The 922,746-nt window shown below is 53.6% G+C and carries 654 protein-coding genes, 4 tRNA genes, 1 other RNA gene and 2 pseudogenes (2 of these 661 only partly in view); 313 read left to right on the top strand and 348 right to left on the bottom strand.

Translation table 11 applies throughout. The features are described 5' to 3' along the window. Positions 1–518, top strand: the 3' portion of a protein-coding gene (locus LOC67_RS09950) for a class I SAM-dependent methyltransferase (RefSeq protein ID WP_230262444.1). It extends 265 nt beyond the left edge of the window; 518 of the gene's 783 nt are visible here — the last part of the coding sequence; its start codon lies beyond the left edge, outside the window; its stop codon occupies positions 516–518. Positions 519–529: 11 nt separating this feature from the next. On the opposite strand, the gene LOC67_RS09945 is transcribed toward LOC67_RS09950, so the two are convergent. Then, positions 530–1,132, bottom strand: a complete 603-nt coding sequence (locus LOC67_RS09945; protein WP_230262443.1) for a TetR/AcrR family transcriptional regulator — start codon at positions 1,130–1,132, stop codon at positions 530–532. 258 nt (positions 1,133–1,390) lie between these two features. Between LOC67_RS09945 and LOC67_RS09940 the strand changes: the two genes are divergently transcribed. Together LOC67_RS09940 and LOC67_RS09935 are read left to right on the top strand one after the other, a co-directional pair. Then, the gene (locus LOC67_RS09940) at positions 1,391–3,181 is read left to right on the top strand and encodes an efflux RND transporter periplasmic adaptor subunit (RefSeq protein WP_230262442.1); all 1,791 of its coding nucleotides are present in this window, start codon (positions 1,391–1,393) and stop codon (positions 3,179–3,181) included. Continuing rightward, entirely contained in the window at positions 3,178–6,495 is a 3,318-nt protein-coding gene (locus tag LOC67_RS09935; protein WP_230262441.1) for an efflux RND transporter permease subunit, read from the top strand. Before LOC67_RS09940 ends, LOC67_RS09935 begins: the two co-directional genes overlap by 4 nt. A 26-nt stretch (positions 6,496–6,521) precedes the next feature. On the opposite strand, the gene LOC67_RS09930 is transcribed toward LOC67_RS09935, so the two are convergent. Both LOC67_RS09930 and LOC67_RS09925 read right to left on the bottom strand, forming a co-directional pair. Further along, positions 6,522–7,463 carry an alpha/beta hydrolase gene (locus tag LOC67_RS09930; protein ID WP_230262440.1) on the bottom strand — a complete coding sequence of 314 codons (942 nt, stop codon included), beginning with the start codon at positions 7,461–7,463 and terminating at the stop codon, positions 6,522–6,524. Between the two features lie 169 nt (positions 7,464–7,632). Beyond that, on the bottom strand, positions 7,633–8,910 hold the full coding sequence (locus LOC67_RS09925) for a valine--pyruvate transaminase (protein WP_230262439.1): 1,278 nt from the start codon (positions 8,908–8,910) through the stop codon (positions 7,633–7,635). A 120-nt stretch (positions 8,911–9,030) separates the two neighbouring features. Here LOC67_RS09925 and LOC67_RS09920 point away from each other — a divergent pair, with 120 nt between their 5' ends. Both LOC67_RS09920 and LOC67_RS09915 read left to right on the top strand, forming a co-directional pair. Continuing rightward, complete coding sequence (locus tag LOC67_RS09920) at positions 9,031–9,411, top strand: translation initiation factor (protein ID WP_230262438.1); 381 nt, start codon at positions 9,031–9,033, stop codon at positions 9,409–9,411. A 130-nt stretch (positions 9,412–9,541) separates the two neighbouring features. Next, positions 9,542–10,447, top strand: coding sequence for a DUF6655 family protein (locus tag LOC67_RS09915; RefSeq protein ID WP_230262437.1), 906 nt, complete (start codon positions 9,542–9,544; stop codon positions 10,445–10,447). Positions 10,448–11,015: 568 nt separating this feature from the next. On the opposite strand, the gene LOC67_RS09910 is transcribed toward LOC67_RS09915, so the two are convergent. Continuing rightward, positions 11,016–12,365, bottom strand: coding sequence for a hypothetical protein (locus LOC67_RS09910; RefSeq protein ID WP_230262436.1), 1,350 nt, complete (start codon positions 12,363–12,365; stop codon positions 11,016–11,018). A gap of 184 nt (positions 12,366–12,549) precedes the next feature. Further along, entirely contained in the window at positions 12,550–14,691 is a 2,142-nt protein-coding gene (locus tag LOC67_RS09905; RefSeq protein WP_230262435.1) for a prolyl oligopeptidase family serine peptidase, read from the bottom strand. Between the two features lie 327 nt (positions 14,692–15,018). On the opposite strand from LOC67_RS09905, the gene LOC67_RS09900 reads away from it, so the two are divergent. From LOC67_RS09900 to hemA, 3 genes are all read left to right on the top strand, one after another. Then, complete coding sequence (locus LOC67_RS09900) at positions 15,019–17,610, top strand: ComEC/Rec2 family competence protein (RefSeq protein WP_230262434.1); 2,592 nt, start codon at positions 15,019–15,021, stop codon at positions 17,608–17,610. A 466-nt stretch (positions 17,611–18,076) separates the two neighbouring features. Beyond that, a complete protein-coding gene (locus LOC67_RS09895) occupies positions 18,077–18,913 on the top strand; it encodes a cytochrome c biogenesis protein CcsA (RefSeq protein WP_230262433.1) in 837 nt (278 codons plus the stop codon). Continuing rightward, a complete protein-coding gene (gene hemA, locus LOC67_RS09890) occupies positions 18,913–20,187 on the top strand; it encodes a glutamyl-tRNA reductase (protein WP_230262432.1) in 1,275 nt (424 codons plus the stop codon). The genes LOC67_RS09895 and hemA overlap by 1 nt, the downstream gene beginning before the upstream one ends. Positions 20,188–20,393: 206 nt before the next feature. On the opposite strand, the gene LOC67_RS09885 is transcribed toward hemA, so the two are convergent. Then, positions 20,394–20,873 (bottom strand): hypothetical protein, encoded by a 480-nt coding sequence (locus LOC67_RS09885; RefSeq protein ID WP_230262431.1) that lies wholly within the window; start codon positions 20,871–20,873, stop codon positions 20,394–20,396. A gap of 25 nt (positions 20,874–20,898) precedes the next feature. Continuing rightward, a complete protein-coding gene (gene scpB, locus LOC67_RS09880) occupies positions 20,899–21,801 on the bottom strand; it encodes an SMC-Scp complex subunit ScpB (protein WP_230262430.1) in 903 nt (300 codons plus the stop codon). Positions 21,802–21,833: 32 nt separating this feature from the next. On the opposite strand from scpB, the gene LOC67_RS09875 reads away from it, so the two are divergent. From LOC67_RS09875 to LOC67_RS09845, 7 genes are all read left to right on the top strand, one after another. Continuing rightward, positions 21,834–22,685, top strand: a complete 852-nt coding sequence (locus LOC67_RS09875; RefSeq protein ID WP_230262429.1) for a hypothetical protein — start codon at positions 21,834–21,836, stop codon at positions 22,683–22,685. Beyond that, positions 22,685–23,824 carry a cysteine desulfurase family protein gene (locus LOC67_RS09870; protein WP_230262428.1) on the top strand — a complete coding sequence of 380 codons (1,140 nt, stop codon included), beginning with the start codon at positions 22,685–22,687 and terminating at the stop codon, positions 23,822–23,824. The genes LOC67_RS09875 and LOC67_RS09870 overlap by 1 nt, the downstream gene beginning before the upstream one ends. A 277-nt stretch (positions 23,825–24,101) precedes the next feature. Next, entirely contained in the window at positions 24,102–25,208 is a 1,107-nt protein-coding gene (locus LOC67_RS09865) for a helix-turn-helix domain-containing protein (protein ID WP_230262427.1), read from the top strand. Positions 25,209–26,186: 978 nt separating this feature from the next. Continuing rightward, the gene (dnaN, locus tag LOC67_RS09860) at positions 26,187–27,305 is read left to right on the top strand and encodes a DNA polymerase III subunit beta (RefSeq protein ID WP_230262426.1); all 1,119 of its coding nucleotides are present in this window, start codon (positions 26,187–26,189) and stop codon (positions 27,303–27,305) included. A gap of 53 nt (positions 27,306–27,358) precedes the next feature. Further along, positions 27,359–28,336 carry a transaldolase gene (gene tal / locus LOC67_RS09855; protein ID WP_230262425.1) on the top strand — a complete coding sequence of 326 codons (978 nt, stop codon included), beginning with the start codon at positions 27,359–27,361 and terminating at the stop codon, positions 28,334–28,336. Between the two features lie 111 nt (positions 28,337–28,447). Next, entirely contained in the window at positions 28,448–28,756 is a 309-nt protein-coding gene (locus LOC67_RS09850) for a DUF721 domain-containing protein (RefSeq protein WP_230262424.1), read from the top strand. Between the two features lie 42 nt (positions 28,757–28,798). After that, complete coding sequence (locus LOC67_RS09845) at positions 28,799–29,494, top strand: class I SAM-dependent methyltransferase (RefSeq protein WP_230262423.1); 696 nt, start codon at positions 28,799–28,801, stop codon at positions 29,492–29,494. Between the two features lie 37 nt (positions 29,495–29,531). Here LOC67_RS09845 and LOC67_RS09840 read toward each other — a convergent pair whose 3' ends face one another. The 4 genes from LOC67_RS09840 to cobA are packed head-to-tail and all read right to left on the bottom strand — an operon-like array spanning position 29,532 to position 33,234. Next, positions 29,532–30,737 (bottom strand): molybdopterin molybdotransferase MoeA, encoded by a 1,206-nt coding sequence (locus LOC67_RS09840; protein ID WP_230262422.1) that lies wholly within the window; start codon positions 30,735–30,737, stop codon positions 29,532–29,534. Continuing rightward, positions 30,734–31,360, bottom strand: coding sequence for a molybdenum cofactor guanylyltransferase (locus LOC67_RS09835; RefSeq protein WP_230262421.1), 627 nt, complete (start codon positions 31,358–31,360; stop codon positions 30,734–30,736). The genes LOC67_RS09840 and LOC67_RS09835 overlap by 4 nt, the downstream gene beginning before the upstream one ends. A gap of 60 nt (positions 31,361–31,420) precedes the next feature. Further along, positions 31,421–31,708 carry a carboxymuconolactone decarboxylase family protein gene (locus tag LOC67_RS09830; protein WP_230262420.1) on the bottom strand — a complete coding sequence of 96 codons (288 nt, stop codon included), beginning with the start codon at positions 31,706–31,708 and terminating at the stop codon, positions 31,421–31,423. A 20-nt stretch (positions 31,709–31,728) separates the two neighbouring features. Continuing rightward, on the bottom strand, positions 31,729–33,234 hold the full coding sequence (gene cobA, locus LOC67_RS09825; protein WP_230262419.1) for a uroporphyrinogen-III C-methyltransferase: 1,506 nt from the start codon (positions 33,232–33,234) through the stop codon (positions 31,729–31,731). A gap of 437 nt (positions 33,235–33,671) precedes the next feature. On the opposite strand from cobA, the gene rpsT reads away from it, so the two are divergent. Further along, complete coding sequence (rpsT, locus tag LOC67_RS09820) at positions 33,672–33,935, top strand: 30S ribosomal protein S20 (protein ID WP_230262418.1); 264 nt, start codon at positions 33,672–33,674, stop codon at positions 33,933–33,935. Between the two features lie 170 nt (positions 33,936–34,105). Here rpsT and LOC67_RS09815 read toward each other — a convergent pair whose 3' ends face one another. Further along, positions 34,106–36,040: an ATP-dependent DNA helicase gene (locus tag LOC67_RS09815; RefSeq protein WP_230262624.1), complete on the bottom strand. Its 1,935-nt coding sequence runs from the start codon at positions 36,038–36,040 to the stop codon at positions 34,106–34,108. 612 nt (positions 36,041–36,652) lie between these two features. On the opposite strand from LOC67_RS09815, the gene recA reads away from it, so the two are divergent. The 8 genes from recA to ruvX all read left to right on the top strand — a co-directional run bounded on the left by recA (position 36,653) and on the right by ruvX (position 43,184). Continuing rightward, positions 36,653–37,765 carry a recombinase RecA gene (recA, locus tag LOC67_RS09810; protein ID WP_230262417.1) on the top strand — a complete coding sequence of 371 codons (1,113 nt, stop codon included), beginning with the start codon at positions 36,653–36,655 and terminating at the stop codon, positions 37,763–37,765. A gap of 210 nt (positions 37,766–37,975) precedes the next feature. After that, complete coding sequence (locus tag LOC67_RS09805; protein WP_230262416.1) at positions 37,976–38,551, top strand: DJ-1/PfpI family protein; 576 nt, start codon at positions 37,976–37,978, stop codon at positions 38,549–38,551. 43 nt (positions 38,552–38,594) lie between these two features. Then, complete coding sequence (locus LOC67_RS09800; RefSeq protein ID WP_230262415.1) at positions 38,595–38,906, top strand: DUF971 domain-containing protein; 312 nt, start codon at positions 38,595–38,597, stop codon at positions 38,904–38,906. Between the two features lie 395 nt (positions 38,907–39,301). After that, on the top strand, positions 39,302–40,081 hold the full coding sequence (locus LOC67_RS09795) for an NRDE family protein (RefSeq protein ID WP_230262414.1): 780 nt from the start codon (positions 39,302–39,304) through the stop codon (positions 40,079–40,081). A 382-nt stretch (positions 40,082–40,463) separates the two neighbouring features. Further along, on the top strand, positions 40,464–41,756 hold the full coding sequence (locus LOC67_RS09790; protein WP_230262413.1) for a hypothetical protein: 1,293 nt from the start codon (positions 40,464–40,466) through the stop codon (positions 41,754–41,756). Between the two features lie 196 nt (positions 41,757–41,952). Beyond that, the gene (locus LOC67_RS27720; protein WP_390621835.1) at positions 41,953–42,051 is read left to right on the top strand and encodes a 50S ribosomal protein bL37; all 99 of its coding nucleotides are present in this window, start codon (positions 41,953–41,955) and stop codon (positions 42,049–42,051) included. 43 nt (positions 42,052–42,094) lie between these two features. Further along, positions 42,095–42,631, top strand: a complete 537-nt coding sequence (locus tag LOC67_RS09785; protein ID WP_230262412.1) for a 3-hydroxyacyl-ACP dehydratase FabZ family protein — start codon at positions 42,095–42,097, stop codon at positions 42,629–42,631. A gap of 31 nt (positions 42,632–42,662) precedes the next feature. Continuing rightward, positions 42,663–43,184 (top strand): Holliday junction resolvase RuvX, encoded by a 522-nt coding sequence (ruvX, locus tag LOC67_RS09780; protein WP_230262411.1) that lies wholly within the window; start codon positions 42,663–42,665, stop codon positions 43,182–43,184. Between the two features lie 175 nt (positions 43,185–43,359). On the opposite strand, the gene LOC67_RS09775 is transcribed toward ruvX, so the two are convergent. Both LOC67_RS09775 and LOC67_RS09770 read right to left on the bottom strand, forming a co-directional pair. Then, positions 43,360–43,578, bottom strand: a complete 219-nt coding sequence (locus tag LOC67_RS09775) for a hypothetical protein (RefSeq protein WP_230262410.1) — start codon at positions 43,576–43,578, stop codon at positions 43,360–43,362. A gap of 273 nt (positions 43,579–43,851) precedes the next feature. Further along, positions 43,852–44,160, bottom strand: a complete 309-nt coding sequence (locus LOC67_RS09770; protein ID WP_230262409.1) for a hypothetical protein — start codon at positions 44,158–44,160, stop codon at positions 43,852–43,854. 318 nt (positions 44,161–44,478) lie between these two features. Between LOC67_RS09770 and LOC67_RS09765 the strand changes: the two genes are divergently transcribed. Beyond that, positions 44,479–44,907, top strand: coding sequence for a hypothetical protein (locus LOC67_RS09765; RefSeq protein WP_230262408.1), 429 nt, complete (start codon positions 44,479–44,481; stop codon positions 44,905–44,907). A 155-nt stretch (positions 44,908–45,062) separates the two neighbouring features. Here the strand turns inward: LOC67_RS09765 and LOC67_RS09760 are convergent, their stop codons facing one another. Both LOC67_RS09760 and LOC67_RS09755 read right to left on the bottom strand, forming a co-directional pair. Further along, positions 45,063–45,875, bottom strand: a complete 813-nt coding sequence (locus tag LOC67_RS09760) for an SDR family NAD(P)-dependent oxidoreductase (protein ID WP_230262407.1) — start codon at positions 45,873–45,875, stop codon at positions 45,063–45,065. A 146-nt stretch (positions 45,876–46,021) separates the two neighbouring features. After that, positions 46,022–47,851: a UbiD family decarboxylase gene (locus tag LOC67_RS09755; protein WP_230262406.1), complete on the bottom strand. Its 1,830-nt coding sequence runs from the start codon at positions 47,849–47,851 to the stop codon at positions 46,022–46,024. 124 nt (positions 47,852–47,975) lie between these two features. Here LOC67_RS09755 and LOC67_RS09750 point away from each other — a divergent pair, with 124 nt between their 5' ends. From LOC67_RS09750 to LOC67_RS09740, 3 genes are all read left to right on the top strand, one after another. Then, positions 47,976–49,493, top strand: coding sequence for a leucyl aminopeptidase (locus LOC67_RS09750; RefSeq protein WP_230262405.1), 1,518 nt, complete (start codon positions 47,976–47,978; stop codon positions 49,491–49,493). A 92-nt stretch (positions 49,494–49,585) separates the two neighbouring features. Further along, a complete protein-coding gene (gene lpxB / locus LOC67_RS09745) occupies positions 49,586–50,800 on the top strand; it encodes a lipid-A-disaccharide synthase (RefSeq protein ID WP_230262404.1) in 1,215 nt (404 codons plus the stop codon). 281 nt (positions 50,801–51,081) lie between these two features. Continuing rightward, positions 51,082–51,858: a hypothetical protein gene (locus LOC67_RS09740; RefSeq protein ID WP_230262403.1), complete on the top strand. Its 777-nt coding sequence runs from the start codon at positions 51,082–51,084 to the stop codon at positions 51,856–51,858. A 61-nt stretch (positions 51,859–51,919) separates the two neighbouring features. Here LOC67_RS09740 and LOC67_RS09735 read toward each other — a convergent pair whose 3' ends face one another. Then, positions 51,920–53,137: a hypothetical protein gene (locus tag LOC67_RS09735; protein WP_230262402.1), complete on the bottom strand. Its 1,218-nt coding sequence runs from the start codon at positions 53,135–53,137 to the stop codon at positions 51,920–51,922. 63 nt (positions 53,138–53,200) lie between these two features. On the opposite strand from LOC67_RS09735, the gene LOC67_RS09730 reads away from it, so the two are divergent. Continuing rightward, positions 53,201–54,556, top strand: a complete 1,356-nt coding sequence (locus LOC67_RS09730; protein WP_230262401.1) for a putative sugar nucleotidyl transferase — start codon at positions 53,201–53,203, stop codon at positions 54,554–54,556. 51 nt (positions 54,557–54,607) lie between these two features. Here the strand turns inward: LOC67_RS09730 and LOC67_RS09725 are convergent, their stop codons facing one another. Together LOC67_RS09725 and LOC67_RS09720 are read right to left on the bottom strand one after the other, a co-directional pair. Continuing rightward, the gene (locus LOC67_RS09725; RefSeq protein ID WP_230262400.1) at positions 54,608–55,363 is read right to left on the bottom strand and encodes an NIPSNAP family protein; all 756 of its coding nucleotides are present in this window, start codon (positions 55,361–55,363) and stop codon (positions 54,608–54,610) included. A 198-nt stretch (positions 55,364–55,561) separates the two neighbouring features. Beyond that, the gene (locus tag LOC67_RS09720; protein WP_230262399.1) at positions 55,562–56,881 is read right to left on the bottom strand and encodes a Gfo/Idh/MocA family oxidoreductase; all 1,320 of its coding nucleotides are present in this window, start codon (positions 56,879–56,881) and stop codon (positions 55,562–55,564) included. 212 nt (positions 56,882–57,093) lie between these two features. Between LOC67_RS09720 and LOC67_RS09715 the strand changes: the two genes are divergently transcribed. The 3 genes from LOC67_RS09715 (at position 57,094) to LOC67_RS09705 (ending at position 60,240) form a co-directional block, all read left to right on the top strand. Continuing rightward, entirely contained in the window at positions 57,094–57,411 is a 318-nt protein-coding gene (locus tag LOC67_RS09715) for a hypothetical protein (protein WP_230262398.1), read from the top strand. A 383-nt stretch (positions 57,412–57,794) separates the two neighbouring features. After that, positions 57,795–59,501 (top strand): DNA-methyltransferase, encoded by a 1,707-nt coding sequence (locus LOC67_RS09710; protein WP_230262397.1) that lies wholly within the window; start codon positions 57,795–57,797, stop codon positions 59,499–59,501. 4 nt (positions 59,502–59,505) lie between these two features. Beyond that, positions 59,506–60,240, top strand: a complete 735-nt coding sequence (locus LOC67_RS09705; protein WP_230262396.1) for a hypothetical protein — start codon at positions 59,506–59,508, stop codon at positions 60,238–60,240. Positions 60,241–60,252: 12 nt separating this feature from the next. Here the strand turns inward: LOC67_RS09705 and LOC67_RS09700 are convergent, their stop codons facing one another. Further along, on the bottom strand, positions 60,253–64,107 hold the full coding sequence (locus LOC67_RS09700) for a choice-of-anchor D domain-containing protein (RefSeq protein WP_230262395.1): 3,855 nt from the start codon (positions 64,105–64,107) through the stop codon (positions 60,253–60,255). A gap of 497 nt (positions 64,108–64,604) precedes the next feature. Between LOC67_RS09700 and argC the strand changes: the two genes are divergently transcribed. Together argC and LOC67_RS09690 are read left to right on the top strand one after the other, a co-directional pair. Then, positions 64,605–65,627, top strand: coding sequence for an N-acetyl-gamma-glutamyl-phosphate reductase (gene argC / locus LOC67_RS09695; RefSeq protein WP_230262394.1), 1,023 nt, complete (start codon positions 64,605–64,607; stop codon positions 65,625–65,627). A gap of 7 nt (positions 65,628–65,634) precedes the next feature. Next, positions 65,635–66,714 (top strand): type II CAAX endopeptidase family protein, encoded by a 1,080-nt coding sequence (locus LOC67_RS09690; protein ID WP_230262393.1) that lies wholly within the window; start codon positions 65,635–65,637, stop codon positions 66,712–66,714. A 41-nt stretch (positions 66,715–66,755) separates the two neighbouring features. Here the strand turns inward: LOC67_RS09690 and LOC67_RS09685 are convergent, their stop codons facing one another. After that, on the bottom strand, positions 66,756–67,523 hold the full coding sequence (locus tag LOC67_RS09685) for a hydroxypyruvate isomerase family protein (RefSeq protein ID WP_230262392.1): 768 nt from the start codon (positions 67,521–67,523) through the stop codon (positions 66,756–66,758). A 76-nt stretch (positions 67,524–67,599) separates the two neighbouring features. Further along, positions 67,600–68,796: an amino acid aminotransferase gene (locus tag LOC67_RS09680; RefSeq protein WP_230262391.1), complete on the bottom strand. Its 1,197-nt coding sequence runs from the start codon at positions 68,794–68,796 to the stop codon at positions 67,600–67,602. 291 nt (positions 68,797–69,087) lie between these two features. On the opposite strand from LOC67_RS09680, the gene LOC67_RS09675 reads away from it, so the two are divergent. Further along, positions 69,088–69,453, top strand: a complete 366-nt coding sequence (locus LOC67_RS09675) for a GxxExxY protein (RefSeq protein ID WP_230262390.1) — start codon at positions 69,088–69,090, stop codon at positions 69,451–69,453. A gap of 181 nt (positions 69,454–69,634) precedes the next feature. Here LOC67_RS09675 and LOC67_RS09670 read toward each other — a convergent pair whose 3' ends face one another. Continuing rightward, on the bottom strand, positions 69,635–70,354 hold the full coding sequence (locus LOC67_RS09670) for an SOS response-associated peptidase (RefSeq protein ID WP_230262389.1): 720 nt from the start codon (positions 70,352–70,354) through the stop codon (positions 69,635–69,637). Positions 70,355–70,970: 616 nt separating this feature from the next. On the opposite strand from LOC67_RS09670, the gene LOC67_RS09665 reads away from it, so the two are divergent. From LOC67_RS09665 to LOC67_RS09620, 10 genes are all read left to right on the top strand, one after another. After that, positions 70,971–72,500 carry a TrkH family potassium uptake protein gene (locus tag LOC67_RS09665; protein WP_410001130.1) on the top strand — a complete coding sequence of 510 codons (1,530 nt, stop codon included), beginning with the start codon at positions 70,971–70,973 and terminating at the stop codon, positions 72,498–72,500. A gap of 190 nt (positions 72,501–72,690) precedes the next feature. Then, positions 72,691–75,741 (top strand): VWA domain-containing protein, encoded by a 3,051-nt coding sequence (locus tag LOC67_RS09660; RefSeq protein WP_230262387.1) that lies wholly within the window; start codon positions 72,691–72,693, stop codon positions 75,739–75,741. Between the two features lie 146 nt (positions 75,742–75,887). Beyond that, a complete protein-coding gene (locus LOC67_RS09655) occupies positions 75,888–76,454 on the top strand; it encodes an RNA polymerase sigma factor (RefSeq protein WP_230262386.1) in 567 nt (188 codons plus the stop codon). Further along, a complete protein-coding gene (locus LOC67_RS09650) occupies positions 76,451–81,526 on the top strand; it encodes an MG2 domain-containing protein (protein ID WP_230262385.1) in 5,076 nt (1,691 codons plus the stop codon). Before LOC67_RS09655 ends, LOC67_RS09650 begins: the two co-directional genes overlap by 4 nt. Before the next feature lie 77 nt (positions 81,527–81,603). Next, the gene (locus LOC67_RS09645; RefSeq protein ID WP_230262384.1) at positions 81,604–82,209 is read left to right on the top strand and encodes a peptide chain release factor family protein; all 606 of its coding nucleotides are present in this window, start codon (positions 81,604–81,606) and stop codon (positions 82,207–82,209) included. Positions 82,210–82,222: 13 nt separating this feature from the next. After that, positions 82,223–83,980, top strand: a complete 1,758-nt coding sequence (locus tag LOC67_RS09640; RefSeq protein WP_230262383.1) for an FMN-binding protein — start codon at positions 82,223–82,225, stop codon at positions 83,978–83,980. Between the two features lie 19 nt (positions 83,981–83,999). Beyond that, entirely contained in the window at positions 84,000–84,980 is a 981-nt protein-coding gene (locus LOC67_RS09635) for a hypothetical protein (RefSeq protein ID WP_230262382.1), read from the top strand. Positions 84,981–85,163: 183 nt separating this feature from the next. Continuing rightward, positions 85,164–85,586: a GntR family transcriptional regulator gene (locus LOC67_RS09630; RefSeq protein WP_230262381.1), complete on the top strand. Its 423-nt coding sequence runs from the start codon at positions 85,164–85,166 to the stop codon at positions 85,584–85,586. Between the two features lie 43 nt (positions 85,587–85,629). Continuing rightward, positions 85,630–86,583 carry an ABC transporter ATP-binding protein gene (locus LOC67_RS09625; RefSeq protein ID WP_230262380.1) on the top strand — a complete coding sequence of 318 codons (954 nt, stop codon included), beginning with the start codon at positions 85,630–85,632 and terminating at the stop codon, positions 86,581–86,583. Between the two features lie 80 nt (positions 86,584–86,663). Then, on the top strand, positions 86,664–89,057 hold the full coding sequence (locus LOC67_RS09620; RefSeq protein ID WP_230262379.1) for an ABC-2 transporter permease: 2,394 nt from the start codon (positions 86,664–86,666) through the stop codon (positions 89,055–89,057). Between the two features lie 11 nt (positions 89,058–89,068). Here LOC67_RS09620 and LOC67_RS09615 read toward each other — a convergent pair whose 3' ends face one another. Continuing rightward, a complete protein-coding gene (locus LOC67_RS09615; RefSeq protein WP_230262378.1) occupies positions 89,069–90,385 on the bottom strand; it encodes an ABC transporter permease in 1,317 nt (438 codons plus the stop codon). A gap of 67 nt (positions 90,386–90,452) precedes the next feature. After that, complete coding sequence (locus tag LOC67_RS09610) at positions 90,453–92,042, bottom strand: efflux RND transporter periplasmic adaptor subunit (RefSeq protein WP_230262377.1); 1,590 nt, start codon at positions 92,040–92,042, stop codon at positions 90,453–90,455. Between the two features lie 626 nt (positions 92,043–92,668). Here LOC67_RS09610 and LOC67_RS09605 point away from each other — a divergent pair. Further along, on the top strand, positions 92,669–93,583 hold the full coding sequence (locus tag LOC67_RS09605) for a response regulator (RefSeq protein ID WP_230262376.1): 915 nt from the start codon (positions 92,669–92,671) through the stop codon (positions 93,581–93,583). A gap of 46 nt (positions 93,584–93,629) precedes the next feature. On the opposite strand, the gene hemW is transcribed toward LOC67_RS09605, so the two are convergent. Together hemW and LOC67_RS09595 are read right to left on the bottom strand one after the other, a co-directional pair. Then, positions 93,630–94,763 carry a radical SAM family heme chaperone HemW gene (gene hemW / locus LOC67_RS09600; protein WP_261366809.1) on the bottom strand — a complete coding sequence of 378 codons (1,134 nt, stop codon included), beginning with the start codon at positions 94,761–94,763 and terminating at the stop codon, positions 93,630–93,632. 280 nt (positions 94,764–95,043) lie between these two features. Continuing rightward, positions 95,044–96,693 carry a hypothetical protein gene (locus LOC67_RS09595; protein WP_230262375.1) on the bottom strand — a complete coding sequence of 550 codons (1,650 nt, stop codon included), beginning with the start codon at positions 96,691–96,693 and terminating at the stop codon, positions 95,044–95,046. Positions 96,694–96,815: 122 nt separating this feature from the next. On the opposite strand from LOC67_RS09595, the gene LOC67_RS09590 reads away from it, so the two are divergent. Next, the gene (locus tag LOC67_RS09590; RefSeq protein WP_230262374.1) at positions 96,816–97,322 is read left to right on the top strand and encodes a thiol-disulfide oxidoreductase DCC family protein; all 507 of its coding nucleotides are present in this window, start codon (positions 96,816–96,818) and stop codon (positions 97,320–97,322) included. 204 nt (positions 97,323–97,526) lie between these two features. Beyond that, on the top strand, positions 97,527–99,491 hold the full coding sequence (locus LOC67_RS09585; protein WP_230262373.1) for a serine/threonine-protein kinase: 1,965 nt from the start codon (positions 97,527–97,529) through the stop codon (positions 99,489–99,491). Positions 99,492–99,511: 20 nt separating this feature from the next. Here LOC67_RS09585 and LOC67_RS09580 read toward each other — a convergent pair whose 3' ends face one another. From LOC67_RS09580 to LOC67_RS09570, 3 genes are all read right to left on the bottom strand, one after another. After that, positions 99,512–100,960: a hypothetical protein gene (locus LOC67_RS09580; protein WP_230262372.1), complete on the bottom strand. Its 1,449-nt coding sequence runs from the start codon at positions 100,958–100,960 to the stop codon at positions 99,512–99,514. Positions 100,961–101,087: 127 nt separating this feature from the next. Continuing rightward, a complete protein-coding gene (locus LOC67_RS09575; RefSeq protein WP_230262371.1) occupies positions 101,088–101,567 on the bottom strand; it encodes a hypothetical protein in 480 nt (159 codons plus the stop codon). Between the two features lie 162 nt (positions 101,568–101,729). After that, positions 101,730–102,371 (bottom strand): DUF2585 family protein, encoded by a 642-nt coding sequence (locus LOC67_RS09570; RefSeq protein WP_230262370.1) that lies wholly within the window; start codon positions 102,369–102,371, stop codon positions 101,730–101,732. 313 nt (positions 102,372–102,684) lie between these two features. Here LOC67_RS09570 and LOC67_RS09565 point away from each other — a divergent pair, with 313 nt between their 5' ends. From LOC67_RS09565 to LOC67_RS09555, 3 genes are all read left to right on the top strand, one after another. Beyond that, the gene (locus LOC67_RS09565; protein WP_230262369.1) at positions 102,685–102,852 is read left to right on the top strand and encodes a hypothetical protein; all 168 of its coding nucleotides are present in this window, start codon (positions 102,685–102,687) and stop codon (positions 102,850–102,852) included. 154 nt (positions 102,853–103,006) lie between these two features. Beyond that, a complete protein-coding gene (locus tag LOC67_RS09560; RefSeq protein WP_230262368.1) occupies positions 103,007–104,269 on the top strand; it encodes a DUF1559 domain-containing protein in 1,263 nt (420 codons plus the stop codon). A gap of 319 nt (positions 104,270–104,588) precedes the next feature. Then, positions 104,589–105,524 (top strand): CvpA family protein, encoded by a 936-nt coding sequence (locus LOC67_RS09555; protein ID WP_230262367.1) that lies wholly within the window; start codon positions 104,589–104,591, stop codon positions 105,522–105,524. 42 nt (positions 105,525–105,566) lie between these two features. On the opposite strand, the gene LOC67_RS09550 is transcribed toward LOC67_RS09555, so the two are convergent. The 4 genes from LOC67_RS09550 to LOC67_RS09535 all read right to left on the bottom strand — a co-directional run bounded on the left by LOC67_RS09550 (position 105,567) and on the right by LOC67_RS09535 (position 111,609). Then, the gene (locus LOC67_RS09550) at positions 105,567–106,685 is read right to left on the bottom strand and encodes a D-TA family PLP-dependent enzyme (RefSeq protein ID WP_230262366.1); all 1,119 of its coding nucleotides are present in this window, start codon (positions 106,683–106,685) and stop codon (positions 105,567–105,569) included. Between the two features lie 440 nt (positions 106,686–107,125). Beyond that, a complete protein-coding gene (locus LOC67_RS09545) occupies positions 107,126–109,483 on the bottom strand; it encodes a von Willebrand factor type A domain-containing protein (protein WP_230262365.1) in 2,358 nt (785 codons plus the stop codon). A gap of 13 nt (positions 109,484–109,496) precedes the next feature. Next, the gene (locus LOC67_RS09540) at positions 109,497–110,069 is read right to left on the bottom strand and encodes an RNA polymerase sigma factor (RefSeq protein ID WP_230262364.1); all 573 of its coding nucleotides are present in this window, start codon (positions 110,067–110,069) and stop codon (positions 109,497–109,499) included. Positions 110,070–110,274: 205 nt separating this feature from the next. Next, the gene (locus tag LOC67_RS09535) at positions 110,275–111,609 is read right to left on the bottom strand and encodes a PQQ-binding-like beta-propeller repeat protein (protein ID WP_230262363.1); all 1,335 of its coding nucleotides are present in this window, start codon (positions 111,607–111,609) and stop codon (positions 110,275–110,277) included. A gap of 466 nt (positions 111,610–112,075) precedes the next feature. On the opposite strand from LOC67_RS09535, the gene LOC67_RS09530 reads away from it, so the two are divergent. After that, positions 112,076–112,882 (top strand): alpha/beta fold hydrolase, encoded by an 807-nt coding sequence (locus tag LOC67_RS09530; protein WP_230262362.1) that lies wholly within the window; start codon positions 112,076–112,078, stop codon positions 112,880–112,882. Positions 112,883–112,888: 6 nt separating this feature from the next. Then, the gene (locus tag LOC67_RS09525; protein WP_230262361.1) at positions 112,889–115,162 is read left to right on the top strand and encodes an efflux RND transporter permease subunit; all 2,274 of its coding nucleotides are present in this window, start codon (positions 112,889–112,891) and stop codon (positions 115,160–115,162) included. Between the two features lie 56 nt (positions 115,163–115,218). Here the strand turns inward: LOC67_RS09525 and LOC67_RS09520 are convergent, their stop codons facing one another. Beyond that, on the bottom strand, positions 115,219–116,457 hold the full coding sequence (locus tag LOC67_RS09520; protein ID WP_230262360.1) for a serine hydrolase domain-containing protein: 1,239 nt from the start codon (positions 116,455–116,457) through the stop codon (positions 115,219–115,221). Between the two features lie 233 nt (positions 116,458–116,690). Between LOC67_RS09520 and LOC67_RS09515 the strand changes: the two genes are divergently transcribed. Beyond that, positions 116,691–117,551: a DUF1571 domain-containing protein gene (locus LOC67_RS09515; protein ID WP_230262359.1), complete on the top strand. Its 861-nt coding sequence runs from the start codon at positions 116,691–116,693 to the stop codon at positions 117,549–117,551. Positions 117,552–117,769: 218 nt separating this feature from the next. Here LOC67_RS09515 and LOC67_RS09510 read toward each other — a convergent pair whose 3' ends face one another. Together LOC67_RS09510 and LOC67_RS09505 are read right to left on the bottom strand one after the other, a co-directional pair. Then, positions 117,770–120,865 (bottom strand): PVC-type heme-binding CxxCH protein, encoded by a 3,096-nt coding sequence (locus tag LOC67_RS09510; RefSeq protein ID WP_230262358.1) that lies wholly within the window; start codon positions 120,863–120,865, stop codon positions 117,770–117,772. 87 nt (positions 120,866–120,952) lie between these two features. Beyond that, on the bottom strand, positions 120,953–121,777 hold the full coding sequence (locus LOC67_RS09505) for a 3'-5' exonuclease (protein ID WP_410001129.1): 825 nt from the start codon (positions 121,775–121,777) through the stop codon (positions 120,953–120,955). A 286-nt stretch (positions 121,778–122,063) separates the two neighbouring features. On the opposite strand from LOC67_RS09505, the gene pepT reads away from it, so the two are divergent. The 4 genes from pepT to LOC67_RS09485 all read left to right on the top strand — a co-directional run bounded on the left by pepT (position 122,064) and on the right by LOC67_RS09485 (position 128,274). After that, positions 122,064–123,311 carry a peptidase T gene (gene pepT / locus LOC67_RS09500; RefSeq protein WP_230262356.1) on the top strand — a complete coding sequence of 416 codons (1,248 nt, stop codon included), beginning with the start codon at positions 122,064–122,066 and terminating at the stop codon, positions 123,309–123,311. A gap of 816 nt (positions 123,312–124,127) precedes the next feature. Next, positions 124,128–125,126, top strand: a complete 999-nt coding sequence (locus LOC67_RS09495; RefSeq protein ID WP_230262355.1) for a 4-(cytidine 5'-diphospho)-2-C-methyl-D-erythritol kinase — start codon at positions 124,128–124,130, stop codon at positions 125,124–125,126. Between the two features lie 174 nt (positions 125,127–125,300). After that, entirely contained in the window at positions 125,301–125,828 is a 528-nt protein-coding gene (locus tag LOC67_RS09490) for a SpoVG family protein (RefSeq protein WP_230262354.1), read from the top strand. Positions 125,829–126,303: 475 nt separating this feature from the next. Further along, positions 126,304–128,274 (top strand): ABC transporter ATP-binding protein, encoded by a 1,971-nt coding sequence (locus LOC67_RS09485; RefSeq protein ID WP_230262353.1) that lies wholly within the window; start codon positions 126,304–126,306, stop codon positions 128,272–128,274. Positions 128,275–128,529: 255 nt separating this feature from the next. Here LOC67_RS09485 and LOC67_RS09480 read toward each other — a convergent pair whose 3' ends face one another. Next, positions 128,530–128,985, bottom strand: coding sequence for an FxsA family protein (locus tag LOC67_RS09480; RefSeq protein ID WP_230262352.1), 456 nt, complete (start codon positions 128,983–128,985; stop codon positions 128,530–128,532). A 155-nt stretch (positions 128,986–129,140) separates the two neighbouring features. Between LOC67_RS09480 and LOC67_RS09475 the strand changes: the two genes are divergently transcribed. The 6 genes from LOC67_RS09475 to LOC67_RS09450 all read left to right on the top strand — a co-directional run bounded on the left by LOC67_RS09475 (position 129,141) and on the right by LOC67_RS09450 (position 134,870). After that, positions 129,141–130,004 (top strand): alpha/beta fold hydrolase, encoded by an 864-nt coding sequence (locus LOC67_RS09475; RefSeq protein WP_230262351.1) that lies wholly within the window; start codon positions 129,141–129,143, stop codon positions 130,002–130,004. A gap of 381 nt (positions 130,005–130,385) precedes the next feature. Next, complete coding sequence (locus LOC67_RS09470; RefSeq protein ID WP_230262350.1) at positions 130,386–130,748, top strand: 4a-hydroxytetrahydrobiopterin dehydratase; 363 nt, start codon at positions 130,386–130,388, stop codon at positions 130,746–130,748. Beyond that, on the top strand, positions 130,745–131,068 hold the full coding sequence (locus tag LOC67_RS09465) for a hypothetical protein (RefSeq protein ID WP_230262349.1): 324 nt from the start codon (positions 130,745–130,747) through the stop codon (positions 131,066–131,068). The genes LOC67_RS09470 and LOC67_RS09465 overlap by 4 nt, the downstream gene beginning before the upstream one ends. A 111-nt stretch (positions 131,069–131,179) precedes the next feature. After that, positions 131,180–132,424, top strand: coding sequence for an SUMF1/EgtB/PvdO family nonheme iron enzyme (locus LOC67_RS09460; RefSeq protein ID WP_230262348.1), 1,245 nt, complete (start codon positions 131,180–131,182; stop codon positions 132,422–132,424). Between the two features lie 131 nt (positions 132,425–132,555). After that, positions 132,556–134,052 (top strand): hypothetical protein, encoded by a 1,497-nt coding sequence (locus LOC67_RS09455; RefSeq protein ID WP_230262347.1) that lies wholly within the window; start codon positions 132,556–132,558, stop codon positions 134,050–134,052. Positions 134,053–134,252: 200 nt separating this feature from the next. Beyond that, entirely contained in the window at positions 134,253–134,870 is a 618-nt protein-coding gene (locus LOC67_RS09450; RefSeq protein WP_230262346.1) for a hypothetical protein, read from the top strand. Positions 134,871–134,948: 78 nt separating this feature from the next. Here LOC67_RS09450 and LOC67_RS09445 read toward each other — a convergent pair whose 3' ends face one another. Then, on the bottom strand, positions 134,949–135,314 hold the full coding sequence (locus LOC67_RS09445) for a hypothetical protein (protein ID WP_230262345.1): 366 nt from the start codon (positions 135,312–135,314) through the stop codon (positions 134,949–134,951). A gap of 263 nt (positions 135,315–135,577) precedes the next feature. Between LOC67_RS09445 and LOC67_RS09440 the strand changes: the two genes are divergently transcribed. Beyond that, the gene (locus tag LOC67_RS09440; RefSeq protein ID WP_230262344.1) at positions 135,578–135,907 is read left to right on the top strand and encodes a hypothetical protein; all 330 of its coding nucleotides are present in this window, start codon (positions 135,578–135,580) and stop codon (positions 135,905–135,907) included. A gap of 256 nt (positions 135,908–136,163) precedes the next feature. Here LOC67_RS09440 and LOC67_RS09435 read toward each other — a convergent pair whose 3' ends face one another. From LOC67_RS09435 to LOC67_RS09420, 4 genes are all read right to left on the bottom strand, one after another. Further along, positions 136,164–137,072: a DUF1571 domain-containing protein gene (locus tag LOC67_RS09435; RefSeq protein WP_230262343.1), complete on the bottom strand. Its 909-nt coding sequence runs from the start codon at positions 137,070–137,072 to the stop codon at positions 136,164–136,166. Positions 137,073–137,458: 386 nt separating this feature from the next. Beyond that, positions 137,459–139,141, bottom strand: coding sequence for a hypothetical protein (locus LOC67_RS09430; protein ID WP_230262342.1), 1,683 nt, complete (start codon positions 139,139–139,141; stop codon positions 137,459–137,461). A gap of 828 nt (positions 139,142–139,969) precedes the next feature. Further along, entirely contained in the window at positions 139,970–144,361 is a 4,392-nt protein-coding gene (locus tag LOC67_RS09425; protein ID WP_230262341.1) for a VWA domain-containing protein, read from the bottom strand. Between the two features lie 571 nt (positions 144,362–144,932). Beyond that, positions 144,933–145,460, bottom strand: coding sequence for a hypothetical protein (locus tag LOC67_RS09420; protein ID WP_230262340.1), 528 nt, complete (start codon positions 145,458–145,460; stop codon positions 144,933–144,935). Between the two features lie 550 nt (positions 145,461–146,010). Here LOC67_RS09420 and LOC67_RS09415 point away from each other — a divergent pair. Next, positions 146,011–147,042, top strand: a complete 1,032-nt coding sequence (locus tag LOC67_RS09415; RefSeq protein ID WP_230262339.1) for a hypothetical protein — start codon at positions 146,011–146,013, stop codon at positions 147,040–147,042. Positions 147,043–147,097: 55 nt separating this feature from the next. Here LOC67_RS09415 and LOC67_RS09410 read toward each other — a convergent pair whose 3' ends face one another. Beyond that, positions 147,098–147,628, bottom strand: a complete 531-nt coding sequence (locus LOC67_RS09410; RefSeq protein WP_230262338.1) for a hypothetical protein — start codon at positions 147,626–147,628, stop codon at positions 147,098–147,100. A gap of 239 nt (positions 147,629–147,867) precedes the next feature. On the opposite strand from LOC67_RS09410, the gene LOC67_RS09405 reads away from it, so the two are divergent. The 25 genes from LOC67_RS09405 to LOC67_RS27715 all read left to right on the top strand — a co-directional run bounded on the left by LOC67_RS09405 (position 147,868) and on the right by LOC67_RS27715 (position 169,932). Then, entirely contained in the window at positions 147,868–148,017 is a 150-nt protein-coding gene (locus tag LOC67_RS09405) for a hypothetical protein (protein WP_230262337.1), read from the top strand. A gap of 181 nt (positions 148,018–148,198) precedes the next feature. After that, on the top strand, positions 148,199–149,395 hold the full coding sequence (locus LOC67_RS09400; protein WP_230262336.1) for a YifB family Mg chelatase-like AAA ATPase: 1,197 nt from the start codon (positions 148,199–148,201) through the stop codon (positions 149,393–149,395). Between the two features lie 171 nt (positions 149,396–149,566). Further along, positions 149,567–150,286, top strand: a complete 720-nt coding sequence (locus tag LOC67_RS09395) for a hypothetical protein (protein WP_230262335.1) — start codon at positions 149,567–149,569, stop codon at positions 150,284–150,286. 301 nt (positions 150,287–150,587) lie between these two features. Next, entirely contained in the window at positions 150,588–150,776 is a 189-nt protein-coding gene (locus LOC67_RS09390; protein WP_230262334.1) for a hypothetical protein, read from the top strand. 82 nt (positions 150,777–150,858) lie between these two features. Further along, positions 150,859–151,155: a hypothetical protein gene (locus tag LOC67_RS09385; protein WP_230262333.1), complete on the top strand. Its 297-nt coding sequence runs from the start codon at positions 150,859–150,861 to the stop codon at positions 151,153–151,155. Positions 151,156–151,157: 2 nt separating this feature from the next. Beyond that, complete coding sequence (locus tag LOC67_RS09380; protein WP_230262332.1) at positions 151,158–152,180, top strand: hypothetical protein; 1,023 nt, start codon at positions 151,158–151,160, stop codon at positions 152,178–152,180. Beyond that, positions 152,177–153,139, top strand: a complete 963-nt coding sequence (locus LOC67_RS09375; RefSeq protein WP_230262331.1) for a bifunctional DNA primase/polymerase — start codon at positions 152,177–152,179, stop codon at positions 153,137–153,139. The genes LOC67_RS09380 and LOC67_RS09375 overlap by 4 nt, the downstream gene beginning before the upstream one ends. After that, on the top strand, positions 153,136–154,368 hold the full coding sequence (locus LOC67_RS09370; RefSeq protein WP_230262330.1) for an AAA family ATPase: 1,233 nt from the start codon (positions 153,136–153,138) through the stop codon (positions 154,366–154,368). The genes LOC67_RS09375 and LOC67_RS09370 overlap by 4 nt, the downstream gene beginning before the upstream one ends. Before the next feature lie 437 nt (positions 154,369–154,805). Next, positions 154,806–154,985 carry a hypothetical protein gene (locus LOC67_RS09365; RefSeq protein WP_230262329.1) on the top strand — a complete coding sequence of 60 codons (180 nt, stop codon included), beginning with the start codon at positions 154,806–154,808 and terminating at the stop codon, positions 154,983–154,985. Further along, positions 154,982–155,296 (top strand): hypothetical protein, encoded by a 315-nt coding sequence (locus tag LOC67_RS09360; RefSeq protein WP_230262328.1) that lies wholly within the window; start codon positions 154,982–154,984, stop codon positions 155,294–155,296. Before LOC67_RS09365 ends, LOC67_RS09360 begins: the two co-directional genes overlap by 4 nt. Then, on the top strand, positions 155,280–155,570 hold the full coding sequence (locus tag LOC67_RS09355; RefSeq protein WP_230262327.1) for a hypothetical protein: 291 nt from the start codon (positions 155,280–155,282) through the stop codon (positions 155,568–155,570). Before LOC67_RS09360 ends, LOC67_RS09355 begins: the two co-directional genes overlap by 17 nt. 108 nt (positions 155,571–155,678) lie before the next feature. Then, the gene (locus LOC67_RS09350) at positions 155,679–155,861 is read left to right on the top strand and encodes a hypothetical protein (protein ID WP_230262326.1); all 183 of its coding nucleotides are present in this window, start codon (positions 155,679–155,681) and stop codon (positions 155,859–155,861) included. Between the two features lie 42 nt (positions 155,862–155,903). Continuing rightward, on the top strand, positions 155,904–156,950 hold the full coding sequence (locus LOC67_RS09345; RefSeq protein WP_230262325.1) for a phage major capsid protein: 1,047 nt from the start codon (positions 155,904–155,906) through the stop codon (positions 156,948–156,950). 2 nt (positions 156,951–156,952) lie between these two features. Continuing rightward, entirely contained in the window at positions 156,953–157,702 is a 750-nt protein-coding gene (locus LOC67_RS09340; RefSeq protein WP_230262324.1) for a head maturation protease, ClpP-related, read from the top strand. A 443-nt stretch (positions 157,703–158,145) separates the two neighbouring features. After that, complete coding sequence (locus tag LOC67_RS09335; RefSeq protein ID WP_230262323.1) at positions 158,146–160,653, top strand: tape measure protein; 2,508 nt, start codon at positions 158,146–158,148, stop codon at positions 160,651–160,653. A 3-nt stretch (positions 160,654–160,656) separates the two neighbouring features. Next, positions 160,657–161,025 (top strand): hypothetical protein, encoded by a 369-nt coding sequence (locus tag LOC67_RS09330; RefSeq protein ID WP_230262322.1) that lies wholly within the window; start codon positions 160,657–160,659, stop codon positions 161,023–161,025. Positions 161,026–161,739: 714 nt separating this feature from the next. Further along, positions 161,740–162,519 carry a hypothetical protein gene (locus tag LOC67_RS09325; RefSeq protein WP_230262321.1) on the top strand — a complete coding sequence of 260 codons (780 nt, stop codon included), beginning with the start codon at positions 161,740–161,742 and terminating at the stop codon, positions 162,517–162,519. Positions 162,520–162,574: 55 nt separating this feature from the next. Then, positions 162,575–163,063: a hypothetical protein gene (locus LOC67_RS09320; protein ID WP_230262320.1), complete on the top strand. Its 489-nt coding sequence runs from the start codon at positions 162,575–162,577 to the stop codon at positions 163,061–163,063. A 188-nt stretch (positions 163,064–163,251) separates the two neighbouring features. After that, positions 163,252–163,512 (top strand): hypothetical protein, encoded by a 261-nt coding sequence (locus LOC67_RS09315; protein WP_230262319.1) that lies wholly within the window; start codon positions 163,252–163,254, stop codon positions 163,510–163,512. Positions 163,513–163,633: 121 nt separating this feature from the next. Then, positions 163,634–165,265, top strand: a complete 1,632-nt coding sequence (locus tag LOC67_RS09310; protein ID WP_230262318.1) for a recombinase family protein — start codon at positions 163,634–163,636, stop codon at positions 165,263–165,265. After that, positions 165,265–165,660 (top strand): hypothetical protein, encoded by a 396-nt coding sequence (locus LOC67_RS09305; RefSeq protein WP_230262317.1) that lies wholly within the window; start codon positions 165,265–165,267, stop codon positions 165,658–165,660. The genes LOC67_RS09310 and LOC67_RS09305 overlap by 1 nt, the downstream gene beginning before the upstream one ends. Before the next feature lie 86 nt (positions 165,661–165,746). Next, entirely contained in the window at positions 165,747–167,264 is a 1,518-nt protein-coding gene (locus LOC67_RS09300) for a polymorphic toxin-type HINT domain-containing protein (protein ID WP_230262316.1), read from the top strand. Continuing rightward, positions 167,261–168,154 (top strand): hypothetical protein, encoded by an 894-nt coding sequence (locus tag LOC67_RS09295; RefSeq protein WP_230262315.1) that lies wholly within the window; start codon positions 167,261–167,263, stop codon positions 168,152–168,154. The genes LOC67_RS09300 and LOC67_RS09295 overlap by 4 nt, the downstream gene beginning before the upstream one ends. Before the next feature lie 133 nt (positions 168,155–168,287). Then, on the top strand, positions 168,288–168,935 hold the full coding sequence (locus tag LOC67_RS09290; RefSeq protein WP_230262314.1) for a hypothetical protein: 648 nt from the start codon (positions 168,288–168,290) through the stop codon (positions 168,933–168,935). A gap of 466 nt (positions 168,936–169,401) precedes the next feature. After that, positions 169,402–169,932: a transposase gene (locus LOC67_RS27715; protein ID WP_410001125.1), complete on the top strand. Its 531-nt coding sequence runs from the start codon at positions 169,402–169,404 to the stop codon at positions 169,930–169,932. Here LOC67_RS27715 and LOC67_RS09285 read toward each other — a convergent pair. After that, positions 169,823–170,446 carry a PEP-CTERM sorting domain-containing protein gene (locus LOC67_RS09285; protein WP_230262313.1) on the bottom strand — a complete coding sequence of 208 codons (624 nt, stop codon included), beginning with the start codon at positions 170,444–170,446 and terminating at the stop codon, positions 169,823–169,825. The two genes, LOC67_RS27715 and LOC67_RS09285, sit on opposite strands and share 110 nt — an antisense overlap. A 543-nt stretch (positions 170,447–170,989) precedes the next feature. Here LOC67_RS09285 and LOC67_RS09280 point away from each other — a divergent pair. The 4 genes from LOC67_RS09280 (at position 170,990) to LOC67_RS09265 (ending at position 175,123) form a co-directional block, all read left to right on the top strand. After that, positions 170,990–171,277, top strand: a complete 288-nt coding sequence (locus LOC67_RS09280; RefSeq protein WP_230262312.1) for a hypothetical protein — start codon at positions 170,990–170,992, stop codon at positions 171,275–171,277. 160 nt (positions 171,278–171,437) lie between these two features. After that, on the top strand, positions 171,438–172,460 hold the full coding sequence (locus tag LOC67_RS09275) for a PEP-CTERM sorting domain-containing protein (RefSeq protein ID WP_230262311.1): 1,023 nt from the start codon (positions 171,438–171,440) through the stop codon (positions 172,458–172,460). Between the two features lie 277 nt (positions 172,461–172,737). After that, positions 172,738–173,868, top strand: a complete 1,131-nt coding sequence (locus LOC67_RS09270; protein ID WP_230262310.1) for an alkene reductase — start codon at positions 172,738–172,740, stop codon at positions 173,866–173,868. A gap of 211 nt (positions 173,869–174,079) precedes the next feature. Next, on the top strand, positions 174,080–175,123 hold the full coding sequence (locus LOC67_RS09265; protein WP_230262309.1) for an NAD(P)-dependent alcohol dehydrogenase: 1,044 nt from the start codon (positions 174,080–174,082) through the stop codon (positions 175,121–175,123). A gap of 125 nt (positions 175,124–175,248) precedes the next feature. Here the strand turns inward: LOC67_RS09265 and LOC67_RS09260 are convergent, their stop codons facing one another. The 5 genes from LOC67_RS09260 to LOC67_RS09240 form a co-directional block, all read right to left on the bottom strand. Further along, positions 175,249–176,796, bottom strand: a complete 1,548-nt coding sequence (locus LOC67_RS09260) for an ammonia-forming cytochrome c nitrite reductase subunit c552 (RefSeq protein ID WP_230262308.1) — start codon at positions 176,794–176,796, stop codon at positions 175,249–175,251. A 45-nt stretch (positions 176,797–176,841) separates the two neighbouring features. Further along, complete coding sequence (gene nrfH / locus LOC67_RS09255; RefSeq protein ID WP_230262307.1) at positions 176,842–177,342, bottom strand: cytochrome c nitrite reductase small subunit; 501 nt, start codon at positions 177,340–177,342, stop codon at positions 176,842–176,844. 600 nt (positions 177,343–177,942) lie between these two features. Then, positions 177,943–178,737: a hypothetical protein gene (locus tag LOC67_RS09250; protein WP_230262306.1), complete on the bottom strand. Its 795-nt coding sequence runs from the start codon at positions 178,735–178,737 to the stop codon at positions 177,943–177,945. A gap of 65 nt (positions 178,738–178,802) precedes the next feature. Next, positions 178,803–181,412, bottom strand: coding sequence for a sodium:solute symporter family transporter (locus tag LOC67_RS09245; protein ID WP_410001124.1), 2,610 nt, complete (start codon positions 181,410–181,412; stop codon positions 178,803–178,805). 32 nt (positions 181,413–181,444) lie between these two features. After that, positions 181,445–182,365 carry a dihydrodipicolinate synthase family protein gene (locus LOC67_RS09240; RefSeq protein ID WP_230262305.1) on the bottom strand — a complete coding sequence of 307 codons (921 nt, stop codon included), beginning with the start codon at positions 182,363–182,365 and terminating at the stop codon, positions 181,445–181,447. Positions 182,366–182,871: 506 nt separating this feature from the next. Here LOC67_RS09240 and LOC67_RS09235 point away from each other — a divergent pair. Further along, a complete protein-coding gene (locus LOC67_RS09235; protein WP_230262304.1) occupies positions 182,872–184,014 on the top strand; it encodes a hypothetical protein in 1,143 nt (380 codons plus the stop codon). Positions 184,015–184,133: 119 nt separating this feature from the next. Here the strand turns inward: LOC67_RS09235 and LOC67_RS09230 are convergent, their stop codons facing one another. Both LOC67_RS09230 and LOC67_RS09225 read right to left on the bottom strand, forming a co-directional pair. Continuing rightward, a complete protein-coding gene (locus LOC67_RS09230) occupies positions 184,134–185,612 on the bottom strand; it encodes a dicarboxylate/amino acid:cation symporter (protein ID WP_230262303.1) in 1,479 nt (492 codons plus the stop codon). A 126-nt stretch (positions 185,613–185,738) separates the two neighbouring features. After that, complete coding sequence (locus LOC67_RS09225; protein WP_230262302.1) at positions 185,739–189,128, bottom strand: sulfatase-like hydrolase/transferase; 3,390 nt, start codon at positions 189,126–189,128, stop codon at positions 185,739–185,741. 626 nt (positions 189,129–189,754) lie between these two features. Between LOC67_RS09225 and LOC67_RS09220 the strand changes: the two genes are divergently transcribed. The 4 genes from LOC67_RS09220 (at position 189,755) to LOC67_RS09205 (ending at position 194,540) form a co-directional block, all read left to right on the top strand. Continuing rightward, on the top strand, positions 189,755–190,546 hold the full coding sequence (locus LOC67_RS09220; RefSeq protein WP_230262301.1) for a glycosyltransferase family 2 protein: 792 nt from the start codon (positions 189,755–189,757) through the stop codon (positions 190,544–190,546). A 3-nt stretch (positions 190,547–190,549) separates the two neighbouring features. Next, positions 190,550–192,172, top strand: coding sequence for a hypothetical protein (locus LOC67_RS09215; protein WP_230262300.1), 1,623 nt, complete (start codon positions 190,550–190,552; stop codon positions 192,170–192,172). A 170-nt stretch (positions 192,173–192,342) separates the two neighbouring features. Then, the gene (locus LOC67_RS09210) at positions 192,343–193,689 is read left to right on the top strand and encodes a Gfo/Idh/MocA family protein (protein ID WP_230262299.1); all 1,347 of its coding nucleotides are present in this window, start codon (positions 192,343–192,345) and stop codon (positions 193,687–193,689) included. 116 nt (positions 193,690–193,805) lie between these two features. Beyond that, positions 193,806–194,540: an SGNH/GDSL hydrolase family protein gene (locus LOC67_RS09205; RefSeq protein ID WP_230262298.1), complete on the top strand. Its 735-nt coding sequence runs from the start codon at positions 193,806–193,808 to the stop codon at positions 194,538–194,540. A gap of 830 nt (positions 194,541–195,370) precedes the next feature. Here the strand turns inward: LOC67_RS09205 and LOC67_RS09200 are convergent. Next, on the bottom strand, positions 195,371–200,032 hold the full coding sequence (locus LOC67_RS09200; RefSeq protein ID WP_230262297.1) for an SIR2 family protein: 4,662 nt from the start codon (positions 200,030–200,032) through the stop codon (positions 195,371–195,373). Positions 200,033–200,266: 234 nt separating this feature from the next. On the opposite strand from LOC67_RS09200, the gene LOC67_RS09195 reads away from it, so the two are divergent. Continuing rightward, positions 200,267–201,366, top strand: a protein-coding gene (locus tag LOC67_RS09195; RefSeq protein ID WP_230262296.1) for an IS3 family transposase whose coding sequence is annotated in 2 segments (ribosomal slippage) — positions 200,267–200,519 and positions 200,519–201,366 — 1,101 coding nt in all. Because the reading frame shifts where the segments join, the coding sequence is not laid out codon by codon here. 289 nt (positions 201,367–201,655) lie between these two features. Here the strand turns inward: LOC67_RS09195 and LOC67_RS09190 are convergent. Further along, on the bottom strand, positions 201,656–201,847 hold the full coding sequence (locus tag LOC67_RS09190) for a transposase (RefSeq protein ID WP_230262295.1): 192 nt from the start codon (positions 201,845–201,847) through the stop codon (positions 201,656–201,658). A gap of 99 nt (positions 201,848–201,946) precedes the next feature. Continuing rightward, on the bottom strand, positions 201,947–203,074 hold the full coding sequence (locus LOC67_RS09185; protein ID WP_230262294.1) for a hypothetical protein: 1,128 nt from the start codon (positions 203,072–203,074) through the stop codon (positions 201,947–201,949). A gap of 219 nt (positions 203,075–203,293) precedes the next feature. Between LOC67_RS09185 and LOC67_RS09180 the strand changes: the two genes are divergently transcribed. Beyond that, positions 203,294–203,680 carry a hypothetical protein gene (locus tag LOC67_RS09180; RefSeq protein ID WP_230262293.1) on the top strand — a complete coding sequence of 129 codons (387 nt, stop codon included), beginning with the start codon at positions 203,294–203,296 and terminating at the stop codon, positions 203,678–203,680. Positions 203,681–203,699: 19 nt separating this feature from the next. Next, positions 203,700–205,859, top strand: coding sequence for a MotA/TolQ/ExbB proton channel family protein (locus LOC67_RS27555; RefSeq protein ID WP_230262292.1), 2,160 nt, complete (start codon positions 203,700–203,702; stop codon positions 205,857–205,859). A 2-nt stretch (positions 205,860–205,861) separates the two neighbouring features. Here the strand turns inward: LOC67_RS27555 and LOC67_RS09170 are convergent, their stop codons facing one another. Then, positions 205,862–207,034, bottom strand: coding sequence for a hypothetical protein (locus LOC67_RS09170; RefSeq protein ID WP_230262291.1), 1,173 nt, complete (start codon positions 207,032–207,034; stop codon positions 205,862–205,864). A gap of 17 nt (positions 207,035–207,051) precedes the next feature. Continuing rightward, positions 207,052–208,683 carry a hypothetical protein gene (locus tag LOC67_RS09165; protein WP_230262290.1) on the bottom strand — a complete coding sequence of 544 codons (1,632 nt, stop codon included), beginning with the start codon at positions 208,681–208,683 and terminating at the stop codon, positions 207,052–207,054. A gap of 452 nt (positions 208,684–209,135) precedes the next feature. Between LOC67_RS09165 and LOC67_RS09160 the strand changes: the two genes are divergently transcribed. Continuing rightward, entirely contained in the window at positions 209,136–210,395 is a 1,260-nt protein-coding gene (locus tag LOC67_RS09160) for a hypothetical protein (protein WP_230262289.1), read from the top strand. A gap of 13 nt (positions 210,396–210,408) precedes the next feature. On the opposite strand, the gene LOC67_RS09155 is transcribed toward LOC67_RS09160, so the two are convergent. From LOC67_RS09155 to LOC67_RS27315, 8 genes are all read right to left on the bottom strand, one after another. Then, positions 210,409–214,044 carry a peptidoglycan-binding protein gene (locus tag LOC67_RS09155; RefSeq protein WP_230262288.1) on the bottom strand — a complete coding sequence of 1,212 codons (3,636 nt, stop codon included), beginning with the start codon at positions 214,042–214,044 and terminating at the stop codon, positions 210,409–210,411. A 36-nt stretch (positions 214,045–214,080) separates the two neighbouring features. After that, on the bottom strand, positions 214,081–214,929 hold the full coding sequence (locus tag LOC67_RS09150; protein WP_230262287.1) for a hypothetical protein: 849 nt from the start codon (positions 214,927–214,929) through the stop codon (positions 214,081–214,083). 13 nt (positions 214,930–214,942) lie between these two features. Next, positions 214,943–216,406 carry a hypothetical protein gene (locus LOC67_RS09145; RefSeq protein ID WP_230262286.1) on the bottom strand — a complete coding sequence of 488 codons (1,464 nt, stop codon included), beginning with the start codon at positions 216,404–216,406 and terminating at the stop codon, positions 214,943–214,945. A gap of 25 nt (positions 216,407–216,431) precedes the next feature. Continuing rightward, the gene (locus tag LOC67_RS09140; protein WP_230262285.1) at positions 216,432–217,316 is read right to left on the bottom strand and encodes a hypothetical protein; all 885 of its coding nucleotides are present in this window, start codon (positions 217,314–217,316) and stop codon (positions 216,432–216,434) included. Between the two features lie 9 nt (positions 217,317–217,325). After that, complete coding sequence (locus LOC67_RS09135) at positions 217,326–221,417, bottom strand: hypothetical protein (RefSeq protein ID WP_230262284.1); 4,092 nt, start codon at positions 221,415–221,417, stop codon at positions 217,326–217,328. Positions 221,418–221,436: 19 nt separating this feature from the next. Next, positions 221,437–223,758, bottom strand: coding sequence for an AAA family ATPase (locus LOC67_RS09130; RefSeq protein WP_230262283.1), 2,322 nt, complete (start codon positions 223,756–223,758; stop codon positions 221,437–221,439). After that, positions 223,758–225,302, bottom strand: a complete 1,545-nt coding sequence (locus tag LOC67_RS09125; RefSeq protein WP_230262282.1) for a hypothetical protein — start codon at positions 225,300–225,302, stop codon at positions 223,758–223,760. Before LOC67_RS09125 ends, LOC67_RS09130 begins: the two co-directional genes overlap by 1 nt. 85 nt (positions 225,303–225,387) lie before the next feature. Then, complete coding sequence (locus LOC67_RS27315; RefSeq protein ID WP_261366808.1) at positions 225,388–225,513, bottom strand: hypothetical protein; 126 nt, start codon at positions 225,511–225,513, stop codon at positions 225,388–225,390. Between the two features lie 203 nt (positions 225,514–225,716). Here LOC67_RS27315 and LOC67_RS27710 point away from each other — a divergent pair, with 203 nt between their 5' ends. Together LOC67_RS27710 and LOC67_RS09120 are read left to right on the top strand one after the other, a co-directional pair. Then, positions 225,717–225,851 carry a transposase family protein gene (locus LOC67_RS27710; RefSeq protein WP_410001128.1) on the top strand — a complete coding sequence of 45 codons (135 nt, stop codon included), beginning with the start codon at positions 225,717–225,719 and terminating at the stop codon, positions 225,849–225,851. A gap of 183 nt (positions 225,852–226,034) precedes the next feature. Further along, positions 226,035–226,823, top strand: a pseudogene (locus LOC67_RS09120) (ISAs1 family transposase); the annotation flags it as partial. A gap of 137 nt (positions 226,824–226,960) precedes the next feature. On the opposite strand, the gene LOC67_RS09115 reads toward LOC67_RS09120, so the two are convergent. The 3 genes from LOC67_RS09115 to LOC67_RS09105 all read right to left on the bottom strand — a co-directional run bounded on the left by LOC67_RS09115 (position 226,961) and on the right by LOC67_RS09105 (position 231,415). After that, positions 226,961–227,236: a hypothetical protein gene (locus tag LOC67_RS09115; protein WP_230262280.1), complete on the bottom strand. Its 276-nt coding sequence runs from the start codon at positions 227,234–227,236 to the stop codon at positions 226,961–226,963. A 266-nt stretch (positions 227,237–227,502) separates the two neighbouring features. Beyond that, on the bottom strand, positions 227,503–229,155 hold the full coding sequence (locus LOC67_RS09110; protein WP_230262279.1) for a SulP family inorganic anion transporter: 1,653 nt from the start codon (positions 229,153–229,155) through the stop codon (positions 227,503–227,505). Between the two features lie 301 nt (positions 229,156–229,456). After that, the gene (locus tag LOC67_RS09105; protein WP_230262278.1) at positions 229,457–231,415 is read right to left on the bottom strand and encodes a mucoidy inhibitor MuiA family protein; all 1,959 of its coding nucleotides are present in this window, start codon (positions 231,413–231,415) and stop codon (positions 229,457–229,459) included. Between the two features lie 191 nt (positions 231,416–231,606). Between LOC67_RS09105 and LOC67_RS09100 the strand changes: the two genes are divergently transcribed. Then, a complete protein-coding gene (locus LOC67_RS09100; RefSeq protein ID WP_230262277.1) occupies positions 231,607–232,482 on the top strand; it encodes a hypothetical protein in 876 nt (291 codons plus the stop codon). A gap of 20 nt (positions 232,483–232,502) precedes the next feature. On the opposite strand, the gene LOC67_RS09095 is transcribed toward LOC67_RS09100, so the two are convergent. After that, positions 232,503–234,764 carry a DUF255 domain-containing protein gene (locus tag LOC67_RS09095; protein ID WP_230262276.1) on the bottom strand — a complete coding sequence of 754 codons (2,262 nt, stop codon included), beginning with the start codon at positions 234,762–234,764 and terminating at the stop codon, positions 232,503–232,505. A 540-nt stretch (positions 234,765–235,304) separates the two neighbouring features. Here LOC67_RS09095 and LOC67_RS09090 point away from each other — a divergent pair. Further along, positions 235,305–235,889: a hypothetical protein gene (locus tag LOC67_RS09090; protein ID WP_230262275.1), complete on the top strand. Its 585-nt coding sequence runs from the start codon at positions 235,305–235,307 to the stop codon at positions 235,887–235,889. Positions 235,890–235,946: 57 nt separating this feature from the next. Here the strand turns inward: LOC67_RS09090 and LOC67_RS09085 are convergent, their stop codons facing one another. Continuing rightward, positions 235,947–238,433 (bottom strand): zinc-dependent metalloprotease, encoded by a 2,487-nt coding sequence (locus LOC67_RS09085; RefSeq protein WP_230262274.1) that lies wholly within the window; start codon positions 238,431–238,433, stop codon positions 235,947–235,949. Positions 238,434–238,956: 523 nt separating this feature from the next. On the opposite strand from LOC67_RS09085, the gene LOC67_RS09080 reads away from it, so the two are divergent. Further along, the gene (locus LOC67_RS09080) at positions 238,957–240,096 is read left to right on the top strand and encodes an AI-2E family transporter (RefSeq protein WP_230262273.1); all 1,140 of its coding nucleotides are present in this window, start codon (positions 238,957–238,959) and stop codon (positions 240,094–240,096) included. On the opposite strand, the gene LOC67_RS09075 is transcribed toward LOC67_RS09080, so the two are convergent. The 6 genes from LOC67_RS09075 to LOC67_RS09050 all read right to left on the bottom strand — a co-directional run bounded on the left by LOC67_RS09075 (position 240,059) and on the right by LOC67_RS09050 (position 247,185). Next, positions 240,059–240,634, bottom strand: a complete 576-nt coding sequence (locus LOC67_RS09075; protein ID WP_230262272.1) for a DUF4375 domain-containing protein — start codon at positions 240,632–240,634, stop codon at positions 240,059–240,061. The genes LOC67_RS09080 and LOC67_RS09075 overlap by 38 nt on opposite strands. A gap of 5 nt (positions 240,635–240,639) precedes the next feature. Beyond that, entirely contained in the window at positions 240,640–242,064 is a 1,425-nt protein-coding gene (locus LOC67_RS09070) for an SGNH/GDSL hydrolase family protein (RefSeq protein ID WP_230262271.1), read from the bottom strand. 166 nt (positions 242,065–242,230) lie between these two features. Continuing rightward, entirely contained in the window at positions 242,231–242,671 is a 441-nt protein-coding gene (locus LOC67_RS09065; protein ID WP_230262270.1) for a MarR family winged helix-turn-helix transcriptional regulator, read from the bottom strand. Positions 242,672–242,737: 66 nt separating this feature from the next. Then, positions 242,738–244,039 carry an endo-1,4-beta-xylanase gene (locus tag LOC67_RS09060; RefSeq protein WP_230262269.1) on the bottom strand — a complete coding sequence of 434 codons (1,302 nt, stop codon included), beginning with the start codon at positions 244,037–244,039 and terminating at the stop codon, positions 242,738–242,740. A 982-nt stretch (positions 244,040–245,021) separates the two neighbouring features. Then, the gene (locus LOC67_RS09055; protein WP_230262268.1) at positions 245,022–245,804 is read right to left on the bottom strand and encodes a hypothetical protein; all 783 of its coding nucleotides are present in this window, start codon (positions 245,802–245,804) and stop codon (positions 245,022–245,024) included. A gap of 91 nt (positions 245,805–245,895) precedes the next feature. Beyond that, positions 245,896–247,185: an AGE family epimerase/isomerase gene (locus LOC67_RS09050; RefSeq protein ID WP_230262267.1), complete on the bottom strand. Its 1,290-nt coding sequence runs from the start codon at positions 247,183–247,185 to the stop codon at positions 245,896–245,898. Positions 247,186–248,306: 1,121 nt separating this feature from the next. On the opposite strand from LOC67_RS09050, the gene LOC67_RS09045 reads away from it, so the two are divergent. Then, the gene (locus LOC67_RS09045) at positions 248,307–250,853 is read left to right on the top strand and encodes an AAA family ATPase (RefSeq protein WP_230262266.1); all 2,547 of its coding nucleotides are present in this window, start codon (positions 248,307–248,309) and stop codon (positions 250,851–250,853) included. A gap of 367 nt (positions 250,854–251,220) precedes the next feature. After that, positions 251,221–252,198: a c-type cytochrome gene (locus tag LOC67_RS09040; RefSeq protein ID WP_230262265.1), complete on the top strand. Its 978-nt coding sequence runs from the start codon at positions 251,221–251,223 to the stop codon at positions 252,196–252,198. 81 nt (positions 252,199–252,279) lie between these two features. Here the strand turns inward: LOC67_RS09040 and LOC67_RS09035 are convergent, their stop codons facing one another. Then, positions 252,280–254,775: a family 16 glycoside hydrolase gene (locus LOC67_RS09035; RefSeq protein ID WP_230262264.1), complete on the bottom strand. Its 2,496-nt coding sequence runs from the start codon at positions 254,773–254,775 to the stop codon at positions 252,280–252,282. 314 nt (positions 254,776–255,089) lie between these two features. On the opposite strand from LOC67_RS09035, the gene LOC67_RS09030 reads away from it, so the two are divergent. After that, on the top strand, positions 255,090–256,259 hold the full coding sequence (locus tag LOC67_RS09030; protein WP_230262263.1) for a XylR family transcriptional regulator: 1,170 nt from the start codon (positions 255,090–255,092) through the stop codon (positions 256,257–256,259). 85 nt (positions 256,260–256,344) lie between these two features. Here LOC67_RS09030 and LOC67_RS09025 read toward each other — a convergent pair whose 3' ends face one another. Beyond that, the gene (locus LOC67_RS09025; protein WP_230262262.1) at positions 256,345–257,085 is read right to left on the bottom strand and encodes a class I SAM-dependent methyltransferase; all 741 of its coding nucleotides are present in this window, start codon (positions 257,083–257,085) and stop codon (positions 256,345–256,347) included. Between the two features lie 288 nt (positions 257,086–257,373). On the opposite strand from LOC67_RS09025, the gene LOC67_RS09020 reads away from it, so the two are divergent. Further along, a complete protein-coding gene (locus tag LOC67_RS09020) occupies positions 257,374–259,182 on the top strand; it encodes a polymorphic toxin-type HINT domain-containing protein (protein ID WP_230262261.1) in 1,809 nt (602 codons plus the stop codon). Between the two features lie 178 nt (positions 259,183–259,360). Here LOC67_RS09020 and LOC67_RS09015 read toward each other — a convergent pair whose 3' ends face one another. Beyond that, a complete protein-coding gene (locus tag LOC67_RS09015) occupies positions 259,361–259,927 on the bottom strand; it encodes a hypothetical protein (protein WP_230262260.1) in 567 nt (188 codons plus the stop codon). Between the two features lie 974 nt (positions 259,928–260,901). On the opposite strand from LOC67_RS09015, the gene LOC67_RS09010 reads away from it, so the two are divergent. The 3 genes from LOC67_RS09010 (at position 260,902) to LOC67_RS09000 (ending at position 263,023) form a co-directional block, all read left to right on the top strand. Beyond that, positions 260,902–261,765, top strand: a complete 864-nt coding sequence (locus LOC67_RS09010) for a CheR family methyltransferase (protein ID WP_230262259.1) — start codon at positions 260,902–260,904, stop codon at positions 261,763–261,765. Next, complete coding sequence (locus LOC67_RS09005) at positions 261,762–262,565, top strand: HEAT repeat domain-containing protein (RefSeq protein ID WP_230262258.1); 804 nt, start codon at positions 261,762–261,764, stop codon at positions 262,563–262,565. The genes LOC67_RS09010 and LOC67_RS09005 overlap by 4 nt, the downstream gene beginning before the upstream one ends. 86 nt (positions 262,566–262,651) lie before the next feature. After that, a complete protein-coding gene (locus LOC67_RS09000) occupies positions 262,652–263,023 on the top strand; it encodes a response regulator (RefSeq protein ID WP_230262257.1) in 372 nt (123 codons plus the stop codon). A 205-nt stretch (positions 263,024–263,228) separates the two neighbouring features. Here the strand turns inward: LOC67_RS09000 and LOC67_RS08995 are convergent, their stop codons facing one another. After that, positions 263,229–264,314, bottom strand: a complete 1,086-nt coding sequence (locus LOC67_RS08995; RefSeq protein ID WP_315861049.1) for a methyl-accepting chemotaxis protein — start codon at positions 264,312–264,314, stop codon at positions 263,229–263,231. A 555-nt stretch (positions 264,315–264,869) separates the two neighbouring features. Here LOC67_RS08995 and LOC67_RS08990 point away from each other — a divergent pair. Then, the gene (locus LOC67_RS08990) at positions 264,870–265,700 is read left to right on the top strand and encodes a PhzF family phenazine biosynthesis protein (RefSeq protein WP_230262256.1); all 831 of its coding nucleotides are present in this window, start codon (positions 264,870–264,872) and stop codon (positions 265,698–265,700) included. Between the two features lie 40 nt (positions 265,701–265,740). Here the strand turns inward: LOC67_RS08990 and LOC67_RS08985 are convergent, their stop codons facing one another. The 10 genes from LOC67_RS08985 to moaA form a co-directional block, all read right to left on the bottom strand. After that, positions 265,741–267,114 (bottom strand): tRNA modification GTPase, encoded by a 1,374-nt coding sequence (locus LOC67_RS08985; RefSeq protein ID WP_315861048.1) that lies wholly within the window; start codon positions 267,112–267,114, stop codon positions 265,741–265,743. 55 nt (positions 267,115–267,169) lie between these two features. Continuing rightward, entirely contained in the window at positions 267,170–269,911 is a 2,742-nt protein-coding gene (locus tag LOC67_RS08980; RefSeq protein ID WP_230262254.1) for a protein-disulfide reductase DsbD family protein, read from the bottom strand. A 60-nt stretch (positions 269,912–269,971) separates the two neighbouring features. Continuing rightward, entirely contained in the window at positions 269,972–271,162 is a 1,191-nt protein-coding gene (locus LOC67_RS08975) for a phosphotransferase (RefSeq protein ID WP_410001123.1), read from the bottom strand. A 70-nt stretch (positions 271,163–271,232) separates the two neighbouring features. Next, positions 271,233–272,468: a precorrin-6y C5,15-methyltransferase (decarboxylating) subunit CbiE gene (gene cbiE / locus LOC67_RS08970; RefSeq protein ID WP_230262253.1), complete on the bottom strand. Its 1,236-nt coding sequence runs from the start codon at positions 272,466–272,468 to the stop codon at positions 271,233–271,235. A 205-nt stretch (positions 272,469–272,673) separates the two neighbouring features. Further along, a complete protein-coding gene (locus LOC67_RS08965) occupies positions 272,674–273,231 on the bottom strand; it encodes a redoxin domain-containing protein (protein ID WP_230262252.1) in 558 nt (185 codons plus the stop codon). A gap of 75 nt (positions 273,232–273,306) precedes the next feature. Beyond that, a complete protein-coding gene (locus LOC67_RS08960; protein WP_230262251.1) occupies positions 273,307–274,242 on the bottom strand; it encodes a sugar phosphate isomerase/epimerase family protein in 936 nt (311 codons plus the stop codon). A gap of 17 nt (positions 274,243–274,259) precedes the next feature. Next, a complete protein-coding gene (locus LOC67_RS08955; RefSeq protein ID WP_230262250.1) occupies positions 274,260–275,171 on the bottom strand; it encodes a rhomboid family protein in 912 nt (303 codons plus the stop codon). Between the two features lie 440 nt (positions 275,172–275,611). After that, a complete protein-coding gene (locus tag LOC67_RS08950; RefSeq protein ID WP_230262249.1) occupies positions 275,612–276,688 on the bottom strand; it encodes a sugar kinase in 1,077 nt (358 codons plus the stop codon). Between the two features lie 60 nt (positions 276,689–276,748). Continuing rightward, on the bottom strand, positions 276,749–277,561 hold the full coding sequence (locus LOC67_RS08945) for an SDR family oxidoreductase (protein ID WP_230262248.1): 813 nt from the start codon (positions 277,559–277,561) through the stop codon (positions 276,749–276,751). Between the two features lie 122 nt (positions 277,562–277,683). Next, on the bottom strand, positions 277,684–278,682 hold the full coding sequence (gene moaA, locus LOC67_RS08940) for a GTP 3',8-cyclase MoaA (RefSeq protein ID WP_230262247.1): 999 nt from the start codon (positions 278,680–278,682) through the stop codon (positions 277,684–277,686). Positions 278,683–279,105: 423 nt separating this feature from the next. Here moaA and LOC67_RS08935 point away from each other — a divergent pair, with 423 nt between their 5' ends. Both LOC67_RS08935 and LOC67_RS08930 read left to right on the top strand, forming a co-directional pair. Beyond that, a complete protein-coding gene (locus LOC67_RS08935; RefSeq protein ID WP_230262246.1) occupies positions 279,106–281,049 on the top strand; it encodes a DUF1800 family protein in 1,944 nt (647 codons plus the stop codon). A gap of 61 nt (positions 281,050–281,110) precedes the next feature. Further along, positions 281,111–282,604 carry a DUF1501 domain-containing protein gene (locus LOC67_RS08930; RefSeq protein ID WP_230262245.1) on the top strand — a complete coding sequence of 498 codons (1,494 nt, stop codon included), beginning with the start codon at positions 281,111–281,113 and terminating at the stop codon, positions 282,602–282,604. 83 nt (positions 282,605–282,687) lie between these two features. On the opposite strand, the gene LOC67_RS08925 is transcribed toward LOC67_RS08930, so the two are convergent. From LOC67_RS08925 to LOC67_RS08885, 9 genes are all read right to left on the bottom strand, one after another. After that, positions 282,688–284,292 (bottom strand): sulfite reductase subunit alpha, encoded by a 1,605-nt coding sequence (locus LOC67_RS08925; protein WP_230262244.1) that lies wholly within the window; start codon positions 284,290–284,292, stop codon positions 282,688–282,690. Between the two features lie 104 nt (positions 284,293–284,396). Continuing rightward, complete coding sequence (locus tag LOC67_RS08920) at positions 284,397–286,217, bottom strand: NirA family protein (protein ID WP_230262243.1); 1,821 nt, start codon at positions 286,215–286,217, stop codon at positions 284,397–284,399. Between the two features lie 30 nt (positions 286,218–286,247). Next, complete coding sequence (locus LOC67_RS08915) at positions 286,248–288,446, bottom strand: molybdopterin oxidoreductase family protein (protein ID WP_230262619.1); 2,199 nt, start codon at positions 288,444–288,446, stop codon at positions 286,248–286,250. A gap of 134 nt (positions 288,447–288,580) precedes the next feature. Next, positions 288,581–290,278: a DmsC/YnfH family molybdoenzyme membrane anchor subunit gene (locus LOC67_RS08910; protein ID WP_230262242.1), complete on the bottom strand. Its 1,698-nt coding sequence runs from the start codon at positions 290,276–290,278 to the stop codon at positions 288,581–288,583. Between the two features lie 18 nt (positions 290,279–290,296). After that, a complete protein-coding gene (locus LOC67_RS08905) occupies positions 290,297–291,154 on the bottom strand; it encodes a GAF domain-containing protein (protein ID WP_230262241.1) in 858 nt (285 codons plus the stop codon). Beyond that, complete coding sequence (locus tag LOC67_RS08900; protein WP_230262240.1) at positions 291,151–291,996, bottom strand: ABC transporter ATP-binding protein; 846 nt, start codon at positions 291,994–291,996, stop codon at positions 291,151–291,153. The genes LOC67_RS08905 and LOC67_RS08900 overlap by 4 nt, the downstream gene beginning before the upstream one ends. A gap of 39 nt (positions 291,997–292,035) precedes the next feature. Next, positions 292,036–292,980 carry an ABC transporter ATP-binding protein gene (locus LOC67_RS08895; protein ID WP_230262239.1) on the bottom strand — a complete coding sequence of 315 codons (945 nt, stop codon included), beginning with the start codon at positions 292,978–292,980 and terminating at the stop codon, positions 292,036–292,038. Positions 292,981–293,000: 20 nt separating this feature from the next. Continuing rightward, positions 293,001–294,116, bottom strand: coding sequence for an ABC transporter permease (locus LOC67_RS08890; protein ID WP_230262238.1), 1,116 nt, complete (start codon positions 294,114–294,116; stop codon positions 293,001–293,003). 295 nt (positions 294,117–294,411) lie between these two features. Next, positions 294,412–295,953 (bottom strand): CmpA/NrtA family ABC transporter substrate-binding protein, encoded by a 1,542-nt coding sequence (locus tag LOC67_RS08885; protein ID WP_230262237.1) that lies wholly within the window; start codon positions 295,951–295,953, stop codon positions 294,412–294,414. A 653-nt stretch (positions 295,954–296,606) separates the two neighbouring features. On the opposite strand from LOC67_RS08885, the gene LOC67_RS08880 reads away from it, so the two are divergent. Further along, positions 296,607–298,262, top strand: a complete 1,656-nt coding sequence (locus LOC67_RS08880; protein WP_230262236.1) for an alginate export family protein — start codon at positions 296,607–296,609, stop codon at positions 298,260–298,262. 243 nt (positions 298,263–298,505) lie between these two features. Here the strand turns inward: LOC67_RS08880 and LOC67_RS08875 are convergent, their stop codons facing one another. The 5 genes from LOC67_RS08875 to LOC67_RS08855 all read right to left on the bottom strand — a co-directional run bounded on the left by LOC67_RS08875 (position 298,506) and on the right by LOC67_RS08855 (position 303,774). After that, complete coding sequence (locus tag LOC67_RS08875) at positions 298,506–299,051, bottom strand: hypothetical protein (protein WP_230262235.1); 546 nt, start codon at positions 299,049–299,051, stop codon at positions 298,506–298,508. Between the two features lie 143 nt (positions 299,052–299,194). Then, positions 299,195–299,629: a globin family protein gene (locus LOC67_RS08870; RefSeq protein ID WP_230262234.1), complete on the bottom strand. Its 435-nt coding sequence runs from the start codon at positions 299,627–299,629 to the stop codon at positions 299,195–299,197. Positions 299,630–299,712: 83 nt separating this feature from the next. After that, positions 299,713–300,261, bottom strand: a complete 549-nt coding sequence (locus LOC67_RS08865) for a DUF3365 domain-containing protein (RefSeq protein WP_410001127.1) — start codon at positions 300,259–300,261, stop codon at positions 299,713–299,715. Between the two features lie 115 nt (positions 300,262–300,376). Beyond that, on the bottom strand, positions 300,377–301,810 hold the full coding sequence (locus LOC67_RS08860; protein ID WP_230262232.1) for a cytochrome c3 family protein: 1,434 nt from the start codon (positions 301,808–301,810) through the stop codon (positions 300,377–300,379). Positions 301,811–301,821: 11 nt separating this feature from the next. After that, positions 301,822–303,774, bottom strand: a complete 1,953-nt coding sequence (locus LOC67_RS08855; protein ID WP_315861047.1) for an FAD-dependent oxidoreductase — start codon at positions 303,772–303,774, stop codon at positions 301,822–301,824. Positions 303,775–304,121: 347 nt separating this feature from the next. Between LOC67_RS08855 and LOC67_RS08850 the strand changes: the two genes are divergently transcribed. Next, positions 304,122–304,727: a hypothetical protein gene (locus tag LOC67_RS08850; protein ID WP_230262230.1), complete on the top strand. Its 606-nt coding sequence runs from the start codon at positions 304,122–304,124 to the stop codon at positions 304,725–304,727. Positions 304,728–304,863: 136 nt separating this feature from the next. Continuing rightward, a complete protein-coding gene (locus LOC67_RS08845) occupies positions 304,864–306,408 on the top strand; it encodes a POT family MFS transporter (RefSeq protein ID WP_230262229.1) in 1,545 nt (514 codons plus the stop codon). Positions 306,409–306,542: 134 nt separating this feature from the next. Here LOC67_RS08845 and LOC67_RS08840 read toward each other — a convergent pair whose 3' ends face one another. Both LOC67_RS08840 and LOC67_RS08835 read right to left on the bottom strand, forming a co-directional pair. After that, the gene (locus tag LOC67_RS08840) at positions 306,543–308,945 is read right to left on the bottom strand and encodes a lamin tail domain-containing protein (RefSeq protein WP_230262228.1); all 2,403 of its coding nucleotides are present in this window, start codon (positions 308,943–308,945) and stop codon (positions 306,543–306,545) included. A 317-nt stretch (positions 308,946–309,262) separates the two neighbouring features. Then, complete coding sequence (locus LOC67_RS08835) at positions 309,263–310,339, bottom strand: sugar phosphate isomerase/epimerase family protein (protein ID WP_230262227.1); 1,077 nt, start codon at positions 310,337–310,339, stop codon at positions 309,263–309,265. Between the two features lie 160 nt (positions 310,340–310,499). Between LOC67_RS08835 and LOC67_RS08830 the strand changes: the two genes are divergently transcribed. From LOC67_RS08830 to LOC67_RS08820, 3 genes are all read left to right on the top strand, one after another. After that, positions 310,500–311,597 (top strand): hypothetical protein, encoded by a 1,098-nt coding sequence (locus LOC67_RS08830; RefSeq protein ID WP_230262226.1) that lies wholly within the window; start codon positions 310,500–310,502, stop codon positions 311,595–311,597. A 431-nt stretch (positions 311,598–312,028) separates the two neighbouring features. Next, positions 312,029–313,705: a DUF4153 domain-containing protein gene (locus LOC67_RS08825; RefSeq protein WP_230262225.1), complete on the top strand. Its 1,677-nt coding sequence runs from the start codon at positions 312,029–312,031 to the stop codon at positions 313,703–313,705. A 1,337-nt stretch (positions 313,706–315,042) separates the two neighbouring features. Beyond that, entirely contained in the window at positions 315,043–317,067 is a 2,025-nt protein-coding gene (locus LOC67_RS08820) for an ATP-binding protein (protein ID WP_230262224.1), read from the top strand. Between the two features lie 91 nt (positions 317,068–317,158). Here the strand turns inward: LOC67_RS08820 and LOC67_RS08815 are convergent, their stop codons facing one another. Then, positions 317,159–319,120 (bottom strand): ATP-dependent helicase, encoded by a 1,962-nt coding sequence (locus tag LOC67_RS08815; protein WP_230262223.1) that lies wholly within the window; start codon positions 319,118–319,120, stop codon positions 317,159–317,161. A 209-nt stretch (positions 319,121–319,329) separates the two neighbouring features. Here LOC67_RS08815 and LOC67_RS08810 point away from each other — a divergent pair, with 209 nt between their 5' ends. Then, entirely contained in the window at positions 319,330–320,643 is a 1,314-nt protein-coding gene (locus LOC67_RS08810; protein WP_230262222.1) for an O-antigen ligase family protein, read from the top strand. Here LOC67_RS08810 and LOC67_RS08805 read toward each other — a convergent pair. Further along, the gene (locus LOC67_RS08805) at positions 320,595–321,659 is read right to left on the bottom strand and encodes a deoxyribonuclease I (protein ID WP_230262221.1); all 1,065 of its coding nucleotides are present in this window, start codon (positions 321,657–321,659) and stop codon (positions 320,595–320,597) included. The genes LOC67_RS08810 and LOC67_RS08805 overlap by 49 nt on opposite strands. A 515-nt stretch (positions 321,660–322,174) precedes the next feature. On the opposite strand from LOC67_RS08805, the gene LOC67_RS08800 reads away from it, so the two are divergent. Continuing rightward, positions 322,175–324,085 carry a sulfatase gene (locus tag LOC67_RS08800; protein WP_230262220.1) on the top strand — a complete coding sequence of 637 codons (1,911 nt, stop codon included), beginning with the start codon at positions 322,175–322,177 and terminating at the stop codon, positions 324,083–324,085. A gap of 86 nt (positions 324,086–324,171) precedes the next feature. Here LOC67_RS08800 and LOC67_RS08795 read toward each other — a convergent pair whose 3' ends face one another. Beyond that, complete coding sequence (locus tag LOC67_RS08795) at positions 324,172–325,725, bottom strand: sulfatase family protein (RefSeq protein WP_230262219.1); 1,554 nt, start codon at positions 325,723–325,725, stop codon at positions 324,172–324,174. A gap of 304 nt (positions 325,726–326,029) precedes the next feature. Between LOC67_RS08795 and LOC67_RS08790 the strand changes: the two genes are divergently transcribed. Together LOC67_RS08790 and LOC67_RS08785 are read left to right on the top strand one after the other, a co-directional pair. Next, on the top strand, positions 326,030–327,253 hold the full coding sequence (locus LOC67_RS08790; protein ID WP_230262218.1) for a Tm-1-like ATP-binding domain-containing protein: 1,224 nt from the start codon (positions 326,030–326,032) through the stop codon (positions 327,251–327,253). A 108-nt stretch (positions 327,254–327,361) separates the two neighbouring features. Next, complete coding sequence (locus LOC67_RS08785) at positions 327,362–328,402, top strand: lysylphosphatidylglycerol synthase transmembrane domain-containing protein (RefSeq protein WP_230262217.1); 1,041 nt, start codon at positions 327,362–327,364, stop codon at positions 328,400–328,402. 258 nt (positions 328,403–328,660) lie between these two features. Here the strand turns inward: LOC67_RS08785 and LOC67_RS08780 are convergent, their stop codons facing one another. Then, positions 328,661–330,925 carry a hypothetical protein gene (locus LOC67_RS08780; protein ID WP_230262216.1) on the bottom strand — a complete coding sequence of 755 codons (2,265 nt, stop codon included), beginning with the start codon at positions 330,923–330,925 and terminating at the stop codon, positions 328,661–328,663. A 356-nt stretch (positions 330,926–331,281) separates the two neighbouring features. Here LOC67_RS08780 and LOC67_RS08775 point away from each other — a divergent pair, with 356 nt between their 5' ends. Both LOC67_RS08775 and LOC67_RS08770 read left to right on the top strand, forming a co-directional pair. Next, positions 331,282–332,013: a DUF2306 domain-containing protein gene (locus tag LOC67_RS08775; protein WP_230262215.1), complete on the top strand. Its 732-nt coding sequence runs from the start codon at positions 331,282–331,284 to the stop codon at positions 332,011–332,013. Further along, positions 332,010–332,519: a hypothetical protein gene (locus tag LOC67_RS08770; protein ID WP_230262214.1), complete on the top strand. Its 510-nt coding sequence runs from the start codon at positions 332,010–332,012 to the stop codon at positions 332,517–332,519. Before LOC67_RS08775 ends, LOC67_RS08770 begins: the two co-directional genes overlap by 4 nt. A gap of 261 nt (positions 332,520–332,780) precedes the next feature. Here LOC67_RS08770 and LOC67_RS27550 read toward each other — a convergent pair whose 3' ends face one another. Next, positions 332,781–334,004, bottom strand: a complete 1,224-nt coding sequence (locus tag LOC67_RS27550) for a GTPase (RefSeq protein ID WP_230262213.1) — start codon at positions 334,002–334,004, stop codon at positions 332,781–332,783. Between the two features lie 244 nt (positions 334,005–334,248). Between LOC67_RS27550 and LOC67_RS08760 the strand changes: the two genes are divergently transcribed. Together LOC67_RS08760 and LOC67_RS08755 are read left to right on the top strand one after the other, a co-directional pair. Further along, positions 334,249–335,241: a putative zinc-binding metallopeptidase gene (locus tag LOC67_RS08760; protein WP_230262212.1), complete on the top strand. Its 993-nt coding sequence runs from the start codon at positions 334,249–334,251 to the stop codon at positions 335,239–335,241. Continuing rightward, entirely contained in the window at positions 335,238–336,269 is a 1,032-nt protein-coding gene (locus tag LOC67_RS08755) for an ATP-grasp domain-containing protein (RefSeq protein ID WP_230262211.1), read from the top strand. The genes LOC67_RS08760 and LOC67_RS08755 overlap by 4 nt, the downstream gene beginning before the upstream one ends. 505 nt (positions 336,270–336,774) lie before the next feature. Here LOC67_RS08755 and LOC67_RS08750 read toward each other — a convergent pair. The 3 genes from LOC67_RS08750 to LOC67_RS08740 form a co-directional block, all read right to left on the bottom strand. Continuing rightward, the gene (locus LOC67_RS08750) at positions 336,775–337,938 is read right to left on the bottom strand and encodes a glycosyltransferase (protein WP_230262210.1); all 1,164 of its coding nucleotides are present in this window, start codon (positions 337,936–337,938) and stop codon (positions 336,775–336,777) included. Between the two features lie 8 nt (positions 337,939–337,946). After that, entirely contained in the window at positions 337,947–339,116 is a 1,170-nt protein-coding gene (locus LOC67_RS08745; RefSeq protein WP_230262209.1) for an endonuclease/exonuclease/phosphatase family protein, read from the bottom strand. Positions 339,117–339,179: 63 nt separating this feature from the next. Beyond that, complete coding sequence (locus tag LOC67_RS08740; RefSeq protein ID WP_230262208.1) at positions 339,180–340,508, bottom strand: replication-associated recombination protein A; 1,329 nt, start codon at positions 340,506–340,508, stop codon at positions 339,180–339,182. A gap of 82 nt (positions 340,509–340,590) precedes the next feature. Here LOC67_RS08740 and LOC67_RS08735 point away from each other — a divergent pair, with 82 nt between their 5' ends. From LOC67_RS08735 to LOC67_RS08710, 6 genes are all read left to right on the top strand, one after another. Continuing rightward, positions 340,591–341,067, top strand: a complete 477-nt coding sequence (locus tag LOC67_RS08735; protein WP_230262207.1) for a DUF1499 domain-containing protein — start codon at positions 340,591–340,593, stop codon at positions 341,065–341,067. Between the two features lie 128 nt (positions 341,068–341,195). Continuing rightward, positions 341,196–344,789 carry a PSD1 and planctomycete cytochrome C domain-containing protein gene (locus LOC67_RS08730; RefSeq protein ID WP_230262206.1) on the top strand — a complete coding sequence of 1,198 codons (3,594 nt, stop codon included), beginning with the start codon at positions 341,196–341,198 and terminating at the stop codon, positions 344,787–344,789. A 98-nt stretch (positions 344,790–344,887) separates the two neighbouring features. Beyond that, positions 344,888–346,387, top strand: a complete 1,500-nt coding sequence (locus LOC67_RS08725) for a DUF1501 domain-containing protein (RefSeq protein ID WP_230262205.1) — start codon at positions 344,888–344,890, stop codon at positions 346,385–346,387. After that, positions 346,384–347,808 carry an APC family permease gene (locus LOC67_RS08720; RefSeq protein ID WP_230262204.1) on the top strand — a complete coding sequence of 475 codons (1,425 nt, stop codon included), beginning with the start codon at positions 346,384–346,386 and terminating at the stop codon, positions 347,806–347,808. Before LOC67_RS08725 ends, LOC67_RS08720 begins: the two co-directional genes overlap by 4 nt. A gap of 73 nt (positions 347,809–347,881) precedes the next feature. Continuing rightward, complete coding sequence (locus tag LOC67_RS08715; RefSeq protein WP_230262203.1) at positions 347,882–349,021, top strand: helix-turn-helix domain-containing protein; 1,140 nt, start codon at positions 347,882–347,884, stop codon at positions 349,019–349,021. Between the two features lie 252 nt (positions 349,022–349,273). Continuing rightward, positions 349,274–350,113: a hypothetical protein gene (locus LOC67_RS08710; RefSeq protein ID WP_230262202.1), complete on the top strand. Its 840-nt coding sequence runs from the start codon at positions 349,274–349,276 to the stop codon at positions 350,111–350,113. Positions 350,114–350,350: 237 nt separating this feature from the next. Here LOC67_RS08710 and LOC67_RS08705 read toward each other — a convergent pair whose 3' ends face one another. Further along, complete coding sequence (locus LOC67_RS08705) at positions 350,351–351,451, bottom strand: DUF3500 domain-containing protein (RefSeq protein WP_230262201.1); 1,101 nt, start codon at positions 351,449–351,451, stop codon at positions 350,351–350,353. A gap of 346 nt (positions 351,452–351,797) precedes the next feature. Between LOC67_RS08705 and LOC67_RS08700 the strand changes: the two genes are divergently transcribed. Both LOC67_RS08700 and LOC67_RS08695 read left to right on the top strand, forming a co-directional pair. Then, the gene (locus tag LOC67_RS08700) at positions 351,798–352,571 is read left to right on the top strand and encodes an AraC family transcriptional regulator (RefSeq protein ID WP_230262200.1); all 774 of its coding nucleotides are present in this window, start codon (positions 351,798–351,800) and stop codon (positions 352,569–352,571) included. Positions 352,572–352,585: 14 nt separating this feature from the next. Then, positions 352,586–354,202, top strand: a complete 1,617-nt coding sequence (locus tag LOC67_RS08695) for a sulfatase (RefSeq protein ID WP_230262199.1) — start codon at positions 352,586–352,588, stop codon at positions 354,200–354,202. 21 nt (positions 354,203–354,223) lie between these two features. Here LOC67_RS08695 and tsaE read toward each other — a convergent pair whose 3' ends face one another. The 5 genes from tsaE to LOC67_RS08670 form a co-directional block, all read right to left on the bottom strand. Next, positions 354,224–354,712 carry a tRNA (adenosine(37)-N6)-threonylcarbamoyltransferase complex ATPase subunit type 1 TsaE gene (tsaE, locus tag LOC67_RS08690; RefSeq protein ID WP_230262198.1) on the bottom strand — a complete coding sequence of 163 codons (489 nt, stop codon included), beginning with the start codon at positions 354,710–354,712 and terminating at the stop codon, positions 354,224–354,226. A 102-nt stretch (positions 354,713–354,814) separates the two neighbouring features. Continuing rightward, entirely contained in the window at positions 354,815–356,638 is a 1,824-nt protein-coding gene (locus tag LOC67_RS08685; protein ID WP_230262197.1) for a hypothetical protein, read from the bottom strand. Next, a complete protein-coding gene (guaB, locus tag LOC67_RS08680) occupies positions 356,613–358,097 on the bottom strand; it encodes an IMP dehydrogenase (protein ID WP_230262196.1) in 1,485 nt (494 codons plus the stop codon). Before guaB ends, LOC67_RS08685 begins: the two co-directional genes overlap by 26 nt. 174 nt (positions 358,098–358,271) lie before the next feature. Next, positions 358,272–359,924, bottom strand: coding sequence for a hypothetical protein (locus tag LOC67_RS08675; protein ID WP_230262195.1), 1,653 nt, complete (start codon positions 359,922–359,924; stop codon positions 358,272–358,274). Positions 359,925–360,128: 204 nt separating this feature from the next. Beyond that, positions 360,129–360,890, bottom strand: a complete 762-nt coding sequence (locus LOC67_RS08670) for a hypothetical protein (protein ID WP_230262194.1) — start codon at positions 360,888–360,890, stop codon at positions 360,129–360,131. A 174-nt stretch (positions 360,891–361,064) separates the two neighbouring features. On the opposite strand from LOC67_RS08670, the gene aroB reads away from it, so the two are divergent. From aroB to LOC67_RS08650, 4 genes are all read left to right on the top strand, one after another. After that, positions 361,065–362,180 carry a 3-dehydroquinate synthase gene (aroB, locus tag LOC67_RS08665; RefSeq protein ID WP_230262193.1) on the top strand — a complete coding sequence of 372 codons (1,116 nt, stop codon included), beginning with the start codon at positions 361,065–361,067 and terminating at the stop codon, positions 362,178–362,180. 294 nt (positions 362,181–362,474) lie between these two features. Continuing rightward, on the top strand, positions 362,475–364,940 hold the full coding sequence (locus LOC67_RS08660; protein WP_230262192.1) for a DUF1592 domain-containing protein: 2,466 nt from the start codon (positions 362,475–362,477) through the stop codon (positions 364,938–364,940). Between the two features lie 47 nt (positions 364,941–364,987). Next, positions 364,988–366,271, top strand: coding sequence for a DUF1552 domain-containing protein (locus LOC67_RS08655; protein ID WP_230262191.1), 1,284 nt, complete (start codon positions 364,988–364,990; stop codon positions 366,269–366,271). A 1,019-nt stretch (positions 366,272–367,290) separates the two neighbouring features. Further along, positions 367,291–368,742, top strand: a complete 1,452-nt coding sequence (locus LOC67_RS08650) for a sulfatase (protein WP_230262190.1) — start codon at positions 367,291–367,293, stop codon at positions 368,740–368,742. 592 nt (positions 368,743–369,334) lie between these two features. Here LOC67_RS08650 and LOC67_RS08645 read toward each other — a convergent pair. The 3 genes from LOC67_RS08645 to LOC67_RS08635 all read right to left on the bottom strand — a co-directional run bounded on the left by LOC67_RS08645 (position 369,335) and on the right by LOC67_RS08635 (position 374,832). Further along, positions 369,335–372,760 carry a hypothetical protein gene (locus LOC67_RS08645; RefSeq protein WP_230262189.1) on the bottom strand — a complete coding sequence of 1,142 codons (3,426 nt, stop codon included), beginning with the start codon at positions 372,758–372,760 and terminating at the stop codon, positions 369,335–369,337. Between the two features lie 88 nt (positions 372,761–372,848). Then, positions 372,849–374,186 carry a histidine--tRNA ligase gene (hisS, locus tag LOC67_RS08640; RefSeq protein ID WP_230262618.1) on the bottom strand — a complete coding sequence of 446 codons (1,338 nt, stop codon included), beginning with the start codon at positions 374,184–374,186 and terminating at the stop codon, positions 372,849–372,851. Positions 374,187–374,364: 178 nt separating this feature from the next. After that, the gene (locus LOC67_RS08635) at positions 374,365–374,832 is read right to left on the bottom strand and encodes a YkgJ family cysteine cluster protein (protein ID WP_230262188.1); all 468 of its coding nucleotides are present in this window, start codon (positions 374,830–374,832) and stop codon (positions 374,365–374,367) included. A gap of 84 nt (positions 374,833–374,916) precedes the next feature. Here LOC67_RS08635 and LOC67_RS08630 point away from each other — a divergent pair, with 84 nt between their 5' ends. Then, the gene (locus tag LOC67_RS08630; RefSeq protein ID WP_230262187.1) at positions 374,917–375,768 is read left to right on the top strand and encodes a formyltransferase family protein; all 852 of its coding nucleotides are present in this window, start codon (positions 374,917–374,919) and stop codon (positions 375,766–375,768) included. 55 nt (positions 375,769–375,823) lie between these two features. Here LOC67_RS08630 and LOC67_RS08625 read toward each other — a convergent pair whose 3' ends face one another. Together LOC67_RS08625 and LOC67_RS08620 are read right to left on the bottom strand one after the other, a co-directional pair. Next, a complete protein-coding gene (locus LOC67_RS08625) occupies positions 375,824–376,288 on the bottom strand; it encodes a hypothetical protein (RefSeq protein ID WP_230262186.1) in 465 nt (154 codons plus the stop codon). 53 nt (positions 376,289–376,341) lie between these two features. Continuing rightward, positions 376,342–377,619, bottom strand: coding sequence for an acetylxylan esterase (locus LOC67_RS08620; protein ID WP_230262185.1), 1,278 nt, complete (start codon positions 377,617–377,619; stop codon positions 376,342–376,344). Positions 377,620–378,289: 670 nt separating this feature from the next. Here LOC67_RS08620 and LOC67_RS08615 point away from each other — a divergent pair. The 4 genes from LOC67_RS08615 (at position 378,290) to LOC67_RS27545 (ending at position 382,131) form a co-directional block, all read left to right on the top strand. Beyond that, positions 378,290–378,859 carry a DUF4339 domain-containing protein gene (locus LOC67_RS08615; RefSeq protein ID WP_230262184.1) on the top strand — a complete coding sequence of 190 codons (570 nt, stop codon included), beginning with the start codon at positions 378,290–378,292 and terminating at the stop codon, positions 378,857–378,859. Positions 378,860–379,272: 413 nt separating this feature from the next. Next, a complete protein-coding gene (locus LOC67_RS08610; protein WP_230262183.1) occupies positions 379,273–379,776 on the top strand; it encodes a hypothetical protein in 504 nt (167 codons plus the stop codon). A 52-nt stretch (positions 379,777–379,828) separates the two neighbouring features. Further along, complete coding sequence (locus tag LOC67_RS08605; protein ID WP_230262182.1) at positions 379,829–381,337, top strand: hypothetical protein; 1,509 nt, start codon at positions 379,829–379,831, stop codon at positions 381,335–381,337. 44 nt (positions 381,338–381,381) lie between these two features. Then, a complete protein-coding gene (locus tag LOC67_RS27545; RefSeq protein ID WP_230262181.1) occupies positions 381,382–382,131 on the top strand; it encodes a type II CAAX prenyl endopeptidase Rce1 family protein in 750 nt (249 codons plus the stop codon). A gap of 1,107 nt (positions 382,132–383,238) precedes the next feature. Here the strand turns inward: LOC67_RS27545 and LOC67_RS08595 are convergent. Continuing rightward, positions 383,239–385,821 (bottom strand): CehA/McbA family metallohydrolase, encoded by a 2,583-nt coding sequence (locus tag LOC67_RS08595; protein ID WP_230262180.1) that lies wholly within the window; start codon positions 385,819–385,821, stop codon positions 383,239–383,241. A gap of 223 nt (positions 385,822–386,044) precedes the next feature. Here LOC67_RS08595 and LOC67_RS08590 point away from each other — a divergent pair, with 223 nt between their 5' ends. The 7 genes from LOC67_RS08590 to LOC67_RS08560 all read left to right on the top strand — a co-directional run bounded on the left by LOC67_RS08590 (position 386,045) and on the right by LOC67_RS08560 (position 397,650). Then, on the top strand, positions 386,045–387,073 hold the full coding sequence (locus LOC67_RS08590; protein ID WP_230262179.1) for a zinc-dependent alcohol dehydrogenase family protein: 1,029 nt from the start codon (positions 386,045–386,047) through the stop codon (positions 387,071–387,073). Positions 387,074–387,214: 141 nt separating this feature from the next. Beyond that, positions 387,215–390,178, top strand: coding sequence for a DUF1553 domain-containing protein (locus LOC67_RS08585; protein WP_230262178.1), 2,964 nt, complete (start codon positions 387,215–387,217; stop codon positions 390,176–390,178). A gap of 63 nt (positions 390,179–390,241) precedes the next feature. Beyond that, positions 390,242–391,663 (top strand): DUF1501 domain-containing protein, encoded by a 1,422-nt coding sequence (locus LOC67_RS08580; protein WP_230262177.1) that lies wholly within the window; start codon positions 390,242–390,244, stop codon positions 391,661–391,663. Positions 391,664–391,908: 245 nt separating this feature from the next. Next, positions 391,909–392,352 carry a GntR family transcriptional regulator gene (locus tag LOC67_RS08575; RefSeq protein ID WP_230262176.1) on the top strand — a complete coding sequence of 148 codons (444 nt, stop codon included), beginning with the start codon at positions 391,909–391,911 and terminating at the stop codon, positions 392,350–392,352. Between the two features lie 44 nt (positions 392,353–392,396). Then, positions 392,397–393,308, top strand: coding sequence for an ABC transporter ATP-binding protein (locus LOC67_RS08570; RefSeq protein WP_230262617.1), 912 nt, complete (start codon positions 392,397–392,399; stop codon positions 393,306–393,308). A gap of 469 nt (positions 393,309–393,777) precedes the next feature. Continuing rightward, positions 393,778–396,255, top strand: coding sequence for a hypothetical protein (locus tag LOC67_RS08565; protein ID WP_230262175.1), 2,478 nt, complete (start codon positions 393,778–393,780; stop codon positions 396,253–396,255). A gap of 3 nt (positions 396,256–396,258) precedes the next feature. Beyond that, positions 396,259–397,650: a hypothetical protein gene (locus LOC67_RS08560; protein WP_230262174.1), complete on the top strand. Its 1,392-nt coding sequence runs from the start codon at positions 396,259–396,261 to the stop codon at positions 397,648–397,650. Positions 397,651–397,720: 70 nt separating this feature from the next. On the opposite strand, the gene LOC67_RS08555 is transcribed toward LOC67_RS08560, so the two are convergent. Continuing rightward, positions 397,721–398,536, bottom strand: a complete 816-nt coding sequence (locus LOC67_RS08555) for a hypothetical protein (protein WP_230262173.1) — start codon at positions 398,534–398,536, stop codon at positions 397,721–397,723. Positions 398,537–398,767: 231 nt separating this feature from the next. On the opposite strand from LOC67_RS08555, the gene LOC67_RS08550 reads away from it, so the two are divergent. Beyond that, positions 398,768–400,084, top strand: a complete 1,317-nt coding sequence (locus LOC67_RS08550; RefSeq protein ID WP_230262172.1) for a prolipoprotein diacylglyceryl transferase — start codon at positions 398,768–398,770, stop codon at positions 400,082–400,084. A 40-nt stretch (positions 400,085–400,124) separates the two neighbouring features. Here the strand turns inward: LOC67_RS08550 and LOC67_RS08545 are convergent, their stop codons facing one another. The 3 genes from LOC67_RS08545 to LOC67_RS08535 all read right to left on the bottom strand — a co-directional run bounded on the left by LOC67_RS08545 (position 400,125) and on the right by LOC67_RS08535 (position 403,449). Beyond that, a complete protein-coding gene (locus tag LOC67_RS08545; protein ID WP_230262171.1) occupies positions 400,125–401,876 on the bottom strand; it encodes an AAA family ATPase in 1,752 nt (583 codons plus the stop codon). Positions 401,877–402,169: 293 nt separating this feature from the next. Continuing rightward, a complete protein-coding gene (locus LOC67_RS08540; protein WP_230262170.1) occupies positions 402,170–402,817 on the bottom strand; it encodes an MOSC domain-containing protein in 648 nt (215 codons plus the stop codon). A 152-nt stretch (positions 402,818–402,969) separates the two neighbouring features. Beyond that, entirely contained in the window at positions 402,970–403,449 is a 480-nt protein-coding gene (locus LOC67_RS08535; protein WP_230262169.1) for a hypothetical protein, read from the bottom strand. Between the two features lie 299 nt (positions 403,450–403,748). Here LOC67_RS08535 and LOC67_RS08530 point away from each other — a divergent pair, with 299 nt between their 5' ends. Next, positions 403,749–404,789, top strand: coding sequence for an NAD-dependent epimerase/dehydratase family protein (locus LOC67_RS08530; protein ID WP_230262168.1), 1,041 nt, complete (start codon positions 403,749–403,751; stop codon positions 404,787–404,789). A gap of 22 nt (positions 404,790–404,811) precedes the next feature. On the opposite strand, the gene LOC67_RS08525 is transcribed toward LOC67_RS08530, so the two are convergent. The 9 genes from LOC67_RS08525 to ccoN all read right to left on the bottom strand — a co-directional run bounded on the left by LOC67_RS08525 (position 404,812) and on the right by ccoN (position 415,950). Then, complete coding sequence (locus LOC67_RS08525; RefSeq protein WP_230262167.1) at positions 404,812–407,058, bottom strand: heavy metal translocating P-type ATPase; 2,247 nt, start codon at positions 407,056–407,058, stop codon at positions 404,812–404,814. Next, the gene (ccoS, locus tag LOC67_RS08520; RefSeq protein ID WP_230262166.1) at positions 407,048–407,233 is read right to left on the bottom strand and encodes a cbb3-type cytochrome oxidase assembly protein CcoS; all 186 of its coding nucleotides are present in this window, start codon (positions 407,231–407,233) and stop codon (positions 407,048–407,050) included. Before ccoS ends, LOC67_RS08525 begins: the two co-directional genes overlap by 11 nt. Further along, positions 407,230–409,710 carry a heavy metal translocating P-type ATPase gene (locus LOC67_RS08515; protein WP_230262165.1) on the bottom strand — a complete coding sequence of 827 codons (2,481 nt, stop codon included), beginning with the start codon at positions 409,708–409,710 and terminating at the stop codon, positions 407,230–407,232. Before LOC67_RS08515 ends, ccoS begins: the two co-directional genes overlap by 4 nt. Positions 409,711–409,731: 21 nt before the next feature. Further along, complete coding sequence (locus LOC67_RS08510) at positions 409,732–410,517, bottom strand: sulfite exporter TauE/SafE family protein (protein WP_230262164.1); 786 nt, start codon at positions 410,515–410,517, stop codon at positions 409,732–409,734. Next, entirely contained in the window at positions 410,517–411,062 is a 546-nt protein-coding gene (locus LOC67_RS08505) for a FixH family protein (protein WP_230262163.1), read from the bottom strand. Before LOC67_RS08505 ends, LOC67_RS08510 begins: the two co-directional genes overlap by 1 nt. Next, complete coding sequence (gene ccoG / locus LOC67_RS08500) at positions 411,062–412,468, bottom strand: cytochrome c oxidase accessory protein CcoG (RefSeq protein ID WP_230262162.1); 1,407 nt, start codon at positions 412,466–412,468, stop codon at positions 411,062–411,064. The genes LOC67_RS08505 and ccoG overlap by 1 nt, the downstream gene beginning before the upstream one ends. A 221-nt stretch (positions 412,469–412,689) precedes the next feature. After that, entirely contained in the window at positions 412,690–413,316 is a 627-nt protein-coding gene (locus LOC67_RS27540; protein ID WP_230262161.1) for a cbb3-type cytochrome c oxidase N-terminal domain-containing protein, read from the bottom strand. Further along, a complete protein-coding gene (locus tag LOC67_RS08490) occupies positions 413,309–413,488 on the bottom strand; it encodes a hypothetical protein (protein ID WP_230262160.1) in 180 nt (59 codons plus the stop codon). The genes LOC67_RS27540 and LOC67_RS08490 overlap by 8 nt, the downstream gene beginning before the upstream one ends. 101 nt (positions 413,489–413,589) lie before the next feature. Then, positions 413,590–415,950 carry a cytochrome-c oxidase, cbb3-type subunit I gene (ccoN, locus tag LOC67_RS08485; RefSeq protein ID WP_230262616.1) on the bottom strand — a complete coding sequence of 787 codons (2,361 nt, stop codon included), beginning with the start codon at positions 415,948–415,950 and terminating at the stop codon, positions 413,590–413,592. An 845-nt stretch (positions 415,951–416,795) separates the two neighbouring features. On the opposite strand from ccoN, the gene LOC67_RS08480 reads away from it, so the two are divergent. From LOC67_RS08480 to LOC67_RS08445, 8 genes are all read left to right on the top strand, one after another. Continuing rightward, positions 416,796–417,518: a hypothetical protein gene (locus LOC67_RS08480; RefSeq protein ID WP_230262159.1), complete on the top strand. Its 723-nt coding sequence runs from the start codon at positions 416,796–416,798 to the stop codon at positions 417,516–417,518. 232 nt (positions 417,519–417,750) lie between these two features. Further along, positions 417,751–418,836, top strand: a complete 1,086-nt coding sequence (locus LOC67_RS08475) for a M24 family metallopeptidase (RefSeq protein ID WP_230262158.1) — start codon at positions 417,751–417,753, stop codon at positions 418,834–418,836. A 41-nt stretch (positions 418,837–418,877) separates the two neighbouring features. Next, the gene (gene accB / locus LOC67_RS08470; RefSeq protein WP_230262157.1) at positions 418,878–419,360 is read left to right on the top strand and encodes an acetyl-CoA carboxylase biotin carboxyl carrier protein; all 483 of its coding nucleotides are present in this window, start codon (positions 418,878–418,880) and stop codon (positions 419,358–419,360) included. 10 nt (positions 419,361–419,370) lie between these two features. Further along, positions 419,371–420,717 (top strand): acetyl-CoA carboxylase biotin carboxylase subunit, encoded by a 1,347-nt coding sequence (gene accC / locus LOC67_RS08465; protein WP_230262156.1) that lies wholly within the window; start codon positions 419,371–419,373, stop codon positions 420,715–420,717. Between the two features lies 1 nt (position 420,718). Next, the gene (locus tag LOC67_RS08460) at positions 420,719–421,852 is read left to right on the top strand and encodes an MraY family glycosyltransferase (protein ID WP_230262155.1); all 1,134 of its coding nucleotides are present in this window, start codon (positions 420,719–420,721) and stop codon (positions 421,850–421,852) included. Next, positions 421,828–424,233, top strand: coding sequence for an O-antigen ligase family protein (locus LOC67_RS08455; RefSeq protein ID WP_230262154.1), 2,406 nt, complete (start codon positions 421,828–421,830; stop codon positions 424,231–424,233). Before LOC67_RS08460 ends, LOC67_RS08455 begins: the two co-directional genes overlap by 25 nt. A gap of 136 nt (positions 424,234–424,369) precedes the next feature. After that, a complete protein-coding gene (locus LOC67_RS08450) occupies positions 424,370–425,602 on the top strand; it encodes a DUF1573 domain-containing protein (protein WP_230262153.1) in 1,233 nt (410 codons plus the stop codon). Between the two features lie 149 nt (positions 425,603–425,751). Next, a complete protein-coding gene (locus LOC67_RS08445) occupies positions 425,752–427,773 on the top strand; it encodes a multiheme c-type cytochrome (RefSeq protein ID WP_230262152.1) in 2,022 nt (673 codons plus the stop codon). Between the two features lie 85 nt (positions 427,774–427,858). On the opposite strand, the gene LOC67_RS08440 is transcribed toward LOC67_RS08445, so the two are convergent. From LOC67_RS08440 to LOC67_RS08430, 3 genes are all read right to left on the bottom strand, one after another. Next, on the bottom strand, positions 427,859–428,677 hold the full coding sequence (locus LOC67_RS08440) for a phosphoribosylformylglycinamidine synthase subunit PurQ (protein ID WP_230262151.1): 819 nt from the start codon (positions 428,675–428,677) through the stop codon (positions 427,859–427,861). Between the two features lie 273 nt (positions 428,678–428,950). After that, positions 428,951–430,375 carry a hypothetical protein gene (locus tag LOC67_RS08435; RefSeq protein ID WP_230262150.1) on the bottom strand — a complete coding sequence of 475 codons (1,425 nt, stop codon included), beginning with the start codon at positions 430,373–430,375 and terminating at the stop codon, positions 428,951–428,953. Then, positions 430,350–431,216 carry a hypothetical protein gene (locus tag LOC67_RS08430; protein ID WP_230262149.1) on the bottom strand — a complete coding sequence of 289 codons (867 nt, stop codon included), beginning with the start codon at positions 431,214–431,216 and terminating at the stop codon, positions 430,350–430,352. Before LOC67_RS08430 ends, LOC67_RS08435 begins: the two co-directional genes overlap by 26 nt. Between LOC67_RS08430 and LOC67_RS08425 the strand changes: the two genes are divergently transcribed. The 3 genes from LOC67_RS08425 to LOC67_RS08415 all read left to right on the top strand — a co-directional run bounded on the left by LOC67_RS08425 (position 431,215) and on the right by LOC67_RS08415 (position 433,371). Then, on the top strand, positions 431,215–431,850 hold the full coding sequence (locus LOC67_RS08425) for a TVP38/TMEM64 family protein (protein WP_230262148.1): 636 nt from the start codon (positions 431,215–431,217) through the stop codon (positions 431,848–431,850). The genes LOC67_RS08430 and LOC67_RS08425 overlap by 2 nt on opposite strands. A gap of 79 nt (positions 431,851–431,929) precedes the next feature. After that, entirely contained in the window at positions 431,930–432,922 is a 993-nt protein-coding gene (locus LOC67_RS08420; protein ID WP_230262147.1) for a WD40 repeat domain-containing protein, read from the top strand. Further along, positions 432,922–433,371 carry a PH domain-containing protein gene (locus LOC67_RS08415; RefSeq protein ID WP_230262146.1) on the top strand — a complete coding sequence of 150 codons (450 nt, stop codon included), beginning with the start codon at positions 432,922–432,924 and terminating at the stop codon, positions 433,369–433,371. The genes LOC67_RS08420 and LOC67_RS08415 overlap by 1 nt, the downstream gene beginning before the upstream one ends. A 55-nt stretch (positions 433,372–433,426) precedes the next feature. Here the strand turns inward: LOC67_RS08415 and metF are convergent, their stop codons facing one another. Beyond that, positions 433,427–434,314, bottom strand: coding sequence for a methylenetetrahydrofolate reductase [NAD(P)H] (gene metF, locus LOC67_RS08410; protein ID WP_230262145.1), 888 nt, complete (start codon positions 434,312–434,314; stop codon positions 433,427–433,429). Between the two features lie 183 nt (positions 434,315–434,497). Between metF and LOC67_RS08405 the strand changes: the two genes are divergently transcribed. Further along, the gene (locus LOC67_RS08405) at positions 434,498–436,102 is read left to right on the top strand and encodes a GntP family permease (protein ID WP_230262144.1); all 1,605 of its coding nucleotides are present in this window, start codon (positions 434,498–434,500) and stop codon (positions 436,100–436,102) included. Positions 436,103–436,125: 23 nt separating this feature from the next. On the opposite strand, the gene LOC67_RS08400 is transcribed toward LOC67_RS08405, so the two are convergent. After that, positions 436,126–437,481 (bottom strand): A24 family peptidase, encoded by a 1,356-nt coding sequence (locus tag LOC67_RS08400; RefSeq protein ID WP_230262143.1) that lies wholly within the window; start codon positions 437,479–437,481, stop codon positions 436,126–436,128. 319 nt (positions 437,482–437,800) lie between these two features. Here LOC67_RS08400 and LOC67_RS08395 point away from each other — a divergent pair, with 319 nt between their 5' ends. The 5 genes from LOC67_RS08395 to LOC67_RS08375 all read left to right on the top strand — a co-directional run bounded on the left by LOC67_RS08395 (position 437,801) and on the right by LOC67_RS08375 (position 442,571). Beyond that, entirely contained in the window at positions 437,801–439,186 is a 1,386-nt protein-coding gene (locus LOC67_RS08395) for an FAD-binding domain-containing protein (protein ID WP_230262615.1), read from the top strand. A gap of 513 nt (positions 439,187–439,699) precedes the next feature. After that, the gene (gene rplM / locus LOC67_RS08390) at positions 439,700–440,131 is read left to right on the top strand and encodes a 50S ribosomal protein L13 (RefSeq protein WP_261366847.1); all 432 of its coding nucleotides are present in this window, start codon (positions 439,700–439,702) and stop codon (positions 440,129–440,131) included. 62 nt (positions 440,132–440,193) lie between these two features. Next, on the top strand, positions 440,194–440,607 hold the full coding sequence (gene rpsI, locus LOC67_RS08385; RefSeq protein WP_230262139.1) for a 30S ribosomal protein S9: 414 nt from the start codon (positions 440,194–440,196) through the stop codon (positions 440,605–440,607). A gap of 15 nt (positions 440,608–440,622) precedes the next feature. Continuing rightward, positions 440,623–440,844 (top strand): translation initiation factor IF-1, encoded by a 222-nt coding sequence (gene infA / locus LOC67_RS08380; RefSeq protein ID WP_094411247.1) that lies wholly within the window; start codon positions 440,623–440,625, stop codon positions 440,842–440,844. A gap of 170 nt (positions 440,845–441,014) precedes the next feature. Continuing rightward, entirely contained in the window at positions 441,015–442,571 is a 1,557-nt protein-coding gene (locus LOC67_RS08375; RefSeq protein ID WP_230262137.1) for a sulfatase, read from the top strand. 105 nt (positions 442,572–442,676) lie between these two features. Here the strand turns inward: LOC67_RS08375 and LOC67_RS08370 are convergent, their stop codons facing one another. After that, positions 442,677–443,591: an SMP-30/gluconolactonase/LRE family protein gene (locus tag LOC67_RS08370; RefSeq protein WP_230262135.1), complete on the bottom strand. Its 915-nt coding sequence runs from the start codon at positions 443,589–443,591 to the stop codon at positions 442,677–442,679. A gap of 108 nt (positions 443,592–443,699) precedes the next feature. Continuing rightward, the gene (locus LOC67_RS08365; RefSeq protein ID WP_230262133.1) at positions 443,700–444,356 is read right to left on the bottom strand and encodes an NAD(P)H-hydrate epimerase; all 657 of its coding nucleotides are present in this window, start codon (positions 444,354–444,356) and stop codon (positions 443,700–443,702) included. A gap of 107 nt (positions 444,357–444,463) precedes the next feature. Here LOC67_RS08365 and LOC67_RS08360 point away from each other — a divergent pair, with 107 nt between their 5' ends. Further along, positions 444,464–444,688 carry an FmdB family zinc ribbon protein gene (locus LOC67_RS08360; protein ID WP_230262131.1) on the top strand — a complete coding sequence of 75 codons (225 nt, stop codon included), beginning with the start codon at positions 444,464–444,466 and terminating at the stop codon, positions 444,686–444,688. 539 nt (positions 444,689–445,227) lie between these two features. Here LOC67_RS08360 and polA read toward each other — a convergent pair. Then, positions 445,228–448,032, bottom strand: coding sequence for a DNA polymerase I (gene polA, locus LOC67_RS08355; RefSeq protein WP_230262130.1), 2,805 nt, complete (start codon positions 448,030–448,032; stop codon positions 445,228–445,230). Between the two features lie 481 nt (positions 448,033–448,513). Here polA and LOC67_RS08350 point away from each other — a divergent pair, with 481 nt between their 5' ends. The 9 genes from LOC67_RS08350 (at position 448,514) to LOC67_RS08310 (ending at position 456,351) form a co-directional block, all read left to right on the top strand. Beyond that, positions 448,514–449,629, top strand: coding sequence for an SPFH domain-containing protein (locus LOC67_RS08350; RefSeq protein ID WP_230262129.1), 1,116 nt, complete (start codon positions 448,514–448,516; stop codon positions 449,627–449,629). Between the two features lie 34 nt (positions 449,630–449,663). Beyond that, the gene (locus tag LOC67_RS08345) at positions 449,664–450,122 is read left to right on the top strand and encodes an S-adenosylmethionine decarboxylase family protein (protein WP_230262128.1); all 459 of its coding nucleotides are present in this window, start codon (positions 449,664–449,666) and stop codon (positions 450,120–450,122) included. Beyond that, positions 450,119–451,666, top strand: a complete 1,548-nt coding sequence (locus tag LOC67_RS08340; protein WP_230262127.1) for a DUF4178 domain-containing protein — start codon at positions 450,119–450,121, stop codon at positions 451,664–451,666. Before LOC67_RS08345 ends, LOC67_RS08340 begins: the two co-directional genes overlap by 4 nt. 3 nt (positions 451,667–451,669) lie before the next feature. Then, a complete protein-coding gene (locus LOC67_RS08335) occupies positions 451,670–451,861 on the top strand; it encodes a hypothetical protein (RefSeq protein ID WP_230262126.1) in 192 nt (63 codons plus the stop codon). A gap of 49 nt (positions 451,862–451,910) precedes the next feature. Further along, positions 451,911–452,204 carry a DUF350 domain-containing protein gene (locus LOC67_RS08330; protein WP_230262125.1) on the top strand — a complete coding sequence of 98 codons (294 nt, stop codon included), beginning with the start codon at positions 451,911–451,913 and terminating at the stop codon, positions 452,202–452,204. Then, entirely contained in the window at positions 452,201–453,733 is a 1,533-nt protein-coding gene (locus LOC67_RS08325) for a polyamine aminopropyltransferase (protein ID WP_230262123.1), read from the top strand. Before LOC67_RS08330 ends, LOC67_RS08325 begins: the two co-directional genes overlap by 4 nt. A 44-nt stretch (positions 453,734–453,777) precedes the next feature. Next, positions 453,778–454,677, top strand: coding sequence for an alpha/beta hydrolase (locus tag LOC67_RS08320; RefSeq protein ID WP_230262121.1), 900 nt, complete (start codon positions 453,778–453,780; stop codon positions 454,675–454,677). Positions 454,678–454,718: 41 nt separating this feature from the next. Next, on the top strand, positions 454,719–455,216 hold the full coding sequence (locus LOC67_RS08315; RefSeq protein WP_230262120.1) for an ankyrin repeat domain-containing protein: 498 nt from the start codon (positions 454,719–454,721) through the stop codon (positions 455,214–455,216). A 223-nt stretch (positions 455,217–455,439) separates the two neighbouring features. Then, the gene (locus tag LOC67_RS08310; RefSeq protein ID WP_230262119.1) at positions 455,440–456,351 is read left to right on the top strand and encodes a glycerophosphodiester phosphodiesterase; all 912 of its coding nucleotides are present in this window, start codon (positions 455,440–455,442) and stop codon (positions 456,349–456,351) included. Between the two features lie 183 nt (positions 456,352–456,534). On the opposite strand, the gene LOC67_RS08305 is transcribed toward LOC67_RS08310, so the two are convergent. The 20 genes from LOC67_RS08305 to aroF (LOC67_RS08210) all read right to left on the bottom strand — a co-directional run bounded on the left by LOC67_RS08305 (position 456,535) and on the right by aroF (LOC67_RS08210) (position 474,504). After that, positions 456,535–457,011 carry a T6SS immunity protein Tdi1 domain-containing protein gene (locus LOC67_RS08305; protein WP_230262118.1) on the bottom strand — a complete coding sequence of 159 codons (477 nt, stop codon included), beginning with the start codon at positions 457,009–457,011 and terminating at the stop codon, positions 456,535–456,537. Positions 457,012–457,945: 934 nt separating this feature from the next. Then, entirely contained in the window at positions 457,946–458,344 is a 399-nt protein-coding gene (locus LOC67_RS08300) for a hypothetical protein (RefSeq protein ID WP_230262117.1), read from the bottom strand. Between the two features lie 106 nt (positions 458,345–458,450). Continuing rightward, complete coding sequence (locus LOC67_RS08295; protein ID WP_230262116.1) at positions 458,451–459,146, bottom strand: hypothetical protein; 696 nt, start codon at positions 459,144–459,146, stop codon at positions 458,451–458,453. A gap of 112 nt (positions 459,147–459,258) precedes the next feature. Next, complete coding sequence (locus LOC67_RS08290; RefSeq protein WP_230262114.1) at positions 459,259–459,714, bottom strand: hypothetical protein; 456 nt, start codon at positions 459,712–459,714, stop codon at positions 459,259–459,261. Between the two features lie 125 nt (positions 459,715–459,839). Then, the gene (locus LOC67_RS08285) at positions 459,840–460,397 is read right to left on the bottom strand and encodes a hypothetical protein (protein WP_230262112.1); all 558 of its coding nucleotides are present in this window, start codon (positions 460,395–460,397) and stop codon (positions 459,840–459,842) included. A 913-nt stretch (positions 460,398–461,310) separates the two neighbouring features. After that, a complete protein-coding gene (locus LOC67_RS08280; protein ID WP_230262110.1) occupies positions 461,311–461,940 on the bottom strand; it encodes a hypothetical protein in 630 nt (209 codons plus the stop codon). Positions 461,941–462,057: 117 nt separating this feature from the next. Then, the gene (locus LOC67_RS08275; protein WP_230262108.1) at positions 462,058–462,588 is read right to left on the bottom strand and encodes a hypothetical protein; all 531 of its coding nucleotides are present in this window, start codon (positions 462,586–462,588) and stop codon (positions 462,058–462,060) included. Positions 462,589–462,948: 360 nt separating this feature from the next. Continuing rightward, positions 462,949–463,539 (bottom strand): hypothetical protein, encoded by a 591-nt coding sequence (locus tag LOC67_RS08270; protein WP_230262107.1) that lies wholly within the window; start codon positions 463,537–463,539, stop codon positions 462,949–462,951. Between the two features lie 26 nt (positions 463,540–463,565). Then, entirely contained in the window at positions 463,566–464,141 is a 576-nt protein-coding gene (locus LOC67_RS08265; protein WP_230262106.1) for a hypothetical protein, read from the bottom strand. A 394-nt stretch (positions 464,142–464,535) separates the two neighbouring features. After that, the gene (locus LOC67_RS08260) at positions 464,536–465,036 is read right to left on the bottom strand and encodes an SH3 domain-containing protein (protein WP_230262105.1); all 501 of its coding nucleotides are present in this window, start codon (positions 465,034–465,036) and stop codon (positions 464,536–464,538) included. Positions 465,037–465,278: 242 nt separating this feature from the next. Next, positions 465,279–466,274, bottom strand: coding sequence for an SEFIR domain-containing protein (locus LOC67_RS08255; protein WP_230262104.1), 996 nt, complete (start codon positions 466,272–466,274; stop codon positions 465,279–465,281). Between the two features lie 952 nt (positions 466,275–467,226). After that, positions 467,227–467,310: transfer RNA gene (locus LOC67_RS08250), tRNA-Leu, on the bottom strand. A 218-nt stretch (positions 467,311–467,528) separates the two neighbouring features. Next, complete coding sequence (locus LOC67_RS08245; protein ID WP_230262103.1) at positions 467,529–469,172, bottom strand: putative manganese-dependent inorganic diphosphatase; 1,644 nt, start codon at positions 469,170–469,172, stop codon at positions 467,529–467,531. A gap of 45 nt (positions 469,173–469,217) precedes the next feature. Further along, a complete protein-coding gene (locus LOC67_RS08240) occupies positions 469,218–469,826 on the bottom strand; it encodes a flavoprotein (protein ID WP_230262102.1) in 609 nt (202 codons plus the stop codon). Between the two features lie 9 nt (positions 469,827–469,835). Further along, positions 469,836–470,114, bottom strand: coding sequence for a DNA-directed RNA polymerase subunit omega (locus LOC67_RS08235; RefSeq protein WP_230262101.1), 279 nt, complete (start codon positions 470,112–470,114; stop codon positions 469,836–469,838). Further along, positions 470,099–470,701, bottom strand: a complete 603-nt coding sequence (gmk, locus tag LOC67_RS08230; RefSeq protein WP_230262099.1) for a guanylate kinase — start codon at positions 470,699–470,701, stop codon at positions 470,099–470,101. Before gmk ends, LOC67_RS08235 begins: the two co-directional genes overlap by 16 nt. A 150-nt stretch (positions 470,702–470,851) precedes the next feature. Continuing rightward, entirely contained in the window at positions 470,852–471,865 is a 1,014-nt protein-coding gene (locus LOC67_RS08225) for a YicC/YloC family endoribonuclease (protein WP_230262097.1), read from the bottom strand. Between the two features lie 158 nt (positions 471,866–472,023). Beyond that, positions 472,024–472,644, bottom strand: a complete 621-nt coding sequence (secG, locus tag LOC67_RS08220; protein ID WP_230262094.1) for a preprotein translocase subunit SecG — start codon at positions 472,642–472,644, stop codon at positions 472,024–472,026. A gap of 70 nt (positions 472,645–472,714) precedes the next feature. After that, positions 472,715–473,470 (bottom strand): triose-phosphate isomerase, encoded by a 756-nt coding sequence (gene tpiA, locus LOC67_RS08215; RefSeq protein WP_230262092.1) that lies wholly within the window; start codon positions 473,468–473,470, stop codon positions 472,715–472,717. Beyond that, positions 473,467–474,504: a 3-deoxy-7-phosphoheptulonate synthase gene (aroF, locus tag LOC67_RS08210; protein ID WP_230262090.1), complete on the bottom strand. Its 1,038-nt coding sequence runs from the start codon at positions 474,502–474,504 to the stop codon at positions 473,467–473,469. The genes tpiA and aroF (LOC67_RS08210) overlap by 4 nt, the downstream gene beginning before the upstream one ends. 559 nt (positions 474,505–475,063) lie before the next feature. Between aroF (LOC67_RS08210) and LOC67_RS08205 the strand changes: the two genes are divergently transcribed. Genes LOC67_RS08205 through LOC67_RS08190 form a run of 4 tightly spaced genes read left to right on the top strand, consistent with a single transcriptional unit; the run spans position 475,064 to position 480,550 of the window. Next, positions 475,064–475,564, top strand: coding sequence for a hypothetical protein (locus LOC67_RS08205; RefSeq protein WP_230262088.1), 501 nt, complete (start codon positions 475,064–475,066; stop codon positions 475,562–475,564). 59 nt (positions 475,565–475,623) lie between these two features. Next, a complete protein-coding gene (locus LOC67_RS08200; protein ID WP_230262087.1) occupies positions 475,624–477,963 on the top strand; it encodes a hypothetical protein in 2,340 nt (779 codons plus the stop codon). Continuing rightward, on the top strand, positions 477,960–478,967 hold the full coding sequence (locus LOC67_RS08195) for an ABC transporter ATP-binding protein (RefSeq protein WP_230262084.1): 1,008 nt from the start codon (positions 477,960–477,962) through the stop codon (positions 478,965–478,967). Before LOC67_RS08200 ends, LOC67_RS08195 begins: the two co-directional genes overlap by 4 nt. Beyond that, a complete protein-coding gene (locus LOC67_RS08190; RefSeq protein WP_230262083.1) occupies positions 478,964–480,550 on the top strand; it encodes an ABC transporter permease in 1,587 nt (528 codons plus the stop codon). Before LOC67_RS08195 ends, LOC67_RS08190 begins: the two co-directional genes overlap by 4 nt. Before the next feature lie 806 nt (positions 480,551–481,356). Here the strand turns inward: LOC67_RS08190 and LOC67_RS08185 are convergent. From LOC67_RS08185 to LOC67_RS08170, 4 genes are all read right to left on the bottom strand, one after another. Then, complete coding sequence (locus LOC67_RS08185) at positions 481,357–481,713, bottom strand: nucleotide pyrophosphohydrolase (protein WP_230262081.1); 357 nt, start codon at positions 481,711–481,713, stop codon at positions 481,357–481,359. Continuing rightward, positions 481,713–482,837 (bottom strand): glycosyltransferase family 9 protein, encoded by a 1,125-nt coding sequence (locus LOC67_RS08180; protein WP_230262079.1) that lies wholly within the window; start codon positions 482,835–482,837, stop codon positions 481,713–481,715. The genes LOC67_RS08185 and LOC67_RS08180 overlap by 1 nt, the downstream gene beginning before the upstream one ends. A gap of 297 nt (positions 482,838–483,134) precedes the next feature. Further along, complete coding sequence (locus LOC67_RS08175) at positions 483,135–483,947, bottom strand: carbon storage regulator (protein WP_230262078.1); 813 nt, start codon at positions 483,945–483,947, stop codon at positions 483,135–483,137. Between the two features lie 272 nt (positions 483,948–484,219). Further along, positions 484,220–485,569, bottom strand: coding sequence for a trypsin-like peptidase domain-containing protein (locus LOC67_RS08170; RefSeq protein WP_230262077.1), 1,350 nt, complete (start codon positions 485,567–485,569; stop codon positions 484,220–484,222). A 349-nt stretch (positions 485,570–485,918) separates the two neighbouring features. Between LOC67_RS08170 and metG the strand changes: the two genes are divergently transcribed. Both metG and LOC67_RS08160 read left to right on the top strand, forming a co-directional pair. Continuing rightward, a complete protein-coding gene (metG, locus tag LOC67_RS08165) occupies positions 485,919–487,967 on the top strand; it encodes a methionine--tRNA ligase (RefSeq protein WP_230262076.1) in 2,049 nt (682 codons plus the stop codon). 212 nt (positions 487,968–488,179) lie between these two features. Beyond that, positions 488,180–488,974 carry an alpha/beta hydrolase gene (locus LOC67_RS08160; protein ID WP_230262075.1) on the top strand — a complete coding sequence of 265 codons (795 nt, stop codon included), beginning with the start codon at positions 488,180–488,182 and terminating at the stop codon, positions 488,972–488,974. 223 nt (positions 488,975–489,197) lie between these two features. Here the strand turns inward: LOC67_RS08160 and LOC67_RS08155 are convergent, their stop codons facing one another. After that, complete coding sequence (locus LOC67_RS08155; protein ID WP_230262074.1) at positions 489,198–489,881, bottom strand: hypothetical protein; 684 nt, start codon at positions 489,879–489,881, stop codon at positions 489,198–489,200. 298 nt (positions 489,882–490,179) lie between these two features. Here LOC67_RS08155 and LOC67_RS08150 point away from each other — a divergent pair, with 298 nt between their 5' ends. After that, positions 490,180–491,034: a hypothetical protein gene (locus tag LOC67_RS08150; RefSeq protein WP_230262072.1), complete on the top strand. Its 855-nt coding sequence runs from the start codon at positions 490,180–490,182 to the stop codon at positions 491,032–491,034. 57 nt (positions 491,035–491,091) lie between these two features. Here LOC67_RS08150 and LOC67_RS08145 read toward each other — a convergent pair whose 3' ends face one another. Together LOC67_RS08145 and LOC67_RS08140 are read right to left on the bottom strand one after the other, a co-directional pair. After that, positions 491,092–492,444 carry a hypothetical protein gene (locus LOC67_RS08145; RefSeq protein ID WP_230262070.1) on the bottom strand — a complete coding sequence of 451 codons (1,353 nt, stop codon included), beginning with the start codon at positions 492,442–492,444 and terminating at the stop codon, positions 491,092–491,094. Positions 492,445–492,709: 265 nt separating this feature from the next. Continuing rightward, positions 492,710–494,821, bottom strand: a complete 2,112-nt coding sequence (locus LOC67_RS08140; RefSeq protein ID WP_230262068.1) for an NAD(+) synthase — start codon at positions 494,819–494,821, stop codon at positions 492,710–492,712. Between the two features lie 89 nt (positions 494,822–494,910). On the opposite strand from LOC67_RS08140, the gene LOC67_RS08135 reads away from it, so the two are divergent. Continuing rightward, positions 494,911–495,375: a superoxide dismutase, Ni gene (locus tag LOC67_RS08135; RefSeq protein ID WP_230262066.1), complete on the top strand. Its 465-nt coding sequence runs from the start codon at positions 494,911–494,913 to the stop codon at positions 495,373–495,375. A gap of 173 nt (positions 495,376–495,548) precedes the next feature. Here LOC67_RS08135 and LOC67_RS08130 read toward each other — a convergent pair whose 3' ends face one another. Continuing rightward, positions 495,549–496,640 carry a protein arginine kinase gene (locus LOC67_RS08130; RefSeq protein WP_230262064.1) on the bottom strand — a complete coding sequence of 364 codons (1,092 nt, stop codon included), beginning with the start codon at positions 496,638–496,640 and terminating at the stop codon, positions 495,549–495,551. After that, positions 496,637–497,191 (bottom strand): UvrB/UvrC motif-containing protein, encoded by a 555-nt coding sequence (locus tag LOC67_RS08125; RefSeq protein WP_230262062.1) that lies wholly within the window; start codon positions 497,189–497,191, stop codon positions 496,637–496,639. The genes LOC67_RS08130 and LOC67_RS08125 overlap by 4 nt, the downstream gene beginning before the upstream one ends. 637 nt (positions 497,192–497,828) lie before the next feature. Here LOC67_RS08125 and trpE point away from each other — a divergent pair. The 8 genes from trpE (at position 497,829) to LOC67_RS08085 (ending at position 510,110) form a co-directional block, all read left to right on the top strand. Next, a complete protein-coding gene (trpE, locus tag LOC67_RS08120) occupies positions 497,829–499,376 on the top strand; it encodes an anthranilate synthase component I (RefSeq protein ID WP_230262060.1) in 1,548 nt (515 codons plus the stop codon). A gap of 237 nt (positions 499,377–499,613) precedes the next feature. Next, positions 499,614–503,513: a PQQ-binding-like beta-propeller repeat protein gene (locus LOC67_RS08115; protein ID WP_230262058.1), complete on the top strand. Its 3,900-nt coding sequence runs from the start codon at positions 499,614–499,616 to the stop codon at positions 503,511–503,513. Further along, on the top strand, positions 503,513–504,562 hold the full coding sequence (locus tag LOC67_RS08110) for a hypothetical protein (RefSeq protein WP_230262056.1): 1,050 nt from the start codon (positions 503,513–503,515) through the stop codon (positions 504,560–504,562). Before LOC67_RS08115 ends, LOC67_RS08110 begins: the two co-directional genes overlap by 1 nt. A gap of 34 nt (positions 504,563–504,596) precedes the next feature. Beyond that, positions 504,597–506,093: a molybdate ABC transporter substrate-binding protein gene (gene modA / locus LOC67_RS08105; protein WP_230262054.1), complete on the top strand. Its 1,497-nt coding sequence runs from the start codon at positions 504,597–504,599 to the stop codon at positions 506,091–506,093. Then, on the top strand, positions 506,090–506,980 hold the full coding sequence (locus LOC67_RS08100; RefSeq protein ID WP_230262052.1) for an ABC transporter permease: 891 nt from the start codon (positions 506,090–506,092) through the stop codon (positions 506,978–506,980). Before modA ends, LOC67_RS08100 begins: the two co-directional genes overlap by 4 nt. Next, positions 506,977–507,639, top strand: a complete 663-nt coding sequence (locus tag LOC67_RS08095; protein ID WP_230262050.1) for an ABC transporter ATP-binding protein — start codon at positions 506,977–506,979, stop codon at positions 507,637–507,639. The genes LOC67_RS08100 and LOC67_RS08095 overlap by 4 nt, the downstream gene beginning before the upstream one ends. A gap of 848 nt (positions 507,640–508,487) precedes the next feature. Beyond that, entirely contained in the window at positions 508,488–509,753 is a 1,266-nt protein-coding gene (locus LOC67_RS08090) for a DUF1559 domain-containing protein (RefSeq protein ID WP_230262049.1), read from the top strand. A 153-nt stretch (positions 509,754–509,906) separates the two neighbouring features. Further along, positions 509,907–510,110 (top strand): hypothetical protein, encoded by a 204-nt coding sequence (locus LOC67_RS08085; RefSeq protein ID WP_230262047.1) that lies wholly within the window; start codon positions 509,907–509,909, stop codon positions 510,108–510,110. A gap of 413 nt (positions 510,111–510,523) precedes the next feature. On the opposite strand, the gene LOC67_RS08080 is transcribed toward LOC67_RS08085, so the two are convergent. From LOC67_RS08080 to LOC67_RS08060, 5 genes are all read right to left on the bottom strand, one after another. Beyond that, positions 510,524–511,603: a transposase gene (locus tag LOC67_RS08080; RefSeq protein ID WP_230262045.1), complete on the bottom strand. Its 1,080-nt coding sequence runs from the start codon at positions 511,601–511,603 to the stop codon at positions 510,524–510,526. Between the two features lie 435 nt (positions 511,604–512,038). After that, a complete protein-coding gene (moeB, locus tag LOC67_RS08075; protein WP_230262043.1) occupies positions 512,039–513,244 on the bottom strand; it encodes a molybdopterin-synthase adenylyltransferase MoeB in 1,206 nt (401 codons plus the stop codon). Positions 513,245–513,252: 8 nt separating this feature from the next. Then, positions 513,253–513,522 (bottom strand): MoaD/ThiS family protein, encoded by a 270-nt coding sequence (locus LOC67_RS08070; RefSeq protein WP_230262041.1) that lies wholly within the window; start codon positions 513,520–513,522, stop codon positions 513,253–513,255. Between the two features lie 35 nt (positions 513,523–513,557). After that, positions 513,558–514,322, bottom strand: a complete 765-nt coding sequence (locus LOC67_RS08065) for a HesA/MoeB/ThiF family protein (RefSeq protein WP_230262039.1) — start codon at positions 514,320–514,322, stop codon at positions 513,558–513,560. Between the two features lie 200 nt (positions 514,323–514,522). Continuing rightward, positions 514,523–516,091, bottom strand: a complete 1,569-nt coding sequence (locus tag LOC67_RS08060; protein ID WP_230262037.1) for a lipopolysaccharide biosynthesis protein — start codon at positions 516,089–516,091, stop codon at positions 514,523–514,525. A gap of 429 nt (positions 516,092–516,520) precedes the next feature. Here LOC67_RS08060 and LOC67_RS08055 point away from each other — a divergent pair, with 429 nt between their 5' ends. Further along, entirely contained in the window at positions 516,521–517,633 is a 1,113-nt protein-coding gene (locus LOC67_RS08055) for a GNAT family N-acetyltransferase (RefSeq protein ID WP_230262035.1), read from the top strand. 1 nt (position 517,634) lies between these two features. Then, positions 517,635–518,477, top strand: coding sequence for a polysaccharide deacetylase family protein (locus LOC67_RS08050; RefSeq protein WP_230262033.1), 843 nt, complete (start codon positions 517,635–517,637; stop codon positions 518,475–518,477). A gap of 591 nt (positions 518,478–519,068) precedes the next feature. Here LOC67_RS08050 and LOC67_RS08045 read toward each other — a convergent pair. The 14 genes from LOC67_RS08045 to LOC67_RS07980 form a co-directional block, all read right to left on the bottom strand. After that, on the bottom strand, positions 519,069–519,530 hold the full coding sequence (locus LOC67_RS08045; protein WP_230262031.1) for a hypothetical protein: 462 nt from the start codon (positions 519,528–519,530) through the stop codon (positions 519,069–519,071). 80 nt (positions 519,531–519,610) lie between these two features. Then, positions 519,611–519,973, bottom strand: a complete 363-nt coding sequence (locus tag LOC67_RS08040) for a response regulator (RefSeq protein WP_230262030.1) — start codon at positions 519,971–519,973, stop codon at positions 519,611–519,613. A gap of 69 nt (positions 519,974–520,042) precedes the next feature. Beyond that, a complete protein-coding gene (locus LOC67_RS08035; RefSeq protein WP_230262028.1) occupies positions 520,043–520,531 on the bottom strand; it encodes a chemotaxis protein CheX in 489 nt (162 codons plus the stop codon). Further along, the gene (locus LOC67_RS08030; protein ID WP_230262026.1) at positions 520,497–521,321 is read right to left on the bottom strand and encodes a CheR family methyltransferase; all 825 of its coding nucleotides are present in this window, start codon (positions 521,319–521,321) and stop codon (positions 520,497–520,499) included. Before LOC67_RS08030 ends, LOC67_RS08035 begins: the two co-directional genes overlap by 35 nt. A 25-nt stretch (positions 521,322–521,346) precedes the next feature. Continuing rightward, entirely contained in the window at positions 521,347–522,495 is a 1,149-nt protein-coding gene (locus LOC67_RS08025) for a chemotaxis response regulator protein-glutamate methylesterase (RefSeq protein WP_230262024.1), read from the bottom strand. A gap of 20 nt (positions 522,496–522,515) precedes the next feature. After that, positions 522,516–523,409, bottom strand: a complete 894-nt coding sequence (locus LOC67_RS08020) for an HDOD domain-containing protein (RefSeq protein WP_230262022.1) — start codon at positions 523,407–523,409, stop codon at positions 522,516–522,518. Between the two features lie 50 nt (positions 523,410–523,459). Then, positions 523,460–523,846, bottom strand: a complete 387-nt coding sequence (locus LOC67_RS08015; RefSeq protein WP_230262020.1) for a response regulator — start codon at positions 523,844–523,846, stop codon at positions 523,460–523,462. Between the two features lie 412 nt (positions 523,847–524,258). Beyond that, positions 524,259–525,863, bottom strand: coding sequence for a methyl-accepting chemotaxis protein (locus LOC67_RS08010; RefSeq protein WP_230262019.1), 1,605 nt, complete (start codon positions 525,861–525,863; stop codon positions 524,259–524,261). 83 nt (positions 525,864–525,946) lie between these two features. Then, positions 525,947–526,393 carry a chemotaxis protein CheW gene (locus LOC67_RS08005; RefSeq protein ID WP_230262017.1) on the bottom strand — a complete coding sequence of 149 codons (447 nt, stop codon included), beginning with the start codon at positions 526,391–526,393 and terminating at the stop codon, positions 525,947–525,949. Positions 526,394–526,588: 195 nt separating this feature from the next. After that, entirely contained in the window at positions 526,589–529,072 is a 2,484-nt protein-coding gene (locus LOC67_RS08000) for a chemotaxis protein CheA (protein WP_230262015.1), read from the bottom strand. A gap of 211 nt (positions 529,073–529,283) precedes the next feature. After that, positions 529,284–530,366 carry a succinylglutamate desuccinylase/aspartoacylase family protein gene (locus LOC67_RS07995; RefSeq protein WP_230262013.1) on the bottom strand — a complete coding sequence of 361 codons (1,083 nt, stop codon included), beginning with the start codon at positions 530,364–530,366 and terminating at the stop codon, positions 529,284–529,286. Between the two features lie 6 nt (positions 530,367–530,372). Continuing rightward, positions 530,373–531,641, bottom strand: a complete 1,269-nt coding sequence (gene rimK, locus LOC67_RS07990; RefSeq protein ID WP_230262011.1) for a 30S ribosomal protein S6--L-glutamate ligase — start codon at positions 531,639–531,641, stop codon at positions 530,373–530,375. 9 nt (positions 531,642–531,650) lie between these two features. Next, positions 531,651–532,109: an ATP-dependent zinc protease gene (locus tag LOC67_RS07985; RefSeq protein WP_230262010.1), complete on the bottom strand. Its 459-nt coding sequence runs from the start codon at positions 532,107–532,109 to the stop codon at positions 531,651–531,653. Positions 532,110–532,252: 143 nt separating this feature from the next. Then, complete coding sequence (locus LOC67_RS07980; protein ID WP_230262008.1) at positions 532,253–533,833, bottom strand: BBP7 family outer membrane beta-barrel protein; 1,581 nt, start codon at positions 533,831–533,833, stop codon at positions 532,253–532,255. A 267-nt stretch (positions 533,834–534,100) separates the two neighbouring features. Here LOC67_RS07980 and LOC67_RS07975 point away from each other — a divergent pair, with 267 nt between their 5' ends. From LOC67_RS07975 to gyrA, 5 genes and pseudogenes are all read left to right on the top strand, one after another. Further along, positions 534,101–534,469: a heavy-metal-associated domain-containing protein gene (locus LOC67_RS07975; protein WP_230262007.1), complete on the top strand. Its 369-nt coding sequence runs from the start codon at positions 534,101–534,103 to the stop codon at positions 534,467–534,469. Positions 534,470–534,504: 35 nt separating this feature from the next. Beyond that, positions 534,505–535,314 (top strand): sirohydrochlorin chelatase, encoded by an 810-nt coding sequence (locus tag LOC67_RS07970; RefSeq protein WP_230262006.1) that lies wholly within the window; start codon positions 534,505–534,507, stop codon positions 535,312–535,314. After that, positions 535,315–535,389 (top strand): annotated as a pseudogene (locus LOC67_RS27705) (4Fe-4S binding protein); the annotation flags it as partial. It abuts the gene before it with no gap. Positions 535,390–535,559: 170 nt separating this feature from the next. Further along, the gene (locus tag LOC67_RS07965; protein WP_230262005.1) at positions 535,560–536,816 is read left to right on the top strand and encodes an LL-diaminopimelate aminotransferase; all 1,257 of its coding nucleotides are present in this window, start codon (positions 535,560–535,562) and stop codon (positions 536,814–536,816) included. A gap of 534 nt (positions 536,817–537,350) precedes the next feature. Continuing rightward, positions 537,351–540,011 (top strand): DNA gyrase subunit A, encoded by a 2,661-nt coding sequence (gene gyrA, locus LOC67_RS07960; protein ID WP_230262614.1) that lies wholly within the window; start codon positions 537,351–537,353, stop codon positions 540,009–540,011. Between the two features lie 280 nt (positions 540,012–540,291). On the opposite strand, the gene LOC67_RS07955 is transcribed toward gyrA, so the two are convergent. Next, on the bottom strand, positions 540,292–541,071 hold the full coding sequence (locus LOC67_RS07955) for a hypothetical protein (protein WP_230262004.1): 780 nt from the start codon (positions 541,069–541,071) through the stop codon (positions 540,292–540,294). Between the two features lie 844 nt (positions 541,072–541,915). Then, positions 541,916–542,947, bottom strand: coding sequence for a biotin synthase BioB (gene bioB, locus LOC67_RS07950; RefSeq protein WP_230262002.1), 1,032 nt, complete (start codon positions 542,945–542,947; stop codon positions 541,916–541,918). Here bioB and LOC67_RS07945 point away from each other — a divergent pair. Together LOC67_RS07945 and LOC67_RS07940 are read left to right on the top strand one after the other, a co-directional pair. Continuing rightward, positions 542,946–543,095: a hypothetical protein gene (locus tag LOC67_RS07945; protein ID WP_230262001.1), complete on the top strand. Its 150-nt coding sequence runs from the start codon at positions 542,946–542,948 to the stop codon at positions 543,093–543,095. The genes bioB and LOC67_RS07945 overlap by 2 nt on opposite strands. Positions 543,096–543,257: 162 nt before the next feature. Next, complete coding sequence (locus LOC67_RS07940) at positions 543,258–543,809, top strand: hypothetical protein (protein WP_230262000.1); 552 nt, start codon at positions 543,258–543,260, stop codon at positions 543,807–543,809. A 102-nt stretch (positions 543,810–543,911) separates the two neighbouring features. Here the strand turns inward: LOC67_RS07940 and LOC67_RS07935 are convergent, their stop codons facing one another. The 6 genes from LOC67_RS07935 to purH form a co-directional block, all read right to left on the bottom strand. Then, the gene (locus LOC67_RS07935; RefSeq protein ID WP_315861044.1) at positions 543,912–544,589 is read right to left on the bottom strand and encodes an FKBP-type peptidyl-prolyl cis-trans isomerase; all 678 of its coding nucleotides are present in this window, start codon (positions 544,587–544,589) and stop codon (positions 543,912–543,914) included. Between the two features lie 439 nt (positions 544,590–545,028). Beyond that, positions 545,029–546,378 carry an NAD(P)/FAD-dependent oxidoreductase gene (locus LOC67_RS07930; RefSeq protein WP_230261999.1) on the bottom strand — a complete coding sequence of 450 codons (1,350 nt, stop codon included), beginning with the start codon at positions 546,376–546,378 and terminating at the stop codon, positions 545,029–545,031. Between the two features lie 65 nt (positions 546,379–546,443). Further along, positions 546,444–547,274: a glycosyltransferase gene (locus tag LOC67_RS07925; RefSeq protein WP_230261998.1), complete on the bottom strand. Its 831-nt coding sequence runs from the start codon at positions 547,272–547,274 to the stop codon at positions 546,444–546,446. Between the two features lie 198 nt (positions 547,275–547,472). Beyond that, positions 547,473–548,792, bottom strand: a complete 1,320-nt coding sequence (locus LOC67_RS07920) for a glycosyltransferase 87 family protein (protein ID WP_230261997.1) — start codon at positions 548,790–548,792, stop codon at positions 547,473–547,475. Between the two features lie 6 nt (positions 548,793–548,798). Then, a complete protein-coding gene (trpC, locus tag LOC67_RS07915; protein WP_230261996.1) occupies positions 548,799–549,584 on the bottom strand; it encodes an indole-3-glycerol phosphate synthase TrpC in 786 nt (261 codons plus the stop codon). Between the two features lie 357 nt (positions 549,585–549,941). Next, positions 549,942–551,510: a bifunctional phosphoribosylaminoimidazolecarboxamide formyltransferase/IMP cyclohydrolase gene (gene purH, locus LOC67_RS07910; protein ID WP_230261995.1), complete on the bottom strand. Its 1,569-nt coding sequence runs from the start codon at positions 551,508–551,510 to the stop codon at positions 549,942–549,944. A 217-nt stretch (positions 551,511–551,727) separates the two neighbouring features. Here purH and hisF point away from each other — a divergent pair, with 217 nt between their 5' ends. From hisF to LOC67_RS07875, 7 genes are all read left to right on the top strand, one after another. Continuing rightward, positions 551,728–552,495 carry an imidazole glycerol phosphate synthase subunit HisF gene (gene hisF / locus LOC67_RS07905; protein WP_230261994.1) on the top strand — a complete coding sequence of 256 codons (768 nt, stop codon included), beginning with the start codon at positions 551,728–551,730 and terminating at the stop codon, positions 552,493–552,495. 203 nt (positions 552,496–552,698) lie between these two features. Beyond that, positions 552,699–553,031, top strand: a complete 333-nt coding sequence (locus tag LOC67_RS07900) for a cupin domain-containing protein (RefSeq protein WP_230261993.1) — start codon at positions 552,699–552,701, stop codon at positions 553,029–553,031. Between the two features lie 73 nt (positions 553,032–553,104). Continuing rightward, entirely contained in the window at positions 553,105–554,226 is a 1,122-nt protein-coding gene (locus tag LOC67_RS07895) for a leucine-rich repeat domain-containing protein (protein ID WP_230261992.1), read from the top strand. A gap of 83 nt (positions 554,227–554,309) precedes the next feature. Then, positions 554,310–554,692, top strand: an RNA gene (gene rnpB, locus LOC67_RS07890) — RNase P RNA component class A. Positions 554,693–555,022: 330 nt separating this feature from the next. Continuing rightward, entirely contained in the window at positions 555,023–557,485 is a 2,463-nt protein-coding gene (locus LOC67_RS07885) for a DUF1592 domain-containing protein (protein WP_230261990.1), read from the top strand. A 4-nt stretch (positions 557,486–557,489) separates the two neighbouring features. Beyond that, positions 557,490–558,803 carry a DUF1552 domain-containing protein gene (locus tag LOC67_RS07880; RefSeq protein ID WP_230261989.1) on the top strand — a complete coding sequence of 438 codons (1,314 nt, stop codon included), beginning with the start codon at positions 557,490–557,492 and terminating at the stop codon, positions 558,801–558,803. 127 nt (positions 558,804–558,930) lie between these two features. Continuing rightward, positions 558,931–559,842, top strand: a complete 912-nt coding sequence (locus LOC67_RS07875) for a TIM barrel protein (RefSeq protein ID WP_230261988.1) — start codon at positions 558,931–558,933, stop codon at positions 559,840–559,842. Here the strand turns inward: LOC67_RS07875 and LOC67_RS07870 are convergent. The 4 genes from LOC67_RS07870 to xseB all read right to left on the bottom strand — a co-directional run bounded on the left by LOC67_RS07870 (position 559,839) and on the right by xseB (position 564,305). After that, complete coding sequence (locus LOC67_RS07870; RefSeq protein ID WP_230261986.1) at positions 559,839–560,729, bottom strand: NAD(+)/NADH kinase; 891 nt, start codon at positions 560,727–560,729, stop codon at positions 559,839–559,841. The two genes, LOC67_RS07875 and LOC67_RS07870, sit on opposite strands and share 4 nt — an antisense overlap. 35 nt (positions 560,730–560,764) lie before the next feature. Then, a complete protein-coding gene (gene dxs / locus LOC67_RS07865; protein ID WP_230261985.1) occupies positions 560,765–562,696 on the bottom strand; it encodes a 1-deoxy-D-xylulose-5-phosphate synthase in 1,932 nt (643 codons plus the stop codon). Between the two features lie 65 nt (positions 562,697–562,761). Continuing rightward, the gene (locus LOC67_RS07860; protein WP_230261984.1) at positions 562,762–563,868 is read right to left on the bottom strand and encodes a polyprenyl synthetase family protein; all 1,107 of its coding nucleotides are present in this window, start codon (positions 563,866–563,868) and stop codon (positions 562,762–562,764) included. 53 nt (positions 563,869–563,921) lie between these two features. Next, positions 563,922–564,305 (bottom strand): exodeoxyribonuclease VII small subunit, encoded by a 384-nt coding sequence (gene xseB / locus LOC67_RS07855; RefSeq protein WP_230261983.1) that lies wholly within the window; start codon positions 564,303–564,305, stop codon positions 563,922–563,924. Positions 564,306–564,496: 191 nt separating this feature from the next. On the opposite strand from xseB, the gene LOC67_RS07850 reads away from it, so the two are divergent. Next, positions 564,497–565,732: a hypothetical protein gene (locus LOC67_RS07850; protein ID WP_230261982.1), complete on the top strand. Its 1,236-nt coding sequence runs from the start codon at positions 564,497–564,499 to the stop codon at positions 565,730–565,732. Positions 565,733–565,781: 49 nt separating this feature from the next. Here the strand turns inward: LOC67_RS07850 and LOC67_RS07845 are convergent, their stop codons facing one another. Further along, positions 565,782–568,436: a serine/threonine protein kinase gene (locus LOC67_RS07845; RefSeq protein WP_230261981.1), complete on the bottom strand. Its 2,655-nt coding sequence runs from the start codon at positions 568,434–568,436 to the stop codon at positions 565,782–565,784. 374 nt (positions 568,437–568,810) lie between these two features. On the opposite strand from LOC67_RS07845, the gene LOC67_RS07840 reads away from it, so the two are divergent. From LOC67_RS07840 to LOC67_RS07810, 7 genes are all read left to right on the top strand, one after another. Continuing rightward, positions 568,811–569,266: an Hsp20/alpha crystallin family protein gene (locus LOC67_RS07840; protein ID WP_230261980.1), complete on the top strand. Its 456-nt coding sequence runs from the start codon at positions 568,811–568,813 to the stop codon at positions 569,264–569,266. A 542-nt stretch (positions 569,267–569,808) separates the two neighbouring features. Then, on the top strand, positions 569,809–570,795 hold the full coding sequence (locus LOC67_RS07835) for an AAA family ATPase (protein WP_230261979.1): 987 nt from the start codon (positions 569,809–569,811) through the stop codon (positions 570,793–570,795). A 41-nt stretch (positions 570,796–570,836) separates the two neighbouring features. Further along, positions 570,837–571,880, top strand: a complete 1,044-nt coding sequence (locus LOC67_RS07830; RefSeq protein ID WP_230261978.1) for a DUF58 domain-containing protein — start codon at positions 570,837–570,839, stop codon at positions 571,878–571,880. 131 nt (positions 571,881–572,011) lie between these two features. Continuing rightward, entirely contained in the window at positions 572,012–572,896 is an 885-nt protein-coding gene (locus tag LOC67_RS07825; RefSeq protein WP_230261977.1) for a hypothetical protein, read from the top strand. After that, complete coding sequence (locus tag LOC67_RS07820) at positions 572,883–573,914, top strand: VWA domain-containing protein (protein ID WP_230261976.1); 1,032 nt, start codon at positions 572,883–572,885, stop codon at positions 573,912–573,914. The genes LOC67_RS07825 and LOC67_RS07820 overlap by 14 nt, the downstream gene beginning before the upstream one ends. 189 nt (positions 573,915–574,103) lie before the next feature. After that, positions 574,104–577,706, top strand: coding sequence for a VWA domain-containing protein (locus tag LOC67_RS07815; RefSeq protein ID WP_230261975.1), 3,603 nt, complete (start codon positions 574,104–574,106; stop codon positions 577,704–577,706). Positions 577,707–577,738: 32 nt separating this feature from the next. After that, positions 577,739–579,571 carry a BatD family protein gene (locus tag LOC67_RS07810; protein WP_230261974.1) on the top strand — a complete coding sequence of 611 codons (1,833 nt, stop codon included), beginning with the start codon at positions 577,739–577,741 and terminating at the stop codon, positions 579,569–579,571. A 49-nt stretch (positions 579,572–579,620) separates the two neighbouring features. Here the strand turns inward: LOC67_RS07810 and LOC67_RS07805 are convergent, their stop codons facing one another. Both LOC67_RS07805 and LOC67_RS07800 read right to left on the bottom strand, forming a co-directional pair. Further along, a complete protein-coding gene (locus LOC67_RS07805; RefSeq protein ID WP_230261973.1) occupies positions 579,621–581,723 on the bottom strand; it encodes a carbamoyltransferase in 2,103 nt (700 codons plus the stop codon). 381 nt (positions 581,724–582,104) lie between these two features. Continuing rightward, the gene (locus tag LOC67_RS07800) at positions 582,105–583,427 is read right to left on the bottom strand and encodes an MFS transporter (protein WP_230261972.1); all 1,323 of its coding nucleotides are present in this window, start codon (positions 583,425–583,427) and stop codon (positions 582,105–582,107) included. A 206-nt stretch (positions 583,428–583,633) separates the two neighbouring features. Here LOC67_RS07800 and LOC67_RS07795 point away from each other — a divergent pair, with 206 nt between their 5' ends. The 4 genes from LOC67_RS07795 (at position 583,634) to LOC67_RS07780 (ending at position 588,663) form a co-directional block, all read left to right on the top strand. After that, positions 583,634–584,341 (top strand): hypothetical protein, encoded by a 708-nt coding sequence (locus LOC67_RS07795; RefSeq protein ID WP_230261971.1) that lies wholly within the window; start codon positions 583,634–583,636, stop codon positions 584,339–584,341. 146 nt (positions 584,342–584,487) lie between these two features. Beyond that, the gene (gene sbnA / locus LOC67_RS07790) at positions 584,488–585,540 is read left to right on the top strand and encodes a 2,3-diaminopropionate biosynthesis protein SbnA (protein ID WP_230261970.1); all 1,053 of its coding nucleotides are present in this window, start codon (positions 584,488–584,490) and stop codon (positions 585,538–585,540) included. Further along, a complete protein-coding gene (locus LOC67_RS07785; protein ID WP_230261969.1) occupies positions 585,537–587,204 on the top strand; it encodes an FAD/NAD(P)-binding protein in 1,668 nt (555 codons plus the stop codon). Before sbnA ends, LOC67_RS07785 begins: the two co-directional genes overlap by 4 nt. A 10-nt stretch (positions 587,205–587,214) precedes the next feature. Beyond that, positions 587,215–588,663 carry a Y4yA family PLP-dependent enzyme gene (locus LOC67_RS07780; protein WP_230261968.1) on the top strand — a complete coding sequence of 483 codons (1,449 nt, stop codon included), beginning with the start codon at positions 587,215–587,217 and terminating at the stop codon, positions 588,661–588,663. A gap of 91 nt (positions 588,664–588,754) precedes the next feature. Here LOC67_RS07780 and LOC67_RS07775 read toward each other — a convergent pair whose 3' ends face one another. Continuing rightward, positions 588,755–590,140: an MATE family efflux transporter gene (locus tag LOC67_RS07775; protein WP_230261966.1), complete on the bottom strand. Its 1,386-nt coding sequence runs from the start codon at positions 590,138–590,140 to the stop codon at positions 588,755–588,757. Positions 590,141–590,302: 162 nt separating this feature from the next. Between LOC67_RS07775 and LOC67_RS07770 the strand changes: the two genes are divergently transcribed. The 5 genes from LOC67_RS07770 to LOC67_RS07750 all read left to right on the top strand — a co-directional run bounded on the left by LOC67_RS07770 (position 590,303) and on the right by LOC67_RS07750 (position 596,958). Next, on the top strand, positions 590,303–590,524 hold the full coding sequence (locus LOC67_RS07770; protein ID WP_230261965.1) for a hypothetical protein: 222 nt from the start codon (positions 590,303–590,305) through the stop codon (positions 590,522–590,524). 266 nt (positions 590,525–590,790) lie between these two features. Beyond that, positions 590,791–591,897, top strand: coding sequence for a glycosyltransferase family 4 protein (locus tag LOC67_RS07765; RefSeq protein WP_230261964.1), 1,107 nt, complete (start codon positions 590,791–590,793; stop codon positions 591,895–591,897). Beyond that, positions 591,894–593,003, top strand: a complete 1,110-nt coding sequence (locus LOC67_RS07760) for a glycosyl transferase family 28 protein (RefSeq protein WP_230261963.1) — start codon at positions 591,894–591,896, stop codon at positions 593,001–593,003. The genes LOC67_RS07765 and LOC67_RS07760 overlap by 4 nt, the downstream gene beginning before the upstream one ends. A gap of 4 nt (positions 593,004–593,007) precedes the next feature. Then, on the top strand, positions 593,008–593,874 hold the full coding sequence (locus LOC67_RS07755) for a glycosyltransferase family 2 protein (RefSeq protein WP_230261961.1): 867 nt from the start codon (positions 593,008–593,010) through the stop codon (positions 593,872–593,874). Positions 593,875–594,141: 267 nt separating this feature from the next. Beyond that, the gene (locus LOC67_RS07750) at positions 594,142–596,958 is read left to right on the top strand and encodes a serine hydrolase (protein ID WP_230261960.1); all 2,817 of its coding nucleotides are present in this window, start codon (positions 594,142–594,144) and stop codon (positions 596,956–596,958) included. 9 nt (positions 596,959–596,967) lie between these two features. On the opposite strand, the gene LOC67_RS07745 is transcribed toward LOC67_RS07750, so the two are convergent. The 11 genes from LOC67_RS07745 to LOC67_RS07695 all read right to left on the bottom strand — a co-directional run bounded on the left by LOC67_RS07745 (position 596,968) and on the right by LOC67_RS07695 (position 609,734). Beyond that, positions 596,968–598,035, bottom strand: coding sequence for a Gfo/Idh/MocA family protein (locus LOC67_RS07745; protein WP_230261959.1), 1,068 nt, complete (start codon positions 598,033–598,035; stop codon positions 596,968–596,970). Between the two features lie 252 nt (positions 598,036–598,287). After that, complete coding sequence (locus LOC67_RS07740) at positions 598,288–598,755, bottom strand: HPP family protein (RefSeq protein WP_230261958.1); 468 nt, start codon at positions 598,753–598,755, stop codon at positions 598,288–598,290. 620 nt (positions 598,756–599,375) lie between these two features. Continuing rightward, entirely contained in the window at positions 599,376–599,750 is a 375-nt protein-coding gene (locus LOC67_RS07735; protein ID WP_230261957.1) for a response regulator, read from the bottom strand. Between the two features lie 4 nt (positions 599,751–599,754). After that, positions 599,755–600,915: a response regulator gene (locus LOC67_RS07730; RefSeq protein ID WP_230261956.1), complete on the bottom strand. Its 1,161-nt coding sequence runs from the start codon at positions 600,913–600,915 to the stop codon at positions 599,755–599,757. Beyond that, positions 600,912–602,093: a response regulator gene (locus LOC67_RS07725; RefSeq protein WP_230262612.1), complete on the bottom strand. Its 1,182-nt coding sequence runs from the start codon at positions 602,091–602,093 to the stop codon at positions 600,912–600,914. Before LOC67_RS07725 ends, LOC67_RS07730 begins: the two co-directional genes overlap by 4 nt. A 94-nt stretch (positions 602,094–602,187) precedes the next feature. Next, positions 602,188–603,408: a sensor histidine kinase gene (locus LOC67_RS07720; RefSeq protein ID WP_230261955.1), complete on the bottom strand. Its 1,221-nt coding sequence runs from the start codon at positions 603,406–603,408 to the stop codon at positions 602,188–602,190. Then, a complete protein-coding gene (locus tag LOC67_RS07715) occupies positions 603,389–604,747 on the bottom strand; it encodes a sensor histidine kinase (RefSeq protein WP_230261954.1) in 1,359 nt (452 codons plus the stop codon). Before LOC67_RS07715 ends, LOC67_RS07720 begins: the two co-directional genes overlap by 20 nt. Then, the gene (locus LOC67_RS07710; RefSeq protein WP_230261953.1) at positions 604,735–605,313 is read right to left on the bottom strand and encodes a heme NO-binding domain-containing protein; all 579 of its coding nucleotides are present in this window, start codon (positions 605,311–605,313) and stop codon (positions 604,735–604,737) included. Before LOC67_RS07710 ends, LOC67_RS07715 begins: the two co-directional genes overlap by 13 nt. A 42-nt stretch (positions 605,314–605,355) precedes the next feature. Next, a complete protein-coding gene (locus tag LOC67_RS07705) occupies positions 605,356–605,862 on the bottom strand; it encodes a BLUF domain-containing protein (RefSeq protein ID WP_230261952.1) in 507 nt (168 codons plus the stop codon). A 516-nt stretch (positions 605,863–606,378) separates the two neighbouring features. Next, positions 606,379–607,581, bottom strand: a complete 1,203-nt coding sequence (locus tag LOC67_RS07700; protein WP_230261951.1) for a hypothetical protein — start codon at positions 607,579–607,581, stop codon at positions 606,379–606,381. Positions 607,582–607,772: 191 nt separating this feature from the next. Continuing rightward, positions 607,773–609,734, bottom strand: a complete 1,962-nt coding sequence (locus LOC67_RS07695) for a multiheme c-type cytochrome (protein ID WP_230261950.1) — start codon at positions 609,732–609,734, stop codon at positions 607,773–607,775. A gap of 241 nt (positions 609,735–609,975) precedes the next feature. Between LOC67_RS07695 and LOC67_RS07690 the strand changes: the two genes are divergently transcribed. The 7 genes from LOC67_RS07690 to LOC67_RS07660 all read left to right on the top strand — a co-directional run bounded on the left by LOC67_RS07690 (position 609,976) and on the right by LOC67_RS07660 (position 617,418). After that, entirely contained in the window at positions 609,976–611,145 is a 1,170-nt protein-coding gene (locus LOC67_RS07690) for a XylR family transcriptional regulator (RefSeq protein WP_230261949.1), read from the top strand. Positions 611,146–611,299: 154 nt separating this feature from the next. After that, a complete protein-coding gene (locus tag LOC67_RS07685) occupies positions 611,300–612,151 on the top strand; it encodes a hypothetical protein (RefSeq protein WP_230261948.1) in 852 nt (283 codons plus the stop codon). Between the two features lie 220 nt (positions 612,152–612,371). Next, positions 612,372–613,799: an L-serine ammonia-lyase gene (locus tag LOC67_RS07680; RefSeq protein ID WP_230261947.1), complete on the top strand. Its 1,428-nt coding sequence runs from the start codon at positions 612,372–612,374 to the stop codon at positions 613,797–613,799. A gap of 318 nt (positions 613,800–614,117) precedes the next feature. Continuing rightward, entirely contained in the window at positions 614,118–614,444 is a 327-nt protein-coding gene (locus tag LOC67_RS07675; RefSeq protein ID WP_230261946.1) for an ArsR/SmtB family transcription factor, read from the top strand. Positions 614,445–614,506: 62 nt separating this feature from the next. Further along, positions 614,507–614,875 carry an arsenite efflux transporter metallochaperone ArsD gene (arsD, locus tag LOC67_RS07670; protein ID WP_230261945.1) on the top strand — a complete coding sequence of 123 codons (369 nt, stop codon included), beginning with the start codon at positions 614,507–614,509 and terminating at the stop codon, positions 614,873–614,875. Between the two features lie 57 nt (positions 614,876–614,932). Beyond that, complete coding sequence (gene arsA, locus LOC67_RS07665; RefSeq protein WP_230261944.1) at positions 614,933–616,747, top strand: arsenical pump-driving ATPase; 1,815 nt, start codon at positions 614,933–614,935, stop codon at positions 616,745–616,747. Between the two features lie 17 nt (positions 616,748–616,764). Continuing rightward, positions 616,765–617,418: a protein-tyrosine-phosphatase gene (locus LOC67_RS07660; protein ID WP_230261943.1), complete on the top strand. Its 654-nt coding sequence runs from the start codon at positions 616,765–616,767 to the stop codon at positions 617,416–617,418. 111 nt (positions 617,419–617,529) lie between these two features. Here the strand turns inward: LOC67_RS07660 and LOC67_RS07655 are convergent, their stop codons facing one another. The 8 genes from LOC67_RS07655 to LOC67_RS07620 form a co-directional block, all read right to left on the bottom strand. Next, positions 617,530–620,649 carry an efflux RND transporter permease subunit gene (locus tag LOC67_RS07655; RefSeq protein WP_230261942.1) on the bottom strand — a complete coding sequence of 1,040 codons (3,120 nt, stop codon included), beginning with the start codon at positions 620,647–620,649 and terminating at the stop codon, positions 617,530–617,532. 4 nt (positions 620,650–620,653) lie between these two features. Continuing rightward, positions 620,654–622,138 carry an efflux RND transporter periplasmic adaptor subunit gene (locus tag LOC67_RS07650; RefSeq protein WP_230261941.1) on the bottom strand — a complete coding sequence of 495 codons (1,485 nt, stop codon included), beginning with the start codon at positions 622,136–622,138 and terminating at the stop codon, positions 620,654–620,656. Positions 622,139–622,371: 233 nt separating this feature from the next. Continuing rightward, entirely contained in the window at positions 622,372–622,812 is a 441-nt protein-coding gene (locus tag LOC67_RS07645; protein WP_230261940.1) for a hypothetical protein, read from the bottom strand. A 145-nt stretch (positions 622,813–622,957) separates the two neighbouring features. Beyond that, the gene (locus LOC67_RS07640; RefSeq protein WP_230261939.1) at positions 622,958–624,490 is read right to left on the bottom strand and encodes a TolC family protein; all 1,533 of its coding nucleotides are present in this window, start codon (positions 624,488–624,490) and stop codon (positions 622,958–622,960) included. A 784-nt stretch (positions 624,491–625,274) separates the two neighbouring features. Further along, positions 625,275–626,279 carry an NAD(P)-dependent alcohol dehydrogenase gene (locus LOC67_RS07635; protein ID WP_230261938.1) on the bottom strand — a complete coding sequence of 335 codons (1,005 nt, stop codon included), beginning with the start codon at positions 626,277–626,279 and terminating at the stop codon, positions 625,275–625,277. A gap of 121 nt (positions 626,280–626,400) precedes the next feature. Then, the gene (locus LOC67_RS07630; RefSeq protein WP_230261937.1) at positions 626,401–627,660 is read right to left on the bottom strand and encodes an NAD(P)/FAD-dependent oxidoreductase; all 1,260 of its coding nucleotides are present in this window, start codon (positions 627,658–627,660) and stop codon (positions 626,401–626,403) included. Beyond that, positions 627,657–628,703 (bottom strand): proline racemase family protein, encoded by a 1,047-nt coding sequence (locus LOC67_RS07625; RefSeq protein ID WP_230261936.1) that lies wholly within the window; start codon positions 628,701–628,703, stop codon positions 627,657–627,659. The genes LOC67_RS07630 and LOC67_RS07625 overlap by 4 nt, the downstream gene beginning before the upstream one ends. After that, positions 628,700–629,647 (bottom strand): dihydrodipicolinate synthase family protein, encoded by a 948-nt coding sequence (locus LOC67_RS07620; RefSeq protein ID WP_230261935.1) that lies wholly within the window; start codon positions 629,645–629,647, stop codon positions 628,700–628,702. The genes LOC67_RS07625 and LOC67_RS07620 overlap by 4 nt, the downstream gene beginning before the upstream one ends. Positions 629,648–629,825: 178 nt before the next feature. On the opposite strand from LOC67_RS07620, the gene LOC67_RS07615 reads away from it, so the two are divergent. After that, positions 629,826–630,572, top strand: a complete 747-nt coding sequence (locus tag LOC67_RS07615) for an AraC family transcriptional regulator (RefSeq protein ID WP_230261934.1) — start codon at positions 629,826–629,828, stop codon at positions 630,570–630,572. A 171-nt stretch (positions 630,573–630,743) separates the two neighbouring features. Here LOC67_RS07615 and LOC67_RS07610 read toward each other — a convergent pair whose 3' ends face one another. Further along, on the bottom strand, positions 630,744–630,944 hold the full coding sequence (locus LOC67_RS07610; protein WP_230261933.1) for a hypothetical protein: 201 nt from the start codon (positions 630,942–630,944) through the stop codon (positions 630,744–630,746). 144 nt (positions 630,945–631,088) lie between these two features. Continuing rightward, entirely contained in the window at positions 631,089–632,321 is a 1,233-nt protein-coding gene (locus tag LOC67_RS07605; RefSeq protein WP_230261932.1) for a DUF1559 domain-containing protein, read from the bottom strand. A 932-nt stretch (positions 632,322–633,253) separates the two neighbouring features. On the opposite strand from LOC67_RS07605, the gene LOC67_RS07600 reads away from it, so the two are divergent. After that, the gene (locus LOC67_RS07600; RefSeq protein WP_230261931.1) at positions 633,254–634,549 is read left to right on the top strand and encodes a glycosyltransferase family 25 protein; all 1,296 of its coding nucleotides are present in this window, start codon (positions 633,254–633,256) and stop codon (positions 634,547–634,549) included. 12 nt (positions 634,550–634,561) lie between these two features. Here the strand turns inward: LOC67_RS07600 and LOC67_RS07595 are convergent, their stop codons facing one another. The 9 genes from LOC67_RS07595 to LOC67_RS07555 all read right to left on the bottom strand — a co-directional run bounded on the left by LOC67_RS07595 (position 634,562) and on the right by LOC67_RS07555 (position 658,844). Beyond that, a complete protein-coding gene (locus LOC67_RS07595; protein ID WP_230261930.1) occupies positions 634,562–635,374 on the bottom strand; it encodes a hypothetical protein in 813 nt (270 codons plus the stop codon). Positions 635,375–635,418: 44 nt separating this feature from the next. Next, on the bottom strand, positions 635,419–636,198 hold the full coding sequence (locus LOC67_RS07590; RefSeq protein WP_230261929.1) for a hypothetical protein: 780 nt from the start codon (positions 636,196–636,198) through the stop codon (positions 635,419–635,421). Positions 636,199–636,245: 47 nt separating this feature from the next. Continuing rightward, the gene (locus tag LOC67_RS07585; RefSeq protein WP_230261928.1) at positions 636,246–642,011 is read right to left on the bottom strand and encodes a cell envelope integrity protein TolA; all 5,766 of its coding nucleotides are present in this window, start codon (positions 642,009–642,011) and stop codon (positions 636,246–636,248) included. 297 nt (positions 642,012–642,308) lie between these two features. Next, the gene (locus LOC67_RS07580; RefSeq protein WP_230261927.1) at positions 642,309–645,149 is read right to left on the bottom strand and encodes a hypothetical protein; all 2,841 of its coding nucleotides are present in this window, start codon (positions 645,147–645,149) and stop codon (positions 642,309–642,311) included. Positions 645,150–645,275: 126 nt separating this feature from the next. After that, the gene (locus tag LOC67_RS07575; protein ID WP_230261926.1) at positions 645,276–647,555 is read right to left on the bottom strand and encodes a hypothetical protein; all 2,280 of its coding nucleotides are present in this window, start codon (positions 647,553–647,555) and stop codon (positions 645,276–645,278) included. Positions 647,556–647,663: 108 nt separating this feature from the next. Continuing rightward, on the bottom strand, positions 647,664–648,698 hold the full coding sequence (locus LOC67_RS07570) for a hypothetical protein (protein WP_230261925.1): 1,035 nt from the start codon (positions 648,696–648,698) through the stop codon (positions 647,664–647,666). 2 nt (positions 648,699–648,700) lie between these two features. Further along, a complete protein-coding gene (locus tag LOC67_RS07565) occupies positions 648,701–650,143 on the bottom strand; it encodes a DUF4331 domain-containing protein (protein WP_230261924.1) in 1,443 nt (480 codons plus the stop codon). Further along, complete coding sequence (locus LOC67_RS07560) at positions 650,140–654,951, bottom strand: GMC oxidoreductase (protein WP_230261923.1); 4,812 nt, start codon at positions 654,949–654,951, stop codon at positions 650,140–650,142. Before LOC67_RS07560 ends, LOC67_RS07565 begins: the two co-directional genes overlap by 4 nt. Before the next feature lie 56 nt (positions 654,952–655,007). Then, a complete protein-coding gene (locus tag LOC67_RS07555; RefSeq protein ID WP_230261922.1) occupies positions 655,008–658,844 on the bottom strand; it encodes a hypothetical protein in 3,837 nt (1,278 codons plus the stop codon). A 510-nt stretch (positions 658,845–659,354) separates the two neighbouring features. Here LOC67_RS07555 and LOC67_RS07550 point away from each other — a divergent pair. After that, positions 659,355–661,190 carry a DUF4261 domain-containing protein gene (locus LOC67_RS07550; protein WP_230261921.1) on the top strand — a complete coding sequence of 612 codons (1,836 nt, stop codon included), beginning with the start codon at positions 659,355–659,357 and terminating at the stop codon, positions 661,188–661,190. A gap of 495 nt (positions 661,191–661,685) precedes the next feature. Further along, on the top strand, positions 661,686–662,171 hold the full coding sequence (locus LOC67_RS07545) for a YbhB/YbcL family Raf kinase inhibitor-like protein (protein WP_230261920.1): 486 nt from the start codon (positions 661,686–661,688) through the stop codon (positions 662,169–662,171). Between the two features lie 139 nt (positions 662,172–662,310). Here the strand turns inward: LOC67_RS07545 and LOC67_RS07540 are convergent, their stop codons facing one another. The 6 genes from LOC67_RS07540 to LOC67_RS07515 all read right to left on the bottom strand — a co-directional run bounded on the left by LOC67_RS07540 (position 662,311) and on the right by LOC67_RS07515 (position 669,374). Then, positions 662,311–663,045, bottom strand: a complete 735-nt coding sequence (locus LOC67_RS07540; protein ID WP_230261919.1) for a peptidoglycan-binding domain-containing protein — start codon at positions 663,043–663,045, stop codon at positions 662,311–662,313. A 366-nt stretch (positions 663,046–663,411) separates the two neighbouring features. Then, the gene (locus tag LOC67_RS07535; RefSeq protein ID WP_230261918.1) at positions 663,412–664,968 is read right to left on the bottom strand and encodes a Gfo/Idh/MocA family protein; all 1,557 of its coding nucleotides are present in this window, start codon (positions 664,966–664,968) and stop codon (positions 663,412–663,414) included. Between the two features lie 125 nt (positions 664,969–665,093). Next, positions 665,094–665,879, bottom strand: coding sequence for a hypothetical protein (locus LOC67_RS07530; RefSeq protein ID WP_230261917.1), 786 nt, complete (start codon positions 665,877–665,879; stop codon positions 665,094–665,096). Then, positions 665,876–666,808: a formylmethanofuran--tetrahydromethanopterin N-formyltransferase gene (gene fhcD / locus LOC67_RS07525; RefSeq protein WP_230261916.1), complete on the bottom strand. Its 933-nt coding sequence runs from the start codon at positions 666,806–666,808 to the stop codon at positions 665,876–665,878. Before fhcD ends, LOC67_RS07530 begins: the two co-directional genes overlap by 4 nt. Beyond that, positions 666,805–668,487 (bottom strand): formylmethanofuran dehydrogenase subunit A, encoded by a 1,683-nt coding sequence (locus LOC67_RS07520; protein ID WP_230261915.1) that lies wholly within the window; start codon positions 668,485–668,487, stop codon positions 666,805–666,807. The genes fhcD and LOC67_RS07520 overlap by 4 nt, the downstream gene beginning before the upstream one ends. Beyond that, complete coding sequence (locus LOC67_RS07515; protein WP_230261914.1) at positions 668,484–669,374, bottom strand: hypothetical protein; 891 nt, start codon at positions 669,372–669,374, stop codon at positions 668,484–668,486. The genes LOC67_RS07520 and LOC67_RS07515 overlap by 4 nt, the downstream gene beginning before the upstream one ends. Before the next feature lie 422 nt (positions 669,375–669,796). Here LOC67_RS07515 and panB point away from each other — a divergent pair, with 422 nt between their 5' ends. The 8 genes from panB (at position 669,797) to LOC67_RS07475 (ending at position 682,236) form a co-directional block, all read left to right on the top strand. Then, a complete protein-coding gene (gene panB / locus LOC67_RS07510) occupies positions 669,797–670,603 on the top strand; it encodes a 3-methyl-2-oxobutanoate hydroxymethyltransferase (protein WP_230261913.1) in 807 nt (268 codons plus the stop codon). A gap of 111 nt (positions 670,604–670,714) precedes the next feature. Then, positions 670,715–672,529: an oligoendopeptidase F gene (gene pepF, locus LOC67_RS07505; protein ID WP_230261912.1), complete on the top strand. Its 1,815-nt coding sequence runs from the start codon at positions 670,715–670,717 to the stop codon at positions 672,527–672,529. A 98-nt stretch (positions 672,530–672,627) separates the two neighbouring features. Beyond that, entirely contained in the window at positions 672,628–673,320 is a 693-nt protein-coding gene (locus tag LOC67_RS07500) for a DNA-3-methyladenine glycosylase family protein (RefSeq protein WP_230261911.1), read from the top strand. 57 nt (positions 673,321–673,377) lie between these two features. Next, complete coding sequence (locus tag LOC67_RS07495; RefSeq protein WP_230261910.1) at positions 673,378–674,958, top strand: MBL fold metallo-hydrolase; 1,581 nt, start codon at positions 673,378–673,380, stop codon at positions 674,956–674,958. Between the two features lie 84 nt (positions 674,959–675,042). Next, on the top strand, positions 675,043–676,008 hold the full coding sequence (locus LOC67_RS07490) for a deoxyhypusine synthase family protein (protein WP_230261909.1): 966 nt from the start codon (positions 675,043–675,045) through the stop codon (positions 676,006–676,008). Between the two features lie 487 nt (positions 676,009–676,495). After that, positions 676,496–679,957, top strand: coding sequence for a pyruvate carboxylase (locus tag LOC67_RS07485; protein ID WP_230261908.1), 3,462 nt, complete (start codon positions 676,496–676,498; stop codon positions 679,955–679,957). A gap of 54 nt (positions 679,958–680,011) precedes the next feature. Next, on the top strand, positions 680,012–680,440 hold the full coding sequence (locus LOC67_RS07480) for a hypothetical protein (protein WP_230261907.1): 429 nt from the start codon (positions 680,012–680,014) through the stop codon (positions 680,438–680,440). Positions 680,441–681,237: 797 nt separating this feature from the next. Further along, the gene (locus tag LOC67_RS07475; protein WP_230261906.1) at positions 681,238–682,236 is read left to right on the top strand and encodes a hypothetical protein; all 999 of its coding nucleotides are present in this window, start codon (positions 681,238–681,240) and stop codon (positions 682,234–682,236) included. Positions 682,237–682,615: 379 nt separating this feature from the next. Here the strand turns inward: LOC67_RS07475 and LOC67_RS07470 are convergent, their stop codons facing one another. Together LOC67_RS07470 and glgC are read right to left on the bottom strand one after the other, a co-directional pair. Then, positions 682,616–683,572, bottom strand: coding sequence for an AEC family transporter (locus tag LOC67_RS07470; protein ID WP_230261905.1), 957 nt, complete (start codon positions 683,570–683,572; stop codon positions 682,616–682,618). Between the two features lie 356 nt (positions 683,573–683,928). Next, the gene (glgC, locus tag LOC67_RS07465; protein ID WP_261366795.1) at positions 683,929–685,200 is read right to left on the bottom strand and encodes a glucose-1-phosphate adenylyltransferase; all 1,272 of its coding nucleotides are present in this window, start codon (positions 685,198–685,200) and stop codon (positions 683,929–683,931) included. Between the two features lie 579 nt (positions 685,201–685,779). Here glgC and LOC67_RS07460 point away from each other — a divergent pair. Both LOC67_RS07460 and LOC67_RS07455 read left to right on the top strand, forming a co-directional pair. Next, positions 685,780–687,387 (top strand): Do family serine endopeptidase, encoded by a 1,608-nt coding sequence (locus tag LOC67_RS07460; RefSeq protein WP_230261903.1) that lies wholly within the window; start codon positions 685,780–685,782, stop codon positions 687,385–687,387. Positions 687,388–687,608: 221 nt separating this feature from the next. Beyond that, entirely contained in the window at positions 687,609–688,709 is a 1,101-nt protein-coding gene (locus tag LOC67_RS07455) for a cis-3-hydroxy-L-proline dehydratase (protein ID WP_230261902.1), read from the top strand. A gap of 393 nt (positions 688,710–689,102) precedes the next feature. On the opposite strand, the gene LOC67_RS07450 is transcribed toward LOC67_RS07455, so the two are convergent. Beyond that, entirely contained in the window at positions 689,103–689,303 is a 201-nt protein-coding gene (locus LOC67_RS07450) for a hypothetical protein (RefSeq protein ID WP_230261901.1), read from the bottom strand. Between the two features lie 312 nt (positions 689,304–689,615). On the opposite strand from LOC67_RS07450, the gene LOC67_RS07445 reads away from it, so the two are divergent. Beyond that, the gene (locus tag LOC67_RS07445) at positions 689,616–689,804 is read left to right on the top strand and encodes a hypothetical protein (protein ID WP_230261900.1); all 189 of its coding nucleotides are present in this window, start codon (positions 689,616–689,618) and stop codon (positions 689,802–689,804) included. Positions 689,805–689,973: 169 nt separating this feature from the next. Then, entirely contained in the window at positions 689,974–691,449 is a 1,476-nt protein-coding gene (locus LOC67_RS07440; protein WP_230261899.1) for an aKG-HExxH-type peptide beta-hydroxylase, read from the top strand. A gap of 649 nt (positions 691,450–692,098) precedes the next feature. Here LOC67_RS07440 and LOC67_RS07435 read toward each other — a convergent pair. Then, on the bottom strand, positions 692,099–693,103 hold the full coding sequence (locus LOC67_RS07435) for a hypothetical protein (protein ID WP_230261898.1): 1,005 nt from the start codon (positions 693,101–693,103) through the stop codon (positions 692,099–692,101). Positions 693,104–693,468: 365 nt separating this feature from the next. On the opposite strand from LOC67_RS07435, the gene LOC67_RS07430 reads away from it, so the two are divergent. Continuing rightward, positions 693,469–693,542: transfer RNA gene (locus tag LOC67_RS07430), tRNA-Val, on the top strand. On the opposite strand, the gene LOC67_RS07425 is transcribed toward LOC67_RS07430, so the two are convergent. Further along, positions 693,502–694,869, bottom strand: coding sequence for a tyrosine-type recombinase/integrase (locus LOC67_RS07425; protein WP_230262611.1), 1,368 nt, complete (start codon positions 694,867–694,869; stop codon positions 693,502–693,504). The genes LOC67_RS07430 and LOC67_RS07425 overlap by 41 nt on opposite strands. Before the next feature lie 369 nt (positions 694,870–695,238). On the opposite strand from LOC67_RS07425, the gene LOC67_RS07420 reads away from it, so the two are divergent. Continuing rightward, complete coding sequence (locus LOC67_RS07420; RefSeq protein WP_230261897.1) at positions 695,239–695,457, top strand: hypothetical protein; 219 nt, start codon at positions 695,239–695,241, stop codon at positions 695,455–695,457. Positions 695,458–695,975: 518 nt separating this feature from the next. Here LOC67_RS07420 and LOC67_RS07415 read toward each other — a convergent pair. The 12 genes from LOC67_RS07415 to LOC67_RS07365 form a co-directional block, all read right to left on the bottom strand. Next, positions 695,976–697,703, bottom strand: a complete 1,728-nt coding sequence (locus tag LOC67_RS07415; protein WP_230261896.1) for a DNA polymerase — start codon at positions 697,701–697,703, stop codon at positions 695,976–695,978. Between the two features lie 2 nt (positions 697,704–697,705). Next, positions 697,706–698,413, bottom strand: coding sequence for a hypothetical protein (locus tag LOC67_RS07410; protein WP_230261895.1), 708 nt, complete (start codon positions 698,411–698,413; stop codon positions 697,706–697,708). Positions 698,414–698,616: 203 nt separating this feature from the next. After that, entirely contained in the window at positions 698,617–698,859 is a 243-nt protein-coding gene (locus tag LOC67_RS07405; protein WP_230261894.1) for a helix-turn-helix domain-containing protein, read from the bottom strand. Further along, the gene (locus tag LOC67_RS07400) at positions 698,856–699,155 is read right to left on the bottom strand and encodes a hypothetical protein (RefSeq protein WP_230261893.1); all 300 of its coding nucleotides are present in this window, start codon (positions 699,153–699,155) and stop codon (positions 698,856–698,858) included. Before LOC67_RS07400 ends, LOC67_RS07405 begins: the two co-directional genes overlap by 4 nt. After that, complete coding sequence (locus LOC67_RS27700) at positions 699,152–699,397, bottom strand: helix-turn-helix transcriptional regulator (RefSeq protein ID WP_410001122.1); 246 nt, start codon at positions 699,395–699,397, stop codon at positions 699,152–699,154. The genes LOC67_RS07400 and LOC67_RS27700 overlap by 4 nt, the downstream gene beginning before the upstream one ends. A 112-nt stretch (positions 699,398–699,509) precedes the next feature. Then, positions 699,510–699,968, bottom strand: a complete 459-nt coding sequence (locus LOC67_RS07395; protein ID WP_230261892.1) for a hypothetical protein — start codon at positions 699,966–699,968, stop codon at positions 699,510–699,512. A 2,065-nt stretch (positions 699,969–702,033) separates the two neighbouring features. Continuing rightward, entirely contained in the window at positions 702,034–702,699 is a 666-nt protein-coding gene (locus LOC67_RS07390) for a hypothetical protein (RefSeq protein WP_230261891.1), read from the bottom strand. Positions 702,700–702,819: 120 nt separating this feature from the next. Then, a complete protein-coding gene (locus LOC67_RS07385) occupies positions 702,820–703,992 on the bottom strand; it encodes a YhcG family protein (RefSeq protein ID WP_230261890.1) in 1,173 nt (390 codons plus the stop codon). A gap of 153 nt (positions 703,993–704,145) precedes the next feature. Continuing rightward, on the bottom strand, positions 704,146–705,048 hold the full coding sequence (locus LOC67_RS07380) for a hypothetical protein (protein ID WP_230261889.1): 903 nt from the start codon (positions 705,046–705,048) through the stop codon (positions 704,146–704,148). Positions 705,049–705,264: 216 nt separating this feature from the next. Next, positions 705,265–705,843, bottom strand: coding sequence for a YceI family protein (locus LOC67_RS07375; protein WP_230261888.1), 579 nt, complete (start codon positions 705,841–705,843; stop codon positions 705,265–705,267). A 948-nt stretch (positions 705,844–706,791) separates the two neighbouring features. Continuing rightward, positions 706,792–707,376 carry a hypothetical protein gene (locus LOC67_RS07370; protein ID WP_230261887.1) on the bottom strand — a complete coding sequence of 195 codons (585 nt, stop codon included), beginning with the start codon at positions 707,374–707,376 and terminating at the stop codon, positions 706,792–706,794. Between the two features lie 154 nt (positions 707,377–707,530). After that, positions 707,531–708,430 (bottom strand): 3-methyl-2-oxobutanoate hydroxymethyltransferase, encoded by a 900-nt coding sequence (locus LOC67_RS07365; protein WP_230261886.1) that lies wholly within the window; start codon positions 708,428–708,430, stop codon positions 707,531–707,533. Positions 708,431–708,735: 305 nt separating this feature from the next. On the opposite strand from LOC67_RS07365, the gene LOC67_RS07360 reads away from it, so the two are divergent. Further along, positions 708,736–709,041, top strand: coding sequence for an MTH1187 family thiamine-binding protein (locus LOC67_RS07360; protein WP_230261885.1), 306 nt, complete (start codon positions 708,736–708,738; stop codon positions 709,039–709,041). 10 nt (positions 709,042–709,051) lie between these two features. On the opposite strand, the gene LOC67_RS07355 is transcribed toward LOC67_RS07360, so the two are convergent. From LOC67_RS07355 to LOC67_RS07345, 3 genes are read right to left on the bottom strand one after another with little or no spacing between them, the layout of a single operon-like run. Further along, positions 709,052–709,267, bottom strand: coding sequence for a hypothetical protein (locus LOC67_RS07355; protein WP_230261884.1), 216 nt, complete (start codon positions 709,265–709,267; stop codon positions 709,052–709,054). Positions 709,268–709,314: 47 nt separating this feature from the next. Further along, entirely contained in the window at positions 709,315–711,360 is a 2,046-nt protein-coding gene (locus LOC67_RS07350) for an ATP-binding protein (RefSeq protein WP_230261883.1), read from the bottom strand. Continuing rightward, positions 711,357–712,865 carry an ATPase domain-containing protein gene (locus LOC67_RS07345; RefSeq protein ID WP_230262610.1) on the bottom strand — a complete coding sequence of 503 codons (1,509 nt, stop codon included), beginning with the start codon at positions 712,863–712,865 and terminating at the stop codon, positions 711,357–711,359. The genes LOC67_RS07350 and LOC67_RS07345 overlap by 4 nt, the downstream gene beginning before the upstream one ends. A 283-nt stretch (positions 712,866–713,148) precedes the next feature. On the opposite strand from LOC67_RS07345, the gene LOC67_RS07340 reads away from it, so the two are divergent. Continuing rightward, positions 713,149–713,424, top strand: a complete 276-nt coding sequence (locus LOC67_RS07340) for a hypothetical protein (protein WP_230261882.1) — start codon at positions 713,149–713,151, stop codon at positions 713,422–713,424. A gap of 175 nt (positions 713,425–713,599) precedes the next feature. Next, complete coding sequence (locus tag LOC67_RS07335; protein WP_230261881.1) at positions 713,600–714,292, top strand: hypothetical protein; 693 nt, start codon at positions 713,600–713,602, stop codon at positions 714,290–714,292. Positions 714,293–714,325: 33 nt separating this feature from the next. On the opposite strand, the gene LOC67_RS07330 is transcribed toward LOC67_RS07335, so the two are convergent. After that, positions 714,326–715,366, bottom strand: a complete 1,041-nt coding sequence (locus tag LOC67_RS07330; RefSeq protein WP_230261880.1) for a DUF1559 domain-containing protein — start codon at positions 715,364–715,366, stop codon at positions 714,326–714,328. A 504-nt stretch (positions 715,367–715,870) separates the two neighbouring features. On the opposite strand from LOC67_RS07330, the gene LOC67_RS07325 reads away from it, so the two are divergent. Continuing rightward, positions 715,871–717,313, top strand: a complete 1,443-nt coding sequence (locus LOC67_RS07325; protein ID WP_230261879.1) for a methyl-accepting chemotaxis protein — start codon at positions 715,871–715,873, stop codon at positions 717,311–717,313. Positions 717,314–718,034: 721 nt separating this feature from the next. Here the strand turns inward: LOC67_RS07325 and LOC67_RS07320 are convergent. Next, a tRNA-Arg gene (locus LOC67_RS07320) sits at positions 718,035–718,107 on the bottom strand. 271 nt (positions 718,108–718,378) lie between these two features. Here LOC67_RS07320 and LOC67_RS07315 point away from each other — a divergent pair. Beyond that, positions 718,379–719,614 carry a hypothetical protein gene (locus LOC67_RS07315; protein ID WP_230261878.1) on the top strand — a complete coding sequence of 412 codons (1,236 nt, stop codon included), beginning with the start codon at positions 718,379–718,381 and terminating at the stop codon, positions 719,612–719,614. Positions 719,615–719,736: 122 nt separating this feature from the next. Here the strand turns inward: LOC67_RS07315 and LOC67_RS07310 are convergent, their stop codons facing one another. The 4 genes from LOC67_RS07310 to LOC67_RS07295 form a co-directional block, all read right to left on the bottom strand. After that, a complete protein-coding gene (locus tag LOC67_RS07310) occupies positions 719,737–720,438 on the bottom strand; it encodes a LuxR C-terminal-related transcriptional regulator (RefSeq protein WP_230261877.1) in 702 nt (233 codons plus the stop codon). Between the two features lie 523 nt (positions 720,439–720,961). Then, entirely contained in the window at positions 720,962–721,921 is a 960-nt protein-coding gene (locus LOC67_RS07305; RefSeq protein WP_230261876.1) for an acetyltransferase, read from the bottom strand. 269 nt (positions 721,922–722,190) lie between these two features. After that, positions 722,191–723,660: a DUF1501 domain-containing protein gene (locus tag LOC67_RS07300; protein WP_230261875.1), complete on the bottom strand. Its 1,470-nt coding sequence runs from the start codon at positions 723,658–723,660 to the stop codon at positions 722,191–722,193. Positions 723,661–723,672: 12 nt separating this feature from the next. Then, the gene (locus tag LOC67_RS07295) at positions 723,673–726,702 is read right to left on the bottom strand and encodes a PSD1 and planctomycete cytochrome C domain-containing protein (RefSeq protein WP_230261874.1); all 3,030 of its coding nucleotides are present in this window, start codon (positions 726,700–726,702) and stop codon (positions 723,673–723,675) included. Positions 726,703–727,166: 464 nt separating this feature from the next. Here LOC67_RS07295 and LOC67_RS07290 point away from each other — a divergent pair, with 464 nt between their 5' ends. After that, positions 727,167–730,127: a PVC-type heme-binding CxxCH protein gene (locus LOC67_RS07290; protein ID WP_230261873.1), complete on the top strand. Its 2,961-nt coding sequence runs from the start codon at positions 727,167–727,169 to the stop codon at positions 730,125–730,127. A 156-nt stretch (positions 730,128–730,283) separates the two neighbouring features. Here the strand turns inward: LOC67_RS07290 and LOC67_RS07285 are convergent, their stop codons facing one another. From LOC67_RS07285 to LOC67_RS07275, 3 genes are all read right to left on the bottom strand, one after another. Next, the gene (locus LOC67_RS07285; protein WP_230261872.1) at positions 730,284–731,759 is read right to left on the bottom strand and encodes a DUF1501 domain-containing protein; all 1,476 of its coding nucleotides are present in this window, start codon (positions 731,757–731,759) and stop codon (positions 730,284–730,286) included. Positions 731,760–731,856: 97 nt separating this feature from the next. Continuing rightward, on the bottom strand, positions 731,857–734,739 hold the full coding sequence (locus LOC67_RS07280) for a PSD1 and planctomycete cytochrome C domain-containing protein (protein WP_230261871.1): 2,883 nt from the start codon (positions 734,737–734,739) through the stop codon (positions 731,857–731,859). Positions 734,740–735,284: 545 nt separating this feature from the next. After that, positions 735,285–736,970, bottom strand: a complete 1,686-nt coding sequence (locus tag LOC67_RS07275) for a methyl-accepting chemotaxis protein (RefSeq protein WP_230261870.1) — start codon at positions 736,968–736,970, stop codon at positions 735,285–735,287. A gap of 633 nt (positions 736,971–737,603) precedes the next feature. Here LOC67_RS07275 and LOC67_RS07270 point away from each other — a divergent pair. Further along, entirely contained in the window at positions 737,604–738,974 is a 1,371-nt protein-coding gene (locus tag LOC67_RS07270; RefSeq protein ID WP_230261869.1) for a carbohydrate porin, read from the top strand. A gap of 8 nt (positions 738,975–738,982) precedes the next feature. Here LOC67_RS07270 and LOC67_RS07265 read toward each other — a convergent pair whose 3' ends face one another. Next, entirely contained in the window at positions 738,983–739,201 is a 219-nt protein-coding gene (locus LOC67_RS07265) for a hypothetical protein (RefSeq protein ID WP_230261868.1), read from the bottom strand. 527 nt (positions 739,202–739,728) lie between these two features. Between LOC67_RS07265 and LOC67_RS07260 the strand changes: the two genes are divergently transcribed. The 3 genes from LOC67_RS07260 to LOC67_RS07250 all read left to right on the top strand — a co-directional run bounded on the left by LOC67_RS07260 (position 739,729) and on the right by LOC67_RS07250 (position 744,622). Then, positions 739,729–740,823, top strand: coding sequence for an SIS domain-containing protein (locus LOC67_RS07260; RefSeq protein WP_230261867.1), 1,095 nt, complete (start codon positions 739,729–739,731; stop codon positions 740,821–740,823). A 95-nt stretch (positions 740,824–740,918) separates the two neighbouring features. Continuing rightward, positions 740,919–741,446, top strand: coding sequence for a KdsC family phosphatase (locus tag LOC67_RS07255; protein ID WP_230261866.1), 528 nt, complete (start codon positions 740,919–740,921; stop codon positions 741,444–741,446). After that, a complete protein-coding gene (locus tag LOC67_RS07250) occupies positions 741,443–744,622 on the top strand; it encodes a hypothetical protein (RefSeq protein WP_230261865.1) in 3,180 nt (1,059 codons plus the stop codon). Before LOC67_RS07255 ends, LOC67_RS07250 begins: the two co-directional genes overlap by 4 nt. A 168-nt stretch (positions 744,623–744,790) precedes the next feature. Here LOC67_RS07250 and LOC67_RS07245 read toward each other — a convergent pair whose 3' ends face one another. The 3 genes from LOC67_RS07245 to LOC67_RS07235 all read right to left on the bottom strand — a co-directional run bounded on the left by LOC67_RS07245 (position 744,791) and on the right by LOC67_RS07235 (position 751,741). Further along, positions 744,791–745,003 carry a hypothetical protein gene (locus LOC67_RS07245; protein ID WP_230261864.1) on the bottom strand — a complete coding sequence of 71 codons (213 nt, stop codon included), beginning with the start codon at positions 745,001–745,003 and terminating at the stop codon, positions 744,791–744,793. A gap of 502 nt (positions 745,004–745,505) precedes the next feature. After that, the gene (gene hrpA, locus LOC67_RS07240) at positions 745,506–749,684 is read right to left on the bottom strand and encodes an ATP-dependent RNA helicase HrpA (RefSeq protein ID WP_230261863.1); all 4,179 of its coding nucleotides are present in this window, start codon (positions 749,682–749,684) and stop codon (positions 745,506–745,508) included. Next, positions 749,681–751,741, bottom strand: coding sequence for a S46 family peptidase (locus LOC67_RS07235; protein ID WP_230261862.1), 2,061 nt, complete (start codon positions 751,739–751,741; stop codon positions 749,681–749,683). The genes hrpA and LOC67_RS07235 overlap by 4 nt, the downstream gene beginning before the upstream one ends. A 617-nt stretch (positions 751,742–752,358) precedes the next feature. On the opposite strand from LOC67_RS07235, the gene LOC67_RS07230 reads away from it, so the two are divergent. Next, entirely contained in the window at positions 752,359–753,909 is a 1,551-nt protein-coding gene (locus LOC67_RS07230) for a GGDEF domain-containing protein (protein WP_230261861.1), read from the top strand. Positions 753,910–753,991: 82 nt separating this feature from the next. Here LOC67_RS07230 and LOC67_RS07225 read toward each other — a convergent pair whose 3' ends face one another. Both LOC67_RS07225 and LOC67_RS07220 read right to left on the bottom strand, forming a co-directional pair. Next, complete coding sequence (locus tag LOC67_RS07225) at positions 753,992–754,369, bottom strand: PH domain-containing protein (RefSeq protein WP_230261860.1); 378 nt, start codon at positions 754,367–754,369, stop codon at positions 753,992–753,994. Between the two features lie 269 nt (positions 754,370–754,638). After that, on the bottom strand, positions 754,639–755,103 hold the full coding sequence (locus LOC67_RS07220) for a response regulator (RefSeq protein WP_230261859.1): 465 nt from the start codon (positions 755,101–755,103) through the stop codon (positions 754,639–754,641). A gap of 116 nt (positions 755,104–755,219) precedes the next feature. Here LOC67_RS07220 and LOC67_RS27285 point away from each other — a divergent pair, with 116 nt between their 5' ends. Next, the gene (locus LOC67_RS27285) at positions 755,220–755,354 is read left to right on the top strand and encodes a hypothetical protein (protein WP_261366793.1); all 135 of its coding nucleotides are present in this window, start codon (positions 755,220–755,222) and stop codon (positions 755,352–755,354) included. Here LOC67_RS27285 and glyA read toward each other — a convergent pair. Beyond that, the gene (gene glyA, locus LOC67_RS07215; RefSeq protein ID WP_230261858.1) at positions 755,351–756,610 is read right to left on the bottom strand and encodes a serine hydroxymethyltransferase; all 1,260 of its coding nucleotides are present in this window, start codon (positions 756,608–756,610) and stop codon (positions 755,351–755,353) included. The genes LOC67_RS27285 and glyA overlap by 4 nt on opposite strands. Before the next feature lie 658 nt (positions 756,611–757,268). Here glyA and LOC67_RS07210 point away from each other — a divergent pair. Next, positions 757,269–760,247 (top strand): zinc-dependent metalloprotease, encoded by a 2,979-nt coding sequence (locus LOC67_RS07210; protein ID WP_230261857.1) that lies wholly within the window; start codon positions 757,269–757,271, stop codon positions 760,245–760,247. A gap of 134 nt (positions 760,248–760,381) precedes the next feature. Here LOC67_RS07210 and cls read toward each other — a convergent pair whose 3' ends face one another. From cls to LOC67_RS07195, 3 genes are read right to left on the bottom strand one after another with little or no spacing between them, the layout of a single operon-like run. Next, positions 760,382–761,902, bottom strand: coding sequence for a cardiolipin synthase (gene cls, locus LOC67_RS07205; protein ID WP_230261856.1), 1,521 nt, complete (start codon positions 761,900–761,902; stop codon positions 760,382–760,384). Then, the gene (locus LOC67_RS07200) at positions 761,889–764,417 is read right to left on the bottom strand and encodes a CheR family methyltransferase (protein ID WP_230261855.1); all 2,529 of its coding nucleotides are present in this window, start codon (positions 764,415–764,417) and stop codon (positions 761,889–761,891) included. The genes cls and LOC67_RS07200 overlap by 14 nt, the downstream gene beginning before the upstream one ends. Next, positions 764,414–767,656, bottom strand: a complete 3,243-nt coding sequence (locus LOC67_RS07195; RefSeq protein ID WP_230261854.1) for a chemotaxis protein CheB — start codon at positions 767,654–767,656, stop codon at positions 764,414–764,416. Before LOC67_RS07195 ends, LOC67_RS07200 begins: the two co-directional genes overlap by 4 nt. 857 nt (positions 767,657–768,513) lie before the next feature. Here LOC67_RS07195 and LOC67_RS07190 point away from each other — a divergent pair. Then, positions 768,514–769,086 (top strand): response regulator, encoded by a 573-nt coding sequence (locus tag LOC67_RS07190; protein ID WP_230261853.1) that lies wholly within the window; start codon positions 768,514–768,516, stop codon positions 769,084–769,086. A gap of 399 nt (positions 769,087–769,485) precedes the next feature. Here the strand turns inward: LOC67_RS07190 and LOC67_RS07185 are convergent, their stop codons facing one another. After that, a complete protein-coding gene (locus tag LOC67_RS07185) occupies positions 769,486–770,139 on the bottom strand; it encodes a LuxR C-terminal-related transcriptional regulator (RefSeq protein WP_230261852.1) in 654 nt (217 codons plus the stop codon). Positions 770,140–770,671: 532 nt separating this feature from the next. Next, positions 770,672–770,893, bottom strand: coding sequence for a hypothetical protein (locus LOC67_RS07180; RefSeq protein ID WP_230261851.1), 222 nt, complete (start codon positions 770,891–770,893; stop codon positions 770,672–770,674). A gap of 297 nt (positions 770,894–771,190) precedes the next feature. Here LOC67_RS07180 and LOC67_RS07175 point away from each other — a divergent pair, with 297 nt between their 5' ends. The 3 genes from LOC67_RS07175 to LOC67_RS07165 all read left to right on the top strand — a co-directional run bounded on the left by LOC67_RS07175 (position 771,191) and on the right by LOC67_RS07165 (position 776,672). After that, the gene (locus LOC67_RS07175) at positions 771,191–775,165 is read left to right on the top strand and encodes a CheR family methyltransferase (protein WP_230261850.1); all 3,975 of its coding nucleotides are present in this window, start codon (positions 771,191–771,193) and stop codon (positions 775,163–775,165) included. A gap of 64 nt (positions 775,166–775,229) precedes the next feature. Further along, complete coding sequence (locus LOC67_RS07170) at positions 775,230–775,436, top strand: hypothetical protein (RefSeq protein ID WP_230261849.1); 207 nt, start codon at positions 775,230–775,232, stop codon at positions 775,434–775,436. 462 nt (positions 775,437–775,898) lie between these two features. After that, positions 775,899–776,672: a response regulator gene (locus LOC67_RS07165; RefSeq protein ID WP_261366790.1), complete on the top strand. Its 774-nt coding sequence runs from the start codon at positions 775,899–775,901 to the stop codon at positions 776,670–776,672. Between the two features lie 257 nt (positions 776,673–776,929). On the opposite strand, the gene fabF is transcribed toward LOC67_RS07165, so the two are convergent. From fabF to LOC67_RS07115, 10 genes are all read right to left on the bottom strand, one after another. Next, positions 776,930–778,222, bottom strand: a complete 1,293-nt coding sequence (fabF, locus tag LOC67_RS07160; RefSeq protein ID WP_230261847.1) for a beta-ketoacyl-ACP synthase II — start codon at positions 778,220–778,222, stop codon at positions 776,930–776,932. Positions 778,223–778,362: 140 nt separating this feature from the next. Continuing rightward, complete coding sequence (locus tag LOC67_RS07155; protein WP_094418769.1) at positions 778,363–778,608, bottom strand: acyl carrier protein; 246 nt, start codon at positions 778,606–778,608, stop codon at positions 778,363–778,365. A 220-nt stretch (positions 778,609–778,828) separates the two neighbouring features. Next, positions 778,829–779,587 (bottom strand): 3-oxoacyl-[acyl-carrier-protein] reductase, encoded by a 759-nt coding sequence (fabG, locus tag LOC67_RS07150; protein WP_410001121.1) that lies wholly within the window; start codon positions 779,585–779,587, stop codon positions 778,829–778,831. A 34-nt stretch (positions 779,588–779,621) separates the two neighbouring features. After that, positions 779,622–780,545 carry an ACP S-malonyltransferase gene (fabD, locus tag LOC67_RS07145; RefSeq protein WP_230261845.1) on the bottom strand — a complete coding sequence of 308 codons (924 nt, stop codon included), beginning with the start codon at positions 780,543–780,545 and terminating at the stop codon, positions 779,622–779,624. A 342-nt stretch (positions 780,546–780,887) separates the two neighbouring features. Further along, positions 780,888–781,070, bottom strand: a complete 183-nt coding sequence (gene rpmF / locus LOC67_RS07140) for a 50S ribosomal protein L32 (RefSeq protein WP_230261844.1) — start codon at positions 781,068–781,070, stop codon at positions 780,888–780,890. A gap of 330 nt (positions 781,071–781,400) precedes the next feature. After that, on the bottom strand, positions 781,401–782,429 hold the full coding sequence (locus tag LOC67_RS07135; protein WP_230261843.1) for a class I SAM-dependent methyltransferase: 1,029 nt from the start codon (positions 782,427–782,429) through the stop codon (positions 781,401–781,403). A 2-nt stretch (positions 782,430–782,431) separates the two neighbouring features. Then, positions 782,432–783,439 (bottom strand): 3-deoxy-7-phosphoheptulonate synthase, encoded by a 1,008-nt coding sequence (gene aroF / locus LOC67_RS07130; RefSeq protein WP_230261842.1) that lies wholly within the window; start codon positions 783,437–783,439, stop codon positions 782,432–782,434. Positions 783,440–783,769: 330 nt separating this feature from the next. Next, positions 783,770–785,704, bottom strand: coding sequence for a c-type cytochrome domain-containing protein (locus LOC67_RS07125; RefSeq protein WP_230261841.1), 1,935 nt, complete (start codon positions 785,702–785,704; stop codon positions 783,770–783,772). A 254-nt stretch (positions 785,705–785,958) separates the two neighbouring features. Continuing rightward, entirely contained in the window at positions 785,959–786,945 is a 987-nt protein-coding gene (gene galE, locus LOC67_RS07120) for a UDP-glucose 4-epimerase GalE (protein WP_230261840.1), read from the bottom strand. Positions 786,946–787,184: 239 nt separating this feature from the next. Continuing rightward, a complete protein-coding gene (locus LOC67_RS07115; protein WP_230261839.1) occupies positions 787,185–787,412 on the bottom strand; it encodes a hypothetical protein in 228 nt (75 codons plus the stop codon). 45 nt (positions 787,413–787,457) lie between these two features. Between LOC67_RS07115 and xerD the strand changes: the two genes are divergently transcribed. Further along, positions 787,458–788,384, top strand: a complete 927-nt coding sequence (gene xerD, locus LOC67_RS07110; protein ID WP_230261838.1) for a site-specific tyrosine recombinase XerD — start codon at positions 787,458–787,460, stop codon at positions 788,382–788,384. A gap of 443 nt (positions 788,385–788,827) precedes the next feature. On the opposite strand, the gene LOC67_RS07105 is transcribed toward xerD, so the two are convergent. Next, entirely contained in the window at positions 788,828–790,039 is a 1,212-nt protein-coding gene (locus LOC67_RS07105; protein ID WP_230261837.1) for a serine hydrolase domain-containing protein, read from the bottom strand. A 21-nt stretch (positions 790,040–790,060) separates the two neighbouring features. Further along, positions 790,061–790,612 (bottom strand): hypothetical protein, encoded by a 552-nt coding sequence (locus LOC67_RS07100; protein ID WP_230261836.1) that lies wholly within the window; start codon positions 790,610–790,612, stop codon positions 790,061–790,063. Here LOC67_RS07100 and LOC67_RS07095 point away from each other — a divergent pair. Continuing rightward, on the top strand, positions 790,611–791,147 hold the full coding sequence (locus LOC67_RS07095) for a hypothetical protein (protein ID WP_230261835.1): 537 nt from the start codon (positions 790,611–790,613) through the stop codon (positions 791,145–791,147). The two genes, LOC67_RS07100 and LOC67_RS07095, sit on opposite strands and share 2 nt — an antisense overlap. Before the next feature lie 122 nt (positions 791,148–791,269). Beyond that, positions 791,270–792,697, top strand: a complete 1,428-nt coding sequence (locus LOC67_RS07090) for a sulfatase (RefSeq protein ID WP_230261834.1) — start codon at positions 791,270–791,272, stop codon at positions 792,695–792,697. A 48-nt stretch (positions 792,698–792,745) separates the two neighbouring features. Here the strand turns inward: LOC67_RS07090 and LOC67_RS07085 are convergent, their stop codons facing one another. From LOC67_RS07085 to LOC67_RS07075, 3 genes are all read right to left on the bottom strand, one after another. After that, positions 792,746–793,225 carry a hypothetical protein gene (locus tag LOC67_RS07085; protein WP_230261833.1) on the bottom strand — a complete coding sequence of 160 codons (480 nt, stop codon included), beginning with the start codon at positions 793,223–793,225 and terminating at the stop codon, positions 792,746–792,748. A gap of 84 nt (positions 793,226–793,309) precedes the next feature. Then, a complete protein-coding gene (locus tag LOC67_RS07080) occupies positions 793,310–794,047 on the bottom strand; it encodes a choice-of-anchor M domain-containing protein (protein WP_230261832.1) in 738 nt (245 codons plus the stop codon). A 337-nt stretch (positions 794,048–794,384) separates the two neighbouring features. Then, positions 794,385–795,614, bottom strand: a complete 1,230-nt coding sequence (locus LOC67_RS07075) for a DUF1559 domain-containing protein (protein ID WP_230261831.1) — start codon at positions 795,612–795,614, stop codon at positions 794,385–794,387. 984 nt (positions 795,615–796,598) lie between these two features. On the opposite strand from LOC67_RS07075, the gene LOC67_RS07070 reads away from it, so the two are divergent. From LOC67_RS07070 to LOC67_RS07060, 3 genes are all read left to right on the top strand, one after another. Next, positions 796,599–796,672, top strand: a tRNA-Arg gene (locus LOC67_RS07070). 1,915 nt (positions 796,673–798,587) lie between these two features. Beyond that, positions 798,588–800,420, top strand: a complete 1,833-nt coding sequence (locus LOC67_RS07065) for an ATP-dependent nuclease (protein WP_230261830.1) — start codon at positions 798,588–798,590, stop codon at positions 800,418–800,420. Continuing rightward, positions 800,417–802,294 carry an ATP-dependent helicase gene (locus LOC67_RS07060; RefSeq protein ID WP_230261829.1) on the top strand — a complete coding sequence of 626 codons (1,878 nt, stop codon included), beginning with the start codon at positions 800,417–800,419 and terminating at the stop codon, positions 802,292–802,294. The genes LOC67_RS07065 and LOC67_RS07060 overlap by 4 nt, the downstream gene beginning before the upstream one ends. A gap of 133 nt (positions 802,295–802,427) precedes the next feature. On the opposite strand, the gene LOC67_RS07055 is transcribed toward LOC67_RS07060, so the two are convergent. Next, a complete protein-coding gene (locus LOC67_RS07055; protein ID WP_230261828.1) occupies positions 802,428–802,715 on the bottom strand; it encodes a hypothetical protein in 288 nt (95 codons plus the stop codon). 1,076 nt (positions 802,716–803,791) lie between these two features. Next, positions 803,792–804,757 (bottom strand): hypothetical protein, encoded by a 966-nt coding sequence (locus tag LOC67_RS07050; RefSeq protein WP_230261827.1) that lies wholly within the window; start codon positions 804,755–804,757, stop codon positions 803,792–803,794. A gap of 402 nt (positions 804,758–805,159) precedes the next feature. Here LOC67_RS07050 and LOC67_RS07045 point away from each other — a divergent pair, with 402 nt between their 5' ends. Continuing rightward, positions 805,160–805,759: a sigma-70 family RNA polymerase sigma factor gene (locus tag LOC67_RS07045; RefSeq protein ID WP_230261826.1), complete on the top strand. Its 600-nt coding sequence runs from the start codon at positions 805,160–805,162 to the stop codon at positions 805,757–805,759. Here LOC67_RS07045 and LOC67_RS07040 read toward each other — a convergent pair. Beyond that, a complete protein-coding gene (locus LOC67_RS07040) occupies positions 805,752–805,895 on the bottom strand; it encodes a hypothetical protein (protein WP_230261825.1) in 144 nt (47 codons plus the stop codon). The genes LOC67_RS07045 and LOC67_RS07040 overlap by 8 nt on opposite strands. A 67-nt stretch (positions 805,896–805,962) precedes the next feature. On the opposite strand from LOC67_RS07040, the gene LOC67_RS07035 reads away from it, so the two are divergent. The 3 genes from LOC67_RS07035 to LOC67_RS07025 are packed head-to-tail and all read left to right on the top strand — an operon-like array spanning position 805,963 to position 812,598. Further along, positions 805,963–808,314, top strand: coding sequence for a protein kinase domain-containing protein (locus LOC67_RS07035; protein WP_230261824.1), 2,352 nt, complete (start codon positions 805,963–805,965; stop codon positions 808,312–808,314). Continuing rightward, on the top strand, positions 808,286–809,398 hold the full coding sequence (locus LOC67_RS07030) for a hypothetical protein (RefSeq protein WP_230261823.1): 1,113 nt from the start codon (positions 808,286–808,288) through the stop codon (positions 809,396–809,398). The genes LOC67_RS07035 and LOC67_RS07030 overlap by 29 nt, the downstream gene beginning before the upstream one ends. A gap of 47 nt (positions 809,399–809,445) precedes the next feature. Beyond that, positions 809,446–812,598 (top strand): Ig-like domain-containing protein, encoded by a 3,153-nt coding sequence (locus LOC67_RS07025; RefSeq protein WP_230261822.1) that lies wholly within the window; start codon positions 809,446–809,448, stop codon positions 812,596–812,598. Positions 812,599–812,665: 67 nt separating this feature from the next. Here the strand turns inward: LOC67_RS07025 and LOC67_RS07020 are convergent, their stop codons facing one another. Then, on the bottom strand, positions 812,666–814,903 hold the full coding sequence (locus tag LOC67_RS07020) for an HTTM domain-containing protein (RefSeq protein WP_230261821.1): 2,238 nt from the start codon (positions 814,901–814,903) through the stop codon (positions 812,666–812,668). A 311-nt stretch (positions 814,904–815,214) separates the two neighbouring features. Then, positions 815,215–816,267, bottom strand: coding sequence for an Lpg1974 family pore-forming outer membrane protein (locus LOC67_RS07015; protein WP_230261820.1), 1,053 nt, complete (start codon positions 816,265–816,267; stop codon positions 815,215–815,217). Between the two features lie 509 nt (positions 816,268–816,776). On the opposite strand from LOC67_RS07015, the gene LOC67_RS07010 reads away from it, so the two are divergent. From LOC67_RS07010 to LOC67_RS06975, 8 genes are all read left to right on the top strand, one after another. Further along, positions 816,777–817,007, top strand: coding sequence for a hypothetical protein (locus LOC67_RS07010; RefSeq protein ID WP_230261819.1), 231 nt, complete (start codon positions 816,777–816,779; stop codon positions 817,005–817,007). Between the two features lie 33 nt (positions 817,008–817,040). Further along, positions 817,041–817,628 (top strand): RNA polymerase sigma factor, encoded by a 588-nt coding sequence (locus LOC67_RS07005; protein ID WP_230261818.1) that lies wholly within the window; start codon positions 817,041–817,043, stop codon positions 817,626–817,628. 24 nt (positions 817,629–817,652) lie between these two features. Then, positions 817,653–820,676 carry a serine/threonine-protein kinase gene (locus tag LOC67_RS07000; RefSeq protein ID WP_230261817.1) on the top strand — a complete coding sequence of 1,008 codons (3,024 nt, stop codon included), beginning with the start codon at positions 817,653–817,655 and terminating at the stop codon, positions 820,674–820,676. A gap of 154 nt (positions 820,677–820,830) precedes the next feature. Continuing rightward, a complete protein-coding gene (locus LOC67_RS06995; protein ID WP_230261816.1) occupies positions 820,831–823,212 on the top strand; it encodes an Ig-like domain-containing protein in 2,382 nt (793 codons plus the stop codon). Positions 823,213–823,363: 151 nt separating this feature from the next. Then, on the top strand, positions 823,364–826,432 hold the full coding sequence (locus LOC67_RS06990) for a hypothetical protein (RefSeq protein WP_230261815.1): 3,069 nt from the start codon (positions 823,364–823,366) through the stop codon (positions 826,430–826,432). A 232-nt stretch (positions 826,433–826,664) separates the two neighbouring features. Continuing rightward, positions 826,665–827,249 carry a hypothetical protein gene (locus tag LOC67_RS06985; protein WP_230261814.1) on the top strand — a complete coding sequence of 195 codons (585 nt, stop codon included), beginning with the start codon at positions 826,665–826,667 and terminating at the stop codon, positions 827,247–827,249. Between the two features lie 604 nt (positions 827,250–827,853). Next, positions 827,854–828,711: an alpha/beta hydrolase gene (locus tag LOC67_RS06980; protein ID WP_230261813.1), complete on the top strand. Its 858-nt coding sequence runs from the start codon at positions 827,854–827,856 to the stop codon at positions 828,709–828,711. 137 nt (positions 828,712–828,848) lie between these two features. Further along, complete coding sequence (locus LOC67_RS06975; RefSeq protein ID WP_230261812.1) at positions 828,849–830,234, top strand: mechanosensitive ion channel family protein; 1,386 nt, start codon at positions 828,849–828,851, stop codon at positions 830,232–830,234. Between the two features lie 112 nt (positions 830,235–830,346). On the opposite strand, the gene LOC67_RS06970 is transcribed toward LOC67_RS06975, so the two are convergent. The 5 genes from LOC67_RS06970 to LOC67_RS06950 all read right to left on the bottom strand — a co-directional run bounded on the left by LOC67_RS06970 (position 830,347) and on the right by LOC67_RS06950 (position 841,891). Continuing rightward, positions 830,347–832,959, bottom strand: coding sequence for a S9 family peptidase (locus LOC67_RS06970; RefSeq protein ID WP_230261811.1), 2,613 nt, complete (start codon positions 832,957–832,959; stop codon positions 830,347–830,349). 402 nt (positions 832,960–833,361) lie between these two features. Then, positions 833,362–834,741 carry a rhamnogalacturonan acetylesterase gene (locus LOC67_RS06965; RefSeq protein WP_230261810.1) on the bottom strand — a complete coding sequence of 460 codons (1,380 nt, stop codon included), beginning with the start codon at positions 834,739–834,741 and terminating at the stop codon, positions 833,362–833,364. Between the two features lie 178 nt (positions 834,742–834,919). Next, on the bottom strand, positions 834,920–838,981 hold the full coding sequence (locus tag LOC67_RS06960) for a serine/threonine-protein kinase (protein WP_230261809.1): 4,062 nt from the start codon (positions 838,979–838,981) through the stop codon (positions 834,920–834,922). Positions 838,982–839,263: 282 nt separating this feature from the next. After that, on the bottom strand, positions 839,264–840,700 hold the full coding sequence (locus LOC67_RS06955) for a protein kinase domain-containing protein (RefSeq protein ID WP_230261808.1): 1,437 nt from the start codon (positions 840,698–840,700) through the stop codon (positions 839,264–839,266). A 351-nt stretch (positions 840,701–841,051) separates the two neighbouring features. Beyond that, complete coding sequence (locus tag LOC67_RS06950) at positions 841,052–841,891, bottom strand: DUF6923 family protein (RefSeq protein WP_230261807.1); 840 nt, start codon at positions 841,889–841,891, stop codon at positions 841,052–841,054. A 272-nt stretch (positions 841,892–842,163) separates the two neighbouring features. Between LOC67_RS06950 and LOC67_RS06945 the strand changes: the two genes are divergently transcribed. Continuing rightward, positions 842,164–842,844, top strand: coding sequence for a helix-turn-helix domain-containing protein (locus LOC67_RS06945; RefSeq protein WP_230261806.1), 681 nt, complete (start codon positions 842,164–842,166; stop codon positions 842,842–842,844). Here the strand turns inward: LOC67_RS06945 and LOC67_RS06940 are convergent. Continuing rightward, entirely contained in the window at positions 842,836–844,821 is a 1,986-nt protein-coding gene (locus tag LOC67_RS06940; RefSeq protein ID WP_230261805.1) for a sulfatase-like hydrolase/transferase, read from the bottom strand. The genes LOC67_RS06945 and LOC67_RS06940 overlap by 9 nt on opposite strands. Positions 844,822–845,654: 833 nt before the next feature. On the opposite strand from LOC67_RS06940, the gene LOC67_RS06935 reads away from it, so the two are divergent. Next, a complete protein-coding gene (locus LOC67_RS06935; RefSeq protein WP_230261804.1) occupies positions 845,655–846,467 on the top strand; it encodes a hypothetical protein in 813 nt (270 codons plus the stop codon). A gap of 129 nt (positions 846,468–846,596) precedes the next feature. Here the strand turns inward: LOC67_RS06935 and LOC67_RS06930 are convergent, their stop codons facing one another. Next, on the bottom strand, positions 846,597–847,508 hold the full coding sequence (locus LOC67_RS06930) for a hypothetical protein (protein ID WP_230261803.1): 912 nt from the start codon (positions 847,506–847,508) through the stop codon (positions 846,597–846,599). A gap of 206 nt (positions 847,509–847,714) precedes the next feature. Beyond that, positions 847,715–848,125 carry a DoxX family protein gene (locus tag LOC67_RS06925; protein WP_230261802.1) on the bottom strand — a complete coding sequence of 137 codons (411 nt, stop codon included), beginning with the start codon at positions 848,123–848,125 and terminating at the stop codon, positions 847,715–847,717. 428 nt (positions 848,126–848,553) lie between these two features. On the opposite strand from LOC67_RS06925, the gene LOC67_RS06920 reads away from it, so the two are divergent. Further along, positions 848,554–850,254 carry a hypothetical protein gene (locus LOC67_RS06920; RefSeq protein ID WP_230261801.1) on the top strand — a complete coding sequence of 567 codons (1,701 nt, stop codon included), beginning with the start codon at positions 848,554–848,556 and terminating at the stop codon, positions 850,252–850,254. A 156-nt stretch (positions 850,255–850,410) separates the two neighbouring features. On the opposite strand, the gene LOC67_RS06915 is transcribed toward LOC67_RS06920, so the two are convergent. The 9 genes from LOC67_RS06915 to LOC67_RS06875 form a co-directional block, all read right to left on the bottom strand. Beyond that, positions 850,411–851,559 carry a VWA domain-containing protein gene (locus LOC67_RS06915; protein ID WP_230261800.1) on the bottom strand — a complete coding sequence of 383 codons (1,149 nt, stop codon included), beginning with the start codon at positions 851,557–851,559 and terminating at the stop codon, positions 850,411–850,413. A 28-nt stretch (positions 851,560–851,587) separates the two neighbouring features. Next, positions 851,588–854,071, bottom strand: coding sequence for a DUF5682 family protein (locus LOC67_RS06910; protein ID WP_230261799.1), 2,484 nt, complete (start codon positions 854,069–854,071; stop codon positions 851,588–851,590). 67 nt (positions 854,072–854,138) lie between these two features. Next, positions 854,139–855,323 (bottom strand): ATP-binding protein, encoded by a 1,185-nt coding sequence (locus LOC67_RS06905; protein ID WP_230261798.1) that lies wholly within the window; start codon positions 855,321–855,323, stop codon positions 854,139–854,141. 10 nt (positions 855,324–855,333) lie between these two features. Next, entirely contained in the window at positions 855,334–856,455 is a 1,122-nt protein-coding gene (locus LOC67_RS06900; protein ID WP_230261797.1) for a hypothetical protein, read from the bottom strand. Positions 856,456–856,469: 14 nt separating this feature from the next. After that, positions 856,470–857,516 (bottom strand): hypothetical protein, encoded by a 1,047-nt coding sequence (locus LOC67_RS06895; protein WP_230261796.1) that lies wholly within the window; start codon positions 857,514–857,516, stop codon positions 856,470–856,472. A 25-nt stretch (positions 857,517–857,541) separates the two neighbouring features. After that, positions 857,542–857,865 (bottom strand): hypothetical protein, encoded by a 324-nt coding sequence (locus LOC67_RS06890; RefSeq protein WP_230261795.1) that lies wholly within the window; start codon positions 857,863–857,865, stop codon positions 857,542–857,544. A gap of 3 nt (positions 857,866–857,868) precedes the next feature. Then, a complete protein-coding gene (locus tag LOC67_RS06885) occupies positions 857,869–860,409 on the bottom strand; it encodes a pentapeptide repeat-containing protein (RefSeq protein ID WP_230261794.1) in 2,541 nt (846 codons plus the stop codon). A gap of 108 nt (positions 860,410–860,517) precedes the next feature. After that, positions 860,518–862,029 (bottom strand): porin, encoded by a 1,512-nt coding sequence (locus LOC67_RS06880; RefSeq protein WP_230261793.1) that lies wholly within the window; start codon positions 862,027–862,029, stop codon positions 860,518–860,520. 376 nt (positions 862,030–862,405) lie between these two features. Beyond that, positions 862,406–863,677: an ankyrin repeat domain-containing protein gene (locus LOC67_RS06875; protein ID WP_230261792.1), complete on the bottom strand. Its 1,272-nt coding sequence runs from the start codon at positions 863,675–863,677 to the stop codon at positions 862,406–862,408. 826 nt (positions 863,678–864,503) lie between these two features. On the opposite strand from LOC67_RS06875, the gene LOC67_RS06870 reads away from it, so the two are divergent. Further along, complete coding sequence (locus LOC67_RS06870) at positions 864,504–865,850, top strand: DEAD/DEAH box helicase (protein WP_230261791.1); 1,347 nt, start codon at positions 864,504–864,506, stop codon at positions 865,848–865,850. A gap of 261 nt (positions 865,851–866,111) precedes the next feature. After that, positions 866,112–866,792 (top strand): DUF374 domain-containing protein, encoded by a 681-nt coding sequence (locus tag LOC67_RS06865; RefSeq protein ID WP_230261790.1) that lies wholly within the window; start codon positions 866,112–866,114, stop codon positions 866,790–866,792. 84 nt (positions 866,793–866,876) lie between these two features. Here the strand turns inward: LOC67_RS06865 and LOC67_RS06860 are convergent, their stop codons facing one another. The 7 genes from LOC67_RS06860 to LOC67_RS06830 form a co-directional block, all read right to left on the bottom strand. Beyond that, positions 866,877–867,080, bottom strand: a complete 204-nt coding sequence (locus LOC67_RS06860; protein ID WP_230261789.1) for a helix-turn-helix domain-containing protein — start codon at positions 867,078–867,080, stop codon at positions 866,877–866,879. Between the two features lie 31 nt (positions 867,081–867,111). Further along, positions 867,112–867,747 (bottom strand): DUF2975 domain-containing protein, encoded by a 636-nt coding sequence (locus LOC67_RS06855; RefSeq protein ID WP_230261788.1) that lies wholly within the window; start codon positions 867,745–867,747, stop codon positions 867,112–867,114. 153 nt (positions 867,748–867,900) lie between these two features. Beyond that, positions 867,901–869,256, bottom strand: a complete 1,356-nt coding sequence (locus LOC67_RS06850; protein WP_230261787.1) for a DUF1559 domain-containing protein — start codon at positions 869,254–869,256, stop codon at positions 867,901–867,903. A gap of 230 nt (positions 869,257–869,486) precedes the next feature. Then, on the bottom strand, positions 869,487–871,007 hold the full coding sequence (locus tag LOC67_RS06845) for a hypothetical protein (RefSeq protein WP_230261786.1): 1,521 nt from the start codon (positions 871,005–871,007) through the stop codon (positions 869,487–869,489). Between the two features lie 25 nt (positions 871,008–871,032). Then, on the bottom strand, positions 871,033–871,734 hold the full coding sequence (locus LOC67_RS06840; protein WP_230261785.1) for a hypothetical protein: 702 nt from the start codon (positions 871,732–871,734) through the stop codon (positions 871,033–871,035). A gap of 6 nt (positions 871,735–871,740) precedes the next feature. Continuing rightward, on the bottom strand, positions 871,741–872,277 hold the full coding sequence (locus LOC67_RS06835; protein ID WP_230262609.1) for an RNA polymerase sigma factor: 537 nt from the start codon (positions 872,275–872,277) through the stop codon (positions 871,741–871,743). 863 nt (positions 872,278–873,140) lie between these two features. Continuing rightward, positions 873,141–873,749 carry a PEP-CTERM sorting domain-containing protein gene (locus tag LOC67_RS06830; RefSeq protein ID WP_230261784.1) on the bottom strand — a complete coding sequence of 203 codons (609 nt, stop codon included), beginning with the start codon at positions 873,747–873,749 and terminating at the stop codon, positions 873,141–873,143. Between the two features lie 537 nt (positions 873,750–874,286). On the opposite strand from LOC67_RS06830, the gene LOC67_RS06825 reads away from it, so the two are divergent. Then, the gene (locus LOC67_RS06825) at positions 874,287–874,988 is read left to right on the top strand and encodes a transposase (protein WP_230261783.1); all 702 of its coding nucleotides are present in this window, start codon (positions 874,287–874,289) and stop codon (positions 874,986–874,988) included. Positions 874,989–875,553: 565 nt separating this feature from the next. Here the strand turns inward: LOC67_RS06825 and LOC67_RS06820 are convergent. The 3 genes from LOC67_RS06820 to LOC67_RS06810 all read right to left on the bottom strand — a co-directional run bounded on the left by LOC67_RS06820 (position 875,554) and on the right by LOC67_RS06810 (position 882,258). Continuing rightward, positions 875,554–877,293 (bottom strand): DUF885 family protein, encoded by a 1,740-nt coding sequence (locus tag LOC67_RS06820; RefSeq protein ID WP_230261782.1) that lies wholly within the window; start codon positions 877,291–877,293, stop codon positions 875,554–875,556. A gap of 373 nt (positions 877,294–877,666) precedes the next feature. Then, positions 877,667–880,834, bottom strand: coding sequence for an efflux RND transporter permease subunit (locus LOC67_RS06815; protein ID WP_230261781.1), 3,168 nt, complete (start codon positions 880,832–880,834; stop codon positions 877,667–877,669). 5 nt (positions 880,835–880,839) lie between these two features. Then, complete coding sequence (locus LOC67_RS06810; RefSeq protein ID WP_230261780.1) at positions 880,840–882,258, bottom strand: efflux RND transporter periplasmic adaptor subunit; 1,419 nt, start codon at positions 882,256–882,258, stop codon at positions 880,840–880,842. Positions 882,259–882,678: 420 nt separating this feature from the next. Between LOC67_RS06810 and LOC67_RS06805 the strand changes: the two genes are divergently transcribed. After that, positions 882,679–883,800, top strand: coding sequence for an alpha/beta hydrolase family protein (locus LOC67_RS06805; RefSeq protein ID WP_230261779.1), 1,122 nt, complete (start codon positions 882,679–882,681; stop codon positions 883,798–883,800). A gap of 12 nt (positions 883,801–883,812) precedes the next feature. On the opposite strand, the gene LOC67_RS06800 is transcribed toward LOC67_RS06805, so the two are convergent. Both LOC67_RS06800 and LOC67_RS06795 read right to left on the bottom strand, forming a co-directional pair. Then, on the bottom strand, positions 883,813–884,502 hold the full coding sequence (locus LOC67_RS06800) for a PH domain-containing protein (protein WP_230261778.1): 690 nt from the start codon (positions 884,500–884,502) through the stop codon (positions 883,813–883,815). Positions 884,503–884,685: 183 nt separating this feature from the next. Next, positions 884,686–885,063, bottom strand: coding sequence for an apolipoprotein A1/A4/E family protein (locus LOC67_RS06795; RefSeq protein WP_230261777.1), 378 nt, complete (start codon positions 885,061–885,063; stop codon positions 884,686–884,688). 567 nt (positions 885,064–885,630) lie between these two features. Between LOC67_RS06795 and LOC67_RS06790 the strand changes: the two genes are divergently transcribed. From LOC67_RS06790 to LOC67_RS06780, 3 genes are all read left to right on the top strand, one after another. After that, positions 885,631–886,839 (top strand): serine hydrolase domain-containing protein, encoded by a 1,209-nt coding sequence (locus LOC67_RS06790; protein ID WP_230261776.1) that lies wholly within the window; start codon positions 885,631–885,633, stop codon positions 886,837–886,839. Positions 886,840–887,104: 265 nt separating this feature from the next. Further along, positions 887,105–891,154, top strand: coding sequence for a ThuA domain-containing protein (locus LOC67_RS06785; RefSeq protein WP_230261775.1), 4,050 nt, complete (start codon positions 887,105–887,107; stop codon positions 891,152–891,154). A gap of 448 nt (positions 891,155–891,602) precedes the next feature. After that, entirely contained in the window at positions 891,603–896,714 is a 5,112-nt protein-coding gene (locus tag LOC67_RS06780) for a tetratricopeptide repeat protein (RefSeq protein ID WP_230261774.1), read from the top strand. Here LOC67_RS06780 and LOC67_RS06775 read toward each other — a convergent pair. Beyond that, positions 896,697–899,939: a hypothetical protein gene (locus LOC67_RS06775; RefSeq protein ID WP_230261773.1), complete on the bottom strand. Its 3,243-nt coding sequence runs from the start codon at positions 899,937–899,939 to the stop codon at positions 896,697–896,699. The two genes, LOC67_RS06780 and LOC67_RS06775, sit on opposite strands and share 18 nt — an antisense overlap. Before the next feature lie 531 nt (positions 899,940–900,470). Between LOC67_RS06775 and dusB the strand changes: the two genes are divergently transcribed. Further along, on the top strand, positions 900,471–901,514 hold the full coding sequence (gene dusB / locus LOC67_RS06770; RefSeq protein ID WP_230261772.1) for a tRNA dihydrouridine synthase DusB: 1,044 nt from the start codon (positions 900,471–900,473) through the stop codon (positions 901,512–901,514). Between the two features lie 9 nt (positions 901,515–901,523). Here dusB and LOC67_RS06765 read toward each other — a convergent pair whose 3' ends face one another. Further along, entirely contained in the window at positions 901,524–902,678 is a 1,155-nt protein-coding gene (locus tag LOC67_RS06765; protein ID WP_230261771.1) for an ATP-grasp domain-containing protein, read from the bottom strand. A gap of 157 nt (positions 902,679–902,835) precedes the next feature. Between LOC67_RS06765 and fae the strand changes: the two genes are divergently transcribed. From fae to rdgB, 3 genes are all read left to right on the top strand, one after another. Continuing rightward, the gene (fae, locus tag LOC67_RS06760; RefSeq protein ID WP_230261770.1) at positions 902,836–903,336 is read left to right on the top strand and encodes a formaldehyde-activating enzyme; all 501 of its coding nucleotides are present in this window, start codon (positions 902,836–902,838) and stop codon (positions 903,334–903,336) included. A 338-nt stretch (positions 903,337–903,674) separates the two neighbouring features. Next, positions 903,675–904,568, top strand: a complete 894-nt coding sequence (locus LOC67_RS06755; RefSeq protein ID WP_230261769.1) for an NADP-dependent methylenetetrahydromethanopterin/methylenetetrahydrofolate dehydrogenase — start codon at positions 903,675–903,677, stop codon at positions 904,566–904,568. A gap of 64 nt (positions 904,569–904,632) precedes the next feature. After that, positions 904,633–905,238: an RdgB/HAM1 family non-canonical purine NTP pyrophosphatase gene (gene rdgB / locus LOC67_RS06750; protein ID WP_230261768.1), complete on the top strand. Its 606-nt coding sequence runs from the start codon at positions 904,633–904,635 to the stop codon at positions 905,236–905,238. A 33-nt stretch (positions 905,239–905,271) separates the two neighbouring features. On the opposite strand, the gene LOC67_RS06745 is transcribed toward rdgB, so the two are convergent. From LOC67_RS06745 to accD, 5 genes are all read right to left on the bottom strand, one after another. Next, on the bottom strand, positions 905,272–906,081 hold the full coding sequence (locus tag LOC67_RS06745) for a PP2C family protein-serine/threonine phosphatase (RefSeq protein WP_230261767.1): 810 nt from the start codon (positions 906,079–906,081) through the stop codon (positions 905,272–905,274). Between the two features lie 9 nt (positions 906,082–906,090). Continuing rightward, on the bottom strand, positions 906,091–906,930 hold the full coding sequence (locus tag LOC67_RS06740) for a serine/threonine-protein kinase (RefSeq protein ID WP_230261766.1): 840 nt from the start codon (positions 906,928–906,930) through the stop codon (positions 906,091–906,093). Between the two features lie 65 nt (positions 906,931–906,995). Next, the gene (gene speA, locus LOC67_RS06735) at positions 906,996–909,053 is read right to left on the bottom strand and encodes a biosynthetic arginine decarboxylase (RefSeq protein WP_230261765.1); all 2,058 of its coding nucleotides are present in this window, start codon (positions 909,051–909,053) and stop codon (positions 906,996–906,998) included. Between the two features lie 103 nt (positions 909,054–909,156). Next, positions 909,157–910,080, bottom strand: a complete 924-nt coding sequence (locus LOC67_RS06730; protein ID WP_230261764.1) for a serine/threonine protein kinase — start codon at positions 910,078–910,080, stop codon at positions 909,157–909,159. Between the two features lie 9 nt (positions 910,081–910,089). Then, positions 910,090–910,926, bottom strand: a complete 837-nt coding sequence (gene accD, locus LOC67_RS06725) for an acetyl-CoA carboxylase, carboxyltransferase subunit beta (RefSeq protein ID WP_230261763.1) — start codon at positions 910,924–910,926, stop codon at positions 910,090–910,092. An 805-nt stretch (positions 910,927–911,731) separates the two neighbouring features. Here accD and LOC67_RS06720 point away from each other — a divergent pair. Beyond that, entirely contained in the window at positions 911,732–913,921 is a 2,190-nt protein-coding gene (locus LOC67_RS06720; RefSeq protein WP_410001120.1) for an FAD-dependent oxidoreductase, read from the top strand. Positions 913,922–914,149: 228 nt separating this feature from the next. Here LOC67_RS06720 and LOC67_RS06715 read toward each other — a convergent pair whose 3' ends face one another. From LOC67_RS06715 to LOC67_RS06705, 3 genes are all read right to left on the bottom strand, one after another. Then, on the bottom strand, positions 914,150–915,421 hold the full coding sequence (locus LOC67_RS06715; RefSeq protein WP_230261762.1) for a PQQ-binding-like beta-propeller repeat protein: 1,272 nt from the start codon (positions 915,419–915,421) through the stop codon (positions 914,150–914,152). A 200-nt stretch (positions 915,422–915,621) separates the two neighbouring features. Next, complete coding sequence (gene serS, locus LOC67_RS06710; protein ID WP_230261761.1) at positions 915,622–916,893, bottom strand: serine--tRNA ligase; 1,272 nt, start codon at positions 916,891–916,893, stop codon at positions 915,622–915,624. A 65-nt stretch (positions 916,894–916,958) separates the two neighbouring features. Continuing rightward, positions 916,959–918,347 carry a dipeptidase gene (locus LOC67_RS06705; RefSeq protein ID WP_230261760.1) on the bottom strand — a complete coding sequence of 463 codons (1,389 nt, stop codon included), beginning with the start codon at positions 918,345–918,347 and terminating at the stop codon, positions 916,959–916,961. A gap of 196 nt (positions 918,348–918,543) precedes the next feature. On the opposite strand from LOC67_RS06705, the gene LOC67_RS06700 reads away from it, so the two are divergent. From LOC67_RS06700 to LOC67_RS06690, 3 genes are all read left to right on the top strand, one after another. Beyond that, positions 918,544–918,882: an ATP-dependent Clp protease adaptor ClpS gene (locus LOC67_RS06700; RefSeq protein WP_230261759.1), complete on the top strand. Its 339-nt coding sequence runs from the start codon at positions 918,544–918,546 to the stop codon at positions 918,880–918,882. Between the two features lie 15 nt (positions 918,883–918,897). Continuing rightward, positions 918,898–920,202 carry a tRNA (N(6)-L-threonylcarbamoyladenosine(37)-C(2))-methylthiotransferase MtaB gene (mtaB, locus tag LOC67_RS06695; RefSeq protein WP_230261758.1) on the top strand — a complete coding sequence of 435 codons (1,305 nt, stop codon included), beginning with the start codon at positions 918,898–918,900 and terminating at the stop codon, positions 920,200–920,202. Positions 920,203–920,319: 117 nt separating this feature from the next. Continuing rightward, positions 920,320–922,404: a DUF5722 domain-containing protein gene (locus tag LOC67_RS06690; RefSeq protein ID WP_230261757.1), complete on the top strand. Its 2,085-nt coding sequence runs from the start codon at positions 920,320–920,322 to the stop codon at positions 922,402–922,404. A gap of 14 nt (positions 922,405–922,418) precedes the next feature. Here LOC67_RS06690 and LOC67_RS06685 read toward each other — a convergent pair whose 3' ends face one another. Then, positions 922,419–922,746, bottom strand: partial view of a WD40 repeat domain-containing serine/threonine protein kinase gene (locus tag LOC67_RS06685; protein ID WP_230261756.1) — the 3' end only. It continues 3,485 nt past the right edge of the window; 328 of the gene's 3,813 nt are visible here — the last part of the coding sequence; its start codon lies off the right edge, out of view; the stop codon is at positions 922,419–922,421.

Here is a 922,746-nt window from a genome sequence, read left to right as displayed (position 1 = left end):
TGGATAATTCTCCCGGTCAATTGGAACAAGATCAGGTCGTTGCGCGACGTGATGGCTTGACCATTCGATCGGTCCTTGGCGACATGCGAGATTTAAGCTGTTTCGAATCGAATTGCTTCGATCTTGTCTTCAATCCCTGCTCGGTCGCATTCATCCCCAACATTCAACCGGTCCTGGACGAAGCTTTTCGTGTCCTTCGTCCTGGCGGGCGATTGATGTGTGGATTTATCAATGCGGTTCGTTACCTGTTCGATGAAGACGAACTGGAGAAAGGAAACCTCGTCATCACACATGCTTTGCCCTATGCCGACCACACGCACCTCAGTGATGAAGCACAGAACAAGCTTCGGCAAAACAAAGAACCGTTCATGTTCAGCCACTCGTTGGAAGACACGATTGGTGGACTGTTGAAAGCCGGATTTGCGCTAACAGAGATCTACGAAGACCGTGGCGATCGAGATCGCCTATCTGAGTTCTGCCCTACCTTTTTCGCCACCTTGGCAACCAAACCCAACTGATCAACAAAGGGCTACTCCGGTTTACCGTAGCCCTTTAGAAACATCTTGACCGTCTGGTTGATAAACGTCGTCCGCTTGACCGCGATCGATTTCTTTTCCACGCAAAAGATTGCTGGCCAAAAACCGTAGGACATCAACATGCCGACAAACTGATCGGCCGCCAGTTCGGGATGTGGAACTTCCAGTTGTTTGTCGCGATGTGCGGCTGTCATCCAATCGGCCAACATCGAATTAATCCGATCGGAGTGCTCCGAAATGATGACGCTGTATTCCGGTTCAATCGTCAATCGCGAAAGGACCACCCGAGCCAAGTCGCGATAGCTTTCATCGGCTATCACGCCCAAAATTTCGTTGGCGATGGCTTTGAGCTGCTTCGGCAAAGGTTGATCGGATTGATAGGCAAACCGTTGAAGCACATCGGTCCGCTGCATCATCTCGCGGACCATCGCTTCGAACATTTGTTCTTTGCTGCCGAAGTGGTTGTAGACCGTTCTTTTGGACGCGCCTGCTGCATCGGCGATCCGATCCATACTCGTGTTATCGTATCCATAGGTACGAAACTCGGAGACGGCTGCTGCCAAAATATCGGCCCGTTTGCGATCTGAATGCTTCATCAATTGTCGTCGAATGTCTGAACCCAATCCCGGGTGGCACCTACCCCGTCATCGAAAGGTAGGACACTTCATAATTTACACTGATGGGTTTACTTTGAAATTGTCGAAAAGTACACTCACCAGTGTAATCCTTCCAAGATGCCCGGGTATCGTTGCTTATCAGCTTATTGATTTGACAAGCTGCGCGGCGATAGCGGATGCAAAAATTGATGTGATGAAGAATTGCGCTTCGAATGAGTCCTTTTTGGATCGAAACCTATGTTTGAACCAGCAATGCAGCCGACCGGAACCACCCTGTCAAATCGAATTCCGATTCTTGGCGGTTTAATCCTGTCCGCTTTGGCCGGATGCATGATGACCGGTTGCTCCAAAAGGGCACCTGATATTCCGCCGAAAGCCCCTCGACCGGTAACGGTCATGAAGCTTCAACGAGTGATCCCCGAAAAATCATTTTCGGTTTCGGGTTCGGTGACATCTTGGAAAACCGAACAGATTGGGTTCGAAGTTGGTGGCCGGGTGATGTGGGTCTTGGAGCCAGGAAAAAACATCGACGGTCGCACCCTTGATGCGGACGGCAATGTGATCCAGGAAGGAACGCCGCTGGCAGCGATCGATCCGGCCCAATATGAAGTCGCGGTGGATTCCGCCCAGGCGTCTTTGGAAGCGGCGCAATTGGATGCCCAGGTGATCGCGCAGCGGATCAGTGATTCAATCCCCGCCGACATCCGGTCCTCTCAAGCCGATTTGAAGCTTGCCAAGTCAGACTACGAACGGATGCAGCAACTTCGAAATTCGAACGCTGCTTCACAGTCAGAATATGAGGACGCACAGAATCGACTTTCGACCGAACAAGCCAGGCTTGATCGGTTGGAATCATCCAAGGCACAAGCAGAAGTCGAACTGAAAGCAGCCGAAGCTCGTGTTAAAGCCGCCAAACAAACGCTTCGCAATGCTCAGCGTGATTTGGACAACACTGTTCTTTATGCGTCTTACCCGGGACAGATTTCAGAGGTCCAAGTTGTCCCCGGAAGTGTCGTTTCGGCCGGCTCGCCCGTGCTGACACTTCAAATGATCAATCCCATCAAGGTCGCTATCGAAGTTTCTGCCGAACAGTCACGTGATCTTGAGCGACGTCGTCAGCTTTCTGTTTCGTTTGTGATGCCCGATGGAAGTCCGGCCGAACGTAATGCGATGGTTTACAGCGTTTCGCCGAGCGCTGACCCTTCGACGCGAACGTTTTCCGTGTCGCTATTGATTATGAATGAACAGTATCGATCACCATTGTCGGAGATACCTGGCGGTGAATCGTTCGCGCGAACCGAAGACATCTGGCCGCTGAAATTGAACAAGATCATCGGGGCACCGGAAAGCATTCTGGTTATCGAAGAAAACTCCATCGAAAGTGACGACCAAGGCGACTATGTCTGGGTCGCCACGAATGCTCGCTATGGACAACGATTAAAAGAAGTCACGACGGTTGAAAAACACTATGTGACGGTACTCAACGCCAGGATTCCGTTCTTGGGAAACTGGATCTTTCGACCGGTCCTATTCCAATCATCGGTGAACGATCAATCGCTAGCGATCGACCGTGAATCGCTGATCATTGGTGCTTTGGAATACCCGATGAATGATCGATCCAAATGGGATGGCAAATCGGTGGTGGTCGATGGAGGTGCCCATTGGATGTTGCGACCTGGTGACTTGGTTAACGCCAGTCTTGCTGACGGACAACCCAATGAAGGCTACTACGTTCCTGTCGAGGCGATCTATGAAGAATCCGGTCGCACTTATGTGTTCATGGTCGAGGACGATCATGTGAAACAAAGCGAGATCCGGACGGAACTTCCCAACCATTTGAACGCCGGATCACTCATTCAAATTCATCCGCTTGCCGGCGACGACTTTCCTCAAGGGTGTCAAATCGTCGTCAAAGGCGTTCACTTTTTGATGGATGGTGAATCGATCAATGTGATCACGAGTGAACTGCCCAGCGAAGAAATGCCTGTCCATACCGTCGAAACTGATAGCGAGGATTCGGCACAATGAACCTTCCAGCATTAGCGGTTCGCTATCGCCCGATCGTCTTTTCCGCCACGCTGCTGTTGATGGCCTGGGGAGCGATCACGTATTTCACCATCCCACGACGCGAAGATCCCGAGTTCACGATTCGCGTCTGTGTGGTTTCGACGCAGTGGCCAGGCGCACCGGCTGAAAAGGTCGAAGAACTGATCACTGACAAAATTGAACAGCAAGTCATCAGTATCGAAGAAGTCGACCACATCCGATCAACCACACAGACAGGTCAATCGATTGTATTTGTCGAGCTAGATGATCGTGTTCCTCCCGCAGAAATCCAAGCGGTTTGGGACAAGGTTCGCACTCGGGTCGAAACGATTCAAATGCCAGAGGAATCGATCAAACCTTATGTGAACGACGAATTCGGGGACACATCGGTTCTTGTGCTCGCGATTCATCAAGTCGCTTCACGTGGTCGCGATACCGTGCGGCCGGAAGACGAGTACAGTTTGCGTGAACTGGAACGATTTGCCGAAGACATCCAGGACGAATTGCGTTTACTGCCGGGCATCGCGAAAGTCGAAATGTTTGGTGTCCGCGATGAAGCCATTTTCATCGAAACGGATTTGGCAAACTGGTCACAACTGAACCTGACCACACAACAACTTGAAAGGCTGGCAAGTGACCGCAACATCATTCAGCCGGGAGGTGAAATCGACACTCCCGGAGGCCACTTTTCCGTCAAGCCTGCGGGCGAATTCAATGCGATCAACGAGATCAACCAGATCGCGAGCGTCGTAAAAACCGAAGAGGGAGGCAACAGTGTTTACCTGACGGATCTGGGTTTGTCGGTCCGCCGAGCCTACGAAGACCCGGCAAACTATTACTGCCGTTTCGGTGATACAAAGCAGACATCGCCCGCAGTCACGCTGGGCATCACGATGAAATCAGGATCGAACATCATCGAGATCTGCGACGCCGTGAAGCAACGAACCCACGAACTTTCAGAGATCGAAAAGAGGCTTCCTCCGGACATCGCGGTAACCCCGGTCAGTGATCAATCCGAAAACGTGGCGGCCAAAATCGGCGAAGTCGTCTTGAACGTGATCGAAGCTGTGTTGATTGTTGTCGTCGTGGTCTTCTTGGTCGTCGGCTTTCGAACTTCGTTTGTCATGGCAGCCAACATTCCGATCGTGGTATTGATGTCGATCGGCTTTATTTCTTTGTTTGGCGTTCAGCTGGAACAAATCTCGTTAGCCGCACTGATCATTTCGCTGGGGCTGTTGGTTGATAACGCGGTACAGGTCTGCGATCAAGCTCGCACGAATCAAATCGCAGGCATGGATCCCTTTCCCGCCGCGATCGAAGGAGCCAACACGCTTGCCATTCCGATGTTGGTCGGGACACTAACGACGATGGCAGCGTTTGTCCCGATGCTGATTTCGTTGGAAGGGGGAGGCAAAGAGTACGTTTACAGTTTGCCGGTAACCGTATCGACAACACTTGCACTTAGCTGGGTGTTGGCGATGTCGCTTTGCGTCATCCTTGCCGGGCTCTTCATACGCACGCCTAAAGTCGACCAACCCGCATCCCCAGTCGTACGGCTAGCGATGCGACTGGCATCGATGTTTCGTAAACGTAAGCCGTCCGTACCTGACAAATCTCGGCAAGACGAGCCATTTTTGTTTCGGATCTATCAATTCAGCGGCATGCTGGCACTTCGCTTCAAATGGATCACGCTACTAGGTACGTTAGCGCTATTGGTCTTCATCATGTCGCTGCCGGTCAGTTCGGAGTTTTTCCCGGATGCGAATCGTGATCAATTCGCCGTCAAAATCCATCTCCCCGAAACGGCAACGATCGAACAAACCGACGAGATTGCTCGGCAAGTCGAATTCGTCATCCAGCAGCTGAGCCCTGTTCGTGAGGGAGAGGTTTCCTTTAACGGAAAGCAAGAGAGACTGCGCGCGATGAGAACGCTCGTCGGTGGCGGCGGTTCACGTTGGCACTTGGCTTGGGCGCCGGAACCTCCATCGAGGAACTTTGCAGAGATTCTGGTTCGGACCACTGACGGGCGATTCACATCGGACTTTGCCCATCGATTGCGCGTCGTCTGTGAACGTGGCGATGCGGACCTTGGAATTGATCCTGTCGTCGGTGCGAGAATCGTCCCGGTCAAATTGGCACTTGGACCTCCCGCCGATCCACTGGTCTTTCGCGTGACCGGTAGCGGATTTGCCGACCCTGCGATACTACGACAGGCCGCGAATCGACTGAAACGGATCGTCAACAAGCAGCCTGAAACCTGGAACGTCCATGATTCCTGGGGTGTCGATGGTTATCAGATCCTGGTGAATGTTAACGAAGACCGTGCAACCTTGGCTGGTGTGACCAATGCTCAAGTCGCCAAGACGTTGAACTCGTATTATTCCGGTTTACAACTGACGACGTTCCGCGAAGACGACCACTTGGTACCGATCTATTTTAAGCTTCGTCCGCAAGAGACACGTTCGATTCGCGAATTGCAGGAGTCGTTTGTCGAAGGCGATAACGGCAAGATACCACTGTCGTCACTTGCGGGTTTTAAGTTCTCTTGGGAGCCAGCAAGGATCGAACGACGTGACATGAACCGGGTGATCAAAGTTTCCGCCCAGATGGAACCGGGCGTTACCGGCAATGATGTTGTGAACCGCGTTTTGCAGCTGGATGAATTCAAACGCTTGGAAGCATCTTTGCCGGTCGGATTCCATATCGAAACCGGCGGATCCTATGAAGAAAGCCAAGACGCGGGAGGTCAAATGATGATGTCGTTTGCGATTTCGTTCTTGCTGATCGTGATGTGCTTGATTGTTCAATACAACGGCTGGTCAAAGCCTTTGATCATCTTGGCAACATTGCCGATGGCACTTGCGGGTGCTTGGTTGGGATTGTTCTTATCCGGCAATTCATTGGGTTTCATGCCGCAGCTCGGTATTCTGGCATTGTTCGGAATTGTCTTGAACACGGCGATCATCTTTATCGAATTCGCAGACATTTTGATTTCTGAACGAGTCGAATCCTCGGACGGCAGTGGGCCGATCTCTGGAATCGATCGTGATAGTTTTCGTCGTTGCCTTTTGGAGGCGGGAAAGCAACGGATGCTACCGATCTTCTTGACGACCGCAACGACGGTTGGCGGTCTGCTCCCGCTGGCACTCAGCGGCGGTCCGCTTTGGGCCGGGTTGGCGTGGTGCATGATTGCGGGACTGATGCTAACGACCGTCCTAACCCTGTATTTAATTCCGGCGTTCTACGCCATCTTGGTCGAGACATTTGGTGTCAAGCCGATCCATCGATCGACTTAATATGACTCTGAATTCAAACCCAATGACTATCGTTCGGTACTGATTCCTTTCAACCTTCGCCCAACCTGTTCGCCCAATTGCCGGATGACTTCGATCCCCGGATCGAAGACACCGGCGAAGTGAACAAAGCCATGGAGCATCCCTTCAATTCGCCAAAGATCGACTTCGACATTGCTGTCGGATAATCGTTTAGCGAAAGCGATGCCCTCGTCACGCAAAACATCGTACTCGGCCGTGATCACGAAGGCCGTCGGAAGATCTGACAAGCCGTTGCGATCCATCAATGATGCCTCCGCCGGATCGGTACCGCTAAGGAAGTGCTTCCAAAACCACTTCATCGTTTCACGCGTTAGCCCGTAGCCTTCGGCAAAGGATTGATAGGACGCGGTTTCAAAGTTTGCCTCGATCACTGGATAGATCAAGACTTGAAGATCGACTGCCGGAGAACCTTGCTGCTGTGCCATCATTGCCACCGTGGTCGCCAGATATCCGCCGGCGCTGTCGCCTACCAGCGCCAAACGCGAGCCATCGATAGCGAGCTTTTGTTGATGTTCACAGATCCAAGCCGTCGCATCGAAGCAATCGTGGACTGGTCCCGGAAACGGATTCTCTGGGGATAGTCCATAGTCGACAGCAACGACGGCGCAGCCTGAATGTTTGGCCAGCCGACGGCACAAGCCGTCATGGGTATCTAGCCCACCGAGCACCCAGCCACCCCCATGAAAAAACATCAAGACAGGCGGGGCATCCGTTGACTGTTCTGCGGGTACATCGGAATACAAACGCAGCTTGATTCCTGAATCGGTCTGCAAGTTTTCGATTCGACGCAGTGTCGGACGAGGCCCGCAAAGCGGAGCGAGCGATTGAAAGATTGTCCGTGATTCCGCAACGGTTAACTCATGCCAACCCGGCCGACCCTGTTGCGCAACGTTTTCAAGATAGGCTTTCGCTTGTGGGTGCAGTGTCATGTTCGATTCGCCTTGGACAAAGATTGCCCGAATGAATCAATCTCGTTTCCACACCGACAGCTTTCTTGGTCTGCCGCCAGACAAACCGAACCTGGGGCAAACCTGAATCACCGATCATATCGAATGACTGACAGGCGGTCTTAAGCAAAAGAGATCATTCGGCAAACCGCTATGGTACTGCAACTTGATAGAGCGAGTTGATTTCTTCGCCAAGGATTTTTAACCCACGACGCAGGATTTCTGGATCGGTCGTATAACTGATTCGCAAACATTCGTTGCGATGCGTCCAATCGGGATCATCCAGACCAAAGAAGAAATGGTGTCCTGAGATCACCAGCACGTTGCGTCGTTTCAGTCGTTCGTAAAGTTCAGCCGACGTGATCGGTAAACCTGGCAACCAAAGCCATAGGAAAAACGCGCCTTCGCATCGGTGAATGCGGAACGGGATCGAAGGATCGATTGATTCGCAAAGCCACTGACGCGCGTCTTCGGAGCGTTGTCGATAGTAGGGGCGAATGACTTCGCGGCTGACGGTTGCCAACTGATCATTTTCAAAAAGAGGCAGCGTGATTGCCTGCCCCAGATTGTTATTCGCTAGCGCGCTGATTGCGTTCATGCACGAAAGGTATTCGATGATCTCTGGTGCGGCGATCACGATGCCCGTCCGCGTTCCCGGCAACCCTAGCTTTGACAAGCTGTATGTCAGAACCATCGAAGGTTCGAATCGCGGTGTGGCGTCACCAAAGATTGCGCCGGGGAACGGAAGACCGTACGCATTGTCCACGATCAATGGGATCTCGTTTTCGTTGGCGATCTGCACCAATCGGTCAAGCTCATCATCACTGACGACGTTCGATGATGGGTTGGTCGGCCGTGACAGACACATCGCGGCGACAGATTCATCGACGTTCAACGAATCGAAATCGATTTCGTACTTGAACTCATGCGAATCGGTTTCATGGATCAAGGGCTTGGTAGCGCGGAACAGATCCGATGAAACGGATTGGTCCGCATAGCCGATGTACTCTGGCGACAGTGGCAGCAGGACTTTGCGATCCGGTCGGTCATCAAAGCGACCCGCGATCGCGTTGAGCAACAGAAAGAAAGCGGTCTGCCCACCGGCGGTCACACAGATATTTTCTTTTGTGATCGACCAACCGAATTGTCTTGAAAAGAACCTCGCGACCGCATCTCTAAACCCAGCATCACCGGCCGGCGGATCATAGTCGCCAAGTACACGTGCGGTTTGCTTTGGATCCGCCGCGATTGCTTGCAAGCGTTCTTGCCATAGCTGATCGACCTGTGGAATGTGCGATGGTTGGCCGCCACCAAGCATGCAGGTCTCGGAATTGCCTGCGGCTAAGGCATCGCCCAAGTCGCGCATCAGTTCGCCGATCCCCGAATCCAGGGCCAGCCGTTTGCCAAATGTTGAAAGTCGTTCTGTCATCGATCATCTGCTGTGGTTGGCGTACATTGTATGCAGACCCGATCGGCATCAAAGGGTTCGGACGTTTGGGCTGGGGTCGATTGTTACTACATCACGCTTTTCCACCCCTACATCGATCCTATGGCTAGCCTTTTCGCCGGCACGCAGTTCTACATTCCGCCAAGTTGCGATCTTTGCGGCAAACCTGAAACCGAATGCGAATGTACGGCCGAGCAAAAGGCCGCCGCTGAAGCTGAAAAACAAACCTTGGCCAATCGGCTCCCCCCTGAAAAACAAACCGCTCGCGTCGGTATCGAAAAACGAAAAGGCGGACGAAAAGCCACGGTAGTCACCGGACTGACGTCAGCGGCCAATGATTTGCAAGCTTTGTTGGGCCAGCTTCAAGCCGTCTGTGGGACCGGCGGTACGGTCAAGGCGAAAGAAGACATCGTCGAATTGCAGGGCGATCATGCCGATGCGGTGCGGAAAAAGCTGAAAGAAATCGGCTACCGCGTGAAATAACGTTCAAGTCGCCGCGCAGAACGGACTTGCCACACATCCGGCGTGCCCGTTAGTTAGTAGTCTCCGGGACCGATCCAAAGGTTCCGTCCCACCTGGAACTGCTTTCCGATCACCGAAGTTTCACGCGTTGATGTTTCACGCTTTCCGTTCTGACCAAATTCCGACGACGCCGTGTCTTGCGACACTGTGTTTTTTGATGCTGGCGATCGGCGGATGTGGAACGACTCGTGAACATCGCGCGACCGAACAATTGGTTGTCAGTGACGCGGTTGATCGCAGTATCCAAGACTTGGACTTTCGACCGCTTTCGGGACGCAAGGTTTACCTGGATACCAGCTACCTGCGAACGGTCAAAGGCGAAGGCTATGCGAATGCTGAGTACGTAATCAGTTGCCTTCGACAACAAATCCTTGCTGCTGGTTGTTTGATCCAAGATGCCTCTGGCGAAGCAGACCTGATCATCGAAGCACGTGTCGGTGCCTTGGGAACTGACGACCACTTGGTGACCTACGGGATCCCTGAAAACAACGCGTTCAACTCGGCTGCCCAAGCAATCCCGAACGCCCCCATTATCCCAACACTGCCTGAGATCTCTGTCGCCCGGCGCGAGTCTCGTGAGGCGGCCGCCAAGATTGCTGCGTTTGCGTACGATCGCGAAACAAGACAACCGATCTGGCAGTCTGGCGTCCGTCAATCGGTCGCCACTGCGAAGAATACTTGGGTGATGGGCATCGGTCCTTTCCAGGGTGGAACGATTCGCGACAAAACCAAACTGGTCGGCAGCCATTTCCGGTTCGGTCGTCGTAGCGATAACGGCAGCACTTCACAGGAATTTGATCGACCCTCGGTGGACTTCACCGCTGAAACTCGATTCAACCAAGGTTGGCCAGAATTTGGTGAGTTCGGTCCGGCGCCCGACCTTCTGGCTTCGGAGCCGAAAGAAAAGGAGCTTCCTGAGGCACCCGCAGTGGATCCACCGCCTGCTGCCGAATCCGTTGCTGAAAAACCGGATCAAGGAAAACCGAAGAAACGCTAGCCGATGGTGGACTGCTTATCGCTATCGATTCATTGGCTTTACCAGTCAACCGAGTGCTTTGGTCCAACTTGATTTTCGGGTTCGCCGATTGGGTGTTAGCCCTGGTTGTGTTTGGGATAACCGCCGCTAACGCGGTGCGGCTCATTGGGGGCAAGTCCAGCTTGATTTTTGATTAGCCGATGGGCATTAGCCCCGGTTGCCCGTGCGAAAACCGCCGCTAACGCGGTGCGGTTCATAGGGTGATTTTCATCAGCCGCGGGCGCACGAGCGTGCGGTTCTGTGTGCAGGATCGGTTCGCTGCAGGAACCGCGGGCTGGCGCCAGCGGCTGATAAGGCAATGAGCTGATTGAAAAACGATCAGCCGCAGGCGCGCGAGCGTGCGGTTCTGTGATCTGTGTCAGGTTCTGCAAGTCATTTAACCGCCGCTAACGCGGTGCGGCTCATAGGGGACCAGTCCAGCTTGATTTTTGATTAGCCGATGGGCGTTAGCCCCGGTTTCAGTGCAATCACCGGGGCTAACGCCCGTCGGCTGATGCCCCCAACCCAACTTTTCAGTTGAAACATTGCACTAACAAAGCGGTCTTAATTGGTCGCAGAACAGTTCCAACAGTTGCTTCGTGTCGTCACTGCCGAAAAGATACGGATCACAACGCAACGAGAACGTTAGCTGACGACCGTAGATACTCGACGACAAAGTACTACGTGTGTTGTGCCGCAGAGGTGGAACCCCGGTGATGCCTTCGAGTGTGAATTCATCACAGCTGACCTTCCCGCGTTTCTTTGGCAACTTGCCGGTAAAGCGTCGCGATGGGTCACCGGCATTGGAGAACACTCCGGTCGCCATGCAGCGGCTTGCCCAAAGAATCCAAGGCAACAGTTTGCCTTCCATCGCGGTGGTGATTGAATTGACAAAGTCCTTTTGAAGCTGCCCACTTTTCAGTGCCAGCGTGTCGCGAACGACCAAGTCCATCAAACGCTTTTCGTCTTCGATTTCACTCGCAGCCCGTGAGATAAAAGTGCAGGCGGTCATATTGCATGCGGGGATTTCAAAGTCATCCCCATCACGCATATCGGCCGGTACAAGGATTCGAATCTTTCGTGATCCCGTGAACGATCCGTTCCAGCGATGTGCGGCGACGAACATTTTGCTGAGAAACAAATCGTTTAGTGTCCCACCCTGCGACGTTGCCGCTTTACGCAGGTTGGCTAAGTCTCCTGCCGTGAAGGTTTGCTTCTCCATCGCCGGCAGTTGGAATGTTTGTGGCGCCGTCGCTGGCGGCTTAAGTGGCGCCACGCGTGTTCCGATGTGATCAAACGCTTGGGCGGCAGCCTGCTTAAATTTCGAAAGAGCACTGTCGTGCATCATGATGCTACGCATCTTTGATCGACGGACCTTCAACGATGCGGCATCAAAATTTGATAACTCGACTTCGCCCTCGCAGCAGGCCAATCGCCGCATGTAGCAACCCAGCAAGTCACCGACAAATCGGTAAGCCCCCGTACCATCGCACGCGGCATGATGAAACTGCATCGTCACCCGAGCGCTGTCGGACGACTGCCGGACCCAAATCCGCAGCCCCGTGTTGGTCCGCAGATCCAGATACCCATTTCCCATATCGATCGGGGTCTGTCCATCGGCCCAATCGACCGGTGCGATATCTTTTGGCGACAACACCCAGCAAAGGCGATCATTTTTTTCCGGTGCGACGCGGCAAAACAACAGTGGGTGTCGCTGAAGCGCTTCCTCGACTGCGGCTTCGAATGTGGCCTGATCCAGCTGCCCGCTAAAATCGAGGTCGAGGAAAAATGACATCGTGTACCGAGGACTGTCATCTGTGAGAAAGAACCAGTCGATCGGTGGCACATACAGCGGAAACGTACGCCCGTAAGTCGGCGCCGTCGGGGTAGCAAGATGCATGATCTTGTGCGCGGGTAGGCGGGAGCGGGCAGCGAACGACACGTCACGGTATCACTTCGATTGCGCGCAGGATCACCAAGATTAGTTCGTTTTACCCGTTCTTGCTATGGCCCAATTTTGCAACCGGGCCACAGCATTCCCTGCCGACCGAATCGATGCCGACCAAGATTCAAACGGCGAGCGTCTATTGAAGATTCGCCTTCAGGAACGTCCAAAGGTCGGTGTACTCTTCGATCCGTTTGCTCACCGGAGTTCCCGCGCCATGACCGGCTCGTGTCTCGATACGAATCAGAGTCGGATTGTCACAGCTTTGGGCTTTTTGAAGTGCGGCAGCGAATTTGAAGCTGTGCCCGGGAACAACCCGGTCATCTCGATCGGCCGTGGTCACAAGCGTCGCCGGATAGCAGGTGCCTTCTTTGACGTTGTGCAGCGGTGAGTACGACATCAGGTTCTTGATTTGGTCTTCCTCATCGCTGCTGCCATATTCACCGACCCATGCCCAGCCGATGGTGAATTTTTGGAATCGCAACATGTCCATGACACCTACCGCTGGTAAGCACGCGCCGAACAGATCGGGACGCTGGGTCATGACGGCACCGACCAACAGCCCGCCATTGCTGCCGCCACGAATTCCTAAACGACTGTTTGAGGTGTAGCCGGAGGAAATCAGAAACTCTGCGGCCGAAATGAAATCATCGAACACGTTTTGCTTATTCAAACGCATTCCAGCTTCGTGCCACTGGCGACCGTATTCGCCACCACCGCGAAGGTTCGCTACGGCATAGATTCCACCGGCATCAACCCAGGCCGCGTTGGCGGGTGAAAACGATGGTGTTAGCGAGATATTGAAACCACCGTACGCATACAGCAATGTTTGGTTGCTACCGTCCAGCTTGGTGTCTTTGTGACGGGTGATGATGATCGGCACCTTGGTTCCGTCTTTGCTGGTGCAAAAGACCTGCTCGGTCACGAACTGACTGAGATCGAGATCGAGTTCACTTTGTCGCCAAAGTTTTGCGTCAGCCTTTGCCGGTGAAGGGCTTGTCAAATCGACGCGATAAATTGCACCGGGTGTGACATAGTTTGTGAACGAAAAGAAGGTTTCCGTCGCGTCTTGGTAGCCGTTAAATCCGCCGACGCTACCGAGGCCTGGCAATTCAAATTCATCGATCAGGGAACCGTCGATGTTATGACGAGTGATCAAGCTGCGCGCGTCCTTTAGCGAGCTGACGTAGAACACCTCGCCAAATAAACTTGCCGATTCGATGACATCTTCGCTTTCGGCGATGACTTCGCCCCAGCCTTCTCGTTCGGCAGCGTCTGCATTGACCGAGATCAATCGGCGGCGTGGTGCTTCATGATCTGTCAGGAAATACAGTGTTTCATCGACTGAAGCGATCAAGTTGTATTCGGCATCGAATCCGGTGATCAACGGTTTGACTTCGCTGTCTTCTTGATCCAACCGTTTGATAAACACTTGAGACTTTGGCTCGCTACCTTTCCAGTTGTGAATGACGAGGTAACGGCCATCTTCAGTCACGACCGGTGAAAATCCCCATTTCGGATGATCGGGTCGTGAAAGGATCAATTGGTCATCGTCTTGCGAAGTTCCCAAGCGATGGAAATACATCTTTTGGTTTTCGTTCGTGCTCAGCAGTTCGGAACCTTCGACCGGTGCGTCGTAGCGGGAGTAGAAAAAACCGCTGTTGTCCGGTAGCCAAGCGACGCCGCTGAACTTCACCCAACGAACTTCGTCCTCAAGGTCTTTGCCGGTCGCAACGTCACGGACTTTCCAGGTTCGCCAATCACTGCCGCCATCGGCCAACCCGTAGGCGACCAAAGTCCCATCCTTGGTAATCGCCGTTGACGCCAGCGCGACCGTTCCGTCATCGCTAAGGTTGTTGGGATCGATCAATACCTTACGAGGGGCATCGAGTGCATCGGCGGTGTAGAACACGCTTTGGTTCTGCAGTCCGTCGTTATGCGAATAGAAATAACGGTCGCCGCGACGCGTCGGGATTCCGTAACGCTCATAGTTCCAAAGCTTTTCCAAACGCTCCCGCATATCTTCGCGACCGGGCAAAGCTTGCAGATAGTCCTGCGTCACTTTGTTTTCCGCCTCGATCCACTGACGTGTCTGATCGCTTTCGGTGTCTTCCAACCATCGATACGGGTCGGCAACACTGATCCCGTGATAGGTATCCGAAACATCGACCGTATTTGTACTTGGATAGACCAATTTGTTATTTGCGTTTTGCGCGGGCACGGGGGATGTCAAACCGAAAGCGAGTAAACAGGCGAGAGGAACAGTTGGTAAATACTTCATATCCATATCTTCTCGATCGATGAAATGCTGGTGCAACGGTGAAGTCATCCAAGATTTTACACCCACGGACAAGAAATCAGTCCCGAGCACCCCCAGGGTACCGTTGTACGCTGTCCATCGCGTCGCTGGCCTTCCCTACGGTGGATCAACCAAGCATCCGATATCGTGAACATCGGGTCTCGTCGCCAGCAGCGCTTGCCAGATCACCACTGCCCGATCACCACACACCCCTCCCTAGCGCTGATATCATACCATCCTGCTTGACGAGTGTGCCTCGTGAAGGACGGGGCTTATCGAGGAATGGAATGCGGCAAGGATCGATCGGCGGTGCAACGGAATTCTGACCAAGCGGCTACTTCGGCAAGGATCGCTGATCAATTCCATTTCGATCTTCTTTGGTCGCCTTGCGAGTCCCTGCATCGCTATCCGGCACTTGTCGTCTTGGTGCTAGCGATCACCGGCATTCTTCTGGACCGTGCGACCTTTTGGTCGTTGCCAACCAGTCTGGTTCGATGGGGATGCCTTGTCTTGGCCGTGATCGTTGTTGTCGAAGTCACGCGGCGGCATATCGCCCGTCCGTCAGCCCGACAAACGCTTCGCTACCTTGCCAGTGCTATCGGCGTGATCGGATTGTTTGCCACTTGGCATGCGTTTCTGGAACAACAGTATCGATCCGCTTCCATCTTGAAGCTGCTTGATAGGGAAGCCTATCCCGTGATTGTTCAAGGAACGCTTGATGGTCGAGTGGTACTGCGAAGTCGGCCTGGTTTCGGAAATCAAGCGATGACCTACACCAGCGAATTGATGATCGACGTTGATCGCTATCGAAACAGCGAACAACTGGTCTCGATCGATGGTAGAGTGCTAGTTCGTGTTGACGGCGATTTAAGCCACCATCGTCCCGGCGACCGTCTAGAAATCTATGGTTGGCTGCGGCCATTTGATCAACCGACAAACCCTGGTGAACCCGACCTGCGTTCAAACTATCGGCGTCGAGGTCTGCATTGCCGTATCGATACCAAGAACGCGCAATCGGTGGTCCTGCTAAGCCCATCTCGTGACATTATCAATCGCACGATCGCGTCCATCGGCGACATCGGCCGTGATTCATTGATTCGATACACTGGGTCGCAAACCGGGCCGTTGGCTTTGGCACTGGTCTTAGGTCAACGCGAACTGGTTGACCAGACAACTCGTGACCAACTACTAACGACGGGGACGGCGCATCTATTGTCGGTCAGTGGGATGCACTTGGCGATCTTGGTCATGTTCGTGTCTTGGGCTGTCGCCGCTGCGGGGATCAATCCGACACCGCGTTTTATCGTCATCGTTTCACTGAGTGCATTTTATGTTGCGATGACGGGTGGGCGTCCGCCTGTCTTACGAGCCGCGGTCCTGGTTGGCGTTTTCTTGTTGGCGGGATGTTTTCGGCGAACGAGCCAACCACTCAATACGCTCGCCTTTGCCGCGATTTTGTTGCTCGTTAAGAATCCGCTAAATCTGTTTGCCCCCGGCGTCCATCTTTCGTTTTTGGCTGTGATTACGTTGATGTTGGCAGCCCGTTCGGCGATGACACTTCCGCTGTCTTTTGCGAAGCAACGTGAAAATCAACGTCAAGAAAACTTTGATCGGTTGATCGAAAATTCAGCCGGCCTATGGAAGAAAACGATCAAGCTGATCTTCGGATTCGTTGGTCAACTGGCGTGGATGAGTACCTGCGTAACGGCTGTAGCATTGCCTTATGTTTGGGCCCAATTCCATTTGATCTCTTTGATCAGTGTCTTGACCAATGTGCTGGTCTGGATGGGGCTCGCGTTCGCCCTGCCGGCTGGCGTTATCGTGGTGATTCTAGATCCTATCGCACCATGGCTGGCGACGATGCCGGCAGCGGTGTGTGAGTACTCGCTGCGTTATATGTCAACAGTTATCGCTTGGGCGGCTTCGATTCCCGGTGGCCATTATTGGTTGCCGTCGCCAACGTCGATCAGCATCGGTGCTTTTTATGTTGGTCTAGCAATGACGTTGTTTGTGAAGCTCCGCTGGGGACGGGTTTGTCGGTTTGCATGGATTGGGTTTTGGGTCGCGGTCAACGTCGTCTTGGTCACACGCGTTTCACCGTTTCCCGAATCAATGATCGAAACGACCTTTATTGACGTCGGACATGGGACCAGCGTCATTGTTCGTACTGCCGACCGGCGCATCTGGCTGTATGACTGTGGGAGGCTGGGCAACTATGAAGGAAATTGTCGACCGATCGATACCGCCTTGTGGTCGATGGGGATCACGCAACTTGATGGTGTCTTTCTATCACATGCCGATGCTGATCATTACAACGCTTTGCCGGCCTTGCTTGAACGCTTCAAGGTTAAGCAGATCATCACGCCACCAGGAATGCTGCGTCGATCGGAAAAACAATTGCGTGATTTGGACAACGCGATCGACAATGCAGCCGTTCCGGTGGTCGAAGTTTGTTCCGATCAAACGATTTCCGAACGTAACGCTCTGGTTGATTGTTTCGAAGTTCTGCACCCTCCGCTGTCCGGTGTTCATGGCAGCGACAACGCGAACAGCTTGGTGTTGAAATTGGTGCATGCCGGAGTACCGGTCATCCTGCCGGGTGATCTAGAACCTCCGGGGACGGAGTTACTGGTCGACGGATCAAGGCCTCCGCCTGGTGGAATCATGATGGCCCCGCATCATGGCAGTTTGCGGATGAAAGCTGAAATGGTGCTCGCCTGGGCCCGGCCTCAAGAGACGATCGTCAGTGGCGGAAAGCGGTCTCGATCGGTGGAGGTTCAGCAAATGCTTTCTCAAACCGGCAGTGGGGTCCATGTCACGGCCAAACTTGGCGCGGTACGCGTCCGGCTCGATAGGAATGCAAATACCGAAATACGTTCCTGGTTGTGCGACCCTTGGTAGCGACCGCTGATTTCAAAGTCCGACTGTCGCAGCATTGACTGTCGTTCAGAATATCCTGAATGGGCAAGCGAATCGGAATCCGCTTTAGAAAGAGGCTCGTGAGGTTCGATGTCCAACCTACGTATCCTATGGTCATCGAACGATTGACGTGTAGGATATTCCCTCGGTTCCGCTGGCGGTTTAAACGCAGACCTAGTCATTGTCGCTTAATTGGAACGGTGTTCGCGGTAGGAATCCGAGATCCCCACGGATGCACAAATTAGTCACTGGGGCGACTGTTTTGTTCGATGGCAAATGCGATTAGCCCGCCTCCAGAGAGGTAGAATCGCGAAGTCAAAACCGACTGTTATCGGTCGAATGAATCGCCGTTTCGAATAGCGTTTACCGTTTGGAAAACCGCACTGACAATACAATCAGATTAGTCTGAGATGCCCACCACCCCTTCGCCTACCACCCCTCGGCGTTCGTGTTAGAAATCCTGCACAAGATTTCCGTCGCCTGTTTCTTCACCAGTTATCTGCTCGCCTATGCCCTCGAGCTTTCAAGACTGGTTGTAAGTTTCGGTGCGCGCTCGGCGATCGTCTTGGTCATGATGGCGCTTGGCCTATTCACCCAGATCAGTTTTTTGTTTCTGCGTGTGATCGACGTCCCGGTCGATGAAAAGCTTGGCTTACTATCCAGCTGGGCGGAGTGGTCATTGTTACTGGCTCTGGGACTAGCGATTTTCTTCACCGTCGCCTACATCCGCCGCAGCGACACCATTATCAGCCTGTTTTTTCTGCCCTTGATTCTGCTGACGATCGGGCTGGGCGTTTTCGTCGGAGGCTGGGAACGATTTTCCCGTGACCACGCGACAGACGTATGGGGATCGATTCACGGTTTCGCGATGATGGTTGGCACCGGGTCAGTGCTGATCGGATTTCTTGCCGGCGTGATGTATTTGGTTCAATCCAGACGCTTAAAGATGAAACGTGCCGGGGGAACTCGATTTCGATTGCCCACCCTCGAAACGCTCGATCGTGCCAACCGGCAATCGTTGTTGGTCAGCACGATTTCCGTCGCCATCGGAACGATCGCCGGGATGATCATGAACCTGAACGAGAATTACCGGATGGTATGGTCCGACAGCGGCATCATCTTAAGTCTGGTACTTCTGGTTTGGCTCTGTGTGGCCGCGGCGACCGAATTCTTCTATCGCCCGGCTAGTCGTGGGCGAAAGGCTTTTTACATGACCCTGGCTAGCCTGGGATTCTTGCTGCTAGCGCTTTTCGGCGTGGTCTTTAGTTCGCACGGGGTGAGCTGATGCAGCTGCAGATGATTGGATGCAGCCACCACGATACGGCCGTTGAGTTTCGCGAGCGGGTGGCATTTACGAGCGATCAAGTCGGTTCAGCACTAAACGAATTCCGCCGGCGTTTTCCCAATGGCGAACTCGTGCTGATTAGCACATGCAATAGGACCGAGTTGTATACCACGGTTGATGATAGCGGTTCCCCGGACCGTGATGCCGTGATCTCGTTTATTGCCGAACAACATGCGATGCCGACCGATGAGATCATGGATCAAATGATCTTTCGCAGCGGTCACGAGGCGATCGAGCATCTTTTCACCGTCGCGTCCAGTTTGGACAGCATGGTGATCGGCGAATCGCAGATTCTTTCGCAGGTGAAGCAGGCTTATGAATTGGCATGTCAGCTTGGATCTGCCGGGCCACTAACCCATGCGGTATTCCAAGGGGCCAATCATGCTGCGAAGCGGGTCCAAACGGAAACCGAAATCCATCGCCGCCGCGTCAGCGTTCCCAGCGTTGCTGTCGGCGAAGTCGTGCCCGAGGTGTTCGACAGTCTCGTCGGCAAACGGGTGCTCATTTGCGGTGCCGGCGAAATGGGTGAAGAGACACTTCGCTATCTCATTCAAGCGGGCGCCAATAATGTCGTCGTGTTAAATCGGAGCATCGAGCGTGCTCAAAAATTGGCCGAAGCCTTCAATGTTTCCTTCGCCCCATGGGACACGTTCCTTGATCAAGTCACCCAGGCTGATTTGATTGTTGGTACCACGGCGGCGACCGAACCGATCCTGACTCGTCAGCAGTTTGAAACGCTGCGAGCGAAACGCAAAGACCGCGTTTTGTTGGCGTTGGACTTGGCTGTCCCCCGTGACTTCGACGCCGGCCTGGATGACTTCCCCAACCTGTACCTGTACCAAATCGATGACTTGCAAGCGGCATGTCAACGAAACCGTCATGAACGGGAAAAGGAATGGCCAAAAGCCCAACGGATCATCACCGAAGAAACCAAGCGGCTACTTGCGGACCTGAACCACCGAGCGACCGGTCCGGTCATCAAGCGACTTCGCGAACAGGCACAGCAAATCAAGCAAGACGAGCTTGATCGGTTGCTTCCGAAATTGGAATCGCTTGGCGGCGAACCGGCTTTGCGTAGCGAGATCGAGAAGAGTCTGGATCGTATCATCAACAAACTGCTGCACCCGCCGTTGGCATCGCTAAAAGAAGATGCCGCTGAAGGCCATCAGAAAGGCCTTGTCAAAGCGTTGCGAGAACTGTTTCGCTTGGACTGAGGCGACTGAGTGCGAGTCGGCTTGGTGGAGCAACGCCGAGTTTGTTGGGCCGGATAAGGATGTGCCGCCAGTGCCAGCGGCTTTGTTTTCCTGAGACGAACTTCGGCCTGATTGAGCATCGACTTCTGGGAAATCAATCCCCGAAGCCGCAATGCATCTAGCTAAACATCTCGTTTAGCAATCGAACGAGGGGTGATGAGGGGAAATCAATCCCACTCTTCTTCTTCGCCTTCTTCCTCGTCCCAATCATCTTCTTCATCTTCTTCGTCGTCCCACTCGTCGTCGTCGTCGAAGTCTTCGCCGAAGTCGTCTTCATCATCATCTTCGTCGTCGACTTCTTCCCAGTCGTCGTCCTCGTCGTCGTCTTCATCCTCGTCGTCGTCGTCGAGATCTTCATCCTCGTCGTCGTCGTCTTCTTCGAGGTCGTCATCTACATCATCCCAGTCTTCATCGTCTTCGTCGTAGTCGGGCTCGCCTTCGTACAACTCGTCCTCTTCATCTTCGATGACGGCCAATGGCTGCATCCCAAAGATATCGGACGGTTGGACAAACAGACTTGGCACCGACAGTCCCGGTAGAGACTGACTTTGCAATGGCTGAGCGCCCCACCAAAAATCGGTGGTGATCGGATTGGTGATGTTGGTTCCAGACGCGGTGCTGGCTCCAGACGAGGCAACAAGGCTCACGACTGACTCCTTCTTGATGTCGATATTACTTGAGGTCGAAATTTGAAGTCGATGATTCGGGGTCCGGGTCGACAGAGTCATCCTGTAGTGGATTCCAATCGATCGGTGGTAATGCGTCGGTGGAAGGAAGCCCGAAGACTTCCAAAAACTGTTTCGTTGTATCGTATAGATACGGTCGGCCGAGCTCTTCGCTCCGTCCAGAAATTCGAATTAAATCGCGTTCCATCAACTGTCGCAACAACTCGCCGCACGCCACACCGCGAATCGCTTCCACGTCAGCGCGTGAAACCGGACCTCGGTAGGCAACAACAGCCAGCGTCTCCATCATCGGCGATGATAACCGAATTGCTGAAGGCAAATGTTCAAGTCGGCCAAGCCACGGAGCATAAGCTGCCCGAGACAGCATCCGATAGCCACCGGCCACCTGCTCGATTCGGATCGCTCTGCCCAGTTCGTCGTAAAGTTGATTCAATTGGCGGACAAGTGTACGAGCCTCGGTACCGTCCGCCAAGTGAGCCAATTGGGCCAGTTTCCGCGTTGTTAGCGGAGCTTTGGCTAGTAACAGGACCGCTTCGGCACGCATTCGGCGTGCGATCGGATCCTCATCTTCATCGCTTCCTGGTCGACTACCGTCACCTGTCCCAAGTCCACTTTCGGCTGCACTCCCCGCATGGACATCGCCCCCGTCGCCAAATGAGGGCTGAACGACACTGTAGGGTCGTCGACAACGGTCATGCGATCCGGCCACATTCGCTGACGCCAGCCAATTCGCCGCCACTGACGAAGGTTGAAGCGGATTTCGGTGCGACTGAAAATGCTGCATCGCGTAGACTGAGTGGTGAAAAACGTCGCCTGTGAAGCCTTCTTCCGCACCGAGCGACCATGATCTTAACGGTTTACGTCGTCCAACTGGCGACGCTTGGCCCATCTCGTTCTCCAGCTTGTAATGAATTAATCATTGTGTCTACGTCGGTTTCATCCTCCAAACAACGCCCCAAAAGACGCCGGCCCGGTAGCCCTCGACGCATTCTGATCACTGTCAGCGCGACTCTGTCGGTGCTGTTAGTCGCCGGAATCGTGATGTTCAAAGGGAACGTCAAAGGAATTGAATTCGCACCCAGCCATTTTCAAACACGTGAGTTTTCTTTTTACGAAGTTCCGTTTCTTGAAATTCAACTCTCTCCGATTCGACGAAATCTGATCTCCGACAAAGTCTCTAGCTACCTTCGATCCAATTCGCTCATCAGCACACCACGGGGCAAACCACCAACGGAGTGGCATATCGTTTCGATCAGTCGAGGCCCGACGTCTCAGCAACAGATCGCTTCGCTGCTAACAGAATCGATTTGGGTCGGCGATTTTCGAGGATCACACTACTGGGTGCAGTGGAACACCGACCACCCAAAACGTGCCGCTGTCCTGTGGCCGATCGTTCAGAGACTGGCCCTACGACAGCTTTATGTGTTGATCCCGCCACTGCTGCAAATCGCTCGCAGCCTGCCCGGTGACGATGACGCGAATTCTTTTCAACAAGCGATCGACAAGTTCCTGATCGCCGAGTCCGCCGAATTGACCAAAGATCTACGTCTCGCCAATCGAGAAGACTTGGCCAACGAAATCCTCCATGAGACGATCGGTGACTATCCCGAGTCTCAAACGCTACTGTCGCTGCAAAAATCGATCGTGGAATCTTCCGATGAGATCCCCGGATCCGACAATCCGGTGGCTGCGGAGACATCACCGTCTGAAAGATTGGTGCCTGATGATCAGGAGACCTCCACTGCTAGCGACCAGCCTGCTCAACCTAACTGATGATCTACCTTGATAACAACGCGACGACGGCGATGGATCCGGCCGTCGTCGACGCGATCACGTCCGAATTGCAGCGGGGCCCACAAAACGCTTCAAGCCTGCATGCGTTGGGTCGTTCCGCGAGTGAACGTCTCGATGCCGCCATTTTGAAAATAGGGAAACTACTGGGCGCCGATCTTTCCCAGCCCGGCGGCCCAAGATTGATCCTCACCAGTGGCGGAACGGAAGCAAACAACCTCGCTCTTGCCGGCCTCGGCGAACCTAATTCGCCACTGATTGTCAGCTCGATCGAACACGCCAGTGTGCTGCAATTTGCCGAACGAGAACGTCAACGTGGCCGTCAAGTCGGTTTCATCAAAGCGAAAGCTGATGGCCAGATTGATTTGCTGTCATTTGATAATTTGCTCGATGAGTTCTCGAAACCGGTCGTTTCGGTCATGTCAGCCAACAACGAGACCGGGGTCATCCAGCCGATCGATCGAGTTGCCGAGCTTTGTCGCAGTGCCGGTGCGATTCTGCATGTCGATGCGACCCAATCTGTTGGCAAAACCCAACTGTCCATCGAACAACTCGGAGCGGCCGCGATAACAATCACTCCACACAAGTTTCATGGTCCGCAAGGGATCGGTGCTCTTCTTTTGTCTGCGGGGACGAAAGTCAGACCGGCCCTTTTTGGTGGTGAACAACAACTCCTTTCTCGGCCGGGGACAGAGCCCATCGCGTTGGTCATCGGGATGGCTAAAGCCGCTGAACTGGCTGTGGAAAACCTGTCGACGAACTGTCAGTCGATAGTCAGCCTTCGTGACCGTTTGGAGCAGCTACTGTGCGAGAACATCGCGGGAATGGTGGTTCACGGATCGGATGTAAGTCGTTTGCCAAATACGAGTTGCGTTTCCGTTCCGGGCGTGGACAGGCAGTCCATTTTGATGGCTTTGGACTTTGCACAAGTCGCCTGTAGCAGCGGATCGGCCTGCAGCAGCGGAAGTAGCCCTCCGAGCCACGTTTTGACGGCAATGGGGTGCGATCAGTGGGCGATTGAGAGTGCAATTCGGTTCAGTGTCAGCCGGTTTTCCACGATGCAAGAAATCAATGAAGCTGGCGAACGTATCTGTCGTATTTACAACAAGTTAAGATCGTAAGAGATTGTTGAAAACTACGTGGAAAAGTAGCTTGCAAAACAAAGAATCAAGCTAGAATAGGGCGTCCTTTGGAGTGCCACAGGTTGGTCATTTGAACGAGTCTCGGGACTCGATCATCCGGCAAACCTTTCGATGTTCTCTGCGGTTAAGAAGGCCGACGAGACGGCGACGCCAACTGTTTGATTGCATCTTCCTGATGAATTAGTCATCGGGTCGAGATTCAAGCCGGCGGAAATCGAGTGGCACTCGATGTTTCAACTTCGATCGCAAGTCCGCTGTGAACTCGCCCATCCAACTTCCCGTCGATACCTTCCCGGTAGAACGGCCGTTGCTTCGTCAACGACCGCGGGATGCGAAATTGTCGGTTGGTGGGCAATCCTCTTCACTGCCGGTTTTTGTTGCTGGTGAAGAGAACCGATTGGTTTCCTTTGTCTGTCAGTCTGATGTTTCCATCTGGGCCAGTGGACCGCTGCTTTTGATCGGACCGGAAGGCTCGGGCAAAACCACGATCGCGTTGCACTTGGCCGCCCGCTGTTCGGCCGAAGCTTCGCTGGCCGACGATTCGTCGGCCGTGAAGTTTTTGTCAGCTGTCGATTTTGCTCGTGACTATGCCGAAGCGATCGCTGCGGATGACCTGCCGCCTTTGCGAGACACGATTGACAAAGCCGCTGTGCTGGTGATCGATGATTTGCATTTGATTGCCGGCAAAACAGCAGCCCAAGACGAATTGACCATCCGCATCGATCAGCGGATTTCGCTAGGTGCGCCGACGATTCTTACCAGTCGACGGCTACCGACTGAAACGCGATCCATTCGCCCACAACTGGCATCTCGCTCGGTGATTGGGCTGACGATTCCGATCGCCTATCCGCAAGGCTCAAGCCGCACTTCGATTCTGCGTGAATATGCCTTATTACGCGGTGTTGAAATCAGCGACGAACAAATCGGTTTGCTCGACGCCGGGCTACGACCCGACATAGCAGCTCGCAATTTGGACGGAGCAATCAAACAGATCGATCTGCACTGTCGAATGAGCCAGGCCGCGGTTGATGTCGCTGCGCTTCAATCGGCTATCAACGCGGCCGGTGCCCAAAACGACGTCGACTTGGGAAAGATCACCCGAACGGTTGCAAAGATTTGGGGCCATCGGACTCGTGATCTGCGTAGTGGCTCGCGAAAGCAGTCGGTCGTCCGAGCTCGTTCACTGGCGATGTTACTGGCCCGTCGAATGACGCCCTGTAGCTTGGACAAGATCGGTGAATACTTTGGCGGTCGCGACCATTCCACCGTGCTGCACGCGATTCGCAAGACCGAAACGCTGCTCGAAAGCGATACGGACCTCAGCCGCATCATGCATGAAGCGAAAGAAAAGCTCGCTGCGTAGCTAAGCCGCTTTTGTGCCTTCTCTGACGCTTCCGTGTATCTGCCCGTTCGGTCCGTCACACGAGTGACTGATCAAACCCGAGCCTCTTAAAATCGGCTTGTTGTGACCATCCATCACAACCTCGATAACGGCATCCCAATCTCGGCCAGTAAAAAAGAATTGGGACCGTTTGCTGCAGTTTCTTTTCAGCAGGACCGATCGAGGAACTGTCGGGCTGCGCAAGTAACACTGATGCCGGTACCAGTACCACCGCATCGGCGAACCTGTCTTCTCCTCGATTCATGTGAAAACGATGGACATGGGGGTGATCGAATTCACCCACTAGTACTTCGTTCGATATGAAAATACGGGTTCGGATCATCACCCGACGGGCGTTAGCCCAGGTTGTTGCACTGAAACCGTGGATAACGCCATACGGCTAATCCTGAAATCGAGTTGGAACGAAGCACTCGATTCGCTGCTGTATCGATGCAGATCAGCGTGTTCCGGCACTGACAAGCGTCGTACAATATGATCGGATCGCCACAATCGACGTATCTGGTATCATCGGGCGTGCGAGTCGATCAACTTTTCATCGCCTTTTCTCTTGTGGAAAACTTGTCGGCTAGATGTCAGCTTGGCGTTAACCCTCGAGTCATTGTCCAGGCACCATCACATCTGGATGTTAGTCTTTGTTAGCCGTCGGGCCAGTTTCACACCAAAGGCCGACGCGCTACCAACGGGTTTTCCACTGTCAGTTATCTGCTGTAACTCTTTTGCAGCAAGTCAGTTAGTTAGCTTAAAACGGCTCGACTGACGGATTCGTTGGCCGCATTACTACGACGACGATAAAAAGAAATTAAATACAAGAATAAGAGGCAGCTACTGCATTCGCTGTTGGATACCAAACTGGAACCCAATCCACGCTACCACCGTGGGCTCAATCCGGTACAACATGACGGCTGAAGAAACCGCTCCCTTTTGTTTTTGCTTCGCAACATGAAAATCTCGTGTGCTCGTGGACCTTTGACCGACGCCTTCTCTCTGGCCGCTAGCATTGCGCCCTCACGATCGCCCAAGGAAATCCTGACGAACGTCAAGTTCACCGCGTCTGGCGGGAAGCTGATCCTGACCGCAACGGACATGGAGGTTGGAATCCGCCTGGAGGTCGAAGAAGGGATCGACATCGAGACCGAAGGTGCGGCTTTGCTTCCGGTGCAGCGGACGATGGCGATTCTTCGCGAAAGCACCGATGAAACGATCACTTTGGAGACCGACGAAGCTGGGATTTTGCTCAAGGGTGAACGCAGCAAGTTCAACCTGCCAGCGGGTAACCCGGATGAATTCCCACCGGTCGCTTCGTTCGAAGAAGAGAAATACCACGTTTTGTCAGCTCGCCTGTTCCGCACGATGGTGCGTCGAACGGTGTTCGCGACCGATACGGAAAACACCCGATTCGCACTCGGTGGCGTTTTGCTTGAGCTGACCGAAGGCAAAGTCACAGCGGTCGGGACCGACGGCCGACGGCTCGCCTGCATGGAAGGCGAAGGCGAATCGGTGGGCGGGCATGAGACGGTTGGTAACAGCACGATTGTTCCCACGCGGGCCATCCAGTTGATGGAGCGAGCCGTGGACCCGGCTGACGAATCGATCGATATCGCGGCCCGGGCAAGTGACCTTTTGCTGCGGACCAAGAACGCGGTGATTTATTCGCGTTTGGTCGAAGGCCGTTATCCAACATGGCGTCAGGTGCTGCCACAGCGAGACAACGGGATTCAGCTAGACATGACTGTCGGGCCAGTTTTCTCAGCCCTTCGGCAAGCTTCGATCGTCACCGATCAGGAAAGTCGCGGAATTGACTTTACCTTCGGGGATGGGACTCTGAAGCTAGAAGCCAGCACGAAAGACGTGGGACAATCCCAAATCGAATTGCCCGTGGCGTACGATGCAGAGCCGATCACGTTGACTCTGGATCACCGGTACCTGGCCGACTTTTGCAAGGTGCTCGATCGTGAGCAACCCTTCCAATTCGAGATTGAATCAGGCGCGTCACCGGCCTTACTGACCACAGACGATGGTTATTCGTACGTGATCATGCCGATGTCGCGAGATCGATAGACCGACCGAAAAGTTCGTTTCAACCCAATTCCACCAAAAGCGGAAATAGAAAAGTGTCTAGCGGAGCCAACCAACTGGATCAATTGAAGCAGTTCACCACTGTCGTCGCAGACACTGGTGATTTTGAATCGATGCGAGAGTTCGAGCCGCAGGACGCCACGACCAACCCGTCGCTGATTCTTGCCGCATCGGGCCAACCACAGTATGCGTACTTGATTGACCAAGCGATCGAGGAGCATGCGTCCAAAACGATGTCCGATAGCGATCGGATCACTTCGATCATCAATCGCGTTCTGATTCTGTTCGGCAAAGAAATCCTGAAGATCGTCCCAGGACGCGTCTCGACCGAAGTCGATGCCCGTCTGTCATTCGATACGCAGGGCACCATTGATTTGGCCAAGCACCTGATCGATATGTACAAGCAGGAAGGCATCGAACGCGACAAGGTCTTGATCAAAATCGCGTCGACCTGGGAAGGCATCAAAGCCGCGGAGCAACTCGAGAAGGAAGGCATTCATTGCAACCTGACATTGTTGTTCTCACTTCCACAAGCGGTCGCCTGTGCCGAAGCCGGTGTTCAGCTGATCTCGCCTTTCGTCGGTCGAATTTACGACTGGTACAAAGCATCGACAGGCAATGAGTACACCGGTGCAGAAGACCCAGGTGTCCAGTCGGTCCAGCAGATTTACAACTACTACAAGAAGTTTGGCTACAAGACCGAGGTCATGGGTGCGAGCTTCCGAAATGTCAGTCAGATCATCGAACTTGCCGGTTGCGATCTGTTGACCATCAGCCCCAAACTGCTGGCGGAACTCGCCGGATCGACCGAACCGATCGAGAAAAAACTTGATGAGGCTGCCGCGTCGTCAAGCGATATCGAACGGCTGGAACTGGACGAAAAGACTTTCCGTTTTCTATTCAATGAAGACGCGATGGCGACGGAAAAGACCGCTGACGGTATCCGCCGCTTTGCCGCCGATATCGGAAAGCTGGAAGCTCTGATCGGTGAAAAAGCACAAGCGGCCGTCTAAACCGGCCGTCTAAGTCGCTCGCTCAGCGATATTTGCTACGCCCTCCCGTGTGAGGGCGGTTTCTATGGTGGCATCAGCCATTAGCCACATCATCTAGAGATGAATTGTTCGATGGCTTCATCGCAGAAAAACGTTCAGCGAATCGGAAACCTTGTCAGTCAGCTGATGTCACGTCGCGGCTATGCACAGTCCGCGGCCAACGATCAGTTTCTTTCGGCGTTTGCAGAAGTCGCTGGCGAAGGGATCGCGAACGAAATCACCATCGGAAAACTCAACCGAGGTGTTCTGAAAGTCTTTGCCGGTGATTCGGTGACGGTTCAGGAACTGACGTTCCAAAAACGAGCCATCTTGAAGCGAATCCAAACCTCGATGCCGCAGGCAAAAGTCACCGACATACGATTCGGCGTCCAGACGAAATAGGGTTCATTGGAGTGATCAGGCGGGTCTGATAAGATCGCCGCAATGACGACTCAAGATATCAATGAAATACCCAACGAATTGGTCGCGGCAGCGGATGCCGTGTTGGATTGGCACTGGCAACAAACCCAAGTCGGTGGGCAGGACTGGCAAATGGCAGTCGCCAGTGATCCCGACGCGATGTTGGTCGATGCCTGTGAACGACAAGACGCGGGTGAAGAAGAAGTCATCGATCCATTTTGGGCGACGACTTGGCGAGCCGCCGCAGGATTGGACCAACATCTGAGCCAGTTCGACCTGACCGATAAACGGGTTTTGGAACTCGGGTGTGGTACAGGACATGTGGGAATCGCGGCTGCCCTACGAGGAGCGGAGGTCGTTTTGACCGATGGCGTCGAAGATCCACTGCATCTGGTGCGGATGAGCAGCTACGCCGTTCGCCAGCGGTGCACCATCCAACGCTTGCGTTTTGGGATGGATCGGATCGAAGAGCAGTTCCCAATTTTGCTCGGCAGCGACGTCACTTATCTAAGGCAACTTTGGCCCGAATTGATCGAGTGCATCGATCAGCATTTAGCACCCGGTGGCGTCGTATTGTTAAGCGACCCCTGTCGCATCATCGGCAATGAATTTCGCGAATGGCTGAAACCCAAGCCCTTCAAGTATGTCGAGCATAAAGTCCAGATGCAGGACGACAAGGAACATCCAATTCGGATTATGGAACTGCATCGAAAAGATTGATCGATGTGTTCAACCGGCACCAGTTTTCGAAGGCCACTTACCAGCGGAATAAAGGCCAGGGGCCGGGTGAGTCTTCGTGAGGTGAAACACAGACGTAGCCATCGCTTTTCGCCATCGCGACGAGGTCGCCGGACCCTTGGGTCTGAACCAAAGTCGCTGATCCCGATCCGGTAACTTGAGCGAGCAGCATCGAGTGTAAAGGGATCGCCTTTCGAATCGGCTGATCCAAAGTGACCAAAGCCGGCTGAGGCATCCAAAGCTTGCAGCCGGCCATTTTGTGAACCAACGGAACCGCAAAGCGGTGGCAATTGATCGTCGCGCTAACAGGGTTTCCGGGGAGCGCTAAAACTAAACTGCCCTTTTGGGAAACGGCGCCCAGGATCGGTTTACCGGGGCGGATCGGCAGGCCATGGAAACGAATGTTGGCACCGGCATCAGCGATCACATCGGGCACGTAGTCATAGTCGCCTTTGGAAACGCCTCCGGTCATCAGAACGACATCGGCCAGTTTCAAGGCATTCGAAAGAGCTTCATTCAGGTGCTCACGTTGGTCGACAACATGTTGTTGCATCACGATCTCGGTGAACGCCAAACGAGACATGATGGAACGAACCGCAACGGCGTTACTGTTGCGCAGTTGCCATGGGTGCAGCGATTGCGTTTCCGGCGGCAAGACTTCGTCGCCTGTTGTCAGAATCGCAATTCGGACTTTTCGGTAGACCGATGTGTCGGTGATTCCAAAGTTGGCGAGCGCCGCGGTAAGAGCCGACGACACAACCAGGCCAGCATCGAGAACCTGTTCACCGGCCGTGGCGTTTTCGCCAGAACGTCGAATGTGGCTGCCTTCAACCGTGGTTTCGACGGCAATCGGAGGAAAGCGGATGCTGTTGGGAGATTCGACAGCGTCTTCGCGTTTGATAACCGCTTGGCAGCCATCGGGGATCACCGCGCCGGTGAAGATGCGAATCGCATGGCCCGGCTTCATTTTCGGAGGTTCGATCCCAGGTGGGCATTGGTCGCTGACGGGGATGTCCGTGTCGGGTTTTAAATCTTCTAGACGAATCGCGTAGCCATCCATCGCCGACACATCCGCCGCGGGGCTATCGCGATCGGCCAGAACCGGTAGCGACAAAACGCGACCATTGGCGTCGCCTACCGATTCAGATTCAGAAACGACAGCCAAATCGTCAGCGATCGCAAGCAGTGCAGATTCAGGATCGGAAAAGGCAAACAAATCGTTCATGAATCGGTGGGCAGGTGTTGAAGATCAGACGGGGTGTTGAAGTTGCGAATCGAAGCCGTCGGCAATTCGATACGGCGAGTCGGTATCTTGTCTAGCAATCGCTGCAAGCCGTATTCGCCTTGCAGAATCGATTGATCAATCACCGGAATCACGGCTGTCGGATAAATTCCGATCAGCGGTTCGTATTTCGATTGGGCCCCGCCATCGGCACAAACGACCTTTGTCGGATCGTCTGAATACGCACGGATTAAGCAGTGAATGTCTTTGTCTGTTAACAAAGGTGTATCAACGGCTGTGAAGATACAACCGCTAAATTGGTGATCACGAGCATAAGTCAGCGAAGACTGGATTCCCGAGATCGGACCACAAGACGGTGGGGCGTCAGCGATCAGGTTGAATCGGGACGGAAGTTCAACATCAAGGTTGGCGACCGAGATTCGAACCGTATCGGTGACCTTCAGCAGCCGAGCAACAGCGTGTTCGAGAAAGTTTTCGCCCAGGAAATTCGGATCCTTGGGCATCGGTACGGGCAACCGGATTCCCGCTTTATCACGTCCCATGCGTTTGGATAGGCCGCCACATAGGACGATGCCGAGCAACCGTAGCTCTGTTGGTCGGCTCATGGGAATTTGGCCTCGGTTGGTTGTCAGCTTAAGGAACGATGGCGTCGATGGTGATCCGCACTAAGCTTGCTTTTCAATGACGTCTTCGACCCAGCTTTTAGCACGCATCATTGTTGGGAAACCAATCGTTGGGGCACTTAGCAATGCCACGTGGCGTAGGTCATCGGCTTCGCATCCGGCTTCTAAAGCTTTGCGGCAATGGGAGTGCGCGGCGCCTTCGAGTCCGGCACCCAACGAGATCGCCAACTTGACCAGAGCCACCTCTCGATCTGTTAGCGGCCCTGCTTCTTTGGCCGCCTTGCCAAAAGACTCGTAGGCTTGCATCAGTTCGGGAAAGTCTTGATGCATTTTTTTGTATCGCTTCGGTATCATCGCTTACTCTCGATGGCGTCAAGTAAAGATTCAATCGTGTAGGGATCGGCGACCGCGCCAACATCGTAACCGAGGTCAAGCAACACTTCAGCGGTCTTCGGAGACAACGCAGCGAGCTTTGACTTGCGTAACGAATCGCCGTAAAGCCGATGCAAGTTCCGTGCGGTCGCACTGCTGGTAACAGTGATCCAATCGACCTTGTTTTCGAGCAACAAGGTTTCCAGTTGTCCATCCGGATGATCGACGTCGATGTTCTGGTAGGTACAGATTTCATGAACGCTGGCGCCACTAGCGGCTAGCTCGGCCGGCAATTCATCGCTGCCACGGCTGGCACGGACCAGCATAAAGCGTTGGCCGGTTAGACGATCAAACTTGTTTCGAAGCGTTTCAATCAATCCACCAGAACTGAAATCATCAGGAATCAGATCGGCATACAGTCCGTACTTAGCCAATGACTCGGCAGTCTTTCGACCGACTACAGCGATCAAACATTGTGATAAGCGGCGAAGATCGACTTGTTTCGCTTTTAGATGATCAAAGAATCCGGCGACACCGTTGTGACTGCAGAAGACCAACCAATCGATTTTGGATAGTTGCTCGATCGCATCATCCAGCTCGGCATCTTGCTCGATCGATTCGATTTCAATCGCCGGTGCGATCAAGGGATAGCCACCTCGTCCTCGAACCATTGCCGCCATCGAATCGGCTTGGTGACGCGGCCGAGTGATCGCGATCGTTTGCCCTGCCAATGGCAATTGCCGGCGTAGTTGTTCGATCGGTTCGGCTAACTCGGACACCTTGCCAACAATGGCTATCACCGGCGGGCGAAAACGACTTGCCGGGGTGAGTTGATCGGTGATTTGGTCTAAGCGGCAGTAGATCGCACGTTGGTCCGGCAAGCTGCATCGCCGAACCAAAGCGACCGGTGTGGCCGGATCCATTCCGCCTTCGATTAACGCCTGGGTCCAGACCGAAGCGGTGGTCACACCCATGTAGATCACCAGCGTCCCGGGAAATCGGGCCAACGCATTCCAGTCGATCGCGGATTCGGCTTTGCCGGGTTCTTCATGTCCGGTGACTAAGGCGACCGCTGAAGCAAACTTGCGATGCGTAATTGGGATGCCGGCATACGATCCGGCAGCCAACGCGGCCGTGATACCAGGAATGATTTCGAACCCCACGCCAGCCTCGATTAGGGCGTCGACTTCTTCGGCGGTTCTGGCGAAAACGGCTGGGTCACCGCCTTTCAATCGGGCAACGATTTTTCCTTCGCTCGTGTGGCGAAGCATTTCCTCGATGATTTCGTCCTGCTTCCAAATCCGCGACTGGCCGTGTTTACCAACGCTGATATGTTCCGCTTGTGGCGCGTGAGAGAGTATCTGTGGGTTACTCAGCCCGTCGTAAAGGACCACATCGACGAGTCCGAGCGCCGTGGCCCCCCGCAGCGTTAGTAAATCCGGGTCACCCGGCCCGGCACCGATCAGGTAAACGTAGGGATTCATAGCGATACAATTGAACCCATTCCACCGAAATGGTGCAGGAGGGGAGACACGTTTTCAATTGGATTTAGCTGTGTTGGCCAGGTTTGGCAAAGTCACCGGGGCTTTTAGACCGATTCAAACCAGCTCAGCTCCCTTAGTGCAAATCCGGATGCGGCCGAGGGGACTTCGATTCAGAAAGGGCGGCGTTCCCCTCGGTTGGTAGGATTCCAAATCAGCTATACCTGGGCCCCAACCGTCAGTCTGCGTTGATAGCAAAGACTTTAGGGTCTGATTTGTTGGTCAAAACGCGATTTTTCTGGTCCCCAATCGGGCGGGCGGGAAAAGTTATCCCTGGACACGTCGACAGGTGATCGCCATACTACGCGGCTCGATTGAAACCGATCAGACATCAAAACACACAAATACATACGCTTTCCGGCAATAGTTAACAGAGAAAGATGCCAAACACTGCCAGTGCAAAGAAACGGTTGCGTCAAAACGAGAAGCGTCGTCTACACAACCGTGGGCTCCGCAGTCGCATGCGTACCCAGCTTCGTAAAGTTCGTGAAGCCGTCGCTTCGGGCGATAGCGAAAAAGCACAAACCGAATTCCGCATCGCTGCAAAACGTCTTGATCAAGCTGCTGCAAAGAACTTGATCCACAAGAACGCCGCAGCTCGCAGCAAGAGCCGCTTGAACAAGTTGGTCAAAAGCGTCGCCTAATTGCAACGCGACTGATTCGGTTCGATAGTTAAAAAACGGAAGCGTCCTTCGATTTGTTCGATGGACGCTTTTTGTGTTTGTAGATAGCCCATCGGAAAATCAACATCCGGAGGTAGCAATACATACCGGTCACCGATTTGATTCAAAGGCCGAAAAGCTTTCCGCGATGACTACTTGATCGACGCGAATTCGATTGGCTGTTCTGGAAGCGAATCCAGAAAGACTTTGCCATAAGGTTTGGTGCAAATCCGTGGGTCAAGAACGACAACCATTCCGCGATCCGAACGCGTGCGGATCAATCGGCCGACGCCCTGACGGAACTTGATCGCCGCTTCGGGAACTTGGTATTCGACAAATGGGTTACCACCGCCGGATCGGATCGCTTCCAAGCGGGCTTCCAGTAAAGGGTGATCCGGAACAGCGAATGGCAATTTCGTGATGATCACATTGGTCAATGCGGATCCCGGCACGTCAACGCCTTGCCAGAAACTGTCGGTACCGAACAGGACTCCCGGTTCACGTTTAAAGGCGTCAACCATTTGTGTGCGGCTTTGATCGCCACCTTGTGTATAGAGCGGGATGCCTCGCTGAGCAAAATGCCGAGACAATCGGGCGGCGCAGTGCTTTAGCAACCCGTAGGCTGTGAACAGCACAAACGCATGACCTTCGCTTAGTTCGACGTACTTCTTGATTTGCTCGGGCAGTTGACGTTCGAACGCATCCCTTTCACGTGACGGGTCGGGCATGTCACGGACGACGATGACTTTGGATTGTTTTGCATAGTCAAACGGACTGCCCACACGGACGGACATGCCACCGGTCAAACCGACCCGTGATCGGAAGAACGCAAAGTTGTCGTCATCACCCGACGCAATTGTGGCACTCGTCATCACGACACTTCGGATGTCCTCGCTTTGGAAAAGGTGCTCGCGAAGCTGTGATCCGACATCGATGGGCGATGAAGACAATTCGACGCGATCCATGCCCGAACGCATTGGTGTCGATTCGATCCAATAGACCGTGCCTTCATCGCGTTGACGAAGCCAGCGATCAAGCGATGTCGACAGCAGCATCAGCCGGTCATGTGCCGATTCGAAATCCAAGCGATCGGCGTCGTTGCGCTGACCGTTGGCCTGTTGAAAGAGCTTCTTGGCAAGTTCCACCATCGGTTCGCTTAAGGGGTTCGAAACGATGTCAGGCTGATGCACTCGGCCGTTCGAACCGGCGTGGTCACGTAGCCAGTCAAGGATATCGGCAAAGAATTCACTGTGGGCGAAACGCAGTCGATCGACCAGAGACTGCAGGCCTTTAAGGTCTTTGTCGACCAACAACCCTTTCTGGTTTCGGTCGTTGTATAAGCGGTCAAATAGGAAAGTGAATTGTCCGCTCGTCAGACGTAGTCCCAAGTGGTCGCCGGCAACGGCTTCGATCGTGTGGCATTCGTCAAGGATCACCGCGTCGTACTGAGGCAGTAGCGAGACGCCTTCGCGGCGTAATGCCAAGTCGCTGAAGAACATCGCGTGATTGACGATCAAGAGCTGAGCGTTTTGGGCGCGACGTCGAGCTTTGAAATAGAAGCAATCATTGAAGTGATCGCACTTCTTTCGCAGGCAATTACCGGTGTCACTGAGGATTTCGTTCCAGACTTCTCGGTCGGGACGCAGCGGCATGGTTGCTAACGAACCGTCATTGGAATCGCGTGTCCACGCACGGATTTTGTTTAGCTGCTGGTACTGTTGATCGGAGCTTAACAGCGAAGTCATCTTCGCCATCGTTCGATCGAGTCGACGTTTGGAAAGATAGTTCCCGCGTCCTTTCACCAATACACTCGTGAATTCGCGAGGGATCACGCTGTTAAGTAACGGCAGGTCCTTTGCGATCAGTTGTTCTTGAAGGCTGATCGTATGTGTCGAAATCAGCACGCGAGGTTTGTGAGCTTCGCCTTCACCCTGTTCAGATTCAGCCTTTTTGCGCGGCTGGATGGGTTCACCGGTAGCGTGCAAGATCGCGGGAACGAGATAAGCAAAGCTCTTGCCGGTTCCGGTGCCAGCTTCGGCGACCAAATGTTTGTCGGTGCGAAGAGCTTCGGCGACCGCTTCGGCCATCGCCAATTGTTGTGATCGAGCTTCGTAACCCGATAGCCGCGCAGCGATTCGTCCCTGACTGCCAAGGATCGAATCAACATTCAGCTCTTCGGTAGACAATTCGATCGGAGGGGTTTGCGGATCGGTAGATTTGTTCGGCTGCTCTGACAGAAGACAGGCAGGCAAACGATAGGGCTGGCAGAAGACAAAGCCAACCTAACAGATAGTCTGCTTTTCGCACATCTGACGGTGCGGTAGAAGTTAGCGACGGCGTTCTGTTACAAGACGCTGTGGCATCAACGTTTTGATAGCAATGATGCGACTCAGCTTGCTGGCGGTTATGTGGCTCAGGGAATCGATTCCGAGCGAGGGGCAGAGATTGGCTGCCCATTAAAATGAATTCGGTTCCTGTTGACCGCACGTGTCCACGGCACCGCGATAAATCCATTGTCGCCAACAAGTTTTCCACGCTTGTTTGGTTGTGACTGTTGGCAGTCGCGGGTAAGTTTCACGGTCGGTGATATCGACCAGTCCGCTCTGGGGGGTCCGAGCGGACGAACGGAGGTGTGAACGATCACCCGCCGCACCATTTACCGCCGACAATTTCCAACGTGGCAAAGAAGGAAGCAAAACATGGCTAAGAAGAAAGCATCCAGCAAGGCTCCGAAGGTCGATCCGAAGTTGAAAGCGGTTTTGGAACGAGAACCGGGTTTGGCGACCACCCTGCAACAGATTGATAAAACGTTTGGTGATGGGGCGATCATGCCTCTGGGCGCGTCAAGCCACCTCGACATTCATGGTATCCAAACGGGTAGCTTGTCGCTCGATATGGCTTTGGGCGGTCAAGGGATTCCTCGAGGCCGGATCATTGAAATTTACGGTCCGGAATCGAGTGGTAAAACGACGTTGGCATTGCATGTCTGCGGAGAAGCACAAAAGGAAGGCGGCATCGCGGCGATCATCGATGCGGAACACGCTTTCGATCCGACTTGGGCAAAGAAGTTGGGCGTCGAACTGGATACCTTGTTGGTCAGCCAGCCGGGTAGCGGTGAAGAGGCGATGCAGATTTGCGAGATGCTGGTCAAAAGCAACGCTGTCGATGTCATCGTGATCGACTCGGTCGCGGCCTTGGTCCCCAAGAAAGAATTGGAAGGCGAAATCGGCGACAGCCACGTCGGCTTGCAAGCTCGTTTGATGAGTCAGGCGTTGCGAAAGCTGACCGGTGCGATTGCCAAAAGCAAATGTGCGGTCATCTTTATTAACCAGATTCGCGAAAAGGTCGGTGTGATGTTCGGTAGCCCCGAAACGACCCCCGGCGGTCGCGCACTGAAGTTCTACAGTTCTTGCCGAATCGATGTCCGTCGAATTGGCGCACTAAAGGACGGTGAAGAGCAAGTCGGCCAGCGAGTCAAAGCGAAGATCGTTAAGAACAAAGTCGCACCTCCATTCCGCATTGCCGAGTTCGACATGATGCATAGCAATGGCATCAGTTATGAAGGCGACTTGTTGGATCTGGGAACCAATCACAAGATCATCAACCGCAGCGGTGCTTGGTTTAAGTACGGCGAAACCTACTTGGGTCAAGGTAAGGAGAAAGCGCGTAACTTCCTTATCGAAAACACTGATGTCGCTGATGAAATTAAAGCGAAGGTGATGGCCGAAGGCGGGTTCGGGCCGCCGGTCGATGAGGCTCCCATGGTCGACGACGCTAGCGAATTGGATTCCGAAGAAGTCACCAACTCTTAAGTAAGCCAACTCCTAAGTAGACTTGATCGGTCCGACTGGCCACAGCCCTGTCGGACGCAGGCCTTTCGAAGAACCAAAGCCAACCAGATCGGTTGGCTTTTTTTATGACTTCAACACAAAAACGATTCAACCTTCAAGCAGCGATCGGCACGATCCGTCATCATACGAGATCCCCGTTTGTTATCTCACCTGGATCCAGCCCACCTCATCATGTCAAAAGAAAAAGTCTTGATCGTCATCGGTGACGCTACCGAAACACTGGACACGATGTATCCGTTTTACCGGCTGATCGAAGCCGGGTTTCAGCCAGTCGTAGCGGCACCCGAACGTCGTCGCTATCAGATGGTGTTACACGAAATCAAACCGGGTTGGACGATCACCAAGGAATGGGAAGGCTACACCTTAGAAGCTGACGTCGCGTTTGCAGAAATCGACCCGGCGGAATACTTAGGCATCATGTTCAGCGGTGGCCGCGCACCGGAGTACATTCGCTATGACGAAGACCTCGTACGCGTTACCAAACACTTCTTCGAGAAGGGCAAACCGGTCGCCAGTGTCTGCCATGGTGTCGAAATACCCGCCTACGCGGATTGCGTTCGCGGACGCAAAATGGCAACGGTCCCCAAATGCAAATTCGACCTCGAGGTTTGTGGCGGGATCTTCGTCGATGCGCCCTGTGTGATCGACGGTAACCTTGTCAGTGGCAGAACGTTCCACGACAACGGGCATTACATCGGCCCTTGGATCGAGTTGCTTGAAAAGGCACGACAATCCGTAGCGGTGTGATCAATCCCCAACACCGAAACCAGCATCTCACCTTCATTTGCACATGGACGCGATCCCAGAATCAATCACTCGTGATGGAGAGTCGGCAATTGTGATCCGCTGGTCGGACGGAAAGACCACGCGATGGACCGCCGCGAAGCTTCGCGCGGTTTGTCCTTGTGCAACGTGCCGCGAAAAAAAACGTGGCAAGGCGAATGCCCCCGCGATGTTGCCCGTCCTCAGTGCGGCCGAGGCAAAGCCACTGTCGATCGTTTCGATGCGTCCTGTGGGAAGCTATGCGTACAACATCGGTTTTAGCGACGGGCACGGTTCAGGACTGTTTCAGTTCTCGATGCTCCATGAATCGGAATCCTGAGTTCCTGATTCGGCGGTCTCGTGTCGAGAAGACCCACTTTGGAAACGAACCTATGTCCAAAACAGCAGGTCTGTTTAGGCGAAAGCCCTGCGAGCTAGCAACTGAATCGTCCAGATCAGCGGAAAAGCGATTGGTCCGTTTGGGCCGATATCAAACCAGCCAAAAGCTGTGCTTTTGAACAGCATTTGGCGTAAAAGCTTGCCCAGTGGGGATCAAGGGTCTCCTTGGACCCGAATTTACGCGGGTTTTTCCTATCGAATACCCCGTCAGGGGGTGCAGGTTGCTCCGCGACGTAGATAGATTGGCGGTCGTCGTGAGCGAACAAGTGCGGCAAAAAACCCGCTTAGTCGTTTGCGGTTTTACGCTACCAACTGATCTTTGAAAAGAAGTTCCCGATGTGCTTATTGGCCGTTCAGTATCAATTGGTCCCAGAAAGTCCGATTCTTGTTGCCGCCAATCGAGAGGAATATTTTGACAGACCAAGTTTGGCACCTTCGATCCAATCTGGAAAGCCCCGAGTCCTGTGCGGGATCGATCAAAAAGCCGGTGGTACTTGGCTAGGTGTCAATCAAAACGGTTTATTTGTCGGGGTTTGTAATCGAGCGACGACGATGCCTTTATTTGGGCAACGTTCTCGCGGATCCCTTGCGATGGATCTACTGCGTTGCACCAGCGCATCGCGTGCCTTGGAAAAGGCGCTCAATGAATTGGGTGAAACGCAATACGAAGGTTGTAACTTAGTCATCGCCGATGCCAAGAGTGGGTACGCAATCTACTCTGACCAGCGTCAGGAAGTGGTTGACCTACAACCCGGCTTGAACATCATCGGATCTCATAACCTGAATGATCCCGATGACGAACGAGTTTGCATGGCGCGTCGGCTGCTAACGCTGCAGACACTCGATTCGCCAGTCAAATTCCTTGCCGTTGCAAGCCGCGTTTTTGCTCGAGCACCGGTCGGACCTGGCCGCCCTAGCATGACGATTCGTAACAAAGACTACGGAACGGTAAGCAGTTCGCTGATCGCTCTGGGAGTCAAACCTCGCGATGCGATCTATCAGTACAGCAATGGTGCTCCGGACCAAACCAAGTACGAAGATTGCTCGCCAATGTTGCGGGATATCCTTAGTCGCGGACTTCGTGAAGCGCGCACCAAAGCAAAGGTAGGTGCCTAATTCTCGGACCCACCGAGAACGGGATGAACCGAAATTCGATAGAGTTTCGGTATCCAGGCATTTGATCCAGGCTGGTTCAGGTAGCGATCAAATCGCTCGACTGCAATTGCTATCAACCGCATTTTGAAAAGGACGCGGCGTTCAAATTGAACGTCGCGTCTTTTTTTAATTCTGCAGGCATCTAGGTCGGGTCAACGAGCACTTCCATACGTCAGCGAGCGTCTCGGTCGGGGACTTTGTTGACTTGAGTCGAACTCGAAAAACTTCTCTATCTGCCAACTGCACCGATCCCTAGACTCCCCAAAGTCGCTGGCAAAGCCCCGTAACGGATGCGGATTTGCTTGCATGATGACGACAAAATCCAAACAGGGAGTCCTCGGGCATGGATGCCATTGCACGTCGCTCAGCAACGTTGGCGTTTGCGCTAACATTCGCGTTCTTGTTTCCCGTTGCCAGTCAGGCTGCTTCTAAACGGAGTGCGAACTTCTACGTTAGCGCCGATTCGCAAGCACTTGCCGATGCCGTTTCCGACCATGCCGAACGTTATCGTCGTGAACTGGCGATCTATTGGCTTGGCAAGGAACTGCCCCCCTGGCCACAGCCCTGCCCCATCAAAGTTGTTTCCGGCCCGCGTTTAGCCGCTCAGGGCGCGACAACCTACAACCCGCAACCGGTTAGCAACTTCCGGATGGAAGTCATCGGAACCACCGAGCGAATTCTCGACAGCGTTTTGCCACACGAAGTCACCCACACGGTCATGGCGACGCACTTCGGACGTCCGCTGCCCCGTTGGGCCGATGAAGGCATCTGCACAACTGTCGAACACGCCGCCGAACGAGACAAACACGAGCGAAAACTTCGCGAGTTCTTGCGAACGAAACGCGGGATCGCAATGAACCGCCTGTTTTTGCTGACGGAATATCCACAAGACATGTTGCCGATGTACGCCCAAGGTTATTCGGTCTGTCGATTCTTGGTCGAACAGCAGGGACCGAGGCAGTTCATCAACTTCTTGGAAGACTGGATGCAATCCAAATCGTGGACGAACACTGTTCAAGTTCACTATGGGTACGAATCACTGTCAGACCTACAGCAGAATTGGCTGAGCTGGGTTGCAGATGGCAGCGGTCCAGTGGACGCCTACGCGTCAACACGCAACCAGTCAGGGATCGCATTGGCATCCGCACAGGCACCAGCAGGCCAGATCGCGCCGCTCGCGCAGTCGGCAGGTTTGCAGCCGATCAACCGAGCCATGGCCAGTTCCAATCTTCGCTTGTCAGGACCACAGAACCATTCGACCAGCCCGAACATCACCAATTCAAACGGAGCCGGCATGGGGCAAAATGCCTCAAACCTGATGGCGGCAGTGTCGCAGTCTGCCCCAGGAATGTCCCAATCAGGTCCGGCGGCGGATGCCACCGCATCGATGGCGATCGGCGCGTTGGGAGATGCCTCCGGCCAAAAGAGCTGGTATCAACGCCGCCGCGAAGAAAACGCCATGGGAAAAATTGCCACTGTGGAGGAGTCTTCGGATACCCAGATTTCCGGTCGATTGAGCCAAGTTCCTGGTCAGATCGGTATCGAAGGCCCAGCCAATTCTCCTATCTCTGCTAGCAGATCCGACTACAGTGTGTCACAGCCGCAGGACGAAGTAAGATACGGACAGCTTCGCTAGAGGAAGGTCTGAACAGACTTCCATCTAAAACCTCGATGCGAACCGTTTTTGCTGTCATAAGTTGCTTTGCGGCAAGGGGCTCGGTGAGATCGTTTTCACACAGAGCCGTGCCGTAAGCCTACCGCGGTGAACTAAATTCTGCTATTTTCTGCGGTCCCTGAAAAACTATTTTGATCCCCTAACCACCAATTGATTGATGGCCAAGCCACAGCACAAATTGAAGAAAGCGAACCACGGACGTCGTCCGGCGAGCGCCAAAGCACGCAAAGCAAAGCGAAAAAAGATCAAGACCTAAGCATTCGCCCGCTCTGATTGACTCTATCGCGGAACCGATTGCCGTGGCCAAAACCGACTTTATTGTTGACCTCTCATTGTTGGAGCATGATCAGCCGGTCGCTGATCTGGAAGCCATTCGCGCACTGAACCCTCAGCGCCATGAGATGGAGCACCTGACTGGCATCTTGTATGAAGATGTCGAGACCCTGCGATGCGCCGGTTACAAAGACGTAACCCATGACGAATTTTGGATTCGTGGCCACATGCCCGGAATGCCGGTCATGCCAGGCGTCATTCAACTCGAAGCCGTAGCCCAGTTGTCCAGCTTCTTTGCTCAAAAGCACGATTTGCTAGGGGCAGAAATGGTTGGCTTTGGCGGTGTGGACGACGCACGATTTCGTGACGTTGTCGTCCCCGGTGACCGCTTGGTCTTGATGATTCGTTTGACGAAAGCCAGACGAAACCGAATGATCGTGGCGGAGTTTCAAGGGGTTGTCGGCGAAAAGCTTGTCGTCGACGGCACCATCCGCGGAATCCCTCTGCCGGTCGCTGCTGTGAAGTCGCATCTGGCGGCTCGAGCTGCCCAAAACGCTGTTTGATTGCCAAGCGCTTCGATCCCGCTTTTAGACCATGACTGCTTCTCCGGAATCATCTTCCGATGAGTTCCCGTCGTCCGGGCGTCTTGCCGCGATCGATTATGGAACTGTCAGAATTGGCGTAGCTGTCTGTGATCCCAACCGGACGCTAGCAAGCCCGGTTGAAGTCTACCAAGTTCGCTCACCGGAACTTGATGCCAAGTATTTCCGTCAGCTGGTAAAAGACGAGCGGCTCGTTGGCTTTGTTGTCGGATTACCGATCCATTGCGATGGCGCCGAAAGCCAAAAGAGTCAAGAGAGTCGCAAGTTTGCGCGCTGGCTGAACGAGGAAACCGGCCTACCTATCCGTCTATTTGACGAACGATTCAGCACCGCAGCAGCGAAAGAACGACTGCGTAGTGCGGCAAATTCAAGAAAGAAAAACAAGAAGCGGCTCGACGCTGTAGCCGCGCTTGTTTTGTTGGAATCCTTTCTGGAAGCCTGCCATTATCACGGCAAGCTGATGGGGCAGACGATTGAAGTCTCCGACGGTGGAGCAGACTCGCTCGAGGATTAAGTCATCACGTTTTTTCGCGAATGATAATTTCCAAGCGATTCACTGCCAATCGAATGGTGTCCGAAAGGACGAGGAGATCTCAGGACAGATTTCCTCGCCCGGCTTAGATCAATGCGATGGAATTGGAGTGGCTCATCGCAATCTCTTTCGAGGAGACCACAGTGACACCAGCCACTTAGGCAGCTTCGGCGAATAGAGTGTCGACTAGGTTCTGAAAACGGCGATCTGCTTCTTCGCGACGTGCTTTACGTTCTGAAAGCGTCCAGTTGGCTCGGATATCGCGGACGCGACGCATGATTTCAGCGTCGGACAGCTGCGTTTGACCACAGGTGCTCTCATTTTGAGAGTCGATTCGCGATTCCAGGACTTCGGTGTTGCAAACAGCGTTCATCATTTTCAATCCCTCGTAAGATAAGGGCCGATCGTGGGGATCGGTTTTCGGGGTTCCTAGGACTTGGCAATCGACCCAGAGTGATTGCCTTGTTTTTGATTTTGTCAGTTCGTCTCGATCTGACGGATATGAGTAATTGCAACCAGTGTGCCAATCAATGACCTAGAACCCAAAAAGGATCGCTTTGTTCGCGGAAAAGATCCAAATCGCTGTAAAAACAGAATATGCGGCTTTTGCTGGTTGTGAAGATGGGGGTTGTGGGTGATTTGGCTTTGATCACGTGCCGAGCAAATTTGCAAAGCTTTGAAAATTCTTCCACTGCCGCTCCGGCAGAAGCATGATCGAAAATCGATCAATGTTAGCCTGGCCGCAAATGCTTTGAATTAAGGTGCGCCAATGATAGGCAGTCCCATACCCCCGGAGCTCTAGGTACTGGATGTGTCCAGCGGCGTCATAAATCATCCCGACGATCCGATGGTCGCTACCCGCCCATGCGATGGACCCATCGGGTTCCGAGAGCGGCTGGGGCACCAAAGTTTCGAGCCTCTGCATGGCCGCTTCAAAACTGGTGGGGATCGGCGACATCCGATTGGTCGTTGATTCAGCCAGCGTCGTCGTCGGTCCATAAACGTGGATGTGGAAGTTTGCTTCGTTCATTGCTTCGATGGGGGTGCTTCGCGTTTTCGGCGAATCGCGGTGTAGTCGCTGGGATCCGTGTTCTTTATCAAACCGGCCTAGCTGACAAGACGATCCAGCTCGTCGGCATTCGGAACGAGCGGACTGTCTTGAAGGCTTTTGGCAGGCAATGGCTGTTCATCGGTAGCAAAAGTTTTGCGGAACGCCTATCGGTCGGGAATGTTTCGGCACTGCTTCACCCACACACATGTACGGGAGTCAGTGCCTATGAGCAGAGTTCAACTGAATGGTGTTCGACACATCTATTCGGTGGCTGCGGTGCTTGTTTTCGCCATGATGGCAACCGCATCCCCAGTCGATGAAGTCCGATCGGTTTTGATCGGTCCGAACGATCGATGGGATGATGAGTCCGTTAAGGACGAGAGTTCATCCAACCAATTTAATTCGGCGCCGATGATTCATGAATCGTTTGTGCCGACTCCAATACCGGCGCCGATCATCGACGCAATTCCGATGCAACCGTCTTCTCACCCCGCGGACGCATCGGCCCATCAACAGACGCAACAGGAACAGAAGCAACAATCCACAAAGACAAACCACCAGCATTCGAAAAAGAAGCAAACGGTTGTGGATCGGCTTCGCGATTTAGATCGCCGGAGCAATGCTTGGTTTAAGCGAACATTTATGGGCGGCTAGCTAGTCGACGCCACGGGCTTTGACAAAGCCTGAATAGAATTTGGAAAACAACCTGACGGGGCGTCCTCTCCTAGATCGCTCTTCATTACCGTACTTGTCTTGCCAGAGATGCGCCCGACCGAACCCACCTTCGGCGGGCGCTTTTTCTCTTCTTCTCATCCGGTGTTCTCACCAACTTGCAACCCGTCAGGTGCAAAGACCGTCCGGCCGCCGTCAATCGGTAAACAGACTCCGTTGACGAAAGTGTTCTCACACAAAAAGCGAACGGCGTGCGCGACGTGTTCCGCTGTTCCGATCTTTCCGCCAAGTGTACTGGCGCAGAGTTTCTTGCGTTGTTGGTCGGGGACTTCGTCTGTCAGTAGTACCGGACCTGGTTTGATGCAATTGACACGAATGGCTGAGTTCTGCTGTGCAAGTTCGACAGCTAGGGAGCGCGTCATGACATCGATCGCGCCTTTGCTTGGGAAGTAAGCGGCATGATCAAGGTAGGGTCGCTCGGTGGCCCAATCACCGATGTTGACGATCGAACCGCCATTGGCCTGCGTCGTCATGACTCGGCCGGCAGCACGAGCAGAAAAGAACGAGCCCATCGCATTGATTTCGAAATAGCGTCGCATTTCGTCGGCGGTGATCTCGCTCAGTTTGCTCGGTTTCCAAATCGCCGCGCTGTTGACCAAGATGTCCAGCCTGCCGAAGTGATCGAAAGCCTCGTCGACCAGTCGGTCGGGCGTCGACGATTCGTCCAGGGCACCAGTGACAACAAACGTATCGACCTTGAATTCACGTTGAACATTCTCAGCCGCTCGCTGTGCCTGATCCACGCTATGGTTGGCATGGAACACGATGCGGCAGTTCGCGTTGGCAAGTTCTTCAGCGATCACACGTCCGACACGTGGTGCGCCGCTGCCGGTGATTAATGCGACCGGAGCATCGCAGTCGAAAACACGTTGCAGCAGATTCGTATTCACAGGTGCATGGGTTCGTTGGAGGACAGTGTTATCTTGTTGATTTTCTATTGTCGCCCTTCACTCCGTAAAGGTAGCGTTCTTTCCCGCCGGTATTGTGTCGTCCGGGGCGACATTGCGAGAGATCAAACCTGAAACTCAACAGGTCGCTAAAGGTACTTGGCCAGCGGCCCACCACGTGAAGCGAGCGCGTCAACCTTTTTCATGGTCTCGTTGTCTTCGATCAATCCAGGCGCTTGCCAAGGTTTAAAGCGCGCATCAATCACGATGCTTCCGTGGCAACCCCAGTGCTTGGCAACCGTTTGGCTGTCGATGCCGAAGACATCCGTGGCAGGATTGCTACGCGTAAATGTTGTCCACAACCAATTCTGTACGTTTCGCGTCGCAAAATCGCTGTCGTCGACGATCGTTACAAGCGGGAAACGACTGATCGGACTTTCGCGGTTGAACGCGTCGCAAAAACGTTGGATGTCATCACGACCCGATTGCGAATCGTAGGCATCGCTTTGGATGACCAACACACCTGGGAGGGCGACTTGAGGATTTCGAAACCCACTGGGCAATTGAAGTGAGCTAGGGATCTCTGTTGGCAGTTCACGTTTCGGGCTGCCAGCTGCAGCGATAACAACTTTCGAACCGCGGTTAAATCCTTCACCGCTATAGTCGAGGGTATCGATGGTCGTTTGCGTTTGAAAATGCAAATCACGAGCCGGGTCGATTCGACAGAGTGCGTATTGAAGAAACGATGCGATGTCGTGAATTTTTAATTCGTCCAGCGGGTCATCAACGATGATCAGGTATTTCGCTAGCGACAGTTGTCCGTTGCCCAGGATGGCGTTCGATTGGGTTAGCAATTCTTGCGGCGATGTTTCCTTTAAATACGGCATGTAGCGTTCACTTCCGATCGCCAACAGCAGCGGGTGAACGCCGGCCGCATCGACCGCATGCACGGCTTTGACGCCAGGGATCACCGTCGGGATGATGGGGTCGGTCAATTCATGAATCAATTGGCCGAAAGTCGTGTCTTCTTGGGGCGGCCGCCCGACAACGGTGAAAGGCCAGATCGCGTCTTTGCGATGCCAAACGTGTTTGACTTTCAAGACGGGAAACGGATGCTGCAAACTGTAATAGCCCAAGTGATCGCCAAACGGGCCTTCCGGTTTTGTCTCGTTCGGATCGATGGTTCCGACGATCGCGAAATCGGCGTCACCATAGACGGGTGCGTGGTCACCTCGGACCAATCCCACACGCCGACCCGACAAGGCCCCTGCAAAGGTTAGCTCGGTAAGGCCTTCGGGAAGTGGCATAACAGCGGCCAACGTCATCGCGGGCGATCCGCCAACGGTCACCGCGACATCAAGTGGCTGCGACTTTTCTAAGGCGCGTTTGTGATGAACACCGATGCCGCGATGGATTTGGTAGTGCAAACCGGTTTCGTCACCGGCGTATTCGTTGCCAGAGAGCTGGACTCGATACATACCCAAGTTGACTTTCATCAAGTTCTTGGGGGCGTCTGGATCGCTGCTAAGGACCTGCGGTAGGGTAACGAAAGCACCGCCGTCATCCGGCCACGACTTCATCATCGGCAGGTCGGCGATCTGGCATCGATGTTCGCAAACGGCTCCGCGACGAACGAACTTGGGAAGCATCTTGGTCGCCGTCCAGGGCACTCCCGCATACCGCAGTGGACGCTTCGCAATCGCGGACGGATCCAGTTTGACTTCGATCAGCCTCCGTACGGATTCCAAAGTGTCACGGAACAGGTAACGAGCTTGTTCGATCGATCCGAATAGGTTCGAAACCATCGGGAATGCAGTCCCAATTGGATTGCGAAACAAGACCGCAGGTCCTTGATTGGCATAGACACGGCGTTGGATCTCGGCCATTTCCAGGTTAGGATCGACCGCGTCGGTGACTTCGATTAAATAGCCACCGGATCGTAGATCGTTAACCGTGTCTCGGGTACTGCGGTGCTTCATGACGGCCGGTAAACTATTGAACTGGAAACCAAGGTTTGTTGCGAAAACCAACGGTGGGAAATGCCACCGCTCGTGTTGATCGGTTGAGCACAAACCGAATACAAAATCACTGTTGAATCATCTTATGTCGGAAAGTTCGTCACAGTCTCAACGGAAATCTCTCCTGGGGCAATTGCCCCAACCCACAATCTTGACCGCCAATCCGGGTGCTGATGAGCCTTGCGATGTCGCGATTGTCGGCGTCAGCGATGGTGTAGCACTGAGCCCCACCGCAGCGTTGATTGATGAAAAAATCGGCCATGCGATCGAGCGGCTGCGGGATGCGGGGAAGCTTTCCAGTGACGAAGGCGAAACCATGCTGTTGGCTGGACCCAGTGAAGATGGCCCAAAACTGGTTCTCGTCATCGGACTAGGGAAGGTCAAACAGGACAAAGATGCAAACCGCGAATTGGCATTCAGGATAACCAGTCAAGCGCTTCGTTCCCTGGTTGGCAAACCGCACGAGAAACTGTTCGTCGCGCTGGGCGAGTGCTTTGACAAGTCGGCATACGATGCAATCGTTTCGGGAGCCCTGTATGCCTTGGAAGGCCAAGCGATTTATCGTTCCAAAGTGGCGATCAATGTGCCTGAAACTATCACGTTCTCGGCGCTCGATGATGCCGCCATCAATCGTGGTACCGTCGTGGGGCAGTCAATCAATTTGACTCGGCGACTGGTCAACGAGCCGGCTTCGGCGATCTACCCGGAATCATTCGCCGAGATCATCGCCGAAATGTCTGCTGGCAATCAGATCGAATGCGAGATCTGGGACGAAAAGAAGCTGGCCGAGGAGAACTGTCGATCAATCCTGGCGGTTGGCGGTGGTAGCGATAAGCCACCTCGATTGGTCATCTTGCGATACAACGGGGGTGCCGAAGGTGAAGCCCCGGTCGCCTTGGTCGGCAAAGGCGTGACCTTCGATAGCGGTGGTCTGTCGCTCAAACCCAGTGACGGAATGATCGACATGAAGTGCGACATGGGTGGCGCCGCGACTGTGATCGGAGCCATGAACGCGATCGCAAAACTGGGTGTCAAACGCAACGTGGTAGCCGTTTGTGGTCTCGCCGAAAACATGGTCAACGGCTCCAGCTACAAACTTGGCGACGTGATCAAAACGCGCAGCGGCAAGACGATCGAAATTCTTAATACGGATGCCGAAGGTCGCGTCGTACTGGCCGATGCACTGAACGTCGCGATTTCTTACAAGCCATCCGCGATGATCGACTTGGCAACCTTGACTGGTGCTTGCATGGTCGCACTTGGCAACGAAGTCGCGGGACTGATGACGAACGATCAAAGCGTCGCCGATCAAGTTTTCGCGGCGGCAAAAGTTGAAGGCGAACTGCTTTGGCAACTTCCGATGCTTCCGCTTTACGACGAAAAGGTGAAAAGCAAAGTTGCCGACATCAAGAACATTGGCGAAGGGCGTTGGGGTGGTGCGATCACTGCCGCAAAGTTCTTGGAAAACTTTGTCGACAAAACCCCTTGGGTTCACCTCGATATCGCCGGTCCTGCCTTCTCCGATAGCCCCAAGCCGTTCCGTGATGCAGGCGCGACCGGTGTTTACGTCCGCACGCTGCTGCGTTGGGTCGAATCGCTGTAGTGATCGCCCGCAGTTCGCTCGGGTTCACCGAGTTAACTGTTTTGCCTAGTTTATCTTGACGTTCTGCACAGCTTGCTTTATCCAAGGCAAGCATGAGCAAAACCATCTTTTTCTCCGTCGGTGAACCCAGCGGTGACGAGCATGCGGCCCACTTGATCGAGGCGATGCGTGAGCGTCAGCCGGACATTTGTGTGCGCGGGTTCGGCGGTCGAGAAATGCGAAATGTCGGCTGTCAGATTGACTTGGATTTAACCGAGCACGCCGTCGTTGGCATCTTAGAGGTGCTGCCGAAGCTCCGCGAATTCTTTCGCTTTGTCGATCAAGCCGAAGCGATCTTCGCCAGCGGCCAAATCGATGCGGTCGTGTTGGTGGACTTTCCAGGATTCAATTGGCACATCGCCAAACGGGCAAAGAAATACGGCATCCCGGTTTATTACTACTGCCCGCCTCAGCTATGGGCCTGGGCATCCTGGCGGATTCGAAAGATGAAAGCCACCGTCGACCACGTGCTGGCGGTGCTTCCGATCGAACAAGAGTTTTTCTCGCGTCATCAAATCCCAACGACCTTCGTCGGGCATCCATTTTTTGATGCTGTCGATCGAGCCGAATTGGATTCGCAAACGGTTCAATCGATCAAGCGATCCGCCGGAGAATCGCCAACAGTGGCGGTGTTGCCAGGTTCGCGCACAGCCGAAGTGAACGGCAATTGGCCGGTGATGCTGCAGGCGATCGCAGAATTGAGCCAGTGGCATCCGGAAACTCGGTTTGCCGTCGCGGCGTACCGTGACAAACACTTCCAATTTTGTAAAAGCGAATACGATCGATTTGTCGAATCGACTGGACGTCACTTGCCAATCGATTTCTATCAAGGAGCCACCAGCGAAATCGTCGATCAGTCACGTTGTGCGATGATGGTTAGTGGCTCGGTCAGTTTAGAACTGATGGCCCGTCGTACTCCGGCGGTTGTGATGTATCGAGTGGGGCGATTCCTTTACGCCTTCGGACGCTGCGTTGTCAAAGTCGATAGCGTCACGTTGCCGAACTTGATGCCCGATTCGGGTAGCCGATCTCGACCGTTTCCGGAGCTGATCAGCGTGGGCAATCCTCGCCCAGCGGTTCGATTCCTTGTCGATCAAATCGGCCGACTGCTTTCTGACAACACTTTACTGGAAGAACGGCGGCAGCAGCTCGATCGTCTCTGCGACCGGTACGCTCAAACCGGGGCCAGCAACCGAGCAGCGGAAAAGTTGCTGGAACTTCTTGGCGAGTCGGATTCCAACGCCACGATCGTAAAACGGGTGGCGTAGTCGCCGTCCTTTAGTCGATCCAGATTTTCAACGCCAACGGAACGCTGGCATTCGGGGGGGACTTGATATCCACCGCGAACTGCGATTCCACAGTGAATCAGTTGTGGTTCAGCTGTGAAAACAGTGATTCGGACGTGAAATCGGGCAAATTTCGATACCTGGCATCAAACCAAATGCCGCTGATTTGCGTACGTTTCTGATCCGGAACTGCATTTCCACCGCATTTCGGGATCCGACCTGATTTCTATTCGAATTACTGCCCTTTTTTAGATCACCTCCCGATGACGACCGATTCGACATCCCCACGGACGCTCGGCGCGGTAATGAGTAGCGAAGCTGGATACGAGTCTCCAGGCACACCGCTACGCATTTCTGGCTTTATCGCCCTGATTTTGGCTTTGATTAGCGGTTTCGCTACCGTCGCACTGCCCATGCTGGCAGTTGGCGTCTTGGCAATTCTGTTCGCTCTGATCGCACTTCGAAAAACACGTCCCGAGCTTGGTGATGTCGTTCCGGTCGGCACTAGCGCCGCGAGATGGGCGATCATCTTGTCGTGTTTCTTCTGTGCCTTCAGCTTGGCACGCTACGGATCAAAGTACCAAACCCTTGGGAATCAAGCAGAGTACTTTGCTCGCCAATTTGTCCGAGTGGCAAGCAGCGGCAATTCGATCTATGCAAACGAATTGCAAAAGAGTTACGTCAATCGTTACCTGAAAACGATGCCTTTGGAGATTCACTACGAGAACGAGCGGAAAAAGCGAGAAGCTGAAATGTTGCGTTCCGGGAACGACTCGTACGAGCCAGAGGATTCCACAGTCTCTGACTTGGTGAAATATTCACCCGATCACGATTGGGTGTTGTGGCGTCCGGTTCGCGTTTACAACCACTACGGGCGACAGAAGGCCGAAGTGATCCTTGCCGCAGACCACTCTAAGAATCCATACCGACTGCGAATCGAATTGGAATACCTGGTTCACAAAGACAAAGGAACCAGTGAGTGGTATGTCGAAGTCGTGACACCATTCCACGAACGTTTGGTTGCCGAGAGCATTCTCTAGCAGTCAGCTAAAGCTCGCGACATCACAGGGACTGTGATGGGTACTCTCTGCAACTCACCAATCACTCAATCGACTCATAAACCGCAAGTCGATCTGCTTCGGATTCAAAGCCAACCGTGTAGGGTTGATAGATCAATCGCCGATGGGCTTGGATCGATTCCAATCCAAGCGAACGTGGATTCAAACCTTGGCGATGGACTCGGAGGGCAAAGGTGATATCGCGAACCTGTGTTCGGATGACCTTCTGGACCGGAGTTGTTGAACGCCACACGTAGGCGACGCGATTGTCATTTGCATACTGATCAAGCCATTGTGTAAGCAACCGACTTTCCGATGTGAAACCGTTCTCGCACAGTGCTGAATACGCCAACAGAGCCACCGCGATTCTGGCGGGCGACTGTTCCGGATCGGCCAGCACGAGTTGGCAGTCGGATTCAACCATTCGATGGCAACCGTATCGCATACCGATACAGATTCGATCCTGTAGATCAACAGGTGCTTCGTTGAGATAGCTCTCGACCAACCGGGCGAAGACGACCTTCTCATAATCCCGTGTCAGAAGCGGACCTTGGCCTTCACTGCGAAGCAGGACAGCGATCGACATCGTCCAACGGTCAGACAACTGAATCGAACGGCTCGACTGTTGAGCCAGCAGACTGCACCAATGAACGAACTCCATTTGCCCAAGACGGCAAGGGACTTCGTCGGGCCATTCGACTTGATCGGGTGAAACCAAGCGAGCACCAAAGCGATGGTCAGAATCAGTGATCTTGACGAATGTCAGTCTTGCATCAAAGTCTTCGCCAGCGAACTGTCGAAACTGATCCCAACCGATCGGTCGCTCCGTCGTCGATAAAGGCTCGTATAGAAACTTCGCCCGGAATCGTTTCGCTCGCCGCAGCTCAATCGTCTGTTTCAGCCGAATCAATGCAAGGCGATATTCCAGCTCTTCCCCGTCAGCGACTGGCTTTGCAAGTTGGCCGTCAAGGTTTCTAGCCGCAGAACTGTCGGTTTCAGCGATTCCGAGCAGACGTTCAGATGCGAGCGCACGCGTCTGATAAGAATTCGATTTTAGAGATCGCAACAGTTGATCAACCGACGGCTGATCACCCAATCCCAGCTTCGGCGCAAGCGTACCGATCAGCAAAGCCGTGATGACGACTCGTCGGTACCGTCGGATAGAAAGGGCATGCCTGGACATATCCAGAAGGTAGATTCGTCCAGAAAGCCATGACCGACCGACGTCAGGGACTGGTGACAAAACCACATCGGAAGACAATCAAATATCGGTTACACTCGCGTAACCGATACAACCAGCACACGAGACGAAGTGAAACACGCGATGAAGTGGATCTGTTTCGAAGACCAATTTGTCAGCCAACTGCAGCCGATCACCTATGCGCGGCCCGCGTATGCGATCACCTGTGCAAGTTACAAGTTGATCGATTGGTTGCGTGAGCTTCCAGGCGAGATCCGTGTCTCAGTCCGGCAGTATTTATCAACGCTGGAAAAGCTAGATGGAGGCTTGGAATCGCCAACGGATGACTCGGTCAAATCTGGCGACGTGATCTTGGTCAATGCTCGGATCGTTCCTCGTGTGCAGACCTTGCGACAGCTGGAAAAGCTTGCGAAGTCAGACGCCTGCGGTGTGATTCGCTGTCCAGAATCCGGTGTCGTCTTGATCGCGAAACTCGGCCCATCAGAAACGTCAAAGATTGGTACGATCAAAGAATCATCAGCTGCGAAAGCTGACAACAAAGTCGCTTCACCGTTTAAGAAACCGGCGCGACGATCGACTGATGAATTGGTGAAGCTCAGCGGTGAGTCCACGATATCGCAACTGTTGACGATTGCCGATGATTTGAAAGAGCTTGATGGTGGATTTACGGCGGATCAATTTCCGACGTTCAATTGGCCACACGAAGTCGTCGCTTGGCATATGAAAGAAATGCCGGACGCGATGACGTATCGGCTGGAAAAAGGCAACTACAGCGAGACAGAAGATGGCGTCTTCGTCGCCGAAGGAGTCTCGATCGGAAAGTACGCGGTCGTCGATACCAGTGAAGGACCAATCCTGCTGGATGATCGCGTCAGCGTCGGCCCATTTTGTTACCTATCTGGTCCGGTCTATGCCGGCGTAGGGACTCGCGTGATCGAACATGCGGCACTGAAAGACGGTGTCGCTTTGGGGCATACAGTGAAGATCGGTGGTGAAGTCGAAGCTTCGGTGATCGAACCCTACACCAATAAACAACACCACGGATTCCTGGGGCATAGCTACCTGGGCAGTTGGATCAACCTGGGTGCTGGGACTTGTAATAGCGACCTTAAAAACACCTATGGCAAAATTAACATCGAGTACGGCGGTGAGAAGGTCGCGACCGGCATGCAGTTTCTAGGCTGCATCATGGGCGACTACAGCAAGACTGCAATCAACACCAGCATCTTTACAGGAAAGGTGATCGGGGTTTGCAGCATGCTGTATGGCTTTGCGACATCCAATGTCCCCAGCTATGTGAACCACGCCCGCCTCTTTGGTCAGCAATCGCTGTTGCCAGCCGAAGTGATGGTGAACACTCAAAAGCGAATGTTCGCTCGACGAAAGGTGGAACAAAGAGACTGTGATATTCAGTTGATTCAAGACATGTACCAACTGTCCGCCATCGAACGTGATGGCGGTGATCAATACGGCTTCTAACGTTCATTTCGGAAAGCCAGCGACAGCAGTTCCGGTTCAACCGTTTCGCAACTACTTGATCGGTGAGTAGTCCGTCGCCGTCATGTAAATCGACGTTGGGCGTTCGGCCAGTCTACCTACACCAGACTCCGCAGCAGCTTTCTTCCACTGCGGATCCGAACCGAACGCACTCCAAGATTGCTTTGCGGCATCGGTGCTTTCGTGTTCGATGATGTAGATCAACGTGTCTTCGTTTTCGGGCGAATCGGTGGGGTGCCAATAGGCAACGTTCTTGATGCCATGTTTAGCAAACAGGTCGATCGTGTGATCGCGGAAACGCGCATCAAGCTTTCCGAGTTTTCCTTCGGCGGCTTTGTAGATCCGCAGTTCGAAAACATCGTCGTCATCGCCTTCCGCGTTTTCGTAGTTGGGTGAATAGTCGGTCAATTCCATGTAGGTTGACTGCGGGCGTTCTGCCAACGAACCGACGCCGGATTCCGCAGCGGCTTTCTTCCATTCTGGATCCGCTAGGAAGTTTTTCCATGACTCTTTAGCCGCATCTCGGCTCGCGTGTTTGATCACATAGATCAACGTGTTTTGCGAGTCGACTTTATCGGTCGGTACCCAGTATCCCATCGATTGGATGCCATGCTTTTCGAACAGTCGCATGGTGTGGTCACGAAACCGAGCGTTCAACGCATCGAGTTTGCCTTCGTTTGTTTTGTAGATCCGCAGTTCGTAAACGTCGGCAAAGCCATTCGTGGCAGTTGCGACGAAACCGCCAGCGGTGATGGCTGCGAGTGCGATGAAGCGAATGAATTTGTTCATGGTGGAGGCGATCTGGCGGGATAGTGAAGTCGTAGCGATGCGCGGTTAAACCAGCGTTCGTGTTCAGCCGCTTGCTTTGTTCAGGCGGCTATCATTGTGTACGAAACCCTGGTGGAAATGTCTGTTCAAGCGATAAAAAAACGCGACCCGATAGACATCGAGTCGCGTCGCTGAATTAGCAGTCTGTAGCGATCACCATTATGCGAATGGATCGTACTTTCCTGGGACTGGGACGGGGTAGTTTCCGTCCGGTCCGGGAGCGGTTGGCGGGGTGGTGTCGAGGGTGTATTCATCGATACCAGGAGCCAATTCGCGTCCTTTTTCTAGCAGTTCATCCCACTTGATGACCTTTCCGCTGTAGCACGCTTCACGGCCAAGGATTGCGGTGAAGGTCGACATCGCACCGTATTCGCCTTCGTTGTAGATGTCGCCACGCATCAGAGCTTCGATCAGATCGTGTTGCTCTTGTTGGTGACCTTGCTGACGCTGACCGTTGAATCGCCACTCGCCATCGGCGTTGGTGATCGATGAACCGGAAACGTTGGCGGTACCCTTGGTTCCGTGCGCGTATTCGGCGACGTGGTTCCAACCGCCACTCAAGTGACGACCTTGGCTGAACATTTTGGTGCCATCAGCGAAGGTGTATTCACAGAACGTGTGGTCAAAGATTTGGCTCTTTGAGGCATCGCCACCTTCACGCAGACCACGACCACCCATGCCGTTACATTCGACTGGGTATTCGCCTTTCAACCAGCAGCCGACATCCAGGTTGTGGATGTGTTGTTCGCAAATCTGGTCACCCGAAAGCCAATTGAAGTGGTACCAGTTGTTGCACTGGAAACCCATTTCGGTTTGGTCGGCACTGCGGTTGCGATACCAGATACCACCACCGTTCCAATAAACACGAAGGGCGATCAAGTCACCGATCGCGCCATCGTGAATACGTCCAACGGTTTCCAAGTATTGTGCTTCGTGGCGGCGTTGCAGACCGATGCCGACCATCAAGTTCTTTTTCTTGGATTCTTCAACGCTTGCCAAAACACGTCGAACACCGGTGGCGTCCGATGCGACAGGCTTTTCCATGAAGATGTGTTTTCCGGCGTTAACAGCCGCTTCAAACTGTTGTGGTTTGAACCCAGGAGGTGTCGCGATGATGACGACGTCGCAGTCGGACTCGATTACCTTTTTGTAGGCATCCAATCCGCTGAAAATTTGCTCTGCAGGAACGTCAACCTTGGAAGCGTACTTGCCGCGGTTGCGCGACTTAAGAGTGTTGACGACACCGGATGCCTTGCTGTCGAACGCGTCTGCCACGGCGACCAGTTTGACGTTACCTTTGGTCTCGAACATATTGACCGTCGCACCGGTGCCACGGCCGCCGCAACCGATCAGACCAATCTTGATTTCGTCGCTGCCTTGGGCGTGAGCTGAACGTGCGATGGTGCTGGCAAGCGTGACCCCGGCAGCAGCGGTGGTCGAGGTTTTCAAGAAGTTTCTACGGCTAGGCTGGTTTTCCATAGGTTGTTCCTTTTCAACAGTCTTCAATCCGCCTGGTGGGATCAGAAATAAGTCTGCGGGCCTGCACAGGCGGCGGATTAGTTAGGGGGGGATGTGGATAAAGGGGCAGACCAATTCACATCGGTCTATTGTAAAGGGAAATTGATCGGTTTTGCTTTCCCGCGATGTCTTTAAGCCAAGGTTTTTCCGATTCCAGTCCGATTTCGTTCGCCATGCAAGATCCCGCTCAGCATCCAGAAAAAAACAGCGAAAATTCGCTTCCCGTTGAATCGAAGGCTGATCCCCCACCGTCGATGCCCTGCGTGGTCTATCTCGCTTCTGTCGAGGGGCAAATTCAAGGGCGTGTTGTCAATCTGCCGGGTGTGACCGCCAAAGCGAGTAGCGAACGCGATTTGATGCGTCAAATCGTCAAACAATTCAAAGCACAGGTCGCCGAAATCTACGCCCAAGGACGTGAACCGGACTGGGTCGACCCTTTGCCGGAGAAGCAGCCTGGTGAGCGGAAAGTGTTCTTGCCCGTGCATTTGTAGAACACCGCAGCCCAAAGAATGCGTGTTGTCTCGCTTAACAGCCGTATTTCAGCAAAACAGAGGACTCGATTTCATTCGATTCGGATCGTCCTACAGAACCTAGAACTGGCGCGATCGCAACTACATCGATACACTAGTGCTTCGTTCCATATGAAAATACGGGTTCGGGTCATCAGCCGACGGGCGTTCGCCCCGGTGATTGCACTGAAACCGTGGCCGGCGCCATACGGCTAATCCTAAAATCGAGTTGGAACGAAGCACTAGAGCCGCGATTTGGATGACGGTTGAAGCGCGGATCGATGCCTAACTGGGGCCAGATCGTGATGAGGCCGACCGGCCCAACCGTTTTTGAGACCTGACCCCTTTTCCACACTGTAGTTTTTGTGACGACTTCGACGCTTACCGCGAACCAGGTTCATCAAGGCGACTGCATTGAAAAGCTGAGCCAATTGGAAAACGGCAGCGTCGATCTAGTGTTCGCCGACCCGCCTTTCAATATCGGGTACAGCTACGACGTCTATGACGATCAGCGAGCCAGCCAGGACTATCTTGATTTTTGTAGTTCCTGGATCGGCGAAGTCCATCGGGTGTTAAAAGATGATGGATCGTTCTGGTTAGCGATCGGCGATGAGTATGCTGCCGAGCTAAAAGTCCTGTCGCAACAACTGGGCTTTCATTGTCGCTCTTGGGTTATCTGGTATTACACCTTCGGTGTGAATTGCGTCCGCGGATTCAGTCGTTCCCACACCCACATCTTTTATTTCGTCAAAGACCGCGACAAGTTCACGTTTAATGGCGACAACCCGATGGTGCGTGTCCCATCGGCGAGGCAATTGGTTTATGCCGACGCACGAGCGAACGCGAAGGGACGACTGCCGGATAACACCTGGATCCTACGTCCACAAGACTCGCCTCCGATGGGTTTCAGTCCGTCCCATGACACTTGGTACTACGCCCGAGTCGCGGGGACGTTCAAAGAACGCGAAGGCTTTCATGGCTGTCAAATGCCGGAACAATTGCTGGGCAGAATCATTCGCGTTTCCAGTAATCCGGGCGATCTCGTTTTGGATCCCTTCGGTGGCAGCGGAACAACGCTAGCCGTCGCAAAAAAGCTCGGTCGGCAGTTCATGGGATTTGAACTGTCCGAAGAATACGTCCAGCGAATCAATGAACGGCTTGATGGATGCAAAGTCGGCGACGCCCTAGACGGTCCGGTCGATCCGGTGAAAAGTGCGCCGACGACGAAGAAAGGAAAACAGCGAACGGAGTTCAAAAACGGTCGGCCGGTGATACCGATGAACAAAGCCATCGCCCGAACAGTCGCCAATGCTTTTGAGGACGCGTCACCCTACGGCCGCGACGTCTGTGCCGAAGATGTCTTGCTCGATCCGGAACGCGTCTCGGTGTTCGTTGATTACTGCAAGAAGGAAAAACTGCTCGGCGATGCCCGGACTTGGCTTGAGTATCTGCTTGAGCTTTCAAGGGATAAAGCTTTGCCCGATGCGGTTCAGTTCAAAGCCGATTCGCTGAAAGAGATTGACGCGATTAGTGACGCCGCAGAAATCGCTTTCCAAATGTTGTCGGTGGATTATGCGCTATCGATCGACGCATTGATGTGTTCCCCAGACGCAGCCGATGAATTTGATCGAACCGCATCCTTATTCGCCGAATCAGGTTCGCCGATCGAGTTTCGTCGTGCGATCTGGAGCTTGCACCAAACGGTGACCGCAGGGAAACACACTCGCCAAGTGAAGAAACTGGCGGGTAGCTTTTTGGAGTCCGAATCCCCAGAAGCACAGTCGATTGAAAGTTTTCTTGAGCAGTATGACGAAACGATGATTGCCGGCGTCTATGCAATCAGTGACGCCGAGTCCGTGTTGTATGTTGGTCAATCGAGTGACGTCGTGGCTCATGTACGGCGAACACAGACGTGCGAAGGATGGCAGCGTTTTCAACCCACGGAAGTGCAGTTCTGGCCAATCAAGAAACGACAAGATGCGTTGATCCATCGAAGCTTGTTAGTGACTTGGTTGCGTCCTTGGTTAAATGCCCACTTCATGCATCAACCGATCGCCACCAAACTTTTCTGAGCGGATGAATTCTCCATCAAACGAACGAGAACGTCTGGAGCTGACACGCGCCAATGTATTCGCGATCGCGGTGATCTTGGCGATCGGTTGGCTAGGATTTAACGGCGCTGACCGTTCTCGCGATCCCAACGGGGAAATATCACTCGATTCATTGCTGGTCCCTGATGTTCTTCAGCTGGAACAAAGCGAAATCCAATGTGATCCCTTAGGCATCACGATCGAAACCCCAGCGGGATTCTCTTTCTATGCGGTCAATCAAAAACCTTCTCAATTAACGGCCGTTTCGTTTATCAATCGGCAGGCCAAGCTGATCGGCAGTGTTGATGAATTCGATCCTGATGTAGATCAATGGCCGCCAAAGGCCGATCTATTTCAGCCTTGGAAGTCGGAAGAGATTCAGAAAAATGGCATCGTTGATACTGTTGATCAGTCAATTCCCAGCGATCAACAAGACTCGATCGAGCGGCTAGGTGTTCCGCCAAATTCACTGGCCTTTGATACGCTATCGGACAGCCGACTTCAGGTCTGTTCGGTGCTCTATGAGAATGTTCAAATCGAATGGATCTCGCCGATGAAAAGTCCTTCGTGGCCTTTTCGTGTCCACCAGGGACGTTGTGATGTGGCTGGTAAATCGATCCTGATTTCGATCTTTGAGCTGGATTCAAAGTCACCCACCCCGGTCTATGACGAAGGCCCGATCGCCGCGTTTGCCAATGCGATCCGGCCCAACGATTCGTAAGCCCACCTGTGGCTAAAGCGATCGGAATAGCTGCTGGCGAAATACGGAGTAATCAAGGCGGTCGACGTCGCCGTCGGTATCGAAATCGAATTGAGAATTAAAGTTCTCATCCGATTCAACGGTCAGCAGTGATTCGCGAAATTGTCGCGAATCGATCGTATTGATCTCGCCGTCACCGTTGATGTCGCCAAAGAGCCTAAAGAATCGGTCAGCCGGATTGACCTCGCCATCTGCCGTTCCGAAGTATCGATCCGTTGCCATCGGATAAGGGACTTGTGTGACCGAAACAACCGAACTGGCGATGATTCGTAGTTCGTAGAATCCATCGGTCCACGTTGAGCCCGATGTGGGTTGCTGACCTGCTGTCGGGAATGTGAGCCGAGCTTCTGTCTTGCCGTTCACATCGGTCGATGCGACGGATGGGAACTGGTAGGACTGCTGATCGGAAACCAGGCGGACTTGAAATGCGCGATTGACTAGTTCATGTGAAACCAATTGGTTGAATCGGACAGTGATCGATTCGATTTGGCTTCGCGCGTCAGAGCCATCATTGATTAACACTTCTTCGACTTTTAGATCGGTCGCAAGTCCGCGAACGGCGAAGTTGTACTGTGATTCGCTAGGGTCATCGTTGTTGATAACGATGGTCGCGTCCTTTTGGCCGCCCGTGGTTGGATTGAACGCGATCGAGAATGCAGCCGAGGATCCGGGGGCAATTGTCGAAGGAGGCAATTGTGAAATCTCGAATGAATTCGCATCGGCGCCTTCGATCAAGATCGAACCGACATGTAGATCTGTCAGCCCTGTATTTTCGATCGCCATCGTTTGGATGATTGGATCGCTATCGACATCCAAAAGTGCGAACTGGGTTCCGTCTTCGAGTGATGGGGTTGAATCACCACTGAAAATCGTTTCGCCGTTGGATCCTAAGATATTGATCTCCGGACCAGCGACGTCGTCGTTGGTAATCGAACCCGGCAATGAAGCGTTGGAAATCGGACCACCAGAATTTGATACGACCGTCAGGTTAAATGTCTCATCGGGTTCAATCGAAAAGTCACCTGTGATGTCAAAATCAACCGTTGCGGTAGCTTCCCCGGCAGCGAAATTGACAGTGCCCGCAGGTAAAGTTCCGCCGAAGTCAGCAGCATCAACAGGGTTTCCGCCGGTTGGTGTGATCGCCCAGCCGACATCGATCGCTTTATCCAAATAGCCCAGCCGAGTGATCACCATTGATGCGGTGGTGGTCCCGGTGTTTCCTTCGACAAACATGGTCGGTTCAAAACTGGCTTCTGCAGGGACATCGACAGTGACTGGCGTCCAAACAGTGAATTCACTTTCGTCACGACGTTGGATCTCGATCCAATCCAAACCATTAAGTGAATATTCAACGACGGCGTCTTCGCCGTTTTCGGTTGCGTTCAATCCCGGTTGGCTTCCATCGGAAAAGATGATGTCAAACTGAATCTGAGACCCCAGCGGTGGTGACGTGGGAACCGTTGTTGCCGACCGTTCGTTTCCTCCACCGAATAGCAGCGCGTTACCACTGCTGTTGGGAAATGTACTTTCAGCGGTAGCGGATAGGATCGAATCCCAGTTCACGTTATCGATGTCTGGATCAAAGTCATCATTGATCGCTGTGCCTGAGATAGCGAAGTTATCAATTGCGAAGTGATCAAAATTTGCACCGCTGAAACTCAGTTGACGGACACGAAACTGAGCGCTTGACGTAAACGAAATCACCGATTCGTCATCAATGATGGTCCCTTCAGCTGATGCTTGGATCGGAGAGATTAAATACGATTCGCCATTCGTCACAGCCAATTCGATGGCATAGTCTTCGTCCGCTTCGATAACAATGTCACCAGACAAGTCGACTTGCAGCGTTGCACTGGTCTGATCGATAGCGAATTCGAACGTGCCGCTGTCGGGTGTAGTGAAGTCACTTGCTTGAGCCGGGTTGGATCCGGTCAATTGTCGCTGCCATGTAACTATCTGCGGCGTATCGATTCGTCCGGTTCGACGGATCTCAAAACGATGCGAGTTTTCGGAGTCAAAGTCACCTTCGGGTGTAACGCTATCGATCGCGACGATTGAAAACTCTGTTTTAGATTCCAAAATGTTGATATCGACAAAGCGGTTCGAAACGACCATCCCGGCGGAGTCGGTGATCAAGACACGAAACGTTTCCGTCCTTTCCACCAAGCTGTCATCAAGAATCGGAATCGTGAGCGTTCCAGTCCCTCCGACAACGTTCACGGTCTGTGTCGTGGCGATACCGAAATCATCGCTTTCACTTGAATCGGGAGCCGGGTTACTGGGATGACTTTGTCTTGTCGGAACGATTTCGACAACAAAAGTTCCGTCGCTTGCATCACTCGTTGTCAGCGTGATCGTGGCCGATTGGCCTTCACGATAGGCTGATGATCCGGCCGAGATCGCGAGGGTCGGTGTGCCCGGATCGACGATCGTGCCTTGAACACGGTACTGACCTAAGCTGCCATAGTCGCTGTAACCTAGCGGACCGGAGACGGTGTATGGCGGCGGAGACGGTTCGACCAGTTGATCCAGAACAGGATCGTATGTCGAATCGCGTGGTCCGCCTTCGATCTTGATAAAGTACTCGCCCGCATCCAGGTTGATCGTTCCGAACGAAGCGGACAGCTGTGTTTGTGGATTGGCGTCGACGATGAAGTTGCCATCGGAATCGAAGAGCCCTGCCCAAACATCCAGGTTGGGTTTATAGCCGGTGACATCCACCGACAAAGAAACATCGCCGCCACCGGTATTGAATTTCAGCCAATCAACATCGTCACTGGTTTCAATGATTCCAAACGCTTCGATCGAGGTCGTGTTGCGTTCCAGCACTGCCGTCGCACCGGTTTGGCTATCGGAATAGTCATCATCGACGTAGGGGAAATTGCTGCTGCCGGTGATGACAGCCAAGTCATCTTCAGTTGTTCGGTCGGCGTCGTAGTATTCCCCCTGACTCCACTGCGTTGTCAGTTTACTGAACGGGGCACCCATGATCGGTCCCCATCCCGTGTCCCCGGATCCGTGACCGCGATAGTAGGTGTTCGATCCGTTGCCATCGTGATGAAGTCCCAGTTGGTGGCCGACTTCATGACTGACGGTTTCGCTGCCCGCGTTCAACCCGCTGTTGTAGACGATTGCCGGTTCGTCCTGCGGGTCGTCAAAAGCACCTAAGTAAGCGTGACCACCACAACCGCAGTCGGCAAATGATTGCTTGGTCATGACAACGCGGCTTCCCCAACGCGTGTCACTCGATCCGTTGTAACGAAGATCATCCAGGTCGGTTGGCTCTTCGGTTGTGATGTTTACATCAAAGGGCGCAAAGTCTTCGGCAACGACTTGCCAAATCTCTTGAATCAATTCGAGCTGCGAATTCGAAAAGTTACTGCCGGTGCCGCCCCAATAGTTCGGATGGACAATTTCATCGATTCCATAGCCACTGTTCCATGACGTCCCGACGGTGACATGGCCATCGAAGTCCAGATAGATGGTGAAATTCGAATCCGGACGGCTATGCAATAGAAAGGTTTGATCGAGATCAAACGGAGCGACACCACTTGGCGAGCCCGCTTCGCCTTCATCGGCCGGCAAGCCATCGGGTTGTGTTTCCGGTTCTTCGATTAATGGGGCAATCGCTTGAATCGGTGGGACCGCACGTCCGGGTTGAAGCGGACCGTAGAACATGCTGATGATTCGCGGGTCGGTTTCAAAATCCGCGCCATCGGATGCTGGCCCCAAACTGGCGGCCAACAAACGTCGTGATTCCAGCGACTCAACGATTGAACGACGAGATTTACTGCGACTCAATCGACAGCGATTGCGGGTGTGGCTCATTGGATCGAAAAGACGAGACAAGCGGCTTTCATTCGACCGTTCGCCAATGATTCAATAGACATCTGGAAAACAACTCGTCGTCCAATATGGTAAAGACGAGCGTTTCTTTCTGTCGACAAGCCGAACCAAAACGGCGAAGGTAACTTCCTTGAATAACAGCAGCGAATTCTTTCACCTGCAGGTAGACGCGTAGTGTAACGCAAATCATCGGTTCCGGCGAAATTCGCAAATCACTTGGCGTCTGGCAAACCACCCGAGACAAAAGCCTATCGACCGACCCCGTCTGATTCGCAACAATTTAACTGCCGCGAATGGTCCGGAACGACTGATGACTTTCCAGAGCATCGGATCGGTACTCAAAACCCCTCGGTTGGGATGTGGTGTCGTCTCCGTTTCGGACGCCGCATTCCGGACGAGTGCTCAATTCCGGTTTCGAGCCTGTTTCGGGCTGATAGTTAGTCACCGCTTTGTTCTTCAACTTTGGATTGGATATAGGAATGTCGATCTCTGTCGCACTGATTGGGGCCACCGGGTACACCGGATTGGAAGTCGCTCGGCTGTTGAGTTCGCATCCCGAAGCTCGCTTGACGATCGCGACAGCTCGATCTGATGCGGGGCAACCGATCGCGGCAGTCCACCCTTCACTAGCAGGGCGCATCGATCTAACTTTTGAAGAACTCGATGCCGGTAAGATCGCCTCGCAGTGCGATGTGGCGATGTGCTGTCTGCCTCACGGTGCGTCGGCCGAAACGGTCAAAGAGCTTTGTGCTGCTGGGATCCGCGTGATTGATTTCAGTGCGGATTTTCGGCTTTCATCGTTGGACGTTTATGAGCACTGGTACAAAGTCAAACATCCTTGGCCGGAGCGCGTTGGCCAAACCGTTTACGGTTTGCCTGAATTCTTTGCCGATGAAATTGCCAAAGCCGACTTGGTCGCCAATCCCGGATGCTATCCCACCAGCGCGATCTTGCCGCTTGCGCCTCTCGCAAAAGCCGGTTTGATCGAAGCGGATGACGTTATCGTGGACAGCAAAAGCGGCGTCAGCGGAGCGGGACGCAGCTTGAAACTGGGCACGTTGTACTGCGAAACGAACGAATCGATCGCCGCCTACGCAGTCGGCAGTCATCGTCACGGTCCGGAAATCGAAGACTTGGTCAGCAGGATTTCTGACGATCCATCCCAAGTTGTCTTCACGCCTCACCTGACGCCGATGTCACGAGGAATTCTGTCGACGATTTACGTTCGGCCTAAAAACGGCGATTCCCAGGCCGCCGTCGATCAGATCACACAGTGTTGGCGCGATTGTTACGGCAACCAGCCGTTTGTTAACGTTGTCGAACACCTTCCGGCGACGGCACATGTCGCCGGAACGAACTATGTTCAAATGTCGGCCCGAGCTTCTGGAAAGCGAGTGGTGCTCTTGTCAGCGATCGATAATCTGGCGAAAGGAGCAAGCGGGGCGGCAATCCAAAACATGAACGTGATGTTTGGAATCGATCAAACGTTAGGCCTCAGCTGAAAATGTGATGGAAAACCCCGACCCGCATCAAGTTCCCACGACTCCGGAGTCAGCATCCTCTGAGTCTTCGGCTGAACAACTTGCCGCGACTGATGTCCAAATCGATCATCGCGACGAAGTCGGGACCGGCGATCAAGGTCCACCACAACCGCTCGTGCCACCGGGGTTGAATCCGATCGCTCGCCAAGCTTTCGATTTCAAAACGACTCAACCGGGTTTGTACAAAGCGATCGCCTTGGGATGGAACGTGCTCGGCATGCCAGCGATCTCGTTGGCGATCTTTTTCGTCGCTAGCTTCTTGGCGGTCTTCCTGGCGATCACGATCGTTTACGGAGAGCTGAATCCGCGATTGATTGGTAACCCGGAAGCCATGAAAGTGGTTTCCAACTCAAGGATCGGATTCCCGGTACTCGTAGTCGCCCCGCAGTTCGCGCTCGTTTCGCTCGCCGTCATCTTTGCGTTCTTTTCGCCTGACGGGTTTCGGCGAAGGCTATCGCTGGTGCGTGGGCATTGGCCGCTGTGGGCTTGGGCTGCGGCAGCCGCTTCGACACCGTTGATCGGCTTTGTCTCGTCGGCCATTGTTGGGTCGCTGATCGGCGAAAGTGAAAACCTGAAAATGATGACCGACGTCTTTCGTGGTCATGGCGAATCGGGGTTCCTGGTTCCGCTGGCACTGATGATCGGTGGGACACCGGCACTATGCGAAGAGCTGCTGTTTCGTGGGTACATTCAAACGCGGTTGAACAGTCTGATCGGACCGATCTTCGGTATCCTGATCGCTTCGTTGTTATTCGCTGTCTTTCATTTGGACTGGGTTCACGTGATCGCCGTGATGCCACTGGGAATCTATCTCGGTGTGATCGCGTGGCGTAGCGCATCAATTTTTCCCGCGATGCTGGCGCACTTTATCAACAATTCGATCAGCGTCTTCGCCGTCGTGTTGGCACCCGAGCAAGAAGGGCAACTGCCGTCAGGTCAAATGGTTTTGTTCCTGATGATGGTGCTGTCGCTAAGTCTAGCTGGCACCGTTGTGACAGCGATTGCGCTTTGGCGATATCCAACGCCGAAGGTTGCCGCGGCGGTCTAGTTCAGAAGACCGCCACGGTTTGCGCGTAAGACTTGCAATGCTTAGGCAGAGACCAAAGCGTTGGCTTCTTTGAGACCCTTTTCGGGGTCATCGATCGGCCAGTATTCCAAACCGACATAGCCTTCGTAGTCGGTGTCGCGGATCGCTTTGAAGATCTCCGCATAGTTCAACTCGCCCCGTGTCAGTTCGTTGCGTCCGGGATTACCGGCGGCATGCAAGTGACCGATGCGGCCGACGTTTTCCACAACATTGCGAATCACATTGCCTTCGCTGATCTGTTGGTGGTAGATGTCAAAGACGACTTTGACGTTAGGGCTATCGACATGATCGACGATCGCGAATGCCTGTTCGCTGCGAACGAGGTAGTAGCCGATGTGATCGATCAGGTCATTAAGCGGTTCAAAGACCAACGTGATACCGGCCTGTTCCAGCATCGGTGCCGCTTCGCGCAAGCCTTCGACGAGGCAGTCGTGCTGGGCTTCGTGCGATTCGTCTTCACGAAAGTCGCCGACTTGGGAAATTAGCGTTGGGCATCCCAATCGCTTGGCCGCTTCGATCGATTCGGCCAAACCGTCGAGGTATTCACGACGTGCCGCGGGGTTAACCAAGGAAATGAACTTGGTGCAGCACGATGCGATTTGCATCTCGTGCTTTGCTTTGGCGTCTTCGATCTCGGCCAAGTCTTTGTCCCACCAACCCCAAAATTCAAAGGCATCGATTCCACACGATTTGACACGCGCGATCGCTTCGGACTTGGGGACGCCTTCGAAAACGGCGTCGATACACACGGAGGATTTCAGTCCAGACATTGAAATGCTGATGGGTGTGGTTGGCGGACAATAAACTTGCGATCAGACAATGATTGCCGGTCGCGCGCACAGATGACTATTCAAGTACCGAGGCAACCGATTCGCAGAAGTACTGCATTTTGGTTTCCGACATGCCGGCGACATTGATTCGGCCACTGCCGACGATGTAAATGCCGTACTTGCCTTTCAATTCGTCAACTTGCATTGGCGTCAAACCGCTGAACGAGAACATGCCTTTTTGGCGAAGCAAGAAACCAAAGTCATGGCCCTTGCCGGTGTTCTTCATCGTTTCGACAAATTGTTCGCGAAGTCGCGTGATTCGGACTCGCATCGCTTCAAGTTCTTCTTTCCATTGAAGCGTTAGCTGTTCATCGCCAAGGATCGTCGCGACGATCGAGGCACCGTGACGTGGCGGGTTGCTGTAGTTGGTACGGACGGTGCGTTTGAGTTGGCTTCGCGCCGCGCTCGTGTCTTCACTGCTTGCTGCGACCAAGGAAATCGCCCCGACGCGTTCGCTGTAAAGGCCAAAGTTCTTTGAAAACGAAGTGCAGACCAACGCTTCATCGGTTTGTTCCAAGATCGTCCGTAAGCCGAACGCGTCTTCGTCGATGCCGTCGCCGAACCCTTGATAGGCGAAGTCAATTAGTGGCAACAGCTGCTTCTCTTTGACAACGTCGGCGATCTGTTTCCAATCGTCCTTTGTGGGATCAATCCCGGTCGGGTTGTGACAACAGCCGTGAAGCAAAACGACGTCACCGGGCGAAGCCGATTCGCGCAGCGTCTGCAACATCCCGTCGAGGTCCAGCGAAGTCCGGTCGTCGGCCAGATAGCGATAGGTTTCCGTGGGCAGTCCCGCAGCGGCAAAAATGGCCGGATGGTTTGCCCAAGTCGGATTCGGCATCCAGACTTTGACCTGCGGTAGCTGTGTCCGCATGAAGTCAGCTGCGACGCGAAGCCCGCCCGTGCCGCCTGGCGTTTGCATTACTGCGACACGATCCTGCGGAATACTATCGCCAAAAACCAATTGCCGGACATCGTTGGCGTAATCCGGCGAACCGTCGATTGGCAAATAGCCCTTGGTTGCCTCGGTCTCCAGGATCTTTTTCTCAGCCGCTTTGACAGATTGCAGGATCGGCGTTTTACCCGTTTCGTCTTTGTAGACGCCAACAGACAGATTCAGTTTGTCGGGATTCGAATCGGCATTGAACGCTTCGGTCAGACCCAAAATGGCGTCCGGAGGTGCGGTTTCGAGAATGGAGAAACGGTGACTCATGGGAGGTTCGAAAGGGAAACGAGAATGTTAAAGCGAACGGTATGGCACGGACGGCCGGAGGGAAGAACCGGTTCACTTTCCTGCAACGTCGTGACGGCTAAGCCGTGAATTCAAGTGTCCGACGAATACATCAGCCTGCTGGCGAGATCGTAGTGCAAGAAAGCCTATTCGGCTATCCTGCGGATTCCGGCAGAGGGTAGTCATCCGGGGGGTGGTGCCGATTGATGTTCCCGGGTTGAAACCACTAATTCTCACTAATCAGACACTAATCCAGAAACCAAGGGAAAGGAGATGTTCAAGCAGGAAGGTTACGATCTGATGGGGGCGGCGTTCGAGGTTTACAACGAACTGGGTTATGGCATGGCGGAAGAAATCTACCAGCAAAGCCTTGAGATTGAGCTCGGTCTCCGCAAAATTCAATTCCTCAGCAAATCCGAACTCCAGGTCCATTACAAAGACAACTTGTTGACGACCGTCTATCGCCCTGACTTGCTGGTCTACAAAGAGATCGTCGTCGAATTGAAGGCCGCGAAAGCCCTTGCGGCGGAACACGAAGCCCAATTGTTTAACTACATGCGAATCAGCAAGAAGACAGTCGGATACTTGATCAACTACGGATCGTCACCGGGACTGGAATGGAAACGAATCGTGTTGTAGGAAGGGATGAGAGTGAAACCACTAATTGCCACTAATCAAACACTAATCCAGAGCGACCGAAGTCTTTGACTTATTAGTGTTCAATTAGTGCACATTAGTGTTCTCAACTCGCCCTACCAGGGAGCCAAGACGATCGCACGTTGGCGAATCGAGTCTGTTTGCTAGCGACAATCCTGCGGACTTACTCGGGAGAATCCAAGCATTCTGGAACGTCGTTCCGAGCGTTGTTGACCAAGGTCGAAACGGGGCGTGCGGCGAATTGCTCATCGTCGCCGGTACGCAACATCGGCTCAATTGAGGCGAGGTCTTGGATTTGCGGATCCAGCCATGTCGAGAAATCTTGTTTCTCAATGAAAACGGGCATCCGGTCGTGGATTTTGCCAAGGGATTGATTCGCCGCTGTGGTCAGGATCGTGACCGTTCGAAGCGGTTGCCCATCATTGCCCAAGTGTTTGTTTTCTTCCCACAGGCCCGCCATCGCGAGAACGTTCCCGTGGCTGTTCTCGATCACGTAAGGCTGCTTGCCTTGAGGTGTCTTTTGCCATTCGTAGTAGCCGTCGGCGGGAACCAAACATCGTCGCTTTAACAACGGTGTTTTGAAGGATCGTTTCTCGCTTGCCGTTTCGCTACGGGCATTGATCATGCGGTTTCCGATCGAGATGTCTTTGGCCCAAAACGGGACCAAGCCCCAGCGAAAAGTCGACCACTGACGTCGAGCATTTGAATCGGCTTGACCGTCTCCCCCGTGAATGCAGGAGACGAGCTGCGTGGGGGCAATGTTGTAACGAGGCTTGATGGAGAGCTGACTGGCACGCTCGGCAATTTCATTCTCGTTCCAAAGGGGAAGGAACTCCTGCGTCCAGGCGGCTGCCGGCGTTTTCAGATTGAATCGTCCGCACACAGTGTTTATTTCAGGAGTTGCAAGTTTTGGCGGATCAAGATGGGCATCGATCGAGCCAAGTTTCTCAAAGCGTTCAGTAAGTCGTGCCGGCTAATTTTCCTAGCCGTGGCCCGAGAAACTTGCCAATCAAGTCTCACGCTTTTTCAAATTGAATGCCATGTTTTGAGGACTGTTGCAAATTGCGTCAAGCAAATTAACACAGTGCTCAATCCTGATGATCGCTCGGCTGGCCTTATGGCAACACGAGGTCATGATCGGTAAGGCCGAAGAAAAGGGCGATTCGATGGGGAAAAAGTGGCAACCGACGCCGCCTCCAGCGCCGGTTGCCTGTCTTCGTTCATCCCCTGGGGAAGGGCTGTTCGAGACGATCTTTGCAGCAATGCAAACGTGATACCAATGGGGGATCGACCCAAACGGGCGCGGCGATCAAGAGGTGAAAAGTGGTGCCCCATCGCGAAAAACGATCCCTCGGCACTACAATCGATTGGATCTGCAGGGAAACAGTCGCCCAACGGAACGTCCCGCCGGACAAACTGGAAACGAGATTTAGAGACCCTTGAACTTTCGACTTCTTAGCCGCGTCCTCGGTTCGATCTGTCTATTGATTGGCGGATCGATGGCCTTCAGTTTGCCCTTCGCTTTTCCGGTGTTGGCAAACCGGACGCACTTACCTGCCGCAGAATCGATCGAGCACGCCGGGATTCGCGGCTTGGTGCTCAGCATGGCGATCAGCATGTTCGTCGGGACGGCATTAATGATTGCCGGGCGGACTCGCAAGGGTAAGCCATTGTTTCGCAAAGAAGCCATGGCGGTCGTCGGACTTAGCTGGCTGCTGGCGACGATCCTTGGCGCCCTACCGTTCTACTTGAGCGGAACCGAGATTTGGAAAGGACGGCCGATCACGTTTATCGAAGCGATGTTCGAAGCGCAGGCCGGGTTTAGCACGACAGGTGCGACCATCCTTACAGACTTAGAAACGCCCGACGTCGTTCCGCACTGCATCTTGTTCTGGCGAAGCTGGACGCACTTCCTTGGCGGGCTCGGCATCGTCGTTCTATTCGTCGCAATTCTGGGTCAGGGCTCAGCCGGTAAGGCGATGGTGCGGGCCGAGATGCCGGGACCTAGTAAAGAAGGAAGCATGCCGCGAATGCAGCACACATCGCTTGTGTTCGCAGGGATCTATTGTGGCTTGAACGTGATCCTGACGATCGTCTACATGGTCGAAGGCATGACGCTGTTTGATGCGCTATGCCATGCCTTCGGGACGATGGCGACCGGCGGCTTTAGCACGTACAACCGCTCGCTCGGCGGATTTGACAGTCCATTGATCGAATACACGACGATCTTGTTCATGATCTTGGCGGGAACCAACTTCACGCTGTTGTATCTGACCATGATCGGTGGACCACGACGGATGTTTGCGGATGTCGAGTTTCAAACCTATATCGGCATCATCGCTGGGGCCACGGCCGGAATCATGTTCTTCGGTCTGCGCGCCGAAGACCTCGGATTTGAAACATTTTGGCAAGGTTTGCGAAACGGATTGTTCCAAGTCGTCTCGGTGATCACCACGACCGGATATGGCACGGCTGACTTTGACCGCTGGAATAACTTTGCCCGCGGAAGTCTTTTGGTGTTGATGTTTATCGGCGGATGCGCCGGCAGCACCGGTGGCGGCATGAAAGTCATTCGGCACGTGCTGTTTTACAAAATCTTGCGACGTGAGATCGAGCTGTCCTATCACCCACGCGTGGTTCGTCTGATTCGGATCGGCAACACGACGGCGGACGATCCGGCGATGCTGCGTGGGATCATGGTTTATTTCTGTCTGATCCTCGGCATTTTTATTGCCTCATGGATGTTACTGGTCACGTTCGAACCCAGTTCGACATGGGGTTACGACGCGACGGATCCGACCAGTGTCGAAGACAGCAAGCTGGATGAAAAACTGCTCGACTGTGCAAGCGCGGTTGCCGCGACACTGAACAACATCGGACCCGGTTTGGGTGTTGTCGGCGCGACGCAGAACTATGCGGGCTTCAGCCAAGGGGCGAAGTTCCTGTTCTGTTGGTTGATGATGCTCGGACGAGTCGAAGTTTTCAGTGTGTTGGTGTTGGTTTTCCCATCATTCTGGCGACGGACGTAGGACGCGGCGGCTGGCACGGTAGTCCGCCGAGCCACACCTGCCTGCGGTTTCGTAGTTTGAGATGGCTGTATGGCAATTGTGCCGAAACACCAATGCCGGCAGGGGATGTCTTTGATGATGCCCGGTCCGGGTCTTTGCGATATGATATAGGGGCGTCTCGTCCACCATCTTTCGCGGGTTCTATGAAGCGATGCTTCCTTATCGAATCAGTTTTGAGCATCCAGCGTTTCTGTGGCTGCTGCTTGGATTGCCGGTCCTGTGGTGGATTGGTTTTGAATCACTAGGCGTTCTCGGAAAACTTCGTCGCTGGCTCGCTCTGGCAATTCGAACGCTAGTTTGGACGATCTTGGTGTTCGCGTTGGCCGGTGTGCAGCTGGTCCGAGTTAGCGATCGGATCACGGTGATGTATGTCTTGGATCAATCCGAGAGCATTCCGGTGGCCAAACGACAAGTCATGTTGGACTATGTCGTTCGCAACGTGAAACGGCATCGTGATGCGCGACGTGGTGACAAAGCCGGCATCATCGTTTTTGGTCGCGACGCATCGGTCGAGATACCACCATTTGATGACGAGATCCGCCTTCGTCGCTTAGAAAGCTTGATGGAGCGAGGTGACGCGACGAACCTCGAATCTGCACTCAACTTGGCTCAGGCGACGATGCCGGAGGACACTTCGCGTCGAATTGTTGTTGTCACCGACGGCAATGAGAACCTTGGACAGGCGCGAAAGCTGGTCGCCCGTGTCGCTTCGGCAGGGATCGGAATCGACGTCGTTCCGGTGCTGCTGGATGCCAAAAGCGAGGTGCTGGTCGAAAAAATTGACTTGCCTACGGACATTCGCAAAGGCCAACCCTTCGAAGCTCGGATTGTTGTTAACAACTACACCGACACCGGACAAACCAGTGGCGAGCCGACCAAAGGACGCATCCGTGTAAAACAAAAAGAGGGCAAAGACGAAACGATTCTGCTCGAACGCGAGATCACACTGGATGCGGGAAAGAATGTCTTTCCACTTCGTCATACGATCGATCGGCCGGCACCCTACGTTTACGAAGCGGAATTTATCCCAGCCAGTCGCGAAGAAGACGGCATCCGGCAAAACAATTCCGCGACCGCCTATACCCACGTGCGCGGGCAAGGCCGTGTCCTGCTGATCGAAGATCGCGAAAACGAAGGCGACTTCAGTTTGTTGATCGGAAAACTGCAGGACAACAACATCGAAGTCGTCACGCAAACCAACGATGACTTGTTCGGTTCATTGGCCGAACTGCAAGCTTACGACGCGGTGATCTTGGCAGGTGTACCCAGGACCACGGGCGGATCCGATAACGAGATCGTGTCCTTTAGCGACGACCAAATCGAAATGTTGGTCCGCAACACGCAGCAGCTCGGCGCCGGGCTTTTAATGATCGGTGGTCCCGAAGCGTTCGGCGCCGGTGGTTGGACCGGTACCGAAATCGAAAAGGCCATGCCCGTCGATTTTCAAATCAAAAACGCCAAGGTACGCGCCGTCGGGGCATTGGCTTTGATCATGCATGCCAGCGAGATGGCGGACGGCAACTACTGGCAAAAGCAAATCTGCAAAGCCGCGATCGAGCAGCTCGGCAGTTCGGATTTCGCGGGTGTGCTGCACTGGAACTTTCAAGGTGATGCATGGTTGTGGGGTGGCGATCCGAGGTGGTCAGGCCTTGCCGAAGTCGGCCCCAATCGTCGCGTGATGCTGTCACGTGTTAGCCGAATGACGCCCGGCGACATGCCGCAGTTTGATCCGGCGATGAACATGGCAGTGAAATCGCTGAACAACGTACCCGCGTCGGTTAAGCACTGCATCATCATTTCCGATGGTGACCCGAGCGCGCCCAACCCGAACACGATGAATGCGTTCGTCAACGGCAAGATCACAATCAGTACCGTTGCGGTCGCGTCACACGGTTTGCAAGGCAGTCAACGTTTGCAGCAAATTGCCAGTCAAACCGGCGGAAAGTATTACAGCGTCAAAAGCGGACGCGCTCTGCCACGAATCTTTCAGCACGAAGCACGCCGCGTTAGCAAACCCTTGGTTTATGAAGCGGCCGAAGGCTTGGTCCCGCGCGTCGTCTTTCCACACGCAATGCTCGACGGTATCGATCGCGACCTGCCGCCGATCACCGGCTTTGTGATGACGCAGACGAAAGACAGTCCCTTGGCTCAGGTGTTGATCCAATCGCCGCGTCCGGAACAGCCTGAAAATGCAACCATCCTTGCCGCATGGACGTATGGCTTGGGCCGTACCGCTGTGCTGACGACCGACGCAGGCGCACGTTGGGCGAGCACTTGGACCGAATGGGATAACTATGAAAAGTTTCACAGCCAGCTTGTTCGTTGGTTGATGAGACCGACCGGGGATACCGGCAAATTCAGTATCGCGACATCGGTCAAAGATGGCGAAGTGCAAGTCGTTGTGAACGCACTGACGAAAGACGATGCGTTCTTGGACTTCTTGGAAATGAACGCAACGGCGCTCGATCCTGATCTGAATCCGCTGGCACTCGACATGAGGCAAACCGCACCGGGACGCTACGTCGGATCGTTCCCGGCAAGCGGCGCCGGAAGCTATTTGGTCAATGTCGTTCCGGGAGCCGGTGCGTCACCGCTGCGAACTGGCGTGACGGTGCCTTACAGCGATGAATACCGTGTTCGTGAAACCAACATGGCACTTATCGAATCACTTGCCGCAACCGAACCCGAAGGTGGCGATGCGGGTGAGATCACGCCTCCGCTGGAATCTCGTGCCAGTGAAGATCTAATCGAGACAGATCCGTTTCGTGGCGGGCTCGCCTTGGCTCGAAGCATCCGTGACGCCTGGCCATGGTTTGTCCTTGGGGCTTGTTGCCTGTTTTTAGGTGACGTGATGGTTCGCCGAATCGCATTCGATTTCGCTTGGGTTGGCCGCACGGTCAAGCGACTGCGAGGCGAAAAGGAGGATTCGACTGAGGCGGTCACGCGGCTTGATGCTCTCCGCAAAAACAAATCTCAACTGGATGAAGACTTAGAAAAACGGCGTGCCAGCGTTCGCTTCGAACCGACGTCGGTGACTTCCGATTCGGATAATCAAGTCGACTTGTCCGACCTGGGCGGAACGTCACCTAAACCTAAATTGGGCGGTGATAAGCCGAGTTCTGCAAAACCGGCTCCGTCCAGCTACACCGAGCGGCTGCTCGAGGCCAAAAAGCGGGCTCGCAAAGACAAAGGCGAAAACTAACGATCCGAACGGGAAACCGAATCGTCCGCCCCGCAAAACCGCATTCGGTCCTTCGGTCGAATAAAAAAATCTGCGTTGTAAATCCGTTGGGGATCCTCTGTCGTCTGTATTAGCAGACAACGCTGTTCTGCTGTGGATGACCCCGAATGACCGACGATCCGGAATCGATCGAAAGCTTGCCGACAAGCCCAAAGGACGCGCACACAACGCGTCTGGAGGAATTCTTCGATTCCTGCGCTGACGAGCTACTCGGCACGCTGTTCTACGTCGTTGGCAACCTGGAAGACGCTCGGGATGCGTTGCAAGAGTCGTTTCTGAAGTGCTGGCATCACCGGCACCAGCTCGACGAAATCCAAAATTTGAAAGCCTGGGTGTTTCGGATCGCACTGAACACCGGCCGGGATTTTCGAAAGACCGCTTGGAATCGTCGACGCGCTCCGTTGCACGAAAACACCTCTCACGAGGATTTCCCGATGGCCTCGACGTCCGAAAGCCCGCCTGAAGGGCTGATCAAAGACGAGCAGCTGCAAACGCTGCGCGTCGCGGTGGCGAAACTGCCGCCGGAGCAACAAGAAGTCTTTTTGTTGCGGCAAAACGGCGACCTCTCCTATCCGCAAATTGCCGAGGCCATGTCGATTCCGTTGGGAACGGTCAAAACACGGATGCGCTCGGCCATCCGTCAGCTACGCGAAAGTGTAGGAGACCTGTCATGAATCTAAATCAACCTCCACAACAGCCCCTTCCAAACGATGACGACCTTGAGCAGCTGCTTTTGGAGCTGCACTATGGATTGTTAGACGATGACGAAGCGGATGAACTGCGTCGCCGTATTGAGACGGAACCACACGTCGCTGCTCAATGGGCGGAAACGTTGGTGATGGCCAACAAGTTTGCTCAAGCGGCTCGGCGTGATGCTTCAAAGGAATCACCCGTCGGTCTTCAATCCGCTGAATCGACAACAGTTGATCACATCGTCAATACACCGTCAGCAACGGCTGTCGATTCGGTCAGCGATTTAGAACCCGCAGGCGGTTCCAACTCGAATCGGTTTATCAAGCTTTGGTGGGTTTCGTTCGCCGCGGCCGCTGTCTTTCTGGTTGCCGTCAACGGATACCGACACTGGATCAGTTTGCCAGAACCGCCCGATGATCCGTTTCATCTTGCGATTCAGTCGATCGATGCGGATCAATCAAACAGTCGCAACGAGTTTTTCGTTGTGGTCAACCCAAGATTATCATCGACAAAGACGGTGGGCTTTGATCCGACCATGCCGATTGTTCCGGCAACCATTTCGTTCGAAGTGTTGTCCAAAGGTGCGGTGCTATTCAGGGGCCAAACCGAAACGAGCGCGAATCATCCCGCACGGATCCAAATCCCTGATGAGATTGTGATTCCGGCGGATGCAAAGCTTGAAATCGATGCATGGACCGATCGATCGGGTGAAAAGAAAGTTCGCCTGTCGGTCCCGCTCGAACCGACGCGTTGTTTAACTTTCTTACGAAGCGATCGCCCTGTCTATCGTCCCGGTGAGCAGGTCTTCTTTCGATCGGTGACACTCAATCGTCAGACCTTGGCATCACACATCGAAGTTCCCATTCGATATGAGTTGCTGGATCCGAGTGGGGCTGCTGTCAGTGGCGCCGTCCTGGAAGGCGTTACCGAACGCGGTGTCGGCAATGGATCGTTTTTGATTCCGGAATCGGCACCGGGCGGAACCTATCAGTTGATCGCCAAAAGCCTGGACGGTTTCTTTCCTGACCAACCCTGCGATATCGAAATTCGTCGTTATCGGGCGGTGCAGTTGAAAACCGATCTGCAATTTGACAAGCGTTCCTATGGGGCGAACGACAATGTCAAAGCGACGCTGTCGGTTCGTCGTGCTAACGATCAGCTTCCTGTCGGTGCGGCTGCGAAAATTCAAGCCACAGTCGACGGCCAAACGATCTATCAGTCGTCGGCGGTCGTGGATGTCGACGGAATAGTCGCGATCACATTTGATCTTCCCAGTTTCCTTCGCGAGGGGACGGGCACGCTTTCGGTGGCGATCGACGATGGATCGGTAACGGAAACGGCATCACGTCCGATCCCGATCCATACCGGTCGAGTCCAAGTCGACTTTTTCCCTGAAGGCGGCTATCTGGCAAGCGGGCTACAGAACCGTGTTTACTTTGCCGCTCGAAACGCCCAAGGTGAACCGATCGAACTTGCCGGCGAAATTCTCTCCCAAGCAGGACGTGTTGTCGCGACAGCCAAAACGGTCCGCGACGGATTAGGGCGGTTCGAATTTAAACCGGAACCAGGCATGCGGTATTCATTGCGGGTAACCAACCCGATGGATATTACCGAGATGCCTTGGCTACCAAGTGTGGTCGACGACAAGCCCGTCTTGAACACCGGGTCAGGAGTCTTCGAAGCCGACGAGCCGATTTCGATCTCCGTCCATACGCTAAAACGCAGGCAGTGTATGGTTCGTGCTGTCTGCCGTGGTGAACTGGTCGGCCTGAAGTCCGTCGATGTCTCAATGGGAGAAAACCAAATCACCATTCCGGTCCAAGACCGAGCCGCCGGGGTAATCCGACTGACTGTCCTGGAAGTCGATACCGATTCCGAAACGACCGTCCCATTGGTTGAGCGGTTGGTTTACCGCCGCGGACAAAAAGCGTTGAACATCAAGGCGACGGTTGATGGGAAATCGGATCAGTTTTCACCCGGCGAACCGGTTCGTATGACGATCGCGGTGACAGATGAGAATCAGAAGCCGGTGCCGGGTGCCATCCTAGGCGTCAGCGTCGTTGATGATGCGGCGCTTAGCCTACGTCTAAAAGAACAGCCATCGATAAAGACACACTTCTATCTCACCAGTGAGGTGCAATCGCCAGAAGATCTTGAGCACGCGAATTTTTACTTGTCGGATGATCCGCAAGCCGGTGAGAGTTTAGATTTGCTGCTCGGAACGCAAGGCTGGCGAAGGTTTGTCAGCGGGACACCCGGCCAATTCAACGAAACGTTTCGATCCGCTCTGGTTCGGTTGCTGGAACTTGACGGGAATCGGGAACAGCTGGAAAGTCAAACGAGGACGAACTCGGATGCGTTGCGGTCTCAATTGATCGCCTACCGGATACGTGCCAAAGAGATCTGGAACGAGTTTATCAACGATGTGCGATTTACTTTGATGCTGATCGGATTCGTTTGGCTGATCGCACTGTTGTTCCGCCCGCGAAAGTCTTTCGCCGCAGCGGCAAGCCTACTTCTGATTTCGGTATTGATCGTGGGCTGCGGGCAAGCTGGAAACACGGTCACCGAAGCGCCCGCATATAACTCTGTAGTGGAGGCCGAGCTGTTTCAGAAAGATCAAGGCAATGCGTATCGGAACGCAGCTGAACAAGGCATGTCCGAGTCGCCAGAGGAAGCGGCTGGTGCTTCATCGTCAGCCGATAGTGCTGATGAAGTGAAGCCTTCGTTTGCCCGGCGTGTCATCGAGGTCTTTATCCCAGGCACAGGGCGATTGGGGCCGGTAAAAGATGGCCAGGTGATCGAAAATCGAATCAGCGAAAAACAACTTCGACAGTTCGCCGAAGCTCGTGGTATCGACACGCAAGCACTTGCCGATCAGTTGATGGAGGAACTGCGTTTCCCGATCCGTCAGTATTCGCACCTCCATCGTACCAGCGAAGACTCTGTACGATCGGACTTTACCGAAACCCTCTACTGGAATCCGCTGATGGTGACGGACTCAACGGGAACGGCCAGTATTCGTTTTGATTTGTCCGACTCGCTGACCATGTTCAAAGTAATCGTCAACGGGCATACCGTTGACGGCCGAATCGGAACGGGAGGAGGCTCCCTCACGTCCGAAATTCCTCTCGCGATCGATGCCAAAGTTCCTTTAGAGGTAACCGGTGGTGATCGGATCGATCTTCCGGTTGGATTGGTCAACGCGAGCGGATCGACGAATCGTTTCGATGTTCAGTTGGTTCCGGACACTGGGCTAAACGCTGCTAAAACGACATCGACGTTGGAGGTTGAAGCCGAAGGCCGACGATCCGAACGTTTTTCGCTTGATGTTGACGACGTCGCGATCCTGTCCAACACCAAGCTGAAGGTGTCAGTGCAAAACCAGTCCGGACGGCTTCGTGACGCGGTTGAACGAAGTGTTCGAGTCGTGCCTGACGGGTATCCGTTTTCTACTTCGAGTTCAGGAACATTGGTCCGTCGCGTCAAAACTAAACTCGATCTACCAGCCGAGATTCGTCCGGGTTCGCTTCATGGCGAGATTCAATTGATGCCTGGAACGCAGTCGCAGCTTAGTCGGGGTGTGGAAAGTTTGCTGCGAGAACCCCACGGGTGTTTCGAACAAGCGTCATCGACCAACTATCCCAACGTGATGGCATTTCAACTGATGCAGGCTGATGGGGTGGCGGATGATTCCGACCGGCAACGGATCGAATCGCTGCTACGCCGTGGGTATCGAAAGCTGACAAGCTACGAATGTCAAGATTTGGGATACGAGTGGTTCGGCAACGATCCCGGGCATGAGGCGCTCTCCGCATTCGGATTGATGCAGTTTACCGAGATGTCCAAAGTCATCGATGTCGATCAAGCGATGTTGGATCGAACCAGACGTTGGCTATTGAACCGACGTGACGGACTCGGCGGGTTCAAACGAAACCCAAGGCATTTGCATGTTTGGTCCGTCAATCAGGAAACGGTTAACGCCTATGTGTTGTGGGCGCTGTCGCAGGCGGATCTTTCATCCGGCAATAGTCAACGTACCGAGAACGACTTCACCAAAGAACTCGATCATTTGGAAAGCATCGCGACCACGACCGACGATCCATATCTGATCGCGTTGTCATCGATCACATTGGAGAACGTCGGACGCAAGTCGACTGCACAACTGTTGCGTGAACGGCTATTAAAAAGCCAAGCGGCGGACGGGCATGTCGAAGGCCAAATGACGGTGACACAAAGTGGTGGGCTGTCGCGAAAAGTTGAATCAACGGCACTCGCAATCTTGGCATGGAAATCCGATCCGCAATTCGATAAAGCATTGCGTAAGTCGGTGGACTGGCTATTGGCCAATCGCAACGGTGGTGGATTCGGTTCGACGCAGGCAACCGTGCTCGCTTTAAAAGCACTTGTCGAAGTCCACACACGAATCAGTCAAAGTGGCGAAGGTGAATTGGAACTATTGGTCGACGGAAACGTGATCGAAACGCTCGAGTGGTCGGGCGCCGGAAAGGATGGCGTGGCGTATCGACTTCCAGACCAAGTTTGCCGACTGTTGGAATCCGATCCCCAAGCAACGGTAGAGCTTCGGTCTGCAAATCCGACATCGCTACCCTTTGTCGTGCAACTTGGCGGTCAGACACGATCCCCACAAAGTCATCAAGCGTGCCCGCTGGAGATGAACGTTCAATTCTCCGATTCAGTCGGTGAAACCAACGCCGGTGATACGATCGATGTCTTGGTAAACGTCAGCAACAAAACGCAGCAGGGGCAGCCGATGAGCGTTGCGGTCGTTGGGCTTCCTGGTGGGCTTGAGCCGGTCATCGAAAGCCTTGATCGATTGAAAGATGGCGGCGAGATTGACTACTACGAACTGCGCGGTCGCGAAGTCGTGCTGTATTGGCGAACGTTCCAGCCACAGGAAACGAAAGAACTGTCGATCAATTGCGTGGCACAAATCCCTGGGCGATACACCGGGCCGGCCCATCGAGCCTATTTGTACTACACCGCCGAACAGAAGGTTTGGGTCAATCCTTTAGTGATCGAAATCCGATAGGATGTAGCGACAGACCGGTGCCGGATGAACACGCGTGTGATCCAGTTGGCACCGATCGACTGCTGCCACCGGAACTGATGAATCACGCCGACGCGACTGTCCCTGACCCGAAAACTCGCTTGGATTGCCGAATGCTTTCGGCACCCCATTTTGCCTGCCTGCAGCCTGACACAATTGCACAGCAAAGTGATTTGCGAACTCAGCGGCGAAGCGGTCCAGGGGGACAGCACCGCAACAAGACCAGCAGCGGCGTGTATTTGGAACATCGCCCGACCGGGCTGATCGGCGAAGCGACTGAACGTCGAAGCCAAGCTCAGAATCGTGATGTCGCACTTCGTCGACTTCGATATGCGATCGCTTTGGGTGTTCGGACCCCGAGCCCCTTGGACAATCCGCAGGAAAATTCGGCCGAAGCTGTGGGTTCACTTGATGAGGTTGAATCGTCGCTTCGAAAACGCTATCGACGTCACTCATTCAAACTGAACGAAGAGAACGTCGATAAACCCTCTGTGCTGGCGCTGATGCTGAACGACCTTTGGGCCAGTGGTGGTCAGCCAAGTTTAGTCGCGCCTTTGTGGTCCACTTCGACCAGCAAGATCGTCATGCTGCTCCGCTCGTATCCACCCGCATTGGTTTGGGTCAATCGAGTCCGCGAGCACCACGGTCGGCTTCCGCTGCATTGATCCGGGCGACCCCATGCGTAGTCAGTCTCGTCGCTTCGCACCTTTTGTCCATTCCTTGCGAGTGGCAATGGTAATTGCGCTTTGCTGGCTGATCCCTTCACCTCGGCGACCAGTTGATCGGCAAGGCGGACTTCAATCGGCGCCTGATCTAGCACTCGTTCAGGAAGTCGTTCCTGCCGCACACGCGATCAACGAGTTCCAGGATGCCGATGGTTTTTGGAATGTTGATGATCGTTCCGGTCAGGCGATCGCGCGCGTCGGACGTACGCTTCCTGACGCGATCGACATCATCGGTTATCGAGGACCGACCGAAGCGATGGTGGTGATCGATCAGGCGTTCAATGTTTTGGGCGTTCGCATGATCGAAAGTGATGACACGGACGAACATGTCCAAAAGGTTCAAGACGATCGGGCTTTTTTTGAACAGTTCGCGAATTGGGACTGGGAAGGACCAAACGATGCTGGTGCGATCGACGGCGTATCCGGAGCCACATTGACTTCGCTCGCCTTAGCCAAAGGTGTGCTTTCACGAATCGGTGGGGAAAGAGGGTCATTGGTCTTTCCCGATCCGATCGAGCTTGTCGAATTGGAAGACTGGTTTCCTGATGCAGATCGCATTGAAGACGCAGGCCATCAGATCAACGTCTTGGGGCCTGATGGGAGGCAACTCGGACGGGTTATCCGCACAGGGCCATTGGTCGAAAGCGTGGTCGGATACCAAGGTCCTAGCGAGCTGTTGTTATGGTTGAGTGAACCGACGCAGTCCGATGAAGCGTCGACTCAAGTCAAAGCGATCAAAATTCGCTCCTCTTTCGACAATCAACCGTACGTGCGCTACTGCCGCATGGAACGAAGCTTTTGGAAAAAGTTCACCGACAAGTCGATGCAATCGTTGGCCGGCATGACATTAGAATCCTCCGGCGTCGAAGGTGTCTCGGGGGCGACGATGACAAGCTTGGCGATGACGGAGACCATTTATCAGTCGTCTTCGAAGTGGCTTGCACAGCAGGAGGCAGCCCGACAACAGAAACTGCAGCGGTCGACCTTGAAAGGTCGTTTTACAGAGTGGTTTGGTGACGTTCGTTTCGGCCTTTCAGATTTGGGCTGCTTTCTACTTTTGGCCGCGTTAGCGGTGGCAAAGCGGATGCGTTGGTTCGGAAACAAATCCCTTCGTCGATTGTGGCTGGTCACCACAATCACCGTGTTGGGGTTTTGGACCGGGAACCTCATTTCGATGTCCTTGATCGCTGGCTGGGGAGCCGAAGGCGTGGCCTGGCGTCTGGCACCCGCGCTAGCAACGATCGCGATGGTTGCCTGTGTGGTTCCTGCGACCGGAAAGTCGAATCCTTACTGCAATCATCTTTGTCCTCACGGCGCAATCCAGCAGCTCGTTCGTCCGGCAAGGAAAAGCCGGATGCACCAAACGTTGCCAAAAAACTTGTCGCGGTTGATGCAGTGGATTCCAGGGGCGACATTGGTTATCGCCTACCTGTGCTTGCTATTCTGGCCGACCGTAGAGCTTGCCAATTGGGAACCGTTTCACGCTTACTTGTGGCGAGTCACACCGCTAGCGGCGATCCTATTTGCCGCCGCTACACTGGTCCTTTCTATGTTTATTCCGATGGCGTATTGCCGCTTGGGATGCCCGACAGGTCGCTTGTTGGATTTTCTTCGACAACGTGCGACGAGCCATCGGTTGACATTCGCGGATGTGGTCGCGAGCCTGCTGTTGGTCACCGCGATCGGCGTGCAAATGTTTTCAATTCATTGACCCGTCACCAAGTGGCACCATGGAAACGTTTCTTCAAACCTGTCCGAACTGTCAGGCAACACTTGAGCTGCCGCTTGAGGCATCTGGCAAACGTTCGAGTTGTCCTGGCTGCCAGATCGAATTCACTGCCGAAACGGTTGCCGGTTCCTCGCATCAAGACCCTGACAGATTAGATAGGCTATCCGATGCCAACGTTCAATCGCCAATGCAAGAAAGCTTGGAGATCGATGTTGCCAACCAAAGAGTCTCGATCGAATCGATCTTTGTCGGTGCTCAGATTTTGTTGGCGAGCTGCCGGCGTCAGATCTTTGTGCCCTCGTTTTGCGTCGGGATAATCTTTGTTGCCACGGTGATCTCGCCACTGATCGCCTTAAACATGTTCTCGCGTGTGAACTTTAATCTGGCTCTGATTTTGGCAGCGGCGCTGTCTCCGCTGTTCATCGCGGTGGCGTGCTATGGGATGACCGTCGCCTTGCAATTGATCAATCGCGCCTGCGACAGCAGCATCTTAGGGCCGCAGGTTGATTTAGTGACCTTGCTGAAAACGTCGATGAAACCGAGTTGGCGACTGTTGGCGAGGGTTTCGCTTGTGATGATCGTGGCTTTTTGTTTTATGGCTGCATTGATCGTGGCGACGGGTCTGATGATTCGCAGTGCGAGTTCGATCGGCAAGATCGAAACGGCTTTGTTGTTGTATGCCTTGGCGTTCATGCTTTCAGTCATCGCACCGATCACGATCGCAACATTTCTTTGGCCCACACTGCCACTCTGTTTGACTTCGTTGGGGATGGGCAAGCTTGTTCATCGGTCAGTAAAGCTTGCTGCTGCGCATCTATTCAATTCATTCTTAATCGCGACCGCCGTATCCATCCTATTCGGATTCGGGATTTCTCTGCTTGGCTTGGGATTGATCGTGGCAACTCCGATCGCAGTGTCGATTCTCGTTGTCGGTTGGCGTCGAACGTCGGGACACCCGATTCACGTTTTAGATGAACTGTGATCTCGATTCGGTGACGGCTCTCCGTTGCGAATGTTGAAGTTCGCATCGATCAGCATCGATGTGTATGGAGCAACGGATATTGCAGCGCGGAATTTGCCTGATCTGTCTTGACAGATTCGCGAACCGGTGTACCATGACAGCGGTACACCGAATCGAGATCACTCTAACTGAGAGTGCCTGTAGATGTTTTTCACGATCGATCCGGAAGGGGACGTTCCGATCTACGAACAGATCGTCCGGCAAGTCAAGCTAGCGATTGCGGACGGCATTCTTGTTGGTGGACAAATGGTCCCAAGTGTTCGTCAGCTGGCCAATGAGTTGGCAATCAACTCGAACACGATAGCGCGAGCTTATCAAGAGCTACAATCCGATCTTGTGCTTGAAGCGCTTCGCGGTCGCGGCATGGTGGTTCGGCGTGACGCGATGAAGCGTTGCATGAAGGCTCGCAATTTTCTTGTCACGGAAAGCTTTCGCCGTGCCCTCGCCGACGCCCTTGCCGGTGGAATGACAGCTTCAGAGCTGCGCCAGTTATTCGAAGCGGAACTGACCCGGCAAACGACGGAGATTGAAAACGCTGCCAAAGCTGGCGGCAATGGCAGCAGTTGAGCGTCTGTTATCACACCGGATACTTTTCAGAGGGAAATGCACAATGAATTCGATCATTTCGTTGCAGAGCGTCAGCAAGTCATTTGGTGCCAAGCGGGCACTCGACCGTGTCAGTTTGGAGATCCCAGCGGGAATCGTGTTTGCCCTGCTTGGTGAAAACGGCGCGGGCAAGACGACGATGATTCGTATCTTGACCGGTGCGATCAAACCGGACTCAGGGCAGGCATCGGTGTTGGGGCTATCGTGTATTGAAGATAGCGAACTCATCCGGCAACGGACCGGCTACGTATCAGACGCGCCGGCCTTGTATGACTGGATGACCGCCGAAGAAATCGGCTGGTTCACATCCGCTTTTTATGACGCTTCATTTCCCGGACGGTATGTCGAAGCACTCGCCAGCTTCGATATCTCAGCCGGAGTGAAAATCAAAAACATGAGTAAAGGTCAGCGGGCAAAAGTCGCGCTTGCCTTGGCGACATCACATGATCCCGAATTACTGATCTTAGATGAACCCACCAGTGGACTCGATCCGATGGTGCGTCGTCAATTCTTGGAATCGATGGTCGATCGGGCCGCGCTGGGACATACCGTGTTGTTGTCCAGTCATCAAATCAGTGAAGTGGAACGGGTAGCGGACTGGATTGGCATTTTGCATGAGGGTGAGCTGAAGCTGGTCAAACCTTTGCAAACGCTTCGCGATTCAACCCAGGTCGTTACGGCGACACTGGATCACAGCGACGCGACGATCCTGTTACCTCGCGGTGATGTGTTGACGGAAACAAAGAACGGCCGGCAGATGAGGTGGGTTGTCACCGATTTGGAAGACAATTGGCGAGACGATTACCAAGAAGGCTCCGGCGTGGTACGGATCGAGCAAACAACGCCGACATTGGAAGAAATCTTTGTCGCGGTCTGTGATCCACACGTGAACCGTCCAAAGCAAGATCGAAGTGCCACAAGCGACGCATCGAAAGAATCGTTTGCGTCGAGTCGCTGAAGGGTCGTCGCATCAAAAATGGTGACGGCCTGTCTGTGTTGAACCGGTGCTAATGCCGAGCTAAAGGTGGGATTGGTGAAATGAATTGGCATATCTATTCGCGACTTCTTTGGAAAGACTATCGCTTGATCCGAACGCTTGCTTTGGCAGCGTGTGTCGCATCGTTAGGCTTTTTCCTGTTGCTGCAATTCGCTGTGTTGACGACGCCCGTTAGCAATACAGATGTGACGAGTTTCGCGCATGTGATATGGGCATTTATTCCGTTTCTTGTCGCTTTCGGCGCACCGGCAATATTGATCGGGGGTGAAGAGGAAAGCGGTTCCCTCAAATGGTTGGGAACCCTGCCGGCGAATTGGAAACAGATCACGCATAGCAAGTTCATCATTGCCGCCACCTGCTTAGCCCTGTCATGGCTTGTCGGCAGCCTCTTGCTATGGATCTTCTTTAAGCTGAATCAATATGAATTGAATCTGCGATTTTCAAGCGAGCAAAAGATTGCGATGGGCGAACTGCTGGTTGCAATCGGGCTTATTTCGCTCAGCTATGGCTGTCTGTTCTGCAGCTTGCTAGCGGGTTACTTGTTTCGATCGCCCGTCGTCGGTTTGATGGCCTGCATACCGATGACCGTTGCGGCTATCTGGTTTGTCTTCGGTGTCTTCGTTCAGCTATCCGGAGCGAATAATCCGCTTCCCCTTCTGACCGAGGATTTGTCACTGTTCATTGCGATCGCGATCAGCGTCGCTGTTGGCGTATGCGTGTTGGGCTACGTAGCGGCCTGGCGTCGACTGACTTGGCCGCGCAGGGCTTGGGGTCTTAAGCGGACGCCTCGGATTGTTTGGTCGGACGAGGTGACCACCAATGCGTATCAACCTCCTCGCCACGCTGGGCGAAAGCTTGGTGCGGCGTTGGCCGGACGGACTCCCAGCCGGTTTCGAGCTTTGCTTTGGCAAAGCATTCGGCCGGTCCGATGGTATTTACTTATAGCGGCCGTGATTTCGATCGGCTTTATCGTTCAACAAGCGATGGGCGCTGAGCAATACGTTCAGTTCCCCATCCTTGCGATCATTGGATTTGCTGTTGCCGGTTTGACGTTCTACAGCGACTCCGTTCGTGGCCAAAAAGCGTTTTTCTTCGATCGAGGCATCTCACCTCGGCTTGTCTGGTTCACGCGTGTGCTGCCTGCGTTTTGCATCATGCATCTGGTGATTGCGGCCGCAATGATGGAGTATTTGATCCTCTGGCAGTTTGATGCACCCGAGATTGTCCTGACCGTCTATGCCGTTCCGATGGCATCGTTTGCGCTAGCGGTGTTGTGCTCGCAGGCGACAACACGGCCGCTGCTGAATTTCTTTTTGGGGCCCATCGCTGTTTGGTTTACAGGGGCTTTGCTGACGCTTTGTATTTTCATGTACTACCCGCGCGCCGGCGGGTTGCTGTTGATTTCTGCAGTCGTGTTGCTGGTGGCGTCGTATCGTTTGACCGGGCTGTGGATGCAGCGAAGCACCTACAGTCGACGTTATCTAAGTCGTGCGTGGACCTACTATGCAGTCGCCTTACTGATTCCCGTTTTGGTCATTTTCACCTTCCGCTGGGCGACGATGGAACCAAAGGATTCGTCGTGGCGGGCGGACATGCTTTCGACTCGCCTGCCAGTCGGCGATGGATCTTCCGCTTGGGTGGTCCTTCCCGATGCGGGGACGAAGAGACTTCGACCACAGTTCTGGAATCCGGCATCGACCGATGATTTGCAAGATTTAAAAGAAGAACTTGCTGACGATTCGACTGTCGGACAACACGTTTCGATGACACGGTTGTTAGGGATTTTTACTTACGCTGAATCGTTTCATGCCACCGTATTACAGGGCGATACATTTACAATCAGTCGAATCTCTGGACCGGGAGCCCAAGAATACGAATGGCAGCTGGATGCGATTCGAATTCTCACCAAATGGTCAAACACCGTTCGCAAAGAGATCGTTCAAGGCAACCTGTCGCTCAACGAACTGCTGTATGTTGCAGAGAATGCCGACTGGGTCAGCTCATTGGCGATCCAATCGATGTCCAACGAACCCGATGCCGACTGGACGCAATTGAAGGAGCTTATCGAAGGGCTTCCGAATCAAGATCTTGTGCGTCAGTCGCGACGAATAGCGATCACACGAAATTGGCGTCAGGTCGATCAGAAGCGATCTGAATATTGGGGAATCGTTCCGGCACCACCGACCGCACCATGGATGTACGTCGAACGACTAAGGTCTAGTCGGGCAATTGATCAGCTGACACAACTGGCACTGAAACAAGTCAATTTCGGTCAACCCATCAATGACTATGACCGTGCAATTGAGCTCGAAAAAGAAGCGTATATTGAAAAACCGGTCGAAAGCTACCATCGGCCGTATTCACCGCACGAATGGTTACGAATGATGCGTTTTAACGATCGTCGTTTTGAGTATCTACGAAAACAGGCCCGATAACACACGCTTCACTATTGTTTGCGTAGTGCTTCGATCGGATTCATCGCGGCGGCTTTGTATGCCGGATAGACACCGAAGATGATACCGGTGGCGACAGAGATTCCAAAGGCCAGCAAGATTGCTCCGATACTGGTCACCGTTTTCATTCCCGCCATCATCGTCACTGCGATCGGGATCGAGACGCCAAGCACAACGCCGAGGACCCCACCCGCCGCTGACAGCACCGTCGTTTCCAGTAAGAACTGGCGAATGATGTCGCGCCGTTTGGCACCAATCGCGCGCCGGATTCCGATCTCGCGGGTACGTTCTGTTACGGTCGCGAGCATGATGTTCATGATCCCGATACCACCGACTAGCAGCGAGATACCGGCAATCGCTCCTAGCACCAAATTCCAGATTCGCTTTTCGTGTTCGGCCTGAGCCATCAGCTCTAGCGGCACCAAAACTTGGTAGTCCTCTTTATCGGCGTGGCTCTTTTCTAGCAGTCCACGAATCATATTCGCTGTCGGGACCACGCGGGCGGCGGCTTCCTTATCATTGGCGTCGGCGACGGCCAGGGTGATTTCGCTTAGCTCGACACGGTCGAATTCTCGGCTACCACGGGCGCCTTCACGGACGAAAAAGCCAAACCGTGCTCGGCCAGTATCCAGCGGAATAAAGATATCGCGGTTCGCGTCGCCACCTTCGCTTTCGCCCGCACGGGCACGCCCACTGTCACGTTGTTTCAAGATGCCCACAACGCGGAAGGCGATCCCGCCAATCAGGACGGGCTGCCCCAGCGGATCATTGAATCCAAAGAGTGCCGTTGCGGCGCCTTCGGTCAGTACGGCGACGTTCGCCATATTTTCCAAGTCGCGTTGCTGGATGAAGCGACCCCGTGCGACGTCGATCTTACGGACATCTTCCAAATCGGGTGTTGTCGCCAACACACGTGCTTGCCCGATACGACGCCGGCCATGGGAAACGTCACGCTTTTTCATCATCACGGGGACGATGGTCTCGCCGGTTGGCAATTCGGTCAGGGCGCGAAGATCGCTATACGTCAGGCCATATGCGTTGACTTTGTAGCTGGCCGTCGAAACGATGCCTTGGTTGCTTGATGAGCCGCCGGAATTGTCTTCCGGTGCCGGTTTTAAAGATCGGACGATGACGTTGCCGGCGCCTAACTGTCGGATACGGTCCAACGCATCTTGCTTGCTGCCTTCGCCGATCGACAGCATCGCGATGACCGAGGCAACACCCAGGATTGTCCCCAATAGCGTCAACGAACTGCGCATCTTGTGCAGCAGCAGGTTACGCACGGCAAGTTTTAGGGTGGCCCACCACATGGGATGATTCGCTGGTCAATCGCGGAAGGAAGACTTCTCAGTCAGAAACTGTGGCTGTCAGAAACGATCACTCTTGTCCCGCAAGAAGTTCGTCGACGAATTCACGTGGGTTCAACGCGATCTGTTCGCCTTTGGTAAGCCCATCGGTGATTTGGACCATCGAATCGGTTTCGCGGCCGACTTCGACTTCACGTAATCCGAGGCGATTGTTTAGACGCACGAGCACGACCGTTTGATCGTCGCGTTCGATGACCGATTGAATCGGAACGGCGATGGCATCGTCGATCGAATCGACCAGGATCTCAGTCACAGCGGTCATGCCCGGCTTTAGCTGGTCGACCTCGTCATCGATCGTAACGATGGTGGTGTAGACCTTCGTTCCGCTGCTGAGCCAACCGTTTTGGTCTGGAAGCACGGCGATCGACTGAACGGTGCCGATGTATTCTTTATCGGGGAACGCATCGACGGTGATATGGACTTTCATGCCGATATTGATTTGATCCAGATCGGATTCATGGACCGCGGTTTGAACTTGCATTTCGCGAAGCGAGGGCAACGACATCAAGTGTTGGCGATAGCGGGCCGGTGCACCTTCACGAATCTCGTCGTTGCGTGACGAGGCATAGGCGACCATGCCGTCTTCGGGTGCATAAATCTTGCAAGCGGCAAGCTGCGTCTCGTAGCGTTCGAGGCGTTCTTCTTCTTTCTTTAGCGACTCTGTACGTGCACGGAGGATCGCTTGGACTTGGGCGAGCTTGGCTTCGTTGTTTCGTAGCGTTTGTTCCAAGCCTTGCTTCGTTGTGGCCAGTTTTCCACGTAAACGCAGCAGTTCCATTTCCTGTTCGTAGTTTTCTTTCTTACGAAGTGTTGCCAGGGTGGTTTCCAGCTTGTTTAGCTGTGCCGCGTATTTGCCTTCGGCTTGTAGGTAAGCCAGTTCACTCTTTCGCAGTTCGTTGCGATTGGCATAACCAAGTTTGTACAGCGAATCGATTCCGCGGCGATCATCACGACGAAGCTCCAATGTTGCTTGGGCTTCAAGGATCTGGTTGTTAACTTCGTCGATGGTTCGTTTGATTTCTTCGACGGCCAGCTTGTGTGTTCCGCTCTCGTCATCGGTGAACATCTTCAGTTCCAGTTCGGCGAGCTGGACTTGTAGTTCCGCTTCGGCCTTGCTGGTTTCGTTCTGGACAAGTTGGTTTTTGTAGTTGGCTTCGGCTTGGATCTGTGTCGAGCGAGCTTCCTCGGTATCGAGGATCTGTTGATCGAGTTCTTCACGCATCGGCGCGGACTCGAGTTCGACAAGTAAATCGCCTTTCTTAACTCGGCTACCGTTGGCGATGATCCACAGGATCGGTGTGCCGTTGATTCCGTCACGCTGGACGTCTTCGACCATGCAGTTGATTTCGCGATTGTTTTGGCTTTGCAAGTTGCCACGTTCAATCACGGTCACATTCATGTTCTGAGGGCTGACGGTGTGCAGCAGCACGTTTTCGTCAATCCGCGGATCGGAACCAAAGAAAAATGATGACAGTGAGAACCCGACGGCGGGAACAATCATCGCAGCCGCCAAGGCTTGGATGGCGTGGACGAAACCGCGGTTAGGTGGAGAGACCTTTCGCCGTCGGCGCGTTTTCTTCTGATCGGTCGGTGAAGACATGACGATTCGGCAGGGAAAGTTTGGTGGGAGTCGCTCGGAAGACAGGCATGATGTACCGCAGCTATGGATCCAAATGAATGGAAACCGACGCGGTATCAAAGGAACCGAAACGGGATTCGTTTCGCCACATGCAGCGTGTCAAAAATCACGCTAGGGTGACTGTCGCGGGCGAATTGGGTGGGTTGTTAGGCGGGACACTAATCGGGCGACCCGTAATACTGGGCATTCGGGCACCAGACAGTGGCACTTCAGTATAGTCGACTGACAAACTTATGTCTCCATAGCCCATTTGGTGATCTTTTGTCTTGATCAATAAGGCATTTTCCTTTGCGGCTGTCGCAAGGGTTTTGCCCTCCCGTCGGATTGGCCGACTGAGGTGGAATACTCCGATTTTGGCAGGCGGTGTTCAACCGTGATATGATCGAGCTGGAGACACGGGATTCGCCGCTGGATCGGCACTTTTTGTATAGATTTACGATCCCGATTGCCTGCAAATCGCCAATAATGCGTGATGCGTCCCCTTCGAAACTTGTTGATGAAGAAACACCAACCATTAGCATGAAGGCACCGCATCCTTCCTTGGGCGTTCGTGACGAACATCTTTCCCTCAACCGATACTGCTAGCCATGGCAAAAGTACTACTGGTCGAAGACAGTCCGACCCAGGCGATCGAAATGAGAATGCTGTTGGAAGACGGTTGTCACGAAGTCAAACATGCGATGAATGGGAAAGCGGCACTTGAGGTATTAGCCAGCGAAATTCCCGATATTGTCGTGACCGATTTGGAAATGCCGGAGCTGAACGGCTTGCAATTGGTCGAAGTCATGCGAACGGACTACCCACACATCCCTGCGATTTTGGTCACAGCGCGCGGCAGTGAAGAGCTCGCTTCGCAGGCTTTGCAAAAAGGGGCGGCAGGCTATGTCCCGAAAAACCATTTGCAATCATTGCTGAACGACACGATCGTCGATGTCTTGGGAGTCATCCGAACCGACGCCAGCTTTTCCAAGCTGATTTCGACTCTGAAGAAAAACGTTTTCGAATTCGAAATCGAAAACGATGCGGAGTTGATCTCTCCGATGGTCGGGTTGCTGATGCAAGTCGTCGCCGGGATGGACTTGATTAGCGGTGCTGATATGAACCGATTGGGCGTCGCGATTGAACACGCGTTGGTCAATGCGATGTTCCGTGGCAATCTGCAGCTTGGGCCTTCAGTAACACCAGCCCATCACGCGATCATTTACGAGGACGCGACGACCGACTTGATCGAACGACGTAAATCCGAGTCACCGTACAAGGATCGAAAAATCTTTGTGCACGCTTCAGCCAGTATCAATGAAATCCGCATCGTGATCCGAGACGAAGGTCCAGGGTTCAATATCGAAAAGGTGCCCACGACTGTCAGCGCCGATCTGTTCTCCGCCGAAAGCGGTCAGGGGCTGGTGCTGATGAAGAGCTTTGCAGATGAGTTGATGTTCAATGACATCGGAAACGAAGTCACGATGATCAAGTATTGCGAATCACCCGTGGCCGCGGCGTAGAAATCTATCTTCCGAGTGACACCTGCAGATCTTTAATTGCGGGCTACTAACCGAGCAGCTCTGACGCAACGGAATCGGCAAAGTGGATTCCGTGTTCGGTCAATTGAATTCGCGACTCGGTGCGAACGATCAATCCTTGCCCGATCATCATCTGAAGTTCGGCATCGCAGTGCTGCCAGAGGTTGATGTCGTATCGTTGGCTGATCAAGTCCAGGTCGACACCACCGATCATCCGAACTCCAAACGCTGCCGCCTCTCGAGCGGCTTGTTCGAAAGAGACTTTTTCTGATTCGGCAACGGGAGACTGTCCCGACTCGATTCGTTTCAGGTAGGCAAACGTGCTGCGGTGGTTGACGTTTCGGAAGTGGTCGACGTACCCAGCAGCACCGGGACCGGCCGCATACCAACCGCTCCCTTCCCAATAACTAAGGTTGTGTCGACACGGAAAGCCGGGCTTTGCGAAGTTCGAGATTTCGTAGTGGCTTAATCCGGCTGCCGCAAAATGGTTTCTCGCCAAGTCATACATCTGCAGTTCCAACTCTTCAGCAGTTTCTTGCAGACTTCCCTTCAGACGACGCGACCAAAACGACGTGCCCTTTTCGAACGTTAACGCATAGGTTGATGCGTGTTTGATCGGAAGCGATGTCGCGACGGTCAAATCGTTTTGCCATTCATCGATCGTTTCATCGGGAGCGGCAAAGATCAGATCCAGCGAGACGTTTTCGATCGTCTGTGAAACAAGTTCGACAATACCCTGGACTTGTTTGCCACCGTGTGCGCGTTCCAGGATGTTTAACTTCCTGTCGTTGAACGACTGCACGCCTAGACTGACTCGGTTCACCCCGTGCGAATGAAGCAGCGAAAGCTTTTCCTCGTTAATGTCTTCGGGATTCGCTTCGACGCTCCATTCGGCATTCGCCGTGATACGAAAGTGGTCGCAAACGATTTCGCAGAGCCGTTCAAGTCGGCGAGCGTCGAGGTGGGTTGGTGTTCCGCCGCCGATGAAGACGGTATCCAGTTCGGGCTTTGAATCCGATGCCGCAGCGATCTGTTGGAGCTCAATCTCGATCGCTCCGAGAAAACGGTCCATCAAGTCATCGCGTCCGGCAACGACGCTGAAATTGCAGTACCCGCAGCGGTGCCGACAGAACGGCACATGGATATAGAGCGATCTACACAAGTTAATTCAGACGGGGGTTACACAGTCGCCACATGTTGTTCGAACCGATGATTTTATCGATTCGAATCACAGCTTCGCCGGTCGATGCCACGATTAGTCACGGCGAAGTCTACGCCAATGAGTCTGTTTCGAAGAGGGCTCACAGTCTGTAGATTTTCCAGTGGCCGCCGTACACGCCCTGAAAGTAGCGTTCTTTCCCGCTGGTTTGGTGGAGTCGAAGGCAACTTTTTGAGAAACCAAACCTGGGAAATCGACAGGTCGCTAAACCCGGCGTCCGTCTTTATTGACCGGCACGCAGCTTGTCAAAGTAGTCTTTAGCGTGCTCACGTTCGGTTCGCGGTAGCTGCTGGTTTTCCAGAGGGTCGCTGTCTTCGGAGAAGGCACTTTCGACAGCTCGCTTCAATTCTTCGCGGGTGACGCCTTTACGGTTCGGGCCATCGGCGAAGCCCGTGATCTTGGCTTGTCCCTTTCGGGCCTGTCCGCGGACCTGGGTCTCATAGGTGTTGGTGTCGTCTTCTTGTTCGGGGCGATCACCTTGTCCTTGGCCTTCGCCAAGGCCGTTGCCAGGTCGCTCGCTTTGTCCCATTCCCATCCCTTTGCACTGTTGGCAGCCGGCGCCATTACAGTTGCCGCATCGCATTTGATCTTTCGATTGCGAAAGGTCGTTCATGGCGTCTTCGAGATCTTGAAGTTCGCTCATCTCTTGTTGCATGTCACCAAGCTGGTCAGCCATGTCCTGCAGAGAATTGGATGCTTTGTCAGCGTCACCGTTTTGCATTGCTTGTGCGGCTTGGCCTAGTTTGTCAGCCATCTGCTGCATCTGTTGCATTTGCTGTTTGGCCTGTTGCTGCATCTGGTTGAGTTGCTGCTGCATCTTGGCGGCGTCTTGGGATCGACCTTCGCGTTTGGCTTGTTCGATCTGTTCACGCAACTGTTGCTGCTGTTGTTTTTGCTGATCGATCGATTTTTCGAGTTGGTTTTTAAGCTGTTCGATCTGCTTTTTCAGTTCCTGCTTTTCTTTCTCGTCCAGGGAACCGTCTTTCATTTTCGAAGCGAGTTGCCGCATGATCTTTTCGGCCTTACCGAAGTCGCCTTTCGCGATCGATTTGGCGGCTTCACCAGTCGGCCCCGCTTGCAACGATTGCATTTGCGACATTGCATTTCGCAGTTGATCGTTTGACCCGAGTTGTTCGCGGCGTTCTTCCAGCTGTTTTTTTAGATCGTTCAGAGCGATCATCGCTTCTTTGCGATCGATGTTTTTCTTTTCGGTGATTTCGTTCAGATCGCGTTCCAGCTTATCAAACAGATCGCGTGCTTCTTTCAGTCCTTTCGCATCGGCTTTTCGTTTTTGCTGCGCGATACGTTTTTTCAGCTGCAGTGAAGCACGTTTAATTTGGGCAGTGATTTCGGGGTCAACATTGTTGGCCGCTTGTGCATCGATCGAAGCCGGTTCGACGAGCATCAAAACCACGACCAGAATCGGAGCGACTGCCAAGGGAAGCCAACCGAGCCGGCTGGGTTGAAAGCCAAACTTTTCAGCGATCTTCAGGCGGTCGGCACGACGATCAGCGTCGGAGATCACTGCCAAGCCAAATTCGCTTTCGCGGTCGACAGCTGACATCGAAAGCGAGCTGCTGAGACGTTCGCCAAGTGCAAAGCGTTTGTCGACTTCTAGAGCGACACGATCCAGCGGGGGACGAGTCAGAAACGCAAAGGCCAAGGCTGATAGAACGGCGACGGCGATCGATCCGCCAATCCAAGCCTGGTTCCAACGCTCCAAGTCGACGTCCATGACCTGAATGCCAGGTGCGGCACAAGCAATCGTGCTGACGATCAATGCGATGAACAAAGTGACACAGATTGATCGACCGAACGTCCCAACGACGATTCGACGTCGAGCACTGCGAACTTGTGATTCAATTCGATTCATGACGCTAGCCTTAGGGAAGGGACGGCCTACAATCCCAATACAGGGATACCCAGTATAGGGATTGTTAAAGGCGGGTCGTTACCGCAATTATTCTGCATTCATTGTGATTTTGGCCGAAAAAAATGGGCGACGTTGCTGTCGAAACGTCTTTGCCACGCGTGGAATCAAATTCTCGCGGGGAAAACGGACTGCCGGATCCAGATCAGCACCCGGATTCCGATGTGGTGATCTATGACGGTGATTGCAAGTTTTGCATCGGCCAGGTGAAGAATCTGGCCCGATTGGACTGCTGTGGTGGGCGTTTAAGCTTCATTTCGCTTCATGATGCTCGTGTCCGCGAACGCTATCCGGACCTGACACACGACCAGATGATGGAACAAATGTTCGTGGTCGATCAACAAGGTCGGCGCCATGGCGGCGGCGACGCAGTGCGTTATCTCAGTCGTCGGCTACCGATGTTGTGGGTTGTCGCACCGATTTTGCACCTGCCTGGAACCGCTCGACTGTGGCGATGGGGTTACCATCAGGTCGCAAAACGACGTTATCGCATCGCCGGGAAAAAATCAGGCGGGGGGTGCGATGGCGATGCTTGTTCGGTCCATTTCGGTGAATCGAGCCAAAGCCGCTAATTCAGCAAGCGGTTGAATATGGCACCACATCGAGCCCGCCTTGCAGTCGTCATTCCCCGGTTGCCGGATTCCGATTGCTGAAATCAAATCAAGTCGACTCGATTTGACTGTGTTAAACTGATCCGGCTTCAACTCAGTAATTGTGTGTTGATGGAACTCTGGTCCCCTCATCTTGCCTCTTGATCGATTGCGTTATCCGCTTCCATGAAGCTACCTGAATACTTAGGCCCCTACCGTGTTGGTAAAATGCTGGGCAAAGGCGGGATGGGTGCGGTTTACATGGCCGAACACGCCAAAAGCGGTGAGACCGTAGCCGTCAAAATCATCGCGTTGCAGATTTCAGATGAGCTGCGATTCCGCCGCCGTTTTGATGCCGAAATCAAAACGCTGAAAAGTCTCAGCCATCCCAATATCGTGAAGCTGATTGGGTTTGGTGAAGAACAGGACCTGCTGTTCTATTCGATGGAATATGTCGATGGTGAGTCGCTGCAGGATCGCATCCGCACGCAGAAAAAGATTCCGTGGCTACAGACGCTGGATATTGCGATTCAGATTTGTTCGGCGTTGAAGCACGCGCACGATATCGGTGTGATCCATCGCGACCTCAAGCCAGCCAACCTTTTGATCAGCAGTGACGGGACGGTCAAATTGGTTGACTTTGGGATCAGCAAGATCTTTGGGTTAAACCTGACCGCGGCGGGTTCGATCATGGGCACCGCAGATTACATGGCTCCGGAGCAGGCGACCGAAGGCGGCACTACGGTTCGTTCGGACCTGTATTCGCTTGGCTGTGTGATCTACGCGATGCTGTGCGGTCGACCACCCTTTCGCGGAAAGAATATCACCGAGGTCATCGAGGCGCTAAAGCATCAAGCCCCTGTGCCATTGGACATGATCGATCCGGATCTGCCCGACGACATCGTCCAACTTGTTGATGAGTTGCTTCGCAAGGTTCCGAGCGAGCGACCACCGACGGCGCTTGCAGTGATGAATCGACTGAAAGCCATGCGCAGCGGCCTGCAAAAAATGGCAACGCTGTCAGACTTGTCTGGAAATTCGCCGTTGTCGGATGCGATGACGATGGACACGCGAGTTTCCGATCAGCACGACAATCAATCTGATGATGCCCGTTCGGCAAAGACAGTTGCCAGCCACGACAAAACCCGTCCCGAAGACACCGTTCAATTCACTTCGGATGAACATCAAGGGTTGGGAACATCGCAGACGGCCATCAATCCGTCAGCGAAGACGGTGGCGTTGGATCAAGATGGCGACGGCAACACCGTGCGATCAACCGCCCACCAGCAAGTTGGTTTTACAAAACCACCGTCGGGACTGGATGAATCGATCGCTAGCGGCGGACAAGCAGGTGATACGTCAATCGGCACCGCTTCAAAGACGCATTTCCAAACGGTGTCCGACGACGAAACACGCCAGGGTTTTCATGGGCCAGCTGAACATGCCGGTGATCATCCCTCCATGCGATATGTCTCCATTGGATTGATCGTGTTGGCACTTGGGATCGGTGGGTTTTTTCTGCTTTCGAATTTAGGGCAACCGTCCGCAGACGATTTGATCGCGGAGATTGAGTCGCTTTCCGAGAGTGATTCTGTCGAACAGAAATCCGCACTCGAACGTTTCGTCAAGCTATATCCTGATCACGCACAGGCAGACTTCTTTCGTGATCGGTTGATGGTCTACCAGGTTGAAGCTGCGATTCGGCGTTTACGGTTGCGGGCAAAGCTTCGTACCGACGATGGGCCATTGTTTGAAACCGAGTTTCTCAAAGCGATGGACTTGCGCGATTCGGATCCTGCCGCGGCGAAGGCAATGCTTCAGCAGTGGATCGATGTCTTTAATGATTCGACAATGGCCGAAGACGACGAACAGCGTGAACTGGGGCAGCTTGCCGCTTTCGAAATCGAACGAATGGAGGCTGCCATGGAAGAATCCAGATCGGTCACACAGGATCCTAAGCTAACGGAATTGCTGGGCCGTATCGAAGAAGCCAAAGGTCTGCCGACGGACGAGCGGCGACGATTGCTCGAAGGCATTCTGACCCTATACGAAGGCCAACCATGGGCCGAAGAGGCTCTCGTTCGTGCAAAGTCATTGTTGGATGAATCCAGTGAACCGGTTGCACCGACTCCTAGTGGACCAAACCCCTAATGGAGTAGACGCCTAGCTTGTCAAAGGGCCAATTTGCCAGCACGACCGGCGGCCCAGTTCTTTAAGCCTTCCAATCGTTGCTTTGCCCGGCCGTAGTAGGTCTCATCAAGCGATTGCAGGTGCTCGTGGATCAGTTGTTGATATCGAGATTCAATCTGCGGATCCGCATTCAGTCGGAACAGTTCCGAAAGTTCTTCAGCAAGGGACACCCCAAGCATCTGATGCCCAGCGATCGTCGGATGAATGTGATCGGCAAAGCGATCGGGGTCCGGAATCCCATCTGGAAGTGGCCTTCGCTGGGAATCCACTTGGTCAAATAGCTGCGGGCAGTCGATCGAATTAACTTGCAGTTCACTAAGCAGCTGCTGAAGTCCTTCGATCATTTCGGTCGTCGCTCGCAGCGGGCAAACGTCATGATCCCTCGCGGCGGTGAAGTGTCGGCGGGCCTGTTCAGAACGCTGGCGTTTCCAGTGTAGTGTTCCGGCGATGAAATGGACGCCTGCGTGCTGGGGATCGATTTTCAGACAGGCTTCGCAGGCACGTAGCCTTTGGTCATCTGGCAGCTGGATGTCGGTGACGATGGTCCAGTGCTTTTGAAAGTTGGCCTCGTCGATCCCGCTAGCGATCATTGTTTTGAAAGGAGGTGTGACAACGATTTCCGAGGTCGGTATGTAAACGATCAAAGGCACGTGAGCATCTTGGCAAGCTTTGATCATTCGACGCATCGTGGATAGGTAGTGCGATTGAACTGCGTCACGCCATGCGTCGTCACGAACGTATCGCTTCATCCCCTCGGTCAAATCCAATCGGGTTTGCGCATCACTGGAAAGTCGTTCTTGTGGCTTCGCATGACCACGAAACGAATTTCGAATCGCACCGACCAATCGCGATCCAGACGCTAACGAATCGAAGGGGCTGGCACTCAGTGTGTGGTAGGAACGTTCCTCCAAGAATTCGTTGTGACCGCAGTACAGCACGATCGCATCGGGTTGGTATTGGAGGACTTCTTGAAGGATCAACGCGACGCGATAGCTGGCGTAAGAGACACCACCGCAGTTGACCACATCCCATTGCTTTGTCGGATCGGCGGCCTGCAAACGAAGTTTTGCCCACTGGCTAAATGCGGTTTCCGTTTCGTACGGACGGCCCTGAACCGTCGATCCACCAAGCACAAACACACGTCGCAGGTCACTCGGTTTATTCGCCTGAAAGATCGCGGGGCGAAAGAAGTTCATCCGCGATGGATCGATCCGATATTGCTCGCCAGATTCATCAAGCTGGAAAAGCGGCGTTTGTGCGGACGTATCGAAAACCGGATCCCATGATAAGTCGGCAGTTTTTTGTGGCGTGGCCAAGCGAAGCCAAACTTCGGCTATCAAGAAAGGCAAAACTGCCAACGCAACACTCGCGAAGCGAAACAGGATTTTTCGCTTGCGGTTGAGGACCATGGAAGGTTGTTGGCGATTCACAAAAACAAGATCGACTTTTGAAACGAGTCTGGCCAATCGATACATGTCGCATCGATTGGCCAAGTTGATTCAGCTCAGTAAATTCGGCTCAGTACACTCAGCTCAGTAAACTCGGAGCAGTTCTATTTTACTGCCAGTAGCCGTTGGCGATCGGTTGCGACAGATGATGATTGGGAACCACGATGTTCTTGGACGGAACAAAGTGCTGGTTTGTCTTGTGATGTTGCACTTGGTTGTGGTAGCCCATTTGGTTGTGATATCCAAATCCACCATTCGTCAAAACTGACTTTGTCATGGGATGACCATTGTGATGGAACTGATGGTGCGTTGGGGTCACAACTTGAATCGGTGCGACGTTGGTTTTGGTGACTGGTTTAGTGTAGTGGTACGATTTTTGGTGCTGGTAGTTGTAGTTGTTGTAAGTTCGCTGCTGTGAATGGTGTTGGAAGTTCGCATTCTTGTTGCTGGTGTAGAACGCACCCATTCGTTTATTCATCGGCTTGGCCCAACCCCAACCGTTACCCGCTTCAGCCGGTGCGGCAGCGGTTACGACGAAAGCGGTGATTGCGAGAGCGATTAGCGACTTGATGCTTTTGGAACGGTTCATTGGACTTCCGACGAGTGTCAGCGGATGGTTGGAATTTTTGCGGCCGTGTTGTGCCGGGTACATCCAGCAAAGCGTCCTACCAAGCAAACTGTTACATCCAATTTTAAAATTCAGAAATTGGGACGACTGCACCGTGATCGCCAACGCTGAATTGGCGTTCTGCTAGCCACTTTGCCAGTGCAAAATCGCGTCGATCGGCCAGACCAGCATGATCACATTCAGGACTAGTGAGTCACGAATGGTAATCAGCAACGCCGTTTCGACGGTCACAAACAAGATCAGCGAGGCCTGCCAGCGGACACGGCTGGCGAACCAATATCCGAGCGCACAAGCGGCGAGATCGGACATGCTGTTGGCGACGGAATCCCCGTAGTAGTCCAGTGAAATCGTTGTCGCTCGGTATCGCTCGATCACCATTGAGGTGTTCTCCAGCACCTCCCAAGCAGCTTCGACAGTTAGCGCGATGCATAGTCGGAAACCCGCCGTCACGGCCAGGCTCTGGTTGCCAACGCGGATCGAACGATTTCGTAGGGGCCACAGAACGGCGAAGAAAACGACCCCATGAAGGACATGCGTAAACGAGTAGGGATCGATCAGGTGTTGGGAGTTATGTTCGGAATAGATTTGCCACGACCATGGCGCCATCGTTCCGCAGGAACACCAAAGTTGACGCCCCATAGCGAGCAAGATCACAACCATGACGGCAGCGATAGATGATGCCGCCAAAAACGTTGTGCTTCGTGTTGATGTTGGCGACGACTGGTGGTTCGGGTGCGTGGATTCGCCAGTTGATTTTTCAGTCATATCGAACATGAAATGACGCGGTAGATGCCGACATTTGTCACCTTCATCAATTATTCACCAAAAAAAACTTTGCGTCCCAGCAAAGTTGGGAAAGATAGAGGCTATTGATGCTCCGCTAACGGTGATTTCGACCACCTTTGCGTAACACCTCCGCTCGTGCATTTGCGGATACCCCAACAAAGTGCTGGTCAGCTGATTGTCAATTGACCAAATTAACCCACGTCTTAACCGAAGATAAACGCAAAACGCAGCGTTAACATCGCACCGCATAGGGCGAAGTGCGAGTCAATTCTCCAAACCGGAATCAAGATTCATGAAGCTTCTGTTGACCACATTGGTTGTGATGATGGCCTTGGTGACGACAAGCGGTTGTGGCTCGAAAGAGACCACTGTGATCGAGCCAGTCGATTACGAGATGACCGAACAAGAGCAGTCTAACCGCGATCGTGAGAAAGAGGCACTGGCGGCTCAGCGTCAGTAGGGCCACGGTTCCGCGAGACAAGACAAAAGCGATCGGTTCCGACGACGGAGTACGTGGCGGGAACGGATTGCTATAGCGGCGTCTAGGATGGAGTTCACGACGTCAAACTTCTATCTATCCTTTATTCGTCGACTTTTTAAGTCTAGGTATCGTAATGATTCGAAACAGTTCCGGCTCGAAAGGTTTCACCCTTGTCGAGCTGTTGGTCGTGATCGCGATCATCGGAATTTTGGTAGGCCTGTTGTTGCCCGCCGTTCAAGCGGCACGTGAAGCAGCACGTCGAATGAGCTGCAGCAATAACTTCAAACAGATCGGGCTCGCCGCTCACAACTATCACTCGGCGTTCAAGCAACTGCCAACGCACATGGGTGGAACGCGTCGTCTTCCGGCACAGGCAAGTTGGTTCAGTGGCTACGGTGACGATTGCAACATGATGATGTTGAGCGTCTTCGTCGGTCTGACTCCGTTCTTCGAGCAACAGGGTTTGTGGGATTCGATCTCCAATCCGAACTCAAAGGATTTGAACAATCCCAACACGCCACGGAACCCGCCATGGCCAGCGATGGGGCCGACCCCAACCGAAGAAGACAACGACGTTGTCATCGTCAATCAACGTAACAATGCCTATCCGCCATGGATGACCGAGATCCCAACGCTGCGTTGCCCCAGTGACCCTGGGCAAGGCTTGCCAGCGATGGGACGCAGCAACTATGCCGCATGCTTGGGTGACGCGTTGCACTACACCGACAACGGTCCTTACTGGTTCAACTTGCGTGGCTGGCCAAAGATCGAAGTCCACACGGCCAGCAACGAAAGTGTGCTTGCGTCTTGCCGTGGTGTTTTTGTTCCACGTCGTGCGATGAAGTTCCGTGACATCTTGGACGGACTTTCCAACACGATCATGATGGGCGAAATCGCAACCGATCTTGGTGACCGCGATGTTCGTACCCTGACGCACAACTTTGCCCCAGGAACTTTTACCGGTCTGCGAAACAATCCGTTGTCATGTAGTCCCGATATCGATCCCGAGCGACCAAGTTTCTGGGATCCAAGTTTGACCGACGTTGCCGCTGGCAACCAAGGCCGTGGATTCCGCTGGGCCAGCGGATGCCAGCCTTACACCGCGATGAACACGATCCTGCCACCGAACAGCCATACCTGTATGTCGCTCGGCGATACATCACCAGGTGTTTTGTCCGCTAGCAGCCGCCACCAGGGTGGGGTTCACGTGCTGATGGGCGATGGTGCTGTTGTCTTTTTGACCGATTCGATCGAAGCCGGTAACCCAAGCATCGGAACGGTGGCGACCTACGGAACCGGCCCACGTTCACCCGGCTCACCCAGCCCTTACGGTTTGTGGGGATCGTTGGGAACACGTGCCAACCGTGAAGTCATCAGCGAAAGCCTGAATCAGTAGTCTGTTACAGACAGCTTTAAAATTAGAACGCAAAGTCACCTTCACGGCGGCTTTGCGTTTTTTTGTGCAATCGTCCTATCTGCCGCACAGGATGGATGATGCCTGTCGCGACGCCTTCGGTCACCTATCCATGACCTAAACTGGTGCACCTGCGCCCTGTCGCCACATTCGTCGTGCCTACCGGAACAGCGCAAACTGCACTTGGATTCGCGATCGAGTTTTCACAGTCCCATCAAACACTATGAGCCAGCCGGGCGATCCCACACCAAAACGAAAGCCTGCGACGAAACCCAAGCCGGTTCAAATGAATCCGTGGCTGATGATCGTCATCACGATGGCTACCATGGCAGGGGCGTTTTATTTCTTTCGCCAAGGTGACATTGTGACCGCGATCTGTTTGGTCGCGATTTCCTTGATGTCAATGGTCGCTTTCAAGATGGGGATCATTGGGATCGCGTCTAGCCTGTTGGGATTGGGGGCGGCGGTCTACTTGGCACCACTGGCAACGCCATATCTGGAGCCATACGGCACGCAGTATTTCCAATCGACCGGTTTGGCGAACCGCTTTCTTTGCATCGGCATTTCCGGAATTCTGATTTCGATGTTGGTCTCGATGCTTGTCGCCACGGTCTTGGGACAACTGATCGCTCGTCGACAATGGCTTGCCCAAGTGAATCACTACGGTGGGTTCTTGCTCGGGGCGATCGAAGGGACCGTGATGGTATGGCTGGTCTTGGGTGGCTTGATCAGTATCCAAATGTGGCAGCGGGGTGCGGACCTAAAAAACAACGCTGTCGCCGCTTGGGTCGACCAATGGGCGTCACGAACACGGCAAAGTACCGTGGGGCCAATCGTTCGCGACTATAACCCGTTTGAAAAAATCGAACCGCTGGCCGAAACGCAAAAGTTTCCCGTTGCTGTTCGAGAATTCACATCGCCTGGCGGTTTGGACCGTTTGTTGACCGCTCCCGAAGTCCAAGCGTTACAGAACAACGCGGAGGTCTCCAAGGCAGTCCGCGAGCTTCAGAACGATCCCAAGCTGGCTGCCGTTTTGCAGGGTGGGCAACCGGTTCAGCAGGAAACGTTGATCTACCTGATGAACAGTCCCGCCGTCATGAAGCTGGCTGACAATCCCGAGTTTCGTGAGCAAGTCAAGCGTGTCATCGATGCACGGATGAATTCATTTGATCCATTCCAGCCTTCGATGCCCGCGGCTCCAGAAATGATCCGGCATGAACGCTCACAGGATTATTGATTTAGATCACTGTTTAGCAGCACCCTTTGGCAACATTATTTGCTAGATCGTGATCCTTCGTGCTCGGGCAACGATCGGCCAGCGTTCGATCGCTTTGCCATCCTTGACGCACCAAGCATGATCGTACAACGCAACGGTTGGGCAGACATGAATTGGTGCCCCGTAGAAAACGTGGCCGATGCCGTATTGCTGGGCCCTTTCCGTTTTTAGCACCAAGTGTTCTTCGCTTTGCATCACAAATGAAGCGTCTTCCAAGCCTTGGAAAATGATCCTCGGCGGCTGCATTTCGGAGCCCACGGATTTATGGCCGACGTCGATACACAAGGTCTGCTCAGTCGGTCGACTGATCACTCTGCCCAAAACCAAAGCCGCGTTTTCGAATTCCATCGGTGGTGAAAACGTCGGTTGGCCGGCATCCCAAAGCACGGAAGTTCCCGCGCTGACTTCGATGTCAAAATCAACGGACCGCTGCAGCATCAGTTCCGAAGTCGGCGTTCCGCACCCGACGACTTTGGGAACGACCAATCCACGTTGCCTGATCGAGTCTATCCATTGCCATACCGGTTCGAAAGCTTCGTCCATCAATTTGACCACGGTCGAAGTGTCGGTGTGATGAATGTGACCGTCATAGGCGTGCAGTCCCACCGCGTTCAATGATTCGCTTTCTTGGATGAACCGATAAAGCTGTTCGGCGCTATCGCCTATACGGATGCCAGTTCGGTCCATCCCCACATTCAAGTCCACATAGACATCGACGACGAGGTTGCGCAAATGAGCTTGTTGTGCCAACTGCTGTGCGATTTCGGGACAGTCGACAATTGTCGAAAACCGAGAATGATCAAATCGTTCGATCAGCGTTAGAAGTCGATCGAGATTGGGACCAACGGGTTGGTAGGCCAGCAAGATATCTGTGCCGCCCGCCTCGGCCGTCATTTCACATTCGGCGATGGTTGACGTTTTGAATTTGTCGATACCTGCCTGCCGCTTGAGATCGATGATTTGCGGAAGCTTGTGCGTTTTGACGTGCGGTCGCAAGACGCCGGGGCCACGATCGCCGCACCACTGAATCATCCGCTGGATGTTGCGTTTGACGCGATCAACATCGATCAGCAAAGAGGGAGAAGGGACTTCGTCAACGTTATCGATCTCGAACCAGCGCATTGGATTTTCACATGATGGAGGAAAGAGCCATCAGTGTAACAATCTTGGTTCAGGCAATCAGTTGCTGTGGACTGTTTCGGCACCCATCACAGTCCCTGTGATGCAGCGAGCGCTGTTTTTGTGGGAATGGTTGTATGTCGGCACGGCGGAGCGTGCCGGGTACTTTGGGGAGCTTTGTTTGTACCCATCACGGTCCCCGTGATGCAGCGGTACTGTTTTTGTGGGGATGGTAGTGTGTGTCGGCACGACGGAGCGTGCCGGGTACTTTGGGTGAGTTTATTTGTACCCATCACGGTCCCCGTGATGCAGCGAGCGCTGTTTTGGTGGGAATGGTTGTATGTCGGCACGGCGGAGCGTGCCGGGTACTTTGGGGTGAGTTTTGTTTGTACCCATCACGGTCCCCGTGATGCCGAAAACCATCGAGTCAACCAATCAAGCCACTAACCGTGTTGATTCGCAATCACTCGACCGGCTTGCTTAACCATGGAAACAAAATCGCTGCGGAAACCGGTCGGATCTTCACCCATCGAATTGGCAGCGATCTTTTGAACAAATTCAAAGTCCGAGTCGCCGTCATCAACGGGGCTATCGTCAGCGTGGCGAATCGTGATGTGGTGAGAAGGACTTCGCAGAAGCATCCCGAACGCGGCGACTGCGCTTGCGAAGCGAAAGTCCTCAGAAGCTTCATCGAATGAGGTTCCCACATCGACCAAGCTGATTTCGACAGACCGCGTCTGATCCTGCTCTGGGGCTTTGTACTGCAAACTAAGCGTCAGGACTTCGCCATTATTGGCAATGTCGTTGAGTGCGACGGGCGTTTGATACTTGAGGCCGCTGAATGTGGATTTTTCAGACGCCTCGTTTGCGGGACCATGTTGCGGGATGATTTCGTAAAGGGCGGTGACAGCGTGTCCGGCAAAAATGTCACCCGATAGACCACTCTGCGTAAACCTGCCGTCAGTCAGGTTGCCTTCAGCGGGAGCGATGACGCCGGTCAGTTGATCTTCGAAGCCAATCAACCGATACGCTTTCACTTCGCCAGGATTGAATTCGATTCTCAAGTCAACTTTCCGAGCGATACAAATCCGTTGCATTTGGATTTGATCAAGAAACTGCACGTGGGCTTCGTCTTGATTCTTGACCACACGGTATTGACCCTTGCCTTGCGTTGTCAATCGACGCATCAGTTGATGGTCACCGGCTTCTTGGCCGAACTGGATTGCCGAGAAGGCAACGAGGTCACTGCTGTCGGTAATGAACTTTGATAGGTCGTTCATGTCTTTGAAGCCGACGTTGCAATCGTCATCGGTGCAAAGAACGACGCTGTTGTTACCACCGGGGATGTAGCGTTGTTTGGCGATCTTGTAAGCCAGCTGAATCGGCCCTGTTTGTTTATTTGATCCGCCGCTACGCAACTGAGCGATCGCGTCGACGATCTCTCGTTTATGGTTTCCGGTCGTCGCGTCCAGCACGAGCCCCTTGGCAGAGCCTTTTGAGCCCGAGTAGACCACAATCGCGATCGAGTCATCTTTATCCAATTGATCGGCAATCGTCATCAGCCCACGTGTCGCCAAGGGCAGTTTCTCGGCTTGGTTCATTGACCCTGAGACGTCAATCAAGAACACCAAGTTTGCCGGGCGTCGAGGTTCGTTGTTTTGGCGGCCTTGGATTCCGATTCGCGCCAAACGGTTCGATGGATTCCAGGGGCAAGACGCGATGTCCATCGAGACGGAGAATGCGTCGGATTGTTCGGGAGCTTTGTATTCGTAGTCGAAGTGATTGACGAGCTGTTCGACGCGCACCTGGTTTGTTGTTGGCAAACGTTTCTTCGCCAGCAGCTGCCGAACGTTCAAGTAAGAGTCATTTTCGACGGAGACCGGGAAGGAAGAGACAGGGATGACGGCGGCCGATTCGAATAGGCCGCGTCGAGGACCGGCAATCGATTGTGCAAAGCTACCGGTGTTGGACTTCAATGTGTCATCCATCATGCGTTCCGTCGCCAGGACTTCTGCCGCGATGTCTCGATCGCGGTCAACGTCAGCGATTCGCACTTCATTGTCGGCATCAGTGGCTATATCCGCTGCCCGAACCGGTCGTGAATCGTTGTTGCTTCCTGACATGGCAATATCGGACACATTGGTGGTCGCCGTGCCCGCATCAGTCACGTCGCCGGTGACGCCATTTGGATCAGGTGATCGTGTATTTCCTGTTGCGTCAGCGATGATCGGGATCGCAGATTCGGAATCCAATTGTCGTTTGCGGTCAGCTGCCAGTTGGGTCCGAAGTTCTTGAATTTGATTTTCGAACTGTTGGTTACGGTCGGCCAGTTCGCGGTTTTGGCGTTCGACTTCCTGCATGCGGGATCTTAGGAATTCCGTTTCGGTCCGCGCCGAGATCACACGATTGAGCGCAGGAAAGGTAAGTCCACAGGCCAGCAACAGTGTCGCGGCGATTGCGAGTCCCCAGCCGAACGAACTGGATGACGATTGGGGGCGGTACGCTTCGACAGGAGGGGCGGGGAAACGTTCGGCTTGGCGTATGGCTGCTTCGATGGCGTTTCGATTGTTAGTTTGCAGCGGACGAGAGACCGAAGCGAACTCACCTTGCAAAGTCGCTGCGGCATCACGAATCGAGTTGACCATTTCGCGAAGGCTTTCGGATTCGTTCATCAGGCTGACAAACTCGGCTTGCTGCTGAGCGGTCAGTTCGTTGAAGACGTACGCGGTCGCTTGTTCATTCAACCACTGGTTGTACTGATTGGAATCTGCAGGCAGATCGGAATCGGAGGGAGGTTTCATCACCAATGGCCTTCTAGTTTTCGGTCTCAGTCGTCGTGAGGCGTTCGCGTACGGTTTTTAGACCGGTGCTAAGTAGGTAACCAACGTTTCCGACGCTCAGGCCGGTCGCGTGGCTGATTTCGCGATAACTCAGTCCGCCTTCGATTTTCAATCGGATCACTTCTTGTTGTCTTTCGGGCAAGTTGCCTAGTAGATCCATCGCATCGCTATAGCGTTCGGCCAATTCGACTTTCGCGATTGGATCGACATCACGACTGACTTCCTTTTCGGCGACGGTGTCGTCCAACGGTTTCATGCGGCCTTCCTTTTTCATGATGTCCAACGCACGGTTTCGACAGACACGAAACAGCCATTGCCGAACTCGGCCTTTCAGTTTTCCCTGAGGCTGCCTACACAACCGCAAAAAAACATCCTGGACCAAATCGTTTGCACGATCCCGATCTTTTACCAAGTGCGTCGCATAACCCATCAACGCCAATTCGTTGTCGCGAAACGCCTCGGACAGCCAACCGTCAGTGCCCGCTTGGTCTGGAGAACCAGGCCGGGCTTGATCGGATGGATCGAATTGGGAATCGGTCTGCTTCATCGCCAACCGCAGGCTTAGAAAAGGAACGCGGATCCATGCACCGAAACAACGATCGGCGCGGAAAAACCTTAGAACAGGATTCTAGAATCTACGTTTTGTCGAAGGGGTTGTGCGTGCGCAGCCGGGAAGGAAACCCCGGAAGTTGCCAATAGGTCGCCAGTAGACAGCGGTAACCCCCTCATGCGGTCATGGCGGAGATGGCTGATTACTGCGGAGCGATTTGAACGCAGATCACTTCTTTGTCGTTGCGAATGAACAATTTGCCATCGTCAACTGCTGGTGCACTCCAGACGACACGTCGGCCAAAAGCGACTCCGGTCGGATCGATCACGTGGGCGCGGTCGATCTCGTTGAATCCTGCCTGGTTCATCTCGGCGATCACCAAATCACCCAGTTCGGTGAACATCAAATACCGATCGTCACCTTTTGGAGCCATGATGAACGCGGTAGCCGATTGAATCGGTCGCTCCGAGATCGGTTGGCCGGTTTCCCATTGGCGTTCGCCAGATGGCAACTCGATTCCCATCAGCGCCCCTTTCTGATCAAAACCATAAAGCATCTTGCCGTCTAGGATCGGTTGGACGTTGACTGGCGAGACGGCGTGTTTATTGACATCTTGCCAGACGACTTCTGCAGCAGGCGTGGTCTCGGACAGTTTCAGCAGCAGGTTCTTGTTGGAATATCCCGCGAGATACAGATACGACTGGCCGTCGATCTTTGCCACGATCGGCGACATGATGATGGATCCGTTTGTCGCTTCGTAGGGTTTGGACCAGAAAGGCTTTCCGGTTTCCGGATCCAAGCTATTGATCGCATCCGGACTGGCCGTAATGAGCTGTCGCGTGCCTCCGGCGTTGATGATGGTTGGCGGAACGTAGCCTTGTTCGGAAGCGGTGCCTTGTCGCCAAATCTCTTCGCCGGTGTATTTGTTAAACGCGACGATGTGCGATCCCGAGCCCCCGACGACGCAAATCAATTTGTCGCCATCGATCAGAGGATGACTGGCGTAGCCCCACAACGCGGCTTTGGTGGAATATTCGCGTGGAAGGTTTTTGCTCCAAACAATTTCGCCGTCCTCGGTCTTAAAGCAAATCAGTTCGCCTTCGGCTCCGAGCGAATAAACCCGGTCATCGTCGACCGTTGGCGTACATCGTGGTCCCGCGGGATACGAAATCGAATAGGAAACCGGATAGGCGTGGCTCCAAAGTTCGGCTCCCGACGTGGCATCAAGACAGCGGACGCGTTCACGACCGGTGATCTGTTTTCGTTCAAAATTGGCCACCGAGTTATCTTCGCCGGATCGGTAGTCGCTTACGTAGATCCTCCCATCGCTGACCGCGGGCCCGGAATATCCACCATCGGTCGAAGTACGCCAAAGAACTTTGGGTGGTTGACTGGCAAAGTCTTTTGGCAGCTTTAGATCGTCGGGGCGATTATCCCGATTCGGGCCCATCCAGCCGGGCCAGTCTGCAGACGAATTGCAGGCGGTGATCAAACAAAGCAGGGCTGCAAGCTGAAAACGCATATTTCGCAGTCGCATGAGATCAAAACTTGGGGTGAGAATGGAGTTCGTGAAAACTTCGATTCGCGGTGAAGCGAACGGTGGCGTGGGATCATTTTAAGCGACACGCCGATGCGGTCAGCCGTACCCCCACAGGAGCGGCTGTCGTGAAGACGACGAAATGTCGATTCCGAATGTCGGAGCCCCAACATGACGAAGCCACAGTTGCAAGCATTTTCATGCGGTCTCAAACAGGGGGGGCGAAGAATCCGCAAGATCAGGTACTTCGCTAAATCCCCCGTCTTACGCAATAAATTTGGAGGACTGCAAAATTTAGCCTCGTCAAAAGAATCCGATTCGACCAAGATCGCAGTTGCATATAGAATGCGGCCCGCAGGAGCGATAGGGTGTTGGTAGGACGGGACTGCTTTATGGAGGCCCGAACGGTCCCCTCGAGCCTGTTCTTGTCTAGGTTTTTCTTACTTCGCTTGACTGAATTTCGTCTGTGCTTCTTAAACGCTCTTCCGATACGCAGGCCGAAAAAAACACCGGAATTGATCCGGAACGCACTGTCGACATGGGCAGTGGTGACCAAACCGTGCTGTTTTTGCATGGTTTGTTCGGCTCGCCTCTCCACTGGCAAAACGTGATGGAGCGGCTCGCCGACAAGTATCGCGTCATCGCGCCACAGCTGCCTGTCGACTACCAGCCGGGACGACGAAAGCACGGTATCAATGCGATCGCTGACCTGAGTGCTCAGGTTCGGCAGATGATCGACGCGATGCAGATTGAACCTTTCGTGCTGTGCGGCAATTCTCTTGGCGGTCTGGTCGCGATCGACCTTTGTGCCAGCCAGAAAGATTACGCCAAAGGCCTTGTCCTGGCCGGCAGCGCGGGCCTGTTCGAACGCAGCCCGATCGGAGGCATGCGTCCACGTCCGTCACGCGAGTTCATTCGTAAAACTGTCGGTGACATCGTTTATCGCCAGGAATTGGTCACCGAAGAGTTGATCGACGATTGGTACAAATCGGTCACCGACCGCGACTACGTGCGATTCATTTTGCGTGTTTCCAGGGCGACACGGGACCGGACGGTCGAAAACGAACTGTCAAAACTGGATCTCCCGACGATGATCATCTGGGGACACCAAGACACCATCACTCCGCCATCAACCGGTCGTGAATTCCAGCGTCGTATCAAAGGTTCACGGCTGGAGTTTATCGACGATTGCGGACATGCACCCAATTGGGAACGGCCCGAAGCCTTTGCGGATCTTTTGGAAGGGTTCTTGCCTACCTGCTTCGCCGAATAGATTGTCTTGTCCAGCTCCGATAACGAAGACCAGCCTGGAGACTCCGCCCAAACCGAAGGCGGTGTTCATTCCCAATCGGAGTCGATCCTCTCCAAAAAACGAGCTCATGCGATTCTGCTGTTCGCACTGCTGATTTCTCCGCTGGTCTTTTTCGCCGCCGTACGGGCACTCAAAAGCACTTCCAACGATCCCCGGCAATGGCTGCCCAAGTCGTTTGCGGCGACGGATACGTACGACTGGTTCGGCGAGCAATTTGGGACCGATGAAATCGCCGTGGTCAGTTGGCCAGGCTGCACCATCAACGATCCACGTGCGACCGAGCTTAGCGCGGCACTGGCCGAATCACCGTATTTTTCTGCGGTCAGAACGGGCCAATCGACGCTGGAACAGCTGACCGGAGCGCCGCTGAATCTCAGCGAAGCCGCTGCGATCAAACGGATCGAAGGTTCACTGATCGGCAGCGACAAGCAATCAACCTGCCTGATTCTGACAACCGCTCCCGAGGGTCAAGACAATCGAACCGCAGCGGTCGACACGATCCAACAGCAAGCTCTCGAGGTTGCCGGGATTGCCGAGTCAGACTTGAAGCTTGCCGGTCCGACGGTTGATGCCGCGATGATCGATGCCGAAAGTCGCAAGCTGCTTTTCGGTCTCGCCGGACTGTCCGCGATCGCGTCTTTCTGTGTCGCGACGTTTCGGCTGCAAAGCATTCGCCTTGCCATTTCAGTCTTGCTGGTCGCGATCTACTGCACCGCGCTCGGATTGGGAGTCTTGTTCGTCACCGGCAGCCGCATGAACTTGTTGATGACGATGCTGCCGCCACTGATCTACGTGTTGACGGTTTCTTCGGCAGTCCATTTGGCAAACTACTATCGCGATGCCAGACGCCATCCCGAACTGAGCAAGTCGCCGGTGCGATTGGCGGTTGAGCACGGTTGGGTTCCCTGTTCACTGGCCGCACTGACCACCGCCATTGGGCTGATCTCTTTGATCTTCAGCAAGATCGAACCGATTCAAGAATTCGGTCTATTTTCTTCGATCGGTGTCGTTCTAGGCGTGATCGTCTTGTTTGTGCTGTTGCCTTCGGCGCTGATCGCGTTTCCACCGAAGGTGCGTATCAAACCGACTCCCGAACAATCCGCAGCGGCAAAACGATTTGGCAACTGGGTTATCCGGCATCATGCCGTTCTTGCGATCGGGTGCCTGATCGTCATGGTGGTCTGCGGCGCAAGAATCCCCTCGATTGAATCGACCGTCCGGTTGCAAGATCGCTTTCTTCCCGACAGTGACGTGATCAACGACTATCGTTGGCTGGAAGAAAAAGTCGGCCCGATGGTTCCACTGGAGGTCGTTATCCACTTTGGCAAAGACGACCAACGCGATCGTGTCGAACAGATCAAGCTGGTTGCCAAAGCCCAAGCTCAGATCGCCGCCTTAGGCGACTATGTCACCACGATGTCGGCATTTAATTTCAGTCCGCCGCTTCCGCGCGGTCATAGCGTTCGCGATATCATCGCCCGCAAGATCATCAACGGCAAATCGATTCACGATCAGCTGACCGAGGCTAGGTTCCTTAGTGAAACGCCTAACGAAATCCTCTGGCGGATTTCGGTGCGTGCCAACGCGATCGGCAACCTGGACTACGGGTTGTTAGCCGAGCGTATCGAAAGCACTGTGCGGCCTTTATTGGATGAACAAGGCGTCAAAGGGACGTTCACCGGGGTCATCCCGCTGATCTACAAAGCTCAACGCCAACTGCTGATGGACCTGTTCCGAAGCTTTATCGTCGCCTTCGGAATCATCGCATTTGTATTGGTGTTTGTGCTGCGAAGCGTCAGCGCGACCTGCCTAACGATGCTGCCGAATATCTTTCCCGCAGTGATCGTGTTTGGCGGGGTACAGTGGTTTGGGATTCCGGTCCAGATCGGATCGGTGATGACAGCCAGTGCCGCGCTAGGGATCGCGGTGGACGATACCGTTCACCTGCTGACTTGGTTCCGGCGCGGCATCGATGATGGCCTATCGCGGCATGAGGCGATTCGCGACGCGTTTGGTCGTTGTTCCGGCGCGATGGTCCATACGACGCTGATCTGTTCGAGTGGATTGATCGTGTTCGCGCTCAGCTCATTTGTGCCAGTCCTGCACTTCGCTTACTTAATGGTCGTGCTATTGATCTCCGCGTTGATTGGAGACCTGATTATGCTGCCAGCCATCTTGGCGGGACCACTAGGACGATTCTTTGAAAAGCGGTCCGGATCGGAGACGACTCGTTCTCAATAACCCGCGTCATCGCGATTGATAACGCGGGGAAGACGTTCGTGGATCTAGCGAGTTGCTTATGCTGCGAGGCTTCTTCTGATGCCCGTTGTGGACTTGGCACAGCGATACATCGCTTCGCGGATGGCCCGTTCCCTGGGGTCGTCAAAGATCCGGAAGCTCATCGTGTTGGTCAGGTAAGCGAATGACAATTGTGCCGACGGATCGGCCATGCCAAAACAACCGCCTGCACCAGGACAGCCAAACGCGGAAGCATCACTTCCGAATTGGAATCCGTGACTCGGTTTAGAAAAGCCCATTCCATAAGCGACATCGAGCTTCAAGACGGCATCTCGAGAACCCGCGTTGGGCAGTTCAGCCGGTCGGCATAGCTCGGCAAAGGTCTGATCTGTCAGGCCCAACTCATCGCCACCGCGAGCCAACGCGTCATAGATCCGGGCGACCGCTCGGGCTTGGCCGAAACCACCAGCCGATGGGATTTCGACTCGTCGAAATTCTGGATTCGCCAGAACCGCAGGATCGCTTAATCGCATGAAGTTCACCGAGCGGGCGGTTAATGATCGAGGCCAAATGCCTGACAGGATCATGCCCGGTGGAAGTTCGTTGAGGTGCGCCAACGCTCGGACTCGCGGATAGCCATGGGTACGACTGATCCATTCGTCGGGGATCCGATCGGGCAATCCGATAAAGAATTGCGCGTCCAGCGGGGCTGCAATTTCGTCCTGAAAAAATTGGCCCAACGATCGGCCTTGGGGATCCGTCCGTCGAATCAGTTCGTTTTGGTACCAGCCCAGAGTGAAGGTGTGATAACCGTGCATTCGGCCCGGTTGCCAGAGCGGCTCTTGATTGGCGAGTAGTTGCGTCATCCGATCGTGATCGGCGATGTCGCTAGGTGACAGATGTTGATCGATCGTGATCAATCCTGCTTGATGGGCGAGCAGTTGCCGGATTGTGATCGCTCTCTTTCTTGGGGTTCCGAACTCGGCCCAGTAGTCAGCAACCGGAGCGTCCAGTTCGAAATAGCCTTTGGCATGAGCGACCGCGATGGCGGTGGCCGCCATGCCTTTGGTGACCGAGAAAACTAACGAGACGGTTTCTGGTCCCCAGGGCTGTCCCGACTGTTGGCACTGAGACCCTGCCCAGATGTCGACGACTTTTTGCCCTCGATGATAGATCGCACAGGAGGCCCCGCGTTCACCGCGAAAGCGAAAGTTTTCAGCGAACGCTTCGGCGACTGGTTCGAACCCGGCGGCCACATGTCCGCCGATCATCACTTGGTCGGAAAAGGTCGTTCGCATGGCTCGTGTTATTCCCGGCAGTTTTCAGTCATTGACACAATTTCTCGTCATCGACGGCGAATTGTCGATCTGACCTTGTCTTTGCAATCGTAAGAGAACTATATCGAATTGGGCAATCTTAATTTCGGCATCAAAATTGCCGATACCGATTGAAACGGTCTACTCTTTTCTCCCTTTCGGTCGACTGTGCTATGGACTCCTCAAACTTTCGATTCCGGCTCACCGCAATCTGCATGGCTGTGATCTGCGCTGCAACGCAATCTTCTCTTGGGCAAACGCCCGCATCCGCTGACCAGCCGGCACCCAACGATGTTGAATCGTCGGTCACCGCGACTCCGGTTAGCTATCGGCCTTCCTCCTTGAATCTGCGGTCTCATCCGATTGATCCTGCATTGCAACTGGCCCAAGAAAGTTTGTTGCACGTTCAGACCAACGTCAAAGACTACACGGCACTTTTCGCAAAACGATGTCGCGTTGACGGTGAACTGCCACCACTGCAATTTGCGCACCTGAAAGTACGAAATCGAAAACTTGATTCAGGGCAACTGATTACCCCGATGGGTGTCTACCTGGACTACCTCAAGCCCAGCTCCGTCAAAGGTCGCGAAGTGATCTGGGTTGAGGATCAGAACGAAGGAAAGATCGTCGTTCATCAAGGCGGACTCGCCGGACTACTGACGCTTTATCTTGATCCCGATGGTGCGCTGGCGATGCGAGGTCAGCGATATTCGATCCGATCGATCGGTATCGAAAACCTGCTTCATCAATTGATTTCAGTTGCGCAGGAAGATCGTTTGCACGGCGAGTGTGTGGTCGATATCGACCCAGACGTACAGCTTGGGACTCACAACTGCACGCGAATCACGATCACCCATCCGGAAAAACGCGAGCACTTTCGCTTTCACCAAGCGGTCGTCTTGTTTGACAATGATCTCCACATTCCCATTCGCTATTGCTCGTGGAAATGGCCTGAAACCGAAGGCGGCAAACCGGTTTTGGATGAGGAGTACAACTACTTGAAGGTCAAGGTGAATACCGGATTGAGCCAATCGGATTTCGATCCCGCCAATCCTGAGTATCGGTATTCCGAGTGAGCTGAGTCACACCTCTTGTTGCAAGGCTCCCGCCTTGCAACACCTTGGCTTGGCAGGCTCCCGCCTGCCGCTAAGAGCAATTGCAGGCGGAGCCTGCGAGACATTTCATGCGAGGCAGAGCCTCGCACGAGCCCTTGTCGCAAGGCTCCTGCCTGCCAGTTCGGACACATGCCAAGCGAGAGCCCCGCACGAGTTGGAAGCTGCGCACCGCCCCAGGACTACTGCCGAAGCATCAGATAGCGAAACAAATCGCTCACCTGCTCGTCGGACAAATCCTGCAACAGGTTCTCTGGCATCAGAGACGTTTGCATCGGGGCGAACCGTTCCAGATCGTCGCGGACCAAGATGACTTGACGATTATCTGCGGTCCGAAGCGTGACCGTTTGCGGATCTTGTGCGTGCATCATTCCGGTCAGCACACGACCATCTTCGGTCAGTGCTTGGTACGACTGAAAGCCTTCGCGGATTTCCAAGCTGGGCTCGATGATGGCGTTCAGCCAAAACTTGACGTTCCCACGCTCGTACCCATCAAGGGCGGGGCCGATCGAATTGCCTTGGCCGAACAAACGGTGACAGTTACCGCACTTCGATTTAAAGATCGCTTCGCCACGTTCAACTTCATCACCAGTCGATACATCTTTCAGCGAAGATGCTAGCAAATCAGAGTAGCGTTGGATCTGAGCGATTTTCTCTTTGGATGAAACAGTGACCTGTTTACCGAAGGCTTCCTCGACCGATTGGGTCATCGCTTCATCTTCATAGGCACGTAACTGTTGGACGACGTCTTCTGGAACTTCACGTCGCTTCAGTCGCCAAGACGTGACTTCGTTAACCAATCGTTCGGCCCAATTGCGACGGCTGGCAAGCGTCCGGCATGCTGCATCTCGTAAACCGTGTTCTGCCGAGATTCGTCCATAGAACGCAGCGATCAGGCCACCGGCAATCCGCTCGTCGGCGAAATGGCCAAGCGACAAAATGGCAACGCGCTGTAGCGATGGATCGGCAGCCATTCGCCCGGTTGCCAATTTTAGTAGGGTATCGATCGCGGCCTTCTGCTTCAGCTCACCCAAAAGTTGCGCCAGTTCGATCCGAAGTCCAAGATCTGTTTCGGAGTTTTGAAGCTGCTGAACGGCTTGTTGTGATGCCCCGGCAGGGTCACGACGGAGTGCCAAGATGATCCCAGCGTTTCCTCTGCGTTCTTGTTCCTCAGCCAAAACACGATCCAGCAGCGGCGGCAGTTCTGGCAACGATCGTCCATCGAATGCTCGCGTCAGGCCAACGACCATGGCTGATCGAGAGGATTCATCGGGAGCGATCTTGATCAGCTGTTCGCAATGGTCGATCGCTTTGGCGGTTCCTTCGGACGCATAGCGTTGCATCAACCGGGGAAGGATGGTTTGTCTTATCGCCGTTCGATCCCAGATGGATTCGTCGCTGGCAAGCCATTGTCGGATCGCAGCTGCATCATCCGCATGGGCTTCGACGGCCCACCAAAGTTGCAGCGGGATGTGTCGGTCGGTTTGATCGATCGAACGTGAAGCCAATGCACCGACGATCGCGAGACCGGTTGCCGCATCGATCCGCTTCGCGGTCGAGGCGAGCTGGCTGCGAACACGCAAGTCATGTTCTTGACGGGCAAGTTCGATCATCGCGGGGTGTCCTTGATGCCGATCGCCCAATAGCCGAACAGACCAGAATCTTATCCAGGCATTTGAATGGTTCATCCAGTGAGCCGCTTTTTCTGCCGTCAACAGATCGAGAAGATGAAACGCCCAGAGAGCTTCCAACGACCCTTTGTTTTCGACCATTTGTTCAAGCTGTGCGGCGATCGATTGGTCGCCGCGCCATCCGAGTTCTAACAGCGATCGTCGCCGGACCCACTTGTTCGAATGAGAGAGTTTCTGAACCAGCTGAGCGGATGACAGTTCTGCCAAGTTGCCTTCGCGGTAAACCGGATCTGATCCCTCAGGCCGCAAGCGGTAAACACGGCCGCTTTCTTTATGCCAATCATCAACCGGGTTTACATGACTGAGCCGGGTGTCGTACCAATCGGCGATGTAGACCGCGCCGTCAGGTCCAACGCCCGCGTAGACCGGTCGGAACCAGCGATCATCCGATGTCAATAAATCGCGGCGGTCTTCGGTGCGATAAGTCGAACCGTCTTGGATCAAGTCGCTATGCCAAACCAAGTTGTGTAACGAGTTGGGGGCGATGATGGTGCGATTAAAGTCCTGCGGAAAGAGCCCGCCTTCATAGATGGTAAAGGCCTGTGCGAAACGCCGCGTGTCGCCCTTCATCGGCATGCCGGTGAAATATCCAAACGCGTATGGATTGGTCAGCGGGCCGTGTTTTCCCCAGTTCTTATCGGCGTAGCTTCCCTGCGGATAGTGGTAGCCACGTTTGCTGCCACCGTTGGTGCCGGAGAACAATTCGCCATGAGAATCGATTTCGACACTGAAAGTGTTTCCGCCGCCTTCGGCGAAGATTTCAAATTCAAAAGTGGTCGGGTGGTATCGCCAGATGCATTGGCCTTGGAATTCGACGCCTTTGGTGACTTTGGAACTGACCACACCAGCGGTGGTGCTGCCGTTGGCTCCGTACAACCATCCATCGGGTCCCCAGATCAAACTGTTGGCAACCGAATGAGTGTCTTGCAGTCCGAACCCAGAGAGGTGAACTTCGGGCGGGCCATCGGGAACATCGTCATGGTCTGCGTCGGGGTAATGCAGCAGGTACGGTGGGTTCAAGACCCAAATGCCTTTGGGACCGATTTGAACCGATGTCGCGATATTCAAATCCGTGATCACATCTTTGTGGGTGTCATAGATTCCGTCATTGTCGCTGTCTTCGAAAACGGTGATTCGGTCGGCGCCGGGTGTTCCATCCGGCGGAGGCAACGGAACTTTATCGAAGACCGCTCGCAGGTACTGATCAAAGCGGACCACTTTTAAACCGGCGGGATATTGATATTGCCGATACTGCACGACCCACATGCGTCCGCGGGAATCCCAGCTCAGGAACAGAGGCTGCGCGATTACCGGTTCGCTTGCGACCAGATCTGCTGCGACGCCGGGGCGTAGATCCAGCTGGCCGATCATCTGGTCTGCGGGTGTCGGTTGCGATTCGTCTTTTTGTGCACCCAGTGGCGCAAAGCTACGAAAGATCTCTGCGACCTTCTCGTTTCCCGCCGGTGCTTCGGCAGTTGAAGGTTCGTTTTGGGCAGAAGCGTGGGGGCCGACCAAGAAAACAGACAACGCTGCGATCGACCACGACTGAAAGATTCGATATCGAAGAAGCCAATATTGCAGGAGCATTTATCGCAGAGGGATGGCGCGGTAGGGCGGGTTTTGATTCGCCCATGATAAGCCGCCGCGGTCTGCTCTGCTGAAAATGAGACGCCGCTAAGTTTCGGCGGTCTCGCTTTCCCACGGGTCAACCCATTCCTGCCAGTGGCTCAAATAGGTTTCGTAAGCTTTGCAATCGCATGCCGCCGCTTCGATCCACTGCTTTGTCGACGCGACCAACTCGACTTCTTTTTCCAGTGTCAATTTTCCATGCAGCACCATCGCGCGTAGGAAAACAAAATAGGTATCAAGGACATCGCAGCGACAGTAATCGCTGATTCCAATCAAATCGCCGTCGTCGTATTGCTGCTGAACTTGATCACCGGTGACGTTCATCTTGCCGGGCTTGGCCAGCATCTTGGTCGCCAGATTCAAACCGCCGTTAAAGCGAACCGCGCTAAAGTTTGTTAGCAGGTCCTGTAGGTCGAGATGGGAATCGACGCTGTAGCGGTTCCTTGGCGAGCGATAGCCTTCGTTGGAAAACCATGCCGGGATTGAGATCCCATATCGGAAGGCAGCCAATTCCATTAGCGGCAAATCAAAGGATCGCCCGTTGAAGGTGACCCACTGAGGTCGCTTGTAAACTTCCCAGCCCTTCCAAAAATGAGCGGTGATCACGTGGCTTCGGAAACTCGGCTCGTCGAGTGAGACGATATCGATCAGGCGGAAATTGCGATCGACTTTTGCGATCACAACCGAAATCGGGATTTGGAAGGTATGCGGGATAAACGTGGATCCCTTTTCTTCCAGCAACTCCGCTTGGTATTTCGCGATCGCTTCACTGGGTGTTAGCGACTCACCCGGGTACCGGACTCGCGCGATCAGGTCGCCGTCGGCAATACTTTCGCAATCGAAAACTAAATGGGAAACTTCTTCAGGCATCCAATCCACCGAGTCCTTTGCCGGAATCGTGTCTGTTGACAAGTCAGTCAATCTGCAAGGCTATCATGTATTGCCATCATATCCTGGTCCTGCGCATAAGATAGACGGGCAGCCACCCTTGGCGTCATGCGAAACCCGCACGAACCCCTTCAGAGCACGCCAGCCCTATCTGAACACGACAGACCACGACGATTTTAAGCCGTTTCGGAATCACTCGGTCGGATGAATTGATCCGTCACAGATGATCCCGTCAGCGATACCAGCCACGATTTGTCCAAGAATCTCCATGTACGAAATCAACCGCCAACGCCTTTTGGATCGTTTTTTGCGCTACGTTCAAGTGGGGACGACCGCAGATCCAAAAAGCAAAACTTATCCCAGTACCGAATGCCAACGTGACCTCGGCAAACTCTTGGTCGAAGAGCTGACGAAGATGTCCGCGAGCGATGTTCATCAGGACGAACACGGTTTGGTCCATGCGACCATCCCGTCAAGCGTTGGGGCGACAGGGGTTCCCGTCGTCGCTCTGCTGGCCCACATGGATACTTCGCCCGATGCCCCTGGTCACGGCGTTCGGCCTCAGGTTTTAGAAAGCTATCCCGGCGGTAACATTAACCTTCAAAGCGGCGAAGTGATCACGCCGGAATCTTGTCCGGACCTGCTTAATTTGGTCGGCAAAACTTTGGTTACGACCGACGGAACGACCTTGCTGGGCGGTGATGATAAAGCGGGAGTCGCGATCATTGCCGAGCTTGCCGAAACGTTGATTGAGAATCCACACCTGCCACACGGTGACATCAAGCTGGTGTTTACCTGTGACGAAGAGATCGGACACGGAACGGACAAGATCGATTTGCAGCAGTTAGCCGCAGATGTTGCGTACACGCTCGATGGTGGCGGCGAAGGGGTGATCGATGTCGAGACCTTTTCTGCTGACGGTGCATGCGTCCGCTTTATCGGCGACAGTATCCATAGCGCGATCGCAAAAGATCGAATGATCAATGCGCTCCGCGGAGCAGCTGACTTTATTGCCGCACTTCCACGTGACAGTGAAACACCGGAAACGACCGAAGGCCGTGAGGGCTTCATTCATGCAAACACGATCACCGGCCAAGTTGCCGAAGTCACGCTTGATCTAATCTTGCGATCATTCAACACCGAAGATTTGCCGGGATACGCGGATCGACTTCGTGCGATCGCTGCCGATGTCGAAAAAGCCTGGCCGGGTTTAAAAGTTGTTGTCGATGTCTACAAGCAATATCGCAACCTCGGTGATGGGCTCGCGAAACTGCCCGAGTCGGTCGACTTCGCTGTCCAAGCGTTTGAAAATTTGGGACGGACATACAAAAAGGAAATCATCCGTGGTGGGACTGACGGTAGCGTCCTGACCGAAAAGGGTTTGCCAACTCCGAACCTGTCCAGCGGCCAACACAACATCCACAGTGTTCGCGAGTTCGCGTGCTTGGACGAAATGGCCGCAGCGACGGAACACTTGGTGGAACTGATGAAACTATGGTCGCAACATCGACGCTAGTTGCTGGTCCTTCTTGTTAACAACGAGTGCCAGAAACGTAGGGCTGGCCTCCCATTAGCCGCACCGCGTTAGCGGCGGTTAAATGACTTGGAGAACCTGACAAAGGACCCGGAACCGCACGCTCGCGCGTGGCGGCTGATCGTTCGTCAATCAGCTCATTGCCTTATCAGCCGCTGGCGCCAGCCCGCGGTTTCTGCAACGAACCGAACCTGCACACAGAACCGCACGCTCGCGCGTGGCGGCTGATGAAAATTACCCTATGAGCCGTGCCGCGTTAGCGGCGGTTAAATGACTTGCAGAACCTGACAAAGGACACGGAACCGCACGCTCGCGCGTGGCGGCTGATCGTTCGTTCGTCAATCAGCTCATTGCCTTATCAGCCGCTGGCGCCAGCCTGCGGTTTCTGCAACGAACCGAACCTGCACACGGAACCGCACGCTCGCGCATGCTGGCTGATGAAATTACCCTATGAGCCGCACCGCGTTAGCGGCGGTTAAATGACTTGCAGAACCTGACATAGGACACGGAACCGCACGCTAGCGCGTGGCGGCTGATCGTTCGTCAATCAGCTCATTGCCTTATCAGCCGCTGGCGCCAGCCCGCGGTTCCTGCAACGAACCGAACCTGCACACAGAACCGCACGCTCGCGCGTGGCGGCTGATGAAAATTACCCTATGAGCCGCACCGCGTTAGCGGCGGTTCTCACACGGGCAACCGGGGCTAACGCCCAATCGGCTAATCCGAAAATCAAATTGGACCAAAACACTGGGCCTGGATCAAAACGGTCCGCCAAAATCAAAATCACATTGCTTTGAAATGAAAGTCCATACCCGACCACCAGCCAAGCTCAATCTCTTTTTGGAAATCCCAGCCAAGCGTGATGATGGTTATCACGAAATTGATACCGTCATGACTGCTATCGACTGGCGCGATGAACTAACGGTTGAGTCGATTGATGAACCTGTGGTCGAATTGACTGCGAGTTGGTTGCCTTCATTTGAAAGCGTTGCGAGGGAACTGGGGCTCGATTCGGGTAGTGAGAAAGCGCATCAGTTGCTTGGCATTCCGACGGACGAACGCAATCTGGTTGTCCGAGCTTTGAATGCTTTTCGTGATCACTTTTCGATCGCGAGCGGTTTCAGGGTCCAATTGGGGAAACGGATTCCCGCCGGTGCTGGGATGGGAGGTGCCAGTAGCGATGCGGCCCATGCGATTAGCTGTGCTGCCCATCTCCACCAGCTTTCCAGTGAAGAGCAGGCTTTGCATCAAATCGCCGCTTCAATCGGCAGCGACGTGCCTTTCTTCTTGCCAATGTCGGAAGATGTTGTGGTTGAAGACGAGACTGCTGCGGAGCGGCTTTGGGCCTGTCACGCCACGGGAAGAGGAGAGATCCTCCAACCAGTTGACATGCGAACAGCGATTCACTTCGTTGTCGGCTATCCACCTGCGAGCCTTCCGACAATTGAGGTTTATCGCAGGCTAAAAGTTCCTGCGGCGCCGATCAACTCTTCAGGTTTTCTTGCCGCGTTACGCAACGATCGTGCAGAAGATTTAGCAACGTCGATGATGAACCGACTGAGCGAACCAGCCTTAGAAATTTTTCCAGAGCTGAATGAATTGTTGGAATCACTGTGGCAATCTGGACTCCAACCGTGTCAACTAACTGGTAGTGGGTCGGCATGTTTTGGAATAGCGCGTGATGCGGAGCACGCTCAGCAAGCTTTACAGCAACTTAAGACTATCCATTCGGTTCCGGCTCTTTGGCGAGCAACACGGAGTGTTTCTGCGGCCGCAACAATTGAGAGAGTGATTTAAGACTGTTGATTTGCATTTCATCAAACGAAGGCAAGCGTCACGATCGTACGCAGCGTTGATGCATCACATTTGGGTCGCAGTTTTAAGTCACCACATGAGTTCGATCCAAGTTAATGCGCCGACATCAGAGAGGGAGTTGAGATCGTGGAAATCACGGAGATCCGAATCAAACTCATGGAGTCATCGGAAGATCGACTACGTGCCTTCTGTTCAATTACCATTGATGGATGTTTTGTCGTTCGCGACTTAAAGATCATCGACGGTTCCAATGGTCCCTTTGTTGCTATGCCGAGTCGCAAGTTGACCGGCCACTGTGATCGGTGTCATCAGAAAAACCATCTGCGGGCAAACTATTGCAATCACTGCGGGGCGAAACTGAGCTTTGACAACGATGGTCTGCTCGATTCGCCTCAAAAGCTGTATGCCGACGTCGCCCATCCGATTAACAGTGCTTGTCGCGAATTGATTCAAGACGCCGTTATCGAAGAGTTCGAAGCAGAACTGAGTCGATACAACCAACCTGGCTATCGCTCACGCTATGACGATGATTTTTATGATGCGGGCGAAGACGTCGAAACGGCGTTAATCGATCAGGCGCACAAGTCTCCTAGCGGTCCAAAGCAACGTGCCGACAACAAGGACAACAGGGTTTCGAATTCGGCCAGCGAAAAAGATGACGAGTTTGGCGCGGGCATTTTCTAAGACCACGCTCCGTCTGGTTGCTGACGCCTAAATGTTGACACTTCGTTCGTGTCGATGGCTTTTCTGATATCACTCGACCGTCGAGAAAATACTCGCGGTCGAGGTGACCGGCATCGCGGTACCCAGCATCACAGAAGATCGCCGTAGTCCCCTGTCGGTGGCGTCGAGATCGTCGCGGAACTTGTTTTGCCCAAACATGCTAAATGGCCTCGTTGTTTAGGGCCAACCGCATCCGCTCTGGTCGCTCCACTCGTCTCCTGCTAAAAGTTCTGTTAGCAGCCTGTCGGTCGAATATCGCCTTTTACTCCTTGCAAGTAGCATTCTTTCCCGCCCGTTTTGCGGAGAACGTTTTGCTGAGAACAGGGCGATTAGGTGAAAGTCGACAGGCCGAGCAAGGTTTTTTCAAACCTGTCGACGTCCAAGAAGCAAACTTGGATTGATAGCAAATACGCCCGCAGTGACCATGGAAGGTTCGGTGACTAGCCCCTTCGCACGAGTACTTCGAATCGCCGTCCACCGTTGGTGGGCATTGATCGGGATCATCGTTTCATCGCTCGCGATAGCCGTGCTATGGAGCGCGAATATCAGTGCGGTGCTTCCCATGGTCGATATCGTTTTTGCAGGGAAGACGGTTCCAGAATATGTCGATGAGACTTTGGAAACGACTAACGATCGGGCCGATGAAATTCGTTTATTGCTAGCGAATGATACACCCTTATCCGGCGATCAGTCCGAATCTCAACTGCGTGCCGAATTGGAACGCAACAACTCGCGAGCCCATTGGTACGGGATCGCAAAGCCGTACGTTGATACCTATGCGCCCGCAACACCGTTCGGGACTTTGTTGGCGATCCTGACGTTTTTGGTTGTCGGAACCGGCTTAAAGTTGATCGCTTTGATCGCCAACATGATGTGGGTTCAGTATGTCGCGGGACGTACCGCAATTGACGTACGCGAGCTGTTTTTTCGCAAAGCGCTTCACCTGGATCTTGACCACTTTGGCGAAAATGGCTCGGCCGATTTGACGGCCCGTTTAACCAACGATGTGTCCTTGGTAACTGCCGGGGTGACCACATTGTTGGGAAAGATGACTCGTGAGCCGCTGAAGATGATTGCCTGTCTGATCGGTGCGGCCATGGTGTGCTCTCGCTTGTTGCTGCTGGTGATGATCGTGATGCCGATCCTTGCGATCGTGATGCAGAAGCTTAGCCGTGCAATCCGTCGCGCCAGTCGACGTGCGATGGAAGAGATGAGCCAGCTTTACGGGATGTTGAATGACTCCTTTTCGGGCATCCGGCTGATCAAGGCTTCCAACACACAAGCGTTCGAGCGTGCAAGGCTGCGGCGAGGGACATTCGCGTATTACCACCGCAGCATGAAGATGGCGTTCTATAACACGCTTGCCCGTGGAACGACCGAGATGATGGGAATCACAACGGTCTCACTAGCGATACTGGCCGGTGGCTATCTGGTACTGACCAAGCAAACGCACCTCTTCGGATTGCAGATCACTACCGAGCCACTGCAGCAAGGCGAAGTGTTCTTATTCTTCAGCTTTCTCATTGGTGCTTCGGATCCGGCACGAAAACTTGCCGACGTTTGGAGCGGATTACAACGTGGAATCGCCGCATCAAATCGCGTGATGGAAGTTGTCGATCAAGATACACGGGTGAAAGAACCCAAGGTTGCCAAGACGGTTTCGCGGCCACATTCAAACCTTCAGCTGAAAGATGTTGAGTATCAATACCCGTCCGGGCCACAGGTTTTGCGAGGGATCAATTTAACGATTCCTCATGGCGAAACGGTCGCGATTGTCGGGCCCAACGGCAGCGGCAAAAGCACAATTATCAGCTTGTTATGTCGCTTCGATGATCCACAGGCGGGACAGGTTCTGCTGGATGATGTTCCGATCAATGAAATGCGAACGCGAGACCTGCGCAAGCGAATTGCGTTGGTCACACAGCGAACGATCATTTTTGAAGACACGATCGAAAACAATATTCGCTATGGTTGTCCAGGTGCCGATGAACACGACGTTGTCAGGGCGGCAAAGTTGGCTTTTGCTGATGATTTCATTCGCCGCAAGACACCGCAGGGCTACAAGACAATGCTCGGTGCCAACGGCATGCGGCTTTCTGGTGGGCAGATGCAGCGGATCGCTTTGGCGCGAGCCTTCTTGCGTGATCCCGACATCTTGATCTTGGATGAAGCGACCAGCCAAATCGACTTGGAAAGCGAACAATTGATCCATCAAGCGCTACAGCAGTTCTTGGTTGGCCGAACCGGAGTCATGATTACTCACCGAGCAAGCACGCTTGCGATGGCCGATCGGATCGTCGTTATCGAGCAGGGTCGTGTCGCGAGCGAAGGCGACCATGATCATCTCGCGAAGGACAATCGATTTTATAGAAGCCTTTGCGGCGCCGAAGTCCGAGACGCCGCTTAGGTGTTTTGTCACGCAACCGTCGCTAGCGCGATACCGGCTCAGTTCGGATTCGATGAGCCGCATCGGCGCTAGCCGCGGTTAAGTGAAGCCCCAACACCTAGCTCACCAATACGCAACCGTCGCTAGCGCGACAACGGCTCAGTTCGGATTCACTGAGCCGCATCGGCGCTAGCCGCGGTTAAGTCAGCCTCAACACCGACGCCTAACACACAACCGTCGCTAGCGCGATACCGGCTCAGCGTGACTGTCAACGACCTACCGGCGTGTGACTTTGCCGTCGATCGTGTTGGGGTCATCATATGTTTGCGGACGTTCGCTCTCGAAAAAACTCGATCGAATCTGAACGTTTTTGAACCCGCTAAAGTATCTCGAAAACAAGGTCTTCCGAATCAGATCGCGTCCGATCGGAACGAGCAAGACGAATCCAAATGCGTCGGTGATCAAACCAGGTGTTAGCAACAAGGCTGCGGCAAACACGATCATCAACCCGTCTTGAATTTCACGGCTGGGCACACGGCCTTCACCAAGGGCAGCATGGAATTTTTGCCATGCCATCAACCCTTCGCGTTTTGCCAGATACGATCCCAGCACCCCGGTCGCGATCACAACCAGAAACGTTGCTGCTGCGCTGGTGGCATCCGCAAGTTGCAGTAGCAAATACAGCTCTACCAGTGGAACGACGATAAATAGTACAAGCAGACGCAATAACATGATTGTCCCTCGGGACGGGGTTGGGCATGTCAGCAGTGGTGAGTGCCAACTTGGCAAGCCTCAATAAAAGTATTCGTTGAGGGACGCGAATTCCGTGCCGAATGTTCTGTTTTGAAAGCGAATTCCTTCCCCAAGAGCCGGGCTGAATGACGCTGATGATCGCTGGAACGCTAATTCTGCCAAATCGTACCGACCTGCACTGTCACCTCTGGAAACGTCGCGACGAACAGCACCGTGGCGCTGCCATCCTGATCCATGGGCTGGGCGACCATGGTGGCAGTTTCCGGTCATTCGCCGAACGGCTTTTGCAGCAGGGTTTGGCAGTTGCGGCGATTGATTTACCCGGCCACGGTCGCTCGAAAGGCCCACGAGGTGTGGCCTTAGATTTTGACGCCATCTACGAAACGCTTTCGCTGCTACGTCAAACGCTTGACCGCCAATTTGGCTGGACAAGTCACTATGTCATCGGGCACAGCATGGGGGGAAACCTAGCGGCAAATTATGCGATTCGGCGACACGAATTCGAAGGCGAAGGCCAACGTGCGATCGAGGGTGTAGTCTTGATCGCACCAATGCTGGTTCCGCCGCAGCATTTGGATCGTTCGTCATTGTTTGCCGCCTGGGCCACCGGCTATCTGGTTCCGTGGGTTCGGATTCAAAAACGTGCTGATGCAAAGCAGCTGCGGAGCTGTGGCAGCGAACGTGCGTTTGACGATGATCCGCTTCGACATTCAACGATTTCGATTCATACAGCAACGCAGTTGCTGGCGCAGGGACGTTTCGTCCTCGATCATGCACGCGAAATCGATACACCCACGCTAGTGATCTATGGCGATCAAGATGAATTGATCGATCAGACAGCCTGTCGCCATTTCGCGCTACGCGCCGGTCATATGGCGGAATCCATTTGCTGGTCGAATGGGCTGCATGATTTGATGAACGATCGTGACGCCGAATCAATTTGCGATCGATTATGGGCATGGATGGAACGCTCGTCATCGAATTGCAAAGCGGCGTGAGTCGTTGCGTGAATGCCGTTTCGGACAAGTATTGTGAAGCGAAGTGCGGTGTCAGTCCTAGCCGCAAACGCGTCGGGCGTGGTTTAATACCGTTTCGCGACAACGGCACAGTTCGGATTCACTGAGCCGCCATGGCGCTAGCCGCGGTTAAGTCAGCCACAACACCGACGCCCACACCTCACACAACCGTCGCTAGCGCGATCCCGGCTCAAGTCGGATTCACTGAGCCGCTTCGGCGCTAGCCGCGGTTAAGTCAACCACAACACTGAAGCCCACACAACAGACAACCGTCGCTAACGCGATACCGGCACAGTTCGGATTCACTGAGCCGCTCCGGCGCTAGCCGCGGTTACTGAACTTTATTCCCACTCGGCTCGACCTATGACAATACCTTCTGCCGAATCACTTGCCGCCAAAAAATGTGTTCCTTGCGAAGGTGGAGTGCCGAAACTTTCGAGCGAACAATCGAATCAACTTCTACAAGCGATCACCTTTTGGAATCTCGACGAGGCTGCTAAGTCAATCCGCCGAAGAATCAACTGCAAAACGTTTTCGCGAGCAGTCGAGTTGATCAATCAAATCGCTGCGGTCGCCGAAAGTGAGCAGCACCACCCTGATCTTCATTTGACTGGCTACCGTCATCTGGAAATCGTGTTGACTACCCATGCGATTGGCGGTCTAAGTGAAAACGATTTCATTTTGGCAGCCCGCATTGATCTACTTATCGGTTCGTCCGAATCATGACTGCCAGACATCTGTTACTAGCCCTTTTAGCCGAATGCACTGGCGATGACATTTGGAGTGTTCAGCATTGCCGCAGTCGCCGCGTTCCGGAACCATGGATCGCCGAATTCGCTGACGCACTGGAATCCGGGTTTGAACACGATGAAGAGACGATCTACACAGATGACGGTGTCGTCAATCAATTCCACGGCGTACGCGACGTCGACTTGGCAATTCGTATTGCGAAGGAATTGGGCATCCAGATCGATAGCCATGAGATAGCCCGACACAGCCGAGCTCGGCTCGTTCAGTACATTAAAAACGCCGTCGAAGAAATGTAGTGCTTGCAACGGGCATCATCGCATCGCCCAAGTTTAGAAAATGATCGCAGTCGGCCGTTGAAACGGGCTCTTGTCGAATGCCACATTTCTATCGACAGAGGACGGGAACTGATGAGACAAACAGCGAACTGGCTTGACTTGGCAACGATCGAGCAACAGCTCTGTGTAGTTACTTCGCAGCAGCTGGGTATCAAGCTTTGCAAAGTAAAACCTGATAGCCGAATCATTGAGGACCTGAACTGCGATAGTTTAGATGCGATCGAGCTAATCATGGAAGTCGAAGAGGCGTTCTCGGTTACCATCCCCGATACGCCTGCGAACCCTGTGGGGAAACTGATTTTCGCTCGGCAGCCATTTCGAATTCGTGATCTTGCCGAATACGTTTTCTTGAACCAGGGCACCGGAGTTCCCGTTCGGCGTAAAAGTTGGCGACATCGCCCGCGGGTGCCAGTGAGCGAGTCCCGAACTGAGTTCACTCACCTCGGCGGGCGGCTCGATTCCGACAGCCTTTCCGAGGCGTCCATCTATGAAAAACTTGATGGGCCGTTTGAGTTTGCCCGATTTCGCCGGCAAACCGATGGCATGGTGTGTATTCAGCTGCCAGAGTCCGAAGTTCTGATCGGCTGTGAGGATGAGTTATCTCAGCCGGATGAACATCCGCCGCATCGTGTCACCTTGTCGTCGTTCTTGATCGATGTCGAACCTATCTCTGTTGTCGCCTTCTGTCGATTTTTGAACTCGATCGACGCAACTGATAGGGAACGTCAAAAGCTAATCGGTCTCGATGAAAATGACGATCGAGAGACCTCACTACAGTTTGAATGGCAAGACGAGTGTTGGCGAGTTCGAAACGAATCGGCGCGGCAGCCCGTCGTGATGGTCTCGTGGTTCGCTGCAAACGCTTATTCGCTTTGGGCCAACGGTTTTGATTGGCGAGATCAAAACTCAGTAGGTACGTGTTTACCAAGTGAAGCTCAGTGGGAATACGCATCCCAGGGCGCGTACAAGAACCTCGAACGAGTCATGGCGGCAGTCCATCGTCCGGGAGAGCACTATCAGAACGGGCAGTTGCCTTTGCCGGATGTACAGGAACCCTACGGAGAGTCGCGATTTGGACTTCGCCATATGAGTGGCACGATTTGGCATTGGTGCAGGGACAGCTTTGATGCCAACTTCTATCGGGATGAACGCAGCAAAGCAGCGAATCCGGTTTCGATCATGGAAACTGGGCTTCGCAGCGAACGGGGCGGAAGCTGGGTCGGCCCGATCGAATTGTGTCGTGAAAGTTATCGCCGCGGACGAAACCCGTCAGCAAAAGGTCGATGCCTGGGATTTCGATGTGTCGCCACGTCCTGACGGATTTTTTGGATCCAGCAAGCCGATAACGGATGGGTTGCCGATGGATTTCGGCGTCGGGATTTCAGATCCTCTACAATGCAATGTCCAGGTGACGTCCGCACCGACACAAGTTCCAAATGGGGTTGGCCATGCAAGATCGACGACAATTCGTTCGCAATTCAATGAGCATTGCTGCTGGTGGCATCTCGAGTCTTGCATGGCTGCCGAAGCTATCTGCCGAAGATCTTTCGGTCGACGCTGATCGGGTTCAGTTTAGCTCGGAGATCGAGCCGCTCGTTCAGATGTTGGAAACGACAACACGCGAAAAAATCATTGATCGTGTGTTTGCCGAGATTCATCAGGGAACGAGCTATCGAGACCTGTTAGCCGCATTATTGCTTGCGGGGATTCGCAATGTCCAACCGAGACCAGCGGTTGGGTTCAAGTTTCACAGCGTCTTAGTTGTTCACTCGGCCCATCAAGCCGCTTTGGCAGCTAGGGATGAACATCGTTGGACACCGCTGTTGTGGAGTATCGATTACTTCAAACGGGCACAGCAGTCTGATGTCGAAGAAGGCGATTGGACCATGGCTGCGGCGCCGACGACCGATTTGCCTGAACAAGGCAAAGCCCTCGCGCAGCTTGACGATGCCATGACCCGTTGGGACATCGAAGCAGCCGATGCCGCTGCAACGGTCGTCGCCCGTACCGCAACTTCCGGACAGATTCTTGATCAGCTGGCTCGCTACGCGGCACGTGATTACCGCAGCATCGGACATAAATCGATCTACTTGGCGAATGCCTTCCGGACACTTCAAGTCATCGGTTGGCATCATGCGGAACCGGTGGTGCGATCACTGTGCTACGCGATCCTGAATCACACGGGTGATCCAAACCCGGCTACTGCTGATCTTAGCGTTGACAGAGTTGGACGAAGCAATTGGAAACGTGTCAGTCGTTTGAACGCACATTGGAACGACGTCAAACGCAAACCGATTGAGTCATCAACCGTTGTCAAAGCACTCCGCACCGCTTCACCTGAAGAGGCATCGGAGCTGGTTGTCGAACTCGTCGAATCAGGAACACATCCCGACAGCATCTTTGACGGGATCATGCTTGCTGCCGCCGAAATGGTTTCTCGGCAAGCTTCGATTGTTCCGCTACACGCCGTGACGACTTCGAACGCGATGCGATATTTGTATCGGAGTGTTTCCGAGGATCGAACGCGTCAATGGTTGCTTTTACAAAACGCCGCGTTCATTCCTCATTTCCGAGGCTCTGCAGAATCTCGTGGCAAACTCGGCGAAGTCGATCTGATCGGTTTAGAACCTTCGAGCCAAGAAGACATCACTCTCGATCATTTGTTCTCGCAAATCGGGCACCAGCCTTTGGCGGCAGCGGAAACAGTGCTGAAAGTCGCTCAGAATCCGAGCGATGCACGAGGCTTGATCTCCAAGGCTCGCGAGATGGTGTTTCTGAAAGGTAACGACGCACACGACTACAAATTCAGTTCTGCGGCTCTGGAAGATTACTTCGAAATCAATCCCATGTGGCGAGCCAAGTATCTGGCCGGATGTTCGTACCTTTTGCATGGCGAAAACGCACCGACAACATCACTCGCCAAGCGAGTGTTGCAACAGTCATAAAGTGAATCTTTTGTTGAGACATTGGTATGGCTGGCAGATGACAGTCATCTAGGTCAGCGCTAGTCTCTAAATCAGCGTTAGTTTTGTGCTCGTTTGTCGATGCACAAGCTTCTTCTCTAAAACGACTTGCCCAATGCGTTGTGGTGGGCCGATGAGAAGTCAGACACCCCTCTCCGCAACGTTTCCACAAATTATCTGCGATGGCAATCTTACAAAGTCTCCGACAAAGTCCCGCTGCCATTGTGAAAACCAATGGAATCCGTTCTCAACCGGCTGGCGGTTCCTTTGCCGGCGTTCAGCAGGGTGGACGCTGCCAGATTACCGAAACGTCTTCCGATCGAACGTTCACACTGACAGCGACCGAAAACTCCGGAACGGACTATTTCTATCCGTGGTTGCAACGTTCCTATGGCTGGGTGCGAGTGCCTAAATCCGTGCACGACGGAGTGATCGTCGCGACCGGAGGGCTCAATGGCTGTTCTTTGATCGTGTCCGAAAGCGGCACGGATTTGTACTTCTATCACGACGGAGATAGCAAGTATTTGCCATTGGGGAGCACTGCAATCCAGGGCAATGAGATTGTCCGTATCAAGCCCGATGACTATGACTCCGGCGATGTGGTTCACAAATCATTTACCGCAACATTGGAATCGTACCGTGATCGAAAAATGCCCATTCCGTCAGGTGACTTGAGCTACGGAATCTATATTTTCTGGGTTAAGGTCAACGGCGAATTCATCGCGGTTTCTTCATCGATCATTTCGGTCGGAACACCGATCTCCTTGCCAGGTGCCGAAATTACTCGTTTCACTCCGTGATCCAACGACCGACCTGATCAAACCGTCGTGCGGCTGAAATCATTGCTGCGAGCAAGAGCGAGAACTCAAATCGCGTGATCAGTTTTCGTCGATGAATCGCATTTGATCATTCGGAACGGAAACGACTAACTGGTCACCGTAGTTGATGGACTGAACGGGAGGCAGCAGCAGCTCCAGTACGTCAGGTGATTGAAAGTGTTCTGGTTTCGTCTCTGGATGTGGGAAATAGATCAAGCCGCTGACAGAGTTCCCTTGGCCACAATTGACTCTTGTGTCGAAGAACGAAAAATCTTCGGCCGGTTCAATCGGATGCCACTTCACATCACGAAACGTCAGACGTGGTTCAACAATTTGATAGATCTGTGGTGCGATGCTGACGTTCACAGTCCCGATGAAATAGGCTGACAGATCTAGGCCTCGTTGCTTGAAAAATGGAAGCTGCATTCGCAACGTTCCACCAGGAAATCGTGGGTTTCCATTTAAACCGGATGCAACACGATGTCCCTGAACAATAACGGCATCGGTTGACTGCCATCGGATCATCATTAGACCTGAGCGGAAGATTGCTTGGTGCTTCTGGTCATTGCCAAACTAGCACTAAAATGTTCGAAACGGTTCAGTTTAGCCGGGTATTAAGAATTCGAGTGACTCACTCCAAGGTGTCATCGTCGACTTTAAATCGGTCACATTCGTTGTGGAAAAGCGAGATGCAGCGTCGTTATGAACTTTACCGCGGTGACGAGTTTCTTGGGTTCGTCGGTTCCGACGATCAATGGCCTTGCGAGCCATTCGAAGCGGCCCCAGCGTTTGAAGCGTTGGCTGACTTGTTTGCCAAGGAGCATGAGTTGTCGATGCTCGCTTGTGAGATGGGGCGGATCGGCAAGCTTGATCAAGAAGAGGCATTGTTCATCGAAGCGGACAAGCTGATGGAGCAGATCCTGGAACCCGGTGTACGTATGAAGGCATTGCACCCAATTGATTGTTCTTTCGAGTGTATCGATCTGTCGATTCACGATGGGCGAGTCTGCTGGCGATAGTACCCGTCACAGTCCCTGTGACGCTGGGGATCGTACCCGTCACAGTCCCTGTGACGTCGGGAATTTAGTGGCCGTCGGCACGGCGGAGCGTTCCGGGTACTTTGGTTGATTGTACCCGTCACAGTCCCTGTGACGCCCGGGGATCTAGTGGCCGTCGGCACGACGCAGCGTTCCGGGTACTTTGGTTGTCTGTACCCGTCACAGTCCCTGTGACGTCAGGATCTAGCACTCATCAGCACGGCGGAGTCTTTTGATCCTAGGGAAATTGGTAGGCTTCGTTTGCGACATCAAAGTCAGCATCGGTAAGCCCCACATTGGTCTTCAAGTCCCGATACTCGTAAGACTCCAGCAACGGAAGTTCTTGGTTGCCATCATCAGGCCAACCAAAGCTTCGATAGCTCAAGACCAGCATGGCTTCAGGATCATAGATGATTTCGGCGAGTGAAAAGTCGTCGTCTCCACCGCCCGGTTTGCTACGGGTAGCCTGAATCAGCTCACATTGGCGACCAAAGTAATCGTGTTCTTTCGTGATCGTTACTTTGACATCGGGGTTGTTCAAATCCTTCTTTCCGCGTTCGAGCAATTGCTCGGTGAGTCGCGTCAATCCGATTTCATAGATCGGAAACTTTTGGCCCTGCATCGCCAGCATACCCGTGGGATCAAGCCAGAGCGTTTTCCAGCTTAACAGCATGGAAGTTTCGTGAACTGCCATCAGTCCATCGTTCAAATCCTTCCCCCAGATGACCTCACGACCCGCGTTGGCTTCAGGAGCTTTGAACTTGAGATAGATCCGCATCGGAGCATCGTTCGTCTCGTTCCGCAAACGCGTGTGGATTTTGACTTCCATTTCGTTGCGTTCGCTCAGGTTGCCTTTGTCGTCCCGCTGCTGTTTCACGAACGTTGCGGTGTAGTCGTTCAGGCTCTCTTCCATTTTCGCGAGAGCTTCCTCGGCCAAGTCCAAAACGTCCTGCATGGACGAAGTCCGCGTCAACGAATCGCCATCGTTTTCGGGATTGTTCTTGATATCGGTATCCATCGCTGTTGGTGCGACGTCTTGCTTGACATCGGGGCCAGCGCGAAAAGCGAACGCAAGTCCGGTGAGGAGGACGACGGCGAGACCGGCGCCGATCAAGACTCGGGGGCGTCGATTGGGTGAAGCTGTCATCGTTCAGTCATTCGTGGGGAATGGTTTTTAAAAATCCACCGCAACGGACAGCGATGGCAAATGCGTGCTGAAAGCAACGGTCGTTTGTAAGTTCAAAAGCTGCTGCTGAATTTGGTGCTCTGCTAGCTTTCGCCTTTGGTAGCAAGCCGATAACCGCGTTTGAATTCAGTGTAGGAAGAGGTTGTAAATCAGCCAGCGATCTTTTGGCAAGCGAACTTTGTCAGTTCACTCGGGGGGGAGTTGTTTGGTTCGCAGCCTTTTTCGAGACTTCTGTGACTGCTGCAATTGCCGCACCATTAGTGCGGGAGCATGAAAAAACACGAGCCAAGCGAATGCCTGACTCGTGTTTAAATTGATTTCGATTCACGATTGGGAATCGTGCGAGATTAGAACTGGCCTGGTTGCTTTGGCTTCATCGAAGCACCGATGGCTTGGATCAACGATTCGCCAACTTTGAAACTCATGTTTGTTCCGTTGGGGATCGAGTCGGTGACCATCGTGATCGTTCCTTTGTCTTCAGATGCGCTCAACGAGGCGATTACCGCTTCGATTTCTTCGCTGCCGTTTGGATCGACGGATCGTGCCAGTTGCAAGAACGGAAGCAGTTTCATCTTGAATTGGCCAAGTGGACGATCACCGCTGTCGCTAGACGATCCGCTGTCGATGAATTGCTTCAAGACGGATTCACTATCGCGACCGATCGCCAAGTAGATTGCCTTGGGAGCGGTTCCGATGTGAACACGCAAGGTATCGCCGAACATGTTTCGCATTTCGTCTTCGCGTTCAGGGATGTCCGCTTCGATGACGTGTAGGGTTACATCGCCATGGTTGCCGGCATCAAATTTGAAGCGTGGTGCGTCGGGGCTATTAGGAACCTTCGTTGACAGGTCTTTTGCAAGTGCGGCAACTTCGCTGCCGTCAGCCACAAAGAAACCAAGTGCGGCATTGAATTCGTTAGCACCGGCGTTGACCATGACACCCATGTCGGCTTTGCCTTCTTCGACCGACTTGGTGATGATGTCGAAGAATCGGCCCATGTACTGCTCGATCTCGTCGACTTCTTGTGGTGGCATGTTGCCTTCGGCAGCGATCGCATTTCGGATCACGCTTGAGGCGTTGCTGAGGCTCATTTTCGCCTGAGTGATCGTTTCAGGGCTGATCGAAGTTGCACTATGCAGATAAGCTGCTGCGTTGTCGTTGATGACCGAAGCGAATCGCGATGGGATCGCTTGTTGGCCACCGTACATCGCAGCCAGCTTGCTTCCGGCAACAGCGTCGAACGAAAAGTCCAACGCGATGTGGCGATCTTTTTGATTGATGTTGATTCCGAAGAACAGTTCGTTTGCTTCGCGAATCAATTGTTCAAGTTGTTCGATCGAGCCAGCTGCCATTTCACGCGTCGCTTCGGCGTCGGGCTGATTGGCCATTGCTTGCTCGAAACCTTGGCGCATTTGGTCGATCGCCATGTTTCGCAGTGGCATTGGGATTTGCTGAACTTGCAGTCGGACAGCAACGTTGTAGGCATCACCCATACCGGCGAAGAATCCGCTCGGGTCGGCAGGGATAAGTCCCAATGCGTCTTTGCTTGGCGCCGCGATTGCGTTTTCGCCATTCTGTTTGATGAACACCGTGTTGCGATTGACGGTCAAGACCAGCGTGCCGTCGTCCAGTTCATCGACAGGGCCGGTCTGAGTTTCGATCCGCTTCAGGATCGAACGAATGTCGCTGGTAGGCAATACAACGATTGGCTGGGGCATTCCGCCTGCCAGTGAAACCAAAACACCGATCGGACGATTGGTGTCGACACCTTGGGCATACATCCCGGTCATCATGGCGAACATGCCGCCGAACGCGGGTTGGCCTGCCAAGCCGGTGACGTAATTGACGTCGGCAGTCAATTTGCTGATCGATGCGACAGAAACGACGAGGACAGGCTGAGTCCCGTCAGTGAGCGTTGTCGATGAGGCTTCCTGGGCGCGGGCCATAGGCGCCGCGATCATCGCCGCCATCAGGACAGCGGCCGATGCGGCAGCCCGGATGGGGGTAACGGCGAACCATTTCTTTGTCATTAGACCCATGTTCAATTGTAGTCCTTTTCGATGATTGGGATTATTGACCGATGGCATACGAAACAACAGGTCGGCTCATCGGGGTGCTCGCTGCCCTCGAAAAAGGCAGCCGCACACCGCAGTCCAACACCCGATCCGCAGGACGCTCGGCATTAACGTGTGACAATTACACGCTAGATTGGGGGCAAGCTAACAATTTTGCCGCCACGCGACAATCGACCCCGCAATCTGCGAGGTCCATCTGGACGACGTACCCAGGGGGCAGAGAAGAAGTTTCATCAAGGCGCAAAAAAACCGGCATCCAGAACTGAATGCCGGCTAATCCGAAGATCAACGTCCTATGAGCCGCACCGCGTTAGCGGCGGTTAAATGACGTGCAGAACCTGACAAAGCACACAGAACCGCACGCTCGCGCGTGGCGGCTGATCGTTCGTCAATCAGCTCATTGCCTTATCAGCCGCTGGCGCCAGCCCGCGGTTTCTGCAACGAACTGAACCTGCACATAGAACCGCACGCTCGCGCATGGCGGCTGATCGTTCGTCAATCAGCTCATTGCCTTATCAGCCGCTGGCGCCAGCCCGCGGTTTCTGCAACGAACCGAACCTGCACACAGAACCGCACGCTCGCGCATGCCGGCTGATGAAAATTACCCTATAAGCCGCACCGCGTTAGCGGCGGTTTTCACGCATGGGCAACCGGGGCTAACGCCCGTCGGCTAATCTGTAAATCAGTGTCCTATGAGCCGCACCGCGTTAGCGGCGGTTTTCACGCGGACAGCCGGGGCTAATGCCCAATCGGCTGATCCGCAAACCAAGCTGGAACCGAATACTAATTTCCAAATCCGCCGGTTGCTCCACCACCGACGCCACCGGCAGCACCCGCTCCGACCCCACCAGCAGCACCACCGGCACCGCCAGCAGTACCTGACTGACCACTGACAAAGTTAAACGTGGTGACGTCGCCGACTTGCGAGAAGAACGGGAACGGCGTGATCCGAACGTAGCGGCGGTCTGCCGAAATAATTGCCAAGCCTGACAAGCTCGCACCTTCGGGCAGCTGCGTGATTTGCGGTTGGAAACCGACCGCGGGGCTACGACCGAAGAATGGATTGTTCACGCCGCCGGTAGATCCCGTCAGACGTTGAACGTCGCTGAACAGCTCACGCAGGACATCGCCTGAGTTGCTGCCGGGATTGGCAAACTGACCCAACATTTGACCATTGAGGTCTCGTTGAACGTCACGCAGGTGAGCCAATTGAGCTTCGCCACGCTGCTCTTTTCGCTTGCCGTCTTTGACTTCGAAAACGAACAAAGCGTCTTTTTCGGTCAACGGAATCTCTTGGCGAATAAAGTTCTGACTTGGACGTCCCGCGTCGGTCACGATTTCAACCGTCGCTTGTCCGGTCGAAACTTCACCCCAAACTTTGCGAACAAGCAAACGGTATTGGCCGCTGAAGCCTTGCGGACAAACGTAAGTTTCCGAAATCGCTCCGTTCTTACCTTCGCCTTGGCCCGGATAGGAATCGCCCAGCAAAGTACCGCCTCCGGCACTTGAACGGTTTTCCAAAGAGCAGACCGTTCCGCTAGGCTCTTCGATCGCCAAATCGATATCCGCGTCTCCGGTCCAAGAAACTCGAATGACGACGTCATGGGCCGAAGCCAGTTTCAGGTCTTCGCCGAATTGAGCTGCCTTCTCGGTTTCACCGTTTTCGATCAAGTCTGCGTAGGTGCTGCGTGCGAGCAACTTCGCTTTGTCGACCACCTCGGAGAACTCGGCGGGCCACGCTTGCGAAAGGACACCTTTGCAGGCCCAAGCGATCGCGTCGTTGTCTTTCATCGATTCAGCCAAACGCATCCCCATCACGTAGGGTTCGCGGCGATTAGGCTCTAGATCCGAAACGCGTTGACAAAGACGCAGTGCGGCGGCGTAAGATCCGATCGCTTCCAAACGTGCGGCAACATTCAAGATGTCCGATGGCGTTTCCGCAAAGTCGACTGCCGACAGCAACGCGCGTTCGACTTCAGACTGAGGAGCACCTGTGGCTGTCAACGAAATCGCATAAGCGTGGTACATCCAAGGTTGCATGTGCCCAGCCAAGATGGCTTCGCTGATCAGGTCACGTGACTGTGCAAACCACTCTAGTGCCGCTTCACGGTCACCGGACTGATCCGCCGCCGAAGCTTTGCGAGAGTACCGGCTGACGGTTTGGCGGATGCGTTGATCCAGCAAGGTCAGTTCGGTCGCGTCGTTGATTTGCAGGCCAGCGAAGTATTCCGACCATGCTTCGGTGCGGCTCTGACCTTCTTTGATTTCCAGTTTGATTGGCTCGATCGAGTCAATCTGTTCTTGGGTCAAGGTTGCAGGGGCATCTGTGGCTTTTGGTGCGTCGGAGCTTTTGGTTGACAGGTCGACTTCATCGGGAACGACGAAGGCGCCACCGCCCATCATGCCGCCACCCATGCCGCCACCGCCCATGCCGCCGCCCATGCCGCCGCCCATGCCGCCACCCATGCCGCCACCCATGCCGCCACCCATGCCGCCGCCCATGCCGCCACCCATGCCGCCACCAGAGATGATTGGCACGACAAGGTCACCGACGGGATAGACTTTGGTCACGAGGTTTTCATCGGCCGCTTCCGTGGTGGTGATTTGCATGACTTCGTCTTTGATCACGTAGGTCAAATCCAAGTCACGCAGCATCAAACGCAGGAAGGATCGCAGGCTGACGTTCTTTAGGTCGATGTTGACACCGGTTTCCGCATCCAGACCGATTTCGTCCAGCGCACGTCGGTCGATCACGATTGGAATCTGGTGTGCGTCGCCGATTTGACGAATCGCATCGCTAAGCGGTGTTTCGATGAACGTTTGCGATGTCTCGTCCGAAAGACGCTTTTCGATCATTTGCTCGGTTTCGTTGTCACCAACCAATTGGATCGAACCGTATTCGGCAAGACGGCGATCGCTCAGCTCACGCCAAACGTCGGCATCGGGGTACATCACTGGGGGCTCATCCACGAATGGGATGTTGCTTTTGAGAACCAGCGAGAACGCGTCAACAAAGTTACGCTCACGCATTTCTTTGTAACGGCGGTCACGATCGTAAACTTGCAACGCCAAAGGTTGGTCAGTGAAGTGACGTCCGGCGACCGAATCCTCGGTGATCGAGTCACCCGCCAGGGCTGCAAAGGCAAGTGAGACTTCGCCGTCAGCTTTGTCGTATTGGCCTTCATCGATCAACGCGTTCATCTGACGCGAAAGCGTTTTCAAAGTCGCTTCACGACGATAAGTCTTCTCCAGAAGTTGAGCCGTCGCGCGGGCCGCTTCTTGCTGGGCGATAATATTTTCTTGTTGTGCCGAGAATCGAGCTTCAGCGGAGCTTGCCGCTTGGATGGCCGACTGCAATTGGCTTTCCAACTCACGACGCAGCTTTGGGTTGATATCTGGAAGCGACTGAACGCGTGCCAGAACCGATTTCAATTGGCCAGCGACGCCGGTTGGGTCGGAGCGCAAAGCACGTTCGGCGATTCGCATCGCGCCACGAACTTCCGAACGCAAGCGTCCTTCGGCAGCAGAACGTTGTGCTTCAACGCTTTGCAAAAGGTTTCCGCCATATTCCAAGACTTCGTCATCACCAACGATGGTACGGTTCGCTGGAACTTGTGGCATGCGTCCTGCCGGAGGAGCGAATCCATCGGCGTTCGCAGGAGGTGCAGGAGCAGCGGGTGCTGGTGCCGCAGGCGCGGGAGCTGGTGCAGCCGGTGCCGGTTCGGGAGTGCCAAACAGTGCATCGTCAGCCGCTGCTGGCGGAGCGTCGTTGCCTCCTGTGCCGAACAGATCGTCAAGCGATTCGCTTCCGGCGTCAGCTGCTGGAGCAGCATCGCCGGGATCACCGAACAGATCATCACCACCGAATGGCGAATCGTTTTGCATGATCAGTGTCGTGCCACTCAAACGTTGCAGCGATTTGGCTTCTTCGTTTGATGGGTCAGCTTCGACGGCCATGTCTGCGACCGCTTTGGCACCTTTCTTGTTGCCTTGTTTCAGTGCAAGCTTGCCGGCGCGAACCAATTCGTTCGACTGGGCAGCCATCAGCTCGGCGGTTTGGCGAAGCAATCCGCTGTTGGCCGTTGGCAGTGTCAAGCCTTTGTTGTCTTCGGCTTTGGCAACCAACCCAGGCAAGAATCCGAAATCGGGATGATTGCTTTCGACAGCGGCGGCACCTTCGATCGAAACCTTGGCCGTTGGCGTGCCACCTTCGATGGTGAATGCGACGTCGTTTGCTGAGTCAGCGATGGTTCCCAGCAGGATGGTGTCGCGATCAACACGAAGCGGTGGAACGCGATTGCCTTGAACCAGTTGAAGTGACTTTGGCATTGCCACGTTGTCAATCCAAATCGGCGATCGTACAGCCGACTCGGTGACCTGACGTGCAATGGCCTCTGCGGTGTTGCCGCTGGATTGTTCAACGATTCCCAGGACCCCGCCGGTTTGGTTTGCCAAGATCGCCATCAGTTCGACGTTCTTGGTTGGACCGATCGCGACGCTGTGAACTGCAATGTGGTCTGCACGCAAAGCATCAACCATTGCGGCGAAACGCTTTTCGTTGCCGGTCGCATCGATGCTCGCGCCGTCGCCGATGTAAACGATCGATCGAGTGTGGCTTTGGGGTTCAGCCAACAGGCTTCCGCGAACCGCTTCGATTACCGAAACCATGTTCGTATGGCCAAGCGGCAGGCGCCGCGCCAAAGTGCTGATCACCTTGCTGTTGGACTCATCGCTCGCCGATTCAAAGCTGGATGACATCTCGACGGCGTCAACATCCGCGGCGAATACCTTCACGCGGTCGCCGGCACGCAGGTTCGACAGCACGTTCTTCAGGGCCGCCATGGACTCACGGCGAAACTGTCCTGCTTGGCTAGCCGAGGTGTCAACGATCACAACCACGTCGGCTGCGGCTTTTGAAGTCGCCGCAAGCAAGGTGTCGTCCGCAGCGGGCAAGATCGATGCTGCAAAGTACGATTCACCCTCCGAGGCCTTAAAGCTGACAATCCGAACTTGTGCTTCGTCAGCAGAAACATTGGGGGCCATCATCGCTGCTGCGGCGATGGCCAATGGTGCAAGCCGGCGTAGGCGGCGTGCTAATCGGGACGAGTGAACTGCGACTTCTCGCATCTGAATTTTCTCCGCGGTGATTGAAAACAAGCGCCTGCGTGTCTTCATCGGAACGACCGTTGTGTTTGCTAAGTTTCAAACCTGCCAAAACGCCTACATCGGCGGTTTGAGGCGCAACTGGGAAAAGGAATTGGGCCCGGCGTTTGGGCCTTCAATAGCAACTGTGCAAACAGAGTCTATTTCCGGACCGGGCGTGTTTCTACGAAAAAAACGTCTTTCGCCGTCTCCAGTCTCCCAACCTCCGGAATAACCGGGTGTAGCATTTTGCAACACCTGTTTCAGAATTGCTCAGCTGGATTGGGCGAAAGACAAGTCAAACCCCGTGTCCATGTAAAATACGCGAACATCGTGCCAAAGGCCGCGATTTGCGGGCCGAAAAACCTCGCGTCTGCAGCGGCTAAACACTGAAACGTCGATTTCCCCGGTAAAGCTGGCGAACAGCAACACGGCAAGGCTGACTCGTCTCACACAATCTCACCTATCGGCTCCGCTCACCGGGCGATTGGTGTTTTCCCTAAAAAACGTATCGCTGGACGCACTCGGTAGGCTTCAACCGAAGTTCAGACTTCCGGCAAAAACCATATCGCAGGCATCCGAGGCCAAAATACGAGGGCTTCGCTTAATGACCCGATTCGGGGCTGGCTGGTTGCCCCTCGGTGTCGAATTCAAATTTTGAAACACCGCGTTTCTTGTTGGGAAGCTGCCCCCGCACGATCACTTCGGTGACGTCATCAGAAATCGGATCAAATCGCTGACTGCTGCGTTTATCGGTGAAGACTTCCAGCGGCAAAGTGATTGTCTCCCCCGCCGCAATGGGGCTGGCCTGCATCAACAGATATTGGCCGTTGAGCTCGATCGCTAAGTTCCCGATCGGCTGCTCCAGTTCATTCGTCACAGAAACCACATCGGTCATCATCGCGATTTGTCCGCTGGTGGTTTCCACAGGCGCTTTGGTCAGTTTGACGTCCACCGGAAGAGGCGGGCCACCCACACTGTCTGGAAAAATCGCATAGACCCCTAAGCCAACACCAATCATCACCGCGAAGGCAGCAATAATCGAACCGCGGGAAACACGACTACGCGGGGAAACACGGACGATCTGCTCGCCGGCGTTGTCTGCCACTGTATTGTCGGGTGCCGAATTCATGCTGGGGGTTAGGTGAAAGCGTAAAAAAAGCCGGCTGACAAATCCATCGACTCGTCAACCGGCAATTGCTTTGGCCCGTCGGCGGCAAAATGGAGCCGCTGGGAGAAACGCGTAAGCCTGAGCGTGCTACTGCACTTGCCGTTAATTGGCTTAGGCGAACCCTAAAAATGATCCCTCTGCCGAAATGGAAAGACCAAAGCGGGCGAGGCCGTATGTAGGCGTCGCCGCGTAAGTGTAGGCCGCTGGCTGCTCGCAGCAAGCTCAGTCTTTGCCTTCGACCTGAACGATCGGCGTTTTTGATGATTGCACATCAGGGATTTCTCCCTCACGAACTCTCGATTTTCACGAATAGTTCTCGCGTCTCGACCAAGTGGCCAGCCCCTAGAACCGGTTAAAAAAGTCGACGCAGAAAGTACAAAAAATCTTGTCACGTCAGCGGATCTTTCTCGCTTAGACACCAGTTCGGCTCCTCCCGCTGGGGTCTTCGACGTCACAATCAGAAAATTGAATCATGCGAGCTCACAAACTGGTTTCTACGTTCGCCTGCATAATGCTAGCTATCTCAAGCTCGTTGGTTCTCGGACAAGACAATCGGGGTGCGGCAACGACACCCGTATCTGCCGGTAGCTCTTCGAAGGCACAGGCTTCCAAAGCTGTGGTATTGGCCAGTGACCTATTCAGCACGATCACGATGTCGCAAACCGTTGCTCAGGCACAGAGCTTGAAACCGACAGAGGATCCGGTTGTCGGTGAAGTTTCTCTGGCCCGTTTCTTCGATCGCAACAAGATTGAAAACCAAATCGAATCGCAATGGGTTCGCGTCTCAACATCAGCGTTCTCGGAGCAAGGTCGCGAAGCCGATTCGTGGACAACGATTGCTTTCGCTGTCGATGCCGATGCGAAAAGGATCGATGGGATTGTGCAACTGAACGAGTCAATGGTTAACGCGTTGCAAACCAATAACAACCTCATCACAGCGATGATGGCGTTCCAGTCCCAATCCAACATTCACTTCATCGGCATGAACGGGTCGCTGGCGATACACACGTCGATCGGAAGCGAGAATCTCAAAATCGAAAGCGTCAAGCAAGCTGCTGATCGTTTGATCGCTGCACGTTCGACAATTGCAACAATGAATCTGTTGTCATCTGAAGAGCTAGCCGATGAAGCCGCGCTGACGGAGAATTCAAGTCAAAGCCCAGCTAGCGGTATCGAATCAAAACCCGTTCAAGCAAATGTTGCACAAGCACAGGCATCGAACCAGTCGCCAGCGACTGTGCAAGTTTCAAGTGCGGTCGCTGTCGTCGATTTGGTCGGAACTTGGTCCGCCAAAGTGACCGAGTCGCAGGCGTGGGCAATCCGGTTGAATGCAGACAAATCGTTTGCACTGGTGCATACCCAAGGCGGGAAGAATCAGGTTTCCCAAGGCAGCTTTAAAATCGAAAACGACAAGCTGATTCTTCAAGGCAGCGGGCTGACATTAAAGGGTGGTGTTACGCTGGGCAACAAGTCACTCGCATGGCAACTTGAGAACGCAACCGGAACACCGACCATCAAGTTGAACTTTAAGAAGCAGTCGTGATAGTTTGAAAGCTGCTGCTCGATCAACAACAAGGTTGCATGCCGCAAACGCCTCGCTAATTCTGATCCAGTTCCGGAAACCGTTGGAACGTTTCTTCAAACGATGAAAGCGAATTCCATTCATCCTCGTTTTGAAGATTGACTGCCGTATCAGTGAAGTCACTCGAAGCCTCGTCAAAGTCTGCCTCGTCGTATTCTCCATCAACCATCATGTCGGCTAACGATTCGGCGACGGTGAATGCGGTCGACAATTCGATTGCCAGTGACGCGTCGATGCCTTGCTCATCAATCGTGCCAAGGCAGCTATCAAGTTGATGGCCGACTTTCCATCGAATGGGCGAGCCATCATCGGCAACAGTGTTACGAATCGATGCAACCTGTTTGAGCAGCTCTAGCAGTGCGTCGGAATCAAAGCTTGCATCGCGACCCGAATCCGAAGCTTCGACTTCGATACGGATGCGTGATCCATCCAGGGAAACGTTGATTGCCGATTGGTCAGCGACGATGGCGTTGACCGCAGCCAGGACTTGATCGCGCGTCGATGGGGTATCGATGGGCGTACTGGTGATGGCAAACTGAAGTTTCATTCGTGAAAGACAAGGAGGATCGAAACGGTTTGGTTTCTGCAGTTGGTCAAACCGATAGCCTACCCAGATCATCGATCCAAAGACAGTCTTCTCTTGAGCGAACCTGAAACTCTGCTGTTCTGAATCTTTGCTATCCCTAGGGGTGCCAGCCGCCCAGCGTCTGTGTGACGCGAATCGTCAGCAGGAAGGTAGAGCGTGGACGCAACAGTTTGCTCGACGTCCTGTCTGATCGATCAGTGATGTCGAAGTTCAAATACAACGGATCCGTGATCGTTCTAGGTACCAACACGTTGTTCGGCAAATGGTTGGCACAGACGATTCAACAGATCGAGCACTGGAAGCTAGCTTTGCAGCGAGTTTGTTTTCCCTTTTCCCCATTCACTCAATAGAAGTCGCGTTCTTTTCGACTGGTTTTGAGTCGTCGAAGGCGACTTGGTGAGAGACCAAACCTGAAATTCGACAGATCATTAGTAGCGCTCGAGACTGAATTGACGTCGGGTTGCCACCGGAGGGTTTGTCTGCCACTATTGCGGGTGTGCTGCCAAAGGAGACTTTTCTGGGATCGAGGACATGCTTGCACGGCTCAAGACGTTCACCTTGCTTGGCATCGAAGCGATGCCGGTTGATGTCGAAGTTGACATTTCGCCGGCAGCCATGCCAAAAACAATCTTGGTCGGGTTGCCCGACACTGCGGTAAAAGAGTCCACGCACCGGGTCGAACGTGCGATCGTCAACAGTGGCTTCACCAGACCGATCGACCGCATCGTGATCAATCTGGCTCCGGGTGACCTACCAAAACAAGCCGCTTCATTTGATTTATCCGTCGCCCTTGGCGTGCTTGCCGGAAGCGGTCAACTGATTCCAGATCGGCTCGAAAGCTACGCCATCATCGGCGAACTCGCACTCGAAGGCTACACGCGACCGGTCAAAGGCAGCTTGTCGATCGCCATCGAAGCGGCGAAGGATCAACAGCTTCGTGGGCTTGTCGTGCCCGCGGCAAACGCGGCCGAGGCTGCTGTTGTCGAAGGCCTCGATATCATTCCGGTCGAAAGCCTTGCTCAAGCGGTCGCATTCTTTGCCGGTGAGATCGACATCGCCCCTGCGCCCAGTCGTATCGAAGAACTGTTTGACGAGCACAGCATCTACGACGTCGATTTTGGCGACGTCAGGGGACAGGAATCCGCCAAACGAGCGATCACCTTAGCCGCCAGTGGCTCGCATAATTTGATCATGATCGGTCCGCCAGGAAGTGGCAAAACGATGCTCGCCAAACGCGTGCCAACTGTGCTGCCTACCCTGAGTGCTTCCGAATCGATCGAAACCACACGGATCTATTCAGCGCTTGGTCAGCTTCCAAGTGGCCAGCCTTTGCTTGCCCGCAGGCCTTTCCGTTCCCCGCACCACACGATTAGTGATGCAGGGTTGGTCGGTGGTGGCAGTCCACCTTCGCCGGGCGAAATCAGTAAAGCACACAACGGGATTTTGTTTCTTGATGAACTTCCCGAATTCAATCGCAAGACATTGGAAGTCATGCGACAACCGCTCGAAGATGGCATCGTCACCATCTCTCGTGCACTTCGGTCGACCACGTTTCCCAGCGATTTTATGTTGGTGGCCGCGGCGAACCCATGTCCTTGTGGCTATAGAAGTGATCCGAGGCGGGCATGCAATTGCACTCCACCGCAAGTCGAGAAATACATGAGCCGCATCAGCGGGGAGATCTTCGCAAGCGACCGGAGTTGCTGCAGTGGTCACCATCGCGTTTAAGGTTGATTCGAAGTGACAATCGGCAACAATACCAAAACGATCAGCCGCGACGGTGGCTGACAATCAAACGATCACCGGCGACGGCTGGTGATTGGGCTTCGTTCGCTGTGACTGAGTTTCTCTTTCTCCAGTCATGGCGGGCGGGGCCATTAATGAAAGAGGATTGAATCTATGGAAATCGAAAGCCTGCAAAAATCTGCTGCCATGCTGGAGTCAATCCTTTTGGACTGCAGCCGGCCACACGATAGCTTCTATCAGTCAGTTTCTGAGACAGCGGCATCGGTCCAACAGGCGGGCGGGCCAAGTTCTTCATTTGCTCAGGCAATCGCATGGATGAACGAATTGCAGTCTGACATTGAAAGCGTGATCGCTGTAATCCGGAAAGACCCTGACGACCTCGCGAACCGACTTGCGAAACTATTGAAAAAAGTTGAGCTTGTCGCGTGTGATCGCTTCTGGGAGGCATCACTGCTCGAAGAAGCGTTTAATGCACAACTGAAAGGTGGTGCAGAAAAAACAGCAGGCGACTTCTTTGCCCACGCGGGCGAAGCGTTAAGGCAATTGAGACCTGACTTGATTGACATGCTGTCGGAAGTCAGGGCGGAGATCGAAATGTCGACAGAGGACGGAAAGCCGCTTGGCGTGTCGCTCTACGACGCCGCCTACTACTTTGCCGGAAATGAAACTGACGCAACCGCCTTGGTGAAAAGGTGGTCTGATTCCTCTCGCCAAAATCCGCCCGTCATCGGGAAATGCCCTGAAGATGGGAGAAGAAAGTTATCGGAAGTTGTCGGAGTCGTCAGGTTCACTGACGCCAACATGAGGCTTTCAGCCGCAGAAAAAGCGGCACTCTACAAACACCTATTGAAAAAGCGACGAGCGGGGTTGTAGGTAGTTTGCCCGAAGTATTCGGAAGCAACTGAAACACCAAAAATATCGCATAGAAATATCACCAGATTCGATCACTCAAACTGATCTGGTGATACATGAACGGTTTTATTCTTGAATGTCTCCAGCCAACTGGCTGGCACCGTAGCGGCGAAATCTACTGGCGACTGATTGACGCTGAGTCTGCTGGACGCCAACTCTTAAAAAGACACCGCATCCGCGAAGCGCGTGTTCTTCCTGTGACAGTTGATCTAAACGCTGTCACTGCGATCACATCAAAAACAAGTGGTCGCGTCTCAACCAAATGATCCAACGCATCACACCGAAACGTGAAGCGAAGCAAACAGCGGGGAAGGTCTGCGATGAGCTGTCATCGGATCAGATCGACGCCCTCGCTCGTTTTCTGCTGAGCTTGCCGGAACGTGATGCGATCGAGATCAAGCCGCAGAAGACGGCACGGAAGAAATCAAAGAAGCCCACCCGGCCAAAGTAGACCGGATGAGCATGAATCGTGTTGGTCGCTGAAGCTGGCAGGCGGATTCGACCAACGGAGCAAGCACGGAGCAAAAGCACCAATGTCAAGTTTACCTATCAATCGACTTTCGACAAGTCAATTCAGACCATCGTCGGTCACCGCACCGCAACCTATCTCGACTGACTGGGACGCGATGGTTGCAGTTGTCCCTTCACTAGCAGAGATCGAAGCTCGAGCAAAACGTCGACGACGATCACGCAATCGATTCCTCGCCTACGAAGGATTCAAGCGGGAGCTAGAGCGACACGTCGGCTGGACTGCACAGCACCCAGGTCTGCGAACCTTTGAACACTGGGACGTTGCAATTGAACGCATCTCAAAAGCGTTGGGGGTGTGACGGTGAAGCTCGAAACGCTCTTAACGAGGCTAGACTCGATAGGCTGGGAGACGTCCTTATCGGTCGACTCACTGACTCGACTTTGCGACATTGGTTTGCGCGGCGATTCCTATGAGTTGGCGGTCATCGCTGGCGAGCTTGCGATCGATTGCCAGCCAATCACACTTCGGGGACTCTTCTATCGCGTCGTCTCGACGGGATTCTTCCCAAGCACTGACAGGCAGTATTACAGCAAGTTGCAGCGATTATTGTCGACACTGCGGGACGCGGGGTGGATCCCGTACGAATGGATCGTCGACAATCTTCGTGCCACGATCAAGCCATCATCATGGTCGGGGCTGGAAGACTTCACTGACACCGTTCGCGGCGCATACAGAAAAGACTTCTGGGCATCGCTTCCGCAGTACGTTCACATCTTCATTGAAAAAGATGCGATGACCGGGGTGGTTGCCCCAGTCACGGAAGAACTTGACGTGCCGCTGTCGCCCGTTCGCGGATATGTCAGTGATGCTTACGTCCATCATCTTGGGACTGCGTTCAAAAGAATCCAAAAGCCGATCAGGTGTTTCTATCTTGGCGACTTTGACCCTAGTGGTTTTGATCTTGAAAGATCGCTAAGGGAGAAGATTCAGAAGCACTCAGGAAAAAGTGTCGTCGTATCGCATATCGACGACGACCGCACTGACGATGTTTATATGGAGTGGCTCGGACGGTTCATTACCTGGCAGCGTCTTGCCCTCAATGAATCGGACTTCGACAAGCACAAGCTCATCAAGCTGAGCCTGAAACGAAAACGAAATGGCGATTTCGCCGACACCCGCGCTGCGAAGTTCGCCAAGAAATATGGAGATCGGTGCGCAGAAGTTGACGCCCTAGATCCAAACGTGATTCGAACACTGGTGCGTGATGCAATCATGCAGTACGTCCCCGACGATCAATGGGAGCAACTTCAAAGGATTGAACAACTTGAAAAGGAATCCTGGGAATCGACCCTTGGTCAGTTCGTCGGGGGTGCCGACCAATGAGCACCGCCGCTGCCGTTCTCTACACCGCTCGCCTGTACGTCGAAGCTGGGATCAGTGTCATTCCGCTTCGGATGGATGGAACAAAGCGACCGGCACTTCCGACTTGGGAGCCCTATCAATCCACGATCGCCACTGACGACGAACTGAAGTCATGGTTTGCAAAACCAGCGGGGATCGGGATCGTCTGCGGTTCGGTATCGGGTGGACTTGAAGTCTTCGATTTTGACCTCGAGCCGATGCGAGTATTTAACGCATGGTGGGATCAACTACCAAGCGACATTCGCGGAAGGTTGCCAGTGATCGAAACGGGCGGCGGTGGGATTCACGTCCCGTTTCGCTGTCGTGAACTCTGCGGAAACAAGAAGATCGCTTTTCCGCCTGATCGCTCAAAACCTTACATCGAGACAAGGGGTCAAGGCGGCTACATCGTCGCGGCGGGATCACCGATCGAAGTTCATTCCAGCGGGAACCCTTACATGCAGGTGATGGGCCGACCGTTGCCAGAACTGCCCCAACTGGAACCTGACGAGCGAGCGGTGTTGTGGCGGATAGCTCGGTCATTTGATGAATCTGAAACGCTCAAACAAGAGTGCCACGATCAATTGCGACGGCAATCACCGTCTGTCGTGACTGATGTTGACACCTCAACGCCGTGGGGAGCGTTTGACGTCGAAGCGAGTTGGCCTGACATCTTAACGCCGCACGGCTGGACATCGCAGGACGGCGAACGCTGGACGCGACCAGGGAAGAAGTTTGGCACGTCAGCCCGAGTCGTCATCGCAACGAACGGGTGCGAAGTGTTGACCGTCTATTCGGGATCGGCGGGGCCACTCGCCCCAGTCGGCTCCTATCAGACGTGGGGCAAGTTCTCAGCATTCGCGGCACTGAATTACAAGGGCGACCGGAGCGAGGCAGCACGGGCCGCAAGACAACAGGGTTACGGGAGGACCGCAGCGTGATTGATGTAGGTGAACCATTTGTAAGCGACCTTCCGCCTGACATCGATCAAGAAACGATCGATGACTATGAGCGGGAAAAGCAGACCGAAGAAATCAATCGGCTGATGAGCACCTACGGTGTATCGCCCCCGATGACATCGAGCGAGTTTGCCGCGGCTGACTTTCGAATCGACTACATCGTTGATGACATCCTTCCCGAAAAGCAAATGACGGTAATCGCTGGCGCTGCAAAAGGATTGAAGACAACAACGAGTATTGATCTGGCGTTGTCGATCGGGGCGGCGTCTGATTTTGGGATCAAAAAACAGTTCCTCGGTCGGTTCTGGGTTCAGCACCAAAAGCGGGTTCTCGTTTGCTCTGCCGAAAGCGGTCATGCGACTTTGCAAGAGACGGCAAACCGAATAGCGAGATCGAAGAACTTTGAGCTTGCCAGCCTGGGGGATTCAGTCGCGTGGGAGTTCTGGGTGCCAAGTGCCAAAAACTCTGAGCAACTGCAAATCCTTTCGCACTTCATCCAGAAGCACAAACCAGATGTGGTCATCATCGACCCGTTGTATCAGTGCCTAGACGGTGACGATCAAGCCAACGTCAGCAAGAACGGTCAACAGATTATGGACTTGGCAAAAGTCTGTCTGGACAAGGACTGCACGCCGGTCATGGTCGACCACGTGAAGCGATCAAGCGAGAACGCGAAGAACTTCTCGCCTCTTGAATTGCATGACGTCACTGGCGCAGGGAAGGCCGAAGCGTTTCGTTCCTGGCTTCTGCTGGGGCGACGTGAGCGTTTCGACCCTGAGAACCCGATTCACCGTCTGTGGCTCACCGTGGGCGGCTCAGCGGGTCACTGTGGCTCCTATGCGGTTGACATTGATGAAAGTCGCGATGACGCCGGCAAGCGTGGTTACGAGCTGAACGTCATGTATGGCAGCGAGGCGGCGGTTGAGAGCGAAGAACGGGCCGAGCACGCCAAAGCACAGAAGGCCGCTAAGAAGCTCGACGATCGAGCCCAGAAACTAAGAGACGCATTCGTTGGCATCGGTCGCAATGGACAGACCAAATCGAAGGCGTTCCGAAGGGCCGGATTGTCAAACGCTGCTGGTGATGAAGCACTCGGAAAACTGCTTCGCGATGGCATCCTCGAAGACTGCGAAACGGTCACTCCAAGAGGCAAATACGACGGCTATCGACTGTCAACTCGTGGTGAACAAGAGGTTAGCAACGATGAGTAAAAACCAACGTGCGACAACATGCGACAACGTGCGACAAACAGCAACTGTCGCAGGTTCAACCGACGACTGTCAACGTGCGACGACAACCCCTTCTTATAGAAGGGTTGTCGCACGTCGCACGTCGGACGTCGGAGGATGGTCGGTCTGGCAACGAACGATAAATAAAAAACTGTCGCACGTCGGAGGTCGGATCCAGTGAGCGGCAACGAACCATCCAAACCAACGATCGCAGAGCTGACCGAGTTCGTTCACTGCAACCGGATTGCCGAAGTGCGACAGGTGGATCCACTTCGGTTCTGGCAGTGGGCAGAACGGAACGGTTGGCGGAACGCGACGGGCAAGCCCAACCGCGACTGGCGGTGCTACGTGCGAGGCAACACGCATCAGCCAGACGTGAAGTACCAGAACGCTCGCTGTCGACGTGAGAGGCAAACCAGATGACCAACCGCCCCACCTTTCATATCGAGCTGAAAGCCGACCACGACGATTGCCAGATGGCCGTTCGTGGCCTGCGTGAGATTCTTAAACGCTTGGGCAGGAATCACGGTTTGAAGTGCGTTCACGTTCACGAGATCACCATCGACACTGAGACTACCGGCAAGGAGACAACCAAATGACAGACCTGATCGACCATAGCGACGAATCGTCGCCCGATTTTGAGTTCATCGAGAACCAGCTTGATCGTATCGGTGCAATCATCGGCAGCGATGACCTGGACGAAAGACCGGTTGAGTTCCTGGCTGGTTGTGCTGAGTTCCTCACAGAGCACGTCACGCCGTTCGTGGAATTGGCCAGCAACCGCATGAACCGAATTCACGCAAGAACGACGGCGATGCTCAATCGGCTCGTCGACGCCAAGCAGGCAATTGATGCACGGGAAGCAGCAAAACAAGTCGACGGAGATGACAACGATGCGAAGCGGGGATAAGTGCCCGGAGTGCGGCGACGTGATGCGGGTGGATAACACGATCACCAACGGCAGCCGAAAAACGCATTACCTCAAATGCAAAGCGATTGCGTGTGGCTTCACAGCGAAAGATTCGTTTCTGGTTGACACCCACGGCAACCGGATCGAGGAAATCGACACGCTAACGGCGGCGGTCACACGGCTGAACAACGAAAACCAAGCTCTCTTTGACCGGCTGGAACGTGCTGAGTTGCTGTTGGGTCAAGTGGTCAGGGCGATACAGAAGCGGGTTTAGCAGATCCTTAGCACATCTGCTAAACGCACTGACTTTTTTTCGGTGGACATCGACAAGAATGACCACATCACAGCAAGTGGACAGGATTCAAAACGGACAAGCGGGACCATGAACGGACAAAGACGGATTCGATTGTTGACGGACTGCGTTGGGTTTCATCGCGGTCATGAAATGACGGTTGCGGTAGGTCTTGCAAACCTGCTTGTCGAGCGGAATCGCTATGCCGAGTACATCGACGAAGAAAAGCCCAGGGCAAAAGTCACTAAGCGACGTGGCCGCAAGAAAGCCTAAGCGACACCGGACCTAATCAGCACACCTTTCACGGACAGAAGAATGACGATCACACGAGAACGATTAAACAAGTTTCGAGACAGCTTTGGCTCGAAAGTTCCCGGCAAAATCAAGTTGATGCCGAAGGACCAGGCTTTCGGCAGAATCCAGGGAACGTACAGAGCACCCGAGAATCCTCCAAAAAATGCCTTCACTATTGATGATGGTATTTTCGAAGAAACGGTGCTGCATGGAGTTGTTCATCAGCTCATGCAAACCAGTGTTGTCTCGCGGTTTTCTTACCAGCGGCCAATCATGGGCGGCGAAAACCTCGTGCCCACGCTCAAGGCCCGCACCGCACAAGTCTTGCACCACGCAAGGGTGTCTAGCTCGACAATCAGCGGCCCAGATAGCCACCTGGACGCAGGCTCTGCGATGATGGGCGCAAATCAGCGATATGTTTACTTCAAGGCATCAAGAGAGCTTGCCGAAGATGCCCTCGACATCATCGGTGTTTGTTCTATTGCGGCTGGCGATGCTTTGGCAAAAGACCTCGATCGCATCGCGTTTACTGGGCTGAATAACGAGGCAGACGGATTCGTGCTGGGCATCCTCGAGTCGCTGCGAACATCAAGCATTAAGGTAGCTGCGACCGGCAACACAAGTGCTGCGACACTTGACGCACAAGACTTTGCCAACACGATCGGACTGTTGCCAGAGTTTGAGACGCCAGAGCCGCCACGGTGGTTTATGTCGCGATCGTTCTATACGCAATCTGTGCTTCGGTTAGCGGGCGAAGCTGCGTTGTTGGCTGTACCGCCTGACGACGCAGACGGGCTATTGTTTGGGCACAAAGTTCACTTCGTTGGCGGGATGCCAGCAAGCACCGCAGCAGCAGGTGCCAAGGTCGCCGTGTTTGGATACCTGGGGCTTGGGACGATCTACGGTGTCTTGGAAAAGCTTCACTTCGATTCGATCAGGGACTTTGTTACCGACCAGCGGCTGATGCGATTCTCTACCTACGACGACTTCGTTTGCTGGGACAACGGAACAAACAACCCGTCTGATCCTGCTGGTTCGCTGGTGGCTTTGCAACTAGCAGAGGTTTAATCATGGGAAGTCATTACCGCCCTTTTGACCTTCGCTCTGTTCCGCAGTCGATCCTCAATGCGAAACAGGCCAGCGAAAACCGGCAGCAGATGAAGTTCCGCAACGAAGCGGACGAAGTATCGATCGAGATTTACGACGTCATCGGTGACGACCCGTGGACAGGCGGGGGCGTTTCCGAAAAGACGATCGTCGACATCCTGAACCGCAACCGCAACAAGCCGGTGAGCGTCCGGATCAACTCTTTCGGTGGCGACGTCTACGCAGGTCTAGTGATGTTCAACGCACTGGCCAGCCACCCCCAGCCAGTGACGACCACGATCGAGGGCATCGCCTTTTCAGCAGCCAGTTACCTCGCTCTGTCTGGCACCAAGGTCCGCATGTATCGCAACAGCGACATCGGCATTCACCGTGCATCGACTGTCACCATCGGCAATCGGCACGATCACGAATCCACAACGAAATGGTTGGACACAATTGATGAACACATTATCGACATCTATCAGGACAAGACCGGCAAGAGCCGGGCACAGATTACCAAGTGGCTTGAAGGAACGAGCGACGGAACTGTGTTTAGCGCGACCGAGGCCAAACGACTTGGATTCTGCGACGAGATCATTGACCCAAAGGGGGCTTCGAATCGTCGGTCGGGAACGTCGGCTTCTCGCTCATCTGATCGGACGTCCAATCGCCGTAGCGACACGCAAGCCAAATTGCGAATCCTGAAATTGAAATCCAAGGTAGCTGGCCTGTAGTTGGCCACACCGGCAACCTTTCGCGGAAAGGCGACTCGTAGTCGCTGGGCCAGATCGGGGTGGTGCCGTCAACGCAGGTGGGCGGCACTGCTCCTTTCATTCAAAAGCGTCAGCCGGATGAGCGTTTGGCACACCATCGAGAACGCACCAGGACAACCGCCCTGCAACGACCACAAAGGCATGGCCGAAGCATCGAGCCGAGCCATCGACGCACGGCAGGGGCGACCACAGGCCGGGGGGGGCGGTTTTTTCTGGGGCCAGGGGTCCAGCGACCTACCGTTGCCCGCTTTCGTCCGTGCGTGCAGCAAAATGATTTTTTCTCGAACAGTTGTTCACTAGCGAAAAAGTCACCAAATCAGCCCCGCGAAATCGACCCAAAACCGGCAAAAACGCACTGAAACGCCGCAGAATCGGCAGTCTACCGCAACCAAACAGGCTTTCCAATGTCGACCAGCTTAAACGCTCTGACCCTTCGCATTAACGCATCGACCGAGGGCGTTAGCCGGGCAGTTCGGACAGTTCGCAGTGACGTGAACAAGATCAATCGCATCATGCGTGAGACGTCGACCGAATCCGAGAAGGCGGCGGACGCACAGGAATCATTGAATCGCGTTTACCGGACGGGTGCTGTCTCCGCGAATGAGTACAGCCGAGCAATCGAGGCGATCAACGCAAAGTACAAACAGCAAAAGAACGCTGTCAGTGATGCGGACCAGGCACATAGCCGCATCCGGTCTTTGGTGTCATCGACGACGCCCATGATCGAGAAATCGAAGGAGCAATTTCGGGATTTATTCACAGCACTACGCGGCGGAAAGATCACGCAGGAGGAATATGCCCGAGCACTCGCCAAGGTGAAGGAAGAAACCCGAAAGCAGAAGGATGAACAATCCGGTGTTGCTGAGGCAGCGAGACGACAGGCCGAACTTCAGCAGCGAGTTGCAGCCATTGTGCAGCGTAGCGTTCCTGCAACCAAACGGTTGGCAATGCAGCACCGGGAACTGCGATCGGAGTACCAAGCCGGTCGGGTTTCAACGCTGGAATACCAACGGGCTCGCAGGATGCTCAACGACGAAATCCGGCGAACAAATCAGGCCAACGCTCAGGCAAACCAATCCAACGTCAGACAGGCCGAGAGTCTTCGTCAGTTGGCGGTTAAGGTTGGTGCCGTGGCATTGGCTTATCGTGGCCTTACAGCAGCGGCGAACAAGTTCAGGAACGCAAGCCAGACAGCACTGGCAACGGAACAGGCCGAGATTCAGTTCGAAGTCTTCACCAAGTCAGCCGAGCGTGCCCGTGAGCTGATGACGGACCTGAAACGGATCGACAGGGATAGCCCGGTGTTCGGTTTGCCGCAACTGATGCAGGCTTCTAACGCAATGCTGGCTTACGGAGTCGATGCCGATCAGGTCAGCCGACGGGTTCAGCAACTCACTGCGATTTCAGCGGGCAACACTGATGCCATGCAGCGACTTTCGCTGGCATACGCCCAAGTTGAAGCCAAGGGAAAGCTGATGGGCGAAGAAGTTCGTCAGTTTGTGAACGCTGGTTTCAACCCATTGCAACAAATTGCCGAAGACACTGGCGAATCGATGGCAAGCCTTGCGGAGAAGATGGCTAACGGCGAGATCACAGTCGAGATGGTTCGCCGCGCAATGGACCGAGCAACCGAAGCGGGCGGCCGGTTCTACGGCATCAATAAGAAGCTGGCAGCGTCAACAGGTGGGGCACTATCGCGACTTGGGAATGTGGTCGAGATCACAACTGCCGGGATTCAGCGGAAGTTCTTCCCAGCGGTGCGTGACTCCGCAAACGCAATTGCCCGAATGATTGAGCGAACGAGCAGTTGGGCCGAATCACTATCGCGGACAGAGCGAAACATCATCGCGTTTACTGCCGCCCTTGGTCCGTCTGTCTTCATCGCTGGAAAGCTGATCGCAGTGGGGCAGCGAGTCATCGCGATGTTGAAGAATTGGCGAAATATTCAAGTGTCGCTGCTGGCGTTGAGTGGTCCGAAAGGCTGGGCACAACTAGCGGCTGGTGTGGCTATCGCGGCGGGTGCCATCTACTTGATGGACCAAGCACTAGAGCATGGCCGAGCGGAGAGCGAGAAAACGGCGTCGCAGAACGCGAAGCTAGAGGCGTCCTACAAGAACACCGCAGCAGCAGCGACCGCAGCAAAGAACGCCGCCAACGCATTCACGACGTCACGATCGGGCGGATTCACAAAGAATCACCAACGTGAGCGTGACGAAGCTACGAAACGACGCTGGGAACGATACGACGCTGGTGAGCGTATTTTGGCAACGATCAAAAGCCAGAACGAAGCCTTGAAGGAACAAGACCGGCTTCAACGGATGACCAAGGATGCAATCGAGCGGGAGCAACTAGCGGCTGCAAGCAGCGAGAAAACGCAGGTGCTTCGCTTGAAGGCGATGCAGAAGGAACGGGCCGCACTGTTGGAGCGGCAAGAGTACGAGAAAAAACGCCTTGAACTTCTGGAACAGCAACGTGACGTTCTAGCTCAACAACAGGCCAAGATTAAAGGCGAGGCGGAGCAAGTCACCGAATCGATGCGGACTCCGTTCGAGAAGCTCGTCAGCGATTTGCAGCGGTTCGAGGAAATGTATCAGCGTGGACTGATTACACAGCGGACCCTGAGTCGCGCACGCAGTCAGCGAGCTGGTGAGTTCAACCCGCAACAAACGGCAATCAAAGTTGAACTGCCGCCATCGATCACGAAGGGAAGCCGCGAAGAGTATCGCATGATCGCGGAGGCTCAGAACGCAGCATCCAATAAGCAGGATAACCAGTTCCGGCAGCAGTTGGCTATCGCGACGGCACAGAAGATTGCGGCGGAGAAGGCATCACGGGCGATTGCTGAAAGTAACCGGTTGCTGGCTGACCTGAACAAGAATCTGAAGAAGAAACGCGGCGGAGGTGCGGTGTAATTGATGGAACGTCACGGACTGACACCCGCCCCGGTGTATTGCTCATCGAGCTACGACAGGATTCTCGAAGCGAACTATCTGGTTCAGCGCGAGGGATGGGAAATCGATGACGCTTGCAAGCTGATCGAGATCAGCCCTGCCGAGTTCTATGTCACATGCGGGGTCAAGCTGCCCTACACACCATCACCAGCAATGGTGGCCGATGCGATCGCTGAAATTCAAAGCGGCAAGGTGAACGCCAAGGGCAACCTACGAAGACAACGGCAAGCAGACCGAGAGTTCCGCGAGTGGAACGAAGACGCCGACCCGTATGACTTGGCTGGTGACATCGATGAGGATGCTTGCCCGATGCCTGAGTGGTTTCGCGGGTGATGGCTCCTAACTGGCCGATTTTCGGACGTGTTTTGCGGTAAGGCGTGATGCGATGATGGGTTAAGTGTGGTGCCTAACTGACGGCTACAATGTGGCTATGAGCGATCCGAACCCGTACAAGCCGAGCACCAATGACGTCCCCGAAAAGCCAAATCGAACGGGTCTTTTAGTCGTCATGGGTTTTGTCGGATTGCTGGTTGGTTTCATCGTCGGTTCTGTCGCTCTTTGGATTGTCAGGGCTTTACCTCAGTGACCTAGCGTGCCACTCGCAATCAGCTTCGTGGAGTCAATCGGGACGAGGCCGACGAATTTCGTCGCCCCTCAACTCAGTCGCATCTCGCACGCACGCATGAGGCTAAATCGCAAACTAGAAAATTCTAGTTTCCCAATGGTGACCACCCCGGCAGACCGAGCTTGACCGGTTTCGGTTTTTCGGGCACACTTCGCCCATCTGTCTGGCAGTCGTGTTGGCTTAGAAACTTTCACGACTTGGCTGGCTGGTTGTTCAATCCAGCAGCGACAACGCCGATTGTGTACCTCTTGACGATAGGAAATGACCCAGCTCGCCGATGCGTGGAAGGTGTGCCAAGCACTGACCTGCAATCGTGCAGATAGCAAAGCCCCATCCGGTCGGGAGTACACACCCGGCTTTCTAAGCGTGTCGGCGAGCTAGGTCGTGCGCACTCCGAACCAGAGTGCAGGGAGAAAATCCCAATGTTGCAAACAGCAACCCAACCACGGCTAAAATCGCCGCCCGTTCCGTTCTTCACCATCGCGATGGCATCGAAGCTCACCGGCTGCCGGCGACTGACAATCGCAAAGTGGGTGGAACGCGGAGTCATCAAATCGCATCAGGTCAAAGGATGGCCGTTCGCAGCGATTCACGTTGACCAACTCGATGACATCAGGGAGCTGAAAGCCAAGTGGCTGAGGGGTCCCCAGGACGATCCAGAACCGTCATCAACGACGCCAAGCGACTTGGTATCGATCGAAGACGCTGCGGAGTTCATCGGCACCAGCTATCAACACTTGGCGACACTCGCCCGCCAACGGTGGATCAAGTTTGTCTATTCCCAGGGCAAGCTATTTGTTCGCCAGTGCGATCTTGAATCCGCGAGGGTGCGATTCTACGCCGAACCACTGCCAAACGATCCGACGCCGGAGCAAATCGCCGAGCGTTGTCGTGAGGTACGGCAAGGAGCGTTGACAAGCGATATCGAAAGTCGACTTGAACAATCGATTCTTGATGCACTGTCACAGGGATCGTTGACGCTTACCAAGATTCACCTGGCCGTTGGTCAGCACAAGCAACTGCGACCGACCCTGAATCGGCTGGTCGAATCGGGGCAAGTCATCAAGTCGACTTGCGGGATTCCTCTTTATGCAATCCCAGGTTCCGACCCGACGCTCGAATCGGCTGACGAGATTCTTTCCCGTCTGAGGCGAAAGGCGTGTGCCAAGGTCAGAAGAAGACGCTGCACCTTGGCGGCGTAGTCATCGTGCAGAACCAACTTTCAAACAATAACCATCCAATCCAAATAGAAACCAAATGGCTAAGACACCAAAACAACTCAAAGCACAAATCGCGTCAACTGAATCCCTCGTCATCACGCTGCGTGAATCACTGGCCGAGATCGAGAGGCAACTTGCCGATCACCAGTACGCGGCGGCTGGTGTTCTCGCAAAGGCAACTTGGCCTGCTGTAGTCTTCGCGGTTCACAGAAGACTGACGGGCAGCACGAAGTCGCAGATGCGGACCACAACGGGACTCATCAACGGCTTGGCGACGGCAAACCGGCTGACACCCATGCTGATCGAGAAAGCCCGCGAAGCTGACATCGCTGCCGTCATGGGCGACGTCAACGCTACCACGGCTCAATCGGTGCTGACTGTCTCCCTTGCGATTCTGGACGCCTCCGAATCCGCCACGGTGCTGAGAAGACCGGCAACGCCAAAGGCGACCACAGCGAAGGACAGAAGACCGATGTTCGCTCGCCTGTCCACTGCGGCGGCTGCGTTGTTCGCGTTCGCACGGTAGACGTCGAGTCGTAACCAAGATGGTTACAACTGAATCCGAACCCTCCTTGGCCGGTAGCTGGCGTTCACTCGCTGGCACCGGCTTGTGGGCGTGGGCGAGGCCAGGATTCTGACATCGAATTTTCGACGCTGGGAACACTGATGTGTCACCCAGGAAAGGCGAAGCCCGCGCAGCAATACAATCCACGAATGAACCACCCAGACCGACACCCAGGACAATCAGCCGACGCTTTCACCGAAGCGATGCGGATCAAGATTGCCACCAACTTGAAGATTGACGTCGACCGCATCCGGTACAACCACCAGCCCGAGACGCCGGGACAGTTCGGCGAGGTTCAACAGCGGTGGGAGATTCTTTATCGCGACGAGTGGCGAGAACTGCCGTGGCACTTCGAAGGGCCGGAGTATGTCGACCGGCAACTGGTCAAAAGATGGTATGGGGAGGCTTAGAAAAGTCTGATAAACTGATGCGGGGGGATAGGGTAGCTCCCGAACGCCGTTTCCTGACGGCTTCCCCTTCATTTATTGCATCAGGAGTCACGACCCGCTAACAGGAAAGCGAGGTTCTGCGATGGCTGGCAAGATCGTAGCGGTCGGCTACGTCCGAATGTCGACGGATCGGCAAGAGAAGTCACCCGAACAGCAACGCATCGAAGTCGAAGCGTATGCCGAGAAACACGGCTACCGAATCATCGATTGGTACGAAGACTTGGCCGTCAGTGGCGACCGCACCGACAAGCGTTTGCAATTCCAGCGGATGATTGAAGACGGATCGGTCAAAAAGTTCGACGCGATACTTTGCTGGAACCAAGACCGGTTTGGGCGATTCGATGCGATCGAGGCGGGGCGATGGATTTACCCGTTACGTGAGGCAGGCGTCCACCTAGCGACCGTCACCGATGGGTTGATCGATTGGACGTCGATGGCGGGCCGGATCACGTACAGCGTCACACAGGAGGGCAAGCACCAGTATCTATCAGACCTGTCGAAGAACGTTTCCCGCTCGATGGACCAAATGGCCAAGGCGGGCAAATGGATTGCTGGTGTCCCGCCCTTTGGCTACGTGGTCGGCGATGACCAACGGCTACAACTTGGTGATGAGGCGGACGTCGAATTGGTCCGCGAAATCTTCCGGCGATACGACGAGGGCGAATCAACGCGATCGCTGTCGCTATGGTTGAGTGAGCAAGGCATCCAAAGCCCAAAAGGCAAGACCTGGACTGCCACGGGCATCGGGCTACTACTGAAAAATGAGCGATACCTTGGATACCTGATCTACAACCAGCGGACATCAAGCAAGTTCAAAGACGGGGTAGTGAATCCGAAAGGCCAATTGATAAGGCTCCCCCGCGACAAGTGGACGATCGTTGAAGATACGCACCCGGCAATCATCGACCGTGAGACGTTCGACCGAGTGCAGGAACGGTTTAAGAGCAACAAGCGGAAGACACACGCCGACCCCGATAGCATCACCGCTCTGTCGGGATTGCTTCAGTGCGGCCAGTGTGGTTCCCGAATGATATGTGATCGATCAAACGGGGTTCCGAAATACACATGCAAGAACTATTGGCAGCGACCGGGATCGTGCAAGCGATACACCGTCCGCGAATCCGAGGTGCTGAAGCTCATCATCAGCAAACTGCGGTCGGAATACTTCGACAAGGTTCTGACGCCGACGAACATCAACCGACTGAAAAAGCGGATGCGGGAACTGCTGGGAAGCAAGCGTCAGAAGTCAAACATCAAGATTGCCAAGAACCAAGCCGAGAAGATCGCCAGCCAAATCGAGCAAGCGCGGAGGCGGCTGGTTGAAGTTGAACCAGACATGATCCGGCACGTCGAAGCTCGCATTCGTGAGCTAGAAGACCAGAGGGATGCTCTGAGGCCGATACTGGATCAAGCGACCGAAACACCAGAGAAGACCATCGACGACATCGAGAAGCGAATCCAGACCGCCCTGAACTGGCTGAGCGACTTAGAAGCGATCGCTGATACTGATTATGACTCCGCAATTCTCAACCGCACGATGAAGGCCTTCGTCGACAAGGTGGAGCTGGATATCGAGCGGGTGCAGTGGGGGCCGACCGGAAAACGCTTCCGATGCAATGTGACCGGAGGCAGGATTTACCTAAGGACCAGCGATTTCGCTGTGTTTCTGGGAGATAACAACTCCGGTCCCTTGCAAACAATGCCGGTCCTCTGATGGATCGTATCGACATTCAAATCGAAGTTCCCGCTGTTCCTTTCGAAGAACTTTCCGGCTCTGGCAATGCATGCTGTGGAACTACGAGCGAGCAGATGCGAGAGATGGTCGAACGGGCACGTAAACGACAAGCCGAACGCTTTGGCGGTGGTCCCGTTCGCTACAACGCGCAGATGACTAGTCGCCAAGTTCGGGAGCATTGTGTGTTGAATTCGACCTGCCAGGACATGCTGCGTCATAGCGTCGAAGAGATGGGACTTTCGGCGAGAGCACATGACAAGATCCTCCGAGTGTGTCGCACCATCGCTGATGTCGCTGGTGATGAATCAATCAACGAACTGCACCTTGCCGAAGCGATCAACTATCGCAATCTCGATCGTGACCTTTGGGTCTAACTCATCTCTCTCGTGTAGTGGATGAGGCGACGAATCCTTGCTCGCTCTCCCACCACTCAGCAACAGCACGCCCAAGCACCATCAACATGCCGTCGCCCAGTCATTCGCCCAGTCACTCGCCCAGCCAGTCGCTCAGCCACTTCCGCCTCAAGCGATACACCCGCCAACTGTGCCTGACGGCAAGCTTGATGGTCATGGCTGGGATGTGTCTGGTTCCAAAGCCATCGACCGATCAAATCACCACGGATCGTTCCCAGACCCGGCAGAACGCTTCGTCGTCAAATGGCTACGGCACCAAACCGATCGAGGAATTAAAGGTCGGCGATCGTGTCCTCGCCAACAATCCCGAGCTTACCTCGTTCGAGCGTTCAACTTGGCAGGAACCCGACTGGAGCGATTGGATTCAGCTCTCGCTCGTGATGCCAAAACCTGACGGATCAGAGCTAAACATCGAACTGCTGCGTCCCGAAGCGTGGGTGCTGGAGCAGCTGAGTTGTTCGCTGGAAACTCCTGCGGATGCGAATGTCCTAAAGCCTGAGTCGCTTGGCCAAGGAGACTGCGGTCTTTTACTGCAGCAGCATTCCGCAGATCAGCAGCGGAGCTCATTACTACCGCTACGGCCGATCTTTCAAGAGTTGGCAGTCATCGATCTGCTTGCACGAGCCACCGATCTTTCGCCGGTTCTGCAAGTGGAGATGGACCTGCCAGAGCTTTCGATTAGCGGCCCAGCATCGGTTCTGGATATCCAGCCAGTTGGAAACATTCAATCGGGCGCTGGTCGAGTGGTGACGGCGACGTTCCATCACAGCAGCGGCGAAGTGATGGACTTGGTGATTGGAGATGGCGAAGGTCAAGAAACGATCGGCACGACATCGAACCATCCGTTCTGGTCTGCCGACCGCGAGGCATACATCAACGCTGGCGAGTTGAATTTAGGCGAGCAAGTCCGAACGTATTCGGGTGACACGAAACGCATCGTCAACAAGCTCGCGCGCCCCGGCCCCGAACCGGTCTACAACCTAGAAGTCCACGCCGAGCACGTCTACTACGTCGGCCAATCCGGGACGCTGGTTCACAACACGTATCCCAATGAACGTGGCGTATCTAGCAACGATCCGTGGACGAAGTCCGGAGCATCTGCAGAACGCCTTGCTGAACTCCGAGGGAGATTTGGTGATAGGTTCAGAAACCAACTTGATGCAGAGGCTCCGTCCAATCGTCAAGTTGCTTTGGCAACTGTGAAATCTGTCCGAAGGCAGGTCGAACGCATCATGAAAGCTGAACCAGCAATGCAACAACTCCTCAAGGATGGCAACTTCATGCTGTATGGTTTCATTTTTGATGCCAGAGTGAAATCTCGACTCGGGCTCACTAGTGGAAAAACGAGTCGAGTTCTCGGCTTGAGAGGAACAACTGCCGTTGTAAGGCCTGGTGGAACCTATGGAAAGCGAGGAGAATACCGGATGCCTGACTTCCAATTTGACGGTGTTGACGGAGTCGAATACTGGGACTTAAAACCGGCCAGCTTTACATGGAACCAACAGTTTCAGGATATTCTTGACTGGACGGGCATTCGTCCAATGCAGCTGGGCTACAATCGATGAAAAAACAGAACTCGGCAGCAGATCCGAAAATCGCATACGGTATTGTGCTGTACTACTTCGATGATCCTGGGGAAATTCAGCGCGATCTGCTAGAGGTTATCGAGCGCTATTTCCAGGTGTATTCATCTCCGTTTACAAGGGTGAGCAAAACTGGAGATCGATTCAGCAAATGGAAAGCGACAGATAGTGATTTTGACAGTCTCGCAAATCAAATTCGCGACCACGATTTTACGCGATCATTGTTTCTATCGTTGACCAACTCCTCTACCAAAGATACGGCTGATCAACGCTTCTTGTTCTGGGGCCGTCGAATTGACACAGCATTCAAGTCCAAGACACCTAACTATCTGTATTTTGAGCTGCCAGCACAAACAGATGTCGATGTGTATTGGCAGCTTTTCCAGCGTTCGTTTGAATGTCATCCATTTCATTTAGGATTTGGAAACTTCGTTGCTGTGGCAGATGAAGAATTCATGCCAAGGTCGGGAGCATCAGCTGCAAAACAAGTGCGGAATTCAGAATTTTTCTTGCTTGACTTTGATGCTTCGTTCCGCAATGTCTCATTCCTGTCCATTTTAGAAAACCGAAACAAATTGTTCCTCGCACACCCGAGTCAATTCATTGGTGTTGGAACCGAATTGAGTTCCATAATTGACGAAGCACTTTTGCATTCACCATCTATGACTGCTGATTTTGAGTTGGTCCAGCAAAATGGCTGCTGTCTGTTCAAGGCGAATGGTATGGCTGGACTACGGGAGATCTCCGATCGCTTTGCTCCATATTATGGCGACGTATCCAAGCCTTTGATGTTCTGGAAACCTGAAGAATGGAGCGAATGGATAGTCCGTGTCCGAGGAGCGACACCAGGACGAATTTTCATCCCTAGATGACGCTTGATTTGCAGGTTTTCTCGGATGGTTGAACGCAATCTGTATGTGCTGATTGCTGATCTGCTTAGAGAAAATGGATCGCCGCATTCATCTTTGAGTTTATGCCGAGGAGAGGGCGAAAAGCAAGGTACTAATGCAACTACATTTTAATAAAGACAAGGAAGGGCAACTTCACCTAACGCAAGAGAAGTTTTTAGGTGCTGAGTTCTCTGATTTGACATTGTCTCCGATGACCGGGAGACAGTTGCTGATTGAAAAAGTGACCTTTGAAGATTGCCGGGTTAGCCCTGGTACCTGTGTCATCACAAGTGGCGTTTCGATGAGCGAAGTCCGATTCTCCAATTTGGACTGTGGTGATGCATTGACGATAAGTTCAGAAGTTAGGCTCGATCGAGTGGTGGTCGAAGGAACATTTCCTCCTGCATTAGTGGTGCAGCCAGAGGAGCGTGGTTTGCATCAATCTAACGCGTCAGCTGCGAAGGACTTTCAGTTAGATGTTTCTGGATTTATGGGAGATGTCTGCATCCTCGGACTCCCGGCGGATCGCATCCAGACAGACGCGGATCGCCATGCAAAGGTTAGATTGTCATGGAACGAACAGCTGGACTGGAAAGCTCTTGGTATCGGGCCGTTCAGCTTCTGGAGAATCTTTTTGAAAAAGCTAGCGGTTTTTGAAGCTGCCGAAGGTGTGTTTAGCCTTCCCGTGAGAACCGACAAGCACTACTCAGAGATAGTTGAAGAGAGGCGAAGAATGGAAGCTGCTGGTATCTGTTTTGATTGACCTGTTCTACTTGCTTTCCATTCAATTGACGCTCAGGCACTATCACTTTGTGAGCCGTCACCCTGGCCGCTCCCACGACCGCGAAGATGGGTTTCCCGTGCAGATCAAGCCCTGCCGGAAAAGGAATTGGAGACGGCGCGATGGTATGCCAGCTGCGTTGAGATTGCATGGAAGAGTGGATCGCACGACGGCTCGGCTGAAGGTTGAGTCAAAGATACGTCCTAGAGGTCACCTTCACATGCGAGAATCCTCAAAGCAAAGTCAAAGAGGCCTGACCCCTTTTCCCATCCGCACGGCGAACAATTGAAAACAGAGAGTTCGAAATACTAAGCGACCAGAGCAGCTCGGGCCGATCAATCGCGATTCACAAATTTCGCGCTGAACGGTTTTGGGCCTGACCCCTTTGCCTTGTTCCGCACGACGGCTGAATCTTGAGTCAACGACACGTCCCAGGGGCCGCCTTCACATGCGAAAAACTCTAAGTAGAAACAAGGAATCCGACCCCGGCTTTCGTCACGATGACGGTCGATGCCACAAGCTGCTGGCTGCCATGCGGAACGAACTGAAAACCGGTCGTGTGTGGGCAATCAAAGAGAACTTTCGGCACTTCTGGATGTCCGTGTTGGCCTTCTGGGCGGAAGGCTTTTTCGGCCGTTGGTACGGGTGGGCCATTCGAAGCCGCTTGGAACCAATCAAGAATGTAACACGCATGCCGCAGCAGCATCTCGATGGAATGCTGACCTACTTTCGGAACCGAATTACCGAAGGATTCAATAGTCGCACCCAGGTGGTTTTAGGAACTTCGCCAACTACCGACTGGGACTACTGTTCTACTGTGGGAAGCTCAAAATCGCGCCCGGTTGTTGCCGATAAATTTCCGAAAGAAGCTATTTTTGTTTGCGACGACAACCAAGGCCAACCATGCCCAACGCACCAATTCCAACGAAGGCAAGAGAGCTTGGTTCGGGAACGACACTGCTGTTATATGGGGTGTTAGTAACGATGATCGTTACATTCGAATTGTTCGTGTACGTGCCTACATTCCAGTTCCAATCAAAACCGTTGGGATGCATGGGGATTGAAGCGAGAACCTCGCCGGTTGAGAGCGGTCCGTTAAATATGACGGCAAAGTCGTCGTCAACACCGCTGCCGTCGTCGTCCAGATAGAAGCCGTCAAAGAGCGTCGGTCCTGACAATACCTGGAAGCCAGCGAAACCGTCTCGAAGAATGATTTCGTTGCTGTTGGACGTTTTGAAGTTGCCGACCTGCAAGTTACCATAGAAAATTGCTTGCCCCGCTCCGCCACTCAAAAAAATGCCGTCATCGTCAGTGACTAGGCTAGTACCAAATATATTTTCGTTCTGGTACGGGGATGAGATTGTAGCTGAAAAGAAAATTGTGTCTCCGACCGCGTTTGGCTGGATCGTTAGCATCATTCCGGCCTGAACCTGCCCGGCGAAGGCGGACAGTACCGCCCCGCAAGCCACCACCAGTTGAATCGCTCGCATCATCTTCTTGCTCCAGTTACGTGTATTGAGACGGCTTTTCCCGCTCCCAACCAATCCTCCGGGACGCTTAAGTCAGTACAAAAGCATATCAAACGAGCGGAACGGGTGATATGAGCAATGGGAAACTTCAATAATTTTCCTGCATGTACAATAGGTGACTGGCATGAATGGTACTTAAACCAACTAAGTCCAATGCCTCTCCGGGTTTGTAGCTTCGGCGCGGTTTCAGCACCAACTAGGTCAAAGCACGGTCATGGACGAACTTAGGTTTGCTCGTGTTTGTGCATAGCGCGCGAATAGGTAGCGGCACTACCTTACGTAAACTTTTTTTGCGACTCTGAGTCCAATGACTTGTCGGCTGCGGAGGCACGTCTCCGTCACCACCTCATGGTGAGGTGGCCTGGGGTTTGCGGGCCACGCGTCCTCTTATTTTAGCGGGGGATGGTTGTCTCGAATTGGAGACTGATGAGTGTCGGAAACAATTCTGCTTTATGATGGAAAGATGGTTGCTTTCGATCGCGATGTAATTTCGGAAGCTCTTGTGCGATGAACGGAGTTGGCGAACTACACACCTCGCCATCGGTGATCGCAGCTATTGAGGCAACACACAACACAGAGTCAGGGACCTGTAAAGTGAAGCTCATTTCATCAAAGAAAATGATCGCTTGTTCGGGATCCATCGATGCAATCGCTCATACAATTCATGCCTCAAGCAACGAGCTTCACGTTGCTTTGCACATCATCGACGAAGGATATAGCTTCGATATTGCAGTTGATAAAGCTCACTCAGTTGAGCAGTTGGTTGCTGAACTGAGTACTGCAATGGGGCAATAGAGATTGGGCGTGATCGCTGTCTGGCTGGCGCTTTGGCGACAACGCAGGAGCGTGGATGCGGTTCAATTGAGATTCTGTGGTTGTGAATGTGTTTCTGTTCACGCCGAGGGGATCGGTGACTACAATTCGGGCTGTTTCGATTTTGTTTGGAGGTGGACGAATGCATCGACGCGGATTGGCTGAGCTGGTTGGACTTTTCCTACTCTTTTCTTGCATCAGCAACGACGTTTCTGGCGCACTGACAACCGGTAATCTGATCGTTTCGATCAACGAATTCACCGGATCAAACACGGCGCCCTCTTACGTCGCCGAGTACACCACCGCGGGAACTCGCGTTCAGACGTTTCAGGATGTGCCCGACCCGGCTTCCGGGAGCTCCACCGATCATGCACGCGATTTGGTGTATTTGAACGGAGCTGTCTACGTTCACAATTCCAATAATTCTCCATCGGAGTTGCTGCGAATCAGCCCCGCGACGCCAACGGCCAGCTGGGAAGAAACCATCGAATTCGCTGGCTGGGATACTGACGGATTTGTTTCAAGAGGTGGGCTGGAAGCTTTCAACAATTATCTGTTCGCAACCGATTCTCAGCCTGTCGTCAATGGAGGCGGCATTGTCCGTTTCAATTTGCTTAATGGATCGGCTCAGCGTCTGAATTCGGCAACGCCAACGACTGACAACCCGTACGATCTTAACTTGGACGTTCATGGGAACCTCTATACGATCAACAATCGTACTTCGGACCAGATCGACGTTTTCGATTCTGAAAGTGGTGACTACCTACGTTCGATCACGATTTCATTTGATGAATGGCGTTCGATCGATGTCGCGTCAGATGGGTCGATTTTTGTCGGTAACACGTCGGGAGAGCTGGTTCGGTTTTCAAGTGACGGATCAACGATGCTCGATTCGATCCAGTTGCAAACCAGTGGATATGTCGGAGACATCGACATCAACGATCAAACGGGAGAAATCGCTGCTACCTTCGGTCAGCTAAAGGACAGCGTCTTTCTGACCGATCAGCAGCTCGATTCTTTTACGTCCTTTCGGGTCACCGACAGCAATCTCGGAAGTAGAAACCTGTTCGTGAGCTGGGTCGGTGTGACGGCGATCCCAGAACCCAGTTCAGGGTTACTGTGCGCGGGACTGTCGTTGGCAGTCTTTCTTCGCAGGCGCCGGTAACGCCCTGAAGCCAGCCTCGATCGCCGACTGGATGAGGCAAATACAGTTGGCTTTGCTCACTTGTCATTCGAAGTGAGCTTTCCATCTGGCGTGCGGCTATCGCTCGATGGCTGCTTTTTCGCTTGCCTGTAAGACCAAACGTTTGGCGTGGTATCTATCTGCCGACAGGTCGGGCCGCGAAATCTTCGAGACGCTAGACGGCTCTCTACGCTTCGTAAGCCCACGGTCCACAGCCATCTTCGGCCGTTTGACTCCACATCAGTCCAGTGAGATCTTCATGAGCTCCAATCACGAAACAACATCCAATCCACAGCTGCTTGCCCCATTGCGAATTGGATCGCTCGAGTTGAAAAACCGTGTCGCGATGGCGCCGCTGACACGGGCGCGGGCGGGTGAAAGTCGCGTTCCCAATGAACTGATGGCGGAGTATTACGCTCAGCGTTCGTCGGCGGGGCTAATCATTAGTGAAGCGACAACGATCTCTGAACAAGGCATCGGGTGGCCAGAAACGCCTGGCATTTATACCGACGAGATGCAGGCAGGTTGGAGAATGATCGTCGACACAGTTCACGAAAAAAGTGGGAAGATCTTTCTACAGCTTTGGCATACCGGCCGCGCCTCGCACAGTGATTTTCATCACGGTGAGCTGCCGGTAGCACCATCGGCGATCGCGATCGAAGGCGACGGGGTGCATACGCCAAGCGGCAAAAAGCAGTATGAAACGCCACGTGCGCTAGAAACCGACGAGATCCCTGGGATCGTCGAGGACTATCGAAATGCCGCTGCTCGTGCGAAAGAAGCTGGTTTTGATGGCGTCGAAATTCACTCGGCAAACGGCTATCTACTTGATCAATTTTTGCAATCCAAATCCAACCATCGAACGGATCGCTACGGAGGAAGCGTCGAAAACCGTTATCGCTTCTTGGGTGAAGTTGTCGATGCGGTCACGTCGGTTTGGGGTGCGGATCGGGTTGGCGTTCGACTGGCGCCCAACGGTAGTTTTAACAGTATGGGATCCCCGGACTACAACGAGCAGTTTACATACACCGCACAGCAGCTGGACCGTTACGGTCTAGCCTACCTGCACGTGATGGACGGCAAAGGTTTTGGTTTCCATAACCTAGGTCCCGCGATGACTCTGAAAGATTTTCGCAAAGTCTTCTCTGGACGGTTGATGGGAAACGTTGGCTACACAAAAGAAAGCGGGGATCAGGCGATCGCCAGCGGCGATGCCGACTTGATCGCTTTTGGTCGACCCTACATCAGCAACCCAGACTTGGTGGAGCGATTTGAAAACGATTGGCCAATTGCCAAGTCAGCAGACATGTCCGTTTGGTACTCACCAGGGCCGCATGGCTATACGGACTTTCCAGCCTATCAAGAGACGGCTGAAAAGGCAGCGAGCTGATCTTGTTTCAACGGCCGATACCATGGAGGCGTTCTTCTGCAAGTGTTTTGAGATGGTTCCCGAAAGCACTCGTGGAAGAACGATCCATGTTGTTGGACGCTACGCCCCAGACCTTATCGAAATGGACCCTATTGGTATGGCGATTGCGTGATGTGATTGGCAAGTTGCTTTTGGCGTTCAATCGACGCCGTGTTTATTGCAGGAGCGAATCATGTCCACCAAAACCGTTGCATCAACCGAGTCCAGTGCTGTTGAGTCGACCGATGTGGCTCAAATTCCGACGACGCAAAAGCCGCTGCATGTCGTTCCTGAAATGATGCGGGCCATGGTTTTTGCCGACTACGGCGAGCCATCGGTGCTACATGAAAAGCAGGTCAAAACGCCAACTCGCCGACCAGGACAGGTTTTGATTCAGGTTGTCGCATCGAGCGTCAATCCGATCGACTATCGACTACGTCGCGGCGAGATGAAAGGTTTGTTGCCGGGGGGCTTTCCAAGAATCCCCGGGTACGACGTTGCCGGGTTCATTGCCGATGTGGCTGATGATGCTCCACTTTCGGTTGGACAGCCCGTGATAGCGTTTCTGGATTCTCTTTATGGAGGAGCCTCGGCGGAGTACGCGGTCTGTGCGATCGATTCGGTTGCGGTCCTTCCCGAGCCAATTCCGGTCCTGGAAGCAGCGGCGATGCCGTTGGCCGGTACAACAGCACTGCAATCACTGCGAGACCATGGAAAGATCATGGCTGGTGATCGCGTCTTGATTAACGGTGCCAGTGGTGGTGTGGGGATATTCGCGATTCAGATCGCGAAAGCATTCGATTGCCATGTGACGGCCGTAGCAAGCGGCAAGAACCGCGAGACCTGCATGAGTCTAGGGGCAGACGAATTTATCGATTACGAGCAATCGGACTTCACCGAGTTGAATCGAACCTGGGATCTGATTTTCGATGCCGCCGGCAAGGCGAGCTATCTTGATGCGCGCCGTGTGATGTCGGATGAGTGCAGGTTTGTTTCGACCGAGCCGGACGTCAAAGGCATGGTCCTGACTGCGGTCACAGCACCTTTATCGAAGAAGGCAAAGGTGATGCTTGCGAAGCCCAACACTGCTGATTTAATGAAACTGGTCGGGTTGTACCGTGAAGGTAAGCTTCGCGTCGAATTGGATTCTGTGTTTCCGCTTGAAGATTTAGCAGACGCACATCGTCGCGTCGAATCCGGTGTCGATCATGGCAAAGTCGTCATTGAAGTCGACTGATAAGATTGCTGTGAAGCGAGGCCGCTTATCTGTGTCAACGCTTGCCGAAGCAAGTCGTTGACACAGTGATGGGTAAAAGCTTTGAACTTGCAATGTCCTAGCGAATTGGACTGAGTCAGCAGGGCCTATTCTGCCGCAGCAACCGATTCTTCATCGGGCGTATCACCCAACTTCAGTTTCAAGCAGGCGGCGATCGCTTGCCGGCTGTAGTCGATCGATTCACCCAATATTCGAGCGGCTTCCTGGCTGGCATGAAAGCCTTTACTGTTTTCGCTGGCGATATAATCCAGTCGCCACATCGCTTTACGTTGCAATTTCCGAATCGGAGCAAGTTGTTCCTCACTCGCACCAGCTTCCTGAACCGCGATGATGTTATCAAGCATTTCAGTCATCGCTGAAGCCGCTCGCTCGATCAACGCTTTCGTGCGGTCCTGGATTAGATCGACACGAGCCTTGATCTCATCTTCAGGGATTTTATGGCAGGTCTGGCATGCTTTGTTGATATTCATCATCGGGCTGCGAACCCAGTGGCTGCTTACTTTCGTAGCGCCGACCTTTTCGTAGGGCATGTGGCAATCGCTACAGCTGACACCACTTCTTGCGTGGATGCCCTGGCTCCAAAGTTCGAATTCGGGGTGTTGAGCTTTATAGACTTTGGTCCCGGTTTCTTTGTGCACGTAGTCGAAGAACTCTCCACCATCGGGAAACGTTGTTGAGTCCCACTCGGCTTCAAGATCTTCCATCTTTAAGCCGTTGCTCCAGGGAAACGTTAGCGTCATTTTGTTCGCACAGTAGTATTCAACATGGCACTGTGCGCAGACGAAGGTCCGCATTTCCTGTCGGGTTGCCATCGTGTTTGGATCGTAGTCACCTTTGCTACCTTTGTCTCGCCATTGTTGAACGCTGGGTAGGTGCGGGACTGGGTCATCGCTTTTGGCAAGTTTATCGACCCCGAGAATGAATCCGGGACGCGTGACACGGATCTTCATGTTGTCCGGGTCGTGGCAGTCGACACAGGAAACGGGATGGGCGCCTCCCATGTGTGGATCCCCACTTGCTGCGTCCATGCCGTCTGCTGTCTTCTCAAGTTCCGCATGAACTTCTTCATACTTCTTCTGGCTGACTTCTTTGAAGCCTGCGATGACGGCTTCTTGGTCAAAGCTGCTTGCCAAGCTCGCGACGCTCGCGTCTTTGCCAAGCTTCTCCAGACCGATCCGGCGATAGGTGGGGATGATGGATGCGTGGCAGTGCAGACAAGCGCCGGACTGTTGAACGTCAGTGACGCGTTTGGTGACTTCTTGGTCCGACAGCATGTGGGCATGGCCGCGAGCTTCGCGATAGTCTTTGCTGAATGCGTATCCCGCAAACAAGCGTTTCAACCATGGGTTTTCATCAAGCTTGCTTGGCGGCAACGTATGGTTGCCACCAAAGTCCGTGTAGGGATCGTTGACCGTTTTTAAGTAGTCTTCGTACTGTTGTGGAAAGTTCAAACCCCACGGCTCTGGGTCTGAACTAACTTCGCTGACCTCGACCACTTTCGTAAACGGTTCGCGAGCTTCTTGTTTTCGTTCGAAGATATTGACGAGCAGTGCGATCACTGCAAAAGTCGCTGCCCCGGTGATCAAAGTTAGCAACAGGAGCCAACTGAATCCGCTTTTTTTATCGGATGACATGGTGTCACTATGGAGTGGATAGAAAATGGATTGCGAAAGTGTCGTTTAACGTCCCGCGTGCCCGACGTCGGCATGGCAATGAACGCACGACTGCATGTCTTCACCAGAAGTTGCCGGAAGAAGTGGATGGATGAAGTCTTTGTGGCAGTCAACGCAAGTGCTCTGCGTCACTTTGCGATTGCGTGCTTTGATTTGGATTGGATCTTTAAAGTTGCCAAGCGTGAAAGCAAGTGAATGGAAGAAACCGTTGTCTGCCTTGGTGACCCATTTCATGACGGGGTGATGAGGCAGATGGCAATCGTTGCAAACAGCGACATGATGGTGGCTGCTTTGTTGCCATGAATCCATGTGGTCTTGCATGACATGGCAGTTCACACACGATTCCGGATTGTTGCTTAGATAGCTCGCGCCTTTTCCATAGCCAAAGGTAAACGTTCCGAGTCCTACCAAGAGGCCTAGTGTGATGCAAAAAAGGATCGCGCCTCGTCCGAATCGTGGCTTGCCACTTTCCAAGGTTGACTCGATTGGTGATTGTCGATCCGTCATCACAGTTGCGAATATGTTTGGTGTGATATTCCGGCTACAAGATGATTGTGTTGTTACAAATCATCAGCGAGGTCTATGCAAAGCGAATGCGAGAGAATGATTGGTCGGCCTGTTCAAAAGTCGCCCGCGACTCTAGGCCGAACCAATTCGCCTTCTATAGGCCCGCATCTGTTTGGATTGATGCTCAGTCGGCTTCTCAGTTCGTCGGTCATTGATACGCATCGACAAAACACAATTCAAAAATTGTGTTTCATTTCGATTGATCAGTGACGATCGCTTCTACGAAGCAAGGTTCACATTTAAGAAGCCAAATGTACTGAAGAAGTAACCCATGGCCAATTACGCGTGCCCTTCCGCACAGTTGTGCGGTATTGGATGTTTTAAACAAAACATCAATTGGCATTCTTCTTCACAAGACACTTGGAAACGCAGTGCTATGTCGCTGTGTGCGTATTCGGCCAGTCATGCTTTGCCAGTGTGGACGTCGCTGCTTTTCGTCGAAGTTCGGCAGCATCGGATTCTAAAACTTGATAGATCAAGATTTCTATGGCGACTAAGAATCTCGCTTTGACTATTTGCACAAAGAGTTTTATCGATCAACTAGTCTTGATTGATAGATTGGTAAAGCAGCCAGCGATTTCGATTCTGTACCGCTTCGTCTTGGATCGCTTGCATCCCATCGCCATCGACTTCGCGACTGGATTCCTGACGTGTCACTAAAGCTTTTCGAGTCGCAGGACTGACGATCGCTTGAGGCGCATGAGTGACACAGTATTCAACGACAACGAGAAAGCGTTCAAAGCGGCTGAGGTTCGTGCCGTCGCCCATGATTTTGCTGTATGCCAGTTGATGGCAGGGAAGACGAAGGTAATGCGCCCCGCCTTCTTTGTCGGTGCAGATAAGGTCAAGTACGTCGATCAGCTTGCTGCGTTTCTGGTACTTTGGATTTGTATCGCGAGATATCGCCAGCCCGGATGTCGATGTGCTGGTCATGCGCGGGTTTTCCGAGACGGGTCGTTTGGTGACTTCGGCAATTTGATTCAGACTGATCACCAAGACGTTTTCCCATGGAACGGAGTTGGTGTCACCATGGATGCCGATCGGGATTCGAAGCTCCGCGCTGTCTAATTCGAACCAACGGATCTGTCTTGGCTCACCAAGCATGGGAAGGTCATCCGATTCGACAATGTCGACCGCATAGCCTTGGTCGGATAGAGCTTGCTGAACCGATTCGGCTCGCGAACGATCAAAGTGCTCCCACACGATGCCTTGGTGCCTTCGCATCGCAAGCATCGCGTCCGGGTGCGTCATCGCTCCTTGACCGGTCAGGATGGAGGCTAGCGTTTCTGCTGGGATCGTTTCGAAACGGGTCTGGACGACGGCATATTCGGACATCAGGTTGTCTCCCGTAGAGCGACGGAACGATGACTACTTGTGAAGGCAAACTGGAAGGACTTCGCCTACGATCGTTCGCTTGTGCCAAGCGTGTGAATCGTCAGACCTTCCAGGTTTGTCTTTGGTGCCCCGGCTAGCATGCTGACAGCATAACCGACAACGAAACAAGTTGTGATGCCGCAGGCTGTATACAGATAGCCGTTGATGCTTGACGACTGCCAAAGCCATACCATTGTGGCAGCACCGACTAGGGCACCAACGAACGCGCCGGTCGCATTCGCACGGCGAGTAAACGCACCGAGGATGAATAGCCCCCCCAATACCCCCATGAATAATCCGATGACTTTGATAAAGGCGTCGAACAGCGATTTGATTGTTGGGTCAACAAAAGCGAGCCCAAGCAATGTACCGGTCACTCCGATCGCAAGAGTCCATAGCCTGGCCGCTTTCAGGTAGCCGGATTCGGATTTGCAGCAGTTCAGCGGTCTCATGAAGTCCGTGACGATTGTCGTTGCGGTGGAATTCATACTGGTCGAGACGGTCGATTGGGCGGCGGCGAAAACACCAGCAACGATTAGCCCGGCGATCCCGATTGGCATTTCCCGAGCGATAAACATTGGGAACACTTGGTCCGTTGTCACCGTCGGGTCAAGCTTTTCGGGGTGTGCTTTATAGAAGACATAAAGCGCCGTTCCGATCGAGAAGAACAGCAGCGTCGCCGGAATCGTTAACAACGCGTTCGTCCAAATCGAACGGGCCGCAAGCTTCTTGTCTGCCGTTGTCATGTATCGTTGCACGACGGCTTGGTCGGCCGTGTACGACGACACGTTTTGCGCGATTGCACCGATCACAATGACCCACAGCGCGATCTGGGTATCGGTAGCACTCCAGTGGAGATTCGCGATCGAGAACTTGTTTCCTTGATTGCCAATTTCGATGAAACCCGAAAGGTCGGTTCCGGCACCTGAAATCAACAACGCAATCGCCAAGAGGGCTCCACCAAGCAGAACAACCGTTTGCAACGTATCGGTCCAAATTACCGCTTCGACACCTCCCATCGTGCAGTACAGAATGCTGAGCAGCCCCATCAGTAAAACCGATTGAAGCGGGGTCAGTGGTGTGGCAACCGCCAAAGCCAGTCCCGTCAGTGACATCACGACAGCCATGCGGAAAAGGTGAAACAAGGTAAAGCTAGCGCTGCCGAATAGACGGACAGACCGGCTAAAGCGTTTCTCTAGATATTCGTAAGCGCTCGTCGCATCGATTCGTCGGTAAAACGGCATCGCGACATAGACGGCTAAGAACGCAACCAGGGGAATCGTAAAGTTCCCCACGGCATAGACCCAATCCTGTGCGAAAGACTTTGACGGAATCCCAGTGAACGTGAGCGAGCTAAGCATCGTCGCAAAGATGCTGCATCCTGCCGCCCACCATGGGATGTTCTGACCACCGCGAAAGAAATCATTGGTGTTCTTTGTTTTTCGAGCGAAGTAAACACCGATACCAACCATCGCCAGTAAATAGGTCACAAGCACGACATAATTGATCGTGCCGAAGCCTTTGGTTGTGGTCCGACCTTGAACCGACCATACCTTCGGCGACCGAACTCGTGGTCGGACTTCGCCGCTGGGAATGATAATTTGATCATTCCATTGGACCGCAATCGTCGTCACATGATTCGCTGGCAATTCACCAGCACTGGTCCAGGTGTCTGTGATTGTGTGATAGGCAAATGCCTCTTTCGGGAATCCCGGATGCTGATCCTTCAGTTCATCGGACTTGAAAAACAGGGTTCCGTCTGCACCGCCAAGCACAGCGATATGACTCTGCCCGATACCAAGTCCGACACCGGCAACGATCGGGCGCGGTGCGTCACTGCGGCGTTTCCAAGTCGACTTTTTCGGAGCGTATTCCCATACGTCTGAAAGGAACTCGATATCTTTGTCGTCATTGGATGCTTGCCGCCGACCTCCAATGACATACAGACAGTTTTCAAAGCCGTTGTGCTGAGCCACACAGAGATTGAACGCGCGAGCTGAACCGGGGAAGTCAGCTTCGTGTTGCCAAGCCAACGTTCCGCTTCGATCGGAACTGGAAAGGTCAAGTGAAAACACATGGTTCCCAGCCGAACGCAAGGCTGAATCATTTTGTCCCCCGACGACAAAAACCTTTTCGCCAATCAATGCGGCCGAGCCATACGCACAAGGCTTTGGAAGATCGGGATATTCGAGGATGATGGTTTGTTGCGCGTTGACATCCCATTGCAACAAAAACGTCGAAGCAAACGTATCGCTCGCATCATTGCCGCCGATGCATAGAACTCCGTCAGGTGTTGAGACAGTCATCCCATAGGCGATGGGGCGTGGAAGCGGTTGCTGCCGTGACCAAACGAGCTTGCCGTTTTGATGGTGAAGGACATCAATAGTGTCGTGCCAGACTTTTTCGGTTTCCCAGATCGGCTCAGGAAAGTTCGCGCCTCCGGCAACGATCAGAGCATCGTTGTGAACTCCGGCAAATGGGCCCGCGACTCCAAGTTTCGTTGGCAGCTCAGGTAATTCTGACCAAGAAAACATCGATGGTGACTGTGCGAGCGCAGTCGCCGAAGGTGACAGAGCGATTAGCCAAGCGGAGATCAGACAGGCGAAGCCGAGAATGCAAATTCGCGACAAGGACATTTGATGGAGACCATTCGTCATCGATTTGCCTGCTACCTAGACCAGTCATAGAAGCCGATCGCATCGAGATCCGACTTCAGCGATGCGGCTTGTTCGGAAGTCAGGCTTTGCAGTGGAAGTCGACATCCGCCAATTGTGAATCCGGCTTCAGACCCCTGCTCCGTTAGGATCGTCTTCAGTGCCGCATGAAATGGATAGCGACACATCACCCGAACCATCGCAACCGATCGAGATTGCAGTTCTCTCGCCCTTGTCAAATCGCCTTTTTCGACGGCGTCAATGATCTGACGGTACAGCGGCGCTGCGATGTTATAGGTGCTGCCGATGCCCGCCCGAGCTCCTGTCGCCAGTGCACCCAACAGCATTTCGTCGCAGCCCCAGACCACATCGAATCGACCATTGTCGAGTTCTAAACAGGCTTGAAACTCGAATAGCTTGGTATCGGTGTATTTCAGTCCGACCAGTGTTGGAATCACCTTGGAAGCCGTCTTCAGAAACTGCACCATGTCGATCGTTGATCCCGTCAACGATGGAATGTGGTAGTAGTAAAACGGTATCTCGGCGGCTGAAGCGATCTCGCCCATGCAGGCTGCCAATGTCCCCGCATCGGTGACTTTGAAATAGGACGGACAGGTCGCCGAAATCGCATCGGCACCAATCTCGCAGGCATGTTCGACAAGTCGTTTCGCTTCACCGGTGCTGTTGTGGCCCACTTGGATTAGCACCGGAACGCGGCTATCGGTTGCGGTCACATACGCTTCGGCAACTCGCATCCGTTCCTCTGTCGATAGCGAGATTCCTTCGCCGGTACTGCCACAGACATACAAGCCCTGGACGCCAGTTCCGATCAGATGATCAACCAGCGGTTTGATCGGTTCGGTAACGACCTTTCCGGATCCGTCCAATGGTGTGCAGGCGGCAGCGATCAGGCCGCTCAAACGTTTCTGTAACAAGTCGATGTCCTTGGCAGGAGAGATTTTGGTGGGCAATCACTGAGAAGAAGGCGAGCAGGTTCGGCATTGTAGCCGAGTCTGATTGGCCTCTGTGTCTGGCGACGTTTTGTCGACAAACGCAGTCACCGCGGTGACATTTATGTGGCTTTGCTGCGGCAATGCGACGATTGAGAGGACGATTGGTCGAGAAAGCCAATTTGTGAAACACGTCGCGTTTCACGGGAATCGAAATTCGCACTAGCGACACGAGTGTCCAAAGACCTAGTCTCTGAAGAATTGTTTGACGACTGATGCTCGATTGGACCGGATTGACGAGTCTTGCGACGAATCGCTCGGCATACGGTTTGAACGGACTTTGTGATCAACTGGCTGCCACGCGGATGATCTTTCACCGTCCGGCCGATTTGGCATCTCAGTAAAACACCTATCTGCCCTACTTTTCGCTGGAATCCAGGTTGAGTTCAGCGAGTCATTACCGAAGGTTACTTCCGTCCTTTTCAGTCGTTATGCATCGTTTTCGCTCGTTTTGGCTTTCCGTTGAACACAGTGTCAAACAATGGCGATGGCTCGCGCGATTGAAACGCACCAAGCAAATTCGGGATCACTGGTTTTGGATCCATCGGACCGATCAAGCAACTCCGGTTAAATCGGCCGCCAAGCGGTGCCTGTTGGACCTTCGGAAGATCGCTTGCGATGGCGAGCAAGGTCGGCGTTTTCACGCCCTCGTTTCGCTGCTTGCCCGCGGTGGGTACAAGGTTTACTTGGTTCCACGGTTGGAGTTCTTGCAAACCGGAAATCGGATGTTCAAGGCCAGTGCCCTTCAAACCGCTGAGCCATTGACCGAAGACACCGCAGACTTGTCATTTGATTTATGCCTGACCGATCGAGCGACCTCGCACTCGCGAGCTGAAAAGACACTGCAGGTTGTCACGAGCTTTCGTCAGCGTGTTGCCGACAAGGACGTCGCCGTACCGTACAGCCTTTACCCGAAGATTTGGGATAACCGCGAAGACGAACGCTTTGCCGACTATCGAAGTCGGGATCGAAAGTGGCGGCTGTTCTTTGGTGGGCATCGGTCCAAGGAAGCGTACCAGCGAATTCGAAAGTATCATCGCCTTCAGACGGTGGATCGTCATACAACGATTTGTGATCTGCTGAAGCACTATGAAGATCAGACCGTGCAGATCGAGAGTGACGAACAGCTTGGCCAGATGATGAATCAATCTCATGACGGCTTCGTCATGATTGATAATTCCAGATACCGTACGGAGGCTTCGCGATGGTTGGAAATTTTGTCCAACGCGGATTTCTTTGTCGCCGCACCGGGATGTGATTACCCGCTATCACACAACGCGATTGAATCGATTGCCGTCGGGACAATTCCGTTGTTGGAATACGATTCGATCCTGACACCACCGCTCACCGACGGTGTTAACTGCATCGCCTATCGCGGTCGCGAGGGACTTCGCGATGCCGTCCGGCGTATCAACGCGATGTCGGAATTGGAAATTGATCGGATGCGTCAGGAGGTGATCCGTTATTACGAGGACCACCTCAGTCCGCAATCGTTCTGCGACCGCATCGAAAGCGACGGCGTCGAGCGGATTCATCTGTATTCTTATCTCGCCCCGGTCTCCAAAGCCGCCTAACGCATCGCAGGCTGCTGATTCTATTGTCGCCCATCACTCCGTGATGGTAGCGTTCTTTCCCGCGGGTATTGCGAAGTAGAAGACGTCAGATCGCTAGCGTACCGGACTTCGACAACAGCCTAGGACGCTGATTCGTTGTGTTCGGGTGTCTCGGGTTTCGCTTCAGCGGCTTCGTCTCCTTGGATTCGGATTTGGTTTTCCGAGTCGTCAAAGTTTGGTGAACCGAGTTGACCTTCGAGCGAGGCGATTGTCACCGCGACAGATGCGTCACCCGTGACATTGGTCACTGTTCGCAGCATGTCCAAGATTCTGTCAACGCCAAGAATCAACGCGATTCCGGAACTTGGGACGCCGATCGATTGAAGGATAATCACCAGCATGATAATCCCGGCACCCGGGACAGCCGCTGTGCCGATCGATGCCAAGACGGCGGTAAGGACGATGGTGATCTGTCCTGATAGTCCAACATCCATCCCCATCGACTGCGCAATAAAGACCGCGGCGACGGCTTGGTAGAGCGCCGTTCCGTCCATGTTGATCGTCGCACCGAGCGGAATCACGAACGACGAGACCTCCTCGGAAACACCAAGTTTCTCTTCACAACGTTCCATTGTCAGCGGCAAGGTTGCGCCACTGGAACTGGTCGAAAAGGCGACGAGTTGGACCGGCGCGATGCCCTTCAAGAAGGTTTTGATCGGCATTTTGGTCGCGAGCTTCAGCAGCCCAAAGTAAGTCACACAGACATGCAGGAATAACCCGATCACCACCGCGATGCAGTAAAAACCCAAGGCCGCAAGTAGCTGCAGGATTTGTGAGAAATCGTCCCCTGCTAAGTCCGTTATCGTCCTGGCGATCAACGAGAATACGCCCAAGGGTGCAAACAGCATGATTAAATCGACAAGTCGAATGACCACATGATTGAGGCTTTCGAGCACATCGATCATCGGTTTGGCCTGTGATTTCTCAAGTTGGATCAGGCCGATTCCCACCATCAACGAGACGAATACGATTTGCAACATGTTGCGGTTGCTGGACGCCGATTCGAAAAAGTTCGACGGAACAATATCGATCAGGATCTGCAGCGGTCCACGATTTTGCACATCGGCAGCGATTTCCTGTTTTGCCGAAACATCGCCTGCGAATTGTTCCTGCAGCTGTGTGCGAGCCGCTTCGGGGACTTTCAGGCCAGGCTGTAGAACGTTGACGATCACTAAGCCGATGACGACAGCGATCGCAGTTGTCGCAATGTAGATCGCCAGAGTTTTGCCACCGATGCGCGATAGCTTTTTAAGGTCGCTAAGCGATGCGACGCCCAAGACGAGCGATGCGACAACGAGAGGCACCGCGATCAGTTGCAGCGAATTGATAAAGATGACGCCGAAGGGCGCGATCCAATCGTTCGTGAACTTCGTCCATCCGGCTGCTGCGGCGATCAAACCGTACAGCAACCCTAGGAACATGCCGATCAGAATTTGCCAGTGAGATTTCTTGTACCAAGCGTTCTTGGGGCCATCCTTGGGACGGACTTCTGCTTCGTGGGCTTGCTTGGACTGGACATCATTCTCGGCCATCGTACTGGGCAGCTCCGTCAAGGTCATGTTGCGCGACGCTGCAATTGTACGCAATCAGCGTCGGGCCGTCTTGAGGCCCTCCACACGACAGCCCTTCGTTGACGATGACGGTGTGTTGGCGTCCCGTCAGGAACGCCAACGCGTCGAACGATGTCAGTTTTTCTCGGTCTGGCGTTTCTTTTGCAGAAACTCGTACATGTTGAATCGCTCGGGGAATTTGACACCGGTTTCGGTCGCCCACTGTTCCCACATCGCGACCATGTCGTTTCGCAGCTTGGGTTTCTTGTCAGCCAAGTCGTTCAGTTCTGTGCGATCTTTGGAAAGGTCGTACAGCTCCCAAGGTTTTTCATATTCGCGGACCAACTTCCATTGGCCCATTCGAACGGTCGCGTTGCCTTCGTGTTCCCAAAACATCGGGTCGAAGTGAATACCACCACGTTTGCCAGCCAACTGCTCGCCAGACAACAGTGGTGTCATCGATCGGCCGACGCAGGGTGTCACTTCGCTCGGATAGTTGCCACCAGCAAGATCGATCACGGTGGGCATGAAATCTTGTAGGTAAGCGCGATGATGAACCAGTTTTCCGGTCGAGTTCGAGGGAATGCCGCTTGGCCAGTGGGCGATCATCGGTGTGCACGCACCGCCTTCGTGGACATAGTGTTTGTACTTGCGGTAAGGCGTGTTGCAGGCACCCGCCCAATGCAAGCCGATTCGGACTCCGCGGGTGGTTTCCAGCGGTGGGTCTTTCACCATCGCTTCGGTACCGACACCGAAGTCCCCACCTTCTTGGCATGCGCCGTTGTCGGACAAGAAAAAGATGACGGTGTTGTCATATTCACCGCTCTCTTTCAAATGCGCGACCAGCTTGCCGATGTTTTGATCGATCGAATCCAAGCATCCCGCGTAGGCTGCCATGATCGCATCGAGACGGTCATGTTGCTTGTCGTTCAAGCTGTCCCAGGTTGGACCCGGGTGAGGTGCCGGTTGGGTATCCGTACCGAGCAACCCGAGTTCACGCTGACGCTCATTGCGAGCCTTCATCATCGCGTCCCAGCCCTGCTTGTATTTCCCACGGTACTTTTGGAAGTCATCCCACTTCGCATTCAGCGGCCAGTGCGGAGCGTTGTATGCCAAGTACAAAAACGTTGGCTGCGCGTCGTCCGCCTCTTTAGCCGCTTGCAGATACTCGATCGCCTTATCGGTAAACGTATCGGTCGCATAGAAATCTTCAGGAACGTCAACGTAATCATTGCCCTCGGTCAGACCGCGGTCCCCGCCGGGTTTGAAGTAGTTGATCGCACCGCTCAAGCAGCCGTAGTATTTTTGGAATCCGCGTTGCAAAGGCCAACATTCTTTTCGGTCGGCACCGAGATGCCATTTGCCGGTCATCATCGTCGCATAACCGGCCTGCTGCAGAACTTCAGCCAGCGTGGTGCATTGGTCGTTTAAGTAGCCTTGGTAGGGTCCTTCGAAACCGAGCGGTTGACCGGGAGGTGCGGTCATGTGACCGATACCCGCTTGGTGCGGTTGCAGGCCGGTCATCAAGCTGGCACGGGTCGGGCAGCAACGGCCTTGGTTATAGAACTGCGTAAACTGCAATCCGCCCGCGGCGAGTGCATCGATATTTGGGGTTTCGATTTCGCTGCCGTAGCAACCCAGATCCGAATAACCCATATCGTCTACCAAGACGACGATGATGTTGGGACGTGAAGAAGCGACTTCATCCTGTTTTGCAACCAGCGAGTTGTCCTCGGCGATTTGACGGAGGTGACCTGCCGCGATTTTGACCACTTCGCGATCATAGGTCATCAGTCCGTTGATCTCGCCTTCCACATCGGTGGTCTGAGTGTAGACAGCGCCCGCGACGCCTTTGGCTTTTAGTTCAGCCAATCGCGTGATCGATTCTTTATAGCGTTCGATGTATTCCTGTTTGGTTTTTGGTAGACCACCGTAACCCCAGTTACGTTTGCTGCCCCAAAGGTGTCCTGGCACAGGCCAGCCATGCCCACCGAATTCACCGACGATCTTGACGAAGTCGTCATAGCGAACATCGTCGACAGGGAAATCGGGATGCGGATAGACGTGTTCGTCGGCCATGTCACCGACAGGAAAGAAATTGCCTCCGCTGGCAATGTTGATGTGCCGCGTCGGATCGTAGTTCACAATCCACTGGCCGACTTCCATCGTGCGGTGCTGTCCCCAGCGTTCATTGAATGGAACCCAAGTGACAATCGAAGGATGGTTGTGCAAGTGATCAACCATGCCTTTCAATTCGGTCATGTATTGTTGATGCGCCGAATCGGGCCAATCGGAATCGAGGGAGTCGCCTTCTTTCCAGCTTTGCGGTTTGTTTCCCGCGGGATGATTCTTGTCCAGGCGTTTCCATTTAGGCCATTCGCCAGACTGAAAACCGGCGCCGCCTTCGACCTGATCTTGCCAAACCAGCATGCCGACTTTGTCGCAGTGATAGTAGTAGCGGCGTGGTTCGACCTTGATGTGCTTGCGGATCATGTTGAAACCCGCATCTCGCAAAAAATCGATCTCGTATTTAATTGCGTCTTCCGACGGTGGCGTCAAAAGTCCGCCTGGCCACCAGCCTTGATCAAGCGGTCCCCAATGGAAAATGTCTTCGCCATTAAGTGTCAAACGCAGATTTCCATCCGCATCGCGACGTTTGCCTACCGTTCGCAGCCCGACATAGGAGTCAACTGTGTCCAGTACCGCTCCGTCTCCAGCAAGCAATTCGACTTTTAGATCATAAAGGGTGGGCGATTCGGGTGACCAAAGCTTCGGATCATCGATCGTCAACGTCGCGTCATCGGTAGAACCGGTTGCCGATGTCGATTGTGTCCCATCGGTCGCGGTCAGGCGCAGTTTCGCGGAATCGCCGACGACGCTAGCGGAGACCTTTACAACACCTTGGGCATCGCCGGTGACTTTTAGGGATTCGATATGATTGGCCGAGACCGGCTCGATCCAAACGGTCTGCCAAATACCCGAAACAGGCGTGTAGAAGATGCCTCGGTTTTCGACCTTTTGTTTTCCGCGGAGCTGATACTTGCCAACCGCATCGGTCGCGTCGGTGACTTTGACAACCAATTCGTTGCCAGACGACTTCGCATTGTCGATTAGGAATGAAAATGGCAAGTTTCCACCGACGTGGCTGCCAAGCTTTTTGCCGTTAACCCAAACATCGCATGCGTAGTCGACGGCTTCAAAATGCAATCGCACGGATCCGCCGTTTGCTTGGATGTCGCCCAGATCGAAACGGGTGTGGTACCACAGCGATTCGTTTTCTTCCAAGCGGCGACCGACGCCTGACAAAGGAGCTTCGATCGCGAACGGAACCAAGATTTTTCCTTCGAACGATTCCGGCTGAGCCGCGTCATGTGGCGTGACAGCGTAATCCCACAATCCATTTAGGTTTTTCCATTGCGGGCGTTTCATCTGGGGGCGCGGATATTGATTCCAGACCTGATCAGGTTCGACCTGTTTTCCCCAACGCGTCAGCATGCTGTCGGCAACTGGGGACCATTCGGCCATCCCGGACTGAAGACAACAGATGAGTCCGAGGGCAACTAACAAAAATCTTCGCATCATGAAATCGCGTAGGAGGGGGCGATGGCCCGTGTTCAGGGGCGGGGGAAGGTGGGATCGCCGCCATCATAACGGCTTGCTTATGGATCGTGGCACCATCGATGGACAGCTAAAACGAATGACCATCGATCTCAATCGGCGATCCAAGTTAGACACCAACGGAACCTGCCAAAATGGAGGCTTGACGGGTGATCCGACATCAGGGCAGAGGGTTCTTGATCGCTGGCTAACATACCGCAACAGTGGGTTGCTGCCGTTTCGACATTCAAAATCCTCGGCACGGGGTTTGCTTTGTAGGGCTCATTGGTGCGAAAATACGCGGCCCACCGCTCGATTCCGCTGTCAAAGCTGCCCCGAACAGGGCGTGAAGGCTGTCGGTGATTCGCTACCATGACCTGCGAACCTCCAATTTACCCGCCACATTTGGTGTCTAAATCTTGCTAGCTTCCGGATTTACGCGTTCGCTCGTGTAAGGTTTCTCGGATTCGGCAAGTAGTCCCATCCGTATCTAATCCGCTGACTTCGGGATTCGCCCGAATGCAGTTCCGTTGGATGTGGTTCGAAGCAATTGCATGACAAAGAAGCAAATGAAACGATCTGACAACAAAGAGACTTGGCTTGCCGCCCTCCCCGTCTTTAACGAGGTCGATTACGTCGACGATGTTCTTGATCGAGTGGTGAAGTTTGCCGACCATGTCTTGGTTGTCGACGATGGGTCGACCGATGGCACGGCGGAAAAACTGGCCAAGCGAGACGATGTCACAGTCATTCATCACGACGGAAATCAGGGATACGGAGCGGCTTTGAAGACCGCATTCCAGTACACCCTGCAAAACGGTTTTGACGGTGTCGTGACCCTTGATTGTGACGGTCAGCATCAACCGAAGCGGATACCCGCATTCATTGACATGGCCCGTTCCGCCGACATCGTTTCGGGAAGCCGTTACCTGCACCATTTCGAAGGCGACGACGCACCGCCTGAAGAGCGAATGTTTATCAATCGTCGCATCACGGCGGATTTGAATCGCCGTCTGGGTTTCGAACTCACCGATGCGTTTTGCGGTTTCAAAGCCTATCGCGCCGAAGCCCTTCGCCAGTTCGATATCACCGACACGGGTTACGCCATGCCGTTGCAGCTGTGGGTCCAAGCCGCTGCGGCCGGTCTGCGAGTTGTCGAAATGGCGGTACCACTGATCTATCTAGACCTCGCGCGGTCCTTTGGTGGTGCACTTGATCACGCCCAAACGCGTCTTGATCACTACAACCGCGTGATCGAAAACGAAATCAATCGCCTGTGTGCCGAAGGGAAGCATGTTTTGCATGCCGTCAGCGGTGATCCGGTTTGCACTCACCAACCGAGATAATCGTTGGACGATAAGTTGGCTGAAACCCATTTCAAGCAGTATCGTGCTCCACGGCAGCACGGCGAGTCACTGATCTCGCCATCGTTGGCTGAAGCCGATTCGATCTTGCTGCAGAATCGACAAACAGCGGCAACGCTGCCCGAGTCGCTTCTTCAGCTGCGAAACGATGCACGTGAACGTTTGATTCGCGATGCGCGGCGATACACAAGTGCTTATCGAAACGTCGATGCGAAAGGATTAAGTGTTGATTCGATCGTCATGGCAGGGCATCAGCCGACTTTGTTCCATCCGGGAGTGTGGTTCAAAAATTTCGCACTCGATCAGGTCGCAAAGCAAACCGGTGCGACTGCTGTGAATCTCGTCGTCGACAGCGACGTCGCACAATCGAGCGCGATACGTGTTCCACAGCTTGATACGCAATCACATGCGGTCAATTCGACCAGCGTCGCCTACGACCGTCGTGCCGGCGGTGTGCCATACGAGCAATCGCAAATTATCGATCGCGATCTGTTTGATGCTTTCGACCAGCATGTCGCAGAAGCTGTTCGGTCGATCGTTGGTAACCCTTTGGTCGGTCAACTGTGGGGACATGCCCGAGAGGCGATCCAACGCTGCGGATTCGCAGGCTGTGCGTTGGCACAAGCAAGACATCATCTTGAGGATGATTTGGGACTTTCGACACTGGAGATTCCGCAGAGTGTGGTCTGTCGCACAGAGTCGTTTGCTCAGTTCGCGATTCAGATTTTGCGTGATCTGCCGCGATTTCATCAATGCTACAACGAGTCTGCTGACTTCTATCGGCAGGTACATGGGATCCGAAGCAACGCCCACCCCGTTCCAAACCTGGCTCAAGACGGCGATTGGTACGAAGCACCGTTTTGGGTGTATGGCAATCAATCGCCTAAACGCGAGCCTGTCTGGGTACGCGTCAGCCAAGGCGGAAGCGTGTTGGAGATCAGTGATCGCCAAAAGCGATCGCGTCGCATCGAAAATGCTGGTGGCGATTCAGCATTCGAGGCGTTGCACGCGTTAAACAGTCCCGAGTTTAAATTGCGAAGTCGTGCCTTGGTCACGACCATGTACGCTCGGCTGATTCTTAGCGATCTGTTTTTGCACGGCATTGGTGGCGGAAAATACGATCAGCTTGGCGACTTGATTAGTCAGCGGTTTTGGAACGCCACACCACCACAGCTGATGGTCTTGTCCGCGACGGTCATGCTGCCAGGGCACGAAGACTTTTCGATCGACGACGTCCAGCGGCAAAGTATCCGAGTGGGCCGATCGATCCGCGACGTCGAATTTCACGGGGAGCGATTCCGCGACGAGTCATCATTGCCGGCCGATGAACTCGAACGCATCGTTGCGGAGAAAGATGCACTGCTAGCGGAGGTGCCGCCGCACGGGCAGCGTCTGCAGTGGCACCGTCAAATCACATCGGTCAATCAGCGATTGGCGAATTCGTTAGACATCGTTCGCGATCGACTCTTGTCGCAGCAAGAGCAGCTTCAGCACCGACGAAAAGACGCGGCGTTGTATTGTAGCCGTGAGCACTCGTTCTGCTTGTATCCGCTTGATTATCTGCGTGACGCGTACCGATCGATGTTGGGCGATTCCGCGTCGGCGTAGCTCGCTGCGGGTACCGATCAAAGCGTACGATTTAAGGTTGGACGCTTTCCTGCGGTGATATTTAGCAAACTCGGCGAGTCGGTGTTGAACGCCTGAAATGTAGTCACCAAGGCTCGGACAATTCGATTATGCTTTCAGGTGATCGCTATCACCTTCAACAGGATCGAGCTATGAGCCATTCGATAAATCGCCGGCAAGTCTTGAAGTCTGGTTCCGCCGCAATCGGCGCTTCATTCGGCCTCGCGTGCTTGTCACCGGCAAAGGCGTTTGCCCAGACCTCGCCGATGCAGAAACTTCGCACCGCCCATATTGGTGTCGGCGGGATGGGGGGATCGGATTTAAATTCGATCGCGTCGCACTCGTCAGTCGAAGTCGCAGCGTTGTGTGATGTCGATTCGGCTCGGTTGGCCGCGGCGCTGGAAAAGCATCCGAACGCAAAGACCTTCACCGACTATCGCGAAATGATTTCATCGCTCGGTGATTCGATCGATGGCGTCGTGGTTTCCACGCCGGATCATACGCACGCGCCGGCTGCGATGACGGCGATGAACGCGGGTAAACCTGTGTATTGCCAGAAGCCATTGACGCACGAAGTGTTCGAAGCTCGACGCCTACGGGAAGTTGCTCAGGAAAAGGGACTAGTCACGCAGATGGGCATCCAGATCCATTCGCATCGCGTCTATCGTCAAGCGGTCAAGATGATTCAAGACGGCGTGATCGGAAAGGTGAAAGAGGTTCATGCTTGGTCAAACAAGAACTGGGGATATGACCAGCCCGAACTGCCAATGGCTTCACCAGTTCCTGAAAGCCTGGACTTCGACCGTTGGCTGGGGACTGCTGACGCTCGCGACTATGTTCCAGGCGTTTATCATCCCGGAAATTGGCGAAAGCTGATCGATTTCGGTACAGGAACACTCGGTGATATGGGCGTCCATATTTTTGACACTCCCTATGGTGCTCTTGAACTGACAGCACCCAATTGGGCCAAGACCGACTGCCGTCAACCGACTGGCATTGGTCATCCAGAACGCAACGTTGTTGAGTACGAGTTTCCACAGACGAAGTACACCACCAAAACGATGAAGTGGAAGTGGTACGACGGATCGTTTGCCCCGCCGGAACCGACAGCTGTTGGGCTGCCCGAAGGAACCGCCTTGCCCGGACAGGGATCGCTATTCGTCGGAGAAGAAGGTCACCTTCTGTTGCCACATATCAGCGAAGCGGTGTTGTTCCCGGTTGCGAAATTCAAAGACTACAAACGGCCTGATGTCGAAGGCGCCAATCACTACCATCAATGGGTCGATGCTTGCATGGGCAATGGTGAAACGAGCGCGCCCTTTTCTTTTGGTGGTCCGCTGACCGAGGCGTTGCTGTTGGGAGTGGTTGCCAACCGATTCCCCAATCAAGCTTTGAACTGGGACGCTGAAGGATTGAAAATCACCAACAACGACCGAGCCAATAAGCTTCTGTATCGCAAATACCGCGATGGCTACCAAGTCGATGGACTGTCGACATAGCCAGTGAACCGAAGCGATGAATAGACTTTCCGAAAAGGGACAGAAGCCTTTTCGGAATGGTTTCACCTCACACGAATTAAATCCACTTACTTGTCTTCCTAACTATCACAGTGATTATGAAACGACGAACCTTCCTTGCCGCGACCGCAGCCACCGGTACGGTCGCTTGCTTGAATCAAACCTCATTGTCGGCCGCAGAAAAGATGACTCTTTCCAAAGGCGATGTCATCCTGTTTCAAGGGGATTCGATCACCGATGCTGGACGCAACAAGAAATCGCCGGTCGCAAATGAAGGGTTAGGACACGGCTATCCGAAATTCATTTCCGAAGCATTACACAGCGACTATCCGGAACTGGATCTGCAGATTCACAACCGAGGCATCTCCGGGAACAAAGTTCCTGATTTGGATCGCCGCTGGCAAAAAGATTGCATCGATATCGAACCCAAGATCCTGAGCATCTTGATCGGCGTCAACGACATCTGGCACAAACTGAACGGCAACTACGATGGTACCGCCGAAGTTTATCGCGACGGATTTGCGGCGCTGCTCGAACGCACGCGTAAGGCACTTCCAAAGACGACGTTCGTGATCTGTGAACCTTTCGTACTGATGAGCGGAACGGTCAAAGAGAACGAATCGAAATGGTTCCCCGAGTTCACAACGCGACGTGAATATGCGAAGCAAGTTGCGACCGAAGCCGGTGCAATGTGGGTCCCATTCCAAACGATGTTCGACGATGCCGTCGCAAACGGCACGGAGCCGAAAGAGCTGGCCGGTGATGGCGTTCACCCAACGCAGAAAGGGCATCAGCTGATGGCCAAAACCTGGCGCGAAGTTGTCGGCGTCTAATCTCGCCTGACTGATTCGAATGTCCGTCCATGTTCTGTTTCACATAGACGGTACAACGTTCCAGGCCGATCCGCTCGGTCGAACTGATCCTCAAAGCCAACGGCACCAGCAGTTTTAAATGGGTGCCGTTTTTCATGTTTGCCAGGCATGTTTCTCGGGCTTGAGGGTGCAAGTCCCTTATCCAACTTGATGGAGGTGAAGGATTAGCGAAACGCAAGGGCGTCGTCGCGAGGCGGGGTCTGGAGGAAGCATGTAGCAAAGCCACGACTCGACGAACAAGAATCGGATAGTAGCTCCCTGTACAAAACCAATCCGGAGAGAGTCACCGGATTTCGCAGGCATTTCCTGATCTAGGCGGCTGTTTCGATGCGATTCTCGTCTCGTTCGAGGCGGACTGATACGCAACAGTAACGAAAGCGATTGGCTGGTTTGTCGTTAACCGAAGCTACTTTTTCTCGCATGTCTCCGAGTGGTTAACGGGGAGAGAGAATGTCGGCTGAAGCGACTTCATCGCCGATAATCTGTTCCGGTTCTTCTTAACAACGCGGCCGAAAATTGAACGGCAAATCACTCGCCACTTACGCGGCCGTTGCGGATGGCGAACCAGTCCGTAGGCTCATCATTTCAGCGGGGTAAAAAAATGACACCACCCCGATTAGTCTAGGACTTGCACGGGAATCGGCAGCACAAATGGCCGCAATCGTTCACCCACTCTTGATATTGCTTGCGTCGCTCACTCCGCAGGAATTGGCCCAGCAAGTGAGGTATCTGAATGCGGAGAATGCAATCCTGCAGAGTAAGTTACTCGTAAGCCTTGTACGTTCCAATCGTCAACGTGGCAGACGCGACTGGTGGTTTGTGTATTCTGAGTTGATACGGGAAAACTTGGAAACAAGCTCGCAAAATTTTAGAGTGTTCCTGACGTACCGTTCGACCTCAGAATCCACGGGAGTTCCTCTAGCTGACCCTCCAGCACGGCGACTTTGGCACTCCTCAAGTTCTGTCTTGTCGAGCTGTTTCCGGGCGGCCAGCAGGTCTGCTAATGAATGTCCGACGCCGCGAGGGCATGCTTGGCGTCCAACTTTGGCGTGCTTCGCATATAGCCTGCTTATCATGTCGTGTTCTCGTGCTTCAAGTTCTTTGGACTCCAACAGTATGTCCGGCGTACTGCTCTGCTGAACGAACTCGGACTGATTTCTGGCACGATAGACGGCGTTTGATCGCCACAATGACAATACGAGCAGACAGTGAGCATAGGAATCAACGATCCTCGCGAGGCGAAAAAGGTCCATACGGATCACCCTGCGTGAGTTGTCGAGCAACGAATCCAATTGAGTCGGCATTCTCGATGGAACGAATCGCGTCCCAACGTATGGTAGAGAGTCGTTTGGCTTCTCGATTAGCGAAACGTACATCTCAAACTCAATTAGTTGCATCCGCAATTCAAAATTCCAAGTAGTCCACCACGCGTTTTTTCGGTACCGTTCGAGTACAGGACTCGCCCTATCTAGATGCTGCCAGGCGTCCTCGAGCAACGATCGTGTCTTGGTCGTGATCGTCAAAGGCATTGCCTGTAGCGAACCCAAAACTTTTTCAAGCGATTCGGAATCGGTTGCAGTGTGCGCAAGTTTTTTTGGCACTAGCTCGGTGACTTTATGCTGAACATCGGCGAGCCCCAGTTTTTCCGCTTCCCAGAGAGTAATACACGCACGATGAAGATCGATGATTGCCCGTTCCAAACCCTCGGGCGCGTCGAGTTCGACAAGTGCGGCTTCAGCCTCGTTGAGCCGTCGCCCAGCTTTGGCGAAGTCCCCCGTCATGGCGAGAGCTAATGCGTGCTGGGTGTCTAGTCGTTGTTGGTCGTCGAACCAACTCTGAAAACGGTCACGGCGTATACGACGAACACTAGAATTTGAATCCCCGTGCTGCTCAGCAAAATGCAGAGCATCTCGATGAACAAAGCGGTTCAGTTCAACAGCAACCTCATAGATTCTTGCTGCATCACGCCACTGGTCCCACGTCGGAATGCCCCTGAACCGGCTACCTAAAGCATTGGCCTTTCTTTGCAACCCAATGCAAATCTCAGCTTGCATCCACCTTTGAAGTAGTTTAACCACTGACTCCGCCAGTTGTAATTTCACGTCCTCTACGGAAGAAACGCATGGATTTGAAACAAAGCTGTGAGAGTAGGATTGCAACCATTTTCTAAGCTCACCGCGAAGCTGGTCAACGGTCTCATTTCGCGACAATGACGTATCAAAAAGCTGCGCGAGCGTAGGTACTCTTTTGAATTGGCTGATGCTCTTGGAAACACCAATCGTTTTTCGGATGAAAGTTGGGCTGCGAATCGCAATTCCGAGTGAGATCAACCGATTCACTCGACCAATCTGATCACGAACACCTCGCTCACCGGCATCACTTGAGCTATGAACCATCCGTTTCCACTGATCGAAGGCCTTTAAATTGTCCCCAATTTCCTGCGAAATTTCGAAACACCTCAAGTCGCACGTCGCTTTCACCTGGGCAATCGCGTAATCGATTCGCTTCGAATTTCTCACGCCTCTTACTTGACCCGGGTCATCAAGTGCCAGTCTCGCCTTGGACGGCTCTCCTATCCCATTTTGGAAAATCCTGCGTTCGATTCGATCGACGCAGTGTTTATCGCGAATATCTTCCAGACGTCGACATGTTCCCTGCGTATACCCGTCGGAGAGCATCGACGGGCGCCCTTGACGTAGCACTCTGAGTGCTGACCCGAAGGCCTGCAACGCCTGTGCAACCAGTTCATCTGTCTGCTTGTTGTAGCGATCGCCAATCTGTTCCAACGTAAATCTGGCACGTAGCAACTGGTGGTATGCCGATTCGGTTGCCGCCCGTGCACTTCTCGAGCTGACGTGCAATTTCGCATACCACTCCGCGATACCTTGGTGCACTCGCGGGATTACATTAGGCTCGTTCCTATAGCGTTCCCGCAACTGCTTACGAAGTCTGCGGCGAATGTCTGATTGCATCCAGAGAAACCCGCCTGGCTGCACCCGCACAACGTGTAGTTCGGTGAGCTCTCGACTCCATTGATCTGAGTTCTTTCTCCTACCAGCAAAATAATGCGATTCGGAGTTGTCGAATTCGTGAAAGGCCCAGGACCACAGCAAAGACTGTGATCTAACTCGGTTTACTGACACTAATGCGAAAAGAAAACGTTGTCGAGCCTTCGAGTCTCCAGGAGAATTATCCCCTAGCCCGTTGTCGACCCAGTCGAGCGCTTTTTGCGCAATACCATCCGTCGAGAGCCCTTCTTCGAAACAGCTTTTACTTAACGCAACCCGACGACAATCGCGTCCTAGTAGATTCGGAAAACCTCCTCCGCTTGATTCTGAAGCGATAGAGTCTTCGAGTGGTGCATGGTTGGCTGAAGTAGTACCGCAACTGCCATCATTGATCGATTCCGTCTCACCACGTTGCTGATCAGATTCGTTGGACATCGTTTCGCTGTTATAGATCGATCCACTAATTGGTGCGGGGGCCTCTGTCACCGCGTCATTGACCTGAGGATTATCTCCATAGCACAGCAATACGATTGCAACGTTAGGACACGCATCTCGAGAGATGCACTCGAGCAACTCCAAGAATTCGTGAGAGTTTCCAGTTCGTGACGCAAAATCATCGGGTTCTGAAGGCTCGACGCGATCGATCCATCCATTTGGGCCAGAAGCCTTCTGAAACTCCTTGAAACGTTCAACGCTGACGAAGGCGGACCCGGCCCCGCCGCTGCGCGAGTTCAGATAAATGACCCACTGGCGATCCGGGTTATTAGTAATGCGCAAAATCTCTTGCTGACGCGCTTCGGATAATTGGTTTCTGCTCATGCCCAAGTCGTTAGTATTCGACTGAGCAAGTACTGGCATCCAATCCACAACGCCTGCGGCTCTGGCAATGGTATGTAACATCACCTCAAATAAGTCGTCCGTATCAACGACGTCATCTAGGTCGATCCAAATTGCCTGACGCCCACGGTCCAATTGATTCGAGAAGGAACGTGACGAAGCGGAGACAATACCGTAGTGAGTACCCGGCGGACTGCTAACCACAACCAACTTTCGAGGATTTGAAAACTGGTTTCGCTCAAAGCACTCTGCGATTCTGTCGTCGATAGCGTTGGCAAGATTTAGTAAAGCCGACCCGGTCTTGTCCTGCTGTGCACTGAATTGGCGAAGCGGGCCGGGAGGAACTGCAACACGAGCCCTTGCCGGGAAGATGGCGCCGGTTGGTGGCAAAGAACCTTCCAAGTGCTGGTAGAGGTTGTAAAATAGCAGGCCACAGAAATGGTGTTGAATGATAGCGAATTTGGGCTCATTGTTCTTTGCACACGACTGCAGTGTATTCCGAAGTCGTTCCGCCGCCGGTTCGATCTCACCGGACAAGTAGACCATCCAGAAGACGCGAAAGTCATCATCAAGCACGCTGGCAGCACGCCTAATCAATTCCAAGATGCGTTCCTCTTGAACGGCCAACCCAGTAACAAGAAGATGGTTACGTGTCTTGAGACGCGAAGTTGAACTGTCGTCTCGAAGACTTATCCATTCGTCAACCGTGATCGTGCGATTTGCTAAATAAGAAGTAAAGTGACGACAATCGTCTTCTGATGGGTGTTCATCTAACGAGTAGTCCGCCCTTAGACCGTAACGGTCGCCATGCATTTTCACCAAAACATTTTTGCCGAATTGGGAGTGATAGCCCGGGAGTCCAGCCTCATGGTGGACGCCATAGACGGTTAGTGGTGAACCCGTTTCGGCAAAAGCCTGCTCCAATAGATCATCGAAGTTGAGTGTCACAATAGTATTGATACCGAGCGGGTTGGCGAGTCGAGCCAGCATCCGGTGCCCAAGTGTCGGCGTCTTGCCAAATACTGCGTTCAGGAAAAAATTGTCGTAAACATGTGGATCAATGGCCCCCAATGTCAGGACACGCCCCTCGGGTAAGACGTTCTCGCGAAGTCGCGAAAGAAAACTTAGCGCAGAACGCCACTCTGCAGTCGCTCCGTACGCCTCTAGAAATACTTTGATTTCCGGGTAGCGTTTCCAAACAGTATTCGACGTACTTGCTAAGTGAGATAGACGACCGGCGACATCCCCAATCCGTCGCTGCCAATCTTGGACTTGTGTTTTGTATGCGTGAGGTATATCGATTGGCGGCCATTCATCTCGCTGCGGATGCCATCGCCACGCCTTCTGAAACTCGGGCAACCGATCCCAGTCTGAAATCTGGTCGACACCGAGAGTAATCGCGATGCAGTAATGGAGGTAACGTTCAATTTGCCTAATCAGCGGTACACCTGACGCTGCTGATAGACCGGCACCGACTAAAGGCACGAATCCTTTGCCGTCGTTACGTGCTTGCGTGATCCGCTCAACAAAGTCAACTTCGTTCAGTTCCGATTCATGCACGGACCTCATTCCTCCGCCAATTGTTGCGTTCTCAAGAGATAAACTCATCGCATCCATTGTAGCCAACTTTCCCTCTGAGAGGGGGGGGCAAGGTGGCGTCCTTCAACAACGGTAATCCTGAGGCTATGACGCACTGCTCCCATGCTTTCAAGAACGATCGCAACAATAATTAGACCGCTTCTAATCAGAGCAACAGCGCATGACCTGCGCCCAAAGTACTGATTCATTTGAAATGAGAGAAATCGGATAGAATCTGGCCGTCATTCCAAGGAGAAGATGGCCATGAAGAAGTCTCGATTTACGAACGAACTGATTGCCTTTGCGCTCAAACAGGCCGAGACGGGAACGCCTGTTGCGGAGATCTGCCGAAAGAGGGGAGTCAGTGAACCGACGTTTTATCGATGGAAGAAGAAGTTTGACGGTCTAGGCGTTGCCGAAGTACGTCGGCTGAGAGAGCTTGAAGACGAAAACAAGCGTCTCAAGGCACTCGTCGCCGATCTCAGTCTCGACAAACAGATTCTTCAGGATGTCCTGTCAAAAAAGCTCTAAAGCCTGCCCGTTTGAGGAAGGAAGTTGAGCGGGTTCGGGTCGCATACGATGTCAGTCAACGTCGCGCTTGTCGCGTCCTTCGATTGGCTATTTCGACCTGTCGCTACCCGTCCGTCAAAGACGAGCAGGCAGCCCTAAGGATGAGATTGAAAGAGCTTGCTGCGACGCGTGTGCACTACGCTTATCGTCGGCTTCACATCCTGCTTCGCCGAGAAGGTTGGCAGGTGAATGCGAAGCGTGTTTATCGGCTCTACAGAGAGGAAAAATTGAGCTTGCGTCTCAGGACGCCGCGACGGCGTGTTGCTTGTCGGACACGGGTCGATCGGCCCGAAGCGACTTGCATCAACGACTGTTGGGCGATGGACTTCATGTACGACGAGCTCTTTGACGGACGTCGAATCCGACTCATGACGATAGCGGATCTCTTTACTCGTGAGAGTCTCGCGATAGTGGTTCGTCAGCGATTCCCGGCCGGCGATGTTGTGGAGGCTCTTGAGCAGCTGCGAAGGACTCGCGCTCTTCCCAAATCGATTCGAGTCGACAATGGAACTGAATTCACTTCGAAGGCGGTGGACCGCTGGGCCTATGAAAACGGCGTGGTGCTTGACTTCAGCCGCCCAGGAAAACCAACGGATAATGCGTTTATTGAATCATTCAACGGAAGCGTTCGCACTGAATGCCTGAATGAAAACTGGTTCTTGTCTTTGGATGATGCCAAGGAGAAGATAGAATCCTGGCGACAGGATTACAACGAACATCGACCTCACAGCGCTTTGGGCAACCTGGCCCCCAAAGAATTCGCTTCATCTGGCCAGGCTAGCCTGGCCAGATGAAGACCTGATTCTCTTATGACTGGTGAATCAGAAAATGGGAGCGGTTCAAACCAATCCCTACCGTCATAACCCTGGACCAAGTTTCGGGGGCATCCCACGCCCACGACAACGTCCCAAAGCTTCCGCGCTAGCGTTTGAATCAGATCCCCTTTTTTTCCGCCCCTGCGGCACAGCGGGCGGCTCAAACAATTGTGCCGTCAACGCACCAAAGTTCTTCATCCAACTCTTCGGCATAAACGGTCGCCTTCTGGAGTCGCCTGAGGATTGCGTCGAACGTTCCATCCTTGCTTCAAATGTTGAAATGGTCATAAACGGTTTGCCATTTCCCGAAGCGGTCGGGCAAATCACGCCAAGCAGCATCTGTGCGAAGTATCCAGAAAATGCCGTTGAGAATGATGCGTCGGTCTTTTAATGGACGACCGGTTTCTTTCCGCTCCACCTCAACTAAGTCTGCCACCAGTTCCCATTGATCGTCCGTCAAGCAATGTCGTCGAACCATTCGATCCCTCCTCGAAATCACACATACAATCTTTTCGAGGATACTGTAGGATCAGGTAAAATGCAGGTTTTAAGAAAGGCCTTAAAGGCGTTCGATGAAATTCCGAATACTTGCAGCCATAGATGATTTTTTTGCGCGTTCCTTCAATTCAATTCCTAAATTCTTGCAAAGCGATTCAAGAGTCTTATTTGATTCCCTTTCTAGGCGTTTTATAGTGAGCTTACTTTTTGCGTCTTCTGGACCGCGTATCGTTAAGCCGAGACTGTTTTCGACTGCAATTTGCATGCGCCTTATGTTGCTATCGTCGGTTTTTTCAGGAATAAGTGCCGGCGCATTGTACGACACTGTCTCAGTAGCTGCTGAACGAATCCGCCCGGAAAGCAAGTCTTCATATAGCCGCTCAAGAACTTCCAACTTCCCAACTGCCTTTCCATGCTCAAAAGACTGGTCGTTTCTTCTGTAGTGTGCCTGATATCCTTCAATGTCGTACTCAAGAATTGGTTCTAGTGTAAGAATTTCATGTTCTGGTTCAGTCAGAAGATTGATCGAACTATCGGTCTCTTCTTCATCAGGAGCAGAGCGGTTGGACGACTTCTGCTGAAGTATTTCGTATGCTAGCCTCCACCAATGTGTGACATTATCATCCGTATCGAAGATGGGTTTCGGGTCGATTCCATGTTGCTTTATGATCGGTCCCGAAACCCAGACATTTGCCGATGCAATGTGTTCGAACTTGATCGGTCCTCCCATCTGACATACGAACGTGTAGCAATTCGAATCAAACTTGAAGAAGTTTTGGATCCACCTGATGCGGAACGTTTTGAACTTCGTATGGTCCTTGATTTTGAACTCGGAAGAATCTCCCTGTTCTATACCTAGCTTTCCCAACTGCTTGCTGCTTGCTTGACGAATTGCTTCAAATGGGGCGAGCAGTCCCGACGGATTCTTAGTCTTAAAGCTCAGAGGTTTAAGGTGGTTTGCGTAACGTTCGCACCATGAGGCCTTCAGCTGGAGAATCACACCAGGGCCGTGGTCGGTGTCTTTCAACTTCCCCAAAACGCTGTCTTTAGCATCGCTCGCGGTCTCCAGTAGCCATTGGAAATCCATTTCCGAAGGATCTACCCTGGAGGAACTCTTGTCGCAGCTTAGAGACGCTTCGTTGCACAAGCTGTGGAGTTGATCAAATAGCTGCAGTCCGAGCAATGACATGATGGAAATCTCGATGGGAACATGCTAAAAAGCGACATTGTAATTCCAGAGTGGGCCAATTGCATCCGCGGAAGTGCAAGTTGAGCCCTTCGAAGCTCAAGATAGCCGAATGTTGGACAATCATTTTTCTGGATTTTTGAGGAACGAGCGGCCGTGTCGAGATCTGCTTTTTTACTAAGTCTCCAAGATCTTGTTTTCGGTCTGTTTGGATCGCTAACAATGCTGGTCGTTGTTTTTTCGATATTTTCAGAAAGTGAAGATTCGTATCAAGAGAAATACGTTTTGATGCGAGTGGATTGGGATTTCACACAACTCAAAGGGATGTCCGACGATGATTTGCGGGCATCGCTAAAGCAGGTTGTCTTGCTTGCAGAAGATGCGATTCGCTTCCAAATAGGGCCAGACGAGGTTGCGTTCATCGAATCAATAAGGGCGAATCGAATGCCGTCAGGAGTTTATCGGGTTAATTCCGAAAGTCTCGAGATGGCCGATGGGAGCACGTTCTTGCTTTCCGTTCCCGCCGCGGTGGCGAGCGTCTTTTTGAGGACGCGTGAAGGAGACATGCTCCTGCAGGGCAGGTCAGAATATGTCATCGACTTGAATTGATACCCTTAGGAGCTACTTAGTGAATCAGCTACTCACAGCACCGTTCGCAGCGTACGCTGGGTTGTCGATAGCCATTTTAGCAGCACTGGCATGGGTTTGGCTTTACAAAGAATCCATTCGTGCCGCTTTCTTTGCGATTCTAGAAATGCCTCGAGCTTTTAGCTCATCGCTTCCGTTAAAAGAGTCTTTGTGGTTCATTCCGTTTGTTGCTGTAGCAATTGGTATCAGTCTCTTCGCTGTTGGCAAAGGCGCGATGTGGTTAGGTTCCATGTGGGATTGGTTATCTGCAATTCCAGCAACGGTGCAGATTGCAGCAGTCGCATTAGTATATGTGCTGACCATTTCAATTCTTTGGCGGTACAAGTTTCACACAAAGATAGACGGTTCTTTTGACCCAAATCGATTCGACAACCCAATCAACTACTTGCCGACGGGAACGCTGGTTCACGCAGTTCTGCTTTGTATCGCGATCGCTGCTGCGGTCTCACTGTACGAACGAATCGATAGAAAACTTAACAATTCTATTGTTGCGAATTGCAACCAGGTTTTCGATCGACTTAAGAAGAATTCACGAACAAACATGGAAAAGCGACTAGTGAATGTTTTAGAAGCTTTTGCTCCGTTTCTCCAGCTTCCGGATGGCAGTGCCACGGTAAGTTCGGCGGGGCAGGCGCTTAAAAAGCTGAAGGGAAGCGAAAGCATTAGCGGCAGCTTCGATAAATTAAGTGCGCTTACCGAGAAGGCGGCGTTTAAGATGATCGACCCGAGCACACCAAGCGTCAATGGCGTGTTTGCTGTAAAGCCTGGAGGTCAAGAATTAAACTTAAGTCAGGGGCAATTCAATGCAGCAGTTTCTTGGAAGGGCGATGCTCAGATTGGCTATCTTATGGCTGACTTGGAGCTGTTTTTTGACGCTAGCCTGAAGAATAGCACAGAAATGCAATTGAGGGACTGGGTTAAAAACGTTTTAACTGAACAATCTAGCCAGCCTAGCGGATTTGATTATACGGCTCTGACTCTCGGACGCGATAGTGTTTGGGGCATTGACTACAGCCAGGCAATAGAATCACAGCAGCGAGGCGAAGCGCTCTACTCTCTTTGTGCAACTGAATACCAATTCCCTAAGTCTTTCCAAGTCTCTGATCGCTGGGCAAAGCAAATTGACGAAAGTATGGTTTGGGATAGTGCAGGTTCGAGCGAACTGATTCAAAAGGCGAAGCTGTCATGGTTTAGTTCTCTAATCGCACGACCTGATTCAGAGTATCAGCCGGAACTCTGGAATAAACCCGCTCAAGGAAAGCCAATCAGACAAATTCTAGGTGCTGGAAAATACCAAGATCTGATCGACCGCAATCTGTTGAAAATCGTCAATTTCTTCGTGGAGCCGTGCGCTGAGCAAGAGGAATCGGATGCTAGCGGTGCGGTGCAGAGCGCATTTAAAGAAGACGCACTAACTTCTATGCGGGAAGCGAGGTACGTTTTCGGACTTAGTCCCTCTGCTAGGAGGGAGCTGTTGCGAGGTCCGATACAGCTGGCCACGATGGTTTTATGCGTCTGGGGATTGCTGTTTTTGCTTGCGGTCAAAATCCCCTTGTCGATCTTGGAGTTCGGTTATATGCCTATGAGTGCAACGTACAGGGGAAGTGAGACGCCTAAGACGTGGATGCATTTATGGGCGATGCCCACCATAGACCCCAAAGCAAGTTCGCCGATTATTAGCGAGGTGTACGGTGAGGCAAGAAGCAATCGTTTCTTGATTCCGCGAATAACCGGAGCCGCTTTTTTGGCCAAGAAATCTGGAAAGACTGATTCGGAAGTCGAGCAAACCGGTCTTGCCATGATTGCGGAATGGAAAAAGGAAAAGGAGCATGAGAATCAATTCCTTGAATTGCTGATGTTTGCATTGCCAAACATCGGTTTCCTAGGGACCATAATTGGATTGACTCGAGGGCTAGGGATCGCTTATGCAATCGGAATTCCCAGCGACGATCCATTTCACAAGTCAGCCATCATCGCTTCGATGTCGACTCAACTGGGGACAGCATTCTACACGACACTTGTAGCACTCGTGTGTCTAATCCCACTTGCGTTCTGTACCTACTGGCTTCAGCGCACACAGGACTTTATTGCCACAAAAGCGGAGGTCACTCTCAGGCGACTCATTTCAAAACTAGTTTAGCATCAATCCTTCCATAACGGATCGATGGTTGGCGGGGCAGTTGCTTCGCCCAAAGTCACAATGGCCACGGGCAAGGTTCGCCCATTGTTCGTGCTGCCAATTGTTTTTGTCATAACGACGGTTTGTTTGTCTGCCATTCCACTGATGGCATCCAATTTTAGCTCGACAACGGCATCAACCTTAAACAATTGTACGAGCTCTACAGAAGTGAGAAGTCCAACAGGTTCGTGGAATCTTGAACCAAGTGATGCGCAGTATCTACACAATTCAGGTGGCAACAGGGTGATGTATTCCTCGTTGAAATACTCCTTTAGTAGACGTGCACGAACAAGTTCTAGCCGGAACGCGTTGTATGCAAGATTATCATAAACCCCATACGGATCCCGGTTTCCTCTCGCCCAAAACCTATTCGCAGTTGCCACCCGTTCGTCAAGTTTTGCCCATGCTTCACTCGTGTTGCGATCCCAGGTCGCCCAATTGTCGAGAATTTCGCATTCAAGTTGGATCAATTGGTACTCGACTCTCAAGTGCCCTCTGCGCTCGACTGATTGAAGCTGGTCACTGCGATTTTCGCCACCTCGAATCGCTATTGTGAATTCAGCGTAGTCAAACGCCCCTTTTTCACCTAGGTCATTTCGATTTGCAGTACCATAGGCGCGATTGGCGATGCCGAGCAAATTTGCATTTGAAGTAGTTGCGCGATATCCATTCGCATAGCCAACTGTCATCAGTGCATCAGAGTAGTCGATTGCGAACCGTTCGATCCGACCTGCGGTTGAATTGGAAAGTTTCGAGACAATCTCCTGAGCGGACTCAACAATTGCGTTGCCATAAGGAAGACGCACATAAGGCTTAACAAGGACAGTCCAGCTTCCTGCGTCAACTCGCTGGACTGAATACATCCATTGGCTGTTTGCTTGGGTTTTCGAATCTGTCGGTTCGACAATAGGTTCATCAGACGGCGGATCAACTTGCCACTCAAAGTCAACATTTTTCGCTTTAAGTGGAGTAATGTGAATTACCAGTTCACGAACACTCTCCTTGTCATCGCGCCCACTGATACGCGAGTAGGCAGATACTCCGATCACGGCCAAAAGCAAAAGCACGAGTATGAAGGCCGCCGAAGTTACGATATCGGTGAGAGATGACTGTGGTGATTCTTTCTTTTCCTCCATATTGTTTTGAAATCTTCCTATTTTGCAGGAGCTTGTTTTGTAGCAGCTTGGCTATCTCTGATGGCACGAGCTACGTCATTTTCAAGGTCCGAAAACTCTCTCGCAAGGGACGTATGCGCAAGATGATAGTAGTAAATACTGACATCGCCCGTCGATTCGCTGCTGAAGTCGGGTGTAGGCTTAAGCTGCTGTTTGCCTGAGAGTTCATTCGCCCAGTCAAGATATTCCGTGCATTGATTCTCATTGGCAAAATACTCAAACTCGTACTTGGCAGCCAAGGTGAGTGCTCGCATCACGTAGCAGAAATCGTAGTAGGTAAACTCCGTCTTCCAGCCTTCTGCGCCAAGTTCGCCTTTTCTCATAGTGAGCAACACTCTCTTCAAATCGTCTAGGCTTGCACGAGCAGCGCCCTGTGGGTCATTTGGATCTTTTCGTAGTCGCGAATAGGAAATTGCCAAGTGATGCAATAGCTTCCCCCCTACTAGGTGGTCACGCTCTCGCTGCCCTTTCGCATATTTCATTTTAGGCTCAGGTGGAAAACTGCCGAGCGAAGTACCGCTGTATAGACCCTCATTCCATTTGATCAATTTGGGCAGTACGTCGCTGGTAAAGCCAGTCTCTGTTAGAAGTGTGCGCAGCGCTGAACTGTCACCGGCATCAGCCTCGAGGCTCAATATCGCATAATACGCAAGTGTAACAACAGAGCCATCAAGACGATATTTGCCGAGTTTATTGGTTTCCACAACTGGCGTAAGCTTCATTATCTCCGTCATGCTTAACTTCATTTGATTGTCGTTTTCAACGTTTCCGACCTGTTTGCGCCGATGCTCCAATAGTAAATTGATCCATATTGCATAGCCTTGACGATAGTCAGATCCACTTAAGCGTGAGTTTGCGCTTTGTCGAGTCTTTTTCGCCAGCTCGAGCAAGTCCGCTTTGCGTTCTTTGCTCGCTTCCACGTCTGCCTCTTTTGGCAAGTAAACGTGCGAAGAAATGTATGCCAAGTCATACAAATACAGAGCCTTAAGTATTTCATCAAGATTGTCCGGGCGAAGGTCGGAAGTAACGGAAGTGTACGTAGCAGAGTCTCCAAAGATGGCAGCATTCGTCTGGTCAAAGGCAGCGTTTGCAAAGTCTTCGATACGTAGCTTAAGTTTCTGTCGGATACTTTCTAATTCTGGTGTCTTGGGCGGTTTTAATCTAACAGGCTTTTTCCCGGGCCGCGGATTTCTCGTTTCCGTCACTTCGTAGGTTAAGTCTATGTACTGGCGGTCCGCCCTGAGTTGTGCTCTGTCAGGCGAGTCGGCGGACAGGCGTTTCTCAAGATCCGTGAATGAAACAGGGGATGTCGTTTCGTGGACTTCCACTGACGTAACATACTTTACAGATTCGTAGGTTTTCTTGATGGCCTTTCGTGCTTTCGGTTCAAGCTCACTTGAGTAGTCTACCCAAGTTCTTATTTTTTCTTTCGCTAGTGGATCAATCAGGGCATCCGGTCCTACCGACGCACCATTTGGAAAGTTGAAACCAACTGAAGCGATGACGACTTGACTTGGATCTGGCGCGGGTTTCCTGGAAAGGCATCCTCCGCAGTACAAACCAGCAATCAGCAAAACAACCAAGACCAACACAAGAACAATTTTGTGCATCGGCCCACCCCTTCTATGTTCAAGAGAATCGCAGAACTGTGTACAATTTTAGGGAAGCCAAATGTGGATTACAAGCTCGTGACGCTGCACCACGAAATTTCAATTGCAGGTATGTCCGAAAAATTTAAAGAGTTCGAAGTTCGACTACGCCGAATGCTGCTGGATTGCTGCGGAGAACGTTGCGAGTGCTCGTTTGACGAAAATGATCTGCCTCGGACTGGTCTCCAGGATGTCGTGGATTGGATTGTGCAGAACAGGCGGTGTTGCGAAGAGAAAAGAGAGGTGATGGTGAATTATTGTCTCTTCAATCAGTTTTTCGACATTGAGCAAGAGTTTCTCCCCAAGCATCTGAACGCAATTCTACTGAGATGCGCGTACTTGGAGTTTGTTAATCTCAAAGACAAGGTTGCTGCAACGTCTGTCCCGAAGCCATTTTGATTGGGGAACCTATAGTGACGCTCGGTATAAACCACATTCGCTTTGCAATTGCGGGGAGAAAAGGTGCAGGTAAGACGACGTTCTTTGATTCCTTGTCCCAACTGACGTTCGAACAGAACCAGGTGAATGTTTGCGGAGGCACTTACTTTTTGCCCAAGGCGGGAGTTGTCGTTGAGTTCTGCGACGAGGTCAACGATGCTACTGCATCAATAGTCGTGCATCCATATCATTGGACAGACTTCAATCTTGCCAAGTCTTGGCTTACTAAAGCTTGCCAAGACATCATGGATGACAGCGGTGCTTTTGAAGCGGCTTTTACTGCCGCAGTTGGAATCGGTATGGCGGGCACCGAAGTAGGGCAGCTTCCAGCAAATTCTGCGGAATTGCAAAAAGGGTTGCCTCAAGAACTGTCAGCTCTAGTGCAAGCCCCGGATATTGGTGAGTTTCTATTTTTGTCGTTCATGGATAAAACTGCCTACCGTCGTGCCGAGATCTTGAATGAATTGGGATGGCAGTTCAGGCAATATGCTCTGTTAGCCGGACCATTGAAGTGCTTCGGGACACTATCGGAAAGTCCCTGGCAGGGCGAGCTGGAGGCAGACTTGCCACAAGAGCTGGAAATAGCACGGGCTTCTGCGATCGCGGAAACGTCGAGCAAGATCTACGAATACGTTTCTAGAAAGAAAAATCGTGGCTGGCTCGATAACAGTGGTCACGCCCTCTATTTGACACTGCTGTATTCATTTCCAGTATTTTTTTTGGGTGCTGGTCTGGTCCTGTTTGACGAGATCTTTCTCGGAGCGCGAGTCGGTTACTCGAAGTTACTCGCCTCAACGATCGCTTTGCTGATTGGAGCATTGGTGTTTGCTTGGGTCAGGACGCGAGCGCAAGTTAAGCGTACGGGTTGGAAGAAATATCAGTGTGTTCTGAACGCATGGCTATCGCCTGTCACTATGGACATTGCGAAACGTGAATCCTGTCAACATGGTGCAATAAGCAAACGTATGGGTTTGGCAGTGTTTTCGACGATCGTAAATATTAAGGGTGTACCGAATCAGAGATCGGTAATAGTCCCGGACGTGAATTCTCTTCGGAGGTACTGTCAAGATGATGCAATTGCCAGCGGACAGCCGCATGGTTTCAACAGTTTCGTAACGCAACCTTCTGATAATCGCAAGCTGTCGATCCGTGAAGTTGGATTCTTATTTTTGACGTTGCTAGGACTGCTCGCTCTTGTAGCATCAGCGGTCTACGCTCACATCAATCATGGGTAATAGCGAAGGGCAATCATTGATAGAGCGGCAACAAGCATTGGGCCTGGTTCGCAAAGCACCATTTTGTGGTGTCAATGATTTCTCTTACGTCAGTCTTCAACGAATCGACGAATGAATCGAGTACAGGTGCTGCATTTCGCCGCACTCTTTCGCGTACCGGGTCATCGGCAAAAGCGAGGTAAAGTACCACTGCGGCGCCTCCAACAAGGATAACTGCTGCGGCAACCAAGCCCGCAGTACCTCCAACGGCAATAGCTCCGGCTACAGCTAACTTCGTAGCTTCAACAACGAGTGCAGCCAAAACTGCCTTTGCCAAATCGTACGAAACTGTCGATAGGAATCGCGCTGCTGAAAATTCCTCTTCAAGGAACTCTTCCATAACGTCGGTCGCAACAGTGAACAGGAGATTTTTCTTGACTGCTTTGGTTAAATGCTTCGTCTTACCAGCGAATGCGGTCGACCACGAAACATTGCGTGTGGCCTTAAGACTCCACCGAGACGACACCTGTAGAACGCTTCTTAAGTAGATCAATCTCGAACTTGTTGTCTCTATCACTAACAGCATTCGTTGTTTGATGACTCGTACAGAAAACTTCGCGTGAATTCTGTAGCGAAACCATGACTCAATTTCCTCCAGGCTTTGAGGGATCGATTTAAGCTCACTGTAAACTTCGCGAGAACTTTCTACTGTCCTCCAAAGCTCTAGCAGCGTTTTAAGAAAGTTGCGAACCAATGTCGAATCTATCGATATCGCCCCAGGATCGACCGGCGATTCGCACTCATCTGTTATATCAAGTACGACTTGCTCGACGCATTCGCCTTTAACGCTTGTTGCGGGAATACTCAAAGCGCTGATAGTTTGCCCGCCAGGATCTACCCTCCCGTCAGGATGTTCCCAACCAAAAGTGATCCGTTGAAAAAGTTCGATTGCTTTTGTTGTGCGGTCGCCAATCTGCCCGTCAAATCGGCCAGGCGAAAGCAAGTGCTCTGCAAGAAGTTCCTGCACCTTTTTTACGTCTGTTGATTTGTTGTCGCCGCCTCGCCCCACGGAGCCGGAAAGGAACTCGACATTTGGTTCTGGCAAATCAAGCGTAACTGGGCCAATGTATAATAACCCATCGTCCATCGACTGCACGCCAGTCGAGTTTAGCACAACTTCATTCCCATCCGGCAATATGATTTTTTCATTACCCGAACTTTGAATGTTTGGCGCGTCTACACGCCCGTTCTCGCTGCAGTGTTCGGTTGAACCAACGCAGTACTTCCACTCTTTTCCTTCGATGTATCCATAAAAAGACCGCTTCTTCTGCATGACAACTGGGAGTAAATCGACAAATTTGCTTGGATCCTCCGGGATCGAGACAATTGACTGAAACGCTGTGTATCTGTTTGGACCGCTTCCAACGAAAGCCTTGATAGCATCGCGCCGATTTCTCAGATTCAGAAACTCAAGTGCATTCAAGCTACTGAATCGCTCCCATGCGAGATCGTCTAGCCGAGCGACTTCGAAGCACTTGCGGAAGTAGGCCCAGGCGTCGTCGGCACTTCCGAGGTCTTGCTCAATCAAAAACCAATCACTGCCGAACATTACCTTGCGCGATAGTTTATCGTCGGACATCATCCACCGGAGAGCAGTGGGAATTGCCGTATTGGCAATGACCCGTTCGCTTCTGGATTGACCATCCAAGCCGACAAGCATCGAGCGCTGACCGGTCGCATAGGAGAAGTCGACATAGACGTTCTCGTGATTAGTTGCCAAGTCAGCAATCGCACCAAACCAGTTGCTTTTTTGGCCATTGGCTTGCGAAAAGATTTTGGACCACCAATTTTGTAGCCAGTTGTCCCAATTTGGATGTTGTTCGAGTTTTGAGAATTCCCTGTTCGACAATTCCCAACAGTTACGAATGAACTCGCTCAACTCAGAATCCCATCGCGGTGGCCAGTCACCACAGCTATGGAGATCATGCCCTTGATTGGTCGCATCGACCATGCACTGCATTGTCTCTCGGGTAAGTGTCTCCTGCCATTTCCGGCCAAACTCCTGCGTCAAGTTGCTTGTAAATCGTTTTGGTGGATACGGAACCTGTCGCCTTCGAATGACTTCGCAATACCGATGCAGACGCAGCCTAGCGGAACTCCAAAAGACAAACGGAAAGATATCCGCCTGCACTGCCAAAGGATTTTCCAGGAGATACTCGATATCTGATAGCCTAAAGTCGTATATCGTCTCGTCATTCCACGTCGTGTTGCCCAATAGACGATTGAGCACCAGTTCAACATCCAACGTACAATTTGAAGGGTAGAAATGAGCGTACATTGCGGCAGCAGACCCTGCGTGGGCCAAGTTCACCCGCATTTTTGGCTTTTCTTTTAGAATTGACCTCCAGATCTCAGGTGACGCTGTTCTCTCCACGTATTCGCACAGATAAGCTGTTTCTGCGACGGCGATCCAAGCCAGCCATTGGGCATAATTAGAGCTAGAATCAAGTACGTATTCTGGTGGAAGCGGTACGTTCGTTTGATTTCTTTCCACCATTTCCTTAGGCGGGATAAGAAATCCGTTTGGCGGTGTGCCGCCGGGACTGTGGTGGTTTGTAATGGGAATGTCGTGTTGCTCAGCATAATCGATAACCTCTTGAACAACGCCATCTAATTCAGGGCCGATCGCATCGCCATAGAGGGCGTTGTTTCCTGAAAGCTGCCATCCATGACGAGTGTAAAACTTCAGCCCAGCAAAGCCTCGTTTTGAGTTACTCGCGTCGGCTTGAGACTTCTCCGAGTAAATATACGCCCCCAGATAACTGCCAATCGAATCAAATTGTTGGTTGGGAATGTTTCCACGAACACTAGAGCACCACCGACGTGGCTCAATTGGGAGGAACGGTTGCAACGCTCCGCGACTCTGACGCGCAATCTCTGCTGTACCGTCTAGAGTCGCCTTTATCTTTATCTCGTCAGCAGTCGAAAAATAGACCGAACGTTTCGTGCCAAAAAAGGCGTTCAAATGGTTTGGCAGTCGGTTGGCATTTTGGACAGTAGATTGCCACACATCGCGGAACCAAAACGCAAACTCCTCCGTAGTTCCTGTCACCAATTCCGGATCGTCTTGAAATAATGCCATAAAACTGAGGTCGAGAACCAGTGGAACTGCGATGGCATTGATGGGGGCGAGATAACCCGGGTGCTTGCGCAAATCCGGAAATGGAAACGGTGCACGCATCGCCGCACCCAACACGTAGGGCACAGCGCGTAAGGTATTGTTCGACAATGAAAACCGAATGAACGAGATCGTATTGTTTCCCGTCGTTGGTCGTTGGCCGCAAGCATCCTTGATCCAAGGATCCAGAATCGCCTTAAGTTGAATCTTGCTCTTCCAATTTGTCTGATAACCGCAACTCAGCAATGCGTTGTACATCTTGCGGATCGCATCTGAATCGCGTTTGGTTTCATCAAACACCTCGATCAAATGGCAATGCACATCGACCCGCGGTGGTGGCATGAAACGATTTAAGACAGTAGGAGGCAAATTGCTGCCACTTGATTGAAGCTCAATCGCTCCAAGAGACGGAGAGGCTAACTGGTAAGCATCGATAGCTATCGGAGCCGCGGGTGGCGTCTTAAAAATCTTCTCGTTCCATGCTTCAGCCATCGCTCGTACCTTCTGCTTTGTGAATCAATCACCGGCCTACGCAAGGCGGCTATCTTCGTCGGCCGAATCCCGATCATCGCTTTTCTCACGATCCAACTCCAGCACCGCCAACTCGGTTTCTCCCAGCCAATCGCGATTGCAAGATTCGCCATTCTTCGAAAAAAAGCTGTCGAGCGATTGCGACGCACCTGGATCGAAGCCAAGATTCGCGACGAGCGAAGGCCTACTCATTGGCTGTTCAATAAAGTGAACGCCAAAGATGACCGCTCCGCCGGAAGGGGATTCGACTTCGATGTAAGCTCGGGATCCACCAGTTACTACGAGCTCGACATTCTCCTTGATGACCCCTTGCACATCTGTGCTCTTGCCCTCGATTGCTGGCTGGCCGTCGATCAAAATCCGGTAAGGACGCGACGCGAGAAGTTGATCCCCGTTCAAGCGGCATTGAACGTGAATCAGATAGTTCTTCTTTTCTGACTCTTCAGCAGGCGAACCGTTGTCCTTGGATTGCGATGAATCGTCCGCGTCCGTAGTTAAGAGTGGTTGAAACATCGCAAACTTCTGAGATGCCAAACCATCGGGCTGGGAGTGCAGCAGCGGACCGTTATTGGTCAGAATCAACGCGCCCTCAACAACTGGCCGCTTGCCATTGATGCGAAATTTGTCGGGATTGTTTGGTACGATTGCAAGAACTTTACAACATTTCGGAACCGGAGGCTGAGCTGTGCAGTAGTTGGCGAGCTCGATTCCCTTGACCTCCTCCTCAAGCAAAATCCTGCCATCGTTACCCCCAACAGTGCAACGCAAAGAATCCTCGTCGACCGTAAACGTCACCACGCCACCGTGGATACACACAAACTGATCACGATGGGTTAAATATCGCATTGAGGCGTCCTGTTTAGTTGCTTGCGATCTTGAGATTGCCGTGAAGCTTTAACTCTTCGCCCTGAACCGTCGCGTTTTCCGAGACGTCGAGGTTGCTTTTGACTTCCATTTTTGAACTGGCATGAACCTTGGCTTTGGTAGCCGAAATATCCAAGCCATGCTGTTCCGAAAGTTCGGTTTTGGCAGAATCGCAGTTAACCGTAGCGGTCGTTGCATTGAGTGTCACATCGCGATTCTCAAGTTGTTCGAACTTGCGGGTTGGCCCGCCATGAATCTCGGGAACGCTGCCGTTGCTGATACGCACCCGATATTTCATTTGTGTTCTCGGCGTAACATAAAGTCCAGCTCGCTCATCGTCGGGCGGGAATGGGGTGTGAAGTTCAGCCAGCAAATGGCCTTCGCTATCCACGTGTTCTGTACCTTCGTGCCCAAGCACCCAGGAGTTGTCGTCACCTGGTTGAATCTGCAGCAACGAGCCATCTTCATTCCAACCGCCGAGGCTGAAGGGGAGACGCAGTTCGGCCTCGCTTAAAGAAGGATAAGAAAAATGCACGTTTTCTAGCGGAGCGAAGTACGCAGACACTTCAACGGGACTTCTTGCAGCGCCAATCGCGTTAACTTGGTCTTGACGGAAGAAGGAAATCTCTACACGCAGGCAAGCAAACAGCCGTTGCCCCATGCGATAGCAGCCAGGGATCAAATTGCGGAAATCATCACCAGCAGGTTCGTAACTGCCCTTCAGCACATACATTAATTCCGGAAAATCATTCTCGTCACCTGACCGAATGTATCTCCGAACATTCGTTGCCATCCAATAGGGACCTTGCAGCATCTCTGGCACTTGTGGATTGGCTTGCCAGCCGGTTACAACGCCATCGGAGAACTCCGCGATATTCGGGTATTGTTCAGTCGCAGGGAGAGCAATCCAGTCCATAAAGTTCGTAAGCTGAGCCCCCTCAGCACGATAAAAGTGATTCCAGCCAATTACTCTTGACGTACTCTTGTTCAAGAATCCGGTAAGCTGAGCAAACAGTTCTCGATGTGACAGATCGCATGGCCGTATGATGCACGAAAGGGGAGAAAGGTGTTCATGGAAAAAGTCTTGATCGACCGGTACCTGGATCGCATCGCAAAACACCCGCCCAAGAAATGCTGTCGACTGTTCATTTTCGGACTGTTGAAAAACGACGCTTTTTTCAGGACGGTGGTCAAGCGGGCGCGAATTCCAAAAAGCGAAGTCACTACCTCGCAGTCCACATCGCATGCCAATGCCGTACACTGTCCCAAAATCAATTTCAGTCTCTCGGGCAACAGCTAATGCTGTTGTACCACAAGCAACTTTCGCGACATCTTCAGGGCTTGCACCCGCCACCGCAAATTCTACTGTCGCGGGGCAATTGAGCTCAACAACGAGACGGCACCACGCCGTATCTTCGTCGATCGCTTGTCCGTTTTTATCCAAGATTCGCGTAGGCATTTGATCTCCAAGCAATGCAAGCAGACTATCTAAGTTTGATGTACAGAGTTTCTACGGAAGGGTCATCGGAAACATTGATGTTGTGTACATCGTGCCTGTCCACATTCTCCAGGTTACGTGGATGCTTTCCATACAGCCCTACAGTGCGAACTATGTGCTTTCGCAAACCAACTACATCTGGATTCGTCACGAATTCGCTGATGTCCTCAAAATCCCACCACCCCAGAGACTTAAAGCACCCTTGATTGACCATGTGGAAGCTGCCACCAATACCGTGTCCAGGCGTAACATCGTCTCCAAGCAAATTCCAATTGGTGGGTACTCCAGCACCCGATATCAATGCATGAATCGCATTATTCAAAAAGCCCCTAGAAATGCTTGCAGCATATGTGCCAGTGCTGTTGTCGAAGTAACGAGGGTGATAGATGCTGTCGACAGTTTTGGCGGGGGCAACGCCTTCGCTAAAACTGCTGCCGAGATTTGGCTTCGTCGTTGCTGTTGTTGGAAATCCACCTAACCATTTCGCTGATTGAATTTCTCGCCACCCGGTAAGTTCGATGCCCGTGAACTGAAACAGCAAAATCCCGATTCCTCGTTCGTTGGCGAATTCACCATTAGTCCCCCACAAATACTCGATCCCATGAAAGGTCGCACCACCTCCTGATTCATTCATCGTTAGTGTCATGTCACCCCATCCCGGGTTCGATCTGTTCGCCGGAATGACAATGCTCTTGTCCGACTCGCAATTCACCGCAGCTAATAGGTAGCCGTATTCATTAGGCTTGGTGCCTCCTAGTAACTGGCGTGCGATTCCTGCCGCATTTATCTCCCATCCGTGGACGAACATAAAACCAACAAGAGGCGAAATTGCTCCGCGGTTTACTGAGGTCATCGAGTACGTGTAAGCCATCGTCTCTTCCTATAACTTGTTGAATTGAAGCAGATCATCTAAAGTCAAATCCGACTGTGCGTCTAGCGGCTCTCCATTTGGCGCGAGCACGGCTACTGAAGCTAGAAAGGCCGCCAAATTATTTGCAACGAAGTTTGCCTCCCACAGATCCGGGAAATTGGCCGCTCCCAATTGGAGGTTTGGATCGTTGGATTGCGGAGGTTTTCCGTTTCCGCACCATGCCACAGCGATGTGGTCTGTAAAACTCCATGAGCAGTCTTCAAGTTTGCACCACCTCGCGAATGCAACATTCTTAACTGCTTGATTTGCCAGTGTGACCCAAATTGAGGTGCTCAATATCTGGCTATTACGAGCACTGATGTTGAAGGGTTGCATTAAGCATTTTCGAACGGCATCTCCGAAACTTAAGTCCGCCTTGACGTTGCCAACAACGTCCCTCCAATGATTGCCAATAACGCACCCACTATGAACGAGGGCTGCGACGCACGCCAACGCGTTTGGTATTTGAACACCTTGCAGATTTCCGTCTTCGTCTCGTCGCACTCGAAGCTCCACGAGATTTACGTCACTGCCTACTGTGTTTGGAAGTGCATCCCATCGGTTCGCATCAATGAACCAGCAATCAGCGAATGCGGTCATCGCATCCGTTGTGAAAATTGGGTGACGGAATTCTGAACAGTTGTCGTAATCAGATAGCGCCAGTTTCATGCCACCACGAATTTCTTCATAGGCGTTCGCCGTACCATTCCCAATAACTTGTCCCGCGTGACCGTGTGCGAAAATGAAAGAGCTGGGATGCTCAACAAAAAAGTTCCGGTTCGGGTACGTACGGTTCACATTGCTCGCAGCCTCGCTCAGCGTCTGGTTGATGATCGTTACTCGTGAGTCGCTGCCCTTCAATGCTTCGACTGCGCCCATCGCATTGTGAATATCCCTGCGGAACTCATCCACGCGTCGATCTTCATTACAGATGAGTTCGAATTGCTTGATGATATTGACGAGTTCGCCAGGGGTGCTAATTGGAAAGCATTGACTAAGGTCTAATTTGTCGATCGGCAGATTGTCACTTTTTCCGGGTTCGAAATAATCCTGGTTGTTTCCAAACACGCGCAACATTCGTGCAATGACTTCCAAGGTGACTCCCAAATCCACTTCTTCGAACGGTACCGAGTCGGGATGTGATGCAAGCGTCTGCTCCCGGAATTTTCTGGCACGATGATAACAGGGCCAGTAATCCAACGAGTCGCGGTTCGCCTCTCGAAACTCGTTCGCCATCAGACTTTCTGTCAAGGTTACGTCGTAGCAAAGGCGTCCCCAGTCAATCTCGCCTAACTCCGATTGGATCGTCGGTGTATCGACAGCGTCAGTTACAGCGTCACCAGTTCGCGACTTCAAATTCAACTCGCTGACTTTTAGAGTCTTCTTGCCTGAAAATTCAAGGGACTGGCCAGGGAAAAAGAATTGTTTCTCCGGGAGCCTAAGCGTTAATGTCGAGTCCGAAACTTTTATCGCATCTGGTATTTCCTTGCCGTCAAGTCGAACTGCCGACTCCGTCATTTGCAATTCATCAAAAAGAGTCGCGGTTGAATGAATACGAACTTCCGAGATACCACACTGTCCATGCTCACAGTCCTTTGCCGTAAGTTGCTGGAACGCGTAAAGCTTTGTGTCGGCAACGTCATTGCTACTTACGATGATCTTTAGAACATCACCTTCGACAAACGCCGAGCTGAAAACGACGGTTGCGGTTGCTAGATTCAGAGTTGGTGCGACTTTTGCGGTACCGTCTTGATCGAGATGCTCGACAGCGGTCGCATTCTTGAACATCTCGCTGTTAAGTCTGCCCACAAAAGATTTGAAGTCTACGTCTACCCCGGCGGTTCCGCCAAGATCTTCGTAAGTGAGCACGCAAAAATGTGGAATGTCCTTTATCTCTTTGCTGCTATCAATTGAAACGGAACCACTAACCCACATGCATTTCTGTTTGTCCAGGTTGTTGGGGACAGTGGACTCGATTGTGCCATCCGCACTCTTCTGGTACGAACCTACCTCTGTACCATCTTCATTGACGATAACACCAGTCGCTGACAGCTCGCTGGACTTGTTCTGATCCGCAAGATCGTCGAAACCAAGGGACTTGGGTTTCACATCAACCTCTATTTCGCTTCCTTTTCCAACCTTGACTTCGGCTGTCCCACCCGGAAACTCCACTTGTGTTTTATATGCAGCCTTTTCGTTTGGTCTCACGGCCGCTTTTGCCGTGGAGGCCTGAGAGGTCAACGGCGTGCTGCGGCGTATGGAATAGCTTCGCTGATTTCGTTCTCGGTATTTCTTGAGCCGGGCGTTTGGTGCATTTGCTTGTTCAGCTTCTTCGGCTGTTTGAGCCTGCACTTGTTCGGTTGGCTCAACTGCATCGTTGGTCTCAATTGGTTCAACCCGGGCGACAGAAGCTGCGTCGAGCGCAAGTGCGTTACCAGGCGCCCCTGATTTCCGGCTGCCAAGCACATCAATGCGCGTACGAAGATTGATTGAATAGCGCTTAGTCTTTGAGAGTAACGCGTCGGTCCCCGCCTGATCAGCTTGTATAGCTTTCGCTTTAATAATGTTAAGGGTCGCAGAGATCTCTTCCGCTAATTTGGCGTAAGACGTTACCGTACCATCGTTAATCGCGATCTGGATTCGTTGCTTCAGATCATCGACTGACGACTGATATTTCTCTGATTGTTTTTTGGGCAAGCCGACACTATTCAGCGCCGCGAAAAGCGATTCCTTTACTGCATGCGCATCACCTGCCGCGATTGAGTACGTAGCGCGCGCTTCATTTGCAAAACCTTCGAGGGATTTGGCGAGTTCCGCAACGAGCTTCAGTGATTTGTCGTCGAGGATTCGATGCACCGTACTTGCGAACTCCAGTTCAGCTTCCTGCAGAAATGCATCTCGTGTCGTAATTTCGAGCGGTATGAACCGCAGCATAACATATTTTTCAAGCTCCAATTTCGTTGATTTGTGACGGCTTTTTTCGTCCTCGGTTAGCACGATGTTGTCTGGCAGTTTTCGATTTACACCTTCGCCAACAGCCCTCCGAACACTCTCTTCATCTTCCCCCGCCGGTAGACCATGACGACGATTGTTCTGACTAAGAACAGCTGTATTCAAGATGGTCTCAGTGATGGTGGGACCATTCAGTAGAATCGTAGCTGTCAACGGCAAGGGGTCACTGGTGTATTTGCTAAGGAGGAATAACATCACGTAGGCATGTTTTGAAACGTTCGCGATGAAATTTTCCAGTAATGCCCTTGCTTTGATGTACTGCTTGAATGCCTCGAAAAAGTCTTCTCTAGGTCCATTCCAATCTCCAAACGGCCTATAACTGTTTAGATTTCTGCCGTCGCCAACCGTAGACGAACTTATTGCACTACGGAGATTGTCTGCCAGGGTAGGTGAGTGAAAAGCTTCTCGGCATGACTCTGCAGCGCTCAGGCACGCAGCTGCATCTGCAGCAGACAGCCCTGCTTGCTTTGCAAAATTTGTCAACTCTCTTTCGCGGCCCGTAACATCATCTTGTTGTGTACAACTGAGATAGCCAACAATTGCATCTGATAGATCTTGGTCTAACATCGCCTCAGCGAAAGCTGCGTGGCCGAGTGCGCCCTGCTGCTCAATCCATGCCGACGCGACTTGAAGTACGGCTTGGGAAAAGTTGCCGTGGTTGTATTGACTGATCGTATCAAGAGAAGCGACAAGCTCCGCAAAGAATTTGCCACCTTGCACCGCGTATGCTCGAAGGTTTTCTTCGGTCTGAGCACCGCCCAACTCGATATCTGAAAGACTCAGGTGAATGAGTTTCTCGGAAATCGCGAAACTTGGATCGTCTTTGTTTAATTTTGCCTGCTCCTGCGCATTCACTCCATACGGAGGAACGAGTCGATAGTAACGAAAACTCCTACCGCCGGCCGTCGCTGAAACAATCTCACGAGTTACCGTAGGTTGAACTTTCGCAATGAATCCGTCTTTGCTCAAATCAGCTCCCGACAAAGGGATGATCGCACCTGCTGCGTTCGAGAATTTGCCGAGCAGGGTTAAGTTCTTCAGGTATGACATGACATAAGGTCCAATCGCTTTAACTTGACTGTTCTACAATGGTTTTGATAGTGCGAACCGATGCTAAATGTGGCACCTTGACCGCTATGTTGTTCACTTGCTGTTCACGGTCTTTACCCGCTTCCGTCGGCGGTAGGAACCGATCCACGAAAGCCTGAATTATATCCGAGTCGTCGGCCCGTTTCACATCACCCTCTTCGTGTCGAACGAATGGCAGGTAGGCAACAATGTCGTTTGCTCGGTCCAAGAGGGCACTACCGATACTCTTGCCTTCCCGCAATTTCGTGAGCTCAGCCTCGGCGGCGGAATACTGGAGATGTGCGCCTACCAGTTCCAGGGATCGGTCCCGTGCTTTTGTTGCGTCGGATTCGCGTTTTTCGCGGACGGCGTTCATCCACTCCGTTCGCTGTTGACGAAACTCAGCTGTGATTTGCTCCGAGGCTTCACGGATAAACTCCACCATCTCTTGTTCGACTTCTGCAGAGGCGCCCTGCTGAAGTAGTACCTTGACGATCGGCGTCGAGAGTGAAGCAGCTACCTCGCTGCGAGTCTTTTCTTTGCGATCAGTTTCGTACTTGCGTGATATCAACTGTTCAGCGTAGTTGCTGGTCATCACGAAGATGGTTTGGTGGAAACGTGTTATTGCACCCGAGTAGTCTTTGCCTTCACCCTCAAGAATGCCCAACAAAATATTCTGTACATCCAGATGTGCTTTCTCGATTTCGTCTAATAGGACTATACAGCGGGGCGTTTTCTGAACCTGCGAGAAAATCGTATCTGTTTTCCCGCTTCCTTCATAACCGACATCGGCACCAATGAAACTAGTGCGAGCCATCTCTGTCGCGTATTGGTTCATTGAAAATTGATGGAGTGGTCGTCCCAGCAGATCTGCCAATGCACGGGCAGTTTCCGTTTTCCCGATTCCCGGCGGGCCAACCAAAAGTATCCTGGCAGGCTCAAGTCGATTGCGTCGCGTTGTCGCTGAGATGGTCAGTAACTCGCGACTCTTTTTTTCCCACTTTGCCAATCGGTTGCAAATTGTTTTTACGGCATGTTCTTGACCGATAATTTCCTGAGCGAGTTGCGATTGGATCGTCGCGTAGAACTCATCAGGATCGGATTGCAACTGACGCTCCTCAACACCAGCTTCTGTAGCAACCGTAGAAATTAGATCTTGAAATAAAACGTCGGGTAAACCACTGTCTTGCCTGGGCTTTCGGTCGGTCACGCTTTGAAGCAACCGTACTGCAGCCAAAGGCTGAGCATCGGATGGAAAGTATTGGCTGGAGAACCGGAAGATTTCTTTTGCAAATCGTTGACTTTCGGCTTCGCCTTCACCATCTTCGCTTTGAATTCTCGCCTCGCCCGACAACTTGTGTTCAACTGCTTCAACAACATGTCGTGGCTCGATTTCCGCAAGTTGCTTTTTCTCAATTTCGCGAAAGAGTACCTCATTCAGATTCATGTTCGGACGACAAACAAACAGCATTGGGTGTCCGCCAAAGCTCAAGGCGCCGCCAAAGAACTCCGCAAAAGCCAATCGAAAGACTTCATGAGATAGCATTGCATCAAATTGGTCGAAGATGAGAAAGATGCGTGAATCTCCCATGGCCATTCGGCTTAGCAGTTCCAATTCGGCATCCACTTCGCCTTGCATGAAAACTGAAGCGTGGGGCCGCAGGATGGCAAACTGCCGGTCTGGTAATTTCCGCTGGAGACTTGCAGCCAGGTGTTCCACAAAAATCGTCTTCCCAACGCCTCGTTCGCCAACTAGCGTGACGGGGCGACCCGCATTAATCGAATTTCGCAACCAGTTTTCGTACGTTAGTAGTTCGTGATCTCGACCTTTCAGTTCTTGCCGGTTAGCGATCAAGTGTTCCACAAAAACGTCATCCACCCATTCGCCAAGCCGTGAGGCACCGCTGGTTTCGAGTGTTTCAGAAGTCACGCCGGCATTCGTGAGAATATCGATGCAGAGTTGGTGCCCGGCGTCGAAACTGGCATCGGAAGTTAACAGGAACTGCACCACACCATGAAAAAAACTCGGTACGACTATTGAACGCTCTTGGTCTTTGAGTGAATTGTTGAGTCCCTCACACACAGCCGAATGGCTAAACGTGATCTGGTTTGGCTGGTCCGTTCTTGCCGGGGGCAGTAACTCATTGCGAATGCGAGCGACTGCTTGCGCAGCGTCCCCTGACGATTCCTGATTCCATACGCTGTTTTCTAAACAATTGAGGAATATATCAGCAATCTGCAACTTGCGTCTATCGCCGAAGGCGGCAAGTGAGCACTTTGAAAACAACCTGTCGAATCGCTGGTCGGTGCGTCTAAAGGGCATTAGAAGATCTCCTTTACCCAGTGGTGCTCATCAGTAGACTCATCGAGTTCGCTTGCTGGCAGGCCAACCTTATCACCGAATTTAGACACACCGAGATAAAAGGGCCCTTCACCCGGTGCCTTGAAATAGACTGGCGACTCAGACGCGCTGAAATATAATGAGTCCTCCCACCCTTTCCACCATTCGGAAGCATAGCTGAGTGGTTTATTGCGACTTGGGCGATCAGTTTGACTGAGTCCGGTGATAAGTCTTTCTAAGAACGCTGACGCGCCTTGAGACCGAGAATACGTAAGGTCTAAGGCTCGATTGCCAAACCGATCACTGAACCTGTCATCGCGTTTTTCGCGGCGGGCACGCAGGAGATTCATCGAGTCGAGTTCGGTGCTTAACTGCGGAAGCTCTAACACGACCGGCGATGAGAAGAGCAATGACCGAAGCGAGTCTTCTACAAAGTCAGCGTACTTCAGTCTGCGATAGCCGCCCGAAGGAGTGCTGTAAGTATTCCAAGCTCGAATTGGTAAGGGCAACTCGTTGGCATTCAATTGCCCATGACGAAGGAGAAAACGACGCAAATACTCGCCCGCGCGACTACGTTCAGAGTGATCCTGCATAAATTGGCTCAAGCTTCTCAAACTGTTGTCGGTAGAATTCCATTCCGCGTCGGATCGCCAGTCGGATACCAGATTTCTGTGTCCACGGTATTTCTCTGCCGCATAAATACTCCATTGAGGGCAGGGCTCTTCAGAGAATTCAACCCCCAAGCAGTCACACCAAAACTTTGCGATCCTCGTAGCTATCGTGGTTAGCTGTCCGCCTGGAGTCCACCGCGGTTGCGCCTCGTCGCTAGAAGATCGCCAGAACGCGCCCCAGAATGCGTCAAGCCCAACGAATGCACGATGATGGTCCTCGCCCTGCTTCTTCCCAAATATCAACCGCTCAACAAAACTTCTCGATCTAACTTCATTCTTGGATTCAAGCCACAGCAAACGACGGGCTAGACTTTCCAAAAGAACGTCACGAAGTTTGTCTTCTGGGTGATCGATAAGATCTACCCAAGTCGTATTGACATTGCAGCAATGTTGAACAATGGATACATCGTTTCGATTTGGCTCAACCCACACATTTGCGATGGCAACGAGTGGGTTCAGGTAGCACCTTACTGCCAGATCACTTGGCGGCTCACGATTCGGCGTACATCTAGCGATCTGCACTAGATGTGCGCGACGACTCGTTTCCGAAGAAATCGCTTTCGCATTCGGGCCATCCACCGGGATAGCCTGCCAATTTTGGAACTCAGAGGATTTCTCAGAAAATCGCAAGAGATTGAAGTCTTTTCGCACAAGGAAGTTCTTTGGGGCCTGGTTGCTAAAGACCTCAAGTGAGTTGTTCTGCTCTACTTCGACACGAACAGGAAAGGAGCCCGGTGCTGCGTCAGCAGAATTTCGGAACGAAAAAGCTCCCAGAATTTGCAAGGCTTCGCATTTCTTGAGTACTGACAAGTCGAGTTCATTGGGGTCGGTGTCAGACAACAACAAAATTTTCATTACCGCAACTCAAACCAATGCTGAAAGTTGAAATCACTTGTCCCAGTCTGCCTTGTACGTTTACCACGTCATGGCGAGCTTGCTTTCACGACAATTCCTGCAGTGTTTTTCGCGGTTTCAATTCAAAGTGAGTTCCGACAAGTTCGTCACGACTGGTGTTGGTGAATCGAATGTAGAGCATGCCACGCGCCAAATGGATAAAATTTCGCATGCGCAGCGGTTCCGAGTTAGCAAATTGCTTTTGAATGAGATGGTCTTGTCTTCCAGGGCAATCGCACGTCGATTTCATTTTCGGTATCAGGATTGCGTTGAATCCGCCGCAGTCAAGTCATTTATTGTGAATGGCTGATTTCTGCCACGGAGAACGATTTCATGGAAGGTCCTGCTGCACTTATTTAGAACAGTTTTGAAAATATTTCGAACCCACGCGTCGAACTTGTCCACAATCACGATCTGCTTGAAATGATTTTCATTGCTCTCACCGCCTCGATCTGTGGCGCTGATGGATGGGTTGACGTCGAACTTTTTGCTAAGTCGAAAGCCGATTAGTTTCGGCGATACATCGATTTGAAACACGGCGTTCCCAGTCATGATACTTTCGGTCGAGGCTTCAGCAGGCTCAATACAGGTGAGTTCCTCGCGTCAATGCATCACTGGATTGATCAGTTTGCGAAGGCGCTGCGTGGACAGGGGATCGCGATCGACGGCAAGACTTTATGAGGGTCATTCGATCAGGCATCGAACAAGAGTGCGTTGCATACACTCACCGCATTCGCAACCGACTCGAAACTGGTTTTGAGGCAACTGTCCGTTGAGGATGAGAACAACGAAATCCCAGCAGTTCCGATGTTACTTGAATTGCTCGAATTAGCAGGTGCGGTCGTCACGCTCGATGCAATGCACTGCCAGAGAGAAACGGCCAAGGTCATTGCACATGCAGAAGCGGATTACGTCCTCACAGTGAAAATGAACCAGGGAAATCTTTACAACAAGCTACTTGAGTTGTTCACTCGTTACGGGGATGAAGTCTACCGCGTTAAGGGACTTCGAAAGCAAACCACGGTTGAAACATCACATGGCCGTGAGGAACGCCGAGTCTATTTCTGCATCGACGTTTCGGACGCTGATGAATTCAAAGGATTGGAAGGAATCCAAACGATCGGAATGGTGTACCGACATAGGGAACAGCGATCGCGAAACGGAGAGATTGTTGAACACGATGAGACATCCTTCTTCATTTCCAGCCTGCCCGCGAAGGTCAAAACGTTGAGCCGTTACCTTCGAGATCACCGGAAGATTGAAAACAGCCAGCACTACGTTCTCGATGTCACTTTATCTGAAGACGCCAGCCGAATCCGCAAGGGAAGTGCTCCGGCGGTCTCTGGTGGATTTCGCCGCATGGCACTGAATATTCTTCGACAGGACACTACCTTGAAAGAGTCAATTCGCGGCAAGAGATTCATGGCAGGCTGGGGCGGAACTATCCTCGATAAGATTTGCGCCGGTTTTAACGCTGTTTGAACGTGCGATTGCCCTGCCCGTTGTGGGCCGCGGTGGGGCCGTACCGCCACGCAACTCGCGGTCTCCGCGATCTACGCGAGCAACTTGAAACGTGCGGCGTATCGCCGACGTGCGCGGCGGTGTTTCGTTTGAGTTGTTCAATAGGTTTCTGAATTGAACATGTCCGTAATGTGTCGGACAAAATTGCCGTCCTGCCCGAGTGACGTGAGTCCGGCGGGCTGGAAAGTGATATCAAGCGTGCCCTCAACGCCGTCGTAGTCGATCCGTTCGATCAACAATTCCATCAGTCGGCAACGTTCTCTCGGTGGGATCGTGTCCCAGGCTTTGTCCAGTTCACCGAAGGTCTTGCGGATCGATGCATGGCTGACGCGAATCGGCCGATGGCTGTCGATGGCTTCACGCAGCTCCTTCAATCGCGCTTCGTTCTTGTCGATGCGTGTTTGCGTCGCTTCAATCAGCTCAGGGCTAGCGGCCGTTGCGACAAGGTGAGGCTCGTCCTTACAGCGTGTGATCAGCGAACTTCGTAGCTACCTGGCAGGGTGTTAGCGGAACTGGGCGTCCCCTGCTTGTGGAGCAACCTGACCCGAAAGTTTAACCAGCCGAACCGCCGTGGTACGGACCCGTATGCCCGGTGGTGTGGGAGGACGGGTGCCACGAGGCAACCGCCTATCCCGATTGGCTATGCCAAACGATCGGTTGCGACGTGGTACTGCGGGTCTTCTGACAGGTTCACTTCGACCAGCTCACCTGCACGATCGAGGAGCGTTCGGCATTCTTCGCTGAGATGCGTCAGGTGCAACTTCTTGTTCGCTGCTTGGTATTTTTCGGTCAGTGTCTTGATCGCTTCCATCCCCGACTGGTCATAGACCCGGGTGTAATAGAAGTCGATCACGACGTCATCAGGGTCGTTCTGGACGTCGAACAGTTCCTTGAAGGAAGACGCGGACGCGAAGAACAACGGGCCATGCAGTTGGTAAATCTTGCTGCCGGATTCGCTGACTTTGGTATCGGCACCAAGGTGGGTCGCATGTTTCCAGGCGAATACACAAGCCGATACGACGACGCCCAAGATGACTGCTGTGGCCAAGTCATGCATGACAACCGTGTAGCCAGCCACCAAGACCATGACGAAGTAATCCGACGGGGGAATGCGGCTGATCATTTTCAGCGATGCCCATTCGAATGTCCCGATCACGACCATGAACATCACGCCCACCAAGGCCGCCATGGGAATCATTTCGATCCAAGGAGCGACAAACAAAATGAACAACATCAAGCAACAAGCTGCGGTGATACCGCTTAGACGGCCACGTCCGCCGCTGTTGACGTTGATCAGTGACTGACCAATCATCGCACAGCCACCCATACCGCCAAAGAATCCGCAAACGAGGTTTGCCACGCCCTGGCCAACACATTCACGGTTGCCGCGTCCGCGGGTTTCGGTGATCTCATCGATCAGTGTCAGCGTCATCAATGATTCGATCAGTCCGACACCGGCGAGGGTCAGAGCAAATGGAAAGATGATCTTAAGCGTTTCCCAGCTGAACTCCGGAACCATGTACTCGGTGAAAAACGGCATCGGCAGTCCGCCACCGATTGACGCTTCGACCGGCACGATTTCTTCACCGGCGGCCAATTGAGCTTTCGCCGTTGCCGCCGTCGCATGCGTTGCCAACATGTCGCCGACCGTCGCGATCGCGTTTGAAGAGATATCGTCGCCAGCGATCTTTCCGCTGCGATTGATCCCGACGGAAATCAAAGTCACAACCAAGATTGCCGCCAACGACGCCGGAATCGCTTTCGTGAAACGTGGCAGACCAAAGATGATCAACATCGTTAGCCCTACCAAGCCAAGCATCAGCCACAACCGGGTTCCACTGAGGAACACCATTTGACCGGCATCAAGGTCAAAGATCTTGAAACTAGAAATCTGCGCCATGCCGATCACGATGGCCAAACCGTTGACAAAGCCAAGCATGACGGAGTGTGGGACCATCCGGATCAGTTTTCCCAGGCGGGCGAAACCGATCGCGATCTGAATCAAGCCGCAAAGGATCACCGCAGGGAACATGTATTCGATCCCGTGGATCGAAACCAAGCCGACCACGACGACTGCCATCGCGCCAGTCGCCCCAGAAATCATGCCGGGCCGTCCGCCAAGAACTGCCGTGATCAAGCCAATGAAAACGGCGCTATACAGGCCGATCAGCGGTGAGACTCCTGCAACGAACGCAAAGGCGACGGCTTCGGGAACCAATGCCAACGCAACGGTCAGTCCTGAGAGGACGTCATCTTTGGTGTTGGCACTCTGGCGGCGAAAGAAATTCAGCATCGATGGTGGGCAGGAAATTCTGGATGGGAGAGAAGGATTTAGCCGCGAATCCTAGTAGCCCACCAGGACAGGTCAACCGCAACGCTCCGGCTGCGATTTGCATGATAATAGGGGGTGATGATTTGGATGGTCAGGAGGTGAATCTAATTCACCTTCCGGTCACGCTACGAACGATCTGGCCGTCGTAACGTTGATGTGAAGCGCGTTAGGCTGTGCAGGAAAAAACTCGAGGGCTTTCCCCTTTCATTCGCCCGATTTCCATCCGGGCCCCTGCTGTCGAGCGGATAGCAGGGCGAAGCAACTATCGAGCGCTGCCGCCCGCTCCCCCGTTGATTCCCATGCCGGCGGGGCCTCCGCCAAACCCGCCCATGCCACCTCCCATCCCTCCGCCCATACCACCTCCACCAGTCGCACGTTGGAAACGCAGGTCTTGATTGATTTGCTGAGGTAGATCGGTGCCTATGATGGACTGTGTCCGGTCCATCTCGATGGTGTATTGATAATCATGGTCAAAGGCATCGCTGCCGAAACGTCGTGCGGGAATTTCCAAATCCCACCGCAGAATTCCATTCGGACGTAGCAAACGTTGGTACTTACCGTCCTCGGAAAGCTTGCCACCGGACTGTGGATCAAAACTGACGTTGAACGCTGAAGATTGGTTGCTGATTGGAAGGCGATCAAACAACCGGATGGCAACAGGGTGTTCATGGAAGTTCGAAACGACCAGTCGATACTTCAGCGTCGATAGCCGGTTGCCACCTTTGATCTCGACTTCGCGGTCCAGTAGTTCGCGTCTGGTTCTTAACTGCCGATCGGCGCCCAACCCAATCGAAATCGGACCGCCTGCAGCAGTTGGCGGAAGTGTGGTTCGTCCGACGAATTGGCCATCAAGAAAAACGGTTGCGTTACCACCGACAAGATTCTGCCCTGTTTCGTTGTCGACTTCGGCTTCACGGTAAGCGAAGCTGCTAAGCAATGGTGTGACGATGCGATTGATCGAACCGAAAACTTCGGAACGCAAGATCGTGATCGACTGTCCGCTGGCTTGGTTAACGATATCGATTTCAGAGTCAATGGAATACGTTTCGTCCGATAGATTATCTGCCGCATCGCTGGCCAGTCCCCGCTGCATGGACTTTGTTTGGTTCAGTTCGCCAACTTGTTTTCCGGCGGCTTCCGCGTTCAGCATCAGGTTCTCTTGCCAATTGCTTTGGTCTTCCCACGGTGCGGCATAATCTCCAGCGATCGGTTGGGAACGTTGCTGTTTGGACTGTGTGGTGCCCCCGTTAATCGCGACACGAAGTGGTGCCAGCACTGGCCCGTCTGCATCGAGGTCCGGAACGCCGGTGCAGAGCACCAGTTCAACCGCATTCCAGTCCTCGCCGCTATTTTGCGTGATCTTCGCTTCAAGTTCGATCAGGAATTTGTCGTCCGCACCATCATTCGTCGTCGCATGAACCGTGTAGCTCGGTTCCCAAGAAACTTCGTCAACCCAGTAGCTTACGCGTAGCTGCCCGCCTTGTTTGGCTTGTACATCGAGGATGACGTCATAAGTCGTTTTCGACGCGGGGAGTGTTTCAGCGGACATCTGCGCAATCGAATTCTCCAATTCCAATTGTTTATTGCGAAGTTCGGTTTGAGCGTTGTGCAGTTCCTTTGCCAGTGCGCGTCGACGTTCCATCACAAAGTCGGCGATCTTGGAAACGCCATCGGCATCAAGTTTCGTGTTTTGAAGATTCTGATTGGCTTTCGTCGCTGAAAAATTAACCAATGATTCAATCGTCTCGAGGTCCATTTCGACGACCGCGACGTCTTGCTTTGCGGATTCGAGTTCATCTTGCAGCGTTCGCAGCTGTTCTGATTGCTGCTTGCGCTCCGGTGTGTCGACTTTTTCTTGGTGCAGGACGACACGTGAAGACCGAACGACGACACCAGGAACCGATTCGCAACGCACGGTCTGATTTCGAAGTGTGGATGGCAATCCTCTGATCCGTAGCCGCTGTCGTTGATCCAACGCAGGAACGTTCACAACCCGTACAACGTTGGCTTCACGCCGAAATACGGTCACGGATGCGATTCGACTATCCACGTCAAGGGTCGAGTGGCCTTGTGTTGAATGGACTTGTGTAGAAGAGTCTTCTGCCGCAGACAACGCAGGCGTTTTGGTGAGGACAAGGAAGCCTGGTAGGACGACCATCGCAATGTACCAACGCAATCGAGTCGAACGTGTTGAGAAAAGAGATTCCTTGAACTGCCGCATCAGTCTATTCCTGATTTAAACGTTGTTGTTGCATCTTGCCGCATTGAGTGTGTTGCATTGCATCACATCAAATCGTGACAGTGCTGGAAAGCCGCGTGTCAGGCATCAAAGGCAGATGGTATGCCAATTGCATCAACACAAAGCCTCGGAGTCAGCAGGTCGCTCAACTAACACTCATCAAGTCACAACATATGAATTTATTGCCGATCACCAATGTCTCGATGGCCGTTCTAGTTGTGGCATCGTCCCAATCGCTTCGTGCTCAATCACAGATCCAGTATCGATTGTCTAGTCATTCGCAATGGGACGGGATTGCCAAGTTTGATGGCCAACGCCATGAGCTATCGAAACCCCATGGACCGATCCATTCTGTTCCATGTGATCCATTCATGTCGGCGAGTCAGGAAAAGCAGTTGCTTGAGATCTTGCTGCAAGAACCTCAATCTGATTGGCCAAAATGGCTTACTGTCCGGGAGATTGCGACGGACTTGAGCAAGCAGCTTCCCGTGATCGTTGACTCGAGGGCGCTTGAAGAAATCGGAATAAAAGTCGATTCGAGTACTTCAGTGATAGCGATCGAAAACCGTCGTTCCGCCTCATCGCAAAACGTCGAACCAAAACCGAAACGTTGGTGGCAAGGTGAATCCAAATCGTTTAGCGTCTCGAAACGCCCTAACTTGCTATCGCTGCTTAAAACGTACCTCGAATCGATCGATCTAGAAATTGTGATCCAGCACGGGAAGCTGGTGATTACAACCAGCGAACAGGCGGAGGAAATGGGCATCGTTCGTCTTTACGATGTGACGCCACTGATCGAAGAAGTTGATCGCGAACGGCCTGCCAGTCACTCGCAGTCGCACATGAATGCCTACGATCGACCACACGAAGAATACGACCTGGTTATCGAGACGATTCAGCATTCAATTGACCCTGACCGATGGGAATGCCTTGGGGGCAACTCCACAATCGTTCCGAGCGATGTCCGAAATCGGAAATGGCTTGTGATCTCAGCTCCGACGATGACGCAGCTGAAAGTTCAGGCGTTGTTAGATCGATTGAACCAGTAAGCGGAAACGATCGCTTGGAACTATTGTCTTTCCGCTGATGGCTGGTCTTGTTCGTGTTCAACTAAAAGAGGAACAACAAGTCGGATCGTTTGCGGCTGCAGGCACGTTTTGTCATCACAGGCCTGGAAGTCGATCGTGATATTGATTGGGTTCTGCCCTTCCTTCGCGCTCGTGGCAACGGAAATAGGAAGCTTGTATTCGAGTGATTTTTCGTAAATCTCAAGTGTCTGTCCAATCACCGGATCTTCGATTCGGGTGGGTTTGCTTTTTTCGGGGGCACCAAGCTGAATGCCATCGGCTGATTCGAATCGCAGTTTGGTCGGTGCGACGAAGTCGACGTCCTTGTTCTCGGCATACAGATGAAACCCGGAGTCAATTTGGATCGTGACTGACAGTTCGCATTTGTCGCCTTTGTTCAGTTTCGATTTTGTCAATTTCGCCGATACCGAAATGGGTTTTTGACGCGCCGTGACAACTCCGTCATCTTTTGCGTCAACTTGCTTTTCAGTCAATTGAATCCAGCGGTCAGTCGCAATCAGCAATTGTTCGTTCGTATGTGGCTGGCGATCCATTGCGACCGCGAAGGCTTCTAGCGTCTTGGATGCCGATCGTAGATAGCGGTCGTCGTTGGCAGCTTTTGAAAGATCAATCAGAAGGTTTGCCGCGACTCCATTTGCGTTGGGTAGGTTACCGCCGGAGCCAAGGAACTTTGATCGAACTAACAGAGTTTCGTGAGACTCGCCCGATTGAGAGAAGCCTCCATTTTCACCGTCTTCGAATTGCTGGATCATTCGATCGGTCAATGCGATGCAGCGATCGAGGTAGGTCTTGTTTTTCGTCGCGTCGTAAAGTTCAAGCAAGCCATTGGCAAAGAAGACATAGTCGTCAAGGTAGCCCGCTTGCTTGGCCACACCATTGCGATAACTACGAAGGAGCGTGTCTTCCTGAAGCATCGTCGACCAAAGAAAGTTAGCGGCCGATTCCGCGGAATCGATGTACTTTGGTTGTTGCAAGATTCGCCCGGCCTTCGCCAGCGATGCGATCATCAGACCATTCCAGCTAGTCAAAACTTTGTCATCTTTATGCGGTTGATCCCAGGAAAGACGTTCCTGCAGCAATCGCTCGCGGATCGCTTGAAGTCGATCGGCGTTGTCCGTGATCGGTGTTTGTAGGTGAGGGATGTTCTTCCCCGAAAGCTCGCCCGTCGACTCGTCACGGAAATTGCCTTCTTCGGTCAATCGATAGAGGTCCGCGAACAAGGACGCGTCATCGTCTTGCAAGGCTTTGCGTACTTGATCGATGGACCAAACGTATGATTCACCTTCCTTACCGACTTCGCCGGAATCGAGTGCTGAGTAATAACCGCCTTCCGGCGACTTCATTTCCCGCTCCATCCATCGATAGATGTCATCGACCGCTTCGCGATAGCGAGGTTCGCCCGTCAGCTCGAATGCTTCGGCATACTGCCCCATTAACTGGGCATTGTCGTAGAGCATTTTTTCGAAGTGTGGCAGAAGCCACTTCGAATCGGTCGAATAACGATGAAAGCCACCGCCAATGTGATCATGGAAACCGCCGAGCCACATCGCATCGAGCGTCTTGTTGATCGCTTGAAGGATTTGTGGGTCTTTGGATTGACGGTACTGCTGAAGCAAAAAGGAAATCGTTCCGTGCGGCGGAAATTTTGGGGCACCTCCAAATCCTCCGCGAAGCGAATCGAACTGAGACAAAAACTGCTCACGCGCTTTGGTGATCAGTTTGGGTTGTAGTTCGATGGTGTCCTGGAATTGCGGACGCCCGGCTCGCCGAGTTGCGTTGACAACCGAATCCGCTTGCCTTTGGACATCATCACGGCGATTGATCCAAAAGTCATGCAGTTGGTTAAGGACAAGAATGAACCGATCTTTCGGAAAGTAGGTTCCGGCCATCCATGGTTTCCCGTCGGGCGTCAACCAGACCGAATTTGGCCAGCCTCCGCGGCTGGTCAAAAGTTCGGTTGCGATCATGTATTGCTCATCGATATCGGGTCGTTCTTCTCGGTCGACTTTGATCGCGATGAAATGCTCGTTGATCACCTTGGCAACTTGCGAGTCCTCAAACGATTCGACTTCCATCACGTGGCACCAATAACAGGTCGAATATCCGATGGATAGGAAAATCGGCTTGTTCTCCGCCTTGGCTTTCGCGAACGCTTCGTCACCCCACGGGTACCAATTCACTGGGTTGTGCGCGTGCTGAAGTAGATAGGGACTGGTTTCGTTGATCAACTGATTTGTATGCATCGGCTCAGTTTCCTGGCATCGGCATGTTGCCGATTGGGCGAACGCAGCGATCGCAATGAAGGCCATTTGCAAAAGGCGAAAATGAAGGGGCTTCGATGGATTCATGCCGGTTTAGTCTTGTGAAACACAACGCAATCAATGGAGACAACGTGAACACCGGAATCATTTTAGCGTCCCGGCTTGGCAGAGGCTTTGTACAAGGGCTTCTGGCCGCCGAGAGCTGATTGGCTGGTTTCGTGTTCGGTCAGCGGTCGCTTATCGAGACAGGCTTCTGGTGAGACACCGAAAACTTGACTTGCCGATGATTCTGCAAATTTGCTACCCACTTTCTGTCCGCCCTCCTGTAGAGCGGATCACTCGGTTTGGCAGCGAGACGAACGAGTGGTCATTCCCCGATTTCACTATCGATTACGCCATCGCATGTATTGTCGCTTCGTCCCAGCAACGTTGCCGAAATGGCTTTGCCTCGGCCTTGTTTGCGGCTGCGCGATGCTATGCGGTTGTGCGTTGCCCACGGGGATATTGAAATCACGATGGGCGATGGAAGACGCTGATTATGCGTCCAAGTACGCCGATGGGGCGCCTCGGTGGGACATTCCAGGAAAGCTTAAGCAGGCGATGGATGCACGGTTTCTTACCGGAGCGACAGGAAAGTTTGTCTCTGGCGGATTGACCTATCGGCCTGAGGCGGATAACGGCCTGCTGTCGCTTGACGTCGGTGCGGAAGCCTACATGACGAGCTATTTGACCGGGCGTATCTCTCTGATGGGGATGGCAAGCGACGACGATTGGTTCACCGGTGTCGATACCGGGCTTCGATTGCAAACGCCCAGTCGCTTAGCACCATTTGTCGGTGCTGGTGTCTATGCCGGAGCTGCTCGAGAAACGGTCGATGCGTCGGATGACGGGATCGACAACAACGACAACGGTTGGATCGACGAGTACAACGAAGAGGAAAAGAAGTTTTCTGGCGCGTTTGCCGCGATCTATCCTGAACTCGGCGCGCACTTCTGGTGGACGCCACAAATCCGGCTGACCAGCTATGGCCGGTACATGATCGCTACCGAAGGCCGAGACGCAGACGACTGGATGCTGGGCTTCGGCGTCGCACTGTTTTCGAAGTAGCGATGATGCTGGGCCCGATAACGCTGGACTGATCGAAATTCGGGATTTAGAACCCTATCAAAAACCAGATCCGATGGGGCTGCCCGGTGGTGGTGTCGGAATGGATGTCGCTGGATACGCTAGATCCGGTCGGTCGACGAACTGCTGAATCCTCTGTTGAAGCAGGCTGATTTCTGCGTCGTGATCACTCGGATGCGCTTCGGTGTAGGCTTTCATATCGCCGGATAGTTCAGTCAACCACTGTCGTAGTGCCGCACGGACATCCTGTCTCGCTTCGGATTGACTTGCCGAATCAATTCCGGATGAAACGATCGTTGCAAAGATTCGTCGGGCTGCCAAAGTCTCACCGGGATTGGACTTCGTCTCAAGCAAGCTTATTGCGTGCTGCTTGAGTGGATCGAGCACCAAATCGATTCCAGGGTTGGCATCATCACGCGTTCGTTGGACTGCTAGACGGCCAAGCCGCTGCGGATTCAGCATTCCAGACAAAGTGATTTCGGCTGCCGTTTCAACGATCGAAAGTGAATCAAAGATTGGTGATGTTCGGCCCTGAGCATATTCGTTCGACCAAGCCGTGGCCGAAGCTCCCGCCGGAATCAGTTTCTGCGCAATCGCCTGATCGATCGCCAGCTGACTTGGCTGTAGGGTTTCGATCAGCGTTTGGACCGCTCGTTGCTGTTCCGCCGCCGCGACATCACTTGTCTTGGCGTCTGAGCTGTTGCCGAAATGGTATGCGTATTTGACACCACCGATGTACTTTACGACGGCGTCGACTTGGTATCGGTGGTGAAAGTAAAGCGGCGCAAAGTAGCGGCGTAGGTCACCTGCCGTTTCGCCTGGAAGCAGGACAGCGTGACCAAACTTCGTTAGCCCGATGCTACGAACCTTCAATGCTTGTCTCAACGATTCGATCGGGTCCTCGCCATCGTCCCACAGGTTGGCCCGCGGGTCTGATGCGGCAGACGGTCGTGCGTCGGAGTCACTTAGGTAAACCCAGTCGTTATCGATCGCCTCTGCAGCGATCTCGTTTAGCTTTGAATCCGGATCGTCACCAAGCGATCCGTACATCGCACGAATACAAAAACGATCCCAGTCTCCGACGCCTACGCCATAGGCCTGCGAAAAATCCAATTCACCATCTTCGGTCACTTGAATCCGTGGTGCGGGATAGTCCATGACCGATGCTCGATCTCCATAGGTGCTGGCGGCAAAGTTATGTGCCAGTCCAAGTGTGTGACCGACTTCGTGAGCGGATAATTGTCGAACCCGAGCGAGCGCGACTGAGGTTGATTGACTCGGGCCGGTTGGGGCTACACCTGTGTCCGTCGCGAACATCGCATCGAGACCAAAATCGGCATCGGCGATTGCACAGTTGGCGTTCGAGTTTTGGTTGTTCGACTGCCTAGATGAGTCTTGAAAGGTTTGCGTCAAATTGTCGATTAGCAATCGATCTTGGCGGACTCGCAATGACCCCAAGGAGACGTGCCCTTTGATGATCTCACCGGTCCTAGGGTCAACGACGCTCGCGCCATAGGACCAACCACGCGTTTGCCGATGAACCCACTGAATAAAGTTGTAGCGAACGTCCAGTGGGTCCATGTTCGGCGGCGCCACTTCGACTTTAAATCCGTTGGGAAAGCCCGCTTTGGCAAAAGCTTCCGCCCACCATGATGCCCCTTCGACCAATGCACTTCGGACCGGTTCCGGAGCCGCAGGGTCGACGTAGTAAACGATCGGCTCTGATTGGCTCAGTCGATGCCGTGTCATCAATCGACGATGCATCGATCGATCCAAGGGGGCCGCATAGTCCGCGTAGTCGACTGAAAAAGATCCGATAGCCGGATGGAATGCCCGCGTTTGAAAACCAAGGTCGGGCAAACGGATCAAGCTGATTCGCTGCCGAATCGTAAAAGCCTCGCCGGTGGCAGCAACAGCGCCGACTTGCCGTCCTGGTTTCTCGGCCGCAAAGGTCAATGCCGCTTCCAGCTCGATGTTGTTGGGAAACGCTTTGACATAATCTGGCAAGACACTGCTTCGATCCGATCGAAATCCGTAGTTGCCTTGGCCGGTTGACTGAAGTGTTCCGATAACGTCGTGGCGATCAGCGACAACCAAGTCTGTGATGTCAACAAGAACGGAGGCGTTTGTCGGGTCAGCAGCGACGATCGGACCGCTCCAAAGAATCGACGGTGCGAAGGAATCTTGTACGGCTCGTTGTTCAACGGCATCCGCCCCATCAGCTCGAAATCGCGTGTTCGTTTGCTGAAGAAACACACGACGCCCAACACGTCGCCAGCTGCAAAGTCGTTCGCGGCCCAACTGACCGCGATCGAGCCCTACCGGATTGCTGCCCAGCCCGCTCGCTAGGGCATCCAGCACTAGGAACTCGTCACCCCATCGATCGATCTTTAGCAACAGCTTTCCACTTTCGGCATCCCAGTAAACGTCGAAAAATCCACCGTGGTAATCGAGTGGTGCAGCGGTTTCTTCAATCGTGGGAAGCTCGTCAGTTCCCGCGGCAGAAACGGTTCTGTTGACGGTCATGGATACAACTGGAATCAACAAACTGCAGATGCATAGCCAAGTCGATAAAAGCCGGATTCGCATCGATCACTCTTTGCTGGAGTAGGATTTCCTTTTTGCGAACCAGCAAGCTTAGTCATTCGGTCGCGTGTTTTGAGCAAACCCTCGCGTAAATCGATCGAATTGCGAGCGTTCCCAACGCAGCCTAGCCTTCGCTGTCTCGCCCCCATCGGAATCAAACACCCGCAACGGACCGCAACCAACCATTGGCAGCCATTGATGTAAGCTGCGGGCGCATATGGGCGAATTAACCTATCCAATTCACCCGATGTGGTGCTTTTGTTTCGGACTGACCAGCAATCGGTTCCGTCACGCAATTAGATGAGTCGCTGAACGGGTCCCGGATCGAGTAACTTTCGGTACAATTCGTTTCTCATAGAACGGAAGTTATTCCTGCACTTTTTGGCGGAAGGATCGGCATCGCTGCACGGTCTTGGTGGGTTGTTCCGTCTTGGATTTTCAAAGTCATGCAGGACAGCAATTGATGGCACAAGCTCCGTATCCAGACGATCCACAAGACCATCAACCTCGTCAGCTCGAGCGATCAACGGAGTTTGATAGCCTTGCGGTAGAACTGCGTTGGGCGTCCCGTTGCCTGTCCGTTATGGCGACCGCAACCATCGGCCTGCTGCTGTTTTGGCTTCGTCCGGTACTGGCCCCATTCGTTGTCGCGATCTTCCTGACCGTCGGCCTCAAGCCAATCCTTGATTTGCTACAGCGGCGGTTGTTTCTAAATCGACTTGCTGCGGTTGCCGTCGCATTCGCAATCACAGTGATCTTGTTGTTTACACTCGGCGTCGCGATCGCTTCTTCGATCGATCAGTTGGCCAACGACGATGCCTATCAGCGGCGTGCGGCTGCCGCGACAGCACGCATCGCGACGATTGCCGAACGTTTTGGGTTATTGCCAACAGCCGGTCTGCAAGGTGATGAGATGGAAGCGACAAGCATCTCGCGGTTGCAGATCGCCGTCCGCGCAGGGACTCGATCTGCGAAAGAGTGGTTGCTCAGCGGAATGATCTCACTAAGCGGATCACTCGGTGTGGTGTTGATCTACATGCTGTTCTTGCTTCTCGGTGCAAGCCGATCTGTCGCAGAAAACAACGAACTGTGGAAATTGATCGAAGGCAAGCTTCGCGAGTATATCGTGCTCAAGACGATCATCTCACTTTTCACTGGGATCGCCGTCTGGGCGGTCCTTGCGATCTTCAGTGTTCCCCTGGCGGTCTTGATGGGACTGCTAACATTTCTGTTGAACTACATCCCTAACTTCGGCCCGCTTGTTACCTGCATTCTTCCGTTGCCGATTATCTGGTTGAGCCCTGACTTGGGTTTCGGTTCGATGGTTGTCGCAACGGTATTGGCATGCGGCGTTCAATTCGTGGGAGGGAACGTGGTTGAGCCTCGGATCATGGGCTCGTCATTCAACCTTCATCCGATTGTCGTCATGCTTGCCCTGATGGGCTGGTACGCGATTTGGGGATTCGTCGGAATGTTGCTCGCCGTTCCGATGACCGCATCGCTAAAAGTCGTGCTCGAACGCATCGACCGGACCGAATCGATTGCCAAGTTGATGGCGGGCGATCTTAGCCCGCTTCGCCTCGGCCGCAATGCAGTGGAATAAACTCGATATCGTCGAGCGATTTCAAGGCCTTGATCAAGGTCTTCTCGTCAGGATAAAAGCAAGATCTGTAGAACTCGGAGTTCAACTCGTCAAAGGGAGACGTGGAGGACTTCATGTATCTTTCGTCAATTTGGTCGAGTTGTTCCGCACGCGTGTCTTGGTGAGTGCTGGGGCTGGATTCGGGAAACAAGTCCAACACACGTCTGAAGTGTGATTCACCATCGTGATCACCACCCAAGATGAGCATCCGTAGTAAGTCAGACCAAAGATCACCGGCAGAGTTCAGGAAATACTGGTGAAACCCACCGTTTTGAACATCTGTTCGTAAGCCGCTAAATGCAGCCACAAAGCGATCAGGTTCAGTCAAAGACTCATTCATGCAAATGCGCCAATCGACGACTCGGGCAAGCAAGTGCATCAGTTCATCGTTTTTCCCGTCATGTGCGCGCAAGACGTCATGAAGATTCGAGCCGATGGTTGCGCGGACCTGGTCGAAATGATTTTGATATGACTTCAGAACGGTTTCGGGCAAATTCACCGTCTTTACTTCCCTCGCGGGAATTTTGAAGGCGAGTACACACGCAACGCCTTTACCGCATTCACGTCGCCTTGCAGTTCGACGCGATGATGGCCGTCAACGATTCGCTGTGCCACGGTGACTGTCGGTTCGACTCCTACCGCAACATCTGGAGTTTTAGCGACATCGGTCGCCTGCTTGATGACGTTCCAATCGATTTGAAATTCGCTTGGCAGTGAATCCAGGCGTCGCAACGCAACAATGGCGAACTGCACGTCCCAGTCTTCAGCCTCGATCACGACTCGGCCAGAGTTGGAAATGAAGGGCTCATCCGTTCGTCCACTTCCATCAGGGCCGGTGACCGAACCGACGACCTCGAACGTATAGGCTGTCGGCTTTTGGGGATCTTGCTGCGCGAGCAACGTCCATGACTCGTCAACCAAAGGCTTGTTGAAGCCGACTTTCAATGCCGGTGGCCATGGTCCGGGGGGAATCGGCGTGTCGCGCCATTTGACGCGATTGCGGCCATGGTAAAACATGCTTGGGTCATCCAGTGGTGGGTGACCGTCAATCAAGACTTTACATTCGGCTTTCGCCCCGTCTTTGAAAACGACATCGATTCGATTTCCATCAAAGGGAAACTCAATTCGACCTTCCGAAACATTATCGATGTCTTCGACCGGGATCGTTGTGACGTAGCCACAGTTCATCGGATCAAGCTTTACATCCTCACGCGGTACCAGGTAAGCCTTCACAAGCTCGGTCATCAAATAGGTGCCGTGCTCATTGGGGTGCACGTCATCTTTGACCAGCTGTCCGGGTTCAAGTTGATTCTTGCGCAGGTACCTTAGCCAAGGGCCTCGGCGATCCTCGTAGCCGCATCCATATTTGTCGGCAATCGATGGCAGAAAAGAAAGGTTGCGTTGTGCCGCCCATATCTGTGATCGCGACTCGATCGCGGACAAATCGGTTTCATCGACGAGTTGTTCGGAGCGACGAAAGTGATCTCCTTGGATCAGGATTTCTGATGTCGTCTGCTCACGAAGTTTTCGAATCATCGTCTCGTAATCTTCGTTGTTGCCATAGTCATGAAAGATGACGAGATCAGCGTATGCGGGATAGAGGTCCGCTTCGGAGGTTTTGACAAGTCGCTCTGTGGAGTATCCCGACAAAGGCCGGCGATCGTAGATCAAGTTTGCGTTGGGATAGGTCTTTCGCAAGTGCTGCTCTAGCTGCACGCCCCATTGCCCTGCGGTGATCGATTGTCCGTAAAGCAAGATCCGAACGGTGTGACGTTCAGACGGTGTGCTGCTGGCAAGCAAGGTCATGGTGCGTTGAACACCGCGACCGAGTTGTTCGGGGGTTCCGAAATCTGTCGGCGGAGGAAACTCTTCGGCCCATGAGATCGAAAACGATGCAACCGTGATCGCAAGCAGAGCAATGTATTTCATTGGACAAGACAGCGGAGTGGTCGGTCGGTGAGGCAAACGCATGGCTTCGCAGCCAATTGATTTCCAATTGTCGCCCCTTCACTCCGTGAACGCAGCGCTCTTTCCCGCTAGATTTGCGGAATCGAAAGCGACATTGTGAGTGATCAAACCTTAGATCAACCGGTCGTTAAACGCAGGACGATTGATAGTCTTTCAACGCGTCGGAGACCTTACCAAGCAATTTGACCAGCTTCTTCGCTTCCGCCGGCGATAACGCCTCGTACATGCAGTCACGGATCGGTTGGCCGGCGTTGCCAAGCTTCTTGACCTTGCGTTTTCCAGCTGCGGTCAGGGAAACCGTTTTCGCTCGCGAGTCCGTTGGGTGCGGTTTGCGTCGCACCATGCCGTGGTCTTCCAGCAGGACCAGCATCGCGCGGATCGTGCTGGGGTCAGATGAGATTCGGCAAGCCAATTCACGTTGTGTCAGTGCATTGCCTTCGGCGAGTGCTGACATCAGAACAAATTGGTCCGCGGTGATGCCATGATCGCTAAAACAGGCGTCGCTGTTTCGATGAAGGCTTAGGTATGCGGCGCGGAGAGCGAGTGGTAGATCTGTTTGAGGTTCCATCGGACTTTGTTGTAAGTAAAGCGTCGATGACGCGGTGCGGATTAAATCGTGGTGCCCCTGTGAGAATTAGTTCTTGGGTATGGTCCGTCCGATAGGGACAGAGATCCGTGCTGCGGGGACAGAGGGTATCGTTTTGGCAGAATCATTCTCCGAACGCGGCGAAGAATTCGTCGAAGTGCGAAGCACCTCGGCAACTGCATCGAATGCCGGTTTGGGCTGAAGCTCGCGATCGAACAGCAATGGATAGTTGGTGCGTTCCCAGGGAAAGTAGTTCAGCCAACTCTGCCCGTCGTGCAGATTCCAAAACGATACACGAGCAATGATGTCTTGGTATTCATCAAAAAGACGAAACAACGCGACATATTGCTCGATCTGTTGCTGTTCGATTTCGGCCGGCAATCCATCTTTGTAGGGATCGTAGCTTTTCAGTTCTTCGCGGTATTTGTTGTTGTCTGCCCACCAACGACCACGTTTGACAACATCAATATCTAGTTCAGAAACGACGACCTTGATTCCTAGTTCACGTAAGGCGTCAAATGTTTCGCGAAGCTGTGCGAGCGAGTCATCGCCAAGTTCGAAATGTCCCTGCATCCCGTAGGCCTGCACTGGTGTTCCCCTTTGCTTTAACTCTGTCAGCAAACGAACGAGCTTTTTGCGTTTGTTTGGGTAGTGGCAGTTGTAGTCGTTGTAAATCAACAAGGCGTCCGGATCATGGGCGTGAGCGGCGCGAAACGCGGTGTCGATAAAGTCAATGCCTGTCGTCTGGGTGTAGACGGAATCACGTAAGTAGCCTTCGTCGCCATCGGCCAAGGCTTCATTGACGACGTCCCACATCGACGCCGGATCACGATAACGTTTGACAACGGTTTCAACGTGCTGTTCGATTCGATTCAGCAGTGTCGAGCGATCCACGGGGTTGCCCTGGGCATCTTCTTTCATCCACTGATCCGTGCGGTCGTCCTTTGCCCAGACCAGACAATGGCCAACGATTTCCAAATCGTGCTCTGATGCGAACGATGCAAAACGATCCGTTGCGGCAAAGTTCCACACGTTCTCCTCTGGATGAATCCCTTGCGGTTTCATGCAGTTCTCAGGAGTCAAGATTTGAAAATGCTGACGAATCAAGTTCGCACATGCTTGGTCCGATAAAATCCTTTCGCTGACACCAACACCGACTTTAAAGCGTTGACCGGCTAGCTGTTTTAATGACGTTTGCGCAGACGCTGCCTGCGCGAATGCGTGTGGCGCCGTCGCATCGTTTAAAAAGGTAGCCAGAAGGGTGAATGCAAGAACGTTGGCAAACCGCATGAGATTGGTGGTCAGAAAAGACGAGTCTGAAAAGCTGATGAGGGAGAAGAATAGTTCCATCGGAATGTTCTACAGACGCAGTGGTCTTGACCGCGTAGTTACATCAACAACACAGGCAATCATCCACCATCGTCCATTGAGATTCGCCGCGCGAAATAGCCTTGCACCGTTGCTTTCACGCTCGCCAATGTCAGCGAAGAGGTCTGTTTCTAAAAACGCACACGTTGCGAGTTAGAAGGACTCAAGTGACACCGCAAAAGACAACTCATTGCCAGGCGTTGTTTCGCCATCGCTTGATCGAGGAATCGTCGCCATTACTGGCCAATCCGAGATCCGATCGAACGACATCATTCCGACGGCAGAAAGATTGTATCGACTCAGTTAGGTGTAAATAAAGGTGTTTATTCGCAATTAATGGGATGATCTGCAGCATCGGTCTGGCGTTTGCATCGCGGCGGCAGGTTTCGAAATCAGTTCAGACGCTCTGTCTTGGTGGGAATGCCAGAGCGTTGCGGCCGTGACGGAAGCTCTCAGTTGGCTGGTGAAAAACCTTTAATCCCTCGCGAAAACGCATCTTTTGCCTGCGAAAACGATGTGCCGAAACGCCGATTCGTGTCAAAGAATTCAACGTCTCGATAGATGCATTGTTAGCCCAAAGTGTTGCACGCTAGTGCTTTGGTCCAGTTCGGTTTTGGATTAGCCGATTGGCGTTTGCCACGGTTGCCGCGCGAGAACCGCCGCTAACGCGGTGCGGCTGATAGGGACCAATCCAACTTGATTTTGAATTAGCCGATTGGTGTTAGCCACGGTTGCCGTGCGAGAACCGCCGCTAACGCGGTGCGGCTGATAGGGACCAATCCAACTTGATTTTCGGATTAGCCGATTGGCGTTAGCCACGGTTTCCCGTGCGGGAACCGCCGCTAACGCGGTGCGGCTGATGAGGCTCTGATCCAACTTGATTTTCGGATTAGCCGATTGGCGTTAGCCACGGTTGTCCGTGCAAGAACCGCCGCTAACGCGGTACGGCTGATGAGGCTCCGAGTCATGGGATCATTTGAAGCTGAATCGCATTGAACATGGAATAGTCGCTGCGGTCGCGATGGCTGATGAAGCGTACTTTCTCGCCTTTCTTGACCTCAAAATCGAATGTGACGTAGTGCACACCTTCGGTCAGTTTCAGCGATTGAAATTCACCGTCCTTGTCTGTCCCGGTTGCCTTTTGAGCATATCGTTCCTTTCCGACAACCAGTTCGATGGATGCGTTTTGATCCGGAGCATCTCCGTGGGCATAGACATAGGCTCGATACTTCGCCGGTTCTAAGTCCAGCAATTTGACTTCGAGATCGATACAGCGACAGTTGTCGTAGATATAGCCTCGGAAAATTCCGGGATGGCTGTCGACTGCCCATTGTCCGTCATGTCGCGAGACACGAAGCCGAGCAGTGCTTCCGATCGCATTGGGATGGCGCATGTAGTCAATCGCGGTTGTTCCCAAGCTGACAAAATTCCAGACATCGGTTGGCGAACCGATCGCTCCATCGTATTTGCCATGTCCGGGATCGTAGGCGAAGCCAATGTTCAGTCCGCTGGCATTGCTCGGGCCGTTGGCATTGCTAGGGTTCTCAGAATCGGTTGTTTTCGAGGCGATTGCCTCTGGGACGATCGTGTTGTTGGCGAAGCGAAGTTGAATTTGTGCCGATTCGGTTGTCAGCGAGGAGGCTTGACTGGAGACCTGCGGTTCGGATTCGTTCGTCGGTTCCACGGGCAGACTTTCGTTGGCTGCGCCGCTGACGACCAAGACTGTCAACATCAGTACGTTTAGCATGGCTGATTCCTCGTTTCGGGTTACAGAAAGCTTCGTTTTCGTTCGTCAACACAAGTGATCGTTCGGTAGCCGGGCACCTTTCTAATTCATGTCAATTCGTGCTGGTCTGTTTCAAGAGTTGTTCACATCGAATTAACGCGCGAGCATTGTGATAGGCACCTTGCCACATGCTGGTGCGGCTGGGGTATCGATCGGGTTTTCCATCAACCGTCAGTGTGTTCCACCAGCCGCCTTCATCGGCAACGTGGTACTTTTCGCAAAACCGATAGGTCTCTTCAAATCGTCGTTTGTATTGTTCTTCACCAGTGATTTGGTAAAGCGTTAGCATGGCTACCATGGCTTCGGTTTGAGTCCACCAAACTTTCTTGGTTTCGTCACTCGGCTGACCCAGAGTCCCGGTGTAGTGGAATCCGCCGTGCTTTTCGTCGTATCCGTATTGGAGGGAATGTTGGCAGGTTGAGATCGCCCAGCTTTCCAGTATGGACGTGCTTTGGCCGAGTGCCTTTGCGGCTTCGAGTACCAGCCAAGCACATTCCACATCATGACCATAGCTCGCACGTAGGTTGGCAGGACTTTGGATCATTTGCCATTGCCGATTCCAGCCATCAATGTTGCAGGCAAACTTGGGATGCTTCACCGTCAACGTGTTGATCGTGATCAATTCGCCAAGTCGACGTCCGACCAACTCGTCGTGCGTTTCTTTATAAAGCTCGGTGAAGGCCTCTAACAGGTGAAGATGTGAATTATATGTTTTTGTGTTGATCGCACCGACGTATCCAGACTCTTTTGGGTCCGTGACAATGCTCCAATCTTTGTAAAAGAATTCTTGGTAGCCTCCAAAATCTTTGTCATAGCAATGCTCTTCCAGTGTTTCGAAAAGCTCCTTCGCCTGATCCAGGGGAGCGTCCTTCCCGGTCGCTCGAGCGTATTCGACCAAGGCATAAATGACAAAGGCATTGGGATAGACATGCTTGCGTTCGTCCAGTGATTCGCCGCCCTGTTTCGTCTTCGTGATATAGCCTCCGTGATCAGGATCGTAGAAGTGTTCGCGAAGAAACTTGTAGCCAAAATCAGCAGCGCTGAGTGATTCTTGACGTCGAATGTCGTTGATCGCTAGCGTGCTAAAAAACCACAGTTGGCGAGCCTGCATTGTCAAAAATTTGTCACCGCCGACAAAGTCACCTGCACGATCGAGCTCTTCGTGGTACCCACCAAATTTTTTGTCCAAACTGGCCGGAAGGTAAAAATCGACCAAGCTGGTTTGAAGAAGGTTCCTGCACTGGTTTGGCGAAACGGCGGTTTGCGATTCAGCCGTTTGTGCTTGAGCGGAGCTGACCAAGGGTATCGCTGCGAGCAACAGGATCAGGCAAAACGAACGCATTGAGAGGTGACTCCATCAGGTGGATGAACGGGGTTTCGCGTAAGGCGGCATCCATCATACCTGTGCAGTGCAGATTCGTAAAAAGTTCAAGCAGTCAATTTGATCTTGCTGGGTGTTGTGCCAGAGGATCGCTTTTTCAGGCGAACTTCATCCATGTTAAGACGCGACGTATGCGGCTGTCGCTTTGCACGGAAAATCCGACCTCAGATCGATTGGGCGACTCAACAAGCAGGCAACTTTCAGATTCATCTGCAGGACAAAGGACTGCCTTGCAAAATCCTGCAGCTAGGTCAAGACTCGAAGTACGTCGATCTGTTTCGCGAAGTCTTTCGTTCAGTTGGCTGTAAGCTCAGGAGGAAGGCACCAATTCGTTCGCAAGCTTTCAAGGGTTCGTGGAGTGAATGATTCAAATGCGCAAGCACGAAGTGTTGAACGAATTTTGCGTGATCAGCGAGCGACACATGGATCATACCGTCGTGTGTCGGAATACAGGTGCTATCACCGACCTGGCTTTTCAAATCGGGATGAATTGGCAGCAGTTCGCGATAACGGAGATTGCATACAGTGAATTTTAGGTTGAAACAAGAGTTGCCATACAGCGCTCGGTACACATTTTAGCTCGTACCGGGCTGCTGCGTAGTTGGCGAATCACTGTGTCTACCGGACTACTATGCGTTTGTTGTTCCGCGGTCTTCTCTTTCAGATTGGCAATCATGCCCAATTCGCTAGTGATTTCCTATGGCATGCGCAAAGCTGATTCCTGCATCAATCGCGACCGGAAATTAAATTGAAGAAAAATAAGGTTGCGAAAGTTTTGTGTGCCGTATTTTCGAATGTTGAGGTCAATATGCCAAATTTGGTTTTTGTGGTAAGACTTCATACCTTCCGAGGTAGCGATATCCAACCTCAAATTCACGACAATATCAGTTGTGCAATTTACCGAATTACGAACAAAGACTTGTGAGCTCAGCGGATTTCATTGCCTCCGGAGAAACCGCGTCCGAAACGGTCTTGCCAAGTATGGAAGCGGAGATCGTGAAGCTTGAAACACGACTTGAAAAAATGCGAATGCTCAAGCTGAGCATCAAACTGAAACTGTTTACCAGTAGGATGAAGTTTACATGAACTCACAATTGAAGAAGTGGCTTGCGAAGCAAAATCCATGGCTGCAAGATGCTGCCGAGAAAATTCTGCGAAACGGAAGCGTTTCGGATATCGACATCGAGCACTTTGTCTCCATCATCAAGTCGTCGGGTGAGACAATCACGTCAGAAGACACCGAAGATTCAGAGATTGTCCCCGCCGCCGCCAAGTCCATCGTGCGGTTAATTTCACTCGGTCCGGTTCGGGGTGTGGATGCCATGCAACCACGCCGACCGCTTGAACTATCGAATCACAATCTGTCCGTGATCTACGGACATAACGGTTCGGGAAAGTCGGGCTATACTCGAATCATCAAGCGGGCTAGTGGCAAACCGAATGCGTGCGAACTGAAGTCGAACGTTTTTACGGATGACGAGGAGTTGCCGGAGTGCGAATTTCGATTTGAGATTGACGGCACCGAAAAAACTGTCGCGTGGAAGTCAGCAGACCCTGCGATCGCAGAATTGGACTGCATCGACGTGTTCGACACGCAACGCGGTCGGCTGTACGTCGATGGCGAAACGGAGCTTTCTTTTAAGCCTCCTGAGCTGGCTTTCCTGGGTGACTTGATTGACGTGTGTAGCAAGGTCGAGGCGGTATTAAACAAGCAGCGAGACGCCTTGGTTTGCAAGCTTCCTGAATTGCAAGCGTCTTTCGACGGTTCCGACGCCGCTGTCGTTTACTACGGCATCAAGGCGGATACCGATGTCGACAAAGTTTGTGCCGAGCTGACTTGGTCCGCGGAGGATCAATCCGAGTATAAGTCATTAGTCGAACAGCTCCACGATGTAGATGTAACAAAGACTCTCGCCGCGGCGCGGAGGCAACTCCAGCAAATCGAAGGGATCGAGACGGAACTGAAATCGGGAGCGAAAGCAACCAGTGCAGCAATGATCGAACAGTTCGATCAACAGATCAGCTCGCGTGCCGCAAAGCGACAGGCCGCCGATGAGTTTGCAAAATCGTTGGAGTGCAATTCGGCAATTACTGGGATTGGAGAGGCTAGTTGGCGAGCGATGTGGACCGCAGCGCAGGCTTTCGCGACGGAAGTCGGTGGTGATTCTGTCCCATTCCCACGAACGGACGAAAAATCTCGATGCGTGCTGTGCCACCAGACGCTTGACGAAGATGCTCGGAGCCGTTTCCAGCGGTTTGACGAGTTCGTTCGCGGCAAGCTCGAAGCCGAGGCCCAGGCCGAGGAACTTCGGCTGAAGACGATGATCGAGGGTCTACCGATCGAACCATCCGACGCATCGCTATCTACATCGGTACAAGCGTCTGGCGAAGACGATGTGTTGGAAGAGGAATTGAAAGCCGCTTGGAAAATGATGCGGTCGGTGCTGAAGGATTTACGGCGATCGGTGATTCCGACTAATCCAGGCGATTGCCAGCAGATAACGGAGACGCTCGTGTCCAAGATAGGCGTCATCAAACAGAAGCGGGAGCAGTCGATCGCCAAGCTCGATGCGGACGCGAAGGCGTTTGATCGAGCGATCGCCCTTGAACGTGTCCGACAATTCGAGGCCCGTCGCTGGGTGGTCCAGCAAATGAAAGCCATGCAGGCCGAGGTCGATCGGCAAAAGCGCCAGCGTGACTTTGATGAATGGAAGAAGCAGACTGCGACGACCGGGATCTCTCGGCAGGCGAGCAAACTTTCGCAGACGCTGATTACTGACGCACTTGTAGAGCGTTTCAACGGCGAATTGAAGAACCTAGGCGCACATAAGATCAAAGTTGGGATCACAAAGCGAACACCCAAAGGAAACGTGCTGCACAAGATCGTATTCACCGACGTGAAGAAAAAGATTTCGTCGCCGTCAGATGTCCTGAGTGAAGGTGAACAGCGAATTATCGCGTTGGCAGCGTTCTTAGCTGATTCGACGGGACGCCCGGCAGCAAGTCCAGTCGTGTTCGACGATCCAATCTCATCACTCGATCATGCGTTTGAAGAGAAAATGATCGACCGGCTAATTGACCTTAGCAAAAGCCGGCAGGTGATTGTATTTACTCACCGGCTGAGTCTTTTTGGGCTCATTAGCGAAAAGTCAGGAGGGGCGTTCAATGACGTGCACATTCAACGTGAGCCATGGGGCACAGGTGAACCAGGGGAGATGCAACTGTTTCCTAAAAATCCGCTGGGTGCTTTGAATGACCTGAAAGATAGGCGATTGACGAAAGCTAAGTCGGTCCTCTCAGACGACGGGTACGTCGCTTACATGCCTTTGGCAAAGGCTATTTGCAGCGACTTCCGGATCCTGATGGAGTGTATTTGTGAAACGCATCTGCTCGCCGGAGTGGTTCAACGCTATCGGCGATCAGTGCAAACATTAAACAGGCTTTCTAAGCTTGCTATGATCACGCCGGACGATTGCCAAGTCGTTGAATATATGATGACAAAATATTCCTGCTACGAACACAGTCAGTCGGATGAGCTTCCTGGCGACTCACCCGAACCGGACGATCTGGCTAACGATATGAACCAGGTCATCGAGTGGCTGACGAATTTCAAGAAGCGAATGAAGTAGCTTACGCAAAGTCTTCTTCAGCAGTATCAAAAACTAACTCGCTGAAGAAGAGATGAGGGCAGCGTGACTTTAGGCGATGCGGCGGTTTGGCATCTGATCTCGCGCTAAATGGTAAAGAACGAACTAATCAGAGCGAGGATCCTTTGATCCCAGCGACTATCTCGAGACTTTCTGAAGCAGAATGCCGCAAATATGGGTCAATGCAACGTTGTGTTGAAGTAGACGATCAAGGGCCTCAACAATCTCGACCTAATCCATGTTAAGACGCGACGTATTTGTGTGTCGCATCGCACGGCAGCTCCTCCTGAAAATTTGGCTCACGCCTGTCGAGCGGACGGTTTTTGCCCAGCGTTAACGGCCTAACCGGATGATCGAGCAGAATGTCAACGACTCCGGCGACGTCTTGCGGCGGGTCTGTTGCTGCGTTGATCATTTCATAGTGCGGCGTTTATCGCGGCAAATTTCAATGCTGTCGGATACGGAACTCTTTAAAAGTTTAGGGGACCGCTACTGCATGGCCCTCTCGACTATCGGAAAAGGCACAATGGTTTTGATTCGCGTTCTGCTTGTCCTCTTGCTGCTCCTCTTCACCGCGGTGCTCAATAGCGGCACGCGCTCTGTGGCGAAGGAAGCCGCAAATCCATCGTCGCAAGTAGATTTGCCGCAGGGCGAACTGCGCCGGGTCGTGGCCTTGGGAAAGGAAATCGTCGAAAGCACCGCCACCCATCCGCTATCGAAGGATTATGTCGGCAACAGCCTCACCTGTCGCTCTTGTCACCTCGATGCTGGCACTGACCCCAAGGCGGCGACCTTTCTCGGCGTGGCGACGGCCTATCCGGCATGGTCACCGAGAGAGAATCGAGTGATCACGCTCGAAGACCGGGTGCTGAACTGCTTTATGCGAAGTCTTAATGGCGAGCGGCCACCAAATGGCAGCGAGCTTTCTGTCGCCATCACTAGCTACATCACTTGGCTTTCAAGAGGCGAGCCGCTGAAAATGAACCCTGAGGCGCCGCTTGGACCCAGGCACGTTCAGCCGCTGAGCATTGGTGCAACCCAGGCTGACGGGACGCGGGGAGGAGCACTCTACGCCGAGCACTGCGCAGCCTGTCACGGCGAGGGTGGCGCGGGAACCGCCGATGGGCCTCCGGTCTGGGGCGAAAACTCGTATAACGACGGTGCCGGCCTGTCTCAAGTCAACAAGCTTGCCGCATGGCTTAAAGTCGCGATGCCACTTGACGATCCCTACTTATCCGAGCAGGAGGCACTTGACATTGCCGCGTTTGTGAATTCGCAACCTCGACCGAAATTCATTCTTGATCGTTCCCAAAGCAAGATCCCATGAATGCGTTGTCGTAGCAATCACCCACACGGCTCACACTTTGATGTGACGATCTTTGTGTTGCAGAGACGCGGCGAGCGACTGTTATTGGACACGAACGGTGCTGTAAGAATACGGTGGCAGCTCAAAACGTGTTGATGCCGACCTTGCATCAATCGCCACCTTCCGTTTCTGAGGTTGCACGTGGTTCGGATTGTCGGCGGTGTTGTGGGCGTTCAGCTCTGCAGCCAGAGTGACGATTTTTGCATCACTTTTTTGAGGCTTTAGCCCGCTGATGTTCAGGTCCACAGGCAGTGCGGTCTGGCCGCGGTTGACCAGCCTGATGACGACGGATTGGCCGTCTTTCGAGGTCGTCGCGACGACATCAAGCGTTTCGGGAGTGGGTTTGTTATCCAAAGAGCGGAGGTTCGATTTCACGACCCAAGGTTGATAGGCTTCGGAGACCATTTGCGTCACATAACCAGGCGGTTGTAGCCAGACTTTAGAGCTGTTTAAGAACAGCAGGCCTTGATCCCAGCCGTTGTCGTTTTGACCATCGGGTTGCAAGCAGTTTGCCGACAACGCGATCGGGATTCGCCCGTCTCGCATCAGTCGCCCGATCATTTCCGCGTTTGATAGCGCCCGTCGTTGTCGGTGGTTGTTCGCGTTGAATTCGAACACAACAACCTTGTGCTTTGCACCTTCGGAAAGCTTTTCTAGAGCATCGACATAGGTGAAAAACGAATCCATCGAAGACGTCGGCTCCGGTCCACCGGTCCACATATGGGTATCGAACCAAACCTCGGTATCAAGCTCTTTCGATAATGCGAGGATTTTTTGGTGGGCGGACAAGCTGCTAATGCCGGCCGGTGATCCGGTGAACTTAAACGGATCGACAATGGGCTTTTCGAATTGAAAGTCGCCCACGATCAAGATCAGCGACGGGTCTTGTTTCCATAGTGCTCGGGCGATCGGTTCATAACGATCCCAATAGGCTTGATTGACGGATTCTTCATTCCCAAGCTGAATGTACTTCAGTTGATAGGGTTCGGGATGACCATCAGCAACGCGTTGCTTGCCCCACAGGCTATCCGCATCGCCATTGGCGTATTGCAAAAAGTCGAGCATGTCCTGTGGCGTTTCGTCGATGCTAAAGCACGGAATCCCGAAAAATCCTGCAGCTTCGCAAAGGTTTAGAAAGTCGAGGATTGCCCAGCCGTTGGTCGAATAGTCGTACCAGTGTCCGTCATAGGGCTGGCGTCGGTCACGCGACCCGATCATGTTCTTCCAGCGATAGTTCGGAGGATTGTCGACCATCGATCCTCCGTACCGAAGCACGGTGATTCCCTGGTCGATCAGTCCCCTCACAACGTCCAGTCGCACAGGGAGATCTTTGTAGCGTCCCCAAGGCCCGGGCTGAAGAAACGCATGGCCAAGATCAACATGCCCTTGGCTTTGCAAAGAGATGGCAAAATAACCGTTCTGAGTTTCGCCTTCAGGAGTCAATTCAAAGTCGTATCGTTGCCATTCTCCATCCGTTGCGACAGTGATGGATTGTTCTGCAAGCCGCTTCGATGAATCGTCGTCGCCAGCCGAGATCGAAAGTTTGACTTCGGCGTCGGATCGAAGCCAGAGGTATCCTTCGTAGACATGGTTATCAAGAAAGGTAAGCCCCCAGCGGTTTAGTCCGCGATTGGAAAGGCCAACAACTCCGTCGTTCGCTTTCCGGATGAGACGCTGCGATTGATTTCCAACGAATGGTTCGTCGGTGGTCAATTCAAGTTGCCCTGATGACAAGTTTCCCACGGCATCCCATTGCCCGCTGAATTCATTTGAGCTTTCGTTGTTGGTTAGCGCGATCGGCTCTGGCTTTCCGGCAACCTGCGTCTGCAGATTGCGATATTGAGCCGGACGTTGCCATTGTCGAAATCCGATCGTGCCGGCTTTCAACGGGTGTTCGTCACGGATCGTTGTGATTTCCTTTCCATCGACGAAGACGGTGAAGGCATCGTCTTCAATAGCGATGCGAAGACTTACCCATTGATCCGTTGGTACGGAAACAGGTTCATAGCCGATCAGTCGAAAGTTGTGGTCGTGACGTCCGATGACCAATCGGTTCGCTTGGCTGTCAATCGCAACTTCGTATCCCGAAAAGTTGTCGGCCCCGACTTTCGCATCATTGGTCGCGATGATAAGTCCCGCGTTTCCAGGAGCTTGCCCGATCAATTTGACTTCCACACCAACTTCGCCGCGTTCAATGATCGGACCCTGCAACACGAGCTTGGGGCCTTCACCGGCAGGCCCATTAAGGATTCCGTTTTGAACAGCCCATTGGCCACCCACCGCTTCGAAACCTTTCACAGGACTTTGGCGACTTGGTTCTTGAAAGCTTTCGCCGAATAGCATTTGGCTATAGATCCCGCCATAGATTTCGTGATTGACATCTTCAATGCAAGCGCCGGTCAGAAACGGCGAGACGGAATGCAATCGTTCGGTCGCATCAACGTCAATCGAAATCGCCTGGGCCAATACAACGCTGGGAAGGACAAAGCCTAGGGCGGCTGTCAGAACCGCAACGATGCCGATTCGATGAGGAAACATCAAAACCAACTCCATCTGGAGAAAGAAACGTGGTGACTGTGAGGCTCAGAGTGTGATCAGTTGTCAGCATGATCTCCATGAGAAATGTTGGCGGTGCATGAGAACTGTTGTCATGTCAATCGGGTCGCAGAATGCATTGTGGATCTATCAGGGAAGGTGAGTTAATGCCGTGTTTGATCGATTTTACTGGTTTCGTGGACGATCAGCTGCGGTCGCGAAATTCGCTTTCAGAGATCGGTTTCATTAGAATTGTGTTCGGTTACCATGGGCTGGAATTCTTAACTGCTTGCCGATCGAGCTGCAGTCAATCCGTAATGGTTGTCGGTCATATGGTTCAAAAGAAACGTCGTGTCGCGCTCTTGGTTGAAACCGCCACAACCTATGGCCGATGTATCTTGGAGGGGATCGCAAAGTATCAGCGAACACGTGCCCGTTGGTCTGCGTTTTTAGAAGAACGTGAACTCGGTGCGTCGCCCCCGGATTGGCTTCTGCAAAGACCTTGGGATGGGATCATCTGTCGGAACACGACACCGGAGTTGGCTGCAAAGATTCGGCGGAAAAGAATCCCCGCGGTTGATTTGAATGACCTTCACAGCGATTTGAAAATTCCCAGATTGCAGTCAGATATGAAGGCGATCGGAAAGCTCGGTGCGAGTCATCTTTATGAACGCGGCTTTCGGAACTTTGCCTTTTGCGGGTTCGAAAACGAGACTTGGTCGTTACAGCGTCGGCAGGGCTTCGCTGACTATCTGCAAGGGATGGGATTCGAATTGTCGGACTACCAATCGGTCTGGCGTGGCAAGTCGGCAGCGAAGTGGGATCTGGATCAAGAACGCATCATCAATTGGATCGGGCAGCTTCCAAAGCCGGTTGGCTTGATGGCTTGTAACGACATCCGTGCTCAGCAAGTTTTAAATGCCTGTCAAAGCGCGGGGATCTATGTTCCAGAACAGGTTGCTGTTGTTGGTGTCGACAATGATGAATTGCTTTGCAACTTTTGTGATCCGCCACTGTCAAGTATTCAGCCAAATCCACAGCGGCTTGGGTTCGAAGCGGCTGAATTGCTGGATGCACTGATGTCGGGCGAAGCGATCGATGTGCAACAACGCCTGATCGAGCCGTTGGGGGTGATCGTGCGTCAGTCGACCGATGCACTGGGCATTGATGACGACCTGGTTGTCGAAGCGATCGCAATGATTCGCGAATCGGCTTGCTTCGGAATTACCGTGCAAGACGTGGTTGCAAAGCTCGGGTGTTCGCGAAGTTCAATCGAACGACGCTTCCGGCAAAGCGTCGGGCATAGCCCTCAACAAGAAATTCGCGCGACGCAGATGCGAAGGATCAAGGAGTTGCTACGGGACACAAGCTTGCCGCTTTCCGAGATCGCTCGGTTGACCGGTTTTGAGCACACCGAATACATGACGGTTGTGTTCAAACGCCTGACCGGGATACCGCCGAGCGTCTTTCGCGAAGATTTTCAGTAGCCTTTGCTTGGCAAAACGCCGTACTGCAGCGACCACGGTTCTGTTATCAGTGCAGTCCGGCGCGGCATTAAAGAATGCCCCTTGATCAGGCTTTGATCGCTCCGAAAGCGGCAAAGCAAGAATTCTTGTGAAGTAGTTCGACGTTGGCGAAACCAACTTTGCGTAGCAGGTCGAGTTGGAACGTGACCGGACGTGGTGAGTCTTCAACATCGATATAGCTAAAGACCTTGTCGCGATAGGATTCGCCACCCAGTTCGGTGAGATAGTCGCCGTAGCGATTCCACATCATTTGGTCGATCGACGTTGTTTCATGCGTGACTAAGTCGGTGATCCAAAGGCTTCCGCCGGGCTTTAACAAACGATGGAGCTTCGTAAATACCTCGAACCAATCGCTTTCTTCGCGGAGGTGATGCAAAACAGCAGCGGCAAGGATGACGTCAAATTGTGACTCCGGGAGGGCTGCGGTGCGGATGTCCTCGTGCCAGAGGACGATTTCACCGACATCGCTTTCGCGGACCCTTTGCTCGGCGCGCTTGAGCATCGGACTACTGAGGTCCAAGAGGTCCGCGTCGAATGGTTGCCCATAAGCTTGCCGAAGCTTGATGGTGTTGTTCCCCGCACCACACCCGACATCCAAAACGCGTCGAATCGTTGTTGAGCAGGCGACCGCAGCTTGCGTGATTAGCTCCATTGCCAATGGTGCGTCAATCGTTGCAGATTGCCCTGTTTCCAGGTGAGTGAACCTTTCAACGTCTTGATCAAAGCGTTCGCGAATTTGATCGGTTGATGACTTTTCGGAAAGTTTGGTCGTTCCTCGGTGTTCCATGTTGCCATTCCTTCGAATTGAATTGATGCGAATCTTGTTCGTCGGGAGTTATCGAAGCCTTTCTGGCTTCTGGTTCGCTGTATCTGAAGTTAGCTGTACTGCTAGACAGTTGCCGATCATAGAAGGATCGCTCTATTGAGAAAAGCTTTGTGATGGGTTGGGATTTTCGCTATAACGAATCCTAGTACATCTGACCTCTGCAGCATGATTGACACCATTTGGATACGGGATGGTTGACACTGTCATCTTCACCGCTTGTTTCTCGTCTCTTCTAAATCGAGTGCTCCAATGCTTCTTTCAGCGATTCGATCCGCTAGCGGTCTCAGCCAAGTCTTGATTGCGATCCTTGCTATTGCGGTCCTTGTCCCGTCTGCAACTTCAGCCGAGGAGGCTTCGGATGTCCTCGTCCGCTCGAAAGCTCTCGTTCAACAGGCACTACAGGCTGAGCTTCAAGGTGAAAGCCAACAGAGGCAACAATTGTTGAATCAGGCAATGGAGTTCGACCCGGAAAATCAGACCGCGAATTGGCTTTCAGGCAATTTGAAAGCTGGAAAAGAATGGGTTCCCGTCTCGCTTGCTGCGTTGAAGAATTCGAGCGATGAGCGGCTGCTGGCTTATCACGATTTGCGGAATCGTTTGCAGGGTAATTTGGCCGGTGAGATCGAGCTTGCCCGTTGGTGTCGGTCGAACAAGCTGTCCGACCGCGAGCGTATGCACTGGGAAAACGTGTTGCAGTTTGATCGTTCCAATTCCGAGGCACGCTCTCGGTTGCAAATGCGGGTCTACAAAGGGAATTGGGTAAGCCTTGATGACATCACCGCGCAACGCCGAACTGATAATCAACGAGAGCAGGCATTGAAGCAGTGGATGCCTGTGATTTCAAAGCTGGCGAAAGACACCAAAAATCCATCTCCCACGCGTCGCGCCGAAGCATGGCGAGCGATCGGCGCCATCGATGATGCCAACGCAATCCCGGCATTAGAACAGCATACGCACAAGTGCGATGTGTCATTGCAGAAACACCTGTTGGAAACGATCGGCCGAATCAAAGACCAATCGTCCTCGAATGCTCTTGTCCGTCTGTCACTGGAACTGAACGACTCGCAGTCGAGAATGAATGCGGCGATGCAGTTACAACAGCATCCGGTTCATTCCTATGCACCACAGTATCTGGATCAGTTGAATACGCCAATCGAGTATCGTTCAACCTTGAATCGCATGGGTGACGCTTTGGTAAGTCAAATGGTGATTCGCCAAGAAAGGGCGGATGACGTTGTGACACTCGCAAAAACAAGCAATGCCGGGATCACTACAAATACGCCCTTGGCACGACAAACGCTCGCTTATCAGCGGATGATGCTTACAGAGTACAACTTTCAAAGGCAACGGATCGCACAGACAAAGCGATTGATCGATACCCGCAACGACGGATTTCAATTGAGCAATGGCCGGATCTACGAGGCACTAAGGGTTGCTACAGGAGAAGCCGTCGACGATTCACCAAAAGCGTGGTGGGATTGGTGGAAAGGATACAACGAGTACTACATCCCTGATAACAAGCAGCAGGTCTTTCTGGCCCAAACTGAATCCCGCCAGGGCTCGATCATCATTCCCACACCGCCTCGGAGCGAATGTTTCCCGGCGGGCACTCTTGTTCACACAGAGACTGGAAAACGTCCGATCGAATCAATTCGTAGCGGCGATAAAGTACTTTCGCGAGACACCGACACTGGCGAGCTGATGTACAAGTTGGTCGTTCGAACCACGGTTCGGCCGCCCAGTGATACCATGCGAATGATTGTTTCCGGTGAGGTAATTACCGCAACGGTCGGGCACCCATTTTGGGTTGTCGGCCAAGGTTGGACGATGGCAAAGGACTTGAACCCCGGTGACCAATTGCACGGGATCGAAGACGCGGGCACGTTGGAAGTGATCGAAGGTGGTCTTCCGACGGAAGCGTTCAACTTAGTTGTCGATGGCACAAACAACTATTTTGTCGGTGACGTCGGCTATCTTGTTCACGACAATGTTGTCCGTTCCTCCAATCGGAATCCCATTCCTGGTTGGAACGGCGATTTGGTCGCGAAATCAGAATGATTCAGGCGAGCACCAGAAACGCTTCACTGAGAACACGTTTGGTCTCGGCGGCGTTGATCGCGATTTTCTCTGTGTCGGCGCGTTTGCTGGCGGCGCTGAAAAAGTCCGTCAACTTCATTTTGAACTCGCACGCGAAAGCTCGCAGTGCAAGGGCATGAAGACGAACGGACCGGGGCGTCTAGATGGTGCTCAGCGCTGCAAAGAGTTGTTCAGATTGATCGGTCGAGTCGATCTTCAGTTCGACTCGCGGGGGCGACGAGATGATGTCATCGAAGTTATCAAGCTCGACAGAATAGACGTCAATGAACAAAGGTTGTTCGTCTACCTGCCAGACATGAACCGTTGTGCCGTGTCCGGCAACCGCCCATGAACGCATCATCATGGTTTCGTCGCCGGGTTTCACTGGAAAGTGATCCAGAGGATAGAACGTCAGTTTGCTTTCGCGGCTGTCAGCAGGAGCCCTTGTAGAGGTGGCTGGTTCGGTCTGAATACGAATCGAATCAAATAGCTGGTTCAGGCCAAATTTGGATGCCAGCGAAGTGCAAAAGATAACGGACAAGGTATCGACCGCGAACGATTCGGAGGAATCAAAGCCGCGTTTACTTACCGTGATTTCCGAGAAATCGTTCCACCGACTCATCCATTCGCCTAGCAGGTCTTCCAGCAGTCGCTGCATTGCAGAGAGGCTATCGCGAGCGGAGATGACTTGTCGAACATCGCCACAACTGAGGTAGTATTTGTCCATTTAGTATGTGGGTTTTAGAACTTGCTCGAAGGATTCTTTTGAGTCACTGCTCCCTGATAAGGAACGATGGCTTTGTCCATGAAGAGCGGTAAACGATTGACGCGGAAACACCCTCAGTGTCAGCGATGGATCGCGTGAACTGACAATCACCATGGCCCTACATATGGGGAAAGCCCCATCGTATTCGGGCTTCAATGCGATTCAACGCAAATCAAGTCGCTTGGGGGCTTTGCCTCATCTCACCCCATGAAAGTTGGGTTTGCCCTACAGCAACCGGAGTATTTCGCGACGGTGCTGGTGGCGATTCGAGATGCAGGAGCCAGTCACTACCGGTTGCCAATGCCTGTTGATGAATAACAGTCAGCAACCTTGGTCAGTTTTCGTTTGGCTTTCTACCATTGCGCAGATAAGAAACCAGGAGAGATATACCTCAGCAATTCGATCGCGCGAAATGGCTCGAATAAGTTGACTTCAGTATTGTTTGGAGAGTTAGTGGTGTCCGCGACAAACGGTTCGGTATGGGCTAGCGTCAAGGTGCCGTGTTTTACTTCAGGCGATTCGTGCCTGGGGAATGTGGGGCTGACAGATTTGGGAAAGATGATCCATCGGATTCATACCTGAGAGCAAGTTGGAGCCGCGCCGGTCTGAGGCTCGATCATAGTCCGGCAGATGTTTCGGAGAGCCAGGTTGAAAGGCATGCAGGCTTGTCTTGTGAGCTCGGATGGATCTATCCCCAATCTGGTTTTACATATTGGCGTGATCACCATTGCAGAGCTTCAAATTGAATTTGGTGCTTTCACGGTACGAGATTGGGCTTGTCGACCGAGAACCAGAACCGCGGTTTGTAACATGAGAAAACTCTTGCGATGACTTCGGAATTTGCAGCATCGAAAACTTTGTTCGCCTGAGTTGATCGATGAAAAACAAATTCGATGCACCTGATATGTACCGAGATTCGTGAGCTTTAGAGAAGTATGGAAGTCGACCAACGAAATTTCGACCTGATCCGAAAGCTTGTCTACGACTCTGCGGGTTTGTCTATCGATGAACGTAAGGCCGTACTGGTCGACACGCGAGTGAAACGGCGATGCACTACGATTGGTTGTCAGACTCCACAGGAGTACTGTCGCCGTTTGAGGCACGAAGATCAATCAAGTGAAGAGCTTGGGCAACTGATCGAATCGTTGACGGCGAATGAAACGAGCTTCTTCCAGGGATACCCCCAGTTGGCCTATTTCGCTAACGACGTGGTGCCGGAATTGATAGCCCGCCGCAAAGCTGCTGGTGAACGAAAGCTTTCTGTTTGGAGTGCGGCATGTTCGACGGGCGATGAAGCTTACACATTGGCAATCATTCTTCGTACCTGTATCGAGGACTTTCAGGACTGGGATGTCGGAGTCTTGGCAACAGATATTGATTCCAAATTGCTTGCTGCCGCGCAACGTGCATCGTACACCGACTGCTCCGTACATGACGTGCCAGACCCATACTACAAAGAGTTTTTCCGGTATCGGCTTGGCCAGCATGTTGTTTGTGATGAAATCCGCGAGACCGTAGATTTCCAGCAACTCAGTTTGATCGACCGACCCGCGATGCGAGCCCAAAGCGGTTTCGACACCATCTTCTGTCGCAATGCGTTGGTCAAGTTCAACGATACGATGCGCCGGAAAATACTCGCTCGTTTCTACGACGCATTAGTACCAGGGGGATACCTCTTTCTCGGGCACTCGGAGTCAGTGGGGCGCATTAGTGCAGCATTTGAAGTGGTTTCCAGTGGGTGCAATATTGCCTATCGGAAACCTTGGGAAGGGCAACATGAACGTAGTATCGGAGAATGATTGTGCTTGAAAATGAACTTAAAAGTTTGCTTGGTGATTTAGAAAGTGAGGACGAAGCAACATGTCGACGTGCAATTGAAGATCTTGGTGAAGCAAGGTCCGTCGCAGCGATCACACCTTTGGTCGCTCTGATTGAATCTCCGTCATCTGCGATGCGAGAATTGATCGTTGACGCGCTGGTATCAATCGGGGGTGTAAAAACCATCAACGCTGTGATTCCTCTGCTCAACAGCGAAGAGCCTTCGATCCGAAACGCCGCGTGCGAGATACTCTATCGGATCGGTGACGAATCGATAGATCCGCTCGAACAGCTTCTAAAGCATGAAAGTAAGGACGTGCGCAAGTTTGCGATTGATATTCTTTCGATGATTGGAAATCCAAACTCCGAAGAAGCTCTCATCAATGCACTCGATGACGATGATTCCAATGTCGCTGCCGCAGCAGCCGAAGCGTTGGGAGAGATCAGGGGGACGAAGAGCGTCGACAAATTGATTAGTTCAATTGGTGCTGCCGATAGCCATGCTTGGATGCAATGTTCCGTTGCGAAGAGTCTCGGTCAAATCGGTGGTGATACTGCGGTCAATACGTTGATCCAATTGACGAAGCAAGAGGATCCAATGGTCGTCTTCTCTGCCATGCATGCATTGTCAGCGCTGCAGTACGAAACATGGAAGCCTGTTTTTCACGAACTTGCTCAGCATGAAAATGAAGTCGTCGCCGAGTATGCAACCCTGACTCTGCAAAGGTACGGTACAGAGAATTTGTCTTCTGACCAAATAGGCAATGCTTGCTGCAATTAGATGAGCAAAACGTATCGGTTGGAAACGTTGGCTTCGTCGTAAAAACTGCGAAGCGGAGGGGCAGTTCACGACAATTCCAGGTTTCTATGATGTCAGCAAAAGTTTTAGTTGTCGACCGTTCGGAGATGGTGCGTGACCTGCATTCATTTCTGTTGCAGTGTGGCGGATTTCAAGTCGAGGCAGCGGAAAACGGTAGTGAGGCGACGGAGATACTACTGCGACGACGATTCGACTTGATCGTCACTGGTCTAAACATGCCAAAGATGGATGGATACAGCCTCACCAAATCGATCCGAGCTGCCAAGGGGTATGAGAATACGCCAATTATGATGGTTTCGACCGAGTCCGATGAGGCGGATAAATCTAAAGGATATGCCGCTGGGGTAAACGTCTACGTTGTTAAACCCGCAACGAAACACAATTTGGTTACAAATGCGAAGATGTTGTTGGGCAATTAGGAATTAGACGAACAAATCGCGGAGAGGTTATGGCTTGCTACCGACCGAGCCAGTGATCGGGCACCTAGCTATCCTTTACGACCTGTTGGCCTTGCCGGTAGACGAGGTGGTGTTACAGCGAGGCATCGTCACGGGATCGTATCAGGCACCGCTACCTAACTTTCCAGCGTTTTCATTCGAGAGACATGCGAAGCTGTGACATGAACTAAAGCCGTCCACTGACCTCGTTTCCCGATCCTGCAAACGATTGGTTCAGGTCTTCCATCCCGGACGTTACTTCAGCCAGGTTTCGAGAGATACTCGAGACCATCACTGATTGATTATTAACAGCGTTAGAAATAGTGTCCTGGGTTTCGCAGATGCGATGAATGATTTCACAGACAAGTCTGCTGGCATCCATCGCGTCGACTGTGTCAGCACGGATACCATCGATCCGTTTGCAGATCGCATCCGTCGATGCGCTGGCCTTTTGTGCCAGTTCTTTAACTTCGTTAGCAACGACCGCAAATCCTTGGCCTGCCTGACCAGCTCGTGCTGCTTCAATCGCTGCATTGAGAGCAAGCAAGTTTGTTTGATTGGCAATCGCACTGATTTCCGAGACCACTTTTCCAATCTCGCTACTGCGTTCACCAAGACGAGTGATGGTGGTGTTCGTTCGATTGGTCGAGTTGACAGCTTCTCTTGCAATTGTCGCTACGTCGGACGCGTTGACAGAGATGTCACGGATGCTCGTTTCAAAACCTTCAATATCTACGGCAAGACTATCAATATGATGATTGATGGATTCGGCAGCTGCACGAGCGGCTTCCGAAGGACCCGAAGTATACGGTGGCTCAGCTAGCTGAGGTGATTCAACGACGGGGTTGACCTCTGCGATGAGTTCCTCGTGCTCGCTTTCTTCACGATCGCGATCGTCGCGGATCAATACGATTGGTGCGAGCACGCACAACAAAGCCATCATGCTGCTCACTAGAAGCGCGCGATTCATTGATGTGCGACTCGCCGCAGAACCTTTGACAAGTAGCTCGCTAAGTCGGTGAGCCTGACCTTTGACACGTGACACGGCTTGGGGGTCTACGGCCGAGTCAACCGATGAAATGAGTTGGTTGAACGACGTCTGGTGTTGCTGGATACTTGCGTCGATGTCCGAAAGGTCTGATCCCAGTTGAGCGACGCTTGCGAAAAATGGGTCGCTTTTCAAGCGTTTCAGCAGTGCTTCGGAGTCGTCCAGATCGGGCGGAATCGGAAGCGTTTGTGCCAACAACAATTCGTGCTGATGTGCGAGAATCAATGCCTCGGAAATCCGAGTGTTTCGCCCAGACGAACGGAAAGATAGGAAAAGAAAGCTAATTGTGCCAATAATCGCAAGGCAAAGAATGACCAGGTTCGGTTTCCTTTTAGAACGTTCGCGATTTGAAACAACACCCATACGTTTCACCGTTCACCCTTAGGGTCGATCCGAAGCGGAAGGCTTCGGCAGTTCAGAAAGGCTTCAAAATCCAAGATGAATGCCCGTTAATTGCAAATCCGGCAAACTATAGGGTCTCGCAAAAGTGGCATCGAACCGATGGATGAAAGAACCAGGAATTGCAGGAAACCCCTCGATCAAAACATGTAGGTCTGTCCAGCCGAGTACGGGACCGAAGCTGAATCTTCATAAGTGGACTGTCTATTTCAGGAATTGCAAAGAACCTTGCTCGTGATGACATAGGTGTTCGATTTTGGCAGATGGCGGAGCAATAACTGCGGCTTTCTTTGGCGAACCTAAGGCGACGATTCAAGGTCCTTTGATTCAGTCACGTGCAGCACTCAATCAGTATTTACAACTCAACGGATGACTTGCCAAATGTTAAATGACGACGGAATCGAACTTTGGCAGGTGGATGCATTCACGGATCGACCCTTCGCGGGAAACCCGGCTGCCGTTTGTGTATTAGATCGATTCCCCTCAGATCGATGGATGCAAGATGTCGCGGCGGAAATGAACTTGTCCGAAACTTCCTTTGTCGTTGCGACTGATCGACCCGGACATTTCGACTTGCGTTGGTTTACGCCGGCAACAGAGGTCGATCTGTGTGGTCACGCGACACTAGCGACGGCGCACGTCTTGTTAGAACGAGACATTGTTGATCGACAACATCCAATTCGCTTTAACACACGCAGCGGCGAGCTACTTTGCGAGTATCGCGATCATTCGATCACCATGGATTTCCCATCGACCCCACCGAGGCCGTGTGACTCTGACACGCTGGCACGCGAAGCTTGCGATGCATTGGGAGTCGGCAAGGCGATTGTTCTGCAAAGTCCGTTTGACTTGTTGGTGATTGTTGATGACGGGTCTATCGTCGAATCGGCTCTTCCAGATTTTAGTGCCCTGACCAAGTTGCAAACACGTGGTGTGATGCTGACGAGTCCAAGTACCCGCGATGGGATTGATTTCGTTTCACGATTCTTTGCACCAAGCTGTGGGATCAACGAGGATCCGGTGACCGGGTCGGCGCATTGTTGCTTGGCACCGTACTGGGCGCAAGTATTTGGCAGGCAAGATCTCGTTGGCTATCAAGCTTCCTCGCGCGGCGGAATCGTGACGTGCAAGATAGTCGGTGATCGTGTCCACTTAAGCGGAAACGCCGTGACGGTGATGCAAGCTCGTCTCAAAGTCGCCATCGATCACTAATCTAGCGAAACGCAGGGCAGCGTCCAAAATGACATCCCTGCTATTTGCCGATACAGAATCGGCTGAAGACGCGATCCAAAATGTCATCGGTGTAGACCGCTCCGGTGACTTCGCCAAGATTTGAAACCGCTAAACGCAATTCGCTACTAACGTATTCGTGGCCGTCTTCGCCACGAACATAAGCCAGCGCCGAAGCGATGGCTTCTTCTGCGGCTTGTAAGCTACCGCGGCAGCGAGCTGCGGTCCCGATGACCGACGTCGAATCGCCAGAGCTTTGTTGCTCGATCGAATCGACGATGATCTGTTTTAGTTGATCGATCCCGGTACCTTCTTGTGCGCTGGTTGCCAGCCACGGTGACGGCGGATTGGTATCGGGGTGATCGCATTTAGTCGCGATCCACAGATCGATTGACGATCGCCGCTTTTCAGTCGCAAGGACACGCACCTTGTCGGCATCTTGCTGGAAATTTTGGTCGGTGTAGTCGACGCACCAAAGGCGGATATCTGCGTCATGCCCCGCACGGCCAGCATGGGATTGAGCTTGTCGCATGATTTGGTCGTCTGGCGATTCGCCTTCGACGATTTCCAGTCCTGCTGTGTCGGCTAGCAACAGGTTGTAACCGTCCAGCTCAATTTCAACCGAAACGACGTCACGGGTTGTACCGGCCACGTCCGTGACGATCGCCGCTTCACGTCCGGTCAATGCATTAATCAAACTGCTTTTACCGGCGTTGGGCAATCCGCGTAGCGCCAGGGTCCAACCAGATTTGTCACCACGGCGCTGGTCCATTTGGGTGCGAGCTTCGGCGATGGAATCTGCGATCGATTCCAATCGCGAGATTAGGTGATCGTCTTCGATGAATTGGATATCCTCGTCGACAAAGTCCAACCCGGCTTCGACATCCGCAAGAAGGTTCAGCAATTCCCCACGAAGCGATTCGATCGGTTTTGAAAGGTTGCCAGCCAACTGACGCAGCGCATGATCAAGCGCACCACGTGATTCGGCATCAATGACACCCAAGACCGCTTCGGCTTGGGCTAAGTCTAACCGTCCTGCTAGAAAGGCTCGCATCGTGAACTCGCCTGGTCTTGCCGCGCGGGCACCGACCGATGTGGCGGCATCAACGATCGACTGCAGAATCGGCAGCGAACCGTAGGTATGCAGTTCGACCGATGGTTGGCCGGTATAGCTTCGCGCGGTCGGCCAGATTAAAACGCGGACGGGGACAGAACCCAGCGGCGAACCTAAATCAATTTCGCCGTCGATGCGGTGCGGTCGTGTTAGCGAAACGGGTTCGATTCCCAATCGACTGATGACATCCAATGATTCAGAACCTGACAATCGGATCGCACCGCGCACCGCTTGGGTCGGCGGTGTTGCGATGGCAATGATTGTCTCGCAGATGTCGACCATGCCCGTTGTCATTGCTTTTCAGCCATCTTGTATCAGCTGTTGTGACCCAGCTCGATCAATGATTGTCTGCAGTCGAAGCCGGAGCTGAAATGTAGCGAGTGGACTGGGTTTTTGACTCTGACAGAGCTTTCAACTCTGATTGGGCTGTGGTGACGGATTCGTTTTGCGTTGCACCGCCGACACTTGGTCCGGCTGATTCCAAAGCGTTTAGCACCATACCCTGAGTGACCAAGTCTCGCAGAATGATGGGCTGCTTGGGTGACTTTCCAGGGTAGATCGCCAGCATCGGAATCGACTTACTGCCCAGTTCTGTTTCGAGCTTGCGAACCAGGTCTTCGGGTTGATCGGTCAAGTCAGCGAGCATGGCAACACCGTCAAGCGTCTCGAGCATTTTGCGAGTCTGCTCGGTATCCAAGGCAACCTCTTTGTTGACGATGCAGTTGACGCACCACGACGCGGTGAAGTCCAGCATGACGGTCTTACCCATCGCGTGCAGGTCTTTCAAGCGTTGTTCGTCGTACTTTTCCCATCGCAAGTGATCGTCAACGATGTATTCAACACCACCGCCTTCGGCGCGAATGACTGGTTTGGCGGTCAGGTAAGAAAACGATGCGATGCCAATCAAGACAGCGCTGACAACACCGATTGACCAACCGCGGATCTGTTTCTTCATCGATTCCCACGGTGGCACCTTGCCGATGATCCAGCAGCCGAACCAAACGCCGATGAGCGTCACGAATACGGGTAACTTCTGTGCGTCGCTGAATTGGTTGAAAAAGAATGCCACGGTGCCTAAGAAAAGGAACGCGAGGAACTCTTTCAGCGTGACCATCCAATTGCCAGGCTTGGGTAGAAAACTGACCAGCTTTGGAAAGATTCCTAGGATCACGTAAGGCATCGACATTCCGAGACCGACGGTCAAAAGCACAGCGGCTTTTTCAGGGCCCGGTAATGAAATCGTATACGCCAGTGCGGCTCCAAGAAGCGGGCCGCTGCAAGGCGTGGCCATTAGCGTCGCGAACACTCCGGTAAAGAACGCACCGACGGGCCCTTCGCGTTGCTGTAGATCTTGTGACTTTCCACCCGTTGCGATACCTGGTGTGGGCAGTTCCCAAACACCCAAGTATGACAATGCCAACGCAAAGACCAGAACGGTCAGTCCCAGACGCACTGGGAAATATGCTAACTGTTGTCCCCAGCCAAAGGACGCAAACACGGCCAAGCATGTCAGCAGCCCGAAGACTGTCATGATCCCGGCGACGTAGGCAAAGTTAAGCAGCATCACGCGTTTACGATCTTCACCTGCTTGCTGCACGAAGCTCATCACTTTCAAACCGACAACCGGTAACACGCAAGGCATCAGATTCAAAATGATGCCGCCACCAAATGCGAGCAGCAGGATAAACGGCAACGCCGCTTTGCGTCCGGGTTGTTCAATCAACACGGCTGCCGCGTCGTCTTCGTCATCGCCGTTTTCAATTCCGTTGTCCGCGATCAGCTCATCGCTAGACTGCGAGTCGGATGAAAGTTGTGGTTTGTCTGTCGAGATCGGGTCGACCGGATCAACCCATTGGTTTTGGCCCGCCGCATCAAGAGCGTTCACGTACTTTGCCGACGTAATCTTGACCGGAAGCAATGATTCGTCGGTTTCCTTCGCAACGTTAACCGTCGCGGTGAATTCAAACGCCATCGGTTGCAGGCAACTGCTGTCGTTACACGCTTGGTAAGCGACGTAGCCTTTAATCTCGTAGGCTTTCGCTTTTGCAGATTCTGGTACCGCGATCGGAAGTGACCAAGTCGCATCGCCATCGTGGTATCGGACAGAAGGCAAGACTTCTGACTTGATCAACGGTTGTTCGGTGAATGGCTTGCCGACTTTCAAACCGTCTTTTTCGGTGACGACGAAGTTGGTCGCGTTGCGGCTGTCGTCGGTTTTGGCGCTGTAGACGTGATACGATCCAGATGGCTTTGCCCGGAAAAGGATTTGGCCGCGTTGCCCAGGTGCGATCGATGTTGAAACGCCAGCAAGCCATGACACTTCGTAATCTTCGTCTTGGAATTTCGTGGCTTTAGAAGACTCCGATGCGAATGGGTCTGTATTGCCATCTTGATCAGCAGCGGTGGATACCGAAAGCTGTTCGGTAAACGGGCCTGAATGAATGGCGACCAACGTTTCGTTGGCTGGCATGCAGGATCCGCCGGTCTTGCAAACCAGTGATTGGATTTCGACTTCGATGTCGCCTTCGTATCCGACAGGCAGGCTGATCGGTGCCGACCAAATGACGGTGCCTTCGTGTTCTTCGATCGTGACACCGGGATAGATGTCAGAAACGCTCTTGGTCGGTGGCTCATCAGGTTCAGCCGGACCGGTGATCTTCACAGATGCGGGCGACTTAATCGCCAGCTTGGTTGGCAGGGGGCCACCGGATGGCTGCGTTGTCGAGTAGATATGCCAAGCTTTGCCAATGGTTGCTTCGACCTCGACACGGCCTTTGCCGCCACTGGCGAAGTACTTTGCAGAGAACTGGTAAGGCTCGGCCGAATTTGTCGCTAGGCTTCCAAAGTTGATGCTGTCGAAGACATCGTCGCCACCGCCAAACGAATCGGCTTGCCCAAATCCGTTGGGGTTGAATGCGGAGCTATCGAGCTGCGCCATCGCCGGTGAAGCGTTCAAGGTCAGCATCATTATCACGATGCCCGTGAGGGACCATGAAAGCAATGAAGGTACCGAGCTATGGCGGGATAGTTTCATCTTTAGTCGCCGCATCATTTGCGTTGGGTTATCGATTCGATTCATGATCGCTTGGACTGTCATTTTGTTTGAACCGCGAAGTTTACTTGTCGGGGTCAAAAAACGTCAATGTTCAGCATCGCATGAGGCGTAATCGGTCAATCGACCAATTCGCTCGGCGACCCGGCCTAAATCAGGAAATTGTCTCGACTCGTCGAGTAGCCAAACCACCCAGTTGCCCAAGCTGAGCCAAAGTGTCGCTCGGGCGATCATCACTACTAGTTTAATAGAATCGGCCGTCTGCAAAGCTTGCAAACCGGCGGGTGAACCGACATTCGGCTCCGGTGCTCGAACACCCGGTATCGCTGCCGACTGGGAATCAACGATGCCGAATTCCGTATCAGTGGTGGTCCTTATCGGCTCGCCAGTGTGGTCGAGCAGGGGTGACGAGATCGGGCTTTGGAGAAATGGCTGTGAGGCAGAGGCTTCCGCCATGATTTCTGAGGTGACGGATTCCGGGGCTTCCCAGAAGCTATCAAACCCACCCAGCCAGCGAGCAAAATCGACCAGAGGCGTATCAAAACGCATGGCGTCGAAATCAATGATTCCCGACACACGCCCCTGTTCGAAAAGCACATGTTCGCGATGGACATCCCGCAAAATCCAGTGCTGGGGGACATAGCACGTTTGGAACTGCGCCAGCTGAGATGAAAGCAATCGAGAGCGATTTTGCCAGCAACGCCGTAGGAGCTGACAAGCCGATCGGATTGCCTGCAAAACCTGTTCGGGGTCTGTCCCCGTTCGATTGGGGACAGGCCCCGACAGGTTGCTATCAAGGCATTTAGAAAGCGGAGCGGAAATGCTTTGAAATCGACTGAGCCGATCTTGGATCGCTGAAGATGGGCGATTGGCACATTCCAGGCGACTCATTTGGCGATGCACCGCCGAGAGTGCTATGGCCCCAATGGTGATTTGCTCGCGTGATGCGTTTGCTGACAATGGTTGCCCGGGCATCCATTTCGAGACCTCCCAAGCTCGCCCGGCGGAATCGACGAACCATGTCTTACCATCCCGCTGCGTTTGATAGCTTGGGATGAATGCTAGCTCGTTTGCTAGGCTGGTAACGTGCTCGTGAATCTGCCGAACACGGTCGAGTGAAGTCTGCGCAGGCCAGCATTTGAGAGCAAACGCCGGAAATCCATTTGCGGAGTCGCATCGGAATGCTGCCGCGCCACTCATGCCTCCGGCAATCGTCGCGATGCGTTCAACCTTCAGAGTATCCAGAAGTCGCAGGACTTCGGTTGGAATTGCGGACATTGCGTTTAACCATCCTGATTGTTCGCAATCGTTGGTCTGTTGCTAGGCAGTGCGTGACTGCCAGCGTCGATCATTTTCCGCCGACGATCAAAAACATCGGATTGAGTGATTCGAATCGAACTCGGTCAAGTTGATGTTGGCCTCGTGCGATGTTGATCATGCGAACTTCCGCTCGAAATCCGGCTTCTTCCAAGACCGCTTGAACCGCAACAAGGTTGTCAGGGCTGGAAACACTCACCACGATCTGCCCTTCTTTCATTCGACTTGCGGCTTCACGAACGAGATCGGGAACGACACGTCCACTGCCACCGACAAAGACGGCGTTGGGGTCTGGCAGGTTTGCCCATGCGGCGGGAGCTTGTCCGTGGATCGGAACCAACGAAGGGACGTCGAAACGTTCCGCGTTTTGCAGCATCAAGTTATAGTCTTCGGCATCCATCTCGATCGCAAAGACTTTTCCCGCGGTCGCAATCGAAGCGGCTTCGATCGCCAGTGCACCGCTACCTGCGCCAACGTCCCAGACAATGGAATCACTTTGCAGTTCCAATTCAGCCAAAGCGACACAGCGAACTTCTGACGGTGTTAGCAATCCACGTTTGGGACGGGATTGCAAGAAAACATCGTCGGGGTTTCCAAACAGTCGTGTTCGCTTGCGAGTACTTGGTAAATCGGCGGCACCGGTTCGCCGAACCAAGACCATCACGTTCAGCGACGAAAACGATTGGCCTCGGATCGATTGCAAATCACCCTGCGTTACCGTTTCGCGAGGTGTCCCAAGGTTTTCGCAAACATAGGCATTGAAGTAGTCGATACGACGATCAAGCAACGCTTCGGCGACCACCGATGGTGTGATCGAGTCGGTGGTAAATAGTCCGACACGTTCGGCCGATCGGATCATGTCGACAACGCGATCGAGCGGTTGAACGGCAAGGTTGGAAAGGTAGGCATCGTCCCAGCTTTCTTTGACTCGAGCAAACGCCAGTTGCATGGAACTGACGTGAGGCACGATTTCAAAGCGTTCTTTACCGATCGTTTCGGTCAGGTAGTTGGCAATCCCATAAAACAATGGGTCGCCACTTGCGAGCAAAACGGTCGGCTTTTCAGGTAGATCTGCGAGGGCTTGTTTCAACTCATCAAGCCCACCATTGCATTCGATTTTTTCCGCTGTAACGGCGCTGCCCAAGCGGTTGATCAACGCGGTCGATCCGATGACCAGTTCGGCCGACGTTAAAAGCGACTTGGCATGCCCAGTTAGGCCATCCAGTCCGTCATCGCCAATACCGACAATATGAATCCGAGCGGTCACGCAATGTTCTCCTGAAAACAAAAAATCGACTGTCGGCTGCGGGCAAGACGCGGAAAGTTGAAATCGCGTCTGACGCACCATCACCGAATTGAAGGGGCACCAAGTTCGAAGGGCACGATACTCCAATTAGTACCGAACGCCCCAACTGGCAGCATGCCCTAGTTATACGAGTGCAGCCGATTCGGACACAGCCGAGCAGGAAAATTTATTGCCGCAAGCCTTTGAGGATATCTTCAACCGTTGCCCGATCGCCATGAGAGTGGCTGATCTTGCTCCATTTGACTCGGCGGCCGGGGCCGATGACATAGGTGGAGGGGTAAGCAGTTTCGCGGGGTGCGTCCCAGCGTAGTCCCCATTCGGTGACCATTTTCATATCAGGGTCGCGTACAAAGACGAATGTTTCGGGCATTCGCTTCGCACCCATGAACTCATCCGCACGACGGTCCAGTTGGTTTTCGGGGCCGGGATAGACCAAGACCACTCGGCGTGGTTGATCGCCAGCGGCAGCGGTCAACGCTTTGGTGCGATTGAATAGTCCGCTTACTTGGCGGCTGCAAATCGGGCACTGATATCCGGGATAACCGCGAAGCACGACAACGACCACGGGACCGTCTTCAACCAGTTCAGACAGGGTCACGTATTCATCCTTGCCTTGCACAGGCAGTTCAAAATCTGGGGCCTTATCGCCGACCGCAATCGGGTCTTTCGCGGACAATTCGGAAGCGTGCACCAGCAGGGTCGCAAGCACGGCAGCGGAGGTCATCGTTTTGAAGAACGTCATCACAGGCACCAGAATGTTTGAATGAAATGGAAACGGGGATGACGAGCCAACGACGTGCTATGGCTTTGATGATTCAGAAAGAAAGCGATAACTTTGCGCGATGCTTTCCAGCGGTGCGGGTGATTGGTCTTGTTCGACATGGCATTCCAAAACACCAATCTCTTTGGCCAATCGCATGATCGCTGGCATATCAATTGTGCCTACGCCGCATTCTTGAAATGCTTCATCTGGCACGGCACCTTCGTCGTGAATCGTCGGTGTCCCTTCCTTTAGATTTTTCAGGTGGACCATCGTGATTCGTCCGGCAAGTTTCTTCATCAAGGCGATGGGATCATGACCGGCGATCTTGACCCAAAACACGTCTAGCTCGAAATCCATCAGCTGCGGATCGAACCGCTCGATGAAAATGTCGTAAGCGTTGACCTTTCCGCCATCGAGTTCGGCAAATTCGAACGAGTGGTTGTGATAAGCCATTCGCATTCCGGCATCACGTGTTTTGGCCGCCGCGGCGTTCGCACGATCAGCAATCGCCCTGCATTTGTCTGCCGTGTCACGCGAGCCTTTATCGATGTATCCAAACACCAAATGACGAAGCCCGATACGTTCGGCCATTTCGATTGTTTGGTCGACGTCGAAGTCAGGGTTCTGTTCGGGTGTCGCGATGCTTCGCCAATTGACGAATCCACTATGGACGCGAAGTCCTTCTTCGCGAGCCATCGCCGCTAATTGCAATGCGTCTTGGTCAACCGACATCAGTTCGACCTGTTTATATCCAGCGGCGGCAATCGCCTTGAGTGTGCCTCGAGGATCGGACGCCATTTGGTTGCGAACCGTGTATAGCTGCAGGCCCAATCGATCGAGGTATGGCAGCGACTCGCCGTGATTTGCGGCCAAGCTCCGCAAAGGGCTAGCCAGGCTGGCGGCCAAGGCAGTGGTCGCTGTGGCCGATAACCATTGGCGACGATCAAACAGGTAGCGAGATTCAGATTTCATGCGGGGGCGATTCGGCTTTATTTGTTGCGCATTTCGCGCTGGCGGCGGCTGTGGCGTTCCAAGGTTCGCCTTTCGGCTCGGGTCAAACTCTCTTCACCCGACTCATGAATTTTAGCCAGAATCTGATCAACTTCCTGCTCTTCTTTTTGAAGCTTTGAATCAGGATCATGGATCTTTAACTTCGTCTGTCGCACCGAAGTTCTGAGTGACCGCCGAAAGCCAGTCGGGTCCAACCAACTGAAATTCCACCGCTGTGCGTGATACAGATAACCGAATGCCGCACCGGCAAGGTGAACTGTGAACGCGGTACCACCGCCGGCTTGGCCCGCGGCGCTGAACATTTGCAGTGAACCGAGTACGTTCCAAATCAAGAATGCCGCAACAATCCAAAGTGCTTTGACTCGAATTGCACCAAAGAGATCCAGTTCGGCATGTGGGTCAAAGCAGACGAACAGTATCAACAAAGCTGATACGGCCCCGCTGGCCCCAATGAAACTGCCGTTAGGATTTCCAATGATCCAGTAGGTCACTGCGCCAAGAATCCCGGCGAACACGATCGAGGCCAGGTAGAAACGCAGGAATTCCCATCTCCCCAGCCGCATTTCCAATGCCCGGCCAAAGAAGTACAGGTTGAACATATTGAACAGGATATGGAACGGCCGTTCGATATCGTGCACGAACCCATAAGTCAGAAACTGGTACCAATACCACGGGTGAATCACCGTGGTGCCGTAGCAAGCCAGCCATTCGCCGATGACGCTGACGCGAACTCCGCCCGCGTTCCTGGTGGTCAAGATATCGAGAACCCAAGCACCACAAGTCACCGCCAGCAAGATGATGGCGATGCTTTTAGGTTGTTGAGATCGCTGATGGCGCTCCCAAGGTGACAATTCGTCATCGCGACCATAGTCGCGGTCGTACAGTCCCATTCGTGTCAACTAAATAGCGGGTTCTTGATACATTGAACATGGAATCCACGGGCGACTTCATTTCCGCCAATCGGGCCGAGTAACCCGGTTCGACTGGTCGCGTCCGTCGGATTCCGCCGGTGTCGATTCCCTAATGAATTCCGTTGGTATCCTACCGGATTGCCAATCTGCCGGTCGAGATTGGTTCAAAAGAGACGATGAACCCGAATGTTGAGGGGACAACCTTTCGCGATTGTCCGATTTCTCGCTGTAAAGACGGCATGCATTGCCTGGCAGCCGTCAGATCGATCACATCGCCCGTGCGGGGCTGAGGACCAAATTTTGCCAACAGTTTGGTTATCTGCCGGAGGCGATATTAAGTCACTGCCAAAAGCAAACGCCCGCCGGTATCCGACGAGCGTTTGCGATGATTCAGTTGTGACGAGGTGCCACCTAGGAAACTAGCGTTGGACGCGAGCGTTGCCTTTCCAGATGCTCCAGACTTGGTCTTCGTCAGCTGGCTGCCCGTAATCGGTTGCCGAAGTTGCGGCCAAAGCCCCGGTTGCCCATCCGAACTGAGTGCTCTTTTCGGCATCCCAGCCATTGAGGACGCCGTACAGCAGACCGCCAACGAATCCGTCTCCGCCGCCGATTCGATCGTAAACGCCGATGGAACGTGGCTCGACAACGACGAAGTCATCGCCGTGGGAAACGATCGCGCCCCAGTGGTGATGGTTTGCCGATTCGACTTCTCGCAAAGTCGTCGCGAACAAGGTCGCGCCGCCGTATTCCTTCTTCACGCGTCCGATCATTTCTTTAAAGCCATCGATCTTTGCACCGATGTCTTTGCCACCCGCTTCGGGGCCTTCGATATCCAAGCAAAGTTGGAAATCTTCTTCGTTGCCGATCAGGATGTCAGACAGGCTGGCGATCTCTTTGAAGGCGGCTGAGAGTTCTTCTTCACGGCCAACCCAGAACGACGCTCGGTGATTGAGGTCGAACGAGATACGCGCGTTGTGCTTCTTCGCCGCTCGCGCGATCTCCAGGCAGAACTGGCTGGTTTCTTCCGAAAGCGCCGCGATCAGTCCGCTCATGTGAACGATTTTGGCACCTTCGCCACCGAAGATCCGTTCGAGATCGAAATCTTTGACGTTCAGTTTACGTCCGACCTCGCCGGCACGGTCGTTTTGGACACGAGGACCGCGCGATCCCCAGCCACTGTCGGCCATGTTGATTTGGTGCCGAACGCCCCAAGGATTGTCTTGGACAAATTCGGGGCCTTCATAATCCATGTGACGGCGAGCCAAGTCGTCTTTGATGAATCGTGCGATCGGGCTGCCTTCGACGAACGCCGTCAGGATTTTGACTGGCAAGCCGAGGAACGACGACACGCTGCCGACGTTGGATTCGGCGCTGGTCGCTTGCATCTTGAAGGTGTCGCTGCAATGAAACGGTTGATGGTCAACTGGCGTCAGGCGGATGCCCATGCTGGTTGGGATGATCAACGAGTATTTGGCATCGGAACGTAATTCGATCATTGAAGTTCGTCTGAATTGACAGGAGGTATTCTTGGGAAATTTAAGTTGCGATCGATGGGATCAAATGGTGACCGAAGCGAAGCCGCCATCGATGGCAATGTTTTGTCCGGTAACGAACGATGACGCATTGCGGCTGGCCAGCCAGACGGTCGCGCCGGCCAATTCATCGGGATTGCCGAACCGACCCATCGGGGTGTGCCCAATGATCTGGCCGCCACGTTCGGTGTAGCTTCCATCGTCGTTGAAAAGCAATTTGCGATTCTGCTCGGCCGGAAAGAATCCGGGGCTGATTGCGTTAACGCGGACTCCGGTGGTCGCCCATTCGCGTGAGAGCCACATCGTCAGATTAATCACCGCACTTTTAGCGGCCGAGTACGCAACGACGCGAGACAACGGAATCATGCCGCTCATCGAAGCGATATTAATGATGCTACCGACGCCGGCGTCGATCATGTCTTGGCCGAAAATTTGGCATGGCAACAAGGCCCCGCCAACCAAGTTCAAATCGAACACGTCACGCCACGCATCCAGGGGCAACTTACAAAAGTCACCACCGGGTGGGATGGTCGCCTCAGGCCGATTCCCGCCTGCCGCATTGATCAGCACTGATGTCGGTGCACCAGCCCAATCCGCGATCGCTTTGCGGGCATCGTCAAGCGATTCGGCCTTCAGACCGTCGGCGGCGAAAAACTTGGCTTGGCCACCAGCGTCGATGATTTTTTGAGCGCGAGCGTTGCCACGTTCGGCGTTTCGGCCCAGCACGGCAACTTTGGCACCATAGGATCCGACAGCCTCCGCCATCAGGCCGCCAAGTTCACCCGTACCGCCGATCACGGTCGCCACATCGTCGTTTAATTGAAATAGATCGTTCATGGCGGCTAATCTACTCGCTCAGCCGCCTCGCTAACAGTGGCTGAATGATGCACCGCAACCCGGTTCGGTTGGCAAATCTCCAGACCAAACCGCTTGCTCCCCCCAGCAGATGATCTGCCGAACTAGCCGCCGATGGAGTACATCGGGCGATCAGGGGGAACGAACCCGGCCTCGCCAATCCCATGGCCGGGTTGTTTTCCCTCCACAGCCATTGCGAATCGCTCAATTAACTCGCCATCGCTGGCACCGCTTCGCAGCAGATCTCGGATCGGAAATTCGTCCTGAGAGAACAGACAATTTCGAATCGACCCGTCGGCGGTTAATCGAATCCTGTCGCAAGATTCACAGAACGGTTTGGACACCGATTCGATCAGCCCGATCGAACCGTAGCCGGCCACCTCAAAGTCCGTCGCCGGTTGCGACGGGTCGGTTCGACAGTCCATCATCGGGCCGAAGTTCGCTTCGATGATCTGGCGGATGTCATCGCCGCTAAGAACGCCTTGATCGGTCCAATTACGTTCGGCGTCCAATGGCATGAATTCGATGAAACGAATCTGCACTCCTTTGTCGAATGCGAAACGTACTAAGCGAACGATCGCGTCTTCGGTAACGCCGCGAATCGCGGTGGTGTTTAGTTTGATGCGTTCGAATCCCGCCGCGATCGCCGCATCGATTCCCCGCAAGACTTTGTCCAGGCCTTGGCGGCGAGTCAGCTTTTCGAACGTCGCCTCATCTAGGGTATCAAGGCTGATGTTGATTCGGTTCAGTCCGGCTTGACGAAGTTCAGCCGCCATCGATTCCAATAAGACCGCGTTGGTCGTCAGCGATAGCTCGGTCAGGCTTTCGAGTTCTGCCAACATCGCGACAAGCTTCGTGATTTCGCGCCGCACCAAGGGCTCGCCGCCGGTCAGGCGAAGTTTCTTGATCCCACAACGCTCGCTTAGTAAACGAACAATGCGAGTGATCTCTTCAAAAGTCAGCAAGGTGGGCCGAGGCACGAAGGTCGCCCCTTCGGCAGGCATGCAATAGAAACATCGCAGGTTGCAGCGGTCTGTCACGCTCAGACGCAGCGAACGGTGAACCCGTCCGAATCGATCGGTAAGCTTGATGGGCTGATCCATAAGGTGACGTAAAGCTGCCGTGCAGTGACTTTTGATTCTGGGACTTTTGGTGCTGGGACGTTTCGCTTCGGATGACCGAGAGGTGCGTTTCTTATGCAATCTTATACCGGGCCACCGAACATGGAACCGTTGTGAATGATTCGAGTTCGGGCGATGCGGATCGAGTCCGTAAATCGCGATGTTCACACTGCACAGTGTACAAAACGCTGGAAAACCGTCCCGAAGGGGGGCGTATCTGCAATAAATTTCAATCTAAGGCCAGGATGAGTGACATTGTGCTTTGCATCTTGATTTCCCAATCGTTAATCTCGGACCCTGACAGGTCTTCGGTCGGGGGTGATTCCGCCTGCATTGGTGGTTAAAGAGTCCTGACCCCTTTTCGACCTGTGCGAGCTTCTTCTTCGCATCATGCAGGTGTTGGTCATGGCCGTCGGGCAAATTCGTGATCGTCAAGATTTGTGGAAGATTCCGCTGCGGCATCTTGGGACTGTGTTTCTAAGTCGACTTGTCGCTGTGGTCATCGCCTTGTTTGTCAGTCAAGCATCTTGGCCAAACGCTGCTGACGGTGGCGAGTTTCCGGTCAGCAATTCACGCGACGCACGATTGGTACGGGCGAAGATTCAAGCGGCGCAGTTTCTTTCCAAAGCGACGTTCGGACCGACAGAAGAGTCCATCGATGCTCTTGCGACACGGATTAATCAGATCGGTATTCGTCTGGCATTGAGCGAATGGATCGACGACCAGTTCGAAATCCCTACGACATCGCATCAAGAAACCGCCTACGACCTGCTTCACTTGGACGGTACCGACCCGGAACAAGATGGGATCGGCATTTCGCTTTATCGGTATCAGGTCTGGTGGCACATCGCGTTGACGTCGCCGGATCAATTGAAGCAGCGTTTGGGCCATGCCTTGTCACAGATCTTTGTCATCGGCGATTCGGGCGAAGGTTTCAACAATCAAACCGGGCGTGACATCGGAAACGGAGAACGCTCGATTCCCGATTGGGTCGGCATGGCAAATTTCCATGACATGTTGATCGCCGGTACCCAATCGACGTATCGCGAACTGCTTGAAGAGGTCACGTATCACCCTTGCATGGGAGTTTGGCTGAGTTCAATTCGAAACCGTAAAGCCAATCTGAGCCAAGGTCGTTATCCCGACGAAAACTATGCACGCGAGATCATGCAATTGTTTTCGATTGGGCTTTACGAGATGTACCAAGACGGTCGTCTGAAGGTAAACGACAACGGCGAATTGATTGCGACCTACGACAATTATCAAATCAAAGAGCTTGCTCGATTGTTTACCGGATTCCGGTATGCACACAACACGAGCACAAGCTTTTACTCGGGACGGAATCTCGGTCAAGCGATGACGATCTATCCGCCCGAGCATGACACGAACTACAACTATTCCGATGAATCCAACGCACCGCCGACGAAGACTGTTTTCAATACGGTGCTGCCGCCACTGGCGTCACCGATCACCGAACAGGCGGTTCGTGACGAGATCGGCGCGGGCTTGGATGCGATCGCCAATCATGAAAATGTCGCACCCTTCATTTGTCGACGTTTGATCCAGCGGTTGGTCAAGTCAAACCCGTCACGTGGCTACATGCGTCGCGTGACCAAAGTGTTTAACAACAACGGTCAAGGCGTCCGTGGTGACTTGAAAGCGGTCGTCAAGGCGATTTTGACGGATCCTGAACTGTTTCGTGGTCAACGCGTCATGCGTCGGCGGAGCCCGGCTCGCTTGGATGTGATCACCTCAGGTACAGAGCACTCGCGTTTGCGTGAGCCGATCATTCGCGTCACGTCGATGATTCGTGCGTTGCGACCGTCCAGCGATTATGCAGATGGCTACATGATGCTGAATCGATTTATCGAAGACGACTTGGGACAGATGGCGTTTCGCTCGCCAACGGTTTTCAATTTCTATCTTCCCGACTATCAACCGCCCGGTGACTTGGTCGGCTACAGTCCGTCGCGAAGGATACCGACTGATGTGGTCTATGCACCCGAATTTCAGATCCTCAATGGCGTGACTGCGAACCGAACACTGAATGTGCTGCGTCGGTTCTGTTTGAATCGCTACGTGCAGTATTCGATGAGAAAAGGCACCTGCAGGATCTCGTTCGATTTGGAGCCAGAGATGGAACTGGCAAGGAACCTGGATAACTTAGATCAACTGCTCCGCCACTATGACCTTTTGCTTTGCAACGGATCGCTTAGTGAGACGACCAAGTCGCACATCAAAGATGCGATCATCGCTGAAACGACCGGACGTGACTACAACAACAAAGAACGCCTGGAATCGTTGCTGCACGCTTTGGTCGTTTCACCTGATTGTGCGATAGAAGAATAGAACGTCTGTTTTTGAAGTCCCAAGAATCGACATCGTTGTTCGCTTTTCTGGAATGAGAATCATGAACCGAAAACCAATCGACTCGGTGCGAACATCTCGCCGCGCTCTGCTAAAAGCGACCGGTGGAGTGTGTGGCATGATGACCAATACGTCGATGCTGGCGACGCTTTTAAATTTGCAAGCGACCAAGTCGGCCGTGGCTGCGACGGACACGTCCGGCTACAAAGCCTTGGTCTGTTTGTTTCTTAACGGTGGCAACGATTCGTACAACATGTTGATCCCTAACGAAGGGACGTCAACGACGGGCGAATACGGCGATTACCATACGATTCGCGGTGGTTACGACGATGGGATCAGCAACGAAGGTGGCCTAGCGATTCAGCAAAGTGCCTTGGTGCCGATCGTCGGTCCGAGTTCTAGGATGTTCGGTTTGCATCCAGCCATGGCTTCCGAAGAAGGGGTCGATCCGGCGAATACGAATGCAGGCGTTGCGAAGCTTTACAACGATGGCAATTTGGGATTCGTATGCAACATCGGGGCGATGTCTCAGCCGACAACACGATCCGACTATGACGCCCGAGCCGGCTTGCCACTCGGTTTGTTTTCCCATGCCGATTTGCAGCGGCACTGGCAAACCAGCTTCCCGCAATCACGCAATCTGGTGAACGGTTGGGGTGGCCGCTTGGCGGATTTGCTTCGCAGCACGAACGCAAATCCGTCAGTGTCGATGAACATCTCTGTCAGCGGAATGAATCTGTTTCAAACCGGCACCGAAGTCGTCCCCTACGCGATCGGGACTGGCGGCGCAACCCAAGTGAATGGCTATGTCCCTGGGGCAATTGGTGGAGGCATTCAAGACCGAATGTTTTCCCGAGCGTTTGATAACTATCTCAATCAAACGTACAGCGACTTGCTGGCTCAATCGTTCAGTGATGTCCAGCGAGATTCCACCGATGCGGCACTAGCGTTCAATGACGCAACCGGCACCGTGACGATCAACACGCCATTTGCCAATGAAAGCCCCAGCAATCATTTGAAGATGGTGGCGAAGGTGATTGGCGCGCGGCAGCAACTTGGCCAAGGCCGTCAGATCTTTTTTGTCGAGTTGGGTGGCTGGGATAACCACACGAACCTTTTAGATGCCCATCTAACGAACCTGCCTCGTGTTAGTCGTGCGATTAAATCGTTCTATGACGCGACAGTCGAGCTGGGCATTCAAAACGATGTGACGTTGTTTACCGCATCGGATTTTGCCCGCACATTGACGACGAACGGTCAGGGTAGCGACCATGCTTGGGGAGGCAATCAAATCGTCTGTGGCGGTGCCGTTAACGGCGGCCAGTTTTATGGTGAATTCCCCGAACTGACAGCGACGAACACACTGAACGTCGGCCGCGGACGATTGATCCCAACGACTTCGGTCGATCAAATGGCAGCCGACTTGGCGATGTGGTTCGGTGTCGGGAATGATGCCGATTTGGAAACGATTCTTCCCAACATTCGGCAGTTCTATTCCTCAAGCGAATCACTGCCACCGTTAGGGTTGTTAAGCTAAACGGCTACGCCAACGTCGTCATGCAATCGTCCCGTTCGGCTGACGAACCGGGACGATGTATCCAGCAGCGTTTTAACACGCCGTTAATATACGTCGCGAACGTAACGCTGTTCTTTCGTCATCGTTTTGACGTACTCTTCCGCGGCGGCATCGTCCATCTTTCCATATTCGGCGACGACTTGTTTTAATGCCCGATCGACGTCGGCCGCCATTCGGCTGGCGTCACCACAGACATAAAAGTGGGCCCCTTCGGACAGCCATTGCCATAGGGTTTCGCCGTGCTCTCGCATCCGGTCTTGCACATAAACCTTTTTGTCACCGTCTCGACTGAATGCGGTATCAAGTCGCGACAGCAGCCCGGTATCGACATACCGTTGCAGTTCGCCTTCGTACAAAAAGTCGGTTGACTGATGCTGATCACCAAAGAACAGCCAGTTTTTACCAGCCGCATTGGTCGCCTCGCGTTCTTGCAAGAACGCCATGAAAGGTGCGATCCCGGTTCCGGGGCCGACCATGATCATCGGCTTGGTCGGGTCCTGAGGGACGGTGAATCCGCCATGGTTGGGTTGAACAAAGACGCGGAGGTTTTCGCCGGACTGCAGGCGGTCTGACAGCATCGTGCTGGCAACACCTTTGCGGAGCCGGCCCTCACGTTCATAGAAAACCTTGCCAACTGTCAAATGGACTTGGTTTCCAACATGCTTTTGGCTGCTGGCGATGGAATAAAGCCGTGGGTTCAAAGGCGAAAGCGTTTCCAAAAATTCGGTCGCGCTGATAGGTACATCTCTGACAAGTTCCAGAACATCCAAAACATCGAAGCCTTCGGGTACGCCTTCTTCCAGCATTCGTGCAAGTGTCGCTTTGGCGTGGGAGTCGTCGACTCGGCCCAGTGCCAATTCCAACAGTTCGTCCGATGGGTCTTTTAAGCAGTAGTCCTCTGCAACGGTCGATGCCAGAGTTTTGGGAGATCCATCGGGAGCGATTACCATCATGGCTCCACTGCCGCCGATGGTTTTGATTATCTGCTCGACAAGTTCGCTGCAGTTCGTCGCGTAGACTCCCAATGCATCGCCAACCTCGTATTGCACACCTGAATCACCCAGATCGATCGCGACGTGCCGCGTGTCTTTGGCTGATCCTTCAAGATTCAACTGACGCGATTCGATCAGTTTGGCGGGATATGGATTCTTTCGCGAGTAGCCTTTTTCGTCAGCGCCATTACTGCCGTTGACGCTGGCGGGTTTGGCTGGTGCACCGTTCGAATCGCTTTCCTTGAGAACTTTCTTGATCATCTTGGAGGTTTCTTTACCGCCAGGACTGCAGAGCGTCAGGTTGGTTTCTTCGCCCGATGCGATGGCTTCGCTATAGGTTTGGCAAAGGTACCCGCACGAACCGCAGTCGAGCTGTGCCATCGCCGCCATCAATCGACGTTCGACCGGGCGTCCCTCGGCAAGCTCCATTCGATCCACAATCGGCAAGGCCGCATCATGCCACGGGAAGTCCTCTTCCTCGGGTTCGGCAGCCTGTTCACTTCCGGTTAGCATTTCACCCGACACGCCAGCGGATTGCATGATCGCCTGCGCGTTGCCACCAGGGCTGATGCCCATCATGCCAGCAAAGAATCCGTTCAGCCAAGCACGCTGTTCTTCGTTGAATGGCGCCGATTCGGGGATGAAACTAGTGGTCATGGTGTATCGGAAAGTTCAGTGTGTCGGGAATGTTAGGACTGGAGTTGGCTGTTTGACTGAGCTGTTGCAATGTGTGCGTCTAACGGGTGATGGATCGTGACGGCTTAGCAAGGCGTCATCGTGGCCAAGGCCTTGAGTTCGTCATCCGTTTTTCGCGAACTGAAATCGACGAACGATTCGCCATCGCTGCGTTGGTCTAGATAGCCTTGAATGACTGCCGAAAGCAGCGTGGACATTTCATCAAACGCGACCGATTCGAAAATCAGGCGGGCAATGCCTTGTCGTTCGCCCCAACCACCACCGAGGTGCACGTGGTAGCCATCGACCATGTCGTCACCTTTTTCGACTTTACAGCCCAATAGGCCGATGTCGCCGATGTAGTGTTGCGCGCAGCTGTGGTGGCAGCCCGTCAAGTGAATGTTGATCGGTTGGTCCAATTCGAATTGCGACTGCAGGTGATCCGCCAAGATCATCGCATGCGTTTTGGTCTCGGCCGCGGCAAACTTGCAACCGCCGCTACCGGTGCATGCAACAAGTCCGGCACGAAACTGACTGGCGCGATAGTCCAAGCCGATGTCAAGAAGTGCTTGCTGGACGGCTTCGACATCGGCGTCATCGATGTGTGGGATCAGCAGGTTCTGCCAAACCGTCAAGCGGATTTCGCCGTTGCCATACTTGGTGGCGATATCAGCCAAAGATCTCGCTTGGTCACTGGTCATGCGGCCAACAGGAAAGACAACACCGACGTATTGTTTTCCTGGCTGCGACTGTGGATGAAAGCCGATGTGAGCCAGTCGGTTTTCGACCAAAGACTTCGTCAGCTTTTCCTCTTCCAAACGCGGTAGGGTGTAGCCGAGTTGTTCTTCGACAGCCGTGACAAACTTGTCAAATCCCCAGGCGTCCAAAACGTATTTCAGTCTCGCTTTCTTGCGATCGGTTCGGTCGCCGCTTTTCACGAAGACTCGGACAATCGCGCCGGCCACTGCCAAACATTGATCCGGTCGCAATAACACTCCGGTCGGTCGGGCGAAATCTTTGTGACCGGTGATTCCACCTAGCGTCAACTGGAAATAGACGCCTTCAGGGAACTGTTCGGTCGCATCATCGGACGAAACTCGAACGGCGTGAAAGCCGATGTCATTGGTGTCATCCAGAGAGCTGATTGTCCCGCCGCCATCGAATGCGATATTAAACTTTCGCGGTAAGCCGTACATCTCTCGCGAATTCAAGATGTAGTGGTTCATTCGTTTCGCCAACGGAATCGTCTCGATCAGTTCTTCGGTGTCGATTCCGCTAAGCGGGCTTGCGGTGCAGTTGCGAATGTTATCGCCGCCTGAACCTAAGTTGACGATTTCAAGCTCACGCAGTCCGTAAAGGATGTTCATCGCCTGGTCAGCGGGAATTTCACGGTACTGCAAATTTGCCCGCGTCGTGATGTCGATGTAGCCACCGGCCGACTTATCTGAAAGGTCGGCCAATCCGGCGAGTTGCCACGCATGTAGAAGTCCACCCGGAATTCTCATGCGGCACATGTAGCTGTTCTGTGCCGGGGCGACATAAAACAGTCCATGGAACTTTTGCAAAAAGACATCAGTGCCCTTGGGGAACTCGCCTTTGTCGGCGCGTTCTTGCATCTCGTCCCACATGTCCAATGGGTTTTTTTCAAGCTTGGCTAGCTCTTCTTTGCAGAGTTGCTTGCCCGCTTGCTTGGTTTCCCGCTGCGCGATCAAAGCGATCTTTTCGGGACCGATTGGCAACGCGTCTTCCGCTTTGGCGCCGATGGTGATGGCTTCCGTTGCCGATCCGCCGCCGGCACTGTTGCTGATCACTGGCAAACCACTGACGGCGCGAGCGACATCGGTGCCGAAGGCAAAACCCGACAGGAACTGTTTCTGTTCTTCGCTAAAACCTTTGTCGTTACTCATCGCTTGTTCGAACCTACCAATAGAACAGTCTTATGCTTTTTCCAAACACACCGCGCAGTCTTTGTAGCTCGGTTGGTGCGAATGTGGATCAAAGTGGGAGAGGGTTAAATCATTGACAATGCGATAGTGCATCGGAATGAAGACTTGGCCTTGGCGGACGGTCGGAGTCACCATCGCGGTCACTTCGACACAGCCACGTCGGGATCGAACACGCACTTGGTCTCCATTGACGACGCCCAGTGTTTGGGCATCACGCGGGTGCAATTCGACATAAGGATCATGCGGATACAGCTTGCGCAGGACTTTGCTGTTTTCTGTACGCGTCTGTGTATGCCACTGGCTGACCGTTCCGCGGCCGGTGAGCAACAGGAATGGGAACGCCTCATCAGGCGGTTCCGGCATCGGAGTGATTTGATCGGCGATCAGTTTCGCTTTGCCGCTCTCGCGGTAAAACTTGCCGTCGGCAAACAAACGACGCTGTTGAATCGGAGCGTTTTCTTGCTCGGATTCTTCTTGTGAAAACGGCCATTGGATTCCGCCACAAGCATCCAGCTGAGCGTACCCGTCGATACCCGTGATATCGTTGGGGCGGTGCTTGCTTAAACGCTGCATGATTCGAAAGACCGCTTCCGGATCGGTCCATTCGGCAAACATTTCACCGACACCCCAGTAGGCCGCTATCGCGCGAAAAATCTGGAAATCCGCCAGCGCTTCACCTGGAGCCTTACGAACCTTTTTGACCAATCCGTAACGTCGTTCGCTGTTGATGAACGTCCCTACTTTTTCGCCCCATCCGGCTGCGGGAAGGACTAGGTCGGCATGTTTAGCCGTATCGGTTTGATCGTACATGTCTTGCACGACAAGGAAATCAAGCTTGTCTAACAAATCGCGGAAGTCGCCACGGTTGATCCACGAGTGTGCAGGGTTGGTGGCAATCACCCACAATCCCTTGATGTCTCCGTTGCGAATGCCTTCGACGATTTCGTCATAGGCCCAGCTGCCCTCACTCGGAATGCGTTCGACGTCGATGCCTAACGTACCGGCAACGTGCTGGCGATCTTGTTCGGATTCGAATTTGAAGTGTCCGAGCAGGTTTGTGGTGTTGCTCCACAAACGCGATCCCATTGCGTTGCATTGACCGGTGATGCTGTTCGCTCCCGTGCCGGGGCGACCGAAATTACCGGTGATCAATGCGATATTGATGATCGCTTGGGCGACTCGCGTCCCTTCGTAACTTTGGTTGACACCCATCGTCCACCAAAGGGATGCCGCCGGTGCCCGACCGATCGATTCGGCAGCGCGGCGAATGTCGATCACGGAGATTCCACATTGTTCCGAGACCGATTCTGGAGTGAATTCGGCGACGTGCGCCGCAAGTTCTTCGAAGCCTTCGGTATGAGCGTTGACGAAGTCATAGTCGATGAGGTTCGAAGCGATCAAATGCTGAGTGATCGCATACAACAGCATCAAGTCACTTTTCGGATTGAGCTGCAAGTGCTGCGTTGATGCCATGGCGGTTTCGGTTCGCCGTGGATCGATGACAATGATCTCTGGTGATTTTTGATTTCGAAGGACACGCTCCCACATGATCGGATGTCCGATGCACGGGTTGGATCCGACGAAGACCAAACAGTCACTCTGCTCGAAGTCGTCGTAGGTGTAAGGTGGGGCATCGAAACCAAATGATTCTTTATACGCGCTGACTGCGGTCGCCATGCATTGACGCGTGTTGCCATCACCGTGCTGGATACCCATCCCGAATTTGCCCAAGGCACCGAGGAAGGCCATTTCCTCGCAAACGATTTGCCCGGTGCTAACAAACGCAACCGAAGCATCGCCATGCTTCGCTTGGATCGATTTAAAGCGTTCGGTAAACGTGGATAACGCGGTGTCCCAGGAGACCTGTTCCATGCTGCCGTCGGATTGCCGAAGCAGTGGATGGTGAGCACGTTTTTCCGAGTCCAGGATTTCCAACGCTTCCCATCCCTTCGGACAGGCCATTCCGAGATTGACGGGGTAATGTGTCTCCGGTGTCAAGCCAACCGCTTCGCCCTCACGGACATGCAAACGCAGTCCACAACCTGTTGCACAGTAGCCACAGGTCGCGGTCGTGGTCGAATCGGCTTGCATCGCATCGGGAGTCATCCCCAAGCCGTGCTGCCCCGGATTGAGCAACAGTTCACGGGTCATTCGGCCATTACGAGCCTGAAGGACTTGAGGCAGTTCCATCTTGCGGCGCGAGTCATCCGAAGTCGGAGTGGTCAGTGACTTTTTCGCGTTCAGTTGATCGCTTTGCTGACCGTTGACCTGGATTTCTCCGGGTTGATTCTTTGGTGGTGGCGCAATGCTCATTGTGCGGTTCCTCAAAGTGTTCCAGGCATGCGGTCGTAGACGACACTTTTGAAATACAGCAGACGCTCGGCATTCTCACCGGCGATAAAAAGACAGCACGCCACCGAAAGTAGCGCCCCGCCCAGCAATGGGCTGACGATCAAAGACAATGTGCCCAAGACGCTGACCGCGATCGTTCCGGTCATCAGCCCGGTTCGAGCTTTTAGTAAGTCACCGAGATGGGTTCGGATCAAACGAACACTTCGCTGATCGTAAGGATCGTCGTGCTTGCGATCGGTAATGTAGATCGCCTTTTCGACGCTGTACTTGGTTGCGACCAAGCCGATCGCGACAAGCGAAAGTGCGACAGCGGTCCAGCGTTCTCCGAATACACCGAAGACAGCCGCGCTGATAAGCGGTCCGCCTGCCAATCCGGTTCCGAAGAATCGCGGCAGTGTTCTGTCTTGACGCCATAGCTGACGTTTCGTCGCGATATAGATCATCGCACTGCAGTACAGGCCGGCGATTCCCAGTGGCAACGAAGCGACCAACACCAATCGGCCGAGCCAATCGGGGATCAAATCCACCGGGATCAAATTCTGAATCGCTGACGGAATCCAATCCCAAAAGATCGGTAACGCGAATAGCCCAATGGCCAGGGCAACGGCGCCCATGAATTTCCCTAGCACGACGGCTTCGCGGCTAAGCCAACTGGTGCGAAGCCCCAGGAAGACTCGCCACATTCGCAGCGGCTGACCGAGGTGTAGTGGAGCGATTCCGAGACCCGCGTTGGCGATCACGAACGCAACGACGGCAACCGTCAGGGTGACGTTGTTCGATACCGGACTGCCCAGAACAAATCGCACTGCAGCCGTGATCGCTTCGGCCAGTAAAGCACCGACGGCGAGCTGCGTCATCACCAACATGACCGCAAGCGGCCAGTGGCTTTCGGCAACCTCGTCAACGTTTTGATCCTGAGGATACGTTTTACTGGGATCCAGTGGGTTGGTTCTGACAAAACGCGTTGTCGGCTGAGTGATCGACGAGGGCGGTGCCGAAGGGACAACGGCGCCGCTAGTGTTGCTGGACGAATCGACAGGAACGGTCGAGATGCGGATCGCTTCGTTCGGGCAAGATTGGACGCAGGCGGGAGCCTCACCAACACTTAGCCGTTGGTGACACATGTCACACTTGCGGACGATCCCCAATCGGTCGCTGTACCGTGGCACCTCGTAGGGGCACATCATCGTGCAATACTTGCAGCCGATACATTGGTCGTCCAAGTGGCGAACGATCCCGGTGATCGGGTCTTTGTCATACGCTTTAACCGGGCATCCATTTAGACACCCGGGATCTTCGCAGTGGTGACATGCGGTCGTCACATGCTGAATGGCTGCCGGTGATTGATCGCTGTCATCGCCGATGATCAACGTTCCAACCCGTCGCCAGGATTCGTCTTCTTCTAGACCATTAAGTGTATGGCAAGCCACAACACAGGCTTTGCAACCGCTGCAGGCATCCAAGTCGACTTCGAAAGCGAATTGGTAGCCGGGTGCGGGGGCAGAAGCGGGGATTAAATCCCGATAATATTTTTCTTGCGCGGGTGCGGCTTCGGTGTGTGAACTGTGCCACTGGCTAAAGGTTTCGACAGCGCTGAGTTGCTGCTGTTCTTCCAATAGCTGTCCCAAAAAATCAGGCTGACGATTAACGACAGGAAGTGCCGTGGACATCGCAGTCACCTCCTTTGGTTAAAGCAACATGACAAGGACATTGGTTACGCGGCCGTCTTCAAAAAACGGCATCGCGAAGGCGCGGCCTTCGAAGGTCGCTTGATCGTTTCGGCCAAATAGAATCGCCGCAGAATCGTCCGTGATGACTGGATGACCCGTTTGAGAGGCCATCCCCGGCAGCGACCCGTCACAAGCGACCTTGCTATCGATCGATAGGCAAAGCGATTCGTCAAGTGATTGGTACGCTGCCGATTCGAGCAAGAATTCTTCACCGGCGCTTCGCCAGACTTCGAACCCTTTTGCCAGAGGCGCAACCCCGGAGCTAATCAGCAGCACCGAGGCCAAAAAGTCGTCGGCCAAGACAGGAATTCCTACCGCGACTTCCAACGATTCGGCGGAGGCTCCAGCGGCACGCAGGAAGCCGGAATGCGATGGCAGTTTATCGTGGATGATAAAACTGGCATTGCGCCAGACTTGTCCGGGCAGGCCCGATCCTTTTTCGAATCGAACGTATGAACTGACGTTTTGAAATCGTTCCAAAGCACCGAAATAGCCTTTGGTCATGCTCAATTCATCATAAGCACCGATCGGTTGCCAGACTTCCATGACACCACAGTTGGCGTCATCACCTGACCCGACAAAGCAGACCACAGATTTAATTTCGCCATCGCAATAGGTTGGAATCGAAAGCACAACGACATCTTGTTCTTCGCCTTCGGCGGAAACGATCGCCGGCAGACCGGTTTCCTTCGTTTCGCTAAAAGCTCGCTGAGCGGCCGGATATTGGCAGTCCGCGATGAATTCGACATCGGGGTGATCGACAACGATGATGTCAACCAGGAATGACGCTGTTGGTTGGATAGTGGTTGATGTCATGAGAGTGCCGTTTCCGCTTCGGCACGCTTTTTCGCTTCCAGCTTTTCGGCGTCCGCTTTCAGTTTCTTGTGATCCTGTTCCTCCAGGAACTGAATCATGTCACCGCGCAGGTCGTAGTAGTCCGGGTGCTCGAGCACCTCGGAACGAACCCGCGGGCGTTCAAACGGCATCTCAAACACTCGGCCGACGCGGGCGCGTGGGCCGTTGGTCATCATCACAACACGGTCGCTCATGAATAACGCTTCATCCACATCGTGGGTGATCATCATCGTGGTGACTTTGTCGCGAACCAAGATTTCCAACAGGATTTCTTGTAGCTCCATTCGTGTCAGCGAATCGAGCATTCCGAACGGTTCGTCCAACAACAGCATCTTCGGTTTCAACGCGAAGGCTCGTGCGATTCCGACCCGTTGCTGCATCCCTTGGCTTAGCGCACTGGCACGTGTGTGCAGGCTATTGCCCAGGCCGACCAGTGTCAGGTAATACGCCGCGATATCATGTCGTTGCGATTTGGTACCGTGCGGGTAGACCTGATTGACACCAAGGAGGACGTTTTCGATTGCCGTCATCCATGGCATTAAACACGGTGATTGAAAAACAACGCCGCGATCGGGACCGGGGCCCTCAATTTCATGGTTGGCAACGACAACGCCGCCATGCGTGATGGGGTTCAAGCCCGCGACCATGGTCAACACGGTACTTTTGCCGCATCCACTGTGGCCCAACAGGCAAACGTATTCGCCCTTGGCCATATTCAAATTAAAGTCTTCGACGATGATCGCCGGACCGTTGGGCGTGTCGTAGGTTTTGCCCAAGCGGTACATTTCGACATATCCAGCCATTGATGCCGCCTATCAAATATGATTTGGATCGTGTGTGAATTAGATCGGGGAGTTCAAAATCGCCTTCCGTGGCAACGCCAAACTCCGTGGTTCAAGATCCGGCAATTCAACCGGCGGAATGTCAGATGCTGATGCTTGGTCGTCGCGTGACTTTTGACGAACCGCGACCAAGTAATTTGTGATCGCGTTACGAAGACCTTTAAAGGTTTCGTTATGGTTCAGTTCTGTTTTGTCACGGGGACGATCTAGTTCGACCGTAAACGCGGGACCGAGCGAAGCGTTCGGACCTGGGTTTAACGGAACGATGCGGTCGGCCAAAAGGATGGCTTCATCGACATCGTTGGTGATCAGCAAACAGGTTTGCCGCTCCTCTTCCCAGATCTTCAGGATTTCGTCCTGCAGCGTCGCACGTGTCAGCGCGTCGAGTGCCGAAAGTGGTTCGTCGAGCAGCAGGACTTTGGGCTTCATCGCCAACGTTCGAGCGAGTGAAACCCGTTGACGCATCCCGCCGGAAAGCTCATGCGGACGCCGGTGAACGGCATGCGTCAGGCCTACCATCTCGATGAATTTGTCGATGTGTTCACGCCGTTGCCCCTTGGACCAATGGCGGAAGACACGATCAACCGACAAAGCGATGTTGCCGCGCACGGTCAGCCATGGCAGTAGCGAATAGTTCTGGAAAACGATGCCACGCTCTTCACTTGGCTCGGAGATGACTTTGTTTTCCATCACGATTTCGCCGCTGTCGGGCGTTTCCAACCCGGCAAGCAGCTTCGTCAATGTTGTCTTCCCACTTCCTGAGAAGCCCACCACGGCAAGAAATTCACCCTGGCGTAAATTCAGATTGATGTTCGTCAGAACTTCGTTCCGTGTGACACCGCTACCGTATCCCTTGCACACATTGCGCATCGCGATCAGTGGCTCGGGAGCAACCGGTCGGGCAACGGATTTTGGCTGCGGTCGATCGAGAACAGCTGTACTCATCGTCTAGACTCGCTGGGTGGTTAGGCGGCTTGCGGATTGCCGAAGCTGACCAGGTTTCGCAGGAAGATCATGATTCGATCCAACAGCAAGCCGATCACTCCGATGATGATCACACTGAATGCGATCCGTGCGTACGTTTGGCTACTGCCGTTTTGGAACTCGTCCCAGACGAATTTGCCCAAACCCGGATTCTGAGCCAACATGTCCGCGGCGATCAGCACCATCCAGCCAACGCCAAGGCTGATGCGAAGGCCTGCAAACATCAGCGGCAAACTTGCTGGCAGAATGATTTTGAAAAGCTGTTGGCTCCATGAAAGCTTCAGCACGCGAGCCACATTCATGTAGTCTTTGTCAACGCTCGCGACACCAAGGGTGGTGTTGACCAAGGTTGGCCAGAGCGAGCAAAGCGAGACCGTCACGGCGGAGATCAAAAACGCCTTTTCAAACAAGGTCTCGCCGGGCTTGGCACCGGAGTACGCCCAGACGATGACCAAGAAGGCCAGCGGTAGCCATGCAAGCGGGCTTACCGGTTTGAAAACTTGAATGAAGGGAGTCAACGCGGCGTTGCACCAAGGACTCATGCCGCACAGAACACCGATCGGGACCGCGATCATCGTGGCGATCACGAAGCCGATGAATACGGTTTTCAGGCTGGTGATGATTTGGTCAACAAAGGTCGGGGCACTGGTCGGCTTGTAGTTTGCCGCTTGGACCGCTTTCTTTTTCAGTACCAATGCGTTGGCAAGTAGCTTTTCCTTGCGTTCCCCGTCAGCCGATTCGGCTAATGCGGTCATCTTGTTCGCTTTGGCCAGAAACATCACCGCTTCGGTGACCTTTTCTTTTTTTTGTTCGCGATCGGCCGCTCGCTGCGCCGTATGCATTGCAAACAGTTCTTTACCCGCCGCCCAGGTTTCTCCCGGACTTGGCAGTTTCATACTGTCTGTCACAACGGTTTTTGCGGCGGCGTTCCACAGAAACAGGAACACTGCGATCGTTGCGACGGGCAGAAGAATGAATTTACTGATGCTTTTTAATTGTTCTTTGACGTCTTCACCGGCCGCTAGACGGACGAAGGGTTCGAGCAGTGGTAGGCCCGCGACGTTGCAAAACTTAAGCGCGTTTCCTCGCCAGTTCATGGTTGATCAGTGGTGGAATGAGGTCGGGAAGCGAATGGATCGCCGGATGTGTGGCTACGTCGAGGCAGCCTAAAACAAGTTTTCAAGCAACTTGTTGTTTCAGTTCATGTGAAGGGGATCCACGGCCGGGCCGGACGTTAGGCACCGGACCCAAACGCCCGGCCCGTATTGGCCGCTTCCCGATCACACAGGCGGTGAGGCGGCCACCGCTGAGTGAACGATTGTTAAAGCTCTAGTGATCGTTCTCACCAGAGCTTTGATAGCTCTGCAGGTGTTCCTGCTTTGCAGGTGCCCTTTACTGCTTCGCAAGTGTTTCGGATTCTTTGTTACCGATGTCGAAGCTGTTGATGTATCCGATCGGATCCTTCGCGTCGTACTTGTTGCCATCGATGAAGTCGGTTGTTACTTCGCGATAGCCGTCGTAGTCGGGCGCTGGGAAATCGTTTGGTGAGGCTTTGCCTTCGGAGATCAACATGTCAGCCGCTTTGCGATAAATCGCTGGCTGGTAAATGTCTTTCGCTTTTTCGGCATACCAGCTAGCAGGCTTTTCTTCGGTGATTTGGCCCCAGCGTCGCATTTGTGTTAGGAACCAAATGCAGTCGCTGTAGTGTGGGTAGCTGGCGTTGTGCTTGAAGAACACATTGAAATCGGGCATCGGACGGACGTCGGATTCTTGGAATACGAACGTTCCGGTCATGCTGTTGTCGATCACGTCCTCGTCAGCACCGACGTAGTCTTTGTTAGACAGCAACTTGGCGGCTTCTTGGCGGTTGACCAGGTTGCCGTCTGCGTCCGTTTCATCGAGCCACTTGCCGGCACGAATCAACGCTTTGACAACGGCGATGTGAGTGTTGGGGTTGGTGTCGTTCCACTGTTTAGTGACGCCGAAGACCTTTTCTGGGTTGTTCTTCCAGATGTCGTAGTTGGTTGTCACTGGAACGCCGATGCCCTTGACCACTGCTTGTTGGTTCCAAGGCTCGCCGACGCAGTAACCAAGAATGGTGCCTGCTTCCAAGGTCGCTGGCATTTGCGGTGGAGGTGTTACCGATAGCAGAACGTCCGCATCGATGGTCCCTTGAATGTTCTCTTCGGAGTACATCCCTGGGTGAATCCCTGCGGCTGCCAACCAGTAGCGAATCTCATAGTTGTGCGTACTGACGGGGAAGACCATCCCCATGTTGAAGTCTTTGCCTTCTTGCTTGTACGAATCGACGATTGGCTTTAGCGAGTCAGCCGAAATGGGGTGCTTGGGTGTGGGCGACTTCAGCTCAGGATCGTTCTCCTGCATCTGTGACCAGATCTCGTTGCTGACCGTGATGCCGTTGCCGTTATAGTCCAAGCTATACGCGGTGATGATGTGAGCTTGTGTTCCGAATCCGATTGTGGCACCGATAGGCTGACCGGCAAGCATGTGAGCACCGTCAAGCTGCCCATCGATGACGCGGTCCAACAAGACTTTCCAGTTCGATTGGGCTTCGATTTCGACGTTCAGCCCTTCGTCAGAGAAAAAGCCTTTCTCTTTTGCGATGACCAACGGTGCACAGTCGGTCAGTTTGATAAATCCAAATTTCAGATTGGGTTTCTCGACATCGAGAATCTCCAAGACCGCTTCGCTTTCGCCATCAGACGCGGTGGCCGATTCATCGACTTCGATTTTGGCTGCCGCCTTTTCGAGATCATCGAGGGTGATCTCCGAACTAGAGCAGCCGGTCAACAGAGCTGCGATCGCGAAAACAGGCAGCTTGGAATAGAGCGAAAATTTTGAAATGAGTCGTCGCAACTTACGAGCTCCGGGAGGTGGAACGAACAAGTTTTGGAATAAATAGAAAGTCCACATCGATTCCGCTTCGGCCGAATCATTCGGACTTTGCTGATGCGGGAGACCAGCGACCGTGCCCCGTTGCACAGGCCGTGCCAACGTGCGCACTTGGTCATTTATTGCGTAAAAGCGAACCCCGGCTTCACGCTGTGGGCCTGTAGTGCGGTGAATCTGCACCATAAGGTGTGTGTTTTTAAATCTATACATTTTGGTATGCGTAAGACCTGGGCATTTACGGACACCTGGTGCCTATCATCAATGCAGGGGGAGGCGGACTACTGCATCGCGTTCAGGCGTCGATAACCAATCAGGGGGCGTTGAGCCTGGCGAGACGCCCTTAGAGGAGCGTGGAGGATTTCCCGGAGTCTTTGTTCCCCCAGCGGTTGCTGAGGTCTTTGGCAGTGGCGGACGAGGGGGAGTGCGGTGAGTTTGCCGATTGGGGCGGTCGTGAACGATGCGAGAAAAACTTCGCATTCGCGATAAGGGTGGGACGATAACTCACACCATAAGCGTCGGTATCGCCGGGACCGACATGGATGTTCACACGACTTGCCGTGCTAGATGGGTCTTGGCGAGACCTGTTGGAACGATGGTCGGTGGTGAGAACGAAGACTTCATATCCGTCGCAATGAGGCGACACCACCCATTCCATTAGGAAGGAGTCCTAAGAGATGCTTTCCACAACAAAGGCACGCCGGCGCGCACTCGCGTTCGCTCTTCTGGCCGGCTTTGTTTCCGCCCCCGCCTTCGCGGACGAGCGGTTCACTCTTGAAGATACTGTTGTCACTGACGCGTCTGGTAACCCCATCGGTGGTGTCCAGCTTGTCGCTGACGAAGTTGCCGAAGAGGCACCCGCGGAGCAACCTGTCGTGGATCCCGTTCCGATGCCGGAACCGATCCAAATCGACGAACCTGCTCCGATGGCAGACTACATGCCAGCGGCAACGAGCTGCAACTGTTGCTCGACACCTTGCTGCACGAAAAAGAAAAAGGAAGCTGCGACCGCAAAGATGAAAAGCGCCTACGCAGGCGTCTTCTATGCGAACGATTTCAGCTACCTGAATGACCCTTGCTACGACGGTCCGTCATTCATTGGCGATTCGCTCAAAGGCATGATGGGTGGCAAATTGGACGTCGGCGGGGAAGCTCGCGTTCGTTTCCATCATGAGAATAATCATCGTGGTCTGGGACTGACCGGCAACGACGATAACTTCTTCCTGACTCGCTACCGCATGTTCGCAAACCTGCGTGTTAACGAGTACTTCCGTGTCTACGGTGAATACCTGTATGCGGATTCGGGCGGAGAAACATTCAACAACCGTCCCATCGAAGAAAACCGCGGCGAAATCCAGAACTTGTTCTTGGATACGAAGCTGACCGACGATTTGTCGGTTCGCGTCGGTCGCCAAGAATTGCTCTTTGGTGATCAGCGTCTGATTTCGCCTTTGGATTGGGCTAACACCCGTCGTACTTTCCAAGGTGTTCGCGGAACCTACAAAGGTTGTGACTGGACAGTTGACGGATTCTTCGTCAACCCGGTCAACCGCAACGCTGCCAACGAAAGCAAGATCGACGACGCCAACGAAGACGTTGATTTCTACGGTGTTTACCTGTCGAATCCGAATACCCGCTTTGGTGCGGTCGATTACTACTACCTCGGTTTGTCCAACCAAGCATTGAACTTCGACTACCACACCATCGGTAGCCGTTGGACTGGCAAGGTCGGCAAAGACTGGTTGTACTCCTACGAAGGTGGTACTCAGTTCGGTTCCAACAGCCCAGGTTATGGCGATCACAGCGCAGCGTTCTTCACCGGTGGTTTGGGACGTCAGTTGAACCTGTGCACCGCATGCGGACCTTGGAAGCCAACCGTTTGGGCATGGTACGACTATGCATCCGGTGGCGATGATGTCCCAGCGGCTCGTGGTGACGACAGCTTCGATCACCTGTTCCCGTTGGCACACAAGTACCTCGGGTTCATGGACTTGTTCGGACGTCGCAACATCCACGACTTGAACTTCCAGTTCATCACGCCTGTTTTGGGTGACAAAGTCAAACTGTTGTTGTGGTACCACAACTTCTGGTTGGACGAGTTGACCACTCCTTACAACGTCACCATGGCTCCATTCAACGGTGCCAATGCGGCTGGCGACAGCGAACTGGGTCAAGAAATTGATATCGCGTTCACCGCGACCATCAACCCACGCATGAATGTCCAAGTCGGCTACTCTCACTTCAACACCGGCGACTACTATCGTACGACCGCAGGTGTTCCAACAAGTGCAGACGCAGATTTCTTCTGGACTCAATGGCAGTGGCGATTCTAAGAACGTGTTCTTAGTACCGCGTAGGCTCGACGTTTAAGCGAGCCGATTGTCATCGGAATAACGAAACGGCGGCTGGTCTATCAAATGACCAGCCGCCGTTTTTGTTGTTGGTAATCGTCGATCGCCGCACGACAAGCAAAAGGTAGCAGTGGTTGTGTGAGACGAAATCTCACTCGCATTCACTGGTGAACGCTCAGTGTGCCCACCAGCCAGTGTGCCAATCAGCTTTCGCAGAGCTTCCCTCTAGCTTTCGCGGTGTCGCCCGTGGCAAGAGCTGCAATTGACCGCGCGTTTTAGCATCGCGACGCCCTTCTCATCACCCGACTCGATCGCATCCACCGCATCGACGAGGGCTTGCGAGCGTTCTTTCCACTGCTCTGGATCGCCTTTGGGTGGTTCGCGTTTGGGCAGATCAGCATACAGCGTCTTGAGCCGCTGAACGACTTCGGGATCGGCCGGTTCACTGAATAACTCTCGATAGAGTTTGTTGTCGTGGGCTAACTGCATGACCTGGGCGATCGTGTAGCCGCCGTCCTCGGCTTCACCATCAGGAAGTGCTTCCAGTGGCTCTGGGGCGGTCTCTGCGTCCGAGGCTGGTGGTGGAGCGGAGGGGGAGATCGCAGGCGATGGTGTGGTCTCTGCATCGGCTTGGTCTGTCGAAGCAGGTTCGGATGTCGATGCGGTCACGCTGGACTCGTCCGGCGTCGTTGCTTTCTTGCAGCCAGCAAGACAGGTGGCAAGCAGCATCACAGGACACAGCATAAGAGCGCGTCGGAGGTCAAGTTTCATGGTCAATCGTGGTGCGTGGATGATTGGTACAAACGATGGAACTCAATGCAAACGGGCGGCCCGAAACAACTTCGGCACCGCCCGGATAAAATTGAGATTGTCGTGATCTGGTTAAGCCAGCTTTCTTGCCAGTGCGTGCCGGCTTAACCTGCAGCGGATGCCGGTTGGTCGCCTTCGTGGGCTGCTTCTAGCATCACATTGCTAAGCGTAACGTAGGTCTTCGTCCAAGCCGCTTTGACTTCAGGGGTGAAGCCATCGCCGAGGCCTTGTTCGAGCGTCCAAAGCAGTGCTTGGGCGACCGTTTGGTAGCTCTCATCAGGCACCCCGTATTTCACGTGGCGACGACCGAGGTCTTGGACGGCAGGCAGGATTTCTTCGAGCTTGGTCAGTGAGACGACGGCAAGGTTCAAGGTTGCCATCAGCTTCTTGCCCTGCTCTTTCATGTCGCCTTTAAAAAGCGGCTTCAGCGAGGGATCAAGTTCGAACAGCTTTCCATAAAACAGTTCCGCGGCTTGCTCGGAAATCGGCTTAACCTTTTCCCAGCTCGATTGTACGAGTTCAATTTCTTCTGGGCTCATGATTCATTCACCAGTGCAATGGGGATGTAAAGACAAGTGTTTATGCGACCGTATATTTCACATCGGATTCGAATCCGTTAGTCCTACATTGGGACGCGAACCAGCACTCCACCCATGACATCGTCCTTGGCAAAATCAGGGTAGTCTTCGCCACGATTGGGGTGGTCATTATGGCAACTCCAGCAGGCTTCTGCGACAGCCCGGTCGGGATAGACAGCGACAAAATATTTCTTTCCACCCAGGTCTTCTTCTCCGTAGAAGTTTTCTCCGGGGTTATCGCTGATGAAGTCGAGTGCTTGCTTTTCGAAGTCTGTTTTTGCTTGGTGTTGTTCGTTCAAAGGCCACTTGCTTCGCAGTGCGTAGGTGAATCCCGCTTCGGGGTTTTCGTCAACAAGTTCGGCTCCCATGCGAAACATCTGGGCTGGCAATGGAATCGCGTTTTCGGTGTCTTGCCAATATTCATCGGCCGTTACCGGGGCTTCTTGTTTTTTCAGGTTGGTGACGACATGGGTCGCGTAGACGGTTCTGTCGGCCATCATGACCGCGTGCACGCCGTCGGCGAATTGCTTGGGGGTGATTCCGCCGGCGGCAGCAGAGCTGGCTTCACTGCTGGAGCAACCAGAGATAGTCATCAGTGTGCCGGATGCAGCCAGAGCGACACAGGCGATCGAAAGTAATTTCGAAGTTGTCGTTTTCATTTCAGAAGCCTCGGATTAAGAAGAAACAAACGTCAAACAAGAACTGAAACTAAGGTCGGGGCCGGCGTTTTTTGGCACGCTCGAGGAACCACTGGTGCGCCATCTCGACGCTTTTATTTCGCTCGCTCGGTTCCCCGGCAAAGCCATTGCGGATGAGTTCTTCATCTGCCAATGCGCTCAGTGAGTATTCCAAGCCGTGGCAGTTGAGGCAGACTTCGCGAGCCATCTTTTCATTGGGACGAAGGTTGGCGTTTTGGTCGTGATTGACCCAGATGCCGTCATCACCTTCCAGACGCGGCATGTGGCAGGTGGCGCACGAAACGCCTGTCCCTTGTTCGCCTTTGTGAAGCACTTCGTCACGCCAGAGTTGTCCGTGCGGTGATTGAACGTGTGCGAGCGAGTGATCGTCGTTGTGACACTGCAAACAGGCATCGGTGGCGGCAAACTGCGTATCGAATCGGTGGTCGTTGTGGCAGGCGTTGCAATCGAGTTCACGATGCGCGGCGTCATGATTCATCGGCAACCGCGCCTGGTCAGGCGTCATCGGTGTCAGGCCTGCCGCCAACCGCATTCCGTGTTTTCCGTCAAGAAACGTGTCGACCTGTTTGTCATGGCATTGGCCGCATGTTTCCATCGCGACACTGTCAGACCACGAAGCTGAATCGTCATTTTGGGCAGCCTCACTCTGGGTAACATGGCATCCGCTGCAGTTCACGCCGGCAGCGGCGTGTGCCGTTTCGGCCCAATCACGAAGAAGCTGAGGATTCGATTCGGTCGTTTCTGGAAAGTCCGCATCGTCCAAGCCGATCGCCGGTTTGGACCAACCCTTTCGTGGCAGTTGGTCGCCTGAAAGGCTCGCGAGTGTGTTTCTTGATGGTGTGACGGCAACATCGAGTTGATCAGGTTGCCCGAAATGATCATCGAGAAACTTTTCATACAGTGCGCTGTTGTCGTGGTAGTTATGACATCCGGCGGTTGCGCAACTGTCAAAAGCCATGCCTTGGTGACTGGGGCGACTGTCACCGACATCTTGATGGCAATGCCAGCAGTAGTCCGCGGGCATTGTCAGTCCCATCGCCAACGTCTGGTGCGGAACGTGTTCGGCATGGCAGCTCAAGCAGTTCTGCGCATCCAGGGTTGCCAAAAGTTCCGCGTTGGTGGGGTCGTTGAATTTCTTTGCCGGGTGCGTGTCGACGTCTTTGAGCTGATCGCCATGGCATCGGATGCAGGCGTCTTGCATGACGTCCGATGACGTCGGGCCTTCTTTCGAATTTGACGCACTATGACAGGCGTCACAATCGAGTTCGATTTGGTAGTGCCCATGGGTTGTCTTTCCGGGCAGCCAGGCTGACTTGATCGATGACGCAGGGGCGACCAAGGCCGCCGAATAATAGCTGCCGATCGCAAGGTTGATTCCCAGGCACGCAATCCACTTCAAACCGTTCGGTGAACTGCGGAGCTTACTAATGATCGCCTTCAACATGATTCCCCGTTTCAATCGCTAAACCAATAGAAACTGAGAATATGCAGACCGATCAAAATCGGCAGCGGCCACGTGATCCAAAGGTGAAGCTTCGTCAGCCGAGGTCTCCATGCACGCGAGAGGATCGAAAGTGTGCCCGTCAATCTCGATTCCAAGCTGCTGACGATTCCGGCGAAAGCACCGACCAGGATCGCCGCCAGGAAGAATGTTCCCAACAGAAAGTTCAGGTTGGATCCCAGTCGCATGCCAGTGTGGGCGATCATGCCAAGCAGAACGCCTGTTCCCAGGACGCCGTGGGTGGCTCTCCAAAATCCGTAGCTGCCCCATTTAAATTTGGGAAATCGTTTCCGCAGCGAAAAGAGCAATCCGATCAACGTTCCGCCCAGTAGGCTGAAGCCGCTGACCTGCCGTCCCAAGTCACTTTGCAGTGCTGATTCAAATTTGAATGTCGCGTCTTGAACAGAAGTCGCCGCAGGGATCGGATTGCTGACCAACCAAATCAGAACCACCAAGCTGGCGATCGCACTGGTTGCCAGCATGGTCCGGGCCCAAGGCACGGCAGCTTGTTGCCCCGACGCGCCCGCCAGTTCGCAGACCAAGTTTCGGCAGCTTCCGCAGGCTGTTGAGGCCCCACAGGAATCGGCAATCGACTCGGGTGAGGTTTTACCGCTGGAAACCAATTCGCTAATCGTTTGCTTCGTTACCGACAAGCAAGAGCAGACGATCGAATCGGCCGGCCAGTTGATAACCGGCAATGCACCACCGGAATCCCACGGTGTTCCTGTTTTCTCGAAACGCGATCGTTGCCAGGGCCACAACCTTGATTGTTTGTTGATCGCTTGGCGGATTTGAGGCAGTTCGGTCCATGGGCCGACGCATGAGGCGCCAACGATTCTGCCGCGTTCGATTAATAGTTCGCGACGACCTTCGCCGTCTTCGTGCGAAATGATGGAACCGCCGGGTGATTCGCCGATGGTTTTTCCAAGCGTGGCGACTTGGATCCCCATCAGTTTCAATTCGGCTGATTCGTCAGCTCCGTTGAACTGTGTTTCATTTCCGGCGAGTCGGCTGGCCAGTACATCGGACATGCGATAGCAGGGTGCGACGAGTCCGAAGACATGCTCTTTGAAGGATGCACATTCACCAATCGCAAAGATGCTAGGGTCGCTTGTTTGCAACGTTTCATCAATTTCGATTCCACGTCGAGGTCCGATCTGCAGTCCCGCGTCCTCGGCAAGTCGATCATTGGGGCGGACTCCTGCGGCAACGATCAGCACATCGACGGACATGTCATCGGCGTTGGCAAAATGCAGCCGTAGACGATTGTTTTCGCGGTGGATGGACTCGGTACGGCGAACGAGATGAATGTCGACGCCAAGGGCGCGTATTTTGCGTTCGAGCAGCTTCGCCGCGTTGGCATCAAGTTGCCTTGGCATCAGCCCCGGCGCCATTTCGATCACGCTGACGTCGATGCCCAGGTCCATCATGATCTTGGCGGCTTCGAGTCCAAGAAGGCCTCCACCAATCACCGCACCTCGAGTCGCACCATTGGCATCGCAGTATGCCTTGATCGCTTTAAGGTCATCAATGGTTCGATAGACAAAGACGCCTTCGCTGTCATGTCCCTGGATTGGTGGGACAAAAGCATGAGAGCCCGTCGCGATCACCAGCTTGTCATACTGATGGAACTCACCCGAGGTCTCGAAAACCCGTTTCGCGCGTCGATCAATCCGGACGATGCGTGCCCCGGTTCGAAGCGTGATGTTGTTGGATTCGTACCAAGATCTTGGGGCGAGAAGCAGGTCGTCCGCTGAGGAGCCCTGGAAATACCGACTCAAGTTGACTCGATCATAGGCCGGCGTGGGTTCATCGCCGATCAGGGTAATGTCGTAGCTTCGATGGGTTCCGGCGCGGACCAAGCGGTCGCACAGGCCAAAACCAGCCATACCTCCACCGACGATCACCAACCGTGATCGGATCGCTAAAGACTGTTCGTCAGGTTGAACTCGACGTCTTTTTCTCGATAAGGAGACTCGAGTACGGGTAACAATCGCGGGCATTCAATAAGGGAGGTAGCACGACAAGGTTGATGAACGGACACGACGGTGCCGAGGGGCGTCATCGGACGCGATTGGGACGCAAAAGGAAGGCCAATATTGGGGCTGAAGTGCCAGTGAATTAGCCGTGCGGACTGAAACGCCCTCGAGGTGGCGCAGTGTGTGCTCATTCGCCCTTAGGCGGTTCGCTTGTGCGGTCTTTGTTTCGCGTGTGCGCAGCGGTTGGGCGCCGGTGCACAGTTTGCTCGCAATGGATGCTTAGAAATTGGTGCTCGATCGCATCTGCCAAGTTAGCGCCAATTAGCGAACTTGGTGAAAAAGTCAGTAACGATCCGATCGCACAAACGCTTGGCACTACAGATGTCGAAACGCGTGCAGTACAGCTGCCTAGGCGACCACCATGGCTTGTCTTCGTAAAATCGAAGGGCTACACGATTCGATGCAATATCCCTCCAGCGGTTTCAAACTTTCAATACAGGGCCAGTGCGATGAAGCGTTCAAGAAAGATATCGGTGTTGATGATCATGGTTGCCGCCGTTGCGTGCTCGTTGGTCGGATCGCAGCAAGCCGAAGCGGGCAACGGATGGCTATTCCGTCGCCACCGTAGCGTTCAACAACGAACTTACGTCCAGCCACGAAAGGTGGTCGCTCCAGCCGTGGTTGGTTCGACGAAAGCGACGAGTCCTGCAGTGGTGACAAACGCGGCTCCTGCGGTTCGCATTTACCGTCCTAGCCAGCCAGTGACACGATATCAGTCTGGATCACGTCAACCGTTCGGGGGTAACAACTGGCCAGGCGCGATCGGTCACCAGAGTCCACGTTATCAGTTCTTTCAGGACGTCAACGGATACTGGCGATAGTCGCATCGGCGGTTCGGAAGTTGACGCATTTTCGTTGACATAGCCCGCATGGGTTCAGTGGATATTAGAGGGACTTTCGTTTCACAGGCCTTTCCTGTCAGACGTTTCCCCAATCGCCACGCTTAGGCCTTAGACGGTGCCCTCCAGTGGTAAAGGCGTTGTCGTGGGCTTCTGTGTCAGCGATGATGTGGACCATTCCGCACCGTTCCACGAGAGAGCAGAATCCATCGTGACCGACAACCAGTCTAACGATCCTTATACCCCTCCCGCCGATCACAGCGAAGAAACGACAGGAGGCGGCTCATCTGGTAGTTGGCAAACGTCGCCGTATCCGATCGAAACGATGCCTCCGGGGATTCCATTTATCGTCGGAAACGAAGCTGCCGAGCGGTTCAGCTTCTATGGGATGAAGGCGATTCTGATGGTCTTCATGACCCAGTATCTGCTCGGTAGCGATGGTGAGTTGTCGACGATGAACGACAATGACGCCAAATTCTGGATGCACCTTTTTGTGATGGCCGCGTACTTCACGCCTGTCTTCGGTGCATTCTTGGCCGACTGGTTATTGGGTAAATACCGAACGATTCTTTATCTATCGGTGCTGTACTGCCTGGGGCACTTGGCACTGGCGCTGAACGAAACACGACTCGGGTTGGCCGTCGGTCTAGGGCTGATCGCATTCGGGACAGGAGCGATTAAGCCTTGCGTGTCGGCTCACGTGGGAGACCAATTCGGGAAACGGAATTCGCACCTGCTGGGCCAAGTGTTCGGCTGGTTCTATATCGCGATCAACTTGGGGTCGTTCTTATCGACTTTGCTAACGCCGCTGTTGTTAGACCGTTATGGGTCTCAAGTCGCTTTCGGCGTTCCCGGTATCTTGATGGGCGTGGCAACGCTCATGTTTTGGATGGGGCGGAATCGATTTGTGCATATTCCTGCACGAGGCCCCGAGGTCTTTCGTGAAGCATTCACCGGTGAGGGCTTGGCTTCGCTATTACGATTGGCGCCACTGTATCTGTTGGTCGCGGTCTTCTGGAGCTTGTTTGATCAAACTGCGAGTGCTTGGGTCTTGCAGGCCGAGAATATGGACCGAACCGTGTTTGGGGTCGAGCTTCTGAGCAGTCAAATCCAGGCGGCGAACCCATTTCTGATTTTGATACTCGTCCCGCTATTCACCTACGTCGTCTATCCCGCGATTGATAAAGTCTTTCCCTTGACACCGCTTCGAAAGATCGGGATCGGGATGTTCGTGACCGTGACATCCTTTACGGTCAGTGCGTTGATCGAACAAGCGATTGTCGCCGGCGGGACGCCCAGCATTTCTTGGCAGATGCTGGCTTACTTGTTGTTAACCGGTGCCGAGGTGATGGTGTCGATCACCTGTTTAGAGTTCAGCTACACGCAGTCTCCCAACAACATGAAGAGCATCGTGATGAGCTTTTACTTGCTTTCGGTCGCTTTCGGAAATGCGATCACCGCGTTCGTCAACGCTTTCATCAGCAACCCCGATGGCACTAGCAAATTGGAAGGTGCATCGTACTACTGGTTCTTTACCGGACTGATGCTCGTCGCGTCGTTTGTCTTCGTTGTCGTCGCGATGATGTACAAGGGCAAAGAGTACATTCAGGATTTCGATAGCGAAGCCGAGGCCGAAGCGGAAGGACCTGGCTATAGCGGATAATGCTGCCAGGTCATTGAAGGCAACCGTGCGTTGGCTGCTTCGTCAGAGGCGGCCGATGTGGCAAGCGGCCATTTAAGCGATCTGGTTATCGCTTGTGATTTGTCGTCGCGTTTGCTTTCCAATCAAGCCGACTTCTATCGTCGGCTCAACCGCACTCGGAATTGAGCAAAGTCTGCCAAGTCGACGTCTTCATCGTCGTCGGCATCGAACGCTGCTTCGTACTCGTTCTTGCGAAGGAAGTCGCCGATGACGGCCATGTCGATTCGGTCAACGTCTTTGTCGCCATCGTAGTCGCCGAACAGCCGAAAGAAACGGTCGTTGCTGCTTTCGCCAAATCGGTAGTCGCCACCGGAGTTTCCATCGCCGTCACCATCAAGAGTGATTCCGCCGCTGCTGATGCCGCTGGCCATCACATGCAGTTCGTATGCCCCATCCACCAGCGATCCGCTCAAGTCCGCGTGCTGACCCGCAAACCTCAGTGTGATTTCCGTGTGATCGAGCACGTCGGCGGCTGACACGACGATGCCGACTTTCGCCGCATCAAGACCGCTACTGCCTTGCCGGATCAATTCAAAGGCGGACGCGTCGGCCGCAACGATTCGGTCAAACACAACGGTCACACTGCGGAGCACCGACCGTTGATCAACGTTGGCGATTTCGCTGGCAAGACGTGTTTCGACAATGCGAGGCGGGTCGATCACCAAACCCGGAACGAAGCCTGGGGTCCCGATGTCTGCGGAGCTAAATGGGCTTCCCGAAGGATGGCGTGCTTCTGGGGTCGACTCATCGGTCAGGCCCCAATAACTGCCCACGTTATTGTCCAGCCTTGGGTTCATCAAATAGATACTGGATCCGTTGTCATCCACCGGCCAGTCGTTTTCGTCATCGTAGTTGACTTCGTCCTGAACCTCACCAAAGCTATCGATCAGCTGTAGTATTTCACTTGATTGCGAAGGCCCGTTGGCGAGTGATCCCCAATCAATGCCGATCACCGTGACTTCGCTATCGATCGCCCAACGATCACGGAACGTGTTCGAATCCACTTCGCTGTTATGAAGGATCGCGACGCTTCCTTCGGCAAGAGGTGACACGGTGGGGATGGTTGCCCAATTGGTGTCGTCTTCATCGTCCAGGGTCCAGCCGCTGATATCGATCACTCCGGGACCGAGATTGGCGATTTCCACCCATTCACCCAGGGGTTCACTGGATGCTGGGTTGTACATGATTTCCGTGATCGCAATGGAGGGCAAGTCATTGTCGATGACCGTCACATTCAGAGGGACGTCATCAAGCGAGTCATAGTCCGCATCCTCACTGTCAATCGCGTGGTTGATCACGCTGATCTGATTCCCGTTGGCGACCGTATCATCGATCGCTTGGATGCTGACCGTTTGTGGCACCAATGCGTTTTCAGTGGTGAATGTCAGGACCGCTTGGCTAGAACCGTTGACCAGTGTCTTTGCGTCGCTGGTGATGGTCACCGTTACTGAAGAACTGGGGACTGTATCGAGATGGACGTTGTAGTTTGCTGCGGATGACCCTTCGACAATTTGAATTGGCGAACCGCCGGTATCGAGATTGATACCTGGAAGATTGACATCGATCTCATAATCAACGACGACGGGAAGATGGTCGCTTGCAGCCGCCAGCGCTGCCAGAACGTTTGGTGTGGCGCCGCTTCCCGTCGTGATATCGGAATTGAACGTATGCGTTCCGTTGTTGCCAAACGCTCGATAAGAGCCTTCAATAAACTGAAGCCCTTCGTTGTCAAAGACGGCGCCGCTTGCCAGTTGGAAGTCGAACCGGTCATCCATCCCACCTGCACCATTGATTGCAGGGTTCTGGGTATGAATCGCGCGGAAGCTAACGTTGTTTTTCCATTCGCCCGGTGAATCGATTGGGTCGAACAGCTGGCCTGTGCCAGACCTTAGGAAGTTCTGGTAGGCACCTTCGCTGCTGCCGGAAATATTAAAATCGCCCATCACCAGGACGTCTTGATTGGCGCCGAGCGAATCAATGTCCAGTCGAATCGCGTTCGCTTCGGCCGTTCGTCGACTGATGTTGTCGCCGCTGGATCCGGCTTTCAAATGTGTGGTGTAGATATAGAAATCGCTCTGGCCACTGGTGCCAACGGGACGAAACTGTCCACGCATGATGTCGTGGGCAAAATCACGCATCCCACCGGTTTCGGCAACAACCGCTGTCGACACCAGCTCGAAGATCGCCGTGTCGTAGACGAAGCCCGTCGCATCGCCACCGGTGTCGAGCCCCGTGACCGCGTGGTCGTAGACGGTTTGCGGATAGAGCGTCTCCAGCAGGCTGTCGATCCGCGCGATTGAATTTCCACCCAACTGAGCGTTATCGGTTTCTTGCAGCGCGATGATCGATGGCGCGATCGCATTGCCCACGACGTTCTCGTTTCCGATCGCCTCGAAGACCGTCGAGAAGTAAGTGTCTTCGGTTGAATTATTAGGGGCGTTGGCGGTATTCCAGGAAACGATGCGGACGGCCGACAAACAGATTCGTTCTTCGAGCATTTCCGATCGTATCCGTCGGACCGATCGACTTTGGCGGCGCGAGCGTAGCAGACGCTTTGAATAACGAAGCAGCAAAGAATGGTAGCGCGCGGCCATGGAAGTGATTCAGGCGGTTCGGTGAACGGCGAATGACGCTCATAGAGTCGCTAAAGTCTTGCCGCAAAGATACCCCTACGACTGGGGTTGTCGGCACTGGCTATCGGATCAGCATCGCCTGATATTTTCTTTGCCAGATCGGTCTGAGTTTCGCGGCCGTCGCCCACCAATAGGCTTGGGAGGAGTTCAATCGATAGGCCGCGAGGGATCTGGTCAGCGTGCTAGACCGGTCGGCCGAGGATACGGTTCAGTGAATCCGATGTTTGGTAGATCAACGCTTCGGGATAGTGCGGATAGGGATGGAAGTACTCAAACGTCACGAAGCCTTCATATTGAACCTTTTCCAGTTCATCCATCAGCGCGGGCCAATTGGTCGTTCCGTCCAGCAATGGACGAAAAGTTTCCAATGAATAGTCGGTGCCCTTCTTGGTGAATTCTTTGAAGTGAATATTCTTTGTTCGGTTTCCCAGGATCGGTACCCAATGTTCGGCATGCTGGAACATCGAGATGTTACCGGTATCAAAGTGAATTTGAATGTGTTCGCTTCCGAAGCTGTCGACAAAATCATTCATCTCCATCGGGGTCATCAGGAAGCCGTTGAAAAAGATGTTTTCCATATTCAACGAGACGCCGCTCTTCTCGGCACTGGGAACTAACTTGCCGATCGCTTCTCGCGCTAGCTTTTCACAGACATCGTTGGGAACGGGATCGTGATCGTCGCGCCACGGGATGTGGACCGCACCTGGAACGACCAGCACATTCTCGACTGACATCGTTGCGGCCGCATCGGCAATCAATCCTGCCAGTTCGATTCCCCGATCTCGTTTCGCTTGGTCGAGGCTGGATAGTGGGTAAGGCCAAAACAGGAACGAGCATAGCCCACTGATTTCGATCCCGATTTTGTCAGCCATTCGTCGGATCGCTAGCAAGTCGGCTTTTGAGGCCTTGGGAGATAGATCATTCTCCAAGTCGTAGTTCAACTCGATTCCATCAAAGCCAGCATCCTTTGCCAGCTGCATACACTCCTGCAACGACATCCGCTCGGGATAAGGAAACGCCCATAGGTTGATGGACTTTTTGGCCGCATAACGTTTCGTTGCCGCCTTGCGATCATCAGCATTGGGTCTGTTGTTGTGATTGTCGGACGCCTCACTGGTGGAATCTTGTGCATGGGCGAGGCTGTTTGCCGTGACGCTGGCAGCTGCCGTTCCGGCGATTCCAGCCACAATGGCATCGCGACGACTGACCTTGCGATTCTGTCCCAATGGCAAACAGTAATTTTCTGGTTTCTTAGACACCGATGATTCCTCGCTGTGTTTCACTTGTCGCGATCCGTTATTTTAAACAGCAGTTGTCAAGAGACGATTGATCGTTGCAACGCTTTCGAGCGATGCTCAATCGATTCCACCGATCACTTATCAATTGACTGTTACCTCCTATCTGACTGGGGATTTTACCATGGCACTGGCGCCCTTGTTTCGAAAAACAGTTTGCGTACTAAGTCTTGCATTCGCGTCATCGGTGACGTGCTATGCCGCATCGGGTGGAATGACAACCGGGCCCATTGAATTGCAGGCAATCGGGCCAATGGCGTTTACCGAATCAGGCATCTTGCTTGTCGGTGATCCCAAGGCTGCAACCGTCTATGCGATCAATTTGGAAGACACCGAAGGCGATGCAACCACACCCAAGATTGATGACTTGGTTGCCGCCATCAAAACGGCTTTGTCAGTTAGTGGCGACGTCGAAGTTGGCGAGTTGGCCGTCAATCCGGCAACCGGCAACAGTTTCGTCTCTGTCAAAGCGGATGGGCGAATTCACCTTGTGCGGATCGACGGTGCGGATCAAATCAGCCAAGTCAACTTGGACAAAATCGGCCACGCGACCAAGGTGCTTCCCAACGCTCCGGAAGACCGTGAAGTGACGCAGGGCCGTCGAAGCCGAAACAACCGTAACTCTTCGATCACCGACCTCGCCTACTTTGAAGGTAAGGTCATGGTCTCAGGGCTTTCGGCTGGCGATTCGCCATCACGGGTTATCGAATTTCCGTTCCCATTTGCCGAGAACACAATCGCGACCAGCGTCGAAATCTTCCACGCCGCTCACGGCCGCGTCGAAAGCGGATCTCCCATTCAAACTTTCTTGCCAATGATGGTCGATGGCGAACCTAGCTTGCTTGCCGGCTATACCTGCACCCCATTGGTTCGCTTTACCGTCGACGATTTAGGCGGCGACCAAAAGGTACGCGGAACAACGATCGCAGAGCTGGGTAACCGTAATCAACCGCTCGATATGATCGTCTATGAAAAGGAAGGCAAAACATCGATCTTGTTGAGCAATAGCGCACGCGGTGTGATGAAAATCAGCGCCGACGGAATCGAAGATCAGGAGAGCCTTAGCGAACGAGTCTCTGGTGGAGGCACCGCAGGGCAACCATTTGAAACCGTCGAGGCTCTGCAAGGCGTCAAGCAAATGGACAAGCTCAATGCGTCCAAGGCTGTTGTGATCGCAGATGTCAAAGGCAAGTTGGCTTTGCAAACCATCGAACTGCCGTAGTGCCAATTCGGTAATACAACCGCCGCAGTGATTTCCGGAAATATCGGGCAATCACCGTACAAACGCCAACGCGAGTCCCAGCTGAGTCTTCAGTTGGGATTTTTTTTCGATCTAAACCAAACACGCATCCGTAGTATGGCAGCAGCAGCGTTCGTTGCGATGGAATGAAACGCATCGTCGCTGTGTGATTGGTCAGTTGAGGATCAAAAGCTGATCACATCAACGATATCGACAATTGACTCTTCGGCTGAATCAACGGCCTTAGTAATCGAAGCCGACACTTATCAAGTTCGCCGCTCGGCAGCGGAAGACATTTTTGACACCGCAACCAATCTTTGGTCAGCGTTCGCGTTGTGCAGCTTGCGGTGTTTTAGATTCCAAAGGCAACGAATAAGAACGAATCTTTTTTTGCATGGCGGGAACCATCGCTGATGAATGAACCCAATCAATCGCAGCCAAATTCGTTGCCGGATGATCCGATCCATACGGGCAGTGCAGACACCGGCAGTGCTGATGAGTCCCTGCTAGCTACAGACCGAAAACGAATGACGATGTTGGTCGCACTTGCGATCCTCGCCTGGACGGCGCTGGCGGATTGGTTGATTTACAGGTCGTATGGCTACTCCGGACCAGCGGCCTTTTTTACGGCCGCCCCATTTTTGATTCTGTTGTCACACTGGAGGAATTCAGATGCGAAGGGCGATGCCAACAGTGTGACGCTTGGAAACCGCAAGTTGATCCTCGCGATTCTGTTGCTGCTCATCTTGCTCGGAAGCCTTCGCCTTGCTTTTGTCGGCACTGGCTGGGTGATGATCAGCTTGCTGTTGCTAACGATGGCGTATTCGTTGGCGGCGTCCGGCTGTGTTCCCTGGGCTGCCGAAACATTCATGGTTTTCTTTTGGGCCCCAATTGATGGTTTGGTTTGGTTGTTCTACCACCGCCTTCCCAAGGTAGGCAAAGCAAAGGAAGCCGCGACGTCACCGGGAGCGACCCTGGCATGGTTGTTACCAGCACTGGCAACGGTGACGTTTGCGACGATCTTCGTGTTGGCAAACCCGGACCTGATGGGCAAGGTCACATCGATTTGGACAGCTGCCAGCGACTGGGCGTTTGGATGGTTTAATCGCATGGATGCTTGGGAACCTCCGTTCTGTGTGATCGCCTTGCTTGTCGGGGCAGGACTGTTCTTTCCCTACTTCGCAAAATGGCGAATTGGTGGGATCGATTCGGCACCGGTCGTCAAGCCATCAGCCAATTCGGTGCTGTATGTTGCGTTCCGGAACATGCTGACCTGCCTGATCGTGCTATTTGTTAGCTATTTGGTTTTTGAGTTTCAAACACTTTACAAACGGGACTTTCCAGACGGGTTTTACTATGCCGGTTATGCGCATGAGGGAGCCGCTTGGTTGACAGTGGCTTTGGCACTTTCGACAGGAATGTTGTCGTTCGTCTTTCGAGGCGAGATTCTTAATGATCCGAGAATCAACCGACTGATGAAACTGGCGTGGATTTGGTCAGGGCTGAATTTCTTGCTCGCCGCCAGTGTTTACAACCGACTGATGATCTACGTCGGCTACAACGGTTTGACGCAGATGAGAATCGTCGGATTTTTTGGCACCTCAATCGTGGTGGCCGGATTCGTTTTGGTCTTGTTGAAGATTGCCAAACGAAAGGGTTTTTGGTGGCTTCTTCGATCCCAGTCCACTGCTTTTGTTTTGGGACTGATCCTGTTGGCGATATTTCCGTCGGATTGGGTCGCTCATCGCTATAACAGTGCGCGAGTCCTTGATGGATATTTGCATCCTTCAGTGATGGTGGCGGTGAAGAGCAAAGATGAGTTCGGCTATCTGGCGATTCTTCCGCTTGTTGATGCGGAGGACCAAATCATTCGAGACGGTGTTCGCGCGATGTTGGCGGAACGACAGATTGAAATCGAGCGCAAAACCGCCTCGAAGCAATGGCATTGGACCATGTTCCAGTGGGGAACGGACTTGCTGTATCCGAGATTAATAGCCAACGAATCGAAGCTGCGAACCTATCTGGATGACGGCGACAAACGTCTGAAGGCGATCAATACGTTCATTTATTATTCAAAGCGGTGGTACTAGATCGCTGACGGTTTGTTTTTTGCAATCGGACAAGATCAGTGTGTCGGGAGCATGTGCGGTTTCCAGCTATCAGCCGCCATGCGCCAGCATGCGGTTCCCACAGTGGTGCAGATTGTAGGAACCGCAGGCTAACGCCAAGCGGCTGATGCTGAACCCGTTTTTGTTGGGAACAGTGCGTCGAGAGCATGTGCGGTTTCTAGCTATCAGCCGCCATGCGCCAGCATGCGGTTCCCGCGGTGGCGCAGATTGTAAGAACCGCAGGCTCGCGCCAAGCGGCTGATGCTGAACCCGTTTTGTGTGGAACAGTTTGTCGGGAGCATGTGCGGTTTCCAGCTATCAGCCGCCATGCGCCAGCATGCGGTTCCCACAGTGATGCAGAATGTAGGAACCGCAGGCTAACGCCAAGCGGCTGATGATGAACCCGTTTTGTGTGGAACAGTGCGTCGCAAGCATGTGCGGTTTCCAGCTATCAGCCGCCATGCGCCAGCATGCGGTTCCCACAGTGGTGCAGATTGTAGGAACCGCAGGCTAACGCCAAGCGGCTGATGATGAACCCGTTTTTGTTGGGAACAGTGTGTCGAGAGCATGTGCGGTTTCCAGCTATCAGCCGCCATGCGCCAGCATGCGGTTCCCGCGGTGGTTCGGAATGTGAGAACCGCAGGCTTGCGTCAGGCGGCTGATGATGAACCCGTTTTTGTTGGGAGTAGTGCGTCGGGAGCATGTGCGGTTTCCGGCTATCAGCCGCCATGCGCCAGCATGCGGTTCCCGCGGTGGTTCGGAATGTGAGAACCGCAGGCTTGCGCCAGGCGGCTGATGATGAACCCGTTTTTGTTGGGAGTAGTGCGTCGGGAGCATGTGCGGTTTCCGGCTATCAGCCGCCATGCGCCAGCATGCGGTTCCCACAGTGGTGCAGATTGTAGGAACCGCAGGCTAACGCCAAGCGGCTGATGATGAACCCGTTTTTGTTGGGAACAGTGCGTCGAGAGCATGTGCGGTTTCTAGCTATCAGCCGCCATGCGCCAGCATGCGGTTCCCGCAGTGGTTCGGAATGTGAGAACCGCAGGCTTGCGCCTGGCGGCTGATGATGAGAAACGGTGTCGGTTGTGGTTCACTTCGTCATTGCACCATGACGACGCAGCGACAATGGGTGTCACCGATGGCCCTTCGTCTGGGCGGAGTCGCACCCTGCCTTTCACGGAGGTTTTCGCGTTTGGAGTGCTAAAACTAGGGAACGCCCTCATCTTTTAGCTGCTGAAACATGACGGGCGTACCTAAGGGTGAAGCTAGGGTTGGACGTCTTTTATGTCTGTCCACCCCGAGTCACGACAAGCGTTTCGATGGAGCCATTGATCGAAAAATGGACCAATAGGTTACTCCCTGCACACTACGCGCAGGGAGATACGGAGCAGGTGCGCGTGGGACGGCTAGCGATTTTCTTGTCGCTACTGGTGTTCCTCGCCGGATGTGTTTATTCGGTGATCTATTTGGCACTTGGACTTCGTTTCGCTTCGATCGGCCCGGCCCAGGCAATCTTCACTGTTCCGATCGCGGTTTGGCTATTTCGACGTTCGCAATCAATTCGATTGGCTGGCAATCTTCTGGCTTGCATTTGTACGGTGGGTGTTGGTGTCGTTGTCGTCTGTACCGGTGGAGTCAGTTCATCGGCATTGCCATGGTTCTTTTTTGGCCCTCTCGTTTCGATGATGGTTGCAGGACGCCGATCGGGAATCGCGTGGTACGCCGTAGCGATCTCGGTGATCGGCAGCATGTTGGCTTTGGGTGAAACGGTGACATTACCGGCTTCAGAAATCCCGGAATCGTTTAGGCTCATTCATAGTTCCGTCGTGGCTGGTGGTCTGATCACGGTCGTGACATTGACGGCATGGTCGTTCGGATTGACGCAAGAGATCGCAGCGCGAAAGCTGACTTTAGCGAGCTCGAAAGCTGAACTTGCACGCCGCGATGCCGAAACGGCTCATGCGGAGGCCTTGTTGGTTTTGGACAACGTCACCGATGGGCTTGCCGTCGTCAGTTTGAACGGTGACTTTGTCGGAAAGCCATCGGCGCGGTTTCAAGAATGGTTCGGTTGTCCGCTGCGCAGCCTCAAGATTTGGGATTGCTTGCAGATCGTCCACAAAGACTTTGCAGAAAGCTTGGAACTGCACTGGGAGCAAATCTCCAGTGATTGGATGCCATTGGAATTGGCATTGGATCAACTTCCCAACGACTTGCAGGTTGATGGATGGTTCTTTCGGCTTACCTATCGTCCGGTCATGGTCGACGGCGAATTGCAGCATATCCTTGTGATCTGTACGGACACAACGGCGGAGCGTGAGGCTGAATACGCGAACGAAATTCAGAAGGAGCAGTTGGCAATCTTTACACGTTTCGTTCGTGATCCCAAAAGTCTGCGTGACTTTTTAAGTGAGGCTGATCGGTTGGTTTCGAACCTAGGGATTGAAACCGCCAAGATCGCGGAGCAGAAACGTTGGGTTCACACGCTAAAAGGAAACTGCGCGATCTTCGGATTAGAGATCTTTGCAAATTGGCTTCATCGCTTGGAAGATGAACTGGTCGACGAGGAAAATCAGCTTGGCCAAGAACAAAGAGATGCGATCGCGGCACAATGGATGGCAATACGTTCTCGGTTAGAAACCATCGTTGATATTGGAAAAGCCGATCATGTGATGATCGAAAAAGATGTCTTCGAATCCACGGTTCACTCGATCGAAACGGGCTGCGCCGGTCCTCAGCTTGCTGCAAAAATGCGGCGTTGGACATGGGATCGCGTTAATCATCGACTTGAGCTACTTGCCGAACGAGCGACGAACCTTGGCGAACGTCTCGGGAAATCCGGAATTCATGTTCAGATAGAAGTCGAGGATGTTCGACGGCCACCTTGTCCGGATTGGAACGCGTTCTGGGGGTCGGTGATCCATGTGGTACGCAACGCGATTGACCACGGAATTGAGCACCCACAAGATCGGATTCGCATCGGAAAACGTCCCGCTGGCAGCATCATGCTGCGTGCCTGGGAGGACCACGAACAGTTTGTGTTCGAAGTCAGTGATGATGGTGCTGGTATCGATTGGAATCGCGTCTCGCAAAAATGTCTCGCGCTGGGAATGCGATGCGATAGCGAAGAAGATCTTCAGGCTGCCGTCTTTGCCGATGGGCTTTCGACGAAAGACCAAGTTAGCGAAGTCTCTGGACGCGGGGTGGGGATGGCTGCCGTTCGCGAAGCCTGCGAAATCCTTGATGGGCAAATCGAAATCGAATCGACATTAGGGTCGGGAACGAAATTCCGTTTCACTTTCCCGATCTATTCAGCCAACACCGGTGCGTTGACCTTCCACATTTGACGCCAAGCTCAGACACATCTTCAAAGTGTCTGACGAAGTGTTCGCCATCGTGGACCGTCATGCGGTCCGATCAGATGGGCTGTGAAGCGCTTCAGTCACGATAGGAGCGGATCGGCTCATCGAAGGGATCATCATCAAATTGATCGACGTCCCCCAGCAGGTAGTCAGGCACATTTTCCAAAAAGTATGTCTGGCTATTTGCGTTTGCTCCTGCGAACGATCGGTTGTGGAACGGAATGAATGCGCCTTGATAGCGTGTTGTTCCCGTCATGATCAGTTCGTTCTTTGCTCGTGTCATCGCGACATATAACACGCGCCGTTCTTCTTCTTCCTTGTCATCATCGCCGATGCTTCGTGCATGGGGATAGGTTCCCGGTTGTACGCCGATCAAGTAGCAGACGGGGGCCTCCGTTCCTTTGGCACTATGAACGGTGATCAGGGTGACCACATCATGATTGTCGTCGTTGGAAGCTTCACTTTCCGAGATCGGATCCAGGGTATAGGTTTCCAAAAATTCACCGACGGTTGCATGCTTTTCTGCCAAGCGTTCGAGCAGCTTCAAGTCTTTCGATCGCCGGTCCCAGTCATCGTACTTCTTTTCCAGCAGCGGCGTCATTTTGTCGACGGCCGCCGTGATGGCTCGTTTGGGATTGTCGCGTGATTTCACACATGCCGCGTAGGCCTCCGCCAAACGTGGATTGGCTTTGGATCGGGCAGTCAGTTCAGCTTCGATTTTGTCGGGTCCGGAAAGCGTTTGCAGTTGCCCGATTAGCGATGCCGCTGTTTTTTCTCCGACCCGAGGCCAGAGCGTCAGGTATCGCATCCAGGCCAATTGGTCAGCCGGGTTGTCTGTCACACGCAGCAGGCTGAGCAAGTCTTTGACATGGGCGGATTGCAAAAGCTGAGTTCCACCGACGAAGCGGTAGGGGATGTCTTTCATCACCAACGAGGCTTCGATATGACGAGCACCAAAAGCGGTGCGAGTCAAAATCATATGTTGATTCCAAGCGTCGCCCCCTTCATGACGGTCAAGCAAGTCATCTGAAATCCAATCCGCCTCTTCAAGATCTTCGCTGAAGTCGATCATGCAAGGTTTGACACCGGCACCTCGCGACGCATGCAGCTTTTTGTTGTAGTTCAGCGGTGACTGATCGAGCAACCAATTCGATAGGTCGAGGATCTCTTGATAGCTGCGAAAGTTTTCTTCCAATCGCAAGACCGTCGCACCTTCGACACGTTCGGTAAACGAGTGGACGTTTTGAAAGTCCGCACCGCGAAACGCATAGATACTCTGCGCATCGTCTCCAACGCAAAACAGTTTTGCCGGATCGCGAATGCCATCAAGAATCAGCCATTGAAGTGGATTGGTGTCTTGCATTTCGTCGACCAAGATTTGATCGAAACGACGTTTCAGTTTTTCGCGGAGAACCGAATTTTTGTGTAGTCCTCGCGCGAAGAGATGCAGAATGTCGTCGTAGTCAAAGTATCGGCAATCACGTTTCCGTTTGCTGTAGTCTTGTAAGACGTTGGAGATCCGAGCGATCATGTCGTCGTCGTGATCGGTGAACTCCTTCAAGTACTCGGCGATGGTTCGGTTGGTGTTGCGGGCATATGAGTAGTAGTTCGCCAATTCCGCCGATTTGGGAAACTGAGCATTGCTGCCGATGACCGTCCCACGCGCCAATTTCATCAGTTGAAGCTGGTCATCACGGTCGATAATCGACAGCGCACCGCATCCGAATAGATCCGGCCACCGGCGAAGGTATTGCAAACAGAAATTGTGAAACGTGCCGGCAGAAACGAGCTTTGTGCCTTCGCCGCTGCGCTGCATCATTCGCAATCGCATTTCGCGGGCGGCTCGACGGGTAAACGTCAAAAGGAGGATCCGTCGTGGGTCGACTCCGCGAGCGATCAAATGGTCAACCCGAGCGACGATGGTGCTGGTTTTGCCTGTTCCGGCACCAGCCAGGACCAATGCGTGCCCCCCGGAGTACTCCGCTGCCATTCGCTGTTCGTCATTCAGCTGATAGGTTTCTGTCTCGTTCTGTCCCATTGGGGCGCCGATCGCTGGGGTCGTTCGAATCCGTTTAATCGATTTCAGCCATCAACGTCTTGAGGGGATTCCTCACGATCACTGCGGGCCGGAAGTCTAGTTTAACGATCGAGCAACCTCCGACTATCCTCAATGGAATTCAACTTCCGATTCACTCGGATCATTCAGAGTCACCAATCGATCGACGGCGGCCAGTCGCGAACCAATCGATGAACGTCCAGCCGAGCACCCCGCCCCTGACCGTTGGGGCACGTCTAAGAACACAGTTACGAATCGTCCCGGTGGCGATCGTCGTGGTTGGCTTTCTGGCTGCATTTCTGAATCCGATTCAACCGGTCAGCGATTCACGCGTCAGCCCCACCAATCCTGTGTTGTTGCTGAAGCTATTGGGCGCCGCTTCCGCTTGGGGAATCGGATTGTGGGGCGTCTTGCGAAGTGCAACGATGCGTCAGATGCTTGGCCGGATCCCGGCGATCACGCTGCTCTGTTTGGCCGGGGTGTTCATTCTGGCGGGAATCGTTTCGCCGAGCGACTCGCGAACCATCAGCGTTGCGGCGGCATTGATCTTGCTTGGTTACTTGCTGTTCATTTTGGCGACGCTTTCGACAATCGGATTTGAAAACTTTGCCCGAGTTTTGTTGCTCGGTCTTGCGGTCTACCTCTTTTTGGCCTGGGGCGTATTTCTGCTCTGGCCGTCCTTCGGTCAATTTCACGAATACGTGGATGCGACAACGACGGTTGCACGAATGGGTGGCGTTTCGCATCCCAACGCGATCGCCCATGAAGCTTCAACGGCCATCCTGATCGCACTGGCATTTTGGCGAGGGAACAACTGCGATGATGCCAACCGACGATCATTTTATTGGTTATGCACCATCGCGATCGTGCTAGCAGCGGTCACGTTGCTGGCAACGATTTCGAGAACCGCAATGTTGGCGACCGCGGCAGCCGCTGTCATGTTGTTCTTTGACAAACTCTATAGCCGGTTAGGAGCGGTCCTTGCCGTCGGCATTGCGATCGTCGGTTTAGGATTCGTCGGTGTCGTCGGCCTGACATCAACGGATGCGACACTGGAAAGTCTTGCCGGTCGAGTCACCAAGTCTGGTGACGTCGAAGAATTGACTTCGTTTACCGGGCGCACCGACATCTGGCAAGAAGCGATCGGTTGGATCAGCCAGCGTCCCCTTGTTGGCTACGGGATGGATAGTGCAGCATCGGTGATGAGCAGCGAAGCAGTCGGCACACACAACTTGCTGTTACACGTGATCTTCTCAGGAGGGATCGTTGCTGGCGCGTTGATGTTGGTGTTGCTGCTGGCAACGTTGGTGATCGCGTTTAGTTCACATCAACCGCTGCTACGTGGGATCGCGACCTACGTACTGGTTTCGGGCTTGGTTGAAGATACCCTTTTGCCGTCGTTTCCATGCGCCTTGACGCTGCTTTGGGCCGCGATATTGATGGCGACTCAAAGGGTTCAAAGCCCGCCTTCCCAAGCGGTGAATTCGGCACGTATCGGAAGGTGACTGCTGATCGCTTCGGCTTCGCTGAGGCTGAGATTGTATTGACGCAAGAAGTCGAATGGTCCGCCACGTCCGATGTATTCGTTCGTGCGATTTCGGTCGACAAGGATGTTGGATGTCTGATGCCGACCGAAGATGTCGGTGGGGCGACTCTGGACGGCCGCTGTGATTTCATCACCCATTGCCCTTTTGACCAAATAGGTATCGTCAGCTTGGAATAGTCCCGCCATGACGACATCATCTTCACCCCGGCCATCCAGACGTACGGAGGAGAAGATTCCAGGCAACAAGCCGACTTCGACTGGGGCTCGCGCCAAGTTGATACGCACATTCACCAGCGAGAATGTCCAGGCGACTTCGTCTGGCGGTTCGGCGGCACGAAACCATGCGACCATCGGGTCATAGGTCATTTGGTTTTGCGGATCGGCAACCATGTAGGTCTGGGAACGGTCAATCCGTACACGATTTTTGTTGAACAGGATTGCCAGTTGCTCGCTCTGATTCGGTGGACCGGATATTCCACCGAGTACAAAATCAAATTGGTTTCCGCCACCTTCGTTTAAAGCGTCTGATAGCCGTGGAACCAAGTCACGTTCGGCTGCCGTGATCTGTTGCAACGCGATGATGTCGTATTGCTGGATGATCCGAATGATTCCGGCGCGAGACTTGTCATCGGCAAACTTGGTGGGCCCAAATCCGCTTAGCGCCCACGAGGCAATGCGGATCGGTTTTACATTTCGCGGTGCGATGACGTCAGGGCGTGCTACAAATCCTGCAGGCTGAGCCGGGGTCGTAAACGGCGTGGACTGTTTGTCAGCAGTGTCGAGCGAATTGACAAAGAAGACATCATCCAAATCGGTTTCGGACGAATCGGCCGGTTTGTCTTCGGTCTTCGAGAGGATCTCTAGATGATCAAGACCAGAGATCTTGTAGTTCGAAGCGAAATAAATCGCGCCGCCAACGATCATGCAAGTCGTCAACAGGACCAGGAGGGGACTGGAGCGTCGAGAGTCTTCCATCTTATGAAATGGGTACGCGCACATACCGGACCACTACGGTTAGGGCCGGATGGAAAGTTTGGGAACAGTTTGGACCGGAGGGGCGGCAGCGACGAAAATCCGGCAGTTGACGCATCGGTCCGTAGTCGATGTGTCTGCGTAATACACATCACGGCAACTCTTCAATCGGCACGACAGCTATTGGTTCCGTGATGAAGTTTCCGTATTGAAAGCCGACATCACAGACTAACGGTGACGAATTCTGTGTCGTGACGGTCAGGATGACTTTTCCGGGCGGAGGCGTGCCGTCAACAACCCACCGGAAGTTTCGTCGCTATACTGAATTTCCTTTCACTGAGCTCTGCAGTCGTCTGGTTTGCCGATTCGCGAAGTTGCGCTGCAATGGTTTTATTGCAAGCACTTGGTGATCGATCTGCCATTCGCATGAGGCGTACGAAAGCGCTGGCGAGATTCCCTCCTGGATTCGACGCGTCTATTTCGCATCGACGTTTCGGATCGTTGCCCACATTAAACCGATGCCTACACAATCTACCGCTCGGCTTCGATACGGCTGGCTTCGCTACAGTTGCTTGCTGTTCTTGTTTGTCTCACTTAACGCGGTGTCATCAGCACAGGGAAAGGCGAAACGCCCGAACATTCTTTGGTTGCTCGCCGAAGACACTTCGCCTTGGATGGGATGCTACGGTGATCCCATCAACAAGGGACAGACACCACACATCGATTCGCTTGCCGAGCGTGGTGTGCGGTTTTCGCGAGCCTACGCCCCTGCACCGGTTTGTTCGCCCTGTCGATCAGCCTTGATGGCAGGGATGAATCAGATTCGATTCGGAGCACACGAACATCGTTCCAGTCGTGGTCCCGTAAAAATCGAGCTGCCTGACGGCGTCAAGCTTTTGCCTCAGTTGATCAAAGAAAGTGGATACTTCACGTTTAATCTTGGAAAGGATGACTACAACTTTGAATGGGATCAGGCGGCAACTTATTCGTGGCAAAACAAACGGCGTGGCGAAATAGACTGGCAGAAGATCAAATCCAATCAGCCTTTCTTTGGTCAGATCCAAACCGCGGGTGGAAAGAACAATACCACCAAGTTTCCGGCAAGCCGTAAAGTCGATCCGCAAGATGTAACCGTACCGGCCGACTATCCACAGAATGATCTGTATCGTGAAACGGTGGCTCAGCACTACGATGCGATCCGCAAAGATGACGACTACATCGGCGAAGTTCTCGACGGCCTAAAACGAAATGGTTTAGCTGAAAATACGATCGTCGTTTATGTCAGCGATCATGGTGCGAACAACTTGGTTCGACACAAGCAGATGGTGACCGAAGGTGGCTTGCATGTGCCGCTGGTCATCGCCGGTCCGTCTCCTCATGTGCCAGCACCGTCGGTGCGAGACGATTTGGTGAATTTGCTGGATCTTTCGGCAACGACATTGGCTTGGGCGAATGTGAAACAGCCGTCATGGTTTGAAGGGCAGGACCTGTTCGGTGAGATTCTTGTTCCTCGAGTTTATGTCGCGGCGGCCAAAGATCGGATGGACCATACGATCGATCGTGTCCGTTCGCTGCGTACGGATCGATTCCGATACACACGCAACTTCAAAACTGATCGGATCTTGCTGCAGCCACAATATCGTGACGGGCGGCCATTCCTGCAGAACCTTCATGACCTCTATCGATCTGGTGAGCTATCACCAACACTGACAAAAATCTATTTTGGCGAACGGCCCGAGGAAGAGTTTTACGACGTCGTCGTCGATCCGGCACAGGTAAATAACCTGGTGAAGGACCCGGAGTTCCGCGAGCAACTAAAACGCCACCGCCAGCTGCTGGCGGACTGGATCGCTCAAGGCGATGCGGGAATCGATGAAGAGCCACTCGGCGAACTTGCGTTTCAGGCCAGTGGCCAAAAATGGGGCGAGGGAGTCAATCCGGAGTACGAGTTGGTCCGCAAAGATAGTGACGGCGATGGGCTTTCCGACGAATGGGAACGCATCAACGGACGCGAGGGATCCGACGGAAAGTTGCTGTTCACATTCGATTGTGGAGGATGGCAAACCGAAGGCTGGGAAGCGAGCGATGTTTCGATGGGGAATATCGCAGGCCAGCTCGGCACGCTCGAATTTAATTTGCCCAACGGAAAGGGGGCGATCGTTCGGCGGGGCTTGGAACTTGATCGCCAAGCAAATCACGGTGACCTTGTCATTGAACTGCAGTGTCCGCAGGGAACGCAGTTGACCTTGATCACCCGCTCAGGCAAATCCCAAACGAAGCAGTCTACAACGGTGCAGAGTTCGGAAATGGCAGCGGTACAGTTCCCTGTCGATTGGAAAGCGACCGTTGATCAATTGGAGCTTGTATTTCAAAGCGAGAAAGACGCCGTGATCAAGATGGATTCGATCCAAGTTCGGCCAGCGGAGTAAATCAGCGGAGTAAGCCGGCCGCGTAGACCAGCGGAGTAGACAAGTCGGCCTTCTGTGTACGACGTCGCTGATCTGGCCCTATCGGATCAACGTGGCGATTCATATTCGGATTCTGAAATCCAAGTGAGATCGTCCCAGTAAGTGGTATCGTTGCTTTGTTTGACGCCGGGCATTGTCCCTCCATTGACAACGATATTGGTTGCCTTTTCACGAAGTTCGTCAACTCGCCTGGGGTGTGTCCTGGCAAGGTTTTTTGTTTCGCTGGGGTCGGCGGCCAAATTATAAAGTTCGCCTGACTGATTGCCGTGTGGAAGGACCAGCTTCCAGTCCCCTTCGGTGATCGCGAATCTGCCTTTGGCACCATGGTTGATCAACGGCAATCGGTGATGTGAGGCGTTCGCATCGATCAGGGTGGTTGCGAAGCTATGGCTATCCGGTCCGACCCCTTCGCTGTCAGGTTTGACAAGTTCGGCGACGGTCGCGAACAAATCAATTTGCCCCACCAGCGAATCAACCGTACGGCCTGGCGAGTCGATGCCCTGCGGCCAACGGATGATCATTGGGACCCGGTGACCGCCTTCATAAACCGATCGTTTTCCTTCACGAAAGTGTAGATTGCTGCGATGGCCGAATTCTTTTATTCGCGCTCTCCATGAGTTTTCAGGCCCGTTGTCACTGGTCACACAGACCAACGTGTTTTGGTCGAGTCCAGACTCAGACAGGAACGATAGGACACGTCCAATATGGAAGTCGGTTTCGATCATGAACTCGCCATACCCACCGCAGTCGCCGTGTTGATAAAAATCGGGTAGCGGACAAACCGGGTAATGCGGTGACGTCAGTGGCAGGTACAGGAAGAACGGCTGGTCGGGATGATCGGCATGATGTGATCGCATCCAGTTGATCGATTTGTCGGTGAACTTTGTTAGGCATTGGTTGTCGATGAAATCGGCAGCCACTTCCATTCCCGGTTTGCCCAGGATTTGTTCGGTCTGTTGTGGTGTGGCTTGATAGGGCGGCATGATTCGATAGTCGACATGTCGCTGGTTCGGTTTCTTGGCAGTGAATAGCGTCGGAGGGCTCGCCGCGAAACGGCCTTCAAACCATGCCAAGACGCCGTAATTCAATGAGGCCGGAACGCCAAAGAAATAGTCGAATCCTTTGTCCAGCGGCATATTCACAACAGGCTTCGTCCAGTCACGAGATTGATGGTCTTGGCCTGGGAAATCCATCCCCAAATGCCATTTCCCGACCATGGCTGTTGCGTATCCTTGGTCTCGCAAGAAGCTGGCGATGGTTGGTTGCTTTTCTGCGATCAAGCATTCACCTTCGGCTCCCATCACTCCTCGTTTTAAAGATGTTCGCCAACAGTAGCGTCCCGTTAGCAGTCCATAACGCGAGGGCGTACAGACGGAGTCAGCCGAGTGGGCGTTGGTAAAAAGGATGCCTTGCTCCGCCAAGCGATCCAAGTTGGGCGTTTCGAATTTCGCATTCGAGTTAAGCGCACTGCAATCTCCGAAGCCCTGATCGTCGGTATAAACAATGACAACGTTGGGACGCTCAGCACCGCTAGCACGGCAGCATATCGACAACAGCGAAATGCCAATCGCCAAGATATAAGTCAACCGAGCAACAATCATGGAGGGACTCATCGGAGAAAAAGTTGTAGGTTGAGACGTTGACCAACGCATCCGTTGTTGTGGGATTGATGCTATTGGCGTCAGCTTGAATCCGGTTTCAATGAGAGCAACATTGTAGCTGATAATCATTCGGTCCCTGATCGAAAAACTGACAGTCAACTGTCACCATTTGCACATCGTCGCTATTGAACTGACAATAGGATCGATCGGTATGTTGGAAGAATTCAAGCATGCCGATTCGGTGGCGGCTTTGAATCGCGATCAGGTGTAAGCGGATCGTGGAATTCCTTGTAGGAGAATCTTCGTGGCGACGATAGCAGTGTTGGGGACGTTGGACAGCAAAGGAATCGAACATGAATTCGTTGCCAAATTGATTCGTCAGCGCGGGCACATTCCACTGCTAATCGATGTCGGTACGTTCGCTCCGCCGCAAGTCGCTGTGGATATCACTCGTGATCAGGTTGCCGATGCAGCGGGGATGGATCTGCAAATTGTGCGAGCGAGGAAAGATCGTGGCGAATGCGTGTCGGTGATGTCGATCGCAGCGTCAAAGCTGATGCTGCAGCTGTACGAGGAAGGACGGATCGATGGTGTCATTTCGCTCGGTGGCAGCGGCGGGACTGCAATCGGTACCGCAGCGATGAGAGCCCTGCCGATCGGTTTCCCAAAGCTGATGGTTTCGACGATGGCGAGTGGCAACATCGCTCACTACGTCGGTACAAAAGACATCACGATGATGCCAAGCGTGGTTGACATCAACGGCTTGAATCGAGTCTCACGACTGATTTTTACCCGCGCGGCCGGTGCGATTTGCGGCATGGTGGAAGCCGAACAACCGGTCGATGACGACGATCGGCCACTGATCGTGGCGAGCATGTTCGGAAACACCACCGAATGTGTGAACGCGGCGAAATCGATTCTCGAAGACGCCGGCTACGAAGTGCTCGTCTTTCATGCCACAGGATCGGGCGGCCAGGCGATGGAGTCACTGATCGAAAGTGGAATGGTAGCCGGCGTTTTAGATATCACGACGACCGAATGGGCGGACGAGCTGGTCGGTGGGGTACTGGCTGCCGGGCCTAATCGACTCGACGCGGCCGCCAAGGCAGCGGTTCCCGCGATTGTGGTTCCAGGGTGTCTGGACATGGTTAACTTCGGCGAACGCGATTCGATCCCTGAAAGGTTTCATGGCCGAAAATTTTATGTGCACAACCCGCAGATCACTTTGATGCGGACGACACCTGACGAATGCACTGAATTGGGAAGGATCATTGCTGAGAAGATCAATCGGTACCCCGCTCCCGTGTCAGTCTTGCTTCCGACAAAAGCAATCAGTGTGATCAGTGCGTCGGGCGAACCGTTTCATGATCCGGATGCTGACAAAGCCCTTTTCGAAAGTCTGACGGGGAGGCTCCGCAGCGAGATTGAAGTGATCCGGGAGGACTGCACGATCAACGACGAAGCTTTCGCTCGTCAATGTGCGGAGACTTTATTAGCGAATATTCGCGCCCACACCGATTCGGTCTAACCGACAGACGCCGTTGTGCTGCGATTCGGTCCGGTAGGCCGTTGATGATGGGCTTTTCCCGTCTTTGATGGCTTTTCGGAACGCGGATCGGGGATTATTCTTCGCCGGATGAACTCGCCACGACAAATTTTCCTGACGCTAGCCAAGATCGCGATCCCGCTCGGGATAATCGTGTTCTTGATTTATCGAGTGGAACCGGAACAGTGGGAATCGCTGTCCGAGCACCCGAAGAACTACCCGTTGTTGGTGTCGGCATTGCTGGTGGCCGTCGGTGCGATCAGCTTGTCGTTCATTCGTTGGTGCCTACTGGTCCGTTGCCAAGGTATCGAGCTGACCATGCTGGAAGCTCACCGCCTGGGCGCGATTTGTTTTCTGCTGAACTTCGTTTCCGCGGGCAGTGTCGGCGGAGACTTGTTCAAGGCGATCTTTCTTGCCAAGCGGCGGCCTGGAAAACGAGTTCAGGCGGTCGCATCAGTGATGGTCGATCGCGGCGTTGGCTTGTATGGGTTATTGCTACTCGCATCGGCCGCGTTCGTTTTGCAAGGCGGAAATCTGGTTTCCGGAGTCGACTCCGAGGACATGCAGAGACTTCGTTACGGAAGCGGTTTGTTGGTCGCGATCGGAACGGCGGTTTTATGCCTGCTTGTCTTTGGTGGAGCTTTCGTCGATCGGTTGGTCCGCGCCGGAGAAAAACTTCCTGTTGTCGGCGAGGTGGTCCATCGGATCGGGCCTCCCCTTCGCATGTTCCATCATCACCCGATCGCATTCGGCGTTTCGATCTTGATGAGCCTGGGGGTGCATTCGCTGCTGACGGTGAGCATCTATTTGATCGCGCGAAGCTTGTACCCATCTGTTCCCACCTTTGCCGAGCACTTCATCATCGTTCCCATCGGCATGCTGGCGTCTGCGTTGCCAATCACTCCGGCAGGGATTGGGGTTTTAGAAGCGGCAATCGAATGGCTTTACCATCTGATCCCTGCTGAACCGACCTTGGCATCAGGCACCTTGATTGCGTTGACCTTCGAAATGGTCAAGGTCATCATCGCGATCGCAGGGACCGTGTTCTATTGGACTGCTGGCGAAGAGGTTCGCGATAGCTTGGAAGAGGCCGAGCATGACGGCGAAGGTAATCACGAAGTTGCAACTTGAGTTGGTTGCACCGTGTCAGGGTTTGGGGAAGGCGTGGTGGATTCCCCAAGCCATTTTTCTGATCCTATTCGTACTCGTTTCCGGTCGTACTCGTACTCAATGAAATGGTACTCGTACTCGATTCCCGTGGTCCGACTCTAACCAGCAGCACTCGCACATCGCCTTAAACGCATATAGAAACGTTGGTCGGATATCCATTTCGTGCTGACTGTGGTTGGCTTTAACGGTTTGCGTTGAAGCCAAAGTGAGGGGCGTCAACTATGCGGCTCGCTGAAGACGCTGTTCATGCAGTTGCTCGATTCGGCGGTATAACGATTCTCGTTCGCTGGCAAATTGGGAGATATGACGCGCCAGTTCGCGGCTGAGGCGTTTTGCTTCCGCGATCGGCTGATCGAACCCTGCGAATGTTTCCAACCGTTGTTGCAACTGCTCGCATTCAATGTTGCTCTCACGAAGTCGGTTGGACAACGTGCTGTTTTCATCAACGTAACGCTGCAATTGTTCTTCGACCGATTCCCGTCGTCGCTGTTCGACTAGGTTCGCGTGGTGATATCGCTCACGTGTCGCTACGAGTTCCTGTTCCAAGCGAAGCTTTTCGGCATGATGCAACTGGATTGCGGCATCGTCCTGTGTTGGTTGGTCGACCTGATTTATTTGGGCCTCAGTTACCGCATCTCGCCGTTCGGTTTGCAACGACTCGATGGTCAACTGCAGTTTCGCAATTCGATCGGCGTACTCGGCCAATTGAGTCGCTTGATCGTTGAGCGATTGACGCAATTGTTGGGACTCAATTTCTTGCGTCCCTCCGGATTCTCGCAGCTTCTTTAGAGCGAGCCCTGTTTGTACTAGCTGTTCGGTGTTTTCAGCGAGCTCTTCTTCAAGGTCATCACGGCTACGCAGGGAAGATTCGAGTTGCTGTTGCAACTGGTTGTTTTCATCCGAAAGCGACTCGATCGCCGTTTGCCGGGTTTTCAAATCAGATTCGAGTGTCGCGATTTTTTCGGAAAGGTCGCCGACCTCTTCGGCCCGCGACTGCCCATCTTGTTCGAATTTCGCGATCAAGCTTTCCAGCCGGTCGATCTCGATGGTGTATTCACGCACCACTTCGTGTTGCTGCAGCGTCGCGTTGGCTTCGGCAGCACGGACGCTGGTCTGAATTTCGCGGATTTGTTGATCGCGTTCATCGACAACTGCCATCGCGTGGTCGACTTGTTCGTTGGCTTCGGCGAGTCGCTGGCGGAGATCAATCAGTTCGATTTCCTGCTCACGAACTTGCGATCGTAGTTGGTCGCCTTGGCCGACGGAGGCGGCGTTGTCGCGGCGAAGTTGTTCCGATTGGCGCTGCGCGTCATCGGCAGTTCGCTTGATCGCGCTGATCTCCTGTTCTTTGGCAAACAACAAGGCGTCGAACTCGTCTTCAAGTTCACGGTGCTGGGCGATCGTTTCGGCCAACGCTTGTTTTTCTCGGGTTACCGATTCGAGCTTTAGATTCGTTGTCGCCAGCTGGTCACTGACTGATTGTGTCGCCTGGACGAGCTGCTGTTGATCCCGTTGAGAGGCAACAAGTTGGTCCTCCAACTCGATGACCAATTCTTCGATTTCGAATCGCAATCGGTCATTGCAGTGGTCCAAATCGGAATTGATCAGTTCGACTTCTTCGTGATCGTTCTGCAAGACCTCAACGGTGTCGTTGAGTTTCAGAATTTTTGTGTCGCGTTGACGCAGCAATCGCATCGCTTCATCGTGCAATTGGTCATATGCGTTTTCGGATGCGACTAAGTCTCGCGATTGTTTGCGGCATTGCGTTTGTAGCCACTCTGCAAGTTCGCTCGCGCTATCGTGAGCACGAATCCATTCCGCATTCCGGTGCTGAAACTGCTCCAGCTGCTGAGTCAGCGATTCGATCTGGCACCCGGCGTCCTGCAGCAGTGTTTCCTGTTGACGGATCTGATGATCGCGTTCGGCTAAGATCGCCTGGTGACGTTGGTTCTGGTGTTCGATTCGATCAGCCAGCTGCTGTTGTTCTGTCGCAGCGGCTGACGCGGCGTTGGACAGCTCATGTTTGAGCGAGTGGACTTCGGTTTGCAATGATCGAATTCGCGATTGGTCGCTCTCGCGATGTTGGTCGAGTTGCTGCTGATGCGAGCGATTCAGGTCAGCATTCTTTGCTTGCAAATCACGGATCTGGTTTTGCAGAGAAGCTTTTTCAGTATCGGTTTGCGAATGAAGTTGATGCTGAAGCTGTGCGACTCGTCGGTCCATGTCGCCATGAACGGCCCCAAGGACGCCACGCAATCGCATGATTTCCGCATTCGCTTGGGCCAGTTGGTGATAGATCGCAGCCGCGTTCGGATCGCGGGTGATTGGAGCCGGAGCAACGAACGATGCTTGTGCGTGCGGCTGAAATTGCTGTGGCGGCTGCCAAGACGGATGGGGCTGTGGTGCGTGGCCCTGAAACGCCGCGTAGGCATCGGGTTTCGAAGGCGGAATCGCATCATGTTGCGTGCGCCAGCGATTGTCCATCGAATAATCCCTTCCATGGGAGTGTGTCGTTGTTTCGTTCGTCCTAGCGTTCGGTTCGCATCGATCTCAGCGTCTTCGCAGGGGATCTGGGCCCTGGCGACGATCTGGCAACTTTCGCGGCGCGAATAGCGGCATTCGACATGGAACTTGACGCGTGAAACATAGGCGATTGGCCCCGATCGTTAAAAGACCAGTTTCACGACCAGCGTCAGGCTGTCCCAGTCAGACTTTCAAAGTCAGGCAGCTGGCATTGTCACCAAGACCTTTGACTCGGATTTGACATTGTTTTGACGATTCGCTGCCCGCCTCAGGGGATACTAAACCCGTCAAAGCTGTTTCTCTGCCTGAGTTGTCTGATGTTGGTCTTCGCTTCCTTCCGGTTTCGCACGCTGTGGACGCTCATCTTTTTAGTGGGGTCGGCCGCGATTGTCGTCAGTCTGTTGGCCTATTTCCGTGTTGACCGAACAGCGACGTTCTTGCTGGAAAAAGGTGACCTGCGACATCAGCCGCTCTGGCGGACATCCTTCTATATCCATGTGGCGACGTCGACGGTCTGTCTGTTGACTGGTCCGCTGTTGATGTTTCGTCGAGCCATTCGCTGGAAGACTTTTCATCGATGGCTGGGATACGTTCATTTGAACGCGATTCTCTGGTTTGCCGCACCAACCGGACTGATCTTAAGCCTGAATCCCAAAGGTGGGCTTCCATCGGCAATCGGATTTGCTGTCACCGCTGGCCTTTGGTGGTTTGCAACCTGGCGAGGCTATCGCACGATTCAGGCTGGCAACGTTTCCGAGCATGCACGCTGGATGATCCGTTCGTACTCGCTAACGCTTGGCGCGGTCTGGTTTCGTCTGATTTTTGTCGCGATGGGACTCGTTTTGCCCGCCGTTTCCTCCAGCATCGATTACATCGCGTCGGTCTGGCTAAGTCTTCTGGCGAGTGTCTGGGTCGCCGAGTCAAGCATTCGCGTCGCCTTTCCGGTCAAACGCAAGTCGACATCTCGCGAAGGCTCATTCGCGCAAGCCGCACCGCCACTTTCCACACTTCCTGTCCCCTCGGTTTCAACCCTCAAGGCATTGAAATGAATCGTCTACTGGTTTTGCCATTGATCGTGTCTGTTCTGCTATTCGCAGCCATTTTCATGCATCTGTCCAACCAAGATTCGTCGGAAGGTGATGCCGTGTCCGGTTCCGTCGCATCCTTGGGGCGAGGGACGCCACAACAAGATTTGATGCCGTTTGATGAAGCTCGCCATAAGATTCTTGAATCCTGGCCGCAGGAGTCGCCCCAGGAGTTGTTTTCGCGACGTGAGGTTGGAGTATCACTAACTGCTGATTTGACGCCACCAGCTGATGTCACCGAAAATCGGTCTTCGACGAATTTCCTTTGTGCTTTAATCCTAGACGGAATGTTGCTTAATCCCCACAGCACGGATGAGCTAGAAGCCGCGATCGCGAGACCGTTACCCATTCATGTCGACCGCCAGTCCCGAGAGATTTTTATCTTCTTTCAGAGTGATTGGATCGAATACGGCCAGTGGCTAAAGACGTATCAGCCAGCGATTCGTGAAAGAACGGGGTTTGGCGTTTAGCGACATTTCGGATTAGGGAATTGGGCGTTAGCACCGGTTGCCAGTGCGAGAACCGCCGCTAACGCGGTGCGGCTGATAGGGCTGCAGCTTGGGTTTTTGGATTAGCCGAATGGGCGTTAGCCCCGGTTGCTCGTGCGAGAACCGACGCTAGCGCGTTTCGGCTCAGGGCAACAACCATCAGCCGATTGGGCGTTGGTCTTGGTTGCTTGTGCGAGAACCGCCGCCGACGTGGTGCGGGTCATAGGGTCGCAACCCTACTTTTCATTTGGAACATTGCACTAACCGCTGACGCAATTCATCCAGAGAACTCGCTTTGGCAAGTCCCTGCACCCATTGAAGCTGTCGCTCGCTGATTGGCACCGGAGAACCTTGGGGGGGAATCGAAGCGACGAGGCAGTCGAGTATGCGGTTGATCAACGTCTCGATTCCGCCACCGTTCGTCGCAACGGTGCGCACGATGTCCTCGTCTTTTGCAGGTTTCTGCTCCCCAATGGGCGCTCGATCCGCTTCCAAGTCTGCTTTGTTGAGAACATTGATCTGCGGAGGCGGTGACTGCAAGTCATCCAGGGCTTGCTGAAAAAACGAGCCGGAGTGTTCCTCGTTCGGTTGATTGACAATCACCAGCAGGTCGGCCTGTTTGACCGCTTCGAGGGCACGCCCGATGCCTTGGCGTTCGATTTCGTTGCCGGCTTGATGTAAACCGGCGGTGTCTCGTAATCGAATCGGCCATCCGTTGAAAACAGTCTCGGCGTCCAAGACGTCGCGTGTTGTTCCTGCGACATCCATGGTGATACTGCGGTCGTACCCCACCATCGCATTGATCAAGCTGCTTTTGCCGACATTGGGTGGTCCACAGAGCACGACGTCGAACGGGCGAGACAGTCGGACACCGATTTTTCCCGCCGCAGCGATTTGTTCGGCTTCGTCGATGACGGTTTGAAGACCTTGCCGATCCGGTGAATCTTCAATCAAACGCAATGATTTGTTACGCCATCTGCCCATCGCACCACGGACTTGGTCGAGGACAATTGCGGCAGTTTTCGTGGTAACACAAGCCACCAATGCCTGCTCTGCTTCGGCGATAAAGTCGTTTTCTAACTGATCTGAATGTTGGCACGAATCCTGGGCCGAGTCGATGTGACGAGCCGATTGAGGGTTTATTTCGCTGGCACCAAGCTGGCATAAGTCTTCGACGATTCGTTTAGCGGCAGCGGTTCCGCCGTGGCTGTGGATTTCGAATTGGTCAGCGGCGATCGGAACGACAACGACGGATTCACTAGCGATTTGGTCTTGAGTCGACCATGTGCCATATCGGACGTCACCGACAGACAGTGGGCGCGGGTGCTGGGTGCGGAAGCATTGCTGTAGATAGTCGGCCGCATGGGGGCCTTCGATCGCAACGACCGCGATGGCAGAACGCCCGACGCCGGTAAGCTTGCAGCACACTGTCTGCGATCGATCATGAATCGCTGTTGTCTGGTTCACGCGAGTTTGTTTTGATGCGGTTACCTTGTTAGACTCGCCATCATCGTATGATGACCTATCGTTGAGGAAGTGGTTGTCTTGATTGAACTCGCAAGCATGACTTCAAGATCGGTTTGCAGTTGACCAGCGTTAGCGATCGTCGCGCGGCAATGTTCGAGTTCATTCAGACGTAGAATCCGTTTCCGACGACTATTGAAAAAGTTAATAGAGGACCATGGGCGGAAGAGTGCCGGATCTAGCGTCGATGTCTGACGATGAATTGTTGGACATGCGAATCTGCGATCTGAAGCTATCGATCCGCGACACCATCTTGGAAACCCGTATCGATCAGCTAAATCGCGAGCTGGCCGATCGAGGGTTGAAATTCCGACCGCATTTCTGGCTGAGCGAAGATTGGTTCTCTCCCGATGGTATACCGGGAATCGCGATTCCGTTCTATCTGGCCCATCCTCGATTGTGTCGATTGGAGCGAAAACAGTTGCTGGAGGTCGAAGGTGGCACCAAGCAGTGGTGCATGAAAATCCTGCGGCACGAGACGGGGCACGCGATCGACACGGCTTTTCAGATCCGTCGAAAGTCTCGCTATCGAGAACTGTTTGGCAAAGCGTCCGAGCCCTATCCGGAGTTCTACAAGCCAAATCCTCAGACCCGTGATTACGTTTTGCACCTGGAAATGTGGTATGCCCAAGCGCATCCGTTGGAGGATTTTGCGGAAACGTTTGCGGTTTGGCTGCCCAAGAAAGGTCGTTGGAAAGCCCGCTACCGCAATTGGCCAGCGATCAAAAAGCTTGAATACGTCGACGATTTCATGAACAGCATTGCCGGAAAATCTCCGGTGGTGCAGTCCAAGCAAACGCTGGATCCCGTCAGCCAGATTCGCCGCACCTTGCGGACCCACTATCGCCGCAAACGCGAACACTACGGAATGGATTATCCGAATGTTTATGATAAAGATCTTCGCAAGCTTTTTTCTTGCGACCGGTCTCACCGTCGTAATCCAACCGCAGCGGCGTTGCTGTCACAATGGCGTGGAGAGATCCGGAGGGTCGTCGCGGATTGGACCGGGGCATACTCGTATATGGTCGATCAAGTTCTGCAGGAAATGATCGAGCGGTGCCGAGAACTAGAACTGAGGTTGGGCACCAGTGCTGATGTCTGTAAACGTGACGCGATGATTTTGGTGGCCCTTCGAACGAGCAATTATCTCAATTCGGGCCATAGACGGGTGATGATGTGAACAAACTGCGTGTGTTAGTCCTTGTCCGCGCTGGTCATGTTCCCCCGTTAACGCTGGATGGCATCTCCGAAAAAGAGCTTGACGCTTGGAAAGCCGAATTTGACGTTTGTGACACCCTTCGGCATCTGGGGCACGAAGTCCTGCCCATCGGCGTTTACGATGACTTGGCCCCGATCCGAGACGCGCTGACGGAATTCAAGCCGCACATCACGTTCATGTTGCTAGAAGAATTCCACGGGGTCGTGACGTACGATTTCGCGATCATCAGTTATCTGGAATTGATGCAGCAGCCCTATACCGGCTGCAATCCACGTGGGTTGTTACTTAGCAAAGACAAAGCGCTTAGCAAAAAGATTCTCACGTACCATCGCATCCCCACGCCGCGGTTTACCGTTTTCCCTGTCGGGCGGACCGTTCATCGTCCCAAAAAATTGGAATTTCCGCTGTTTGTTAAGTCTGTCACCGAGGACGCTTCGTTCGGGATTAGCCAAGCGTCAATCGTGCGCACCGATGAACAACTTGTTGATCGTGTGAGCTTCGTGCACGAACATGCCGGGGATGACGCCATCGTCGAACAATACATCGAAGGACGCGAGATCTATGTCGGGGTGATCGGCAACCAGCGGTTGCAGACCTTTCCCGCGTGGGAAATGGACTTTGGAAAGATGCCCGATGACACCGCGAGAATTGCGACCAGCCAAGTCAAATGGAATCGCAAGTATCAAGAGAAGCACGGGATCACGACTCACGAGGCCGCTGACCTTCGCGGTGAAGCCGGCGAGAAGGTCGCCAAGATTTGCAAACGCGTTTACCGTGCATTGAACATGAGCGGTTATGCGCGGATGGATTTGCGGCTGACCGATTCCGGTGATGTGTATGTTTTAGAAGCCAATGCCAATCCCAACATCGAATACGGCGAGGATTTTTCCGAGTCGGCCGAACGAGTTGGAATTCCGTATGAAGCCTTGTTGCAACGAATCCTAAATTTAGGCCTGCGTTATAAGGCCGCGTGGATGACGAATTTGTAGCCGCCCTGAGCCGAAACGCGCTAGCGTCGGTTATGTGGGCTTGGTTTGCATTCAGGTACTTTCAACCGCGGCTAACGCCGAAGCGGCTGATGGTGGTTCGTCCTGAGCCGAAACGCGTTAGTGTCGGTTATGTGGGCTTGGGTTGCATTCAGGTGCTTTCAACCGCGGCTAGCGCCGAAGCGGCTCATGGTGGTTTGCCCTGAGCCGAAACTCGCTAGCGTCGGTTATGTGGGGTTGGGTTGCATACAGGTACTTTTAACCGCGGCTAACGCCGAAGCGGCTGATGGTTGCTAGTCCTGAGCCGAAACGCGCTAGCGTCGGTTACGTGGGCTTGGCGTGCATTCAGGTTTTTTCAACCGCGGCTAGCGCCGAAGCGGCTCATGGTGGTTCGCCCTGAGCCGAAACGCGTTAGCGTCGGTTATGTGGGGTTGGCGTGCATCTAGGTTCTTTCAACCGCGGCTAACGCCGAAGCGGCTAATGGGTGTTAGCACTGAATCGAAACGCGCTATCCACGTTCTGGGTCCAACAGCGATTCTATTCTGGCGATGGCTTTGCCAAGATCATGATGCTCTTTGATCATTTTCAATGCCGCACGACGATGCTGATTGGCTCGTTCAGCATGCTTTGCAAATTCAAGAATCGCCGTCGCGATTGAATCTGGCTTGGCAACATCCGCCCAAAACGCGGTCGGTTCGTCATGCTGCAACTCAGTGGTCCCGCCTGCTCGTGTCGCAATCACCGGTGTCCCAAGAGCCATCGATTCTAAGACCACGTTTGGCATCCCTTCGAAACGCGATGGCAAAACCAACGCATCAGCTGAGCGGATTTCTTCGGTGGCATTGTCGAGATGGCCGAGGAATTGACAGTGGGATTGCAGTCCCAATTGTTGCACCTGCGCTTCCAGGTTTGGACGCAGGATTCCGTCGCCAACAAGCCGGAGTTGAAGACGAGGGCGTTCCTGAGGCCAATGTTTGATGACCGTCGCGAGTGCTTCGATTAAGTCGCTGTGCCCTTTCTCAGACGTCATTCGTCCGACGCAAACCAGTTTGGTCGTGTTCGGGTCGGAGGAAGCATGATCAAGATCGTCGCGGAAAGATTGTGAAACGACGACGGGATTGGGGATGACTTGCACGCTGCCTGGACGAAGTCCGTAATACTGCTCGGCCGATTCGGCGGCTTGATGGCTCACCGCGACAACAACGTCGGAGCAGCGATACGACTTGGCCAACCTTCGACGTTTCAGCCCAATAAATCGACTCTCGACAGCCGGTAAGGCTAGATGGGGTGGGCTGACGATCGTTGATACGCGTCGAATACCACGCGCTGCCTGACCGGCCAGAATTGACATATGAAAGGTTCGGTCATACACCGCGTCGATTTGATTGTCGCGAATCAGTTGACGGACATATGCGGTTTGCTCGCGAAGGGCGCGACCTGGGAAGTAAAGCTGCCGCGCCGACGAAGCCTGATAGGGATGGATTTGGACGTCATTGGGAACCTGATCTAGAAAGGGACCGGCAGCCTCGGACAGGTATAAATGAGGTTCGAAGTGATCTCGGGATAGATGTTGGGCTAGCAACAAGACTTGACGTTCGCTGCCACCGCCACGCATCGAGCTGATCATTAGCAAGACGCGTTTTCGTTGATTCAAACTCCGTGACGAGGCCATCCCAATAGTCAAGGTTTTGATACCTCGATCCAGACCATGCGGTGATCACTGGCCGAGGCCCATTTGGATTTCGCATCGCTGCTTGCAGGCCAAAACACACCGCTGTCGATGACATTCAGGTTGCTGCTGGGCAATACATAGTCAACTCGCATGAATCCGTTGCGTCCCCAGTCGGCAGTCTTGGTTGCCAAGTCGCCTTTCCCTTTGAACTTACTTTGTCGGTCATTGATCGCATCATCAGTTGACTTGGGTTCAACATCATTGACGCGTGGGTGGGCAATCAAGCTCTGGATCGCTTCGCGCCGACCGCTGCCATCAATCGGATCGGCGTTCAGATCACCCATCACAACAAACCGAGCTTGTTCGGACAGTCCACCTGTTTGGCCCGCATCATCGACTAGCCAGCCTTTGCTTTCGGTGTCGTCTTGAAGGTAGTTCACCCAAAACTGCACCTCGTCGTGATTGCGTGCCCCGTTGCGGTCTTCACGTCCGTCGAAAACAGGTGGAGTCGGATGGCTTGCGAGGATGTGAATTGTCGTGTCACCCACTTGAACGGGAACATCGATGTGATTTTTGCTACTTAGGCGGAGCTTTGACCAAGTCGCATCGTCGTAATAGAAATCGCCTGTCGATGGGACGACCGGCCGAATCGCTCCAGGCATTTGGCTCCAAGCGAAGTTTTGAAATGTGCGCAGTTCTGATCGTTTGATCGGAAAGCGGCTGAACACGGTCATCGAATACTGGCCCGGATAGATTCCGTATCCGAAGGCGTCGTTGGGACTGTGTCGTTTACCGTCGTTGTTCAAGTCCAATTCGGAATCGATTCCGGTGTTGCTTGGTGCACTAAAGAAATACGGGTAGTCGATCCCTTCGAGTGATTCGCCATTGGTATCGGTTTGCCCGATGGCGAAGTAGTTGGTTGCCAATCGTGATGCGACGACCGAGTCTTGGTCGTAATCGAGTTCGTTGATGAGCAGGATATCGGGGCGTACCGTCTGCACGATCCGGGCGATGTTTTGAGCTTGGGCATCGTCTTTGCTCGCAAGCCGATCGCGTATCTCCGATGCAGACTTTCCATACAGCGAGACGTTGAATGTTGCGATCCGCAATTTGTCTTGCGCCATCAGGGGCGAAACGCTTAGGATGATTGTGAAGGCGAGCAGACGATGAAGCATCATGATGATGGATCGCTGGGATGGTTTTGTGTCAGTGGTGAAAGCAACGAGGACGCACTAGGGTACTCAGGATTCGCCCTTGAGCCTGCGTCGGATCCATTCTTTTCGCTTTTGCAGATCGCGTTCAAACCCCCGTTCGACGGGTTCGTAGTAGGTTCGGCTGGAACCTAAGTAGTCTTGGGCCGCGATACCATCAGGGCAATCGTGGCTGTAGATGTACCCTTCCCCCCGCCCCTGTTTGGCGGCGGTCGTCGAGTGTGCGTCCATCAAATGCTGGGGGACGGCAAGCAGTTTCTTTTCGCGCACGTCTTTACGGGCCTTCCCGATGGCGACCGTTGCGGCATTGCTTTTGGGAGCCAAAGAAAGATAGGCGGCGGTTTGCGAGAGCAAGAGTTGGCTTTCGGGTAACCCGATAAACTCGCATCCTTGCATACAGGCGACGGCCAAAGGCAGGGCATGTGGATCAGCGTTGCCGATGTCCTCGCTGGCCAAGATAACGAGGCGTCGACAGAGAAAACGGATGTCTTCGCCGCCTTCTAACATTCGAGCCAGCCAGTACAGAGCGGCGTCGGGATCGCTTCCGCGAATGCTTTTGATCATCGCGCTGACCAAGTCGTAGTGATCGTCACCCGTTCCGTCGTATCCGGCGACACGTTTGCCAATCGATTCAGCGGCTGCGGAAACGTCAACTTTGGGTGGTGTGCTAGCGCTACTGGCGACCGCAATTTCCAATGAAGTCAACGCCCTTCGGGCATCGCCTTCACAGACACTGGCCAACAGTTCGAGGGCGCTGTCTTCGATTTCGACATGAAGGTTGCCCAGCCCTCGAACCTTGTCACCGAGAGCACGTCGCAGCAGAGATTCGATTTCTTCGGCGGCCAAGGTCTGCAGTTGAAAGACATGGCTACGACTGATCAAGGCTCCGTTGACGGCAAAGTAAGGGTTGCTAGTCGTCGCGCCGATTAGCGAGACGATGCCCTCCTCGACGTCGGGCAGTAAAGCGTCTTGTTGGCTTTTGCTGAAGCGATGGATTTCGTCAATGAACAGTACGGGAGCGGGTTCGCCGGTCGCGACCAAGTCTTTCGCCCAGGCGAGTGCTTCACGCACTTCCTTCACGCCACCGGTGACCGCACTGAGTGGACGAAAACGGCTGCCGGTTTCGCTTGCCAGCAGATTCGCCAGCGTCGTTTTTCCTGTTCCGGGAGGCCCGGCAAGGATGATCGATCCCAGCTTGCCTGCGTCAACCATCCTGCGCAGTAGTTTCCCCGGTCCTAAGATATGCTGCTGGCCGACATATTCGGCAAGCGACTTTGGTCGCATCCGCGCAGCTAACGGTTTAGCCGCTTCCAAATGGTCCGACTCTTGGGCTTCGAAAAGGGAAGGCGTATCTGTCATCAGAGAGGAAGGTCGGCGGTTGAAATTGGAACGTCCGACCAGTGTCAGGTGGGCTGTTCGGAGCCCAAGTGAAAGCACCTAGTTGAAACGAATCCCAAACACATTTTGGAAGATGAAAATGATCGGATGGATCGCATTGGCGATCACGATCGCCATTTTGGCGGCGATCGCTTGGCGTGTCGATGATTGGAGCCGCGACTGGACACAAAACAGTGCGCGTTTATCACCTGAAAGCGACAACCGGTTGTTGCAACCTCTGCAAATGGGCGTCTCCGTCGATGAAGCCGATCGCCGAATTCGGGATTGGGTCGACTCGCAAACAAACTGGAATGTTGAAAGTGTGCACAACGACGATTCGAATCGGACGATGCATCTAACGAGAACGACGCCGTTATTTCGTTTTGTCGATGACGTACACGTCTCAATCGTGCCTGATCCGGACCAGTCGGGATGCCGGATCGATGCGACCAGCCAGTCGCGAGTTGGAAAGGGCGACTTGGGGCAGAACCCACGAAATCTGATCGAACTCACCAAGGGGGTCGCTTCGGAGGCACCTTAACGGCAAAAGCGTGACCGATTGTCGATGATCGGTCATTGTTCTGGGATGTTTGCCGACGAAAGGCAAAGCGATCGGCTAAAATTTGCTGTAGCGTCTACGCTCCCTCCTTCGGCCACACCCTCCTGATTATGGTCAATCGATCCAACCGTTTTTCCAATGCCAGTCGTCTCGGTATCGCTGGTGCAGTGATCGGTCTCGTTTACACGATCTCGACACCCCTGCAGGCGACGACCAGCGTTTCCGATCAGGATCAGGTGGCCGCGCCGCTGGACTACCAGCGTGATGTTCGTCCGATCCTTTCGGATCACTGTTTCGCCTGTCATGGTCCCGACGAGGCCAAGCGTGAAGCCGATTTGCGTCTGGATAGCTCCGAGGGTGTTCACTCCGTAATCGAAGCCGGCAAACCTGATCAAAGTGAACTGGTCAGTCGATTGCTTGCCGATGACGAAACCTTGATGCCGCCACCAGAATACGGCAAACCGCTATCTGACATTCAGAAGGACACCCTGCGGCGTTGGATCGAACAAGGCGGACAGGTTCAGGAGCATTGGGCCTTTGAAGCTCCTCAAAAGGCAGTGTTGCCGCCGGACACGAAAAATCCGATTGACCATTTCATCGATGCCAAGATTCGTGTCGCAGGGCTGGTTGGCAATTCGCAAGCTTCGCCGTCAACTTTGTTGCGCCGCGTCAGTCTTGGTCTAACGGGATTGCCACCGACGCGCCAACAAATCGATCGCCTGCATCGTGACGATTTTCAATATGAGCGGTTGGTCGACGAAATGCTGGCCACACCAGCATTTGGCCAGCACTTCGGCAGGTATTGGTTAGACTTGGTTCGTTACGCCGATACCCATGGGCTACACCTGGACAACTATCGGGAGATGTGGCCTTATCGTGATTGGGTGATCGATGCGATCAACAACGATATGCCGTTTGACCAATTCATCATCGAACAACTTGCCGGTGACTTGCTTCCCGACGCCACGCAAGCTCAGCAAATTGCCAGTGGCTTCAACCGACTGAACGTCACGACCAGTGAAGGCGGATCAATCTACGAGGAAGTCTTCGCTCGCAATGTGATCGATCGTACCGATTCCTTTGGCACTATTTTTCTGGGACTGACGACCCAGTGTGCCGTCTGTCATGATCACAAGTTCGATCCGATTCGACAGAAGGACTACTACTCTTTAAGTGCGTTTTTTAACAGCTTGGACGGACAAGCTCTCGACGGCAACAAAAAGGATCACCCGCCTGTAATCCGAGTCCCTAGTGAAGATCAGCTGGCGCAACTTGCCGAATTTGATCAGCAAATCGTTGATCTAAAGCTGGAGATGGAAGGCCCGATCGAGTCGGTCGATGCGGCGCAGCGAAGCTGGGAGATTTCGATTTCGCAACAGCCGGATTCCGAAACCGTCGTTCACTCAAAGGCACTGATCCCGGGGTCGGCAAGCGAGGTATCTCACGAGAGTCTGACCATCGACGACGAAGGCATTGTCATTTCCAATCGCCCGGCGAACGACAAGGCGACGTTGCTGGTAGAGATTCCCTTGGATGAATCCTTCATGTCACATCGGTGGCAAACGATCGTCATGGACGTCTTGCCGGACCCTGAATCCGATCGCGTTGGGATATCGTCCAATGGCAATGCGGTTTTGACCGAATTCGGCATCGACGTGATGGTGGGAGACGAATGGAAGCACGTTCTTATCACTGATGCGATGGCGGACATCGAACAAGACGGTGATCAATTCAAGGTCGAAAACGCGATTGATGGAAAAACGGATGGCCAAGGTTGGGCCGTGGCTGGGCACCAAACCAAAGGTTCGCGGAAAGTCCAATTCAGAAGCCTTGAGTTGTCTGACAGGCTTGCCGAACAGCCCAGCAAGTTGCGTTTCACATTGGACTTCCAATCGGTTTACGCCAAGCATCAGTTCCATGCGATGCGATTCAGTTTGTCAGACGCACCGCCACAGATCGGCGTCGACGATCAGATCAAATTAGGTAATGCGTATTTGGCGGGGCCCTTCACGGTCGAAAGCGAAAGCCCTGGCTATTCTCGAGTCTTCGTTTCAGAACAGCGCCAATTCAAGCCAGATGAGAAATTCAAGTACCGCGACAAAGAACTGACTTGGTCCGAACGCAGTGATTTCTCGCCGGTCGCAGTCCATTCATTGCCCAGCGAAAGCGATGCAGTCAACGTCAATGTGCTTTATCAGAAACTGACATCGCCCAAGGCACAGACTGTCGATCTTTTGCTCGGGACGAGCGACGGCCATGTGATCTATCTCAACAATAAACGTTTGCAGATCACCAAAGAGACTGGGCCTCTAAAACCGTTATCCCACAGCTATCGATTGGAGCTTCGCGAAGGCGACAACGATCTGTATATCAAATCCGTATCGCAGTCTCGCCCGATTCAGTTGACGTATGCGTTTCGGTCACCTGCGATTCCTGCCCCCATGCAAATTGCAGAACTGGTTTCTCATCCGCCCGATCAACGTTCTGAAGAGCAACAGCAATCGATCCGTACTTACTATCGCAAAGCTGTTTGCGAACATCCGGATTGGACGGCCATTGAAGACATGATCGCGGGGCTGGAAAAAGCCAAGGAGGAGATGAACAACGACATCCCGACCACGCTGGTCTGGAAAGAGTTGGCCACACCTCGGCAGGCTCATATTCTTAATCGCGGTCAGTACGACCAACCCGGCGAACCGGTCGATCGTGCGGTTCCCGAGTTTCTGCCGGCGATGGTCGAAGGCTTGCCGCGTGATCGATTGGGGTTAGCAAAATGGCTGACATCACCCGATCATCCCTTGGCCTCCCGCGTCGTTGTCAATCGGGTTTGGCAATGGTTGTTCGGCGTCGGACTGGTGAAATCCAGTGAGGACTTCGGCAGCCAAGGTGAACCACCAAGTCACCAAGCACTTTTGGATTGGTTGGCAGTCGATTTTCAGCAAAACGGCTGGGACTTGAAACGGTTGATCAAGCAGATGGTGATGAGCGATGCTTATCGTCGTGATTCGTCAATCGATCAAAACCAGTTAGCGATCGATCCGAAGAACCGTCTGTTGTCCCGTGGGCCTCGCTATCGATTGGACGCCGAGGTGCTACGCGACCAAGCGTTGTCTTTAGCAGGTCTGCTTAACGAGCAATCCTCTGGTCCCAGCGTCAAGCCGCCTCAACCGGACGGATTGTGGTACGCCGTCGGCTATACCCGTAGCAACACGGCAAATTTCAAAGCCGACAAAGAGATCGAAAAACGACTGCGCCGAAGCGTTTACATCTTTTGGAAACGCACCAGTCCTCCGCCGCAGATGTCGACGTTCGATGCGCCTAGTCGTGAATCGTGTACCGCGCGTCGCGAGCGGACCAATACGCCGCTGCAAGCCTTGGTGTTGATGAATGAGCACCAGTATTTGAAGGCCTCCAAGCATCTCGCGATTCGAGCTTTCAACGATACCGATGCCGCACCCGATGAAGAACGCTTGCGTTGGATGTTTGAAACGGTCACTTCTCGACTGCCCAGCGAAGCCGAAATCAGCGAACTACAGCGTTTGCTAACAGAGCTGCGCGATGCCTATCTTGCTGACGAGAACGCGGCCAAAGATCTGCTGTCGGTTGACGATGTCTCGCAAGCGGGCCTGTCCGAAAGCGAACATGCGGCTTGGATGATGATCGCCAGCACACTGCTAAATCTAGACGAAGTTGTTAATTACTGAGTTGTTAAATACTGATCTGGCAAAGGCGTTAAATCTCAAAGCCACCTGCCGCTCAAAAGCGTCGTACGAATCCTTCCGACAATCGCGAAACTGAACCGATGAATTTGCAGCAAGAACACCAGCTAGCGTTGACCAGACGATCGCTGTTCTCGCGTTCCGCGGCTGGACTTGGGCTGGCCGCGCTTTCGTCGCTCGATGCTTCTGGCACAGAAAGCTCACTCGTGACTTCATCAGGTCGCGGCACAACATCGCAGCCGGCTGGCAGTCAAGCCAAGGGTGGCTTGCCGTCGCTCCCGCACCATGCCCCAAAAGCAAAGCGAGCAATCTATCTGTTTATGTCTGGCGCCCCCAGTCAGATCGACATGTGGGATCACAAGCCCACGATGTCAGAGTGGTTTGATAAAGATCTGCCCGATTCGATCCGCATGGGGCAGCGTCTGACAACAATGACCAGCGGGCAATCTCGATTTCCGATCGCACCAAGCGTCTACAAGTTTTCGCCTCACGGTGAATCGGGGACATTGGTCAGCGAGCTGCTGCCACAGACGGCAAAGCACGTTGATGAACTGGCAATCGTTCGTTCGATGCATACCGAGGCGATCAATCACGATCCGGCGATTACCTATATTTGCACTGGCGATCAGCTTCCAGGAAAAGCCAGCTTGGGATCATGGCTTAGCTATGGCTTGGGAACGGAGAACGAAAACCTTCCCGCTTTCCTTGTGATGACGGCTTCGTGGACCGGTCGTAAAGAAGCCCAGGCGCTCTACAACCGGCTATGGGGAAGCGGTTTTCTGCCAAGCAAGTATCAAGGTGTCGCGTTGCGCAGCACCGGTGATCCCGTCCTTTATTTGTCTAACCCAAAAGGCGTTAGCGCCGGCGTGCGTCGAGAGATGCTTGATTCGCTCGCGCGGCTGAATCGGATGACGGCCGATTCGGTGGGAGATCCGGAGACCCACGCCCGGATCGCGCAGTACGAAATGGCTTTTCGGATGCAAACCAGCGTTCCGAATTTGGCTGATATCAGCGATGAGCCTCAATACATCTTGGATATGTATGGCCCAGACGTGACCACGCCCGGAACGTTTGCCAACTGCTGTCTGATGGCGCGACGAATGGCGGAACGCGGAGTGCGTTTTACTCAGATTTTTCATCGCGGATGGGACCAACACAACAACCTTCCCAAAGACCTTCCCAACCAATGCCGTGATGTCGACCAGCCTAGCTCGGCACTACTAACCGACCTTCGTCAGCGCGGGATGATTGACGACACTTTGGTCGTGTGGGGGGGCGAGTTCGGGCGGACGATTTATTGCCAAGGCAAATTGACCAAAGACACCTACGGTCGTGATCATCATCCGAAATGTTTTTCAGTTTGGCTTGCAGGTGGCGGGACTCAGGGCGGCGTCGTTCACGGTGAAACCGACGAGTTCAGCTACAACATCACAAAGGATCCGGTGCATATCCGTGATCTCAATGCGACGATATTGCATCTGATGGGAATCAATTCCGATCGCTTTACTTACGCTTTCAAGGGACTCGATCAACGATTGACCGGGGTCGAAGGCGGACGGGTTGTAAACGAGATTTTGGCGTGACGGACGAACTGAAAAGTGGTGAAGATGATCGAACGAGCGAACATCAGCTGAGTGCGTTTTCGGCTGGCGCTATTGTCGCAGCCAGCATGATCGGGGCGGGCGTTTACATCACCAGCGGATTTACTTTGGCCGATCTCGGTTCGCCATTCCAAGTTGTCTTCGCGTGGGCGATTGGTGGGGTCATCGCGATTTGCGGCGCGATCTGTTACGGAGCCTTGGCTCAGAAATTTACCGAATCCGGTGGCGAGTATCTTTTCTTAGCGCGAGCGGTTCATCCGGCTGCCGGAATGATGGCCGGGTGGGTGTCGATGATCGCAGGCTTTGCAGGCGCGATGGCGTTTGCGGCGACGACGTTTGAGGAATATTTACGAGTCTCCCAGTGGCCGCCACTGGCTTCGATCCCGGAAGGAAGTTTTGCAGTTTTCTTAGTGGTGGTCGCGGCGGTCGTGCACGGGATCGGATTGCGTCCCGGAACACGAATTCAAAACTTTGTTGTCATATTTAAGTTCATACTGGTTGGCCTTTTCATACTGATCGCTTTGGTGGACTTTCCTAATTGGCAAGGCGGCGCAAGGGTGGTAAGTGGCGGCGGCGAGCCGTCAGAAGTTTGGACGTGGGCACATCTTTTTGTATTCGCAAACGCGCTGACTTGGATCTCGCTTAGCTATAGCGGGTTCAATGCAGCGGTTTATATGACCGGCGAGATAAAAAATCCGCAGCGGGATGTCCCTCGCGCGATGTTAGGGGCGACCGTCGGAGTGACCGTCATCTATGTGGTTTTGAACGGTGTGTTTGTGTTCGCACCACCCGCCGATGAAGTGACGGGGAATCCTAATATTGCCACGGCAGCCGCATCTGCGATTGGGAACCAAATGATGTCCAATGGCTTCGCAATGGGGCATTATGTTGGGCCTTTGGTGTGGATCGCGATCCTAGCGGGGTTGGTAACATCCGTCTTTGCGTTGACGCAAACGGGACCACGGGTCTATCACAAAATGGCATCAGATGGACTACTACCAAAATTTTTGGCCGGCCATCTAACAAGTTCTGACGAGGCGGTGGGTTTGAACCTCCGCCCGGCAATTTTTACCCAGGCGGTATTGGGATGCCTCTTCATTGGCATTGCATCGCTTCGGGAGCAACTAAACTACCTCGGATTCACACTCTCGGTGTGTGCGGCACTTTGTGGGGCACTGGTGTTCGTCGTGCATAAGCGTGATGAGCCATTGTTGCCACACTGGGCTTTTCCATTGGTTCCGATCATTTACGTGTTCGGCACCCTAATGATTGCTACACTGACGGCCATACGGGTTCCCGTGCAGGCCGCTGTAGGACTAGGCACACTTTCGCTGGGCGTGATTGCATACTGGTTGACTCGCTTGTTGTGGGGTAGTCGGGCGTCGAACGATCGACGAAACTGACACAGCTGTGCGTATTCGAGGCGGACCGCGCGGCAAGCTAATCACGAGAGCCTTTTTCGAAACAGATTTGAAAATGAGATACGCATTTCGGCTAGCTGAGCTGCTGGGCCATACACCTGACCGTCGTAAACGTCCCGGAACGATCAAATCGATCGTCGAACATACGGGGCTGGACCGCCATCAGGTGGCGTCACTGCTGAAGAATGAAGCCAAGTACATTCCGCTGGACGCATTATCACGCTTATGTGATTACTTGATCGATCAAGGTCATGCCACCGCCGAGCAATTGCCAGGTGCATTGTTCGCGGTTAACCCAGAAAACTTCTGGGAATTGATCGCCCGCCGTAGTGAGATCGAAATCATTGTCGGTGTCCGTGCAACGGACGCCAACGCGACCCCGGAAGGTGCTTCCGTTGTCGCCAGTGACTCGGTCCTGGTGGGCGAAGTTTTGAGCGGCGTTTCCACCTTGGGTGGCGTTGCTAAGCACAAAGAAACCGAGCCGGGCGAAGAGAAACGCGAAGTTCCGATGCCGGACCGCTTCCAGCAGACTCTGGTCTGGAGCCCTGGCCAAGTTGAGCCTCAGGATGTTCGCCGCCGAGCCGAAGAAGTTTTTGACGGCTTCGTCGACGCGACCGGTGACCGCGGTTTGATCTGCGTCGGCAGTATCAAAAGTAACCCTGTTGTCGAGCTTCTGTTCTCGGACGTCTTTGGCTTCACGCCATTCGTCACCGAAGACGATGTTGACGATGTTCAAGCTCGGTCCTGCCCGTTCTTCCTGCGTTATCGCGATACCGACCCCAAACCCGATAGCGCTTCGGCGGGGACACGGCTTAGCAAGAACGAAGACGCACCCGAGCCAGGGTTCTATTACGAAAAAGACGATGGAACTTGGGAATTTGCCGGCGGTAAAAACAAGGACACCGCAATGGTGTTCTACATTTATCGTGAAGCTCTGGGGCGATTGGACATGGTCCTTAGTGGATTCTCGGGCCGGGCGACTCGGTTGTTGGCAAAGACACTCGCCATTCGTGGCGAAGAATTTTGGCCACCGGTTTATGAAAAGTCCGGCGACATCATCGGTGCTTATCTAGTCACCTATGAGCAGCCTGAAGACGAGCAGACTCGCGACGACGCACTGTTCAATCCCAGTGGTCCTGCGGAAATCATGCCGCTTCCGACCGAAGCGATCGCACGTCGTATGGCACGTCGCTAGGTCCGTGTTCGGATAGCCGGTTCGGCCTATTGCAAATCATCGGTGAAACCACCGATCCGGGGCGAAAGCGATTTGTGATTTATCCGTTCGGCAGATCCGCATTGTGACCGTGAAATTTTGACTTCCATGAATAGAATAAGCCGGTTCAATTTGAGCCGGCTTTGTTTTTGGATTGGCTAATCGTCCACTAGCCCGGCTTCACCACACGACAACGCTTCTTTGTATCTGCAACATCATTGGTGACCGATAGCCGTGGGAAAACGACAAAGCAAACCGCAGAAACCGACGGCCGCCGAACAAGCCGACAAGTTTGACCTGTATCAGAAATCGGTTCAAACTCCGGATCACGAAGTCGAATTCTTCGAGCAAGCTTATCGTGAAGCCTATAACCGCAAGCCATTGACCCTGCGGGAAGATTTTTGCGGCACTTTTGCGGTCTGCTGCGAATGGGCCAAGTCCAGTAAACGACGTACGGCGGTCGGCGTCGACCTGTGCAGTGAAACGCTTCAGTGGGGCCGAGACCATAATCTGGCACGGCTGAAACCCGAGCAGCAAGAGCGTGTCCGGTTGCTCGAACAAGACGTTCGCGACGGAAATACCGAACCGGTCGATGTCTTGGCGGCCCAGAACTTTTCCTTCTGGATCTTTAAGACTCGCGCCGAAGTGGTTGAATACTTCAAAACCGCGCTGTCGCACTTGGACGAACGCGGCATCATGGTGATGGACATGATGGGGGGCGGCGAGTGCTACGCGGAGCAGCACACGGATAAACGAACGATCAAGAAAGGCAAGAATGGCTTTGCCTATCACTGGACGCAAGAATCATTCAACCCGATCACCGCCGACGCTTCGTTCTCGATCTCTTTCAAATTTCCCGACGGCAGCAAGCTGAAACGCGCCTTTGAATATCACTGGCGTTTTTGGACCATCCCCGAAGTTCGCGAGATGCTTCACGAAGCAGGTTTTCGGGAGAGCCAAGTGTATTGGGAACGCGAAAACGAAGAGGATCCCGAGCTTGACGGCGGATGGTATCGCTGTGGGGCCGCCGATAGTGATCCGAGCTGGATCTGCTATATCGTTGGGATTAAATAGCTTGCTGGAGATGGCAGGCGGAGTCTGCATTGCAGTGCGTCGCAAGGCGGGAGCCTTGCGACGAGGATTGCGCTTACTTGCGACGAGGCACCCGCATTGTCACACGATGCTTAGCTTGCTGGTGGGATCGGCAGGCGGGAGCCTTGCGACGAGGATTGCGTTTACTTGTGACAAGGCTCCCGCCTTGTCACACAATGCTTAGCGGGCTCTGCCCGCTGCGGACAATAGCTAACTGAATTACTCAGCCGCAGCTGGTTCCAGGTTAAAGTCACCCGATAGGTCGCGCCAGACGCAGTGGATGTGGTTGGCTGGGTTGCCTGCCGCATCGGCTTGCGTGTTGACGAATTCGATCAAGAATCGTTTGCCGCGGATTCGGTAGTAGTGTCCGATTCCGGGTTCAGTCGCACCGGCCCATGCGAAGTGCACATCGTCCCAGCCGTCTTCCTCGATGATCGCTTGACGGTCGTTTGCAACCGGTTCCGCTACGACATTGACATAGGTCATGACCAGCTTTTCCAGCAGTGACTTTGCGTCTTCGTCGAGTGATTTGTAGGTAACGCCCTCGGGTTCGCCGACGGCGGCTTGAGCTTCACCGGCAAAACGAATTTCATCAAACGCATCTTGGTTGATGATCGCGGTTTCCTTGGTTTCGCCTTCGAGCGAATTGATCAGGTCGAATGCCAATTGTTCTTCGTCTTTCAGGATCCGAGTGCCTTTACCGGGCAACAGTTTGCCGGAAAGTTCAGGCACTTCGTTCATGACGGTCGCTGGGTTGGCAGCGAAAAACTGTGGGCTGCTGTCGACCAACGCGCCAGCTTCGAAGCTAAAGTTCATCGACATGTGGTGACCTTCGAAGCTAAGGCCCCATTTGCCCTCGTCGCCAGGCGTCCCAAAAATCGTGACGAAGTACTTTTGCGGGTCACGTTCCCAGCGTCGGTCTTTGCCTTCAAGCTCACGAAGAAGGCCTTCCATCAACATGATTCGGCTGGCTTTCTTGTAGCCGGCTTCACTAAGGGCGGCACGAAGCATTCGTAGTGCGTCAACTCGTTGTGCTTCGTTCATCTCACGCAAGGCCAAGCCTTTGCGGGTGTCTTTGGGGATGAAGTGCCATTCGACGCGTTTGTCGCTGTCATAGTCCATGACGGCTTTGGCTTTTTGGCCTTCGTCAAGTTGGCTTAGGAATTGGGTCGCGTAGGTGCCAACCTGGGCACCGGTCTCATCGGCCGTTTTCATTCCCACAGCGACCATGCAAACAACGGCGACCATGGCGGCAGAAGAAATTGCAAGCGAAGCAGTTGGCATTGCAGCGAGCGAACGCAACTTGGATGGCAAACGCATTTGGGGGCTCGTTAAAAGGCAGGAGGATGCGGGTGGGAAGATCGAAGGGCCCGATTCTACACATTTCGCTTTCGGGCGTCCTGTGAATCATCGGCGGCGTGGTCTGAAAAACAGGCATTCGGATCACTGCCCCCCCCCAGGCTGTCTCCGGTGATTGCCTGTCAAGACATGATCGGCAAGCAAGATCGGGACCGCCAGCAATCAGAATTTCCAACATCGCTGGTGACTAGGCGACCATAATGTGTTTCCGCGTTCGTTGCCACTTACGAGCTGTTTCGAATTCGCACGGTGTCGCTGTGTCACAACGGCGTTGGGGTGCATTTCGCGAGACGCCATCTTTTTGAATATGAGTACGACTACAACATCTTCAATCCATCCGATGCAGGCCGATTTCTTCGATCGGATGGGAGGCCCACAGCAGTTTCAGGAACTGTTCGCTTTCTTGCCCGATGTGTATTTCTTTTTCAAAGATACAAACAGTCGGATGATGGGCGCCAGCACAGCCATTTTGAAACGGTTGGGTGTCAACACGGAATACGAAATCATCGGTACATCCGATTACGATCACTTCCCTTCGCAATTGGCGCAAGAGTTTGTTCGTGATGACTTGTCCGTGATGCGAACCGGGCGTCCGCTGATCAATCGAGTCGAAATATGGTACACGGAACAACGACTGCTCGATTGGTTTGTAACGACGAAGCTGCCTGTACGTGGCCGAGACGGATCGATCATCGGATTGATGGGAACCGTGCGTGACTACAGCGGCGCCAAAGAAGAGATTCAAGCCTATTCCGAAGTCGATGAAATCTTGAACTTCATCCACAAGAACCTTGATCGCAAGATCGGCGTCACCGAATTGGCTGAGATCGCCGGCATCTCATCAAGGCAGTTGCATCGCCGTTTCGTCCAACTGTTCGGTTTAAATGTCCAAGAGTTCTTGGCGAAGACACGCATCAAAGCGGCCAGTGACGCACTCATTCACACTGATGACAGCGTAGGTGAAATCGCATCCCGGTTCGGGTTCTGTGATCAAAGTGCGTTTACGCAGCAGTTTAAAAAACATATCGGTGAAACCCCGCTTCGCTATCGAAAACGGCATCACTGTCTACCCCGCCTCTAGTCATTCCTCCTGCCATGTTGATTCCTCATCGCGTTTGTTGTGTGTTTGCGCTCTTGATCACGGCTGCGGCCGCTGTTCAAGCCGAGCAGCAGCGTCCGAATTTGTTGATTGCAATTTCTGATGACCAGTCTTATCCCCATGCGAGCGCGTATGGCGATCCCGCGATCGAAACCCCTGCTTTCGATCGCGTTGCCAAAGCTGGCGTTCTATTTCGAAACGCCTTTACCCCAGCACCTGGCTGCAGTCCGATGCGGGCGGCGTTTTTGACGGGGCGAGAAATTTGGCAGTTGCGCGAAGCCGGTACACATGCAAGCTACTTTCCAACCGATCTTCCGGTCTACACGCAGCAGTTGCAGCAAGCGGGTTACCACGTCGGTATGACTGGAAAAGGTTGGGGACCCGGAAAAGCTTTGGGTTGGCCCCACAATCCAGCCGGAAAGTCCTATGGAAAACAGAAGCTCAAGTCACCGCCCGGAATCTCATCCAACGACTATGCAGCCAACTTCGCAGACTTTTTAAACGAACGTGAAGACAATCAACCGTTCTGTTTCTGGTTCGGTGCGACCGAGCCACACCGTGTCTTTGGCAAGGGATTAGGAAAGCAGAACGGTGTCGACCCCGACAAAGTTCGCGTGCCTGGCTTCCTGCCTGATTCGCCCGAGATCCGCGAAGACATCGCTGACTACATGTATGAGATCGAGTGGTTTGATTCACATCTAGGCAAGATGCTTGACCAACTGGAGAACGATGGGCTGCTGGAAAACACGTTGGTTGTCGTGACGAGCGACAACGGCATGTCGTTTCCTCGTGCAAAGGCCAACTTGTATGAATATGGGATTCATATGCCTTTGGCGATCGCATGGCCAAATTCGGTTCCCGGCGGGCGAGTTAACGATGACTTGGTCAGTTTGATCGATGTTACGAAAAGCCTATTCACCGCCGCCGGTGTAACAGCGAAGCAATCCGAGCAGATGCCCGGGATCGATTTGATGCCGCTGCTTCGTAGTGAGCCTTCGGTCGACTGGCAACCGCGAGAGTATGTTTACAGTGGACGCGAGCGACATTCATCGTCCCGTTTCAACACGCTCGGATATCCCTGTCGCTGCGTCCGAACAAAGTCGTATCTCTACATCCGAAACTTCACACCGGAACGGTACCCTGCCGGTTCACCGCAGAAATACTCTCGTGTGACCTACGACAGCGAGGGCGGGATCGTCAAAAGTCAGTTGGGCCCAGAGGACGGTGGATACCATGACATCGACGCCTGCCCAACATTAGATTTTATGATCGCCAACAAGAGCCAGCTGCCTATTCAAAGCTTGCTGGATGCGTCGGTCGCATTGCGTCCCGCGGAAGAGCTTTTCGATATCCAAGCCGACCCCGATTGCATGAACAATCTGATCGGAAACCCAAAGCTTGACAGTGTTCATGCTGAGCTATCAAACCAGCTGGACGATTACTTGCGTCAGGCGAACGACCTGCGCGTGACAGATCCCGTTAAGGCTCATGTCTGGGAATCGTATCCGCGAATCAGTGGCCTGCGATGGTTTCCGAAACCGACCTGGGCGATCGAGAATCCTACATCGGTTCCGCAGCAAGATTGGCTGGAACAGAAACGCCCGACCGATTGATTGCGTGTGCGATTCGATCAGCTAGGACGCTGCCTCGACGGTCGACTGAATCTGTCTTAGAGCGTGTTGGATGTTTTGGTCATCGCAGCGCAACAGCAGGCTTCTTGGATCGGTGGGTTCGATCGTGATCCACAGAGTGTTTCGCGGCATGACCGCTTCGACTTTGTCAGCCCATTCGATCAGCACCCATGATTCCTGTGAATCGAATAACTCTTCTACACCGAGTTCCAAGAATTCGTCTTCGTCGTGAACTCGATATGCGTCCAGGTGATGCAGTGTGATCGGACCGGCCGCGACGTTTGCTGCATAGCTCGATAGCAACGTGAATGTCGGGCTGGTGACATCTTCCGGGTCAATGCCCGCCGCCGATGCGATGTTTTGCGTCAACGTTGTCTTACCGGCACCAAGTGTTCCGACCAAGCCGATCGTTAGTTGCGCTGGGAAAAATTGAACGAAGGCGTGGGCGACGCGTTTCAGTTTGGCAAGATCAACGTTGTCGATTTGTGCCATCGGTCAGGTCGCAAAGGAGGAAGCTGGACTCGGTCCGCAAAGCCAGCGGGAAAGTACGCTGGTCTATGAAGCAAAAGGCGATAGCAGAAGATCGACAGGCTGCTAGGGAACCAGCCAAAATGCACCGCTCATGAATGCCCCTTGAGCCAAAGCTCCACGGGCACTAACTGGCACTGGTGGTACGATCCAAGGGGCACAGTTGCCCGGTCGATAGTAGCCAAGTGCGTAGACGCATTCGTTTGGTGGGTGAATGCCCATCTTGTATGGCAAGACGGCGATGTTGGCAAAGAAGTGTGCGGACGAAACGACGGGCTGTAGCCATGGGCCGGCCGTGTGACCATAGCGTTCCAAGTTGACTTCTTCGAAGTAACGCGGCTTGCTGCATAGGTTGGACGCTTTCCAGGTCATCGTCATTGGTGACCAAGTTCGCGGTGTGTAGGCAACTTGTTCAACCAAGCATTCCTTCGGCAGTCCCCAGTTGTCAGCCAAGTATCCGAGATCGCCTTCGCTGATGCGATGGACTGACAGTTCTTGGCGTTGGCCGGCTTCGTTTTCGATGATCACCTGCTCATAAGCTAGTCCGATCAACTTTCCTCGGGCAACTTCTTGGCCGTTCAGATTGCTCCACGCACGAACCGATTGACGCTGCTCGAATTTTTCTCGCTGCCGGTCGTAATCCTCTGGATCAAACAGGTCTGGTCGGAACGGCGGGCTGGGATCCAGTGAGATCTTATCGATCGTTTCTCTGGCGATTCGTTCTCGGAAGTCTTCGCAAGACAATTCGTTCGATCGCAACATTGCGGTATCGCTATAGGCATCGTCGCCAAAGCGATCCGAAGGTCTGTCGCTTGGTGAAGACTCGCTACGCCCCGATTGGTTGGATGGTGCTGGCGGTGTGAACCGAAAGTCATCCATCGCGTCAGCTGGCTGAGCCGACGGTGCTGGGATTTCTTCGACGGGTTGTTCCGCTGCCTGATCCGCCTGCTGTTTTGGAAACAAGTCCGGATCATTCAGCAAGCCACGTAGTGACGAGCGTCCTTGTGAAGGCTGGGACGGAGCCGCTTGCGAGGGCATCGGCAGTTCTGGATCCGGCACTGGGATTTGCTCAGAAGGCTGACCTGGCATTCCGAGTTGTTCTGCCGCAGGGCTCAGTTGCTCTGCTGCTGGATTGGGCATCGACGGATCAGGGATCGCTCCGTTGCGGAACGGGTTTGATCGCATGTCGTTCGAGGGCGCGCTGTTCGGATCAGCCAGTGTATCGGGCAAGCCAAAACCTTTGGCCGCAGGTTCGTCTTCGGTTTGTGGAACCGGGATCGGTACCGCCGCAACGCGAGCGACAGCTTGTCCGCCAGCATTGGTTCCATCAGCAAATGGATCGTTAAAGAAATCTTCCGGACGCGGCAAGCGTTCTTGCAACTGGTTTTGGGCGATCGGAGTTGCACGTCGGTAATTCGCTACCGGACCGCGTTGCGGTTGTCCCAAACCCGAATTCGCCGGAGCTGCTTCTGTATGGGCAACTTGTTGGATGGCCTGCTGGTTGGGTTGCCGCGCAAAGACATTGCTGCCCTGTTGGTGGTGGGCAGTCTGCACCGCGGCATGTGCCTGCGAGTTAGCTCCCGAGTTTGCTCGCAGGGCAGCAACATGGCGAGGGCTTGTCGTCGCCGCTGGTTGAGCGAACACGTCCGACTGAGGGACATGAGCGGGGGCGGGCGCTACTTGAGAACTTTTTCGCCAACGGAGATTCCAGCCTTCGGTTGTCGAGGACTGTTGGTTGGCGGAGGAATGATACTGCGTCTGCGGCTGTTGAGCGAAAGCCGTCTCGCTGAGCGCCAATCCGCTCAGCGGCGCAAATGCCACCAAGGCGCCCAGCAGCAATCGTGCCGGGCGGACTCGACTGTCATTAGCCTGCGTCGGATGACCCGACATCGGGACTGTAGTTGGGCGCTTCTTGCGTGATCGCAATGTCATGCGGATGGTTCTCCCTTACCGTCGCGGCCGAAACACGGATGAACCTTCCATCGCGTTTCAGCTCTTCGATCGTCCTTGTTCCCAAATATCCCATGCCCGCACGCAATCCGCCGACCAGTTGGTAGACGTAATCGCTTAGCGGACCTTTGTAAGGCACACGGCCTTCAACGCCTTCAGGGACAAGCTTCCCAGCTTGCACGCCTTTCTGGCGGTATCGATCGCTGCTGCCTTTGACCATGGCACCCATCGATCCCATCCCTCGGTACGCCTTAAACGTTCGACCTTGGTAAAGGATCACTTTGCCGGGGCTTTCGGCCAGTCCGGCAAACAGGCTGCCAATCATCACGGTGCTGGCACCAGCAACGATGGCTTTCGTAATGTCACCGCTAAAGCGAACGCCGCCGTCGGCGATGACAGGTATGTTCTGTTTGTTTGCGACCTGGGTCGCTCGCATGATCGCGGAGATCTGAGGCACGCCGACACCGCTGATGACACGAGTCGTGCAAATCGACCCGGGGCCAATGCCAACCTTGATTGCGTCTGCACCTGCATTGATCAGGGCTTCGGCACCTTCGGCAGTCGCGACATTACCCGCGATGACATCGATGTCCCAGCTTTTCTGTGCTTTAATCTCTTTGACCGTTTCGACCACGTTTTTACTGTGGCCATGAGCCGAGTCGACGACCAGCAAGTCTACGCCTTGTTTGATCAACTGCTCAGCACGGGCTAAATCGCCAACCCCGATGGCTGCACCGACACGCAAGCGACCTTGCGGATCTTTGCAAGCACGGGGGAATCGCTTCATCATGTCGATGTCGCGAATGGTAATCAGACCCGTTAGTTTTCTATCTTCGTCAATCAGTAAGAGTTTCTCGACTCTTTTTGCCGTTAAAATTCGCTCAGCTTCCTCAAGCGTTACATTCCCCGTTCCCGTCACCAAATTCTCACAGGTCATGACCTCGGAAACTGGGAGGTTTGGGTCTTCTAGGAAGCGTAGGTCGCGCCGGGTGAGAATTCCGGCTAGCGTGCCGTCCTCGTTGACGATCGGGATGCCGGAGACGTTGGCTTGGTCCATCAGCTCGGCAGCTCGGCCAACCTTCTCGCCCGGGGGGAGCGTGACGGGGTCGACGATGATGCCGTTGGCAGAACGCTTGACCTTCAAGACCTCTTCGGTCTGTGCTTCGGTGGAAAGGTTTTTATGGATGATCCCCAACCCGCCTTCTTTGGCGAGTCCGATCGCCATTTCGGCTTCGGTGACGGTGTCCATGGGAGAGGACAACAAGGGGATTTGCAAGCGAATGCGCCGAGTCAGATGGCTGCTAACATCGACTTCGCTGGGGACAACTTCACTGTATCGAGGCTCCAGAAGAACATCATCGAAGGTGACGCCGCTGTAGCTGATTTTGTCTTCAAACATGCCGAACCTGTCACGCTGAAGGGCAGACCTGGGGAAAAGCCCGGCAGTATGACGGTTTGGACGCAATCACGGAAGTGGCGCCAAACTTTCGCTGACCAGGAACGTCAGCAGGACGTCCCGAAAATACCGCTAGCAGCGTTTTCGCCGACGGTAGCAACCGAGGCGGGACACCGCTTAGAGTGGGAATTCTTCTTCGGCGGCAACTTCGGCGTAGAGCGGCATGTGCCGGTAGTAGACTTCCAGGATCATCGTGGCGAACGAAGTCAGGCAGAGCCGTCCGCTTTCGGAGAGGTGGTTAACGCCTGGGAAGTACCAGCTGCCCTTCGCACCGCGGCTCTGGTCTTGGGTTTCAACCAACCAGTCGCGCAGTTCGGTGTTGAACTTGTCCCATTCTTTACCACCGTTGTGACGAAGTACCTGTGCAGCGTAGTAGTTGTAGTACAGGTCTTTCTTGATGACCCCACGTTTTGCCAAGTGCTGAACGCCTTTTTGAATGCCCGGGTGATTCTTGTCCCAGCCGGTATACATGCGGCACAGCAGACCGACTGCAGAGGTGGCGGGACGAAAATCGGCAACCCGATTGGTGTAGCCATAAATTGAACCACCATCGCTGGCCACCTTGTCCAGAAAAGCGATCGAACCCTGAATCGCGTTCTGTGGAATGATCAGGTGTCCCATGTGGCCGCTCTTGAGCGCCATGACCTGCCAGCCGACGACTGAGGTGTCGCCGCCATTGCTGTCACGGATACCGTAGCGCCATCCCCCGTCAGCACACTGCGTCAAGGCGATGAAGTTCAAAGATGCTTGTGCAGGGCCGGCAAGCTCTGGGTCACCCGTCATCGCGTAAGCTTCGCAAAGGGTGATCGAAGCTAGTCCGTGGTCGTACATTGAACCGCCACCGCGGTAATCGATGTATGGCAAGCCTCGTTCTTTGCCGGGCTTTCCGTTCTGGACCAGAAAACGAAGTCCGCCCATGACAACGCCGCTGAACTCGCCTTTGATGTGTGTTTGTCCGGCACCAAGAAACGGCAGCAGTGCTAGTGATGTCGCGGCATTAAGCTGCTTCGCGCGGCCTTCTTTGGTGCATCCGTTTCCGCATGCTCCGTTGCAGACGATTTCATGTTGAAAGGTCCATGCACCCGCGTTTGGGCCAGCTTTGATTTGGTGTCGCGAAAACCACTTTAAAGCCTCTGTGACCGCGGCTTCGCTGCTGTCGGTGCCGCCGTATTCGCGAAGCAACTTCTTTTTCATGTCGGACGAACGGCTATCGGTCGCGCTCATGTTCATTGTCATCATGGACTGCAACGATGTTGCTGCAGGGGCAACGTCGACCGCAAAATCGCTCATGTCCAACGGAACGGTCGCGATATCCATGACCGGTGTTTCCATCGAAACCGGTTCAACAACGTCAACCGGATCGGTCACTTCGACTTGCTCGACAACCTCTTCCGATTCGGCGATATCGCCAGGATCAAAGTCTTCGATCGAAAGTTCTTCAACTTCGGGACCGTTGTCTTGAGCGCTCGATGCGGTCAGCACATTGACGATCTGAATCGGGTCTGCAATTGAGACCAAGCCCAGGATGACCAATATCAAAACGTGAACGAGCGTACTGACCAGCCAAGCGGGCATCGCTTGGAACACGACAAATCGTCGGTCGGTGCCAAAGTCTTCGCTTTCTTCGGACGCGTCCGTTGCCGCTTGATCATCGACGGCATTGCTTGGTTGCCCAGCGACAGTCCGGTTGCCACCGCGATTTGGATTCGCGTCCGCCGACGTGGATGCGTCAGAGTTTGGCAACTCGTTCGAATCAGCTGTCGTGCTCACGGACGGTATTCCTGGAAGAGAAGGCGAGATGAAATGATGGGGGGATACCGGTTAGCTGGTGGAGAGCCAACGTGCGGCGAACCAGTGCTCGACCAAGAGAAGTGATAAGGGTGAGGCCGAGTACCCACGATTTCTTTAACGGTTTCCAACATTCAATTGTACTCAGTCAGCCAAGAAACTGCTGCGTACAATCGCAAGCGACGGTCAACCTTCTTCGTCTTCGGTCCGGTCTTTTCGATTTTCCACGCGGATCGGCTCGAAGTCGGCGATTCTTTTTAGGTATGTGGGAACAGCATTGCGGTACCGTTCGTTTAGTCGCACCTTCCGTTCGCCGCCAAGGACACCCACCCACCCCTCGTCGGTATCGATTGCGATCTCGATATCGGGAAAGCGATTTGCAGTCGGGTCGGTCCATTTAAGCACCATCAGCCCCTCGGTTTGAGTTGGTGGTGACTGATCGATGGAAAGGCCCGGGCTACTGATCGAATCCCACTGGTAGGATCGGTCGTCGAGTAAGACATGGCGAAGATGCCCAAGCCCCGGCATGCCGCTCAGTCGCACCTTCGTCGCTGACGATGCGATTTGCTCGGATTTTTCTTCGGATGGCTCTGCAGTTGGCTGGCCTTCTTCTGTTTGCGGAGCCGTTGGTTCGGTTCCAAGTGAGGGGTGCAGTTCAACCTCCTCGGCGAGCTGGTAAGCTGCGATGATTTCATCACCCCAGAACTCAGTCGACTTTTCCAACTGGGTCCGTCGCGCCCAGATGCTAAGTAGGCTGCCCATGAACCCGAGCACCACGATAGCGACGCCGATCAGAATTCCACGAGTTGTAATTTTGACCCGTGGGTCGTTGTATTTGTCTGCGTGTGGCTGAGTGTTTTTGCTGGCGTGTTCTTCAGCTCGGGGCTCGGAATCGGTTGGCGAAGAATCAGGCTGTGGCGAGGGCCGGTCGTCGGATGGAGATTGCATGGGTTAAACTGCCTCGCGTTTCTGTCGATTGGCTGGTGGGGACGTTGATTGGGATGCGACAACTCGCCAGCCGGAAGAGTCCGATTGCTGGTAAACGAGCATCCAACCGCTCATCCGAACCGCAATTCACAGTCAATTCTTTCGATTAGCATCCCGCCCAAACCGAATAGCAACATGGAACCGAATTTGGCCGCCGCGCCTGGCGGAAACACCGTCTTGGTCGACTTGGGGGACCGTAGTTATCCAATCCACATCGTGTCTTCGGCAACCGGGCGTTTTGCCGCTGCGGTGAAATCTGCCGTTGGCGATCTGACTCATGCGTTGGTGATTTGTGACCAAGCTGTCGCTCCGCTCGCCAATTCGTTGACAGAACAACTGCAGACGGTCACCCAGCGAACAGCGATCTACGAAGTTCCCTCAGGCGAACCGAGCAAGTCAGTGCAGCAATACGAAACGCTGCTCGAATGGATGCTTTCACAAGGAGCCGATCGCAAAACGGTTGTCTTCGCGGTCGGCGGCGGGGTGATCGGTGACCTTGCCGGATTCGTAGCCGCCTCGTTCGCACGCGGTGTCCGTTTCGTTCAAGTTCCGACAACTTTGTTGGCAATGGTCGACAGCAGTGTCGGTGGCAAGACTGGGATCAATTTGTCAGGGGCGAAAAACATGGTGGGTGCCTTTTGGCAGCCTGAATTGGTGTGGATTGACACCGATGTCATGAACACGCTTCCCGATCGAAGCTATCGAAGTGGTCTCGCCGAGGTCGTTAAATACGGCGTGATCGATGATGCGGAGTTCTTTGAATATCTCGATCAGAATGCCGAAACGCTGGTAGGCCGAGAAAACGAAGCGTTGCGTTTCTCCATTGCTCGCAGCTGCCAATCCAAAGCAAGCGTTGTCGGTGAAGACGAACGCGAAACCAGCGGCCGTCGCGCTATTCTGAATTACGGACACACGTTCGCCCATGCGATCGAAGCGACCGCAGGTTATGGAAAACTGCTTCATGGCGAAGCGGTTTCGATCGGGATGCAGATGGCGGCAAGCCTGGCCATCGATTTGAATCTTTGTGATGCCGAGTTGCTGCGGCGGCAAACCCAGTTGTTGCAGCGTTGCGAGCTGCCAATTCGGTTCCCCGATGCTGATGTCGATGCGATGTTGCCGGTCATGATGCGTGACAAAAAGGTCGCGCATGGAAAATTGCGTTTCATCTTGCCAAAGCGGATCGGCCACGTCGAATTGGTTGGCGATGTTGATCAGGATCTGGTCAGAAAGGCAATTTTGGCCCACAAATAGCCGCGATTGAAGCGATTCTCGCCCGCGGCGATCGACATCCTTAATCTAGCGAAGTCTCGCCAGCGATTGCGCTGGCCAACGGCATGCCGCAGATTGTATTTCGGTTTAAGTCCCCCATGCTGTACAATGGGGGAACGTCAGCTGCCGACCGGTCCCACCGATATTTGCCGGTCCAGTGACGAGGACTCCTGAGCATTGTCTGCTGCGAGCACTGTTTGCGACGGGATTCCAAGTCAATTAGGAAACAATCGATTTCCCAGCTGATCCCGCCTCTACGTACAGAACTGACAAACGATGCAGTCTTGCCTCATTTTCAATGCGCCGCTGGTATATCTGGTTGGCTGCTTCGCATTGACCGGTTTTGCTTTGCCAAGCACATGTCTGTCCAGTGAGCCGGACAAGTCTTCAGTCTCTCAAACGCTAGGCTCATCGCTGGGCCTTTTCGTTAGCGAGCACTGTGTCGATTGCCATGACGGCGCCGATGGCGAAGGCGGATTTGATTTAGGGACATTGCCCAAAGATGTCTTCGACAGACCTGCGACCGAAAAGGAACTGCATCGTTGGATTCGTGTATTTGAACGCGTGAATAAGAACGAGATGCCTCCTCCGGAAGATGCGTCCATCGATGCATCAGAGCGAGAACCATTCCTCGATCAGCTGAAGCGTTCAATCTTGTCGTCTCAATCACGGCGACATCAACAATTCGGCCGCGTTCAATCTCGAAGGCTTACCAACGATCAACTCTCTGCGACATTGGGCGATCTCCTTGCCATTGATATTCCGCTTGCTCGTTTGATGCCGGAAGAGCCCCGCATCGATGGCTTTCGCAACATTGCTAATGCCCAGTCGATGTCGCACTATCACTTGGAAGATCACCTGCGAGTTGTCGACGTCGCGCTTGACGCCGCGTTTGCGAAACTACGTGATGCTGAAAAGCCGGAGGTGATTGATTTGCCGGCCAAGCGGATTGCCAATAAGCGTCCTGGGCAACGCAACCGTGACCCGGAATTGCGTGAGGAGGCGGCCGTGATTTGGATGTCGACGATGGCGTTTTACGGTCGCATTTCACGTTCGACAGTCGATCATTCGGGGTGGTATCGGATCACTTTGGATGCCTCTTCGATCAAAGCACCCAAAGACCGCAACGTTTGGTGTTCGATACGCAGCGGCAAATGCGTTTCCACTGCCGCATTGATGCACTGGATTGATTCGATCGAATTGACTGAGCAGCCGCAGACCTATCAGTTTGTCGCGTGGATCGAAGAAGACCACATGCTAGAAATCCGTCCCGCTGACAATACGCTGAAAAAAGCTCAGTTTCGCGGCGGGCAAGTTGGTGTTGGTGAAGGTGAGCCACAAAAAGTTCCCGGCATCGCGATGCACCACCTGACGCTGGAACGAATTTATCCCGGCGGTACGGTGGAACAGACCAAGCGTTCTCTGTTTGGTGATTTGAACGCGAAGTGGGATGCGAAGAAGAAAGCTTGGGATATTGAATTTCAAGCCGATGAACCCGAAGCGATTGCGGAGGCGTTGATCGAACAAGCACGAAGATTCGCTGAGCTTGCCTTTCGTCGACCGATCGATGAGCCGACGTTTCAACTCTATCGTGAGATTATTGAAAGTGGCTTGAAGGCCAAGCAAGACTTTGTCTCGGTGTTAAGGCAAGCTTATCGAGCGATCCTCTGTTCCCCACGAATGATCTACTTTACCGAGACGCCCGGCGAGTTGGACGAGTACGCAATCGCCAGTCGGCTGAGCTACTTGCTTGTCGGTTCGATGCCAGATTCGGAGCTTCGTGCTGCGGCAGATTTGGGAAAGCTAAAGTCGCCATCTGTGATTGTAGAACACGCCAATCGTTTACTCGCGGGTGACCATCTGGATGACTTTATCAATGACTTCGCAGATCAATGGTTGGACTTGGCAGACATCGCATTTACCGAACCGGATCGCCGGATGTTTTCGGAGTTTGACTTGGTGGTCCAAGACGCGATGCTGGAAGAGACACGTCGGTACCTGAAAACTTTGGTCGTTGAGAACCGCCCCGCATCGGAATTGGTCGACAGTGACTTCACGTGGTTAAACGACAGACTCGCTCGTTATTATGACATTGACGAATCGATCGAACCGTCACAGTGGCAACGCGTTGATCTACGCGATCATCAGTATCGAGGCGGATTGATGACACACGGTTCGGTCTTGAAGGTGACGGCGAATGGAACCGATACGTCACCGGTGTTACGGGGCGTTTGGATTTGTGATCGTTTGTTGGGGATTCCGATCCCTGACCCACCAGAGAATGTCCCCGCGATTGAGCCCGATGTGCGGGGTGCCAAAACCGTTCGTGAAATGCTCGCCAAGCACCGCGAGGATACGTCATGTGCGTCTTGCCATGCGATGATTGATCCTCCTGGTTTTGCGTTGGAGCAATTCGACGCCGCAGGCCGTTGGCGAAGCAATTACCTCATTCGCCGATCGGGTAAATATCGGCAAGGTCCGGTCATCGACGCTTCCTATCAGATGCCCGATGGAGAGCACTTCGACTCCTTTGTCGAGTTTCGTGAATTGGCTGCAAAGGCTGATCGGCGTGTCGCCAAAAATTTCGTTTCACAGTTGCTTGTGTATGCCACCGGCGGGCCGATGACTTTCTCGGATACGCAACAGCTTGATGAAATTATTGATCGTGCCGAGGGTCAAAACTACGGATTGCGTTCGCTGATCGAAGCGGCTGTGACCAGTCAAATTTTCTTGAACAAATAAGTGGATGCCGTCCCATGAACAAACGAGTTGCACTGAGGAAACGTGAGATGAAATCTGCTTCGGTTCCGCGTGAAAGTTTGGATCGTCGTACTGTGCTTCGCGGAAGCGGAGTCGCGATGACGCTGCCATGGCTGTCGGCAATGCAATCGGTCGGGGCGAAAGAGCCAAAGCGACCTGCGCGGCGATTCGTCTCTATTTCCACAGGTTTGGGGTTGCTGGGAGACAACTTGTTTCCTGAGAACCCAGGCAAGCAGTATGAACCGTCACGCTACCTGCGAGCTTTACAAGACATCCGAGAAAAATTCAGTGTCGTCTCAGGGACGCATCACCCCGGTGTTTCCAACGGGCACCGGGCCGAAGCAAGTATTTTGACGGCCACTCCGATTGGAAATAGCGGTGCGGCAAAGAACACCATCTCGCTGGACCAGATGCTCGCGAAGCGTCTTGGAAACGCGACACGCTTTCCATCCCTGGTATTAAGCACAGGAGGATCGCAAAGCCCTTCCTATACCGATACCGGGGCGATGATTCCTGCGGAGAGTTCGCCGGCCAAGTTGTTCGCGCAGCTGTTTATCGATGACACCGCAAAAGAACAGGTGCGTCAGGCCGATCGGATTCGCAAAGGTCGAAGTATCATGGACGTGATCGGTGAAGATGCGAAGCGTTTGGAGAGAGAGCTCGGTTCCGGCGATCGACAACGTTTAGATGCATACTTCACCAGCGTACGCGAATTGGAACGCCACATGGCGGCCAACGAGCGTTGGGCAAAGCTTCCTAAACCCGTGGTCGATCAGAAGCGGCCTGTGCCCCCGAGCCAGAATGATGTCGTCGGATGTCTATCAATGATGCTCAGCGTGATGAAGTTGGCGTTGCAAACCGACTCGTCTCGTTTCATGACGTTGAATATTCCCGGAAGCAATCATCGGCTGCCAATCGATGGAGTTGACGAAGGGCACCACACGCTAAGCCATCATGGACAGGATCCCGAAAAGTTGGCGCAGTTGGCATTGATTGAAGATGAACTCGTTGCCGCCTATGGAGATTTTCTCAGGTCGTTGGCATCGTTTGATGATCCCACTGGCAATCTGCTAGATCAGACATCGGTGTTGATGACCAGCAACCTCGGGAATTCATCGAACCACGACAATCGAAACCTTCCGGTCTTAATTGGCGGAGGCGGTTTTGAGCACGGCAAGCATCTCGCGTTTGATCGGAAAGACAATCATCCGTTGGCAACGTTGTTTGTGTCGGTGCTGCAGCAAACCGGGTTGCCGCTCGGAGAGTTTTCCAGCGGAACCTCGACGATGACCGGGCTAGATCCCACCGTCTAAACGTGTTTGGCGATCGGAAAGTTATCTAACCGTCCTTAGCCGAATGGCGTTAGCCGCGGTTGTGTGAACATACAACATACACCTCGTGCGAGGCTCCCGCCTCGCATGCAATGTCTTCCAGGCTCCGCCTCCTCAATCGAGCCAGCAACCGCAAAACCATCGCTATCGCGAACCGGCTTAGCATGTCATTTGGTGATCCATCCTGAGCCGTATTGGCGCTAGCCACGGTTGTGTGAACTCATTGTCGTTAACCGTGAGCTAACGCTCAGCGGCTGATGTTGTGACGAGAGCATTGGATGCTCTTCCTGCCGAGCCACAACGGCGCTCGATCAACCGTCGCTAACGCGATGCGGCTCAGTGTATGCAACCGTCCTGAGCCGTATTGGCGCTAGCCACGGTTGTGTGAACTCATTGTCGTTAACCGTGAGCTAACGCTCAGCGGCTGATGTGTTAACGAGAGCATTGGATGCTCTTCCTGCCAAGCCACAAGGGCGCTCGATCAACCGTCGCTAACGCGATGCGGCTCAGTGTTTGCAACCGTCCTGAGCCGTATTGGCGCTAGCCACGGTTTCGTGAACTCATTGTCGTTAACCGTGAGCTAACGCTCAGCGGCTGATGTTTTGACGAATGCATTGGATGCTCTTCCTGCCGAGCCACAACGGCGCTCGATCAACCGTCGCTAACGCGAACCGGCTCAGTGTTTGTACCCAACCCTGAGCCGTATTGGCGCTAGCCACGGTTTCGTGAACTCATTGTCGTTAACCGTGAGCTAACGCTCAGCGGCTGATGTGCTAACGAGAGCATTGGATGCTCTTCCTGCCGAGCCACAACGGCACTCGATCAACCGTCGCTATCGCGATGCGGCTCAGTGTTTGCACCCAACCCTGAGCCGTATTGGCCTAGCCACGGTTTCTTCTCACCAACAAATCCAGGCAACTTTCTTAAAGCCAAACGCGTTTCCTGAATGGACTCGTTAGACTGAAATCTCGTCATTCGATTGCCTCCACGATTCAGTTGCCATGCGAACTACGCTCACGCTGCTTTTGGCGGTTATGCTTTGCGCACATGCGTCCGCCGCCGAACGCCCCAACGTCCTGTTTATCTTTCTCGATGACTTCGGTTGGCGAGACGCTGGCTTCATGGGCAGCGACTTTTATGAAACACCAAACCTCGACTCACTTGCAGCCAAGGGAATGGTGTTCACAAATGCCTATGCCGGCGCGGCAAATTGTGCTCCGTCACGAGCCTGCCTGCTGTCCGGTCAGTACACGCCTCGCCACGAAATCTACAACGTCGGGACCTCGCGCCGTGGCAAAAAGAAACACGGCCGATTGATGCATATTCCCGGCACCGACACGCTGCGGACAGACATTAAAACTTGGGCCCACTGCGTTCGTGAGGCGGGGTATCGGACAGGAACGATCGGCAAGTGGCATTTGAGTGATGACCCGCTTCCGTATGGCTTTGATTTCAACTTCGCCGGTACACATGGTGGCAGCCCGCCTCAAGGCTACTTCCCACCACACGGGAAGATCAAGGAACTGCAAGACGCACCAAAGGATGAATACCTCACCAATCGATTGACTGATGAAGCGATCAAGTTTGTCAGTCAGGATTCGGAACAGCCTTGGTTCCTTTATCTGACGCACTTTGCGGTACACACTCCGCTGCAAGGTGAGCCAGAACTGGTCAAAAAATATGAAGCGAAGCCCAAAGGTAAACTACACGATCATGCGGTGATGGCTGCCATGATCGAAAGCGTGGATCGAGGTGTTGGTCGGTTGATTAAAGCGATCGATGACCTGGGGCAATCGGATAATACGGTGATCGTGTTCACAAGCGACAACGGCGGCTACGGACCGGCGACTTCGATGGCACCCTTGAAAGGTTACAAGGGCACCTACTACGAAGGCGGCATTCGAGAACCAATGTTTGTGGTCTGGCCCGGTGTGACTGAGCCCGGATCCACTTGTGATGTACCGGTTATTAATGTGGATCTGTATCCGACGTTCTGCGAGATCACCAACGCGGAACCACCAGACCAAGTCATGGATGGCTGGAGTTTGAAGCCATTGCTTAGCGGTGAACTGACCAGCGATGGCGTCCACGGTTTCAATCACCGCAGTCTGTTCTGGCATTTCCCGGCGTACTTGCAAAGCTATTCACGGTTCGATGGTCAACGCGATTTGCTCTATCGAAGTCGACCATGCGGCATCATTCGGATGGGCAAGTGGAAGTTGCATGAATATTTTGAAGACGGTGCGTTGGAGTTGTATGACCTGGAAGCGGATCCGGGAGAGTCAGTGAACTTGGCGATGCAGAATGCCGAAGTTTGCGAGCGTTTGCATAACGAATTGAAACGCTGGCGTGAGCAGACACACGCGGCAGTCCCAACCGAAGCCAATCCGAATTTTGATGAAGAGTCAGAACGTCAAGAAATCGCAAAGTTGAAGAAGCGATTAGGAAACTGAGCCGAAACGCGCTAGCGTCGGTTATGTGGTCGTGGGTTGCATGCAGGTTTTTTAACCGCGGCAAACGCCGAAGCGGCTCAGGTGCAGCGAATGAGCCGAAACGCGTTAGCGTCGGTTATCCAGCACACTGAATCCAATCACCAACTCAACCGCGGCTAGCGCCGAAGCGGCTCAGGTGTAACGACTGAGCCGAAACGCGTTAGCGTCGGTTATCCAGCAGACTGAGTCCAACCAACAACTCAACCGCGGCTAGCGCCAAAGCGGCTCAGGTGCAACGAATGAGCCGATACGCGTTAGCGTCGGTTATCCATCACACTGAATCCAGCCAACAACTCAACCGCGGCTAGCGCCGAAGCGGCTCAGGTGCAGCGAATGAGCCGAAACGCGTTAGCGTCGGTTATCCAGCAGACTGAATCCAAACACCAACTCAACCGCGGCTAACGCCAAAGCGGCTCAGGTGCAGCGAATGAGCCGAAACGCGTTAGCGTCGGTTATCCAGCAGACTGAATCCAACTACCAACTCAACCGCGGCTAACGCCAAAGCGGCTCAGGTTTGGTGTGTCCAAACGACGGTTCATTCCCGACGAATGATCTACCTGCGCCGGAACGCTTCGAACGCATCTCTTAACGGTGCCGGAACTTGACGACGATTACCGCTATCCTTGAGATTGCGCAGCGAATCGTTCGGGCGATTCGTTGCGTTCTGCGTCGAATGACCTGGTTGCAAACCCAAACTTTTTAACGCATCTTCGAACTGTTGCGATTGGTTTGCATCTTTGCCTGCTTGGTCAATGTCACGAACCTTTTCCCAACGCTTGCGAAAACGCTCAAGATCATCTGCGGACCAATTCAGATCCTCTAACAAATCGTCATCAATCTTGTCTCGATTCTCATCCAAATAGTCGAGCACCATGTCGGTTGCTTGTTTTGCATAATCCAAATCAGGTGGCGGCGGTGGCTCGGCATCGTCGGTTTCTGAAAACGGTGAAGACCCACTGTCGTTTCCATTTGAGGCTTTCCCGTTTGGAGAGGCTTCACTGGCTGATGGTTGGTTGGCTGACGGCTGGTTCGACGCATCGGCAGTGTTGTTTTGGTCTGACGAAGACTGTTGATCGCTACTGGACGGGCTATCTGATTCAGGCGAATTACCACTGGGGTCACCTTGAGACGGTTCCTGATCATCTGACGAACCATCCGTTTGGTCGGACGGGTTCATCGCATCACTGTCGCCTTCTCCCTTTGAAGGCGCTTGGTTCGGTTCGCCAGATTGATCTGATGTATCGCCCTCTTGTCCCGTTTCGCCACTCTGTTCGGGGCTAGCTTCTGAACCTGATTCACCCGACTGATTTTCACCTGAAGCACCCTTGTCCTTGTGATTGCTTCCAGATTGTTGGTCCGGTTTGGCTTGCTGTTCAGAACCCTCCTTTCCAGAGCCTTGATTTTCCGGGGATTGCTCAGCTGAATCACCGGATTGGCTTTCGTCCGATGACCCTGTTTCGCTTGACTCTGTTTCGCTCTGTCCAGACTGATCTTTCGACTGCTGTTGGTCAGATGCTCCCGAACCTTGCGGCTGATTCTGTTTGCGTTCCAAGAAGTCTTTGATTCGTTCGAACGCTTCGCCATCATGCTCGGGAGCTGATTTTTGCGAATCATCAGATGAGTGATCGCTCGATTCGCTACCCGATTGATTTGGGTTGTTCGATGCAGAGTTTTCAGAGAACGCTTCTTCGGAGCCCATTTCACCAGTGTCGTCGCCGCCAGAACTGTTGCCGCTAGAACTTTGGTTCTGCTGATTGTTTCCTGGATCGGTGTTGCCAGTGGTTTCTGAGTTACCTTGGTCGGTCTGATCTGAAGTTGCGTCTGTCGATGTGTTGTTGTTTTCAGGTTGAGCCTTGGTCCCTTGCCCGTCGGAATTGCTTGCGTCGGAACTGTCGGAAGTTTGCTGGTTTTGATTTGGTGAGTTTTCATCAGAACCGTCCGCAGCGTTCTGATTACCGTCTTGATTGGGCTTGCCGTTTTGCTGAGAGTTCTCGCCGGACGATGAACTGCTATCGGAGCCACCGCTGGATTGCTTTGGATCATTGGACGAGTTTTCTTGATCACCAGATTCGCCGTCGGCGGACCCATCATTCGAAACGCTATTCTCGTTCGGTTCTTGTTCCTCGCCCGATTCGCCGCCAGATTGTCCTTGCCCAGACTGGCCGTTTTGGCTGGACTGTTCGCTTTCGGACTCACCTCCTGATGTTCCAGATCCGGATGCCGATCCGCCTTCGCCCGATTCGGAAGGTTTGACATCCGTTGGGGGCTGCTTGTCAGGCGTCGACAACCCGTCGTTGTCCGTCGGGTCTTCGGGCAAGTTGGATTCCGTTTCGACGATCCGAAGTTCGACCGGATCGGTGGTTACGGAATTGGGTTTGATTCGCGGGTCGTTAGGGATATTGCGGTTGTCGATCGCCGTCGCTGTGACTTTGACCTTGTCACCGGGGCCTAGGCGATGGATGAACGGACGAAAGCGGAATACCGCAACTTGGTTGCCTTTGCCATTGGTCTCTCGTTTCCAAATGATCGGTTCAGCGAGGGTGTCCAATCCGCGTGTGACTTTTAGCTGGACCTGGGCGAGTTCATAGTCCGGGTCCATGGCATGAACTTCGATTGTCTGCTGGCCGTTGACCGGAACTTCCTTGGGTGACTTTCGCGGGACGACGATGGTGACATCCGGTGGCAAGTCGGGAACGATCTTGATCGGATAGATGATCGGATCCGGATTGGCCTGGTCGCTATGATCCCAGACACGAATGCGGTAGTTTTCAGGTTCGACCGCGTTGGGGCGGCCGACCGCACTGCGCATGGTCATGCTCGCGGAAAGCGATACGCCATCGTCCGCAATTTGCATTTTGACGATGCCACCGGTCGATCGATAGTCATCGCCCACTTGTTTGCAGTTGAGTTGCAATTCGGCGCGGGCGACTGGCCGATTCGTGCGTGCACGTATAAGGACTTTCGTCGCGTCGATCGCATTGATTGCGGGGCTGGTCGTCGTCCGCGCTTGCGCGCCTGTGTAGGCGGGCGGTTCATAGCGCAAACTTTCTACCGCGACGACCGGTACGTTCTCGATCCAGATCCGATAGGGGCCGCTGCTGGCGTCGCCTGCTTCGATTGAATATTGAAGGCTGCCGGTCGACGAGTGGTCGACATCGATATTTCCGACATAGGCATCCGCGTTTTCGTCAAAGACCAGTTCGATCTGTTTTTCCGACGTTTCACTGGTGACAAGGCAAGTGACAATTTCATCGCTAAACAGTCCCAGCACTTCGGCTGACACGCTGACTTGGCGTCCGGCAAGTGTCCGCGTATTTCCAGGACTGACGTTACGAATTTGAACTCGTTTGGCCGGATCGATGGATGCCAAGGGCGCGATCAATCGTTTAGCCGATTCGACTGAGCTTTTAGGCGAGGCGACCGCGTAGGCGGCGAGGACTGCGAAGAGGGCAGCCGCAGCGATCCACCAGCGAAAGGTCCCGGTCGCTTCACTGGGGAGCACGTCGTAGGTTTTCAGAAGCGAAGCGGCACGCGATCCTATCACTTGAACGACGCGTGCACGAACCCCCTTGGAAGCTTCCGGTTTCAACGTCACATAGCTAGTGAGTTGCTGCCGATAGTCGGGCTGGTCTTTTTCCAAAGCCCAGGCGGCGTATTCTCGGGTTACCTGCTTGGTCATCAGCGGCCAAGTGTGCCGGACGAAGTACCAAACGCCTGCGCCGATGGAACCGGCAAAGCACAGCACACGAACACCGATGCTGGGGGAATAGACCCAGTGATCAAGTACCAACCACAGCAGCAGCGCCGACATGCCGCCGATCAAGATCCTTAGCACCGACCGTGTCAGTTCGCTCCACCATAACGCTCGCCGAGCTTCTTCGATTCGCTCGTTGATAACATGTTCGAAACTCGCACGATCGGTCGCCTGGACCAATGGACTGCCGGAATGGCTGTTCGGCGGCGAGGCGAGGGTCGACATAAGCGTTCAGCCTGAGGAGAGCGACTGGATCTGAGAAAAGGTTTGCGAAGCCCTGTATCGCCTCGGCGGTACGCCTTCGCTCCCTCTACTATACCTCGTCTGCAAGAATCTGGTTCAAAGTTGCGACCAGTTCGTCGGGCTGGTCGTGCCGATAATTCACGTCCTGTGTCTGTTTGGTCGACAGCGTTTTGACTTGAATTCGATCCTCCGCCCACTCGTTTGCTCCGGCGACCAGTCCGACACGGAACCCATGCCCGTCGGCGTACTTCAGCTGAGCACCCAGCTTTTTGGGATCGGGGTAGATCTCATTGGAGATCCCTTTATCGCGGAGCGTCGCCGAAAGTTTCAGATAGTCGTCGCGTCGATCGGCATCAAAGTAGGCGATGAACACGCTAGCAGGCGTCTTCGCATCCCCCAACAGGTTCAGGGTCTCCATCGCGGCGAGCAGCCGGTCGAGGCCTAGCGAAGCACCGATTCCGGGCAGATGTTGCTTGGTGTAAAGCCCCGCCAGATTGTCGTACCGTCCACCACTGCAAACACTGCCGATGCCTGGTAAGTCATCGAGCGTGGTTTCGAAGATCACACCGGTGTAATAGTCCAGCCCGCGCGCGATGGACACGTCGATTTTCAAACGGTCAACCGGCACACCAGCAGCCAGCGCGCCTTGATGAACGTCTTGCAGTCGAGTAATCGCTTCTTGTCCTGATTCGGTGCCGCCGATCAATTCAGGCAGTCGGGCGAAGATCGAATCGGCATCGCCATCGAGTTCGGCCAGTGCAAGTACTTTGTCAGCTTGGTCAGCGGAGACGCCTGCGGATTCACACATCTCCTCAGCCACACGCTCGCGCCCGATCTTGGCAAGCTTATCGAGGGCTCGAAGCAGTTCAACGCTTTTGTCTTCCAGATCTAAGGACCGCAGCAGTTCGGTAAGGACACCGCGGTTGTTGACGCTGATCGTGAACTTTTCAAAACCAATCTCACTGAGCAGTCGATTGATAACGGCAACGGCTTCAATATCCGCCATCACGCCGGTGGTGCCGATCGTATCAAAGTCACACTGCATGAATTCGCGGTAGCGTCCCGCCTGGGGACGCTCGCCACGCCAGACCGGTGCGATGTGATAACGTTTGAAGGGTGTTCCCAATTCGTTGATGTGCTGCGCCGCGAAACGTGCCAAGGGCACCGTCAGGTCAAAACGCATTCCAACGGCTCGTCCGCCATTGTCTTCGAAGCGATAGATTTGACGGTCCGTTTCGTCACTGCCCTTGCCCGTCAATATTTCCAGGTATTCCAGTGTTGGCGTATCGATCGGTGCAAAGCCAAAAGAACGAAACACCTTTCGAGCCGTCTCCATCAACCGTTCTCGCGGAATCATGACGGCGGGAAGGTAATCGCGAAATCCGTTTAGGGTTCGAGGTTTGATCAAAGACATGGAAATCGAATCAAAGCAATGTTGTGTATTGGAAGTGGAAATCGGCTGCCGCAACGATGCGCGAGGGACTTCGGGAGGCAGCCGATCCGATCGATAGGGTTCTTATCGCGGGGATGATCCGAAGTCGCTCACCGCAAGTTCGCTAGTCGACATGTCATTAGCCAACAGCCCGCTAGCCGACAACCGGAAGCCCGCTCGGACGTCGCCGACGCAGTGATTGACGGTCCTTTTGCTTCGGGTCTTCGAACTGCGGTCCATACAACCCGTCGGCGTACTCGTCGATCTGTTCGGCCGTTTCAAAGTATTGGTCGTAGCACCAGTCGTCATCAAATTCACATTCGTCGGTGGTATAGTCACGACAGATCTGTGGGCGGGTTTCATAAATCCCACAGCGGTGGTCGTCCAGCAGGTGTTTACAGGTGGTGTAGACCAGCAAGTACCAGCTGCTTTCTTCGACGAAAACCGTGGCCCTGTCGTGTAGCAGGTACCAGCGGATGTAGTCAAAATCCTTCCGCGTCGTCGGGGCGTCAATCGGTAAGGCAAAATAGTGACAGCACTTGGCGGTGCAATGATCGCACAAATTTTCGCCTTTGGGCACCTGATCGCGTTTCAGGCGGATCGCTAGTGGTGGCACATTCACGGGAAGGTATCGCGTTTTGTGGCGTTTTCGTGTAAACGGTGCATCAAACGACGCACGAGACTGGATAGCAGCTGGAGCATTTTAATGGAAGTCGTCATCACTGCACTTGGGCCTGACAACGTGGGATTGGCCGACCCAATCATCCACTACGTCACCGGTCAGGGGGCCAACATCGCCGAAATCCAGATGTATGACCACGACGACCAGCAGCTTTTTGCGATGTTGTGCCGGATCGCGATCGACGATTCTCAGTTCGAAATGCTGAAATCGGCGATGCGGCAAATCGGCGATCACACCGGGTTGGCCATTCGGGTTTGGAGCCCCGATCAGCACGACCCGCCGCGTCTGGCGATCTGTTGCACCTTTGTCGAACATACACCGCGAGCTGTCCTGCAAGCGATTAAAGATGGCAAGATCAACGCCATCCCAGCTGTGCTGATTTCCAACCGAAAGAAACTGCAGTCGCTGGCAGATGAATTCGACGTGCCCTTCAAGCGGATCGGCGATGACAGCGGAGCGGCCAACGACGACGCGATGGTTGAGCTGCTCGATGAGTTCGACGTCGACTATGTCGTCCTGGCACGATACATGAGAGTGCTACCGCCGAGCACCTGCTGGCAGTTCGCCGGCGGACGCATTATCAACTTGCATCATGGTTTGCTGCCAGGCTTTCCAGGCTTTCGCCCCTATCATGATGCTCATGCCGCCAGGATGCTCAGCTATGGCGCGACTTGCCACTTCATCATCCCTGAATTGGACGCCGGCAATCAAACGATCAACCAGCGAACGTTTAGCGTCGACCCCGGAACGGGGCTCGATGAAATCATCGCCCGTGGCGAAAGCGAAAACGAACCGGCCTGCCTTGTCGAAGGCGTTCGCCGAGTTGTCGATCAGGAAGTTCGCCTTCACTTTCACCGCGTGATCGCAAATAAGTAAAGCGACTAAAGGCGGCACCGATAAGCTGCGTGCTTAGAAGCCGAGCCGCGAGAACCTATTGCGATTGAAGGCTGGGCCGTGGTGTGTAACCACGCAAGGCTGGCTGAGGCGAATAGCCACGCAACGCAGGTTGTGGGTAACTTCGCTGGCTCTGCTGTGTGCTATAGGTTGGCGTGCTGTAACTGGGCGTGCTGTAACTACGATAGTACGGCTGCGTGTAATAGCGCTGTGTGTAGTAAGGCTGGGCGTAATAAGTCTGCGGGTATGGGCTTGGCCAAACCGGCTGTGCATACCATGGTCCACCATAAGGGCTGACATAGCTCGTGCCGATTCCGTACCCATAGCGCATACGATGCGCGTCCGCTCGGCGAGCCTGCAGCCGCGCTCTCGCGAGTGCGGATTGTGCTTGGGCAAGCTTCGACGCGGCGACTTGCTTCGCGTTTGCACTTGTGACTTCATCGGCAAAGCTTGTCGGCACCAATACAGCGACAAGCAGCAAAAGGCTGAAGATCGATCGCATGATTGAGGTCCTTGATGGGTTGGTTCGCCGAAAAGCATCCATGAAGGTCGACGCTAGTTTTTCAAATGACGAGTGGCGAATTCGATGTACTTTTGCCAATCGAAATCGGTGACATCGTGTTTGCCTTCTCGAATGTGGTATCCGATCGTTCCTTGTAAGCTTTCGCCTACGACCGGCATTTCGTGTGACGGCAGTCCTTCTTTACCTAGCAACTTGTAGACCGAATCGGCATAAACGCAGGAAAGAAACTCGCCTTTCGGGTCCGCCCATCGATCTTCCAACGCACTGGCAACATACAAAGGACGCGGTGCGACCAATGCCAACAGGACATGATTGTCAAAAGGCATCGTGTCCTCTTGGTTGTTGTATTTTTTGAAGTTCCCACAGAACCAATGCGGGAAGGATGTATTGATCCGCCAGACGGTTTCACCAATTTGACGGCGCGATAACGCGGCGCCTCCACATCCGGAGTTATTGGAAATCACCAGTGCGATACGCTGATCCGTCGCACCGGCCCAGAGGCTAGTTTTGCCAAGACGCGAGTGGCCAAAGACGGCGATTTTGTCCGCGTCCACTTCGTCGACTTCTTCCAGTACATCGACGACACGACTTAACGCCCAGGCCCAAGTCGCAATCGATGCGGCTTCGTCGTTACCAGGTTTGCCAAGTCGTTGATGCACGCCATTTTCAAAACCGTCATCAAAGTCGGGATCGACATCGCCGTAGTACAGCGTCACTAATCCGAAACCGCTATCGATCATCCGTTCGATGCTCCAACGCGATGCCGAACTGCCACGGTCCGCATCAGACGCTTTGTGATCATCTGTTTTGCGCATCCAACTGGTCGGCAGATCGATCGCGGGGTGATCAAAAACGGTGTGGTTTCCACCGAAGTTGTATCCCATAAATACCGGGACGGCCTTTTGTTTGGCTTCGTTGGGCAAGAACAAGGCGACACGGACCGTTTCACCGGCCAGCTTGAGCGTCAATTGTCGAAGGAAACCTTTTCCGTCGAGAATCGCAACGTCATCGCTGGTCGTTTCGACCTTGGTCTCGCCTCCCGCATCCGCGGCTGGTGCGATACCGAACATCTCCTTTGACAAAAGCCCCAGCCATTGAGATCGCTTCGCTTGCCAACCGTCTGCACTGGTTACACCGTCAAGAACGTCGGGAAGTTTGTAATCGGGAATTTTCGATTCGTCATAGTTCGCTACAAAAGGCTTTGACTGTGCCTGTGCTTGTTCGGCAGGTCCGGCAATCCACAAGAACAAGAACATGCAAGCGGCGCTAGAAGTGGTGATCAGTCCGATCCGGTGTCCGATCGATTTCATGGTGGGCTCGGTGCGGGGAGTAAGGCAAAGACACGCGTTGTCTGGAAGAGGTGTGAGGGGAAGCTATTTTCAGATACCACAGCGGTGGAATCAAGCAGCTCACTCGGTGGGCGGGGCGAAAGGCAGAAATCCTAGATTGGGAACCGGCCGCCGCTGCGGGTAAACAGACAGCTCAATCCGGGGCTAAACAGCCGTCGGATCGCCTGTTGTCGTCTTTCACTCGTTTTCCCCGCAGGATTTGACGAGTCACTACACCTCAACTGAAACGCAATCGAACGATACAAGTGGTTACCACCACATGAGAGCTGCTCGTAAAGAACGAAATAGATGTTTGCCCAAATTGCCTACTTTGGGCGGCTTCCAAAGCGCTTCGCTGAACGACCAAATTGTTGGCTATATTTCGTAGACGGTTATACTAGAACGATTCGCGACCTTCACACCGCCGCGGCCCAAAAACTCTTCTCGACGCCAAGTAGAAACGATGGGAATCCGGTTTGCTTGCCACGCATGTGGAAAACCCCTCAACATCAAGAACGAATTAGCTGGACGTCGGGGTGTCTGCCCGAAGTGCAAAACACGTTTTCGTATCCCGGCTGCGGATGCCGAACGCTCCTTGCCTCTTGAGGAGGCTGTGCCAACGGATTCGGAATCGAACCGGGACGCCGAACAGGTGTCTACCTCACCCAGCTACGACTCCCAGGACTCCGCTGTCGCAACGATTGCTCAGCCCACGGTCGCTCAAAAAACTAGCGATTCCATGCAGGCGAGCATCCCCGAACCGGCTGCCGAGCAACCCAGTGCGAGCGGAACGGATGTGCTGACCAGTGACGAGCCGGCAACTTGGTACGTCCGACCACCGAGCGGTGGCCAGTACGGACCTGCTGATACCAGCGTGCTGCGAGATTGGATCGATCAGGGGCGTGTGGCAAAGAACGCGCTGCTCTGGCGGGATGGCTGGCCGCAGTGGCGCGAAGCTTCGGAAGTATTGCCCGAGATTGCCGATCGGTTACCTGGAACCAGTCAAAAGGTTGAACCGGTTGCAAATCCAGGGATGGGGAAAACGAAATCGATCGCGACCGAGAAAACCAGTCCGCTGGATTCTTCAATCGTTGGGACCGCCAAAATTGGTGCGACGAGGCGGAAGCGGGCTAATCGACGTCTGACCCTAGTCGCCGTCTTAGGGGCCCTTGTGGTCGGGCTGGTAGTGACCCTGGTATTGGTCGCTTCGGCAGGTGCATAGCTCCGGCTGGATCGTTCTGCAGAATTGCTTCGATGTCAGGCTATCCGGGGTTCAGGCTGCTTCGAACACACCGCTGTGTCCGAGTACGAATGCCCGTGTTTCAAAGCCAGGCGTTTGTGCTGTGCTGCCGAACTCTTCTACAGCGGCTGCATTGCTGACCCCTATCGGCCAATGTCGGTCAGACTCGAGCGAATTGCCAGACTCGGGCGAATTGATTGAAAAAGCATAACAATCGCGTCGCTGGTGCCCAATTTGCACACAGTTTTCCCAGCCCAATTCGTCTTCGTTGCCGAATCAGCTACAGTAAATCGATTGATGTGCTCAAACCAAGACCCATTTACTACGCCAGTGGAGCTTCCATGATGTTTCGTTCGCCCCGTTTTGTAGCCGCAATGGCTTGTTTTTCGCTTGCCATGATGACTTTCACCGCGGGCAAAAGCTCGGCGGAAGAAGCCAAAGCGATTGACGTACTTGGCAAAGCGAAGATGACCGTTCCCAGCGAATTTAAGCCATCGGAAAAGAAATCGCGGATCATCGAGCACGAATTCAAGGTCGGCGAAGGCGACGCGGCCGCGCGTCTGACGATGATGCGAGCAGGCGGTGGGGTTGCCCAAAACATTAAGCGTTGGAAAGGACAGTTTTCCGGCGGAAAGGAAGAAGACCAGAAGACCGAAACCGTGAAGGCTGGTCCTTTTGAACTGCACTTGGTCGATGTCACCGGCTCATTTGCTGAATCGATGGGCGGTGGGCCATTCTTCGGTGGCCGAACCGTTCAACGCGAAAACTACGCGATGGTCGGAGCAATCTTTGCCAGTGAAGACGGCGGAATGTACTTCGCAAAGCTCGTCGGGCCTGCGGAGACCGTCAAAGCGAACCGTGAAAAGTTCGTTGAAATGACGAAGTCGGTCGGCAAGTAATTCCTTCGTCAAACAAGGGAAACCAAGAGCAGCACCAGCAGGAAGCCCCGGCATGAATATTCAGAGTCTGTTAGAGCACCATGGGATCGTCCGCAATCCGTTCGCGGAGGAAGACGCACAGACCGATCAGGTTTTTAAAGAGCATTGCATCGCCAACGCGTACCATCCCGTTTGGGACAAGGTTTATGGCGATCCCAAGGAGCCATCGACCGCGATGGTCTTTGGTCCCAAAGGCTCGGGGAAAACCGCGATGCGTCTGCAGATCCTCAGGCATCTGAAAAAGTTCAATCAGGAAAACGCGGGGCAGCGAGTTTTCACGATCGCGTATGACGATTTCAATCCGTTCCTGGACCACTTCAGCGAACGGCTCAGTCGTCGTACGGCGCGAAAGCCTGAACGTGTGCTGAAAGAATGGAAGCTCTGGGACCACATGGATTCGATCCTTTGTATCGGCGTGACAAAGCTGGTCGATCAGATCCTAAAACCCGAACAGGTTGCCGACGGTATCGAAGGCGAGTCTCTTGCACGATTGGATCACAACGACCGTCGTGACCTGTTGTTATTGGCAGCCTGTTATGACCAAAGCAGCGATGGCGCGTTCGTCGAGCGTTGGAACTCGTTCCGCAAGAAGCTCGGCTACAACAACCTTTCGACACACTTCAGTTGCTGGTTTGCGTGCCTTTGGTGCGTCGTTGTTGCGATCGCATTTGTCTACTTGATGTTCACCAGTCGTGGTGCGGTCGATGATCAAGGAAACGCAGTGCGCTCGGTGTGGGACTATCTATGGCTAATGCCGGTGCTGATGTTAATCGGTTCGGGGCCATACTTGCTTCGATTGATCAAAACGTCTTGGGCGGCCTATCAGATCCGTCGCCACATGCGTGTTGGCAAACGCGAGATGGGCATTGTCCGCAAAGTCTTGCATTCGATCCCAGCTAAAGAACTGGCAAGCCAACCTTTGCCGCGATACGACCGTACTGATGACCGCTATGAATTGCTGAACAAATTCCAGTCGGTGCTTTCACGATTGGGGTATGCCGGAACGATTGTGTTGCTCGACCGTGTTGATGAGCCACACATGACGGGCGGCAAAGTCGAACTGATGCGATTGTTCGTTTGGCCGCTGCTAGACAATAAGTTGCTAAAACATCCTGGAATCGGTTTCAAACTGATGTTGCCTCAGGAGCTGTATCGCGACATGGAGCGTGAGTCACGCGATTTCCATGAGCGTGCCCGGCTCGACAAGCAAAACGTCATCCCAATGTTTCAGTGGACCGGTGAGTCGCTTTACGATTTGGCGCGTGCACGCATGATGGCATGTGCACAACCTGGGAAATCCCCTGAGCCGAAAGATCTGTTTTCGGATTTAGACTACAACCGGATGATCAGCGCGTTTCACTCGCTGCGTGTTCCCAGGCACCTGTTTCGGTTTCTCTATCGCGTATTGGTTGATCATTGCAACCGATACACCGACGCGAATCCGGAATACACCATCAAGTCCGAGACCTTTGAAACCGCGCTTGCGGTCTACAGTCGCGAAGTGGATTCCTCCAGTTTGTAAGCGGATCTCGTCATATGCATTGCCGCGATCAGCGGAGTGGTTAGGTGAATCAAGAAGCTGACATTCGTTCGTCTGACCGAAGTGATCCGTGGCAAGCAAAGGCGTCAATGATCTTGCCGTTGATGTTGTTCTTCGTCATTGGTATGTTGGTCAATGTGGAGCCTATTGTCGACGACCAAACGGTCAACGGGACCGCCTATCTGGCAATGGTCGCCGCGCGAGTCGTGTTGATGACCGCCTGTGTCCTCTGGTTTGGCCGCGAAATCCTTCGGCAGTTCCCCTTGGTTTTGGATCAATGGGGCTGGATCACAGGGGGGATCGGCGCGGTCTTGTGGATCGGCATCTGTGAACTGCATTTGGAGTCATCCGTTCTTCAGATGCTGTCTCTTTCGACTGACTGGCTTCCGGCACGCGAAGGCGTGGATCCTTTCATCACTTACGCGCCAGGCGTTTCACTGATCAGCTTTTTGATCGCAAGGTTTTTGCTTCTGGCGGTCTGCGTCCCGGTTGCGGAAGAGCTTTTCCTGCGAGGCTTTTTGATGCGGTCTGTCGAGTCCGAGGACTGGACCGAACTGTCGTTGTCCAGCATCGGGCGTCGAGGTGTTGTGGCGGCCACCATTTACGCTGTGGCCACGCATCCTGGCGAGATTATTGCGGCGATCGTCTGGTTCTCGTTGGTGACCTGGATGATGTTCCGGACGGGGAAATTTTGGAACTGTGTGGTCGCCCATGCCGTCACCAATTTCTTGCTGGGGGTCTACGTCTGCTGGGCAAAAGCTTGGTATCTGTGGTAGCCGAACTCTGGTGCTTCGTTCCATTTGAAAATACGGGGTAGGGTCATCAGCCGACGGGCGTTCGCCTCGGTTATTGCGCTGAAACCGTGGCGAATGCGATACGGCTAATCCTAAGATCGAAGCAATAGTGATGGACCGTTCCTTTGGCTGACCCGTTTGTGGGGGACGGCGAAGTTGGATTGTTCTGGCACCCAGTTGCAAATTGGTGGGGTGAGCCGCTTTTGCTTTCAGATTGGATTCGAGCATGCCGAAAAAGTACCAGTCCATCGGGCGGGATTAATCGCGAATGCAGGCTTCACGTCAAAGGCATTTGCTTGACATGGACAGTTAGCGAATCTTTTCGCCTTGTCGGCCAGACGTAATCTGCTAACCTCTGGGGCCCGACCGAGGACCCAGTGCGTTTTGTACGCTGGGATCGTCAAGATTAACTACTGAAAGTACCGCATTTTGCGGTGTCAACGAATTTGGAGATTTGACTGGGTGGGTACCAAGAAAACTGGAAAAGGGCGGCGTAAGGTAGGTCGTAAGAAACGACGGATGCGTAGCAAGATCCGTCACCGCAAGAAATAATCTCTGCGGTTGGTGCTGAGCGCACCGATCTATAAATCACGATCAAATGCCGCCGATGTTCATTGCGATGGACATCGGCTTGTTTTGTTGGCGTTTCGAACGCAATCTGCCATAGTACCCGGCACGCTCCGTCGTGCCGACGCGCGGTGCTCTCTAGCATCACGGGGACCGTGATGGGTACTGATTCATCAGGCCCCCATAGTACCCGGCACGCTCCGCCGTGCCGACACGCGGTACTGTCTGACATCACGGGGACCGTGATGGGTACTGATTCATCAGGCATCCATCGTACCCGGCACGCTCCGTCGTGCCGACTCGCGGTGTTGTCTGTCATCACGGGGACCGTGATGGGTACTAATTCATCAGGCACCCGCAGTACCCGGCACGCTCCGTCGCGCCGACTCGCGGTGCTCTTTTGGCATCACGGGGACCGTGATGGGTACTGATTCATCAGGCACCCACAGTACCCGGCACACTCCGCCGTGCCGACGCGCGGTGCTCTCCGACATCACGGGGACCGTGATGGGGACTTTAGACCTAGTGATCGTGTGGATGTTCGTGATCGTGGTGATGGTGATCGACCGTTTTAGGTAGCGGCAATCCGAGTTCATCGTGATTGTGTTCGAACCCATGACCGTCGAGGTCAACGAAAATTGGGTTGCTGACCGCGATCGGAGCCCGTTTGCCATAGTTGGGGCCCATGACTTTTTCCATCGTCATGCCTTCACCGATTGTCGCGACGATGATGTGCGCATCGGAATCCAGTTCGACTTCAAATGACGAATCGAATTTCACGACCGAGTCGGCTTCTCCGAATTGGTCTGGATCAGCCTTTCGAGTTCGGTTGTGCTGCTCAGCGGCTCGCCCGTTGATAAACAACTGCACGCGATTGACATCCAACCAGTTGGGGCACTGCACGGTGACATGAACGTTGACTTTGCCGTCTTTCGCGATCAGGTCGTCGCCTGGGATTGCGAGCTTGTCGACCGATTTGCTGGACGCTTTGACGGTCATGTACGGGCCAGTGGACATGATGATGTGGCCCGCTTCGGCTTGGCGAACCATTTCATCGGTAGAAATTTTTGCCGGATCATCGGTGCTGGATGCAAACCAGTTGCGGCGCCATCCGCTGCCATGGTGGTTGTAGTGGGCGTCGGTATTGATGACACCAGGGATGCGATAGCCTTGGTTGATCAGCTGCATCCACTGAAACAGCGGGATGCGCATTTCGCGAACGTTGGGCGGTGAAAGCGCGACATCGTCGAAGATCGTTTGCAGCGGATGAACCTCGACAACATCGGTGAACTGCAGCATTTTGCGAAAGCCTGCATCCGGTTTGCCGTCGACGTCCAAGTCACCATAGATCTGATGAAGGTTGGGGTGATTCATTTGGATCACCTTGTCGGCGCCATTGTCCCACATGGCGATGCGTTCGATTTGAACTTCTGGGTTGACGTCAGCACGCGGGCCACCACCGTTTTGTGTGTGGGGGAACCGTTGCAAAGGAAACGTATTCTGGTGATTGACCGGTAGAGGCCGCCCGGTGACTTCCATGCCGCTGCAAGTGGCCATCGCCTCGACAATGCCCATCGCTTCGAGGTGTGGGACATAGGTGCTGATTCTTGCATGTTCGGTGCAAGGGGCGAATTCCAAGTTTTCACAAACCAGGTTTTCGACGCGGCCGAATTGGTCAGACGTGTTGTCGCCCGAAGGGCTGCTGTGGCTGTGAAGTTCGGTACTGACCCAGCCGGTGGTGTCGACCACGTGTGGCAGGTGGATGTCGAGTTGTTTTGTCGATCCGGCAACAACTTCGAACGTTCGAGATTCGCTGTTGAACTCTGGGCCATGGCTAAAGTGGACTTCGTATTGACCTGGGTCCAGTGCTACCAGCATCGTTCCGTGAACGGCGTAGACGCAGTTCTTGACAAAGGTGCGAGTGCTATCCGGTCCAAAGTTGGGATCTTTGCCGTCAACGGAATAGATCGTTGCTTTGGCGGGAATGGCATTGCCTTTTCCGTCGGTCGCGACAGCTGAAAAGCCGGTGAATTCGCTAAGTTTCAGTGACGTTGTCGACGCTTGGTCGTCTAAGGTGACCGTTTCAGTGGTCGACTTGTAGCCGCTCGCACTGGCTTCGATTTCGTACTGACCGGCAGGCAAGCGAAGCTTTGCAACACCGTGGTCATCGGTGAAAATCGTTTCAGGTTTTGTGTCTTCGTTGCCCTTTGCCGTGATCTTCAGTGTCGCGCGTTGAACAAACGCTTGGCCCTCTTTGACCGGTGCGTCCGAACCGATTTGGATCGTCCGCATCGGGGCACTGGCATTCTCTTTTTTGACGACCGTTTTTAGGTCGGTAATGCTGGTGGCGGGGTAAATTCGAACGCTCCAGCGAATCCCGTTTTCTAACGATTCGACTTGGGCACCGCTGAACCGCAGTTCCTTCATGCGGCGTTTCTTTTCATCCCATGTCGGTGCGCTGTCACCAGAGGTCGCTTGGAATCCGATTGTGGAGCGAAAGAATTCGTCTTTGCAAACCGCTAGGTTGTCTACGGTTTCCAGATCAAATGTTTGGTCGGCACGGACCATATCAAAGGCTTTGATGTCTTTGGCGCCATCACCGGTGATCGTCACCGTCGCGACCACGAAGGGCTGCCCTTCGCTCAGTTCGTACCGCACCGTCGCGGTGGTACCGTCTTCGGCGACCGACTTGGATGATTGGCAGCTCCAGAACACGGTGTCGCCATCTTTGCCAACATCAACCGTGCTGGGGTCAAAGAATTCGTATCGCAGGGCGGTCGGTGTGTAGGCGCTCAGTTGATCATTCGAAGCGTCGTTAACCGAAAGGTCTAGAATCGACGCGCCGATCGCACGGACGGTCAGGTTTGCATCTCGAGTGGCGATTGGGGCGGCAATCGTGAGCGACAAATGGTCGTTGCTCATCAAGTAATCGCCGTAAATCCAATCGACTTCTTTTCCGGCGATTTGAGGTTCGAACTCGGGATAGATCACCCGAACGTCAGCTGCATGAGCACTGGCGGCAGACAGGACCAGGCCGCAAACGCCTGGCAGGATCGAACGCCAGCGACGAAGCCACATCGAGTGAAACCGTTTCGTTTTGCGCATGTTGGGATGGGTAGGTTGTGCGTGGGAATGAGGCAGGCAGGAGCCTGTCATGATAACCCCTTCATGTGCTGGCGGTGCGAACTGCCACGGCGAGGGGGTTGGGTTGCGATACAATACAAGAGGCGCGACACGATACACGACTCACGCTTTTCTGAATCGATTCGATCGAAGGATGCGGAGTCGATTTGTCGTTTGTTAAAGCAATCTTCAAAATGGCGGTCGGATGAAGAGTTATCACATCACCGGTCCGGGTGGGCTGGCATCGTTAAAGCAGGTTGACATCGGAGAACCTGAACTGGGGCCGCTAGATGTCCTGGTCGAAATGAAATCCTGGTCGCTCAATTACCGCGACTTGGCGATGCCGTTTGGTGGCTACATCCGTAATGACAAGGTTAAGCGTGACCCACCGTTGATTCCGCTTTCCGACGGTGCCGGTGAAGTCATCGCGGTCGGCAAGTTGGTAACCCGTTTCAAAGTCGGTGACCATGTCGCGAGCCTATTCTTTCAGAAATGGCTGGACGGTGATTTGACCGATCCGCAAATCGGATCCGCACTTGGCGGGGCGGTTGATGGGGTCTTGTCCGAAAGGGTTGCCCTGCACGAAGACGGTTGGGTTTCGGTCCCGCAAGGTTATCTGTTTGAAGAGGCCACGACGTTGCCATGTGCGGCGCTAACGGCATGGCAAGCACTGACCCTCGCAACACCACAGCCAGGCCAAGTGGTGTTGATGCTCGGAACTGGTGGAGTTTCCATCTTCGCGCTGCAACTGGCTAAGATTTTTGGGATGCGCACCATTATCACATCCAGCAGCGATGAAAAGCTTGAACGGGCGAAAGGCTTAGGTGCCGATGTCACCATCAACTATAAGAAGTATCCGGATTGGGAGCGTTTGGTTCTCGATGAAACCGATGGCATCGGAGTCGATAATGTCATTGAAGTCGGCGGCGCGGGAACGTTTGAAAAGTCGTTGGCGTCGGCGAAGGTCAGTGGGCGGGTCAGTTTGATCGGCGTCTTGACTGGAAATCCAGAACAGAACCCTTCACCAATGATGACGTTATTCAAGCGATTGACGGTCCAAGGAATTTACGTGGGCAGCCGTCAGATGTTCGAAGCGATGAATCGCGCGATCGAAGTCAATTCACTGCGTCCGGTGATCGACAAGCGATTCGATTTTGACGATGTGCCTGCGGCCTACGAGCACCTGCAATCCGGTGCCCACTTCGGCAAAATCGTCATCACACGCGGCGAGTAGGCGTCTGGCAGATACGCTGCTCGATGATCGGCGGAAGCGATTCTTTGGCACCGCTTCCGTCGGGGCGGTATGATGGTAGCCCCGCCCGGCTCCATCCCTCCCGCCAAAAGCACCATGGCATTCGCCGTGGACTCGATCGCCATGACTGATCTATCGATTCGCCGCTTAGCAGATTCAACATTGCTTCGAAGCTTTGTAGTTGTTGTGCTGACGATCGGTTTTGCCGATCCAGCCCTTGCCGAAGATTCTGCTGTCGATTTTGCAAAGGACGTCGCACCGATCTTGCGTGAGCACTGCTTGCGTTGTCACCGGCCCGGCAATGCGAAAGGTGACTTGTCGATTGAGTCGGAAGTGCAGCTGATTGAATCGGACTTTGTCATCCCCAATGATTCTCAGTCAAGTTATCTGATCGAGCTGATCACTGCTGTCGACGGCGAGAAGCCTGCAATGCCAGCCGAAGGCGAACCACTTTCGGATCAGCAAGTGGGAACGATCCGTCGGTGGATCGACGAGGGAGCCAAATGGCCGGAAGGCTTTCGCTTGCGACACCAAGCCAAGGCGGATGCGAACTGGTGGGCATTTAAACCGCTGCAATGGAACGACGCTGACACCATTGATACTTTGATCGACGAGCAGCTCGCGAAGTCTGATTTGTCACAGAACCAGCCGGCATCTCGTCGCGTTCTTATTCGACGAGCGACCTATGATCTGATCGGCTTGCCACCGACACCAGCTGAAATCGACGCGTTTGTGAATGATGAATCGCCCGATGCGTATGAGAAATTGATCGATCGCCTTTTGCAATCGCATCACTACGGCGAACGCTGGGGCAGACATTGGCTGGATGTGGTGCGTTTCGGTGAAAGCAATGGATTTGAACGGAACGTCATCATCAATGATCTTTGGCCTTTTCGTGATTACGTCATCGCAAGCTTGAATGAAGATAAGCCTTTCGACCAATTGATTCGCGAGCACATCGCTGGTGATGTCATTGCCCCTAACGATCCTCGTGTTGTCATCGGAAGTGCTTTTCTGGTCGCCGGTCCCTATGACGATGTGGGCAACCAGGATCCTGTTCAAGCGGCGCAGATCCGGGCGAATACCATTGACGAAATGATTCGTTCAAGCAGCGAAGCGTTTATGGGACTGACGATGGGCTGTGCGCGTTGCCACGATCATAAATTCGATCCCATCACTCAGGAAGATTACTACTCGCTGTACAGCACGTTTGCGGGCACCGTTCATGGCAGCGAAGTTTGGGCGAGCAGCGAGCAACGCAAGGAGCGGCATGATCAGGTTCAGCCACTCAACGAACAAAAGGCTGCACTCGAAAGGCAGCTTCGTGAGCTTAGCGAATCCGTCTTGAAACGAGGGAACGACAATCTATCGGACTATGCCAAAACTTGGGTTCGCCCGCCTGTTGATCGGACCGGCACGGAGGAGCGATTTGATCCGATTGTTGCAAAGTTTGTTCGCTTGGTTTGTGTTTCGCAGGATACTCGGCCCGAAATCTCGACCGGGTTCAACATCGACGAGTTCGAAATCTGGTCAGATGAGCCGAACGCTCAGAACGTGGCTCTTGCTTCGGCAGGCGGAAAAGCATTTGGCAACGCGCGTCGTATCGAAGACTTTCCTGATGCATATGGGCCGCAGCTGGCAATCGATGGTCAAACCGGAGCCCGCTTTATCGCTACAAGTAATGACTTGACGATCGAGTTAGCGGAACCGACGACGATCAACCGGGTTGTTTTTTCGAGTGCGAAGGGTGAAAGTCAGCCGGATCAGCGAAAGTTTGCCTTTGTCGCGGACTACCGAGTCGAGGTTTCTTCAGACCGCGAACACTGGACGGTTGTTGCCAGCGGGGACGATCGGAAAGTAACGCCGCATGATGGCGAGGGCGGCGCAAAGCATCGCAATCATCGCCTCTCGATCGCTGCAATTACTGATGCCGAGATTCAGCAGCGCAAGGATTGGCAATCTCAACTGCATGCGGTTAATCGGCAGCTTGCCGCGATTCCTCCGCTGCCGCGTGCTTGGCTGGGCCGTCATGATGCACAGAAGGCGAAGGGCCCGTTTCATGTGTTCTTGGGCGGCAGTCCGCAAAAACATGGCGACGTTGTGACCACGTCCAGTTTGGCAGTGATGTCGAACGGACCGAGTGACAGTTCCGTTGAGCAGGCTTCGTTCGGTTATTCACTCGAAAGCGATTCCAGTGAGTCGGATCGGCGTTTGGCTTTCGCAAACTGGGTCACAAATTCTGAGAACGCACTGACGTTACGAGTGTTGGCGAACCGTTTATGGCACTATCACTTCGGCACTGGGATCGTCGCCACGCCAAGTGATTTTGGCTATATGGGTCAGCGACCGAGTCATCCGAAGCTGTTGGACTTTCTGGCGGCAAAGCTTCGTGAAAACCATTGGCAAATCAAGCCGATGCACAAGTTGATCATGATGAGCCCAGCGTATCGGCAGTCTTCGAGTTTCAATCCGGAGGCCGCTTCGGTCGATTCCGATGATCGGCTGCTTTGGCGGTTCCCGCCGCGACGTCTTTCGGCCGAAGCGATTCGCGACACGATGTTGCAAATCAGTGGCGTTTGGCAGCGTGGATCGATATTGCAAGCCGATGCCGCTGCGGACGATTCGCAGTCGGCTGTGCCTGCGGGTGGCCCCGGGTTCCGGCTGTATCACTTCATGCAGGATAATGTGTGCACCTACGTTCCGCTTGATAAGCACGGTCCAGAAACCTATCGAAGGGCCGTCTACCATCAGAATGCGAGGGCATCGGTGATCGATTTGATGACCGAATTTGATCAACCTGATTGTGCTTTCGGGACTCCACGTAGGGCTGTCACGACGACACCGCTGCAAGCGTTGACGATGCTGAATCATCAGTTCACGTTGGACATGAGTGTCGCGATGGCCAAGCGATTGGAATCCGAATCGGATCAGATCGATAAACAAGTCGACTCGGCCTATCAAATCGCGTTCAATCGACTACCTGAAGGCGAAGAAAAAGACGACTGCGTTGACTTCGTCAAACGAAACGGGCTATCGGCGTTCTGCCGCGCGATGCTCAACGCAAGTGAATTGATCTACATCAAGTAACCCTGCTGTGATGCAGCAAATACGATCTCGAAACCTAATCTCTTTTCTTTGATCGAGCCAACTATGGATTTGCAATCGAAAGCGAGACGTCAGTTTCTGGGGAACGTGGTAAGCGGACTCGCAGGAGTCGGGCTAGTCGATCTGCTCGGTAGGACTGCGTCGGCGGCTTCACCAGCAGGCCAGGTGGCTCCACACCATTCGGCCAAAGCCAAGCGAGTCTTGCAGATCTTTTGTCCTGGGGCAGCGTCTCACATGGATTTGTGGGAACACAAGCCCATGCTGGAAAAGATGAATGGGCAACCGATGCCGGGCGAAGAGAACTTCGTTTCCTTCCAAGGCAAGAACGGGAACTTGATGCAAAGCCCTTGGCCGTTCAAGCCCAGTGGACAGTCGGGTAAAGCGATCAGTTCGATGCTCCCACACATGGCTGCCCATGTTGATGACATCGCTTTCATTCATTCGCTGCACAGCAAGACGAATACCCATGGTCCTGGCTGTGTGTTCATGAATACCGGTCATGATACAGAGGGATTCCCCGGCGCCGGTTCTTGGGTCAGCTATGCACTCGGAAGCGAAAACGAGAACTTGCCTGCCTACGTTGCCATTCCCGATATCCGTGGTGAGCCGCCAAACGGCAAGGCGAATTGGTCCAACGGATTCTTGCCGGCCAAGTATCAAGCGATCACGTTAAGCGACCAATTGCCGATTCGAAATCTAACGCGACCCGATTCGATCGCTGCCGAAGTTGACGCCGACACACGGCGGTTGCTTGGCCGAATGAATCAGCGTTTCGCCGCAGCCAATCCTGCCGAAAGTGAGCTGCAGGCCCGGGTGGAAGCTTATGCCTTGGCCGCGAGGATGCAGCTGTCAGCACCGGAAGTGTCTGACTTGCAAGATGAGTCCAGCGAAACCCATCGACTGTATGGGACAGACGACCCGAATCAATTGAAGTCCGCCTACGCCCGCAACTGTTTGCTCGCTAGGCGATTGCTCGAGCGTGGTGTTCGCTATGTCAATCTGTACTGTGCATCGCGAGCGAGTGGTGTTGATGGGTTGCTGAACTGGGACGCTCACAAAACCTTAAAGGCCGACTACGAGCGGCATTGTCCGATCTTTGATCAGCCGACAGCGGCGCTGCTGAGCGATTTGAAACGCACCGGTTTGCTTGAAGACACATTGGTGTTGTGGACAACCGAATTCGGTCGGATGCCAACTCACCAGCAAGGCACTGTCGGACGCGATCACAATCCAGATGGATTTACATGCTGGATGATGGGCGCCGGCGTCAAAGGCGGCGTCAGTTATGGTGCGACGGACGATTTCGGTCGTCGCGCCGAAGTGAACCCGACAACGGTATGGGACTTTTACGCGACCGTGATGCACTTGCTTGGCTATGACCACGAAAAGTTGACTTGGTATCACAACGGACTGAACCGTCGTTTAACCGACGTTCACGGATATGTGATCGACGACGTGTTGGCATAGTCAGCTTGCAGCTTTTTATGTTTTGCGATCCTCTTCGGTCGCACGCATCGTGATGCGGATCTTCCTGCGCAGATGCCAGCTGGCGTTGTTCAGCGTCATGCTCAGCGTTGTGGCGAATCCAGGTGCGTTGCTGCGCCGATTTCGCTTCTTAGAAAATCTGTCTAAATTTTGTTGACCGAACTACCGAACCACTGTACTATCTAAATATCACACTGGTTCGCTGATCTCAATACTCAGGTCCGGTCATGTTTTTTTCGATCGATGTCCAAAGCGACGTCGCGATTTACTTGCAGCTTGTGCGGCAGGTGAAGTTCGCGATCGCAGCTGGCACGCTTCGCCCCGGGCAGCTTTTGCCCAGTGTTCGCGTGCTCAGTAATCAAGTCGCACTCAATCCCAATACTGTCGCACGCGCTTTCAACCAGCTTCAAGCTGATGGCGTGATCGAATCGCTTCGTGGTCGAGGCATGATCGTACGCGACGACGCAGTCGAATCTTGTCGCCAAGAACGCGAGTCGGTCTTGGATGAACGGATCGGCGCGGTGCTATCGGAAGCCTGGAATGCCGGGTTAACCAAGAAGCAGATCAAGATGTTTGTTGACGCCCACTTGCGTGAGATATGCGAGACGGAGCCGTCCGTATTAACGACGGCATCCGAAGCGGGCGACAATGGTCATTCTGAAGACGCATAGTGGAGTCAACTGATATGAGTACCTCTTCTGAAAATGGCGATTCAATGCAACCGGTGATTTCGACACGGGCATTGACGATGCACTTCCGTCGTTGCGAAGCGCTGACCGATGTCGATTTGCAAATTAGGCCCGGAACGGTCTTCGCCTTGCTCGGTGAAAACGGAGCCGGCAAGACAACGATGATTCGGATCTTGACCGGGTTTCAACGCCCGACTCGCGGGTCTTGCACTGTCTGTGGGATCGATCCACAAAGCAATCCTCAGGCGGTGCGAAAGCAGATCGGCTACGTCTCTGATGCCCCGGCACTGTACGACTGGATGACCGTCGCACAGATCGGTGGATTCACGGCATCGTTTTACGACAACAGTTTTCTACCAACGTATCAGTCAATGATCCGCCGGTACGAGATTCAGCCCGAGCAAAAGATTCGTCACCTATCGAAAGGTCAGCGTGCCAAAGTCGCCTTGTCGCTCGCGCTTGCCCATGATCCTTCGCTGTTGATTATGGACGAACCGACGAGCGGACTAGACCCCAAGGTTCGACGCAACTTTCTTGAATCGATGATCGATCGGGCCGCGACCGGTAGAACCGTATTTTTGTCGAGTCACCAAATTAGTGAAGTGGAGCGGGTTGCCGATACGATCGCGATTTTGCATCACGGACGGATTCGAATCATGGGTGACTTGAACGAGATTCGTGAGTCGATCCATCAAGTCATCATCGACACCGACGATCCGCTACGAGCGATTTCGAAACTAAACGAACCGGCCGAAATCTTGATGGAAGAAACGCAAGGCAGGTCACGGCAAATGTTCGTTCGGAATTTGGAAAATGAGATGGTGGACGCGTTGAAATCAACGCCGGGGGTGACCGACGTTCGCTGCCGACTGGCAACATTGGAAGAGATTTTCGTCGCCTGCACGTCCACAAGCCCGTCACTAGAACAAGTCGCCTAACCAGCCACAAAAATCAACCGAAAGAATCAGCCGCAGAGCGTTAGCTCGCGGTTACCAAACAGAACTGATCCATGGTTACGCAGATAACCGCACGCTGGCGCGTAGCGGCTGATGTGTTGCCCCGACTCCTACATCCATCAGCCGCAGAGCGCCAGCTCGCGGTTCCCACGCAGAACTGATTCATGGTCACACAGATAACCGCACGCTAGCGCGTAGCGGCTGATGTGCTGGTCCGACTCCTACATCCATCAGCCGCAGAGCGCCAGCTCGCGGTTCCCACGCAGAACTAAATCATGGTCACACAACTAACCGTACGCTAACCCGTAGCGGCTGATGTGTTGCCCAGTTCCCACTTCCCCACACCCGCAGCACTAGCTCGCGGTTCCCGACGATCAACAAAACGACCAACGTCGCTTCATCCAAACGAACGACGTTGTTGAACTTATCAACGCACCGATTGAGAATCGAAATGGCCACTCAAGTGACGACCGCCGAGACGACGATTCGTACCAATCACGAACCCTCTTCGACGGCTTGGTTTTGGTGGAAGGAATCACGACAGCTGGCACCCTTGCTGGTAATGCTCGTCGCGGTTGCCTTGCTGATGCTGTTCTTTGACTTCGTAGGCGATTCGCTACTGAATATCAAAATCCCGAAGGATGCGATGTTGCTGGCGATCCCCGGGCTGTTCGCCACGGGTGCGGGGCCTCTGCTAGTTGGGCAGGAACGGGCTCAGCGTACGATCGAGTGGCTAACACTGTTGCCAATTTCACCGCTCCGAATGGCGGTGACAAAGTTCTTGGTGTCGCTTGCCGGCCTGGCCATCATGTGGGCTTTCTTTTTTCTAATGAAGGCGATTTTGCATGGGACTTCGCCATGGAATTTGGGATTTCCGCAAGGCCAGCATCAAGGTGGCGGTTCCGGCCCGGTTTGGCTCATCCATTCGCTTTTTGTGCTACTGGTCGGTTTCTATGTTTCCTGGCGTCTGGAGAATCAGTTCTACGCGTTGCTTCTGCTGATCGTGATCGCATTCAGTCCGTTTATTTCGGTAGCGTTGACCAGCGAATTGATTGGCCGACCGTTCTTGGCACGAGAATCGGATTGGTGGTCATTTTTGTTTACGAGCGCAGGCGTTTGTGTGATGCTTCCTCTGTCGCTGCGTGCGGCGTCGAGGACTTTGGGGGCGAAACCGGCACCCAAGATCAAAAGTTTGGAACTGGGCCGATCCTCGGCGACCGCTGCGAGTGTTCCACGGTTTGAAACCCAGGTTGCTCCCATCATTTGGCAAAGCCTGCATTCCGCTCGCGGAACTTGGTTGGTCATCGCCGCGATGTTTGTGCTCGGTGGTTTTGCGATGGTCGAAATCTCCGACGGCTCACCCAGGGGCACCGCCACTGCGGTTGTTCCATTTTTGATTTTGATTGCTGCCGTTGCGGTTTCTTGGCTGGGCGTCTGTGTCTTTAAGCACGATGGGTCATCAGAGCGTTTGCGTTTTCTGGCCGACCGCGGCGTTTCCTGGCAGCGAGCTTATATCGCGCTACACGGAATCCCCATCGCGATTCTGTCGACGGTGTTGCTGATCTATGCGTTCTGGAACATGAAGGTGCAGCATTGGGGATGGGACGGTGCCAATGGATCACCCTCGTTGGTAACGATGTTGTTCTTTACCGCGATGGCGTATTCCGTCTCGCAGTGGATCAGTCAAATTTTCCGGACCTTGATCCTGTCCGTCATCATCGCTCCCATTTTGGCTTGGGCTGCGGTGGGGTGGGTCTGTTCGATGTTTGTCAGCGGAGGTTTTCCGGTTTGGGGGATGCTGGTGTGTCTCGTTGCACCGATGGTCGCAAGCTTTGGGATGATGAATCGATACATGGACGGCCGCGATCGACCGTGGACATTCCTTGTTGGGGCCGGTGTGATCGCAACCATAATCGGCCTGCCAGTCTTCACTGCCTATAGCTATGTCATGTCGATTCCGGCCATGACGGCGCAGCAACATCGCGATCTGCTTAGCGAAGCCCGTTTAGTGGAGATGAGCGAAGCGCCAGAGGTTTACCTGGATATTGATTTCAACCGTGATTACTTGGAACAGCATCTGATGGTTAGCGCCGAGAGTTTGATCAAGCAAGCCGAATCATTCGAGTATCGCCCTGAAAAGATTGTCGAGCCATTGAATGTCCAGCCCGGTGAGCAGATGCGGGCAGGGTTCACCAATGGAAATTTCGAAAGGTGGTACGGTCTATTCACTCTAAGCCGTCAAACTTGGGAAGCTGATCCCAGCACTTGGTCGGAGTTTGCAGTTTGGTTGGAATCTTCGGCGAAGCTACTGAAGTCAATGCGAGCTAGCAGTTTCATGACTAGCCAAGAATGGGCGGATCGGTTGGAAGTCATGCTGTTGGATGTCTTGGCTTCCGAAGCGATTCGTGAACAACAAAACGCGGATGCTGTGCAAGCGGTTGTCGCGTCAATCGGCACACCGGAGAGCCGAGCGGAGGCCCGCCGACGATCTGTTTTGCTCGCTTGGGGAAGATCAGTCTGGGATCCGGATAACTATCAGCAACCCTTCAGGACTGGCTTCTACGAAGAAAAGTATGCGGCTTTGGTCAACTGGAGTCAGCCTCGACGAGAGCAAGCAGTTGTCTTGACGCTACTGGACGGTATCGAAGCTTCTAAGCGACGCAGCAATGACATTCAGTGGCTTCGAAAACTTCACCAACTTGTCGATTCAACGATTGCTTTCGAGGCGAGCAACTACAGCCCCTCGGTTCGGTCCACTCCTGCGATTCGCCTGCTAGACCTCAACAGCTATGGGAATTTTGCACCCTCGCGTCTATGGGGACTGGATTGGGAATACCAAGACCCACGGGCGCTTTTAACCGGTGATGTCGTGTCGACAAAATTGAATGCAGATTCGCCAGCGAAACCAAATACAAACGGACAGGAGTAAGCCATGAATACAATGCTTTTGACGAATGACCGAGACCGGACGTATTTGGCTATTGTGATCACACCCGTGATTTTATTGGTGGCCTTTGTCGCGACAGCGGCGTTCAAGTGGTCACGAAACGATGCCGCGATCGATGCAAAGCTTGCGAACCTATTTCCTGCCGAAGTTTTGGAAGACCCACTTGGGGAAACCGCGAAACGCAAGCTGCTGGCAACTTATCCGCAAACAAAACAAGCGGAGTTCAAGGAACCGTCGATTGATCGGCATCAGACCGAAATCGCGTTGAGAACGCTTAGCTACGAACTCGAATACATCGACTCACTCGTGAAAGATGCTACGACAGCGGGCGTTGAGTTTGAAATGGACAGCTACTACGAAGAAATCTTCCAGCGTGCCGAGCCGCTACTGGAACGTTTGGATTTTCCGAATCACCCCGAGAATATCTTTTCGACTGGTGCGTTCTTCAACTCAAAGTTCAATTATGAACTTGAACACAAGCAGTATGACCAGGCGATCAAGACGCTTGGGTATGCTCTGCGAGAGCACGTGGGTGGTCGTACGCACGCCCTGAAGCAGAGGCTTATCTACGCGATATCGGGTAGCGATTGGAGTCTTGAACAGATTGAGTCCATCGAAGATTCATTCAACGGAGTGCTTCGGGAAAATGTCACTCAAGCTGGCTTGGTGCCGCCAAAACACTTCGAGTTGTACGATCACATTCTTTGGTATCAAGGCAAATCGAATTCGTACTATGTGGGGCGATATCCGGATTCTCCGTTTCCAATCGCCGCATCGGTTCGGCTGGCAACACTTGACTATGAACTGGCTGTGATGGACTCGCCTAACCAGGCGACGATCAGCGGGATTAAAAGCCGGATCGAGCTTAACGACCGGTACCTTCGTCGGCTCAACGAAGGGTTGGACACTTCGCTTCAAATACCGTTCTATCGATCCAATTCACGAATCGCGAACCGCAGCGTGTCGACTTGGGTCGCGATGGATGCGAATCTGAATCGATTCTTGAAAACCGCAATCGGCATCCGGAAATTTGAATTGAATCAGGGCCGGTTCCCCAAGACGCTTGATGAGTTGTCGAAGATCGGCTTTAACCCGAACGATTCGATGGATGTCACCAATCAGCCATTCAACTATCACGAATACAGTGATGATGAGACGGGAACCAGCAAGCCAGTTAGCAGTGATCCCGTTAGCAGTGATGCCGATTCTGTTATCTTGGGAAACGCGGCAGAGCCATTTGTTAAAAGTGTCACCAATGTGATCGACAATCGCCTTGCCGTGACACGTGATGATTGGCGAGGCCAAATCATCGCAGAATACCAGGAAGTTTGGTTCGCTCGATCCGAGAAAGCAGTCCCAGGGGAAGCTGGTCAATAAGGGTCGCCAACGCTGTCATTCGTACAATGACTGCAGCCCTACATCGGTTGATGCGATTCGTCGATCGATGCTAAGGCATGTCGGCCATCGGCACGTCGCGATACAGAGTCATCATCTCGGTGACTTTACGGACGCGGTCTTCGGCTTCAGGGCTTAGCTTTTCTTTGACGGTGTAGTGCGATACCAAAGTTCGCGTCTTGCCGTCGGATTCAATTTGCAGTTGGACGGTTTGGGGCAGTTCGCCTTTAGCCGCCAGTTCTTTCGCCAATGACATTCGTGCAAATGGCGGTGCGCCGCGATGGCGGGCCAAGTTCAAGCGAGCGGTTGCGAGGGTGAACTGGGCGAACCGTGCTGCCAGCGATGGCGACTGGACGGTATTGCCTGTCGCCGCATAGTGGTAATCATCAAATGACAATTCGATGGTTCCGTCAGCGGAGCGTTTGGCAACCGCATCGATTCCCAAGTGTGACTCCAGGTCGTTCTTTTTAGCGTAGACACGCACTTGTGCGGCGGATTGCTGAACGTTTGCGATCGGAAGCGAGCTTTGCAAACTTTTCTGGCGTGATAGGACCACCATCTGTTCGGCTTTCCAATCGATGACGGTGACGTCCATCGGTTGAACAAGTGAAAAGTCGTAGGCTTGATCGTTCTTGAAAATGATCAGGTGGCGATCGATCGGATAAGATTTTCCATCAACCAGTTCGACGATTTCGACTGTGACCTGGAATTCTGGAGAACCTGCAAGGTCGGCTGCGGCGTCCGATTCAAGCTTCGCTTCAACAGCCTCGACCGTTCGCGAAGCTTGTGCGCCCATGATCAATGCAAGGAACTGGGCGATGTAGAGGGCGATCCAACGAACTTTCGGCGGGGCGGGTTTGCGATCCATGCTTTCCGACTTCGCGGGTGGGGACGACAACTAGACCTAGACGTATCGATAGGCTCCAGCGTAGAAAAGGAGACCATTGGCGGTCCAGATCAATCACGTTCGGGGGGCAAAACGCGTTGGTTTTGGCACAGAAATCCCGTCGATTGGCAAAATTGTGATTGTGCTGATGCCCTGCCATTAGACTTGATTGACGCCCGCCAGCAGAATTCCTCCTTTATTCCGAATGCATCCATGCAACGCACGCTATTTCTGATTCCTCACGAATTGGGACCGTTGCCAGTATTTGGTCTGGGATGGGCACTGATCATCGTCTTGATTGCATTCGCCGCTCGCTTGGCATGGTCGGGATATCAGTTGTCCGTCTTCCGAAAGTCAAACGCCTCGGAAAAGCGGCAGCCACCAGCCTCACCTATCGAGGTGCTGCTGGGTGAAGGCCTCTTTTGGGGCATCGTCGCTGGCATTGCTGTCGGTTTGTTGCCAACGATTGAGATCCGAAACACGGTCGGCGAACCCGTCGGTTTGCCGATACGCGGTTATGGATTTTTCCTGGTGATCGCATTGATTGCCGCGATTTCTTTGGCCGCGGTGCGCGTTCGACGGGCTGGCCTGAATCCGGACTTGGTGTATTCGCTCGCGCCGTGGGTATTCATTGGTGGGATCGCAGGTGCTCGGCTGTTCTTCGTGATTCAATACCGCGATAGCTTTATTGGTGACTCAATTGGCGAAACGATTCGCAATGTGATTGCCTTTACCGAAGGCGGCCTCGTCGTTTACGGATCGTTCATCGGTGGTTTCCTGGCTTTCTTGGCATTCAATATCCGTCATCGTTTGCCCTTGTTGCGATTCGGAGACGCCATCATCCCATGCTTGTTCATCGGACTGTTCTTTGGGCGGATGGGCTGTCTGATGAATGGCTGTTGCTATGGCGGACGCTGTGAGCCTGATTGGGCATCGATCCGTTTTCCTCCGCTCAATAAGGTCTATCAAGAACAGCTTCGTAGCGGCGAATTGCTGGGGATGCAGATCGATCCACAGACAGGTCGCATTGGTGAAGTTGTGACCGGAGGGATCGCCGACGATTTGGGAATCGAAAGCGGTCAGAAATTTGAATATGGTCAGTTCGATTATCCCGCCAAAGAAGATGCGGACCTAACCATCCCTGAAGAGGAAGTCGTGCCTGGTTGGGTGATGGTTATCGATGGGAAAACCTATGAACTGCCGCCCGATCAATTGCCAACGCGATCATTGCCCGTACGGGCCGCTCAGCTGATCAGTAGCGCCACCGGGTTAACGCTTTGTATCCTGTTGTGCATCCTGTCACGATTCATCAGCAAACCTGGTGTCCTGATGCTGGTTGGGTTTGCTTCGTATGCGATCGTTCGATTTATCTTGGAAATCGTTCGAACCGATGAACTGGGCCAATTCGACACAACGCTCACGATATCGCAGTGGGTCAGCGTTTGTGTCTTTGTACTTTCGATCGGTGGGCTGGTCTATCTATTTCGACAACCGGCGACGCCTGGTGCAATGTCCGCTGCAGGCGAATAGTCGGCTGCTTAACGCGGCTGCTTTTTGATGAATCATTGTCTTATGAATTACTGCCGGTTTCCGTTTCCAATTCGATGACCGGTTCACCCCAGTCGGCCAAGAAAGTTTCACCACATTCCTGGCAGTTGACTTCGGTTCCAAGTAGTGCGTCATCGATGACTTGTGCGACGCCTTTGCATTCGACACGAATTTTACCCGGCTTGTCTGCCATCGCTTTCAGGTGAGCTTGTTCGACACCGGCGACTTCGATGTCTTCGGCTTGCAACGTCGTAAGCAGTTCTCGCGTGACTTCTTGAAGCGGTGCGAGGCGATTGGCAAGTCTTCGAACGCTGCGTTCGAAACTGTTGCGAGCGGTTCGCCCGTTTCCAAAGTGACGGTCGCGTTTGGCAAACAGGTATGTGAATCCGCGAAGCAGTCTGCGCCGCGATTGGGTTGGCAGTTCGTATTTGGCTTTACCGGCAAGCAATTCGAAAATCCTGCACAGAGCTTCCGGTGCGTAGTCGGCAAAGTGCATCGTCGTTCCGACGCGGCTACTTAAACCAGGGTTGCTACGAATCATCGCGTTCATTTCGTTGGGGTAGCCAGCGAGGATGACAACCAAACGATCGCGTTGGTCTTCCATTCGCTTGAGCAACGTTTGAACGGCTTCGCGTCCGTATTGGTCTTGGCCGCTGTCATCGATCAAGGTGTACGCTTCGTCGATAAAGAGAACTCCGTCGAGCGCTTCATCGATTTTCGTATTGGTCTTCGGTCCCGTTTGGCCTGCGAATTCGGCGACCAAACCGCTTCGGTCGGTTTCGACGAGATGTCCTTTTTCAAGGATGCCAAGTGCACCATAGATTTCGGCAATGATTCGAGCGACGGTGGTTTTGCCGGTACCCGGATTGCCGACAAAGGCCATATGTAGGCTGGGACGTGATGTCGGCAAGTCAAGCTCGCGACGCTTGCGTTCCATGGCCAGAAAGTTGGTCAGCGTTTCGATCTGGTCTTTAATGTTTTCAAGCCCGATTAGTCGATCGAGTTTCTCCCTGGCTTCGGCCAGTCGTTCTTCCGGTGTTCGATCGTCTGTCGTTGCTTCGGGTGTGCTGGCAACACGCGTCTTTCCCGCTGGTTCACTTTTAGGCGGGCTTGCCATCGGGGTTGGTTTTTCGCCGGCGGTTGGGCCGACTTCACCACGCAGGCGTTTGGCTTCGTCACGCAACCAGTGAATCGCTTCGCGTGCGTTATCGGTATCACGCTGCGCTGTTAGCTTTTCAGGGGCTCGGCCACGGGCTTCATCGAACTGGCGTTTCATCTCTTCGATGTTCGCGTTGTCGGCCACACAGACATTTCCGTCGACACTGGTCAGCAGATTGGCCATCCGCATCGCCAGTGTTTCGAGTTCACCCCAATGATCACGAAGGTCAGGTAGTTCCGCAAACGGACGCACAAGCTCGGCCCATTGAAAGTCGTTGGCGGCATTGATCAACCAGTCGACCGCTTCGTGCAATTGGCTACCCAAGACGGATTTGCCCCACAAATGTTCGAGCAGGACTCGGCCCATCTGCCGCTGTTCGATGTTCTTCGCATCGGCAACTGGAACGACCGCGGCAAACACTTTCATCAAGAAGCCTTGGTGAAGGTCATCCATCTGGTCCGCAAAGGAATTCGCTTCGTCTTGGTTTTCGCCAAGCCAAGCATAGGAGCCACGAACTAAGTCTGCGGATTCGAGATAGAACCGTTTCGTTTCATCAAGAACTTCGCGATAAAGGCGAAGAGCATTGATAATTTGGTCGTCCGATAGTCGTGGCATCAATTTGTTTCCGAATGGCGAATCGAGAGTGCAGTGATTCTACGAAAACAAAGTTGCCGACGCGAATGGGGAGCAACCTGTTGACTTTCTATTATCGCTTTTCGCTCCGTGAAGGCAGCGCTCATTCACGCTGGTTTTGCGAAGTCGACTTGATGAGTGATCGAACCTGAAAACCAAGCAGGTTGATATAGCGGACCCATTGCAGTGACGTTCAGAGCTTATGGATCAGAGCTGATGGATCAGAGCTGATGGATCAGGGCTTATGGATCAGGGCTTATGAAACAGCTCAGTCACTAGGCGAGTGAATCCTTCCATTCCGATGAGAGCTCTTGCAGATTCATCAGTGCGATGACGGCTAGGCGGTCGACTTCGCGTCCGAACAAAACATCATTGGCTCGGGCGATACTCCAAGAGGGGTTGGGGCGGTGGATGACTTCGATTTCGTCTCCGATGTTCAGCTCCCCTTCGGCCAGCACACGCAGGTACCAGCCGGTGCGTCCTGACTGAGCGACGGCTTTGGTCATGGTTTTGTCTTGAAAGCGACGCGAGATTTTCCAGCAAGGTTGTCGAGGTTGGCTGATTTGAAATTCGCAGTTGCCGACTTTCCAATGGTCGCCGATACAGGCATCGGATTCACTGATGCCTGCGAGTGTTAGGTTTTCGCCAAAGCCGCCGCCACCGAATTGTAGGTGTGGATACTCGGCTTGCCACGCTTGGTAGTGTTGTCCGGCATAGCACAGGATCGATTTGTCGATCCCGCCATGGTGTTTGTGATCGGCAACATGGTCGCCATCGATGCCAAGTTGTCCAACAGCAACGGGGCCGTCGATCGATCGTTTTCGAAATGCGCTGGTCCAAAAACGGGTGGTAACGTCCTTCGCTTCAGGGTCACCTTCGGAAACGACCGATCCGATTTGGATCGACTCAATTGCGGGCATCATTTTGCTATACATCACAGGTGACCTCAGGCGATCCGATACGTGGGCAGATTGGCACGGAGTCCCGAGGTAGAACTAAACCGATTGCGATCAGTCCTGACATGCAGTGTCTGTCAAAGGCTGATTGCCGAAGGGATCAGTTTATCACCTGGGCGTTAGCGAGGCCGGATCAATTGGTCCAAATAGTCGTCGGCTTCTTTATTCGTCCATGCTTCCGCATCAAGCTGGTCGTTGGCTTCATCGACAGGCCGTTCGGGGAACAGCCGCAGTCCACTCGTTTGCCAGGCCAAAGCCCAACGACCGAGCATCGCGATGGTGGCCGGAACTGCCGATGCGGTCAGTCCTAGCAGAACGGTCATCAGATTGGTCGCCAACAAGAAGACGAAATAGGCCGAGTCACGCACCTGATCGGTCTGTCCGATCATGCGGTCGATCGAAGAGAGCAAGTCGATCAGACAGACGGAAATCGTTGCCAACACGGGTAGGAAACATAGCGGCAGAAAAGCGGCAAGCAGTGTTTCCTGCTTCGCTTTGAAAAACAACAGGATCGCCGCAATGGACAATCCAAACGATAAAACCGCCAACAACAGAATTAGTGGAAGCCCACAAACTTGAATCAGCAGACTAGCGTTCATTTTGTTCTACGATTGAAAGGATCATCGACCGAGCCCCTAGAACAAGTATGGGGCTGTTGCATCAAAAGCGGACGATCAGAAGGTTTGTCGATTTCGCTGTCTAGGCTCTCAATCGGCATAAACCCCTATCGTCGCACAATCTTCATAAACGGATAGCGGACGAGGCTCCTCAATCATCAACGTCGGTGTCAGGGAGACGTTCTGAATGTCCTTTGACGATGGTCTCCGGTTGGTTGGGACCTCACGTTGATGACACAACGTCATCGGTTCGAAAGTGAAAGCGAAGCATCAATGAAAAAATGACGAAACCGACTGACATGAGCGAGACGGGAGAGATACATCGCGTTCTGGTTGCGGGGGCATCCGGATTCATTGGGCAAAGATTAGTCGAACATCTTGCCAACATGGGTTGTGACGTCGCATGCTTGGTCCGTGAGTCTTCGGATCAGACAACGCTCAAAAAACTGAATGTAAAAATCGTTGTCGGCGACTTGTCTGAACCGACCAGTATCCTTGCTGGGATGGACCGGATTGACACTGTTTTCAATCTCGCCGGGACGACCAAGGCACTTCACCGGTCCCAGTTTGATGAGGTGAACGTTCACGGTGCTCGAAACATTGCACTGGCATGTTCTAAGCAAGACGAGCCGCCGGTTCTCGTTCATGTTTCTTCGCTTGCCGCAGCCGGTGCCAGTGAAGACCTGTATGTACGAAAGGAAGCTGACCCCTTGCATCCGGTTTCCGACTATGGAAAAAGCAAGCTGGCTGGCGAAGAGGCTGTCCGATCGTTAGCCAATCAGCTGCCCCTATCGATTGTGCGTCCACCCATCGTCCTCGGTCCCGGTGACCGAGATGGCTTTGAAATGTTTCGCGGAATTCAACGTTGGGGTGTGCATTTGGTTCCGGGATTTCAACCGGACCGGTATTCGGTCATTCATGTCGATGATCTGTGCGAAAGTTTGATCGCGGTGGCAAGAGCTGGCCAGCGTGCGACCCAACAGGATCTCGATTCGGGAGTCTACTTTGCGACTTTGTCGGAATTGCCGACCTACGCCGAATTGGGGCACATGATCGCTCGGTCGCTTGGAAAAGAGCAAGCAAAAATCATTCAGATACCGCTTAGAACGTTGCGAATTGTGGCGGGTGCCAACCAGCTGATTTCCAAACTGCGTGGCCGCCCACACATCTTGAACCTTGATAAGGCACGCGAAGCAGCGGCAGGCAGTTGGGTTTGCAGTAGTCAGAAGCTAATTCGCGATACCGGAATTCAGTTCAACATCGGATTGCAGCAAAGACTTGACCAAACGAGTCAGTGGTACCGCGACAACGGTTGGTTTTAAGCGGTACCGGCAAGCATCTCGGTTAGAGCTTTATACGCTTCAGCCGTAACGCGTTTGTCACGATCACAAAGTCCGATCCGACCATCGCGAGCGCCGCTGTAATCGGATGTAGCTCTCTTAGCCACAGCGGTACCGATTCAAATCCAGCGAGGATTCCTGCTGCAATCGGAATGAGTGCGACGTTGTATGCGAAAGCCCAGAAAAGGTTTTGCTTGATGTTTCGCATCGTGGCTTTGGACAGCTTGATCGATCGCGACACACCATGAAGATCACCGCCTAGAAGTGTCACGTCGGCCGCTTCGATCGCGACGTCTGTTCCGGTACCGATAGCGATCCCGATGTCTGCCTTTGCAAGCGCCGGAGCGTCGTTGATCCCATCACCAACCATTGCAACGCGATGTCCGTCGCTTTGCAGCTTCGCGATGCGATTTGTTTTGTCTTCGGGCATCACTTCGGCAATCACATCACTGATGCCGACTTTTGATGCAACCGCTGATGCCGTTTCATGGTTGTCACCGGTCAGCATTGATACCGCGACACCTTGATTGACCAGTTCCGAGATCGCGGCTTTTGCTTCCGGTTTGATTTTGTCGGCAACTGCAATCAATCCGATCGGTTTTCCAGCAACGGAAACTCCCAGTACCGTTTTCGCTTGGGCGCGAATCGCTGCGGCTTGCTGTTCGATCGTTTCGTTGACACTATCGAATGCGTAGGCAAGTCTTCCGACGCGAACGGTTTGATTTTCTAATCGAGCTTCGATCCCGCGACCGGCAACGGTTTGCACATCGTCAGGCATCGGGAATTCGAGCCCGGCATCGCTACAGTGTTTCACGATGGCCTTGGCGATTGGGTGTCCGCTGCCGTGTTCTGCGCCGGCCGCGTATCGCAACAAGGTTTCGCGATTGCCGTCGCCAAGTTCGACGACATCGGTGACAACCTGCTGACCGAGGGTCACGGTCCCTGTCTTGTCGAGCACAACATGGTTGATTTGACCGACCTGCTGGACAGCACCACTGGATTTGAACAACACACCTAGCTTGGCACCGCGGCCCATGCCAACGGTGACTGCAAGCGGCGTCGCCAGTCCCATCGCGCAAGGACAAGAGATGATCAGTACGGCGATCATTCGTAGGATTGCCGCAACGGCATCACCCACGATGAAGAACCAGATCCCGAAGGCGAGCAACGAAACGGCGACAACGATTGGAACGAAGACGGCGGAGATCTGATCGGCCAAATGCTGAATCGGTGCTTTGGTCGCCTGAGCTTGGTTGACTTGGCGAACAATTTTTGCCAGCGCCGAATCCTGGCCGACCGCGGTCGCACGAACCGTCAGCATGCCGTCGCAATTCATCGTCGCACCGATCACACCACTGCCGGGATGTTTGGCGACGGGAATGCTTTCACCGGTCAGCATGCTTTCGTCGACATCCGATTGGCCGGAAATGACCGTTCCGTCAACAGGGATTTTCTCGCCAGCGCGAACGATCACTTGATCGCCATTGACCACTTGATCGATCGGGATTTCAACCTCTTGCAAGTTGCGAAGCACACGTGCGGACTTGGATTGCAAGTTCAGCAGCGCACCGATGGCGTCGCCAGTTTTGGAACGCGCACGGCTCTCGATCCAATGACCCAAGATGACCAGCGTGATGATCGTTGCCGACGTTTCAAAGTAAACGTGATGTCCGAGCTGGTGGTTCCCCATCGCTAAGGCAATCATCACGACCACGCTATAAGCAAAGGCGACTGTGGTGCTCATCGCAACGAGCACGTCCATGTCTGCGACGGCGTTGCGAAGGCTACGGTACGCACCGGAGTAAAACTTTGCACCGACGACAAATTGCACCGGCAGCGCCATGGCAAACATTAGGTAGTTCACCCAGGTTGCTGAGGCCCACGACCCCCACAATCCGAAGTCACGCCCCATGCTAAGGATGAACAGGGGAAGCGTCAGCGCCACGCCCAACCACATTAATACATGCGCACGCCGTTCGACATGATGCGAGTCGGTCTCGATTGACGATTCATCTTCTTGAACCGAGAAGCCCGTTTGACGAATCGTCTCGGCAAGCGTGTGACGATCCGCTTCGGTCGGATCATAATCGACGACCACCCGTCCACCGGCAACATTGACGACGGCCGAGCGAACGGCGCCGTTGCGGGAGAGAGACTTTTCGATGGATCTGGCGCAGTTGGCGCATGTGATCCCACCGACGGAAAACTCCGCCCTCTCGCTTTCGTTAACCGCTGTGGGATTAGTCTGCATGAGATTGCTCGAACATTCGCTTTGAATCATCGACGCGTCGCTCGTCTACGAGGATCCGCACCGAAGGTGTCTCGAGGTCATCGTATTGACCGTCGCGAATGCAGTATAAGCACGCAGCCAGCCCTGCCCCGCCGAGCATTAAAGCGATTGGTAATGCAATAAACAGGACACTCATGATTCAACCGCTCGAAAGGTTGGCCATGCCAAAGTGATCGACAGGACCGAGATTGAACTGATCGGCATCAAGATCGCGGCGATCAGCGGGCTGATGTAACCGAAAGTTGCCAACAAGACAGCAAACACATTGTAGGAGAGCGAAACCGCAAACGCCGTTCCAATCAGCTTGGTGCATGATCGTGAAGCGTCCAACAGTTCCGCAATGCTACGTAATGTGCCACTCGCGATAAAAACGCAGGCGGCTTGTAGGCTAACCTCCGCACCACCACGGACGGCAATTCCGACGTCCGCGGCAGCTAACGAAGCCGCATCATTAGCGCCATCGCCGACCATGAGAACCGGGTGCTGCTTTTTGTCGCTGACCACCGCCAGTTTGTCTTCAGGTGACAGGTCACCCCTCGCACGGTCTGTGGCGATGCCAAGTTGTCGCGCAACGTTTTGGACCACGTCACAATGATCTCCCGACAGAATGCCCACCTGCCAGCCGCGAGACTTAAGCGTCTTGACGGTCGAAACCGCGTCGGGCTTTAACCGGTCCGCGACACCGATCACTGCCAAAGCTTGTGACCCGACCGCGATGATGATCGGTGAGGTGCCTTCGGAGCGACATCGTTCGATCGCACTAACGATATCCGCACCAAAAGAAATCTCACGGCGTTGCATCAGTGTTTGGTTGCCGATCGTGATCGATCGTCCTTCGACCTGTCCGGTCACGCCACCGGTCAGGACTTCGACATCGCTTGCGGTTCCATTTGGGCTTTGGCTATGGATATCGGCTTCACGAAGGATGGCGTCTGCGACCGGGTGGCGGCATTCTCGTTCGATCGCTGCGGCATCGGAAAGGATACTTGCCGGGCCGAAGACCAATTCGGCTCTCGGCCTGCCTTCGGTCAGTGTTCCGGTCTTGTCAAACCAAGCGATCCCAGGGCGAGCCAGTTTGGCAAACACATCACCATCGCGAATCAGGATCTTTCGTTTGGCGGCCCTTCCGAGCGTCACGGCAACGGCCAGCGGAGTCGCCAAGGCGAGCGCGCAAGGGCAAGCGACGATCAGTAGCGATGTGGCATTGGCAGTTGCCACATTCAAGCCATGTGGAATCCATATCGCAAACGCGACGAATGCCAATATGGTGACAACGACGACAAACAGCCCGCCGATTCGGTCGGCCAGCTGGACGATCGGCGTGCGACGCTGCATCGCCGATTCGACGGACTGCATCACTTGCCCGATTCGGCTTTCCTTGCCGATCGCGGTGACTTCGATATCGATCGGCCGTGATAAGTTGACCGTTCCGGCGGTGACCTCCTCGCCTGCCTCTGCCGACACGGGCACGCTTTCACCGGTTAACAACGATCGATCAATACTCGATTGCCCTCGTGTGATGATCCCATCAACTGGAATGCTTTCACCGCCGGCCACACGAATCGTTTGCCCAGGCTTCAGTGCAGAGGTCAGAACTAAACGTCCTTCGTCTTGATCTTCGTTGATCAACCGCGCGTGTTGAGGCGTGATGCGAAGCAAAAGGTCGACCGCACTGGCGGCGTGATGTTGGCGACGGAATTGAATCCAGCGACCGATCAACAATAAGAACACAAGCATCGCCAGCGAATCGAAATAGATTTCGCCACGATCCGTGATCGCGTGATACAGCCCCACGGTCGAACCGACTGCCAAGCCCAACGCAACCGGCAAGTCCATGTGAGGAGTCCGCGTGCGAAGCGAAGCGATCGCGCTGACAAAAAATGTTCGTCCTGGGATCAATACGGACGCCAAGCCAAGCACTGTGCCTGCGATCCGCAAAAAGATTCGGTGCTCCGGTTCGACCCCATAAGCGTCACCGGCATAGAGCGCCACGGCGATCCACATCGCGTTGGCCGCACAGAAGCCGGCGATCGCGATTTGCATCAACATCGATCGATTCTCGGCGCGGAATCGGTCCAAAGGCTCCGACGTGAGCGGGGCTAAACCATAGCCGAGTTTGGCAGTAAGCCTGGCGATCTGACTGAGTCTGACGCGATTGGGATCAAAGACCACACGAACGGTATGGTGGTTCAGTTTGACACGTGCGAGCAGCCAGCCATCGGTCCTGGCGGCAACGTTTTCGATCAGCCAAGCACAGGCGGCACAGTGCAAACCGGTCACCGACAACTCGGTCGACATGGTTCCATCTTCGTTTGCTTTTGGTGTCGAACACCCTAGGTAGAGTTCATCGTCAAACGATTCCCAACCGGCCGCGGAGATGTCTTGGACCGATCCGGCAACCGTGTTTTGGTCGCGAATGGCATAGTAATCGTCCAGGCCCCAGCCATGGATCAATTCATAAGCCTGGCGGCATCCGTTGCAACAGAAAACTTTCGCCGGGTCGGTGTCGGCATGGCAAGGCGTGGGCAAGCCGCAGTGCACGCAAGGCAATTCGCTTCGATCGAGTGAACCGGTCGATCGGTACGCGGAATCGGAATTGGTTTGCGGCGCCACGGAGATAGTCTGCGAAACGATTTACTGTTGTTCGACACGGCAGCAAGGCGGAAGCTTTTCATCCGTTTGCTCGACCTGCTCTAACAACGTTCCTTCGGAGGCAAGTTCGTCAAAGCCATCGAACCCGGCGAAGCCACGGCCCGATGCGGTGAACAGCCCCGCCGTGATCAGGAACAACGCTGCCGCTGCGGGGATCATTCTTGCATACCGCTGAGAGAGCACTCGCACACCGGCGACCAATGCGGTCAGTGCAGGAACGCTGCCGAGCCAAAACGCAGACATCACCACCGCTCCGCCAATCGGCGATCCGGTTCCTGCGGCAATCAGCGCGAACAGATACAGCCATCCACAAGGCAGCAAGGTCGTTAGCAAACCGGTCGCGAAGCCGCGCCAGATGATCGGCAAGCGAAAAACATACGGTCGGAGTTTCACCAAGACTTTGCCGACTGCCGAAGGCGAAACGACTTTGGATGTCGAGGCGGGCCAACAAACACTGACCAATTTATAAACGCCGATCAGAACCATTGCGGTTCCGACGAATCGTGCGGCGGCGACTTGGATTCCGACAAGGTTTCCGCCGGTGTCGATCAAGCTGCCGATCAGGCCGGCCAGTGCACCAGCGATCGCGTATGTTGTTAGCCGCCCGGCGTGATAAAGGGCGGTTGATGTCGCAACGGTCTTTTTGCCGGCACGATCACCACTGCCACTGGCCCAAATCGCCAGCGGGCCACACATCCCGACGCAGTGCATGCTGCCCATGACACTAGCCGTGATGACAGCGGTCGCGAGCACATAGAGCGAACTCATCAGCCTGCCTTGACGTTGAAAGTGATCGACTTGGTCATCGGTTCCGGACCGCCATCGATCGCCAGTTCCAATTGCCAAAGTCCAGCCATCCCAGCGGGTGCGAGGACGAGGTATCGCCCTTCGCCTACAGCTTTCAATTCGATTTCGACGGGCTGGTCGGCGTGCGCGTGATGGTAAAGCTTGCCTTTGATCGCCAAGTCATCAATCGGATGCTGGGACTTGGTGTCATCGACGGTAACTTCGAGGGCTCGCATGCCGCGTTGGTCCGCCACGTCGGAAGCATTTAGCGAGACCTCCCAGCCCAGTCTTTCGCTGGCCAGTTCTGCCTTGCGTGTTTCGTCCCAGTTCAGTGCCGCGCTGTGGTAGTTGGGCACCACCGCAAACGCGGGATCACCGATGGCCAAGTGAATCACCGAGCCCATGATGACGCTTTGGATGATAAACAGGAACACAACCAACGAAATCCAAAATCGCTTCGCCCGTTTTTCGGCGACAGCGGGTGGGATGTCAGTCGGTTTGTTATTGGATCCTTCGGTGCGGTCCATTACTTCGGTCCCAAAAGAAAGAATTCGAGATCTCGCAGGTTGTCGCTGGTGTCTTTGACCGTCACGGTGACTTCTTTGCGGCCTGCACCGCGTGTCAGCGAACTTTTAAACGTGATGTTGATCGGTACCAATTGTGATTCGCCAGCTTCCAAAGTCATCTTGTCAGGGTCCATGACTTCGAAGCCCAGCCCAAGCTCGGGAGCTGCCGACAGCGAATAGCTTTGTGTTTCATCGGTCCGGTTGACCAACCGCAGGCGAAATTGATTGGAGACGTCCAAGCTTTGCAGCAATGTGAACGGTGCACCGCCTTGGCGGATGATGCGTGAATCAAAACCAGACTTGGACGAGATTGCAAAGACCAGTCCTGTTAAAAGTCCCAGCAAGATCAGTGGGTAAATGATTGTTCGCGCACGAAACATACGGCGGACTTTGCCGGCGATCGAATCTTGTGAGCTGTAGCGGATCAGTCCGGTCGGTGAGCCAACCTTTTCCATGACCGAATCACAGGCGTCAATACATTGGGTGCAGTTGATGCACTCCATTTGAAGCCCTTTGCGAATGTCGATTCCGGTGGGGCAAACGACAACACATTGATTGCAATCGACGCAGTCGCCGACCTTTTCGTCTTCACGGTGTTTGCCTTTTTTGCGTGGCTCGCCACGGACGTGATCATAAGCAACGACCATCGACTGTTCGTCCAGCATGACCGATTGAAAGCGGCCATAGGGACACGCGATCAAACAGAGTTGTTCGCGGAAGAACATGAAGTCAAACAGCATTAGGCCGACCGTGAACACCATCACAAAAAACGGAATGGGGTGTTCGATCGGTGAGCGGCGAACCCATTCGGACAAGCGTTCGACACCAACGAAGTAAGCCAGAAACGTGTGGGCCAAGAACGCGCACAACACAAAGTAAACTGCAAAGCGAGCAACATGCAGCACGCCGCTTAAACCCCGACGCGGCTTTCCGCCTTTACCCTTGGTTCCCTCGAACAGCCGATCGATCGGACGGAAGAGGAATTCCATATAAACGGTTTGTGGGCACGCCCATCCGCACCAGACTCGTCCGGCAACCGCCGTCATCAGGACAATGCTGACAAAGACGGTTAGCATCAGCAGGGCTAACAGCAGCGTGTCGGTGGGCAGAAAGGTTCGCCCAAGAATCGTGAATTGACGCGCCGCGATGTCCAGCAGGATCAGCGGCTTGCCGTTCACTTTGAGGTGTGGGATGGCGACAAAAATCACCATCAACAGATAGGCGACCACACGGCGTTTTTGCCACCAGTATCCGGTTGCCAATTTTGGACGCAGCCAACGACGACTTCCGTCACGTTCCAGCGTACTGAGAACGTGCTCAGGGGCCTCAAGTAAGGCGTCGTTTTTTTCGGCAGGCTGGGTGGTCATTGTCATTCACCGTGCTGGCCAACCAATGCTGGAAGGCTTGGGTTGGCAGGTTGTTGATTGAATGGATGCCCAAGCAACAGGGAATCAATTCGAGGCCGCCGGTGTTTGCTTGCCGATTGAAGGCAGCAATGGTTGACGGTCAGATTGATTCGGCAGCCTGTTCGTCCTGCCACACAACCGGTTGACGCTTCAACCGGATGTGTCAATCAAGGATGATCAAGCTACGCTGGCTGATCCGCATCTGCCTCTTCTGCTTGGTCTTCGCCGCTTTCTTCATCCGCTTCGGGAGCCGGCCATGGTGGGATCTGGCGTCCTTCGGCAGGTCGTCCTTCGACGTTGGTACCCCGCAGTTTGGCAACGTAGGCGGAAACCAGAACGATTTCATTGATGTGCAAACGGTTGGACCATTTGGGCATCGCACCGTTGCCGGCGCCATTGGCAATCACGCTGCCGATGTCACCGATCTGAGCAACATTCTTGTACATGTCGTCGGTCAGGTTTGGGCCGACTTTGCCTTCGCCGTCGCGTCCGTGGCAAGAGACACAGTTCGCACGGAAGACAGACTCGCCAACCTTCACCCAACTATCTTTGGCCATAAACTTGGCGATCGTCGGACCATCAAGCTTTAGCTCGCCAATCTCTTCAAATTGCAAGCGGGTGTTTTCAGCCAACGCAACGTTGTAAGCGTCTTCGAGTGAACGGCCTTTCGTTCCGCTGTGATAAAACACCCAGTAGAAAGGGCTGAAGACGATCGAGGCGATAAACAACCACTTCCACCAACCGGGAAGAGGGTTGTCATACTCTTCGATACCATCATAGGCGTGGTCAGTTTTCGGTGTGTCACTCACTTCGGGGATCCTGGGGTTGATCGCTAAGCGGAATGGAAGCGAAACGGTCTGTCGCGTTTTTGCTCAGACGCAACGCCGCGAAGGTAATCATCGCGAACGTTCCCACAAAGAGCGCCAATGCGATCTCGGCACAGACCGAATAATCGAGGTAGGAAACTAAGTCTCGAATCATGGTTATTTTGCTGCAAAAGTCTGCGAACCGATCGGACACCAGCGTTGATGTCCACGACATGATCAGTTCGACTCGACGATGAAATCGGTTTGTCGCCCCTATCAGCCAGCCGAAGCACTCGACTCGCTGGTGTTGCCGGCGACGTCTGCTTCCGCATCCGTCGTCTGTTCGTCGCCCTCAGGTGTTTCGGCTTCGCCATCGGCAGGAGCTTGTTCGCCATCAGCCTTTTCAGCCGTTGCTTCGGGAGCGGGCGTTTTGAACAAGTCGACACCGATCCGTTGTAGGTAAGCGATTAAGGCAACCGCTTGACGATCCATTTTATTGGCCGGGCCACCCTGGGACACGATTTCCGCGGCAATCCGTTCGGCCTGCTTGTAAGCGACTTCGGAGGTGTTGTTCAGTGCATCATCGTCGTACGGTGCGCCTAGGTACCAGGCGGCCTTCACGTGCGGGGCGATGGCATCAAATTTCAGCTCGTTGTGCAGCAGGTGCTTGTAGCTAGGCATCACCGAACCGGGGGAAACTTCCATCGGGTTTTCGAAGTGACGCCAGTGCCAGAAGCTACTTTGGCGGCCGCCTTCACGTGCCAAGTCGGGACCGATACGACGGCTTCCCCATTGGAACGGACGGTCATAAATGAACTCACCTGGCTTGCTGTATTCGCCGTAACGTTTGGTTTCGGCAACCATCGGGCGAATCATCTGCGAGTGGCAGTTGTAGCAGCCTTCGGAGACGTAAAGGTGTCGTCCGTAAAGCTCCAGCGGTGTGTAGGGTTCGACGGTTGCGATCGTTGGGATATTCGATCGAATCAAGAACGTCGGAACCGCTTCGAACAAAGTCGCTACGACGACGGCGATCGTGACAAGGACCGTAAAGGTCACCGGCAAGCGTTCCCAGCGGCGGTGCCATCCCATCTTGGCCCAGGTGGACATGTTCCGGCCCAGGTCCAACATTGGGACTTCATCAAATTCGGTATCGCGTGAAGGCTTCGGTTCGCTGTAGGTCTTGCTCAGCTTTGGCGCGGTGTAGACCGGGACGTCATACGTCGCCGGGCGTGCGAACCAAGTCATCAAGGTGTTCCAGCACAGCATGCAAACGCCGCTGACATACAGGATCCCACCAAGGACTCGCATCCACCACAGGATGACGATCGATTGAACGGTTTCGACGAAATCGGGATACATCAGGTTGCCCGTTTCATCCATCGCACGCCACATCAGGCCTTGCATCAAACCGGCTGCGTAAATCGGGATGATGTACAGCAGGATCCCGATGGTGCCGGTCCAGAAGTGCAAGCTGACCAGCTTATCGCTCCAAATCTTGGTTTGATAAATTCGTGGCAACAGCCAGTACAGCATGCCGAACGCCATGAAGCCATTCCAACCCAACGCACCCGAGTGAACGTGAGCGATCGTCCAGTCGGTGTAGTGGCTCAGTGCGTTGACGGACTTCACCGACAACATCGGGCCTTCGAAAGTCGACATGCCGTAGAAAGTGATACCGACCACGAAGAACTTCAAAACCGGATCGGAGGCAACTTTGTGCCACGCTCCTCGCAAGGTCAACAAGCCGTTGATCATCCCGCCCCAGCTAGGCATCCACAGCATCACGCTGAACAACATCCCCAGGGTGCTTGCCCATTCAGGCAGCGCGGTGAAGTGCAAGTGGTGAGGCCCGGCCCAGATGTAGATAAACACCAGTGACCAAAAGTGAATGATGCTCAGCTTGTAGCTAAAGACCGGTCGGTCGGCAGCTTTGGGCAAGAAGTAATACATCAAACCCAAGAACGGAGTGGTCAAGAAGAACGCGACCGCGTTGTGGCCGTACCACCACTGCATGAATGCGTCTTGAACACCCGCGTAAACGCTGTAGCCTTTGAACCATCCGGCAGGAATGCACAAGTTATTGAATACGTGCAGCACCGCGACCGTGATGATCGTCGCGATGTAAAACCACAATGCGACGTACATGTGTCGTTCGCGTCGCTTGATCAATGTCATCAAGAAGTTGCCGCCGAAGATGAACAACCAGACCACTGCGATCAGCAAGTCGATCGGCCATTCCAGTTCAGCGTACTCGCGGCTTTGGGTGATCCCGAAAGGAATCGTCACGGCGGCCAGCACGATGATCAACTGCCAACCCCAGAAGTGAAGCCGACTAAGAACATCGCTCCACATCCGTGCTTTGCAGAGACGTTGGGTGCTGTAATACACCGCGGCAAAAATCGCATTGCCCGCAAACGCGAAGATGGCTGCGTTGGTATGCAGCGGTCTCAATCGGGCAAACGTCAGGTAGGGAATCCCTTCGGTCAAGCTAGGCATGACCAATAGCACAGCCACGATCAGGCCGGCGAGGGTTCCGACTAAAGCCCAAACGATCGTCGCTGTCGCGAACATGCGGACGATCGCGTCGTCATAACTGAACGACTCCAACTCGCCCGCTCCATGGGCAGTTGATGCCATCGAGGAATCGGCTTGAGCTTCTTCAGTGTCCGAGGTAATGGCACCGCTGGTTTCCATCGCAACGATCTAATCTGTTTGGCGGGAATAGAGATAAAACGGGAACGGCTAACACGTCCGACGTTATCTGTGACTGGAACACAATATGTTTAGCAAATGTTGCCGCGACTTTAGAGCGGCATTCTCGCTGAACAAGACCATAGCGGCGAAACGCCGCAAATCGAATGGGACTCGTGACGCTTTGCCGCACTGACGAAGCGTTTAAAATCAACCCAAGGTGTTGATAAACACGGTGTTGTGGCATAACGATGACGACAGTACACCACTGCCCGTGCCTTATCGCACACATGGGATGTCGTGTTGAGCATTCTCATCGCTTTGACGCATGACCCTGCAAGAATCGGGACACCGCACGCGGGGCGTTCGGGTCCTTTGCTCGCATAGGTTTCTTCGGCGATGATGCTTCCGGTAAATTAGCCTCATTAGGGATACAGATCGTCACATCCATCGATCCGAAGAGGTCGATGCCGCGTTGTCGATCACACCGACACTACAAACACCAGCAATGCTTGACGCAAGGAGCTCCAGTGAATGGGGACGCGTCAAGTTGGCTTCGTCGAGGAATGACACAAGTGTTTCTTCGATCGCCGCTCATGGTACCACATGTTCTCCACCCTAAGTCAGCCGCAACGCTGTGGTTCAGTAATTCAGTAAGTTTCATGCAAGCGATCAATTTCATTCGCGCTCGAAAGCGTCAGCGACAGCCTTTGCCTCCGACGCATGGTGCACCAATGCGAGGACTGAAAATGCAGCGAGGATGGTTTGAGTGCCGTCTGATTCCGCAAAGGATGTCTTCCCTCGCTCTGCTGTGCGTCGTTCTACTTTTCTGCGTTGCTTGCAATCGAGAAGCGGCATCAGAGCCGGAGGCGGATCCCGCGCCAGGTGTGGAGGCTTCGTATGACGAGCAGCTTCGCGCCGGCCGCGCCGGCCAGACGAGCAAGATTGCATTGCTGACCACAGAGATCAGCGATCAAGACCTGGCTGCGCTTCGTGACGACGATGATTGGCTGAAGACACTGATCGTTGATCGAGGCGTTGTGAGCGATCAGTCGATCGCAGCGATTTCGCAATTGCCAAGCTTGGTTCATCTGCGGCTCCGCGAGTCGCCAATCAGTGACCAAGGGCTGCAACAGTTGGCAAAGCACCCTAAATTGCAGATTCTGAATCTACCGCAATGTGCTGCGACAGCGGAGGGAGTTCAGCAGCTTTCGCAGATGCCGTCGCTAAGGAACCTGCGTCTGGGCGGTGACTCGCTAGGGGCTGATGTTGCTGAAGCGGTTTCCGAGCTGGAGGGGTTGCGATCATTGCACCTGATCGGGGTTCCGGTCGATGATCAGGGATTGCGGTCGATCGCATCACTGCCTCGTCTCACATCGCTGTACCTTGACGATGCGAGCGTTACCGGTCGCGGCTGGGATTGGTTTGTAGAGAACCGCCCGAAGGTTCATGTTCATGTCGATCAGCATCATCTCGACCGAGGGGACGCGGCTGCTGGTGATCATCAGCACTAGCAGAGTGTTGCTGTTCTATTGTCTCCCTTCACATTGTCTCCCTTCACATTGGCTCCCTCCACATTGTCGCCCTTCACTCCGTGGAGGTAGCGTTCTGGCCATAGCCAGCCTGTTGGACGCATGGTGGAGGGCTTCTCTGGCGTTCCTAGCCGGCCCCGTATTCGCATGCCGATCGTTGCCGTTTAAAATCGCTGGTTCTTGATGCACCCATCTCACCGACTGCGGACAATTTATGAGCGAGCGAATTGAGGCCCTCACCGAGCAACTTGACGCGATCGGCGCTGACGCGTTTTACATCGTCGACGAAATCAACGTTCGTTATTTGACAGGCTTCACTGGCGATAGCTCGTCGCTACTGGTGACTTCATCGGGTGCGACGATGCTTAGCGACGGACGCTACAAGGAGCAGCTTGATGAGGAGTGCCCAGACATTCCCTATCAGATCAAGTCGCCTTCGCAGAAGCCTGACGATTTCGTTTCGGATGTGCTCTCGGGTGTCGGCGCCAAGCGGATTGCGATTGAGTCCAACTGCATGACCGTCGCTGCTTTCAATGCGATCAAGGCAAAACTGGATGGGATTCAGTGGGTTGATACCCATGACGTGGTGCTTCGCCAGCGGATGGTCAAGGACAGCGAAGAAATCGAAGTGCTGCGTAGTTCGGTCCGGATCAACGAACGTGCCTTGCAGTCAGTGCTGGCCAAGCTGGGGCCCGATTGGACCGAAATCGAAGTCGCTTACGAATTGGAGTCGACGATCCGGCGTTTGGGCGCGACCGGGTTCAGTTTTGATCCGATCATCGGAGCCGGGCCCGGGGGGGCGAAGCCTCACTACAGCCCTGACCAAACGGTGATCGGCGATCATCCGACATTGTTGATCGACTGGGGGACCAAGTTGGGTGGTTACGCAAGCGATCTGACGCGTTGTTTCCATTTTGGGAATCCGCCTGCCAAGTTTGAGTCCGCGTATCAAGCCGTTTTGGATTCTCAGTTGGCAGCCATTGAGGCGATTCGGCCAGGGGCGACAGGGAAATCCGTCGACCAAGCGGCACGATCGGTACTGCAAAAAGCTGGCTTGGACGAGTATTTTGTGCATGGGCTTGGCCACGGCGTTGGCCTGCAAATCCACGAATCACCTCGCCTGTCCGGGGTAAGTGACGACATCCTGCAGCCGGGGATGGTGATCACGGTCGAGCCGGGCGTGTATTTTGAAGGGGAATTCGGAATTCGTATCGAAGACGACGTGCTCGTTACCGACGATGGATACGAAGTCCTCAGTGGTTTTCCAAAGGGTCTCGATGATTGTCATCTGATCCTGTAAAACCTCCGCCAATCACAAGATCTTCACCTGACGAGACAGGCATGAGCAAAGGCAAGCAATCCAGCGGCGAGAGCGTTTTTGACCTCGACCGCATCCGGGATATTGTCAAGTTGATGGAAGAACACGACTTGACCGAACTCGATCTCCAACAGGGAGACGACCGCATCAAACTCGGTCGCGGCGGCGTGATGCCGGTCGCACCAGCAGCGGTTCCGATGGCGGCCCCAGCCGCACCAGCAGCGGCACCGGCCGGCGGCGCAGCCCCCGCGGGCGGCGACGACGGAACGATCACGATCAATTCGCCGATGGTTGGGACTTATTATTCCAAGCCCAACCCAGAAGCGGAGCCCTTCATTCAGGTCGGCCAGACCATCAACCCAGACACGATCATCTGCATCATCGAAGCGATGAAAGTGTTCAACGAAATCCCGGCCGAATGCAGCGGGAAGATTGTCGAAATCCTGGTTTCTGACCAAGAAGCCGTCGATTTCAACAAGCCACTGCTCCGCATCCAACCGAACTAACTGATCCAACGTGTTTCAAAAAGTACTTGTCGCCAACCGCGGCGAAATCGCGGTCCGAGTGATTCGCGCCTTGCGAGAAATGGGCATCGGTTCGGTCGCCGTTTATAGCACCGCCGACAAAGATTCCATGCACGTGCAATTGGCCGACGAAGCCTATTGCGTCGGGGAAGCCAAAAGCGCTGAAAGCTACCTGAAAATCGATCAGATCATCGCGGCCGCCGAAGTTTCGGGTGCCGACGCGATTCACCCCGGTTATGGCTTTCTCTCCGAAAACGCGCACTTCAACGAAGTCTGCCGTGAAAGCGGGTTCGAATTTATCGGACCGAGCCCACAGGCGATGGAAAAACTGGGTGACAAAAACACCGCCCGTTCGATGGCCATCGCCAACGACGTGCCAGTCGTGCCCGGTAGCGATGGCTTGATCGAAGACGATTCCAAGGCCATCGAAACCGCCAACAAGATCGGCTTTCCCGTGCTGATCAAAGCCACCGCCGGTGGTGGTGGTAAAGGGATGCGCGTTGCCGAGGACGCCGATTCACTCGAAAAGGCACTCACGCAAGCTCGCACCGAAGCCCAAGCGGCATTCGGAAACGGCGGCGTTTACTTGGAACGGTTTATCACCTCGCCACGTCACGTCGAAGTTCAGGTGATCGCCGATAACCACGGCAATGTTTGTCACCTCTTTGAACGTGACTGCAGCGTCCAACGACGTCACCAAAAGTTGATCGAAGAAGCGCCCAGCCCGAACCTTCCCGCCGATAAACGCGAAGCGATCTGCGAAGCCGCCGTGCGGATGATTCGTGGTGCCAGCTACAGCAACGCCGGAACGGTCGAATTCATCGTTGACCAAAACGATGATTTCTACTTCATCGAAGTCAACGCGCGGATTCAGGTCGAACACCCCGTGACCGAAATGATCACCGGAGTCGACCTGATCAAGGAACAGATCCGTGTTGCCGCCGGCGAGAAGCTTTCGTTCAGCCAAGACGAAATTACTGTCACCGGCCATGCGATCGAATGCCGAATCAACGCCGAAAACCCAGACAAAAACTTCATGCCTAATCCAGGCAAAATCAACAAGTTCTATGCCCCGGGTGGACTTGGCGTTCGCTTCGATTCGCACGTGTATGGTGGATACACCGTGCCACCGCACTACGATTCGATGATCGGCAAACTGATCGTCTATCGTCCCACGCGTGAAGAAGCGATCGCGACGATGCGGCGTGCATTGGCCGAAATCCAAACCGAGGGGATTTCGACAACCGCACCGTTCCACGACGTCGTTCTGCAGCACCCTCTGTTTGTCGAAGGCAAGCACGATACGAAGTTTGTCGAACGCGAATTGATGGGCAAATAAATTGACCGGTTCGGCGTTGATCGGTTGGTTGGTCGGATTAGCAGTGGTGCCGCCGCTGCTAATCAGCATGATCAGTCTGTACCCGGTTCGCCGTTATGCTCGTCAGCTTGGCTTGATCGCCAACCCCGGTGGCCATAGCACCCACACCAACGTGACACCGCTCGGTGGCGGTATCGGGATTTGGTTGGGGATCATGCTACCGATGGCCGCCGGTACATTAATCGTGTGTGAGCTGGACTTTGGCTTGCACCGTCTATTGGGATTGCCCGAATCGGTCACGGGTTTTTTTGCCGGTGTACGTCTCCGCTTGTTGCAGTTGTGGGGACTGCTGGGCGCCGGAACCGTTTTGTTCGTCCTAGGGCTTTGGGACGATCGCCGTGGTGCGCCCGTGCTGCTGCGTCTGGGTGTCGAATTTGGTGTCGCCGCGTTCGTCGTCTATGTGATGGGATTCGGATTGACGGCCTTTATCGGTGCGCCGGCACTGACGAATTTGTTGTCCGTTGTTTGGATCGTTGCGGTGATCAATTCCTTCAACATGCTCGACAACATGGACGGTTTGTCTGGGGGTGTGGCGGCGATCATTGCCGCGTCGATGGCCGCCGTGATGCTGACAACGCCCGGCATCGGCGGAAGCCTTCCGCAACTGTTTGTTGCCGGGCTGCTGCTTTCGGTCTGCGGATCGTTGCTCGGTTTCCTGTGGCATAACCGTCCGCCGGCAAAGCTATTCATGGGAGACGGTGGCAGTTACCTGGTGGGATTCCTGATTGCCGTTTCGATGCTGATGGCAACGTTCGCATCAGCGCCTCGTCCGCACGCCGTGCTGGCGCCCATTTGTGCGATGGCAATCCCGATGTATGACATGGGAACGGTTTTGTGGATTCGTATTCGCGAAGGCCGCAGCATCTTTGTCGGTGATCGCAGTCATTTTTCGCATCGTTTGGTCGAACTCGGCCTGTCACGTACCCAAGCGGTGCTGACGATCCATCTGGTGACCGCGACCTGTGGGTTGGCGTCATTGTTGCTCGTGCACGTGACGGTGCTGCAAGCGATTGCCGTGCTAGGCATCGTCGGCTGTATGCTTTTGTTGGTCGTCATTTTGGAATCAACCGGATGGCGAAAGCAAAGCAACGAGTAAACCGAGAAGACGCATCGGAGTCCGTAGCACAAGCATCGCTAAGTGACGTCCCAGCTTGGGCGAATTGGTGTCGTCTGCTTGCGGTCGCTTCCCTTGGTGGACTATTGGCTTATGTGGCTTTCAATCCCGTCGACAGCACCGAAGTTGAACGTGGTGAGGCTCTTTGGTTTGCCACGTTTGCGATTGTCACTTGGGCTTTAACGTTCATCTCCGAGCCTTGGTTTCAGGTGGGTGGAGTTATCGCAAAGCAAGCAACCGCTGCTCAGGCCTCGGACACGCGATTTGGCGTCGTCAAGCAAAGCTTTGGAAGCGTGACCGTTGACGTGGTCGCTTGGCTGCTCGCGATTTGGATGATGGTGTCGGCGCTTGCGATGTGCCCGCCAGGAAACCTGCGCACGTCGACCAACGAAGCCTGGTTTTGGGTTTCCGCCGCAGCGGTTCTGACCAGTGCGAGGCGTCTGTTGGTTGATCGATCGTGCCGCAAAATGATGGCGGCGATCTTGGTCGCATTGACCTTCGCGATGGCGGTCGACGCTTGCTACGAATTTGCGGTCACCCTGCCGGCACGCCGGGCGAGCTACCTTGCCGATCCCGACGAGATGATACGTCAGGCCGGGATCGATGCGCCACGCCGTTCTGCGGCCAGAATGGTGTTTGCCAATCGCTTGCTTGATGGTGGACCCACATCAACATTCTTGCTGGCGAACTCGTTGGCGGCGGTCTTGTGTGTTCCCGTGCTGGCGGGAGTCTTTGCGGTCTGCGATTGGATGAAACGCAGGCGCTCGATTCTGTTTGCGGTGCTGGGTACGTTTGCAATCCTGATCGGAATGGTGGCGCTGTATGGGACGCAAAGCCGTAGCGGGTTACTGTCCTGCATCGTTGCTGTGGTGTATTTCAGCTTTGCAATTCTGAAGCGAAAGACGGGCAAGGCCGAGTCGAATTCAAGCGGCGCGAGGTCAAAGCTGCTGCCGCTGATCGTCGCTGTGTTCGCGATCGGATTTGGCTTCTTGGTAATAGGGCTGATGTCCGGTTCCGAATGGATCGAAGCGGCCCCTTCATCGTTGCTGTTTCGTCTGCAGTATTGGAAGTCAACGGTTGCGATGTTGGCCGACTACCCGTGGTTGGGTGTTGGTCCCGGATCGTTTCAGGCGATGTATCTTCGCTACCGACTTCCGCAGGCGAATGAGACGATTGCCGATCCGCATAATTTTGTCTTTGAAACCTTAGCGGCTGGCGGACTGGTGGCCGGGCTGTTGTTGCTGGTTCTCGCGATCGTGTTGGTACGCGTGGCTCGTGGTAATCAACCGGAAAGCAGTACGGTCACTGCGGCTGACGGTCGTCGTTCATCTTTAGCGACTTCATTGCTGGTCGGAGCCGTCGTAGCAGCATTGGTAACCGGGATGTTTTCGTTCGCAGCTGGGGCGGAGTTGGATCTCTGGTTAGTGATCATGGTTGTGGTAGCCGCGACAATAGCTGGATTGTTCACATGGCGGCAGCTTGCGGCGATGGATTCAGCGGTTTCGAGCCTCTGGATAAAGACGTGGTCTGGGGCCATCGTTCTATCCATGCTGGTTCATCTATGTGTTTCCGGTGGCTGGACCGTGCCCGGGGTCGCGATGTTCATATGGTTGGCTGTTGCGATGCTAGTGCCGCAGCGATCCGAGCCGGCATCGGATGATCAAGCACCGGCGAGTAACGCGTCAGCAACGCGTGCCTCATTGGCGGTTCTTGCGATTGCACTGCCACTGTTGATGACGTTGAGGGCGACTTCATTGATGCCGGTGACCGAAGCGAAGCTAGCGTTATCGAGGGCGGAGTTTGCGGCAAGCCAAGGGATGGGCAAGCGTGCATTCAACGATGTTCAAGAAGCGCTCCAAGCGGATCAGTGGGACACGATGGCCGCGATCTGGCACAGTGACCTGTTGAAGCGTCAACTGGTTGGCGCAGGTGACCGTCCCAGCCAAAGGCAGGACTGGTTCGCTGCGACCGAAGAGGTGTTGCGGAGATGTGGTGTTGACCCATTGGCCCGCCGCACGGTTGCCGAGCAGTTCTTGCATGTTTACCAGCGATTCGGGAACGCGGACGATTTGAAACGGGCCAGTGAGATTCTGGCGGATGTTTACCCAGACAACCCGACCGATGTTTCTCTGGTCGCCCAGTTGGCATTGGTCGAGGAAGCGATGGGGCGGCACGAAAGCGCGGCTGAGTTAGCACAGCAAGCGGGGGGGCTTTCGAAGTTGGGCGACAACGTCGTCAGGCTTCTGGGGCTGCAATTTGCCTGTGTTGTCAGGCCGATCGGTGCCGCGGCAGCCAACGGGCCCATCAGAGAACCGGTGAACGTGCTATTTAGTCAAAACCCTGGATGGCCCAGCGAACCATAGTCGCCAGTTGGGCGTAGCACGGGTCACATTCCATTGGCAAAATCGATCTGCTCGCAAATTCACTCCCATAAATTCGCAAGCAGTTTCTTGAATCCGCCCGCTCCTCGCTGATCTCACCGCACAGGACCGAAATCCCGTGAAAAATTACTGGCTCATCCTATTGGTTTCCGTCGTTGTCGGTGCATCGATCGGCTGGACCACCAACTTTGTTCAGTACGGTCGGCGGGATGCCTTTTTCGGCGAGATCGATTTCACGGGGCATGTGACGGCTGACAACGTGATGGAGCATCTCAAACAGTTCCACAGCGATAGCTCCGCCGTCGCCGAGGTTCAGGGGGAGCCCACGCACGACTTTGGTGCGATGCCACCAAACACGAAAGGCAAGCACACCTTCGTGATCAAGAATACCGGTACTGAACCACTGACACTGGAGCTAGGTGCGACGACTTGTAAGTGTACGCTCGGATCGTTGAAAGACAGTTCGATCGCGCCCGGTGAGGAAACCTCGGTCGATATGGAATGGACCGTCGCGTCGGACAAGACCACCTTCGAGCAGTCTGCCGAACTGCGGACCAATGACCCCGCCAAGCCGGCGATTCGTTTGGTCGTGATGGGACGGATCATTCGCGATATCGAATTCGAACCCGAGCTGATTTCGTTTGGCGAAATCACCGTGGGCGATTCTTTTGAGTTCTCGACCAACTTCTACAGCTTCCTGGATCAGAAAATTGAGATCTCCAAAGCGGAGCTGAGCAGTGAAGCGATGGAAGAGTTGACCGAGACGACGATTGAGGCATTCGAGGTCAGCGAAGGTGATTCGGCGCACGAACATGCCACGCAGGCCTTTAAAATTTCCGCAAAAGTCAAACCCGGTTTGCGACAAGGGCCATTGGCTTCTCGCATGATCGTCGTGTTCAAGAAGCTTGGTGATGACGGCGAGCCTGTCGGCGAAGACCTTTACGGAAGCACCGAAATTGCCGGCCAAATCGTCGGGCCGCTATCGATGCTGGAAAACACAACCGTTAAAGCGACCGAGAAGGGGGGCTATATCTGGAACCTGGGCCGCGTGAAAGCGACCGATAAGCTGGAGTTCAAAGCACTTCTGGCTCTCAAGGGTAGCGAAAAAGATTCGACAAACCTTACGATTGGTGAAACTTCCCCAAGTGATACCATTCACGCAGAACTCGGAAATCCGATCGGCCGAGGAGAGACGCGACTTTTCCCGATCAAGCTGAATTTAACGGCGGGCGAAGAGACGGTCGACTTGTTGGGCAAGAACAAAGACGACTTTGGTTGGGTGTGGATCGAATCCGATAACCCCAAGGTCGGTCGTATGCGGATCGCCGTCAAAGTTTTGATCGAACATTAGTCCCTGATGCGGCAGGCCATGTCGCACACCAATTTCGGATCGAGCCCGTGAAACAGCCTATGCAATCGTTTTCAATCGCCGTTCGATCTTCCGGTCAACCGCTCGCTAGTGCCCGCCGAGCGTCACTTCGGCGCATGCTAGCAATCGCGATGACTGCTAGCTTCGGTGCCTTTGTCGGGTGCGGCAGTGACATTGATGTGGCGTCAAGATCGCGGCATCAATCGGGTTCTTTGTCGGTTGAGAATGAGGTTCGGCAAGCGTTCAAGCATCTCGACGACCACGCCTCGTTGGACCTGCGTTCTTCTTGGGTGAAGGACGAACTTTCACAACTGAAAGATCTGGATACCGCGACCCGTTACGCAAAGTTCACCGCTGACGAAGTGGAAGCCGTCGCCGGTCAGGAATCGTCGTCCCCGGATGCCTCCACGTCACAGCCCCCCGGTGCCCCATCGTTCGGACCCGCCGTTCAGTTGGTGCAGGCACCAATTGACGGTTCACGTCGCAAGATCATCGGTGGCCTTCGCCGATCACAGCGCGGGCAGGTTGAAGTCATCCCAACGCCGAACGCACGCCCGGAAATGAAAGGCGAGTTGGTTCCAACCCCTGAAGGCCAACTTGATACGAGCGCTGGCGATTCGAGGAAGCGTCCCGATGCGAGAATCGCTGCTGATGTGATCAAGCCAGGTCGTGATTCGCAAGGCAATCCCGCCGCGATGTCGCCGACCAAGAATCTTTCCAATGGCCCAGAACTGATCGATCCGACGACCGAGGCGGGTTTGGTCGCCGGGGATGGTCCCGAAGATTACAACAATTGGCCAACGCCCGATGCGTTGTTGTTCTTCACTGGAAACCAGCATGGCTACATCGAGCCTTGCGGTTGCACGGGACTTGAAAATCAAAAAGGTGGCGTCGCACGGCGTTACACCTTCATGGAGCAACTTCGCGGGAAAGGTTGGGATCTGATTCCGATCGACGCCGGCAACCAGATTCGGCGAATCGTTCCCCAGGCGGCGATCAAGTTTGAACGTTCAACGACTGCCTTGAAAGAGATGAAGTACCAGGCCGTCGGTTACGGGCCATCGGATTTGCGTATTGGCGCCGGTGACCTGCTCGCGATGGCTTACGACGATTCACAGATCTTCGTCTCCGGCAACGTCACGATCTTTGAAGCTGGCTTGCTTCCCACACACAAGGTCTTGCGTCGTGGCGAATGGAAAATCGGTGTCACGTCGATCTTAGATCCCGAAGCATTGGAAGCGTCCAGCGGTTCGGATATCACAGTCGCGCCGATCAAAGAATCTGCCGAGAACGCTTTGAAGTCCATGAACGACGAAGGGGCACAGTTCCGCGTGCTGACGTTCTTTGGTGAAGAAGACGCGGCCAAGAAACTGATGGTCGACGTGCAAGGTTACGACCTGATCGTCGTTTCTGGTGGCTACGGTGAACCGCTCTATCAACCACAACCGATCGAAGGTTCAAAGACCAAACTGATCGTGACCGGCAACAAAGGCATGTATGCAGGTTTGGTCGGACTTTATCAAAACCAACCGATGAAGTACGCCCGTGTTCCGCTTTCGCATGAATTCAAAGACGCGCCCGAAATGCGTCAGTTGATGCGAGACTATCAAAACCAGCTGAAACAGCTTGGGTTTTCAGGGCTGGGGATTACACCGACGCCACACCGATCGGGGAACACATTTGTCGGCAGTGAATCCTGTAAGGAGTGTCATGCCAACGCTTACGATGTTTGGGAAAATTCTGCTCACGCCGAAGCCACCGCCCACTTGGTCAAGCCACCAAAAGAACGCGGCGACATCCCACGTCACTTCGATCCCGAATGTCTAAGCTGCCATGTGACCGGATGGGATCCGCAAGGTTACACGCCCTACAAAAGCGGTTACATGGATTTGGATAGCACGGCGCACCTGACGGGGAATGGCTGCGAAAACTGCCACGGTCCTGGCTCGGCCCACGTCGCCGCAGAGAAAGATCCTTCAACCGATGACGCCATAAAAGCGTTACGTGCGAAGCTGCGTCAGGAAGTTCAGTTGCCTATCGAGAAGGCTCGCGAGCACTGCATGCAGTGCCATGACCTTGATAACAGCCCCGACTTCCATGACGAAGGCGCGTTCGAAGACATCTACTGGCCAGAGATCGAACACAACGATTAGCAAGCGGGATTAGCAAGCGGCGGCTTTCGAAAGGCCGCGCCCCATTGGGCACGGCTTTCGATTTCTCGTTGGTTCGAGTGTCGGTTTACTCGAACCAGCTAACGGCGTTTTGGAACATCGCCAAGCCGTCGCCGACGGCGGGTTGTTCGGTGCGGCGAGTCCAATAAGGGTGCTGCGTCGCGTCGATATGGCGTTCGGGGTGTGGCATCAAACCGAAGACCCGGCCGCTGGGATCGCAAACGCCTGCAACATTGGCGTCTGCCCCGTTAGGGTTGGCGGGAAAGTCAATAATTTCGTCTTCGACGCCCGACTGAGCATCACGGGCGTATCGCAGGCACAAACGACCGGCTTTCTTCAGTTCGTCCAGCACGGTGTCGCTTTTGGCAACGAACTTTCCTTCGGCGTGAGCCATGGGCAGGTACATTTGCGAGATGCCACGCAAGAAAACGCATTTGCTTTCCGTTTCACCGGCTGCGTCGGTTGCCAGATTGACCCAGCGATCTTCGAACCGGCCATGGTTGTTCCACGTCAGCGTGGCTGGCTTATCGCCCCCCGCTGCTGTGACGTCCTCAGTTAGAACTCCCAGACGCATCAGCACCTGCATGCCGTTGCAGATCCCCAGGACCAAGCGGTCGCCTTTGCCATGCACGAAGGTGTCAACCAAATCAGCAAGGTGGTTTTGCAGCCGGGTGGCCAGAATGCGTCCTGCACCGATGTCGTCGCCGTAGCTGAAGCCACCTGGCACGCACAAGATCTGGTACCGGTCTTTCAGGGCCGGATTTTCCGCCAATCGGTTGACGTGAACTCGCTCGCATTCGGCTCCCGCACGCTCGAAAGCGTACGCGGTTTCTTCATCACAGTTGGTGCCTGGGGCACGAAGAACGAGGACTCGTGGACGCGGCATTTGTCGGCGGTGGCTACGGTGGTCGGGAAGTAAACTCTGTCGATTACGCCCCGAGTTTATTGGTTCGCCGAATCCTTTCCTAGGGCCGACGGGGAAGTCGGTTTCGCCGCGGGCCGAAACCGCCGTGCAGGGTCGCCGTGCAGGGGCGTCATGGCGATCAGATATCGCGGGCGTGTTTTGGACCACCCTTTCGGCAGGCGGTCATGCGGATAACGCTGCCATGAGGCTAGCGGTCAGTCGCACAGGTGATCTCGGTAAAGCTCAGTCCAAACGCTATCGAACTAGCACCTTCACCTGCAGCCGTTTGTGGTCGTGGTCCCAGCCGACAATGGTTCCGCGAATCGGTACGCTGTTGCGGCCGGTCTGTTCAAAATCATCAGCCAAGTCATGTGGGACGTACAAAACCAGCGGCAACGGCGGGTCATCATGCCGCGCCCAAACGGCATAGCCGTCTTTGTAGACATGAGGATCTTCTGTGCCGCTGTAGAGCAGCCGACGTTCGACAAGGACATCCATGTCAAACGTGAGCCCTAGCACGGCTTCGACCAACACGTCGACTTGGTCGGGATCGTTGCGCAGCTTCCAGAGGTGGTCCGCTGTCTCGACGAACGTGATTTCATCTTGCTCGACCGCTTCGTTTTGCGTTTCATCGGTTTCCTCACCAACCGTGAATGATTCCGAAAGTGTGTGTGAATCATCGGCAGGTTGTTCCGCGGCATCACTCGATGGAAAGACGTTGATATCCAAGGACCGTTTCCAGTCCGGCCAGCGAGGAATGTCGAACCGAAGATCAATCGACCAACGTAAATCGTTGTCGCTGAGGTTGAACGAATACGGCGCGTCGCTTGGGATCGGGATGCCGAATTCAAAAGACTGTTCGTCACCGGCTTTCAAATGGGCTTCGGACAGCAGTTGGTGAGTCTCCTCATAGAATTGATGACGGTGTGTCGTTCGGTTGCTACCGCTTCCGCTGATGCAGACTTCGCTGCCATTAAGCACCGCAGTGATTTTCGTGACATCAACATCACGACGCGGCTGAAACGACATTTTGACGAGGACCTTTTCACCGGGTGTCACATTCTTGGAGACGACTTCGGTTTTGACCTTTCCGAGCAGCCACATCGGTAGAAGTGTCCGCCAAGCGACTAGCAACGCAATCGGTACCAAGATCAATCCGATAATTCCACCCACTTTCGGAATGGCCAGGATGGTTAAGGCAACTCCGATGAAGACGGCGATGATTGAGCAGATCAAGACCACAACAACTGCGTTGCTGAAGCACCCGGGAGCGTCTTTCGAACCGTCCTTCAGCGCCATCGGTGCGTCACGTTGACGAACGACATAATCGACGGATGCCTTCGGGTCGAAGGCCCAGGGAATCTTGACCGTCGCGTCGATGAAGTGCTCGACGTTGACGTAGTTGCCGTAATAGGTCGGCGGCCAATCGGCGACAGGCAGTTCAAACCGATACGTTTCGCGATGCCCCGCTTGCCATTGCCCTTGAAACAGCGTCACCTTTTCAACCGATTGCCGGGCAACGTTACCGCGTCCATGGGTTCGCCATCCCGAGGACACGTCGAGCCCCTTGCACTTCACACTGTCATCGGTCTCGACCGACACGGATCCGGTGACTTTTTCACCGGCCCTATAAACGCGATCGGGTTCATCCAGTTCAATCGATAAATCGCATTTGGCCATCGGTATCTACCTGTTGTTGGACGACTTCATAAAGAAAGCCTTCGATCGCACGGACGTCAGTGCCGAATCGTGAGATCAGCTTGTTCGCGATCGCTGTGGTTACTTGTGGTGGTTGACTGCTTTCGTCGCGTCGCGAAGCATTGATTCGTTGGTTAAGAATTGATTTCAGTTTTTCTGCCGAGAGCGTCAAGCCGATTCGTTCGCTCGTCACTCGGTAACCCGCGCGACGAAGCGAGCGGGTTAAGTCGCGATGGGTCGCCAAGACCAAAGGCACTTTGCTGCTGAAAATCAGGCGGCGAACCCGTCTGGGCAGTCGCTGAGCTTCGTCGATCAGCAGCGGCCAGCCCCAGGGGACCGTTGGGCAGGGTTGGTCCTCGCCCAAGTAGACATAGACCGATTGCGGAAACCGGTGCTGAATTGCCAAAAGACGCGATGTCTTGCCGCGTCCACATTCGCCTAGCAGTTGAAACGCCGTCTGTTCGCAAAACCGGGTATCGCCATCGTGATCTTGCGCAGCGATGGCATCGAGGATTTGGGTGACGTCTGCGACGGCGAGCTTCGCCCGTTCCTCGCGTTCGAGTTCCCCGAAGGGGTTGCGGAACAGGTTGGCTTGCTGCCAACGTGTCGCTGGGCGTTTCGGAACGACGTTTCGGCCACATTGGTCTTCTGTGGTGAAACGGTCTTTAACTTGCTTCGCGATCGGGTTCATACTGTTACTATGCCCGAGCTTGAATAGATCCCGCAAGACCGTTCGCTTCTTCGTATCCCCCTGTTGTCGATTGCGTCGTTCAGCCGCCCTCCTGCCGTTGTTCTTGTTGATCTGTGGTCTGGCGTTGTTCATGGCCGGATTTGAGGTCACGTCGGTCGCCGAAAGCATCCGCCAACATGGATCGGTCGCAATCCCGTTGTTTATCGTTCTGGGGATGGCCGGAATGTCGATGATGGTCCCCAAGACGCTGGTCAGTCTGGCCGCCGGATCGTTGTTTCCGTTCCCGACCGCGTGCGCCGTTTTGATCCTGACTGCCGTCCTTGCGGCGATGGTCAACTATCACATTGCCCGGTGGTGTTGGCCCATTGAAAAGATGAAGCCCATCACCGCGCATACCGGACATGCCGAACGTCCGCTTGCGGACGCGCCTCTAGCAAGCGTGCTAATCTACATGGCACGGGACGCAGGGTTTTACCTGCACTTGCTGATCCGCTTGACCCCGATTCCGACAACGGTGATCAGTTACTCGATGGGGGCGGCAAAGGCGAAACGCACGCCGTATCTTGCGGCAGCACTGGTCGCCGCGATACCGCAACTATTGTACGTGTACGCCGCAAATGCGGCTTTGTCGAATCAGGCAAGCGACGATTTGCAAAGGCTAACATCGATCTTGTCTTTTGGCATCGCGATCGTTGTCAGTCTCGTTTTGCCTCGAATCGCGATGACGCAGATCCGTTCCATTCGTCAGCAACCGGTCACTTCTTGATGGGGTGAGTCACATGGGTAATGACGCAAACAGAAGGCAATCTCCCATTCGGCATCGGTGTAGGGTTCAAAGAACCGTGATGCTGGCTGCGATTGTACTCGCGATTGCCTTGAACTCAGAAAGGGCCGGTGCTGTCGAACCGCCCATCGTCGACTTGGTGCTTACTGCTGATGGCAAGTCGTTGTTGACCGTCGGCCAGGCCGGTGTGCAGCAGTACGCCTATCCCAGTTTGGATTTAAGGCGAACCGTTGCGGCCGACTCGCCCAATCTGCATTGTGCGGCGTTTTCACCGGACCAAACAATGTTCGCTGTCGGCGGTGGTGAGCCCTCGCAGTCGGGGGCCGTTGAATTATTTCATTGGCCCAGCATGAAGCCTGCGATGCGAATCCGTCAGCACCATGATTCGGTTCGAGACCTGGTTTGGCTTGACGATTCGAACCTCGTTTCGGCGGGACTCGATCGGCAGATCTTGAAATGTCTGATTGACCAGGACGGCAAGGTGTCGGTTCGTATGAATCAACATTCGCGAGCGGTCCATGCGCTTTGTCTGCTGGAAAACATCCTGGTCAGTGCGGGTGAAGACCGTTCGGTCCGCGTTTGGGATTGTGACACCGGTCAGCAGCAGCGAAATTTGAATCAGCACACCGGACCTGTCGTCGCACTTGCAAAGCCAATGCGGTCGCATCTGGCCGATCGCCATTCGGATGCAGGGGCGGATGCAGGGAAAAGTCCATCGCTGGTCGCGTCGGCTTCCCTCGATCGATCGATTCGATTTTGGCAGCCAGGTATCGGCCGAATGGTTCGTTACATTCGGCTGGATGCCCAACCGACCTGTCTTGCCTGGCTCGACGACGGACGGCATCTTGTTGCCGGCTGTGTCGATGGCGGAATTCGAATCATCGACGCGGCCAATGTGCGAGTGATCGAAACGGTGCCCGTCATCGACGGTTGGGTCTACTGCGTTGTCGCATCGACGGTCGATTCCGCGATCGTTGTTGGGGGCAGCGACGCAGCCTTGCACCGAATTCAACTTGGTGATGACTTCAAGACGACGATGGGTAAACGAGACTGATGAACGAAACACAAAGCACCGCTACCAAGCCCAAGCGTGTTGTCTTTCCTTCGGCAGTCGATTTGTGGCTGGCGTTTCTGTTGATGCTGGGGCCGATCATCTGTGCGGTCATCACCGGCATTTCGCTTTGGCAAGGCAAGAATCAAGAGGCACTGATTTGTCTGTTGACCGGTGCGGGAATCCTGCTGTTGATCGGCATCTTGGTGATTCCGTGCCGCTACACGATCACTGAGGATACGTTGTCGATTCGCTGTGGGTTGCTGCTGACGCGTGTGCCGCTTGACCAAATCAAAGGGGTCGAAAAAAGCGGCAGTTGGCTTAGCGCACCTGCGATGTCGATCCGTCGGGTGAAGGTCACCACCGGGTCGCGATTTTACTTGGTCTCGCCAAGCGATCGTGACCGGTTTATCGAAGAACTACAAACAGCGGTCAGCCGGTGCGGCTCGTGATTCGCTGTTTTGCAGATTGATTTAGGGCGGCTTTAAGCGTTACGGCGTTGGCCGCTTAAGCATTGCCTAGTGACAGCCCTTCGAGCATCTTTTCTGCGGCATCGCTTTTGTTAAGCACGTAGTAGTGGATTCCGGCGACGTTGTTCTTCATCAGATCGATTGTCTGTTGACGTGCGTGCTCGACGCCGATTTCGAATTGCCCTTCCTCGGTGTCGGACGCATTCATCGCATCGGTCAATGAATCCGGAATGCGAGCTTTGCAAAGTCCCGCGATCCGTTCGGCCTGTTTGAAATTCGTGACAGGCAAGATTCCGGGGATGACTGGGATGTTGATCCCGGCTTTGTCGCAATCATCGCGGAAACGATAGAAGTCATCATTGTCGTAAAACAATTGGGTGACGACGATATCGGCGCCGGCGTCGACCTTTCGCTTCAAGTTTTCCAGGTCGGTTTTTGCGTCGACGGCTTCTTGGTGAACTTCGGGGTATCCGGCTACAGCGATGCCGAACTGCTGATCGAATTCGCTTCGGATGACTTCGACCAGTTCATTGGCGTAGCGGAGTCCACCTTCGACGGCTTGGAATTCGGTGCTTCCTTGGGGAGGGTCGCCACGAAGGGCGACGATGTAGTCGGCTCCGCGTTGTTTCGCTTCGCGTAGATAATCGCAAAGCTGATCAACCGTCGATCCCACGCAGGTCAGGTGTGAAGCGACGGGTAGGTCGGTGATCTTCCGGACTCGTTCGACCACATCCAATGTCTTCGATTGGGTTGAACCGCCAGCACCGTAAGTGCAGGTGAAAAACGCCGGACCGAATTCTTGCAATCGTTCAACATTTCGTTCCAACAGCTCCATCCCTTTGTCCGTTTTGGGTGGAAACAGTTCGAATGAAATCGGGCAGCCCTCGCCCTGGAAATGATCGGAAAGCTTGGTCGTGGATGTCATTGTCGACCGGGGATCCTATTGGAAGGTGTGATTGGTTGAGTCCGTATTGTATCGGCAAGCCTGCGTTCGCCCATAAGGCACAAAACTTGACCGCAAGAAAGGCCATGCCTAGACTCGCAGGCCTTCCACCGGACAGACGGCAGCGAATTTCGTTGACGATGCCAAACCAAAATCGATGGTTTGATGAAATTCGTTAGAATATCCGCCGGCCTATCCAAGCCTACGATGCGTTTACGCGCAGCCCACCTTTTCACCCACGCTTCTCCATCGGTGCCAGCCTTGATCGATGCCTCTTTGTTCGGACTGACGGACCTGCTCGGATCCAGTGCTTCAGACGTGTTCGTTTTGGCTCAGGCCGATGTCGCCGAAAACCCCCTGCAGCCGACACCGTTGATCGCGCTATTGGTGCTCGGGATCGCATTGTTGTTGGTGCTGATTTTGTGGCTGAAGCTGTCGGCCTTTTTGGCCCTGTTAATCGTTTCGGTGTTGGTGGCGGCAACCAGTCGTCTGGTCAATCCGGCAGCGGTCCCGCTGACCCAAGTTGCCGATACGATCGTCAGCAGCATGGGCGGGGCGCTCGGTTTTATCGCCACGATTATCGGGGTCGGGGCAATCTTTGGGGCGATCCTGGAACATAGCGGTGGAACTCAGTCGCTGGCGAACTTTTTGGTCCGTAAGTTCGGCGCCAAGCACGCGCCTTGGGCGATGTTGCTGACCGGATTCATCATTTCGGTGCCGGTCTTCTTGGATGTCGCCCTAGTGATTTTGGCGCCGCTGCTGTACGCCTTGGCGCGTGATACCAAACGACCGTTCTTGCATTTCGGTTTGCCGTTGGTCGCAGGGTTGGCGGTTACTCATGGATTTGTTCCGCCAACACCGGGTCCGGTTGCCGTCGCGTACTTCTTGGGCGTCAATCTGGGCTGGGTGATTCTGTTCGGCGTCTTGGTCGGGCTTCCGACCGCATTGATCTGTGGCCCTCCGCTGTGCATTTGGCTCAGCAAAGGCGTTGAGATCACGATGCCTGAAGAGGAATTTGTCGAGGAATCCGAAGTCGCATTGCCTTCGGTCGGATTCATCCTGGCGCTGATCGGTCTGCCCATTGGGATGATTTTGGCAAACACGATTGTCGAACAGTATTACGCGTCGGGACTGCCCGAAGGGTTGACCCGTCAAGAACGCGGCGCACAGCTTTCGGCGTTGTTGTCCAGCAGCCCTTTACCGATGCAATTGATCTCGTTTCTGGGGCACCCCGTCATCGCGCTGCTGTTGTCAACGACCATCGCGTTGTACTTCTTGGGCACACGCCGCGGTGTCGATCGAGAAACCTTGCTGGAGATTTCGACGAAGGCACTTGGGCCGGCAGGGATCATCATCTTGATCACCGGTGCTGGCGGGGTTTTCAAAGGAGTCTTGGCGGCGACTGGCATCACCGATGCGATGGAAATCATGTTTGCCGATTCAGGGATATCGGTCCTGTTGCTCGCCTGGGTTTTTGCCACGCTGATTCGAATCGCACAGGGGTCCGCGACGGTGGCGATGCTGACGGCCGCCGGGTTGATGGGGAACTTTACCGTCGGGATGACTCAGCCGCAGCTTGCGTTGATTGCGGTCGCGATCGCGGCAGGGGCAACCGGTTTTTCACACGTCAACGACTCGGGATTCTGGATGATCTCTCGCTACTTCAAGATGAGCGAAGGTCAGACGCTGCGTACCTGGGGCGTGATCTCAACATGTATCTCGCTGGTCGGTTTCAGTATGGCTGCCGTGCTATGGCAGTTTTTCGGTTAGTCGTCGCGTGGAGCGATTCATAATCAACGGTTAGGGTCAACGAGCGGCGGCTCGGTTGCTTGTTCAGTGGCCTGCTCGGTTGCCGGTTGAGTTGCCGGATCAGCAGATGGCTCGCCGTTGTCCTCGTCTTCTGAATCATCGTCTTCCGAATCGTCATCATCAAGGTCGATCGGCGCTGCGGCCGTTTCGGCAATGTCGGCCTTGGGTTCACGCAAGAAGATCGGCAGAGCCAAAACGGCTAACGACCAAGCGATAATCACACCGCGTTCGCTTTGGTCGCTGGGCCAGTATTCAAAGTTCCAGAGGACTCGCCAGAATGCGAGATGAAGCGTCAACGCAAATGGCAACGCGAACGCGAACGCTTCCATCATTCCGCGAGATTGGATTTGGCCTTTGGGGCCATCGTTGATCGGGATTGTGCGAAGCAGTGGCTTCAGTAGCACGGTTAGCACCCCAGCGACAACCACCAACGCGGGAAACGATTGCCAGCCGACTGCGACCGCCGCAATCGTCAGCATCGCGATCAAATCAACCAGGCGTGCGGTGCCTTTTCCCAGCGGATCGAGCTTCAAATCTGCGGTCGGGCAAAGCCCTTTGGCCAGCACTCGGCCAACGAATGCCGCAGCGACGGTCGCCGTGATCACCCGCATCAGTGCGTCGTAGTACAGTCCGCTTGGAACCCAGTGCGTCGGTCGCTGTGTTTGCCAAGGGACAACCATCAGCATCGGGTAAACCAAGATAGGCACGATGATCGCGACGGCAGCAAACCCGAGTAATTTCCGAGGCAACCTGACACCATCGATTCGAATCAGCGTCATTGCCCACAGCGTACTTAGGACAACCGCATGGTATGACAGGATTGTGATCAGGATGGGGCCGACCTGTGGTGCCCAAAGCGGACCACCATGGCCGTGGACGAACTGCGCCGGCAAAGCCAACGAGTAAAGCTCGGCGATGCCGACGATCGTCAACGTGATCCCGACCAGTGCCTCAACAATCGGGTAACGCCGAGAAATCGGTAGCGAGCAGGTCCGGCAGCGGCCTGTCAGCGAGATCCAGCCCAGGATGGGAACGTTGTCACGTTTACAAAGCGTGGCGTTGCAGCGTGGGCAATGGGACCTTCCGCCAATGCCTTCTCCTCGGGGCATGCGCCAGGCAACCACGTTTAAAAAGCTTCCGATGGAGCTGCAAAAGTAAATCAGCCACGATGCGATGACGGCGTCGATCAAACGCGGGCCGACCAGATCTTCGAACTCGTAAAAATCGTAAATCTGTGCTTGAACGTAGGCCAGTCCCAACACATAGCCGGCAACGCACAGCCCGATCGCCATCAGGGTGATCAACAGCGGGATTCGCTTTCGCAGTCGATGTCGAGTCAATGTGAGGTTCCAAAGATAAGAATTGCGTCACGGTACCTTGTGTCGCAGTGCCTTGCGTTACGGTGCCTTGCGTCACGGTGCAGTCGACTACGTTGCCGCCCCTTCCATCGTTCATCGTCGGCTGATATTACCCGATCAGCTACCGAGCATGGCTGTTGGCCAGAAAGGCTCGGTTGTCGCCCCGAAAGAATGGCGTACGCCGACTTTAATTCAAGCACAGGCCGCAGTGATCACGCCGATGAAACCGATTCCAGAAATTCGCATAACCCAGGCCAACGACAAAGAGGTCAATCCGGATGCGCAGTACGTGCTCTACTGGATGACTTCGGCTCGTAGAACACGATACAACTTTGCCTTGGAACGCGCGATTTTTCGGGCGAAAGAGCTTTCGCTTCCGCTGGTGATTTTTGAACCCATCCGCGTCCGCTATCAGTGGGCCAGCGATCGGATTCATCAGTTTGTCATCGAAGGAATGCGAGACAACGCGGAGGCTTTGAAGGACAAGCCCGTCACGTATTTTCCATACGTCGAACCGACCCCAGGTGCCGGTTCACCGCTGCTTCGAACGCTCGCCAAAAACGCAGCCATCGTGGTGACGGACGAATACCCCTGCTTCTTTCTTCCACATTTGATCACGGCGGTCAAAGACAATTTGCCCGTGCCTTTGGAAGTTGTCGACACCAACGGAATTGTCCCGCTGCGGATGCCAGACAGGACCTTCACGGTCGCACACAGCTATCGCCGCTGGATGCAAAAAAACATTCTGGATTGCCTAACGGAGTTCCCCAAGGCGAACCCATTTGCGAACGTCAAGCTACCGACGTTGGATAAATTGCCGTCCGCGGTGACGAGACGCTGGAAGGCTGCGGATTTTGACAAGCTGCTCAATGGTGGATTATCCAAGATCCCGATTGATCACGACGTCGTGCCCAGTCCAGTGCTCACTGGGGGCAGCGTCGCGGCGGGGAAAAGTCTCGATCGGTTTATTAATCGGCGACTCGATGACTACGGCGAAGATCGCAACCATCCCGATGAAAACGCAACGACCGAGCTAAGCGCGCATCTTCATTTTGGTCATATCGGAGCACACGATATCGTCCAGTCGGTGCTTGATAACGAACACTGGACCCCCGACAAGCTGAATAAACCGAACGGCAAAAACCACGGGTTCTGGAGCACCAGCGAATCCGCCGAAGGCTTCCTTGACCAGGTCCTGACTTGGCGCGAGATGGGATTCAACATGGCGTTTCGTGAACCCGATCGATACGACAAACTGGATTCGCTGCCGGACTGGGCTAAGAAGACGATCGCGGAAACAGCAGACGATGAACGCCCAGTGGTTTATGACCTGGAGCAGTTTGAATCCGCTCAGACACACGATGAGCTTTGGAATGCCGGTCAGCGTCAATTGGTTCAGCACGGGATGATGCACAACTACATCCGAATGCTTTGGGGAAAGAAAATCCTGCACTGGACCGAGTCCGTCGACGATGCCCTGCGGATCATGGTTCACTTGAACAACAAGTATGCCCTCGATGGGAGGGACCCCAACTCGTACAGCGGGATATTTTGGGTGTTAGGCAGATACGATCGCGCTTGGGGGCCGAAGCGTCCGGTGTTTGGCAGCCTTCGCTACATGACGAGCGACAGTGCGCGCAAGAAGTTGCATCTGAGCGGCTACCTCAAGGAGTTTTCGGCGAAGTGAAGGCAGCGACATGAAAGCATTGGCCCTCCCCTTCCCATTGAAAGCATTTCCTAAGATATTGGTTAAATCGATCATCTTGACGGCCAATCTGGCCGAAACGTGAGGGTAAACGGGGGGCGTTGAGACGCCTGATCGCGATCTGCTGGCGTTTATTTAGCAAAAAGCCCTTGCCGATCCGAGCACGGGTCGATACCCTTCCGAATTCTCCGCCCGAGGCCCGTAAACCGTCGGTTCCTACAGGCGGATCAGCTCCGGCTCGTCAGACACGACACCCTTCATCGGCGGTCAGAATCTACCGTCCGGCGAGTCGTCGAAAGCGGCGTCCGCAAGAAGAAATCGGAATCCATCCGACGAAGACGCTTCACGAATCCGGTCGCAATGGCGTAGTCCATGACGATCTGGGAAGAGCTGGCCCCCGACCCGCGTGGTCAACCCATTGGTGGCTGAACGCGCGATTACCGTATACCGAACATTAACCGCAGAATCATTTCCGTGACCGTGCAACGTTCCTACATGGCCAAGCCGGGCCAAGTCGAAAAGAGCTGGCATGTTGTCGACGCCAGCGACGAGGTGCTCGGACGACTGGCGAGTGACATCGCCGTCATTTTGATGGGCAAGCATCGCCCCGAGTACACCCCGCACACTGATTGCGGCGACTTTGTAATCGTCACCAATGCCGAAAAAGTCGCAATGACCGGACGAAAAATGGACGTTCGTCACTACACCTGGTACACCGGCTATCCCGGACTGCGTCTGGAAAGCTATGGCGATCGCCAAGATCGTAAGCCAGAAGACCTGATCTTCCACGCGGTTCGCCGCATGCTGCCAAAGAACAAGTTGGCACGCCAAATGATCTCGAAATTGAAGATCTACGCGGGCCCCGAGCACCCACACTCGGCGCAAAACCCCCAGCCGATGCAACGTACTAGCAAGAAAGTTAGCTAGTGCCCCCGGCATCTAATCGTTGCATCTAATTGATCCACTTACCTTTTTGACGAACTGTACTGATGACCCTGGTCAAAAAAGACAAAATTAACGGCGATTCGTTGGGGACTGGCCGACGAAAAAGCAGCGTCGCTCGCGTTCGTGTTCGCGACGGTGCTGGCAAAGTCACCATCAACCGACGCCCTCTCGAAGAGTACTTCGTTAACGACCAAGACCAAAAGGCCGTCAACGAGACTCTGGCGGCTGTCGAGCTGTTGGGTAAACTTGACGTAATCGTCCGCGTCACCGGTGGCGGTCTGACCGGCCAAAGCGGTGCAGTTCGCATGGGCCTTGCCCGTGCCCTGGTCAGCTACGACGAATCTCTCCACGACGCCCTTCGTGACGGCGGCTTCCTGACTCGCGATTCGCGAATGAAGGAACGGAAGAAGCCAGGTTTGCGTGGTGCCCGTCGTGGCGTCCAGTTCAGCAAACGATAACCTTTGGATATACTCTTGGGAAAGAAAGAAGAAGCTTTCGAGGTCGAGGGCACTGTTACACAGGCCCTCGCGAACACCCGGTTTCGAGTTCAACTGGAAACCGGCAACGAAGTCATGGCGCACGTCGCAGGACGGATGCGCAAGCACTTCATCCGTATCGTCCCGGGCGATAAAGTCCGTGTCGAGCTTTCTCCTTATGACCTAACGAAAGGTCGTATCACCTACCGAGAACGTTAGTTCTGCCGGTTTCTTCGACTCGAAAGCGTCTAGCTAATTAGCTGTAATACGCCGGGCCGCATATTCCAGAGCCTCCCGCTCTATCGGTCCGGTCGATTGCTTTCGCATCCAAGTCGTGTACGCTCAGGGGCCTCTCCTCTTGCCCCTCCCCCACGAAAGCGTGTACTTGAATGCGTCTGATCGCCGCTGCATTGGTGTTGGCTGCCCTTCTTCAAGCCTTCGGTCTCCAGTCTCCGTCCTGCATTGCCGCGGATGCGAGCCCGCCAAACATCGTGTTCGTTCTCTGTGACGATCACCGTTTTGATTGTATGGGTGTCGCCGGTCACCCGTTTATCGAAACGCCGCACATGGACGCGATGGCAAACGAAGGGGCCATGCTGACGCGTGCCTACGTGACGACTTCGCTATGTTCGCCCAGTCGGGCATCCATCCTGACGGGACAGTACGCGCATAACCACCGCGTCGTCGACAACTATCACCCAGTCGACCCGAACTTAGTTTTCTTTCCGCAGCAGCTGCAGGATGCAGGTTACGACACGGCTTTCTTTGGCAAGTGGCACATGGGCGGCGAGATCGATGATCCCCAGCGTGGCTTTGATCATTGGATCGCCTTCAAAGGCCAAGGAACCTACTGGCCCGACGGACACGGGACCACGCGCGAAGTTCCCCAGACGACCTACGATGGTTTCAATATCAACGGCAAGCGTGTGCCCCAAAAGGGATACATCACCGATGAGTTAACCGACTACGCGCTCCAGTGGCTAACAAATCGTGATTCGGAAAAGCCATTCTTTATCTACGTCAGCCACAAAGGTGTGCATGCTGATTTTGTACCCGCCGATCGACATCGCGGCCGATACGACGATGAACCGCTGCCAATCAAGATCCCAAGTGTCGACCAGATGCGGCAGGGGAATCTTCCGATGTGGGTTCGCAATCAACGCAACAGTCGCCACGGTGTTGACTTTGGATACAACCTCGCTGACTTTTCTCCAGAGGTTTACTACCGGCGATATTGCGAATCACTGTTGGCTGTGGACGACAGCATTGGGAAGTTGGACGCGTATTTGAAATCCGAAGGCATTCGAGATAACACGCTCTTCGTTTACATGGGGGACAACGGGTTCCAGTTCGGTGACCACGGATTGATTGATAAACGTGTCGCTTATGAAGCGAGCGCGCGTGTTCCGTTGTTGATGCGGATGCCCGGAACGATTCCTGCTGGCGACCGTTTCGAAGCTTTGGTGGGCAACATCGATGTTGGTCCGACGTTGCTAGATGCCGCAGGTGCACCGGCGCTAAAGAGCGTTGATGGCGAGAGTTTTTGGGCTGCCCTTTGTGCCGGCAAAGATTCTTCTGGCGAAGTCGAACGTCACCTGTTGTATGAGTATTACTGGGAACGCAACTATCCGCACACTCCGACGCTACATGCCGTGATCGGTGGACGTTGGAAGTACATCCGTTGCCATGGGCTTTGGGACCGTGACGAGCTTTATGATCTCGAAAGCGATCCTGAAGAGATGCACAACCTGATTGATGAACCCGAGCATGCTGATCGGATCAAGGAGATGAATCGCAAGTTGTGGTCGTTGCTGCAGGAATCAGCTGGGCACGAGATTCCGCTCTTGGAAGACCGCGGCCCAGTGTTCCCTTGGCGGCATCCAAGCCACTCCGGGCAGGCTTCGTTTCCTGCGGAGTATTTTCGAACGAGTGAAAAGGCGGACTGAGTCTGCGATTGTCGCCCTTCACTCCGTGAAGGCAGCGTTCGTTCCCGCTGGTTTAGCGAAGTCGAAAGCGACTTCGCGTGAGATCTAACCAGAAACAACCGGTCGTTAGGCTTCGTAAGCTGGTGGTGCCCAACCAGCCGGATCGAAGTCGGTTTCGGCAATGAACAGTTTACCCGCGTTTGAGCACACCGCTTGGTCGTCTTGGCTCATGTGTTCGACTGCCGTCGTGATGATCAGCATCAGCTTGCCCTGGTACTCAACCAAAGCCGGGCAGGTGTTTTGTGGTGATAGGGGCGTCCGCCAGACACGTTCACACTCGCCGCTTTCCAAGCTGTATTGTCTTGTTTCGCCGTATGGTGCGGCGCTGGGCAGGAACATCGATACGATCAAGCTTTTGCCGTCGGGTGTCAGGATCGATCCGTCGGGAACCGCAGGGTCATCGGTCAGATCCAAGACGACTTCCGGGTCACCCAATGTGCCGGCGTCGATGTCTAGTGGGTATCGAACCACGGTCCGAGTTGGCGAATCGGTATCGACCAAGAACAGTTGGCCATCGATATCGACAATCGATTTTCCGTTGCTGCAGATTTGATCGTCACGCAAGCAGATCAGTTTGGAATCTTTGCCACGGTACAGGTACAAGCCTGCTTTCTTAGTCGCGAACTCAAGATCTTTGCAGCCGAAGATCAGGTTGTCGCCAAAGGTCAGTCCGTCATTGATGATGGTGTTTTCAACGGCTTGGTCGACGCCTTCGCAAAACGGTTCCCACGAGCCATTCGTGACATCAAAGAACCCGAGGCTGCGTTCGCAACCGATTACGTACTTGTTCGCGGTTTTGCATGGGAAGGCAAAGCCAGGGCGTCCGGGAAGGTCAAACGATGTGTTTTCACCGCTCGCCATGTCGAAGCGGTTCAGGCTGCCAAACGTGACGTCACTACCATGTTGGATTCCCACCCATGAAAAATGGCCCGCAGCGTTTTGGTAAGGGCCTTCGGGAAGAAAACGCAGTGCGTCCGACATTGGGAAATCCAATGGGGAAGCTTCGATTACGGTAGCCACTTCGATGACCTCAAGGCGTGTCGTTGTTGGAATCAATGGTGGGGGCACAATAACGCGAATCGGGCAATTTCAAAACACCCCGAATTGATCCAGCAGGCATTTTGGAACCCCGATTCCCACAACATGCACCTCGCCGGTGAATTCTTGGGCTTCCGGCTGGCTAAAACCGTCTTTGACCGCGACGAAGGTGATGGTCATATCGGCGCGGAACGTCGGATCGCTTACCTGCCCCGAATCGCAGTCCAGGCCGCTGGGAAGATCAATCGCGACGCGAAACCCGGACACTTTGTTGGCCAGGCGGATCGCGGAACCAAAAAGCCCACGTGGGGCCCCCTGTGCACCGGTTCCGAGCATGCAGTCGACGAGGCAATCGCTGGGACGGAACAGGTCGGAAAGTTCCTCTTCCGAGCGGGCAATTTCGATTTGGATACCGGCTTTGGATGCGATCTCGGCATTGATTTTTGCGTCGCCGCGGAGCTTTTCCAGTTCCACCAGTGAGATCACACGGACCGCTCGGCCGGCCAACTCCAAATGCCGCGCGATCACATAGCCATCGCCGCCGTTGTTGCCGCTACCACAAATCAGTCCGACAGGGCTTTCAGTGGGTGTTTTCCGCAGTATCCACTCGGCTGCCCCTCGGCCGGCGTTCTCCATCAGCACGACGCCGCTGATGCCGAATTCCTCGATCGCAATTTGGTCCACTTGTCGGACGTCGTCACGTTTCATTCTCAGTCCCTGTTTTGTTTTTCTGAGCTTGCCAGTCTCGTCTCGTCGACAAAAATAGAAGGCGTCTGATCACATTGACTATTGGATTCTGATTTTAGGATTTCGCTATGCCACTTTATGAATACGACTGCCCCAAGTGCAATCAAGCTGTCGAAGTTCTCGTTCGTAATCCTGAGGAAAAAGCCGAATGCCCCGAGTGCGGCAGTGATGAGCTGACGAGGCTGATGAGCGCGCCGGCGGCTCCGAATATGAATGGCAGCAAGAGTTTGCCAACAGCAAGCGCAGGATGTGGGACACCCCGTTGCTGCGGCGGCGGTTCGTGCGGCATATAGCAGACCACCTGAGCCGCTAGCGTCGGTTATTGGTTATGCACCCCGGACACGTAACCGTACGCTAACGCGTAACGGCTGATCTAGTTATCACCTGAGCCGAAACGCGCTAGCGTCGGTTGATGGATTGGATCGTTATCAGCCGCTACGCGCCAGCGTGCGGTTAACGGTTTTGATCCCCAGACACGTATCCGTACGCGCGCCAGTGGCTGATCTATTTATCACCTGAGCCGAAACGCGTTAGCGTCGGTTGATGGATTTCGTCGCTATCAGCCGCTACGCGCCAGCGTGCGGTTAACGGTTTTGATCCCCAGACACGTATCCGTACGCGCGCCAGCGGCTGATCTATTTACCACCTGAGCCGAAACGCGCTAGCGTCGGTTAATGAATTGGATCGTTATCATCCGCTGACGTTAGCCCGCGGTTAGCGCCTATGCACCCCGGTCACGTAACCGCACGCTGGCGCGTTGCGGCTGATGGTTTTGAACCCCGGACACGTATCCGCACGCCGGCGCGCCAGCGGCTGACAACGCCTCAAAACCTTAATGGGCTTCCAGCCAATTCTCGCCCGTTCCCATTTCGACAACGATGGGGACTTCCATTGGTAACGCGTTCTTCATTGCGTTCTCAATCGCCGGCATGACCTGCTCGGCTTCCTCTTTGACCATGTCGAATACCAATTCGTCATGCACCGTCAACAGCATCTTGGTTTTGAATCCGCCGCTTCGCAGCGCGTGATCCACTTGGATCATCGCTAGCTTCAGCATGTCCGCTGCGGTGCCTTGAATCGGGCTATTCATGGCGAGGCGTTCGGCCGTCGATTTCGCATTACGTGATCGACTGTTGATATCACGAAGGTAGCGCCGACGTCCGGTCTTCGTTTTAACGAACCCGTGTTCCTGTGCGAATTCGATTGTCGAATCGATGTAGCGCTGAACTCCTGGGTACTTTTCAAAGTAATTGTTGATCAGCTCGCTAGCTTCGGCGCGAGGGATATTCAAACGTTGTTGGAGGCCGAATGCACTGATGCCGTAGATGATGCCGAAGTTCACCGTCTTGGCCTTTGCACGCATCTCCCTGGTAACATCATCGGGATCGACCTTATAGACCTTTGACGCGGTCACGGTATGAATGTCTTCTTCGTTGATGAAGGCGGACATCATCGCTTCATCCTGACTCAGTTCGGCCATGATGCGCAACTCGATTTGCGAGTAGTCAGCCGACAGGATCAAGTGATCGTCGGATCGAGGCACGAAGGCAGCGCGGATCTCACGTCCGCGTTCTTTGCGTACCGGGATCGTTTGTAAGTTTGGATCGTTGGACTGCATCCGTCCGGTTGCGGTCCACGTTTGACTGTAGTGCGTGTGCAGTCGTCCTGTGGATGGTTCGACGGCTGCTGGCAATTGATCCACGTAGGTCGACTTCAGTTTTCGCGCGTTGCGATAGTCCAAAACATCGCGAATGATTTCGTGCTTGCCGCTAAGGCGTTCCAGTTCGGCTTCACGTGTCGAGTATTGCCCGGTCGCAGTCTTCTTGGGTTTCTCTTCGAGCTTTAGCTCTTCGAACAGAATGACGCCAAGTTGTTTTGGCGAATCGATGTTGAATTCGTGTCCTGCGGCTGCATAAATGCGAGTTTGCAAGTCATCGATTTCTGTCTGCAGGTGTTCGGCGTAAGTCCCAAGTGACTCCGTATCAAGTGTGATTCCGTTGTATTCCATCTCGACCAGCACGGGCACCAACGGGCATTCGACTTCCGTGCAGACCTGTTCGACTTCGTGTTCTTTCATCACGGGGCGCAAAACTTGCGCGATCTGAAACGTGATGTCAGCGTCTTCGCAGGCGTATTCCGATAGCTGATCAAGCGGCACATCGGCCATCGACTTTTGGTCTTTGCCCTTGGGGCCGATCAGGTCGCTGGTGGGGATCGGTTTGTAGTTCAGGTACAACTCACACAACGCATCAAGTCCATGGCGAACTTCCGGTTCGGCGATGGTGTGAACCAGCATGGTGTCAAACAAAGGCGGCGCGACTTTGATGCCTTGCCAACGCAGCAGCGACACGTCGTACTTGAGGTTGTGTCCGATCTTCGTGATCTTCGGACTGGCGAGTACGTCAGCGAACTCTTCAAGCACTTCACGACATTCATCCGGATCTTCTGGGCAAACGACGTAGTAAGCTTCGTGAGCTTGCAAGCTGATCGCCAAACCGAGCGGTGCGGCTTTGCGTGGATCCAGTCCGGTGGCTTCGGTGTCGAAGCAAAACTCTGTCGATTTGCCGAGGCGTTCGATGAGCGCCGCGCGATCTTTTTTGGTTGTGATCGTGTGGTATTTGTGAGGGACATCGGCAAGTGTTTTTTGTTCGCTGGGTTCGTCGAACAGAGACTGTTGGATTTCTCGTTGACGTTTTTCTTGGACGACAGCGGTGCGTGCCGAAGCTGCCGAAAACGATTTACCAAACAGGCGTTTGCCGAGCGTTTCGAATTCAAGGTCGACCAACAGTTCACGAAGCTTGGCATCGTCTTGGCCGGTATAGCGAAGCGAATCCAGATCGATTTCGGTGGGGACATCCAGCTGGATCGTGACGAGTTGTTTGCTAAGAATCGCTTGGTCTCGATTCTCTTGCACCCGTTCCTTTTGTTTGCCTTTCAACTTGTCAACGTTTTCAAGCAAGCCTTCGACGCTGCCGTATTCGGCGACCAACTTCTTTGCCGTTTTGGGGCCGATTCCAGGGACACCGGGGATGTTGTCACTGCTGTCACCCATCAGCCCTAAAACGTCGATGACTTGGCGGACGTTTTCGATTTCCCAGTGTTTGCAAACTTCATCGATACCCAGCACTTCCGCTTGGCCGCCTTTGGATCCTGGCCGATAGACATGGATGTGTTCGGTAACGAGTTGATGATAATCCTTGTCCGGTGTGACCATCCAAGTTTCGAACCCTTGTGATTCGGCTTGATGTGCCAATGTGCCGATCACATCGTCGGCCTCGTAGCCGGGACGACGAATGATGGTGATGTTGAGCGCTTCGAGCAGTCGATCGACCAGGGGGATTTGGCTGGACAAGTCTTCTGGCATCGCGTCACGGTGTGCCTTGTATTCGGGAAAGGCTTCGTGTCGCTGTGTGGGTTCACTGGTGTCGAACGCACAAGCGATATGTGTCGGTTCGTGTTTCACCAAGATGTCGGTGACGGTGTTCAACATCCCAAAGACCGCGGAGGTGCACTGGCCCCCCGATGTGAATCGCGGGCTGCGGATGAGCGCGAAGTGTGCACGATAGATGAGTGCCATCCCGTCAAGCAGATACAGCTTCTTGTCGGGTGAGAACATGTCTTGTGTTTCGTTGGCCATCAAAAAAATCGCCTGACGGGCATTGGGGGAATCGATCGTGCTCGCAAAGAATTGAATTGGTCAGCGACAAAGTCACTCGATGTGAGTCGCTATCAGACGCACAACGTTCCTGGTCGTGGCGAGCCCTAGGGGTAGTCTCCGATCGTCACTGTGGAGCTTCGGACTATTTTCTAGGGTTTTGTAGCCTTCACCAGCTGACAAACCACGGATTTTGGCGCCTTGCCACTGCCCAACCTGGGCCAATTCAATCGCAGCGAATTTAAGCTGCGAACCACTGAAATCCTACCCGCGGCAATTGTTTTGCTTTGCCAAAGCGACAATTCAGACGCCATGGTGATTTGCCAATTTGGTAAATTGCAGGCGATTACGAGCGGTAGTACTCGGTGCTACAACCGATAAACTTTCGACTGTACGCAAATAGACGCTCGGCTTTGATTGCCGAGCCACTTTGAATCCTCTTTTCCAAAGTGAATCTGACATCATGGGCTTGTTCGACCGGTTACGTCACGAACTCATCGACATCATTGAATGGATCGATGATTCGCATCACACACTTGTCTGGCGTTTTCCGCGTTACAGAAACGAAATAAAAAACGGTGCTCAGCTGATCGTACGTCCCGGTCAGATGGCCGTGCTGGTCAAAGGCGGCGAAATCGCTGACGTCTATGAACCCGGGCACTACGAACTGAGCACCGAAAACATGCCCGTCCTGTCAACTCTGATGGGATGGAAGTATGGCTTTGAAAGCCCATTCAAAGCAGAGGTTTACTTTGTCAGCACGAAACAGATCACGGATCTAAAGTGGGGAACCCCCAATCCGATCATGTTGCGAGACCCCGAATTTGGACCGATCCGCATTCGCGCGTTCGGGACCTATTCGTTGCAGGCGACCGATCCCAAAGCCTTGCTGCGTGAAATCGTTGGGACCGATGACGATTTCCAATCCGAAGAAGTCACCGATCTGCTGCGTTCGATGATCATTTCGTCGTTCAGCCAAACGTTGGGTGAGTTGCAGATTGCGGCTTTGGACATGGCGAGTCGCTACCACGAAATCGCCGCGACGGTACGCAAGCACGTCGTCGAACAGATTGACGACGAGTATGGCTTGGACTGTCCGCAGTTGGTCTTGGTCAATATCTCGTTGCCCGAAGAGGTCGAAAAGGCGCTCGACACGCGTACCAGCATGGGTGTGATCGGCGACATGAACCGCTATCAGCAATTCCAAATGGGCAACGCGCTGACCGAAGCGGCTTCAAATCCATCCGGTGGCGGTGCCAGCGAAGGCATGGGCCTTGGAATGGGAATGGCGATGGCCAATCAAATGTTGGGTGGGGCGATGAACGCGGGTAACGCCGGACGCTTCGGTGCCGCACCTCCGCCGCCACCACCATCTGGTTGGCACATCGCGGTGAATGGGCAAACCCAAGGGCCGTTCTCGCTCGCGCAGGTTTCCTCGGGAGTGGCAAGCGGCGAAGTGACACGCGAGACGATGGTTTGGACCGCAGGCATGCAAGGTTGGTCGCCGGCATCAAGCGTCCCAGCGCTCGCGAATCTGTTTGCGTCACAAACACCACCGCCTCCTCCACCAGCTCCCTAACAATACGAAGCCACTCGCTGGGTATCACGTCTCCGTGCAAGGTAATCGACCGGCACTATCGAACCCGTTTTCTGGTGGGACGGAATGGCTGATCGACGCTCAAGGGTGCAGCGTCGAACGGTTGACCGATCCGGTGGTGCTGCGCGCCCTTTGTGACCAAGTGCTTGCCGACTTGCAGCTAAACATCGTTGCCGAACCGATATTTCATCGCTTCGGCGGACCGGGCGGTGTGACCGGAATGTACTTGTTGTCCGAGTCACATTTGACTTGTCATACCTATCCAGAAGTCGGCTTTGCGACCTTCAATCTGTATTGTTGTCGACAACGCAGGGCATGGCCTTGGGATCAAGCCTTGCGTGATGCACTTGGTGCCGCAGACGTCTGCGTCCGAAAGGTTGACCGTCAAGTGATTCATACTGCCCAGGATGACAAGCCCCAGGATGGTCAGCTAACCGGGCATCGGTCCGTGACGGCGGGAGGCTGTTCGAAGTGAAGGGATTCAAAACGCAATGTCCCGCATGCGGCGGGCCGACCGTTTTTCGCAACAGTTGGGCACTCGTCACCATCTGTGACTTTTGTGGCACCACGATCGGTCGCACCGATCGCGATGTAAAAGACCTTGGCAAGTTCGCTGAAGTCAGTGATCCCGCTTCCGGCTTGCGACGTGGTATCAGTGGTCGTTGGAAAGGCAAACGGTTTCGGATCGTCGGACGGGTTCGCTATCGGCATTCCGCAGGCGGCAGTTGGGACGAGTGGTATCTTGAATTCCCGGGAAATCAAGTCGGCTGGCTGAGCGAGGCTCAAGGGCAATTCGCACTGACCACGGAATACAAGTTGAACCGTGATGCGAAACTTCCAAAATTCGATTCAGTCGAATTGATGCAAACGGTTCCGATCAAAGGGACGAAACTGACCGTTCGTGAAAAGGGTGTCGCGACAGCTGAAGGTGCCGAGGGGGAGATCCCCTGGCAATTTGTGCCCGGTGCAGATCATCACTATGTCGATCTGCAAGGCGATGCGCATCAGGTCGCAACGTTTGAATACGGTCACGGCGAAGATGATGGGATTCAGTCCGCTTATCTAGGCACCACGGTCACGCTAAGTGACTTGGGGATCGATGTCGAGCGACTCAAACCGGAGGTCACCGAAAGTGTCGACGCGGCGCAGCTGTCGTGCCCGAAATGCGCAGGCCCTTTGTCGCTGCGAGCACCCGATGACACCCTTCGGATCGCCTGCCCGAATTGCTCGTCGATTTTAGATGTCAGTGAAGGCAAGCTTTCGTTGTTTCAGTCACTGCACCAGGAAGCTGCCCGTGTGCAGATCCCGTTGGGTAGCGAAGGCACTTTTGGCGATACAAAATATGTCGTCATCGGATTCATGGAACGCTATGCGAAATGGGAAGGCAAGATTTTTCCCTGGTCCGAATACCTGCTCTACAACCGTGACACCGGCTATCGATGGCTAATCTGCAATAGCGGTCACTGGTCTCTGGCTGCGCCCGTGACGTCGACTCCGAAAGCCAAGGGAACTCACCTCGGATACGACAAACAAGCCTTTCGCCTCTACGACAAAGGAACCGCTCACGTCCGTTACCTACTCGGTGAGTTTTACTGGAAAGTCAACATCGGCGATGTTGTGCAAACTTCCGACTACATCAACCCACCACGAATGGTTTCGTTTGAACAAGCCGGGTTCGGCAGGTCGAAAGAGGTAACGATTTCTGAGTCGTTTTACATCACGACCGAAGAAGTCGAATCGATCTTCGGTGTGAATGACTTGCCACGACCCTGGGGCGTCGGCGTAATCCAGCCCAAGCCATCGATGGGGAAAAGTTTCTGGTTCATGTGGGCAGGCTTCTTGGTCTATCTGCTGCTAGCCGCGATCACGGTGAACCGCAACAAATGGGACGGCGGGCTACTGACGTTGGCCGCGATCGGGGTGTCGATCATTCCCGGCCTCACGCTGTTTTACTTGCACAACTTCGAAGTCCAGCGGTGGCAAGACAGCGACTACAGTCCCTATGCATCGGACGATTAAGCGATGAAAAAAGCGATCTGGTTCACTTACTTGGCTGTCGGCATCGTCATCTGTTCTTGGTTCACGGTGGCGACCGCTTTCGGCTGGAAGTCACCAAGCTTTGGCGGCAGTGGCTATTCCAGCGGTCGGCCCTACGGCTCCAGCTACCTGGGTGGCGGACGATCCTTTGGCGGATCGTGGGGCGTCGGAAAATAATCTCAAGCCGCCATCGGCGAACATTCCAACAGCAACGGAGAAGCGAATCATGCAACCCTTTCAAACCCTATTGCCTTTGGCACAAGAAACGTCATCCGAATTGGCCATGTCACAAGAGGCGGCATCCGGAATGAGCGTCCTTGGTGGTCACATCCTCGCCGCACTGATCTTTTCAGTGATTGGCATCGTCGTCTTAGGCATTTGTATCGTGGTGATGGAAAAGCTGACGCCTTTTTCGATCTACCACGAAATCGTCGAGGAACATAACCAAGCACTCGGAACGATCGTTGGGGCGATCACACTAGGTATTTCTCTCATCATTGCCGCAGCCATCCTCGGATGATCAATCGAACGCCGAACTACTTGCTGTATCTAAACGTTCTCGTCATCGCGACCTGCGGGCTGATCTATGAATTGCTCGCCGGCACCTTGGCAAGCTATCTTCTCGGTGACAGCGTCACGCAGTTTTCATTTGTGATCGGCGTCTATCTATCTGCGCTCGGTATCGGTGCTTGGCTTTCAAAGTACGTTGACGAAAAGCTCGCCCGGACGTTTATCGAAGTCGAACTCGGACTCGCATTACTAGGTGGGCTTTCGACGCCTCTGTTGTTCATCGCGTTCGGGCATGTCACGTGGTTTCAAACGGCTTTGTTCGGCTCCGTCGTTTTAATCGGAACGCTGGTCGGGCTTGAGCTTCCGCTGTTGATGCGGATCATGCGCGAGCATCTGGATTTTCATGAGCTTGTCGCGCGTGTGCTGACGTTTGACTACATCGGGGCGTTACTCGCATCGGTCTTGTTTCCTGTCTTCCTGGTGCCGCGATTGGGGTTGGTTCGAACGTCGTTGTTGTTCGGCTTGCTCAACGCGATTGTCGGAGTGTGGGGGACTTACCTGTTGCGTCCTCTGTTATCCAGTCGCGGTCTGGGCGGTCTACGTGGTCGTGGTTTTGCGGTGATCGGAATTTTGGTCGTCGTATTCATCAAGGCGGATACGCTGACGATGTGGTCAGAGGAAGCGATCCTGGAAAACCCGATTGTCCATGCGACTCAGTCACAGTTTCAGCGTATCGTCGTCACGCAGCGGAAGGATGACTTTCAGTTGCATCTCAACGGGCATTTGCAGTTCAATTCCCGCGACGAGTATCGGTACCACGAAGCTCTCGTTCATCCCGTCATGGGCGCCGCCAAAACGATCAAAAACGTTCTGGTGCTTGGCGGAGGTGACGGGCTGGCTGTTCGTGAAATTCTGCGGTACCCAGACCTCGAAAGTGTGACGCTGGTGGATCTTGATCCCGCGATGACAAAGTTGGCGACCGAGTTTGGTCCGCTGGTGGAACTCAATGAGGATGCGTTACATGATCCGCGTGTCACCGTCATCAACCGCGATGCCTTTATCTGGATCGATGAAACGGATCGGACGTTCGACGCCGCCGTGATCGACTTTCCCGATCCAGGTAGCTATTCAGTCGGCAAGCTTTACAGCACTCGCTTCTTTTCGATGTTGTACGCCAAATTGAATTCAGATGCGGTGATCACCGTTCAGTGCACCTCGCCGCTGGTCGCACCAAGGTCGTACTGGTGCATCTTGGAAACGATTCGGCAAGCCGGATTTGATGTGCGTGGCTTTCAAGCGTCAGTCCCGACCTTCGGCATCTGGGGCTTTGCCCTTGCCGGAAAGTCTCCTTTGCGAAGCAGCATTGCCGGTGAGTATCAGGCTCTGCGGGAACTTCCCGATAACCTGCGTTTCTTGAGCGAGTCAAATCGTATCGCGATGTTCGATCTGCCTGTGGATGTGCATCCCGTTGAGGTCGAACCGAATCGGCTCAACGACCAAATTCTGGTTCGCTATTATGAACAGGAGTGGTCACAATAGTCCCGGACCGGTCCCGTCGTCTCTCGATTCAATTTGGAAATCCGATGAAGCTTCGCATGGTAAAGTCGCCGTCTCGGTTGCTCGTGTGTGTGACCGTTGTTTCGATGCTTTGCGGATCAAGTCTTGGCAACGTCGCGATCGCTCAATCGACCGACGATGGGTATCGCGAAGTGATCTATGGCCATAAAGATGGCTTGGCGATGACGTTTGATGTTTTCGACCCGACGGTAACGGCCAATGGGGCAGCCGTTGTGTTCATTGTCAGCGGTGGCTGGCGATCGAAGTGGAATCCGCCGGAGCAGACCAAGTTCATTCTCTCTCCGTTCATGGCGTCCGGTTACAAAGTGTTCGCGGTTCGTCATGGTAGCAGTCCACGATATTCAATTGCCGAAGCGGTTTCCGACGTGCGTCAGGCGATTCGTGTGATCCGGCGCGATAGCGAAACCTATAAGATCGATCCCGAACGTATCGGCGTGATCGGAATGAGTGCCGGTGGTCACCTGACACTGATGCTGGCGACGACCGGTGATGATGGCGACTTCGATGGGAAAACACCTTTGGAAAAAACCGGCAGCCGAATCGCTGCGGGTGTCGCTTTGGTGCCGCCCAGCGATTTAACTAACTACGTCTGGAGTACGCCAGGTTTGGCGGATCAGTATCGATCCTTTCCGGGGTTGGACATTTCCAAGGAAGAAGCCAAGGCGGTTTCGCCGCTGTATCACGTCACGCCGGATGATTCCCCCTGCCTGATTATCTCCGGTGGTAAGGACACGCTCGTTCTTCCGGAGCAAGGACGGATGATCCACGAGAAAATGGATGCCACCGATGTGGAAAACAAATTCGTGCTTTACGAAAACTCCGGGCACGGTTTGGAAAAAGACATGCCGAGTGCAATTTCGGAATCGCTCCAATGGTTCAAGCAACATCTCGGTGCAGGTGAATAGGTTTCGTTGGCTTTGGCAGTGCGTGGTCCATTCGCAAATCGATGAACGAAGTTCAGCAAGCCGCATTTGAACTCCAGTTGTTGAAGCTGAAACAGTTTCGAGGGCAGGGATATGATCTTGCCGGAACCTTGCTTGCCGCCTGTTCAGCACACGATCCGCATGCCGATCGTCAAACGCACGTCATTCGTTATCTGATTCAGGAGGGCGTCTCGGTCAACGAGACTGATAAAAACGGCGTGACACCGCTGCACCGCGCGGTCCGTTTCAGAAGCCTTGCCGCAACAGTCGAACTGATCCAAGCAGGTGCGAATGTTAACGCAGTTGACAAGCGGTCGGGCTCCACAGCACTTCATCGCGCGGTAACGCAAACCGGCGCACCATCGACCAAGGGCAAGCGGGCCGTCGCTGTGGAGATCATCAAATGCCTGCTTGGCGCAGGCGTCGATCATCGTCTGCGCAACAAGGTCGACAAGACCGCGATGGATTACATCAAATCTGATCAGGTGCGGTCGGCGTTTGGACAGATTTGCGATGGCTGATTTGAAATGCTGCGGATGAAGATATAGCGAAGCGTCCTGCAAGCGAAGCGAAAGCGGTTGCCGGTCGTGTCCACTTAAACTCTATAATCTGCTGATCCATGATACCCGCGCATGCATCGATGATGGTCCGTAGCGTCTCGTCCGCAGCGAACGAACAGCTGGCCCTTTGACGGTCTGCATTTCACAGCGACATCCACCAAGGCAACGAACTTCGAATCATTCGATGAATACAAACCGATATCTTCAACGGCTGAAATCTGCGTCGGCTTTAGTCGCTTTTGGCATCTGTGTCTTAGTCAATGTTGGAAGCGGCTATGCCCAATCAAAGACCGACAAAGTCTATTGGCAGGCCCATCGTGGTGGCGGCGCACATGAGGCACCTGACAATACGATCGGCGCCGCGATGTATACATGGAATTTAGGTGGGATTCCGGAAGTCGACGTGCGTACCACCAAAGACGATGTCATTATTTGTCTGCATGACGCAACCTTAGCCCGAACGACAACCGCGCCACAGCGACTTCGCAACATCAAGGTCAAGGAACTGGATTTTGCAGAGGTTCGCAAGTGGGACGCAGGGATCGGATTTAGTGATGACTTCAAAGGCGAAGTCGTTCCGATGCTCGAAGAGGTCTTTCAAAAGATGCAGGAAGATCAGAACCGTCTGGTGTATCTGGATATCAAGGATGTTGACCTGGCCAAGCTTGGTCAGCTGATCGATCAGTATCGCGTCAACGAACAGATCTTAATTGCCAGTCCCAGGCAGTCGGATTGCAAGACGCTCAAGTCGATTACCAAAGGGCTGCGAACGATGATCTGGATCGGAGGGACCGCTGAAGAGATCAAATCCAAGTTCGACAAAGTCGTCCAATCGGAATTTGATGGCGTCGATCAGGTGCAGCTTCATCTACATGACAAAGCAACCCCGGATGGGTCTCGGTATCAGCTTGAGCCCAGCTATCTCGCATCTGCACTAACGAAAACGCGGGATGCCGAGATCGATCTGGAAGTGTTTCCATTTCATTTCGACGACTCGTCACTAACCGCTCTGCTGGAATTAGGGATTCGCTGGTACGCAACCGACGAACCCAAACGATTCACTGACGTCGTGCAAGGCTGGCGTTCATCCAACTAGCGACCATGGTCGCAGGGATGACTTGCGGACTAGTGGGGCTTAGCCTGGCATCGGTAGCGATCTGTCATTAATCAGGGCACACCGAGTTTCCAGACGCCCTCAAGAGATCAAGAACCGCAGATTTCATGTCGGCTTGGGACCCCACCATCGTTTTGGTGGATGCATGGAAATTCAGCTCCGAGTTCACTCGATTTTGATGCTGTCGATGGATGCACCGTCCGGAAGATCTTTGACCTGACGGTGAATCTGGCCATGGATGCCAACATGAACACTGACGTCGGTCACTTCGACGTTGTCCGTATCATCATTGCCCCCAAGCACCAACGGCTGCGCGTGACTGTAGACGTGATTGGGCGCCAGTAACTTTCCGGCGTTCCGTAGCTGAATGATCCGCGAAGGGAACATATGGTCGGTCACGAATTTTGTATCTGATAGAAGAGATTGGAACGACGGACCATCGTCAGCAACCGATTTGATCATTCCCTCGACCATGTCGATGAAGTACACCGCACCCGATTCGCCTTGAGCGAAAACGTCACCCATTGCAGTAAGGAGAACCGGACGAAGAGGTTCTGGCATCGCCCATTCCCAGTCGCTCAGTAGATCATCCATGTCCACACCACTAGGGCTTATTGTGAGATCGTTCATCGTAATGGGCATGCTGTATTCCAGTCCTTATCCACATGGGATATTCAAGTTTGCTGAATAACGTCGGAGATCACCCGACACCTGGATCGATCACCCACGTTTATAACCCAACTCGCCGGCCCAAGGGGGCTTGGGTAGCCTCTTGATATTCGATTGTCGCCCTTCACTCCGTGAAGGTAGCGTTCTTTACGGCGATGGCCGTGCCCGTCTCGGGTTGTATAAACCTCGAGGCGATGAAATCGAGACTTCTTTATATGTATCTTCTTGTTGGAGTGACGGACATATTTCAACCGAATTCAGTTATTTCAAATGAATCCGTTTTTGGGCATAAGCTAGCGGAGATGAGTCACCCCTTTCAAAAACTTTGGTTTCACGGCTCCGTGTCGATTGCTTTGCGACGCCTTCGCTGAACCTGTAGGGTCTGAAACCTTGCGACCGGTGGCAGAAGCAACAGCACGCCCATAAAGGCAAGGTACACCATAAAGACAGCATTCGCAGTCCGAGCGTCTTGCCCATTGGGATTGAACAATGCAACTAGTAGAAACACAGCAAAAGTCAGCAATGATATCGCAAAGGAAAGGATCGCAGTTCCTATGCGGAAGATTCGGGAGCCACGCCATATCATTGTTGCAAAGAACAAACACGCTAGCGAACGAGTGAGGCGAAGTAAGATCGAATTGGTCGTGCCGAAAATCACTTCCGACGTAATGCACAGTAAGGGGAACGCAGCTACAACGGCTACCGCGGTAACCCCAACTTGTAACTCGAATCCTTTCTTGAAGTGTTGCATCTCTTCGAATTTGTGATTGCCCATTAGAAAGCTGAAAGCCAGTTAGGTGTCATGCCAAGGGAAACGTCAGGCATCACGGGGGATGGAGATTCGAACATCCGGTCAAGCAACTACCGTAATCCGTCATCACCTGCACAGCATTGTTGTGCGGCGTTTTCACTCTCGGATTAATTCTGCCAAAACAAACGACGTGAAATCGGCTGGACTGTTTCCGGTATGTACTGGAACGTTGTGGTTCAGCAGTACCATTCTCCATGGAGTTTGTGTTGTGTCGTATGCAAACATCCAGCCCGCCATGTTGTCACCAATTATCAGGAAGTGCCGAATATCTGTAGCACCATCCACACCAAAAATTTCATCGGGGTGAACTGGTCCCGAATAAACTACAAATCCGTAGTTCCCCCAGCCAATTGTCTTTAAAAGATCGAGGTAGTCATTCGGCACGTTTGGAAACGAAAGTCGGATTTTCCGGATATGTGATTCGTCCAGACGAGTTACATCCGTTTCGTCAGCTGCGTTCAACGTCGCTTGAATTTGTTGTAGCTTTGAATCCATTGTTGAGTCATATGACGCACCGCCATCACCGGATGGCGGGAGTTGATATTGCTTTCAGCACACGCTGGCCACCGCCGCTCCGGAGCATGCGATGAAACTGCTGTATTTAGGTGAATTCTGCAGTGCAGTCAGATCGGGATCCGCCACAATTCGGACATTTTGAATCTGGAGGTGTGAGCGAATTCTCTGTCGAACCGGGTACAGTGAACGACACGTCCGCCATTTGGCAGGAGTCACAGATGAGGAACCGTACTTGATCAATCGGATCGGGGAATGAATCAAAATCTTTGCCGAAAACCTTTTTGAATGTCGGACGGTATTCTGGCTCACGGTGCGGAGATTCATCACGCACAGCACAATAGAGTTCGATCGAGCGTTCGATCGGAAGCAGTTTAGCCAAGCGTTTTAGGCCGTCTCGCATGCATTTCAGATCTCCGTTGGCGCTGGCTTCGTCAATGTATTCAGCACTCTGGTTGCCTCTGAATTGCTCGTCGGAATCCCACGCTTCCACGAACCAGTCGTCTGGAATTGTAACCGGCTTCATCCAAAAGCTGCACGGATCAGCCAAGAACTGCTCGCGGGTAATTTCTAAGTTGGCAGTCGGAGCATGCTCGAATGCTGCAACGTATTCGTCGACAGAAATGATCTTGAATTCAGAGTTGGCTGCCAACTTTTTAAACAGATCTTCCTGCCAGTATTTGAACTTCTGTCGGCGTTTCGTCTCAGAGACTTGGCGTACGAGCGAGTTGTACTTCTCAACGCCAAATAGCTCTTGAATCTTTGAAAGAATTGCGTCGGACATTTTGCTGAAGACCGCCCGCGTTGATCGGGACGCGGCAAGAAGAGATTTTAATTCAACGCCGCCCGATCCACGGCTCCGTGTTCAACGCTTTTTATGCCTCAGTTTGATGCGGCTACATCCGTCGCAGCAACTTGCGATACTCTTCAAACTCGTTCTTCCAATCGGCATAACACCCAAGCAAGTTGCACTTAGGGCATCGGCAACCAATATAGAGCCATCGAACGTCGTCGGAAACTGAATCATCAGCATTTCTATATCGATGAACGCCAACAACAATTTGAAACTGGTCTTTTCTGCAGTTGCATTCGTGCGGTACTAGTTCGGCCTCGCTGACGTAGTCTGCACTATCGCCCATCAAGTGTTCGTTGTGGCACTGCGTGCAGGTACGCATCGCTGCACCTTGTTCCTCGTCGGTATACAGCTCGAAGAGTTGGCAGCCACATTTGCATTTTACATTGGTGAAATTATCGATCGGATACCCGTTCACTGTGCTGTAGCGAGCCAGTTCCTTACGCAGGTCTGCGTGGTCTTCTCCGTACCAATTGTTGCGGCGTTTCGTGAGAGCCATAAATCCTCTGATGTAGAACGACACAAATCATGTGGTCGCCGCGAACGACTCACCACTTCAGGAAACCCAACACGGCAATGCAAGTACATCCGTTGTTTATACGGAATGTTGAGTTTGAATTAGAATCAACCAAGGCGAGCTTCCGGTTTGCCAGCTCGGTCAAGCAGCAAGACGAGAGTTTGGCCCCCAAAGACGCAGCGCAATGCATCTGGTTCTTGCAGTTGAAGCAGGAATCGCTCTCCATCTTCTACCAAGTCATCATAATAGCAAAAACCGCCTGCCTTCGATGATTGAAGACGCCCCTCCTGTTCTGGCGGCAATGCTTCCACGGTATTCCAGTCGCCTGGCTCAACCGATTCGTTGACGACATTCCAATTGATGGCTGCCGGATCAAGTAGTGGCTGAGGTACACCGAGACATTCGGTATTTTCAGGAGCATCCTTTGGAATCGTAATCGCGACTGGCCAAGGATCATCGTCTGCACACTGGTAAATCTGGACTAGCCTAGCATCGTCTACTGGAATGCGGGACTCAATACACTGAAATTGCGCGATGAATGCCATTGGCTCTTCGTTGCTGGGGCAACTTGGAAATTCGGGTGGCAGATGCGTTGGAAGCCCGCCGATACGATCAAGTGTGCTTTCAATGTTGCTTGTGAACCGCATGTAGTGTGATTTCGCCATTTGCCTAGGCTCGCTTCTATTGAGATTGACTTTGCCGCAAAACAATTGCGATCACCCGACCGCCGCTAGAGGTTGTCCATTGTCAAAGCAGTCGGCTCCATGGTTCGATCCAACGTTGTGGGTGAAAGTGCTGGCTATTCGGCGTGCAACGTTCTTTGCGGGTAACGTCGCGGTTCAGCAAAGACAGAGAGTCAAACATCGATTCTCAGAAACTGACAACCCGTACTTCCTTGGAATTGAAGGATACCGGCTTGCTGGTCATTGTTCCGAGTCGTCGTCCGTTGACGATTGGAGCGATTTGATGACAGTGCGCGCGTGAGAATAGATGCAGTAACACCCGAACAACAAGACAGGGACGACCAGTAAGGGCATCGTAGCAACGGCAAGCGTACCGATCCAATCATGGCGTAGCGTGAGAGGAAATATAAGTCCGGCACCGACGCTCAACAGCGAGATGGCAACCAGCCAGTCTCTGGGAACGATGTAGTGTTGCATGCTACGAAAATCGCTTTTACCGGCGAACCGCGTGGTGGAGTCTTGGCGGCGCCTAGTTGCCAGACGATTCCTCTGTTATTCGAGAAACACAGACCACGGATTTTCCTGTCCGATGAACATAACGCAGTTTGATTTCTGATTCCGTTGCGTCGTTGAACCCTGATAGTTGATAGCGACCAAAATTGCGCATCCCGTATGGATCGAGTTCTTCAATTGATCGCGGCCACCGTCCATGCACGTCCGCAAACGTTTGTATTGCAAGTTTTAGAACTTCGCTGTGCCGCGGCATGTTGCAGACCATATTCGGAGGAACGCCAAGGATCACACACATTGCGACAGGTTTACTCCACATCGAAAACACAATTCGCCAGCACGTCTTGGATCCGATCGCTAATTGACATCGAAGTCGCCGCCAGTTTCACAAGTACAGTTCAAGGCGGAGGAAAACATCGGGGTCCTCCGTCCATCTTGCAGACATTTTCTGCAATGTGTCCCAGCGAGTTGCATGAGACGCTGCTTCGTAAGTCGGCTCTTCGTCTGGTAACTGTCGCAAAAGTTCCTCTCGGACAAGCATCGCACGGATCTTCTGAGTACGAACCGCCCCCGCTCGTTCACAGGTCAGGCACAGCAAGTAAGACTCAGAGGCAACAGGTTGTCCAGCGTCGGCCTTCAGGTGCCCTAATGCGAAACGCTCGCTAATTTCATTGAGCACAGAATTCAAATAGAACCAGCGATCGTCCGGCGGGATAGGGATAAACGGATCTGACGCGGTGGTCAGTTTTGCCAATTCGACGATTCGCGAGGACGCTGCACGATTCAAAAAGATATCTTCAGCGTCCGTCTCCAGGATCGTCCGAATCTTAAGCGTGCCGTTGTCAATCGAAGTTAGCGACACATTGAGTCGGTTCATGAAATCTCGATTGCGCCATTGAAGCTGAGACCGACGACCGGCAAGGTAAGACGCCACTCCAGCAACAAGGACAATCCAAACGAGTTCGGGCCAATTGCCGCTGAGGTACTCCAGGAGCGAATCAAGAATTTGTTGCATGTTTGGTCAATTACAGTCTTTGAGGTTGGTAACGTCACCCGACACGGGGCACGGGAAGTTGGCTACCCATTTTCGAAACCTTGCAATCCTGGCTCCGGTGAACTGGATCGTTCTCTGTCACTGCAGGATGCGTCCAGCCGTTTTGCGAGTTTCGTAAGTTGGGAAGAGAAATTGACCGTCGAATTCTTCGACAACCATAAATGCATTGGGGGCCAAAGGTAGCTTGGACAGCGTGCCATCGTCGCGAAGTTCGGTAATCAAGTCGACAATCATATCCCCAAATACGGCTTGAATCGTTTCTTCGTCGTCGGCGTCAGGGAATTTCACCTCAGTCCCATCGTGTTTTGTGACGACTACGGCGTTGCCTTCATAGATTGCTTCGCAGGCGGCGTTCCATTTCGGAAACGGACAGGTGCTGGTCTCATTGTCGATATGGACGGTCCATTCGCCATCAACCTCTGCTTGCTCACGTGTGTCGAATACGAGATTTACATAACCGCCCTGAGCCGCGTAGTAGCCAACGGTAAGCAAAGCGATAGCGGCTTCATCGTCACCAGGGCCAAGGTTCTCATAGACCGGGTAGTCCCGAATGCGTTTTTCGATGTACTTGCGGAGTGTGACGCGGTCTTTTTTAAGGTTGAGCTTCATTTGAACTCGCAGGATCCCAATGGTAAGAATGTAGAGAGCTTCTTTCGGCTAGCGTCTGGGGTGGCCGAGCAGCGGCAAGGAATCATCCTTTTCAAAAACTTTGACTTCACGGATCGGTTACCGCCACCGTTCTGCTTGGTTGTATGGGCACAGTGTGACGTTGACCGCCCAGCCTTGCTCGTCAGTTGGCCGTTCCCCGAAAAGCGAATGGGCAACGGCATAGAGGCGGTACTTCCGTCCGGCAGGAAAGCGGCGAGAAATCGTGTGTTCGCTACAGACATGCCCTAATCGAAACGCAACCGATGTAGGCATTACGAGTTGGAGTCGTCACGGTCAAACGTCAGAACATGGTCCGCCGATTTACAGCTTGGGATGCGGAAGGAGTGACCGGAACAATTTGAGCAACGACTTCGCTTTGTCGTCGTTAGCAAATCCGTACCAGCCGTGAGTATAGCGGCGCTTCTCGGGATCAAAACGCGGGACATAGAAGTTCTGGCATTCCCAGCAGACTGTCGTTTCGAACAACAGGACATTGTTGCGATATAGTCGAAACCCGTATGCAGGGTAGTGGCAAAACGCACCACCGAGTCGATCGAAGGCAAGCGATTGCCAAGCTTGCCGAAACTTGGTGCAGTTACCACCTGTCAATGAGACATGAGCGTGAACGTCCGCGTGCGTGCCATACGGGCGAACCGGAAACGTCTTGTCGGTTGTTTCGGGTTTCGGACTTTCGTCGTTGAATGGATCCCGCTTCGGAATGGAGACGGCGTAAAGTTCGACACGGTCAAATTGAGGTAGTGCATCCGTGTGGGCAAGCGACAGCATACGCTCGTGTGGTGTATCGCCATCAGGATGAGTCGGTGTCCAATCCGCATCGTTTGACGTGCTCTCATCTGTCGCGACGAACGGATTCGCATCCTGTGATCGCGCACTCGACAGAGCAGCAGTCATCAAAAGAAGGAAGAGCGATGGTCGTATCATGTGTTGACGATAAAGTGTGTTTGTCGGCGAGCGTCCGCGATAGCCATTTCGCGGGAGTTGATTGTCCAATCCAAAGTTGCCCGGCTTCGCGACTGATAGTACTCCGCATTCATCTTTTGTTCATCGCACGGTTCGGCCAGCATTTCGCTCCAGAGCGCTAGTACATGCCATGGTTGTCCGTCAGCATGGGGCCAGCGAGCGGGCGTTGGGAGTGCCCTGCCAAAACACCACAGGATGACAGGACCCCAAATTGGAAGGCCGGTGGCGATCACAGCATACCAGCCAAAATTTGTAACAGCGAAGGTCGATCGAACGAGAGTTGTGAGTCCGGGCAGTATGGCCAGCAGGGCGAAGGTACCAACGTAGATCCAGATCGCGTTCAGCGATATGAAAAGTGGGCGATCGTCTCGAACCCAACCGCAGATGGTAGCGATGGACAGGTAGGCCAGCGAGCAGAGTAGAACGATGGACGCTGCGACGGAGATAGAAAATGCGCACCAGTAGCCGACGGGGCTCAGCCCAAAACGTTCAGGTGTGTCAAGAAATGCTTGGCGGGAATTCGGTTGCGTCATTAAGGCCAGCCATGCAGTTTGTGGTAGCAACGCCAGAACCGAAGCAACCGAAACGCATTTGGAAGCCGCTGTAGGAGGTTCGTTCGTCAACACGGCATAGTCAGTCGAAGAATGCTAAAAATCACGCTGGAAGGGAAAAACGACTGCAAGAAGGCAAGTAACGGCAGTTCCCGTCTTCGCGTGCACAAGAGTTTTTTCGCAAGAGTCCGGAGCAAATAAAACACCGCCGACAAAAACAACTGAAACTTTAGAGTATGAAATGGGAAAATCGGTTTTGGGATGAAGCTGCACGCGAACCGTAGCAGGCCAATGCAAGTTCGATGAAATGGCTTGCTTGCCGACTGTCCTATCGCCTTCTGACCAAAAGCGAATGCGTTGTTATGTCATGCTTGCCTCAGTTGGGCACTCGAAGTGAGGTCATTAGTATCCAGCCTGTCTGTCCTTTGAGGTCTCCGTCTAAAACCGTAACCTTGGCCCATGGTGGACTCGGTTGCTCCGGGTCACCGTCTAGGAGTTCGATTTTCGCGACAGGGGTCCCATTGACTATGCGTCCGATAATTTTGTCGTTCTTACTCGACAGTGCTCCTGAGATGAAAGCACGAAAGTCGGGTTGGGTCATTAGCAGGGCGCCAGCGCCATCGTGATCCGTTATGAAGTCAGGTTTAGTTGAAGCGAGGTTGATAACTGCGTCTCTACCTGCAACAACCACGGGGCTATTGTCACCAGACGAGACCATCGATCGCCCCCCAATGACCGATTCCTTCTGGGGTGCGGTGTCATGCGTTGGGTTGTGGGGGGACGGATCAGGTGGGGCGGGGCGATTGGGAGTGTAGGGGCCAATGACAGCGTCACGCCCTGCTTCGATCACAGGGCTGTTCGCGCCTTTTGTAGACATTTCTACAGTTGGAGCTGATGAGGAAATAAGACGTATCGCGTCTATGTACCATAGGACAATCGCTAGTGGAATCGCGATGATCGAAGCCCATGTTCCGATTCGTGTTGTGTCCCAACCAGTAGATGTTTTGGGTTTACGTGGTGGCATCTAACTTCTTGATATGACTTTGGCAATCGCCCGGTCGCGACGAGAAATTCTCCATTGTCAAAACGCCCGACTTCGCGACTCGGGGGGCAGCTATTTTAACCAGCTACGTAGAGCGAAGGTGGAGCACCGATGGGCGGTGCAAGTTCTACATCGTACAGTTCTTTAAGGAGGTCATCACGAAGTTTTCCTTCATCCCCAGTGCTTGACCAGTGAATTGAGAATTTCGTTTTGAGATAGTTTGGAATCCCATCTTTAAACTGTTCCTCACGAACGACGATCAAGTATTTTCGGCTGTCAGGCGGTTGTTGTGCCATATCGCCTTGAATCAACATGGTTTCCCAGCCGACTCCTCCGCTTCGTTTGTCCGCGCGATCGCGATATCGTGAATCCGAAACAATCACGACACGTTCTGCTAATTCAAGTTCGTTTGTCATCCACTGTGGCAAGTCCATTCCTTTGCGCAGATGCCATTGGTCAAGGCGAGCATCAATTCCATTTGCTCGCAGGAATGTCCCAAGTGCTGCGACCCATTCGTTGTGCCGGTCGCTTGTTCCTGAATAGCTAATGAAGACTCGTTGTGGTGACTCAGGAGGTGTGGAAGTCACTTTTGATGGTGACTCGACACCTTGCAGGCGGTCAAACACGCTTTGGTGTAGCACATGAATAACAAGTCTCGCGGAGTCGCTGGCGGATTTTCGAAATCCTCGCGTCAGCGCATCAACCACCAATTCACTCTGAAGTCCACCCGCACCGGCGCCCAAAAGCGGTGCGGATATGTTGCGAATCGATTCATTGGCCCGCGTGAATTCCCCGACTGATGTTCCGATTGCTTCAATCGCATCTGCGCTTGAGTTGATGCCGTCTACCGAGGCCGCAAATGCAACGAACTGCGCTATGTTTTCCGCGCCGGTGAATGGCACAATGTGAGTTTCACCATGCGCCATACCGCGTTTTGGAGTGGGGATTGAATATTGCAGTAGGCGTTCTGCGACGAATCGCGTAATCGTGCCGCCCGTGGAGCAAGGTAATACGATCAGATCGGCTGGGCCATCGAATAGATCACCCAGTCGGAGTTCGACAACTGCTGACATTTAGGTGCTTTCCTGCCGGCTAACGGTACAAGTTAAACCCGACTTAGTCGGGTAATATTAATGATAATCTAGGATTACGACCGAATGAGTCGCATTGCCGTTCATGATCACTCGCTGGGTGAATATTGGGAAGATAAGTTTTACCATTTCGGTCGGGTGTGGTGGGGGCTTTGCAGAGCTGGAATTGAATTGATGAGCCTGAAACGGTTCGGTCAGCAATCCCGTGTGAACTGCTGTTGACGTTATGGCAGTTCGCAACTGCTTCGTCTTGTCGTGTCAATCTGAAACTCTTCTCGAAGTTTTTGGGCGATAGGTTTAACCAGGAGATCGCGAAGAAGGTGAATTCGGATTTCGCGGCTGAATGCGAAGGACAGAAAACTCAAAGGATTCATCGGAGAAAGTCCGCATTTTGACTGTTGACAAGGATCTTCGAGGCCTTTTGGCAGCTTTGGATTTCGTGGTTGATCACGGCTGATCTGCCAAAGGCGGCGAGGTTTCGTGGCGTGAGGCTTTGACGCACCGCTCATTATTTAGGAGCTATGTCGCAAGCGGTTGCGCGGTGCACTTGATGACCTGAATCTTGAGCTCCGTTTTCGACGATTGTCGTGATGGATTTCCTTGGGGCACGCTTTGGTGGCGACAACTGAATCCCATGGCATCAACACAGGGGTATCAGCCCGGGCTGCTTTTGAAGCTGGGCGAAATCCGAGGGGCCGAGAATTCGTTTTAAGAAGGCCTCGATGGAGCTTTAACCGCAGGCTGGCGCCTTGCGGCTGATTTGGATGCGAGTATCCGTTTCAAGAGGGCGTCTGTGAGGCTTTCAAAGAGCACCTCTGTGGAGCGTTAACCGCGGGCTAACGCATTGCGGCTGATTGGAAGCTGAAAACGAAAAAAGCCCAGCGGATCGAGATGATTCCGCTGGGCTTTGTCTTTCGGTGAAGTGATCCACCAGTACCGAAGGAGGGACTCGAACCCTCACTCTGTTGCCAGAATTGGATTTTGAATCCAACGCGTCTGCCAATTCCGCCACTTCGGCATGTTCTGCCGCGAAACACGATGAACGACGTCTCACGGAAGTCTAGAAGTATCCAATACGATCCAGGTTCGTGCAAGACGGTGTGTCGGGACGTTTTTAATTTACCCGGCCGCGGCGATACCGCATTCGTTTGGTTACACCTGTTTCGACCATTTTGCAGCCCAACTGAAGCCAATCTCCGTGATTCATCCACGGGTGGTTTGCCGGTCCTGCGGCGATCAATTCGATTCCATCAAGCTGCTGATCAGCGGAAGCAGCTGCTTTTTGCGACTGACAACACCGTCGAGCTGGTAGAGCCGGTCTTCCAGCTCGGGATAATTGATCTCTTCCCAGCCCTGCGGCTCGCGGCTCATCATCAACAAGCTGCCGTTGCTTGCGATGTCGGTGACCAGCAGCGCACTGAATTCCAACTGCTGCGTCGATGCCATGCTTTCCAGTGCGTTGAACAGTTCTTCTTTGCGTTGCCAGAACAGGTCGAACCCGATCTCTTCGATTTGCGAAATCGAGAACTTCTGACCTGCCTCTTCGAACTGTTTGCAGTCTTCGCGGACGACTTGATCTGGGGTGCAAGTTCGCAGTGCCGATCCGACACTGAAGAACTCGTTGGCAAACTCGTCCAACTGGACTTTGCAAAATCGCTGCAGCCAATTCAGGATGTCTCGATCGGTCGATGTCGTGGTCGGCGAACGCAAGAACAGCGTGTCACTGATCATTCCCGATGCCATGCACAAAGCCATCGATGGGTCGGGATCGATGCCGGCTTGGCGAAACATCTTTGCAACCAACGTGCATGTCGAGCCAACCGGTTCCATTGTCAAACGGATCGGGGCGGTGGATTTCAATGAACCACCAAGCCGGTGATGGTCGAGGACTTCGACGATGTTGGCTTCATCCGCCCCGGCGACGGCTTGTCCAATTTCGTTATGATCGACCAGCACCAGTTCGGGCTTGGGTGGGTTAACCAAGTCACTTTTACTGAGCACACCGACAAGCTTACCGTCTTCTAAGACCGGAAAGATCGTTTGCGGGGAGCGGAAGATCTCACGCCGAGCGTCGGCAACAGGCATCCGCGCCGGAAGCGACATGAAGTCTGATTCAACAACGCCGCTAATCAGCTGAGCCGCCTTGATCCGCATGGTCGTTGTCGCGGTATCAAAGGGGCTGCGCAGGACAGAGATTCCGCGCGCCTGTGCCAGTTGCATCAGGCCATCACTGAGTTCATATCCGCCTGTGACGACCAACGCTCGAACGCCCAGTTCCAGTGCCGGAAGTTGAATTGTCGGGCGGTCCCCGCTGACGACGATCAATCGGCCGGCGGGAAATTGCTTGATGTGTTCGGTAAAGCCTCCGGCGCTCATCGCGCCGACGCTGACGATCAGGTCTTCGTCGCGATCGGGTTCGACCGCATGTTGGAACTCGCCACCGAGCACCGAAACGATCTTCGACAGGTTCGTTCGGACCTGCCGACCGGTTGTCGGATCGACGTTGCTGTTAAGGACCAGTTCCAGCAGATCAAGAAGCGTGACGATGCCGGAGAGATTGTTTTCGCGATCGACAACGGGAATGCTCCGCAGGCCGCGATCATCCATCCGGCGATAGACTTCGTAGAAAACCTCGTCACAGGTTGCCAGCGTGACATCAGTTTGGCAAACGTCTTCGACGGTGGGGCGGACATCCATCACGATCCGTGGATGAGACAGCCCTGCTTTCTTGAGCGCGAATTCGGTCCGTTGGTTTGGTGCGCCACAACAAGCCGCGATCGCGTCAGGTCGGGTGGTGCGACGAAGGAAATCGGCGTAGGCAATCGCGGCACAAATCGCGTCGGTATCTGGGTTGCGATGGCCGAAGACGAAGAGAGGCATGGATAAGACTTTCGGATAATGAACGGGATCGCAGGTGCGATATTCTTAGCTGTCGTCGAGTGTTCGTCGATCCGGAGACGCCAGTATATTCAAAGCGCGGTCGAGGATGGTTTCCGGTTCACTCATCCGTCCGGTACCACGGACGCGGCAGGAAAGCCAGCCCGATTCCGGCCCGACAAGATGGCAACCGTCTTCAGCCAACTGCGCGACATTGCGTTGGACCGAAGGCTTTGACCACATCGGATCACTCATCGCGGGTGCGACCAACACAGGAGCCACGTTTTGCAAGTAGAGCGTGCTGACGAGGTCATCGGCAATCCCGTGTGCAAACTTGGCGATGAGGTTTGCCGTTGCGGGGGCGACAATCATGAGATCGACGCCATCTGCCAATTCGATATGTGGCCCAAGAGGATGCTTGGGGTCAAAAGATTCGATCGCGACGTGGCGACCTGAGAGTGCGGTCAGGGTCGCTGGGCCAAGAAACTCTGTCGCCGAGCGAGTCATCGCGGCCTGAACCCGATGGCCGGCTTGGGCCAGGCGACTACAGAGGGTTGCAGATTTGTAAGCGGCGATTCCGCCGCCAACGGCCAACAGGATTCGCTTGGAAGCATCCTGTTGGCGAGATGACGGATCAATTGCTGGCGAATCGGTCACGCCAAGTGCCTACAGATCGGCGGCATCAAGATCGGGAGCTTCTGCCGCTGCGATGGTCGCATCCAAGTCCAATTCGGTGACTTGTTCGACTTCGTTGTCGGTGTTCAAGAAGATCTTGTCTTGCAGGATCTCTTTGAGCACGATCGACATCTTGTCGTGGGTGTCGACACTGACGAGCGCTCGGCTGCCTTGGTTGAGCTGCACCAAACGCTTTTGGATCAGCGTGCTCAGTTTGAATCGTCCGCCAACCTTGTTGACGGTTTCTTCGTCTTTCAGTTCTTCGAGCATACCTGGTTCTCCTGGTGGTCTTTAAGAATTCGGCAAACTTGGGCGACGGCCGCATCGACCGCCCCATTGATAATTTCGTATTGGTATTCGTGTAGGAACCGCATCTCATCGGCGGCGGTTTCCAAGCGACTTTGAATCGCTTTTTCGCTTTCGGTTCCCCGGTCACGCAGTCGTCGTTCGAGTTCTTCCATCGAACCGGGATGGATGAACAGCGAAATGGCATCCAGATCGGAATGTTGCATCACTTCCAAGGCACCTTGGACATCGATTTCCAGGATGACCCATTGTCCTGCCCGAATGCCGTTGGTGACTTCGCTACGCAGTGTTCCGTACCAGTGTCCGCGTCCGAACACTTCTTTGCATTCTAGGAACGCATTGTCGCTGCGCAGTTGATCAAATTCGTCTTGCGAAACGAAATGATAGGCCTTTCCGGGGATTTCACCAGGGCGAGGCTTTCGGGTGGTCGCAGAGACACTCATCCGTAGCGGAAGTTCGCACTCGGCCAGCAACCGTTTTGTCACCGTCGATTTACCGGCGCCGCTGGGCCCGGAAATGATGATTAACTTTGCGGCGTTCGATTCACTCATGGCCTGGTCGTGGCGACAAAGCTGTCGCGCTGTGTGTTTTCGGGGCTGCTGTTGATAGGGTGATGACTAAACCGCTGGGCTGCGAAGGCAGGCCGTGAGGCTTGGCTTCCGCGGCGGCGGTCGGTAGGCAAACTTAGGTTAGCAAAACGGCTATTCCAAGTTTTGAACCAGCTCTCGCATCCGTTCGATCGCACATTTGATTTCGACGACGAGTGCCGAAATCCCGGCGTGATTCGCTTTGGAACCGATGGTATTGGTTTCGCGAAACATCTCTTGGGTGATGAAGTCCAGTCTTCGCCCGGCGGGTTCGTCGCGGTTGCCGTTCTGGTTTCGCTTCTGGCTTGACTTGGCGTTCTCGTTTTCGCCACGGAGGACCGCTTCAAACAGGGTCAAGTGGCTTCCCAGTCGTGTGATTTCTTCGCTGATGTCGGTCCGGTCGGCATACACCTGGACTTCACGCAGAAGATCGGTCGGGCCGACTTCGGCATCAAAGTCAGCGAGCAGGCGATTGACTTTCGTTTCCAACCGCGAGCGGTATTGATCGGCGACTTGCGGTGCGAGCGAAGCGATCGAGTCGACGTGCTGCCGAATGGTCTCGCAGTCGGCTACCAGTGTTTCCGCCATCGCCTGACCTTCGGTTTGTCGCATGGCGGTCAGATTCGCAGCCGCTGATGACACAACGAGGCTGACTTGTTGCCAAAGGGCGTCGTCGTCTTTTTGGCCCTGGTCCCCGGAAAGAACACCGGGAAGGGAAACCAATGACGCGGTGCTGATGGTGACGTGTTCGCCGGAGACGCCGCTGTCGTTGATCGCCTGTTGGCACTGCCGAAGGTAGTCAGCTAGGACGGCGGGGTTGATCTGAACCGGCGTCTGGCTGCCGTGTCGTTCGACCGAAATGCTGACGTTGACGGCACCACGGTGAAGGTGTCGGCGGAGTTCGGATTCGATCCGTGATTCCAGCGGGGTGATCGCCTCGGGGCTGCGAATGCTGGACTTAAAACCGCGATGGTTCACCGAACGGAGTTCGATCGTGATGGTTCCCAGTGACGAATCGCCTGCGGCGCGGCCTTGGCCGGTCATGCTGCAGACTGCATAGGCGCGCGAGCCGTCGGAAAGTTCGCGATCGGAGTTTTCGACGACTTGGGCAGCAGAGGCAGATGTCATTCGCAGGGCAAATCAGTGCTAGGATGGGTTCGGCGTGCATCGCTGCGGTGGTGCACAGCCAAAGGCGAGTTTGGTGCTTTGTCTAAATTGCCAAAAGTCGGGATCGGCCAATGGTTGACCGACGGAGAACCACTCAAGCAATCGACAACCGCACGCGATTACTCGCTTTCTTTCTCGGATTCGCCGCTCGTGTCGGCTTCTTCGGCAGTTTCCGTTTCGGGGGCTGCCGGTGTTAGCTCGGCCGAAGGTGTTTCGGTGGTCGCGGAGGCATCGCCTTCGCTCGACTCAGCCGATTCTGATTCGCTCGATTCGCTGCTGTCGTCAGCAGGTGGAGTTGCTGGATCGGTCATCAGGCCGGAGTCCAGACCTTCGAGGCCACCGAGGCCTTCGAGTCCGCTTAGGCCACCGGCCGCACCGCCTTCGGCTTCGGGTGAGACCAAGGCTGGCTTGGTGTCCAGATCCAAGTCTTCGTCAGCAACAGCGACTGGCGGAACGCCAAGCGTGTACATCGCGATCGCACAAACCAAACCCCAGACGATCGCTGATACCGCAGTGATCACCGTGAAGGTGTCACCCGCTTTACTGCCAAAGGCGCTTTGGCCACCGGGACCACCCAGGGCTCCGGCCAAACCGCCGCCCTTGCCACGTTGGACGAGGATTAGCAGGATCAGGAACATCGACAGGATGAACATCACCCAGCCCAGCGCAGCGCTGCCGAGTGTCGCCAAAGGCAAGAAGTTCACTGGCAGAGAGCCGGCGCTTTGAAATAAATCAGCCATTGGATCTCACAGTCCGTTTAAGTTTGATTGTGTGGTTGCGATGTTAAATGCGAGGTTGCCGATCCGTCGATCAACCTGCGGTGATGATGCCGACGAAGTCGTCGACTTTCAGGCTAGCGCCACCGACCAGTGCGCCATCGATATTCGGTTGCCCGAGCAATTCCTTGGCGTTTCCTGGTTTGACGCTTCCGCCATATTGGATTCGCATCTGCTCGGCGATTTCGGTCGTGAATAGCTCACCGAGCAATTTACGGATGAACGCGTGGACTTCTTCGGCTTGCTCTGGCGATGCGGTCTTGCCGGTGCCGATTGCCCAGACAGGTTCGTAGGCGATGACCACGCCGCTGGCGCGGGCTTCGTCCAGGCCTTCGAGCGAGCCACGGATTTGGGTTTCGACGACTTCTTCGGTCTTGTCGGCTTCGCGATCTTCGAGCGTTTCGCCAACGCAGACGATTGGAACCAAGTTGCCGGCCATTGCCGCAGCCAGTTTTTCGCTGACTTGCTTGTCGGTTTCGCCCATCAACGCACGTCGTTCGCTGTGTCCGAGAATGACGTAACGGCATCCGCAGTCGCTTAGCATCGCGGCGTTGACTTCACCGGTGAAGGCACCGTCAGCGGTTGGGTACAGGTTCTGTGCACCAAGTCCGACAGCCGATCCGGCCAAGACGTCCGACACAAGATGCAGGTAGACCGAAGGTGGGCAGACAGCGACTTCGACAGACGGGTTTTCGCCGACCGCTTCGGAGACGCCTTTGGCGAGCGACGCAGCGCTGTCAGCTCGCATGTTCATTTTCCAGTTTCCGGCGATGATGGTTCGGCGGCTCACGCGGTTGTCTCCGGCAAAGGTGAAATGGTTTTTCCAAGTAGTTCAGCGAGGCTTTTCATCTGCTGGGCTAGCTCGGCGTATTGCTCGGGCAGCAAAGCTTGAGGGCCATCGCTTTTGGCAACTTCAGGGCAATCATGGACTTCGATATGAACTCCATCCGCACCGGCTGCCAACCCTGCCAATGCACAGGCAGGGATCAATTCGGGTTTACCGGTCGCGTGGGAAGGATCCACGATGATCGGCAGGTGGCTGAGTTGCTGGACCAATGGGACCGCGGCAACGTCGTAGAGGTTTCGGGTCGCGGGGTCAAAGCCTTTGATTCCACGCTCGCAAAGGATCACATTCGGATTGCCCTGCGAAAGAATGTATTCGGCACACATCAGCAAATCGGTGATGGTGGCTGACATTCCACGTTTCAGTAGGACAGGTCGCTTTGACGCGCCGACTTCGTTTAGCAAAGCGAAGTTCTGCATGTTGCGGGCACCGATTTGCAACAAGTCGGCGTACTCGGCAACCAAGTCAACCAATCGAGGGTCGGTGACTTCGGTGACAACGGGCAACCCATGGGCTTGGCCGACGTCACGCAGGCGTCGCAAGCCTTCTTCGCCCAATCCCTGAAACGCATACGGGCTGGTGCGTGGCTTGAACGCTCCGCCGCGAAGGATGTTCGCCCCGGCAGCTGCGATCGACTCGGCAATCCGATGCATGCGGTCTTCTTCTTCGACGCTGCATGGGCCGGCGATCAAGCAAACGTGTCCGCCACCAACTTTAACGCCGCTGACATCAACGACACTGGATTCTGGATGGGCTTCGCGAGATGCGAGCTTATAGGGTGGCAACACCGGAACGACTTTCGCCACGCCCGGAATGGCGCGGATGGATTCGACCACAATCTCTGATTCATCGCCGATGATGCCGACAATGGTGCGAAAAGTGCCGCGGCTGAGGTGGGCTTTCAGGCCGAGCGCTTCGACACGTTCGATGACGTGGTCGATTTGCTGCTCGGTCGCACCGCCCTTGAGGATCAAAATCACGGTGGTTCAGGTGGTTTATTAGTTACAGAAGTGGGGCGGGAACTCGATCGAGCCACAGAGTTTAGCTAGCCAGGGCGGCTGTCGTCGAGGGCAAACGTCGATTGTTAAGATTCATCGAGCCCCTGGTGACGATCATTCGGCCGCAAGGCGTCGCTATCAAAACCCAATTCTGAGCCGAAGCTCGGTTTTTTCGCTGGATTCCTAAGTAAATCAGCCCTGGTGGAGTCTCCTGCTGGTGTCTTCCGCGGGAAGGGCCGACGAAGCGTTCGCGAATCATTTGCGGATCATTGGGAAGCGCGAGCCTCGACTGTTTCGGACGCAGGGGCGAAATCGCCGGAGTTGTCTTCCCCCGCAAGTTGGTGGTCAGTGATGTGCTCCGTCGCCGTTTTCCGCCAGGACGGTTCGCTGTTCAGAAAGGCTGCCAGAAAGGCTGCCCAAACCGCCGACCCACACAGAGGGTTGACCGAACCCGCTAAACTGTCAGTGGCCGATGCGGCATTCTCCTCGACGATCTTCTTATCAACTTTGACGACACCACGACGAAATAGCTGGACTGCTTATGGAATCGCCGCAAGCTCCCGGGCGTCAATCGGAATCCGAGCCGGTTTTGCCCAGCCGGTTGCTGCCGCGGATCTCATTTCAATCGATGATGATTCTGACCGCGGTCTGTGCGGTGATCGCGGCGGTCGTTTCTGCCGCAGGTGATGGCGGTGACTATGCGATGGCCGCTGCCATTGGCCTGGCGTTTGTGCTCAGCTCGTTCGCGCTCTTTGTCATCTTCTTTTTGCTCAGCTGGTCGGTGTCGATGTTTCCACGTTTGGTCGGCGTGGCACTGATGTTTATTGGAGTGCAATTCTTGGTCGCCCGATTGGCTGCCATCTCCCTAGGAGACCTGGCGGTGATGAAGTCGACGGTGGCGCTGGTGGGGATTCAAGTGATTGGGCTGTTCCTGCTCATCTACCCCATCGGACGCGAAAAGTCCGACGTTGAAAGCAGTCCTTTCGCCAGAGACCAGCTTCCGCCGCAATTGCTGGCTCCTCGAGATCCGACGGATTCTTGATGCCGATTGAGATGAAACCCCTAGCACTACATCGAAAGCGAGCACCGCATCGAAAGCCTATGAAGCTATTTATTTGGACTCTCTGCCTGACACTGCTCGCTTTGGACCGTTCGCCAGCACTGGCACAAGGGATCAATCTTGACCTGGTGCAAGCGCTAGCACAAAAGCGAGTCACGTTGCCGGCGCCGGATGTCAACGGCAAGACGACACCGACGGCCAATCTGACGGCGACCATTGAACTGACCAATTTGTTCGACGTCGGCAACGTCGGATTGCAGGCCAAGATCTATTCAACCGTCGGGCCATTGTCAGCACAGCGAAAGCTGGCCATTCGATTGACCCCAACGGAAATCCATCTGCCAGCCAACAACGCCACCGCGATCACAATTCCAGTGACGTTTGACCAAGGCAAGAACGTGATGGAGGTCAACGAGGTTTTTTCGAAGTGGACGATCGGTGAAACCTTTCGAATCGAGCTGCTGGAAAACGGTGACCCGCTACCAAACTACAGGTCCGATGTCGGGGCCCCGATACCGAAGCGATCCATAGGCAATCCGTTCAATATGATGCCTCATGAGTTTTGGTGTGATATTGGGTACTTGGGTGTCGTCGACCAGGCGCCGAAGCAAGCGATGGACTCAGGCTACTTCATCGTCAATTCGGCAAGCGTCGTGACACGATTGAATGAACAGGACATGCCAACAGACTGGCGTCTGCTTCAGCCGCTCGATTGCATCGTGATGGATGCAAAGCTACTGCAGGGGCCGCCTCAGAGTCAAAGCGTTGATCCAGAAGTTTGGTTGAAAGTGATCGACGCGATTCGATACTGGACGCTCAATGGTGGCGTTCTTATCTGTGTGACCGATTCGGAAGGTTTGGGGCAATCGACTTCATGGGATGAAAACTCAGTCGAGAACCAAATTGCCGATAAGCTAAGACTCAAGATGACTTCCGAGTGGTTCGGTGAGAGAGAGTACAACGCCAACATCGAGCCTAAGTTTGCGGTTGCACTCGGTTTGGTTGATCAAGCAGATCTATGGACGCAGCAAGCATTGGCCAATGCGGCAAACGCACAGGCCAGTATGAGATTTAGCTTGCCCAACGGTGGATGGATTCCACCGACTGCTTTGAACACGACTCCTGCAGATCTACGCGACCTGCGTCGCTGGTCTGGTGAAGCGAGAGAAGTGATCGAGCAACTGCAACGTTCTTGGTCGAATTCGATCTTTCGGTCGACCGGTGCCGGAACGGTTGTGATCACTGATCAAGCCGGAGCACAGGTCTCCTTGGTTTCGGAAATTGTCCAGTACATCACCGGCTTTCATGCATCGCCGATGCTGCGACGCGGTGTCGATCCGATCTTAGGTGACAGCCGCCATCAACGTTGGTTGATTCCCGGTGTTGCCCAGCCGCCGGTGTATACCTTCATGGGCATTTTGACCCTGTTCGTAATCTTGGTTGGCCCGATCGCCTATCGATGGACGACACGCAGTCATCGATCGCACTTGATGTTCCTGATCGCGCCAGTGCTGGCTCTGCTGACAACCGTTTCAATGTTTACCTACAGCATCCTTGCAGATGGTTTCGGGACGGTCGTTCGTGTCCGCCAATTGACTTGGGTTGATGGGCAAAGTGGCGACGCTGCCGAACGGACGCGATCAACAACGTTTGCTGGGATCAGTCAAGCCGGAGGCATTCGGTTCAATAAAGACGCGGAGGTCTTTCTTTATCCCAATGCGGATACGGCTTGGGAAGATATTGATCGTGAAGTCAACGAGGTCCGTCAGCAGGTTCGAATCGAAGAGGATCACCAGCAGTTCTCGTCCGGATTTTTGCCCTCGCGAACGCAAACGCAATTTGTCACGCACCAAGTCCGTCCTGATCTTGGCAAGCTGACACTCGGCGAATTGAAGCCGTTTGATTCCAGTGGCGCGACACCCAACCAGCAGTTCGCAGACATCACCAGCACCCTGCCATTTGATTTGACGGAGGTCTTGGTTCGTTCGTCAGACGGTCGCTATTGGAACGCCGATCGAGTTCAAGCTGGCAGCACTTCCACTGTGAAATGGGTCGAAGACGTTCGCGTTTCATCAAAGATTTTGGGAGGGCTTTATACGCAGCATCGTCCGGTCGGTGCGGTTGTCTCACAATCACGTCAGAATCGCCGCTCGGAAAAGGTGCGCGACCTTTCGCTATTTGCCAATCGTCAAATCAGTGGCAGCGGAACCCAGGCGGTCGATGGCGTTTTCGAAATCTGGCTCAATCAATACCTATTCGTCAAAGGCGATTTGCCAAACGGAACCTTCATCGGGCTTTCGAGTATCTCTGATGACGTGGTGCCGATTTCTGATGCCGAACAGGTCGAGAGTGTGCGTTACGTGATGGGGACATTGCCATGAGTCAATCGATTGAACAAGCCAGCACTGATGTAGGCAACATTCCCGCCGTTCACGAATCATCCACGCCCAGTATTGAATTGCGGCGTCTGCATCGGTTCTTTGGTGATACGAAAGCCGTCAACGACATCACGTTCAGTGTCGGACGTGGGCAGGTGTTTGGGTACATCGGTCCCAATGGCGCAGGGAAAACCACATCGATGCGGATTTTGGCAACGCTGGATCTGCCTAGTTATGGCGATGCCTTCGTTGATGGGTTCTCCGTGGTCAATGATCCAGAACTTGTCCGCAAACGCTTGGGATTCATGCCGGACTCGTTCGGTACCTATCGCGATGTCAATTGTCGCGAGTACCTCGATTTCTTTGCCCGCGCGTATGGCTTGGTCGGTCGGGAACGCAACGAACGTTTGAAGTGGGTGATCGGTTTCACTGGCACCGAAAAGATGAGCGACAAGCCGATTCGCGGTTTAAGCAAAGGCATGAAGCAGCGTCTTTGTTTAGGACGGGCGCTCATTCACGATCCTGCCGTTCTGATTTTGGACGAGCCCGCGGCAGGTCTGGACCCACGCGCTAGGATCGAATTGCGGCGCATGATTCGTGATCTGGCCGACCGTGGAAAGACAATCTTGATTAGCAGTCACATCTTGACCGAGCTTGCCGAGATGTGTGACGCGGTCGGTATCATCGAACAAGGCCAACTGCTGGCAACCGGCCACGTCGATGACATACAAAAAGAGATGCAGAATGAAGCGGAGCTAACAATCCGTGTGCTCAATCGGCAGGACGAAGTCACCGCCACGCTGGCTCAATTGGAGCCACAGGTGTCGATCGATTCTGTGATCGTTGATGGCCAATTGTTGCGATTCGGCTTTAGCGGCGAACTCGCCGATCAGGCCGCGATCGTAACCCATCTGGTTGGCGCCGGTTATCAGGTCGCCGAGGTTTCGGCGCGGAAGAAAAGTTTGGAAGATGTCTTCCTGCAAGTGACAGAGGGTTTGGTTCAATGAGTGTCGCAGTTAATCAGCCCACTGCTCCGGAAAGCAAGTTTTCGCTATGGCTGGATGCACTGGATCGACGGTGCGAACGGTTTGGCGACGCAATCAATCCGATCTTGGTCAAGGAAACACGTCAGTCGCTGAAAAGTCGTCAGTTCGTCGTGACGTTTTCGCTGATCTTGTTCGCGGCGCTCGCTTGGACGGTCGCTGGCAGTCTTTCGATGATGCCACAGATTTATACATCGCCATCGGCGCCTCGAATGATGATCGGCTATTACGCCGTGTTGGCGCTACCAATGATGTTGATCGTTCCTTTGGCGGCCTATCGATCGCTCGAGAGTGAGATTGATGACGGCACACTGGAATTGCTTTCGATCACGACGCTTTCGCCTTGGCAGATCGTCCTGGGGAAACTTTCCAGTGCTTCGCTTCAGATGCTGTTGTACTTTGTGACTTTGTTTCCATGCTTGGCATACGCCTATTCGCTGCGCGGAGTTGATTTTCCGACAACGCTGATGATCCTTGGCTCGCTCGCGGTCGCCGGGCAGGTGCTGACGGTACTGGGGCTGTTTTTCGCACCGGTTGCCAAAGGGCGTGGTGGCCGAGTGATGACGATGATCGTCTTGATCTTGATTTTGATCTTGGCCGAGTACGGTGTCAGCGCGATGGTGGTCGGGTTAATCTTTTATGGCAATCCACTGACGAGTACCGAGTCCGTCTTCGCTGTCATTTCGACGGTTTCATTTGCGATTGTCGCTATCAACCTGATGTTGACCGCCACGGCAGCTCAGTTGACTCCCGAAACTGAGAATCGTTCCACCGCGATCCGTCTTTCGCTGTTGGCATTCACGTTCGTTTGCGTCGTGATCAGTGCCGCGTCATTGTTGTTGTTCAAACAGCGTGGAATCCCAGTCTACTTGATCAGTCTGTTCGTCTTGGCGGCAATCTGGACCATCTGTGGCGCGATGATGGTTAGCGAACGCGATACGATGACGCCACGGATTCGTCGCGAACTGCCACAAAGTTTCTTGGCGAGGTTGTTCACCACTTGGCTAACGCCAGGACCGGCAACCGGAACGGTGTTCACGATCACATGCATCGCCGTGCTGACCTTCATTCAGCAATTGTCGGTGCAGTGGATCACAAAGACAGGTATTGCCCGAGGCGTCGGCATCGCCCAATTGACTCGATATATCGGTACGCCGGGACTGTTGTATGCGGCGTACGTGGTCAGCTATCTGGTGGTGGTTCGCGTACTAATGTGGGCCGTGCGTTTACGCAATAACGCGCGTGCCGAAATCGGTTTAGCCGCGTTTGTCGTTGTGGCCGTGTTGGCGGCGCTGCTGCCTTATTCGATCCAGCTTCACTATTACGATTATCAGCAGATCAACTACGATCCTGTTTGGCAGGTGACCAATTGGGCGTTCACGCTGTTTACCGCCTTGGATCGCGGCCTACCCGCGTGGCAGGTTCAGAACATCGTCGGTGGCGCGATCTGCCTTTCGTTGATGGCGATCATCGCTTCGTGGAAGGTCACACGTCCACGAACAATCGCGACGCCTGAAAATGTACGCAAGGAACTTGAGCGTGCATAACCGATCGATGCAATGTTCGTTTAGTGCCAGGATCGTGGAGTTTGACGCGATTGCCGAACGGAGAGAGCTGCGGCTGCCGACTCCGAATAGTGTTCTATAAGTGCAGATTAGTGTTCCAAAATTTCCAACCACTAATCTTCGCTAATTGAACACTAATGAATACATCTGAAAGTCCTTGTGCATCCGTACTTGATTAGTGCCAAGATTTCGGGTGTATCGACAACCCGTCGATCATAATCAGCGCGATACGAATTTGCATGTAACGACTGGCTGCCCCGTTCACGTTCTTGCATCGTCAATTGGCAACGCCCCCGGGCATTGCCACTGCTCTGCTCATCACGGTGCGGTCATCAAGTACCTGTGATCGTAAGGGGCAAGCCGTGAGCAAAATTTAATTCCTACCTGCCGAATGGATAGAGCTGCAGTTACCGACTCCGATTAGTGTTCTATAAGTGCAGATTAGTGTTCCAAAATTTCCAACCACTAATCTTCGCTAATTGAACACTAATGGAGACATCTGAAAGTCCTTGTGCATCAGTACTTGGTTAGTGCCAACGCACTTGCTTAACGGAATCAGGATGGCTCTTTTTGAATTTCGGGTTTATTGGCAATCCATCGGGCATCGTCAGCGCGATGCGAATTTGCATGTAACGACTGGCTGCCCCGTTCTCGTTCTTGCATCATCAATTGACATCGCCCACGGCATTGCCACTGCTCTGCTCATCACGGTGCGGTCAACACGTTCAAGATTTGATGGGATCGCTGCGACTGGTGATCCTGGAAACTGCCTCTGGCACGCAAAGGTGTTAGGTTTTGGGCGCTGGGTATTTTTCCGCGTTGCGGATCATCTTCGCTTCAAGCGTCGTCGTGATATCGATCTCCATCGTGTTGGCGATCGATAAAATGTAGGACAGGCAGTCTGCCAGTTCCTCACCCACCTCATGTTTTCGCTGCGGATCGTCTTTCACCAAGGCCGCTTCTTCCAGTGTCAACCACTGGAAGTGCTCCATCAGCTCACCGGCTTCGATGGCCAACGACATCGAAAGGTTTTTAGGATTGTGAAATGAATGCCAGTGACGTTCAGCGACAAACCGTTCAACGACATCACGGAGGTGTTGAACGGTGGCGACCGAATCGTCATGCGGTTTGCGCGATTGATTCATCACGCGGCGACCAACATTTGACGTTCACCTTCGATTCTGTCGATTGCGTCGCATACATCTGAAACCTCGATGGCTCGCATCGCATCGTTCGACGCGTTGCGGCGCTGTCGAGAGCTGCCGGTTTCGTATGCTTTTTGTATTGCGGTTTGGCCGTAAGGGCCGCTGTCACCCGGTTGCGTCGCACCGTAGAGGCCAATGGTCTGTGTCCCCACCGCGACTGACATGTGCAGCGGGCCGGTGTCGTTGCTGATAAACAGGTCAGCGGTTTCGATCATTGCGGCCAAGTGCTGCAAGTCTGTTTCTGGAGCGAGGATTGCGGCACCGCGACTGGTCGAGACGATGTCGGTTGCCATCGCACGATCCAGCGGCGTTCCCCAAACGGCGATCGATTGGTAGCCGTATCGGTCACGTAGGTAACGCGCGGTTTCGCCGAAACGCTCCGGCAACCAGCGTTTGCTGTGCCAAGTGGCGCCAGGATTCAGGATCGCAACTTTTGCGGACGAAAGGGTTGATCGATAGCGTCTCGCCCAAGCGCGGGCCGGATCGGCTACTGGCAAATCCCACCGAATCGCTGGTGAGTTGATTCCCAGTGGAATCAGTAGCTCTAAAGATCGGTCGGTCAGGTGATGGAAGACCGGATTGATTTGAACGTTGGAAAACCAGCCGCTGAATTCTCGTGCATGCTTCCCAGCGTATCCGATGCGGTGGGGCGCTCCGGATAGGTAACACGCCAAGCTGGATTTTGTCATGCCTTGGCAGTCAACCGAGACATCGACGTTCAGCTCTCGCAGCTGCGTCCGCGCCGCACGCAATCGCTTGGGGGAGGTAAACCAGCCGCGTTCCAGGACGATCACATTGTCAACGGCTCGATGACGTTGGACCATCGGGGAGGACTTTTCTTCGACCACCCAAGAGATCGTTGATTCTGGAAAGCGATCGCGCAGTGCACAGGCAACCGGAAGTGTGAGGATCGTGTCACCGATCGCACTCATCCGACTGATCAGAAAGTGTGGGTTCGGGTGATCCTGTAGCGGAATCGTTGCCAAGACCGGTTCCGGAACAGTTGCCTGCCCGTCTTTTCGTTTCCGAAATTCGGATTTAGGAGTCCTTTCGCCTGCTGACATGATCACGATCCTTCGTGTTGCTTTTTAAAAAGAAAAGAGCAACTACGGCAAAGCTACGTAGTTGCCGAGCTGTTTCAAGCTAAAGCTTTTCTTGAAAAAACGCCAGATCGACTTTAGCACACTATCGTTGCTAGCATTGCTATCCGAGTTTACGAACGATTCGTCGCCCTAGGTTGGATCTTGCTGGCCCAACGCCAGCATTGAAAACAACTGCGGTCGCGATGTTTGCGGTTCTGTTCGTCGAACCTCTACCAACCGCTTGCTGCCGGACTGAATGTGTGCCAGGCGTACTTTCGGCTAGTGACTAGAGGTCATGTTGTTTTCGACCATGGATTCTACTTCCCAAACGATCGATTCGGGGTGGTCGGTATTGATCAGGACCGTCAGATCGTTGTCACTGTCCGTATCGAGCTGGCTGCCGGTGCCGATGATCACCACGGGGATTTTCGGCTGTTGGCTGCACTGGCGGATGATTCTCAGGTCCGAGGGGCTGACGCTAACCTGATCAAAGACGATCGCGTCAGCTTTTTCAAATCGTGACAGTTCGATGAACGCGTGAAATCCGTCGTCAACTTGGTCGATTTCGAAGCCCAGCTTTTGCAAGGATTGCGAAACACGGCTCGAGTCATTTTGATTGACCACGATAATGCGCCGCGGCAAAACCGGGGCGGGAGCCTTTGTCGATGAATCGTACGATGCAGCGGTTTCGGCAACCCCCTGCGGTTGTTCCCACGATTGGGACTGCGGCTCCGATTGGGTTAGCTGGGAGCGTAGTTGATCGAGTTCCGCTAGCGATTGTCCGATCAAGATGAGGGCGTCTTCTTGATTGCCATCTTGGAGTTCGGCTTGGGCACGCGATAAACGATCCGTTGCCAATTCGATTTGTTCTTCGATCTGTTGCCGGGACGTTTTGCCAACCGTTCCATCAATAGCAGCAGTCGAATCAGCCGGTTGGTAGTCCGGAAGTAGCTCACTTCGGACGACGCGAATCGTTTTGGGAGCAACGATTCCCAGGCGTGTTCTGCCCTTTCGAGCTTGGACAATACAGATACTGATCCCGATCTCGGGGAATAACACGCGCTGATCTTCAAGACGTGAAAGCACAAGCATGGCGCATCTCCATCGCTGGTCTTGAACGGTAGAGCTCTCCCTTTACCCTGGCCGTCCAGATTTCAAGAAGCCTTTGTGCTTCAGATCGAAACCAAAGATACCCGAAGTGGGCGGTGTGACAAACACCACTTCAGGAAAAGCATCGCTCGACTGAGATGAGTTGACAGCAAATTGGTCGCGATATCGCTAGCCATGTTTCAGGATGCTCAAGCGAGCCGACTTATTTCAGCCCGCTTGTGGCTTATCGAAGTCGAATCCTTATCGAAGTCAAATCATCGAGCAGCACTATGCTCGATCATGTTTAGCAACTCAGCAGTGGGCTGACGAACATTGATGACGCGTTGACCATTGGGTTGGCTGGCGTCACGAATGATCACAATCATTTCCTGCGTCGCTGTCGCTCCAGCTGCGGTTACTCCGCCAGCAGGCATGCTTTGCTGCAGTGATGCGAGTCGTGTTTGCGGTGCGGCTTGATTGACGGTTGCTGGAATCGCGGCAACTGCGGATGCCGGGTTCCCGGTTACGTTTCCGCTGCACAGGTGCTGCATGTTGATGCGAGACATCTGCCAAGCGATGCTTCGGGGACCGGTATAAATTCCGATGTCATCGTTGTAGTCCGCAGCGTTGCAAACCCCAATCACGCGGCCTTGTTCGTCAAATAAGCCACCACCGCTGCGGCCGTCGATCGGTGCGCCGGCGATCTCGATGTTCGACGCGTTGATTTGAGGGTTGTATTTGTCAACTCCGGTAATCGACGTGTCACGCCGTGACGGATCTGCACCTCGGTCACAGCCAAAGCTGAAAACCGATTGGCCATTCTGAGGAATCTCGTTGACGTTGATCAGCGGAGCAACCGCGACGTCGCAACCCGGGCGAATCGCGACTAACCCGATGTCACGATCACCGGCGTCGTAGTCGATCACTTGACCAGGAACGGTGCGAACTTGATTGCCGATAAACAAGTCGACTTCGACGTTCGATTGCAGTTTGGTTTCCCGAAACAGGTGCCCGCAGGTCAGTACCAAGGCTTCGCCGTCGTGACGATCGATGATGGTACCGGTGCCGACACCGAATCCGTGGCCGTCTTTGACGCGTAGTCGAACGGTTGCTGCCCGTGCCCGCTCAACAGCTTCGGCGCGTTGCATGCTGGGCATCGGTTCGCCGACTGCGGAGAACGCCGCGGCCTTTGCTTGGGGGGCAGCGATATGGTTTTGTAAAAGTTGGCCTTGATGGACGTTGGTTTCAACAGCTTCGACCGGCAACAGTGTCCGTGCACCGGCTTGAAGAGCATGTTGAAGTTTTTCCACAGATTGGGCGCCAACGAGCCGAGTTAATTCTCGTCCGCCGGACAGAACGACAAAAGTTGGAACTTGTCGCACACCGTAATGCTGAGCCAAGCCGCTTTCACGATTGATGTCGATGTGACGAATCGGGGTGCCGCCGAGTTCCATCTGTCGCAAAGCCGGTTCCATGGCTTTGCAATGTCCACAATGTTCTGAGCTGAATGCGAGAAGCACTGGTTTGGCAGTCGCGATTCCGACCCCAGTGACGCTGGATACAAAAAAGACAAACGCCGCGACCGCCGCCCCATAGAGGCGACCGAACATAGTGAAGTCCAACATTGTCACTCCATCGACTGATAAGTCAGACGCGCAATCCGTTTCGCGTCCGTCGGTTCCGTCCGGCAATCATTGCCGCGACGGTCGGACTGTCGACGATGACCCACGATCGCGGCAAGGGCAAACCGGGGTCGGACTTTGCGAAACTGCGTGAAACACGCGGGATTACGAGTTTCACGACGTTCGGTACAATTCGCACCTGTCATTTCAGCGGTGCTGATGTTTATTTGCCGCGTTTCCGACGTCTGATAGCAAATCTGGACCGGAGCGTACCCCGTTACAACGCTCCAACAACGGCTTTAGCATCGTTTTCCGCTCGAAAACACCACGAAACAAACCTCGATCAATTTCCATGTCCCGACAAATTCTCGTCACCAGTGCCCTTCCCTACGCGAACGGTCCGATCCACATCGGTCACCTTGTCGAGTACATCCAAACGGATATTTGGGTCCGGTTTCAAAAGCTGATCGGCAACCGCTGCGTGTATATCTGTGCCGACGACACGCACGGCACCGCGATCATGATTCGGGCTAAAAAAGAAGGCCGAAGCGAAGAAGAATTGATCGCCGATATGAGCGGCCAACATCAGCGTGACTTCGATGGCTTTCACGTCCAATTTGACCACTACGGTAGCACCCACAGCGAAGAGAACCGTGGTCAGTGTCATCTGATCTGGAAATCGCTTCGTGACGCGGGACTGGTCACCGAAAAATCGATCGAGCAACTATACGACCCCGAAGCGGAAACGTTCTTGGCGGACCGCTTTGTTCGAGGCACCTGTCCCGTTAGCGGTCACAAAGATCAGCCCGGGGACAATTGTGTTTGCGGTGCAACCTATTCACCAACCGAATTGATCGATCCGGTCAGTACCCTTAGTGGTGCCACACCCGAAATTCGGTCGGCGGTTCACCTTTTCGTGCAACTGGAAAAGCTTCGTGGTTTTCTGTCGGACTGGATCGAAAATGGGGACGCCTTACAAAAAGAAACCGCGAACTACCTGAAAGGCTATTTCCTTGCCGAAGACAAGGAACTGCGTGACTGGGACATCAGTCGGCCAGCACCATACTTTGGGTTCGAGATCCCGGATTCGCCAGGCAACTACTGGTATGTCTGGTTCGATGCACCAATCGGTTATATCTCGTCGACGGAGCAATGGTGCAAAATCAATGGCGAAGCGTTTGATGATTGGTGGCGAAGCGAATCAACAGAGATTCATCACTTCATCGGAAAAGACATCACCTATTTCCACACGCTGTTCTGGCCGGGCATGTTGCACACGTCGGGATACCAGCTGCCGACGAAGGTCCACATCCACGGTTTCTTGAACGTCGATGGTGAGAAGATGAGTAAGTCCAAAGGCACGTTGATCACCGCCGAAACTTACTTAAAGCACGCCGAGCCAGACTATCTGCGCTACTACTATGCGACAAAGCTGACGCCTCGCGTCGAAGACTTGGATCTGGGAATTCAAGAGTTCGTCGATAAAGTTAACAGCGACTTGGTCGGCAAGGTTGTCAACTTGGCAAGCCGTGTCGGAAAGTTTGCCGGCATGACCGGGCTGGCGGAAACCTATCCCGATGACGGTGGGCTTTTCCAGAAAGCCGCTGCCGCTGGAAAGGATATCGCGCAAGCGTACGAGACATGTGACTATAGCCGAGCTATGCGACTGATCATGGAATTGGCCGACGCGGCGAATCCCTATGTCGAGCATGCGAAGCCTTGGGAGATGAAAAAAGATCCCGAGCGGCAAGATGAACTTCGCGATGTCGTTACGGTCGCGCTGAACTTGTTCCGTCAATTGGCGATTTACCTTTCGCCAGTCTTGCCTTCATTGGCAGACAAGTGCGCCAACCTGCTTAACGATTCGATCACGTCGTGGGACCAGAGCCAAACGCCATTGCTAGGCACGTCGGTCGAAAAATTCAAACGTATGATGGAACGTATTCAACCTGAGGATTTAATTGAGATGATTGAAGAAGGAAAAGAGCAAGCCGCTGCGGACAGTGATGCACCCGCTGCCGGTACGCAGTTCAATGATTCAGACCAATGGATCAAAGACAAACCGATCGAAGAAGAAATTACGATCGATGATTTTGTCAAAGTCGACTTGCGAGTTGCTCGTATCCTGTCAGCCGAACATGTTCCCGAAGCGAACAAACTGCTGAAGCTGACGCTCGGATTGGGTGGCGACGAAACACGCCAAGTCTTCGCCGGTATCAAGTCTGCCTATGATCCCGAAAAGATTGTCGGACGATTGGTCGTTATGGTTGCCAACTTGAAGCCACGCAAAATGCGATTCGGGCTTAGCGAAGGTATGGTCTGTGCATCGGGCCCCGGTGGCGGCGACATCTTTATGCTATCCGTCGATGACGGCGCACAGCCCGGCCAGCGGGTCACCTAAGACGACTGCGATTGCCGTTTTGGTCGGCACACGCCGACCGGTTTTTTCGCCCAGCCGATTCGCCTAGCCAATTTGGCGGGCGAACATCAGTCTTGTGAACTACGGCACCGCCCTGGTCGCCCATCGGTTTCCCTCTCTCCTAAAATCTATTGTGGGGAGTTCACCTGGGAGCCATCGATTATGAAACGACCTCGTTACCGGATTTCGGCTGTATGATCGTCGCGTTTCGACGTCGCCTACTGGATCGATTCGTTTTGCGGCCCTCGCAAAACGAGTTGGATTTTGGGACCAAACAGCGTCGGTTCTATGAATCGGATGGTCAGCGAGACGAATACTTCGTTGGCGATCTGCAGCCTGATCAGACACCGGATCTGTTGGTTGTCAAATTTCCCGGAACGGCTGGGCGAGCCGAGCGAGCGACGGATTGGCCGGGAAGCATTCTTAGCGGAGTGCATGTTCGGCACTGTACCTGGAACGCTCCAGGCTATGGGCGATCGAGCGGTCGCCCTTCACTTGCCAATCTTGCAAAACGTGCAACACCATTCTTTCTGCATCTTCTCGAACAGATCGATCTGACAAAAACGAAGGTCTGGCTTACCGGGAACTCGCTCGGTTGCACGACCGCGACGTACTTGGCGGGTGAGTTCGGTGATCGAGTCTCAGGTTTGGTACTGCGAAATCCTCCACCGCTGATCGACACGGTGAAGAGGGTTGCTGATCGGTATCCGTTTGGGAAGTTGGCGCACGCTATCGCAGAAAGTTTACCCAACGAACTGAATTTACTGCACACCGCACCGAAGGTTGGCGTCGCATCGGTGATGTTGCAGAGTGAACTGGATGAATTGGTACCGGTAACTCAGCAAGACAGCGTGTTTGATCGCTTGCCCGAACCGAAACGTCGAGTTTTGATGCAGGGGATCGGGCATGGCGGGCTGATCAACGATGACCACCAAGCCGACATTGCTGCCGCGATCGAATGGCTATGGTCTCAGTCGCGAAAGGATTGAAAGAGTACGCTCCGAGTTTCTTTTTCCGTCTTCGTACTCGTACTCAGCGCAGCGGTACTCTTACTCGTACTCGCCTCCCGTTCGCCGGTGGACTTGGTTTTGAAGTCGGCGGTTGATTCGAGTAGGAGTACGAGTACCGGGCTTCGCCCTGAGTACGAGTAGGAATAAGACTTTGGGGGCCGCGGTACCTATCAGACGAAAGAAGGTTGCAATTGCAGCAACGTTAATTCTTGCGTCGACGCAGGACCATCCCGAGTGCGGTGATTGCGATGAAAGCCACGCCTCTGGGTTCTGGAATCGCGCTGACAACAAACGTTGATTGAAAATCTCCGGCCGGATCGGTGTAACTGAGATCATGCAGTTTGGAGATTCCAGCAGACCGTATTCCTACTGCGGTAGTCCGCACCCCGGTGTCGTCATCGGTCCCACGGATGTCAAGCTTTACGAGATCGCCGCTTTGAAGGCGAAGATCTCCATAGTCAAACGTAAACGTTCCGACACGAAACGCATCGGTGTTTGCGATCGGGAACACGGGCGTTCCGGGAGGCGAGAATGGCTCCATCACCAACCGGGAAAGGGCGTCAGGGTTTTGGCCAAAGCTCTCTTGTCGCCATGCGTCAAACGGATTGGCTGTATCGAATCGGACCAGCGCGAAGTTTAGTAGCGGGTCAGAGTTGATCGTCGATTGCGAGAGATCGATTTCGATGTATTCGATTTCGTCGCCGACCTGTTGATCCGTGCCGCGAAACAGCAGGTCCGCTTCGAATTGATTCAGACCGGATTGTCGGGCTTCACTGAGATAAGCACGTAGCTCAGCGCGGCACTCCTTGTTCGGAAAGAGAAGCGATACGCCAAGGCAAAGCCAAGCGGTGAGCAGGGTCGGGTTTTTGCGAGCAAGGTATTTCATAACCCCCGTGATGCTATTCCTGGTCCCCCCGGGTGGCAAGGCGACGTGTCGTTTTCGCGGATAGTTTTTGCCACAAAACGCGATCCGTGCAATCAAGCAGTCTTCTTGGATCATATTCGGAACATTCTGGGGCAATCTATTTCGGGATACCGTGAGACGCTCTTTGGTTGACTGGTGCGTGCCTGCTTGCCGCGATTTCACTATTGCGACGAACCTACGAATCTGCGAGTTTCACGTCCTATCGTTGGCATGATGCCATTGGTGTACCCACCCGCCATTCGTATGGAGACCTGCAACCGTGGCCCGAATTCTCGCTCTTCTGACCATCGTCGCAATTCAAACCTCGCTAACGTTCGCGGAGGATGAAGCGGAAAAGTACACGCTGCGTTATTCGCTCACGAGCGGACAGCGTTTAAATTACGAAGTGACCCACGTCGCCAAAACGAAAACTCGGTTCCAGGGTCAGGAAGAGGTTTCTCAAGTTCATACCGTTAGCCGCCGTTACTGGGACGTGACTGAGGTCGACGAGAAAGACATGACCTTTGATCACATCGTCGATTCCGTCGAGATGACTCAGCAGCAAGGCGAGCAAGACGAGATTCGTTGGTCAAGCACTTCGGGTGACGAGCCACCAGTGCAGTTTTCGAAAGTCGCTGAACAGATCGGCAAGAAGCTCGCCACGATTTCGGTTAACGCTCGAGGGCAAGAAACCGCACGTGAAGACCATGGCGGAAGCAAAGCCTCACTCGGAATGGGCTCGCTAACCTTGGCATTGCCCGAAGAGCCAATCGCTATCGGGGACTCTTGGTCAATTCCTCGCGAGATCAAGACCCGGACCGACGACGGTTTGGTCAAGCCGATCAAAATCCGTGAGCTTTACACTTTGGAAAAAGTGAAGTCAGGAGTCGCCACCCTTTCGATCCGCAGTGAACCGCTGACACCGATCAAAGAAGAGTCCGTACGAGCTCAAGTGGTTCAGCAGTTGAGCAACGGATCGATCAAGTTCGATATCGATGCCGGTCATATGATCAGCAAAGAGCTGAACTGGGACGAAACCGTTGTCGGGTTCCAGGGTGCCAATAGCTTGATGGAATACCGTGCTCGAATGAGCGAAGAACTTCTTGAGGATGTGCCACGCACCGCTCGCCGTTAATATCCACCGACGAGATACTTACCTGGCGGGATTCACTGGGCTGGTCAGTTTGGCCGGCTAGTTTTCAGTGCGATGCTTCCACACGTTTAGAATCCCACCGGATCGTCGGCTAGTCGAAACGGGTTTGGTGGGAGTCGATTCGGAACCCAAACGTTTCGTCCAGCTGGAGAACCGCTGGACGAGCGTCGGTGCGGATGTTTCATCGCCTGGCTGCTGAGAATCCATTCCCGGTTGCAGTCGTGTTTGGATTTCTGGTGAAGCAATGTTGTCGGACTCCACCATCGCCAACGTCTGTTGATCAGCACCGGCTTTACTTAAGCCATCTTCATCTGGGCATTCCTGAAGAACAAACTCGCACGGAAAGTCATCGGTGCTCGCGTCCAAGCCAAATTGCTTTGATGCTTCTGCAAACAGCTGGTCGTTCAGTGGCCGATCAACCGTGGCTGTCTTTGGCGATGGCTGAATGTCGACGTGCGTTACGACAACAGATTCCAGCTCTGGTTGTGTCGCGGTCTCGGTGCGATCTTGCGAAGCTGAAACAGTTGGGCTGGACTGAGCGACTGCGTCCGCAGTAGGCGAGGGAAGCAGCGGCAATGATTCTGCCCGGATAGCTTCGGCGAAATCGATCGTCAGCTCTTCTGTGTTGTCAGATTCCGTGATCTGAGCGATCGCGGCGTTCAAGTGGTCTTGGGATGGTGCGATCGTGGTGGGCAAGTGCGATGGCGCGGTGTCCAGCGATTGACTCGAGTCGGGCAGGTGGCTACCGATTTGATCCATTGCCAACATCCCAGTGCCGCCATTGATAGGCATCGGTTGACTAGACGGATCGACCATCGAGACGGCCCAGGAGTCTACGACGTCATCATGCGAGGGCGGATCGAGCGATGCAGATTCATGCATCACCAACGCGCCAGAAAGCGGATGCTGTGATGATGCCACGTGAATATGCTGGAGTCGTGGTGGCAGGGTGACGACCAGAGGATTCTGTCGCACTTTGCCTTTGACTTCCGAAGCGTCTGTTTCGATTAGCGAGGCGCTGTTGCTTTGCTGAAAGCGTTGTTCCCGCGATTGCTCAGCAGCGTGCTCCGTCGACTGACCGTGAACCGGTTCGTGACGCTGTGTGATCGTGAACGCCGGAGTCGAGTGGTGTGGGGGTGGGTTGACTCGGATCGCAGGTTCTTGATCGTACTGATGAAGATCAACAAAACGATTCAAACGCGTGATTCCGACTGACTCGTGTTTTGATTGAGGGTCCAGCAAGACCGGTGTCGCGGGAGCGGGCGACAGCAAGGAACGTAGCTCATCACCCGACGTTGGCTCGCCCGCATCGCTTGTTGCTGAACTTGCCAGGCAGATAGCCGTCGCCAAAGCGAGTCGGGCTGACAGCCAATGTTTTTTCTGGGGTGACATAACGCTTCCTTGCGTGACCACACGAATCAAATTCAAAAATGAATCTTTGGTGCAATCATGGATTCGTCAGTGGGAGCACCGGCTCAGAATGCCAATCGATCGCAGACTGCCAAATACGGAAACGGACAGGCAACTAATAGACGCAATCGACCAGAATGGAACGAGCAATCGATTCGGGACAGAATAGGAAGGCGGATTAATCGTTACAGCTTGACGGGACGGTTTCGCAAACGCTCCACTTTCAGATCATCAAATTGAGTGCGCTTCAAAACGATCCGTGTTCGGCATCGCTGGGCATCCGCCAATCGCCACGTGGTGACAAGCTCACCGAACCGACTTTGGGACCATCGGGAACGCAATTGCGTTTGAATTGATTGCGAAAGAATCGCGTCGCGAACTGTTCTAACGTTTTGGCGATTGTTTCGATGTCGTATTTCGAATCGAATGAAGCGTGCTGAGCGAGATACAAGATCTTCTTTCGGTCGAATCCGTTGCGAACGAATTGATACAAAAAGAAATCGTGTAGTTCGTAAGCCCCGATCGAGGCCTCTGTGTTTTGACGGATCGATCCGTCAGCGCTAGGCGGAAGCAATTCGGGTGAGATTGGCGTGTCCGCAATTCGATGAAGCAGCTTCGTTGTTTCACCGTCGAAGTGATGGTCCGCCGCAAAGCGAACGAGGAAACGCACCAGCGTCTTCGGAATCGATGTGTTGACGTTGTACATCGACATGTGATCGGCGTTGTAGGTTGACCAGCCGAGCGCCTGTTCGCTCATATCACCCGTCCCAAGAACAAAGCCACGGTTCATCAGCAGCATCGTGCGAATCCGAGCCTGTACATTTTCGAATGTCAGATCAGCCGCATCGTCTGGCAGTTGGTTAAGTCGTTCCTGTAGGGATTTCACCGTCGTTTGTTGATCAATCTCAATCCCTAGCGGCGAGTGATCGAGCGAATGGAACGTGTCCAAGCAAAGCTGCCGAATGTCGATGCATTCTTCCGTGATCCCGGTCTGCTGGATCAATCGATCGGCGCTGGTTTTGGTATGCGTGGTGGTGCCAAACCCAGGCATGGTCAGCCCGATGATACTTTCGACCGGCCAGTCAGCCGCTTTGACTGCTTGCAACGCAACCAAAAGTGCCAGCGTGCTGTCCAACCCACCAGAGATGCCGATCGCAAGCGGCGTCGATTTGGGGAGGCATTGAAGTCGTTTGACCAGTCCGGCGGACTGCACTGCAAAGATCTCTGCGCATCGTTCGGCAAGCTCGTCAGCTTGGCTAGGAACGAATGGGTGTGCATCGACATGACGGAGCAGTTGTTCCGGCGCAGGCTTGATCGGTTGGGCCGTTTGCAATTCAACACGGCGAAACGACTGTGTTTGCCGATCGATGGCATCGTCGAACGAACCGACCACTCGTCGATCATGAGCAAGACGTTGTAGGTCCAAGTCACAACAGACGCTGGTCTCTGCAACATAACTTGGCGATTGCCCATCACCGATACGTCTCGATTCGCCAACGAGTCCGCCGTTTTCGGCAATCAAGCAATGGCCACCGAAAACCAAGTCGGATGTCGATTCTCCGGGGCCAGCCGATGCATACACGTACCCAGCGATGCAGCGTCCGGATTGCGAACGGACCAGTTCACGTCGCCATGATGCTTTGCCGATCGTTTCGTTGGACGCCGACAAGTTGACCAGCACGTTGGCACCGGCGACGGCCTGAAATCCGCTCGGCGGTAGCGGTGTCCAAAGGTCTTCGCAGATCTCGATGCCGATGACCGCTTCGCCAATTTGGAATAGCAAGTCACTGCCGAAAGGAACTGTCTGACCGGCCAGTGTTATTTCTTTTGGGTCACCAGCGCCGGAAGCGCGAAAGTGTCTGCCTTCATAGAATTCGCGATAAGTCGGCAGGAAAGTCTTAGGGACCACCCCGGCGATGTTGCCTTGGTGAAGCACCGCCGCAACATTCATCAGCGACCCACCGACGCGCAATGGGGTTCCCAGGACAATCACTGCTGATGATTTCGCAGATCGTTCGGCAAGTCGAATGAGCTGTTCTTCGGCCGCATCGAGCAGCCATTTACAGCCAAAAAGGTCACCGCAGGTGTAGCCGGTGGTGGCGAGTTCCGGGAAAACGATCAAATCTGCATTGGCCGATTCGAGGGCGGATGCGATTGCGGCGGCATTCTTTTGGGGATGTCCGACGGCGACGTGGGGAGCTGTCGCGAGGACTCGAAAAATCCCGTGTTCAAAAAAATCGTTTACGTCGTTGTCGTGATCCAAGTCGCCGCGATTGATAGAGAATTGTGATGCGAAGGAAACTTCATTTCGTTTGACGAGGCATTGTAGTGGCTCAACTTCGGCGAGACGACTTCCCATCAGCTATAATCTTTCACCGTCGCGTCGGATGCGGGCCTCGCCCCGCCCCCCACGCATCAGACTACTACCACACCACCAAGAAACAGAACATGACTAGATTTTTGACCGCATCGTTGGCTTTTATGTTCACCGCGTCGATCGCAATGGCTCACTGCCAGGTTCCCTGCGGAATCTACGGTGATCAGATGCGATTTGAGCAAATGTTGGAAGATGAGCACACCATTTCCAAAGCACAATTGGAAATCAACAAGATCGCCGATGGTGAACTTGGTAAAGGACAAGCGATCAACCAAGCGGCTCGTTGGGTTGCGACCAAAGAAGATCACGCGACCAAGATTCAAAACACGATCGCCGCATACTTCATGGCGCAGCGCATCAAAGCCGATGGTGACAACTACACCAAAAAACTGACCAGCGCCCACGCGGTCATGGTTGCGGCAATGAAATGCAAGCAATCAGCCGATCCGGCAACCGCCCAAGCTTTGGAAAAAGCGATCTTTGATTTCTACCGTGCCTACGAAGGCAAAGAGCCTGACTTCGAGCACTCTCACTAGTCCGCTCGGAAGCAAGCCGCGTTTTAGATCGAGTCAGACTTTAGATCAGGTTAGCCCGTCTGACTGTGAGTCTCACACAAGCACGCTTTGTCAATCAATCACGGCGCCAGTGAATTTCGCTGGCGTCGTTTCGCGTTCGATCGCGGTGCTTATGCACCAAAGTGGACGGTTTCTTAGTTCCACGTCGCGTCGTCTTTACCCGACAGATGTTGTTGCAAAAAGCTGGCTCGCCTGGCGTGGCGTTCTGCCGTGCCAAGGATTCTTCCTTGAAGCTTTTGTAAGTGGGCCGATTGTGACTGCAAGAACAGTTGGTTGATGATCTTCACGTCCGGCTTTTCGATCAGTCCCATGCTGATGCCCAGTCGGATTTTAGAAAGGTGGTGCATCGTTTCTTCGCTACTGATCTTTCTGGCAGTGCTTAGGATGCCCATCGCGCGACTGACTTCGTCATGCAAGTCGTCGCGATTGTTCTTTAAGAGCGCTTCGCGTGCTTTGCGTTCGTATTCAATGATACGTGGTGCGACTTCTTTGCCGACCAAGTCTAGAAGTTCTGATTCGGTGTAGCCCAAGGTGACTTGGTTGCTGACTTGATAGAAATCGCCGGTGTACTGCGAACCTTCACCATACAGACCACGCACGGTCACGTTGATTCGCTGCATGCTGCGGAACACGCGATCCATCTGTTCGGTGATCACCAATGCCGGAAGGTGCAGCATCACGCTGACACGCAATCCCGTTCCGACGTTGGTGGGGCATGCCGTTAGGTAGCCATAGCGTGGGTGAAACGCATACAGCATGACCTCTTCGAGCATGTTGTCGATACGATTGACTTTTTGCCAAGTGTTTTCCATGTCCAAGCCACTGCGCATGACTTGGATTCGCAGGTGATCTTCTTCATTGATCATCACGCTATAGCCTTCGCTGGCATCGAAGGCGACCGCGCGCGACCCGTCCGATTCGGCAATTTCGCGACTGATCAATTGCCGTTCGACCAGCAATTGACGATCGATTTCCGATAGCGGTTCCAGGTCCACGTATTGCGCGGATTCCCAGAGTTGGTCCGCGATCGTTTCCATGCGTGCCCGAACGCTTCGTTCGATACTTAATCGATCATCTTCGCTGCAGCGGCGGATGAAAGGAAAGTCAGCAAGGTTGCGGGCAAGGCGAACGCGAGTGCTGATCACGATGTCGGATTCCGGGCCTTCGCCTCGCATCCATTCACCGGTGTAGCGTGCAAGCTGTTCAAAATCAGCATCGCGTTTCACGATTCGTCATCCGTTTCTGGGGAAGGTGGTGTTTCGGATTCAGGTGGCGTTGCCGGGGTCGCCATCGACTTCAGCTCGTCACGAATCTCCGAAGCACGTTCGTAGTCTTCTTGCTTGATCGCTTGATCCATCTCGCTTCGCAACTTAATCATACGTGCTAGCGAGTCCGCCGTATTGGTCGAGCGGTTGGGGCTTTTTCCGACGTGTTCGGTTCGGTCATGAACGTTGACCAGCAACGGGCGCAAGTCGGCTTCAAAGTGCGTGTAATCATACGGGCAACCGAGTCGGCCGCTGTTTCGGAACTCGCGAAAAGTGATTCCACACACAGGGCACTTCTTCTGGTCCAGCTCTTCGAGGTCATCGCTACTTTGACCCAATTGACCGAGCTGTTTGGCAAGTGCCGTCGTGATGGCCGCCATTGGTGAGCTGGCGCCTTTGTGTAAGAAACCCTTGGCGTGCTCTTCGCAAAGGTGCATCACCTGTGGGCCAGTCGGTTCGGTTAGCTCGGTGATGTGAAAGGTCGCCGGCTTTTCACAAAATTGGCACTTCATGGTTTGCTACCGGTTCTGTTGCAACGTTTGCCAGGTTCAGCGTAGCCATCGGCCAGGCTATGACTGGTGCGTATCGCGGTTCAAGCTCTTCAACCCAGACGACTTCTTCGGACGGCAAGTTCGATCGAGCATGTGTGTTCCACGGTCGATCGAGCGTTGGTCGTGTCTTTGATAGAAAAGGGCAGCGGGGGAACGAGACCCACTGCGAAATGATTTCCGCACAAGTTCGATTCTATCGCTCGCCTAATTCAAAACCAACCCAGTACCAGTTGTCGGGGTAAGATGTGCCGCAACATCAGCCCTGTCGGTGGGATTCCTGGGAATTGAAAAGGGAATTGAAAGCCACACCCGCAAAGGCAACGAACCTTTTCGCCGGGTGGGACGTCTTCCGCACGTCAGCCCCCTACACGGCGACCGTTTCGGTGACGAAACTAGGTGCCCGTCGCGGTCAAAACGTCGCAACATTCGTCCGATGCGTGGAAAAGACTGCTGATCGAGAAAAGAATGGCTGCTTCCGCGTCAGCTGGATTTAACTGAAAACCTCGACAAACGGGTGCGGCTGAGCCGATGGCTAGCCCAATGGGCCGCACCCTCGTCTCTCCTTCAATCGTCGTCACGTTACTGTTTTTAACTGTCAATGCATCACCCTACCCCCAACGCGTTTGCTGCACTGGCACGTGAGTACGATTTTGTGCCGGTTTATCGTCGCTTGTTGAGTGACGCTTTGACACCGGTGACCGCATTTCGCCGGCTCGATTCGTCTTCGGAGAATCAGCAAGGCGGCGGCGCTTGCTTGTTCGAAAGTGTCATCGGTGGTGAAAAAGTCGGTCGCTATAGCTTCTTGGCGGTCGATCCGATCTTGCGATTCGCCGCGACTCGCCAAACCGTTCAAGTCACCGATTTGCAGCTCGGCAAAGTTGTCCAAGAATTCGATGACCCGGATCCGCTGAACGCTTTTCGAAAATACCTCGACAAAACCGTTGCTCAGCTAGACGAGTTGCCACCGTTTGTCGGCGGTGCGATCGGGTACGCCGGGTATGACGTCGTTCGCTACGTCGAAAACCTGCCCAATGCCCCGGAAGACGATCGTGGCATTCCAGATCTGGACTTTGCCTTTTACCACACCGTGTGCGTCTTCGATCACGTCGACAAGACCATCACGGTCGTCACGTTGGCGGACTGCCGCGACATCGATAGCGAAGACTCCGCCGATCAGACCTATCAAGCTGCATCAAATCAAGTCGATCAAACCATTGACCGTTTGATGGGGACCGGCGGCGACCAATTCAAGCCAGCCGCGTGGGACGAAGGGATCTGGAGACAGGCGTCCAAAGAAAACCCGATGGAGATTACCTCCAACTTTACACGGGAAACCTTTGGCGACGCCGTTCGGCAATGTGTCGAATACATCCGTGCCGGCGATATCTTCCAGGTCGTACCTAGCCAACGCTTGTCGGTGAAAACCGATGTCGACCCGCTCGAAATCTATCGTTCATTGCGGGTGGTCAATCCCAGCCCGTTCATGTTTTATCTGCGGACAGGCGATTGTGTTCTCGTCGGCTGTTCTCCCGAGATCATGTGCCGTGTGGAAGATTCCGTGGTGACGGTTCGGCCTCTCGCCGGGACTCGAAAACGTGGCCAAACGGAAAAAGAAGACAAGGCACTTGAGCAAGAATTGCTAGCGGACCCGAAGGAACGTGCCGAACACGTAATGTTGGTCGACTTGGGGCGAAACGATGTCGGTCGTGTCGCCCAGTTCGGCTCGATCGAGCTGACAGAAATCATGGTTGTCGAACGTTACAGCCATGTGATGCACATCAGCAGCGAAGTCCAAGGAAAGCTTCGCGAAGGACTGGACGCATTTGACGCACTCAAGGCCGCCTTGCCAGCGGGAACCGTTTCCGGTGCCCCCAAGGTGAGGGCGATGGAAGTGATCGATCAAATCGAGCCTCATCGTCGTGGTCCCTACGCCGGTGCCGTCGGCTGGGTTGATTATCGAGGCAACATGGATACCTGCATCGCGCTGCGGACGATGGTCATCAAAGACGGAACCGTCTATGTACAGGCCGGTTGTGGTGTCGTGGCCGATAGTGATCCCGACGCGGAATACGATGAAACGATGAACAAAGCGCGCGCCTTGATCACCGCAATCGAATTGACTGTTCAACGGGTGAACGAGAACTAGGCTGTCGCGATACTGCCAAAGAAATGTCGATTGGCTCGTTTGAGAGTCATAAACCCATATCGATTTCGTGTCTTTGACGACTGCAAGGTGACGCTGACGATCGACGCTCGATCCTGTTTCGGTATGGAGCCGATTTATGTGACTTGAGCGCCAAAGGGCTAGGTTGACGCAACACCTTCGCACCTTGACTGGGCTACAATGGAGGCCAATCTACCTCCCCCCGCCCGGAGTCATTCGATGCGACCTGCCTGGTTGAACCGCCCTTTGTTGGGCCTCGTGGTTTTGGTTTCGACATGTCTAGGATCCGCTTGGGCCGATCCCGTTTCGGATGCTCAAGATCTGATCAAGCAAGCCGATGTGCGAGCAGGCTTCTTTGTGTACCTCGGTTGCCAGGACGCAGAACTTGCCAAAGCCCTTGGTAGCAGTGAGTCTGTCCAAGTTCAGGTCTTGCTCGATGGCGAGAAAGCGGTGGGGCAACTTCGCAAGCAGATTCGCGCTGGCGGAGGATACGGCGATGTCGCGGTCGATCAACTTCCCGGCGATCAGTTGCCGTACGTTGACAACATGGTCAATCTCTTGATCGCCGATTCGCAGGATCTTGCTTCGCTGGAAGAGATCATGCGCGTGTTGGTTCCCAACGGTGTGGCGCTCGTAAAGAAGGGCGACGGTTGGGAACGACACACAAAAGCCCGTCCCGACAACATCGACGAATGGACTCACTACCTGCATGACCCGACCGGCAACTCGGTCGCGCACGATGACGTTGTCGCACCTCCGCGGCACTTGCAGTGGGTTGGCAGCCCGCGTTGGTCACGGCACCACGACCGTATGGCCAGCATGAGTGCGTTGGTTTCCGCTGGCGGTCGCATGTTTTACATCATGGACGAAGGCAGCCGCATCTCGATTCAGTTGCCATCGAAATGGAAATTGATCGCACGCGACGCGTTCAACGGGACCGTGCTTTGGAAGAAAGACATCAGTTCTTGGCAATCCCATCTTTGGCCCTTGAAGAGCGGACCGAGCCAACTGGCGCGTCGATTAGTTTGCACCGAAGATCGCGTCTATGCGACCTTGGGATACAACGCACCGTTGGTCGCACTGGACGCCGAAACGGGCGATGTCATTCAAGAATACGCCGACAGCGATGCGACCGAAGAAATTATCTCGACAGGCGATCGTTTGTTCTTGGTCGTCCGCAAAGGTGAAGCAGAACTGCAAAACTACGCGCCGTTGTTTGGAACGGTCGGTGACCAAGCAAGATCACGTAGCATTTTCTGGAATGAAGAGCCTCGTGTCTTGATGGCCTTTGATGCGAATACGGGTGAGCGGTTGTGGTCAAAGAAGTCGATCGTTTCGCCACTGTCTCTATCGGCGAACGACGGCAAAGTTTATTTCCACGATGGCGAACGCATCATTAGCCTGAACCAGCAGGATGGCGAAAGTGCTTGGAGCAGCGATCCGGTGACGCGACGTGATTCATTCACGTTTAACTTTGGTCCGCGTTTGGTCTTGCACGACGATGTCGTCTTGTACGCCGGTGGCGACGGAAAAATGGTCAGTTTGGATGCCAAAAGCGGCCAGCGGCTTTGGGATGCGGAATTTCCCAACAGTGGTTACCAATCACCACAGGACTTGATGGTTGTTGACGGCCTGGTGTGGCTCGCGCCGCTAACCAGCGGACGTGACTCGGGCGTCTACACCGGTCGCGATCCCAAAACCGGTGAAATCAAAAAGTCATTCGCACCCGACGTGGACACCTATTGGTTTCACCACCGTTGCTATATCGCCAAGGCGACCGATAACTTCTTGATGCCTTCGCGAACGGGGATCGAATTCGTCGATCCGGACCAAGAACATTGGGATATCCATCACTGGGTTCGCGGCGGATGCTTGTATGGCGTGTTGCCTTGCAACGGTTTGACCTATGCACCACCTCATAACTGTGCGTGCTATCCCGAAGCCAAGCTTTATGGCTTCAATGCACTGGCACCTGTCGCACCCACTCGTCCGATTCCTGATGAGGTTCCCGAAGAAGGTCGCTTGGTCAAAGGACCTGCCTACGGTGCGGCACTTGCACCAGAAAGTGATCCCTCGTCGGATGATTGGCCGACTTATCGCCATGATTCCAATCGCAGTGGCACGACAACGGGGCCGGTCAATTCTGACGTGGACATTCAATGGCGTGTGAACTTGGGCGGACGGTTGACCTCGCCAGTGATATCAGGCGGCAAGGTTTATATCGCTCAAATTGACCAGCATACGCTGCATGCGATCGACGAAAAGAACGGCCAGACCGAATGGTCATTTACCGCAGGTGCCCGTATCGATTCGCCGCCAACGGTTGCGCAAGGAAGGGTCGTGTTCGGCTGTGCTGACGGTCGTGTTTATTGTCTGGATGAATCGGGCCAATTGGTGTGGCGATACCGAGCGGCACCGCTTGATCGACGTGCGATGGCATACGAGCAACTTGAATCGCTGTGGCCAGTTCACGGCAGCGTTCTAATCCATGACGGATCGGTGTACTGCGTTGCGGGGCGTTCGATCTTTATCGATGGTGGATTGCGATTGATCAAACTTGATCTCGCATCCGGGCAACAGCAATTCGAACGGATCTTGGACGAAACCAACCCGGATACGGGTAACAATATCCAGGAAAAGCTTCAGATCTTGCAGATGCCGGTTGGCTTGCCAGACATCCTGTCCACTGATGGGCGTCATCTTTATATGAAGTCGCAGAAGTTCGACTTCGACGGTAATCGCCTCGAAATCGGTCCGAATTCGGGTGACTTTGCCACTCAAGCTTCCAAGCAACGTGGTGAGGACGCACACATCTTTGCACCGATGGGGTTCCTGGACGATACGTGGTTCCACCGATCCTATTGGGTTATGGGACAGAGCTTTGCTGGTGGACACGGCGGATACTACCAAGCCGGCCGATTCGCCCCATCTGGCAGAATCTTGGTCAAAGGGAACGGCTACGTTTACGGTTACGGCCGCAAACCACAATATCTGCGTTGGACAACGGTGCTTGAGCATCAGCTTTTCGCGGCCGAGCAAAACCCGCCTGAGATCCCCAAGGACTTCGGACGTCGGCAAGGCCCGGCTTCTGTGCCATCAGCTTCGTTTCCTAAAACAGAAAGCCTTAATCCGAAGGGCAAGCCAATCACAGTCGAAGCATGGATGACATCGCTGCGTCCACAAGGTGTTGTTATCGCACGTGGCGGTCCGACCGAAGGCTTTGCCTTGTCACTCAAAGCGGGCTTGCCAGAGTTTCATGTCCGAGTGGATAAGAAGCTGACCACGGTGACGGGATCGAAACGAATTGTCGGTGGCTGGCATCACCTCGTGGGAGTTCTGGAAGCGGACGGTGCGGTCAAGCTGTACGTCGATGGTGACTTGGTTTCAGAAGGGAAAGCCGCCGGGCTACTGACGACCGATCCCGCGCAAGGGATGGACGTCGGTGCCGATAGCCTGTCAGCGGTCGGGACTTATGAATCGCCAAGTCAATTCGGTGGCGTGATCGATGAAGTTCGTCTGTATTTCATCGCCGCAACAGCCGAACAGATCAAGCGACGGTACGAATCCGGAAACGAAATTTCCCCCGACGCAGTCTTGGCAGTCAGTTTCGACGACGGTACCGCACGTGATCACAGTTTGCACCGGAACAGCGGAACTGTTGATGGCGGAAAGGTTGTCGAAGGCAAATTCGGCAAGGCGATTCAGTTCAAGATCGCCAAAAACAATGGCAAGAATGCGAACGCCAATGCACGCCAAAGCAATAGCTTGGTTGATCCGAAATGGGCAAAGGAAGTTCCGATCTATGTTCGAGGCATGGTGTTGGCTGGAAACAAGCTGTTTGTGGTCGGGCCGCGAGATTCGATCAACGAAGAGGAAACCTTCAAACAGCTCAGCGAGAGTGATCCCGAAGTCCAAGCCTTGCTCGCCGAACAAGACAAGATCTTGATGGGGGACGAAGGGGCGAAGCTTTTAGCGGTCAATATCGACACCGGGAAAATCGATAGCCAGCTGCCCATCGAATCGTTGCCGACTTGGGACGGACTGGCTGGTGCAAATGGCAAGCTGTATTTGACGACTCTTGATGGTGGCGTCATCTGCTTCGGCAAGGCGGCACAATAATGCGTGATCGTCAGCAACCGCGTTGTCGATTTCCGCAGTTGGTGCCCGTGCAGTCGGTACCAGCCCTGCGGACCATCACACTGATCGTCGCGATCGCTTTGGTGATGCCGACGATCGCACATGCCTGCAACATTCCTGTCTTTCGCTACGCGTTGGAACGATGGCAACCTGATCGCATCGAATTGATCGTCTTCAGTGCCGAAGGGCTTCCAGATTCGGCTCAGCAAAGGCTGCGGCGGATTACAGATATGGCTGACGGTCCCGATGTAGCAATCAATGTAAAAGTCACCGTCGTCGATACGGCAAAGCCGATCGACGATGCCTACGGCAACTTGTGGAAGCAGGTCGAAAGCAAAGCCAAGTCGCTGCCGTATTTGGTTGTCCGAACCAAGGTCGGCAACGGACGATTTATCAATCATTTTGATCAGCCGCTCGACGAGCTGAACGTGGAGCAGTTGCTCGGATCCCCGGTTCGTCAGGAATTGCAAAAGCGTTTGCTCGCTGGTCATAGCGTCATTTGGCTGATGATCAAATCTTCCGACGAAGCGAAGAACGCAGCTGCTCGGTCGATGCTCGAATCGACGTTCACGCAGCTGGAATCCGACGTCCAGTTGCCCGAAGGGATTGGCTTGCCAGGGTCGGAACTATATGCCGATGTTCCGTTGGTGGTTCGTTTCAGCATCGTCGAGATTGATCCCAACGATGACCGCGAACGCTTTTTGGTGGAACTGTTTGGCGGGATACGACCCGAGGCCTTCAAAGGCAGGCAACCACTGTTGGTTCCTGTCTTCGGACGCGGGCGCGCACTCGAAGTCTTGTCTGCCGAAAACACCACATCGACGATGGTCAAAGAACTCACACAGTTTCTTGCCGGCGCTTGTTCCTGCCAAGTGAAAGAACAGAATCCAGGGTTCGATTTGTTAATTCACTGTCAATGGGATAGCGAATTGTTCGGTAGCGTGGAAAATCGTCCACCAGACCGGTCCGATGTCGAAGGGACCAATCGGCAGCCAACTTTGGTTCCGATTCCACCTGGACGAAAAAGGTAACAGGTAGCGAAAAATGGTTCGAGCAATTGGCTGGATGTTAGCTTCCGTGCTGGTCCTAGGCGGATTGATCTACTCCATGAGCGATTCAGGGCGAGAGAATGCGCCGCGTCAAAGCACAGGCGTCACACCGTCCAGCGCAGCAATCCAGCTGTTTTGCGCTGCCAGCAATCGTGCTGTGATGGAAGCCGTCAAAGAGCGCTACGAAGAAGAGTGTGGCGGGCGAATTGAGATTCAATACGGACCTTCGCAAACGTTGCTTTCGTCGATCGAAGTTGCGCAAAAGGGTGACTTGTTTTTGCCTGCCGATGACAGCTATCTCGAAATCGCCGAAGACAAAGGGCTGATCGCGGAAACGATTCCGGTCGCAAAAATGCGCGCCGTTGTCGCCGTCGCGAAAGGCAATCCAAAGTCGATCCAGAGCATAAACGACCTTCGCCGAAGTGATGTCCGTTTGGTTTTGGCAAACCCCGATACAGCAGCGATTGGAAAAGTCACCAAGCGGGTTTTGCAAGATCAGCAACAATGGGACGCTCTGGAAAGTGCCGCAGTCACGATGCGTGCGACTGTCAACGAAGTCGCCAGCGATATCGCGATCGGGGCGGCCGACGCCGGAATCGTCTATGACGCCGTGTTGCGAACCTTCGAGGACGTTGACTTTATCACGCTCGATGAACTGTCCGAAGCATCCTCGGATATCGCGATTGGAGTCATCAAGCAATCCAATAAGCCGGCTTTGGGATTGCACTTTGCCCGCTATTTAACGGCAAGTGATCGTGGGCTCGGCCAGTACAAAGAGTTTGGCTTTAGCGTTGGCGTCGGTGATAAATGGGCCGACACGCCGGAGCTTTCGATTTTTGCCGGCTCGATGCTGCGTCCCGCAATCGAGGAAACGATCAAGGAGTTTGAGACTCGTGAGGGCGTTGTAGTCAATCGAGTCTACAACGGATGCGGAATTTTGGTCGCACAGATGAAAGCCGGACAGGAACCGGATGCCTATTTCGCATGTGATTTGGAATTCATGAATCAAGTTCACGACTTGTTTCCCGAACCTGTGACTGTCAGCAACAATGAATTGGTTATCTTGGTTCAAAAGGGAAACCCAAAGGGGATCCAAAGCTTGAAGGATTTGGCTCGCGAAGGTTTGCGAGTCGGTATCGGTCACGAAAAACAATGTGCGATGGGCTGGATAACGCAGAATACGTTCCGCGAAGGTGGTGTCCAGGAAGAGATCATGCCCAATGTGACGGTGCAAACACCGACGGGGGACATGCTTGTCAATCAGCTTCAAGCAGGCTCACTGGACGCAGCAGTGGCCTATCTTAGCAATGCCGCTGGCGCTGGCGATTTTTTACAAGCGATTCGAATCGAAGGGATCGAGTGCAGTATCGCGACGCAGCCTTGGGCTGTCGCCAAGGATTCGCCTTTTCCCAATTTGGCCGGCCGTCTATTCCAGCAGATTTGTAGCGCAAAATCGCAAGACGCGTTCATATCAGAAGGTTTCAGTTGGCGTTGGGAGCCGACCGGTCAATGAGCTTGGATCAAGAGTCGGTGCAGACAACGCCGGCATCGCAGACGAATGAACGGATCGGCCAATCGCGACGCTCTGACCGAAGACGCCGACGTAGCGATGCGCCATTTTTCATTGTGATGGGTGGGATTTCGGCGACGTTTATCTTGCTGATTGTCTTGCTGCTGATCGCCGATTTGCGATTCACATCCGTTGCCGACTTCCGAGCGGCTTTGGCAAAGCCGGAAATCATCGCTGCAATGAAGCTGACGATTACCAGTTGCTCGGTTGCGGCAATCCTGTCGTTATGGGTTGCCGTACCGTTGGGGTATCTGCTCAGTCGCTATCGGTTTCCGCTTCGCTGGCTGGTCGATACGATTGTCGACATCCCGATCGTTTTGCCACCGCTGGTGCTGGGGCTTAGCCTGCTGATCTTGTTTCATCAAAAGATCGGTGATTGGCAACTGGAAACATTCTTGGGGGATCTAGGTTTCCCCGTGACCTACCGCTGGCCGGCGGTTGTGCTGGCACAGTTTTCTGTTGCCTGTGCTTTCGCTGTGCGAACCATGCGAGTCACCTTTGATCAGATCGACCCGCGGACCGAAGACGTCGCCAGAACGCTCGGCTGTACTCGCGGGCAGGCATTTTTGACAGTCACTTTACCGCAAGCTCGGCGGGGGATGATCGCGGCGACAACGATCGCGTGGGCGAGATCACTTGGCGAATTCGGCCCGATTTTGGTTTTCGCAGGGGCGACACGAATGAGGACCGAGGTTTTGTCGACCACGGTGTTTCTAGAACTCAGTGTGGGGGAGCTGGATTCGGCTGTCGCGGTATCACTGTTGATGGTTGCGATGGCGATCGTCGTGCTCTTGATCTTGCGGATTCTCGGAACGGGACTGAACGCGTGATCGAGCTCCAAGATGTCTCAATTGTCGCAGGCGAATTCCAGTTGCATCGAATCAATATGGTTGTGCCCCGTGGAGCCTATGCGGTGTTGATGGGGAGAACCGGTCGTGGCAAAACGACCATTCTGGAAACGATCTGTGGGCTTCGCAAAGTCTCCTGCGGAAAGGTGTTGATCGATGGCAATGACGTAAGCGATTGGCTGCCAGGCGATCGCGATGTGGGCTATGTCCCCCAAGATTTAGCCCTGTTTCCGACTCACACCGTCGCCGAGCACCTATCCTTCGCGTTGAAACTTCGCGGTTGGACGAAGGCGGGGACACAGCACCGCATTGACGAATTGGCAGCAATGCTCGGGCTCGACCATTTGATGAAACGAGGGGTCACCAACCTCAGCGGAGGTGAATCACAGCGAGTGGCGCTCGGCAGAGCACTATCATTCCATCCGTCGGTATTGCTGCTTGACGAGCCGCTGAGTGCACTGGACGAAGCCACGCGGATCGAGATCCAGTCGCTGCTAGGGGAGCTCAAACAGAGCGTCACGATCTTGCATGTGACCCACAACCAAAGTGAAGCTCAGACCCTTGGGGACATACACTTTCAACTAAAAGACGGCCAGTTGATCGCAACAAAGTTTTCGAGCGATGACGAGCGATCAAACTAGTACCCGATCCTTCCTGTAACGCCCAGCTTTTCGAAAACAATGATCGATTCTGTGGATCAGCCCCGCAAGATGTCACTTCACAGGGCACTTGGCTGCCACGTTCTTTGTCGGCCCTTTGGTGGTTGTGACGTCACTCGATAGAAGGTTTGTCCTGCCGATCTTTAAAGGGCTTTTGCTAGTACTAGGAACTTATTGAAGTCTCCTTCACATGGCTCCAGATCTTGCTTGTTGCTAGTGAACCAGCGCTTCTAGTCTTACTAGGTCCGGGCCCCCAATATGAAGTCGTGTTGTGGGGAAATTACCGCAAAATCCGCGTGCACATAGCATTTGCTGGAATGTTTCGTGGGCGACAGATGTTGGCAGATCACGATGCTCAACAAACGCGTATTCGCATTTGGCGTTTAGGCGAGATAGACACCACGATCCAGGATTCAGCACACGGTAAGAATGCAATCGTTCGTAGCCTTGTGAACAAGGATCACAAACGCTTCATCAGTGCCTGATGCATAAGAAGCAGGCAAGTAAACGCTCGTTTTGTTTGACAATGCAAAAGTGGCGCGCAAGGGGGTGAATCACCCTCCAGGCTGAGACTTTAGCCAGTTTAAAAAAATGATTGGATAATGGCGACATTTAGTGTGGGAGGCAGATCCGCTCTTAAAGTTCGCGATGGGATTCTATTTTCCATAGCTACCGGCAGGCGATGTGTGCGGTATTCGTAGGGATGGGTGTGTTCGAAAAAGTGGTCTGCGTATTGCGATAGCGGTCCGGCCAGAGCGTGACGACCGATTGAGTGCAATTCGTGCGTTCACGCCTTATTTATTTCTTCTAGCACACTCGAAATCGAAGTAATGCCCACTAACAAAGGAAACTACGGCAAACGTAATTCAGGATTTACGTTGGTCGAACTGCTCGTCGTTATCGCCATTATCGGCGTACTTGTTGGCCTTCTGCTGCCAGCCGTTCAGGCTGCACGGGAGGCTGCCCGCAGAATGAGTTGCAGCAACAACATGAAGCAACTCGGTCTGGCCATGCACAACTACCACTCGGCATTCAACGTAATCCCGAAGCACGGTACCGGAGCTGCTGATCCCAACGCCGGTATGCAAACTTGGTCGTCCAGCAGAAGCTCGCTGATGATGCTCAGCTGCTTTGTCCCCATGACTCCTTACTTCGAACAGCAAGGATTGTGGGACGAGATCAGCAACCCATCGACCTATCAGATCCCTGATACGACGACGCCTCGCAACCCACCTTGGCCCGCGATGGGGCCAGCTCCCGAAGAGACTGCGATCGGTTACCACTACCGTCCTTGGATGACTCAGATCGCCACCCTTCGCTGCCCAAGCGATCCTGGGCAAGGCTTGCCAGCTATGGGACGTTGTAACTACTCAGCGTGCCTTGGCGACTCTGCAAACTGGTTAGCTTTGTACGGCAATATGGGCGACGGCTTTGTCCCCGATAACAACACTTCGCGTCAGAGTACTGCCACCGGCCGTGGCTTCTTCAAGATCCGTGTTCAAACTCGCTTCCGTGACGTTCTTGACGGACTGTCCAACACCATTGCTTTCGGCGAACACATCACTTCGCTGTTCGACGGTGACGTTCGGGGACAGACCGCTTACGACATCCCAACCGCCTATGACAACCCGCAAGGTTGTGACGGTTATGTCAGTCCCGAACGCCCTGGCTTCTGGTCAAACGGAAACGATGGCGGAACTGCACCTCCAAACTTGATGGGCGGAAGCGCTTGGTTCGCTGCGAACTGGGGACGCGGTTGCACATGGGCACACATGGGTGCAGTTGATACCGGAATGCTGACACAAGCCCCACCAAACAGTCCAACTTGTAACGGCTGGTGGAGCAAGCTGCAGCCAGGCAATATGCCACCAAGTAGCCATCACCCAGGCGGTTGCCATGTCGTGATGGGCGACGGTGCTGTTCGCTTCATCACCGATTCGATCGAAGCTGGTGATCAGTCATCCAACAGCCCCGGATACCACAACGACCAATACGTTTTGACCGGTCGATTGGCTCCTGGTGCTCCTAGCCCCTACGGTCTGTGGGGATCACTCGGTACACGTGCACAGAAAGAAGTTCTGGACTCGGAATTCTAATTCTCTCTAGGTGAAACGAGTCTTTTCTAATCCGCCTTCGCTTGCATCAACAATGTGGACGAAGGCGGCTTTGCGATTAGAAGGCTCGTGCAATCTACGTATTTCGCATCACACTTCAATCACTCTCACCTATCAAACAATCAAGGTAAAACAATGAAAAAGCTAACTGCACTTGCTCTACTGTTCTCATCGATGGCGATCACCGTCGGTTGTTCCGACGCAGACAGCACGCTTGTCACACCGGATGCCGATTTCTATCAGAAGGCACTCGAGGCAAAGAAGAACGGTTTGCCTCCAGGAACGCCAGTTCCAACTGCCGGCAAGATCAAGCCAGCACCGCCATCACCCGCTGCCTAGTCGCAGTACGCAGTCACCAATGAGCTGCATCGACCAATGCAGCTCATTGACTGTGGGGCCACAGCACTCTCTACATGTTTCGGGGACACACACGTTCAACCGAAACAGTTTTCCGGGTGGTTGCGAATCAAAGCATTTGATTTACACCGCGCTTGCTATGTCCCCGATGCAGAATGCGGCCGTACATCACTACCCTTTGTCTGGATATGACTGGCTACTTGCGGAGTGAGAGAAACTGGAGACGTCGCTCATGCAGATAGTCAGAAATCGTCGACAAAGCGATGGTTGATGCTACGAGATTCAATTCCGTTCCGGCTAATTCTTGCGGAACACCTTCACGCATTGTTGAAGAGAATTGGATTCTGGACGATCGAAATCCGTACTTCTGAATCCGCATTCGTATTGTTCAAAGGCTAAGCCGCCGACGCCAGTATTCGTCTCGCCTCTGGTCGGATTCGAAAATGCCTGTTTGTCTGAAGGCTTCGGCAAGTTTCAAGCCTTGCCAAGGATGCAGCCACATGGCCAAAAATCGTATTGAAGTGATCTACTAGACTTCTCCATGCTTCATGACTGATTCCGATTTGACTCAGCGCATCGGGTAGGTCGCGGTGTGAATCACCCAGGGATTTCTGTTTCGTTCTGTGAATAGCGGTCCACTCGAGCAGTTCGACATAAGCTGCGTTGCTGATCGGTAAAAAGCCTTTGTCGCTTAACCGATGCCCTGACACACTTTCGGCGACACCAACTTCATCTTTCCGCTCATCGATTGTTAGTTTCGCCAAGAACGCATCACGGCGGTAACGGGCCGGTTGGCCGTTTTGCCTGATCCTATCTGATTGGTGTTTAGCCTGCCGATCAGAATCAATTCTCAGGCGTATCGAGGTGAACTCACTTCGGTCGATCGTTTGGGCAAGTCCCGCACGAATCGGGTTTAGATCCACATACGCAGCACAGGCCAACAACGAAGCTTCATCATCGATTCGGATTGCTCGAAACCGGTCTTGCCAGAATCGACCACATTGTTCGTCATCTCGGTTTGCACGTTGCGCGACTCGCTGATTCAGCAAGCGCATCCACCAACTCACATCAGAGAGTCTTTTCCGAATTTCGGCGATTTTGGTCGGGCAGTTTCGAATTGAGTCGATTTCCGATTGCGTCGGGATCGCGGCTTGACCGTTAATCTTTCTCCGTGGACAGATCAAGAGCCACCGTCTTGAGACTTCGTAGTCGTCCCATTGCGCAACGATCTCAGGCCGCGTGCGGAGGATCAAGTGATAGTGGTTGGAGAGGATGCTATAGCAAAGTAATTCGATTCCAAAGAGACCGGCGAACCGTTCGAGTAAATCTTCGATCCATTGTTTTCTGTGGTCGAAGTTTTGCCCGCTAATTGGATCGTCGCCGAGCAAAAAGCAGCGTCGAACAGTCCGGTTGATAACGTGGACCACGGTCGGTTCGCTGGAATCAATGATTTCACATCGGGCAAGTCGAGCCATGGGCGGTGATCCTTGATTGAGAAGGAATCGATAACCGCCAGCATCCCTGTAGCGAAATTAAGAAGATCGCCCTCATTTATGCGATCCGTTGGAAGAGTGTGTTTGATTAAACAGTTCTACGGTGATAAGTCAACCCGACTCAAGATGGTTGCGGCTGAATTTGGTACAGACCGATCGTACCAGTGAAGCCAAGTATCATTTCAAAATCTACAAAATGGTGTTCAAAGTTTGCAGCGATTTTGGAGTCGAGCTTTTGATCGCACTGACATCACAATCTCCAGTGCAATTCGACTCAGCCGTACCGATTCTTAGTTACACAAATGGGGACAGAGCTACACAAATGAGGACAGGGCGATCAGTAGCGAAATGCGGCGACTGTGTAAGTTATCGACTGTCGACGCGATGCTATGTCCCCAGAATGAAATTTAGGGGCGATCAGTAATCGGCGAGCGAGTTGTCGATTACTGATCTCCAGGCTTTGATTCCACCACGTAAGTTTTCAACGGTGGTGAATCCCGCATCTCTCAATAGTCGCGTAGCTTTCGTGCTACGTCCCCCCATTTTGCAATGGACGACAATCGGTTCCTCGCGATTCAATTCGTCGAGGCGATTTGGAAGCTCTGCTAGCGGGATCAAACGTCCACCCAAATTGCAGATTTCGTACTCGAAGGGTTCTCGCACATCGACAATTGTTACTGATTCGCCCACGTCCAGTCGCCGTTTAAGTTCCTGGGGCTCGATATCCCAAGGGCTCTGTCCCTGATCTGGGCTCTGTCCCCGGTTTGATGGCTGCTCAGTGCTGTGTCCCCGGTTGGGGCTGTGTCCCTGAGGGGAGTTGGTGCAGAATTGGTCGTAGTCGATGAGTGAAGTAATGGTTGGATTGGGGCCGCATACTGGGCAATGGGGATCGCGATTGATCGTCAACTGGCGGAACTGCATGTCCAGGGCATCGATCAGTAGCATCCGACCGATCAATGGTTCACCGATTCCAAGTAGCAGCTTGATCGCCTCGTTGGCCTGGATCGTTCCGACCATTCCAGGCAATACACCGAGAACTCCGCCTTCGGCACAATTCGGGATCAGTCCTGGATCGGGCGGTTGCGGGTACAAGCAGCGATAGCATGGACCATCGGAATGGCATAGCACTGACGATTGGCCTTCAAAACGGAAGATACTTCCATAGCAATTCGGCTTGCCGGCCAACACACAGAGGTCATTGACTAGGTATCGCGTTGCGAAGTTGTCAGTGCCGTCGATGACCAAGTCATAGCCTTCGACAAGAGCAAACCCGTTCTGGCTTGAGATCCTTTCGTTGAAGGTTTGAACGTCGACGAAAGGATTGATCGCCGCGATTCGCTCTTTCGCTGAGTCGACTTTGGGACGGCCGATGTCACTCGTGTGATGAATGACCTGACGCTGCAGGTTTGACTCGTCGACATGATCAAAGTCGACGACTCCGATTCGTCCCACACCAGCCGCAGCTAGGTATAGACAAACCGGCGAACCCAACCCACCAGTCCCGATCACAAGTACCGAGCTAGCTTTCAACTTTTCTTGGCCTAAGGTACCGACCTCAGGCAACACCGCATGACGGGCATAGCGAACGAGTTCTTCACGACTGAGTGTATGATTCGAAGACATCGCAGCGTCTAGCCTCCTGCAATCGCGGGGACCAACAAAAGCTCGTCACGGTCATCAACGGAAGTGTTCACGCCTTCGAGATCACGAATGTTCTTTTCGTTGACGAACACACCAACAAACTGAACAAGTTCGTCGGCTGGCGTGTAGAGGCTATCTCGCAGGTTTGGATAAGCTTGGATCAAACCGGAGATTACATCGCCGACATTCGAACCGGTGACATCGATATTCTTTTTGCCGTCAGTATGTTTACGGAAGGCGGTCGGAATGATGACTTTCATCGGAAGTTGCATTAGGAAGAAGGGAATATGATCGGCTAGTTCGAAAGCGAGCGTTCGCCACAGACTTCGCAATCGATTCGTTTGGAAAACTGCAGCGAGTGAAAGCTCATGTCTCGAAGATCCATTTTAAGCAATCGCCCGACCAAAGGTTCACCTATCCCGGAAAGCTGTTTGATCGTTTCCATCGCGGCCATGCAGGCAACGGTTCCGGAGACGGCTCCGAAAACGGGAAATTGGCGTTTCCATGTCGGGGGAGCTTGCGGGTAAAGACACGCGAGGCATCCCGATTGTCCCGGAACGATTGTCGTGATCTGAGCTTCCAGTTCGTACATCGCGCATTCGACAAGTGGGATTCCTAGGCGGACCGCCTGCCGGTTCATTGCGAACCTTTCCGGAAATAGCGGAGCACAGTCAACAATGATGTCCGCCTGACTGGCAAGTTCCGACGCATTGTCTTCGCTAACGTTCTCGCCGACGGTCACAAGTTCCAATCGTGGATTGAGATCCAAAAGGCGTCGTTTGATCGTTTCGATCCGTGGTCGTCCGATCCAGTCATGTGTCATCAATAGCTGACGATTCAAGTCGCTCGGCTTGACGTTGCCTGCATGGGCCAACACCATTTTTCCGACTCCGGCTGCAGCGAGTTCATATGCGACTACGCTGCCGACACCTCCGACACGGCTGATCATCACGGTTGACGATTTGAGTCGTTGTTGTCCAAGTTCACCGAAATCATCGACCCACATTTGCCATTCATAGGTCGCGCGTTCTTCGTCCGTTAGTGGCTGCAGTTGCGTCATGCCGTCGTACTGGGTAAGCGGTCAAGCGATGGAGAAGTATCCACTTTAACCGTTGGTGATCCCCACGGGCTAGCCAGACGAAATGATGTTTTCTTTCATTTGAAACGTTTGCAATGTGATCGAGCTCACATGAGTCTCATTTCAAACAATTGCGGAAGCTAGGTTCGGCAAACGCTGTGTCCTGCGAAAGTGACGCAGATCTAAGAGAGCCGTAGACGTCGACTGACTTGTTCGACTAGCGATTGCCGTAGTTGAGCATCGATGATGAGCGAAGACTTAACGAGCAAAAGAACAATCATTCCAAACCCTGCAAACGCAGACGCTTTTCCAGTAGAGACACCGAGCAATGCGATAAAGATCAAGATAACTCCGGCATCGATCTTCAATTGATGAGCCCTGCAGATACCGAACACTCCAAGTAGCACAACTAGATGCGCAATCAGCGTTGATCCGACGACACCGTCAATCCCAAAGCGTTCGATCAGGACGTAGCCGCAAGCAAAATTGACAACCAAACCAAGAAGGACAAAGCAGCTGGTGATCCAGGCTTTCTCGATGCACCAAATGTAGTTCTGAGTGACTGTTGAAAGTGCACCGATCGAGCAGAAGCAAAGCGTCATTGGTAGCAGTGCTTCTCCGAGCGTGAACTTGTTTTTCCAAAGTTCGCCGAACAAGATTGGGGCTACCAACAGAACCGCGACTGAACCGAACAGACAGACCAATCCCACTGCTTTCATCATCAAATTCATCCGTGAAGCAACCTCGTCTTTGTGACCGTCTTCCCAGTCCTTGGCCAGATAGGGCATCCCGGTTGACGCCGCCATCGCTCCGATCGACATCAGCAGCAGAGGGAACACGCATGCGGTGTGATATTGCCCGATCAAGTACTGAACGTCGATCGTGGTGTCGGGATAAAAGTTGACGAGCAACATTCGGTCGCAAAGTGAGAAAAGGTTTTCCAATGCGTTTCCGACCCAAACCCACATGGCAAAGGGAAGCAATCGTCGCCAAAAACGGTCCGAGCAATCCGTCTTCGAATCATCAGCTTCGATGCTTGGGTGCCGATCAACAAACGCATAGCCGGATGCCAAGATGACGCCAACCAAGCAAGATCCAAGATAGGACACGACCACCCATTGCGCCGAAACGTCAAATAGCTGCAGGGTGGCAACACAGGCGAGCGCGAAGAAAAGTGTCTGGGTAAATTGAATTCTGAAAACAAAACGATTCAACCGTTTTGCACTAAACCAGCTGGTCGCAAAGTTGAAGAAAATGACCACCGGCAATCCTGCAGCCAGCAGTCGTACCAGTGACCGATATTCGGCATCACCGAAGAAGTAGGTCGCGACGACTTCAGAAAAAATCCACAGGCTGCTACAAGACAGCACGGTCAGTCCAAGGCAAGCGACCAGGGTCCGCGAGAGAAAACGCGTCTGCTGTCCACCGGATTCGTACTTTGCCAAGAAACGCCCGAACGAGCCAGGGATTCCTAAGACCGTTACCGGTGCGGCCAACATCAGAAAGTTAAACGCCAAATCCCATTGGCCGACTTCGTCCGCCGGCAACGCACCGCAAACATAAAAGCTGCGTATAAACCCGATCGCACGTTGGACGATCATCAAGCAAGCGATCAGCATCACGCTTTTGGAAAACGTGTCGGCTGCACTGTGCAGCCTTGCAGAGTCGGGCTCAATAGCTGAATTGGGCTCAACGGCTGCGACGTGCTGAGCTACTGATGTTTCAATCGAATCGGGCGTCGCTTGGCTCATGTTCCCCCCGGAGGAAGCCCGAATCCGTTTTTCGGATCGCGATGGTTTATGTTTTCGGACCGCTTCGCGCATGAGTTAAACAGGGCGCGTGGGCAAGATGTTGCTGGAACGCTACGTCGTGACAAAGGGGAGAGAGTCGGTGACGGGTTTGCCAACGTTTCAAGGTTGCCGGATGCATGGGTGATTGTGTCGGTTTTTCCGACAACGGTGGGCTTTGATCAACGAGACCCCAAATCATCACCTTCAGGAGGCCTGTGATCGTTTGCCTCTTTTAGAGGGTATCCCACATTTGACGCAACGACGTCCTTCCAAGCGACCGTCTGGGAAAGGTGAAATCCCGATCCCATTTACATTCTAGCTTTTAGTCTTCACCACCTACGACAAACCGCGTTGACTCGCCCCGCCGGGTCACCCTCAAAGGCAAGCAAGATGGCACTCCGTATCGAGCTGATCGACAACTTGGCATGCTTGTCAGACGATTTAATCGATCAAGTCAATCAGCTGGCCACGCACCCGCTACAACGTTGGGAATGGATGGGAAGCTGGTTGGAGTGTTTCGCTTCAACCTACCAGCCATTTATCTTGGTTTTGTACAACGAAGACCAAGTGATTGGGATTGCACCCTGGTGTTTGGAGCGTCGTCCTTGTGGCGGTCGAACCCTTGTCTTTATCGGGTCTGGAAAGGCTTGCTCGGACCACCTTTCTCTATTGGTGCGTCCAGAGAATGCTTCCACTTTTGGTCAGATGATCGCCCAGTGGTTGATCAACCCGTTGCATCGCACTTTGTGGGATACGATGGAATTGATTGGTGCGGATGAAGCGGATAAGACGATCGCCAAGTTGACCGGCGCGATGCGCGATTCACAGTTGGAAGTCGAGACCTCAGCCGGTGATCCCTGCTATGCGGTCGATTTACCAGCGACATGGGAAGACTATGTGCAGCGTCGGTCGAAAAGTGGTCGACGTGAAATTCGACAGTCTTTAAAAAGCATTGATGACGGAACAATCGATCTGGTGCGGATCACGTCTGTCAGTGAACTTGATCGGCATTGGTCAGACTTTATTGAACTACACCGCAAACGTCGTGACGATGCAGGTACATCGAACTGCTTTGACTTTCCGAACTTCGAAACGTTTTTGCGAACGGCGTCGGCAAGGCTTTTGGATGCTGGATACCTGCAATTCTTGATTGCTTTCGCCGAAGGCAAACCCATCTGCGCTCATTTCGCTGTGGCGGATGCAGACGGATGGTATTTCTATCAGTCCGGGATGGATCCGGAAATGTCGCACTTGCGACCGGGGCTGAGTGTGTTTTGTCATACGATCCGCGAATCGATTCAGGCTGGTCGAACCAAGTTTGACATGATGCGCGGAGACGAGCCCTACAAGTTGCGATGGCGAGCCGAGGTCGTTCCGACAACGGTGATTCGATCGTATAGCCCCACGGGTCGTGCTCGTGTGCGTCAACAGTTTCTGAAAACTGGAGTGACGTTTAAAAACCTGATGAAACACAGTTTCGGAGTCGGCACCCCCCGAAGCTAAGATGTTAGACACACGCCAATTCGGACTGCACGCTTACTACGCTGGCACCTCATGGTTGCGAAAGCACTATCGAGGAAAGCTGGAGCAGGAAGGTCGCGCGCCGATGTGTGTCCTTTTCTATCATCGGGTTGCCGATCAGCATCCCAACCCTTGGACAATCTCAAGAGCCGAATTTGAACGGCAGATGCGCTGGGTTTCCGAAAACTTGGAAGTCGTTTCGCTTCAAGAGGTTCAGCGAAAGATTGGCCTAGCGGAAAATCATCGAACCACCGCCACAGTGACGTTTGATGACGGGTATGCCGAGAACGTGGAGTTTGCGATTCCGCTGTTGCTGGAGATGGGAATCCCAACGACATACTTCGTCACCTTGGATTTTGTTACCCAGAACACGCCCTTTCCGCATGATGTTCAGCGAGGTGTTCCGCTGCCGATCAATACGGTCGAGCAGATTCGCTGGATGGCTGAGCAAGGTGTCGAAATTGGAGCGCATACGCGAAGTCACTGCGATGTAGGAAGCATCACCGATCCGGAGGAGCTGGCCGATGAAATCCTGACGGCGACCGAAGAGTTGGCGCGGATGATTGACCGACCTATCCGGTACTTTGCGTTTCCCTATGGCAAGCCAGAAAACATGACTCGCGCGGCTGTGGAATTGCTACGCCAGGCAGGGATGGAAGGCGTCTGCAGTGCCTACGGAGCGTATAACTTTTGCGGGAACGATCCGTTTCATATCCAAAGGATTCATGGTGACCCTGATTTCATCCGGTTCAAAAACTGGATGACGGTCGATCCTAGGAAGGTTTCTGTGGGACTGGATTTTCAGTTCAGAGATTCGCAGTCATAGCAGACTGTGGCTTGGGCATGTTAGCGGCGATTCATTGTGGCGAAGAAGCTTCTCTGATCTGAACTTCTGACTCGCGATCACAAAGAACACGCATATTTTGATGCGTGATATGACCGGGGTGGCAAAGGCCACAAAAGAATTGATCGCTGTATGACAACCGTTCGGCGATGTCCGGATCGAATGCCGGATAGCCGCGTCCACTGTCACAGCTATCCGGCATCGAAAGTGTTGTCAATGGTTGAAACGAACAGCCAGAACGATCTGTTGTTCAACTGAGGAAGGCGGCCAGTTTGATCGCTTGCAGGAGGAAGCTTGACTTACGCTGCTGGGCCTGGGGTTTGCCCACGGTCGGGGCAATGGTTGGCCTATCGAGAGTACGTCGCTTCCGCTGCATCGCTTCAACGCTGATCGATAAAGCATGCGTTGAAGGTTTCTTGCATCACGATCGCTATGTGATCAGCAACCGTTGATTAGCAATCAGCAATCGGGAGCACCGAGGCAGTGAAAATCAAAGCCGTGTTTTCAAATCGTTAGCAATGCCGGTATGTAGCGTGAGGGCTGTATCAATCCGGCATTGCGGCCGAATTCAAACTAGCACTCGATCAAGCGCATCTTGCCTTTGCCGTATCGCTGCACGTCCAGTTCGAACGTGTGGTCAAAGGTAACTTTGTCTGGCGAAGGCAATTCGATTCCGCCATCAAAGTCAGTGCTTTTAAGACCCAAGTGTTTTGACTGATGCGAGGGCAGCAGGTTCGTCGAGATGTTGAACACCTCACCGATGTTTTCGCGGATGTTTTCGCTGATCTGTCCGGTTTGGATGCTTTCCTTGACGATCCCAGGAGGGATTTGTGTCAAGGCGGCGCCAAGAGTCGCAGCACAGGCAACATCGGTCACGATGTAGCCGGCTGGATTGCCTTCGCTGTCTGCATAGACGGCGACTGCACCTGGAGTGACTTCACCGTCGCTATCGCAGGCTTTGATTTGCAGTCCGAGAAGGTTCTTGAAGAATGAGCCGACATCTTCGGCGGAAATATTTGAACTTGCAGTGGTCATGATAGTTCTTCCGAGATTCAAAATAGGGAAAGGGACATGCAGTTGGATACCGCATGTTGGATTGGTGGCAGACCGCGGTACTAGGAAAGGATAGGTTCCAAAGCGGCCTGAATCGAATCGGCGGTGAAGGGTTTGGTCACCAAGAAAGCCGCACCTGCTTCGGTCGCTTGTTTGCGAGTTTCGGCGGAGCTTTCTGAAGTGATAAAGCCGAAGCGAATGTTATTACCGGCTTCACGAACCTTCTGTAGCAACTCGATCCCTTTCATTTCTGGCATGTTCCAGTCTGAGAGGATCAAGTCGGGAGATTCGCTTTCCAGCTTTTCCAATGCCTCAACACCGCTTCCCGCTTCGATGACAGTGAAATTTCCTATGTCGGTTTGTTTCAGCGTGCGAGAAACGATCATTCGCATCGCTTTGCTGTCGTCAACAATTAAGATTTTCATCTAACTTCCTTCTGAAAACATTTAAACCGCAGGCTGGAGCTGCCTCGGCATTGGAAACGGGGGAATGATTTATTTAGTGCGTTCTTTGAACAGAACAGTGATTGCTTCACCGCCTAAGTCGAAAGCGACAGTCATCGCGTCCTCGGGCAGTGGCTGTTGAATGACTCCGACGCACGGCAGCGACAAGGCACATTCTTGATCGAAGATGCCTTTGACGTTTCCGCCAATGACGTTCACGACTTCGCCAAGTGCATCAAGGATTTCTTCTTCGGCAAGCTCTTCGGCTTCGATCGCGAACATGGCAGTTGCGATTTTGGTAGCCAAATCATGCGAGGCGAAAACTTGGATGATCGCATTTCGATCGCCACTGACTTGAACCGTTGCAGAGAGTGTTTCGTCACTCAGCTGCGGAGGTTCCACCGGTGATGAATCGATATCAAGTTCCAGCATTGCTGTGAACAAGTTGTCGACCATTTGTGCGATCAGATCGACCGTCACAGGCGTGGTGTCGTTTTCGTTCGGCTCACTGGCTGTTTGGTCGATAGCAAACGGTTGCATCAATTTCAGTCCTCTGATAGGGAACGTTAAGACCGATCATCGTTTCGGCAGCGCCAATAAATAGGTACCCATCCGACCGCAGTGCTCGCCGCATTCGCGTCAAGATGTCAGTCTTAGTACGTTGGTCAAAATAGATTAGGACGTTGCGAATGAAGATGATGTCAAACTGTCCGAGAAATGGCCAAGGGGTTGTGAGGTTTAACCGACGGAAGTCAATTAACTCCGTCAGTTCACGTTTGGCCGCCCACAAAGCGCCCTTGCGTTCGAAGTACCGCACCAGGCTTTTCGCGGGTAGGCCACGGTTGACTTCGAGTTGGGAGTAAGCACCCGAACGTGATTTCGTTAACATGTCTTCGGATAGGTCGGTCGCTGTGATACTGACTTTCCAAGTGGCCAGTTGTGGGAAGTGTTCCCGAATCACCATCGCCGTCGAATAAGGTTCTTGTCCGCTGGAGCAGGCGGCGCACCAAATCCGAATCTCCTTTGACTTTTCGTTACGTTTCATCAATTCCGGAAGCACTGATTTTCGAAGTGCTTCGAAAACATGCATGTCTCGGAAGAAGCTGGTTTCGTTGACGGTGACCGCTTCGGCGACTTGTGTGGAAAGCGATCGGTCGTTAGTAGCGCGAAGTTTCGCGACCAACGCTGATACGTCATTGAGCCCGATCGTTCCCGCCAGTGGCGTTAGACGTTGTTCGAGCATGTAGACCTGGCGTGGCGCGATCACATTACCCGAATGTTGGGCAACAAGATCGCGAAGAAAGTCTATGTCTGCTGTAGCAAGGGCCATCGTTGTCTCTATTCCCCGTAGGTGATCAAGTGATGCTTGCCGGTTGTCCGGCAAGAACCAATCGAGTGACTTCGTCCGCCATCTGGTCAATGGAGAAGACCTTGTTGGCAAGACCGGCTTTCACAACTTGCCCGGGCATTCCCCAGACGACGCTTGATTCTTGGTCTTGTGCGAACACCAATCCGCCGCATTCACGTAACCGTTTGGCGCCAAAGGCACCGTCCTGGCCCATGCCAGTCAAAATGATTCCCAGCCCGTGATCCCCATAGCTTTCCGCAATGGAAGTAAACAGCGGGTCGACAGCGGGCCGGCACGAATTCTCGGCCGGTCCCTGATCTAAACGAACGCAGAAGTTTGTCTTGTCTGACGACACACGCATGTGATAGTCGCCGGGAGCAAGTAACACTGTTCCGGGTTTGAGCTCGTCTCCGTCGGTCGCTTCACGGACCTGATGCCCGGTTTGTGACGCCAATCGGTCGGCCAGCAACCCTGTAAACACAGGAGGCATGTGCTGAACAATCAGGACAGGCACAGGCAGGTCTTTTGGCAATCCGGTCAGCAGTTTCGCGAGTGCCTGAGGGCCTCCCGTGGAGACACCGACTCCGATCGCACTGATCGCGTTGGATGTTCGCGAGGAAAAACTTGCTTTCGCCGCACCAGGTGCGGCGGATGGTTGGGTGGCAGCACCGTTGGAAACGGCAGGGCTGCTGTTTTCGGATGGTCGGGGTTCATATTTGAAGGGGACCGGCTGTTCGAGCGCACCGCGCCGCGACCACTGCAGCACCTTCGGGATCAAGTCCCGACGTACCGAAGCCATGGCTTTGGTGATATGTCCGGCACCGACAGGTTTCGTCGCGAAGTCCGATGCACCCGCTTCGATCGCGTCAAGCGATGCTTCGGCGCCTCGGCTGGTAAGCGAACTAAACATGATGATCGGGACGGAACGCGACAGTTTACGGATTTCACGAACAGCATCGACGCCGTCCATGATTGGCATTTCGACATCCATGATGATGACGTCAGGCTTCACACGCGTGACGTTCTTGACTGCATCGAGACCGTTCTCGGCCTCGAATACAACGTTCAAGCACGGTTCGCTTTGCATCGTCGCCCTGAGCAGTCGCCGCATTACCGACGAATCGTCACAAAGCAAGACTCGAATTTCACTAGTCATGGACTTTCGTTCTCCGCCGTTTATGCAAGTTCGGAGTTGCTTGAACTGGCTTCGTTGAGCACGCCTTCAAGGATTTCATCAATCACTTGATCACGGTTCTCGAGCAATTCTGGATACCCCAACTTTGACAGCGCGTGAGCACCACGGTTCAAGCCGATGTCGTAATCGTTGTCGGCGTCGAATCGTTGGAAGTGGCTGGCGAGGTGGTCAGCCGCTGCGACCAACGCGATCAGTTTTTGGTTGGGGTGGTGCGTTTCTGGCAGGTGATGAAGTTCAATCACCGAAACCAATGAACGCGGCAATTTGTTGTATTCGGCGAACCAAGCACCGAACTGGCAATGGTCGGTGCCGAGGACATTTCGTTCACGGGAAAGGAATTCGCTTTCTTCTTCGAACGACATTGGGTCTGCTTCGGCGAAGTCTTCCGGTGCGGCAACGGCAAGCAATAGGCGACCGAAGTCGTGTAGCAGTCCGGCGGTGAATTCCTCACCATCAAAACCGAAGCGAATTTTTTGATTCAAGTAGCTCGCGACCGTTGCGGTACGAAAGCTGTGTTGCCAAATGATCTCGCGAACCCATTCCTGTTCCAGGTTCATGTTCTTCATCAAGCTGGCGGCACTGGAGCTGATGATTAAGTTACGAACCTGCTTTAGTCCCAGTCGTACGACAGCTTGGCGGAGACTTACAACCGGCACGCTTGCCGAGAAGATCACACTGTTGCTCATCGAAAGTGTTTCGGTCGCCAGCTTGACATCGCGTTCGATTACGCTCGCCAATTCATCCGTTTTGCATTCCGGATCGTTGGCCAGCTGCAATGCTTCACTTGCGACGGCGGGAAGCATCGCCAATTCATCAGCCCGGTCCAACAGCGCTTGTTTCAGCGTATCTGCGGAGGGACTCATTTTGGCGGTCATTGGAATTCCTTTTTCGATGCGGGTTACTAGACACAAGTGGGGCTGGCGAACTACGCGTCAGCCGTGTTAAGACCGACGCCAATGAGGCGTAGTTTTTCTACGAGGATTTCTTTGGTAAATGGCTTCATGACGAACTCGTCTACACCGGCCATCAACGCGCGAGCCATCTGTGCGGGTTCGGTCTCGGTGGTCACCATCATTAGTTTCTTGTCGGCGAGATGTTCCATCTGGCGAACCGCTTTGACGAACTCCAGGCCATTCATTACTGGCATGTTCCAGTCCACCAAGACGACTTCGATGTCTTCGTAGTCGGAGGTGAATTTTTCGAGGCCTTCTTGTCCATCGCCAGCTTCGATCACGTCAAAGCCAAGGCTGGACATGATCATGCGGAGGATGCGACGCATCGCGCGGGAATCATCAATAACTAAGGATTTCATCGGATATACCTTTGACCCTATGGAGCAGCGTACGAAGTTGAAAGGCTGCCGGTTAGTGAAACTTTGCTGGCCGGTAGTCAGGTTGCCGCCAGGAAATCAAAATTTTGTTTTGCTTAGGGAACACCGTCATGACGCTTGCTAATGGGGCGTCAAGCAGCCTCGAAAGGCTCGACGGGAACCATCTACATGACATCAATAACACGGCATCGCGGCGATGTCTTTTCATTGATTGATGGCCCTTCTGAACGCATCCGTTTGGTGTCGCGACGCGTCGATCGCAGAACAGCCAATCTGCCAGAACAGCCTTCCGCTGAATGGGCTGATATCACGCAGGCGTCTCCTGCCTGCGTGATCAATGCGAGGGCGATTTGTCAGTCTTCATGCGCACCTCTGTCAGCGACCTTGGCGGCTATTAAAAGGAACCCAAGTAAGCGTCTTCCTTGGCTTCGGCGAGACGGTACTTGCCTCCGCCACCGTCGCCCTTGGAACCCTCTGCTGCGGGCTTCGAAGGAGTTTTGGATTTCGAATTGGCTTTGGGTTTTGAATCTGATTTCGAATTGACGCGACGAACCGCATCACGTGCGTCGCCTACAAGTGCCAGCATCTCTTCGGCAAGCCGTTCGATATTGGCAGCAGTGTCAAGGGTTTGGTCGGAGTAGGTCGTCGCACTTTGTGCAGCCGAAGCGACCTTGGCGATGCTGGCAACAATTTCGTTACTGCCTGCAGCAACTTCACCAATGTTGCGCGAGATCTCAGATGTCATTGCGGTTTGTTCTTCAACCGCACCGGCAATGGCATTTTGGCTTTCGCTGATTTCAGAGATGATTTGGCTGACCGATCCAATCGCGCTAATGGCTTCTTTTGTATCCGACTGAATCGTCTCGATTCGACCGATGATGTCTTCGGTCGCTTTGCTGGTTTCTTTCGCGAGTTCCTTGACCTCGTTCGCAACGACGGCGAATCCCTTACCGGCTTCACCGGCACGGGCAGCTTCGATCGTCGCGTTTAATGCGAGCAAGTTCGTCTGTTCGGCGATCGAGTTGATCACTTTGATCACGTTGCCGATTTCACCACTGCTGTCGCCGAGGCGAGTGATGGTGTCATTGGTTAGGCTTGCGGCATCGACCGCATTGCGTGCAACGTTTGCGGCGTTCGATGCATTCGCAGAGATTTCTTTGATGCTTTCTTCGAATTGATCAACTGCCGTTGCCAGTGTCTGTGCGTTGCTGCTGAGCTGTTGGGCGACACCGCCGGCTTGCGTCGCTTGGTCCGATGTTTGTTCGGAATCCTGACGCAACCGTCGACTCAGTCGAGTCAGGTCGTCGTTGGAAACACGGCGGAGGTCATGTGCTGACAGGCGTAGCGGCGCAACCGTTTCACTGGCGATGTACCAACCGACCGCGGCGAAGATGATTAAAACGCCCAGGGTCGCGACCAAAGAGATCGCGCGACGGGTGTTGATCACCTTTGCGACTTCCGCTTCCTTCGCTTCGTGTTGACCTGAAGCCAAGTCGACGACTCGGTTGATGGATTCTTGGTGTGCAACAAAAGCCTGACGCATCGGTCCCCGGATCAGCATTTGTGCGGCACGAACGTCGCCGCCCAAACATGCGGGGATAAACGACGTTTCCATCATTTCAAAGAATTCGACTGCTGGTTGGTAGCATTCAGAATTTTTAAGTCGTTTGAGTTCGCCGTTCGCGAGATGCTCATTCCAGTAGGCATACCGATCGGAGAATTCGCTGCGCAGCGTTTTGCAATGAGCGACATGGCGTCTCATTTGTTTTTCGTCAACGCCTTCTTCAACTTCATTGGCCATGTGCAGCGCGAGGGCGTAAGGCTCGATGATGTAGTTCGAAGGTGCACGCATGTCTGCGATCAGGTTTTTGCCTTCGATGATTTCTTCGTAATAGGGTCCGTTTACCTTTGCAAGCTGTAGTGTCCTCCATGACCAGATCCCGTATCCAAAGAAACAGATCGACACGACCGCGACCAGAAATCCAATTTTGGCTCGCACGGTAAAACGACTTAATGACACTGAAGTAGCCCCTTTGATGATAAATGTTCTAACGTCTCGGTCTGGATTTTCTGCGTGCTCGCCTAAGCGGGAATCGCAAGGACGCGGCCAATATCCAGGATCAGCAGCAGCTTGCCGTCGAGTTTGAATGCCCCGGTTAGCATTTCACGTTGCTGACTTTGAAGTGTTTCTGGCAATGGTTCGAAGCGGTCACGATCGACCTGAACGACGTCTCCGATTTCGTCGACCAACAAGCTGATTGGGCCTTCGGAGGATCGCACCACGACGTTCATCGGTTTGCGATCGGACTGTGAAGGCGGCATGCCAAGGACGTATCGCAAGTTAAGCGCGCTGACGATTTGTCCTCGAAGGTTCATCAGCCCGTGAACGACTGCTGGTGCCAATGGGACCGACGTCGTTGGGTGTGTGCGGATGACTTCTTGGACTTGGCAAACTTCGACGCCAAACAAAAGGTCATCGACGCGGAACGTGCAATAGGATTCGAGCTGTTGACTGGTGTGATGTGGCATGTCTTCGTAATTCGATTCAGACAGGAGACGTATTCAACGGGTGAACTGAATGTCCCCGTCTATGAAAATGGGTTATTCAAACTTGCTCGTGATGACCGTCGTGAACATAGGATCGCGACGGTAGTGATTGATCAAAGCTACGTTGCAAAAAGTGGTCATTTGCGGATTCGTGGCTAATCCGATGACGCTCTATCCTCACCAGTGTGAGGACATTCCGACACCTTGGCTGACGACTTCTTGCAAGTTAACAATCTGGGTCACGCGATCTTGGATGACGCTTCGACCGGCCGCGATATCATCGGCATCGCTTAATTGTTGGTGGACGATGTCGACAATTTTGCCGACCACGATTCCGACGCTTTGACCTTCATGTGAGTACACAACGGTATGCAGTCTCGCTTGGTTGTCGCCACCGGATCCGACATCCCCAAACTGTGAGTTCAACGAGATCAGCGGTAGGATTTGACCACGGTATTGAACGACGTAGTTATGACCGCTTCGTTCCAAGTCATTGACCGCGAACTCTTCCAGTCGTGCGACCGAAGAAAGTCGAATCGCTGCACGTGTTCCGTCACCAGAATCGATAATCAAAACGGATTCGCCATCTTGAGCACGGCTCATGCCACGATGCGCGTGTTCTCGCAAGCTTCGATCACGGTGTTCGGTCAAGACGCAACTCTTGTGTGCGATACCCAGGACGTCCAGAATCAACGATACCGTTCCGTCACCCATGATCGTCGCACCGGCATAAGCGCTGATGTTTTTCAGATGTGCCCCGAGAGGCTTGACGACGATTTCTTGGGTATCGGTAATGGCATCGACGACGAGTCCGAACTGTCGGTCTTCGGCTTGCAGAACGACGATGTTGACGGCTTCTTCGTCGAGTCGATGTTCACCCAGCGGTCTCAGTCCCAGTTGCTCATCCAAGTAGACCAGCGGCAGAAGGTGTTCACGAAGTCGGTAAACCGGAACATCGTGGATATATTCGATATCCTTTCGAGCGCGAGCGCCATCAAGGCGGACCAGTTCCAACAAGCTGACCTGCGGAATGGCGTATTGGCCGCCTCCGGATTTGATGATCAATGCGGGAACAATGGCGAGGGTCAACGGAATCTTAATACGCAGCGTTGTTCCTGCGCCCGCTTCGCTTTGAATTTCAAGTGTCCCACCGATTCGTTCGATATTGGTTTTCACAACGTCCATGCCGACACCGCGTCCGGAAACGTTGGTGACCTTCGGCGCGGTGGAAAAACCAGGTAGAAGGATTAGGTTGGTCAATTCACGCTCGCCCATCGTCTCGGCTTGTTCGGGCGTGATCAGATCTTTTTCGAGCGCCTTTTCACGGACCCGATCGGCATTGATTCCGCCGCCATCGTCAACAATTTCGATGTTGACTTGCCCGCCTTCGTGAAACGCTCGCAAACACAGCGTGCCTTCGCTGGGCTTGCCAGCTGCCTCGCGAACTTCGGGCGATTCAATCCCATGGTCAACCGAGTTGCGAACGATGTGCGTAAGAGGATCCTTGATCGCTTCGAGAATCGTTTTATCAAGCTCGGTGTCAGCACCTTCCATGACGACGCTGACTTTTTTGCCACACGAAGTCGAAAGGTCACGAACGACGCGGGGAAGCTTGTTCCAAGCGTTGCGGATCGGCTGCATCCGCGTTTTCATAACGCCTTCCTGAAGTTCTGTGGTGATCAGGTTAAGACGTTGACTGGCGGCAGCCATCGCGGGATCTTCGGTCGTGCCGCTGAACTGCATGATTTGGTTTCGAGCAAGTACGAGCTCGCCGACCAAGTTCATCAGTTTGTCCAACAAGGCAACGTCGATCCGCACGGTACTGTCGACGACGGATCCCTTTTCGGAAGACTCGCCGCTTTTTGATGAGTCCCCCGCACCGCCGCGACGTGGTGGCTTTGCTGCAGCTGGCTTTGCTTCCGGTGGCGCTGGCTTCGCGGCTGCAGCTGCGGCAGGCGCAGACGGAGTCGCTGGGGGTGCTGCCGGTTCTGGTTTCTCTGCGGTGGGCTCTTGGGTTGCCGTCGGTTCTGAGGCAGGCTCCGTAGTGGTGTCGGGTTCGGCACTGTCGGTATCGACGCTGTCCGCTTCCGCCGCGACGGGTTCTTCCGCAGCATCATCCGGTTGTGATTCGTCAGCGGCCTCTGGTGCTTCTGCTTCGGGCTCTGTCGCCGTTTCAGCTTCTGCTGTGACTTCGGTTTCAGCAACAGCTTCGGAGTCTGACTGTGCTTCTGGTTCTGCCGATTCCGCTTCAGGTGCAGCCGCTGCACCGCCTTGGCCGGCTGACAGTGCTGCTTGCAGACGTTCGACCAATGCCGCGTAGTCGTTGCTACCTTCACCGTCGCCGGATTCGATTACGCCCAGGATTTCACGGATCGCATCGACCATCTCCAGCAGGACGCTGGCGATATCGCTGGTCAGCTGCAGTTCTCCGTCGCGAAGCGGGACCAGCAGGTTTTCACCAACGTGTGCAACTCTTTCGAGCGTTGGCAGGGCTAGGAACCCCGAGGTTCCTTTGATCGTATGCACGGTACGAAAGATGCTTCCCAGCCGTTCTCGGTCGTCAGGGGCATCTTCGAGGGCAAGTAGATCATCATCTAGTCGGTCCAGGCTCTCATAACTCTCGACTAAAAACTCGTTGATAATTTCGTCGAACCCGTCCACACAATCTCTCCGAAGGCGGTTTGAATTCCAGTCCAATCGGAGAAGATGACTCGAGTCGCAGAGTTTGCGCAATCGCCCCCGATCCACTGGGGGTCATCGAGAGGGCACGAAGCGACTTGCCTTAAGATTTTCGTTTTTTTAAGGACGCACAATTTGGGCGTCCGGTGATAACGACTGGTTCGATTGCGAGGAGCAAGAAATGGCGCAACCGTTACGATTCGATCTCATCGGGTGAGACAACGACGATATTGGAGGACAGTTGGTCCACCAGTTTCTCTTCCAGTCCGTCGACTTGGAGTCGACTTCGTCGCAACAGCGACATGCTTTTGTCAGCAGGCAGCTGTCCCAAATGGCAAATCGGTTCCCCGGGACTGACAGCAGGCAACGTGTTCATGCCGATGACGACGGAATCAAACGGGCAAGAGATTGTTGTCTGCACGTGACCGAGCAAGTCGAATATCGTTGCGACCGGTTGATCCCGTTCAACCAGTTCGCCGGGAACGATGTGGAACTGCATGAAGCCGCCTTTGTTGGCACGCAGCCATTTGCTTTGCTCGACGACGACTTGGTATCGAGGTCGCTCGATTTCGCCTTTGAGCATTTCCAATTCGCGAAGGACGTTGGAGATACCGCGCACCGCTGACTGAACGATGCCGGGTTCGACCTTGGAAACCTCGCCGCCTTCCATGACGATTGTCGGACATCCGTTCGCGGTGGCTTCACTGCGAAGTGCGCCTGCGGGGCCGACGCCATCCATGATGACTTCGCAGCCAAATGCCATCGCGATGCGGCGAACCGCCGGGTCGGCGAGGTCACCGCGGACGTTGGGATAATTGGTTCGACGTACCGATGCGGTATGTAGATCGATCCCGTAATCACAGCGTGAAACGATTTCGTCAAAGATTCGAAACGCCATCCTGCTTGCGAGCGACCCTGTCGGGGTGCCGGGAAAGGAACGGTTCAAATCGCGTCGATCGGGAAGGTATCGTTCGTGTCGTTCAAAACCCAGCATGTTTAAGACTGGGATCAAAACGACGGTGCCGCTTTCGATAATAAATTGAGGGTCGAGCAACAGCTGCTGGATTGCACCGGTGCCGTTGATTTCATCACCGTGTAAGGCACCGGTGATAAAAACGGTTGGCCCTGGCTGAATCCCACGTCGGACATGCATCGGGACACGAACGGCAGCACCGGTACGGCGCTCGCCGACTTTGAATTTCAAATCCATCGCTTGGCCGGGCTCGATCTTTTCGCCCTGCCATACATTTTCGACGTGCTGTTTCTTTCTGGCCAAGGCTGATTACTCTCCGGCAACGTTTCCTGGCGTCACGCTTTCGCTTGCTCTCGAAACGGGTTCGCTCGGGTGGTCGTGGACTCGATTGGCAACGGGCAATTCCGGAAGGTCTTGGACCGGCGGTCGCCGTTGGCGTCGGACTTTCTTTGGAACCAAGTGACGCATCGTTTCCAGCTTGCCGAAACATAGCAAACGATCACCGGCAGCGAGGACGCGATCTTCGCGTGGGTTAGGGACAACGGTCGCGTCGCGATAGAGGGTCAAGATGTTGACGTTCTTATCGATCAATCCCGAGTCACCGATGGTCTTGCCGACCATGTCTGCGCCTTCCGGGATATGGATTTCTGTAACGCCCCATCCGCGGCTGACGGTCAGGCGTTGACGCAGGTCCATTTCGGGGAAGTCGACGTGAGCGGCGATGTGATCGATGATTGCTCCGGCGACATCTAACTGTGTGCAGCGTTCGATCCCTTCGAGACCGGGAGACGAGTTGATCTCCATGATTTGCGGCCCTTCGTGTCCTTCAAGCATATCGACACCGGCAACTCGCAATCCCATGATCTGCGCCGCTCGCAGCGCGGTATCGCGTTGCTCATCGGTCAGTTCAACCATTTCGGTTTTGCCGCCGCGGTGAACGTTGCTGCGGAACTCTTGTCCTTGCGCAACCCGTCTCATTGCCGCGACGACTTGATCGCCAACAACGAACGCGCGAATGTCACGGCCTTTGCTTTCGGCAACAAACTTTTGAATCAAGACGTTTTGATTCTGGCTTTGCAGCAATTCGACGATTGCTTCGGCTGATTTGATCGTTTCGGCCAAGAGGACGCCGATGCCTTGGGTACCTTCGAGCAACTTGATGATGACGGGAGCACCACCGACGCGTTCGATCGCCGGCAAGACATCGCGTTTGTCGCGAACGAACGTTGTCCTGGGGATGCCGATCTGGTGGCGGCTTAGGATTTGAAGGCTGCGAAGTTTGTCACGTGAGTTGACGATTCCCGATGACGAGTTCGTTGAGAACACATTCATCTGTTCGAACTGACGAACAACCGCTGTGCCGTAATAGGTGATCGACGCGCCGATCCGTGGAAGAATCGCATCGTATTCACTTAAGTGCTTGCGTCTGAAGTAAAGGTCAGGCGCACCGCGATCCAGGTCGATCGCAAACTTCAGCGTGTCGAGGATTTTGATCTTATGTCCGCGTTGCTCACCTGCCTCACGAAGTCGGCGAGTGCTATAGCATCTAGGACTACAGGAAAGGATTCCGAGTTTCATTTTGAATGTTTAGGGTTTCGGTTTCTTTTTCGGTACGCCGCCCAAATATGACCTGCCCGGATCGATTAGAAAACGTCTTCGAAACGCTTCTCGGCCCAGCAGCATCCGGAATCCCATTTGATTCCGATCCGCCAACGTCAACTCAATTTCGAATCGTTGGCCTAGCATTGAGATTGGTGTTTTGATCACCGGCCGAACGTCGGCTTGTCCGCTGGATGAACGGATCGAACGCTTATCAAATACGGGCGCGGAACATTCAATGGTCCATTTGTCGTTTCGTTGCACCGGGTGGACTTTAAAACGTACATATTCGATGCCGTCGTTATCGAAAGTTTCGATGTCGAACGCATGAAGTGACGATGAGCGGGCTCCGGTGTCGATTTTCGCTTTGACAAACTTGATCCCAAGCCCCGGAAGAGCCAGCCATTCACGCCATCCGATTGTTGGCAGGTGATCGCCCACTGTCATTGAATATGCTTCTGATTTGTCAGGTACGTTGCGGCTTGACAATCGAACGACGGCGATTGTCCCGTTGTATTTGGCCCATTCGCGACACGATTGCTCGACTGATTGGAACCGGCTCGATGAATTCGACCAAGGGGGCGGGCCATCTAAAAGTGCAGTTCCGCACCAAAGTGTACGCCGTGAGCAAGGTAGTCAGATTGTACCCATTGCATCTGCGGTCGGAGGGCCCCGGTTAGCGGATTGGCTTCCTGAGGAATCAAACCGGGGTTCAAATCGCGATCGATTTGTTCAGATGCTCGCACAACATTGGGAAGATACAAGACGGAGTAACCCAGGCTGGCGTGCAATCGATCGGTCAGGCGATACCCCAATTTCAGCCCGAGTTCTGGGACCAACATGAATTCATCGCGTTGATAGGAACCGCTGTTAGATCGCAACGCATACAGGCCACCTGCGAAGTTGTCAGTCACGCCTGATTGGGTTCGTGTCGTATTGCCGGCAATGTTGACGTTTTGTTGGTTGTTGCCGAGTGCGACCCGCATCGTCGATTCCAACCAAGCACGCCGAAGCAACATTCGGTGAATGAAGCCGAGTTGCAGTCCGTTGAATTGGTTGGTGGTTCGAAACGAATCGCCACGTGAAATGGTCAGCGATGGTGCGGTGCCCAACGTGTTGTAGTTTTCACTGATCTGCAAATTGTCACGCAGTCGAATGTTCCGATAGCCGATGATCCAGTCGGTTCGGTCGCGATCGCCACACTGAACACAAGTTGTGCCGTGGTTACACAAAGCGACACGCATGTTGATCATGTAGGATCGCATTTCTGAAGATGCGTCGATGCGAATATCACCGCCAACCGTCGCCGGAAACGAAATCAATTCGGCAGCTTCGTTGCCGGTTGTTAGGTCGAAATAGGGTCGAGCAAGAATGACATCGCCGCCGCTGGAGCCGCGATAGCGATCGTTTTCTTCTGACAGCTGAAAGTATTCCGATTCGATGGCAACCGTCTGTTGTGGCGTGATCCAAAAGCCACCTGCAAGCAGATATCCGCCAACCGAACCGTCGTTCAAGTCGCCTCCGCCAAAAAGCGAAGACGTGGATGCTAGGCCGACAATCCCGGCATCCGCCTGGGCGGTTCCGCTGGGGCTGGTGCTAACGAGGACCGGCGAGCCCATCCCAGACACATCCCACAACAGGTACTCACCACGAAGATACAGTCGTGTGTCAATCTGATTTCTCAGACCCGGAAACAGCGGTGTAAATCCGCCGTAGGAGTTGTAGACCGATCCACCCTGGACGATTTGTGCACCCGGAACAGCTGGAGAACTGACCACCGGCGAAGCGATCGTTACCGGGGCATTTAGCTGTGGGGGAACCGCCGCGATCTGGTAGCTCGGACTTGCATAGCTTGATCCGCCAAATATTGATTCGCCGATCTGGCGTACGCCTGAGAACAGTCCGCCAGCGGATCCGGCAGCTTCGCCGGCAGGACTAACGCGTTGATAGGGGTCAATCGCTGATACCGAATTGCCAGCTAATCCAACGAGAGCGAACGCAACGCCGAGCATCGCTAGGAGGGGGGCGTTCCTAGTCTGGTGGGCTTTCGGGCAGGATGCTGTCTGGCAGGATGGTGCGAGCAACGATGGGGCATGCCAAATGGTCGCAATGGCATGTCCAAAACGGTCTTTTAGGCTGGTCTTTGGACGGGGATCCACGAAAATAACCATGAACGCTGTTTTTTGACTCAAGATTTCGGCGTGAACTGCCGAACCGCGTTTGGAAATTGCGATAAATCCGAGTCTCGCGTCAAGATGAACTCGACCGCCGAGATGACGACCCGCTAACGTGCTCCGTGTGAGACCGTTTGGTATCGACGGTTAGCGAGCGATATTGGCTTTCCAGTACACTGCCCGCATCAGGCAGATTCGGTCTGATTGCCCGCCTAAACTTTGCCCACCAATTTTATTTACCCAAGGACCACAACCATGCGTGCCATGGCTTACGTCGCAGCTCTGGTTGCTGCCGCTGCGATCATGTTCTTCATCGTCAATTCGCCAGAGCAACCCACCGGTGCTGCTGAAGGCCAAGCGGCTTCTTCCGTAACGCCGGATACCGAGGTGACGGCGACTGCGGTGAAATTGAATGTTCCTGATATGCACTGCCCCTTCGCTTGCTATCCCAGTGTGAAAAAGACTTTGGAAAGCCGCGAAGACGTTGTCAGTGTTGAATTGGTCCCGCAAAAAGAAGAAGGCGTGATCGATACCCCGCAAGTGATCGTCAGTTACAAAGACGGCTTTGTTGTCGATCAAGCAATCGCGCAGTTAAGCGAAGTTGGCTTCAACGGTTCGACCGTTGTCGAATAGTCAATTTTGACCGCGAAGATTTCTGCCCCGAAAACGTGATCGCGACTGATCAAGCGAAGCGAACCCGATTCCAGCCCGATGCTCTATTGCTCATCGGGCATGGAACTCGTGATCCGCAAGGGACCGAGCAATTCTTTGAGTTGACGCAGTTGCTGCGGCAGCGAGTTCTGCCGATCGATGTCGAAGGTTGTTTGTTGGAGTTCCAGCATCCGACGATCGATGAAGGTTGGAATGCGCTGGCTTCCCGTGGCGCCCAATCGATCTGCGTCGCCCCGCTTTTGTTGTTCGCTGCCGGGCATGCACGTAGCGACATCCCTCAAGCGATCCGGCAATGCGCTCAGCAAACGCCGGGAGTCGTTTATCACCACAGCGGTCCGCTATCGCGATGTCCGCAAGTGGTCGAGCTATTGTTGCAAAGGGTTCGGTCTGCGCTACAAGGTTCGGTCAGCGGGCCGGGCGCGGATGTTGGTGAGCAGGACGCGCTGGTAATGGTCGGGCGTGGTAGCTACGACAAATGTGCGACGACAGATATGAAAATCCTGTCCGAGATAGTCGCGCATCAAAGTGGCTTTACCAATCGTGCGGTGGGCTTCTATGCGATGGCCGAGCCGCGATTGCCAAGTGTGCTCGACCGGGTCGCATCGAACCCAGCGATTCGGCGTGTGGTCGTGCAGCCTCACTTGCTTTTCCAAGGGCGGCTTTACGACGCCATCGCGAATTTGGTGGATGAAGCCAGATCGCGACACCCGGATGTTGAGTTCGTGTTGGGGAGTTACCTAGGCCCCTGTAACGAGGTCGCTGATGCAATTGCTTATCGGGCATTCAGGAAAGCAAAACTGGCTTGAGGGCGAGCTTTTTGCTCTTGGGCGTGTCCTCTGCTGCAGATCGTGGCTGACACGGCGGCGGAGGCTAGCTGTTGACCAGTCCCCTGCTCGGGCTTCGTCAGTTCCCGTCAGGATCTAGATTGCCAGCACTTGGACGCCGCCTCGCGGTTTTTCATGATGAGCGAATCCGGCACTCGTCAGCCTACCGTTTGCCGTCTATGATCATCCGTTTCGAATCAATCGTTGCCAAACTCCGTCTTTTTGCTATGTCGACCGCAAACGAACCCCAAGTTTCCGATCCCTATTTTCAAGAGCTATTCGCCGAACGCATTGGTGGATCGCAGTACGGAAAAAGCACTGAGATCTACAAGTTCGAAAAGATCAAACGTGCCAAACGCAAGGCGTTGGAAACTCATCCCGATCGCCAGTTGCTTGACTTCGGGATTGGTGAAAACGATGCGATGGCCGACGAAGCGGTTCGCAACGTGATGGCAAACGAAGTCAATCAGCCTGAAAACCGTGGCTACGCGGACAACGGCGTGATCGAATACAAGGAAGCGGCAGCTCGGTTCATGAAGCGTCACTTCGATGTCGACTTGGATCCGAAAACACAGATCAACCACTGTATCGGCAGCAAACCAGCCTATGCGATGTTGCCCGCCGTGTTTATCAATCCCGGCGACGTCACGCTGATGACCGTACCAGGGTATCCAGTCGCGGGGACACACACGCGATACTACGGTGGTGAGGTGTTTCGGTTGCCGTTGCTGGAAGAGAACGGCTTCCTGCCCGATTTGGAAAGCGTTCCTGACGACATCTACCGTCGTGCAAAGCTGATGGTCTTGAACTATCCCAACTCGCCAACAGGGCGATTGGCTCCGCCGGAGTTTTTCGAAAAGGTTGTCGCCTTGGCAAAAGAAAAGCAGTTCGTGGTCGTCCACGATGCGGCTCATATCTTGCTAACTTTCGAGGGCAAGCCATACAGCTTTTTGCAAACACCTGGCGCGATGGATGTCGGTATCGAAGTTCATTCGATGAGCAAAGGCTATGACATGATCGGCTGGCGGATGGGTTTTGTCGCAGGTCACGAACGGATCGTATCAGCGTTTGCCGATGTCAAAGACAACAGCGATAGCGGTCAGTTTATCGCCACGCAAAAGGCTGCCGCGGCGGCTCTTGATGACGATTCGATCCCGGCGCGGATCAATGCCAAGTATCGACGCCGGATGGAAAAGCTGGTCGCCGTATTGAAAGAATGTGGCGTCCAATGTGAAATGCCAGGCGGGACGTACTTCCTTTACACGCCAGCTCCAAAGGGCACCGAAGGCGGCGAGACGTTCGCGAAGGCAGAGGACGCAACCCGGTTCCTGATCGAGCAACTGGGGATCGTGACTGTTCCTTGGGACGACGCCGGTTCGTTCTTGCGGTTTAGCGTCACCTACGTCGCGCAGACCGAGGCCGACGAAGACGCTTTGATGGCCGAAACCAAACGCCGATTGATGGACGCAAAGCTGGTTTACTAGCGCTTCATTCGATATGAAAATACGGGTTCGGGTTATCAGCCGACGGGCGTTAGCCCAGGTGATTGCACTGAAACCGTGGCCGGCGCCATACGGCTAATCCTAAAATCGAGTTGGAACGCAGCAATAGGCCGAAATTCAAGGGCTCCGATCACGCCGGTTGGTCAACAAATCCGCCAGCTGGCGAGTGTCAATCCGCTAGCTGGCTAGAGGCTCAGCGCGTGAGCGAAAGCTCTGGAGTGACTGCCGCTCCGCAGTGCCAGCGTCGTTGTGAAAAAGGGTGAATTTTGGTATCCTTAGCGATTCTCGCTGAGCCCGGAAAGCACGGGTTTTTAGCGGCTTTTCACCCTCCCGCTAGGACACCAAGTGGCAGACGAAAACGACGACAACTCGCAGGACGACGAGAACGGCTCTGGCGGCTCTCCGCAGACCGACGGCGAAGGTAGTGGCGGTGATCATGATGGGGGCGAGGGTGCCCTTCGTCTGATCGATTTGCCGATCGAAGACGAACTTCGTGAAAGCTATCTGACGTACGCGATGAGCGTGATCGTCAGCCGAGCTTTGCCAGACGTGCGTGACGGATTGAAGCCCAGTCAGCGACGTATTCTTGTCGCGATGAATGACTTGAACCTGGGCCCGGGCAGCAAGCGTGTGAAGTGCGCCAAAATCTCCGGTGATACGTCAGGTAACTACCACCCGCACGGTGAGTCGGTCATCTATCCAACCCTGGTGCGTATGGCCCAGGAATGGAACATGCGTTCGCTGCTGATCGACAAGCAGGGTAACTTCGGATCGATCGCGGGGCTTCCGCCAGCGGCGATGCGGTATACCGAAGCTCGTTTGTCGGCGACCGCCGCGGCGATGCTCGATGACCTCAAGCTGGATACCGTTGATTACGTTCCGACGTACGATGAGGCTCGTACTGAGCCAACCGTACTGCCCAGCAAGTTTCCGAACCTATTGATCAACGGTTCCGGTGGTATCGCGGTCGGGATGGCGACCAGTATCCCGCCACACAACCCTACGGAAATCTGTGATGCGGTCATCAAGCTGATCGACGAGCCGGAAACGAGCATCGATGAGCTTTGTGAAATCGTTCCCGGTCCTGATTTTCCAACCGGCGGTATCATTTGCGGCCGAGCGGGGATTCGTCGTGGTTACAAGACCGGGCGCAGCACGATCGTCGTCCGCGCCAAGTGCCACATCGAAGAGATGAAAGGTGCGCGGCATCGGATCATCGTTTCGGAGATCCCGTATCAGCAGTACCGTGACCGCGTCGTCGAAAAGATTGCCTCGTTGGTCAACAGTGACCGTATCAAAGGCATCTCGGGAATCCGTGACGAGTCGGACTTGAAAGAGCCCGTTCGTCTGGTCATCGAGCTGAAGCGAAACGAAGATCCTGATGTCATCCTCAATCAGCTGTATCAGTTTTCGCCGCTACAAGACACGATCTCGCTAATCTTCCTGGCGCTGGTTGACGGCAAACCGCGTGAGTTGACGCTGAAGGAAATGCTGACGGAATTTATCCGTCACCGGGTTACCGTCATTCGTCGTCGAACCCAGTTCTTGTTGGCCAAAGCGCGTCGCCGCAAGCACACCGTCGAAGGCTTGTTGTTGGCACTTGCCAATATCGACGAGATCATTCAGACCATTCGTAGCAGCCGTACACAAGCCGAAGCGAAGCAGCGTTTGATGGGAATCGAGTGTCCTGCATCGATGATGGAGCGAGCGCTCGGTGATGCCGGCTTTAAAGAGTTCCAGTTGGAACGTGGCGAATCGGATAGCTACACGCTGACCAGTGTCCAGACCGACGAAATCCTCAAGATGCGTTTGGGGCAGTTGGTCAACCTTGAGCAAGAAAAGCTTACCGACGAACACAGCAAGTTGCTCGAAGAGATCGCTGACTACGTTGATATTCTCGGCAGCCAAGCACGCGTCTACGGGATCATCAAAGATGACCTCGAAGAAATGAAGCGTCGCTTCGGTTCTCCACGAAGGACCGAGATCAGCAACGAAGAGCTTGGTAACTTCGACCTCGAAGATCTGATCACCGAAGAAACCATGGTGGTCTCGATCAGTCACGAGGGGTATATCAAGCGTACGCCTTCAAGTGTTTACAACACGCAGCGACGTGGCGGTAAGGGACTCAAAGGTGCAAAGACGGATAGCCAAGATCCGATCGAGCACTTGTTTGTTGCCAGTACACACGCCTACCTGTTGTTCCTGACGACAACCGGAAAGGTTCGTTGGCAAAAGGTTTATGACCTGCCACAGTTGCCACGTGATGCAAAGGGACGAGCGATCGTCAACTTGTTGTCGCTCGAAGAGGGCGAAAAGATCGCTTCCTGCTTGGCCATCCGTGACTTCAATCAAGAAGGCTACTATGTCGTCATGGCCACCCGAAACGGGTTGGTTAAGAAGACTCCGCTTGAACAGTACAGTCGTCCCAAACGCGGCGGCATCATCGCGATCAAGCTACGTGAAGACGATGAACTGGTGTCGGCTGCTGTGATCGGACCGGGCGATGAAGTCATCTTGGTGACGTCTGCCGGCATGGCGATCCGATTCCGCGAGTCTGATGCTCGTCCGATGGGGCGTAACACGTCCGGTGTCAAAGGCATCAGCTTGGTCGGCGATGACATCGTTGTCGGTATGGTCGTTGCTGAGCCAGAGGCCACTTTGTTGACCGTTTGTGAGAACGGCTATGGAAAGCGAACTCCGTTCGGCCCACACGCGATCGAAGACGACGGTGATTCCGATGCGGACTCCGATGGCGGATCGTCATCAGCTCGCTATCGCACGCAAAAGCGTGGTGGTAAAGGTTTACGCGATATCAAAACCAGTGATCGCAACGGCAAAGTGATCGCGATCGCACGTGTCGACGATCAGGACGAGATCTTCCTGATGACCGGCAAAGGTAAGATTCAGCGAATCGCTGCCAAAGACGTCAGCGTGATCGGTCGGAATACTCAAGGCGTACGCATCATGAGCATCGACGATGATGATTCGGTGATCGCTGCCGTGCGAATTCCACCAGAAGAGGACGCCGAGGAAGGCGACGTTATCGAAGGCCACGTGGTCACTGAAGGTGCGGAACCAGAAGACGACGCATCAACACCTCAGCTGGAAGGCCAAGCTTCCGATACCGACGTCGAGCCTGCCGATGACGAGTCTACCGAAGGCGGTAGCGAAGAATAGTTCCGAAGCGAGCTAACTTCCTACAGGACTGTCTAGCAGCCTGTTGATTTCTATTGTCGCCTTTCACTCCGTGAGAGCAGCGTTCTTGCCCGCTGGTTTTGCGGAGCAGAAGGCGACAGTGTGCGAGGCCATGCCTGAGTACCAACAGGTCACTCGGCAAAACATCAATCTCTTGGGCAGCCTTTGGGAGGCTGCCTGATCTGCGTTCGAACTCAAGGCACATAGGGCTTGGCCCCACGGCCTTGCTGGCTGTGCTTTGTTAGCTAGAGTGCTTTACTAGCTAGGGTGACAGCGACTCAAGTCCACAGCGCAGAACGTGATCGTTAGCCGCGACGAACTGCGTTTGGTCCATTCGTCTGGCTAGGATCTGCCAGTGATCACGATCGGCCGCCAGCAGCTGCGCTAGCGACGTTGGCGTGTCGTCATCAATGCGAACGCGATTGGCTAAGATCGATTTGATGCGAGCTTGTTGTTCGGGGTCGAGGTCATGTCGAGCGAGCGTCGATCGCAGAAGCGGCACGGCGCTGCTGCCGTAGCTGGATAGTTGCCGAACGGCTGCCCGACGCAGCGAGCTCTTGGGTGACTTCAGTTGGTTGACCAAATCGTTTACGCGATCACGTGAGACGGTCGTGAGCATGTGGGTGTTGTCGCGAAGGTAGGCTTCGGTGTTTCTGGTCAACGTGATCATACTGCGTCCACGCAGCATTCGCGCGAGCAGAGATTCGAGGTGAACGTTGAAGCCATCTTCGTCCTGTCCAACGATATGTAATAGCGTTGGTCCTTCACATGTTTCGTTTAGGTTTGATTCAGAGTCCGTGATTCGGCGTGTTCTGAATTGGATCAATCCTTGAGGATGCTGGGTCAGCTCGCCTTGTTCGCCCGTCGCGGTGATGATCGATTCGATGCGAATGGTACCGCCGTACTCGGCCGTCATCCGAATGCTTTGGTAATCATCGCGGAAGCTGTAATACGCGGCCGGAACACCTGATGATGCCGAGACCGAGATCGCCTCTTGGAATCGCTCGCAATGGTTTTCCTCGGACCCTTTGCGGTATCGCATTGGATCAATTGCCAGTCTTCCCTGCGTCAAGCGGAACCGAATGGGCCCCCCTTCACAAAAAAGGCCAGCCGGTAAGGGCTGGCATTGTCGGCAGGGCTGGTGATTTTGCTTAGCGTGTCCGCAGGCGGACAAGCAAGGTGATTCGAGACCGTCATCGGATGTCGGCTCTATTGCGAGAGTCGACACGGTGTGCATTGACATCACGATCGTCAATGCAAATAGGTGAGAGTACCTCATTGCGTCACCGTTCCTTTCCACGTCGCCTAATGCACGTGGAATAAGCACTTTCGTGCGGCCAAAAACAATCCGTTTTGGGGCTGACTAAGTGTCCGATAGTTGATTATCGGAATCGGTAACAGGGCAATCCAATGAAACTTTCATCGAACATACCCGCAATGCACATTAGGGGCGGCGCTTTACCCTAGAGTCCCATTAGCGTTCGGAACGCCCATGTGTTTCTCACGCCTGCTCATGTGGACACTTTGAATCCACCAAGATTCAGCACGCGATCAAAGTGAAGTGAATCCGATGAGGCAGATGTTGCGAGTCACGGCTAATGCTTCGTTCCATCTCGATTTCAGGATTAGCCGCATGGCGTTAGCCACGGTTTGAGTGCAGTAACCGGGGCTAACGCCCGTCGGCTGATGACCCGAACCCGTATTTCATATGGGATGAAACGCTAGTAGCGTCGCACCGGTAAAGTGAAACGTTGTTTGCTGCATCGATTGTTTCGATCAGCAAAGCGGCGCCGATCATCAATCCTTTACTTCGGCTTGTGAACGATCTAAGTAAGCGCTTGCGCGTATGAGACGGTTGGCGGTCACTTCATTGACTGCGTCGATGTCTATTCACCGACGGAAGTGGTGACGTCAAAGCCGAGGTCACGAATCATTTGGTAGTCTTCTTCGGGGGCTTGGCCCTTGGTTGTTAGATAGTCACCAACGAAGACGCTGTTGGCGACATACAGCCCAAGTGGTTGCAGTGATCGCAAATGCAATTCACGTCCGCCTGCGATACGCAACTCACGTTCGGGGTTAACGAACCGGAACATGCACAACGCGCGTAAGCAGTCTTGAGGTGACAAGTCTTCCTTGCCTTGAAGCGGCGTCCCGTCGATGGCGTTTAGGAAGTTCAGCGGAATGGATTGGACACCAAGGTCTTTTAGGTCGTATGCCATCGCGACGATGTCATCAAACGTCTCACCCATTCCAATGATTCCGCCGCTGCACATTTCCATGCCAGCATCGCGGACGTGGCGAAGCGTTTCGACGCGGTCTGCATAACTGTGTGTCGTGCAGATCTTGCCGTAGTACTCTTCGCCGGTGTTCAGGTTGTGATTAACGCGATCCACACCACAGGCTTTCAATCGGTCAGCTTGTTCCTTCGACAGCAGGCCAAGGCAGGCGCAGATATCGAGACCGTATTGTTTTTTGATTTCAGGAACGATCTCTTCAACCGCCTTCATCTCTCGCTCGTTGGGGCCACGTGCAGAGATAACAAGGCAGTAAGTTTTGGCACCTTGCTCAGCCGCGATCTTTGCCGCATCCATCAGCTTGTCGCGTTTCAGGATGTTGTACTTAGGGATTTCGGCGTCCGAGATTTTGGACTGGCTGCAGTAGTGACAATCCTCTGGGCACAAGCCGCTCTTCGCGTTCATTAGGAAGTACAGTTGCACTGTTTTTCCGAAGTGCTCGCGTCGCAATCGTGAAGCGGCATTGACAAGTGTCAGGATGTCATCGTCGCTCGATTCTAGAATCTGCTTCGCTTCTTCCCGGCTGATTTCGCCGCCGCCAAGCACTCGATCGGCCCAGTCGTCAAAACGAGCGGGTGATTGCGAGTTCGATGTTTCTGAAGATGGACTCAGGTCAGTCGCCATGATTGCTTACTCGGGGCGTGCTTGTACCGAAGTGGAAGGGGGAATGCAGCAGCGATGGGGAATTCGATCGCCAGCAACCAACATGTTCTTCTGCGAAGGCCAACTCGACAAGGCGGAGCAGGCTGGAAACCAGGTATTGGGAGCGTAAATTTGACTTTCCAACAACATTCCCCGGATCGGTTGTGGTGAAGACCGGTGGATACAATAAAAATCGAGGCCGATCGGGGTGGTTCGGCAATGGTTTTCCAGGCAAACTTGATACTCGGCGTTTGACGTTTGACGCTTCGAGTGTCATCAATCAGCGATTCTATTGGCGGACCTGTTGCAGTACTACTTCATCCGAATCGGCAGTCTGGCGGAGATACGCGTTGCGTCAGCATTGTTGCCCTTGCAACGCGGCGATCGTGTCGTGGTGCGTACGCAGCGTGGTATCGAAATCGCCGAGATCAGCGCCCCATGTGCAGACGCGACGAAGCAACGTCTCGGCGAGGTCAATTGCCGTGTGGTTCGGCCAACCACTGATGCGGACGAACTATTGGTGCGGCGATTGGAGCGGTACCGCTGTGAAGCAGTTGAGGCTTGTCGTCAAAAACTGTTTGACGTAGGAAGCCAGTGCACGCTGTTGGATGTCGATCAGTTGTTCGACGGTGGAACGATCGTGATGCAGTTCCTGGGAGAAGTCGACGAGGCTGCCAATTCGATCGCCGAAGAGATCACCGCCCAATACGAGAGCGTTGTCAAAACAAAGCATCTCGCCGAGCTGCTAAGTGACGGTTGCGGTCCCGGTTGTGGGACCGGCGAAGGATGCGGTAGCGGAAGTTCTTGCGGATCCGCTTGTTCGTCATGCAGCCATTGTGGATGAACCACGCGAACTGAATAAAAAACAGTTCGGGGCAGCCGGTGTGGGCGAAGCCAAGTTTGTTGCCTCGCCCACGATGACTGATGTCGCTTACCGCGGCTGGCGCTATTTGATTTCGAGCAGTTCGACTTCAAAGACGAGCACTTCGTTCGGTCCGATAGCACCTTGGCTACCTTGTTCACCGTAGGCAAGGTCGGAAGGGATGTAGAGCATCCACTTGCTGCCGGCTTTCATTTTTTGCAAAGCCATTTGCCAGCCTTTGATAACACCACCAACGCGAAATTCGGTTGGCTCGCCGCGTTCAACACTGCTGTCGAACGTTTCGCCGTTGATCAGCTTGCCGGTGTAGTGAACGCGAACTGTGTCCGAAGCCGATGGTGAGTCGCCTTCGCCTTCTTTGATGACCTTGTATTGAAGGCCGCCGGCTAGTTCTTTAACGCCTTCTTTGGTGGCGTTTTCTTTTAGCCATGCTTCACCTTTGGCTTTGTTATCCGCAGCCATCTTTTTGATCTCGGCCAACATTTCTTCGTGGCGACCGTTCAGCATTTTCTGCAACGCGTCTTGGACGGCGAATAGTTCCTCACGCGACAATTGCATATCGCGGCTTGCCAGCGAATCGCCAAGTCCGGTGGCGAACGAAGCAGTGTCAAAATCGCCATCTCGTAGGCCTTGACGGACCAGTTGTTGGCCCATCGAGAGTCCCAAGAAGTAGCCCATCTGTTCTTTTTCGCTTTTGCCGACCTTGGGGGCATCGGCCGATTCACTGTCTTGTGCGTTGGTCATTATCGTCATCATGGAAACTGCGACGAGAACCATCAGGCAACGTTGCATAGGATTCTTCCTCGGTACATCGTCAAGGTTGACGCTGATTTTGCGTTTGACTTCACTTGACGAGGGAAATGGTGATTCAGCCGAACGTCAATGCTGGGGTGGGATTGCAATGATTGACGTGAAGTCCAAAAGTTGATCGGCTGTCGAAACGGCGCTCAATGTGAAACGCTCCGGTGAGAATGATACCAGCAATCCATTTCTCTGCACCATGGTGCTAGATAGAAGGGCGGTACCGTGGTGCTTTCTGGACAAGATTCGTCAGGGTGTGGGCCGAGTCCGTCTGGTGGCGAAATTCGGCCGTTCTGAACCGACGGTTCTGGAAAGACTATTTTGGGGCCACAAAAAGTGAGCCGCTAGCTTTATTGGCCCCTCTGCCGGTGACGCCCCTGCCTCAGGAGACCGAGGCGAACGCGGGCTGGGCGTTTTCTTGCGACTTGTGGTGTTCGACGAAGTCTGGCCACACTTCGTCGAGAAATTTATCGGTGCCCAGTTGCAGGGTTTCGTTGACGTTCAGGTTGCCTTCGAGGATGTGTGCTGAGTTGAGCGCATAAAACCCCGGAACGCTGCTGACGACCGGCGGAAGTCGTGTGCTGTAGTCGACAGTCGATAGTGCGGCAACATACTTCGCCCGAGCGACTTTGAATTCCAGCACATCATCGCGAGAGAAGTGCTCGTACATCTTTTCGAGCGTTTGCAAACACCGCTCCCGATAAGCTTCGTCGGGCTCTTGCAGATCCGGATGGTCGTCGGTCATGTACTTCGGAAGGTAGACCAGGTGGTTGCCATCGAGTTCTTGTTCGGAATCCACGATCGTCGACATTTCAATGATGCCGGTCAGTGGAACCCAGGTGTCGGTAATGTTGGTAACGTAATAGTTGCTGATTGGTTTCTTCAGCAGCAACGATGCGCAAACGACACCAAGGTAGGTGATCGATTCGTGTTGTTGTTTTTCTTTTTCGCTCAGGTCCACGCACTGCTGCGCAATCAACGGCGATGCGATCGTCGATACGACGCAATCGAACGTTTGCGATGGCTGGTCCTTGAAGTCAACTTGCAGTGGGCCGCTACCCTCCGGTGCCGAGTCCGTTCTGCGAATTGACTGAACCGAATGGTTGCTCAGCAACATCGCTCCTTGATCGGCAAGCTTTGAAACCCAGGTGTCGATGATTCTCGCGTAGCCGCCTGGCACGTAGCCAAACATTTCTTTTTTAGCGCCGCTGCGACGAGCCTTATACATCCGCTGAGTGTGCGCCCAGATGAACGCAGCGGACGTCTTCTTGTAGGCGTCGCCGAGTTTGGCCTTTAAAAGCGGTAGCCATACTTTTTCGAAGGCACCTTTGCCGGACCAGCGTCGCAACCACGTTTCGACTGACTGGCGTTCCATCGATCGGAAATCGCGGATCTTTGAAGCCAAGAAGATTGTGCCGCCGAGTCGCAACCGTTGAAACAGCGTTAGCGGTTTAAACTGAAGGAACTCCAGTGTGTTGCTCATCGAAAGCAATCGGCCGTCGGCATAGAAGCCGGTTTTGGTTTCGACCCAGCGAATGTCTTGTTCTAAACCAAGGTCACGAAGCTTGTCCCGCAGTACCGAATCACTGAGCAGGGTCACGTGATAGAAGCGATCCCATGTAACGTTGCCAAGCTTCCAAGCACTGGTTAGTCCGCCGAAGCTTGGTGCGGCTTCGGCGATCGTGACGTCTTGTCCTTGGGCCAGCAGTTCGTCGGCGATCTTCAACCCCATCACACCGGCGCCAATTACAAGCCAGCGTCGCTTTGGTATTGATGTTGTTGCTTCAGACTGCACGACTAGCGGCCCCCGAGCCGATGACGTAACAGCAATTTTAAAGTCAAGCCGATCGTCTTAAAGACTTGCATCTTGCTTGCACCGCCCTTGCGGTCATATCGCAATCGCAGTGGTGCTTCACCAAACAACACGCCTTGCTTTCGCAGTTTCAGCAAGATGTCGGCCATGCACGAGAAGCCACGTTCACTGACAAAGTTGTCGCCGTGGTCAGAGAATCCCTGTCGAATGACCGATGCACGGTAGGCGCGAAAACCGGACGTGTAGTCACGCACGCCGCGTGTTGGGAATAGCACGGTAAATAGCAGCCTAGCACCGATGGACAGAAAATGTCGCTCGATCGGAACGCCAACGGCTATGCCACCGGATTCGAATCGTGAAGCGATCACAACGTCGCAGCCTTCGTGGATCATTTGAACCATCCGTTCAATCAGCCCAGGCGGATGCGTGTTGTCCGCGTCCATCGTAACGATGATGTCGCGTTCACCTGCACGGTCGACGGCTTCACGCAGGGCATCGCGAATCGTTGGTCCAAGGCCCTGGTTGACTTCATGCTGTACCAAATGAATGGGCATCTGAAACGACATCTGCGAAACGATCTGTGCCGTGTTGTCCGAACTGCCATCGTCAACAACGATGACTTCGTAAGGCATGTCGTTGTCTGCAAAGGCTTCTCCGACTCGTTCCAGCAGTTCTGGTAAAGCTTCTTCTTCGTTGTAGGCCGGCAAAGCAAGGAAGGCTTTGGCAGGACGAAAGCGAGGCCCACGGGCATCGGTGCCAGACGCGGCTGCGGGAATCGTCTGGCTACCGGGTTTGGAAAGAGTTGGGTCGGCCATGAAGCTATTAGTTCATCGACGTAGTGGAATCCTGTTCATTTGGGCCGCAGTGTAGCCCGCGAAACCGGGTAGGCAAGTTGCGCGGTGTGGGGCAGAGGGCGAAATGGCATCGAAAGAACCGGGTGTGTCGAATATGCCGAAACAAACGGTTCTGATGGTCATTGGCATCTTCGTTTACCGGTTTCGAATACCCCATCACTACCCTGGCAAACTTTGGACGTGTTCCGCCGGAGTCCTGGGAGTATGAAAACAAACGATCAGCAAAGCGATGGCTATCGCGAAACCGTTCAGGCTCGTTGCTGCCGCGTAACCGGCCTGCCCAAGGTTCAGCTTTAGCAGCAGGCTTCGTGTCGACAAGAGATTGAACAGCGGGATCAGCATCAGCAAACAACAAGACCACCGAGCTAGCGGTGGGATGGATTTCCAAAACTCGGTTCGTCCCGCGAATGAGGCTGCGATTGGTGCCATCAGTAGCAAGGCGTCGTAAGATTGGTGGTAAAGGCTGGAAAGCATGGCTAGCGTGATCAACGCCCCTGCTGATCCACCAAGTCCCGAGTTCTTTCTTTTGGCTGCTTGCACAGCAAGTAGAACCATCGGAACGGACAGCATCACGAACATGACGAGCAGGTGGATCAATTGACTCGGTTCCGTTCCCGTCCACTTACTAGCTGCGGCCAAAAGGTCCAATCTTGTCCATGACAACACCGGTGATTCATCGGGCATGTTCATGTGAACTTGCTGGGTGACTTCAATGTCGCTGATCAGCTTTCCGATCCCCCAGGCAAAATCCGGTTGTCCTGTACCGCGAATGCTTTCTTGGTACGCCAAGTATCCAAATGGAAGACCGGCGATCAGGATGCTGATGCTCGCGCCAATCAACAATGCTTTGAAATTTCCACGAGCGAGCAGCAGAAAGCCCAGCGGAAGAATGTATGTTGGCTTGGCTGAGACAACTGCCAAGGCAATTCCCGCACGCGTTGGGTGTGACTTGGCCCACTGGACCGACAAGTAGGTGGCGAGCACAAGTTCGAAAGTGAAGTATCCATCGAACAAAGTGATGTGCCCGCCGCGCGAGGCAACCAAAAGAGTCGCGATGGACGCGATCCATTCGATCTGGTTTTCTTTCCCAGCAGCTTTTGCACAAACCATCGCGATCGCAATGATCAACGCAACACTGAACACAAAGTAAATTACTTCGGCGACATGCAATGGCAGGACAGCCAGCGGCGCATGTAGTAGCAGAATCCCGGGTGAAAAAAATGGGATCTGACGTGCGACGGGGTAGCTGTTCGCGTAGCCCGTTCCGTAGGGGCTGACGCCGGCAAGCAATGCTCGAGTCGGAAAGTAAACTCCGTTATGGAAGTCGCACATGCCTTGGGCGGTTGGATCAAACGGTCCAGGCGATTGGTACTGTTTGACAACTCGAAGGGCCGTCAGCGAAATCAAAGCAATGAACGCGATCACCGCCAACGCGGCAACGGGCTTGTGCTTGACCGTCGGTTTCGCCGCTTGGCTCATCGACCGCTAGCCTTTCGATCCGAGTAGTTCTTGAAGCGCGATCGTGACGTCTGGTTGTCTCATCAATGATTCGCCTACCAGGACCGCCTTCACACCGCCGGCACCAAGTTGCAGCAAATCTTCATGCGTGCGAATCCCACTCTCGCCGACCACCAAACGGTCGTCGGGGATGTTGGGGCATAGGTCAAGCGTGTGCTGCAGCGTCGTGACAAAGGTTTTTAGGTTGCGGTTGTTAATCCCAACCAGTTTCGTGCCGGTCGCAAGAACCGCATCAAGGTTGTCCGGTTCGAATAGCTCAATGAGGGTCTGCATCCCAAGGGCAGCGGCTTGCTGGTGCAACTCAACCAAGTGACTCGGTGAGAGGCATTCAGCGATCAGCAACACGCAATCCGCACCGGCATCACGGGCTTGCAAAAGTTGATAGCGATCAACAATGAAGTCTTTCCGCAGCAGCGGGATGTCGACAGCGGCTCGGACTTGTCGCAAGAAGTCCAACGAGCCCTGGAAAAAAGGTTCATCGGTTAGCACGCTGATGCAAGAGGCACCGCCCGCCACGTAACCTTTGGCGATGGTTACCGGATCGAAGTCTTCGCGGATCAATCCCGCAGAAGGGCTTGCGCGTTTGACTTCGGCGATAACGTTGACTTGATCGCCCGCCGCTAGTGCCCCGTGAAAGTCACGACAGGGTGGCAGGTCGGCGATTCTGGATTCCAGTTCATCGGCGGAAACCGCAGCACTGTCGCGCTGAATGGTCAGCTGCGTTTTCTCCAAGATATCGTCGAGGATCGTCATCGATTGGGTCGTTGTATTGAAGCTGGATCAAGCGGTGGGTTTCGCGAGTCGGTTCAGGTTCGCGTTTGGCCGGGAAGCAAAGGTTCTCGCTTCGATGGTAATCACGAATCCTGTGGCGAGAACGTTCGTCGGCGTTGAGACTAGCGGGGAACCGGCGACTTTCCGAACGTGTGGTTCTGTTTGGGAGTGTGAACTACATCGTCGAGTCTTGCGGCAGCTACCGCACGACGGAGCGTGCGGGGTACTTTGGGTTGTCGCACGGCGGAGCGTGCGGGGTACTTTGAGTTACCGCACGGCGGAGCGTGCGGGGTACTTTGCGGTGACAAGATAATTGCCAACTGGTCGAAGTGGGGTCGATCAGTGTTTAAAGTGTCGGCGCCCAGTCATGATCATCGGGATGCCGAACTTGTCGCACGCGTCAATGACGTCGTCGTCACGGCGTGATCCACCCGGCTGAATGATTGCGACGATTCCAGCATCGGCAGCCGCTTCGATCGAATCGGGGAACGGGAAGAACGCGTCGGACGCTAGTACGGCACCCTTGGCCCGATCACCAGCTTTGTCGATGGCGATTTCAACGCTGTCAACGCGGCTCATCTGTCCTGCACCGACACCAATTAGCGATGTGTCGGCCGCCAGTACGATCGCGTTGCTTTTCACGTGGCGAACCATTTCCCATGCGAACGCGATGTCGTCCCACAATGGGTCGTCGACTTCGGTGTCGGTGACGGTTTCCCATTGCAAGCGTGGACTGGTCAGACGGTCGGAGTCTTGAACGAGCATACCGCCGCTGATGAATCGGCGACTGATCGCTGGTGGCGGGTCATCCAAGATACCAACTTGCATCAGACGAACGTTTTCACGCCAGCGAGGACGCGTGGTCAACATTCCAACCGCACCGGCTTCGAAATCGGGCGCCACGATGGCTTCGATAAACAAACCTGGCTGGCAAAGGATCTCTGCGGTTTCGACGTCGACGGTTTTATTCAGCCCCAGCACCGAACCGAAAGCACTCAACGGGTCGCCTTCGAGAGCTTTTTTGCACGCGGCAGCCAGTTTCGTATCCGTCGCCGCACCGCAGGGGTTGTTGTGCTTGATGACCGAAACGGCCGGAGACGCCAATCCGCGGACGATTTCGAGAGCCGAATCGAGGTCGAGCAGGTTGTTGTACGAAAGCTCTTTTCCGCTGATCTGGCGAGCCGAAACCAAGTTCGCACTGCGAACGGTCGGGTCGGCGTAAACGGCGGCGCGTTGATGTGGGTTTTCACCGTAACGCAGTTGTGTTTTTCGACGCAGCGAAAGGTGCATCGCCGAAGGAAATTCCCCGGCGATTTTGTCACCACGCATGTAGTCGGCAATCGCTCGGTCGTAGGCGGCAGTGTGGTCAAACGCGTCTGCAGCCAACTGTTTGCGAAGTTCCAGTGTTGTTCCGCCAGCATCAAGCTGCTCAAGGATTTCGCCGTATTGCTCTGGGCTGGTCGCAACAGCGACGTCTTGGTGGTTCTTCGCCGCGGCGCGAACCAAGCTTGGGCCACCGATATCAATCTGTTCGACACACTCTTCGAATTTCGCGCCCGGTCGAGATGCGGTCGCGGCGAAGGGGTAGAGATTGACCACCACCAGGTCGAACGGGGTGATGCCGTGCTCCTCGATCGAGGCGATGTGATCATCGCGATCACGGCGAGCCAAGATTCCGCCGAAAACTTTTGGGTGCAGCGTTTTGACACGGCCGTCAAGCATTTCCGGAAATCCGGTGTACTCTGCGACGTCAAGGACTTCGATGCCCGACTGTTCCAGGTGACGACGGGTTCCGCCGGTGCTGTAAATTTTCACCCCAGCCCGTTGCAATCCGGCTGCGAGGTCGGCGAGGCCAAGTTTATCGCTAACGCTAATCAGGGCATTGCGAACCGGGGTAACGTTTGACACGGAATACAAATCCACAAAATCGAGGGGGAAAGCGGCTGGCCGCCGCGGGCTTCGGCGGACAAATCGCCGTTTCTAAATCTGAGCCACAATGGATTACCAAGCAAATTAAATTCGCGACACGGCATGCGGTCAACCGGCACGGCGGTTTCAAGGGCCTGTCCGTTTTCATATAACCCACCTGGAAATCCCATCACCACTTCACAATGACCCCGCGCCGATGCTAGCTGCCCGAGTAATTCCGTGCCTTGATGTCCATGGTGGACGAGTTGTCAAAGGGACGAACTTTGTGAATTTGCGTGATGCGGGCGATCCTGTCCAAGTTGCCAGCCGTTATGAGGCCGAAGGTGCCGACGAACTGGTTTTTTTGGATATTACCGCTAGCCACGAAGAACGCGACATCATTTTGGATGTCGTCCGTCGAACTGCCGATTGCGTCTTTATGCCGCTGACCGTCGGCGGGGGCGTGCGGACCATCGAGGACGTTCGCGATCTGCTGAATGCTGGCTGCGACAAGGTTTCGATCAATTCGGCCGCGTGCAAAGATCCAGAATTCGTCCGACGCGCCGCAGACCGATTCGGCAGCCAATGCATCGTCGTCAATATTGACCCCAAACGCGTGATCCGTGACGGAAAAGAATTTTGGGAAGTTCACATCAATGGCGGTCGAAAGCCCACCGGGTTGGAAGCTGTGCAGTGGGCAAAGGAAGTCGAACAGCTCGGCGCCGGTGAAATTGTCCTCACCAGCATGGATGCCGATGGTACTTGCGATGGCTACGATTTGCCCGTCACCTCGGCTGTCAGCGAAGCCGTCTCGATTCCCGTCGTCGCCAGCGGCGGTGCCGGTAATCCACAGCACCTTGCCGATGCGATTTTGAAGGGAAAGGCCAGTGCGGCACTCGCGGCCAGCATCTTTCACTTCGGCCAGTTCACCATCGAAGAAACTAAACAAGTGATGCGTGACGCTGGGATCGCAGTACGGTTGTAAATACGGTGCGTTTGTAAATACAGTGCGGTTGTAGTGAAGCGAGTTTATGAATTCTGCATTCACCACACTCGTTCGAGGTGGGGAAACCAAGCGGCCGTCTTATCGATACGATTCATTTTTCGACTCGTCTGCTTTTAAGCTTGGCATCGGTCTTGTTTTGATCTGTCTACGAAGCCACGCCAAAGACCCGTCTGAACATACCGATGGATAATCTTTTTTCGGGTTTGCCAAGCGACCCAAAGGCACCGTTGCCCAAAGAATTGGTCGACGTGTTAGTCAGCCAGTCCGGCGTTCGTATCGAGCGGATCGTGTCGGACGGCCAAGCGAGCCCGACTGATTTTTGGTATGACCAAGACGAGCACGAATGGGTGGTCGTCTTGCAGGGACGTGCAAGGCTGCAGTTTGACGATGGGCGAATGCTCGAATTGTTACCCGGCGATCACCTGATGATTCCGGCGCATCAAAAGCATCGTGTCGACTGGACCAGCAACGATGAGTTCACGATCTGGCTGGCTGTCTTCTATCCCGAAAGCTGAACAGCTCACGTGTTAACTGCATGCACCTGCTAGACTAACGAACTCCCACCTTCTCTCGCTTGGATCGTTAATCGTGAAGACTGCACAGTCGCATTCCTGCAAACCCCGTCATTTCATTCTCGCTGCTCTGCTGGTATCGATTCCATGCATCGGTTGTGGCTCGAAACAATCCAATGAGCCAGACGCGCTGGAGACAACGGGATCAGCAGCTGATCTGGCGGGCATTTCAGAAGCAGTCGAAGCCGCCGCTGTAAGCGTTCGGCGTGATGGCGATGGGCAAATCATCGAAGTCAACTTTCGTGATCGATCGCTAGCCGATGTCATTGGGCAGCTGGCCTCGTTGCCAAAGCTTCGCAGCCTATTGCTCTCTGGATCGGATGTGGATGACAGTGGATTGGCTTCCGTCGCCAAGGTCAGCACGCTGGAGAATCTGGACCTGCGAGGGTGTGCGATTTCCGATTCAGGACTTGAGCATCTTGAGCAGCTATCCAAGCTTAAGTCGATCAAGCTTTCCGGCAAGGACGACGCGACCAAAGTCACGCAAGGCGGTGCGAATTCATTGGGGAAGATTGCCAGCCTAAAAGTAATCGCATTGGACTTTTTGCCGATCGGAAACACCGGCGTGCAGTCGCTGTCTGGCTTGTCAGAATTGAAAGAGCTTTACCTTGCTGGGACATCGCTAAGTGATGAGGCAGCTGTTGCGATTGCAAAGTGTTCGAAGCTTTCGAAGTTGCGATTGTCATCGAACGATCTCAGTAGCCAAGCGGTGAATCAACTTGCCTCCTTGGGCGAATTGGTTGAACTCGATATCAGCGACTGCCCCAAAGTCGACGACGCGGCGATTTCAGAATTAGCGAAGCTGAACAAGCTCGCGAAGCTAAACCTCTACAGCACGGGCGTCTCCACAGGTTCGTGGGAGACGCTTTCAAAGTTGAAAGACCTGACGTGGTTGAATGTTGACAAGACTGGCGTTAACGACGACGCGCTGGTTGGAATTGGCAAGCTGACCGGGTTAACGTTTTTGCACCTTGGCAGTACGCAGATCAACGACGATGGGCTGCCGGCTTTGAGCGGCCTGTCCAAGCTGGAAAAGCTGATTGTCACGCGTACCGCGGTCACGCAGGCCGGTGTGGACGAGCTGAAAAAGGCACTGCCGGAGACGGAGATCCAGTTGGTCTACGTCGAAGGCAAGTAGCCGGAAAGCGGAAAGCAAATTCGTCGAACCACGAACCTTGTCGGCGACCAAGCAATCGTTCATCTTACGCGGCTTCCCGATTGCAGTAGGTGGGACGATCGCTCGTGCGGCATTCGTGCCAAGCGGGAGGAAAGTCCGGGCTCCATAGGACAGGATGGTCGATAACGTCGACCGGTCGTGAGGCTAGGGAAAGTGCAACAGAGAGCAAACCGCCGAACGGTCCGCTAGTCGGACGCGTGGTAAGGGTGAAACGGTGCGGTAAGAGCGCACCAGCAGTCGAGGTGACTCGATTGGCTTGGTAAACCCCATCCGGAGCTAGACCAAACAGGGTGCAGAAGCGGTCCGCTTCGCTATGACATCCGGGTAGGTCGCGATTGAGGCGGCGAGCAATCGTCGTGCACAGATAAATGATCGTCACCCAAGTCTGACTTGGGTACAGAACCCGGCTTACAAACCTATCTGCAATCGGGGTTTTTCGAGTTCACGAAGGCTCTTTTTGCTGGCCCAATCTGAGCTCCCTCTCGAAAACATCAACCACTCCCTGCCGGACGAAATTGATATCTGATCGTGCCCTCCGATCCAAAGCGGCTGCGGCAATGGTCCTCGTCCTGATTCCAATCGCGGAAAGCCCCGCCGGATGGGTACGTTTGGCTGATCTGCCCGTTGCATGATCAAGACGCGGTTGGTCGGGAGCGTTCTGGCGAATGGAGGCACCGTTAGGTCACCGCGCCAAGTAAACTGTTCCGCTCAGACGCTGGCCTGTTTTGTTGATCAATACTCGGTGTGAATTCAATCGATGGTGATTCGATTTCAAATTGCGGTGATCTGTTTCGTAGCGGCTTCGGTATCGATTTGGACGGCTCGTGTTCACGCGACCGAATCGGACTCGAACCTAAGCGAAGCGGAGGTGAGCCGTTTTCATCAGCCGTTGCAGGGGTTTCTTTCGAGCTATTGCAATGACTGCCATGCCGAAGGGCAAAGCGAAGGCGGCTTGGCGATCGACCAGCTATCAACGGACCTGACCGACCCGGCTGCGTTTGCAAAGTGGGAACGAATCTACGATCGCGTGAAGTCAGGCGAGATGCCGCCGAAGGATTATGATCTGCCCAATGACAAATCTCGCGAGAGCTTCATTGCTGATTTACATCGCCCTTTGAACGCGGTGCACCGAACGCGGCGTTCGACTGTACTAAGGCGATTGAATCGTCGTGAATACGAGAACACGATGAATGATGTGTTTGGCACATCACTCGACCTGCAATCGATGCTTCCCGAAGATGCACGCTCGCACGAGTTTGATAACGTTGGTGATGCGTTGGGACTTTCAATGGTCCACCTGCAACGTTACATGGATGCAGCTAATTTGGTGCTCGATGAAGCCATCGCTAGCACGGTGGAGGCTCCACAATCCGAGCATCTGTCGGCTTGGTACAAAGACACACGCGAAGCGGAGACCCACGTCGGCAAGGCATGGAAGTTGTTGGACGATGGGTTTATGGTGCGATTCGAAGGCGGCGGGTACCCATCGGGAATGATGCGTGGGACAAACGTTGATCGACCAGGGCGATATCGGATTCACGTGACGGGCTACGCATATCAAAGTGAATCGCCGATTGTCTGCAGTATCGGTGGGACCAGTTTCGCACCCGGCAGCGAAAAACCGATCTATGGATTCGTGCAGTTTCCACCCGGTGGTCCGACAACGGTTGAGCTAGAGGCATGGATCGATCAAAGGTACATGATCGCTATTGAGCCACACGGGATTACGCATCCCAATCGCTACAAGCAAACTTCGATTGATGAGCACAAGGGACCTGGGTTGGCCATCGGCGAAGTCACTTTGGATGGGCCCATCATTGATGAATTTCCAACTCGGGGGCATCAGATGATTTTCGCTGGCGTCGATCGCCAGGAAGTGATGCCTCGTAATCCGAAAGACCGGCAGCGTTCTTGGTACAAGCCGAAGTTTACAATCGAATCCGAGCAGCCTGATCAAATTGCAGAGCGTGCGATTAAGCGTGTCGCCGCAGCCATGTTTCGAAAGCCGGCTACCGATGGCCAGCTGCAGCCCTATCTAGTTTTGTTTCGGGAGCGAATGGCCGACGGGGATTCGATCGAGCAAGCTCTTCGCACCGCGGTCACCGCAATGTGTTGCTCGCCCGCGTTTTTATATTTCCAAGAAGAACCCGGATCCTTGGATGACTACGCGTTGGCGGATCGTCTGTCGTTTTTCTTGAACCGGACTCGGCCAGATGAGACGTTGTCCGCGTTGGCGTCGTCGGCCAAGCTAAGCGATCCTGCAACGCTCCAACAGCAGACTGATCGACTCATCCGTCATCCACACTTTCAGCGATTCCTTGTTGATCTGACCGACAGCTGGTTGGATTTGCGAGAAATGGATTTCACCGCACCGGATCAAACTTTGTTTCCCGAGTTCGATCCCTTTCTACGCTATTCAATGCCGCGCGAAACATTGGCGTTCGTGCGTGAGGTGATCGAGTCGAACCATCCGATTCGGACGCTTGTGGCACCTGACTTCGCGATGGTCAATTGTCGATTGGCTGAGCACTATGGGTTACCAAAAGTTGACAGTACCGAAATCCAAAAAGTTCCTTTGCCACAGGGTTCGGTTCGAGGTGGTTTGTTGACCCAGGCAAGCATTTTGAAGGTCACAGCCAACGGTACCAACACATCGCCCGTAAAACGTGGCGCATGGGTGCTCGAACGGATTGCCGGCGTGACGCCGCCTCCGCCTCCACCAGGTGTGCCGGGAGTCGAGCCTGATATTCGCGGTGCGACGACACTGCGAGAACTGTTAGATCAACATCGCAATGCCGACAATTGCCGTGCCTGTCACCAGGTGATCGATCCTCCCGGGTTCGCTCTAGAATCGTTTAATCCGATCGGCGGCTATCGTGAACGATATCGTTCGCTTGGCGAAGGTAACCGACCAGACACGCAGGTCCGAGGTCGACGCGTGAATTATCGGTTGGGTCCATCAGTCGATCCGTCTGGTGAACTGCAAGACGGCGTTGGCTTTGCAACTTTTGGTGAGTTCCAAAAGCTGTTGGCCGATCAAGATAGAATGTTGGCAAGGACCTTCGTGACCAAGTTGCTGACTTTTGCCACCGGGCGGGAAATGGGTTTTTCTGACCGGCAAGAAATTGAGCAAATTGTTGATGCGGCAGCAGGCGACCACTATCGCGCAAAAGACCTACTGCATGCCGTCGTCGCAAGTGAAATCTTTAACACCAAGTAGCCAGATGAATCGCCAGAACAGTTCGGCTAGTCGTTTTACGTTTCGGAACCGATCACTCTCCAGACGCCATCTGTTGCGTGGTGCCGGAGCTGGTATCGCGCTGCCGATGCTGTCCGCGATGCGACCGGCCTGGGGCGCCAAACAGGAAAGCAATCCGAAGCGAATGGTTGCTATTTGCGCGGGGCTTGGGTTTCACTGTCCCCATTTGTTTCCCGAATCCGAAGGCCCGATTGAAGGCAGCACACCGTACTTGGAAAAGCTGCGTGATCACCGTAGCGACATGACGTTGCTTTCGGGGCTGTCTCACCCAAACCAAAACGGGAACAACGGCCACGCCTCGGGAATGACATGGCTAACCTCGGCTCAGCGTCCCGGTTTGGCCGGATTCAAGAACACCATTTCTTTAGACCAGTTGATTGCGGCGAAGCTGGGCGGCATTACTCGCCTGCCATACCTCTGTCTGTCGACAGGGAACGGATCGTTGTCTTGGACGGCAAGTGGAGTCAATATCCCGGATGAACGATCGCCGGCAAAAGTTTTTCAAAAGCTGTTCGTCGACGGGACGGAGCAGCAGATCAAATCGCAGTTGATCGATTTGCGACGTGGACGCAGTATTTTAGATACCGTGCGTCAAGACGCACGACGTTTAGAGAGAACACTCGGACCACGCGATCGCGAAAAACTGGACGAGTACTATTCATCAATTCGAGATTTGGAAACTCGCTTGGGCGAATCCCAGCAATGGGTCAAACGCCCGAAACCGTCAGTCGACTACGATCCTCCCAAAGACGTCGTCGACAAGCAAGACATCATCGCAAAGCAGCGTTTGATGTATGACATGATGCGTTTGGCGATGGAAACCGATTCGACTCGCGTGATCACCTTTTCGATCGGTGGAATGAATTCGGTGCCGAGTAACATTCCCGGTGTTCGAACCGATTGGCACAACCTTTCGCACCACGGCAAAGACGAAGAGAAGATCAACGAGCTGCGGCTGATCGAAGAAGCCGAGTTCGAAGCCTTTGCTGGGTTCCTGGATTCCTTGAAATCATCACGCGAAAACGGACAGCGTTTGCTTGATGGGACCAGCATTTTGTTCGGTTCAAATCTAGGCAACGCATCGTCGCACGATTGGCATAACCTACCGATCATTCTGGCCGGCGGGGGCTTTCGGCACGGAAGCTATACGGCACACGATGCCAAAGACAATACGCCGCTGGCGAACTTGTTTGTCACGCTGGCACAGTGGATGGACGTTGAAATTGGTGCATTCGGAAGCAGCACTGCCGCCGGTGTCCGTGGCTTGGAACCGGTTTGATTTGGATGCCCGTTGCGCGTGAAGCTGGTATGTTAGAAGCTCATGCGACAGACAGCTGCTCTGTTGTTCGTCTAATAAATTGCTTTGCGCACGCCGCCTTTTCCCCCCCCTCACCTCGGATCTTCTCGTGCAACGACGACAATTCCTCTCCTCTTCGGCGGCCGCAATCGCCGCGACCGGTTTGTTCAGTTCCGGTGCGCTGGTTCCGTCTGTCGTTCAAGCCGACGAACCTGCCAGCAAGCCTGCGAAGCGAATCCGTCAATCCATCATGGGGTGGTGTTTCCAGCCGATGAACATGCTGGAGCTTGCCAAGCACTGCAAGCGAATCGGTTTGGAGGCAATGGAGGGCATCGACAGTAAGTTGTATCCCCAGGTGACAGATCTCGGTTTGAAGATCTCATTGGTGGGAAGCCACGGTTTTGCGAACGGACCGTTGGATCCGGAGAACCATGCCGAAGTCGAGTCGAAGCTGCGCGGGGGCATCGATTTGGCAGTGAAATATGGGGCGCCAAGCGTCATTACGTTTACAGGGATGCGAAAAGAAGGCATCAGTGACTCGGCAGCGAGAAAGAATTGCGTCGAGTGCTGGAAACGTGTGATTCCCTATGCCGAAGAAAAAGGAATCACGCTGGTGCTAGAGCATCTTAACAGCAAGAAACACCTCAATCCCGATGGCACCGTGCACCCAATGAAAGGTCACCCTGGCTATTGGGGCGATGATGTGCATCTGTGTGCCGAGTTGATCAACGAGGTCGGTAGTGAGCGTTTCAAGCTGTTGTTTGATATCTATCACGTTCAGATCATGAACGGCGACTTGATTGCCAATTTGCAGCGATACCAATCCATCATTGGGCACTATCACACAGCGGGTAATCCCGGTCGGCGAGAACTCGATGATCGCAACGAAATCAATTATCCGGCGGTGCTGCGGGCGATCTTAGATACCGGGTACGACGGATACGTCGCACAAGAATTTATCCCGACCAGCGATGACCCTATCGGGTCGCTTGAACAGGCCTATCAGGTCTGCGATGTCTAAAGCGATCCGCCCCAGCCAAGCTTTTCACGCAGTGTTCGGTAGTCGTTTTGTCCGGGGACCGAAAGCATCTCGAACGAGCTGCTCGCTCGTCGAACCACCACTCGGTCACCAGGCAACAGCTGGCTAAGGATTCGGCCATCGACCACAACGCTGGTTGATTCGCTCGGGTCGCCGACCGATAGTTCAAAGACCGTATCAGCCGAATCGACCAACGGGCGGTAGGTCAGTGTGTGTGGACTGATCGGTGAGATCACGACCGCTTGCAAGTTGCGTCGTAAGATCGGGCCGCCGGCCGAAAGGTTGTGGGCTGTCGAACCAACGGGTGTTGCCAGGATTAAGCCATCACAGCGGTAGCGAGTTGCCAGATTGCCATCGGCAAACAAGTCGATACCAAGAATCGTGTACGGTGGCCCGCCAAGGACCGCGACTTCGTTCAGTGCCAACTGCCTGGCAATCGTGTTTCCGTTTCGGATCAAGCTGATTTCGAGCATCAGATGGTCGATCACACGAAAGATGCCGTTGCAGACCTTGGGCCAGACTTCTAAGAAGTCATCAGGCGAAAGTGCGGCTAGAAAGCCAAGGTTGCCGCAGTTCACGCCTAGGACCGGTATCTGGCGACCCTCAAGTTGTCGTGCGGTTTGCAGGATCGAACCGTCACCACCCAGAACGATCACCAGGTCGATGTCGGGATCATCGAAGCCATATTCAAAGTGGTAGTCTTCGGCAACGATTTCGGCATGCTGCGCGATGATTGGGCGCAACCGAATCGATTCCGCCCGAACACGATCGCGGTCTGGAGCACCAAGAATGACAACACGTGGCACGGGCCGATCATCACTCGGCCAAGTCTTTCCGTGTGAGATCGGCGATTCTGTGTTGTCAGGCATGGTTTTCGATCGGTGGCAGCGATTTCGTCGTCGAGCTACTTGGTGGTCACGGACGACGAGCTGAAGCTGCGGTCAATGCCCGCTTCTTTGGCCGCTTGGCGGCACTGATCGGCAAGTGCCTGAGGGCTTAACCCGCACTGATGTAGCAAGTCATTGCGGTCGCCGTGTTCAACAAAGCTGTCCGGTAGGCCAACAGTATAGACCGATCGGGTATCGAGCCGTTCGCTGACAGCCGCTTCGATAAACGCAGATCCAAAGCCACCGACTTTGGTGTGTTCTTCGACTGTCAGTACGAAGCGACTGCTTTGGATCGAATCGCGAACCATATCCAGATCGATAGGCTTGGCGAAACGTGCATTGATCACGCGAATGCTAAGCTCCTCGGCGAGCAGATCGGCTGCCGCTAAAGCGTTTTCTAATGTTGCCCCGAATGCGACGATTGTCCCGTCGTCACCTTCGCGAATGACTTCGCTTTTGCCGATTTCGATCGGTGCTGGGATGTTTTCCAGCTGCATCGCGGAGGCTTTCGGGTAGCGGATTCCACACGGGTGATCGTGCTGGAGCGCTGCCGAAAGCATCATCTCGACTTCTTGGGCGTAAGCGGGTGCCATGACGACCATGTTCGGGAACATCCGCATGTATCCGATATCGTAAACACCGTGGTGCGTCGGTCCATCGGGCCCGGTCAAACCGGCGCGGTCCATCATGAACACGACGGGCAGGTCTTGTAGACAGACCTCTTGGAAGATTTGATCGTAGCTTCGCTGCAGGAAGGTGCTGTAGATGTCAACGATCGGGCGGGCGCCTGATTTACATTGGCCCGCGGCGAATGCGACGGCGTGAGACTCGCAGATCCCGACGTCGAAAAACTGCTTGGGGAATTTCTCACGAACCGGTTCAAGCTTGTTGCCTTGGCACATCGCCGCGGTAATCACCGAAACCTTTTCGTTGTCCGCAAGGGCGGCGCTGATTGAATCGCGAGCATGGTTGGTGAACGCGGGCAACCCATCACTTTTGCGTGCGATCGGTTTACCGTCGCGATCTTCAAATGCGGGTGGCGTATGGAAGTAGACCGGGTCGGCGGCAGCCGGTTTGTACCCGTGACCTTTTTCGGTAACGACGTGCAATAGTACCGGGCCTTTCATCTCACGAACCATCGCCAGGTACTTGCGAAGCAATGGGATGTCGTGACCGTCGATCGGGCCGATGTAGCGGATATTAAGCTCTTCGAAAAGCATCCCGCCCAACAGACCCGCTTTGACGCCTTCCTTCATCTGAGCAAGGAAACGCTCAGCAGGGTCGCCCAGCATTGGGATCTGTTCAAGAAGTTTACCGATCTCGCTTTTCAGTCCCGTGTAATACGGATTGCCACGAAGCCGATCCAGGTAGCCTGCGACGGAACCGACGCGTGGGCAGATTGACATTTTATTGTCGTTCAAGACGATCGTCAGGTCATCTTCCAGCTCGCCGGCGTTGTTCAACGCTTCAAAGACGATGCCACTTGGGAAAGCGCCATCACCGATCACCGCCACCGTTCGACGTTTTTCCTGTCCGACCAGAATGTCGCCGCTGCGTAGACCGACAGCGGTACTGACGCTGCAGCCGGCATGTCCGGTCATAAACAGGTCATACTCGCTTTCGGATGGGTTTGGGTAACCCATCAGCCCGCCTTGAGTCCGGATCGATGGGAATTCGTGGTAGCGCCCGGTCACCAATTTATGCGGATAGATTTGGTGCCCCGTATCCCAAATCAGTCGGTCGGTGCGGAAGTCGAATTCACAGTGCAGCGCCAAGCACAGCTCAACAACACCAAGGTTGGACGCGAAGTGTGCCGTGCGTGTTGCCAACAGGTTGCACAAGACGTCGCGGATCTCGCCCGCGGTGGCTTCCAGTTGGTCGTTCGAAAAGTCTTTCAGGGCGCTGGCGTCGACAAGGTCGGCCAAGTGCGGGTGATAAGCTTCAGTCAATTGCCCATCCTTATTCATGGTTCGCGTGCTTTGCACCAGTCCGTTGGTGAGGTTGAGTGTTCGGGTCAATGAGTTCGGGCCAAGACGTAGTCGGCCAGTGTGTTTAACCGCCAAGCGGCGTCTCCGAAAACGGACACATGTTGCTTTGCAGACTCAATCAGTTCACTTGCGTGGCAGCGGGCACCTTCGATGCCCATGATTGCCGGATATGTCAGCTTGCCTCGCCCCGCGTCTTTTTGAACTCGTTTACCGAGCTCGTTTTCGTCGGCAGTGTAATCCAATAAGTCATCGACGACTTGGAATGCCAAGCCTATGTCGGACGCGTAATTTGCCAGCGATTGACGCATCGATTCCTCTGCGCCAACCAGGACCGCACCAAGTTGTAGTGACGCGGAAAACAACGCCCCTGTTTTGCGGCGATGGATTGCACGCAATTTTTCTAAACGCAGATTCCGTTCGTCAGAATCCGCCTTAATACGTTCATTGGCAAGCGGATGTTCATCTTGCTGGCTTTCCGCCGCTAAGTCATCAGCTTGCCCACCGACCAGGTTTGCAGGTCCTGCCGCCGTTGCCAGTAGTTGCACCGCGGCGGCTAGCCGACTGGGATCATCGACATGACGACAAAGGTGAGCAAATGCCATTGGCTGCAATGCGTCACCGGCAAGGATCGCGGTTGATTCACTGAATTTGATGTGGACGGTCGGCCGGCCGCGACGCAGATCGTCATCGTCCATCGCCGGCAGATCATCGTGAATCAGCGAATAAGCATGAATCATTTCCACGGCCACCGCCCCAGGGAGTCCCTGGCGGAGATCACCACCGCAGGCTTCGCAGGCCATCAAAACCAGTGCCGGACGAAGTCTTTTTCCGGGAGCTAGCAAGGCGTATTCGATCGCGTCGGCAAGTTCCGTTGGGCATTGGCTGCCCGGGAAGAGGCTACCAGGTTGCAGAGCTGAACCGTCGCCATTGGCTGCGTTTCTGCCTGCCTCGCTTCTGCAGGCTTCTGTGACCGCATCGGAAAGCGATCGTTCCACAAGTTCACGAAATTCTTGCATCGCCTGACTGAACTGCTCTTTGACTGGCAGCGGGTCAGACGCCGAAAGCTTGTTTGTCGAGAGATTGTTCGGGGAGTTCCCCGAATCACGGTCTGAGTCGGTAGGGGGGGGAGCCAAGCGATCGAAGCGGGTTTTTGGGGAGCGAGTTGGATTCGCAGGAATGGTAGAGTTTAAAAAAGCCCACCTGAGTCGTCCACGTTGTCGGGATCACGTTTTTTGCGTCTGGCACGAGATGCGGGCTGCTTTGCGGAAGCCTTGTCCCGGTCTTGTGTGCTTAGCTCTGCCGCCGTTTCGGCGGGTTCGACATCCTGCGTGTGGGCGGTTCCGTCTTCGTCAACTTGGGTCAGCAGGAGGATCTTTTGCTCAGCTCGCTGCAGGACCTGATGGCATTGTTTGATTTTTTCAATGCCTTTCTCGTATTGGCCCAGTGATTCCGATAGACCCAGTTCCCCACTTTCGAGCTGCTCGACGATTTGTTCAACCTCGAGCAGTGAACTTTCGAAATTGATTCCGGTTAGTTCTGAATCTGACGTTTTTTGCTTCTTTTTGGCCATCGAAGTCCTAGGGGAGGGATGGGTTTCCCTACAGCAGGGCGTCTCTTAGCCCTCATGTTTTTGACGTTTCTATTGTCGCGACGTAGATGAATTTGTCGAGTTGTCGTTTTGGTGTGACGATCTCGAAACCCAGGCAAAATTGCATTTCGGGGCGTTCGTCCGTCCTGTCGCGAAAACTGATTCTTTCCATCATGACCGCTGAACACGAGGCATCATCACCGCTGAACGAGCTGCCGCAGGAGCCTGTGCCAGTCGATGCTATCGATCCGGATGCGGTCGACGGAGTCCTATCGGCGATTGAACAGAATTCGGAATTGCTTTCGCGGCTGATCGTCCGGCTGCGCGACGAAGGGCATCTTGAGATGTCCTCGGCTCCGCAGCATTCTCCGGTTGCCCAGTCTGAGTCACTGATTGAGCCTGATTCCGAAACTTCAGAATGTCAGGTGGGAGATTACTCGATCGCCGAGTCTGAAGACCTTTCGTTCGAATCCATTGACGACCCAACCCTGTCAAGCGATATCGGTGGCGTTGACCAGGTCAGTAGTGAGACCCTAGCGATCATTGGCGACAACAATCGCCTGCGTGAGGAAAACGAATCGCTACGCAAGCAGCTGCAGGGTCTGTATGAGGACTTTGGAGAGCTCAAGCAGAAAAATTCGACGCTGTCTTCGCAGTTGTCCGACGCGAATCGAGTCAAGGCAGTTCCGAAAAGCGATTCGCCCATAAACGCCCCGGGGGCTTTGACATGGCAGGAACGTAAACAGCAAATCATCGAACAGCTGGAAAACGATTCTTTCGACGCCGAAGAGTTTCTGTGCAATTTGCAGGGGCGACAGGCCAAACAAAATCCGGAGTCGGCTTCGAAGTCATCCGCCAGAGGGCTCACAACAGCGGACGACGCGATCAAGTATCTCGATCAATTGCATGACGAAATCGAACAGTTGCGGGATGCTGAGCAGCAGTACGAACAACAGTCGTTGCGCTACCTTGCCGAGATTGAGGCATTGAAGTCGGTATCCATGACGTTTCGCGAGACACCCAGTGCTTCTGAAGGCGGTGCTTTTGAAGCCAGTGCTTCTGATGATCGTGACAACGTAGATCTGTTCGGGCCAAAGGACCTAACCGCGAAGGATGAAACGATCGAGGCCATCTTGTCCGGTGATCAGATCATTATGCAAGAGCGCGAACGGTTAACGCTGCTTCAAGAAGAGGTCGAAGAAAAGCTACGTGAAATCGAAATCCGTTCTTCGCTTGAGCGGGCGCAGCTAGCCCGTCGAACTGTTGAGCTGGAAAAGGTCAACGATAATCTACGCCGTCAACTTGATGATCTGAAGCAGCGTTTGACACTCGATTTCGAAAATGGTGTGACAACTCGCTGGATGCAAAAGTTGGGGCTGTCTGCGAAACGCAAAGGCGAAAAGAGCTAACGGCAGCTTTGTTGGTTGCTCTACAGTTCAATCGCTCAATGCTGTGGATCTAGATCCACAGCTCCGGTTCGGGTTCCTCGCCGTAGATGGCACCTGGGATGTAGACAGCCATGCCTGCCGCAGCGGCGATCATCCATGCTTGGATCAATCCGACATCGGGGATGCCCATTCTTGGTCCGAACAAGATCGTCAATGTTGCGACCAATGCGAAGGGTGACATTCTCCACCCGGACACGAACGCAGACATGCATAGCAGGATGCCCGCGATCCCAATCGACCAGACGCTGACGGTGACACCAAGCACGCCCGTTTCCGCATTTGGCATGTTTTGAAGTGTTAGATCGCCACGACGTGCGGTCGCGATGACTTCGTCGTTGATCACGCCTGTCGCTTGCAACGCGAAGGCAAAGATCGTCAGCATCAAACAGCCAACCAGCATACGAGTGTATCCCGACAAGGCGAGCTTCCAACTCGCATGGCGGTCTCTTTGTCGTTTGTATTTTCCACTCCGTGCATCAGCCAGCATGGCTTTGATTCTTTGGCGTTTGGCTTCTGCCTGGACTCGTTCGTCACCGTTGGTCGAATCGACGACTTTTTGAACGCCTTCCATCACCGCAGCGGCAACTTGCCAAGCTTGTTCCTGGGCATCCCTTACGGAAACGCCCTGACTGATAAGCGATTCTCTTTCCAGGTTGGCGAGTTTCTGTTGGTCCTTTGCTTCGCGTTTGGCTTTGGCTTTTACCGCAAGTTTCTTGTAGATGCGATCGCGGATCGAGTTTCCTGCGGTCGATCCGCTATACGAGTTATCCGATGCAAGTCGCGATCGCATCGAAACCATGGCGTCGTATCCAAATAAAGCTTCGAACACGAGCTGCCAGCGGTCACCAGCGTAGCGAGCGATGAAGTCACGCAGTCCGTTTTCTTCGACGCCATCGATTCGCAAATCGCGAACGAAATGTTTCGCTTGGTTCAAGGCTTCTTGCCCAGACTTTTCGGACGTCGTGACGATCGCAAAGTGATAGGCGGCCCCCAGACCAATGCCAAGGACTAGGCCAGCGATCGCACCGATCCAAAGTCCTGTCACGACCGTGACAAAGGTTAGGGCCAATGAAGCGATTCCGAAAACGATGGTTTCAAACAACGACAGGGTTTCAAACCACGCGCGTACCTGTTTCGCAATCACACTGCTGCCACCCAATGCACCAAAGGTCACTGCCGAGATGCAAGTCGACACGAATAGTACCGGCGCTAGTAAAGCCATCGACAGTGATGATGCGGTGATTCCTATCGTGGCGAACGCCATCGCTACCGCAAAAGCGATCAGTAGCGGCTCACCGAATCGATTAAACCTTTGTGTCTTTGCATAGTTTGCCGCAAGTGTTTCCCATCGATCGGCTTGTTCGTTTGTGGGTGAGAATCCAACGGTGACATCGAGCCCTAGAAACGATTGCAAATCGTCGATCATTTCGGCCAGCGACGCATATCGTTCCGTGGGACGTTTCGCCATCGACCGCGAGATGATATCTGCCAGCTCATGTGGAGCACGCGGGTTGGCTTCGGCAAGGTCTGGAACCGGCGATTTGGCGTGCATCTCTAGCACATCGATGGGCTCATCCCCTGAATATGGCGATCGACCTGTTAGCAGAAAAAACAGGCTACAACCGAGCGAGTAGATGTCCGCGCGATGGTCGACCGTGCTCGAATCTGCAGACTGCTCCGGTGCCATGTATGCAGGCGTTCCAACGGCAGTTCCCTGCATCGTGACCTGTGTGCCGCTCTGAAGACCGCTTAATAAGTGTTCTTCGGCGATCGGTTCGGGATCGACTTGATCGGGGATCTTTACCAATCCCAGATCGGCAACTTTCACAACCCCGTCTTCGGCGAGCAGTAAATTGGCGGGTTTGACATCGCGGTGCACCATGCCGTTGCGGTGCGCGAACTGTAGGCCGCGTGCCGCCTGCAGAATGTAGGTGGCGGCGAGCTTTGGTGAGATGCTTCCTTTTTGACGAACGAGGTCTGCAAGTGATCCGCCACGGATCCACTCCATCGAAAAATAGTGCAGCCCGTTGTCTTCACCAAAGTCGTAGATCTGGACCACATTGTGGTGCGTTAGCTGAGCGGCCGCGTAGGCTTCGCGGGTAAAGCGGGCGAGTGACGCAGGGCTGCTGGCGAAACGTGCACGTATGGTTTTCAGAGCAACGTCGCGATCCAGAGAGATCTGTTTGGCTTGATAGACAGCGCCCATCGCACCACGGCCCAACATGCGAATCAATCTGTACCCGCCCAACCGAGATGGGATTTCCGACGGTTCGGAATCCTGGGGGTCTGCTGGCGAACTCGGTTTTGAAGATTGCGTGCCTGATGAGGGCTTTGCGGAACTGCGACCGCGTGTCGATGAACTCGATATGGATAAGTCTGTCGCTTTGCCAAGTCCGGCTTTGACCGACCCAGTTTGTTCGTCACTGGCCGCGATCGTTTGGTCGATCGTTTCTTCTGATCCGGAGCGGGTGCGTTCAGGATCGATTACCGGCCGAGTCAGGTTGGGATCGCTATGAATATGATCGTTCGACGCGGGGGCGGGAAGGTTTGGGGCGTTTTGCTTATCAGCCCGCGGCTTCTTGGGAATACCAACACGAACTTTGGGTGGGTCGTCCGCACTGATGTGTACCACAAAGGGAGCCCTGCACTTCTTGCACTTCGGCATGTACCGGCCCGGTTTGGGGGACGTTAGCGAAAGTGTGGAGTGGCAATGAGGGCACTTGATCTGCATTGGGTAGCAGTCATGGGGCGGGTGTTCGTGGCACGGGAAAATGAACAACCGTCAATTCTAACAGCAGACTGTCATTTAAAGAATCGATCGACTTTGACCAGGCGTGGCTTGGCAATTCAGGGCACTGTCGATTGCTTCATGGGCATGCATCTGAAAATGAGGGAAAAGCCGAGGCGGACGGACCGGTGACATCGAGTCAATTGGCACGCAGCTTGCATTTTTCAAAAGGCATTCGGAGAGCCTGTCAAATTTGCAGAGCTCTGTTTTAAACCAATCGGTTCCAACGAGTGAATTGGAGGATTTGAACCATGAGTCAACTAAGTTCTGCTCTTTCTCGCTCGCTCGGTCCCAGGCCTTTGGCGATGGCGAGCCGCGAGATGGATGAGTTGTTTGATCGTCTATTTCATCCTGTCGTGACCAACAATGGTCGACGATGGACGCCCCCGGTTTCGATTTGGGAAGAAGGTGACCAATACCATCTGGCGATGGATTTGCCTGGATTCAGCCTCGAACAGCTGGATGTCTCATTTGAAGATGGTCACTTGCAAATCAATGCGACTCGTAAGCGTGAAGAAAACGATAATCGAAAGTACTTGCACGACGAACGCCATTGGGGCGAAGTCCGCCGAGTGATTCCGTTGCCGGATTCAGTTGATCCCGAATCGATTGAGGCTTCGTATGCCGACGGAGTTTTGTCGGTAACTTTGGCGAAGCGTCCTGAGGTGCTTCCTAAGAAAATCGAGATCAAGGCTCGTCAAACTTAGTCGCTTATCGACTTGATCGTAAAGATTCTTTTGTCCTACTGAAGGCGAGAAGTGTTCGCCAGTGACACGTTATCCAGACCGTGTCCCTGGCGAACGCTTCTCGCCGGTTTTTGTTGATGTCGTCGTTTCTTAATCGCTCGGTTCCACCATTGGCGGGGCAATCGGCGTCGGCAGCGAATTTGTTGCCAGGAAAAAATTGGCTGCAAAGTTCTTTCGAGTCAATGCTCGATGTTTGGCAACGAAGTCCACACCGATTTGGTGTGTGTCGCTGAAGGAGTGGCAATCGTCCGCTACCGTTAAGGCATCGGGGGAAAGCTTTTCTAGTCACGGCGTTTTCTCTCGGCGGCCAGAACGCTAGATTAAGAATCAGAACGCTAGATTAAGAACTGAACGCTAGATTAAGAACTGAACGCAAAATATAGATCCGCCTAAGATCGAGCATCGCGAAACGGAGAATGTTTCGTGTCTTAGGAAATCATGCGGCCTTGGGAATAAACCGGGCCCCACCAATTGCCCTCTCGACGCTTGTTGTATTCGAACGCATGAATGCCCCGCAGCTTGACGAACAGATTGCCAAGTATTCGCAAATTTGCAGTCGCCTAACGGACGAAGTCGGTCGTCTGTTGGTCGGCCAAGAGAAGATGGTTTCGCGGCTGCTAATCGGACTGATTACCGGCGGGCATGTTCTGCTGGAAGGGGTGCCGGGCTTGGCCAAGACATTGACGGTCAGCTCGCTCGCCAAAGCCATTCGCACCGATTTTTCGCGGATCCAGTTTACGCCTGATATGTTGCCCGCCGATGTGATCGGCACCGAGATTTTTAATCCCAAAGAGGCAACCTACAGCGTCAAGCAAGGCCCAATCTTTTCAAATCTTGTGTTGGCGGACGAGATCAACCGGGCCCCGGCAAAGGTGCAGGCAGCTTTGCTCGAAGCGATGCAGGAGAAGCAAGTTACGATCGGCACCGAAACATTTCGGTTTGACGAACCGTTTCTGGTGATGGCGACGCAAAACCCGATCGAACAGGAGGGCACCTATCCGCTTCCCGAAGCGCAGGTCGACCGTTTTATGCTGAAGGCCACCGTCGAGTATCCCAGTCGCGATGATGAACGCAAAATCGTCGACCGAATCGCCGGGGGCAAGCCGATTCCAGAGATAACGCCTGTCGCTTCACCGCAAGAGATCATGGAGATTCGTGCGGTTGTCGAAAAAGTCTGGTGTGACGAAAAGGTTCGTGACTACGCCGTCGATGTCGTTCGGGCAACGCGTTCATCCGACGCCGATTCGACAAACCCGCTGGAGAATATGATCGAGATGGGAGCCAGTCCGCGTGCTTCTATCTTTCTTCTCAAAGCAGGCAAGGCTCATGCATTTCTTGATGGACGCAGCTACGTTACGCCACATGACATTAAGTCGCTCGCACCGGATGTCCTCCGCCACCGGCTCGTTTTGACCTACGAAGCAGAAGCGGAAGGCAAAACGATTGACGGGGTGTTGCGAGACATCTTAGACAATGTGCCTGTTCCCTAAGGTTTCGCCGCCTTTCGCCTCGATAACTGCATAGGGAAATCATGCTGCCGCGCGAAGTCATTCGACGTGTTCGTGACATTCAAATTCGAACCGGGCGTCAAGTTGCTGACGTTTTAGCCGGGCAGTACGAGTCTGTCTTCAAAGGTCGCGGTATCGAATTCGATGAAGTCCGGCCGTACGTTCCCGGAGATGATGTCCGAACGATCGATTGGAATGTGACCGCCAGAGTCGGCGAACCGTTCGTGAAGCGATACGTCGAAGACCGCCAATTGACATTGATGGTCATGGCGGACGTCTCTGCTTCACAGGATTTTGGGTCAGTGACCCGTAGCAAACGCGAGGCTACCGCAGAGCTCAGTGCGTTGTTGGCTTTTTCGGCAAACCAAAACGATGACAAGATCGGACTGACTCTGTTTCATGGAAACATCGAACAATACATTCCGGCCAGAAAAGGAAGCAAACACTCCTTACGAGTGATTCGAGAAGTGCTGGCCCACGGCCAAGTCGAGGCCAAGTCCTCCGCTGGTGACAAAACGCTTGGTGATAAAAGGGCTGATCGGCAAGAACTCTCTGCCGAGAACCGTCTGGCAGATGCGGGATCCTCGCGCAAGAATAAGTTCCGTCGCTGGTTGCCAAGGTTTCGTCGACGAGCGTGGTGGAGAACCGGAAGGCAGGCGACCAATATTGCCGGCGCGATGGAATTCTTGATGTCGGTGACAACACGAAAGACAATTTGCTTCGTGATTAGTGACTTTCTAGATGACGGGTATCTCCGTCCAATGCAAAGTGCCAATCGCAAACACGACGTGATCGCTGTTCTAGTAACCGATCCAAAGGAATTAGAATTTCCATCGGTTGGCTTGGTCAATTTAGAGGATGCCGAAACCGGCGTGGTTCGCCAGTTCGACACATCGTCGACCAGCTTTCGCGAGACCGTTCAGCGGGAAAGTCTTCAACGTGTCGAAACGCTGCGCCGTCAATTCGCTGCTTCGGGAATCGACTTCATTCATATCGATTCCAGCGGTGACGTGGTTGACCCACTTGTGAAATTCTTTCACATGCGTCAACGGAGGATGCGACGATGAATGGGTGGCGTCAATCCAATCTTCGCCTCGCAAGTACACTCTTCCTTGCGTTCTTGATCTTCTGCGGATGCTTTGCATCACGATCGTACGCGGACACCGATTCAATTTCGTCTTCGCAAATATCGGGTCCTGTGAAGGTCAAGGTCACGCTGGAACCAAAGTCGCCAGTGATCGGTGACACGATCAAACTGACAATCGAAGTCGAAGCGGAGAAGGACGTTGAAGTTTTGATGCCGGACTTTGGCTCTGCACTTCATCGCTTTGCGATTCTTGACTTTGCACCGCGAAAGACAATCGGCGATCAGGGGCGTACCTTCGAAACCCAGACTTATCGTTTGGAATCACCGTCGTCCGGACCGCAGGTCGTCCCTCCCATATTGATTGAGTACATCGATCGACGCGAAGGCAAGCAACCGAGCCCCGAAGGACTTGATGCGTACGAGATCCTAACCGAACGTGTCAAATTCGAAGTCCAAAGCGTGCTTCCTTCCGATACGACTGCCGAACTGAAACCACCGATGGGCCGACTGGAACCACAGGTTGCTTCTGGGGAAAACGGAAGTGCTCTTTGGTGGATCGCCGGAGCATTCATCGCGATGGTTCTTGGTGTTGCCGCGATCGTTTTCTGGGCCAAGTCCAAGAAACAAGAACGACGTCGGTCGGCATTCGAAATCGCCATCGCTCGTCTGGAAGAACTCCTGTTGTCACCACGAGAAACCGAACCTCAGGTCGATCAGTTTTACGTCCAACTAACCGCGATCATTCGTCAGTACATCGAAGATCGTTTCGAGATGCGGGCGCCGGAACTGACGACAGAAGAGTTTCTCGCTTCGATCAGTAATTCGCCTGACATTTCGTCAGCTCACCAAGGTCTGCTTCGCGATTTTTTACGGCATGCCGACTTGGTCAAGTTTGCCGGTGCGAAGCCATCGACATCAGAAACCGCTCGATCGATCGAAATCGCCAAGCGTTTTCTCGAGGAGACGAAGCAGGGAGGCGATAATGTCGGACATTGAATTCCGCGATCCGCTCTACCTGTTGCTGTTGATCGTATTACCGTGGGTCTATCGATGGTCGGTGACAAACCCAAGTGTGCTGCAGTTTTCTTCGCTTGACATTGCCGGTGAGCATGCTTCGGTGGTCCGCGTTTGGTTGGCGAAACTCCCTGCCCTATTGATGACCGTTGCCGTCGCTTTGGGAATCATCGCACTGGCAGGGCCCAGATCTCCAAATTCCGAAAGTCGCGTTTCACGTGACGGGATCGCGATCATGATGGTTGTCGATCGGTCGGGGTCCATGAAGGCACGCGACTTGGTGCAAGACGATTACAGTGTTGATCGGTTGCAGGTGGTCAAAGAAGTCTTTCGAAAGTTCGTTTTGGGCGACGAGCAGGCTGATACCAAAGGTCGTCGCGACGACGCGATCGGTCTCATCGCGTTCGCGGGTTTTGCGGACAGCCTTTGTCCGCTGACACTCGATCACGGCAACCTTGTCAGCATGGTGCAGGACTTGGAAATCGCCAATTCGCGGCAGGAAGATGGAACCGCAATCGGAGACGCTCTTGCGCTTGCGGTCGAACGATTGCGGCGGAGCAAAACCAAGTCGAAAGTTGTGATCCTGCTGACCGATGGATCGAACAACGTCGGAATCGTTTCCCCAGAACAGGCTGCTGAAGTTGCCCAGGCTAGCGACGTAAAAGTCTATTGCATCGGAACGGGAACCCACGGGCGGGCGCCCTACCCTGCGGTCGATCCCTTTACGGGACGGACTGTGTTGACCGAAGTTAAAGTGGAGCTGGATGAGGAGACGCTCCGCTCGATCGCTGACAAAACCGACGGGCAATATTTCCGTGCGACGGACCGCGAAAGTCTACTCGGGATCTACGAGCAAATTGATTCGATGGAGCGGACAAAAGTGACCGAGCAACGTTATCTGCAATACGATGAACGCTATCGGTTTCCTCTGGTCTTTGGATTGGTCCTGATGGCGGTGTCGCTGATTTCCCGGGCCACGATTTTTCGATCATTACCCTAACACGCCACGATATTCGTTTACGATTCACATCACCCATGTGAAATCGTTGGTCAAGCCGATATGAACAACTTTCGATTCGAATCGCCGAATTGGTCAGTCGCCCTGTGGGGCGTGCTGGTGGTTGTGGCTGTGCTTTTTTGGCTGTTGCGCCGCCGGTCTAAGGCACTATCGAAGCTGGTTTCGGTATTGATGCAAAGCCGCCTCGTACGGCAACCCTCGGCGACGAGGCGTCTTGTCGTTCTTGGGTTGTTCTCTGCTGCCGCGATCAGTTTTGTTGTCGCGCTAATGCGGCCACAGTATGGCTTGGCCTACGTCAGCACACCAAAGGTCGGTGCACAGTTGATGTTTTGTTTAGACGTTAGCAAGTCGATGCTCGCTGACGACGTCGCACCTAATCGCCTTGATCGGGCCAAAGCGGACATTGTCGATTTGGTATCGCTTCTTGAAGGTGACCAAGTCGGCCTGATCGCGTTCGCCGGACGGGCGAGCGTGGCTTGTCCGATGACGACCGACTATGGGTTTTTCCGATTGGTGCTCGACAGCGTCGGACCCAATAGTGTCGGACGCGGCGGAACCAGACTCGAAGAACCGCTTCGAAAGGCGATCGATGGCTACGCCGAAAGCGGCGACGTCTCGCGAGTCATCGTGTTGATCACTGACGGTGAAGATCACGATTCCAGGCCGATGGATGCTGCCGAAGAGGCACGCAAACGTGGGATACGCATCATCGCGGTGGGACTTGGGGATGAAGCCGGTAGCGAGATTCAACTGACGGACCCACAAACCGGTGCGACGTCAAGGTTGCTTGATCAAGACGGCAAGCCAGTTGTCAGTCGTCTTGATGGGGCGACACTACGTGAGTTGGCGCTCGCGACCAACGGTGTTTACATCCCTGCGGGAACAGGGCGGCTGGACTTGCAATCAATCTATGAAACTCACTTGCAGCCCTTGGTTCGCGATGAACTTCAATCGGATCGACGGGCGATTCGCAACGACGCATTTCAGTGGGCCATCGCAGCAGGGCTTGCGTTGATGTTGCTTGCGATCTTCATTGCGTCACGACCGGTCGTATCACAAAACGATTCACTCGCTTCGGGGGCATCCGCTTCGGAATCAGCGCAGCGTCGCCATGTCCGATCGAAAGCTACCGCATTGGCTCTCTTGGTGATATTGGTTTTCTGGCATGGATCAACTCAAGCGAACGACTCGGCGGCTGACAAGTCTGGTGTACCCGCAGATGTCGCCACAAGCAATCTTGCCAATCCAGAACCATCAGACGCTCGGCCAGTGCGGCAGTTGTACAACGAAGGGTTGCAGCATCTGCAAAACGCATCGGAAGAAAGTCTGGTCGCGGCCGAATCTGCGTTTAGCAAGGCTCGTGAGCAAGCGAGTTCTGATGGTGAGCTGCGTTTCCGTTCGACCTATAACTTAGGTTGGGTAGCCGTTCAGAAGGCAGACGCCGTTGTTGAATCGCAACCTGAAAAAGCGATCGAGCATCTTGAGCAGGCGGTGGGCTGGTTCCGCGACTCGATTCGGTTGCGAAGCAGTTCCGAAGACGCCAGGCACAACTTGGATTTGGTGCTCAAACGTCTGATCCAACTGCGCGACCAAGTTGCCAAGAAGGATCAAGGTGATCTGTTGCAGCAGCTGACCGCAATGATTGAGGCTCAGCGAGGTCGCTTGTCGAGTATGCGTGCTTTGGTCCAGCAAATCGACACTTCAAGCGATCCTAACGTGGTCGATCAGTTCCGTGCGGACTTCAATCGGCTGGCGGTGGACTGTCGAGTCGCATTATCGGATTTGGAAGGGCTGATCGAGTTGGCCGCCGATGAAATCGATTCGTTACGTTCAAAAGACGAATCCGAACAAAGCCCGGAAGACGCGGTTCGGCGATTGCAACTCGAAGGTGCGGTGGAACGATTGAGTTCTGCGGGGCAGCGACTGGGCGCCTCGCGAAGCCAACTCAGACGCCGGCAAGCGATGCGTGCTTTTCGAAGGGCGAATGCTGCACTGACGGAACTGAAACGGGCACGCGAACAGCTTTATGATCCACTGAAAGTTCTCGACGGAATCCTGGCTGACAGTGTGCCTTTCTTGCGAGAGACCGTCTTGATTGCCAGTGGTGCGCCCGAAGGGGCAATCGCGGGGGATCAGCCTGTCGTCAACAACGGAGCGACTGCTGCGGGCAGCCTGGTCAACCAGGCAAGCGACATCCCAGCTTGGTTGGACCAGGAGTATGTTTCCGATACGCAGGCCGAATTGCTTGAACGGACAAATGAGCTGACAACTCGCCTGCAAGCCGGTGTGGATGCTTCAGAGAAGTCCGCTTCTGGTGCTTCTGAAGAAGATGCCGACCAAGCTGCCGACCCTCAGCAGCAAAAACAGATGCAGCAAATTCGTGACGCACTACCATCACTTCACGAAGCGGTGCAGCAGATGCGGCAATCGGATGTGGAGCTTCAGACACCCAACTACTCAACGTCGACAGAGCATCAGGTACAGGCGATCAACGCATTGACGGAAGCTCGCGAGCGATTCGCAGATTTACGGGCCTTAATCGAACTTGCCTTTCAAGACCAAACGGGCATCGCTGACTCGTTGGGTCAATTGGGGCAGTTGCTTGCCGCCGCTCCTGAAAATGATGCTGACCCTGAAGACGATGCTGACCCTGAAGACGATGCCCCTGAAGATGCTGCTTCTGAAGACGCTGCTCCAGAAGACGATGCCGATACCGAAACAACTGATCAGCAGCCTGAGATTTCAGTCGACGCCATCGAACCATTGCTGAACGCTACATTTCAACAGCAAGTTAAGAATCAGGCTCGGGCCGAACGTATCGCCAACATGATCGCCGAAGAACTAAGCAAACTGAAGCAGGAAGACGCTTCTTCTAAATCCGAGGACTCTCTCGCAGGATCGGATAGAACTGCAGATTCCAATGGAGCATCGCGTGCAGATCAAAATGATCAGGAGCTGCAAAAGTATGAACTGGCCACAGCCTTGATCGAAAAAGCAATCTCGCAGATGCAGCAAGTCTCTAATCAATCTCCGAAAGAATCCCCGAACGAATCGCAGGACACTGCGACGAAGGAAGGGATCTTCACAATCATTGAAGTCGCACAGGGCGAAGCGACATCGGCTAAAGAGTCCCTCGAACAGCTCCGTCGATTGTTCTTTTCGTTGATCGAACATCTTCGTGATACCGCGAGGCGTCAGGCTGATTTGAACGACCAGACGCAGCAAACGGTCGGGATGGAATCCGAACTGGACAATGCCGTGGCTGAATTGGAAAAGCTGTCCGGCAAACAAGACGAGTTGCGTGAGATTTCAAAACAGCTTGCGTCCGCTTTTCAACAGCAATCCGAGCAATCATCACCGGATCAAATTCCCGATGAACAAAAACAAGCGATGCAAGACGCCGCCGAAAAGAGTTTTCAGGCTTCCGAATTAATCGCCGAGGGAAGTCAGTTCATGGAACAAGCTATAAGTAAGCTGCGAGCCGATTCGCAAGAACACGATGCTGCAATCGAGCCCCAGGGCAAATCTCTGCAAAAGCTGGTCGAAGCTTTGCAGTTGTTGCAGCCACCAGAGAATCAAGACAACCAACAGCAGGACCAGTCGCAGCAAAACGAATCGCAAGATCAGCAGCAGGACCAAAACGATCAGCAACAGCAACAGCAGATGGACCCGTCACGCGTGCTGCAGGCTGTGCGTGACCGTGAAGCTCAGCGGCGTAAGGATCGCGAGCGAATGCAAAGTGCCCGGCAAGCTCCTGTCGCGAAGGATTGGTAATGTGCCATCGTAAATTAGTCTCGATTTCGATCGTGAATCGCCGCATATTCAGCATGTTGATGCTTGTGTTCCTCGGAACGGGTTTGCCTGTTCATGCGCAGGATAATGAAGACATTTCGGTTGAGATTACCAAGCAGCGTCCGCCCCACTATGCCGGTGTCAGTGCAACGGTGCAGTTAACGGTTCGCGGTTTGGAACTCCGTCCAAACCCAACTTGCGAAATCAGTCAGGAGGACGCAAATCTAACCGCGTCTGTTTCAGAAGTCGGTGCTCAAGTCATGCAGCAAATCGAGCAGACTTCACAGGGGCTCCGGCGGGTGCAGATGACTTCGCACCAGATTCGATTGAATGTGAGTGCCAGGAAGCCAGGAACCTATCAAGTCGGACCATTTGTGATTCGCCAAGACGGAATCGAAAAGAACGTTCCGGCATTCGAAATGACATTTGACGCGGTCCCCGAAACCGATCAGATGCGAGTCGAGCTGGTGATGCCCAAGGTGGCCTACCCTGACCAACGAGTCAAAGTGAAAATTCGTTGGGCCATGACGGACCAACTGCGTGATCTGCGATCGTTTCAAATCGAGTCACCGGTCTTCGATCAATTTCGGTTTGTGCAGGATCCGTCTCCTTCACGTGATTCCAATCAGCTTCTGATCGTGACTTCGCAAGGCGTCATTGGGATCGAGGCAATCGCGACTGAGGAGACGATCGATGGAAAAGAATTCACTGTGTTAACCGCCGAGCGTGTGATGATTCCCGATCGCGTCGGAGACTATGAATTAGATCCAATCACGGCGACCGCAAAATTGGTTACCAGAAGGCAACGAATCGACTTGGGTGGCCGTTTTTCACTTCAGGGTGCGTTCGGTGCGAATCCCGTCGACGTTCGTCTGCTTCGAGCCGAAGGCGAACCTCTGCAGTTCAGCGTGAAGCCTTTTCCCACTGAAAACCGTCCCGATAGCTTCGCCGGAGCCGTCGGTTCAGGGTTTTCGATCGACGTGTCAGCCGATCGTACGGTGGTCAATGAAGGTGACCCGATTCGGTTAAAAATTGACGTTCGTGGCGATGGCAATCTTGAAAATGCAAGCCTTCCACCCTTGGCCGCCGACAACGGATTAAAGCCTTCTCAATTCCGGGTGTCCGACGGAGAGGTTGCCGGGGTGTATCAACCGGATTCAGCGACGAAGTCATTCGAAGTTTCGGTCCGCGTCGAAGACGAGTCAGTCGTCGAGATCCCAGGGCTGGCCTATTCCTGGTTCGATCCCGAACGTGAAACGTATCAAACAGCGCGTTCCAGCCCGATCGCGATGCGCGTCAATCCAGCCGAGATGGTAACAGCAGACGCTGTCGTCAGCGCCAACCCAGGTTCATCGGCGGCACAGCGGAAGACGCGCCAACCCGCGGAGGCCGTATCGACATCGGAAACAGCCGCGTCTTATCTATTAACCGGCGCGGACTTAAGTATCACCACCGATACGGCGGCTCTGCTGGCATCGTCTGACGGTTTTTTCACCAACCGCGTCTTTCAGATGACAGCCTACAGTGCTGCGATCTTGTGCCTGTTGTGGACAGCGTTTGACAGTCGCAGAAGGAAAGCGGATCCTGAGCTTCGGCAAGCCAGTTCGACAGTCGCCAGCTTGATGCAGCAGGTTCGGTCGTCAAAAAATATGCCAAGTAAACAAGCGGCCAATCAGATCGCGACCGCGCTACGGACGGCACAGCGAGAGCTTCGGGGCATCGATCGCGACGCGACGGATGCGATCATCGCACGCTGTGAAGCGATACAGTTTCGTCCGCAGACTTCCTCCGATGACACCATCGACTCGGTGTTGATCGAGGACGCATTACATCAACTGCCCGGCTAAAACGCGAACGGTGTTGAAGGCTCGTTCCTGCCCAAGACCGTCAACCAAACTAGGCAGCTCGGCGGCGACGAAGGAATCGATCGATCGTTTCGTCAGCAGCCGTAAACTCGGGGCCAAACTGAGACACATCGATGTCAGCGAGAGGTCCAAGTGGACGTGCTAAGAATCGGTCGATTCGTCGTTGGAGATAGGTCTGGCTATCGAGTTGTGGAAGAAGGTGCGGATTGTCTTTCTTGGCAATCCAGTAATCTCCCAAGGCTAGGTAGTCGACGTCCATGTACGCGAACGACTCCAATGCGTCTTCGGCGGTGTCAACAATGGCCTCGCCGTTTACATTGAAGCTGGTGTTAATCACGATCGGCAAATCGGATAGCTTTTCGAAGGCAGTGATCACCTGAAACAGATCTTCGTTTTCGTCCTTGCTGACAGACTGAACTCGGGCGCTCAGGTCTTCATGCACAATTGACGGGGCAAGCTGGCGGGTGTGCGGCAGAGCCTTTCCGATAAGCAGCATGAATGGCGATTCGTCTTCAAGCTCAAAGTAGTCCGCGACGCGGTCGATCAAGCAGGCAGGCGCGAACGGACGGAATTCTTCGCGATGTTTGACGCGAGCATTCAGGATTTCTTTCATGTTCGCATATCCCGGGTGCGCGAGAAGCGAACGGTGACCGAGTGCACGAGGTCCGAACTCGGCCGCGCCGACACAGCGAGCCACAATGGCGCCATCAATCAAAGCGTTTGCGATCGAATCATGTATCGATTCTGGACGTGTTGCGACGACCTTGCGTTCGACTAGGGCAGTTTCGATTTCAGCGTTTTGAACGTCGTGGCCAAAATAGCACGAGCGAATTTTGACTGACGGAAGAGATTTCGTTTTGGCGATGGCCAATTGAGCCGCGCCGACCGCACATCCGTCGTCCGCTGCGGCGGGGTAGATAAAGATATCCTCGCAATCGGTCTGCTTGCGAATGGCTTCATTCATCAGGCCATTGAGCGCGACGCCGCCGGCCAAAGCGATCTTTCGATGTCCAGTCTTCTTGATCGCCTGAGTTGCCAATTCGACCCCGATCGACTCGGTCAGGGCCTGAATTGAGGCAGCAAAGTTGAAGTGCTGCTGCTCAAAGGGATCACCCTTTTGGCGCGCGGGTAGCAATTGATGGAGCTTGTCGGTGAACTGAAACACCACATGGCCATGGGGACCAAGGTCTGTTCGCTTCAGGTAATCCGTATTGTTGAATTGCAGTGTCGCATCATCGTTGACCGTCACCATGCTACGCAGTGCATCCAGGTAGGCGGGCTTCCCGTACGCTGACATGCCCATGACTTTGTATTCATCACCCATGGTGAAACCCAGGTGCTGAGTCGCGAAGAGATAGAAGATCCCCACGCTGTGTGGCCAACGTGTTTCGCTGACACGTTTTAGTTGTCCTTCTTCGGCGGCGTAGACCGTGACGGTGTCGGATTCGCCTTGCCCGTCGATCACCATGACGGTGGCGGAATCGAAGCCCGAATTGAAGTATGCCGAAGCGGCATGCGTTTCATGATGGTTGAAGTATTCGACCTTGAGACCATCCATGTATTGGTCGATCGTTGACGCGATTTTTCGATACTTGACAGCCCAGTTCCAATACCAAGTGATTCGTTTTACAAGCGTTAGAGCCGTCGCATCGTCGATGGGAAGCGATTCCAGGAATACTCGCAACAGTCGCGCCGCATCATTGGGTTCTTCGATCGCAACGTATTCAAGACGTGGCAAACCGCTGTATAGAAAGTTCTTGATTTTGGTCGCGCTCGAAGCCGACGCGACACATTCTTCGATGAAGTGATAGAGCGACTTTTGGACGAATTCTTCGGCTCGGAAGTTAACCGCCACTGAACGAAGTCGATAGCCACTTGCGCGGGCAACGTCGCAACATTCGTTGATGCTTCCGATCGGAAAATGCCAATCATGCTTGCGATTGCTTAGTCGTTCTTCTGCGACCGCATGAAGGACACGTCCATCATTGGCGTCGACCAACGCGACCGCCGCATCGTGACCGAAAGCGCCCAGACCCAAGACCGCTTCTGGTCTATCGTCGCCAGTGCTAAGTAGATCGGGATACGTATCACGCAGAGAGGTGCGTAGGCTGGGAATGGTTTGTCCAGCGATCATTCGACTGCCCCATTGGATCAAAAATGCCGTGTTCGTTTTTCCCGGTGCATCGATTACTAAGACGGCACGGGGTTGCGGTACGCACGTCTGCTTTTAAACGCCATGGGCGATCGGCAGGACGACGATGGGGCGAATATTACTAACCCCGATTTACGGGCAACAATGTTGATCGAAGCCGGATGATGATCGCCCGACGGAGTCCGGTGTCAGAAGCATTACGAACACGAAAGCTCGGTTTTCACGGCAATTGAGCATGTTGCACCCTCTCGGCTGTCAGTTTTTCCTTGGACTGACGGGGGTGCGACCGGCGATAAACCGGTGAGGGTCTTCCCTCACTCGCAGCCTCGGGGCGCCATGTTTAGTCCTGGCGAGAGCCTCTTCTTACTCACCCGCCAATGCGGGCATCGCCGGTGAAACGCCAGTGTTAGGCGTCGGAATGGTCGGCGCGGACTCTTGTGGTGCGCGGATAAACCAGGATGCGATCGAAAGTGGAAACATCGCCATCGCGAAGCACCCGATCGCAGGTGTATACGAGCCGACGCTGTCCATAAACGCGCCCATGATCAGTGGACCACAACCGCTGCCGGCAACCGTACCGCACCAGACAGCGCCCCGGATGCTGCCGAGGTGACGACGGCCATAGAAGCGAAGCATGATGACACCGGTCACCGAGATCAGCATCCCTTGCCCGGCACCGAAAAGCATCGCAAACATTCGTGCGCCGAAGAGCGAATCGTCATAGGCAAGCCACGTTAAGGAGATCGCGATCAACGACGTGCCGATTCCGAAAAGCCGGTTCAGTTTCAGGAAGTCAGCGAGGACACCGCCACACAGTTGTGTCGCCAGCATTGACATCCCAAGAATCTTGAACAGCGTTTTAGCGTCTTGGCTTTCCAAGCCTCGTTTTTCACAAAGCGTGAATAGGTAAAACAGGATTCCCGTTCCAGCCATGGCCCAGATGATGTTCGAAAAACCGATCACATAATAAGACGCCGTTCGTGCCGCTTGCGCCAATGTAAGCCCGGGGATTTCGGTCGCTTCCGATTTGGTTGTTGAAGCGTCAGGATCCAACTTGACGCCATCGACTGATTGACCCAAATCTTCGGGTCGGTTCCGATAAAACAAAAGCAGCATTGGCAGTAAGACGATGACCAGCAATAAAGCAATCCAGCGATAGGTCGTTCGCCAACCGATGGTTTCGATCGAAGTTGAAAGAAGGTCTGGAACCCAGGCAAAGGCGATCGCTGATCCGATACTAAGGATCGCCGAGATGCGACCGATGCGGTTTCGAAACCACATCGCCGTTGTGTTGTTGGACAGCAGCGACATCGATCCCTGGCCAAGGAATCGCAACAGAAAAAAAGCGACAAACAGTCCGGCGAAACTTGCCACGCTCGACGCGAAAAGGCAAGCACCTGCAAGTCCAAGTACTACCAAACAGGCGATTTTCTTAAGTCCGATTCGATCCGAAGCCGGACCCACGATCGAAAGTGGAATGGCCGCACAAAGAGTTCCGAGCATGTATGCCAAACCGAGCCGACTTTGCGTTAAATTCAACGAGTCAAGCAAAGCGGGCGTGAACGCACTGACGGCGAATGTTTGTCCCGGGCTGGAACCGATCTGCATCAACATTGCGATCGGCAGCATCCAGTAGCCATAGAAAAAGCGGCTGCGTTTCGCGATTTGGTCGGAGATGTAGTTCATGATTTGGCGTTGGAAACGATGTTGTTACTTCACCGGAACCCAAACGTCCTATTTCGCGGTGTTGGTGTGGGAGCTGCCAATTGTCCCCCACATGACATTCTTAGACCAGCTTGGTTCGTGAATGCTCAGCACGGCATCCGTTTTGCATCCTCAAGCGAGCTTTTTTGGGAAACTAGACGGCCTTGGGAAAATCCGAAAGAGAACGAATGATGCGTGCTTCACCGATCGATGACCACAATCCATTGGTGCTTTCGTACCTGGGAATTCGCCGAGCGATAGGCCTCAGTGGGTTGTTCTTACCCATTGTGCTGGGGCCGATCGGATGGCTGTTTCTTGGGATTGAAATCCAGGACAACATGAGCAGCTACTATCACACGCCGCTGCGAGATGTGTTCGTCGGGACTCTCTGTGCCATGGCGGTGTTCTTGTACTGCTACCGGGGTTACGGTCGAATCGAAGATTGGACAGCGAACGTCGGTTGCGCTTCGGCGCTCGGGATTGCGTTGTTTCCGCTGGACTACGGCAGTGACCCTCTCTTTCAGCGATCCCTCGTCGGTTATGTGCATTCATTCAGCGGCGGGATCTTTTTCACAACGCTTGCGGTCTACTCGCTTTATCACTTTCCGACCCGTGAACATTCACGGCCCGGAATGGCTAGCCACATCGCCGAACGTAACTTTATTTATTACACCAGCGGGGTTGTCATACTGCTAAGCCTGATCGCGATGGGAAGCTATCTGATGTTGCTGCCAGCGTCATGGAAACGTTGGTTGAACGAGTACAACTATTTGTTCTGGATGGAGTGGGTTGCGGTCTGGGCATTTGCCGCGGCGTGGCTCGCTAAAAGCCGGATGATCTTGACTGAGATCGGTATCGATCTGCTGGCTTATTCTCGGCGTTTCGTTGAGCGGTAAGCCTCCACCATGGTTCGTTTTTGCAAACGCGCGACCTGTTTCGGGATCGTGTAAGTGGTGAAATAACCGGATTTGTGTTTCGCGGTATCAATTGGCATGGCTGATGCTAAACGGCGTGGAACCTCATATCTGGATTCACCCCGTTCATGTTCGATCTTAATCCCACATCTAAAGCGGACGCCGTCTGTGACGGTGTTCTGGACGCGATCGGCAATACGCCACTGGTTCGCTTTGATCGCTATCTGGAAAACAAAGACGTCGACCTTTTGGTCAAGCTTGAATCCGGGAACCCCGGGGGGAGTGCCAAGGATCGCCCTGCAAAAAATATGATCGATGTGGCGCTTGCGAAACGTCAGATCAACCCCGAAACCACGATCATCGAATCATCTTCCGGCAACATGGGAATTGGACTCGCCCAGGCGTGCCGCTACCACTCGATGCCGTTTATCTGTGTTGTCGATCCTCGGGCACAGCAACAAAACTTGCGGATGATTCAGGCGTTGGGTGGAACGATTGAAATGGTCGATAAACCCATCGCGGGCGACTTCTTGAAAGCGCGCCTTGCGAGGGTCTGCCAGCTACTGGAGCAAATTCCCAACTGCTTCTGGCCAAACCAGTACGCCAATTCGGCGAACCCCGAAGCACACTTCCACGGCACGATCGCCGAAATCGATCGCGCACTCGACGGCAATTATGACGCTCTGTTTGTCGCCACCAGCAGCACGGGAACGATTCAGGGTTGTCAGGAATACCTGCGGATGCGTGGCAGACGCGTCAAGGTTTATGCCGTTGACGCTTGCGGAAGCGTGCTATTTGGAGGCGTTTCCGGAACGCGACAGATTCCTGGCCTCGGGGCCGGGCGAGTTCCGCCTCTGGCGCGATCCACAAACGTCGACCGCGTTATCCGCGTTAACGATCTTCAATGTGTTGTCGGGTGCAGACGAGCCGCCGCTCGTGAAGCCGTGCTCGTTGGCGGTTCAGCCGGTGGTGTCCTAGAAGCGGTACGTCAAGTGTCCAGTCGCCTTCGTCACCAACGCTGCGTGGCTGTGCTTCATGACAGCGGTAGCCGCTATCTGGATACCGTGTTCAACGACGATTGGGTCAAAGAACATCTGCAGTGTTCGACCGAACGGTTGCAGCACCTCATCGATCAAGATCAAACAGCGTCACAAGGCTTTCGTGAGGAGATTCAAGTATGAGCACGATCTCAATTTCATCAGTCGATACCGCGGATTCTTTTGAATATAGCCCTGCGATTCGTTTGGCGATCATTGGATGTGGGCCACGTGGAAGCTATTGCCTTGAAAGCCTATTGCGCAAGCTGAAAGCCGCTGACAAAGCAGGTGACTTCGATATCACGATTTTCGAGCCATCTGATTTTCCAGGCGCGGGGTTGGTTTATGACCCACGACAGCCCCATTATCTGCGAATGAATCTGGCAGCCAGTTTGATCAATTTCTGGACGTCGTCAAAGCAGACTCGGCGGTCCAGGCCCGCGCATCAAACCCTGCTCAGTTGGCTGTCAAAACGATATCCACTGCATGCTCGCGATGACGCTTATGTCCCACGGGCCATCGTCGGCGAATATCTACACGAGTGTTTTGAAGACACCGTATTAGAACTTTCAAAGTACTGCCACATCCAGCGTGTTCGTCAGAAAGTTGTCGATCTTCGACATCAACAAGGGGCATGGATTGCAATAACAGAAGGCAAAGACTGGTCGTTTGATGAAGTCGTGATTACGACCGGACACGAAGGGCTTCGGTGCTCGAATCGTGTTTGCCAGGTTCTGCATTCCGATCCAGGGCAGGACGACAGTCGCATGATTGCAGCCCTTCCGTTTGATGAACTCACGCGATGTCAAATGTCTGATCAAGCCGAAGTCAACGTTACCGGGTTTGGCTTAACCGCAATCGATGCTGTCTTGACGCTTACCGAAGGTCGCGGTGGTGAATTCATACGCGACGAAGCTGGCGATCGATTGAGCTACATTCCAAGCGGCAACGAACCCGCTTTGATCAACTTGATCTCTCGATCCGGTCGACCGATGTTGGCAAAGCCGACGTCGAAGGTTGAACCGATCGAGGACTCTTTTTGGCAACCGTACCGTGAACAACTGCAATCGTTGCGTTCATCGTTCGGCGAGATACATTTTCAACGGCAGATTTGGCCAGTGGTCTGCGAAGCCGCTGCGAGTCTTCTGAGACGCCACGGTATCGAATCCGATCGAGAGTCAGTCTTCAGTTGGATGCGATCGTGGAATCGATATTCGATGAACCACAGTGTCGCGATTCGAACCATGATCGAATCATTTTTGGTCGCGACAGCACAGCGTCCTCGCGATATCCCGTACGCCTTGGGATCTGCGTGGAAGACGCTGTATCCAGAGATCGTTGAACTGATCAGCCACGGTGGACTCTGTGACCAATCCTGGGCCGGCTATCGAAGAACGGCTGCCGAAATGGAGCGAATCGCTTTCGGTCCACCTGCCGAAACCGTCGAAAAGTTGGTGTCCCTGGCACGGGCAGGCCTGATCCGATCTCGATGTGATCGCGACGTTGAAGCTAAACCCAATCAAGTGACTGCGGTACTTGCCAAGCCCGATGAACCGGAGGACGATGGTTTGGTTGAAAAGATGATTCAGCAAGGCTACCTGCAGCATGACAAAGTCACAGGTGCAATCATGGTCGACCGTAAAGGTCGTGTGATCGCGCCGCGAGGCGGCAATAACCTTGCGATCTTTGGTCGGTGTACCGAAGGGGTCGTCATCGGAAATGATACGCTGAGCCGAACCCTTCATCAGCATATCGAACGTTGGGCCGATACGATGGTCGCTCGGCAATCCAAACCGGTTTCTTTTTAAGATCTCAGTCGTGACCTTGAAAACAGTATCGCAGCTTCAAGAAAACTGCCATGGCATCGTATCTTTGCGTCCCATCATGCAATCATGGATGACGCAATGCCTATCGCGAGACCGTCTATTCGATTGGGTTCAGGAATACGGTTCACCGTTGAATCTCATTTCAACCGATCCGATGTCTCGCAATGTGTTGGAGCTTCAGCAAGTCGCTGAGCAGTTTGGCATCGATTTTCAAGTTTTCTTTGCCCGGAAGGCGAACAAATGCTTGGCCTTCGTCGATCAAGCAAACCATGACTGTATTGGGATTGATACGGCGAGCGAAAATGAGGTGTCGCAAACACTTCGCTGCGGTATGGACGCGGAAAAGTTGATCTGCACTGCGGCTATCAAATCGCGATCGATGATTCGACTTTGCGTCCACAGTGGCGTGACCATCGCCGTCGACAATCAAGACGAATTGCGGCTGGTTTCCGATGTCGCAAAGCAACTCGGAAACGTCGCAAAAATTGCGATTCGTCTTGGGGGATTTTTCCATCACGAGGACAAGCTCTTCACGAGGTTTGGGTTCGATGCGTCGGCAATGGAGTTGCTCGATCAAATCGATCGAGAAGCACTGCAGCTTGTCGGGTTCCATTTTCATCTTGACGGCTACGATCCCTCGCAGCGGGTAAGTGCGATAGGGCAAACGCTAGCGTGGGTGGATCGCGCCAAAGAGCTAAGGTTCAATCCCACCTTCATTGACATCGGTGGCGGGTTCCCAATGTCATATCTAGATCATCAGGATGAGTGGGATTCGTTTTGGGATCAGCTTCAGCAAGCAATTCTGGGGCAACGCGAGCCGATCACCTATCGGAATCATGGTTTAGGGCTGATCGCGGTAGATAATTGTATTCATGGATCACGCCAGTCCTATCCGTATTTCCAAAAACCGGTTCGGTCGGAATGGTTCCAGCAAATCTTGCAGGCTTCGATTGATGAGCGGACCGTTGCAGATGCCCTTCGCCAGCGACACTTGCAACTGCGCTGTGAACCCGGACGTAGCTTGCTTGATGGGTGTGGGATGACAGTCGCACAGGTCGAGTTTACGAAGCAAAACGCTGATGGTGAAACGCTTGTCGGGTTGTCGATGAACCGGACGCAGTGTCGAACCTCAAGTGATGACTTTTTGGTCGATCCGATCGTGGTAAAGAAGTCCAAAGCTGAAAGTCAGGTCTCGCAATCCGGCTACTTCGTTGGCGCCTACTGCACCGAGTCGGAGCTAATTAGTTTGCGAAAGTTCGTATTCCCCAATGGCATTCGACGTGGCGATCTTGTCGCCTTTCCAAACACCGCAGGCTACTTGATGCACTTTCTGGAGAGTCGATCGCACCAATTCCCGCTGGCAAAAAACTTGGTTGTTGGTGACGAAGTTCGTTTGGACGCGATTGAAGATCTCGAGATGTCAGCGGCCCAGACGAAGTAATCACTGCTCATCTCGTTGCGATGGATGACCTGCTTGAAGCTCATGCTCACGAAGCATGTCGCTGGGTAGATTTATCAACACTGTTTTGTATCTAGTGCGTTCGCTGATCAGCCATTCGGCGGTATAGGAATGCCGACAGTAAAAAGGCTTGTAGTCCAGCCCACACCACCAAGGCACACCACCAACGATTGACAGCGGACGCAATTGGCGGCCAATGGAGCCAACCGAGTGCAATTGCGATTGGACCGGTCGCGATAGTCGATACAAGTATCGGCGTGGTCGTTCCAAGGCCTTTCAGAATCGCCCCTAGGCATAGGCTGGTCATGTCAAAGACACCGTATGCGGCAGCGAAGTACATCAGGACGATCGCGATCGGGCGAACCGAATTTCGTTCTTCGCTACTCACACCGTGAAGCGGAATTTCGACCAGTATCCCTGGGATTAGCAACAGCGACAAAAAGACGATTGCGGCGATCAGGCCTCCGGCGACGATCGAGCGGTGAATCGTTTTTCGCGTTGTCGCTCCGGCGTCCGATGCATGGGCTTGTCCTACCAGAACGGTCACGGCCGTCGCCATTCCGATTGCCGGGATCGATAGCAGTTGGTAGATGCTGAGTGCAGCAGAAGTCGCCGCCAGGCCTTTGACGGATGCCGTTCCGATCATCAGCAGGATATAGCTGAACATTGAAGACCGCATCAGCTGTTGAATCCCCAGTACGGATCCCGGGCCAAGGATACGAATGGCGAGCGGAAGCTCGAATCGCCGAACGGTCGAAGTCTGCGTTCGAGACTCATTGGAACGCACGATCAGCGCAAAAAAGACCGCTGCTTTGAACCACATCGCGATTGCGGTGGCCAGTGCTGCCCCAAGCACTCCTAGTGACGGGATTCCAAAGGCACCAAAGATCAACCAGTAATCCAAAACGACATTCAGAATCGCGGTGGCGACGTTCGTTCGCAAGATCGGCTTTGTGATCCGCCGTCCCACGAAGAAAGCCGTTAGTCCTGCTTCCAGCATCGAAGCCGGTGCGACGAGAAGCAATGTTCGGAAATAGGTGGATTCGGCACGGACTAGATGCTGCGGATGGTCGAAAGCCGAAAACAACTGCGGACTGAACCATCCAAGTGTTGCAAAAATGGGAATGCAACCAAGCGTGATCCAGGTGGTTTGCCAGATCAGTCGCCAGACTTCATCAGGAACGGAGTTCTTCGAGCTATCACGACGTCCCATCGCTGCAGCGACCAGCGGGGTAACGAATCCCATCGCCGTTACCGGGATACACGCAACCGTCCAGTAAACGTTGCCCGCGGATATTGAAGCAGCGGACGAAGTTGGACCGTACCACATCAGTAAGACGCGGTCGGTAAACAGCGTGATCGAAAAACAAGCAACCGATGCGACTAGCGGAATCGCAATCGTGAATAGGGATCGATAGCCGAACGGATCGTGTTCGGCATCTGTGGCACGTTGAAGCATCAATAACGGAGGTTATCAGGGCGATAGCGACTCAATCGCAGTCGCGTCTCGCTGACTGGCGATCAAACAATCCACGAGGTTGGTGCACGATGTGCTCGCCAACTCGTCAGGCCCCGTCTGTATGCGAAGTGAATGCCGAACCCAACTAAATCGACTACGACAATGAGAACTTCTTCTGTACCGCAGCTTAGGCTTCCCGTCTTGAATCGAATGCTCGATCAACTGCGAGGAACTTTTGCTCTGATTTCGACCTCGCTGAACGAAGCGGAACAACAGTGTCGAAGACATGGCACGGTTGTGACATCGGTGGAGCGATATGGAATGATTTTTAATCCCAGTCGCCCAAGCAAATCTGCCGACCAAGCACGCTCGACTGGTGTCTAAGTTTCGATTGGTTTTTTTCTCTCGCTGAACTTGTTCAATAGCCGCAAATAGGCAAACGAAGCGAAGCATCGCTATGCGTTCGATGGTTGCGCGACATCAGCCACCACCTCAGTTCCACGCGTATCAATGATTCGTAGCAGCCGATCGAAGCCGTCCATCGATCATTCTCTTCATCCTGGATTGGCACGTTGATTGCGAACCGGCACCGCAAAGGAATGTTCCAGACGCAAGGAGGCGTTTCACAAATCTGAGACAACGGCCGCTATATGAAAATCGCAATCATTGGACATTTGAAACATCCGGTCGCGAAGCCGTTCGCGGGTGGATTGGAATCGTTCACGTATGACTACGTCGAAGCCCTTGTGGATCGTGGCCATCACGTCACTCTGTTTGCCAGTGCAGACTCCGACACGCGTTTGCCTCTCCATCCGATCATCGACGCCGCAACTGTCCCAGAATCAATTCGTCGTCTTGGGTCCGAAGAACATCAATGGATTGAAGCTGTCGAAGACGAAGCCTACGAATCATTGATGGACGGTCTATCGGCAGCGGACTTTGATGTGATCCACAATCATTCGCTCAGTCCGATTCCGTTGCGGTTCGCGGCGATCCAGAGTTGCCCTGTGATTACGACGCTTCACGTTCCGCCGCTGGTGAGAATGAAACGGGAGTTAGCTCGGCGAGATGCCAAATCTTGTGGCGTATTCGTCAACGTTTCCCATGCAAACGCGGCATCTTGGGCGCTTCACCTCAAACACCAGCATGTCATTCACAACGGTGTGAAAGATCGCTTCTGGAATCGCTGCGCATCGACGAAAGTTGATCGTGCGATTTGGTTTGGTCGTATCCTTGCCGACAAAGGGACGCATCTGGCGATTGAGGCAGCCCACATGGCTGGGGTGCCGATTGATATCGTCGGTCCCATTTCTGATTCAGCGTATTTCGACAATCAGATTCTGCCACGTTTGAATCCTGATGATCAATATCACGGTCATCGAGATCACGACGAGCTTTGCCAGCTTATCTCTAGGTCAACCGTGTCGCTGGCAACTCCTTGCTGGGATGAACCGTTCGGATTAGTTGTTGCCGAGTCTCTGGCCTGTGGGACTCCCGTCGCTGGTTTCCGTCGTGGGGCGTTGCCGGAAATCGTACGGTCGTCAGTCGGCCGATTGGCAGCACCAGGTGATGTGAATCAGCTTGCCAAATGTATCGCAGAGTGCCGGGACCTACGTGGCGAGGTCTGCCGACGATACGTTCAAGAGCAATTCGGCTTCAGTCGGATGGTTAACGCCTACGAAGACCTATATCGCCAAATCGGGTCTCCTCGTCCGACGTTTCACAATGCGGCAATGCCGGGGGCGAAGGCAGCATGAAGGATTGGCGAATTGGATTCTACGTTCACTACCATGGTATGGGGCACAAACGACGAACGGAAGCAATTCTTAACCATCTAAACGTCCGTGCGTCCGTCGTGACGAGCAGACTGGGGGATATGGAGTGGAACGGACCAACTTTGGATGAAGTTTTCGAGATCGATTGTGATATTGATAATGTATCCATACAGGGGCAACATCATGCAGAGGACGTTCCGGCGCTACACTACGCGCCGCTTTGGGTTGACGGAATCTCCAATCGTGTTGCTCAATACACCGAATGGCTAAACAAGAACCGACCGAGTTTGATGGTTGTTGACGTATCGGCTGAAATTTCGATGTTGACACGACTATGTTCCGTGCCACAGGTCGTGATGCGTCAGCACGGTGATCGTCGGGATCCGGCTCACCTGAACGCTTACGCGGCAGCACACTCACTATTAGCACCATTTCCCCAACTGCTCGAGGACGATTTGACTCCTCAGTGGGTAGCCGACAAGACCGTTTACTTGGACGGTTTTTGTGCGTGTACGCAAGAAAATGATTGCGTTAGTTTTGACCGGCCTACGATTGTGGTAATGTTTGGGCGTGGGGGAGTCGACAATCGAGATGCGGAGCTTGCCTTGGCGGCGGAATCGCAATCACATTACGACTGGATTGTCATCGGACGGGAGGCGCCCCTGGGTAGCACCCTTCCCAAGAACCTATCCTATATCGGATGGACCGACCGGCCGATGGCGTATGTTCGCGGAGCAGTGCTGACCGTTTCAGCAGCCGGGCACAACAGCGTGATGGAATTGGGGCGAGAACGCGCGAAGTTTATTGCAATCGCAGAAGATCGTCCATTTTTAGAGCAGCTACGAAAGGTGCGTATCCTAAATCGGGAAGAGTTGGCTGTTGGGCTCGAGGATTGGCCGGACGTTAGTCAGTGGCCTACGTTGCTGCGGCAAGCTGAAGATTTAGAGACAGCTCGTTGGAACAATATCTTCCGAAATGATGGTGCGAAGCAAGCTGCCGAACACCTTGAAACTGTCGCGATGTGGTCTGAGCGGATGCGCCGGGCCGGAACGCCGAACAAAATGATGAGTCATTCGACGGAGGCCTGAATCAATGACGATCAGCTTATTGACGATCGTCCGCGGTCGGCAGTCGCACTTGGAGAACCAGTGTCGAGGGCTCTGTGAATCGACTCGCATGCCTGACGAATGGGTCATTGTCGGGATGGACCAAGATGTCGATCTCGCATCTTCAGTCCGGCCTCCAGTCAAGATCAAGACTGCCCGTGTCGACGGAGATGGCAAAAGGTTGCCTCTAGCCGAAGCTCGTAACCGCGCTGTTGAGGTTTCCAGCGGCGACCAGTTGGTGTTTCTTGATGTCGACTGCATCCCTTCGGCGGAGATGGTTGACTTATTCTATGAGGCAATGCTCGACAAACAGCGGCTCTGGATGGGGAGACCACGGTACTTGCCCCAACAAGCGGCCGATGGCGATTGGGACCTAAGCGATCTTGAAGAAGCTGCGGTCGATCATCCGCTTCAGCCACGGTTGAAGGGTAGCGAAAAACTGGCTTCGAAAAAGTACGAAATGTTTTGGTCGTTGTGCTTCTGTATTAGCCGCAGTCATTTCGATCGAATTGGTGGTTTTGATGAGCGATACGAAGGGTATGGCGGCGAGGACACAGACTTCGCTTTTTCCGCACGACGCTTAGGAATTCCATTCGGTTTTGTCGATGCGGTTGCTTATCACCAGTACCACGCGGTGTATAAACCGCCGATGAACCATCTTTCAGACATCGTTTCCAATGCAAAACGATTTCATCAAAAGTGGGGCGTTTGGCCAATGAAATCCTGGCTGCGGGCTTTCGCCAACAACGGATTGGTTCAGTTCGATCCGATCGTCAATCGGCTTGACGTGGTTCGCGCCCCAACCGCCGAGGAAGTGCAACAATCACGCTGCTACACTCCCGCAGGCTTCTAAGAACATCTCCGCACCGCTCGTGACGTTTCGTCCGAAGCGGTTTTCTGCTTTTGATACCGGGTTCGATCAAGGTCACTGAAATCGAACACCAGCGCTCGTAGACCCAGCGCTCGTAGCCCCAGTGCGGCAGAGGAATTCCAGTGCGGCAGAGGAAATCGGGTACAGTAGTGAAAAATGTGTCGGGGTTTTTTCACAACTGTTGATCTATTTGAGTTGCCTTTGGCGAGTCGACGAAAATGGACACCCGGAGAGTCATCAATGATCAAGATGCAGTCGAGCCATCTGTTCGCACTCTGTTTGAGCATCGTCGTGTTTGTTCCAAAAATCGCATTCGCTGACTTGGATGTGATTATCCAAGGCGGCAAAGTCGTCGATGGGAGCGGGGCGCCTTGGTATCGTGCTGATATCGGGATTCAAGATGGGATCATCGTGCGGATCGGTGATCTTTCTACTGAAAAGGCAAAGCAGACCATCGACGCTTCCGGTTTGATCGTGGCTCCGGGATTCATCGACATGATGGGGCAAACCGCGACTCCGATGCTGGAAGATCCGACCACGGCGATCAATCTTTTGACGCAGGGGATCACAACAATCAACGCTGGCGAAGGCTCTTCGGCGGCTCCGCAAAGCAAGGCAGATGAACGTCATACCGGCTTTACCACCATGGCCGAGTATTTCACGCTCGTCGAGTCAAAGGGCTTGCCAGTTAATTTGGTCCAGACGATCGGGCATACGCAAGTCAGGCGTTTGGTGATTGGGGACACAGATCGTCGTCCCACCGATGAAGAGCTAGAGCAAATGAAGGCGTTGGTTGCCGAAGCAATGCGAGCGGGGGCGATCGGGGTTTCGACAGCGCTAATCTATCCGCCAGCGGTCTATGCCCCGACAAAGGAGATTGCCGAGCTAGCCAGTGAGGCAGGAAAATTCGGCGGACGTTACTACACCCACATGCGCAATGAAGGAGATCGCTTGTTGGAGGCGATCGAAGAGGCTTTGGATATCGGACGCACCGGCAACGCGCCGGTTCATATTTTTCACCTCAAAGCTGCCGGTCAGCACAACTGGGGGAAAATGCAGTTAGCGATCGCAAAGATCAAAGCCGCTCGACAAGAAGGCTTTCAGGTCACTGCAGATATCTATCCCTACATCAACAATGGCCTCGGGATCGCGGCCTTGATCCATCCAAAACATTTCGAAAACGGTCGGGCTCAGCTGATCTCGCAACTGGACGACCCAGAGCTTCGAAAACAGATCCGTGACGAGATGGAATCAACCGACGGATGGGAGAATTGGTTCCGGCACGCAGGAAAAGACTGGGACCGCATTGTGATCGGCAGCAGCAACCATCCCGACTATCGATCGCATGACGGAAAGTCAGTCGCTGCGATAGCGAAGGCTGTCGGCGAGGATCCTTGGGAGACATTTTTTAAGTTGGTGCGATCCGGGGCTTTCGCATTGCCGCAAACGATGTCCGATGCCAATAAGATCTTGGCAATGCAGCAGGAGTTTGTTTCGTTTTGCACTGATGTAGGACCCGCCGGCGGAAGCCGAAGTGCGACACATCCACGAGCCTACGGTGCGTTTCCCAGGATGCTTTCGCGGTATGTTCGTGATCTGGGAGCGATCAGTTTAGAAAGGGCGGTAGCGCAGGCGAGTGCCGTCGCGGCAAACGATGTGATGGCATTTGATCGTGGACGGATCGCGATCGGACTTGCTGCCGATGTGATCGTTTTTGATTACGACCGATTGACCGATCATGCGAATTTCGAAAACCCACATGCGGTCAGCGAGGGGATGGAACATGTGATCGTCAACGGCGAACTGGTGTTGCATCATGGCAAACAGACGAAGGCAAAACCGGGACGCGTCCTACGTGGGCCAGGATACTCAGTCGCCTCGGCTCCGTATGAGCAACAGAGTTCACCAGCTGACGAACGCTTCGAAGTCTACGATCGCTCCGTCAAAGACTTTATGAAACGGCATCACGTTCCTGGTGTTTCCATCGCTGTGACGAACAACGGCAATATCGCGTTTGCGGGGGCGTATGGCTATGCAGATATCGCTACACAGGAACCGGTGACGCAGCAGAGCTTGTTTCGTATCGCAAGTTTGTCGAAGCCAATTACCGCTGTCGCCATTTTGCAGCTTGTTGAGCAAGGGAAACTGAAGCTTGACGATCACGTTTTGCAGTTCCTCGATGCAGAAAACGACATCGCGGCGGCGGGTGACAAATTTGACGAGCGATATCGAGAAATCACCATCGAGCATCTGCTGGAGCATCGCGGCGGTTGGGACCGAGGTGAATCATTTGACGCAATGTTTCGTTCGGTTGACTTCGCCGAGAAATTAGATGTGCCGCCTCCTGCAGGGTCTTGGACTGTCATCAAGGCAATGTATTCACAGACCTTGGATTTTGATCCGGGCGAACGTTATGCCTATTCAAATTTTGGCTACTGCTTGCTCGGTCGTGTTATCGAGAAAATCAGCGGTCAAACCTATGAAGACTATGTCATTGAGCATGTCTTAAAGCCGATCGGTGTCACCGAAATGCGAATCGGAAAATCCCGTTTGGATCAGCGATCAAAGAATGAAGTCCGCTACTATCATGCGGGCGATGCCAAATCGGTCTTCGCCCAGGATCTGAATGAAACGGTGCCATGGCCGTATGGCGGTTGGTATCTAGAGGCGATGGATTCTCATGGTGCGTGGATCGCATCGGCAACGGATCTGGCAAAATTCGCAGCCGCTTTTGACGATCCGGATCATTGCAAAATCCTCTCACGCGAAAGCATCGAACGGATGTACGCCCGCCCGGAGGGGTTGGCTGGCCACAACGAAGACGGCAGCGAGAAAGACCGCTACTATTCACTGGGATGGTCCAATGTTGTGATACCCAAGGGCGTTAACCATTGGCACACCGGATCATTGGCCGGAACGGCGACGATCATGATTCGGCGTCACGACGGCAAAAACTTCGTCGCGTTGTTCAACGCTCGGACAAGCCCGAACGCGAGTCACTTGGGCAGTGAGATTGACCGGTTGCTGCATGAAATGGCCAATCAAGTTCCAGAGTGGCCTCAGTAGCGCTTGCTGCTACTGAAGCAACGCAATCGTCCGCTTTTCGGCCGCTGCCATAGCTGCCGTGTCGACAATTTGCTGTCCAATGCGGCTGATGTTGATTGAAAGCGGGCCTTCAATCGCATGGTCGTTTTGGATGACGTTCACCATGTAATTGATTGGATTCTTGAACCTCGTCGGTAGCGTTTCCGGAGTAATCCATTTGCCCTCCGGGCAGTCGCGCGTCTGGACTCGCATTTGGTCATCATAGTCGTAGCTGGAGATCGTTCCTTCAGTTCCGACAATCACGAATCCACATTTCGGTTGTGGCTGGTGAGTCCATGGATCGGTAAACGTTCCCCATCGGGTTTCGAACTTCGAAAGTCCAGTCTCATATCGAGCGATGACGATGCTATGCTCATCAACTTCTAGACCGCTTGGCTCATCAACCATCGCGGTCACTTCGATCGGCGTTTTGCAGTCCATGTACCAGGTGCCCAGCGTTGTGCCGTAGCCGAGGTAATCAAGCATTGATCCTCCGCCATGGCTGCGTTTATAGAACCAGCTGTTTGGCTTTTCTCGCTGGACCTCATCGGTGGTGCGTTCGATCTTATCGGCGACGTGCCATAGTGGCCCCCGGTTGCCGCCATAGTAATGGACTTCGATACATTCCCCGATCATGCCGTCGTCGATCAGGCGTTTCGCCATTCGGTGAGAGGCGACCCAGGTTAACGGCCAGTTGATGGCCAGCCGCACTGACGCAGACTCACACGCGGCGATCATTTGATCTGCTTCGGCCAGTGAACCGGCAAAGGGCTTTTCCACAAGAATGTCGCAGCCATACGGTGCAATTTTTTCAACCCATTCGCCATGCTTTGATGCGGCCGGGCAAAGTATCGCCAAGTCAACGTCTGTGGCGGCAAACAGGTCCTTCGGATCGGTGAAGACTTGTTTGGGTGAGAGTCCGAAGGCATTGATTGCGTCCTGCATTCTCTCGGGCGAATGGTCGCATATCCCCACGATTTCAGCCTCGGGGTGTTCATGCACCATTCGCAATAGGTCGCCCATATGGAAATGGTCAAAGTTGATCCCAGCGATCTTCATGATATGCCTGCGTGTCGTTCCAACAGAGGATCTGATCGCATTGGGTCAACTGGCTGACAGGTTGGTCTGCGATCGATGTTCAGAGACGAGCAGTTTAGCAGTTTCAGAAAGTTTCGATGTGTGGGGATCAAGCTTGCGCAGCGAAAGCAGTTTTGCGACACACTGCTTTCGCTAGAAGAATAGGTCGTTTGGGCCCAGTGACCCATATTTTGAGCGAGCCCGTTACGCCGGATTCACCGTCTGAACACACAGCTAAGCCTGTGCGCCAGCGGTGACGATCGCACGAAGAAGGTCCATTGACGAGATGATTCCGATCAGCTCTTCATCGCCATTGACCACTGGTAGGTGGTGGATGCCATTGTTGAGCATCCGTTCGGCGGCTTCGGTAACTGATGACCATTCATCAATAAGGACCGGATTGTCGCTCATGAATTCGCTAACTTGATCGCTTCCGAAGCGTTCGCGCATGATGTCAACGACCCAGAGGCGGTCCATGACTCCATCACTGGCTTCGCCAAGCAGGTGATCCGATTCGCTAGCGATCGGCATCAGGTCGGGTAGAGCTAAAACGCCGATGCACTTGCCATTACCTGCGACAACCGGGAGGCAGGAAAGACGGTCTGCCATCATGATGTCCAACGCAGAGTGGACCGTTGCATCGAAGTCGATGGCGACAACACTTCGTGCCATCAAGTCTTTGACTTTTAACTTGGTGTTCATTTTCAAGCTCCTTTGATGTGAGAACACTTCAGATAAGGTGCCAACCAAGCTGCCATCAGTCATAGCGTTTAAAGAACAATCAACGCTAGGCGAATCGCTCGCGATTATCGTTTGATCGCAGTTGTTCGCATCGGGCTTAGTCTACATCAAAGGTACACGCTCGCGATCAGATGCGACTGACTGTCACGTCATTTAAGATCGCAGATTAGAGCACTGCCAAGTTGTGTGCCGTGACGGCACGTCCTGTGTGACAGAATGGTTTTGTGTTCGTGTCAGATGGTCGCAAAACTGCCCGCGGCGTAGTTCACCTCAGGCAACTAGGGAGCAGGTCGTCAATTGCAAAATCCTGCGTTCATGCCGTCAAGCATTTGAGTCAGTTGAAAAAGTCAACGGCCGCTTTGAAATCCTATCCGCCGAATCGAAAGGCCTGCACGAAGCGGCTCTAATCAATGTTCGATTAGTGTTTCTCAATTCCCAGCCACTAATCTTCACTAATTGAACACTAATGAAGACAAGGGAAAGTCCTTTCGGGTTAGGGTTCGGAGAGCGGTTCGAGCCGCTCTTGGGACCGAGCGATGTTGACGCTGGGTTCCCTAAACCCGCGTTTTGACGAATACGGTCTAGACTTTTGATTGTGCTTCCAGGCCTTCGTGGATAGCGAGAGCTAGGTCCAGCGGTAAGCAAGGCTTTGTCATGAACCGGAAGACGCCACCATTGTTGACGGCTTCTTGTGCGACCCACATGTCAGTGGCTCCGGTCAACATGATTCGCACTGTGTCAGGGAAGTGACTGGAGACCCAAGCGATCAGCTCCGTTCCCAATCGGCCACCCATGTTTTGGTCAACCACAACGACATCAAAGGGTTGACGTTGGAACATTTGGATGGCGGTTTCTGTCGAGTTCGCTGTGAACAATTCATAGGGTTGTTCGCGCAAGCTTCGACGAAGGCCGCTTAGAAGGTAGCTGTCGTCATCAACTAAAAGTACAGAAGCCATTGTTCTAGACCCCTTCAAAAATTAGGTGCGAGACTTCGACGGTTGATTCGGTCGTGTCCGAATCAACGGGTTCATCAGATTGGACTTCGATCGGTTCACGGACGCCGGTTGCTGATTGGGAAAGGATCGTCAGTTTTTGAATCATTGCCTGGTGGACTTCCATTCCAGCAGCCAGCAGCAACCGTCCGCTATTGTCTTGGATTCCGGCATGAAGAATCATGCCGTCTTTAAGTTGGTTGATACCGACCGCTTGGCGTCCGCGGGTTTCGCAGATCACTTTGCCCAGTGCCTGAATGACGTACTGGTCATATTCCTTCAGTCCCTTCATTTTCTCCAGTACATCGCGTGACGAGTCGGTTCGTACGAACCGCTGGTAGTCAGCGATCGCATGAAGGATTCGCGATGCCAAGGGTGTCGGATCAGCAGCCGGCCCATGTTGTTGGCGAATGATTTCGGCAACCGTCTCAAGCCGTGGCACAGCGGAGACCAAGTCGCAACCCAATTGTGGTGTGTTAGCGATAAGAGACTGGAAGTTCTGTGGGATCGTTCCACCCTTCAAGTACGCCACAATCGCCTCACGAGGCAGCGCGACAAAGCCGACATGCATCAGCATGGCTGCAATTTCCACTTGCCAAACAGGCCCGACACCCAACCTTGGTGCGATCATCTTCGCCCAGTGTCTCGCTTGATGCGTCAGTCCGAACAAGTCAGGCATGGTCATCGACAAGACCTGAGTCAACATCCTGACGCTGCCGGCAAGCGTCTTGTTCAGAAGCTCAGCTTCAGCCGTAATGAGGCGATAGTGTTCCAGTCCCGCATCAAGGGTCTTGGCCAATTGGTCTGGCGGACACGGCTTGTTGAGGAACCGAAAAATTCGACCTTCATTCACCGCGATCGCAGCTGTGTTCTGGTCGGCATTGCCGGTCAGCATAACCCGGACCGTATTGGGGTACAGGTCTTTGATCTTGCTCAGCAATTCCGCACCCGTCATTTCCGGCATCTGCATGTCGGAAACAACGATTGCGAACGGCCCGTCATTTTTCAGCGTCTTGAGGGCCTCGATCCCGCCAACTGCGAGCTCGACGTCGTAGTCTTTGCGAAGCTGCCGTTTGAAACCCTGCAAGATGTTAGGCTCGTCATCGACAAGTAGGATTCTTTCGGTCACTGCAACACTTCTCCTGCGGACATGTTGGCGAACTTTTCCAGTTTCTCTGTCAATCCGAGCGATTGGATGTAGTCGTGATCAATCGCTGTTTCATTCTCGTCGTACGGATGGTTCAGGCAGTCAGCCAAGTGCACCGCGGTCAATGGCGAGAATGAAGTGTTTTGAGCATCCGAGGGGCGGTGATGAAACGCGACGGCTTCGACGATCGGATGGGGAAGTCCCCAGAGGCCAAGGAGGTGGGCACCTACTTCGGCATGTGACGCATTGAACGCTTGCTGTTCGACAATATGGATAGGAATTCCTGATTTGGCAGCGGTGTCGATCACTTCGCTGTAGTCGTCTTTCAGGTTGTGCGCCAGTACAAGTTTTCCAACGTCATGGACCATGCCCGCGATGAACGCATCGTCGACCAAATGCGGGTCGGAACTTTCCGATTCGGCGATCCGTTTGGAGAGCATTGCCACCGAAACCGAATGGTCAATCATTTCTTGTAAGGCGAAGCCTCTGACCCGCAAGTCTTCGTATTGTGAAAATGCTTTTGCGGTTAGCACCAAGGGACGGATGACGTTCAATCCCAATAGCGATACAGCGTGCTCCGGGCAGGAGACTCGTTGTGGTAGACCGAAAAACGATGAGTTGACGAGCTGTAAAACCTTCGCCGTCATCGCCACATCCGAGCCGATCTTTTTTCCAATCCGTTCCACCGATGTGTCGTCTGACTCTAGGTCTTTGACCAACTCGAAATAAATCTTTGGAAGGCTCGGTAGTGTTGTCAGTTGAGAGATCAATCCCTTGAGCTTCTCATCACGTAGTTGGCTATGAAGGCCACAAGCGCGTTCGATCGTGTTGACCAAAACTTGCGGATCGCAGGGTTTCGACATGAACTGATGTGCCGGGCCAACCGCTCGAAGGATCTTTTCGTGTTCCGATTGGCCGCTGAGTACTAACCGGACGGTGTTGGGATACAGTTCCGAAACCCGTCGCAGCAATTCCGCCCCATCGATGCCCGGCATACGCATGTCGGTAACGATCACGTCACACGGGTTTTCCGTTAACCACTTCAGCGCCGTTTCACCACCGTTGACGAAATACATATCCCAGGCGGAACGCTGGTGGCGAAGCATCCGTCGTAAGCCGGATAGGACGTTGGGTTCGTCATCGACGAACAAGACTTGCATTTTGCTCACGAGTAAAGTTCCTCAATGGTATTCGTTGGGTTGGACTGGGTTGGCATTCACATGGGCCGGTTGACTGAGTGCTGGAATACGACAGCTATTCCGTCTGAGCTAGCTGGCGTGAGCGGTCTGTCGATTCTGTTGAGGACTGGTCCAACGGTAAGCGGATAATAAACGCCGTTCCCTTTCCGATTTGGCTATCAACATCAATGGTTCCGCCGTGACGGTCCACGATCACCGAGTGGGCGATGGCGAGGCCTTGCCCGGTTCCTTTGCCCACCGGCTTGGTTGTAAAGAACGGTGCGAAAATGCGTTCGAGGTTTTCACGCGCGATACCACTTCCACTGTCTTTGATCGAAATTTCTGCGCACGGTGGGCTGTGCTTCGTGCTGACGACGATCTTGCCTTTCTGGTCAGAAGATTCACCGACCTTGTCCGCGACCGCATGTGCGGCGTTGATGATTAAATTCAATAGGACTTGGTTCAGTTCGCCAGGAAGGCAAGGGACCGCCGGCAGGTTCGGGTCAAAGATCGTTTCGATATCCGCGACGTATTTCCATTCATTGCGAGCCACCATGATTGTGTTTTCGATTGCCTGGGTCAGGTCAACCTGGGTCATCTCGCTGACACCGGGATGGGCAAACTCTTTCATTGCCCGAACGATGTTGGCGACTCGGTCGACGCCTTCAAGGGTTTGGCCAATCGCTGATGGGATTTCGTCAAGTAGGTATTCGACGTCCGCTTCGTCCATCGCCGCTTTGAGTTGGTCAATCGTCGATTGCATCTCACCGGCGTCTTCGATCCCGATCAGTGACTGGCAGGCTTTTAGGATTTCGACGAGATCCTCAAACGCCGATTCCACGAATCGAGTGTTGTCACCGACGTATTGAATCGGCGTATTGATCTCGTGTGCGATTCCCGAAGCCAGCTCGCCGATCGCTTCAAGCTTTTGTGCTTGCGAAAGTCGCTGCTGCGTCAATTCCAACTGATCCGCTCGCGCCATCTTGGCGAACAGTTCGCTGTCAGTGCAATTGATTGACAGGTAATCATCCAAGCCGGCCGCGTAAGCGGTGCCAGCGGAATCGACATTGCGACCAAAGATGCCTACAAGCGTCCCGCATTTCGATTTGGATTGCTTAATCCATTCTTCGGGTTTGCTAGTGTTCAGTGGCCAAGCAAGGAAGCCCATGGTAAAGCGAGCGGTGATCGAAAGTGATGGCAGGTTTGCCATCGCGATCACTTTCGCGTTCGCCTTCTCCAGTCTTTGCCTCCATTTGCGACGTCTGGAGTCGTTCGGATCAACTAAGAGTACTTTCATGCTCCCGCCTAAAGTGGTCTTCACAGATTGCAGTGGGTAGGGTGACCAATACGGTTGTGCCTCCACCGTTTCGAGACTGCGCTGAAACGGTTCCGGCATGTTTATTGACGATCACGTCGTAGACGAAGGCCAGTCCTTGGCCGATTCCTTTTCCCACTTCTTTGGTCGTGAAAAATGGATCGAAGATACGGGCTCTGACATCCGATGGTATTCCGCAGCCGTTGTCGTGGAATCGAATTTCGATGTCGTCATCCGTATGCCTAGTTTCCACCTCGAGCAGTCCTTCACCGGTTTTCTGATGGATTGCCATCGCTTCGGCAGCATTGGTCAAGATGTTCAAGATGGCTTGGTTGAATTGGCCACCGATCCCGATCATCGTGGGAAGGGTCTCATCGAGGTTGGTCCGGATCTCGGCCACATCGCGGAATTGGTTCGCACTGATCGCCAGTGCCGTTCGAATGGATTTGTTGACGTCAATCGCGGCGCGTGTCGCCGTCGATGGTGTCGAAAAGTCCTTCATCGCGCGGACAATGGTCGCGACGCGATCGATGCCTTCGAGCGATTGCGATATGGCGAGTGGAAACTCCTTGCGAAGAAATTCGAGGTCTGACAGCTCGATCTGTTTCTTGATCTGATGCAGGATTTCACTGGATGATTCGCTCTTTTCCATCGCCACCTGCAAGCCGTTGTACAGATCTAATAGCGAGCCGATGTCATCGAAAGCACCTTGTAGGAATTCGATGTTGTTGCCAATGAATTGAATCGGTGTGTTGATTTCATGAGCAACGCCTGCTGCTAGCTGGCCGACCGATTCCATATTGCGGACTTGGCTTAGTCTCGCTTCAATTTGTTTCTTCTTGGTTAGGTCACGAACCACCGCAATAAACATTGGGGATTCGACGACCATGGCGCGACTTAGGGCCACCTCGCACAGGAACTGCACGCCTCGGCGCAGGCCGCTCAGCTCCAGCGATTCCAGCTGGTAGACGATCTCGGATTCGGGGTCCATCAACGCGCCGTCGACGTCTTCGCCAAACAAGCGTCGCATCTGTTCTTCAGTCAGCTCGAACAAATCACGGACGTCTTGACCGATCGCATTTTCCACACCGAAGATTCGATGTGCCGATCGGTTAAACGTTTTTATCGCTCCGCTGTCGCCATAGGTAATGATTCCTTCGGCCGCGGTTTCGACAATCGCTCTTGTATGGTCAGCCAACGCACGAAGCTGTTGGTTGGTTTCATAGAGCTCAAGCGATTTCGCTTCCAATAGTGATTCGGCAGACTTTCGAGCGGCAATTTCCCGCTCTAGTTTTCTTTTTAGCAAATCTAATTCAGACACGTCTGAGTTGCTCTCGGGGCGGTAACTGTGGATTGCGTCAAGACAAATCTTGCTTCCGTACCATTCCTCTCTCCCAAATCCGTTCGCTCTGTTGTGATGCCGCCACCGAAGTGATCGATGCATGCTGCGATCAAGCCCTCTGCGAGATCTGCGAACGGACGATTTGAAAAATATGTCAGCTCCAAAACGTGTTCCGATTGAGTGCATTGGAAGTGCGGTAACTCCGCATCCGGATACAGCTTTCGAACTTCAACATGGATAAAACTCTCGATCTGCGGAAGGAATTCAAATGTGGAATTCGCTGATTCAAAGAACTGCGGATAGAGTTCAGTAAATCGTCCGAACAAATAGCGGCCGAACCGATGGACCAAATCTGGAACAGGTACGTCCGTGGTTTTTGAAAGTGAAACGACAAGGCTGATCAGTTCTAAATGGTCATAAGTTCCGACGGCGGTGTAAGCACCGGCATTGCTTGTTTCGGCTTGGCTGATCATCTTGTCGGCGATCTCCAATCCGAGTTCGGCTTCGACCATTTCGATCAGTTCGGTAAACACAATTCCCTTCATTGCTGCCCCCCTACCAAAGACGCTGACGACGATCGAATGAGTCTAAGAAGACGCGGTTTCATTAGTGCGACGCCATCGGCCGCGACGAAACCCTTCGATGACGTGCGAGATACGTTGTGAATCTCCGCTCAGCTTGATGAAGCCCGAATCGTCGGAGCGATCAGTAAAGAAGTCGACGAAGCCAGGCAACTGTTCAATCGAGGCTTTGTCGCGAAGGAACCCCATGCTCCATTCACCGAAGTTGCGTTCGCCAACACTCTCTTCGGATAAAACCAAAGTGTTGTTGTGACGCGGATCCGAAGCAATCTTCTCATAGAGCGCTCGAACGTTTTTCGGTTCTCCTTCGAGGACTTGGAAAAACGTTTTATCAACAAACAGCAACACACCGGTAATGTCCAATACGTGATTGGTGTGCCGTGCCTGTTGCAGTAGCTTCTCCAGGTCGTTGTCAGTGAATTTGACCGCCGCCGCACTTACATAGATGAGCTGACATAGCTCTGGTTCAGGACCACCCGCCATTGAAGGATCTCCCCAGGAATGAATGGGCAAAGCTGACCTTGCCCGCCCAAACGTTAACTTGGGGTAGATCTGGATCCCATGCTGTCCAATTCGGTCTCAATCCCAACCCGATTAGCGACAGTGGACTCCGAAAATGGGGCTCTTATCGTGAGCGTCGGATAAAGAGATCACATGGTATGGAACAAATCGCTTGGTCCGTTTTCCCAGCATGGCCGGATAGAAATCAAGCCTTGCTTGACTAATAAAGAAGTGTCAGATCATCACGGCGGTGAGATCGACGAAAGCGTCTCGTTTGAGGCTTTTAGTAAACAACCCGTGGGGGCGATCCCGCCATTTTGAATGCTGAGGACAGCAAATAGAGATTCGCTGTCGTTGCGATGGTAAGGCAAGGTTACACGAAGCTAGCACTGCGGTGAGCTAACGGCTTGGCGTTTCAAAGTTTCGATCTGCAGTGTAGAAGTCCGTCGCACTATTTGGTAGGTGCGGTGGCGATTCCCACGATGAGCGAGCAAACTTCTTTGTTTCTATATTTCGCTTGCGGTTTGGCTATGCGGCATTTTTTCGCTGCTTGGTTTTGCCGGTCAACCATTGTCGGATCGCTTGATGTTCCTGTTGCCAGTCATCGGCGATGCGACGTTCAACGTAAGTTTGCAGCATCAGGTCGGTGGTGTCCGTTAGCAGACGGATCGCATCGATGCGGTCGTCATCGTCAAATTCCTCATCATCTTCGAGATGAATCTTGGCCCCACTGATCCCGAACGATTCGGCTTGCAGCGCGAGATCGAATTGTCGACCTTCACGGATGACCGTCATGCCAGCCTTACGTGGTAACTTTCCAGATTGAATTGCCTTCATCGCTTCGGGAAGCTTGATTGGGCATTCTGCAGAAATGGTCTCTTTGCCTGACTCGCCGTAAGGACATTCAAGGCTTAGCGTCTTGGCAAGCATCACGGTGACTTCGGTTTCGTCGACAAGCGCGAATGTATCCGTGTCGGTTTCCAATTTCCACCACAGCCAGACAAGGAATTCATTCCCAAGGAAGTCGGGTTGTTGCGAATGTTCGTTGGACCAATTGTGGTCTCCGGCAATCAGATCACTGACAAAGCTGATCGGTTGTAAATCATCAACGTCGCCATAGACCTTGTTGGCGATCGCCCATTGATTGGCGATCGCACCTGCGCCGAGGTGACGTAGTTCAATTCCGAAGACCCGTTCCAGCAAGTCAATGCACAATCTTGCGGCGTTGCCGACCGAGCCGCCGAAATAAAGAAGCTGTTGATCGAGATCCCATAACAACGAGAACGTTTGCATCTTTCGATACTTTCCAGTTGCGGCTTCTTGGTCACAGCGAGCTTCGACGGCCTCTTTGGCCTCTTTGCGTTGTGCCTTGGTCACCACACCGGTTTCGCTGTCTTTGGCCAGTCCGGCCAGTTCCATTTGCAACCAAGCGGCCTTGATCGACGAAGGGATCTGATTTGTGTCGATACGAACGCTGCAGTGGACAGCGTTGTTGATGAGATTTTTTCCCAAATCGAAATGGGTATCAAACAAGTGGTCGCCACCGAGAAATCCGACCGACACGTTATCGGCGGAAGCTGTCTCAAATCGCCCGGCCGCGTTGTTGCTCAGCAATTCGATTTGCTCTTCACCGAAGGTGTTGTCTTCGAAACCGGAGACGCTAAATCGTTGAAAACCAAGACTTCCACGCAAGAAAGGCATCGGTGTTCCTGCAAAGGCGAGAGGGAGCATGAATCAAGAGCTTTGATCGTATCGACGTCGGCGATCAGAAATTTGATTGGCGGTCCATCCCCTGTCACCTAATACCTACCCGGTACGATCGTTAGAGTCGGCAACGATACACGGGGCCTCTGTTAATGAAAATCCCGCCTATCGGATGGACCAAGTCTAGGTCTGCGTGCGATCATCTTTTCGGTCATTGTCTATTCGGCAATCGACATGGGGGTCTGGTCACGCTGCTGGTACAGCGACCGGAGCCGATCAAGATTGATCGCCGCAGGGCTGAGCAAAAGCTCCGGGCGATCCATGTTCTCAGGTGTTAGATTCTTGAGCCAATGTTGTCGAATGGTTTCGATCGCATCACTACGCGTTTCATCGGTGCTTTGCATCACGACGTCCAGTTTCATGTTCGTGAAACCCGGCAGGGATCGTAGTGATCGACGCGCGATGTAGCGAATCGCTTGGTAGTCGTCGTTTAGCAATTCGGCCAACAGCGGAGCCTGCCAACGATTCCCCGATGCTTGTAGTGCTTGGTCCCAACCCATCGTCCAAGCCGCCAATGCTCGATTCGCCGCATTTCCATTGAGCAGCCACAGCAGCGATGCGGCCACGTCTTTTTCGCGTGGTTCAAGCATCGGAGCGGCGATGTCGTACCAGCGATGCAAGTGCTCAGCAGACCATTGCAATGTTTTGTCCAAGTGACATTGATTACATGCATTGGGACGGTTTGCATCTCGATCGCGGCCAACGTCGGGGCTGCTAATCGTGTGACTGCGGATGCCTTTAAGCAAACCATAGGTGGTGTGTGGCATGTGGCAGTTGTAGCACTGCGAACCGCTCGAGCCCGGCAAGTGATGCGTGTGGGCACTGCCATAGTCACTTTGTTGATGACAGTTCAAGCACGCGGTGTTGTCGAGTGCATCGGGATGAAGTTGATCGTTTGCCCAATCACCAAGCGTCCTCGTGTCAGATTTCGCCTGATGAAGTTGGTGGCAGGAAAAACAGGTCATCTCACCACGTTGGTAACACGCGGAATCGGTGACAGCGTTGTACTCGCGTCCTGAAACGCGAACCATCCCGTCTTCGTAGTAAGACTCGTCAAGCAACTGATCGAGCGTTGCGTAGTTCATTGCCTTTTGCTGTTCCGCGTACTCGGGCGAATCACGTCGCACAACGAGATGCGAATCCGTCAGAACTTTCCCGGGACGATACCCATTGCCACTCTGGTTGCCATGGGTGCTTCTTGGGGTCAGGAAGATCGAGTGGCACTGGCCGCAGACTTCGACAGATCGCTCCTTAGGCAACGAAACCGGATTGACGATCGTATCGGTTTGTCGATCAAACTGCCGCGGATTTTTGTGGTATCGAATGTGGTCCGATCCGGGGCCGTGGCAAGCTTCACATGAGATACCAAACTCGCCAACGTGGGTGTCCCAACCTTGTTGCGGCAATTGACGACCTTTGCGGTGCGTCGAATGGCATTTGCTGCATGTTTCGTTCCAGCGTCCTGTTTCATGAGACCCGATCGGTCGTGGACGCAAAAACGCCGCGTCACGAGGAATCCATTCGCCGGTTTCCTTGTCATGTGCCAGCGGAAACAACGCCAGCATGCGACCTACACCGGTGGCGTACCAGTACAGTTGCATGTGGTGCGATCCGGTACAAAGGACGATGGATGATTTCAACCGTGCATCAGCAACCGGGCTGCCAAGGTCGGGCATGTCAACTGTGTAAAGTTCACCGTGCCGGTCCAAGCGAAAGTCTTGCCCCTGATAGGTCACTAACACGTCATCGAAGTCACCTTCGACAGTTTTATCCGTGGGCAGCTGAGTCATCGTGCGATGATAGGACGCAAACCAGCTGGCATGATTATCTTGATGGCACTCCTTGCATGCGTCGGATCCGACATATCCGTGCGAGGGGACCTCAATAGGGCGAAACGATTCCAGTTCGGCTAGCTTTGTAGGCCGGGTTTGCGCGGTCAGTGGTTTATCCGTATTCGCTTCCGTCCATGCGGGCTCTTCCTTGGGAAGTACAAACCAGACTGCCCCCACTACAATCAATGGGATCGCGATACTGCTCCAGATTGAACGTGTGATTCGGAATGCAAATGCACCGACCAGAATGCTAATCAGGGCGGAAACAATCAGAACGCTCGAATTCATTGATGAATTGGCATTGGTTGTGAAACAGTCGGTCTACGCATGCGGCAAAGCAGTTTAACCTAGCAATCGCCACGAATGAATCGTCTGCATTTTCGATTGGCGTAAAGCAGTCGGGTTCATTCCCGTCCACGGCCGAAACGAAATCATTGGCTGTCGAAAGATTCTGGATTTTCGAGCCTTTCTACGAGCTGCTACACTGAACTACTTGCTCCGTTTTCTACCTTGTCTTTGTGCTTTTTAAATGAGTCGCCGTTCCGTCGCATTATTGATCGAAACATCCAACGGGTACTGTCGTGGACTGTTGGATGGAATCTGTGGTTTCGCGCGGACTCGTGGCAACTGGTCCATTCAGTTGAATGAACAAGAACGCGGTGCACTGCCACCCGCATGGCTGAAAGAGTGGCAGGGAGATGGAATCATTGCACGGATCGAGACTGATCAGATCGGTTTGCAATTGCAACAGCTGCAACTGCCCATTGTCGACCTAAGTGCGGCGAGGCATTTGCCGGGAATACCCTGGGCCGATACCGACGACCGCGCGATCAGCCGACTGGTAGTCGAGCATTTTCTTGATCGTGGCTTTGTGAACCTGGCGTATTGCGGCGATCCTGGATTCGCCTGGTCAAATTCACGTCGTGATCATTTTCGTCGGTTCACCGAAGAGGCCGACTGCAACTATTTCGAATACCAAGTCACTCATCGCTACGACGCGAAATACAAATGGGACAAAGTTCGGAAATCGTTGGCGGACTGGCTTCAAATACTGCCAAAGCCGATCGCGATCATGGGCTGCAATGACTACCAAGGTCAGCTGTTGCTTGACGTTTGCCGAACGAGCTCCATTGGTGTTCCGGAGGAAATTGCGGTTCTTGGCTGTGACAATGATTCACTGATTTGCAATCTCTGCGACCCACAGTTGACCAGTGTGATTCCAGATACCTATGCGACAGGATTCGAAGCGGCTGAGTTGCTGGAAAAGATGATGGATGGCGAGCCTGTTGATCGCAACGCACGATTGATCACTCAGCCCAAAGGGATCCAGATTCGTCAATCAACCGACACAATCGCGATCGAAGACCAAGACGTCGCAAAGGCATTAATTTTCATTCGTCGTCACGCACTGGAAAACATTCGTGTGGCAGACATCATGCGGCAATGTTCCATTTCACGACGAGCACTCGAGCATCGGTTCACAAAGGTTGTCGGGCATACACCGCATGAAGAATTGAACCGAATTCGCCTACAGCGAATCAAACAATTGCTAGCGGAAACGGATGATCGCATTACGGATATCGCAAGTCGAACTGGGTACGAGCATCCCGAGTATCTTACGGTCGCATTCAAACGCAGTATGGGGATGACACCAACGGAATATCGCAATCAGATCCAAGGGGCGAGCGCGAATTCTTAATATCTTTCCGGATGAATTCTTTGTGTTCGTATGATTATCAGCGTCCCCATATTGGCAAAAAACTTGCCTTGTTAGACGTTGTGTCTTATTCTGGTCGTCGGATCGTGTTTGTGCTATCCGACCACCGCAGCGTCGAACCCGGAAAGAAAAGCTGATGACGAAAGTCCCGTCGTTGACCTCGCCAAGAGCGAGAGTGTCTTCAATCGTTTTGTACACCGTATCAGTTGCGTGTGGAATTATTGTCGGTGGAGTTCAAGCGAATGCTCAGCCCATCGAAAATGATTCTGGTGGCCGAATGGGTGTGATGCGGACCGCGATGGAGCGAATGCACGCGACATCGAATCAAGCCGGCAAAGTTTCCGAAGTCGAATTCAACACGCAACCGATTCTCCGTTTCGGTGATGCGACTCGCCAAACGGTCGATGGTACGGTTTGGAGTCTTGGCAAAGGCCGGCCCCAAGCGATCGTTGCAATGGAATTGACGACGAATGCACAGGGTGAAGTCAAACTTCACTACGAGTTTCTCTGTTTGACAGATCAGAAGCTTCGTGTGCAGGCGGGGCCGGGATGGATTTGGACGCCAAGACAATCGGAGATGCAGATCCAAGACCTTGTGGTGGAAACGCCGGTTCACCGTTCTGCGATTCTGCGTCGACGGCAGATGAAGCAATTGGCCAGTCGTTTTTCCGCTTCTGAATTCATGGAAGGGGAGGACTACGTTTTACGGATGCTGCCTAACCCCGTGGTTTCGTACAAAATTGAAGACAAGCCAGACAGCGAAGGGGCTGTGTTCGCGTTTTCGAATGGAACTAACCCTGAGGTTCTGTTGTTCATCGAATCGTACGAAGGACGCTGGCGTTTCGGGCTGGCTCGGTTGTGTGGTGCTTCACCAACCGCCCGAATGGATGGCAAGGTGGTGTGGACAAAGCCATCGATGCACGAAGTCACAAAAGAATGGTCTTTGCCATACACCGGGGATATCCAAGACATCGATTCGCTCAAGTAGTCGATCCGGCGACTTGCTGAACGCGTGATGCGAGCGGTCCCGTTGGTGCTCCAAAAAGCTAGTGCTTCTACAAGCCTTGTGTTCCTATAAGCTCTGTTTGCGGATCTTCCGAGCACCTTAGCCGGAATCCGGCTTTGGCGGATTGGGCGGTATGTTTAAATGACGCGTAGCGTATTGCTTCCCGTGCTGCCAAACACCGCCGATTCACCAGAGCATTTGCATGTCACTCGATTCCAGTTCTGCCGCCGCAACGACCGAGCAGGAAGCCTACGTTGGCGTTTTCGATTTATTCAAGATTGGAATCGGACCGTCCAGCTCCCATTCGGTCGGCCCGATGCGGGCGGCGGAAATGTTTATGCGTGAGTTGTCCACCGCGGGGCAGCTTGAATCGGTGCGTCGAATTCGTGTCGAGCTATTTGGTTCCCTGGCGTTAACCGGTATCGGACACGCGACCGACACCGCAGTCTTGATGGGGTTGCTTGGCGAAAAGCCAGATCTGATCGACACGGAAACCGTTCCGAACAAGTTGGCTGCGATCCGAGAAAATCAAAGGATCGACTTGGATGGAAAAGTGACCATCCCGTTCCATGAAGAAAATGACTTGATCCTCAACCGCCGAGTGACCTTGGATGCCCATCCCAATGCGATGACAATTCAAGCGTTCGGTGATGGCGATCAAGAGCACGCATTCTATGAAAGCACCTACTATTCGATCGGAGGCGGTTTTGTCGTTCGCGAAGGTTCCGTCGGTGAATCAAGCGAAGCCGAATGTGTTCAGGTTCCCTATCCCTATTCTTCTGGACGCGAATTGCTGGAACTGACTGACCAGCACCAATGTTCGCTCAGTGACTTAGCACGTGCCAACGAGCGAATGTTCCGGACCGATGAAGAGATTTCGGCCGGGCTGCAAAAGATTTGGCAAACGATGCAGGACTGTGTGAAGCGTGGTTGCCATACCGACGGCATTTTGCCCGGTGGTTTAAACATACGGCGTCGGGCACCGGCGCTTTATCGTTCGCTTCGCAATCGTTCCGAGGAAACCGACCGTGATCCGATGGGAATCCTGGATTGGGTCGATCTTTATGCGATCGCGGTCAACGAGGAAAATGCGGCGGGAGGTCGGGTCGTGACCGCGCCAACCAACGGTGCCGCCGGAATCGTTCCGGCCGTGTTGCTGTATCTGGATCGATTCGGCCGGAACGTGAACGCCGAAGTCATCGAGCGGTTTTTGCTGACCGCTGCCGTGATCGGCTCGCTGTATAAACGAAACGCTTCGATCTCCGGTGCCGAGGTTGGCTGTCAGGGCGAAGTCGGCGTCGCTTGTTCGATGGCTGCCGGTGCACTCGCGGAAGCCTTGGGCGGAACTCCACACCAAGTGGAGGAGGCGGCCGAAATTGGAATGGAGCACAATCTGGGGCTGACTTGTGATCCCATTAAGGGACTGGTACAAGTTCCCTGTATCGAACGCAACGCGATGGGAGCAGTGAAAGCAATCAACGCCAGCCGTTTAGCGCTCCGCAGCGATGGCAAGCACTTCGTCTCACTCGATCGCGTCATCCGAGTGATGAAACGCACCGGCGCGGACATGTCCTCGCGATACAAAGAGACTTCAGGTGGAGGTTTGGCTGTCAATATCAGCGAATGCTAGCAGTCACATCCTCAGTGAAAGGGCTGAGTGAGTTGCCCTGTGAATTGGCCCTGTGAATTGGCCCTGTGAATTGGCCCTGTGAATTGGCCCTGTGAATTGGCCCTGTGAATTGGCCCTGTGAATTGGCCCTGTGAATTGGCCCTGTGAATTGGCCCTGTGAATTGGCTCTGTGAATTGGCTCTGTGGAGTAGCAGCAACGCGTTCGTTTTCGAATAAACACTTGACCGGGCAATAAAAGGCTCTATCGTTAATCGTAGATTGACGATAAGCTGTCTGTCGGAAAGGTTGTTCTGGTGTCTGTCGCTAGGGTGGTTTGACGTGGGAAAGAAGAAATCGGCTAAGCGGTGTGACCCATCGCCTGCGAAGTTAAAGCCGAATCCCAGTGCGGACGAATTGGCCAAGTTGGCTTGGGCCATCGCGCATCCGGCGCGGGTTCAGATCGTTCAATTGTTGCTTGACCGTGATGCGTGTGTTTGCGGTGAGATCGTCGGAAACTTGCCACTCGCCCAATCAACCGTTTCTCAGCATTTAAAAATCCTGAAGGAATCCGGTCTGGTTCAGGGGGAGGTCGATGGGCCTAAAGTCTGTTACTGCATCAACGAAAAGCAATTTGCAAGATTGAAAGAACTGGTCGCTGCACTGTAGTAGGCCTTTTTTTAACAATGTTTATCGGTAATCGCCGATGGGCGATTTTAAAGGAGAAGACAATGAGTCACGTACAGGTATTTGATCGCGCGATGTGTTGTAGCACCGGGGTTTGTGGGCCTCAGGTGGATCCCGTTTTGCCTCGATTCGCTGCCGATCTTGAATGGCTGCAGCGCGAAGGGCACCAAGTTGATCGATTCAATTTGGCACAAGATGCTCCACAGTACATGGCGAACTCCTCCGTTCAGGCATTAATGCAAAGCGAGGGAGTGGATTGCTTGCCATTGGTGCTTGTGGATGGTCAGGTCGTCAGCCGAGGCGACTACCCCACACGTGACAACTTGGCGTTGTGGACCGGAACAAAGCTCTCAGCCAAGCCTTCGCTGCCGACAGCGGACGGTGGGTGTTGTGGCGGAACAGGCTGCTGCTGATTTTTACCTGCGGAGCAGTTGCCGAGCTAAGTTGTGGACACCATTCGGGAGACTTCGATGCGTTTAATCGACCAGCCAACACGGTATCTCTTTTTTACAGGCAAAGGTGGCGTCGGAAAGACATCGTTGTCATGTGCGACGGCAGTGGCACTGGCAGAATCCGGAAAACGAGTGTTATTGGTTTCGACTGATCCGGCATCGAACTTGGACGAGGTCTTGGGGACGAAACTGACCGGTGTGCCGACGCCTGTGCAGGGTGTCGAAGGTTTGTCGGCTTTGAATATCGATCCTCAGCGAGCGGCTGCCGACTATCGGGAGCGAATGGTGGGGCCGTACCGAGGCGTGTTGCCCGATGCAGCAATCGAAAGCATGGAGGAGCAGTTCGCCGGTTCTTGTACCCTGGAAATTGCTGCTTTTGACGAGTTTGCAAAACTGCTCGGCGACGAACAGAAAACTCGCGACTTTGATCATCTTGTTTTCGATACGGCGCCGACCGGCCATACATTGCGACTACTGACGCTACCGTCGGCATGGTCAGGATTCATGGAATCGAACACTTCGGGTACCTCATGCATCGGGCCTTTGGCTGGTTTGCAGGAACAACAACGCATCTATCAAGCCACCAAGGAACGCCTGGCATCGGCTGAGGATACATCGCTGGTCTTGGTGACTCGGCCGGAAAAGTCCGCATTGCAGGAAGCGGCCCGTACAAGTAGCGAGCTAAAGGATTTAGGGATCGAGAATCAGCATTTAATTATTAACGGGGTCTTTGAAGCATCGGATCAATCCGATTCCGTTGCCGTTGCAATGCAGCACCGCTGCGAGCAAGCGATGGATTCGATGCCGGCTGAATTGAGTTCACTGATGCAGACGTCAGTGCGTCTGGCCAGCAGCGGAGTGCTCGGAATTCCCTCGCTGCGTTTAATGGGACAAGAGTTGTCTTCGTCGCAACAAAACAGATTAACCATCGTAGACCCTTCGCCGCTTGGAGACGCGGAAATTCACTCGTTCGATGGCCTGTTGTCGCTGCAGTCACTTGTCGATCAATTCGCTGCGCAGCGTCGCGGCGTGATCATGACGATGGGTAAAGGGGGCGTTGGTAAGACAAGTGTCGCTGCTGCGGTCGCGATCGCGTTGGCGGAGCACGGCTTGCAGGTTCATCTATCAACGACTGATCCGGCAGCGCACGTGAGGTCGGCCCTCGCCGAGCAGAGTCTTGAAGGCTTGACGGTCAGTCGAATCGATCCCCAGCAAGTGACCGAGCAGTACCGCAACGAAGTCTTGCAACTCGCCGCGAAAGATCTTGATGAACACGGGAAGGCTTTGTTGGACGAAGACCTCCGATCACCTTGTACTCAAGAGATCGCAGTCTTTCGAGCGTTTGCAGAGTCTGTCGCAAAAGGTTCAGAGCAAATTGTTGTCTTGGACACCGCACCGACCGGGCATACCGTGCTGCTGCTCGATGCCGCGATGGCGTATCATCGCGAAGTTTCTCGTCAAGCCAATCATATTCCACCGAGTGTCTCGGAGCTTTTGCCCAGATTACGTGACCCATTGTTCACGCGGATTTTGGTGGTGACCCTGCCTGAATCGACGCCGGTCCATGAAGCAGCTGCTCTGCAGAGTGATTTGCGACGTGCCAGCATCGAACCCTATGCATGGGTGATCAACCAATCGCTTCAGCCATTACCAGTGCACGACCCTGTCTTAGTGGGTCGGAAAGCAAACGAGGTCAGCTACATCAACGAAGTCCTGGTCAACCATTCCAGCCGGACTGTTTTATTACCCTGGCAATCGGTTCCGCCAACCGGATTGGCTGGACTGCATCAGCTATTGAATACCGCAATGCCCGTTAGGCAACCAACAGCGTGAACATCAAGGATTCATCAATGACCAACCACTCGTCTGAGTCTTCTTCGTCCTTTCATTGCTTCACGTCGATCGATCAGTGGATCACAGAGCGTGCGAGCGAACTGGATCAAATCCCCAGCACGCGTCGTCAGGAGTTGTCTCAGCTTGCTGGCTACATTCGTAAGAATTTGGAAGCGAATGGAACCGCCAAGCTGACGTTTATCTGCACTCACAATTCAAGGCGTAGTCACTTTTCGCAAATCTGGGCAAAGGTCATTGCGGACTACTGCGGCCATTTCGGAGTACAGACATTTTCCGGCGGCACAGAAGCGACAGCGATGAACGAGCGGGTGGTCGATTCTTTGCGAAGGTCAGGATTTGTCATCGAAGCTGACGATGTGTCGGTGAGCAATCCGATTTATCGGGTGAGCTATTCGGATCAATCGGTTCCGCTGCAGTGTTTTTCCAAAGTCTACGATCAGACACCGAATCCCCAATCCGGCTACGCCGCTGTGATGACCTGTTCGAGTGCCGACGACGCATGCCCAATCGTTCCCGGTTGTGAGCTTCGGTTGCCAATTCGATATGAAGACCCCAAAGTCGCCGACGGTACCGAGCAAGAGGCAGCCGTCTACGACGAACGCTCGAAGCAGATCAGCCGCGAGATGTTGGCTGTGATGAAAGCTGTTTAGGCGAAGCCGGTGTCATTATCGATCGGTCAGTGCCTACCCATCACAACCGTCGGCAGGCATCCGGCAGCAACGCATTGCAAATGCCTGACGACGGTCAACAAAGTCTCAGCGTCAGTGTTCGAATTCAGCCATGTCAATCGGTTCGGCTGCGGATTCTTTCGGTTCAAACCAGCGATAGATTGACGGAAGGACAAGCAACGTCAAGATCGTTGACGTGACCAGTCCGCCGATCACGACGGTTGCCAATGGGCGTTGGACCTCTGCACCTGAGCTGCTTGATATTGCCATCGGAACAAATCCCAACGCCCCGCATGATGCGGTCATTAGGACAGGACGGATTCGGTCCATGGCCCCACCAACGACGGCATCATGTAGGCTATCGCCGCTATGCCGCAGGTGCCGGACATGTTCGATCAGTACGACGCCGTTCATGACCGCGATACCAAAGAGGGCGATAAAGCCAACCCCGGCGGAGATTGAAAACGGCATGTCACGCATCCATAGCAACACAATGCCTCCGGTCGCCGCAATGGGAACATTCAGGTAGATCAGCAAGGCAAGCTTGACCGAATTGAATGTCATGTACAGCAGCGCGAAGATCAGAAACAAAGCGACCGGGACGGCGATCGCAAGTCGTTTCGATGCCTGTTGCAAGTTCTCGAATTGTCCTCCCCACCGCAGCACATAACCGGTTGGAAGTGTGACTTTCTCGGCAACCGTCTGTTGGGCATCGGCGACAAAACTGGCCAAGTCTCGGCCTCGAACATTGCACTGGACCAGCAGTCGGCGGCGAATCGCGTCTCGACTGATTTCGACCGGCCCTTCTTCAATGCGGATCGTCGCCAGCTGAGAAATAGGGATCTTGCGACCTTCGGCATCTTCGACGCGAAGTTCTGAAAGCTGGTCTGCATCCTCACGCCATTGTGGACTCAAACGTACTTGCAGCGGAAACCGACGTTGGCCTTCAAAGACTTGGCCAATGGGATGGCCACCGACCGAAGCAATCACGTCAAGCACATCACGGCTGTTAACTCCGTAGCGAGCAAGCTTTTCCCGGTCCAATAGGAATCGCATGTATGGTAGGCCAGCAACCTGCTGGGCGGCGACGTCTGCGGCTCCGGGGACTGTGTTCAACGCGGCGGCGATTTCGTCACCAACACGTTTAAGCTCATCCAGATCGTCGCCGTAAAGGCTCAGGCCGATGTCGGATCGGACCCCGGCAACCAGTTCCTGAACTCGCAGTTCGATTGGCTGGGTAAAGCCATAGGAGTTCGCCGGAACATCCGTTTTCAATGCTTCCTGCATTTCGTCGATCAAGTCAGTTTTGGAGCGATCGTTTGGCCATTCCGATCGGGGCTTCATACGCACCAGCAAGTCGGTTTGATAAACGCCCATCGGGTCGTTCGCAATTTCAGGACGACCGGTTTTGCTGACAACGGTTTCGACCTCGGGGAACTTTAGCAGACAACGCTCCATCTTCTTGGTCATCTCGATCGACGTCTCCAGCGAAACGCTCGGTAGCCGTGTGGCTTGGATCGCCAAGTCGCCTTCATCCAGTTTCGGAACAAATTCGATTCCGAACCCGGTTGCCATGACAACGCTGATTCCGAAGGCGACGATGGATCCAAAGAACATAGCGATGGGATGGGCCATCGCAATTCGCAGCGTCGGCTTGTACGCCGTTTTGATCCAGCGGACAAGAAACGTTTCACGTTCCTTGATGCGTCGCGCCAAAAATAGTGACGCCATGACAGGCATCACTGTGACGGACATGATCAGTGCCGATGACAATGCGGTCATGAAGACGAATGCCATCGGGCGGAACATCTTGCCTTCCATTCCTTGAAGGCTAAGGATCGGAATGAACACGATGATGACGATCACACCGGCAAACAAAATCGGCTTGCCTACTTCCTTCGCGGATTCACGGTAAACGCCAAGCGGGACCCGTTTTCCATCATGATCGCGTTGGTAATGCGAAGCCCTGCGAACGCAGTTTTCGATCATCACCACCGCACCGTCGACGATCACACCAAAGTCGACCGCACCAAGGCTCATCAAGTTTGCCGAGACCCCGGCGTATCGCATTGCGATCAACGCACACATGGCTGACAAAGGAATTGCCGCGGCGACAATCAATCCCGCACGGACATCGCCAAGCAGCAAGAACAGCATCAAGATGACCAGGAAGACTCCCAGTCCGATATTCTCGCCTACGGTGAAGATTGTCTTTTCGACCAATTCGGTTCGGTCGTAAAACGTATCGATTGTCACTCCGTCAGGAAGCGTTTTTTGAATCTCCGCGATTCGCGATTTCACGTCTTCGACCACTTGGCGGGAGTTCCCTCCCATGATCATCATCACCATGCCAATCACCGCTTCGCGATCACCATCGCGCGTCACGGCTCCTTGCCGAAGCATCGGGGCAAAGCGAACTTCTGCGACATCGCTGATTCGGATCGGTACGCCATCGCGGCTTGCGAGAACGATGGACCGCAGGTCATCGAGGCTGCGGATCAATCCCTCACCTCGGATCAGCCGCTGCTCAGCGCCATGGGTGATATAGCCTCCGCCAGCATTGCCATTGTTTTCCTCGACCGCGTGGAAAACGTCGGTTAGCGAGATGTCGTAGTTTTGTAGTTTTGCTGGGTCAACTTGGACCTCGTAGGTTTTCAGTTCTCCGCCAAACGTGTTGACTTCGATTACGCCGGGAACGCTGCGCAATTGAAATGCAATTTGCCAGTCCAAAATCGTCCGTAGTTCTTTCAGTGAAAAATCGTGTCCAGGTTCGGGCCGAACTTCGAACTGATAGATCTCACTCATTCCAGTCGCGATCGGCCCCAGCTCAGGCGTTCCCATCCCCGGTGGAATCTCTTCCTTCGCTTTGATCAAACGTTCGTTAACTAGATTCCTTGCCCAATAGATGTCCGTGCCGTCTTCAAAGGCAACCGTGACGGCGCTTAGACCAAAGCGGCTGATCGATCGAATTTCGCTCACTTTGGGAACACCACTGAGCGCATTTTCGACCGGAAAAGTAATGAACTGCTCCACCTCGACCGGACCGAGCGACGGAGAGTTCGTTAGCACTTGAACTTGGACATTGGTCAGATCGGGGACCGCATCCAATGGCAACGTCATTGCCGAAAAGCCACCGATCCCAAGCAGGACGATGGCAAGCAGCATGACGATGAAACGGTTGTCCAGAGCCCACTGAATAATTCGATTCACCATAGGATCATTCCTCTTCCAGCAGCCCTTCGAGCAATTTTGATTTCAGGATGAAACCGCCGTCGCTGACGATGGGCTCCTGTTCTGTCAGTCCGCTTTCAACCACAGTCCATTGACGTCCGCGATTTCCGATCTGCACATCTCGACGCGCGAACTTTCCGTCGCCTTTGTGGACGAATACAAATGACCGGTTTTCGTGTTGCTGGACTGCGCTCGAAGGAACCTGTACCGATTCCACGTTCGCAGTCGTGGGTAAACGAATGGTGACAAACATCCCAGGTTTCAGCAGGTGTTGTTCGTTGTCCGCGATCGCTCGCATCGCAATCGTGCGAGTCGTTTCATCCATGATTTCGCCAGTGAAGAAAACTTTGGCGTGAAACGTTTTGTCAGGCCAAGCTTCGCTGACCAATTCAAGGTCGCTTCCGGCCAGCGTTGATAGTAGCGGGACATCTTTTTCATAGACGTCCGCCTTGATCCAAACGGTCGACAGGTCAGCGATGGTTAGCAGTTGCTTGTCGCGCCGAACCTGTTCGCCCAACGTGACGTCTTTTGCAATCACGGTTCCATGAAAAGGTGCGCGGATCGAGTAGTGTGAAATCGATTCGCCCTGCTGCATCGGATCGATGACTTGCACTTCGTCTTCGCCACAGCCCAGAATTTTCAGGCTCGTGGTCGCAACCGCGACGCGTGTTCTGGCGCTTTTCACTGCTTGTGAAGTCACAAGAAGTGCCGATTGCAATTCGAATGCGATCTGTTCGATGCGAGCCTGGAACGTGGCTAAGTCAGCGTTTCTTCTTGCTTGCGCCGCGAGCAACTGTTTTCCCGAGACAGCTCCTGACTGAGCGATGCCTTCGAGCCGCGATACATCGGCTTGAGCTTTCAGGTAGTCAGCGTAGGCGTTAAGCAATCGCTCACGGTACTCGCCCATGTTTTGATTCTGTGACTGCTTTTGGATCTCGGTGATTTCCTTTTGGCTACGCAGTGCGTCGAGTAGTTTCGTTGTGTTTTCGGAAAGTTCTTGTTGGACTTTGTATTGGGCCTCTGCGATTTCCAAAGCCAAACGCGCCTGGAAAACTTCCAACTTCGCTTGGCCGACTTCGCGGCTGTGTACAACGGTTAGTACTTGGTCTTTTTCGACTACGTCGCCGAGTGCTGTAGAGACACGGTCAACCACTCCTTCGACAATCGGGTAGACGTGAGACAGGCGGTCTTCATTAAGAGACACCATTCCAGTCAGCCGAATCTTTTCCGTAAAGCGTTGCTTGGTGGGCTGAGTCAGCTTGATTCCGGCGGTCTCCCATTGGGATTTCGGGTAGGCAATGGAGTCTTCCGAATCGGATTCTTCTTGGGCGGATAATTGGGTGCCCCAGGCATCGATTCGAAGGTGGTGGGGAAGGCTAATCGCGGAGATGAACGCGGCGAGAACCACCACCAGATGTAGGACGGGATTGCGTTTGGATCGCCATTGAAGGCATTCAAATAGAGTCATCATGTCACTCCGCATGACTGCATGTTGGACCGTTGGATGCATAAACGAACTCGCTTTCCGATGGAAAGCAAAGTGACAGGGCAAGCGTTTGCAATGGCGCATACGCTGGCCGGATTGGCTGACGTTTAGAGTGACAGCTTTTGAGATGTCCAGCCTTTTCCAGGAACGCATACCGCGACAGTCGGAATGCTATTCGGGCTTGCTAGAAAGCCGTTCGGGATGGCTGAACGTGTTGTTCAACACGTCCAAACGCAGAGACGAGCACGCTCGGTGCTCGGAGCGACGTTGCAGTCATAAAGGCAAACCGAACGCTCAGAAAGCCGCGCCGGTTTCCACTGCAAGAAGGGGTCTGCGGCAAAGGCAGGTGGAACTTGGGTCACAGTTGTGAACTGGTCCAGTTCATCCGTCTGAAGTGCTGTGCAAGGTTGAGCGGTATGGGGAAAGACACCCTTGCTGCGAAAATCATCCCAGCTGAACACCCAGTGATAGTGCGGGCAGTCTGGTGGGATGGCCAATTCCGACGCTTCAGAGTGGTATTCCGCCATGTGATCGAAATAGGCTTCCGAAGAAAGCGATTCCGAATCATGTGAATGCGCGACCAGTCGAGGCCCAGGTATCGTGCAGAGCGCTAGCAGCAAAAGCACTGAAAGCCTTTTTAAATCTGCTAGTGATGACATGGGGGGACTTTAAAGGAAGGTGGTGTCGCAGCGGCGGAGTTTAGTTGCGACGGTTGCAAACGTCAATTCAGATCACATCTGGAATACACCGCTGGATTATACCGGACAGGGCAATGCAACAGCGGTGGCCAATCGCCTGATTCTGCTACTGCTGACTGAATGTCAAACCACGTAGCGAGTCGTCACCGCTGCCATCGAAGACCGCGTTAAGGGCTCCGGACAATAGATAGCCATCGATTTTGGCTTTGGCGATCGCTAAATCACCACGGGATTCGACGTATGCCAGGTTGGTGTCGAAATAGGTCCGACGGGTGACCAGCAATTGGATGAAGTCCTGTTCGCCCGCCTGATAGGCTTCTTCCGCCAGGTCCAGCGATTGCTGAGCAGCGGGCAGCAATTCGTTCGCGTACATTTGCACGGCCTTGGCTGCTCGGTCGTATTCGCCGGAGGCTTCAGCCAATCGAGCGCGGATAGCATTTTCAATCCGTTCTGCCTCTTGAACCGCCCGGCAGTATTCTGCTCGAGCCGCTGCGATGTTGCCTTGGTTCTTATTGAACAACGGAAGTGGCGCGCCCGCTTGGATGTTCAGCATGCCATGGCCGCCAGTGCTATTGTCCACCCCCGTACCCATTTGGACCAGCAGGTTAGGAATCGGTTGCGCCTCGTGCCGTCGGACAGCCGCAGAAGCCTGGCGAATTCGGGCATGGGCCGCCGCGTATTCTGGGCTGGAGGCGACGATGGTGGTCGCCATCGAGTTCCAGTCGATCGACTCAGGTGCCAACGGAAGGTTGTCGCCCGAGACGGAAGTGATGGAACGGTTTGGTGTTCCGCAAAGGGCCGCCAATTCGCGATAACGTGCTTGCAGGGTCGCCGCCTTTTGCTGGCTGGTCAATTGCAGCTGATTGAGCTGGACTTTGGTTTGCAACGCATCAATGCGAGTGCCTTCGCCAACGGCAAAACGTTGGTTGGCCAATTCGACGCCACGGTCGAGTTGCTGAGCAAACGCTTCGATCAATTGCAGTTGTTGTTGAATCAACATGCAATCGAAGTACACGGTTTTGATGTCCGTTGCGACACGCATCTTTTGTGCTTCGAGTTCTTGCAACTGAGCACGCAAGGCCTCATTGAGTACCGCACAGTTCAGCTGAAGTTTACCGCCGGTCACGATTTCCTGATCGATAAACAGCAGGTGTTGTTCGGTGCCTTTGTCTGCAAGCTGTTGACCTTGGTAGCCAACAATCGGATTGGCATACAAGGCGACTTGTGTTCGATAGCCAGCAGCCTTCTGTGTGGTCGCGGCTAGCTCGTTGATCGCTGGGTTATTACCGAAGGCGATCGCAAGCAGCTCTTCTAAGGTCGCCGCACCGTCGGACGCCACAAGAGGCTCGCTGGCGATATAGGGCTCGGCAGCGACAGCGCTGCTATCAGCGGATGCATCGCTGTGTTGTGCTAACAGGTCGCCAAGCAAGACCGTGTCGCTTGGGGTTTCAGAGAATCCAGCCAGCTGGACCGACGCAGCGGGAGATTTTGTCTTGGCCGAAACGTTGTCGTTTGTCGTCGGCTTTGCTGCGACCGGCGTTTCCAAGACAGATGGCTTCAAACTTGGTCGTGTGATTCCACAGCCACTCGCTAGACATACCAGTCCACCTGTGACCGCCAACGTGAATTTCGATTTCATTGGATCATCCGTGATTGTTTTGGCTTTGAAGAAATGCAAACTGAAAAGTCGCGTTTCAACTTAAATTCGTAGGACGAATGGCTTCAATTCACTTGAGGTGCATCGTGGTGGCGGTTTCGATTGTGGGACCGAATCAACTTCCATTTGCAATTTGATCGCTATTGCCACGGCGGAATTCAACCGTTCGATCGCAAATGTCTGATCGTGCGAAGCCGCTCTTAGCCAAGCCATGTCAATTGATACCGAGCAGTGTGCGCAGCTTCCATCGCAGTCGTGGCAGGGATGTGAGCATGCTGGTGCGATCTGCGTTATCGAGCAACGCGTCGCCAACGCTTCAGTACTAGGACCTTGCTTGGCGGAAGGCTCTGTCCCGACTCGGGTTTCTGCCTTGATCTCAGTACAAAAGCATTGCTTGTGAAGTCCGTCGTGGTGTGAACAGGCTTCGCAAGGAACAGCGCGAATCGGAAAGCACGCGATCACCATCGTGATGATCACGTAACAGATTGGCTTCGTAATTCGGTTCAGATGGGCAAGCATATTTCGATCGCAACTGACGAACCATCATCGCAACATGGAATGTCGCTCCGATTGATAGATCGGGTTTTGTCAGCGGTTGCGTGTAACCGATCATTTTGATCGATCGACTTTATCGAAAATGCTCGCCTGACTTAGTTTTGCTAATGCATACAGATTCCGGCGATGATCCCTTCGCACGAGGATTCGTCAATTGAAAGCAAATCCTGAAGTCGCCGTGAGCGGCGAGCGACACAAGTTCAGAAAAGGCTTACCAATCTGACTTGAGCACGATGCGGTAGCGTGCCTTGCCTTCAGCCAATCGGTCCATGGCCTCATTAATCTGGCTCATCGGAAACGTTTCGATCAATGGTTTGATCTGGTGCCTGGCACAGAATTCCAGCATCTCTTTCGCACGTACAATTCCTCCGGTGGGTGATGCACTGATCGATTTTTGGCCCAGTAGCAGAGGGAACGTGGTGGCTTCGATTTTTGGAACCGCACCGACCACATGAAACGTTCCGCCGGGACGCAACGTGTTGATGTAGGCATCAAAGTTTAGCGGCGCGTTGACGGTGTCGAGCACCATGTCAAATTTTCCGGCGACGGACTGTAAAGCCTCTTCGTCACGAGAATTAAGGAAGTGGTGGGCACCCATTTGACGAGCTTCTTCCTCTTTGTCCGGAGAGGTGCTAAAGGCTGTGACCTCGCATCCCCAGGCGTTCGCAAACTGCAACGCCATGTGTCCGAGTCCACCGATGCCGATGACCGCAACACGGGCTGTGGGCAAGATGTTATTTTCGACAAAGGGATTGAACACGGTCAGCCCGCCACAGAACAACGGTCCGCAGTCCACTGAGTCAACGCCATCGGGGATCGGTATCGCCCAGGCCGCTTGGACGCGAAGCCGGTCTGCAAAACCGCCATGTCGACCCACAATCGTGCCTTCGGCATCTGCGCAACGGTTTTGATAACCACTCTGGCATTGATTACATTGCAAGCAGGAGGACGCAGTCCAACCCACCCCGACGCGTTGGCCGACTTCTAGGCCGTTGACGCTTTCACCCAGTTTCGTGATCCTTCCGACGGCTTCATGTCCGCCAACGAATGGGTAGTTGGTCATCTCCCAGTCGTTTTGCTTCATGCTCAAATCACTGTGGCAAACCCCACAGAATTCGACACTCAGTTCGACTTCATCGAGTCCCAATTCACCGGGATCGAATTCGATTTTCTCGAAGTCGCTGTCAGGACCGCTCGCGGCATAAGCTTGAAACATTCAATCAACCTATTCAGTTTGGTTCGCATTCTCAAAGGAGTCCGTCATTTGACGGTAACGAGGCATCGTAGCGACGCGTCTACCGCGGTTCGACATCGCTATGGATGCCGATGACGTGACCTCAATTGAAGCGCCCGGGTGAGAAACCCGTGACATCGATGTGGGGCGAACTGCCGGAAACCAGTTCACCGATCAGCCGACCTGTCGCCGATGCCAAGCTCATTCCCAGCATGTTGTGACCGGTGGCAAGGAAAGCGTTTGCCAGTTTCGGCACTGGACCAATGATCGGCAGACTGTCCCACGTCATCGGCCGCCATCCGAACCAAGTTTCTGAGACTTTGGTGTCGAATGTTGATCGTAGGTAAGGTTCCGCCGAGCGTTTAAGCTGTTCGATACGTTTCGGTGAAATACTGGTGTCGTATCCTGCGAACTCCATGATCGAACCCAAACGGCAACCGTCGTCGAACGGAGTCACGCCGACTTTGTGTTCGGGAAATAGCATCGGGTGTGTTGGGCATGGATCGGGGCGATCCATCGTCACGGAGTAGCCTTTTCCGGGCTCGATCGGAATGCGGCAGCCGAGTGATTCTGAAAGGAATGGGCTCCAGGCACCTGTCGCGATCACAAAATGATCTGCCGTTTGAGTCCCTTTGGAAGTTTGGACGGACTTCAGACGACCCGACTGCTTCTCAAACGCGATGACTTCGCTGTTTTCAATGATTTGAACGCCACGCTGGCGGAGGTTTGCAAGCCACTGGGAAACGAGCAGATCAGGGCGGACACTGCAGTCGTCTTCGTAGAGGCAAGCACCCGCAAGACCGCTACGCAATGCTGCATCGAATTGGGGAAGATCGCTGCCGTCGATTTTGGTGATCGAGACGCCAAAATGTTGATCGATCAAATCGCAAGTTTCTTGGAACTCGGCCAACGCGTGTTCGCTTCGAAACACATACAACAATCCGTTATTCTTCCATTGGCCATCAAAGTAGCCTTCGGAAACCAGTTGCCGATACTCGGTCATCGACGAGCTCAGAATCGCATGCAGGTGCTTTGCCGAGTCCAACATCGTTTGTTTGCGACAACGGCGGGCAAACTCTAGCATCCAGCGAATAAGGGCTGGTGAGAATCTCGGTTTAACACGAAATGGCGCATTGGGATTCAGCAGCGACTTCATCGCGATACCGATCGCACCCGGTTCGGTCAGCGGCAGAACATGGCTTGGGCAGATGTAGCCACAGTTTGCATGTGAGCAGCCACTGCCAATCGTTTTTCGATCGATAATCGTGACTTTGTAACCCTGCTCCGTGAGGTAGTGGGCGCAAGAAAGACCGACGATTCCTCCGCCAACGACGATGACCGTTTCTGATTTTCCTGGCGTCATTGAACTGCCTCGCCATGGGAGTGCTTACCCAGGGCTTGCCTACCCTGGGCACCCGATCCAGTGATGCCAAACGCGAACGGATCGTTCTGTTGAAAGATCGTGCGTCCTTCGCCGCATACATATGCTTGACCACAGATCGTTGGCAGGATCGTTCCGTCGGTGGCTGTTCGGTACGACGCAACAAACTGACTGCCGATGATACTTTCCTGAACCCAGCTTTCACCGGGCGCAAGTCGACCATCGGCAGCCAGACAAGCCAACTTGGCACTCGTTCCCGTGCCGCAAGGGGAACGATCGTATGCGCCACCAGGGCACAAAACAAAATTGCGACTGTCAGCACCCGTTGTTGTTGCTGGTCCAAACAGTTCGACATGATCGATAAATGCGCCATCCTTACCGGTGATGCCTTGATCAGAGAGGGCATCACGGATCTGGATTGAATAGTCCGTCAGCTTGGCAATGTTGTCGAACGTCAATTCCCAAGGACAAGACTTGACCAGGAAAAACCAGTTTCCGCCCCAGGCCACGTCACCATGGAATACTCCCAGCTCGGGCACACTTACCTGGACGTCATGACGAAAGCGGTACGAAGCGACGTTGTTGATTTCGACGTCGTTTGATCCGACAAGCTTCAGCCCAACTTTGCCGACAGGGGTGTCTATGAAATGATTTCCTGGTTGGATACGGCCCATGTAGTGAAGTGCAACTGCGACGCCAATTGCCCCGTGTCCGCACATTCCCAGGTAACCTTCGTTGTTGATAAACACAACGCCGGAACAACACTCAGGGTCTTTCGGCTGGCAAAGGATCGCGCCAACCATCGCCTCATGTCCGCGGGGTTCATTGATCAAGCTTGACCGAAGGGCATCGGAATCACTCGACAGTCGGCGGACCAAGTCACAGGGCATCAACGACATGAATTCCTGGTCGCATTGATGAACGACTCGCGTCGGTTCTCCGGCCGTGTGCGTATCGATGTACTGCGACACAAAGCGTTCAGGCGAGCACGGAACTGGTGATGATGACGGATCAGCTATGCTCATGCAGTCGCTCCTTCCCATTGCTCCCACCACGATTTGAATTGAGACCATTGGTCATCAATAAACGCAAGTTGACTTGGGGACAACGCGTCCGTCGGATTGAAGTGATGCTCGTATCCGGCTTGGCCTTCTAAAGTCATCAAACGCTTGTAATACAGCACCAAGTCCGGCCCTTCATCGAACTTCGATAAGACCGCCAATGCCGATTCCAATTCGCTGGCAAGCCGCAGTGAAAGGCTGTCGCCTTTGGCAGCTTGTTGGCACAGTTCGACCAGTCGCAATACCTGCTTTGGCAATGCATTCCCAACACCGGTGATCGCACCGATCGCTCCACAGCGAACAAAGCCGTGGAAAACTTGTGTGTCGACACCGACCATCAAAGCAAGGTCGGGGTCGCCACTGGTGATGTTCTCTGCCGCGTACGACAAAGATTCGGCACCACCGAATTCCTTGAAGCCCACCAAGTTGGAATGTTGATCGCGGAGCTGGGAAAACAGATCGGCTTTCGTTTGGTATCCGTAGTACGGGCTGTTGTAAATCACTGCGGGCAGGTCCGGTGCAGCATTCAGGATTCCGGCAAAGTGATCACGCTGTGCGGCGATCGAAGTGCCCCGTGAGAGTACCCGCGGGATCACCATCAACCCGGCAGCACCGACGCGTTGTGCATGGGCCGCGTGTTCCGCTGCCAATCGTGAGTTCTGTGCGCCCGTTCCGACCACGACACGTACTCCGGCGGCGGTCAGTTTTTGGACGCCTTCCTGACGCTCAGCATCGCTCAGCAAAGGCCAGTCACCCATCGATCCGCAGTAGACGACCGCGTTCATGCCCGCAGACGTCAGCTGCTTTCCCTGTTCGACCAGGATGTCAAAATTTGGTTTGCCACTTTCATCACAGGGCGTCATTAACGCCGGGATGCAACCTTGAAAGACAGGTAATTGATCCGCCACAGTTTTCTCCACTTTCAATTCAGCCTGCCTAATCCGGCTGCCATTCAGAATTTGTTTCGGCGCACGGCTGTTCCGCGGCCTTTTTGACGACTTTGCAATTGTCGCCTCGATCGCCAGCGATTTCTTGACTACAACAGATCCCCTGACTTGAAAATGCGCACAAATGTGTGGTGTGGGGATGGTTCCAGAACTATTTGCTCAGCTAGACCAGCCGTTTACAGGCGAAGAGCTTTTTGACTGTTTGCACGATGTCGTTTTTTTTGTCAAAAACGACAGAGGGGAATACGTGTTGGTCAACAAAACATTGGTCAGCCGATGCGGTCTTCGCGACAAAACGGACTTGATCGGTAAAACGCCAAGCCAGCTATTGCGAGCCCCACTCGGCCAACGGTACGAAGAACAGGATCAACGAGTGTTGCAATCCGGGCAGTCACTTGTCTCGCAGTTGGAGCTTCATGTCTATCCGTCACTTGATACCGGATGGTGTCTGACGACGAAGTTGCCGATGCGCCGAGCAGACGGCGTGATATCGGGATTGGTCGGAGTCTCGCAGGACGTGAAGATCCCTGACGTTGATACCGAAGAGTTCGAGCACCTCGCTGAAGCGATCAGCTATGCGAAAGGAAACTTGGGGCAGTCACTGTCGGTCAATGATCTGATGAAAGTTGCCAACATGTCCCGGTATCAGCTCGACCGACGGATGCGAAGTGTATTCGGGTTAACCACGGGCCAGTGGTTGATCCAACAGAAGATCGATCGTGCTCAGGGAAAGCTTCAACATACAAACACGCCAATCGCTGCCATCGCGTTGGAAGTGGGGTATTCCGACCAAAGCGCTTTCACAAGGCAGTTTCGCCAAGCGACAGGAATGTCGCCTCGCGACTACCGACTTGCATGGCAATCCTCGAACTCATCAAAAGATTGAGCAACCGATGATCGATCGGTATGGAGTCGATTCGGTTGGCACTTGAAATAAAAAAGCCAAGTCGCTGCGAAGTGCTTCTGCATCCACAGCGGACTTGGCTGCCATCCAAGTTGTGTCGCAAGGTTTCGATCCCGCAGGTTGATACGGTATCTCAACATGCTTGATCGCAACCTAGCGAGTCGGCGGTTCCATGACTTCTTGTTCGACCATATCGTTGTATTCGGCCAAAGCTTCGCTGTCGGCGTCATCAACGACATTCGTGGCGTCCGGCGAACTGCAGCCGCCAAGCGAAATGATGGAAACGGCGATGCAGCACATCAGGGCTGCTTTTAATCGTGTGCTCAACACCGTAGCGATATCTAAAACTTGCATCTTGAATCCTCCTCTTTAAAAGTGGGCTGAACGACATCGGTGATGTCACGAAGCAGACACCTGCGGTGACACCCTTGCTGCCGCATGACGTTGATGCGGCGATAGAATTGACTGCACAAGCAGTGAATGCTTTAAGTTCAATGCTTACAGCTGTTGGTCGATAACTTCACGAGCCGCACGAGTGCCTAAAGCTCCCCAGACTCCGTACGGGCTGGCGCTTCCCGGAAGATAGTTGTCAGCACCACCGTCAGCGGCACGACGGACCACTGGATTGTTCGAATTGCCTGCATCGATCGAATCGGTCATGAACTGAACCGAACCATCGCACATCAGAATGTGAACACCGCCTTGGTGACGACTTGATGCGGGATAGATTTCTGCGTTGGACCAGTTGGTCGAGGTGCAGATTTCACGGTTCGGTGGCAGGATCGTATTGAACGCGGTGTAAGGGTTCCATGCCGAAGCCCAGCGGCAACCTCGGGCGTTGGCGCCGGTGGTTCTTGCTGGCGCCGCTGGCCCCCAGAACATCGGCCGTTCGGGATCTCGGAAACCAAGTTCGGTGCAAGCGTTGGGATTTTCAACGGGGTTCGCACCGCCTGATTGGTTGATCGCGATGGTTCGAACATCGTCGTCTTGCAGGTCCGTCGCAATCTCGCCCATGCAAATGGTGTTGGATAATCCGTCAAGGATGTCTCGGAATTTCATCCGTTGGTGCAGAACAAACGCACCACGGTGCGACGCAAGTGCTTTGGCTGAACGTTGCGTGTTGTAGTGCAGCCAAACACCCAAGGCACCAAATTGAAGCTCATATCCTGCATCGCCCAGGCTGACCGCATAGTTGGTTCGCCCCAACGCAGGCAGTCCTTTTCCGGGGTCGCTTGGGCAGCGAAGCATTGGGAGTTCTGTTGCCCATGGGCGGTAGTCTGCCTTTTCGTGCGTCGGTCCCATCGCCGGATAGTCGACAACACCGTCACCGTCGACATCCATGGGATGGGAAATCATGTCCCAGAGGCCTTGCTGTTCAAAGAACGGGGTCAACGCGACAAACGCACTAAGCATTTTGCAGTTGTACCGACGGCTATTCTGATACCAGTACGATCGAAATAGCTGGTCTGATCCGTCATCGGTGCCAGTTCCCTGCATCGGCATGGATTTATAAGCCGAGTGGTAATTGTGAATGGCCAGTCCGATTTGCTTGAAGTTGTTGCTGCAACTCATGCGTCGGGCCGCTTCACGGGCAGCTTGGACTGCCGGCAAAAGCAAGCCGACCAAAACGCCGATGATGGCGATGACGACGAGCAGTTCAACAAGCGTGAAGCCTTGTTTCCTGAAGCCCCGTTTCCTGAAGGCTTGTCTAGGGTTTCTTTTCAATGGCATGCGAGATCTGGTTCCATTAAGTGCGCTCAGCGATTTCGCCGAAGCGAAGTCGCCCTTCTGAGAATTTATCGCGTTGGACTGATTGTCCACACGATCCGATCCGCCTTTTAGCTCGATCGAAAAATGATCGAGCGCTAATGCCATCGATAGTCAGACGTATTATTTGCTTTGCGACAATTACCGCATTCAGTGCGTTGCACAACGAAGCAGCCAACAAACGTTTCTGTGCCTTAGTCAGATCGCGATCCCAACAAATACGCTGCCATTGGTCGTCGCCATGATCCGCTATTAGCAAATGCATTGGTAAGACGGCATCAACAGCTGTCGAGTGCCTTGTCGGTTCGATGAAGTGACTACTGAAAACTGCGTTCGTGACAAACCGATCACATTAGTACTCTCATTAAACATCAAAATGATCAACTTTTAATACTGCAGAACGATATAAATCAAAGACGTGGCAGTAGCGTTGTTGATGAAGCCCTTCGTTCGTCGCCGGGGTGGGATGATTGGCCTAACCAAGCTATCGATGAAAGCTCTTGCAAAGACTTGCTGTTGAACATTCTTTATCGTCTTGAAGGACAATCTCAATGGTCTTTTGAGCTGATTGCTCGTCTCTTCGTGAACTGTGGTTTGACGTTTCGCACCATTGGTTGCGCAGCGGTTGGTCCGCAGCCATAGTGAACTCCTTTGGTGAACTGTAGACCGCAAAGCCCCCATTGTTGCCATGCCTGTTTCCCCTGTGAATCGATTTCGGTTTTTGATTAAGCGTGTACGCACGAAATGCGATCGCACTTGCACGTCGTTGCACAGCAGGAAGTTGTTTAGATGCTGAAGTGTTGGTTTTGTTGGTGTGGAAGCCAAGTGGCTGAAGGTGGGGTATCATGCCGACGAAAAGGTATCTTCTCGACTAACAGTCTTTCCGTCTCCGTCCTATGAAATCGTTCCACCAATTGGCTTTTGAACGCGTCTGTCTGATCAATTTAAAACGCGATCACGAGCGACTCGATGACTTTTATCAACGATTGCCAGATGACTGGCCGTTTGAAGCACCGACCCGATTTGAAGCGATCGATGGGACAAATCTGGTGCGTCCCCAGTGGTGGCAAGTTGGTTTGGGCGCGTGGGGCTGTTTTCAGTCGCATCTGCGTTTGATCGAAAATGCGTTGAATGACAAAGTCGAGTCGATTCTGGTGTTGGAAGACGATGCTGTGTGCTGCGACGACTTTTGTGGCAGTTTGGAACCTTTTGCGAAAAACGTCCCGGATGATTGGGAGTGGATCTACCTAGGTGGTCAGCATTTGCATCATCATCGTGCGTTTCCTGTCAAGGTTTGCGATCACGTCTACCGACCGCACTATGTCCACCGCGCCCACGCGTACGCGCTCCGAGGCCGTCGTGCGATGGAGGCGATTTATACGCACCTATTGGAACGTGAGCGTTGGGGCGAGAAACACCATCTTGATCATCGGTTGGGTGAATTGCACGCGGTTTATCCAGGGGGAATCTATGTGCCCGGAAGTTGGGTGATTCAGCAGGCTCAAAGCTTTAGCAATATCAAGATGAAGCACATGCCGACCACCGCGTTTCCAGGGGCGAGCGAGATGTTAAATCCCAAGCTGGACAAGCGGCTTGTCGCTGTTGTCGGTCATGATTCCGCAGCCCGCAACGCGGTGGCAGGGATGCTGCATCACCTTGGGATCTCGATGGGAGATGGACGCATTGGGCAGCGGCCTTGGGAGTGTGAAACAGCATTGGCGGCGCCGGTGCTTGATCAACTATGCGAACAGTTATTCACGGCCGATTGGTGGATCGAAACATCAAGTTCCGAGCATCGCATCAACGCACTGCGATTCTGGGCCGCTCGACGATGCCGCACGTCGACGGTCGAGGCAGAAATGATCGGAGGAACACATCCGCTGTTTTCAATCCTCGCAGCTGAGTTGTCCCAAGCTTGGGTTAGTCCCATCATCGTTCGCGTCGAAGGATTGAGCGAGATCAAGACTGATCAATCAGGCGGTGCCGCACTACGTCGTCATACGATGGCAATCAACGGGCTACAGCATTTCGAATCAACGAAGTTTTCAAAGATCATCGATCTGGATTTCAGAACAGAACAAGACACCGCATCAAGGGTGGCGGAGCTAATCGATCAGCTCGGAATCAAAGTCAACGCCCAACAACAGCAAGCGTCCATTCGTTTGCTAGAAGAATACCTGAGAGCGTACTGATCAAAATGGGGTTTAACGAGTGGTCTTCATATCGAGTTCGTCAAGTCTTGTATGGAAGGCTTGATGCTTGCGGCGTAGTTCGTTGTTAAACTCGATTGCTCGCTTCGCGTTTTCGATTTCTGTGTTAGGATCTGTGAACGCGACGTAACCTGGAATCAATCTTGCCAAGTGTTCGACGGGCTGTGTAATCGGACCGACCGCATCTTTGGCAGTCAGTAGCAAGCCTTCGGCTGCCAACGCGATCCGTTTTGGGGTTCTCGTTTGCGACTTGATTATCTCTTCCTTGGCGTTGCGGATCTCTTCGATGTGAAGCACATGGTCGATTCGATCGGTCAGTCGTCGTCCGCTACGCACCTTGACTTTGGGGCAGCCATAACGAGGGAATACCACTTCGATCCCGGCGTCACCAAAATCGAAGTCAATGCTTTTTGCACTGTAGTGGACCATCGGTGATCCGGGCAGCATTTGGACCTGGACATACGTCCGCTCGCCAGTCCTGGGGTGTGAGGCGACAACAATTGTCGGCCCTCCTGGTAGATCTGGCCCCCGAAAAGATCTATCACCGGTGTAGTAGTAGCGGTGGACGAGAACGGTTGGTGGGATATCTACAACCAGCGCATTACCGGTATCGTGAAGCTGGACTGCGGGGTTGCCAAGCGGGTCGACACCTGGGTCGATGACCTCGATTTCAAGGGCTGGTGAAACGACAGCATGCAGTCGGTCCTGCGCTACACCGCGACGGATGTCAAGCATCAACACGCCCAAGGTGACACTAAAGGCAAACGCCCAAGGGATCGTCGATTGAAGAGGTTTGGGACAGTTCATTGGATTGGCGACGGGAGGTGGGCGTGACTATGAACGGGACGCATTCAGACGTCTTCGAGACGTCGAACGGTTTTTCCAGCCGCACTCAACGGATCGAGTTGATAGAAGAATTCAAACTGGACGGCTGCTGATTGCTCGAATGCCAATGCGATTTGTTTATCGTAAGTTTGCCATCGCATTTGGCGAGGCTGTTGACGTTGTACCCAAAACGGTTTGGGGGAGATGACCGCGGTCACCTGGCTTCCGGATGCGGGTTGAGATGTGATCTGATCTGACTCCCTCGCATCGGCACCGACACTGGACTCGGATGCAATCAGGCGAGCATGGAAATGAAATTGATTCCGAAGCAAGTGCGAGAAAGGGTTCAATTCGCCATTCGCTTCGAGTTCTGCGAAGTTCTGCTCTGCCAGCAATGACAGGGTCCAGATTCCGTTTCGCTCAATATCAAGAACAACACTGCTAACACGGCAATGGTCAATGGTTAGGAGCGAACGGTTGGGGCGAAAGCGTTTGCGAGACGCTGTCGTGTTTTGATTGCGACCACCTGTCAGGGCGTTTGCAATTAAGTCGTCGTTTCCTTGAGCACCGATGATTTGTGCCGTCTGGCTAGGCACAAACATCGACGGGCTGCGGCTTTTATGCTGGTAGTCATGCTTCGGTATGCAGTTGTAGCTTGGCGGCTTTGTCACACGAACGCGCGGGACCAAGTTCGGCCAGTCTGCACCCATGGTGCTCAATGATGCGCCTGAAAAGCCGAGGAGCGTCATTTTACGCATCCACTCTCTTCGTGTTGTCAGTCGACTTAGATCCTTGTCTTTCATCATCCATCCTTGCGTCGTCAATGTTCGAACAAGAGTTTTTCGAACAAGGGCTACTTACCATGCAACATTGGTTTCGTCGTGTCTTTCAGATAGTCAGGAAACGCGATGTCGGCATCGGGTCCTTCGGGAAGGGCTAGAGTCGGTGGCGATCCGGGATAGGGCAACATTGACTCGGTTGTACCCGGTGGATCTTCTGGAAAAACGGCAGGTGGAAATGATCGCGAAGATCTATCGAGTCGCTCGAATGCGCCTTCGTTGTTCGCATCGGGAACATATTGGCTTTCCGGATAAGCACGATTGACGTCCCACCCTCCTTTCAATTCGCTACTTCGGAAGTCAAGCCCCGGACCCTGGTAGCCATTCGGGTGAACGCTTGGGACAGTCGACTGCGATCGATAAAGGTCAGCGCGCTTTTGCGACTCTGGGAATCTCAGAAATTCGTCAACACGAGAGCTGCTGACGTCGTAGACTCGATTCTCCAAAACATGGTGGCGCCCACGAACGATGAACTCACGATTGCTGAGGTTTAATGGATCGATGTCAGCAACTGCCGGTGCCCAACGCAACCCCATGAGGTCGAACAGTGTGGGGAAGATCGTCGCTTGAGCCATAATGATGTTCTGTTGCAACGAACTTTCTCGCTGTGGAACCGGACGCCAGAGGGCACCAACGACCGGAATGTCTTCCAATAGCGGCACGCCACGAGCGGTTCGCTCTGCTTTAAGTGCGACGGTGTAGCGGCTGACTTCTCGGAGTTCAAAGTTGGACAGTTGAACGTCCGTGTCAACGAAGTGCCGTTTGACTCGTCCGAGATGCTTTTCATCCGCACGCACCGGTTCACGCACATTCGTTGTGTACATGTAGTTGAAATCGAAAACGACCGATTGGCCATCGGGTTCGATGACGGGACGGATTTCATAACCCGTACCTGTTTCAAATTTGTAGATTGCAGGATCTGGAATCAGCTTTTCGACATTCGATTCATATCGAGGGCGGGTTCCCGAGTCTTGGGCAAGCAAGTCAGCTTGGGTGTCCGAAGAAAGCCCAGGTAGAACATCACGTACCGTTCCAGACGCTCCCGATGTTACCTGAGATGTAGGGAGGCCACTTTGACTTGCGGCAAGTGCGAGCAAATTGGGGTCGTTCACCAACGCTCCGACATCGTTGTAAATCGCCAGTGCGGAATCGAGCCCTTCGCGAATGAGGATGTCTCGTTTCGGAAGGTCAAATTCCATCGTCGCACTGGGCGAAACTTTCGCAAATGCCCGGTTGTTGGCCAGCACGTTGGTCGTTTCGGTCTGACCGAACTCAACGTCTTTGTATTGTCCACCTTCACGAATGTTGCGAAACGTCGGGTAGTAAAACTGTGTGTTGAAATCGTCGTCCAGAGCGGTTGTTAAACGCTTCAGGTAGTTGTCAATATTCGCGGTGTGAGCACGTGTGCCTTCAAGTAGTTCGATGTACTTTTCTTCCAAGTCATCGATCAACATGTCCAAGAATCGTTTGTGGTCCAAGGGACGTCTGGCGTCGTTCGCTTCTTGAATTTTGAAATTCGCTCTAACATCGACTTCGAGCAGAGTATCGAATTGTGCATCTACATTTCCGATGTGAAACAAGATGTCATCACGGCGCGGATGCGACTGGAAGATGCGTTCAACGCGAGTGCGGTAATTTTGCCAGAGCGAGTAGTAGGACGTGAACCTAGACTCTGGGTCCTTCAATTGTTCCAGCAGTTGGATTCGTGTCTGTGACAGTTCTTGCATTGTCTTGAAAGAATTGTCGACGATTTGTCTCAGCTCGATATAAAGATCCGCAAAGTCTTCTAGTGATTTGTAATCTAATCGCAGCATTGGGGCCGAATGCGTCGGTTGCAAAATCGCGAAGCTCTTGACGATTTCAAGTTTGCCTCGAATCTTCTCAGCGTTTGACTCCAGCGAGAGCTGGGAAAGTGAAGTGGCCAATCGAATCGCATTTTCTATTGCAGTCTTGATCTGTGTCTCGACCGTCGTGCTGTGCTTGGGGTCGGCGACGTACATGATAACTTCATTGCCAGGGAAATCTGTTTCGCGTTTCGCAAATCCGAATTCCACTTCATTGCCAAAGATAGTCCCGTAGAACGACTGTGTCGTCGATAACGAGCGAGCGGTGCTCTGACGAAATTTATCGATGTCCGATCGTTGATCGTCGCTACGCAAGTCGTTGATGAATTCGGAAAAGTTTGAATCGAACCAGGTTAGGACGCTTTGCGATTCGACAGCCGCATTGCGGATTTGTGCCTGCGCCTTTGTTAATTCGACGACCACCTCTTGAATCGCTTTTGACTTTTCCTGTTGGGCCAGGAAAAGTTCACGAGCTGCATCAAGCTCTTTCTGCTTCGCGGTGCGTAGGTCTTGCTGGCGATTTCCGATTCGGTCTTCGATCAACGCGCGTTCCATGACACGCTGTTTGTATTCAAGTTCAGTAACCAAACGGCTTTTGAAAATCTGAGCTAGGCGAATAAACTCTCGCTGCAACGGTGTCATAGTGTCCGCGTGCAAATGATTCACCGAATAGAAGCCCTTTAGTGATTGAAACGCGGCGTTCTGAGACAGCGATGTTAATGGCGGTGGTCCGTGATGTTTGTCCCATATTCTGCTGAAGACGTGGCCGACCTTGGAATGGTGGCAGCACGGATCGCCACAACTTGCGGTGCAGACATGAATGCGTCCATCACTATGATGCATGCCGGCATCCAGGTAGGTCTGTTCGGCGATCGGAAGGTCTTCACGGAGTTGGCGATCGAGATGGTCGAGGATCAAGATTCGTGTTTCATTGTTCGCTAACGACATCAACAGTAGCGCTGACGAAAGGCTGGTCACATCCATCGAGTGGAGCGATAGCAGTTTGTTTCCGGTTTGCAGGAACTCGGAGTCAATTGTTCTCAGTTCGTCGATGAATTCTTTGCCAAAGAACGCATGCAGATAACGTTGATCTCGATCCTCTTGGGTTTCGCCGGGGTAAACCATTGATGCCTGTTGGGCCCGCTGGGCAGCCGCCAGCATGACACTTTTGCGAATCATTTCCCCGGTCTGAACCGTCATGAATCTCGCTTGATCAATGTAAGTCTGAATCCGTGATGCCACGGTTTCCAAACGTTTGGCATCGTCGCCATTTAGCTGTGTCGTATGGACGTTGACGCGAACCTGGCCGACAGGCGTATCGATTTGGTTGATCATCAATCGAATCTGATTGACGCCTTTCAGGGGGCCACGCAGGTGTATCAGTCCTTCGCCAATCACAGAGATGCTTGTCTGTTCGACAGGGTCGGAACTGGATGGCTGCCCTTCGGCGTACGTGTCGGGATCCGAGTGAGCCGCGAAAACTTCGCGACGGAATTGTTCTTGCCGTGCCAGTTGCTCTCGTGATTCGAGCTGTTCGGCTTGTTCTCGCGAATCCAATTCCGCTTGTTTGGCAGTATCGACAGCAGTCTCCAACCGTTCGACTTCAGCGGAAAAGCTTCTTGCGGCCTGTTCCATCGCGGCGATCGACGCGTCAAGCGTTTGGGACTGTTCATCGCTCAAGTCATCTGCCGAAACCTTTTGCTGAGCGGTCTGTCTGAGCTGTTGCAAGGTCCGATCAAAGTTTCGACGGGCATCGGATAACTTCTCCTGAAGCTCACGAGTTTCTTGAGCTTTACGAATCGCTTCCCGCTCTGATTCTTGGCGAGCAGCGGTGGTCTGGTCGGCAACCGTTCTGGCTTGGTCGGCATGTTGGCGTGCGACCGAAACCCCGTGGCGATTATGTGATTTAACCTTGCGGTTGATGATCTGGGCGACGCGGTGTGCGTCCCGATAAAAATACAGCGGGGCGACGCGGGTTTCGACTTTGTCACTCTGCTTGAAGCCGTCTGGAATCTCCCGAGGTGGAGTCCATTCCTGATAGGTGACGTAGTCGCCTGTGGGGCCCTGGATTCCAGGGATGACTTGTCCCGGTAAGACTGAAGTCGCTGCTACATTGCCCGAGTTGATGCCAAACCGTTCGATCCAGCCGCCAGGAAAGATCGTCGGCGCGTTGGAACGGAGTTCGTTGCCGTAGACGTCTTTCAGCCCGCTTATCTGAAGTTGGTACCCGTCAGGGACGATCTTATCGACGGCGAAAGTAAGTGTTAACGTGTTCGTCGCATTGCTGAAGACCGCAGACTCTGGTGTTAATGGTGCGTCTGGTTGCGAGTTTCGCAGTAGATTGATTTTATTTTCGACCGCGTCTTCAACTGCTCCATTGTCAAGCTTCAGCGTTTGGTCAGTTGGGAACCGAAGTGTGACTTTGTTTGCACCTGGAGTTGTACCGATCCCGTTGTGATCGAAGCGTTCGACTTCCAATGGCTTCTTAAGAAGATGAAACTCCAGAACCTGCGAACCTGCGGCAATCCGGTTTCTGCCAACGTAGGCGGCTAAACCAAACCTGTGCAGTTGACGCTGAGATGTACCTTGGCGGGCGATGCCCACGATCGTGCCAGCAGCGCTAGGAACTACTGACGTGATCGCATTGGCTTTCTGGTTAGCCGATAGTTCCTCGATCACAACGTCGAAATCGGGATCGATGGTTCCCGTGACTGTCAGGCTATTGAGATCTTGAGCAAAGACACTTAACCGTTTTTCGTCATTAATACTTTCGCTAGTTGTATTGCCGTTAATTTTATAGCCGCTGAATTTCGGCAGACTTGATTTGGGCACACTCATCAGTGCCCCGATCGAAAATTTGATACGTTTATCACCGATTCGTATGCGTCCTGCATTTCGAAGGGTTGTCGTAATCAGGATCTCGCCAGTTTTCTCTGAATTCAGCAATTCTGTTGGGATTGCAGCCGTCGCGATAAACCCTAGATCATCGTCGGAACGTGAGACAGGGATGTCGAAACTAGAAACAACCTGATGTACCTCGGGGCTACCGTCGCTCGAGATGACGAACCCGGTAAAGTTGCCGTTGCGTTGAACATCAAGGCCATCAAAGCGCAGATAGGCTTTCGAGGTTGAGTCAATTAGATAGACCGCTTCTCCAGCGTCCGCATCCAAAGTCGGATCTGCAAACTGGCTGTGGGTAGTCCTGCCGATGGCAACGGGAGAAGTCGATTGAACCGGAATGATGGAAAACGCGTCAACGAACCGTTCCGCTTTACCCTTAGGTGTAACGAAGACAGACATCGTTGTCTCTTCGGTCAGGGCAAGTTTTGAATAGCGCGCAGAGTACGAATGTCCGTCATCGGATTCCGTGGGTTCAGGTGCATCAACCGTTTCCGAAAAGGGGGATGCAGTTGTGTCGCCATTGGCGATCGTTCCCTTTTCAATCCGAATCGAAATTTTTGAAAGAGTTTCCTCTTTGGGACCGCGAACCGTCAGTTCGAAAGGAGTGTTTGGCCTGACCGGAATCGGAGAATTGAGCCGAAGTCGGCTTGCAAAGTCGATGGGCCACTGCAAGCCGCGGAGTGACGTTTCAGCTAACTTTGGGGTGATCGAAACCAGCGAATAGCCACCACTTGAAGCTGTGTCTCCATCGGTTTGTAGTAACCAATTGACTGGCCTGACATTTCCGCCATCCGGCGGTAGCGGAGCTTCAATCAGCGACGATCGCCCGTCATGATGGTCCGCCGAAATCTGATTTAGATGCGCTGCGTGATTGAGCGCGTGCAGCGCTGGCTGTCCATTCAGGCTGCTGAGATGTTCATTGTCAGGGACCGATTCTTTAGCTGGTCGCCGCAGAATCCCAATCGCGGCAAGCATCACCAATGTTGCAACAACAAACGGGCGGCGAAAACCATACTTTGCTAGCCGAAGATTCATCTTCTTGCCTGACAAATAGACGCATCGAATCTACCGGCGGTCTGTACCGTCGGCAGGGGGGATACCCCTATTGGTCGGTTGGCAGGGGGGCTGTCATTCAGGTTATTCGGAATGTTTTGATCGAGCCGGTTCGCCCTGATGGGAGATCGCTTCTGGATAAAGCTACTGGGTGAGTCGAGGCAAAGACTTTTGGGCGATTTTCAGAATGAAGCTAAAGATTGCCTGTTCAGCACGCCACGCCAACCATCGGTGATCTAATCGTGCTTGGATTCCAAGGGCGATGTCAGAAATTCAGTTTCAGCGTTTCTTCATCGATCTGTACACGTCCAGTCCTTCGAAGCCGTGTCCAAATGTTGCAGACCCTTTGCGCTGAGCCCACAGGATGCCTCCTCCGCATCTTTTCAATGCCGGATGTGAACCTGTGTAGTGGAGTTCGATCCAATTGTCAGGCTTTGGCGTTCCGTCTGCCTCGTACTCGACAAACTCGTAGCGGTCGGAATTGGCGAGAAGTTTTTGCGGTTCCAGCGGAATGGAAATGATGGAATTGTCAATCGTTTCGAAGCAAATCTCTAGGTGCAGTGTTACTGGAAACGATTGTCGGTTGACCTTGGCATCGAGTTTGAAGGTGCCGTCCGCGCGAGTGGTCAACTGCATTCCACCGGCTATCAAAAGCCCCTCACGGAAGTCTGGATTTCCATCACGTGCATACCGTGGAATTGGAAAGTGGCACGGATTATCGAATGAAGTCTTGGTGTCAGGAGCATGTTTTAGATAAGCATGCTCGGCGGCTTTGTTCGCCTTCATCCTTTTCCAGTACAGTTTCGCCTGCGTTCTGGCTGATTCGGCTTCTTCCACGGCGTTCTCGGAACGCAACGTAGCAAGTTGGTCGTTTACCTCCCGAATCGCTTTGGATTGCTCCAACTCTTCTTTCAGCCAGATCAGTTGTTGGTAGCGTTTCGCTCCCGGGAGATTCGTCAGTGCTTTAGCCTTGGTGATAAGTGATTCGAGTCGCTCGTTTAGGGTTTGTGATTTAGCGAGCTTGAGTTCGAGCATGATCCGATGATCTTTGATCTCGTTTACAACCGAGTTGAATTCGTGTGAAAGCTGATGAAGAGCTTGGTGGTGCCGCTTTAATTCGATAGAGCAGAGCGCAACTTCTAAATAGAGTTCACGCAGACTATGGCACGATTGGATTGCTGTGTCGCCAAGCTGTTTTAGTAAACGAGCATCGCTAATTCTGTTCCCGCTGAATTGTTTCTCTTGTTCTCGTTGGGCATATTCGAGCCTGAGTCGTTCTAGCAAGGGAAGACGACGTCCAAGATCGTCTTCTGGCGTAGCTGACAACAGTCGTTCGTCGCCCAGAACCAATTGATTGATGATGTCGGTTTCCGAAGTCAGTTTGTTCAACTCTTCAGTGGTGAGTGCAAGGCCGAGAACTTCGAGAAGTAGAATCTTCTGTTGGTGCGTGACGTCTCCGAGAAACCCATGGGTTAACTCATCGCATCGCAGCAGGTGTCTGTTGAGGTATCTTGAAGAGAAGTTCAATAAGTTCGACGCCTTTTTTACTTCTGTCCACTCACTGCTTCGTAGCAGTAATTCGACGTCTGGATAATAAAGGCCTGGTTCAAAGTCACTCGGAAAGGTGACTGAGAATTTTCGTTCAGCATTCGGTGGCACGTTTGCTCCGCCCTGAACATTCATCGCTTCTGATTGAAGCCCCTCATGCGATCTTTCCACATCAAGCGAATGTGGAAGGCATTTGTTCAAAGTGGAATAGAGTGCCTGCAACTGATGACCAATTGCATCGCGAACCCCAGCCATAAGGTTCGAATTGAGCTTGTGCATTTGCTCAATCTCGCGAAATGTTTGCGATTCTTCGGACCTCAGTTCGTCGAGGAGATGTTTAGCCGTTGAATCACATTCCTGTAGTTGCTTCCACTCCGCTTCATTGTCCTTCTGGTCTCGATCTTCATCTTTGATTTGTGTCGCTAAATGCATTCGTTCGCTGACACTGCTAATCACTTCTAGCGTCTTTTCACGGAGGTCTGTTCGAATAGAGGTGTTCTCAAGATGGAGTGATTTGTTGTACTCCTGCAATTCAGAAATCTGCTTTTGCAATGTTTCCGATCTCGTCATCGCGGTGATTAAACGCTGAAACAATGCACCATGATCCGCAGTTTGGTGATCATCGATGGTGGCGGGGACGTTTGCGATTTCAAGTAGAAGTTCTTTTCGAAGGCAATTCGGACAGTTTGCCGATGTGCACTTTTGATCGCAGATGTGCTCAGAATCGTTGGCTGCTACTTTTTCTACAGCCTTCAATAGCTTCGTTTTCTTTAGAGCTTCGAGAAGAATGTTGATCGAGTCCTTCGTGTGCTTAATCGACGCGGTTTTGCTCGTTCTGTTGTGTTCAGCATCTTCAGAGACTTTACGAGCATAGTTCTGATCGTTGAGAAGCGTTTTCCTTGCCGCTTGCAGGGTCTTCAGCGCAGTGGCTTCCGCGGCGTGCGCTTGAGCGAGTTCGTGGTTAAGTTTTTTTACGATCCCTTCAAAGGCGGCAATTCGACGTTCGATCTCTTTGGTTTCTTTTGAAAGCTGTTCTGCGACACGAACCTGTAATCGCCAAGCAGCTTTGTTGGCAGCACTTCCATCGCGATCGAGCAATTCTTTGGCGGCCTTTTCGTCATCGGCGGCTTGCTTCGTTCGCTTGTCTGAATCGACCAGCAGCGTTTTCTGGGTCTTTAAATCGGTTGCGATCGTTGCCAGGGACTTTTTAAGCTCTGTGGCAATTGTCTGGTGCCGTGAATGTTCCCGAGAGGCCTCTTCGTATAGCGTTTGGGAGAAATCGCGTTGACGATCGGCCTGGGTGGTTTGCGATGTCGATTCAGCGATGGTTTCCTGAAGCTGACGATCCAATTCAATGATCTGAAGCTGCAGTTCCCTCCGTTGGCGTTCCTGTTGATCCGGAATCGAATTCAGAATCGATTCAGCTAGCGATTGGTCAGGTTTGCTGTCGGGAGTTGCCGTAGCAGCAGCGGGTGCAGCAGGATCTGGCGTTGAACCATCTGCAAAAGCGCTGCTTAGGTGAGAAGCTGCGACCAAGAGCGATGCCAATGCGAACGCAAGTGTGTGATGCATGATAGGTTTTCGTCGAAGGGGCTGTACCGGTCGCAGAGGGGGCGTGTCTGCCTCAGTGGTGTTACTGTAGTCAGAGGGGAATCGATCGCTAGGTACCAATGGGTATCAGTTTTGAATATCGATGTTTCAAGAAGGGTGACTTTGGGTCTGTCGCAATGCGGAGATTGGAAGCGCGGAAACTCTGTTTTGGCGCGCACCGTAGATATCAATCATCGAATGGAAAGCATACTGTGGGGCATCGGCGATGTTGGTTTCTTCGAAGTACCAGGGACCGCCCTCTTCACCGATTGCGAAGTTAAAACTTTCTCGCTTGCTTAAATACGTCGATTCGATTGCGACAAGTGATTCATCGTCCTTCATGCAAGATAGGATGCGGTCCCAGACTGCTTTCCCACGGTAGACCCAAGGGTGGGATTGAGTCTCGTCATGGAGCGTCACTTCAGGGGCGACAAATTTGTTATAGGCTTGGTCGCTTTTCCAGTACCCAGCAAACGCGTGTCCCTGAAGCATGAAAATTACGGGATACAATTCGATCCATTCTAGACAGGAAGCAAACAGGACTGCTAAGTCGATACAGGTACCCTGTTGTTGCTGAACCACATCGCTTGGGTGACGCAGACGCTGCGATGAATCGGAGAACGATGGTGGGGGACTGATGTAGTTGATTCTGCAATCTGAAACGATGGTGTGCCAAATCGCTTGTACTTGCTGGGTGACGCCTTGTTCATCTTGTTGATACCCAGAAAAGCTTGCCAAGGGATCGTCTTGCATGCACGCAAGGCGGTTCTGAGCTGAACGTATGATTTGGGTCACCGCGGGGTCTCGCGGCTGGACAAACGATGGCAACCACCACGTGTCGTTGTCATCCAACCGCCAGGCATCCATGGGATTTAGACGCACCGGGAACGTGCGTTGAAAAAGCGACTGACGCTGGTCTTCCCAGGACAATTCCACGAACAGACTAGATTGGACTGGTTCCTGGATTTGACTTAAGGCATCTGACATCAGAGAAACGCGAATGGCATCACGTCCGTTCGCAAAATCCATTTTTGAGTTTTCATCTCCGATGGTGAACCGTGTTTTATATAGACTCGGCCTATCGCCGATATCGAGTTCCAGTTGCAGTTGCATGTTTCGGAACTCAAGTGGTTGCTGACGAATTTTGTCTTGGATCTCCTGAGTAGCGCCACGGAAGGTCACTGTGAATTGGTCAAATAGGCTTCGCCCATTGTGGAGCATGGAGTAGTTCAGTTCTTCGAGCGGGGCAATGGATACATCCAAAAGCTGCCTCGCATCAAGCTTGATCGAGTCCAAGTCATTCGCATCGAAAGTGTCAACTGGCGTCGGAGTGGTTAAGACGCTGACCGGCGATTTCAGAATTGATTTTGCAGACCAGATGACAATGCCGCTGCCGCGAAGCAAGTGGTAGTGGGGAGTGATCTTTTTCCATGCATCTCGAAAAGCAACAATTGGAATCAGGGGATCGTATTTGCGATCGGTAACTGGCTTGTGTCTCAGCTTTTCCATCAAGGTCGAAGTGGAATTGTAGAAGTTGTAAAAGAACAACTCCGAGACAAACCGATCCAAGTTGGGTTCGATGCCAATCGCTGTGTTGGCTCCCTGTTGGACCAATCTTGGGGCCAAGGAATAACCTGAGTGAGCAAAATTGCAGCCAACGATTAAAAGCCCGTCGTTTTTCTCGCCGATCGCCTTTGCGATTTTTTCAGGTGAGTAAGATTTGTACTCTGCCTTTTTAGAACTCAAAATGATGTCGGTCGGTTCGACATCTTTAGCCCCTTCGGATTCGATCAGTTCGATCGCATCAATACCAGTGAGGTGGACGACTTCACCAAGTTCCATCGCCTTGAGTGTGTCAAAGTTGATGCCGTCTGCAAAACCTTGGTTATCCTTTTCGACCAAATGCATCGCATTGCAAATGCGACGGATCTCTTGAGCCAAACGATCGAACGCTCCCATTCGGGAAGGGCTCAATGCGAGAACACTACCCCTGGCATTCTGGCTGAGTTCAGTGTTGACGTCTTCGTAACGATCTAGATGTCGGACGACCAGCAGACTAGATTTTCGGAAAGGGCGCGTTGCGCTCGCCAGCAACAGTTCCCATGGAACGTCCCATCCTGTTTCACCGTCGCACTCCGAAAAGCTCACTTCGATCAGTGGGCTACTTGCAAGTTCTTCGATGGAAGTTTGAGCGATGCCGATTTCGACCAAGTCGGCAGTCGCCATCTGGATGATGGTTTTTTGTGAGTCACTTCTTCCAGACCACATTTTTCGCCGAATAACAATGTTATTCCATTTTTCGGCGAGCCTATCGATCTTTTTGCTGATCTGGGATCCACAGGTGATCTTCTCGATGTTTTTGGTGGGCGTTGATAGTTTGATGCTCATGTAGTATGCCAATCAAGAAGTCTTTGGTCTGATCCTCCATTCTATTTGGCGACTATCGATGAAGCAATTTTAAGGATGGCGACAATGAAATGCTTCGCCAGCCATTGTCTATTCAAGATCACGACGCCACTTTGGATGGTGGATATGAAAAACGAAGTCTCCGTTGTAGGATGCGACTGCTTCGTGAAATTCGATCCGTCCGATCCGTTCCCAGTTTTTTATATTGCGGCGTTGAACTAAGACGCCTTTCTTCTTGGATTCGTCTGAAACTTCGATGTGGAACGTCAGGGTTCTTCGCGGTGTATAGTCGCCACGGTCGTAAATCTGCGACAGGATCTCATCGCGGAAATCGATTTCCAGCCCCTGGGTTCTAGGTTGTTGTTCGTCAACCGTAAGCCTCATGAACCGTGGGCAAGCGAGCATTGTGCTTTCAAGCTTTTCCAATTCAGCAATTTCGTATAACTGTCGAACGGTCGGTTCACGATCGGCAAGGCGGAATGCTACTCCCGTGAGCAGCAAAATTGGAAAGCCAAAACCTCGCCTCCATGGAGTTACATCAGGAGCATTGCGTAGGTCAGCGTCATTGATGAATTCAGTGCGTTTTCCACCGATGTCTTCTTGCGTGATGAACGCGGCGGATGACTGGGGCAATTCGTTTTCGTCTGAAGTGCCGTTTGGGAATAGCCATCCGGCAAGAGAAAGCGATCGATAGTGGCCACGGCGGACCTCTGAACAACAAGTGGAATATCTCCCAATGACACGGCCCTCCGATCCTTTCGAAAAGTAGCCCGAGTAGGGATTGTCCTTGTCGATTGACCATTTACCAAAGAGTATCACTCCGTTGGGATGTAGGAGACGGCGGAATCCTAGGCCGTTTGCACCCCAACGTAATTTGCTTTTTGACTGGACCGTTCGCTTGGCTGCGCGGGCCATAAGCCAGTTCTTTACAAAACGGAAGAGTCCCCGTGTTACTCGACTCAAGGTAACGCCGTAAATCGGAAGTGGTGGCTCACCTTCACGTCCCCAGCAAAGGTAGTACGAATTGGCAAGGACCGCTCGTCGAATCTCTTCGTATCCGTAGTGCTTTGCTGTATCGTCCTCGCTGAGATCCTGAGGGCCGAGATAGGTGGAGTCAAACTTCATGGCTATAGATAGTTCTTCTTTTGGCGCCAGCGTTTGTATAGCTTCACCACAACCCAGTTTTCGAATGCGAGAAGTGCGACCAAGATGATGCCGATCGAGATAAGCACGGCGATCGTTCTTCCGCTGAGTCGTCGAAGCTTTGGCTGGGCACGATCTGGAAAAGGCGGATTCAAATAAGGGAACGTGAATCCAAATTGCCCCTGGTTGGTGTCGTTGGACTGTTGTCGTGGCCAGCTGCCCTGATTGTCTTGAAATGACAATTCGTACAGCAAGGTGTCGCCCTGCTGTGCCAAGATTGCCGCGACATCATCAGTAAGTAGTCGGCCATTGGGAAAGCCAACCGGATGGTCCGGTGAGTAGATCATCACGTCAGGTTCAAAGTCCCAGTAACGGAATGCAAAGAGCGATGAAAGATTGGCTCGTAGCAGGATGTCACGTACAGCACTGGGGTTGTCATGCTGATGTTCAATGGCAGCCTTGTGGCGACTGGGGTGAAGCTTATTTAAAAAGTTGAATCTTGGGTTCTGAGTTCGTGCGGATCGCCCGACATGGTCAATCTGCTTCTTTCCTTTGTGGCTAGTTGCCCAAACTAGCAAAGCATCCTGCTTGGAGGGGAAGCACTCCATCGGAATTTTCAGTGCAATGGCGACGATATTTGTCCCAAAAAACTGTGGGAAGATGAACGGATCTTCGAAAACACCGGTTGATACGGTGATCGATTTTGAATCCCAAGTGGCACCCACGGTTTTTCGGAATTGAAGACCGTCTTCGGCGAGGTTGGCTTGATCATTAAGACGGATCGCGATGATCGCATCTTCATTGATTTCACCGGGGGCAATCACTCGACCGCCATACCTCGCGTAAGCTTCTAGGTCGGAGAGTCGTTCGGAGTGCGAGCCCGGTGGAGGTGAAGTAGCTTGTGTTGAACCATCCTCGTTTGTCTCTGGAAAACGTACTGCCGAATCCAAATCGATATGAACCCTGTACTCATAGGGATCAAGCCGAAGCATCCGCGAGTCGGTCAGTTGCCGCCGCACGCAGACGATAACAACCAAAGAGTCGATTTGGTCACGTTGCTCTGCCGTCAGTGGCTCGCGAAAGATATCCGCGGTCAAATCATGAAGCGGCAAATTCGCGGTTCGCTCAAAAGGGAACGCAACAGCGTCTAGGTAAGTATTTTTAGCCTGGTTTGTCGTGGCAGGGGAACCTTGATCGGTCTTCAGAACTGGGAAAACGAATAGGTCGGTGATTGCACTTTCTTGACGTTTCCAGTACAGCGGGTCGATCGGATCGGCGTGATCGGAGGCCGTCACGCTTCCACTAAGAAGAAGGTAGACGATCGCTAGTCGAAGCAGCAGTAATTTGACAACTGGCAATCGGGTGTGTGGGATATCGGAGCGTTTGAGAGCGGCAGCTTTGTTCGCGTGGTTGAGGAGCGATGTCATATGTTGATCCTCCAGAACCAGTTGTCTGGAAAGAGTTCCTTGCTCGCGTGTTCTCCTAGCTTTCGATAACTCTCCCATTGGGCTTCATCAAAGACCTGGTCGGCGGTTGCTTCATGGGGAAATGTCGGATTGGCTCCGGCGTAGTTCGCGACGTCGATGGGTTCGCCACCCGTCATCGTTGCCTTAATGTAAAGAATGAGGGAGCGTTTTTTGTGAGCGTCGTCGGCAGAATGATCCTTCGGCTTTTCCGGGGATTGATACTCTGCCCATAGCAGCGTCGCTCGTTTCGATGCGGTTGATGATCCGTCGCCTGGGCGATTGATATCGCTTAGCAAGCCAATTGATTCGGGGACTTCGGTTTGATCTTCGGAGTCACCTTTGAACTTGACTTGCGCAAAGTCATTTTCGTCCCACGGGCGGATTGTGGTGGCGAAATCTATTCGAGCTTTTCGAATCAACTCACCGAGGCAATCGAATTTGTATTCGGGGTCGGCGCCGGAATCGATAATGATAATGCGTGGGACGCGGCGCCGAATGAGTTCGTAAGCGCCGAGGTTTTCGAAGAAACCACCATCTCCTAGGTGCCAATATCGCCACCAAGGGCCTGGGTATTTCGCGAGCCATTCGAACGCCAGCAGAAACTGCGTGACGAAGACTTTGGGGATCAGGTAAAGGACCCTGCGCATCAAGGTCAGATTTGGGAAACCTGTCCGCGACGTTTCAGGGATGCCGCTGTTCCACCAATACCCGGTACGCAGGTTGACCAATCCCATCAGAAAAGCTGTTCCTGTTTTGGTTGTACGTCCTTGTCCAGGGTCAACTGCTGCTCCTGAAATCGCCATCCAGCGTCTCAGTGGGAGCATTTCGGCTCGATCGGCGCTACGATCAAATTGGTCGATAAGTGGATGGTCCGTCCCGATGGCACGTCCGATCGGTTGAAGTCCGGCAAGCGAATTCGATTGGCGGTGCATGCCTGCAAGTGACGGATCGGTCCATTTGGCATGCCAAAATTCACCAACAGTTAAGCCTAGCGGAGAGACTGCAACGCTAGTGCCTTTGCGGTCGCTTTTGACCAAGCGTGAACCGGATTCAATTGTTTGATTGAGAATAAGGTTAAAGATGTGAAAGGGGCCGCCCGATTCATGGGGGCGATAGTCGCGAATCGAATCGACATCATCACCCGGGATAACGTCGGTGATATTTCGACCATCGGAACGATGACGAGCGGGGTTGGATGCACCCAAGTAGGATCCGGCCAGTCGAGCGGCATAGACCTGTGATAGTGAGGAGCGATTGACAAATCCGATCGAACTGGGGAACGCGGCAAGAATCGTTAAAATGCATGCGACAAGTGTGATGGCCAGTCCCAACCAGGGTAGATGTCCGTTGGATTCAAGTGCACGCGAATAGGTCGTATGTGATGCAAACGAGTAGACTACCAACAAGGCAAAGATCAACGCGAAGCCAATCGTACCGGCAACCAGGTTCGTTCTGACGAACTGGCCCAGAAACGACGGCTTGCTGCCTTCTTGTTCTTTGAACAGTCCCGCAATCCAGCGAACGAACGGGATGCCTGCAGAGATTGTGACTGCAGCTGATGCGAAGGCAATTCGATACGAATTCGTTTGGGCAACGATGTGTTCTTGTAGTGCGTAGCCAAGTGAATCGATAACAACAAATAGCAACGCAGCACCGGTGACGGCGAGCCCCAGTCCCAGATCGTAGGTCAGGTAGTTTAAGGTCCTTGCTCGTTGCATTGACGGGCCTCCGGTACCTGTCGAACGGTCCTGTTGTCGACCTCGGTACCACGCGAGTTCGCATTGGATCAGCGTGCTGAGTATCGATAATGCTAAAATTATGAACTCCAATTGCAGTCCGTCACGAACCCCAAGAAAGAGAAACAGCCCTGAAAATACAAACAGAAGAAACAAGGGGATCCGGTGGAACGTTTCATGTTTCTCGGTCGATACTGACCAAAATGCAAAGATCCGCGGCACTACGAGGAAGAATAAAAGAAACTCAGCGACAACCAGCCAAGGGCTAAACCATGGACCGATCAGTGATTGAACAAGAAACCCAATCGGCATATGTTCGGGACGAAGGACCAAGCCCGTCGTGGCAAATAAGTTTTCGAAGCCGACGAACCGAAATGCATTGGCCAAACCAAAAACGGCAAGTGCGGCGGCTGCGATCAGAAGGTGCACGCTAAGCAAGTTTCTGAAAAACGTTGCGAAGTTTAGGCGGTTTCCTCCGCCACCATACGGTGCGATGTAATTTCCATGACTGCGTAGCCAAGCAATCATTGGCGAGTGTTCTTTAGTCAATTCCTTCTGAACGATGTCTGAGGCCGTCGTGCCGGTATCAATCTGTCCCGGCGAAGATCGCAGGCGATCATAGATGCGACCGAGGAAAGAACCCACGTAGCCTCCGCCAGAGACCGTCGACATAAAATCGACTCGCTTGAGCAGTTCCGATTTGGCGAGTCCTTGGATGACACCTAGGCCCAATGTGGCACTACGAATGCCGCCTCCAGAGATTGCCAGACCTGAGATATCGTCGGTCCAGGAATCCGTTTCGTCGGTCAAGCTGTCCGTGATTTCATCCGGATCAATCTTTGCTTCTGTTCGTCGACGCGCGATGGCTTTCCGTTCCATCTGCATCAGTTCGCGTGGATAGTGGGGGTTCTGGGGGTGCCTGCTGGCAGCGTCTTCCAAGATAACGTCGGCCGCTTTTTCACTGGCCATATAGATATTCGACACGATGAAATAGCCAGGGATCTTTGGGAAGATCGAGGCATCCACTACGCGAAGCCCATCGACACATCGGACGCGAAATCGGCTGTCTAAGACTGCGTTGTTATCTCCGTCGGGACCCATCCGGCATGTCCCGCAAGCATGATGCCCCCAGGCGTCACGTTCGACAAATTTTCGCAGATCGATTTCGGTGCCGGGGTGGACTTCACGGTCGACGACCTTGCTGGCGTCTTTCAGAATTCCGCGAACGAACTCAACCCCGTTGATCAGTGCTCGGGCGTCAGCATCGATGGTACGGTCGGAACGTTGGTCGCTATCCGCGGTGTTGAAGTAATTGAAGTTAATCTCTGGTGTTTTGCGTGGGTCTTTCGAGCGAAGCCGTACATAGCCATCACGGTTCTGACTGTGTGACTTAAGGATCACCCAAGTGAATTTTCGATGGCTTTCGACTTTTGAGTACCCGACTTGGTAGCCACGGAAATCGCCGGGAATCCCAAAGATGAACAAGTCGGGCTGTTCAAGTGTAGGGTCAGAGCGTTTAAAGATGCCGAGTATGCTGCCGTTGGACGCATAGAGACCGCTGCCCTCTTCACGCCATTGTTGAAGATGGCGGTCCGCCTCCATTCCATCGCCTGGCACTTCAAACCTTGCGCCGTCCAGCAGGCTGAAGTCATTCTTCATTTCGCTGACAACCGAGACCTCATAGCGATCCTGAAGGTTCTTGCCGACGCTAGGTAGATCGACCTTGCATTCGATCTGGTGTTCCTCTAGGTGCGTCCGATCGCCGATCCCCGAAAGCATCAACAGTTGTGGCGTATTAAAAGTGCCCCCGCAAAGGATGACTTCACCGTTATCGTGGACGTACGCTTCAGCTTCTTGGATTGGTTCCTGATCGTCGGTGGGATTGACATGGGCTTGGTAGAGCTTTTTACCTTGCTGGTATTTCACCCCAATGGCACGATGCTTTTCACCCCGCTTTGAATCAGGTTGATCTTCTAAGATAACCTCCGTTACTAAGCAGTCTGTTTTGATGGTGAGGTAGTTAGGTTTTGTCGCGAGTGTTTCGAGAAGAAATTCTCGAGGGCTGCTGCGTCGACCCAACATTGCGTAGGGGGATTGGCGGTTTTGGTGAATTGTGGTTCCACGACCGAAAATCGATAGTGGGATCATTACCAAGCCTTCGGGACTGTTTCGCTGGGTTTCGCTATGGTTTGGGTCTAGCGTTTCAATGAACTCACCCCTGAAGAAACGACGAAGCAATGTCCAGCTATTGTCGAGTCCTTCTTTCTTGGATCGACGAAGGGCTGCGGCGATCATCTTCACCAGCTGTTTGTCATCCAGTCCGATTCGGTAATCAGAAAAACTGGTGTGAAGCCAACCGTCGAAACCGTGGTTGCCACTGGCGGAATTGGGACGTCTACCCCGAAGAAACCGTAGGTTGTTTTTGAATTGCTGCCAGCGTTCACTCGCCGTGTCACGTCGACTCAGGTCTGGGGCTGGAGAGTAGCCATTGTTCTCCAGGCGTTTGAAGTACGCTCGCATCTGGTTGCCTGCCCATGAAGGATCATGCAAAAAACTTGCGAGCTCATCCCAGTCAGAGCTTGGTCCTGCGATCGTAATCATCGCATTGTGGATCGTGCATCCTCCAATACCGCTTGCGCGTGGGTAGAAAATTCCTTTCCGTTGGTCCGCGAGCGGATCATCCTCCATTGGGTAATAAGTTTTGGGGTCGGTGGCGATCCCGTCAGGCGGCCTCCCGTTGGTCATCTTGTAGTGATTGACAAAGAATCGCCAAGCAAGTTCCGGATGTTCGGTCGAAACCGCGTGCAGCAGTGGGACTCTTGAAACCTCGTTCTCTGGCGCAACCGCACTGGATTCGGTGTGGTTGGATCCGGCCTCAATCACAAGTACTCGTTTGCCCGCTCGGGCCAATCTGGAAGCCAGTGGGGCGCCTCCTGCACCAGACCCGACAACGATGTAGTCGTACCTTTCTTGTCGAGGTGACGAGGCGTTGTCACTGCTGGGTGTCGACGTCGAGTTATGTATGTTCGTCATTGAAGTGCCTGCGACTGTTTACATCTGTTTTTCGACAGTAGAGATCTTGGCGTCGGTTAGAGGGTCTTTAGAAGTTCGATCAACGCGTCCTTGTCAGCATCAGACATGTTGTCAAACCACGGGTAATCGTGTCCTCGGTCCATCACAAAGTCAGGGCACTTATTGACACTCATAAGGGCAGGGGCAATTTCCTTCTTCATCACCCTGTCCAGTTCTTCAGCGTTTGCCGGATCGTTCAACCCACGCGACTTGATTTCGGCGAGGCCCGATGTGATCGCGGAGATGGCTTTGATTTGATCCTTTCGATCGGCTTCGGGATTGAAATTCGCAAGCAAGTTGACTGGCGTCCCTTTAGGAATCGGACCAATGGTGATGTCGCCCAAGTCGCCCGCTTTGTAATAGATCATGGTGCCGAGAATCAGGGACAGGATGACAAGGCCGTAACTCGAAAAGCGGATGTGCAAGGGGTTCAGCGGGAGCCAAAGTGAGATTGCCACCAGCACGCCCGCAGCGCCCGGAAGCCACCAGGGATGGATTCGCGCGATCAATATATCCAGGGGAAGATCCGGGAAAGTCCGCAGTAGAACGCAGGCGGAACCCAAGACTATGGCAACTAAGGCAATGACGTTTCCTGATCGTTGAACCTGCCGATTGTGCCAAACGGGTAGGGACAGAACGATTCCCAAGATGCCCAGCGTCACCACTGGGATCCACAGTTCACTATCACGAAACAGGGTGATGATCGAAGCGGCGAAGCCGATCGACACGAAGATGTACCCGAAACAAATAAGGAGCGAAGCGATGAAGATCCATGTTGCTGCTAGGTGGCGTAACCGCGAGTTTGACAGACTGAGCATCAGAAATGCTCCGCCAAGTAGAATCGCGCTCGGTAGCCAGTTTGGCCAAATGCCGTGGAGCCACCCGAAGTATTTCGAATGAACGATGCCACCAATGTTCAACAAACTTCTGGCAATTGTTGGCGTGCGTTTCGAATCGATCGTCAGGTACGTTTCTTGAGGCGTTCGCCAGATCAAGCCATTGTCCTGTTCTAGTCGTTCCGCTGTCGCTCCGTTATAGCTACTGCTTTCGAGTCGTTTTTCTTTCCAAAGCAATTTGCGAATCGCATCGTCAAACGCCTCCAATCGACCATCGACGGAAGGGTCGTTGTTGTAGAGGCCGAGTGAGTTGTTATGCAGGAAAGGCGCAGTCGCCCAGATCGAGATTAGCGAAGGGACTCGGTAGTATCCTGGTCCACCACCTTGATTCGGCACGCCTTCAGGTGCGGTGTGCCGTGGCGAGTACGTGGACCATTCACCGTTTTCGCCTTTGTAGGGATCAAAGTATTCAATCTCGCCAGGTGAAGGCAGCTCTCTGTAGCTTTCCGAAGCAAAGTCTTGCCACATTCGACCCGACATGCCGTTGGTCGCCATCGCACGGCTGGAATTCGTTCCGACCACATTGATCGGGATGCGATAGTCGGTTGAAAGATAGTTGTGTTTCCAGAATGCCGGTTGATCAACAATCCAATTGGCCCAACGCTGGTAAGTCGGATCATCAAGCCATCGCCCCGGTTCGTGTTCCCAGAATTCACCGGTTTGTTCGTCTCGTTCGCGATAGGCTTTTCGTTCGGTGGCAAGCGATTTGAATTCATCTACCGTAAAATCGCTTTGCGAGGGTGGGATGCCGCAGAAGGTATGTCGTAAGAATTCAATCAGCTTTTTGCAAAGACTTTTTCGCGGCGGAAGGATCGTATGAGCGACATGGCTTTCCGGTTGGATGCTTGAATGGCAAACGATGCAGTTTGCGGCAAAGACTTGTCTGCCTCTTGCCAGCTGTTTCCAGTCGACGTGCTGTGCACGGGCTTGTTGTAGCAGTGCGTCGAGAGGCTGTTTTTCTTGCTCGGCCAGTTGTTTCAATCGATCGAATTCGATGGGGTCTAAGCGGTCGGTGCCATCTGGCGTCGAAAGCAACGGCATCGGAGGCGTGATTTGTAGGAAGTAGTCACGCAGGCCGGGGACTCGTTTTTCGGTCGCGTTCCAATAAACCGAATTGGTTTCGCAGTCCCGCAGCAGGAACGGACGTTGCGGTTCGAAGCCAATCACGACCTGGTGCAGTTCGTTCCACTGTTCCCAGTAGCTTCCGATATTCAGGTACACGCGTGCTAAGGCACCCCAAGTACCGATACTGTCAGACCCATCAAGAAGGATGCGTGGGACAAAACGAGGGTTGCCATTTGATTCGATAATTCGATCTTCTAAACCAAATTGATTCACAAAGCCGCTCCAGAATCCCGCGACCATGTCGTTTACCGCATCTCCAAGAAGGTTGTTTCCAGGATGGATTATCTGCTTCGATGGATTGTCAGCGCTAGAGCGAAGTACTGGGGCAGATTGGTTGTCGTCCCACAGCGAAGGAAGCGACGCGCTCGTTTTGCTGAGCCGTTCTTGTGGGTTTGACAGTGAAAGGATGGCCCTTTGGGGCAATCCAAAGATGGCATTCATCGTGTTCGGATTGTTGATGTTGTCCGACGCGATTAGCGATGTGTCGATCGTGCCACGCGGTTGGCTCTCAAGTAAGTGATAGACAAAGTTATCGGGTTCTAGCAAACCGCCAACCGTTGCTCTCATCGAGAGGTACTGAGCACCGATGTTGCCCGAAAGGTTTTCCCAGCGAGGGTTTTGGATATCTTTGGGTGGACGCAGTGGGTGAAACGATGTGTGGCAAAAGGCGCAGCTCATGCCAACTCGAAATGGGCGAATCAAGTTCGGGTCAGACCAGTACGATCGATCCTTTTGATACGCGTCGGGATCCCACTTCGCCTGAGCTTCGGCATCAAAGTACGGGTTGGGGAACAGCCTTAGTCCGATAACGCCGCTAGAGAGACCGTAAAGGTCCGGAGGTGGAATCCGTTTGTCGTAGGGGTTGTCATGAGCCGTGTCGAACTTATCAGACTGATAGGCTTCATATGATTGGTTAACGTCGGTCTTTCCAGGTTGCACTTGCGTCTCAGCTCGACTGATCGACAGTGCATAAATCGACTCACGCATTTCATCGGGCAAATAGTCCGACGGGTAGCGGTAGCGAGGTTTCTTGGGGGTGTCACGCGGTTCGCCTTGGTAAAGAGATGGCCCTGTGTATCCACCGTTGGCAGATCGCTTGTGAAGTCCGATTTGTGAGTAGTGGTTGCCCGCCTTGAGTTCTTCAAAGGTCTGTTCTAAGTAATACTGCCTCCACTGTCGATAAAACGGGTCCGTCGGTTGATCCAGCCATAGACCGAACTCATGTTTAATCCGCGTACCATCTGCCGATTGCATCATGCCCGGTTCATTGATCATCCCAGTCTTTTCGAATCGACTTTGGCGTTCTCGCGAATCAACGAGCTTTAGTAGATCAATGAATCCAAGGCTGTCCGTCGCAAGCCAGTCCCAAAAGCCTTCATTTCCCGCGCACCAAGCCATCCATGTGTTGCGTCCAATGATCTCGTTGTCCGACTTGCTTATGCTGTCGCGTCTGAGGTCAACATCGACAACTTCTGCGAAGGCACGCTTGCCATTGCTTTTGTCGAGCAAAGCGTCAGGGCTATCCGGATCCCCTTGATGAATCGCGTCCATACCGGCAAAGAGATCGGGGACCGGTTGCCCATCACGATAAGAATAAAAACGGACGGCATCTTCGACTTTTATCTTCGCCCTTTTGGCGCGCTGCATCGCCTCATCAACTTTCGGTGACTGCGGATCACTTTTTTGGCAACCGATACTGACGCCAATCAGTAACGTGATGATCAAGCTTTTGTGTAGCAGGAAGAGTGGCCGTAAGCTCGTAAAACTGACAGGCTTGCTTGCCGGACGGTTCATTCGAATGCGGGCGGTTGTTGATCGATCAAGCAACTTCATCGGTTGCGAACCTCATTCACATTCAATCGTGTATAGCCAGTTGTTCGGACACACTGAGAGCTATTGAACGAGACTTTCGGAAATCCTCCGATCAGTCATTTCCGTTCGTCACCATGGATCAATTTCCGGGTGTTCTTCAAAATCTCAACCTCACATGGTGAGTGCCTGCCGCGATTCACCTGCTCGTGTCACTCGGGGCACCAAGCATGCTGAGTCGCCGGCGGCGTGCTCTGTAGCGGGTCCTGGGGGTGTTCTATTACCCCCGGCGCTGGTTGTCAAATTTTGGTCGAAATAAGTCGGAAGGGCGCCAGTGTTCATGCAGGTTTGATGAGGGATCACGCATGCTGCCAGTCGCGACTAGATATTTGAAATGCTTTAGTAAATCAGAAGATCGATTACGAAGAAGCAATTGAGATCGGGGCAGAATCGCCGGGTGATTGTTGGTTGGACAGTTAGACTGGTCGGACAACTTTTTGCGGTTTGGTTTTCATCGATGGATGAGATTCGATCATGACTATGGTTTGCTTTGTCGTTTTCTCCGACGCTCCCCAGTTCGATTCGCGTGCGTTCGGGGAGCACATGTCTGGTTGCTTTCCAGATGCCATCGAAATCGACTCGATCAAGGCAGATTCAGAAAACATCCATCAGATTGATTTGGTCGATAAGGGCGAGGACGGAGTCGATCCGGGAGCGATTTTTGTTTCCCGAATGCCCAAGATTCCGACCGAATCCGATGAAGAATCCGCAACTCCGCTTTGGCCTGATGCGCAGGCGCAGCTGGCTTCTCATCAAAGCCACTGGGTTGTCGTCGTTGGCGACTCGAAGAACTCTCCCGTCACCCAGGCGAAGATTTTGACGCAAGCTGTCAATGCGATTCTGAATCTCTATCCCACCGCAGTCGGAATCCTTTGGGGAAAGCAAGCGACCAAGGTATCGAGTGAAAACTTTCGTCTCGTCGTCGATTCAATGGGCAAGGACGACTTGCCAGTGGGGCTGTGGATCGACATCGATGTGGTGCCGCACGAAGGCCATCCGACCATGGGTTTGACAACCGGACTTGAAGCGTTCGGATTAATGGAAATCGAATGTGTCACCGCGACCGAATCGGCTGAAGAGCTTTACGCAAGACTGACAGGTGTGTGTGAATACCTGATGCTCAATGGGCCGGTGCTAAAACACGGCGACTCACTTGGCGAAACCGAGCATGAACGCATTCGAGTGCTGCACCGTGAATCGGTCTTTGGCCGTGAAGGCAAAGTGATTCATCTGGTCTACGAAGGGTCTGGAGAAAACGCTTCGCTCGGTCCCGAAGACAACGCTGAACCTAGCTTAGTGCAATCATTACTGGTTCTATTGGCATGTGTCGGTGCCGTTGGATGTCTTGTTATCGGAATCGTGTATGCCGTCGGTTGGCTAGGAGAACAATTCGCAGATCAACCGCAACCAGAGCAGCCCAGGTTTGCGATGCGCGATGATCAATCCAATCCAGAGACGGAGACGTCCGCACCAACAGTGCCGCTGCCCGTACAAACAACACCGCTCGGTCAAAATCAGCTGGCACCACAAGTTCCACAGGACAACGATGGTCCTGATCGCGATGAGTCGAACAGCGACATGGAAGATTCCAATGTCAATGAAACTGCTCCGCTAGAAACCGACACCGTGCAACCCAGCGTTGTCGCGGCTGAGTCTAGCAATGAAGCCACAGGTGCCCCGCAAGCCGAGTTCGAAACGCCCGCGACGGCTTCGGAGCAATCGCCGTCCAAGGTCGAGGTCGTCGAAGCTGCCGATCCGCCTGCGTTGGAGGTCGAACCAAGCTCTGGTCAAAGCATTCCAGCGCTAGAAAATCCCTTCGAGGTCGTTCAGCCATCACAAGTCGGCGCGATGGCCAGAGCGAAGCAGCCGACTTCTGCGGAACAAGATACTTTGGACCAAGCGACGGAGGCTCGTCAGTGGCATGATGCTTCGGGCGATGTTTTAGATTCAGGCGACATCTTCGCCGTCGAAAAGGAACGCGATCAAACGGTCGTTCGAGTGCGCATGCCGGATGGGACTGAGTCTTCGATTGCCTACAAACAGCTATCAAGCGAAGACCAGACGTTTGCCAAGCAATGGTATGTCGAACAGCGTGACGCAATATTCCAGCCCGTCATCGCGAAGCTGCCTGAAGTCGGCGACAAGGTTCGCGTGAAGTGGAGCAGTCGTTGGTACGACGGAACGATTAAAGAAATCGAAGGCGAACGCTATCGATTTAGGTACGACGGTTGGGGCAAGCAATGGGATGAATGGAAAACCGCCGATCGATTGCGATGGCCGGATGATACGCCCGTTGCGGAAAGCCAATGATGCCTAATCATTGAGGGTCAACTGACTCGTTCGGCGGCCAAAGTTGGTACCGAATGCACACATGAGGCAAATTTAAAGTGCACGTCAGCACAGTGAAGCATGGCTAATATTGATAGCAACACTCTGTGAGTATTCAATCTTTGATCGACCGGCCAAGTATTGGTCAGCTGAGCGGCATTAAGCCTCTTCGCGATGCAAATTTGATCGCAATCTTGCGGGTCTTACGGCAATCCGGATTGGGGCTGATGATTGGAACACCAATTGCAAACCAATAAGCACTGCAACACAACCTGTAGATCGGTGTGCCAACGAACACTGGCCTCGACAGTTGCAAGCACTTGGTGGGAATCACAACCTTTACGCTCGGTTTATGCGTTGCGATCGGCTAAAATGAAATGCATGGGATTCAGTCCCACGCGAATCGGTTGTGGTTTCGTGCCACCTGTGCCGAAGGCCGTTGTCGCGTCGATCTGAACTATCAAGCAGGTGATTATCATGTGCCTGACCATTTCAAGCCCAGCGTTTTTCAATGGGGCAACGTTGCCGGAAAAGTATACGGTGGAGGGTGCCAATGTTTCTCCTCCACTGCGATGGCGAGGCCTTCCAGAAGGCACTCAGGAACTTGCAATCGTATGCGAAGATCCTGACGCGTCATCGAAAGAAGACAGTGTGCATTGGCTGGTCTACAAGATTCCGCCAGACCTAGCGGAACTGCCGGAGCACTTGCCACGCGAATCGACAACTGACATGCCGATTCGGATCTTGCAAGGACAGCATTCCACAACTGGCGGACCAAAGATGGGTTACTGTGGCCCGACACCACCGGCCCAAAAAGAAGTGCACCATTATCGGTTCAAGCTTTATGCACTTTCGAAAAAGCTTGACCTTGATCCGGGAGCTGATCGGATCGCTCTCGAAAAGGCAATGCAAGGAAAGGTGTTGGCAGAGTCTGAATTGATCGGAACTTACCAACGCCACTAGAGCTCATCCGCGATGGCCCACCTTTCACGACTGGAGGGTGGGCTATCATGATGAATCTGCTGTTGAGCCATCATTGTCGCTCGAGAAGCATCATTCGCTTTATCGGCGAGGACCGAAAACTGCAGTTGAACTGCAAGCCTTAAAACACTTGATCGGCTAAGGAGACGAAGTCGAACAGGCCAGACTGAAACGTGCTGGCGCCACCTTGGCTGTGGCGGACGATTCCGTGGGGACCGATCAAATGCGAGTCCATCGGGATCTCGATCGACCCGCTATCGAGAACAAGCGTGAGGTGACTTTCTACCTTTTGAGCAACTTGCTCGCGAGAGAAATACACCGCCTGGCATTGGAACTCTTTCGTCGTGATCGGCTTCTTCGTATGGAAGATTGAAAAGTGTCCGTTGAATTTGGTCGGGATCGGCCGCGGTTTGGGCATCGGCCTGCGTTCAAGATAGTAGACGCTAGCGAAGTTATGGGGCACCGAACGGACTTCGAAATAGTAATCGTGATTGCTCGCTCCAAACGAATCTCGCGCGTTTTCGCGCATGATGATGAACTTCGTTGATCGCGGTTCGGCGCGACGTTTTGGAATCGGAGGCAGCTCCAAATCCGGAAACGTATAGAGAACCAAGCGGTTGTACGTTTGCCGGCCCGGCTCGATTAGGCCATCGGCACCCGGCCATCCGAAATGGTGAATCTGGAACCGTTCGATCGCATCGATCGTTTTGCGCCCGCAAATGCCATCCGGTTTCAGTGGGACTGGAGATCCACCATCATCCAATGGCACTTGATTGATTGCCTTCTGCACACCAGTGGTGTCGTCGTGCTTGTTGACACCACGACGTCCGACAGAAGCGTTTATGAAAAGTGTCACCGTATTGGTTCCCGGTGATTCTGATCCAAGAAGGGCCTAGTGTTAGTCGCACTGCGAAGTTGGCGACTTTGTCGCGTCTCAATCGTCATCTCTGTACGGAATCTCTGCATGGAAGGTTTTCAGGGAAAGCCTTCTTGCCGGTGGGATTCGATCGGGAGAGGTGGCATTCTACGGAGATGACGCGTTTAACGCGATGACGTGCGTGCGAACACTGGTGGTCAAACGATGAAGTTTTTGCAGTCAACGTTTGCGCTGCGTAGCGATTTGCAGGACATCGCCGCCAATACCAGTGTGTTGCCAAGTCATTGGCTACACGCTGGTGCATGTTGGACGTCGGTTGAGCCCAGCCCGGTCGTGAGACGCAGCCTAGACGTCTGCAGGTTTGGGAACTTCGAAGCCGTCGCGATATTGACGAGTCAACATTGCGTTGGCCGCATCGTTGTCGGCGAACTTTTCCGACTTAGGATCAAAGTTCAGAACCGGGCCCAGGGACAGCTGTTCGGATTCTGGTTTGACACCGTTGTCGCGAAGGTGCTGCAAAGTTCGTTCGAATGTCGCGACATCATCATCGGATGAATCGAATTTCTCGACCGCTTGCTTGATTTCGTCCGGCGATGCCTTTTGGTCTTGCCCGACATAGTAAGCGATGTTTCCGAGATGCGCGATCGACGCAGACAGGTGTCCGCACATCGCGTCGGCATGCAGCGTTGAATAGTCACGTGAAACGACTGAGTCGACGAAGTTGCTCATGTGCACGTCGTTCAACTGCCCGTCGACTTTGGTGTCGTGCTTGAACTCACGAACGAGTTTCATGTTCTTGTCGAACACGGCCCCGTTTTCGTAGCGAGGTCCTTGGATCGCATAGCCTTCGCTGCCATAGAAGATGACACCGATACGATTGCCGCGGTTGCTGCCGAAGAGTTCGTTGATTTCTTTGTCGGCGCTGTTGTCGACGCTTAGGCCACGTGTTTCAAAAACGATGGTCTTGTCACCGTAGTTGTAAATCGAAACCTGAGTGTTTGCAGTATCACCGGCATCGACGTAGTCAGGGTTCTTGCGTTCCGCTTTGTAGCCTAGGCGGCCCGCATAGGTTAGAACCGATTCCGGGTGACGTTCCAAGCCAAGTCCCCAGCGTGCGACATCGGTTTGGTGTGGGCCTTGGTTGCCGGAATCACCGTTGCCATAGTGTCGTTGCCAGTGCCAATCGTAGTGGAACTTTTGCCGAGTGACTTTCGGGTCGGTGTAGGTTGCCGGTCCGCTCCACAGGTTGAAGTCAACGTTGTCGGGGATCGGGTAGTTGCCAAGCGGCCCGATTGATTTTCGGCGTTTGTAACAAAGGCCGCGCGCGAGTTTGACTTCACCGATTCCGCCACCTTGGACGAAGTCGACGAGGTCGATCACACCTTTGCTGCTGCGGCACTGTGTTCCGGTTTGGAACATGCGTTGGTGACGCTTGGCGGCTTCGACCAGCGAGCGTCCTTCCATCACGTTGTGGCTGATGGGCTTTTCGATGTAGACGTCTTTGCCGGCCTGCATTGCCCAGACACCCATCAATGCGTGCCAATGATTTGGTGTCGCAGCGGTGACGATCTGCAAATCATCCGATTCAAGCATCTCGCGAAAATCACGATAGACCTTGGGAGCTTTGCCGTACTGTTCTTTGATGCTGGCGGCTGCCCTTTCGGCCACCTTTTCGTCGATGTCAACGATTGCGCGAATCTCACATCGCGAATCATTTCCGAAACCCGCAACGTGAGAACGGCCTCGGCTATTGAGACCGGCAACGACAACGCCCAGTTTTTCGTTTGGGTTGTCAGATGCTTTGGCGGATTGGCTACTGTGGACGCCGAATGAAAGGCTAGCGAATGATGCCGCGGATGCCGCGGATGCCGCGGAAAATTGACGACGGGTAATACGAGTCATGGAAGGAAGACTCCTAGGCGGGAAAAGACTGGAGGCAGGTAACGGCATTAGTTTAACCGAAAACGTACGGACATCGTGCCAGTGAACAGGAAAGTCATTCGAAACCGAATGCCAGAATTTTGAATTTACCGAGCTGGGAAAAGGATCTCTCCCTGTCCATCAACGCGGCGATCGGCACGAATCCGGTGGACGGTTTCGCCGCCAAGTTGAGACACGACACTGCGCATCAATTCACCCTGAAAGAGCGAGAAAAAAACGGGTCGATACAAGTTGGCAGCGGTGTACGTGGACTTCTCGGTGTCTGGTGATTTTTCGCTTGCGAACATGTCAAGGTTCGCTTTTGGCAGAATCGTTGTGCCGCGGCGCATGCCGACACAGGGGCTCCGCCCAAAAGTGCCACCAACTCCGATCGTTCCGGCGACCATCGAAGCGGCCAGGAAGTCACCTGCACTTCCGGCGATGGTGATCGTCCCACGACGCATTCGGTGTCCGGCATAGTTGCCCGCGTCACCACGAACGATGATTTCGCCACGGGACATGCCGCTCTTTTTCGTACCAAGCGGAGCGCCCAGGAAATCCGCCGCGTTGCCTTCGACCAATAGCGTGCCGCCTCGCAAGCTGCATCCGGCATAATCGCCGACACTTCCACAAACTCGGAAAACTCCAGCGTCGTGCATCGCTGCGGTATTGATTCCGTTGCGCAAGTCACCTTCGATGACGATCTCGTCGGATTCGCTGTCGACGATTTGTATGTCAAATATTTCGGCTGCGTCGATGGGGCTGCCGTCGGCAATCAGCTGTTGATGTTGAATGTCGGCTAACGTTTGTTCGGCCAACCAGCTTCGGCGAACCGGCGCAATGTCGATTTTCGAAAAGCTGTTTGATCTGGTCGTGAACGTCCAGCGGGTCATCGCAAGATCTCATGAAGCTTGAAGTGATGACGCCCCAGTTTTCCGCCGTAGTTGCCAGCCGTGATCGACAGTAAACCTTTGTTTCCGCAGGCGTCGCATGCGGCGCGAATGCCCGTTTCAATGGCCTTGGAAATTGACGCAAAGTCGATCCCGTCGAGCACAATTTCTAGAACCGCGTTTTGTTTCAGAGACAGTTTCGAATCCACAACGCCTCGAAGTGTCGGGCAGTATGCATCGTTGGTTGATGCGATCATCGATTTATATTTCGAACCGACTTTCGATCCACTGCGGACAACACCACCGGGAAAAGGTGCGATCACACCGGGCATCGTGGCGATCGCATCGACCGCAATTTTTGCCGCTCGCAGGGCCGTCGGTAGCGATTCGGCGACCAGCAAGAAGTTTCCGCCGCCGATACCATCGATCCGAGGTGCATCGTGTTGGCACAGGAATTCACCATCCATCACTGGGACTCGCCAGTAACGTTGTCCCGCGATCCATTTGCTGATCTGGTGACCGTCGCCAAAAAAACGCAGTGACTTGCCCAACGGGACACGTTTATCTGTTTGATCGCGAACCGACTCGAGTCCCGAAAACAGCGACGTCGTCGGGCAGGTCAGTACACATTGTCCGCAACGACGGGTGATCTGTTTCTCCAGTTCACCGCCTGACATCGCAAAGCCCAGCAAAGCAAAACCGGGGCGGCCGTCAGGTGTCTCGTCAGCGGTCAGCTCTCGTTCGATATCGATTTCAATTTTGCAATCGATCACACTGGTCCCAAAACCGCTCATCGCGACCGCGGCTTGTCGTGCCCAGAAAGAATCGATCGCGGTCACAATCAATCTCGTTGCCTTCATATCGAAGGCTTCCGCAAACGTATCTTCTATGTCCACACCATTAATGGATAGCGGAATTGCAGGTTCGGTCATGATGCTCGACTCCGGATTTTTTGCCGAGTCGGTCGCGAGCCAATGACCGAATGCAGTTCTTCGTCGCTGATCCACAGCCGTTCGAAATCGAACGTCGAAGTTTCGTTGTACATCGACCGAAAACGCTCGGCCTGCTGGACGTCGAACGACACGTCGGCAATCAACGTTTGGTGTTCAATTTGTTTTGCCGCCGACAAGTCAATCGGATCGTCTGCGCGTGTCTGGTCGACCAAGTGTTCGCCTGCGACGAACACATGCCGTGGGGATCGAAACATCTTTTCGATGTCATCGTCCTGTTGGTAAAGCACAACGTCAGCGATCGAGCCGGGACCCAAATTGCCTCGGTCATGTAAGCCCATGATTCTTGCGGGCGCCGATCGTGTCATCGTGGCGACGTCGGCGATCGAATATTCTCGATCAAGTCCCGCCAGCGAGCTTGCCGCGGCAGCATCTGCGTCGATTTCACCGAGAGCCGTTTCGCGGAACGAGCGGTCACATAGCAGGCGAAGCAGGTGCGGATACGCTGTGAAGGGGGCGCCGTTGGGATGGTCGGTTGTCAAGAAAACTCGGCTAGGATCATCCACCATCAAAAACAGTTCCAACCCGATCGCCCATTGCAACGCGTGAACGAATTGACGTTTGCGATAACGGAACGGAACCACGCCGCAGCCTGCTTCACATTCGATGTCCGCGATCACGGATTTTCGCGGTGATGCGTGGCCTCGATTTTCAAACTGGTGTGGGGCATCGGCACTGATCGTGACGGTTTGGCCGAACATGATCTGGCCGACGTCGATGGTCACGTTGGGGTTTTGGTTGATCGCTTGGACCAGTGCTTCGGCGGCCGATGCCATCCCCGTTTCGGTTTTGGCATAGCTGTGGAATTGTGCGTGTGTCAGGTGGATCGGAAATCCGTTGGCAGCTTTGATTGTCGCCAGGGTGGACGAAATATTGCCCGGAACACCCAAGTTGCTGCAATGAATGTGAAGCGGATGTGTCAGGCCAATTTCAAACGCCGCGCGGGCGAGCACGCGAATGATATCGCCGGGGGTCACGCCGTAATGTGGATGCTTTTCATCAACATCTAAATTGCGTTCACCAAACTTGAATGCCGAAATCCCACCCGCGTTGACGACTTTGATGGCGATGCTTTGCGTGGCCCGGACCATCCAAGCGACATAATCATTGATCAGCGATTGTGGAGCCTTGCTTGCGATGAGTCGCAGTAGGACTTCGTCATTGCCAAGTAAGCAAAAGCCGCCCGTTGCCAAGCCGGGGATGTCTGACATTTCCGCGTGTGCGGCGCGAGCGTTACACGGAATCATTGCCGGTTCAAATGCGACGGTGTACCCCATTTCCAGGTAACGCCAGCCCGTCACGGCAGCTGTTGGCAAGTAATCGCACTGCTGAGCTTGGCGTCCAAGTTTCAACGCCGATTGTTCGATCTCGTCTTGCATCAACATGCGCGCGATCGAAAGTTTTCCGCCGCCGATATGCGTGTGGATGTCAATTCCACCGGCCATGATAACACAGCCATCGGCATTGATCACTTTATGAGCGTCGTTCTCAGCCAGGTCTTCTCCGTCGATGATCCGATCGCCATCGATCCACAGGTCTTTGATTTCGTCGGTGTCGAAAGCCGGATCAATGACTCTACCACCGCGGATCAGGATTCTCATTCCGCCTCGTCGCCGTCCTTCGCTTCCTTGTTGTCTTCCTGGTCGTCCGCTTTATCGCCTTTCTTTTCTTCGGGCGAATCACTGTCTTTGGATGTTTCTCGTTTGCCGCGTTTTCGTCGTGTTGATTGGTCGTCGGGTTGTGGTTCACCAAAGATGCGATCAGTTGTGATCGTCACTTTGTCTGCTTTGACTTGGTTTTCGTTCGGTGGGTTGTAGAAACCCGACACGTTAACTTTGTCACCTTCTTTGGCAAGGTTCAAGTTGTTGTAGCGGATTTCGAATTCGGTCTCGGTGTTGACCTGAACTTGAACAGGAACCTTGCCGGTGTGAACCGCCATGATGCCGTTGGGGGTCAGGTTGGCAAGCTGTCCCACGATCATGAACTTGCCCATCATCGCGTTGCCGTTTCGGCCTTTGTCTTTGCCCTCGGAGTACACGCCCGGTTTGAATTGATCTTTTGCGTGACCAACGATCGCACGCTGGTCGACCGGTTGAAACAGAGTCACTTTATTGATCGGCGCCACCGGGACTCCACCCGGACCGAATGTTCCATAAAATCGCACAAGCATTCCGCGTTGCAGATAAGCCGGCTTCGCCTTCGCAATAAATTGAAACGAGGCGAGGTTGTCCGGGGGGGCAACCGTTGCTTCGCTACCGTCTTCTTTTGTGACGACCAGTACGCCGCGTTGGGCGCCTTTTAAGGTCCCGCTGAACTTGGTGATCTCATTACCAAGGCCGCCACCGGTGTTGGCACCGCCGAATTCTGCCGACGCAGCTTTACCTGTCGGGGGATCCGCCGACGCGATCGGTGAAACCGCAAGCATGCATACCAAGGCCATTCCACAGACCAGTTTCGTGGACGCTACGGTAAATCGCGATTGATTCATGTCGATAATCCTTGTGCAACACAGTTCGTGTGAATTGATATCACTGGCCATCGGCTTGCGTTTTCAGAACGATATTCGTCATCAACTGCGATCGCTGGACTTCGGTGTGCGGGTACCTGTAACCAATTTTTCAGGATTGGCATCCGGTGGCCGCCATTGTGAACGCTCCGGCGACACTCGCATACTCCCGGCTGAGTCTTATTGAGTTCAGCCGTGGCAGTGATTTTAGCTGAAGTGGTGGTTCAGATGGCAATTTGCGCCACGAGGTGAATTCGCTAGGCTTGTCAGTCAATCCAGAGCTGGCCCGTTTCGGCATTGGCAGCAGTCAATAGTAACACTCTGCATCCTGGATGAGCCGACGTTCAGGTGCGGCCTAGAACGTGGCCGACTCTGCAGCAAAACGATAGAAATTGAGAAAATAAATGAGCCAAAGCGAACCGGCAAAGCGAATCACGACCCGATCGCTGCAGTTACGCCGCGATCGCGGGCAATCAATCTCGATGTTGACGGCCTACGATTTCCCCACAGCGCAGCTTCTGGACGAAGCCGGGATTGATGTGCTATTGGTCGGGGACACTGTCGCCATGGTTGTTGGGGGGCACGAAACGACGCTTCCCGCGTCGATGGACCAAATGATTTATCACGCCGAAATGGTCGGGCGTGCGGCGAAACGTGCGATGGTCGTTGTCGATTTGCCGTTTCCAGAGGGGCAGCTGCAGGTCACACGCAGCATCGAAGCGGGCGCCCGCGTGCTGCAAGAAACTAAATGTCATGCGGTCAAGCTTGAAGGCGGCGCCGAACAAGCCCATCGCATCGAAGCCATGGTGACGGCAGGGATTCCCGTGATGGCCCATGTCGGACTTCGCCCCCAGAACGTTCATGTCGACGGCGGTTACCGCGTCAAACGCGAGCAGGAAAAACTGATTGTTGATGCGAAAGCTGCCGAAGATGCAGGAGCGTTCGCCGTGTTAATCGAGTGCGTTCCCGAATCGGTCGCGGCGGCGATTCACGATGCCATTTCGGTGCCGACGATCGGGATCGGTGCCGGGCCGGCCACGACGGGGCAGGTGCTTGTCACCAACGATCTGATCGGCCTGACGTCCGGTTACACTCCAAAATTTGTTCGCACGTTTGCATCCGTCGGCGAAACCATTCGTCAGGCAGCGGACTCGTTCCGGCAATCGGTCGAAGACGGCAGTTTTCCAGGACCAGACGAGTCGTTCAAATAGGCTTCATACGACTAGCCGCATACGACGAGCTTTGTTCGAGCGAATCTGCTCGATCAACGCTTTTCTTCAATCATTCGTTTTTCGTCAATTAAACCCTCAAGCGATTTCACTATGTCAGCCGCGTCGCCGTCAGCAAACAAGTTGCCTTCACGCTCCGAAGTGTCACCCGAAGATTGCTGGGATCTGTCGACCCTGTTTGAAAACGATCAGCAGTGGGAAGAGGCATTTAAAGCCCTCGACGCCCAGATCGAAAAGTTGGAATCCTTCAAAGGACGCTTGGGTGAATCGGCAGAGGTGTTGCGTGAGGCGATGGATTTTGACAGTCAGTTCTCGCGCGAAAGCGAACGCATCGCTATCTACGCGTTCTTGAAAACGACTGAGGATCAAGGCAATAGCGACTATCAGGCAATGAAGTCGCGATTTCAAAACCTAGCCGTTCGTGCCAGCCAAGCGGCCAGCTATTGGTCGCCAGAGTTGCTTAGCATCGAACCGGAAACGATGGACGAGCTGGTTGCCGATCCGCTGCTGGAACCCTATCGCCTGGAACTGGAACGATTGTTGCGCCGCCGTCCGCACACGTTGACCGATCGTGAAGAGCGATTGCTGGCGATGCAGGGAGAGATGGCGTCGGCTGCAGGAAATGCGTTTCGTCAGTTGAACGATGTCGATTTGCGATTCGGTACGATCAAAGACGAAGACGGCAATGAGCATGAACTGTCGCACGCGACGTTTATTCAGCTGTTGCACAAGCCAACACAGAAAGTCCGCCGCGAAGCTTTTCAGCAGTACTACAAGGAAGTCGAAGAGCACGAAAACACGCTTGCGGCCACGTTGTCAGGCAGTATTCATAGTGACGTCTATTACGCGCGAGCACGCAATCACGATAGTGCATTGGCGGCCGCGTTGTTCCCCGACAATGTTCCCGTTAGCGTTTACGACAACTTGATCGCTGCGGTCCGCGAATCCTTGCCGAGCGTTCACGAGTATTTCGATGTGCGCCGTCGCAAGATGGGACTGTCGGATATTCATCACTACGACACCTACGTGCCAATCCTAAGTGACATGAAGAAGGAGCACACATGGGATCAGGCTGTTGAAGTGGTCATCGATTCGTTGGCTCCCTTAGGTGAGGAGTACACTTCGACACTGAAAAAAGGCCTCTGCGGCCGCTGGGCCGATCGTTACCCCAACCGCGGCAAGCAGAGTGGCGCGTTTAGTTGTGGGTCGTTCGACGGTGCTCCCTACATCTTGATGAATTTCAAAACCGATGTGCTAAACGATGTTTATACGTTAACGCACGAAGCGGGCCACTCCATGCACAGCTGGTACTCGGCAAACAACCAGCCGTTTCAGTATTACAACTACACCATCTTTGTCGCCGAAGTTGCCAGTACCTTCAACGAGCAATTGCTAACGGAGCATCTGCTGAAGAACGCCAGCAGCGATGCCGAACGCGCCTTCCTGATCAACAACGAATTGGATGGGATTCGTGCCACGGTTGTGCGTCAAACGATGTTTGCCGAATTCGAAAAACGGACCCATGAAATGGCCGAAGCCGGCGAGCCGCTCACGGTCGCTTCGATGCGTCAAGTTTATCGCGAGTTGCTGGACGCCTACTTTGGTCCCGAGTTTGTCGTCGACAAAGAATTGGAACTGGAATGCTTCCGGATTCCACACTTCTATCGAGCGTTTTACGTCTACAAATACGCGACAGGTCTTAGTGCCGCAGTCGCGTTGTCCCGCCGCGTGCTCGAAGGCGGGCAGGCTGAGCTAGACGACTATCTAAAGTTCCTCTCCGGCGGTTGCAGTAAAGATCCGTTGGATCTGCTGCGTGATGCCGGTGTTGATATGGAAAGTCCAGAGCCGGTCAAAACCACGCTGGACCGTTTCAAACAACTGACCAAAGAACTCGACGAGTTGCTCTAGCGACCTGTCGGTTTTCAGGTTTGCTTTCTCTCAAAGTCACCTTCTACTCCAAGAAAACAGCGGAAAGGAACGCTGAATACACGAAGTGAAGGGCGACAATGAAAAATCAACAGGCGGCTAGCCCGATGTCTTCCAACGATCGACGAATGATCGAAAAGCCAACTCGGCTGACGAAGCAATCGATCGCGGATGGGGCCGCCGAACTCGCCCGTCGTGATCCGGCGTTGCGACCGATTTTGCAGCGTTTCGGTCCACCGCCACTGCTAAAGCGACCGGCGACCTTCGCGACTTTGGTGCATATCATTTTGGAGCAACAGGTTTCGGTCGAATCGGCAAAGTCAACGAATGATCGTTTGGCCGCGCGGTGCGAGGGGAAGGTCACTCCAGACAGGATTGCACAGCTCGGCGAAGAAGGCTTGCGTAGCCTTGGCTTCAGTCGTCAGAAGGCTCGCTACGCCGTCGGCTTGGCTTGCGATTGTATTGACGGAACGTTCAAGCCGGCCGCATTTCCAAAGCTGCCAGACGATCAAGTTCGTGAACTAATTGTGCAGCGCAAAGGGCTTGGCAATTGGTCCGCGGACGTCTTCATGATGATGGGCCTGCTCCGGCCGGATATCTTGCCGGTGGGCGATCTCGCTTTCGTGAAAGGCTTGTGTGAAATCGATGATTGTCAGTATTCCGATACGGATGAAATCATCGAGCGTGCAGAACTTTGGCGGCCACTACGAAGCATCGCCACACGGATGGTGTGGCAATGGTATGTTCAACAACGCGGCCGAGACATCTTTTGATGATTCGATGGTCGGCAAAGCGATCTTTTCGGTAAACCTTCTCGGGTAATCAACCTTATGACCAAGCTGATATTTTGTGGCGCCGCCGGAACCGTTACCGGATCCTGTTCACTGATCGATACCGGCAAGCATCGCTTTCTAATCGATTGTGGTTTGTTTCAAGGCAGCAAGACCACTCAGGAATTGAACTATGAAAAGTTCCCGTTCGATCCCAAAGAAATCGATTTTTTGATTTTAACCCATGCCCACATCGACCACTCTGGGTTGCTTCCCAAACTAGTCAAACAAGGTTTTAGCGGTCCGATCTATGCCACCGAACCGACTTGTGATCTGCTGAAGTTCATGCTCCCAGATTCGGCTCATATCCAAGAGTCCGGAGTCGAAAGGCACAACTCAAAACGGCGCCGGAGAGGCTTGCCAGCGGTCAAGCCGATTTATACGACCGAAGACGCCGAAGCGACGATGCGGCTGTTCAATCACCAGTCGTACGAAGATTGGTTTTCGCCCAGTGAGAAAATCACTGCCCGGTTCTGGAACGCAGGTCACCTGCTCGGTTCAGCCTCTGTCGAGCTGAAAATCGACGAAGGTAACGAGGAGCCTTTGTCGCTTCTGTTTTCGGGAGACATCGGTCCGGAGGAAAAAGCCTTTCATCCTGGCCCGGACGCACCCGTCGGTTATGACTACATCGTTTGCGAGTCGACCTATGGCAACCGCGACCGCGAAGATTACACGCTTGAAAAGCGACGTGCGGCCATTCGTGATGAATTGGTCGAAGCTCTCGGTCGAGGTGGCAACGTCGTGATTCCTTCGTTCGCTGTCGAACGCAGCCAGGAGTTGCTTCACGACATCGGCTACCTGTTGGCCAACGGCGAGATTCCGCAAGCGAACGTGTACTTGGATTCGCCGCTTGCCCGACGTGCGACCGAGGTCTTTATCAAGTACGCCGGTGAACTTGATGATGTCGAAGTCGCGGAGGAAGAGCTATTCCGGCACGAACGGTTCCACCTGGTTCAATCGCTTGAAGAAAGCAAAGCGATTAACAATATCAAAAGTGGCGCGATCATCATTTCGGCAAGTGGGATGTGCAATGCGGGACGGATCAAGCACCACTTGCGGTACAACATCCATCGCCCCGAATGCACCGTCCTGTTTGTCGGATACCAATCGCCTGGAACGCTGGGGCATATCATCATGAGCGGTGCCGATGAAGTGCGGATTCATGGTGCGACCTACAAGGTGCGTGCGAACATTCGAAGCCTCGGCAACTATTCGGCTCACGCTGACCAGCAGGAACTGCTCGCTTGGATCCAGGCCCGCTGTCCGATTACGGGGGGGCTGTTTCTAAACCACGGCGAAGACGATTCTCGGGCGGTCTTGCGTGATTTGCTTGGCGAGCGTGGGTTGGATGTCGAACGCATCTTCATGCCGACTTTTGATGAGTCATTCGAGCTGAAACCGGGGACCCAGCCCTTGTCGCAGGGCGTCGCCCAGCCACGACTGGACCTTGACCATGTCGCCCATGACTGGCACAACGATTATGCAGAGTTCATGATCGGGCTGACCCAAGCTCTCGAACGGTCAACGGATCGAGAAAAATACGATTTGATCTCTAAATTAAAAGCCAGCTTGGCGCAATAATGCCAGCTTCAGACAACTCGTAATTCATGCGTTTGCCTTCCGTGTCGGCAGACGCAAGCCCTTCTACCCATGACGGAGTGACCGTTGAACGTTAGCGATTTCTTGGAAAAACATTACCGCCACTTCAATGCCCGTGAAACCGTGGCGGCGGCAAAGGCTTACCGAGAGTTCATCGATGCCAAAAATGGGCGCATGATGGTCACGCTGGCGGGGGCGATGAGCACCGGCGAGTTGGGGTTGTCGTTGGCCGAAATGATTCGTGAAGGCAAGGTCCATGCGGTTACTTGCACCGCCGCAAACTTGGAAGAAGACATCTTCAACCTCGTTGCCCACGACGAATACCGCGTGATCGAAGATTGGCGTGCTCTGTCGGCCGACGATGAAGAAAAACTTCTCGACGAAGGCTTCAACCGTGTGACGGATACCTGTATCCCCGAAACGGTGATGCGGCACATCGAAAAACGATTGCTCAATCTATGGAAGCGGGCCGCTGACGAAGGCAAGCCACGCACTCCTGCTGAATTCATGTTCGAGTTGCTCGACGATCCAGAATTGCCACAGCATTTCCAAGTGCCACGCGAAAACAGCTGGCTTGCCGCGGCAAAAGACGCAGGCATTCCGGTGTATGTTCCCGGCGTCGAAGACAGCACGATGGGCAATATCTTCACCGCCCGTGTGATCGATGGCAGCTTGCCATCGCATGCCGCAATGACTCACGGTACCGTTCAGCTGCAGCGGCTTTCAGAATGGTACCGCGAGACTTCCGAAAACCATCCCATCGGATTTTTTCAGATCGGCGGAGGCATCGCCGGTGACTTCCCGATTTGTGTTGTCCCGATGATGCGCCAAGACCTTCGGTTGGACATTCCGCTGTGGTCGTATTTCTGTCAGATCAGTGACGCACAGCCAAGCTACGGCGGCTACAGCGGCGCGGTCCCGAATGAAAAAATCACATGGGAAAAACTGTCTCGCGATACGCCGAAGTTCATGGTTCAAAGTGACGCAACGATCGTCGTACCATTGATTTTCGCATACGTGCTCGGCTGGTAAGACTGGGCGCAGGTGGAAGCGAGTATCTGCAGATCAGCCGCTGGGCATTAGCCCACGGTTATCGGTCGGCATATCTCGAGCACGCAACCGCGGCTAACGCCGATGCGGCTGATGGAAAGGCGTGCCGGAAATGCTGTGCGTGGTGGAAGCGAGGCTATGCAGATCAGCCGCTGGGCGTTAGCCCACGGTTACCGGTCGGCGTATCTCGGGCACGCAACGCCGGCTAACGCCGATGCGGCTGATGGGGAGGCGTGCCGCGAGGTACTGTGCCGGATGAGGCTCTCACAGCACGATTTCGACATAGGGCGTGCGATTGGTTGGTCCGAATTAAGTTTGGCAACCGCTTTCGTCGATGAACCAGTCGAATAGCCGCTTGTCGTGCTGTCGCAGCGCGACCCATCGGCTACATTGCGGTCATGGCGGGGGGAAAGTCTCTCGCCTCCCCTGTCTGTTTCAAACGCCTGCTTTCCTACAGTACCAGTCGCCCATGACGATTCGGCCCTTCAAGAAACTGCTCGTTGCCAACCGAAGCGAAATCGCCACTCGTGTTTTCCGAAGTGCTTCCGAGCTTGGCATCCGTACCGTCGCAATCTATTCGCACGAAGATCGGTACGCACTGCACCGTTTCAAAGCTGACGAGGCGTACCAGATTGGCGAACCCGGTGAGCCGATCCGTTCATACTTGAATATCGATGCGATCGTCGCTCTTTGTAAAAAGCACGACGTCGATGCGGTTCACCCGGGCTATGGGTTTCTCTCCGAGCGACCCGGTTTTGCCGAAGCACTGGAAAAGGCAGGCATCGTTTTTGTCGGCCCGAGTGTAAACTCGCTGCAGCAGCTCGGCGACAAAATGTCCGCTCGTGAGCTTGCCGAAAAAGCGAACGTGCCAGTGCTCGGCGGCAAAAACAAGCCGCTTAAATCTGCCGACGAGGCTCTCGAACTCGCTGGAGCGATGGGCTATCCGGTGATGCTAAAAGCGGCCCACGGCGGTGGCGGCCGCGGCATGCGAGTGGTCAAAACCGCTGACGAGTTGCCCGGCCAGTTGGAAGCCGCGATGCGCGAATCGGCGACGGCATTCGGCAGCGATGAAGTCTTCTTGGAGCGTTTCGTTCAGCACGCTCGTCACATCGAAGTGCAGATCATCGGAGACGGAAGCAACCTGCTGCACCTCTTCGAACGTGATTGCAGCGTTCAGCGTCGCCATCAAAAAGTCGTCGAACTCGCGCCGGCACCGAACTTGGATCCTTCGGTACGCGATGGGCTTTGCCAAGCGGCACTAAAGATCGGGCAAGCCGTCGGCATCGATGGTTCTTGCTACGAGAACGCAGGAACCGTTGAATTCTTGCTCGACACGGATTCGAACCAGTTCTATTTCATCGAAGTCAATCCACGTATCCAAGTCGAACACACCGTCACCGAAGAAGTGACCGGGATCGACATCGTGCGATCGCAAATTCTGATCGCGCAAGGACACAAACTAACCGACGAAATTCTCGGTATCCCTGCGCAAGATGAAATTCGTACGACCGGCTTTGCAATGCAGTGCCGAGTCACGACCGAAGATCCCGAAAATCAATTCCGTCCGGACTATGGACGGATCAGTCACTATCGCTCCGCAGCCGGGCTTGGCATTCGTCTTGACGCGGGGACCGCTTTCAGTGGTGCGGTTGTCAATCCGTTTTACGATTCGATGTTGGTCAAAGTCACCGCACGCGCATCGTCGCTCGCACATGCCGCATCGCGAATGGACCGCTGCTTGCAGGAATTTCGCATTCGCGGTGTGAAAACCAACATTCCATTCTTGTTGAAATTGATCAACCACAAAACGTTCTTGGCCGGCGAAGCCACAACGCGGATGATCGATAGCACTCCGGAGTTGTTCGAATTGCCTCGTCGTCGCGACCGTGCGACTCGGCTGTTGACGTTCCTTGCCGAAACGATTGTCAATGGAAATGAACTGGTCAACGGTCGTCCCGAAGCGACGCGGCGACATCCGGCACCGATCCCCCAAATCGACCGAAAGGCGGCAACTCCTAAAGGGACCAAGGACATTTTCCGCGAGTCCGGTGTCAAGGGCTTGGTCGAATGGGTTGGACAGCAGAAAGGCTTGCTGCTGACTGACACCACAATGCGTGATGCGCATCAATCGCTGCTTGCAACTCGGGTGCGTACGTACGACATGCTGCAGATCGCTCCGGCATATTCACAACTCGCGTCGCAGTTGTTCTCGATCGAGATGTGGGGTGGGGCGACGTTCGACACCAGCATGCGTTTCTTGAAAGAATCACCATGGCAACGCTTGGCTGATCTTCGTGATGCGATCCCGAATATCTTGACCCAGATGCTGCTGCGAGCCAGCAACGCGGTTGGCTACACGAACTATCCTGACAACGTGGTTCGACTATTCGTTCGCGAAGCCGTACAAGCAGGCATGGATGTGTTCCGTGTCTTCGACGCGCTCAATTGGCAAAAGAACATGAAGGTTGCTATGGAGGCCGTCATCGAAGAAGGCGGTATCTGTGAAGCCTCGATCTGCTACACCGGTGACCTGCAGAATCCCGGTCGCACCAAGTACAACCTGCAGTACTACGTTGACTTGGCAAAGCAGCTTGAAAAGATGGGTGCCCACCTGCTGGCCATCAAGGACATGGCGGGCCTGCTAAAACCAAAGGCGGCGATCACGCTGATTCGCGCGCTGCGTGAAGAAGTCGGCATCCCAATTCATTTGCATACGCACGATACCGCAGGTATTCAAGCATCGACAATTTTGACCGCTGCAGATGAAGGTTTGCAAATCGCCGACGCCGCGTTCGCACCGATGTCTGGTGGCACCAGCCAAGTAAACTTGAATTCGCTTGTCGAAGCTCTGCGTGATACTCCCCGCCAAAGTAGTCTTGAAACCGAAGCACTGACGAATATTGCCACCTATTGGCAAGCCGCACGTGAGTTCTACCTGCCTTTCGAAAGTTATGTGTTGCCAGCGACCGGCGACTTGTACGAACACGAAATGCCCGGCGGGCAATACACCAACTTGTTCCAACAGGCGCGGGCGTTAGGCCTGTCGGATCGTTGGGCGGGCGTTTGCAAAGCGTATGCAGACGTCAATCGACTGTTCGGTGACATCGTCAAAGTCACGCCGACAAGTAAAGCCGTCGGCGACATGGCGCTGTTCTTGGTGGCCAACGAGATGTCAGCCGAAGACGTACTGACCAGCGAGAAAGCATTGGCCTACCCAGCCAGCGTGATCGACTTGATTGGCGGTCGTATGGGGCAACCTCCGGGAGGATTCCCCGAACCGGTGATCAAGAAAGTTCTGGGCGAACAGGCTCCTTTGACGGACCGTCCCGGTGAAACGATGGCCGACGCAGATGTCGAATCGGCACGGCAGTCCTCCGCAACGCTTCTAAATGAAACGCCTTCGGATCAGTTGGCAGTGACGGAGTTGCTGTATCCCAAGGTGTTTAAGGACTTTGCCGATCACCATCGCAAGTATGGCGACGTGTCCAAATTGCCAACGCCCAACTTCTTTTACGGTCAGCAGCACGGCGAAGAAATCGCGGTTGATATCGAGAAAGGAAAACGGCTGATCGTAAAGTTTCTCGCTGTCGGCCAGCCACATCCCGATGGGACCCGAACGGTCTTCTTCGAACTCAACGGCCAGCCGCGTGAAGTGACCGTTGTTGATAAGTCGCTTGAACCTGAAACCAAGAAGGCCGTCAAAGCCGATCCAAGCGATGAAAACCAAGTTGCGGCCAGCATGCCGGGGATGGTCATCACCGTCGCCGCCTCGGAAGGTGACAAGGTCAAAGAAGGCCAAAAGCTGATGGTGCTCGAAGCGATGAAGATGGAGACGACGATCAACGCCCCAAAATCGGGAAAGGTCAAGTCGATCCAGACGCCTGCAGGGACACAGGTCGAAGCTGGCGATTTGTTGGTCGTGCTTGAATAGGTCACGGTGGTTTTGACTACACTGTTGGCAAAACCACACGCCTTTGTACCGACCATGAATCGATTTCAGCCGTTCTTCATCGCCACCGCGATCCTGCTCAGCGCAGGGTGGTGTTCTTGCCAGCTGACAGCAGCACCACCGCTTCCGCCATTGGAATCGGTGGATTCGGCGTCGCGTGCCAAGTGGTTGATGGAAGGCCCCGTGGTGGATTCTGAAACGGGACGGCCGATCGCAGCCTTCACCGTGATCCCGGGATCGATTTCGACGGACGATGACGGGAAAGCCACGATCCGTTGGCGCGATAATTTGAAGCGCGAGATGGGCGATGGCTTGTTGCAATGGCCTCGCACGAGTGGGTTCTCAGTGATGCGATTCAAAATTGTTGCCGAGGGTTATCGCCCCGCGATTAGCCATATCGTCCGCCGTGGCGGCCCCCACACTCGGACGCGAGTGAAGTTGGTTAAAGCTGAACCGATCGATTGATTCGAAGCGGGGGGACTCTCTTCTTTCTCTCGTGCGAGGCTCCCGCCTCGCACGCAATGTCTTCCAGGCTCCGCCTGTCCAATGGTGCCAGCGATCGTATGGTCTCACCCTGAGCCGAACGGCGTTAGCCGCGGTTTCGTGAACATACAACATACACCTCGTGCGAGGCTCCCGCCTCGCATGCAATGTCTTCCAGGCTCCGCCTGACCAATGGAGCCAGCAACCACAAAACCGTCGCTAGCGCGAACCGGCTCAGCGCATCATTCGGTCACCCATCCCTGAGCGGAACGGCGTTAGCCGTGGTTTCGTGAACACATTGACGATAACCGTGAGCTAACGCTCATCGGCTGATGTTGTGATGGGGCTTTTGCATGCGTTGTGTTGCTGCATCAGGGTAACACCCACAAAACCGTCGCTAGCGCGAACCGGCCCAGCGCATCATTCGGTCATCCATCCCTGTGCCGAACGGCGCTAGCCGCGGTTTCGTGAACATACAACATACATCTCGTGCGAGGCTCCCGCCTCGCATGCAATGTCTTCCAGGCTCCGCCTGTCCAATGGAGCCAGCAACCACAAAACCGTCGCTAGCGCGAACCGGCTCAGCGCATCATTCGGTCATCCATCCCTGAGCCGAACGGCGCTAGCCGCGGTTGTGTGAACACACTGACGATAACCGTGAGCAAACGCTCATCGGCTGATGTTGCAAGGCTCCACCCGCTTTTTCAATCTTTCCCCAACATCAGCGTTTTGATAAAGACAAATTGTCTTCTTGAATAAAACGCGACGAGGGTGAATCGATGGCTCGAAAGTGGGTTTTAGGTCTGGCACTCGGAATCACGGCTTCTGTTTCTGCCAATACCGTTTTGGCGACCGATCCAGTCGTCCAGCAAGCTGGCTCAGGCCCATTTGCTAGCGGTGCTGTTGTGCATGGGATCGAAACCGGGACCGTGGCTTCTCGAGCGTTGCGCCAGGTTTCCCACGAAGTCCCTCGCGAGCTCATTCAATTCGATATTCGTGTCGTCCAGGTGGATGCCGAAACGCGGGATGCGATCTACGCTTTGGTTGATCAAGAGACTTTGTCAACGAAGATCACTGGGATCGAAGATCAGAAATCATCCTTCGTCGATCAGGATTCCGAATCAGCGATCGACAGTTTTCATCGCACCATCGCGGGCAGCGTTATCACGACAGGCGAGTTGCCAGTAGAGCAAATCAAGTCCGTGCTGACTCTCATTCGTGACAGTGGTCAAAGCGACCTTGTCAGTGCACCTCGGATCATCGTCGCCCCCGGCCAAACGGGCGCGATTCAGAAAAAAGTCCAGCGGCCGTTCTTGTCAAAGATTAGCGAAGTGAAATTGGATGAAGAAAATGTTTCCTTCGAGGCCGGAATCGAAGTGCTCAATGAAGGTATCGATCTGGCTGTCGAAGGCGACTGGGAGGGTGATTCGCTGATCATTCGAACCAAGCTACAGCATTCACGAGTGTCTGACGTCGAAACGTTCACGATCCATGGTATCGGAGAGACAACGAAGACACTGCAGGTACCAACGCAGGAGACTCGTTTGGCATCGGCCTCAGTTGCCGTAAAGCCCGGTTATGCATTGATGTTGGATCCGTTTCTTTACCAAACGGAAGCAAACGTCGAAACGCAAGTGGCCGCGGGTTTACAAGGTGTGCCGTACGCGAAGCAGATGTTTGGCAAGCAGGTCGCGAAGGAAACCAGGACTTCGACGCTGGTCTTCATCGTCGGCCACCGTTTCGTGCACAAAGAAAACGCCAAGCCATCCGCCGAGTGATTGATTTGGGTTGATGGATGGTCTCGATATACAGCGTACCGATTAAACAACCATACACCTCGTGCGAGGCTCCCGCCTCGCATGCAATGTCTTCCAGGCTCCGCCTGTCCAATGGTGCCAGCAATCACTCAACCGTCGCTAGCGCGAACCGGCTCAGCGCATCAATCGGTCACCCATCCTGAGCCGAACGGCGTTAGCCGCGGTTTTGTGAACATACTGATGCTAACCGTGAGCTAGCGCTCATCGGCTGATGTTGTCGTGAGTGACTCGCATGGTCTGGGTGCCATGACGCAATAGCATCCATTCAACCATCGCTATCGCGTGTACGGCTCAGCCGATCATTCGTCCCCTACCCCGCGGCTGAATGATTTCGGAACCTCTAAATCCCCAGCCACCAAGCGCCGAATGCCAACCATGCGGGGATGGTGATCAAGCCGGCGAGTGACGTCCATAAAACAACCTGCAATGCGACTTGAGTGTCTTGGTCGTAAAGCTTTGCCAAGACGATCGGGAACACCGCTGATGGCATCGCGGCTTGTAGCATCGCTACGGTTCGCAAGTCGGGTGCACTGACGATCGCTCCGGTGATCAAGACTAACGCCAGCGGCAAAATCAATTGCCGCAGTGTGATCGCCGCGATGATGACACGTGGAGCACTGTACCAGCTGCCATCACGCAAAAAGTCGATGATGATCGCGCCGCTTAGCATGAGCCCCATTGGGATCGCACACGACCCCAGCGAATTCACCGCGGTCATCACCGGTGCGGGGATACGTTCGGTCAACCCAACCAAGCTCATCGCGATAGACAGAATCACAGCCCAAAGTGGGATGCTGGTCAGAGTCTTTTTCCAGCCGTCGCCGCCGGACCCGCTGATGATCGAGATTCCGATCGACCAGAGGGCGATCGAGACACCGACGTTGTGGACGATCAATTCGATTACGGCGGTCTTGTAGAAGGCATCGGCAAGTGGCAGCGGAATGTAACCGTAGTTGCAAATTCCGGCACAGAGCGCGAATGCTCGCTGCGAAGCATCCGTCTTCAGCCCGATCCGCGGACCCAGCTTTCTCGCAAGCAGCAGCGCCGCGGCGAAGCCGACCGCCGTTGTCAGGAAGCCCATCAGCGGAGCTTGCCATGTCGTTGAGATCGAATCGATTTGCTCGCCCGAGGAAAACTTCATCAAGAAGTAGGCCGGCAGCAAGACGTTGGCGGTCAGGTTCGCCATCGTGCGATCAGCTTCGGCGGTCAGCCAGCCTGCCCAACGACAAGCCGCACCAACCCCCATCACTAGAAAGACACCGATGACAGATGCGATAATGGGGCTGAATTCTTCCATGTCTGGCGTTATCTGCCAAACCGGATAGCGGTGTCAATGCTCTGGGGCAGCTTGGACGGGTTACTCGGCAAACATTCGCCCCAAGTCCGACTCAACGCCGCCTGCGTTCGCGTTGCCCGGCGAATAAAAAAGGTGGGTGAGCAACGGATGCCCTATTGTTTTTGCCGCCCCTATCACGCCTGTGGGCGATTCGAAGAAACTGGCATCGTGGCAGGCTAGCAAGCTGAAAAATTCAAGAACCTGGCATAAGATCGCCTGCCGCCGAGGCAAGTGAATGCACTCGACAGGCTTTCTGAAGATCCTTCGTCACGATCCGCTCCACTAACGCGTATTAGCGGAGCAGTCTTGGATGCGTCTCATCCCGCGTGGCTGGCGAGTCTCGGGGCCTCAATCTGTTCACCGCGACTGATCACGACCAGTCCACTATCGGTGACTTTGAAGCCTCGTGCGGCATCGGCGGCTGGGTCAAAACCGATCTCGATTTCCGCCGGAATAGAAACGCCTTTATCAACGATCACGCGACGAAGTCGGCTGCGACGTCCAACGTTGACTTCGTCAAACAGGATGCTGTCTTCTACCGAAGCGTAACTATTGACACGAACACCTGGGCCCAAAATGCTGCGTGACACGTTGCCGCCGCTGACGATCGCGCCTTGGCAGATCATTGAATCCAACGCGTAGCCACGCCGAGTCGAACCACCTTCGCTGCCAAAGACGAATTTCGGTGGTGGCAGGTTTGGCTGGAACGCGCGAACGGGCCAATGCTCGTCATACAAGTTCAGCTGAGGGTCGATCGAAATCAGGTCCATGGATGCTTCGTAGTACGCGTCGATGGTACCGACGTCACGCCAGTAAGCTTGACTCTTGCGGTTTTCGTCCATGAACGGATAAGCGCACACGACGTGCGAATCGATCGCACCGGGGATGATGTTTTTCCCAAAGTCGTGGCTGCTCTTCATGTTTGTCGCGTCATTGCACAACGCCTCATACAAGAATCTTGCGTTGAAAACGTAGATTCCCATCGACGCCAAACAGACGTCGGGATCTTCTGGCGTTGGCATCGGGGAATCCGGCTTTTCCTGGAAGCCCAGCACACGTTGGTCGGTGTCAATTTGCATGACGCCAAACTGTTTCGCTTCTTCGGTGCTGACGCGAAGGGCACCGATCGTGATGTCGGCACCACGCTTGCGATGGAATTCGACCATCGGATCGTAGTTCATCTTGTAGATGTGATCGCCAGCTAAGATGACAACGTGTTCTGGCTTCTCACGTTCGATCGCATAGATGTTTTGATAGACCGCGTCCGCCGTTCCCGAATACCAGTTGCCGGCGATTCGTTGCTGCGGCGGGACGACATCGATGAACTCTCCAAGTTCGCGACAAAAATACTGCCGCCATGCCGTGTTGATATGCCGGTCGAGCGACTGGGCTTTGTACTGAGTCAGCAACAAGAGGCGACGCATGTCGCTGTTGAGACAGTTGCTAAGAACGAAGTCGATAATCCGATACAGCCCGCCAAACGGGACCGCAGGTTTCGCTCGGTCTCGCGTCAAGGGTTCGAGACGAGAGCCTCGACCACCAGCAAGAATCACGGTCAAGATGTCACGCATAACAGAAACCTGTTCCATCCTCAGGTGTTATCCGCCACAACTTTCGGTATGGCGAATGCGTCAGGGGCAAAGATTTGTCGACTCGGTTGCCGGCATGGCACCGATACGAGCACGGCACCGATGCGATATCGGCACCGTTACCCTTTGTCGTAAGTTACCAAATCCGAAAGCCACGAAGGAATGGAAAATGGCGGATAATTCCCCTAAAACTGGATCTAAGGGTGTCAGCCTCGCGCGGTGTTACGATTGGTCTCAGATTTGCCATTGGTCTTGTCTTACTGTCACAGTGACGTTGCCTGGCACCGCAGGGACCATTGCAAAGACCTTGCGCTGCGCGTGAAGCTGTGTGTTGAATCGAACCCTGGCGATGACGGACAACCTACAGCGATATTGTCGCTCGAAAGCTGTCGTGGACTAGCGACCTGTTCCGTAAATCACAGGCTTAGGAAGATGCACAGCGATTGGATAGGGCGACCGATCCGAACCAGGCGTTCGAGCTATGGTGCGCCTGCAGTGGCCTGAGAAACCATGTGATGTGCGAGTCTGCAGCAGTGTCTTTGAGCAGTGTAAATGTGTCACTTGGTTTGCAAGTTTTTCATGGCTCTACCATTCCTTGAAACGAAGTCGACTCAAAAAAACAATCAACCTGAATCAACGGAGTCAATCACGATGCGGAAGACTTGGAATAAAGTCAGTGGTGCGTTAGGGGCAATGATTTTCGGTTCGCTTCTTACCGGTGTGATCATGACCACGCCGGTTTTCTTGCGCAATGATCCGGCCGCCCAGGAATCTGGCTTGGCAGCAGCTCCGCCAATCGCAGCCAACGCGACCGGTGGCAATACGTTGCAGGGATTCAGCGATTCCAATTCGCAGCCCTTGGGCGGTCAAAACTTGGTCGCCGCCGAGGGACTGTCCACCGCGTTTCGCAATGTCGCTAATTTCGTTCGCGAAAGCGTGGTCAGTATCAATACCAAGCAAACCCGAGTGATCGGCGGACGCCAACTGCCGCCAGGCTTTCAAGATTTTTTCAATGTGCCCCAAGCACAACCTCGTCAACGCGAAGAGACCGGGATGGGCAGCGGAGTGGTCGTTCGTCGCGATGGATACATCTTGACCAATAATCATGTTGTCGATGGAGCAGACGAGTTGCAAATCGAATTCAGCGATGGGAGCACGACGGCCGGTCGGATCGTCGGGACTGATCCGCAAACCGATCTGGCGGTCGTCAAAGTCGAACGCGAAAACTTGACCGCGATCCCGATCGGTGACTCCGAAAGGATTCAAGTTGGTGATTGGGTGATCGCCGTGGGAAGTCCCTTCGGTCTGGAGCAAACCGTTACCGCAGGAATCATCAGTGGTAAGAATCGCGTTCGTGGGATCGTCGATGATGGAGACGGTTTCGAAGACTTTTTGCAAACCGACGCCGCAATCAACCCAGGGAACTCTGGTGGTCCTTTGGTGAACCTGCGCGGTGAATTGGTGGGGATCAATACCGCGATCATGTCACGCAGCGGATCCAGCGCCGGAATCGGATTCGCCATCCCTGTTTCACTTGCCGGACCGGTGCTCAATTCGATTATCGAGCATGGTGTTGTGCGACGCGGATTTCTTGGTGCAAGCCTTGCCGATGTGAACGCCAAAACGATCCAAGGTTTCGGGCTAAAAGCACGACGCGGCGTAATGATCGAATCGGTGCTTGATGGTATGCCTGCAGCCAACGCCGGTTTGTTGCCCAACGATGTGGTGGTTTCCATCGATGGCCGGGCAATGTCTTCCAGTTCGCAAATGAAGAACTATGTCGCAAGCCGACCGCCCGGGGCGATGATGTCTCTGGAAATTAACCGCAACGGCCAGCCGATGAAGGTCCAAGTTGACTTGAAAGAGCGTACCGATGAACTGATGGCACAGTTCAATGCGGGAGACGTCTTGGGAGCGCGCGTGGTTCCCGCGACCGAATCGATCGCCAAGAAGTACAACTATTCGAATCTGCAGGGCGGTTTGGTCGTCACCGAAATTCAAGCCGACAGTGTCGCCGAACAGGCTGGCCTAATGGTGGGGGATGTGATCGAAACCGCAGGACGTTTTGAACTCGAATCGGCTCGCCAATTGGAAATGATCGTTGGTGAATACGAAAAAGCTGGCGAGCCCTTGCGGATCACCATCCGACGTGGCCAAAGGCGTATGCTAGGTGTCGTCCAGCCATAAGCCGCGCTCGGCGGAGTCGGGAAACACTTTGGCGATCCAGACCCTCGATAGGCGAGTCTGGATCGTCGCCATTCACGAAGGGTTATCTGGTGTTTGCGTGAGCCCGAAGATTTCCGCAGCGCAAATGAATCGATGGATGCCGGCGACGTTGTTGATTGCGAAGCCGGCTTGTTGGTCAGAGTTTTGATCGAACATCACACCTAGGGATCCACACAGCCACCATGAAGATTACCGGATTGAAGCTCTATCAAGTTGACTTGCCCCTATACGAAGGGAACTACAGTTGGTCGGAGGGCAAAAGTGTGGACGTTTTCGATTCGACCGTTGTCGAAGTCGAAACCGATGCCGGAATTAAAGGCTATGGCGAAGTCTGTCCGCTCGGCCCGGTTTACTTGCCCGCGTACGCAGCCGGCGCGCGGGCCGGCATTCAGAATCTTGCTCCCGCAATCATCGGCAGTGACCCACGACAACTGACTTCGCTCAACCGCTTGATGGACTACACGATGAAAGGTCATCCGTACGTCAAGTCAGCGATCGACATGGCGTGCTGGGATATACTCGGTAAGGCTTCTGGTTTGCCGGTGTGTTATTTGTTGGGCGGTCGGTATGGTGACGACGTCACGCTATACCGCGCTATCTCGCAGCGGCCGGCCAAAGAGATGGCTGGCAACGTGCAATCGTATCGAGACGAAGGGTATCGGCGTTTCCAGCTCAAAGTTGGTGGTGATCCTAACGAGGATATCGCGCGGATCCACGCCGTTGCCGAGGTGCTTCAGCCCGGTGATAAGCTTGTCGCCGATGCGAACACCGGTTGGTTGATGCACGAAGCCATGCGAGTTGCCGACGCGGTTCGCGATGTTGACGTTTACATCGAACAACCCTGTGCGTCCTATGAGCAATGCCTCAGCATCCGCCGGCATACCAATTTGCCATTCGTTTTGGACGAAGTGATCGATTCGGTCGACGCGATATTGAAAGGTGCCGCCGATCAAGCGATGGATGTCGTGAATATCAAAATCAGCAAGTTCGGTGGCTTGACCAAAGCTCGTCAGGCTCGTGACCTGTGCGTCGAATTGGGGATCGCGATGACGATCGAAGATAGCTGGGGAGGCGACATTATTACCGCAGCGATATCGCATCTGGCTCATAGCACGCCGAGCGATTTCTTGTTTACGTCGACTGATTTCAATAGCTATGTGACAAAATCAATTGCAAGCGGTGCGCCGCAGCGAGTCGACGGACGAATGTCGGCATCAACGGCACCAGGGCTCGGGATCGAACCCAAGTTTGACGCCCTAGGCGAACCCGTTTGGCAGCTCTAATTCGATTGCTCCCAATCCTCTCATGCACCCTCCTCATGCGAGGCTCCCGCCTCGCATGCGATGTCTCCCAGGCCCCGCCTACCAACCTCGTTGGACACCCATCCAACCGCCCTGAGCCGAACGGCGCTAGCCGCGGTTTCGTGTCACACAGGACTACCCTCGTGCGAGGCTCCCGCCTCGCATGCGATGTCTTCCAGGCTCCGCCTGCCAATCCCGTTGGACAACCATTCAACCGTCGCCATCGCGAACCGGCTCAGTCATCCGTTGGTCTTCCGTCCTGAGCCGAACGGCGCTAGCCGCGGTTGCGTGAACACAGGACTGCCCTCGTGCGAGGCTCCCGCCTCGCATGCATTGTCTCCCAGGCTCCGCCTGCCAATCCCGTTGGACAACCATTCAACCGTCGCCATCGCGAACCGGCTCAGTCATCCGTTGGTCTTCCGTACTGAGCCGAACGGCGCTAGCCGCGGTTGCGTGAACACAGGACTGCCCTCGTGCGAGGCTCCCGCCTCGCATGCGATGTCTCCCAGGCTCCGCCTGCCAATCCCGTTGGACAACCATCCAACCGTCGCCATCGCGAACCGGCTCAGTCATCATTCGATGATCCGTCCTGAGCCGAACGGCGTTAGCCACGGTTGTATGACACACAATGCACAAACCGTGAGCTAACGCTCAGCGGCTGACGTTGTGATGAATTCCTCGCATGCAATGTCTTCCAGGCTCCGCCTGCTAACCGCGGTTGTACAACTCCACCCACCTCCGATCAATCTTGACCTTTCGCGTCACGAGGGGCTACCCTCGCGTCATTCGAGCGGCTGATTCGGATGGTCCCTTCAAACCCTTCTGGGATCATGGTCGTGAAAGCTGGGTCGGTCGCAAAGCCCCAAAAGCAACAAATAGGAATCTGCCATGCAAGGAAAGCATCAAAACAACGCTCGAGTTTCAAACGAAGTTGCAAATCTTGAAAACGAGATTCTCAACAGTCTGACTTCGGATTCGAAAACGAAGGAAGAAAACAAGCAATTCTTCCCAGCCGATTTCTCGGCATCGGGTACCGGAAAAGGTGGCGGTGGTAACACCGGATCGATCGAACTGTAACGAGTCGATCTCTTTGCACCTTTCCGTGCAAGTTCTTCTTTGACGTGACGAGGCTGTGCCTTGTCACGTGTCTCTCAGTCATCGTTTCGATCGGCGAACGGATTTCTATCCGCGATCGTCGCGTGGACTCGTTGCTGCTCGCTCTACCGTATCACCAAGTTAGTCCGGCATGACTCAAGCGACTTTGGCACAACAGACTCCCTCTTGGGTTTGGGAATCCAACGCGGTTTTGGATTTCAAATTCGAAAAGACCGTTGCCACACTTTCGGCGGTTCGCAAAGCATTGCTACAGCGGACTTCACGATCAAAAGCCGAATCCGATTTTTGTGAACAGGTCGACTGGGCGTTGTCGCTTCCGGAACAGTGCCTCGGCCGAGTCTTACGTGATCCACAAGCCTACTTCTTCGCGCGAACAACCTACGATCTATTCCTAGGCGTCTACCTTGGTCGTGATTTGCCCAGCGGAACGCATGCGACCGTGCAGGAACAGTTCCCGGACTTGGTGGCGACTTCAGCCGAAGTCTTTGATCGTCACCTAAATCAGTTCGGATTGTTTGCGGTCTCGTTGGCACTGGCGTCAAAGCGAAGCGTTCAAATCGAACCCTTGGTCTTGGCCCTTCCGGCAATACTACCAGGAACTGCATGGTCGTTTGCGGGAACCGGGATGCTTGCCATTCATGGTGTTACCAACGGCGTCGAGTTGGACATGGCGATTGACGGCGAGCAACGATCGATAGGAATGCCGCTGGAGACCATTCAGGTCGATGGATTGTTGATTCGTGTTGCACCTTGCCTCGAACAAATCCGTTTGCAGCCATCGGCGTTCAATGTACCTGGGCTGGTCGATATTCGCTCCGTCGTTCCGGCCGAGCTTGACGGCCAGGATGACTATGTCGAGTTGTTGTCGGAAACCATCGGTTTGATTCGTCGACATGATCCTCAAACGGCAGATCAAATCGAATACGCCATGCAGGTGATCGCGTTTAAGCCACCGGGGTATGGTGGAGTGTTCAACACGAGTTGTTCGCGGCTTCCCGGGGCGGCGATTTTCACCGGGGCTCGAAGCTCGCTCGTGTTGGCCGACGACCTCATTCACGAGTTCTATCACAACCGACTGTTTGCGATCGAGGAACAAGGCAACTTCTTTGCCGCATCGAATACCACTTCGCATCAAGTTCCCGACACGGTGTATTCGCCTTGGCGAGACGATCCACGTCCCATCTATGGGCTGTTTCATGCGGCCTATGTTTTCGAACGAGTCTTGCAATTCTGGTTGTCGGCAATTGAAAGTGGCCAACTAGCCGCTAGCGAATTGCCTTATGCCAACTATCGGGCGACCAAGTTGCTCTATCAATTGCAGATTAGTCTATCTCAGTTAGTTGCGTGGGGAGACTTTACCGAACGTGGCCAAGTGATCTGTGACGCGATCATGGATTCACTAGGCCGACATGCAAGTCGCTGCGAAACACTTGGCTTGGATGGGCAAGTCGAAGCGATCACGCTATCCAACAAAGGCAACTTGCGGCGAGTTGTTGACGGCGATGGAAATCCAATGACCGTTGAAGAAGAAATTCAACGTCACATTGCGATCTATGATGTCCATGGGCGCACAGCACAAAGCCGCAAAGAGTCGCTGGTCGTCTAAGCAACCACACAACCGTCGCCATCGCGAACCGGCTCAGCCCATCCTTTGCTCCTCCGTCCTGAGCCGTAACGGCGCTAGCCGCGGTTGTATGACACACAGCACTACCCTCGTGCGAGGCTCCCGCCTCGCACGCAATGTCTTCCAGGCTCCGCCTGCCAACCCCGTTGGGCACCCATCCAACCGTCGCCATCGCGACCCGGCTCAGCCCATCCTTTGCTCCTCCGTCCTGAGCCGAACGGCGTTAGCCGCGGTTGTATGACACACAGCACTACCCTCGTGCGAGGCTCCCGCCTCGCACGCAATGTCTTCCAGGCTCCGCCTGCCAACCCCGTTGGACTACCATTCAACCGTCGCCATCGCGAACCGGCTCAGCCCATCCTTTGGTCCTCCGTCCTGAGCCGTAACGGCGCTAGCTGCGGTTATGTAATCCCACTGACGCGAACCGAGAGCTAACGCTCAGCGGCTGATGTTGCGATGAATTCCTCGCATACATTGTCTCCCAGGCTCCGCCTGCCAACCCCGTTGGACAACCAAACAACCGTCGCCATCGCGAACCGGCTCAGCATTTCGCCAGCTATCTACACCCCTGAACCGCAACGGCGTTAACCGCGGTTAACACAACCCCAAACCTCATCCAGCAACCGTACACCTAGGCCACTTTCTTGCGAGCCCCGCGAGTTACTCGGCGATACAAAAAACTGGCTGCCATCACCGGCGCTTCCCAAATCGATATGGCGCCACTCGCACAAGTCTCATTAGATCCCTCGTTCAGCGAATCTCTTTGATCGAGTTGCTTCATCGCTGAGACAAAACGTTGGTTGAATGTTTCATGCAAAGCTTGTCTCGCTTGTCCGCCGCCACCGTAATTGACAGGCAGCATCGGATTGGTGTTGATTTCCCAAACTTGAATTTTGCCGTCTTTGATCCCGTAATCGATTCGTCCAAAATCGACGCCTGCCAAATCAAAGATTCGATTGAGTGGCTCAAGATGCTCAAAGCGATCGATGTAGTCCCGTTCTTCAGCCAACAGATGTTCGTCAAGCAATTCCCATGACTTCACGCACCATGAACGGCTGAAGAACAGGTGTCGTGGGAGGATCTGGTCACCGATTTTAAAGGCGGCGTACTTTCGATAGATCCGATCTTCGTCAGCAACATCACAGTGCTCGATCACCAGTTTACGATGAGCCTTTCCCCAGCGACGTTGCCATTGTCGATAGACTTCGTCGAGCTCCTGTTGTGAATGGATCAAATTCGACAGCGGGCCTTTATGATCGTCCTCGCCTCGAACGAAGACCGGGAACGCAGTCGGTTGCGGACGATCTTCAAGTCGATACGCATTGAATTGGTTGATACCGGACTCGTGCAGTCGATGCAGCAGCGGCAATCTTCCCAGGGTTTTCTGCGGGTGATTGAGGATGCGGATCTGTGGATGTGCTTGCAGTCGATGGCAAACCGATTCCAGTCTCCGAAGATCTGCGGCGGTCAAACGCTCGTGATCGGCCAGCACGTAAGTTCCGATCGGCAGTTGGCGTTTTAGGAACAGGGTCGCGTAGCACATCGGTTGGACGATGGGCTGGAGGCACTGACATTCTGTTCGCAGGCATTTGTTGATCGTGTAGGCATGCCTTTTGGTGGTGACAAAGTAGATCATCGGAGCATCAGTGGTGGGGCGAGTCAGTCAAGGGTTCGATACCGAAAACACGGTCAATCGATCCAGTCCAGTTCTGATTCAGGGCAGTGATTTCAGCGGCGAATTTGCTTGCTGTGTTTCCTGGTAAGACTTCCGCGATGTCCGATTGAGGACGTATCGGGCGGAATCTTGGCCCGGAGAATTGGGCCTAAAGAGCCAGAAGCCTGGGCCTAAGATGCCGGGGAGGGGAAAGTCCCCGACGATGCTGGGGCGGGTCGATGAAGAAACGCTTGGTGTGAACCCCACACCCTTGCCGGTGTCAAATTGACAGGTTATTTTCAACGAAACGGCAGCGAGTATCTCGTTCACCAAGACTCGCACCGTCCGGGCGATTGGCTCAGTTGGTTAGAGCGCTGCTTTCACACGGCAGAGGTCACTGGTTCGAATCCAGTATCGCCCACTAGATAGAAGTTTCCGCTACTATCCTCAACTATCAAATCCCCTGTTTTGCCAAGCGAAACGGGGGTTTTGTCGTTTCGGACTTCACGTTCAATAGTATCAGATTCCCCCGAAATGCAACCACCAATGCAACCACCGTTCTCCGTGGTTGCATCGGTCGGAAGGGGATCTTTGATTCCCGCAGCCCTGCGAAACGCATCCTCGGTTTGCATGGCGTAGTGCTTCATGGCAACCGCTACTGTGTTGCCCAACCATGCGGCCACGTCCTTGGCTGGATACTTGGCCATCAGTTCGGTTTCACGGGATGCTCGCAAGTTTTGGAACAAACGAGGCCATGGCACATGGCCCGCTCGCTTAATGATCTTGGTGAATTGTGTCCGCAAGTTCGCGGCTGCCGATCGATAGTTGGCGACCACGTATTCCGATCCATCCGGAGCCGTGGCGTATGCCCTTTCCAAGTAGGGTCGCAGTTCTTCGAAGATCGGAACCACACGTACGCCACCATCGGCATGGTGTTCGGTCTTGCTGGCGTGAACCACCATGCGGCCCTCTGGCAAGTTCACATCGATCCAACGCAATCGCAACACTTCCGACGGACAACGCATGCCACCGTAGCGGGCCAGAGCAAGTATCGTTTGCCAATCGGGATCGCAGTGGTTCATGCAATCCTCGATCACCGATTGATCAACAAAATGTTGTCGCGCCTTGTTGCCTCCCGTGGTAGTCGGTAGGTCATCGAATGGATTGACGTTGATCAATCCTCGCTTAACAGCTTCGCCAAAGAATTGCTTGGCCATTCCAGTGCGGCGGCGGACAGTATCTTCCGCCATACTCTTCCGTTTCTGCTTGGTGTCGCGACGATTCCCCTCGGTTTTCAACCATGTTCGCCACTTGTTCGCGTCCGTAGACGTCACATCACGGAGTAGGCATCTCTTCCCAAAGTAGTCGAGCAGGTTATCGCGGGCCTTTTCGTACGTTTGTAGCGTCCCTGATTTCACGTCCTTTCGTTCGGCAAAGTATTCTTTCAACCATGCCGCAATGGTCAGCGTCCTGGCAATTCGCTTGGCTTTCGCTTCAACCAGACCGCAACGGGCCAACTTCGATTGCAGTTCATCATCGATGGTTGCCAGCCATTCGGACGTGGCCAACTCAGGCGGCCGTCTATTCTTCGCTTGAACGATCAGGTGTTCGACATGCTCTTTCGTCTCAGTCGGCGCGTGTCTTTCGTCGCCGCCCAACCAGATCGAACGATTCCGTTTATCGGAATCACGAAACTGTAACCGCCAGCCTTTGCGGCCGTTGTGGTTCTCGAAACGTAGACTTGCCATCGATCAACTCCATCAGTTGATTCCCATGAAAAAGAAAGTCCACGGCGGGCCAGCATGGGACTGGTTTTCGGCCGCTAAACCTAGCCGTGGATTAACATGATAGTCTTTGTGGTATTTACTTGGTGGTGGACTCTTTCTCCACAATATCGCAACTAACGTCTGATATTGCTCGGATCAATCGCATTGCCTTGGATTGGTCCAGCCAAAGGTTGATCTCGGATTTGTCACGTTTTCTATGTAAGCGAACGCGCACGTATGTTCGTCCATCTTCTGTTTTCTGTGATACCTCCCAGTCAATCTTTTCGAGTACACCTTCGCCTCGGTGTTGGTCGCCCATGGTATTCTCCTTTGTTAAATATCGAGTTTCGCATGTCTCTAATGGAATGTCACGAATGTGGTGGAAATGTTAGCAGCACTGCTAAGGCGTGCCCACATTGTGGCTATGAGTTCTATGGCGCTTTAACCGACGGTAAACTATTGCTTAGCGTTTGGTACGTATTAGTCGGTGCAGCAGCAGTCGTCGTGATTGTTCAGTTTGGCTTGTTTGTCTTCGGGGTGGCTACAATTGCAGACTCGGTGCAGCCTTAATCAGCACCACTGGCGATCGTCCTCTTTTAAACTCGTTTTTGGTAAGTCCAAGAACTTCCATCCTGATCAATACGCGTTTGGCAGTCCTTGGGTGTACACCAAGCTCCGTCAGTATCTTCGTGGATAGCTTCACCGGGTTGGATCGTTGGAATCCGGCCGCATACCACAACAGCACTGCCACTGCCTCCGCTCTGTTCCCACACTTCGATGCCAGCTTCATCCATTCCAGTGGTATCGGTCCACGAATGAATCGTTCGCCATCACGGTGGCGGGGAAGATCAAAAGATCGGTCGGCCTTCGGTTTCGTAGGTTTTCCCTTTGGCCGATCATCCTGGCTGGCATAGGCTTCTGCCACGTCGGATCGATTCGCCGAAAAAGTGTTTAAGTCCAGATCCATTGGTCCACCACTAATAGAAAGAGAATCCATAAATGAGAATCTATTAATAAGAGGTACGGGTCGCACATTCCGTACACCTTCGCGGACATTCGATTCAGCAATTCGGACATTCCATACCGATTCATTGGTCCGCCTCCGATGCAAGTCGAAACACCTTGTCCCACATTTCCCGCCCTCGATCTTCGTCGTCGTACCGCTCGGGCCACGACACGATCTTGGCGTCCGATTCCAGTTCAAACCCGTCCAGCACGATCTTGCTGGCCTCTCGCATGATCGATTGCGTTTCGATCACCGTATCGTCGATCACCTGCGTATCCGCCTCGATCAAGATGGCATCGTGTACGGGGCAGCAAACCGTGATTCCTGCCTCGGTGGCCATCGAACACGCCAGACGCATCATTTCCGCGCCGTTGGCTTGCATGGGGAAATTCGCCAACGATCGCGGGTTGTCGCCCCCGATGGTATGAATCGTCCAACCGAATACCGTTTGCAATCGTCCGATCAACATGGCGGCGTCGACTTGTGATTGCGACCATCGCCAGAACACGGGAAAGGTTTCTCGGTGCTGACGGAGCAAGTTCCTAGCGAACGCAACCGGCTTGTTTAGCTTTGCGGCCAAACCGAATTCGCTCATCCCGTACTGCACAGCCAACATGCATACCTTGAATGCCGATCGCTCTGCCGGGTGCGTCTTTTTGGTTGCCGATGGAGGCACCGCGCCAGCCATCCTGGCGAATTCTAAGTAGGGATCCCCCGACGCATAGGCTTGCGCTAATGCAGGATCACCAGACAATGCGGCCGCAATGCCGAGTTCCTGTTGCGACCAATCCACGTACGCTATGGAACGCTCTGGTGGTGGCTTGATCAAAGACCGCAACCAAACCGACGGTCCAAAGATAAATCGATTGTTTGACGGTTGATTGCGTCCTGATCGACTGGCAAACGGACGGAGCATCGTTCGGTTCCGTCCATCAGATCCAATCTCTAATCGTTCCAACTTCATTTCAGATAACGCGTGACGCAGCTCCCGCAACGGGGAGATTTGCGGATAGCTTTTCGCTTGCTGGCGGAACGTCTCGTCATCGAGTGCCAATCGGCCCGAATCAGTTTCCGGCCACGGGATTCGGTGTCGGATCAAGTAATCTCCAAATCGATCTTGCTTGAACGTCAGGCCATCAAAGACGCCGAAGGATTCATCCACGGACTCGATCAACTTCGTTTTGATCGGCTCCCATTGCCGCCGAAACATTTGGAGTGTTTCAACATCGATCGGCACACCGGCATGTTCCATTGCTGATACCGCAACCATGTAGCGGCCACGATGAATGGCGCGTGGAAAATCAATCTTTGGGAGCATGATCGGCAACAGTTTGTCCAAGGCATCGACGTCCGTTTGGCAATAGTTCAGCAGTGCCAAGTTCTCGTCGTGCGAATAAGGGCCGCCACGGATCGCCAGATCACGCATAGCGGTCTTTTCGGTGGCGTCCATCGAATCCAATCCGTGGAACGCCAAACAGCCCAGCAGCCCGAATCCGGACGGTGGTTTAGATCCATTGAGCAGATTTCGAAACTCGCACCACAGGTCCAGAGCCCTTGCGGGCAGTGGCCATCCAAGCGACCGAAAGCAATTCCATTCCGCCGATGAAAAGTAGGCGACGAACAATTGGTCCGGCCCAACATCAAACGGTGGTTGATCCATCTTGTTGATTTCATCGAATCCGATTCGGACGAGTCGCTTGGAATGAAATTCACGCCCCACCAGACAAGCGACACTCGGTCGCTCACCTGGCGGTTGCGAGAATTCAAAGTCGATCGACCAAACCGAATCAAATCGGTTTAGCCAATCCACGGTCACACTTCTCCGAACAGTTCTTGCAAAAACGAATGATTCATCGAGTCAATGAAACGGGTCTTGAACGCCAGTTTCAAAACGTCTTTGAAGGTCAGCTCCGGCCATTGCGGTTCCGGTAGGTTCCCGGTTGCCTCGAACACGGCATAGCTTCCGGCAGACATATCGGCTTGCACGCGAACCCAAGCGTTGATCGCGAGTTCTTGTGCCTCCAACATCGACGTGTGCCAGTCCATCGGACGTCCGTTCGGGTCTGGCAGTTTCGCAGGCCAAAGGAACGGTGTCCCGTGTCGGTTAACAGAGAGGCACAGACGCACAGGCTGGATGAAGTCCGGCAGCTCCGGCCACAGCGATGGTGCGACCAAGTACGCTTCGCGGTTGGTCTTGTCCTCGATGTAGGCGGTATCGATCCGATTGGATGAATCTGGATGGACTCGTACAAACTCCATCTTGTCCGGCCTGCCGACTTTCACCGTCAACAATTTCCGTTTCACACCGATCGCTCCCGCAGCGGTATCCGGATTGATCCGCAGCGATGCCGGGTCGAATGGATCCGGTGTTACGGTTGGACTCGTGGTCGCCTCGTTGGATTGCTGCAAATTAACGTCAGTCTCGTCGATCAACAACGTTTCCGATTGCGACGATTCGTTTTTCGGAGTCTTGTTGACATTCTTCCTGGCCCGTCCTGTTGGGCTGTTAGAATCACTCATTGGATATTTGTCCTGTTGGGGCCGAACGGTGGTAGCGCACCGTCGGCCCTGTTTTGTTTGGATTCAGTCTCGCGTACAACTTGTTCGCACAGACGTCAGATTCGCTTGTGGCAGCATGCCACGGATCGAGTGGTTTTGATCCAGAGAGGGCGTCCGATCGTGGTGGTGGTCGCCCACGGCACCGAGACGGAACACGCATGGCATCAAGTGCCCTGCGATTGTTCCGCTAGATTCCGGATCACTTGGTGCGGATCAAACAGCACCTTGCGACCAACTCGGATCACTGGCAATTCACCATCACGCAACATCGTGTCCAGCTTGGGGACCGAGACGTTGATCACCTGCGCCAACTCGTGACGAGTCAGTAAGCGACGACGATTTGCAAGTCGATCGGCAACCCGATCAGCCACCGCATCGGCAAAGGATTCCAGTTCCACAGGTGTCATCCATCGCCCTCCAATCCAGAAGGACCGTAGTCGGAAGCGTATTCCGTCAGCACCCACAATCTTTTGATCCCGGAGTTATGCTTCGCGGATTCACTCCGACGAAATCCAACTTCCACGATCTCACCGTCTCGCAGCATGCGTTGCGGAATTTGGCCGAAGATACGGCGGTCGAATCCTGGCTCCGTCGAAACCAGCTTGGTTGCATCTTCCAACGCCACCGGTTTGCCCTCGTGGAGCAATCGTCGAAAGATTGCTTCCACCTGCTGCTCCGGATTTTGGTTTAGCATCGCATTCATTGCGTTACCTCCCCGGCCAAGTTAGTTACTTCCGGGCAACCGTTCGCAATCCAAGATTGAATCGACGAACGTGACCATCTCACCAACGTTCCCAGTTTGAGCGGCGCTGGCATGCGTTGAGATTCGGCCAAACGTTGGACGTGACGCGGAGAGCATTTCAATTCTGCCGCTACGTCCTCGATTGACAAAAGAGACTGCCCGTTGCCGTCAGATAGGTCTCTGCCGACTGTTAGAGAATCCATCGGAATACCTCTGATTCCTAGACATCTACTGTCTGTGTCAGACACCCACTGTGCCTGTCAGACGCAGGAATCCTCTAACGTTTTCATCAATTTGCCAGCATCGCGACCGTCGCTATTCTTCATTTCGCGACGGGCTCATACGAAAATTACCGGTCGGATATGCAGAAAAAAAGTTGGTCAGGGCTTCGATTCGCGACGTCTCGATTAGTTGATCCCAATGGTCGACATTCCATCGAGAGACAATTGGAGTCCTTTGCGTATTCACAAATCCAACTCGATTGTCGTTTGTTCCGAAGATCCAACCTTTCTGTCTACCCGTCCAAACTTTACTCATTTTCTTCCGGACAGCTTCCCCGCCTGGTTTCCAGTCTTTGTCATCTGTCGCTTCCAGGATAGCTCGAAATTTCTGTTCACAAGATTGAATGTCATCCGGACACTGGGTGTCTTCTGTTCTTGCTTCTTCAATTTCATGTGGGGACTCATCGAAATTTGGAAGTAGTGGATGATCGAACTTCGCTGAGTTTTTTCCCGCGAGTCGCAAGTCCGATTCGCCTTTGCTTTGAGACAACATGCTAGATACCACCCTGATGAATGCGAACTGGCTTGGCATCCAGAGTCCTGAACACTCCAACTTCCAGACCAGTTCGTTCCATTCTTCGTAAACATCAGCAAGTCTCTGGGCAGCAATTTCACACATCGTCTCTAACACAGACAGCTCCGTGTCGTGCAATCCAACTGCTGTCCGGGGAACAACTCGCAGTCCTTGCTCACCAAGAACTTTCAGGGAGTGGTACGCCCTCCACGAAACTGCGATTCGCTGTTTCTGTTTAGTCCATCCTTCGCATGAATTGTCCGTGTACAGCGTAATTGGAGTATTAGACAAATCGAATTGATTGCCCGATCGATCAATCGTCCAGTCGTTAGGATCAAAAAACGGCAAGTCGTTTTGCCAGCCATGAATGCCCCGTTGCCTGAGCGAATCAAACTTGCTCGCGATTGCTCCGCACAACTTCACAGTGCCCAACTCTATGCTGCCGATATTGACTTGGTTTCGAAGTTCTCTAACGAGCAAGCGAACGGACTCGACTGCGCTAATTGATCGTTGGATATTTCGAAAACCTTGGAATCTGATCGGGATGACGCCACGCCTTTCCGACTGAACAAGAATCAAATATTTGAAGGCCTCCGATGGAGTTTGTCTGACGGCTGGTCTCACCTTGTCGCCGCGAGATTCCGGTTCGGAATTCTTGACAAGCCGTCTGATGCGGCCGATTGCGGGGTAATCGCTCAGCCAATGATTGAAAAAATTGGGTGGGCTGTTAGTTGAATCAAGGAGGTTTTGTAAGAAGCTGGCATCTTCCCCTAGCCAAGCCGTGGCCTTTCTCACCAAACGTGCTCGCCAGTGAATAGCTCTTCCGATCTTGTAGCGTTTTTCTTTGAGCGTCGCTATTTGCTGTTGGACATCGACAGTTGGATCCTTCGACTCACGCAATGTAATTGCGACGGAGATTCTCACGTAGCGATTCAACTGATACGCAAACTTGTTAACGTTTTCTAGGTGCTTCAATTTGTCGAGAAGCGGCTTACTGCGAATTTCAGTTGGAACATCAGGCATTGATTCACCGTTCGTTAGGCGGGCCAATCCACGGCCGACAGAACGGTGCCCATCAGTCCGTGGATTGTATGGCCGGAGCTACCGGCCTACCCGTGAAAGTCATCGCAGGTCAAGCGACGACGAAGAAAGGCGGGCGACCAAACCCGCGTCACGCATCTTACACCCTGTCGGGTGGTGCGGGAATTGCTTCGGCAAATTCATTTTGCTGCATGCCGCAATCGATAGGGCCAACGGTAGGTCGCTCAGCGCATTCGCTCAGAAAAAAGACACTCCCTCCCCTACACGTGCAAAACCTTATATTTCGCCAAAAAATGCGCACGTCTGGGGAAGCGGCTTGGCGATCGCGTCTGGTGTAGTTTTTCGATCCCGCCCCCGGTGTTGGGACAACAGTACTAAATCGCGTATCTGATCCCTCTGGCATCGCTAAGAAGCGATTGGCGGAAAGGACCCGGCGCACAGCTCCCCCTCACCCCCACGGGTCCGTACCGGACTGACTCTCTGTTGGTGTCGGTGCGACTAATGACCGCCGCATGGTCCATCGACTTCCGGAAGGACCCAAGACGTTTCTACCGGTGGTCAGAACCAAGTATTTGTCGCGCCAGATCGGCTGAAATCGGGTGGATGGCAACCACGGATGCAACCACCGAAACACCATCCATCGTTTTGACTCGGCAATTCACGACGCTTTCGTCATAACATTCGGGGCCAGTATCGCCCACTTGTCTTTTTTGCATTTCTTGCAAGTCTTGCTCCTGAAGATACGCTTTTCAGGATCAAACGATGCCGCGCCAGGCCAAGCCCTAATATCGCAAGACGCAAAAGCGATGGGGCTGCACCATTGTTGGTCATCGCGTCACGCTTGGAGGAAATAAGCAGCACGCGTTCGGGAAGTGCCACGCGCGGATGCTCAATCGGCAGGCCGTCGGAGCCGAACTTTGCACCGTCTACGAGCTAGCCCAGTGCTTTCTCGACTGGGAAAAAGACAATCGCTAGCCGGTCGCTTACGACATGCACTGAGTTGCTACTGTGCGAGCTGTACCTCAAGCTTGCCCTTGCGGAGCGAAACGGTTGCTCCATAGGCGTAATTCGCGGCTTCGTCGAAGTTGACGAGCAACGTCAGTCCAAAATAGTCTCCTCGCCAATCGGTCTCCGGATCGTAGTCGTTCGTGACAATCGCTGGCCGGATGCTGGGGCTTCCGTCGTCGAGTTCGACAAGTTTCAGCCGCAAAGCTGAATCGTGGGAATTCTGTTGGCGTCGGATTTGGTTCAAAACGGCATCGGCAGCTTGCGGCGTTATGGTCAGCATCGGCCTGGTTCCCAGCGACTTCTTCATTAGGTTGCGACGGTACCTAATCAGCGATTCTACCGTCTCGCTCCACTCGCACTCGCTCATCGGAACATAGTCACCGCAGCCGATGCAAAATGTGCAGGATGAGTAGAGAAGCGGATTCGCGAGATAGCTACGGATAATCTGTTCTGGCATGCGAGTTTCGACGCCACAGACGCGATGGATATAAAGACTTGGCACGCCTCCCAAGCTGCCTTGAAACCGATCACTTTCAGCGACGGAAATGTGGTCCGTCATTTGACCATCAGGTAGCAATTGTGTGTGCGATTTGGTATGGCGAGAATACAGCCAACGCAGCACTTTCTTGTGACAGAAGCGACACTCAACGAACACGGGCATGTTGCTGATCCGGATGTTTGCGACTGAGTTTGTTGTCGTAGCATACCGCCTTATTGACTTCGCAACACAGTCAACCATCTATGTCTTCCGAACCTCGGATTCCGAGTCGGCGAAGATATGCTAATTGTCCTCCCATTCGCCCAACTCTGCCTCGATCTGTTCGATGCTGGGGATGGATGCGCGGAATTGCTCGGGGAGGTTTTCGGTGATTTGGTACTCACTCACTCCGATGGGTTTGGTGAGGTCCCGTAGTGAGTATTCGACTTTGATGTCGCTTTTCGATTTGCAGATTAGGATGCCGATCGTCGGCCCGTCGAGTTCGGTGCGGACTTGGCTGTCGACTGCCGAAACGTAGAAGTTCAACTTGCCAGCGTACTCGGGCTTGAACTTGTCGACCTTCAACTCGACGACGACATAACAATGCAGCCGCAGGTGGTAGAACAACAGATCGATGCTGTATTCATCCCCATCGACATCGATCTTGTATTGACGCCCGACAAAGGCGAATCCAGCGCCCAGTTCAAGCAGGAATTTGGTCAGATGCTCGATCAGTCCGTCTTCTAACTCCCGTTCGTTGTGCCGCTCGGTCAGGGCGAGGAAGTCAAAGTTGTACGGATCGCGGAGCAGTTGCTTGGCAAGATCACTTTCGGGCTTCGGCAGCGTCGCCTCGAAATTGTGGATCGCCTGCCCTTCCCGCAGGTGCAGGCCGGACTCGATCTGATGGGTCAGGACTGCCCGCGACCAGTTGTTCTCGATCGTTTTTTGGACGTAGAACAGGGCGTCAGCGGGGACATCAAGCTTCTGCACCAGAACGATGTTGTGGCCCCACGGAATTTGCGACACAAGTTGTGCCGCATTGGCCGACAAATTGGAAACAGCTTGTTTCCAATTTGAATCCGTTTTGGAAACAGCTTGTTTCCCAATTTCCGCGGGCTGCGTCCAGAAGGCATGCCACTGACGGATCGATCTCAGATTCCGATACGAGAACCCTTTGATTTCGGGAAATTCCTTCAGCAAATCTTTGCTCATTTGTTCCAGGAAACTGTCACCCCATTTTGCGGTTTTCTGCTTCTCTGAAATCTGCTCGCCTAGAAACCAATACAACTCCATCAATTCGCGATTGACGGACATTGCCGCCTTGATCTGCGATGCCTGCACTCGATCCTTGATCGAGACAATCCACTGCCGGTACTCGTCTGTCTTTGCCAGTTCGCTCATCGTTTCATCTCCATCGGCATGGTCGCCTATGAACTCGTCGCGATCCAGTTGGCAAGATGATCGCAAAGTATGCATCACCGCGTGGAAACATCCTGCCACGTTTGCGTTGCTTCGAGAATCGCTCCGTCAACTCTGAACCATCAATCAACAACCGGATAGTAGCCCATGCAGTTCGGATAACAGCGTTGGTCTATTCGCGGAGTCGTGATCGAGTTTGGATCGAGATGGTTACCACTGCTCTGTTTCGCGGATGAGTAGATACCAAACGCTGGTAGCTATTGCGGCGGATGCGATGATGGCGGAGACGGTGATTCGAATCGCTGACTTTCGCGACTTGATGAAATAGTCGATCGTGGCGATCAGGCTTGGCAGTAGCCACAGCAGGGCATATAGCCATAGCGGATGGTCTTCGTAGGTTTGGAACCGACCTGCGGCGACGAGGCTGGATGAAGCGGCGAGAATGAGGCCGATCGATGACTTCGCTGCTGGGTTGTTGACCAGCAAGCTTCCTGCCGTGATCGCAGTGGTCGCTGATGCCATCGCGATGCCCCATTCGGTCAAGCTGGCATAGGTGCTGGCCGCCAGCGCGATCGGCCCGCCGAGAGATGCCAACGCGACCAATAAGACCCATCGCTCTGTCCCCCGCCGTGACATCGCATCGAGCGCTAACGTATTGAGTATCATGCAAGTCACGAGCCCAACACCGATGGGGCCGTGCGAAGAATAGGTGTCTTGCCAGGCATCACCACGCGGCAGGCAAACAACCGCTGTGACGGCTGCAGCGATCGTCAACAACGCGAATGCGAGTGACGTTGGTATCGACCGAGAATGATCGGGATGGGGGTGTTGCCGGTCGGTGCCGATCGGCATCCAGGAGATTGCCGGCCAAAGCAACAACGCCCGCAAGCAGTGGTGCCAGTATTCACTCGGCCAAGTCTGCCAATCTTGGCGTGCCGACAGCGAAACTGCGATCGCACTCCACCACCCGATCCCCAGCACCATTGATGCGATGGTTCGCTTGACTGATGAAGCATTCGGTCGTTGCAATCGCCATGAAATGATGAAGGCCAACGAGGCAATCAATGCCGGAACGCCGACACACCAAATCAGCACGGATTGATCAAAGGTCAAGCTGCGGTACCCAAGCGAATGGTGGTTTTTAAACCCTGTGAATCACCACCGTGTGATGGCGATTCATACATCGAACGACAAGTTGATTCTTAGGTTTGATCTCTCGCAAAGTCGCCTTCCACTCTGCAATAACCGTAAGAAAGATCGCTACCGAGAAAACACGCTACCATCACCGAGTGATGGGCGACAATGAAATCAACTGGCTACTAGGAGCGACTATTTTTTCAGTACAAGCTTTGCTTGGATCTTCACGTCGTCATCAATCTTGCCTTTACCATAGGTCATGCCCCATTTGGTTCGATCGATTTTAAAATCAGCGATCATGTTCAAGCCTTGATCGGTCATCGTGACAACGACAGGGACGTCCACCTCGACGGTTTTGCCCAGCATCGTCCACTTGCCGGTGATCTTTGCCTTGGAAGTATCGCTGTCGGGCGTGACTTCAATTTTGGTTGACTCGAACTTTACCGTCGGAAACTTGCGGACGTCGAAGAAGTCGGGGCTCTTCAAATGGTTGGTTAGTTTCTCGTCATCGGACCAAATGCTTCGCGTATCGATTTCGATCGAGAGCGAGCTTTTGGCAGGGTTTTCGTGGTCGGCAACGGCGGTGCCTTTAAACTTTTTGAATCCGCCTTCGTGTTTACCATCGGTCTTCGCGCCGACAAAGCTGATGGTCGACTTTTCGCTATCGACCGTTAGTTCGTCTGCCGCCGAGGCTGTCGCCGAGGCGATAAACAGGAACGCGAGTGCGGTGAATGCAGATGTAGTGAACAGATTTGAATGGAAGCGTTTCATGTTTTCTCGGGCACAAAATTGTGATTCGAAGGTCTTTGTCCGGTCAGCGATGGTCACAGGACGGTCGTCACCATCAGGCCGTCAGTATATCAGGCTGCCAAGTCCACTTTAGGATCCGAGAAGGGGGTGACCGCACGGTTGATCCGTTTATCTAGAGTATCAATCGATAAACGTTGATAGCGATCGCAAGACGGTTGGTTTCCTGTTCCCTGTAGAGCTGGCGTGCAAGTAGGAGCAGAGCCTGCAAGTGCTGTTGGGAGCGTTTGATGAGCAGGATGTTTCATTGCAAGCCGACCTGATCCGTGATCCTGTCTGTTAGGTGGTGGAGTTCGGTATCTGATGGGAACCGTGGCTAACGCCAGCGGCTGATGTGTACATGCTCGCAACCGTCGCTAGCGCGAACCGGCTCAGTATTTTGGGTGAGCGTGTCTGCTGAGCCGTGACGGCGATAGCCGCGGTTGAGTGTATTCAGGGAGGTTGTTAACCGTGTGCTAGCGCACTACGGCTGATGTATGCAAGCTGGTAACCGTCGCTAGCGCGAACCGGCTCAGAATGTGTCTCGTGAGCCGCGATGGCGCTATCCGCGGTTGAGTGTATTCAAGGAGGTTGTTAACCGTGTGCTAGCGCACTGCGGCTGATGTATGCATGCTTGTAACCGTCGCTAGCGCGAACCGGCTCAGTATTTTGGGTGAGCGTGTCTGCTGAGCCGTGACGGCGCTAGCCGCGGTTGAGTGTATTCAAGGATGCCGTTAACCGTGTGCTAACGCACTGCGGCTGATGTATGCAGGCTCATAACCGTCGCTAGCGCGAACCGGATCAGTGTTTTGGGTGAGCGTGTCTGTTGAGCCGCGACGGCGCTAGCCGCGGTTGAGTGTATTCAAGGAGGTCGTTAACCGCGGGCTGGCGCCCTGCGGCTGATGTACGTATCCGGCTCAGTGTTTTGGCGAGCTACTGTTCATTGCGATGTTTTTTGAATTCGATTCTTGGTGGCTCTTTTCCTCGTACCACCGTCAGTCTGCGGGCTTCGCCTAAAGCCTTGCAGCTAAAGATCTGAGCCAGTCGGCGAGTTGTGGATAACGCTGCTGCAAAGTCAACTTCGTCTGGCGGCAGCAGCTCGTAGCTTTTGCCTCTGGATGTCACTAGCAGGGCTGCGTACTTGAACCTTGGCGGTCTTCGGCTGTTGCGGCCCACGGAGTACGCGTGACCTTGGGCAATGACACAGTCGACGTCCTTTGCGTCAGCAATTTTCTTGGAACGACGAAAACCTAAAAATGAACGGTCGAAATAGAGGACTCGTTCATCGAACTCGAATCGATAACGTTCATCGAGCCGCGTATAGAGAAAGAAACCCAGCGCCGATAAACCGACTAGCCCGCCGCAAATGGCAAAGTAGAGCAAAGCCATTTCGGCGAACGCTCCGATCAATACTCCAACGGCAGCGATCGCGCTGAAGCAACCGGTCAACAGGAAGATCGCGGCGAAGTTTGTATACGGCTTTAGGATCAAGCGTTCGTTATCAATTTCGATTTTCATCTATTCGAGTTTGGATCAGTTCACTCGCGATCGCTTGGACTGTTCATGTCTGTGGAGTGGGGCTGCACTGCAACGATTTAGTCACAAACGATTTGGGAAGGACGCTGCGTGGGATGCGAAAGTGAGTTTGGCTGCGGCGTGAAAGTCACTGGGGTTAGTCGTTATCAACGGCGGCCAAAAACTGGTCGATCAGTCCTTGTGGTGCTTTGACAGTATGCTCGGGACCAGGGAAGCGTCCGTTTTTGACATCGTCGATATATTCGCGAAAGCCTTCGACGCGTTCGGCTTGGATCGCCTGCTCCATCTTGTAGAGGTTTCGGTATTGTTTGGTGTGCCGAGGAAATGGAGGGGCGTGATTGCCGAGGATGTCTTCGGCAAACATGAATTGAATGTCACCGCCACTGCCCGCACCGATCGAGGATGTGACTAAGCGGGTGCGTCGCGAAATTTGCGCAAGCAGTTCGGCCGGGACGACTTCGACTTCAACCGCCCAGGCCCCAGCTTCTTCAAAGGACTTGATTTGCTGGTAGATCCAAAGGGCTTCGTCGATGGTTTTGCCAACCGCTCTGAGGCCGCCAGTCCAGGTGCTTAAACGGGGGACGAGACCGGCATGAGCTTCAACCGGAATACCGGCGTCGGAAACGGCACGAATGAATTCAGGTCCCCATTGGCACATGATCCCATCAGCGCCGGCCTCCATTGCATCGTAGCCGGCACGGACCGCTTCGGCAGCGGTCGCGATCTTTGTCAGTCCGATACAAAACGTCATGAAAGTATGTGGCGCGGCTTGTCGAAGCTCCAGAGCACTTGTCGGATTGGTCGGATCAAACTTGACCTTCAGTGTATCGATCCCTGCCTCTTCGGCGGCCACCGCTTCGCGGACCGTAAATGGCATGGTCTCGGTAAGGACGGTTTTGCCTTTCAAGTCTTGAAGGTGCTTGATCGTATGGTTTCGCAGTGCGTACTGCCCGCCAAGCGTCATGGTGCGGTGCAGTCCACGCTGGTGTGCATCGCGGGGTGGTAGTGAATTTGATCGGCTAGCGTCTGAGTTCATGAGATCATACGGGTTCGGGTAATCAGCCGATGGGCGTTAGCCCCGGTTATTGCACTGAAACCGTGGCTAACGCCATACGGCTAATTCTAGAATCGAGTTGGAGCGAAGCACTAGTGTCTGAGTTCATAAGATAGGTTCTGCTTGATGTGTTGTTCACTCGCGCCCGCTATCGTATCGATCGAAGCCATTGACCGCGACCATCGCTTGATGGAGCGAAGGGTGAAAGAGGCTGTTCGTTGTAACAGTCAAGCGTATGCTTAGTGGATCAGGAACGCTTCCTTCAAACCAACATCAAGTTCGTAAAAATGAAAGTCATCGTCGATCTATGTGTCATCCCGATGGGAGTCGGGGTTTCGGTAAGCGAGTACGTTGCGGAATGCCAGAGGGTGCTTCAAGAAGCGGGTTTGGAGCACCAACTGCATGCATACGGGACAAACATCGAAGGTGATTGGGATGATGTGTTCGCCGCGATTAAGCGATGCCATGAACGCGTGCACGCGATGGGGGCACCACGGATCACCACCAGCATCAAAGTCGGGACGCGGACGGATCGCGAGCAGTCGATGGGGGAGAAGATCGAAAGTGTTGTCAACAAGAAGTGCAGCAGCTAGTCTCGCGTGCCTATCTCCAAATGATTCCCGCCGCCCACAAGCATCCCAGCGAGACAAGGACTAGTCCGACGACTTGGTAGAAACGGTGCACGGCATTGCCCTGGCCCCAGGTGGTGCGTGAACGTGCGACAAGAAGCTTGTACAAGACGAACTCGCTTTTTGTCGTTCCGCAGAAGAGCAGGAAGAACCCGATCGCTGCCATTGCAGAACCCCAAACTAGATTCATCGCATTCTCTTCGCTGTGGTTTCGCCGCTAATAGAGCTGGAAATCGCTTACGTTGATTCGGGCAACGATTTTGACTTGGGAGTGGTCAGGCGTCGCACGCAAGAGACAAGTGCTGTCTTGTCGATTGGCTTACTCAAGTAATCGTTGCACCCGCATTCCAGGCAGCGTACCATGTCATCTTTCATCGCGTCGGCAGTCAGAGCCACAATCGGGCCTTCGAATCCAAGTCGCCGCAGTTGCTCGGTTGTTCGGTAGCCGTCTAGTCTAGGCATCTGCATGTCGAGCAAGATGAGATCGACCAGGCGGTCGTTGCGAATCATCTCTTGAACAATCTCGACCGCTTCTTGTCCGTCGTCGGCTTCGCTAATTTGGGCGCCGGCTTTGCTAAGTAAGCGTGAAGCGAGGAACCGTATGTCGCGTCGGTCATCAACCACGAGCACGCTACAGTCCAAAGGCGTATCGTCACGGTTGGGTTCACGTTCAGGTTCCGATTCGATTTGGTCTGCCGACACGAATTTGCGGTTTGAGACTTCGCCCGCATCAATCGAGGCGGTAAAGCAACTGCCGACGCCGGATTCACTTTCGACGGTGATGTCGCCGCCCATCATCTTTGCCAAGCGTTGTGAGATGACCAGCCCGAGGCCCGTGCCTTCGTGTCGGCGTGAATCCGAAGCATCGACCTGGGTGAAGGGACGAAACAGTCGTCGCATTTGGCGTTCTGTCATCCCAATTCCTGTGTCGGTGACTTGGAAGTTGAGATGGTTGGTCGACGTTTGATAGTGCACCGCCAGCGTTACGGTGCCTTTGTCGGTGAACTTGATCGCATTGCCGACAAGGTTGATCAGGATTTGCTTCAATCGCTTTTGGTCGGCGATGATGGTCTCGGGAATCGCTTCGTTGCATTCGACGGCAAAGCCGATCCCGTTTTCTTCCGCTCGGACGGACATGATGCTCCGCACGTCTTCGACGAGTTGCAGCGGAGAGAACGGTTCGGGGACTAGATCGACGCGATCGGCTTCGATCTTTGACAGGTCTAAAATGTCGTTGATGATATCCAGCAAGTAGAAACCGTTGCGACGGATCGTTTCGATGTAATCGTCTGTTTCTCCGCCCGTCGTGTTTTCACGCAGTAGGTCAACGTATCCCAGGATTGCGGTCATCGGTGTGCGGATTTCGTGGCTCATGTTTGCCAGGAATTCACTTTTGGATCGGTTTGCCGATTCAGCCAGTTCGCGTGCTTCACGCAACGAAGCTTCAGTTTCGTGACGCTGAGTGACATCCCAGAGCACACCCGCATGACGAACCACTCTTCCGTCTTTAGTTCCGGGTTCATTGCTGACCGGTTCGCCCGCCGCAGAAAGCCAACGTAGGCCCAGTGTCGGGTGATGGATACGAAATTCCATGTCAAGATCGATGGCTTCGTTAAGTGATCGCTGCCAAAGGTCGATCAGCTCATCGCGGTCCTCTTCATGAACCCTTTCGAAGCACCGGTTTGGGTCAGGGGAGACGCTAGGGTCGAATCCGAAAAGCTCATAGAATCGCGGAGACCAATAGAGTTCCTGTGGGCTCCACTCCCAGATTCCCATCTCGCCGGCTTGCAGGGCCATGCGAAGTCTGCGCGAGTCGATCTCGGCAGCCTCGGCAGCTTGGCGTCGTTCCAAAAGGAGATTGCGAACCGCGACTTGTCGTTGGCGATCACGTAGTCTTGCCCGAAGCTTGCTTACGAAGACCGCGATGCGAACGGGGCTGGGGACGAGTGTGACGTTGCCCAGCGAAAGTAAGCGGTCAACGCGTTCGGAGGAAAGCTCGGTACTTCCCAACAGAACGAGCAATGGAAAGTCCGACCACTCCGGTTGTTCGCGTAGGACTTTTTCCAGTGCAATCAAAGCCGCATCGGTCAGCTGTCCTTCAGGAGCCAGCCCGACGCCGATTCCCGATGCGATCGCAGCGCACAAGCTTGGCATATCGGTGCATAATTCGTAGCTGATTTCTGCACGAGACAAGATCTGTCCGCAGAGTTCTGCATCACGCTGCGTGGGTGCGAAAACGGCGACACGTTGCGTAGACTCTTCCGATGGGTAAGCATCGCTCATTCGAAACGTTGTCCCTTCGTCGGCATAAGAGCTTCTTGGGCTCCGACGAACTCCGGCGTTCCGCTAAAGACGCCACGAAAGTTTTTCAGAGGCTCGCCGATGTGTAGTCCCTTTGCACTTAATGCGAACTCGCGGATCGTATGCTCGTGGCTAAAGGTTCGGTTCTTGACCACCGAGATAGCGCGATGGATTTGACCGGCTGCTTCGAAGTAGCGGAACAGGATCACTGCGTCCGCTAAGTAGCTTGTATCGACTGGAGTCGAAGTCGCGCGGCCAAGCATGCCATGTTGTGCCACGACAAGGAATGTCCCGACGCGTCGCCGACCGAGGTAATGCAGGATGTCATTGAGATGAACCACCAGGAACTTCTCGTGAGGCATGGCATTCAGATAGCCGTTCAAGCTATCGATGATCACGACCGATGTCCGCCTGCCATCTTTGTCGACCTCAACGGCGGAACGCACCAGAGAAGCAAATTCGTTTGGTGTCACTTCGCCGGGACGCAGGTGAAAGACTTCGATCAGGCCTTCGCTGATGAACTTTCGTAGCGGCAGCCCTAGTCCGTCCGAACGATTGAGCAACGCATGTTCGCTTTCTTCGAATTCGAATAGCACGGCGCGGTCACCACGTTTGGCCGCTTCGACCGCGAACTGAACTCCCATGGTCGATTTGCCCACACCTGCGGGGCCGAGCAACAGCGTGCTGGACCCTTCGGCGACACCGCCACCGAGCAGTTTGTCCAGTGCGGGCAGGCCGCTGCTTAAGTGTTTTCCATCCGAGAGCGGTTGCGTTTCATGGTCAAGCCACTGTGGATAGACGACGAGTCCTCCACGAGTGATCAATAGATCGTGGACTCCGCCGGCAAAGTCCGATCCACGGTATTTAATCACACGCAGATATCGCCGTTCTTTGCCATAGTCGGTCAACTGTTGTTCCAGTCGGATCACGCCGTGCGAAAGGCTTTGAAGTTGATGGTCCTCACCGGCTGCTTTGTCATCGAGCAATAGCGTTGTGCAGTTACGGCCCGAGAGAAATTGTTTCAAGGCGAGGATCTGGCGGCGGTAGCGAAACGCACCCTGCGAAAGCAATCGCATTTCGGAAAGCGAATCAAAGACGAGCCGATTCGGCTTGAACGACTCGATGTGCTCCTGAACGCTACTTAGGGTATTACCCAGTTCGATTTCGCCGGGCTCGAACATGGTGTAGTGACCTTGTCCAAGTTCACCCTGCGGGTCGACAAGTTCATGGATTTCGATTCCGTCGAGCGACCACCCGTGGGATCGAGCGATCGCGATGAGTTCCTCTCTGGTTTCAGAAAGTGTGACATAAAAGCCCTTTTCACCCTGGACGCGACCTTCCAGCAGGTACTGCAGGCCAAGCGTCGTCTTTCCTGTGCCGGGGGTGCCTTCGACCAGATACAATCGTTCTGCCTCAAGCCCGCCATGCAGAATGCCATCTAGAGTTGCAATCCCCGTGCTGATTCGCCGGGGGGCATCACCATTCATCTCGCTCACAGCATCATTCTCCTAGGTTGACAAAGGGAGCGTCGATGATTTGCTCCCTGTCGCAACAGCCGTTGTGCAGTTGTTGGCTTCGATTGGCTATTGGCGTGCCGCCCTCGCTCTTCACCGATTTTAACTGTCGATAAGAAGACCGTAAATGTAGACACATAAGACACGAAGAATCCTAGAAAAAGCCTAGCGAAGCGTATCGGGTGAGGGGGAGCGATCAATTCTGTTGAGGCGGAATCAAGTCACCGGGCGACGGAAAGAGGAATGTTCTTTTGCTATGAACCCTTATCAACCACCATCCGAAGAGGACAAGCAAGTCCGCCGCGATGACTCGGCAGCCGGTGTGGAGGGGATGCTTCGCGGCGCGGCGATCACATTTGTATTTATAGCTCTGGGAACATTCTGTTTAGCCGCCTTTGTGTTTCTCCCCTTCGCCATACCGATGGCGTTGGTCATCTTGCTGGGGATTTGGGGCTATAGCTTGCTCAACAAGGCCGTTGGCAAAAAACAGCCGAGACGATCACGCAGCCTGGAAGATTGGCTCGAGGATTGATCACCCGGAGTGATGGGCTTGGCGGCTTCGTGCAAAGGGCTGGCAGCGTCTGACATTCCGACGACGAATGGAGAAGGTTATCGGGGACCAGATGGTGTAAATTGGTTGGCTGTTCTGCACCTTCGGTATTGAAGGTGTGTTTGAAAAACACTCGAGCATCTTGGAAATGTAACCAATGAATCGACTGATCGTGTTGTTGCCTCTGCTGGGCCTAATGCTGGGCCTAGGCGGCACAGTCTCGAATGTGTGTGCCGATGAATCCAAGACCGTCTTGTTCGAAGATGAATTCGAGCACGATGGATTGGGGAAGCGGTGGGGAAGCTGGAAAAGCGAATCGATCGTTCGCGATGGAGTTCTGGTGGGGATCACGCCGATCGATGCGGATCATCCATCAGTCAACTCGATTGACTTTAAACCCCAATCGGATTTGGAAATCGCTGTCTCATTTCAGTTTCATGGATCACCAAGCTTTTCGGTGATGATTCGCGACCTTGACTACAAGGGCTCACACGCAGGGCACATTTGCCATGTGGCTGTCCGTCCGGATCAGTTGAGTCTTTACGATGGAAAGACGGGGATCTTTCGCAAAGACATTCGCGACAAACGCAAGGCAGGCGAAAAGTTGGACGCATCGACCGAAGCGATGCTAAAGGAGAAGGTGTCACGAAATAAGATCAAGCTCGATCCGAGTCTTTGGCATGATCTGCGGATCGGCATCAAGGGCGACGTGATGGAGGTTGTGATCGATGGCGAAGTTGCCGGTCGACTTCAATCCGAAGGCATCGCCCATTCGACAAAATCGAATATGAATCTGACCACAGTGGATCGTGAAGTCCACTATGACCATTTCAAATTGCTCGCCCCTTAAGATTCAAAGGGGTGGGGCAAGATGAAAAAGGCCTTATGGCAACTGGACGGTTTCACGTCCCATTCGAGTTGAAAGGTCTTTCCACAGTTGGCCATCGACGGAGTCGGAAATGAAGTTGACTGAACCGTCGGTCATTCCAATTTCGACACCGCCAACATGATAGCTTCGTGACGTGACAGCACCGTAAGTTCTAGCCGGATCGCTGAAGTCCTTGCCTTCACGCATATTGGTCCAGTCGACGTCGTATTCGACTCCCGACACCGTGCATAAGACTTTTTTGTTTGGTGTGAACACGGTGGTAAAGCCGGCTTGGTGAACCCGGCCGTCGACCCATTCGGTATGGCCAGTTTCGGTTTTGAAGCTGCCGCCGAGGCTGCAGATGTCTTCGATCGTTTGCGGTTCAGAAAGATCGCCGGAGATCGCTGCGTCGCGAAAATAGGGTGTCCAGCCTTTGACTTCGGCCATGGCGATGGTGTTGCTCAAGCCATCAAGGCAGTCGCGAAATTTTAGGTACCGATTGGGAACGAACATGCCGTCGCCAATCTTTGATCGGTCCATGGGATCGAAGACGAACCAGGTGCCTTCATTGACCGCGTAGTTCAGTTTGTAGTACGCCGGTCCGTTTGATCCCATGCGTGGATCATCAAGCGGATCGCTAGGGCACTGCAAGGTCGGAACTCGGATCGAAGAGACAGGAACCGACTCGCCATCGATGAACAAGGTTGATTGGCCGTATCCTTGATCGAACTGGATCCCGTCTGCAATCGCGACCGCTTCGACGAATGGCAGGATACGGGCTTGCATGGACCAACCCTTTCCGTCGGGAGTGATCGACCATGCGGCGGGAAGGGTCTTAAAAGCGGACTCGTAGTTATGGCTCGCCAGCAGCAGCTGTTTCATGTTGTTGCTACAGCTCATTCGGCGAGCGGCCTCGCGGGCGGCTTGAACGGCAGGGAGCAGTAGCCCGACCAAGATGCCGATGATCGCGATCACGACCAGTAGTTCGACAAGTGTGAAACCGGTTCGGTTGCGTTTTGGGAAACGTTCGGAATGGGTGTGTGACGCTTGATTCATGCTGAGTTCGGAAGCCAGTTGAAAAAGCAAGTTGCTCGGCGTTCGGTTCGCGGAGGCGGTGCATTCGCAGTAGAGCCGGAGATGGTAATGCGAGTCATTCTCAACAGCAAGTCGTTTCGAGGGGTGGAGTTTCGAATTCGTCTGCAGCATGGCTGGTTATGGCAAAGTGGCTCCTATGGATGGCGTTTGTTCGCCTTGTGTTTTGGGGCAGGCCATGAGGTTCCGCGGCGCACCGAAGACGCAGTGAAGCCGAGGTACGAGGACGCTTCTCCGACGTTTTGACGCGTCTGGAAGCACGCATTGCTCTTGGCGGTCTCCCATCCTGCGGAGCTGTGACTCGCCCCGTTGTGGCTGTAGGTGTGGGCGTGATGACTGCAAACGGTCAGGTCAATTCGGGCTATTTCGCAGCCTTCGAACTGATAAAGGCACGTCGTGTGGCACCAAAACGTAGAGATACGGGTAAGCCGACACCAACTAGTTCCTCGATGATCGATAGTGAATTCGATGTCAGAGTTTTTTCAAAGCCTGTCCGTCCAAAAGCGACTCTCAACAATCCCCGTCCTCTTCCTGATCGGATTGGTTGGGTTGGTTGCGTTGATGAGTTGGCAATCATCAAATTCCGCTGGATCGGCAGCGGGCATCAATTTGGCCGGAAGGCAAAGGATGCTCAATCAGCGATTTACCCGCGAGGTCCTGCTGGCCGCAGACGGCGAAGAGAAGTTCGCAGATTTCGAATCGACATTGAAAACGATGCTGGAATCAGCGGAACTACTGATGACCGGTGGGCCCCATGAGTTTGGCGACATTCACGCGGCAAGTGACGAAGCACTATTAGGTCTGCTGAAGGTTCAAGTCGAAGCGATCGCGCGGCAAGGCGAATTGGCAAATCAGTTCTTGGACAGCGTTTACAACGGTTTGCCAGATGCTGAGTCTTTGAAACGCCGACTGGTGGCACAGACACAAGAGAACCACGGCGCATGTCATCGTGTTGTGCTGAAGCTTGATGAACTTGCGTCAGAAGATCGAGCCAGTTCCGTTGTGATCGCGTGGATGGTTTCATTGTTCGTCATGGTCATCAGCGTCGGATGGTCGTTGGTTTGTGGACGTTCGGTGACACGGCAAGTCGGCAAAGCCGCTCATGAGATGAGGCGATTGTCCGAAGAACGATTGTCGACCGTGAGTCGAAAGTTGCTCGACCAAGCCGATAAAACATCGGTTGAGGCAAATGGTGCGAGCACGGCGGCCGAGCAAGTGAGCGGAAATGCCCGGGCACTTGCTTCAGCAGTTGAGCAGTTTGAGCAAAGCATCAAAGAGATCGCGGTCAACGGTTCCAGTGCCGCGAGTGTTGCTCGGCAAGCTGTCGATGCGACCGATGCGGCGAATTCGACCATTTCAAGACTGGGCGAAAGCAGCACCGAAATTGGGAACGTGATCAACGCAATCAATTCGATAGCGGAACAAACAAACTTGCTAGCGCTCAATGCGACCATCGAGGCCGCGCGTGCGGGAGAGGCGGGCAAAGGATTCGCTGTCGTTGCGAACGAAGTGAAGGAGTTGGCGAAGGAAACGAGCAAGTCGACGGAGGATATTGTTCGCCAAGTCGAGACAATCCAAGCGGATACCGATCGAGCGATCAAAGCGATCGCTCAAGTTAGCGCTATCATTTCTCAGATCGACGAAAACCAAAGTGCTATCGCGGGCGCTGTTGAGCAACAGTCCGCGATGACGTCAGAGATTTCGACAAACATCAATGAAGTCGCGACAGGAAGCAGTGAGATCGCATGCAGCGTCGGAGCTGTTGCAAAAGCGGCCGACGATACCAAAGTTGAATCCAATAAAACTTATTCGGCTTCCAGCGATATCCAGGCGATAGCGTTGCAGCTATTGGAACTGGTTGGCGAAACAAGCCGAGCAAGATCGGCGACGGCCGAGAGGTCGCACGTTTAGTCAAAAGTCGGACTCGTACTCAGGCTTCAGCCGGTACCCGTTTCGTCGTACTCGAGTTCCAGGTTGCGGATCGGCTTTCTTCAGCGTGGATTGGTGAGTATCGAGTAGGAGATACGAGTACTGCTCCGCTGAGTACGAGTAGGACGGGCTGCCTGGTACTTGTCAGCGTTTTCTAATCCGGGTTGAAATCCCGAATACTCCGCTTTGCTGGTCAGGAGTGGGAGGCGATTCCGCTGCGGTTCGTACTCGTACTCAGGCTTCGGCCGGTACTCGTTTCGTCGTACTCGAATTCCAGGTTGCGGATCGACTTTCTTCAGCGTGGATTGGTGGCTGTCGAGTAGGAGATACGAGTACCACTCCGCTGAGTACGAGTACGAGTAGGATTGGTTGCCCGATACTCGTCAGCGTTTTCTAATCCGGGTTGAAATCCCGAATAAGGACTCCGCTTTGCTGGTCAGGATTGGAAGTCGATTCCGCTGCGGTTCGTACTCGTACTCAGGCTTCAGCCGGTACTCGTTTCGTCGTACTCGAATTCCAGGTTGCGGATCGGCTTTCTTCGGTGCGGGTTTTGTGGGTGTCGAGTACGAGTAGGAGTACCGCTTCGTTGAGTACGAGTAGGACGGGATGCCCGGTACTCGTCAGCGTTTTCGAACCCGACTTGAAATCACAAACTGGATTTCGAATAAGGCAACCGCTTCGCTGAAAGCATTGTCTCCAACAGCACCCCCGGCAGGATTCGAACCTGCGACACCAGCTTTAGGAAAGCTGTGCTCTATCCCCTGAGCTACGGGGGCTGGCTGTTTTCTAAGCGATAGCAAGGTCACTTTGACGAGAGGGCTTCATTGGGTGTGCCCGATGCCTTGCCAACGGCGCCATCCTAGCGTTTGTGGACAAGTTTTTCTAGCGGCGAGTTCACCGTGTCTCATTTGGCTGGATTGATTTAAACTCTGTTGAATCTGTCGCCAATTGCTGCCACCGAAATCATCAATGCCCTCCGGGGCACTCCTACAACGCGTGTCCAATACGAATCGCGTTGCTGCCGCCGGTTAACTTATTTCTTCAAAGATGTCTGCCTCAGAAAACCATTTCTCCCGTCTGTGGGCCATCGGTGTTTTGGTGTTGATGGCGGTAACTTACCCGCTTTGGACACCCGCTTTCGTTTCAGGCCGGTGGTTTCCTCAGGTCGGTTTGATCGACTTGCCGGGCAGCTTAAAGCTGGTTCTTAGCATTGCCGGTTTGCTGGCGGCGGTTGGATGTTTGGCAGGCAATGCCTTGAACAGCAATTCAAACCATCGCCGAAAGCTTTGGGCGGGTGTCTCGATTGGGCTGCTGACGCTCGTGATCGCTGACCAGCATCGTTTACAGCCATGGTGTTACCAGACGATGGCCTATGGCGTTTTATTTGCCTGTTGCCAATGGCGTGAGACTCGATTCTGGATGACCTTGCTTACGGCCAGTATCTATCTCTTTAGTGCCGCAGGTAAATTGGATTTTCAGTTTACCCATACTGTTGGCCAGCAGATGGTTGCGACCGCACTTGCGTGGTTCTCTGCTGGAAACTTTGAGCACGGACTGACAAGCAAGATCGCATTGTCACTGCCAATTACCGAACTACTGATCGGTGTGTTAGTCGCGGTCCCAAGGACACGACGCTATGGCGGTTTTGCCGCGATCGCGATGCATATCAGTCTGATCGGATTGTTGGGGCCATGGTCGTTGAACCATAGCTTCGGTGTGCTGTGCTGGAATGTGCTGCTGGCGGTGCAAATCTGGGTATTGTTCGTTCGATCTGATGGTCATGTCGAAGCTGAATCCAGCGATGCAGCCAGCCTTTCGAAGGCAAGGCATCCAGTCCTGCCATGGCTAGCGCGAGTGCTATTGATCGGCATGTTGATTGCCCCATTGTCGGAGCGATTTGGCTACTGGGACCACTGGACATCTTGGTCGTTGTATTCGCCCCATACCAGTCGTGCGGTGATCCAGGTCCATCATTCCGCGATGGACCAATTGCCGCCGGAGGTTCGACCCTACCTGGACGACTTGGATGGCGATGGTTGGGGTGAATTACATCTAGACGATTGGTCGATCGAGGATCGTCTGGTCCCAATCTATCCACAGGCGCGGTATCAGCTTGCGGTAGCGGATCGCTTGGCAGATCGTTTCAAGCTCGATAAGGCCATCCGTGTTGAGTTGCGATCGGCTTCGGATCGATGGAATGGTCAGCGAAAGTCGACGTATCTGATCGGAGCGAACGAAGTGAAGCAAGCGATGAATCGCTATTGGTTTCCGCTAAATGACTAGTGCTTCGTTCCAACCCGATTTTAGGATTAGCCGTATGGCGTTAGCCACGGTTTGAGTGCAATAACCCAGGCTAACGTCCGTCGGATGATGACCCGAACCGTATTTTCATATGGAACGATGCACTAGCCTGCGACTGCTGTGACAGCCAAGTGCGAGTTGCGTGCCGTCTGCCAAAGGGCATCGCTGGCCGAGTAAGTCCATTGGCGGAGTAGATCGCGTTCGACGAGCTTGGCAACCATTTCGGAAACGGTTGCGGCACCCAAGTGTTTCATGATTGCGGCACGTCGACGTTCAACGGTGCGGTCGGAAATCTTGAGCTCGCGGGCGATATCACGGTTCATTTTGCCTTGCATGATCCGCTCAGCGACATCACGTTCCTGTGAACTCAGTTGTCGTGCGGCTCGATCGAGCGAGTGCAAACGCATCATCAATTGGCGATGCGATTCGACACTTTCGGTAACATCACGCGCGATACTGTGACGCCGGACCACTGGTCCCGCGGGACGTTCGCAAACGCCAACGGTGTTGACCGAAAGGACACGACGGCGGCCTGACTGATCGAAGACACTGCGCAGCGCGTGGATGGTCCGTCCACCGCTTAGATCGGTGTTTTGGCATTCCTCGACATCGTCGTTCAGTGGGTCGTCGGAAACGAGGAAATCAACATACGAGGCACCGACGATCGTGGTCGGATTGTAACCCAAGACCCGTTCGATCGAGGGGCTGACGTAGGTCAGTTCGGTTCGCCCTCGATTGGCGAAGAAGAAATACGGGTCGGTAAAATCTGTTGCTTGCGGTAGATCCAAAGGCGAAACGCTGTACACCTACAAATCTCCATTTGTGTATTGGGGTGATGCCGCCACAGTAGTCCGTTTGGGACAGCTTCCTATCTATTTTCATTGAGCTGACTGCGAACCCTTTTTCTCAATTGCGCAGTGGCTGACCGATCAATCAAACAGTGTTCTGCCTTTGATGTCCATAGACTAGCGGGGTTCCGCCAAATCATTCGACGGGGTTCGTGATTGGAGTAGTTCTGTCGGGTGTTGATCGTCTGGCCGAATGGGGCTGTTGGGCTGTAGGCCTGTGTGGAAGCTGCAAAAAGCAAGCTTCACCGCAGGCGTTGTTGCCGCGCGAACCACTTCTCTGCATCAGTCGGTCAGCCAAACATTCACCCGACGCGACAACTTCGCCGCCACTTTTGTTATCGCAATTGCTGAACAGGAGGAACCGCACAGGCACCGTCAGTCAGAAAGGCACCGCCAGACCGAAAACCTGTGCGGGCGACCAAGCAGTGGCAATAACGATCACTGCAGCATGTGGTGGCTGCCGCATTAAGACTAGGGAGTTTTATGCAGCAAATTGTTTCTGCATGGCATTTAAAAAGGCAGCGAGCTGATCTCCCGGCAGATCATTGACGCCTGCAGCGGCCTGTCGTCCACCTCCGGTGGGGAATTGGCGACAGAGTTCGTCGGCACCCGATTTGGTGACTAGCGGCGCACGAACGCTGATCAGATAGCCGCCCGAAGGCAGCAGGCTCAAAAGAGCGTGGGCGCGATTTGGGTTATCACGAGCAAGTTGGTTGCTGTAGACGCCACTAACTCGCCGAGAGAACGATTCATTTGGGAAGACGAACGCGGCGCATTGTTCCGTTTCCAGGACTGGCGAGATCGACTCGGCGCGTCTCATGTCACTTTCAAAACCCTCGGCAAGCTTTTCGAAGGCCGCGTCCGTTTCGATGAACTCGAATGGGTCGCTGTACGGTTTAACCTTCTTGTAAAGCTCTGCCGGTGGGAAATAGAGATCGTCCAGCGTGCTTCCGTATCCGTTGTAGTTCATCAACGTTCCGAGCCGTTCGAGCTTGCCCAATTGTGCATCCGAGTATTGCAGTGGTTCCGCTGCGGTGCGAGCCGCATCGTGCAAGTTGTCGCCATACAAAGCCGTAACAGCCCAAGGCAAAAACTCGCTGTTTAGATAGCGATTTACCAACAGCCCAGTGCAGACATCGCCCGCGGTATCGATATGAGTTTCCAGCTGATCAGAATCAGGGATCTCACCGGCAAAGTGGTGGTCGAAGTATTGAACTGAAGCACCTTCGCCAAGCACGCGGACGAGTTCATCACGGTTTTTGTCCAAAGAAATATCCAGCACCGTAACAAGGTCACCGGGTTTTGCGGAGACACGTCGCACTAAGTTGATGTCTCGTTTCACACCGGTGATCAGTTCCGACTGCAGGGGCTGAGCCAAGCGAAGTTGGTGGAGCGCACAAATGCCGTCGGCGTCACCATTGAATACGTCGAAGTGAGTCATATGATCGAACTAAAGAACCGTATTGAGCAGTAAAATGAGCGAGCTTCCCGTGGGAGTCTGCTGAATTTACTCCCCCGACGGGGAAAAGCCAGACGCATTGGAGTGAAGTCTGTCACCCGAACGAAGTCGATTTCGATTAAATGCCCAGCGTTTTGGGGCAACTCGGCTTCCGGATTAGCCGATTGGGCGTTAGCCCCGGTTTTCCTGCGTAAACCGCCGCTAACGCGGTTCGGTTGATAGGGCGTCACCTCGGAACATGGCACTTGCCATCAGGCGAGCAAATCTTTGACGACATGACCATGCACATCGGTTAATCGAAAATCGCGTCCCTGGAATCGATAAGTCAGCCGTTCGTGGTCAAATCCCAATTGATGCAGGATCGTGGCTTGCAGGTCGTGAACATGCACCGGGTTCTCTGCGACGCTGAAACCGAGTTCGTCTGACTGGCCGTATTCGAATCCACCTTTGACGCCGCCGCCAGCCATCCACATGGTGAACGTGTCCGGGTAATGGTCGCGTCCAAGGATTTTGCTTTTCGCGGTGCGTCCTTCACGGAACGGGGTCCGACCGAATTCGCCGCCCCAAACAACCAGTGTGTCCTCTAGGAGCCCACGCCGTTTTAGGTCGGCAATCAATGCGGCGATCGGTTTGTCCATCGTCGCACATTTGTTGGTCAGCCCGTCGGTCAAACCGGTATCCGCACCGGTACCGTGGAAGTCCCAGCCCCAGTCGAACAGTTGCACAAAGCGAACGCCTGATTCGACCAGTCGACGGGCGAGCAAACAATTATTCGCGAGGCTCGATTCACCCGGTTTGGCACCGTATTCATCCAAAGTGGCTTGTGATTCCGAACTGATATCCATCACATCGGGAACCGATGTTTGCATTCGGTAGGCGAGTTCGTATTGGGCGATTCGAGTCAATGTTTCGGGGTGCCCCATCTGTGCCGCTTGCATTCGGTTCAGGTCGGCAAGCGCGTCCAAAGTCGATCGCCGTACGTCGCGAGGCATACCTGGAGGATCAGAGGAGTACAGCACCGGGTCGCCTTTGGATCGGCACTGAACGCCTTGATAAACCGATGGTAAGAATCCGCTGCCGAACGAATTCTTTCCGCCATTGGGTTGGACGCCGCTTGAGATCAAGACAACAAAGCCAGGCAAGTCTTCGTTTTCACTTCCCAGCCCATAGGTCACCCATGATCCCATCGAAGGGCGACCGCTGCGTGGCGAACCTGTGTAGACCAACAGTTCTGCCGGGGCGTGATTGAACTGGTCGGTATAGACCGAGTGGACCACACACATTTCATCGGCAATCGAATGAAAGTGCGGAATTGCGTCCGACATCCACATGCCAGATTCGCCAACCTGTTTCCATTGACGAGGCGAGCCCATCAGCTTTGGTGTTCCGCTGGTGAACGCGAACTCGCGACCGGCTAAGAACTCATCTGGGCAGTCTTGGTCGCTGCGTTTGATCAACTCGGGTTTGTAATCGAACAGGTCCAGGTTTGGAGGCGACCCGGTCATGTGCAGATAGATCACACGTTTTGCTTTGGCGGCAAAGTGTGGGGCTCGGGGAGCGAGCGGGTTAACCACGGTCGAATCCGCGGGATTGCTGGTGTTACCTGCCGGAGCGTCTTGGCTTAGCAACGATGATAAAGCGATCGCGCCGATTCCTGCGGTGGATTGGCGAAAGAAGTGACGTCGCGTTTTCAGTTGCAGTTGTTCTAGTTTGGGGTTCATCGCGTCGTTCTCCTATCGTTTCATCAACAGTTCGTCCAGGTTTAGCATGACGTTGCTAAACACTGTCCATGTCGCATATTCGGCCGCGTCTGCGTTGTCCGGCAGTGGCCCCAAAGGATCCGTCGCCATCCTTTTCGCTTCGTCCGGGTTGTCTTGATAGCGCTGGTAGACCTTATCGATCAGATCTCCCAAGCGTTGCTTCTCGTCAGGCGTTGGGTAACGCGTCAATGCTTTTTGGAAAGCGAAAGTGATCCTTTCGTCTCGATCGTTTGACATCGCGACGCATTGACGGGCGAAGGCTTGCGCCGCTTCGATGTATACGGGATCATTCAGCGTTACCAAGGCTTGCAGCGGCGTATTGGTACGGATCCTTCGCACCGTGCAGACGTCACGGTTCGGTGCGTCGAACTGGGCCATTGAGGGATAGGGATTGCTTCGTCGCCAAGTGGTATAGATACCGCGACGGAAACGGTCTTCACCTTCGCTTGTGCTCCAGTCGGTCGCCGAACCGAATGCGGCTTTCAGGCCCATGGATGGTTGTGGTGGCTTCGCGGGTGGGCCGGCAAATTTGTCGACCAGTAAGCCGCTGACAAACAATGCTTGGTCACGCACCATTTCCGCAGAAACTCGAAAGCGTGGTCCTCGGGCGAGCAATCGATTGGCTGGATCGCGTGTCACTTCTTCCGCGGTTGTGACGCTGCTTTGTCGATACGTTTCACTCATCACGATTTGTTTCAGCAAGCGTTTTAGATCCCATCCGTGTTCTACTAGATCAACCGCCAGCCAGTCGAGAAGTTTTGGATGTGATGGCAGTTCACCCTGTGAGCCGAATTCTTCGCTGGTTTCGACAATGCCGATCCCAAAGAGCTGTTCCCAGTGCCGATTGACAATGACTCGCGCGGTAAGCGGATTGTCAGGCGAAACCAACCAATGTGCGAGATCCAACCTGCTGGGGCGATCTTCACAATCGAGTTGGTGAAATGCTTCCGGTGTTCCCACGTCGACGGTGGCTCCGGTGCTTTGGTAGTTACCGCGAATCTGGATTTTCGTTTCGCGGCGTTTGTCAGCCGGGAGTTCGCTCATCACGGGAACCGTTGTGATCGGCTTTAGCTTGGCCAAAGACTGTTGGGAATCGCGGAGCTGGTCGCGAATTGGCTGAAGCGAAGGCGCGATTGAGCGAAAGAACTCGCGAGCGATCTGGGTCTCTTCGGGTTTCCACTGATCGCGAGACTTATTGGCAAGCTGTTTGACTTCTGGTGATAGCTTTAGCCAGCCGTCTAAGTCGGCGCGGTCCGTCGTGTTGATGCGGAAGTGGTCGAGCAGGTGATTTCCATATTTGGACTGCTGCTTGATCGTTACGCGAAGCGTTCCCGATCCGTTATTAAGAGCTGACTTGAAGGCGAGTGACATCTGGTGAGCTTCGCCCATCTTCGGTGAAATTGCCCAACCTTTGTTTGCGTTTATCTTGCGGCCAATTGTGGTGGATGCAGGAAAGCCATCCTGTTCAAAGTCAGCTGCGGCAAAAGCAAACGCGAGCGGTTTTGACTCTTTCTTTGATTCGCTATCGGTTGGTTGCGGAATGAATTCGGCAACGACTTGTGAAATGACAAAGTTTGATTTTTGCTCGGGGGAGATTTCGATTTGAAGTCCGGCAATCGATTGTTGATCGATCGGTAGGGTAACGACATAGTCGTCTTTAGCTGGCTTTTCACCGCTGGCGTGAATCCATCCGTCGTCGTCAATGGTCGTCGTGCGATTCGCTTCGATAGTGGCTGGAGCTAGGGCGGTCCATTGCGGAGCTTGTGATAAAGTATCTGCCCATTGTAGGAACTCGTTTTCGAGTTGATCCGATGGCTGACGGTACTCCTCTTCGAGTCGACTAACCGTTGCCTGCAGTTGTCGCTTTTGCTGCTCGACCGCGTCGTTCCAGATTTCGATCGTGGGGCTTTCGTCACGACGATCGGCGTCGGCAGTGTTGTTGAAGAAGGCAAAGAACTTGAAGTATTCTTCCTGAGTGATCGGATCATACTTGTGGGTATGGCATTGTGCGCAAGCCATCGTCGTTCCCATCCAAACGGCCATCGTCGTGTTGACACGATCAACGATTGCGACGTTGCGAAATTCCTCGTCGTTCGTGCCGCCTTCGTTATTGGTTAACGTGTTGCGATGAAATGCGGTCGCAATCAATTGGCGATCGGTCGGATCATCCAGTAAGTCGCCGGCAAGCTGTTCGATCGTGAACTGATCAAAGGGGAGGTTGCTATTGATCGCGTCAACGACATAGTCGCGATAGGCCCAAATGGTCCTTGGGGGATCGTCGGCGTAACCGGCCGAATCCGCGTAGCGAGCTAAGTCCAACCAGACACGAGCCCAGCGTTCGCCGTAGGTTGGGCTGGCAAGCAGTCGATCGACGTATTTTTCGTACGCATCGACATCGGTATCGAGCGCAAATGCTTCGGCCTGTTTCCATGTCGGCGGTAACCCGGTCAAATCAAGCGAGACACGACGTGCCAGTGCAAGTCGGTCGGCGCGAGCTGCCGGTTGCAAGCCAGAGGACTCCATTTTAGAGAGCGTGAAAAAATCGATAGGCGTGGCTGGCCAATCGAGTCGTTTGACTGACGGTAGAGCCGGACGCGTTGGTTTCTGATACGACCAGTGCATGTCGTATTTTGCACCTTGCGAGATCCATGCTTTCAGCAATGCGACCTCGGATTCGGTCAATCGACTGCCCTTGTCGGCAGGAGGCATCAGCATGTCGTCGTCATCAGTCGTGACGCGTGCGATGATTTCGCTATCTTCAGGTTGGCCCGGTATCGCTGCGGCGTACCCGCCAAGGTCTTCGTGGGCGCCTTCGGCAGTGTCTAAACGCAAGCCGGCAGCGCGTTCCTCTTCATCGGGGCCGTGGCAAGTCACGCATTTTCCAAACAGAATCGGGCGGATGTCACGATTGAAATCGATCGGTTCGTCGGCTGATAGCTGGACGGGCATTCCGGAAAGGAAGCTACCGATTGCAAAGGCAACAAAATAGGCGAGACGGTGCATCGTCATTGCTGGCAGAAATCGCGAGGACGGCAAATGAGGCGGGCGAGTATCAAAGGCGGGCGCGTTCACGGTCCAAAATCTGGTGGTCGTGACAGCGGGAACCCGAGTCGGCTCCAACCTGGATGATAACCGATTGCGGAAGATTCCCCTAAGTATTTCTTGTCCGTTGCTCCTCAAATCACCATTGCGAGGGGCGAGCTCGTCAGGTTTGACGCTACTCAAGTTTTTCTGGTTGGGCGAAACGTTGGCACTCGATCGCGATTGTCGATGCGGTGATGATGGCCGAGCGTGGTACCGGTGAAGCGGTTAAACTGTTCGCTGCTCCGTCGGCAACCCGAGTCGAAGATCGTTGCTTGCCGCCGATTGGTCACAATTTTCGAAGACTTTGTTTTCAGAGTTAAAAACGTGACTGACTCTGTTCTGCACTTTTCCTACCCCCTTCCTTTCCGGTCGAGCTTTCTGCCGTGAACACAATTCTGTCTTCAGCAGGCTTTTTCAAGCGAGCTGGCTTTTCAGCGTTGCGATTGCGATGCGTCACCGTTGTCGTGACTTGTCTATCGCTGGCGAGTTTTCAAAACATCCAAGCGGACGACTTTCCAGAAATCTACAACAACGAAGCCGACCGCGACGCTTCACCGATGCCGGCCGAAGAGGCAGCAAAGGCGATGGCTTTGCAGGCAGGGTTTTCGTCGACGGTATTTGCCAGTGAACCGGAGGTACAGAATCCGATTGCGATGGCATGGGACGATCGCGGAAGAATGTGGGTCGCGGAGAACTACACGTATTCAGATCGCAATCAGCATTTCGATCTCAGTCTGCGCGATCGCGTTGTGATCTTGCACGACGAAGATGGCGACGGAAAGTCTGATTCGCGAAAAGTCTTCACCGACAAAGTTCAGATGCTAACCAGCGTCGAAACTGGCCGAGGCGGTGTCTGGTTGATGTGCCCACCACAGTTGTTGTTCATTCCCGATGCGGATCAAGACGATGTGCCCGATGGCCCGCCACAGGTTGTACTGGATGGCTTTACGGTTGCTGACGCGAACTACCATAACTTTGCCAATGGCCTGCGCTGGGGACCGGACGGTTGGTTGTACGGTCGCTCTGGACACTCGTGCCCAGGCGAAATTGGGCTACCGGGAACGCCACAAGAAAAACGTGTGCCGATTGATGGTGGCATCTGGCGATACCATCCCGATTGGAAAACGGTCGAAGTCTTGACCCACGGGACCGTCAATCCGTGGGGGCATGACTGGGATGCCGACGGCGAGCTGTTCTTTATCAATACCGTCATTGGTCACCTGTGGCACTGCATGCCAGGGGCGCACTTCATCGAGTCGTTTGGCGAAAGTCCCAATCCCTTGGTTTACGAACGATTGGATATGATCGCCGATCACTATCACTACGATCGCAACGGGTCATGGCAGGAAAGTCGCGACGGCGCGGCAAATGAACTCGGTGGAGGTCACGCACACATCGGCATGATGATCTATCAAGCCGGGAAGTGGCCCGTGCAGTATCAGAACAAACTGTTCACATTGAACATGCACGGTTTGCGATGCAATGTGGAAACGCTACGACGCGTCGGTGCAGGATATGTCGGCAGCCATGAGCCAGACTTTTTTATCTGTAAAGACCCTTTCTTTCGCGGTCTGGAAATCAGTACCGGTCCCGATGGCGACGCCTATGTATTGGACTGGAGTGATACCGGCGAGTGCCATGACCATACCGGTGTGCACCGAACTAGCGGTCGGATCTATAAGATTCGCTATGAAGGCGCACCCGATCTTCAAACGCCACTGACCAAGCCTGCTTGTCTCACCGGAACGGGGCCACTGCACAACCTTTGGCGTGACTACATCGCCGGGCAAACTTCGCCAGAGCGATTGCGCTCGCTTCTGACAAACGAGGATGAGCACCTGCGGACTTGGGCCATTCGGCTGCTAACTGACCGTTGGCCGCTGGATACGTTTCGAGGGCCGATGAAAGACACCGTCTATCCCGATGACCCACAAACCCGCCAAGCTTTTATCGAACTGGCTGCCAATGACCCTTCCGGGCTGGTCTTGTCAACGCTGGCGTCGACGCTACAGCGTTTGCCTGTTGATCAACGATTGTCGTTGGCCATTGAATTGATTCGTCGCGACGAATTTGCAAGCGACCGCGATTTGCCCGCGATGATTTGGTTTGGGCTGATGCCGGTTGCAGATAGGTATCCCGAGCAACTGGTCGCTGCGATATCAGATTGCAGGATCCCCAAGATCGTTCGCTGGTCAACTCGGGCGGTCGCTACAAAAGTCGGTGAGCATCCGTCCGCACTGAATCATCTGCTGACGCTGGCGAACTCATTTCCTCTTTCCATGCAGCAACAGGTTCTCGCCGGAATGGGTGAGGCCTATGAAGGCTGGCATAAAGTCGACGTACCTGATTCCTGGTCGACCTTTGCGAAGTCCAAGGCGGCGCAGTCGGACCCGCAGTTGGTCCGGCGATTGAATTTGTTGTTTGGCGACGGTCGGGCTCTTGATGAACTACGTGACTTGGCCAAGTCGTCACGCACGCCGCTGAAGACTCGAGTGTCGGCGCTTCAATCGCTGATCGATGCCAAGCCAAGTGATCTGCGTCAAATCTGCGAGTCGCTGCTCGATCAGCGTGAGTTGAACGCGGTCGCTGCGAAGGGGCTTTCACAATTCGATGATCCTACGGTGGGGATCAAGTTGACTCAGATGTATCGTCGTTTTCATCCCAATGACCGTCCCGCGGTGATCGAGATTTTGGTTTCGCGTCCGAGTTTCGCGGACGCGCTTTTGGACCGGCTTGATGCAGATCGGAACCCTATCGATCGCGGCGATGTCTCTGCATTTCATGCGAGACAAATCATCGCGTTTGGCCAGGATGACTTGACGAAGAAACTTGCCGAACGTTGGGGGACGTTGCGTGATTCACCCGCGGACCGTCGAGCCAAGATCGACGACATGAAAGCGTCATTGACGAAATATGAACTGTCAAACGCGAACCTTTCGCAAGGTCGAGCCTTGTTCAAGAAGACTTGCTCGCAGTGCCATCGGTTATTCGGCGAAGGCGAGAATATTGGGCCCGACCTGACCGGCGCTCAGCGATCTAGCTTGGACTATCTGCTTGAGAATATTCTGGATCCGAGTGCCGTCGTTGGGAAAGACCATCGGATGTCAATTGTCTTGCTCGACGATGGTCGGGTGCTGAACGGGTTGGTGGTTTCCAAGAATGAAAAGACGTTGGTGATTCAAACGCAATCACAGAAAGAGACTATCTCGATGGATTCGGTCGAGCAGATCCGTGTGACACCGTTGTCACCGATGCCTGATGGATTGTTGACAACACTTTCGGATGAGCAGGTTCGTGATCTGATCGGGTACTTGATGAGTCCGACGCAGGTTTCCATGCCTTAGGGGGAAGTGGTTGAGTGAGTCGGCACGTCGGAGCGTGCCGGGTACTATGTCGAAAGTACCCATCACAGTCTCTGTGATGCCGGGCATGGTTTTTCGGGTGGTGGTTATAGCGTTGGAGTCGGCACGACGGAGCGTGCCGGGTACTTTAAGACATCCTTAAGAGATGATGTCGGTGACAACGTTAGGTTCTTCGACACCGGTGAGCCGCTCTTCTAATCCGCTGCGAACAAAGAATAGCTCTTGGTGATGAAGCCCCAGTAGGTGCAAGATCGTTGCGTGAAAGTCATGCACGCTAACAGGATTTTCGGTCACCTGGTGTCCAAAGTCATCGGTGGCTCCATAGGCCATGCCCCCGCGGACGCCCCCGCCCGCCATCCAGCTTGTGAACGCTTGCATGTTGTGATCGCGCCCGGTGTAAATATCGCCCGTCTTTTGCGTTGTCGGGGTGCGCCCAAATTCGCCTCCCCAGATCACCAGGGTACTGTCCAGTAGCCCGCGTTGTTTTAGGTCTTTCAGCAAAGCTGCAACGGGACGATCGGTTCTTTCACAGGCCGCGCGATGATTGGGGCCTAAGTCAACATGGCTATCCCAAGGCTGCTCTTCCAAGAATATTTGGATGAATCGAACACCGCGTTCGACGAGTCGCCTCGCCAGCAAGCAACGTCGCGCGTACGAGTCGGTCGGAGCTTTGTCGATCCCATACATCTCCCACGTTTGACGACTTTCACGAGACAAATCGAGAGCCTCGCTTGCTGAAAGTTGCATCCGCGCGGCCAGTCCATAGGATTCAAGACGCGATTCTAAGTTCGGTTGGAAAGGGCGTTGCCGTTGGTGGATCTGATCGAGTTGCTGGAGCAGTTGCCGAGCGCTTTGGGTGACCGGTGATGGTTGGTCATATTGCGGTTTTAGGTGCAGGATCGGCGATCCTGTCGGACGAAACGGTGTGCCCGCGTAGACCGGGGGCAGGAATCCGGATGTCCAATTGCGCGTCCCGTTTTTAGGCATCCCCAACGGATCACTAAGCACGACATAGGCAGGCAAGTTTTGGTTTTCAGAACCCAATCCATAAGCCGTCCAGGCGCCGAGCGTTGGGTAGCCCATGAACAATCGGCCGCTGTGGATTTTGTATAAGGCGTTGTCATGGTTGGGATGATCGGTCCACATCGAGTTGATCATGCACAAGTCATCGGCCATCTTTGCCGTATGCGGCAGCGGGTCAGCCATCCAAAGGCCGGACTGTCCATGGCGATCAAACCGATATCGGCCTCCCATCATCACACCGATGCCGGTGGTGCCAAAGTTGCCGACATCTTCGGGATTGCCGGGATACGGTTTTCCGTCCATCCGGTTTAAGACCGGCTTGGGATCGAATAAATCCATTTGGCTAGGCCCGCCGTTCATGAACAACTGAATAACCGCTTTGGCCTTCGGCGGATGATGGGGCGACTTTGGACGAAGGTTGTGGCCGCCGGGTTCTGGCTGCGGCTGATGGATCAGTTCATTCCCAAGGACCTGCGAACGGCCGATGTAGTCATCGCATAAAAGCTGTGCCAGCGCTGCTCCAAGAACACCCTCGCCAGCTCGGGAAAACAATCGCCGACGCGTCAGGGTGGGATGCTTTGATGGGGACACTGAATTACGTGGTTTGTGTAATGAAGATTTTGCTAAGCGAGAACGTTGGCGAGCGGCAGAGACAGGTCAACGCTAACGTGCGAATCGATAGACTGAATTAATCGACATACAACGCGGCTGCAGAATTGAACAACGTATGACAATAGGTCTCCAAGGCATTTTGCCGATCACCATCGGAAAGGTTTTCCAGCTCTGTAATCGTTTCGATCGAAAGCCGCATCTCGTCTTTGCTGGGGGACCGGGAAAGCAACATCGCGTAGGCTGTTGTGATCTGCGATCGGATGTCTTTGGGGGAGTTGATTTGAACACGATCAGCGAATGCCTTGGCGAGTTCGTAGACTTGGCCGTTATTCATCAACATCAACGCTTGTGGCGAGACAACTGAAACGTTGCGCGTGAGGCAATTGGGGCCCATCGGCGGATAGTCGAACGTGTCCATCATCGTCGGGATTTCTGTTCGGCGAAATTGTAGATAGACGCTGCGTCGCCACATTCGATTTTCAGTGGGATCGACGCTGACCAAGCCGTCGCGATCGACGGAGACGGTGTCCGGAATGCCTCCGGCACGCTCGTCTAATTTTCCGCTGACGAACAGCAGCGAATCACGCAATGCTTCGGCATCGAGACGCCGCATATTCATTCGCGATAAGAATTTGTTTTGTGGATCAGCTTGGTGAAGCTGTTCGTCAACTCGGCTGGTTTGTCGATAGGTTTCGGAGTTCATTATCAGGCGATGAATCTGTTTGACGCTCCAACCGTTTTGGACAAACTGTGTTGCCAACCAATCAAGTAGTTCGGGGTGAGACGGAGGCGGGCTTTGCCGGCCGAAATTCCCCAAGTCTGTGACGATCCCGCGACCGAAATGATGGTGCCAGATTCGGTTCACCATGACGCGAGCGGTCAACGGGTGGTCGGGGTTGGTAAGCCATTGTGCGAAGGCCAAACGCCGTCCCGTTTTTGCCGTTCCATTGGGAAAGGGAGGGATCGGAGTGAATTGGGTTTTTCCATCGGTTAGGACTGCCGGAACACCTGGCCCGACCAAACGCCCCGGTTTGGTGTGTTCGCCACGTTGCAAAAGATAAGTCGGTGAAGGTCGCCCCTGATCCCAAAGGGCACGGATCTGCAACGTCGGTGCCATCTGCTGCCGGATTTGGTTGATTTGTTGACGAAGCGATTCGATCGTTTGTCGTCCTTGAAGAACCGATTCGGGTTGCTGATCGTCGGGCAGTAATTCTGCTTGCTGAAGCTTTTCGACGAGAGTTCGTTGTGGCAATGTACGATTGTTGTCTGCGATTCGCAGTGCCTTGATCGTCGTCTCGTTGTCCTGCTCCGTCTGGTCCGGATAGTGATGTCGAAGCAGGTCGAGTTGGACTTGTTTGACGAGCGCCTTCTGTTGCGATTGCAGGCGTTTGACTTGCTTTTCAAGAGGCGGGTTGATCCTAGCGGCCAGTTCACGTTGTTGTTCTGTGCCGAGGTTGATCTTGCGAGTCTTGAAGCTATGCCAGTCGTGCTCATCGAGAGCACCCTGAAAGATGGCTTTCAGTCGATAGTAGTCGCGTTGAGGAATGGGGTCGTATTTGTGTGAGTGGCAGCGTGCACATTCCATCGTTAGCCCCATCAACGAAGTGCTAACTACATTGATCGCGTCACCAATCACTTTTAACCGTTCGGGAACGAAGTTCATCGTCCGTGATCCTGTTTCGTCGATGCCCATTCGTAGAAAGCCAGTTGCGATCAAGTGATCGACCATCTCGTCGGTGATCTCGGTCGCGTTTTGGTAGTCAACCAATTCGTCGCCAGCGAGTTGCTCGATGAGAAACTTGTCATACGGTTTGTCTTCGTTGAATGCCCCGATGACATAGTCTCGGTACTTCCATGCCACTGGTCGCAAGGGGTCTGCAGAGATGCCGCCTTCGGAATCCGCGTAGCCAGCTAAATCAAGCCAGTAGCGTCCCCAGCGTTCACCATAACGAGGCGAATCGAGCAGCTCATCGACGAGCTGTGCATACCAATCATCGGCAGGATTGTTGCGCCAGCGATCGAGGTCCTTTAGTGTCGGTGGCAGGCCGATCAAATCAAAATACGCTCGTCGAATCAGCGTGTCGCGATCGGCTTGTTTAGAAAGCTGTAGCCCTTGCTCGTTCAATCGGTGCTGAACAAAGCCGTCAATCGAGTCGTGTTTCCAGTTTTCTGTTTCGTCATTGATCTTCTGGAACGCCCAGTGTTGGCGATCAGAATCGGTTACCAATGCATCCGTCGTTCCGTCAGCGACATCGGGCTCGATCGGCAGTTCGACTGCACCCTGGGCGATCCATTCACGAATGGTTGTCGTTTCAGCTGATGATGGGCGACGAACAAAAAACTTTAACAGTAGGTCGCTTGGAGGACAGGCTTCGCTTTCGATTCGTTGGATCATCAAGCTGTGATCTGGATCGCCAGCGATGATCGCCGGTCCGGACGTGCCACCGGTTTTCATTGTTTCGACCGTTCGCAGGTCCAGTCCGCCATCGATCCGCTGCGCGCCATGACAGGTCACGCAGCGAAGCAACACGATCGGCAAGACGTCGTGCTGATTCAGGGCGGCATCGCTGTCATCGGCCAGTTCGGCCAAGTCAACCGATTGAATCCAATCACGCAGGACGGACTTTTGATCGTCGGTCAGTGGAGACGCACCATCTGGAGGCATCTGGTCGCTTTCGACCAAATACCAAAGTAGGCTTTCATCGAGAGTTTCGCCGATCGCAGGATCGCCCGATTCACCACCGGTTCGAATACCGGCAAGAGACGCGAGGTTCAGTTCACCCTTTTGAACTCGGTCGCCATGACATCGTTCGCATTTCTGTCCAAGGATGGGCTGAACGTCGCGAATGAAGTCGGGTGCCTTGGCGTTGGTTGATGTTCGGTCTTCGGCGACACTGATCGAAGGGATCAACGCGGCGAGGAGGAGCATCAGTGCGACTGGGGCACGATGACGGTGCATGGTGTTGGCTTGAAGCGGCGAGGCTCTCGATGCAGTGTCGTTCGTCGGCGGAATGCCGCACTGCTTCGATGAACTGGGGTGAGGTAGGACAGCCCCAGTCTAGTGATGCTGCAAATCAGGCACAAGTTTTTTCACAACTGCCGACAACACGGTTTCTTCGAACAGAGATCTGAACGAGTGAAACGAGTACGTTGATGGTGGACTGACAACGCGAAGTCGCATCGATTGGGACTAGTGCGTCGTTCGATATGAAAATACGGGTTCGGGTCATCAGCCTACGGGCGTTTGCCTCGGATATTGCACTGAAACCGTGGCTAACGCCATGCGGCTAATCCTAAAATCGAGCGGGTTCGGGACATCAGCCGATGGGCGTTAGCCCCGGTTATTGCACTGAGACTGTGGCTAACGCCATACGGCTAATCCTAAAATCGGGTTCGGGTCATCAGCCGACGGGTGATAGTCCCGGTTATTGCACTGAAACTGTGGCTAACGCCATGCGGCTAATCCTAAAATCGAGTTGGAACGAAGCACTGGCCGGATGCCTATTAATAAGCACGCGGCGGGAGCTTTTTGACTGCCGTCGGTCCGATTGCTGCGACAACGGCGCTGACAGCTGCGGATGTCTGTTCAACGTTTTGATAGATTTCGGTTGTCGCGATGTTTTGCTCTCGCACGGCGTTTCGGATCTGCTGGGTAATGTCATCCACCGAATCGATCACTTGGTTGATCGACGAAATTTCATGAATCGCGTTGGTCGACATGCTTCGCAGTTCGACGATCCTTTGATTGATGTCTTCGGTCGCCCTTGCTGTTTGTAATGCTAGTTCCTTCACCTCATTGGCAACCACAGCGAAGCCGCGTCCCGCTTCGCCGGCACGAGCTGATTCGATGGTGGCGTTGAGTGCTAGGAGGTTGGTTTGTTCGGCGATGCCTTGGATCATTCCGGCGATCGAACCGATCTGGTCGGCGGCGCTACCAAGCCCTTGGAAGCTGTCTACGCCACGACGCACCACATCGGACGCATTTCGAGATGCCGAAGCCGCCTCGTCCGTGTTTTCTGCAATGTGTGCGATCGAAGCGATCATTTCTTCGATTGCCGCGACAGTAGAAGTCGTGTGGTCTTTCATCGATGCGACCGCTGGGATGATCGGCTCGGTCACCGACTGGGTGCATAGTTTTCCCGCAATCAACGCAGCCGAAATCGCGGCCGCGAGTGAAATTAGAATGATCAGATAACAAAAGACTTGTGTGATGAAGACACTCGACTTTTGCGATTCAACTTTGGCGTCGGCGTCTTCTTCAAGATTCTCGACGAACAGAAGCAGCGAGTCTGCCGAAGCGTTGTATTCCTTTTGCCTTGACTCCATTTCGACTTGTTTATCGAACGCATGGTGCAGTGATTTGCGGAATTCACTGACCGCGTCCCGATAGACGTCACTGAGGATTTTTCCTTTGTACTGGCTGCCGAGTTCTTTGCCACTAAGGGCAATGTCGAAAGCGCCCGTTTCCAGCATCCCTTCCATAGCTTCGTCATGTAGCGATTCTGCTTCGATCAATCCGTCCCAGCATTTTTGTGGATTCGCACCGCCGAGTCGCTGCGAGAAGTGATAGAGCTGAGTGAGTACGGCGATCGAGCTTTCCATTCCTCCGTCAGCAGCATCCCAGCGTTCTTGGATGTCGCCTGCCCACGTAAGGCTTGTGTTCGGCATTCCTCGAAGGGCTTCTAGCTGGGAGTCGCCGATGTTTTCGAGGACCTCTGATACACGTACTAGTTTGGCCGAGGATTCATCGACGTTCTGTTTTGCCCGATCGTATTCGGCAAACGTCGACAGCAACTTACCACTCGCATCGCTGTAAAGTTTTAGTTGCTTTTGCAGGTCTCTGATTCGCTGCGGGTCAACAAGGTCGGCTTCGATCAGACGCGTGAAAGCTTCGTCGGTTCCTTCGCGAGCTTCTTGCAACTGTTGTTCGTAGTGATCGTCTCCACGTCCCTCGATAATTGCGTCGGCCGCGAGCATTTGGCTTTGGATCATGATGGAACCTTCCATCGCGCCATCAGCGGTGCTCCACGCGGGGCCGAGAATAAATGAGACTGAAGTACTCAGCCTCCAAACACCTACCATGCCAGCGATCCCACAAAGCACGGCTAACACACCGACAGCGACATAGCCGACACCGATGCGTTCCCCTAGCTGCATGGTTTGCAGTTTTTTGCGAATGTTATCAAGCATAGTGGTTGATCTTATTGAGATTTCCCTGGCTGAAGTAGACTTCGATGTTCTCAGCGAGGCGTTCTCAGATAGATAGGTTGGCAATTAGGAGGGGCCGAGTTGTTTGTCCGGCAACGTCCTGATGACGGGGGATTCCCGTCGGTCTGTTCGCCGTCAATGGGCACTAGGTAGCGCCGCATGATGGGACTTGATAGCTGCTCAAGTCATACGCAATTGACGCTCGGTCGATGTCCGATCGGCGTCATCTAGAGAAGCGAGTATGAGTGGCCCTTCGCATGTGTTTCCGAATTCGCGAAAGAGGTTTGCCCTCAATACCGGCGTAGGATTGAAACTGCTCGCGAGCGGACCTGTGATCGATTTTCGTTCGCCGGTCGACGACGCAAAACGCGTTTGTCTAAGTGTTTTGATTGATCAGGTGTACCGCTGCCCAAGACGAATGCCTGCCAACGACTGAACGTGATGGCGGATGAAACAGCCTGTGATTAGGGAAGCCCCTTTCGGACTGGTGTTAAGACCGGAATAAAATGAAGTCGATACCCTGATCGGATCAGTTTCCGACGCAGTATTCTTCGCTTCAACGCAGCGCCTCGAAAGCTTCTGCAAAGTCTGACTGCAAGTCACCAAGATTGAATCATGCTTTTGAACGCAAGGCATTTGATGATGGCATTCAAAGACTGTGTGCAGCGTTATGCGAAGCTATCGCGAACTCTCGTTGTGTTAGGGTTCACGCTGTTGGGAGGCACTGGCGAAGTATTCGGTCAGGTGTCACAGCCGATTCCGGCACATCCGTCGCGAGGATTCGCGTTGCCCGGTGAAAGTCTTTCGATGGACTGGAACCGTCACTATTCATGTGACTTTATCAGCGGTGGTGAAGAGGAAAGTTTTCCGACACTTATCCCGGAGCGGTTTCACCACATCGGTCCGATTGTTGGCGAATACATCTATACAGGTGAAGTTTTCAACAACGCACGCGGCGGGCTAAACACCAACGGAGCGACTCGCTATCGAGGCAACCTTGATTTGGTTTTTACCATCGACACCGAAGCGGCGGGATGGTGGAACGGTGGGAGATGGTTCATGTATGCCAACCAATTCCACGGTCGCACATTGTCCCTGGAAGATGTTGGTGACGTTCAGTTCTACAGCAATATCGAAGGTGACCCACGCCCGGCTGACACATTTCAAATCACGGAGTATTGGTACGAACAACTGCTGGCCGATGGCAGATTCATTGCCAAGGTTGGCAAGCAAGACGCCAATGCTGAATTTGCCTACGTTGATTTAGGCGGTGACTTTGTTAACTCGTCTTTCGGATTGATCCCGACGGTACCTTTGCCGACTTGGCCAAACCCAAGTCTTGGGATCGCGTTGATCACCGAAGTTTCTGACGCGCTGCAGCTGAAGTTTGGCGCCTACGATGGGGCTCCAACCACCGGTCCGAGCACAGGGGGGCGTTCTGGCTTTGAAACGTTGGGTGACTACGGGGTAATGCTGCTCTCCGAAGTGCTACTGACATCGACGCTTGCCGGTGACGAAGCTTTAACCGGCGCGTATCGGGTCGGCGCTTGGTATCACTCCGACCAATTCGATGACCTAAGAGCTGGTGCTGGCGATCCGTTCGATGAGAACTTTGGAATGTATCTTGGGATCGATCAGTTGGTTTGGCTGGAACCGTGTGACGATGATTCCGCACAAGGTCTCGGCGTGTTCTTTCAATTCGGCTGGGCCCCGTCGGACCGAAATGAAATCGATTCGTATTTGGGAGGTGGTTTAACCTATCAAGGTTTGCTTTGCGGACGTGATGATGACCTATTTGGGTTAGGTATCGCCAACGCAGGTTTCCGCGATCCATCGCTTGACGACGAACGCGCTCTGGAAATCTTTTACCGATTCCAAGTCACCCCTTGTGCAAGCCTTCAACCGGATCTGCAGTACATCTCCAATCCCGCAGGCAACATTGACGATGCTCTTGTCATCGGGGTACGGACGGAAGTCTTGATGTAGCGATCCGCTTAGCCGCGACGGCTTCGAGTCATCGTGACGGTGCGAGAGCGACTGGTGGAAGATCGGTAGAAGTTGCGAGTTCGATTGCGTAGGTGGTAACGAGCGGCAACCGCATTCTGTTCCGAGACTTCATCCGATTCAGCTCGAATAGCCGGCGTCACAAGCGGCAACAGAGTCACAAAGGCCAGAATCGCGGTGGCAAAGCAAAGGATGCGTTTTTCTTTCATTGTTGGCTCAAAGGTGCAGAGAAATCGACGATCGCGAATTCAGCATCACTCATCTACCAAGCTGAAAACCGCGTCGAAAGATGCTTCGTCGATCGATGTCTCCAGTACATTTACCAAGAGGGCCTTCGTCAACCTTTTTGATAGCAAACCGTCATGGGAGCGATCTCGCCACGGAATCGACAGCCTATTGGTTTTCGATCGTCGCCCTTCATTCCGTGATGGTAGCGCTGGTGCATCGTTCGATATGAAAATACGGGTTCGGGTCATCCGCCGACGGGCGTTAGCCCCGGTTGTTGCGCTGAAACCGTGGCTAACGCCATGCGGCTAATCCTATAATCGAGTTGGAATACGGACCGATTCGTCGCTTTTCTGGATTGGAAGCGGCAATTCAGGGGCATTGCGGGGGGCTTTGCCTGCTAGTTGCCCCAGACCCCCTCGCTTTCCTTGTCGGGTATTGGACTTTCCTTGGTGTTGCCGCTTCGGCTAGTATCCAGGTTCGATCACTACAAACGCCTGGAAGGATCCACGTGTCTGCTGCGCCACAAAAACAAGGATACGACGACGTCCGCACCGACTCTGTCTCGGAGACGTTATTTGAGCGTTTGCGGATGATGCGAGAGTTTGTAACTACCGAGGCGGACGCGGTTAAATCTGCAGCTCAAAACCTTGGTCCCTCTGCAGTACACGCCGCAGAATTGACCGCACAATGCAGCGGCAATATTGTTGTCACGGGTGTCGGTAAAGCCGGCTTGGTTGGGCAGAAACTTGTCGCCACGCTGGCCAGTACCGGAACGCCAGCTCACTTCTTGCATCCGACCGAAGCGGTTCACGGTGACTTTGGCAGGGTCCGCGCCGATGACTTGGTTTGGGCCATCTCGAACTCCGGGCGCAGTGAAGAAGTGTTGACCATCGCTTCGCAGCTTCGGCGCCAATCGTCGGGACTTATTTCGATCACTGCTGACGATGACAATCCGCTGGCCAAAATTGCCAATTGCAAAGTCGCCTACGGCAAACAAAAGGAAGCCTGTCCGCACGGATTGGCGCCAACTAGCAGCACCGCGGTGATGATGGCTGTGGGGGATGCGATCGCATTACTGGCAAGCTCGATTCGCCAATTCACCGCACGCGACTTTCATCGCTACCATCCCGGCGGTGCGTTGGGCAAAAAGCTAGACAAGGTCGAAAAGCTGATGCGACCGATGGAATGCTGCCGTGTCGCCAACGATTCGGTTTCGATTCGCGACTGCATGGTTACAAGCTCGATCTCGGGCCGCCGAAGTGGAGCGATCATGTTGACGAACAACGAGGGAGTCTTAACAGGCATCTTCACCGACAGCGATCTGGCTCGACTGCTGGAATCACGCTGCGAAGATTCTCTCGATGGGCCGATCGGTGCCAAGATGACGATCGATCCGCACTGCGTCTCACCGGAGACGATGGTAAGCGATGCGATTTCGCTACTGAGCCAATTGCGAATCAGCGAACTGCCAGTGGTTGACAATCTGCGACGTCCGATCGGAATGATCGACATCACAGACTTGATTGCGATCGGTGAGGTCAACGTTGACGCCGTTGGGTCAGGGGCATCACAAAGCCGGTCTGTCATACCGTTCAAGCTTTAACAGGTCATGCGGCAGGCGGCACGCCGTAGCAGACGACCATCGCCATTTCATTTTGATCGTACTCGCAATCATCATCGACAACCCCGTTTCGATTCATGCCCGCCACACTTCGTTCTGATCAAGAAGTCGCTAGCCCGATCCGTTGTATCCTCAGCGATGTTGATGGCGTTTTGACTGATGGTCGGATCATCTACGATTCCGAAGGCGCCGAATCGAAAGCGTTTCATGTTCGCGACGGATTAGCGATCAAGCACTGGGGCAACGCCGGATTCACGTTCGGGATCATTACCGCGCGTCGTAGTAATGTCGTGCGGCGACGTGCCGAAGAGCTATCGGTGACTCATTTGCATCAAGGCGTCAAAAACAAGCTTGAGTGCGTTCAATCGGTTGCCAAAACCATCGGATGCGAGCTGACGGAAATATGTTACATCGGCGATGATTTGCCGGATCTGAATCCGATGCGATCGGTCGGTCTTGCGGTGGCACCGGCGGATGCGGCGCGTGACGTGCGCGACGCGGCTCACTGGATCATGGGAACCAAAGGTGGCGAAGGCGCTGTACGTGAACTCGTCGAACGACTTTTGAGAACCAAAGGCCTGTGGGATTGTGGGGTGCCACAATGAGCTGGGTCAGCGTCAACATGCGGAACTATCTGTTTGCACTTTTGACGCTGGTTCTATGCGCCTACGGCTACGATGAGGCGTCCCGCCGGCTACTGACAATTCCTGATATCGAAGTCGTAAAGCCAAAGCCACCGACGAACGATGCAGAGCTTCGTGCGGAACTGGCCGATCTGTTTCCTGCTGACGCATGGGAAATGGGCGATTGCAAACGTCTGATTACCGGTCGCGGAACGCTACTGTTCCAAAATTGGTACCAGATGTCCGAAGACCAGTGGAAACTGGAACCGCTAACGATCGTGATCGGTCGTGGATTGGCGGATGATGACGCCGCAGCACCGATCGTATTGAAAGCTCCCAAAGGCGCCGAAGTTCAGTTTTCCAAAGGCCTGGATCTGACGCAAAGCGGCAGTGCCCCGCCGATCAAGATGGGACGAATGATTGGCGATGTCGACATCCGTCGCGCCGGAGCCGTCGAAGAAAATCAATCCTTGCACGTCAAGACACGAGACGTCAGGATCGACAAGGAGAAAGTCTGGACTACTGAAAAGATTGAGATGCGGTTGGGGTCGGCGATCATGCGTGGCGCCGACTTGACAATTCATCTGGCCGTATCGGCGACGGCCGCAACTTCGTCCAGCACTCCATCGACTTTGTTGGATCAAATGAACCTCGTCTACTTGGACGAGTTCATCATCCCGCTTCGTGAAGACGAAAAGGCAAAGTCCTCCCTTGAAAAGAAAGATCAGTCATACGGCGGCATCGTGAAGGTCACCTGTGATAACCGAGTTTCCTATGACTTCTCAGTTGACAGTCTTTCGCTTTATGACAACGTCGCGATCACTCGAAGCGTTGATGGAAAGGTTGTTGATTGGTTCAACTGTGACTGGTTGAAGCTGTCGTTGCGTGATCCGACCAACCAAGAAAAGGTTCGTCAGGGACCACTCGACTGGATCGACAATTTGCAGGCCTCTGGCCATCCCGCGAACGTCAACTTGGGGTCGATGCAGTTCACATTGAACGCGGAGAAGATCTCGTTCGATTCGGTCAAAGGGATCTTAAACGCAGAAAGCAGCGAAGGTGTTCGGCTGATTCGTGAAACCATCGATGCACGTCTACGGAACCTGACGTACATCTATGATCCTCAATCACCCAAAAACATCGGTGTGATCAATGTCGCCGGTTCCGGGAAGGTCTTGATCGATGATCCAGAGCTAAAGATCAAACAGTTTGCTTGGAACGAATCATTCAAGCTTGAACCGGCGAGCCCGGCGAACATTGATGAAATCCGAGAAGCGAGTTCCGAATCTCGATTCGATCTGCAAGTCCTTGGAAAGGTCCGTGCGAAACTGGCAGACAATGGTATCGCCACAGCCGAACAGGTCACCGGTCAGTTAAAAGCCATTCCACAACCGAATCAGGATGGCGACGACAGTTCTGACAAACCAAAGCTGACCTTCTTGCCCGAAGTGATCCATGCGACCGATGGTGTTTCCATCGATACCAGCCAGATCGCAGTGCTGACGGATCAGCTGTTTCTGTACTTCGAAAGGGCGGCAGACTTCGGACGCCTCGTTGCAAAGTCGGACGGCAAAACTTCTGAACCCAATACATCATCGTTGGCGGTTGTAACACAGCCTACTTTCTCGACACCCAGCATTCCGCAAGCTGATGGACAAGCACCCGCATTCATCGAATCCAGCGGTCCGCTAGGCAGTCTGGTTGGGTTTCCTAGCAAGCCAGCCGCGGAGACTACAAATCTGCGTCAGCCTGTGGCCCGCCAGCGTCCACAGGTTTCAGGAGAAACGATTAGTGCGCAGCTCTTAATTACTGACCGTGGTTTGGAACCGCGAGATGTCAGCATCAATGGCGCGGTTCACGTTAAACACCAGATTCCATCGGGTGACGAACTGTTGCCGGTGGAAATGCTTGGCCAGACAATGCGATTGATTCAAGGTGCCGTTTCGCAGTCCAGCGGACGTGACATCTTGCAACTCGGAAGCGGCCCTGGCAGGCCAGCTCAACTGATCATGGAAGACGGATACTTCATCGGTCCGACGATCAAAGTGTGGCCTTCGGAGAATCGAGTCGAAGTGGACGGCGCTGGTCAGCTAAAAGTCCCCACGTCGGTTCTGGCGTCCAAATCGGACACCGCTGAAGATCAGTCGGGCGATGCCCTTTCGAAAATCAGATGGACCGCCAACCCCGTTTGTAATTGGGGAAAAGCTTTGGTCTTTGACGGCGTACAGGCGATCCTTGATGGCGGTGTTCAAATCGAAGGTTCGATGGTCAACGCGAATGAACCTTGGCGGCAGCGGATGACAGGCGATCAGATGATGATCGCACTCTCATCGCCCGTCGAACTGATGAAAAAAGAAACCTTCGCTGCAGCGGAGTTACGTCAGATCAGTCTGTACGAATCACAGAAAGAGGCCGTTGTCGTTCGCGCAGAACAACGTGATGCCTACGACCAGATGAAGGCAATCCACGTTCTGACGTCCAGGCAGCTGAATTTCTTGCCTGCCAACGGAGGTCAATTGGTTGGATATGGTCCGGGATGGTATCGCGGCTGGATGATGTCCGATTCAAAGTCATCGATCCTTTCTCCTCAAGCGACGAAGTCCGAACACCTGGGCAATCAAGTGTTGCAAGGTGTCCACCTCACCTACCGCGAGTCGCTTCAGTGTGATTTGAAATCGGAATCTGCTGCTTTTATGGGAGGCGTTCGCGCTGGGGTTCGTAAAGTCGATGCTTGGGATGAGGTCGTTGATGTCAATCAGATGTCACGCCTTGCAGTCGGGGAGATGACACTGGACTGCGATCGTTTAGCCTTCGGCGTCTCCCCAGGCTATCCAAAAGATTTGCGAAAGGTCCCTGGGGCGAAAACACCGTGGGAACTTGTCGCTGACGGCGGGGCCGTTGCCCGGTCCAATACCGAGGCACGAGGGCTGTGGGAATTGATTGCGAACCGAGCCTCTTATCAATCGCTGAAGTCGTGGCTGATTGTTGAGGGATCAGCGAGTCGTAGTGCGATCATCAATCAGACGTTGCCCGACGGTCGGCAGGGGCTGCGGATGAATTCGCCGCGTCTGGCTTTAAACACAAAGACTTATGAAGCTCAGGCGGTGATCAAAGACGCCCAAATGAGTAACCTGCCGCTGCCAGAACGCGGCAAATAAAACACACCAGTCAACTGGAATGCCTTCCAGTCAAGTTTTCGCCGCTCGGCATCTCAATACGCCGAGCGGAATCAAGCGAGCGTGTGTTCTAGTATCACCAAAGATGAGCTAGGCCGCGAAGTATACGTGCAATAAGTCGTCGGTGCTTCGCGGCCAGGCCTGTGGGATTTAGCGACGGCCTGAATAGCGAGAGTGGTCGCTGGCAAAGCGATCAAGTTCTTGCTCCATCGCCCGCAATTCATCGTCCAGCCAAGTGGCGTAGTCGTCACGACACTGTTCCGTAAGCAACGCCGACATTACGGTCCAATCCTCAACGGCACGAATCGTGTCCAATGAGCCGCTGTTGTTCGACAAATTGTTTTCGTTGCTGGAAGCTTGCATCGGGTAAACCCTCCGGCAGGTGGCGTAAGTTTGGGTCGTGAGTCCGTTCACTAGTGGCGGCGGCTTGCGGGGTTGCTGGCCAGCCTTGGTTTGTTCCTGTTAGACGCGCCAAACCTGTCGGTGGTTCGTCTTGTTAGCAAAACCATTCTGTCTTCCGTGCTCAGCAAGTGATGTGCCAAATTCGCAGCTTCACTCGCTTCTGCGACTTACCTAGAGACGCCAAATGGTGGTTTTTGGGGTGAAAAATCCTGTGAAATTGTTCCTTAAAATCTTCCGAGACTTCAATCGATGTGGTGCGTGTACAACTCCGTGTTGCGAATCTGCCACAACATCATGCAACATTGGCAGTTGCTGCACAAACTCGCCGCACTGATGTATTCTACTCCGTTGTCGACCGATAAAGGAGGTTAATAGCTCTTAATTTCGGTTTTTGACCGTATCTCGCCATCTAATTTCCCGGTCAAGCAATCGGCAGCCGTCGCGGGTTTTCTAAGTGTCGCGGTCACTTTGTCGAAAGTAGCTTCTCGCAGCGGGTTGGTGAAACCTTAACCGAAGTCCCAAGTGGTTGTGCGTACAGGCTGACTCGAAGCTCCTCAATCATCCAACGGAACTCGGTCGAAGCCTGTTGTTGGGAAGTTGCCAAATGTTCAGGCAGGCTTTGTGTCCAATGCGTCCAAAGCTTGTCGACAGTTTCGGTAGCCTCCGCATCACGCTTCCCTGCTCCACTCCGCAGTTTATCGATTCGATATGAAATCGCCGATAGATATCTGGGGTAATGTTGCAACCATTGCCATGGTGTCACCGACAGGAACTGAGGGTAGAGCAGCCAGTCGATTTGTGACCGAACATCTTGATGGGCGGCTGGAAATTGCTTGCTGGGGAAATCTTCGACTTCGCCACGCAGAGTCAGGTAAGCACCCGCGAGCGACGTGAGCCATTTCGCCATCTCTTGAACCGCGACAGCGATGCGTTCACCGCGGTCGACGCGTCTGCGTTCAAACTCTTCTTGGCTTCGCACGAGCGGTTGTTTTTCGACGAAGGCAATCCGTGCGATCAGGTCCATTAATAGCGATTCGATTTCGTTGCCAATCCGCAGCCCCGAAAGTTGAATCTTGACCTGATCAAGCTCAGGAAGCCAACGCACCTGACGGCGCAGTTCTTTCTTTTCGGTGATCGCGTAAAGGCGTGTCAGGCCCTGCTGCAGCGCGGCGTCTGCAGATCCTTGGTCCGGGAACAGTTCGACAATGACGTGGTCACCCTGATCAACCAAAGCCGGGAACTGCGCCACCTTGACGCCACCGCGTTCACGGATGACTTGTTTGTCGAGGTGGTCCAGATCGAAGGACTTCATCGCTTGGCCGGAACTTAGTTCCTGTTCGCCAACGGTTTGCGATGAGTCGGCCTTTGCGTTCGCTTCCGGAAAATCGATCGCAAGCTTGTCGCGTAGCGGATCGATCCCTCGTCCTTGCACGATCGTTTCACCATCATCATCAACGACTTGCACAAGGAAGCTCAAATGGTCTTCGAGCTTCTCCTGTTGGAAGTCATCTGCGCTGATTCGCATTTCTGCATGACGGCCCATCGCGTCACAGGCGGCCTGCATGAAAGGAACTTCGCCATACAGAGGCATCAGTTCATCGCAAATCTGCTTGGCAACATCGGCGGCGGGAACCAGATTTCGGCGAATGCGTTTGGGCAAAGATTTGATCATCGCGATGATCTTTTGATGCAGCAAACCGGGGACGAGCCAACCCAATCGATCATCGCTGATTTGTGACAAGGCCGCCCGGTGGACTTTAAGGCTAACACCATCGTCCTGAGCACCCGGTTCATAGCGGTATCGTAGCGGCAGTTCGCTTCCACCAACGTTCAATTGATTGGGGAATTGTTCATCACTGATTTGATCGACTTCGATCTCGATCAAGTCGCCCGGTTGCATATAACAGGAAGCGATTTCGGTATCGACTTGGGGTGGGTTTGCAAGCCAATTGGAAAGCTTTGCCGCATCGAAAGGATGATTGCCCCAATCCGGAACGGGATGGTTCTTGGCAAACTTTTCTAGGCGTCCTCGATCGATCACTTCGTCAGGCAAACGCTCTTGGTAGAAACGTGTGACGACATATTCATCGACGACTAAGTCACGCCGTCTGGTTTTCGCGGCAAGTTCCTCGAAGGCGTTTCTCAGTTCGCGATTTTGGCGAACGAATCTGGCATTGGTCACCAATTTGTTCTGCACCAGGCCGTGACTGATCAACAGTTCCTGTGCGGTTGACGGATCGATCGGTGGTAGCGGGACGCGGCGTTTGACAACGATTGGCAAACCAAACAGCGATTGTCGCTGATAGCAGAACGCGCCGCTGGCTTTGTCGCTCCAGTGTGGATCGGAATAGGATGACTTCAGCAGATGGCTGCCAACCGATTCGATCCAGTTGGGCGAAATCCGTGCGACCGTCCGGGCATACTGCTTTGCCGTTTCGACCAATTCGGCGGCGACGATCCATTTAGGTTTGGATTCGAAAACACCGCTTCCCGGCCAGAGGTACAGCTTTAGATTTCGCGGTCCGATGTAAACGTTTTTTTCACCTGCCATCGCGACTCCGCTTAAGAAACCGGATAGCAAGGCCTGATGGACGTTCGCGTAGACATCTTTATCAAGCGTGCGATCTTCGTTTTCAGAATATCTGACGGAGTTAATTTTCTTTGCCGCACTGTGTTTGGTTGTCGCGATCTCACGGAGTTGACGATAGGTATCGGACCATTCACGCATCCGTGTCGGCGACAGGAATCGCTTGGTCAGTTCACGAGTCAGCTTACTGCGTGAATAGTCGGCGCGAGCTTGTTCGTAGAACCGCCAGAGTCGCAGCAGTGAAAGGAAGTCGCTTTCGGTGTCTTGAAATTGGCGATGGGCTTCATCGGCGGCTTGTTGCTTTTCTGGCGGGCGGACGCGAGGGTCAGCGATTTCCAAAGCGGCAGCGATCGGCAAGACTTCACCGAGCACGCCGAACTCGTCAGCTGCCAAGATGATGCGTCCGATGCGAGGATCGACAGGCATTTGACCAAGAGCTTTGCCGATCTCGGTCAATTCGTGCCGGTCGTCGATGGCATTCAATTCGATCAATGTCTGAATGCCTTCGCGGATCGATTCGTCACGTGGGACTTCAAGCAACGGCAAGGCTTCAAGCGATCCCAGGCCCAACGTTTTGCTTTTAAGCACGACGGAGGCAAGGTTGGTTCGCTTGATTTCCGGCGTCGTGAACTCATCACGCGATTCGTAATCTTCGGCCGAATATAAACGCACGCAAATGCCTGGCCCGACACGACCGCACCGACCGGCACGCTGGTCGGCGCTTGCACGACTGACCGGTTCGATCGGCAATCGCTGTAGCTTACTTCGCGGGCTGTAGCGACTGATCCGAGCGGTACCGCTGTCGATGACATAACGGATTCCGGGAACGGTGAGTGAGCTTTCTGCGACATTGGTCGCAAAGATCAGCCGCTGTTTTCCGCCCGTCGGGTGGAAAATCCGTTGTTGGTCTTTTTGCGGAAGTCGTGCGTACAGCGGCAATACTTCGACACGGCCTTCTAGACCCATTCGTTTGTAGTGACCGGCGACACGATGCGATACCAGCCGGATGTCACGTTCTGTCGGCAGAAAAACCAGCGTGTCGCCGTTGCCGCTACGAGATAGGTTCTTGATCGCCGCGATGACATGAGTTGGCAAGTCATAGCCGCGATTTTCATCCCCGGTCGCGTCTTCCCAAGGCAGATAACGTAGCTCAACCGGATAGCCCCGTCCTTCGACGTTTAGGATCGGAGCGGGGCCTTGTTCATCGGCAAAATGTTCGGCGAACCGTTCGGCATCAATGGTTGCCGATGTGATAATGATCTTTAGATCGGGACGTTTCGATTGAAGTCGACGCAGGTAGGCAAGTAAGAAGTCGATGTTCAACGAACGCTCGTGAGCTTCGTCAATAATGATCGCGTCGTACTGGTCAAGGAAGCGATCATTGCCGGTTTCGGCCAGCAAGATCCCATCGGTCATCAGCTTGATCATCGTATCGGGACCGGTCTGATCACCGAATCGAACCTGGTACCCGACCTGATCACCGAGCCGACATTCCAGCTCCTCGCCTAGTCGGGTTGCGATACTTCGTGCTGCCAATCGACGTGGCTGGGTGTGCCCGATCATCGCCTGACGACCAAGTCCTGCTTCTAGGCAAAACTTGGGAAGCTGCGTGCTCTTACCGCTGCCGGTTTCACCGCTAACCACAATCACTTGCCGTGACCGGATCGTCTCGACGATTTCTTCGCGGTACTGAGAGATCGGAAGTTCGGCGGGATAGTCTAGCTTCGGCTGGTAGGCCTCACGCCGTTGTCGCCGTGCAACCGAATCACTGAGCCGCTGTTGAAAGACCGCTTTGTCGAGCCGTTTCTTTTGCCGAGCGAGCCGGAACCGATCGATATGCATCGCGTTCTCGATCGATATCGTCGCCGGGTCAAGATTCGTCGATCCGGGGTCGGATTGACGATCACCGCTGTCGCTGTCTTCAGACTGCGTTTGGGAAGGCAAACGATCAGAAGACTTCGCCGCCTTCGATTCCTTGCTGGGATTCGCCGGGGACTTTTGGGAGCCAGACGAATCGTTCGGTTTCAGTGGAGGACTAGACGGCTTGAAGCTCATTTCCCGATCGAGTCAGCCAGTTTTTCCGCTCCGTAGATTTTGCGAAGGGCTTGCAAAATCCCAACGCCGGAAACGCTAACCGCTCGTGCCTGTTGGTCAGTGTAGAGGTAATCGCTAGTAAGACTTTGAATGTTACCGTCAAAGATCAATCCGACCAACTGACCGTCGCGATCAACGACAGGTGATCCGCTATTGCCGCCGATAATGTCAGCCGTGCAAACGAAGTTTAGCTGGGTCGACAGGTCAAGCTTTCCTTCGGCGTCGTTCCACGATTGGGGCAGGTCGAAATCGGTCTGCCCTTCATGCGAAGATTCGTGTTCGAACGCACCGGCAAAGTCCGTCGTCGGTTTGATCTCTTGGCCATCTTGGACGTAGCTCTTCACTTGGCCGTAGGCGAGTCGAAGCGTAAACGTCGCATCGGGGTAACCGGAGTCACCTTGAAGTTTGCTGACCGCTTGCGTCAGTTTCGCGTACGCTTGCCGCTCGCGTTCATCCAATTCTTCGTTGGTCGTGCGAAGCTCGCGATAATCGTTTTCCAACAGAACCGCCAATTGAATCATCGGGTCGTCGGACGATTGAATCGTTTGCAGGTCGCCGTCAAGAAACGTTTTGCGATTGGCGACTTCGGATAACTCGGTTCCGTCGACCAGTTCGGCCGCACGTTCGCGAGGGCTTTTGCCTTGCAAGACTTTTTCGACCAACTCGTCGTCGGCACCACGGTATTCGACGAACCGTGAAAGTTCGTCGGCAAGTTTGACCTTTTCCAAGTCGTCATAGATCGGAGCTTCGCTTAGAAGATCTTGGACAAGAGATTCTCGGCCGGATTCGGTGAACTCTCGCAGTCGCTGTCCGTTGGGCTTTTCGTCTTCGGCCGCTCGTAGGACAACGGTCAATGCTAAGTCGAACAGTCGTGATCGGAAGCTAAAGGATTGGCCGAGCAGTTTCGCTTTTTCGATTTGGATTTCTGCGATCTCGTCGAAAGCGGTTTCGGTACCTGCGAGTTCCGGGTCGGACTTAATGGCCGCGATCAGCTTGTCTTCACGCTGTTGCTTGGTCGCGATCGTTTTCGGATCTTGCAGGCCGGCCAGCATCCCGGTGTAAGCCTTTCGTCCATTCTGAATTCCAAACAATTCGTCACGTGCGCGGCGAGTCGCTTCGACGCCGGCAAGTCCGAACTGCTGCATCAAGATTTCTTTACGGCGCAAGAAGTCCAGCACATAAGGCATACGATGATCACGCAGATACTTTAGTGCTGCGACGGTGAAGATCCGTTGGGTCCGTCCGGGGTTGCCGCTGACGAATACCAAATCCCCTTCGTCGACTCCGTTTTCATTCCATCGCAAGAAGTGCTCCAGTTGAGCAGGCTTGCCGTCTTCATAGACACGCATGATCGTGGCATCCATGCAGTACCGCGGGTATTCGAAGTTGTCTGCGTCGCCACCAAAGAAAGCGGCAGCGGTCTCAGGAGCCCAGACCAAACGAACATCCGTGTACTTTTTGTAGCGGTAAAGGTGATACGCCGCGCCGCCGAATAGGGTAACAACGTCGCTTCGCAAACCGGTCTTGTCGAGGGACTCTTTCTCGATCGTCGCGATGATGCCTCGACGTTGTTTGGCGGCGACACCTGGCGCGACATCCTTTTCGACCGCGTCGTTAACTCGCGCGGTAACGTCTTGGATTGATACAAGTTGGTTCAATTCCAAGTCAGGTGCTTGCAGTTCTTCGTCAAGTGACTTCGCCAGAAAGCCGTCATCGATTAGGTTGCGATTCGGCGAACTGAGCTTGTGAAGTGTGTCGCTGGCAACGTGATGATTGGTTAACACTAGACCGTCGCTGGAGATAAACGATCCAGATCCACCGCTATTGAAACGGACCGAAGACAGTCGGAGTTCGTCTGCCCACTGTTCGGTCGGTTCAAAGTCATATTTCGATTTCAGTTCTTTGACCGGCAGGTCATTGAACAGGTACATGCCTTCATCACCGGTAGTTTCGATCGACATCGTCAACGTCATTGAGAGGGCAAGTGCGAAGGTCGCGAGCGATTTTCCGTTCATCATCGTTCCAACGGTAAGGGACTGGCCGGCGGCCGGTCGGACAGAGCGTTTTCAGAGAAGACTATGGTTGCGAGTCAATCCCGAACGCCGCCAGGCTGGCTCTGCGGTTCGTAAGCCAAGACTGGAGAAGCGACTGGGTGATCGTCCAACCAATACCGTCTTCAATTTCAAATCAGCTTAACGGTATTGCCCGTCCGACGAAACGGATGGAAGCGATCCGCCGCTGGGACCACTGCAGCACCTGCGGCTGCCCCACGCATCAAAGGTCTGAGGAGGAGGGGGCGTCAGTGGCACCGCATTCCGGGGATCGGAGAAGCCCCTGGTGTGCCGGTTGTCCGATGCGAGGGGCGTTTTGGGGATCGTCCGAGGCAGTTTTCGCCAATGCCGAGGTGTCTGCCCAATTGTTAGCTTTTTGCTGTGCAGCTTCGCTTTTTGGCAACCTATGGTTTTCCAAAAGGGGAAACCAGCTTCGCAGGTATTCCCTCATCAACCGGGGTGAATTGTCACAGACCTGAAATCGCAACGCACAGTTTGGCGGAGCGGGTCGTCGTGCCGCGATTGCGTCACCCCTGAACCGAATTACCAGCATCACCACTGCCAAACTCGATACGCCTGGGACGATGAAGCCAGAACTTGCGAAGATTATCGAAAGCCAAGAGATGCCTTCGCCGCCGACCGTCGCGGCGGAGCTTTTGCTCTTGGCCGGGCAGCCGGACGTCAAGATTGACGAGATCGCCCAAGTCATCAGCGCTGATCCTGCGCTAGCGGCAAAGCTGATCGATTACTGCAATTCACCGATGGTGATGGCAAATCGCAAGATATCCAGCTTGCACCAAGCCGTGACACTGATGGGGATTCGGACCGTTCGGATGCTTTCGCTTTCCTTCTCGTTGATGGATGCGAGGGGAGCCGCAGGTTTTCCGTACGAGGAGTTCTGGCGACATTCACTGGGGATGGCGATCGCCGCAAAGCGATTGGCAATTGTCTGTGGAGGTGACGAGGACGAAAGCTTCCTGATGGGGCTGGTCTACAACATCGGGGTCATGGGGCTGGGGATCTGTTTCTCAGATGCCTACGAGCAACGATTTACAAAGAAGTATTTGCTGACTGAGTTGTCGGTCCGAATCGAACGCGATATCAGCGGAACTGACCGTTATGAACTGGGAGCCTGTCTGCTTGACCACTGGAATTTTCCAGAAACCATGGTCAAGACTCTCGAAGAGCGAAGGTTTCATCTCGACCAGCCACGCTGTATCTATGGATGCGCCGAAAAGCTAGCTCGGGTCATGCTAGCGCGTGATACCGACTTACGCGATGTCGTTGACGTTCGAAAAGAAGTCTGCGCGATCTTTTCGCTATCGGAATCTCAGTTCGACAAAATCTTTGACGGGATATTAGAAGACTGGCGCAACTACGAATCACTGTTCAACTTCGAAACCATCGCGTTCGAATCGCTGCGTGAGCTTGAGACTCGAGCGAAACGTTCGATGGTCGAAATATCGATGAACATGGAACGGACAATCCGCGAAATGTCGCAGCAGCATGATGAGCTGCGCCAGTTGGCATGGATCGATGCGTTGACGCAGTTGAAAAACCGAACGGCGTTTGACAACGAAGTACAGGACGCATCACGAACCTACCTGCAAAATTCACAGTCGTTCGGATTGATGATCGCGGATATCGATCATTTCAAATCTTTCAACGATACCTTCGGGCACAGTGCCGGCGACTGCGTACTACGCGAGGTCGGCTGCTGTTTAAAACGGAACTTGCGCAAGGCGGACCACGTCTATCGCTTCGGCGGCGAGGAGTTTGTGCTGCTGGTTAGCAATTGCGACTTCGAGCAAACGATGCGGGTCGGAGAGCGTCTGCGCTCGTCGATCCAAGATCTGCGTGTTAGCTACGAGGACTACGAACTTTGTGTCACCGTCAGCATGGGGATCTGTTGGGTCAACCAAGGTCAGCACAACAGCTTTGAAGAGTTGTTCGAGGCGGCTGATTCATGCTTGTTTGAAGCGAAACGCAAAGGACGCAACAACTGTGTTGCGGCGATGGCCAACGGTACGAGCGCACCGATGATGGTCGAGGCGACCTCCGGTTCGGCGCCGTTAATTTTGGACGCCTTGGCCACACCGAATGTGAATCGCATCGCGGCGACCCATTTACGCTAGTGCCAACGCAATCGCCGCAATCTCAGAACACGCACGACGGTCATTTGAGGCATGTGTCTGGATCGCATTTTGCGTCGGGCGATTATCCGCAGATGTGCTTGGTCAAAATCTTGACGATGTCGGCGACGTGGCCGGACTTGCGGAAATCGAAACACATCGGTTCCGCAGTGCTGGAGAGCCACAGCTTTAGGTCAGCATCCATGTCAAACGTGCCGGCCGTTTCGATCGAATATCGAACGATGCTGCGATAGGGGATCGACAAGAATTCTGTCTTGCGGCCCGTGACACCTTGGCGATCGATCACCAGGATTCGCTTATTGGTCAGCACGATCATATCACGAATCAGCTGGTACCCTTGTTCGATGGTTTCGCCTTCGACGATGATCGAATCGACTAGCTTTTCGACCTTGTCCAGCTTGGCTTCCGAAGCCGAGCCCATGATGCCTGAAAGTAATCCCATCGAAACTTGCCTCGTATCAAATCGTAAAACTGTGCCGCCTATTGAGTTCGGCGCCAGGTCAAATCGTGGCAGTCGCTGACGTTTGTGCTGATGCGGAATCGATCCGCATGCGGCAGATCCGAAATCGCCAGCTGCCAACCCATTGTAGGGCTCATGGCAAACGCATTGGGGGCGCAGCGAAGCAAACGGAGACGCTGCGAAGCGATCGGAGATGCGATCGGAGACGCGTCGCACATTTGAAGGGACGTTGAGCGATTCGCTCGGTCGGGTCAGTTCCGATCAGCGTCTTCGATCATTTGAATGTACTTTCGCAAGCGTTCTAGTTCATCGCTGACGCCTTTCAGTTTCAGCATGTTTTCGACTCGCTTCAGCAAGTGCATCTTCTGAACCGGCTTTGTAAGAAAGTCATCGGTTCCAGCAGCGACAGCCCGTTCGACATCACCGAGTTCATTCAGTGCGGTGACCATCAGAATCATCACTCGCGATGTGTCCGGGTTGTCTTTGATCTGCTTGCAGACTTCGAATCCGCTTAGCTTGGGCATCATCACATCAAGCAAGACAAGGTCGGGGTTGAATGATTCGACTTTGTCCAGCGTGTCTTGGCCATCGACCGATGTTTCGATCTCGCAGTCGATTCCCGCAAGATAGGCTTCCAGCAGCTCACGGTTCGCCAAGTTGTCGTCAGCGATCAAGATTCGATGCGTGGTGGCTGAGGCTGATTCCGATTGGGACATGGATGACGAGCTGGAGCGTTGGGATTGATTGGCAAAGATCTACACAGATCGTTCGGCCGGGTTCTCATTCGGCGGGCATCGCCGATTTAAAACGCGGTCGTTAAACACTGGCGAGGATGACCGATCGCCAGTGTTTCGGTCTGGACGATGCGCCGAAGGTCCGTAGCGCGATCGTCCCGTTCGATGAAGTCAGCACCGCAGCGAATGCGGTTGACTTCATCATTGTCAGCGAAGCCTTGCGGTCAGACTAGGCTTCGCAAGCGGCACCACGGTCGGCGGGAACTGGGAAGCTTTCGCACATCGTGTTGATTTCGCTGCGGATGCGAGCATGGGCTTCGCTATCTTCGGGCGACGACAACGCGCTGTGGATCCAGTTGCCGACGCGTTTCATTTCGTCGGTTCCCATACCACGAGATGTCAGGGCCGGGGTCCCGATTCGGATACCCGATGGGTCCATCGGTTTGCGAGTGTCAAACGGGATCATGTTCATGTTGACGGTGATGCCACACTCGTCCAGGATCGATTCGGCCGCTTTTCCGCCGAGGCCCAACGCGGTCACATCGACCAGCATCAGGTGATTGTCGGTGCCACCACTGACCAGCGGTAGTCCGGCAGCAGAAAGTGTTTCGGCCAAAACTTTCGCGTTGTCGATGACCTGTTGCGCGTAGGCTTTGTAATCGTCGGTCAAAGCTTCGCCGAAGCAGACGGCTTTGCCAGCGATCACATGCATCAATGGGCCACCTTGCGTTCCTGGGAACACATTGCGGTTGATCAGCTTGGCGTGTTCTTCTTTGCACAAGATCATCCCGCCGCGTGGGCCGCGAAGCGTCTTGTGGGTCGTCGTGGTGACGTAGTCAGCAACGGGAACGGGCGAGTTGTGCAGCTTTGCAGCGACCAAGCCCGCATAGTGGGCCATGTCGACCATCAGTTTGGCACCGACTTCGTTTGCGATTTCGGCAAACTTGTCGTGTGGGATTTCGCGGGGGTACGCGCTTGCGCCAGCGACGATCAGCTTCGGCTTGTGCTCACGAGCCAGCGAAGCGATTTGGTCGAAGTCCAGCCGGTGAGTGTCTTTGGTGACCCCGTAGGAGATAAAGTTGTACAGCTGGCCGCTGATGTTCAACTTCATGCCGTGTGTGAGGTGTCCCCCTTGGGCGAGGTCCAAACCGAGGACGGTATCGCCGGGCTTCAGGCAAGACAGATAGACGGCGGCGTTGGCTTGTGACCCGCTATGAGGCTGAACATTTGCCACCTCGGCCCCAAACAATTCCTTGGCTCGGTCGATCGCCAGCTGCTCGATCACGTCAACATATTCGCAGCCGCCGTAGTAGCGTCGGCCCGGATAGCCTTCGGCGTATTTGTTCGTCAGCACGCTACCGGCTGCCTGCATGACGGCGTAGCTGGTGTAGTTTTCGCTGGCGATCAGTTCCAAACCTTCGCGTTGGCGACGGGCTTCGTCTTGGATTGCGTCCCAAATCTGGGGGTCTTGTTGCTGAAGCAGATTCATTTGCCAAGTTTGTTTAAAGGGGAATTATCGGCGGGGTAGTCGCGCGAAGCACCGATTGTTGATGCCGAACGAAAAACCGTCAATCCTTGCAGCCAAGCAACTGCGGCCATCCGGCGGCTGGATTGCGACAGACGGTGGGCGTTCGGCCTAAAGAAGGCTGTCGCGACTTCCAGAAAGAACGACGCACGGTCCGGTCCAGGCATCTTCTTCCGTGGCGTCTTCTTTCACGCCCAAACGGTCAGCGATACAGAAAGATGGGTGGTATGGATCGGTCACTGTGAAAGCTGACAAAGGCTGATCTTTACCCGTGATCGAAATCGAGTGGTCTCGATCGCCCCGAGAGCAAAAGCTGGCTTTCGAAGGTTTGTTAAAAAGTCCACATCACGCCAAATGTGAGGATACAATTAATCAATTGAAATTGGACGTTTATGCCGGTTAGGCACCGGCGGGCGGACGCCCGAGCGAATGTTGGCGTGTCTTGCCAATTTACTTTGCTGATTCACCAGGGGCTAACTGGCAGACGCTTGTGCTGGCTTCATTTAATGCTGGCTAATGCGAAAACTGGCTTGCCAGAGCGCTGGGGATGGCCGCCATTGGACGTAAAGCGTGACCTACGCTTCCATCGTTACCGTTTCTACCCGATTCTCGAGTTTCTCGAATGAAAAACTGCGTTGCTGCAATCGCTGTGCTGTTTTCTTCAGTCGGCGCGATCGAACGCGCCGGCGCAGCCGACCTGCCACCGTTTGACAAGGTTTCTGAAGAGTACGAAGCCGTCGCCGTGTCGGATCAACAGAACCGCAAAGGGTTCTTCAACGTTTGGCAACGGCAAAAAGACGCTCAGCTGCTGGCCGAATTGCCCAAGAATTTCGCCTCCAAAAGCTACTTTATCGCGCTGACGCTAAGCAGCGGTGATACGTATGCGGGGCTTCAATCGGGTGACTTGGTCGTTAAATGGCGAGAGTACAACAATCGTCTCGCTTTGATCGCACCCAACCTGTCGATCCGCGCCACAGGTGACGCCGAATCGAAAGCATCCGTCAAACGCTTGTTCACCGATCAAGTGCTGCTGGATATCCCGATTCTTGCCAAAGGCCCCACCGGCGGTCCGGTGATCGACCTGGATTCGTTGCTGGTCAACAACGCTGGAACCTTTTTCGGCCGCAGCGTTCGCGTTTCGAACTCGCGGATCACGTCAATCGAATCGGTCAAAGTGTTTCCATCGAACGTCGAGGTCGCCGTCGAAATCGTCGGTGCGTCGAACCGTTTCCAAACACTGCACTACAGCTTTAGCGAAGTTCCTAGCCCCAGCAGTGGGTTCAAACCTCGCACCGCAGATCAGCGAATTGGCTATTTCACCACCACCTATACCGACCTCAGCAAATACACCGACGACGAGACACGCATCCGCTATATCAACCGTTGGAATTTGCAAAAGCGCGATCCCAAGCTGAAACTGAGCCCGCCGAAGGATCCAATCATTTTCTATGTCGAACACACCACGCCGGTTCGTTATCGACGCTGGATCAAAGCCGGTATCGACTATTGGAACAAGGCGTTCGAAAAGGTCGGCATCGTCGACGCGATCGAAGTTCGCTATCAGGATGCCGAAAGCGGATCTCACATGGAAAAAGATCCCGAGGACATTCGCTACAACTTTGTTCGCTGGTTGAACAACGATATCGGTACGGCCATCGGTCCTAGTCGAGTTCACCCGATGACGGGCGAAATCCTAGACGCGGACATCATTTTGACCGACGGCTGGATCCGTCACTTCAATTTCAACTATGACGACTTGATGCCCAAGCTGGCGATGGAAGGGGCAAGCCCCGAAACCTTGGCTTGGCTTGCCGATCACCCTTCGTGGGATCCACGTGTTCGTATGATCTCGCCCTCGAACGTTGCTCAGGTTCGTGAAAAAATCGCCAAGCAAGCTCGTTTGCCATACGCCGGATACGCGTTGGCTTCGGCAGACGCTTCGATGATCGGTGACGACGAATACGACGGGCTTATCGGCCACATCAGCCAAAAGAACGGCCTATGCATGGCCGCCGGTGCTCGTTCGTTGGATCTCGCGATCGCCCGTATGGATTGGGCACTCGCGATGCTGGATGAAAAGCCAGCTGTCGACGAGGACAAGAAGGACGACAAGGAAGAAGCCAAAGAAGATTCAGAAGACGCCGAAAAGGAAGACGACAAGGCGGAAGCTAAAAAGGACGACGAGAAGAAAGACGAAGTCAAAGAAGACGACGCTGAAGACAAGACCGCCGAAAGCGACAAAGAGGAAAAGAAAGATGAACCCGAAGACGATTCTGACATGCTCGACGGCATGCCCGATTGGTTCATCGGTCCACTCTTGGCTGACCTGGTCGCACACGAAGTCGGACACACGCTCGGTCTGCGTCACAACTTCAAAGGTTCTTCGCTGTTCACTTTGGACGAAATCAACAGCGAAGACGTCAAAGGAAAGAAGACTTTCACCGCGTCAGTGATGGACTACACGCCGATCAACTTCCGTTATGAAAGCGGTTCGGTCCAAGGTGACTACGCGATGATCGACATCGGTCCCTATGACTACTGGGCGATCGAATACGGCTACTCGTTCGATGACAAAAAGCTTCCTGAGATTCTGAAGCGTTGTGTCGAACCCGAGTTGCAGTACGCGACCGACGAAGACACCAGCGGTCCTGACCCCTTGGCCCGTCGTTATGACTTTGCCAAAGATCCGCTCGACTACGCTCAGGAACAAATGCGGTTGGTCAAGCTGTATCGCACACGCATCCTGGAAAAGTTCGTCAAAGACGGTGATCCGTGGGCCAAGGCTCGACGCGGTTACGAACTAACACTTTCGTTGCAAACTCGTGCAGCCAGCATGATGTCCAACTGGATCGGCGGTGCGTTTGTCAATCGTGACAAGAAGGGTGATCCCGGCGACCGATCGCCAATCCAAGTCGTGCCTGCCGAGCAGCAACGCGCGGCATTGAATTTCGTGATCGAAAACACATTCAAGGACGAAGCGTTTGGCCTGACGCCAAAGTTGCTCGAACGAATGACCTCTGAACGTTGGCTCGACGGGAGCGGACATTTCGGTTCCAGCGGCGAAGCCACTTGGCCGGTTCACGATCGCGTTCTGGGCATGCAGTCTTCAGCGCTGACATGGCTGATGAGCCCCACAACCCTTCGTCGTGTCTATGACAACGAGCTGCGTTTGCCCGTGGAAACCGATGCGTTGACGTTGCCAGAATTGCTGGACACGATCAGCAAAGCGGCCTGGACTGAAATCGGCAGCGAGTGCCCCGAAGGACGCAACAATCGCGAACCGATGATCTCGTCGCTGCGACGTAACTTGCAGAAGGAACACGTTCAGCGATTGATCGACTTGCTGTTGGAAAAGAACGACAACACCGCAGCTTACAAGCCGATTACCGATTTGGCTCGCATCGAACTGATCGACTTGCAGTCAGAGATCGAAGAACGGTTGAAGACCTGTGAGAAGAAGATGGACGCGTACTCGCGTGCTCACCTCAGTGAAACGGCGATGCGAATCAGTCAAGCATTGAAGGCTGGTTTCACCTATCAATCTGCTTCGCCGGCATCGGCTGGGCGAATCCTGATCCTGGGCGAAACGCCGGCAGAATAATTCGCAAGCGAACCGTCTAGCAACGAATTGATGAAACGGCCGGGTGCAGATCACTCGGCCGTTTTTATTTGCGCACCTGCTGGCATTCTGGCTGGGTAGATCGACACTGGTTGATCAACACGATGCTTCTGTGATCAGAGGATCGGGCTAAACAGCCGGGCCACGACCCGTCCGATGCGCGTGCGCCAGGGATGACTTGCCGGATCGGTCGGTTCGGCCCATGTTGCATCTGCGAAGTCTTCGGCAAGCATCTTTTCGACTTCGGAAACGAATGCCCTGTCCTCGACCGCTGCCATGATCTCGAAATTTAAGTGCAGCGAGCGATTGTCGAAATTGGTCGAACCGACGACTGCCAGCTGATTATCAACCAGCCAGCACTTTTGGTGCATTAGCCCTTCGCGGTAACGGCCGACACGGATGCCAGCATCAAGCAGTTCACGTTCGTAGTAAAAGCCCGCGAAAAAGACGCTGTAGTGATCGGCGATCGAGGGAATCAAGATTCGGACATCGACACCGCGTGCCCTTGCCATCAGCAGACTGACCAGAGTCGTTTCATCCGGGACCAGGTACGGTGTCGTGATCCATAGTCGCTCGCGTGCGGACGAGGCGAGCGTGGAGAACATCATCGTCGCCCTGGGGTGATCATCCGCCGGTCCGGTCGCACAGATCGCTGCACGGGCTTGTGGTGAAGTTACACCGGCCTGTGGTGTCGCTGAGTGATCGGGGGCGGGGGGATCGGGCGCAGCTTCAACAGGTTTGGTCGGTTTCCAGTGGGCTTCTGGAAGGTCCTGGCGAACCGCCCAGTAGTAATCACCTGCGAACACCGCTTGGACCTTTCGAGTGATCGGGCCGCGGAGCAGCACAGCGGTGTCGCGCCAATGGTCGGTCCATCCGGCGTTGCCGGTGTACTCGTTTCCGACATTGAAACCACCGACAATCGATGTGTGTCCATCGATCACCACAATCTTTCGGTGGTTGCGAAAGTTGATTTGGAATCGTGTGCTCAGCATCGTCTGCGTATCGAACGGATGAACCACGACACCCGCATCGGTCAGACGTTGGATGTATCGACGGGAAAGTCCGATGCTGCCGATGTTGTCGTAAAGCAAGCGAACGGTTACGCCACGCTGGACACGGTCGATCATCGCGTCGGCCAATTGGCGACCGATCTCGTCATCTCGGATGATATAAAACTCGAGATAGACGTAGCGTTTTGCAGATCGGACCTGTTCGACCAGCCCTTCATAAAAGGCTTTACCGTTAATCAAAAGTTCCGCATCGGTGCCTTCGGCGATCGGTGTGTCGAGAACGTCCGCTAAAGCTTCAAGGGGTGTTCGCTGGTCGGTCGAGCGGGCACCGGGTGCAGTGCGAAGCTCATGATTGATTGCGGCGACACTTCGTTTGTGTTTGAGTCCGACCTCACGGATCGATTCACGGTAGCCTTGGAATCTGTACCTGCCAAAGACCCAGTAGAGCGGGATGCTGACCATCGGTAACGAGATCAAGCCGACGACCCAAGCGATCGCGGCTTGAGTGGATCGGACATACCAGATCGCATGGACCGCGGATGCGATCGCGATCATTTCGATTCCGACAAACAGTACCGAAGTGACCGTTGTCCACGATAGCGATGCGAAGAAATCAATCAGATTCATCAGGCTGCTGTTCGCTGGCTTCGAACGCACTGGTGTCAATGATGTTGATCAAGACACCTCGTTGTTTGGCCGACGTTTCGTAGACCATCAATTTTAAAATGACCTGATTGTTGTCTCTGTCATTAAACTTCCGAACGACTGCCTCTCCGGTGTCGCGGACCGACATCATTAGTTTCCCTAAGTCAGGGATTGGAAGTGAATGGGTAAAGTTGTCGATTGGGCGTCCGATATCGTGGCTCATCAATCGGAAGTACTTCGTCGCCAACGGCGTGAACTTTCTAATGCAGAGATCCTGGTCCAGGAAAATCGTACCGATATCCGATAGGCCCAGCAGGTTGTTCAAGTCATCGGTGACGACCTGCAGTTGGGTGATCTGACGCTGGTTTTCCGAATTGACCGAGTAAAGTTCCTCGTTGACGCTCTGTAGTTCTTCGTTGGTTGACTGCAATTCTTCATTGCTGGCGATCAATTCTTGGTTGGTTGACTGCAGCTGTTCATTGCTGGCTTCCAATTCCTCGATCGTCGCGTTCAACGTTTCCTTGGTGTATTCAAGTTCTGAACGCAGTGCGTCGTGTTCCACACCGGTGCGGGAGGGCAGCAGTTCTTCAAATCCGGGATGTGTATGCTCGCCGCCTTCGACGAACTCGATGAACCAAAGGAACAGGTTGCTATTTGGAGTCTTGGGAATCGCGCGGATGATAACGTCGACATTTTCTGGGTCGCCGTTCTTTTGAGGAAAGCTCAATTCGCGTAGCAAGATTTGCTTGCCGGACTCGGCTGCCCGAACCATTGCGGCGCCGATGCTGCCTCGGACGCCATCAGGCAACAGTTGGCTAACCCTTCCGCTCGGTCGCCCCTTATAGGAACGGAGATAATGATGGGCATCGCCAAAGACATGAATGACGTTTCGGCTTTCGTCGACCAAAAGACCACTGTTGACGTAAACACCAAGCAGCGAATCGTAGGCATCCAACAGAGTGCTGAAACTTGTTTGTCCGGACGTGCTTCGGTTGACCAGTTCGATCAATCGAGAGGAGAAGACTTTTTTGCCGGGGTAGTTTTTCAGTTGAGCAGGGAGGAACCTCGGCAGGTTGCCAAGCTTGCGATACAGCCGCCACGTCGGGTCAATCGTTTGAAATTCAGATTCGAGTGAGCTAGGAACTTCGCTCGGACCGAGCATCAAAATGCCGCCGGACTCCAAGGCGAAGTGGAACGATTGGAACACCGATTGTTGAGCATCTTTCTCCAGATAGATCAACATGTTGCGGCAAGCGATCAGGTCAATTTTTGAGAACGGCGGGTCTTTGATGACATCGTGCCGCGTGAAGATAACATGCCTGCGGAGGTGGGTGTCAATGCACCTGAGATCCGAGTCGACCTTGTTGAAGAAACGTTCTTGCTGTTCAGGGCGAAGATGGTTGATCGCTTCTTGCGGATAAACCCCTTTGGCCGCGAATTTCAATGCGCGATCGTGGATGTCGGTCGCGAGGATTTTGAACTTGGGGTTACGACCGACCGCTTCAAACGCTTCGGTCACGACCATCGCGACACTGTATGCCTCTTCGCCGGTGGCACAGCCTGCCACCCAGATGCGCAACTCTTTATGTTCGTCATACTTTTTGATCTGTTCTGTCAGTTCATGTTCCAGGACGGAGAATGCCTCTTCGTCGCGAAAGAACTTGGTCACGCCGATTAGCAGATCAAAATACAGTGCGTCCAATTCCTCTGGGTTGTCTTGAATCGTCTTTGCGTAGTCAGCAAGCGATTCGACACCATTGCTAATCAGGCGGCGACTGATGCGTCGGTCGATCGTTCCGGATTTGTAGTCCGCAAAATCAATCCCGTGGCGTTCGCACAACATCGAAAAAATGGTTTCCATATCGGAATGTGGATGAGATTCGACCTCCGGTTCACTTTCGTGGATGGAATCGGGATCACGGGCAAATCTCATCAAGAGTTCAGGGATCTGTTCCCGCGGCAGCGAGAAATCGACTTCGCCGGTCGACAACGCATTCGTGGGCATACCGTTGAATTCCGCTGACTCGGGTGATTCGACAACTGTCACGCCACCCGCGGCGCTGATTTTTTGCACTCCGATCGAACCGTCGGATCCGGTTCCTGACAAGATGACGCCAATGCAATGCTTTCCGTAAACTTGCGCCGCAGAGCTAAAGAAATGGTCGATGGGTTTGGGGACTTTTTCGGTGTCGGCGTCACTTAGCACAAAGTGACTTTGTTCGATCCGTGTTTCCTTGGCAGCGTTGTTTAAATAGATCGTGTTTGGCTCGACAGGCATCCCGTCAGCAATGTTGACGATGGGCGTGTCGGTGTGCCTGGCTAAAATCTCATCCATCAAGCTTTTAAAGCCTGGAGATAAATGGACAACGACAACGATCGCGCAGCCAGTGTCGGCATCCAGTCGGTCAAACAGGGCCTCCAGTGAGCGAAGACCGCCAGCGGAGGCGCCGATCGCGATGATCGATTTAGCGCGATTGTTGTTGGTCGGCTTGTTCATGCTTCATCGCCTTGATCGGTGTTAGCAAGGTACAACGAAAACTTGACAATGGTCCCGTGGCCGCGGTTGGGTTCGATCCAGATTTTTCCCCCGTGTCGAACGATGATGCGTTTGCACAATGCCAGCCCTGCACCGATGCCTGGGACGTTGTGCTCAAACCCCAGTCGCTTGAACATCGAAAAGACGCGGTCAAAGTGTTTCGGAGCGATCCCGATTCCGTTGTCGATGACCGAGATATGTGCGAAGCGTCCTTCGGTCGTCGCTTCGACCTTGATGACCGGAGCGTCTTTGCTGCGATATTTGATCGCGTTATCGAATAGGTGAAAGAACAGAGTTTGCAATTGATCTGGATCACCTGAGACGATGGGCATTTCGCCGATGTCAATTGTTGCGTCGTGATATTGCAGCGTCGATGCCAGGCTGTGTGTCGCGTCGGAAACGACTTCGTCTAGTTCGACTTGACGCATCGCGCCGCCGCGTGTGTTGATCCTTGAATAGGCAAGCAACGCGTCGATCATGTTTCGCAGCGTTGAAGTGCTTTCATTGATCACACGAACTGATTTAAAAATCTCTTCAGAGGTGCTATCGCCGGCTTGCTTCTCCAGGATCTGTGCGTATTGCTGGATGTGGCGTAGCGGAACTTCCAAATCGTGTGAGACCGCATAGGCAAAATCAGGAAGCTCTTCATTTATCTGCGCCAGCGTCAGCATCGTTTGCTTGGCACGTTCGGCTTCTTTAATCGCGGTGATTTCGGTCGTGGTTAGAACGATGCCTTCGACCTTGCCGGATTCATCACGATAGGGCTGCATGCGTTGCAAGAAGACTCGCCCGTCGCCGTTTTGGACTTCGACCTCTTTCGCCAGTTGGCTTTCCAAAACCTCTTCCGCATCGGCGATCAGGTTGGGACTGTCCAGCTTGTAGGCGATGTGTTCGATCGGGCGTCCGATATCTTGGTCGAGCACATTGAACGCGGCCGAAATCGCTGGTGTAAACATTCGAATCTTGAACTCTTTGTCCAAGAAGATTGTGCCGATGTCGGTGCTTTTGAGCAGATTGTCCATGTCACTGGTCATCTGCGTCAGTTCTTCGATCTTTTGCTTGTGCTCGGCGTTTACCGTGTATAGCTCTTCGTTAACGCTATGGAGTTCCTCGTTCGTGCTTTGCAATTCTTCGTTCGAGGCGATCAATTCTTCATTGGTCGCTTGCAGTTCTTCGTTGCTGGATTCGAGTTCTTCGACGGTGGCCTGAAGTGTTTCGCGGGTGTATCCGAGTTCGCGTTCAAGTTGGGTGATCCGCTCGTTTGCAAATTCAGACGCATCGATTTGTTTGAGGCCGAGTTCCGCAACGCTGTGTTGTTCTGTCGGTTCGACCGAAATCAGATAAAGGTTCTGAGTTGCCTTGCGATAAGGTTCGATCGTGACGCGATAGGTGGCTTCGTTTTCACCATCGATTTGATGATGAATCCCATTGAAGACGATCGGCTGGTCATCCTGCTTGGCACGCAAGACACCGGCGCTGACGGCGGTGCGAAGTTCACCTGAAAGCAGTTTGATGGCGTCCAGTGTGGGACGCCCTTCCGGCTGAACGAGTAGCTTTCTGGCGTCGCCAAAGGTATGGACCAGTTCTCCGAAATCATTGATTAAAAAACTTGGCGGAACGTACTTCGCTAGCAGTTCTTCATAGGCGGACGTTAACCAGGCTTGTCGGTCGCTTTTGGGTGCCGATGCGACAAACATCGGGTTCTTGTCCGGGATCACACTTTGCAATGCCGGGGTCGATGTGATTCGCATCGCGTCGGGCAAGCGAACGTCACGTTTTTTGCTGTAGATTCTCCAGTGACGGTCCAGCGTTTCGAACTCGGGTGCCAAATCGCCGACCGTTTCGCTGGGGCCCAGGAACAGGACGCCACCGATTCGCAGTCCAAAGTGGAACATCGATAGGACTCGATGTTGGACGCGGGCTTCCAGGTAGATCAGGACATTTCGGCAACTGATCAAGTCGATGCGAGTAAACGGCGGATCGCTCGTGATATCGTTCGCCGCAAAGATCACACGCTGGCGGATTTCACGCTTGATATGGCACAAGCCGTTGTTGCGTGTGAAGTATTTCAACGCCAGCTCGGGAGGGACTTGGTCCAGTGCATGTACCGGATAAACCGCCATGCTGGCCGTTTCCAGCGATGTTCGGTGAACATCGGTAGCGAAGACTTTAAAGTCGATGTCGTGGCGACCCGATTTTTCGATCGCTTCGGCGAAGAGCAAGGCAAGCGAGTAGGCTTCTTCACCGGTTGCGCATCCGGGAACCCAGGCTCGCATGTCCTCGCTGGGCGGGGCATTGGCGACAAGCTTTGGGATAAACTCCTGGCGTAGTTTTTCAAATGCGCTCGGGTCACGGAAAAACTGCGTTACTTCGACCAGCAGATCACGAAACAGTAAATCGAACTCGTGCTGATTGTCTTCGAGGAAGCTTGCGTATCCGCCAATATCGATGAACCCGCCCATCTGCATCCGCCGTTCGATACGACGGGTAATCGTGGCCGGTTTATAAAGTGCAAAGTCGACGCCGTTATGCAGGCGATACATCCTGAGGATGCTAAAGATCCCGGAGTCACTTGTCGGAGGTGCGTGCTCATTGATGGTAGCAAGTTGTTCGCGATTGCGATTCTTGCAGTACTGAACAATGCGTTCAGCCATTTCTGGCGGCGCACAAATGGCATCGACCGCACCGGACCGAATCGTCGCTTGAGGCATCCCGTCAAAGCCAGCCGATTCTGGGCTTTGCGCGATCACGATGCCGCCCGCATGTCGAACGTCACTAACGCCGCGCGAGCCGTCGCTGCCAGTCCCTGACATCACCACCGCCACCGCACGATCACCCGCATCGGTAGCTAATGAGCGAAAGAAGATATCGATGGGAAGGTTCAGTCCGCGGTCCTGGTCTTGATCGGTTAGCAACAGCTTGCCTTCCGATAGAGCCATGTTCTTTTCTGGAGGAATCAGGTAAATCGAGTTTGGGTCGACTTCGATACGATCGACAACTTTGTGGATCGCCATCTTGGTATGACGAGCAAGCAACTCGTCCATCAAGCTTTTAAAGTCAGGCGAGAGGTGCTGCACGACGACGAATGCCATTCCGGTATCGGCTGGCATGTGATCGAAAAACTCTTGGATCGGAGCGAGCCCGCCCGCGGAAGCACCGATTCCGACGACAAGGTTGGGGCTTTCGTTTTTATCCGACATTTTTTGTGATTGAAGCGAAGTTGTAGATTTCGTCGTGCCCATGATCGACGTGTTTTGAAACCACGTCCTTATCCGTTGCGCCGTGTGCGCATCATTGGTTGTGTTGAAAGCGCCCAATGGAGTTGCTTATTGTCATGAATGTTGAATTAGGGGATACCCAAAACAACACTCCGTGCAAGCAAAAGTCGGATTTAAACGTACAGCACATTACAACGTCTCGACCATTTCCACGGGCACTGTCGATTCTAGTTATATAAAACCTGTACTTTCGACGTGATCATCTACGGCGACTTTCGCGATCTGCGCCGTAATTTCGCAATCAAACTTGGTCTCATTCGTCGCAAATTCGCTTTGGGTTGGCCGGTGCGATATCTTTGCAAAGGACTCTCCAGAAGACTTCGCGATCGGAGTAGCGTGAGCTAGCGATCTAGCTTTCATCGACATCGAGTTTGACGGATAGGGCAGCGCCGTATGCAGTTGGTTGTGCGAAGGGCAATAGGAAGCTAAATGCTTGGGCGATGGCGGTCAAAGAAGCAACGAATGTTGACTTTGAAGCAGGCTTAAAAGGCAGCGTTTTCAGCATGCTCATGATCAAAAAACGCAAGCTGATAAATTCTGGGATAATTGAGCTTGCCCAATCGGGGGAGTGCCGATAGTATGTGGATGTTCTGCGAAGAAGTTGATTCTTGCCGACTCTTATCGGCGACTGGATGTCACGCGGAAACGACGGAGGTACCTAGTGCCAACCAATGTTGTCATTGGGGCAGTGACATCCATTTATGCACCTAACGTGTTCGTGCGGCCAATCATGTTGCCATGCCGCGAACTTGGTGCAACAGGCGTGAGGAGGAATCGCCATGCTCGTTATCTCTCGCAAGAACGACGAATCGATTTGTTTCCCTGGGACTGGAATTGAAGTTCGTATTTTGAGACCTGGGCCATCCAAGGTCAGAGTCGGAATCAAAGCACCACCTGAAATCCCCGTGCTTCGAGGTGAGTTGGAAACCCGAGGCCCAAAGCCAGACGTTGACATCAGCGGCGCAAAGAGCGTGATGATCATTGATGACAACTGGAACGAGATGAAGTTGCTGGCAGGTTACCTACGACTGAAAAAGATGGACGTGGAAACGGCCGAAAGCGGTGCCGTAGCAATGGATCGGTTGCTAGCCGGTGCGACTCCCGATGTGATCCTGTTGGACATGATCATGCCGGAATACGACGGGGCATGGACCATCCATCAATTAAGATCGACTCCGTTAACCCAGAACATGATGGTCTTTGCCGTTAGTGGCTGCGACCCTGATGAACTTGACGTGCCGATCGGTCCTGCAGGTGTCAACGGTTGGTATCCAAAGCCACTGAACCCTGAAAAGTTGGCCAACGATCTGCAACAAAAGGCGTTGGCCGAACCGGCTGCGTTGACGTGCTAATCACATTTGCTCAGGCAATTTTTACCTGAACTGTCTCCCGCGTGGGTAGGATCGACTCGGGGCAACCGCCGCAACGAAACACTTCTCGTTGTAGCGCGAGGTCCTACCTACGCGACTTTTTTCTCTCGCTAGACTATTGCCGATAGCTTTGCCGTGCTGGTCCTGCGGTCATCAATCAATTCGTGCGACGAAGCTACTTTGCGGAACCGGTTTGGTTCTGCGTCGAGATCCGAAGCGTGCGATTCAGTCAAGGCCGTCGCGTGCATTTACCGCGTTTGATCTCGAAATCTTATTTCAGCAATGTGGACACGTGGTCGGTCGCTCCTGCCGTAGGGTGCCCGAACTGAGTATCTGCTGGCTGTCGATGTAGTCGCTCTAAAAGGTGCCAGTGCAGCCGGATTAGCTGTCTTCTAGTGAGACGATCCAGCGTGTTGCGTAGTGCAAAAGCTCGGACGTCGAGGCGAGTTCGAGCTTGTTCTTGATCCGCTCACGGTAAAAGTCGACTGTCTTTGTTTTGACACCCATCTGTTCGGCAATCAACTTGGTCGAACAGCCTTGGCCAATCAGTTCAAACACCGACAGTTCACGCTTTGATAGCGTTGAGATCTCTTGGAAGAGAGTTAGTGACTTCGTTGACGTAGGAGTTGCTTCAGGGTCTTCGAGATCCGGTGAGACATAGGTATTGCCATCAAGGATGGTTTGGATAGCAAGGTCAATGTTGGTGTCGGACTCTTGTTTGCCAATGTAGCCATGGGCCCCATGGGCGATGCAGCGATATGCAAAGAGGTGGGCATCTCGCATCGACGAGACTAAAATTTTTAAGTTTGGGCGAACGAGTTTTGCGCGTGCGATGAACTCCAGGCCGCTGCCGTCAGGCAGGCCTAAATCGACGATCGCAAAGTCGAATTCAGTGGTCTCTAGGGCGTTCATTCCCTCTGCAAGCGACCCGACCGTGGAAACAATTTCCCAGTCGTCGTGTTGGCTGATCGCGGCCTTGATGCCAAGGCGGATCAGTTTGTGGTCATCAAGGACCATGAATCGCGTTTTTGACATGCTGCAATGTTTTTAAAAAATGTCGTCATGCGGTAACTCTCCTACAGACCGCAGCTCATGCGGTTGGCAGAATCCCCCCCGCTTGCACGCCTCCGCGACGTACGCTTCATCTGATAACGAGCAACCAGGATCAAAATCCAAAGAGACAAACAGTTGCGGGAGCGCTGCCCCAGCTCCATTGTCAGCTGTTTATGCCTCCACAGGCTTGTTGCCCCGCCTGTGGAGGCTTTTTATACATACTCCAGTTGCTGAGATGGGTCTAGCTATCAGCCGATTTGACGTATCGTTTTGGAACTGATTCTTGATTCAGTCGGTTGCTCTATCTCGCACAGGCTAGACCGGTTCGGCAAACTGCAACGCGCGGCCGCTTTCTTACGATCTGTGATTGCAGCAGTCACTGGGCGAGACGCAGTCACTGGGCGAGACTTAGCGTTTGGGATCGGGAGGATGTCTGCACCGGTAGCACAGCTTCGCGCGGCACGGACATTCACGCGAAGGAGATTGCGGCAATCGAGACGCTTCTGCAGTTTGGTCACTGTCTTGGCGCTCGAAAAATTCGACTGCTGGCAAGTTTCGAGATAGCTTCACCCATCTGGACGTAAATCTCGTGAAGCTCATCTGGCGCGAGCTGTTCTGGGTTTGCGACCAGCGAGTGGCCAACTTTCAAGGCTTGGATGTGATCACGTAGTTCGTGGACTTCGTCACTGGTTAGCCAGATGCCACGATCTGCCGATTCATTGTCTTTTTCTGTCATCTTCCTCCATTCGTCTCCAATCGAGCGCCCCGGAGTGACGATTCTACCGTGCTAGCTCAAAACGGTGAACGCACCTTTCAGGTGTACGCGCATTCCAAGATAGGAGTTCGCCTCCAGTTTTAGGTGGTAAAAACGATCTCAAATGTGCCACAAGTTGTGCACGGCAACTCACTCGTGGTAGCATTTCGCGATCTGCAGAAAGGTACGGCAAGCTTTTTGGCACCAATCTTTTTGCGCTAATCCTATTTTCTTCAAACTAGGCAATCGATTTTCTTCGGTTTATGGGGTCGCTTGCGGATGCCTGATTCTGATGAGTGTTACATCGTAGGAATCGGCGCCTCCGCCGGGGGATTGTCGGCATTGGAAGATTTTTTCCATGCGGCGGATCCTTCAGCACCGCTTGCCTATGTGGTGATTCAGCACCTGTCACCCGATTTTAAGAGCGTGATGGATCAGCTCTTGTCCCGAAAAACCAAGCTGCCGGTGCAGGTGATCGAAGATGGGATGGAGGTGCTGCCTCACCAAGTCTATCTGATGCCCGCCAAGAAAGAGGCGATCGTCAGTGGCGGAAGGCTTCGGTTGACCGATCGATCGGAACAGGACCAATTGAGTTTTCCGATCGATTACTTTCTGCGCTCCCTGGCCCAGGACGCCGGTTCACGGGCGATTGCGGTGATTTTGTCGGGGACCGGTTCGGATGGATCCCGCGGCATCCGCGAGATTCACAAATGTGGTGGTTTGGTGGTCTCGCAAAGTGACCCCAGTTTCGATGGGATGCCGCATAGCGCTATCGCAACCGGAGTGGTTGATATCGAGTTACCCGCGACCAGAATCGCACAAGCTTTGGTGCGGCACGCGATGGATTCTGAGGAAGACTTGGAAGCATTTTTAGCCCAGCCAAGCCAAGGAAACGAACCGTTGGCGATGGTTCTCGAGCACCTCAATGTGCGTTACGGAATCAACTTCGCGAACTATCGAACGTCGATGATGAAACGTCGGTTGACCCGTCGATTGGAAGTCACCGGACATGAGGACTTGGCGTCCTACGCACAATGGGCCGTCGGATCGACGGACGAACTCGAATCGCTTTATCACGACCTGTTGATTGGTGTCACGCGATTTTTTCGCGACACCGAAGTGTTTTCGTATCTCGAAGCGAACGTGATCCCGCGACTTGCTAGCCGAGTTGAGGGGCAGCAGGAACTTCGCATTTGGGTTGCCGGTTGTGGCACGGGTGAAGAGGCTTACTCGATCGCGATCTTGATAGCCGAGCATCTCGAGAAGTTGGGGCTGGAACGCGAGGTGCGGATCTTTGCATCCGACGTTCACGAAAAGTCTCTTGCCGCGGCCAGCCAAGGTATCTACTCAGAGAATCGCCTCACCGGCATCTCACCTGAGCGTCTAGAGCGATTCTTCATTCGCAGGAATGGAAATTACCAAGTATCGCCGTTGCTTCGGAAAATGGTGGTGTTCTCGCCACACAACATTTTGCGAGATGCGCCGTTCACCAAAATCGATTTTATCTCGTGCCGGAACCTATTGATCTATCTCACGCCTCCGGCTCAGCGAAAGGTCCTGGGGCTGTTTCACTTTGGATTGCGCCGCGACGGTTTTCTGTTGCTAGGTGGCAGCGAAAATATCGGTGACCTCGAAGATGTCTTTCGGGTGACTGATGAATCGAGCAACTTGTTTACAAAATGCCGTGATCGGTTCCCGAGTAAAGCTTTTGAGCTTCAGACGCCCATTGGTGGCGACCGCCGTGTGCAGCCGCAGCGAGAGGACTCGTCAGGGTTCTTAAGCACACGGTCGATGCTGAAGACTTACGATCAGCTGCTCGATCAGTTCATTCCACCTTCGATCTTGGTCAACGGCAATCGAGAGATCCTGCATACGTTTGCAAAGGCCGGGCGGTACCTGCAGTTCAGTTCCGGACGCCCCACCAAAGACGTGTTGACACTGCTTCACCCGGATTTGGCATCAGTTGTTGCTAATTCGCTTCGGCAGTCGGAGAAGACCGGCAATAAGGTCGTCGCATCGAGCGTTGAATGTCGGACCGAAATCGGCATGACCAACATTTCTGTCTCAGTGCAGCCGATACGCCCTGATGGATCGACGATCCAGTGGCTGGTTCAGTTCGACGATTCGTCGGAAATACCGGCAAGGCTGGTTGCAACCGAAGAACTTGAGATTTCAAACGAGACTCGTGAGCTTGGCGATTTGCGACGCGAGTTGGATTTCACAAAAGAGAGCTTGCAAACCACGATCGAGGAATTGCAAGCGACCAACGAAGAATTGCAAAGCGCGAATGAGGAGTTGGTTTCGTCGAATGAAGAGTTGCAAAGCACCAACGAGGAATTGCACAGCGTCAACGAGGAACTGTACACGGTAAACTCGGAACACCAGCGGAAGATCACCGAGCTAACCGAGCTGACAAACGACATCAACAACCTGCTCAACGGCAGCGATGTGCATCAGTTGTTTCTCGATCGTGAATTGGGCATCCGTCGATTCACGACCGGCGCTGCCGCAATATTTAATCTGATTCCGCAGGATATCGGTCGACGGTTCGACAACTTTTCACACCGTATCAAGCACGACACGCTCGATAGCGATATCGAGGCGGTCATCGCCAAGGGAAAGCCAAAAGAGTTCGAAGTTCGCGATGACGTCCATGAAACCTGGTACCTGATGCGGATTCGTCCGTATGTGGCTCCCAACGGAATCGATGGGATTGTTTTGACGCTGGTCGATATCACGTCACTGAAAGTCGCTCAAGCTCGATTGCAAGAACTGAGCGAGATTGTCGAGCATACCGACGACGCGATTTACCGAGTCGACCTGGATGGGGCAATCCGCACTTGGAACCTTGGTGCAACCAGGCTGTTCGGCTACGAAAGCAAGGACGTGATCGGTCGGCGGGATGGGATCCTGACACCGGACAACCTTAGCGATGAAGCGTCGGGCTATTTGCAGCGGATTCGTAATGGTTTGTCTGTCGATCGGGTCGAGACGATCCGCTGCCGCAAGAATGGCGACAGGTTTGACGTCTCTTTGACCATTTCGCCCATTCAAAATCACAACGGCGATATCGATGGGGCTTCGATTATCGCACGTGATATCACTCAGCAGCGTCGTGCCGAATCAGAAATTCGTCGCGCCGTGCAGCAACGAGATCAGTTCCTGGCGACTCTATCGCATGAATTGCGAAATCCGTTCGCGGCGATTCTTAATGCGTGCACGTTGCTTCGCGATGAAAACATCGATCCCGATAGCGAGCAGGAAGCTCGCGAGGTCATGGAGGCTCAGCTTCAGCACATCGCGTTACTGCTGGATGACTTGCTGGACGTCGCCCGTTTTACAAACGGCAAGCTGATGATCCGAAAGCGTCCGTTGGACGTGACGAAGCTAACCGGGACGATTCTCGACTGTGTCCAGCACCGTTTCGATAGCTCCAATCAGACGCTGCACGTTCAGGTTGATGACGAGCCGATTTATGTTCTTGCCGATGCGGGACGGTTGCAGCAAGCCCAAGTCAATCTGCTGGTCAACGCCAGTCGCTACAGTCCGTCACGCCGGGCTATTTGGTACAGCGTCGGTCGAGATGGAGACCAAGCTGTCGTGACCGTCCGGGATGAAGGCGAAGGGATCTCCGCAAGCCTTCTGCCTTCGATCTTCGAGCCCTTTGTTCAGTCTGAGCAGGCAATCCATCGGACCCAAGGCGGTATGGGCTTGGGACTACCGATCGTCAAGGCGATCACCGATGCACATGGCGGCACTGTTGAAGCGCACAGTCCAGGACCGAACCGTGGAAGTGAATTCATATTGCGGTTCCCGCTAACCGATCAGCGTCCGCAGGTCTCCGTTGATGCGACGGAAGAGCCGATCGCAGGCATACGGGTTTTGCTTGTCGAAGACAACGACGGCATTCGACGGATGCTGGCTCGATCGTTACAGCTGAAAGGCTTTCACGTGATCACTGCCGCGAATGGACGATCAGGCTTGCGTGAAGTCGATCGAGAAGAACCTGATGTTGCTGTCGTTGATATCGGGTTGCCCGACGTCGATGGCTACGAGTTTGCAAAGTTAATCCGTTCGGATCGGCGCCATAAGGGTTTGGTGATGATTGCGGTGACAGGCTATGGGCGTGATGAGGATCGTGTTCAAGCGGAGGAAGCCGGTTTTGATTTGCACCTCGTCAAGCCAGTCGATCCACAGCGTTTGATCGAAGCGATCACCAAGTGTTGTAAGCTTCGCGAGCAGGCGAAGGATTAAGATCCACCGGTCTCTATAGCAAAGACAATCGTTGGTTAGGTGTAGTCCGTGTGATGGGATGCGGGTGTCTCGACAACGATCTTTGTTCATCGGTGACGCATTGTTCACTCGGTCTTTCTTAAAACTGGCATTGATAGAACCGCATGACGGTTCGCTTACGCGGTTGCTGAACGCCTATCTTTTTAAAGGCACATGTGAAGGACGATTGCAGTATCGTCCTTGTATTTCGTTGACCTCCAAAGTCGCTGTGACTGCGACCTTGGATTTGTGAAAATCGACGCCGCAATCTCCGTGAGTGATCAACGGTTTATTGCGGTTAATTTCTCAGCGAAAGCATGTGCGTGGGTACGCGAATCCCTGGTGTGATCCTGAGCTATGTGTGTGCGTTCAGTCGAAGTTTGTTTCCTAACGACGCACTGAAAATGCGGAATGCCTGTTCGTTTGCATCGCTATTGCTGGCAGAGTGGCGCCAATCGAGACGGATTGTCTGATTTGGGGTGCACCAAAAGTGTGCGGATATGTTCTACATACAGGGCGGGGGTTCGCCGGATTTACGGTTGTTCACGCCGTCGGTTGTCCGACAGGTTGAGTGTAAGAAAAAAACCCACAATTCTAAACCATTGGTGGGATTTCTTTGTTGACTGGCGATTGGCAATTCGTATGTTGAATTTACTCAATTTCCGCATTCTGGGGGGCAATTCGGCCATCACAGGGGCGACGGGGCAAAACCAATATGTTAGTACTCACACGACGGACCGATGATCAGGTGACTTTTCCAGAGGTGGGCATTAGCCTTCACTTCTTGAAAGTTCGTGCTGGTCAGGCGCGCATAGGGATCGATGCGCCAAAGAACATCTCGATCATTCGAGGTGAATTGCGTTCGGGGGAATCGATCGATTCCGACTCACTTCCGAACCGTTTTCAGTTGCAGTGTCTTCCACCTGCGGCGCGGCATGCCATTCGAAACGATCTACAGCAGATCAGCGTCGGTATGCATCTGTATCGCGAGTTGATCGCGGCTGGGCAAATCGACGAGGCGGAATCAACGTTCCGCGATATCGATGATGCTCTGGCCCGTCTGAATGATTGTCAGTGGCTGAAGCGACAGAAAGAAGCTGAGCCGACCAAAGATGTTTCTATCGCGTTGGTCGAAGACGATCGAAATGAGCGTGAGTTGCTCGCAGGTCTACTGCGGCTGAAAGGCTATCGCGTTCAAGGCTACCAGGACGGTTTGTCCGCACTGGAGAATATGTCGTCCACTGCACCACCAAATATCATTCTGGTGGACATGTTGATGCCTGTTTGTGACGGCGCCCAAACGGTGCGGACGATCCGGCAAAACCATCGGTTTGACGACTCGGCGATTTTCGTTGTCAGTGGCATGAATCCAGAGGCCAGCGAGCTGAGTGTCGGATCAGGTGGCGCGGATCACTGGTTCTGCAAACCGCTGAACCCCGAATGCCTGATCGATGCGATCGAGAATCGCATCCGAACTTTGGATAACTAGTTCAGGCCTGCCCAAGTGTACCCGGCACGCTCCGCCGTGCCGATTCATCTCTGCAGCCGCCACTCGGCAATCCATGCCCGGCATCACAGGGACTGTGATGGGAACTATCAAAAAAGTACCCGGCACGCTCCGCGGTGCCGCTTCGGATTGCCGCTTCGGATCTGAACCACCACCCGGCAATCCATGCCCGGCATCACAGGGACTGTGATGGGTACTTTCTATAAAGCACCCGGTTACGATCGGCTTAAGCGAAGCACTTAGCCTTCGTATTTGCCGACAACCACACAGGCGTTGTGGCCGCCGAAGCCAAAGCTGTTGCTCATCGCAATTTTCACAGGCTTGGAAGCCGCTTCATTTGCGGTGTAATCCAAATCGCATTCTGGGTCTGGGTTATCCAGGTTAATTGTCGGTGCGATTGTTTGCGTTTCGAGCGTCTTGCACAGGATGACTGCTTCGATACCGCCACTCGCACCAAGTGAGTGACCGATTGAGCTTTTCGTGCTGCTGACGGTGGTTTTGTAGGCGTGATCGCCAAAGACTCGCTTAATCGCTTTCGTTTCAGCGATGTCGCCCAGTGGGGTGCTTGTGCCGTGTGCGTTGATGTAGTCGATCGCTGTTGGGTCGACCTCGGCATCGGCAAGTGCTGCCGTCATCGCGGCGGCTGCCCCGACGCCTTCTGGATCGGGTGCGGTGATGTGGCCGGCGTCACTGGTCGTTCCGTAGCCAAGGACTTCACCATAGATCTTCGCGCCACGTGCTAGGGCGTGGTTAAGTTCTTCGAACACCAGCACGCCGCTGCCTTCGCCGAGGACGAAGCCATCGCGGTCCTTGTCGAATGGTCGACTGGCCTTTGTAGGCTCGTCGTTTCGCATCGACAATGCTTTCATGTTTTGGAATGCGGCAAGTCCCATACGGGTCAGGGCCGCTTCGCTGCCGCCGGTGATGACGACATCGGTTTCGTTCAGGCGAATGCTGCGAAGTGCGTCACCCATCGCGTTGGTCGCACTCGCACATGCGGTCGCGACTGCATAGTTCGGGCCTTTCAGGCCGTAGGTGATCGAGATGTTCCCGCCGGCGGCGTTGACCATCATTTTGGGAACGGTGAATGGGCTGACGCGGGAAGGGCCCTTGGTCAGCATCCGTTCAATTTGGTTTTCGATTTCGATCAGTCCGCCAATGCCGCTGCCCAGGATGACACCACAGCGAGTTCGATCGAGCGAATCGAAGTCCAGCTTCGAATCGTTGATCGCCTGATAGCCAGCATGGACGGCGAATTGGGTGAACCGATCGAGCCGTTTTTCTTCGCGAGGATCGGTGATTCCTTCCAGCGAGAAGTCGTAAACTTCGCCAGCAAAATGGACCTTGTATTCGGTGGTATCGACCAAGGTGATCTTGCCGACGCCACTTTCACCTGCGGTAAGCCGCTGCCAAAACAGGGGCACTTCTGAGGCAAGTGGTGTGACGACACCGACACCGGTGATAACAACGCGACGTTCGCCTTTGTAGATATGCGGGGTGGTCGCTGAAGAATTGGATTCCTGGGCCATCATGCTGCCTGGAAGAAAGGAACCTTGGCGAGCAAGGTATCGCAAAGAAAAACATGAAACGTTGAATCGAAATCGGGCGATGCGCCAGCACTGCAATTAGCGGTGCGCATCGCCCGTCGCGGGTTATGATCGGCGCGAAAAACTTACGCGTCTTCGCCCCGTGCGTTTTCGATAAAGTCGACGGCTTCGCCAACCTTTTGGATCTTTTCGGCGGCTTCGTCAGGAATGCTGATGTTGAACTCTTCTTCGAGTTCCATCACCAATTCGACGGTGTCGAGCGAGTCAGCTCCGAGGTCGTTTACGAAAGAGGTTTCACGGGTGATTTTGTCTTTTTCGACGCCAAGCTGTTCAGCAACGATGTCGACCACGCGCTCTTCGACGGTAGCCATAAGCGATTCTCCAGTTTGTTATGTTCTTTAACAGGGAAGTTCGAATGGGAGGTGATGCGTTCAAGGGGACTTTTGGCGGATCGCCATGCCCGATTCAAACGCGGGTCAGCCGATGGAGCCCTACGACGCCTCGTTGATTCGCCGAAAAGATAGGTGATTCAAGCAAAAGACGTCAATATGCCGGGATTCACTTCGCCCAACATACACTCCGTGTATTGGTTTAGCCGGTCATTCCGCCGTCGACAACGATGGTCTGGCCCGAAATGTAGCCTGCATCCTTGGAAGCGAGGAACAGAACGGCAGCGGCAACGTCTTCGGGATTTCCGACGCGTTTGGCGGGAATCGTCTTTTTGACTTCTTCCAGAATGGCTGCCGGAATCGCGTCAGTCATCTCGCTGGCGATGAATCCGGGGGCAACTGCGTTGACGGTGACGCCGCGATTGACCAGTTCTTTGCTCATGGTCCGGGTCATTCCGATCATTCCCGCTTTGCTGGCGGAGTAGTTCGCTTGGCCAGGGTTGCCCATCAGGCCTGAAATGCTGGCCATGTTGACGATCCGGCCGTATTTTTGGCGTCGCATCACGTTGGCGGCTGCACGGCAGCAAACGAAGCAGCTGGTCAGGTTGGTCGCAATCACGCTGTCCCACTCATCGTCGCTCATTCCACGCATCGTTTTGTCGCGTGTGATGCCGGCGTTGTTGACCAGGATGTCCAGGCGTCCGTGATCTGCAGCGACTTGCTTGATCGCGGCGTCAGTCGCTTCGCGGTCGGTCACGTCGCAGGAAAGGGCGATCGCTTTGCCGCCAGCGGCCTCGATCTCCTTGACGGTGTCGGCAAGCTTGTCAGCGTTTCGCGCCAAGCAGGCAACCGTGGCTCCGTTCATTCCCAAGGCAACCGCGACGGCTTTGCCAAGCCCCTGCGATGCTCCGGTCACGATCGCGACCTGTCCGGACAGGTCGGCTTTCAGTGTCATATCCATGGCGAATCAATCTCGTGTGTCAGGGGACCGGTGTTTATTCTTCGTCGCCGAAACCGTCGGTCGGAAGCTTTCGTTGAATGCGTTTCAGTGTTCCGCGGAGCACGCGTCCGGTGCCTGCTTCAAAAAAGCCGCCGATGCCATCGTCGACCATCCGGCGGATGGAGGCTTCCCATTGGACCGGTTCGGTCACTTGGCGGCTGAGCAGTCCGCGAATTTCGTCAGCTGACTGGTGCGGTTGTGCGTCGACGTTGCTGTAAACCGGGATTTGGGTGTCCGTGATTGGCATTTCCGCCAAGGCTTCGGTCAGCTTTTCAACAGCGGGTTGCATCAGCGAGGTGTGAAACGCGCCGGCAACGCTAAGGCGAATGACTTTCATCGCCTTGGCTTCAACAGCGGCGGGTTCCAGGCGGTCAAGTGCCGTGATGTGTCCAGAAACGGCGATGTTTCCTGGGCACAGTAGGTTTGCAGGGCGGAGCACTTCGTCGTCTTGGCGGACTTCTTCGCACAGTGCCGATAGCGTTTCCAGGTCCATGCCAATGACGCTCGCCATGCCGCTCTGGACAACATCTGCGGCCGCTTGCATTGCCTGGCCACGTCGCTGAACGAGCTTCAGTGCGTCTTCGAACTCCAGGCCACCGGCAAAGCAAACCGCCGTGTATTCGCCGAGGCTTAGCCCAGCCGCGGCGGTGACTTTCGCAAGCCGCTCTGGCTGTTCTTGTTGAAGCACCTTTGCCGCTGCGATTCCGACCGTGAATAGGGCGGGCTGGCTGAATTCGGTTTGGTCAAGTTTTTCGACCGGTCCGTTGTGGCAAAGGTCAGCTAAGTCATAGCCAAGCACTTCGCTAGCGCGGGTGAATAGGTCGCTCGCAATCGAGAAGTTTTCGCAGAGCCATTTGCCCATGCCGACCGATTGGGCACCCTGTCCGGGAAATAGAATCCCGACAGCATCGACGTCCATTTGTGAATTGCCACTAAGAGAAACGAAACTCGAATTCGCCGATGACTGACGCGTGACGCATCCACTGTCATCCAGGCTTCGGCTGGGGCCCTTAATCGAGCGTAACCTTCGTGGTACGGCAACCGTGGGGAGCTGAGCCGGATAAGACAGCTTGCTAGAGAGAGCCGCCGCGCTCGGTTGGCGTTGCCTGCGGTAAACGCAGTCGCGAACTCATGGCAGCAGCAAACCGCAAGACCGGACGCAGTGATTCTGCGTCGTCATGGCATATGGAACGCCGGCCGGATAGCGACTGGCGGCGTTGAACGCAATGAAGTGATTGAGGCCGATAGGCCGCAAGCGAGATTACTCTTCGCGAGGCTCGACCAAGGTACGGCCCATATAGAAGCCGCACTTAGGGCAAATCGTGTGCGTTGGCACCGAGCTGCTGCACTGTGGGCAGTAGCCGATTTGACGTTTTTTGACTCGGTCGTGGCTGCGGCGTTTACCGGTTCGACTGTTGCTGTGTTTTCGCTTTGGGACAGCCATGGCTGTGATTAATTAAAGGAGGAGACTTGGCGTCTGTTCTGTTCAATTTGGCCCAGCAATGTAGAAATCCAGGATCCACTTCGTCAATCCACGATTGACAGAAAGTCGATTCTTTGGCGGAGATCCGCTGCTGCCGATCGATCCATCTTCGGCAAAATAGCCCAATCGCGTGATCAAATCCGAAAATGCCCGCTCGAAGTCCCCAGGTGTTGGCCCTGAAGGGCTGTGTTCGGATGTCAGGCAGAGGGGGCTGTCAAAGGCTGATTTCTGGATCAGCCGATGGGCGTTAGCGCCGGTTTTCCGTGCGGCTGATATCAGTTGGAACATCCGCTATGGCTTTTGCGCCACCATCATCCCCAATCCCATCGGGCTGGCGGCCAAATAAGTGAACTGGATCCCGGTGAATCCCGCTGCAATCAGCATTTGCTGGCACTGCCTTAGGTCTCGAGCTCGGCCCGCTGTTGTGGCCAATCCGATGGTCAATCGGCCGAGTGATTCCTTTAGCGTCGCTTTTCCGGGGCCTTGGTATAGGTCTGGGATCGCAAGCTGCCCGCCTGAAACCAGCGATTGAAATGCCGTTTTTAGCAATCCAGCCGCTTCGTCATCGGAGAACGCCGACAGGTTTTGAGCGAGAATCGCGACGTCAAAAGAGTCCGATTCGGGGCTGGCGCTACGTGGATCGGATTCGATCGTGCTGAACCGATCGCCAAGCCCAATCGAATCTGCCGTGCTTTGGGCCGCTTCGATTTGACCGGCGAGGTCGATCGCAACGACGGTTGATTTCCCGTCACGATGAGCCATCGCACAGCTCCAGACGGCAGAGCCACAGCCGAGGTCCAGAATCCGAGTCCCCTGACTGCCTTCACCGCCGATATCCAGGATCTCGGCCGCTTGCATTGCGGCGGAAGTGTGGACCCACTGTGTCGCGGCCAAATCGGTTCGGAACTTTTCGACATCACCAAGTGAAGCCGACTTCGAATCGCTTTTGAGTTGCTCGGCAAGAGTTTCCAGCCGAGCGTCGCCAAGGTCTTCGTCGTATTGGCAAAGCAAATGGCCGGCACGAGCGAGCGCATAGTCATCGCCATACTGTTCGACGTAGCCAATCGCGACCAGTCCATCGAGAACCAGCTTCGCAATCGATTCGTTAAGCGACAGTGCTTCACAAAGCTCCGAAAGCGAGTGCTGTTTCTCTCGCAATTGGGCGGTGATGCCTGACTGACGCGCCGCACGCATCAGGTGCGCCGCACCGTTGATCTGCATCCATTCCTGGTATTGCTGAACGGTGCGGTCTCCGGCGCTACGAATTGACTGTGCCTGCTCGATCGGCTGTGATTTTTCGGCGGCTTGCTGGTCCGACATGACTAATCCTGGAGGGCTGCCAAAACCTTTTGGCAGCGGTTCATCGTTTTGGCAAATTCGTCGAAGGTTTGCGATTGGTAGCCATCGCTTAGTGCGTTCGGCGGATCAGGGTGAACCTCTAGGATGATGCCGTCTGCACCCGCTGCGACCGAGGCAACGCTCATGTCGTGAACCATGTAGGTGTGGCCGGTCCCGTGTGACGGGTCGATGATCACCGGCAGGTGGGTGCGGCGGTGCAGGTATGGAACGCTGGCTAGCGGCAGAGTGAATCGTGTATGTGATTCGAAGGTGCGGATGCCGCGTTCGCAAAGCATGACCTGCTCGTTTCCTTCGTTCAGGATGTACTCGGCGGCGAGCAGGAATTCATCCATCGTGGCGGAGGCACCGCGTTTTAGCAGCACAGGCTTTCCGCTTTGTCCGACGGCTTCAAGCAGTCGATAGTTTTGCATGTTGCGGGCGCCGATTTGCAAAACGTCGGCATAGTTGGCGACGAGTTCGACATCGGCGGTGCCCATCACTTCGGTGAAAACAGCCAGACCGGTTTCTTCGCGAGCTGCGGCCAACAGTTTCAGGCCTTCTTCTTTCATCCCCTGGAAGCTATACGGGCTGGTGCGGGGCTTGAACGCACCACCGCGCAGGCCTGTCGCACCGGCAGCTTTGACAGCGCGAGCGGTGGACATCAATTGTTCTTCGCTTTCGACGCTACAGGGTCCCGCGATGAAACCCACATTTCCGGCACCTGCGACGAAGTCCAGGATTTTGACTTCGCTGGGTTCTGGACGCACTTCGCGGCTGGCCATTTTGTAAGGGGCCGAAATCGGCGCCACGCCGCTGACACCGGGGCTGCTTTCGATTGAATCTTTAAAGTCCGAACGCTTGTCGCCGATCGCCGCAATCACGGTCCGTTCGGTACCGACGATCACGTTCGATTTCAGACCCATCGATTCAACTTTCTTGGCAACCGCTTCGATTTGTTCTTCGGTCGCGCTCTGCTCCATTATCACAATCATGGAATGATCCGGATGTCACCGGTGCTCTAGAGGGAGGTGTCAGGAAATGTGCCCACATGCTAGCTGGAACACGCTTTGTCCGATACTCGGTCAATTCGCTTATCTTGCGAAGGTTTATACCAACCCGCAGTCGAATTCCCGTAAGGAACGCACTGCGGTTGAGGTTCACCTATTCGCAGGGGCTGTAAACCCCTGCATTGTTTCCGGTATCAGAAACGGTTGGCACTCAAGAAAGCTCGCGGAAGTCCAACCCGATCACGATGCGGTTTTGCAGTGCCGTGATAGACCCGGCCGGACAGGGCCAGTTGCAAAGCAAGTTGGGCCCGTTGCCTAGCGAGCGTAGTTTAGAAACTGATCGATATAGACAGCCGGGGTGACACCGAACCCGCCGGTAAAGGCTTGTTCAAAGGGGCGTCCCTCGGCAAGAAATCGAAACGTGTTGTCCAGCATCTTTTTTCTGTTTCGATCAAGCATCGTCATGGCGAGTGCAGTTCCGAACGCATCTGCCTGTTCCGGTGTAAGACGGTTTTCCAGAAAGGCCTTGGCATCTTTCACCGAGGACGCGGCTTCTGCAATTTTGGTTCGCAGCTTTGCCTGTTCGTTTCGGCTTTTCGTCTGAATCGCTCGAGCCGACCCGATGCCTTCTGCAAACCAACGGGGGACATCAATCCCGCGGCTCGCAACCGCCAAGCTAATCACCGGGCTTTGCAAACGATTCTCGATCGCCTCTTCTTCTTCGCGTTCGGTCGCCACGGCCACAACATAGGCATCTTCACCATCGAATCGCCAGTGCGATGACCAGTCCGCAGGCACGCTGCGTTGTTCGGCCATCTTGGCGAATTCGCTGTAGTCGTAACGTTTGGGGAAAACAAAGATCGTTGCCTTGCCGTGGAAGTAATCTTCGCCCGACGACGCGCCTTTGACTTTCGCAACCGTTTTTGCAGTGGTGATGTGCTGCTCAGCGGACTTGCCGACCAGTTCCAGCGTCGCTTTAGAGCTGGGCCCGACAACGCGGAAGTGTTCGGTTTCGAATTCGGCGATCGGGCTGGTGCTGCCCGCCAGTTGTAGGTTTTCTTGAGCCAGTTCGGCTCGGCGTTTAGAGACGTCCGCGCTGCTGGCGTTGGCCACCCAGGCAAGCCTGGCGATGACTTTTAATGGTTGGCTTTCTTCGGCATCCAACGTCGCCCCTTCGTCGATCCATTTGCTGATCAACGCAATCGCATCGTCGGATAACGCGGGGCGTCCGACAGGCATCCGCGCACCATCGGCAGCTGTGCCGCGCAGCTTCTGCACGATCAAGCTCGCTTCGCCTCGTCCCGGTGTAATGACGGGACCGGTGTCCCCACCACGCATTAGCCGAGCGAACGTGTCCATCTGCAATCCGCCACGCGTTTGCATGGCATCGATATGACACCCGCTGCAATTGTCGACCAATAGCGGTGCGATATCGCTTGCGAAGCTGACGGTTTCTTTGCCCGTCGCCTTGGTAATCATCGGCGTGGGGGCCGGTGCAGGTGCGGGGGTGTTGTTGTTTGCCGAGATGGTCATGGATGGATCGGTGCCATCGAATTTTGCACCCTGGATGATCCAATCTTTCAGCGTTTTTAGTTCAGCAGGCGTCACTTGTCCGCCGCCTCGTGGCATGTCACCGGTTTCGATGGTTTCGATCAAACGGCTGCCGATCACATCGCCAGCGAAAACGACGACACCTTCGGGAGGGCCCTTCATCAGGGCTTGGTAACTGGCCAAGGAGAACCTTCCTTGGCTGCGGGTGACATGGCAACTGCCACACTTGTTTGCCAAGATCGGTGCGACGTCGTCTTTAAAGCTGACCAAGCCGGTCGGGCTGCTCCCCGGTGGCGTTGGGCTTCCGGGCGTCATTGGGCTGTCTGGATCAGCATTGTCGCTCATCGAATCGGCCGAGCTTTCCGGGATTCGAAAAGGCGGTACCGAGGCACCTTCGAGTTCCAGCATCGCATGCGTTTTGCGAATCATCTTTAGATGTGGCTCGATCGCTTCGTTCATGTCGGCGTTGTTCTGTTCGACAATCTTGCCAATCAAGTCCATCGCGCGACGGTAATCGTTTTCGGCCAGGTCTTTCTTGCCTTCGAACAAGCTTTTGTTGGCTTTGTTGATGACCATCGCAAGGTTGCGGACAATCGTTTGCTGGCGGCGATCTAGCTCCGCTGCAATGCTTGGGATCGATGGAAAGACGGTGACGGCTGCTAGGATGGCCGCACAGGTAATTTCCTTGAATCTTCGCATGGTCGAATATGTCAGCAGGGTCGAGAAGATTTGCTGGGCCAAGTCGGTTGGTTGGCCACCGGAAAAGCATGGTCGAAAGTTGCAGAACGCTGCGGTGCCAGCAGAAGCACTCGGCAGAGCCTTTGCAAACTAAACGCAGGCATTCGAGCCGTGGGCCCAAAAAAGTGTGCGGGCCCGAAAAGTCAGCTTGATGCGATGGGCAGCAAGCTGCGGCACTGATGTTGCTGGCGAAGGCCAGCGTCGATATTCGAAGCTTACTTCGATTGGTAACCCTGGGGGTGAGATTGGTGCCATTTCCAGGCCGTTTCCACCATGCGGCGGACATCGGTGTATTCGGGAACCCACCCAAGTAGCTCCCTGGCCAATGTCGCATCGGCAATCAATTCTGGCGGGTCACCGGCACGTCGTTGGCCGATCACTTCTGGAATGGGGTGGCCGGTGACTTCGCGGCACGCGTCAATGATCTCACGGACGCTGGTGCCGCGGCCTGTTCCCAAGTTCACGCAGATGCCTTTGCCTGGCTCGATTCGTTCAAGTGCCGCAAGGTGGGCGCGACCTAGATCTTCGACGTGGATGTAATCCCTGACGCAGGTCCCGTCGGGGGTCGCGTAGTCATCACCAAAGACGGTGATGTGTTCGCGTTGTCCCAAGGCGACTTGCAGGACAATCGGGATCAGGTGAGTCTCCGGATCATGATCTTCGCCGATCGTGCCGTCTGGGTGTGCCCCGGCGGCGTTGAAGTATCGCAGTGCCGCGTAGCCAAAGTCGTATGCGGCAGCGTAGTCCGCCAACGCTTGTTCAAAGACCAGCTTGGTAAAGCCGTAGGGGTTGATCGGCTGCTGCAATGTCGTTTCCGCGATCGGAATGACATCGGGTTCGCCGTAGGTTGCCGTGGTGCTGCTAAAGACAATCTTCTTGACGTCGGCTTCACGCATCGCGTCAAGTAGTTCCACCGCATCGATAACGTTGTTTCGGTAGTAAAGCGCCGGGTCGTTGACAGACTCGTTCACCAACGCAAACGCGGCGAAGTGCATCACCGCGTCAATCTTCTTGTCTTTCAAGACGCCGACCAACTTTTCGCGATCTGTCAGTTCGCCTTCCACCAGCAGTCCTTCTGGTACGGCTTCGCGATGGCCGCGTGACAGGTTGTCGTACACCGTTACCGAGTGGCCTGCATCGAGTAGCAATCGCACCGCATGCGAGCCGATGTACCCGGCACCGCCAACAACAAGAAGATTCATGATAATCCGTAAAGTCGATCGAGATTGTTTTTGCTGGAATCATGTCCCAGTCGATACCACTGGGCTACATGATAGGGCAGTTTAGATCAGCCCAAGAGGGTGAACGCTAGGGATTCAAGTTTGACTCGCTCAGATCCACAAGCGGCAGGCTGGGCAAACATTCAGACCACTACATGCGATACATCTCAACACTGGACAATTCATAATTCTTTCTTCAAACAAGTTTCAAAACCTGTCTGTCATCGGATCGGCGTGCCGATTGAATTTTGCAGCAGGATCCCTGTTTGCAGTAGGAGCCCTGTTTGCAGCAGAAGCTTTGTTTGCATCGGTATCGGTGGTTGCGCTTTGGTAGATCGCAGTTCGAGAAGCACCTGGTACTCTCGCGATAGCATTGCGAATGAAAAATCGGTTTGATACACCGCTTGTGATCCGCTGCCAATCTGTTCGCGAAGTAATGCACCAATCATCCAAAGCCGGTTCCAGTTGTGGCTAAACGCAAGACCAAGCTCCAGATGCTCAACGACGTCGGGCCTCCGGCGAAGCCGAGCTTATCAGCGGACTCGGTGCGAGATGATTTTCTGCGATACCTTCGCGGCGAATGTCACTTGGCAGAAAATACGATTGTCGCGTACGGTCGAGACTTAGCCCGGTTTATTGATTGGTTGGGCAATCGTCGTTTGGATGCGATTCGCGTTGGCGACCTGACGGACTTTATGGCGCGATTGCAAAGCTCTGATCTTGCCCCGGCATCAGTCTCGCGAGCAGTCGTCGCGGTTCGGACCTTTTTCAAGTACTTGCAGCTCGAAGGTGTTGTCGCCGAAAACCCCGCCGAGTTACTGGCGGCGCAAAAGCTTTGGCAGCGTGTTCCGGGTGTCCTTACGCAGCGCCAGGTGGATAGCTTTCTGAATGCACCACGCAAAGTCGACGCGTTTTGGCAACGTGACAAGGCAATGCTCGAAGTGCTTTATGCGACCGGCTGCCGTGCAAGTGAGGTTTGTACGTTGCGGTTGCAAGACCTTTCGTTTGATCAAAAGTATTTGAAGTGCACCGGTAAAGGTGGCAAGCAACGGATGGTTCCTATCGGTGGCCAAGCAATCGCGGCGATCAAAATCTATCTCGAAGAGTCGAGGACCGAACTGGCGTCAAAGCGAGAGAATAAACACGACGAGCTGTTCCTTTCTCGCAGCGGCCGGCCGCTGGATCGAATCCAGCTTTGGCGCTTGGTCAAGCACTACGCCCGTCGCGCCGGTATTGATAGTGATATCAGCCCGCACTCGTTAAGACACAGTTTCGCGACTCACTTGTTGGCCGGCGGGGCCGACTTGCGACAAGTCCAAGAGATGCTCGGGCACGCCAGTATTCAAACCACGCAGATCTATACGCACGTTGAACATTCAAGGCTGAAGAAAGTTCATCAGCAGTTTCACCCGCGAGCGTAGGGTGAAGGTTATCTCATTCAACCGTCGCTAGCGCGATGCGGCTCAGTGCACGTCTCCAACCTGAGCCGCAACGGCGCTAGCCGCGGTTACGTGAACCCGAGCACAATGCATCCCGAAAACAACCGTCGCTAACGCGATACGGCTCAGTGCACGTCTCCACCCTGAGCCGCAACGGCGCTAGCCGCGGTTACGTGAACCCGAGCACAATGCATCCCGAAAACAACCGTCGCTAACGCGATTCGGCTCAGTGCACTTCTCCACCCTGAGCCGCAAAGGCGCTAGCCGCGGTTACGTGAACCCAAACACAACGCACCCGAATCCAACCGTCGCTAACGCGATTCGGCTCAGTGCACGTCTCCAACCTGAGCCGCAAAGGCGCTAGCCGCGGTTGCATGAACCCAAACACATCACCCAAAAACAACCGTCGCTATCGCGGACACGATTCAGCGCACTTCCCCAAACTCATTTCCCAATTCTGTCGCGATCTGACCCGCCAACGTGTTCACGGAACCTTTGCCATCGGGGTACAGCCTGGAACTGAGAAACACGAATACCAGCTCTTTCACCGGGTCGATCCACAATACGGTTCCCGTAAACCCGCCGTGACCGAACGCACGTTTCGAAAACGACTCACCTCGGTTACGTGAATACGGTGATTGGTGATCCCATCCCATCGCGCGTGTGCCTCTTGGCAATTGTTCGGGAACGGGATGCGGCGTGATCATCCAATCGAATGTCGCTTGATCGAAGATCTTGGATTGTCCTTTCGACGCGGCCAGCATGTCACGTCCGAATTTCACCAAGTCGCCCGCGGACGAAAACAGCCCCGCATGTCCCGCAACACCACCCATCTTGAAGGAGCGTGGATCGTGCACTCGAGCGCAAATCCATTCGTCACCTTCGTTTTCCGTCGGCGCGATCCGAGAACGCAACGCTTCCGGTGGGTTGAACATCGTGTCTTGCATCGATAGAGGTTCAAAAATCGCTTTCGCCGCGAATCGATCGACCTCAACTCCGCTGACTCGTTTGATCAGTTGTCCCAAAACGATAAAGCCAACATCGGAATAAGCAAACTTCTCACCAGGCTTCGAACGCAAGCCAAGGTTGCAGATCTTCTGCCAGGCAATGTCGGGACCTTCCAAGTAATCCGCTAAGGCATTGTCCGGTGTTAATCCGCTGGTGTGCAGCAAGCACTGTTGGATCGTGATTTTCTGTTTTCCATTCCCATTGAACTCCGGCATGTATTGGCATACCGGGGCATTGGGATCGATCTTCTTGTCTTGATACAGCAATGCTACCGAAGTCGCCGTGGCAACCGACTTGGTGATTGAAGCGAGGTCGAAAATCGTCTCGGCTGACATCGGGACCTTCGTTGGCGTCAACCAGCGATTCCCGAATGTCGCTTGGTAATAAACCTGTTCGGTTCCTGCACAACACACCACGGCACCCGGCAGATCGCCCTTGGCAATGGCCTCCCGGACAAGCGTCTCGATTCGTTCATTGATCCCGTCCGGATTTGGCTGTTCCGCGTGAATGAGCGAAGCCGTTCCGCCCAGCATTGCCGCCAGTATCGTGCGTCGGTCGAGCATTGAATTGCGTAGGGGACCTGCCCAAGCGGTTGCTTGCGGGGCTTTGTTGCGACGGGCTTGAGGCATGGGAGCTTGGACTGGTTTTGGTTAGCTGGATAGCGATTCCGCGATCGGCACCGGATCCTTTAATGTATCGATCCATTGAAGTACCCGCATGGCAAACGCATTGGGGGCTTCGCCGACGGATTCGATGAAGTCTTCGTGCGAGGGATTCGGTTTTTTAATGATAAACGAATTCAGTGCCTCTTTGATCTGTTCCAGCCGTTGTCGAAGGATCGCGACGATTTCGGATTCTGTCGAAGCCTGCAAAGCTGTGGAGTTCAATTGCAGTCGGCTGACCGGTCCGGTGCCTTCGGACTGTTTCTCGATAAGACAAAGGCGGCCCGCTTCGGCTCGGTAGGCTCGGTCGTTAATAAAGACCCGACGGAGACGTTGATTTGCATCAAACTGAAACACGGGGTCCTGATCCCAATATAAACTGAGCCGTCCGTCGCGGCGAAAACCGATCACCACTTCCAGTTTCGATCCCGATTCCGGTTGGTTGTCGCCGTTTTGAGATTGAATCCAAATCCGCCCACGAATCGGCATCGCGACCCCGTCACGCAATAAGTCTTCGCGATCTTGTGTGTTTTTAGCCATGACAGATGAAACTGTTCGTAGTTCCTTAAAAATGCAGCCGACGTTTCGTGTTGAGCTGCCTTGGGAGATGGACGAAGCCAAACGAAGGGTGCGGGAAGTCGTTCGAGGCCCCGTGATGTCGCCTTATGCAGAAACGGCGGGGACCGTTGTCGATTTTAAAGTCGAGCCATCCGAACGCCGAATTTGGTCGCCTCACCTTTCCATTCAGTTGCATACGACAGACCAGCCACAGTCTACAGAGGCTTTCGGTCGGTTTTCACCCCGTCCGGAAATCTGGACGATGGTGATGGCTCTCTACCTTGTGGCCGCTTGCACGCTGTTCGGTGCGATGATCTATGGTCTCGTACAATGGATGATGAAGAATCCGCCCTGGGCTTTGGTTGTCGTGCCGATTTCACTAGGAACGATCGCCGCATTGCATATCATAAGCCTTGTAGGGCAAAGTTGGAGCCACGATCAGATGGAGTTGTTGAAGTCGCGGTGGGATCAAACCCTCGAACTTGCCGAGCAACTCCCTTCGCAATCTCATGCGTGAGTAACCGTGTCCAAAATTTGGAACTCAGCGAATTTGTACTCATGCGCCGGGCTTCGTCCTGAATAGTCGCACTGGTCTTTATTTTTACAATTTAAATCGATCTCGTTACCCAATAGAACTTTATGCATCGATTCGTCTTCGCCGCACTCGCACTGCTAACGCTCAGCTGCACGCTTTATGCGGAAAGCTCGCCGCCAAACTTTGTCTTTATCATCGCCGATGATTGCACTTTCCGAGACATCGGTTGCTATGGCGGTCAGGCTCATACGCCGAACATCGATGGTTTGGCAAAGCAAGGGATGCAACTGACAAAGTGCTTTCAGGCGGCGCCGATGTGTTCGCCAACACGGCACAACATTTACACAGGACTATATCCGGTTCACAGCGGCGCGTACCCGAACCATACCTTTGCCGACGAAGGCACCAAGAGCATCGCCCATTACTTGAAACCATCGGGATATCGTGTCGCACTGAGCGGTAAGACGCACATCGGTCCGAAGTCGGTGTTCCCATTCGAATACAGCGTGGTCAAGCGAAACCCAGACATGGAAGTCGTTGACAAGCTATTTTCAGATTCGGCTAAAAACAGCACGCCATTTTGTTTGCTCGCTTGCTCCAACGAACCGCATTCGCCTTGGAACAAAGGTGACGCATCGCGTTATCCGGCCGATAAAGTCAAATTGCCACCCTACCTGGCCGACACGCCTGTCGTTCGCAAGAACTTTTCAAATTACCTTGCCGAGATCACTTACTTTGATGACCAAGTCGGGCAAATTCTAGGCATGCTCGACAAGCACAACCTTTCCGACAACACCATGGTGATGGTTGTTTCCGAGCAAGGGAATTCGTTTCCCTTTGCCAAGTGGACTTGCTATTCAAACGGCCTGCAATCGGCGATGGTGGTCCGTTGGCCGGGCAAGGTCAAGCCAGGCACGACGTCCGATGCCATGGTCGAATACGTCGACATCACTCCGACCTTCATCGACGCTGCCGGATTGGACGAACAGAGCCATCTCGATGGGAAAAGCTTTCTGCCTGTGCTGCTGGGCGAAACCGACCAGCACAAAAGCCATACCTACGGTCTGATGACTACACGCGGCATCATTGCCGGAAGTGACTTGTTTGCGATTCGTACAATTCGTGATGAACGCTACCGATTGGTTTGGAACTTAAATCACGAAGCGACGTTCACCAACGCTTGTACCGAAGCAGATTACTTCAAGTCGATGGAAAAGGCTGCGGCCGCGGGTGACGCGGTTGCCGAAGACCTTGTTGCCAAGTATCAGCACCGGCCAGAGTTTGAGTTGTTCGATTGCGATAATGATCCGCTTGAAATGACAAACTTGGCGGACGATCCTTCGCAAGCGGAACGCGTTTCGCAGTTGAAAGAAAAGCTGGTCGCATGGATGCAGTCTCAAGGCGACGAAGGCATCGAAACTGAGCGAAACGCGATTCTTCATCAGGACCGATACAAAGGGATGACACCCGAGCAAGCGGAGAAGGCGTATCGACGAGCGGTGCGAAATCGGAAAAGCAATCCGATCAAGTAGCGATCAACCGCACCACGGTATCGCGTACATCACCCAAGTCGCATCGCACTAGCAACGGTTCTCAGTATCTCCCCCTCGTCGCAAGGCTTCCGCCTTGCGACGCCCTGTCTCGCAGCCTCCGGCTGCCAAGCACCAGCAACCGTGGCTAACGCCAAAACGGCTCAGGCAAATGCCCCGAGCCGCATCGCGATAGCGACGGTTCTCTGTTTCTCCCCCTCGTCGCAAGGCTCCCGCCTTGCGATGCCCAGTTTCGCAGCCTCCGGCTGCCAAATACCAGCAACCGTGGCTATCGCCAAAACGGCTCAAGCAAATGCCCCAAGCCGCATCGCGATAGCGACACTTCTCTGCGTCTCCCCCTCGTCGCAAGGCTCCTGCCTTGCGATGCCCAGTTTCGCAGCCTCCGGCTGCCAAATACCAGCAACCGCGGCTATCGCCAAAACGGCTCAGGCACATGCGCCAAGCCGCATCACGCAAGTGACGGTTCTCTGTATCTCCCCCTCGTCGCAAGGCTCCCGCCTTGCGACGCACTGTCTTTCAGCCTCCGGCTGCCAAGCACCAACAACCGTGGCTATCGCCAAAACGGCTCAGGCATCTAGCCCAACCCGAACGTAACTACGACCGACGTTTTCGTCGGCGCAAAACGGTTGCCATCCCGATCAGGCCCAGCGACGCTAGCGAACTCGGTTCCGGAATCGCGGTCACGTCGCCGACGATGAACCGGAATGTGCCAACATCACTGACTGAGCCACCGGCGGCCAAATTCGCGACCGCAGAAATTTCCACGTCATAAATGCCTTCGGCGGTGAAGCCGTACGAATAGTGATCGTGTCCGCCGATCGCGACATCAAGCGTATCGGTCACGTCCAAGCCATTGTTGGATTGCCAATAGACGTTCGTCCCGCCGATTCCACCGGTTTGCCACAACGCAAACTGGCCTGGCCCACTGAAGGATGTCATGGTCATCGTCGCACTGCTGAATGTCGCATCCAGTTCTTCCGCCGCGATACCGAGGAACGGGATTCCGACGCTGCTTGATTGTGGAATCAACCATACCGAATCTCCGGCAAACGTACCCAGGAACGGGACATCTCCAGTGGTGGTCACCATGGCATTGCTTCCGACGCGTACCGATGCATCTGCCGGATCAAATTCCATTTCACCTACAAGCGGTGAGCCATCAATCACCGCTCCGCTTCCAAAGTGATAGTGAAGGTGCAATTCATCATCTTCGTAGGCCAAGCCGATGTCAGCGTGTCCCGATGAGTACTCGACCGCATCGGCCAGGCTGACACGGCCGGTTGCGGTGGATGTGGCGATGAAAGCCAAGCAGTAAAAAAATGTTCTGGTCATCGTTGAGTTCCGATTGATCAAGTTGATTAAAAAACAGTTGGTAAAATGCGAAACAACAGCACGGCATACGTCGCGTGCGGTTAAAGGAAACGACGAATCGATCGTGTGACGGATCAGACGTCGAATTGAAAATCACTACAGTCGGCGCGTTGAACTTTGCCGTGCGGCGTTCTATGAAGCCACTGCCCCGTGACTGCCCCGTGACTGCCCCGTGAACACTCTGTGAAGCAGCGACTTTTAAAATGAGGCGTCATTCATGGAACGCCATAGCGAGTCGGTGCTCTGCTGTTTACGCGTCGCATGTTGTGTTTGCCGGTCTTGCGTGGACTCGCCTTGATTAGCGCTCGTTGTCGAGAACTTCTCCGCCGTTGCGACTTCCCATCGCCCAGTACAGTTCGCGATCGATCGATTCGCTTACAAACTGAACGCTGCCATCAGCCATCGACAGGTGCACGCCACCGTTGTGATGGCTACTCGGCGTCACCAAGTTCATGCCGTCATCTTCGCCACCATAGACATGGCAATTGCGTTGATTGATCGGGATCACCGGCATCAAATGATTGGCCGCGAACGTCCATCCGGTGATCCATGCGTGGCCGTGACTTTGGCTATACGCCGCATCCGCCAGCGAGACTCCTTCGCAGTATCGCACCCATGTCGCCAACGTCCGCCGCGTTGATGATCCACCGCAGAAAGACTGCATGGCGATTGGGGTAGTCGATGCGATATTGCTTCCACCAAAAACGTCCGTTGATTCATAAACTCGCGAGATCATTCGTTCGCCGGTCGCAATGGTGTTCGACAGTCCGTCGGTCACATCGGCAAAACGAATTCTCGGCTGCTGCCACGGATCTTTGGACATCGGGTTTAGCAAACCGATGATGCCGTTTTGACGTTGCAGCGGAAACGGTCGTTCGGGCCCCAGTGAGGACTTTGGCCATCCGATGTTCCCGGCATAGCTTCCCGGTCCAGTCGGGATGCCAAGCGAAAACTGTTGAACGGATTCAGGGTCACTGGGGCACAGGTAAGATGGCACGATCGCACCGGCGATGTCTGCATCAACATGGCTTGGTGCGATCGAGTAGTCTCGGTATTCGGAGTCGCTTGTGTAATCGGTTCGCTGTGAAAGCGATTGCTCGAAATGGATTTTCTCGTGCAATGCCGATTGTTCCATCTGAGGCAGGATCCTAGCCAACCAGCTGTGAAAGCCGCTTCCTGCTCCACCTGGATGCTGATCCGCACCGGTCATGCTATTGGGAAAGCAACGATGCGTACCGTGGTAGGTATGCAGCGCCAACGTGACTTGTCGAAGATTGTTCTGGCACATCAGACGGCGCGCCGCTTCGCGAGCCGATTGAAGGGCTGGCAAAAGCAGAGCGACTAAAATTCCGATGATTGCAATCACAACAAGCAACTCCACCAGCGTGAATGCGGGACGAGCAAGGTGAGCTTTGTGATGGGAAGGCATGGTGATGTACTGCGATGGCACGGACACCCAAAGGCAACCGAGCACGGTCAAGAGCCCCACGGCGCGCACCTTCAGCTCGACACGGTTTGGTCGGACCATTCGTCAAGATTCAGGCACGCGACGCGCAGGGCCTATGACAGTTCTCGATGCCCGTGAACTCAGGTGACTGAATAACAGGGAACTGAAACAAGCAACGCGTATGGAGATGTGGCGATGGCGAAGAAGTTGCAAACGCACCGCGAGGCAGCGGACTGCTTCGTGTGCTATCGCGGTCAAGTCGATCAACCTGCGGATGCTTCGCGCGCATCGTCAGCGAAGACTCAGCAAGCGGGCAGCGCGGTTCGATCGAAATAGCAGCGAGTTCGCAAGCTCAGCCACAGAAGGCTGGCGGGCCGCGTGCCGGCGGCAATCCACAGCAGGCATCGATCGAGTGGATCGATAGGCATGGAGAAGTTTCACTGATCGCGGCGAGTTGGCTCAGCAGTGGAGCCGTGGCGGTAATTTCGCCGACCGGGATCGCGATCGATTGGCAGATCGGACAGTCATCCGAATCGTGATCGACAGGAGCCTGCGGGGACTTTACAGGGCCGTGGTCGGCATGCGTTCCGCAGAGCGAATCGGTGGGGCTGTCATGGTGGTGGCAGCAGGAATGGTCGGTTGGTTCGGGCCCAACATTCGGCGATGTGCCGCAGCATTCGATGTGGGTGCAGCTTGCGACGTGAATCCACGCAGGCACCTGCCCAAGCACCAGAAAGGTGCAAAGCAAAGTCGTCGTTAGATGTCGGAACGCTGCAACCACAATTCAACCTGACGAGCAGGTGTGTGAGTACTGACAGTACAAATAGTTGGGTCCGACCAAAGACTCAGAAGCCATACGATGGTACGAGCGCTCTGGTTCGTCAAGTCCATTTTGTAATGGTGGGATCACATGAAGCGTTGCGGGGGCCTGGCAAAATATTGGCGATCGGGATGATCCCGCGGATTCACAGAGGGTGTCAGCGCTGAAATAGTCCGAATTGGAGAACTGACGGAGCTAGACAAGCGAACCCGGATCGGTAAAACTGCGTCTCTTCAAAAACCAACGCACCCGTAGCTCAACTGGATAGAGCATCGGTCTTCGGAACCGAGGGTTGGGGGTTCGAATCCCTCCGGGTGTACTCAATGCGGTCAACGGTGCTCATTAAGAGCGTCTTTGTCCGTTTTTTGTTGCGTTTGAGCGAATCGGCTTTGCTTGCAGCTTCGCCCGCTATCGCGAATTTGTTACCGCCCGCGTTACCACCAGCCGGGTCGTTTTCCAAACGCGGCACTCAACTTACCTGCATGATTGCCTTTCGGCTCACGATTGTGAGCACTTCCGGCAAGTCTTCGCTTTGTTTGGATTCAGAACGAAGCGGCATTCGCATGAGCACCAGAGGCAATCTGCTTTGACTCGGCAGGAAGCTCTGCATCGAGACACCGGCAGCGTTTCGTGATCAAAGCTTCGGCAACTGGGTTGGTAGGCAACGCGTGCTATGTACACCCGAGGACTTAAAACGCAGAGGACGCGGTGAACGCAGAGAAGTTTGCAGCTTGGGCTCTGCGTCCACCGCGCCCTCTGTGTTTATAACTGCTCCACCCAAAACTGCAGTTTCGCCCGCCTCATCCCTGGTGGGTTGACTGGGAGAAAGGGAGAACGCCTCTTTGTTTTCACTTCGGGGGGACGCATGTGAGGGCGGTCTCTGGGACGTATCGTTGACTCAGTATTCAGCCGACGTGCGATCCATTCGACCCCGCAGCCTGCACCCAGCTGGGCACAGCCTTGCGCTGCCTCCAGTTCCTTTTCCGGCAGGACCTTATTCACACGCGAAACCCATTTTGGCGGTCGTGGCATCGGCCAGGGTGATAGCTGTTTGAGTTCGGCGTTTTGTAGTGCGATCGCCAGAACATTCCCTACCGCCATCTCACCGCGCTATCGAGCAATTTCACGCAACGGGCATTGCGTTCTACTTTGCGGTGCACCAAGTGATAGTGATTGGGCATCGCTTGAGAGTAAATCAATTCAACCTGAAGAGTCTTCAAGGCATCGCTGAGGCTCCGCTCAAACGCAACGTCGTCTTTGTCCTTGTAAGAAATCTCGACTCTAAGATTGCCACAATTGAGAACATGGTAAACACCGCCGGCTGCATAGACCCGGGGAGCTTGAGGAATCGGTCGGGACGCTAGAAAACTATGTCGGCATCAAAACGCAGCTCATCACAGCCGTCTAGACCAGGAAAGAGGCCTGACCCCTTTTGATTCTCCTGACCCCTTTTGATTCTCCAATGGGCATTGCGTTCTACTTAGCGGTACACCAAGTGACAGTGATTAGGCATCGGTTGAGAGCAAAACAAGTCAACATGAAGAGTCTTCAAGGCATCGCTGAGGCTCTGCTCAAACGCAACGTCGTCTTTGTCCTTAGTAAGAAATTTCGACTCTAAAATTGCCACGATTGAGGACATGGTAAAGACCGCCGGCTGCATCGACCCGGGGAGCTTGAGGAATCGATCGGGACGCTAAAAAATTATGTAGGCATCAAAAACGCAGCTCATCACAGCCGTCTAGACCAGGAAAGAGGCCTGACCCCTTTTGCTTCCTCCAAGAAAGCGACGAATAGCACGCTCGTATGCAGCCCGAGTGTGCGGATTCCGGAGTTTCCCAAACAAAAACTCCTCCCAGGCAAACCTACCAGCTGCCCCAGGCTGTTCGATAAGATCTGGAAGGTCGGCTTTGCCAGATTCGCCCATAGCAGGAAGCGAATGCCCGGAAGGCAAGGCAATTGCAGGGAGTGTTTTCGGATTCACAAGCACGCAAGAAGTTGCACCAGTAGCCAAGGACGAGCATTACACAGTGAGCTAGTCGGAATAGATTCCTGGTGAGTTTTTACTCCAGCGAGATTAACGCACAATAACGTCCTTTGTCATGCACTAAGTTGACCCATCACTTCCAAGCCCTTACGCTCTGCTGAACCTGTACCTCTGCATGGGTGTCTTGATGCAATGCGAATCGTGAAGCTAGATATCCTGGGCCTGCTTTCCGAACATGGAAAACTTAAACATGCCGACTAATACCGGAATTCGATTGGCGACAGTGCGAATCGCCAACTTTAGATCACTGAAACGGGTTGAGGTAAAACTTAATGCAACTTCTGTGTTGATTGGTGAAAACAACGCTGGAAAGTCGAGTTTTGTAGAAGCAATTAACGCAGCAATTGGCGTTGGATCGAGAAGTATCTCAGCAGACGATGTGTTCCTGGACAGCGGTGAGTCGGCGGCACCTCGTGACCGAGCGATATTTATCGATCTTTTGTTCCGCCCAGAGGTCGACGAGGAATGCGATGGAGCATATTTCCCGCAGGGGAGTCCGTGGCTTGAACTGTTTGGCAACTGCATATTCCAAGATGACGATGACAGTGATTTCGTCGCGATAAGAACGCAACTTCGCTGGGACCAAATCAAAGCAGATTATTTCGTTGAGCGAAGATTCCTCAAATCATGGTCTTCTGACGTCTGTGGAATTGAAGAAAGTGAGGTGGCAGACCGAGTCACGCAGGTATTGCCCCATCAGATTGATGCAATTGGGCTCTATCTGCTTGATGCAAACAGGGATGTAGCACTGGACCTAAGAACCCGAGGTTCAGTTTGGCAACGGCTCGTTGCAGAACCGGGGCTATCCGATGCAGACATAGAAAGCATTGAGAGTAAGCTAAACGAGATCAACCGGATGGTTGTCGAGAACAGCAGCGTACTCTCTTTTGTCCAGAGTAGCCTTGCACAGGTCGCCGAAGTCGTGAACTGCGAGTCTGACAAAGTTGAAGTCACTCCCGTTGCAAGACGATTTCGCGATCTGAATAGAGGAATGGACGTAGTGATGTCAACCTCCGGCGCGTCACAATTCCCAATTTCTCGACAAGGCCTTGGCACTCGGAGTCTCGGTACCTTCTTCTTGTTTCGAGCGTACATGAACTGGAAATTAGGAAACAAGACACACGATGCAGTTCATCCACTGGTAGTAATCGAAGAACCTGAATCACATCTTCACCCACAGGCTCAAAGGTCTGCGAAGTCGCAGATTGACGCGATACCAGGACAGAAAATTATCACAACTCATTCGCCTTACGTATGTGCACAATCGTCGCTTGAGTCCTTTGTCCACTTCAGGAAAGACGGGAGTGAAACGCGAGCAGTCCAGATCCAAGCCAAGTCGATTCCTGGCTTCACCAAGGACGACGTCCGGCGTATCGACCGAGAGGTAATGCATACACGTGGCGAACTTATCTTCGCTCGCCAAATTGTTCTGTTCGAGGGAGAAACGGAAGAACAAGCAATTCCGCAGTTCGCAAAGCTGAAGTGGGGCAAAGAGCCGTACGAGCTTGGAGTGACTTTTGTAGGTGTCGGTGGCGATGGCAGTTACTTGCCGTTCCTGAGGGTTTGCAAGTCTTTCGGTATCCCCTGGGTTATCTTTTCGGATGGTGAAAAAGAGGCCTTGAAGGCTGTAGAAGCTGCTCTGAAGAAAGCCAAAGAACCCAAGATCATCGACAATCCTAACGTCTTCCATCTCCCAAACGGGAACAACTTCGAGCAATACATCACGTCACTGCTCCCCATCGATTCACTCAAAGAAATGATTGTTGACTACGTCGCGGAGAGCAAACAATTAAACGCACAAGCGAAAAAAGCAATCAAAGCGAAGTGGAGTTCGAAAGGAACGAGTGATGTGCTCGATGAACTTTCGAAGTACAAGACCAGCTACGCACCTCGCATACCGGAGGTTTTCCAAAACGCATTCGCGAAACAACCAGAGAAGCAGTGTCCCCCCATCATTAAGAACATGTTGGATTCATGCTCGATTATCGGCACCTTGACAGGTGACAAGCGAGAGACCGAATGACTGTCAGACTTAGCGATCCACAAAGAGAAGTTGTTGAGCACCCAGGTGGCCCATTATTGGTGCTCGCTGGACCGGGAGCCGGGAAAACTAGGGTCCTGACGGAACGCATCCGTTGGCTGCTCACATCTGACACATCGCATTATCGAATTCTGGCGGTAACATTCACTAACAAAGCTGCCAACGAGATGATTGAGCGACTAGACGATGTCGACCAAGCGTCGGAGCGGTCTTTCATCGGGACACTGCATAGCTTTTGTGCTGAGGTGCTGTCAAACCGTGGAAAATCGGTCGGAGTTGACGGAACACCGCACATCTATGAGTCGCTGCAAGATCGGCGGCAGCTAATGCGAGAAGTGGTAATGCAATCGCCGAGAATGCATCAACTACTCCGCGAAGCAGGCGACGCTAAGAAACAATCGAAAAGAATAGATGACTGGCTTGCGGCGATCTCTGATTGCAAGAACCGATTGCTCACTCCAGAACTGATAGAAGAAGAAGACTTGAGCCTTTTATACCTCGAGTATGATGCAGCGTTGCGTGCGAATGAAGCGTTGGACTTCGACGACCTACTGCTGAAAACGTACCAGCTTCTTGAGAACCGACCGGCTGTCGCAAACTTTTTCCGACGGCAATACAAATATGTGTTTGTGGATGAAGCTCAAGACTTAAATGAGTCGCAGTATCGAGTTCTAAGTGCATTATGCGGCCCAAGCTTTCAGGACATACTAATGGTTGGTGACCCTGATCAGGCCATCTTCACTTGGAACGGCGCAGACCCCTATTACCTCGACCTATTTAAGCAAGAGTTTGCTGCTACTCCAATTCGACTTGAAGAAAACTTTCGTTCTTCGAGGTCCGTAGTACGAGCAGCCCAGAGCATCAACGAAAGCTACAGCGTCGATGGGCAGCTTGCAATCGAAGGGCTGGCCAGAGTAACTAAATGCACGGATGAGGAAGAAGAGGCTGAGGTTGTTGTTGACACAATTGAGGACTTGCTAAATGACGGCCACAAAGACGTGGAAGGCGAACTCGACCTAAGTCGATTCGCAGTAATAGGACGAAACAGATTCGTACTCTCAGCAATTGAAGAAGAGTTATTATCCCGGGATATTCCGTTCTACAAGAAAGTCGCGTCGACTTCCTACCAAAGTGAGTCTGATGTAGTTGCTGATTTTGAGCTGGCACTTCGTGTGACATCAAATTCTCAGGATAGATTGCATCTTTCCTCGCTCGCGAAGCGATGGGGAGTCCAGTGTGACTGCAACGAGATTTGCTTTCGAGCCAAAGAGGACGGTACAGAGGGCATTGTGATGATTGAGCGTATGGCCTCACAGTCAGAATCGACTTCCTGCACTGCGGTAGTCGAAGCACTCAAGCAGGCATGCAAAACTGACGGTCGACTGCGTCTATCAAGAGGATTACAAAGCCTACGTTCGTATTCATCCTCATTAGAGGACGCAAATCGAGCCTTGGTGTGCCAAGACTTGGATAGCTGGGAAGAACACTGGGATGTATTCGTGAGAGCCAACCCTCCTTCGGCTCAAAGTGTCTCTGCGTTTCTGAGTCAGCTAGCGTTGGGAGCCACCCAGCAACCTGCCGGCGAAGGAGTTGCCCTGCTCACTGTTCACTCGGCAAAAGGACTCGAATTCGACGCAGTTTTTGTCGTTTCGATGGTTGAGGGGATTTTCCCAGACTATAGGGCAGACGACGAAGCAATGGAGGAAGAGAAGCGAAATGCTTTTGTCGCAATCACTCGTTCGCGAAGGCTATTATATCTATCTTGGACTCAGTCTCGTATGATGCCATGGGGCGACCGGAAGGTGCAACGAATCTCTCGATTCGCCCGGTCCGTGGAAATTGGGATGGATGCTTAAGTAGCCAAGGGACACTTATCAGCGTTACCCCATTCGAGTGTCATTGAACACCGATAGGTGGCCGGTAGTCTTCAACCGGGAAGAAAACAGGCCACCTGGCGTTCCAGTGCGATTGCACTAGGAACAGCATTGATTAGGCAGCATTGCCTTCATTTGCTTCCGCATCCCCTTCATCGATGATCCACGTGTGGCATCGGTCCAGGACTTTGGAAACGAGAAGCAAGTCGTCGCGACCGAACGAATGGGAGTCCTTCCATCCGTCATCGTCTTTGAACATGCGAGTGACGGTCACGTTGTAGCGTGTTCCGTTGGCCGTCTCGTTCTCCCAGATAGCCGCACGAATTTTTCCCATGCGGATCTCTTTGACGGGACGAGCGGAAGCTTTCTTGGACGTCTGACGCTTTGCTTGAGTAGCTGCCATTGCAACTTCTCCGAAATGAGTAACGAACATTTGGCATCGACTAGACGCAGTCGAGCTACCGAACGTCGTTGACCGACGGCCGATAGCTCGCTGAATCCGTAATCATGCGGGAAGTGTTCGCTGACTGGTCAAAACCTCCTGACTACCGGCCTCTTTCGACGGCAGGTGAGGGCCATCGAGTAAGAGGGTGCAAGCTGAATCCGATATTCGGCAGGAGAAGGAGCAAAGCGGACAGAATTCACCTATCACAGCGAACGGTGCATGTCATATCAGGCGGGCAGTGAACGCCCCGTGAATCCGGAATTGCGTCCGAGAACTGTCCGAGAACCGCTGGTATTTGTCCGAAAACATTATGAGATCTGGACTGTTGGCGATGAAAAACCGCGTGCCAACTCTTGTTGGAATTCCTTTCCAGCAAAGCACTTACGTGCAAGTTGCCTCCGTAGCTCAACTGGATAGAGCACTGGTCTTCGGAACCGAGGGTTAGGGGTTCGAATCCCTCCGGGTGTACTTAATACGGTCAATGGTGCTCATTAAGAGCGTCTTTGGCCGTTTTATTGTTGGGTTTGAGCGAATCGCCTTTGCTTGGAGGTTCGCCCGCTATCGCGAATTTGTTGCCGCCAAGCGATTCGGTTCATCGCCGGGATTGTGCTTTTGCGATCCAACCATAGTCCCCGAGTGATTTGGTGTGACTAGATTGGAAAGCTGCCTGGGTGAACGGGATTGGCGATTCTTTGCAGTGCAATGGGTCAGCACCCTAAGGTCTTCTGCCACAAGTCACCTGCCAAGTAGTTTTCCAAACGCGGCACTTTGGCTTGGCCAGAAGTTCTAAGTCGAGGCGCCGGGATCGTTCCGTGCCTGAGGACTCAGCAATTGGTTTGGTCGACAAGGCGTGCTGTCTGTACCCAGGGATTGAAAACGCAGAGGACGCGGTGAACGCAGAGACGTTTGCAGCTTGGGCTCTGTGTCCGCTGTGTGCTCAGTGGTTAAAGCTGATCCACCCTCATCGCGCAAGTGGACTTGGTGTGTCGAGCGGTTTGGGCGGAACGCTTGAATGTGGCGGCTATGCTTGCGGGCTATTTGAACAGGTTGGCTTGCAGGAATTTGAAGCGATCGTGCCCTTTTCCGTATTCCTTTTCGGCATGTTTGGCGAGCGATTTGGTGAGTCGTTTCTCGTCGGCCAGTGCGGACTTATATTCGGCCAGTGTTCGCTCATCGACCATGTCGAGAATCGCACCGTGTAGAACTAGCTTTGCTTCATCGCTCAGCTTTCGCTTTGCTGTTCTCATCAAAATAGGGCAGGCCGCTCGCTTGATACCGACCGGTGTTCCCAGGTAAAGATGTTGCAGCGCCGAAACTAAAATCGGCATCGATGGATTGGTATCAAGCATCTCCAGAATTTTTGGCCACTTGGTTCGGTCTTGCAGACTGTTGGTCCAGTTGAGGGCCGTCTGTTGAAGTCGTCCGTCGTCGGAATCCAGGTAGGCGATCAAGATTGGTGGGATGCGGCTGTCGGCATAGTAGCGTTTGTGAATGGATGCCAGTGCGATGATCAGTAACTCCGCCACCTTGGTCGACTTTTCTTTCGCCAACGCTTTGATAATCGCCTCAGTCACGATTGGGTTTTTAGGCCATGGATTCCAATCGCTAATTCCGATGCCTCGTGCAGCTTTCGAGCACTCCTTCGCGGCGGCGAGTCGCTTGGGCTCGTCCCGTGAACGAAGGTCCTTCAGTGGACCACGCTTCTGAGCTTTTAGGTCATCGCTGTCGGGGATCAGTTCGGCATACAGCGATTGGACCTCGGCGTCTTGTGACTTCTCGTAGCCATGCTTCAAAAGCAGGTCTTGCGCCTTGCCGTACGTGCGATCGAATTCCTCATGGTCTACAGACCGGCGACGAACTGACAACGTCTCTGCAACTTCGCCCGTTTTGTGGTTGATACTTACGGCTGTGTCGACGGGATGCCCGGTTCGCCGCTGATAATCTGCGGCACCTTGGGTGATCAACGTTGTCGCCTTCTTACGCAACTGGCTGATGTTCATTGGGACCTCCATCAAGATGAATAGCGATGCTGGTCATTGTGTGATTCTGGTCGATAAGAGTGATGTCGTTTTGTATGCCGAGTCAACGTCTCTTTGCCGATTCATCGGATGAGTTTGTTATCACGCCAGCGATGACGCGTCTTGTTGAAGCTCGGTTGTATGCTGTTCTATAACTGCTGTGACTTTGCTGGTTTTGCCCTGCAGCTTCTGGTGACTTTCACACTACCGCGACGTGTTGGATCGCTGTTAACATAGCTTGGTTTGATCCGCTGTGGTTCGGCAGGCCGACCTGCGTATTCTTAAAAACTTTGATTAATGCGAGAAACAAAACTCTGGCGAATCGGACTCTAATTATGCAGCGTACGATAAGGAGGCGCCAGTTTGACGGGTGATGAATTTGCATTGACGATTGACCGAGCCCGGCGAGGATCGACGGCCGACCTTGGGAAGTTACTGCAGCGGTATCAGAATTATTTGTACTTGTTAGCTGTGACACAAATTGGCACTCGCATTTCCCGTCGTGCAAGTGCATCAGACGTTGTGCAAGAAACCATGTTGGCGGCTCATCGTGACTTTTCACAATTTCGTGGTCAGTCACAGTCGGAATTGGCCGCTTGGCTAAGGTGTATCCTTTCGAGAAACCTTATCCGTGAGTTCGAACGTCATTTGGCGGCTGAAAAACGCGATGTTCGTCGAGAAATCTCGTTTGAGGCAATTGCCAATGGGATGGAGTCCAGCTGCACGATTGCTGCTGCATTGATTGGGTCACGTCAAGCGGATCCGGCGCAGATTCTCATTGACCACGAAGAATCAGTTCGCGTCGCTGACTTGGTCGCAATGCTTCCGGAAGACTATCGCACGATCGTCATGTTAAAGGTTTTTTCGGGTTTGAAAACGAATGAAATCGCTGACGAAATGAGTCGGTCACCGCAAGCGATCCGTTTACTTTGGATGCGAGCGCTACGCCAATTACGGTCGATGCATGAGGAAAAAATTAGTTGACGAATTCACCGAGGTCCTCCGGTTCCCAGCGACAGCCTTCATCTTCATTACCGGATGCCACCGTCTCGGAAATTCGTGTGGCCGAATTGGTCGACGAATTTTGCAGCTCACGCATAAACGGTAGCTCGCCAGACATCGATACATTCTTGGCGGAACACCCCGAGGATGCTGAAGATCTTCGAGCGTGTCTCGAAGGTTTGAGGATGCTGGATAAGACGGTCGATCAGATCGATAAAACGATCCGCCGTACTGAGTTTATCGAGGGCGACTCATTTGGTGATTTCCGAATCGAGCGAGAACTCGGCCGGGGATCGATGGGAGTCGTTTACTTGGCGACGCAGAAATCATTGCGCCGACTCGTCGCGATCAAAGTGTTGTTGCCTTCATCGGCTGTGAAGCCAAAATCGATCGTGCGGTTCGAACGTGAAGTGATGGCTGCCTCGGCGGTGGATCATGAACACATCGTTCCTGTCTACGACGCGAACCAAATTGACGGTATCTATTTTTTCGTCATGCGTTTTGTCGACGGCTGTTCGCTCGCGGACCCTCGACATCGTCTTGCTTTTGAACGCTTGTCTAGGCTTGATCGCGATAAGCAGTTCGCGTGGATGTTCGCGAAGGTGGCGGATGCGATCGGCGAAGCGCATCGGATTGGAATCGTTCACCGGGACATCAAGCCGTCAAATCTGCTGTTGGACCGCAATGAGAAGATTTGGATCAGTGACTTTGGACTCGCGCGAGTAGGGTTGTCTAGTGATTTGACGGCGAGTGGTGATTTGATCGGGACTTTGCGATACATGAGTCCCGAGCAAGCTTCCGGCCGGATCGATCAAATTGACAGTTCGAGTGATGTTTATTCGTTGGGCGCGAGCATCTACGAAGTTGTCACGGGGGTTCGCATTTTCGATGAGGATGAAGGCCTGACGTTGCTGCGCAAGGTTCAGTCGGAAGAGCCTCGGTCAGTTCGCCGAGTCGACAGTGCCATTCACCGAGATTTGGCGACCATCATCGAACGTGCCATCTGTCCAGATAAGGCAACCCGCTACGCAACCGCAGAGGAACTGTCTGCCGACTTAAAACGCTTCGCTTCAGGATTGCCGATTCATGCCAGGGCGGTCACTTTCACCGAACGCGTCAATCGGTGGGCGACGAAGCGTGCATCGGGGATTCTGTTGGTTTTGATGCTTGCGATCACCTGTTTATTGGCGGCGATTGCCCACAATCGACGATTAGCGGATGAACAGCAACGAACCGACAACGCGTTCCGACTCGCCCATAAAAACTATCGCGAAGCCAGGGATGCGGTTGACCGATTGGGAGCAGCATTTGCGACGCGTTTGGCACCGATTTTGGGTGCGAGAGAAATTCGCCGTGATCTCCTGATGGAAACGCTCAGCTATTACGAGCGGTTCGTAGCGGACGTTCAGAATGACGCGAACATTTCTACCGATGTCGCAATAACCCGACTCGAAATCGCGCGTGTTCTCGTCAGCTTGGAATCACCCGAGGTCGCCGACGCGGCTTACGCCAAAGCGATCGATGCATTGCAGGAAATCGCACAGCCTTCGTCCTGCGAACTATGGGCACGAGCGATCAACGAACGCGCGATCCTCCGCAGTGACGCCGGTGACCATCTGTCGGCATTGAAGCTACTTCGTTCAATCAACGCGTCAGATTCCGATTCGCAGTTAGGCTGGTTTTCGAAAGCTTTGACACACAATCATGCGGCACTAATCCATTTCCGAGTCGGGCAGACAGCTCAAGCACTTCACGAGATTCGCGTTGCGTTGGGATACGTCAATCAACATGCGGACGATTCGGCCAATGCATCCGATCGCGTTGTGCTGGCGAGTGTGATGAACAACCTTAGTGCGATTCTCAGTGAATCAGGAAACTACACCGAAGCGACGCAGATTGCCGACCGCGCCACTCGTGTGTTGTCGACAAGTGAATCGGACGACGTGCCGAAAGTTCATTCGGCGATCGCGTTTAGCAACCTTGCGACCGTATTCGGCCGAGCGGGTAACGACGTCGAAGCGATCAAGACATTTCGGTATTCGATTCGGATGTTCGAAGACCTCATCGACCAGTCACCGACCGATCCGCGGACATGCTGCCAATTTGTGGCGACACTGAATAACTTTGCGATCACGTTGGCCGCATCCGATCGATTCAGGGAGGCGATCGCTGTTTGCCAACGCGCACAGAAATTGATACAGCCGATGGTTCGCGATCATGCGGATCACTCGGCCGTTCTGCGTTCCGCCGCGAGTGTCCAAAAGAACTTGGCAACATTGTTTCAAGAAGTGGGCGACCTACGCCAAGCCCAACGAGCCTTTGACGAAGCGGAACGCTATTTATCAAAAGCAAGCGTTGACCACTTCGCTGACCAGTCTGAAAAACAAACTCTTTCAAATCTGTTTTCTCTTCAAACAGCCCTGAGCGACAAAAATGATACGGACGAAAACTCGCTTTCGACGATTGGCCGCGCAGCCACTCGAACATCGAAGGCTACTAGCTTCCCTGATGTCCCGTCTTCCGACAATTCGCCTTGATGTGTCAGAGGTGCCGGGCTGGGAAGACCAAGTCCAGGTTGTCGATCAGAGCGGTGAAACCGTTTCGCTGTCGCGAGCCGGGATGAACGCGATCCAAAGCATTCAAGCAATCGATCAACTGATCGCACCACGATTGCTGGAGAATGACCCGATTCGACAAACGTTGCAAAGCAACTATTGGGAAAGCGTTTCCGATTGGGCTTTTACCGATCCTGAAGAAGTCATCGCAACCGAGCAGGCAATCGCAATTGCTGAAACCGGGTACGTTGTCGTCAGTGATACGCTGCCCTTTGGTCCTCCGCTATCGAGTCAATTATCAACCTCTGGACTGCTTGAATCACCGATCGAACCGACAGTCAGCGAAACTGCCGCGCCACCTGAAACTTTAGATCCGACGCCAAGTTCTGAGCCGAATGTGTCTGGTCAAATCAACGTTCCATTTCAGGTCGCAAGCACGTTCCTAACATCGTTGTTAGACGAGATTCAAAGCGACACGCGATTCCGACCGAATCGAAATTCGATCGAAGGCGGTGAAGTTGATTCCGGCGAGCAAGTGAACTCGAAGAGCGACTCCGTATCCAGCCAACGCCCCGACGAATCGGTCAAGCGGAATGGTACGCCGGACTCGGATGCCATCCCTTCGCTAGCCGATGGGCGTCCGCACCCGAATGCGGAACAATATGCGAGCATTAATTCTTCATTACGCCAAACTTCTTATCAGATTGACGAAGCCTTGGACTACCGATCTGCAATGGCATGGTTGTCGATGGACTTTGATCAGAGGTCCCCGATTGCTTCGAATCAGATACGGACGATACCGGTTGCATCCTCTCCTTTTGAACTAATCCAATTGGTGCTTGGTGCAGAGTTTGTTGAGGCCAACTCCGACGGAACCGTCGCGTTCTTGCCTCTGTCGCAGAACCAAATAAGGGACTCCGATGGTGACTCACCATGGTTGCTGAGGCGATCAACTAATTCAGTTTCTTTCTTTGCTTTGTTGATCGTCGGCGGATATTTCTACCAACGTCATCAACGACAGGAAAAGTGTGAAACGGTTGGTCCACAGTCCGTACCTTTACAGTAGCCAAAGTGCTGGTTGTAAATCTAACCACAAGTTCTCTTGCAAAAGAAATGAAGCATCGTAACCGGTCCCGACTCCGTCGTCTTCAGATTGATCGTTTAGAACAACGCCGACTATTGGCGGTGTATTCTCCATCACCAGATGTGTCCGACGGTGAATCGGGAAGTCTGCGCGCCGCAGTCATCGCGTCGCAGTCCAATGGTGAAGATGACACCATCGAATTGACCAGCGGAATTTACCGATTGTCCGAAGACGAATTGGTCATCGGGGAAAACCTGACGAAGTTGCAAATCACTGGCGACGGTAGTGGTTCGACAATCATTGTTGCCGCAGAGGATTCGCGTCTATTTGATATCGATTTCGATGCCGAGGTTCAATTGACCGGTGTCACACTCGTTCGTGGAACCGCAGAAGAAGGCGCGCAAATACGAACGGCGGGCAAGCTATCAGTTTCCGATGTCGAATTCTCTGGGGGCAGTGGACTACTGGGCGGTTCAATCTTCAACGCCGGCCTTTTGGAATTAGACAATGTAAGTTTTCGATACAACGAAGCGGCTTGGGGTGGCGCGGTCTGGAATCACGCGGGTGCCGTCGTTGATGCGAGGGACGTCGAATTTCATTCAAACCGAGTGGACGCATCAAATGCGGGCAGCGTCGCGAGTCTTTGGGACTTGGGGATTCAGGGGGATATTGACACTCCCGCAAACGACATCATGTACCCGTACGTTGATACGATAGGGAATCCATCGGGCGCAGCCGTCTTCAATGCTGGCGTTTTCTCTTCTGATCAGATGGACGTCGTCGCAAACACCAGCGATTCGGGTCCTGTCATCATGAACTTTGGTGTGGATGCTCGTTTTGACGGAAATGGAATCAACGCGTTTGAAAACGACACGCGGGTTCAATCGGTGTTCAACAATGTTCTTGGCCAAGCAACCATCACTCGATCCGCGTTCTATCACAACACTGGATCGTTTGGGACTGTGATCAATACCTTGGGCACGCTTGACATCTTCGCGACTTCGATTTTCGAGAACGACATTTTGTTCGAAAACTCTGCAGCGGGAGCTATGATGGCTTACTCGGGCCTGACACGACTTGAGAATGTCTCCATCGTTAACAATCACTTCAATCGAGACGTTCGTGGGAAGGCAAGTAATTCGATGCGGTCGGCGGGGCTGCTGGTCAACAATAAAGACAACTCGTTAATCCAAATGACGGGCGTCGTGGTGGAAGGCAATCAGCGTTGGGCAAGTCGGCTTGCGAACGTGAATGGTGGCCTGACTCGCGAGAACCGACCTGAGCTTGTCAACGGTGCGATCCGCGGTGCCTATCAGTTGCTCGGTGGAAATCGAATTGGCGCCAACTTTGACCTTCAATTCAGCACTGCCCTGCCAAGCGGTAGCGGGCCTTCGAACGACATTTTTTTAGCAACTGCAGGTCCAACAGATGGCCCGCAGGATCAATTTCAATTGCTCGAATCAGGAATCTATGATGGGATCCCTTCGAGTCCGCCAGCTGGATCGAGCCGACTGATTGATGTATTGCCAGCGATCGAATCGAGCGTCGATGGTGACGGCGACGGGGTCGTTGCGGCCGACGCGGGAGCGATTGAGTATCGTCCCGGAATGGTTCGCCAGAGCGAGCTACCGAGTGTCGAAGACGCAGACGTTTCGGTGATGGAAGACAGCGGGTTTGCTGTCCTGCCAGTCGGTGCAGGTGTCATCAGTGGTGTCGCCGCACGTGGGACCGTCACCACCGATAGCCAGGGGCGACTACTGTATCGACCGGCTACCGATTATTTTGGTCTAGACCATGTTTACTACAAGACCGGGAACCAAGTCACCGCAGCAATTTCGGTTGACGTGCTACCGACGGCCGACGCACCGATCGCTCATGGCGATTCCTTTGTTGTTAAAGGCTTAGCCCAAGATGCCCGGGCCAAGCCCAGCTTTCGTCTTTACCCGCTACACAACGATTCGCTTGGCCCTGATGGCGGTGTCGGACTGCGAATTGTCAACGTAACCGACCCTCAGCACGGAAGCGTGACTCGAATCGAACATCAATTGCAGCCGGATTATGCGCGGAGCGGTTTTATTGACTATGTTCCAGAACCCGGGTTCACCGGTTTGGATACGTTTTCATATACGATCGCTAACGACTCCGGTTTGCAGGCAACGGCTTCGGTGACCATTGAAGTCCTGGATCCTAATAACTTGCCTGCCTATGGTCAGATGCAAGTGCGATTCGTGGATGAGCAATCAAACGACATCGAACAGGTTGCGGTCGGTCAGGTCTTCTATGCCGAAATCGCGGCAGAGAAAACAACTCCGTTGACCGATCGAATGCTTGAAGGTTTCGTTGGCTTTTCCAAACTCGGCGCGGGTATTCGTTTCCAAGGCAACGACATTGTTCCGGTTGGCGCCTACGCAGCGAACGGCGGAACCATCCCAGGCGACGGTCTGAAACCTGAAGCGATAGCCCCGTTTACTTCCGCTCCCTACCACTCCGCAGTGGTTAGTCGAAACAGTTCGACAGTCGAAGCGGTCGTGCAAACCTCTACACCAGGAGGTGAAGTTTCGGCGACGTTCTATCGCATTCCACTAGTTGCCAACTCATCGGGTGAATTGACAGCTGAGTTTGATGCGAGCATCGCACAGGATTTTGTTGACGGTTACATTTTGGGAGCCGGAACGTTGGGCTCTTGGAATCGCCAATCACTTCCTATGTCACAACTACGTCAACACGCCAGCGTTAGGCCCGATCAGATGCAGTTTGTCGGTGACTCCGTCAACGTGGTTGCAGAAAGCGATGGCGAATCGAATTTCCCGAACACGAATCTAGCCCTTCCGCAGGATGTCAATGTCGACGGACAAGTCACCGTGCTTGATGCATTGGTAACGATCAATACGCTGGCACGAATTCAGTCTCAATCTTCAAACGAACATTCAGGTGAGTCGCCGACGGTACAGAGTATTTACAAATGCGACGTCGACAAAAACGGAATATTTTCGCCCAAAGACGCTCTCAGCATCATCAACTACCTCGCACGCCAAGAATCGTTGGCGAGTTCCAGTGGCGAAGGTGAAGCAATCGAGCCGGAAGTGAACGAGCAGGCAGCGAGCGACATATTCGAGGCCCACGACGAAGTTTATTCGCAATTGGATTCGACACTGGGAACCCCAGAGATCGCCTTGTTCTAATCCTTGGATAAACCTCGAAGCGGTTTCAACGATGCGTGTATCGAAGTCACGAATCGCACTGTCGGTTTTACCGCCGCATGCCGCTACTGGGCATCTGGATTTTGCTGACGTTGATCCGCTCGCTTGATCGCGGCAAGATCCATGGGTTGTGCTTGAACGGCACGTAGCTGACCGCTGCCAGATCGACTTGAGGATCGACCAGCGGACGCGGGAAGTGATAGTTCAACATGATGTAGCTGCTCGCTCGCACTTCTGGACGGCGGCCCGTGGCCGATTCCCATCGGTCTGCAATGTGCCTCGCGTATTGTTGAATCAGTCTCGGCCGAACTGTGAATTGCTCCAACTGATGAGAGTTCAATTCGTGGAAATGGTTCCACATCACGTTCAGCTTGCGATCTTCGAACGTCACGAAGGACTCTGGCAAACCTCGCCAATCTACAGGTCTCAAACGCGAGAAGTCGATCCAGACGACGTACGGTGCGTCACCGGATAGCTTCAGCAATGATGACCGATCCAGCGGAGTCTTCGACCCTGGGACGCTCAGCACCAAAAACCGTTCGCCGGTAAAGTTGGCACCTTGTAGCAAGAATGGATGCAATCGACTGAAGATCGGCTGCAGGTCGGGGAACAACGGCGATTGGTAAAGTTGATGCAGTCGGTTTGTCAGGGCAACTTGCGATACTTCCGAAGGGCTTTCGATCTGGTCACGTGCGACGAGCATCTGGTCAAGCTCGGTGACCAATGCGAGCATCGCATCCACAGACGATTTGCCAAAACGCTCCGCAAAGTCGGCTTCACGTACACGTTGACGAGTCGCTTGCAATGCTTCGGCGAGAGAGATCGTCTGCTCAATTTTCGGCTCGCCACCGAACGCAGATCGCCAGAGTTTTGACAGCTTCTCTCGTTCGGTACTCCGCGATTCTTCCGTCGCTTGACCCGTGTTGGGTGAATTGTAGATCACACGTGTGCCCAGCGAGGGCTCAAAGGTGACAGCCAGTCCCGGATGATGATCCCACCGAAAAAGGTGGCTGTCGATCGATGTGTAAACCGCTTTGGGGACATCATCGGAGCAGGCTTGCCAATCCACCTGGGATCGCCCTCGCTCGTCTACGACATGCAACTGAGGATCCACAACACGGTAGGTTAGGTAGCCAGCTGCTTTGGAACGCAGCATCATTCGCCAACTGAAATCCTGCGCTTCCTCGGTCCAGTTTGCGTCACCAGAGATGAAATGGTGCCTTAGTGGCCAGACGCTCTGCCAAGTTAGGAACAGACAGATCAGTGTAAACGCGTAACGCTGCATTGGCAGTGTTTGGGAAGCCGGCTTAGCGGGCTCCAAAGTGTCCTTTGCTTGCCACACAAAGCCTGCAAGTCGCTTGGTAAGTCGCAATGGCCAGTCGGGTGCAAAAAAGATCAGCGTTGCCGTGAACGCCATCGTGGGAAACACACCGATGGGAAACATGAAGTGGTTGTGCAGGTGGAACAGAAACGTCAGCGTGATCGCCAGCCAACGCGTCCGTTTCCAAAGCAGCAGGAATCCGATCGCCAAATCAAAGATCAGCCCACCCCAGGCTAATAGCAAACAAAAATGGATGGTCTGCACGCTGTCGGGCAAGCCGACCATGCGATCCGCGGTCAATCGAAGTTGATCGCCAATGGCAAACAACGGTTCCCCGGTTAACCAATCGGCGTTGATCTTTGCGATCCCGCCGTAGAAGTAAACGATGAACAGTTGGAATCGGAGCAAGAACACCGGCCAAAACGGAATCATTCCCGATGGCAATTCGGTGGCAGCGGCTTCGGAATTAGCCTGCGGTTTTCGCCAACGAGAGCGGACTAAGTTATCGATTGAGAAACGCGTCGCCGCTGGCATGAAGATCAGCAGGAACGCCAACAAGCACATCAAGTAGTAGTGATTGTTGTAACTGGTCGCTTCGAGCAGAAAGATATAGCCGTAGCTAAGGAACAACGTAGCCGCAGCAGTCCGGTAGAAGAGCCCCGCCGCGACCAATAACGCCGCAATGATGGCGACACCGAAATGGATCGATAGCCAGGGTTCGGCCAAGGGGCGAACCCATTCGAATCCAAGGTAAGTGAAATGCCAGGGCGGATTGACGTAGTACAGATCCAGAGGCCGTAGGCTACCGGTGTAGATCAGGAATTTGCCAATGTGCCACGCCATGACGAGACCAAAGCAAATTCGGAATACCGCTAGAGAAGCGCCGTCGACCGGCAAGCTAAGCAGCGCCTTGAACTCGGCCAAATAGTCACGAGCATGCTTTTTCGAGGCACGTTTTTGAGGCATTGCAGCGGAATGTCGATGGAGAGGCGAGCTGGGGGCAATAAAGATTCTGCCACGCTCCAACTATCAAGACCGCCGAGACGCGTCAAGACAAATGTTCAACCGAACAGGCTGCCGCGTCTGGTGGTCTATGATTAAGGCTCTCCGTATGCCCCTTGGCTGCCCCATGGCGGGCGGCGAAAGGTCTGTGTGACAAACCTGCAGCCATTGGCCATGGGGCAACTAATGTCGACTCGATCCAGATCGGTGTCGGTGCCTACAAACTTCCGATCTTATCGATTGACTGGCTTCTGAAGCCTTGGTAGCTCGCAGGTTTAGTAAACAAAACCTGCTTCCAGCATCAGGCCGATGAAGCCCAAGTCCTCGTTTTGCGGATCGTCCACGTTTGCTTCGTCGGAGTCATCCAAGTAGATGGCTGACGGGTTAGGGCTTCCGACGTTGGACCAGAACTGAGATTCCAGACCGGTTCGGAAATAGAGCCCCTGAGCACATCGGAATTCACCTCCAAGTTGCAGCTCGATAGAGCTTGCGAGATGACTATCGCTTTCGATCAGCAACACCTCGTCTCCGTCATCATCGGTGGCACGAAAGTTCTGGTTGCCGAACAGCAGCGATCCACGCCCATTGCAAAAGACTGAAAAGCCCGAATTGCGAACGGGCATAACCAATTCGCTTGCCAGGGTCGGTCCGACACCTTCAAATTCGATGTCACCGATCGCGATCCCTGAATCCGTTTCTGCAAGATATCCCTGAGCGATCTTTGCGTACCGGACACCGCCGCTGATTTTCAGTGGTTTGGCAAGCTGGCGTTGCAATTCTAGATCAAAGACATCGGCCTCGATGCTTTGCGTCAATGTTGCAGTGTCGACGTCCACCAAGCCAATGATGGTGTCGCCGTCGTTAGTCGAGCTCCACATGAGGGCGCCTTCGTCTTGAACCAAGCCAACGTTCGCGTCGACGTCAAACGAAGTGCTGTTGTCGAACTGCCAGTATCGTGCACGCCAGCCAAATCCATCGGTCCCGCCGAGGTAGCCGACTTCGACGCGATACGAATCCTGCATCTTCCAGTCAAAATCTAGATGCTCGATGATGGGATCGTTTTGTGCGATGATCCCCGTCGCATTGGTCTGGAAGGGCGCGACGAACACAAGCTCGCCCTTTCCATAGATTCCCTTTTGGGACGTGTCACAAGCACACGCCCGAGGTGCGGTGTAGTGCACAGGGGCTGATGCTTTTTGCTCCAGTTTTTCAACGCGATCGAGCAGGCTGTCGTAGGAGCCAAGCTCGATCTCCTGCGCGTAGCTGGAAGAACAACTGCCGATCGTAAAGGCGATCGCAGCGCCAAATAAGAAATGCCTAAGACCCATCCGTGGTCTCCATTGAGAGGGGGTTGCAGTGGTTTGGAAACCTGACGCTGGCGTTTTCCAGACGTTCTCGATTCACCTAATCTCAATGCTCTATCGGACATTGAACCCCATGGGGGCAAATATCTCGCTGCGACAACGCGCACCCAATGCCACTAGCTAAACTTGTGCAGGCTGGTCAGTTTGCGCAGCCGGATCAGTTTGACTTCCGAGCAAGGTTTCATGCGCGTCGGTGTCGGGTTGCATCATGGTTGTCGAATTAATACCCGGTCAGAACCTCTGTGACGTCCTCAGCCATTTCATCGATTCGCCTCCCAGTTGTCACTGGATCTCCCTGGTTTTTACGTCGCTAAACTATCGTGCATTAGCGAAGGTGTGACTTATGCCCCTCTGTGGGGTTGTCGCTCCAGGGTGATGGAAGCGACGGATGTTTCCAAAGGATATGCTTTCCAAGTTTTTATAAAATCGCCGATCTCATTTACCGTTTTTACAAGTCCGCGGAGTCCATTGCGATGTCCCAAGAACCAAATAGCGAAGACCAAAAAAGTCCATCCGATGACTCGAAGCCATATGTCATCACACCAGAAGTCTTTCTTGCGAGGATGACTGAGATTGCAAATCGACCGATGGATTCAGAGGACCAGCACGGCGACGCCGACGTCTTGATGATGGAAACACTACGATCGTTAGGCTACGACGAAGGCATCGACGCTTTCGAAAATATGGATCGCTGGTATCCGTAACGTGATCGCTTCGAAAACTGGTGATGACGTCTGATGGAAGTGACATCGAAAAGCCTACTGGTGCGGCTGCAAAGTCAGTCGGTGGATGACCGATCTTGGCAGAGGCTCATCGATCTCTATCGTCCGCTGATCTTGTCATGGCTTCGCAAGTCGATGCTGCAGAATCAAGACGCGGAGGATCTGACTCAAGAAATACTGTTGGTTGTTGTTCGCAAAGTGGGAGACTTTGTTCACCCTGGACATCAAGGCGCATTTCGGGGCTGGCTCAAGACGATCACGCTAAACAAAATGCGATCGTTTTGGCGTTCTCGGAACTATCGTCCCAAAGCGACCGGCAGTTCTCAGTTTTTGGATATGATCGAAGAACTAGAAGACCCTGGCAGCAATCTCAGTCGCCTGTGGAACGAAGAGCACGACCAGTACGTTTTGGAGCGACTCTTGGAATTGATGGAAGACGAGTTTGAAGAGAAGACTCTTCAGGCGTTTCGACGAACGGCCCTTGTTAGCGAACCGGCAAAGGAAGTCGCTTTGTCGCTGGGGATGAGTGTTGGCGCCGTCTACGTCGCAAAGTCGGCAGTCCTGCGACGGATTCGGCAGGAAGCCGATGGGCTGATCGACTGATCTGCATCGCGAAATGTTTGCGATATGAATAAGACTCCAACACAACATCCTTCCGAGCAACAGCTCAGCGATTTTTCGTTGGGGCGGCTGTCTGCGGATGAGTCTGAGTTTGTCTCGCAGCACATCATGATCTGCGAGCAATGCTGCACAGCTTTGGATGTTCTTGCCGAACAGCCTGATGATTTCCTTCGCAAGCTAAAGCAGGTTTCGGATCAGCGTGATCGCAGCGGTAAACCCGTCATCGAATCTGATTCGCATCGCTCGGCTGTTCAACCCACGACGGTGACAAGCACGACACCGCAGATCGATGGCTACGAAGTGCTTGACGAACTGGGACGCGGCGGGATGGGAGTCGTCTATCGAGTGCGGCAAGTCGGTTTGGATCGACTTGTCGCGTTGAAGATTATCTTGGCCGGTGCGCAGGCAACTCCAGAGGAACAGATTCGGTTTCGCAAAGAGGCGCATGCGGTTGCGCAGCTTGTCCATCCGAACATCGTGCAGGTTTATGAGACTGGGGCTACAGACGGAATCCCATACTTCACGATGGAGTATGTCGAAGGATCAACACTGAAAGATGCGATCGCAGGAAAACCGTGGAACCCCATGCTTTCGGCGAAGCTCACCAAGTCGCTTGCCGAAGCGATGCAATCAGCTCACGACAGAGGCATCATCCATCGAGATTTGAAACCGGCCAACGTCATGTTGCCAAAGTCGGTATCGAACGAATCGGATGAGTCTGACTCGTGGCTGAAGCAAGCGACGCCGAAGATCACAGACTTTGGACTTGCGAAAAGACTCGGTGACCACGAATTGACACAACCTGGAACGGTGGCAGGCACGCCAGGTTTCATGGCGCCCGAACAAGCACTGCCGACCAAGGGCGGCGTCGGCATTGCGGCGGATGTCTATTCGATCGGGGCGATCCTTTACAACCTTATCACCGGACGCCCGCCATTCGAAGCCGACACTGCCATTCAGATTCTGAATCAATTGATTGAACAAGATCCCCTATCACCGCGGGCGTTAAACCCGAGTGTTGATCGCGATCTTGAAACGATCTGTTTGAAGTGTTTGGAAAAAGAACCCATCCGTCGATACGGTTCGGCAATCGATCTTGCGGAGGATCTAGGACGCTACCTCAATGGGCGCCCAATTCGGGCTCGAAAGGTAAGTGCTGCGGGGAAACTACTGCGATGGTCTCGCCGCAACCGTTGGCTTGCCGCTGTCAGCGCGGCGCTGATGGTTCTGCTCGTTTCCGCAGCGATCGCGGGGCCGCTTGTTGCTTTTTCTTATAGTCGCCTTGCAAAAGCTGAACGTGTAGCCGCAAGTGAAGCAAGGAAATCACGAAGTCGTGCGGACACGCAGGCTAGATTGGCGCAGCGTCAACGCGCCATGGCAGAGCGGGAAGCGGCGACTTCCAATGAGGTGTCAAGTTTCTTGCTCGGGCTTTTTGACGATGCGGATCCACTCGCTTGGTCGGGCCGTGCGTTCGGAATTCTTACGGAGGTTAATCCGAGCGCGATTGAAATCGTCGATCGCGGCGCGAAATCACTCGGTGATAAGACCATTCTTCAGGATCAGCCACTCGTTCGGGCGACCATCTTGGACAAGATTGGCACCGTCTACCTTAGTCTAGGAAGAATTGATAAAGCCCGCCCGCTACTGTTTGAATCACTGGAACTGCGCAGCGAACATTTGCCTCCAGACCATCCTGATCTCGCAGCGAGTCTGCACAGCTCGGGGTACCTCCACTTCGCATCCGGCAACATGGATCGTGCTGAGGAGTTTCTTAAAAAGTCGCTCGCGATGCGTGAGCGAATCTTGGGTGAGGATCATCCTTATACGCTTGAGTCCACTGTGCAATTGGGGATCCTTTACTTGGTGCCGCCCAAACGTGAGGCAGAGGGAAAAGCTCTGCTCACTCGGGCTCTCGAAGTGTACCGGTCTCAGCAACGCGACTCCACACACGCGACTTCATTGGCGGGGCGTGACATTCAGTGGATGTTCATGACGTTGGCCGCATTGACCTATAACGATCTGCAATCCGCCAACGCAGTCGACCTTGACACGCTTAGCCTTGTCGACGAACTGCAGCAGATTGCCAGAGCGGTTCCCAATCGAGAGCTTGGCGGAATCATCGTGCATTTCATCGATGCGGAAAAGCAACGCTATGCCGGAAACACCGTTGCGAAAGTATCATCGATGTTGGCGAGAACTCATTTTCAGCATGCGGAAGCTGAATACAGAGACGCGCTGGATCTGGGTGAGAAAACGGGGACGCGCAACCACTACATGTTGGCATGGATCCGCCGCGAGTTTGGATATTTCTTGGTCGAACAGAGACGTTACCAAGAAGCCGAATCCGAATTTGTTGAGGCACTCCGCGTTTACCGCATGCAGTTCCGTGAAAGCAATGCGGCGCATTTGACTCAGATGCTCTACCAGACAGCCCAGTGCATCTTGCATGGACGATACGCAAAAGCCGATCGTCGTGAAGATCGCCAAAGGATTAGAGACGAAATTGAGAAGTACCTTTCTCAAGCAGTCGAAATTGGCGACACCGCTCCTGAGATGGCAACCAGGCAGCGGGCGATCCACCTGTTTGTCTACTCGGAATTTTTGCAGCAGTCATTGCCACCAAGGTACGAAGAATCCATTGCACACCTGAATGAAGCGTTGGAGATTCGTCAAAGAGTGTTTGGACGCCAGTCCCCACAATCTTTGCAGTGCGTTGCACTGATCATCAACGGATTGGCAAGGCAGGAAAAAATTGATGTGGCAGCACGCCTTGTTGATTCTTGGATCGCCGGTGGCTCAGATCTTCCCTGGCCTCAGCGATCATTGCCCTTGCTGGTTGGCGTTGCGGAGATTTTCGCCGGGCAAGACCGCGTTGACATGGCGATGGCTTTGTTACGCCAGGCACACGCAGCTGGATTTCGTGATGTCCGTCGCCTGAATCGTTCAGCAGCTTTTGCTGCACTCAATCAGAACGCGGATTTTCAGCAGTTACGTGAGCAAATTCAAAATGAGCTCAAAGGCAACGATTGACGCCAAAAGTCGGCGGTTTTCTTTGCTATGCCGATAGGTAGCAGGAAAAGTTTCAAAAAAGCTGTCAGACGCTCAAAGATTCAGATGTCTGGCCACCTTTCTCTCGTAGTTGTTTTGTTTTCCAAGCTGACGCGACGAGCAGGGTGTTCCAGATATGTTCTCTTTTCGAAAAAAGTCCAAAAGTCGTCGCCGAAGTTCGCGGCAATTGCGATGTGAATCACTCGAACGTCGCCGACTGTTAGCTGTCGTTTGGTCGAATCGCGGCTCAGATTCAAACGACTCCGACGGATTTACAGCACAGTTTGGCGAGAACGCGGACATCGCCAGGGCAACCGTTGATACAGCGATTGCGAATTGGAACAACGTCATTACTAGCTTCAACTATTCCGACGCGTCGCTAAATAACACCTACGACATCACGTTCTCGGTCGCTGATATCGATAAAAGCAATGCCGCATCAACGAGTATCGATAATTTTGACGATGCTGGAAAGCCGACTAGCGGTGCGGTCAAAATCGGCTCACACGTCAATTGGGGATTGGATGCAACGCCCGGCGACAATGTTGAGTTCACGGACATTACAAATCCATTCTGGGCGACGGACCCAACCGGCTCTGATGTGAACGGGAAAGATTTGTTGCAGGCAATGCAGCACGAATTAGGCCACGCATTAGGTATCAATATCGGTCCAGGATCGGCAGCAAAAACGTTCTCGGTTAACACTGGAGTTAAGGATGGGAATGATGCATCAAAGACCCTCCATCTTGTGACCGCTCCTAGCGGGTTACAGGCGACCTTGACGTCTGGGCACTTCTATGAAGGCCCGACTGTGCAGTTTGAAGGGAACAATCTTCCGACGATCGAAAATGATTTGATGAACTCCGGGAGGACTGTAAGTGGGCCCAATATTCGCCGGTTGATCAGCGACTTCGATGTGACCTTTCTTCGAGATATCTATGGCTATTCGGTTCGGATGCCTTCGATGATCAACACCTTCCATGCTGAGCTAGACCAGACCACCGATGAACTCGTTGTTCGAGGCACCGAATCGGGCGACCGGATTTTCATTCAACAGTTGCAAGCCAAAAATCGAGTGGGTGTCAACGACACGCGTGAAGCCTTTGATCCGGATGAAATCAGCTCGACAAAGATTTTTGCTGGTGATGGTAATGATGCGATTCGGCTCGACTCAAAACTTTCAGGGCTCATCAGTCTCGACGGTGGAGATGGTGTTGACCGGCTCCAGTTTAACCAAGCAGTCGATGCGATATTTGCATCACGCGATCAGGATTCCCTCAGCGGTGTTCTTAGGACGGACAATGGATTGGTTGTCAATTTCGCAGGCGTCGAAAAGTTTGACTTTGTACGTCCAGACGCTGGAACTGGATACTCCGTCGATGAAGGAGGCCATGTCACTTTGAACGGAACCTACGTACTTCCACCGACGGAAGAGTTGGAGTTTCCACTGTGGAGTCGTGTCGTTAACGAACCAACCGTTCCGGCGGGCGCGACGGTCGAGATTGTCGAATGGGACCTCGATGGCGACGGGATATTCGGCGAAACCGATGCTGACGCACGATTCGGTGATGAGACGGGTGCCACTGTCAACTTTGACGCAGCCATGATTGATGGTGTCGCAGCCGGAACAACGATTCCCGTTTCTTTCCGCGTAACGGATACCAACGGAAATCGGATTACGAGCCAAACGAAGGTCGTGGTCAATAACGTATCGCCACAGTCGGCTAGCGTCTCCGTCAGTTCGCAACTGATCACCGAAGGAGAATCACTGACACTAGTTGGAACGTTCACCGATCCGAGTGCCCTCGATACCCTTACAATTTTGATCGACTGGGGAGATGGCGAAACAAGGACAATCAGCCTAGACGCAGGCGAGAGGTCTTTCCGCGCAGAGCACACCTATGACGATCCAGGTACACCAACGCTTAGCGTGCGTGCTCTCGACGATGATGGTGGCGCATCTTCCATTCGTTCAATCGACATCGAGGTCAACGCCAACCCAATTGCAAACCCGGATCGTGTGGAAACAGGCGAAGACGTTGCGGTCAACATTGATGTTTTGAACAATGATACAGATGCTGACGCGGACACACTCAGCTTGGTAGCAGCCAGGGCCGAAAATGGGACGGTTCGAATCGAAGACGATGGCACGTTGTCTTATCGGCCGAATTTGAATTTTACCGGTGTCGACTCCATTGTTTACCGGATCAGTGATGGTCGGGGCGGCTTCGCCGAATCGACAGTCACCGTTCGAGTCCTCAGTCCCGCGCAGCAACTTTCGAATCTTCGAGACGATGTCAGATCGTTGCAGCAATCCGGTGACCTGACCAAAGGCCAAGCAGGGGCTCTGATTAAAAAGCTTGAACCCAAAGGGTCATTGAAAGCCACCATCAATTCACTGAAATCCTTCGTCCAGCAAGTCGGGGAACTCGTTGAATTGGGACAATTGGATAGCGAAGATGGTCTGCGGTTGATCGGTGCGGTTCGTGACATCCGAACCGGTTTGTTCGTCAGATGATCTTCACATTTCACCTGAGGGGATCGGAAAGTTAACGATCCGATCCTCTTTTTCGCATGGTTTCGGCTTTCAGCATCTTTGGGTGCAAGCGGTGGTGTGGTGAGTCATAATTGCGGTGGGGAACGTTCCGCTGACTCAAGATGCTGTTGCCATGCCCACGTTTAAAAGATTCATCTCCCGATCGAATTGCTCGGTCATTATTCCGATCCTCGCGTTAGTCCTGCTCGTTGGACGACCGATTCAATCTCTGGCGGAGGAGATTGCGCTGATCAATGCCGACGAGCCGATGGGCGGTTGGACGTTCGACAACGGAAAAGAATTCCCTGGGGCGGTCGGTCGACTTGAATTGATCAATGAAGACCAGCAGCCGACGCTGAAACTACATGGTGATTTCTCAGGTGGTGGAAACTACGTCCAAGCCGCAAAGTCGTTGCCGAACATCTCCATTGACTCGGTCGATTTTGAAATCAAGGTTCCCTCGGGTGTCTCAAAGGTCACAACGCGGCTGATCGATGGCACCGGGCAGTGCCACCAACTAGACATTCGACTCAGCGACAAAGGCGGCTGGCAGAACTACTCGTTTCCCGTCGCTCGATACTTCGCAGGGATCAAGGCGGGCACGCCGATGGACATTGTCACCCGCTACGAGAAATGGGGTGGTGCCAACGATGGTGCGTGGCATCAACCGTTGAAGCTGTTGGTGTTCTTGGCTGGTAAAGAGGCTCTCCGCGACGGCAGTATCTCGCTGCGAAATGTTCGCATCACGCCAACGCCTCCGAAAACCGAAATCGAAGCGGTGGTGCGACTTGATGATTTCAATGAAGGAAGCACCGGAAGCTGGGGATACAACAACGGGGATGAATTCAAGGGGGCTCGCGGCGGACTCGTGACTCTGTCGGCAGCGCAAGCCGAATCTGGCGACACACCGGGGCTAAAGCTGTCGGCTGATTTTTCGGCAGGTGGACGCTACGTCGGTGCTCGCAGAAGTGTCGGCACGGACGGCGTTCGCCAAACGAAAATGGTTCGTTTCAAAGTCCGTACGTCAGATGTTGAGCAGGTCTCGGTGCGTCTGGTAGACGAAACGGGGCAATGTCATCAACGCGGCGGAATCGAGCTGAATGCGGATGGCCGCTGGCACACAATTGAATTGGACCCGCTGCAGATCTCTGGCGGTGAGCATTGGGCAGGAGCCAACGATGGCAAGTGGCATGGGGCGTTAAGCTTTGTCGAGTTGATGCTTAGCGAGCGATCGTCTTCGCAAAAGTCGATGTCGTTGGAGCTTGCCGACCTGCACGTGGAAAACATCGTCGAAGCCGATGTGGCAAATGCGGCTTGGTCAGAATCATTTGATTCCGCTGATACGCTAAAAGCATGGGACACCTCCGGTGATGTAACGTCGCATTCGACTGATGGCAACGGTTCGCTACGGCTGCATCGGTCGCTTGACGGAATCCGAAACGGTACTTCAGCGGCGGGCCCAAGTTTTCCAGTTCGTCGCGGGCATTGGCAAGTTGCATTCCGAGATCGAGGCGATCTGTATTCACCCGATGATTCCTATCATGCACGCGTCATGCTTGTCGCATTGGATTCCGACGGAGCCGTTATCGAGCAGATCCCAATCGCCACCCGAAACGGATCTTCGAGTTGGCAGGACGTCGCGATGACGGTTTCGCTGCCAGCGTCGGCCAAAGCGGCTCGCGTCCATGTCGATTTCCAAAAAACGTATGGTGACTATTCGGTTGACGATCTCGCGATTCGTCGATTGGAAGTTCAGCCGCCCGAGCCAATCGTCCGCGATATCAGGATCGCGTCGGAGACAACCGGCAACCTGTTTCTACCTGAAGATCGCGTGCAGTTTCAGCTGACAGTCAACACCTCGAAATCGCTCGCGAAGTCCGATCGCGTCGCACGATGTGTGGTGAAAGATTATCGCGGCGACGTCGTTCTGGGTGATCTCAACGCCGTGCTCGTGCCATCGGAACCGAATTCACCTTTGAAGTATGTCGCCAACCTCGATGTTCCGGTCGGGCAATTGAATGTCGGGCAGTTTTACGAGCTGCACGTTGCGGTTCCGCAAAGTTATGGGGCCGAGGCAACGGAGCTTTCCGGATTTGCTCGACTGCCCATCGCGCCGTCGAAGCAATTTAAGCCCGAGCAGATTCCTTTCACCATTCGCAATTGGGATAGCCGAATCCGCGAATACTTTTATCTGGCTGATCGACTCGGTCTTCGGCAGATTGGTATCTGGGGTAGCTGGCAAAACGATCCGCCCTACAAACCTCATGCTCCTGGTATCGAGATCTGCAAAGAGCTTAACGCGAAGTGGATCACCGGAACTCCAGCAAGCGATGTCGAACGCAACGGTTTCGAAAATGTCACGGAGGAATCGTTACGTCAAGGAATGACGAATTTCTTGAAGGCGTATGCCGACAAAGGTTTGCTGATGATCGCACAAGGCAACGAACCGCACGGAACGGGGCAAGTCGTACTGGATAACGTCCGGGCGTATCGAGCAAACTACGAAGCGGTCAAAGCATTTGATCCAGCGATCGAAGTCGTCGGAACGTCTGTCGAACCGAATGAAGAATATTTTAAAGCCGGATACCAAAAGTACCTCGACTCGTACGACTTCCACATCTACGAACATTACACGGCGGTGCGTCGGACGATGCAGCAGTACCGTGAGCTGATGGAAAAGTACGACGCGGTCAAGCCGATTCACTCCACCGAACTGGGCTTGAACAGTGCCGGTCAATCGCGGCTGTCGGTGGCGATCGAATTGATCAAAAAGTGCACCGTGTTTTTCGCCGAGGGCGGCAAGACTGTCAGTTGGTTCACGATCCAGTACCCCGATACCGATGGCACATCACGCGGCCAGTTTGGCAACTCGCATTGTGTGTTCGATTGCAAGTTCAATAACTACAATCCACGACTCGATGCGTTGACGCACTACCACATGATTAATGCGATGCTGGACAAACGCTTTGTGGAAGAGGAGCAGCGCAAGGACGGTACACAGGTTTATCTGTTCCGCAATTCAGCCGGTGAATCGCTGCTGGTTGTGTGGAATGACATCGCGGAGGCGGAGGTTGCACTTTCCGTGTCAGACGCAGAATCCGTTCGCCAAATCCGAATCGATGGTCAGACGACCGAACTCTCACCGGCGGACGGCACCCTGTCGGTCACGGTGAACAATGTGCCGCAACTAATCCTGTTTTAGCGACGATCGGGCCTGAAAGAAGAGGAGCCGAATGGGCATCGAACCTTCGTCCTTTTCAGCCCAGTCGTTGCATTCCGTTTTCACTCCCCTAATTCGTTGCTTCGGTTTATTTCGTGTCTTATACTTCGCCGTTGGATGCGTTGGACAAACCTACAGGAGCTGAACTTCGATTGTCACCGACGGGAATTAGTCTTCGGTGCAGCCAGAAGTCGCTTCAATTAATGCCCGGAGTATGACAGTGGCTGCACCTATCGAAATCATCGATCGAACGGATAGTCGAGATTTGGCGACGCTTCAAAAAGCGTATCCTCACAAAAATCGAGCTGACGCTTGTGCTTGGGTGCAGATCAAGAGCTTGTACGTCTCGGTGACACCGACCAGGGCTTCGTCTTGGCCAAAGCTATTGGAAAAGCGTTCTGGTTCTAGCCAACGCGTGGTCATTTATACCGGTCGTCACGGTGGTCAAACGGGATCGACCACCGCTGCCGATGTGTTGTACGAACGGGTTAAAGAGCAAAAGTTCGTCGCTGAAGACGTCACCACCGCGATCTCAACGTTGGCGACGAGCTCCGTTTTGTTTTCCGTTCGAGATGCCGGCAAAGCTCCCTTCACAGATATCTTGAAACTGCGACAGCACATTCTGAACGATGTTGCTGCCGGTCATCTTGTGATTCTTGCGTGGTGCTACTCACTGCTTGCAATGTTCGAAATGCCCGTCCAAACGCCGCTTATCGCAAAGTACTCGTGGGCAGACCATTACAAAGGGATGTCCATCGCAGAATTGTCACGCGATGGATTCCGTGAACTGGTCGAATAGACGACCGGTGTTGAGTGATCGCTGGCAGATCAGGCTTGTCTAAATCATCGCGACATCCGAAGAGCTCCGTCCCATCTAGGGAGTGGTTGCTGTTCTGTCAGCGTGCGCGGTTCGGTGCCAACGCTTTGCAGGGATTCCTGATTCTCGGTGAGTCCAATTTCAGAGTTTGAATCTAGAGCACTCTGGAAATTCGGTAGCGCTCCGCAAGGCTCGATTCCTTGTCGTCGATTCATCCGATGGGGATTGCTGGTCTACATCGCCGCTAACGGCTCTTCAGTCACCGATCGCTAATGATGTAGCGTCGCTATCCTTCGAGTCAAAATAAGAGTCCTCGTTTGAGTTGATTCTTGATTCTTCTGAGCTCCGTTCAACTTCGAACTCAGTGAACCGAGCAGGCCCTGGGCTGCACAATTCGAACCGGTTCGTCTTCGCTTGGCCATTTGGCACATTCGTTGCTTAATTGATGGACTGCCGGATCCAAAGCATCGCGTTCGACTCTGGCGGAAAGTTCTTTTGCTCAGACGATACGAATTTCGTTCTGACCATCCAGTGTTAGGCACGCTCTACATCAAGAGGCCGGGAAATGTCAGTAGTGAACTCAAGAGTGAACCCAGCAGTCTACCCAGCAGAGCAATCTTCGATCTTGGAAACACCAGATGGCAGGGAGCTTCATGTGCGGTGCGAGGGCGACCGAAACGCTGACCTCGCCTTTGTCGTTGTGCATGGGCTGGGAGAGCATTCCGCTTGCTATGACGATTTTGTGAGTCGCATGACTGGCCAGGGCCACGCCGTCCTTATCTATGACCAGCACGGTCATGGCAGGAGCCCCGGTAGACGCGGAGACGCGCCAAATTTTGAAACGCTGGTAAATGACATTGCCGTGGCACTTGAAGCCGCGGCAAAATGCTTCTCAAACGCTGAACTCGTCTTGCTGGGCCACAGTATGGGAGGCAATCTGGTTCTCAATCATTTGCTCGATCGCGACCACGAGTATGTCAGGCGTGCGGTTGTAACCAACCCAATGATCCTGCCACCAAACCCACCGACCAAGTCACAAGCATTTGCCGCTTGGTTGACCGGAAAGCTTATTCCCCGAATCCGCTTCTCTGCATCAATCGATCCTTCACAGCTGACTAAGGATACGGATGCTCTGAAACAAATGGCTGGTGATGACCTGATGCACGAAAAGCTAGCCCTTGGAATCGGATCCCAGCTGATCAACCAGGGGATTTGGTTGCGGGAGCACGCGGATCGACTAGGTGTTGATCTACTGGTGCTAACCGGTGGCGAAGACGAACTGTGCGACAAGGAGACGACCGAGCAGTTTGTGCAAAGTGCAGGGGAGCGTTGCCATCATGTCAACTTTGATGGTTTACGACACTCGCTGTTAATCGAAGAGGAGCGTGATCGAGTCTACGATCAAATCGGTTCATGGTTACGCGAAAGTGCGACCCATCAGTGAGTGAAGCACCAAAGCCGTGACACCGCTGACCTTTGTGTGAATGTCTTGAACTGTTTCGCAGCAGGCGGTCGAATCACAACGTCGTTGCGAAGAACAAGAAATCAGATTGATACCGTCGTCAACATATCTGCGAACCCATGATCCGACTGGCAACACTGTTGTTTCTCGCTGCCGCAACTTCGTTTACTGCGTTTGCTCAGGATGAATCCCCGACGGCCGAGGACGTTGCGGCAGAGGTCACAGGTGGTGAAGCAGCGGACAGAGTCGATGTGGCTGATAAAGTTGAAGTTGATCCAGTTAATAGCGACGAGCGTATCGAAAAACGATTGCAAGAAATCATGGAGGCAACCGGCTGGTTTGATTCACCGTCGGTGGACGTCGATCGTGGTGTCGCTTTCCTAAAAGGAACAGCAGACAGCAAGAAGCACCAAGCTTGGGCTGAAGCAACGGCGATGAATACTGCGGATGTCGTTGCGGTAGTCAATCGAGTCGGCGTTGCCGAACAGCCCCTGTGGAATTTAGCGCCAGCGGTTGCCTCGCTAAAGCAATTGGGACGAGAAACCACGGGAATATTGCCGCTCATTCTGATCGCTTTGGTAATCGGTATCCTTTCATACTACGTCGCATTGGTTTCGGCAAAGCTGACACGGTGGATTACACAAAACCGAATCGACAGCCGATTACTGCGGCAGGTCGCAGGCAATGTCGTCGCGGTGATCATCTTTATCATCGGGATGTACATTGCGCTTCGTGTTTCCGGTCTGACTCGATTGGCGGTGACGCTGTTGGGCGGCACCGGCCTAGTCGGGCTCGCTCTCGGATTCGCATTCCGCGACATCGCGGAAAATTATCTCGCCAGCATCTTGATCTCATTGAACCATCCATTCCGTGTTGGGGATTTGATCGAAGTCGAGGGCGCGATGGGATATGTCCGCAAAGTCACCACGCGCGGCACCGTGCTGAATACACTCGAAGGCAATCAAATACAGCTGCCCAATAGCACGGTCTACAAAGGGAAGATCACCAACTATACAGCGACGCCACTTAGCCGCCGCGATTTTAAAGTCGGTATCGGCTTTGATGATTCGATTGTGGAAGCACAGGAAATCATCATGGGTGTGCTCGTCGCACATGAAACCGTGGTGGACGATCCTGCGCCTTTAGTCATCGTCGATTCGCTAGGTTCAGCGACGGTCAACCTGCACGTGCTTTATTGGTTCGATCAAACGAAGCATTCTGCACTCAAGGTCAGTAGCAGTGTCATACGCCAGGTGAAGCAGCAACTGACCGAAGCCAAAATCACGATGCCGGACGAAGCTCGTGAATTGGTCTTTCCACAAGGTGTTCCGGTGCAGATGCTTGAAGGGGAAATACATTCGCCACCGCCGGAAAAGCCCAAGTCAAACGAGCCGGAACCGACGGTTTCAAGCGGCGAAGGCAATCTTGCGACTGAGCAGGGCGAGGTCATGCGGGCGACCGAAAACGATGCAACGATCGACGACGAAGCCAACTTAATCGCCTGAGAATTTAGCACTGACGACTTGGTGGCTTATTACGAGGGCGTCGTCATTAAGCATTAAAGACGATAACCCACGAGGAAATTTCTTTCGTTGTCCTAACTGTCAACGCGATGCTTTAGGGGCCTTCGCCGATGGTGCGAAGTAGGAACTGCTCGTACTTTCGCATTCGTCCCAGGCGTTTGACATCACCACCAAGTCCGTGCCCACCTGTTGGGTCAAGGAACAACTCGACTTGTGTTTCCTTGCCGGCTTTTAGCAGAGCACGATAGACGGCTACAGTGTCTTGGAACAAGACATTGGTGTCTTCGATGCCGTGAACCAATAGCAGTTGCCCCTTGAGTTTTTTAGCGAGGGGAATGAGCGAGTATTTTTCCTGGTCAGGCTCGCCGGTTCTTGAAGGACCGACGGTACCCGTGGAGTACCACGAATTGTAGTTCTCCCACTGCGTCGGCCCGGCGCCCGCGATTCCGACTTGGAACACTTCAGGTTCGGTGTAGAGACACATTTGCGTCTGAAAGCCACCGAAGCTCCAGCCAGAGATAGCGACACGTTCCTCGTCGATGTTGAAGTTGTCTGCCATGTATTTGACACCGTCAACCAAATCTTCAACCTGCGGTTTGCCAACTTGTTCATAGTTCGATTTTTCGAACAGCCCGCCATAGCCTGACTGGCCTCGCGGATCGACAACGATCGTGATGTATCCGTGCTTTTGTGCCATGTACATCTGAAAGAAGTACGCGTCAGCGCTGTAGCCGCCGTCGTTGACAAAGTGGCGGCTACCGAGCGGCCCGCCGTAGACATAGATCAACAGCGGATGCTTTTTCGATTTCTTCCATTTCTCCGGTTTGAACATCATTCCTGAAATGGTGTGCCCGTGGCGGTTTTCGTATTCAAAGAATTCGGGTTCGATCTTCGTCAATTGCGAAGCTTGTTCGGGGTGGGAATCCGTGATCTGCTTGACTTGTTTCTTTTCGTTTTGAGCGATCAACTCGGTCAGCGAACCGTAACGCACAAAGTTTCCGATCATTCGTTTGCCGTTGTTGCTGACAGCCAAGTCGGAAAAGGTGCCTTCCTGTTTGTTCAGACGCGTTAGTTCGCCTGAATCCATGTCGAGTACATAGACCATTTGACGAGCTGGTGAATCTTTGGTGGCCGTGACGAAAAGCCGTTTGCGATCCTCTGAAAATCGGATCGGGTAGACTTCGAAACGCCCCTCGGTGAGTTGGCGGACGCTTTCGTAAAGCGGGTCGAGAACATGGATGTGTCGAAAGCCGCTCAGTTCACTGACAAACACGATATGCCGACTGTCTTGCGCGAAGTCCGGTGACACCATCGACGGTGTGTTGGGGCCGCCGTAGTGCTTGAATTGAAAAGCGGTCTTCGCCAGATGCTCCACCAGTTCGGGAGCTTTGGTACGGCCGCCGCGAGGCCCACGCCGGCCTGGGGTCGCGTCTTCTTCGTCCTTTTCCTTGGCTTCACGCATGTCCTTCTGGAATTCCTTTTCTCGCTTTTTGGTCGCTTCCTTTAGACCTTCTTCCAGTTCTTCTTCGGTCGGCCAAGTCGCAAGACGGATCTGCACGTCAGAGTTCTTTTGATCGAAGAAGCAGAACGTGACTTTCTGATTATCCAGGGACCAGCGAGGTTCGGAAATGATGTCTCTGGGTTCATCAATCTTTTCTTCAAAGACCTTCAGCAGCGGCGCGTCTTCGGTATCGAGGTCCTCGAATTCATAAAGATAGACCCGGACGGTTTCGGGTTCGACCTTGTCATCAGAAACGGTTCGTGAGATCGAGTCTGACTCCGCGAATCGATCGCGATACCGAATGATGTCAACCTTTCGCGATTCTCCGCGACTGTTCGTGCGGCTGATGAGAGCGATACGCTTGCCATCATGGCTGAGGGCATATCGGTTAAGATTTTCGCCAGAAGGCAAACTCGGGGTGAGTTGATGGACGAGATGTTCGCCAAATTTTGTTTGGATGACCGTGTCGTCACGGCGAACGGTGTAGCCGCTGCCATCGGGCAGGAATTCGACTTGCGATTCACGTTGATCCGTTTTCGTCAGTCGCGTCAGCTTTGGCTTGCTGAGGTTCTCAAGCAGGTAGATGTCGCCTTCAGAAATTAGCAGCAGTTTGTTTTCTTTTGGATGCCAACGGAAAGAAGCGATCCCGGAGTACACCGGGCTGTATTCCGCATCGGCGTCATCTTCGCCGACCGTCGTATAGATTTGGCGTTGCTCTTCTCGCTCTTTCTCGGACAGCTCCGTTTTTTTCTTGTCATCTTCCTCTGGCTGATCACTCTTCTCTGCGCCGTCTTCGTCCTCTTCCTTATCGGCGTCGTCTTCCTTCTCTTCCTCTTTCTTGGACTCTTTGCGGTGTTTCTCCAGCCGGTCGTCGATCACGATGCGAGCTGATCGCTGGAATTTGGAGAGCATGTCGATGGATGTGATACGACGAGCTTCCGATTTTTTAAAATCGTAGATCCACAGATCGTTTCCGTGCCGGCGTTCAACGTAAGGACGATACAGATAGGCGGCATAGCGACCATCGTGCGAGAACTCTGTACTGCTGGCCGACGGACCGAACAGTCCTTTTTCGGGATAGAGGTCCTCGAGCTGAAGCTCGTCTTGCTTTACCTCTTCTTTAGAATCGGCGGCAAACACCTGGGGTATGAACAAACAACCGACAAGTAGAGATAGCGAAGCGGTGCACAGAAGTCGGTTCATCATGGAGTCGTTCAGTCCGTCCGGAGGGAGGCATGGTTCAAGCCAAGCTTGCTGTAGTTGGTGACGCTGCCACCGCTTACAACAAAATCGCGGAGTTTCGGCTTGCATGAGACCGTACGCCCCGAGACTACGCGTCTAATCAAACGCATTTTGCAGCGGAAGATTGTTCAACCAGCGTTGGCAATCAACTACTTCAGCGAGCACTACTCTACACAGAGGTCCGCGACGCCGGAAAGTTTTGACGCGGATGTTGAGCAGCAAATAAAGAATCAGTTTTGTGCGCTCAACGAACTCACCTTAGGGAGTTCTGTGATTGCACAGTCGTCCCCTAAAAATCAGCAGCTCAATCGCTGGTGGGGGGAGGCGATGGAGAATTAACTAGATTCCCCATCAGATTGGTGATGATCAGTTGCCCGCGGGTTTCGTCGGGGGACGGATGATTGGGCTGGTGGGTAGCGAAAAGCTGTCGGGGTCATCTGGTGATTTTGGATCGAAACTTGTCGTGTCTTCTCTCAGGTGCATCGCAAGGCTTGGGACTTTGTCGCGAATTCCCTGCACCACACAACGTGCCAGCTGGTAAGCACCATACGAGTTGTGGTGCGATCGATCACTGAGTGATTGGTCTTGTCCAGGAAAAGTGCCTGCGGGATAAAACACAAACGCCTTCGTCGCTCGTTTCGGCCCGAGTGAAGCATAGAATTCGAGGCTCATCGCATTCAGATCCACAACCGGAACTTCCATTTCGGCCCCCGCCTGTCGTGCGGCTGCTGCATAGTCAGCGAGCGTAGGGGTTTGGTTCCCTTCGTCATCCATGCGTAGACGTTCCATCGAAGTGACCAGAATGGGTATCCCTTTCTGCTCGCGAACGGCTTTCACAAACTCAATCAGCTTGGATTTGTAAGTCGTGAAGGGACCGGCTTCCTTTCGCTTGTCTTTTTGATCGTTGTGCCCGAACTGAATCAGAACGTAGTCTCCCGGCTTCATCATGCTTAGTAGCTTTTCTAAGCGACGCTGGTATTCGAAGGATGTGAGCGCCAGGCCGGATTCCGCTTGGTTGGAGACTGCGACACTGGGGCCGAAGAAACGTGGAAGCATTTGTCCCCATCCGGCGTAAGGCTCATTCTGTTGATCGGTCACCGTGGAATCTCCCGCAACAAAGACGGTGGTGATCTCGGGAGCCGAACGGATCTCAAGTGAAGCCACCTTTGCTCGCGCGCCACCGAATTCGAAGGTCAGTAGTTCGTCCCAGTCTCGATGCCGTGGCGGGCCCAATTCACGACGATTCAATTTCGTGAATTGACCGGGGGTAATTTCCGGTTGTCGTACGTTGACGGAAAACGTTCGGGAAACGAACTCCCCTGGCATCGTTTCGACGTTTTCGAGCATCAATCGCCGTGCTTCCGCTTTCACGGTTGTCGATGTGGATTTTTGGCTGTCTCCAAAACGAACGGTGACGGCATAGTTGCCTTCTCGCATTGCGAGGGCAAACACGACTGTGTTGTCCGCTAATAAGGATCGAGTTTGGATAAACCCAAAGCCTTTTGATGGTGAAAAGGGTTCGTCAGGCCGGCAAGCGAAGACGCCGTCTGACACAGGTGCATCGGTGAAATCGAATCGCAATACTGATCGCTCAGCGATCGCATCGGCCGCTCTATTGAATTGATGCGATTCGTTGGTGGCGACTGAAGCAGAGCTTTGCCTTGGAGCCTCTTGTGCAGTGCCGGCGGTGTGAATGCCAACAGCAATCAGCAGGGCTAGACAAGTACGGGCGAGCTGAAAAGTCATCGGTCATCCAGGATAATAGCCGCATTGGTAATGGATGCCATTTTGATCATCCGAGCAGCCAACTTCCACCCGATGACAGGTTTTATTTCCGAGGCGTTCTATCCTTCAAAGGATGGTGGATCCTTTCGGATCGGTTTAGTTCGCTTGTTGCCGGCCCCATCGGATCATGTGCATGATGCTATTGTGTCCGGAAACCTTGGCTTGAGATCGCGACCGCGTCGGATATCGAAACGTGGATCGCCTCGATTTCTTGTCGAAGATTGCCAATCTCAGTTTCGGGCACTGACTTGCCTTGATCGCGTTCCAATTGACGCTGCAATACTTTGGAAACGAGATACTCGTACCGTGCATTTTGTTTTTCCGCAACGATGCAGCTTCGCGAAAGATAATGCAGAGCTTTCTTAGTGCGACCTGTCGAGGCGTAGATCAAGCCCATTTCGCGAAGGGCCTGTGGACGTTGTGGGGCAAGGATCCACGAAAGTCGGTTCGCTGATTTTGCGGCCTGCCGCCATTTCCTGCGAACTTCCCTCGAATCTTCTCCGGCGGCTTCAAGTGTTTCTGCATGGTGGCGAATCGCGGTAGCTCGATCGCCTGCGATTGAAAAGTTGAATGTTGTGAGGCACTGATATGTTTTGCAGATTTCCCAGGCTTCATCAAACTTTGCCACAGAAGTTTCAGTTTGTTCGTTTGCTTGGCACCAATAGCCTTCCGCCATCAACGACGTGATCCGAGCAACCCAGTGGCCGGGTGCGTCGGGGAACGCATTGGCGTATCGTTCAAGCGGATACTGGCCACGGCTGCTTCTCATCAGGATCGAATGCGCGATAGATCCCATATAGTGATGTTCGTGCCGTAGGCAAGATTGAAGCTCTTCTTCGGCGGCCTTCGTCGCTGCGGCTAGGTCTCCTAGGTGGTAAAGGTTCAGCGACAGAAATATCTGAGCGGCATGGGCCTCGAACGCATCTCCTAAACGCGACAGTTGGATGATTGCTTTGCGAGCCTTGGTGACGCCGTCTTTAAAGTCAGCAGCGGCAAAATTGCCGAGTGAATGATGGCTAACGGTGACCGCTGCAAGTCGTCTGTCGTTGAGTCGGTTGCTAAGATCGGCTGCCGCTTGGTAGTACCTTTCAGCTCTTTTATGCCATCCGAGCACTGCCATATCGTTGGCATGAACGATGTATTGCAACGCAAGCGATGAAGACTCAGGGACCTTTTCGGCTCGGTTCAATCCCACCATTGATGCCCAGATTAGCCGAGGCACACTGTTGACGTAGTAGCAGTACTCGATCTGTCCTAGAAGCCAGTTGCATAGGTCGGACGATTGGCTATGCGGTCTTCGGTGCAACCGCCTGGGTAACGCCGTGTGATAAGCCTGGACGAAGACTTCTTTAGCCGTTTCGTATCCCAGGCCAAGAAAGGTTCGGGGAACGGGGACGCCGACTCGCCCGATCGCATCTTCGAGATGTTCAATGCTTTTGCCGATCATTCCTGCACTACGTGCGAGCACGCCTTGTAGACCAATGACATCGGCAATGTCATGGGGAGTCGGAGCCAACGGCAATGCACAATCCAATTCCTGAGCTGCTTGATCGTAATGTGCGATCATCATCAGGACTTCGCCACGTCCTCGCGAAATTCGGTATCGAGTTATTTCGGAAGCCGCTGAAGCGTTTCGGCTTGCCAATGCATATTGGTTCGCCGCGACATCGAACGCGTACTGTGAACTTGCTTGCGCTGCCGCTGCCAAGCCATAGGCGAGAGCACGTGTGTGATTACCCGAGGCATCCCAGTGGTACGCTAAGTCGTAAACTCGCGAGATCAGTCGAGGTTGGTCGAGTGAGCCTTCCTCGGAAATCGTTTGGACCTCTTCATCCGACAACCCACCATCAAGCGACTCAATCACCTGAGCCAGCTTTACGTGGAGCTGTTGGCGATGTTGTGAGCCAAGACGATCTACAATTGCATAACGAATACGGTCGTGGTAGGTATCGATCTTGTTCCCGATGAGACGCAACAAGCGAGACTTTCGCATTGCGATCAAGGTGTCATCGCAGGAGCCTGACAACCCGATCGCGGCGACGGCTTCGGAAGCGTCCAACGCTTGCCCTGATACAGAAATTGTCTCGAGAAGCGGGCGAGCTTCGGCTGGGAGCGGTGAAAGTTTCTGATCCAGCACATCGTTGATGTCAGAAATGTCGAAAGAGTTCTCCTGTGGGTTGAAGCAGCTCAACAGCTCTGTCAGCAAGAAAGGGTTGCCACCGGTTTGATCGTGAAATTGATTTGCCAGCTGTTCAACGGTTTCATCAGAAAGCTGTTGTTGGCATTGCATTAACTGCTTTGACTGTTCGAACGTGAATGCCTCCAAGTGGACTATCCGCTCGTCGAGCCGGACTTCGTTGACTCGTTGGAGGTTGTGCCACTCGGTCAAAAAAGGGCTATCTGTCGCTTCGTCGGATCGGTAACTTCCTAGAAACAAGATCCGTGGGGCATCTTCAGGACGAAGGATTTCAAACAAGGCTTTCGCGCTGTCTTCATCGCCCCACTGCAAATCGTCGATGAAGAGAATTAACTTGCTACGCTGCGAAATGCGTTGCAGGAGAATCCGCATCGCGTTGAAAGCGCGGGCCCTGACCTGCTGTTGATCGAACCCGTCGAGCGAATCTTGCGGAATTGAGGCAACAACGTCACTTCGGTTAAGTTCTGGAAAGACCTGTGCAAGGATGCCGATGTCATCAGGAAGCATGTTGGTGACCACGTCCGAAGTCATCGAAAGCAGATGTTGAACCAGTGCACCGACGAAGCTGTCCAACGCTTTGAAAGGGACAGATTCGCGATCGTAGCATCGGCCGCCCAGCACTACCGCCGAAGTCTGATCAAAGCTCGCTATAAAGCGTTCGGCAATGGTCGTTTTCCCTTCACCAGATTTGCCACTGATAAAGACTGTCAGCTGTTCACCGGTCTGTTCAAAACATTGCTTGGCGTCCGCAAATTGAGCCAGCTGATTTTCTCGTCCGATGAGTTGTTCCGATGTGTCGGCGCGTCGTGAATGATCTGAAAGGTCAGCTTCGACGAGTTTTGCGATGGAAAGCGGATCAGGTCTGTCCTGGGGCTCGCGCGAAAGCAGTTGTTGGCAGAGCGAAGCGAGATCATCGGGGATGTTGTGTTCGTCAGCAATCGGCGGAGCATCATGCTCGTTTTTTAATTGCAATGCGTTCCAGCGTTTTGCTGATCGGAACGGAAGCTTCCCTGTGAATCCTTCGAAGAGCATGACTCCGACGGCGTACCAGTCAACCGATGGGGCGACCGCAATTTCGAAACCTTCCTCCGGGAGCTTCTGCTCGGGGTATTTTTGCTCAGGGAGCTTCTGCTCGGGCGCCATATACTCTGGCGTGCCAGCGAGTTCCGCCAGTGACGAGTTTGTTCCGGCTAAGTCGACGACCAATCCAAAATCGAGAACGATCAGATGCCCATCGAGGGTTACCTTCACATTCGATGGTTTGAGGTCGCGGTGAACAATATCCCGGCCGTGCAACGCGACAATCGCTGAAACCAGTTGTGGCAACGCCTGCCGCATGCGACCTTCGTTGAAGTGACCGCCGGGGCGTACCCAAGAGAGAAAGTCGACACCGACGATTAAATCCATCGTGATGAAAAACTGCCCGCCATCACTCTCTAGGCTGTGAAGGCCGACGAGGTTGGGATGATTGACTTCCGATACGGAGCGGAATTCTCGTTTGAAACGGTGCAGTGCATCCGGGCTTACTTTCGGCAACGCCTTCAATGCAACGCGGTAGCCTTTTGTGGCGTGGACCGCTTCATAGACAACCCCCATCCCGCCGCGACCAATTTCTTTGATTAATCGAAATTCGCCGAGTCTCGACGCAGGGACGAAGTTGTGCCTTAGCTCTTTCGTCGTCGACAATGTTTTATGCTCGCGCGAAGCATCCCATTCTTGGAAAACTTGCATCACGATTTCGGAATGTCCGGGCAACAGCCGAAGGTAGTTTTCGACTTTGGGTGACTCACCAAGTTCTCGTCGTTTGCTGATTTCGTAATCTAAAAGATTCCGCAACAGCGTCGGTTGATCATCCTTGGCAACCTTTAGAACATACGAGGGGAGGTCCGGTTGATCGCCTGTTTCCCATTCAAGACTGAATTCTTTGCATGTGTCCTGCAAAACGTCGAATGGGACAAGTGTTTTACATTGCGATTCGCTGTCTCGCTGCATAGATTTTCGCATTTGGAGCAATCACAGGAACAGCATCCGCTTGCACTAGAATTGTGCCAAACAAACGGATATTGATGCACCAGTGAACCTTTGCGCGATCCGCCGATGATAGGCAAACACATCGTGCAAATAATTTTCTCGGGACATGGTATGCCCGAGAAGCCTTCTGACAAGCCATACTTATTGAAGGTCAGGTAATGTGCTCAGCAAGAATTTGATTTCAGAACTAAGTTTGGCCAAGTGAGTAGCAAGCCTCGGTTTCCACGGTCAGCAGTTTTGGCCGATATCGCAAGGCTATTGCGGATCTCGAGCAGATTTGAGTGCTTTGACAAATTCCTCTACCGATCGGAAACGCTTCGTTTTGTCAGGGTGAATTGATCGATGGATCAGCTGTTTCAGCGGACTAGGAAGCGGCGACTCATGAAGGATTTCGAGAGTTTCGTCTGGGCGGAACACCATATTGGGAAGGCTGGACGTCAATAATCGAAAGAGTGTTGCGCCGCAGGAGAATAGGTCCTCTTCAGGGCCGGCATCAACCGAGCGATGGAAGTGTTCTGGCGACATGTAGGCGAGTGTGCCGCGTAGCGACTTTTCGCTTGTTAATCCGCTTAAACCTGAATCGAGAAACAGCTTTGCGAGCCCAAAGTCAGCGAGTTTAACTTGCAGGCGATGGGCTTCTTTGTAAGCAAGGATATTGCCAGGTTTGATGTCTCGGTGGACGACGCCTTTGGAATGCAGATAGTGCAAGGCTTCGAGAACACGTCCGATGACCCAAATTGCTGTTCGACGTTTTTGCTTTTCGGATTGAGAATCGATCAACGCAAGAAGATCTTGATTCTCAATGAATTCCATCACCAGATAAGGACTGCGTCCATGAATGCCCAATTCGAACGCTTCGACGATTCTTGGGTGACGCATCTGGGTCAACATCGTCGCTTCGCGGACGAATAGCTGCATGCGTTTGTCGGTCTCGTCTAGGTCGCTGCGAATAAGTTTGATAGCGAACTGCTCGCCGCTTCTTCGGTGTGATGCGCGGAACACGCTTGCCATTCCGCCGCTGCCAATGATTTCGTCAAGACTGTAGGTTCCGATGACCTGTCCGACGGCAAAGCGATCCGCCAACGATGTTTCGGTCAGATCGCCATGGCCTTCAGAAAAATCAAAGTCCGAAGGTGACGCCGCGTCCGAATCGATTGTCTCGGCAAGATTGACCACCACATTTTCCTTTGCAGTGTTATTCGGAGTTGTTTGTCGTGGCCCCGTATTCCTTGTCTCGGCGAAGGTGCCAGCAATCGAAGCGGGTTCTTCGCGTTCTGTTTTTGGTAAGGTTAGTGGCGTCGGCTGTGAAGCGGCGTCAAGAATCAAAGTGCCATCGTCGGGGGCGTCATCAATCACTTCAACCGCAAGTGCAGTTTCGCCAACACCAAAACGATCGCCATCGGCCAGTGTCGCTTGCGCGAGCCGGATCCCGTTGACGTAAGTACCGTTGCGAGAATCGAGGTCAAAGATTTCGATCGAGGGCGGATCGACAACGATCTTGGCATGTTCACGCGAGAACGCCCGTTCTTGGTTGAGCACCAAATTTGATGGAGTTTCGCGACCGATCACGATTTCTACAGGATGAGCGAACACCCACGTGCGGCCACGATGCGGACCGTCGGTCACCGTCAAGCGGACTCGGTGACGCGGCTTTCCGTTTAAACGCTCCAGTTCGATCGTCTGTTCAGGCATAAGGTCAATGCGATTCGTGTGAGCTACCCGCAGAAATAGACGATCGTAAACAAACTCACTGCCGTCTGGTTGATTATATAGCAGTGGGTTCGGATCGCGGAGGCACGGAATAGGTTGGGCCACTTTTGAAAAATCGGCGGCAGTCAACTGCTAGGTGAAACGCTGACTTGCCCAGAGATTGATTCCATGACTAGTTTGAATGGAATAATCGCTTGAAGAGTGGCCTGTGCCGTAATTGTCGCCACAGGGCAGCGTATGAGAGCTAGTTTTCAGTGGACGGCCTGCCGAACAACAGCATTGCGATGACGCCGGACTCTGTAATTACTGACCTCAATCTCATACGGACGAGGCTCAATTCCTGCGACGTTTTCGATGCAGGCTGAAGCAGAGAGCAAGGATTCCGGCGCAACTGGCTGTCGAGGGTTCGGGAACGGAAGCGAAAGACAGCGCCGTCACTGCGGAAAATCCGAGTGGCCCAATGCTGGTTGCCGCACCGGTCATGGTGTCGATCGTAAAGAGGCTGTCGCTGATGGGGTCGGCGGAGTACAGAACCCCGTTTGCATCGAACGAGAGCGTTTGGAACTGCGCACCGCTGATACCGAATGCTCCGACTGTTGACAACGCTCCAGACAATGGGTCAATCGTTAACAGGTTTCCGTCGATGAAGTCGCCGGCGAAGAGTGTTCCGTTTTGTGCGAAGGCGAGCGATCCAATATTGGTGTTGGCAACCGTCGTGACCGCCGTCCCTGCGCCTGTTGCAGTATCGATGGTGATGAGGCTGTCGGTACCGTCATCGATTCCATAGAGCGTCCCGGCGCTATCGAAAGCCAAACCAATGACATTGGTGAAGCCGCCGAAGCTACCAACGATCGACGCTGTTCCCGTTGATCGATTGATCCTGACCAGTTCATCAGTGTCGTACTTCGCCCCATAAATCGTGCCGTTTGACGAAACCGCAATGTCACCGATCCTGCCAAAGCCAAGCCAGCCGATCGCCGTACTCACGCCGGTGTTCGGATCAATTTCGATCAACTGATCGGAAGCCTCATCAAACCCGTACAAAATGGTGCCAGCGTTTGCGGTGCACGCGGAAATCGATGTGACAAGCAACGCGATCAAGGCAAAACGCATTTTAACGCTCCAGTTGGCTTTTAAATTCCAGTTGTCAATGAGCAGTGGTGACTGCCACATGTTGCACTTCAGTTTGTGTACATTTACATCCTGAAATTAAAGTGGTTTGATTGGTCGATTCCTATCGCGACGATCCTGAGAGGAGTGATTTTCTCTCAAAATGCCGATTGCGTGCCGATCATCAGTTCCTCGTCTGAGATGCGATCGTGGGCGGCTTCGCATTGACGACTCCCGAACGAAAGTCCGTGGCAGATGACTGTGTCGAAAGATCAATGCATGCGGCTACGATTTTCGTTCGTTAATCTCAGCTTGATGATCAACTTTTGAAGCTCATGAATGATTCCGATATCGTTATTCCAAATGGAAGTCATCTTTCGAGCCTGCGGAAATCGTGCGGCCTAACGCAGGCGGACCTCGCAAAAGAAACGGGCTACTCCGTTCGATTGATCGGGAAAACCGAACAGGGGCAAGGTGTCAGATATTCGAGCTTGATCGCCATCGCGACGACACTTAGCCGAAAAGGGGCAACCGTTTCTGCGTCAGAGCTTTGCAGCGATCCCGAAGCGATCGTTCGCCAGTTTGTGGAAGCGTATCGGCTGCACGAAGAAAATATGGTGGAAAAGATTCGTCACCTCCTAAGCCCTGACTTGGAGGTTTTTATTGCCGGTGACGAAGCTCGCATACCGTTCGCTGGGACCTACTCTGGGCCTGACGGACTTCAGGAGTTCTGGAACAGATTCTTTGGGTTGTTGGAGCGTCCCGATAAGAACGCATTGAATCTGACGTATTACACCAACGCCAACGAAGTCGTCGCGTATGGAACCGAACGTGGGCGTATTCGAGGAACCATTGCTGACGACCCGACGTGGCTATCGCTGCTGTTTCGTATCGAAGACGGGCTGATTGTGCGATTCGAAGACTACTTCGATACGGCGACAGCCCAGTTCCACGTCGACCAATTCCGAAAAGGCATCCAGCAGTGGCGGGAAGGTGATGACGAAAGTCTACGGTGACGTCGCATAGAGGACGTCAACAAAACGTTCTTGCCCCAGGTTTCGCAGCGCGGTTTCTAAAGTCCAACCGGTGAACGATGCGTAGTTGAAGTCTTTATAAACGCGTTGGCCTCCGGGAGGCGATCGGTTCGTGTTGATCACTTGCTTCATCGTCGGGATCAATGGCTTTGCACGTTCGCCCAATAGCGTGGCAGCTCGGCAGGCCTCGAGTGCTACCCATGGTCTTGCGTCGGCCATCAATTCGCTGAGACGAGATTCGCAGCGTTTGGCTTGAGCGTCTTCCAGTTGCGGCATTAACAAAAGGGCCTGGGCTGCTGCGATGCAGACACAGGGCGAAGGGTCATCCAGCAGTTTCATCAAATCGTCGGTCAATGGAGACAAGTCTTTCGAGTGCATTTCGATCGCTGCTAAGACTCCCGTCGCTGCCCAATAGCGAACGGCGGACTCGGGGTTCTGCATCCCTTCATGCCAGTCTTCCGATGCGTCGCTGCGGCCCACTTTGGATGCCATTTGCAACGCACTCGACAGGTCGAAATGCTTTGGATTCTGTACAAGCTCAAAGGGTGTGATCCCCAAATGTCGGCTACGGATTTGGTATTCGGACTCCGGCATAAAGCCACTATCGCGATGCTTCAGAATCCATTGCCATAGCTGGTCTCGCATGTTGGATTTGATTGTTTCATGCTCTGCCGAGTCCGCGAGGTTTTCAAGCTCGTGTGGGTCTGTTTTCAAGTCGTATAGTTCTTCGATCGGCTTATGTCGGGTCCAAAGCTTTTCAGCATGTTCATTTAACTTTCCCGCAAGGTGCAGTCGTCGGAGTTCTTTGAACGAGCGTTTGCTGTCGTCGAAGATCGTTGACGGCTGGATGTAAGGTAGGTGCGGCATGAAGTGACGAACGTAGATGTACCGTCCGTCTGAAATACTACGCGAGACTTCGAACATGTCATCGGCACGACTTCGGGCACCAAAAACGTACTTTTGCGGTTCCGAGGTTTGCGAACCAAGAAACGCTTTCCCTTGCAGCAATTCTGGAATCGGGATGCTTGCCAAGCTAAGTGCAGTCGCAGGGAAGTCCACAAAGCTGACAAGCCGATCGGTTTGCAGTGTTCCATTGGGCAACTCACGCATCTCTTGGCTTGGGATGGCTGACGTGCGATGTTGCGGCGGAATGTAAATCACCAACGGTACCCTCAACCCCGAATCGGTGAGCCAACGCTTGTAGCGAGGAAGTCCGTTCCCGTGGTCTCCAAAAACGAACACGATTGTGTTGTCGAAATCACTGTCTTCCTTAAGGATTCGAATCAGCTCCGCAACTTTCAGGTCGAACACACTTGCCAAGTCATGCATACCAGCGAAGATGCGGCGGGTCTCAGGTGAGTCGGGGTAGAACGGAGGCAAGCTGATTTTGCTCGGGTCATGTCGTCGTTCACTTGGAAGGTCACGGATCGCCGCTTCGTAGCGGTCCTCTTTGTTAATCGGGCCTTCGTGAGTCTCGCCTACGGTGATAAAAGCAAAGAACGGTTGCTTGGGATTATCGCGTCGCCGCCATGGTCCCAAGTCATTGGTTCGTTGATCCCAGATTCCAGTCGGGTCAAAGTTGTAGTCGGTCTTGCCTGATGTGGTGCAATAGTAGCCGTGCTTTTTTAATCGCGTTGCCAACGGAATAACTTGATCAGGGATCTCGATTTCGCATCGCAAATGTTGAGTCCCCAAGCTGGTCGCGTACAACCCGGTTGCTAAGCACGATCGCGAAGGTGAGCAAATCGGAGCTGTTGCGAATGCGTTGTGGTAAACGATACCCTCGCGCGCCAACGCGTCGATGTTCGGAGTCTTGGCATCTGGATGGCCATAGCATCCGAGGTGAGGACTCATGTCTTCGGCATTGATCCAAACCATGTTCGGCAACTCCGCGCGAACTGATATTGAAGAGACGATCGAAAGCAAGATCGTGACGATTGCATAGGTCGTGGATCTCATCAAATAATTCCGCGTCGGTGGCTTGGGAAGTTGCGTCGAGGGAATAGCAAGGATTGCCGCGAAAGAAATCGAACTGTGCATTGTAGCTTCTGTGCTTGATGCGAGTGTTGATTGCCTCCTGGGCCGCAATGGCGCTGACTGTGGTTGGGTGTTGTTATGGTGTGCTGTTCAGACAACCGTCGCTAGCGCGATTCGGCTCATGCGGTGGGATGACTGAGCCGCGACGGCGCTAGCCGCGGTTATGTGTTGTTAGTTGACAGCCGGAGGCTGCCCGGCAGTGCGTCGCAAGGCAGAGCCTGGCGACGAGGAAGTAACCGTCGCTAGCGCGATTCGGCTCAAGGGACGGCAACTACTGAGCCGCGACGGCGCTAGCCGCGGTTATGTGTGGTTGTTGGCAGCCGGAGGTTGCCCGCCAGTACGTCGCAAGGCAGAGCCTCGCGACGAGGAAGTAACCGTCGCTAGCGCGATTCGGCTCAAGGGACGGCAACTACTGAGCCGCGACGGCGCTAGCCGCGGTTGGGTGTGTTAGTTGGCAGCCGGAGGCTGCCCGGCAGTACGTCGCAAGGCAGAGCCTCGCGACGAGGATGTAACCGTCGCTAGCGCGATTCGGCTCAGGGGACGGCAACTACTGAGCCGCGGTTGGGTGTTGTTAGTTGGCAGCACGTCGCACGGCAGAGCCTGGCGACTAGGAAGCAACGTCAACAAATTCCTTCTTCTTTTTCGGATCAACAGGTTGTCGCTTGGCCGTTTAGATACACTTGAAAACCCGCCGGGTGCCTTTCGTGTACTCCTTGTGTTTCAGCGTCACTCTTTCCCCGAAGAGATTTAGTCCGATGAAGCTCTGTTTGACCATGGTTTTAAGTGCGGTGATCGCCACCGTATTGCCTTCACAATTGCAGGCCGCCATCTACACAATTGACAGCTCCAGCAGCTCGAACACGTTCGGATTCGACTTCGGCGCGAGCACGCTGACGGAAACTTCGGCGGGATCAAGCGTGACAACGCTGTCGGGAATCCTTGATGCGACCGTGACCCTCGGTGGTGGTGCGATCGTCTTCAGCGAATCAGGCGGCAGCGGAACAAGCAACATCATCTTTGACGCGGGAACCGCATCGCAGTACTTTCCAAACCCCGGCGGATCACTCGCTCAAGGTTTCGACGATATCCTTTCCAACGGCGATTATGATCCGAATGGAAATGGTGATGGACAGTTCACGGCAGGAACAACCAATGCCAGTTTGACTTTTAATAATTTGGCATATTTGTCGATCAGCAATCATGTGATGACGTTTGCCGGATCGGGTGTGACTGGCGGGTTGAATTCCGGAATCACCGCGGATGTCGTTGGCTACACCTCAATAGACTCTGCGGCAATCGGAATTGACAACGCGGAACGTCGGATCATTGATGATGGCTTAGCCATGACCAACTTCGGCAATATTGGTTACAGCCTCGTTGGTGATGTCGAAACTCTGACGATTCCGTATGACATTACGATCGATGGTGGTGGCGGAAACTTCTTTTACCACACTGGCACCGTGGTGGCATCGCGAACGATTACCGCCATTCCCGAACCTGCCAGTGGTGCATTCTTGGCATGCCTTGTTGCAGGCACCTGCGTCAGCGTTCGTCGCCGCCGCAAGTAAGTTTCCGAGGACGATCGACTGCCGCAGTTTTCGTTGAGGATGGTTGCGGCAGTTAGCACGGCAACGTTCTGATGACTTATTGCTTCTGATCGTCCGGCATGCAGAGCACGCCGTTACACCCGCCGGTGTTTACTTCTTGTAGTCTTGCTGGCGATTGTCGCCTTGGCGTTTGATCTCGTCCATGATCTCTTTCTTGGCTTTCGTCAGGCGTTCCGGCCAACGGAATTGCGGTGACTGCGTCGGATCATAACCTGCCAAATGGTCTGTCAAGCGTGTTCCCGGTTTGGTGTAGACCAACGCGGTCTTTCCGAAGACCTCTTCGCAAACCGCCGCCAGACCCGAATCGTAGGCTTGTAGTTCAATTCTGGTGTCCACATGGTTGTGGTCATGGTCAGGCGGCCGATTGTTGTTGAACCAAGACTGGACGCCTTCGGCAAAATACTCGGCATGGTTGACCGAAGCATATTTGCCTGCCCAAAGGCCGGCTGCCATGGCACGATCATAGGTCGCTTTTAAACGATCATCGAACGTGTCATCGATGTTGACGAGGCCGCGATAGTGAATGTTGTGCGCGAACTCGTGAATCAGAATGTTTTCGGTTCGGTAAGGGTCACCACGATAGGCAAGCAAGTTTTCTTCGCCGCATGAGCATACAGCTTGCCGTCGAGATCCACCCAGTCCGCGTGCCCGAGCGTCCCAGTAATCCTTTGGCGAAAGGTTTGCGTATTCAGGAATGTCGGTGGTCATTTCTGAATACCCCATCACGATCAACCTTGACCCGCTCTCGATCATTGCTTGCCGAAGGTCGGGGCGTTCGGCAAGCATCATATCAATCAAGTACGCCGCCTCTTTTAAAGCGAAGTCACTGACGACGCTCGAGCTGACGATCGGGTATCCGCCCGCGCTAAGATACTTGGTGTAGAAGGCGGGAAGTTCCAGTTTAGCCGGCGGAGCGGTGACTTCATACGTTGGCGGTTCGTCAGCGATCGATCGTTCTGGCGATATCAAGGTGACCAAGATCGCAGCGCAAAAGACAGTCAAGATTCGCCATCGCGGCGTGATGACGAATTCAGTCGAAGCCTTCTCGGACAAGCATGGTGAGGAACTGGCGTTGGCGGACATCTCGCTGCTGTTTTTCGAAGTATCCCGACACGCCGAGTAGACGCGGCAGGTTGGGGCGATTGAACGCAATGGCACGAAGGTCCAAAGGTGATTCGGCCAAACGTGAGCATCTTACTTCGGCAATTCTAACTGCTTTTCGTCGCAGTACGTCGGCGTCGGATCAGATCATCGATCGAGAGTGGTCCCGGACCAGTTAGGAAGAGTGTGATGTAGACGGCTAGGTAGCATGCGGCAAGCTCTTTCTTTTGCCACGGATCCGCCCCATGGACGACGAACAACGCGATAATCATCGTGAAGCCCAAGGGGATCACCGCCAGGCGTGTTCCAAGCCCGACCAGCAACAAAAGAGAACACCCGAACTCGGCACCGATGGCCATGACCAAGCTCAGCTGATTTCCCACACCAAGTGGATCAGGAAAGCCACCGGACATTTCGCTGAAGCCGGAAAGCTTTTGCCATCCATGGACGAGCATAAAGCAACCGAAGGCAAGGCGAAGTACGAGGAGTCCGATCGAGCTGAATTTATCGCGATTCATTAACCGTCGTGATGTGTTGAGGGGCTGAGTAAGGATGAAGAGACGCAAAGGCATCTACCGGAATGTTCATGGGTTCTTACAGACCGCCATCATTCCCTGACAAGAAAGTTTTGCTGGGATCGGCAATGCGACGTCAAATATCGACGCTCGCGTCTGCTATGTCGGTTGATCTCTCTGAAAGTCGCCTTGGAGGACCACAATACCAGCGAAAAAGAAAGCTGCCTTCAGAGGCAGTGAAGGGCGCCAATGGAGAATTGACAGGCTGTTAGGGCATCAAAGATGCGAAAAATGACTGGAATTTGCGATCGGCGGGGCTGCCGTTTCGGCCTTTCATGAATGTCCATCTGGGGTCCATACATACCTGGCAGCTAGCGGGGTGCTGTAAACTTGATGATCCCTCCCCCACCACCATGCTTTGGAGAAAAACTATGAGAGGCGTATGCTTTGCTTCGCTGCTTTGCCTCATGGCGTCGGCATCCCTCGATGCTGCGGAGATTACGAAACAGATTCCTGGCGATGCCTACGGATACATTGCCGTGTCTGATGCACAGGCTTTGGATTCAAAAATTCAAACTTTGGGACAGCGTATGCAGCTGCCGATCCCAAGTTTCCTAGGCATGATGGCAACACAACCCGATGTCGCGAAAACGTTGGATACGACGGGAACCACTGTGGTGGCATTCTTGCCAGCGGAGAACCCGGATGAACGACATGTCTCAATCGTTGTAGTTGTTCCAGTAAATGACTACGACGGACTGAAAGGGCAGCTCGAAAATGCTTCCAACGAATCAGGGATCACGGAAGGGCTCTTCAATGGCAAAAAGCTATGCCTAGCCAAGAAGGGAACGCATGCGATTGTCGCTCAGACCGAAGACCGGTTCGCATTAGAGAAGGTACTGAAGTACGAAGTTTCCTCCGGTAGCGAAATCGCACAACCTGAAAATGAGTATGACATCGCGCTGTTGATGACAACGCACGGTTTAGAGGAAGTCACGGTTGCCGCGCAGCAAGGTCTGCGTGAAATGATGCGAGTCTTTGCGGAGCAAGCTGGTGAAGACAATCCTGCGTTGGCCGGGTTGCGCATGTATGACAACATGTTTACCTACATGCGTGAAGAACTCGATGCCTTCTCGGTTACGCTTCGCATTGATGAGTCGAGTTCACTTCGTGTGACGAAGAATCTTTGGGTGAAGCCTACCAGTCAATTTGCATCGTTGCTGAAAGACATTCCGGACAGTCGAAAAGATCTGTTGCCAGGGATTCCAGATGGTCCATTCGTCGTTGCCGTTGGGGCGACGATTCCCGAAGGCGGGTTCAAGAAAATGCTGGATCTGTCAGCTGTGATGATGCGTTCGATGCCGCAGGTCTACAACATGACGCCCACGCAGATCGACCAAATGATCGAGCTGTCCAAAAAGTATTTCAAGAGTTTTGACGGGATGGCGTTTGTGTTGGGTGTTGGTGAACCAGGAACGCCCGTCTACGGAAAAGCGGCGGTCACAATGGTTGTGCCTGATGCGAATCAGTATCTCGATGACTACGTGAGCTACTGGAACGAATTGGAAGCCAAGATGGAGGGTGCGGACATTCCATTTCTGGATGGAATCAATGTCGAAGAGGTAACACTACAAGGCCATCGTGCTCTGAAAATCACAATGCCATTCGATCAGATGACACAAGTTCCGCCTGAGCAAAAAGCGATGGTGAACGCGATGATGGTCAAGATGTTCGGCGCGAATGAACTGGTGATGTATGCCGGGGCGGTGGATGCCAAAACAGTTTTGATTGGCTACACAAGTCCCGACATGCTGGTTGCTGCATGGGAATCGGATGGGAAGAGTGCATCGCTATCCGAAAGTGAATACATCAAAACGACCTCCGCAATGTTGCCTTCAAGCCCACAATTTGTTGGCTACTGGAGTCCGTCTGGCACGGCAACCTTCGCCAGCCAACTTATCAGCGAAATCTCACCCCAGGGATTTCAGTTGCCAGAGTTTCCTGCGACTCCACCGGTGGGTTGGACCGTTGAAATCAAGTCTGGGCAAGTCGAAGCGAACGCTGTTATTCCTGTGGAAGTCTTTGAAGCGGCCGGAAAGTTCGCATCCGGCTTTATTAAGATGCGAAACTGATCGTCTGCAAACAAGTCGATCGCAAAATAGATGCAAGGCGGATCTTGGCGTAGTGGATTTTGTTAAAGATCCTGGAATGATGGATTAGCTTCTGCAGGATCTTTAACAAGATCCACTACACTGGTTAATGTCGATTGCGATTTCTTCGATTCGCAGTCAGCTTCGGATGATCTGCCCCATGCATTCGGCCAGCTTCTCTGGCGTGCACGAGAGGATGTCCATCCCTGCCTTGCGGCATTTGCGTGCCGTTGAACGGTTGTATTCCGGTCGCGCGTTATAGCCCAATGCTCCCAGACCGATCATACGGATACCCGAATCGGCCATCGCCCGGGTTTGTCGGACAAGGTCATTCTCTGCGCGACCTTCGTAAAAATCTGTAATCAGAACGACAATTGATTTTGCCGGTTCACGAACCAGTTGGTGCGAATACTGCAAGGCTTGTGTGATGTCAGTACCGCCGCCAAGTTGAATCGAAAGTAAAACGTCAACGGGCTGACCGACTTGGTCAGACAGATCCACAATGTCGGTGTCAAATAGCACCAACGAGGTTTTCACGGCGGGTAATTCGGCAAAGATAGAAGCCATCACGGCAGAGAAAATTGCGGAGTCCAACATCGATCCCGACTGGTCGACGGTCACGATAATGTGCCATGGGCGTTTGTTGCGTTCCGCAGCAAAGAAAAAGAGTTGGTCGACAAGTAGTCGTCCGCTTTTCGAATCGTAGTTCTTTAGGTTTCGCCGCAGCGTCATTGGCAAATCGAGGTTGCGAAAAACACGACGTGGCGAATGCTTGTCGCGACGTATCGCTCCGGTAATCGCCGCCTCGACTTGAACCTTCATCTTCTCTTTAAGCTCTTGGACAACCTTGTCGATAATCTTCCTAGCTAGGATCCGAGTTTTGGGGTTTAGTAGATCTTTGTGAGTGAGCAGCGTTTTAACCAGTTCCATATTCGGTTCGATCTTTTCCAATAGTTTTGGTTGATCGAGTAGTTCTGAGATCCCACGTCGTTGTACCAACTCTTTTTCAAGGATCTCTTTTGCACTGTGGGGAAACAGTTCGGCGACGTGGTCGACCCATTCGGGAACGGTCAAAGCACGGCCTTTGCCGAGTCCTCCCTGCCGAGTCTTTGAACGACCGCGGGATTGAGCAGGATCTGAAGGCTCGTCAAATAGAAAACCGACAAGCTGCTCAATCCTCGCGCACTGATCGTCTCCCTCGCACGTGATCGAATGAGACTCGGCGGCGCGTCCGAGTACGAGCCGCCAACGTGCCAGCGTATGGTGATCGTCTGGGTTGATACTCATTGAAATTTCAGTGCTCCAATTCCGATGCTTAGAAGTTCCAACGGGTCATGATCTTTGCTACCTCGGAATCGATGCTTGCGATCAACGCCGCCGCTTCGAGCGAAGTGTTCAGTTCCGTCAACGAAGATGCTTCTTCGGCGAGTCCGTAGGAGGTGGCGACGCGAAGCGCCAATGTGTCGGTCTGTGCCGGATGCAGTCTTTCGAATGCGGCACGCATTTTTGGAATCATGATCAAGAACGTGTCCCAGTCAGCGGCTTTTAGCAAGTCGTCTATCGAAGAAACCAACGAGTCCGCGCCGAGCATGATCGAAGTCCGAGAAACACTCATCACTCCGTCAAGGAAGTCGCCTGCGTGTATCATCTGCTCAGGGGCCGCTGAGGCGTACGCAGAAATCTCATTGGCGAGTTCTTGGGCGGGTAGCGAACGGATCTCCGTCAGCATCCCCAGAAAGGCACCTCTTAAGAATGGGACCGTCGATTCTTCTGCGGCACTGCGGACGTTTTCTGCGAAAAGATCACGACTGAATTGATCTCCTTCGCTCTTCAGCATGATGTCGGCTAACGAGAGCAACGCATCAATGACTGGTGGTTGTTGATCTTCCGGAACGTTGCAGACGTCCGTGATTGAGAAGCAAGCACGGTCAAATGCCAGGACTATCAGTTCCTGCAGTTCATCACGTCGGAGGTTTCGATAGGTTGCAAAGCGATCAATGACAAGCAGGTGGCCGAGCGCCGTTGTCAACGAAACAAAGCGAGAATCCGAATCGATTGCGTCACCGCAAGCGACCTGCACTTCAGCGACCAAGTTGGGTAAATCCATCTCGATCGATCGACGGAGATGGCCACAAGTTCGCCCCGCATGGCCTTCATCGCGTGCGACTTCTTCATGCAATTTCGCCAATACGGCCGCTTCGATCGAATCTCCATAAAGGTTTTGTTCGACCAACGTCGGTTCGACCTTTGGATTCCATTTCAGCGACCACCTTTCTTTAAAAAGTGTGCCTGTCGCAAATTCCGTATTCGGGGCATCGATCTGTTTGACAAGTGGGATCTCTAGAAAACACAGTCGATGCAGCAATACACTTCGTCGTTCGTCTTGCTTGTCACGTTTATCCAGCGAAACGGTGAGCTGTTTCTCTTTTCCCATCACTTCGTCGAGCTGCAGGTCATCGATCTGACTGTAAAAGTCATTGACGATCGGCAATCGACCTAGCTTTGCCGTGACCCGCCCAACCTTGGTTCCGATGTTGACGAAGTCGATCGCCTTTAAAAGCTGCGTCCCTTCATCTTGCGGATTGCCTTTGCAACAACACGTCACCAATGCGTCTTGGATGTCATCGAGAATGGGAACTGGACGGCCGCGAAGCTGTGCCAGCATCCGCGCATGCTGGCTTACCGAAATTGCGTCGGCCGAAGAAACGCTTTCGCCACTGCGGCGAGCCCGGTTGAGGACCGCGACGACATACTGTGCAAGCAGGTCATCGAGTTGTTCCGACTTCGTCAGTTCCCACATCGACTGATAAAACTGGGGTGCTCGGTTGCCTGCGGCGTATCCGGACAATTCGGATACACGAAAAAACGAATATGGAACGACTGTGCTGTAAAGAGTGCCTTCGGGTTGGACCGGTGGTGGTTGATCATCATTTTGGTCGAGGAAAAGGTGGAATCCACCACAGACCACCATCGCGTCGCGAGGTTTCAGCTTTTGGCTTTTTAAGGTTTCACGAATCGTTTGCATCATGAATCGTTCGCGTGGCAAGGTTCCGTCCGTGGCGATGCGATCGGGACTCGTCGTCGATCGCACGGCTGCACAAAACGTCGCCATCTCAAGTCGGAACGCTTCGACGTCATCTTTCCAATCACGCGATTCGAATAGCGTATCCCAGGCTTCGGCCCATGTTTTGTAGCCCGCCGCTTTTGCGAGTTGCTGATAGAAGCTGCTTTCGACAAAGAGGCTTTCGTCTTCCCGTTGGATCACCTGCTTTGGAATCACTGGCTTTGATTCGTCAGCTTCTTGTTCGACAGGTTCCTGCGGATGTTCAATGAATTGATCCGCTGGAGTCAACAATGCATGGTGTGGCAGGTCCATGAAGCGGACTTCAGCACCGACCTTTTTCGCGGCCAACATCGCGACGTACTCGGGCGAATAGCTGAGCAGCGGGTACCAGCACGAAAACCGAGGCGGGATGTCCTCGGCCGGGCTAGCGACTCCGGCCAAACCGAGCACGTTATCGTCATCGCGATAGGACGAATAAATCGCGATCGGCGGTTTTGATTGGCTATCGACTATGAAAGGAATCAGCGAGTTGGCTTCGGCAGGACCTTCGATGAAGATCAACTTTGGCTTTCGCGCATGGATCGCCATCTCCAGGTGCTTCGCGACCGATGGCGAATGGTGACGAACCGGAAACCAATAGAGATCTGCGGAAAGTACCGAATCGACAAGCCTTGCTACGGCCTGGACATCGACTTCGATCTGATCGGCAGCAGATTCAAATTCGCTGATCGACATAAGAAACCTTTGTTTCGGTTGTCTCGTGAGCAAACAGGCAACTGATCGAGACAAATTGCGTTGCGAATTAGTTCAGCTGCGAAACGATCGCGTCATGAAATTCTTGCCAAGCCTTGTCACTACGCGCACGTTTTTTAGCAACGATCGTGACGTACTCCTTCAGAACGGCTAAGTCGGCGGTGTCTTCTTTGACAATCGACCCGATCATGTTTCGGGCGATGTCGCCGGGGTTCACTTTGCCTGAGCCAAAGAACCTGGCGTGCAATGCGGCGTCAAGTGCGCATCCGATCGCTTCGGCCGTCGAAAGGGTGGTGGTGGGCTGTTTGACGCTGACACCTTCGGATGATTTTCCGTTGCGGATTTCACGGAAGACCGTCGCCAGCATTTTGATAATGGGTGGACTGATTTGGACGGGCAGTTCGTACTGCTGAATCAATTCTGCCGAACGCTGTTGGACGATCTCGACTTCGGTTTTCTGATCGGCGACGATCGGAATGTGGATGTAATTGAAACGACGCTTTAGCGCCGCAGACAATTCGTTCACACCTTGGTCACGTGAGTTGGCCGTTGCGATGACGTTAAAGCCGGGTTTGGCCCAAACCATATTCGCATCCGGCAATTCCGGTACCGCGATCGCTTTGTCCGAAAGGATCGAAACGAGGGAATCCTGCACATCCGGTACACAACGGGTGACTTCTTCGAAACGGAGCAAACCGCCGGAGTGCATCGCCACCATGGTCGGTGATGGGATCAAGTTATTGGGCGTAGGGCCTTCGGCAATCACACGTGCGATGTTCCAGGAGTACTTGATATGCTCCTCGGTGGTTCCGGCGGTCCCTTGTATGGTCAGTGTCGAATTGCCACTGATCGCGGCAGCCAAGTGTTCCGAAAGCCAGCTTTTTCCGGTTCCTGGCTCGCCGACTAAAAGCAGCGCCCTTTCCGAAGCCAGTGTGACGATCGCCCGTTCAACGATCGAATCGTCGCCGAAGAACTTCCGCGTGATTTCGACCTGCTGCGACTTGCCATTGATGGTCGCTTTTAGCGTTTTACCACCAACGATGTAATCGAGGACAGCACGCGGTGATAGTCGCCAGGCCCTTGGCGGTGTCGTCTGATCATTTTGAATGAGGGATTCGATCTGATCCGCATAGCGAACTTCGGCAGGTTCACGAACTTGTTCGGTTGACTTCGCAGGCTGTGTTGTACCGCTTCGTGATGCGGCCTTCTTCTTTACAGTCTTTTTCTTTGCCATGGCTCTAGCGTCAAGTGAACTTCAGTGTTTGTAGCAATGCGGCGCGATCGATTTTATCTTCAGAAATCATCAGATGGACCGGGCCGTCCGGTTCGAACACGGTGAGTGGTTGAAAGATCAGTCGGCACATTTCATAGTGCATTAGCCCAAAGATCGTTGGTCTGGTTTTCTTTTTTCGGTAGCCATCGAGTTTCTTTCGAAGGGCTTTGCCTTCGTTCGCTTGCGAGACGACAGCGTCGAGGTGCAAGCCGTTGGCGGACAGTGGGTAGACGTTTTGTCCCTCACGACCTTGATCGATTTTCGCTTCCATCGTCCATTGATCGAACATGACTTCTTCTTGCATTTCGATGTCTAGATCGAATGGGCTGGTCTCATGTTGTTCAATGCGTTTGATGGCTGATTCCAGATCCCAATGGAAAAGCGACTCCCAATCGGTAAATGCTTCGCCAGTTTCGACGGTGCTCTTTTCGTTCAGGCTGATCCGTCCACCTCCGAAATCGTCAACGGCGACTGCACAGTTTTGAATCGTGATCTTGTTGCCTTCCATGAGGTCGCTTGCTTTGAACTTTTGCCGCTGGGGCAAATGCAAGAAGCCTTCGGCAGGGATCTCGGTTCCGGGCTTGATTGGGAAAATGCAGGACCAAACTAAGCGATAATGCTTGGGGATCCGCTTGCCGGATTTGGAGAGCGTTCGAAAACGAAACTCGAAGGCACAGTAGGCGTTTTGGACTTCTTTCTTCGAGACACCCACCGTGACCAGTTCCAGCTTCTTTACCGGTTCGGTCGCAGGTACCCAGAGTAAACGGTCAAACTCGTCTTCGTCGTTTTCAGCAAGAGCATGCGAAAGACCGCGGCACAACATCCAGGCACGATTCAAGAAAAACGTCAGACGTTTGGCTGAAAAACGAGGGTCTTTATCGGTGAATCGGCCAAGTTCTTCGTTGGAAGCACGCAGCGTCGATCCCAGTCGCAGCAATCGCATCCGTGACGCTTCGCGGAACGAGACATCAAGCGTTTGACGCGTTGACTTCGATGCCGTTGTCAGTCCGGTCAACAGCAATTCTTCGATCGAACTAGCTACGTCATCGAGGAGTCGTAGCAGTTTTTGGCGATCATCTTGGGGCAGCTTCATGATTCCGTCGGTCGCTACAACGAATAGTAATCTTCGGGAATCGTTTCGGTCGGTCGCCAATCGACTTCACCGGCGACGACACCTTTGTATTGCAGCAAAATTTTTGTCGTGAACTCGAGATCGCGTTTGGGACTGCGTCTCCCGGCATCGCGAATCCATGTCCAAGCCAACTTTGAATCGAATTCACCCGCTTGAACCAAGCCGATCATCAGTACAAGAAGATGTTTGCAGGGACTTCCCTGTAGTCCCATGCAGTCTGACAGATCGGTCGTCGTACATCCGTACCGCCCATTGTTTTCCAAGTACGGAACATAGACGATGTCGTCCCTCGTCTGACTTTTGACGACTCCGATTAGATGATGATCGTCAAGGATCGAGTACAGCTGAAAGCTCTCCGACTGCAACATCTTCATTGCACGTTGGATCTTCTTTTCGTTGACAACACTGTAGAGATTGCCAACGAACGTCGGGAAGGACATCTCGTCCGATTCTTTGGGCATCTCTTGTCGCACCAGTTCCAAGAATCCTTCTTCATCGATAATGGCAATCGATGCTCCTGCGTCTTTAAGTTCTGTCGCCGCACGCTGTGCGGCGGATTTCCCTTTGGCGCGACGGTTGCCAACGACAAGATAGTCAAGCGATTCATCGATTTCTGGCTGGACGATCGCACCAACCGCTTCGACCATCTGGGAAAGCAGCTTTGCGTCGAAGTCTTGTGGACAGCAATCGAAACCGCCACAAAATGCAAAACGTTTTTCGGCCATGTCCAAGCGGACGAGATCGCGAAACGCAGGCTCATCAAGGATTTCGATACTGCCTTCGTCCTTGGAATTTAGTTTGATCGCTTTGCGAATCGCCGTTGCTCGACCTTTTTGACGTCCGTCGCCGATGACAAGAAAGTCCAATGAGCTGTCGACGTCCGTGCAGACGGATGCACCGAGGCGTTTGACAACTTCGCAAGGGCTGCCACCATGGTATCTGGGCCAGTCAGAAAACTGTCCAAAGAAGGCAACAGTCTTGCCGGACAAGAGGTGCTTTTTGCCTTTCTTCTTTTTGCTCATGACTCGACTTGCTCTCCGCTACTGATTAGCAGTGCTGATTTGAAACAGTGCTGCTGACGAGTAACTGCTGAGCAACTTGTAGTGTAAGGACTCGCTCGAACGTACGAAGGGTCGATTGGGCACGCAATAGCTTTGACGCAGCGGCACGATCGTCGTTTTCGATCGATCGAATCAATTCATCGATACTGTTGCCCAGGTACTTCGCGCCGATCCCGTTTAGCTCATCGCATAGATTTCGAAGAACTGTTAAGTGTTCGGCACCACAAGTCCGCAACCCGCGAATGGCCAAATCTTCGAACAGCCGCTGGAGGTGGCTGATCGTTTGCACGATTTCGTCGACTTCTGACATCAATTAGAACGCATAGTAATCTTCGGGGATCGTTTCCATCGGACGCCAGTCGACTTCTCCCGCCTCGGCACCTTTGTACTTTAGCAAGACCTCCGACATTTGGTCTTTGTCTAGCTCGGGTTTTTTACCCAAGCTGGTATGCGCCCATGTTGCCGCTTTATTTGCATCAAGCATTCCACCTTTGGTCAAGCCAACGATTAGAACCAACAGGTGTTTGCACAACGCACCACGCAGCCCGCCGCAAGGGTTTAGGTTTTGTGTGCAACAGGTGAATTCGCCTGCCGACGTCAGTTGGCATGAATAGACGAGCGAGGCATCGGTTTGGCTTTTGACGACACCACGAAATGCTTCATCGGAGACTTCAGAAAACAATTCAAAGCGATCCGCCTTGAGCATTTTCATGGATTTGGACAAACGGGATTTGTCAACCGTCAGCTTCAACCGATCCATGAAACTATCAAAGTCGATGACTTCTTCATCGATTGACGGCAACGCTTCGGCAATGCGCGGGTCAATGCCGATACCGGCAAACTTCAATGTCTCAGGGATTTCAAAACCATTGGGGAAGGCTGTCTTTTCGTCAAAGACATTGTCTTCCCAAGTCACATCTTTAAGTTTGGCATTGGCAAACTGAGTGCCCTTCAAGCTAGCGTCCGCCAAGTTTGCTCCGGTGAGATCGGCGCCTTCAAAGTTAGCTTTGTCGAGCGTGCACCACTCGAGATTTGCTTTCTGCAGTTTTGCAAGACTGAAGGTCGCTTCGGTTGCGACGGCACCTTTCAAGTTTGCATCTCGCAGGTCAGCAGCACTGAAATCGGTTTTCTTCAGCTTCGCCCACTGCAGATCTGCTTTGCGTAGGGCTGCTGAATTGAATTTGCTTCCTTGAAAATCAAAGCTTTCGGCCGATAATCCGGCTAGCTTTGCCGATGAGAAGTCTTCATTCCGAAGCTGGTTTTGTTTCTTGTCGACAAGAACTTGATTGTCGCGGGCGTTGAATGCTGCGACACCGGCTTTGCCGCCACGGATTTCATCGAGCAAGTCCTGCTTGATCTGATCTGACTTGGCCTGCGACTTTTTCTTTGCTGCTTTGAGGTCGTCATCGGAAGGGATATCGGTATCAAACACTTCGGCGAGTGCTGCGATGACAGCTTCCTGCAATGCTTTGCCTTTCACAGCACTTTTGGAAGACTTGACTTTGATGGTTTCGAACCTCAGTTCGCCATGTCCCCAGTTCTCACCCGCGTGCTTCAAAGCATTCGTAAAGGTTTTGAGATAGGTGGTATCGCTAATCGTCGAACCGTCGATCTCGATAGAGAATTTGGAAACGAAGTCCGACCGATAGTAATTGCCTTTGTCGATTTCAATTTGAACGACGCCGCTTTTCAATTGAACCGCACCGGTGATCGAAATCGCATCCGCTTTATTGACGATCGCCGAGAGGTCACGACATGCCTTGCCGGTTTTGACTGCGGTTATCGTTGGCAGTTGCAGTCCCTTGGCTTTCGAAATGTCGGTGGTGCCTTCGAACTTGGTGCCAAATAACAATGTGTCGCCAAACTTTGCACCGGTCAGATCCACGTCTTTGAAGACGGTTCCGTTCAGGCTGGCACCCGTAAAATCGGCATTGCGGCAATTGACATTGGTAAGCGTCGAATGTGAGAGCTTTACCTGGCACAGCTTTGCGCGGGTAAAAGCTGAATCTTTGATTGTGACATTCGTAAGTTCGGATTGGCTGAGGTCAGCCGAGGTGAAGTCGACTTCGGTAAGGCTGGCGCTTGGGAAGTCTGCTTCCGTCAGGATGGCCCTTTTGAAGGTCGTGCGGATGACTTTAACGTAGCCAAAGTAGGAGTCGTCCAGATTCGCGCCTGTGAAATCACAGTCACTGAGATCTTGTTTGTTGCCGTAGGTTTGGTATCCGACGAACATATGTGGCAGATTCGCGGCTTTGCAGGAGCAGTTCGTCATCCCGGATGGTCGAAAGTGCTCGCCATGTGCTTTGTCCATGCGAACACTGCGAAGAATACCCGTTTCGAGCGTTTTGAGATGCGACTCACGCAAGTCGGCCCCATCAAGCTTGACTGGGCGAAGGTTTAAGTCGACAAGGTCTGCACCACGAAGATTGGTCGATGTCAGGTCGATCGATTCGCCTTTCCCATAATAATAGCTATGGCTGCGTTGAAACAATTCCTGCAATCGCTGGCGACCTAGGTCACCGGCGGCGACGAGTGCAACGATTTCGTCTTCGTCAGGAACGAACGCTTCGCGAAAGTCAGATTCGCTGATGGTGACGATCGCCGCGCCCTTGTTATTCAGGGCAGCCGCTTTTTTGACGGTCCCGGCGGTCGCGCCTTTTTCTAGCACGACTAGCTGGTCAACTTTATCGTTGATGGTCTTTTCGATCTCGGCGCCTTCATCACGAGCCCATGATTCGAAATCCGCTCGAGAGTCGCCGTAGCCGCCAGGCTTGCCAGTAAAGCAGAGCCGTTGACCTGTGAACCGAGGTTTGAACCAAGCTTTTGACGCCGCCGCTTTTTTCTTCTTCGCCATCGTTGTCCTCTCCAAAGCCTAAGTTGTACAGCACAACCAGGTGCCGCGCGGCTCGGGTGAGGATTTCAGGTCAGGATTTTTTACGAAGTGACCTACTGAATTTGTGGCCTAATACTCCGCCTGAAACTGTGTCCGGAATAACGTTCCATCGTCACCGACCAAAATATCACTCGGTGTGCTTTGCAATGGGCTGCTGTCTAACTCTGTAATATCGAACGTCACTTTGACTTGGGGGACAGACAGCGGATACCAATTGAAGCCAACTGCATATTCGAGTCCGTTTCCAAACATCCCACTAACCTGCGAATATCGAAGGTTCGCATCGAGTCGTTTGGGTATCAGGAACCGACCGCCTTCGACGTAGAAGCCATGCTGTTCCAGGCTGCTTTGCGGCAAAGGTTGATCAGCGGTCAAGCTTTCGATCCATCGCATATATATCTCAGAATCGAAGCTCCAGCCCATGTACTTGATCGCAGCATCAATTCCATACATGTAGATGTCGTAATTCGATACCGTCGCCCCGGGGCCGATCGCACCGGTTTGCGTCAAACGCGTTCCGTCAGAAAGCCGGACGAAATCAGCTTCACTCAGTGGCACACCTCTTTGGTCAGACGTTTGTTTTGAATAGACGAATGAATGTCCAATTCGGACCAGTGGGGTGCAGGAATGATCAAAATCGACGAGTTGCCCGCCAAAGTCTCCCCAAGGATCGATGTAGCTACTGGCGGCAAATGCGAAGCGATCGTCACTGCGTGAGTTAGGTACATTTGCATTTCGATAGCCATCTCCGGCCATCAGTTGGTATTGGCAGCGCTCGCCAATCGTTCCGATTCCGAAGATTCCGACGGTTCGATCAGGTCGAAAGAAATCGTTTGCCATCGGGCGGTCGGCAAAGCGAGTGCGTCGTGCCGACATGATCCACTGGCGGCTTCCGGGGACTTTGCGTTTGCCCATCTGAATTCGAAAGTTTTCGGTCAGTTGCCATCCCCACCAATAATCCATGAAGTCAACCGTGTGTGAACCATCTGTGTCGCCATCGAGCTGCAGGAAATAGGTCAAACGCTCGTCGACGGCATATCCTTTAAACACAAGACGGGCACGCTCGATGTCAAATACGTTGCGGTGTCGAACCGAACGAGTTGTGCCCGATTGATCGGTCCACGAGGTGATGTCTTGTTCGAAGTCATGATGTCGAAACTGAATCCAGCTGCAGATTTTTAGCTGAAAGGGATGAGCTTGTTTGTCAAAGGGAACGATCGTGAACCCTTTATTGAAGTCCGAATAGAAATCAATCGTCTGATGCGATGGTCCGGATTCGAGTAAGCCATCGCAATCGACTTCGACCGGCTGTTGGATGACCAAGGGGATGCGGGCGATGCTTCCTGGTGTGCAGTCGGTGTCACTGTCGTCAGGGAAGATTCCAAAGGGAAGTGATGTTGCGGTCTGCTGTTCATTCAGCAATTGCTTCAGCTGATCGATTTCAAACGCTTGCGCATCGACTTGTTGCTGCAGGCGAATCAGTGAGGGCGATTGGAATGTTTCTTGGCCTCGGGCATCGCTAGCTTGGGTAAACCCTAAGGCAGCCAAAGTGAAAAGTACTCGCAACGTTTTCACATTCATTGTCGGTCACCAGACACGTCAAAAAGGTATCGCTTTATCCGATTGGTAGGTCTGCTTATCGGGCTGGCAACCGTCATCATCCAACCGATCATTTCGATCCGCCTGAGCGACATGATGAAACGGGATAAACGTCAACTTCGAAGGGGCGTTTTCATTGCCAAATGTCGGCGAAGCGGTGCCGTTAGTCCGTCTGCTTGAATTGAGGACGAACCCCAAGCCTGGTGTCACTCACAAGATATCGTCTAAGAAAGACCGTCAACGGGCCGCTTGATTTCGTCTGTTTGTCGAATCGCAGGTGCACAAGACCTGCGTCTGAAAAGTCTTGATCTGCGGAAGTTCCTGTGCACCTGTCGGGATGGTTCATTGCTGAGGAGAGTCAGTTGCCTTCATGGTTCGAAGCTTGCTCTCGTTGCTCCAACGTTTGCATGCCTTGTTCTATTAGCCACTGAGCGACCGCCTTTCGATTGTTCAAAAGCTCTTCGAACGCTTCGTCGACAGGGAGCTTTTTCATTCCGAACGTAATTGGACTGATTTTTCGGTATGAGACCATGCGGTAGCCGCTCCCCGTTGGTGGGCGTGTGGCATAGTCCAACGCATTTAAGCCAGCGGTCCCACCCGTGTAATCTGTCAGCACGTCCGCAACAAAGCCGCCGCGAGAGGTGGCGAATACCGGTCCATAAACCCCAATGCCGCGTTTGCCATCGCTAGAAACTTTGACAGGCTGATCCCAAAGAATGCTGACCAGTTTGTAGCGACCAGCTTTCGTGAGCGAGGTTTTTTCGCAGCCAAGATCCGAACAGGCTTCGATATCTGCGCCCATTTCGACCAGTCGCTTAACCAAATCCAGTTCACCTGCTGCGGCGGCAAAGTGCAGCAATGTCTTTCCGCTTGCTTTGGCGTGGACGCTTAGCTTTCCGTTCTCGATCAAGTCACGCAGTGGTTCGGGGTTACCAAGAATTAGCTGTTCAAGCTCCTTTGGGTAGCGAAGCGTTGTGCTGCGGAAGTGGTGGTAGGTTGGCTGGATGAGAGCCAGTTCGTTTAATCCAAGTCCTGATGACTGCTGCCACTGGGAAAGGCCATCGGTTTTGATATTCGCAAGGAAGTCTAGCTGGTGTTCTGCGTTGATCTGTTCTGCCAGCTCAGCATTGCCTGAGGCGGCAATGAGGTAACCGACGGCGCAGTGGGTTCCTTTTGCATCGATAAAGACCGGGCATCGGCCAGCGATATAGATGTTTTTGGGGAACCTACCTGCGGCGGTATAAGCCTTCAGGGTTTCAATGTGCTTTGCTCGGTTTGATTTCTGCTCTGGCGTCAGATGAGAAACGTCTGCGGCGAGAAGTTCAAGCGTTACCAAGCGAAGGTGTATTTGGATCAGCGAGTGCTCGCTATTCATCTTCACCGGCTGTGTTAGCTGGTCGAAGCGGGGCGTAAGGTCTAGCCATCCTCGATTGAGCTCACATAGCCGTTGGTAGAGCGGCTGGTTCGAGCTGGTGATATTGTTAGAGGCTGCTGTTTCACTAGCGATCGTTTCTGATCGTGGAAGTTCGACATTCGATGAAGCTTGGGCAAATGCTTGTACCCCTGCTGTGATCACGGCAAATGCGGCAAGTGCCGAAGCGAACTTGAGTCGCAGGCTTTTCAGGGACATTGTTATTCTCGTGAATTTGTTGGTTTCAATTCGCACCAGAGTTGGTTGTGGGTACCTGCGAAGAACTCTGCACAACCGCTTAAACACTTTTCGTGAATTCCTGTTGCGATACAGAAAGCACGCCTGGGGCCGTCTATCGCGGCAGCCGCGTCTCAGGCTGGGCCGTCAAAAGCTGGCAAAAGTCGTATGAGCGACAGATGAAGAATTGCCGTTGGATTGGGGGCCAATGTCGCTTCGTAGCCGGTCGGGGGGCGGTGCCGGGCAACCGATGGATGAATACTTTGGTGCCGTGTCGCACCAAAGAGCTTTGTAACGCGCCGCGTTGGTGCAAATTGAACAAGGCTTGACAATTGCAGTTGGCATTTAGGTGCCATGGTTGTAGGCTTAGGTGAATTGGTGTGTCCTATGAGCACCCAAATGCATGAATCGATCGGATGAATGAGAGAGGCGACGTTCAATAGTCGCGTCGTCCGATCAAGAGAAGCCCACCTGAGGTAGGAAGAAACTTCTCTAACGGCAAACCGGTGTTTGCCATTTGCCGCTAAACAACGGTCGTGTTGACCCATTGGAGAAGCGGTTTGCGTCATTAGACGCAATTCACTCGTTCGCATTCTTGTTGGCAGCGAGTTCAGTTCACGCGGTATTGTCGCTGATGGATCAGCAGCCTTGGGAATGTACGCCCTCGGTTCATGCCAGCACTTTTCGCCGCCAGACGAATTCGTCTCCGCTTCGTTATTCTTGATCCCGTGCGAAGCAAAATCGCCAATAGGCAGCACCGACCACATCGCAGCGACGATGGATGCGTGTGTCGAGTGGAGTTATTTAGATGCAAAGTTTTGAAACATTGAAATTGTTCAGCCCGCTTGAAAAAGCACTACGCGAGTTGAACTACACAACACCCACCCCGATTCAATCAAAAGCGATTCCGCCAGCGATCGAAGGGCTTGATATTCTTGGTTGTGCCAGCACCGGCACCGGAAAGACAGCGGCTTTCGCGATTCCGATTCTTGATTACTTGGGCTGTGAAAAGCCGAAGACTCGGCCCTATCACCCGACCGTTTTGATTTTGGCCCCGACGCGTGAATTGGTGATTCAAATCGCGGACAGTTTTGCTGACTATGGCAAGCACATGCGGTTCCGCCAAACGCTTGTTTACGGTGGCATTAAACAAAACGCACAGGTCCGCTCGCTCAGCAAAGGCACTGACGTGCTGATCGCGACACCCGGTCGCTTGATTGACCTGATGGACCAAGGCAAAGTCAACTTCGCTGACATCCAAATTTTTGTCTTGGACGAAGCCGATCGGATGCTTGATATGGGCTTCCTCCCGGCACTTCGCAAAATTGTCGCGAAGCTTCCCGAGGATCGGCAGTCGATGTTCTTTTCGGCGACGCTGTCACCAAAAATTCGCGAGCTAGCCGCGACATTCTTGTTCAATCCCGTCAGCGTGACTGTACCCAGCAAAGCACTGACCGCCGATGGCGTGAAGCAGTCTTTGCGCTTTGTTGAAACGAGTGGCAAGGTCAAGGCGCTTCATTCGTTCTTGTCCAACGACCAAGTCGACCGCACCATTGTGTTCACCCGCACAAAACATGGAGCGAACAACCTCGTTAAAAAGCTTGCCCGCGAAGGCATCGAGGCGTTGGCGATCCACGGCAACAAGTCGCAATCAGCGCGTCAGCGTGCGTTGGAGGCTTTTCGAAAGAATCGCGTGACGACCTTGATCGCAACCGATGTTGCGGCTCGTGGTATCGATATCGACGGCGTATCGCACGTTGTCAATTTTGATATGCCTGTCGAACCGGAAAGCTATGTCCACCGCGTTGGCCGAACCGGGCGTGCGGGTGCCGAGGGTGTGGCGGTTTCGTTTTGTACCTCCGGTGAGATGCAAGAGCTGAAAGCGATCGAAAATTTGATCGGTTTCAAGCTGCGGATTGAGAATCCCGAATTTCAACATTCGGCTTCATCAGGATCTCCGGCAAAAAAACGATCGCACGGTGGCCGTCGTCGCGGTTCGTCGCCTCGACCGCAAGGCAATTCCACAAAGTCGCAAAATTCAAAATCGCTGAATTCAAAGGCTCGCAAGTCCAAGGGGCAGCACTCGAGTCATCAACAGGCGACCGGGCAGGCAAAGCGTCGTCACAAACGGCGTCCCAATGTGACATCGGCTTAGAACGTTTGAAGGGTATCGCCTCCTGTGTGGGAGGCGATATTTTTTTTGGCATGCCTAGCTGGACGATACGTTGCCGATCAGCTTTGCTATTGCGATCACGAAAAGAGGCGACGCGAAAGCCAGATGAAGCGGATGGGCTTTTGTGTTGATAGGCGTTCCCGGGATCGCATCGATGCGGCGCTCCAAAGTTGGTGAAGTACCAAGCGTGATACAGGCAGTTTCGCGAGGCGGATTCCATCGAGTTTTCTTAGTGGTACCCTTATGTCGGTCTTGTTGACGGTTCAATCGTGGATGCTGGGATTCGTCATGCTCGCCCTGCGGGTGACATGTCGTGTGACAGCACACAATGATCCTCGCGAGCGTTTGCGTGATGCGGGACGGCCTTACGCGTTTTCGATCCTTCATGCCCATTCGGTCGCCGCAGCGATCAATCGCGAGCCGAACACTGCGGCAATGGTTTCAGCTTCTGAAGATGGCCAATTATTGATTCCGGCCTATCGATTGCTTCGAATCAAGGCTGTCCGTGGATCAAGTCGGCGGACCAATCGCGAGAAAGGCGGACGTCAAGCTCTTGATCAAATGATCGAACACGTTGCGATCGACGCATCGGTGGTGCTTGCTGTCGACGGACCGCGTGGGCCTCGAAATCATGTTCGTAAGGGGATCGCGGTTCTTTCGCGATCTTCTGGTGCCGCAGTCCTTAACGTGGTCACGATCCCAAGAAAGCGTTTCATCCTGTCGAAAACGTGGGACCGGATGCAGATTCCGGTGCCTTTCACGAAGATCGACGCCTATTTTGCCGAACCGATCCTTCCCGATGAATCAGAATCGGTCGAGGAATATCGCATTCGCATTCAAGATTCGCTGAATCAGCTGGAGTCAGTGCATGATCCAGAAGAATGCGAAATCAATCAGGCTCGTCGTAAAAAGCCTGTACGGTAAAAGCCTGTACGGTGACTTGTAGGGTGGATCGCAAAGTCGACACGGTTGGTTGTTGCTCACCAGCGAACTTAAGTCGCATCGATATTAGTCATCTTCGAAGGTGATGATGTCACCGGGTTGGCATTTCAACGCTCGGCAGATCGCATCAAGTGTGGAAAAGCGAACGGCTTTTGCTTTGCCTGTCTTAAGGATGGAAAGGTTGGCCAGCGTGATTCCGACTTCATCCGCCAGCTCAGTTAGTGACGCATCTTTTTCTTGCATCACTTCGGAAAGCTTTATTCGAATCATTTAAGGGGTCAGGCCTCTTTTCGGATAGGCTCTAAATGGTCAGCGACTGTTCTTCGCGAATTCTAGTGCCGTGACGAAAGACTTCCGACAGCACCAAGACGACGATCGCGACGGTGAACAATCCGGCGGGAAATTCCAGGCGACCGTTTAGATTAAAGCCGGTCGGTGTGACCATCGTGTCGGCATAGCCGGAAATCAAGAATTGTCCCAGGCCTTTGGCAAATGCGAAAAGCATGATCAGCATTCCGATCGTCCGCAGTCGAGACGCATTCTCGGGGACAAACGGATCGTCTTGGTCGATGGTCCGAACGATATCGCGAAGCTGTTTGACAAAACAGAGCGAGACGGAAAACGCTGCGCCCAGAAACACTAACGCAAGGGCTTTGTATTTGAATCCTGGCGGTTCGGTCTCGATGGCATCGGCGTAGGTAAGTTTGACTTTCGCAGGGCCGTCGAATTCGACGTTGACTTCATGACCGCTTCGGTCGATCGCCTGCAGTGGCGACGTGTCGATATGACTAGCGTATCCAGTGAACGACCGATGGTCGATGGCCGACGGTGCGAGTGTGATCCAAAGCGATGCGATAGCTGCTGTCGCGATCAGTCCCCACCACCAGACATTGACAAAAAGCTTTAGCAAGCTCAGTGAGATTGGTTTTGTGTTCATTTGCGATGCTCCTGTGTTTATTGTTTATCAATAAACACCAGGAGCGATCACAAGTCAATGTTGTTTTATCGTTTTTCGATAAAACGGTCGGTAGAGACAGGGAACCGATCATGCGCGGCTTCGGCCGTGGCGAAGCCGCATTTGTCCCAGTTTTCAATTCCCGTTTAGAGCATCGGGGTCGTAAGTTTCGGCGCCGTCGATCGTTAGCAGTTTGAAGAACAGATCCGTATCAAAGTCAGCCGATAGACGCCGAACGGAACCGTCCCACATGGTGGCGATAAAGCTTTGTTCCCCGTCCGAAACGAGATGCTTTTTCCAGTTCTGTTGATCGACAGGTAGGTCATCCGGTTTGGACCAAATCACTGCGGCTTCCTGCGTTGCGTTGACGACGCCGATCGTATTGGAAAGTCCATCAGTGATGTTCTTGAATTTCGTGGAATCACCTGGCCGTCCCATCGCGGTATCCTTCGTCATTGGTGCGACCATGGTTGTTTTCCCTTCTTTAATTGGAAGCGGCCCTGCGTAGACCTGAGGCATCTGTTCAATCAACGGCTTGTTGTTGGGACTGTCCCACGGTTCATCGAGATGGAATTTGCTCCAAAGTTCGTTTTCACCGATGAATGGAAGCAGGGCGACTCTCCAGCTAAGCAGACGCTTTCCCTTGGCATCGACAATCGCTTGAGGAGGAAGGCGGTTGTAGCTTGCGTGGAAGTTGTGGAATCCGAGCATGACATCGCGAAAGTCATTCAATCGCTCAGTCCGCCGCGCGTTGGTTGTCGCTTTCGTATGAAGTTCGGTGATCAAACCGACAAGCTGGTCTCGATTCGTGAAAACGAGTTCCGCCGTATTGCCGGTTGCGGTGGGAGCGACCGGTAATTGGGTTCCGAGTTGTTCAGAGATGATATTGACTAGCCATTCGGTCGCTGCCTTCGCCGCATCCGGGCTGTTCATGGTGGCTGACACTTTGGCACTAAACGTATCTGTATCTAAACCAATTGATAGGACACGAAGATTATCAACCTGGTTGAACGAGTCTAGCGAAGTCATGTCGGAAGGTGGAGTGTTTGCACTCCAGACCGGAAGCATATGGCGGAGGGCCCTGCTGGGGGCGATGGTCAATGCAACGGCATAGGTATTGTTGGTGATCGCATTGACAATGGCTTCGGGAAGAGCGGCTTCAGAGTCGGAAGCTACCTGAGCATTGGGTGACGCCAGTACCACACAATTCTCTTTGACGTCGACTCGTTGATGCGGTGCGATAGCAGTTAGTACCTGTTTCAGCGTTTCAGGCTTGCCGCTTGGCAGGACTAGTTTTGGCTGACCGCCGAATAAATCTGAAAAGTCGGCCACAACGTAGACCTTGGAGCAATCGTATTGGGTCAACGTCGCTTGGAGTGATTTTATGGTCGGTTGCAGGTTTGCAAGATTGGGATCATTCGTGGCTTTCGCTAGAACCGCACAGGTTTCGACTGGATCGGCTCTTTCCAGGTCGATCCATCCAATTATCATGGTCTGGTCGTTGACGAAAGGCCGAACCGCTTTGTGTTCTTCAGGGAATGGTTCTTGAGAACTGCATGGGATGCAAAGCATCAGCAGAGGGAAGGCTAAAGACAGAGGGTTTAGCGATCTCATGGCCGAAGTTCCTGTCATAGACGAAAGAGGTTGGTTCAAAAGGAACGCGATGCCGAAAGTTGCGTAAGCACTGCGTCGATGGTTAATTGCGGGCGATTACCCAGTGCCTACTGCTTGCGAAGTCTGACATGCAAGTCACTAAAGGATTTGGTGTCATCCGTTGTTTCGGCCGACAGGTTGAACGAAAGCGATTCGTTGTCGACCGAGTAGTCGAAACTCGCTCCGGTGTAGGGATCATTGGGGACCGGAAGGTCTGCTACCGCTTGCAGCGATTCTGGCAGTTGCCCTTCGATTGCCGCATGGTTGCGAATCGATTCAACCGCCATCAGTCGTCGGAGACGCAACTGTGTGCGAACGCCGGATTGGTTGACTGCAGTTACCGCTGGCAGAAGCAGGCCGGTAAGGATGCTCGCGATGTTCTGTGGATTTTTGTTTCTCCACTCCGCGAAATCTGCTTCTGAAACTTTAAGGACGCTTTGACGTTCTGGTTCTGAAAGTAAAAAGCCTTTTTGAAGGGCGTCCGTTTGTTCGGTGATCTCGTAATTCGCGTTTAGTAACACGGCTCGGATCTTCGACATTTGATTGACAACATCAGCGTTCATGCCTCGGTCGATAAGGGACTGTCGTGCCGACGGTGTTGAGTTATCCGCCAATAGCTGGAGCATGTAGACCATCGAAAAGTCAGATCGGCCGAGCTCTTTCAGATCAACAACCATCTTGGTCGCTTGCGCCATCCAGACCTCGTCTGAAAAATCGTTGTCCTCTGCCATTTCCAGAATTGGCATGTGTCGCTGCATCAAATTCAGTTCCAAAATCGCTTGCTCTGCTGGATCGCCAAGGTCTTTAGGAAGGCTTGCGAGCGCCCAGTAGAGGTTGGGGCAATCGGGCTGTTGAATCATGAATTCGATTTCATCGCACATGATGCTTGCGATCGCGTTACCGACCAACCGTTCGATTACGGTTTCGCCGTCACCGACGTATTCGGACAACCGGAATCCGATTCGCAGTTGCTCGATCGCTTCGTCGTACTTTCGTTGCAACGCGAGGGTTCGAATTCGAAATCTCAATGCCTTTGCCAACGATCGCGAGGCTTGGATTTCTGGTAGCAAGGTCATGTAAATTGCGCTACCGCGTTCATCGCGGATACGCAAATCTCGCGTCTGGTCTTCGCAGTAAGCAAGATGGCCAAGTTCTGTGCAGATTTGTTCAACGGCGTCCGAATAGGGCTGGATGGTTTCAAGCTTTGGCCCCTCTTGGAAATCCAGTTGGAAAGGGTGTTCGCTACCGTTTTGTTCGGCTTCACGCGACCATGCGAACTCGACATGTTGCAGCGAAACCATGGCACGGGCGGCATAAAGGTTGGCCGATCCAGGTTTCAGTTCGATTCGGCTGGGCCACAGTTGATACCGCAATGCGGGGTTGGGTTCGGAAGCTGGGGAGACCTCCAGTGCACTCTTTTTGGGAGGCTCTGGTGGTTTGGCTTCCGTGGGACGTGCCGATCCAAAGAGTTCCTCCGCAGTCATCGTGCTGCCGAGTTCACTCGCCGGTGGGTTTTCTTGTCCACGACAATGATCGGAGTGCCAAAGCATTCCGATCATTAATACGGCACAAAACGAAACGCGTGTCATTGTGCTTGACCTTAAAGCTGGTGGTTTAAGATTGAAACGACGGTTGATTTCCGAAGGGACGAAGGGCAGGCAACTCAATTGAGTGGTGACTGGAGCTTTTCGATGGCTGCCAATCAAAACGTATCGGCCCCAATGTGCCCGAAGGAGACGTGATCGAAGGGGAGCCGGTTTCGTCAAAGGACACCGTGTGATTGGATCGACTGTCGCCAGCCTGGATAACACTGCGATGGGTGATCGGTGTCGACACGAGGGGACGCGTTGACGATGGCGGTTGGGTTAGTGATTGCCAAAGTGTCAGCAATGGTCCCGATTGATCGGACAGTGTTGTCGCGACGGCCGGCGAATTCGAGTTGCGGACCGCAAGCGATTGGTTCTGTTCCAGTTCGAATGATGGGACAGGATTTACGGTTGTCTGCGTTGTGTGCGATGCCTTATCGTTCTGGGCTGAGTTGTTGGCTTGTGCGATTGATGGATCGAATTCTGGTGTAAAGCATGCGATCCAAATCAGAAAGCCAGCTGCCGTTGCCAATCCGCCACTGAGTAGTCCGCCGATGAAACCACGGATTCGATGATTCTGCTCCAACGCAATCTGTTGTTTCGCGGCATGCCAACCCGCCTGGTACAGCATCTCTTCCATTCCTGAAGGAACTTCGGCAAGCGGTGCGGTTGCCAATTGCCTTTCGAACGCATTCGGCTTTTGATCGTCTGGTGGGCTTTGGTGATTCATTTTCGATCAGATATCGGCGGTAAATAAATCGTTGAAGGCACTACTTTGTTCTGCGAGCAGGCATCGCAGTTTTTGCAATGCCGCGTGATAGTCACGATGGACTTGGGATCTGGAACGCCCGGTCAAGTCTGCGATTTCCCGGAAGGCCAATCCATTCCAGATGCGAGCGATGATCAACTCTCTTTCGTCAGTCGCCAGCGAAGTCATCGCGGTGCTGAGCTCATCGATCTGCGACCGCGTCCAAGGCCCGACGAAGCCGGCTTGATCCGAAAACACGAACTGTCTTGACCGTTCGCTCGCTGCCAAGCTTTCCTGTTCACGTCGCCGGGTACGATTGCGAACTTTGGAGATCGCTTCGTTGCGGACAACGGTTGCTAGCCATGCCTGGACGTCGTCAGGTGCTGGGCGGGCGAGCGACAGTTTGATGAACGCCGCTTGCACGCAATCGCTGGCATCATCGGAACCGCATCGAGCACTAGCTAGCAGCGTTAAACCACCTGCATGGCGTCGCCAGAGATCGGCAAGTTGCGACGCGGTGATCACAGGCAATCTGGCTCATGCTCTAGTAGGAAGTAAATCGCGTCGCGATAGGTTCCTGGCAATCGGCGGAACTGCCCAAGAATTGCCTATCGCGAAAGGGGAACGCCCCAGGCTACTAGATTGACGCTGGCGGACCGAATTGTCCCGCCGCGAAGAAAGATATTTTCGAACCTTTGTAGAGAACCAAGGCCAACAAAGCCGCCCGCACCCCAAAAGTCTCCATCACGCTCCGCGTGATGCACACGCAATTTCCAAACTTATACGACACCTCAAGGTACCCATCACGCTCCGCGTGATGACTGAGGTAGCCTGGTTTGGGTAGTCAGTGCAGGAAGGCCAGCTTCGATTCTGGATCGGCATCCACACGCAACTTTCATATTTCTAACGACGGCTTCTGTACCCATCACGCTCCGCGTGATGACTCCCCAGTTCCGCATCGCGATAACACTTAACGTGCAAGTGCGCTCGTAAGAGACGACCAATGAGTTCGCAAAGAACAGTTTGGGATTCTCGCGTGGGTGCGTGAAGAAATGATTACCCAAGTCAGTTGTTGCGAGATTCCAAGTCGTTAGCCAGCTCAGTCAATGAGACTGAATCTTTCTCGGCAAGCGACTCATCGGTCAGTGATGAGTCGCCAAGGATACGCTGCAACACATGAATTTGGTCAATTTGGCACGGGCCTTCAATTCCAGGATCTCGGGAAACTGATCCTTAGCTTCCATAGTTCGGTTGTCGTGGATCATGCGTGATTCGGATCTTTTAACGGTAACCGACTGATGGGAGTGCCATTAAAAAATTAGAAAGCAGGGCTTCGCTCATGCGTTCGCCGCAAAAGAGGCCTGCCCGCTTTAATTTCTTCATGCGAGTCATCGTCTACGACGTTTGCAAGCGACAACTGAGACGAGGCCCATCAGCAAGACTGCCGACGTCGGTTCTGGCACGGCCGAAATGTCCAAGGTCAGCGTAGGGGGCCCACCTGGGTCAAAAACATTCACCACACCCTGGATTGTCGTGTCTGCTTGGTCCTCGGCGCCCTGCAATCTAAAGCCAATAAAATCTCCTCCCTTGATAAAGCCGTCGACCGTAGCGGCGTCCAAGGAGATCGAGATCGTCCCACTACCTTCAGAAATAGGGTCGTAGGTCGCCACCAATGTTGATGGTCGGGCTCCATCGTCTGGAAACGTCAGCACGCCATCTGCCTGGTAAGCGAGAATTTCGATGTCGCCTGGATCGTTAGGTGTGCCAAAGACACCAAGAGACAAGGTCGCACTCGATACCATTTCGCTATCGCCAACAACGGAGACATCGAATTCAAAAAACAGAACTTCGTTGACAACACCATCTATGCGTCGGATGGTGTTGAAAAAATTTCCGTTACCGCCGGAATTGAACGTTCCATCAAACCCATCGTCGCGAAGTGTCGCGTCGAAGTTTGGCGTCAAGTTGACGATCGCACCGCGACCTGTTTCAGCCATACAGGAAGCCAAGATTGCAAATGCTGCGCAGCAATGAAGTACACGTACCATTGATTACCCTGCTATTTGACGAGAGAGATTAACGCTGAGTATCGCCGGTGGTCTATGCATCGGTTGCATTGATAAACCTCCGCTACAGCCCCACGGGCTATAGGTTAGCCAATACCGCGCAGCATGGGGGCGCAGAATAACCAATTGGGATTTTCTGTATCGCACTCGGCGCACTGACGCCAGGGTAAAAAGGGTGTTAGGTAGGTAGTTGGTTGACTGGGTGGTTTCCAAGTCGTGCCTTCCGCAGTCCATGACTGGACCTCTCCTCTTTTCCCCAGGTCCAAATTGGGACGAGCACCGCGAGTTGATATAGCGGGGCATCTATACACGTTCTCAATCGTGCCAACCGCAGGGTAATAATCTTTCACAAGGAAGCGGATTTTGAAGCGTTTGAGCAAGCAGCAAAGGGGTCAGGTCTCTTTTTGTCTGCGTGACTGTGGTAAGATGCGTTTTTGATGCTGACGCGATTTTGCAGGGCCTGAAACAATGCCTCGAGCTCCCCGTGCCGATGAAGCTGGTGGTCTTTACCATGTTCTCAACCGTGGCAATTTACGAGCCGAGATCTTCCACAAAGATGAAGACTACGCCGCATTTGAGCGAATCCTCGGCGAGGCCCTGGAGATCCATCAAGTTGAATTGTTTGCCTATCAACTGATGCCCAATCACTATCACTTGGTGATCCGACCGTTGGTCGACGGTGAGATGAGCCGCTTCATGAGCTGGGTCGGCGGTACGCATACGATGCGGTACCACTCACACTATCACACCGGAGGAACGGGCCACGTTTACCAACAACGCTACAAGAGTTTTCCGATTCAGGATGATGTTCACTTTCACGTGGTGTGCCGCTACGTCGAACGCAATGCGCTACGTGCAGGACTTGTCGACAGTGCCGAGCTATGGCGCCGGGGATCGCTTTGGAGATGGCATAACAAACAGGACTCGGAGCCCAAACTGCTGTCACCATGGCCACTTGCACGCCCGCCAAAATGGGTTACCCGAGTGAATCAGGCCTTGTCGGAAAAGGAATTGGAAGCGGTGCGCCGGTGTGCTCAGCGAGGTGCCCCGCTGGGTGACGAAGGCTGGGTTGAATCGATCGCACGACGGCTGAATCTAGAGTCGACGATGCGTCCCAGGGGCCGTCCTAGAATCCGCAAACCACCCCAGAACGCAAACAAAGAGGCCTGACCCCTTTTGGATCATGGATAACCGCATGCTGGCGCTTTGCGGCTGATGAGAACTGGAAATGCCGCACACTTGAGCCGTGATCGCGCAAGCGACGGGTCTCAGGAACAAACGCTAATCCACAGTGCTCACACTGGCGCACGCTGGCGCGTTGAGGTGGCCTGAGTTTTGGGGGCCACGCGTCCTTTCCGAGATCCTCGATTTTGGTAGCTTCTGTGACTCGCCCCTCACCCCCGGCCCCTCTCCCCGCAAGCGTGGAGAGGGGAGCCTGTGAAGGAAGGCGAGCTTCGCTTCTGGATCGGCGTGCACTCGCAGTTTCGATATTTCTGACGACGATTTAAGTACCCATCACGCTCCGCGTGATGACTCCACGGTTCTGCATCGCGGCAGCAACTGAAGTGCATTGAGGTGGCCTGTTTTTTGGGGGCCACGCGTCCTCTCCGAGGTCGTCGCTTTTGGAGGCTTCTGTGACTCGCCCTTCACCCTTGGCCACCTCACCCCGCAAGTGTGGAGAGGGGAGCCTGTGTAGGAAGCCCGGCAGCGCCATGCAACATTCAAGCGCCAACGACTACTCGTCCGCAAAACGCCATGTAGGTCGTGTGTCGGGGGTTAGCGGTTGATCGGTCATGTAGTTGCGGAGGACTTCCATGGGGATGCAGTGTTCTTTCAGCACCGCGTCGTGAAATTGTCGGTTCGTCATCTTCCCACCGACAACCAGTGTTTCGTGTAGCTTTCGCAACTGCAGTCCACCGAGCATGTAGGCAGCTTGATACAAGGGACTGTAGCCGCCCATGATCGAACGCCGTACTTCGGCGGTCGCGGCGGAACGTTCGTGTCCGACGCGATCAACCAAGTAGTCCACGCACTGTCCGGGCGTCATGGTGCCCAGGTGGTAGCTGAGGGAAAAGATGATCCGGGCACAGCGGTGTTTCCGCCAGAACAGCATGCCAACACGGTCTTCGGCGCTTTGTGCGAAATCAAGATCCCACAAAAGCATTTCCCAGTACAAAGCCCAGCCTTCGATCCAGAACGGCGTTCGGAACATCGAACGGTAGGCTTTGTACCTTGGCAACATATAGTGCTGGAGGTGGTGTCCCGGGATCAGCTCGTGATGAACCGTCGCACGCGCAAAGTGTTTGTTGTTGCTACGCATGCTCATCAGTTTCTCGTCATGCGTCATTTCATTGGTCGGGAATGAAACGATGATCATTGGGCCGCCCAGAAAGTAGGGATTCACCCGTTGCCGTTCAGGCGACATCATCGTGACTCGCCAACCGTTTGCAGCTAGCGGTGGGACGGTGACAAGGTCATGCGAATCGAGGAATCGAATCGCTTCCCATGCCAGGTCGCGAATCATTTTCGGCTGGTCACCAGGTTGAACATGTTTCGACTTGGTATGCGCCAACGCCGCTCGCCAGTCATCGCCGAACCCAAGTTCTTCTGAAGCGATCGCCATCTGCTGATCGCACCACTCCATTTCGCGATTGGCCAGTTCAATCAGTTCAGCGGGAGTGTGGGCGATCCATTCGTGTTGAAGTTCCAGTTCCAGTCCTTCGGCACCGATTGGCAAGCCGATAATGGTTTCTTGATCGGACTCGGGCACACCGACCAGCTTCTCGCGGATGGCGGTTCGGTGCGCTGACAGTGCGGCCCGCAAGCGTTTCACCGGTTGTTCGGCCCACCAGCTATAGCTCGGGTCGTAGCCATCGTAGAACCGGTGTGCTTCGGAAACACAGTTTTCAAACTGCGAGATCAGTTCTGCTGCTCGTAGGCCATCGAGACGTTTTTGGACCGCTTCATCGGACGTGTCCGCCAAGTCAGTTTTTTCGATTTGTTTTGCCGCGTTCTCAGCTTCCGATGCGATGCGGTCTAGATTGCCCGCGACGGTCATCGCATCGATGGGAGTGACCTCTTCACGGTCGGCGCAAAACTTTAGCAGTGATTCCCAGTAGGGGATCAACTCCGCTGCGGCATCATCGCGTTTCCATTGCAGCTGGTTGTTGGCGAGCTGGTATTCCAGCTCCGATCGGAACAGCAAAAAGTCGGTTTGGCCGACTCGATCGAGCTTGTCGAAATCAACTTCCTCAAGCCGCTTTAGCCAGTCCTTTGTCGTTTGCTCGGTAAGAGTTCTCGCCTTGGTATCGAGCGGCAAACGATAGCGACGTCGAAGAGTGTCTTTATCGGAATCGTAGCGAATGATCCAAGTTCGGATCTCTTCGGCATTGACGTCAGTCGGCGGTAGCGACACCAGTGACAACGCAGTCAGCGCGGAGAGCAAGAACGAACGATTAAAGCAATTGAGTATCATCAAAGCGACCGAAATCTGGTAAGCGGACCGTCAACAGATCGTCAAACGGCAACGTTTCGTATCGCCGAGTGACGGCCTATAAGATGGTCCAAAACAGACGACAGAACCAGTAAAAGCTACAGAAGTCGACGGTATTTCGGACGATTGCTCGGGTCGGTTTGTAACCGCTCGTTCGGTGGTTTCATCGCGAGTATTTAAGCCGTATTGATCGCTCGTGACCGCGGCCCACCCAAGCGTCGTTGATGGTGAGCGAGGGCGGGAGGTTCAATGAGCTTTTCAGATTGAATACTTAGGTGATCGTCGGACGGTTGCAGGGCCCCTCTGGCGAAGTCCGCTGTGATTCAACCGCATGCTCGATTACGGAGCATCAAGACTAACTCGACACAGGTGTTTCGGCAGGCTGATTGGAAGCCTTGTCCGATGCGAATCGCCGGAGGACGACGTAGAACACCGGGGTGAAGAACAGTCCGAAAATCGTAACGCCGAGCATTCCACTGAAGACGGCCGTTCCGAGTGCTTGACGCATTTCGGCTCCGGCACCGGTCGCGATCACCAATGGGATCACACCCAAGATGAACGAGAACGCGGTCATCAAGATGGGACGCAGCCGCAATCGGCACGCTTCGACGGCAGCGGCAAAACGGTCAAGTCCCTTGTCTTCTTCTGCCTTTGCAAATTCAACGATTAAGATCGCATTCTTACAGGCCAATCCGACCAAGACGACAAATCCGATCTGCGTCAAAATGTTGTTGTCCATCCCTCTAAACCAGACGCCATAGATCGCACACAGTAGGCACATCGGAACGATCAAGATGACAGCCAGCGGCAATAGCCAGCTTTCATATTGGGCGGCCAGAGCGAGAAAGACAAACAAGACGCAAATTGGAAAGATGTAAGCGGCGGTATTGCCCGCCTCTTTCTGTTGGAACGCGATGTCAGTCCATTCGTATCCAAATCCTGGTGGAAGCGTTTCGTCGGCCAACTGTTCCATCCGGGCAATGGCTTGACCGCTACTGAATCCAGGAGTGGTATCGCCGCTGATATCGGCAGCTGGAAATAAGTTGTATCGGACAACTCGATCCGGTGCAGTTGTGCTGCGCATTGTCACGACCGAACCCAAAGGAACGATCGAACCGTTGCTGCTGCGCGTTCGCAGTTTGACAATATCGCTTTCTTCATCGCGGAATTGGTGATCTGCCTGCGCGGTGACTCGGTAAGTTCGTCCGAGATAGTTAAAGTCGTTGATGTAAGCGGATCCCAGATAGATCTGCATTGCTTGGAATACGTTGTTCATCGGAACATCCATCATGCGAACCTTGGTGCGATCGATATCCGCGTACAGTTGTGGCGTTCCCGAGCTATAGTTCGTAAACACCTGCACCAAGCCCGGTTCTTTTTGCGCCGCGGCGACCAACTGATTCGTCGCATCTTGAAGTGCTGCCAGTCCTGCACCGGATTTATCCTGTACCTGCAGCTTAAAACCGCCACCGGTGCCGATTCCGCGAACCGGCGGTGGTTGGATCGCGAACACCAGGGCTTCTTTGATCGAGCCGACTTTGGCACGAAGATCTGCTAGGACGACATCCATCGTCCGGCCGCGTTTGGCTCTTTCTTTGGCGTCTTCCAATACAGGGAAAATTGCCGAGGCATTGGATGCGTTCGCCCGCGTCGCACCGGAGAACCCAACAAATGAGACCGCGTCCGCGATACCGTCGACTTCGAGTGCAAGTTCCGTGACCCGCTTGGTGACTTCATCGGTGCGATCCAGGTTCGCTCCCGGAGGTGCCTGTATCGCGATAATCAGATAGCCCTGATCTTGAGCGGGAATAAACCCGGTGGGCACTTGCCGAAAACCAACGTAAGTCAGGCCCAGCAAACCTGCGTACACCAGCAGCATCACCGCGCCAACGCGAATGATCCGTGAGACGGTGCCGGCGTAGGCATTACCGGCGATATCAAAGACACGATTGAAAACTCGAAATGGCCAACCCAAGATCGTTTCGATCAAGCGGCCAAACTTGTTTTTTGTTGACGATTGGGGTCGCAGAAGCAACGCACACATCGCGGGCGTCAGCGTCAGCGAAACGAAAGTCGAGATCGCGGTCGATACTGCAATCGTGATCGCGAACTGGCGATAAAACTGGCCGCTAATGCCTGGCAGGAAAGCGGTCGGAACAAATACCGCGATCAAAACCAATGTGGTTGCGATCAATGCCGAGCCGACTTCATCCATCGCTTTGCGTGTCGCATCACGTGGCGACAGTCCTTCAGCGATCAGGCGTTCAACGTTTTCAACAACAACGATCGCATCGTCCACCACCACACCGATAGCCAAGACCAAGCCGAACAACGAAAGGTTGTTTAGGCTGAAGCCGATGGCGTGCATTAGTGCGAAGGTGCCGACCAAGGAGATCGGGATCGCGATAACGGGGATGATCGTCGAACGCCAGTTTTGCAGGAAGATAAATACCGTCAGTACGACCAGCAGGCCGGCCTGCCAAAGCGTTGTGAAAACTTCCGAGATCGATTGTTCAACGAAGTCGGTCGGGTTGTAGATCACTTGGTGTTTCAGCCCCGGTGGAAAGCTCTTGCTGAGCGATTCCATGGTGCTCAAGATTCGATCGGCGGTTTCGATCGCGTTGGATCCGGGACGCTGGAACATTGCCAACGCGACTGCGTTCTTTTCTTTTAGGTAGCTTCGTACCGAGTAATCCACCGCACCGAGTTCGACGCGGGCGACATCGTTCAAGCGGACTAAACGCCCGTCTTCGCCAGACTTTAGGATGATGTTTCCAAACTCTTCTGCGGTTTGCAATCGGCCTTGCGTGTTGACGTTGACTTGAAACGAACCGACCGGATCGATTGGCTGTTGCCCGACGATCCCCGCGGCGACTTGAATGTTCTGGCCTCGCATGGCTTCGACGGCATCACCGGCGGTCATATCCAAAGCTGCCAAGCGATCGACATCCAACCAGACTCGCATGCTGTATTCGGTCGCACCAAAGACACTGATGTCGCCAACACCATCAAGTCGCGCCAATTCATCGCGGATTTGCAGATAGGCATAGTTGCCGATGTAAAGTTGGTCACGTGAATCGTCTGGCGAAAACAGGTGAATGACCAACATCAAGTCGGGTGAGCTTTTTCGCGTCGTGACGCCGATCTGTCGCACTTCCTGTGGCAACCGCGGTTCCGCAATCGACACACGGTTTTGCACCAAAACCTGAGCTTCATCGATGTCGGTTCCCAATCCAAACGTGACGGTGATCTGCAGCGTGCCGTCCGCTGTCGCTTGCGACTCCATGTAGAGCATGTTGTCGACACCGTTGATTTCCTGTTCCAGCGGTGTTGCCACTGTTTTTGAAATCGTTTCGGCGGTTGCGCCGGGATAGCTTGCCCGAACGGTCACGGTAGGCAAAGCGACTTCGGGATACTGTCCGACGGGCAGTTGGAAATACGCGATCCCACCGACCAACACGATCAGTGTCGAAAGGACGGTTGCAAAAATCGGACGATCAATAAAGAAGTGAGGAAACTTCATCAGGCTCACTCCTTTTCGAATTGCAGGGACGGTTTATCCATCGCGAGCGGTTCGCCATAGACCGAAGATCGTCGTTTGATACCGATAGGTGCGGGTTCGGGAGCACGCGTCAGCCATTGATCTTCTGGGACTGGCTTGTAGTCGTCTGGCAACACACTCGACTTTGGCTTTAGAGGCTGTTCGGTCACAGCGACTTGGGCACCTTCGAAGATCCGTTGCAGTCCGCTGGTCACGATCGTTTCCGACCCTGTTAAACCTTCGCGGACGATGCGCATGCCGTGTGACATTGATCCGAGCTGCACGGTTTGGCGATGAAGCTTGCTTTCACTGTCGACAACGTAGACGTATTTTTCAGATTGGTCGCTGATGACAGCTTCGTCAGGGATCATGACCGCGTCGTAGCGTCCGCTACCAGGTAGGCGAACCTTGGCAAAAAGCCCAGGGGTTAAAAGCCCTTCGTCGTTACGCAGGATCGCGCGGCCTCGCATCGTTCCGGTGTTCGGATCGATGCGGTTATCGACAAAGTCCATGTGTCCTTGGTGAGGATAACCCTCTTCGTCGATCAACGAGACGTACACGGGGTTTTTGACATTGCGGGAACTTTCCCGCTTACCAGCCTTTGCGAGCCGAACGTACTTAAGAAATTCTTGTTCGTTGGCATCGAAGTAGATGTGGATCGGTGAAACCGATACGATGCTGGTGAGCAAGGTTGATGTTTCGCTACCGCCGCTGATCAGGTTGCCTTCAGTGACATTTCGGCTGCTGATCAGACCATTGATTGGTGCTCGAATTTCGGTGTACTGAAGATTCAGTTCTGCCGATTGCAGGTTGGCCTTTGCCGTTTCGATCGCGGCGGCCGACGTCGCTATTGCCGCTTTAGAAGATTCGATTCTGGCGTTGGCGGCTTCAAATGAGGCAGTTGCCTGCAGAGTTTCACTGCGACGGACTTCGACCTCTTCATCGGAAATTGCACGTTGCTGCGAAAGCTGTCTCGCTCGTTCGAACCGTGACGTTGCCAAAGATAGTTGCGCTTCGGCGTCTGCTTTTTCTGCTTCCGTTTGCCGTAGTATGGACTGGGCCTCTTTCAAACCGGCGTTGGCTTCTTCGAGGCGAGCTTTGGCGGCATTGACTTCCGCCCGAAACGGTCGCGGATCGATGATCGCAAGCAGATCACCTGCCTGCACCATCTGTCCCTCTTCGAAGTGAGTCGATTGCAGGTAACCGCCCACTCGCGAGCGAATTTCGACAGAGTTGATCGCATCAAACCGGCCGGTGTATTCATCCCACTCGACGATTGGCATCACGATCGGTTTGGAAGCAACAACGGGTGTCGCTTGAGGGGCGGGGGTGGTTGGGGGGGCCTTGCTGCCACATCCGGCAATCATTCCGGCCATCGCAAGAGGAAGCGCTAATCCAAATTTCATATTCAAATTCACAAATTGCAGTTCTAGTAACACCTGGGGTTACCAAGCCTTTGGGGCGCGCTTACATGCCACAGTGAAAGAAAAACGGGACGCGAAACCGACTTCGCATTTGCGATAGAGACGCAGCTAGGCAACGATAGGAGCAATCGTCTGGGAAGCGACCTTGGTGACTTGCTAGGCGGCAATCGCCCCCGCAGGATCGGTTCAGGCCAAGCGGCAGGACCTGAATGTGGCAGTCGACGCAAAGCATCCCGCCGGAAATAATTTCACAACTTTGTAACGTCTTCGGTGTTGGGTTCTTTGACGGACGAGAGGTCTCACGGGGGAGTTAGGTTCGCAGTGAGATCAATGCGGCAGAAATTATCGACGGCGCTAGCAACATGTCGGTGTTTCTAGCGAATCGAATTCGAAGGTTCCGAAATGGCTTTCGCATTCACCATTGAATTTAAAAACTCGGTCAAATTGATTGCTGGAGGTTGTGTGATGTTTCAATTGGGTTCGACAAGTTCTGGATGCTGGGCATTGACGGGTCTGCTACTGGCCTTTTGTTCTAATCCGGCAGTGGCTGCCGAAGCGTCGCCTGCTGGAACGTCAACTGCTCATTACGATCCGATGCAACTTGACGCCAATCGTGCTTCCGAGGTCATCGACACTTCCGTTCACGATCGGACTCGTGATCGAGAGATTCCGCTGCGACTGTACTTACCGTCTGGCAAATCACCTGCGCCAGTGATCTTGCTTAGTCACGGACTTGGCGGTTCGCGTCGAGCATGCGGCTATGCTGGAGAGCACTGGTCGGCTCGTGGTTACGTAGTCGTTGCGATGCAGCACCACGGAAGCGACGAATCAGTTTGGAAGGATCAACCGATTCGCGAACGAATGAACGCCCTAAAACGAGCTGCATCTGTTCGTCCGGCTTTGGATCGATACGCCGACGTGAAATTCGTCTTGGACGAACTCGCGAGCTTCAATGAAACAGATGAACGACTTAAAGGTCGGCTGAATTTAGAGAAGGTAGGAATGAGTGGGCATTCGTTTGGTGCTGCTACAACACAAGGTGTCAGCGGTCAAAGTGCCCCTGGCATCGGCCAGCGATTCACGGACAAACGAATCGATGCAGCGGTGATGTTTAGCCCGAATCGTCCTAGGCGATTCGATCCGAAAGCAGCTTTTGAAAAGGTGTCGATCCCATGGATGTTGATGACCGGAACCAAAGACACATCACCGGTCAACGATACGACTCCGGAAGATCGACGCCAGGTCTATCCGGCGCTTCCCAACACGATTGATAAGTACGAGTTGGTACTGCACGACGCCGAGCATTCTGCTTTTGGTGACGGGCGGGGAAAGTCTGACAGTCGTCACCCCAATCATCATCGTGCTATTCTTGCCCTCACGACAGCGTTTTGGGATTCGTACCTCAATGAAGACCTTGAGGCGAAGGCTTGGCTTGGGAGCGATTCGGCACGAGATGTTCTCGAATCCAAGGACTTGTGGCAAAAGAATCTCAAGGCGGAGTCAGTTGGCAAGTCGCTTAGATGATTTCCAAACTGGCTACTGGCGTTTGCGGATAAAATTGACAACTTCTTGCGGACGTGGAATGTCGTTGATGATGATTTCCATGTCATCCTGTCCGGCACTACTGATGGCAATGTCTCCGAATGCGAAAATTCGCTCAACGATGTTTTGATCGACTTTGACATTGCGAACATCGTCGTGTCGGATCTCACTCGTCTGCCGACTGATGATTCCCTGCTGATAGATCATTCGCTCGTTCGTCAAAGACAACGACTGAAAGCGACTTTGAACGTACCATTTCAGCAGGAATGCACCGCAAACAGCGAGTAGGACACCGCTGGTTACCAACGTGATTGTTGGCTCGACTCCTAAGATCAACTGTCCTGAGAGTCCAAACGCGATTCCGGCCAGGCCGGCGATCACACCCAAGATCGATACCGTTGTACCAGCAAGATGGCGTCGGAAAACGACAGGGTGAATGACTCGCTCAACCGATTCCATTCCGGCGACATCGTCGGGAGAAACGCGGGGTGTGTCGCTGCGACGTTGCGAATCGACATCGTCAGGCGAAATTGGCCACGCCTGGGGCGGGGTGACTTCGAATGGACGTTTGCACGATGGGCAGTCGATCGTCTCGCCAACGTAGTGTTCATCGATCTCCACCGGCGTTTTGCACATTGGGCACCGGTAAAGCATGGATGTTTCTGAAACGGTGTCGGTTTGCATCTGACGTCTCCACTGTAGGAATAATTGATCAAACAGAGACCGCCACGCCTAAGACGCAAACCGTCTGAGGCGTGAAGTTCTCTGAGCCTGAAAATCTGAGTATGTAGATTGGTGAGCCGAGTCCGAACCAGCAAAGTCCGCTATCGAAACTCGTAGCGGACTTTGGAGGTTGGTTGACTTGAATTAGTCGTCGAGTTCTTCAAGGTTGTCAGCCTTTTGCTCGCCTTGTTCTTCGATCATGTCGGCTTTCTGCTCGCCTTGCTCTTCCAAAGCATCGGCCTTGTTCTCGGCACGATCACGGATTGCTTCCGCACGCTCATCTGCGTTGTCTTCTAGCGCTGGCTTTGCTGAGCTGTATCGGTCTTCCAAGTTGTCAGCACGTTGTTCGGCAGTTTCGCGGGTGCTTTCGGCCATCTGCTGTGACGAATCTCGCACGTCTTCAGCAAGTGCTTGGCTATTGTCGCGAACAGCGTCGGCTTGGCGGTCTGTAACGCTGTCGTTGCATCCGACGAACGAAGCAACTGCCATCAACACAGTGAATAGTCCTAGAAAAGATCGCATGACTGGATTCCTAAATTGGGAAGTTTCGGAGTTGGAGAAACCACGTTCTGAAATTCGGTGCCGTGGTTCCGTTTCGAAACATCCAACTAGGCAAACGGTGTGCCGAGACGTTTGGCAAATGACTAAACAATGCAGTGCATGCTGACGAAATCGCATGTTTTGCCAATCAGAATTGCCAAGGCCAGTTGGCTGACGATTCAGTCAGGTACCTCTTGGGGATTGCCGATTGTTGATTCACGAAAGAACGAAATCAGACTGCTTTGATCGATAATGATCCAAGTTCTTTGCTAGCCGAATTGCGATTGAGTGATTTTCTTTCTTGTCTTCGATTCTTTGCTGAGGGAGGCCCGGAATGACAAAAACAACCGAAAGTCCGAGGCGTTGTTGGCTTTGAAAAAATGTTTCTTCGCGAGGCCAAGCGGCTAGCTATTAAACGCGCTATCGACGAATCGTCTAATATCTAGGGCCCCAGCCCGAAGGCGAATGGATTCAGGAGGTGTGAATGCAAGCACCACTTTGGATTTTAGACGCCTCCTTCCTCCCACCGAATTGGTCCCTCCTTAGACGATGATCCGATACTCGCTTTCCAGATCTTTCCTGATTTTGGCTGTTTGCTCCAGCCTTGTGGCCGGTTCATTCGGTCCGATCACGTCTTCTGAGCTTATTGCCCAGTCCGTCACCCAGCAGCAGATCGATCCACACGCGATTGATGAAGCGGTGCAGGTTTTCGTCGACCGCGAAGAACTGGCAGGAGCAGTGATGCTTGTGGCGAGTCCACAAGCCGTTATCTATCACTCTGCCGTCGGATATTCCGACATCGACAATGGACGTTTGATGTCACCCGGTTCAATGTTTTGGATCGCGTCACAATCAAAACCGATGACAGCCAGTGCATTGATGATGTTGGTCGACGAGGGAAAGATTAATGTCAACGACCCCGTGGAGAAGTACCTGCCGGAATTCAAAAGCCAGATGGTGGTCGCGGAGCAAGATGATCAGCATGTACTTCTAAAGAAGCCGACTCATCCCATTACGATTGCGAACGTGCTTTCGCATACAAGTGGTCTTCCGTTTCAGTCGGCCATCGAAGTGCCCACATTGGATCGACTTCCGTTAGCAGATCGTGTGCGCAGTTATGCGATGACGCCGTTGCAATTTCAGCCGGATACCAAATACCAATACAGCAACGCCGGCATCAATACGGCGGCTCGGATCATCGAAGTCGTGTCCGGGCAGCCGTTTGAAGTCTTCCTTCAGGAACGACTTTTAGAACCGCTGGGGATGACGGAAACGACGTTCTGGCCCTCGGAAACGCAGAACGCCAAAATCGCGACTTCGTACAAACCGGGAAAAGATAAAACAGGTCTAGAAGCGACAACGATTTCTCAGTTGCGCTATCCGCTGACCGACCAGCATGAACGCTATCCGATGCCAGCCGGTGGACTGTTTTCGACAGCACGCGACATCGCATGCTTCTATCAGATGTTGGCCAACGAGGGTGAGTTTGAAGGGAAGCGATTGCTTTCCAAGGAATCTGTCCAGCAGTTGACTTCTAAGCAAACGCAGGAAACGCTTCCCAATCAATACGGATTTGGGTTTTCAACTGGTGGCAATCGATTTGGTCATGGAGGTGCGTATTCGACCAATTCGTATTTCGACAAACAGCAGGGTTTGATCTTCATCTGGCTTGTACAACACGCCGGGTTTCCTGGTGACGGGGCTAAAAGTCAAGAAGCGTTTCGTGCTGCGGTGCTTCAACAAGTAGCGTCGCCTTGAGTTGGCTTCGTAACGCCAATGTGATCAGCGAAGCAGATGACATCGAATACGCACTTGCTTGGCGAGTCCAGTGAGTACGCGTATAAAAATCCTACCCCACACCAACATTCACCTTTAGTGCGAATCCATGGCTCGATTCAATCAAAGTTCGATCACTTCGATCGTAAGCAAAACGTGTTTCTCGATAGCCTGTTTATTGATATCGGCAATAGACGTCGTAGCGGTCGAGCCGTGGGCTGATCCCAACTTGCCAGTGGAAAAAGGGTTGGCGATATGGTTGGACGCATCGCACTTGAATGATGGGCTGTCGGCAGCGGGAAAGAGCCCGTTGCAAAATGATCAACAGGTTTCGTTATGGCCCGATGGTTCGGGCAACCGGCGTGATTTGATTCAAACGGAACACGACAGCTGTCCCGGCTACAAATCATCGGAAGAATTTCGCGCGGTTAGCTTTGGGGGAGTGCAGCACTATTTGCAGCATCGCGAACAAGATTGGAATTCTAAAGAGCTGACAGCATTCGTTGTGGCGGCCACATATTCCAATCCCGACTCATTCACAGCTTGGTTCTCGTTCAGCTCTGACGACACAAACGACTACCAGTCTGGATTTAATGTTGATCAGTTGATCGGCAATCCGGGAAAGCTGCAAGTTGTCAGTGTAGAAGGCGCGGGCCAATCCGGCGCAGACAATCTGTTGCGGTCGCCTCATGAGTATGGAGCGGTGACGCGGCTTTGCATTAGCTCCATGCCAGGACCGAATGGGACCGCCCTATGGGTGAACGGTTCGCCTCAAGGAAAACGCGACCGTACCGAAAGCTCGATGATGTCGCTAACGAATTTTGTGCTCGGTGCGCGTCGGTATACACATGGAGGCCCACCGCAGCAGCGTGGGTTCCTGCATGCCGATATCGCGGAGGTATTGATCTATGACCGCAAGCTAGACACCGCCGAACGAGAGGCGATCGAGTCATACTTGGAACAAAAGTACGGTGATGTTCCGCGTCAACCGATCCCCAGTATTGATACCGGGGGAAAGGCGTTGGTCCGTGTTGAACCGTCAATCCCGGTCCAGGTATTACGTCCTGGATTCACTGTCAGACGACTGCCAGTCGATTTGCCGAATATCAATAACGTTCGATATCGTGCCGATGGCCAATTGATCGCGCTCGGCTATGACGGAAATGTTTGGAAGCTGAATGACAGCGATGGCGACGGGCTGGAGGAAACAGCTGATTTGTTCTGGAAGAATCAAGGCCAGCTACGGGCGCCGATCGGGATGGCGTTGACTCCACAGGGTTATTCAAAAGGGCAAGGTCTGTTTGTCGCTGCCAAGGGTAAATGTACTTTGTTGGTCGATACCGACGAAGATGATGTTGCCGATAGCGAAATCATTGTGGCGGACGGATGGGAAGAGATTGCCAATCACGTCGATGCGCTGGGCGTTGCGATCGATCCTGCCGACGGGAGTGTCTTTTTTGGGTTGGGGACGACGGATTATGCAAACGCATATCTATTAGACAAAAAAGGTAAGCCTGAATACACGATCGAGAACGATCATGGGACGATAGTAAAAGTCTCGCCGGATTTTAAGTCTCGCGAAACCTATTCGACAGGGATCCGGTTTCCTGTCGGCCTGCATTTCAATCGCGAAGGAGACTTGTTCTGCACCGATCAAGAAGGCGCGACATGGTTGCCAAACGGCAATCCGTTTGACGAGTTCTTGCATATTCAAAAAGGTCGCCACTACGGATTTCCACCGAGGCACCCAAGCTATCTTCCGGATGTCATTGATGAACCGAGCACGTTTGATTACAAGCCACAACATCAATCGACGTGTGGGTTCTGTTTCAATGATCCGGTCAATCAGAACGGCCCGGTGTTCGGTCCTGACCAATGGTCTGGCGATGCTTTTGTGACTGGATATTCCCGCGGGAAGCTTTATCGAACCCAGTTGGTGAAGTCTGCGACAGGCTACGTCGCACGCAATGAGTTGTTCGCTTGCCTGAATATGTTGACCGCTGATTGTTGCGTCACGCCTGATGGTGGGCTTTTGGTTGCCTGTCATAGCGGCGGACCAGACTGGGGCAGCGGCCCCGCAGGACGCGGGACTCTTTTCAAAATCGAATATAACGCCGATGCGGTTGCCAAGGCCCCAGCGGTAGCCCAGTTGGTAGCTCAGCCGGTTGCGATCTGGCCGACCAGTCCGCGTGAAGTGCGTATCGAATTTGACCGTCCGGTCGACCCGGAATTGTTTCGCAATGCGGCTGAATTGATCGATATGAGTGCCGGTGAATTCGTCAGCGCTGGCGATCAGTTTGAATCGTTCTGGCCTGGGTATTCTGTCGTTCAAATGCAGCAGCGGACAAAACGCAAAGACGTTCGTGTTTATTCCGCCCAATTGACCAGCGATCGACGAGCACTTTTGCTCGCCACCGATCCATTGCAAACTGCGATGACTTATGCCGTCACGATTCCAATCTCTGCAACGGATTCAAACGGACCGATTGATGGTGACAACAGACTCGCCCAGCTTCCACAGTTCGACCTTTCGTTTGAGATGACTGGATGTGAGGCGACTTGGCAACGGGATGAGCAGGTGCTTTGGCGGGGATGGCTTCCGACAATCGATTTGCAAGCCAGTCGGAAATGGACCGTGGGATCAGCATTCCATGATCAACTTTGGGATTTGATGTCCCAGGAAGACGAGGGGCATCGGGGACAGCTGACGATTCGGTTGAAAGCTGATCTAGACCAGATGCTGCGCCCCGAAATCCAACCGGGTTCTAAAATTGATTTTCAGTGGCATCCGGAAATCGTCACGTTGGTGACGTCCGATGATGTCAGCTTGGCGGGCGCGCAGATGGCTTCGGGCAATGGGCGTTTGTTGGAAAAGGGGCAGTATCGTTTTGACGCGCCAAGTTCGCTTGTGTCGTTGGAATTGGACTGCCGTATTCGTGATGGGGAACAGATTCCCAATTCCGAGATCTCTTATTTCACCAATGACGACGCCACCCTGCGTCCATTCCCACCGAGTCGAAGTTTTGTTCCATGGACGATCGAGCCGTCCGAAGATGCCTCAACGAAAGAAATGGTACTGTCGGAAATTGAGGGGGGCAGTTGGGCGGCAGGCTTTCGATTGTTTCATGACACGAAATCAGGCTGCGCCAAGTGTCACACGATTCATGGTCGAGGAGGCGTGATCGGACCCGACCTTTCGAATTTATCTCACCGAGACTACGCCAGCGTTTTCCGCGATATCACACAGCCGAGCTTTGCGATCAATCCTGACTTTTTAGTGTCGACGATCCTTCTTGATGATGGACGTGTCCTGACCGGATCGATCCGTACGGTCGACGGAATGTTGCATGTTGGGGATAGCGGCGGCAAAACGACGGTGATCGATCCTGAACAGGTCGAGCGGCTTCAGCCATCAACAAAGTCGGTGATGCCGGAAGGTTTGCTTAAAGACTATTCCAGTGATCAGGTTCGAGACTTGATGACATTCTTGTTGACACGCGGGCCTTCGATGCCTGTTTTATCAACGTCAGAGCCAGCACCGCCGGCGAGATCAATTACCGATGTCCGGCGCGTGCTTGATGGGGCACCTGAAAATGTGGATGTCGCTAAGCCATTGAAGATCGTGCTGGTCGGTGGCGCAAAGGATCACGGGCCAGGAGAGCATGATTACCCTGCGTGGTTAACCGTTTGGAAAGAACTGTTCAGCGTGGCTGAAAACGTGGTCTTGAGTACCGCGATGCAGTGGCCGAGCGAACAACAACTGTCTGATGCTGACGTGCTGGTGTTTTATCAGCGTGGCGACTGGAACGCCGAACGGGCAAAAGCGATCGATTCCCACCTGAAACGTGGAGGAGGACTGGTCTATATCCACTGGGCTGTCGATGGCCAAGCAAACTCGAATGATTTGGCCAAGCGAATCGGATTGTCCTGGGGCCAAGGCTCGCTATATCGACATGGTCCTCTTGAACTAAATTTCTCCCGTGACAATTCCAACCCGATCACTCGTGGTTTCAATGTCTTGAGGTTAGTCGACGAAAGCTATTGGAACCTGACTGGGGATCTGGCGAATCCATACATCATCGCCACGGGTATTGAACAAGACAGCCCGCAGCCGTTGTTCTGGGCCAAGCCACATGAAAACGGTCGTGTCTTTGTTTCTATTCCCGGGCACTACAGTTGGACGTTTGACGATCCTTTGTACCGGGTGTTGTTGCTTCGCGGGATCGCCTGGTCGGCTGGTGAGTCCGTTGATCGCTTCAATTCGCTTGTCTTGCCTGGTGCCAACGTCACGCACTAGTCGCAGTCGAATTAGCCAACGTAGCACTGTCTGATCGCAAAGCTTAATCAGCAGTGTTCAATCGGCAGGGTTTAACCAGCAGGGTTCAAGCAGCGATGATTGGGCAACAGCCATTTAACCACGGACGTTAATCCATTTCACTTTGCGGCTCAATTGCCTTTTCATGAGCGTCGGAGCGGCTTGGGTTGGTGCATCGCTATGCGCAATCGAACCGTCGTTTTAAGTGACTGAATGTGTCACCGAGTTGGCGTCCTGAAGTCTTCGATGGCAGATCGCCATCAGCAATTTAATCGTTGAAAACTGATTCGCGACAAACAATTTTGGCAAAGTGGTAGACGAACCTACTCCTTGTTCGCGTCTCTTGTTAACTGGCCGCTATTATGGATTTGATCGCCGGTGGCGGTGTCGAATGTTTTGGCCAAGCAGACTCCTCAATGAATTAGATGGCATGACGCAATTCGATAAGGACTCCTCATCTCCTAATCTGGCAACACTCGAGCGAGATCTTTCAGAGGTTCGAAAGGAGCTTCGCCGCTTATCAGATTTAGGTCTGTATCTCGATGCCTATGAATTTGCGAAAGGCAAGTTAGGCGATGACCTGTTGCAGTGGTCAGGGTGCGACGGCGGTTTGATCGCATTGAAAATGGCTGATCGGCTTGGCGGGACTCAGCTGTCCAACGTGCTGACCTATCGGATGGGACGCCGTTATCCCGATGATCCCGAAGTGAGATTTTTGCGAACGATGCAGAAGCTGTCTCACCGACCGCTCGCGCAAGTGTGGTTGCAAATTCGCGGTCAAGAGTTGGATACCGATGATGATGAGCTGAAGTCTCAGTGGGCGATCGTTAAAGGTTTGATCCTCTGCGGGATGCGAGATTTTGATCGTGGTTTCGATTGGCTGGAGATCGGCCGAAAACTTTCGCCCGATGATCCAAGGCCGGTGTTGCGCATCGCGACGGCGTATCTTTCTTGTGACAAGATGGATCAAGCGATTCAAACTTGTCGTGACGCTATCACAATGTTGCCAAGTTACCCGCCTTCGATTCAGACGCTGTCGCATCTATTGCTACAGGACAATCAGGTTGACGAAGCGTTCGCCATTTTGCAGCAGTCTGTCGACACCACTCAGTCTGGCGGATGTCGATTGCAGCTCGCCAGTATGGAAATGCAAAGGCACGAATACGAAAAGGCGGCGACGCTTGTAGACGGAATCGGACAGTATTTTCCGCTCGCCGATCCGGCGCGTCGTGATCGTGCAAAACGGGACAGCGTGCTTTCTTCCATCGCCAAGATTCGGTCAGAACTCGCTTGCCACCGAGGCGACTATGAAACGGCCATTGCGTTGGCAAAGATCGCGAACAACCCATTTCACGATACCCTTGCGGAAAACCTCGAACGCAACAGCACTAGCGGAAAGCGTGTTCGTCTGAAAGTGCCATTCGTACGGCAGAACCATGTCACGTGCGCGCCTGCAACACTGACGATGTTGTCCAGCTATTGGGGCATCGAAGTGGATCACGATGCGGTGGTCAATGAGATCTGCTACGACGGGACTGCCCCTGTCAAGCAACGGGTCTGGGCGGAAGAAAACGGATTGATTGCCCGGGAGTTTCGATTGACTGAGATGGTCGCGCATCAACTGATCGATGCTGAAATCCCGTTTGCAATTTCAACCGTTGACCCAGGAAGCGGTCACATCAATGTGGTCTGTGGGTATGACTCGCGGCGTGGTGTCTTGTTGATGCAGGACCCAGGGACTTGGCACGCGATCGAGGCACTGCTGCGGGAGTTCATCGAACAGTATGAGGCATTCGGACCTCGTGGCTTGATCTTGATCCCGCCACGCGAAATCCATCGCTTAGAATCAATCGAGCTCCCCGATTCGGACAAGTTTGATCAGCAGCATGCGATCGCCGCTGCTTTGCAAAATCATGATCGGGACAGCGCGGCAAACATCTTTGAAAAAATGAAGGCTGATGCCCCAGAGCATTCGATCACGCTGTGGGCTGAAACCGAGGTTGCTCGCTACGACGTCAATCTTCCGGTCCGATTGGATGCGATGCAGCGACTGCGTGATCGTTTTCCAAAAACAGAGTTATTAACGCTAGCCGAATGTGACCTGTTAGCTTTGTTCGATCGGCAAGACAAGGTCGTCGAGCGTTTGCGTGAGTGTGTCAAAGGTGAAACGCCGAGTACCGAAAGTCGACTTCGCTTGATGCGGCTATTGGAAAGCGAAGAAGACAGCCAAGAACGCTTGGAGCAACTGCGAACAGTACTGCGTACCGCCCCAACAAACCCAGAGGGTCTTTCCAACGAGGCGATCCGTCTATGGGATCGGATGGAACGCGATGATGCGTTGGAACTGCTGCGTCTTGCCGCAATGTCAGGCGAACGGGACGAAGAACACGCGCGGCGATACCTTGCGGCCGCGATCCGGATGAGTCGACGGGAAGAAGCACTCGACGTCTTGCGTGAACGTTTCGAAAAACATGGGCATGCCAGTGGGCAGCCGGCGATCACGTATGCCTATGCTCTCGCACGTACCACTCATGCCGATCGTGCCGCAGACGTGATCCGCCGAGCCCTTCAAATGCGAAGCCACGATGGTGAACTGCTGTGTGAAGCCGCGTCCGCACTGGGGCAGTTCGAGAAACCTGCGATCGGATTGGAATTGATCGAAAACGCAACGATTCCGTTGCCCGCCGACCAAGTCTTATTCACCAAGGCGAATTTGGCGATGACCGATGGGCGTCCCTACGATGCACTCGATTGTCTGACCGAACTGTATCGTCTTCAGCCGATGAACTTCGATATCGCGGCAAGGATCGCGGATCTGAAAGCTAGTTTGGAAGGGATGAATTCGACACTGGACTTCCTGCATGCGATTGTCCAGTCGTATCCGCATTGCCGGAGCATGCTTTCGATCACCGCAGAATACCTACATAAGGCAGCTCGCTATGAAGAAGCTGTGCGATACCTGGATCAGATTTTGGAGACCTGTGATTTTGACGCTTGGGCATGGCGTGAACGTTCGCTGGTCTGTTCGGCAGCGGGTTGGTATGACGAGGCACATCGCAGTGCGTTGAAAGGGCTTGATTGTGAAAAGTCCGCGATGTCGTACAACATCCTGGCGGAGGCGCAGGTCGGCCGTGGCGAAATAGAAGCGGCACTTGAAAACTGCCGTCAAGCGATTCAGATGGATTGCGATCACATGCCTGCGGTTCTCACATGGATCAAGCTTTGTGAAAACGAATCACAAGCCAAAGAGGTTCTCGCGGAACATTTTCGGGAACTGATTCGGCAGCGTAGCAACGGATCTGGTGTTGTCGCCTACAAGCGTTTTGCGACCGGGATGCTAGACGATCAGCAGATCTGTCAGCAGCTCAATGAACTTTGTGAAGTGCGTCCCGACGTGTTGACCATCCACAAAGTCGCAGCAGATCACCATTGCGACTATCGCCGCTTTGATGAAGCCGAAAAGGTGCTTTTGGATGGCGAAAAACGTTTTAGCCACCAGCCGGAGTACTGGCAGGACCTAGGCGAAATTTACATTGGTAAAAACGATTTGCCTGCGGCGGTATCTGCATTCGAAAAGGCTTTGGAGCTGGACCCGTTCAATAGCGAACTGGCGATTCGAACTTCGCAAGTCTATCAGTCCGTTGATCGACCTCAGGATGCCGAGCAAACCTTACGGCAAGCCTTGGGGGCGGCACCATCAGACGCCAGCCTAATGGTGGAATTAGGACGGTCGACCGAAGACGAAGATGAACGCCGTCGTTTGATTCATGACGCCGCAATGTTGTCTCCAAACTGTGGTGACACGTGGGGATTGTTTCTGTCTCTTTGTCAGTATGAAAATCGAGAGCCGGATGCGGTGGCGGCGGCTCGAGATCTGGTTACACAGCGACCGAATGATTCGAACGCCAACATTCGATTGGCCGAGATGCTTCATCGCGAGGATCAGTGGGAGGAGTCCGTCGGTGTCTTAAAGGCGGCGATTCAAAGAGATCGACGCAACGTGGATCTGCACGGACTGTTGGCCCAACGCTACTACGAACGAGACATGGTCGAAGAAGCGATCGAAGCTTGTTCGCCCGAAGGCATCGATCCGTACGACTTAAGTCAGCTGAATCTGTTCGCGGCCAATCTGTTGAACCTAACCGAACAGACCGAAAAGGCGTGTGAGAGAATTCAACTGGCGCTTGAGCGTGACCCATCGAATCTTGAGGCATGGAGCCGTCTTGCTGATTGGGCCATGAATTTGGAAAACGATGAGCTGTATGACATGGCTGCGACCGCATTATTGGATCGGGGACCCAACGTCGCACTCAGCCATGGATACTACTCCGTCACCGCACTTCGCAACGGAGATAGAGACGCAGCAAAGTTTCATCTTCGCCAAGCATTCGAGCTGGATCCGAGCTACACGTATGCGTTGACCGAGCTGCTAGGCTTGTACATCGAAGATAACGAAATCGCGGCCGCAGACGCGTTTGTGAAGTCGATCAAAGACAAGGCGGAATCGATACCGCTAGCGATTGCGCATGCGACGTTGGCACTGGCACACCAGGATTACAACGGTTTCGTGACTGTATTTCAGAAGCTGCCCGATGCGTCCAGCGCGACAGACGTGGCTCGCAATACCCTGCGGCACTTCGATGAGCAGCCCGACGGGATTTTGGCCAGTACGCTTACAAAGGCGATGAAACGTAAAAACGCTACCGAAGCGCTCGGCCATGTCTGGTCGTGCGTGAACGTTTCGTCGGACGATCCATCAACCGGAATCAAGAAGTTGATGAAGCTGCCACGACATCCCGAGCCATTTTTGGCTGCAGTGATGGATGTCCTTGGCAAGCTATACAGCAAGTGTGAGTATTCCGATTCGGTCGATGCCGCCACACGGAAGAAATACAATCGGCTAGCTGAAAAGTTCATCAAGCGAATCGGTGCGTTGGTCTATACGGTTCCAGATGTGTGGAGGCAAGCTTTGTGGGTGCTAATGATCGGCGATCAGGAGCCCAAAATGAAAACGCTCGCTCGTAACTTCCGTCGGGTAGAGAATCGTGATGCCAATACCGTCCTGCCCGCGGTGCTTTACGGGGTGCATATGCGAGATGCCCGATTCGCGGGAGAGGTGATCAACGATGTCTTCTCCCGTGATCCGGAGAATATGGCGAACGACATGATGACTGCGGTCGCGATGTATGGCGTCTTCGCGATGGATGTTGACGATCTCGAAGTTGCGATTTTGCAAGCTGATAAGAACGAGCTGTACAAAGCTTTTAAGTCGATCTCGAAACTGATGACCGTGGGCGTTCAGTGCCTCAAAGCTGCTGACGGGAACGAAGAGCCGTTGATCGATACTTGGATGGAAGTGTTTGTCAAACCAGGAAAAGACGAAGAGGTAATCGACCGAAACATCCTGGCAGAATTGCGAGCCCGTATTGCCGAGAGCGTTGGCAATCGACGGTTGGCTCGCAAGCACCGCAAGTCAAAGTACGTTCAGCCCCGCGAGCTCTCCGAATCGGAAACCTCTGCTGATTCAAGCCGCGTCGCGTGAGTCGAGATTCTCAATCGAGCCACGTTCCCGACGTAACGCACGAATCGTTGTATTCTGGCGATGGATTTCGTTCTGAAGTTCACGGACCTGAGCGTGAGCTTGTTCGTTGGCCTGCAAGCTGGATTCGTGTTCGTCGCTGACTCGCTTGAGGTGGGCGGTTAGATCCGAAGACTTGGCGACCAACGTTTGGTTGGTCTTTTTCAACGTTTCGAGGTCAGCCGAGACCGCTTTGAGACGTTCTCCAGTCGCTTGCTGCTGATTAGTCCGTTCTGCCAATTGTTTGCGAAGATCGGAAAGCACTGAGTTACTCAGGTCCAATTTTTCCGATTGGTCGTTGGCGTGTTTCTGGAGAGTTTTGTTGGTCGCCAGTAAGGTTTCGTATTTGTCGGTTAGCTCCCCAATGCGAACTCGAGCCGTTTCGTATTGTTGGCGAGTCGCTTCAAGGTCTGCCACATCGTCACGCAGTCGCAGAAGCTCTTCTCGTTGTTCTGCAAACGCTCGTGTTTGCAAATCGCTTTGCTGTTTCAGTTGGTGAATGTCTCGATCTCGCAGGTGCAGCTGTTTTTCGAGGTCGATCACATTCCCCATACGAGTTTTCATATCGGAGATATCTTGATCGCGTTCACGCAACTTCGATCCGAGTGACTCGATGGTCGAAATCGCTGAAATGAGTCGTGATTGTTGAACATCCAGCTCATTTCGCAGCTCTGAGTTCAATGACTGCTGTTCGCCGATTTGCGATGTCAGTTCCGCCAGTTGTTCGTTGGCAAGTGATAGCTGCTCGTCGACTTTTTGACGTGCGGAGTTCGCCGATTGGATCTCCGTTTGGCTCAATTCCATCTGTTCCTGCAGATCGAACAATTGCTGCTCTTTGTCTCTGAGCAATTCGATTTCGGATTCTTGGTCACTGAGTGAAGCATTCAGTCCCGCGATTTGACGGTTTGCTTCTTTAAGTTGTTTCGAGATCGCTTCATTGGCCTCTGTAAGAGGGCTGACCAGGTCAGCTTGTTCTTGAAGGCAAGTGATCGCGACTTCACGGGCGCCCAGAGTATCTTCCAATGATTCGATCGCCTCGACTTTGGAATCGAGGTCTTCTTGAAGCGTTTTGAGGCGAGCGGCCAAGTCTTCGGCGTTTTCGACTTGGGCTTTCAGTTCGGTGATTTCGACATCGCGATCGCGAAGGCCTGTCGTCAGCGAATCCATTTTGTCGACATGATCCCGCAGTTTGTCTGTCAGGGTTTGATTGTCGTTTTCAAGCGATTCGATCACTTGTAATTGTTCGCGAAGCGTTTCTTCGCTTTGTCGCGACGAGCTGAGATTGTTTTCGGTTTGCTCCAATTGCTCGCTCAGTTGCGTTATCGTTTCGAGCTGCGCCGTGACGGTATCGCCGAGTCGTTGGTTTTCGAGCTGAAGTGGTGCGATCGATTCGCAACGTTGCGATAGGTTCGCGATCGTTGTCGTTTTATCGCTAAGGCTGGACTCCAGTCCTGTTCGGATTTCTCGCTCGTACTCGGCGTCGTTGATCCAAGACTGCATTTCAGTCTTTTGCTGCTCGATTTGAGATTTCAGCCCAGTAATTTCCGATTCAAGCCCAGCGATCTCGGATTTTAGCACTGCGATTTGCTGAAGTTCTTCTGTGCGGGCATCGACTTCCTGTTGAAGTCGTTCGTTAGCCGATTCTGTGCGCTGTAGCTTGTCGACAAGCACTTGGATTTCTTCGGAACCGGTGCCGAGTTGTTCAAGAACGTTTTCGTGTTCTTGTCGAGCGGTTTCGAGCTGAACGCAAACTGATTCGTGTGTCACTAACAGTTGATCATGTTGATTTCGCACCTGGCCGAGTGTGTCCAGTTCGGATTGGAGTGTCGAAATCTCAGATCGCAAGTTTTCGATCAATCGCTCGCGGTCATCTAGATCAGAAATCCGGCCATCGTTTTCGACTTGCAGTGCCAGCAGTTCGTCTCGAAATCCTTCGGCGTCTGACAGTTTCGTTTCCAGTTCGACGATGCGGTTTTGTTTGTCTTCGACCAGATCCGCAAGACGTTCGTTTTGATCCGCAGTGCGTTCGGCCTGATCCAGTGCCGTCGCGAGTTGCTGCTGCATCAGTTCGACGCTGCTGACGATCGAGCCGTATTTCGCGGTCGCGTCATCCTTTTGTTGGGTTAGCGACTCGATATCGCGATGCAATGATTCGACAGTTGATTCATGTTCAGTAAAGCGGGATCGAAGCGATTCGATTTCAGCTCGTGATGAATCGATGAGATCCTCTTTTTTATCGGAAGCGGCTTTCAGTTCGTCGATTTGTTGCAACAGCTTTTCCGTTGACAGTTCCAGTTCTTCATCGGATTGCTGACGCAGAAGCAATGACTGTTGCAGTTTTTCGAGTTGATCTTCCAGTTCGGCCACTCGCTGACTTTTCTGATCAAGCTCTTGCTGGATGGCCGTATTCGCAGTGGCTAGGTCGGTCTGCTCCGACTGAGCTTGCGAAAGCGTTTCGATCGTTTGGTTGAGTCGATCGACATCTGCGTTTAGAGACTCGTTGGTTTCACGTAGTGCTGCAAGTTCCTGATCGGAATCGTCTTTTTCAGAAAGCTTTGACGTGAGCGATTCAATAGTTTCGGTCAGGGAATGAATCTCATTGATCTGTTCTTGTTTGATGTCTTTGAGCGAATCGATGATTTCAGTTTGCCGCTGAATTTCTTCGTTGGCTGCAATCGTCGCTGCTTGATCAGCTTGGCGAGCGGAACGGATTTCTTCTTCAGCGGCGATCGCAACTTTCTTCGCTTCGATCGCTTCGTTTTGAGCGGTCAACGCATCTGCTTTGTCGATTTTCAATTGATCAACATCAAGTTGAAGCGAATCTTTTTCCGCTAGCAGGCTTTCAACTTGGTCGAGCAAATCTTGATTTTTGGCTGTATGTTCATCGACCGCGATTTTTGCTTCGGTGAGCGATGATTCGAGTTCGACATTGTCCGAACGCAACGCGGCGATTTCGTCGTACAGCCGATCGGCGTCGGTTTGGGCAATTTCCAAGGATCGATTCAGTTCGTCGACATCGTTATCCGAAGGCGGCCTGGAGTCCCGGAGTTGATTGAGCTCTTTGGTCAAGTTGGAGATGATTTCGTCTTTCTCGATCCCGACTTGGTACCAGTAAAGATAGCCAAGCCCCATCCCCGCGCAGATGAAGACAAAAATTGGGAATATCGGCAATCCAAAGATCTCGCCCATGGTTCGATTCCATTCTTCGTTTCACTGCCCGATGGGGAGTACCTGCCAAATTCGTTTTGGCGTCGGTCAGTGGTTCTGTGTGTCGTTTTCTTGGCCGCTTTGGTCGACGGGGGACGGCCGTCGATCCGGGGTAATGCTATCAGTGAGACCCCAAGATCCGCTCCTTGTCGGCTATAGCAAACCTCCGGGGAAGACGTCAACGCAGATCATGTTTCGGGCCGACGATCTGTCGATCGGACTTTGATTCACGGGGGTGACCGTGTCGGAAAAAGGCTAAATAGATGCCCCCCCCTCGCAATGGTGGCCTGTGCGGTCAGGGCATCCATTTCATATAGGGCATGGCACGGGCAACTGTTCAACGCGGGCTGTTTTTCTATGCGGAATGGCGATTCTAGGAGCCGCCGCGTTTTTGCCGTTTACCGGTTTCGGACATCGTTGCCGGTTCGAACATTGCCACAAATCCAGTGTCATTTTAGAGTGTTACGGAATCACTGCTGTGTGAAGAAAAAACTGCCCAACGAACGAAGATCCATGTCGCGTCCATTTCCTCCTCCGGCTTTCAAGATTGGCGATCTTGTCATTGACCCGCCTATTCTGCAGGCGCCAATGGCGGGTTTTACCAATGCCGCGTTTCGGCAGATGGTTCGCGACTACGGTGGCACAGGATTGATTGCTACCGAAATGGTCAACGCTCGGGGGTTCGCTTGGATGGACGAGCATGCCGAGGAGCACCCCGACCGATTGTGGGGCGTTGCCGAAGAAGCACGTCCACTTGCGGTTCAAATTTGGGATAATGATCCCGAAACGATGGCAAAGGTTGGGCGCCGATTGGTGGAGGAGTATCGGGTCAGCGTTGTCGATATCAATTTCGGCTGCCCTGTTCGCCAAGTCACCGAGAAAGCGCATAGCGGAAGTTATCTACTGCGGACGCCGATGCGAATGTTCGAGATCATTTCGAAGCTCGTCGAGGCTTGTGCACCGACACCAGTGACCGCGAAGATCCGTCTGGGCTGCAGCCCCGAACAGATCAATTGCAACGAAGTTGCGAAAGTTGTCGAAGAAGCTGGTGCTGCCGCGCTAACGGTTCATGGGCGAACCGCCAAAGACATGTTTCGCGGGCATGCGGATTGGGACCGGATCAGTGAGATCAAAGGTCATTTGCGAAACATCCCTTTGATCGGAAACGGCGATTTGGATTCCGCCGAAAAGGTCGTTCACGCATTCAAGACCTACGACGTCGACGGTGTCATGATCGCGCGAGCCTGTCTAGGGCGTCCCTGGTTATTTGCCCAGGCGGCTGCGGCGCTTCGTGGCGATCCGATCCCCCCAGATCCGACATTGCCCGAACAACGCGATTGTATGTTGCGGCACTACAACCTCGTTGTTGATCGCTTCGGTGAAGAGAAAGGCACCGTGCTGATGCGAAAGTTTGCTTGTTGCTATGCACAAGGGAAACACGGAGCAAGGCATTTTCGGACACACGTGGCCCATGTGAATACGGCCGAAGAGTTTCATCGCGTCGTCGATGAATACTTTCCGACGATGTCCAATGAAGAAGTCAAAGCGATGTCTTAAGTCGCTGTCTTAGACTGATGCCCTACACCGAATCGACTGTGATAGGCGATCTCGTTCGAAAGGGACAATCATGGTTGCCAGTGGGCAAGACGCAGGGACGTTGGATGTCTTTGCCGGAATGTCTTTCCACTGAAATTCCTTCAGCGCCGGGGCAACTGTTTGCGGCGCCAGTCTGCCCGATTGATCGAAGTCACTTGGTGAAATTCGACACGCTGACTTTGTAAACACGATCCGTTTCAGATATGAACGAAGTGCCACCGGTCGGGGCCGGCGGAACCAATGTTCTGGCGGTTCGAATACTGAGACATCTATTCCGGTTGCTGCGGTCCAGGAGCGTTCAATCAGCTCCATTGATGCGCTATAGCGTGGGTTGATCTCCAGCAGAGTGATTGATCGCCCAGCGCGATCGCAAACAAAGTCGATATTTAGCGGACCGGACATTGGGTATCGCTTCAGCCATTGTTCAGCGACAGCGGCCAGTTGCGACTGGACCGATGCCGAGATGGGAACGGGGCCGATCGCACCGGCGAATACGAATGGCCGGTCGGGAAACCGTTTGCGCAGCAACCGGCAAGCACCCAGGAGTTTTGCATCGTTGCCATTAGCAATCAGTGTCGCACCGCAAACTTTTCCGCTGATCCGTTCCTGAGCAAAGCACCCCTTGGGGACAGGTTCGTTGGCAATCGCAGTCCGGACGCCCAAACCACCCGAGGAAATGCTCGATTTGATCAGCCAGCCGTTTGGCCCAGCGTAGTCATGGCGAACCGATGGGAAATCCACCGAGGCGGCTTGCGCCAATTCGGCCAGGACGAATGGAGAAGTGGAGTCGCGAAACGCTTGCAGCGGCGGACCTTCGATACGATTAGCGACGGGGGCCAACCAGTCATATCCGCCAGCCAATCCCCCCACAATGCGAAGGCGCGATGTCCCGGTCAATTCGGCGGCGTGTCCTGCCATCATCTGACTGCGAAGCTGATCCAGAGGGAACCAGGAAATGCAAGCGGTTTGGGTGTCCTGGTCGCCAAAATCGTCGATTCCGATCGGCAAAAAACCTGCCAAACGGGCAGATTCAGCCGCGGCGCGAACGGACGGCCCGATCAAGACCAGTCGCCTTCGGGGATCACCGTAATTAGGGTCGCGCAAGTTGTCCTGGGGTGTTTGCATGGGCGTGTCGGTTTGTTAGCTTTTCTCCCGTCCAGACCCACCCCAAGCGCCGAAAACGGTCCACCCAAGATCCTCCCCGGGCCGCTTGCGGGGTAACGGATTCGTGCATCCCCACCGGTCTTCCGAATCAGATTCTTAATTGGATTAGGTCGTTGAAATGAAGTTTTACATTGGTGAAGCCCTGGTGGGCGATGGCAACGAAGTCGCACACATCGACTTGATGTTGGGCAGCAAAGATGGTCCTGTTGGTGTTGCGTTTGCAAACGCGTTGAGCACCCAAAGCGAAGGTCACACCAACCTGTTGGCCGTTTTGGAGCCCAACGTTGCTGTGAAGCCTTCGACTGTGATGATCACGAAAGTCACTTTGAAGGGCATGAAGCAAGTCGTTCAAATGTTCGGCCCTGCACAAGCGGCTGTTGCGAAAGCGATCGCTGACTCGGTTGCTGAGGGTGTCATCCCTGCTGACCAAGCGGAAGACATGGTCTGCGTTTGCGGCGTCTTCATCCACCCTGAAGCTGACGACGACGAAAAGATCTACAACTACAACTACGAAGCTGTCAAGCAATCGGTTGCCAACGCCATGGGCGGCAAGCCAACCGCAGAAGAAATGATCGCCAAGAAAGACTCGGCGGCTCACCCATTCAAGGGTAACTTCTAAGTTAACGTCGGATGGTCAGTGTCAGTCGCCATTTTGTGGCTGACACTGAATCCACGTTCTGCTTCATCGTTGACGTTACGTATGCCAACGTGTTTCCCTTCACTGTGGCGAATCACTGGCGGTCGCTGTTTCGATTAAAGCAGCGTTAACCGTTTCGCAGCTGTCCAGAAGCAGCGCGACAACTGAAGTCAGCCTGCCGGGTCGGCACGGGAATCAGATGGACATGATGATCTGTCTGCAATTTGAATCTCTCGACGACGCATTCTTTCGCGCCACGCGTCTTCGCGATTGTCCATCTACTGGCGTCCTCCCTTTGGTTCGCGGTTCAAAGCATTTTCATGACCAAACGCATCCTGTTTCAGTTCGATAGCGATCCGCATTTCAGTTCATTCGATTCGGTCGTGGCAATCGATTCAGATATTGATCATCTTGTGCCCGTGGCGAACGTTCAGGCGACCAGTATCGAACCTTTGGTCCATGGGACAATGTTCACTCGCGGACCCGACGAGCTGAAGAACACGGCTATCTTCATCGGCGGATCAGATGTTTCCGTTGCCGAAACGCTTTTGCGCTGCGTGACAGATACGTTCTTTGGGCCTGTGCGGGTTTCTGTGATGATGGACGCGAACGGATGCAACACAACTGCTGCAGCGGCGGTCGTTTGTGCAAGTCGTCATATCGAACTGAAGTCAGCCCAGGCGGTCGTTCTTGGAGGCACAGGGCCTGTTGGACAGCGGGTTGCAAGGCTGTTGGCCGGTGACGGGGCAAATGTCACCGTCACGAGCCGTTCGCTGGATCGCGCCGCATCGGTCTGCCAGCAGATCGCGAAACAGCTCGAAGACGACAACATCGATGCACCGGGAAACTTGGTTCCCGCTTCAGTGGCGACGCCGGAGCAGACCAGTCGCGTGATTCGAGATGCAGAAATCGTGATTGCCTGCGGAGCGGCCGGCGTGCAGTTGGCTTCCAAGGCCGATCTTGCCGCGGCGGACAAGCTGCGGGTCGCGATCGATTTGAATGCCGTCCCACCGGCTGGCTTGGAAGGCATCGAGGCGTTCGACAAGGCAAAGTCCATCGAAGGTGGCGACGCGGTGGCTTATGGTGCGATCGGCGTGGGCGGGTTGAAAATGAAAACACACAAAGCCGCCATCCGATCACTGTTCGAATCCAATGATCGGGTTCTCAATGCGACGGAGATCTACGCGCTGGCAAAGAACGTTGACGCGTCATAGTCCGGTCTGATGTGTCAGAGGACGATATCCCAACAGTCACAGGCCTTCTCTTTCAGGACATCAAATGTTTGATTTAGTGCTCGGTACCAACAACCAGAAGAAATTGGTGGAGCTGAAATTGATGCTTCCCCCGGAGCACTATTCGTTGCATTCCCTTGCTGAAATCCCCGAATCAATCGACGTTGATGAAACGGGGACGACGTTCAAGGAAAACGCCGCTCTAAAGGCAGTGGAACAAGCAAAGCACTTGGGTCGATGGGTGCTTGCTGAAGACAGCGGTTTGGCTGTTGACGCGTTGGGAGGCGAGCCAGGCGTTTATTCGGCACGCTATGCGGGAACTCATGGTGACGATGAAGCGAATAATCGAAAGCTTCTAGCGGAACTGGACGGTGTGCCTGAGGAAAGACGGACGGCACGGTACCACTGTGAGATCTGTCTTTCGGACCCCGAAGGAAATGTGAAGATCACCGCCGGAGGAACCTGTGGCGGACGGATCAGGACCGAAGCCTCGGGATCAGGTGGCTTTGGTTACGACCCGCTATTTGAGATTGTCGAGTACCACAAGACATTCGCCGAGCTTGACTTGACCGTCAAGCGAGCGCTAAGCCATCGCAGTCGTGCGTTGCGAATGTTTCTGCCACAGCTTCGTCGTCTGGTCGCCGGGATGTGATCGGAGCGTCGGCTGACCGCGTCGGTTATCGATCTAAGGCGTCAGCAACATGATCGTGAGATCGTCGAACTTGCCCGGCAGGCGGTCATCGTCACCATGCATACGATCGGTTGCCAGTTCGACCAGCGATTTCATGCGATCGACAGGGCGGCCGATTCGACAACGATCAACGATTTCACTGACGTGCAGGTTATCGAACAACCCATCGCTACCAACGACGATCGTGTCACGAGCGGACAGGGCGATCGCGGGACCGATTTCGATGTGCATCTCACGGGAACCGACAAGGTTCGAGACCAAGTGGCGTTCGTCATGGTACATCGCATCCTCTTCGTCGATCAGGCCCGATTGGATGGCGTAGCCGACAGGCGAGTGTGAATTGGATTTCCATTTGATCGCCCCGCGTCCACCAACGACCAGCGTCATGGAGTCGCCGACCTGATAGCCACGGGCAACACGGTCGGAGACTTCGACGACCGATAAAGTGGTGGCCGATCCGGTGCCCAGATCCAGTATCTCGGCATTGGCGTTTTCGATCGCGTCCAGAATGGCCGGACGAAGGTCAGCACTATCGCCGCAGGCGGTCAGTGATTCGGCAAGGCATTCCATCGCGATCGCGGAAGCTTTGTAGCCGAGAGGTGCTCCACCGACGCCGTCAGCGACAGCCATGACGAAACGATTGGCCGACAGGGTTAGCATCAACGCACTGTCGTCGTTGGGTTCTGTTTTTCCCGGGCAAGTTTTTGAAAAAGCAACGACATGACCGTTAGCCACATCGATCAGATCGGGCTGATCCATGTGACTTTCGCGGTAGAACTTCGCATTTTCAACTAGCGTGGACATCCCGCCATTTTACGTCTTGGCACGCTGGCGGTTGATATACCGAAACGCTTTCAGACGGGATTTCTCCCAAGCCTCGGCCATTTTCCCGGCATCAGCGTACCTATCGCGCGGTGCGACATTGAGAGATTTTCGGATAATATCGATTACATCGCGATGGACACGCCTGCGGAGGGTGGCGGCGTTTGGCAGCGGCCAGGTGAACGGATACTCCGGCCACTTCCCTGAAAACATCCTGTAAACAATCAATCCGATCGAGAAGACGTCACTTCGCCGCGACGGTTTTCCCATTGCCTGTTCTGGTGCCATGTAGCCCAGCGTACCGGTGCCTGAACCGTTGATCGTCTTTTGCGCAACCTTGGCGATACCGAAGTCACCAAGTCGGAGCGTGTCATCGGCGAACAGAAAGATGTTTTCCGGTTTGATATCACAGTGGATCACACCTTCGTGATGGGCGAAGGCGACCGCGTCGAGAAGCTGCGAGGTGTATTCGAACGCTGTTTCGAATCGCAGTCGTTTCTTGAGGCGGTCGTCCAGCGTGCGTTCTGCGAGCGGCGTTACGACGACAAGGTAGCCATCGATAAAGCTTGCATCGCGAATGGGCAGGATCGATGGGTGTTCCAGCCGCAGTGACAGGCGGACTTCGCGGCGAAACTCATCTACCAGGTCATCAGTCACCCATTGGGCGCTAGGGATCTTCAGAGCAACCTTTACACCCAGTAGCGTGTCCATTGCAGAGTAAACGTCAGCGAACCCGCCTTGGCCGATTCGCTTTTCCAACCGGTATTTACCGAGTCGGCTACCGGCGCGAAGTGCGCGTCGGCTAGCGGTTGGAACAGGAAATTTACTCATTCATGATCGCTCAGTAGCGTTTGCAAAGCCAGCTTCCCACCGACGTTGTGCCGGTGCCTGCCGCATCAGTTTTCGGCCGAACCGTTTTTGTCCGGCGGCGATGAAAAACCGTTGGATGTGGCGAGGTTTACCGAATCGCCTTCCAGGATAGCGTCGTCACGGACTGGCGATTTCTTTCCGCCGGTCAGGTAGGTGTAGCCGCGCAATGCTGATTCAAACAGTTCAACTATTTCGCCAGCTTGTTCGTGATCAATCCTATTGGCGATGATGCTTTCTTCGACAGCATCCTGGATGTTCTCGACCAATTCGCGAACTTCGTATTGAACATAGCTCAAAACTTCGCTCACGGTGTCGCCTTTGACAATCGATCGAACCTTGGCAACGCCATTGTTGCATTCGACATGCACCGCGTGCGTATCGCCGAACAAGTTGTGAAGGTCACCGAGGATTTCTTGGTAGGCTCCGACCGCAAAGACACCAAGACGATACGGTTTATCTTGGCCTTCGAAGGGATGCAGCATCAGCGTTTTAGTACGTCCTTTGCCGCATACGAACGAGTCAACTTTGCCGTCGCTATCGCAAGTGATGTCACCAAGGACGGCATGCCGGGACGGCCGTTCTTCCAAACGATGGATCGGCATGATTGGAAATTGCTGACCGATCGCCCAGGAGTCAGGCATCGATTGGAAGAGCGAAAAGTTGACGAAATAAATGTCGGACAACATTCGGTCGAGGTTGGACAGTTCGCCGGGGCATTCGCTTCCGTCTTGAATCAGTTCACGAATGCGATGGCAAAGCGCGAAGTACATCGTTTCCGCTGCGACCCGCTGTTCCAGTGGCAGGTACCCACCGCTGAAGAGGTTCATGCACAAGTCGAGCGCGACCTGCGAGTCATGGAACATCTCCCGCATGTTGACGGCAGTCAGGTTGTTGTACGCGTCCCACAAATCGTGAACCGGTTGTTCGAACTCTTCCGGTGGTCCGGCTGGGGATTGCGAATCGTCGTTAGTCGTAGCCCATGCAGGCAGGTCTGTGTTGCCTTGACGTGTGACGCCCAGCGTTTCCATCACCAGGACGCTGTGTTGTGCCGTGATCGCACGACCGCTTTCGCTGATCAGTTGCGGGTGTTCGATGTTGGCTTCGTCACAGACGGTTTGGATGTGATAGACGACGTCGTTGGCGTATTCCTGAACCGTGTAGTTCATACTCGATTCGGAATCGCTGCGGCTGCCGTCGTAGTCGACCCCCAGACCGCCGCCGACGTCCAGGTAGCCCATCGCGGCACCGCGTCGCTTTAGGTCGACGTAAATCCGTGCGGCTTCCAGGATTGCCGATTTGAGCTGACGAATGTTGCCAATCTGGCTGCCGACATGGAAGTGCAGCAGTTGCAAGCAGTCCGCCTTGTCCTCTTTGATCAGCCGGTCCAGTTGAGCCAGGATCTCTGCAACGGTGAGGCCAAATTTACTTCGGTAGCCGCCACTCGCTTGCCAACGACCGGAGCCACGGGTCGCAAGTTTGACTCGCATTCCCAATGTCGGGCGGACGCCGATTTCTTCGCCGATTCGTAGTGCCAATTCGACTTCGGTGGCCTTTTCGATAACGGGGAAGACCTTTCGTCCCAGTTTTTGAGCGCTGAGCGCCAACCGCATGTATTCTTCGTCTTTGAATCCGTTGCAGACCAGCGGCACGTTGATGTCGCTCATCGCGATCGCGGCGACCAGTTCAGGCTTACTGCCCGCTTCGATACCGAAGCCCAGTTTGGAGCCCTCGGCGATGATCTGCTGCACAACTTCGCGTTGCTGGTTGACTTTGATCGGGAACACGCAGCGATAACGGTTCTGATAGCCGTTTTCCTCGATCGCTTTTTTGAAACAGTCATCGAGATGATGAAGCCGATCACGGAGGATTCCGTTGAAACGAATCAAAATCGGCAATTGCAGACCACGTTGGCAGAGCCGGTCGACAATCGTTTCTAGATCAATCGCGTTGTTGGGATTTCGATCGGGGGTCACGCTGACCGTGCCACGTGACGAAATCGAAAAGTACCCATCGCCCCATCGGTCGATCCCGTATTCTTCGGCGGCATCTTCAAGGGACCAAGTCGGTTGAGCAATTGTCTTCAATGCGCTATTGCCTCAAAACGTTGTGCAAAAAGAAAACAGTCGGTACAGCGTACCGCGCAGGAGTATGTGTATTAACACACGATTTGCAAGAGAGATCCGACGATCAAATTGCCGGACTGGCGGCACCATCAACATACACTTCTTTGATGCGGCCGAGGCCTTGGATGAAGTGTTCGATGGTTGGGGTGCGGTCATCAACTTTGGGTTCAATCATCTGCATGATCGAACGAGCCAAGCTGGGGTTCACGTTAGGACAGGCCTTTGCCAGCGGAATCGGAGGCGAGGTGTCGTGATGCAAGGCCGCCCGGCCGGTCACTTCGTCACCCTGCCAGGGATGGCAAAATGCGATCAAGCAGTAATAGGTGACCCCGAGTGAAAACAGGTCAACTCGTTTGTCGGTCGCCCGGCGGCGCACGATTTCCGGTGACATGTACAAAGGCGTGCCGGTACGGTTTCCTGGTGCCATGTAGGGCGGCAGTGCTGGCACGGTTAGCCCAAAGTCGATCAATTTGACGTCGTCACGATCGGGCGTCAGGATGAAGTTTCGTGGGCAGATGTCACGATGAATGAACTCCATCGCGTGAACATAGCGGAGTGCTTCTGCCATCGACTTGATCAGCGCGAGGCGTCGTCCTTCGACGTGCTCTTCCTGCTTCTTGACGATGATGTTCTGCATGCTGGGGCCAGCGATGTACTCCATGATCAACACAGGGTTACCGGTCGTGGAGACGCCGACTTCGTAGGTTTCGACGATATTGCGATGGTGCATCTTCATCGCAATTTCACCCTCGGATGGCTTCTTTAGGTGCCTGAACCGAGATTCGAAAGCTTCGACCTTTTCCGGGTCGAGTACTTTGACGCCGACAACCTTACCGCCATTGTGAAGGTCCTTTGCGGCAAAGAATTTTGCCATCGTGCCCGTCACCGCGGTGCGTTCGAGCGCGAAGCGTTCCTTCAAGTCGATTTTGCCGCCAGTGGACTTGCCGCTGCCGCCGAGCATTGATTTGACGGAATCAAAAATTCCCATCAGGTGGACCTATTTTCCGCAGTAGTCGATCGCTCGTGCGATTTCGGTTTTTAAATGTTTGCGGGTCACGATGCGGTCAATATACCCATGTTCCAAAAGGAATTCGCTGGTCTGAAAGCCTTCGGGTAGCTCGATTCCGATGGTCGCTTTGATCGTCCGAGGACCGGCAAATCCGATCAATGCTTTCGGTTCGGCAAAGACGAGGTCACCCAAGGAGGCGAAACTGGCAGCGACGCCACCCATCGTTGGGTTAGTCAAAACGCTGATAAACAATCCACCAGCTTTGTCGTATTTTGCCAACGCGGCGCTGACCTTGGCCATCTGCATCAACGACAGAATGCCTTCGTGCATCCGAGCACCACCACCGCTTGCACTGATGATGATCAGCGGAAGGTCTTGTTTAGTCGCGTGTTCGATCAATCGGGCTAGCCGCTCGCCGACGACGGAGCCCATGCTACCCATGATGAACGCACTGTCGGTGACTGCTAATGCAACGCGTCGGGCGCGGATCATACCGGTGCCCGTCAGAGCTGCATCGGTCAGGCCGGTCCTTTTCTGTTCGCCGACCAAACGCTCGGCGTACCGCTTGCGATCGGAGAACTCTAGCGGATCGGTTGGCCGCAAGTGTTCGTTCATCGGCTCGAACGTGCCTTCGTCGATCACTTGGTTAATGCGATCGGTCGCCGAAACGTAAAAGTGATGTTCGCACTTGGGGCAAACGTTCAGTCGTTGTTCGACTTCTTTTTTATAGACGCTGGTGCCGCATCCGGGGCACTTCAGCCACAAACCCTCTGGGACGCCACGTTTCTTGGCTGGCCCTGTGGTTCCTTCTGTCGATTCGGGCATCTTGCGGCTGGACGGTTGCTGGCTAGAAGAGGATCGGCTGGACGAGTTTTGACTTGATTGAGATTCGAGAGTCGCCATACGCATTTGGGAGCCGGGAAGACTCGAACACGGTGGGCACATCTATCAAAAAGACACTGCCACGCCGCCGGGAAAACAGAGATACATGCTAAGTGGTGAATCAGTTTAGCTGAACCCGTCGTTTTTCTCAGCCCCAAAACGATCCGGACCACCAATCGGGGAGGACCGTAGCAAAACACGGGGACTTTCGCCATCAGGCATTAATCCGGGGGCGTTTCGGCGAGCAGATTCGTCCCGCCAAAACGATCCTGAAACGCAAAACTGTGTATCCTAAAGGCCCCCGTTGTGGGCGTGAGCTCAACCTAAACTCCGTTTGGATTGAGTTGGCCGAATTGTAGTATCGTGACTAGAGCTTCGTTCCAACTCGATTTTAGGATTCGCCGTATGGCGCCGGCCACGGTTTCATTCGCAATAACCGCGGCCAACGCCCGTCGGCTGATGAACCGAACCCGTGTTTTCATATGGAACGAAGCACCAGTTGCCCACGATTCGATACCCCGCTAACTATGGCGAATCGGGTTGACGCACGCCCAGGCCCCCTGCCTCGATCTCTTCCCTGAATAATCCCACCATGAATTCCTTTCGATCCTTCCCATGCGCCCTCGCTAAAGTTGCTTGTTGGAGAGCCTTTGTGCTGCTGGCAAGCGTTTCGGCTTCAGTGCTCTTTATATCTTTTGGCGGGGCAGCTACTGCAGCAGAAGCTGGCGCCCGACCTGCCGAAGTTTTCGTGGAATGCGAGAGTTTCGACGATCTGGGTGGCTGGAAATTGGACACCCAGTTCATCCAGCAAATGGGGTCGCCCTATCTGCTTGCTCATGGCCTAGGCAAGCCAGTTGATGACGCGACCAAAGAGGTCAAAATCAAACAATCGGGCACCTACCGCGTGTGGGTACGGACCTTTGATTGGGTGGCACGCTGGGATGCAGCGGGAAGCCCGGGAAAGTTTGAGCTTTCGATCGGAGGCAACAAGCTGGCGCGAACCTTCGGGACCGAAGGCAAGCAATGGTCATGGCACGATGGCGGATCGGTTGAACTTCCCGAAGGCAACGTCGAGCTTCGTCTTCATGACCTAACCGGCTTTGATGGACGCTGCGATTGTGTCTATCTGACATCGGATCTGGAGGCGACGCCCCCGCCAACCGGCGGTGTCCTGTCGCAGTGGCGACGTGATCAATTGGGCCTGCCGGAAACACCAGCCGAACGTGGACCCTATGATCTGGTGGTGGTCGGCGGTGGCTATGCCGGGATGGCTTCGGCGATTAGCGCTGCACGGATGGGATGCCGAGTCGCCTTGGTGCAAGATCGAGGTGTTCTAGGTGGCAATGGCTCGAGCGAAGTTCGGGTCTGGGCGATGGGCAATATCCGCCGCGGCAAGTTTCCTCGTATCGGCGAAATCGTCGAAGAGTTCTCCGACAAAGCGACGAAGTCGCCCGGTCGCTACGAAGAGTTTGGTGACCAGCAGAAGGAAGCGATCGTTCGAGCCGAGCCGCAGATCGATTTGTGGCTGAATCACCATGTTTTTGATGCCGCCGTTGACGACCGAAAAATTCAGTCCGTTGATGCCCTTAATACCAAGACCGGCGAAGTTGTCCGCATGATCGGTGCTCGATTTGCCGACTGCACCGGGCATGGTTGGCTTGGCCAGTTTGTCGGCGCTGACAGTGACATGGCACCGGACGGCCGCATGGGGATGAGCAACATGTGGCGTTGGGATGAGACGGAATCCAAGACTGAGTTCCCGGAAACGCCGTGGGCGCTCGATCTGAAGATGGAAGACTTTCCTTATCCGCGCGATCACCACGGACAATGGTTCTGGGAAAGCGGGTTCAATAAAGACGCGATTGGGGACGCCGAAGGAATTCGGGACTGGAACTTGCGAGCGGTTTACGGGGCTTTCAACGCGATGAAGAACCGCGATGGGGCCACTGACCATGCCAACGCGGTTTTGACTTGGGTTGCCTACGTCGGAGGGCCTCGCGAAAGCAATCGCCTTCTCGGTGACGTCATTTTGGAGCAGGACGATATCGTTGCTAAACGAGAGTTCCCTGATGGCTGTGTTCCCAGTACATGGTCAATTGACTTGCACTACCCCAAAGAAGAGTTCGCTGATAAGTATCCGGACAATCCTTTCATCAGTAAGGCCGTTCACGATCGACGCGTCGATCGAATGTATGGCTATCCCGTCCCTTATCGATGCTTTTACAGCCGAAATATCGATAACTTGTTCATGGCAGGTCGCAACGTCAGCGTGACTCACCAAGCCTTGGGGACCGTTCGCGTGATGAAGACTTGCGGGATGATGGGTGAAGTGGTTGGCAAGGCCGCGTCGATCTGTGCCGCAAACGATTGCAGTCCGAGGGATGTTTACGAACAACACCTCACCGAGCTGTTGGGAATGCTGGAGCTACCCGGCAAAGCCCGTCGCAGTACACCTTCGGCTCCGATCACGATCGATCCGGGGGCATTGCCGCGTGCCTCGAAGTTTGGCCCACCGACCGGACTGGATCCCGAAACGCTTGACGGCATCATCCTTGATGACCGTGATGCCAAGATGGAAGGAAAATGGAATGCAGGGTCGACCGGTCGTCGCTATGTCGGATACGGATACCAGTACGCCGGAAATGGAAGTCAGGCCAAAGCGACGTACACCTTCACGGCGAAGGAAGATGGGACTTATCAATTCGGATTGCGGAGTGCACCGTTTGATAATCGCTCGACATCAGCACCGGTGGAACTGCGTCACGATGGAGCAGTCGTGGAAAGCTTCGTGAACTATCAGGGCAGCGAAGACGGCGAGTTCGTTTCCGTCGGTTCGCTGCAATTGAAGAAAGGCGACACCGTTGAGGTGGTCCAGCTAACCGATGGCGTGAAGGGGCTGGTGCACCTCGACGCCTTGCAGGTGCTGAAGAAAGATTGATCCGGAGCCATTTTGAGAGGCGGTTCGTTGCGGCGATCGGCCTGTTGATTGCCGCCTTCCACTCCGTGGGATTAGCGTGCTTCTCCGCTGGCTTTGCTGTGTAGAAGGCGACTTCGTCAAAGACCCAGCCTGTGGTCCACAGGCTGTTCAGTGCGATGACTCCCCCACTGATTTAGCCCAGCTGATTTATCTCAGCTGATTTATCTCAGCTGGGTTTTGCAGATCTAACTATTGCTCTGTCCCGATGCAGTAAAGGTATTCCTGCTTCGTGCCGTCTTGGTCTTTTGCCAGTCGGATATAAATCTTGCCGTCGCAGATCACTGGCGTTGCGAATGTGGTTCCGTCCAACTTGTTCTCGGCTAGCTTTTCAAAGTCTTCTGGGTCGGCTTTGAAAACGAATGTTGTGCCATCCTCGTTGGTGGCGTAGATCAAGTTGCCTGCCAGCACTGGTGAGGCGGTGAATTCGCCGCCGAGGCGACTTTTCCACATCGTTTCACCGTCTTCGGCATTCACGCATGTTGCAACGCCAGCATCCAGTGACATGTAAAGGTAACCATCTTTTTCCAGCATTGATGGAACATAGTTCCGCGTGTTGACTTCCCAATCGATGGTGCCTGATCCGTCCGCCAAGACTGCAGCAACGTGATTCTTTGGATAGCCGCCGCTGGTGAAAATATGCTTGCCATCGGTCACCGTCGAAGTCACGCATTCTGTCGTCGCGCCTTCGATTTCCCAGTTCGTTTTTCCGGTTGTTGGATCGAGGCTGGTGACGAGGTCGCAGCCGGTAAGCAGCAATTGGTCTTTACCGCTGACGTTCAAGATGATCGGTGACGCATAGTTCGGCTTCGCGGGGCGATCACGTCGCCAAGCGACTTCGCCTGTCTGGCGATCCATGGCGACGATGCTGCCGCCGGCCTTGTTGTCCGCTGACGCGATGACAAGGTTTTCGTAGATCGCAGGTGAGGAACCATATCCTTGGTGGATTTGGTAGTCACAAAGACGAGTTTGCCAATCCAGCTCTCCGTCAAGGTTGATGGCGCTGGTGTAGACCGCTTGGTCGTTGTAGAAGTTGACAAAGATTCGCTCACCGTCGGTTGCCGGTGTGGATGAGGCCCAGGAAGCCTTCTGGTTGGCTTCGCGTCCACTGGTTTTGAAGAATTCGCCTTGGTGTACGACCGTTTCCCAAATCTGCTTGCCAGTTTTCCGGTCCAGGCATAGCAGCAGCTCCGCACGGCGTTCCTGATCGGCAGTGATCAAATAGATGCGATCGTTCAGCAGAATTGGGGAGCCGTGGCCGCGTCCTGGGATAGGTGTCTTCCAGGCAACGTTTTCCGTTTCGCTCCATGTCATCGGCGGCGTTTGGTCGGCCGAGGCAACACCCTGGCGGGTCTGTCCTCGCCACCAAGGCCAATCCGACGAAGGAAAGCTAGGAGTATCGGCAGCGGCAAACGAGGATAGGCCGAGGAGGGTTATCAATAGCGAAGTGAAACGCTTGTGCATCGTGGTCATCGTGGCGAGTAAGGGTAGGTAACTGGCACGATTATAGCGATGAACCGATTCGGTTTTTATCTCAATCTTGGAGGCGGGCGTTGCGTGGCGGTGAGAACCTTCGGAGGGAAGAAAACACTGAGGCACCGAGATCACCGAGTCGTTCTTGGTGGTGTTTGATTCCCCGTGTTTAGGCTCAAAACCCAGCATGGCTACTGGATGACTTCACATCCCATCCAAGGCTGCAGTGCCTTGGGGACGGCGATGCTGCCATCGGCGCGTTGGTGGTTTTCCAAGATCGCGATCATCGCACGACCGGTTGCGATCGCGGTGCCGTTTAGTGTGTGCACGTATTTTGTGCCTTTCTCACTGGCGACTTTGTATCGCACGTTCAACCGTCGCGATTGGTAGTCGGTGCAGTTGCTTGTGCTGGTGACTTCGCCCCATTCGCCGGATTCACCGCGTCCTGGCATCCACGCTTCCAAGTCGTACTTGCGATAGGCGGGGCCACCTAGGTCGCCGCTGGCCGTGTCGATGACTCGATAAGGGACTTCTAGTGCATCAAAGATTTCGCACTCCAGTCCACGCATTTCTTCATGGATCGCGTCACTTTGTTCGGGCAGGGTGAACGCGAACATTTCGACTTTGGTGAATTGGTGAACTCGGTAAAGTCCTTTCGATGCGCGACCCGCCGCACCGGCTTCGGTTCGGAAGCAGTGGCTCAGACCACAAAGTTTAATCGGCAATTCGCTATCGAGCACCGTTTGGCCGCTCATCATCCCGCCCAAGGTGATTTCGGCGGTTGCGACCAAGTTCAGTTCGGTATTTTCGATGCTGTAGATTTGGGTTTCGGGGCCGCGTGGATTGAACCCGGTACCTTGCAAAACTTCCGTTAGTGCCAAGTCAGGAGTCGAGACCGGCGTGAAGCCTTTGTCGCCCAAGTAAGAGACCGCAAATTGCTGCAGCGCCAAATCGAGACGAACGGCTGCGTTACGTAGGAAGTAAAAGCCGGCTCCGGCGACGCGTGCTCCGCCTTCGAAGTCAAACAGGTCGTGTTTTTCGCCGAGCTCCAAATGGTCCAAGGCTTTGAAATCGAAGTTGGGTTTGGCGGTCTTGCCAAACGATAGTTCTTTCGCGTCATCTTCACCGCCTTCTGGAACGTCGGGGTGAGTCAGGTTTGGGATGAACTTTTGGATCTCCAGGATCGCCGCTTCCAGTTCATCGCATTTGGATTGGGCATCGTCTTTCTGTTGCCGGAGTTCACGTCCTCGTTCAATGATCTGGGGGCGTTCTTCGTTGCTGGCACTTTTGATGGACTTGCTAACTTCGTTGGCTTGGCGATTGAGTTCCTGAGCCAATTGAAGTTGTTCCATCCGCTGTGATTCCAACGAGACAATTTGATCGATGTCGCAGGGAACGCCACGCTTTTGGCAGTTGTCACGAACCAAATCGGGGTTTTGAAGAATGAACTTGCGATCGAGCATTTCTAGTTAGCTATCAGGCGAGGAGTTGAAAGTGGAGAAGCGAGAGTCTACTTGCGATTGAAAAGTTATTGTGCCCGTTTTGCGATCTCGTGCCAGAGCCTGGCAGAGGCTTCGATCCCACGATGGAAATCAGCAACACGGAACTTTTCGTTCGGGCTGTGGGCGTTGTCATCGGACAAGCCCCAGCCGAGCAGTAGGCAATCGCACTCGAGGGTTTCTTGAAAGCGGGTCACGATTGGGATCGAACCGCCTTCGCGGATCATGACTGGTTTAGCACCGAAGGCAGCTTCGATGGCGACATTGGCGGCTTCAACAAATGGCGTGTCTGTGCTCGCGAGCATTCCAGGGGCGCCATGGTCGGACACCAGTTTCCAGGTGATTCCTGGAGGTGTGTTTGCAGCTAGGTGTGCGTTCAACTGCTCGGTCAGTTCCTTTGGGTCTTGGTTGGGAACCAGGCGAAAGCTGATCTTTGCGGAAGCTTCGGCGGGGATGATCGTTTTGACGCCTTCGCCTTGATGTCCGCTTGTCAGTCCATTGATGTCAAATGTTGGCCTTGCCCAGCGTCGTTCGTCGGTTGTGAAGCCTTTTTCACCGTACAGTTCTTTCACGCCGATTCCGGCCGCAAATTTCTCGTCCGTTTGCGGCAGTTGCTTCCACTGTTCGCGTTCGGAGTCGGACAGTGGCTGCACTTTGTCGTAGTAACCCGGGATCTGGATGACGCCGTCTGCATCGACAATCGATGACAGCATTTTGCACAGCGCGATCGCGGGGTTCATTACGGCGCCGCCAAAAGATCCACTGTGCAGGTCTTGGCTGGGGCCTTTGATGTGCAATTCATAAGTGGCGATCCCGCGTAATCCGTAGGTAATTGCGGGTTGTCCGTCGGCGTATTGTCCGCTATCGCTGATCACGACGCAGTCACATGCCAGTTCGTCGGACATATCGGGCAGCAGTCGTTCGAGGTTTTCGCTGCCGACTTCCTCTTCGCCTTCGATCAAGAACTTGATTTGCAACGGTAGTGCTTTACCGCTGGCAAGCCAATCGCAAACGCTTTGGACGTGTGTGAGTGCCTGACCTTTGTCGTCCGTCGCACCGCGGGCGTACAGGTTTCCGTCGCGGATCGTCGGTTCGAATGGGCCGCTGATCCAATCGTTGACGGGCTCGACGGGTTGGACGTCGTAATGCCCGTAGACCAGAACAACGGGGGCTCCAGCAACTTCGGGGGTTTGCGCGAACACAAACGGGTGCCCGTCGGTTTCGATGATACGAGTTTCCAGTCCGGCGGCTTTGAACTTTTCCAGAACCCATTGGCCAGCCCTTCGAACTTCGCCAACCTTCCCACTGTCACTGCTGATACTGGGAATCCGCAGCCACTCGATCAGATCATCCAGGTGTCGTTGCGAGCTAGACTGGATTGCGGTCAAAATTTCGCGGAATGATTCTTCGGAGGGCATCGGACCTGCACGGTTGGAGGTTGTCGTTGATGAGGTGAAGTTGGGACCAAGATCGGGCAAAAAACGGATGCTTGCACCGAAAAAAGGGTCTGCCGTCGCTCACCCTGGGCGCTACAATAGGGCCGGCCTCGCGTTAGTAACAGAGGGCCAAAACTGAGGTTCAGCGAGGAGCTCAGCAGGGAGCATTGAGTCGAGTATGTCAGAAAACGATGTCGTGGTGGCAGAACCAACCACCAAGAAAACCAATAAGACAAAGCCGAAACGACAGCCAATGTACAACGTCATCCTTTGGGATGATTCGGATCACAGCTACAACTATGTGGTCATGATGATGCGGAAACTGTTTCGGCATCCGGTCGAAAAAGGTTTCGAGATTGCAACCGAAGTCGACTTTAAAGGCAAAGCGATTTGCTTGACCACAACGCTTGAACATGCCGAACTAAAACGAGATCAGATACACGGCTTTGGCAAAGACGACCTTATTCCTCGTTGCAAGGGCAGCATGTCCGCAACCATCGAGCCGGTCGAAGGATAGTAACAACAGAATTTCATGAGCGCGAAACTGCGTGTGACAACGCTCGGTTGCAAAGTCAACCAGTACGAAACCGAACTCGTTCGACAGGGACTTCAGAAAGTCGGATTCTCCGATTGTGCCGATGGCGATCAAGCCGACGTGTGCATCGTTAATACCTGCACGGTGACGAATCAAGGCGATGCTAAAAGCCGTCAAGTGATCCGTCGTATGTCGCGAGACAACCCCAACGCACGAATCGTCGTGATGGGATGCTATGCGACTCGCGCACCTGAAGAGGTCGCCGCCCTTCCCGGCGTGGTGGATGTGGTGACGGACAAGCGAGAATTGCCGGACTTGATGTCTCGCTTTGGCGTCGTCGATGTGCCTACCGGGCTAGACGGATTCTCGGGCCGGCATCGCGCTTATGTCAAAGTTCAAGACGGTTGCTTGCTGCGGTGCAGTTACTGCATCATTCCACATGTGCGGCCAGATCTGACCTCGCGTCCCTTGGATCACATCACCGAAGAGGTCCAGCGCTTAACCGAAGCCGGCCACCGTGAAGTCGTACTTACAGGAATTCACCTGGGGCACTACGGCGTCGATTGGAATCGCAACAAGCCACGCGAGGACTGGACGCGGCTTTCTGATTTGATGCGCAGCCTTTGCGAGTTGCCCGGTGACTTCCGAATTCGCTTGTCCAGCATCGAAGCGACCGAGGTGACTCGCAGTTTGATTGCGGTCATGAACGAGTATTCCGATCGCGTTGTTCCGCACCTGCACTTGTGTTTGCAAGCGGGTAGCGATTCGGTGCTTCGCCGGATGCGACGTCGTTGGGGAACAAAGATGTTTCTCGATCGTTGTCGCTTGCTCCGTCAATCGCTCGTCAAGCCTGCGATCACCACCGACATCATTGCCGGTTTTCCTGGTGAGACAGACGAAGAGTTTCAGCAAACGCTGCAGACTTGTCGCGAAGCTGGGTTTTCAAAGATTCACGCGTTTCCCTTCAGCGCCCGCCGTGGAACACCTGCGGCCGAAATGCCCGATCAGATTCCCGGCGACGTGAAAACCGAACGTGTTCGACAACTCGGGGAACTCGAAACCGAACTACGCCGTGATTACTATCACAGCCTTGTTGGTGAAGAGGTTCAGCTGTTGGTCGAATCGATTCGTAAGCTAGCGTCAATTGGTCAGGCTGGAAACCAATCGGTTGTTCGCGGAACGACCTGCCGCTATGCCGCAGCCGAATTCTTGACTGAGCAAAATGGAATCGAAGCCGGTCAGCTGATTCGTGCCAAAGTCATCAGCGCCGATGACGACCGTGTGAATGTCGTTCCCGTTTAGTCGGCTTACTGGCAAGCTTCACCGCAGGTGTGCTGATCCAGCTCACGCTCTGACAGTCGCATTTCACATCAACTATGATTCGGGCCAGTTTCAATTGCTCGAATCGGTGTGATAAAGATGACTTCTCGGAACGTCGTAGCCGTTGTTTTGTTGGCTAACCTGCTTCTAAATCCGTCTTATGGGACGGCCTGCGCCGGCGGACAACTTTCGATTGATTGGCACAAGCTGGCGCCACGCAACAATCAAGTTGAGCTTCATTCGGGCGATTCCGAGATTGGGTTGACTACTCGCGGGACGGACCCATTCGTTTGGTTTGAATTGCCATCGTTGTCAAAGCAGCAACTCGACTGGGTGTTTGAGCTGAGCTACTTCTGTGCAGACGGGGTCGAGAATCTGGAATGGCGGATAGGCGATAATGCCAGCCTGTCACCGGTGTGGACGCTTCCAAATATTCCCAAGGCTGAAGGTTGGACGAACTACACGGTCAACCTTTCTGAATTACTTGCCGATCGCCTTCCGGTCCAAATGCCGGTGTCAGTGCGTGTGGATCTGGGCACCAAAGCTGACGTGCGAATCACCGTGCGGCATGCGATTGTCCGTCCAATGACCGAAGCCGAGCAGCAGCAACAAAAGGAAGAACGCGGCAAGCGTGAAGCCAAGCAACGGTTGGCCGAGCGAATCGCGAATCATCAAACCAGAACTTGGTCTGCCGACATAAAGCAAGTCGTCGCGATGCAAGGCGACATACGGGTTGCCGGAGAGTTAACGAAAGTGGATGACGGTCTTTCGTTGACCGTGCGTCTGCCTTCGGAGATTGCTTCAGAGTCATTTGGTGTGCAGGAACGTGAAACCTGGAAGTTGAATCCCAGCAGTGACGGGCGTTTTGAAGTTCGGCTGTCAAAAGCTGAATCGAGAAAGTTGCTTCCTGGTTCAAGATTCCAGATCGTCTCGCTTTCTGAGGATGGCAGGCAATGGCGACCCGAATCGGCCGAAGATTATATCCCTGTCAGTGTGGACCAGAGTGACCGCGAGCCACCAGCTGTATTGCATGCTGCGAAAGGTCTGACCTGTATCGATACACGATTCGATTCGGAGACACTTGTTGAGCTTGGGCTGGGGCATGCGTCGGTCAATCTGCTGATTGATGGCTTGGTTAGCCCCGAAGAAATCATTGGATGGGTTCCAACGGAAATCAATGGTCGTCAGTGGTGGGTCAACGAGGCAAGGCTATCAGGGTACGACCGCAACATCCGGGTCGCTCGGCAGGCCGAATGCGTTGTCGCGGGGATCCTGTTGATCCAATCAGGAAACCACCACACTGGTACTTCGCTTGCGCATCCAGAGGCAACCCAAGCAGGGCCTTATGCGATGCCGGATTTGACATCAGAACCTTCGGTGCACCGGTACCTCGCTGCGCTGGATGTGCTGGGGCGTCGTTATGGTGGATCTGAATCGATGTTGCGTGTTGACCATTGGATTGTTCACAACGAAGTCGACTATGGGTGGCAGTGGACCAATATGGGCGAGCAGCCTTTCGAGGTGTTTATGGAGCACTACCTGCGTTCGATGAGATTGGTCGACCATGTCATGCGGCAATACAACCGTCACTCACAAGTCTTCATTTCGCTAACCCACCGATGGAACGCGTCGGACTGCATCGCATGGAAGACCTATGCGCCAAGAGAGATGATTCGATGGCTAGCGAGCGATAGTCGACTGCACGGCGACTTTGCTTGGGGAGTGGCTTACCATCCCTATCCTGAGAGTCTTTGGAACGCAGATTTTTGGAACGATACCAAAGTCGACGATACTGATCAGACCGAGTTGATCACGATGAAGAATTTGTCCGTGCTTGATCGATTGATGCATCAGCCCGAGATGCGTCAAAAAGGCGGGGCACTACGGCCGGTGATCTGTAGCGAGCAGGGATATCATGCGGCTGTAGACCATCCCGAGCAGTTGAAAATCCAGGCACAGGCACTTTTAAAAACTTGGCAAACGCTTCGGAATTGCCCATCGGTTATCGCGTTTGATTATCACCGACCTGTTGATCACCCAAACGAAGGCGGCCTGCGTTTGGGGCTTCGCGGCTTGCCGAGTTCTTCCAACCCGATCGGAAGCCCCAAGCCCGCATGGGAGGTTTTCAAAGCGATCGGCACCAGCGACGAAGCGAGCGTGGCATCGCAATTGGGAATCGACTGATTCGTGATGATGTTCTATTTTTGATTCTCTGATTCGCCTGCTGGTCGTCCATTTAGGCGAATGACTTCGACGTATCCGGTCGGGTCGGCAATCAGCAGTTTGTCGCTGTTGGGGCTGAATTGGATCGACATGATACGGGTCTTTCTGGGGCCGATCGAAACCAGCTCGAGTCCACTGTTGGTGTCCCAGATTCGAATCATGCGGTCTTCACTGGCGGTCGCCAACCGGCTCCCATCAGTGTTTGCGGTGACACAATTGACCGGTGCCGCACTGACCATCAACTTGGTTTGAATTGCAGTACTCTCGGGGGCGAACTTTTGTTGGCGAAGTTCTGTGAGATTC

The organism is Stieleria sp. JC731, assembly GCF_020966635.1.
Lineage (GTDB): Bacteria > Planctomycetota > Planctomycetia > Pirellulales > Pirellulaceae > Stieleria.
The sequence above is the reverse complement of the archived record's forward strand: the minus strand, read 5'-3'. Positions and strand labels throughout refer to the sequence as shown.

Excerpts from the sequence above, each read along its gene's own strand:
- LOC67_RS07015 (WP_230261820.1), bottom strand. The coding sequence starts at position 816,267 with ATGGGTCTTAGGCATTTCTTATTTGGCGCTGCGATCGCCTTTACGATC.
- LOC67_RS09655 (WP_230262386.1), top strand. The coding sequence starts at position 75,888 with ATGACCGACGATCCGGAATCGATCGAAAGCTTGCCGACAAGCCCAAAG.
- dnaN (WP_230262426.1), top strand. The coding sequence starts at position 26,187 with ATGAAAATCTCGTGTGCTCGTGGACCTTTGACCGACGCCTTCTCTCTG.
- LOC67_RS09355 (WP_230262327.1), top strand. The coding sequence starts at position 155,280 with ATGCGAAGCGGGGATAAGTGCCCGGAGTGCGGCGACGTGATGCGGGTG.
- LOC67_RS07880 (WP_230261989.1), top strand. The coding sequence starts at position 557,490 with ATGAATCGCCAGAACAGTTCGGCTAGTCGTTTTACGTTTCGGAACCGA.
- LOC67_RS09260 (WP_230262308.1), bottom strand. The coding sequence starts at position 176,796 with ATGTCATCCGATAAAAAAAGCGGATTCAGTTGGCTCCTGTTGCTAACT.
- LOC67_RS09140 (WP_230262285.1), bottom strand. The coding sequence starts at position 217,316 with ATGGCTTACACGTACTCGATGACCTCAGTAAACCGCGGAGCAATTTCG.
- gyrA (WP_230262614.1), top strand. The coding sequence starts at position 537,351 with ATGAGCGTGATCGTCAGCCGAGCTTTGCCAGACGTGCGTGACGGATTG.
- LOC67_RS09265 (WP_230262309.1), top strand. The coding sequence starts at position 174,080 with ATGTCCACCAAAACCGTTGCATCAACCGAGTCCAGTGCTGTTGAGTCG.
- LOC67_RS07655 (WP_230261942.1), bottom strand. The coding sequence starts at position 620,649 with ATGGTGAATCGAATTATTCAGTGGGCTCTGGACAACCGTTTCATCGTC.
- LOC67_RS27700 (WP_410001122.1), bottom strand. The coding sequence starts at position 699,397 with ATGGATTCTCTAACAGTCGGCAGAGACCTATCTGACGGCAACGGGCAG.
- lpxB (WP_230262404.1), top strand. The coding sequence starts at position 49,586 with ATGAGCAAAACCATCTTTTTCTCCGTCGGTGAACCCAGCGGTGACGAG.
- LOC67_RS08510 (WP_230262164.1), bottom strand. The coding sequence starts at position 410,517 with ATGAGTTCGCTCTATGTGCTCGCGACCGCTGTCATCACGGCTAGTGTC.
- LOC67_RS08935 (WP_230262246.1), top strand. The coding sequence starts at position 279,106 with ATGGCCGTCGGGCAAATTCGTGATCGTCAAGATTTGTGGAAGATTCCG.
- LOC67_RS09605 (WP_230262376.1), top strand. The coding sequence starts at position 92,669 with ATGGCAAAAGTACTACTGGTCGAAGACAGTCCGACCCAGGCGATCGAA.
- LOC67_RS09935 (WP_230262441.1), top strand. The coding sequence starts at position 3,178 with ATGAACCTTCCAGCATTAGCGGTTCGCTATCGCCCGATCGTCTTTTCC.
- LOC67_RS09940 (WP_230262442.1), top strand. The coding sequence starts at position 1,391 with ATGTTTGAACCAGCAATGCAGCCGACCGGAACCACCCTGTCAAATCGA.
- LOC67_RS08825 (WP_230262225.1), top strand. The coding sequence starts at position 312,029 with ATGAATGAACCCAATCAATCGCAGCCAAATTCGTTGCCGGATGATCCG.
- LOC67_RS06965 (WP_230261810.1), bottom strand. The coding sequence starts at position 834,741 with ATGACTTTTCAGCTCGCCCGTACTTGTCTAGCCCTGCTGATTGCTGTT.
- LOC67_RS09775 (WP_230262410.1), bottom strand. The coding sequence starts at position 43,578 with ATGATGAACGCTGTTTGCAACACCGAAGTCCTGGAATCGCGAATCGAC.
- LOC67_RS08280 (WP_230262110.1), bottom strand. The coding sequence starts at position 461,940 with ATGCAACAAATTCTTGATTCGCTCCTGGAGTACCTCAGCGGCAATTGG.
- serS (WP_230261761.1), bottom strand. The coding sequence starts at position 916,893 with ATGCTCGATCGCAAGTTCATTCTTCAAAACCCCGATTTGGTTCGTGAC.
- LOC67_RS08110 (WP_230262056.1), top strand. The coding sequence starts at position 503,513 with ATGCGTGATCGTCAGCAACCGCGTTGTCGATTTCCGCAGTTGGTGCCC.
- LOC67_RS07975 (WP_230262007.1), top strand. The coding sequence starts at position 534,101 with ATGGCTTACGTCGCAGCTCTGGTTGCTGCCGCTGCGATCATGTTCTTC.
- LOC67_RS09060 (WP_230262269.1), bottom strand. The coding sequence starts at position 244,039 with ATGGAACTATTCTTCTCCCTCATCAGCTTTTCAGACTCGTCTTTTCTG.
- LOC67_RS09920 (WP_230262438.1), top strand. The coding sequence starts at position 9,031 with ATGGCTAGCCTTTTCGCCGGCACGCAGTTCTACATTCCGCCAAGTTGC.
- LOC67_RS09170 (WP_230262291.1), bottom strand. The coding sequence starts at position 207,034 with ATGGAGGAAAAGAAAGAATCACCACAGTCATCTCTCACCGATATCGTA.
- LOC67_RS08875 (WP_230262235.1), bottom strand. The coding sequence starts at position 299,051 with ATGAAACTTGACCTCCGACGCGCTCTTATGCTGTGTCCTGTGATGCTG.
- LOC67_RS08365 (WP_230262133.1), bottom strand. The coding sequence starts at position 444,356 with ATGAAACGTGACGACGTCCGACAAGTGGACCAAATTGCGATCGAGGAA.
- LOC67_RS08540 (WP_230262170.1), bottom strand. The coding sequence starts at position 402,817 with ATGATGCCCGCAATTGAGTCGATCCAAATCGGATCGGTCGTTTCCGAA.
- LOC67_RS07725 (WP_230262612.1), bottom strand. The coding sequence starts at position 602,093 with ATGCAAGTCTTGTTCGTCGATGACGAACCCAACGTCCTATCCGGCTTA.
- scpB (WP_230262430.1), bottom strand. The coding sequence starts at position 21,801 with ATGGGCCAAGCGTCGCCAGTTGGACGACGTAAACCGTTAAGATCATGG.
- LOC67_RS09210 (WP_230262299.1), top strand. The coding sequence starts at position 192,343 with ATGAGCCATTCGATAAATCGCCGGCAAGTCTTGAAGTCTGGTTCCGCC.
- LOC67_RS08175 (WP_230262078.1), bottom strand. The coding sequence starts at position 483,947 with ATGCTTGTGCTTTCACGTCTTGAAGATCAGCGCGTGTTATTCCCCGAG.
- moaA (WP_230262247.1), bottom strand. The coding sequence starts at position 278,682 with ATGGATCAGCCCATCAAGCTTACCGATCGATTCGGACGGGTTCACCGT.
- LOC67_RS09230 (WP_230262303.1), bottom strand. The coding sequence starts at position 185,612 with ATGACCTTGACGGAGCTGCCCAGTACGATGGCCGAGAATGATGTCCAG.
- LOC67_RS08300 (WP_230262117.1), bottom strand. The coding sequence starts at position 458,344 with ATGGATTCAAAGCTACAACAAATTCAAGCGACGTTGAACGCAGCTGAC.
- LOC67_RS08560 (WP_230262174.1), top strand. The coding sequence starts at position 396,259 with ATGAATACAATGCTTTTGACGAATGACCGAGACCGGACGTATTTGGCT.
- LOC67_RS06705 (WP_230261760.1), bottom strand. The coding sequence starts at position 918,347 with ATGCCCTCCGAAGAATCATTCCGCGAAATTTTGACCGCAATCCAGTCT.
- LOC67_RS08890 (WP_230262238.1), bottom strand. The coding sequence starts at position 294,116 with ATGAACTGGCGAGGAAACGCGCTTAAGTTTTGCAACGTCGCGGGCCTA.
- LOC67_RS08850 (WP_230262230.1), top strand. The coding sequence starts at position 304,122 with ATGCTTAGAAATTGGTGCTCGATCGCATCTGCCAAGTTAGCGCCAATT.
- LOC67_RS09445 (WP_230262345.1), bottom strand. The coding sequence starts at position 135,314 with ATGCAGCTTCCATTTTTCAAGCAACGAGGCCTAGATCTGTCAGCCTAT.
- LOC67_RS07050 (WP_230261827.1), bottom strand. The coding sequence starts at position 804,757 with ATGAACATCAGCCAGTTGCGTAAGAAGGCGACAACGTTGATCACCCAA.
- LOC67_RS08585 (WP_230262178.1), top strand. The coding sequence starts at position 387,215 with ATGACTGATCTATCGATTCGCCGCTTAGCAGATTCAACATTGCTTCGA.
- LOC67_RS07265 (WP_230261868.1), bottom strand. The coding sequence starts at position 739,201 with ATGAAAGAAAAACGCATCCTTTGCTTTGCCACCGCGATTCTGGCCTTT.
- LOC67_RS09235 (WP_230262304.1), top strand. The coding sequence starts at position 182,872 with ATGCATCGTTTTCGCTCGTTTTGGCTTTCCGTTGAACACAGTGTCAAA.
- LOC67_RS07935 (WP_315861044.1), bottom strand. The coding sequence starts at position 544,589 with ATGACCAACGCACAAGACAGTGAATCGGCCGATGCCCCCAAGGTCGGC.
- LOC67_RS07245 (WP_230261864.1), bottom strand. The coding sequence starts at position 745,003 with ATGCAAGCTTCCAGCAACGAAAACAATTTGTCGAACAACAGCGGCTCA.
- LOC67_RS06905 (WP_230261798.1), bottom strand. The coding sequence starts at position 855,323 with ATGGCAAAGAAAAAGACTGTAAAGAAGAAGGCCGCATCACGAAGCGGT.
- LOC67_RS07020 (WP_230261821.1), bottom strand. The coding sequence starts at position 814,903 with ATGCCTCAAAAACGTGCCTCGAAAAAGCATGCTCGTGACTATTTGGCC.
- LOC67_RS07750 (WP_230261960.1), top strand. The coding sequence starts at position 594,142 with ATGCAGTCGAGCCATCTGTTCGCACTCTGTTTGAGCATCGTCGTGTTT.
- LOC67_RS09245 (WP_410001124.1), bottom strand. The coding sequence starts at position 181,412 with ATGTCCTTGTCGCGAATTTGCATTCTCGGCTTCGCCTGTCTGATCTCC.
- ccoS (WP_230262166.1), bottom strand. The coding sequence starts at position 407,233 with ATGAGTGTCCTGTTTATTGCATTACCAATCGCTTTAATGCTCGGCGGG.
- LOC67_RS07830 (WP_230261978.1), top strand. The coding sequence starts at position 570,837 with ATGCTGCCGCGCGAAGTCATTCGACGTGTTCGTGACATTCAAATTCGA.
- LOC67_RS08170 (WP_230262077.1), bottom strand. The coding sequence starts at position 485,569 with ATGTTGGACTTCACTATGTTCGGTCGCCTCTATGGGGCGGCGGTCGCG.
- LOC67_RS08550 (WP_230262172.1), top strand. The coding sequence starts at position 398,768 with ATGCAACGCACGCTATTTCTGATTCCTCACGAATTGGGACCGTTGCCA.
- LOC67_RS07720 (WP_230261955.1), bottom strand. The coding sequence starts at position 603,408 with ATGAAAGTACTCTTAGTTGATCCGAACGACTCCAGACGTCGCAAATGG.
- LOC67_RS07200 (WP_230261855.1), bottom strand. The coding sequence starts at position 764,417 with ATGAACAAGCCGACCAACAACAATCGCGCTAAATCGATCATCGCGATC.
- LOC67_RS07385 (WP_230261890.1), bottom strand. The coding sequence starts at position 703,992 with ATGCATACTTTGCGATCATCTTGCCAACTGGATCGCGACGAGTTCATA.
- LOC67_RS09675 (WP_230262390.1), top strand. The coding sequence starts at position 69,088 with ATGTTCAAGCAGGAAGGTTACGATCTGATGGGGGCGGCGTTCGAGGTT.
- LOC67_RS08425 (WP_230262148.1), top strand. The coding sequence starts at position 431,215 with ATGGCCGGATTTGAGGTCACGTCGGTCGCCGAAAGCATCCGCCAACAT.
- LOC67_RS09425 (WP_230262341.1), bottom strand. The coding sequence starts at position 144,361 with ATGAAGACACGCAGGCGCTTGTTTTCAATCACCGCGGAGAAAATTCAG.
- LOC67_RS07700 (WP_230261951.1), bottom strand. The coding sequence starts at position 607,581 with ATGCTCCCTCTCGCCTTTGCAGGAACACCGATGCCTTTCTTGCGTGGA.
- LOC67_RS07685 (WP_230261948.1), top strand. The coding sequence starts at position 611,300 with ATGACGAAAGTCCCGTCGTTGACCTCGCCAAGAGCGAGAGTGTCTTCA.
- LOC67_RS07080 (WP_230261832.1), bottom strand. The coding sequence starts at position 794,047 with ATGACCAGAACATTTTTTTACTGCTTGGCTTTCATCGCCACATCCACC.
- LOC67_RS06840 (WP_230261785.1), bottom strand. The coding sequence starts at position 871,734 with ATGAATCACCAAAGCCCACCAGACGATCAAAAGCCGAATGCGTTCGAA.
- LOC67_RS07585 (WP_230261928.1), bottom strand. The coding sequence starts at position 642,011 with ATGAATCTTCGGCTAGCAAAGTATGGTTTTCGCCGCCCGTTTGTTGTT.
- panB (WP_230261913.1), top strand. The coding sequence starts at position 669,797 with ATGAGCCAAAGCGAACCGGCAAAGCGAATCACGACCCGATCGCTGCAG.
- LOC67_RS09035 (WP_230262264.1), bottom strand. The coding sequence starts at position 254,775 with ATGTTTCCTCATCGAATCGGCATCGTTGCGGTTCTGACAGCCGCCCTA.
- LOC67_RS08525 (WP_230262167.1), bottom strand. The coding sequence starts at position 407,058 with ATGCAGACTAATCCCACAGCGGTTAACGAAAGCGAGAGGGCGGAGTTT.
- LOC67_RS07775 (WP_230261966.1), bottom strand. The coding sequence starts at position 590,140 with ATGCTTCAACGTGCCACAGATGCCGAACACGATCCGTTCGGCTATCGA.
- LOC67_RS06900 (WP_230261797.1), bottom strand. The coding sequence starts at position 856,455 with ATGAAGCTGCCCCAAGATGATCGCCAAAAACTGCTACGACTCCTCGAT.
- LOC67_RS09100 (WP_230262277.1), top strand. The coding sequence starts at position 231,607 with ATGAATTTATTGCCGATCACCAATGTCTCGATGGCCGTTCTAGTTGTG.
- LOC67_RS08570 (WP_230262617.1), top strand. The coding sequence starts at position 392,397 with ATGCAACCGGTGATTTCGACACGGGCATTGACGATGCACTTCCGTCGT.
- LOC67_RS08375 (WP_230262137.1), top strand. The coding sequence starts at position 441,015 with ATGCGTCTGATCGCCGCTGCATTGGTGTTGGCTGCCCTTCTTCAAGCC.
- LOC67_RS08310 (WP_230262119.1), top strand. The coding sequence starts at position 455,440 with ATGAATACAAACCGATATCTTCAACGGCTGAAATCTGCGTCGGCTTTA.
- LOC67_RS09905 (WP_230262435.1), bottom strand. The coding sequence starts at position 14,691 with ATGAAGTATTTACCAACTGTTCCTCTCGCCTGTTTACTCGCTTTCGGT.
- LOC67_RS06870 (WP_230261791.1), top strand. The coding sequence starts at position 864,504 with ATGCAAAGTTTTGAAACATTGAAATTGTTCAGCCCGCTTGAAAAAGCA.
- LOC67_RS08440 (WP_230262151.1), bottom strand. The coding sequence starts at position 428,677 with ATGCCGCGTCCACGAGTCCTCGTTCTTCGTGCCCCAGGCACCAACTGT.
- LOC67_RS07755 (WP_230261961.1), top strand. The coding sequence starts at position 593,008 with ATGACGATCAGCTTATTGACGATCGTCCGCGGTCGGCAGTCGCACTTG.
- LOC67_RS07735 (WP_230261957.1), bottom strand. The coding sequence starts at position 599,750 with ATGGCTTCTGTACTTTTAGTTGATGACGACAGCTACCTTCTAAGCGGC.
- LOC67_RS06890 (WP_230261795.1), bottom strand. The coding sequence starts at position 857,865 with ATGTCAGAAGTCGACGAAATCGTGCAAACGATCAGCCACCTCCAGCGG.
- trpC (WP_230261996.1), bottom strand. The coding sequence starts at position 549,584 with ATGACGATCCTCGACGATATCTTGGAGAAAACGCAGCTGACCATTCAG.
- cobA (WP_230262419.1), bottom strand. The coding sequence starts at position 33,234 with ATGAATCCCTACGTTTACCTGATCGGTGCCGGGCCGGGTGACCCGGAT.
- LOC67_RS06715 (WP_230261762.1), bottom strand. The coding sequence starts at position 915,421 with ATGCACAAGCGTTTCACTTCGCTATTGATAACCCTCCTCGGCCTATCC.
- LOC67_RS07480 (WP_230261907.1), top strand. The coding sequence starts at position 680,012 with ATGAATCGATTTCAGCCGTTCTTCATCGCCACCGCGATCCTGCTCAGC.
- rimK (WP_230262011.1), bottom strand. The coding sequence starts at position 531,641 with ATGAAACTCGGAATCCTTTCCTGTAGTCCTAGATGCTATAGCACTCGC.
- LOC67_RS07795 (WP_230261971.1), top strand. The coding sequence starts at position 583,634 with ATGATGCGTGCTTCACCGATCGATGACCACAATCCATTGGTGCTTTCG.
- LOC67_RS06975 (WP_230261812.1), top strand. The coding sequence starts at position 828,849 with ATGATCCGACTGGCAACACTGTTGTTTCTCGCTGCCGCAACTTCGTTT.
- fabD (WP_230261845.1), bottom strand. The coding sequence starts at position 780,545 with ATGGACGTCGATGCTGTCGGGATTCTATTTCCCGGACAGGGTGCCCAA.
- LOC67_RS09725 (WP_230262400.1), bottom strand. The coding sequence starts at position 55,363 with ATGAACAAATTCATTCGCTTCATCGCACTCGCAGCCATCACCGCTGGC.
- LOC67_RS07740 (WP_230261958.1), bottom strand. The coding sequence starts at position 598,755 with ATGAACACCAAGTTAAAAGTCAAAGACTTGATGGCACGAAGTGTTGTC.
- LOC67_RS06845 (WP_230261786.1), bottom strand. The coding sequence starts at position 871,007 with ATGACACGCGTTTCGTTTTGTGCCGTATTAATGATCGGAATGCTTTGG.
- LOC67_RS09320 (WP_230262320.1), top strand. The coding sequence starts at position 162,575 with ATGGCTAAGACACCAAAACAACTCAAAGCACAAATCGCGTCAACTGAA.
- LOC67_RS09395 (WP_230262335.1), top strand. The coding sequence starts at position 149,567 with ATGGAAATCGAAAGCCTGCAAAAATCTGCTGCCATGCTGGAGTCAATC.
- accB (WP_230262157.1), top strand. The coding sequence starts at position 418,878 with ATGAGCAAAGGCAAGCAATCCAGCGGCGAGAGCGTTTTTGACCTCGAC.
- LOC67_RS09465 (WP_230262349.1), top strand. The coding sequence starts at position 130,745 with ATGACTGCCAGACATCTGTTACTAGCCCTTTTAGCCGAATGCACTGGC.
- glgC (WP_261366795.1), bottom strand. The coding sequence starts at position 685,200 with ATGGAACAGGTTTCTGTTATGCGTGACATCTTGACCGTGATTCTTGCT.
- LOC67_RS07590 (WP_230261929.1), bottom strand. The coding sequence starts at position 636,198 with ATGATGAAAGACAAGGATCTAAGTCGACTGACAACACGAAGAGAGTGG.
- LOC67_RS09350 (WP_230262326.1), top strand. The coding sequence starts at position 155,679 with ATGAACGGACAAAGACGGATTCGATTGTTGACGGACTGCGTTGGGTTT.
- LOC67_RS07560 (WP_230261923.1), bottom strand. The coding sequence starts at position 654,951 with ATGACGAACATACATAACTCGACGTCGACACCCAGCAGTGACAACGCC.
- LOC67_RS07835 (WP_230261979.1), top strand. The coding sequence starts at position 569,809 with ATGAATGCCCCGCAGCTTGACGAACAGATTGCCAAGTATTCGCAAATT.
- LOC67_RS08960 (WP_230262251.1), bottom strand. The coding sequence starts at position 274,242 with ATGAAATCTGAATCTCGCTACCTGTTTGATCGTCGCCAATGGTTATCG.
- LOC67_RS06765 (WP_230261771.1), bottom strand. The coding sequence starts at position 902,678 with ATGCAAACACCCCAGGACAACTTGCGCGACCCTAATTACGGTGATCCC.
- LOC67_RS07550 (WP_230261921.1), top strand. The coding sequence starts at position 659,355 with ATGACTATGGTTTGCTTTGTCGTTTTCTCCGACGCTCCCCAGTTCGAT.
- LOC67_RS09665 (WP_410001130.1), top strand. The coding sequence starts at position 70,971 with ATGGCCTTCAGTTTGCCCTTCGCTTTTCCGGTGTTGGCAAACCGGACG.
- LOC67_RS09365 (WP_230262329.1), top strand. The coding sequence starts at position 154,806 with ATGACCAACCGCCCCACCTTTCATATCGAGCTGAAAGCCGACCACGAC.
- LOC67_RS09805 (WP_230262416.1), top strand. The coding sequence starts at position 37,976 with ATGTCAAAAGAAAAAGTCTTGATCGTCATCGGTGACGCTACCGAAACA.
- LOC67_RS09150 (WP_230262287.1), bottom strand. The coding sequence starts at position 214,929 with ATGCGATATTTAACCCATCGTGATCAGTTTGTGTGTATCCACGGTGGC.
- LOC67_RS09045 (WP_230262266.1), top strand. The coding sequence starts at position 248,307 with ATGAACTCACAATTGAAGAAGTGGCTTGCGAAGCAAAATCCATGGCTG.
- LOC67_RS09790 (WP_230262413.1), top strand. The coding sequence starts at position 40,464 with ATGGATGCCATTGCACGTCGCTCAGCAACGTTGGCGTTTGCGCTAACA.
- fae (WP_230261770.1), top strand. The coding sequence starts at position 902,836 with ATGAAGTTTTACATTGGTGAAGCCCTGGTGGGCGATGGCAACGAAGTC.
- LOC67_RS09700 (WP_230262395.1), bottom strand. The coding sequence starts at position 64,107 with ATGAGCCACACCCGCAATCGCTGTCGATTGAGTCGCAGTAAATCTCGT.
- LOC67_RS09615 (WP_230262378.1), bottom strand. The coding sequence starts at position 90,385 with ATGTGGTGGGCCACCCTAAAACTTGCCGTGCGTAACCTGCTGCTGCAC.
- LOC67_RS07335 (WP_230261881.1), top strand. The coding sequence starts at position 713,600 with ATGAATCGACTGATCGTGTTGTTGCCTCTGCTGGGCCTAATGCTGGGC.
- fabF (WP_230261847.1), bottom strand. The coding sequence starts at position 778,222 with ATGATGGCCCAGGAATCCAATTCTTCAGCGACCACCCCGCATATCTAC.
- LOC67_RS09585 (WP_230262373.1), top strand. The coding sequence starts at position 97,527 with ATGAAGCTACCTGAATACTTAGGCCCCTACCGTGTTGGTAAAATGCTG.
- LOC67_RS08030 (WP_230262026.1), bottom strand. The coding sequence starts at position 521,321 with ATGGCCCTTGCTACAGCAGACATAGACTTTCTTCGCGATCTTGTTGCC.
- LOC67_RS08045 (WP_230262031.1), bottom strand. The coding sequence starts at position 519,530 with ATGACCACTGCAAGTTCAAATATTTCCGCCGAAGATGTCGGCTCATTC.
- fabG (WP_410001121.1), bottom strand. The coding sequence starts at position 779,587 with ATGGATATGACACTGAAAGCCGACCTGTCCGGACAGGTCGCGATCGTG.
- LOC67_RS09560 (WP_230262368.1), top strand. The coding sequence starts at position 103,007 with ATGATTCGAAACAGTTCCGGCTCGAAAGGTTTCACCCTTGTCGAGCTG.
- LOC67_RS08800 (WP_230262220.1), top strand. The coding sequence starts at position 322,175 with ATGCCTACACAATCTACCGCTCGGCTTCGATACGGCTGGCTTCGCTAC.
- LOC67_RS07420 (WP_230261897.1), top strand. The coding sequence starts at position 695,239 with ATGTCTCTAATGGAATGTCACGAATGTGGTGGAAATGTTAGCAGCACT.
- LOC67_RS09020 (WP_230262261.1), top strand. The coding sequence starts at position 257,374 with ATGCTTCTTTCAGCGATTCGATCCGCTAGCGGTCTCAGCCAAGTCTTG.
- LOC67_RS09625 (WP_230262380.1), top strand. The coding sequence starts at position 85,630 with ATGAATTCGATCATTTCGTTGCAGAGCGTCAGCAAGTCATTTGGTGCC.
- LOC67_RS07435 (WP_230261898.1), bottom strand. The coding sequence starts at position 693,103 with ATGATCTACTTTGTCACCACCAAAAGGCATGCCTACACGATCAACAAA.
- LOC67_RS09555 (WP_230262367.1), top strand. The coding sequence starts at position 104,589 with ATGATCGTCATCACGATGGCTACCATGGCAGGGGCGTTTTATTTCTTT.
- LOC67_RS09130 (WP_230262283.1), bottom strand. The coding sequence starts at position 223,758 with ATGCCCTTTAGACGCACCGACCAGCGATTCGACAGGTTGTTTTCAAAG.
- LOC67_RS09535 (WP_230262363.1), bottom strand. The coding sequence starts at position 111,609 with ATGCGACTGCGAAATATGCGTTTTCAGCTTGCAGCCCTGCTTTGTTTG.
- LOC67_RS09630 (WP_230262381.1), top strand. The coding sequence starts at position 85,164 with ATGTTTTTCACGATCGATCCGGAAGGGGACGTTCCGATCTACGAACAG.
- LOC67_RS07515 (WP_230261914.1), bottom strand. The coding sequence starts at position 669,374 with ATGAATCAATCGCGATTTACCGTAGCGTCCACGAAACTGGTCTGTGGA.
- LOC67_RS08965 (WP_230262252.1), bottom strand. The coding sequence starts at position 273,231 with ATGACCTCCGCTGCCGTGCTTGCGACCCTGCTGGTGCACGCTTCCGAA.
- LOC67_RS07500 (WP_230261911.1), top strand. The coding sequence starts at position 672,628 with ATGAAAAATCAACAGGCGGCTAGCCCGATGTCTTCCAACGATCGACGA.
- LOC67_RS09570 (WP_230262370.1), bottom strand. The coding sequence starts at position 102,371 with ATGACTGAAAAATCAACTGGCGAATCCACGCACCCGAACCACCAGTCG.
- LOC67_RS08885 (WP_230262237.1), bottom strand. The coding sequence starts at position 295,953 with ATGTGGACTTTCTATTTATTCCAAAACTTGTTCGTTCCACCTCCCGGA.
- LOC67_RS09300 (WP_230262316.1), top strand. The coding sequence starts at position 165,747 with ATGCCGTCGCCCAGTCATTCGCCCAGTCACTCGCCCAGCCAGTCGCTC.
- LOC67_RS09575 (WP_230262371.1), bottom strand. The coding sequence starts at position 101,567 with ATGAACCGTTCCAAAAGCATCAAGTCGCTAATCGCTCTCGCAATCACC.
- LOC67_RS07815 (WP_230261975.1), top strand. The coding sequence starts at position 574,104 with ATGCAAAGCCGCCTCGTACGGCAACCCTCGGCGACGAGGCGTCTTGTC.
- LOC67_RS06960 (WP_230261809.1), bottom strand. The coding sequence starts at position 838,981 with ATGCGAAAATCTATGCAGCGAGACAGCGAATCGCAATGTAAAACACTT.
- LOC67_RS08980 (WP_230262254.1), bottom strand. The coding sequence starts at position 269,911 with ATGAATCGAATCGATAACCCAACGCAAATGATGCGGCGACTAAAGATG.
- LOC67_RS09360 (WP_230262328.1), top strand. The coding sequence starts at position 154,982 with ATGACAGACCTGATCGACCATAGCGACGAATCGTCGCCCGATTTTGAG.
- LOC67_RS09540 (WP_230262364.1), bottom strand. The coding sequence starts at position 110,069 with ATGAAGCAGACCGATTCCCAATTCGATCCATCCGATCAAGCCCGGCCT.
- LOC67_RS07630 (WP_230261937.1), bottom strand. The coding sequence starts at position 627,660 with ATGACGCCAGGAAAATCAGAAACGGTCATCGTCGTTGGCGGAGGAATC.
- LOC67_RS07270 (WP_230261869.1), top strand. The coding sequence starts at position 737,604 with ATGCTTTTGAACGCAAGGCATTTGATGATGGCATTCAAAGACTGTGTG.
- LOC67_RS07155 (WP_094418769.1), bottom strand. The coding sequence starts at position 778,608 with ATGGCTACCGTCGAAGAGCGCGTGGTCGACATCGTTGCTGAACAGCTT.
- LOC67_RS09085 (WP_230262274.1), bottom strand. The coding sequence starts at position 238,433 with ATGACCGTCAACAGAACCGTTTCTGCCGCGGGAACTGACGAGCTTCCC.
- LOC67_RS06865 (WP_230261790.1), top strand. The coding sequence starts at position 866,112 with ATGTCGGTCTTGTTGACGGTTCAATCGTGGATGCTGGGATTCGTCATG.
- LOC67_RS09830 (WP_230262420.1), bottom strand. The coding sequence starts at position 31,708 with ATGCATCAAGACTTTCCCGAACTGATGCAAGCCTACGAGTCTTTTGGC.
- LOC67_RS09510 (WP_230262358.1), bottom strand. The coding sequence starts at position 120,865 with ATGCTCCTGCAATATTGGCTTCTTCGATATCGAATCTTTCAGTCGTGG.
- LOC67_RS09440 (WP_230262344.1), top strand. The coding sequence starts at position 135,578 with ATGCAGCGTCGTTATGAACTTTACCGCGGTGACGAGTTTCTTGGGTTC.
- LOC67_RS09850 (WP_230262424.1), top strand. The coding sequence starts at position 28,448 with ATGGCTTCATCGCAGAAAAACGTTCAGCGAATCGGAAACCTTGTCAGT.
- LOC67_RS08035 (WP_230262028.1), bottom strand. The coding sequence starts at position 520,531 with ATGCAACCGTTTGCTATCGACCAAACAGCCAGTGAGCCGAACGAAAAC.
- LOC67_RS09055 (WP_230262268.1), bottom strand. The coding sequence starts at position 245,804 with ATGCTAAACGTACTGATGTTGACAGTCTTGGTCGTCAGCGGCGCAGCC.
- LOC67_RS07930 (WP_230261999.1), bottom strand. The coding sequence starts at position 546,378 with ATGGGGTTGAAGATCGCCGACGAACTGCTGGCCCAAGGACAAGACGTC.
- LOC67_RS06820 (WP_230261782.1), bottom strand. The coding sequence starts at position 877,293 with ATGATACTCAATTGCTTTAATCGTTCGTTCTTGCTCTCCGCGCTGACT.
- LOC67_RS08245 (WP_230262103.1), bottom strand. The coding sequence starts at position 469,172 with ATGCCTCTCTTCGTCTTCGGCCATCGCAACCCAGATACCGACGCGATT.
- LOC67_RS07340 (WP_230261882.1), top strand. The coding sequence starts at position 713,149 with ATGAACCCTTATCAACCACCATCCGAAGAGGACAAGCAAGTCCGCCGC.
- LOC67_RS09185 (WP_230262294.1), bottom strand. The coding sequence starts at position 203,074 with ATGTCATTGCTCGGACTGCAGCTATTTGATCAACTCCACAGCTTGTGC.
- LOC67_RS07635 (WP_230261938.1), bottom strand. The coding sequence starts at position 626,279 with ATGTTTCAAGCTTATGCCGCGAGCGGTCCTGACAGCGACTTCGAGAAA.
- LOC67_RS07985 (WP_230262010.1), bottom strand. The coding sequence starts at position 532,109 with ATGACAGTGGGCGATCACCTGCCAACAATCGGATGGCGTGAATGGCTG.
- LOC67_RS07605 (WP_230261932.1), bottom strand. The coding sequence starts at position 632,321 with ATGCCATTGAAAAGAAACCCTAGACAAGCCTTCAGGAAACGGGGCTTC.
- LOC67_RS08260 (WP_230262105.1), bottom strand. The coding sequence starts at position 465,036 with ATGTCTACAAAAGGCGCGAACAGCCCTGTGATCGAAGCAGGGCGTGAC.
- LOC67_RS07900 (WP_230261993.1), top strand. The coding sequence starts at position 552,699 with ATGGATAATCTTTTTTCGGGTTTGCCAAGCGACCCAAAGGCACCGTTG.
- recA (WP_230262417.1), top strand. The coding sequence starts at position 36,653 with ATGGCTAAGAAGAAAGCATCCAGCAAGGCTCCGAAGGTCGATCCGAAG.
- LOC67_RS08090 (WP_230262049.1), top strand. The coding sequence starts at position 508,488 with ATGCCCACTAACAAAGGAAACTACGGCAAACGTAATTCAGGATTTACG.
- LOC67_RS08630 (WP_230262187.1), top strand. The coding sequence starts at position 374,917 with ATGGAAGTCGTCATCACTGCACTTGGGCCTGACAACGTGGGATTGGCC.
- LOC67_RS08225 (WP_230262097.1), bottom strand. The coding sequence starts at position 471,865 with ATGACATCTGCCTCTGCTGCCCAAGTCGTCGAAAACTCCGATCGCGAA.
- LOC67_RS08505 (WP_230262163.1), bottom strand. The coding sequence starts at position 411,062 with ATGGACCGCACCGAAGGATCCAATAACAAACCGACTGACATCCCACCC.
- LOC67_RS06985 (WP_230261814.1), top strand. The coding sequence starts at position 826,665 with ATGACAGTGGCTGCACCTATCGAAATCATCGATCGAACGGATAGTCGA.
- LOC67_RS08350 (WP_230262129.1), top strand. The coding sequence starts at position 448,514 with ATGGGCTTGTTCGACCGGTTACGTCACGAACTCATCGACATCATTGAA.
- LOC67_RS07180 (WP_230261851.1), bottom strand. The coding sequence starts at position 770,893 with ATGACAGAAAAAGACAATGAATCGGCAGATCGTGGCATCTGGCTAACC.
- LOC67_RS07390 (WP_230261891.1), bottom strand. The coding sequence starts at position 702,699 with ATGCCCGTGTTCGTTGAGTGTCGCTTCTGTCACAAGAAAGTGCTGCGT.
- LOC67_RS09110 (WP_230262279.1), bottom strand. The coding sequence starts at position 229,155 with ATGCTGAATTTCTTTCGCCGCCAGAGTGCCAACACCAAAGATGACGTC.
- LOC67_RS09495 (WP_230262355.1), top strand. The coding sequence starts at position 124,128 with ATGAAAGTCCATACCCGACCACCAGCCAAGCTCAATCTCTTTTTGGAA.
- rpmF (WP_230261844.1), bottom strand. The coding sequence starts at position 781,070 with ATGGCTGTCCCAAAGCGAAAACACAGCAACAGTCGAACCGGTAAACGC.
- LOC67_RS09730 (WP_230262401.1), top strand. The coding sequence starts at position 53,201 with ATGAAGTGGATCTGTTTCGAAGACCAATTTGTCAGCCAACTGCAGCCG.
- LOC67_RS07680 (WP_230261947.1), top strand. The coding sequence starts at position 612,372 with ATGTCACTCGATTCCAGTTCTGCCGCCGCAACGACCGAGCAGGAAGCC.
- LOC67_RS08125 (WP_230262062.1), bottom strand. The coding sequence starts at position 497,191 with ATGAAGTGCCAATTTTGTGAAAAGCCGGCGACCTTTCACATCACCGAG.
- LOC67_RS06880 (WP_230261793.1), bottom strand. The coding sequence starts at position 862,029 with ATGAATGTGAAAACGTTGCGAGTACTTTTCACTTTGGCTGCCTTAGGG.
- LOC67_RS06740 (WP_230261766.1), bottom strand. The coding sequence starts at position 906,930 with ATGAGTAAATTTCCTGTTCCAACCGCTAGCCGACGCGCACTTCGCGCC.
- metG (WP_230262076.1), top strand. The coding sequence starts at position 485,919 with ATGTCCCGACAAATTCTCGTCACCAGTGCCCTTCCCTACGCGAACGGT.
- LOC67_RS08290 (WP_230262114.1), bottom strand. The coding sequence starts at position 459,714 with ATGGCTCTCACGAAACGCCGCAACAATTGGTACGGAGAAGACCACGCA.
- LOC67_RS08770 (WP_230262214.1), top strand. The coding sequence starts at position 332,010 with ATGAATCGTCTACTGGTTTTGCCATTGATCGTGTCTGTTCTGCTATTC.
- LOC67_RS09180 (WP_230262293.1), top strand. The coding sequence starts at position 203,294 with ATGCTGGTCGTTGTTTTTTCGATATTTTCAGAAAGTGAAGATTCGTAT.
- LOC67_RS07000 (WP_230261817.1), top strand. The coding sequence starts at position 817,653 with ATGAATAAGACTCCAACACAACATCCTTCCGAGCAACAGCTCAGCGAT.
- LOC67_RS08670 (WP_230262194.1), bottom strand. The coding sequence starts at position 360,890 with ATGCAATCTCCATCCGACGACCGGCCCTCGCCACAGCCTGATTCTTCG.
- tsaE (WP_230262198.1), bottom strand. The coding sequence starts at position 354,712 with ATGGCACAAATCGACAACGTTGATCTTGCCAAACTGAAACGCGTCGCC.
- LOC67_RS08070 (WP_230262041.1), bottom strand. The coding sequence starts at position 513,522 with ATGAAAGTCATCATTCCGACCGCCTTCCGTAAACATACTGACGGCAAA.
- LOC67_RS08140 (WP_230262068.1), bottom strand. The coding sequence starts at position 494,821 with ATGGGAAGTCGTCTCGCCGAAGTTGAGCCACTACAATGCCTCGTCAAA.
- LOC67_RS07175 (WP_230261850.1), top strand. The coding sequence starts at position 771,191 with ATGCCTGATTCTGATGAGTGTTACATCGTAGGAATCGGCGCCTCCGCC.
- moeB (WP_230262043.1), bottom strand. The coding sequence starts at position 513,244 with ATGTCTTCGAATCATACACTCAGTCGTGAAGAACTCGTTCGCTATGCC.
- LOC67_RS07520 (WP_230261915.1), bottom strand. The coding sequence starts at position 668,487 with ATGAGAATCCTGATCCGCGGTGGTAGAGTCATTGATCCGGCTTTCGAC.
- LOC67_RS08645 (WP_230262189.1), bottom strand. The coding sequence starts at position 372,760 with ATGTCGACCCTCGCCTCGCCGCCGAACAGCCATTCCGGCAGTCCATTG.
- arsD (WP_230261945.1), top strand. The coding sequence starts at position 614,507 with ATGAGTCACGTACAGGTATTTGATCGCGCGATGTGTTGTAGCACCGGG.
- LOC67_RS07785 (WP_230261969.1), top strand. The coding sequence starts at position 585,537 with ATGAGCACGATCTCAATTTCATCAGTCGATACCGCGGATTCTTTTGAA.
- LOC67_RS08080 (WP_230262045.1), bottom strand. The coding sequence starts at position 511,603 with ATGGCTCGACTTGCCCGATGTGAAATCATTGATTCCAGCGAACCGACC.
- LOC67_RS08330 (WP_230262125.1), top strand. The coding sequence starts at position 451,911 with ATGCAACCCTTTCAAACCCTATTGCCTTTGGCACAAGAAACGTCATCC.
- LOC67_RS06700 (WP_230261759.1), top strand. The coding sequence starts at position 918,544 with ATGTCAGAAAACGATGTCGTGGTGGCAGAACCAACCACCAAGAAAACC.
- LOC67_RS08315 (WP_230262120.1), top strand. The coding sequence starts at position 454,719 with ATGAACGAAGTTCAGCAAGCCGCATTTGAACTCCAGTTGTTGAAGCTG.
- fhcD (WP_230261916.1), bottom strand. The coding sequence starts at position 666,808 with ATGACCGAACCTGCAATTCCGCTATCCATTAATGGTGTGGACATAGAA.
- LOC67_RS09635 (WP_230262382.1), top strand. The coding sequence starts at position 84,000 with ATGGAAACGTTTCTTCAAACCTGTCCGAACTGTCAGGCAACACTTGAG.
- LOC67_RS09270 (WP_230262310.1), top strand. The coding sequence starts at position 172,738 with ATGAGCTCCAATCACGAAACAACATCCAATCCACAGCTGCTTGCCCCA.
- LOC67_RS08060 (WP_230262037.1), bottom strand. The coding sequence starts at position 516,091 with ATGAGCCAAGCGACGCCCGATTCGATTGAAACATCAGTAGCTCAGCAC.
- LOC67_RS08860 (WP_230262232.1), bottom strand. The coding sequence starts at position 301,810 with ATGTTGAAGGCGATCATTAGTAAGCTCCGCAGTTCACCGAACGGTTTG.
- LOC67_RS08575 (WP_230262176.1), top strand. The coding sequence starts at position 391,909 with ATGTTTTTTTCGATCGATGTCCAAAGCGACGTCGCGATTTACTTGCAG.
- bioB (WP_230262002.1), bottom strand. The coding sequence starts at position 542,947 with ATGGCGACTGACCTGAGTCCATCTTCAGAAACATCGAACTCGCAATCA.
- LOC67_RS08650 (WP_230262190.1), top strand. The coding sequence starts at position 367,291 with ATGCGAACTACGCTCACGCTGCTTTTGGCGGTTATGCTTTGCGCACAT.
- LOC67_RS07065 (WP_230261830.1), top strand. The coding sequence starts at position 798,588 with ATGCCGACTAATACCGGAATTCGATTGGCGACAGTGCGAATCGCCAAC.
- LOC67_RS09220 (WP_230262301.1), top strand. The coding sequence starts at position 189,755 with ATGACAAAGAAGCAAATGAAACGATCTGACAACAAAGAGACTTGGCTT.
- LOC67_RS09610 (WP_230262377.1), bottom strand. The coding sequence starts at position 92,042 with ATGTCTTCACCGACCGATCAGAAGAAAACGCGCCGACGGCGAAAGGTC.
- ccoG (WP_230262162.1), bottom strand. The coding sequence starts at position 412,468 with ATGACCACCCAGCCTGCCGAAAAAAACGACGCCTTACTTGAGGCCCCT.
- LOC67_RS09765 (WP_230262408.1), top strand. The coding sequence starts at position 44,479 with ATGAGCAGAGTTCAACTGAATGGTGTTCGACACATCTATTCGGTGGCT.
- LOC67_RS07765 (WP_230261964.1), top strand. The coding sequence starts at position 590,791 with ATGAAAATCGCAATCATTGGACATTTGAAACATCCGGTCGCGAAGCCG.
- LOC67_RS08565 (WP_230262175.1), top strand. The coding sequence starts at position 393,778 with ATGGCCACTCAAGTGACGACCGCCGAGACGACGATTCGTACCAATCAC.
- LOC67_RS08360 (WP_230262131.1), top strand. The coding sequence starts at position 444,464 with ATGCCACTTTATGAATACGACTGCCCCAAGTGCAATCAAGCTGTCGAA.
- LOC67_RS07190 (WP_230261853.1), top strand. The coding sequence starts at position 768,514 with ATGCTCGTTATCTCTCGCAAGAACGACGAATCGATTTGTTTCCCTGGG.
- LOC67_RS07095 (WP_230261835.1), top strand. The coding sequence starts at position 790,611 with ATGACAGATGAAACTGTTCGTAGTTCCTTAAAAATGCAGCCGACGTTT.
- LOC67_RS08190 (WP_230262083.1), top strand. The coding sequence starts at position 478,964 with ATGAGTGTCGCAGTTAATCAGCCCACTGCTCCGGAAAGCAAGTTTTCG.
- LOC67_RS08620 (WP_230262185.1), bottom strand. The coding sequence starts at position 377,619 with ATGAAATCGATCGGACACCGGATCGGACTGATCACCACTTCTAGCGCC.
- LOC67_RS07370 (WP_230261887.1), bottom strand. The coding sequence starts at position 707,376 with ATGAAAATCGAAATTGATAACGAACGCTTGATCCTAAAGCCGTATACA.
- LOC67_RS09770 (WP_230262409.1), bottom strand. The coding sequence starts at position 44,160 with ATGTCGCCGATCCCCACCAGTTTTGAAGCGGCCATGCAGAGGCTCGAA.
- LOC67_RS07025 (WP_230261822.1), top strand. The coding sequence starts at position 809,446 with ATGAAGCATCGTAACCGGTCCCGACTCCGTCGTCTTCAGATTGATCGT.
- LOC67_RS08830 (WP_230262226.1), top strand. The coding sequence starts at position 310,500 with ATGGCACTGGCGCCCTTGTTTCGAAAAACAGTTTGCGTACTAAGTCTT.
- hisF (WP_230261994.1), top strand. The coding sequence starts at position 551,728 with ATGCTAGCTGCCCGAGTAATTCCGTGCCTTGATGTCCATGGTGGACGA.
- LOC67_RS06895 (WP_230261796.1), bottom strand. The coding sequence starts at position 857,516 with ATGAGCAAAAAGAAGAAAGGCAAAAAGCACCTCTTGTCCGGCAAGACT.
- LOC67_RS09660 (WP_230262387.1), top strand. The coding sequence starts at position 72,691 with ATGCTTCCTTATCGAATCAGTTTTGAGCATCCAGCGTTTCTGTGGCTG.
- LOC67_RS08305 (WP_230262118.1), bottom strand. The coding sequence starts at position 457,011 with ATGCCCATTACGATGAACGATCTCACAATAAGCCCTAGTGGTGTGGAC.
- LOC67_RS07450 (WP_230261901.1), bottom strand. The coding sequence starts at position 689,303 with ATGATGACTGAGCCGGTTCGCGATGGCGACGGTTGGATGGTTGTCCAA.
- LOC67_RS09490 (WP_230262354.1), top strand. The coding sequence starts at position 125,301 with ATGGAGTCATCGGAAGATCGACTACGTGCCTTCTGTTCAATTACCATT.
- LOC67_RS09505 (WP_410001129.1), bottom strand. The coding sequence starts at position 121,777 with ATGCCTGAAGAAGTTTCCCATTTAGTTTTCGATTGCGAAAGTATTGCC.
- LOC67_RS07040 (WP_230261825.1), bottom strand. The coding sequence starts at position 805,895 with ATGTCTGGCGAGCTACCGTTTATGCGTGAGCTGCAAAATTCGTCGACC.
- LOC67_RS09225 (WP_230262302.1), bottom strand. The coding sequence starts at position 189,128 with ATGGCCGAATGGTCCCCAGTTGCCGACAGCATGCTGACGCGTTGGGGA.
- LOC67_RS08490 (WP_230262160.1), bottom strand. The coding sequence starts at position 413,488 with ATGATTCGAGACTTAGTTTCCTACCTCGATTATTCGGTCTGTGCCGAG.
- LOC67_RS08880 (WP_230262236.1), top strand. The coding sequence starts at position 296,607 with ATGCTTTCCACAACAAAGGCACGCCGGCGCGCACTCGCGTTCGCTCTT.
- sbnA (WP_230261970.1), top strand. The coding sequence starts at position 584,488 with ATGTTCGATCTTAATCCCACATCTAAAGCGGACGCCGTCTGTGACGGT.
- LOC67_RS08975 (WP_410001123.1), bottom strand. The coding sequence starts at position 271,162 with ATGTCCGCAATTCCAACCGAAGTCCTGCGACTTCTGGATACTCTGAAG.
- LOC67_RS06830 (WP_230261784.1), bottom strand. The coding sequence starts at position 873,749 with ATGGCTGAAACAGGTCGCGGTGCGATCGTCAACTTGACGCCAAACTTC.
- LOC67_RS07350 (WP_230261883.1), bottom strand. The coding sequence starts at position 711,360 with ATGAGCGATGCTTACCCATCGGAAGAGTCTACGCAACGTGTCGCCGTT.
- LOC67_RS09930 (WP_230262440.1), bottom strand. The coding sequence starts at position 7,463 with ATGACACTGCACCCACAAGCGAAAGCCTATCTTGAAAACGTTGCGCAA.
- LOC67_RS09800 (WP_230262415.1), top strand. The coding sequence starts at position 38,595 with ATGGACGCGATCCCAGAATCAATCACTCGTGATGGAGAGTCGGCAATT.
- LOC67_RS07030 (WP_230261823.1), top strand. The coding sequence starts at position 808,286 with ATGTCCCGTCTTCCGACAATTCGCCTTGATGTGTCAGAGGTGCCGGGC.
- LOC67_RS09545 (WP_230262365.1), bottom strand. The coding sequence starts at position 109,483 with ATGAAACCTCCCTCCGATTCCGATCTGCCTGCAGATTCCAATCAGTAC.
- LOC67_RS09520 (WP_230262360.1), bottom strand. The coding sequence starts at position 116,457 with ATGCGAACGACCTTTTCCGACCAAGTGATGATCGGCGGACATGTGGCC.
- LOC67_RS08085 (WP_230262047.1), top strand. The coding sequence starts at position 509,907 with ATGAAAAAGCTAACTGCACTTGCTCTACTGTTCTCATCGATGGCGATC.
- rplM (WP_261366847.1), top strand. The coding sequence starts at position 439,700 with ATGGCCAAGCCGGGCCAAGTCGAAAAGAGCTGGCATGTTGTCGACGCC.
- LOC67_RS08780 (WP_230262216.1), bottom strand. The coding sequence starts at position 330,925 with ATGGACAATCGCTGGCGCACGCAACATGATGCGATTCCGCCTTCGAAA.
- LOC67_RS09685 (WP_230262392.1), bottom strand. The coding sequence starts at position 67,523 with ATGTCTGGACTGAAATCCTCCGTGTGTATCGACGCCGTTTTCGAAGGC.
- LOC67_RS06800 (WP_230261778.1), bottom strand. The coding sequence starts at position 884,502 with ATGCAAACCGACACCGTTTCAGAAACATCCATGCTTTACCGGTGCCCA.
- LOC67_RS08155 (WP_230262074.1), bottom strand. The coding sequence starts at position 489,881 with ATGAAATACCTTGCTCGCAAAAACCCGACCCTGCTCACCGCTTGGCTT.
- LOC67_RS08320 (WP_230262121.1), top strand. The coding sequence starts at position 453,778 with ATGAAGCTTCGCATGGTAAAGTCGCCGTCTCGGTTGCTCGTGTGTGTG.
- LOC67_RS09065 (WP_230262270.1), bottom strand. The coding sequence starts at position 242,671 with ATGGAACCTCAAACAGATCTACCACTCGCTCTCCGCGCCGCATACCTA.
- LOC67_RS07955 (WP_230262004.1), bottom strand. The coding sequence starts at position 541,071 with ATGCGATACCGCAAAGGGTCCGAGGAAAACCATTGCGAGCGATTCCAA.
- LOC67_RS09595 (WP_230262375.1), bottom strand. The coding sequence starts at position 96,693 with ATGAATCGAATTGAATCACAAGTTCGCAGTGCTCGACGTCGAATCGTC.
- LOC67_RS08715 (WP_230262203.1), top strand. The coding sequence starts at position 347,882 with ATGAGATACGCATTTCGGCTAGCTGAGCTGCTGGGCCATACACCTGAC.
- LOC67_RS07460 (WP_230261903.1), top strand. The coding sequence starts at position 685,780 with ATGGCTCTACCATTCCTTGAAACGAAGTCGACTCAAAAAAACAATCAA.
- LOC67_RS07565 (WP_230261924.1), bottom strand. The coding sequence starts at position 650,143 with ATGACATCGCTCCTCAACCACGCGAACAAAGCTGCCGCTCTCAAACGC.
- LOC67_RS07100 (WP_230261836.1), bottom strand. The coding sequence starts at position 790,612 with ATGGCTAAAAACACACAAGATCGCGAAGACTTATTGCGTGACGGGGTC.
- LOC67_RS08750 (WP_230262210.1), bottom strand. The coding sequence starts at position 337,938 with ATGGCCTCGTCACGGAGTTTGAATCAACGAAAACGCGTCTTGCTAATG.
- LOC67_RS07850 (WP_230261982.1), top strand. The coding sequence starts at position 564,497 with ATGACCGCTGAACACGAGGCATCATCACCGCTGAACGAGCTGCCGCAG.
- LOC67_RS09295 (WP_230262315.1), top strand. The coding sequence starts at position 167,261 with ATGAAAAAACAGAACTCGGCAGCAGATCCGAAAATCGCATACGGTATT.
- LOC67_RS08370 (WP_230262135.1), bottom strand. The coding sequence starts at position 443,591 with ATGTCGGACGCACTGCGTTTTCTTCCCGAAGGCCCTTACCAAAACGCT.
- LOC67_RS09690 (WP_230262393.1), top strand. The coding sequence starts at position 65,635 with ATGGAAAACCCCGACCCGCATCAAGTTCCCACGACTCCGGAGTCAGCA.
- LOC67_RS09030 (WP_230262263.1), top strand. The coding sequence starts at position 255,090 with ATGGTTGTCGGTCATATGGTTCAAAAGAAACGTCGTGTCGCGCTCTTG.
- LOC67_RS08445 (WP_230262152.1), top strand. The coding sequence starts at position 425,752 with ATGACTGCTAGCTTCGGTGCCTTTGTCGGGTGCGGCAGTGACATTGAT.
- LOC67_RS09415 (WP_230262339.1), top strand. The coding sequence starts at position 146,011 with ATGCTAGCTATCTCAAGCTCGTTGGTTCTCGGACAAGACAATCGGGGT.
- LOC67_RS08180 (WP_230262079.1), bottom strand. The coding sequence starts at position 482,837 with ATGTCAGCAGGCGAAAGGACTCCTAAATCCGAATTTCGGAAACGAAAA.
- LOC67_RS08455 (WP_230262154.1), top strand. The coding sequence starts at position 421,828 with ATGGCGAAAGCAAAGCAACGAGTAAACCGAGAAGACGCATCGGAGTCC.
- LOC67_RS09095 (WP_230262276.1), bottom strand. The coding sequence starts at position 234,764 with ATGCATACAAATCAGTTGATCAACGAAACCAGTCCCTATCTACTTCAG.
- LOC67_RS08195 (WP_230262084.1), top strand. The coding sequence starts at position 477,960 with ATGAGTCAATCGATTGAACAAGCCAGCACTGATGTAGGCAACATTCCC.
- LOC67_RS08865 (WP_410001127.1), bottom strand. The coding sequence starts at position 300,261 with ATGACTATCTCTGGTTGCTCCAGCAGTGAAGCCAGCTCTGCTGCCGCC.
- LOC67_RS07005 (WP_230261818.1), top strand. The coding sequence starts at position 817,041 with ATGGAAGTGACATCGAAAAGCCTACTGGTGCGGCTGCAAAGTCAGTCG.
- LOC67_RS07760 (WP_230261963.1), top strand. The coding sequence starts at position 591,894 with ATGAAGGATTGGCGAATTGGATTCTACGTTCACTACCATGGTATGGGG.
- LOC67_RS08840 (WP_230262228.1), bottom strand. The coding sequence starts at position 308,945 with ATGCTCGAAGAACGAATCTGTTTGTCGGCCGTCCGCATCGTTTCCTGG.
- LOC67_RS07625 (WP_230261936.1), bottom strand. The coding sequence starts at position 628,703 with ATGAGCATAGCTGATCCGTCATCATCACCAGTTCCGTGCTCGCCTGAA.
- LOC67_RS09910 (WP_230262436.1), bottom strand. The coding sequence starts at position 12,365 with ATGCATCTTGCTACCCCGACGGCGCCGACTTACGGGCGTACGTTTCCG.
- secG (WP_230262094.1), bottom strand. The coding sequence starts at position 472,644 with ATGGCTGATTTATTTCAAAGCGCCGGCTCTCTGCCAGTGAACTTCTTG.
- LOC67_RS09640 (WP_230262383.1), top strand. The coding sequence starts at position 82,223 with ATGCGTAGTCAGTCTCGTCGCTTCGCACCTTTTGTCCATTCCTTGCGA.
- LOC67_RS09105 (WP_230262278.1), bottom strand. The coding sequence starts at position 231,415 with ATGCGGCAGTTCAAGGAATCTCTTTTCTCAACACGTTCGACTCGATTG.
- LOC67_RS27715 (WP_410001125.1), top strand. The coding sequence starts at position 169,402 with ATGCGAAAAACTCTAAGTAGAAACAAGGAATCCGACCCCGGCTTTCGT.
- LOC67_RS06745 (WP_230261767.1), bottom strand. The coding sequence starts at position 906,081 with ATGTCCACGCTAGTTGAAAATGCGAAGTTCTACCGCGAAAGTCACATG.
- LOC67_RS08100 (WP_230262052.1), top strand. The coding sequence starts at position 506,090 with ATGAGCTTGGATCAAGAGTCGGTGCAGACAACGCCGGCATCGCAGACG.
- guaB (WP_230262196.1), bottom strand. The coding sequence starts at position 358,097 with ATGTTTGAAGACAAAATCAGCTACAGCGGCGTCACCTTCGATGATGTT.
- LOC67_RS07885 (WP_230261990.1), top strand. The coding sequence starts at position 555,023 with ATGGTGATTCGATTTCAAATTGCGGTGATCTGTTTCGTAGCGGCTTCG.
- LOC67_RS07055 (WP_230261828.1), bottom strand. The coding sequence starts at position 802,715 with ATGGCAGCTACTCAAGCAAAGCGTCAGACGTCCAAGAAAGCTTCCGCT.
- LOC67_RS08285 (WP_230262112.1), bottom strand. The coding sequence starts at position 460,397 with ATGGCGAAATCACACTACATGCGGTTCACAAGCAACATTGAAAGCACA.
- LOC67_RS09125 (WP_230262282.1), bottom strand. The coding sequence starts at position 225,302 with ATGAAAATTTTGTTGTTGTCTGACACCGACCCCAATGAACTCGACTTG.
- LOC67_RS08255 (WP_230262104.1), bottom strand. The coding sequence starts at position 466,274 with ATGTCAGCAGTTGTCGAACTCCGACTGGGTGATCTATTCGATGGCCCA.
- LOC67_RS08200 (WP_230262087.1), top strand. The coding sequence starts at position 475,624 with ATGAAGCTATTTATTTGGACTCTCTGCCTGACACTGCTCGCTTTGGAC.
- rpsT (WP_230262418.1), top strand. The coding sequence starts at position 33,672 with ATGCCAAACACTGCCAGTGCAAAGAAACGGTTGCGTCAAAACGAGAAG.
- LOC67_RS08610 (WP_230262183.1), top strand. The coding sequence starts at position 379,273 with ATGATGACTTTCACCGCGGGCAAAAGCTCGGCGGAAGAAGCCAAAGCG.
- LOC67_RS09385 (WP_230262333.1), top strand. The coding sequence starts at position 150,859 with ATGTCAAGTTTACCTATCAATCGACTTTCGACAAGTCAATTCAGACCA.
- LOC67_RS09480 (WP_230262352.1), bottom strand. The coding sequence starts at position 128,985 with ATGTTATTGCGTCTGCTTGTACTATTTATCGTCGTTCCACTGGTAGAG.
- LOC67_RS09550 (WP_230262366.1), bottom strand. The coding sequence starts at position 106,685 with ATGCGCTGGTTCGAGATCGATAACGTTGACGAAGTCCCTTCTCCCTCT.
- LOC67_RS06915 (WP_230261800.1), bottom strand. The coding sequence starts at position 851,559 with ATGAGTATCAACCCAGACGATCACCATACGCTGGCACGTTGGCGGCTC.
- LOC67_RS06950 (WP_230261807.1), bottom strand. The coding sequence starts at position 841,891 with ATGTGGCAGTCACCACTGCTCATTGACAACTGGAATTTAAAAGCCAAC.
- LOC67_RS06775 (WP_230261773.1), bottom strand. The coding sequence starts at position 899,939 with ATGGGCGAGATCTTTGGATTGCCGATATTCCCAATTTTTGTCTTCATC.
- LOC67_RS08590 (WP_230262179.1), top strand. The coding sequence starts at position 386,045 with ATGAAGAGTTATCACATCACCGGTCCGGGTGGGCTGGCATCGTTAAAG.
- LOC67_RS08430 (WP_230262149.1), bottom strand. The coding sequence starts at position 431,216 with ATGAACAACGCCAGACCACAGATCAACAAGAACAACGGCAGGAGGGCG.
- ruvX (WP_230262411.1), top strand. The coding sequence starts at position 42,663 with ATGACTGCTTCTCCGGAATCATCTTCCGATGAGTTCCCGTCGTCCGGG.
- xseB (WP_230261983.1), bottom strand. The coding sequence starts at position 564,305 with ATGGCCAAAAAGAAGCAAAAAACGTCAGATTCAGAACTAACCGGAATC.
- LOC67_RS09680 (WP_230262391.1), bottom strand. The coding sequence starts at position 68,796 with ATGAGTCACCGTTTCTCCATTCTCGAAACCGCACCTCCGGACGCCATT.
- LOC67_RS07640 (WP_230261939.1), bottom strand. The coding sequence starts at position 624,490 with ATGAAATCGAAATTCACGTTGGCGGTCACAGGTGGACTGGTATGTCTA.
- LOC67_RS09015 (WP_230262260.1), bottom strand. The coding sequence starts at position 259,927 with ATGGACAAATACTACCTCAGTTGTGGCGATGTTCGACAAGTCATCTCC.
- LOC67_RS09000 (WP_230262257.1), top strand. The coding sequence starts at position 262,652 with ATGATGTCAGCAAAAGTTTTAGTTGTCGACCGTTCGGAGATGGTGCGT.
- LOC67_RS09390 (WP_230262334.1), top strand. The coding sequence starts at position 150,588 with ATGATCCAACGCATCACACCGAAACGTGAAGCGAAGCAAACAGCGGGG.
- rdgB (WP_230261768.1), top strand. The coding sequence starts at position 904,633 with ATGTTTGATTTAGTGCTCGGTACCAACAACCAGAAGAAATTGGTGGAG.
- LOC67_RS07255 (WP_230261866.1), top strand. The coding sequence starts at position 740,919 with ATGCCCGCCACACTTCGTTCTGATCAAGAAGTCGCTAGCCCGATCCGT.
- LOC67_RS08435 (WP_230262150.1), bottom strand. The coding sequence starts at position 430,375 with ATGGCCAAATGCGATTTATCGATTGAACTGGATGAACCCGATCGCGTT.
- LOC67_RS08595 (WP_230262180.1), bottom strand. The coding sequence starts at position 385,821 with ATGCGCAAAACGAAACGGTTTCACTCGATGTGGCTTCGTCGCTGGCGT.
- LOC67_RS07395 (WP_230261892.1), bottom strand. The coding sequence starts at position 699,968 with ATGTTGTCTCAAAGCAAAGGCGAATCGGACTTGCGACTCGCGGGAAAA.
- LOC67_RS08020 (WP_230262022.1), bottom strand. The coding sequence starts at position 523,409 with ATGACCGCCAAAATGAGTCCCTCCGCAGATACGCTGAAACAAGCGCTG.
- LOC67_RS09275 (WP_230262311.1), top strand. The coding sequence starts at position 171,438 with ATGCATCGACGCGGATTGGCTGAGCTGGTTGGACTTTTCCTACTCTTT.
- LOC67_RS07425 (WP_230262611.1), bottom strand. The coding sequence starts at position 694,869 with ATGGCAAGTCTACGTTTCGAGAACCACAACGGCCGCAAAGGCTGGCGG.
- LOC67_RS08160 (WP_230262075.1), top strand. The coding sequence starts at position 488,180 with ATGATCGTCGCGTTTCGACGTCGCCTACTGGATCGATTCGTTTTGCGG.
- LOC67_RS08205 (WP_230262088.1), top strand. The coding sequence starts at position 475,064 with ATGGAATCGCCGCAAGCTCCCGGGCGTCAATCGGAATCCGAGCCGGTT.
- LOC67_RS06795 (WP_230261777.1), bottom strand. The coding sequence starts at position 885,063 with ATGCGATCTTTTCTAGGACTATTCACTGTGTTGATGGCAGTTGCTTCG.
- rpsI (WP_230262139.1), top strand. The coding sequence starts at position 440,194 with ATGACCCTGGTCAAAAAAGACAAAATTAACGGCGATTCGTTGGGGACT.
- LOC67_RS09450 (WP_230262346.1), top strand. The coding sequence starts at position 134,253 with ATGGCAATCTTACAAAGTCTCCGACAAAGTCCCGCTGCCATTGTGAAA.
- LOC67_RS09090 (WP_230262275.1), top strand. The coding sequence starts at position 235,305 with ATGGAAGACGCTGATTATGCGTCCAAGTACGCCGATGGGGCGCCTCGG.
- LOC67_RS06990 (WP_230261815.1), top strand. The coding sequence starts at position 823,364 with ATGCCCACGTTTAAAAGATTCATCTCCCGATCGAATTGCTCGGTCATT.
- LOC67_RS07650 (WP_230261941.1), bottom strand. The coding sequence starts at position 622,138 with ATGATGACTCTATTTGAATGCCTTCAATGGCGATCCAAACGCAATCCC.
- LOC67_RS08135 (WP_230262066.1), top strand. The coding sequence starts at position 494,911 with ATGACTAGATTTTTGACCGCATCGTTGGCTTTTATGTTCACCGCGTCG.
- LOC67_RS09845 (WP_230262423.1), top strand. The coding sequence starts at position 28,799 with ATGACGACTCAAGATATCAATGAAATACCCAACGAATTGGTCGCGGCA.
- LOC67_RS09310 (WP_230262318.1), top strand. The coding sequence starts at position 163,634 with ATGGCTGGCAAGATCGTAGCGGTCGGCTACGTCCGAATGTCGACGGAT.
- LOC67_RS08930 (WP_230262245.1), top strand. The coding sequence starts at position 281,111 with ATGAACCGAAAACCAATCGACTCGGTGCGAACATCTCGCCGCGCTCTG.
- LOC67_RS06945 (WP_230261806.1), top strand. The coding sequence starts at position 842,164 with ATGAATGATTCCGATATCGTTATTCCAAATGGAAGTCATCTTTCGAGC.
- LOC67_RS07365 (WP_230261886.1), bottom strand. The coding sequence starts at position 708,430 with ATGAACTCAGACGCTAGCCGATCAAATTCACTACCACCCCGCGATGCA.
- LOC67_RS09005 (WP_230262258.1), top strand. The coding sequence starts at position 261,762 with ATGATTGTGCTTGAAAATGAACTTAAAAGTTTGCTTGGTGATTTAGAA.
- LOC67_RS09405 (WP_230262337.1), top strand. The coding sequence starts at position 147,868 with ATGTCGAAGTTCAAATACAACGGATCCGTGATCGTTCTAGGTACCAAC.
- LOC67_RS08115 (WP_230262058.1), top strand. The coding sequence starts at position 499,614 with ATGCGACCTGCCTGGTTGAACCGCCCTTTGTTGGGCCTCGTGGTTTTG.
- LOC67_RS06780 (WP_230261774.1), top strand. The coding sequence starts at position 891,603 with ATGACGCAATTCGATAAGGACTCCTCATCTCCTAATCTGGCAACACTC.
- LOC67_RS07575 (WP_230261926.1), bottom strand. The coding sequence starts at position 647,555 with ATGAGCATCAAACTATCAACGCCCACCAAAAACATCGAGAAGATCACC.
- LOC67_RS08925 (WP_230262244.1), bottom strand. The coding sequence starts at position 284,292 with ATGACCACTAGTTTCATCCCCGAATCGGCGCCATTCAACGAAGAACAG.
- LOC67_RS09925 (WP_230262439.1), bottom strand. The coding sequence starts at position 8,910 with ATGACAGAACGACTTTCAACATTTGGCAAACGGCTGGCCCTGGATTCG.
- LOC67_RS07695 (WP_230261950.1), bottom strand. The coding sequence starts at position 609,734 with ATGAATTCGAGCGTTCTGATTGTTTCCGCCCTGATTAGCATTCTGGTC.
- hrpA (WP_230261863.1), bottom strand. The coding sequence starts at position 749,684 with ATGAGCTTCAAGCCGTCTAGTCCTCCACTGAAACCGAACGATTCGTCT.
- LOC67_RS07945 (WP_230262001.1), top strand. The coding sequence starts at position 542,946 with ATGATTGCTTACTCGGGGCGTGCTTGTACCGAAGTGGAAGGGGGAATG.
- galE (WP_230261840.1), bottom strand. The coding sequence starts at position 786,945 with ATGAATCTTCTTGTTGTTGGCGGTGCCGGGTACATCGGCTCGCATGCG.
- LOC67_RS09565 (WP_230262369.1), top strand. The coding sequence starts at position 102,685 with ATGAAGCTTCTGTTGACCACATTGGTTGTGATGATGGCCTTGGTGACG.
- LOC67_RS07545 (WP_230261920.1), top strand. The coding sequence starts at position 661,686 with ATGTGCCTGACCATTTCAAGCCCAGCGTTTTTCAATGGGGCAACGTTG.
- LOC67_RS07495 (WP_230261910.1), top strand. The coding sequence starts at position 673,378 with ATGACCAAGCTGATATTTTGTGGCGCCGCCGGAACCGTTACCGGATCC.
- LOC67_RS08760 (WP_230262212.1), top strand. The coding sequence starts at position 334,249 with ATGTCTGACGATGAATTGTTGGACATGCGAATCTGCGATCTGAAGCTA.
- LOC67_RS08530 (WP_230262168.1), top strand. The coding sequence starts at position 403,749 with ATGACGAAACCGACTGACATGAGCGAGACGGGAGAGATACATCGCGTT.
- LOC67_RS09165 (WP_230262290.1), bottom strand. The coding sequence starts at position 208,683 with ATGCACAAAATTGTTCTTGTGTTGGTCTTGGTTGTTTTGCTGATTGCT.
- LOC67_RS07840 (WP_230261980.1), top strand. The coding sequence starts at position 568,811 with ATGAGTCAACTAAGTTCTGCTCTTTCTCGCTCGCTCGGTCCCAGGCCT.
- LOC67_RS09750 (WP_230262405.1), top strand. The coding sequence starts at position 47,976 with ATGTCGGAAAGTTCGTCACAGTCTCAACGGAAATCTCTCCTGGGGCAA.
- LOC67_RS08915 (WP_230262619.1), bottom strand. The coding sequence starts at position 288,446 with ATGGAACTGCCTCAAGTCCTTCAGGCTCGTAATGGCCGAATGACCCGT.
- LOC67_RS06920 (WP_230261801.1), top strand. The coding sequence starts at position 848,554 with ATGAGAGGCGTATGCTTTGCTTCGCTGCTTTGCCTCATGGCGTCGGCA.
- LOC67_RS08695 (WP_230262199.1), top strand. The coding sequence starts at position 352,586 with ATGTTGATTCCTCATCGCGTTTGTTGTGTGTTTGCGCTCTTGATCACG.
- cls (WP_230261856.1), bottom strand. The coding sequence starts at position 761,902 with ATGAATCTGATTGATTTCTTCGCATCGCTATCGTGGACAACGGTCACT.
- LOC67_RS07330 (WP_230261880.1), bottom strand. The coding sequence starts at position 715,366 with ATGAATCAAGCGTCACACACCCATTCCGAACGTTTCCCAAAACGCAAC.
- LOC67_RS06855 (WP_230261788.1), bottom strand. The coding sequence starts at position 867,747 with ATGAACACAAAACCAATCTCACTGAGCTTGCTAAAGCTTTTTGTCAAT.
- LOC67_RS07600 (WP_230261931.1), top strand. The coding sequence starts at position 633,254 with ATGAAATCGTTCCACCAATTGGCTTTTGAACGCGTCTGTCTGATCAAT.
- LOC67_RS07220 (WP_230261859.1), bottom strand. The coding sequence starts at position 755,103 with ATGTCCCAATCGGAATCAGCCTCAGCCACCACGCATCGAATCTTGATC.
- LOC67_RS07610 (WP_230261933.1), bottom strand. The coding sequence starts at position 630,944 with ATGCAAGTTTTAGATATCGCTACGGTGTTGAGCACACGATTAAAAGCA.
- LOC67_RS09515 (WP_230262359.1), top strand. The coding sequence starts at position 116,691 with ATGGCTGTGATCTGCGCTGCAACGCAATCTTCTCTTGGGCAAACGCCC.
- LOC67_RS07445 (WP_230261900.1), top strand. The coding sequence starts at position 689,616 with ATGCAAGGAAAGCATCAAAACAACGCTCGAGTTTCAAACGAAGTTGCA.
- LOC67_RS08580 (WP_230262177.1), top strand. The coding sequence starts at position 390,242 with ATGGATTTGCAATCGAAAGCGAGACGTCAGTTTCTGGGGAACGTGGTA.
- LOC67_RS09650 (WP_230262385.1), top strand. The coding sequence starts at position 76,451 with ATGAATCTAAATCAACCTCCACAACAGCCCCTTCCAAACGATGACGAC.
- LOC67_RS07440 (WP_230261899.1), top strand. The coding sequence starts at position 689,974 with ATGACTCAAGCGACTTTGGCACAACAGACTCCCTCTTGGGTTTGGGAA.
- pepF (WP_230261912.1), top strand. The coding sequence starts at position 670,715 with ATGTCAGCCGCGTCGCCGTCAGCAAACAAGTTGCCTTCACGCTCCGAA.
- LOC67_RS07920 (WP_230261997.1), bottom strand. The coding sequence starts at position 548,792 with ATGAGCCAAGCGGCGAAACCGACGGTCAAGCACAAGCCCGTTGCCGCG.
- ccoN (WP_230262616.1), bottom strand. The coding sequence starts at position 415,950 with ATGGCATCAACTGCCCATGGAGCGGGCGAGTTGGAGTCGTTCAGTTAT.
- LOC67_RS07925 (WP_230261998.1), bottom strand. The coding sequence starts at position 547,274 with ATGGCCGACCCAACTCTTTCCAAACCCGGTAGCCAGACGATTCCCGCA.
- mtaB (WP_230261758.1), top strand. The coding sequence starts at position 918,898 with ATGAGCGCGAAACTGCGTGTGACAACGCTCGGTTGCAAAGTCAACCAG.
- LOC67_RS07195 (WP_230261854.1), bottom strand. The coding sequence starts at position 767,656 with ATGTCGGATAAAAACGAAAGCCCCAACCTTGTCGTCGGAATCGGTGCT.
- LOC67_RS08555 (WP_230262173.1), bottom strand. The coding sequence starts at position 398,536 with ATGGATCGCAAACCCGCCCCGCCGAAAGTTCGTTGGATCGCCCTCTAC.
- LOC67_RS07980 (WP_230262008.1), bottom strand. The coding sequence starts at position 533,833 with ATGGTTATTTTCGTGGATCCCCGTCCAAAGACCAGCCTAAAAGACCGT.
- LOC67_RS09645 (WP_230262384.1), top strand. The coding sequence starts at position 81,604 with ATGAATCACGCCGACGCGACTGTCCCTGACCCGAAAACTCGCTTGGAT.
- LOC67_RS08475 (WP_230262158.1), top strand. The coding sequence starts at position 417,751 with ATGAGCGAGCGAATTGAGGCCCTCACCGAGCAACTTGACGCGATCGGC.
- LOC67_RS09460 (WP_230262348.1), top strand. The coding sequence starts at position 131,180 with ATGAGACAAACAGCGAACTGGCTTGACTTGGCAACGATCGAGCAACAG.
- LOC67_RS07800 (WP_230261972.1), bottom strand. The coding sequence starts at position 583,427 with ATGAACTACATCTCCGACCAAATCGCGAAACGCAGCCGCTTTTTCTAT.
- LOC67_RS07645 (WP_230261940.1), bottom strand. The coding sequence starts at position 622,812 with ATGTCATCACTAGCAGATTTAAAAAGGCTTTCAGTGCTTTTGCTGCTA.
- LOC67_RS08050 (WP_230262033.1), top strand. The coding sequence starts at position 517,635 with ATGTTAGACACACGCCAATTCGGACTGCACGCTTACTACGCTGGCACC.
- LOC67_RS08810 (WP_230262222.1), top strand. The coding sequence starts at position 319,330 with ATGAACGTCCAGCCGAGCACCCCGCCCCTGACCGTTGGGGCACGTCTA.
- LOC67_RS07300 (WP_230261875.1), bottom strand. The coding sequence starts at position 723,660 with ATGAACCCCAAACTAGAACAACTGCAACTGAAAACGCGACGTCACTTC.
- LOC67_RS09410 (WP_230262338.1), bottom strand. The coding sequence starts at position 147,628 with ATGAAACTTCAGTTTGCCATCACCAGTACGCCCATCGATACCCCATCG.
- LOC67_RS07230 (WP_230261861.1), top strand. The coding sequence starts at position 752,359 with ATGAAGCCAGAACTTGCGAAGATTATCGAAAGCCAAGAGATGCCTTCG.
- LOC67_RS09285 (WP_230262313.1), bottom strand. The coding sequence starts at position 170,446 with ATGATGCGAGCGATTCAACTGGTGGTGGCTTGCGGGGCGGTACTGTCC.
- LOC67_RS08275 (WP_230262108.1), bottom strand. The coding sequence starts at position 462,588 with ATGAAGCTCAACCTTAAAAAAGACCGCGTCACACTCCGCAAGTACATC.
- LOC67_RS07295 (WP_230261874.1), bottom strand. The coding sequence starts at position 726,702 with ATGCACCGTCTCGCCTATTTTGTTGCCTTTGCAATCGGTAGCTTCCTT.
- LOC67_RS27285 (WP_261366793.1), top strand. The coding sequence starts at position 755,220 with ATGACCGATCGCCAGTGTTTCGGTCTGGACGATGCGCCGAAGGTCCGT.
- LOC67_RS08745 (WP_230262209.1), bottom strand. The coding sequence starts at position 339,116 with ATGATGCTTCATCGTCTGCTCGCCTTCACAATCATCCTAAGCGTTTCG.
- LOC67_RS06690 (WP_230261757.1), top strand. The coding sequence starts at position 920,320 with ATGACTTCTCGGAACGTCGTAGCCGTTGTTTTGTTGGCTAACCTGCTT.
- LOC67_RS09400 (WP_230262336.1), top strand. The coding sequence starts at position 148,199 with ATGCTTGCACGGCTCAAGACGTTCACCTTGCTTGGCATCGAAGCGATG.
- LOC67_RS09740 (WP_230262403.1), top strand. The coding sequence starts at position 51,082 with ATGACGACCGATTCGACATCCCCACGGACGCTCGGCGCGGTAATGAGT.
- LOC67_RS09945 (WP_230262443.1), bottom strand. The coding sequence starts at position 1,132 with ATGAAGCATTCAGATCGCAAACGGGCCGATATTTTGGCAGCAGCCGTC.
- LOC67_RS07530 (WP_230261917.1), bottom strand. The coding sequence starts at position 665,879 with ATGACCCGCTGGACGTTCACGACCAGATCAAACAGCTTTTCGAAAATC.
- LOC67_RS09375 (WP_230262331.1), top strand. The coding sequence starts at position 152,177 with ATGAGCACCGCCGCTGCCGTTCTCTACACCGCTCGCCTGTACGTCGAA.
- LOC67_RS08415 (WP_230262146.1), top strand. The coding sequence starts at position 432,922 with ATGAACGAAACACAAAGCACCGCTACCAAGCCCAAGCGTGTTGTCTTT.
- LOC67_RS09720 (WP_230262399.1), bottom strand. The coding sequence starts at position 56,881 with ATGGAAAACCAGCCTAGCCGTAGAAACTTCTTGAAAACCTCGACCACC.
- LOC67_RS07660 (WP_230261943.1), top strand. The coding sequence starts at position 616,765 with ATGACCAACCACTCGTCTGAGTCTTCTTCGTCCTTTCATTGCTTCACG.
- LOC67_RS07225 (WP_230261860.1), bottom strand. The coding sequence starts at position 754,369 with ATGGGATTACTTTCAGGCATCATGGGCTCGGCTTCGGAAGCCAAGCTG.
- LOC67_RS09455 (WP_230262347.1), top strand. The coding sequence starts at position 132,556 with ATGCAAGATCGACGACAATTCGTTCGCAATTCAATGAGCATTGCTGCT.
- LOC67_RS09435 (WP_230262343.1), bottom strand. The coding sequence starts at position 137,072 with ATGACAGCTTCACCCAATCGACGCCCCCGAGTCTTGATCGGCGCCGGT.
- LOC67_RS08055 (WP_230262035.1), top strand. The coding sequence starts at position 516,521 with ATGGCACTCCGTATCGAGCTGATCGACAACTTGGCATGCTTGTCAGAC.
- LOC67_RS08335 (WP_230262126.1), top strand. The coding sequence starts at position 451,670 with ATGAAAAAAGCGATCTGGTTCACTTACTTGGCTGTCGGCATCGTCATC.
- LOC67_RS07570 (WP_230261925.1), bottom strand. The coding sequence starts at position 648,698 with ATGAAGTTTGACTCCACCTATCTCGGCCCTCAGGATCTCAGCGAGGAC.
- LOC67_RS08775 (WP_230262215.1), top strand. The coding sequence starts at position 331,282 with ATGTTGGTCTTCGCTTCCTTCCGGTTTCGCACGCTGTGGACGCTCATC.
- LOC67_RS09755 (WP_230262406.1), bottom strand. The coding sequence starts at position 47,851 with ATGAAGCACCGCAGTACCCGAGACACGGTTAACGATCTACGATCCGGT.
- LOC67_RS08605 (WP_230262182.1), top strand. The coding sequence starts at position 379,829 with ATGAATATTCAGAGTCTGTTAGAGCACCATGGGATCGTCCGCAATCCG.
- LOC67_RS09205 (WP_230262298.1), top strand. The coding sequence starts at position 193,806 with ATGAAACGACGAACCTTCCTTGCCGCGACCGCAGCCACCGGTACGGTC.
- LOC67_RS08235 (WP_230262101.1), bottom strand. The coding sequence starts at position 470,114 with ATGCTCGAAGAACTGAAAGACGAAGAAACCGTCAACAAGGTTGGCGGA.
- LOC67_RS08145 (WP_230262070.1), bottom strand. The coding sequence starts at position 492,444 with ATGTCACCCCAGAAAAAACATTGGCTGTCAGCCCGACTCGCTTTGGCG.
- LOC67_RS08025 (WP_230262024.1), bottom strand. The coding sequence starts at position 522,495 with ATGACTAGTGAAATTCGAGTCTTGCTTTGTGACGATTCGTCGGTAATG.
- LOC67_RS08660 (WP_230262192.1), top strand. The coding sequence starts at position 362,475 with ATGCAGTCTTGCCTCATTTTCAATGCGCCGCTGGTATATCTGGTTGGC.
- LOC67_RS08270 (WP_230262107.1), bottom strand. The coding sequence starts at position 463,539 with ATGACTGCTGCTCTGTCGAGTGCGCGATCACAGGATGCGAATCCGTTC.
- LOC67_RS08685 (WP_230262197.1), bottom strand. The coding sequence starts at position 356,638 with ATGTCGGGTCATCCGACGCAGGCTAATGACAGTCGAGTCCGCCCGGCA.
- LOC67_RS06860 (WP_230261789.1), bottom strand. The coding sequence starts at position 867,080 with ATGATTCGAATAAAGCTTTCCGAAGTGATGCAAGAAAAAGATGCGTCA.
- LOC67_RS06970 (WP_230261811.1), bottom strand. The coding sequence starts at position 832,959 with ATGATGAACCGACTTCTGTGCACCGCTTCGCTATCTCTACTTGTCGGT.
- LOC67_RS07090 (WP_230261834.1), top strand. The coding sequence starts at position 791,270 with ATGCATCGATTCGTCTTCGCCGCACTCGCACTGCTAACGCTCAGCTGC.
- LOC67_RS09470 (WP_230262350.1), top strand. The coding sequence starts at position 130,386 with ATGACAATACCTTCTGCCGAATCACTTGCCGCCAAAAAATGTGTTCCT.
- LOC67_RS07400 (WP_230261893.1), bottom strand. The coding sequence starts at position 699,155 with ATGAATGCGATGCTAAACCAAAATCCGGAGCAGCAGGTGGAAGCAATC.
- LOC67_RS08985 (WP_315861048.1), bottom strand. The coding sequence starts at position 267,114 with ATGGTCGACATCTGCGAGACAATCATTGCCATCGCAACACCGCCGACC.
- metF (WP_230262145.1), bottom strand. The coding sequence starts at position 434,314 with ATGACATCCACGACCAAGCTTTCCGATCATTTCCAGGGCGAGGGCTGC.
- LOC67_RS06925 (WP_230261802.1), bottom strand. The coding sequence starts at position 848,125 with ATGAATCGCGATAAATTCAGCTCGATCGGACTCCTCGTACTTCGCCTT.
- LOC67_RS08815 (WP_230262223.1), bottom strand. The coding sequence starts at position 319,120 with ATGGGACAGAACGAGACAGAAACCTATCAGCTGAATGACGAACAGCGA.
- LOC67_RS07135 (WP_230261843.1), bottom strand. The coding sequence starts at position 782,429 with ATGTCGGACCAGCAAGCCGCCGAAAAATCACAGCCGATCGAGCAGGCA.
- LOC67_RS07470 (WP_230261905.1), bottom strand. The coding sequence starts at position 683,572 with ATGGAAGAATTCAGCCCCATTATCGCATCTGTCATCGGTGTCTTTCTA.
- LOC67_RS08955 (WP_230262250.1), bottom strand. The coding sequence starts at position 275,171 with ATGGGACTGTACGACCGCGACTATGGTCGCGATGACGAATTGTCACCT.
- LOC67_RS06755 (WP_230261769.1), top strand. The coding sequence starts at position 903,675 with ATGACCAAACGCATCCTGTTTCAGTTCGATAGCGATCCGCATTTCAGT.
- LOC67_RS09070 (WP_230262271.1), bottom strand. The coding sequence starts at position 242,064 with ATGAAATACATTGCTCTGCTTGCGATCACGGTTGCATCGTTTTCGATC.
- LOC67_RS08295 (WP_230262116.1), bottom strand. The coding sequence starts at position 459,146 with ATGTCCGACGCAATTCTTTCAAAGATTCAAGAGCTATTTGGCGTTGAG.
- LOC67_RS09025 (WP_230262262.1), bottom strand. The coding sequence starts at position 257,085 with ATGGAACACCGAGGAACGACCAAACTTTCCGAAAAGTCATCAACCGAT.
- LOC67_RS08040 (WP_230262030.1), bottom strand. The coding sequence starts at position 519,973 with ATGAAAATCTTAATTGTTGACGACAGCAAAGCGATGCGAATGATCGTT.
- LOC67_RS07235 (WP_230261862.1), bottom strand. The coding sequence starts at position 751,741 with ATGATGAACGGAAAATCGCTCGCGACCTTCGCACTTGCCCTCTCAATG.
- LOC67_RS07485 (WP_230261908.1), top strand. The coding sequence starts at position 676,496 with ATGACGATTCGGCCCTTCAAGAAACTGCTCGTTGCCAACCGAAGCGAA.
- LOC67_RS09200 (WP_230262297.1), bottom strand. The coding sequence starts at position 200,032 with ATGAGTTTATCTCTTGAGAACGCAACAATTGGCGGAGGAATGAGGTCC.
- LOC67_RS09430 (WP_230262342.1), bottom strand. The coding sequence starts at position 139,141 with ATGACAAAGAAATGGTTCGCCGTTACCCCCATCCGGGCTGCCGCATCG.
- LOC67_RS09870 (WP_230262428.1), top strand. The coding sequence starts at position 22,685 with ATGATCTACCTTGATAACAACGCGACGACGGCGATGGATCCGGCCGTC.
- LOC67_RS09040 (WP_230262265.1), top strand. The coding sequence starts at position 251,221 with ATGATCGAGCAGAATGTCAACGACTCCGGCGACGTCTTGCGGCGGGTC.
- LOC67_RS08185 (WP_230262081.1), bottom strand. The coding sequence starts at position 481,713 with ATGAATCAATCGCGCAAACCGCATGACGATTCGGTCGCCACCGTTCAA.
- LOC67_RS07455 (WP_230261902.1), top strand. The coding sequence starts at position 687,609 with ATGAAGATTACCGGATTGAAGCTCTATCAAGTTGACTTGCCCCTATAC.
- LOC67_RS09340 (WP_230262324.1), top strand. The coding sequence starts at position 156,953 with ATGGGAAGTCATTACCGCCCTTTTGACCTTCGCTCTGTTCCGCAGTCG.
- LOC67_RS08655 (WP_230262191.1), top strand. The coding sequence starts at position 364,988 with ATGAAATCTGCTTCGGTTCCGCGTGAAAGTTTGGATCGTCGTACTGTG.
- glyA (WP_230261858.1), bottom strand. The coding sequence starts at position 756,610 with ATGAATCTGCTTCAGCAACAAGACCCCCAGATTTGGGACGCAATCCAA.
- LOC67_RS09590 (WP_230262374.1), top strand. The coding sequence starts at position 96,816 with ATGGGCGACGTTGCTGTCGAAACGTCTTTGCCACGCGTGGAATCAAAT.
- LOC67_RS09050 (WP_230262267.1), bottom strand. The coding sequence starts at position 247,185 with ATGCGTTCGTTTTGCCTGATCCTGTTGCTCGCAGCGATACCCTTGGTC.
- LOC67_RS07580 (WP_230261927.1), bottom strand. The coding sequence starts at position 645,149 with ATGCATCACACACTTGCGTTCGCATTGGCATCGCTCTTGGTCGCAGCT.
- LOC67_RS06940 (WP_230261805.1), bottom strand. The coding sequence starts at position 844,821 with ATGAGATCCACGACCTATGCAATCGTCACGATCTTGCTTTCGATCGTC.
- LOC67_RS08785 (WP_230262217.1), top strand. The coding sequence starts at position 327,362 with ATGAACTCGCCACGACAAATTTTCCTGACGCTAGCCAAGATCGCGATC.
- LOC67_RS08870 (WP_230262234.1), bottom strand. The coding sequence starts at position 299,629 with ATGAGCCCAGAAGAAATTGAACTCGTACAATCGAGCTGGGAAAAGGTT.
- LOC67_RS27315 (WP_261366808.1), bottom strand. The coding sequence starts at position 225,513 with ATGCGAAATTTTATCCATTTGGCGCGTGGCATGCTCTACATTCGATTC.
- LOC67_RS06815 (WP_230261781.1), bottom strand. The coding sequence starts at position 880,834 with ATGAAGTTTCCTCACTTCTTTATTGATCGTCCGATTTTTGCAACCGTC.
- LOC67_RS08480 (WP_230262159.1), top strand. The coding sequence starts at position 416,796 with ATGTCTTCCCTCGCTCTGCTGTGCGTCGTTCTACTTTTCTGCGTTGCT.
- LOC67_RS08730 (WP_230262206.1), top strand. The coding sequence starts at position 341,196 with ATGGTCAATCGATCCAACCGTTTTTCCAATGCCAGTCGTCTCGGTATC.
- LOC67_RS07555 (WP_230261922.1), bottom strand. The coding sequence starts at position 658,844 with ATGAAGTTGCTTGATCGATCAACAACCGCCCGCATTCGAATGAACCGT.
- LOC67_RS07165 (WP_261366790.1), top strand. The coding sequence starts at position 775,899 with ATGTTAGTACTCACACGACGGACCGATGATCAGGTGACTTTTCCAGAG.
- LOC67_RS09840 (WP_230262422.1), bottom strand. The coding sequence starts at position 30,737 with ATGAACGATTTGTTTGCCTTTTCCGATCCTGAATCTGCACTGCTTGCG.
- LOC67_RS06730 (WP_230261764.1), bottom strand. The coding sequence starts at position 910,080 with ATGGGAATTTTTGATTCCGTCAAATCAATGCTCGGCGGCAGCGGCAAG.
- LOC67_RS09145 (WP_230262286.1), bottom strand. The coding sequence starts at position 216,406 with ATGCCTACGCGAATCTTGGATAAAAACGGACAAGCGATCGACGAAGAT.
- LOC67_RS07315 (WP_230261878.1), top strand. The coding sequence starts at position 718,379 with ATGTCTGCCTCAGAAAACCATTTCTCCCGTCTGTGGGCCATCGGTGTT.
- LOC67_RS08725 (WP_230262205.1), top strand. The coding sequence starts at position 344,888 with ATGAATTTGCAGCAAGAACACCAGCTAGCGTTGACCAGACGATCGCTG.
- xerD (WP_230261838.1), top strand. The coding sequence starts at position 787,458 with ATGCTCAACGACGTCGGGCCTCCGGCGAAGCCGAGCTTATCAGCGGAC.
- LOC67_RS09620 (WP_230262379.1), top strand. The coding sequence starts at position 86,664 with ATGAATTGGCATATCTATTCGCGACTTCTTTGGAAAGACTATCGCTTG.
- LOC67_RS27720 (WP_390621835.1), top strand. The coding sequence starts at position 41,953 with ATGGCCAAGCCACAGCACAAATTGAAGAAAGCGAACCACGGACGTCGT.
- LOC67_RS09280 (WP_230262312.1), top strand. The coding sequence starts at position 170,990 with ATGAACGGAGTTGGCGAACTACACACCTCGCCATCGGTGATCGCAGCT.
- LOC67_RS08895 (WP_230262239.1), bottom strand. The coding sequence starts at position 292,980 with ATGAGTACAGCTGTTCTCGATCGACCGCAGCCAAAATCCGTTGCCCGA.
- LOC67_RS07360 (WP_230261885.1), top strand. The coding sequence starts at position 708,736 with ATGAAAGTCATCGTCGATCTATGTGTCATCCCGATGGGAGTCGGGGTT.
- LOC67_RS07745 (WP_230261959.1), bottom strand. The coding sequence starts at position 598,035 with ATGAAGATCGCTGGGATCAACTTTGACCATTTCCATATGGGCGACCTA.
- LOC67_RS07280 (WP_230261871.1), bottom strand. The coding sequence starts at position 734,739 with ATGCACCGTCATCGTGCCCCAGTCGCACTGATGCTCCTCCTCGCCGCG.
- LOC67_RS07305 (WP_230261876.1), bottom strand. The coding sequence starts at position 721,921 with ATGACTCACTTCGACGTATTCAATGGTGACGCCGACGGCATTTGTGCG.
- LOC67_RS09815 (WP_230262624.1), bottom strand. The coding sequence starts at position 36,040 with ATGGCCGAAGCGGTCGCCGAAGCTCTTCGCACCGACAAACATTTGGTC.
- aroF (WP_230261842.1), bottom strand. The coding sequence starts at position 783,439 with ATGATTGTGATAATGGAGCAGAGCGCGACCGAAGAACAAATCGAAGCG.
- LOC67_RS06850 (WP_230261787.1), bottom strand. The coding sequence starts at position 869,256 with ATGATAATTGGATGGATCGACCTGGAAAGAGCCGATCCAGTCGAAACC.
- LOC67_RS08905 (WP_230262241.1), bottom strand. The coding sequence starts at position 291,154 with ATGACATCAACCACTATCCAACCAACAGCGTCATTCCTGGTTGACATC.
- LOC67_RS09335 (WP_230262323.1), top strand. The coding sequence starts at position 158,146 with ATGTCGACCAGCTTAAACGCTCTGACCCTTCGCATTAACGCATCGACC.
- LOC67_RS07060 (WP_230261829.1), top strand. The coding sequence starts at position 800,417 with ATGACTGTCAGACTTAGCGATCCACAAAGAGAAGTTGTTGAGCACCCA.
- LOC67_RS08325 (WP_230262123.1), top strand. The coding sequence starts at position 452,201 with ATGATCAATCGAACGCCGAACTACTTGCTGTATCTAAACGTTCTCGTC.
- LOC67_RS07770 (WP_230261965.1), top strand. The coding sequence starts at position 590,303 with ATGAGAACTTCTTCTGTACCGCAGCTTAGGCTTCCCGTCTTGAATCGA.
- LOC67_RS08625 (WP_230262186.1), bottom strand. The coding sequence starts at position 376,288 with ATGCGATCGATCTTCAGCCTTTTGCTGCTTGTCGCTGTATTGGTGCCG.
- LOC67_RS09795 (WP_230262414.1), top strand. The coding sequence starts at position 39,302 with ATGTGCTTATTGGCCGTTCAGTATCAATTGGTCCCAGAAAGTCCGATT.
- LOC67_RS09305 (WP_230262317.1), top strand. The coding sequence starts at position 165,265 with ATGGATCGTATCGACATTCAAATCGAAGTTCCCGCTGTTCCTTTCGAA.
- LOC67_RS09325 (WP_230262321.1), top strand. The coding sequence starts at position 161,740 with ATGTTGCAAACAGCAACCCAACCACGGCTAAAATCGCCGCCCGTTCCG.
- LOC67_RS07355 (WP_230261884.1), bottom strand. The coding sequence starts at position 709,267 with ATGAATCTAGTTTGGGGTTCTGCAATGGCAGCGATCGGGTTCTTCCTG.
- LOC67_RS08065 (WP_230262039.1), bottom strand. The coding sequence starts at position 514,322 with ATGACGCAACTGCAGCCACTAACGGACGAAGAACGCGCGACCTATGAA.
- LOC67_RS06910 (WP_230261799.1), bottom strand. The coding sequence starts at position 854,071 with ATGTCGATCAGCGAATTTGAATCTGCTGCCGATCAGATCGAAGTCGAT.
- LOC67_RS09250 (WP_230262306.1), bottom strand. The coding sequence starts at position 178,737 with ATGTCCGAATATGCCGTCGTCCAGACCCGTTTCGAAACGATCCCAGCA.
- LOC67_RS09135 (WP_230262284.1), bottom strand. The coding sequence starts at position 221,417 with ATGTCATACCTGAAGAACTTAACCCTGCTCGGCAAATTCTCGAACGCA.
- LOC67_RS06995 (WP_230261816.1), top strand. The coding sequence starts at position 820,831 with ATGTTCTCTTTTCGAAAAAAGTCCAAAAGTCGTCGCCGAAGTTCGCGG.
- LOC67_RS06810 (WP_230261780.1), bottom strand. The coding sequence starts at position 882,258 with ATGAAATTTGGATTAGCGCTTCCTCTTGCGATGGCCGGAATGATTGCC.
- LOC67_RS08005 (WP_230262017.1), bottom strand. The coding sequence starts at position 526,393 with ATGCCACATCACACCAGTCAACAGCTCGAATCCTATTGCACGTTCCGC.
- LOC67_RS07615 (WP_230261934.1), top strand. The coding sequence starts at position 629,826 with ATGGTTCCAGAACTATTTGCTCAGCTAGACCAGCCGTTTACAGGCGAA.
- LOC67_RS08705 (WP_230262201.1), bottom strand. The coding sequence starts at position 351,451 with ATGCGTTTGCCATCCAAGTTGCGTTCGCTCGCTGCAATGCCAACTGCT.
- LOC67_RS09290 (WP_230262314.1), top strand. The coding sequence starts at position 168,288 with ATGCAACTACATTTTAATAAAGACAAGGAAGGGCAACTTCACCTAACG.
- LOC67_RS07210 (WP_230261857.1), top strand. The coding sequence starts at position 757,269 with ATGAAAAACTGCGTTGCTGCAATCGCTGTGCTGTTTTCTTCAGTCGGC.
- LOC67_RS07405 (WP_230261894.1), bottom strand. The coding sequence starts at position 698,859 with ATGACACCTGTGGAACTGGAATCCTTTGCCGATGCGGTGGCTGATCGG.
- LOC67_RS08990 (WP_230262256.1), top strand. The coding sequence starts at position 264,870 with ATGTTAAATGACGACGGAATCGAACTTTGGCAGGTGGATGCATTCACG.
- nrfH (WP_230262307.1), bottom strand. The coding sequence starts at position 177,342 with ATGACGGATCGACAATCACCAATCGAGTCAACCTTGGAAAGTGGCAAG.
- LOC67_RS08910 (WP_230262242.1), bottom strand. The coding sequence starts at position 290,278 with ATGTCCACGGCACTTCCTGTCGTTAATCGTCAGCCTGATTTTTTGGGA.
- LOC67_RS07185 (WP_230261852.1), bottom strand. The coding sequence starts at position 770,139 with ATGTCAAAAACGCGATTCATGGTCCTTGATGACCACAAACTGATCCGC.
- LOC67_RS07075 (WP_230261831.1), bottom strand. The coding sequence starts at position 795,614 with ATGGTCCGACCAAACCGTGTCGAGCTGAAGGTGCGCGCCGTGGGGCTC.
- LOC67_RS06805 (WP_230261779.1), top strand. The coding sequence starts at position 882,679 with ATGGCTTTCGCATTCACCATTGAATTTAAAAACTCGGTCAAATTGATT.
- LOC67_RS07125 (WP_230261841.1), bottom strand. The coding sequence starts at position 785,704 with ATGCGAAGATTCAAGGAAATTACCTGTGCGGCCATCCTAGCAGCCGTC.
- LOC67_RS08820 (WP_230262224.1), top strand. The coding sequence starts at position 315,043 with ATGGAGCCATTGATCGAAAAATGGACCAATAGGTTACTCCCTGCACAC.
- LOC67_RS09420 (WP_230262340.1), bottom strand. The coding sequence starts at position 145,460 with ATGAATTCGGCACCCGACAATACAGTGGCAGACAACGCCGGCGAGCAG.
- LOC67_RS08740 (WP_230262208.1), bottom strand. The coding sequence starts at position 340,508 with ATGACAGATACGCCTTCCCTTTTCGAAGCCCAAGAGTCGGACCATTTG.
- aroB (WP_230262193.1), top strand. The coding sequence starts at position 361,065 with ATGGAACCGAATTTGGCCGCCGCGCCTGGCGGAAACACCGTCTTGGTC.
- LOC67_RS07345 (WP_230262610.1), bottom strand. The coding sequence starts at position 712,865 with ATGAATGGTGATGCCCCCCGGCGAATCAGCACGGGGATTGCAACTCTA.
- LOC67_RS06875 (WP_230261792.1), bottom strand. The coding sequence starts at position 863,677 with ATGTCCCTGAAAAGCCTGCGACTCAAGTTCGCTTCGGCACTTGCCGCA.
- LOC67_RS09715 (WP_230262398.1), top strand. The coding sequence starts at position 57,094 with ATGCAAGATCCCGCTCAGCATCCAGAAAAAAACAGCGAAAATTCGCTT.
- LOC67_RS09080 (WP_230262273.1), top strand. The coding sequence starts at position 238,957 with ATGGCACAAGCTCCGTATCCAGACGATCCACAAGACCATCAACCTCGT.
- LOC67_RS09915 (WP_230262437.1), top strand. The coding sequence starts at position 9,542 with ATGTTTCACGCTTTCCGTTCTGACCAAATTCCGACGACGCCGTGTCTT.
- LOC67_RS07535 (WP_230261918.1), bottom strand. The coding sequence starts at position 664,968 with ATGACTCGTATTACCCGTCGTCAATTTTCCGCGGCATCCGCGGCATCC.
- LOC67_RS07965 (WP_230262005.1), top strand. The coding sequence starts at position 535,560 with ATGTCGACCGCAAACGAACCCCAAGTTTCCGATCCCTATTTTCAAGAG.
- LOC67_RS07595 (WP_230261930.1), bottom strand. The coding sequence starts at position 635,374 with ATGAACTGTCCCAAACCTCTTCAATCGACGATCCCTTGGGCGTTTGCC.
- LOC67_RS07870 (WP_230261986.1), bottom strand. The coding sequence starts at position 560,729 with ATGCCTGACAACACAGAATCGCCGATCTCACACGGAAAGACTTGGCCG.
- LOC67_RS08795 (WP_230262219.1), bottom strand. The coding sequence starts at position 325,725 with ATGATTGTTGCTCGGTTGACTTATATCTTGGCGATTGGCATTTCGCTG.
- accD (WP_230261763.1), bottom strand. The coding sequence starts at position 910,926 with ATGCCCGAATCGACAGAAGGAACCACAGGGCCAGCCAAGAAACGTGGC.
- LOC67_RS09010 (WP_230262259.1), top strand. The coding sequence starts at position 260,902 with ATGGAAGTCGACCAACGAAATTTCGACCTGATCCGAAAGCTTGTCTAC.
- polA (WP_230262130.1), bottom strand. The coding sequence starts at position 448,032 with ATGGCCAACGAAACACAAGACATGTTCTCACCCGACAAGAAGCTGTAT.
- LOC67_RS08950 (WP_230262249.1), bottom strand. The coding sequence starts at position 276,688 with ATGATCGAATTACGTTCCGATGCCAAATACTCGTTGATCATCCCAACC.
- LOC67_RS09835 (WP_230262421.1), bottom strand. The coding sequence starts at position 31,360 with ATGAGCCGACCAACAGAGCTACGGTTGCTCGGCATCGTCCTATGTGGC.
- hemA (WP_230262432.1), top strand. The coding sequence starts at position 18,913 with ATGCAGCTGCAGATGATTGGATGCAGCCACCACGATACGGCCGTTGAG.
- argC (WP_230262394.1), top strand. The coding sequence starts at position 64,605 with ATGTCGATCTCTGTCGCACTGATTGGGGCCACCGGGTACACCGGATTG.
- LOC67_RS06825 (WP_230261783.1), top strand. The coding sequence starts at position 874,287 with ATGCCTCGAGCTCCCCGTGCCGATGAAGCTGGTGGTCTTTACCATGTT.
- LOC67_RS07820 (WP_230261976.1), top strand. The coding sequence starts at position 572,883 with ATGTCGGACATTGAATTCCGCGATCCGCTCTACCTGTTGCTGTTGATC.
- LOC67_RS07475 (WP_230261906.1), top strand. The coding sequence starts at position 681,238 with ATGGCTCGAAAGTGGGTTTTAGGTCTGGCACTCGGAATCACGGCTTCT.
- LOC67_RS06790 (WP_230261776.1), top strand. The coding sequence starts at position 885,631 with ATGATCCGATACTCGCTTTCCAGATCTTTCCTGATTTTGGCTGTTTGC.
- pepT (WP_230262356.1), top strand. The coding sequence starts at position 122,064 with ATGTACGAAATCAACCGCCAACGCCTTTTGGATCGTTTTTTGCGCTAC.
- LOC67_RS07105 (WP_230261837.1), bottom strand. The coding sequence starts at position 790,039 with ATGCCTCAAGCCCGTCGCAACAAAGCCCCGCAAGCAACCGCTTGGGCA.
- LOC67_RS08900 (WP_230262240.1), bottom strand. The coding sequence starts at position 291,996 with ATGGCTGGATATGTCGAAATGTACCGCTTGGGCAAAACCTACGACACG.
- LOC67_RS07035 (WP_230261824.1), top strand. The coding sequence starts at position 805,963 with ATGCTGGATAAGACGGTCGATCAGATCGATAAAACGATCCGCCGTACT.
- modA (WP_230262054.1), top strand. The coding sequence starts at position 504,597 with ATGTTAGCTTCCGTGCTGGTCCTAGGCGGATTGATCTACTCCATGAGC.
- arsA (WP_230261944.1), top strand. The coding sequence starts at position 614,933 with ATGCGTTTAATCGACCAGCCAACACGGTATCTCTTTTTTACAGGCAAA.
- LOC67_RS07690 (WP_230261949.1), top strand. The coding sequence starts at position 609,976 with ATGAGTCGCCGTTCCGTCGCATTATTGATCGAAACATCCAACGGGTAC.
- dusB (WP_230261772.1), top strand. The coding sequence starts at position 900,471 with ATGTCGCGTCCATTTCCTCCTCCGGCTTTCAAGATTGGCGATCTTGTC.
- trpE (WP_230262060.1), top strand. The coding sequence starts at position 497,829 with ATGCATCACCCTACCCCCAACGCGTTTGCTGCACTGGCACGTGAGTAC.
- LOC67_RS09330 (WP_230262322.1), top strand. The coding sequence starts at position 160,657 with ATGGAACGTCACGGACTGACACCCGCCCCGGTGTATTGCTCATCGAGC.
- gmk (WP_230262099.1), bottom strand. The coding sequence starts at position 470,701 with ATGAGTGAATCGAACGCCGCAAAGTTAATCATCATTTCCGGGCCCAGC.
- LOC67_RS06955 (WP_230261808.1), bottom strand. The coding sequence starts at position 840,700 with ATGCCTGAACAGACGATCGAACTGGAGCGTTTAAACGGAAAGCCGCGT.
- LOC67_RS09475 (WP_230262351.1), top strand. The coding sequence starts at position 129,141 with ATGATCGCTGGAACGCTAATTCTGCCAAATCGTACCGACCTGCACTGT.
- LOC67_RS06935 (WP_230261804.1), top strand. The coding sequence starts at position 845,655 with ATGAAGCTCTGTTTGACCATGGTTTTAAGTGCGGTGATCGCCACCGTA.
- LOC67_RS09705 (WP_230262396.1), top strand. The coding sequence starts at position 59,506 with ATGAATTCTCCATCAAACGAACGAGAACGTCTGGAGCTGACACGCGCC.
- LOC67_RS08420 (WP_230262147.1), top strand. The coding sequence starts at position 431,930 with ATGCTGGCTGCGATTGTACTCGCGATTGCCTTGAACTCAGAAAGGGCC.
- LOC67_RS08395 (WP_230262615.1), top strand. The coding sequence starts at position 437,801 with ATGACTTCGGCTCGTAGAACACGATACAACTTTGCCTTGGAACGCGCG.
- LOC67_RS07010 (WP_230261819.1), top strand. The coding sequence starts at position 816,777 with ATGTCCCAAGAACCAAATAGCGAAGACCAAAAAAGTCCATCCGATGAC.
- LOC67_RS07115 (WP_230261839.1), bottom strand. The coding sequence starts at position 787,412 with ATGATTGGTGCATTACTTCGCGAACAGATTGGCAGCGGATCACAAGCG.
- LOC67_RS09315 (WP_230262319.1), top strand. The coding sequence starts at position 163,252 with ATGAACCACCCAGACCGACACCCAGGACAATCAGCCGACGCTTTCACC.
- LOC67_RS07275 (WP_230261870.1), bottom strand. The coding sequence starts at position 736,970 with ATGCTTGATAACATTCGCAAAAAACTGCAAACCATGCAGCTAGGGGAA.
- LOC67_RS08545 (WP_230262171.1), bottom strand. The coding sequence starts at position 401,876 with ATGCCACGACTATCGGACGACCAAATTATCAATGCTCTTCGCCTTTAT.
- LOC67_RS07845 (WP_230261981.1), bottom strand. The coding sequence starts at position 568,436 with ATGCCGAAGTGCAAGAAGTGCAGGGCTCCCTTTGTGGTACACATCAGT.
- LOC67_RS07250 (WP_230261865.1), top strand. The coding sequence starts at position 741,443 with ATGAGCTGGGTCAGCGTCAACATGCGGAACTATCTGTTTGCACTTTTG.
- LOC67_RS08920 (WP_230262243.1), bottom strand. The coding sequence starts at position 286,217 with ATGAGTAACGACAAAGGTTTTAGCGAAGAACAGAAACAGTTCCTGTCG.
- LOC67_RS07410 (WP_230261895.1), bottom strand. The coding sequence starts at position 698,413 with ATGAGTGATTCTAACAGCCCAACAGGACGGGCCAGGAAGAATGTCAAC.
- LOC67_RS08945 (WP_230262248.1), bottom strand. The coding sequence starts at position 277,561 with ATGAACGATCTATTTCAATTAAACGACGATGTGGCGACCGTGATCGGC.
- LOC67_RS08535 (WP_230262169.1), bottom strand. The coding sequence starts at position 403,449 with ATGAACGCTAGTCTGCTGATTCAAGTTTGTGGGCTTCCACTAATTCTG.
- LOC67_RS07325 (WP_230261879.1), top strand. The coding sequence starts at position 715,871 with ATGTCAGAGTTTTTTCAAAGCCTGTCCGTCCAAAAGCGACTCTCAACA.
- LOC67_RS09345 (WP_230262325.1), top strand. The coding sequence starts at position 155,904 with ATGACGATCACACGAGAACGATTAAACAAGTTTCGAGACAGCTTTGGC.
- LOC67_RS08015 (WP_230262020.1), bottom strand. The coding sequence starts at position 523,846 with ATGAAATCCTTAGTTATTGATGATTCCCGCGCGATGCGTCGCATCCTC.
- LOC67_RS08700 (WP_230262200.1), top strand. The coding sequence starts at position 351,798 with ATGAGTACGACTACAACATCTTCAATCCATCCGATGCAGGCCGATTTC.
- LOC67_RS07375 (WP_230261888.1), bottom strand. The coding sequence starts at position 705,843 with ATGAAACGCTTCCATTCAAATCTGTTCACTACATCTGCATTCACCGCA.
- LOC67_RS08805 (WP_230262221.1), bottom strand. The coding sequence starts at position 321,659 with ATGGAAGACTCTCGACGCTCCAGTCCCCTCCTGGTCCTGTTGACGACT.
- LOC67_RS07805 (WP_230261973.1), bottom strand. The coding sequence starts at position 581,723 with ATGATCGCTGGACAAACCATTCCCAGCCTACGCACCTCTCTGCGTGAT.
- LOC67_RS07710 (WP_230261953.1), bottom strand. The coding sequence starts at position 605,313 with ATGAAGGGAATTGTGTTTACCGAACTGATCGAAATGGTCGAAGCCGAA.
- LOC67_RS08405 (WP_230262144.1), top strand. The coding sequence starts at position 434,498 with ATGAAATTCGTTAGAATATCCGCCGGCCTATCCAAGCCTACGATGCGT.
- LOC67_RS08265 (WP_230262106.1), bottom strand. The coding sequence starts at position 464,141 with ATGACGCAACCGAATTCCCGCCAAGCATTTCTTGACACACCTGAACGT.
- LOC67_RS06885 (WP_230261794.1), bottom strand. The coding sequence starts at position 860,409 with ATGGCGAAGAAGAAAAAAGCGGCGGCGTCAAAAGCTTGGTTCAAACCT.
- LOC67_RS09155 (WP_230262288.1), bottom strand. The coding sequence starts at position 214,044 with ATGGCTGAAGCATGGAACGAGAAGATTTTTAAGACGCCACCCGCGGCT.